Genomic DNA, 916,643 nt, shown 5'->3' on the forward strand with positions numbered 1-916,643 from the left:
CCTGGAGTCGTTCGGGCATCGAGGTGTCGTGCGCGTCGACTCCAGGCAGTCGGGCAGCGAGAGATACGCCGGGTTTCTCCGAGCGCTCGATCCGGTGCCGCGAATCATCCTCGGCAACCGGTCGGCGGTGTATGCCCCCGCCTATCAGCTCGGCGCGCTGCTGATATGGGACGACGGAGACCCGGTTCTCGCCGAGCACCTGACGCCGTACGTGCATGCCCGCGACGCGGCGCTTCTGCGCGCCGAGCAGAGCGGGGCGGGGTTGTATTTCGCGAGTCATTCCCGCAGCGCCGAAGTGCAGCGGCTCGTCGAGATCGGTTATCTTCAGGCCGAAAACCTGCCCCCCCTGCGCACCCGCGTGGTCGCCGCCGATCAACTGAGATCCCCCGAGAACTTTCCCGGCAGGGTGCCCGAGTTTGCCGCAAAAGAGTTGCGGGAGGGGCTGAAACTGGGGCCGGTGCTCGTGCAGGTCGCCACCCCCGGGTACGCGCCCATTGCGGTGTGCGCCGACTGCGGCGACCTCGCCCGCTGCCTGAAGTGCGCCGGGCCCATCGGGTTTCGCGACGGCTCAAGCCGCGGGGCGTGCCGCTGGTGCGGCGAGCAGGCCGTCGGCTGGCGCTGCCGGAGCTGCACAGGTTCGCGCTTCGAGATGCGTGGCGCAGGATCGGCGCGCACCGCCGAACAGTTCGAACGCCAGTTTGAGGGTGTCCGCGTCATCCTCAGTGACGGCGACCACCCGCACGAGCGCGTCGATTCCAGGCCCGCGATCGTGGTGGCGACCCGGGGTGCCGAGCCGATCGCGGCGGGAGGATACCGCGCGGTGGTGCTGCTCGATGTCGAACGACTGCTCGGGATCGAGTCGCTCCGTGCCGGTGAAGACTGTCTGCGCTGGTGGCTGAACGCGGCGGCTCTGGCCGCACCCGACGCCCGGTGCGTGGTCGCTTCGGGGGGAGGCCCGGTCGTCCGGGCTTTGGTGACCGGCCGCACCGAGGATTGGCTTCGGTCCGAGCTGCGCGATCGGCGAGCACTGCGCTACCCGCCCGCGGTCCGCGTCGCGAGCGTGACAGGGGGGCCGAACGAGGTAGATCGAGCCCTGCGGGCGCTGGGTGAGCTGGGTGGTGTCGACGTGCTCGGGCCCACCCCAGCTGGCGACGGGCTGGTACGCGCCATCGTTCGCTTCGACTATGGTCACGGGGCCGAGGTGGCAAAGCGCCTGCGCGGCGCGCTTGTGGCCGATGCGGCCGGCGCGTCGTCTCGGGTGGCCGGTCGCCGCCACGGGCGGGCGCGTCCTGAGGCGCTGCGGATCCGCTTCGACGACCGTGGCGTATTTGACTCGTGAGCGGCTGCGAGAATAGACGCATGCGCATTGTGTTTGCCGGTACCCCCGAGTTTGCCGTTCCGAGCCTCAGAGCGCTCGTCGCGTCGGGGCACGAGGTCGTCGGTGTGCTCACCCGCGAAGACGCGCCCCTCGGGCGCAAGCGCGTCCTCACCCCGTCGCCGGTGGCGGTGGCTGCCGAAGAACTCGGCATCCCGGTATTTCGGGCGAACACGCTTTCCGGCGAGGCAACGGCCTGGGTGCGCGCACTCACTCCAGACCTGGGTGTGATCGTCGCCTACGGCGGGTTGGTGCGCGAGCCGCTCCTCTCGCTGCCCGTTCTCGGGTGGATCAACCTGCACTTCAGTGAGCTTCCACGCTGGCGCGGTGCAGCGCCCGTGCAGCGCGCCCTGCAGGCTGGCGAGCAACGGCTCGGGGTCAGCGTCTTTCGGCTCGTCGAAGCGCTTGACGCGGGCGATATTCTGACGCGTGACTCACGGGAATTCCAGCCCGGCACCTCCGCGGGGCAGGCGCTGACCGAGCTTGCGAGTTTTGGAACCGACGCGCTGCTCAAGGCGATCGATCTGCTGCAGAGCAATCCGGCCGCCGGAGACGCACAGACGGGCGAGGCGACGTATGCGCAGAAACTCCGCCGCGAGGACGGCGCGCTTGATCTCACTCTGCCCGCGGCGCAGGTGCTCGCTCACTGGGCAGGCATGACTCCCGAACCGGGAGCGTACGTGAGTTTCGACGGAGCGACCCTGAAGGTGATCGAACTGCTGCCCGTCGACTCCGAGGCTGCCCCGCCCGATGCCCAGCCAGCTTCCGAGATCGCTCCTGCAACGGTTCGGCTGGTTTCCGGCGTGGCGGTGCTCACGCTCCCAGGGGGCACCCTCGAACTCGCCCGTGTGCAACCCGCCGGGAAGCCTGCGATGACGGGTGCCGACTGGTTACGTGGTCGCGGCGGAGAGGCGGTGCTCTCATGAGCGAATCTCGCAACAGGCCGCCGGAGCGTTCGGGAGGGCAGCGGCCGCGCCGCGACACCCGTCCACAACGCGCGAACATCTCAGCCGCGCGACTGGTTGCCTACGACGTGCTCCGCGACGTGGAAGAGCGGGACTCCTACGCGAATCTGGCACTTCCGGCCCGGATCCGCGAGGCGAGGCTTGATCCGCGAGATGCGGGACTCGCCACCGAGCTCGTCGCCGGCACCCTGCGCGGGCAGGGTCGATATGACCGCATCATCGAGCTTGCCTCCGGGCGTGCCATTGACCAGGTTGATGCGCGAACACGCAACGTGCTGCGTCTCGGGGTGCATCAGCTACTGAGCATGCGTACCGCCGCGCACGCCGCGGTGAACGAGAGCGTCGAACTGCAGCGGCGCGTGGGCAACGTGAGCGCCGCCGGTTTTGTGAACGGCGTGCTCCGCAGCGTCGGCCGCGCGACCCCCGAAGAGTGGGACGCGCGCATCACCGAATCCGCGAAGAATGCTGACGACGCACTCGCGACCCGCACGTCACACCCGGCCTGGGTGCTCCGCGCGTTTCGCGACGCGCTGCGTGCCGAGGGTCGGGAGGAAGAGCTCGAAGAGCTGCTGGAGGCCGATAACCAGCCGCCCCGGGTGAGCCTGGCCTTGCTCCCTGGCTCCGGCATCGATGACGATACCGCTGAGGCGCTCGGCGGTGAATACGGGGTCAACGCTGCCGGGCCGTCGCCCCTGGGTCTGGAACTTGACGGGGGCGACCCGATGCACGCGATCGCCGCGCTCGATCTGCCCGCTGGGTATGCGCGCGTGCAAGATCAGGGTTCCCAACTCGCCGCACTCGCGCTGTCGCGCGCGCGGGAGGCGACACCCGGCGAACTCTGGCTCGATCTGTGCGCGGGGCCCGGAGGAAAGACCGCTGTTCTCGGCGCCGAGGCTCAGCTGGTCGGTGCGACGGTGCGGGCGAACGAGGTGTCGGAGCACCGCGCGGAGCTCGTGCGCCGCTCGATCGAAGCGTCGACCGACACGGTTCAGGTGGTGTCTCACGACGGGCGCGACGATGCTGCCTTCCACACGGCCGACGGTTCCGATCTATTCGATCGCATCCTGGTCGATGCCCCCTGTTCGGGGCTGGGTGCACTGCGACGGAGGCCCGAGGCGCGCTGGCGGAAGCAGCCGAGCGATCTGCCCGGTCTCACCACTCTGCAGGGGCAGCTCCTCGATGCGGCCATCGCGCACCTGGCACCCGGCGGTCTGCTGGCTTACGTCACCTGCTCCCCGCACCTCGCAGAGACCCGGGTGGCCCTTGACTCGGCACTGAAGCGCCACCCCGAGGTGCGAGAAATAGACGCACGGGCCGCGGTGAACGCGGCGGCGCGTGATCCACTTGACTTGGCGGGGGAGTCGCTCAGCGTGCAGCTGTGGCCACACCGACACGGCACCGACGCGATGTTCATCGCGCTGGTTGAGCGACCGGCGTAGCCACCAGCTGGGCGGTTACCAGATGCTCGGCGCGTGGGCCCGCGTCGACGGGAGCCGAGTCGACTGGCCCCAGGCGAGCACATCTTCAGGAACAGCGAATTCGGCGGATCCTGCACCCGTCTTCTCGATGAGCTCTGCCACCGGCACGACACCGCCCGACCGTTTCAGGATCCGCCCCCGCACGATTGCGCGGGAGTAGACCTCGGGCACGCCGTCTCCATCGGGGCGCACGAATCTCTGCTCGATATACACCGCTTGATCGTCGAAACCGAGAATGCGTGACTCGATCTCGAACTTCATCCAAGGGTTCAGCGATTTTCGGTACGAGATGGTTTGTCCGACCACCACCGGGTACCAGCCCTCTTGCCGAAACACATCGACGAGCCCGGCGGCCTGCATCAGCGTGAACCGCCCTATGTCCATAATCGAGAGGTATTTGCCGTTGTTCATGTGACGCAGAATGTCGAGGTCGGTGGGCCAGACGCGAAAGGACGAGACCGACACCCCATCGATCGGTATCCGCGACGACCGACGCCCGTGAAAGAAATAGTGCAGGAGGGTGCGGGGGAGCATGTGCATGTCATGCACCATACATCCTCGCCGCGATCTCGACGTGTAGACTGCTTGGGTTACTCTGCACCCAATGCGAAAGCGAGCACATGGCAACCTCGAACGACATCAAGAACGGTACCGTCATCAAAGAAGGCGGCAACCTGTGGAGCGTCATCGAGTTCCAGCACGTGAAGCCGGGCAAGGGCGGCGCATTCGTGCGCACCAAGCAGAAGAACGTGGTGTCGGGCAAGATCATCGACAAGACCTACAACGCGGGTGCCAAGATCGAGACCGCAATGGTGGATCGCCGCGACTTCCAGTACCTCTACCAAGATGGCACCGATTTCGTCTTCATGGATCAGCAGGACTACGACCAGGTGACCGTCTCGGGCACCGTCGTGGGTGACGCGAAGAATTTCATGCTGGAGAGCCAGCAGGTCCAGATCGCACTGCACGAGGGTGAGCCACTGTACATCGAGCTTCCGGCTTCCGTCGTGCTCGAGATCACCTACACTGAGCCCGGACTGCAGGGCGATCGCTCGACCGGCGGCACCAAGCCCGCAACCGTTGAGACCGGCGCCGAAATTCAGGTGCCGCTGTTTCTCGGGGTCGGCACCCGGGTGAAGGTGGACACCCGCACGGGTGACTACCTCGGCCGCGTGAACGACTAGTCGCCGGCGTGAGTGCACGAACAAAGGCTCGCAAGCGCGCCCTCGACATGCTGTTCCAGGCCGACGTGCGCGGGGAATCCCTGTCGCAGATCGTCGCCGCTGAGGCGAAGCGGGCCGCGAGCGAACCCGATCGCATGGAATCGTGGCTGTATGCACGCGAGATTGTCGACGGGGTGGAAGACCACCGCGAGGAGATCGATGAGCTCATCGCGAGCTACGCGCAGGGCTGGACGATCGACCGGATGCCGCACGTTGATCGTGCGCTGCTCCGACTCTCGTCGTGGGAGATTCTCCATAACGACGAGGTGCCCACTGCCGTGGCGATCGATGAGGCCGTCGAACTGGCAAAGGAATACTCCACCGAAGATTCCGGCCGTTTTGTGAACGGCGTGCTCGGTCGCATCGCCCAGCACCGAGGGTAATCTTCAGAGATGCTCCGGCCCCCAGAACATCGGAGCGTAACGAATTGAGCGTCGGCCGTGCGTGAGTCAGATGCCTTCGCGGCTGACTGCACCGCAGAATCCACGGTCTCGACCGAGTCGCAGGCGTGACCTGCTAACCTGGAGTCATATAGAAATCCTTTAATGCCGTCCAGTGAGGCGGGGAAGGAGTCACTTCATCGTGCGCACTCTGCTGCAGGCCTCGGAGATATCTCGGGCGTTGATCCGGATCTCCCACGAGATCATTGAGGCGAACAAAGGTTCCGGCGGTCTGGTCATTGTTGGCATCCCCACCCGCGGGGCGATTCTCGCCCGTCGCATCGCCGAGAATATTTCTCGGATTGAGGGCACCGAGGTGCCTGCCTTCACCCTTGATGTCACGATGTATCGCGACGACCTTGCGAAACATCCCACGCGCGTGCCCCAACCGACGGTCATGCCGCCGGATGGCATCGATGGTGCAACCGTGGTGCTGGTTGACGACGTGCTCTTTTCCGGCCGCACCGTTCGCGCGGCGCTTGACGCGCTGAACGATCACGGTCGGCCCAGAGCGGTGCGTCTTGCCGCGTTGATTGATCGGGGTCATCGGGAACTGCCGATTCGCGCCGACTACATTGGAAAGAACCTTCCGAGCGCAAAGAACGAGCGCATCTCGGTGCGACTTGTCGAACAAGATGATGCAGACGAGGTCACTATCTCTGCCGAGGGTGAGCGTGAAGAACGATGAGGCATCTCCTCGACACGCGCACACTCGCGCGGGAAGACGCGCTGCGAATTCTTGACACGGCCGAGGATATGGCTGCCACTCAGCAGCGCGAGGTGCGGAAGCTTCCCACCCTTCGCGGCAAGACGGTGGTGAACCTGTTCTATGAAGACAGCACGCGCACGCGCATCTCATTCGAGGCGGCAGCAAAGCGACTGAGCGCCGACGTGATCAATTTCAGCGCCAAGGGCTCATCGGTGAGCAAGGGTGAGTCGCTGAAGGACACCGCACAGACCCTTCAGGCCATTGGCGCAGACGGTGTCGTGATCCGCCACCCAGCGAGCGGGGCACCCGAGAGACTCGCCCGCAGCGGGTGGATCGAGGCGGGTGTCTTGAATGCTGGCGACGGCACGCACGAACATCCCACGCAGGCACTTCTCGATGCCTTCACCATGCGCAGGCGCCTGTTCGGCGAGGCCGCCAGTCGCGGCCGCGATCTCGATGGCATGTCGGTAGTGATCGTCGGTGATCTCGCCCACTCGAGGGTGGCGCGCAGCAACCTGTGGCTCCTCAACACACTGGGCGCGAATGTCACGTTCGTCGCACCCGAGACGCTGCAGCCCTACGGCGCTCGAGATTGGCCGGTAACCGTTCGGCACTCGCTCGACGAGGCGATCCGCGAAGACCAGCCCGATGTGATCATGATGCTGCGTATTCAGAGTGAGCGCATGCACGCTGCGTTTTTTCCCAACGAGCGCGAGTACGCTCGGAACTGGGGCCTCGACGACGCGCGGCTTGCGCAGTTGCCTGAGCGTGCGTTGGTGATGCATCCGGGCCCGATGAATCGGGGCCTCGAGATCTCCTCCGCCGCGGCCGATAGCGATCGCTCGACAGTGCTTGAGCAGGTTGCGAACGGTGTCTCAGTGCGCATGGCGGCCCTGTATCTTCTACTTTCCGGCGAGCGAACGGAGCACGCATGACCCAGAATCCAGGCCTACTGATCCGAGGGGCGCGGCTCGCTGCCGATCTCACCGAACGCGGTGCCGATATCTCGGCCGCTGATGCGGTGGATCTGCGCATCGCCGGCGGGCGCATTGTCGAGCGCGGCACCGGGTTGCAGGCACGTGAGGGCGAGCGTGTCATCGACGCTGCGGGCCTCGTCGCCTTCACCGGTTTCGTGGATCTCCACACGCATCTGCGTGAGCCCGGTTTCGAGCAGAGCGAGACGGTGTTGACCGGCACCCGGGCGGCCGCGGCTGGCGGCTTCACGAGCGTCTTCGCGATGGCCAACACGCTGCCCGTTGCCGACACCGCCGGTGTGGTTGAGCAGGTGCAGGCGCTGGGCGATGCCGCCGGCTACGCGACCGTGCGCCCGATCGGCGCGGTCACTGAAGACCTGGCGGGGGAGCGACTCAGCGAGATCGGTGCGATGGCGCAGTCGCGCGCCGCGGTGCGTGTGTTCTCTGACGACGGCAAGTGCGTGCACGATTCACTGCTGATGCGCCGTGCGCTCGAATACGTGAAGACGTTTGATGGCGTGATCGCCCAGCATGCGCAGGATCCGCGACTCACCGAGGCTGCCCAGATGAATGAGGGCGCACTCTCGAGCGAACTCGGGCTGAAGGGCTGGCCCGCGGTCGCGGAAGAGTCGATCATCGCCCGCGACGTTTTGCTCGCCGAGCACATCGGCTCACGGCTGCACATCTGCCACCTCTCGACCGCGGGATCCGTTGAGGTGGTGCGTTGGGCGAAGGCCCGCGGCGTGCAGGTCACGGCCGAGGTGACGCCTCACCACCTGCTGCTCACTGAAGACCTAGTGCGCAGCTTCGACCCGCGCTACAAGGTCAACCCGCCGCTACGTCGTGACGCTGACGTGCAAGCATTGCGTCAAGCGGTTGCCGACGGCGTCATCGACATCGTGGCGACCGATCACGCTCCGCACCCGACCGAGGCGAAGGAATGTGAGTGGGATGCTGCCGCGTTTGGCATGGTGGGGCTCGAGTCGGCCTTTCCGATCGCACTGCAGACCCTCGTGCAGGGCGGCTATGCAAGCTTCGCCGAGCTTGAGGGCCTGCTGTCGCAGACGCCGGCAGAGATCGGTGGGCTTATGGGTCATCCGTCATCGCTGTCGGTGGATCAGCCGGCAGATTTGGTGCTCGTTGACCCGAGCGGAACCAGCGTCTTTGATACCCAGCGACTCCAGGGACGCAGCATGAACTCGCCATATCTCGGCATGGAGCTGCCGGGCCTCGTGCACACCACGGTGCGCCGCGGGTACCTCACGCTCGACTCGGGCGTTGTCGTCGACGTCGAGGTCGTCGCCGCTGCGGCACGTGACGCGAACGCCGTGCAGGGTGCGGTGCCTGCATCCGCAGACGGAGGCACGCGATGAATCGCCCGCTGTTTGCTCTGATTTTCGCCCTCATCGTTGTTCTCGCATTCGCCCTCATGTGGTGGGGATGGCGCGCGCGCGCGAAGCGTGACGCGGGGGTTGTGGGCGCCCAGGTGGCACCCGGCGGCGCCCGTCTCGCGGTCTTCACCCTGGTGACCTACGTTTCGACCACGCCAGCGGGTGAGCCCCTCGTGCGGGTGTCGGCACCCGGCCTGCGCTATCGCGGCCGGGCCGAGGTATCGGTGTTCGAGGGTGGCGTCACGATCGAGGTCACCGGTGAGATCCCGGTGCACATTCCACTCTCTCAGCTGCGCGGGAGCGGATCCGCTGGTGTTCGCGTCGGCAAGGCCGTCGAACGAGGAGGACTTGCCCTGCTCCGCTGGGAGGCAGACGGTCGTGAACTTGAATCCAGCTTTCGTTTCGACCACGCTGCCGAACAGCGCCAATTCACCGAGGCGATCGACGCACTCTCGAGCGGCGAACCTCACACAGACTTCACTCACATCACTCAGGAGGATGCTCGATGACCACCACCGCGAATCCCGCGATCACAGCGCCGCCGGCGAGCGCCATTCCCGATGGGCCCGCCGTTCTCGTGCTGGAGGATGGCACACGCTTTGAGGGTCGCGCATACGGTGCGACCGGACAGACGCTCGGTGAGGCCGTGTTCTCCACCGGTATGACCGGGTACCAGGAAACCCTCACCGACCCGTCATACGCGGGGCAGATTGTGCTGATGACCGCACCCCACATTGGCAACACCGGGGTGAATGACACCGACATGGAGTCGCGCAAGATCTGGGTATCCGGGTTCATCGTGCGCGATCCCGCCCGACGCGTGTCGAACTTCCGTGCACAGCGGTCGCTCGACGAAGAACTCGTGAACGATGGTGTGGTCGGGATCTCCGGTGTCGACACCCGGGCTATCACCCGTCACATCCGCTCGGCGGGTGCCATGCGGGCTGGGGTGTTCTCGGGGGAGGCGCACGCGCTCTCGGCCGATGAGCAACTCACGCGTGTTCGCGAACAACCGAGCATGGCGGGCAAGAACCTGTCGGAGCAGGTCACCACCCCGAAGCGCTATGACCTGGCAGCTGACACGGCCGTCGAACGCGTCGGCACCATCGTGGTGCTCGACCTCGGCGTGAAACGAGCGACCGTCACGTACCTTTCCGAGCACGGCTTTGATGTGGCCGTGGTGCCCGCGTCAACCACACTCGAGGAGATCCGGGAGATTGCTCCCGATGCCATCTTCTACTCCAACGGCCCGGGAGACCCGGCCGCGAGCGATCGCCAGGTCGAGCTTCTGCGCGAACTGCTGCGCGACGGGATCCCGTACTTTGGCATCTGTTTCGGCAATCAGCTCCTCGGTCGGGCGCTCGGCTACGACACCTACAAGCTGCCGTTCGGGCACCGCGGAATCAACCAGCCCGTGCTCGATCGTGCCACCGGAAAAGTGGAAATTACCGCCCAGAACCACGGGTTCGCGGTCGATGCGCCGGTCGATGCTGAGAGCGATTCGCCCGCCGGCTTCGGCCGGGTGCGGGTCAGCCACATCAGCCTAAACGATCAGGTGGTCGAGGGGCTCGAGTGCCTCGACATCCCCGCATTCTCGGTGCAATACCACCCCGAGGCCGCCGCCGGCCCGCACGATGCCTTCTACCTCTTCAACCGATTCCGCGAGCTCGTTCTGGAGCGCGCGACCGGCACCTCGACCCAGGGAGCCCCCGCACATGCCTAAGCGTTCAGACATCAACTCCGTACTCGTCATCGGCTCGGGTCCGATCGTGATCGGCCAGGCCTGCGAGTTTGACTACTCGGGCACCCAGGCCTGCCGCGTGCTCCGCGAGGAGGGCGTGCGCGTCATCCTGGTGAACTCGAACCCGGCGACCATCATGACCGACCCCGACTTCGCCGATGCGACCTACGTCGAGCCAATCACCCCCGAGGTGATCGAGAGCATCATTCAGAAGGAAAAGCCCGACGCGATCCTCCCGACGCTCGGCGGCCAGACCGCGCTGAACGCCGCCATCGCGCTGCACGAGCAGGGCATTCTCGAGAAGTATGGCGTCGAACTTATCGGAGCGAAGGTCGAGGCGATCAAGCGCGGCGAGGACCGCCAGATTTTCAAGGATCTGGTCATTGAATCGGGCGCGGAGGTCGCGAAGTCGTACATCGCGCACACGCTCGACGAAGCCAAGGAGTTCGCGAGGGATCTCGGATACCCGCTCGTGGTGCGCCCGTCGTTCACGATGGGTGGCCTCGGTTCGGGCTTTGCCTACACCGAGGAAGACCTGATCCGCATTGCCGGCGACGGCCTGCACTACAGCCCCACGACCGAGGTGCTGCTCGAGGAATCGATCCTGGGGTGGAAAGAATACGAGCTCGAGCTCATGCGCGACCAGGCCGACAATACGGTGGTCGTGTGTTCGATCGAAAATGTGGATCCGGTCGGCGTGCACACGGGTGACTCGATCACCGTGGCGCCCGCACTGACGCTCACCGATCGCGAGTACCAGAAGCTGCGCGACATCGGCATCGACATCATTCGTCGGGTGGGTGTCGACACGGGCGGTTGCAACATCCAGTACGCGGTGGATCCCGCGACCGGTCGCATCATCGTCATCGAAATGAACCCGCGGGTGTCGCGCTCGTCGGCACTTGCCTCCAAGGCCACCGGCTTCCCGATCGCGAAGATCGCCGCGAAGCTCGCGCTGGGGTACCGCCTCGACGAGATCCAGAACGACATTACGCAGGTGACGCCCGCGAGCTTTGAGCCGAGCATCGACTATGTCGTGGTGAAGGCTCCTCGTTTCGCGTTCGAGAAGTTCCCCGCTGCCGACGACACCCTCACGACCACCATGAAGTCGGTGGGCGAGGCGATGGCGATCGGGCGCAACTTCACCACGGCCCTGCAGAAGTCCCTGCGCTCGCTTGAGAAGCGCGGCAGCTCCTTCCACTGGGACGATCAGCCGCGTTCTGTCGAAGACCTGCTGGAGACGATGAAGCGGCCCACCGATGGCCGCATCGTCGACGTGCAGCAGGCGCTCCGTCTCGGGGCGACGATCGAGCAGGTCTTCGAATCGACCGCGATCGACCCCTGGTTCCTTGACCAGATCGTGCTGATCAACGAGGTCGCCGAGCAGCTCAGGGCAGCCCCGCAGCTCACCCTCGAGGTGCTCCGCGAGGCGAAGGAGCACGGCTTTTCCGATGCGCAGATCGCCGCGATTCGCGGAGTCTCCGAGTCAGAGGTGCGGGGCCACCGCCACGGACTCGGTCTGCGCCCGGTCTTCAAGACGGTTGACACATGTGCTGGCGAGTTCCCGGCACAAACGCCGTACCACTACTCTTCCTACGATTTCGAGACCGAGGTCGTGCCGTCGGATCGGAAGAAGATCGTGATCCTCGGCTCGGGTCCGAACCGCATCGGTCAGGGCATTGAGTTTGATTATTCCTGTGTGCACGCCTCGTTCGCGCTGTCTGAGGCCGGGTACGAGACCATCATGGTCAACTGCAACCCCGAGACTGTGTCGACCGACTATGACACCTCCGATCGACTCTATTTCGAGCCACTCACGCTCGAAGACGTGCTCGAGATCATCTATGCCGAGCAGGCGAGTGGTGAGCTTGTCGGCGTCGTCGTGCAGCTCGGCGGGCAGACGGCTCTCGGGCTCGCGCAGCCACTGAAGGATGCTGGCATTCCGATCCTCGGCACCACGCCCGAGGCGATCGACCTCGCCGAGGAACGCGGCGCATTCTCGGAAATTCTCGATCGCGCCGGTCTGCTCGCACCGCGCAACGGCACCGCAATCGACGAGGAGGGCGCGATCCGCATCGCCGAGGAAATCGGCTACCCGGTGCTCGTGCGCCCCTCGTTCGTGCTCGGTGGCCGCGGCATGGAGATCGTCTACGACACTGAGTCGCTTCGCGGCTACTTCACGCGGATCGAGGGCCACGCCCTTGTAGGCCCCGGTCACCCGCTCCTGGTTGACCGCTTCCTCGACGATGCCATCGAGATCGACGTTGACGCAATCTACGACGGCGAGCAGCTATATGTCGGTGGTGTGATGGAACACATCGAGGAGGCCGGCGTGCACTCCGGAGATTCCAGCTGCACCCTGCCACCAATCACCCTTGGACACGATCAGATTTCGAAGGTGCGCGACGCGACGCTCGGGATCGCCGAGGGGCTGGGCGTGCGTGGCCTGCTGAACGTGCAGTTCGCCATCGGACAGGGAATGCTGTACGTGCTCGAGGCAAACCCCCGGGCCTCCCGTACCGTTCCGTTCGTGTCGAAGGCGCTGGGTATCCCGTTGGCGAAGGCGGCCTCACGCGTGATGGCTGGCGAGACCATTCAGCAGCTCATCGATGCGGGCCTGCTGCCCGAGCGTGATGGCTCGCGTGCGCCGATCGACGCGCCGATCGCGGTCAAGGAAGCGGTGCTTCCCTTCAAGCGCTTCCGCACCCACGAGGGGCTTGTCGTCGACTCGCTGCTCGGGCCCGAGATGCGTTCCACCGGCGAGGTCATGGGCATGGATCGTGATTTCCCGCGCGCCTTTGCGAAGAGCCAGGCGGCCGCCGGCAGCCCACTTCCGACCTCGGGCACGGTGTTCATTTCGGTCGCGGATCGCGACAAGCGCGCGGTGGTGCTCCCCGCCCTCCGCCTGCAAGAGCTGGGCTACCGTCTGGTCGCAACTCAGGGCACTCAGGTGGTGCTCGCACGGAACGGCATTACGAGCGAGACCGTGCTGAAGCACTCCCAGCAGGAGTCGGGCGTAACGATTGTGGATCTCATCAATCGTGGCGAGATCGACATGATCGTGAACACGCCCTCGGGCAGTTCCGCGCGCGCCGACGGGTACGAGATTCGAGCGGCCGCAGTGGCTGCAGACAAGCCGATCTTCACCACGATCTCGGAGGTCTCGGCCGCGGTAGGAGCCATCTCCGCCCAGGTGGGCACCTTCGACGTGAAGTCGTTGCAGGAGTACCAGATTGATCGCGATGCCGCTCGAGCGGTAGCTGCGCAGTGATCTCATCGTTCGGGTGTCGGCTGGCCGCGGAGTTCGCGGCGAGCCGACACCTGTGCGCCGGAATTGACCCGCACGCGCCGCTCCTCGCCGACTGGGGGCTGCCCGACGATGCCGCTGGCGCCGAACGCATGGGCCGGGAGGTGGTCGCGGCTTCGGCCGGAGTTGCCGCCTGCGTGAAGCCACAAGTCGCGTTCTTTGAACGATTTGGAAGCGCCGGGTTTGTGGCCCTCGAACGGGTGCTCGCTGATGCCCGCGCGGCTGGGCTTCTCGTGGTCGCTGATGTCAAACGTGGAGACATCGGTTCGAGCTTCGCCGCGTACGCCGATGCCTGGCTCGCCCCCGGCTCGCCGCTGGAGGCGGACGCGATGACCGTGACGGCCTACCAGGGGTTTGGCACGCTCGACGGTGCACTGGGGTATGTGCGTGAGCACGGCAAGGGCCTGTTTGTGCTCGCGGCGACCTCAAACCCAGAGGCCCGTGTCGTACAGCGCGCGGTGCGCGCGGACGGTCAGTCGGTCGCTGCGGCAATGGTCGCCGATGCTGACGCGTTCAACCGCCAGGCATTTCCCGAAGAAACCGTCGGTTCGATCGGCGTGGTGCTCGGCGCGACCCTGAATCTCGCCGATTTCGGTATCGAGACGGGGGAGCGGCGCGACGGGGTTCACACCTCGAACCCCGCGCTTCCAGTGCTCGCCCCCGGTTTCGGCCATCAGGGGGCTCGGATCGAGGATGCTGGAGAGATCTTCGGCGCACTCGGAGGCGCCCTTCTCGCGAACGAGTCACGCAGCATTTTGAGCGGCGGTGCGTCCGGCCTCGCCGCCCGGGTCCGTGCACGGGCCGAGTCAATCGGCGCTGCACTGGCACAATCGGACTAGGTGATGGCGGCCACCGATCCACAAGGGAGACACCATGAGTGAACACACACCTGCGGAGCGGCCAGCGATGCCGGAGGTCGATCGACTTGCGGCGAACCGGGCAGCGGTTGCGGCCAGGCGCGCGCGGGCAGATCTCAAGCAGCGTCTGCGCAGCGGTGAGCTTTCCCCGCTGAAGGCGCTGAACGACTCCGCGAACCCCGATCTTCCGGAGGCGACGCTCCGCGTCTCCGAGTACCTGCAGACATTTCCTGCGGTGGGGGAGACGAAGGCGCTGCGGGCGCTCGACGAGCTCGGAATTTCACCCCGGAAGCGACTCGGCGGTCTGGGCAGACAGCAGCGGCAACGCCTTGAGGAGTTCGTTCGCGTGCGGTCGGGGGTAGACGAGACCCCTGGTCGCCCGCCGCTGACGGTGCTCGCCGGCCCCACGGCAGTGGGGAAGGGGACTGTGGCGGCGTACGTGCGTGAGCACTACCCGGAAGTACGTCACTCGGTATCGGTCACCACACGGCCGCCGAGGCCAGGCGAGCGTCACGGCGTGCACTACTTCTTCATCACCGACGAAGAGTTCGACCGGATGCTGGCTGCGAGCGACCTGCTCGAGTGGGCGACGGTGCACAACCGCTACCGCTACGGCACACCGCGCGGGCCGGTGCTGGAGGCTGCCCTACAGGGTGAGCCGATGCTGCTTGAGATTGATCTACAGGGTGCGAGGCAGGTGCGTGCGAGCATGCCTGGGGCTCGGCTCGTGTTTCTCGCACCGCCGAGCTGGGAAGAACTCGTGCATCGACTCGTCGGTCGTGGCACCGAGGGCCCAGAGGAGCGCGAACGGCGGCTCGAGACCGCGAGGGTCGAGCTTGCTGCGGCGAGCGAATTTGACGAGGTGATTGTGAACGACGAGGTGGATCTCGCGGCCCTGCACCTCATCAACCTGATGCTCAAGAGTGACTAGGGGGAGCCGACACTCCCCGAGGCTAGTCGCCAGCGTGAGCGCGGGGCGGTAGCGTGTGGGAGTGACTCTGACACTGCTGCTCGCTGAGGGCGGATTGACCAACGAACTGGCCGAGGCCGTTTCGCTGAATCCGATCCAGTTTTGGGGCATCCCGCTCGCCCTGGTGGGAGCGGCCCTCATGTCGTTCGGCGCGCAGTATCAGTCTCGTGGACTCAACAAGGTTGAGCGAATCGTGGGTCTGAGCGCGGGCTCAGGGCTTTCGTTTCGCCATGTGCTCAGTTTGATCCGCAGACCTTCCTGGCTCGTGGGAACCGTTCTCCTCGGTCTGGCCGTGCTATTTCAGATCGGATCGCTCTCGCTCGCCCCGCTGATAGTGGTGCAGCCCGTCGGGGTGTTTGCGCTCGTCATTACAGCGGTGCTGAACACTCGTTTCAGCGGGGTGCGGCTGGGCAAGCGGGTCAAAGCGTCGATCACGATGTGCGTCGGTGGCATCATGTTGTTCGTATTCGTAGCCGCGTTCACCGCGTCGGATCGCCCGGTCACGAACCAAAAACTCGTCGCGATCCTGCTGATCTTCGCGGGCGTGCTTGTCGTCGCCCTGATTGCGTTCGTGTTGCTGCGGCACCACTCGGTGGCACTCATCTATGTGGTTGGTGCCGGTGTACTGTATGGGTTTGTCGCCACGTTTGCCAAGGCAGTGATCGGCCGCTTCCAGCAAGACCAGTTTGACTGGTTGACCTGGGTGTGCGTGGCGGCGCTCCTGGTGGGCGCGCTTCTGGGCATGGTCTTCGTGCAGAACGCCTATTCCTCCGGGCCTCCGGATCTTGTGATCGCGGGGCTGACCGTGATTGATCCGCTGGTTGCCGTGCTCATAGGCATCGTCGTGCTGAATGAGGCAGCCGGTGCGCCGATTTGGGCGGTGGTCGTGTTTATCCTCACCGGAATCATTGCGCTCGTCGGCGTTCTCGGGCTCGCGAAGTTCCACCCTCAGTCTGGTCATTCGGCCCTCGAGAATCGCTCCAGGTAGACGCTCGCGCAGGGTTCACAGCGCGCGAACCCTGCGCGAGCGTCATTCTCAGAGGGGCAACACGCATGTAGCCCCTCGCGCCACACCCCTCAGCGCGGTATTAGCTGACGATGGGAAGCCCGGTCGCGTTCGCGGCCTGCTCGAGCGAGCCGAGGTTCGTGACGTTCTCGAAACCGTTCTGCTCCATCATTGCGATGGCCTGACCAGCGCGGTTGCCTGACCGGCAATAGACCAGGTACTCGGCATCGGGGTCGAGGGTCGGCAATTTGGCAGCGAACTCCCCGCTGTTGAAGTCGAGCATTTGCGCGCCTTCGAGGTAGCCCGCAGCCGTCTCGTCGGGCGAACGGACATCTAGCACGACGGTGTTCGCGCCGATCTCAACGGGTTCAGAGGCGCTGCTCGAGCATGCGGCGAGCGAGCCAATCAGGGCGAGGCTTCCGACTGCGGCGACGATGGTGCGGATCATGATTCTCCTTGGATGGAAACTGGGTGGGGGGGAAGGGTGACGTGACGAAATGAAATGTAGTACCGGGGAACCGGGGTTCCTGTGATCCAGGGGCCCAGGGTTCCAGGGTTCCTTGGAGCCTCGGTACGGAGTCAGCCCCCGCTGTGCGTGGGAACTAGCCGCGAGTCTCACAGGTGCCGCCGGGGCAGTACTGAGGTGTGGTTTTGCTGAAGAGTTGTTGCAGCTTGCAACCCACGCAGATGCCGAACGCGGTCTCGACGAACAGCAGGGTCAGGCATACGCTGCACAGCGCGAGCGTGGCCGAGAGCGGAAGCCCTAACCAGCCCATGCCCACGCAGGATACGAACGCGAGCCCGAAACCCAGCCACCAGGCGAAGGCCTTCTGGGGGGCGCCCACCCACTCCGGGTTCTGCCGTGACACGATGAGGCGACCCAGGGCCAGTGTCGGCGACCAACGATCGCCGGCGGTGACTCGGAGCAGCATGTCGAGCATGAAGAACATACCAAAGGGCTGGAGTGGCTGCTGCGAGCCGGTGGCAATGGCGAACCCGAAAGCGATGGCGCCGCCGAGGAAGAGGAGGCCCGCTGCGGCCCGCACCGCACGCTCGTTGATCACGGGAATGTCGTAACCGGGAACTCGGCGTCCGAGTCTCGGCTGTTCAGTCGTAGGCGCTGACGCTGTGAACTGTATCTCTGGCACAGTGACTCCGGTTCTGGGGTGGTGTGGCAATATCTGAAATGACGCAGGAAATGCTGAAGTACAGCTAGAACAGCGGAGTGCCGGTAATGAGCGGCGGAATCTCCTTGACGAGCACAAACACTCCGACAACCAGCACGAAGTAGCCGAATCCCTTACGAAGTGACTGCTCCGGAATCCGGCCCGCGAGCTTCGCACCAATCAGTGAGCCCACGATCGCGATGCCGGTAAACGAGAGCACGAGCGGCCAGTCGAGTTGCACTGTGAAGAGGTAGCCGGAGAGGCCTGCCGTTGACTTCATCGCGATGACGAGCAGCGAGGTGCCCACCGCCACCGCAATCGGGAGACCACCGAGCAGGTTGAGGGCGGGAACTATCAGGAACCCGCCTCCGGCTCCGACCAGCCCGGTGGCAAGCCCGACGACGAAGCCGTCGAGCAGAACTCGAGCGAGCGGCAGCGCCTTTTCCCCACCGCTCTCGTTCGCGCCGGCGGTCTTTTTTCGCCCGCGGATCATTGCGGTGGCGGTGGCCACCATCATGACGGCAAACAGGATCATCAGGACAACGCCTGGAATGAATCCGCCGAGGATCCCGCCGGCGAACGCTCCCGCCATGCCCGCTGCTCCGAAGATCACCCCGATCTTCCACCGCACACGACCCGCACGCGCGTGTGAAAACACGCTCACGGCGCTCGTGACACCGACGATGAACAGGGAAGCAGCGATCGCTTCCTGCGGCGGCATGCCCGCGAGATAGGTGAGGATCGGAACCGTGAGGATCGAACCTCCGCCGCCCAGGAGGCCGAGCGACACTCCGACGACCACGGCGAGGAGCAGAGCGATGAGTGTCCCGGTATCCAAGATGTCTCCCGTGTCTAGGTGTTGAGCGGTGGGCGGGCGGTGACCGCCCACCGTGTGGCTGGGTTAGGCTGCGACTGCTGCCAGCGACGCGCTGGTCACCGGCTGGTTCCCCGGGACAGCGAGCCAGCCGAGGTAGCTGCCCTCCAGCTCGGCCACATCGTAACCGGCGCGGCGAAGCGCAGAGGCGGCAACGCTGTTGCGCACGCCACTCTGGCAGTACGTCACGATGGTGCCGTCCTGGGGGAGACGGTCCTGATGCCAGAGCACACGACCGCCCGACAGCTGTTCGGCTCCGGGCAGGTGGCCCTCGGCAAACTCGGTCTTGTTTCGCACGTCGAGAAGCATGACGTGTGCAAAGCCATCGAGATCCTCCGGACGCACCAGCTTCGGCGCGATCAGCTCAAGCCCATCCAGCGAGGTCACGTAGCCCACGACCGAATCGATGCCCACGCGAACCAGGTGATCGCGCAGCTCGGCGGCCACTTCGGAATCCTCGGCAAGGAGCACGAGCGGGCGGGTCTCGACCTCGGGGTTGTACACCCAGGCCCCATAGCTTGCGGCCTTGGCAGCACCAGGAATGTTGAGCGAGCGTGCCACTGTTCCCTCGTGCACTTCGCGATTGCCGCGAGTGTCGACGAAGATGACCGAGTCGGCAGCGAGTGCCTGAGTCAGCTGCTCGGCGGTGTATTCCGTGAGTTCAGTGACGTCACCGATGAGGGCCGGGCCGACCCTGTTCTGCACCTTCATGCGCCCAAAGTAGGCATGCGCATCGGGCTGACCGCTCAGCAGCTCGTCGATGAATCCCTGCTCGTCGTTATTGCGAAGGTACGGGGCCCACCACGAGAAGTTGCGCTCGTAGCCGACAGTCGTCATCGCGATCGCGCCCAGGGCCTTGCCGCACGCACTGCCCGAGCCGTGGGCTGGAAGCACCTGAACGTAGTCGGGGAGCGTGAGGAAGCGATCGCGGAGGCTCGTGAAGAGGTCTTTTGCGCCCCCGAAGCGTGTGTCGATGCCACCGGCCGCCTCGTCGAGGAGGTCGGGCCTGCCAAGGTCACCCACGAAGACGAAGTCGCCGGTCAACATGAACCCGGGTTCGGGGGACTGTGCACCGTCGGTGACGAGGAAGGAGAAGTGCTCGGGGGTGTGGCCTGGGGTGTGAACGCCCTTGAGAGTGATGTTGCCGAGCGTGATCTCGTGACCATCTTTCATGCGAACGGCATCATCGAATGCTGGGCCGTAGGTCCAGTCAGGGCCGCCCTCGTCAGAAACATAGGTCGCGGCACCGGTGCGGGCGGCGAGTTCGCGTGTGCCCGAGAGATAGTCGGCGTGAATGTGTGTCTCGGTGACCGCGATGATTTTCATACCGTTCTTCGCGGCGATTGCCAGATACTCATCGATGTCGCGACGTGGATCCACCACAATCGCCTCGCCCTTGGCTTGGCAGCCGATAAAATAGCTCGCCTGAGCCAGGTCTTCGTCGTAAATTCGCTCCAGCAACATAGTGAGTCCTCTCGTCACGGTCCGTCAGGAAATACCCGAGTGGGTATCAATGGTTTAACTATACCCCCCGGGGTATATCCCGTGTCAAGTGGAATCGTCTCTCGGTGCCCTCCGTGTGGGTGCTCGCGGAATGCGCAGCTAAAGGAAGTGCCCTGTTTGACCCAGGGTGCCTTGCTCGCGCAAACACGGCACCCTGGGCTGAATAGGGCCGCGTGAGTTGCCTGTGCGCCCGGCGAGCACACCAGGCGTGGACGACTGCGTGTCGTGCGGCGCGCATGTTCGGCCAGCTGCACCGGGCGCGGGCATCGCGCGGCGGGAAGGCACAGCGGCGGGAAGGCGCAGCGGACACCAGGGAGGGCAACGGTTCAGTAGGGCGTGCGGGGCTTGAACCCGCGACCGACGGATTATGAGTCCGCTGCTCTAACCGGCTGAGCTAACGCCCCGTGGCAACTCCTCTAGCCTAGTGGAGGCGAGGCCGAGAGGCGCACGTGGTGCGACGAGGAGGTGGCATACTCCTCGATAAAGCGGGCAAGGACCATGTGCGACGCACGCACGTCAGCAGCAGATATCCTCGCGACGATTTGCTCGGTCTCGCTTGGATCAAAGTAACCGTGTCTCGAGTAGACGCGCACACGGTTGGCAAACGACTCCGAGTCGAGTTCCGGGTGAAACTGGGTGGCGTACACGTTCGCGCCGACACGGAACGCCTGCACCGGGCAGGCCGGTGACGAGGCGAGCACCGCGATGTGCGGGGGAACCTCGCTGATCGCCTCCTTATGGCCGACAAAGGCCTCAAAGCTGGCGGGCAGCTCCCGAAAGAGTGGATCGAGCCCGCCAGTCTCAGTCAGACTCACCGTGGTCGCCTGAGCAGGTTCCCCGAAGGTGCGATCGACCCGGGCACCCTGGTGTGAGCCGATGGTGCCGACGCCGTAACAGATGCCCAGGAAAGGAAAATCGCCGGTGATCACCTCATCGAGTAGTCCAGCGAGTTCCCGCTCCACGCGGAGTTCGGTTGCTGATTTCAGCTCGGTAGGTTCGCTGACCGTATAGGGGCTTCCCGCCAGCAAGATGCCCGAGTAGTCGCGCAGATCCACTGGCACGAGAGGTCGCTGATCCACGCGCTGCCAATGCAGCTCTTCGGGGAGTAGACCGGTGAGACGGCAGTACCCCGCATACTCGTGTTCGGCCACGCCATGATCATCACGGGTGGTGATCAGTAAGAAGGGCAGCATGTTCATACGGTAGGGCCACGCGCCATCAGATGCCAACTCGCGTGGCAGGTGTCTCCAGATATGGCCACAACACGCACCGCCCAGGCGATCATGGGCCCCGGCAACATCAACCCCCGGGGCCCTAAAGTCTCGCTAGAACGCCTGCTCGATCCACGCATCTCCAGTGACTCCCTCATTGAGGAGCGATCCTTCGATGCTGCCAATGCCCTCGTAAATGGGCGCGCCCGAGACAGCGAATTCCTGATCTTGTACTCGCGTCGTTACGGTGATCTCCGCATCGAACGACGGAATCTCTACCAGGAACTGTTGCGCGTAGCCCCTGCCGGTGCGTGGGCTTTCCCACAGCTCACCGACCGGCGTGACGGTGCTCGCAACGTAGTAGAGGTTGCCGTCGGGGTCTTGAATCGTTGCGTACGAGTCGACCGTGACTCCAATTTCGGGTTTGTATCCCTCACCGATGATCCCGGCGTTTGAGAGAGTGTAGCCGTTGTCGAGTTGCATGTCTTGCAGCAACCATCGCACCCGGGTGTCAGACGACCCGCCGCCAAAGTTGCCGTACTCGTGATCCATCCAGGTGGTGCCCGACACCTCGAACTCCTCGCCGTCGATCGTGACCGTTCCGGATGCAGCCAGGCGGGTGTATGAGAAGTAGTAGTTGTCCTCCGTGAGGCTGTGGACCTTTGCGCTCGGCTCAATGCCGGTGCCGAAGACGAAGAACGGCCGCCCCTGCTGCGAGAAGGTGAGGTCGAACTCCACCTCGGTCAGGGTGGGATCGTCGACGAGAAGCGACTGCACATGAATGTTTTGACTCGGGTCGGCCTGCGGTGCGGTCATCGACACGAAGCTGCGCACGGCCACCGCGGTGGCACCGCTGCCGTCACCACCGCTCAGGGTGACGGTCGGTATTTCTGTGTACCCAGTACCCGGGTTGACCAACACAATCTGACCGACGGTGCCGTCTTCATCCAACACAGCAATGCCAGAGGCGCCGGTGCCAGTGCCTTCGATCGTGACCGTCGGTGCCGTTGTGTATCCCGAGCCGGGGTCGGTCAGAGTGAACCCGCCGACCTCCCAGGAGGGGTCTCCGAGGCGAGCGTACCAATCCTTTGATGGGTCGCCTTCGGCCCAGTTCGCGACGTTGAAGTTTCCGATTGGCTGGGGCACATAGACCTGCGTTCGCTCGTAGTGCTCGCCGCTGTCGGCATCTGTGAGGGAAACCTGGGTCATCGCGAATCCCTGTCCCACGAACGAGGCCGCGTTGATCTCGAACCCAAACACCCGGTCGCCCGCGCGCAAGGTGCCAATGTGCCACCACCACTCGGTCGGAGCGTCCTTGTGCCGGTACATGTCATCGGGCAGGCGCAGAACGACGTTTTCTTCGGGTACTGGTTCGGGCTTGGTGTCACCCTTCCACAGCGGATTCGCGGGTACCGCGCCGCTTGGTGCACGCACCCCGCCGGGCCAATCCGTCGCGAGCAGGGCTGCGAGTACCAGCACGAGGGCAGTGAGGAGCCCGGGAATCACTGGGGCGAGCACGGACTCTCGTCGGCGCACGTGTGTGAAGATGGCGCCAATCATCACCACGAGCAATCCGAGAGCCGCTCCGGCAATCAACCACCAGGCGAGTGGCGCATATCGTTCCTGGTTCACGAGGCCCACCACAATGCCAGCAGCGCCGAGCAATTCGAGGATCCCGATGAGCTTCACGCCCCACGAAGGAAAGGAATCAACCCAGACCAACCCCTTTGCGCGCAGCCACTTGTTCGGGGCGAGGAGCTTGAGAGCTCCTGCCGCCACAAACAGCAGCGCGGTGATGAGGCCTAGAAACCACAAAGCAACGACCACGGTGACCCCCATAGCCCAGGACCAGCTCGTTGCCCGTCCCCCAAAAATCTAGACTATATCCAAATTGTCGTTCCGTGCTCGGCTTCGCGAAGACCCGTGGTTGCCTCCACCCGCGAAGCGTGCGAGGATAGAGCCGCTATCACACTCACGACCCGATTCGACGTAGGGGAAGACGTTTCGAATTGCAAGGGAGATCGTGATGACGTTAGGAACCGCGCAGGTGAACACCTCGGGGGTACTTTTCGTGCATTCTTGCCCGAAGGCGCTCGCCCCGCACGTGGAGTGGGCGCTCGCTCGCGAAATCGGTTCGGTAGTGAAGCTCGACTGGAGCCCTCAGCCACTTCTGCCCGGAATGTTGCGTGCGGAGGCCACCTGGCGTGGCCCGGTTGGCACCGCCTCGGCCGTCGCGTCATCGCTTTTCGGGTGGCAGCATGTGCGGTTCGAGATCACCGAAGATCAGACCGCCTGCAGCGATGGCGGACGGTGGATGCACAGTCCATCGCTCGGGATATTCCATATGCAGACCGACAGCGTCGGCAACGGCGTGTTGAGCGAGGATGCGGTTCGCGCGGCCATCATAGGTGCTGGGGGAGACGCACAACTGCTCGCCCGTGAGCTTCGCCTCGCGCTTGGAGAAGCGTGGGACAGCGAACTCGAAGCGTTCCGTCAAGCCGAGGACGGCGATGCCACGATTCTCACGCTCCATCGCGTGAGTTAACAGATGTACCGGTCGGTCGACGGAATACCGCGGCCGACCGGCACGCCAACAACGAAGCCCCGGGGATCGTCCCGGGGCTTCCTCTGTCTCGGCGTTACACCGAGCGAACGGCTACCACCGCGTTGTGTCCACCGAACCCAAATGAGTTCGAGATCGCGAGCTGCGGTCCCTCTCCGAGAGGCATCGGTGTGCTCGAAATCGTGAACGGGATCGCCGGATCCTGTTCAGTGGTGTTAATCGTGGGCGGCGCGAGTCGCTCTGCTACGGCAAGTACGGCGAAAACCGCCTCGAGCGCACCCGTACCGCCAAGCAGGTGACCAGTGGCACCCTTTGTGGCCGACACCGGAATCGAGTCGACGCGAGCGCCAAACACAACACGCAAGGCTGCGTACTCGGCACCGTCGCCGGTCGGAGTGGAGGTGGCGTGTGCATTGATGTGCGTCACGTCGTCTGCGCTCGCACCTGCTGCGGCAAGGGCGAGCTCAACCGCACGGCTCGCACCTTTGCCCTCGGGCTCAGGAGCGGTGATGTGGTATGAATCTGCAGTGATCCCGCCGCCAGCGATCTCGGCGTAGATCCGGGCACCGCGTGCGAGCGCGTGCTCCTCGGTCTCGAGAACGAGCGCGGCCCCGCCCTCGCCCATCACGAACCCGTCGCGATCCACCGAGTAGGGGCGTGACGCGGTCTCTGGGCTATCGTTGCGCTTCGAGAGCGCCTGCATCGACGAGAAAGAAGCGAGGGTGATGGGGTGGATCGCGGATTCGGATCCACCAGCAATCACGACATCGGCGAGCCCAGCCTGGAGATGTTCGTAGGCGTTCACGATTGCCTCGGTGCTGGATGCGCAAGCTGAGGCGACCGTGCGCGCGTAGGCGCGAGCCTCAAAGTGCATCGATACTGCGGCCGCAGGCGCGTTGGGCATAAGCATGGGAACCGTCAGCGGCATGACCCGGCGTGGGCCCTTCTCGCGCAGCGTGTCCCACGCGTCGAGCAGCGACCAGAGGCCACCGATACCGGTAGCCCAGTCGACGCCCAGCCGCTCGGATTCAACTTCGGGGGAGCCGGCATCTGCAAACGCCTCCATCGCGGCGATCAGCGCGAACTGGCTCGACGGGTCGAGTCGCTTCGCAACCTGTCGCTCAAGCACCTCTGACGGGCGCACCTTGGCCTCGGCCGCGAACTGCACCGGCAGGTCGTACTTCTCCACCCAGTCGTATTCGAGGGTCTTGGCCCCGGATACTCCAGCCAGCAGTGCGTCCCAAGTCTCGCGGGCAGTGCCGCCGATAGGGGAGGACGCACCGATTCCGGTGACGACGATCTTTTTGCTCATGTTCGTGCCTCGCGAGGATGTTGAAAAGTCGAGTAAGAATTCCCCGAGAACGCGTACGTCGCCGGAGAGAGTCTGTGGGCGGGGAGGGGCGAGCGTTCAGCCCGCCCCTAGCCCGAATGCTTAGGCCTGAGCCTTGACGATGAAGTCGACGGCATCGCCGACGGTCTTCAGGTTCTTTACCTCTTCGTCGGGGATCTTGACGTCGAACTTCTCTTCGGCGTTCACGACGATGGTCATCATCGAGATTGAGTCGATGTCGAGATCATCGGTGAACGACTTGTCGAGTGCCACCACGTCTGCTGCGATGCCGGTCTCGTCGTTGATGAGCTCTGCGAGGCCTGCGAGGACCTCATCGTTGCTGTATGCCATTAATTTCTCCTTTGGTTGGGGTGTGTGAAAGAGGGTAAGAGGAAAAGATCGTGGATCGCTCAGCGCTAGGGAAGCTCGACGATTTGGGCCCCGTACACAAGGCCCGCTCCGAACCCGATCTGCAGGGCCAGGCCACCCGAGAGCTCGGGGTGCGCTTCGAGAAGAGCGTGCATGGCGAGTGGGATCGATGCTGCGGAGGTGTTGCCCTGGGTCTCGATGTCACGAGCGATCACGACGGAGTCGGGCAGCTTCAGTTGCTTCGCAAACTCATCAATGATGCGCATATTTGCCTGGTGCGGAATGAATGCGGCCAGGTCGCTGACCTCAACCCCGGATGCCGCGAGGGTCTCCTTTGCGACCTTCGCCATCTGCCACACTGCCCAGCGGAACACAGTCTGACCGTCTTGCCGCAATGTCGGCCATGCGACTTCGGTGGGGTTATTTCGATATTCCTCGAACGTCGCAGTCATGCGAATCGCGTCCCACTTCTCGCCGTCGGAACCCCATTGGGTAGGTCCGATTCCGGGGTGGTCTGACGGGCCGACGATGACCGCGCCCGCGCCGTCGCCGAGCAGGAAGGAGATGCTGCGATCGGTGGGATCCACGACATCGGAAAGCTTCTCGGCACCAATTACCAGCACGTTCTTGCAGATGCCAGAGCGCACGAGTGCATCCGCTTGGCCGACCCCGTAGGTGTATCCCGCGCATGCGGCCGAGATGTCGAAGGCAGCGGCAGGAGCGAGACCGAGGCGGTAAGCAGCGAGGGAGGCCATTGACGGGGTGACCGCCACGTTTGAGATCGTGGAGATGATCACTCCGTCGATCTCAGTGCGATCGAGACCGCTCCTCACGATCGCCTCTTCGCCAGCGGCGACCGCCAGGTCAACCGCCCCCACCGCGGAACTCGCGCGGCGGCGCTGCACGATGCCAGTACGCTGGCGGATCCACTCATCTGAGGATTCGATAGGGCCGACGAGATCGTCATTGGGCACGTCAAGGTCACCGCGTGCCGCACCGACCGAAAGAATTCGGGTGTGCGCCGGGCCGGTGACCTGAGTGAGCATTGCCATGTTCAATCCTTCCGATGGGTGACTAGGCGGTTGCCTGGGCACTCGTGATCAGCTCGACAGCGCCCTCGAGGTCAGCAGGAGTCTTTACTGCGACCGTGGGGACGCCCTTGAGTGCGCGCTTGGCAATTCCCGTCAGCGCGCCGGCTGGGGTGAGCTCAATGAGTCCAGTGATTCCGTGCTCCTGGAAACTCGTCATGCACGCGTCCCAGCGCACCGGATGAGCCACCTGCGAGACGAGCAACTCCAGGTAGCGCTGGCCACGCGCCACCAGCGAACCGTCTGCGTTTGTCCACAACGAATGCGTGGGATCGCTCACCGTGACCTGGGCGGCAGCTGCCGCAAGTGCGGGCACGGCCTCTTGCATAAACTCGGTGTGGAATGCGCCGGCGACCTGCAGGGCGATGACCCGAGCACCGCGGGGTGCGTCAGCGGCGAGCGCTCCGAGCGCCTCGAGCTCTCCCGCCGCAACGATCTGGCCCCCGCCGTTTCGGTTTGCTGGGGTCAGCCTGTGCTCCGCGATCTTCGCGAGAACATCGTCCTCGTTCCCGCCAACCACGGCGCTCATGCCGGTCGGTACTCGAGTGGCGGCTTCCGCCATTGCGCGCCCTCGCACCCCGACCAAGGCGAGGGCATCGGTGTCGCTGAACACCCCAGCGGCCGCGGCCGCGGCGAATTCGCCCACCGAGTGGCCGGCGATTCCGACCTCGTCAAGAGACACCCGCCGGGAGAGGGCGTGCCAGGCGAGCAAGCTCGCCGCGACAATCAGGGGCTGGGCCACTCGCGTGTCACGAATCGTGTCGGCATCGCTCGTGGTGCCGTGTTCCACGAGATCGACGCCTGCGTGTTCCGAGGCGCGGTTCAGGAACGCACGGGCGTCGGGTTCTTCAAGCCAGTCGGCGAGGAAGCCGGGGGTCTGTGAGCCCTGTCCTGGGCAAGCGATGACAATCACGTCTTTTAGTTTCTCAGAAGTTCGCTCGGATTCCGGTATATAACCAACCAGAAATCTTGTGAATCGTTGTCAGAATCAAACAGGCTCGGTGAGGAGGGGTGTGTTGCGAGGTGCCCGCGGGCTATCGCTTGGCACGAACGGGCCGTTTTGCCCCGTGTTGGGCGATCGAACCGACGATGAGCGCGGCCTGCAAGATTAATGCCTCGCGGGCCCCGGTCGCGTTCCACCCGATCACCTCGCTGACCTTCTTCAGGCGGTATCGCACGGTGTTGGGGTGCACGAAGAGCTCGCGCGCGGTGGCTTCGAGGGACCGACCATTGTCGAGATAGCACCACAGGGTTTCGAGGAGTTCGCCGGAATGGGCAGTGAGGGGCTCGTAGATCTGTTCGATGAGCGTCCTCCTCGCGAGCCCATCGCCGGCGAGTGCCCGTTCGGGAAGGAGATCGTCCGCACCTACCGGACGCGTGGCGCCTCTCCAGGATCTCGCGACGGCAATGCCGGCGAGTGCGGCGCGTGCGCTCCGAGACGCCGAAACCAGGTTTTCGACCGTGGGACCGAGCACGAGTGGGCCGTCGGCAAAGAAATCAACGAGGCGCTCGGCTATCTCGAGAAATGGAACCTGAGCCGGCGGCATCGCGTGAGGATCCTTGCTCTCCTGCGCCATGCGTCCGAGCACGAGCACGAGTCGCGTTCCTTGCAGACCGACCAACACGTCGGCGCCAGAGTGGCGGGCGGTTCTCCGAATCTGATCAACATCTACCGATCGGTCGGAGGTGCCGACGAGCACTGCGGCCTCGCCGGCACCATGCCATCCCAAGGCCGCAATGCGGCTCGGAAGCTCGTCGTCGCTCTCTCCAGTCAGGATCGAGTCGACGACGAGCGCCTCAAGACGCGCATCCCACAGGCCGCGAGCTTCCGCAGCTCGTGCATAGACATCAGCCGCGGCGAAGGCCACGTCGCGCGAATAGTGCAGGATCGCCTCACGCAGCTCCTCGCTTCGGCTCGCAACACGTTCTTCCACTACGGAGACGACAACGCGGATCAGCTGCAGGGTCTCTTGCAGGCTGATGCTCCGCAGGAGTTCGCGTGGCGCAACGCTGAACACGTCGCTTGCGATCCATGGGGTCGCGCTCGGATCCTCGTACCACTGGATGAACGAGCTGATTCCGGTCTGCGCCACCAGGCCGACCGCACTGCGCCGACTCGGTGGCATTTCGCCGTACCACGGCAGCGTCTCCTCTAACCGAGCCATCGTCTGCGTCGCCAGTTCGCCAGCGATCGTGCGCAGCCAGCTGAGCTCGCGTTCCTTCGATCGTTCCATGCGTGCTCCGATTGCTGTCCGGTAGGTGGTGGTGGGGTGCGTGCGACGAGCTCGGTGGCGCGGAGAAGCTAGGCTTCTCCGCCCGCACCGCCCGTGGTGCCCGCGTTGACATCGCGCAGGCGATAGCGTTCGGCCGCCTGTCTGGGCACAGAGGCATCGATCTTGCCCTGAGCTGCGAGGCGCTGCAGCACCTTCACCACGACCGACTCGCGGTCAATCGCGAAGTGACGCCTGGCTGCGGCGCGGGTATCTGAGAAGCCGAACCCATCGGCGCCCAGCACCGAGTAATCGCCCGGAACAAACTGACGAATCTGATCCGGAACATCGGTCGCCCAGTCGCTGACGGCCACTACCGGACCCTCGGTGCCCTGCAGCTTCTGAGTGAGGTACGGCACCCGTACGTCCTCCTCGGGGAAAAGGAAGTTGTGACGCTCTGCCGCGATACCGTCGCGGCGCAACTCGCTCCACGAGGTAACGCTCCACACGTCGGCGGAGACGCCCCAATCCTTCTCCAAGAGATCCTGGGCTTCACGCGCCCACGGCACCGCTACACCCGAGGCGAAGATGTGCGCGGGGATTCCCTCACCCGTCGAAGGGCTGACGCGATAAATTCCACGCAGGATCCCGTCAACGTCGACACCTTCTGGCTCAGCCGGATGGATGATCGGCTCGTTGTACACGGTGAGGTAGTAGATGACGTTGGGATCCGGATGGGATCCGCCGTACATGCGTTCCAGGCCGTCCCGCACGATGTGACCGATCTCGTACCCATAGGCCGGATCGTAGGAGACCACCGCGGGGTTGGTGTTTGACAGCACCAGAGAGTGCCCGTCGGCGTGCTGCAGGCCCTCGCCCGTGAGCGTGGTGCGACCGGCTGTCGCACCAATCATGAACCCACGAGCCATTTGATCGCCGGCTGCCCAGATGGCGTCGCCCGTTCGCTGGAATCCGAACATCGAATAGAAAATGTAGATCGGTACCAGAGGCTCGCTCTGCGTGGCGTACGAGGTGCCAACCGCGGTAAACGCCGCAGCTGCTCCGGCCTCGTTAATGCCCACGTGCAGCAGGACCCCCTGCGGGCTCTCCTTGTATGCGAGCAACAACTCGCGATCCACGGAGACGTAGTTCTGGCCGTTCGGATTGTAAATCTTTGACGTGGGGAAGTAGCTGTCCATTCCAAAGGTGCGCGCCTCGTCGGGAATAATTGGCACAAAGCGATGGCCAAAACCCTTCTCGCGCATCAGGTCTTTCAGCAGCCGCACGAACACCATGGTGGTCGCGGCTTCCTGCGTTCCGGATCCCTTAGCCGCAATGGCGTAGGTCTGCTTCTCAGGAAGCGAAATTGGCACGTGGGAGGAGCGTCGCTCGGGAAGGTAGCCTCCCAGTTCGCCACGACGTGACTGCAAATACTGGATCGCCGCATCGTCTGTGCCCGGGTGGTAGTACGGGGGGCGGTACGGATCCGCTTCGAGCTGCGCATCGCTGATCGGAATCCGCATCGCATCGCGGAAGCGCTTGAGATCCTCAAGCGTCATCTTCTTCATCTGGTGGGTCGCGTTACGGCCCTCGAAGTGCGATCCGAGCCCGTAGCCCTTAATGGTTTTCGCGAGAATCACCGTGGGGCGACCCTTGTGTTCGGTCGCGGCCTTGTATGCGGCATAGACCTTGCGGTAGTCGTGGCCGCCGCGGCGCAGCCCCCATACTTGCTCATCGGTGTAGCCCTCGACTAAGCGCAGCGCGCGCTCGTCGCGACCAAAGAAATGCTCACGCACAAAGGAACCGCTCTCGGCCTTGTACGTCTGGAAGTCGCCGTCAGGCGTCACGTTCATGAGGTTCAGCAGTGCACCGTCGGAGTCGCGGCTGAGGAGGTCGTCCCATTCACGACCCCACACCACCTTGATGACGTTCCAACCTGCGCCCCGGAAGTAACTTTCCAGTTCCTGAATGATCTTGCCGTTGCCGCGCACGGGGCCGTCAAGACGCTGCAGGTTGCAGTTGACGACGAAGGTGAGGTTGTCGAGCCCCTCGTTCGCGGCGACCTGCAACTGGCCGCGGCTCTCCACCTCGTCCATTTCGCCGTCGCCGAGAAATGCCCACACATGCTGGTCACTGGCATCTTTGATGCCTCGATTGGTGAGGTACTTGTTGAGCTGTGCTTGATAGATCGCATTGATCGGGCCAAGACCCATCGAGACGGTCGGGAACTGCCAGAAATCTGGCAAGAGTCGAGGGTGTGGGTAGCTGGGGAGACCGCCCCCCTCGTGTGACTTCTCCTGGCGGAACCCGTCAAGCTGATCTTCGCTGAGCCGGCCTTCGAGGAAGGCGCGAGCGTACACGCCGGGAGAGGCGTGGCCCTGAATAAACACCTGATCCCCGCCGCCGGGGTGATCCTGGCCGCGGAAAAAGTGATTGAATCCAACTTCGTACAGCGATGCAGCCGATGCGTAGCTGGAGATGTGCCCGCCGACACCAATGCCGGGTCGCTGCGCGCGGTGCACGGTCACGGCCGCATTCCAGCGGATCCACCGACGGTAGCTGCGCTCGAGTTCTTCGTTGCCCGGGAACTCTGGCTCGTCGTCAGATGCGATGGTGTTGACGTAGTCCGTCGTGGGGACCTGCGGCACGCTCAGGTGCAGTTGGCGAGAGCGAGCGAGCAGGCTCGTCATGATCTCGCGGCCCCGAGCGGCGCCTCGTTCGTCGACGACTGCGTCGAGTGACTCGACCCATTCAGTTGTCTCTTCAGGATCGATGTCCTCGCGATCAGACGCGTACGGATCCTCAGTGTTCACAGCCACGTTGTTGCTCCTTCACCAGGTGTCGCAGGAGTGCCGGGTTTGGCACGGTGCGAACTAGTCGCCGCCGGTAGGCGGACCGAAACCACACTATCGAAGTCACACGAGAATTGCCGTCTTGGGTCGGGCCCGCGTGACGGATTCCACAATTTCGGGTGCGGATCACGCGCGATCGCACGGAAAGAATCGTCGGAAGCGGCATCAGGCACGCGCCCCATAGACTGGATAGACGCTTAAATACAGACGCCCCGCGTCGAAAAGGAGACTGTACATGGTGCTGCACGTAGGCGCGATCGCCCCGGATTTCACGCTGTCAGATCAACACGGAGAGGAATTGACGCTCTCTGAGCTCGTCGAGAGCGGACCAGTAGCGATCGTCTTCTTCCCGCTCGCGTTTTCAGGAATTTGCACGGGGGAGTTGTGCGAACTGCGCGACAACATTGCCCTGTTCGCGGATTCGAAGGTGCGTCTCGTGGGTATTTCGGTAGATTCCGTGCACGCGCTGCGGGCCTGGGCAACTCAGGAGGACTACGAGTTCTCGATCCTCTCCGATTTCTGGCCCCACGGAAAGGTTTCTCGAAGCTTCGATGCATTCGTGGAGGAGCGCGGCATTGCGACTCGCGCGACGGTGATTGTGGGCGAGGGTCTCAAGGTAGTGGCGTCGTTCGAAACGAGTCCGGGCGAAGCGCGCGATTTCTCCGCGTACCGTGAAGTGATCGCCACGCTCTAGGCGACGCGCGATTTAGCACCGCGGTGCGGATTCCTCTAGGATGGTGAGGTCCGCATCGCGGGCGGGGGCCTGTAGCTCAGCTGGTAGAGCGCCACGTTTACACCGTGGATGTCGTCGGTTCGATCCCGGCCGGGCCCACCGTTCATGCTTGTCTGGCTGATGCCGGATGGGTCTCGTACATTCTGAACGAGACGAGAAGCGCCGCGATCGCACTGATCGCCACAGCGAACCACACGGCAGCGTGCAGCCCCAGAGAATCGGCGACGAGCCCGCCGAGTATCGCTCCTGCCGCGTAGCCGAGGTCTCGCCACACCCGATACACGCCAACCGCGCGCCCCCGCCACGACGGGTGTGCCACATCTCCGACCGCGGCGAGCAGCGTCGGGTAGACCATCGCCGTGCCGGCTCCGAGCAAAGCTGCCCCTGTGGCCCAGCCGGAAAAACTATCGCCGAGCGCGATAATGACCAGCGCACCCGACTGCAGGGCCATCCCAGAGGCGATCAACCATTTTCTGCCGATGCGATCGGAGAGCGCCCCGGTCAGCAGTTGACCCATGCACCATACCGCGGGATACAGGGCGAACAGGAGCCCGATCTCTTGCACCGTGAGATCGGCGGTTGAAAACAGCAGCGGAAACAGCCCCCACGAGAGGCCGAAGTTCAGGTTGTTCACGAGTCCCGCGTGGCTGGCTGTAGCCAGCGCAGGTTCGCGAAGGCTGGTGAGCGCGACAATCTGACGGTTCGTGAGGGTGTCGTTGAGCCGGTGGGGAGATGCGGAATTGCTCTCCGCAGTATTCACCGCGGCGTTCGCCAATCGACTCGCCTCAAGTCTCGCGAAGCCGCGCGTCTCTCGGACGAACACGCCGGAGAGAAGAATTGCGAGCGCCGTGTAAGCGAGCCCCAGAAGGAACGGGGCGGGCCGCAGGCCGTACTCCGCGGCCAGGTAGCCCGCGAACAGCGAGGTCACAGCCACGGCTCCGTAGCCGGCGGCCTCGTTGAGTCCCATCGCGAGTCCGCGCTGTGACGGGCCGACCAGGTCGATCTTCATCACCACCGTGGTCGACCAGGTCAGGCCCTGATTGATGCCCAACAACACGTTCGCCAGCACGATCCACGACCAGTCGGGCGCGAGAATCAACATGATGGGCACCGGGATCGCAAACATCCAGCCCGCGAGCAGTACCGGCTTGCGACCGTAGCGGTCTGAGAGTGTTCCAGCGAAGTAGTTTGCAATCGCCTTGGTGATACCGAACGCAGCAACGTACACGAAGATGAAGGTAAACCCGGTCAGCCCGAACACTTCTGTGGCAAGCAAGGGCAGCACTGTTTGCTGCTGGCCGACCATTCCACCCACGAGCGCGTTGATCGCAACGAGAAGCGTGAACTGCGCTGCGTTGGCGCGGAGACCCAGTCGAGGTGCTGGGCCTCCGGTTCCGACCCTCACGCGTCGATCTCTCGTGTGTGCATAAGCACCAATATACCCCATGGGGTATTTTTCTGAGAGGTGACTATTCTGAGTCTTCGACGAGACCGGCCGCGAACTGCGATTGGTAGAGACGGTAGTACGCTCCGTGTGCGGCGATCAGTGCATCGTGCGAACCCTGCTCCACGATTGCGCCATCCTCCATCACCAGAATGATGTCGGCATCTCGGATGGTCGAGAGTCGGTGCGCGATCACAAACGACGTGCGATCCGCGCGCAGCCGACTCATCGCATTCTGCACGAGCACTTCGGTACGTGTGTCGACCGAGGAGGTCGCCTCGTCAAGGATCAGAATGTCGGGGTTGCTGAGGAAGGCGCGGGCAATGGTGAGTAGCTGCTTCTCGCCAGACGACAGGTTGGTCGCCTCGTCGTTGATGATCGTGTCGTAGCCATCGGGCAGGGTGCGAATGAACCGATCCGCGTAGCTTGCCTCCGCTGCGGCGACAATCTCGCTGTCGCTCGCGTTGTCGCCACCATAGGCGATGTTGTCGCGAATCGTGCCGCCGAACAGCCAGGTCTCCTGCAGCACCATACCTATGTGGTCGCGGAGTTCGCGCCGCGGTACCGAGGCAATGTCGACACCGTCAATCGTGATCCGACCTCCCTGCAACTCGTAGAAGCGCAGGATGAGGTTGACGAGCGTGGTCTTGCCGGCACCTGTCGGGCCCACGATGGCGATGGTGGATCCCGGCTCAGCGACCAGGGAGAGTCCATGAATCAGCGGGCGCTCGGTGGTGTACCCGAATGTGACGTTCTCGAACGCGACTCGCCCCTCGATCTCGTCGGGCAGGGAGCCGTCGAGATCCGCCGTCTCTTCGGGAGCGTCCAGCACCTCAAAGACTCGCTCCGCCGAGGCGATTCCCGACTGCAGCAGGTTCGCCATTGAGGCGAGCGCAGTGATCGGATGGGTGAACTGTCGACTGTATTGCACAAACGCCTGAATCGCCCCGATTCCCAGCGTGCCACTCGTCACCATGAGCCCACCGAAGACGGCGATGGCCACGTAGTTCAGGTTCCCGATGAAGAACATGACCGGCATGATGATGCCGGAGATGAATTGCGCACCAAAGGAAGCCTCATACAACTCCGCGTTCTTCTGCACAAACGCGGCGCGCACCTCTCGCCGACGACCGAAGACGGTCACGAGGTCGTGCCCGGTGTATGCCTCCTCAATCTGGCTGTTGAGTTCGCCCGTTGATTTCCACGTCTTCGCGAAGAGCTTCTGTGAGCGCTTGCCGATGAACATCGTGAGCGCCAGGGCGATCGGGATGGTTACGAGGGCGACGACCGCGAGCTGCCACGACACGACGAACATCATCACCACAACGCTGATGAGCGTGAAGAGATTGCTCAGGATCTGCGAGAGGGTTTGCTGCAGAGACTGCGAAATGTTGTCGACATCATTGGTAACGCGGCTGAGGAGTTCGCCGCGCGGTTGGGCATCGAAGTATTGCAGGGGGAGCCTGGTGATCTTGTCGCTCACCTGCTGGCGCAGCCGGTAGATCGAACGCTGCACGACTCCGTTGATGATGAACGCGGCGAGTGCGGAGAAGACGAAGAAGCCGAGATAGACCGCGAGAGCCAACATCAGCACGCGCCCGACGGCCGCGAAATCGATCGGCACACGGTCGCGCACGGCGGCATTGAAGATGAGGTCGGTCGCGCTGCCGAGAATCGCCGGTCCGAGCGCGCTGAGGCCGGTGCCGAGGATCGTCATGGCGATGACGAAGAAGATCGCGATGCGGTGTGGTGCGAGATGACCGATGAGTCTCTTCAACGAGGGGCCAAAGGAGATGGCCTTCTCGCCGCTTGCCATGCCGGGTCGTAGGGGACCGCGAGGTCCGCTCTCCTGAGCCTGGGGGCCGAACTTTGGCCGCTCGTTCGCCGGGGGCCTGGAGGAGTGTGCCTGGGGGCTGTGGAGACTCATGCGGTGACTTCCTCGTCTTCTGCCCGGAACTGGCTCTCAACGATTTCGGCGTAGGTCGGACACGTGCGGAGGAGATCCTCGTGTGTGCCGATGCCCGCGACCGTGCCGTCGTCAAGCACGACGATTTGGTCCGCGTCGCGGATTGTCGAGACGCGCTGTGCCACCGTCACGACCGCAGCGTGCCCGACTTCACGCGCGAGGGCCGCACGGAGTCGCGCGTCGGTCGCCACATCGAGCGCAGAAAAGGAGTCGTCAAACACGTATATGTCGGGTGTGCGAACCAGTGCACGCGCGATCGCGAGTCGCTGTCGTTGGCCACCCGAAACGTTCGTGCCGCCCTGAGAGATCGCGGAACCGAGCCCGTCGGGCATTCGCTCGACGAAGTCGCTTGCCTGCGCGATTTCGAGGGCTTGCCAGAGCTCCTCGTCGCTCGCTTCCGGGTTTCCCATCCGCAGATTCGAGGCGACGGTGCCGCTGAAGAGGTACGGGCGCTGCGGTACGAGTCCGATGCGGCCCCACAGAACGTCGGGGTCGAGATCGCGCACATCGACACCGTCGACCTTCACACGTCCCCCCGTCGCGTCCGTGAGACGGGGAATGAGATTGATCAGGGTGCTCTTCCCCGATCCGGTCGAACCAATGATGGCGGTCGTGGTGCCGGGCAGCGCCGTAAACGTAATGTCAGTCAGCACGGGCTTCTCGGCCCCAGGGTAGGAGAAGCTCACGCCCTCGAATCGGAGTTCGCCTCGCTGATCCACGGGGGTCACCGGTTGTGCAGGTGGGGTGACCGACGTGGGGGTCTCGAGAACCTCGAGAATGCGACCAGAGGAGACGGCGGCGCGCGGTGCGATCATCAGCATCATCGTCGCCATCATCACGCTCATCAGAATCTGAGTGAGGTAGGCGAGGTACGCGGTGAGCTGCCCGACCTGCAGGTTACCATCGGCGATGCGGAACGCTCCGAACCACACGACAGCGACGCTGGAGACATTCATCACGACAAACACTGATGGGAATATCATGGCCATGCGCCGCCCCACTCGCGTGGCCGTGTCTGTGAGCTCCGCGTTTGCGCGGTCAAATCGCGCCGCCTCGGTTGGCTCCCGTACGAACGCTCTGATCACCCGAAGGCCGGAAATCTGCTCCCGCAGCACCCGGTTCAGTGTGTCGATCCGCCTCTGTTGCGACTGGAAGAGCGGAGTCATTTGGGCAATCAGCACCCCGATGATCGTGCCCAGGGCAACTATGGCGGCGAGGATGAGCCAGCTGAGCCCCACGTCCTCGCGAAGTGCCATGAAAATGCCGCCAATCGCGGTGAGCGGGGCGCTCACGATCATGGTGGCGGTCATGAGCACGAGCATTTGCACCTGTTGCACATCATTCGTGTTTCGCGTGATGAGGGTCGGCGCACCGAACAGGGCGACTTCACGACCTGAGAAGCTCAAGCCATGAACAAAGATTGACTCACGCAGGTCTCGGCCGAAACTCATGGCAGCCTTCGCCCCAAACCAAACCGCGCCGATCTGGGCACCAATCTGTAGCAGCGAGACCAGCAGCATCAAGCCACCCAACCTCCAGATGGTGCCCGTGTCGCCGGTCGCGACTCCGTCGTCGATGATCGAGGCGTTCAGCGTCGGCAGAATCAGCGACGCAACGGCCTGCGTGAGTTGAAGCAGAATGACCCCGGCAACGAGCGGGGCATACGGGCGCAGGTACTGTGCCAATAGGCGAATCATGCCTGGCCTCCCTCTGAGAATGGGCTGCCACAATGCTACTGAGGTTCGCTGGATACTGCCTCGCTCATAGCCGCGTCAACAGCGGTTTCCATGTGGATCTTCGCGGTGGGAAACACCGGCACTTGGCAGTCTTCCTCGTGCACGAGCAATTCAATCTCAGTGCAGCCGAGAACGATGCCCTGGGCTCCAGCTGCAACGAGGTCGGCCATGATCCGCTGAAACACCGCCCGTGTTGATTCGCTGATGATGCCAACCGCGAGCTCCTCGAAGATGGCTCGATGCACCAGCGCACGGTCCGCGGGCTCGGGGACGATGACCTCCAGGCCGTGGCTTGCGATCCTCTCGCGATAGAAGTCTTTTTCCATGGTGAACGCGGTTCCGAGTAGGCCAACCTTTTGTAGATTCTGTTTTCGTACTGCGGCAGCTACCGCGTCGCCGATGTGGATCACCGGAACATTCACCGCTTCCTGCACGTGGTCGAACAGCAGATGCATGGTGTTGGTGCAGATGAGGATCATGTCTGCGCCCGCCCGTTCGAGCCGCTGAGCGTGCAGCGCCAGAACCTCCGCTGCGCGGTCCCACTCGTCGGCGCGCTGCAATTGTGCTATCTCGGCAAAGTTCAGTGAGTCAAGCACAATCTTCGCGGAATTCAGACCGCCGAGTCGGTCGCGGACGAGCTGGTTGGCAACCGAATAGTACACAGCGGTGGATTCCCAACTCATCCCGCCGAGGAGTCCGATGGTCTTCACTGGGTGCCTCCCGTATCTTGAGATGATGGATTAAGACTGACGCACTTTGAGGTTCGCCACCACGGCAGAAATGTGAACCAAGACTTCATGCTGGCTTATGTTTGTCGATTTATCAGAAACCCTAAGTTATTAGATTCGTTTCATGATGGGCGGTGCTTCGGGTCTGTTCGTCTGAAGTGTGGGAGCGCGTGTTGTGCCCGAACCGGAGCGGAAACAGAGGAGTCACCATGGCCGCGAATCTGACCGAAGATCAAGTGGCGGAGATTCTTCGCAGGAGCAGTGCGGGGGAGAGCCGGGCAGAACTCGCTGAGGCGTTCGGCATCTCGGTGTGGGCAATCGATTCGGTGAGACGCGGACGGACCCGGGGCGCGCAGGCCAGCTCGAGCAGATCACTCACGGCCAGCCAGGCTCGCGAGATCCGCGACAGGCACACTCGGGGTGCAACCCAGAGTGAGCTTGCATCAGAATTCGCAGTAACCCAGCAGACCGTGAGCAATATTGTGCGGGGCAAGACCTATCGTGAAGTCTAGATCGGGAGGATGGGGCCCGGATCGTTACCTGTGCTAGGCCCCGAGATCAACGACCTCAAACTCAAGCAGCTCAGCTCCGGACGCAACCGGCTTCTGCTGCTCTCCACCGGCGCCATGCGAGGACGCACTCGGTGCATGAGCCGCTTTCGCGCCTCCATCACGCCATGCTTCGAAATCTGCGCGAGTGGCCCACGTGGTCATAACGAAGTAGCGGCTCTCACCAGCTACGGGGCGCAGCAGCTGGAACCCCTCGAAACCTGGGGAACCATCGACCGCTCCCTTGCGTGCCGCGAATCGCGACTCAAGCTCTGGGCCGGCTCCCTCGGGCACCGTGATTGCGTTGATCACCACAATTGACATGGACTTCTCCTGTTCGACTCTCCGGAGCGCATACGTGCGCAGACCCCTACGGTATCGCGGGTGCGTCCGGCGCCAGCGAATTCGTATCAAACGGACGATCCTGAAAGGCCTGTTTCGGCACAAAGAACAGCAGCACAGCTGTCGCGACGGAATACCATCACCTAGTCGAAATCCACGAGATGAGCCGCCTGAACGAACGGAGCCATGCCTAGTTGAAGGCGATGGCGCGAACCGGTGCCCCATCAGCGCCACCCAGGCGCATCGGGAAGAAACCGACGCGTGGCGTTTCTCCAAGTTCTGCAAGCCCGCGCAGATTTTCGACGATCAGTCCGTCGGATCCCAGCACACTCTCGTGCGCCGCAAAGTCAGCGTCCTCCATCGACGTCGGTGTGCGGTCAGGGTTCAACGTGTCGACTCCCAGCACTCGCATCCCACGCTCAACAAGAGTCACCGCTGCGTCACGTGTCAGGAACGGGTGTCGAAGGTAGCGATCGGTGCCGAAATGTTGGTCCCATCCGGTGTGGATCAACACGATTGCAGGGACCGAGTGCCAACGACTGAGTTGCAGTCGTTCCGCCGACAGCGGCTCATAGTCGGAAAGCCCGCCATCCCCAGCCGCATCTATGACTAGAGCGGTGCCCACGAGTTCCTCGAGAGTCACCGTATCCATGGTGCGGCCGCCGGCTATCGTATGTGCCGGTGCATCAAGGTGGGTCCCGGTGTGCGAACCGCACCGAATCACAGAAACCGCGACGCCATCGCGTTCGAGCGTAAGCGCCGATGTGACGGTGACATTGGGATCCCCGGGATACACCGTCATTCCGGTCTCGATCACATGGCTGAGATCAATCATCAAGTCGACTCCTCAAATGGGTGCAATGGCTTGTTCACCGGTGCTTCACCACATCAATGGTCACGGTCTCTCCAAGGTGCTCTCTGGAGTGGCCGGCAAAGCGACTGCGCGTCGGCAAGCTGAGAAGCGCGTAGAGCACGAAGGTCACGATGAATGCGGGAATCGTGGCACCAACGGGGCTGACCCACACGTAGGTCAGGAGGTATGAGGCCAACGCGCCAATGATCCAGGAGACGACGGCGCTCCAGTTCACGCCGCCCCGGTACCAATACGAACCTCCGGTGTCGCGCAGAATGTCATTCATGTAGGCGCGACGTTTGATGAGGTAGTAATCGGCGATCATGATCGCAAACACCGGTACGAAGAACGCTCCGATGACCACGAGGAAATCGGTGAACTGGTTGAGCAGACCAAACCACGTTGCACCGACTATTGAGATAGCTCCCAGAATGAGGGCTGTGGGCAAGAACTTGAGCCTCAGCTGCGGTCTCGCATTAATGACAGATGTCACCATGCCATAGACCACCATTGTGTTGGTCGCCATCACCGACAGGAAGATTACGATCGCGAGTGGTGCTCCGAAGCTCGCGACAATCACCGTCGGGTCAAAAGCGATGGCCTCGCCACCCGAGAGGATCACAAAGCTCAATGCAGTGAGCCCCAGTGTCATTGCGAGCACCGTTGAAGCTACGTAGCCGAGGCCCGAACCGAGAATTCCGGCCTTGCTGCTCTTCGCCAAACGGTTGAAGTCGGCTGAGAGTACCGTCCACGAGATTGCGGTAGCGATCACGATGTCGAGCACGGTGATAGTGGTGAGGCCATACGACTCATCGACGGGGATCGACGCATACTCGGCGGGGCTAAAGGTGGTGAACGCGACAAAAAAGACGTACGCCATGATTGCCAGAATCAAGATGGCCATCCACGGTTCGACCTTGGCGATGCCCTCGTGACCGAAGATAGCGAGCGCCACCACGAGCGTTTGGCACAGCACCGCAAAGAGGATGGGGCTCGAGAAACCGGTCAATGACTCAACCAAATAGTTCACCGTGATGCCCGCAAGCATTGCCTGCACCCAGCTCCAGCCCATGAGTATGATCACGTTCGCGAAGACCGGCAGAAGGCTGCCGCGCAGTCCGAAAGCGCCGCGAGTCGCGGCCATTGTGGGAAGCCCCGTGTGGGTACCGATGTTTCCAATCAGGGTGAGCACGATCGCACCGATGACCGTTCCCAGCACGATCATGCCTAAAGCGGTGAGAAAGCTGACCCCGGGAATGAATAGCGTGCCGGTGAGGAGGGTTGTCACGACGAGGTTCGCCGCCAGCCAAATCATTCCGATTCGGCCGGTACCGAGGGTTCCGCGTGCCGGGCCCGCGTCTTCATTGTTGGACTCGAGGTGAGACTCGAGCCGGCGGTAGATGTTCTTTCGGGTGGTGTCGCTCATCGCTGAGGCTCCTTTGTCACAGTGGGCGGAATCGGTGCGTCGCTAGGACGCGGGGGTGCTGGGAAGGGAGAGATGCTCGTGCACGGCGAGGAGCCGATCGCCCTCAACGCGGAACACAATGGTTTCGCGCTCCGTGTAGCTTTCACGATCTCCGTCGGTCCCGGTTGTGGTCTGCACCGTGTGCGAAAAGACGGCTCCTCCGGGGAACACCTGCGCGAGTTGATCTGAACTTCGACACTCCACGACACTCCAACCCGCGGCAGTCCAGGTTTCCCAGAGCTGCTCATATTCGGAGCGGGAGTTCAAGCGACGTGGCTCGGGGTGAAAGACGAAGCTTGCGTCATGAGCGAAGCCAGCAAAATATCCGACAGTGTTGTTCGTGCGGAAGGCCGCGACGATGTCGGCCGCCGCCCGCAGGGTCTCCGCCTCGCTCGGGGTCCGAGTCAGTTCTCTGGGTTTGGTCACTGGTTCTCCATTGAATCGGTGTGTGTGAGAATCACATTTCGTGTGAAGGTGCGTTGCTACGTGGATCAGTGGCTAGATGTTTCGCCGTGCAGCCCTCGGGCCATCGCGGTGACGAGCTCGTATGCGGTGTGGCTCGCCGCGACCGCGGTGATTTGGGCGTGATCGTAGGCCGGGGAAACCTCGACGACATCAGCGCCTACGATTTTGAGGTCTGCGAGTCCGCGGATCGCGCGAAGCAGTTCACGACTTGTCATACCCCCAGCCTCGGGGGTGCCAGTACCCGGCGCGTGAGCGGGATCGAGCACGTCGATGTCGATTGAAATGTAGAGCGGCTTCGTGCCGATGCGCTCGCGGATTCGCGCGATCGCCGCCTCGATGCCGTGCTCCTCGATGTATTCTGTCGTGATTACGGCGAAGCCTAGGCGCGCGTCATCCTCAAGATCTTGCGTGCTGTAGAGCGGCCCGCGGATGCCCACATGCATGCTCGACTGCAGGTCGATGATGCCCTCCTCTGACGCGCGACGAAACGGGGTGCCGTGCGTCATTGGGGCACCGAAGTAGGTGTCCCAGGTGTCGAGGTGTGCGTCAAAGTGCAACACTGCAACGGGGCCGTGCTTTGCGTGAGCCGCCCGCAGAAGGGGCAAGGCAATGGTGTGGTCACCGCCGATGGTAACGATGCGCTCGACCCGGGAGCCGAGGTCGAGAGCCGCCTGTTCGATCTGCGAGACCGCCTCCTCGATGTTAAACGGATTCGCAGCGATGTCTCCCGCATCGACGACCTGCACGAGTGAGAACGGAGATGCGTCCTGTGCTGGGTTGTAGGGTCGGAGAAGTCGCGATGCTTCGCGCACGTGCGTCGGACCGAACCGGGCACCGGGTCGGAAACTCACGCCGGTATCAAACGGGATACCGACCACCGCAATGTCTGCCGCCTCCACGTCTTCGATGCGGGGGAGCTTCGCGAAGGTCGCGAACCCTGCGTAGCGAGGGGTTTGACTCGCGTCCACCGGTCCGACGGGCTCTTGGCTCATTGAGCGTCTCCTATCATTACCATGCAACTTTTGTTGCTTACTAGTAAACACTACGGCGAGCACAGGTGCAAGCTGGCGGTCAGAAGTGAGACCAGAGTCCGGCAGAATAGGTGTACCTGCAACGGAGGGTGAGGGACGAGATGCGATCGGTTCACGCGAGCGCCAACGGGGCCGAGGTACGCATTGGCGCGAAGATCCGCTCGGCACGTATTGCACAGCGCATGACGCTCGAACAGCTGGCACAGGCATCCGGATTGTCACGCGGCTTTATCAGTCGTGTTGAAAATGATGCGACTTCGCCAAGCATCGCGACCCTGGTACAGGTCTGTCAGGTACTGTCGTTGCCGGTCGGAAGTCTGTTTTCAGAGCCAGAGTTGCAGCTCGTGCATCTGGAATCTGCCCCACACATCAACATGGGTGGAGAGGGAATTGTCGAGCGCTTGGTAACGGGCCGAAACGAGTCTCGCGTGCAGGTGATCCACACCGTCGCAGATGCCGGTGCCAACGGCGGTGGGGAGCTTTACACGGTCAGTAGTGACCTCGAGGTGTTACACGTGACCCGAGGAGCCGTGACCGTGGAATTTGCGTCGCACTCCGTCCGACTTGACCGCGGTGACACACTCACGTTCTCAGGCCGTGAGCCCCACAACTGGCGCGCGCACGAAGACGGTGCGGAACTAATGTGGACCCTCATCCCTGCAGCATGGAGCGGCTCAACTTAGAGGCTGCCAGCGTCCGTTTGTGAGCCTGTCACCCACGCCGGGAGAACTGCGATGAGTTGAGCTCTCACCCGTGATGTACTGACCGGGTTCTCTGCGATGAGCCACTCGGTGACCACCGCAAGCAGGCCTGCGGCGACAAACGTGGATGCGATCCGCGGGTCGATCGAATCCGGAGCAGAATGCGAGGCGGTCGCGCCCACACTGTGGGCGACAATCGTGTGAATCACCTGTCGCGCTTCGCTCGAAACATTCCCGCCGAGCACCGCCGCATAGAGACCTCTCCGTCGCTGGCACTCCGACAGAAACATTTCGAGACCCGCCTCGGTCGCTTTGCGTGTCTGTTGCGTGCTGCGCAGCTCGGCATCCAGCCGCCTGATCTCTCGAAAGAGCCGATCCATGAGTTGGACGGCGACATCGTCAAGGTCACGAAACTGTGAGTAGAAGCTGCTGCGGCTCACCTGAGCCTCCGCAACAATCGCGGCGACGGTGACCTCAGCGTCCCTTGAGCCGAGTCGATCGATGGCCGAAATGATAGCGGCGCGCGTCCGTGCCGGTCGAGGATCCACCGCGCGTTGCACGGGGGGTCGATCCTCAAAAACCATGTGATCAGACTAAAGGATGAGGCAATCCGATGAACAGCCTAAATGCCCCATTCGGTGTTCCCGCTTGTTCTTGCTGAGTCGGTCACTTCGCTCCAGAGTCTCTCGAAATAGCTGAGCCAATATGGGAGGTTGTCTTGCGCAAATCCCGCGGCTCCCATGACGAAGAGAACAGCCGACACTACCGGCATGACGATCGCAAAGGCCATGGTGAAGTAGCCAGACACGAGACCAGTTAACGCAAGCGCACGGCCCTCGCCGCTCAGGTCATGGGCACGTTGGAGTGCGATGTGACCTGTGACCACCGCGGGAATGGCCACGATGATCGCTGCAACACTGAATACCAGGCCGATGATTGGGATCCACCGCCAGAAGACAAGCGCGACTGACGCGAGCCCCAGCACGATCGAGAGCGAGGCGAGCTGGTTCCGTGGTCGCGACCAGCGCACAGGTAGGTCGGGCAGGGTCATGCGACGCGGAGGCTACGCGCGCGTGACGACCGTTGTGCGGGGGAGCGCCTGCAGCACACCGTGGCTGACTGAACCGAGCAGTAGCCGAGAAATACCGCCGCGGCCGCGGCTGCCCACGACGATCATGTCGGCATTCTCGGCGGCCTGCAACAGCGCCGCAACCGGGGGTGCTTGGACAATCCGGCGGTCGATCTTGAGGTCCGGGTAGCGTGCAGCAAGCCCCGCCGTGCCGATAGCAATTGCTTCCTCCGCTGCGCTGCGCTGCGACTCGACGAGTTCTTCACTCCACAGGTATTCGAGTCCAGGGGTCAACGGTGGCATCCACGCATAGACCGCAATGAGCGGCACGTGGCGCATCGATGCCTGCTCCGCGGCGAAGGCAATGGCTTTTTGAGATGCCTCGGATCCGTCAACGCCCACCACGACACCAGGTGCCGGATCGCCCTCGGTCTCGAACGGGACTACCGCAACGGGACAATGCGCAACAGCCGCAATCTTCACCGCGCGGGTGCCGAAGAACGAGCCCGAGAGCTTGCTTCCGGCGTGCGCCCCGAGGATCACCAGGTCAGCGCGCTTGGATGCTTCCTCGACCTCGGCGATGGGGTGACCCACAACCGCTGTTCCAGTGACTGTCCCGGTAAAGCCAGATGCCAGCGCGTATTGACGCTCCGCCTCAAGCATCTGCTCTGATGCCTGCTGGGCTTCAGACAGGAAGGCGACGCTCTCCGACAAAAACGAATCGTCGGCGACATACAGAAGCTCCACAGAAGCCCCAGCCTGTGTGGCGCGGGCGAGGCCCCAGTCAAGCGCCGCGCGGCTCTGCTCAGAACCGTCAACTCCGATGATGTACTTCTCTGCCATGAGATGGCCCTTCTGTGATTCGGATGTTCACTTGGTGGGCCGCTGCCCCGGCCCACCAAGTGGCTAAGCCTCGAGTGCGGGCAGGTGTGCCGGATGGCTTCCCGCAAGCTGCTCGATGATGCGTACTACCTGGCAACTGTACCCATACTCATTGTCGTACCAGACGTAGAGTACCGCGCTCTTGCCGGTGACGATAGTCGCGAGTCCATCGACGATGCCCGCACGATTCGAACCCACAAAGTCGGTTGAGACAATTTCGGGCGATTCCACATAATCAATCTGGGTACGCAGGGCCCCGGTGAGTGAGACCTGCTCGAGCAGCGCGTTCAACTCGTCACGGGTAGTCTCCCGTTCGAGCTGCAGGTTGAGCACCGCCATCGAGACATCCGGCGTGGGTACGCGAATCGCGTTGCCGGTCAGCTTGCCTTCGAACTCAGGGAGGGCCTTTGCCACGGCCTTTGCCGCGCCGGTCTCGGTGAGCACCATGTTGAGTGCTGCTGATCGGCCTCGACGGTCTCCCTTATGGAAGTTATCGATGAGGTTCTGATCATTGGTGTAGGAATGAACTGTCTCAACGTGTCCGTGTGCGACACCGAATTCGTCGTTCACGACCTTGAGTACTGGCGTGATCGCGTTTGTGGTGCAAGACGCGGCCGAGACGATCGTGTCAGCGTCGGTAATCTCGCCGTTGTTGACCCCGTAGACAATGTTCTTCAATTCGCCCTTGCCGGGCGCGGTGAGCAGCACTCGAGAAATTCCCGCGTTCGTGAGGTGAACACCGAGGCCCTGAGCGTCGCGCCACCTGCCCGTGTTGTCGACCAGGATCGCATTTTCGATACCGTACTGTGCGTAGTCGACAGTGGAAGGATCGTCAGAGTAGATGACCTGGATGCGAACGCCGTTCGCCAGAATCGCGCTCTCATCTTCGAGCACCTTGATCGTGCCGTTGAAGGGCCCGTGCACCGAGTCTCGACGGAGGAGGTTCGCGCGCTTCTGAAGGTCGTTCTCAGAACCCTTGCGCACAACGATCGCGCGCAGATTTAGGCCGCGACCGCTGCCGGAATGGTCAATAATGATCCGAGCAAGCAAACGCCCAATGCGCCCGAAGCCGTACAACACCACGTCGGTACCCGAGGTGGGTTGAGCGTCAATCGCGGGGGCGAGTTGCTGACGCAGGAAGGTCTCGAGATCGCCGCCTGCCGCACGGTACCCACTCGCCAGTCCCGCGAGGTCCACAGATACCGGACCCGGCTGAATCTTCGAGAGTGCCGCGACGATCGCCGACGTGTCGGTGAGCGGCAACTCGACAGCGTCAATCTTTCGGGCAAAGGTGTGGGCGCGAATGATGTCAATCGCCGAACGCCCAACAAGCGAGCGACCGTGCACCGACATCACCACATCTCGGTCACGATAGAGCTGACCAATCAGCGGAATCATGCGCTCTGCGAGCTCCTGTTTGGCTTTCCACGCCTCGAGATGAGCGTCAGCGCGATGGTTCATGTGAACGGTGGGTTCCTTCCGACTCAGGTACTGCGGCCTGTCCGCCGCTGCCATGTTGGCTCTCCCGTTAAGTATCCCATGTTGTGTGTGGTTCGCGAGCCTCGAGCACGGGCGAGCGTGGACGGTTACAGTGCTGATATGAGGAGCTCACACACACTCGTAGACCTGCGGAACGCTGTGGAATTGCTGTGGCCGGCTGCCGAGGCGCAGGATTGGGACCGAGTTGGCTTGGTGACTGGGCGAGATGACCTCCCGCTGCGCCGTGTGTTGCTCGCGGTAGACGCCGTGCGATCCACCGTCAACGAGGCCCTGGATTGGGATGCCGACGTCCTCCTGACCCACCATCCGCTGCTCCTTCGAGGTGTGCATACGGTGGCTGAAGACAACGCAAAGGGTGCACTTCTGTCTTCGCTGATTCGAGGTAATTGTGCGCTGCTCGCAGCGCACACGAACGCCGACGCACCCGAGGGCGGGGTTTCCGATGTGCTAGCTCGGCAGCTTGGAGTGATTGATGCCGAGCCCCTTGAGCCTGGGGTCGATCCGAACTCGGGCATTGGCCGGGTGGGTCGGCTCCCCGAGCCACTTCCACTTCAAGAGTTCGCTGCACGTATCGCCAGCGTGCTCCCGCAGACCGTGAGCGGCGTGCGCGTGTCTGGAGATCCGGAGCGTCCGATCTCACGTGTCGCACTGTGCGGGGGTGCGGGGGATAGCCTGCTGGATCATCCGCTCGTGCGCAGTGCCGATGTCTATGTGACCAGCGATCTGCGGCATCACCCCGCACAGGAGTCCCTCGAGCAGTCGAGCGTAGCGGGTGGGCCGGCACTCATAGACGTGGCGCACTGGGCGAGTGAATCGCTGTGGCTCGACGTTGCCGCGCAGCGACTCGAGACGCAGCTTCCCGGGGTTGAATTCCGGGCGAGTACCCGCTGTACCGACCCGTGGACCTTCGCAGTAAGGTAAGAGCATGAAGGCCAGCCCCCGCCAGCAATCACTGCTGCTCGACCTGCAAGACCACGACAACCTGGTGGCGCGTCTGCGTCGCAAACGCACACAGCTTCCCGAACGGCAAGAACTTGCTGCGCTTCAGGGCGAACTCTCTGAAGCCAAGACTGAATTCATGGCCGTTCAGCGTGAACTCGACGCGCAGAATGCCGACATTTCGCGACTGGAAAACGACGTGGAGACCGTGCGTCAACGTCGGCGTCGAGATGCCGACCTGCTGTCGGCGAGCACCTCTTCGAAGGAAGCACAGTCACTGCAGGGAGAGATTGACACGCTAGAGAAGCGTCAGGGCGTTCTTGAAGAACGCGAACTGGATCTCATGCAGGCCAGCGAGGAAACACAGGCACGGTATGACGCCGCGTCTGAGTTGCTCGCGCGGGTCGACGAACGCCGGGCCGAGCTCACCGCGAACCTCCTGGAGGCCGAGCGAGCCATTGATGCCGAGATCGTAGCGGCAACTGAAGAGCGTGCCGGGATCGCTGCGGAGCTGCAGCGCGATCTCCTCGACCTGTATGAGAACCTCCGTCAACGAGGCGGTGTCGGGGCCGCGAGGCTCCGGGGCAACGTCTCGGAGGGTAGTAATATGGCGCTGGCTCCAGCTGAGCTCCAAGAGATTCGGTCTGCAGCGCCTGATGAACTGGTGTTCTGTCCGGGAAGTGGCGCGATCCTGATTCGTGTCGATGCAGACGATCCACGGTAAGACGTGAGGGTGCAGCGGTAGACTGAACGCCGGAATGGGTCGGTGAGGCGGTCGCGTCGCGGGTAACTGCGCCGAGGAACGTCCGGGCTCCACAGGGGAGAATGGTGGGTAACGCCCACCCGGGGTAACCCGCGAGAAAGTGCAACAGAGAGTAGACCGCCGGGCTCCTTGAGCCAGGTAAGGGTGAAAGGGTGGTGTAAGAGACCACCGGCGTTCGTGGTAACACGGGCGGCCAGGTAAACCTCGTTCGGAGCAAGGCCAGACAGAAGACGTTGACGCTCCCCGCCGAGTCTTCGGGTAGGCCGCTAGAGGGTATTGGCAACAATGCCCCGAGAGAGATGACCGTCACCGCGAAAGCGGGACAGAACCCGGCGTATGATCCGGCCCATTCCACATTCGCGTTCCGGTGCGAGCCCGAGACGGGCTCGCCGTCGCGTCGCGTGAAGGCCAGAAATGGCCTTCACCCCGAGCTCCGCGCGCTACTCGGAGAGGGTGAGTATCTCCACACCGTTCTCCCGCACCACCAGTGTGTGTTCGAACTGGGCCGTCAGGCTCTTGTCGCGGGTGGTAACCGTCCAATCATCAGCCCACAGATCCCATTCGTGCGTTCCCAAGGTGAGCATGGGCTCAATCGTGAATACCATGCCCGGAACAATGACATCATCGAATCGTGGCGCAGAGTCATAGTGCGGAATGATGAGACCGGTGTGAAAGGCCGCGCCGACCCCGTGCCCGGTGAAGTCCCGCACCACGCCGTATCCGAAGCGCTTGGCATAGGTCTCGATGACCCGCCCGATGACATTCACTTGGCGGCCCGGCGCGACGGCCTTGATGCCACGTTGCAGCGCCTCGAAGGTGCGCTGAATCAGGAGGTCGGCTTCCTCAGACACCGCTCCCACGCGATACGTCCGATTCAGGTCACCGTGGAACCCATCCAGGTAGGCCGTGATGTCGACGTTCACCAGATCGCCTTCGCGGAGTGCGGTGTTGTCTGGGATCCCGTGGCAAATGACCTCGTTGACCGATGTGCAGCACGACTTGGGGTAGCCCCGGTACCCGAGCGTTGACGGGTAGGCGCCATGGCTGACCACATACTCGTGCGCGACGGCATCGAGTTCGTCGGTCGTGACGCCGGGTCGAATGGCGGCTTCGACTGCATCGAGGGCTCGTGAGGCGATCCGCCCCGCTGCCCGAATCTTGTCGATCTCGGCTTCGGTATACGTGTTGTCTCCCGTGTACTCCGGGGGAGCCGAGAGTCCCACATAGGGCGGTCGGGCAATGCTCGCCGGAACCTCGCGCGGCGGGGTGAGCGTACCGGGAATCAGGTGGCCGTGTGCGTCGAAAGGCATACGCTTAGTCTAGAGATGGTCGATCGCGCCACCGCGACGACCACCGAGAGAAGTAGGGACCGCCATGAGTAAACGTGACTGGGGCATCGACGACCCAACCGAGACCTATTGGTACAACACCCGCACCGGAAAAGTTGAAGAGGGAAAGCAATCGCTCTCCATCGATCGCATCGGACCGTTCAGTACTCGCGAAGAGGCCCAGCGTGGGCCGGAGATTGTTGCCGAGCGTGCCCGAAAAATCCGCGAAGAAGACGAACTCAACGAGTAAGTCGCGGTGCCCCTGAGGCGATAGTCTGATTTCACAGTGAACCGAAGGGAACCGGCGTGAGCAAACAGCGTGATTTCGTTCTCCGCACCATCGAAGAGCGCGGCGTGAGGTTCGTGCGTCTGTGGTTCACCGACGTCGCGGGCACCCTCAAATCAGTGGCGTTGGCACCCGCTGAGGTTGAGGGAGCGTTCAGCGAGGGCATTGGCTTCGATGGGAGTGCTATTGAAGGACTCACACGTGCGTTTGAAAGTGACCTGCTGGCTGTGCCAGACCCCTCAACGTTCCAACTTCTTCCGTGGCGAAGTAGCACAGAACCCACGGCTCGCATGTTCTGCGATATCAACACCCCAAATGGTGAGCCGGCGGTCGCCGATCCACGTCATGTGCTGAAGCGCACGCTGAACCGTGCGGCAGAAATGGGATTCACGTTCTACACGCACCCAGAAATCGAGTTCTACCTGCTGAAATCTGCCGACTACGGTCCTGAGGGCCCGGTTCCGGTAGACCGTGCCGGCTACTTCGACAACGTTCCTGGCGGCACCGCGCACGACTTCCGCCGTGACAGCGTGAATATGCTCGAGGATCTCGGCATCTCGGTCGAGTTCAGCCATCACGAGGGCGGTGCTGGTCAGAATGAAATTGATCTCCGATATGCGGATGCGCTGACTACCGCAGACAACATCATGACGTTCCGCACGGTCGTCAAAGAGGTCGCCATCGCACAGGGCGTGTACGCGACCTTCATGCCTAAGCCACTTGTCGGGCAGCCAGGCTCCGGTATGCACACGCACATGTCTCTCTTTGAGGGAGACACCAACGCGTTCTACGATCCCGGTGCCAAGTATCAGCTGTCACAGACGGGCCGCCGCTTCGTTGCGGGGCTGCTCCGCCACGCCCCCGAGTTCACCGCTGTGACGAACCAGTACATCAACTCGTATAAGCGACTCTGGGGTGGCGATGAGGCGCCGTCATACGTGAGCTGGGGCCACCTGAATCGTTCGGCTCTGGTCCGCGTGCCCATGTACAAGCCAGGTAAGGGCGGCAGTGCGCGAGTCGAGTATCGCGGTATCGACAGTGCAGCAAACCCCTATCTCGCCTTTTCCGTGATGCTCGCGGCAGGGCTGAAGGGAATCGAGGGGGAGTACGAGCTCCCGCCCGAGGCCGAGCACAGCATGTGGGACCTGAGCGACGGCGAGCGCCGTGCGATGGGCTTCGATCCGCTCCCGACAAGTCTCGATCATGCCCTCGCGGTCATGGAGCGCAGCGAGCTCGTAGCCGAAACGCTCGGCGAACAGGTCTTTTCATATTTGCTCCGCGAAAAGCGCCAGGAGGTCGCTGCCTACCGGCAGCAGGTGACGCCGTTCGAGCTTTCCTCGATGCTCGGCACCGTGTAACTCAGCGACTTTCCGACGACGATGCTGAATGTAGCGAGAACGCATGCACTCGGCGCCTTCGCGCGGGCTGGATTTCAAGACCTCTCGGGCGCGCGAAGCACACTGACCCTTCTCTCTGAGATGGTGGATCAGCCAGTCGCGTCGCTCCTCAGCGCATTTGCGCACGCGGCTGACCCAGACACCGCGCTGACACGGCTCATCGCTGTGGCCGAACGGCATCCAGAGGTGGTCGGAGAATTCGACGAAGAACTGTGGGTGCGTCTCGTTCTGCTCGTCGGAGCGTCACCGGCTCTCGGGGATTTTTTCCTGCGCCAGCCAGGATCGCTGACGCAGATCCTGCGCACCGGTGGACGCTTGATCGGTGCTGACGAGGCTCGGTCTGCGCTGCTCGAGGCGGTTTCCGCGTCGGGCGGTGACTCGCCAATAGCTCGATATTTCGCTGAACAGGGTGCGGCTGCGCTCCGTGTCAAATACCGGGAGCTGCTCGCCGAGGTGATGCTCTACGACCTCAGGGCGGGCATGGAGTCAGGATCGGCGGGAGCCGCGAACTCCTTTGAACGTGTGTCTCACGCGCTTTCCGATCTCGCCGCAGCAGCGCTGGACGCAGCCTTGGCCGTGGCACGGGGAACGCTGGCTGCGGGAGCCGTGGGACCGGCGGTGGGGGCGGATCGTTTGGCAGCTACCAGGCTCTCCGTCGTGGCCATGGGAAAGTGCGGAGCGAACGAACTGAATGTCGTGAGTGACGTCGATGTTGTCTTTATCGCAGACGCCTCGCCATCGCTGTCGACCGATCTGGAACTGTTCGATACCGAGGCAATGTTGCGGATCGCCACTCGCCTCGCAACCGAACTCATGCGAGCGATCCACGATCCGGGGGTTGAGCCACCGCTGTGGCAGGTCGACCCCAACCTGCGCCCAGAGGGAAGGCAGGGGGCGCTGGTGCGGACCCTTGGTTCGATGCAGGCATACTACGAGCGCTGGGCCAAGGCGTGGGAGTTTCAGGCGCTGTTGAAGGCGCGTCCGGTTGCTGGCGATCTCGCGCTGGGAACTGAGTTTGTGGATCTCACCCGTCCTCTCGTTTGGGCCTCCAGCGGGCGGGAGGACTTCGTTGGCTCGGTGCAGCGCATGCGCGAGCGTGTCACCGAACACATTTCCGAGGAAGATCTTGAGTTTCAGTTGAAGCTTGGTCCCGGTGGGCTCCGGGACATTGAATTCAGCGTCCAGCTGCTGCAACTGGTGCATGGTCAGTATGACGACACAATTCACGCCGCGGGAACGCTGCCCGCGCTAACTGCGCTCGTGACTGGTGGGTATGTCGCGAGAGGTGACGGCGAGCGACTCGCAGCGGACTATCGCAGGCTCAGGCTCCTCGAACACCGAATGCAACTGCGCGATCTGCGTCGCACTGCGCTCATGCCTCGCGATGAACATGGGCTTCGCGTTCTGGCGCGCGCCTCGCGCCTCGCACACACGGGAACCGAGCTTCGCACACTGTGGCAGGGAATGAAACGTGAGGTGCGTGAACTTCATCTCAAGATCTTCTATGCGCCGCTCCTCAGCGCGGTTGCCGCGCTTCCCGAGGAAGAACTGGTGCTGGGCTCAGGCGAAGCTCGTGCGCGACTGTTGAGTATTGGCTTCAGGGATCCTGATGGCGCGATGCGACACCTGGCCGCGCTCACCCAGGGAACATCGCGTAACGCCCGGATCCAACGGAATCTGATGCCGGTCCTACTGCAGTGGCTCGCTGGCGGCACCGATCCCGATTTTGGTCTCTTGGCGTTTCGCCGGGTTAGTGAAGCGAATAGGGAGAGCCCGTGGTACTTGCGCCTCCTGCGCGACGGCTCGGAGGCGGCTGAGCGATTGACACACGTGCTGTCGTGCTCACGATTCGCCGCGGGTCTGTTGGAGTCGATCCCCGACGCAGTGGCGTGGCTTGAGCGCGACGAACTCCTGAGGCCAATAGGCCTTGCCACGCTGCTTGAAGAAATGCGTTCGCTTGCTTCTCGTCGTGACAGCGTCGATCAAGCGGCATCCGCACTGCGGGCAGTTCACAGACGCGAGATCCTACGACTCGCGCTTGGGCGTCTGGTCGGTGTCAACACAGACCAAGACATTGCGCAGGGCCTTGACGCTGCGCACACCGCACTTCTTGACGGTTTGCTTCTCGCGCTGCGGTCGACCGAGCCGGCAGATGACGAGTCCGAACCGAGACTCGAGCTCGCACTGATTGGCATGGGTAGGTTCGGGGGGCGTGAGATGGGTTTCTCCTCAGACCTCGACCTCATTGCTGTGTACCGGGTACCGTCGGGCCTGCACGCATCGGAGGCGAACGCTGCGGGAAAACGTGCTGATCGGCTAGTTTCCGAATTGCGAAGATTGGTTTCGGATCCAAGATTCTCGGTGGATCTTGATTTTGACCTTCGTCCCGAGGGCAAGAATGGTCCGCTGGTTCGCAGCCTCGACGCCTACGAAGCCTACTACGGACGCTGGTCGGTGACGTGGGAAGCCCAGGCGCTCCTCCGTGCACGTGCAATTGGCGGCGATGCGGCGCTCGGAGCTGACTTTGTGGCTCTCGCAGATCGCATTAGATATCCCGAACGGCTTACTGATGTAGCCGTTCGTGAAGTACGTCGAATGAAGGCCCGAGTTGAGGCTGAGCGTCTCCCGCGCGGGGTCGATCCCCGAAGACACTTGAAGCTCGGCCCCGGCGGTTTGAGCGACGTGGAATGGCTCGTGCAGCTGCTACAACTGCAGTTTGGAGTAACACATCCCGACCTGCAAACCGTTTCAACGCTTGACGCGTTGCAGGCTGCGTGGCACGCGGAATTGATCGACTCGGAAGCAAGAGAGCAGTTGGAAGCTGCATGGCAGCTCGCGAGCGAGATTCGATCCGCGGCGAAGTTGTGGTCTGGGAAGGCAAACGATGCGTTGCCGCGAGATCGCGCAGAACTTGAGGGAATAGCTGGCGTGCTCGGCATGCCAAGAGGACACACCAGCGAACTCGAAGAGCGGTGGCTGGCAGCTTCTCGACGAGCCCGGGCCGTGTTCGAGCGGGAGTTTTTTGGATATACCGACGATTCATTGATGTATCCCGTCATCACAAACTGACCTCAAGCCCCAACCGTTTCCGCGTTGGTCACGAACTGATCACGAAAAGGTCTGGCTAAGTTTGTCTGTCGGGCGTACTCTCGGCACTATGAACCTGCTCACATCCCTGCTTGAGGCTCTCCTATCCGAAGATGGCCTTGACCTGGACGAGGAATGTGACTCCTGACAACAACTCTTTGACCTGGAGCGATGCGCTGTCGCTCGGAGATAGAAAGAGGGCCACCGAGCAACTGCTCGGTGGCCCTCTTTCAGTCTGTCTAGACCCCGTAGTAGAGCTCAAACTCGTAAGGGTGCGGACGGAGCGCCATTGGCGCAATCTCCGTTTCGCGCTTCAACGCGACCCACGTTTCGATCAGTTCCTCGGTGAAGACGTCCCCTTCGAGGAGGAAGTCATGATCCGCCTCGAGCGCCTCGAGTGCCTCTGACAGGCTGCCTGGTACCTGAGGAATGCTCTTCAGTTCCTCAGGGGGAAGCTCGTAGAGATCCTTGTCGATCGGCTCCATCGGCTCAATGCGGTTCCGGATCCCATCGAGGCCGGCCATGAGTTGCGCGGCAAATGCGAGGTATGGATTTCCCGAGGCATCGGGGGCGCGGAACTCAATGCGCTTTGCTTTGGGGTTCGAGCCGGTCAGCGGAATGCGCACCGCGGCAGAGCGATTGCCAGCTGAGTAGGCGAGATTGACCGGTGCCTCGTAGCCCTTCACCAGACGACGGTAGCTGTTGATGGTGGGGTTTGTGAAGGCCAGCACTGCCGGAGCGTGCTTGAGGATGCCACCGATGTACCAGCGAGCCAGATCACTCAGACCGGCGTAGCCATTCTCATCGTAGAACAGCGGCTCGCCGCCCTTCCAGAGTGACATGTGTGTGTGCATGCCGGAGCCGTTATCGCCAAAGACTGGCTTCGGCATGAAGGTTGCGGTCTTGCCCCAAAGCTCGGCGGTGTTCTTGACGATGTACTTGAACTTCAAGACGTCGTCAGCCGCGCAGACCATCGTGTTGAAGCGGTAGTTGATTTCGGCCTGGCCGGGGGCACCTACCTCGTGATGCGAGCGCTCCAGGTGCAGTCCAGCCTCGATCAGACGCAGCGAGATGTCGTCACGGAGGTCAGCCTGCTTGTCGACCGGAGATACTGGAAAATACCCGCCCTTTGCGGCGGTCTTGTGCGACAGGTTGCCGCCCTCGTCCTTCCGTGCGGAGTTCCACATCGCCTCTTCCGAGTCGATCTCGTACATCGTGCTCTCAGGCTTCGTCTCGAATCGAACCGAGTCAAAGATATAAAACTCTGCCTCGGGGGCAAAGAATGCGGTGTCCGCGATTCCGGTTGATTCGAGGAAGCGTTCGGCCTTCTTCGCCACCTGACGCGGATCCTTCGCGTAGATCTCACCGGTTCGGGGGTTGTAGATATCGAAGATCAGAACCAGAGTGCGTTCGGCGCGAAACTGGTCGATATATGCCGTGGTGACGTCGGGAATAAGCTGCATGTCACTCTCCGCGATCCCAGCGAAACCGCGAATTGACGACCCGTCAAACATCTGGCCGACCTCAAAGAAGTCAAGATCCACCGTGGCCGCCGGAACGTTGAAGTGCTGCTGCACGCCCGGTAGATCGGTGAAGCGGATGTCGACGAACTTGACATCCGTCTCTTTGATGAAGTCGAGTACTTCCTGCGGGGATGTGAACATACTGCTCCTCAGTTCAGGGCGCTCCTCGCGCCTTCGTTCAACACCCACCCTACGCGAGGAGCGTTTCAGATCGGTGAGACGAATGTTTCGCGCAGGTTACAGGCGCTGCTCCCAGATAGCATTTACGTATGCCCAACCCCTCACACCCGCAGCGATTTGGAGATCTTGAACCGAGCGAGTGGCCGGGAGAGCGGCTCGGCCTGCCAGAATCGGGGCCACGGTCTGTTGCCCGCATTGGACGCCGCTTCGCGGCGATTGCGATTGACTGGGCGATCGCCCTCGTGCTCACGCTGCTGTTTCCGACTGAGGGTGGTGCCGCCACATTCACCACGCTGGGAATCTTCGCGGTGATGCATATGCTCTTCATTCCCACGCTCGGTGGTTCTCTGGGCCACCGGATTCTCGGTCTCCGCGTCGTTCCACTTGCGGGTGGGTGGATCGGTCTGTGGCGACCGGCGGTAAGAACACTGCTGATCGCGCTTGTCATCCCGGTGCTGGTTTGGGATTCAGACCAACGAGGGTTCCACGACAAGATCGCTGGAACGGTGCTCATCCGCGCGTAGGTGATGGCTGATCCACGGCCTCAAGTCGGTATGATCCGATTGAGGAAGCCAGCGCGTTGGCGGTCGATCAGGCTGGGCTAGCGCGGACGTTGCCCGCGGATCCGCATCGGGTCGATGCCCTTCGGAATTCCGATGGGGTCTGACTTCATCGACATGAGCCGGTTGAATACTGTGGTGATCTCTGGCTTGCGAAGTACGGGCTTGAGCTTGATCAGTGTTCGCGAGAGTTTGTGCAGCGGCACGGCGTTTTCGTCGGGCCCCACCTGGAGGGTGGTAATCGGGACACCGGGGAGCATCCGTTTTAACTGAGTCTCTTCCTTCGCCACCAGTTGACGAGTGCGCTGGGCCGGGCCTTCGGCGATGAGGACGACCCCTCCGCGTCCAACCACCCGGTAGACGGCATCTTGGCTCCGATTCATCGCGATCGGCACCTCTGAACCGCGCCACGACCTGCGGAGCGCACCATTGATGACCGCCCCGACTGCTCCGGGTCGACCCTCGAGCTGTCGGTAGGCCACCGACTCTGCGCGTCTTCCCAACACGATCATGACGAGAAGAACGCCGACGAGGATTCCGGTGACGGGCCACAGAATCCACCCGAAAACACCACCCCCGAGCAGCCAAGCGAGGAGCACGGAGACAACAATCGGGAGAAGAAAACTCGCAAGAAGCGTCAGCGTCAGATTGCGATCATGCTGCTTCGTATTCCGGTAGATCTGCACCATTTGTTTGATGCGACCGGGCTCCTTGTTCGCGCGCTGCTTCTTCTCTTTTGCCATAGGTTTCATCTTATCCTCTTGACGTCAACACCCCGTTCACACCTGGGTGTCCTGGAAGTTATCCACCGCCTACTCCTTCCGGGTGCGAGGCACCGCGAGCATGGGGCAGGCTGGGTTCGACACCGTGGGGTCGGCTCACAGTGTTCAGCGGAGGGGAGTCACCGTGCCCACACGCCGGTCTCGCACGGTCGCAGCAAGAGAGCCGCTGCGCGCCGCCGAACTCGCATGGGTGCTTGAGCAAGTCGGGAGCATCGGCATTCGGTGCCGAAGCGAAGGATGGTGCATCGGTGAACTTCTGCCTGGCGAACTAAGAATCGATTCCAGTGGGCTCACGCGAGTGCGTCTGCAGGGAAGGCTGCACCGGCTCGATCGAGAGTTTCGCGCAGGCAGGCATCACCAAAGGGGGCATGACCCGAGCTGCCGTGCTCTCGGCGTTCCACGGTCGGTGGTGGAGCGGCTGATTCACGACTGGGGCGAGGCCGGTTCAGCCGGTCTCCTGCTGGAGGGACTAGATCAGGCTGTGCTGGAGCTGAATCCTGGAGGAGCGCAACATACATGGACGGTGACGCTCGCAATGGAAGAACTCGGCATGGCAATTCGCAGCCGCATCACGCCAGCGCGGCCACGTTCGACTCCGAACACCGGATTTCGCGCGAAGGCCGCGGCACCCAGGTGGGTACACGCGGCCTTCGAGATGGCGTATTGGTGGATCAGTACCCGAGGTTTGCCTCGAACTGTCCAGCCTCAAGTCGGGTCTTCATCTGAGTGAGGAAGCGAGCGGCATCAGCGCCATCCACGATGCGGTGATCGTACGAAAGTGCCAGGTAGACCGTGGAGCGAACCGCGATCGAATCGCCATCCGGTCCGGATATCACGAGTGGCTTCTTCACGACCGCACCGGTTCCGAGGATGGCCACCTGCGGGAGGAATACCAGTGGGGTATCGAACAGCGCCCCGCGAGAACCGGTGTTCGTGAGGGTGAACGTGCCGCCCGAGAGCTCATCCGGAGTCAACTTATTGTCTCGAGTTCGAGCCGCAAGATCGGCTATGTCTTGAGAGAGTTGCGCAAGGTTCTTCTCGCCCGCCTCGCGCACCACCGGCGTGAGAAGCCCTCGTTCGGTTTCAACAGCGATGCTGAGGTTTTCCGTCGAAGGGTAAACGATGTTCTCGCCGTCGACTGTTGCGTTGATTACGGGGTGGGAGCGCAATGCCTCGGCGGCTGCCAGGGCAAAGAACGGGAGAAACGAAAGCTTCGTCCCGGTCTGCTTCAGGAACTCGTCCTTATGTGCCTGTCGAAGCGTGGCGACTCGAGTGACATCGACTTCCACCACGGTGGTGAGTTGCGCGGAGGACTGCATCGACTCAACCGCGCGTGCTGCGATGACCTTGCGCAAGCGACTCATCTTCTGTGAAGTTCCCCGCAGCGGCGACACCTCTGCAACCGGAGATGCAACACTCGCCTGCGCGGCAACTGGCTCACCCTGGGGCTTCGCAGCCGCGAGAACATCCTCTTTGCGAATACGTCCTCCGACACCGGTGCCGGTCACGTTTGCGAGATTGACACCATGGTCTGACGCGAGCTTCCGCACGATCGGAGTCACGTAGCCGGAGTTAGCTGCCGGGGAAGTTGGTGCCTCAGGAGGGGTTGTCTCCGAGACTACGGGGGCCGCTACTGGCGCGGGTGCCTGCACCGCTGCCGGGGCCTCCGCTTGCGCGGGAGCAGCCACTGGGGCCTCAGCTGGCGCGGGAGGTGCTGCCGGGGCCGCAGTCGGCGTTGCTGCAGCCGGCTCTGAGACTGGAGCTGCGGATCCGCTACCAATGCGTGCAAGCACGCCGCCCACCTCGACCGTCTCATCTTCCTGCACGACGATCTCCTGCAGGATCCCCGCAATCGGTGAGGGCACCTCAGTATCGACCTTGTCTGTCGATACCTCGAGCAACGGTTCGTCCACCTCGACCGAGTCGCCGACGCTCTTCAGCCACCGGGTCACGGTTCCTTCGGTGATGCTCTCACCCAGTGACGGCAGCAAGATGTCTTGACCATCTGCCACAGCAGGGCTGTCGACCGGTGCCGCAGCAGGGGTCTCTGCGTCCTGCGGGGCAGGAGTCGCAGCAGGTTCTTGAGGTGCAGAGTCGGGCTGGGCGGGCTGGGAGGCCGTCTGACTTGGGGTGGCATCGGCATCGGTGCCGTCGCCGATGCGCGCCAAAACTGCTCCGACCTCCGCAGTCTCGTCTTCTTGCACGAGGATCTCCTGAAGAATTCCGGCGAAGGGGGATGGCACCTCAGTATCAACCTTGTCGGTCGAGACCTCGAGAAGGGGCTCATCGACCTCAACTCGGTCGCCGACATTCTTTAGCCAACGCGTGACTGTTCCCTCTGTGACGCTCTCACCCAGTGCGGGAAGCACAACCTCACTCATCGTGAATTCTCCGATCGTTATTCGTCTAGTGTCTGCCGAATGCGGGTTCGCCTAGATGGCGTGCAACGGCTTGTCGGCGAGCTTCAGCATGGTCTCGCCAATCGTTTCGTTTTGAGTGGGATGGCCGTGCACAAAGGGTGCAACATCTTCGGGGTACGCTTCCCAATTCACAATCAGCTGCGCTTCACCAACCAGTTCGCCCACGCGCGCACCGATCATATGCACGCCGACCACCGGACCGTCGATGACGCGAACTGCCTTAACCGTGCCCGCGGTACCGAGAATCGAACTCTTGGCATTTCCGGCCAGGTTGTATTCGTAACTAGCGACCTTGTCGGCACCAAACTTTTCGACGGCTCTTGCCTCACTCAGGCCAACCGAGGCAATCTCTGGGTCACAGTAGGTGATCTTGGGGATGTTGATATCTTCTACAAGCACCGGGTTCAAACCGGCAATTTCCTCCGCGACAAAGATGCCCTGCTGGTATCCGCGATGCGCGAGCTGGAGGCCGGGAACAATGTCTCCCGCTGCATAGATACCCGGGATATTTGTTGCCAGGCGATCGTTGGTCAGAACGAATCCTCGGTCCATCTCAATGCCAACTTCTTCGTATCCCATGCCTTGGGTGATTGGGCCACGTCCCACAGCAACGAGCAAATAGTCAGCCTCGATGATGGTTCCATCCTCCAGGTGAACAGTCACACCACTGGAATTCTGCGTCACCGACTGGAACCGCACGCCGAGCTTATAATCGATGCCCCGCTTGCGGAATGCGCGCTCAAGCTGCTTGGAGATGGATTCTTCTTCATTCGGCACGAGGTGGGGCAAGCCCTCGATGATCGTGACCTCGGCACCGAACGACCGCCACACGCTGGCAAATTCGACACCGATCACGCCACCGCCGAGAATGGCCACCCGGCGCGGAATCTCGGTGAGTTCGAGTGCGTGCTCACTTGCAATGACGCGGCCCGTAATCTCGAGACCGGGGAGGGAACGCGAGTAGGAACCTGTGGCGAGGACGATGTGCTTGCCCGTGATGCGATCGGCACCGACCTGCACGGCGTTCGGGGCGACGAGCCGCCCTTCCCCGGCGATCACGGTGATGCCGTTTGCCTTCAGTAGCCCCTGGAGTCCCTTGTACTTGCCGTCCACCAGTTTGGTGCGAAAGGCATTCACAGCCGCAATGTCAATGCTCTGAACCACGGAGTTCACACCGTAGGCAGCGCCTTCGCGCGCGACATCGGCGACCTCGGCGGAGTGAAGAAGTGCTTTGGTGGGGACGCAACCGCGATGCAGGCAGGTGCCGCCCAGCTTCTCTTTCTCAATGACTGCGACGCTCATTCCGAGCTGAGTCGCGCGGATTGCCGTGGCATAGCCGGCGCTGCCGCCGCCCAAGACAACGATGTCAAACTGCTGATCGGCCAAGTGGGATCTCCCTCGGAATTTCGCGTAGCTACAAAGATGGCTGCACCCGGTTGTGACCGGTGTACCGCCTCAAGCCTACTACCGCTGGGGTGCTTGAGCGGGTGGTGGGCGAAGCGTGGTTCGCTCAGGGCGTGACCATGGTCCGGATGCCGACACTTGCACCTTCGTAGAATGGTGGAGTGTCTGATTCCATTTTTTCCGCAGAGTACGCAGAACGTCGAGCCGCGGTGCCCAAGGGTATTCCATTGGTCGTTGCGCTACGTGGTCTGAGCGATGCGGGCGGTGTCATCACGCAGCTTGAGGGATTCCTGTGGGATCGATACGAGCCGGAAGAGATACTGCGCTTCAACGCCGACCTTTTGCTCGATTACAGGTCCCGGCGCCCGCTCATTACTTTTGAGGAGGATCACTTCGTTGATTATTCCCCGGAAGAGCTGTCCCTGAGTCTCGCCCGCGATGAGCTGGGTTCACCCTTCCTCATTCTGAGTGGATTCGAGCCTGATTTCCGCTGGGATCAGTTCATCGACACGGTACTCATGCTGGTTCACGAGTTTGAAGTGTCGACGACAGTGTGGACGCACGCGATTCCGATGCCGGTGCCGCACACCCGCCCAATCCGCATGACGGTAAGCGGATCGCGAGATGACATTATTGAAGCGCACTCAGTGTGGCGGCCCACGACGAAACTCGCCGCTTCTGCCTCACATGTGCTCGAGTATCGACTGCATAACCTGGGTGAGGAAGTCGTTGGATTTGCACTCCTCGTTCCTCACTACCTTGCGAACACCGAGTTTCCGGACGCGCTCCTTACCGCGCTTGACGGATTCATGGCCGCCACCGGGCTTCTCTTCGCCACGGACACTGTGCGTGAGGCTTCACAAGGCTTTCATCATCAGGTTGACTCACAGATCGGTGAAAGCGAGGAATCAAGCGAGATGGTTCGCGGTCTTGAGACCCGGTACGACGCTTACATAGAGGATCAGACGACGCGCTCGCCCCTGGTGGGTGAGGATGGCTCGTTGCCGACTGCCGATCAGCTCGCAAGCGAGCTCGAACGCTTCCTTGCGCAGCAGCGCGACCCCGATCCTGGAGAACAATCGCAGCCTGGTCTGTAGCCCGCACCGAGCATGCAATAATGGGACGGTAGCCCATTCAATCCGGACGTGTAGTTGGAAAACCAACACTCCGGGCTTGACATGGGTTTTCATGGTATGCGCTGCAGGCGGAGTTTTCTGGCTCGGTGCATGCTGACTTTGGCTCGATCGAGCCAGTTACAGAACACCAGCTCCGACACAGAGAGGCGGCCGCGTGGCGACTGCATCTACGTCCAAGACCTCCGCACAATCGAAGGTCAACGGGGGCGATACCGAATCGTCCGCGTCAGAGACCCAGACAACAGCGGCTCCGGAACCGAAGACCGCCGCGAAGCGCGCCCCTTCCAAGACGGCTGCCGCTAAAAAGACGGCTGCAGCGAAGCCTGCGGCCGAGAAGAAGGATGCAGTCGAAAAGAAGCCTGCGGTAAAGAAAGCAGTGGTTCGCAAGACCGTTGCACGCAAGCCCGCAAAGGCAGCCGTCGCAGACATCCTCGAAGATGACGAGAAGCTCGAAGAGGGCGTCGATGTCGGCATGAACGATCACGACTCTGATGAAGAGGGTGCGTCGGGCACGTCGAACTCAACCATGACCGAGCCCTTGCCGACCGGCGCAATCGTGCTGAAGGCTCGCGACGAAGAAGATGTTCCAACCGTCACCACCCTGATCCCTGGCGCAACTGCCGATCCGGTCAAGGACTACCTGAAGCAAATTGGCAAGGTTGCGTTGTTGAACGCTGCCGAAGAGGTCGAACTCGCAATGCGCATCGAAGCCGGCTTGTTCGCAGAGGAAAAGCTCGCGACCGAGAAGAGTCTGCCCAAGAAGCTTGAGCGCGAGTTGAAGTGGGTCGCTCGAGATGGCCAACGTGCCAAGAGTCACCTCCTCGGGGCGAACCTGCGCCTGGTGGTTTCGCTCGCGAAGCGCTACACCGGCCGTGGCATGCAGTTCCTCGACCTGATTCAAGAGGGCAACCTGGGCCTCATTCGTGCGGTCGAGAAGTTCGATTACACCAAGGGTTTCAAGTTTTCGACGTACGCCACGTGGTGGATCCGCCAGGCCATTACGCGCGCGATGGCCGATCAGGCTCGCACCATCCGTATTCCGGTACACATGGTTGAAGTCATCAACAAGCTTGCTCGTGTGCAACGTCAGATGCTGCAGGATCTCGGTCGCGAGCCCACTCCTGAGGAGCTGAGTCGCGAGCTTGACATGACACCTGAAAAGGTTGTCGAGGTGCAGAAGTACGGCCGCGAGCCCATCTCGTTGCACACGCCCTTGGGTGAAGATGGAGACAGCGAATTCGGTGACTTGATTGAAGACACTGAAGCTGTGGTTCCAGCCGACGCGGTCGGCTTCACAATGCTGCAGCAGCAGCTCGAGCAACTACTCGATTCACTCAGCGAGCGCGAGGCGGGCGTGATTCGCATGCGCTTCGGGCTCGGGGATGGCATGCCGAAGACTCTCGATCAAATTGGTGACACGTTTGGTGTGACACGAGAGCGCATTCGTCAGATTGAATCGAAAACCATGGCGAAGCTGCGTCACCCCAGCCGCAGCCAGCAACTGCGCGACTACCTCGAGTAGGTCGACAGTCGAAAAGAGCCGGGCCCACGGGCCCGGCTCTTTTCGTATGCGTCGCGTATTACGCGCTCAACCTGTGTGTCTCATCGTGCCACACCTCGGCGATCGGCTTTAGCTTCTCTTCGTGCTTCCGGGCGTGATGGCCGCAGAAGAGCAACTCACTGCCGCCGAGCACTGCACGCACATAAGCTTGTGCACCGCAGCTATCGCAACGGTCAAGACCCGACATGGGTCGATCGGCGGCGACGGTAGTCTCGGTGCGATCTTGCTCCAGAGTCGTCATGGCATCCTCCGCTCTCCTGGTCTAGTTGTCCCCATCAAACCACGTTTCGCTGACGTTCACTCTCAGTTCGGGTCATGTTTCGCTGACCGCGTAGCTTAAGGTGCTCTCTTGCGTCGGGAAGGTGTCAGATTCATTCACTGGCGGAGAGCCAACCCCCCAAATTCACCGAGCTGATCTAGGGTAAGAGGGTTCTGGCGGAAGGAATTACATACGTGGCCGATTCGAATTACTCAGCTCGCCACCTCACGGTGCTGGAGGGGCTGGAAGCCGTACGCAAGCGTCCCGGGATGTACATCGGCACCACCGATTCCCGTGGGCTTATGCACTGCCTGTGGGAGATCATCGACAATTCGGTCGATGAGGCACTCGCTGGGCACGGTTCTGAAATTGGAATCGTTCTGCATGCCGATGGCAGTGTCTCGGTCAGCGACAAGGGCCGAGGGGTGCCAGTCGATCTTGAGCCGAAGAGCGGACTCACCGGGGTCGAACTGGTCTTCACCAAGTTGCACGCGGGCGGCAAATTTGGAGGTGGCGGATACGCGTTGTCCGGCGGTCTCCACGGTGTCGGAGCATCAGTGGTGAACGCATTATCGTCTCGTCTCGACGTTGAAGTTGATCGCGATGGAAAGACCTGGGCCATGTCGTTTCGGCATGGTGAACCCGGTCAGTTCGCAGGGGATGGCCCAGACAGCGCGTTCACTCCCTTCCAAGATGCATCTGAACTTCGAGTTGTGGGCAAAGTCGCCCGAGGAGTGACAGGCACGCGTGTGCGCTACTGGGCTGATCCGCAAATTTTCTTGCAGACCGCACGCTTCGAACCCGAATCGTTGGTCTCCCGTGCGCGGCAGACGGCATTCCTGGTGCCGGGTTTGGGTATTGAGATACGGGACGAGCGCGCTGAGTCGCTCTCCGAAGCCGGTGATCCCGCGATTCATCAGTTCCGGTATGAGGGTGGGCTGAGTGAATTTGTTGACTTCCTCGCGGTAGACGGTCCACTAACTGACACATGGAGGCTGACCGATACCGGAAGCTTCACTGAGACCGTCCCGGTCATGGATGAGGCATCGGGTGCACTGGTCTCTCGAGAGGTCGAGCGAAGCTGCGAGGTAGATATTGCGATGCGCTGGGGCACCGGATATGACACCGAGGTACAGAGCTTCGTGAACATCATTTCCACACCCAAGGGTGGAACGCATGTCGCTGGCTTTGAGCAGGGTCTTGTGCGGTTCTTTCGGAAACAGATTGAGACGAACGCACGCAAATTGAAGTCGGGCAGCGACAAGCCTGAGAAGGACGATATTCTCACAGGTCTCACTGCGGTGATTTCGGTGCGAGTACCCGAACCGCAGTTTGAAGGCCAAACCAAGGAGGTACTCGGAACTGCCGCAGTGCGTCAGATCGTCGCACGCGCAGTGGCGAAAGGCCTCGAAGAACGTTACGCCTCGGTGAAGAAGCACGACAAGGCGCAGGCGGGGTCTCTGCTCGAAAAGATGGTCGCCGAGATGAAGTCGCGCATCGCGCTTCGTGCCCAGCGGGACACCGCGCGCCGAAAGAGCACCCTTGAGAGTTCGACACTGCCGGCGAAACTCATCGACTGCAGATCGCGAAACGTCGCAGACACCGAACTTTTTATTGTGGAGGGCGACAGTGCGCTGGGAACCGCGCGTCCCGCACGAGACAGCGAGTACCAGGCGCTTCTACCCATCAGGGGCAAGATTTTGAACGTTCAGAAGGCATCGGTCGCCGAGATGCTGAACAACGCAGAGTGCAGTTCGATCATCAAGGTGATTGGGGCTGGGTCGGGGCGTGACTTTGATCTGGATGCGGTGCGCTACGGCAAGGTCATTCTGATGAGCGACGCGGACGTCGATGGCGCTCACATTCGTACCCTGTTGTTGACCCTGTTTTTCCGGTACATGCGTCCCATGCTGGAGGCGGGCAGAGTTTACGCCGCGGTGCCGCCTTTGCATCGCGTTATCGTGCCTCAGCCCGGCAAGAAGCCCAATGACGTGACGTACACGTACAGTGAGCCCGAGCTTCGGAATCTGCTTGCAGACCTGCAGAAGCGAGGCAAGAAGTACCTCGAACCGATTCAGCGATACAAAGGTCTCGGTGAGATGGATGCCGACCAACTCGCTGAGACCACGATGGATCGCGAGCACCGCACACTGCGTCGTGTGCAGGTGGCCGATGCCCACAATGCAGCGCAAATTTTCGAATTACTGATGGGCAACGAGGTTGCTCCTCGTAAGGAATTCATCGTCGATAACGCTGATGACCTCGACCGGGAGCGTATCGACGCTTAGGGAGCCGAGCCGATGAATGCGGCAGCGCCATCAATGGGCGTGCCACTCCCATCGCGCTTGGCGTTCTCGGTCGGCAATTTGCGCACGCTTCCGTCAAGTGCCAGTGCTCGAGGTTCGCCGACTCCGACCCAACCGCAGGACAACTGGTCTTCTCCCTTGAGGAACCGATGTGCTCGGACTCCGCCAGTCGCGCGTCCCTTCGCGGGGAACTCAGACCAATCGGACACCTTCGCGGTGGCTACGTCGATTCCGGGCAGTGTCAGTGAACTATCAGCGACCGTAACGACCTGAGCGGGTGCGTCGTGGGGCAGTGCGACCGCGAATATGACGCGTGCGTCGACGCCTAACTTCATGCCTGCCATGCCGCCGGCACCTCGGCCTTGCGGACGCACGGCCGAAGCGCCGAAGCGCAGCAGTTGCGCGTCGCTGGCGATCACAGCGAACTCGGAATCGTCAGGGGCTGTGAACGCCGCCACAACCCTGTCTCCCGGCTTCAGGCTCATGATTTCGAACTCGGACTTGGCCGGGAGGTCTTGCAGCACGACGCGCTTGACGACGCCTTGCTCAGTGACGAGGCCGACGGGAGTCTCGGTGTCAAGCTCAACGAGCCCGACGACCCGCTGTTGCCTGTCAGTGAGACCCAGGTACGAGGTGAGGGACACGCCCGCAGAAAACGCAACCGAGGCGCCGGGCACAAGTGGCAAATCCACCGGTGTGAACCGATGAATTTGGCCATCGGAAAGTACCGCGCCGACCTCGCCGCGCACCGTCGTCGCTACAGCGGATCGCAGGGCACCGTGTTTGTTGGGTCTGGAGGATCTACCCTGGTACACGGGTCCCTCGGGGTCTCGGTCGATCCTGAGGGCTCGCCCGGTCACCGAAAGCAACACCGTGCAGGGGGTGTCTGCAACCTGGAGCGCGGTGACGCCGAGGGCTGCCGCGCGACTCGGCCGGGCGACAGCTCCGGTCAGCACGGTACGCCGGGGAGTGCCGTAGGCCTGGGCTGCCGCGTCAAGCTCGTCTGAAACGACCTGACGCAGCCGGTCTCTGTTACCGAGAATCTCGAGCAGGGCATCGATGTCGGAGCGGAGCTGATCACGCTCCGCCTCGAGCTCAACCCGTGAAAACTTGGTGAGCCGACGTAACCGGAGCTCAAGAATGTACTCCGCCTGGGCCTCGCTGAGATCGAACACCTGCATGAGTCGGCCGCGCGCGGTCTCTGAGTCGTCGCTCGTGCGGATGAGCTGGATGACCTCGTCAATGTCGAGAATCGCCACGAGTAGACCCTCAACGAGATGCAGGCGTTCACGTCGCTTTCGCAGCCGATACTCACTCCGACGCTTGACAACGGAGAGGCGATGCTCGATGAACACCCGCAGCATTTCAGGCAGGCTGAGAGTTTGGGGCTGCCCATTCACCAGCGCGACGGAATTAATGCTGAACGAGTCTTCGAGCGGGGTGAAGCGATAGAGCTGTTCGAGTACCGCCTCGGGGCTGAAACCGGTCTTCAGCGAAATGACCAGACGCAGACCGTTCTTTCGGTCCGTGTAGTCGGCAACGTCACTGATTCCTGAGAGCTTCTTATTCTCGACCCCCTGTTTGATCTTTTCGATCACTCGCTCAGGCCCAACCAGGTACGGGAGCTCCGTGACGATCAGTCCGTTTTTTCGCGCGGTGAGCTGCTCGATCTTGACCTGAGCACGGGTGCGGAACGCCCCGCGTCCGGTGCGGTAGGCATCGGTGATGCCATCGAGGCCAACGATGACCCCGCCTCCGGGAAGATCTGGCCCAGGAATGAACTCCATCAGCTCCTCAAGCGTGGCCTCTGGATGCCACAGGAGGTGCTTAGCGCCCTCGACCACCTCGATGAGGTTGTGTGGCGCAAGGTTGGTAGCCATACCCACTGCAATGCCACTCGCGCCGTTCACGAGCAGGTTCGGCACGGCCGCCGGCAGCACGTCGGGTTGCATGATCTGGTTGTCGTAGTTTGGGACGAAATCGACGACATCTTCGTCTAGCGACTCTGTCATCGCGAGCGCGGCTCCGGCGAGCCGCGCTTCCGTGTACCGTGATGCCGCGGGGCCGTCATCGAGTGAGCCAAAGTTCCCGTGCCCGTCGATGAGGGGCAGACGCATCGCGAAGTTCTGGGCCATCCGGACGAGCGCGTCGTAGATGGAGGAGTCACCGTGCGGGTGCAGCTTGCCCATCACCTCGCCGACCACTCGCGCGGACTTGACGTGGCCTTTTTCGGGTCGCAATCCCATGTCGGTCATCATGAAGAGAATGCGACGCTGAACCGGCTTCAGTCCATCACGAGCGTCGGGAAGGGCTCGAGAATAGATCACCGAATAGGCATATTCAAGGAATGATGCCTCCATTTCGCTGGAGATATCGATGTCTTCGATGCGCTCTAATGCGGCGCCGGCGGTGTGATCAGTCACTACTTACAACCCCTGTGTGGTTACGATGGTGCTCATGCTACCGATCGCCACCGACAACGGCGCGAGGCTGGCCGCGATTCTGCCCACCGGGCTTGCCGCGGTTGCTCGTGGCCTCGGCGCAGACCCCGTGGAGCTCCTCGCGCGCGCCTGCAAGCTCGCCCCAAGCGAACTCGGCAACAACCTGGTGTTCGACGACGGCTCGCTTCCGCCACTCCGATCGTTCGTGATGGTCGTGGTCGACGGGCTTGGCCACGCGAATCTGCAGGCGCGAGCAGCGCACGCCCGTTCCATTTCCAGATTGCCTTCTCGCCGCATCGAAACGGTTATTCCGTCGACCACAGGAGCAGCCCTCACGACCCTCACAACTGGGCGCCTTCCCGGCGAGCACGGGCTCATCGGCTACCGAATTCGGCACCCCAAACAGGGTCTGCTGAGCACGCTGAAAGACTGGCGCGACATTCCCGATCGACGGGCCTGGCAGCGATCCACACCGCTGTTTGAATTTGCAGCAGCCGTGGGTGCGCGGCCTGTCGCCATCGGGAGACCGGCGCACGCCACCGGTGGGCTGACAGAGGCGATTCTCTCGGGAGCCGAATATCACGGTGCAGTGACGATTGCGGATCGCTGTGCGATTGCCTCTCGCCTGTTGCGGGCCGGTGAGCCGATCGTGGCCTATCTCTACATTGATGAGCTCGACAAGGCCGCACACGCCGATGGCTGGCAAAGTGACCTCTGGCTAAAGCGACTTGAGCAATTGGATGCAGCGCTCGACGATCTCTTGCGCACCCTGCCCGGAGACGTCGGGGTGGTGGTGACGGCGGATCACGGCATGATCGATGTGCCCGAACACCGACGACTCGAACTCGGTGTCGATTCCGAGGAGTTCAGCGGCGTCTCGGAAGTCGGGGGAGAGCCGCGCATGCGTTCGTTGTACCTGCACGTGGGAACTGACCCGGAGAGCGTCGCTGAGCGGGTGGGGGCTGCGCTCGGCAAGCTCGCCTGGGTTGGGACGCGTGGTGAGGCGATCGCGGCAAACTGGTTTGGCCCCATGGCAGCCGGGGTGGCCGAACGCCTCGGCGAAGTCATCGTCGCCGCCCGAGGGCAGGTGTGTTTTACCTTGCCTGGTGACAGCCCAGAAACGCGCGCGATGGTGGGTCAGCACGGCGGACTGAGCTCGGAAGAGCGTGGGGTGCCCCTCGCGCTTGGTGGGGTGCTCGACGGAAGCGGGTTCGCCGCGACAGTGGGCCGGATTGCTGCGATTGCCGCCGCGACAGACCTCACGTCGCCAGCGGATTAGGCCGGATCTTCGTCGCTCCGAGTGCCGAAGAGAATGTCGTCCCAACTGGGGATTGCTGCGCGACCCTTTCCTTTCTTGGGCTTCTCCGAGGGGGTCGGTGAGTCCACACGGGGAAGAGTAGCCCCATCAGTGGTCGGTGTCGGTGTCGGTGTCGGTGTTGGGGTGTGCGTCGCTGATCCAATGTCGGTGACGAGGAATGCGTCACCGACGCGCTCATCCTTGACTGTTTCCGAAAACGGAGCAACGGGGAGACCATCCTGGGGCTGCGCATCTCGCTCGCCCCGCCGTCTGCGCAACGCATCCAAAAGGTCAGCGGTCTGACCGAGGTCGGGAAGCTCGTCGTCTGGTGAGTTGATTGCTCGTTGATCGATCTCCCGACGGCGAGCAAACTCAGCGGTTGAATCTACGATGGGAATCGAGCCGGTTGAGGGGTGACCCGCTGCGCGTGCTGCGTCTGCTCCGCTCGGGGAGATCTCGGCCAGATCGGATCCATCAGTCTCGCGGTCACCCAGGTCAAGCGAGAGCGACTCGGGGTCGAAGGCCCCGGAATCGAATCGATCCCGTTCAGTGCTGGCGTCAACCGCCCGCAGCTTCGGGATCAGGCGTTCACCCACCTCGCCCTGTTGCGACAGCGTTACAGCATCAGGTGTGAGGGGGGCCAACAGACCCTTGCGGTGCTCAAACGACCAGATGGCGCGATGCGCCACATCGTGCGAGGTGAAGTCGAGACCGATCATCCATCCGGCCTCATCGTCGCGCCACGAGCGCCACTGTGCGTCTTCTGCGCCCAGACCAACCAGTCGCTCGGCGATGACGGTACCGAATTGCTGTTCCGAGCCCTCAATCGGACTCGTGCGCACCGAAACCGCGTGGGCAGAGGCCAAGATGAACCGCCGCTCTGCAAGCACCGGCTCCTCGTAGCGCTCGATGTCGGTGTCTTCCGCGCCGGTGATCTCCACGATTTCCGCGCGGGACTTTCCAGCCCGCACGAGAGACTGGATCTCCCGCGGGTTCACCCGCGGGGCTTCGCGCTCCCGACGACTGAGATGCCGAAGTTCCGCGAATACCGTCTCGTCGACGATGAGCTTGTGCTCGTTTCCGTCGTTGTCTGCGACGACCAGAGACTGGTCTTCGCGTCGCACAAAGCGCAGTTCATCCATTGTCACTTCCTCCCGTGATTGCACTCAGGGTGTCACGATTGGAGTCGCTTCACCGCCATTGACCCGGCGGGTGAGCAAATCTCTTCGCGCTTGCTCGTCTGAACTTTACTGAGTTCAGGGTGTCGGGTTTGCGTCAAGTGGGTGTTGTGGTGCAAACTATGCCCGCCGAAGGGTAACACCCACCACGACAGACAGGGAACGCTGCAGAGCATGGCCACCGATTACGATGCCCCCCGCAAGAATGACGAAGAGACCGACTCGATCGAGGCTCTCAAAGAGCGGGTGCCCGCGAAGGGTTCATCTGCCATCGACTCAGAAGACTCCGACAACCCCGGGTTTGAACTCGCCGGTGCCGACCTCTCAGACATGGAGCTCGATGTCGTTGTCCTCCCACAGCAGGACGACGAGTTCACCTGCGTGAATTGCTTCTTGGTGCGCCATCGTTCCCAGATGGATCACCAGACCGACCTTGGTCCCGTATGCGCGGAGTGCGCTGCGTAGCTACGCCGATTGCGCAACGCGGACGGCCGCGCGAAGTTCCTCAGGCTTCCGGGTCGTCAGGATCCACTGTGGCGTCGGGTCGCTGGGGTCCATGACCGAAACCCGAACTCCGCTGTGAATGTAGCCGCGGACCAGGAGAAAGCTGCGCGCGTCAAGGCCCGGACCAAGGGCTGCGCGAAGTGAATCTCGACCTAGGGTCTCAACGTCACCGAGCAGGGAAACGGCGATCCGAGCCGATCCGGCGATGAGCTGTCCATTGCTGACTTCAATCGTCGGCGCAAGCGCGAAGAGCGAGCCTCCGATGACCAGGTAGAGGCCGATTGCTACTGGGAGAGCCCACACCGAACTGAGCGGTGTCACCGTCAGCATGACCGACGGGATCAGCAACAGCAGAGCGAGGTAGAGCCCTGGCCCGGGAGCGAGCCGCTCACGATAGCTCCGGCTCGTGGAGTCGGCAGGGATATCTGTTGAATCAGTGGGTTTGGGCATGGGTCGATTATCTCCCGGCGCGTGATCGCTGAAGCTGAGCGTGATGGATCAGGCAGCGGCGTGCCAGCGCACGGCCCCGGAATTCCGCTACCCTAACGGGGTGACTGATGTCGTGATGCTTCCCGTCCTTGCCGAACCCGCGCACATTCCCGCATACGCCCAGGCCGGCGATGCGGGGGCTGATTTGCGAAGTACGGAGGCGCTCGTGCTGCCGCCCGGGGGGAGGGCGCTCGTCGGAACAGGGCTTCGCTTCGCGCTACCTGAGGGCTATGTCGCGTTTGTGGTGCCACGCAGTGGACTTGCAGTGAAGCACGGAATTACGGTGCTCAATTCGCCCGGAACGATCGATGCTGGCTACCGGGGCGAGATTCGCGTTCCGCTTCTGAACACAGACCTGCACGATGCTTTCGCGATTGAACCGGGTGATCGTATTGCACAGCTTATTGTCATGCCGGTGTCACGTGCCAACTTCGTTCCCGTCGCAGACCTCCCCGAGAGCGAGAGAGGCACCGGTGGGTTCGGATCCACCGGCCTGCGAGAGCACCCGGTTGGCTAGGCGCTCGGACACCCGGTTTCGCCACGTCGGAGAATGAAGGAGAATTCAAGGTATGAGCGACGACACTGCACAACCAGCTGACGAGTTAGAGGTTCGCGACCCGGAGGGTCACGACGTGACCGGGGTTGATGAGAGCAAATCTGCTCCAGCGGATCGCGAAACTTCGGGGCCCTTCGATGCCAGCGAGGTTCCTTCCATGCGTCCCTATGTTGACCTGGGTGGCATTAAGGTTGCGCCCAGGGAAGGACTGCAAATGCGGCTCGAGGTCGAGGAGCGGACCAAACGAGTCGTCGCCGTCACCCTTGAATATGCGGAGTCGGTGTTGCAGGTGCAGGCGTTTTCTGCGCCAAAGTCAAGCGGCCTGTGGAACCGAGTCCGCGACGAAATCGCTGCGCAATTCGCGAGCCAGGGTGCTCGCGTGCAGATCGAGAACGGCCTGCTCGGTCCGGAGCTGATGACCGAGTCCCCTGTCCCTGCAGAGCAGGGCGGTGGCACTCGGCCAGTTCGATTCTTTGCCGTGGATGGCCCCCGATGGATGCTGCGGGGCGTGCTCATGGGCAGGGGCGCAGTGGATGCAGATGCACGCGAAAAGACGCTCGAGGTGTTTCGGGAAATGGTCGTCGTTCGCGGCGATCAGCCAATGCCACCAAGCGAACTGTTGCCGCTGAAGGTCCCAGCCGGGGTCGGGCAGGGCGCGACCGGCGAGGCCACTCAAGCGTGATGGATTCTGACGGGGGATCTGGCCAAGACGGCCAAGCTCGGGCCCCGGGCGACCCTCCGTTGGCCGGGGGAGGTCTCGGTCGCGCCGTCGCCGCCGGAATGAGTGGTGAGTCGATTTCCGCGAGGGGCGTTCTTGAGGCCATCGGTGGGCTTCGCGGGGTGCTCGAGTCACTGATCCCTGCCACGGTGTATCTCGTGGTCTTTGTCCTCACCCAAGATGCCCGGGTATCGGTGATTGCCCCACTTGTCATCTCGGTGATCGCGATTGTGGCGAGGTTGCTCCGTCGGGAGCCACTCTCCGCGGCACTCTCAGGATTCTTGGGCGTGCTGGTCTGTGTGGTCGCAACGCTTTTCACCGGTCGCGGTGAGGACTACTTTCTGCCGGGTTTCTGGATTAACGGGGCGTGGATCATCGCTCACACGGTCTCGCTCCTCGTCGGGTGGCCGCTCATTGGTCTCCTGCTTGGCTTTCTTCGTGGGTCACTCACCGAATGGCGCCGAATTCCCATGCTCCGTCGGGCGGCCACCCTCTGCACCGTGCTGTGGATCGCGGTCTTCGCAGCGCGGTTGGCTGTGCAGTTGCCGCTCTACCTCGCGGCGAACGCGGGTGACCCCGGCGCCGTTGAAGCGCTTGGCATCGCGCGACTCGTCATGGGAATTCCGCTTTTCGCTGTCGCGGTGCTCTTCACCTGGCTCGTGCTAAGCAGGGTGAGCGCGGTTCAGCGCGGGCTGGCTGAGGCTGCAGCAGCGGCCTCAGCGTCACACCGTCCGGGCGACGATTTGTGAGTCATTCGATCATCGGACGAATGACTCGCCGTACGGCTTCCAGCGGTTCGCTGCGTCGCAAGCAAACTCCGTGTAGAATTGTCTCGATATCGAGATAAATTCGAATGGAGCGGTGATGACATCACTCAATAGCTTTGGGGCCGAGCGCACCCTGGCGGTTGGCGACAAGCAGTACCAGATTTACGGCATTGACGCAGTGCCCGGACACGAGCGACTTCCATACAGCCTCAAGGTGTTGTTGGAAAACCTGCTTCGCACCGAAGACGGTGCGAATGTGACGAAGCAGCACATCGAGGCCATCGGCAACTGGGATCCCTCGGCTGAACCCGACACCGAGATTCAGTTCACCCCTGCGCGGGTCATCATGCAGGACTTCACCGGAGTGCCCTGCGTGGTAGACCTGGCGACGATGCGTGAGGCTGTCGTTGAGCTCGGTGGCGACGCAAACAAGATCAACCCGCTGGCTCCCGCCGAGTTGGTCATCGATCACTCGGTTATCTCTGATGCCTACGGCACCGCGGGTGCAGCGGCAAAGAACGTCGAAATTGAGTACCAGCGCAACGGTGAGCGCTATCAGTTCCTACGTTGGGGCCAGGGTGCCTTCGACGAGTTCAAGGTTGTGCCCCCGGGCACCGGTATTGTGCACCAGGTCAACATCGAGTACCTCGCCCGAGTGACCTTCACGCGTGAAGTGAACGGCGTGCTGCAGGCATACCCCGACACGTGTGTCGGCACTGATTCACACACCACTATGGAGAATGGTCTCGGCGTGCTGGGCTGGGGCGTGGGCGGCATCGAGGCCGAGGCCGCCATGCTGGGCCAGCCCATTTCGATGCTGATTCCGCGAGTTGTCGGTTTCAAGCTCTCGGGCCAGATTCCTGCTGGGGTGACTGCTACCGACGTGGTACTCACGATCACTCAGATGCTGCGCAAGCACGGTGTGGTGAGCAAGTTCGTTGAGTTCTACGGCGAGGGGGTTGGCTCCGTGCCGCTCGCGAACCGTGCCACCATTGGCAACATGAGCCCGGAGTTCGGCTCGACCGCGGCGATGTTCCCAGTCGACGATGTGACCCTCGACTACCTGCGTCTCACCGGTCGCAGCGAGGAACAGCTCGAACTGATCAAGGCCTACGCACAGGCCCAGGGCATGTGGCACGATCCCGCCAAGGAGCCCGTTTTCAGCGAGTACCTTGAGCTTGACCTCAGCACCGTCGTCTCGTCGATCGCGGGCCCGAAGCGTCCACAGGATCGCATCGAGCTGACGAACTCAAAGGCGCAGTTCGAAACCGACCTGGTCAACTACGCCCAGGCATCGAACCCCGCGAAGGTTAAGGATCAGCAGGGCAACGAGTTCGCAATTGATCACGGCGCGGTAACCCTCGCCTCGATCACTTCGTGCACCAACACATCGAACCCCTCGGTCATGCTTGCGGCTGGTGTGCTCGCTCGTAACGCGAACCAGTTGGGTCTGAAGGCAAAGCCATGGGTGAAGACGACTTTGGCCCCCGGCTCCAAAGTTGTGACTGATTACTACGAGAAGTCGGGCCTTCGTGACGATCTTGAGGCGCTCGGCTTCTTCCTGGTCGGTTACGGCTGCATGACGTGTATCGGAAACTCCGGCCCGTTGAACGAAGAGATCTCGCAAGCGGTAAATGAGAACGACCTCGCCGTCACGGCGGTACTCTCGGGCAACCGAAACTTCGAGGGTCGAATTAACCCCGACATCAAGATGAACTACCTTGCGAGCCCACCGCTGGTCGTGGCCTACGCGCTTGCCGGCACGATGGACTTTGATTTCGATACTGAGCCGCTCGGCCAGGGGACTGATGGCCAGGATGTCTTCCTGCGCGACATCTGGCCAGATCCGGTGGAGGTGCAGCAGATTGCTGACGCTTCGATCGACTCTGACATGTTCAATTCAAAGTACGCCACCGTGTTCGACGGTGACGAGCTGTGGCGTTCGCTCCCGACTCCCGCGGGAAACACGTTTGCGTGGGATGAGAAGTCAACCTACGTGCGCAAGGCACCGTACTTTGAGGGCATGCAGTTGGAGCCCTCGCCCGTGGTCGATATCTCCGGAGCTCGGGTCCTGGCCAAGCTTGGTGATTCGGTCACGACTGACCACATCAGCCCGGCCGGTAGCTTCAAGGCAGAGACGCCGGCAGGGCAGTACCTCGTCGCCAACGGCATTGCACCGAAGGACTTCAACACCTACGGATCCCGCCGCGGCAACCACGAAGTGATGATCCGCGGAACCTTCGCGAACATTCGCCTGCGCAATCAGCTTCTCGACAACGTTGAGGGCGGATTCACGCGTGACTTCACCCAAGAGGGTGCGCCGCAGTCGTACATCTACGATGCCGCCCAGAATTATCAGGCGGCTGGCATTCCCCTGGTTGTTCTGGGCGGTAAGGAATACGGGTCTGGTTCGTCCCGCGACTGGGCAGCCAAGGGAACAAGCCTCCTTGGAGTGAAGGCGGTTATTGCTGAAAGCTTCGAGCGTATTCACCGCTCGAACCTGATCGGCATGGGTGTTTTGCCGCTGCAGTTCCCCGCTGGTGCCAGTGCCGACGATCTGGGCCTTGACGGTACCGAGACGTTCGACATTCATGGCGTGACTCAGCTCAACGAAGGCGTTACGCCGAAGACGCTCCGCGTCGCGGCACGCAAGACCGACGGAACCGTGGTTGAGTTCGACGCTGTGGTGCGTATCGACACCCCTGGCGAAGCTGACTACTACCGCAATGGTGGCATTCTGCAGTACGTGCTCCGTTCGCTGGTCTAGCGGTTACAGCGACTAGGTGGCCCGGGCGCATTGCGCCCGGGCCACCTAGTTTTCTGGGGCTCGCGCTACCTTGTTCGTCCCCAGTTTGCCCCTCTTCAGGGTGGATAAGATGGTGAGAATTCCCGTGGCACCTGCCTCGGGCGAGTCGGAGGTTTTGGGTGGCAATTCTCGATCGGGTCGACGGCCCGCGCGATCTGGACGCGCTGACTCTGGCCGAGCTGGAAGCTCTCGCCGCGGAGATTCGTGAGTTTCTCATTGCAGAGGTAGCGAAGACCGGGGGCCATTTGGGGCCCAACCTCGGCGTGGTCGAACTCTCGATCGCGCTGCATCGGGTCTTTGAATCGCCGCACGACCCGATTATTTGGGATACGGGGCACCAGAGCTACGTTCACAAGCTCCTGACCGGTCGGAAAGACTTCTCCAGGCTCCGGCAGCGGGGGGGCATCGCTGGCTATCCGCAGCGTTCTGAGTCGACTCACGACATCGTGGAGAGTTCGCACGCGTCCAGTTCGCTGAGCTGGGCCGACGGAATATCTCGTGCCTTTGCCCGGACGGGCCAGCAGGACAGGCACGTCGTCGCGGTCGTGGGTGACGGCGCGCTGACGGGCGGGATGACCTGGGAAGCACTCAATAACATCACCGATGACAACTCCCGCAACCTGATCATCGTGATGAATGACAACGGTCGCTCGTACGCGCCGACCATCGGTGGGATGGCACGCTTCTTGAACTCCGTTCGCGCCACGGGCAGCTATCGCGACCTGCAGGAGGGGAGCGAGAAGCTCTTCTCTGCGTTTGGCGCTCCAGGTCGCACCGTGTATCGGGCCGCACGGGGTGCAATGCGTGGTTTTGTGAGTCGGGTCAGTGACAACCAGGACCTGTATTCGAACCTTGATATAAAGTACCTCGGTCCCGTCGACGGCCACAACCTCGAGGCCGTGGAAGAGGTGCTCCGCCAGGCCAAGGGCTACGGTCGTCCCACGCTGGTGCACATCATCACGGAGAAGGGGCGGGGATACGCGCCCGCAGAGAATGATCTAGCGGATCAGTTTCACGCTATCGGCAAAATCGATCCTGAGACCGGTGAATCTTTGCAGAACGGTGGAGGGAAGAGCTTCACCGGGGTATTCAGCGAACACATGCTTGAGCTTGCCCGTGAGGAGCCTCGACTCGTCGCGATCACTGCCGCCATGCTCGCACCCACCGGGCTCGACGCCTTCGCAGCCGAGTTTCCCGACCGCGTGTACGACGTTGGGATCGCTGAGCAACACGGTGTGACAACCGCCGCGGGTCTCGCCTACGGGGGGTTGCATCCGGTGGTCGCAATGTACGCAACCTTCATGAATCGCGCATACGACCAGTTGTTAATGGATGTCGCGTTGCATGGAGCCGGCGTCACATTTGTACTTGACCGAGCTGGCATCACGGGCCCCGACGGGGCGAGTCATAACGGTGTGTGGGATCTCGCAACCTTGCAGGTGGTTCCCGGAATCAGGATCGCCGCACCCCGGGACGAGCCGAACCTACGCGAGCTCCTGAGCGAGGCCGTTCGGGTCGAAGACAGGCCCACCGTGCTCCGCTTCCCCAAGGGCAGCGTAGGAATCAACGTACCGGCAGTGCGCCGAACCGACGACGGCGTCGACATCCTGCGCGAAGATCGTTTGGAACAGGCAGACGACGGGGGTGCCGCCTGGCGCGACGTGCTCATCGTAGGCGTGGGCCCGATGAGCCGTGTTGCACTTGATGCGGCGGATCTCTTGGCAGCACAGGGAATCACGGTTACGGTCGTCGACCCTCGCTGGGTTGTGCCCGTTCCCGATTCCGTCGTCGATCTTGCGCGAGCGCATCGACTCCTGATCAGCATCGAGGATGGCATCCGGGTGGGTGGAATCGGCACGCGAATCAGGCAGGCCCTTCGAGACGCTGGTGTCGACACCGCGGTGAGCGAGCTGGGAACGCCGTCGGAGTTTCTAGAGCACGCAACTCGCGCCGAATTACTCGAGTACACGGGGCTCACCGCCGAGAAGATCGCCGCCGACGTGGCAGATCAGGTTCACGGCAAGCGAATCCCGGTGGCAAAACCGGAGCCCCCGGGACACGCTTCAGAGTAACTAGCGAAGGCCCGATCCACTGAGGTGAATCGGGCCTTCGCTAGTTGTGGCCGAGTCTACAACCCGGTGCCAGCAATCCTGGGATCGTGGAACGTCGATCCAAAGACCCGCTCGCTCGCTCCGACTCGGTCGAGGTATGGGGTCGCTCCGCCAGCTTGGAAGGGCCAACCCGCGCCCAAGATCAGGCACAGATCGATGTCCTCGGCAGCGGCGACAACGCCCTCGTCGAGCATGATCTTGATCTCGCCAGCGAGTTCGTCTTCCACCCGACGGAGAATCACGTCTTCAGTCACCGCCGAGTTGCCGAAGGCGAGCGCCTTCTTGGCCTCGCGAGACAGATCCTCAACCTTGCCATGCTTGTTCTTAATCAGGGGATCAGTGAGCTCAGCGATCGCGTGCAGATTTGTCGATGCGTAGAAGCGCTCGGGGAATGCGTGCACCATCGTGTCCTGCACGTGCGCGGCGACCTTCCAACCGACGAGATCGATGAGTTCGAACGGTCCCATCGGTAACCCGATCGGTGCGAGCGCACGTTCCACCACCGGCATGGGCGTGCCCTCGTCGAGGGCGCGTGCGGCCTCGCCCATCACCTTCGCGAGCAATCGGTTCACGACGAAACCAGGGCGATCCGCGGTGATGACCGCACTCTTCCCCAGTCGCTTCGCGACCTCCATCGCGGTTGCGAGAGCGGCATCGTCGGTGCTGGGCACCTTCACGACCTCGATCAGTGGCATCACCGCAACCGGGTTGAAGAAATGGAATCCCAAGAGTCGCTCGGGGTGCCGCAGGTTCACGCCAATCTCCTCCACCGAGAGGGACGACGTGTTCGTCGCAAGGATCGCGGTGTCGCTGATGATTGGCTCAATCTCTGCGAAGACCTGCTGCTTCACGCCGAGCTCTTCGAAGACGGCCTCAATGACCCAGTCGCAGTCGGCGTACAGAGACTTGTCTGTCGTTCCTTGCACGAGGCCCTTGAGCTGGTTCGCGTCGTCGGATGTGAGACGACCCTTGGCCATCATCTTGTCGATCTCGCCCCGAATATAGTCGAGGCCCTTGTCGACTCGGGCCTGGTCGATGTCGGTAATGAGAACTGGTACGCGCAGCTTGCGTGCGAACAGGAGAGCGAACTGGCTGGCCATGAGGCCGGCACCGATTACACCGACCTTCTGCACAGGCTGAGCGAGCTTGCGATCGGGCGCCCCTGCCGGGCGCTTGGCTCGCTTCTGCACCAGATCAAATGCGTAGATCGAGGCGTGGAATTGATCGCCGGAAATTAGCTCAGTCAACGCCTCGTCTTCGCGCTCGAACCCGCGCTCAATGTTGTTGTCTTTTGCTGCGCTGAGCAGCTCCAGCGCAACGTAGGGAGACTTTGCAGCGCTTCCGATGCGAGCCTTCAGGGTGTCGCGTGCGATCTTGATCGCCGCGGGCCATTTGATCAGTCGTTCGGTCTTGCCGGGCACGTGTGGGCGATCCACTTTCTGCTCGCCGGTCAGTACACGGTCCGCCCAGCGAACAGACTGCTCGAGAAAGCTGGCTGCACCAAACATGACATCAAACAGACCAGCCTCAAGCGCCTGCTCCGGTTTCAGCATGCGATTGTTCTTCAGCGGGTTTGAGACAATGATCTCGATTGCCCGCTCGATGCCGACGAGGTTGGGAACGAGTGTTGCACCACCCCACCCCGGAATGATTCCCAGGAAGACCTCCGGAAAGGCGAGCGCAGCGGTCGAAGAATCGAGCGTGCGGTAGTCGCAGTTCAGCGCGATTTCCATCGCGCCGCCGAGTGCAAGGCCGTTCACAAATGCAAAGGTGGGAACGCCGAGCCCGCGGAATTTTCCCAGCACATGGTGGCCGTATTGGGCCATGAGTCGCGCGTTCTGTTCCGTCGCCAGCGTTGAGACTTTCGACAGGTCGGCCCCGGCAGCGAAAATGAACTGCTTCCCGGTAATCGCGACGGCCTGAATCTCGCCTGCGGCAGCGCGGGCTGCTTGCGCATCTAGCACGCCGTTCAACTCGTGGAGGGTAAGTGGGCCGAGCGTGTTGGGCCGTGTGTAATCGGCACCGTTGTCAAGAGTGATGAGCGCGAGCGTGCCGCCCGAAGGGAGCGCAAGGTCGCGAACGAAACTGTGCGTCACAACTTCGCCCTCGGCCGCATCGATGAGCGGGGAGAAATCGATCTTCGTGTAATCGGTCATGGCGAGTTACTTGCCCTTCTTGCCGTCAAAGTGGGGGTTTTCCCAAATCATCGTGCCGCCCTGGCCGAGGCCAACACACATGGCGGTGATGCCAAAGCGCACGTCGGGCCGCTGCTCGAACTGGCGAGCCAACTGGAGCATCAAGCGCACCCCGGAGGCAGCGAGCGGATGACCCACAGCAATTGCACCGCCCCAGGGGTTCACCCGGGGGTCGTCATCGGCGATCCCGAAGTGATCAGTGAAGGAGAGCACCTGCACAGCGAAGGCCTCGTTGAGTTCGAACAGGCCGATGTCAGTGATCTGCAAGCCGGCCCGTTTGAGCGCCTTCTCGGTTGATGGGACTGGTCCCAGCCCCATGACCTCCGGCTGGACTCCCGCGAAGGCGAAGCCCACGAGTCTCATCTTGCTCGTGAGGCCAAGTTCTTGAGCGGTGTCTGCACCCGCGAGGAGCGACATCGTAGCCCCGTCAGTGAGCGGGGACGCGTTGCCCGCGGTGACCTTGCCGTGCGGCCGGAAGGGCGTGCGCAGCGTGGCGAGATCCTCGAGGGTGGACTGGGGCCTTCGGCCCTCGTCCTCAGTTGCGAGGCCCCAGCCGCTCTCGCTGCGGGTCGCGACTGGGATGAGATCGGGTTGAATGTCCCCACGATCGTAGGCCGCCTGCACCTTCTGCTGGCTAGCCACTCCGAACCGATCAGCGCGTTCCTTGGTGAGTTCTGGGAAGCGATCGTGTAGTCGCTCGGCGGTGATTCCCATGTTGAGTGCGTCCGGGCTTACCAATTTCTCGGCCACGAAACGTGGGTTCGGATCGGCATCGAGTCCGATGGGGTGACGACCCATGTGCTCCACGCCACCAGCGATAGCGAGGTCATACTGCCCGGCACCGATCGCAGCCCCCATCATTGAAGCCACGGTCATGGCGCCGGCGCACATTCGGTCGAGCGCGTACCCGGGCACGGTCACTGGAAGACCAGCAAGCATTGACACGGTGCGACCCAGTGTCAGCCCCTGGTCGCCCTGCTGTGTGGTCGCGGCGATACCCACGTCATCCACGCGGTCTAACGGCAAGCCGGGGTTTCGCTCGATGAGCCCTTGCAGCGCCTTGACGGCCAGGTCGTCAGCCCGAGTGCCCCAATACATGCCTTTTTCGCCAGCGCGCCCGAATGGGGTGCGAACCCCATCAACGAACACGACTTCTCTCATTGCGGCCACTATGCCTCCATCGGATGGGTTTTCAGCGTCAGCTTCCATCTTAGGAACTGAGTCTCAACAGTGGGGCACGCACGTGTGGAATCACCGTGGGGAGTTCGAGCGATCCGGACCAAACTATCGTGTTTCTACAAAAGCGCGAGCAATAATCGGTGCAGTTGCTACACACTGCCACGGGCGTGCGCCGAGCTCAGCGAGTCGATGGGCGATCGCTTCCGCGGTCGGTTCTGCTGGTGGATCCCAAGCCAGCCGACGCAGGGTATCAGGGGTGAGGAGATTCTCGATCGGCATGCGCTGCCGATCAGCTTCGGCCGCGACAACCTCACGCGCGGCCGCCAAACGTGCTGCAGCCTCCGGGTATCGCTGCCCCCAGTTTCGATGATGCGGCATGGCATCAGCGACTCGAGCTGGTTGACCCGGAAGATCCTCCGAGGTCTTTCCTCGTAGCACAGCGTTCCACCAGCGGTCGAGCTCGGTACGACTGGCGCGGCCCCGAAACTCCTTGATGCCAGCCAGTTGGCCCTTTGAGCGTGGGTTTGTGGAGGCGGCGACAATCAGTGAGGCATCGGGAAGGAGCCTGCCAGGCGCAACATCGCTGCTGCGGGCCAAATCGTCTCTCGCATACCAAAGCTCTCGGGCGATCGCGAGCTCGCGCGGAGTTTTCAAGCGGTTGCCCCCGGCGAGCTTGCGCCAGGGCTCGATGGGCAAAGGTTTGGGGCTTCGATTCAGGACGGCCTCAAACTCCTGCTGTGCAATCTCAACCTTGTTCTGTGCCCCGAGTTCGCGCGCAACCAGTTCGCGCAGGTCTGGCAACAACGCGACGTCGAGCGCCGCGTATTCCAGCCACGGTTCAGGCAGAGGGCGAGTTGACCAATCTGCGGCGGAATGTGCCTTGTGGAGGCGAATGCCGAGCAGCTGCTCAACGATAGCTCCCAGTCCCACACGATCAAATCCGAGCAGACGAGATGCCAGTTCGGTGTCAAAAAGTCGCTCAGGAATGAGGCCCAGTGTCTCGAGGCAGGCAAGATCTTGGCTTGCGGCGTGCAAGATCCACTCTTCACCGCGCAGAGCATCGGCGAGCGGCTCGAAAGTATCAAGCGCGGTTGGATCGAAAAGGAACGTGCCCGCACCCTGACGGTGTACCTGCACAAGATAAGCCTCTTGCCCGTAGCGGAACCCGGACGCGCGTTCCGCATCGACACCGGCGGGACCTGTACCAGCCGCGATCCGCTCGGCCGCATGTTCAAGCGCGGACAGATCTGTGACGAGCGACCAGTCTGCGGCCAGGTCTGATTGTTCTACCACGGCTATGCCCCGCGAGTATTGCCGCGAGAGCCCCGACGTGCACTCAGAGATGCCACGCCTTCTTGCTGCGGAAGGCCAGCAAGAAGACAGAGCAACTCGCTCCACGCCTCGCCATGGGGCGCAAAGTCATCACCCAGCGGTGTCCAAGACGCACGTATTTCGATCTGAGCGGTGTCTTCTTGCTCCTCGAGCGTGCCAAAGCCGGTTGACAATGTCTTGGTAGCCGTACCCGAGGCGAAGGTGTAGTTCGCCGCGCGGGAATGGAGGGCATCGATGAGCCATGACCATGCCACGTCTGCTATGAACGGGTCCACACCGATTTCGACCTCGAGCGGCGCCTGTGCGAAGCACACGATTCTAAATGGACCACCCCAGTCGCTGGCAGAAGCCGGATCGTGCATCAGCACCAGGCGACCAGCCCCAAATGGCGAGTCTCCGGCATCCTCGGCCGGATGTGCGCTGCCCTGTGCGACTCCTGCTGAGAACGCGATCGACCGTGGCGCTATGCGATCTGGCGCGGGAATCTCTCTCACGTGCAACTCGGTGCGATACCTTGCGGCACGCAACTGAGATGCCGCAGCGTCAAATGTTGCGACATTGCCGAAGTCATGTTCCCTCACAAGTGGAACACTAGAGTTTGGTGGTGAAACCTCCGGTTGCCACGCCGCGCGATGGCGCAATTGTGACTCGGATGGTGAGGTGACCACGCGGTCACCGAGTCGCGTGGAGGAAGCGAGGTGAGTGACATGGCACAGACCCGGTCATGGGTGGCGGGCGCAGTGTGGGGTGGTCTTGCGTGCTCAACGGCACTCGTTGGCGGCATACTTGCTGTGCTCTCCTCCATGTTCGCTCGACGGGTGCTGACACCATCTGCGCCCGACGCGGACGTCGTGGTGTGGGCAATTGAGCCACGCAACGAGGTGATGCGCGTGTGGATTCACGGCCCAGATGCTGGCCTGCCCGGAAAGTACTCCTTCATATTTGACGAAGGGACTGGCCATGCACGGCTGGGCCCCGTCGTGGATCGGGTGTTCGATGACGGTGTGGATCGCATCGCCCGAGACGTGATTGCGCTCGACCGCGGCAAACTCCATGTGGGGGCACAGGGCCGGATTACCGGTTGGTGGTTCACCGACCCTCGCGAGAGCGGTGGGCGTGTCAAGCGGGTGACTTTTCCGGTTGACGGGGGAGAGTCGTGGGGCTGGTTGGTGCGACCAGAGAACCCTGTTCCAGGCAGATTTGCCGTGCACGTGCACGGTCGCGGTGCGCTCCCGGAGGAAACACTCCGGGGACTTGCTCCTGTCTTGCGGGCGGGTGTCACGAGCCTCGTCATCGCGTATCGAAACGATCCGGGCGCGCCTTCGGGCATCGGCGGGAGATACGGTCTCGGACTCGCGGAACGGTACGACGTTGACGCAGCAATCGCCTGGTTGCTGAAGCAGGGCGCGCAGCGGATTACTTTGGTGGGGTGGTCAATGGGTGGGATCACCTCGCTGTTGTCAGCGACGCGTGGACCCCATCGTGGCGCTGTTGATGGATTAGTGCTCGATTCCCCAGGCCTGGACTGGCACATTATTCTTCGTCGGCAGGCACGTTTGGCTGGACTCCCTGAAGTTGCGGCGAGACTTGGCATGAGCATGCTGCAACACGGAGTCGTGCGCGGAGCCGTGCCATGGAAACGTGGCACGGATCTGGAAACAATGAGCCCCGAAGCTCTCGCCGTGCGGCTTCACGTGCCAGTGCTCATCCACGCGAGCCCGGGTGATTCATTTGTGCCATGGGATGGATCGCTGCGACTTGCGCAACTGCGACCGGACCTCGTTCGGATACGAGAAGCTATGGGGGAGCACGTGAGACTTTGGAACGTTGACCCCTTGGCTTGGGAGTCGGAGACCGAGGAGTTCGTTCGTTCGCTCGAAGCACCGAACGTCGCAGCACGCTGAAACAACCGGTCCGCGGGTACCGCGTAAACTGAGGGACGATGTCCCACAATACAGAGCACAGCTCCGCCCGCCTCGTCGACCGTCATCCGGCCATTTCCGGCACCGAGCTCGTGGGTACTCTGGTGCCCCCGCCGCAGTTCAACGGTGCGAGTTTCGAGTCCTATCGGCCGGATGAGGCATTCCCGTCGCAGGCACTGGCTCGCGACACGCTGCAGGCGTTCGCCGAGCCAGAGGCGCCGATAGCCCGCGCTGGACTCTTCGGGTTCGGGAGGAAGAAAGCCGTAGCCGCGCCGCAGTCGCTCGCGCCCACCAAACCGGGCGTGTATCTCGACGGTGGTTTCGGTGTGGGTAAGACTCACCTCCTCGCTGCGACGTGGCATGCAACCTCTGGCAGGAAGTACTTCGGCACCTTCATCGAGTACACGGCGCTCGTAGGGGCGCTCGGGTACGCCGGTGCGGTCGGGGTTCTGCAGGGTGCCCGGCTTGTGTGTATCGACGAGTTTGAGCTCGATGACCCGGGCGACACGATGCTGATGACGCGTCTCATCGGCGATCTGACAGGCACGGGTTCGCGGATCGTCGCTACCTCAAATACCCCGCCCAACGCGCTCGGAGAGGGCCGCTTCGCCGCTGCAGATTTCATGCGGGAAATTCAGGCGATGGCCGATCGGTTCGTGACACTTCGCATTGACGGTGTCGACTTCCGTCAGCGCGACCTCGCAGGCGATGCCATCACCCTGAGTGATGAGGCGTATCGATTCGCCCTTGCAGATGTGGCGCTTGCGGGCGAGCGGATGACCGACGACGAGTTCGGAAGTCTGATCACTCACCTCGCGACGATTCACCCATCCAGTTTCATCGGGCTTCTCGACGGGGTGCAGACAATCGGTCTGCGCAACGTGACAGAACTGACCGATCAGTCAGCCGCGCTTCGTTTTGTTGCCTTCATTGACCGCGTGTACGACGCGCAGATTCCCATTCGGGCCACCGGACTCTCGCTCACGTCGGTGTTCGGTGGAGGCATGCTGGACGGCGGGTATCGCAAGAAGTACATGCGGTGCATGTCTCGCCTGAACGCACTTACCCAAGGCGCCTGATCGAAATGAGCCGAGAAAACCGCAAGCTGTTGGGCCTCCTCGGCGCTGTCGGTGCAATCGCGCTGAATTGGGGTGTGGCGAAGTCGCGAAGGCTCGTGAAGAGCCGCACTCCGCGGGTACCTTCCTCGCCTACCACGACGGAAGCTGGACAAGCGGGACTCGGCGCAACTCGAGAGTTGACTCGATCCGAGATCGTCGGACTGGTGCCAGAGTACGATCCGCACCCCGATGGTGACCCCGATCCCGGCGAAATTGTCTGGACGTGGGTGCCGTACGTTGAGAACGACGGCCGGGGGAAGGACCGCCCGGTACTCATCATCGCTCGCTTTGACCGTCACGCGGTTGCCGGCTGCTATCTCAGCACCAAACGTCACGACGGGTTTATCTCAATCGGCAGTGGCGCATGGGATCCCGAAGGACGGGAGAGTTTCGTGAATCCCGGCCGAATCTTGTTCGTCTCAGATAGCGGCATGCGGCGTGAAGGTCACGTGGTGACACCTGACCGTTTCGAGCAGACGGTGCGACACATTGCCGCGCTGCACGGGCTTTCCACATAGATTGAATTTGACGTTTCATAAGGAGCACCCATGACGTACCCGCTCGAACCGGTGACACACGTATCCACCCGCAGATTTCCCTGGTGGATCCCCCTGGTTGTGGGTGTGCTCGTCGCCGCGGCAGGAATCGGACTCCTGATCTGGCCATTTGTCGCTGCCACCTGGATTCTGGTGATCCTCTTCGGGTCCGCACTGATTGCGAACGGGCTTGCGCTGACCGTGCGCCTCCGTCCTTCAGCGAGCACCACAGTCGGTGGCGTGTTGCTGATCCTGGCCGGGATACTTGCGATCGTGTTTTCTGAGTTCACAGTGTCCGCGCTTGTGACGTTCGTGGGAGTCTCATTGATCTTTGTCGGGGCACTCTGGCTGGTGATCGGAATTCGGCTCACCGAAGGTGCCAGCATGTTGGTCTTGCTTCCAGCGCTTCTCACCTTGCTTGGGGGAGTGGTGACCTTAATCTGGCCAGACTTCGCGATCAAGGTGGTTGCCGTGGTGTGTGGCCTATTCACCGTGATGCTCGGCACCTCACTCATCTGGACGGCGATTCGACTGCGCAAGATCTCAGTCTCACAGACCACGATCATCCTCGACTAAACGAAAGAACCCGACCTGGGTCGGGTTCTTGGTGGTGCGCGATACTGGGATCGAACCAGCGTGAAGATCTAGGGGTGAGAGCATCGCTCTTGCCGATCTTCGCGGGTCACTGGTGAGTGTGGAGTGCGCGATACTGGGATCGAACCAGTGACCTCTTCCGTGTCAGGGAAGCGCGCTACCGCTGCGCCAATCGCGCCTACTTGAGGCTATTCAATTATGTTGAGCGAGGTGGCGACGGGATTCGAACCCGTGTTAACGGCTTTGCAGGCCGCTGCCTCGCCTCTCGGCCACGCCACCGCAGTGGTTGACACCACAAGCGATCAGGTTTCCCAGATCACTGGAGCGGATGACGAGACTCGAACTCGCGACCCTCACCTTGGCAAGGTGATGCGCTACCAACTGCGCTACATCCGCTTGGCACGTTTCCGTGCACCTGAATGACTATAGGGGAAGCCCTGAACCACCGCAAATCGAGACACGCCGCGCCAGCCGGAGTCTGGGGTTTCTCGGAGAATGACGAATTCTCGCGGCGGGTTATTCGATCTCATTGCCCACTGATTGGATACTGGAAGACATGACGGTAGGCGTGGGGCGTGCGATAGGTCGAGTTGTCACATCGCTCGTGATTCTTGCGTTCATTGTGGGCGCATTTGTGGCCTACCAAAATCGACAGGTGATCTCCGACCACTTTGCTGCTCAGAACTTCACGCCCACTGCGGAGGTTGTCGATCTCACTGCGCGCATTCTTCCTACCCCGGCTGGCGAGCGGGTTTTCTTTGCTTCCGAACCGACGCTCGACGCGAGCCAAGGATTCAACGAACAGTGTTCGCAGGTGGATCACTCTGAAGAGGGGCACGTGCTCGGTTGCTTTTCCGGCGGCACGATCCACCTATTTAAAGTCACCGACGAACGGCTCGCCGGGATCGTTGAGGTGACGGCTGCCCACGAGCTCTTACACGCTGCGTTTAGCAGGCTTGACGCCTCGGCAAAGGCAGAACTCGTGGAACAACTCGAGACTGCTTTCGCGGAGCTTTCAGCAACCGACTCGGCGCTTGCCGAACGCATGCAGGTCTACGAAGGCCTGTCGGGCACAGCCTTCGCGAACGAATTGCACTCCGTGCTCGGCACCGAGGTGCGCGAACTGCCGGCAGAGCTCGAGGTGCACTATGCGCAGTGGTTTTCACAGCGGAGCGTCATCGTCGATTTCTTCGATTCCTATCATCAGGTCTTCACCCAACTCAAGGAACGCGCCAACATACTGCAAGCTGAACTCACGCCGATGCGAGCCGATATCGAAGCTCGACGTGCCACCTACGATGTTGCCGTCGCGCAGTTCAACGCCGAATGGGCGATCTTTTTGCAGCGAAATGAGGCGTTCGAGTTTTCAGACAATCCGGGCCTGTTCTATGCGATTCGTAACGAGTTTGATCTGCGGAGAGACGCCCTCAACGAAGATCTCGCAGCTCTGAACTCTGATATTTCGGCATACGAAACCATGAGGATCGAATTGCAGCAACTGGGCGAGCTCAGCACGGAGCTCCAGGCGAATCTCAACAGCGAGCTTGCTCCACCTGCAACCGCTCCCAACGCTTAGTGCAGCGCGAGTAAAAACAGAATGCTGCCGCCAAGGCGTGGTCATATGCGTGCCTGAATCCGTGTATTATCGTTCAGGTTGGCACGGCGATGAGGATGCAGTGCAAGCGGGCGATTGGCGCAGTTGGTAGCGCGCTTCCTTCACACGGAAGAGGTCATCGGTTCGAGTCCGGTATCGCCCACAAGGATAAACCCCCGGCTGACCGGGGGTTTTCTTGTTTTGGCAGGTGTCTATTCCTGGGATATGGGGACAGATTTGGGGACAAGACCACCCAACAAGACGCTACGAAACCGCACGCAGGGTGCGCTTCAACTCCGGCGCTGCCCCAATGGCGCGCGCTAGATCGTCATGCTGCGTCGGCGCAAGGTGCGCGTAGATCCTCGTAGTCGCGACCGACGAATGGCCCAGGAGCTCAGCTATCCGCTCGAGCGGGATGCCCGACTGCACGAGCCAGGACGCGTAGGTATGTCGCAAGTCGTGCAAAGTCGCCCCAAGGCTTTCCAGGCCCGCTTTTGCGAGCGCCGGGGCAAGAACCCGCCTGTAGTAGTTTCGATCGCTCAGCGGGCCGCCTGTGCGCGTGTGGAACACAAGCCCGGACCGGCAAGGCCCATCAGTGTGCGGAACCGGGCAAGGGTGGAAGGCCTCGGGGGTCTCGAGGTTCTCAACCGCCCACTCGAAGAACGGCACACGGCGGATCTTGCGCCCCTTCGGGTACGGCTTGATTACCTGCCGATCAAACGTGTCCGCAACGGTCACCATGCGGGTGTCGAGATCAAGGTTGTGCCAGTGCAGACCAGCTAGCTCACCCCACCGGAGACCAGTGCCGACTAGGAATTCGGCAACTGCCGAGTCTCTCGCGCTCGCGATCCCGTTATCGACCGCCGCGAACTGCTCGCGTGTCAGGTAGACCTCGCGTCCCTGCGGTGTCGGCGGAAGCTTGATCCTGGTTGCTGGGTTTGCGTCGATGATGTTTGCGTCTATCGCTGCGCTGAGTGAGGACACAAAGACGTTCATGATGCGGCGCGCGGTTCCTGGTGTCAGTTGATCGGCTAGCTCGTTCGCCCACTCCTGCACATCTGGGCGGCTAATGCCCGTGACCCGAACCCCAGCCCATTTGGGCATGATGTGTTTCTTCACCATTGAGTGTTCAGATTTCAGCGTGCTGCGCTCGACTGGCCGCTTGGGCCACCATTCAGCACACCACTCACCCCACGTCTTGCCGTGCATGGCCGCGTCGGTTTTCGAGCGACGCGACGCCAGTTCGAGGCGCGAAGCCGCGTCTTTCGCCGCTTTCATCTTCGGGAACGTGCCCGGCGCGTACCGCTTTACGCCGGCGCTGTCGCGGTAGCCGCCTCGGTAGACGTTGCCGCGTTTCTCTGTGAAGGCCATTGTCTATTCTCGGGACTCTTCGCGCACCCGATTGACGAGATACTCAGCGATTTCGATTGTGGTCATGGTGTCGATCGTGTTCACCTCGAGCGCCTGCTTGCCGCTGAAAATCGAGTCAACATCATCGAGTGTGAGGTATCCGGCGGCTACTAATCCGTTCAATGGATGCATGCCGAATGCCTTCGCGACATCGGCTGCTTGCTTCGGTTTCGGCAGCTGACCGGTTGTGCGCCAGCGAGAAACCGCGGAGTGGCTTTTGAGGCCGATGGCCAACGAAATAGCGCGATCTGAGGGCTTCCCAGGAAGCCTGTCGAGGAAATCTACCCACTTTAGTTCGTTTGACATGACACAAGGTTAAGCGTAGTGGCCCAGTTTTGCAACCATGTGCGCCATGTATCCAGTGCAAGTCCGTTTCTTATGGGCTCTCTTGGTGGCTCACTTTCGCACCATTTCCCGTTTTTAGTTGCGACGGCTTCGATCAATCCACTATGGTCGGTATTGGGCAACATGCCGAAACTGAAACACATGTACACCAACACGATCAAGGGGGAAGGTTGAAGAAGCCACCACTGTACACAACCGGCGAGATCGCCGAGGCATACAGGCGCAGCGAATACACGGTTCGGCTCGCGCTCCGCGACCAGTCCCTGCATGGAGAGAAGCCGACCGGAAGTAACCGGTGGCTCATCCAGGAGCAATGCGCTGAGGCGTGGTCGAGCGGAAAGAAGTGCCCGCACTACGCGGAGAACATTCGCCTCATGCACGAGAAGACGGCACCCAAGGCGAAGCGGGCTAGTTAATGCGGGAAACCGTAGCCGCTGAAAAGAAGAAGCCCGCTGCGGTAACAGCGGGCCAAGACAAGAACTTGGAAGGTGCAGAAATTGTCTGAGGTACAGAGTATCAGCCCGTTTGAGCGTCAGCTCGATGAGTTGAAGATCATCACCCTCACCGATGGTGAGGTGTGGTCGGCACGTGACCTGATGCCGTACGCCGGGTACGAGCAGTGGCGCAACTGGGAGAAGGCAATTGGCCGCGCGATTGCGTCAGTGAATGCTTCCGGCCTGAATGCTAACGATCATTTTGTCGGGGTCAGCAAATTGATCGAGACCGGCAAAGGTGCGCGGCGCGAGATCGAAGACTTGGAGATCACCCGCTACGGGGCGTACATCCTGTTCCAGAACGCGGACGGTTCAAAGCCGGAAGTTGCCGCGGCGCAGCAATATTTCGCGGTAAAGACACGTGAGGCGGAGATTTCACCGCGAGCGACCCCCACCGGCGCGGAACTTCTGGCGCTGGCGGTCATTGAGGCGCAGGCCATGTTGACCGCGAAAGATGCACAGATCGCAGAACTCACCCCGCGTGCCGCGGCCTGGGACGACATTGCTTCAAGCGATGGTGACTACTCGGTCGGTGATGCGGCGAAGATGCTGCAGCGTGCTGGGATCGAGACTGGCCGCGACCGACTCTTCGACACGTTGCGTGTGTTCGGGTGGGTGTACCGCCAGTCTGGGCGCCTGCAGGCGGCGCAGCGCGCGGTCGATGCTGGCTACCTCCGCCATAAGGCGCAGTCGCACCGACACCCGGAGACTGACGTGATCGTATTAGACCCGCCACAGGTGCGTGTAACGGCGAAGGGGATCGAGCGGTTGCGCGTGAAGATGCTGCCCTCAGTTTTGTCACTCACCGGCTAGGACACCGCCAGTTCGTCAGCCACGGTTTCGACCCTGGCTTGGCTACAGCATTCCATTTTTCGCCCCGTGATGCGCTCGCAGATCGGTTACGGGGCACGGCCTAACGGCTTAGAGGCCGCGGAGACATTCACCGTCTCGTCACGCGAAACTCGCCCGCACGTTGAGAACTACATAGATACCGAATCCCCAGTGTCGCATCATAGCGACGCGGGAGTGCTGCCGTATTGGTGGTGCTCGGAACGCTGAGCCTGGCACGTCGAAACGTGTGCGGGCGCTTTACCGCGTGCAGCTGGGGAGCCCGAAGTTGAAACAGACGAGAAGGGCATGACCGGGCAGGGCCCGGGCAAACGAGACGACGACCTATTGGGCGTCAAGGGAGTGCATTCACACGGGCAGAGCCCGGTGGTTGACGTGACCGTGCGGCATGCGAGTGCCGTAAAGACCCCACCGCGATGAGACGAGAGCACAGTCGAGCGGTGGGAGGAAGTCTGAGTCTCGGCATGGACGCACCTACAGGAAGGCACCCAAACCCCCGGGTGTGCCGGTTCGAGCCCGGCTGCGTCCCCGATCCACCAGTAATCCAACGGAAGGAACGGATCATGGCAGTAACAGAAACCAGGGAAGTAGTTGTGGCTGAGGCGCACTCGTGCGGCCCGGCCATACATGTGAGCGTCGACGGGCCGCTCTCGGTCGATCAGTCGATCGAGTTGAGGGCAGAGCTCGAGGTTGCCGAGCAGGAAGCAACCCAGTGGCTTGATGGGACTCGGGCCGCGATCGATGCGGCGCTCGCTGAGATCGGGCAGCACTTCGGCATCAAGATCGGCGATTGATCCTGTCAGCCCGACAACATACAGCGAGATAAAGGGGAAAGCATGTCTCAGATTCCAAGCGTGGGCAGAGTTGTCCACTACCAGTCGTACGGGACACCTGGCGGGGAGTATCTGCCTGAACCGCGTGCGGCAATCATCACCGAGATCGAGGGCGACCTGTCGGGCGTTCGCGTGGGGCTCGCAGTCATGAATCCCACGGGCATGTTCTTCAATCAGGACGTGCCGTACTCGGAAGATCCGAAGCCGGGCCACTGGAACTGGCCACCGCGCGTTTAGTCGCGCAGGCCCGCCATCGTGTCGAAGCGGTGGCGGGTACGAGCCCTACCTACCTAACGGCAGGGGCTTAGGCATCCCGGGGTGGGTGTCTGCCGAAACGAATCGCGGTAAGCGTCAGAGGTGAGGGTCTCTGCTGACGCACCACCCCAACACACAGACTTTCTGGAAGGGAACCACAATGAAGATTGTTCAGCTGCAGGCGGAGAACTTCAAACGACTGAAAGCCATCGACATCACACCGGACGAGTCGGGTGCGGTGATCGTCAGTGGGAGGAACGCTCAGGGCAAAAGTTCAGTGCTCGACGCAATCTGGGCGGCCCTCGGCGGACGTGAAGGGAACAAGGTCACGAAGCCGGTTCGCGAGGGCGCGGCGCAGGCGAAAGTGACCGTCGACCTTGGCGACATGGTTGTCACCCGGATCTGGCGGAACGACACCACCGCTGTGAAGGTGCAGTCGAAAGACGGGGCCGAATTCAAATCACCCCAGACGTTGCTTGATTCGTTCATCGGGAAGCTCACGTTCGACCCGTTGGCGTTTACTCGCCTCAAGGATCGGGAGCAGCGGGAAGCTTTGCTCGGGCTTGTGGAGCTCGACGTTGACCTTGAAAAGCTCGACGCTGAACGACAGGAGGCGTACGAGCAGCGCACCGAGGTAGGGCGCGCAAAGTCGGCACTCGGGGAAACACCCGAAGTGGATCCCGAATTGCCGCTCGAGCCGATTGTTGCGTCGGATCTGATCGCCGCGATGAGTGCCGCGGCGAAGGTCGAGGGGGAGCGTGCCAGTATGAGTGCTGCGGTCGACACGAAGCGTGCCGAGGTGGAGAAGCTGCGCGACGAGATTACTTCACTTGAGCAGCGAATCGCGACCGGTGAGGATGAGATCGCGAGCACGATCCGGCTCATGGCTGACCTGCCCGCCGCGGTCGATACGTCGGTGCTCGAGCAGGAACTCGCCGATGTGGAAGCCACCAATGAGCGGATCCGTTCGAACAACAGTGCGCGGGAACGGGGCGTACAGATCATGGACGCGGCGAACTCGTACGCGTACCTCAGCGAACGGATTGCCGCGATCGATGAGGAACGCACCGAAGCGCTCGCGCGGGCAGCATTCCCGGTCGACGGCCTCGGATTCGATGAGAACGGTGTCACGTTCAACGGGGTGCCGTTCTCGCAAGCCTCATCGGCTGAGCAGATCCGGGTGTCGCTCGCGATGGCAATGGCTTCGAACCCGTCGCTGCGAGTGATCCGCATCATGGACGGATCGTTGCTAGACGACGAGGGCATGAAGCTCATCGAAGAAGCAGCCATGCAGAACGATTTCCAGGTGTGGGTTGAGAGGGTCGCGAACGGTGACGGTGTCGGTTTCGTGATCGAAGACGGAGAGGTGCTCGAAGATGCTGCGTAACCTACTGGGCAAGATCGGGTACGTGCCCGCCGAGGTAGTGAATGTTGCGGTGCGTGACGCTGCAGCGAAAGCGCAACTCGAAGCTGATCGGGAACGGTCGCGGCGGGCGTTGGCCGAAGACGAGGTCGCACTCTTGCGTGCCGAGCTCGCCGGGAAGGTGACGCCCGTGAAGCAGGAACTCACGAACGCGCAACGCCAGGTTCTGTTGAACTCGCGCCTCCACACTCTTCGGGAAACGGTTCTCGCGTGAAGAACCCGATGAAGCTCGCGAAAAAGGAACTCGTGAAGTACGGGGCGACGATCGTTACCGAGTCACGTCACGCGGTGGTGTTCGACATGCCGCACGGTGGCCGGTACACGGTGGGACGTAGCGCTCTACTGCCGAGGGTGCGTGACGTGATTCAGGAATGCCACCTGATAAGTGTCGGCTTGCGAGGCTACACGGCCGTAGCGAAGCCGCTGATCGATCCGTCACGGTTGCGGTCTGCCGATCATTTCCTATTGCGTCTCGACCTGATGCACGAGCAGGAGGGGGTGACGATGCGCGAGGTTCTCGATGTGCTCGCCCACCCAGAGAGGGTGTTCGCGACTCACAACCGGCAGAAGATCGCAGTCTGCGGGAAGCGGGTGACTGTGGTTGCGGCTGTAGACGGGTCTGAACTCGTGCTCACGACTCTGCTGTGGTCAACTCCGGCTTTATGGGAGCGCAACCCGAGGCCGGAGGAATGATGCCTGAACCGATACCCACACCGTTTGAAACGGCCATTGCCCTTGCGGCGGTGGCCGTTATCTGTTTCACGGTCGCGTTGCGGCGCGGCTGGTTTCGGGCGCTCGCCGAGTGGTTGGGGTTTCGTCGATGAGTTGCCGGTCAGGCCAACACGTCGCTTGGGGTGTGGCTGCCGTCCATTGCCAGGTGTGCGATTTCAACGGTGAAGCGGACGTGGAACTACACACCTGTGTGGACACCAAATACATGACCTGCCCGAAGTGCGGGCACGAATGGGAGGGGCGACATGGCCCGAATGACAGCGAGTGAAGTCGGGGAGCTCAAAGCGTTAATGACGTTCGCGAAGAAATCGAAACAGCCGCTCAAGCTGAGCCCGACCGTCGCGACGATGACGTTGAAAGTGATCGAAGAAGTTGAGGACGCGAGAGCGTCAGAACAGGTGGGCGACAGTGAGTGAACCGATGGCCCGGATCGGGCTCGTGCTCGGCATGCCAGAGAACGAATACCACCACGGCGGGCCGGAGTTCTCGTCGTCAGCGGCGAAAGCGATTCTTGAGACTCCGGCGCATTACAAGTGGGAGTACATCGACGGACATAAGCGATCGTCCAAGGCGTTCGATGTTGGCACTGCTGTGCACTCGAAGGTTCTCGGCGTTGGCGCGGAGGTTGTCGCCTACCCGGAGGAGTTGCTGGCTGCGAATGGTGCAGCGTCTACGACCGCGGCGAAGAAGTTCAAGTCCGAGCAAGTGGCGGCCGGGAAGATCGTGATGAAGAAGGCAGAGGTTGAGGAGATCAACATCATGGCCGAGTCAGCGCTTGCCCACCCGCTTGCCGGGGCGATCCTCGAGCACGAAACGGGGCACTCGGAGGCGTCGGTGTTCGCGACCGACCCCGAGACCGGCCTGCAGCTGAGGGCGCGCTTTGACCGGCTCCTGTCCGACCGTGGGCTGTCTGGTGACGTGAAGACGACTCCCGACGTGAGTAGGCGTGCGTTCGCGACTGCAATCGCCAGGTACAAGTACCACGTGCAGCGCGCCCACTACCTGCACGTCGCTCGACTGATCGGCCTCGACATATCCGACATGGTGTTCATCGCAGTGCAGAACACCGCGCCCTACCTGACGACAACGAACACGATCGATTCCGACTTTGCCGCAAAGGGCGAAGAGCTCGCAGTGAAAGCGCGGCGCACCCTCGTGCAGTGTGTCGAGACGGATCAGTGGCCCGGCTACTCAACCGGACTCGAGATGCTCCGCCTACCCGGTTGGGCCGTTTTCGAATACCAGGACCTAGAAGAAATGGAGCTCGAAGGATGAGCCAGAACCCACTTGACCAGATCACTCCACCGACCGCCGCGGCGAGCCCCACGCAGGTCGCCGCTCAGGCGCAGCGGAAGGCGCGCACGTCGGCCCCTGCGCCTCGGCAGACTCGGCGCCCAACCGGGATGCCAACGTGGCCGTTGCTACTGCTCGCTGGGCGGGAGAAGGCCGGGAAGTCGTACCAGGCGGCGAAGGCGTCAGCATCTGACCTGATCGGACGCACCCTGTGGATCGGGTTCGGCGAGAAGGATCCCGACGAGTACGGTGCGATCCCTGGCGCTGACTTCGAGATCGTGCCCCACGACGGCACCCTGTCGGATGCGCTCGACGCTGTCCGGTGGGCGGTCTCCGAGCCCCGCGTTGACGAGAAGCCGACGCTGATCGTGTTCGACTCGGCAACGGTCTACTGGGAAACGCTGCGGGACAAAGCGACTTGGATGGCGATGCAGCGGGGGTCGATCAACTCGAAGACGAAAGAACCCATCGTTGGCACTGACCTGTGGAACTCGGTCACTCAGGACTGGAACCTCGTCGTGCGTGCGTTGAAGAAGCACGACGGGCCAACCATCATCACCGCACGGCTCGACACTGTCACCGTCATGGACGATTCAGGCAAGCCGACGAAGAACCGTGAAGAGAAGATCAAGTCACAGAAGGCGCTCCCGTACGACGTCGACGCGATCATCGAAATGCCTGAACGTGGAACCGCGAGCCTCTCCGGCGTGCGCTCGGTGATCTACACAATCCCGGAGCGCGTCACGATCGAGAAGTTTGACGAGAAGGGCGTCGACTGGCTGTGGCGTGCCCTCGGGCTCGACAAGCACCTGACCGCGGCAGCAACACATACTGATCCGGCGCCCGTCAGTGAGTCGTGAGCTCAGACGCCGTGAGGCGCGCAAGCACCGTGTAGCACCGGTGACGCGCACGGTCGCGAAGCAGCGCGCGCTCGCGTTCATCGCTGGCGTCGCGCTCGGCACTGCGGGAGTGCTAGCTGCAGCGCTACTCGCGAGTGTCCCGTGATCGGGCCGAAGCGACCGAAGCTGACGGCGAAGCAGGAGCGGGAAGCGTACGCCATTGCGAGCGAGCGCGACTCGGTCAGGGGTGTCGAACGCTGCCAGGCATGTGGCAGGTTCGGCCCTTGTGACCGCGACCACCGGCAAGGGCGCGACGCGTACAACACAATCCCGTCGAATCTGCAGCTATTGGGCAGCGCGTTCGGCTGCGGCTGTCACCTCAAGAAGACCGAGAATCCGGCGTGGGCGCTCAAGAACGGACTCGCGGTGTCTCGGTGGGATAACCCGGCTGAAACTCCCGCATGGCGGTACGGCGAGGGCTTGGTCCTCTACGACGACGAAGGCGGATGGAGACCGTGTGACCGACCGGAAGCGTGAGCCCTACCGAAGCTGCACGGTGTGTGCGTTCGGGTATTGCGCTCCGAAGCGTTGCTACTGCTCGCATCCAGAGTGCAGCGCGTACGAGTCCTATATGGGCAGACCAGACGAAATGAATGGAAGTGATGACAAGTGACCCGCAACACGACGCACACGTTCACTCCTGACCCGGTGGTGAAGCTCGCAGCGAAGGTGTTCACCCCCGACGAGCTCATCGGCATGTGGGAAGTGGCTCGCGATCGTGGCGACGCACATCAGGCGGTGTTCTACCTGAACGTGCTCGCCCTGTTCGCGCCCGCCGAGGTGCCATCCGGGCGGGCGATGTCGGTCGCGTTGGCGGCCATCCACCGGGGCCGCGGGGAACTGCTGAGCGCGATGCAATACGAAGAAAAAGAGTGGGAGGTGGACATTGGCGCGGGAGAAAGATGACCGACAGTGGATGCGGTTTCCGATCGATATGCATCGTGACGTGAAGGTGCAGCGCCTCACCGATTCGCAGTTCCGCACGTTCTTCGAGATGAATGGCGAAGCCAGGCTCGAGCGCAACGATGGTGTGTTCGACAAGGACGATGCTGAGTTCAGGTGGTCGTTGGATGATCTGGAAGGTTTATGCCGGTCGCACCCTACGTCTCCGCTTGTCGTATTTGAAGACGAGCGGTACCGCATCCGTGTCTATTCGAACCACCAACTCACCGAGGATGATCGGGAGCGACTCGCGGAGGTTGCGCGGGAGAACGGGCGGAAGGGTGGGCGGCCCCGCAAAAACCCAGAAACCCAGAAAAACCCAGACGTAACCCAGGCGCAAGCTAAATTAACCGGGCTGCAACCCAAAATAACCCAGGCAAAAGCAGAGTCAGAGTCAGAGTCAGATCAAGAGTTAAAGACTGACTTGACTACTTCCAGCGTCAGTCAAGAACGTAACGCGCGCGAAAAGACTGACTCAGAAGAATCCATTGAGGCAAGCAAGAAGATCGCCGAGACACTCAGCGTCAATCTCGACACGGTGATCAAGATGGCCGCCGGCGTGGAGCGCGATCTCGGATATGGCGACGCGCTCAGGCTCGGATCGTTCATCCTCGCGAAAGCATCGCGACACCCGCGGAACCCAATGGCGTACATCGCGACAGCGTTTCAGAAGAATCCGCATGAGGTTCAGCAGTGGATCGACCGCGAGGTTGCACTGTGACCCGCGCCGACGAACGTGTCGCCGCGGTTGTGGATCTCGCGAATGAGTACCTGAACGCGCACGAGGCGGGGGACACGGCGCGCTTGAACGAGCTTTGGCAGCAGATACCCGACATGGGCGCGTTCGTCGCTCTCATGGCCGGTTGGGTGATTCGCGCCGAAGCGAAACTCGGCAACGCAGAACGGGCCCTCCACATGACGCGAGACGTGAGGCCAGCCGGGCTCAGCCGTGCCCAAGTGTGGAACATCGCCGAGGAATCGGCAGAAAGGAGCGAACGTGCTACTGGGAGTTGATTTCAGCTTGACAGCGACCGGCGTGTGCGCGATCACCGAAGCCGAGGCTGAGTGTGTGACGTTCGGGTCGAAGCCTGGCGAATGGTGGGCGTTCGGCGACCGGCCCAGGGAGATCGCGAAATCGGTCGACGAATGGCATGGCGAGGATCGTCCGGCGTGGGTGATCGAGTCGCCTTCGTACATGTCGAAAGGTCGCGGCCATGACAAGGTGCTCGTCGGGTGGCACATGTTCGTGGATCACATGATCTACGAGCTCGGGTACGACCCGCCGCTGTTGGTGAGCCCTTCGCAGGTGAAGAAGTTCGCGACATCGAAGGGAAATGCGTCTAAGCGCGACGTTGAGCGTGCCGTGTGGCGGCGCTACCCGGACGTGGAGCTACGCGACGACAACCAGGCCGACGCGCTCGTGCTCGCGGCGATTGGCGCAGCAGCGTACGGGGAACCATTCAACGGGGCCCTCACGAAATACCAACAGGAAGTAATCGAGGCAGTGCGCCTCGGGAAGGACAAATAATGCCAACCGGATACACAAATGACATTCACGACGGGAAACCCGTCACGTTCGAACAGTTCGCACTCAAGTGCTCGCGCGCTATGGGCGCCGCGATCATGCAACGCGACGAATCGCCGGACGTTGAGATCAGAATGCGTGAGCTTGATGGCTACTACGCCGAACAGGTAGAAAAGGCATCGATCGAGCTCAATGAGGCTCTTGCCCGAAGCGGCGAAGAATGGGCGCGCATACAGTCGGCCGAGATCGCCGAAGCCGCCAGATACCACGAAGAGTATGTCGCGAAGCGAAAGGCGGTCGCGGGGCGCTACTACGACATGCTCGAGCATGTCCGAATGTGGGAACCACCCACGAACGAGCACGATGGCCTCAAAGATTTCATGATCGAGCAACTCAAAGAGTCAATCAAGTTCGACTGCGGCGACTACACGCCAGAGGTGCCGGAGACTCTGCCACTGGGGCACTACATAACAAAGAAGCTCAACGAGGCGGCCAAGTGGCTTGCTCGGGCGCTCGAGGAAAAATTCAAAGAAGAAGAGAGAGTGCGAAGCCAGAACGCATGGGTCACCGCACTGCGCGATTCCCTCAAGGTGGGGGTGTCCTGATGTCGAAGGTGATTCACGAGGCCGAACTCCGATACCAGGTGGAAGGCCGCGACGACCCAGACGGTTCGTGGTCATTCCTTTGCGCGAGCGAAACACGCGCGGACGCAGTCATTTCAGCGGACTATCGCGCCGAAACCTGGAAACAAGTACGCGTAATCGACACGCACGAAACCGAAAGCGAGACCGAATGAACAATCCGAAACCGCCCATGTTGGGGCCGATCATCGCGGTGCTCGGGGCACTGTCAACGATCATCCTGATGCTCGTATTGGCGGCGTTACAGATCGCCGCTGTGATCGACATTGCGTTGCCGTGGTGGATCGTCATGATCCTTGTGCTGCCCGCGTTCGTGTTCCTCGGAGCGCTGATCTCCGCGGTCCAGTCGAAGTCGCGCCGGCGGAAACTCATCGAGCAGGCAGACAAGTTGTTGGAAGAGCGACGCGCGCAGATCCGTGCCGAGAGAGAAACCCGAATCATGAACAGCAAGTACAGGAGTGGAATCTGATGGCCGGAGAAACACAAATCACAGTAGTTGGGAACCTGACCGCGGATCCAGAACTTAGGTTCACCAATAGCGGCATCGCGGTCGCGTCGTTCACGATCGCTTCCACCCCACGCACGTTCGATAAGCAGTCGAACGAGTGGAAGGACGGCGAAGCGTTGTTTCTCCGCGGCACGGTTTGGCGCGAGTATGCGGAGAACGTGGCGAACTCGCTCACGAAGGGTGCACGTGTCGTGGCGCGCGGCAATCTGCGTCAGCGCGGCTACGAGACGAAGGAGGGGGAGAAGCGCACCTCGTACGAGCTCGACATTGACGAGATCGGCCCATCGTTGCGGTACGCGACAGCACAGGTCACACGCACCCAGGCGCGCGGGCAAGGGGGAGGGTTCGCCGAAGCTCAACCGCAAGGGCAGGCCGGTTGGGCTCAGCCAAGCCAGGAGCAGTACGAACAGGCCGGATTCGGTAGCGGCTTCGATGATGAGCAGCCATTTTGAGCGACTCAGATGTTCTTGAGCGGCCGGACACGGTAACTGTCAGCAACGACGGAGACCACGATTTGTTTGCCCACTACGCACGCAAAGTCGACATCGAGAAGTCCATGTTCGAAGGCGTTGAGATTGTCGCGCTGTGCGGCAAGAAATGGCGCCCGAGTAGGGATTTCGCGAAGTACCCCGTGTGCAAAACATGCGAAGAGACCCTCAGCAGCATCCCAGGTTAAGTGACGGGGCCCGCGCCGGCAAAGGGTGCGGGCCTCCCCTATTTCACCACAGAAGGAACCGACAATGACCTCCATCATCACAGGCCGTGAAGCCGCAACTGTCGCCATCGTGCAAGGCAAAATCCGAGAAGCGAACGCATCTAACGGCTGGCACGACAGATACCACGACATCGAGTTCTCCGGCGACGACGAAGCCATGACAGAGCATGTTCTGTCGAAGCTTGCGCTTGTCGGCACTGAGGTCGCGGAAGCCGTCGAAGAGCTCCGAAACGGGCGAGGTATCCGAGAGGTTTACCACTCAGAGGGTGGCAAACCAGAGGGGTTCCCGATCGAGCTCGCAGACACAGTGATCCGCCTACTCGACCTGGCCGGCATGGTCGGCATCGACCTCGGCGCGGCGATCCGGCTCAAGCTCAAGTACAACGCGTCACGGGGGAAGATGCACGGTGGGAAGCGAATCTAGCTACGAGGTGTGCGGGTGCACTCGCGACCACGAGCACAGCCACGAAGCATGGTGCTACCAGAACGGCGGACGCTGCGAGAAGTGCCGCGCCTGGCGCAAACGCCGCTACGGCCTCAACTCTGATTTCGCGGCAAAACAACGCTACCTGCGAGGGGTCGACGTTCAGGTTCCAAACGGGCGCGCGGTCAGGAAGCTCCGGGCGCTTGCCCGAATGGGGTGGGGCGCGTGCGAGATTGCCAGACGCATCGGAAAGCATGCCCGCCCAGTGACGTTAACCCGTTCTGGTGGCACCTCGAGGACGAGGCTGTCGACGATGCAGAAGATCGACGATGTATACCTCGAGCTGCATATGATGCGGAATAACACCCGCGAGGGGCGCATCACCGCCACTCGCGCAGAAAACAACGGGTGGCTTGCTCCGTTCGACTGGGACTGCATTGAGAAAGGGGTCGTCGGGTGACTGACCAAACACGAATCTCGGTCGTCTGCAATAGGTGCGGAACGGTGCTCGGCATCTCCCGAACTATGCGAGACGCTGAGGCAAAGAACCGTGAACACTCTTCTGAGTGCGAAGTGTTGAACGGATGGGTGTGAGGCGGGTGCGCGCGTGCATGTGTGGGCATCACCCGCTCATGCACGGCGGCCGGGAGTGGATCGGTGGGCGCATGCTGGCTGGGCTGTGCAGCATCAGCTCGTGTGAGTGCGTGAAGTATCGGCGAAACACGTGGTGGCGACGGGCTTTCAGGCTAACTCACGCCCAACTGACATGAGGTTATTTGTTCCCCGGGGGCAGGTGTGATGCCTGCCCCCATGACGTTAGGAGCGGCCATGTGGCGTTGCCCTGTATGCCCGGTGATCATCCTTGACTTGTCACGGGTTGGGGCGCATGTGTGGTCGCATCGTGACCCGGTACAGGTTGCGGCACGGAACGAATTGTTGGTGGAGGCGCGGGGGAGAGTCGCCGCGCATGACGAAAGGAAAAAGGATGACTGAACGTAGAACGAAGCGCCGTTACGCGCACGAACTGTACCCACACGCCGCCGAGGGAGATATTCGACCTCTCGACGTTGAAGTGCCCTACCGGATCGCGCGGGCTGTCGGTTTCGACGTGCAGGGTACGGGCTGGCTAAAGGATGACGTTGACCCGAAGCTGTCGGCCGACCGGACCATGCATATGATCAACGAATCAAAGCTTGCACTGCTCGCCATTGCCCTACACAAGGGCATGACCGGCGACGCGGCTTGGGGATGGGTCGAATCAGGCATGGGCGACGGCGAGTTCTGGCGCTTGCACGAAGAAGCCGCGAAGTACGGCGTCGACACGTACGCGATCAAGCCGTATCCGTGCGGGCCGGAGCGTGACCAGCATGACCATCTGAGCGAACCCCATTTCAGGTATGGCATGGAATCGCGCACGGTGACGCGGGTACAGGGCAAGGAATCAGAGTGCGAAGAATGCACCGAGGCGGTGGAAACAGGATGACGATAGCTGATCTTGCCGAATCATACGGGTACAAGCTCCAACCCTGGCAGGCCGAAGCGGCGGCCCGGATTGAGCGGGGCGAATACCCGATCATCAGTGCGCCGAAAAGGGGCGGCAAGAGATGGTTCTTCGGTCTCGTGGCCGAGTGGGAAGCACTCATGAAGAGTGAAGAACTGGCCACCCAGAACGGGGGAGACGATGGCGACACTCACTGACGACTACGTGCATCTCGAAGAAGATCACAGCGAGTGTCAGCCGGAAGTGCCAGGCCATGAGTGCCGGTGTTTCATATCACCACCGTGCAACGCATGCGTGGAATGTCCCGCCTACATCGAGGAAGCGTGGCGTGAGGATCCGCGCTGGAAGATCGCGTGCTGCAACTGGACAACACCAGGCATTGTGCATTTCGTCGCGTACCTCGCGATCGATGGCGGGTTGCGTTTCGCGAAGTACACGGACACCTACGCGGAGGCGTGGGCCCATGTTGAGAACTATGCGCCGCGAGTCGCTGAATGGCTTGTCGCGCAGAACGGAGAAAAACGATGACTAATCAAACACCAGAGAGCGTGATCGCTGAGGTACGTCACCGTCGCGCGTACTCGGTCTATGGAGACGGTACGGCATATCTGGACATCGGCAGATTGCTCCAAGCGTTAGAGCTTGTGATGGCTGAGCGTGATGCCGCGACCGAGACTATTGAAGCTCAACTCGTGAACGCCAAGGCTGGCTGGGACTCCGCGCTCCGCATAGTGAACTCTGGCAACGAAATTATCAAGCAAGTAGGGGCTGAGCGTGATGCCGCGAACGCTGCGATAGCCGCCGCAAGAGTTGTTTGCTTGCAACTAGGAGGCGTTGACGGAGACGTGTCGCAACCCGCGCCGTCGTATTACGTGAGCGTGGGGCGGAATGTGGTTGCTACCGAAGTTCTCGCGGCGCTCGACGGGGCACCCGAACCCGAATGGGAAGGGCGAACCATCTACGGATCACAGCTGGAAACCGGGCACATCACAATCGAACCTCGTGGACTGAATTACGCGACGCATCAGCGAACCGCCAAATTTGGCCCGTGGCTTCCAGTGGTGGGAGAGAAGCCATGAGTGAGCGCGATCAGCACAATCGATGGCGATGTACCATTACGGGCTGCAATCCGGTGATGAAATCGACAGAAGCGATGGAGTCTCACCGAGCCGAGACGGGGCATCGCACCGCGAGGTGGCCGGTCCGGTCAGCCGCCGGGAAAGCAAGAGCAAGGCAGCGGAATAAGACCGGGTACTACGACAAGTACAACGTGGGTGAGAAGTCTGCCGAGGCGCGCGGCCTGACACGTGGCAGTGGATATGACAGCTGGAATGACTACGAGGTGCACCCATTCAGTGACGAAGCATTTAGCGAAGGGATGTAGTGATGACTACTGACAACCGAACGAACGAGGCCATTGCCGAAGAAGCAATCAAGATGAGCTGGCGCAACTACAATTCGGACGAATCAGGCACCATGCCGACAGAGGCCGAGGACGCGAAAGCTGCCGTCACCGCGCTTGAAGCCGCTGGCCGTCTTGCTGGTGAGCCGACCGGTGAGCAGGTAGAAGCGGCGGCGAAGATCATTCGCAGGGCTTCGCTTGAGACTACGGCTGATCCTGGCGATTTTTGGAGCGACTGCTATGAGAGTGAGCGTGAAAGATGGCGCAACGCTGCTCGTGCCGCTCTCGTGGCTGCTCAGGGTGCCGCCCCGCAAGCTGAATGCTCAGAGCGCCCAGGTGGCCGCCCGTGCGAGTCAGGAAAACCTGAACACAAGACGCACTGGTCAAATAGGCCCAAAACAACAGATGCGTGCCACTGCACCCCTTATTCGGAGGATCGTGGCGGTGGCTACTTCGAGTTGATGCTTGACCCCGAACCGGATTGCCCGGAACACGGGGAAATGATCGCCGCCCAGGTGCAGCCGTCGAGCGGCGTAGACGAGGACGCGCTTGTGCAGCGGGTCTATGACGAGCTGATGACCGATGATGCGGTTGCCGAGGTTTGGTCGAACGGCAAGGTTATGGCGACTGCTCGGCGGATCGTGAAGTTCGCGGTGCAGGGAGGTGAGAGCCGTGGCGAGTGAGGTGAAGCAGTGGCTACACAGCAGAAAAGGAATCATCACTGGCCTCGAGGTCTGGCGCGATGACACTTGGATGAAGGTCGAGCTGGCTGAGGATCATGAGCTGCGCTATATGGCTGAGTCGAACCGTGGCCGGGTGGATGAAGCGGGCACGGTCGAGACCTTCCGCATTTCGCTGATGACGGCGCTTGCCGGGAAGGAGAAGAACGATGACCGAGTACACGCCGACGACTGAGGAAGTGCGCCAATCGTTTGTCTACGCCGAGTCTTCTGAATTTGTGGCAACAGTGCCAGGCAATGGTAACGATGCGTGGGCGAGAGTTCCCGCAAGTGGTGATGTGAAAGCTACACGGGTGCGTGACGGCAAGATTCAGGCTGAGGCTACTGCAGAGTTCGACCGCTGGTTGGCCGCGCTGATCCGTGAAGCGAAAGCGGAAGCGAGGGGCGAGGCATTGATCGATGCTGTACAGGCCCACCGAAAGCTGCATGAGACATACGGAAGCACGTCAGTCTGTCACGGAGGTATTGGGGGCCAGGCCATGACACCGCACTGCGCGGAAATATGCGACAACATAAACGCGCATCTGACAGAGATTTCTGCGTGGGATGCGTTGGAACTAGAGGCTGTCGAGTTTTCGCGCGCTCGTGCTGCCGAGTACCGCGAAGGGAGCGAGACATGATTGACCTACATGATGCCCGCGTAGAAGCTGCGGCGAGAGCGGCATATCTGTCGCAGCGAAAAGAGATGGGACTGCCTGATAACTGGGATGCTCTCGCGCCTGAGTATCAAGCCATATATGTCAGAGCGCAAAGTGCCGCTCTCGCCGCGGCTGACGCTGCGGTGATCCGTTGTGATTACTGCGGTGATGATTTGCCAAGTGTGCGCCACAAGGCACACGTCCCGACGACCCCAAGTATTCAGCGCCTCGGTTTCGATGCTGACAAGGTGGTGTGCCCGGAGTGTGTGATTCGAGCGGTGCGGGCAAAAGGAGCGTCGGTAACCGTAGAGAAAGTAGCCCAAGCGATTTACGCAAACACCCGGGCCACTGTTGCGTTCACTAAATCACTACTTGGCCCAGAGGCCGACCATGAGGATTTTGATTACTACCGCAAGCATGTGGAAGCGGCTTTAGATGCGGCGATGCCGACCGTGGAGATGATCGCAGCAGCACTGCACGGTGATGAATGCCCCGACGACCCGGACGAGGGCGAGTCATGTAGCTGTGACGGCAATCACTACATGCGTCAGGGTGAAATAGTCCACGCCCTTCTCCGGGGAGGTGATGAGCGGTGAGTGAGCACGAGTGCGTCTTTGTAGAAGAGGAAGAGCCGAGTGGTCGGAAGATTCTCGTACCATGCCTGACGTGTGGCTACCCAGGGATGGACGCGCTTGAGCAGCTTCGTGACGATGTTGCGATGTGGTCGCGCACGGCGAAGGACATCGTGAAGGAGATGCGAGCACTCGCTGAAGATTTCAACGCGAACGGCAACAGTCGCGAACTGGGTGACCCTCGCGCTGCTGTCTGGCATGAGGCTGCGCGCCTAATCGTGACGAGATTGGAGCACGGAGCATGACCCCCGCTGAGGTGCTTGCCATGCGCGACCGGCTGGCACTCGATACCCCATGAAAAACGAAAGAACGCCCCCGTGGCAGGACTCATCACGAGTTCTACCACGGGGGCATTTTTTGTTTGTGCAGCGTTATTCAGCGGCGTACTTCGGTTCATATGATGGGCGTGCGTCTGACCCGAGCATCCACTTCTCAACGGATGGCCAACGATCACCGAGTGCTTGCGCGATCTTCTGGTAGCCGAGGATCACACCAGCAACCACGGCAGCCTGCACAAGCGCGAGCGCCGACATGCCACCGTACCCGGCCTCAGCGAACACACCATCCAACCAGGCCAGCACTTCACCAATGGCGGGGATCGCCCCAACAAGGCGAGTCACGAGGACACCCGCGAACGCGGCAATGAACGTGCGAACCGCTTGCGGGTTCTTAGAATCAAGCATCATCATTTCCTTACTTCGTAGACTGAATGAGCATCACGATGATGCCGATCAAAGACCCAGCACCAACGATCGCCGAAACAGCGAAACCAGCGATCAACCAACCAGACACTTTCACCGGCGCGGACGCTGCGTCGGCGGCTTTCAGATCCCGAATTTCGCGGTCAACGAACTGTGTTCGCATTTCCCACTCAGCACGGGTCACATAGTTCGCTTCGAGGCGTTTCAGGTCTGCACTGAGTTCGTCAACGTTGCGGTCGAGACGCTTCAGGAGGCGAACGATTTCGGCTTGGGAATACGATTCGGTGTCTTCACTCATCCGCATTCACCTGCACGGCCGTGGCACCGGTACCCGAGTCGCGCCTTATGGCAGAGGCCGTGTCGGTGCAGGAACTTCTGCCACCGGGTCATGCGCTGAGCTTCTTCCCGGCCTGCTTCACCATTGCTTCGGCGATGCGGGGCACAGCGAGCTCGAGCGCGGCGAGCAAATCGGCTGGGTCGATGTCGACACTGTCGGCGGTGACCGTGATCGATTTGCCGAGCTTCGCGAACCCCTCGTTGATGGCTTTGAGGAATCGTTCAGCGTCGAGCTGCACACCGGTGAGTGCTGACTGGAAGCATGCCCGCAGGAAAGAGTTGATGATGTCGTGTTCCGCATCAAGCATGTTGTCCGTGCTGTCGCCGGGTTTCAGGGCTGCGTCGTGGCGGCGATTCAGGAGAGTCATGATCTGCATGTTGGGGACATGGAATGAGCCGTACCCGGTGACGATGCGCCCAGAGACTTTCGTGTTGTTGACCGCGGGCCCGGTCCAGTAGAGAGCGAACATGGGGAGTCCTCCTGAAATGGTTGGTGGCGTGCTGCCGGTGGTGCTGCCGCGGGCGGCGAGGGTGATGAACTGGCGCGGATTGACGCGCCCCGAATAGCCATTGCCCCAGTTCACAGACAGCGGCATCGTTTCGAAATGCAGGTGCGTTCCGGTCACTAGCCCGGTCGCACCCATGTACCCGATCAGTTGGCCCCGGGCCACCGACTGTCCGGCGTTGATGACTGTTTCATCTAGGTGCGCGTACCCGGAGTGTCCCCACCCGTGGCGGATCACTACCGAGATTCCGCCTGCGACACCCGACCATGAGGTGTTCCATCCTTCGAGGAGAATCACTCCGTCATCGATGGCGTAGATCGGTGTGCGGTGGGCCCCTTTGATGTCGATGCCGTTGTGGCCGAGTTGGCCGACGTTTGCCTGATACCAGGCTGCGTCGGCACCAAACTCTGCGGTGATGTCAACCGTGTCGACGGGCCACCATTTCGGGTCAGCCATTTTCGGTCACCTCGAATCCGTGCTCGTCGTATTGGGGTGCGATGTCGCCGCGCGCGATCGCTGATGCGTGTTCGGCGAGTGCTTGCTTCACGATGTCGGGCAGGTCATCTGGCGTACGTTCGCGGTTGAGTGTTTGTGCAGGGTCGGCTCGTGTCGCCATGCGGGGCCTCCTTAAATGCGAAAGCCCCGCACATGGCGGGGCTGGTGGTTTGGTGAGTGCGGAGATGCTCGGCTGCAGCACAGGTAGCGCTTACCCCCGGTCCGGGTAAGCGCTACCTGGCCGCTCGCCTATGCGGCTCCGGCGATGAACCCCGACACGAGGTAGGCCGCGTGCCGGTCGAGATTGAGTCGGCTCCGGTCATAGCGTGTGGTGATGCGCGGATCCGAATGGCGAGCGAAGACTTGTGCGTCACGAAGCGGGGCGCCTGCGTCGAGTGCAGCCGTTATCGCGGCATGCCTCAGCGTGTGAGGATGAATGCGGTCCGACAAGCCAGCCTTCCGGGCAAGGGTCTTGATGCGCTGGTAGGCCGCGTTCCGGTCCATGCGCTTCCCGGACTTCCGAAGAATCAGCGCACCTTCCGTGCGGTCACCAGCTGCAGCTTCCAGCGTGCGTAACACGGGCACCGGCACGGGAATGGTCGCGGGCTTGTTCCCCTTCCCGTACACGCGCAGCACCCGGTGACCGCGCTCGACCTCGCTGAAATCTTCGATGTTCACGTTGCACGCCTCGGTCACCCGCAACGCAAGTAACCCCATGAGCGACACGAGAGCCGCGTCGATTGGTGAGGAGGCGCGGGCGGTAGCGACGAGGTTTCCGAGCTCGATACGATCGAGCCCGAGCGTGCGCGTCTCGTCGTAGTGCACCTTCGGCATCTTCAAATGCGTGGTCGGGTCTTTGCTCATCCGGTCGTCTGCCACAGCAATGCGGTAGAAGCCCTTGATGACCGACAGTCGACGGTGCACGGACGCCGGCGCATTCCCCCGGTCTTCCTCGAGGTGCCTGGCGAAGAACTCGACATGCACACGCTTCGCCTGCAGCGGAAGGATGCCGTTGACGCGGCACCACTCGAAATAGATCCGAAGATCGGAGAGGAACATCTTCCTGGTGTTGCCCTGGTATCGGGCGAGGTAGGAAGCTGCGGCGATTTCCTCCTCAGTCATCGAGGCGAAAATGGGTGCAAGGGTAGTAACGTTATTCACGTCGGACTCCAACTAGTACTTGGGTTCGGCTGCCCGCCCAGTGTTAGCGCACTGGGCGGGCCTTTTGTTTGGAATGTCGACGTTACTGATTACTCATGCGAAATGCAACTATCTGGGTCGGATAGTTAGCCGGTTGGATCTGTGGTGGCCGTGTCGTACTCGTCCTGACTGATCCAGCCACGGGCAAGTGCAGCCTGCAACTGTTCTACCGTTGCGGTGCCTTCCGCGTATCGGGCGAGGAGTCTCGCGCCGAGGAGTGTTGCCATCAGATGCCTCCCAGGATCAGGTCGGTGATTTCGTCAAGCTGCCCTTGAATGGTGGGGGCTGTGGTGTCGAGTGCGAGCGCGAGAGCTTCCGTGAGGTTTGTTTCGTTTGCGTCGGGGTCGGCAAGGACTCCGGCTGTCACATCTACGGATGCGAGGGAACGCACTTCTACTCTGATTCCCTGAAACTGGGTGGGTGACTCTTCCGTACCGTCACCTATTTGCGTGACAGCTACAGGGATTGAATACCCGTGCCCGTGTGGTTGAACTGTGGGGTGTGTGCCCCATGTGTCTGCTGGCATAACTTTTCTCCTGTGGTTGTGTGCCGGAATTCTTTAACGAGCGAGAGCCGACGCGCCACTCGTGCTCACAAAGCCCGCGGAGCTGTTGCCAAACAGCGCGAACAGCCCAACAAGCGAGCCACCATTCGCCTCCCCGCCCAGGCGAGGCCATCGCCAGGAACTGTCCTCGACCGCATTCACGTAGTACCCATCAGTGAGATACGTCGATGCTGACCCACTCGCCACCACACCCATGAAGCTCCCGGCGGCGAGCGCTGATGGGTATTGCCAGGTGTCGGCACCCTTCATTGACTCGACTATTTTTTCGTGTCCTGTGGTGGTGTTGTGCGCGAAAGCCGATGGGGTGTTGGCGACCCAGTGCTCGGTTACACCGACGGCGTTTCTGATGTTCCATCCGTCGACCCATTTCCAGGCGGTGCCCCACAAGTCCTCGATGCCACGGTAGATCATCCCTTCGGAGTCTCCGCTGGCTGATGGTGTGGTGAGTGTCGGGGTGGCGTTGAATTGGCCGGACGCGTTCCCGAGTGTCGCTGATCTGCCTGCGATTTTGGTGTAGTCCGAGCCGCCGATGTTTCCGCCGCCGAGGACTGCTTGTGAGTACAGGGTGCGGTACTCGGTGACGAACAGCAGGTTGATCGCATGGTGTAGCCAGTAGTCCGACAGTTGCCACACGTTGTTCGCGTTCCCTGACGGGTCGGTGAGGCCAGTGTTGCGGTTGCGTGCCTTCGTGCGGAAGTTGGTGTTCGAGATGTTCACCGCGTTCACGAGAACACCGTCGTGTACTGACGAGAGGGTTCCGGTCGTATTGTTCGCTGGGGCGCTGGCTGATGTTCCGAACGCTGCAATATAGCGTGCGCGACGCTCCACCGCAGCTTTCTGAAACGCGGGATGTACCGCGAATGTGCGCCCGTTCACGACTTTCGCTGTGGGGAGTGTGGGGTTATCGGTGAGGAGCGGGAACGGTTTCACCTCGCCCTGGTCGAATACCACCTCCCATGAATGCCGCTTCAACACTGGGTCGTAATCGGCGCGGTAGTAGAAGCGGGGGATCTCGACCATGACCTGACCCGCAGTGCCGGCGAGGTCAGCGGTGGTAGTTCCGGGCGCGGGGGTGAGACCGATGTTGTTGTCGTTCAGCGACTCCCACACGGACCCGCCGGAGAGTACCCGGTCGCCCTTCATGTACGATCTGGCCGGATCGTGTGCCGTGAGTGTTGCCCGCAGTGCAGCATTTCCCGTAGTGACTTGGTCGGGTATCGGGCGCGCCGGGTCAAATGTTCCCTCGTGGACCCGAACCCACCCGGTCTGTAGGGAGTTCACCGAATCCCACACGCCTGCGATTTTCGTGGAGTCGTCACAATCCAGGTAGTGAACGACCTGGGTGCCGTCGTTATGCAGCACAACCCGGCGTATTCGTGACTGCACTTGCGGGTTCATCGCTATGCCCGCGGCCTGCCGCGCATACCCAGTGTTCCCTGATAATGCACCCGCGTCTGAGCCAGACGCGGAGATTGCCTGGTATGTGTCCGGAGCTGTTGCGCCCACCTCATACCAGGCGACGCCCGTGTGGAACGTGATCCCACCCTCGGATGGGATCACCCCGACTGCGGCGAGCGCCTGATCGCGTGCAGCAATGGTTGCCGATTGTGCGGTCAGTGCGACATCGCGTGCAGCCTCAGCACCCGTGCGGGCGGTCTGTGCGTTGGTAGCTGAGGTTGCTGCTGCGGTGACGTGTGGGGCAAGTTGGCTATCAATCGTGGCATTTAGTTGTGCCCGCGCTGCACTGTTCTCATCGGCGATTGCTTGCGCGATTGCCTCAGCCGTGGGGAGCACGTTCGACCCGTCGTTGCCTTGTGGGCCCCGCACGTTCCCCGCCACCACCGTGCCACCGTCAGCCTTGGTCAGCACCAGGTCATCCCCGGTGACAGTGCCACCCACAACCATGCCCGCAGCCGTAGCCTCGGCCGCAGCAGCAGACCCAGCAGCGTTCACCGCGGCTTGGAGTGCTTCAGCGGTGGACGCGCCAGGTGCACCACGCACACTGCCGACGTTGATTTCGGTTTCGGCGTTTGTGACGAAGATGAGGTCGTCGCCCTCGACGCGCACGCCGACGACGGTTTGACTCTCGATGTCCTCAATTTTGCTCATGAGATTGCCGTACAGAATCGGATCATTGACGTACATCATCACTTGGGATGTGAAGTCCACGCCGTCAGGTAGGAATAAACGCATTTCGCCCATCAAGGACTCCTTAGAAAGTTAGGGGGATCGCAATGAAATTGAACCGGCACATGCCAGCCGAGGCGCGCGTATAGCCGACTGCGACGGTGGTCTTGTTTGGTTCAAGGATCATGGTCGATAGTTCAAGTTGTGCAGGGTTCGCCGGAACGTCACCATTCGAGAGGATGATTGCCCGGGGGTACGGGGTGGGCTTCAGCCAAGTGTTTACCGCCCAGAGCCAGCCCCCACCAGAAGGGAGGATGTGCACTACCGAGGTAGTTTCGATCTTCCGCTCCACCACGCGATTCGCTACCTGTGTGGCACTGATTGTCACCGCGCCTGGCGGCACGGTTACAGCGCCACGCAGCACCTCCCAGACGCCACCAGGGTCACGCTCGAGCGCGGGCTCCACAGGCGACGCAGACGGCACACCAGGTTTCACTTTCAGCTGCACCACAGGTGTAGCCGCAGGATCCAACCGCAACACCACCGAATCGATGCGTGTATTCCCGGAAGTGTTCGGCTCGATCGCCAGGGTTTCGATCGCCGAAGACGTAAAGAAAACGCCATCAACTGTTGAGCTCCCGGCCCGCACCTTCACATGCCTGCCAGTGGAATCAGCAAACACCTCAAGCCCCGTTGTAACCTCCGCCGCGTAGGAGCGGGCATACGCCCGAAACTCCGGCAGCGTCACCGCACGCCCCGGAACCGGGTAAGCGTCTTGCGCCATCACACACCTCTTTCTAGCCGCGACAAGCGCGACCCAAGTTGAGACTGTCGCCGCAAAAGCGCGGACACCACAGCCGAATCATCTTCACCAATCGGGTCACCCACCGTGCCACCAGATAGAACACCATCTGACACCACTACCGGGAGCGTCTCGAGCGGCAACACCATCACGTCGTCGCCGTCGACCACCGACACCAGGTCACCCGGGCGCACAGCCTCGAGAGCAAGATCGTCGGAAGGAATCGCCGAGGAAGACGCAACCGCCATACCATCAGCAATGGCATCCAAACCGGCCTGATCGAGTTCAGTCAGGTCAGTGGTCTGCCGCTGGTCAATGACCGTCGTGCGACGCCCGTAGATGGCCTCCGCAGCAACAGATGCCGGTGTGGTGACTTCCCGCGCAATGCGTGCCGTACCCTCGCCACCACCCAAGACAATCGCTCGAGTGACTTTCGGTGCCTCAAGCCCATACTCGAACCTGGACAGACCGCCCAGGTCGATATCGAACTGGATCTCAGTCGACCTGTCCGCGGGTGTCCATGTCACGAACTTCAGTTCGTCGCCGTCCTGCACCACGTCGAAGCACATTCCGGTGCCTGCGATCTTCTGGCACAGTTCAAGGAGGTTCTGAAACCGGGGGGCTTCGGTGCGGGTGATACCGCGGGCGAGGTCGGGGCCGAGCGTCACGCGCGGCCGGAGCGAGGCAGGGCCGATGTTCGCGCCCACGTACGCGTGTAGCAAGGTTTCGGTCACGCCCGTGCGAGTGTCATTGGCCCTGGTGGTTTGCGCGGTCGCCACCCTTGACGGGTCAGGGAACGCAGTCTCATGCGCCAGCACCGACAGATCAGTCACCCCGGTGAACGTCCACAACCCTTCCGGGTTCGCAGCCGACACCACACGCCGCCGCAGTTCACATGGGCCAGAGAAGGTGCGCTCGCCAATCTGCGCCACAATCCCTGACCCCTCCTGCTTGAGCCACCATGCCGCCTCGTGGTCACCCGAAGGCAGCGCCCCGGGAACCTGCAACTGCCACGTGCCGATCGCGTTCCTCGCGGCGACGAACTGCGCCCCACCCAAATCATGTTCGGACAGCACAGCCCGCCGCACCAGGTCCTTGTCGCGCACCTCAACAACAACATCCATCAGTAGACAACCTCCTTGAGTGGTTGGAAGCTGCCAGTGATCGAAGAACCACCCATGAGCTCGGTGACGAACCTCACCGCGGTGGACTCGTCAGCAACCCCCGTCCACCCGCACCAGACGCTCTCGCCGTCAAAGTATGCGGTTGAGAGGGGCGTCAACGTCAGGATCGGTTTGCTCACGTGCCCCTGATCGCCGAGGAACGCAACACCCGCCTCGATACGGTTACACCCGTCAGGGATCTCCGCGCCCGCAATGGTCAGATCGGTGGAGTAGACCACTTCGCGCAGGCTGTCGTCGACGTAGAAGAAGATGAACGAGTGTTGCCCGTCACCAGACCCCTCGAAACCGACAGACACGTGCGACCCCGTGGGTGGGACATTCCACACGACAGCGCGGGGCGAACCAAGCGCCCCAATCGAAACGCGAACAGGCTCAACGAAGTGTGGAGTTTCAGTGTCCCATTCACGGCCAGTCAGGAACCTCGGAGCGTAATGCATGCCCCACCATGTGAACACTGCACCATCGTCAGAAATGAACCCAGGATTCTTTGAGTCCATCAGTCGATCAACAGTACGTCCCCCGATCGCGTCCAGGCTAACCAATGTTGGGGTGAGCGAAAGCTCAATATATGAGCCCCAGCCCTCATCCTCGATAGGGGCCGCTATACCGTCAGCTGGACTACCCAACGTGAATACCTGCCCGTCAGAGCACAGTCCCACAAGCGCAGATCCGTCACATCCGCGCAACTCCACAACGGAACGCCCGGAGAGCGCCCCGCCCGACAGTGCAGTGGGTGGCAACGTAACAAAGTTCACCCCGTCGAACCAGGATCCCCAACGGATTACCTGCCCAGACTCCGTTCGCGCGGCGACCGCATTATCCGGTGCACCATAGAGCCCAAGCCGACCAGGGCGCACGACCTCTCGAACAAGGGAGCCGCTCAGCGCCCCAGCCGACGCAAGGATCGGGGTGGCGCTGTTTGTTGTCGTGCCGTCCCCGAGCACACCGAGCTGATTGTTTCCGAAGGAAACCAGCGTGCCGTCAGAAGCCCACAAAAACGTGGCAGCAGAAGGCGAGTACGGCCACCCCATCGGAAGCACGAACGCACCAACAATGGTCTTGCCTGCCAGCACACCGGTGTTATCCAACATCGCGGGGAGTGGCCTATTCGTGGTGCCCGTCACTCCAAGTGCGCCGGAACTTCCCAATCCCCAGGTGTGCACACGCCCATCGGCTGTGACCGCAACCGCGTTATCGTGCCCAGACGACACGTCCACAACGACTCGCCCGTCCAAAGACCCCAAGATGCGTTGCGGGATCGCGTGCGCCGCAGTGGTGGCCTGCCCATGAACCCACGTCCCGAGACCCCAGGACCACAGTTCACCATCATCGGTCACCGCAAACGCGCCGATGACGCCACCGAAAGGGACAATCTTCTTGATTGACTTTCCGGCCAGTCCGCCACCAAAGGTGTGGGGAACGAGTGCAGCATGATCGTCAACATCTCCTGCTCCTGCACCAGAAATGAAGTCGTCGCCGAACCCGTTCAGCTTGTAATGGGTCCCACCATAGAACAACTCCCCGGAGGTGGTCTCAACCCAGGTTGAGTCACTGTTGCCCCACACATTAGCGATCGATTGTTGATCTGAAACGAATGCCGCCCGCCCATAATCAGCAGTGACTGGTTCGTGCTCCCAAACCCCACCCGCCGGGAACTCAACGCCCGACAAATCCGTATGGAACCTCGGGTTTATCGCATGGTTCTCTGCCTCGACCACGGAAGTCGCTGCGCGTACCCCAGCCTCGGCACCCTCCATTGAGAGTTCCACCAGACTGTCACCCTTCGGTAGTTTCGGGAACTTCGGGGCAGGCCCCACCAGGTCATACCGTGACGCGCCAGTCTGATCCGTTACCGCCGGCACACCAGGCTTCGACGCATCCACAAAAATGCGTTCCCCCGCAGCGAGCGGACCAAGGATCGTAAACCCGCGCCCCCGAATACGGATCACCGTGTCCCCAGACGCAGGACCCGAAACCACCCAAGACACCGGAGAATCAGCAACACCTGGATTTGTGAGCACCATGTCCGCGATGATTTCCGCACCAGATACGGGCAACACAGCCACGTCGTCCAGGAACGGGATCGCCACGTCAGCGACCATCCGCGCCTCGAACGATTCAGGGCGACGACGCGACCAGTAGGGTTGCGGGGCCTCGCAGACGATCGTGTACCTGGCCAGATCCAGCCAGTGCTCACTGAAAGCGCCCTCGAGTCCCGACTTGTAGACGAACGAGAGTTCCCACTCGTCTCCGTCGGGGTAACTCACCACCCATTTTGGGGAGGTGCGCAGCATCTCAACGAGCCGCTCGACCGAGTAGCCAACATACTCACCAGAATCGGCAAGAACTGCAAGCTTTACAGCGAGAGTGCGGGTGCCGATCCGGGTGCCAGTGTGAATCGAACCCACACCAGCACCCGCGCGGAGACGCTGAACGGTTGGGATAGCACCAAACCCAGTCGACCCGAACATGTGAACGAACTCATCCTTCGACGAGATCCCCAAGGGGATACGGGTTGTCCCAGATTCAAGCCACAGCTTCCACGGTTCACGCAAGACCAAGCACCGCCTTCAATGTTGGGGCTGCAGCGAAGAGTTCATCCTCCGCGGCGAGCCCGGGGTTTGCGTACTGATTCCAATTGAGGTTGAGCACCGACGGAGTGACCTCACCCGCGCCCGAACCAGATACCGCGGACGCAGCCGAGAACCCCACAGATGCGGAAGCGATTCGGACGCGATCGCGCTTCCCGACCATGCCCTCGATGGCTGCGTTAGCCATGCGCTCTGACGATCGGCGAATATCTGGAATCGAGTCGTCCTGGCCCATTACGAAACCAGCACCGAACATCCGGCCAATCTGGTCTCTCGCTACTCGGGAAGGGGAGTTGATGTCGAGCTCGGCTTTGGCTGCAGCAGATGCAGCAGCTGCCATCCGCGCTGCGGCGGCGGCCGCCGTATTGATCTCGGATCTGATGCCAGCAGCGAAGCCCTGTCCGAACTGGGCGCCGACCTTGTCCATGCCGACGGCTCCGGCCTTGAGCTTGTCGCCCGCGTCCTTTGCCATCTTGTCGGACGATGCACCCACCCCGGGGATGCCCTTATCGATGCCGCCCCTCATCTTCTCGCTGAAATCGTCACCAGCTTTCTTGGCGTTATCGACGAGCGTTTGAAGCTTCGGCTCAGACCTGGAAATCAGGCCATCGATTTTCTCGGTGACCCAAGTGAAGTCAGTAGCTTCCGCAACCCCACGTAGCGCATTCCCTGCAGACTCAGCTGCTCCCGCGAAGTCACCCTGAATCAGTTTCAGCATCGAGTCGGAAACGTCCGCAACGGCTTGAAGAATGATTGTGATGTAGCTCAAGAAGATCGAGAAAACTGTCAGCACGCTATCGATAGCGATCGAAAGGACCCCAAAGCCCTCTGCGATCATTTCCCAGTTGAGTGCGGCCAGCTGGACGATCACTCCAACAAATTCCATAAGCGCCGGAAGATGAGGGGCGATGACCTCGAGCATCTGCAGCAGGACACGCGCCATTGAATCGATCATCGTTACGAGGTCTGGCAGTATCGGGATCAACTCTTCGATGAACGAGTTGACGATCGGGACCAGCGCCGGCAGTAGCGGGATTAGCGCCTCGGTGATGCCAATGAATGCTTCCGCGAGCGCGACAGCTAGCTCTTCAATGTCAATCGAGGTGATGAAGTCTTCCAACACCGGCGCGATCGTTTCGATTGCCGTCGCGAGACCCTCGGCGAGAATCACGATTACCGGCTCGATTGCTCGCAGCAGCGAAGAAAAGACGGGCGCAAGTGCCGACAGAACCCGGGAGAGTAGCGGCCCGAAAACGGCTGCGAGCTCCCCAATGAAGCCCATCAGAACGCCGAATGCGTCGGCGATCGGGCCCATTGCCGGGGCAAGCGCCGAAAGGCCATCTGCGAGGCCGCCAATGAGCTCGTCTAGCCCCTTGGTGATCTCCGGGCGGTTGAAAGCCTTTGAGAGGTCGCCGATGAACTTCCCGAGCGCCTGCCCGCCCTCGCCGATGAAGTTTCCGATTGGGTCGCGCAGCCCGTGGAGCATCTCTCCGAATTCCTGCAGCCCGCCCGAGAGGCCAGCCATTGCAGTGTTTGCGCCAGTGAAAAACGCAATGAGCGTCTCCTGCCATTTCTGGCCCTGCACGGCTGCTTCCCAAGCGAGAAGCATGTCGGCCCAACCCCGGAGGCCCTCGTTGCCGCCAGCTTCCGCAGCCTTCCAGATTCCCTGAAAAATGCCTGTGGTTGCTGCGAGGACATCCCACAAGGCGTAGAAGGAATCGATGGACTCTTCGATCCAGCCGTCGAGTCTTCCGTCCGTAGCCACAGCGGAAAGCCAGTTGTCGAACTCAATCGAGAGGTCAACGAACCATTGGGCGAGACGTGGCATGTATCGCGCTGCGACCAAACCAAGGTTGGTAATCGCGCCACCGAATGCGTCTGTTCCCGTGGCGAGGATGTCCCACGCCTCGGCGAGACCGTCGAACATCTTCTCGAGCCGGCCGTTGGCAAAGTGTTTCTGGAATGACCGCGCAAGATCAGCGGTGAAACGGCCCATCGACCTTGAGGTTCGGTCGAAGCTTCGCTCAAGCTGAGGCATGACCGAGTTGGAAAACTCGATGATGGCGTCACGAGCTTCACCCCAGAACGCCTTTCGGATTATTGCCCCGAGGTTGTTGTATGAATCACCTAGTGATGCGAGCTCTTCTTTCGAGTATTTGAGTGCAACAAACAGGCCAGCACCGGACATGACAGCACCGGCCAGGAGACCGGGCAGTACGAGCAGGGAGGGCAGCATCGCCGCGAAACCGTCACCGATACCGACGATGCCGGCGATCGTGTCGAACACGGCACCGAAGCCTGTCGCGGCTGCGGTTAGACCCAGTGTGAGCGCCGGGAGTTTCTTGTCCAGGTTCCCCACCCATGACAAGAAGTTGTCGAGCATGTCGTAGCTCATGCGCGCGCCAGACAGCGCCGCGAGCGCAGTCCCGGCGGCGGTGAGGGCCGTCTTGGAGACCACCGGTATGATCTCGACGATGCGTGGCCGAGTTAGCCAGCTGAGACGCGATGAAGCCCACGCCGTGTTCGGGTTCGCCTCAATTATGACTCGTCGATTCTTCGCCGCTTCATCCATCTCGTCGGCGATCTCGTCGATCCTGTGGAGCGTTGTCCGGTACGCTTCCTCGCTGATTAGAGGGTCGGAGAGTTTCTCTTTGAGGTGTTTGAATTCAGCCTCGATCTGCTCAAGATGGCGGAGGAAACCGGTATCGATATCTTCGCCACGCATGACGTTCGCGAGCTTCTCCACAGCCCCACGCATCTGCTCTTCCACACGACGAAGAGTTGCCTTGTCGAACAGGCTGAGGTTGCGAAGATTCACCTTCACGCCATCGCCCGCCTTGTCGGCAGCCTCAGTCACTGCGTCCTTCATGGACTTGGAGAGTTCGGCACGGTCGACTCGGGCCGAAACCTTGACGTTGAGGTTTTCGATGCCGGCGAGTTGAGCCTGGATGGCTCGCTGCAGGGCCCCCCGGTCGACCTTTGCCCGATCCACGTTCACGCTGAAATGCGTTGTCTTCTGGATTCGACGCAGCTGCTTCAGGAGGTCGCTACGGAATTCGTTGGTCAGGGGGACGGCCCGAATTCCTACGTTTCCGACTACGCGCTCTGCTGGGGTACCCATATCGACTCCTACTGCTGGCGGTTAATTTCGCCCATGAACTTCCCGACGTTGAAGTCGGCGATGGTGGGTGCGAACGTGTCCTGCTCGCCATTCGCTCGGCCGGGCCGGGGGTACATCTGATCCGGGGTTAGGGGCTTCTTCCCAAAGGCGGACACGATTGCCGATATTTGGTCGAAGCTGTCGGCCGCGAGCTCGGCAGCGATGTCCCACCCGATGCTTCGAAGGTCACCCCCGAAACGGATCATCCTGACTCTCGAAGCCGGAATGAGGGTCAGGTGCTCCACGAGAACGAGTACGCGCCGAACGGGGACCTTGCCCGACCACACATCGGTGAGGCCGATGTTGTAGAACTGGGCAAGGTCCGCCGTCAGCGACCCCGGGAAATCGGGATGATGGTCGTACTCGTCGATTAGGTCGTAGAGCGCGTCTATTCCCCCACTGCCGCCAGGTAGCGGTTCAGGAGCGCGACGAACACGTTGATGTCTTGGGAGTGCTTCTGCGCCCACTCCGCGTACTCGGCTGGATCCGTGGCGATCGACTCGGCGAATTCGTCGATGTCGGCCAGGATCTCGAGCATTTCCGTTTGGGAATGGTACGAGTCCTCGTCGGATGCGGCCGCGAAATCCTCAAGGAGTTCTTTTCGGCCAGGCTTGAGGATGATGCCAATGAGGCGGTTGCGGTGACGCAAACGAAGCGCGTATGGGGCGCGGAGCTCCGGCATCCCGGCGAGCACGTCGACCACTTCGAGTTCAGATTCGTGTGCGTCGATTGCCTTGCTTGCTCCGGGCGCCTTCATCTTGAGGGATGGTGCCTTGGTGTCTTTCTCGGCCATGTGCGGACCTTTCTGTGAGACGCGGACCTATGAGTGAGGGGGTGCCCCCGGCGCAGGTCCGCACGAACGCCGGGGGCGGTTGAATGAGGCGGCTAGGGCCGCCCCGGGTTGGGGGTGTTAGGCGACGCGCACCCAGGTGACAGTGCCGTCGGTGACCGTCAGGCCAACCGATTCCGGCGCTGTCGGGGCCGTGCCACCGGACTCGCCAGCTACCGTCGCGCGGAGAATCGCGCCACCGCCTAGTGAGACAAGCGCATCGACCTCGTACTCGGTGGTTGCCGCCCATGCGGTCGCAGTGGGCGCGATGAGACCCGACTTGAAGACCTCCATGAGACCCGGCGTGCCATCCACTGCGGGAAGCACGTCAGTGGCAGCCGCGAGGATTGATGCGGAGAGGGGCAGCTCGAGGAAGTTCTCGGTGTCGATGCTGATCGCATCGCCAAGCGAGATCGAGTTGTTCGGGATGTAGAAGCCGAGCTTGCCGCTGCTGTCCTGCAGGAGAACAAACAGTGCGGTTTCGGTGGGGATCGCGCCGGCCGGGATGACGTACCCGCCCTTGACGTAGTCCCAGTCACCATTGAAGGCGAGATCGAGGGTATTGCCGTCGATCTGCAGCGCCTGCACGTTCAACGACCACGCCACCGACGAACGGAAGACGCGAACCGAGTCTGCGAGGAACGAATCGAGAGCGGTTGCTTCGCCGCCTTCGCGCGCGAACGAAATGGTGTTCTGCTTGGACGTGTGACCGAGGTTGTCCCAACCAGATGGCGCAGTGCCACTGAGCGAGAAGAGACTCAGAGGGTTCGCAGGGCAGGGGGTGTTGACGGGTGCCGTGAATACTGCGCCCTTGCCGGGAATGATGAGGCCGCCAGCGTTTACTGTCATTGGAGTGCTCCTTTTGGGGATAAAAAAAGCCCGCATCGGCGGGCTTAGTCGGGGTGTGAGTTGGCGCTACGAGAAGTCTCGAAGCATTAGCGCGAACTGGCCGTTGAACTGCATGACGCTTTTGCTGTTGACGATCGCGGCATTGGTGAAGTCGAAAACGATGGTGTCCGTGACGGACTCGATCGCGACTTTGTTGATGGTGTCGATGCCACCCTCCGGGTGGTCCCACGCGTGAATAGCCGCGTAGAGGTCGGAGAGAAGCGTCTCGTAGTCGTCTGGCTCGACTAGGAGAGAGATAGCGAGGGTTCCTTGCCACAGTCCGTAGTCGAACTGGCCGCCGTTGATGAAGGTCCACGAGCAGAGCGGAACATCGGCGTAGGAGTCTGCGCCAAGATCTGCGATGACGCTCATGTTGCTGGGCACTGCGTCCTCGAGCATTGCGCTAAGGATCCGGTGAAAAGGTGGAAAGGTCGGCTTCAATGGCTCACCTCCTGAACGACTGAAGTGTGCGGGTAACGATCAGCTGTGGTGGGCGACCGTCGGTGCCCCACTCGATTTGGACGGACGCGTCATCCGATGCGTAGATGATTCGATCCGTAATCTGCCGGCCGCGCCCGGAAAGGCCGCGAGCACGCTTCACCTTGATCGAGTTCACATAGGTGCCAGAAGATGCCCTCGGGGTCGCGGTCGCAATCATTCGGCGACGAACCTGATCTGCGAAATGATCCATCTCGCGGCTCTTGCCAACCATGATCGCAACCGGCATGTGGACGAGCTTGTCGACATTCACGTCAGCCATTGACGGCACCTCCTGGGTGAGCTCACGGTGTAGGTGCCGGAGGTTCGGGTATCACTGGCGGAGGCACGTCACGAAGCCACTTGATCGTGATGACCCAGTGCTCTGTGCGCGGTGACCCGTCCATGTGCTGTGGGTCTCCAACTGTCTCGAACTCTCCACCGTTGAAATAGACGAGCGAGTTCACGTCGCCCGGCCAGTCTCGAGCAAACACCCGACGCATCGAAAGTTGACTCAGCCCGTAGGCGTAGTTCTCTTCTGCGGTCGCCCACTCGCGCACTGACTGCACACTGCAACGCTTGATAACGATCGGGTCGCCTTCGTTCACGTAATTCACGAACGTGTTTTTTCGACCCACCGTGCGCCTCTGCACGATCACCTCGTGGTGACCGCGACCTCTGATCGACGCCATCAGTTAACCCTGTGATCGCTGATCGTTGCCGTCCCGATGAACTGGAACGACTCGCCGACGAGATCAAGCAAGTTCTCGCTTGTGAACATCAGATACCCAGAAGCAACTGACGCACGCAAGCCGTACGAGTAGTTTCCTTGCTGCTCAGTGGTGTACCCATCAGGGTTTCTCACCACGCGCAACACAGCCTCGGCGACCGTGTCGATGTAGAGGTCCTCATCTATGGCGCCCGAGGCGAGGCGGGCCGCGATCCGTGACCCGTACCGGGACTTGAGCTTTCCGATCGTGTGTCTGATCTTTGCCTCAACGTAGCTCTGGCTTCCTAGTTCCTCTGCATCACCCTCGTAGTGGGCAGTGACATCGTCGTAGATGACAGGTGGAAGGATCACGGGCATGGTTTACCCCCGGTTGGAGTCGATGAGTGCTGCGAGTTCGTCTGCGCTTGCTTCTGGCTCGTGGGCGAGACCAAGCTCTGATGCGATCTCGCGCAACTGTTCTACGGTCAACGTCCAGAGGTCCTGAACTGTGCCGTCTCCCGGCTCCGTTTCTGCCGTCTCCCGGTCGTGCTCCGCGAGACGCTGCCGAAGCTCGGCAACTTTGCCCTCAGCCGGCAGACCGCGCTCGGTGAGCATTGCTCTCGCGTCCTTAGCCGAGGTCTTCGCGTACGGCTCAAGGTAGTCGACCTCTGGGGCTTCTTCGAGATGCTGGGGCGCTGCGGCGGGCGGCTCGCGGTCGAGGATGTCCGGGTTGGTGATCTTGTCGATCGCCCACTCGGGAATCTCGTCACCAGCAACGAGGGTGATGACGTTCATTTCGGGGTCGAACAGGTTTACGGTGGCGCGGACCTTCATGGTATGGCTCCTTGCGAGATTGTGAAGTGTGTGGTGGGGGTGGCTCAATGCCACCCCCACGTTGTGCCTCGGCTAAGCGAGCACCTTGAGTGACGCGGTTGCGTCCGGGTTCTGCACGACCGGCAGTCCGAGGCCGGACACGAGCACGTCGTACCCTTCCGGGTCATGCTGCGCGAGAGCGCCCGAGAACAGGCCTGCAGCGCCGCCGATGCCGTTCTCGGTGGAGAGCGACTCTGCGGTGACACCGATCACGGTGTTTCCGAGGGGGCCAGTGCCCGTCGCGGTCGCAATCGCGGTAGCGGCGCCCGAAGGCAGGAACAGAACCTTCTTCGGGTCGAACAATGCACGCTCGGTGCCGTTCTGGTCGATCAGGCGCTCGTTGTTCGAGACGACGTTCCCGAACCCGAACGATCCGAGAACGCTCAGAACGTCTGCGTGCGAGACCCGGCTCGGGAGGTCCGATCCGCGCTGCACCACGAACTTGATGATCTCGGTGTTCGTTGTCAGGTGGGTCATGACCGCGCTTGGCACAACCAGCGCGCCCGGCTCCGAGCCGTACACTGCACGCAGCGCCTCGAGGTCAGTGATCGCGGAAGCGGAGGCGCTGCTCCAGTTCGCGACCGCGTTCGCAGTGAGGCCTGCCTTGCGGCCGAAGTTCACCTCGAATGCGAGACCACGCTCGGCGATGGTTACCTTGCCGGTCTCGATACCCTCGGCCGCGGCGAGAACCATACGCGTCGCGATCTCGACGGCGATGAGGCGCGCGTATTCCTCGAACTTGTCGCCGATGTCGCCACCGGTGAGCTGCAGCTGCGCGTACTCGTCGACGTGGAGTCGGCGAGAGATCGGGGGGAGCTTGCCCTGACGGGATTCTCCGGCTCCGATCGAGCTCACATCCGACTCGGTGTTAAACGAGCGGAAGCGGGCCGCGCGGGGCAGAAGTGACGAACCTACGTTGAAGTCGTAGGTGAGGGTGCGCTCTTCCTTGATGGGAAGGTAGGCCGCGGCGATCGAGGCACCGTAAACGGCGTCGAATGCGGCCTGAGCGATTCCGGTCAGCTGGACCGGGGTGCGGTGATCCTTGGTGAATGCCATGTTGGAGCCCTCCTATTAGGCGTAGACGAAAGCGCCGGTGGTGGGCGCGGCTGAGATGGCGGCGCGCTGTGCAGCGACCGGAAGGTACGAGGTTTCGACGACACCGTGAACGAGGAGCGCAAACGCGGCCTTCGTGGAAGCGGCTACGCCCGCGCGACGGTAGATCGCGACACCCGAGTCGTCGTTGATGAAACCGGCGACTGTTGGGTGTGGCGTGGTCCCGGGATCGCTTGATGCGACCCACGGCTCGTACATCTTGCTGGTGCCGTTGTAGGTCAGCGCAACACCCGAAGGGATCACACTGTCGGTGCGGCCGCCGATGTTGAAGTGGGTGCCCGAGGTGAACTTGGACAGGTCGAGTGTGCCGGGGCGAGCCGCGTCCTGGCCGTGGCTCGACGCGCGCCAGCGGGTATCGATCGGTACGCCGACCTGGGTGGTGTCAATGCTGAAATCAGTCATGATTTGTAGCCTCCTGAACTACTTGGTGGTGGACTGGTAGCGGGCCGCTTCGGCTGCTTTGTAGTCCTGAACGGATCCGCCTTGGCCCGGAACTGGCTTCTGCGAGTTCTTGAGCACATCACCGAAAGTGAATGGCGGGGTCTTCTGCGACGTGCCGTCGCCTTCGGGTGGGCCGGCAAGCTTGTCAGCGAGCTTCTTTACCCGATCTGTATCTAGCCGCCCGTCTTCGGTCTTGAACTTGTCGAGCGTGATCGTGTCGAGCACGTCGTCGAGGTCCTCGTCCGAGAGATTGGGGCGGTAAGCCTGTATTTGAGCGCGAACGGCGTCCTGCAAGATCAGGTTCACGCCTTCGACGCGACCTTCCTCGCGAGCCGCGTTCACTGCCGCCTCGTCGAGTACCACGGGCGGTTCTTCCGCCGGCGGCTGAGGATCGGTCTTCTTGGCGTTTTCTGCGTCGAGGTGTGCCTGCCATTTGGCGGCAGCCGTTTCCTTCGCTTCCCAGTCGACGGGACGCTTCTCGCCCTCGTGCTTTCGGGACTGGTGACGCCAGTAGGCGACCTGCTCGGGGAGCTCCATGCTCTTCCAAGGCGTGTTCGCAGGGAAGCCAAGGTCGCCATCTTGCGCCGGGGGAGTATCGGCACCACCGTCTTCGGGGTCCGTGACTCGGAACAGCGCGAACGGAGGGTGCCACTTCTTGATGAACATCGGTTGTTTCCCTTACCTGTCGTTGGATGAAACAAACCCCGCGCACTGCGGGGCGGTCATGCGGCTAGTCGCGCTTCGATCTCGCGTAGCTGCTGGGTGATCTCTCCGATGGCGCGCGTCGTCGAAGTTCTGTCGCGGTCACCGGTTCGGAGAGAAATTTGGAGGTTGGATCTTGTCGCCTCGAGCGCGTCCCGGCGTCGCCGATATTTCTCGAGTTGGTCCTCGACTGTCGGCGCCTGATAGGGGATTGGGTCGCCGGTGGGTTCCCATCCGCGCTTTGGTGAGTACACGAGGGTGGGGCCGAGCTCGCCGTGCTCGCGCACCGCAACCCGGATCAGCTTGAGCGCCTTCCGCGTGTTCCCGCCGGCAGCCGCGTACATGCGGTCAAGCTCGCCCCGGAGATCCTCGGCGTTCATCTTGAGGCCAGGATCGTTCGCCTTCGTGATCGGCACGGTCTTGCATTTGCAGAGGCCGTGAATCGCTTTGAGGTTCTTCCGCGTGTACCAGCGGGTCGCCGCGACCACACACAGGCCGCAGGATCCACTCATTGATAGTTCAGGCCGGAGGATCCGCCGATATCCGATGATCTTGTTCGGCCCGCCCTCGTCGTCGGCATTGCTCTTGGGCCTGGCACTGCCAAGTTCGTCTTCCGCCTCAGCTTCTGCGATCTGCCGTTCCATCTCGGAAACCATCTGCTCGAGGTCCTCGACCGAAACGTCATCGGGGTTGTTGTCGTCGAACAGTGGCTCGTCAGGTTCCTCGAGCAGCCCTTCTCGCTCAAGCTGCTGATTGATCCGGTCGACTTCGTCTCGCTCGACAGCGACTGCGTCGTATTCGACAATTCCGGTCAGCCGCTTCGTGAACTGAGTGAACGCTTCTTCAGGGGGCGACCCACCGGCGACCGCTTCCGAGTAGTCACGCGCGGGGCGCTGATACACGTCAAGCAGGTCGACGCGTGCGCGCGGGTACATTTCAATGGGCGCAGTAAGCGTCACAGCGGGAAGCTCAAGGTCCTCGAACACCCGCAACTGGAACAGCCGCGTCTCCCGCTGAATCTCGCGATACACGGATTCGATATGCGGGATGGACGCGGCCGTTCGAGCGACTACGAGTTCCTGGTCGTCCCAGTCGTCGAAATCATTCCACAACCCCAGCAGCACCCGGATCAGTCGCTCCACTAGCGACCGTTGCCGGGCGGAGTGAAGTTCCACCATTTCCGTTGTTAGCGCCACTGGTCACTCCCATCAGAGATGCTTGGAATTGCTCGTCGCGCAGGTTCGCTTCTTCGAGGGCCATCTCGTCTGGGGTCAGTTCGAAGATGTGCTCTGAGATGAACCGTTGCGAGCGGCCTGCCTGCAGAGCGGCGCGGGCGGCCTCGGCCCGATCGGCCTTGGAAACCGCTTCTTGTGGGCCCCATATCATCGTGAGCTCAGTGCGATCGGCACGAACCGTGTCGCCGTGCGCCTCGAACATGATCGACATGAACTCGGTGAATGGGTCACCGTCCCGGGCCTGCCTTGTGGATACCTTCGTGCGGATCGTTTCGCGGGCGAGCTTGGCGCCCTCCGCGGACTGGTTCGCGTCAGGCGACAACGAGTAGAGCGGGGTGCCTGTGACGGCCGCCAGGTGCTCGAGGTCTTTCGCTTCGGCCATGATGAGCGACTGGATCTCGGTTGGCTGCGACTCCCAGATTTTCGCGCCGGCAGGGAGATACCAGAGGGCGGCCGGGCCACCCTTGTAGATCTCGTCGTAGTCGATCTTCTCGCCAGCCTTCGCATGCCCTTCCGGGTAATACTCAGGCATCGGATTCTCGGGATCCGGGGTGATGGCCCGCTGCCGGAACGCCTGCATCGCGGTGATTGTGAGCCGCTGCAGAATGTCCTCTGTGACCCGGTCGATTGAGTCGATGTGGTTCTCGAACTCGCCTATGCCGCGCGGGTTCTCCAACTTGACGACCGGCACACGCTCTGTGAATCCAAGCGCCACTGGACCGCCAGCCCAATCCCAGTTCCGGGTTGGGTTCCACACTGTGCCATCGGTCGGAATTGTGGTCTGCTTTGCCGGCTTCACGGCGACACGCATCGTGCCGGGCCGAAACAGGGTGAGCATGTCGAGTTCGAGCACCGGGTCGTGTGTGGCAACCACCGCAGCGTCGACCAGCCACGGGCGGATCGCGTTCATCTGCACAGCGACGCTCCACGGATCCCGAACCGTCGCGAACGGCTCCCGCATATCGTCGAGCCCGACAATGCCAAATGCTTTCCCGTAGTGGGTTTTCGCGTCGAGCATGTCGCGGAACTGAACCTCCATGTGGTTCATCCGCATGATGCGGGCCGCCTCGCGGTCACCGTTCGCGTCGTTCGCTGCGGCCGTGCGAAACCCGCGAGGGTTCAGGCGGCCGGTGGTCTGCGTCACGATGGTGTCCGCGAACGTAAGCCGGGCCCGGTTCGCGAACTTCTTGTACGCCTCACGCACAGCTGGATCCGCCTCGATGGGTACCACGAAGGTGCCATCGCGGTAGGTGTCCAGCATGTACAGGCGCGGGAAACCGTTGCCCAACTCTGTCGCGAGCTTGACGAGCAACCAATCATCCGTGCCAGGAATTCCTGCCTCACTCAGCATTACTTACCTCCGGGTGGGCGCGTTTCCGCGCGGATTAAATGGTGTGAACGTGGATACTGTCGGACGACCCTTCGCCGTGTAGCGGGCGCACGCCTCCAAAGCCAGAACCAGGCCCATAGCGGCGTCCATCTTCTTCTTCGAGCCCCGCTTCTCCTTGCCGATGACGGTGCCCGAGCGGCGTTCCCAGCGGCGCGCGTTCATCACATGACGTGTCAGCGCGAGATGGTTGCCGTGGAGCATCTGGCCGGTCGCGATCGCAGTATGTGACCGCTCGACGGCTTCAACCATTGGCTTGTCGCGGTTTGTCCAGAAGTGAATCGACTTGCCGTACGATGCCTGAACGTTCAACTGTGGGCCGAATTCACGCTCCCACTTGTCGACGTAGTCCTGCCACAAAGGCGGGTCGGCAAAGAACGCCACGACCTTGAACTTCTTGAACGTCTCCGCAACTTTCGCGTCGACGAAGTCACGATCAACTTCCCAGTCCTCGGCCTCCTTCGAGTCCGGGGCTTCGAGAATGAAGATCGGCCACACGTATCGGTCGGAGACGCGGCACGCGATAAGTACGGTTGCGTCGTCGGTGCGGCCACCGTCGAAACCGAGCGTGATCGTGTCACCGGCCTTTGGTGGTGTCCACTTCCACTCCTCGCCATCCTCGAGCGCCCGTTTCCGGCGCTCCTTCACCGACACCGCCGCCCACTCGTACGTCTCCACCCATGCGTTCTTCGCAGAGCCGAGCGCGTTCAGGAAGTAGCGACGCTGCGCTTCAACCGAACGCCGCGGATCGAATAGAGCGTTGAGCATCGCGTCGATTGAGTTGAACGCTGCCGCATCGCCGTACGCTTCGAGGAACGCCTCAGAGAGCCGCGCCTCATACTCTTCGTCGGTTTCGCCCTCGATCTGCATCGGGTTCGCAAGCTCACCCCATCGGTGGTCGAACAGGAGACGCTCGCGGCGAGCGCGACCCTCTTCGATCAGGTTCGCGAGCTCGTAGGTGTTCTCCGCGACCGACTCTTCGCCGGGCGCATACATCGTCGTCGTCTCAATGAACCAGGTGCCGTCGACCTTCTTCCGCTTGTCGAGATTTCGCACGACAGTGTCGTACATCTCGTGCAAGCCGGGCAGGTTGTAGAGGTGAGTCTCGTCAAACACGGCGAACGTCTCGAGACCGCCATCTTTCGACGCGGCGCCCGAGGTCGTCGGCTGGATCACACCGCCACCCGAAGCTTTCGGGAGGATGATGCGAGTCTTGCCGGCATCGACCCCGTACGCCTTCACGAGCGCGTGCAGCGGAGTGTCTTCATCGGTCAGGTTGTAATAGACCGAGTCGTAAACGTTCCCGGTCTGTCCTTCCTCAGTAGCCATGATGCGGATGTACGGGTTCGTAACCGAACGCCCCATCGGCTCGCCAGGCAGATACGTGTACGTCAACCCCAGAAAGGTGTAGGTCTCCCCACCCTTAGCGAACCCGGCGAACCGGGCAGGGCCGAACGCCTCGAACATCACCAACGCAGCCGCGAGACCCGACTTATCGGTTCCCTTCGGCCGCGAGAAGAACGCCGAGTCGTACAGCATCCGCCCGTCCGCGTCGAGCGCGTAACAATCAACAATGAAACCGGAATACTCGTCGCCGTAGCGAATAGGCATCCCGCGGACACCGCCGCGCCCATGAACAACGAACGACTCAATCCACCACACCGCCAGGTAACCCAGCGACCGGTTGCGATCATGCTCGCTCTTGTTCAGGATGACGCGCCGAGGCATTAGGAACCTCCTGCGAGTCGCTTCCTGCGCTCGTCATCCATGCTCGAGACGTTGCTGTGGCCGTTACCGACCTCGAAATCATCGCCAGGCGTTTCGATCTCCCACTTAATGCGGAGACGGTCAGCGTAAGTAGCACCGAACGCGGCAACCCGAAGCCGGATCTCAGCCGCACGCTCCGAGTTCTTCCCGCCCGACTCCCACATCTGGTGATGCAGCAGAGCCGTATCCAGCAGGTAGTCCCAGTCGGGCCCGGTGACCATTCGTGTCGCTTGAGGCGACTCACGCCAGTTGTTCCACCAGCGAATCGTCTGCGGGTGCCATTCCTCACGAACCGGGACACCATCGAGATCGAACTGAGGCAAACCGTTCAGCACGATCTGGGGGAGCACGTCGTCGGGGAGCTCGAAGCCGCCGATACGCCCATCGGACTTCACTAGCTCACGAACCGGGGTATCACGGCCGCGCTGACGTGCATCCTTCGGGGGCGGGCCGTTCCCCGCCACTACGAAGTCACCACCGTCATCGGCAAAGGGCGCCGGAACTCGAACACCATGAGGCGCCGAGACAAAGTCTCCGAGTACCGCGTCAAATCGTCGCGCACATTCGGCGGGTCAAGATCGAGCCAATGCATCACGACCGATTCGCCCACGCGCTCATCAACCTCGAACGCTACCAACATCACCCCGGAAGTCTCATCAATAGAGACACCCGGAGGAAACTCAGCAGTGAAACCATCCTCGAACTCAATCTCAGTGCGCTCAGCAAGAGCACGAACCTTCTTCGCAACCATCTAGCAACCTCCATGTCGGAAGGGGAACCGGCCGCCATGTCGGAAGCCGGAAGCAAAGAACCGCAGAATCATGCGGCAAAACCAGGGCGCAAAACCCCCCAGACCCACGCGCACAGCGAGATGCAGAACGAAGCGGCCAGGGGGCGCGGGGGTGGGGTGGGGGTCCCCGCCCCGGGGTGTGCGTGTGGGCGTGTCCGCGCGTGAACGCGCGTACCCGCGTCGTGTGTGCGCGCCCGTGTGGGCCCGCGTGTGTGCCGCGTGTGTGCGTGGGGCGCGTGGTGTGAGTGTCTCGGGCCTGGCGTCGACCGGTGGGCGGTGTGGGCGCCTGGTGTGGGTGTGGGCAGGGTCTCGCCGTGTGGGGTGGGCGTGTGTCGCTCGGGTCTCATGGGTGACTCGAGGGGGCGCGACACGCCCGGGGTGCACAAGTCAGGCAAAGTCATTTCTGCCGCATGGTTACGCCGATGTGTGGGCATTGTGGCGAGACATTCGGCCCGCATGGCTTGCGCTCATTCGGCCCGCATGGTTTAGTTATCTCATCGCCACCGAGTGACAGACGGAAAGCGAAGCCGGGCAGGTAGCGGCGGGCCTACGGGTCACGCTCGCATCACCGAGAACTGCCCGGGGCTGGACCTTGAGAACTAAATAGCGAATTCAGGCACTGGCAACACGCCGGCATAGGCCGCAAGCCCACACGCCCCACGGGGCACGACAGGCGGCGGACACTACCCGGCCAATGGAGAGAGTGCCGAACGGGCGGGGCGCATGGCGCGTCTTCGCATGGTTCGATTCCATGCCCGCTCACGATTCACCACTAACCGATTCACCTAACGGGAGGGCACAAGATGTCTGTGAAATCTGATCGCCGCGTCTGGTTCGCTGCGAACGTTGAACCGCGGCCGATGGTCAAGGCCCACGAGGCCGAATATCTGGCATGGGTTGCCCGTGCGAATGCGTACATGGTTTCCCGGTGTGTGCCGGGTACAGCGATTCTCAAGGATCCGGCTGATGTTCCGGCGGTGGCGCCTAAGTCGGTGGCGAGAGCTTCCAAGCGGTCAGCGACCGATATTGCGGACCGTGAACAGTTTCAGAGCCACCTGGAGCATATGCAGGCGGAGATTGCCGACGCGATGGGGTGGCCGGGCATGTTTTGGGATGACTTTTGGAAGCCACAACGGCACGGCATGGGCGCGCGGCGTCGACCGCGGCTCGAGTTTTGCAAGGGGTCGCTGCATGTTGCGTGGCCGCACCTAACCGAAGAGATGCAGCGATTGCACGAATCGGGCGTGTGGGCCTGGACGACGTTTGCAGATTTCAAGGCGGCAAAGGTTGCCGAACGTGTCGAGATGCGCGACGCGTACATGACAGAGGGTGATTGCGACTCGCTTTGCGAGAGCTTCTGTCAGGTGCACGCGTTCTAAGAATTGCGCTTCGGCGCTAGGTGGCGAGCGTTAAGGCGTCGGCCCGGTTCAAGTCCGGGCGCCACCACTGCGCGCAGATTGCGCGCGGAAGTGAAATATCGGAGGTTGCACGTTGACTAATACAGGAATTCTTCGGGCGTGGTATTCCGCGAACATTGAACCCCGCCCGAGCAGGTTTACGGATCCGGTCGCATATCGAGAGTGGGCGGCCCGGGCTGATGCTCACGACTCGGCGAGCGTCGAGGTTGCACGATGATCGCGCTACCGACGTCGACAGTGTCGGCCAGTGTGGTTGATGCTGCAGCGTTCAACATTGCGCCCGTGAGGTGTGAGCTTGCGGGGTTGACGCGCACGAACTCGTGTGATTTGAACTTGGGTTCGTGGGAAATTGCGCCCGCCGACAGGGACGGCAACGCGCCGATCGTCGCCTACTGGGTGTCACTCACCACGGACGGGCGGGAGTTCAAGATTTACCGGTTCGAGGATCGTGCCGACGCGCTCACCTGGGTTGATGAGGTTTGCGGTCACGTGAACTGGGTGGAGATGTGAGACACAAGCGCTACGGGTTCAAGCCCGGCGGCAGGTTGCGAGCACCTGCGAGCGCGCGGCGGCCACGTTGGCCGCGGGAATTGCAAACACTGGGAGGTTCGATCATGTACGAAATTACCGAGGTGGCGAAGGCTGCAAAGATTGCGAGCTACACGCCGGAGAAGTTGCGCGACCTGCGCGAGTGGGCGGAGCGCGAGCGTGAATGGATCCATGCGACGGCCCGGCCATTCATGGCATCGATGCCGGATCGGGCGCTACGCGATATTGCGGACGTGCTCGACCGGGCGGATACGTGGGCGGGCGAGTCGCTCGAGTTGCCGAGGCTTGGCCGTGTTGATGCTGTGACCGCGCGCCGGGTTCAGGGCTGGGTGGTGGCTGAGGTCAAGTCTCGGAACGCTGTCGCGTGGCATGCCGCGCATGATGTGCAGTCGGACCTGTTCTCGTTCGCGGTCGCACGGTCGCAGGGTGTCGAAGTTGCAGCGATCGATTGGGAAGCGCTCGACGATGAGTCGCCACTGTGGGACGGCCACGCAAGCGCATATGAGATTGCTCTGCGGGAACTCGGGCCCACGGCTGACGAGGCCCTGTTGCGCGACTTGCAGGAATTGCAGCGCGATCTCGAGGCGGTCGACGCATGAGCGACAGGATGATGGGCGGCGACTGGCCGTATTGCGAGACCGCGGAAGCTGCAGCCCGGCGCGAGTACCGGCGGCAGGTAGTGCGGGCGACATTGGCGGCGGTGAGTGTCGCTGTCGGCATCTGGGGGTACGTTGCCGGGCTTGGTGCGATTGCGCTTGCGACCGGCGGCGCGGCCCTGATCTGAGGAGGAAACGCATGACCATGAAATTGCGCCGGGAGTGGCGAGAAATTGAGGAAAAGCTGGGCGAGTTGCGAGAGGAACACGCCCAGCGCGAACGGCTCGAGGTCGCGCTGTGTGACGCGGATATGTACGGGGACACGCTGTATGAAATTCGCGACAAGATGGGCGCGCTCGAAGCCGAGATAGAACGGCTCGACCTGCTCGTGTGCGATTACGAGGAGGTGCTGGGCGCATGAACGCGCGAGTGTTCCCCATCGAGAACGGGCCCGATATTCAATTCCGGGACCCGCTCGCAGGGTACGCGCCACGAGTCGCGGCCGCGTTCGAAGCGTGGCACAACGCGTGCGACGACGACCGCGACGAATTGCACGAACGCTATGTGGCCGTGCTGCAAATCTACGCGGGCATCGACTTCAAGTAACAAGACACGGCGCGCCCTGGCGGGCATGGCGCGGGTTCGATTCCCGCGCAGCGCACGGCTGCAAATTGCAGCGACATCGAACGGAAGGGAAGTAGATCATGCCTGACACCGACACAAGGCCCGCGCCGGGCAGCTACGCCGAGCAGTGGGCGCGATTGCAAGCCGCGACCGAACAGGGCGCGCTCGAGGTCACCCTAGAGCTCGACATCGGCGTGTCTCGCATGACACTTCGGGACGCGTTCGAGACGTGGGAAGTTCTATCCCCGGGCGAAGCATTCCAAATCACTGACATTCATTTCACAAGCACGGAGGCATGACCATGACCATCAAGGCACCGGCAGGAATTGCAGAACCTCACGCGAGCCTCACACCATACGACACGGGCGAAGTGCTCGAGCCGAAACCTTGGGTTCGGAGCATGGCGGGGCTGGCTCTTGCTGACTTTGGCAAGGTTGACTTCGACAACGCCGAAGCCGCCACTGTCGCGACCGTGCAGATCGTTCGCAACGACAACCCCGGCGCGACAGTGCCCTACACAATCCGCATCAGCGGCCACGACTACAGCCCCGCTGACTTCAACATCGAATGGATGGAATGACCATGAAAACAGCACTAGAAATTGCAGAGATCGCGGCGGAAAATGTCGTCGCCAGGTACAAGACCGACCGCATCGAGGGAGAGAGTGGGGTCGACTCGCTCGTATGGGCGCTTGGCGAGCCTGTCCTAGAGTACGAGGACGGTTTGCGTGAACTCGTCGCCGAAGCTATCAAACTAGACCGGGCGCAGCGAGACATCTACGAGCTACTCGCCGAGGCGCTCGACGAGCGGGCAGGGCTCGAGCTAGACGATGACAACGCGCGGCACCCGGCCGCAGAGGCGCTACGCGCCACGAGCGCCGAAATTGTCGTTGACACTATCTGGGACGAGTTCATAGGCCCAATGCTCGACGGAATGGAAGAGACGTACGGGAATGTGTGACACCTGCCAGGCCGCACCGGCGACAGTGCTCGACCGCAAGGGGTACGCGTATTGCGACGCCCACCGAATTGCAGGACGCGGCCGTAAGTTGCGTGCCTGGGAACGCCGCTGGATTGCAGCGGGTAGAACATTGCCGAGCTACACGCCCGGCCCTGAACCGAAGGAAACATGACCATGTACGCAAGCCAGAAGATCAACACTGACCCCGAGCCGTGGGTGAGCCGCATCGACGCGAGCAAGCGCGGCGACATCCCCGACGCGTTCCCCGAGCGCATTGGAACGTGGGGAGTCGACCACGAACCACGCCCCGAGTTCGACAACAACCCGAACCCGATCCTGGTGGCGTTTCGCGAGTTCGACCGTGCTCGCGCGTGCAGCACGACAGGTCACAGCGCGGCGTTGGAATTGCAGCGCATGGCCTGGGACGCCGAGCGCGACACGTACACGTACTGGAATGACCTGCCGGAGATTCCCACCTACGCGCAGATGACCCACGCCCGCAAGGTGCTCGAGCGTCTGGTGGCTCAGGCATGAGTATGATGGGCAGGATCCACCTCGCGCATAATTGCGACGAGATGACACCGGCAGCTGAGGAAGGGCTCAGTCGTTTACTTGACCTTGACCGTGAGGGCCCGCTCGACGCGGGCGAGGTCGCCGCGCTGGCATCGTCGCGGGCATTGCGCCCGTGGGTTTTGCTCGCGGCGGCATCGTACGGGGCGTTCGCGCTTGGGCAGTTGGCGGAGGGTCGCGACGCTGGCACGCTGGCCGATTGGTTCGGGACTTTGCGGGCTGAAATTGCAGAGAAGATCGTGCAGGTGGCCCGATGAGGTTGCAGGCCGCGCCATTCGTGGCGCATGATAGTGACATGACCAGGCACTATCTGAATAAGCGTGCATTCGCGCAGCGACTCGGGATCACCGAGGGTGCGCTCGGCACACTCAACATGCCCGAACCCGACGTGATCGTAGGGGAGGGGCCACGCGCTACCCGCGGGTGGAGCGTAAAAACGATCGATGAGTGGAACGCTAAGCGTCGCGGGAGCGGCAACTGGAGCGGGAAGGATGCGCCCAAGGCTCGGAAATAAATTCACCCCGGTGTCAGATGATGCCGGGGTGAATTTGTTTCTGGGCCTTTTTCCGTTTCAGGGCTGCTGCGGCGCCGCCCTGCGCGCCTGACTTCTGTAGGTGGTGCCATTCGCAGAGGGACTGTAGGTTTTCCATGCGGTGATCGTCGCGGTCGTCTATGTGGTCGCACTGATTCGCTGGTGACTCGCAACGCTTCCCGGTGTCCTCGCGAATTGCAACGCACCGGCGCCCGTCGCGGCGCAGTACCCGGGCGCGGGTCTTGGCCCAGTAGCGGGGGAGTGTCTCTTTGCGGGTGGATCCTGCCCAGCCGGTCATGCCACTGTCCGTTCGCCTACGTGGTGGAGTCGTCGCTTCGGGATCCGGTTGTGCACGCGAACCTCGACGATTCGATTCCCCCACATGGGGAGCACGTGTACTTCGTCGGCGGGCTCGAGCCACACCTGCCAGAGATCGAACGCGCCGACCGATTTCCAGACACCGTGCGAGTAGGCCCACGCGGTGACAGGGTCGAGGCTGAAACACACGCCCGGTTGCAGGAACTCGCCCTCGATGTCGCCGCCGTGCAGAGTTGCACCGCTGATATTGCGTTTGCCGGGCATGAGGCCCTGCCGGGTGATGCTCTTGAGGCGGTCGCGCGGCGACCAGTGGTAGAGGGGCCCGAGCGTCACCGCGGGTACCCGTTTCCGTCGATGCGGTCACAGGGGCAGTTCATCATTGCGGAGATACTGAGGTGCATTCGCCCGCAGTCCTCGCACTTGTAGTCGCGCATCAGTCTTCAACGCCGAACGTGGTGGGGAGGATCTCATCTATGAGGTATCCGGCGAGGCCGAGGGCGGAGTGATACGCCTGGTTGTCGGCGAACCCCCCGAGGTAGCGGGTGCGGCCAGCGTCCATGTCTTCGATGCCCTGGTGCGCGACACACAGCACGTAGCCGGTGACCATTGAGCTTCCCGATTCGTCGGCGACGTGTGCGGCGATTGCCGCGTCTAACGCTGACTTGGATTGCTCGCTCACGCACTGCTCCTTGAGTTTGATGGTGGCTTCCCTGGCTCGTACCCGAGTGACATGTGAGTCTCAGCCCCGCGGTGGCCGTGTGAACGGATCATTGGCGATACGGCCAGGGAAGTGTTGCCCGGCAGGCAGGGACCAGGATGCCCGCCGGGTGGTTCAAACAGAAAAGCCCCGCACGTGGCGGGGCTTCTACGCCGATTTTGGCATAGCTGTATTGGATGACTCAAGGGTAGCGCATTATACCAGTGCCCGCAAATCGGCTTACCGGAGCCGTTCTGCCCGCCCGAGCGCCTCAGCGAACTCCCGAAACCGAGACTCATCCCACTCGGCTTCGCAAGTTCGGCACGACACAGAGATGGTTCGCCCGCTGCGCTGCTCGCGCGTGAATTCGAGGGTGGGGCGCGTTACCAGTTCGCCGTCGATGTCGCGGGTGATCGTCGTCGCGAAGCATCCGACGGCGGGGCACGGGCCCGTCACGGGGACTTGGGTGGTCGGGCGCTCGAGCAGGTTCACGATGTCTTGCTCGATCTGCATGAGGAACGCGAGGACTGTCGTTGAGGTGAGCTCGCTCACGACTGTCTTGGTTGCCCGGTCGTACCGGGCGACAGTGTGCATGACGAACGTGATCGGCTCGAGCCCCTCGGCCCACTCGGCAAGGAGCTCTTCGACGTGCTCGATGCCGGGCACCCGTTGGAAGCGTTGCACCCAGACCTCGGACACCCGTTCCTCGATCGCGTTGTAGAGGTCGAGCGCTGGCGCTGAGAGGGGGAGTCGGGAGCGTGATTCACCACTGCCCCCGTTGCGTCCATCTTCTCCGAAGATTGCTTCACGCAGCTGCTTGATGAGCGGGTCGACCTTGACGCGGTTCTGTAGGACTGCGCTGTCGCGTTCAATCTTGATGTAGTGGGTTGTCGTTAGTCGCTTGAGCAATTCCTGCACTGGTGGTTCCCCTGGTGTGCCCGCGGACCTTCCGCTAGGCGTTGCACGAATCGCTCGATGTTGGTGGTTGAGGCTATTTTATCTGCGGTACCCGCTGGGCATTGCAGGAAACGCGGTGCGGCCCTACGCCTCCCAGTAGTGGTTTGGGCTGATCGAGTAGTAGATAAGCCAGGGGATGCCCACCATGAAAAGAGACGCGATGATCCACTTAGTCAAGCTGTGCGGTCGCTGCGGTCGCACGTACGAGACTGGCATGCGGTTTGCGTAGCGCGGGTGTTGCACCTGCACTTGCTGTACTGGCGGCTGCTGGATAGGCGCGTACACGCCCCAGTTGAAACCGTCCCACCAACGAAGGTGCCCCGTCTGGTCTGGATACCAGCCCGCGGGAACCTGCTGCGTTGCTTGGGTGACCTGGTGTTGGCTCATAGGTTGATGATAGATGGTGCACACTGGCCCGCGCCATGCTTCGGCGGCGGCCCGTCCACACCGAGGGGCGCCACCGTGGGGACAGATTTGGGGACAGAATCACCAACAAGTGCCCCCATGGCCGAGAATCAGAACGATTCCCATTAGTGAAACAGCCCAGATCAGAGGCTACTTCCACGAACCGTAACGGAGTGTGTATTTCATTCACACGGAAGAGGTCATCGGTTCGAGTCCGGTATCGCCCACCATGAGTTCAGGTCTGATCGCGCGGAAATTTGGCGGCTTGCTGAACCGACTGGTAAAGAATCGAGCGCTCGAGACCGACCTTTGGGCGCGAGCGCAAGGGGTATCGCCATTCCCGTGACGCAGCTTAGGGTGAAGCTATGTCCCGCGCTACTTCCTCTGCAGCGTCCGCTCGCTCTGCCGCGTCACGGTTGCAAGACAATCAGGCTCTCCAACTCGCCACACGCACAGGCTTTGCGGTCAACGGCCTACTGCACCTCATCATCGGTGGCATCGCGATCGGTGTCGCATTCGGCTCCAGCGGTGAAGCTGATCAAAGTGGTGCCCTGAACGGACTCGCTTCGAACCCCGGCGGTGTCTTCGTGCTGTGGGTCGTCGCGCTTGGGATGTTCGCGCTCGGACTGTTTCAAGTTCTCGAGACGTTCATTGTTCGCGGCACCTATAAGGAGGCCTGGGCTGCCCGGGCCAAGGAAGCCGGCAAGGCGATTGCCTACCTCGCCATCGGGTTGTCCGCGACAAATATCGCCATGGGCAGCAGAGGCGATAGCTCAGGTCAGGCGCAGCGCATCACGGCGACAATGCTCTCCACGCCCGGTGGCGTGTTTCTCGTTGTTCTCCTCGGTCTCGGGGTGCTTGCCACTGGCGTGTACTTTATCGTCAAGGGTGGGAAGCAGCGGTTTCTGCAGGACATCTCGGCCCCTGCTGGCAAGACTGGCCGTCTTGTGACGACCCTCGGCCGCATCGGATACATCGCCAAAGGCGTCGCAATATCGGTCGTCGGTCTCCTCTTCTGTACCGCGGCGTTCACCTCCGACCCCAGCGAGGCCACCGGTCTCGACGGTGCGCTCAAGGCCCTCGTTGATCTTCCGTTCGGCCAGGTCATTCTCACTGTCGTCGCGCTTGGATTAACGGCGTATGGCGTGTACTGCTTCGCCCGCGCAAGGTACGCGCAGCTGTAATTTCCGTCTGGTCGATTCAGCCAGACGCTCTGCTCGCAGTGGCATGCCTGCACACGGTTTGACTCACAGTGAGGCACCGTTTCTTGTAGAACCGGGCCTCACGCGTTCACCCACCGATGATCGCCCGAGTACACCCGGTAGGATTGTGCAGATATTCGTCGAAGGAGTGCCTGCCGTGGCAGATGGTTTCAGCCTGTTCAGTGATCGTTCAATCGTTGCGATGCGCGTAAACGGCGAGTTACGAGACCTCGCCGTGGAGGTGGCCGATACCGACACTGTTGAACCCGTCTCTGTAGATTCCGCCGACGGAATCGCCATCCTGCGCCATTCCGCCGCCCACGTGCTCGCGCAGGCCGTCCAGCGAGGAAACCCCGAAACAAAGCTCGGGATCGGCCCCCCCATCACCGATGGCTTCTACTACGACTTTGAGCCCACTGAGCCGTTCACCCCTGAAGACCTGAAACAGATCAGCGCCGAGATGGCAAAGATCGTGAAGCAGGGACAGCGGTTCGTGCGCCGAGTGGTGACCGAAGCTGAGGCGCGCACCGAGCTCGCGCAGGAACCCTACAAACTCGAACTCATCGGGTTGAAGGGCGGCGACACCGGCGACGACAACGAGAACGTCGAGGTCGGTGGATCCGAACTGACGATCTACGACAACGTCGATCCGAAGACCGGCGAGGTGTGCTGGAAAGATCTGTGTCGCGGGCCTCACGTGCCCAACACGCGATTGCTGGGCAACGGCTGGGCGCTCATGCGTAGCGCTGCGGCATACTGGCGCGGCAGCGAGGCTAATCCGATGCTGCAGCGCATCTACGGCACGGCCTGGGCGACAAAAGATGAATTGCGCGCGTACCAGACCCGGCTCGAGGAGGCAGCGAAGCGCGATCACCGCAAGCTCGGCGTCGAGCTTGATCTCTTCAGCTTTCCCGACGAGATCGGTTCGGGACTCGCGGTGTTCCATCCGAAGGGTGGCATTATTCGCCACGAGATCGAACAGTACATGCGTGAGCGCCTGCTGCACCACGACTATCAGTTGGTGAATAGCCCGCACATCACCAAGGGCACGCTATTTGAAACCAGCCAGCACCTGAACTGGTACAAAGAGGGCATGTTCCCTGCGATGCACCTCGACGCGGTCGAGGACGCGGATGGGAATGTGGTGAAGCCCGGCCAGGATTACTACCTGAAGCCGATGAACTGTCCGTTCCACAACCTCATTTACCGCGCGCGCGCCCGCAGCTACCGTGAGTTGCCCCTGCGACTCGCCGAGTTCGGCACGGTCTACCGTTACGAGAAGAGTGGCACGCTTTCGGGCCTCACGCGCGTGCGCGGCCTGACGCAAGACGACGCACACATCTATGTGACCGAAGAAGACGTGAAAGCAGAGATCAAGCGTCAGCTTGACTTCGTGTTTGAGACGTTGCGGGCGTATGGCCTCGACGACTTCTACCTCGAGCTCTCGACCCGAGACCCGAAGAAGTCGGTCGGCACCGATGAGCAGTGGGATGTCGCAACGGAAACCTTGCGGCAGGTTGCGGAGGAATCCGGCCTAGAGCTCGTCTCCGATCCCGGTGGAGCCGCCTTCTATGGCCCCAAGATCTCGGTACAGGCACGCGATGCCATTGGGCGCACCTGGCAGCTCAGCACCGTGCAACTTGACTTTAACCAGCCGGAGCTGTTTGAGCTGGAATACGCGGCGGCAGATGGGACGCGGAAGCGGCCCATTATGATCCATCGTGCGCTCCTCGGATCAATTGAGCGATTCTTTGCCATTTTGCTCGAGCACTACGCCGGTGCCTTTCCGGCTTGGCTCTCACCCGTGCAGGTGGTGGGCATCCCGGTCGCTGAGCAGTATGGCGAGCACCTAGACGCGGTGATCGCACGGCTGCGTCAGCTGGGCGTTCGTGCTGAGGTCGATCACAGCGACGATCGCATGCCAAAGAAGATCCGCACGCACACGAAGGCCAAGGTTCCATTCCAGCTCATCGCTGGTGAAGAGGATCGCGCAGCTGGAGCAGTAAGCTTCCGGTTCCGCGACGGAACCCAGATGAACGGCGTACCGATCGACGAAGCGGTGGATCGCATCGTGACCGCCATCAAGACGCACGAGCAGGTGTCGACTGCATGGTCGGAATGAGCGACAGCGTGGAGCATCCTTCTGCCGAATCCCTCGTGGAGAGCGGACTCGTGGGTGTGCCAGACGAAATGCAGCGTCTCTGGACGCCACACCGTATGGTATACATCGCCGATAACACGCAGCCCGAAGAGCACAACTGCCCCTTCTGCCAAGCCCCGAAATTCGAGGATGAGCAGGCCCTGATCGTGGCCCGTGGAGAGCACTCCTATGCGCTGCTGAATCTTTACCCCTACAACACGGGCCATTTGCTCGTGTGCCCATATCGTCACGTTTCGATGTACGACGAGGCGACGGCCGAGGAAGTCGCTGAGATCGGCGAACTGACACAAATCGCGATGCGCGTGATGCGACAAGTGATGGGGTGCCACGGGTTTAATCTCGGGATGAACCAGGGCGTGATCGCTGGGGCCGGAATTGCTGCCCACTTGCATCAACATATCGTTCCGCGCTGGCAGGCAGATGCCAATTTCTTCCCCATCATCGCGAAGACCAAGTCCCTCCCGCAATTGCTCGGAGACGTTCGGGCGAAGATTGCTGAGGCGTGGCCCGAGCCATAGCGCGCGGACCGGCGAGGCCCGCGCGCCTCACCGGGATCCACCAGTACCCTAGGTAGCGAATCACCACAAGCGTAAGGATCAAGCGTGTCCGGACACTCAAAATGGGCCACCACCAAACACAAGAAGGCCATCATCGACTCGCGTCGAGCGAAGGCGTTCGCCAAGTACATCAAGAACATTGAGGTCGCCGCCCGCATTGGTGGAGCCGACCTGCAGGGCAACCCGACCCTCGCCGATGCGATCCACAAGGCGAAGAAGAACTCGGTTCCCGGCGACAACATTGATCGCGCAGTAAAGCGCGGAGCAGGTCTGTCGGGTGACTCGGTCGAGTACACGACCATCATGTACGAGGGCTACGGACCGAACGGCGTTGCCCTCTTGATCGAGTGTCTCACGGACAACAAGAACCGCGCTGCGGCCGAGGTGCGCACGGCGATGAGCCGCAACGGCGGCACTATGGCGGATCCCGGGAGCGTGGCCTATAACTTCGAGCGGAAGGGCGTGATCGTCGTTCCGGCGGAAGGCACTACCGAGGACGACGTGCTCATGGCCGTGCTCGAGGCCGGTGCTGAGGAAGTCGCGCCGACCCCGAACGGGGAGGCCTTCGAGGTCATCACTGAGGCGAGCAGCCTGGTCGCGACCCGCACGGCGCTGGTCGATGCCGGTATCGATTACGACTCCGCGGATGCGGAGTTTGTGCCAAACCTGAAGGTCGAGGTTGATGCCGCGACCGCTCGAAAGGTGTTTCACCTCATTGAGGCCCTCGAAGACCTTGACGATGTGCAAAACATCTTCTCGAATGTGGATCTCACACCCGAGGTGCAGGCCGAACTCGGAGCCGAGGAGTAGTACTTCTCATCACAGTTCGGTTCCCGCGTGCAGGTGCGCCCCCGGAGTTCGCGAGATGAAGACGGAGGCGGTGCGATGAGGATCATCGGCATCGATCCCGGCTTGACCAGATGCGGGGTGGGAGTGGTGACCGCCGGGCCCGGGCGAGCCGTTACCTTCGAGCACGTCGAGGTCTTGAAGAGCCCCGCTGATGCCTCGACACCATCGCGTCTGCTGCAGATTGGCTCGAGCATCGCCCGAATGCTCGATGGGCAGGAGATCGGCGCGATCGCCCTGGAACGGGTATTCGCCCAGCAGAACCTTCCTAGCGTGATGGGAGTCGCACAGATTAGCGGCGTGGTGATGTATCTCGCTGCCCAGCGCGGAATCCCGGTGACGCTGTACACGCCGAACGAGGTGAAGTCCCAGGTCACCGGCTATGGGGCCGCAGAAAAGGCACAGGTCGGTCAGATGGTGGCACGGCTACTGAGACTCGATGCCCCTCCACAACCGGCCGATGCCTCTGACGCGCTGGCCTTGGCGGTAACGCACGCCTGGAATTTGAACCGCGGCCGCGCGGGTTCTGCGACGGCACAGGCGAGTTCCGAGACCCCTGCTCAGCGGGCTTGGCGCGAGGCGGAAGCGAAGTCAGGTAAGCGCCGCGGGAATCGGTGAGCATCCTGCCGGCGCCCTCCGCGGCTGAGATAATCAACTCGTGCCCCTGTACCGAGAAGAAGGGGTCGTGCTGCGCACCCAGAAATTGGGCGAGGCCGACCGAATCGTGACACTCCTCACTCGTGAGCGAGGTCTCCTTCGGGCTGTGGCGAAGGGAGTGCGCCGCACGACCTCAAAGTTCGGTGCCAGACTCGAACCCTTCATGGTGGCAGACCTGCAGCTCTTTGAGGGCCGCACGCTCGATTCCGTCACCCAGGCGGAGACCCTCGGTGCATATGGCCCGCGCATCAGTGCCGATTACGATCGGTACCGTGCCGGCAGCACGATGGTGGAGACCGCCGAACGGGTGAGCGAGGGGGGTCCCGCGCCCGAACAGTATCGGCTCTTGGTGGGCGCGTTGCGCACCCTCGCGACGGGCGAAATTCCCCCGGGCCTGGTGCGGGATGGCTACCTGCTTCGCGCGATGGCTGCGGCGGGCTGGGCGCCGGGATTTAGCGAGTGTGTGAAATGCGGGGCCTCGGGTCCGCACACCCAGGTGATTGTCCAACTGGGTGGGGTGGTGTGTGAGGAGTGCCGAGTGCCCGGTGCGCCCAGACTGCAACCCGGTGCGATCGACCTGCTCGCTGCGCTCTTGACCGGCGACTGGGAGGCAGCCGTCGGCTCGAACGAGCGGGATCGTGACCAGGCCTCTGGTGTGGTCGCGGCCTACACGCAGTGGCACCTTGAGCGCGGGTTGCGATCTTTCACCACCCGGTGAGCGGTAGTCTGAAAAATGCTGGCCCTACGAGAGACGAGGAAGCATGCGCCTGGCTCCGAGTGAGCTTGTTCCGGTTGACTGGACCGGCGAGACTCCGCCAAGTTTTTCCGGAACCATTCCGCGGCACATCGCCATCGTGATGGATGGGAATGGGAGGTGGGCGAACCGGCGAGGACTTCCGCGCGTCGAGGGCCACCGGATGGGGGAGCAGGCGCTCCTCGACGTGGTTGCGGGGGCGATACAGGCGGGGGTCACGCACCTGAGCGTCTATGCCTTTTCGACCGAGAACTGGCGAAGGTCGCCCGACGAGGTTCGGTTTCTGATGGGATTCAACCGAGACGTCTTGCGTAGGCGACGAGAACAACTTGACTATTGGAACGTGCGCATGCGCTGGGCCGGTCGGAGGCCGAAGCTCTGGGGCTCTGTGCTGTCTGAACTCAAGACTTCCGAGCGAGTAACGGCTGCGAACACCGGACTCACCTTGACCATGTGTGTCAACTACGGCGGCCGCAATGAAATCACCGACGCGGTGCGTCTCATCGCCGCGGAGGTTGCCGCTGGCAGGCTCTCCCCGCACGGCATCAACGAGCGCACGATCCAGCGACACTTGTATGTGCCGGAGCTGCCCGAGGTGGATCTCTTCTTGCGAAGTTCTGGTGAGCAGCGCACGAGCAACTTCATGCTGTGGCAGGCAGCTTATGCCGAGATGGTGTTCTTGGATACGCTGTGGCCGGATTTCGATCGAAATGAGCTGTGGCGTGCAATAGAGATTTACCAGGAACGCGACCGCCGCTTCGGAAGCGCGACTGACAAGCCCAGCGCATAGGACGATCTGAGAGAATGGTCTGATGCCCACACCAGCAGCACCCTCCGGCCGTCGTCTGCGCATCGGCCCGCTTGAACTTGACGTGCCCGTCGTGCTCGCTCCGATGGCAGGAATCACGAACACGGCGTTTCGCCGCCTGTGTCGCGAGCATGGTGCCGGACTCTATGTGAGTGAAATGATTACGAGTCGTGCGCTGGTTGAACGCACCCCCGAATCTCTGCGCCTGATTACTCACCACGAGAGCGAGACTCCGCGTTCGATTCAGCTCTACGGGGTCGATCCGAAGACCGTTGCCGAGGCCGTGCGCTTTCTCGTCGATGAGGATCGCGCTGATCACATCGATCTGAACTTCGGGTGCCCCGTGCCCAAGGTCACACGCAAGGGCGGTGGATCCGCACTCCCGTGGAAGTTGGATCTGTTTCGCGCCATTGTTGAGCAAGCGGTGAAAGCGGCGGGCGACCTGCCGCTTACCGTAAAGATGCGCACGGGAATTGATCCTGAACACCTCACCTATCTCGAGGCCGCGCGAGCTGCCGAGGGTGCGGGAGTTGCTGCAATTGCGCTGCACGGTCGCACCGCAAGTGAGTTCTACTCCGGGCAGGCGGATTGGGGGGCGATCGCCACGCTCAAACAGACCATCACGAGCGTGCCAATTCTCGGTAACGGCGATATCTGGTCGGCAGATGATGCCATTCGGATGGTGCGCGAGACGGGGTGCGATGGTGTCGTGGTGGGGCGCGGGTGCCTCGGTCGCCCGTGGCTCTTCGGCGATCTCGCAGCGGCCTTCAAAGCGGAGGCAGGTGAGATGACCGCCGAGGAAGCGGCGCGCCTCACCGCGAAGCCTCCATTGGGTACCGTCATGAGTGCGATGCGTCGGCACACCGAGTTGCTGGTGGATTTCTTCGATGACGAGGGTCGGGCATGTCGCGACATTCGCAAGCATGTGGCCTGGTACTTCAAGGGCTACGGGGTCGGTGGCGATACCCGGCGCTCCTTGTCAATGGTGGAGTCTCTCGCGCAGATGGATGAGATCTTTGGCACGATGGATGCGGAACTGCCCTACCCTGGCGAAGGTGCAGAGGGTCCGCGGGGGAGAGCGGGAAGCCCCAAGAGGCCCGTGCTTCCGCATGGCTGGCTCGAGAACCGCACCAGCGAGCACATCGATTTTGGTGAGCTCGCTGAGGCCGAACGGGACGACTCCGGTGGTTGACGGGTACGGTGCCCTCGACGAAGAGCGATTTGTTCCTGAGCAGCATGGTGGGCACCGCACGAGTTTCGCGCGTGACCGCGCTAGGGTTCTGCACTCGAGCGGTTGGAGGCGGCTGGCAGCCAAGACGCAGGTGCTCAGCCCCACTGCTGGCATTGATTTTGCGCGGAACCGCCTGACGCACTCGCTAGAGGTCGCGCAGATTGGGCGTGAGCTTGCCGTTTCCTTAGGTCTCGCCCAAGACGTCGTTGACACCGCCTGCCTCGCACACGACCTGGGGCACCCCCCGTTTGGCCACAACGGCGAACGGGCACTCAACCAGTGGATGGCTGATTTTGGTGGTTTCGAGGGCAACGCCCAAACGCTGCGTATCTTGACAAGGCTCGAACCCAAGCGGTTTGATTCCGCCGGACGGAGCGTGGGTCTCAACCTGACCCGAGCAACCCTTGACGCGAGCTGTAAGTACCCCTGGTCACTGCAGGAGGCCTCAGTCGGAAGCGCCAAGTTTGGCTACTTTATTGACGACTCGCCCATCTTCGAATGGATGCGGAGTGGTGCGCCGGCTCGACGCAAGTGCGTGGAAGCGCAGGCTATGGATCTTTCTGATGACATTGCCTATTCCGTGCACGACTTTGAAGATGCCGTGGTGGGAGAGTACATCGACCCAGAGATCCTCACCTCGAAGTCGGGCCACGAGAGCCTGATTCGTGCCGTCGCCCGGTGGTCAAACGGAACCTATTCTGATGATGAACTGGCCCAGGCGTTCGATCGGATCGCGTGTGCTGACACCTGGCTCACGAGTTGGGAGGGAACCCGGACAGATCAGGCGAGGCTCAAGAACTTTACGAGTGACATGATTGGGCGCTTCGCTGGAGCAGCGATCCGCGACACCCTCGCCGAGGCCGGGGGTGAGCCGCTCGCTCGCTACGGCGCTGACATCGTCGTGCCGCGAGAAATTCGTGCAGAAATCGCGGTACTCAAGGGGATTGTGGCCGCCTTTGTGATGGAGAGTGGTCGCCGGCAGCCAACCTATCGCCGGCAGCGTGAACTTCTTCTTGAGCTCACCCAGACCTTGTGGGACGCAGGGCCCAACGAGCTCGATGCCGCGTTCGCGGAAGACTATCGGGCGGCTCCCGACGAGTCGACTGCGCGGCGAGCCGTGGTCGATCAGGTGGCATCGCTCACTGACCAGTCGGCGATCGCCTGGTACCGTCGCCTCTGCGACGTTCCGCTCGTCTGATGCCAGCCAGATCGCGATACACTCGGCAATCATGGCAGGGCGTATTCGAGCGAGCGACATCGAAGAGGTGAAGCGCCGCACCAATCTTGCCGACGTGGTCGGCGACTACGTGGCGCTGAAGCCTGGCGGCATTGATTCAATGAAGGGCCTGTGCCCATTTCATGACGAGCGCAGCCCGAGCTTCCATGTGCGTCCGAGCCTCGGTTACTACCACTGCTTTGGCTGCGGGGAGTCTGGCGATGCCATCAGCTTCCTGCGCAATATGGATCATCTCACCTTCACGGAAGCCGTCGAGCGGCTTGCCGCTCGGATCCACTTCGTTCTGACATATGAAGAGGGAGGCGAACGGCGCGACGAGGGTCCGGCGCGTGCGCGACTGCTCGCCGCGAACCAGGCGGCCGCGGCATTCTTCACCGCACAGTTAGCCAGCAATGAGGCCGAAACGGCGCGCGAGTTTCTCAGTTCTCGCGGGTTTGACGCCACCGCCTGTGAACGCTTTGGCGTCGGGTATGCCCCCAAGGGGTGGAGCGGACTCTCTGATCACCTCGCCGGGCTCGGCCACACGCAGCAGGAGTTGCTGCAGGCCGGCCTGCTTTCCGAAGGACAACGGGGGAGTTACGACAGGTTCCGCGGGCGTATCGTGTGGCCAATTCGAGACACAAGTGGTCAGACGGTCGGGTTTGGCGCGCGGAAGCTCTACGACGATGACAACGGCCCGAAGTACCTCAACACGCCCGAGACACCGGTTTACCACAAGTCGCGTGTGCTCTATGGGCTTGATCTCGCGAAGCGAGCGGTGGCACGCGGGAAACGCGTGGTTGTGGTCGAGGGATATACCGATGTCATGGCGTGCCATCTGGCTGGCGTGGAGGCTGCGGTCGCGACCTGCGGAACGGCCTTTGGCAAGGAACACATCGCGGTGCTGCGCCGCATCATGGGCGACGACCCGGCCGCCGAGGTCATCTTCACGTTTGATCCCGACGAGGCCGGGCAGAAGGCGGCCCTTCGCGCGTTCAGCGACGAAAAGCTCTTCAGCGCCCAAACTTACGTCGCGGTGGCTCCCGAAGGGCTCGACCCCGCAGACCTGAGACTTCACCGGGGCGATGAGGCCGTTCGTGAAATCTTCGAGCGCAAGGTTCCGCTGTTTCAGTTCGCGCTGAAGCAAGCGATTTCGCGCTTTGATCTGAATACGGTCGAGGGGAGAGTGTCAGCGCTGCGAGCCGCGGCACCGATCCTCGGGGACATCAAGGATCCCGGTCTGCGTCCTGCGTACACTCGAGAACTCTCCCGGATGCTCGGAATTGAGCTGGCGGAGGTGCAGCGGTCCGTTCGAGCGCACGCAGCTTCGACTCAGGCTCCGGTGGGCGGGCGAGGGCGCGCAGGGCGACAAGATTCGGCCCACGGAAGCCGATTCGATTCGCCACTGCCGCCTGAACCGGGCACCAGCGAGCGAGTCAGCGCCCCGCAGCCTCGGTTCTCTTTGCTGAGCTTGCCGACAACACCCGCGGCCAGGCTCGAAAGAGACGCGCTGATGGCGATGCTGCAGTACGGTGATGCGGTCGGGGCCGACCTCATGGCCCAAGCGGTGACAGCTGAGATCTTCACGCCGGCACTGCGCGCGGTACGAGATGCCATCGCAACCGAAATCGGGTCGCTCGGGCAGGAAGGTTGGCTGGATCGCGTCGCTTTGGCGGCACCGGAGCCCCTGCGCGGACTTGTGAGAGAACTCGCGATGGCCCCGATGCCGCACAAGAATCAGTCGCTTGTGGGAGTGTATGCCCGAGAGGTCGTCGCTGCACTGCTGGATCGGGACTTGCTTGCGCTCAAGGCAGAATTGGTGGCACGGCTCCAGCGCATTGGCGACTCGCTCGACCCCGGCTTTCGCCGCATCCAAGAGCAGCTCGCCGCACTCGAGTCGGCCAGACGCGCGCTGCGAAACGAATAGGATCGGACGCATGGTTGAACCGCATCCTGAGGCAGATCCATCGATTTCAGTGTCTGATCTTTCGCTGGCCTATCCGGCACACGGCGGCGCCAAGGCGTTTCAAGCCGTCGAAGGCATCACCTTCGAGGTCGCCCGGGGCGGTGTATTTGCGATCCTGGGTGAGAGTGGATCAGGGAAGACCACGCTGACAAAATTTCTCGCTGGGCGCGGAGACGACGGGATGGCGAAGGGATCTCGAGTGCAGGTCGCCGGGGGTGAAGCCTCGGTGCTCGATGTCCCAATGCGCCGGCTCACGCGCCGCGCCGCAACTCGCTTGACGGCGTATGCAGGTCACCTCGCGCAAGATGCCGGTGCCACACTACCCCCCGACCTCAACGTCGGAGACATTCTCTTTCAGCCCATCGCGGAAAGAACGAAGAGGTTCGATCGGGAGCAACTCGGTCAGGTTGTCGCCGAAATGATGGATCTGGTGGGTCTGCCGCTCAGCAAACTGCAGGAGTTTCCCTTCGAGTTGTCCAAGGGACAGCGACAGCTGGTGGCAGTGATTCGCTCGCTCATGCTCGATCCCACGGTCTATTTCGCAGACGAACCCACACTCGGCGTTGACGCAAACAATCGGCCCCGGATCGTCGACCTGCTCACCTGGTATCGGGAGAAGAGCGGCGCAACCATGGTGCTGGTAAGTCACGACATTGGCGTGCTCGAGGCACTCGTGCAGGATGTTCTGGTGCTCCAACAGGGTCGACAGGTGGGTACCGGCGACATCAATGAGATCTTTCGTGATGCCGACCACGGGTACGTATTGCAGCTCGCCCAAGCCCTGCGCGCGACGGCGTACGACGAAGTTGCCGAGGAATAGACCGCGCGAATCCGGGGGACTCACGGGAATTTGGCGGGCCGATTTGCGGGCCGAATTGGCGATTTGATAAGCTAAACGATGTTGCCCAAGGCAATGATCCCCTGTAGCTCAGTTGGCAGAGCGCTTGACTGTTAATCAGGATGTCGCTGGTTCGAGCCCAGCCGGGGGAGCGCCCGAAGCCCCCACCGAATTGGTGGGGGCTTCTTCGCACCCTGCGCATTTGGGGGGTCGGAGATGTACTAGACTAGTGCGGGTGCGTTTGCATGCTTCAAAGTGCGCAAGCTCTCGGGGATGTAGCTCAATGGTAGAGCCTCAGTCTTCCAAACTGATTACGCGGGTTCGATTCCCGTCATCCCCTCGGAAGCCCCTTGACTGATGTCAGGGGGGTTTCAGGGATCCGAGTGGTTCTTTTCGCCCGACAGGGCAGTACGGGGCGTAGCTCAGCTTGGCTAGAGCGCCCGCTTTGGGAGCGGGAGGTCGCAGGTTCGAATCCTGTCGCCCCGACACGAGTGCAGCGGTTCGCCGCACGTGCAACACCCGCGAAAATCGACACTGAGAGGCCAAATTGCCGAAGACGAATGCTGAGAAGCTCACCCCGACACGGGTCAAGCTGACCGTCGCGATCACGATCGACGAACTCGAGCCGCACCTGAAGCAGGCTTACCAGACGATTTCCGAGCAGGTGTCAATTCCTGGTTTCCGCAAGGGCCACGTGCCTGCGCCCATCATCGATCAGCGCATGGGCCGTGAGGCAGTGGTCGAGCAGGCCGTCAACTCTTCGCTCGACGAGTTCTACCAGGTCGCGCTTGCCGAAACCGATACGCGTCCGATGGGTCGGCCCACCGCTGATGTTGAGCAGTGGCTTGACGTCAAGGATCCAGCGAGCGAGATTGTGCTTGCGTTCGAGGTTGAGGCTCGCCCAGAGTTCAAGCTGCCCAAGTACGACGGTCTCAAGATCACCGTCGACAACGCCGAAATTGGCGAGGACGCTGTCGAGAACGAGCTCACCAAGCTGCGCGAGCGTTTCGGCAACCTGGTGACTGTCGATCGTCCCGCTACGACCGGCGACTTCGTCGAACTTGACCTGGTGGCTCGTGTCGATGGTGATGATGTGGATCAGGCAACGGGCGTCTCGTACGAGGTCGGTGCCGGCAATATGCTGCAGGGGCTCGATGAGGCCGTTGAGACCCTGACGGCAGGCGAGTCCACCACCTTTACATCGCAGCTTCTGGGCGGCGAGCACGAGGGACGCGACGCAGAGGTCGAGGTCACGGTCACCGCAGTGAAGGAGCGAGAGCTCGCTGCTGCCGACGATGATTTTGCTCAGCTCGCAAGTGAGTTTGACACGATCGATGAGCTGCGCGAGAGCCTCGCCGAGCAGGCGAAGCAGGCAGCCGTCTTCGCGCAGGGCCGTCAGGCGCGCGACCTGTTCACCGAGACACTGATCGAGAAGGCAAAGATTCCAGCATCGGAAGAGCTGGTCGAGGAAGAGGTGCACCGTCACCTTGAGGGCGAGGATCGACTCGAAGATGACGAGCATCGCGCCGAAGTTCAGGTTTCGGCTGCAAAGCAGATCCAGCTCCAGCTGTTGCTCGACGCTATCGCTGAGGCAGAGAAGGTCGTTCCGACCCAGAACGAGCTCTCACAGTACATCTTCCAGTCTGCTCAGCAGTACGGCATGGACCCGTCGCAGTTCCTCCAGGCGCTCGGCCAGGGTGGTCAGATGGGGGTCATCGTCGGAGAGGTAACTCGCAACAAGGCGCTCGCGATCGCGCTCTCCAAGGCGAAGGTTGTTGACCAAGACGGCAACGTAGTTGACCTGAGCGAATTCACTGCTGTGGATGACGAAGCCGTAGCCGAGGTCATCGACGAGGCCGAGGAAATCGTGGAGGAGGCAGAGGCCGCAGAAGCCGTCGAGTCGGTTGAGGCTGATGAGACCGACAGCGAGAAGCCCGCTGCCAAGAAGCCTGCCGCGAAGAAGCCCGCCGCCAAGAAGGCAGACGACGCGGAGTAATCTTCGTCACCTCGGCTTCACCGTCGCACTGAGAATCCCTGTCTCTGAGGAGGCGGGGATTCTCTTGCGCTCCGGCCATGCAGATGGCGGGCGGTGTGCCCAGGGCGAACACGGCCGCACAACCATCCGCAAATCGGTAGCCTCATTACAGGTACCAATCGAAGGAGCGCCGCATGGCAGAAAACATGCCGCCGAACAGCGTGTTCGAGCGACTGCTGAAAGACCGCATCATTTGGCTGGGCAGTGAGGTGCGTGACGACAACGCGAACGAGATTTGCGCGAAAATCCTCCTGCTTGCGGCAGAGGACTCCGAGTCGGACATTTACCTCTACATCAATTCGCCCGGCGGATCCATCACGGCCGGCATGGCCATCTACGACACGATGAGTTTCGTCCCGAATGACATTGTTACGGTGGGGATCGGCATGGCCGCATCAATGGGCCAGTTCCTCCTGACCGCGGGCACGAAGGGCAAGCGCTACATCACTCCGAACGCCCGGGTGCTGCTGCATCAGCCACACGGTGGGTTCGGTGGCACCGCCAGCGACATTCAGACGCAGGCTCAGTTGATCACGTCGATGAAGAATCGACTCGCTGAGATCACCGCAGCGCAGACCGGCAAGACGGTCGAGCAGATCAACGCGGATGGTGACCGAGACCGCTGGTTCAATGCGCAAGAGGCGCTGGAGTATGGCTTCGTCGATTACATCCGCGATTCCGCGAGCGATGTCATCGGTGGCGGCGGTACTGGCAAGCAGGAGAGTGGGAAGTGAGCGATCAGATGGTTTACCCGCACATGCCGCAGTTGGGTGGCGAGGCCATTCACTCCCCGAGCGCACGATACGTGCTCCCCACGTTCGAAGAGCGCACTGCCTACGGTTACAAGCGACAAGATCCGTACGCGAAGTTGTTTGAAGACCGCATCATATTCCTCGGTGTGCAGGTCGATGATGCGTCGGCAGACGACGTGATGGCCCAGCTGCTTGTGCTCGAGAGTCAAGATCCCGAGCGCGACATCACGATGTACATCAACTCACCGGGTGGATCGTTCACCGCGATGACCGCCATCTACGACACGATGCAGTACATTCGACCGCACGTACAAACGGTCTGCCTCGGCCAGGCCGCCTCCGCCGCAGCCGTCCTCCTCGCCGGCGGTTCACCCGGCAAGCGCCTCGCGCTGCCCAACGCCCGGGTGCTGATCCACCAGCCGTCGACGGGACAGTCAGGGCACGGTCAGGCCTCGGATATCGAGATTCAGGCACGCGAAATCTTGCGCATGCGAGAGTGGCTTGAAGAGACGCTCTCGAAACACTCGAAGCGTACGCCTGAACAGGTGAATCGCGACATTGACCGAGACAAGATTCTCAGCGCGCAGGAAGCGCTGGAGTATGGACTAGTCGATCAGGTGCTGACCAGTCGGAAGAATCCGCAGCCGGTCATCAATAAGTAGCCGCAGTGTGACGCCGCCCCGAAGTCGGTTCCCGGACGGACCCGACTTCGGGGCGGCGTGCCGTGGCCGAGATTGTCAGTTGGGCCAGCTAGGCTCGGTGGTACCGGGGTGACTTGCAGAAGGGGAACCGCGCATGGCGAAAATCGGTGAAAGCAGCGACCTGCTGAAGTGCTCGTTTTGTGGCAAGTCACAGAAACAGGTCCAGCAGCTCATTGCAGGACCTCAGATTTACATCTGTGACGAGTGCGTTGGTCTGTGTAATGAGATCATCGAAGAGCGCATGGCTGAAAACTCCGTCGACGAGTCGACCGAGTTTGTGCTGCATAAGCCTCGCGAGATCGCGGATTTCCTTGATCAGTATGTCATCGGTCAAGACCGAGCCAAACAGTCGCTTGCGGTCGCGGTGTATAACCATTACAAGCGCGTTCGTGCGTTGAAGTCGCTCTCAAGTGCGGAAGCCGCCTCCGAACAGGTCGAGATCGCCAAGTCGAACATCCTGATGCTCGGACCGACCGGGTGCGGTAAGACCTACCTGGCCCAGTCGTTGGCTCGACAGCTCAACGTGCCATTCGCCGTCGCCGACGCTACGGCACTCACCGAAGCCGGATACGTCGGTGAAGACGTTGAGAACATTCTGCTGAAGCTGCTGCAGGCCGCTGATTTTGACGTGCAGCGGGCAGAGACAGGCATCATCTACATCGACGAGGTCGACAAGATCACGCGCAAAGCAGAGAATCCGTCGATTACCCGCGATGTCTCTGGTGAGGGTGTGCAGCAGGCTCTGCTCAAGATTCTTGAGGGCACGGTCGCATCAATACCGCCTCAGGGTGGTCGGAAACACCCAAACCAAGAGTTCATTCAGCTCGATACCACCAACGTTCTGTTCATTGTCGCCGGTGCCTTCTCAGGTCTCGAAGACATCATCGCTGCTCGCCTCGGCAAGGGTGGTATCGGGTTTGGGGCCCCGATGGCGAGCAAGCGTAATGAAGCTGAGTTACTCGCACAGGTGCAACCCGAAGACCTGCACAAGTTCGGCCTCATCCCCGAGTTCATTGGGCGCCTACCCGTCATCGCGACGGTCGATCCGCTTGATGCAGATGCCCTGGTGCGTATTCTGTCTGAACCGCGCAACGCCCTGGTGAAGCAGTACCAACGCATGTTCGAGCTCGACGGCGTAGGCCTTGAATTCGAAGAGGCGGCCTTGGCTTCAATTGCTGAGCTTGCCGTAGAGCGCAAGACAGGAGCCCGCGGCCTTCGTGCAATCCTCGAGGGTGTACTTGGTCCGGTCATGTTTGATGTTCCGTCGAACGGCGAGATCACTAAGGTCATCGTGACGCGCGAATCGGTGCTCGGCGAAGCCGATCCCCGGGTGCTCCAGAGTGCCGGCGCGGCCGAGGAGCGCAGCGCTTAGCCTGTAGTGCGACTCACGTCGAAGCTCAGCAGCACCGCACCCTCGTCTTGCGGGATAGTGACGGCGACCACTGACAGCGCGGCACTCGAAAGCGTTGCCGCCCTCCCGCCCTCGGGGGTTTCCGAAGCGTCAGACTCGGTGAAACCGCCAAGTGCCACGATCTCGGACCAGAACACCGCGGCCTCGGTTGCATCCGCTGCGCGGAGCACGACGAACCATGCTGACTCGCTTCGGGTTCCAGCATCATCAATGACTGCCTGGGCCGGCAGTGGAAACTGCTCGCGGGGGAAGGTGTCTGGGAGCTCGGTCGTCTTGACTGCGGGGTCGAAGTCGTCCGTGGGTTGGCTCCAACTGCTCTCAGGGTTTACCGTCTCAGATCCCTTTTCGGGCTGGCCCGCGATTTCGGTGGACTCGGGAGCGCACCCGGCCAGGCTCAGCGCGAGCAGCAGTGCGCTCACGCTTGCCAGCGCGCGTCCGGCGAACGAAACTCCTGTGCGCATCATTTCCACTCCCTCATTCGCTCAACCAGTCGTTTGAATCGGTGGCCTCATCAGAGACAGAAGCGACGCTGTCCCAGGATTGTAAACCTGTGACGCGAGCCGCCCCGGTCGGATCGAGTTCGACCAATACCAGCTCGTCGAGGGCACATCGTGGCCGCCCCTCGAGCCACGTCAGCGTCCACGCGTTGGCACCCGGGTGCCGTGCCTCCTGCTCAGCTATCGTCTCGTGAAGCTCCCGTGGCACGCTCGGGTGGGGTGGGTCACCCACCCGCCAGCGTGATCCAAGTTGCATGATCGATGCCTACGACTCTGACTGCTCGGCCAGGTGAATCTCGGACACGGTGACTGCAGAGACCTCGGCTGCTTCGATCCGCAACTCGGAGATTCTGCCAACCGCTGCGAGGTCGGCAGCGGCGAGTCGCAGACGCGGGGCATCCCCACCGGAGGCCTGCACGACAGCCAGGTCAACCATCGTCTTCTGGGAGGCCTTGGCCGCGGTCTTCGCGCCGCGGATTCCCACGAGCGCTCCGCCCACGAGCGGGAGGAGGCCGGGATCAGCATCTGCGCCCGCGAGACTCATCACCTCGTCGGTGACTGGCCAAGGAGAGGTGTGCACCGAGCCCGTGTTGAACCACGACCAGGTTTCCTCTGTCGCGAAGGGAATGAACGGGGCGAAGAGCCGCACGAACACGGAAAGTGCCGCACGCAGGGCCGTGACTGCCGAGGCCTGCTCCTGCCCACTGCCACCGTGCGCGCGCTCCTTCACGAGCTCGAGATAATCGTCGCAGAATGTCCAGAAGTACGACTCGGCGACCTCGAGCGCCCGGGCATGATCGTAGTTTTCAAACGCTCGAGTTGCCTCCTCGATGACGCGTTCCATCCCGGCAAGCATCGCGCGGTCGATCGGCTCCGTGACCGTTCCCGCAGCACTGTCGTCAAAGCCCAGCGTGAACTTTGCCGCGTTGAGCAGCTTGATCGCCAGTCGACGACCGATCTTGATCTGCGTGGGGTTCTGCGGGTCGAACGCCGCGTCCGTTCCGAGCTTTGCCGAGGCGGCCCAGTAGCGCACCGCATCGCTGCCGTGCTGCTCCAGCATGCCCGCAGGGGTGACGACGTTGCCCTTCGACTTTGACATCTTCTTGCGATCCGGGTCGAGGATCCACCCGGAAATGCCCGCGTGCTGCCACGGAAGCTGACCGGTCTCAAGCTCGCTGCGCAGCAGGGTGCTGAAGAGCCAAGTACGAATGATGTCTTGGCCCTGTGGCCGAAGACTGAAGGGGAACACCAGGTCGAAGAGCTCCTGGTCTCGTTGCCACCCGCCCGCGAGCTGCGGCGTGAGCGATGAGGTCGCCCAGGTATCCATGACATCGACTTCCCCGATGAAGCCGCCAGGCATGCCACGTTGTGACTCCTCGAATCCGGGAGGCACGTCGATTGAGGGGTCGACCGGAAGCTGGGCCTCGCTGGGGAGGATCGGCTCCTCGAACAGAGGGTTGCCGTCTGCGTCGAGTGGATACCACACCGGAATCGGTACCCCGAAAAAGCGTTGACGTGAGATCAGCCAGTCGCCAGAGAGCCCTTCCACCCAGTTTTCGTAGCGCACGCGCATGAACTCGGGGTGCCACTGCAGCTCGCGGCCGTGTGCAAGAAGACGCTCGCGCAGGTCGGAATCGTGCGCCCCGTTCTTGATGTACCACTGGCGAGTCGACACGATCTCGAGAGGTCGGTCACCCTTCTCAAAGAATTTCACCGGGTGTGTGATCTTACGGATCTCTCCGGTCATCTCGCCAGAGGCTTGCAAGAGTTCGACCATGGTCTGCTTGGCGCTGAACACCGTCTTCCCGGCGATCTCCGCGAACGCTGCGCGCCCGGCTTCGCTCGTAATGATCTCCGGCGCATCTGCGAGCACGCGACCGTCGAAACCCAAGATGCTTCTGCTCGGAAGTTGCAGCTCGCGCCACCAAATGACGTCTGTGACGTCGCCAAACGTGCAGATCATCGCGATACCGGTGCCCTTGTCTTTCTGGGCGAGGTGGTGGGCGAGGATCGGGACTTCGACATCGAAGAGCGGGGTGCGCACGGTGGAGCCGAAGAGGGGCTGAAAACGCTCGTCATCGGGGTGGGCAACGAGTGCGACGCACGCGGCAAGGAGCTCGGGCCTGGTCGTGTCGATGAAGATATCGCCGCCGCCGTCAGTGCGATGAAACGCGATCGTGTGATAGGCGCCGGGCTGATCCCGATCCTCGAGCTCAGCCTGGGCCACCGCGGTGCGGAACGTGACATCCCACAGCGTTGGTGCCTGCGCCTGGTACGCCTCACCTCGTTGCACATTGCAGATAAATGCCAGTTGAGATGCGCGAAGGGAGTCGTCGGCGATCGTACGGTAGGTCTGTGACCAGTCAACCGAGAGCCCCAGTGTGCGCCAGAGATCCTCGAACTGCTGTTCGTCTTCGACGGTCAGTCGCTCGCAGAGTTCGATGAAGTTTCGACGCGAGATGGGCTGCTGATCCGCAGCCTTAATGCTCTTTCCATCCCCACCCTCGTGCGGTGGGGTGAAGTCGGCAGCGTAGGGGAGAGACGGGTCGCAGCGCACGCCGTAGTAATTCTGCACGCGGCGCTCAGTGGGGAGTCCGTTATCGTCCCATCCCATCGGATAGAACACGCGCTTGCCACGCATGCGCTGAAAACGAGCGACGGTGTCAGTGTGGGTGTAGCTGAATACGTGACCCACGTGAAGTGATCCAGAGGCGGTGGGCGGGGGAGTGTCGATGCTGAACACCTCGTCGCTTGACGCGCCCGTGCGATCGAAACGGTAGGTTCCGGAACTCTCCCACGCGGCCCCCCACTTGGCTTCCAGGCCTTCGAGTTGGGGCTTATCTGGGATCGCACTCATGCGTCTGCTCCGGTTTCGCTATAGGCGGCACCGTGTCTGCGAGCTGCGCCGTGAGGCGCGATCCACTGGGTTCAATGGAAGGCTCTGGTGCCTGAAAGGGGGTCGAATCAAGCTTACCTGTCGACGTGCTCGCGATCGGGCTAAAGCCCTCGACGCACAGACCGTTGATTCAGGTTCGCACCGGGTAGTATTAAGGCAAATGCGAGGATCCGGCTATCACCGGGGAGTCTTCGGAAGAACGGCACCCCCGGGTGCCTAGTAGAACCGAACGGGTGGCCCGTTACAGCCGAATGAAGTGGTCGAGTTCAGCGCTGGAATAAGAGCGCGGATCGCGACAAGCAGGGTGGTACCGCGGGATTGCGAAGCTTTCGGGCTGGCAGCCTCGTCCCGGCAGTTTTTCCACGATTCACCCCCCTCGCATCACATAACGTGGCGCGAGGAGTGGAGAGTGGGCAACCGCACGATGAGAGCCGCAGCGAGGAACCCATGCCCTACCCCCAGCAGTCGACCGACGCACACAGTGCGAGCACCGAAAACGGCCCGAAGCATGCCGCAAAGATGACAGGCTCCGCGTTCGGCGTGAAGCCCTCCCCGTCGTTTCCCGAAATTGAAGAACGGGTGTTGGCCTTCTGGCAGGCGGACGACACGTTTCGTGAGTCGATTAGGCAGAGAGCGCACGCGTCGGAGTGGGTATTCAATGACGGTCCGCCGTTCGCAAACGGCCTGCCGCACTACGGTCACCTCCTGACCGGGTATGCGAAGGATGTGTTTCCGCGATTCCAGACCATGCGGGGCCAGAAAGTCGAGCGCCGGTTTGGGTGGGACACTCACGGGTTGCCCGCCGAGCTTGAGGTAATGAAGCAATTGGGCATCACCGAGAAGAGCGAGATCGAGGCGATGGGCATCGCTGCGTTCAATGCCAAGGCGCGCGAGTCGGTGCTCTTCTATACGAAGGAGTGGGAAGAGTACGTCACCCGTCAAGCGCGCTGGGTCGACTTTGAGAATGACTACAAGACACTGAATCTCGATTTCATGGAGAGCGTGCTCTGGGCGTTCAAGCAGTTGTATGACAAGGGGCTGGCCTATGAGGGTCATCGCGTTCTGCCGTACTGCTGGCGTGACGAGACCCCGCTCTCGAACCACGAGTTGCGCATGGACGATGACGTGTACCAGATGCGTCAAGATCCGTCAGTGACGGTGAGTTTTCCTTTGGTTGGCGAGCGGGCGGCGGCACTGGGGCTCGACGGGGTGCGGGCGCTGGCCTGGACCACGACACCCTGGACGCTGCCGACCAACGTGGCACTCGCGGTCGGCCCCGAGATTGCCTATGCGGTGGTGCCCGAGGGGCCTCTCGGTGCTGCAGATGGGGCGAGTGCGGCATCGGCCACCTACATGCTCGCAGCCGACCTCGTCGGAGCACACGCAAAGGAGCTCGGCTACGAGTCGGCAGATGAGGCACGTGGCGCATCGCTGCGCACCATACTCGGCAGCGAACTCGCCGATGTTTCGTATGCGCGACTGTTCGACTACTTCGCAGACGCGGAGGTGTGGAACACCGAGCAATGCTGGCGCATCCTGGTCGACGGTTACGTCACGACCACCGACGGTACGGGCATCGTCCACCAGTCGCCGGCCTACGGCGAGGATGACATGCGCATCGCCTCGGCTGCTGGCATGCCGACGATCGTCAGTTTGGACGACGGAGGCCGCTTCATCTCGGCAGTTTCCGATGTCGCCGGGGAGTTGTGGTTTGACGCAAACCGACCCCTCATCCGCCTGATCCGCGAGCAGGGCCGTCTGATCCGTGAGGCGAGCTACGAGCACGCGTACCCTCATTGCTGGCGCTGTCGAAACCCCTTGATCTACAAGGCCGTCTCGAGTTGGTTCGTTCGCGTTACCGAACTCAAAGAGCGCATGCTCGAGGTCAACGAAGAGATCAACTGGGTGCCCGCGAATGTCAAGCACGGGCAGTTTGGGAAGTGGCTTGAGGGCGCGAGGGACTGGTCAGTGAGCCGCAACCGCTACTGGGGCAGCCCGATCCCGGTGTGGAAGAGCGACAATCCCGACTACCCACGAATCGACGTCTATGGTTCGCTCGCCGAAATCGAGGCCGACTTCGGCCGCCTCCCGCGTGGCGCAGAGGGTGAAGTGGATCTGCACCGACCCTACATCGACGAACTGACCCGCCCGAACCCCGACGATCCCACGGGGCAGTCCACGATGCGGCGCATCGAGGACGTGTTCGATGTGTGGTTCGATTCGGGCTCGATGCCCTTTGCGCAGGCACACTACCCATTTGAGAATCAGGACTGGTTCGACACACACCAGCCCGCCGACTTCATCGTCGAATACATCGGGCAGACTCGCGGGTGGTTCTACGTCATGCACGTGCTGGCCACCGCGCTGTTTGACCGGCCGGCGTTCACGAACGTCATCAGCCACGGGATTGTGCTTGGCTCCGACGGCAACAAAATGTCGAAGAGTCTGCAGAACTACCCCGATGTCAACGAGGTGTTCGAACGTGACGGGTCGGATGCGATGAGATGGTTCCTCATGGCATCGCCAGTCGTCCGTGGGGGCAACCTGATCGTGACGGAAGAGGGGATCCGGGAGGGGGTGCGACAATTCATCCTGCCGCTCTGGAGCACCTGGTACTTCTTCAGCCTGTATGCCAACGCCGACGGGCTCGAGGGGCGGTGGCGCACGGACTCACGCGATCCACTGGATCGGTATATCTTGGCGAAAACCGGTGCGCTCGTGCGAGATGTTGGCGCGCACCTTGAGGCGCTTGACACCACATCTGCGGCTGAATCGCTGAGGGATTTTGCCGAGGTGCTCACCAACTGGTACGTGCGTCGCTCGCGGGATCGGTTCTGGGCCGGAACCAGTGGAGAGAACGGGGACGAGGTCAACCGTCAGGCGTTCGACACTCTCTTCACCGTGCTGGAAACAGTGACGCGAGTCGCGGCCCCGATGATGCCGCTGGTCGCCGAGGAGATGTGGCGCGGACTCACCGGGGGCCGCTCCGTGCACCTGACCGACTGGCCGAAGGCGGACGCGTTTCCGGCAGACGAAGAGTTGGTCGGTGCGATGGACGAGATCCGACAGATCACCTCGCAGGCGCTGTCGCTTCGAAAGTCTCGTCGCCTTCGCGTGCGATTGCCTCTGAAGAAGCTGACGGTAGTGACCGCGCGGAAAAAGGCGCTCAAGCCATTCGCTGAGATTCTGCGAGAGGAACTCAACGTCAAGAGGGTCAAGTTGAAGCGGCTGAAAGACGACAGCGCTGAGGAGCATGGCATTGTGCAGCAGCTCACTGTCAACGCGCGGGCCGCCGGACCGCGCATCGGGAAGAGCGTGCAGCAAGCGATCGCCGGAGCCAAGAGTGGGAACTGGAGTGAGTCTGACGGTGTCGTGACCGCCGGAGGGGTAGCGCTGCAGCCTGGCGAGTACGAGCTGACCAACTCGGTGGGTGACGGATCGCACGATCGAGATGTGCTGGGGCTCCTGCCAGGCGGAGGCTTCGTGCTGCTACGCACGGAGACCAGTCCCGAACTGGAGGCGGAGGGCATCGCTCGAGATGCGATCCGCGCGGTGCAAGAGGCTCGAAAGAATGCCGGACTCGAGGTGAGCGATCGGATCGTGCTCGCGCTGAACGCTGCCCCCGAATACGCCGCGGCCCTACAACTCCACGGCGGCCTCATCGCTGCCGAGACTCTGGCTGTCGGTTTCGCGGTGCAACCCACGGAAGAGATGGAAGAGCTGGCGGCTGCGCCCGACCGGGTTATCGACAACGTCGTGTTTGTCAGCAGCGCTGCGGCCTTGGGCGCGGAAAAGGCCCCGCTGATCATTACCGTTGACGCATCAGAAACGAGTGCAGAATGAGTCTGAACCCAAGTGCCGCGAGTGTCTACGAGGCATTGTTGGAACGGGTAGGCGAGGCGACCCCCCGCCCCCGAATCGAGCCGGCCCGGCGCCTCGCAGAACTCGCAGGCTCACCGCAATTGTCTTTTCCGGTGATCCAGATCGCTGGTACGAACGGAAAGACCTCGACGAGTCGGGCGGTCGAGTCTCTGCTGCGCGCGCACGGCCTCCGGACGGGGCTGTTCACGAGCCCCCACCTCGTGGATTTCACCGAGCGCTTTCAGATCGATGGCGAGCCGATTCGTGACGAAGCACTCGGGTCTGCCTGGGCCGACCTCCAGCTCCCACTTGCAGTGGTAGATCGTGAGCTCACCGACGCGGGTCAAGGTCCCATTACCTTCTTCGAGGCTCTTGCAGTGCTCGCGTTCCTGGCCTTTGCGGATGCCCCAGTCGAGGTCGCGGTTGTTGAGGTTGGAATGGGCGGGGAGTGGGATGCCACCAACATTGCCGACGCGCAGGTCGCGGTGTTCACACCGATCGATCTCGATCACACCTCGATTCTCGGCCACACGATCGCGGAGATCGCACATACGAAGTCGGGAATTATCAAGCAGGGCACGCTCGTTGTCTCGGCCCGCCAGCACGAAGATGCAGCCGGCGAACTGCGCTTGACAGCCGATGAGCGAGACGCAAAGTTGCTGAGTGCTGGACTTGATTTCGACCTTGTCGAAGACCGGCTTGCTGTTGGCGGTCGGCAGATTGACGTGCGCGGGATCACCGGGCACCTGTACCAGTCGACATTCGTACCGCTCTATGGGAGCTACCAGGCTGAGAACGTCGCGGTCGCGGTCGCCGCAGTCGAGGGCTTCTTCGGCGGGGAACGGCCAATACCAGAGTCGGTCTTCGAGGAGGGGCTTGCGCAGCTCACCTCGCCCGGGCGTCTGCAGCTCATCGGCACTGATCCCGTTGTCTATGTCGATGCAGCACACAATCCACACGGGGCTGAGGCGTTGGCACGCGCCGTCACTGAGTCGTTCGCGTTCAACGAACTTGCACTCGTGGTCGGTGTCATGGCAGAGAAAGATGCCACGGGAGTCTTGGCGGCACTGGCGCCTCTTGCCGATGCCGTATACCTGACCCCGGTTGATTCCGAACGAACAGCGACCGCCGATGAACTCGCCGCACTCGGTATCCACGCGCTCAGCGAGCTCCCGGTCAGCGTGACCGAGTCGCTTCCCGAGGCACTTGACGTGGCACGTGCCTGGGCAAGTAGGGGCGAGGGCCGGGCGGTTCTGGTCGTCGGTTCGGTATTGCTCGCTGGCGAGGCAATCGCCTTCGCTCGTTCCGAGGGGTGGGCCGTCGCATGAGTGCCGGATCGCCCTCGCCGCGCGACCCAGAAGAACCAGAACTGACGCTCTCGCCGTCAGAGAGTTTCGCCCACGACGCGGCAATGCGAGTCTCCGGTGCCACTTCTGGCTCCGATGGTGGTGCGCGCACCCAACGTGCACTCGCCTCGATCGTGCTCGGGTTTGAGCTCATCGTCGTCTTCCTCATCGGCATGACAGTGTTCGGCCTCGGCATCACCGAGCCGCGCGAGCTCGGCATCTACGGCGGCATCGGACTCTGCGTGGTGATAATTGTTGCCCTTGCGACGATGCGCAGAGGCAAGATCGGAATCTGGATCGGGTGGGCAGTGCATGTGTTGATGCTGCTCAGCGCACTCGTACTGCCCATGGCGTTAATCGTCGGGATCATTTTTTCTGCCCTGTGGGTCTACTGCATGGTGAAAGGCGCGCGGATCGATCGAGATCGCGCGGCCTGGCTTGCCGAGCAACAGTAGGTACGACGTGCCCTCCTCGATCGAAGGGACTACACTCGACGAGGGCGAAGCCCGACCGGTACGTGAATGATGCGAAGCACAGGAGAGAACATGTCAGCAGAAGAGACCCTCATCTTGGTGAAGCCCGACGGCGTGGCACGCGGATTGACCGGAGAAATTCTGCGTCGCGTTGAATCCAAGGGCTACCGCCTCGTCGACATTCGACTCGTGACCGCTGACCGTTCCCTGCTCGCGGAGCACTATGCCGAGCACGAGGGAAAGCCATTTTTCGAGCCGTTGCTGGAATTCATGTCCTCCGGTCCGATCGTGGCGATTCGCGCCGAAGGTAATCGCGTAATCGAGGGCTTCCGCGCTCTCGCGGGTGCCACCGACCCGACAGTTGCCCTGCCCGGCACCATTCGCGGTGATCTTGGGCGTGATTGGGGCTTGAAGGTACAGCAGAACCTCGTACACGGTTCAGACTCCTCGCTCTCGGCCGAGCGGGAACTGAAGCTCTGGTTCAGCTGAAGCTGGCGAGCGCAGCTTGCGGGCCATCGACCCCAGTCGAACCGCGCTGATCTCCGCGCGTGCCTGCCCAGGCTTTTGGTATCAGTAACAACTTTGTCAGGGGTGCGGAGTAGCCTCGAAGCATGGAACCGACGCGCAGCGTGCGACCCTTTGAGGTCGTCAGTGACTACGAGCCGAGCGGCGATCAGCCACAGGCGATCGAAGAGCTCACCAAGCGAATCAACGCTGGCGAGACTGAGGTTGTCTTGCTGGGTGCAACCGGCACGGGAAAGTCTGCAACAACAGCATGGCTCATCGAGGCAGTACAACGGCCCACGCTGATTCTCGCGCACAACAAGACACTGGCGGCTCAACTCGCGAACGAATTCCGCGAGCTCATGCCAAACAATTCGGTGGAGTACTTCGTCTCCTACTACGACTACTACCAACCTGAGGCCTATGTGCCGCAGACCGACACCTTCATCGAGAAGGATTCCTCGGTAAACGCGGAGGTCGAACGGCTGCGACACTCGACGACGAACGCACTGCTCAGTCGGCGCGATGTGGTCGTGATTTCTACGGTGTCCTGCATCTATGGCCTCGGCAAACCAGAGGAATACTACGAGGCCATGGTGCCGCTCGTCGTCGGCGATCGGCTTGACCGAGATGTGCTGCTGCGTCGCTTCGTTGACATGCAGTATCAGCGCAACGACATTGAGTTCGTACGGGGCAACTTCAGGGTGCGTGGCGACACGGTCGAGATCATCCCGATGTATGAGGAATTGGCGATTCGTATCGAATTTTTTGGTGACGAGGTCGAGGCGCTGTACTACCTCCACCCGCTGACCGGGGAGGTCATCAAGCAGGTCGATACGGTGTCGGTCTTTCCAGGGTCACACTATGTGGCGAGCCGTGAGGTCATGAACCGTGCCATGGGCACGATCTCGGAAGAACTTGAGGTTCGTACTCGCGAGTTGAAGCAACAGAACAAACTCGTCGAAGAGCAGCGGCTGCGGATGCGCACCACATTTGACCTGGAAATGATGGAGCAGATTGGTTTCTGTTCGGGCATTGAGAACTACTCTCGGCACATCGACGGCCGCCAGCCAGGTGAGGCACCGCACTGCCTGCTCGATTATTTCCCTGACGATTTCCTGATGGTCATTGATGAGTCACACGTCACAGTTCCGCAGATCGGGGCGATGTACGAGGGTGATGCTTCGCGCAAACGAACCCTCGTGGACCACGGGTTTCGTCTCCCGAGCGCGCTCGACAACCGACCACTGAAATTTAGCGAATTCAAGGATCGAGTGGGGCAGACGGTCTACCTCTCGGCGACGCCTGCGGCCTATGAACTGGATCGTGCGGACGGCGTTGTCGAGCAAATCATCCGGCCGACCGGCCTGATCGATCCGGAGATCATTGTGAAACCCAGTGAGGGGCAAATCGACGATCTCCTCGAGGAGGTACGGATCCGAGCGGAGCGCGATGAGCGAGTGCTCGTGACGACGCTCACCAAGAAGATGGCGGAACAACTCACCACCTTTATGGAGGAAGCGGGAGTGCGAGTTCGATACCTGCACAGCGATGTCGACACGCTTCGCCGTGTCGAGCTCCTCACCGAACTCCGCGCTGGAGTCTATGACGTTCTCGTCGGAATCAACCTGCTCCGCGAGGGACTCGATCTTCCGGAGGTGTCACTCGTGTCGATTCTCGATGCCGACAAGGAGGGATTCCTCCGCTCGAGCACCTCGTTGATTCAGACGATTGGTCGCGCGGCGCGTAATGTGTCCGGCCAGGTTCACATGTACGCCGACAGAGTCACCAGGTCGATGCAGCAGGCCATCGATGAGACGAATCGGCGACGCGAAAAGCAGATCGCATACAACACACTGCACGGTGTCGATCCGCAGCCATTGCGGAAGAAAATCGGTGACATCACGGAACTCCTGAATCGGGAGGCGGCCGATACCGAGGCGGTGCTCGCATCTCGCGTCTCGCAACACGCGCAGAAAAAGGGCGGGGTATCTCCTCGCGTCAAGGGGCGAACCTCTTCGCGGCCGGGTGCCATCGCTGGCGAAGGCGCGGCGCAACTCGAGGGGTTGGTTTCGGATCTCACCGAGCAGATGCTCGCGGCGGCGGCAGAACTCAAGTTTGAACTCGCGGCCAGGCTGCGCGATGAAGTTGCCGAGCTGAAGAAGGAGTTGCGGAGCATGGATGCCGCGGGGCACCGCTAACCACAAATCGCACATATGTTCGAATCTCAGATGTGGCGGCGGTAAGATGGGGGAGTGACTGTGACCCCCGCCCAGGCCCCAATTCCCTCGCCCGAGACCCACGCGCACATCAGCGTGAAGGGTGCGAGGGTACACAACCTGAGAGATGTCGACCTCACGATTCCGAGGGATGCACTCGTGGTATTCACCGGGCTCTCGGGCTCGGGCAAGTCAAGCATGGCCTTCGACACCATCTTTGCGGAGGGTCAGCGGCGGTACGTCGAGAGCCTTTCCGCGTATGCTCGGCAATTTCTCGGGCAGGTCGACAGGCCTGACGTTGACTTCATCGAGGGGCTGAGCCCGGCGGTGAGTATCGACCAGAAGTCGACCAACCGCAATCCGCGATCAACTGTCGGCACGATCACCGAAATCTATGACTACATGCGGTTGTTGTGGGCTCGCATCGGCATTCCGCACTGCGCCGAGTGCGGCGAGCCGATTCGCGCACAGACAGTGCAACAGATCGCTGACACGCTGATGGAACTTCCTGACCGGACGCGATACCAAGTGCTTGCACCCGTCGTGAGCCAGAAGAAAGGCGAGTTCGTCGATCTGTTTCACGAGCTCGCGGCAACTGGGTATTCGCGCGCTATCGTCGACGGTGCAGTGGTGCAGTTGTCAGACCCCCCGAAGTTGAAGAAGCAGGTCAAGCACGACATTGCGGTGGTGGTGGATCGCCTCGTTGCGAGCCCGGATGGACTGGGGCGGCTCACCGATTCCTTGGAGACGGCTCTGAAGCTCGCGAGCGGCCTCGTGACCATCGACTTCGTCGATCTTGACGAAGGGGCCAAGGATCGGCGTCAGACATTCTCCGAGAACCTTAGCTGCCCGAATCGACATCCAGTGTCTCTCACCGAGATCGAGCCCCGCACGTTCTCGTTCAATGCACCCTTCGGTGCGTGCCCGGTCTGCTCGGGGCTTGGTACCAGCATGTCGGTCGATGAAGAACTCGTGCTGGGCGATGAGTCGCTGAGCATCGCGGAAGGCGTGATTGTTCCCTGGACAAGTCAGGGAAAAAGTCTCTACAACTACTACGAAAAACTCCTCAGAGGGCTCTCGCAAGATCTTGACTTCGATCTCAAGACTCCGTGGCAGGATTTGCCCGCGGAAGTGCGTGAAGCGGTACTTCACGGCAACGATTTCACGGTCAATGTGAAGTGGAAGAATCGTTTCGGCCGTGAGGTCAAGTACACCTCGGGGTTTGAGGGCGTGATCCCCTTCATCGAGCGTCAGTATGCGGAGGCCGAAAGTGACGGTCGGCGCGAGAGGTGGTCGGAATTCTTGCGGGAGGTGCCGTGCCACGCCTGCAACGGCCAGCGCCTGAAACCCGAGGTGCTCGCGGTGACCGTCAACGGCGAGTCAATCGCAGCGGTGGGAGAGTTCAGCCTCACTTCCGCACAGCGCTTCTTCAACGAGGTCGTGCTCACGGAGCGCGAGGCCAAGATCGCCGCGCAGGTGCTTCGAGAGATTCGATTGCGCTTCAACTTCCTCATTGAGGTCGGGCTCGGCTATCTCACGCTCGCGCGATCCGCGGGCACCCTGTCCGGCGGCGAGGCACAGCGCATCCGTCTCGCCACGCAGATCGGCTCGGGGCTCACGGGCGTGCTGTATGTTCTCGACGAGCCAAGTATTGGTCTGCATCAACGTGACAACCGCAGGCTCATCGAGACCCTGATCAAGCTGCGAGATCTCGGCAACACGCTGATCGTCGTTGAGCACGACGAGGAGACCATCGAGGCGGCCGACTGGGTGGTCGATATTGGCCCCGGGGCCGGAGTCGAGGGAGGCACCGTCGTACACTCGGGCAACTATGCGTCCCTGCTTGAAAACACCGACTCGATCACGGCCGACTATCTCGTGGGCCGCCGAGCCATCGAGACTCCCAGGAAGCGCAGGAAGCCCGAGAAGGGCCGAGAGCTGAAGGTGATCGGTGCTCGTTCGAACAACCTGAAGGGTGTCGATGCGACGTTCCCGCTGGGCATCATGACCGCGGTGACCGGCGTGAGTGGATCAGGAAAGTCCACGCTTGTGAACGACATCCTGTACCGGGTGCTCGCCTCGCAACTCAACGGGGCGCGGACGGTTCCCGGTAAGCACACGCGTATCACCGGAATCGAGCATCTCGACAAGGTGGTGCACGTCGATCAGGCACCTATTGGCCGCACCCCCCGCTCGAATCCCGCAACCTATACGGGGGTGTTCGATAAGATCCGCAATCTGTTTGCAGATACTCCCGAGGCAAAGACTCGCGGGTACCTCGCCGGCCGATTCAGCTTTAACGTCAAGGGTGGAAGGTGTGAGGCCTGCTCGGGCGACGGCACGCTGAAGATCGAGATGAACTTCCTGCCCGATGTATACGTGGCCTGCGAGGTGTGTGGGGGTAAACGGTACAACCGGGAAACCCTGCAGGTGCGCTACAAGGGCAAGAACATCAGTGAGGTGCTCGAGATGCCGATCGCAGAAGCGTCGGAGTTCTTTGAGCCTATTTCGAGCATCCATCGGTATCTCAAGACCCTCGTCGATGTCGGGCTGGGGTACGTGCGCCTGGGGCAGGCCGCGACCACCCTTTCCGGAGGTGAGGCGCAACGAGTAAAGCTGGCCACCGAACTCCAAAAGCGTTCAAATGGCCGAACCATTTACGTGCTGGATGAACCGACCACCGGCCTGCACTTTGAAGACGTGCGGAAGCTGCTGCTCGTGCTCAACGGCCTGGTTGACAAGGGCAACACCGTCATCACCATTGAGCACAATCTCGATGTCATTCGGAGCGCGGACTGGGTGATTGACTTGGGCCCCGAAGGCGGCTCGGGCGGCGGAAGCATCTTGGCGACGGGTACCCCCGAACAGATTGCGAAGACACCCGGCAGCCATACGGGCGAGTTCCTGGCCGAGGTGCTCACGGGACGTGGTGACAAGTCTTCTGAGGCAGGAAGGTCACACGCGGCGGCGGCGAAGGCCCGGATACAGGTCTAGAGTGACGGAGATTGTGGATCGCCGAGCGGATTTTCGCCCGGCAAACGGCGAGATCCCCACCGCCCCTGGGGTCTACCGATTCAGTGATCGACACGGGCGTGTGCTGTATATCGGCAAGGCGAAGAACCTGAGGGCCAGGCTCGCCAACTACTTCCAGCCGCTGCATTCGATTCAACCCCGCACGCGAAGAATGCTCGCATTGGCTGCGCGACTGGACTGGACGGTCGTCGCGACCGATACCGAGTCGTTGGTGCTCGAGCACACCTGGATCACTGAGTTCAAGCCTCCGTTCAACGTCCAGTTTCGAGACGACAAGACTTACCCTTATCTCGCCGTCACCCTGCGCGACGAGGCACCTCGGCTACTCATCACGCGCAACGAAAAGATCAGGGGCGCGCGCTACTTTGGGCCCTATCCCAAGGTGTGGGCTCTCAAAGAGACCACGGCGTTGCTGCACCAGGCGTTTCCCATCCGCACCTGTAACGAGGCGGATTACCGGCGCGCGATGCAGTCGGGAAAGCCATGTCTCGCGGGTCAGATCGGCCGGTGTCACGGCCCATGCTCTGGGCTCATCAGCATCGAGGAACATCGCACCCGCGTGGGTGATCTCGTCACGTTTCTCGCGGGAGGCGACACCTCTCACCTGCGACGACTGAGAACCGAGATGCGCGATGCCGCCGCGGAACAACGATATGAGGATGCTGCGAGGCTGCGAGATCAGGCCGCGGCGGTCGAGCACGTGTTGGAGCGGAACTCGGTGTCGCTCAGCCACGACGTGGATGCCGATGTGTTTGGGTTTCGCGCAGACGAACTTTCTGCCGCGGCTCACCAGTTCATCGTGCGTGGCGGCCGCATCCGTGGCGAACGTAGCTGGATCGTTGACGTTGAGCTCGACGATTCCCCGGGAACGCTGCTCGAGCAGGTCATCCAATCCGCCTACGAGGGGGAGCGTGAACCGCCGCCGCAAATTTTGGTCCCCCTCCTCTCCGAAGGTGTCGGGGCCCTCGAGGAGGCACTTCGTTCCAGGCGGCCACGGGGTGGACGCGTGCGCGTGCAGGTGCCGGAACGCGGCGATAAGGCGCAGCTGATGGATCGCGCGACCCTGAACGCGGGGGAGAACCTGGTGCGCCACAAGCTGAAGCGTTCTGCCGATATCACGGCAAGAACCGACGCTCTCGCTGAGTTGCAGCGCTCCCTCGAGATGCAGGAGCCCCCGCTGCGCATTGAGTGCATCGATGTCTCGCACCTGCAGGGCACTGGCGTGGTGGCCTCCCTGGTTGTGTTTGAGGATGGCCTGCCCGCGAAGGGTGCCTATCGGAAGTATCGAATTGAGCAGACCCGAGACGACACCGATTCCATCTACCAAGTGGTTTCTCGACGTGCTGCCCAACTCAACGCTGCCGCAGAGTGTGATCAGCTGCCCTCGGGCCGATACCGGGAGCGGCCGCAGCTGCTGATCGTCGACGGAGGGCAGCCCCAGGTCACGGCCGCACACCGTGCGCTGAAAGAGGCGAACATCACTGACATCGCTCTCGTCGGCGTCGCCAAGCGGCTTGAGGAACTGTGGCTGCCCGATGATCCTTTCCCGGTCATTCTGCCGAGAACCAGTGAGGGACTCTTCCTCGTGCAACGCGTGCGAGACGAAGCGCACCGCTTTGCGATCACGTTTCAGCGTCAGCGGCGCAGCACGGCGATTGCGAGCACGCTCGCGGAGATCCCGGGTCTTGGCCCGAAACGAGTGCAGGCGCTCCTCCGACACTTTGGTTCGGTTGCGAGGCTGAAGGCCGCCTCGGTCGTTGAAATTGGTAGCGCCCCGGGCGTGGGGCCGCAACTGGCTGAGCAGATCCACCGCCACATGCATGGCTCGGCTTCTGAAGCTGCGGCGGTCAGCGCAAGCGGAAGTGCGGCTAAGCTAGAGGTTGCATCCGAGCAGCGGCAAACCGAGGAGATCGAACGGTGAACGAGCAGTCAGCGGATCAGGAAATCCTGATCGTCACCGGCATGTCGGGGGCTGGGCGAAGCACCGTTGCAAACGCGCTAGAAGACCTCGGCTGGTACGTCGTCGATAACCTCCCTCTGCCCATGCTGAAGCCGCTCGCCGACATGGCGGATCGCTCCGGCGGAGCATTGCCGCGCATCGTGGCCGTGGTTGACGTGCGCGGACGGGACTTGTTCGCTGATGTCCAGGAGACGGTAGCTAACCTTCGTGAAAACGCGAAAGTACGCGTCGTGTTTCTCGATGCCACCGACGAGGTCCTGGTGCGGCGCTATGAGTCTGTGCGTCGCCCGCACCCGCTGCAGGCAGAGGGCAGTCTCCTCGACGGTATTCGTCTCGAACGCGAACGACTGCAGGAGTTGCGCGCCTCAAGCGACGTCGTCATTGACACCTCACGCTACAACGTGCACGATCTCTCAACCGCCACTCGCGAACTCTTCTCCGACGACGATACCCCTGGTTTGCAGCTGTCTGTGCAGAGCTTCGGTTTCAAATACGGCACCCCGACCGACGTCGATCTCATGGCAGACATGCGTTTTCTGCCGAACCCGTTCTGGGAGACCGAATTGCGCCCGCTCACCGGAGTTGATGCGGATGTCAAGGAGTACGTGCTCAGCCGCGAGGGTGCGGCAGAATTTCTTGAGCATTATGTGGCAGCATTGCAGCCAGTGCTCGCGGGTTATCAGCGCGAGAACAAACGTCACGTCTCACTTGCAGTAGGCTGCACGGGCGGCAAACACCGCTCTGTAGCAATGGCGCGTGAACTTGCCGATCGCCTTGCCGCGCTTCCAGGCGTGAGCGTCAGCCTGCGCCACCGAGATCTCGGGCGCGAGTAAGTACCGCCTGACGGCCGTCCGCCGTCAGCTGCAGAATTCTTTCTACACTCTTCTTTGAGAGGATCCAGAGTGCCTTCAACCCCCGATGTCAAGAACGAGCTCGTTCGCGTGCCTGCACAGCAGACCGGCGAGCGGATCGCGGAACTCGCGACCGTGCTCAGACTCGCAGGGGGCCTGCACACCATCTCTGGCCGGATTGCGTTGGAGGCCGAGTTGCACACCCCGGCAATCGTGCAGCGGGTACGAAAGGATCTCGCTGAGATCTACGGGGTGCGTTCCGATGCCAAACAATTGCCTGCAGCAAACACGCGTCCGGGCGCTCCGCAATTCGTGGTTCGGGTGCTGGATGGGGAGACGCTCGCTCGCCAGCTCGGATTGCTCGACCAGCGTCGCCGACCCATCCGCGGGTTGCCGAATCGACTCACAACAGGCTCACCCGGTGAGCTTGCCGCAATGTGGCGTGGCGCCTTTCTGGCCCGTGGATCCGTCACACCTCCGGGCCGTTCAGCGAGCCTCGAGATCATCTGCCCGACCAACGAAACCGCCATGGCGCTGGTCGGTGCGGCAGGCAGAATTGGAGTCGCCACGAAGAACCGGGAGATTCGCGGGCAGCATAAGGTGCTGATTCGAGACGGCGAGGCAATCGGAGAGATGCTGGGTGCCATGGGGGCCGTCGAGTCTCAGGCCGATTGGGAAGATCTCCGCAAAGCGAGAGAAACCCGAAATACGGCCAACCGACTCGTCAATTTTGATGACGCGAACCTCCGCCGCAGTGCGCAGGCTTCGGTCGCGGCGTGCGCCAGAGTCGAACGGGCCCTGGAGATCCTGGGCGAGGATATTCCGGATCACCTGAAGTATGCGGGCGCGTTGCGTATGGCGCACCGTGATGCAAGTCTGGACGAGCTCGGAAACCGCGCAGATCCGCCCCTCACCAAGGACGCGATTGCGGGTCGAATCCGTCGACTGCTTGCGATGGCAGACAAAGAAGCCGAGGTTCGCGGGATACCCGGGACTGATGCGAATCTGCCGGACGAACTCGATCGGCTGTAGTCGATTTATTGTGAAAAGATTCACAGACTGATCCCTGTGGACTCACCGTTCGCTGTGGGCGAGAACCGGGCAATTCCCCCGGCGATTGAACCCAGCCCGGGCATAGACTAGTCGGAGGACTTCGACGCGATTCTGGAGGAACGCCACATGACTGCATATACACTCCCCGAACTTCCCTACGACTACGCCGCACTCGAACCGCACATCAGTGGCAAGATCATGCAGCTGCACCATGACAAGCATCACCAGGCATACGTGACCGGTGCGAACACCGCGCTGCAGCAGCTCGCTGAGGCTCGCGATGCCGACAATCTCGCAGCGGTGAACAAGCTCGAGAAAGACCTCGCCTTCAACGTCGGTGGCCACGTCAACCACACCATTTTCTGGAACAACCTCTCGCCAGAGGGTGGCGAGCGCCCCGAGGGCGAACTGGCCGCAGCAATTGACGAGTACTTTGGCTCCTTCGAGAAGTTCCAAGCCCACTTCACGGCGACCGCCATGGGTGTGCAGGGCTCAGGTTGGTCCGTCTTGGCCTGGGACGCGCTGGGTCAGCGTGCCAACATCGTGCAGCTGTTCGATCAGCAGGGCAACCTGCCCGCCGGCACCATCCCCCTCCTCATGCTTGACGTGTGGGAGCACGCGTACTACCTCGACTACCTGAATGTGCGTGCGGACTACGTGAAGGCATTCTGGAACATCGCCAACTGGCAGGATGTCGCGAAGCGCTTCGAGGCTGCCCGCAGCCAGAGCGCTGGCCTGATCCAGCTGTAACCGTCGGGCGGGCTGACCCTCCTGGGTCGGCCCGCTTTCTGCGTTTGCACAGTTCACCGCCAGGGCCACGCGTGAGCGCAAGAGTTCGGGCACGATCCATCACCAGAGGAGCATTCCCATGCGCACACTCGAGACCCTCGGCTCGCTTCGCTCACAGACGGTCATCGTTCGCTGCGATCTGAACGTCCCACTCTCGGACGGAGTCATCACCGACGACGGTCGGATACGCGCCTCCCTGTCGACGATTCGCGAGCTCCGATCCGCTGGTGCCCGAGTGGTACTCGTGAGCCACCTGGGTCGACCGGCTGGCGTTCCCGAAGCGAAATTCTCGCTGCGCCCTGTCGCGCTTCGCATGTCGGAGCTGCTCCAAGCGCCGGTCGCCTTCGTGGGCGAGACGGTCGGACCTGAGGCCATTTCGGCCCGGTCGGCGCTCGCTGATGGGGACGTACTGCTGCTTGAGAACCTCCGCTTTAATGCGGGCGAAACAAGCAAAGTTGCCGCCGAGCGAGAGGCCTTTGCAGCCGCTCTGGCTGAGGGCGCGAGTGCCTTTGTCTCCGACGGTTTCGGTGTGGTTCATCGCCGACAGGCGAGCGTAACGGAACTGGCAGAAATGCTTCCGAGTGCTGCGGGACGGCTGGTTATGACAGAACTCGAGGTGCTCAAGCGCCTGACGGTTGATCCGGAGCGTCCCTATGCGGTGGTCTTGGGCGGCTCGAAAGTTTCCGACAAGTTGGGCGTGATCGCGCATCTGTTGGATCGTGTGGACACCCTGCTGATTGGCGGGGGAATGCTCTTTACCTTTTTGGCTGCTCAGGGGCACGCGGTTGGGTCCAGCCTGCTTGAGGAAGACCAGCTCGAGACCGTGCGTGGCTACCTGGCTGAAGCGGAACGACGTGGTGTGCGTATCGTTTTGCCTACCGACGTTGTTGTTGCCGAGGAGTTCGCGCCTGATGCCGCCCACGAGATCGTCGCTGCCGACGCGATCGAGTCGAGCAGCTTCGGTTCGGCTGGAATCGGACTGGATATCGGGCCGGAATCCGCTGCCGCATTTGCCCGAATCATTGCAGAATCGAAAACGGTGTTCTGGAACGGGCCGATGGGTGTGTTTGAGATGCCAGCTTTCGCCGAAGGAACACGCACGGTTGCGCGTGCGCTCACCGAAACGTCAGGATTCACCGTTGTGGGTGGAGGTGACTCCGCGGCAGCCGTGCGAGCCTTGGGCTTTGCAGACAGCGATTTCGGTCATATCTCTACGGGTGGGGGAGCGAGTCTCGAGTATCTCGAGGGGAAGATCCTTCCCGGGCTGGAGGTGCTCGCATGAGCGCGGCCACCACTCGGGTTCCCCTAATCGCTGGGAACTGGAAGATGAATCTCGATCATCTGCAGGCAATCGCCCTCGTGCAGAAGCTCTCGTGGAGTCTGAAGGACATCAAGCACGATTTCGGCTCCGTTGAGGTTGCCGTATTTCCGCCGTTTACCGATCTCCGTTCCGTGCAAACTCTCGTCGCCGCTGACAAGCTCGCGTTGCGCCTCGGAGCGCAGGATGTTTCACCGAACGCGGCCGGAGCCTTCACGGGTGATGTCGCTGCCTCATTCCTGAAGAAGCTTGAGGTCGAGTATGTTCTCGTAGGTCATTCTGAACGACGCCTCGGCCACGGAGAAGGTGGCGACCTCGTCGCGCGCAAAGCACAAGCGGTGCATGCTGCGGGTATGGTCCCCGTGATCTGCGTCGGAGAGACTGCTGACGATCTCGCCGAACACGGGGCGGCCTCCGTGCCGGTGCAGCAACTATCAGAAGCGCTCACTGAGTTACCGTCGGGGGCAGAGTTCGTGGTCGCGTACGAGCCCGTGTGGGCGATCGGAAGTGGCGAAGCCGCGAGCCCCGAGCAGGCTGAAGAAGTGTGCCGCGCCCTGCGCGCCAACATCGCCGAGTTGCGCGATGAGGGCATTGCAGACCGGACTCGGATCCTGTACGGAGGCTCCGTTACGAGCCTCAATATCGCATCCTTCCTTCGGCAGCCGAATATCGATGGGGCACTTGTGGGAGGAGCGAGCCTCGATGCCACAGAGTTTTCTCGCATCGTTCAATACAAGAAGCACGTTACTGGCGCGTAAGCCGACGGCTTCTCAGTACAGACCCGGTATACTAAACGCTGGCCCTCTCCGCCCGAAACCCGTGAAAGGCATTCTGTGCTCATTCTGAAGATCGCATTGATCGTCATCTTGGTGATCACGAGCCTGCTGCTCACTCTGTTCATCCTGCTGCACAAGGGTCGCGGCGGCGGCCTCTCCGACATGTTCGGTGGCGGAGTCACTTCCGGGCTGGGTTCCTCTGGCGTGGCCGAGCGCAATCTCAATCGCATCACGGTTGCCGTCTCGCTGGTATGGTTCGCCACAATCATCGGGCTCGGCCTGATCGCACGTTTTTCGGTGGTCTAACACCCGCCACATGGTTCCGGGCGAAAGCCCACAGAAAGGTTGAGTGTGTCTGGTAGCAGCGCAATTCGCGGCGCCCGCGTCGGGTCAGGCCCGATGGGCGAAAAGGATCACGGCTCGCGTGCTGAGCGGGTCACAGTTTCATATTGGGATGCTTTGGGTAACGAAACGGTGCGGCACTTCGCGGCAGACGTTTCCGAGGAAGAGATCCCGGATCAGATTGACTCGCCGCACAGTGGTCTTCCCGCTGGCCGCGATCAGCAGAACCCGCCCGAGATCTCAAAGAACGAGCCGTACAAGACGCATCTCGCATATGTGAAAGAGCGTCGCACGCCGGAAGAGGCCGAGGAACTTCTCGAGCAGGCGCTGCAGAAGCTTCGCGAGCGCCGGGGTTCCATCCCGGTCTCCTAACAACCCGGTCCCCGTCCCAAGAAATGCGACGGCGCGAACTTCGTCGAAGCCCTCTCAGCGTCAGCGCGAGAGGGCTTCGACCATTCCTGCGACGCTTGTGCGGAGAGACAAGGTCGTCATCGTCAGCACCGTTCGCCCGTGCGCGCGAAGAACTTCCTGGTCGCCGCGTGCCTGTGAACGAAGTACCTCACCGAACGAAGCCGGGCTGCCGGGTATCGGCAGGTCGACAACCTCGGCGTCGGCAATCTGCAGAAACGTGCCGAGCTTGGGACCGCCCTTATGGAACTGCCCGGTCGAGTGGAGATAGCGCGGCCCAAATCCCACGGCGACTGGGACCGCAAGGCTTCGCTCCAACTCCGAGCGAAGTGTCTCAAGCATGCGCATCGTCTCCGGATCTCGATCAAGAAACGCCTGAATTACCACATAGCCGTTTACAGGAACAGCTTGACGCAACTCCTCAGTCAGATGAGCGGGGGAGTGCTGCGCTTGCTCTGCGATGGCCGGGCCCTCCGCCTCCGCAAGCGCGCGCCGAGCGGCGATCTTCGCAGACTCAACATCAGGTTGCGAGAAGGGGTCGATGTTCATGAGATAACCGAGCAGCGCAGTCGCTACCTCCCACAGGTAGAACTGTGAGCCGAGGTCGCCGGTCACACCGATCTCATCGTTTGTGACGGTGTGTCCGACTGCAACTCCGCTCACCCGCACAATCGTGGTGCACGCCGGTACAGTTTCCGAAACCTCTGGAGCATCCGGAGCCAGGCTGATGGGGAGCACGCCCTTCCCCTCCTTCCCGGTGGACTCAGCGACAAGTTGCTCGATCCAGTCTCCGAGCCCCCACCGTGTACTCGGGTTTTCTGCAATCGCCAGCACGTACCGGTCGGGCAGCTGTCCAAACACACGCGCAGCGAGTCGAACCGCGGGATTCTCCGGGTCGTCAGCGGCGAGCATCACGCGCACGGCGGCAGCTTGCTGCATGACGATCCCTATGTCGACTCCCGCCAACACGGTGGGAACGATTCCAAACGCGGTGAGTACCGAGAAACGACCGCCCACGTTTGGGTCTGCGAGGAAGAGTCGATATCCCGCGGACCTGGCGTAGCTTTCTAGGGCGGATCCGGGATCGGTGACGACAACGATGCGCTCGGCCGCGGGGATGCCCAATTCGAGAAATGCCTGTTCGAACGCGGCGAGGTGACTGCGTGTTTCGACAGTCGTGCCTGACTTTGAACTCACGACGACGACGGTGCGTTCGAGATCATTTGCAAGCACTCGTCGCACGGTGCTCGGGTGTGTCGAGTCGAGGAGTGTCAGAGGAACCCCGGCCCAGCGAGCGATGACCTCCGGTCCGAGGCTTGATCCCCCCATCCCGCAGAGAACGACTCGGTCGATACCCTGGGTCTGTAGGGAGTCTCGAAGTTCACTTGCCTCGCGTATCAACTCGGTCGCCTGAGGAAAAGGATCTACCCAGCCCAGTCGAATGGAGGCCTCAGGTTCGGCGGCAGCGCCCCAGAGGGAGGCATCGCCCGCAAACAGTCGACTGCTGACCCGAGCGTCGATGAGATCGCGTATGGCGGCCTGGGCAGAGGGGCTGTCGGTGTCACACTCGACGCTCAGACGGATGTCGCTCATCCCTGATGCCCCAGGCTCGCGCGCACCGAGTCGACGAGCTCGTTCCAGGAGGTTTCGAACTTCGTGAGGCCCTCGGCTTCGAGAAGTTCGGTGACCTCCCGATACTCGATACCGAGGGCATCGATTGAGTTCAATACCTGATCAGCTTCGCGATAACCACCGGTGATTTGGTCACCTTGTTCCTCGCCGTGGTCGGCAAACGCCTGCAGGGTGAGCTCAGGCATCGTGTTCACCACGCCGGGCGCGACGAGCTCCGTCACATACAGGGTGTCGGGCAACGACGGGTCTTTCACACCTGTTGAGGCCCACAGCAAACGCTGCGCGTGTGCCCCCTGAGACAGCAGTAGCTGCGCGCGTTCGCTCGCGAAGGACTGCTCGAAGATCTCGTAGGCGAGACGTGCGTTTGCCACTGCGGCCATCCCGGTGAGTGCCAAAGCCTCATCGGTGCCGATCTCACGGAGTCGTCGATCTACCTCGGTGTCGAGTCGAGACACAAAAAACGAGGCAACTGAGTGGATCTTGCTCAAGTCAAGCCCTGCTGCACGAGCGCGTTCGAGACCCAGCAAGTAGGCATTGATGACCTCCCGGTATCGGGAGATGCTAAAGATGAGGGTGACATTCACGCTGATGCCGGCTGCGATGGTGTCGGTGATCGCGGAGAGGCCTTCGGTGGTACCGGGAATCTTGATCATCGCGTTCGGCCTATCCACACGCATCCAGAGCTCGTGAGCGCGTGCCCTCGTGGCTGCAGCATCTCGCGCCAAAGCGGGTTCCACCTCTATCGAGACTCGGCCGTCACGGCCTTCGGTGTTCTCGAAGATCGTCGCGAATAGATCGCAGGCATCCGCTACGTCGGCGGTGGTGAGCTCAGTCACGGTCTCGTCGGCGCTGAGACCCCGGGCCCCGCAGGCCGCGATCCTTTCGCCATAGCTTGAACCAGAACCAATCGCCTGCGCGAAGATCGTGGGGTTGGTGGTAACACCGACCACATCGTGGGTCTGCATGAGCCCGACGAGGTTGCCGCTCTCGATCCGTTCCCGTGAGAGGTCGTCGAGCCAGATACTCACTCCGGCTTCACTCAACCGAGATGTGCGCGGATTCATATGTTTCTTCCCCTATTGAGGTTGGGTGGTCAACTGGCGAGGGAGTCACGGGCGGCGGTGGCCACTGCCTCCGCAGTGAACCCAAACTCACGGAAAAGCGTCTCGTAGTCGGCCGACGCTCCATAGTGCTCGATGGAAACGGAGCGACCGCGATCGCCGACGTACTCGCGCCAGCCGAGTGCGATTCCCGCCTCCACGCTGACCCGGGCGGTGACCGCTGCCGGCAGAACGCTTTCGCGATATTCGGGTGACTGCTCAGCAAACCACTCGAGGCAGGGAGCAGACACCACGCGGGCACCGATGCTCTCGCTCGCGAGCTGTTCGCGGGCAGCGATGGCGAGCTGCACCTCTGATCCGGTGGCAATGAGAATCACGTCAAGACTGTCGGTGGGGGACTCTGCGAGCACGTAGGCACCCATACGCGCACCCTCGGCGGCGGCGAACGTGTTGCCGCTCGCCGCCCCAGTGCCGCGCGCAAACACGGGTACATTCTGGCGCGTGAGCGCGAGGCCCACGGGGCCTGCCTGACGGCTCAGAGTCTCGTGCCAGACGATCGATACCTCGTTCGCATCCGCCGGTCGTACGATCGCAAGGTTCGGGATCGCGCGCAGGGATGCCAGATGCTCGATGGGCTGATGCGTGGGACCGTCCTCACCGAGGGCGATGCTGTCATGCGTCCAGACGAAGATGCTGGGCACGTTCATCAAGGCAGCGAGTCTCACCGCGGGGCGCATGTAGTCGGCGAATTGCAGGAAGGTACCCCCGTAGCTGCGGGTCTTTCCGTGTAGCTGAATGCCGTTGAGGATCGCGGCCATCGCGTGCTCGCGAATGCCAAAGTGCAGCACGCGCCCGTAGGGATCGCCGCTCCACGAGTTGGTCGAGTGGTGCGCGGGAACGAACGATGCCGCCCCCGAGATGGTGGTGTTATTCGACCCAGCAAGGTCTGCCGAACCACCCCACAGCTCAGGCAGCACGGGGGCGAGAGCGTTGATCACCTTCCCGCTCGCAGCACGCGTCGCCACGCTCGTGCCCGCTTCGAAGCTCGGGAGCGCGGTGAGAGCCTCGTCGGGGAGGTGCCCTGATTCGAGGCGATCAAACAACGTCTTGCGCTCGGGGTGTGCACTGGCCCAGCGATCAAAATCGGCCTGCCAGTGGGCACGGGCGGCAGCGCCACGATCCACCGCGCCGCGGGCATGCGCAAGAACCTCCGGGTCAACCGCAAAGTGCACCTCGGGGTCAAATCCCAAAGCCTCTTTGAGTGCCACGAGCTCTGCTGCGCCCAGAGCGGAGCCGTGGATGCCACCCGTGTTCTGCTTCCCGGGGGACGGCCAACCAATAATGGTCTTCAGGATGATCAGTGACGGACGTGTGGTCTCGGCCTTGGCCGACTCGATCGCCGCGTGGAGTTCACCCAGGTCTTCGACGTACGCTCCGCTCTTCTTCCAGTCGACCTCGATGACCTGCCATCCGTAGGCCTCGTAGCGTTTCGCGACGTCCTCCGAGAAGGAGATGTCGGTGTCGTCCTCAATCGAGATCTGGTTGCTGTCATAGATCGCAATGAGGTTGCCCAGCTCTTGGTGCCCCGCGAGGGATCCCGCTTCGCTCGTGACTCCCTCTTGCAAATCTCCGTCGCCTGCAATGACGTAGGTGAAGTGATCAAAGGGGCTCGTGCCGGGAGCTGCGTCCGGGTCGAAGAGCCCGCGCTCGAAACGCTGGGCGTAGGCAAATCCAACCGCTGATGCAAGCCCCTGGCCGAGCGGGCCGGTCGTGATCTCGACACCCGCAGTGTGACCGTACTCAGGGTGACCCGGGGTCTTCGATCCCCAGGTGCGAAGAGCCTGAATGTCTTCGATCTCGAGTCCGTAGCCACCGAGGTACAGCTGGACGTATTGGGTCAGCGAACTGTGACCCACCGACAGGATGAATCGGTCGCGGCCGACCCAGGTCGGATCGCTCGGGTCGTGACGCATCACCTTCTGATGCAGCAGATACGCCACCGGGGCGAGACTGATCGCAGTGCCCGGATGACCGTTACCCACCCGCTCGACGGCATCTGCCGCCAGCACTCGGGCGGTGTCTACCGCACGGTCGTCCAGCTCATTCCACTGCAGTTGGTGTGCCAATGCCCAGCCTCTCATAAACGATGGGTGCGTGCCGAATTGCACCTGAAGCAAGCCTACAGCGCGGGCCGGTACCATAGAGGGCGATGTCAACGAGAACCGTGAGCACAGGCACCCCGGAAACCAGGCGCACACCTGGAGGATTTTGGCGACGGGTCAAGGCCTACGTCGCTCTCACCAAACCGCGTGTCATGGAGCTCCTGCTCGTGGTCACCGTTCCGGCGATGATACTCGCAGAGCGAGGCCTGCCCAATCTGTGGCTCGTGATCGCGACATTGATTGGCGGTGCGATGAGCGCCGGTTCGGCGGGGTCGTTCAACTGCTACCTCGACCGCGACATGGATCGCAAGATGAACCGCACCAAGAACCGACCGTTGGTTACCGGGGAAATTTCCGACCGAAACGCACTCGTGTTTTCATGGGTGCTCGGTGCCATCTCCGTGGGTTGGTTGTGGATCACCACCAACTGGCTTGCAGCAGTTCTGAGTGCTGCGGCGATCTTCTTTTACGTCGTCGTCTACACACTCTTGCTGAAGCGACACAGTGAGCAGAACATCATTTGGGGCGGTATCGCTGGATGTTTTCCGGTCTTGATTGGCTGGGCCGCGGTTACCGGCTCTCTTGACTGGCCTGCCTGGGTGTTCTTTTTGATCATCTTCCTTTGGACACCGCCTCACTACTGGCCACTCTCGATGAAATACCGCGAAGACTACGCGACCGCAGGTGTGCCGATGTTGGGTGTCGTGCGCGGACGAATCACGGTGGGGTTGCAGATCATTCTCTACACCTGGGCAACAGTGGCCTCAAGCCTGCTGCTCATCCCTGTCGCCCAGATGGGGTGGGTGTACATGATTGCCTCGGTCACAGCTGGAGCGTACTTCATCATTGAGGCACACCGCCTATACGGGAGCGCGATACGGGGCCGAGAAGGAAGGCCGATGCGCGTGTTCCATGGCTCGATTAGTTATCTCTCGATCATCTCTATTGCCATCGCGGTAGATGCGCTGCTCCCGATCTAAGAGGCAGTAGAACTTCAGCAAGGCGGACTCTCCAATCTGGGGAGGTCGCCTTGTTGTGTTTCTTGTCTTGGTTCACCCAGAGTCGCAGGTTCTGATCCTCGCAAATAACTCACCTGACACCAATTCCAAAATATATCTTGACATTGGAGAAATATATTTAGAGACTTCCAGAGTCCGGTTCGCGAATGAGACGGGCTGGCATTTCACGACAAGGAGGTAGTATGAGCAACGAAGCTCAATCATCGATTGATTACGAAGAATTCCGACGTACCCCGGAATTCCAGCAGCTGAAACGCCGCTATCGCGGCTTCGTGTTCCCGCTCACGGCCGCCTTCATGGTCTGGTTTCTCGGGTATGTTGCGCTGGCAGCGTTTGCACACGATTTCATGGCAATACCCGTCCCGGGATTTGTCAATCTTGGGATGCTCCTTGGGCTGTTGCAGTTCGTCTCAACGTTTGTGATCACGATGTGGTACGTCCGCTTCGCAAACAAGAAGCTCGATCCACTGACGACCGACCTACGTGCCGAGCTCGAGAGTCGCGATGCCACATCGACCACTGAGGAGGGCCAGCTATGACTTCCTTCTTCATGCAAGAGGGTGGTGCTGAACAGAATCCCGTCCTCAACATCTCAATCTTCCTCGCATTTGTTGCTGTCACTATGGTGATCGTCATTCGCGCCAGCCGCACGAACAAGAGCGCTGCCGACTTTTACGCGGGCGGCCGCTCCTTCACCGGCCGCCAGAACGGCATCGCCATCGCGGGCGACTATCTCTCCGCGGCCTCATTTCTCGGGATTTGTGGCGCCATCGCAATGAATGGGTACGACGGATTTCTGTACTCGATCGGATTCCTCGTGGCGTGGCTCGTGGCCCTGCTCCTCGTAGCCGAGCTCATGCGCAACACCGCGAAGTTCACCATGGCCGACGTGCTCTCGTTCCGTCTCCAGCAACGCCCGGTGCGCATGGCGGCGGCACTCACGACCCTGGCTGTCTCATTCTTCTACCTATTGGCTCAGATGGCAGGGGCCGGTGGCCTGGTCTCGCTCCTGCTCGGCCTCAACGATCAGCTGGGTCAGTCTCTGGTGATCGTCGTCGTGGGCGTGGTGATGATCCTGTACGTGCTGATCGGCGGTATGAAAGGCACGACTTGGGTGCAGATCATCAAGGCGGTTCTCTTGATCTCCGGCGCTGGAGTTATGACTGTGTGGGTGCTCGCACTCAATGGATTCAACTTCGGCGCACTCCTGGATGCTGCAGTGAACAACCCGGAAAACGCAAATGGTGCGGCCATCCTCGTTCCGGGGTTGCAGTATGGTTCGAACCCGTTTGACTTCGTGTCGCTCGCGCTCGCGCTCGTGCTCGGCACGGCGGGCCTGCCACACGTGCTCATGCGCTTCTACACGGTGCCCACGGCAAAGGAAGCCCGTCGATCCGTGGTGTGGGCGATCTGGTTGATCGGTATCTTCTACCTTTTCACGCTCGTGCTTGGCTTTGGCGCGGGCGCAATGGTTGGCCCAGAAACAATTGCTGCGGCACCCGGTGGGCAGAACTCTGCTGCGCCGCTGTTGGCACTCGAACTCGGTGGGCCGTTGCTGTTGGGCTTCATCTCAGCCGTCGCGTTCGCAACGATCCTGGCTGTGGTGGCCGGGCTGACGATCACGGCATCGGCATCGTTCGCCCACGACATCTATGCGAGTGTCATTAAGAAGGGTAAAGCCTCGCCAAAGCAAGAGGTGAAGGTCGCTCGAATCACCACCCTGGTCATTGGTGCGGCCGCGATCCTGGGTGGGATTGGGGTGCAGGGTCAGAACGTCGCGTTCCTCGTTGCGCTCGCGTTTGCTGTCGCTGCGAGTGCGAACCTGCCGACCATTCTCTTTTCATTGTTCTGGAGTAAGTTCACGACTCGCGGTGCCGTCTGGAGCATGATCGGTGGCCTCGTGACCGCAGTCGGTCTGATTGCACTGTCGCCAGTCGTGTCAGGGAATGAGACGGCCATGCTCGGTGCGGGGATCGACTTCGCCATCTTCCCACTGAAGAACCCAGGTATCGTCTCGATACCTGTGGGATTCTTCCTCGCGTGGTTGGGCTCGGTCACCGAGCGACGTGCGGAGTCAAGCAAGCTCGCTGCCGAGATGGAGGTGCGCGCGCTCACTGGGTTCGGTGCGGAACCCCCGGTGAAGCACTAACCGGTCGCGGTGCCCGCTGACCGATTCGGTCAGCGGGCACCGCGCTTAGTTGACCGAGTCCTCAGCCGACCTCCGCTTCAGGCGAAGAATGACGACCGTCTGTGCCGCGGCCGCGAGCGAAGCAAGCACCATGTGCACCCCCACGGCAAATGCGGGCAAACCGTTGCGGGCTTGATAGATACCCACCAGCACCTGTATCGCGACGACCAGCAGCAGGGCAACGAGCCAGGCCTTCGGCCGCAGGCCCCGGAGGATGGCCCAGATCACCAGGGACAGGGTCAGCGCGGTGAGCGCGTACCCGGGCCAGGCGTGAACGTGCGAGAGCCAGACAGCATCGAATCCGTTGCGGCCGACAGCCGAGTCTCCCGAGTGCGGGCCAGCGCCAGTTGTCAGAACGCCCACGAAGACGGTCAGTGCAAGCACCAGGCTGTTGACGTGGGTGAGGATAGCAAAGCCTCGCGGCACGATCAGCTCGCGCGGACCGGGTACCTCCCGCATTCTGACGAGGAAGGCGGCGGCCACACAGACAAGAACGAGTGATGCCACGTAGTGGAACCCAACGATGAGTGGGTTGAGATCCGTGAGTACGGTGATCCCTCCGACCACAGCTTGCGCCACGATCCCGATCAAGATCACTGCGGCCAGAGTGAAAAGGTCTCGGCGCTTCCGACGGATCCGCCAGACGAGGAGAAATACCAGCACCGCAAGGATGCCCAGCACTCCGGTGAGTGTCCGGTTGCCAAACTCGATGATCCCGTGGATCCCCATCTCCTCAGTCGGGACGAGCGACTCGGGGGTGCACAGCGGCCACGTGGGGCACCCCAGCCCGGAACCGGTGAGCCGCACTGCTCCGCCCGTGGCGATAATGCCAACGTTTGCCACGAATGATGCCCACGCAAGCGTCGGAAGGAACCGGGGGAGAGCGGGTCTCGCCCCGGGAGCGGCTGCGCTGCGCGTGTGGCTCACTGTGGACACTGCGGTTTCCTTTCGAAAGGGAGCTACCTTCGCTCAGAGCGCAACGACTCCGCCTGCGGATTCACATGCGGGTGAAGTACCATGGGAAGCTGAGCTTACGAACGGTGATCCGGCCTCGCTGTGGAGTGCACAGTCGGTCGGATCCGTCCGAAGCCCAGACTACTGCACCGTTGCAGGGAACCAGGTGGATGCCCCACCCCGCAAAACTGACATTGTCGGTGCAGTGCACGGTTCCCGAAACGAGACGATCGAGGGATGGAACGATGCCAGACGTGCTGATTGAACGGCCCGAGCTCGACAGCTTGGGAGTATATGAATTTGGCTGGCATGACAAAGACGAGGCCGGTGCTGTTGCTCAGCGTGGGCTCAGTGAAGCTGTTGTGCGCAATATTTCTGGCCTGAAAAACGAGCCTGAATGGATGTTGGAGCGCCGTTTGAAGGCGCTGCAGATTTTCGGCCGCAAGCCGATGCCGACCTGGGGAGCCGACCTCAGCGCGATTGACTTCGACAACATCAAGTACTTTGTGCGATCCACCGAACAGCAGGCCACCAGCTGGGAAGAATTGCCGGAGGAAATCAAGAACACGTACGAGCGTCTGGGCATCCCCGAGGCAGAACGCCAGCGTTTGGTTGCCGGAGTCGCCGCACAGTACGAGTCTGAGGTTGTCTATCATCAGATTCGGGAAGATCTCGAACAGCAGGGAGTGCTCTTCCTCGACACGGATACCGCGTTACGCGAGCATCCCGAGATCTTCAAGGAGTATTTCGGCACCGTGATTCCGTCCGGCGACAACAAATTTGCCGCTCTGAATACCGCGGTGTGGTCGGGTGGTTCCTTCGTCTACGTACCCAAGGGCGTACACGTTGAGATTCCGTTGCAGGCATATTTCCGTATCAACACGGAAAACATGGGCCAGTTTGAGCGCACCCTCATCATCGCCGACGAGGACAGCTACATCCACTACATCGAGGGCTGCACCGCGCCGATCTACAAGAGCGACTCGTTGCACTCGGCGGTCGTTGAGATCATCGTGAAGAAGAACGCCCGGGTGCGCTACACCACGATTCAGAACTGGTCGACGAATGTCTACAACCTGGTGACCAAGCGCGCGGTGGCAGAAGAAGGCGCCACTATGGAATGGGTCGACGGCAACATCGGTTCGAAGGTCACGATGAAGTACCCTTCGATTTACCTCACCGGTGAGCACGCAAAGGGAGAGACGCTCTCCGTCGCATTCGCGGGCCCCGGTCAGCACCAGGATGCCGGAGCCAAGATGATTCACATGGCCCCGCACACCAAGTCGTCGATTCTTTCAAAGTCAATTGCACGAGGGGGCGGCCGAACCGGCTATCGCGGCGAGGTGCGGATCGACGCGTCCGCGCACCACGCGGCCAACTCCGTGGTGTGTGACGCGCTGCTCGTCGACACGATTTCGCGAAGCGATACGTACCCGGCGATCGATATTCGCACCGATGATGCCGAGCTTGGACACGAAGCGACCGTGTCGCGCGTGAGTGAAGACCAGCTGTTCTACCTCATGAGTCGCGGGCTGGAAGAGGCCGAGGCGATGGCGATGATCGTGCGCGGCTTCATCGAGCCGATTGCCCGCGAGCTGCCGATGGAATATGCACTTGAACTGAACAAGCTCATCGAGATGGGCATGGAAGGATCCGTCGGATAATGACCGAAGCTGTAGCCACGAGAGAATCCGTTCAACACGGTTTCGTCGCCCACTCCGATGGGGGCCTCGACAAAAAGGTACCGGTACAGACCCGGTCTGAACGATTCACCTCAACCGATGTCTCCGACTTTCCCGTCGTCACCGGCCGAGAGGCAGTCTGGAAGTTCGCACCCGTCGCGAAGCTCGCTGCCCTGTTGAACGGTGAGCTTGATGGATCGCGAATCCCGCTCGCGGTCACCAATGCCACGGGTGCATCGAGCGAGTGGATCGGGCGTGACGATGCTCGCATCGGTCGCGCTGGGGCCCCGGAAGAGCGAGCCGCCGCCGCCGCGTGGTCGGCCTTCTCCGAGGCCCACCTCATCACCGTGTCGAGCGAAGAAGCGGTGACCACTCTGGTCACTCGGTCAGAGCTCGGAACAGTCCCGCGTGCCGCGCACACCGTTATCGAGGCGAAGGCCCACGCCCGCGGGCTCGTGATCCTCGAGAACCGTGGTGCGGCGACGATCTCAGAGAACGTAGAGATCGTCGTGGGCGACGGTGCCGATCTCACCGTTGTGAGTATCCAGCAATGGTCTGAGGATGCCCAGCACCTAGCAAGCCATTACGCGACGGTCGGTCGAGATGCTTCGCTGAAGCACATCGTGGTCTCACTGGGTGGCGCCATCGTGCGCGTGAACCCCACGATTCACTTGGATTCGCAGGGTGCCAATGGTGAAGCATACGGCGCGTACTTTGCCGACGCAGGGCAGCACCTGGAGCAGCAGGTCTACCTCGACCACAATGCCCCCAACACACGCAGCCGCGTCAACTACAAGGGCGCGCTGCAGGGCCAGGGTGCACGAACCGTGTGGATCGGCGATGTGCTTATTCGCCGGAACGCCAGCGGCACCGACTCATACGAGCAGAACCGCAACCTTACGCTCACTGAAGGCACCCGAGCGGATTCCATCCCGAACCTCGAGATCGAGACTGGCGAAATTGAGGGTGCAGGCCACGCAAGTGCCACAGGCCGATTCGATGACGAGCACATTTTTTACCTGCAGAGCCGAGGCATCTCCGCCCAAGAGGCGCGGAAGCTCGTCGTGCGGGGATTCTTGCTTGAGGTCATCGGCCAGATCGGCAATGCCGAGACTGAAGAGCGACTGCAGACTGCCATCGAGGATGAGCTCGCGGAGGCAGCACACTCGTGACCAGGCAGAAAGCTCTCGCACTTAGCGACTTGACACAGGATCAGGCAGTGCGTGTCGTGATTGACGATGTTCCCATCGCCGTCGTGCTCGACGCGCAGGGAGAGGTGCACGCCATAGGCGATACCTGCTCTCATGGCCAGATCAGCCTCGCCGAAGGATTCGTTGAAGGCGATACCCTGGAATGTTGGGCTCACGGCTCTGCATTTTCACTCCGCACGGGTCAGCCCCAGAACCTCCCGGCCTACGAACCGGTTCCCGTGTATGCCGTCGAAATCGAAGACGGCGACGTATACATTGACCCCACAGTTATGAAAGAGATCTCCGCATGAGCTCCGTACTTGAAATCAAGGATCTGCACGTTAGTGTCGACACCGAACAAGGCCCCATTGAAATTCTGAAGGGCGTGAACCTGACGATTCGTCAGGGCGAGACCCACGCGATCATGGGCCCGAACGGCTCCGGCAAATCGACCCTGGCATACGCGATCGCAGGCCACCCGCGATACGAAGTCACTCGCGGTTCGATTCTTCTCGACGGCGTCGAGGTCACAGAAATGGAAGTAGACGAGCGCGCGCGCGCCGGTCTGTTCCTCGCAATGCAGTACCCGGTCGAGATTCCGGGTGTGACGAACGCTAACTTCTTGCGTACGGCCAAGACTGCGATTGCGGGAGAGGCCCCCGCGATCCGCACCTGGATGAAAGATGTGAAGGCCGCGATGGAGGATCTGCGCATGGATTCCTCCTTTGCCGGGCGCAACGTGAACGAAGGCTTCTCGGGCGGCGAAAAGAAGCGCAACGAGATCCTGCAGCTCGAACTGCTGAAGCCGCGGTTCGCCGTGCTAGACGAGACCGACTCTGGTCTTGATGTCGACGCGTTGAAGGTGGTCTCGGAGGGTGTGAACCGTGCGAAGGAGAGCACTGACCTTGGGGTGCTTCTCATCACGCACTACACGCGTATCCTTCGGTACATCAAGCCAGACTTCGTCCACGTCTTCGTTGACGGCCGCGTTGCTGAGCAGGGTGGACCCGAGCTCGCCGATCGACTCGAGTCGGAGGGCTATGATCGTTTTCTGCCCGAAGCCGTTGAGGCCTAGGCAGAGACCATGAACGAGACCGTGAAGATCACGACGATCGATCCCGAATTCCGCGAGCAGGCGATAGAGGCGTTGAAGAACGTCTCTGACCCCGAGTTGGGTGTCAATATCGTCGACTTGGGGCTGATCTACGATCTCGCCTACGACGAAGAGAACGACGCCCTAGTGATCAGCATGACACTGACAAGTGCCGGCTGCCCGCTGACCGATGTCATTGAAAATGACATCGCTGAGGCCCTCGACGGACTGGTGGTCGCCTTCCGCATCAACTGGGTGTGGATGCCGCCATGGACGCCCGAGCGCATCACCGAAGATGGCCGCGACATGATGAGAGCGCTCGGATTCTCGATCTAGGATCGAGATCAGTGGCAGCCCAGTGGGCTGTCACCATCTGTGTGCTCTGCCGGAGGCAGTTGGGCTTTTCCATCTAGTTATTTGCTTTTCCACGAAGGCCCGGGCCGCCCAGCCCGGGCCTTCGCATGCCACATGAAGTAGGAGTTCCCTTGATCACGGTCGAAAATCTCGCAATCGACGTTGGCGCGCGTCGACTGATGTCTGGAGTCACCTTTCGCGTGACTCCGGGCGACAAAATCGGCCTGGTCGGGCGAAACGGAGCGGGGAAGACCACGCTGACGCGCACCCTCTCCGGAGAACTCCAGCCCGCCGAAGGCAGCATCAGCGTTTCGGGCGAACTTGGGTTTCTTCCGCAGGATCCACGCACAGGCGACCCCGACCAGCTCGCCCGCCACCGCATTCTTGACGCGCGCGGATTGGGAACGCTGACTCAGCAGATCACGAAGGCTGCCGATGACATGGCATCTGAGGATCCTGCCATCGCCGACAAGGCAATGAAGCGCTTCGGCAACCTGACCGACCGTTTTCAGACGCTGGGTGGCTACGCTGCCGAGGCAGAAGCGGCTTCGATTTCCAACAACCTGGGTCTTCCTGACCGTGTGCTCGACCAGCCGTTGGGCACGCTGTCGGGTGGTCAGCGACGTAGGATCGAGCTCGCACGCATCCTCTTCTCCGATGCCGACACGATGATCCTTGACGAGCCCACGAACCACCTCGATGCGGACTCAATCGTGTGGTTGCGTGAGTTCCTGAAGAGCTACCGCGGGGGAGTGATCGTGATTAGCCACGACATTGATCTCGTCGGTGACACCGTGAATCGGGTGTTCTACCTCGACGCAAACCGCCAGGTTATCGACATCTACAACATGGGATGGAAGCTCTACCTGCGTCAGCGTGCGGCCGACGAGGAGCGCAGACGCAAAGAGCGCACCAGCGTCGAGAAGAAGGCTTCGGCACTGCAGCAGCAGGCCGCGCGCTTCGGCGCGAAGGCATCAAAGGCAGCGTCCGCCCATCAGATGGTCGCCAGAGCCGAGAAGATGCTCTCCGGGCTCGAAGACGAGCGTCAAGTGGATCGCGTCGCGAAGCTCCGCTTTCCAGACCCGGCCCCTTGCGGCAAGACACCGCTCATGGGGGAGATGCTCTCAAAGTCCTACGGATCGCTTGAGATCTTCGCCGGCGTGGATCTCGCAATCGATCGAGGCTCCAAGGTCGTGATCCTGGGCCTGAACGGCGCGGGCAAGACCACCCTCTTGCGGATCCTGGCCGGCGTGGACGAACCCGACGCAGGCAGCCTGATTGCCGGACACGGGCTCAAGGTTGGCTACTACGCGCAGGAGCACGAAACGCTCGACGTGAAGGCCAGCGTGCTCCACAACATGGTGTCGGTGTCGCGACACCTGACGGAGACTGAAGCTCGTCGGGTATTGGGCTCGTTCCTGTTCACGGGCGACGACGTGCACAAGCCCGCGGGTGTGCTTTCCGGTGGCGAGAAGACGAGGCTCGCCCTCGCGATGCTCGTGGTTTCGAGTGCCAACGTACTGCTGCTTGATGAACCCACGAACAACCTCGACCCAGCGAGCCGCGAGGAGATCCTCGATGCCCTCGCGAACTTCACGGGAGCGGTCGTGCTGGTCTCGCACGATCCGGGCGCAGTTGAGGCGCTCAATCCCGAGCGCGTGCTGATCATGCCAGAGGGCACCGAAGATCACTGGTCGAAGGAATACCTCGATCTCATCGAGCTCGCCTAAGCGTCGAGCAGGGCATCTTCGACGTCGGCATCGCTCGGGCCTCGCCGCCGTCGCCGTTCGGCGCGTCGAGCGTCCTCACGAAGCACGGATTCGTCGCCAGCGTTGAGGTTGCGGTACTCCTGTCGCGCGGCATATGCCACGCCAATGATGGCGATCAGGATGAAGACGTACCACTGCAGCGCGTATGAAAGGTGCGGTCCTTCATCTCGTTCCGGCTTCGCCGGGAGGATGCCAGTGTTGCCCGATGGAGTTTCTGACACGAGCTGTCCGTACGCTCCGGTGAATACACGCTCGGAATTCAGTTGCGACCCCAGTTCGGTGAGGTTGATGCTCGCTACCGACCGACCCGAGGTGCTCCTCCCGAAGATCTCCGGTTCGCTCGCTCGCAGTCGCGCCTCTACGGTGACGAGACCGTCGGGCGCCTCAGGAAGGTTCGCCGGAATCTCATCGGCACCGGCAACGGGAACCCAGCCGCGATCCACAAAGAAAACTGTGCCATCGGTGAGTTGCAGCGGCATGATCATATTCGAACCGACACCCTCAGCCGCGGGTCGATTGCGAGCGAGAAACGGCTCGCCGATGTACGTGCCGGTCGCCTCGATCGTTTGCCACTTCAACTCGTCCTCGTCGAAGTCGCTGAGACCAGTGACGGCTTCTGAGAGGGGGATGACCGGGGCATCGTAGTTCGCGTCGATACGCGTGATCTCGGCCCGGGCTTCCGCTCTGCGATCGAATTGCCAGTTGCCAAACCAGACGCACGCAAGGGAGAACAGGATCAACATCGCGAGGTACCCGAACCAGCGCCTGCTGCGCAGGAAGCTCCATCCGACGGTCCGCGTGTCAGTCACTCCACTATCTCCTCACCGCTAATCGGTGAGACCTCAACCGGGAAGGACCGGGTCGTGAGGTAGTCACGCAGGAAATCAAGGTGCTCATCGCACGCCAGCCAAGTCTTTCGGCGTTCCTCGCCGTGAATTTTCGGGTTTCGCCAGTGGATCGCGGCAGTCGCACGCTCCCGACACGCGGCGCGCGAGCACTCGAGTATCTGTGGGGTGTTGGCGCCAAGCGACACCGTGAGCACACCGCTCACGTGGAATCACCGCTCTTGCGTCGCTCGGCCGGTGCGTCGATGACGATGAGGGTCGCTGGCGACTCCGGGGTTCCAGCCCGAGCAGTGCCGGCTTCAGACGGAGTACTCTCCGTGAGCTCCAGCGGTGTCGGTGCTTCAGGACGGTCGCCATCACCGCCGTGGTCGACGGCGTTGGCGACGAGAACCGCGAACCAGGGCAGGATGACGGAACCCGCGGCGGCCACCAAGATCCACCAGCCGCGCACCCAGAAGAGTGAGGCAATGCACACCACCCGCAGACTCATCGCGATGAAGTACATGCGCATGCGGCGCGCACGATCTTCGGCCGGGGTCACCCCTGCCGAAGTCACGCTGTATTGCTCAGACATGCGCCTCGTCTCCGTTCCCTCCTAGAGTACCGCCCCGCACTGAGTGCCCGGTGCGAGCAGACCTCGGGAAGTGCCGAGTTCCTCTAGGCTGATCAGAGCATTCGACGGAAGGATCCACCCGATGAACACCCCTCGTACCGTACTCGTGACCGGCGGCAATCGCGGCATCGGATATGCCATCGCAGAACGGATGATCGCGGACGGGCACCGCGTGGCCGTGACCGCGCGCTCGGGCGAGGGCCCGGTTGGCACACTGACGGTGCGAGCCGAGATGACCGATTCGGCGTCTATCGATGCCGCGTTCTCAGAGGTCGAGCGCGAACTCGGTCCGGTCGAAGTCGTCGTGGCAAACGCTGGGATCACTAAAGACACACTGCTGCTGCGGATGACGGAGGAAGAGTTCACGAGCGTCATCGATACCAATCTCACCGGCACGTTTCGCGTAGTTAAGCGCGCGGCGAAGGGCCTGTTGAAGGCTCGATTTGGGCGAGTCATTCTGATCTCGAGCGTGGTTGGACTGTACGGCTCACCCGGGCAGATCAACTATTCCTCGTCAAAAGCCGGACTCGTGGGCTTCGCTCGGTCGCTCACTCGAGAACTGGGTTCGCGCGGTATCACCGCGAATGTGATCGCCCCCGGTTTCATCGAAACCGACATGACCGCGGAGCTTCCGGAGGCGCAGCAAAAGCAGTACCTGAGTTCCATTCCAGCCGCGCGCTTCGGTCAGGTCTCGGAGATCGCCGCCGCCGCCTCGTGGCTCGCTGGAGACGAAGCGGGGTACATCTCGGGGGCTGTGATTCCTGTCGACGGTGGCCTCGGGATGGGTCACTAGACCCACACGACACTTACGGGGTCTCGAGCAACCTGTCGAGCAGCGGGATTGCCCGCCGCAGGTCGTCTTCGATCGCCACATCAGCGAAGTCAGTAACAACGGGCTTCGCGTTGAACCCGACCGAGAGCGCGGCGACTTCCATCATTTTGAGGTCGTTCGCGCCGTCACCGATGGCAACCGTCGAGCCCCAGTGGATCCCTTCGGCCGCAGCCCATTCCCGCAGGGCATCGGCCTTCGCCTGCGCGTCGATGATCGGGCCCGTCAGTCTTCCTGTGAGCTTCCCGTCGGCGACCTCCAGGCGGTTCGCGCGCCAGTAGTCGAGGTGCAGGTCTTGGGCGAGCGGATCGAGTACCTCGTGAAAGCCCCCCGAGACCACCCCAACCTTGCCGCCCCGAGCGTGCACCTCGGCGACGAGTTCGTGGATCCCGGGGGTCGGCCTTACGCGCCGATAGGTCTCCTCGAATACCGACTCGGGCACACCTGCGAGCGTCGCCACCCGCTCTCGGAGGCTCGCTGCGAAATCGAGTTCTCCGCGCATGGCCCGCTCGGTCACTTCGGTGACCTGCTCGCGGGTGCCCGCGGCATCGGCGAGGAGCTCAATGACCTCATCTTGAATCGTCGTTGAATCGCAATCGAGTACCACCAGGGGGCGTTGGGCGGGGGAGAGGCTCATGCGTCCAGTGTAGAGATCGCACACGCTGTCATCGCGCACCAACCGGGAGCATCTGACTGAGTAGGCTTGCAGCTATGGTCAATGTGCTCCGGTTTACCGATGTTTCCTACGTGCGGGGCGGTCGTCCCATCCTTGACGGGGTGAACTGGGAGGTTGACAGCTCAGAGCGCTGGGTAGTGCTCGGCGCGAACGGTGCTGGCAAGACCACGTTGCTGCGGATCGCGACCGCCAATGACTATCCCACCTCGGGCACGGTCGAGGTCCTCGACCAGAAGCTCGGCACCTTTGACATTTGGGAGTTGCGTAACCGACTGGGGTTCGCGTCGACCGCGACGGCCCGTCGCATTCCCGCAAGCGAGACTGTGAGGAATCTCGTCCTGACCGCTGCCTATGCGGTTGAGGGTCGCTGGAACGAGTCGTATGACGACTATGACTTCCGGCAGGCTGATCGCATCGTCGCCGAATGGGGCCTCACAGAGTTGGCAGACCACCCGTTCGGCACCCTTAGCGATGGGGAACGCAAGCGCGCGATGATTGCCCGTGCGGTGATGACCGATCCCGAGTTGCTCCTCCTTGACGAGCCGAGCGCGAGTCTTGATCTGGGCGCGCGTGAGCGTCTCCTGCAGATGTTGTCAGGGTTTGCGCAATCGCCTGACTCGCCGGCCATGATCATGGTGACCCATCACGTGGAAGAGATTCCTCCCGGGTTCACTCACGTCCTCATGCTAAAAGATGGCAAGATTCAGGCATCGGGGCCCATTGCTCAGACGCTCACCGCCGAGTCGCTGGGTGAGACGTTTGGAATGCGTTTTGATTTGAGCGTTGAAGGCGGTCGCTTCGCCGCGGTTGCGCGCGTTTAGCGTGGACGCACGAATCAACCCTCGTATCTGCTAAAGTAGAGTTTTGGCACATCACGGCTAAAGACTTCGTGCGCTCTGCGCATCAATCACCGACAGCATAAGGACACCCATGAAGACCGAGATCCACCCCGAGTACAACGCCATCGTGTTTCGCGACCTGGCTTCGGGCGAGACGTTCCTCACCCGTTCCACGCTCACCAGCAGCAAGACCATCGAGCTTGATGGTGCGACCTACCCGGTGATCGACGTTGAGATTTCGAGCGCCTCGCACCCGTTCTACACGGGCAAGCAGCGCATCATGGACTCGGCCGGTCGCGTCGAGAAGTTCAACAAGCGCTTCAAGGGCTTCGGGGCCTAAGCACGTCCTCGCCACTCAGGCGGGAGACGCAACAAGGCGGGCAACACCTTCGGGTGTCGCCCGCCTTGTTGCGTCTGGACTCGGTGCAGGGGTCCCAGTGCGGTAAGCCGCCCGAGGTTCAGCCCTCGCGGATGGGCCAGGCACCGTCAGCCACGAAGCTGACGTCTTTGACTCGTCGCATGTACTCCTGGAAGCTTTCGGCCTGTGCGGCCGCCCAGCCGATCTGAGCGTCATGTACCGCGAGAATCTCCTCCGGAAGAACTTTGGCGTACTTGCGCGCGATCGCTTGCGCCACGCGGCCCGCCGCAATCGCGTCTTCCCCGGCATCGTGCGCCGTGCCGAGTTCCACCTCGTAGTGCGCGGCGACAACTTCGAGCGTGCGCTTTCCCTTCCGGAATCGGTCGAACTGCTTATCGAGGATCAGTGGATCGATCACGGGGGAGACCGCGCCCGGCCACGTCACTCCGTGCCGAGCTGATTCGGCACGGAGCAGGCTGAGATCAAACGGCGCGTTGTAGGCCACCACGGGAAACCCCCGCTCAAGCATTGCGTGAAGCTGCAGCACGATCTGTCCCACGCCCACGTGGGCCTGGACACCGCTCGCCCGAGCCACCTCGGTGGTGATGCCGTGAATGCGCGCCGCCCCCTCTGGAATTTCGATGCCGGGATCGATCAGCCAGTCGTACCGTTCCTTTACCTCGCCAGATCCACCGATGAGTGCAATGGTTGAGCTCACAATGCGCGCACTCGAAGTGTCAACTCCGGTGGTCTCAGTATCGAAAACGGCCAGGTTTTCAGCCCACAAGGGCAGATAATCGGTCACGGTGCTCCTCTTCCTCGTTCCCGATGCTACCGGCAGGCACCGACATCGGTGGGCCGGACGGCTACACTCGACACGTGACCGACGCATTGCCAGACCTTCTCATTCCTACCCTTGGAGCTGACACCCGAGCGTGGCAGTATGGCGATCCGGGCGGCGCTCCGATGATTCTGGTGCATGGATTTCGCGGTGATCACCACGGGCTTGACCTGCTCGCGCGGGAGATCGCTCGACGCTCACCCGGAGTCCGCATCATCGTGCCCGATCTCCCCGGCTTTGGTGCCACCCCGGCGCTCCCTCGGCGCATACACGATCTCAATCTCTACGGTGAGTGGCTGCGCGAATTTGCCCTCCAGGTAGCCGGCGATCGTTTCGCGATACTCGGGCACTCATTTGGCTCGTTGGTGGTCGCAAACTCGATCGCGGGTGGCCTGGCTCCCAGTAACGTGATACTCATCAATCCAATTTCTGCCCCCGCTCTCGAGGGCCCGCAGGGTGTGCTGACGCAACTCGCCACCTGGTACTACCGTGCCGCCGATGCGCTTCCCGAGCGCGCGGCGCGTGGCCTCCTCGGGCATCCCATCATCGTGCGTCTGATGAGCGAGGTCATGGCAAAGACCCGAGACCGCGAACTCCGAGCCTGGATCCACGGTCAGCACGACACCTACTTCAGCATTTTCTCTGATACAGGTACCCTGCTTCAGGCGTTCCAGGCTTCTGTGTCGCACACCGTCGTTGAATACGCTGCTGCGCTGACCCAGCCCACCCTGCTCATTGCGGGTGATCGCGACGACATCACGCCACTGCCAGAGCAGCTATCGCTGCGCAACCGCCTCCTCGACGCGCGCCTGCGCATCGTCCCGGGAGTGGGCCACCTCGTGCACTACGAGGCGGTGGATCACGCAGCGGCCGAGATTCACTCGTTTCTCATTGCGCTCAGTACGACGGGGGAGCGGGTGTGAGGATCCACCAGATCGACAGCATCGACGCTCCCGAGCTTGCCGACTATACGCAACTCACCGACGTTGCGCTGCGTCGGGTGCGGGAGCCAGCCGAGGGGCTCTACCTCGCAGAGTCACCCAAGGTCATTGAACGCGCGTTGCGCGCTGGCCATCAGCCACGCTCGGTCCTAATCCTGCAGGAGTGGCTGCCCCGAGTTGAGCCGTTGCTCGAGAGATTTCCCGAGGTGCCGGTCTATGTCGGAACTGACGCGCAGCTTGAACAGCTCACCGGGTTTCACATGCATCGGGGTGCACTCGCGTCCATGCACAGACCTCAGGAACTCGATCCGCTTGAACTCCTGAGCCGCTCAGCTCGCGTTGTCGTGCTTGAGGACCTTGCCGATCACACCAATGTTGGCGCCATTTTTCGGTCGGTCGCGGCGCTTGGCGCGGATGCGGTCTTGCTCACACCCGCCTGCGCGGATCCACTGTATCGTCGCTCGGTCCGTGTGAGCATGGGTGCGGTGCTGCAGGTGCCGTGGGCACGGTTGCCCGACTGGCGCACCGCCGGCCCGATGATTCGAGATGCCGGATACGATCTCGTAGCGTTTGCGCTCCGGGAGGACGCCGAGGACCTCGCTGACTTCTCACACTCGCTGCCGCCGCGGCTCGCGCTGATGTTCGGTACCGAGGGTGAAGGCCTCAGCCGCAGGGCACTGGCCGCAGCGATCCGGAGCGTCGTCATCCCGATGGAACACGAGGTCGACTCACTCAACGTCGCAACCGCCGCCGCGGTGGCACTCTGGGCGGTTCGCGCGGCTGACCGCGCACACCCAGAAATTCGATAGCCGACGGCCGTAGGCTGCAGGCGACGACCTCGTCGCGCTGAGCGATCGAGACGGGGGAGAGGAGGGGAGCGAACGGGATGGGTATGCACCGTGGCCGCGCCCTGGCCTACGCGCTCCTTGCGCTCGTGTTCGGCGGATTGTCGTACGCAGTCGGCGTGGGCAGCCTGCTGGGTCAACGCGCTGAGGCAAGCGTGCTCGAGGCGGCAAGCTTCAGCTACGATCCGCCAGCGCCGCTGAGTCTTGTCTCTATTCCCGCTGTAATAGTGGCACTGGTGCTGATCGGCGCGCTTGCACTGTGGGCACACGGAGCGCGTCGCGCACTCGCGGTGGTGATTTTTCCGACGATCGCGATCGTGACCTCCCAACTCCTGAAGCAGCGGGTTCTGGAGCGTCCCGGGCTCTTCGAGTTCGACGCCGAGAACACCTTTCCCAGCGGGCACATGACCGTGTTCACTGTTGTGAGTGCGGCACTCATCTGGGCGGTACCGCGCACGCTGCAGCCCACAGCAGCCCTCCTTGGCGCGATCTTGACCGGGATCGCCGCCTGGCAGCTCCTCGAATATGGGTGGCACCGCCCGAGTGATCTCGTTGGAGCACTGTCACTCGGTGTGCTGGTGTTCGCGTGTGCCGCGCTGATCCGCGTGCGGAGTAGTCGCACGTTGCCTCGAGCGCCGGGCCGAGTGTCGTATGCGGTGAACAAGATTCTCGGAGTGCTGCTCGCAATTGTCGGCGCGACGTTGGTGGCGGGCGGCCTGGCACTGACGGTCGCCGCCGGCTGGTTCACCTCCGCGGAGTTAATGATCTCGGGCGCCCAGGTGGCCGTGATCGGGGCAAGCGTACTCGCTTCGCGCGCGTACGTCGCCCTCAGCGCGTAGCGCAGTCACGGCCGGCCAAGCGATAAGCGATCGAGAGGCCACATGCGGTGATTGCCGGGCTCACGCGACGTTCGATGATCTCGGCCAGAGCGTTTTACTCATGACCCTTGACCTTGCCTAAGTGTTGATAATCTATATTATGTCAGCTCGAGTTCTTCTTTGGTGCTCTCACCCAGGCCGCCACGCGCTTTGTTCCTGCGTCAGCGTCGTCGTAACTGCGACACTCCCCTCGAGCGTCCGGTGCACCGGGCAACGATCCGCAATTGAAAGCAATGACTCGCGCTGGTCGCTCGTCAACTCGCCTTCGATGGAGATCACTCTCTCAATATGGTCAACTTGGCCTGTTGTCTTCTCGCAGGTCGCACAGTCCTCTGCGTGTATACGCGAGTGCCTGAGTGTCACGCCGATTCTGCCGATGGGCCATTTCTTGCGTTCTGCGTACATTCTGAGCGTCATAGAGGTGCAAGCGCCCAGTGCCCCGAGCAAGTATTCGTAGGGTGACGGACCAGAGTCTGCGCCGATCGGGTGTGGCTCATCTGCGAGCTGAGAGTGGCGTGAGGTAGTCACCACCTGGCCGTATGGACGATAGCCGCTCTCCCCTACGTGTACGACACCCTCAGGTAATGACTCTGCTGAACCGCCGTGAACCATGGCCGGGAGCGAACTATCCACCTTCGGGAAGTATCGAGCCGCCCACACCGCGATGACCTCGGCGGCAAATTCAGCGTCAGCGGGCCGCGTGAGGAGATGATTGGCCTCGTCAAGGGCAATGAAAGACTTGGGGTGAGGTGCCGCATCAAAAATCTGCTGTGCGTGCTCGATCGGCACAATCCGATCCGTTGGAGAGTGCATGACCAGAAGCGCTGGGGCAAGGTGACTGATCTGGCCGCCCAACCGCTGGCCTTCTATGTCCGTGAGGAATTCCTGGCTCACCTGGAATGGTGTTCCGCCCAGATCGATCCAGGCGGCGCCGGTTGTCTCGATCTCCGTGACCTTCTCCTCGAGAACTCCCAAGACATGGCGTGGATCTGCTGGAGCACCAATCGTGGCAATTGCGCGCACTTCGGGGATCTTCTCCGCCGCTGCGAGCACCGCCGATCCCCCAAGCGAATGCCCAATCAAGAGACTCGGTGCTTCGAAGCGCAGGCGAAGAAAGTCAGCCGCTGCGACAAGGTCGTCAACGTTCGTCGAGAATGTCGTGTCGGCAAAATCGCCACCGGAGTGACCGAGCCCCGTGAAGTCAAACCGCAATACCGCGATGTCATGTTTTGTAAGAGCGCGAGCAATCCGAGTCGCAGCAACTGCGCCCTTCCCGCATGCGAAGCAATGCGCGAAAAGAGCGTATGCGCGCGGATTCCCGGGAGGCAACTCTAGCCGGCCAGCGAGGGTATCGCCCTGTGCGCCAGTGAACGTGGTTGGTTTCACCGAGGAACTGGTGCTTGTCATACCACTCCATCCGCCAGGTTTGCGAGTTGGTGTCAGCATACTCCGAACCCTGGAGCCCACCGCAGGCACCCGTCTCGCCCCGAGCAAGCTTATTGAAAAGCCTGGGCTTCACGTTCGCGAACGGCTCAGTATCTCAAGCACATGAACACACAGCTCGACATGACACTGGACACTGCTCTTCGGCAGGCGTGAACGGGAACGTATTGCACGAAGACTTGGCTCTTGCTAGCTTCGGTGACCTACAGAGATACACGGCCGCCTGGCCAAAATGAGGAAAACTGTAACGCCCTCAACACAACAGATTAGGCGAGACATGCACGATCAAAACGACAAGTCAGAGCCAAAGAACGCAGGTGTTGCTCCCCCGGACCATACCTCGCCGGGTCGAAAACCCCGGCGAAATGCCCCAGATACGCTTGTACCGGTCATAGATCCACCACACCCGGGTTTGATCCCTGGGATCGGAGTTGAACACACCGGAGTTCGCTTCCCGACGAACTGGCCAGTTCTGGGAATCGCTGTGGCGCTGACTGTCGCTGTGCTTGTCTGGGCTTTCCTGGCCCCGGAACAAATCTCCGAAGTGGGATCCGCGTCTTTGTCCTGGGTGACAATCAACTTCGGTTGGCTGTTTGGGGCCCTCGCGATTGCCATCACGCTCTTCATGCTCGCCGTAGGTTTTGGCCGCACAGGGGGAATTCGACTCGGTTCCGATGATGAGGAGCCCGAGTATTCCACAATGTCGTGGATCTCTATGTTGTTCGCTGCCGGCCTCGGGATCGGACTGCTGTTTTACGGGCCTCTTGAGCCGCTCACTTATTTCCTCAACCCTCCCCCAGGGGTGCGCGCCGACCCGGGCAGCAGCGCCGCTGAATTGCCGGCAATGGCTCAGACGATGCTGCATTGGGGTCCAATCGCCTGGTCGTTCTATGCGCTAGTGGGTGGGGCCATCGCCTACAGCGCGTATCGTCGAGGCCGGGCACCTCTCATATCTGCCCTCTTCGAACCAGTCTTCCCCGGATCATCACATCGGATACTCGGCCGAATCATCGACATTTTTGCCATTATCGTCACGCTGTTCGGCACCGCGGTCTCACTCGGAATTGGTGCTCTGCAGATCGAAAGTGGATTCCTCAAGGTCACGGGGCTCCCCCCGATGGGCAAGATTTTCATTGTTGGCGCGATGGGAATCCTCACGGCACTCTTCATTGCGTCAGCTGTCTCCGGGATCAAGCGTGGTATTCGAGCACTTTCAAATACCAATATGGTCCTGACCGGTCTTTTGGGGCTGTTTGTCCTCATCGCGGGGCCCACTGTCTTCCTGCTCAACCTCGTGCCCGCGTCAATCGTTGATTTTGTCAATCAGCTTGGAACAATGCTGGCTCGAAACCCCAATCAAGGCGAGGAAGCTTCCGCGTTCATGGCTTCTTGGACCACCTACTACTGGGCCTGGTGGGTGTCGTGGACCCCGTTTGTGGGAATGTTCATCGCCAAGATTTCTCGTGGGCGAACCCTGCGGGAGTTTGTCCTGACTGTCGTGCTGGTTCCGTCAGCAATCGTGTTTTTGTGGTTCGTCATCTATGGCGGCACCGCGATGTATTTCACCATTCAGGGTGAGGATCTGCTCGGCGGTGGATCAGGTGAAGAGGTTCTCTTCAATCTCTTCCAATTGCTTCCTTTTGGTCTGCTGACCTCTATCGTTGCAATGATCGCCATCGTGGTGTTTTTCGTCACCGCTGCCGACTCAGCCTCAGTGGTTATGGCGTCAATGTCACAGGGTGGCAGACCTAAGCCCTCGACTTCAGTGACGATCCTATGGGGGCTTCTGTTGGGACTCATCGCCATTTCGCTCCTGCTAGCCGGCGGCCAAGACGCACTTTCGGGGCTGCAATCGCTCATGGTGGTGTCAGCTCTCCCTTTCGCTTTCGTTGTGATTGGGATCATGATTTCCTGGGCAAGGGATCTGCGAACCGATCCGTACATCATTCGCAGCAAATATGCGCGTGCAGCGATTGCACAGGGCGTTCGTCGGGGAATCGACGAATACGGGGACGACTTTGTATTCGAAGCGAGCGCAGTGCCTTCCGATGAGGGCGCCGGTGCCGGTTTCGATAGTGATGATCCCTCACTCGTAGATTGGTATGTGGATGCCACTACAGGACCCATCTCAACCGTTTCACCCAAGGACGTTGAACGAACGCTAGAACCAGGAAAGATTCAGCCCGCTGGACCCGAGAGGCCCGACCACACGGCCTCCGGCGACTCCTCGTTGACCGTTGGTGAAATTCATCGGCTTCGCCGCCAGGCACAAATTGTGCAGGAGGAGTCGACCGATCCACCGGGGCATTCGAGCAACCAATAATCGACCCGCTACTGTGCGGGGCGCCAACCAATGGGAGGCGCGCGAAAGAAGCTCGTTCAGAGCTATCTGTAGCACTGCAATGACCGCAGCTCCTTTGCCCGAGTTCGCTCCACGTAGACTTATCTCAACCGTAGTGCCTCATGTCAAGATGATCGCGTAGTTCATCTTGTGCCTCACATAGATTGATCGCGTAACCCCGCGTTCAAGCCGAGCGGAGTTTCACCCCGCCCGACTGTCGCCCGCGCCGTCGTCTCTTCGATTCTTCGACCTCGGCCGTCAGGACCTCGGTCTTCCACCCGGCTTTGGTCATGAGCATGCCCTGATACCTGACAATGTCACGGCTCAGCTCGACCGGGTTGAGCTTCGCATACGTCTTTTCTAGCTCTCGCGTTTGCTGCAGGGAAAGTATGCCGGACTCGAGTAACCGCTCATACGGGGTCCGGGGAGCGTCATACACTCGCCGCCTACGCCCTTGCCCATCAGCTTCCCACCCCACTGGTTTCTTCGTGGGCGTGAAGAAGTTCATCTTCAGCATCACGACATGCCAAAGCCGTTCGAGGACTTCTCGTTCGTCGGTGGTGTCGTAACGGTAGTAGAAGCCGTACTTACGGACGATGTGGTTGTTCTTTGATTCCACGACCGCTTGATCGTTCTTCTTGTATGGCCGAGACCTCGTGAAGAAGATCTTTCGGCCGCGGGCCCATTCAACGACTTTGTCGTTGATGAACTCGCTCCCGTTATCGCAGTCCAACCCGGCAATCGCGAACGGTAACGCAGCCTCGAGACGCTCGAGAGCTGTGATCATGTGCACGCGCGCGTTGTTCCGCAACACTTCCAGGTGCGTCCACCCGGTGTGCACGCAGGTCGCGGTGAGGGTCCTCGCGAACTCGCCTTTCAGTGTTGGGCCGCAATGCGCGACCGTGTCGCACTCCATGAATCCCGGCTCGTGTTCTGCCTCGTCGCCCGCTTTCCGGATCGTGATCGAGGTACGTAGCAGCGCGCCAGAGCGGGTGGCCGAGATCCCTTTCAGATCGAGTGCTCGCCGGTGCTCTTGCAGGTAGCTATCGATCGTCGCGGCGGACATGCGTAAGAGCTCGGCACGCACCTCGGGACTGTAGTCGTGCTTACCATTGCGGAGCTCACCATGGGCTTCGAGCTGGGGGATCCACGCGGGGATCATCTCGTGCATATATTTCCCGCACGGGTACATCATGACCTTCCACAGCCACACCAGCACCCGTTTCGATGCTGCAGAGTACGTCGTTGGGCGGTGACGGCGACGATCGAGCTGGGAGACATTCTTCACGCCCAAATGCGGTCTGGTGAGATAACGCCTGGCTGACACCCGAGACAGACCGGTGGTTGCGCAGAACTGATCCAGAATCTTCGATTTCTCGGACCTGCTCGCGGTCTTATAGGCCTGTTTGAGTTGTTTGGTGACTTCGATTCGTGTCGGCACTGACACCACACCCTTGTTCATACCGGTTCAGCGTAAGAGTATGCGATCAAAGTATGTGAGGCACGACTCGGGCTACGCGATCAATATACGTAAGGTACGCCGTCAACTGGCGGATGCAGTCGATCCGTTGTAATCTGACCGTTACATTCTGTGGGTTGGATTGTCCGTCGCACGTCATGTTGGGGGAAGGCCCGGAGCCACAGCTCGGGACTCGCGCTCGCGCTGTGCGCCCCCGTGGTCGCTGAGTAGAAGGGAGACGCATGCCGAGACATGCGGCTCCTTCGGAACCAGCTTTCCCGAGTCGACGTGAGCTTCGCGCAGCACTCCAAGCTTCGGCAGTCTCCACACACCCCACTCAGGGTGCAGTGTTATTGCCACCGCTTCTCCCCCAAGTTGATCTCGATGATCCACCCCCCTCGGGTGCGATGCCGAAGAAGCCAGCGATCCAGCCGCACCGACCCAAGAGACGCGTATTCGCGACCTCCGCCGCCGGCGCTGCGGTCGTTTCGCTGCTGCTCACTGTGTCGCTCCCCGGAATCCGTTTCGGCGAATCCGAGCAGGCTGCGGCAGCATTACAGGCCCAGCTGCTCAACACCGGAGGTACCGGGGACTCATCGGCGTCATTCGATGCCCTGAACTCAGTCAGTGTCGAGGCAGGCGACAGTAGCGGCTCCTTCGTAAACTACGTCGATGCGAGGGTGCAGTTCCCCTTTGCCCATTCCGTTCCCCTGACCGATCCGTTTGGTGAACGCCACTGGCCCGTCGCCGGATTCCACGACGCTCAAGATTTCGCGGCTCCTGACGGCACCACCATTCAGTCGATCGCCGACGGGGTGGTAGTCGAGGCAGGCTACGCGAACGATGGCTGCGGGTTCGGACTCAAAGTCGAGCACGAGATCGAAGGCCTCGACATCACCGCCCGGTATTGCCACATGCAGGCGGGCTCACACGACCATCAGATTGGCGACACGGTGCGAGTCGGAGATCCCGTCGGACGGGTCGGTAATACCGGGTTGTCGTTTGGCTCCCACCTGCACTTCGCACTGACGGTCAACAAAGAGGCGATCGATCCCATGCCATTTCTGCTGAAATACAACAGACTCACGCGTGAGACATCAGAGAAGATGTGACGGCTTCTGGCTTCAGCGAGCGGATCCCAGCTCGCTGGTGACCGCAGCCCACTGATCAAGCTTGGAGAGTGCCGCACCGCTATCAAGCGCTGCACCTGCTCTTTCCAGGCCAAGGCTGAGCCTCTCAAGGAACGGCAGGTCGGCGCTGGCAGGCTTGTGCGCCAAATCAAATGCCACGAGTCCAGCGGCGGCATTGAGTAAGACGATATCGCGAACCGGCCCTGACTCCCCCTCGAAGACACGACGCACCACGGCAGCGTTGTGTTCGGGCGTCCCGCCGACCAGGTCGCTCATTTGCGAGCGAGCGATACCGAGATCACGGGGATCGAGATCATGCTCGGTGAGCGCCCCGCGACTCACCTCCCACACGTGAGAGTGTCCGGTCGTCGTGAGTTCGTCGAGACCGTCGTCGCCGCGAAACACGAGTGCAGAGGCACCACGGAAGCGGAAGAGGTCAGCGAATAGGGGCGCACGCGCATGATCGGCGACGCCCGCAGCGGTCGCTTCTGGGCGCACCGGATTGCACAGGGGGCCGAGGTAATTGAACACGGTCTGGATCCCAAGCTCTGCTCGGACAGGTGCCACGTGCCGAAACCCCGGAAGGAACTTGGCCGCGTGCACGAATGCGATGCCCACACGATCAAACGCTTCAGCCAGCTGGTCGGGTTCAAGTGAGAAATCGATGCCGAGAGCCGTCAGCACGTCCGAAGACCCGGACAGGCTACTTGCGGCCTTGTTCCCATGCTTGACCACGGGCACCCCACTCGCCGCGCAGACGATCGATGCCATCGTAGAAATGTTGACGGTTCCGAACCGGTCACCCCCGGTGCCGACGATGTCGAGAGACATACTGGGCAGGGGAACCTCACGAGCTTCAGCGAGAATAGCGTCTCGGAAGCCGACAATTTCGTCGACCGTCACACCTTTTTTCTGCAGGGCAACGAGGAAGCCGCCCATTTGAGCTGCGGTTGCGCGTCCGGTCATAATTTCTGCCATTGCCCAGTCCGCTTGAGACACGCTGAGGTCGCGCTCCTCGAGCATGCTGGTGAGGATCGAGGGCCAGGTACGTTCGTCCATCATGACAAGGAGTCTATCGAGGCTCAGTAACACGCAGCGGGCCCTTCCTTCCGCGCCGAATCAACTGTGGCATGGTCAATCGACGGTCACACCGGGAGCGGGGACACGGTAGGCTGAGACGAGAAGTCGCGGAAAGTTCGGCACGCCGTGTGAATGTGAAATATGCACACCAAACTTTCAGCCATAATGGAGGGGTGACGACAACCACTATGAATACGAAGTTATCCGTGCCAACGGTGCAACGCCCCAATACTGTCGCCGTCGGCACCATCGTGTGGCTGGGCAGCGAGGTTATGTTCTTCGCGGGTCTGTTCGCAATCTACTTCACTCTTCGGGCCATGAACCCTGAATTGTGGGCAGAGCAGACGGCAAAGCACAACTTCACCTTCGCCCTGATCAACACGTTGATCCTGGTGGCATCATCCTTCACCTGCCAGGCAGGTGTGTTTGCAGCCGAGCGCATGCAGCCTCGCGCCACCGGATCGAGCCCCTCAAAGTGGGGTGCCGTGGAGTGGTTCTACCTCACCTTCTTCCTGGGCGCCATCTTCGTCGCGGGGCAGGCGTGGGAGTACGCGACCTTTATCTCTGAGGGCATTACGTTGGGATCTGATCCCTACGGCTCTGCTTTCTACCTCACTACCGGTTTCCACGGTATTCACGTGTCTTTGGGTCTTATCGCCTTCTTGTTGGTCATTGGCCGCATTTACGCGGTGAAGAACTTCACCCACAAGGAAGAGACCACCGCTGTCGTCGTGTCGTACTACTGGCACTTCGTCGACATCGTGTGGATTGGGCTCTTCATCGTCATCTACATGGTCAAATAGGTCAGGAGAAACGACATCATGGCTCGCGCCAAGAAGAACGTCAGCAAGTCAGGTCGTCGGCACCCTCTCGCCACCGTCGCATTGGTGGCAGTCGGGCTCCTCGTGACAGGGGTTGCCTACACCGGGTTTAGCCAGACCACAGCAACCGCAGAAGTGGATCTCTCCTCACCCGCAACTATTGAAGCTGGCGAGAAGTTGTTCGCTGCCAACTGCGCAACATGCCACGGCATGGAAGCAGAAGGCACCGTCGACGGCCCGTCGCTCATCGGATCTGGTGCCGCTTCCGTGCATTTCCAGGTCGGCACCGGTCGTATGCCTCTTGCCTTCCAGGGCCCTCAGGGCATGGTTAAGCCCGTTCAGTTCACTGACGAGCAGACTTTGCAGATGGCAGCGTTCGTCGCGTCCTTGGCCCCAGGCCCCGGCCTTCCCGATTCCCAGTACCTGCAGGGCGATGGCGATGTGGCAAACGGTGCAACTCTGTTCCGTATTAACTGCGCAATGTGCCACAACGTGGCTGCCGCCGGTGGTGCGCTCACGGAGGGCAAGTTCGCACCCAGCCTGATCGGTGTGGGCGCAGATCACGTGTACGAGGCAATGGTGACCGGCCCGCAGAACATGCCGGTCTTCAGCGATGCCAACATCACACCGCAGGAAAAGGCTGACATCATCAGCTACCTGAAGTACATCGAGGAAAAGCCCGCTGTCGGCGGCCTCACCCTCGGATCTATCGGGCCGGTCGCAGAGGGCCTCTTCATCTGGATCATCGGACTCGGAATTATCGTCGCGTTCACCGTGTGGGTCACTGCGAAGTCGAACTAGAACGTTCGATCCAGCACAATCAAAACCCTCGTGAATAGTCAGGAACCAAGGAGCAACATGGCAGAGGCAGCGAAGTACAACGGTAGCGAAGGCGCCGTTGTCCCCGCCGAGGGCCACGGTGCGGTCGCACCAGCTGCAGGAACAGCAGTCATCGCGACCGACGCCGTCCAAAACCCGGGCCTTCCCCCGCACCGGAAGCGCGTCACCGACCTAGATCCAAAGGTTGAGAAGCGTGCGGAGCGCACGGTCTACACCCTTTTCTACGTCTCGATCGCCGGAAGCTTGGGCGCGGTTCTCGCGTACATGTTCTTCCCGATCGAGTCGGGAGATTTGTGGGACATTCGCCTGCACACGATGTTCGTGGGCGTTGGCATGACGTTGTCGCTGCTTGCCGTCGGCATCGGCGCGGTTCACTGGGGCAAAGCAATCATGGCGGATCACGAGTCCATTGATGAGCGCCACCCGGTACCGAGCGACTCGGCTACTCGTGCGGAGGCAGTGGAGGTCTTCACACTCGCCAATGAGGAGTCGGGATTCTCTCGTCGATCACTGGTGCGCAACAGCCTCATCGGCGCACTGATCGCGTTCCCGCTTCCGGGTATTACTTTGTTGCGCGGACTTGCGCCGCAGGACCAGGATCCGGTCACGCTCCTGAAGCACACAATGTGGGAAGAGGGCATTCGCCTCGCCCGTGACACAGGAGGCCACGGAGTCGGTGGCGCGATTCGCGCAGCCGATGTCACCATTGGTTCCGTATTTCACGTTGTGCCTGAGAACCTGAGTCAAGCGACGAACCTCCTTGATGAGAAAGCAAAGGCTGTGGTGTTGCTGATGCGTCTTGAGCCCGAAAAGCTCAAGGAGCGCGACGAGCGCAAGGGCTGGTCCTATGACGGCATTGTTGCGTACTCAAAGGTGTGCACCCACGTGGGCTGCCCGGTGGCGCTCTATGAGCAGCACACACACCATCTGCTTTGCCCCTGCCACCAGTCACAGTTCGACGTGACTGACGAGGCGAAGGTCATTTTTGGCCCGGCAAAGCGTCCCCTGCCGCAGCTGCCCATCACGGTGGATGACGAGGGATACCTGGTCGCGCAGAGCGACTTCCAAGAACCTGTCGGCCCGAGCTTCTGGGAGCGTCTCAAGTGAGCACCACAGTCACCCCACCACCGACCCAGAATCAGAGTGGATCCAGCCGCTTCACCTCTGCCGCGGCGAACTACATTGACGAGCGCACCAAGATCGGTGTTGCAGTCAAGGAGTTCGGACGCAAGGTCTTCCCGGACCACTGGTCGTTTCTGCTCGGTGAGGTCGCACTCTACAGCTTCGTCGTCATCCTGCTCTCGGGCACATTCCTGACGCTGTTCTTCCAGGCGTCAATGGCTGAGGTCTTCTACACAGGACCTTACGTGCCCATGAAGGGCGTCGAGATGTCGGTCGCTATGGCCTCGACACTTGATATCTCCTTCTCTGTTCGCGGTGGTCTCCTGATGCGTCATGTGCATCACTGGGCGGCTCTGCTGTTTGTCGCGTCCATCGGTCTGCATATGCTGCGTATCTTCTTCACTGGTGCGTTCCGCAAGCCGCGCGAGCTCAACTGGGTCATCGGTTTCGTACTGTTCGTTCTCGCAATGGCCGAGGGCTTCACCGGCTACTCGCTTCCCGATGATGTGCTTTCGGGCAACGGTCTGCGGATTATCGACGGAATCATCAAGGCCGTTCCCGTAGTGGGCACCTGGATGTCGTTCCTCTTCTTCGGTGGCGAGTTCCCCGGAACCGATATCGTTGGCAGACTGTACATGCTTCACATCATGCTGTTGCCCGCAATGGTGATTCTCTTCGTCGCACTTCACCTCGCGTTCGTCGTGATTCACAAGCACACGCAGTACCCCGGCCCCGGCAAGACGCAGCAGAACGTAGTCGGCTTCCCCGTGTTGCCCGTCTACGCCGCAAAGGCTGGCGGATTCTTCTTCATCGTCTTCGGTGTCATCATGTTGATCGCCTCCTTCGTTGGGATCAACCCGATCTGGAACTACGGTCCATACGACCCCTCCCCCGTCTCCGCGGGAACTCAGCCTGACTGGTACATCGGTTTCGCCGACGGCATGCTGCGACTGATCCCGCCGGGCTGGGAGACCGAATGGTTCGGGTACACCTGGTCCTGGAACATGCTAGTTCCCATCATTGTGATGGTCGGCTTCCTGATCGTGGTTGCAATCTATCCCTTCATTGAAGCTTGGGTCACGGGCGACAAGCGCGAACACCACATTCTCGATCGCCCACGTAACGCTCCCACCCGTACCGCGATCGGCGCGGCCGGAGTGACCTTCTACGCCGTCATGTGGGCGGGCGCGAGCTCGGACATCATGGCGACCCACTTCCAGTTGGCGATGGAAGGCGTGATCCACACACTGCAGGCACTCCTCTTCCTGGCACCGATCATTGCCTACCAGATCGCCAAGCGGACCTGTCTGGCGCTGCAGAAGAAGGATCGCTCGATCGCTCTGCACGGCTACGAGTCTGGCCGGATCGTGCGGATGCCTGGCGGCGAGTTCATTGAGGTTCACAAGCCGGTCACCGACTACGAACGCTGGGAGCTTGTGAGCTACCACGATTACGAGCCGATGATGTTGCGTCCAAACGACGACGGACGCATCCCGTTTGGCAAGCGTCTGCGTGCCGGCATGAGCCGCTGGTTCTTCGAGAACCGCATCGTGCCTCCCACGCAGAAGGAACTAGATCAGGGCCACCACGAAGGCCACTAGGCCCGAGCAATAGAGAACCCCGGCGAGTATCAATCTCGCCGGGGTTCTCTGCATCCTTGCAGTGCGATTTATCCGAAAGACTGCTCTGCCACTTCCATCAGGTAGTGAGCTCCACCGAGGAGCGACTCTGCGAACTGCTCCGGGCCCAGGAGCTGTTGTGTGAGGGTAACCAAAGAACGCGATGCGTGACCGATTTCAGGATCGGACATGGAGGCGAGAGCCTGCAGGAGAAAGCTTCCGCAGATCTCGGCACCAGGGAGATCTGCTCTGTGAGAAACGGATTTGCTGTGCAAAGCAGTCACAGTTGACTGCACCCGAACACCTGACGCAGGGCACAAGTCCGAGCCCTCTGCACTCATGAACTGTACGGATTCTCGGACGCGCTCAGCGGCGGCGACATAGAGCTCACGCTTGCTCTGGAAGCTCGCGTACACATGCGGCTGCGGCACGCCGGCACGTGTACCAATCGTGGCGGTTGAACTACCCCGGTAGCCGTGAATCGCAAAGTCGATCGTCGCCGCGGCAATAAGCCGTTCACGGTTCTCCCCCGGGCGACGCCTCGTGCGTCGTACAGCGGGCATCGGGAATTCCTCCGGCGCTGGGGCTGCGGGGTGTGAATCCAATGGCGGCCTGGTTAGCTGAGATCGAGAAGCTTGCGATAGTGCTGGCCCATCGCTTCGAACCCGCGGTGGTTGTAGAAGGAGCCGATTCGCGCCGTCGAGGCCGAGAGTTGACGGACCCCTCTCCCCATGCAGTAGTGCTCGTTCGCCTCCATGAGCCGGTCTCCCGTGCCGTGACCTCGGGCAGACTCATCCACAACGATCTCCTGCAGGTGGGCGGTCAGGCCGGGTGCGTGCAGAAGGCGAGAGACGGTCATCAAGGAGTAGCCAACAACCCGTTCGTCCTCCTCTGCGACAAACAGTACGTTGGTCTCCTGATCGCGCTGACGCAGCACGTTATCAAGGGCTACGCTGAACTCGTCGCGGCCAATAGCCTCGCGACCTGTCTGGTACTGACGCGCAAGGCCGAAGAGCGCTGATGCGTCTTCGGCCTTGCCCCGTCGAATTGAAATGCTCACCACCCCAGCCTACCGGGTGTGGAGCTGACTAACCTCTACCGAGCGAAGTATCCGCGGTAGTACTCGTAGACCCACCCGACCACGCCCACAAGCACGAGGGGCAAGCCCAAGAACGTCAACCAGAAGTTAAACCCAATGCACAAACCGAGAACAACCACGGCGATAGCGAATGCGAGGAACATCGGCCACCAGCTCCAGGGGCTGAATTCGCCCATCTCAGGATCGCCGTCATCGATGTCGCTGTCTAGCTGATCCTCGACGAGCACGCCTCCCTGCTTCTTCTGAACGAGGGCTAGATATACGGCGATGAAGCCGGTGAGAGCACCGGAAAGCAGAATCGCGAGAGAACCCGCCCACTCCAGACGACCGTGCTCAATCAGGTTCCATACCGTGTACACGGATGCGACGATGACGAAGTACGCCGTCAGGATGCTGAATACTACGACATTTGACTTCATGGTCTCAAATACCTTTCAGCGTTACTTCTGCGGGGCGAGCTTGTGCTGCTCGCTCTCCTGGCCTGGCTGCGTGACACCGGTGACCTCGGGGTGGTTGAGGTCGAACGCGGGCGACTCCGAGCGAATCCGAGGGATCGAGGTGAAGTTGTGACGCGGAGGCGGGCAGGACGTGGCCCACTCGAGCGAGCGGCCGAAGCCCCACGGATCGTTGACGGTGACCTTCGGTGCACGACGCGCGGTCAGGTACACATTGAGCAGGAACGGGATCATCGATACACCCAGAATCATCGCTCCCACGGTGGAGAGCTGGTTCATCCAAGTCACGCCATCTTCTGGAAGGTAGGTGTAGTACCGCCGAGGCATGGCCATGACACCCAGCCAGTGCTGCACCAGGAAGGTCATGTGGAAGCCGATGAAGAGAATCCAGAAGTGGATCTTGCCCAGTCGTTCGTCGAGCATCTTGCCCGTCCACTTGGGCCACCAGAAGTAGAACCCAGCGAACATCGCGAAGACGACGGTTCCGAAGATCACGTAGTGGAAGTGTGCGACCACGAAGTAGGTGTCCGAGAGGTGGAAGTCAAGGGCTGGTGAGGCCAAGATCACACCGGTCAGGCCACCGAACACGAAGGACACGAGGAATCCCAGCGACCAAAGCATTGGGGTTTCAAAAGTGATCGAGCCTCGCCACATGGTGCCGAGCCAGTTGAAGATCTTCACACCCGTTGGAACCGCAATCAACATGGTCATGAGTGCGAAGAACGGCAGCAGGACTGAGCCAGTGACGTACATGTGGTGCGCCCACACGGTCATGGACAGCGCGGCAATTGCGATCGTCGCGTAGACCAGTGTCTTGTACCCGAAGATGGGCTTCCTGCTAAATACCGGGAAGATCTCGGAGACGATACCGAAGAACGGAAGCGCGATGATATAGACCTCGGGGTGGCCAAAGAACCAGAACAGGTGCTGCCACAGAATGGCCCCGCCCTCACCGTTAAAGATGTGCGCCCCGAATATGCGGTCTGCCGCGAGTGCGAAGAATGCCGCAGCGAGAACCGGGAACACGAGGATGACCAAGATCGAGGTAATCATGGTGTTCCAGGTAAAGATCGACATGCGCCACATCGTCATTCCAGGAGCGCGCATCGTGACGATCGTGGTGATGAAGTTCACGCCACCCATGATCGTGCCGAAACCACCAATACCGAGGCCCAGGATCCACAGGTTTCCACCCACACCCGGCGAGAACGTCACGTCAGAGAGCGGAGCGTATGCGAACCAGCCAAAGGATGCCGCACCCTGCGGGGTGAGGAACCCACCCACCGCCATGAGGGAGCCGAAGGTGTAGAGCCAAAACGCGAAGGCGTTGAGACGCGGGAACGCGACGTCTGGAGCGCCAATCTGGAGCGGCATCAAGACGTTCGCAAAGCCGGCAAAGAGCGGCGTCGCGAACATCAGAAGCATGATGGTTCCGTGCATGGTGAAGAGCTGGTTGTACTGCTCTTTTGTGGCGACGACCTCGAGACCGGGCGCGAACAACTGCGCACGGATGATCAGTGCCATCAACCCGCCAACGAGGAACCAAACGAACGAGCTGATCAGGTACATGTACCCGACAACTTTGTGGTCCGTGGAGGTGATCCACGAAACGATAACGTTGCCCTTCTTCATTTTCGCCTATTCCTCGCTACTCGTTCTCGGCCTTGGCTTCATCACCGAAGAAGAACTCCTGGTTCGGGTTGAATTCTGTGCCAACCTGACCCTCGTTACCCTGCTCCCGCAGCGATGCCACATACGCGTCGTATTCGGCCTGCTCGATAACCTTTACCTCGAACAACATCATCGAATGGTATTCGCCGCAGAGTTCTGCGCACTTGCCCATGAATGTGCCGGTCTTAGTTGGGGTGAAAGTGATGTAATTTGTCTGGCCCGGGATCATATCCTTCTTCTGAAGGAACTCCACGATCCAGAAGGAGTGGATGACATCGCGGGTCTCGAGTTGCACCTCGGTCGACTCGTTGACCGGCAAGTACAGCACGGGCATGGTCTCGGGGATCGCGGATCCGTTGTCGTCGGTCTGCACCTGAACGCCCTGGAAAAACACATCATCGGTGACGTAGTTGAAATCCCACGCCCAGCGCTTGCCAATGACCTGCACAACGTTGTCGGGGTTCTCATCACGTGCCTCGATCTTGGACTGCTCTTGCGCAGTGAATGCGAAGAATCCGAGCACCAAGATGACGGGCACCACAGTGAAGAGTGTCTCGATCGGCATGTTGTACCGAAGCTGTACTGGCAGACCCGTCTGCCCCTTGCGGCGACGATACGCAATGGTGGCCCAAAGAATGAGCGACCAGGTGAGCACGCCCACTGCAAGGAGCACGATCCACGAGTTCACCCAGAGGCTCGTGATGCCGGGCGTGTGGTTGGTCGCGTCGGTGGACCCCTCAGGCAAGAACCCGCGCAACTGCGCCGGAGTGCATCCGGCCAGTGCAAGTGCAGCGGTCACTGCGACCGGGGCCGCTACCCATTTCATTCGACGATTGGAACGCACCGCATACCTTTCGAAACTTTGTTGTTATGACCCGCCTGGCGGGCCCAACTATTGACTCCTTGCAAGCTTAGCGCGAACCTTGAGGTTTACTGAACACACGCCGCGGCTTGGTCGCGATTTAGACGAAAAAGGCCACCGTGATGCCGATGTGCAGCATCACGGTGGCTCACGTTCCCGCTAGTTCGATCTAGCTGAAGCTATCTCCGCACGCACAACTGCCCTGAGCGTTCGGGTTGTCAATCGTGAAGCCCTGCTTCTGAATGGTGTCTTCGAAATCGATAGTGGCCCCACTCAGGTAGGGCACACTCATCTGGTCAACGACGACCGAAACCCCGCCAAAATCGACGACAGCGTCATTCTCAAGCACTCGCTCATCAAAAAACAACTGGTAGATCAGTCCTGAGCAGCCCCCCGGTTGCACGGCGATCCGGAGGCGTAGGTCGTCACGACCTTCCTGGGCAAGCAGGCTGCCGACCTTCTCTTTTGCTGTGTCGGTGAGACCCACCTGGTGGGCCGGTGCAGTGTCGGTCGCGGTTGTGCTCATGACGTCTCCTCGGTTGCTCTTGGGCCCAGTCTACGCGCCCTCTCATACGTCAACGCTGTGTCCGGGTAGTCTTATTCCCTGTGTGGATCGGTGCCTCCGGCATCTGAGGCAACGCAGGGCAACGAGAGGAATGGCGTGGCGAAGGAAGACACCTCGGCAGCGAGCAGCGACGAGCAAGCGGAAGCGCAACTCGGCAAGGGTAGGCCAACCCCCTCACGCAAAGAGGCACAAGCAGCAAGGGCGCAGCCACTCGTGGGGGGTCGAGACAAGACCGCTATGAAGGCGCAGAAGCAGAAGCAAATGGAGGCCCGCGAACGAGCGCGGCAAGGCATGATGCAGGGCGATGAACGATACCTGTCGATTCGCGACAAGGGCCCGCAGCGCAGATTCGTGCGTGACTATGTTGACGCTCGATTCAGCGTCGGCGAGTTCCTCATCCCACTGATGCTGGTTGTGCTCGTGATGACGTTTCTGCCGGGGATCTTCCAGGTCATCAGCTTGGCGGTTATCTGGGGCTACGTGCTGATCGCCGTGCTCGATGCAGTTTTCTTAGGCCTCCTCCTGAACCGCAAGCTTGAAGCGAAGTTCGGTGTTGGAAACGTGCAGAAGGGCTTCCGCTGGTACGCGGCGATGCGTGCCTTCCAGTTCCGCCCACTGCGCATTCCCAAGCCGCAGGTGAAGCGCGGGGACTACCCAAAATAGAGTCATTCAGCCGCGGCTGGCGATTCAGGGAGAGACTTCCTGTCGCCAGCCGACGGCCGCGAGGCCATGGTTGATCTCTCGGGCCCAGAGTGGCCCCTCGTAGATGAACGCCGTGTAGCCCTGAACCAGGGTTGCTCCAGCGTCAAGTCGTGCCAATACGTCTCCCGCGGTCGTCACTCCCCCGACTGAAATCACACAGAATTCGGGGGGTACCACCTCGCGAATGCGGGTCAGTACCTCCAGCGATCGCGCGGCCAAGGGGTGGCCAGAGAGCCCCCCGGCACCGATCGCCTCGACCTCGTGAGCCGGAGCGTGAAGCCCCGAGCGAGACACGGTCGTATTGGTCGCAATGATCCCGTCAAGATCAAGCTTGACCGCGAGCCTCGCAATCCCTTCGAGTTGTTCGTCGTCCATGTCTGGCGCGATCTTCACCAGGAGCGGCGTATCACCGGCGGCCTGCTTCACGTTGGCGAGAAGCGGCTCGAGAGCCGAAAGCTCTTGCAAACCACGCAGCCCCGGGGTGTTCGGTGAGCTGACGTTGACCGCCAGATAGTCGGCAATGGGAGCCAGCCGCTGGGCGCTCCAGACGTAGTCGGCGGTAGCGTGTTCCACCTCGGTGATGCGACTCTTGCCGATGTTCACCCCGATGACCGGGCGGTGAGAGTTGAGCCGCGCACGTTCAATCCGGGGCACAGCGGCCGCGGATCCACCGTTATTGAATCCCATCCGGTTGATCAAAGCTCGATCGTCAATCAGGCGGAACGAGCGAGGCTTCGGGTTGCCCGGTTGCGCGTGTCGCGTGAGCGTGCCCACCTCCACGTGACCGAATCCGAGCGCGCCGAGGCCCAGGATCGCGGTCGCATTCTTATCGAAACCAGCCGCGAGGCCGAAGGGGCTCGGAAACTCCAACCCGAGCGTCCGCACCCGAAGCGAGGGCTCCGGCGCGCACGCGCGGCGGAGCACGGCACCCGCGTACGGTGCCGCCTGAATCGCGCGGAAGGCGAGGTTGTGCGCAGTCTCGGGATCGAGGTGACGCAGCACGGAATTGAAGAGCGTGGGGTACATGCGCATGTCTGGGCTAGTCCTTCTCGTCGGCCGAGGCTTCATCGGCACCCGTCTTCGTGTGCGACTGGTCACGCAGCTCTGCGATGGCTGCGTCGAAGTCCTCGAGTGATTCGAACGCCTGGTAGACGCTCGCAAACCTCAGAAACGCGACCTCGTCGAGCACTCGGAGGTGCGGGAGCACCGCGAGACCGATGTCATTCGCGTCAAGCTGCGCCTGACCGGTCTGCCGCAAGGACTCCTCCACTTGCTGAGCGAGCATGGCCAGATCACTCTCAGTGACCGGCCTGCCCTGGCAGGCCTTCCGCACCCCACTCACCACTTTTTCGCGACTAAAGGGCTCGACCACGCCCGACCGCTTGATCACCGTGAGGCTCGCGGTCTCTGTGGTCGAGAAGCGGCGCCCGCATTCGGGGCATTGCCGACGACGGCGGATCGACAGTCCATCGTCGCTCGTACGCGAATCGATAACCCGACTGTCCGGGTGCCTGCAGAATGGACAGTGCATTACTCGCTACCCACTTGTGTCTCGGCCACGCTCTCGAACCGTGCGGAGACGGCTTCGCCGTGCGCCGGCAGCCCCTCGGTCTGTGCAAGCGCCAGCAGCGGCGCGTGTACCGAAGAGAGTGCAGACCGATCGTAACTGATGATCTGTTGGGGCCTTAAAAAGGTGTGCGCCCCGAGACCCGCTGCGAAACGGGCCGTGCCCCCCGTGGGCAACACGTGATTCGATCCGGCGAGGTAGTCACCGAGGCTCACCGGGGTGAAGCCACCCACGAACACCGCACCCGCGTCGTCAATGAGTGCGAGCACGCCCTCGTCGTCGCACGTCTGAATCTCGAGGTGCTCAGGCCCGTAGGCGTTACTCACCCGCGCGGCGACGGTGAGGTCGTCGACCAGGATGATGGCCGATTGCGGCCCGGAGAGAGCCTCGCGTACACGTTCGGCATGGCGCGTGTGAGGCGCGCGGGCGATGATCTCGGCGCGGACGCGCTCCGCGAGATCTAGTGAATCGGTCACCAGAACGGAGGCGGCGGACTCGTCGTGCTCGGCCTGGCTGATCAGGTCAGCGGCGACAAACGCTGGATTTGCGGTGTCGTCAGCGATCACGAGGATCTCGGTGGTGCCGGCCTCGGAATCAATACCAACGAGCCCCGCGACGGCGCGCTTTGCCGCTGCCACAAAGACGTTGCCGGGTCCGGTCACCACGTCGACCGGGTCGAGGCCAAGGCTCGGAACCCCGTGCGCAAACGCAGCAATTGCTCCGGCTCCGCCGATGGCGTACACCTCGCTCACCCCGGCGAGCGCGGCGGCCCACAGCACAGCCTCGTGCGGCGCTCCCCCATTGTCCGGCTGCGCGGGAGAGGCGAGCGCGAGGCTTTCCACACCCGCGGCTTGCGCGGCGATGGCGTTCATGAGCACCGACGACGGGTACGCGGCCTTCCCTCCTGGCGCATACAGACCCACTCGAGTGACCGGTTGCCAGCGCTGCCGAATCGTGGCTCCATCGGCAAGCCGGGTCATCTGCTCAAGGGGAACCTGGGCCGCCGACGCGCGCCGCAGGCGAGTGATCAAGAGCTCAAGGGCCGCACGCACCTCCGGCGGGCACGTCTCGAGGGAACTCGCGACCCGTTGCTCGGGCACCCGGAGCCCATGGCCCTCGACTCGATCAAAATCACGCGCCTGCTCGCGCAGTGCTTCCTCGCCGCGATCGCGAACGGCATCGACCAGGGGCCGCACGCGATCAACGGCAGCTGTCGTATCAACCGCGGCACGGGGAACCAACCGTAGAAGTTCAGCCCGGGATAGCTCGTGCCCACGCAGATCAATCGTTCGCATCATAGGGCCTCAGTCTACCGCTCGTGGTGCGGTGCCCAGACCGAGCATCCCCATCCACACGAGCTCGCGCACCCCCGCGACGAGTGCCTCCGCAGCAGCCCCAGCGTCGACCTCCAGCAGGGTGGCCAGCGCGTCTGCGATTTGCCCCAGGGACAACTCGCCATCACACGCCCCGACTGCGGCCGCAAGCAGCGGATCGGCGGTCACCCGGCGGGATATGCCTGCTGAACCCTCCAAAGCGATCGCGTAGGGAGCCTCCTCGCCCGGCACATGCTGGCGGTGTTCAACGACTCCGGGAGAACGTACCCACCGCTCGGCAAGCACTTCGGCATCACTGAGGTGAACGGCGGTCAAGGCCATATCGAACGTCGCGGCGAGGTGTTCGCCCGCAGCCTCGGAGAAAGCGCCCGCCGCACGTTCGACGTGCACGAGCGGGGCTGCAGGAGACGGCAGAGAGGAATCGTCGCCGGCCGAAATCTTCCTCAGCCTGATCGAACCGAGTCCGAGCGCAACCACTCGTCGCTCCGAGAAGTCGTCGAGCCACGACGTCATCATTCGTTCGAACTCCGGGTCGCCCGGCCTGACTCCGCCGTCTCTGGCCCACGTTTCTGCGTAGCGCACGGGAGAGATCCGGTCGCGCTCAATCACCCAGCCAGCGATGCGCGAGCCAGACCCCAGTGCACGGTCGGCCTCGGAGATCCACTCGGTCACCCGATTCAAGCCATCCTGACCCCAGGGGCTCTCCCAGTTCGCGAGGCACAGGAGCGTGCCCCCGTGACACAGATGCTCGGGTGCCCGGCGCACAACCCGTTCCGCAAGTTCGTCGCCGACGAGCCCGGCATCTCGATACTCGTAGCGCTGCGCATCCGACTCGCGCGGGGTCACGACAAATGGCGGATTCGAAAGGATGAGATCGAATTCTTCACCCGCGACCGGTGCGAACAAATCACCCTGCCGAAACTCGATGCCCGTCACCCCGTTGAGCCGCGCATTGGCGCGCGCAAACCTGAGTGCCCGCGCCGAGATGTCTGTCGCCACTACCGGGCCGCGAAGCGCGAGATGCAACGCGACAACACCGCACCCCGTGCCTATTTCGAGGGATCTGCGAACATCTGCGGGGGGTGCCTGCGCAATGAGGGTGCGCGTCGCGCCCCCCACACCCATGACGTGATCGGGCCTCGCGGAACCCAGGCGGAGCGCATCGTCCAGGTCTGAGAGGATCCACCAATGACTTGGAACGGGGACGCGCGGATCAGCAATCTCGACAGGGTTGAGCGAAATCGCCGCACGCAGGCCCCCCGAAACGAACGTCACCAGGCCCAGTGTGTGGGCGCCGGTGATCCCGAGACGCGGAAGCGCTGTTGCGAGCGAGTCCTCCTCGACGATGTCGCCGAGGAGGAAGAGGCAGGTCAGCGTGGCAAGTGGATCCGCGCTGCGTTCGGCCAATGATCTCCGTGCGGGGGCGAACACCCCCCGCACGCGGGCCGCATCCGATTCCTCACCGATGAGCTCTCTAATTGCACTGAGTCTGTATCCTGCAGCAGTGAGATCTTCTCGGAGCCGGTCAATGCATTCTGAATCCACTCACCCAGCGTACTGAGTGCGCGACGGTGAATCGCTGACCATCCGGCACCGGTGAGTGGCGACCGGAGGTTGCGGCCTCTAGGCGAAGGCGTGGTCGGTCGCCAAGAGCGGGGACGGGAGCACCGTCGAGCCCATGAGGTACGCATCGACCGCCGCAGCAGCCGCTCGCCCCTCGGCGATCGCCCACACGATAAGCGACTGCCCGCGTCCCGCGTCCCCCGCGACGAACACCCCCGGAAGCTCGGTGGAATAGTCCCGTTCGCGAGCAAACGCCCCGCGGGCGGAACGCCCGAGTGGGAACCCGGCATCGTAAATGTGCTCAGGGCCGCTGAACCCCATGGCGATCAGCACGAGGTCGGCCTCCAACACGCGCTCGGTGCCAGGAATCGGCTCGCGGCCGCGCTCGGTGATACCCGTCTCGGCGACACGGAGTCCATGCACCCTGCCCCGTGCGTCTCCGAGAAATTCCACCGTCGATGCCAAATACCGACGCTCTCCACCCTCCTCGTGTGAGCTCGTCACCTCAAACAGGGTCGGGTGCACCGGCCACGGCTGCGACTCCGTGCGCACGAGGCCAGGTTTCCGTCCGATCGCCAGATTCGTCACGGACGCGGCCCCCTGGCGGTTTGCGGTACCCACGCAGTCGGCCCCAGTATCTCCGCCACCGATCACGATCACGTGCTTGCCCGCAGCGTCAAAGGGCGTCTCGGCGAGGCTTCCGGCGACCACGCGGTTCGATGCAGAGAGGTAGGGCATCGCGGGCATCACACCCACCAAGTCGCGGCCCGGAATATCGAGCTCCCGAGGAACGGTTGATCCTGTTGCGACAACAACAGCGTCGTAACGCCGTCGGAGCTCGCCCCAGCTTAAATCGCGACCCACTTCGATGCCGGTGCGGAAGCGCGTACCTTCAGCTTTGAGCTGCGCGATGCGCCGCTCAACCAGCGTCTTCTCGAGCTTAAAGTCGGGAATGCCGAAACGTAGCAAGCCGCCGGGCTGCTCGTCGCGTTCGTACACCGCGACCGTGTGACCCGCACGGGTGAGCTGCTGCGCGGCCGCGAGCCCCGCGGGCCCGGATCCGACAACTGCGACGGTCTTGCCGGTGAGGCGTTCGGGGGGTACCGGGAGCACCCAGCCATTCGCAAAACCCTGATCGATGATGCTGTTTTCGACCTGTTTGATGGTCACCGCCGGCTGATTGATGCCCAGCACACAGGACGACTCACAGGGGGCCGGGCATGCGCGACCGGTGAACTCCGGGAAATTATTGGTGGCGTGCAGGCGTTCAAGCGCCTCCTGCTCGCGACCGCGCCACACCAGGTCGTTCCATTCCGGGATTAGGTTGCCGAGCGGGCACCCCTGATGACAGAAGGCCACCCCGCAGTCCATGCAGCGCGAGGCCTGCCTCGCCACGAGGGTCGGATCGGCAGGATCCACCACCTCGCGCCAATCCTGCAAGCGCAGCGCGACGGGGCGCTTGGGTGCCAATTCGCGCTCGCGAACCTTCAGAAAACCACGCGGATCAGCCACGGGTTGCCTCCAGAATCTGCGACCATGCCCGGTCGCCGTCGGGGTCAATACCTTCGTCGCGTGCACGCTCGCGGATCTCGAGCACTCGGGCATAGTCGCGGGGAATCAACCGGGTGAAACGAGCGAACGTTGACTGTGGATCGCGTGCGAGTTGCTGCAGAAGATCTGCGGCAAGCTCGGATCCCGTGTGTTCCACGTGGCGCTGCAGGAGCGCAGAGACAGAGGCGCGTAGATCGTTGCCAGCGGAACCGTCGATCTCAGAGAACGGCTGGAGCAGTAGAGATCCAGAAGCCAACTCCGCTGAGTTGACGTGGAGCGGATCAAGGTCAAGTAGCACGGCTTCACCGCCAGACATCCCTGCTCCGATATTGCGCCCGGTCGGGCCAAGGATCAGCGCAAAGCCTCCGGTGAAATACTCAAGCGCGTGGTCTCCAGTGCCCTCCACAACCGCGGTCGCACCTGAGCCGCGCACGAGAAAGCGCTCACCGACTACGCCCGCGATCCACAGTGAACCACTGGTCGCGCCATACCCGATTACGTTTCCGGCGATCACGTTGCCAGCGGCGGGGTGACCTGCGTCGGCGTGCGGGCGGACCGTGATCTCGCCTCCCGAAAGTCCCTTGCCCACGTAGTCGTTGGCATCGCCGATCAGGCGGAGCGTGATGCCAGGCGGGAGAAATGCCCCGAGAGACTGACCGGCGGAGCCCGTGAGCATGACATCGATCGTGCCCGGCGCAAGCCCAGCCGAGCCGAATCGCTTCGTCACCTCGTGCCCGAGCATTGTTCCGACCGCGCGGTCGACATTCCGGATGGGAAGGTCGACCACAACGGAATCACGTCGATCCAGTGCAGCCTGCGACGCGGCGATGAGTCGGTGGTCGAAGTGCTCTTCGAGCCCGTGATCTTGCTCGCGTGCATGCCTGCGCGGTTGATCGGCTGCCATCTTGGGGCCGCTCAGGATCGGCGAAAGGTCAAGACCCTCTGCCTTCCAGTGTCGCAGCGCCTCGTCGATATCGAGGGATGCGGTATCTCCCACCGCCTCCTCGAGGCTGCGGTAGCCGAGCTCAGCAAGGAGCTCTCGCACTTCTTCTGCAATGAAGCGGAAGAAGTTCACGACGTGCTCGGCCTGTCCGGTAAATCGGGCACGCAACTCGGGATTCTGTGTCGCGACACCCACCGGGCAGGTGTCGAGGTGACAGACGCGCATCATGATGCACCCGGACACCACGAGCGGTGCCGTTGCAAAGCCAAACTCCTCGGCTCCCAGTAGGGCTGCGATCACGACATCGCGGCCGGTCTTCAGCTGACCATCCACCTGCAAGACCACGCGATCGCGCAGCCCATTCAGCATCAGCGTCTGCTGCGCCTCGGCGATCCCCAGCTCCCAGGGCGACCCTGCGTGCTTGAGCGAGTTCATCGGGCTCGCACCCGTACCGCCATCGTGACCCGAGATGAGCACGACATCGCTGAGTGCCTTTGCGACCCCGGCTGCAACCGGGCCGATGCCACTCTGGCTCACGAGCTTGGTGCTAATGCGAGCGCCAGGATTTGCGCGCTTCAGGTCGAAGATGAGCTGCTTGAGATCCTCGATCGAGTAGATGTCGTGGTGCGGGGGCGGCGAGATGAGGCCCACACCCGGGGTCGCGTGGCGCGTGCTCGCGATCCACGGGTACATCTTTTGGGGCGGCAGCTGACCGCCCTCCCCCGGCTTCGCTCCCTGCGCCAACTTGATCTGGATCTCGTCGGCGTTCGTGAGATACATGCTCGTCACGCCAAAGCGTCCCGAGGCCACCTGCTTGATCGAACTGCGGCGCTCGGGGTCGAGCAACCGTTCCTCGTCCTCTCCGCCCTCGCCGGTGTTGGACCTACCGCCGATCCGGTTCATCGCGATCGCGAGAACCTGGTGCGCCTCCTTCGAGATGGAGCCGTAGCTCATGGCCCCGGTCGCGAATCGCCGCATGATCGATTCGATGGGTTCGACCTCATCGAGCGGTACCGCGGGTCGCTGCGGAGAGAACTTGAACAGACCGCGCAGCGTCATCAGCCGCTCCTGCTGTTCGTTGACCCTCGAGGTGTACTCGGTGAAGATGTCGCGGCGGGCCGTGCGCGTCGCGTGCTGCAGCTTGTAGATCGTTTCGGGGTCGAAGAGGTGCGGTTCCTCGCCGCGACGCCAACGATACTCGCCACCGGTCTCGAGTCGGCGGTGTGCGAGCGCGGCAGGGTCATCGGGATAGGCGCGACGATGGCGGGCCGCGACCTCTGCGGCGATGACATCGAGTCCGACTCCGCCGAGCTTCGATGCCGTTCCGGTGAAGTAGCGATCCACCACGTCTTTCGCGAGCCCAATGGCCTCAAACGTCTGCGCACCGCAGTAGGAGGCGACGGTCGAAATGCCCATCTTGCTCATCACCTTCAGCATGCCCTTACCGAGCGCCTTGATGAGGTGAGCCACCGCCTCAGTGGGTTCGATGCCCTCGAGCTCGCCGGAGCGCACCAAACCCTCGACGGTTTCCATCGCCAAGTACGGGTTAACCGCGGCCGCGCCGTATCCAATCAGCGCGGCGACGTGATGCACCTCACGTACATCTCCTGCCTCTGCGATGAGGGCCACACGCATCCGCTTGCCCTCGCGAATGAGATGGTGGTGCACCGCCGAGACCGCCAACAGGGACGGCACGGGTGCCTGATCCTTGTTACTGTCGCGGTCACTCAAGATGAGGAACTCGGCGCCAGCGTCAATCGCGGCGCTTGCCTCACGGCACATTGCCTCCAGACGTAACGCGAGTGCCGGGGCACCGCCATCAACCGGGTATAGCCCGCGCACGGTCACGGTGCGCTCGCGCTCAGGATCGTCACCGAAGTGCATGATGCGCGCGAGCGCGTCATTGTCAATGACGGGGAAGTTCAGAATCACCTGTCTAGCGTGCTCGGCTGACTGCGTGAGCAGGTTGGCCTGTGGCCCGATCCCGGTCCACAGGCTCGTCACCAGTTCCTCGCGCAGAGCGTCGAGCGGCGGGTTTGTGACCTGCGCGAACTGTTGCACGAAGTAGTCGAAGACCAGTCGTGGTCGCTCCGAAAGCACGGCGATCGGTGTGTCGGTACCCATGGCCGCAATCGGCTCCGCGCCCTCGCGTGCCATCGGCGTGAGCAGCAGGCGAAGCTCCTCCTCCGTGTACCCAAACGTGCGCTGGCGGCGCACGATCGAGGCCGGTGGGTGCACGAGGTGCTCCCGCTCGGGCAGATCGCTCAGGTGGATGCGGCCCTCGTTCAGCCACTGACCCCAGGGGGCCGCGGCCGCGAGTGCGCTCTTCACCTCGTGATCCTCGCGGATCGTGCCCGTGGCAAGATCTACCGCGAGCATGCGGCCTGGTTGCAGGCGCCCGCGACGCACCACCTGATCGGGCGTAAACTCAAGCACACCGGTCTCGCTGGCGATCACCAAAAGCCCGCCCTTGGTGACTTGGAAACGACCCGGCCGGAGCCCGTTGCGATCGAGCAGAGCTACCAGCTCGGTACCATCGGTGGCGATCATTGCTGCGGGGCCGTCCCACGGTTCCATCACCAGTGAGTGATACTCAAGAAAGTCCCGCAGTTCGGGTGTGAGGCCATCCTCGGATTCCCAGGCCTCCGGAACCATCATCGCGAGGGCGTGCGGGAGGCTTCGGCCGGCCATGACGAGCAACTCGAGCACCTCGTCGAAGCTCGCGGAGTCGCTTCCGCCTTCGGAGCAGATCGGCCGGAGAGGGCGAAGGTCGCCGAGAACGTCGCTTTCGAGTTGATCCTCGCGTGCACGCATCCAGTTGCGGTTGCCTCGTACCGTGTTGATTTCGCCGTTGTGCGCGACGAGTCGCAGCGGCTGCGCAAGGTGCCAGGACGGGAACGTGTTGGTCGAGTACCGAGAGTGCACGATGGCGAACCTGGCGGCGAAATCGCCTGCAGACAGTTCTGGGTAGAAGCCGGGGAGCTGCAGTGTGGTGACCATGCCCTTGTAAACGATGGTGCGCGCAGACAGCGAGGGCAGGTACACGCCGGTTTCGCGCTCGATCCGCTTGCGGGTGCGGAACGCGCGTCGTTCGATCTGGAGTTCGTCGGCGGCCTGCCCGTCGCTAGCGACAAGGAAGGGCTGTTCGATGACCGGGGCGACATCTCTGGCCGACTCGCCCAGCACCTCCGGTCGCACCGCGACCGGTCGCCAGGCCACAATCGACAAGCCCTCCTCAGCGGCGATGGCTCCGATTCGGTAGCGCACGGCCCGCCGTTCTGCGGATTCCTGCGGGAGAAACGCTAGGCCGGTCGCGTATTGCCCAGCCTGCGGAAGGACAATCTCAGGCGCGCTCTCGGCGAGCACGCGACGGAAGAAGGCGTCAGGCATAGCGCACAGAATCCCGGCACCATCGCCGGTACCTGCGTCTGATCCCACCGCGCCACGGTGCTCGAGGTTCTCGAGGGCGGTAAGTGCGAGTTCGATGATCTCATGGCTGGCTTCGCCGCTGAGCGAAACCACCGACGCGAGTCCGCAGGCGTCCTTCTCATCTGCTGGATCGTACAGCCCCTCTGCCGCGGGGAAGGACCCACGTGTGGGTCGTACTCCGGCTGTGGGGCACAGGGTCGCTTGCGTCATGCTCATCGACGTCCTCTCGATCAGTGGGACGTCGGCGGCCCGGTCGGTCTCACCTCGTGCGAAAAGGTATCGCCGTGACCCCATTGTCACGACGAAGCACGGTGGCTCGGAGTTTCGACATTAACACTGGTTTCTTCGGCAGAACGAATCGAACCCCACTTTTAATTCACGGGTTTCCAGTCAATACCGAACTTGCCGAATATTCTTCGGTCGTTACAAAGCTACGCCGCAGAGGCAGAGTGCCCGAAACGAAGCTGTAACACACGCGATTACGCGTTGAAACCCGAGGTGTCGCCCACTAGCCGTGTGTGATCCTCGGGGATAGGTTCGACCGCGGCCCGGGCAATTTCGGCAGCGAACTCGGAAACGTTGTAGAGCTTGCCCGCCGATTCTCGGCGCTGCTCGATCGCACCCGGATTCGCACGCTCGAGTAGCGTCGCGGTGACCGTTCCCTCGATCATGTCGCCCGACACCACGACGAACTCAATCCCTCGTTTGGCCAGTTCCGGAATCCGCTCCCGCAGAGCATCCTCGCCAGCCCGCTTTGAGAGGGCGACGGGCTCGTACTCGGGCATCGTCGGCGTGGTCCGGATGAAGTGCGCCTGGTGGCTCGTGACAAACACCACGCGCGATCCGGGTGCGAGCAGCGGAAGCGCCGCGTCGAGCACGGCCAGCTGAGCATCACGGTTGAGCTGCAACGCGTAGTCCTCAGCCATGCCGCTCTCCATCCCGCCGGAGGCGTTCAGAACCAGGATATCGAGACCGCCAAATTCCTCTTCGACGGCCCCCATCATGGCGGAAAGCGAGGCGGGATCGGTCAGGTCTGCACCCTGCACCAACACGCGCACGCCGAGTTCGCGCAGGTGTGCACCCAGCTTCTCTGCCCGCGGGGCCTTGTTTCGAAAGTTCACCACAACATCGGCCCCGGCCTCGGCAAAGTACCGCACGGTGTCCGCGCCGATCCCACGCGAAGATCCGGTGACGAGCGCACGTGCACCCGTAAGACTGTTTGCGGCAAGCGGCTGGGTCACTGAGGCTCCTTCGAAAAAAGTGACAGATGTCTCCATCAGCGTACCGGGCTGCATATTACGATGTCGCAGCACTTCTCGCACCCCCTCCGGCAGGGGGTTACGCTGCCGCGTCCAGAGCGCTACGCTGCAGTCAAGGAAAGACCGGTGGATCGCGGCGCTGCGCCACTCAGCGTGGCTCGCGAGGCGAGGAGGTTCCAATGGCTGAGCGAACACTGCGCGGAGCCCGGATTGGGGCGACGAGCCTGCAGGCAGAAGAGGGAGTGGAGTTCTCACCCCGGCGACGGGTGGAGTACCTCACCGATCGGGGCAATCGATTTACCGTCATGTTCGATGCCGATGCCGAGGTGCCAGCGGAGTGGGTTGATCAGCGAACGGGCGAGGTCGGCTTTCTCGACGATGAGGCCGGGCGTACGGCACGCTCGGAGTTTGAAGATAAGGAAAAGCACCAGCGCACGCACTGGGATATGCTCCTCGAACGTCGAACCCGAGAGGAGCTTGAAGAGCTGCTCGAAGAACGGTTGAAACTCCTACGCGCCAGGCGCTCAGGAGCCCGAGGTTAGCGTCGTCGGCTCCCCGCTTTTCGGCTGCTGCCAACGACTCGTGTCACGTTTGCTCCCCAAACACTCAGCAGTGACCCGCCGACAGCGATCGTGATCCATATCCCGGCCAAGAATTCGCCCAGGCGTAGCGCCGCAGTCTCTCCACGCACGAGGGGTACGTCGGTGACCATGGCATCGGAGGTAAAGGGTTCGAGGCTCGCGCGGTCGCTTCCGTCTGGCATGACGACCGCACTCGTGCCCACGGTCGAAATGTTGACGAGCGCACGCCCAGTCTCGATCGCACGCAATCTGGCGATTTGTAACTGTTGCGCGCTCTCATCGGTGCGCCCAAAGTCGGCGTTGTTCGTCTGGGCGAAGATGACTTCCGCGCTGTCGCCCACCAGTGCGGCCGCGTGATCGTCGAAGATGATGTCGAAGCAGATGGCGATGCCAGCATCGAAGGGACCAGACGCGCCCTCAATGGGAAGCACCGCGGGCCGGGTACCGAACGCATAGTCGAGCTGCACCAGGTCTATCAGTTCGGGCACGAGAGACCTATAAAACGCGCGGTCCGGCATGTATTCGGCAAACGGCACGGGGCGCCGCTTGTCATACCGTTCGCTCGTGCTGCCGTTGCCGTCAAACACGAGGGTGCTGTTGGTGTACGTGCCGTCCGGATCTTTCAGGATCGTGCCCACTACGATCGGTGCTCCTGCGCGCTTCGCAAGGCGCTGCACCGCATAGCTGCCGTATGGGTTGCCTGGGAGATCGTATTCTGCGCTGTTCTCAGGCCAGACGATCACGTCAACGCTTTCACCCGCGGCCTCAAGCTCGTCGAGCACAGCCTCTGTGGCCTCGAGGTGATCGCGCAGCACGTCTCCCGATTCTCTGTCGTCGAAAATCCCTGATTTCGAATTGCCCTGCACGGCGGCCACGCGCAGAGTGCCCGTTTCTTCGAGCTGAAATGGCGGCACGAGGGCCAGTGCGATCAGTGCGAGAACACCCGCTACGGCACCCGCCCACGCGCGTCTTCCGGGTGCGTTTCTCGCACTGTCCCTCCAGGCAAACGCAGCCGCAACGGGGAGCGCGCACATCAGGGCGATCAGGCCAGACAGTCCGGCGAACCCCACCCACGAAACCAACTCGGAAAACGGTCCTTCCGCCTGTGTGTGTGCAAGACGACCCCAGGCAAACCCACCATATGGCACCGTCGACTGCAGCTGTTCACGCAGAACCCAGAGCCCAGCGACAGTGAGGGACTGCGTGGCGACTCGGGTAAGCCGCGACATCCGCACCTGCGACAGCCCCCGGGTGACTGTCGCAGCGACGAGTCCGAACAGCGCGAACCACGAGACCATGACGAAGCAGAGCGCGAGCCAGGGAATCGGACCGAGGTAGAGCGTCAGCCACGAGATGTGTGGGCCCCAAAATGCCGCACCGGCGACCGCACCGAGTAGCAATCCGGCGAGCGAGCGCTGCTGCCACACGGACGCGATGACGAGCGCAGCACCGACGAGTCCGGCTGGCCACCAGTTCAGCCACGGGGTTGCCGCGTCAAGCCCCAGGCCGCCGAGCAACGCGGCGGGAAGCGCGATCCACCATTTCAGTGTGCGTACGGTATTCACGAGCTACTTGAGGTCAAGACGATGCCGCGGCGAACCTTGCGCTTCGCCTCTCGAGCGACGGCCCCCAGTGCGCCGAGGCGGTCGACATCGACCTCGGCGTGCTCTGCCGCTTGCGCGATCTGGTCGAGTAAATCGATTGTTTGCTTCGACCAGCGCACGAAGTCTCCAGCGCCGATCACGGCGTGTTCCAGTGTACGGCTGAGCGTCCAGCCGCTCGCCCAACCGTGCATCGCCGAGGCGAGCCCGGGATGCGGAGCATCCACCTGTGGCAACCTGTTGCGTTCGGCCAGATCGTCAAGCTGGCCCCACAGGTCGAGCGTCCGATCAAACGCTTGCCGGAAGGGGCCTCCCGGGAGTCGGCCCTCGGCCTCGTCGTCGCGGCGCGGTTCGTGCGTTAGCGCGCAGGCGAGTGCGGCGAGGCCGGCGGCATCGATCCCGTGCCAGGCATCGCGCCTCAGACACTCGGCAACGAGCAGGTCGCGATCGCCGTAAATGCGGCACAGAAGCAGCCCCCACTCGCCCACCTCAACCTGTCCCCCTCCGAGGTGCTGCAGGTAGTCGAGATCGGTCAGCGTGTCGACGACACGATCGAATGTTCGCGCAATCGTGCCCGTGCGGCTCGCGATCTGACGGCGCCCGCGCTCAATCTTGCGGCGAAGTTTGCGCTCGCGGTCTTCCCAGCGCTTTTTGTCAGACCCCTTCGCCCGCTGGGCGGCGGCTTGATACCCGGCCAGAGACTCCTGCTCGGCCCGGAGTTCCCGAGCGTGATCCACCACCGCACGATCGGCCTGGAACTGCGCGAAGGAGAGTTCGAGGGTCTCGCGCGCCAATGTCAGATCCATGCGCTGCAGCAGGTTCGCGGCCATGTTCGGGGTGGGCCGAAAACTCGACCGCACCGGAAACGAGCGTGCAGAGGCGAGGTGGGCGATCGCCTCAAGGTCGGCCCCCTCGTTCCAGACCACGATCGCGTGACCCTCATGGTCGATGCCGCGCCGACCTGCACGGCCTGTCAACTGCGTGTACTCCCCGGAGGTGAGCGGCACCCGCTCCTCGCCGTTGAACTTATCCAGCTTCTCGATGACCACCGAGCGCGCCGGCATGTTGATGCCGAGTGCGAGTGTCTCGGTGGCAAACACCACCTTGACGAGGCGTCGCTGAAACAGCTGCTCGACGACTGCTTTGAACTGCGGCAGCATGCCGGCGTGATGCGCGGCGAGCCCCCGCTCGAGGCCCGCGATCCACTCGCTCACGCCCAAGACGCGCAGGTCTTCGGGGTCGATTCCTGCGATCTCTCGATCGATGACACGGCGGATCTCGTCTCGCTCCTCGCGCGTCGTCAGGCGGATCCCTTCGAACAGGCACTGGCCCACTGCCTGGTCGCAGCCGTTCCTACTGAAAATGAACACGATCGCGGGGGTGAGTTGCATCTCATCGAGGGCACGCGCGATGTCGGCCCGGGTGATGCGTTTCGTGCGGCGAACAGGGGCCCTCCCCCGCGAACGGCCTTGCGAGCTGCGATATCTTTCCGAGCCGCGGTCTCGCGAACCAGCGCTGCGATCGCGGGACGATTGACCACGACTTCCGCGATCGAGGGCGCGCAGCTCGGGATTGAGTCTGCCATGCTCGACCAACTCGCCGTCGCCATCGACGTAGAGCGGCAGCAGCGCCTTCGCGGTGAGAACGTGCTGATAGAGCGGGACGGGCCGATGCTCGCTGAGAATCACATCGGTGTCTCCGCGCACTGCGTGCATCCAGTCGCCGAATTCTTCGGCGTTGGAGACCGTGGCGGACAGAGATACCAACCGCACCGACTGGGGAAGGTGCAGGATGATCTCCTCCCACACCGCCCCCCGGTATTTGTCGCCCAGGTAGTGCACCTCGTCGAGCACGACAAAGGCAAGGTCGTCGAGCGCGTCGCTCTCGGCGTAGATCATGTTGCGCAGCACTTCGGTGGTCATCACGACAATCGGGGCGTGCCCGCGAATGTTGACGTCACCCGTCAGCAGTCCCACCTCTTCGTCGCCGTACTCGGCGCACAGTTCGCGAAACTTCTGATTTGAGAGCGCCTTGATGGGAGCCGTGTAGAAGATTCGCGCGTCGCGTTCTCGCCGCGCGAGGGCCACTGCGAATTCAGCGACGGTGGTCTTGCCGGATCCCGTGGGCGCAGCCACCAACACGCTGCGGCCGGCCTCCAGCCGCTCACAGGCGGTGCGCTGGAACGCGTCGAGCGGGAACTTCAGCCGAGCGGCGAAGCCCTCAAGCGCCGGATATTGCCGGGCACCGGACGGCCCTGCTGGCTCGGACGGCTCTGCTGGCTCGGACGGTCCAGCTGGCTCGGCCGGTTCGTTCGAGTTCTCCATTGCGGTCACTCTGCTTCCGACACGGGGTCGATGCCGTACTCGGCGAGTTCTTTTGCCTGCTTCTTTTCCACTCGCTTATCGTGCAGGATCGCGATCCCTGCCGCCGCGAAGTACAACAGGATAATTGGCGCCGCAAGCAGGAACATGCTCATCAGATCCGCTGCGGGTGTCGCGATGCCGGCAAACAGGATGATGCAGAGTATCGCGACGCGCCAACTCTTGAGGATCGATTTTCCGCTGAGAATTCCGATGAAGTTCAGCAGCACCAGGAAGACCGGCATCACGAAGCCCACGCCGACGGCGAGGAGCAGCTTGATCGTGAAATCCAAGTAACTTCGTGCAGCGATCTGGAAGGCATCCTCCTCTGGCTGGAACATAGCCATGATGCGCACGATATTCGGCAGCACGCTCCAGCCGGCGTAGACGCCGAGGAGGAACAGCGGCACCGCGGTGCCGAGAAACCCAATGGCGACACCCTTTTCACGCCGAGTGAGGCCCGGCACGAGGAATGCCCAGATCTGGTACAGCCACACGGGCGAGGCAAGCAGAACCGCGATGAAGAGCGAGATTTGCACCTTCGTATCGAAGCCACTCGTCACGTCGGTGTACTGAATGAGGGCGGTGCGCCCTTCAACCTCGAGCTCAAGGATCGGCTGCCGAAGGACCGTCCACACCCAGTCGGAGAGAAACCAGCCCGCTATCAGAGCGACCCCGATCGCGATGGCAGCGATGAACAGACGGTTCCGCAATTCGATGAGGTGGGCGCCCAGGCTCATCTTGCCATCGGGGTTCTTTCGCCGCCGTGCTGTCACTGCCACTAGGCCAGCTTACTGCCGGAATGCTGAGTCACGCGTCGTGGGGTGCGAGTGCACGAGCGCTCCACTGGAGCACCGCCTCGCGTGCCTCGGCTGGAGTCTCAAAAACAATCTCACCCGGGGCGACCTGCACCACGCGCACCGCGACCGCGGGATGTGCGAGGTCGATCTCGGCACGCACCCAACCATCGACCGGTTCCCCCAGCACCCGTGGCACGAATCCGGCGAGTCGATGCAGAACACCGACCCTGAATCGGAGCCGAGCGGTGACCCCCTCACGCACCGGGTCGAGCGCCGGAAGCGACACGCGCCCCTGCGGCCTCGCCCGTGCGGCCTCAGGCAGCATCCGAGGCACTCGGATGCGATCCACTGCGAACGTGCGCTCGGCCTCTCGATCGAGGCAGTGCGCGCGCAGGTACCAGTCGCCATTCGCCTGGCCGAGCACGAGCGGCTCGACGCGTCTCGTGGTCGCTCGGCCATGCACGTCTCGATAGTCGAAACGCAGCTGCTTCCCCGCGGTGATGGCAGCCGAGATCTCCGCGAGAACAGGATGCTCTGGTTCGGTCGTTACCGACAGCGAGAGCTGCTGGTGATCGTTCATTCCACCGGCGAGCTTCGCCGCGGCCGATGCCACGTGACGACGTTCCCGCTCGGGCAGCATGGGGAGCAGCGCGTGCAGGCCGGCCAGCAACGCCGCGGCCTCGACGGCCGAGAACCGCGGGGTGTCGTCGACCGCGATGACACGGGTGAGGATCACCACCTCGTGTTCCTCGAACACGTCCCAGTCGATGTCGAAGAGGTCTTGGTCCTGATAGGTGTTCGTCTCGCCGGGGATTCCGGCCATGCCCAGAAACGGGATGAGCTGACGCAGCACCCGTGCATCGACGGCGAAGGCCTCAGCGAGATCGGCGAGGGGCGTCGGTCCACGTTCGACCAGGTAGGGCACGAGTGCGAGCAGCAGCACCACGCGATCGGGTGTGGTCAGGCTCCTGCTCATCACGTTCCTCCATCGTCGTCGGAAACAGGAACCTCATGCTGTCGCCGCACCTCGGCGAGCAGGCCTATCACCGCCTCACGCAACGCGGGTGGATCCACACCGACCACCTCATCACCGTAACCCGCAAGTTCGCTTGCAAGGGCGGTGAGGTCGAGCGTCGTCACCGTGAGATGTCGATACCCGACAGGGAGCTCACCGACCTGAGCGGCCTCCTCCGGTGCAGCGTCCGCTGAAATCGGGTGCGTCACCGCGCGCGCAGCCAAACGCGACTCGGCGATGGAGCCCCGACGTACCACGAGCCGTGCGAGCTGCCGCTCCCGCAAGGCGATGAGGTCGTCAAGCATGCCCTCCACGCGATCGCTCAGGGCAGCATCGAAGGTTTCTGAGCAGAGCTTCGCCTCTCCCACAATGCGTGAGAGCAGAAACACGCGGCCGGCATCACGCTCAAGATCCCAGGCGATCAGGTGCCAGCGTCCTTCCGCCCGATGCAGGCGAAGGGGTGCAACCCGTCTCTCCGCCGGAGCATCGCGATCTGGCAGCTGATACCAGAAGGTTGTCACACTGCGCTCATCGATCGCTCGTTGCAGCGCGGGAGCCGCGGGCTCAGGAATTCCGAGGTGCGGGGCGATTCCGAGGCAAGCGACATCGAGGCCCGCGCCCAGTGATTCCAGTTTCATCGCAGCGCGTCGCGATTCCGCGCTGAGACTGCCCTCCGCCCAGGCGAGCGACGCGAGCCGCAGCACGCTGAGCTCAGCAGCAGTAAAGCGCGCGTCGGAGGGGAACTGCAACAGGTCCTTAGAAATTCTGTAGCGGGAATGTTGCAAATTTCCCGATTCCTCAGGCGAATCAACAGTCTCAATGGGGATGCCAAGTGCGCGCACCTGGTCTTTGTCGCGTTCGAACTGCCGTTCGAGCGCGCGATCGGTCTCGCCTGTGCGAAATCGATCTGAATAGCCGTGAACGCTTGAGAGGAGCTCGCGCTTCGTGAGCCCCTGTGGGCTCGCCACCAGCGCGAGGACGAGGCTGAACACCCGCTCCTCGGCGGGGATCGAGCGAAGCGTGCTGGGCCCAGCCACGGTGATGTCGCCTATGCGATTGCGAGAATATCGATGACGCTGACGCGGGGACTACCGTCACCGGGCTCGATGACCACGACCTGCGAACCCACGGGGAACCCGGTCAGTGCTGCCCGGAACGTAGCGCCCGACTGCTCGATCTGCTCTTCGGAGCCGAGGTTCTCCGGGCCCGCTTCCCACGTGTTCTTGAGCTGCTGACCGTCCCAGCCCACGGTCAACACGTTGCCAATAATCATGCTGTCGGCCTGCACCTCCGGGCCGTCACCCATGATGCGCGCCGCGGTCTTCGTTTCGGCTGGTGCTTCCTGAGGGGGCAATACCAGGCCCACGCGTCCCGCCTCGTCGGTCACAACTGCCGGGAACCCCGAGGGCAACGGGGTGATCGCGCCCGATGCCGAGCCCGGCGCAACATCGACAATCTCGGCGAGCACGACGAGGGAGGCGCCCGGGGTCGATACGGCCCCGGTGCTGAGATCTGCGGGGAGTGCGATCGCTACGAGGTCGCCGGGAGCCGAACACAGCACACCCTGCAAGACTGGCCCGCCCTCGGCCGAGGCCAGGAACAACTCGCCAGCGGTGCCAGACCCAAACGTCGGACTCGCCTCGAGCATCTCACCGGACACCGAGTCGAAGTACGCCAGATTTGCTGACACAATCGTTCCCTCTGCCGCAACAACATCGCGATCAGATGCCTCTTCAACCAGCGAGCGCTGGGCGTTCACGATCTTGGCGCCCGAATCAATCGAGACGTCTGGGTCGCCGCCGCTCAGATTGCCCACCGAAACACTCTCACTGAGTGCCCCGGGGCTCAGGGGTGCGACACACGACTCAGCACCCGTCGTCGAGACGGTGCAACCTGTCAACCCGGCGAACGCCAGCGTCGCAATAGCAGTGACGGGGAGAACTCGACGACGCATGAAAACCTCTCGGTGAAACCTGGCAACCACCCGATTCTAGTGCAGGCGGGTGTTGGGAAGATGTGATGGGGCGGATCAGCTCTCGGGCTCGTCGGCACCGCGTTCGCGCGCGAGCTGCTGCGCAACGCGCACCTTCTTCCGCAGTACTTTGTCGCTCTTGCTCCACTGACCGATCGACTCGGGCGTCCACTCACCTGCCGCTTCGTCGTTCAAATCCGGGGTCCAGGCCGCGACGTCTTCTGCGGTGAAGTCACCCTTCGACGCTCGGCGCTTGAGCTGCGGCAGAATCGCCCCCGGCGCCAAGCGCCGTGCCGTAATGAGGAAGCCGGTGTGCGCGACCATTCGATGATCCGGACGCACGGCGAGGCCTTCAACATGCCACCCTCGCACCATGGTTTCGTTGGCCTGCGGGTGCGTGAAGCCCCCGTGACGGCGTAATTCTTCGGCCACGCGCGAGAGTTGCGTCACGGTCGCCACGTAGCAGATGATCACTCCGCCCGGTTTCAACGCATCGGCGGCCACACCAACGCACTCCCATGGCGCAAGCATGTCGAGCACCACACGGTCGACCGTAGCGGGGGCGCACGCCGCGGGCAGGGCTTCCTGTAGGTCGCCCACCGTCACCGACCAATTCTCGGGAAGGGTGCCCGAGAATGCGGCCGCGTTCGCGCGCGCGATCTCGGCGAACTCTTCGCGTCGCTCGAACGAGAGCAGTTCACCTTCGCCGCCAATCGCGCGCAACAGATGCAGTGACAGCGCACCAGAACCAACACCGGCCTCCACCACGCGCGCTCCGGGGAAGATGTCTGCGAGTGACAGGATCTGCGCAGCATCTTTCGGGTACACGATTGCCGCACCACGTGGCATCGACATCACGAAGTCACTCAGCAGTGGCCGCAACGCGAGGTATTCCTCGCCGCTGCTATTGGCCACTACCGAACCATCGTGCAGACCCACGAGGTCTGCGTGTGCGATCATGCCTCGGTGGCTGTGAAACTCGCCGCCGGGTACCAGCGTGACGGTGTTGAGCCGACCCTTTGGCCCAGTGAGCTGCACCCGATCCCCGTAGCCCAGCGGGCCACTCGGCGATGGCCTCAGCACGGGTTCGTCGCCCACAGCCCCAACGTCACTTGCTCTCTCGCTCACGCTCGGGCTCCCATCGGATCGCAGACTGATTCTTGTACTTGTGGATCGCCGCCGCGCAGCGCCGCAAACTGGCTCCGCAAAATCTGAGCATCCGTGGCGTGCAGCGTTGACCAGAGCGCGTGAGCGCTCAAGCCGCGCAGGCTCACCAGATTGGGAAGCCCAATTGCGACCGCGCCTGACGCTGCTGCCGACCGCAGGCCGGTTGGCGAATCTTCGAGGGCAATGCACCGCTCGATCGGCACACCCAGCGCCTCGGCGCCCCGAAGGTACGGCTCGGGGTGAGGCTTCGCGTGATCCACATCATCACCCGCGACAATCGCCGAGAAGGTGCCCGCCGGAAGCAGACGCACCACCCGCTCGGCGAGCGTGCGCACTGACATAGTGACCAGCGCGCAGGGAATCCCCGCATCGGCAAGGGAGGCAAGGAGTTCGACCGCGCCGGGACGCCAGGCGGGCTCGGCGCTGCTGAGGCCGGTGCCCACATGCGCCGCCCATTCGGCGACGATTTCGTCGGCGCTCAGGGGCACTCCCAGGTTGCGAAACGACTCCGCTGCGTCCCAGAGGCCCGAACCGATGAGGGAATCGCGGAGTTCTGGGGTCATGGGAATTCCGTAGCGATCGAGGATCGCCAACTCGGCCTCGAGCCAGAGCGGCTCGGAATCGATGAGGGTGCCGTCCATGTCCCAGAGTACGGCCGCGAGATTCTGCTCAGTCATTGCATCGAGTCTACCGATCCGAGGCGACTATCCTGGGTGCGTGCCTCAAGCTGCTGATTCCCCCACACACCCGCGGGTGCTCATCGCCGCGTTCGAAGGCTGGAGCGACGCTGGCTCGGCGGCGACGACCGTGTTGCAACACCTCGGCGAACTGATCAACGCCGAGATGCTGCATGCGATCGGGGCAGACGGGTTCGTTGACTACCAGGTGCATCGACCGAAGGTGAGCTTCACCGACTCCGGCCACCGCGTAATCGAGTGGCCCGAAACGCGACTCTATGGCACCGTGCAACGGCCCGGATCCACGTCTGAACCAAGCACCGAAACCGTGCACCGCATCGATGGCACTCGGGTGCAGGATCTCTTTCTCCTCGCAGGTGTCGAGCCCGCGCGTGACTGGACCGCATTCGCCGAGGAGATTATCGACGTCGTCGACTCATGGGCGATCGATATGGTCATCCTCGTTGGATCGCTGTTTTCCGATGCTCCGCACTCTCGCCCCATCGCGGTCACACTCACGAGCGAAAACGCCGAACTGAGGGCCACCACCGGCGCGGCGCGGAGCGACTACGAGGGAGCCGTGGGTATCTCAACACTGCTCGACATTGCACTGACCGAGGCCGCAGTTCCCGTGCTCTGCCTCTGGGCGCAAGTGCCGCACTATGTGCACACCGCCCCCTCGCCCAAGGCAACGCTCGCAGTTCTCGACAAGTTGGAGGAGCTGCTCGATGTCGTCATCCCACGAGGTGACATGCTCAGCGAGGCTACCGCGTGGGAAGCAAGTATCAACCGCATTGCCGCTGGCGACGACGACATGGCGCGCTACATTCGTTCGCTCGAAGAGGCTCGTGACGCGACGAACGCACCTGAGGCCACTGGCGAGGCCATTGCTCACGAGTTTGAGAAATACCTCAACATCGATCCCGATGAAAACCCAAACGCCGAGCCCGGACCGCTCTCCACCCCGTAGGCCCCGTTTCGGTCGCCCGCTCTTGGCTCCAGTTTCTTCGCGCTAGGCCAATTCTGTATCGCGCAAGTGCACACCGAGCAAGGCGAGCACCGCATCGGCGATCAGGTCCGGATCATCCACCCCTTGATCAAGCGCACCATCGAGCGTTGCGAGCATCACTGGCGTGTCGAGATCGTTGGCGAGCGCCTGACGAAGCTGCAGCAAGGTCGCGACCGCGTTGACCGGCTCAGCCGCTTCGCGTTCGAGTCCTTCCCGCCAGGCCTCAAGCCGTCTCGTCGCCACCTCAAGGTCGGAGTCAAACCACTCCCACTCAGATCGGTAGTGGTGCGACAGGAGCCCCAGTCGGATCGCGGAGGGATCGGCCCCACCGGCAAGCAATTTCGAGACCAACACGAGATTCCCGCGTGACTTCGACATTTTGTGGCCGTGATACGAGATCAGGCCGGCGTGGCAGTACGCGTGAGCCAACGGTGTGCCCGAGAGAGCCGTGGCGTGGGCCGCAGTAAATTCGTGATGCGGGAACGCGAGGTCGCCCCCACCGCCCTGCACCGTAAAGGCATTGCCGAGCGCGCCGGTCGCGATGACTGCGCACTCGATGTGCCACCCCGGCCTGCCTGACCCGAGCACAGTCTCCCAGCTCGGTTCGCTGTCACGAGCGGCTCGCCACAACAGCGGGTCGAGTGGATCGCGCTTGCCTGCTCGATCCGGGTCTCCCCCGCGCTCCGAACTCAAGAGCATCATCAGTTCACGATCGATCGGCGCCACATCGCCGAGGCGCCACTGCGTCTCTCGCTCGGCGGCAATGGTATCGAAGTACAGGTCTTGACCCGCGCCGACCACCGCGTCCTCAGTGGGCACGGGGTACGCCAGTCCACTCGCGACGAGGCGGTGTACGGCATCAGCGATCTCGTCGATCCTCTCGGTCACCGCGACGTAGTGGTGAGGCGGCAACATGCCGAGGCGGAACATATCGCTGCGGAAGAGGCCAATCTGCTCTTCGGCCAGCGCCCGCCAGTCGACCCCGGTGGCGTTCGCGCGCTCCAGCAGCGGATCGTCGATGTCGGTGATGTTTTGCGCGTATTCGGTGTCGATACCGGCATCGCGCCAGGCACGCTGCATCGTGTCGAAGGCGAGGTACGTCGCAGCATGCCCAAGGTGTGTCGCGTCGTAGGGCGTGATACCGCAAACGTACAGCGTCGCTCGCTGATCCTCGATCGCCGGGTATTCGAAGCGACCGGTTGCCGCATTGAACAGGCGCGGCGCGAAGCCCTGGCCAGGCAGCGTGGGGAGGGTGGGCGGGGTCCAGGTTCTCACAGCGCAATCCCATTCAGTATTGGTGATGCGGCATCGATCGTCTGTGCCGTTGCCACGCCCCCCTCGGCGGAAAGTACCCCGGTGCTCAGAAGTACGATGATGACAATTCCGAGCAGAACTCGGTATACCACGAATGGCATGAAGCTGCCGTGCGAGATGTAGCGCATGAACACACCGATGACCACAAGTGCAACGACGAAGGCAATCACCGTGGCAATGAGGGTGGGCGCGCCTGCTGCGCTACCCGGGTCACCGATCGACTTGATGAGCTTGTAGCCGCCCGAGCCGAAGACCGCGGGGATCGCCAGGAGGAAGGAGTAGCGGGCGGCGGACTCGCGCGTATAGCCCATGAGGAGACCGGCCGTGATCGTGCCGCCGGAACGTGAGACCCCGGGGATCAGCGCGAGCGCTTGTGCGAACCCAAAAATCAGGCCGTGCTTCCACCCAAGCTGTGTGAGGTCTCGCTCCTGTTTGGCATAGCGGTCGGCAAACCCCAGCAGGAGGCCAAACACGATGAGCGCTATGGCGACGAACCAGAGGGAACGGAGCGTGGTGTCGATGAGGTCTTCAAAGAGGAGTCCCAAGATCACGATGGGGACTGATCCTAAGATGATCCACCATCCCATCAGCGCGTCAGGATCGCGGCGCGGAACTGCACCCGTGAGCGACCGGAACCAACGGCTAATGATGCGCACAATGTCGCGCCAGAAGAACACAACGACTGCCGCTTCGGTACCCAGTTGAGTGATTGCAGTGAACGCGGCTCCCGCGTCACCAATACCCATGAGTTCGCTCGCGATGCGCAGGTGCGCACTCGATGAAATCGGTAAGAACTCGGTGAGCCCCTGAATGATGCCAAGCAGGATGGCCTCGAAGATCCCCATGTTTCCCTTCCGTGGGCCCGTGCGTTGCGCGGGCCAGCGACAAGACTAACGCGTGCGGAGCCATACCGTGGTGTGAGCACCGCGGCATGGCTCCGCTACGTATTTAATAACTTCGCAGGAGATCTACCAGCACCGCGTGGCCGAAATCGAGAGCGTCGAGCGGTACGCGCTCGTCTACTCCGTGGAACATTCCCGGGAAATCAAGGTCAGCGGGTAGGCGAAGCGGCGCGAAACCATAGCCAGTGATGCCCAGAAGGCTGAGCGCTTTGTTATCGGTGCCACCCGACAGGAGGTATGGCAGCACTCGGGCTTCAGGGTCATGGCGACCGAGGCTCGCGATCATCGCGTCAATGAGTTCACCCGCAAACGGAACCTCGAGTCCGATGTCGCTGTGCACGGTCTCGATCTCGATATCTGGGCCGACAATCGCCTGCACCTCGGCGAGAATGCCCGCCTGGCTTGCGGGGAACGTACGCACGTCGACGAGCGCCTCCGCGGTATCGGGAATCACGTTGTGCTTGTAACCCGCGCTCAACACCGTCGGATTCGTGGTCGTACGCAAACTCGCCTGAATGAACCCCGCGCCCTTGCCAGCCCGCAGCACCAACTGCTCGGGGTCGACCTCGTGCGGATCCTCACCGAAGATCTTTGCGATCTCGTCTACCAACTCGCGCGTGGTGTCGCAGAGGGCGATCGGCCACTCGTGACGGCCAAGCGCGGCGATTGCCTCGGCGAGACGTGTCACCGCGTTGTCGTGCCACACCCGAGAGCCGTGCGCCGCCGTGCCGCGAGCCCGAAGCTTGATCCAGTCGAGCGATTTCTCGCCCGTTTGAATCAGGTACGCGCGAGTGCCAGCCAGATCGATCGAGTAGCCACCGACCTCGCTGATGGCGGTGCCGGCCCCCTCGAAAAGTTCGGGGTGATTGGCGACCAGGTAGTGCGCGCCGAACGCGCCACCGTCTTCCTCGTCGGCGAAGAAGCCCAGGATCGTGTCGCGGCGCGGCCGCTCCCCCGCGCGCAACAACTCGGCGATCGCAGTCAGGATCATCGCGTCCATATCTTTCATGTCGACCGCGCCGCGACCCCACAGCATGCCGTCTTTCACGATTCCCGCGAAGGGGTCGACCGACCAGTTCGCAGGATCGGCGGGCACCACGTCAAGGTGCCCGTGCAGCACCAGTGCGGGGAGCGTCGGATCGCTGCCCGCAACGCGCGCGACGACGCTCGCGCGGCCGGGTGCCGCCTCGATCGTCACCGGATCCAGCCCGAGCTCGCGAAGATAGTCCGAGACATACGCTGCGGCCTCCGCCTCGGGATTGGCATCCCCGCCGCCTCGGTTGGACGTGTCGAAGCGGATGAGGTCTCGCGCGATCCGCGTCGTTTCTGACAGCTCGTGCTCGCGATCGTGAGGGTTCTGCTGATCACTCATGGCTCCAGGGTATCCACTGACTGTGACATCCGCGTTTCGCGTTCACCTAGACTGTGCGAATGCCGACCATTCAGGCCATTCTGGCATTTGCGTTCGCCTCGCTGATCCTCGTCGTGATCCCCGGGCCCAGTGTGCTGTTCGCGGTGGCCCGTACACTGAGCGTCGGCCGCGCGGGCGGCCTGATTACCGTAGCCGGCAACACATTCGGACAGTTCCCGCTGATACTTGCCGTCGCATTCGGCGTGGGTGCGATCGTGGCGCAGTCGGTGGTGCTCTTCACCGTCATCAAACTCGCCGGTGCCGCCTACCTGGTCTACCTGGGCGTGCAAGCGATCCGCCATCGACGCAGCGGCGCGGAGCCCGAGCACGGAGTGGTGCGCAGCGCAGTACCGAGGCGCACTCTGTTCTGGCAGGGCTTTGTCGTGGGCGTGAGCAACCCGAAGAGCATCGTATTTTTCGTTGCGGCGCTCCCCCAGTTTGTCGACTTTCACGCGGGTGCCGTGCCGATGCAGATGATCGTGCTCGGTGTCGTCTTTGTCGTCATCGCCCTCGTCTCCGATAGCGTCTGGGTGCTCATCGCGGGCACCGCGCGTGCGTGGTTTGCTGGCTCTCCGAAGCGACTCAGCACCATGCGTGGCGTAGGCGGCGGGATGCTGATCGGACTCGGCTGCGTGCTTGCGTTCAGCGGCAGCAAAGCCTGAACCTGTTCCGACTTCCAACTTCGCTGGTTCGAATTTTCTTGTTTGGTAGAGTTTTCGTATGGTGCTCTCAGAGCTCTCCCCGAGCAGTCAGAACTATCTCAAGGCCGTGTGGGGCCTGCAAGAGTGGTCTGATGCTCCGGTGACGCCCTCTCTCGTCGCCGAGGCCACCGGCATGAAGCTCTCAACCGTGTCGGATGCGGTGCGTCGCCTCGCTGACAAGGGATTGCTGGATCACGCGCCCTACGGCGCGATTACGCTGACCGAGGGCGGCCGCGCCTACGCGATAGGAATGGTACGTCGCCACCGTCTCATCGAAACCTTCCTCGTTGAGATGCTCGGCTACAGCTGGGATCTCGTGCACGACGAGGCAGAGTCACTCGAACACGCGGTCTCAGATTTTATGATCGACCGGCTCGACGCGCTCCTCGGATTTCCGGTTCGGGATCCACATGGCGACCCGATTCCCAGCGCCTCGGGTGAGATCGTGTATCCCGACGCGCACCCCCTCAGCAGCGCCTCACCGGGCAGCGTGCTGCGCATCGAACGCATTTCAGACGACGATCCGGCACTGCTGCAGTACTTCTCCGAACACGGTCTCGCAGTGGGCACCACATTCGAGGCACGTGAGGGGTCGCCCTTCTCGGACGCACTTGAGATCGTCGTCGGTGCGAGTGATCCTAGTGAAGCTGCTGGCACTCCTGGCGCCTCAATTTCCTTGGGTCGCACCGCCACCGATGCGGTGTGGGTGTCGCTGGTGGATCGCGGAATCGACGCCTGACCTCGCGCCCCTGCGCCGCGCACCGCCGCTGACCACAAGGGTTGCGAGGAACATCACGCCGTACCAGATCGCCATACTTGCGCTTGTGGGGGCGTCGAGCCAGTAGGCGATCCAGAAGCCCACAATCGCGCCAAAGGCGGCAATCGCCAGGGTCAGGGCGATCATCACCGGCAGCCGGCGCGTCACCAACAACGCGGTAGCCGGCGGCGCGATGACCAGCGCAACCACCAGTATTGCTCCCGCGGCGTTGAACGCAGCGGTGACAGTCACCGCGACCAGCAGCATCAGCCCGGCATTCAGCACCCCGGTGCGAATTCCGAGCGAACGAGCGAACTCTGGGTCGAAGGTCGATACCGCAAGCCTCGGGTACAGCGCGGCGATGAACACGACATTGAGGGCCAGCATCCCCAGCATCAGCACCAGATAGACCGGGGCCACCGGGATGCCCTGCACCGCGAACTGCTCGAACGAGGCGAGATTAAGGTCGCCCACCAGAACCGTGTGTGTATCGAGGTGCACGTTCGAGAATTTCATCGTGATGAGGATGACCCCGATGCTGAACAATGCAGGAAATATGAGCCCCTGCGGCGCATCCCCCGTAATGAGACCCGTGCGACTGAGCCACTCGCTGCCCAGAACCACGAGCAGCCCGGCGAGCGCGGCTCCGGCGATCAATATCGGGGAATCCAGGTCTCTGGAGAAGAGATAGCCCACGACGATGCCGGGAAACACGGCGTGGCTGATCGCATCGACCAGCATCGAGTTCTTTCGCAGCACGATGAAGACACCAGGCAGCGCACAGGCCAGCGCGGTGACCACGGCGAGTATGGAGGTGCCGAGCACAAAACTCATCGGGCACCCCCGGTACTCAGCAGCGAATCTCGCAACGCCAGGCGCGCCCTGCGCCTCGCCCGCGCGCGGGTCAATATGCTTCGCCGCGGGGCAAACAGAAGCGAACACACAAAGATCGCGAACAATGTGAGCACAATGACGGGTCCTGTCGGCACACCGCCCCACGAAATCGACAGGTAGGCCCCGACACCACTGCCTACCGCCCCAATTGCCGCGGACAGTAGGACCAGGCCCCGCAGGGAGCTCACCCATTGCCGAGCCGCCGCCGGGGGCGTGATGACGAAGGCGACCATGAGCACGAGGCCGACTGCCTTCACGCCGATCACCGTCGCGATGACGATCGTGATGAACAGCAGCGTATCGATGCCGCGCGCGCGAAAGCCGAGCACCACAGCGAGGTCGGGATCGAAAGTCCGCACCGCGAATTCTTTCCAGAACAGCGCAGTAATCACGAGCGCGATCCCGCCCACCGAAATGCTCGTGACGAAATCGGCGAGGGTGATCACCGAGGCGTTTCCGAACAGGTAATCCTGAATGCCGCCCTTGCCGGGGAACGGGCCGTTGGTGATCACGCTCAGCAACAGCATGCCCACGCCGAAGAAGAACGTGAGCACCACCGCCATGGCAGTGTCAATCGCGAGTTTCGATACGCGCGTGATCGCGTTCGCAGCGAGGGCCGCCAGTGTGCCAATGACCACCGCCCCGACGATCAGCCCGAGCATGTTTCTCCCATCAATGCCAAACAACAGCACCGCGCTGAGGAACGCGAGCAGGGCTCCGGGAAGCGCGGCGTGCGAGATGACGTCACTCATCAGCGATTGTTTTCGCAGGTAGACGAACGGCCCCAGGGCACCGGCGACGAGTCCGATGACGGCGGTACCAAAAAACACCATGCGATAGGTGTGGGTGTCGAAAAACTCGATCGGGCTCATTCTGACGACCTATCGGGGCAGCTCGAGGAACGTGTCGCCGCCGCTCGCCTCATAGGCGGTGCGCAAGTGCTCCGTCGTGAACGCCTCGGCGACGGGGCCCGAGGCAATCACCCTGCGATTCAGGAGGGTCACGTAGTCGCACGAGTCGCGCACCGTGGCGAGGTCGTGATGCACCATCACGACGGTGCTGCCCTGGGCGCGCAGCTGGTGGAGCACTGTCAGGATCGCCTGCTGGCTCTTCGCGTCCACCCCCTGAAATGGTTCGTCCATGATGGTGAGATCGGGGGCCTGCACCAGGGTGCGAGCGAGAAACACCCGTTGGCGCTGACCGCCCGAGAGTTCACCGATCTGACGCGAAGCGAGATCCACAATTCCCGTTCGCTCGAGCGCCTCGCGCGCCCGGGCTCGCTCCGCCTTGCCGGGCCGGCGGATCCACCCGAGACCCCCGTACGTGCCCATGAGCACCGCGTCGAACACAGTCGCCGGATAGTCCCAGTCGACGCTTGAGGACTGCGGCATGTACCCGACCCTGCCGCGCGCCTTCTCAAACGTGCTGCCGAAGAACTCGGCGCGACCGGTCAGCGGCTGCACGAGGCCGAGCATGGCCTTCAGGAGCGTGGATTTGCCCGCGCCGTTCGGACCGACGATGCCCATCACCACTCCCTGGGGCACGTCGATCGAGACATTTTCGAGCACAGCACGTTCGCGGTAGGCGGCGCTGAGATCAATCGTGCGGCAGGCCGGACTCGCGCTGCGGTGCGCGTCAGCATCGTTCATCGCGTCTCCTCGATCAGGGTCTCGGCGATTGCATTGGCGTTGTGCGCGAGCACCCCGAGGTAGGTGTCGACCCCGGCTTCGGCGCCGAGCGAGTCGGCGTACAACTCCGCTGCCGAGATCGTGACGCGCCATCCCCGTGCCTCCACCGCCTCGCGCAGGCTCGTGATCGCTTGCGGATTTGCCTGGTTATCGTTGAAAATCACGGGCACGCGGTTCTCGGCGATCAATGCCGCGAGTTCGTCGAGTTGGCCCGCGCCAAGCGCCGCCTCGGTCGAGATAAAGTCGGTGGCCCGCACCTCAAGATCGAAGGTGCGGCCAAAGTACGAGAACGCGTCGTGCCCGGTGATCAACGTGCGCGGCTCGGGAATCGCCTCAAGGATCGCCGAGATGCGATCAGCTTCGCGCGTAATCTGCCCGGCGTAGGCCGTCGCGCGCTCGACATAACCGGTCGCACCACCCGGGTGGATCTCGCCGAGCTTCTCGGCGATGGCCTGCACGACGAGGCCCCACGCAGCCGGGTCATTCCACACATGAGGATCGACCAGTGGATGCCCGCCTGAGTCCGTTTCGGGCAGCGGGATGAGCAGCTCGTCAGGCAGCGTCTCGGCGACGGCGAGTTGCCGGTCCCCGAGGCTGGCGAGTTGATCTGACATCTGCGCTTCGAGTTCGAGCCCGTTCCACAGTACGAGGTCGGCATCGAGAATCCGCTCGATGTCACGCGTCGATGGCTGGTAGCTGTGTGGATCGCCCCCGGGTCCGACCATTGTTGTCACCTGGGCATTCGGTGCAATGTTTGCGACCGCGTCGGCGATATACCCGGTGGTCACGTACACGCGCAGCACGTCGCGCTCGGAACCGACGGGGGCGGATCCGCAGCCCGTCGCCGTTGTCAGCGCCAGCCCGATAGCCAGAATCGCGGCAAGGCGACGAGTGCGCGTGCGCGTGCGGGCGTACGTCGTTATCGGGCGCGCACCATCTCGGACCGGGGTTCCGATCCACAGAATTCTTAACTTCGATGCCTCGAACATGTAGTCAACATGGTGCCAAACAACCGCCGTTTCGGCAAGTCAGCGAGACGAGGATCGGAGCGAACCGCTACGGTCCTTAAGGCCTCCGCTGTCGAGAATCACCTAGCTTGTGGCGTATTCCTCGTCACGTCGTGAATGCAGCCTGAATGTCGCCACAAACCCCACGAGGAGAAACCCAGCCGCTGCGACCGCGGAAAGGCGGGTGCCGTCGGTGAAGGCGGTCGCCGCGGCGTTGCCCACCTCGGGGTCCTCCTTGATCAGCTGCGGAATGGCCGCGCCAGCACTCACCACCACCGCGTCCACAACCTCCGTGCGCGCTTCGGCGCTCATCGAGGGCAGATCATTCTGAAGCTGAGCATCCAGCACCGCACCGGTTGATGTAAAGAGAATCGTGCCGAGCAGGGCGATACCGAGCGCCGATCCGACCTGGCGTGCGGTGCTCTGGGTGCCGGAGCCCTGGCCGCTACGATCAACCGGCACATCTTGCAGAATGACTCCGGTGAGTTGCGCCGTGGCAAACCCGACACCGATGCCGTAGATGAAGAGGAACGGGGTGACCGCGAGCCAACTGGCATCGGGCGACATCGCCCAGGCTAGACCCAGCACACCGATGACCTCAGCGCCGAGACCGATGCGCACCATCGTGATCGGTGTCGCCTTCTTTGAAATGCCGACAGACATCCCGCTCGCAACGAACGATCCCAGGGCCAGCGCAAGCAGCACGAATCCGGTCTGCAGGGCGTCGTACCCCACGACATTTTGCAGCCACAGCGGTAGGGCCAGGATGATGCCGAACTCGCCGAGGGACACGATGAGCGCGGCCACATTTCCGTTGCGGAAGGAACGGATCGAGAAGAGCTGCAGAGAAAGCAATGTCGGCTTGCCAAGAGCCTCCCGGTGACGCGCGCGCAGAATGAACACTGTCGTCGCGACCACGAACAGCGCAAGCGATATCGGCACCGGAGAAAGCTGCAGGTTCCAAGTCCAGTTCCCCAGGGTGAAGGGGTCGGTTGCATCGCTCAGCCACCATCCCAGGGTTCGTCCCTCAATGAGCCCAAAGACCAGGCTGGCGCTCGCAACGACGGAGAGCACGGCCCCGCCGATATCAATCCGCTGCGAGATAGCAGCGCGCGGCGCATCGACCACGGTCAGCACGATGCCGATCACGATCAAGATTCCGAGCGGAATGTTGATGCCAAATGCCCAACGCCAGCTAAATGCGGTAGTGAGCCAGCCGCCCAGCAGCGGCCCGACCGCGACCATGCCGCCAATGGTCGAACCCCAGACCGCGAAGGCGAGCCCCCGCGCCCGACCGGTGAAGCCCGTGTTGATGAGTGACAGGGTCGTGGGGAGCACCATCGCCCCGCCTACCCCCTGCAGCACCCGGGAGGCAATGAGCAGGTCACCCGTGGGCGCCAGGGCGGCAAACACCGAGGAGCCGGCGAAGATAACGACACCGAGCACCAGGAGCCGTTTCTGCCCATAGCGGTCGGCCAGCGCTCCGAACATCAGGAGCAATGCAGCGAAGACGAGCGTGTAGCTTTCTTGCACCCATTGCACCTGCGTGGAGGTGATGCCAAGGTCTCCCACAATCGAGGGGATCGCCACGTTCACAATCGTCGAATCAACGATAATAAGTGCGACAGAGAGGCTGATGCTGATCAGCGCGAGCCATTGTTTGCGAGTGAACGTCGGGGTCTTTTGCCCCACGTGTGCGGTTGCCATACGGGAATAGTACCCCCGTTAGAATTAAAAGCTTGGCTAACTATCTACGCAGGTGAAAGAACTCAGATCTCATGCGGAAAGCAGAAAAGGCTGATCTCTCGATCAGCCTTTTCCTGTTCGTGCGCGGAGGGGGACTTGAACCCCCACGCCCTAATACGGGCACTAGCACCTCAAGCTAGCGCGTCTGCCATTCCGCCACCCGCGCGAACACGCTGCCGAACTTCTCCGGCGAACAGAGAATAACCTAGCACGGATCCGAACCACAGACGAATCGAGCGACTCCGCTCAGCGAGTCACGCCGCAACGCTTACTCGGTTCGGATGCGTGGTCGGCAGAACCCACGACCGGTGGTGAAAGCTGAGAGCTCCCCCGTGAGCATTATCCGCTCAGTCGTCGACGCAGCAGGTCGATCCGTTGCTGCATCTGCGTCACGCTCGCCTGTGCGACAGCTGGCCCCCCGCACACCCGACGCAGCTCGGAGTGAATCTGCCCGTGTGGCTCCCCCGACACCTTCGCGTACATGCCGACCAGGCTGTTGAGTAGCTTGCGCTGCTCGCCAAGGGTGCGGTGCAGCGCGCCCGGTGCCTCTGCGCGTTCGGGCGCATGCTCGAGGATCCCTTGCTTCGTGGCGCTGCGCTTAGCCTGCTTGGCCTGTCGCTGCTGCAGCAGCGTGCGCACCTCCTGGGGCTCAAGAATGCCGGGGAATCCCAGGAAGTCGAGCTCCTCCTCGCTGTCGACCTCCGCATATCCGCCGAACTCGGCACCGTCAAAGAGCGCCCGATCGAAGTGGGCATCCGAGCCGAGCGCCTGGTACACGAACTCGCCGGTCAGCTCCTCCGACGCGCGATCCTCACTCTCTGCCTCAGCCATGAGCGCCGCCTCGGCATCCCACATCTCTTCGGCGCTCTTCGGACCCTCGAGCACGTGCCCGCGCTCCTTCTCGAGTTCGGCCGCGAGCTGCATCAGCGTCGGGACGTTCGGGATGAATATCGACGCCACCTCGCCGCGGCGTCGACTGCGCACGAAGCGGCCGATCGCCTGCGCGAAGAAGAGCGGCGTCGATGAGCTGGTCGCATAGACCCCAACAGCGAGCCGCGGCACATCGACCCCCTCCGAGACCATGCGCACCGCCACCATCCAGCGATCATCCCCCGCAGAGAACTGGTCGATCCGCTCACTCGCCCCCGAGTCATCTGAGAGGATCAGGGCGACCTCCTGGCCGGTGATCTGCTGCAGAATCGATGCGTATGCCCGGGCTGAGGCGTGGTCGGTAGCGATCACGAGCCCACCAGCATCTGGGATGTGGTGACGTACCTCGGTGAGGCGCCGGTCTGCAGCCCGCAAGACCTTCGCGATCCACTCGCCCGCGGGATCGAGCGCGGTGCGCCAGGCCTGCGAAGTGATGTCTTTGGTGTTGCCCTCGCCCAGCCGCGCCTGCATCTCCTCCCCGGCGGAGGTCTGCCAGCGCATCTCCCCCGCATAGACCATGAAGATCACCGGCCGCACAACGCCGTCAGCCAGGGCCCTGCCGTAGCCGTAGTCGTAGTCTGTGCGGGAGATGCGAGATCCGTCGCCCTGTGGTGAATATTCCACAAATGGAATGGTGGCGTCGTCGGAGCGGAACGGGGTGCCAGTCAGCGAGAGCCGCCGCCGCGCCGTGCCGTAGGCATCTCGAATCGCCTCGCCCCAGCTCAGCGCGTCGCCACCGTGGTGCACCTCGTCGAGAATGATCAGGGTGTCCTCACGCTCGGCGAGCAGTCGGTGCTGCACCGGCTTCATGGCGACCTGCGCATACGTCACGGCGACCCCGTGATAGTGCCCGCCGTAGCCGAGGCCGTCGCCGTTCGCGTAGTTCGGATTTATCCGTATCCCTGCGCGGGCGGCGGCATCGGCCCATTGTGACTTCAGGTGCTCGGTGGGCGCGACGACGATGACCTGGGTGATCGTGCGGTTCGCGCGCAGGATCGCCGCCAGACGCAACGCGAAGGTCGTCTTGCCTGCGCCCGGCGTAGCGGAGGCGAGAAAGTCCCGCGGTTGCATCTCGAGGTAACGATTGATCGCCTCTTCTTGCCACGCACGCAGTGAACCCGCGGTGCCGCGTGCGGCTCGTTCGGGGTAGGCGGGCGGCAGATGTTCAGCTGCACTGGTGCCCGGGAGGTGCAAAGCATCGCTCGAATCGGTCACAACGCCCTAGAATAGCGGTGCCATATCTGCACGCGACACAGACTCAGGGGGCAGCACGGGTGTCTGAAGCTCTTTCGAACGAGAACGTACAGACCACGGCCCACGGAGAAACCGCGGAGCACGTCGGTCACCCCGAGCGAGGCAAGCGGGGTGCACCGAATGAAACCGCGCAGCCGGAGCTGTTGGATTTGCCCTGGTCGCGCTTCGTAGCGATCGGCGATTCCTTCACCGAGGGTGTCGGCGACCCCGAGGCCGACAGCCCGGGGGGTCTACGCGGTTGGGCCGACCGGTTCGCTGAGGTGCTGGGCAGCTACAGCGAGGACTTTGCCTATGCAAACCTCGCGGTGCGCGGGAAGCTCATCCGTCAGATCACCGACGAACAGCTGAGCCCGGCCCTCGACCTGCGCCCAGATCTTGTAAGTGTCTGCGCGGGTGGCAACGATGTGATTCGCCCGGGTTCGGACCCGGACGCCGTCGCTAAGCAACTTGAGTTTGTGCTGCGCAAGCTGCGCGAAACCGGCGCCACGGTGCTGGTGTTCACGGGCGTTGACGTGGCCTTTCAGCCAGTGTTTCGTTCGATTCGTGGCAAGGTCGCGATCTACAACGAGAATGTGCGCAAAGTCGCACAGCGCCACGACTGCATCGTCGTCGACCAGTGGGCGATCGAAGAGTTGCAAGACACCCGATACTGGGCAGACGATCGCTTGCACCTTAATGCGTTGGGGCACCACACGATCGCTCGGGCTGCGCTTGCCGCGCTGAACGTTCCGAACGACCTGCAGCCGCTCGAGCCCCCGCCGCTGCCGCCGCGCAACTGGCGTCGAGCCAGAACCGAAGATGTCGTGTGGGCACGGCAACACCTGGTGCCCTGGGTGATTCGTCGCTTGCGGCAGCAATCGTCTGGCGACCATGTTGTAGCGAAGCGACCCGCTGCCTCCAGCGTGTCCGTGCGCAGGCACGCCGAGCCTGAGTAGGGGCTTGCCGATCCAGTATTCAGTCTCCGCTCAGAGGCACAACTGGCGTACGCTATGAATATGCCGAACCTTACACAGCAGATCGCAGAGACCGTTACTTCCGTTGGCGTGCATGCCGCATATGGCGCGCCAGTCGAGCTCGATGGCACGACCATCGTTCCGGTGGCAATGGTCAGTTACGGTTTTGGAGCTGGCGAGGGAGACGCGGGCAACTCCGGCGAGGGTGCAGGAGGTGGCGGTGGCGGCAGCGCCATGCCGGTAGGCGCGTACGTCACCCGCGACGGGTACACCCGATTCGAGCCCAACACCATCGCGTTGATCGCAGTAGCCATCCCCTTCGTATGCGTCGCCGGGCGCGCACTCGCTCGGGTGATCCGCGCGCTCAAGAAGTAGCGTCGCGAGCGCTGGTTTTTGGGCGCACACATCGCTGGCATCATATGAGTCTCGCTCGAATCATCACGTGCGCATCTACGGTGATGTTGCTCGCGCTCACCGGGTGCGCCCCTGAATCAGTGGTGACCCGAGCTCCCATCGAGGAAGCAACTCCGGCACCCACGGTCACACCCGCCTCGCCGACTCCCGACGAGGCGCGACGCGAGCGTGCCACCGAGATCGTCGGCGGCTGGTCAACCGAGCAGCGCGCGGCCAGCGTCGTCATGGCAACAGTGTCCACCACCGATCCGGCCGTCGCCGGTGCTTTCGTGCAGCAACTCGGCCTCGGCGGATTCATCGTCATGCCCCCGAATGTCTCGGGCGACCCGACGCAGCTCGCGGCGCTGACCGCGGCCCTCACTGCTGACCCGGCGTTGCCCCCGCTCGTCGCCATCGACCAAGAGGGCGGCACGGTTTCTCGCCTGCCCTGGGATCCGGCTCCAGGCGCAGACACGCTCAAGAGTGTGGATCCGGCCGAAACGGCAGCGGCGTTCGCCAGCCGGGCGGTGACACTTGGCGAGGTCGGGGTCACCGTCAACTTCGGCATCGTCGCCGATGTCGCCCCCGACCCGTGGAGTTTCATCTATTCCCGGCAGTTGGGTGTCGGTTTCGACGATGCGGCGGCTCGGGTCACCGCCGCGGTGACCGGCGAGCAGGGCGAGATGCTCGACATCGCCTCCACGCTGAAACATTTCCCCGGGCACGGCGCAGCTCCGGGCGACTCACACTCGGGAGTGCCGACGACGGATCTGCCGCTCGAGGCCTGGCGATCCACCCACGCGATGCCATTTGCTGCGGGAATCGACGCGGGTGCGCGACTGCTCATGTTCGGTCACCTGGCATACATCGCTGTCGATCCCGCCCCCGCTTCGCTCTCCCCCACCTGGCACCAGATCGCCCGTGACGAACTCGACTTCACCGGCGTCATCGTGTCTGACGACCTCGGCATGCTGCTCGATTCCGGTGTGCCCGAATACGCCGATCTCACCGCGGTCACCATTGCGGCCCTCAACGCCGGCACCGATCTGGCCCTGCTCGTGCGCGGCTCGGACACCGCGACGGTGTCGGCGGTTATTGCTGGCATGGTCACAGCCGTCGACTCGGGTACCCTGCCCGCCGAGCGCCTGCGTGAGGCGGCGATCCGCGTCACCGATCTGCGGCTTGAGCTTGCCGGCTGAGCCTCAGTCGCCTCGGTAGACCCAGGGCTCCCGCGAGAGCAGCGCGAGATCGAACCGCGCGAGGAGCTCGCGCATCGTGACGGGCTCGCCCTCTGCAGCGAGCCCGAGCGAGACAGCGAGCATTTCACGCACCCGATCGACGCCGATGCCCGCCTGGTCTAAGTCGCGCAGCGTCACCGCCCCGTCGCGCTTCGCCAGCCTGGCCCCCGCAGCGCCAAGCACCAGCGGCACGTGCACATACTCTGGAGTAGGCAGGCCGAGCAGCCGCTGCAACAAGATCTGTCGGGGGGTCGAGCTCGCGAGGTCGTCACCCCGCACCACCTGATCCACCCCCATCGCCGCATCGTCGACGACCACAGCGAGGTTGTAGGCAACCGCGCCGTCTCCCCGACGAAGCACGAAGTCGTCGACGATCCCCGTCACCGTGCCGAGGAACAGATCCACGAAGCTCGTCTCGCGCGCACCTTCGGGTGCACGCAGCCGGATGGCGGGTAGTCGGGGCGCGATTTCGATCCGAGCAGCGGCCCGCTCGTCATCACTGCGGTCACGGCAGGTGCCCGGGTACGCACCGGGCGGGGCGTGCGGCGCCGAGGGTGCCTCCAGGATCTCGCGGCGGGTACACGTGCACTCGTAGACCAGGCCCGCGTCCAGCAGCTGCGCGATCGCCGCATTGTGCGCGGGTGCCCGATCACTCTGAATCACCGGCTCGCCGTCCCAGTCGAGACCGAGGGCCCGAAGATCAGCAAGTTGGCGGATCGCCGCACCCGCGTCGCGGGCGCGGTCGAGATCCTCGATCCGCATCAGGAAGGCACGATTGCTGGACCGCGCACACAGCCAGGCGAGCATCGCCGTGCGGAGATTGCCGAGGTGGAGGTCGCCGGACGGACTCGGTGCGTACCGGCCGGCTCCGTGTTCCATGGAGACATCCTTCCACAGTGACAGAATGAACCATGCCCACCAGAGCTCAGAATGCGGCCATGCCGTTCGAAACGTCGGCAACGAACCCCATCGACCGCGCCGTCGACAGCCCACACTTTGTTCCTGCAGTGCCGAACGAGAGGTGGCATCCGCTCGATTCGGTCGCCGAGCGCCTCGAGGCGGGTCGTCGGCTGCGTAGCCGTGTGCCGCGCCGTTCGGTCGCGCAGATGACGGCGGGTCGGCGCGATCCACTGGCGATTCTTGACGAACAGAACGCGACCCGCGTGCCCGAGCTGGTGCCGCTGCGTGCCGAGCGCATGGCGGCGAGCCCGTTCGCCTTCTATCGGGGTACGGCGGCAATCATGGCTGCGGATCTCGCGGCCGACGTTCACAGTGGTATCGTGATGCCCGCGGGCGGCGACGCGCACGTGGCGAACTTCGGCTTCTACGCCTCGCCGCAGCAAACGCTCGTGTTTGACCTGAACGATTTCGACGAGGCGGCGTGGGCGCCGTGGGACTGGGATCTCAAGCGACTCATCACCAGCGTGATCATTGCGGGGCAGGCGACCGGCCGCAGCGAGGAGGCGACCAGTGCGGCCGCGCTCGGTGCGGTGCGAGCGTACTCGGTGACGTTGCGAGCAAGCACGCGGCTCAGCCCGAGGGCACGCTACTACCAGCATTTCGACGCGGCGGCTGGTCTCGAGTCGTTGGAGCCGGAGTCGGCGCGTGCACTTCGCAGGGCCATCAGGCAAGCGAAAAGGCGCACCGGCGAGCGTGCGGCGAAAAAGCTCACCACGGTCGACCCCAGCGGTCGGCTGCGCTTCGTGGAACACCCGCCCACGATGGTCAGGTCTGACCCCGAGATGCAGCAGCGCGTGCACCATCACTTTCGGCGCTATCTCGAGAGCGCCAACACCGATATCCGACTCCTCATGCGCAACTACGCCGTCTCGGATTTCGCTCGGCGCGTCGTGGGTGTCGGGAGCGTCGGCACGCGTTGCGCCCTGCTGCTCCTGCAGGATGGCGATCAGCACCCCCTGATCCTGCAGTCGAAAGAGGCGAATCGTAGCGTGCTCGAGCAGTACGGCAAGATCCCGCAGCCCCGGGTGCTGCGGGAGACTGTCACCGAGCACGGTCAAGGCGGGCGCGTGGTGGCCATGCAGCGGATCCTGCAGTCCGTCTCCGACCCGTTCCTAGGGTACCTTCGCGGCGAGGGGGTCGACGTATACGTGCGCCAGTTCCACGACATGAAGGGCGGGATCGACGCGGAGACGCTCGAGGATGAGCCGTTCCTGACCTATGCGCAGGCGTGCGCGGTGACGCTGGCCCGCGCACACAGCCAGTCGCCGTTCTCGGTGATCGCGAGCGGCTACGTGGGCGGTGGGCGGGCGCTCGGCGAGGCGCTCCTCGAGTGGGGGCACGCCTATGCGGCGCTCTCCCACGCCGACTACGAGAAGTTCGTTGCGGTGGCGGGAGCGGCTCCCACAGCCGCCGCATCCACCGCCACGACCGCGCCTATGCACACCCCCTAGCCGAGGAAGATGTCGGGAAACAGCTCGCTGTCTGGCGTACCCGGTACGGCGGCGTAACGGGCGAAGTCGGTGACCCCGGCGGCCTCCAGCACGTCCTCGACGATCAGCGTCTGCCCGGTACGCTCGCTCGCGGGTGCTGTGAGTACCGCGTACGCCGCGTCGGCGTAGATCTCGGGCGTGCGCGAGGCGGCCATCACCCGGTCGCCACCCAGCAGGTTCTGAACCGCGGCGGTCGCGATCGTAGTGCGCGGCCACAGCGTGTTCGCGGCGATGCCGTCACCCGCGAACTCTGCCGCGAGGCCGAGCGTCGCGAGCGTCATCCCGTACTTCGCGAGCGTGTAGCCGGTGTGTGCTCCGAGCCACTTGGGGTTCATATTCACTGGCGGCGAGAGTGAGAGAATGTGCGGGTTTTCCGCATCGCGAAGCGCCGGGATCGCCGCCCGCGACAGCATAAACGTGCCCCGCGTGTTGACGTCTTGCATGAGGTCGTACTTCTTCGGCGCAAGATCGAGCGTGCGCGAGAGGTCGATCACGCTCGCGTTGTTGAGCACGATGTCGATGCCTCCAAACACCCTCACCGCCTGCGCGGCGGCTCCGGCCACGTCTTCATCGCTGCGCACGTCACCCAAGATGGGCAGTGCGTTGCCGCCAGCCGCCCGAATCGCATCGGCGGCCGTGTGGATCGTGCCCTCGAGCTTGCGGTGCGGCGTATCGGTCTTTGCGAGCATGGCAATGTTCGCGCCATCGGCGGCTGCGCGCAGCGCGATCGCGAGGCCAATGCCCCGGCTACCGCCCGACATGAGCAGGGTTTTTCCTTTGAGACTCACTGAGGTCCCCTTTCGACATTTCGATTCTGTCAGTCGTGGCAGAATCGTTCTATGCGTATTCTCTCGATTCAGAGCTCAGTTTCCTACGGTCACGTCGGCAATTCGGCCGCCGTGTTTCCGCTGCAGCGCATGGGCCACGAGGTGATGCCGGTCTATACCGTCGTGTTCTCGAATCACACGGGCTACGGATCCTGGGGTGGGCCGCTGCTCACCGGCGACAACGTGCGCGACATTGTGCGCGGCATCGACGATCGCGGCGGACTGAACGACGTGCAACTCGTGCTCTCGGGGTATCAGGGCGGCAACGACATCGGCGACGCGATTCTCGACGCGGTCGCGCTCGTGAAGCAGCGCAATCCCGAAGCCATCTATGCGTGCGACCCGGTGCTGGGCAGCGCCACATCCGGCTGCTTCGTCGCGCCCGAGGTGCAGTCACTCATTCGCGATCGCGTGGTGCCGCAGGCTGACCTCATCACCCCGAATCAGTTCGAGCTCGGGTTCATCACGGGCACCGATCCACTCACGCTCGAAGACACGCTGGCCTCCGTGGATCAGGCTCGCGCCCGCGGCCCCCAGACCGTGCTGGTGACGAGCGTCATGCGCCCCGACCGGCCCGAGGGCACGATCGAGATGCTGGCCGTCAACGGCGAGGGCGCGTGGATCGTGCAGACCCCGCACCTGCCGTTCAAGGCGAACGGTTCGGGCGACGTGACGACGGCGCTGTTCGCGACGCTGCTGCGCGAGTCTGGCGACTTGGCGGGCTCGCTGGCGCGTACCGCCGCGAGCGTGTTCGAACTGCTCGAGAACACCATCAACTCTGGCGAGCGCGAGCTGCAGCTGATCGAGTCGCAGGAGGCGTATGTGCGCCCGAAGCACACCTTCAAGGTGCGCCGGGTTCGCTAGCGGATCACGCGCGTTCGCCCATGCCGCGCGCCAGGGCCCTGCCGCGCGCGTTCGCCCATGCCGCGCGCCCCGTAGGGTAGGGCGCTAGTGGTTGCTTCAACTCCGTGAAGCAACCACTAGCGCCCTACCCAGAACCGGCGAAAGCGATCCACGCACCGGCGGCATGGCCTCACACACCGGCGAGGCCGACCTACGCGCTCGCGGGCCGCTTCGAGCGGATCACGCCCGCGCGGGTGAGCAGTAGGTACAGCTCGCAGCCGAGGCAGAAGCCCACGGTCGCGTTCAACGCGGCGGCGAGGAACGCAGCGGCACCGGCGATCACAAGCGCCCAGGGCACGCCCGCCAGGTGCAGCACCAGCCCCACGCCGACGACGAAGAGGCCAACGCCCTGCGCGAAACGCGGCGGCCTGGGGTCTTCCCACTCGGACGGCGCGGCAAGCCTTGACTGCACCACACCGCGGAACAGCGCCTGAATGGGCTGAGTACCAGGCGACACGAGCGACCAGGTGAAGAGCACCGCGACGATGGCAAGCACGAGGAATCCCGGGTCGAGGGCCCGCTGCGCCAGCGAGGCAGCACCCAGCGAACCCCCAGTTGAGACACCGATGAGCGCGAGAAACACGCCAATAAGCAGCAGCACCGACGTGTTGGCCGCACCGAAGCGAGGCGCGCGCGCGTCGATGGATCCCTGCGGCCTGGTTCCCTGACCGGTGGCGGCGGCCTGTGCTTCGTGACTATCGTGCGACACTGAGGCCTCCGGTGATTGAGTCGAGTTCGTGTGAAAGTGACTGCCGGCTGATCGCACCGCTCAGTCGCGTGCGGGGGCGGCCCGCCTCGTCGAGCACCAGCACAGTCGGAGTCTGCAGCAGCTTGAACTCGCTCGCGAGCTCGGGTCGGTGGGTGACGTCGACGTGAACGAAGGCCACCCCCGGCTGATCCTCAACGAGGCCCGAGATGGTTCGCTGCACGCCCGGGCACCTCGAGCACATCTCAGTGCTGAACTGCACGATGGTCGCGCGCGCGCCGAGGCGATCGAGGCCGAGAGAGGCAACGTCAACTCGCGCCTCCCCCGAAACGGTCCGGGCCCGTTCGGCATTGCGTTTCAGAAACACGCCGAGCCCTCCAGCCAACAACACCAGCGCGCCGAGCACGGTCAGTGCGAGAGTGACATCCATGCGTTCAAGGCTAGGGGCCAGAGGCGATCCGCCCAAGCGAACGCGTCACAATTGGCAATAATTACCATAACTTCACAGCATATGTTGAAGATCGCTCGGATCTTCAACCCGGTCATCCGGTCGGCTGTTGCCGCATGGTGTTATCTGCGAACGAGTACGTAACTGCTGCCGTCAAGGTTGTTAATCCAGACCATGGTGTTTTCGTCCATGAGCATGACGTCAAAACCAGGATGGGGCGCGGGCGGGCTGATTCTGTTGTCTGTGATCGTGATGAGCGTCGGTTGCTCTGCTTTGTCGGTGATGCCAGGAATGTCTTGGCAGTAGATCATCTCGTTCTCAGAGGGAAAAATGTACCTGATGTCACCAGATACCGGCTTCATTCCGCCACCGTCGTTGACATGAGTGTGTTGCCACGCCCCCACAATGCCGGGAACGAGGCTATCGGGTTGCCGACCCGGCATTTCTCCCGACCAAGTAGCTGGACCAACATCCCACCCGCAACTCGCCTCCTGCGAGACTGCGTTTGGCTCAGTTTCTACCGGGGCAGCCGTGGCGGATTCCGGTGCCGAGGTCGGAGTGGTGCCGGTACTACTCTCAGGAGTTTCAACGAGTGCAGGTTCGCTGGCGCAGCCAAACAGTAGGCCCGAAACGATCACAGGAATGACTAGCACGAGGTGCTTCCGCTTGATCAACATGGGCGTCTCCCCCGCTTCACGTCGGCTAATAACGAGCTTTCACCGATTCGTATGCCGACGATAACACGGAAGGAATTGTCATAATAGGGCAATCTCCGGTAGCACTCGGAACTCGATGCTTCAGTCCGAGACGACCTGGTTCTTTCCCGCGCGTTTCGCCGCGTAGAGCCGCGTGTCTGCGAGGCTGACCAAGTCGGTGTGCGATCCACCTGTCGCGCTTGCGACCCCCGCGCTGATGGTGAGGCGAATTCCGTCGTTGAAGGTGTGCGCTTCAATGGCGGCGCGGATGCGCTCGCTAATATCGGCGGCCTGCGACACCTCCGTATCGGGAAAGATGACCAAGAATTCTTCGCCGCCGTATCGACCGGCAAGATCCCTTGAGCGGACACCCTCCGTGAGTAACCCGGCAATCGTGGTGAGTACCTGGTCACCGGCGAGGTGACCGTGAGTGTCGTTGACGACCTTGAAGTTGTCGATGTCGAACATCGAAACCGCAACTGGCACTGGCTTCTCGTCGGCATCGGCGAGCAAGCTGGTGAGCCTCTCCATCAGCGTGCGGTGATTCGCGATGCCAGTGAGACCGTCGGTGCTTGCCCGGTGCTCAAGTCGTTCGTTTTGGTCAGCGAGATCCCGTTCGTGCTGCTCCAAGAGTTTTACGTTGTGCAGCTCAAGCTCACGTATGCGCTCGATCAATTGCTCTCTGGTGTGATGAGCGAAGTCCATGCGGCGGTTCCATTTCCCCTGGTAAACCTCACTAATTTCCCACTCACCCCATAGACGACTCATCGGAGTGTCGGGAGCCTGCCAGTATTTCGTGGAGTTTAGGGGTCGAAATCAGCGCTATTCGCCAAAGTCCTCGGGGTTCACCGTGTCGAGAAATGAGCGGAACTCCTCCAGCCGCTCCTCTTCGTCACCCTCCCCCGGCTCGCCAGACTCATCAGGCCGAGAGGTGACGGTGTCTTCTATTCCAGCTTCTTCCAGCACCGCGTCAGCGACGTGCATGGGGGCTACGGTGCGCGAGGCGAGGGCGATGGCATCAGAAGGTCGCGCGTCGACAACGTGCTCACCATCGGCACCTTCGAGGTACACCACCGCATAGAACGTGCCGTTGTCAATACTCGTGATCTCGACGCGGTCGACCCGGGATCCGAGTGCGTCGATCACCGAACGCAGCAGGTCGTGCGCGAGTGGACGGGGCATGTGCACGCCCTCAACCGCCACGAGGATCGAGGTGGCCTCCTGTTCACCGATCCAGATGGGCAAGATCTTGCCTTCGCCCGGCTCCGCGTCCTTCGGTTTCAGCAGGATCACCCGCTGTCCGCTTGAATCGATCGCTACGCCGATGACGTGCACTTCACTCAAGAGCATCTCCCCTCGCTGGCGATGGCAGGTTCGGTATGACCCAGACTACGCCTCTCGGACGTGGGCGAACAGGTCGGTGCTGAGGTACCGCTCACCGGTGTCGCAGAGCATCGTGACGATCGTCTTGCCAGCGTTCTCGGGTCGCTCGGCCAGTTCCTTGGCGGCCGCTAGGTTCGCACCGCCCGAGATGCCCACGAGCAGCCCTTCGCGCGCAAGTGCCGCCCTGGCGGTTTCGATGGCGAGATCCTGCGGAATGCTGAGGATCTCATTTGCGAGCTCAATCTCGAGCACCGGAGGGAACCCGTTGCCGCCGATGATGCCCTGGATCTTGTGTGGATGAAACTCCCCGCCCGTGAGCACGGGCGCCTCTGCGGGCTGCACCGCGACGAGTTGCACATCCGGATTCTGCGAACGCAGGTAGCGTCCCACGCCCGTCAGGGTGCCGCCGGTGCCGACGGTCGAGACGAACATGTCGATCTTTCCCTCGGTGGCATTCCAAATCTCGGGGCCGGTGGTGCGCTCGTGCACGGCCGGGTTGGCATCGTTGCCGCCCTGCCCAGACAGGAAGGCACCCGGGGTGCGTTCCAGGATCCGGCCGGCCTCCTGGTTCGCACCTGCCATTGCCTCGGGTCCGGGGGTAAGCACCAACTCGGCGCCGAGCGCGCGCAGCAGGGTGCGGCGTTCCTGCGAGACGTCATCGGGCATCACAATGATGACCTTGTAGCCTTTGACCGCGCCGATCCAGGCGAGAGCGATGCCGGTGTTCCCGCTCGTCGCCTCGAGGACCGTGCCACCGGGCTTGAGACGCCCGTCGGACTCAGCCGCCTCAACGATCGAGAGTGCCGTACGATCCTTGATGCTGCCGCCCGGGTTGAACGCTTCAAACTTGCCCAGCACCCGTGCGCCGCCCGGGGCGACGAGACGGTTGATTTGCACAAGCGGTGTCGCGCCGACGAGCTCGGTCACGTCCTTCGCGATCTGCGGCTTCGACACTGTGCTCATGTGGTTCGCTGTCTCCTTCGGGGTCGCGAGTCGCCGCCCAGACAGCGACATACACACTATGTTCTCAAACTTCAGCACGCCCCCGCCACGAACCGCGTAACGCGGGGTCATGCGCGGAACGCGGTTTCCTCAATCCGGCGGGAGTCCGAGCGCACAGAATCCGCGAACCGGCAGGCCGCACCACAAACGAGCACATCGAGATCTACCTGTCGGGTGCGTTCCGCGCCAACCGCAGCCGATATTCTTTGCGAGTGACTGACACCCCCACCCGCAGCAACAAAATCGAACGCGCTCTGCTCTCTGAAGGCGCGATCTATGGCCTCGTTCTCGTCGCGGGCATGATCGTGGTGAGTCGAAACCTCGCGGGCAGTTCCTGGGATGCGCTGAACACCGTGCTTGCTACGGTGGTCGTGTTCTATGCCGCGCACGTCTTCGCAGATACGCTGACCGGCCTCACAGCCTCCGACGGCCACAAGCGCACGTTCAGAGAGTCGTTTCGCCACGCGATCCGCCGCTCCGTCGGCATGCTGGGTGTCGCTGTGGTGCCGGTGGTCGTGCTCGCGCTCGGGGTGACGGATGTGCTCGATGACGCAGATGCCGTGTGGCTGGCTCTGTACGTCGATGTCGCGTTGCTGGGTGCCGTCGGGTGGTGGATCACCGCCACCCGCTCCCCGAGTTTCTGGGTGAGAGCGGGCGGCGCACTCCTCACCGGCGCGTTCGGCGGGATTCTGATCCTGCTGAAGGCCCTGATCCACCACTGAGCACGAACGGCGCGTGCGACGAACCGCGAGACACTCGCCGAACACCGCGACCAGTCGGTCTGATCGGCTGCCTCCTGCCCCCGCGGCTCAGCCGCAGGATTCGAGTGCAAAGTCGAGGCGTTCGGCACCTTCGGGCACCGGGTACGAGAAATGCCACCATTCTTGCGGATACGGCGCGAAGCCAGCGTCGATCATCGCCTCGCGCAGCACCGTGCGGTGCTGGAACTGTTGGGGTGTGACACCGTCGAACTCGTAGTGCGAGCGCTCGTCGAAGAGATCGAACGCGCCGCCCATGTCCAGTGGATCGCCACTCGCCAGGGAGACGAGCGTCAGATCAACGGTGCCTCCGAGCGAGTGTCCAGATTGCTCGGCGATGTAGCCGAGTGCGAAGAGTTGCGCCTTTTCGAGGCTCGGGTAGTACACCTCGCGCGTGCGATCATCATCAGTTTGCGACCAGGCAACGAAATCGGCGACCGCTCGGGTGGGGCGGAAGGCATCGAAAACCAGGAGGCCGAGACCTTTCTCGGCGAGCGATGCCTGCACGTCGGAGAGCGCCTCGGCCGCGTCGGCGCGCAGCACCGCGGTGCCCGCGCGTTCGTACCCGTCGACGGCCTCGCCGGTGAAGTTATCGGTGGTCGCGTACTTGAGGTCGACACTAATCGACCTGTCGACGGTGTTGAGATACGCGAAGCCGTCGGGCAGCACTGGGCAGCTGGCAGGATCGACGGTCGCGGGTGTCGGGGCGACCCCTGCGGAGCTCGCGATATCGGGCGACGTTGCCGCGCAGCCCGTGACGGCAAACGCTCCGGCAAGCAGGAGGGCGGTGAGAGAGGCGGACGCGGGAGAAATGAGGCGGATTCGGCGCATATTCTCACGGTAGGTCATGGTGTGTCGCTCTCTACCGAGGCACCCCGAGGTTCCCTCCGCCGGAAGACCGCGTTGCCGGCCGCAGATGCCTTCCCTTTCACCGCGCCCCCGAAGGCCGACAGGCCGCCACCCGCTGCCTTCAACGCCCTCATGGCGCGCGAGGGTTCAACCACGATCTTCTCTGGCTTGCGAAATTCGCGCAGAGACTCGGGAAACTCGAGTGGCGTTTCCGGAAACGCGACATGCGCGGCTTTCACCACGTCGCGCCCGAACGTGAGGCTACCGAGTCCGCCGATGACGGCGCCTACCCCGAAGGGCACCGCCTTCCCGAGCATTCCGGCCCCAAACCGAGCGCTCTCTTGGAGCGCCTGGCGCACGAGCACCGTGGTGAGCGGCGCGAGCGCCGAGTCGGGAAGCTGCTTCGTCACGACGGTTCCCCACCCTCCCGGGATTACCTTGCCAAGTGTGCCTTCGGCCACGCTGCGCGCCTGATCCACACTGCCGGCCCCCGCGGCCTGCGCAACGAGCTTCGCAACCTTACTCTGAGACTTTTGCCCGAGCAGCATGCCGAAGATGAGGGGGCGGGCCCGATCCGCATCGCGCACCTCAATGCCGTGCAGTTCGCTGGCTGCGAGCACATAGAGCGCGCTGGTTTCGGCAAAGAACACGAGGTCGGCGGCTCCCAGCCCGAGCGCGAGCGGAATACCGACTGCGGGGATCGCCGCGGAGGCCCCCACCCCGGTACTCGTCGCGGTCACGGTTGTCACGTACCGCTTCTCGAGTTCTCTGAGGATCTGTGCGGGAGTTGCGTGGGGCTTCTCCCGGCGCAGCGACTTCAGCAGCTCGAGCACCACCGGTCGCTGTACCGAGATCGCCTGGAAGAGCCTGACCTGCATCCACTCGGAGCGGGAGAGATTGCCCGCGGGTTCCGTCACGACTTCGAGCGGCCTGTGACCCGCAGGTGTGGGAGGGTTCGCACCGGTGTTGGTCATGTGAACTCCGATCAGAGGCCGCAGGTACGGGATCCCATGCGCGTGCGGTGCAACTGACACTATCGAAGGCTGTATTCCCCGGCGCTCCTTCGGGTTCCGTTAGTAGTGGTCGCGTGCCTGCAAGATGACGATGTGGGTATCGGTCACGAGGTAGACGAGACGGTTCGCATCATCGATGCGCCGCGACCATGCACCAGCAAGGATGTGCTTCAATGGCTCGGGTTTCCCGATACCGATGAAGGGATCGCGAATCAGATCGGCGATGAGTGCATTGACTCGTCGAAGTGTCTTCCGATCCTGCGATTGCCAGTACGTGTAGTCATCCCACCCATGCCGGTCGAAGGCGAGTTGTCGGGTCACGCTTCGAGCAACTCGTGGGTTTCAAATTCACCCCGCCGCGCGCGCTCAAGAGCCGCGAGCAGTCGCTCGGCACCCTTCGCGTTGCGCAACAGATAAGCGGTCTCTGTCATCGCATCGTAGTCATCTTTCGAAAGAATCACGGCATTACCGTGTTTCGACACGACCTCAACCGGGGCATGATCGTCATTCACTTGCTGGATCAGGCCGAACAGGTTTCGCCGAGCCTCTGTCGCAGTTATTGCGGTCATCGCGACTCCAATCATTAGTGGTACCACAAAGCGTACCACTACAGGGCGCTCAGAAACGCGTCTACCGCCACCCGAGCCCCGGAGCCACCTCCGTCAGAATCGCCTCGAGCACGTGCGAGTTATAGTCGACCCCAAGCTGGTTCGGCACGGTCAGCAGCACGGTGTCGGCGGCAGCAATCGCCTCGTCACCGCGCAACTGCTCGATCAGCGCGTCCGGCTCATCAGCATACGAGCGCCCGAACACCGAGCGTGTTCCACCGATCACCCCGAACTGATCATCGCGGTCACCCCCGCCGAGGAAGTACTTGCGATCCATGTCGTTGGTGATCGCAAAGATGGATCGCGACACCGACACCCGCGGCTCAAAGCCATGGTCGTGCTTCGCCCACTCCTCACGGAACGCCTCGATCTGCTTCCGCTGCTGCACGTGGAAGGGCTCACCCGACTCATCGTCTTTCAGCGTCGACGACATGAGGTGCATGCCCTGCTGCGCGGCCCAGCGAGCCGTCGCGTCGGAACCGGCGCCCCACCAGATGCGCTGGCGCAGACCCTCCGAGTACGGTTCGATGCGCAAGAGACCGAGCGGGTTGGGGAACATCGGCCGCGGGTTCGGCTCCGCGAACTGCGCACCAGAGAGCACCTGCAGTGCCACCTCGGTGTGCCGGCGGCCCATGTCGGCGTCAGTCTCCCCCTCGGCGGGTGCGAACCCGAAGTACCGCCACCCGTCAATGACCTGCTCGGGTGATCCACGCGAGATACCGAGTTGCAACCGGCCGCCCGAAATGAGGTCTGCAGCACCGGCCTGCTCGGCGAAGGCGAGCGGGTTCTCGTAGCGCATGTCGATCACGCCTGTGCCGATCTCGATGCGCGAGGTGCGCGCGCCGACCGCCGCGAGCAGCGGAAACGGCGTGCCCAGCTGCCTCGCGAAGTGATGCACCCGAAAGTACGCGCCGTCGGCCCCGAGTTCCTCGGCCGCAACCGCCAGGTCGATGCTCTGCAGCAGCACGTCAGACGCGGTTTGCGCCGCCGACGTGGGGTGCGGGGTCCAGTGCCCAAATGACAGGAAGCCAATGTATTTGCTCACGCACCCCTCAACCACAGACAGTGGATCCGCATTCCCTGAGCAATTACGCGCCGTCGGCCTGTGTCTCCCCGCGTCGCACCCTGCTACTCCCCCGCCAGCTCCCCGTCCGCATCCCGCAGCTCGGCGAACTTCGCCACCATCGTCGGATTCCCCCGCGTCAGCTTCTTGATCGTCAGATCCTGCGCCTTGTTGTTGGCAAGCCGCAGGTTGTTCTCCGAGCCGAGCAGCGACTCCTTCACCTTGTTCAGCCGCGCGATCGCCTTGTCGATCTCCTCGATCGCGGTGTTGAACTGTCGCGATGCCAGGTCGTAGTTGCGCGCGAAGCCGGTCTTGAACGTGTCGAGGTGATTCTCGAAGTTCGTCACGTCGATGTTCTGCGCCTTTACGAGCGCAAGCTCAGACTTGAAGGCAAGCGAGCTCATCGCGGCGTTGCGCAACAGCGTGATGATCGGAATGAAGAACTGGGGACGCACCACGTACATCTTGGGGTAGCGGTGCGAGACATCGACGATGCCCCCGTTGTAGAGCTCGCTCTCGGGTTCGAGCAGTGAGACGAGCACCGCGTATTCGCAGCCCTTCTCGGTGCGATCGCGATCCAGCTCTTTGAGAAAATCTTCGTTCTTGCGCTTGGTCGCCGTCTCGTCGTTCTCGTTCTTCATTTCGAACATGATCGACACGATCTCGGTGCCGGCAGCATCGCTATCGCGGAAGATGAAGTCGCCCTTGCTGCCGCTGCGCGCGTCGTTGTCTTTCTCGAAGTAGGCGGTCGGAAACGCCATCGCACGCACCCGGTTGAACTCGGTCTCGCAGTGTTGCTCGAGGGTTTCGCCGACCATCTTGGTCGAGAGCCGCGCCTTCATGTCGCGCAGCCGTTCGATCTCGTCGTTGCGGTCTTTCAACTGAATCTCGTAGCGCTCCTTGAGCGACTTTTCGGCGAGTTCCTTCTCCAGGGTTGCGCGCTCGAGGTCGTTGCGCAGGGCGTCGCGCTGCTTCTCGACGGCAGCGAGCGACTCGGTGAGCTCAAGCTTCTTTTCGATGCCGTACGCGTCGAGCTGGGCCTGGAGGGCCTGGATCTCGGCTTCCTTCGCGGCGGCGCTCGCGTGCAGACTCTGCGCGAGCTTGGCCTCGGCGAGCTCGACGGCGGTGCGCTTCTCCTGCTCGGCAAACTCGAGGCGTTCGCGCATGAGCCGCTCGAACTCGGTGTCGCGCACCTGCTTGGCGATGTCGGCGTAGCCGGCCTCGTCGATCTTGAACGCCTTCTGGCAGTGCGGGCACTTGATTTCATGCATGGGTCTAGCTCCCTTCGTTTCGTCGCCTGGCCCGCTCGCCGAAGCGGTCAAGCGCGGTGAGGACCTCGGGTGCGTGCCAGATTCGGTTGCGCCTGCCCGAGTTGGTCTGGTGCAGCGCGCCACCATCAACGAGCCGGTTAATGGCGGATTGGGCGGCGACTTCGGAGACGCCGAGTTCAGTGGCCACAATTCTCGCGGTGACCACGGGTTGTCGCAGCAGTAGCTCAGGCAGCTTGGCCCCCGCTGAACCGCGTCGCGAGGGAATCTCCGACTCCCAACGCTCGGCGACGTCACGAAGCTCGGAGACGAGTGCGCGGCCGTTCTGCACTGCAGCGAATACCGCGTGTGAGACGACCGTGACGATCGCGCCCGGGTACCCGGCACGATATTCGGTGAGCGCGTCAAAGTAGCGGCTCGTCTCGCGCAACAGGCCAGCCGAGACAGGCACCGTCACGTTGCGCGTCAGCCCTCCGTGACGCAGCATGCTGTGCAACAAGGCACGGCCGGTGCGACCGTTGCCGTCGGGGAACGGGTGGATCGTCTCGAACTGGGCGTGGGCGATCGCGCTGTGTGCGAGCAGCGGAATGTCGGTCCGACTGGCGAACCCCACGAGGTCGGCCATGAGCGCGGGCACACGTTCGTGGTGCGGCGGCACGAACGACGCAGCATGTGGCGAGAGGTGGCCTCCGCCGATCCACACCTGCTGATCTCGAAAGCGGCCGACGAATGTGGGTTGGCTCTCACCGAGCAGCGTCTCGTGCATGGCAATGATCGAGCTCTCACTGAGGTCATCTGAGAGTTCCAGCGCGGCGCGCATTGCCCGCACGTTTGCCACGACGAGACGTGCATTGCCCGAGCCGGAGGCACCAATCTCGGCAAGGGCAACCTGCTTGGCGCTCGAGGTGAGGTGCTCAACCTCGGAGCTCGAGGCAGATTCGGTGCGCAGCAGAATTGAAGCAAAGGGCGCAGCGACTATGCCCGCCTCGGTGTCAAACCGTGTCAGTTCTCGACTGGCATCGTCGGCCAGCGCCTGCACGTCGGGGGCGAGCACAGCTCGTGCGTCACGAATGAAGGGAGGCACGGCGGCCTGGTAGTCGCCGCGTGCCTGGCGCAGCGCACGACGCGATGCGACTTCGTCTCCGCTGCGCTCCCAAGGGCGCGGCTCAGTCTCGATTGCCGGCCACGAGCCATCTGTATTCGCGTCTCCGGTTCGCTTATCCTGAACCATAATCCCACCTTACCAAAGGTTAATTGAATAAACCTTGGCAAGGCGCGTACGTCTTCGACCATGATCGAGCGAAACCACGCTCGACGGCACCGGGCTGACACAATCGCGGGCGCTCAGAGCGTGGCCGGCCACAGTCACACTGGGATCGCGCCAACAAACACAAGGGCGAAGAGAATGATCGCCGCAGCAAGCAACGCGGTAATGATGCTCAGCACCAAGCCTGTGACCGCGATCCCCTTCGCCTGTTCTTTCCGAAGGGCGAGCACGCCCAGAATGATCCCGACCACCCCGGCCACCAACGCAGCAACCAGGACACCCCCACCGGCCATGGTGAAGAAGAACACGAGGGTCAGCACGACCGCCACTGCGCCAGCAACTAGCGTTAGGGTGGACAAGAGTTTTGAGGTGGGTGTCTGCACGATTCTCCAAATTTAGCTTTAGTCCAAACTTTAGGTTAACCGCAATCACGAGCGTCGCCGAGAAGCGAGGCGGGGATTCGCCAATCGGGCTGCAGTGGTCAGCGCTGAGAACTGTCCTCGCGCCCGTTGCCCGCATCACCGAAGTTGCCGACAACGTCACTCATCAGCCGAAACTCCTTGCTTGCCCAGCGCGTTCTGCAGTGCGGCCAGAGCCTCCGCACCGAAGGCCACCAGCGTCACGTCTTCCACACTCGTCGGGGTATGTCGAATCGCCTCAATCGCCGCTGCGGCTGCTTCGTCGAGCGGCCATCCAAACACCCCCGCGCCGATCAGCGGAAACGCCACCGACCGCGCACCAAGTTCATCGGCCACTGCCAGTGCCCGCGAGTAACACGATTCCAGCAGCCCGCGATCGGTCTGCCCGCTGCGACGGTCAGGCCCAACGGTGTGGATCACCCAGCGCGCGGGCAACTCCCCCGCTGTGGTCCACCCGGCGTCGCCCGTGGCGAGCCCGTTCGGAAACCGCTCAATGCAGTCGCGCAGCACCGCGGGCCCACCGGCCCGGTGGATCGCCCCGTCGACCCCGCCGCCACCGCGCATGCGGGTGTCCGCCGTGTTCACTACCGCGTCGACCGCAAGCGTCGTGATGTCACCCTGCACGAGTGTGATCTCGGGCAAACTGGGAGTTCCACCGCTGTTCAGATTCGTAACATCCATAACCCTGAGTTCCTTCCTGCCCAAACTCAACCGCGCAAGTCCTTACTCGAACGGATCGATATCTCTCCACGCGTATCCGAGACCAGAGCTACGGGCTGCTTGTCTCACGGCCTGGCTGGCTGAGTACTTACGGCCGCGTCGATCACCGTGCGCGACGAGCAGTTCTGCGCGAGCCAGAGCACCAAGATCCCGTGACGCGGTCTGCTCTTTGATCGGCTCGCCCGCATCTTCCAGGGCCGCCATATACCTCGCGCGCGTGACGGTTCCGTCATACATGGCACCGTACAGCGCCTGAGCTGTGCGGTCAGGGAGCTGAGCATGGATGATAAGCTCGTCCATTCTCGCCGCCGCTTCAGCCGAGGCCGCGATACGCTGCTTCCGCTCAAGCGCCTGGTTCAGATGCGCCGTGAGCATGAAGCGAATCCAAGGGCGCGCCAGTTCCGGGTCATAGTCTGCATCACTCCAATCGCCCTGACCAACCTTGGCGAGCACATCGTAGTACGCCTGGGTTCGCCTGCCCAGATACTCTTCGATCGTCAGAAAGACCGGCGCGAACTCTCCGTAGGCTCCGAGCATCAGACTCTGCAACACTCGAGCAAGACGACCATTTCCGTCCTTGAATGGGTGGATCAGCACAAAGTTCAGGTGTAGCATCGCCGCCTGAATCAGGTCGTCTCCTCCAGGCCCCGACATCGCGCACAGCTGCCTGATGAGATCTGGAACCTCGCCTGCTGCCGCACCCTCGTGCACGATGTCCCCAGTTCGCTCTTCTTGCACATACACCGGTCCAGGGCGCAACCTCCCGGGCCACTTGGTCATGTCATACGAAGTAGTGATGAAGTGGAGACTGCGCACAAGCATCGGGCTAAGCGCGAACTCGCTCTTGGCGAGCTGCAGCACAAACGTCATCGCCTGCTGATACCCCGCGAGCGCTTGCTCCGTCTCGTCGTCTATAGCCGCGGGCTTCTCACCGGCGGCAATAGCGTTGATGTCGTCAACGCTGGCGTTGATTCCCTCAATGGTGTTCGAGCCTTGCACGTTCCGCGCGAAGGTTGTGCGCCGTAGCGCCCCGTTCCACCGGTTGCCCTGCCGCAGGTGGAACTTCAGTTCTTCGTTGAGCTTCTCGATCTCATCACGCACTTCTCGCTCGTGCGCATCGAGCGGGGGTGCGATAAACATGATGTAATCTCCCAATAATGATGTTAATTAAATGTCAATCCTACTCCAGGTCTGACTTTAAATAAACATCATCATCATCATAAAAGCAGGAGCGGTGAGCAACGAAAACACGGAGCGGACTATTCGAGGCCGGCCGATGCCGAGCAGTTTGCCTTCCGCACCGGTATTTCCAGTAGGTGGATCAGCAAGGCCAACCGCGATGATCAGCATGTATACCTTGCGCTGATAGTTTTGAAGCATGCATGAGAAGCCCGTCCTCGAAGCACTCCGCGAATTTGTTGCCGAGCGCGAATGGGCGCAGTTCCACACACCCGAGAACCTGGCCAAAAGCATCAGCATCGAAGCGGCAGAGCTCCTCGAATGCTTTCAGTGGGGCGATGCCGACCTGGCCTCAGCGAAAGACGAGTTGGCCGATGTACTGACCTACTGCCTGCTTCTCGCGGATCGTCTGGGCCTTAACGCTGACACAATCGTGATGGACAAGCTGGCGAAGACTCAGGAGAAATACCCGGTCGACAAAGCGAGAGGACGCAGCGAGAAGTACGACCGCCTGTAGCTTCAGCGGCTGCCACTCGAACCCGGCAACAACTCCGCCAAACGCTGGCGAAGCGCTGGGTCGCACACGTACATGTATGTGCCCAGCATGCCTCGACTCAGAAGCACCCCATAAATGTTTCGCACGTATTCGAGTAGGTCTTCATCAGTGAATTTCTGCCCGAGGAAGTTGTTGTTCGACTTGCCACGCCGATCGAAGTAGGTCGCGCGGTCAAACACGGTTCGCCCGGAAACAGGGTCGAGCTTCAGATCGCCACCGATGATCACGCCCGCGTAGTTGAGATCGTACCCCTGCACCGTGTGGATCGAGCCGACCTCCCGCACTGAGTTTGACGAGTTAATCCAGTCTTTGGAGGTGGTATTCCACTGCAGCTGCTTGGTGCCGAGTTCGATATCGAACGCGGCGGAGTTCTTCCGACTCTTCCACTCCCACGCGTACCCGGCGAGCACCCGTGACAACCCCACCTCGCGGTCGCGCCGCATGATCGCGTCGTGAAACGCATCGAAATCGGCGAAGACGCGGAGGTCGTACTCCCCGAAATTGGGGGCGCTCTCATCTGGCCGTTCGAGCAGCCGACGAACGTACCCGACGTAGTCAGATCCCGCGCGCACCCGCATTTGGCTCGTGAGTGGATAGAACCGTTTCGCGGCTCGTGCACCGCCGCTCAGTTCCTCAAGCGTTTCCCGCGGTAGATCTGCGGGTCGAACCGCCTGCGCGCTGTCGACGAGGAAGATCTGGTGGGTGCTCTGGTGCGTAATCCAGTCGAGTTGGCTGCGATTCTCGCCATCTGGCCCAAACAGCACCCGGTTGATTTCACCGAAGTCACGCGTGAGTGTGCCCATGGCCTGTGCTGATCGGCGGTTGAGCCGGTGTGCCTCGTCTACGATGAGCAGGTCGAATTTCTCGGTGGATCGCCCCACGTCAAACGGGGTCAACACACTCGCTTTGTCAAGCCCAGGCGTGCGCGAGAACACCGCCTGCATGGTGGCGCGCAGCGACTGCTGCGGCACGACGATGCCAACTCGAAACCCTCTGAGCAGTTCACGGTTCTCTTCCGTGAAGAGGTCGGCGAACATAGATTCGCGATCAAACTCCTGCGCGTCGACTCTGCGCATGTCGCCGAGGAGCTTCATGATGTAGATAGCAAGAATCGTCTTCCCGGTACCGGGCTCCCCCTGCACCACGATCGTGCTCGCGCGGCCCTGGTGAAGGTCCTCGATCAGCCCATCCATGATGTCCTCGACGGCGATGGCCTGGTCATGCGTGAGCGCTTTGAAGGGTGAGAATTTGAAGAGATCGCTGTTCTGAATATCTTCGACGGACCGGGTGAAGTACCCCGCTGCGCGTAACTCCTCGAAGATGTTGTCGAAGACTTCCTGGTAATCCCCGCGGCGATAGTAGTCGGCCTCGGAGATTCCATCGTTGCGGTTGAGCACTCGGTACTTGCCATCGCCCGCGAAGAGGCGAATGAAGTGCGATTCGAGGTCGAGGCACGCAGACTTGTTAAAGGTGTCGTCGACGATCACCTGCACGCGTTTGAGATGCTGCTTCCCCTCGGTGCCAAGATGCTGCCGCATGCGGGCCGCGCCATTGAGCGACTCCCCCACATAGATATCGCGCTCATTGTCGATCGTGTAGACAACCGGCCAGTTGCTGTGTCGGGCATTGGCGGCGGCCCACTCTCCGACAGCGAGAGGGTCGAACGAGAACTGCTCGATGCGGTAGTCACCCATTTACTCTTCTTCCTCATTCGAAATCCGCTGAAGGCCACGCAGTAACTCGGCTTGCCCAAACAGACCGGCTTATTGAGCCATATCCCCTGCGCCAGGTTCCGTGATGTTCAACATGGAGGCCTTCTTACCCGTCGGATCGCAGTTCACGCAATGTGCGGTCTCGCTCGCTCATGCGCGCAAACACTCGTGGATCTGCGCCTTCTGGAAAGTACACCTTGCGCCGTCGCTCGAGGCCGACCAGCTTCCACCACGGCGGAGTGGTGGACCCCTTGCCTGCGTTGTGCGATCGGCACAGTGCCTGGCCGTTACTCACGATCGTGGGGCCGCCCTTGCTCCACGGGTAGATGTGATCGGCGTCTGTCGCTGCCTCGCCGCATCTGCCCCACATGAGAAGCAGCTGCGCCTCGCAACGACCGCCTGCGCGATCCATCACCTCGCGGCGCGCACCGTACTTGAACAGGCGCCACGGGTCACGCTTTCCGTGCGGGCCACGGCCAGGCAACGGGGCAGCGAGCGCGATCCCCACAACCAGCATGGTGACGAGCATCGGCGCCATCGGCTCGATCGCTTGCCACATCTGCCCCAGAGTTTCGACAAACATCTAGCAGCCTCCTCTGAGCTTCTCAGGTCGAGCCTATCGATGGTGTGGAGCCCACGTCGAGACACGCGAGGCAGCGGGGCGGCGCGTTTTCGAGCCCCGAGCCTGGCTGGGTCTGGCGGGCGCGGGGAATCAGGGAAAAACGCGTCGCGTTTCTCTTTCCGCGCGCTGCGGCCACTGCCGAAGTTGCCGGGCCGATTCAGGCCCGACAGAACCGCGGATGGATCGGCGAGGGGTCGGAAGCGCGCCGCGGCGCGGATCCGCTGCGAATACAGCGAGCCCCCGACCCGATCGAATCAGCGGTGCCGCACCTCAAATGGATCGAAGATGCGCGCACCGAGCGCCTCACGGTGCACTCGGTAACTGCGAGGCGTCTGCCCTGAGTCGCGCAGCTCACGTGCGCGCTCTGGGTACCCGAAGTCCTCGGGCAACTGGCCGTCGCGCAGCGCTGCCAGCGCCCGCACGCGCACCTCGGAGCCGGGGTGCACGAAGCCGTGCGGCTCGTACTGGAACAGGTTGTGGCACCACGCGGTCGCCTCGCCGCGCGTGAATCCAGCCCAGCGTCCGTCGACGATCGGCTCGTCGGCTCCGGGCAGCGTGAACGCCGCCTCGAACTCGGCCTGTGCGGCAGCGGCGCGATCCACAATCGCGGCTTCGTGTTGCGTGCGTTCGGTGCGCTCGGCTTCCTCAATCAGGGCCACCAGCTGGTCGAACCCGATCCGTTCGGCCTCGCCGTCGTCGCTCCTAGAGACGAATACCGTGGGCCTATAGGACTTAAGCACCTGGCGCGCCGACCGGCTCTCGAGGTCGAAGCCTCCGCTCAGGCCGAGCTGGTGCCACCACGCTGTGCGCGATCCACTGTGTATAGAGATATTGGGCATGAGATCTGCCCCTTCCCGGGGCCTCGCCCCACCGATCTTGCACCGCGAGATCTCGCGGGCCCGTTCTTCCCCTGGGACACCCGGGAATCGATGGATTCGGGTTGTCGGGTAACCGGCCAGGTACCTACGGTTACCGCTCGTGAACGTGAGATGAGGTTAGCACGGGGTGGCGGGCATCAACCAGAGGAGAAGCAACGGGGCGGCGCGTTTTCGAGCCCCGAGCCTGGCTCGGGCAGACGGGAGCAATGGTGCAGCCATTGCGGTTGGATCGGCGAGGGTCGAAAGCGCGCAGCCGACACTGCACCCCACCGTCGGCGAGATCAACTCAGAACGAGGCGTGATCCGCTCGATTTCAATGAATGTCAGTGGTCGATGGTTCACTTAAAACATGACCAGCACCGCAGAGATCAGCACCGATTCCGGCACCGACGTGCCGCGCCCGGTGGTAGCTGATCGTGAGGCGTTGCTCTCTCAAATCGAGGCGAATGAGCGCGAATTGCGAAGGCTCGGCGCCGAACGTCTGCGGCTCTACGCAGAGCTGCTCGACATCGCGGCGATTGCTGCCGACACACAGGCGAGCGACGAGTGGCTGCCGGTTGGCGAGCGAGGGGATCTCGAGTTTCGTGCACTGCGGGCCGAGGTGGCGACCAGCCTGAAGCTGACCGAGCATCAAGTCGGCCGCGACATCGGGTTCGCGCACACGCTCACCACGCAGTACTGGCGGGTATGGGAAGCGTTCGAAGAGGGGGCGATCTCCGAGCGTCACGCTCGCGTCATCGTTGATGCAGGAACAGTGCTCGGCTGCGACCCATCCAGTGACACGCAGGCGACCCGCGACGAGTATGTGCGCAACGTCCTGCCTGAGGCCCTGCAATCGACTCACGCGCAGCTGCGGCCGCGTGCGCAAATGCGCGCCGAGCAGTTCGCCGAACGCTCCCTCGACTCCCGCAATGCGGAGGCACGCACCCGCCGCCGTGTGATCGTCACTGAAGCGGCAGACGGCATGGCCGATCTGTACGCCAATTTGCCCGCCGTTGAGGCATATGCGATCAAGAATCGGCTGCTGCAGATGGGGAAGCGGGTTGCCCTGGTGGATCAGGCCCGCACGCGAGACGAGATCCAGGCTGACATTTTCACCGATCTTCTCCTCACCGGCACTCCGGAACTACATGATGCACTGTCACGCGCCGGTGACGGGCAAGCTGCTGGGCATGATGCTGGTAATGGTCTCGGTGCGGTGCGCGCGCAGGTGCAGATCATCGGCGGGTGTGACGCGCTCGTGTGCGGGCTGATGCCGGCGCCTGATGCCGACGTTGGTCACCGGAAAATGCGCGCTCCGCGGCCCGCCCCACCAGAACTCATCGGTTACGGCCCGATCGACCGCGCCTCAGCGCGCACACTCGCCGGGCACGCGCAGGCGTGGGAGGTGGTTACCGCAGAACCAACCACCGGTGCGGTACTGAGGGTTGAACGCTACCGGCCCTCAGAAGAGATGCGCCGTATGCTCGGCGCCCGCGACGCGCACTGCCGGTTTCCCGGGTGTCGCGTGCCACTCGCGAGGTGCGACCTCGACCAAACCATCGATGCCGCGCGCGGCGGTCCGACCGCAACCGACAACCTCGCCCACCTCTGCAGATCGCATCACACACTGAAACACCATTCGGGTTGGCGTGTGCACCAAGAATCGGGCGGCGTGCTCCGGTGGATCTCTCCCGCCGGCCGCACCCATGTCGAACGGCCCCCGAGCCTCGTGCGATTCACCGCACCGAGCCCGCCAGCCCCGCCACCCTGGTAGAAACGCAAACCTGGTCACACACCAGGGTCGGGCTCATTCTGTGCCAGCAGCACCGCGAACACCGCCCACAGCGTCGCGAGGCCCATCGCGGTCTCCTTGCCGTTCCAGGTTTCAGACTGCCACATCGCAAACCATTCCGAACCCACCACAATGAAGCCAACGAACCAGATCAGAATCCCCACCCCGTAGGCGGCGAACCCCCAGGCGCGCGCCCGGTCGTAGGTGCGTCGATCCGCCCGCCGATGTCGCAGCAGCAGCACCGCGCCGATGAGCGCAAGCGCCGTGAAGACGACTTCTGCGGCGATGATCGCAACGAAGGCAGCGATGTGGATCGCGGTCGAGTCAATCGCCCGCCACCTGATGCCGCTGTCTGCGAAGGTGGTGTCCATCGACAGCACGTGCTGCACGAACTGAAAATTCGCGTCGGGATCGCTGAGGTTGCCAAACACGACGAACAGACCGAAGAGGCCCGCTGCGCCCAAAGTCAACGCCTGCAGCAATCGCAAGGGGTGGTGCATGGGTTCTTCGCGCCTTTCGTCTCAGTCTTCGTTGGACCCACGCAATCGGGCCGTGGTTGTCGCCTGCGCTCGGGCTATCCGACCGCTGCTGCCCGCTTGTGGATGGGCTATCTAGTGCAATGCCGACAGTATCGGCGCGGCACTCCGCGTGGAGGCCGGAGTCTCACTCGGCCAGATACTCGATCACGAGGAGCGCGATCGCGGCGGTGCTGTATTCCTCGGTCGAGGTGATCGAGAGTGACACGATGCGGTGCAGCGGTTTCGCGGCGAGGGCGGCATCAATCTCAGACTTCAGCGATCCACTGATGGTGTTATTGATTGCAACCTCGATGATCTCTTGCCGCGGTGTCAGCCCAGTGCTCATGCGCCGATCCTCTCACGAGGAATCGTTTGCGGGTGCGGTCAGCGCGGCACTGACGAGGTTGAAGGCCCAGCCTCTATCGCAGCAGCAGCCTCACCGATCTTGATCATTATCGAGTCGCCTGCCTCTTGCGCGACCTCGTCGGCATCGTATGCGGCCTTTCCCCTATCGACGATCGATGCCGCCACGGATAGCCAGCGCTGGATGTGCAGCAACTCTTTCGCGACTCTCAACTCCATCAGAGCAACACCCTGTCGCTGAGAATGTCTTGATCCAGACGAGGGTCGAGTCCGCGATAACTCACAATGTCGACGTCCTTCCCAAGAATGCTCGCCAGAGTCTCCTCCAGGTGCAGCATGTCGAATGAGTCCGCGTCAGGTGGTGGCTGTACGAGCAGGTCGAGATCGGAATCCGGTCGGTCATCTCCACGCGCCGCAGAGCCAAACATCGCAAGTCGGGTGAAGCCACGATGTTCGGCCACTTGCCGAAGCACGGACCTGCCCGCAGTGACCAGATCACTCGGCCGGGCCCCATCAGTGCGTTCTCGTGCAACTTGGTAGCTGATGGCAGGTTGCGTCACGCCCAATCTCCGAGCAACTTCGCGCTGCGATTCCCCCTGTGCCATCATTGCGCGAAGGGCGAGTACACGTCGCAGCCGCGCAAGCTCAGCGTCTCGGCTTGCGCCTTCATACTCCAACACCAAGTTCATAAAATGATTTTATCACCCACGCCACTCGCGCGGGAAGCGCGCCCCCCAGCTGCCGCGGGGTCCGTGATTGGGCAACACCGGGCGGAGTGATCCACCCCGCGCATCGAAGCCGGCGGTAACCGAGTTTCCCTAAGTGTTCACGCAGAGTCGAGTGAAAGCGGGAAGCACGTGAAGATCGTCGTCTTTGGATCCACCGGTGGCGTTGGGCAACACGTCGTGCGGCATGCCGTAGCTGCCGGGCACAGCGTGACGGCGTTTGTGCGCTCGCCCGAAAAGCTCGAGGTGACGGACGGTGTCACGATCGTGCAGGGCGATGCCTTCGATGCCGAGTCCGTGGCGCGCGCGATCGACGGGCAAGACGCGGTGATCTCGTGCCTGTCGTCGTCGATACCGATGAAACCGTCGACCGAAGTCGCGCAGATGACGCAGAACATCGTCGCGGGTATGCAGCGGGCGGGTGTGGATCGCATCGCGTACTGCGCATCGGCAGGCGTTGATGGCGAGCTCACCGGTACCGTCGGAAAGTCAATGATGTGGTTGCTGCGCAACCCGCTCGCTGATCACAAGGCAGCGCTCGGCAAGGGGTAGCTGCAGGCCCTGCAACTATTCACAGACTTCCCGAACACCTTCTATGCAGTCTTCACCGGTTGAATAGAGTCAAGAACACCCTCCAAGGAATCACGCTCGACTTCGAGGTCATGATGGGTCTGCAGGTTGATCCAGAACTGCGCCGTAGTGCCGAAATAGCGTCCGAGTCGGAGCGCGGTGTCGGCGGTAATGCGACGCTTTCCGTGCACTATCTCGTTGATTCGCCTCGGAGGCACACCGATGGCGATCGCGACGCGATTCTGCGTGAGGCCCAAGGGTTCGATGAACTCCTCCATGAGCACTTCACCCGGAAGTATCGGGTCTAACTTCGTTGACGCCTTGCTGGCAACTTGTGTCAGGTTGTTCATGAGATTCCCTAGTGGTAATCCGCTATCGTCACGAGTTCTGCTCCGTACTCAGTCCACACGAAGCAGATTCTCCATTGGTCATTGATACGAATACTGTGTTGACCTGCGCGCTTCCCTCTCAGAGGTTCGAGCCTGTTACCGGGTGGCACTCTGAGATCTTCAAGCCGCACTGCAGCGTCGATCATTGTGAGCTTTCGAAGGGCGACGCGGAGGATTCGAGAATCAAGTGCACGCACCGATTCTCTCTGCCAGAGTCGCTCCGTGTTTCGGTCACCGAACGACCTAATCACGGGACAATCCTATAACGTCTGCCGCTATTAACGCAATGCGTTATATAAGCTAGCTGCGCGCAGTGATGCAGTCGACCTTTGTGCGCGATTTGAAACATGGCCTTAGGCTAGGTAATCACCACGGCACATCGGCCTGACCCCAGTAATCTGTGGAGAAGTCCGGGCAATCTCGATGCGTGATCAACTGTGCACATCAAGTGGAGCGCTACCTACCCTTGGTGCCATGAGCGTGGAGCTTCTCGCCACCTCTGCGAGCGGCATCATGGGCAGCGCGAGCCCCGGGCTGATGGCCCAATTCGGACCGCGCGATCCATCGCATTTTCTGAAGCGTAGAAATAGTCATGAATTTCACCCCCTGAATCGGGGCACTCACAATTGCATCGTGCCCCAGAGTGGAACTAGCGATCAAGATCACAGTACTTGTGAGCTAGACCACACCACACGAAGGACTCATCATGACTGCGTACCAAAACGACATCGACGCCGTGACGGCACTCAAAGAGCACGCCGGCTCCAGCTGGGATGCGATCAACCCCGAGAACGTCGCTCGCATGCGGGCACAGAACCGGTTCAAGACCGGTCTCGAGATCGCCCAGTACACCGCCGACATCATGCGCCGCGACATGGCCGAGTACGACAACGACACCTCGGTCTACACCCAGTCGCTCGGTGTCTGGCACGGCTTCATCGGCCAACAGAAGCTGATCTCGATCAAGAAGCACTTCAAGAGCACGAAGAAGCGCTACCTCTACCTCTCGGGCTGGATGGTTGCCGCCCTCCGCTCGGAGTTCGGTCCCCTCCCCGATCAGTCGATGCACGAGAAGACCTCGGTGCCGGCCCTCATCGAGGAGCTCTACACCTTCCTGCGCCAGGCAGATGCCCGCGAGCTCGATCTCCTCTTCACGCAACTCGACGGCGCCCGCCTGGCCGGCGACGAGACCGCGATCGAGTTCATCCAATCCCAGATCGACAACTACGAGACGCACGTGGTGCCGATCATCGCCGACATCGATGCCGGCTTCGGCAACCCCGAGGCGACCTACCTGCTCGCCAAGAAGATGATCGAGGCTGGCGCCTGCGCGATCCAGATCGAAAACCAGGTCTCAGACGAGAAGCAGTGCGGTCACCAAGACGGCAAGGTCACCGTGCCGCACGAGGATTTCCTCGCGAAGATCAATGCGGTGCGCTACGCCTTCCTCGAGCTCGGCATCGACAACGGCGTGATCGTTGCCCGTACCGACTCGCTCGGTGCCGGCCTCACCCAGAAGCTCGCCGTGACCCACACCCCCGGCGATCTGGGCGACCAGTACAATTCGTTCCTTGATGTCGAGGAGATCTCCGAGAGCGATCTCGGTAACGGCGACGTGGTGATCAAGCGCGATGGTAAGCTGCTGCGCCCGAAGCGCCTGCCGAGCAACCTGTACCAGTTCCGCGCCGGCACCGGCGAAGACCGCTGCGTGCTCGACTGCATCACCTCGCTGCAGAACGGTGCCGACCTGCTGTGGATCGAGACCGAGAAGCCGCACGTCGAGCAGATCGCGAGCATGGTGGATCGCATCCGCGAGGTCGCCCCGAACGCGAAGCTCGTGTACAACAACAGCCCGTCGTTCAACTGGACCCTGAGCTTCCGCCAGCAGGCATACGACCTGATGGTAGAGCAGGGCAAGGATGTGTCGGCGTACAACCGCGACAACCTGATGAGCGTCGACTACGACGGCACCGAGCTCGCGCAGCTCGCCGACGAGAAGATCCGCACGTTCCAGAAGGAGGGGTCGGCACGTGCCGGTATCTTCCACCACCTCATCACCCTGCCCACCTACCACACGGCTGCGCTGTCGACCGACAACCTCGCCAAGGGCTACTTCGGCGAAGAGGGCATGCTCACCTACGTTCGCGACGTGCAGCGCCAGGAGATCCGCCAGGGCATCGCCACCGTCAAGCACCAGAACATGGCTGGCAGCGACATCGGCGACAACCACAAGGAGTACTTCGCCGGCGACGCCGCCCTCAAGGCCAGCGGCAAAGATAACACGATGAACCAGTTCTAAGCTTGTTCTCACTGAACGGGGTCTCGGCAAATGCCGGGGCCCCGTTGTGGTGTGTGGGCTCGGTTCGCTACTCCTGCTTCACCGCGCCCTGCCAGCCGGCCGCGAGCGTCACGAGACGCTGCGCAAGCTCATCTCGCGTCTCCAGCGGCTCTCGCGCTGCGCCCACGGCAAGACCCAGCAAGTAGGCGCTGACTGGGGCAGCTGGCCTGGCCACATCGTGAGCAACATCACGCGCAAGATCAAGCACGGTGGTGATTGCCGCGAGATCCGCATCCAATCCGAGCTCGGCCGATGCTGCTCGTACCCACTCGTTGAGTGCGTCTGGAGGTAAATGTTTTGCGTCTGACATGGGGTCTCCCTGCTGCGGTCACTTGGTGTTGAGCGGTCTCGTTGCCCGATTATCTCGGGCTTTCCGAGTGCGTGGGTAGCCCGCTGTTCATCTCTGTCTGAGCCCGCAACAGATCCTCCGGGCGGTCAATATCAAACGAAATAGCGTCGTCAACGGGCGCTTCTCGCAGCCGCGCATGCCGAATGCGCGTCGCACCGGCAGGTCGGTAAGCCTGTCTCCGAGCGCTGCGCATGCTGCACGCAACGCATCTGATGCATAGATTCCCGCCAGCCACTGCCGATGCCCCAACGAGTCCCGCAGCAACACTCCCTCGCCTTCGGATTCTCTGCCGGATTGCCAGGCATCCGTCAGCGCCAGACACAGTGCATCAGGTCGGGCAAGGTCGCAGGGAAGGATCATCACCCACTCCTCGTGCACCAGTTCAAGCCCTGCCGCAATCGCAGCAAGCGGGCCGGTAAACGGTGGATCCTCACGCACCACCACACTGCCGGCAGGTGCCGCATGTTCAGGCCCCACAGTAATGAGCCGGTTGGCGCCAACAGCGAGCGCAGCCGCTGCCACGCGATCCACTAATCGTTCGCCCCCAAGGCGCATCGTTGCTTTCTCCTGACCACCGAGGCGACTACTTTTTCCGCCTGTGAGAATCATCGCATCGAACTGGCTCATGGCGTCACCGCGATCACGGTCACCGTTTCTCCGGCCTGCACATCGCCTCGCTCCGGCCCCACGAGCGCGTAGGCGTCGGTGGCACCGTGGCCGCCCACCGCGTGCGATACCCCGCGCGGATTCACCACGGGGGTGCAAGTGAGTCGCGTGTCGCGACTCGCAAGCGACACCGGTAGCACTTGCAGTTGCCCCATCACTCCGCGCCAAGCCACAGTTGCCTCGGCCGCAAGACGGCGCCGGTGCAATTCGGTGCGGCCCTGGAGAGCGAGCAATGCCGGGCGCACGAAGAGTTCGAAACTGACTGCGGCGCTCACCGGGTTTCCCGGCAGCGCAAAGATAAATGCCCCGTTCTGCAGCCGCCCCACATTCTGAGGCTGACCCGGACGCATCGCCACTCTTACCGCGCGCACCGCAGGCTCTTGCTCAAGCGCGATCCGGGTCACATCGCGTGTGCCCGGGCCAATTCCCCCCGAGGTGATGATCACATCGCTCTCACGCGAAAGATCACTGAGTTGAGCCCGAAGACTTACCGCATCATCTGCGTTACGTCGTACCGCTACCGCTTCGATGCCCAGGTCAGCCAGGAGCGAGACGAGCAGTATGGAGTTCGACTCTGGGATCTGGCCGCGTGCAAGCGGCTCCCCCGGGGCACGGAGCTCGGCGCCGGTGACGAGCACTACCACCCGTGGCTTCTCGCGCACCCACACCCGTTCTATTCCGGATGCTGCGAGTGATGCAAGCCTGGCTGGCGTCAACAACTGCCCGCGCAGCGCCAGCGTCGTGCCCGCGGAAATGTCTTCACCGCGACGCCGGATATTCGCACCGGCGGCGATCGGGGCAACTATCTCAACCCATTCGTTGCCCCAGGCCCCCGTGCCCTGCTCACTCGACACCTGTTCCACGGGCACCACCGCATCGGCAGCGCTCGGAACTGGCGCTCCGGTCATAATGCGCACGGTTTGGCCCTGAGTAATGAGTGGATCACATTCACTCCCTGCGGCGACTTCCCCAGCCACACGCAGCCGCACGGGGTGCTCGACGGTCGCGCCCGCGATGTCGTCCGATCGCAGCGCGTACCCATCCATCGCAGAGTTATCCCACAGCGGCAGCTCACGCGACACAGCCACGTCGCGAGACACCGTCAGTCCGAACGCACTTACCGTGCCACACTCACGTTCCGAAGTCTTGCCGATCCTCTCGAGGATCCAATTCACATGCTGATCTGGGGTGAGGCTCACGCTCGTCCCTCCGCTCTGAGGCATAGACCGCTCTGGTGTAGAAAGACGCGCTCGATATTCGAATCACAGTTCGGCGCGCAGCGCATCGTGCCTTGAAACCATCGAAATTCCATGCTATCCACATAACATGTCTCGAATTACTGCACGGCGACGGGTCACCCGGGTGACGCTCGGGCAACCCCCTCGTCAGGCCCCAGATTCACTCGCGGTGGAAGAGCCCCTCGAGATGCGGGTGTTCGGCCGCTCGCTGGCGATCACCATGCGCACCCCCGGGAATGACGTCGAGCTGGCTGCTGGGTTTCTCGTCTCTGAGGGAATCATTCACCAGTCTGAGGATTACGCGGTCGCACGTTATTGTGCGGGCGCTACCGACGGAGACGATGGAAACACCTATAACATTCTCGACATCACCCTGGCCCCGGGCGTGCCACCCCCCGACCCGAGCCTTGAGCGGAATTTCACGACGACGAGCGCCTGTGGTCTGTGCGGCAAGTCAACCATCGACGCGGTGCGCACGACCTCCTCATTCGCAGTGGATCGCGATCCACTTGTGTTGTCACCTGAGATGCTCGCCGGCTTCCCCGATGCGCTCCGCGCTCAGCAGCGCGTGTTTGACCGCACCGGTGGCCTGCACGCCGCAGGATTGTTCGACGGGCGTACCGGCGAATTGCTGGTATTGCGAGAAGATGTCGGCCGACACAATGCGGTCGATAAGGTCGTGGGCTGGGCACTGCTGAACGGAAAGTTTCCGGCCCGGGAGTGCGTGCTGATGGTTTCGGGGCGTGCCAGTTTCGAACTCACTCAGAAGGCCCTCATGGCGGGTATCCCGCTCCTTGCCGCGGTCTCCGCACCGTCATCCCTTGCCGCCGATCTCGCGGAAGAGTGTGGCATGACGCTCGTCGGATTTCTTCGGGGTCCTTCGATGGTGATTTACAGTCGACCCGATCGACTTCTCAACATAGACTCGCCAGCAGAAGCAGCAACCCGAAATGATCTCGGCCTCGAGCTCCAGGAAGAATGTGCCTCATGAGTCCCAAACCTCTCGACGAAGATTTCTCTGACGCCGACATCAGAGTCACAGCCCCCAAAGAGTGGGCGGCCGGCGTTCACGGAGTCACGCACTCGATGATCCCCGCCCTGGAAGACTTGGGGCCATCACGCACACTCAAACTGATGACCAAAATCAACCACAAAGATGGTTTCGATTGCATGAGCTGTGCATGGCCAGACCCAGATCACCGCAAACTGGCTGAGTTTTGCGAAAACGGTGCCAAAGCCGTGGTGTGGGAAGCGACTCCCCTGAAGATCGAACCCAGTTTTTGGCAGCAGCACAGTCTCACTTCGCTTGCAGATAAGACAGAGTACTGGCTGGGCATGCAGGGCCGCCTGACCGAGCCGGTGTATAAACCCGCCGGGGCGGACCATTACGAACCGATCGCCTGGGATGACGCGTTTCGTCTCATCGGGGAACACCTACGCGCGCTCCCCTCACCCGACGAGGCAGCCTTTTACACCAGTGGGCGCGCATCAAACGAGGCGGCGTTTCTGTACCAACTCTTCGCCCGAGCATTCGGCACCAACAATTTGCCCGATTGCTCGAATATGTGCCACGAATCAACCGGGGTGGCCATGCAGCACACCCTCGGAATCGGCAAGTCAACCGTGGCCTATGACGATTTTGAGAAAGCCGACCTCATCATCGTGATGGGACAAAACCCGGGCACGAACCACCCCCGCATGTTGACTGCCCTCGAAGAGGCCAAAGACAATGGCGCACACATCGTGGCAATCAACCCGCTTCCCGAAGCAGGACTGATTCGGTACAAGAATCCGCAGCGCGTGAAGGGTTGGCTCGGAAAGGGAACAAAAATTGCAGATCAGTATATTCAGGTGCGGATCGGGGGCGACATGGCCCTCCTCCAGGCACTGTCGCAGCGGGTGCTCGCTGCAGAGCAGAAGGCACCCGGAACCGTGCTCGATCACGACTTTATCGCTCAGCACTGCGATGGGTTTGAGGAATTTGCAACCCACCTCTCACAGCTTGACGCTGTCGAAGTGGCACGAGCCACTGGCATTCCCGATGCCGAAATAGACGAACTCGCCAAACGATACCTCGCTGCAGACCGAGTGATCATCACCTGGGCAATGGGAATCACCCAGCACCGCAAGGCAGTCGACACAATCCGCGAGATCGTAAATCTCCTCCTCCTCCGTGGAAACATCGGCAAGCCGGGTGCGGGTGCGTGTCCAATCCGCGGGCACAGCAATGTGCAGGGTGACCGCACCATGGGAGTGTGGGAGCGGATGCCCGACTCGTTTATGGATGCATTGGGCGCCGAGTTTGGGTTTGATCCGCCGAGAAAACACGGGGTCGACTCGGTCGACGGGATCCGCGCGCTCAACGAAGGAAAAATCAAGGTCTGGGTGGGCCTTGGAGGGAATCTGCTCGGGGCAATCTCTGATGCCAACCTTGCCGAAACCGCCATGCAGAAGACGCGCCTCAGCGTCCAACTCTCGACAAAACTCAATCGTTCACACGTTATCACCGGCGAGGAGGCACTCATTTTGCCGGTGCTCGGCCGCACCGAAATTGATCGCCAGTCTTCCGGCGAGCAGTTTGTGTCGGTAGAAGACACCGTATGTGCGGTGCATGCCTCCTATGGGCAGATCGAGCCAATATCGGCTGAGGTGCGATCTGAGGTCGCGGTGATCGCAGGAATGGCACACGCAACGCTGAATGACACCCATGGAATCGATTGGCTCGGCATGATGGATGATTACGATCGGATCAGAGATCACATCTCTCGGGTCATCCCTGGATTTGAGAACTTCAATCACGACATCCGACTGAAGGGTGGCTTCGTTCTTCCGAACGGTCCGCGCGATGAGCGCCGTTTCGATACCGAAACCGGTAAAGCGCGAATCACGGTCAATGAACTCGAACATGTGAGCTGCCCCCCGGGCAGACTGATCTTGCAGACTATGCGGTCACACGATCAATTCAACACAACGATTTACAGCTTGAATGATCGCTATCGGGGTATTACTCGGGGTCGTTCGGTGATCTTTGTGCACCCCGATGATTTGGCTGAGCTTGGAATTGACGACGGCCAGACGGTAGATATTTTTAGTGAGTGGAAGGATCAGCCTGATCGCGTCCTTCGCGGATTTCGCACCGTTGCATTCCCGACCGCTCGGGGCTGCGCCGCGGCATACTTCCCCGAGGCCAATGTCCTGGTCCCCCTCGACAGCACCGCACTCGAGAGCAATACGCCAGTGTCGAAAGCAGTGATCGTGAGGCTCGAGCCTGCGTCAGCTCCTGTAGGAGTCGGGCGACCGGTCACCGTGTAGCACCTACCTCGCTGTCCAATACACGACTGAGCGATTACACGCCGCATCGCCAAACCTCGGTCGCCCGGCGCTACACACAACGCAGAAATAGTGGGGTGGAGCGTTGCGCTCCACCCCACTATTTGCTGTGACTTACTTGTTTGCGGCGCGGGGGGCTCCCATTCCCGAGTCAATCTGGAATGGGCCCGATGCGGAAGGTCGCACATCGAAATCGAAGATCGCCGTCGGCAGATACACCGTCGAACAGGAGTTCGGGATATCGACAACGCCCGAGAGACGACCTTCGATCGGAGCGGATCCCAATAGGAGGTACGCCTGCTCGGGCTGATATCCGAATTTCGTCAGGTAATCGATCGCGTGCAGGCACGCCCGCTGGTACGAAAGATGCGAATCCAGGTACTTCTGCTCCCCGTCAAGAGTCACAGAAGTGCCCGAGAAGGCGAGCCACTCGCTGTACTGAGGCTCTACGTTTCCGGGCATGAAGATCGCATTTTCCGAGACCCCATAGGTATCCATTCCTCCGCGAATGAGATCGACCCGGAGGTCGATGAATCCACCCATTTCGATGGCACCACAGAAGGTAATTTCACCGTCACCTTGCGAGAAGTGCAGGTCGCCGACAGAAAGGTTCGCGCCGTCTACGAACACCGGGTAGAAAATCCGGGTTCCCTTGCTGAGGTTCTTGATGTCTTGATTACCTCCGTTTTCACGCGGCGGTGCGGTTCTCGCAGCCTCACTCCCGATACGCGTATACTGATCCGCGGGCACACCTCCCAAAATTGCATGCTCGGCTTCTGGTGGCAAAGCCAGGGGCGGCACTCGATGCGGATCAGTTGCGATCAGTGCACCCTCGCGAGCATTCCATTTCGCCAACAACCCGGCCGATGGTGCGGTGCCCATCAGGCCTGGGTGGATCAGGCCGGTGAAGGAGACCGCGGGCACGTGCCGAGAGGTCGCCGTCTGCCCATTGAAATCCCATATTGCCTTGTAGGCGTCTGGAAACTGCTCGGTCAGAAACCCGCCGCCGTTGTTCCTTGAGAAGATTCCGGTGTAGCCCCACCCTTGACCAGCAAGGGGGCCCGAATCTTCTTGGGGAATCGGTCCGACATCAAGGATGTCGACGACCAGAAGATCGCCGGGCTTCGCACCCTCCACTCGGAACGGCCCGCTGAGCGTGTGCACGGTCAGCAGAGGTGCATCGAGGATGTCTTGCGCAGAGTCGTCATTTTTGATTGCACCGTCAAACCATTCGCGGCAGTCGACGCGGAATGAATCGCCGGGCTTTACCGTGGCAACTGGAGGAATCTCCGGGTGCCAACGGTTGTGACCAAGTTTCTCCTGTTCCGTAAATTTCTTGGACGAATCCAATTTGAATATGTGTTCGGGCATGGAACCTTCTCCTTTGTTGAGAATAATCGGGAAACACCTTCGTCACCCGATTGTGTGATCGTGACCTAATCTCTGGGAAGTTTTTGATGCATGGGGTTAGTGGTTACTGGTTGTGTTCGCTTTCTTCCCTGTTGGGGTAGTTGGCTCACCACTTCCGGTTCGTGGGCGCTACGGGCGGAGCTCTCGATCAGTCCCAGTGCTGATCCGCCTGCGCGCGATAGATAGGGTGCGGTGATCAATTTGTGTGCTTCAGATCCGCAAACTCTGCACTCCATTTCACGCGGCACCGCCGCCATATCAAACCTGGCATCGTAGATGCACCCTGCAGTACACCGGTACGAGTAACTCGGCACTCAGATCTCCTTTCTGATCAGACAGCTATTTCGCTGCTGGTATGTACCTGGGGTTACGGGGCGGCGACAGCCGCACGTGCGGAATCCGCGGGTGAAGAGACCGTACGCTTGGGCTTCCCCAACACCCACGAGAGGAGAAAGACCAGCACTGCGATCACCGCAGCAATTACCGCACCAAACGAGGTGCTCTGATACGTCTGGGTCAATAACAAGAACGCGGGTACCGCTCCCGTTAAGATTCCGAGCATCAGCGTGAACCATCCGGTGATACGCGTGAGCTCTTCGCGGTTGAGTGCAAGCACCAAGAAAAATAGGAACCACAGCACAGCCCAAGAGAACCAGATGATCCCAAAGACAGGGTCATTTACCAGGGTGAACTGGAGCATGCCGTAGACCACCGCGCAGGCCGCCACGAACAGCGAGAACCATCCGAGGCCTTCCCCTGAGGCACCAGTGAGCTGATTCCAAGCCACATATAAATAGGTGAAGCCGAAAAGGTAAAGCCCAGAAGCACCCAGAATGACCGCGGGATCTCCGTCTGCGGTCAGTAAAGTGAGCGTCGGGAGTACCACTTGCATCCCGCCGACGAAAAGATTCATCGCTGCCGCCGATTTACCCGGTACAACGTTTAAGAGCATCAGACCGTTAATGAACAACACGGCCCCAACGTAGAGCAGTCCTACAGTTCCCACTTCAGTCTCCTGCCGCTTCGTTGCGGAGTACGCGGGTGTGCAGTTCTCCGCAGGGAGAACGTAATATGACACGTATTTTGCACTCAATTTGTTATTTTGAATACGTGGGTAACGTAACCCCGGAGCTACAAAGAGTCAAGAGTTCGACGTGCCTCACCTAATATGCCCGCGAAACACTTCCGGTGCATCACGTAAAAATGCCCGCGAAACGGAATCATCAGTTTCATGGGAAGTGGGCTATCAATGCGTGCCAGACACGAGATCACACGAAAGTTCGCGAAGCAGTATGCCGCAGCGGCCAAGAAGGAGAAGAGCCGTCTCCTTGACGAGGTATGCGCGATCACGGGCTGGTCCAGAGACAACGCGCGCAGACAGTTACAAGCTGCGCTGAAACCGCGTCGGGTAGGGGCCCGGCAACGTAAGCCGCGCCCGCTGAAGTACTCACATGACGCGTTGAAAGTGCTGCAGAAAGTGTGGGCGTTCGCGGGCGGGATCAGCGGGAAATACTTGGCCGCGTCAATGGAACTCCAACTCATGCTGCTGGAAGCGCACGGCGAACTGGTCCCAGGCCGGGGCAGGTACAGTCACCACGTCGCGGACGAGTTGCTGGCAATGTCACCGGCCACGATCGACCGCTACCTCGCTCCAGCCCGCGCGAGGGACCCACTCCGCGGGATCGCCACCACCACGCCAGGCCCGCTGCTGCGGAACTCGATCACGATCAGGAAAGCCGGTGACGAGATCGAGGCCGTACCCGGGTTCTTCGAGGGCGACACCGTCGCACACTGCGGGCCCGTCTTGAAGGGTGAGTTCTGTCGCAGTGTTGATCTCACCGACATGCACACCGGTTGGACGTACACGCGCTCGATCCGGAACAACGCACACCTGCACATTCGTGACGCCCTCGACCGATTCATCAGCGAAGTGCCGTTCGAGGTGACCGGGGTGGATTTTGATAACGGGTCCGAGTTCATCAACTACGACGTCATCGGTTGGGCTGCAGAACTTGACATCTACTTCACGAGGTCCCGGCCGTACAAGAAGAATGATCAGGCCACGATCGAGTCGAAAAACAATCAGATCGTGCGCCGGTACGCGTTCTACTGGAGGTACGACACCGCGCCTCTGCTGAAGCTATTGAACGAGTTATGGCCACTGGTGAACGATCGCCATAATTTCCTCACCCCCACGAAGAAACCCATCGGTTGGGCGACCGATCAAAGGGGGCGCCGTAAACGTGTCTACGATGAGCTCGCGACACCATTCGACCGGCTCCAGCGTTCCGGTGTGCTCAGCGCCGAGACAACCGCCGAGTTGACCGGGTACCGTGACAGCTTGAACCCGGCCCACATCGCTCGCGAGATCGACCGAATCCAGCAGCGCCTCACCTACCTCGCGGCCGAGAAGACTCGCACGCTCGAAGCGATCGAACTCGCGAAAGCACCAAACGCGGCAGCCGGGGTCAAGCCGGCCCGCGCGAGCAGGAAACAGGCAAGCTAAGCTCGAGAATTACGCGGGCATTCTTATGTGAGTCACCGGTGGTGTTTCGCGGGCATATTTATATGAGGTTCCTCGGAGTTAGAGTCACAGTGACAAGTGTCCCGCTTGTCACAAGTGGTGACGCAATCAGCTGGAGAAGAATCCATGAAACGCACTGCGGGTGTTCAGGTGTTTGCACGGCTCGGCCCCTTGACCCTGATTCTTGGCGCGCTCCTTCCGCTCTCTGCCTGCTCAGCGTCCTCGTCAGAGACGGGTCCTACGTCGCTCCCCTCGGCATCATCGTCGACGCAGGAGTCGACGGTACAGGGTGAGATCACCGTTTACGCAGCCGCATCTCTCACTGCGGCCTTCAACGTGCTCACAACAGAGTTCATGGAGTCTCACCCGGGTGTCACCTTCACACCCACCGTTTTCGACGGTTCTTCGACGCTCGCAACTCAGATTGTCGCGGGCGCACCGGCAGATATTTTCGCCTCAGCTGACGAGCGCACCATGAGCACGGTGGCTGATGCGGGACTCGTGGCTCATGGGCCATCGCTGTTTGCCACGAATGAACTCGTGATTGCCGTTGCGCCCGAGAACCCGCTCGGTATCGACTCACTTGCCGATCTTTCGGACACTGAGAGTGGCGCTCCACTTGTGGTGTTGTGCGCCGCGGAAGTCCCGTGCGGCAACGCATCTCGGTCACTTCTTCGTCGCGCAAATGTGTCGGTCACTCCAGTCAGTGAAGAACAGTCAGTCAGTGCGGTACTCTCCAAGGTACGAAACCTCGAGGCCGACGCTGGCCTGGTATACCGAACTGATGTTCTGAGTGCTGCGGGAGAAGTCGAGGGCATCACTATTGCAGGCGCGGAGAATAACCTGAATCACTACCAGATCGGCGTGGTGCAAGGCGCAGCGTCTTCCGAGGCTGCGCTCGCATTCACTGCATTCGTGCTATCTGCCGACGGCAAACGAATCCTCGCCGAATTTGGCTTCGGCACGCCGTGAACACTGGGCAGACGCGCTTCCCAGTATTTTTGTGGATCCCCGCGACTATCGCACTTGCAGTGCTTGTCTTGCCACTCCTGGCCATTTTGTTGCGCATCAACTGGGCTGAGGTTCCGCGCTCTCTCCAGGCTCCGGAAGCGCTTTCTGCTTTGCAACTCTCCCTCACCACCGCGGCCTGCGCCACGATGCTGTGCATCGTTCTTGGGGTGCCCTTAGCTCTGCTATTGGTTCGACTGAGCGGGCTTCCCGCGGCCGTGCTCCGGGCGCTCGTCATGCTGCCCCTGGTGCTCCCCCCGCTCGTAGGTGGTATGGCACTGCTGCTCCTGCTCGGCCGCAACGGAGTACTGGGTGACGCGCTCGCCGTGCTCGGGCTGCGAATCCCATTCACCACCGCGGCCGTAGTGATTGCACAAACATTTGTTGCTTTGCCGTTCCTCGTCATTTCCGTCGAGGGGGCCCTCCGGAGTGCCGATACCGGGTTCGAGCGTGTCGCCGAGAGCCTTGGCGCCAGCCCGTTCATGGTGTTGCGAAAAGTTACCCTTCCACTCATTGCACCAGCACTCATCGCCGGAACCGTATTGAGTTTCACCCGCGCACTCGGCGAGTTCGGAGCAACAGCCCTGTTCGCTGGAAACGCCGCCGGAACAACACAGACAATCCCCCTCGCGATCTACACCGCGTTTAATGGCTCAGGCGTCGGACAAGACACCGCCCTGGCACTTGCACTTCTGCTCATTGTGCTCGCTATCGCGGCTCTGGTGTTCCTGCGCAGCAGAAGGATGCCGGTGACGCAGTGAGTGCGATTGATCGAGATATGAACCCTGGAGATTCCTTCCAGGCAGAGATCACGCTTTCTCGCGGTTCCTTTTCGCTCTCGGCAGCGCTCGAAGCACCACCAGGCAAGACCGTGGGCATCATCGGCCCCAACGGCGCCGGTAAGTCGAGCCTGCTCAAAGCTATCGCAGGGGACATCACAATCCGCAGTGGATCGGTGCGTATCGGAGAGCGAATCCTTTCACAGGCTGGTGAGCGAATACGCAGCCAGCATCTCCCCCGCGCGCAGCGAAAACTCGGGTACCTTGACCAGCGCGCCCGCTTGTTTCCCCACCTCTCGGCTCAGGAAAACATCGCTTTCGGGCCTCGAGCCGCTGGAGTCTCCCGCCGACACGCGTTTGCGTTGGCAGACCAATGGCTCGAGCGCGTGGGGCTCCCTGGGAGAGGGGCAGCCCGCGCGCATGAACTTTCCGGTGGTCAGCAACAACGAGTGGCCATCGCCCGCACACTTGCTGCGAAACCTGCAGCGGTGCTGCTTGATGAGCCGTTTGCAGCGCTCGACGCGAGTACCGCGGGCAGCATTCGTGGTCTGATTGCCGCCGAACTCTCCAGGCTTCAGATTCCAGCGCTCCTCGTGACTCACAACGCTGTTGACCTGCTGGAGCTTGCCCAAGAAGTCTGTGTGCTTGAGCACGGTCGTATCACTCAGCAGGGTCCGGTTCACGAGATCCTCAGCACGCCACGCACCGATTTCGCGGCCAGGTTTTCAGGTCGCGTGCTCATTCGCGGATCCGCATCGGCGCGAGGAACACTTCAGCTGGCACGGGCGCCGCTACCAGAACTCCGAGGTGTCGGAGACCTTCCCTGCCCGTCAGGCGATGCCGTCGCCTCGTTTGACCCGAGAGATGTGCGCGTATCGCCGCAGGGCGACAGGCAAGCTGAGGGCAGCATTCAATCGTGGACAGATGATGTCGGAGAGCTCACAGTCACTGGCTCAGGGGTGCGCGTCACAGGCAGAAACTGGACGGGGTCGGTCGCCGAGGTTCCGCTTTCTCGCGCGCACACCTTTGGGTTGAGTCCAGGCCAGACGCTCATTTTTGAGCTTCCTCCCCACGCTGTCAGTTTCGCACCCGGCACGGAAGCCCGATAACACGAGACCCGGGTCACGCGCAGGCTGACTTTCCAGCAGTCCGCGCGATTCTAGCCTGTTAGGGTGGACGCACTAAGGGAGGGTCCATGCATGTCTCGGAAGACTCACCACACGAGTGGATCCCAGCCTCTCCCGAGAAGGTACTGGATCCTGCTCAATCAGTGACGCACGCGAAATCGACTATTCACCAGCTCAAAGGGCAAGCTCCCGCGGTGTCGACACGTATTCAGCGCCTGCCGGCACTGGGCTTACGTGATACGCGGAACCGGCCACTGCGCGATCTGCGGATCTCGGTCACAGACCGGTGCAATTTTCGCTGCGTGTACTGCATGCCTAAAGAAATTTTCGGGCGCGACTACCAGTTTCTCGAACGCAGAGAACTGCTGACCTTTGAAGAAATCACTCGGCTCGCCAGTGTCGCCGCACAGCTCGGAGTCGAGAAGATCCGCTTAACAGGTGGGGAGCCACTGTTGAGACGAGGTATTGAGACACTGATCGAGATGCTCTCAGCACTGCGCACGCCGAGCGGACGCCCTCTGGATTTGGCCCTCACCACGAATGGTTCGGCGTTACCCGTAAAGGCTGCGGCGTTGCGTGCAGCTGGGCTCAATCGAGTCACCGTATCGCTCGATTCCTTGAACGACGCTAAGTTTCAACAGATGAACGATGTCCGCTTCCCCGTATCGCGCGTGCTTGCTGGCATCGATGCGGCGCAGCAAGCCGGATTACACCCGGTTAAGGTCAATGCGGTCATCAAGCGAAGTGTGAATGATGATGAGATTCTGACACTCGCCCGGCACTTTCGAGGGAGCGGGCACATCCTCCGATTTATCGAATATATGGACGTTGGTTCGACGAACGGCTGGGTACTTGATGATGTGGTTCCCTCCGCCGAGGTAATCGCGCGTATCCACGCGGTGTATCCCCTGGAGCCGTTCCCTGCCACCAGCGAAGGTGAGACCGCGAAACGCTGGAGGTACCAGGACGGTGCTGGCGAGATCGGCGTGATCTCAAGTGTGACAGAGGCGTTTTGCGGTAACTGCACGCGTGCACGCGTTTCTGCCGAAGGTCAGCTCTTTACCTGCTTATTCGCCACTGAGGGGGTGAATCTTCGAGACCTCATGCGCACCGACCCTGAGGGTCAAGACGGCGATAGCGCCCTGACCCAAGCACTCGCAAAAACTTGGAACCGTCGTGACGATCATTACTCAGACCAACGGGCTCAGAACGCTCACCCTCACTCGGGTGAGCACAAACCAGACGCGTCGGGATCCACAGTGAAGGAAGGTGAGACCGCTCAGATTTCCGGTAGGCGCCGAATCGAGATGTCGTATATCGGGGGGTGAACTCGCGAACAGAACCAGCTAAACACCCACCCACTCTGAGAGTCCATCTGAAAATTCCTGCCGTTTCCAAATGGGAACTTCGTGCTTAATAGGGTCGACGAGTTGTTCGACCGCCGCGAAAGCCTCGCCGCGATGCGCGGATGCCGCCGCGGCAATGAGCGCCACCTCTCCGACTTTCAATTGGCCGATCCGATGCACCGCCGCAAGCGAGAGCCCCGTGCGCTGCTCCTCCGCTCCGACACATTCCGCAAGAAATCGCTCGGCATCAGGGTGTGCGTGGTATTCGAGTGCGAGCACTCCCCGGTCGTCATCGTGGTTTCTCACCACGCCATGAAACACCACGAGGGCACCGCAGTCGGGAGACATCACGCTTGTATGCAGTGAAAACTCTGAAATGGGCTGATCGGTGATGCGAGCGAAACTCATCGTTTTTCGTCCTTGGTGAGGTACTGATTATTGGTGGAGGGTGCGCTTCGGGCTGAGGGTTCGGAGCCGGACTGCAGCAGGTCTGGGGCATGGGCCGCGAAGGCGCGAATCCCACCCGCGAGGAACCACGCTTCAGTTCCACCTCGTTCCCGCAGAATCTGAGCCGCGCGTATCGATCGAGGACCGTTCTCGCAGTAGAGGATCACCGGTTCCTGGAGCGAAAACTCCGACGCTTCAAGATCGGTAAGTGTCAGTGATTCTGACGAAATGATGTGTCTCAGCGATCGCTCTACATCGGTACGTACATCGAGAAGCCGGGTCTTGGCACCCGACCGTAATCGTGCGGCGAGATCAGTCGCCTCGATGCTGGGGGGAAGCTCGGCTGGTCCCGCGCAGAAAACCTCATAGTCGACGAGTTCAAGCACTGGTTGCCGATCGGGGTGACGCTGAAACGGCAACTCCGACATCCGCGCACTCAATGCGTCATAGATCAACACGCGCCCGAGGAGAGGATCACCCAACCCGGTAATCAACTTCAGGGCTTCGGTGGCAAGCAAAGAACCGATCGTGCCGCACAGGCTCGGCAGAACACCCCCCTCGCCACAGTTCAGCACGTCTCCGGGCGCTGGTGGCACCGGAAACAGGTCACGGTATCCGGGGCCGTGCGGCTGCCACGCAACGCTCACTTGACCGAAGGTTTGAAAAATTGCGCCCCATACGAGGGGAAGGGCGAGCAGCTCGGAGGCATCGCTCACCAGGTACCGGGTGGGGAAATTATCGCTGCCGTCGATGACCAGGTCGTAGTCGCGAAAGAGGCGGAGTGCATTTTCCGAATTCAACCTGAGCTGGTGTGTCTGCAACCGTACGCCAGGATTCAATGCGTGCACCGCGTCAGCAAACGACGCGGTTTTTGCCCGGCCTACATCTTTCGTTCCGTGCAGAACCTGGCGGTGCAGATTCGACAGTTCGACCACATCGTTATCGACCACTCCGATGGTTCCTACCCCTGCGCCAGCAAGGTAAGGCACGCAGGCACTCCCCAGTCCGCCCGCACCGATCACGAGTACGCGCGCATTCGCCAATCGTCGTTGTGCGATTTCACCGAAGCCCGGCAAGATCATTTGGCGCTGCGCACGAGCGGCCTGGTCGTCGGTGAGCTCTGCACTGGGCTCTACCAACGGCCCGGGGTGGTGGGGCCGGACATCACTCATGTGATTGATTCTAGGGTCGTTCGGTGCGAAGGGGCCTGCGACCAAAAGTTCTCCCGAAGTCCGGCTAACATGACAGCTATGACCGACTTCACCGTTCGATATTTTGCCGCTGCGGCCGAGGTCGCTGGAGTCGACGCCGAACAGTGGGATTCCGAATTCGTGTCGTCTCTCGCATCGCTCCGAGTTGCTCTGTGTGAGCGGCATGGCGATCAGATGACGCGCATCGTGCGTTCCGGAACTTTCCTCGTCAATGGTGTTTCCAGGGAAGAGACTGAGCTTGAGAATGGGTTCGTGGTCGACGTCCTTCCCCCCTTCGCGGGCGGCTAAGGATGGCACGAAGTGTCGCCGAGCACCTGGTCGAAGTCCGCGCGCTGCTCGCGCCAGTTGTTGCTCGAATCGAGCAGGATCCGCCCGAATTTGTGCGCATCTCCGACCCTGACCTGCTAGATCGGGTGACCGCCAACGCCCTCTCTTCCTCGTTCCCACTTCCTCCCTTTGACAATTCGCAAATGGACGGGTACGCGGTGCGGCTGGAAGACATCATCGGCGCACATATCGAGCAACCGATCTCGCTTCCCCTGGGTGTCGCGACCGCAGCGGGCGATCCGCCCCTTCGTCACCAACCCGGAACCGCCTCGCCCGTGATGACCGGAGCGGCGATCCCTGAGGGCGCCGACACTGTTATTCCCGTTGAGCACTGCCAGCCCGCATCGTTTCCGCCCCTTGTGCGAGCGAATGATGGAAACCCATCTGGTGAGATCCACATCGTCAAGACCCCACCCATTGGGCAGTTCGTTCGGCGACAGGGTGAGGATCTCCCATCGAACAGTGAACTGGTCGGGGCTGGGGTGCGCCTGACCCCCGCTCTCATCGGTTCACTCGCTTCAGCGGGGATCGTCAAAATTCCCGTGCGCAGAAGGCTTCGTGTGTTGCTGTGCGCGACCGGCGACGAACTTTCACGCGCAGGAGAGACGCTGTCACGCGGCCGCATCCACGATGCGAACACGCCGATGTTGGCAGCGGCGCTTCGTGCGACCGGTGCTGAAGTACGCACGGCACGTTTAGGCGACCACAAAGAAGACCTGTACGCGCTCCTCGATCACGAGGCCGCCGGGGTAGATCTGCTGGTCACCTCGGGTGGGATTAGTGCTGGGGCGTTTGAGGTCGTGCGAGAGGCCTTCAACCCGCTGGGTGCTCAATTCGTCGGGGTAGCCATGCAACCCGGAGGCCCACAGGGCCTCGGCACTGTCGCACCGCCTTCGGGTGGTCCCACAGTAGTCGCACTGTGTTTTCCGGGAAACCCGGTGAGTTCATTCTTGTCAGCTGAGCTGTTTTTGTTGCCGACGCTGCGCCGTCTCGCAGGCAGAGCGCCTGACAGAACCCGTGTGCTCCGAACGCTCGCCGAAGATGTGCACTCACCCGAGCACAAGCTGCAGTTACGCCGTGGTCGGGTCCTCGCTGATGGCACCGTTACCGTGTCGCCCCCGGGCTCACACCTACTCAGCGATCTTGCCGGGGCTGACCTGATTGCCGAAATTCCCGACGGGGTCGCGTTCGCACCCGCGGGTTCTCAAGTGAATACCTGGAGCATTCATGAATGACAACTTGCCCCCTTCCGAACTCACCCACATACGTGCAGACGGAAGCGCGCACATGGTCGACGTGACCGACAAACCAATCACGCGCAGTTCCGCACGGGCGCAGGCCGTCCTCGAGACCCAGCCAGAGGTGATCCAGCTCTTGGTCACCGGCGCGCTACCCTAGGGCGAGTCGCTCGGTACGGCTCGGATCGCGGGCATCATGGGCGCAAAACGCACGGCTGAACTCATTCCGCTGTGCCATCCGCTCCCCCTCACAAAGCTTTCTATCGATTTTGAGCCCGAGCATGATCGAGTGCGCGTGATAGCTTCGGTCACCACACAGGGCGTCACAGGTGTGGAGATGGAGGCACTTACCGCCGCCAGCATCGCCGCGCTGACTCTCTATGACATGATCAAGGCAGTCGACCGACATGCCCGCATCACTGATATTCAGGTGCTCGCGAAGTCTGGCGGGAAGAGCGGCGACTGGGAGCTTTCGTGAGTTCCTCCGAGCCTCGCAGCGGCGCAGTGATTGTTGCGTCAACCTCGGCCGCCGCGGGTGTGGCTCTCGACACCACCGGCCCGGTGATTGCGCGGTGGCTGAACGATTACGGGTACCACACAGGCACTCCACATGTCGTGGCTGATGGGACCGAAGTGGGACAGGCGCTGAAGGCGGCGCTCGTCGGCACCCCCAGTGTGATCATTACCACGGGCGGTACCGGAGTTTCACCCGACGACACGACGCCCGAAGAGACGGTTGTTCTGCTCGACATCCAGATTCCCGGCATCATCGAGGAAATCCGGCGTCGCGGTGTCGGCGTCACCCCGATCGCGATCCTGACACGTGGAGTTGCGGGCTTCGCTGGCAACACATTGATCGTCAATCTCCCCGGTTCGCCAGGCGGTGTCGACGACGGGCTCGCTGTTCTTGCACCCGTATTGGATCACCTCGTTCAGCAACGCACAGGCCGAAAGGGCCACTCGGGTCGGGCAAATCATTCATAGCTGACCACGCTCAAATTCTGCATCGATTAGAATCGAATCAGACACGACGAGAGGAGTGGGCAGTGACGCTCGGCACGACCCCCACCTCGCCCGCCTCTCGGACTCAGCGCTCGCGAGACGATCTGCGCGTATGGGCATTTCTCGGTGCACTCGCCGCAGCCTGGGGCGTGATATTCGCGGCGAATGAAGTGCTGTGGCCATGGCTGCTGGGCGATTTGTTGCGCGTGGATCTGGTCTCGACGCTCGGCGCCGCGGTCGAGTTTTTCCTATACGACACCGTCAAGATCTCGCTCCTGCTGCTCGGCCTGCTGTTTCTCGTGGGCCTCGTCAACACGCAGATTTCACCCGAAAAGGTGCGCGGAGTGCTCGCTGGCAAGGGGCTAATCGTAGGAATTCTACTCGCGGTGGTGCTCGGTGCGATCACTCCGTTCTGTTCCTGCAGCTCGATCCCGATCTTCATCGGCCTTGTCGCCGCCGGCGTGCCGCTCTCGGTAACGCTCGCCTTCCTCGTCTCGTCACCACTCATCAGCGAGACCGGCATCATTTTGATGGGCGGTACCTTCGGGTGGGATATTGCGGCAGGGTGGGCGCTCGCTGGTGCCCTGGTTTCGATCGCGGTCGGGCTTGTGCTCTCGCGTTTCAAGCTCGAGAAGTGGATCGAGCCATTCGTATTCACTAGCCGCACCGCGCAGCTCGCGACAGCTGGCACGAGACCCTCTATGCGCGACCGGGTCTCGGCCTCGTGGGACGAAACCCGCGACATGCTGAAGAAGATCCTCCCGTTCCTCCTGCTCGGGGTGCTGATCGGGGCCGCGATCCACGGCTGGGTACCTGACGAGTTCTTCGCGACCGTCGCGGGGCCAGATAATCCCTTCTCGCTCCTCATTGCCACATTCGCCGGTGCCCCGCTCTACGCGAACCCGGCCGCCGTCGTGCCGCTCGCCTCCGCGCTCTACGCGAAGGGGGTCGCCCTCGGCACCACAATGGCATTCATGATGAGCCTCGTCGCCCTCTCTATCCCGTCGCTCATCATGCTGCGCCGGGTGATGAAGTTGCCGCTCCTCGCAATCTTCACCGGGGTCGTGCTCGCCGCGATCTACCTGATCGGCTTCATCTTCAACCTACTCCCCCTGGCCCGCTAGAAAGCTCGTTCGAGTTCTCGGCAAATGGCCGGCTGATCCACATCGAAAGGCACGCACATGCAGATCAAGATTCTCGGTCCCGGCTGCCGCAACTGCGCCACCCTCGAAAAGCGCACGAAGGAAGCTCTCACCGAACTGGGGCAGGAAGCCACGGTGTCGAAGGTGACCGACTATGCCGAGATCGCCGCATACGGGGTGATGCAGACCCCGGCGCTCGTGATCGACGAGCAGGTGGTGGTTTCGGGCAGGGTACCCGTGACCCGCGCGATCCGCGATCTCATCGTCGCGGCCAAGTAGTTTTCGCGGCGTCCCGACCCAGGTAACTCACCCGTACGTCTACCCTTGAGTCATGGAGCGCACATGACGAAGCCCGACTCGCCAAACGTCCACGGCACGCCAGACAGTCTCGGCGAGCGAGGCAAACCAGACAAGGGTGTCTCGGGCGAACTCGCCAACGACCGGCAGACACCACCGGCACCCGCGGCAACACTCTGGGCGCGCATCGCTGACACCACGACCGCGCTGAGCCGACGGCTCGGCCCCAACGGCATGCTGCTCATCATTCTGGGCATCGGCCTGGCCGTATTCTTCGCCCTGAGCGTGGCCGCGGCGGAGGTCTACGACGCGGTCACCGACGAAGACGGTGTGGCGGGCCTCGACCGGCCGATGCTCGACCTCGCGATTTCGCTCCGATCACCCGGGGCCGATGCGGCTCTCACGTGGTACACGAACATCGCCGGCACCTTCGGCATGCCACTGATCGCCATCGCTGCGATCCTCATTCTCTCGCTGCGTCGCAGGTCATGGACACCCGCGATCCTCATCGTCGCCGCCGGTGCCGGATCGCTGCTCATGACCGTGGCGGGCAAGCTCATCTTCGGGCGCGACCGCCCCCCGCTTACCGACGCCGTGCCCCCCTACGAATACTCGGCGTCGTTCCCGAGCGGCCACACGCTGAACGCCGTCGCGATCATCGGCATTATCGCGTACCTCGTCGTTCTGCGCCAAAAACGCCGGTGGGCCCGGGTCATCACGCTGAGCGTCGCCACTCTGTTCGTGATCACCACGGGCCTCACCCGGGTTTTTCTCGGTCACCACTGGTTCACCGATGTGCTGTTCGCGTGGTTCCTGGGCCTTGCCTGGCTCGTGGCGGTCATCACCGCCCACCAGCTGTACCTCGCGGTGCGCGCCCGGCGCGAACAGTCAGGCTGACCTACGCGGAAGCGCCGACCAGCGCGCCTGACCGCACTGCCTCGAGCGCGCGGGTCCACGCGACGAGCTGATCCAGCATCGGAGCGACGGAGTCAGCCTGCAGCTCGGTGGGAGCGAAGGTGGAGAAGTTCTCGAAATCGGTGAAGAGCGAGAACATGCCGGTCTTCTGCACGTGCGCAATCTGCAGCTCGGAGAGGATGCCGCGCAGGTGCTCAACCGCGCGCACACCGAAGGCCGAGCCGTAGCCGACGATTCCGGCGGCCTTATTCGCCCACTCGGCGTTCAGGTATGACAGCGCGTTGGAGAGCGCAGGGACCACGGTGTGGTTGTACTCGCCGGCGATAAACACAAAACCATCAAACTCGGCGATCTTCGCCGACCAAGCCTTGGTGTGGTCGTTGCTGTACTGCTGGTATGCAGCCGGCATGGCCTCATCGAGCAACGGCAGATTGAAGTCGGCGATGTCGACCAGCTCGTAATCTGCGTCACCGCGCTGCTGCGCCTGAGCCAACACCCACTCGGCAACGCCGACGTTGTTGCGGCCGGGACGGGTCGAACCGGTGATGATCGCGATCTTGGTCATGTAGTGCTCCTCGAATGTTCTGTGACAAGTGGCGGCGGATCCGGCCTCCCGAAATCCCCCGCGCGCATGTGGCGCTATCGAGTACAACAACTTGACGATTCAACTATTCCCAGGAGTGTAAAGGTATTTTTAGCCGGCGAGCAGCGCCAGGGTCTCCGCCGCGCGGTGTGAGAAGCCCCACTCGTTGTCGTACCAGGCCGAGACCTTGACCTGCCGACCCAAGACCCGCACGAGCCCAGAATCAAAGATGGAGGACGCGGGGTCGCCCACTATGTCGGACGAGACCAGCGGCGCCTCTGAGTACACGAGCACCCTGGCGAGTTCACCGGCGGCTGCCTCGCGGTAGGCAGCAAGTACCTGCTCGACGGTCACCTCGCGGCTCACCAGTGCGGTGAGCTCGACGATCGAGCCGACGGGCACAGGCACGCGAAGCGCATCGCCGGCGAGTCTCCCCTCGAGCTCGGGCAGAACCAGGCCTATGGCTTTGGCTGCGCCGGTCGAGGTGGGCACAATGTTCAGCGCGGCGGCTCGTGCCCGGCGCAGATCGCGGTGCGGTCCGTCCACCAAGTTCTGATCCTGCGTGTAGGCGTGCACGGTCGACACGAACCCCTGTTCGATCACTGCCAGATCGTGCAGCACCTTCGCGAGCGGGGCAAGCGCATTCGTGGTGCACGACGCGGTCGAGACGATCCGGTGCGCGACCGGATCGTAGCTGCCCCAATTCACTCCCCTCACCAGCGTGGCATCCGCGCCCGAGGCGGGCGCGCTCACGAGTACCCGCTCGGCACCGGCATCGAGGTGCGCCCGGGCAGCTTCTGCCTTCGCGAAACGACCGGTCGATTCAAGCACCGTTCCCACCTGCAGCGCGGCCCAGGGCAGGAGAGATGGGTCTGGCTGTGTGAAGAGGCGGATCCGCCGCTCCCCCACCACCAGCTCCTCGCCATCCGCACCGCGTTCGACACGCGCGGCCTGGGGCGCCCGACCGTAGACCGAGTCAAAATTGAAGAGTTGCGCGAGGGTTTCGCCATCGGTGAGGTCATTAATGGCGACCAGGTCAAGTTCGCTCTCCTCCTCGAGGAGCACGCGCAGCACGCTACGACCGACCCGACCAAAGCCGTTGATTGCAATTCGCTTGTTCATTGTGAGTTCACCCTCCGCAAACGAGTTCGGCACGAGCCATCCCGAGCCTTCGACAACAGTCTCGCCTTTAAGCGAAGCTTCTCACGATCACGTGACAACTGCGTGACAAGTGCATGACAACTTACACAAGAGAGTCAGAACCCGAGATGGCGGGGAAACACTGACCGACACCCGTGAGTGTGTCCTACGAGCCCCGCGAGTGTGCCCACAGAGCCCAGGTGCCTAGGATGAATAGTGACGCGTCCAGGTACACGACCTCCAGGAGTTCCATGCTCGAGAGCCCCGAGGCCCATCGCTTCGAGATCACCGATCCATCGACGGGTGCACCCACACCGGAACGCTTCCGCGACTGGTTGTTGCACCATGTGAAGTACACGGTCGGCACCGACCCCGATCATGCTTCCATTTTTGATTGGCGCACGGCCCTGTCGCACACGATCCGCGACTTCGCCCTGACCCCTTGGTTCGCAGCAACCCGGCGCACCTGGGCCGAGGATCGCAAGCGCGTCTACTACCTCTCGATGGAGTTCCTCATCGGGCGGTTGCTGGAGGACACGGCGATCAACCTCGGCCTGCGCGATGTCGCCGCTGAAGCTCTCGCAGAGCTCGGCCAGAGCTTCGACATCATCGCCGAAGACGAGCCGGATGCCGCCCTTGGCAATGGTGGCCTCGGCAGGCTCGCCGCCTGCTACCTCGAATCCATGTCCACGCTCGGCTGCCCCGCATACGGTTATGGCATTCGTTACGAGCACGGTCTGTTTACCCAGCGCTTTGAGCACGGGCAACAGGTCGAGTCACCCGAAGACTGGCTCACAACCGAAAACCCATGGAACTTCACGCGACCCGAGTCAGCGTATGACATCGGTTTCCGCGGCGAGGTGAGCGTGGAAGAGGGTCGCAGCGTCTGGCGCCCCCGCATGCAGGTGGTCGCGGCTGCACACGACACCCCGATCGTTGGATACGGAGGAAAGTGGGCGAACACTCTGCGTCTCTGGGCCGCGCTTCCCGACGCAGGGCTCTTCGATCTCGATCGTTTTAACGCGGGTGACTTCACCGCCGCCGCCGAACCCGAGGCCTGGGCCCGCACGATCAGCCGCGTGCTGTACCCCAACGACACGACCGATCGCGGCAAGGAGCTTCGCCTCGCGCAGGAGTACTTCCTTACCTCCGCCTCGGTGCAAGACATTCTGCGTCGCCACCTAAAGTCGCACCCTGACCTCAGTACGCTGCCCCAGCACGTCGCGATCCAAATGAACGACACTCACCCGGCGATCGCTGGGCCCGAGCTGATCCGGCTGCTCGTCGACAATCACGACTTTGGCTTCGATGCGGCGGCCACTCTCGCGACCAAGGTGCTCGGCTACACCAACCACACCCTGCTGCCCGAGGCGCTCGAGCAGTGGTCCGTCGGGCTCATGCGCAAGGTGTTGCCCAGGCACCTGCAGATCATCGAACAGCTCGACACGCAACTCGTCGAGCTGCACGGTGAGCTCTCCGCAGACGTGCGGCTGATCCACCATGATCACGTCAAGATGGGCAATCTGGCGTTCGTGACGAGTCACAATGTCAACGGCGTGTCGGCCCTGCACACCGAGCTGGTGAAACAAGACCTCTTCCCCGAGCTCGACCGGGCATTCCCCGAACGCATCGTAAACATCACGAACGGCGTCACCCCCAGGCGGTGGATCAAACTCGCCAATCCTCCGCTGGCCAGGCTCATCACCGCAGCGGTCGGTGAGGGGTGGGAGACCGACCTCGAGCGTCTCCACGCTCTGGAGGACTTCGCCGACGATGCGGGGTTCCGCGACGCGTTCGGAGCCACGAAGCATGCGGCCAAAGAGCGGCTGATCACCTGGCTGGGCGAAGAACATGGCATCAGCGCGCCGGTCGATGCCCTCTTCGACGTTCACGTCAAGCGGCAGCACGAATACAAGCGCCAACTCCTCAATATCTTCTGGACCATCGCCCAGTGGCAGCGCATCAAACAGAATCCGGGTGGCGACTGGGTACCTCGTGTGAAGGTGTTCGGCGGCAAGGCGGCGCCGAGTTACCACACCGCGAAAGAGATCATCCGACTCATCAACGATGTCGGGGAGGTCATCAATAACGACCCCGACACGCGCGATCACCTCCGACTCGTGTACCCGCCCAACTACAACGTGTCGATGGCGCAGAAGCTCATTCCCGCGGCCGATCTGTCGGAGCAGATTTCGACCGCAGGCATGGAGGCCTCGGGCACCGGCAACATGAAGTTCGCCCTGAACGGCGCTCTCACGATCGGCACGCTGGATGGCGCGAACGTCGAGATTCGCGAGCGGGTGGGGGCCGAGAACTTCTTCCTCTTCGGCCTCACCGCCGAGGAGGTGGCCACGCGCCGCGGAGAGCCAGGCCACGCGCGCACGGCGATCGAACAGAGCCCGGCCATGCTCGGGGTGCTGCAGGCCATCGCCGAGGGAACGTTTAGCCCGGGCGATCCGAACCGATACGGCGCGATAGTGGATCAGATGTGGAACAGCGACTGGTTCCTCGTCGCGTCCGACTTCGACACCTACGATGCCGCGCAGGCCGAGGTCGACCGCACCTACGTCGACGCCGAGACGTGGCAACGCAAGGCGATCCTCAACATCGCCCGGATGGGGTATTTCAGTTCCGATCGGTCGATCCGCGAGTATATGGATCAAATATGGGATATCACCCCAGCCCTGCCGGATCCTGCCCGGTAGCAGACACGCGTCGACGTGTCAGTTGAACAGGAGGGAAACTCGCGCGATGCGCGTCACCCGACGAGCCTGGATTGTGCTTGGATAGCGGTAAAGGCTTCGTGAAGGAGGCTCGTTTGGCAGTTGAAGGCGCGACACCATCGGTGCTGAGCGCCGGAGAAGCCATACAGCTCTCGCACGGTCTGCACCCGGATCCCTTTGCCGCGCTCGGCCCCACCAGCGATGGTCGTCATGTCGCCGCGCACCTGCCCGGTGCCGAGTCCGTCTGGGTAGTGAACGATACCGACGAGGCCCCGTTGCAGCGTCACCCGGTCGGAGAGGGCATCTTTGTCGGCGCGATTCTGCCGCACTACCGACTTCGCATCCGTTGGCACGGCGGGTTCGTCGAAGAGCGGGAGGATCCGTACCGGTTCGGCCCGGTGATCGGCAGTCTCGACGAGTACCTCATTGGTGAGGGCACGCATCGTCGCCTGTGGGAGGCGCTCGGCGCCCACCCCATCACTCACGAGTTGGTTGACGGGGTGCACTTCGCCGTCTGGGCGCCGAACGCACAGCGGGTGTCCGTCGTCGGCGACTTCAACAGCTGGAACCCCACCGCTCACCCCATGCGCGCGCGGGGAGCCACAGGGGTCTGGGAGATCTTCCTCCCGGGTCTTACCGAGGGCACCGTCTACAAGTACGACATTCTGGGTGCCAGCGACGAGCGCCTCCCACCCAAAGCCGATCCGGTCGGTTTCGGCAGCGAGCATCCTCCGGCGACCGCCTCGGTGGTGCGCCGTCTCGGCCAACACGTGTGGCAAGACGAGGCCTGGGTTCGACACCGCAGCCGAACCAACGCGGCCGAGGCACCCATGAGTGTCTACGAGGTGCACCTCGGATCGTGGCGGCACGCGCCGGGCGGCGAGCGCCCCCTGTCGTACCGGGAACTGGCCGTCGAGTTGGTCGAGTACGCGGCCGATTTGGGCTTCACGCACATCGAGGTGATGCCCATCAGCGAGCATCCGTTCGACGGTTCGTGGGGCTACCAGCCGATCGGCCTGTTCGCACCAACGATCCGCTACGGAACTCCGCAGGAGTTCGCGGCGTTCGTCGACGCGGCGCACGCCCGCGGCCTCGGAGTCATCGCCGATTGGGTTCCCGGACACTTCCCCACCGACCAGCACGGTCTGGGCCACTTCGATGGCACGGCGCTGTACGAACACCTCGACCCCCGCGAGGGTTTCCACCCCGACTGGAACACGCTGATCTTCAACTACGGTCGCCCGGAGGTGCTGAACTACCTGGTCTCTAACGCGCTGTATTGGCTTGAGGAGTACCACCTCGACGGATTGCGCGTCGATGCCGTCGCCTCGATGATCTACCGCGACTACTCGCGTGAGGCGGGCAGCTGGATCCCTAATCGCGATGGGGGGCGAGAAAACTACGAAGCCATCGCGTTTCTTCGAGAGACCAACGCCGTGGCCGCCGAGGAGTACCCGGGCACCGCGATCATCGCCGAGGAGTCCACCGCGTTCCCCGGAGTGACCCGGCCGGTCGACCAGAGCGGGCTCGGCTTCGACTACAAGTGGAACCTCGGCTGGATGAACGATTCGCTGCGATACTTCGGCAAGGATCCGATCTACCGCAAGCATCACCACAACGAGCTGACCTTCGGGATCACCTACGCGTTCTCGGAAAAATTCATGCTGCCCATTAGCCACGACGAGGTCGTGCACGGCAAGGGCTCGATGTATGGGCGCATGCCGGGCTCTCATGCCGATAAGCTCGGCAATCTTCGGGCTTTCTACGGCTACATGTGGGGCTATCCCGGGAAGAAGCTGCTCTTCATGGGCCAGGAGTTTGGGCAGCCGAGCGAGTGGAACCACAACGCCGAACTCGACTGGGGCGTGCTTCAGGATCCCGGTCATCTCGGCGTGCAGGCCGTCGTGCGCGACCTCAACCGCTTGTACCGCGAGCAACCCGCGCTGCACAGGGGCGACACCCGCGGCAACGGATTCCAGTGGCTCTTAGTCGACGCTGTCGACGACCAAGTCTTCGCCTGGGTGCGCCGCGGCGACCCCGGAGACGCGCACGTCGTTGTCGTGCTCAATCTGACTCCCGTCGCGCGCACCGGCTACCGGGTGGGGTTCCCCATGCCCGGCCGCTGGCGCGAGGCGCTCAATACCGACTCGGCACTCTACGGTGGTGGCGACCGCGGCAACACCGGTGCCATCGAGACCGAGTCCATTCCGACTGGCACCGAGGCGCAGTCGGCCATGCTCACACTCCCCCCGCTCTCGGCAATCTACTTTGTGGAGGATCTGACATGATGCACCCACCTCGTTCCGCACCGCCATCGGCTCCCGGCGAGCGGCTGGCCAGTCAGGCCATGGCCTTCGTCTTGGCTGGCGGCCGCGGGAGCCGACTTGAGGAGTTAACCGACCGGCGCGCGAAGCCGGCGGTGCACTTCGGCGGGAAATCCCGCATCATCGATTTCCCGCTCTCGAACGCGCTCAACTCCGGCGTGCGCAAGATGGCGGTCGCGACCCAGTACAAGGCCCACTCGCTGATCCGCCATCTGCAGCGCGGCTGGGGCTTCTTCCGCGCCGAGCGCAACGAGTACCTCGACATCCTTCCCGCGAGTCAGCGCGTGGGCGACGGCAACTGGTACCTCGGCACGGCCGACGCGGTGACGCAGAACATCGACATCGTCGACGACTACGACGTGAACTACGTCATCGTGTTGGCGGGCGATCACGTCTACAAGATGGACTACGAGATCATGCTGCGCCAGCACGTCGAGACGGGAGCCGACGTCACCGTCGGGTGCCTCACCGTGCCGCGGGAGGAGGCCTCGGCGTTTGGTGTCATGCATGTGAACGAGACCGGCTGCATCGTCGACTTCCTCGAGAAGCCGGCCGATCCACCCGCCATGCCCGGCGACCCAGTCAACTCGCTCGCGTCGATGGGCATCTACGTCTTCGACTGGGCGTTTCTGCGCGATCTGCTGCTCGCCGATGCCGAAGACCCAGATTCCCGGCACGACTTCGGGCACGACATCATTCCGGCGCTCGTGCGGGGTGGCAGCGCCTACGCGCACAAGTTCGCCGATTCGTGCGTCATGAGCGGCCTCGAGACTGAGCCGTACTGGCGCGATGTCGGCACGGTTGATTCCTTCTGGCAGGCGAACATCGACCTCACCGAGTTCGTGCCCCCGCTCGACCTGTACGACAACGCCTGGCCCATCTGGACCTATGCCGAGCTCACTCCCCCGGCGAAGTTCATTCACGATGATGACGGTCGGCGTGGGCAGGCCATTCAGTCGCTCATCTCCGGCGACTGCATCATCAGTGGATCCGATGTGCGCAACTCGCTACTCTTCACGGGCGGGCGGATCCACTCCTACTCCTCGCTCGACTATGTCGTGTCGCTGCCCTACGTCGAGGTTGCTCGGAACGCCCAGCTCACCAAGTGCGTGCTCGACCGCGGGGTCCGCATACCTGAGGGGCTCATCGTCGGCGAAGATCCCGCAGAGGATGCGCGGTGGTTCCGACGCACGGAGGGTGGGGTGGTGCTCATCACCCAGCCGATGCTCGATCGACGCGCCGCCGCCCTGGAATAGGCGGAGCCTCGCCCGAGACGACACGCCCGCAGAGAAGAGATTGAGCCATGGCCCGAATTCCCCGTCGCATCCTCTCGGTGGCCTCCGAGTGCGCTCCGCTGGTGAAAACCGGCGGGCTCGCCGATGTGGTGGGCGCGCTCCCGGGTGCGCTGCAGCCTCTGGGCTGGCGCACGCGGATCCTCATGCCCGCTTACCCCGGACTCATCGAGCGGGTGGGCAAGACCCGACGGATCTGGCGAGACGATGACCTCTTCGGCGGCCCCGCCGTGATCCACTACGGAACCTATCAGGGGCTTGACCTGCTGCTGCTCGATGCGCCGCACCTGTTCGACCGGCCCGGCGACCCCTACAGCGACGGCGGTCAGGAGTATCCCGACAATCACGTGCGCTTTGCCGCACTGTCTTGGGTCGCCGCGCGGCTCGCGATCGAGGGCACGAGCGATCGCTGGCGGCCCGATATCGTGCACGCCCACGACTGGCACGCCGGCCTGGTGCCCTCGTACCTGAAATACGCGGGCGCGCGGGTTCCGAGCGTGATGACGATCCACAACATCGCCTTTCAGGGCATCTTCGGCCCCGACCAGCTCGATCGGCTGCGCCTGCCGACCTGGGATTTTCACCCCGAGGCCCTCGAGTACCACGGCCTGGTGAGCTCCCTCAAGGCTGGCCTGATGCACGCGACCCGAGTGACCACGGTCAGTCCCACCTACGCCGAGGAGCTCACGACACCGGAGTTCGGGTTTGGCCTCGAGGGGGTGATCGCGGCCCGGCGCGACCGCGGCGAACTGACGGGTGTGCTCAACGGCATCGACACCACCCTGTGGAATCCGGCGAGCGACCCGCACGTGCTCGCCTACTCCGCCGACAAGCCCGACGCCAAGGAACGCAATCGGCGTGCGCTCCTCGACGAGTTCTCGCTCGACTCCCCCGCTGGCCCGCTGGCCGTTGTCGTCACGCGACTCACGCATCAGAAGGGGGTGGATCTGCTCCTCGAGGCGCTGCCGCAGTTCATCGAAGCAGGTGGCGTCGTCATCGTGCTCGGATCGGGAGACGCGGGCTACGAACACGGCCTGCGCGAGCTGGCATCCAGGTACCCGGGTCGGATGGGCGTGCGAATCGGCTACGACGAATCGCTCAGCCATCGAATGTATGCCGGCGGCGATCTCGTGCTCGTGCCGTCGCGCTTCGAGCCGTGCGGGCTCACCCAACTGTACGGGCTGCGGTACGGCGCGATGCCCGTGGTGGCCGCGACCGGGGGCTTGCGCGACACGGTCGTCGATGCCTCACCCGAGCACCTCGCAGACCGCACCGCCACCGGTTTCACCTTTGCCGACATCGACGCGGCCGGGTTGGGCTGGGCGCTCACGCGCGCCCGCGAGGTATATGCGGATCGCCCGGCCTGGCTGAGGCTCCGCGACCAGGCCATGCGCACGCCCGTGGGCTGGGAGCCGTCGGCGGCCAGATACGCCGAACTCTTCTCGGAACTGGTGAAATGACGCACTTCGTGAATCGCGCGGTCACTGCGGGGCGGCCCTGGCCGTTGGGAGTCACGCCGGATTCCGGCGGGGTCAACGTCGCCGTGTGGGCGCCCGAGGCCACGCTGCTCGAGTTCTGCCTCTTTGATGCGAACGATGTCGAGGAGCGGATCGCGCTCCCTGCGCGCGACGGCGGGATCTGGCACGCGCACATCACGGGAGTCGGTATCGGTGCCCGATATGGACTCCGCGCAGATGGCCCCTATCTGCCTGCCGAGGGGCTCAGATTCAACCCGAACAAGCACCTCATCGACCCGTATGCGCGAGCCCTTGATGGCACGCTGCACTGGGATCCACTGCTTTCCGGGTACGACGCCGCTGATGGCTCCGATCTCACCTTTGACGCGCGCGACAGCGCCCCGGTCGTGCCCAAGTGCGTGGTAACCGACGCGCATCCGGGCAGATCGACCGCGCCCGATCCCGCCTCAAATCGGCCTCACCACGCACTCCCCGACCTCGTGATGTATGAAGCACACGTGAAGGGCATCTCGGCGGCGCACCCGGGCGTGCCCGAGCACCTTCGCGGAACCTACGCCGGCATGGCGCACCCGGCGATCATCGACCACCTTGTCGCGCTCGGGGTGAACGCGGTTGAGCTCATGCCCGTGCAGGCGTTCTTCGACGACCAGTTCGTCGTCGAACGAGGCTTAAAGAATTACTGGGGATACCAACCGATCGCCTGGTTCGCGCCCGAGCCTCGCTACGCGCACCGCGATGCCGAGGCCGAGCTGCGCCACCTGATCTACACCCTCCACGAGGCGGGAATTGAGGTGATCATCGATGTGGTGTTCAATCACACCGGCGAGGGCGACGAGCTCGGCCCGACGCTCAGCTACCGCGGCCTCCACAATCGGGGGTACTACAGGCTGCTCGATCAGGGGCGACACTACGTGAACGACACGGGCACGGGCAACACCCTGGCCGTGGATCAGCCGATGGTGCTACGCCTGGTGCTCGACGGTCTGCGCCACTGGGCCCAGCACTATGGAGTTGATGGGTTTCGGTTTGACCTGGCTGCAACCCTTGGCCGCACCGCGCACGGGTTCGATTCCGCAGGCGCCTTCTTCCAGTCGGTGCAGCAGGATCCCGTGCTCTCCACGGTCAGGCTCATCGCCGAGCCGTGGGATCTGGGGCCGGGCGGGTTTCAGCTCGGCCATTTTCCTCTCCCGTGGGCGGAATGGAACAGCCATTTTCGCGACGGCGTGCGCCGCGCCTGGAAGGGTGATCCACTTGGGCAGGTCAACCTCGGGTCGATACTGCTCGGCTCCGCCGTGCTCTTCGACCACTCAGGGCGTGACACCACGGCTTCGGTGAACTTCATTACCGCGCACGACGGATTCACCTTGGCCGATCTGGTCTCGTATTCTGAGAAGCGCAACGAGGCCAATCTAGAGGAGAACCGCGACGGGCACGACGCGAACCACTCAGACAACCTCGGCTTCGAAGGGCCCAGCGACGATCACACCGTGGTCTCGGCGCGGGCGCGACGTGTGCGCGGAATGCTCGCGACCCTGTTGCTCTCGCAGGGGGTACCGATGCTGCTCGCCGGCGACGAGATCGGCAACAGCCAGGGTGGAAACAACAACGCCTACCCGCAAGACAACGAGCTGGGCTGGGTCGATTGGACCTCGCCCGACACCGAGCTGCTCGACCTGGTACGGAGTCTGACTGAGGTGCGGCGCCGGCTCCCGGTGCTGCGCCAGCGCCGCTTCCTGCACGGCGCCCTGCGCCAGGATGGGCATCAGGATGTGGTGTGGCGCCTGGCGAACGGCAGCGAGCCCGGGCCCGAGGACTGGAATGATCCGCAGTGCCGCTTGATGGCCGCAGAACTGCGCGGCGCGGCGGGCGATGTGCACGGTGAGGCGCTTACCGATGCAGTGTTCATGATTGTCAACGTGGGGGGCGCGAGCGAGGTGCGCCTTCCGCCAGCTGACGCTGGGCTGAGTTGGCACCTCGAGATTGACTCCGCCAGGCCCTGGGCGACGAGCACCGAGACGGGCGCCGCGACGAACACCGCATCGGGCAGCTACCCGACGCTGGCGCAGTCGGTCGTGCTGTTCTCCACGGTGCCTGGCGTCAGTTCCGACCAGATCCAAGACACGAGTCACCGCACCCACGCCGCCCGCACCACTCGCACCATCCGAAAGGTCACTCCGTGAGCGATCCACTCCCCCCGCGTCCACCCGCGCGTTCACCCGCGCACGCGGCCGCCGCAACCGATGAGTGGTGGCGCAGCGCGGTCATCTACCAGGTGTACCCGCGCTCGTTCGCCGATTCCGACGGCGACGGGGTCGGCGACCTGCCGGGCATCACCTCAAGGCTCACGTACCTGCGCGAGCTCGGCGCAGACGCGGTGTGGATCAGCCCGTTCTTTGTCTCGCCGCAGGCCGACGGCGGGTACGACGTGGCCGACTACTGTGATGTGGATCCGGTGTTCGGTACCCTCGACGATGCCGACGCGCTCATCGCCCGCGCCCACGAGCTCGGGCTGCGCGTGCTCGTCGACCTCGTCCCCAACCACACGAGCGACGAGCACCCCTGGTTTCGCGCGGCGCTCGCCGCCGCACCGGGCTCCCCCGAACGCGACTGGTACATCTTCCGCGATCCAGACCCCGCCGACCCGGAGCGACTCCCCAACAACTGGCCTTCGGTGTTCGGCGGGCCGGCGTGGTCGAAGACTCCCGATGGGCAGTGGTACCTGCACCTGTTCGATTCCGGGCAGCCCGATCTCAACTGGGAGAATCCCCGTGTGCGGGCAGCGTTCCTCAATATTCTGCGCTTTTGGCTGGACCGCGGGGTGGATGGATTCCGCGTTGACGTCGCCCACGGCATGATGAAGGCTCCGGGACTCCCGGATTTCGCGCACACCGCGGAGGATCTGCAGGCTGGCGTGATCCCGACCCACGCTGCACCTTTCTGGGATCAAGATCGCGTGCACGAGATCTACCGATCGTGGCGCCAGCTGCTGGAGAGCTACCCGGGCGAACGCGCCATGGTGGCAGAGGCGTGGGTGCAGCCGCACGACCGGCTGGCACGCTACGTGCGACCCGACGAGCACCACCAGGCGTTCAATTTCGCGCTTCTCAGTTCGGCATGGAGCGCGGCTGCGCTGCGCACGAGCATCACCGATTCCTTCCGGGCGAACGATTCGGTCGGTGCCCCTACGACTTGGGTGCTCTCGAATCACGATGTGATCCGCCACGCCACCCGGCTCGGGTGGGTGGGCGATGAGGCGACACCGCAGCTCGGCACCCGCGTGCCGACTCCGCACCCCGAGCTCGGCCTGCGGCGTGCGCGTGCGGCAACCACGCTGCTGCTCGCGCTCCCCGGCGGCGCGTACCTCTATCAGGGCGAGGAACTCGGTCTGCCCGAGGTGCTTGAGCTCGATGCGCACGTGCGGCAGGATCCGACCTTTCGCCGAACGGAGGGCGCAGTGCTCGGGCGGGACGGGTGCCGCGTGCCGATTCCGTGGGAACGGCACGCACCGGCCTTTGGCTTCAGCCAGTCGGGACGGTCCTGGCTCCCCCAGCCGACGGGTTTCGGCGAGCTTGCGATGGATCAACAGGAGGGGGTCAGCGGATCCACCCTGGAGCTGTATCGCACACTGCTCGCCACGCGTCGCTCTCTGGCCCTCGGCACCGGGGCGCTCGTGTTCGTCGAACTCGGCGAACACCTCCTAGCATTCGATGTCGAGACTCGGCGTGGGGTGATCCGCGTCGTGCTGAATCTCGGCGAGGCTGATTGGCCGATCCCCGCACACATGCAGATCCTCGTGTCGAGCTCACCTACGGTGACGGATCGCCTGCCCACCGACTGTGCGGTGTGGCTCGCAGATCGCTCGGGGTGAACGGGAAGCGGCTCCGCTGCGCTCACTGTGTCGTCACTCACTGTGTCGCCGCGAGTGATCGCCAGAGCTCAGATCAGTGCGTCGGCTTCAATCTCCACCTTGAGGCCGGGGGCTGCCAGGCCCGCCACCGCGAGAATCACGATTGACGGGCGGATCTCGCCAAACACCTCGCCGTGCACGTCGCCGACGGCATCGAAATCTGCGATATCTGCGAGGTAGACGCGGGTGCGCACCACATCGCTCAGTGAGGCACCGGCTTGCTCGAGCGCGGCGCCGATGCGGCGGAATGCCTCACGAGCCTGATCCACAGCATTCTCACCCACATCACCGGCCGTCGTACCCGAGACGAACACGAAATTGCCCTTCTTGACCGCGCGGGAGTACCCCATCTGCGCTTCGTAGGGTGAGCCGGAGGAGATATTGATGCGATCAGACATGCACACGCTTTCTACTGAGAAACGATTCAGCGGGGTTTCGCTGGTTCCTATATTGGCGGATCCGCGGTGCAGCGTGCGACACGCGCGCCAGCACGACTTGCGGTTCTGGCCGGGTCTCGCCATCGGAGATCGGAGCCGATTCACTGCGGGGACAGTGAGGCTGCTCCGAATGAGACGGAGAATTGTGCGCACCATGAGTCCACTGTTAGGAACGCGTCGAGGTTGACATCATCGGGGATATCGTAAAGCTGGTTTCCTATATTTCCTTTGATGAGGCCGAGGTCAATGAAGTCGTATTGACCTGCGGTGAACCATCCGTCAGTTCCGGGAACAACTGGACCGGAGCTGAGCCAGACATGCACGTCCGGTCCATTGCTTGTTCGCAGGTTCTCGAGAAGGAGTTGTCTGCTTCCGTCCGGTAGTTCAACTATTTGAGCAAGTCCGGAAGTTACGTGTTCGTGGGAGGTAGATTCTCCGCGCGAAAGAACGGTGGCAGGCTGGGGCGCATCACGAGGAGACTCGGGCGCTGCGTTGGATTCAGCCTCCTGAGGGCTGTCGCTCCGTTCTCGTTCGGAAGTGGTGAGCGGAAGCGTGTCATTGACTTCTACTTCGATGAACAAGAGCCAGGGTTTGAAGAGTACCAATCCGACGACCAGCGCAATCAAAACGAAGGTGCAAAGAATCCAAGCCCAGCGGCGTTGTGAAACGGAACCAGTTCGAGTCGTCATGTCAACCTCTTGGAACGAAACACCTGGACCTCTACACGAGGTGGATGTGTGTTCAGAGTAGTACCGAATTCATGGGAGTGAACCCAGACAAACCCTGACGCATCTTCGGCGAAGATGCACTGAACCCGCCACGCTTCACCGTGTTTACCGATAGCCCGTGTTGTGGATCGAGTCCCGCCAACTGTCTAACCTATGTCGCGACTCATGGTGTAACCCATGTCCCGACTCATCACATGGTGGATCTGAGGGGACTCGAACCCCTGACCCCCTGCATGCCATGCAGGTGCGCTACCAGCTGCGCCACAGACCCATAGGAAGTCGGGCGAATGCTCACCCGACAACTCTTCTACTTTACACTATCGCCCTGATCAGATTGCAAATCCGCGGTCTCGGCGATGAAGCCTTCGAGGTCGATGACGGGGCAATCCTTCCAGAGGCGCTCGAGTTGGTAGAACTCGCGATCCTCCTGGTGAAACACGTGCACGATGAGGTCGCCGAAGTCGAGCAACACCCATCGACCACCGCCGCGACCCTCGCGCCGGATGGTGCGGGCACCCGAGGCATTCAGCGCGTCCTCCACCTCATCGGAGATGGCCTGCACGTTGCGCTCGACGCTTCCGCTGACAATGAGGAACACATCGGCAAGCGCGAAGTGCTCGGATACTTCCAACGCCACCGGCGTCGTTGCACCCTTTGACTCGGCTGCCAGTACTGCTGTACGCAGCATCTGCTGCACACTTGGGCTATCTTTCACGTTTAACCAAACATCCCTGAAGTTGCTCCCCATACCAGTAGCGCCACAACGGCCACTACCAAGCCGCCACCCGTGGCAATCAGCACCACGGGGAGCTTACTCTTTTCTTTCTGCGCCTCGGTCACGACCGGACCAAGCGTTGCTCGGGCACTCACTGCGCGCGCGGCTGAGACCGGGGCGATGCCGCCGGAACTCGCCGCACGATCTGCAAAACCCAATTCATCGAGCGGATCCGCCTCGACCGAGTCGAGCAGGCTCGCATGGCCGCCGGTTTCACCCAGTGACCTCGGCAGCTCAATGGAGCCAGTAATGTACAGCTCCCCGGTTTCACCGAGACGACCGGCCAGCTGGCCACTCTCGGGCATAGCGGGCAAAATCAGTGCGGACGAACTCGAAGCGCTCGCCGCGCCCTCCTGCGCCACGGCACGCGAAATGATGTCATCAAAGCCCCCGCCATTTTCGCCCACGGAGCCCGGGTCTTTCCCCGAGACTCCGCGCGAGGCCGGATTGTCAAACACAGAAATTCCGTCATCGAGTGGCGCAATGTCAGGAAACGTATACGCCTGCGGGGCTTCTGCGGCCCGTGTGGATCGCTCGCGGATCGCGCTGATGGGAACTGTGTCTGCGGCGATTTCCGCGTCCAACATCTCATCGCCGTCTTCGTCGGCATCGCCATCTTCGTCGGAGTGGATTTCGACGACCTCGTCAACTTCGGCTGCGGTGGTGGCTGCGGCGAAATCAGCGGGCGAAAATGGCTGAGTCTGTGCAAGGTGATCATCAAAAGCGGGCACAGAGGAATCGGGCTGCGGATCTCCTGCAGCGTCGTCTTGAACCGCCACAGTCTCCTCGGCCTCGAAGAGCTTCTCGATCTCGACCGCTTCAGTGTCCGTAGTTGCTTCAGTGTCTGCAACTACTTCCGGCGCCTCATCGGCCTGAATGACCGGGGCATCGGTCACACCCGGTTCAGACTCCTCGGCTGGAGCGTCAACGTCAGCGTTGACGCTCGGCTCGAGCGCAGCAACCTCTTCGGCTTGGGCAGCACGCTCGGCGAGTGCCTGCTCGCGGAGTTCACGCATCTCACGACGCGTGCGAGGCCGGCCATGCTCGTCAACCGGCGAGATGACGATTTCCTCGAAATCGACGAGGTCTGTTCGTGGATCCGCTCCGGGCGCCGTTGCACCGGATACCACGGGATTCATACCCGTCTCGCCCAATTCTTTAAGTCGACGCTCGCGTCGGCTCAGTGGGCGATCCTCTTCATTGTCACTCATGCGTCAGTCACTTTCTTCGCTGTACAGATCGTGTTTGGCGATGTACTGCACAACCCCGTCGGGTACCAAATACCAAACGGGATACCCCCTGGCAACGCGACTGCGGCAGTCGGTTGAGGATATCGCCAACGCAGGCACTTCCAACAAGCTTACGTGTTCATCAGATAATCCCGAAAGCGAGAGCTCATGGCCCGGCCGTGACACCGCGATGAAGTGTGCGAGATCCCACAGCTCGGGCACGTCTTTCCAACCAACGATCTGGGCCACCGCGTCGGCGCCCGAGATAAAGAACAGGTCGGAATTCGGATGCATGGCCTGCAGGTCGCGCAGGGTGTCAACGGTGTACGTCGGGCCATCGCGATCGATGTCGACTCGACTCACCCGGAAGTTCGGGTTAGAAGCCGTCGCGATCACGGTCATCAAATATCGGTGCTCGCTCGGTGAAACGTTTGATTTGTGCCAGGGCTCGCCCGTCGGCACAAATATCACTTCGTCCAGGTCAAACCACTTCGCAACCTCACTGGCTGCGACCAAGTGTCCGTGGTGGATCGGGTCAAACGTTCCACCCATCACCCCAGTGCGTCGCTTACGCGGCGCCTCAATCTCAGTGATGCTGGGTGTTGCCGTGCTCGCGGGCATACGCCTCGGCCTTTTCCGCGTGGCGGTTCGCAACATCACGGAAGCTGAAGGTGACAGCCGCGAGAGCAGCAAACAGCACGAACATGATGACCCCGAAGAAGAACGCGGGGAACCACAATTCGTTGACGACGTGATGCCCCTCTTCGGCGGCAAGTGCGATCGTTGCGAGAACAGACATCAAGCTTCCCCTGCATTCATTACGGTACGTTGAACGTAGTCAGTCTAGCGGGTTCCCAGGTTTCGAGTGGTGAGGCCGCGACACGCTAGCGAGTCTGGCCATCTCCCCGCACCAGCCACTTGGTGCTCGTGAGTTCTGAGAGCCCCATCGGGCCGCGTGCGTGCAGCTTCTGCGTCGAGATCCCCACCTCAGCGCCGAAGCCGAACTCTCCACCGTCGGTGAAGCGCGTCGAGGCATTCACCATGACGACCGCTGAGTCAACCTCCGCGAGGAAGCGTTGAGCGCTCGCGTAGTCCTCAGTCACAATCGCCTCGGTGTGGCGGGTCGAGTATCGCTCGATGTGCGCGAGCGCCTCGTCAAGTGACTCGACCACTCTTACTCCCATTTCAAGCGCAAGGTGCTCGGTGGCCCAGACATCTTCACTTGCCTCGGCGATACCTGCAGCAAGTCCGCGTGATGCCTCGTCGCCCCGGAGGAGAACTCCGGAATCCACCAGTTCGTCAGCCAAGCGAGGCAGCAACCGTTCGGCAGCGTCGCGGTGCACGAGCAGTGTTTCTGCGGCGTTGCACACACTCGGGCGGTGCGTCTTCGAATTCCGCACGATCGCCAAGGCCTTCTCGGGATCAGCGCTCGCATCGACGAAGACGTGCACGATGCCCGATCCCGTTTCGATCACCGGCACCGTAGATTCCTGCACCACCGTCGAGATCAGCCCCGCGCTCCCCCGAGGAATGAGCACGTCAACATAGCCGCGGGCACGCATCAGTCGACTGGCGCCCTCTCGCCCGAAGTCGTCAATCGTCTGCACCGCGCCGCCGTCAAGCCCGGTGGCAGAAATCGCCTGTTGAATGATTCCTACCAATTCCCGATTCGAGTTTTCGGCGGCGCTGCCCCCGCGCAAGACCACGCCGTTTCCGCTCTTCAGCGCCAATGCGGCGATATCTACGGTGACGTTTGGGCGGGCCTCGTAGATCGCACCGATAACACCGAAGGGCACCCGCACCTGAGTGATCTGGATGCCGTTGGCCAGTGTGCTTCCTCGCACGACCTGACCGATCGGGTCGGGCAGAGCAATCACGTCTCGCACCGCGTTGGCGAGCCCGTGCAGTCTCGACTCGTTTAACAGTAGACGGTCAAGCAAGCCCTCCGTCAGCCCTGATTCGCGGCCACGATCCAGATCGATCTGATTCGCGGCCACCACCTGATCGACACCCGACTCGATCGCATCTGCAATTGCGGCAAGAGCAGCATTCTTCTGCGCTGTGGTCGCCTGTGCGAGCCCGCGGGCAGCCTGGCGGGCCGTGTCAAGTCGGTCGATGAAGGTATCTGAGGCACTCATGTGCCCCAGTTTAGCGATCCGCCCGCGCCTTGGCCGAGAACCGGGTGCCGTGTGGTTCGCCGTTGAGTACGCCGGCAAGCAATTTAGTCTCGGTAAGCAGCACCTCAGTGCCAGCTTCGGCAGCAAGCCTGGCCGCCTGAACCTTGGTCGCAGCTCCCCCGGTTCCCCAGCCTGACTGTGTGGCACCAATTTCCACGCCCTCGAGTTCGTCGCCGTACGCGACGTGCGCGATGCGAGTGGCGCCGGGAGTCGTGGGCGGGGCCGTGTACAGCGCGTCGACATCAGAGAGCAACACCAACTGATCCGCTTGGATCAGCTTGGCCACCAGAGCCGCAAGCCGGTCGTTGTCACCGAATCGGATCTCGTGCGTCGCGACCGTGTCGTTCTCGTTGATGATGGGAAGGATCCCAAGCGCCAGCAACCGCTCAATCGCGCGCTTCGCGTTGCCTCGGTGCGTCGGGTTTTCCATATCACCAGCGGTAAGCAGCACTTGCCCGGCGATAATTTCGTGCACACTCAGCGAGCGCTGATACCGGTTCACCAGGATGTTCTGGCCCACCGCAGCAGCGGCCTGCTGAGTCGCGAGGTCGTCAGGCCGCTCGTCGAGCCGCAAGAACGGCACCCCCGTGGCGATGGCACCGCTCGACACGAGAATGACCTCGCTGCCCGAGCGGTGCAGCCTGGCGAGTGAATCGACAAGGCTCGGAATCTGTGCCGCGTTGTCTCCGCTTACCGACGATGAGCCGACCTTGACCACGATTCGGGATCCCGCGAAGCGCGGTGGCGCACCGTCGTTCCCGTGCCCCTCGATCACGAGTCTTCGTTCCAGAGCCCGGCCTTTCGCTCGGACTCGAGATTGGCGCGCGCGGCAGCCTTAGCATCCATCAGATCGTGGTAATCCACGCGACGCTCCTGGTTCGTGCGCCGATCGGTGGAATCGACCCGCGCGTCAGTACCGCGGGCACCCATCTGCACCTCGGCAGCGCTCGTGAGCGTCGGCTCCCAGTCGAAGATAACGCCAGATCCGGGCCCGATAACCACCGTTGATCCCGCAACGGCACCCGCCTTCACGAGGGCATCTTCGACACCCAGCTTCTGCAGTCGATCCGCGAGGTATCCCACAGCTTCGTCATTCGTAAAGTCGGTCTGCTCGACCCAGCGCTCAGGCTTCGCGCCGAGAATACGGAAGATGGTGCCATACGACCCACCTTCGGTCACGACACGGTATCCGCTGTCATTGACCGGGCGCGGCCGCAGCACGATCCGTGGCGAGTCGATCGCCGCAGCAAGCTCGCGCTCACGTGCCGTCTCGACGAGTTCTGCCATCGCGAAGCTGAGTTCGCGCAGGCCGTGGTGCGAGACCGTCGAGATCTCGAAGACCGTGTAGCCGAGAGCCTCAAGCTCCGGCTTCACAAAGTCGGCGAGCTCTCGCGCCTCTGGCACGTCGACCTTATTGAGCGCGATGAGTTGCGGACGCTCAAGCAAGGGGGTCTGACCCTCGGGCACTGGGTAGGCCGCGAGTTCCGCGCGAATCACCTCAAGGTCAGATAGTGGATCACGCCCCGGTTCGAGCGTGGCGCAATCGAGCACGTGGAGCAGCGCGCTGCACCGCTCAACGTGGCGCAGGAAATCGAGCCCGAGGCCCTTCCCCGTACTCGCGCCCTCAATCAGGCCAGGCACATCTGCCACTGTGAAGCGGTGCTCTTCGACCTGCACCACCCCAAGATTCGGGTGAAGGGTAGTAAACGGATAGTCTGCGATCTTCGGCTTTGCCGCGCTGATCGCGGCGATCAGGCTCGACTTGCCAGCTGACGGGTAGCCAACCAAGGCCACGTCGGCGATCGTCTTCAGCTCAAGCGTGAAACTTCCCGAATTGCCCGAAGTGCCCAAGAGAGCGAAGCCCGGCGCTTTGCGCTTGGGGCTCGAGAGCGACAGGTTACCGAGCCCACCGAGACCGCCCTTTGCCGCGATGAACTTCGCCCCGGGCTCGGTGAGGTCAGCAAGCGTTTCGCCATCTCCATCTTTCACCACCGTGCCGATGGGAACGGAAAGGATCAACTCGGTGCCGTGGGCACCGTTGCGGTAGTCGCCAGCACCGAAGCCGCCGTTCTCTGCAACGCGGTGGGGTCTACGGTGATAGTCGAGAAGGGTGGTCGACTGCGGGTCCGCAAACAGCACGATGTCGCCACCGTTTCCGCCGTCGCCGCCGTCTGGGCCCGCGAGTGGCTTGAATTTTTCTCGTCTTACGGACACACAACCATTGCCCCCGCGACCCGCCTGCAAGTGCACCTGCACCTGATCAACGAACGTCACCATTACGCGCCTCCCCTCATCCTTCTCAACGAACTACCCTAGATACGGCAAAAGGCGAGCCGAAGCTCGCCCCTGCCTATTACAAACCGAACTTACGCTGCGGCTACCACGTTGACGACCTTGCGGCCGCCCTTCGCGCCGAACTCGACTGCGCCTGCAGCCAGTGCGAACAGCGTGTCGTCGCCACCGCGGCCGACGTTGGCGCCGGGGTGGAAGTGTGTGCCACGCTGACGAACGAGGATCTCACCTGCGCTCACCTGCTGACCGCCGAAGCGCTTCACACCGAGACGTTGTGCGTTGGAGTCGCGACCGTTGCGGGTCGAACTCGCGCCCTTCTTATGTGCCATCTGCCTGTCTCCTTACGAAATCTTTGGGGCTCGGGTTACTTAATTCCGGTGACCTTGATGCGGCTGAGGTCTTGACGATGACCCTGGCGGCTCTTGTAACCGGTCTTATTCTTGTACCGCTGGATCACGATCTTCGGGCCGCGAAGATCGTCGAGCACCTCAGCGGTGACCTTAACCTTTGCAAGCTTCGCGGGATCGGTGGTGACCTGATCGCCGTCCACGAGAAGGAGGGCGGGCAAATCGAGCTTGCCGTTGGCATCACCGGTCACCCGATTGACGGTCAGGATCGTACCGACCTCGACCTTCTCCTGCCGGCCGCTTGTGCGCACTACTGCGTAAACCAATTGTCTACCTTTTCCTCGAGAACGTTCTTCCGCGTTCCCGGCGAGGCCGGGAGCTGTCGGGGAGAGCGCGCATAGCGCTCCATGCAAGAGACCACTCAGTTTTTGAGTGGCACCAACGGTCAACTTTATCGCAAACCATCGGTACGGTCAAATGCAGCCAGGGTCGGCGTGTTAAGACTCACCCTGGGCCGATTCGATCGTGGGCGTGGGATTGTCTCCCCGAATTGCAGGGGTACTCACGCGACGACCACGACTGCGGCTGCGGCCCGGTTCGGGCGCAGGAGGAAGCGCGTCGAGCACCGATCCCAGCAGGTCGTCAGGCGATGGTGAGCTGAGCGCCTCCGCACTGGATGCCAGTGGTCGCTCAGAACTCGCGCGATGCCCTCGCCCCGAGCGCCGACTCGCGGAATCGACCACGAGCTGCTCGACGAGATCGGCAGCCTCGGACGTGCTAACTCGTGCGGAAGCGGACGATGACTCAGATACTTGCGACTCACCGCGTTGACCTTCGCGAGATTCCTTGTTCTGCGACTGCCCGCCGCTTTCCTCATGATGCTCCTGCGCGCCGGGAATCGTCTTCGCGGCGATCTTCGCGAGCATGTTACGTGACTCATCAGTGATGGCATGAGTCTGCGTGTTCGGTGCCTGTTGCGACGTTGAGTTATTCCGACGTTTGGTACGCGGAGTCGGCGAATCCGCGCTCCGATGACGATTGACCGGCTCATGATGAACAATGATCCCGCGACCGGCGCACACCTCACAGGGCTCGCTGAACGCCTCGAGGAGCCCCAAACCCAGCTTCTTCCTGGTCATCTGCACGAGTCCGAGCGAAGTGACCTCCGCAACCTGATGCTTCGTACGATCCCGGCTCAGGCATTCGACGAGTCGGCGAAGCACGAGATCGCGGTTGTTCTCCAGCACCATGTCAATGAAGTCGACCACGATGATTCCGCCGATGTCACGCAGGCGAAGCTGCCGCACAATTTCCTCGGCAGCTTCAAGGTTGTTCATCGTGACGGTCTCTTCGAGATTTCCGCCAGAACCGACGAATTTGCCGGTGTTTACGTCGACAACGGTCATGGCCTCGGTGCGATCGATCACGAGGGAACCCCCCGAGGGCAGCCACACCTTTCGGTCGAGTGCCTTGGAGATTTGCTCACTGACGCGGAATTCGTCGAAGATGTCGCGACTCGCGTCGTACTTCTCTACCCGCTCAAGGAGCTCCGGCGCGACCTGATCGAGATAGCCGGTGATGGTGTCATACGTGTCGTCGCCCGAGATGATGAGCTTGTGGAAATCTTCGTTGAATACGTCACGAACGATCTTGATGAGCATGTCGGGTTCCGAGTGCAGCAGCAAGGGGCCGCCACCCTTCGCAACGCGCTGCTGAATCGAATCCCACTGCCGCGTCAAGCGCTGCACATCGTTCGTCAGCTGGTCTTCGGTGGCCCCCTCGGCAGCGGTACGCACGATGACACCGGCGCCCGTCGGCAACACCTCTTTGAGGATCTTCTTTAACCTGGCGCGTTCGGTGTCAGGGAGCTTGCGCGAGATACCATTCATGGCGCCACCGGGCACGTAGACCAGGAAACGCCCCGGAAGCGAGACCTGGCTGGTGAGTCGCGCACCCTTATGCCCAATCGGATCTTTGGTCACCTGAACGAGCACGTGATCGCCCGGCTTCAGGGCATTCTCAATACGGCGAGCCGAACTGGTTCCCTCGAACTCAGACCAGTCAACCTCGCCCGAGTAGAGCACTGCGTTACGACCGCGACCGATATCAACGAATGCTGCCTCCATGCTGGGCAACACGTTCTGCACGCGGCCGAGATAGACGTTACCGATGATCGACGACTCACTCGAGCGAGCGACATAGTGCTCAACGAGCACCTTATCTTCGAGCACACCGATCTGAATGCGATCCGACGTGGTGCGCACAATCATCTGTCGGTCTACCGACTCACGGCGCGCGAGAAACTCGGACTCCGTGATGACGAGGCGCCTCCGCCGGCCCACATCGCGACCCTCGCGTCGACGCTGCTTCTTCGCTTCTAAGCGGGTGGATCCCTTAACCTTTTGGGGTTCGGTGATCAGCGGGGCCTGTCTGGCCGGGGGGCGCGCCGCTTCTTCCTCAACGTATGAGTCCGGGCCGCTGCGACGGCGGGTGCGACGTCGGTTCGCAGGAGCTTCGCGTCCCTCAAACTCGTCGTTTTCAAAAGCCTCCGCGCGATCTTCGCGGGTGTTTCGCGTGAACTGGCGATCAAGGATGTCGTCAAGCTGGCGAAGTTCGGTGCGGCGCTGACGCGGCTGTACCGGAGGAACATCAGGTGCCAAGAAGATGAGGCGGGTGGTCGCGCGGAACCGCTCCTCAGGTGTCATCTCTGAGAGTGGAAGCAAGAGAATCGGTGCGGGTGCCGACTCGGGCTCGGCCGCAGCTTCAGCTTCAGCTTCAGGCTCGGGTGCGGCAACTGGCTCTGCTGCCGTCTCGGGCTCGACTGTCGTTGCCGGCTCACTTGTCGTTTCCGACTCACTTGTCGTTTCCGGCTCGCTTGACGTTGCCAGCTCCGTGACCGCAACTGGATCGGTGACGACGTCGCCCTCACCCACGGAATCTGCCGCGGGTTCACTACCGACCACAGAGGAGGATTCAGGCGCTGATTCGTGCCCTGCTGCGGCTTCCTCAACATCGGTATGTTCAGTGGAAACGGTTTCAAATTCGGGTTCATTCACCATTGCTGGTGTACTCCTCTGTCCGAGACGCGCTGTGTCATCTGCGGGAAAATCTCTTGCAGCGTGGCCGCCGCGAATACTGTGCTGCGCGAGGCGGGTGCCTCGTGCTTGGTCGCCCTGCGACCAAAAAAGACTGTCGTACCGAGCGTCTTCGTGACACCAGGTAACGGCTTCCATTATGGCACGCGGAAGCAGGGAACGCGCAGTGCACCCCAGTAGGATCATCGGCATGAGCACAGCGCCCCAACAGACCGCGCGCCCGGTCGGCTTCGCGATCCTCTCGATTCTTCTGGGAATGGTCGGATGGTTCGCATCATTCGAGCTCTTGACTGAATACATCAAGACCCTACAGAGCCCCGCTCACGTGCCGAACTGTAACATCAGCGTGCTTGTCACCTGCGGCCCCAACATGGGTTCGTGGCAGGGGTCCATACTCGGCTTCAGCAACACCATCATCGGTGTGAGTGCATTCGTCGCACCCATCGCCGTCGGCGTAGCACTCCTCGCGGGTGCCCGCTTTAGGGCCTGGTTCTGGCGGCTGTATCAGCTCGGGCTATTCGGCGGGTTCGTGTTGGTCGGCTGGCTGCAATTCCAGAGCATCTTCGCGCTCGGCACCCTGTGCCCCTGGTGCATGGTGGCCTGGGTGGCCATGATTCCGCTGTGGTGGTCGGGGCTCATCCACCCCTTCGCCGCAGGAAGTATTCCACTGTCGGCGCGCGGTCGACGCTTCTTCCGATCGCTCAACTCGTGGGTCTGGGTGATCGTACTCATCAACCTGTTCATCATCGCCGCGGTTGCCCAGTTTCAACTGAACTGGTTCGCGGAGTTCGCACGCGGCTAGGTTCCCTCATCAGGCGGCAGTTGCCCCTCCCGTAAGTCGCAGCCACAGCTCGTCGACCTGCGCCAGCGTCTCCTCTTCTGACCCACCCGTGTCGATCAGCACGTCGGCAATCGCACGGCGCTCTTCGTTGCTCGCCTGACTGGCGATGCGGGCGGAAGCGTCATCGTGATTCATCCCACGGATCGTCACCAGACGGTGGAGTTGCACCTCGGGGTGCGCCTCGGCGACCACGACGAGGTCAAACGGCCGCACCTCTCCGCCCTCTGCAAGGAGCGGAACGTCGTATACGACCACGGCATCTGGATCGGCCGCTTCTGCCTCAGCGATGCGCCGCGCCGTGAGTTCACGCACGGCGGGGTGCACGATCGCGTTGAGGTCGCCAAGAGCACCCTGATCGCTGAACACGATCTGTGCGAGTCCTTGGCGGTCGAGCATGCCGTCGGCGCCCAGGACGTGGGTGCCGAAGCGATCCACAATCTGCGACAGTGCCGGGGTATTCGGCAGAACCGCCTCTCGGGCGAGGCTGTCGGCATCGATGTGGACTGCTCCAAGCTCTGCCAGCCTCCGAGCGATGGTGGATTTTCCCGCGGCGATACCCCCGGTTAACGCAATGAGCTGCATAAGAGACACCCTACCGACTCGATGAGACGCCAAAGGCCTGGCCGGGGAATTATCCCTGGCCAGGCCTTCAGAGTAAGGGGTTAGTTGCCCTCGAGACGTGCCTTCAACGCGGCAAGTGCCTCGTCGTCAGCGAGCGCGCCAGCCTGCGACTCGCTCGAGTAGCTCGTCGCGCCCGAATCGGTCGCGGGGGCTTCAGCAAGCTCAATGAGCGACTGGCCGACCTGCTTCTTGTGTGACTCCCAACGAGCCTGGGCTGCAGCGTACTCCTGCTCCCACTTCTCGCGCTGGGTCTCGAAGCCTTCCTTCCACTCCTGGGTCTCAGGATCGAAGCCCTCGGGGTACTTGTACTCACCGTTATCGTCGTACTCGGCGGTCATACCGTAGAGCGCGGGATCAAACTCGGTGCCCTCGGGATCGACGCCCTCGTTCGCCTGCTTCAGGCTGAGCGAGATGCGGCGGCGCTCGAGATCGATGTCGATGATCTTGACGAAGACCTCCTGGCCGGCCGAAACGACCTGCTCAGCGAGCTCAACGTGCTGACCCGACAGCTCCGAGATGTGCACGAGGCCCTCGATGCCGTCCGCAACACGCACGAACGCGCCGAAGGGCACGAGCTTGGTGACGACACCCGGTGCGATCTGACCGATCGCGTGGGTGCGGGCGAATACCTGCCACGGATCTTCCTGCGTAGCCTTGAGCGACAGCGAGACGCGCTCGCGATCAAGCTCAACCGAGAGCACCTCGACGGTGACATCCTGGCCCACCTCGACAACGTCGGAGGCGTGCTCGATGTGCTTCCAGGAGAGCTCGGAGACGTGCACGAGACCGTCCACGCCACCCAGATCAACGAACGCACCGAAGTTGACGATCGAGGAGATGACACCCTTGCGCACCTGGCCGGGCTTGAGGTCAGCGAGGAAGGACGAACGGCTAGCCGACTGCGTTTCTTCGAGCAGCGCGCGACGTGACAGCACCACGTTGTTGCGGTTCTTGTCGAGCTCGAGGATCTTGGCCTCGATCTCCTGACCCAGGTAGGGCGTGAGATCGCGAACGCGGCGAAGCTCGATGAGCGAAGCGGGAAGGAAGCCGCGAAGCCCGATGTCGACGATCAGACCACCCTTGACGACCTCGATGACCGTACCGGTGACGACACCGTCGGTCTCCTTGATCTTCTCCACATCGCCCCACGCACGCTCGTACTGCGCACGCTTCTTCGACAGGATCAGGCGGCCTTCTTTGTCCTCCTTCTGGAGCACGAGTGCCTCAACAGCGTCGCCAACCTTCACCACCTCGTCGGGGTTGATGTCGTGCTTGATGGACAGCTCGCGCGAGGGAATGACACCCTCGGTCTTGTAGCCCACGTCGAGGAGAACCTCGTCGCGATCGATCTTCACCACGGTGCCCTCGATGAGGTCGCCGTCGTTGAAGAACTTCAGGGTCTTCTCGACCGCGGCAAGGAAGTCTTCGGCCGAGCCGATGTCGTTAATTGCGACCTGCTTGCTTGCCTTTTCGGTCGTTGCATTCGTCATGTAATTGGTCTCCAGATGGACAGGGAATCAGGCTGGACACGGTGATTCACGCAAAGGATTCGCGCGGATCAACGCACCATCCAGCATGTGGACATGGTTGATTCGTCACAGTTGTGACATTTCAGTCTATGCGACAGAAGATGGAAACCCAAGTCCGATTCCTCGAACGTCTAGCCTGGTGCACGCGAATGCTAGTGCGCTGCGGCATTCCAGTTCGGGCCGCGGCCGACCTGCACTTCGAGCGGCACCGTGAGGTCTGCTGCTCCCCCCATCTCCTCACGCACAATCACCTCGAGTTCTTCCCATTCACCGGGCGCAACCTCGAACATCAGCTCATCGTGAATCTGCAGGATCATTTGCGACGACAGCTTCGCCTCGCGCATGCGTCGTTCGACGCCGATCATCGCGATCTTCATGATGTCGGCAGCCGTGCCTTGAATCGGGGCGTTGAGCGCCGCGCGTTCGGCGTTCTCGCGCAACACCCGATTCGGGCTCGCAAGATCGGGGAACGGCCGACGCCTGCCGAACACCGTCTCGGTGAACATGTCACGCTTGGCCTGCTCAACCACCGATCGCAGGTAGTCACGCACCCCGCCAAAGCGCTCAAAATAGTCGGTCATGAGTTGCCTGGCCTCTGCCGCCGAGATACCCAGCTGTTTCGAGAGCCCAAAGGCGGAAAGCCCGTAGGCGAGACCGTACGACATCGCCTTCACCTTCGAGCGCATCTCGGCAGTCACTTCAGCCGGGGTCACCCCGAAGATGCGTGAGCCCACGAACCGGTGGAGATCCTCACCCTCGATGAATGCCTCGATCAGCGCAACATCGCCCGAGAGGTGCGCCATGATGCGCATTTCAATCTGGGAGTAGTCGGCCGTCATGAGTGCCTCGAACTCGGGCGCGTGAATGAAGCCCTCGCGCAGCCGACGCCCCTCCTCCGTGCGCACCGGGATGTTCTGGAGGTTCGGCTCGGTCGAGGCGAGGCGCCCAGTGCTCGCGCCGATCTGTAACAGGGTGGTGTGGATCCTTCCGTCGGGCTGCACCGCCTTAATTAGCCCCTCAACGATCTGACGCAGCTTGTTGGCATCTCGGTGTGCGAGGAGCGCATCGAGGAAGGGGTGCGGGTTCTTGGCCTGGAGGTCCGCGAGCGCGGCCGCGTCGGTCGTGAAGCCCGTCTGGGTCTTGCGAGTCTTCGGCATGTCCAGTTCGTCGAAGAGCACCTGCTGCAACTGCTTGGGCGAGGAGAGATTGACCTCTCGGCCAATCGCCGTGAAGGCGCGCTGCTCAAGCTCGGCCACACGCTCCCGAAGCTCGGCCTCGTGTGCCTGCAAGAGCGGGAGATCAATCTGCACGCCGCGATCCTCGAGTGCGGCCAGCACCGACACCAGCGGCAGTTCGATATCTGTATAGATCGATCCCGTACGCCCCTCGAAGCGCGACACTGCGACCTCGTGAGCTCGCACCAGGTACCAGGCAAGAGCTTCGGGCCCCGCCCCCGCACCCTCCTCGGGGAGCAATTGGTTCGGGTCGGCCTTCGGCACCTGCTCGCCCAAGAATCGGAACACTGCCTCGTCGAGAGTCTTCTCCGGCGTGCTCGGCCGCAGCAGCCAGGCGGCGATCAAGACGTCCCCCTCGATCCCGCGCATGGCAACCCCAGCTCGCGCCGCGAGTTTCAGCTGCGCCTTTGCGTCAAACAGCACCTTGGGCGCTTCTGAAGCAAGCCATTCTTCAAACTGTAGGTAATCACGGCCACCGGGCTGCCAGTGCACCAGCACGGTCGAATCAGGGGTGGCGATCCCCACCTCGAAACCACTGCCCGTGTCGGAAATCACAATGCCCGGCTGCACCGCCTTCGATAGCCAGTCGCCGAGCTCTTCGTCGAGCAGCAGACGACGTTCAGGCAGCTGGGGCGCGAGCGAGCTTGCGGCCGCGGCGGCGCTCCCGTCGGCCGCATCGATGCCCGCAAGCTTGCTCACCCGCTGCAGCAGAGTGCGGAACTCCAGCTTGGCAAACACCTGCTGCACGGCCGCCATGTCGATGTTGCCGCGCTCAAGCTGGTCGACACTCAGGTCGAGGTCAACGTCACGCACCAGTCGGTTCAGGCGACGATTTCGTTCGGCCAGATGTGCGTGCTCGCGGAGACTTTCCCCCACCTTCCCGCCAATTTCGTCCTGGCGACGCAAAATCTCCTCCAGCGAGCCGAACTGGTTGATCCACTTCACCGCGGTCTTTTCGCCCACCTTGGGCACCCCGGGCAGGTTGTCGCTCGTCTCGCCGACCAGTGCGGCAATTTCGGGATACTGTTCGGGCCTGATGCCGTAGCGCTCAAGCACCTTTGCCGTGTCGTACCGCGTCAGTTCACTCACACCCTGCTTCGAGGGGTAGAGCAACGTGATGCGCTCATCGACGAGCTGAATCGTGTCGCGGTCGCCGCTCACCACGAGCACGCGATACCCGGCGTCGGCCCCCTGAGTCGCGAGCGTGGCAAGAATGTCGTCCGCCTCGTAGTTCTCCTTCTCAATGGTGCGGATCCCCATTGCGTGCAGGGCCTCCTGCAGAAGAGGAACCTGACCCTTGAACTCGGCCGGTGTCTCGCCGCGGGTTCCTTTGTATTCGGGGTATTCATCAGTGCGGAACGAATGCCTCGAGATATCGAAGGCCACAGCGATTGAATCGGGCTGCTCGGCACCCAGCAGGTTAATCAGCATGGCGATGAACCCGTGGATCGCGTTGGTGTACTGACCGGACTGGGTTTGAAAACTATCCACGGGCAGCGCGTAGAACGCGCGAAATGCCAGGGAATGGCCGTCTATGAGCATGAGGGTAGGCTGAGTGTTCGACACCCACTTAGCCTACAAGCCGCCTCCGACGGGCGCGCCGATCGGCCCCTAAGAGGCACGGATATTATGAACGCGAGAAAGCGGATACGGTGACAGCACCCCGAGCAGAATCCACCGAGGGAGGCACGCAACCCACTGTGCCAACGGCATTAGACACCACGCCGGTGGACTCGCCGAACAACGCGGATGGCCAAGCATTCTTGAGCCGATTCGGAGTGGGCGCTCTCGCCGAACGCATGGGCATCGAGTTCACTGAGTTCACGCGTGAGCGCGCCGTCGCGACGATGCCCGTGCTCGGAAACACCCAACCGATCGGCCTGCTGCATGGTGGCGCCTATGTCGTGCTGGGAGAATCACTCGGTTCGACGCACGCGGCCTTCGTGGCACCCGAGGGCACGGTTCCCGTCGGAGTCGACATCAACGCAACCCACACGGGTTCGGCCATGGCCGGTGTCGTCACCGGGGTGTGCGTGCCGATTCACGTCGGTCGCACGATCTCGGTGCACGAAATCGTCGTGCGCGATGGGGCGGGCAAACGCTGCTCCACGATCCGCATCACAAACCTCTTCAAGCAGGTGGCCGAGCCCCACGCGGCCGGCTAGAACGACGAACACCCCGGTCAGAAACCGGGGTGTTCGTCTCGCCGCTTCGTGCTACTTGGGCCCGAGCTGATCGATGATCGTCTTCGCCACGTCTTGCATGGTGAGGCGACGATCCATTGAGGCCTTCTGGATCCAGCGGAACGCCTCGGGCTCGGTGAGGCCCATCTTGTCGTTCAAGATACCCTTCGCACGATCCACCAGCTTGCGCGTCTCGAAACGCTCTGCAAGATCGGCAACTTCACTCTCAAGCGCCACGATTTGCTGAAAGCGTGAGAGTGCAATCTCAATGGCTGGGATCAAGTCAGCCGGGGTAAACGGCTTTACTACGTAGGCCAAGGCACCGGCCTCTCCCGCACGCTCAACCAGCTCGCGCTGGCTGAAGGCGGTAAGGAGCACTACGGGGGCGATGTGATCTTTATTGATAATTTCGGCCGCCGAGATGCCGTCAAGCTTCGGCATCTTCACATCCATCACGACGAGGTCGGGGCGCAACTCCGTTACCAGACGCACCGCCTCTTCACCGTCACCCGCTTCTCCGACAACGTCAAAGCCATTGTCGCGAAGCGTTTCAACGATGTCGAGACGAATCAAGGATTCGTCTTCTGCGACGACGACACGACGTGCCGCGCCGGGGGAAGAAGTCTGCTCAGTCATTGTCTTAGTTTAACGGTGCCGGATGGGGGACTTGAACCCCCACGCCCGAAGGCAACGCATTTTGAGTGCGCCGCGTCTGCCAATTCCGCCAATCCGGCAAATGGGTAGCGGCTCGAAAGTCGCTTTCCACCTGTGCAACACTATCGCATCTAGAGCGGGATGCTTCCCCGTCCGATGACGTGTTTCCGCGGCCCGGCCTCGGGAAGTAGCCCCAAGGTCTCCCCCATCCGGTGAATCCTGAGCGTATTTGTGGATCCCACGGTTCCGGGAGGCGAACCTGCGATGATCAGTACCTTATCGCCGATCTCCACACGATCCGCGTCGAGCAGCACCTTATCGACCTGCTCGAACATCTCGTCGGTAGAGCCGACTCGCGGAACCTCATAGCTGCGCGCACCCCAGGTCAGCTCCATCCGTCGACGGATTGTTCGACTCGGCGTGAACCCGATGATCGGGATTGGCTTGCGGAGTCGAGACATCCGGCGCACCGTGTCGCCGGACTCCGTGAACACGCAAATGTACTTGGCCCCAATGAACTCCGCCACCTCCGCCGCCGCCAGCGTGAGCACACCCCCCTGGGTGCGCGGGCTGGTGCGCAACGGATCGATCCTGTCGAGGGCGTGATCTTCGGTCGCCTCGATGATGCGGGCCATGGTGGCAACGGCGGCCACGGGAAATGCCCCAACGCTTGTCTCACCTGAGAGCATCACCGCGTCGGCACCGTCGAGCACCGCGTTTGCGCAGTCGGACGCCTCCGCGCGAGTGGGCCTCGGGCTTTCGATCATCGACTCGAGCACCTGCGTGGCCACGATGACGGGCTTCGCCATGCGTCGCGCGACGGCGATCGCCTCGGTCTGCACAAGCGGAACCTGTTCGAGAGGCATCTCGACACCCAGGTCGCCACGTGCGACCATGATGCCGTCAAACGCATCGACGATAGCCTCAAGGTTCTCGACTGCCTGAGGCTTTTCGATTTTGGCGATGACGGGGAGTTTCACTCCCTCTTCTGCCATGATCGCGTGCACGCGAGTGATGTCGGCGGCATCGCGCACGAACGAGAGTGCAATGTAGTCGACACCTAGCTGCAAGGCCCACCGAAGGTCGGCCTCGTCTTTCTCCGACAACGCCGGCACGTTCACGGCCACACCGGGCAGGTTGATGCCCTTGTTGTTCGAGACCGCGCCCGGAATCTCAACCACAGTATGCACGGTGTCTTCGGTTACCCGTACCGCACGTAACCCCACCTTGCCATCATCGATCAGCAGTGGGTCGCCCACACGGACATCGCCGGGAAGGCCCTTATAGGTCGTGCCGCAGATTGTCTGGTCACCAACGACATCGCGAGTGGTGATGGCGAACTCGTCGCCCTCTGCGAGATCAAACGGTCCTGCCGCGAACGTGCCCAATCGAATCTTCGGGCCCTGCAGATCGGCGAGCACGGCAATGGGCCTGCCCACCTCGTTCTCCGCGCGGCGAATGTTACGGAAAATGCCCTCATGCACGTTGTGCGTGCCGTGAGACATGTTCAACCGTGCCACATTCACCCCGGCGCGAATGAGCTCGAGCGTGTGATCGTAACTCGAGACCGCTGGTCCCCAGGTTGCAACGATCTTTGCGTGGCGCATGGCCTGCCTTTCGTTCGATGGTGGACCCGGTTCGGGCTTGCCTATGTGGTCGAAGGTGCGACCCCTGCTGGTGGGGCCAGAGCCTTCGTGCGATCGGAGAGTACGTGGTAGTACTCGTCGGGATTCGCCGTCAATTCGTCAACCGCATCGGCCGGATTGCGGCGTCCGGGAAGATAGACACTCGCCTCGAGACCGACATGGCGACGGCGTTGGACAAAGATGATGACGACACCGAGGAGCGCCGCGAGGAGAGCTGCGAGGACATTGGTGCGCAGCCCCAAGATAATGAGGCTCGGATCCACGCGCATCGACTCGATGACGGCGCGACCAATGCCATACCAGATGAGGTACATGCCAAAGAATGTGCCCCAGCGCGGGCGAAGACGTCGCTCGATGAGCAACAGCACGATCACGCCGAGTATGTTCCATACGATCTCGTAGAGGAATGTGGGGTGAAAGAGTGTGCCTTCGGGCAGGCCAATCGGGAACGCCGAGTTGGTTGACTCGATCTGCAACCCCCACGGAAGCGTGGTGGGGCCGCCGAACAACTCGTGATTGAACCAGTTGCCCAAGCGACCCGCTGCCTGTGCAATCAACAGACCCGGCACGAGCGCGTCAGCAAACGACCAGAAGCGAATTCCAGTGATGCGTGAAGCGACCAGCACGCCGATTCCGCCGCCGATGAGTGCACCGAAGATCGCGATGCCGCCGTTCCAGAACGCGAAGATTTCGAGGAAGTTCTTTCCCTCGCCGAAGTAGTCTCCCCAGTGAGTGACCACGTGGTACAGGCGCGCGCCGAGGATGCCCAGCACTACCGACCACACGGTGAAATCAATGACGACGCCGCGCTCGCCACCCCGGCCCGTCAGCCTCCGGCCCGTCCAGATCGTCGCCAGCACAATTCCCGTGAGGATACACAGGGCGTAGAAGTAGACGCGCAGCGGACCGATCTGCAGAAACTGCACGTCGGGGCTCGGAATACTCATCGGAAAAATCATGTACCGCTCTTTCGCATCACGCTCTGCGCCATCGGGCGCGGGTCAACAAAATCCTACCGCGGGTATATCAGTGCCAGGTCAATGCTGGGCGGTGCCAGCTGCGATTTCGCGCACCACGCGGGAGAGTTGCTCGATGCCTCCGTCACGCAATGCCCGCACGAAGGCGGTGCCCACGATCGCACCATCTGCGTATTCGAGCGCCGCAGACACCTGCGCAGCCGTCGAGATGCCGATCCCGACACACGCCAGCTCGGCCCCGCTCTCGCGCAGTCTCGTAGTGAGATTCCGAGCTGCCTCGTCGAGTTGGGTGCGCTCTCCGGTGATGCCCATCGTAGAAACGGTGTAGACAAACCCAGTGGTGCTGCGGGAAACGAGCGCGAGACGATCATCGGAGGATGTCGGCGCGGCCAAGAACACGCGGTCAAGTCCGAGACGTTCACTCACGGAGATCCACTCGGCTGCAGAGTCGGGGGTGATATCTGGCGTGATGAGCCCAGCCCCCCCGGCGGCAGCGAGATCGCCTGCAAATCGTTCGAGACCGTACTGCAACACGGGGTTCCAGTAGGTCATCACGAGTACCGGCGTGTCGACCGCCTCTCGTACGCGACGCACTGCCTCAAAAACATCAGTGAGACGGAAGCCGGCTGCCAGCGCGGTCTGCGTGGCCTCCTGAATCACCACTCCGTCCATCACGGGGTCGGAGTACGGCAGCCCCAGTTCGATCACATCGGCCCCGGCCTTCGCCATCGCGATCGCCGCGGCGACACTGGTGTCGAGATCCGGGAAGCCAACGGGCAGGTACCCGACGAGCGCTCCGCGACGAGATTCCTTGGCCCGTCGGATGGCTGCGGAAACCTGTGACTCTTGATTCGCCATCAGTGCTCCTCTCCTGCACTCGCGGAGGCGCCTTCGAGTTCGGTTCCATCAAACAGCCCAAAGTACCGGCCCGCGGTCGCCATGTCTTTGTCACCGCGTCCCGAGAGATTCACGAGAATCACCGCGCCTTCGCCCAGCTGCTTTCCGAGTCGAAGTGCCCCGGCGAGCGCGTGCGCCGACTCGATCGCCGGAATGATGCCCTCGGTCTGGCTGAGTAGCCGCAGCGCCTGCATCGCCTCGTCGTCGGTGACCGATTCGTAGTTCGCCCGATCAATGCTGGCAAGCCACGCGTGCTCGGGACCAACTCCCGGGTAGTCGAGTCCAGCGGAGATTGAATACGATTCGCGGGTCTGCCCGTCTGCGTCTTGCAGCACGAACGTGCGGGAGCCGTGCAGCACCCCCTGCGACCCCTCGCCGATGGTAGCGCCGTGCTCTCCGGAACTGATTCCGTGCCCACCAGGCTCGTAGCCGTAGAGTGCAACTTCCGGATCGTCAAGGAACGCGTGGAAGATGCCGATCGCGTTCGAACCGCCACCGACACAGGCTGCCACTGCGGTGGGGAGTGCACCGGTCAGCTCGAGCATCTGTGCTCGTGCCTCTTCGCCAATGATTTTGTGGAAATCGCGCACCATGACCGGGAAGGGATGTGGCCCGGTAACTGTGCCCACCAGGTAGTGCGTCGTGTCGACGTTTGCAACCCAGTCGCGGAACGCCTCGTTGATCGCGTCTTTGAGGGTGCGCGACCCAGTCTTCACCGGTATCACCTCGGCGCCCAGCAAACGCATGCGCGCCACGTTCAGCGCTTGCCGCTCGGTATCGACCTCGCCCATGTAGATGGTGCAGTCCATCCCAAACAGTGCTGCGATCGTGGCTGTTGCCACTCCGTGCTGGCCGGCACCTGTCTCTGCGATGATCCGGGTCTTCCCGAGTCGCTTGACGAGCAGCCCTTGACCGAGCACATTGTTGATCTTGTGGGAACCGGTGTGGTTTAGGTCTTCCCGCTTCAGGATGATGCGCGCCCCACCCGCGTGCTCGGCGAACCGCATGACCTCCGTAAGGATCGAGGGCCGTCCGGTATAGCTTCGGTGCAATTCTGCAAGCTCGGCCGCAAAGCTGGGATCATTCTTTGCATCTTCGTATGCCTGCGTCAATTCGTCGAGCGCAGCAATCAACGACTCCGGCATGAACCGCCCACCGAAGTCGCCGAAGAACGGCCCTGACTGTGCGCGCAGTGGTCCGAGTTCGTTCTGATCTTGAGTCATGTCCTGAGTCATGGTGCCTCTTCCCAGATGTAAGGTTTTCAGACGCTGAGGTAACTCTGCAGCGTGGCGATGGGGTCGGAAGTGACCAGCGCCTCGCCGACAAGTACCGCGTCGGCCCCTGCCTCGCGATACCGGATCACATCGCTCACATCAAGCACTGCGGACTCGGCCACGCGAATCACTCCCGCAGGAATCTGATCAGCGACCCGGCCGAAGAGCTCCCGATCAAGTTCGAACGTGCTGAGGTTGCGCGCATTGACACCGATCAATTGCGAGCCAAGATCGACAGCCCGAGCAACCTCATCTGCGGAATGAGCTTCCACCAACGGTGTCATTCCCAGTTCGCGGATCAGTGCGTGAAGTCTGACGAGAACCGGTTGCGGCAAGGCGGCGACGATGAGGAGGACGAGATCGGCCCCAGCTGCACGGGCCTCAAGAATCTGATACTCGTCACCTATGAAATCCTTGCGTAACACGGGGATGCTCACAGCCTTGCGCACGGCTTCCAAGTCGGCGAGGGATCCCTTGAACTTGCGTTGCTCGGTGAGGACACTCACGACACTCGCGCCGCCGGCCTCGTACTGCGCGGCAAGGGCCTGTGGTTCTGGGATATCTGCGAGGTCGCCGCGCGAAGGGCTCGCCCGCTTCACCTCTGCGATCACACGAATGTGGTCGGTCGGCCGGAGGGCCTCGATCGCATCAAGGGCCTCGGGCCGAGCAATCGCGTCGGCCTCAACCTGAGCCAGTGGCCGCAGCTCTCGCCGAGCCCGCGCGTCTTCTAGTGAGCCCGCGAGAAGTTGCTCGAGCACGTTATTCGTGCGTCTTAGGCGTGAACTTCGGGCCCTTGACGCCGTACCCGGCCTTTGAGAGCACCCAGCCGAGCACTCCGCCCAATGCAACAACGCCGACGCTGATCCACACGAGAAGTGGCTGGTGCAGGAAGAACGCGACCGTGCCGAACGCGATACCGAGCAGCATGACGATCACCGCCGTCCACGCAGCTGGCGAATCGCCGTGTCCGGGGTCTCCGTGGTGGGTACTCATGAATCTCCTTGAAGCCTATGGTTCGTCTCAAGCCTACCGGTTGCTGGGCATTTCCTGCGAACCGAGTGGCAGTCTGTCGCGGGTCGGTGGTGACCAACCCTACTTTTTGGGGGACTCTGGCAATGAATCGATTTCGCTCGGGTCCTCACCGTCGCTCTGTCGCTCCCAGTCAGAGATACGGTCTGGCTCGGTCGCGACTCGCTCAGCCACATCCGCGTCACTTCTCGATTCGTACTTGCGGCCAGCCGTGCCCCACCTGCCACTCAGTATCACCACGAGCACACCAAATACGATCAGCGCACCGCCAGCAATCGCAGTCACGAGCGGCCACACCGAAAGCGCACTGGACTGGACGAGCGCTAGCTGGTCGGCGCCGGAGATTGCCGTTATTTCGGCAATCCGCCCCGCGGCGGCACCCACCGGATCCACGAGCACACCGACAGCAACGGCAATCGCCCCGGCTCCCAGCGCCGCGACGAGGATCCCCAGCACCCGACGAAAAATCTTTCCGGCGATCGTCAACGCGAGCGCAGCCGCGAGCGCGGCGATCGCGACCGGCGACAACGAAGCGTTGAGATCCTGACCGCTCACCTGCAGCGCGCCCGCTGCGGCAGCACCCTCGACGAGCACGATCGTTGCCCAGGGCTGCGTCGCTGCGACCAACGCGAGTCCGCCCGAGAGTGCAACTGCGCCGAGCAGGGGAAGCTTGCTACGCACGTGGCACATCCAAATGCCGGAGAGTGTTCGCGATGGCCACAGCTCGAAGAGGTGCCGCGGCCTTATTTCGCGACTCCTGGTCTTCGAGCGTCGGCACCGAATCGGCGACGATACCCCCGCCAGCCTGAACCATGGCAATCCCGTCGACAATCGTTGCGGTGCGAATCGCGATGGCAAGATCGGCGGCCCCGGCGAGTCCGAAGTATCCCACCACTCCCCCGTAGACGCCTCGCTGCACCGGCTCGAGCTCGTCGATGATCTGCAGCGCGCGTGGTTTCGGTGCTCCCGAGAGCGTGCCTGCGGGGAAGGTCGCTCGCAAGGCATCCACCGAATTCTGCCCCTCCCGCAACTGACCCTCGACGGTCGAGACGATGTGCATGATGTGGCTGAATCGCTCGATACGCATGAACTCGGTGACCTCGACGCTGTGAGGCTCGCAGACGCGCAGCAGGTCGTTGCGTGCGAGATCCACCAGCATGAGGTGCTCGGCTCGCTCTTTTTCGTCGGCGAGAAGATCTCGCTCGAATTGCTGATCTTCGTCAACCGATGCACCACGCGGTCGCGAGCCGGCAATCGGGTGAGTCATCACGTGACCGCTTTCTTGCACGGTCACCAGGGCCTCTGGGCTTGAACCCACCACCGCGAATGGTCTGCCCGTCGCGTCCTCCAGCTGCAGGAGGTACAGGTACGGGCTGGGGTTCAGATGCCGCAGCACCCGGTACACGTCAAGGGGATCTGCAGTGCACTCCTGATCGAAGCGCTGTGAGAGCACGACCTGAAAGATGTCTCCGTCTACGATGTATTGCTTCGAGCGGTCGACCCCCGCGAGGTAGTCTGTCTCGGCTGTCAACCGCACCGCGTTCGGCAGTGCGTCGCGGTCGAGCATGCCGAGCGGTGATGAGAGGGGCGCCGCAAGTGCCTCCTGCAGCGCGTCAAGCCGAGTCTGCGCGTCGTCCCACTGCGCCTGGCCGGAGATCGCCTCGGCATCGTTCAAGACGTTTGCGAGCAAGACGACGCTGCCCTCTCGGTGGTCAATCACCACCAGCTCCGAGACAAAGCTGAGGCTCTGAGTGGGCAAACCCGGGCCATCACTAGGCCCATGCTCGAGTCGCTCAAACTGCCGCACCGTGTCCCAGCCGAGGTACCCAACAAAGCCACTCGCGAGCGGCGGGAGGTGGGGGGTAGGCTCTTGCTCCCAGCGTTCGACCACGGCGCGCAGCGCTGCTGCCGGGGCGAGTGCGGCGATTCCACCCGACAACAGACGCTCTTCGGTCAGACCCTTGCCGGGCTCGGGGAGCCAGTGTGCGCGACCGTCCCGCTCGCTCAGTACGCCGAAGCTCCCGGCTCCAACGAAGCTGAACCGGGTCCACACCCCACCCTGCTCGGCGGACTCAAGGAGGAACGTGCCCGTACGAGAACCAGCGACCTTGCGGTAGATACTGACCGGTGTGTCGGCATCGGCGAAGATTTCGCGGCAGACGGGAATGACTGAATGGGTGGCGCGGGCCGCATCGAAGTCGGCGCGTGACGTGGTGAGACTCACTTTTCCAGCCTATCGCGCTGTGTGCGCATCACTTTTTGTCTGTCGGGTCGCCCGGGTGAGCTGGAAGCCCGCGACCCTCGAAGCATGTGCGCGTGCCGGTGTGGCAGGCCGCACCGAGTTGCACCACACGCACGAGCAGAGTGTCGGCATCACAGTCCATGGCGACCGTACGCACGTACTGTCGGTGCCCCGAGGTGTCTCCCTTGCGCCAGTATTCCTGGCGCGATCGCGACCAGAACGTCACCCGGCCGGTGGTCAACGTGCGACGCACTGCCTCGCGATCCATCCAGGCGAGCATGAGCACCTCATGAGTTTCGTCGTCTTGAATGATCGCGGGCATTAACCCGTCCTGGCCAAACACCAGGGCATCGAGCGATTCTGTGACTTCAATTTCCGCCACGTTTGCCCGATCCGCCGCGCTCATGCGACACCCTCGGTGAGGCGCACTTCATACCCCGCATCGGCGATCGCACGTTTAACTTGACCCACAGTGAAGGTTCCGTCGTGAAACACCGATGCGGCGAGCACCGCGTCGGCACCCGCTGCGATCGCCGGGGCGAAGTGTTCGAGTTTGCCCGCACCGCCGGAGGCAATCACCGGCACCGAGCAGAGCGCGCGCACCTGGGCGGTGAGTTCGAGATCAAAGCCAGCAAGCGTACCGTCGGCATCCATCGAGTTCACCAGGAGTTCTCCGGCCCCGCGCCGCACCGCCTCGACGCACCATTCCAGGGCATCAAGGTCGGTCTCGTTGCGCCCACCGTGTGTGGTCACCACAAACCCGCTCGGCTGCCGCGTGCTGCGCCTGACGTCGAGTGAAAGCACGAGCACCTGAGATCCGAAACGATCGGCGATCTCATCGACGAGGCCCGGCCGCGCGATGGCCGCACTGTTGACGCCCACCTTGTCTGCCCCCACACCGAGGAGCCTCGCCACGTCGTCGCTGGTGCGCACGCCTCCACCGACCGTCAGTGGGATGAACACCTGTTCTGCCGTGCGACGCACAACGTCATACGTGGTGCTGCGATCGTCCACGGTCGCAGTGACATCGAGGAACGTGAGTTCGTCGGCGCCCTGCTCAGCGTATTTCGCAGCGAGCTCGACGGGGTCACCCGCATCCCGGAGGTTCAAGAAGTTCACGCCCTTGACGACCCGGCCAGCTGCCACATCCAGGCACGGGATCACGCGCACGGCGACCGACATCACAGCCTCGCAGCGTGGATCGCGGTCACGAGGATCGCGCGCGCACCGAGGTCGGCAAGTTTATCCATCACCTCGTTGGCCTCTTCTGCGAGCACCATGACCCGCACAGCAACCCAGCCGTCCTCACGCAGCGGCGAGACCGTGGGTGACTCGATTCCGCCCGCGATACTGACCGCGGCTTCAAGCTTCGACTCCTCGAGGTCGTAGTCAACGAGCACAAATTTACGGGCCACCAGCACACCTCGGAGTCGGCGCAACAGGCGATCGATACCGTCTTGGCTGCTCGGCCCTCCGATGAGCACCGCAGTTGACTCGAGAATCACCGGACCAAAGATGACGAGGCCCGCCGCCTGCAGCGTCGCGCCAGTCGACACCACGTCGGCCACCGCATCGGCGACGCCGAGCTGGACTGCCGATTCAACGGCACCGTCAAGTTTGACCGTCACGGCCTCGACACCGCGCTCGCGGAGGAAATCGTCAACGAGCTTTGGGTAGCTGGTCGCGACCCGCATCCCGGCGAGCTGCGCAATCTCAGTGATGCCCGAGCCCTTGGGAGCGGCGAACCGGAAGGTGGAGTCGCCGAAGTCGAGGTGAGCGATCTCGCGCGCCGCGGACCCGGAGTCAAGCAATAGGTCGCGTCCGGTAATGCCCACGTCAAGCGCCCCCGAGCCCACGTAGGTCGCGATATCTCGCGGGCGAAGGTAGAAAAACTCGATCTCGTTCCGACTATCCGTGTGCACAAGCTTGCGGCTGTCGCGACGGCCGCTGTATCCGGCCTCGCCGAGCATCTCGGCCGCTATCTCAGACAGCGAGCCTTTATTGGGAACCGCAACGCGGAGCATGGGGGTGTCCTTCCGTGGTGGCAGAGAATGGTGACGCGCGCTGACGCTAGAGATGGCGGTACACGTCTTGCAGGGAGAGCCCCTTCGCAAGCATCAGTACCTGCAGGTGGTACAGCAGCTGGCTGATCTCTTCGGCGCAGGCCTCGTCACTCTCGTATTCGGCGGCCATCCATACCTCGGCAGCCTCCTCAACGATCTTCTTTCCGATGCTGTGAACACCTGCATCAAGCCGCGCGACGGTGTCGCTGCCTTCGGGCCGGGTCTTGGCCTTCTCACTAATTTCGGCGAATAGCGCCTCGAACGACTTCACTTCTTCAGGGTACCGTTTCTTCTGTGTGGGTGGAGCGAGTAGCCAGTGCACTGGTTCAGTGGCGGTGAGTGGCCGCTGCGGCTCGCAACTCGGCGATCCGGTCTTCGGGCACGCCGCCAAAGACCGCAGAACCCGCGACGAACGTGTCGGCCCCTGCCTCGGTCGCCATGCCGATCGTATCGACCGTGATTCCCCCGTCGACCTGCAGCCACAGATCCAGGCCCAGCCGCGCCTTCGCGTCTGCGAAGCGGCGCAGCTTCGGCATCATCTCAGCCATGAATTTCTGGCCGCCAAATCCAGGCTCAACCGTCATCACGAGCACTTGGTCGAATTCGGGCAACAACTCGAGGTACGGTTCAGGATCGGTCCCCGGCTTCAGCGCGATGCCTGCACGCGATCCGATGTCACGGATACGCCGCGCAAGCGAAACAGGATCTGCGGCGGCTTCGGCATGGAAGGTCACCGAGTAGGCGCCCATCTCGGCGTACCCCGGCGCCCATCGATCAGCGTCGGTAATCATGAGGTGCACGTCAAGCGGTATCGGCGAGACCGCCTGGATTCGCTCGACAATCGGTGGTCCCATCGTGAGATTGGGCACGAAATGATTGTCCATCACGTCAACATGCACGAGGTCGGCTGTTGTGATGCGCTCAAGCTCATGCTGCAGGTTCACGAAATCGGCGGAAAGAATGCTCGGGTTAATGCGGTGCACGGTCACCGTTCAAGTGTACGGCTTTGCTCAGATTGTGGATCACCCAGAGCCGGCGCATCCGCACCTTGAGTGGTCGCTGCGGCCGGGGTACTTGGCTCGGACGCGCCGACATCGGGGGCAGCCTCCGCGTAGCTAAAGCTCAACGTGCGGAAGGTGCGCGTGAAGAATGCCGCCGCACCGAGCACGACCATCGCAACTCCCGACCAGAAGAAGACGAGCGCAATGCCTCGGCTCTCGCCCTCCCCGAGCAGCAGCCCCCAGCGCTCCTGCCCGGCAGCGGTTTCCATGTAGGGCACGATGAAGAACTCGGCGACCGGTGCGATCATCAGCGCGGTGATCGGCGACGCCGCCGCCTCAAAGGTCATCGCAAGCCCAAACACCCGGCCCTGCTTCTCATAGGGCACGACACGCTGGATCACGGTCTGCTCGGCGGCTTCAATCGCCGGCATTGCGACCATGAACAACCAGATGCCAACGATGAAGAGCCATGGCCACTCGCGCAGGGTAAAGGTTGCACCGAGCACTCCGATAAGTATCACCAAGATCAGCATGGTGCGGATCGGGTTCGTTCCAAGCCCGAATCGTGCGACGAGGGCACCTCCGACGATGAACCCGGTGCCCGCTACGCCAAACACGACACCCCAGATCTCAACCGGAAACATGTTGAGTCCGTAGGGGTCGAGCAGCGCCATATAGACACCACTCGCAAGGTTATTGAGCGTCGTGAAGAGGATCAGCCCAATGAGCCCCGGCACGAGGAGGATCGCCGTCATCCCGCCCCTGAAGTCCACCGCGCTGCGGTTGGGATCGTGCGCGATCTCTGGTTCGGGTATTCGGAGCATATGGAGGTGCACAATGGGTGCAGCGGTCAAGACGAGCGCGACAATCATGGTCGTCGGCATGCCCAGAAGGCCCACCGAGAGTCCGCTGAACACGCTGGTGACAATGAAGGCGAGCCCCTGCACCGTTCCCACGAGCCCGTTCGCATTGGCATGTCGGTCGTCGGGTACGAGCAGTGTGACCGTGGTCGCAAGCGCCAAGTTTCGGAGCAATTCGACCACGCACCCGGCGAGGAGGATCACGGTGAACACCCAAAACCACGGGCCGTCGATCCGCAGCAGTGTCTCGTGCGGGATCAGGAAAAAGATCGCCGTTCCGACCGAAAACGCCGCGAGCGTGATCCACGCCGACAGCAGCATGACACGGAGCTTGCGGAGCCGATCCACCAGCGACCCGAACCACATTGAGCACACGGCGAGCAGGATCATGTAGGCACCACCGAGTACCCCCGTGGCCAGGATGCTGCGAGTCTCGAGATAGACCCAGAACACGAGCGAGAACCACAGGAAGTTAGTGGTGAGGTTCGCCACGGCCGTGTTTGCGAGCACCTGAAAAAAGGTACGCATTCCCCCGGGAGGGGGCGTGTGCTGACTCATACGTTAAGAGTAAGGTGAATCTCGCAGATCGGGCAGGGTCAGTGAACCTGAACAGGTCACAAAAAACTCACCACGCTGGGGCACATCCGCGCCCCGATCGCTAGCTGGCGATTTCCTGGTAGGCGAACTGCAAAACAGACTCATCCACCCCGGCGAGCACTCGCGGTTTTGCTATATCGTCGAGCACTATGAACCGCAGCATGCCGGCCCGCGCCTTCTTATCCCGCTGCATCGTCGCCAGGAGGCCGTGCCAGCGATCAGCGGGATAGCTCAGTGGAAGACCGAGCGTCCCGAGCACCGAGCGGTGGCGTGCGACCACCGCGTCTGACAGCGAGCCAGCCATTCGGCCGAGCTCTGCCGCGTAGACCATCCCGATCGAGATCGCGACTCCGTGGCGCCACTGATAACGCTCGGCGTGCTCAATCGCGTGGCCGAGAGTGTGGCCGTAGTTAAGGATCTCGCGCAGTCCTCCCTCGCGGAAGTCATCCGACACGACCCGCGCCTTGACCCCAATCGAGAGCTCGACGAGTCGGCGAAACTCGTCTGAACCGGGATCGGTCGCGCGCTCCACGTCGCGCTCGATCGTGTCGAGAATCTCGGGTTCTGCAATGAATCCATACTTCGCCACCTCCGCGAAGCCGGCGAGAATCTCGTTCTTGGGGAGCGTCTGCAGCAGGTCAAGGTCGCAGATCACCGCATGTGGTGCATAGAACGCGCCCACCAGGTTCTTCCCCTCGGTGGTGTTAATTCCGGTCTTGCCGCCAACGGCAGCATCCACCATGCCGAGCACCGTCGTGGGAATCTGCACGAGCCGCACGCCGCGCAGCCACGTTGCCGCCACGAATCCCGCGAGATCCGTCACCGCGCCACCGCCGAGGCCGATCACCGCATCGCTGCGCGTGAAGTCCGCCTGGCCGAGAATCTGCCAGCAAAATGCCGCAACCTCCACGCGCTTTGCCGATTCCGCGTCGGGCACCTCCGCGAGCAGCACCTGGCCGAACTGCTTCTGCAGCTCAATTCGCAGCTCATCTGCGAGCTTTCCCACCGTGGGAGTGTGCACGATCAGCACCTTATTGACGCGTTCACCCAGCGCCTCAGCGACCCGGTCGGTAAGGCCGCGGCCCACGGTGATGGTGTAGCTGCCCTCACCCGTGACCGAGATCTGGGTGGGGCCGTCGGTGGTGATATCGGTCATGGCGTGCGCGGCTCGTCTTTCGTCGGTGTCGAGTTGGGGGTCTGCGTCGTGTCGGTGCTTTGTGCATCGGGGGCGATGCCGGTTGCTGGTGCCTGGTTCCGTTGCGCGAGAGGCTCACCGTACTTGCCACGCCCCTGAGCCCTGGCCCACTGCACGACCCGGCGCGAAAGTTGTTCCTTCGTCGCACGGTCGGTACGGAAGGTCACGTCGGCCACCTCGGCATAGAACGGCCGACGCGCGTCGAGGATGCGCCCCCAGGCCCCGGGGTCGTCGCGCAGCAGGGGCCGCTTGTCGAGGTTCGCAGTGCGCAACACCGATGCCTGCGTGGTCATCAGAAGCACGACCGGATACTCCTTGAGAAGTTGCCGGGTGCGCTCGGTAATCACAGCACCGCCCCCGAGCGCGACGATGCGTGCACCCGGTTCGGCGAGTTCCCTCGCGATGATGTCGGCCTCGATCTCGCGAAAAGCAGACTCGCCGTGCTCAGCAAAAAAGTCCGTGATCGCGCCGTGACTGCGTGTGAATACGACATCGGTGTCGATGAACGGGATGCCGAGATCCTTCGCGACGCGCCTGCCGAGGCTCGTCTTCCCTGCGGCCATCGGCCCGACAAACACGATTGCTCGCTCGGGCAGGCGATTCTTACGTCTTCGCCGAGAGACCCTCCGCTTCGCGGGCGGGCGTTCCGCGACGATATTGATCGGCTGCGTAAGCGGCTGCTTCGGTGGCGTCGGCACCGGTCGCTGACCCGCTTCGTCGCTCACGATTCGATGCTGGTTGCGAGCTTCTCCGGAATCGCGGCAAGATAGCTCTTCATGTTGCGCGCCGTCTCCGCCACACTGTCGCCACCGAACTTCTCGGTAACCGCGTCTGCGAGAACGAGCGCGACCATGGCTTCTGCGACGACCCCGGCGGCAGGTACCGCAGACACATCGCTGCGCTGGTGATGCGCCTTCGCCTCCTCGCCGGTCAACACGTCGATGGTTGGCAACGCGTTGGGCACCGTCGCGATTGGTTTCATTCCGGCCCGAACACGCAGCACCTGCCCGGTGGTCATGCCACCCTCGATGCCGCCAGCCCGATCGGTGTCGCGCACGATGTCACCGTGGCGCACGTGCAATTCGTCGTGCGCGGCGGATCCCCGACGCCTAGTGGTCTCGAAGCCGTCGCCAACTTCGACGGCTTTGATCGCCTGAATCCCCATGAGCGCCCCCGCGAGTCGCGAGTCGAGCCGCCGGTCCCAGTGCACGTAGGAACCGAGTCCGGGCGGCAGGCCGTAGGCGAGCACCTCGACGATTCCACCGATCGTGTCGCCAGATTTCTTGGTGTCATCGACCTCGGTCACCATACGCTCGCTGGTGGCCGGGTCAAAGCACCGCAGCGGATCGGCATCAAGCACTGCCACGTCCTCGGGCCGGGGCAGCGGCGAGCCTGCGGGCACCTCGATCGGGCCCACCGCGAGCGTGTGACTCACCAGACGAATACCGAGCTCGGCAAGAAACGCGCGAGCAACCGCTCCGAGCGCGACCCGTGCCGCGGTTTCGCGGGCACTTGCCCGCTCCAGCACGGGTCGAGCCTCGTCGAAGCCATATTTCTGCATCCCAGTGAGGTCAGCATGGCCGGGTCGTGGGCGAGTGAGCGCGGCACCTCGGCCACGCGACTTCTCGGACAGCTCGGTCGGTTCAGCGCTCATCACCTCAACCCACTTAGGCCATTCGGTATTGCCAATGCGAATCGCGATCGGCCCACCGATGGTGCGCCCCTGCACGACGCCGCCGGAGAAGTTCAGCTCGTCCTGTTCGAACTTCATGCGTGATCCGCGGCCGTATCCCAGCTTTCGGCGCGCCAGGTCTTCGCGCACCAGGGCAAGCGAAATGGGTACCCCTGCGGGCATGCCTTCGAGGACAGCAATGAGTTCTGGGCCGTGAGATTCTCCGGCCGTGAGCCAACGCAACATAGGCACTATCCTCCCACACCGGCGTCGCGCATCGTGGCGAAGAGGCGCGCCTCGTCGGTGAGGGAGAAGGCCGGGTCACCCCCCACGAAGATTCGTACCTGTGCCAGTGCCTGTTCTACCAGCATGTCGATGCCGGCGTGGGCTTCTCCGCCAGCAGCTTTCCATCGTTCAGCCAACGGTGAGGGCCAGGGATCGTAGGCGACATCGAAGAGCGGAATAGTACTGATGCCCGCGGGGAGCGCGATCCGTTCACCCGCGTCGCCAGGAAGCGTCGAGATGACTGCCGTCGCCTCGGCAACCTCGGCACGGACGCTCTCCCCTGATTCGGGGTCGGCCCAGCCGTAGCCGAGGACCCGAAACGAACCCCGATCTCCGGCGGAGTCGGCGCGCGACTCATCGAATCGCTCGGCAAGAGCCATCGCGGCCTGTGGCCTGCGAGCGAGCACCGTGACTCGCTCGGCACCGAGTTGCCTGGCTGCGAGAACCGCTGACACTGCGGTGGCCCCCGCTCCCAAGATGAGCGTGCGACTGAGCCGCATGCCGCTCGTGCGCAAGGCAGCGGCGAGGCCTGCCACGTCGGTATTGAAGCCGGCCCAGGAGGGCTCGTCTCCGCCGCCCACCAGACGGAACAGTGTGTTCACCACGCCGCTCTCACGTGCCACTGGGTCGAGCACTGTGCTCAGTCGGTGCGCCTCAGTCTTCAGCGGCATCGTCACCGAGAAGCCTCGCCATTCTTCACCCCGCGTGGCAAGAAATCGCTCGAGGCCGGCCTCGCCGATCCGCACCGCCGTGTAGTGCCAGGGCAGCCCGAGCTGGGTGTACGCCGCACGATGGATGCGAGGCGAGCGTGAATGCGCGATGGGGTGACCGAGCACTGCCAATCGGGCCGGCTGGCCGCTAGTCTCCAGAGATGCGGGCACGGTTAGCACCCGCGCCCCGGGTTTGTAATGCACCATTCATTGAGCTCGGCCACCACCTGGTTGTGTTCCTCAATGGTGGTCGAGAACTTCGATTCGCGAGTATCGAGGTTGACCGCGGCGAAGTAGAGCCAATCCCCCGGTTCTGGGTTCAGCGTCGCCTCAATTGCGGCACGCCCAGGGTTCGCGATCGGGCCCACCGGGAGACCCGGGTTCACATACGTGTTCCAGGGGTTGGCGTCGGCGAGCGCCTCGTTCGACGACCACACGGTGCCTTCTTCGTGCTGCTGAAACCCGTACTGCGCCGTGGAATCCATCTGCAGCAACATAGCCGCATCAAGTCGATTCTGAATCACCCGCGAGACCTTGCCGAAATCCTCTGCTCGGCCGGCTTCCTTCTCGACGATAGAGGCGGTCGTGAGCACACGTTCACGATCTTCGACTGCCACGCCCAGTTCGTCGAGAAGTGCGACCTGATAGCCAACGAGTTTTGCGATCGCGTCGACGGCGCTGGTCTCGGCCTCGAACTCGTAGGTCGCGGGATACAACCATCCCTCGAGCGACGTTGCGTTCGCCGGCAACCCGAACTGCGCGGGGTTCGCCGCCGCAGCCTGCAGCTCTTCAAGTGGGATCTGAGCACCTGCGGAGACGATCTCGAGGGCCTGCGCGACGGTGCGCCCCTCGGGGATCACCGCGGTGAATTCGATGCGATTCGCAGGGTCTTGCAGCGCAGCGAGCGCGGCCGCGGAGCTCATCTCGAGTCGCAACTGGTACAGCCCCGGCATGAATTCGACCGCGGGCTCCTGCGCGAGCAGCAGCTCGTAGAACGCCTGCTTGGTCTTCACGACTCCGGCCTCAGCGAGAGCTTCGGCGATGTCTTCGCCGATCTCACCGGCCGTGATGGTGATCGTGGCCTCGCCCTGGCCCTCGCCCTCGTAGTCATTGGTGGTCCAGCCAAGTGCCTGCGAAACACGCTCGCCGTAGGTGCCCCACAGCGAGGCACCCGCCACTGCCAGGCCCCCGAGCAGTACCGCCAGAACAATGATGGCGATCAGGAGTCGTTTGCCGGCCCGTCTTGCGCTCATCCGTGCACTCCCCCGTCGCCCGTCTGCTCTTCCGTGTGTTCAGTAGTTCCCGAGCCAGGTTCTATCGTCGATCCTGGCGCGCGCCCCTGCGTTCGTTCGCTATCAAGCGCATGCTGCAGAATCACGACCGCGGCCGCTTGGTCAATGATCTGGCGACTCTGCTTGGTGGTGCGGCCAACCTGCCGCAGCAGCCCCTGCGCCGAAACAGTCGAGAGACGCTCATCGACAAGCCGCACCGTCACGGGCGCGTCGCGGCCAGACGTGTGCAACGCTGTCGCCACTTGGGTCGCGAAGCGCACCGCGTCCTCTGTCGATGGTGTGCGCTCCCCCCGCATATTGAGGGGGAGCCCAAACACCAGCTCCGCCGCGTCGTACTCGGTGGCAAGCTCCAGGATCCGCGCAATATCGCTGGTCGCGGCCTCGTCGCGCGGCACCGTTTCCAGCGGGGTAGCCAGCATGCCATGCACATCGCAGCGCGCGACACCGATGCGCGCCTTTCCCACATCGATACCAAGCCTCACTCCGGTGCGCACGCGTCCGATCCCGGGCTACTCAGCCAGCGCTCGGCGGATCGCCGAGAGCGCATCGTCAAGCTTGGAAGTATCGGTGCCGCCACCCTGCGCGAGATCGTCTTTCCCACCACCGCCACCGCCGAGCACCTGGGCACCGATCTTGGCGAGCGCCCCCGCCTTGGTTCCGGCCTCACGCGCAGCCTGGGTGGTCGCGGCGATCACGAGCGGCTTGCCTGCAGCTTCGCCAGCGAGCACAACTACCGCCGCGTCGTTTCCGAAGCGCTCGCGCACCTGCTGCGCCAATTGTCGAACATCGTCGGGCGATCCCACAGTCCCGAGCGATCCCAAGACAACCTTCAGGTCTCCGAGGCGTTCAGCCTGCGCGAGGAGCTCCGGGATACGTTCGGAAAGCTTCGCCGCTTCCAACTGGGCGATCTTCTTCTCTGCGGATTTCAATTGCGCGCTGAGGTCTTGCACCCTCTGTACGAGTTCCAGCCGTGGCACCTTGAGTCCGCTCGTCAACTGCTGAACGATTGCCCGCTCTGCAGCGAAATTTCGAAACGCCTCGATCCCGACCAGAGACTCGACGCGTCGATTCGTCGATCCCACGGAACTCTCGCTCACCAGACTGATCATTCCGATCTCGGCTGAGCTGCCCACGTGGGTACCTGCGCACAGTTCGCGCGACCAGGGGCCGCCGATGTCTACCACGCGCACCCGATCTCCGTACTTTTCACCAAACAGCGCCATTGCGCCGAGCGCCTTTGCGTCGTCGAGCGACATTTCGCGGGTGAATACCTCGTGATCTGCGCGAATCGCGAGATTCGAGATCTCCTCGATCTCGGATTTCGTCTCGGTCGACAGCGCCTCGCTGTGGGTGAAGTCGAGGCGAAGGTATCCGGCCTTGTTGTAGGAGCCAGCCTGGTGCGCGTTCGCACCCAACACCTGTCTCAGCGCCGCGTGCACAATGTGGGTACCCGAGTGTGCCTGGGTAGCACCGCGACGGTAGTCGGCGTCGACGCGGGTTTCCGCCCGAGCATCGATCGATACCGTGCCGACTGTGACTTTCACCGTGTGCACGATCAGTCCGGGTACTGGCTTCTGCACGTCGAGCACCTCGACCTCAAAACCATCGCCCACGATGATGCCCTGGTCGCTGTCTTGCCCACCAGCTTCCGCCCACAGTGAGGTCTCAGCGAGCACCAGCTCGGCGATCTGTCCTTCGTGGGCTGAGGCCACGGGTGCGCCGTCAACCACAATGCCGAGCACTCGGCTCTCGTGCGTGAGTTCGTCGTATCCCGTAAATACGGTCTCGCCCAGGCCGCGAAGCTCGCGATACACAGTAACGTCGGCGCGCTGGCCCTTCTTCGCTTTAGCGTCGGCCTTCGCCCGGTCACGCTGCTCGGTCATCAACGCGGTGAAGACGTCGGCATCTACTGCAACCCCCGCCTCTTCTGCGATTTCAAGCGTGAGTTCGATGGGAAAGCCGAGCGTGTCGTGAAGCAGGAATGCGGTATCGCCGGGAAGGTCAGTTTTCCCGCGTGCCGCACCTGAGATCGCTTCGTCGAGGATCTGAATTCCGGAACTCAGGGTGCGGAGGAACGCTTTCTCCTCTGCATACGCTGCGCGCGAGATGAAGTCGAAGTCACGTTCCACCTCGGGGTAGGCACTTTTCATCGCGTCGCGCGACGCGGGGAACAGCGTGGCAAAGCTGGCTCCTTCGACACCCAGCAACCGCATGGATAGTGTGACGCGGCGCAGCAGTCGTCGCAGAATGTACCCGCGACCCTCGTTCGAGGGGGTGACGCCATCGGCGATCAGCATGAGTCCGCTGCGCACGTGATCGGCAATCACTCGCAGACGCACGTCGTCTGCGTGGTCGACCCCATAGCTCTTGCCGGCCAGAGCGGCCGCGGCATCGAGCACCGGGCGCACCTGATCGATCTCGTACATATTCTCGACACCCTGCTTGATGAAGGCGACGCGTTCGAGCCCCATGCCGGTGTCGATGTTCTTTTGGGGCAGCTCCCCCACGATCGTGAAGTCGGTCTTCGACTTCACATCGGTGATCGAGTACTGCATGAACACGAGATTCCAGATCTCGACGTACCGATCATCGTCGGTCGCGGGACCGCCATCGATGCCGTACTGAGGGCCACGATCGAAGAAGATTTCGCTGCAGGGTCCCGCCGGCCCTGGCTGACCGGTCGACCAGTAGTTCGTGTCTTTCCCCAGTCTCTGGATCCGTTCCTCTGGCAGCCCGGCGATCTCACGCCAGAGCCGGAACGCCTCGTCGTCGTCCTCGTATACCGTGACCCAGAGGTCTTTCGGGTCGAACTCGAGCCCACCCGCGGATTCCGCGGTCGTGAGAAGTTCCCAGGCGAAGCGGATCGCTCCCTCTTTGAAGTAGTCTCCGAATGAGAAGTTGCCGCACATCTGAAAGAACGTGCCGTGCCGGGGAGTGCGTCCCACCTCTTCGATGTCATTCGTGCGAATGCATTTCTGCACGCTCGTTGCACGCGAGTAGGGCGAAGGCACGAGACCCGACAGGTAGGGCACAAACGGCACCATGCCCGCAACAGTAAACATCAGGCTCGGGTCATCACTGACGAGCGAGGCCGAAGGCACCACCGTGTGACCGTTCTTCTCGAAAAAGTCAAGCCAACGTTGGCGAATCTCGGCGGTCTGCATCGAAATATTGGTCCTTCGTGTGTCGCGTTTCACGCAAATGAGCGGGGAGGCCGCGCCACTTGTGGTTTGGGGCGCGGTGTTGCCGCGAGTGTGTGTCGGTCGGTGGCTATGGCTTCGCTTCGAGCTTCGCCAGGCGCCGCTCAACGTCGTCGAGAACCTCTGAGAACTCTTCCTCGACCTCGTGATAACCGGCGGCCACCGCGTCACTGAACTCCTTCGCCCCGCGCCCGACGCGGTCGAAGAATCGTCGACCCTCGGGGGTCTGATTGACGAAGTGCGCACCGACAAAGCCGAGCGCAATTCCGACGATCAGCCAAGACAGTCTGCGCATGTTGTTCTCCAGTTTCTCTCTGACCCGGTCAGTCTACCGGGCAGGCTCTCTCGCGGGCTCAGAAAACAACTGAGGGGGTGCCAAGTTGGCACCCCCTCAGTTGTTTTCGCAGAACTTAGCGAGCTGCGTAGTACTCGACCACGAGCTGTACTTCACAGGTCACGGGAACCTCAGCACGCTTCGGGCGACGAACCAACCGCGCCTGCAGCTTGTCGAGCTCGACCTCAAGGTAGCCCGGAACCGGGGGAAGAACCTCTGCGTGTCCGCCAGCGGCGGCAACCTGGAACGGCTCAATGCCCTCCGAGCGGGTCTTCACGTGAATGAGCTGACCCGGCTTGACGCGGAAGGACGGGCGATCCACAATCTGACCGTTGACCATGATGTGACGGTGCACGACCATCTGACGAGCCTGCGCAGTAGTGCGAGCGAAACCGGCGCGAACCACCAGGGCATCGAGACGCATTTCGAGAAGCTCAACCAGGTTCTCACCGGTCAGGCCGTCCTGACGACGAGCTTCCTGGAAAGCAATGAACAGTTGCTTCTCGCGGATGCCGTACTGAGCGCGAAGACGCTGCTTCTCGCGCAGGCGTACCGCGTAGTCGCTGTCGCTCTTACGCTTGGTGCGGCCGTGCTGACCGGGGCCATAGGGACGCTTCTCAAGATAGCGAGCAGCCTTCGGGGTAAGCGGAATTCCCAGTGCCCGCGACAGGCGGGTCTTGGAACGGGTACGCGACGTAGTCGACACGTGTTTCCTTTCAGGTTTCTGTGTTCCCCGCGGCGCAGGACTCGCACCACGGAATGCCCCCTCGGCCAGGCTGGATCCGCATCAACAAGTGATGCACGCGACACAGCACACCGTTACGGTGAGGGAACGACCAGTTGCAGAAACCCGGAATCCGAGCGACTGCCGTCGGTGTGTGCGCTCACGGACTGAGACCGCACACGACGTTGGCCAGCGATAATCATATCAGGTTCTCGCGCCCTCGCGTGATTCGTCGGATTTTCTCGAGTCGCTCACGCACAACACGCTCATTTCCGTGATCGGATGGCGCGTAATACACCCGGTTCACCAGTTCATCGGGAAGGTGCTGTTGGGTGACCACACCGAGCGGATCGCCGTGCGGATAGACATACCCCTTGCCATGCCCCAGCCGTTTGGCGCCCGGGTAGTGACCATCGCGCAGGGGCTTCGGAACTCGGCCGATCTTGCCCGCGCGCACATCGGCGATCGCGGCATCGATCGCGGAAATCACCGCGTTCGATTTCGGAGCGGTGGCGAGATAGATCGTGGCCTCGGCAAGCGGAATTCGAGCTTCGGGAAGACCAATGAGCTGCGTCGCTTGGGCCGCCGCGACCGCGATCGGAAGCGCCTGCGGGTCTGCGAGACCAATATCCTCCGCCGCGTGCACCATGAGCCGACGCGCGATGAAGCGCGGATCCTCGCCGGCCTCGATCATACGGGCCAAGTAGTGGATCGCCGCATCTGGATCAGAGCCACGAATCGACTTGATGAACGCGCTGATGACGTCATAGTGCTCGTCGCCGTTGCGGTCATACCTGAGCAGCGCGCGATCGATCGAAGCGGCCACGATCTCTGCAGTGACCCGCGGAACTGCGCTCGTCTCGGCAGCCAGATCAGTGGCGGATCCAGCGACAGCGACAGATTCGGGTGCGTGGTCGGACTCAGGAACACCTGGCGCTTCTGCGGCCAGCGCAGAGGCCGCAGCGGCCTCGAGCCCGGTTAGCGCGCGCCTTGCGTCGCCTGATGCCAGGTGCACCAGGGCATCTCTCGCCTCATCGGCGAGTTCCACCACCCCTCCCAATCCGTAGGGCGCGGTCACTGCTCGACGCAGCAAGGTAGAGAGCTCGTCATCGGCCAACGGCTCAAGCGTCAGAAGCAGCGACCGTGAGAGTAACGGGCTGATGACCGAGAAGGAGGGATTTTCTGTGGTCGCGGCGATCAGCGTGATCCACCCGTTTTCAACGCCAGGAAGCAGCGCGTCTTGTTGCGCTTTGGAAAACCGGTGGATCTCGTCGAGAAACAGCACCGTCGAGACGCCGAAGAGGTCTCGGTCGTTGAGTGCGCGTTCCATCACAGTCCGCACATCTTTGATGCCAGCGGTTACCGCTGAGAGCTCAACGAAGCGGCGACCGCTTGATTGGGCCACTGCCTGCGCGAGTGTTGTCTTACCTGTGCCCGGCGGGCCCCAGAGGATCACCGATACGGCACCGCCGCCGTCTGCCGCCTCAGCCGCGAGCACACGAAGCGGTGAGCCCGGCTGCAACAAGTGCTGCTGACCGACGACCTCGTCGAGTGACCGAGGACGCATCCGCACCGCGAGCGGGGCGGTGTGACCGGCCATGGGCTGCATATTCATGCCTTGATGCTAGCGACCGCTCCTGACACTGTGCGCGCGCTGTGGCATAGTTGGAGTGGCATTGACACGGTCGGCGCGAGACGTCGACATCTCTACGATGACGGGTGAATCACGGTGAGTGAAGCGACGAACGAACATCCTTGGGGCCGAGTCGACGAGAACCGCACGGTTTTCGTCCGCGAAGGCGACTCAGAACGCGAGGTCGGGCAGTTCCCTGATGGCACCGCAGAGGAGGCGATTGCGTACTTCGAGCGAAAGTTTTCCGATCTCGCCGGTCAGGTGACACTTCTCGAGGCTCGCATCGCTCGTGGAACAGCCGGGGCCGAGATTGCCGACACCGTTGCAAAGTTGCAGGTACTGCTGACCGAGCCAGCCGCGGTGGGTGACATTGCCGCACTTCGCGCCCGCGTTGAGAAGCTCAGCGGCAAGGCAAACGAACTCGGCGAGAAGCAGCAGGTTGAGCGTGAAGCGGCCAAGCAGGCGGCGCTCGCACAGCGAGAAGCCATCGTGGTGGAGGCGGAAGGCCTTGCCAGTCAGCCCGAAGCGCAGATCCGCTGGAAAGAAACCAGTCAGGCGTTTGAAGATCTCTTCACCACCTGGCAGACGACGCAGCGGAGCGGTCCGCAGGTGCCGAAAGCACAAGCCGATGCACTATGGAAGCGCTTCCGGAGCGCGAGGCAGACCTTCGATTCGGCGAGACGCGCGCATTTCGCTCAGATGGATGCCACAAACAAGGAAGTCAAGCAGCGCAAGGAGCGGATCATCGCCGCGGCCGAGGCGCTCGCCCCGCGCGGCATCGACGGGATCCCTGCCTATCGGAACCTCCTCGACGAGTGGAAGGCAGCGGGCCGCGCGAGTCGCAAGCTCGATGACCAGCTCTGGGCTCGCTTCAAAGCCGCGGGGGATGTGCTCTACGAGGCGAAGGCCGCCGAGGTCGCGCAATCTAACGAGGAGCACACGGCGAACCTGGCAGCGAAGCAGACGCTTCTCGCCGAAGCCGAGCCACTGCTCGCCGAGACCGATCGAGTCGCCGCCCGCAAGCGCCTCACCGCGTTGCAGTTGCGCTGGGACGAGGTGGGTCGCGTTCCTCGTGAGGCACTCCGTGAGATCGAGGGCGGGATGCGAAAGATCGAAGATCACGTCAAGTCGCTTGAGGACGAGCACTGGCGGAAGTCGAATCCCGAGACGAAGGCTCGTAGTGAGGGCCTGCGCGGCCAACTCGAGACGTCGATCGCTGACCTGGAAACCCAGATCGCTGCCGCGACCGACCCAAAGGTCAAGGCCGAGGCCGAGGCCGCGCTTGCCACGCAGCGATCGTGGCTCTCCGCGCTCGGCGACTGAAACTTATCCACAGATTCACTGGATACCCGACTTGAGGTTCCTTCCGGCCGCACACTGGAGGAATGACCGCCCACCCAACGAACGTCCAGCACACCGCGGCGCAACGTACGATCCCCGCCCGGGGGTTACCCGACCCACCCCGATTCGATCTGTGGCCCGAGGCACTTCGCTCGGCTGAGCTGCTTCGTGGAACTCTTGTGCCGTGCGGGCCAGGCCTGCGCGGGGTGGGGTGGCCAGATAGCCCGCGTGTCAGGCTTGCGGCACTCGCACCGTGGCTCATGCATGATCGAATTGCGGCATATCTCACTGCGGCCTGGATCTGGGGTGCGGCGAGGGACCCCGGGAGACCACTCCGCGTGAGCATGCCCGCACGAACCCGGAACACGCAGTCGCGGTCGACCCAGGTGCGGGTGCAAGAGCTGAGCCTGACAGACGCGGATCTCAGCCATTTCGGACCGTTCACCGTCACGAGCCCGCTCCGCACTGCGACCGACCTGCTGTTCGACTCCACCCCACTCGGCGTCTCAGAACTCGTCGCTCTGCGGCTCCTCTTCCCCCTCATTGATGGGGGCGCTGCGGCGGTGCACTCTCAGATCCTGGCAACCAGACGACCACATCGGAGACGAGCACTCAGCAGACTGACGCTGCGCTTGACTGAACCAAGCGACGCCGTTTCGCCCCGAGCTCAGGCTGAGTTCATGCGATAGGCGTCGTAGACCCCCTCGATGCGACGCACCGCGTTGAGCACATGCTCGAGGTGCATCGTGTTGCCCATTTCGAACACAAAACGACTGATAGCGAGTCGCGAACTCGAAGTCTGCACGGTCGCCGACAAGATGTTGACGTGATGCTCTGAGAGCACTCGGGTCACGTCCGACAGGAGGCCAGAACGGTCGAGGGCTTCGACCTGGATATTCACCAGGAAGACGCTGTGCGAGGTGGGTGCCCACTCCACATCAACGAGTCGGTCCCCTTGCCTTTCCAGCGCCAGGAAGTTCTGACAATCAGTGCGGTGAACCGACACACCCTGTCCCTTGGTGATGAAACCGCGGATCTCGTCGCCCGGTACGGGGGTGCAGCACTTCGCAAGTTTGACAAGAACATCCGTCGCGCCCTTGACGACCACACCCGAGTGCGAGACTGACTTGCCCGGGCGGAGCGGTGCGGAAACGGGGATCGTGGCGAGACCGGGATCCGTGGAGGCGGCATCGCGATCCACCAGCGCGGTGACCTTTTCGATGACCGACTGGGCCGAAACATGGCCTTCGCCAACCCCGGCAAACAGGCCAGCCACGTCGACGTAGCGAAGCTGCAGCGCGACCTGCTGGATCGCTTCGGAGTTCATCACCTGGTGGAGCGGGAGGTTCTGCTTTCGCAAGGCCTTCATGAGCTCGTTCTTGCCAAGCTCAACCGCTTCCTCACGGCGCTCCTTCGTGAACCATTGACGAATTTTGTTTTGAGCACGCTTGCTCTTCACAAAGTTCAACCAGTCACGATTTGGGCCTGCGTTCGGGTCTTTGGAAGTGAACACCTCGACTACGTCGCCGTTCTGCAACCCGGTTTCCAGCGGCACCAGACGACCGTTCACCCGCGCACCCATAGTGCGATGGCCCACCTCAGTGTGCACTGCGTAGGCGAAGTCAACGGTCGTTCCCCCTGCAGGAAGCCCGATGACCCGACCCTTCGGGGTGAATACGTAGACCTCCTTCGCGCCAATCTCAAACCTGAGTGCATCGAGGAATTCGCTCGGATCCTCTGTCTCTGCCTGCCAATCGGAGATGTGAGCAAGCCAGGCCATGTCATTGGAAAGTGGGGCGCCGCTCCCCTGTCCCTGCTTGTACTTCCAATGCGCGGCCACGCCATATTCTGCTCGCTGATGCATCTCAAAGGTACGAATCTGGATCTCGACCGCGCGACCGTCGGGACCGATCACCGTTGTGTGCAGCGATTGGTACAGATTGAATTTCGGAGTCGCGATGTAATCTTTGAACCGGCCGGGAATCGGCGTCCACCTCGAGTGCACGGCCCCCAGGACCCCGTAGCAATCGCGAATAGAGTGCACCAGGACCCTGATGCCAACCAAATCGTAGATGTCGTCAAAATCACGGCCCCGCACGATCATCTTTTGATAGATCGAGTAGAGTTCCTTCGGACGACCGGTGACCTCGCCGCGTATCTTGGCCTCGCGCAGATCCTGCTCGATTGCGTTGGTGACCACGCCCACCAACTCTTCGCGTTTGGGATTGCGCTGGCTGACAAGGTTGTCGATCTCCGCGTAGAGTTTCGGCTTCAGTACCGCGAACGACAGGTCTTCGAGTTCAGTCTTCATTGATTGAATGCCGAGCCTGTGGGCAAGTGGTGCGTATATCTCGAGAGTCTCTTGCGCCTTCCGCCTCGCAGAATCGCCGGTCACAAAACCCCAGGTGCGGGCGTTATGCAGCCGGTCTGCAAGCTTGATCACGAGCACTCGAATGTCTTTCGACATCGCCACGACCATCTTGCGCACAGTTTCTGCCTGCGCAGAATCACCGTATTTCACCTTGTCGAGCTTTGTCACGCCATCGACGAGCATCGAGATTTCTTCGCCAAACTCCTTCGTGAGCTGCGCGAGTGAATAATCCGTATCCTCTACCGTGTCGTGCAGCAGCGCCGCAGCAATCACCACCGGCGAAACACCCAGGTCGGCAAGTATCTGGGCTACCGCGATCGGATGGGTGATATAGGGTTCGCCGCTCCGCCGCTTCTGCCCGCGATGGGAGCGTTCAGCCACGATGTATGCGCGCTCAATGATCGAGAGGTCAGCCTTCGGCCAACCTGCTCGAACCGTACGCACGAGTTGGTCGACCGCGCCCGGTGAACTTGCTCGCGAAAAAATCCTGGGGACAAGCCGCTTCAATGATGACGCACCGGCTTGCGACAGGTCGTTGCCTGACATGCCTCACCTCCTGCGTCGTGATTGATTGAACGCTACACCACTTGGTGCCTGCTTCACGAACCGAGCAGGCCTCAGCCCCGCGCCTTGCTCGTCGAGGCCTCGACCGGGTCGGAATCCAACACCCCTTCGGCATCTTGTTGCCCATTGGCGGCGCGAAGCTTCTCCACGCGTGCATCGTGCTTCTTGATCGCAGCTTCGTTCTGTCGCAGCTGAACGTAGCTCGGCGCGGCGATGAAGATCGTTGAATAGGCGCCCACCAGGATTCCGATGAACAAGGCCAGCGAGATGTCGCGCAGTGTTCCTGCGCCGAGCACGACCGCCCCGATGAACAGGATCGAGGCTACCGGAAGGAGCGCCACAACGGAGGTGTTGATTGAGCGCACGAGCGTCTGGTTCACCGCCAGATTCACCGTCTCTGCGAATGTCCGTCGCTCGGTGAATTCGCCCGGGGCCGTGTTCTCGCGGATCTTGTCAAACACGACGACCGTGTCGTAGAGCGAGTAGCCGAGGATCGTGAGGAAACCGATCATCGCTGCGGGCGTGATCTCAAATCCGGAAATTCCGTAAATACCCGCCGTCAGGATGAGATCGTGGAAGAGTGCGATCAGAGCAGCGAATGACATCTTCCAGGTACGAAAGTACAGCGCCATGACCAGTGTGGCAAAGAGCAAGAACACCACGAGCGCGATCAGAGCTTGACGCGTGATGTCCTGTCCCCACAGCGCTCCGATATATGAGGAGGTAACTTCTGCCTCGTCCACCCCGAAGGCATCGGCCAAGACACCCTTCAGTTCTCGTGACTCCGCCTCGTCAAGCTGTTCAGTCTGCACCCTGATATCGGTCTGCCCCACCAGAGAAATTCGCGGCGCGGAACCGGGAAGCACCTCTTCAACTGCATCCGCGGCGACCTGCTGGTCGCGTGATTCTCCGCCCTCAGTGTGAATCTGGAACTGGCTGCCACCAGTGAACTCAATGCCAAACGTGAAGCCGCCTCGCAGGAACGGCCCGACGATAGCGATGACGATCATCACAGCTGCAATTGTGTACCAGAGCTTGCGCCGACCGATGAAGTCAATCGACTTCTCACCGGTGTAGAGCGCGTTCCCGAACTCTGCAAATGAACGACGAGCCATGCTAGCTGTCCTTTCCGGTCGAAGCCGTCTGTATCGGCTGTGAGGCACCAGCCTCAGCAGCCTTCCGCTCGGCAATCGTCTGCCGACGGTGTGCTTCCTTCACCGCAGCCTGATTCTTCTTTCCGGCTCCAGTGCCCTTGAGGACCGGTGCCCGGAACTGAGCACGGCCGCGATACACGGCTCCCAGCTGTTGTGGGTCAAGACCAGATGCTGGATGACCATCGCGATAGAACTTCGTTCGAGACAGAAGCGTCATCATGGGGTGAGTGAACAGGGCGACGACGAGAATGTCAACAATGGTGATGAGTCCGAGGGTGAACGCGAAACCTCGTACGCTGCCGACCGCGAGAATGAAGAGAATCGCCGCAGCCAGGAAGTTGATTCCGTCTGACGCGAGAATGGTGCGGAACGCCTGCTTCCATCCGTTCTCCACTGCGTTTTCAAGCGAGAAGCCGTCTCTGAGCGCATCCCGAATTCGCTCGAAGTACACGATGAACGAGTCAGCGGTGATACCCACCGCGACGATGATGCCGGCAACTCCGGCGAGTGACAGTCGATACCCCTGCCGCCACGAGAGCAGCGCGAGGAGCAGGTACGTCAACACCGCCGCGACTGCGAGTGACGCAACCGTGAGGGATCCGAGTACCCGGTACTGAATCAGGGAGTAGATGACGACCAGAATCAAACCGATGAGTCCAGCCAACAGACCTGCCTGGAGCTGGTTCGATCCGAGAGTCGCAGAGATGTCTTCCTGACTCTGCACGGTGAAGCCGATGGGCAGCGCCCCAAACTTCAGCTGATCTGCGAGTGCCTCTGCACTCTCCTGAGTGAATGATCCGCTAATCGAGGGGCGACCGTCGAGAATCTGTCCGTTCATCTCAGGTGCCGACACGACCAGCCCATCAAGAACGAACGCAAACTGGTTGAGTGGCGGGGTCGCCCCGTACATGCGGGTGCTGATCTCACCGAACGTTTTGGTTCCCGTGTCGTTCAGCGTCATCTGGACTACCCACTGGCCGGTGGTGGCCCCCGTGGAGGTGGTACCGATCATCGCTGAAGCATCGGAGATGGTTTCGCCGCTCATCTCGACCGGACCAAGTATGTACTTGTAGACACCGTATTGATCACAAGTAATCAGGGGGCGGTCTGTCGCTGCTTCACTGAGACCCAGCGCTTGTTCCGAGGTGCAAGAGAAATCGTTGAACTCTGCAAGCAGACCTTCGGTAAGCCAAGCCGTGTCAAACGCGGTGTCTGGCAGTGGATCCGGGTCGACGTTTGCCACAGCTGCATCAGCCGCTGCGGGCGCTTCTGCTGCAGCATCGCCGGGCGCGGATTCTTCGGCTGCAGCCCCAGATTCGTCGGTGACCGTGCTGCCATCACCGGCAATCTCCGTGTCTGCGGCGGCCTGGTCTTCGGCGGTTGGCGCGGTTGTACCCTGGCCGAGGTAGAGCACCGGGCGGAAATCGAGTTTCGCCGATGCCTCGATGCGCTGGAGTGTCGCCTCGTCGGCCTTCCCGGGGATCGATACGGAAATGTTCTGGCTGCCCTGCGTCGTGATCTCAGCCTCAGCTACGCCAGAGGCATCGACACGCTGACGGATGATTGCGACTGCCTGATCGAGCTGCTCACCTGAAACCGACTGTCCGTCGATCTGCGTGGGAGCAAGCAGGATCTGCGTTCCCCCCTGCAGGTCGAGGGCGAGTTTCGGAGTCCAGGTTGCCTCACCACGCCAGACACCGAGGGCGATGATACCCACGAGCGCAATAACGATAACCAACAGGGCGGTAAGCGAGCGCCGGGCTCGTCTCACAGCAGGTGACTGCGCCACGAATCGTCTACTTTCTGTAACTGAGAGAGGACTGACACAGAGAAGCGGACGCCACGCGCCCGCTTCTCTGTGTTAAATACTAGCCCTTGGGCTTGTCGCCGTCAGCGTCTGGCTGCGCACCGAAGTCATTTTTCGGCGCTTCTGCACTGGTGTCACCCAGTCGCTCGCCAAAGGAAGGATCATCGTCGGGCGCGAGCTCGGCCTCTTCCTCCGCAGGAGCGTCGACGGGAGTGACCACCTGGCCAATCGCGTTGCGGTGCACGACGAGCGTCGAGGTGCCGCTGCGCACGGTCACCCGATTCTCCTCGTCGTCAATATCTTCGATCGTGGCGAAGATGCCGGACTGAAGCATGACCTCGGCCCCCGGGCGAAGGTTGCTCTGCAATTCCTGCATGGCACGCTGGCGCTTCTTGCCGTTGCGGAACATGAAGAAGATGAGCACGGCAATGAGCCCAAACATAATGAGCGACATCGGGTCGAGAACCACGGCGATCCTTTCGGTGGGCGATCTGAGCAAGCGCAGCCAGGTTCGGCTACGCAACCCTCACGACTATAGGGTATCCGGTAGCGGAATTCCCGTGTGTTCCCACCCACGCCTGGTTGCCATGCGCCCGCGCGGAGTTCGCGTGAGCAGACCGGTGCGTACGAGAAATGGTTCAACCACGGCCTCGATCGTCTCCGCTTCTTCTCCGACCGACACTGCGAGGGTTGAGAGCCCCACCGGTCCCCCTCCAAACCGCTCAACGACTGCCCGCAACACTTCACGGTCAAGCCGATCAAGCCCAAACTGATCAACGTCGTACAGGGTCAGTGCAGCCTGCACCGCCTCAGTATTGCCGGGCGTTCCGTGCACCAGGCTGTAGTCACGCACCCGTCGCAAGAGGCGATTTGCGATTCTCGGGGTGCCACGAGATCGACTCGCGATCTCATCGACCCCGGCACCTGCGATGTCAAAACCTAGCAGTCGCGCCGCGCGATGCACCACCGAGGCAAGTTCGTCTTCGGCATAGAACTCAAGGTGTGCCGTGAATCCAAACCGATCGCGCAGCGGATTCGGGAGAAGACCTGATCGCGTCGTGGCTCCAACCAGGGTGAACGGCGCAAGCTCAAGAGGAATCGATGTTGCCCCGGCACCCTTGCCGACCATGATGTCGATCCTGAAATCTTCCATCGCCAGGTACAGCATTTCTTCCGCGCTGCGCGCCATGCGGTGTATCTCGTCGATGAAGAGCACCTCGCCCGGCGTCAGGGCAGACAACACAGCAGCGAGATCACCAGCGTGCTGTATCGCGGGGCCTGAGGTTTGATGGAGCGGCTTGTTCAACTCGGTGGCCACGATCATCGAGAGCGTGGTCTTGCCCAGCCCTGGTGGACCCGCGAGGAGGATGTGGTCGGGAGTTCGTTGCTGCATCTGGGCGGCATCAAGCAACAAGCGAAGTTGCCGTCGCACCTTTGACTGGCCGACAAATTCTTCCAGAGACTCAGGCCTCAGGGCACCTTCGAAGCCCAACTCATTCTGCTCGATCTCAGGTGACAGCTCGACGCTCATCGTACAATCCTGCCGGATGTGCCACGACCGGGGCTTCTCGGAGCCTGGAGAAGCGCGAGTGCCGCGCGAAGCAGCGCTGACGTTTCTGTTGCGGCACCAGCGTCTACCGCATCTTGCACGGCAAGTTCGGACTGGGCCTCACTGTACCCGAGGCCGATGAGCGCCTGAGCGACGTCGGCAACCGCGAGTTCGACGGGATCAGCTTCGTGATGTTCGGCCTGCACGGGCACCGCGCTGCGCGGGATCCCGTATGCCTCAGGAGTAACTTTTCCGGCGAGCGAGACCGCAATGAGTTTCGCCGTCTTCGGGCCGATTCCCGATACTTTCCGAAACGGCTTCTCGTCTTCGACATGGACAGCGGCCGCAATCTCTGCCGGGCTCATCTGCGCAAGCACGCCGAGTGCGCTGCGGGGCCCAACGCCAGACACCGCAAGAAGATGGCCAAACACCTCGAGCTCGTCGGTCGTCGAGAACCCAAACAGTGTCAGGGAGTCCTCTCGCACAATCAGTGAGGTATGGAGGGAGAGCTCCGAACCTGGATGTGACGCACTCACGCGCCCGCTCGGAACCTCAACGCGCATTCCTACACCGCCAACACCCACCACCACCCAGCCGGGACCGGCTGAGAGGACCTCACCACGAATCGATGCAATCACAGGGCTACCCTACGGCGATGTGTTGGCACCCGGCCGCGCACACGCCGAGAAGTCGAACATACGTACGAAGCGGGGTGGGAATCAGCTTCCCACCCCGCTTCGATCGCCTCGCGAACTAGCGGGCTGCGCCGACCGACTCTGCCAGCGCAACGTTGCCCTGCGACTTGATCGATCGATTCACCGCGCTCACAATCGCTTTCAGCGTGGCGCGGGTCGTGTCGGGATCGATGCCCACTCCCCACAAACGCTGACCGTCGACATCCAGGTCAACATAGGCTGCGGCTACAGCATCCCCACCGCCGCTCATCGCATGCTCCACGTAATCAAAAAGTGTGACCCTATGGCCAGCCGTGTTGAGCCCGTTGATGAAGGCATCAACCGGGCCGTTACCTCGGGTCGTGAACTGCTGCACATCATCACCCACCCGGAAGTCAGCGGTGAGTTCCGTCACCCCGTCACCGGAGCTCGTTGTAGCGGTGCGGAACAACTCGTACCTCCCCCAGCGCTCAAAACTATCGTCACCGGTCACCGGCAAGTACTCGTCTTGGAAGATACGCCAGATATCGTCACTCGAGACCTCGCCGCCCTCAGTGTCGGTGAGGCCCTGAACGACCGCACTGAACTCAATCTGCAGGCGGCGCGGCAAATCAAGTGAGTGGTCGGTCTTCAACAAATAGGCGACTCCACCCTTGCCCGACTGCGAGTTCACTCGAATGACGGCCTCATACGAGCGGCCAAGATCCTTCGGGTCCACTGGCAGGTATGGTACCGCCCACTCGAGCTCGTCAACCGACACACCCGCGGCCTCAGCGTCGGCTGCCATGCGCTCGAAGCCCTTCTTGATCGCGTCCTGGTGCGATCCGGAGAACGCCGTGTACACGAGATCTCCCGCCCACGGGCTCCGTTCGTGCACGCGAAGCTGATTGCAGTACTCGGCCGTGCGCCGCACTTCGTCGAGCCGCGAGAAATCGATCTGCGGGTCGACTCCCTGTGTGAACATATTGATACCCAGCGCTACGAGATCGACGTTGCCGGTGCGTTCGCCGTTGCCGAACAGGCAGCCTTCAATTCGATCTGCCCCGGCCAGGTATCCCAACTCGGCCGCGGCGATCGCCGTGCCGCGATCGTTGTGTGGGTGCAGCGACAGAATCACGTTGTCGCGATGGGCCAACCGCCTGCTCATCCACTCGATCGAGTCGGCGTACACATTCGGAGTGGCCATCTCGACGGTCGCGGGCAGGTTGATGATGACCTTGCGCTCAGGCGTGGGCTGGAACACCTCGATCACTTCGTTGCAGACCTCAAGCGCGTACTCGAGTTCGGTACCGGTGTAAGACTCTGGCGAATACTCGTAGTAGATCTCGGTGTCGGCGCAGATTGATTCGCTCGCGAGACACAACCGAGCGCCCTCGAGCGCGAGCTGCTTGATCCCCTCGCGGTCCTCACGAAACACAACCTCGCGCTGAAGGATGCTCGTCGAGTTATACAGATGCACGATGGCACGTTTGGCGCCGATCAGCGATTCGTAGGTGCGCGTGATCAGGTGCTCGCGTGCTTGGGTGAGAACCTGAATCGTCACATCGTCGGGAATCGCATTCTCCTCGATGAGATGCCTCACGAAGTCGAAATCAGTCTGGCTGGCGCTCGGAAACCCCACCTCGATCTCCTTGTACCCCATCTTCACCAACAGATCAAACATGATGCGCTTGCGCTCGGGGCTCATCGGGTCGATCAAGGCCTGGTTACCGTCACGCAGATCAACGGCGCACCATCGGGGCGCTTCAGTGATGCGATTCGAGGGCCACGTTCGATCCGGCAGATCCACCGCGATGATCTCGTGGTAAGGACGATACTTGTGGATAGGCATCGCTGACGGCTGCTGCATGTTCTTCATGGTCTTGTCTTCTCTCGCTCTTGGTTCTGTTCAGCCAACACGAACACCGCGACGAGGGAGGCCTGAAACTAGGACTCGTCGCGGCAGCTAAGGAGAAGCAAACCGAACAGCACCCGCCAAGCATATCACTGGAATTCGCATACTCTTGAGGAATGGTGCGACTCTGGATCCTTCTCACGACGCTTCTCACGACGCTCGGAGTCGTGCTGGTCGCGTCACCGGCACACGCCGATGTCGACGATTTCGTGTACGACAGTTGGCATGTGAGTTATCAACTCGACGTTGACGAGGAGGGCCGGGCAGTGGCTCGGGTCACTGAGAAACTCGTGGCGGTCTTTCCCGACTTTGATCAAAACCGCGGCATCGTGCGTGCACTTCCCTTGACCTACGAAAAGGCCAATGCCGCACCTCACGAGATCTCGGTTACCGACGAATCGGGAACAGCCATCCCGTTTGACACCGAAGACGATGGCACCTTCCGGATCATCCTGATCGGCGATGACAACTTCGTGCGGGGCGTACACACCTATGTCATTTCCTACACGCTGCATGATGTGATTCTCACCACCGACGATCGCGACGAGTTCTATTGGGATATCGTGCCGATTGAGCGCGCTCAGTCCATCGCCGCTTTCTCAGCTGAGTTCGATGTCGCGAAAGACCTCGCCCCCCGGCTGACCGGGGCGACCGCGTGCTTTACGGGCACGGCCTACTCAACGGAGACCTGCGAGATGAGTGAGGCTCAGGTCGACTCCGGGCGTTCGAAGCTGGCGATTGCACCATTCGCGCTTCCCGGTGGATCCGGGGTGACCGTTGGGATCGCATTCGAGCGAGGGAGCGTGGTTCAGCCACCTGTACGACTCCCGAATCCGCTTCTCGACATCGGACCCGTGGTGATCGGGGCTGCGGCGCTCGTGCTTGGCATCGTGGCCGCGGCACTCGTGTTGCTTGAGCGCAGAAGGCGCCGCACACACCGCGGAGTGATCGTGGCTCAGTATGAGGTACCGGAAACCCTTCCCCCGCTTCTCGCCGGACCCATTGCAGGGGAAACCAAGTCGACGATCGCCGCCGAGGTGGTCCACCTCGCGGTGCGCGGTGCGATCCGCATTGAAGACGGCGCCGAGTCCACTGGGTTTCTCGGCAGGGGCAAGCCACAGCCGGTGCTCCGACTCCTGGACCAGACTCGGGCGGGTGATGGACTGGATCGTCGCACGATATCTGACCTGTTCGGGTCAGCTGGCGCGGGAGCCACGTTCACGCTTCCCAAGAAGGATGAGCAGTTTGGTAAGAAAATGCTGGCGCTTGCAAGCGATGGCGCGAAGCAAGCGACCAAACGAGGGTATCTCGAGCGTGTCCGCTCTCGCACCGCGACCATGCTGGGCGCAGGAGCCATAGCACTGGGCGCGGGCACGATTGGCTTCACCATGATCGGCATTGCACGTGAGAACTGGTTCACGATCCTCATTGCGCTCCCCGTCGGTATCGCCGCGATCGTGCTCGGTGTCATCGGAGTCATGCGGCACACCATGCACACCCAGCGCGGTGCCGAGGCCCGAGAATACCTTGCCGGCGTGCGCGAGTTCATTCGCGTCGCGGAGGCTGATCGCCTCCGACTCTTGCAGGGCCACACCACCGCAGAGCGCCGACCCGACGGTTCCGTCAACGTCGTGGTGCTCTACGAAAGACTCCTGCCCTACGCGATGCTCTTTGGCCTGGAGAAGGAGTGGGGCAAGGTACTCGAGGTTGCCTACCAGGAGACCGGGGTGGTTGGCCCCGTCTGGTACCCGGCACTCGGTGCCTACGGCCTGTCGCACCTCGACCGATCGATCTCAAGCTTCAGTGACTCCTTCACGAGTTCTGTGAGCTACAGTTCGAGCAGTTCGGGTGGAACAAGCGGAGGCGGATTCTCGGGAGGTGGTGGCGGCGGCGGATTCAGCGGTGGGCGCTGACTTTCGCCCACACACCGCACAGCTCCTCGTGTGAGCTAAAAGCCAAGCCGACCGAGCGCTTTCGGATCGCGCTGCCATTCCTTGGCGACCTTTACCCGCAGCGACAGGTAGATGCGGCGGCCCAGCAGCGCCTCGATCTCGTGACGGGCGCGCTCCCCCACGTCTCGCAAACGCGATCCGCCCTTGCCAATCACAATGCCTTTTTGACTGTCGCGCTCAACGTACAGGCTCGCGTAAATCTCGAGCAGCCCGTCTTCACGAACCTCGCGATCATCGACGCTCGCGGCAAGAGAGTGCGGAAGTTCGTCACGCACCCCGTCAAGCGCGGCTTCGCGGATCAACTCGGCGATCCGGTCGTCTTCGCTTTCGTCGGTCGTCGTTTCGGCCTCGTACAGCGGCGGTGATTCTGGCATCAGGCCGAGCAGCACATCAGCCAGCACATCAAGTTGCTCAGCGGTCACCGCTGAGATCGGCACGACCGCATCCCACTCGCGCAGCGTCCCGATTCGAGTGAGCTGATCGATGATCTCGCTCTGGGTCGCCTGATCAACCTTGGTGAGAATCGCGACTTTCTTCGCACGCGGGAAATCATCGAGTCGATCGTTGATGAATCGGTCACCGGGGCCAAGCTTCTCATTTGCCGGCACGCACAGCCCAATCACATCGACATCCCCAAGCGTCGCCTCCACGAGGGCATTGAGCCGCTCGCCCAGGAGCGTGCGAGGCCGGTGGATCCCGGGCGTATCCACGATGATGAGTTGTCCGTCGGCTCGATGCACGATGCCTCGGATGGTTTTTCTCGTTGTCTGCGGCTTGGGGCTGGTGATAGCAACCTTCTCACCCACCAGCGCATTCGTGAGCGTCGATTTCCCCACGTTCGGTCGGCCGACGAACGAGACAAACCCGGCTCGGTGTTCGGACTTCATGGGTGCCTCAGTTTCTCTCTGTGGTGTCGTGGGGCTTGGTGATTTCACCGGTGTCGGCCCCGACCCAGCGGGCTCCTACCGTAACCAGTCGTTGCCGCCTTCGTTCGGTCTCTCGGGCGGTCAGTTCAATGCCCGAGACCACCACGAAATCGCCAGTTTCGGCCAGCCTGCCCAAGTGCTTGGCCACGAGCCCACCCACACTATCAACCTCGTCATCTTCGAGCTCGATACCGAAGATCTCACCCAGACGATCGACCGGCAGGCGGGCGCTCACCTGAAACGAACCATCCTCCTGCAGGATGGTTTCGGGTGCGTCTCGATCATGTTCGTCGCTGATGTCACCGAGTAACTCCTCGATCAAATCTTCAAGGGTGACGAGGCCAGAAATGCCTCCGTACTCATCGACGACGAGCGCCAAGTGGTTTGACTCCCGCTGCATCTGGCGCAGCAGTTCGTCGGCTCGTTGGAGCTCGGGAACAAAAATGGCTGGCTTCATGATTCGCGTCACCGTGGCTTGCTCCGCCTCATCCGCGCGGCGCAGCACAAATCCGCTCGCATCGCGCAAATAGACCACGCCTTCCACCTCGTCCAGGTCGCCAGCGGTCACCACAGGCACGCGGGAATGCCTCGATGCCAGCATTACCTCGAGGGTCTCTCGCACCGACTGGTCTGTGTCGATCGTGACCATGTCGATGCGCGGAATCATCAACTCGCGAACCAGCGTGTTGCCGAACTCCATCAGTGAGTGAATGTAGTCTCGGTCATCCTCCTCGAGGAGATCCTGCTCGGTCGCCTGATCCACCATCGACAGCAACTGCTGCTCATCGCGAATACGCACCCCGCCCGAGGTGCGACCCGGAGTCACGCGATCACCAAACCGCATGAGCGCCCCGGCGATCGGGCCGAGAGAAAGTCGCACGAAGCGCACAAACCTGGCAGAGAAGCGGATCACGGACTCGGGGTGATGTGTGCCGACGGTGCGCGGGCTTGAGCCCACGAGCACAAAGGTGATCGCCGTCACGATGAGCGCCGCGAGCAGGAGAGCGAGCCACAGCTGGTCGACCGAATACGCCAGCACCATCGTGATGAGCACCGCGGAGAGGGTCTCTGCCGCCACTCGCGCGAAGCTGATTGCATTCACATGCGCGGCCTCGTCGTCGGCGATCGCTCCGATCGCGGCACCGACGCGCGGAGAGGAGTCATCTGCCAGCGAAAGGAGCTCCGCACGTGAACGCACGCCGAGCGCGGCATCGCTTGCGGCTAGTAGGCCGCCGATCACCAAGAGCGCCGCAGCCACCATGAGGAGGGCCACCACGAGAAACCCACTCATTAGGGACGCTCTCGTACCGCGAAGCTCAGGAGGAGATCCCGCTGTAGGCCGAACATCTCGGCTTCCTCGTCGGGCGTATGGTGGTCGAATCCCAGCAGATGCAACATGCCGTGGGTGAGGAGCACCTGCAATTCCTGTGCGAGATCGTGGCCCGCCGCGTCAGCCTGTGCCAGTGCTACCTGAGGGCACATCACAATATCTCCGAGCAACCCTGCCGGGGTGGGCGCATCAGCGCGACCCGGCCGCAGCTCGTCCATCGGAAAGCTCAGCACATCGGTGGGTCCCGGCTCATCCATCCACTGCACGTGCAACTGCTCGATCGCGGCCTCATCGACGAGCATGATGCCCACCTCGGTCTGCGTGTGTACGTGCAACGATTCCAGCACGAAGGACGCGAGACGCTGGAGTATCGACTCCTCGACAGCAATGCCAGACTCGTTGTTGATTTCGACGCTCACGGTGTTCCTCCCTGGACCCTGCGTGTTTCTTCATACGCGGTGTACGCGTCAACGATTCTCCCGACCAGACTGTGCCTCACGATGTCGTCTGATGTGAGCTCAGAAAAGTGAACGTCTTCGACCCCCCGCAGAATGCGACTCACGACACGCAAGCCACTCGAGGCGATGGGCAGATCCACCTGAGTGATGTCACCGGTGACCACCATCTTTGAGCCGTAGCCGAGCCTGGTGAGAAACATCTTCATCTGCTCAGGTGTCGTGTTCTGAGCCTCGTCGAGAATCACGAATGACTCGTTCAGCGTGCGCCCGCGCATGTAGGCAAGTGGTGCCACCTCGATCGTGCCACTCGCCATGAGCTTCGGGACAGCCTCGGGCTCCATCATGCTGCCGATGGCATCAAACAGCGGCCGCAGATACGGATCGATCTTGTCTTCGAGGGTGCCCGGCAGGTACCCGAGCCGCTCGCCCGCCTCGACCGCGGGCCGGGTCAAGATAATCTTCGCGACCTCACGGCGCTGCAGCGCTTGAACCGCCTTCGCCATCGCGAGGTAGGTTTTTCCGGTGCCAGCGGGGCCAATACCAAAGACGACCGTGTGCTGGTCTATGGCGGTGACGTATTCGCGTTGCCCCTGCGTCTGAGGTCGAACGGAGTGCCCGCGAACCGAAAGAATCGGCTCGCTCAACACCTGAGATGCAGTCGGACCGTCGCCGCGCTGCACCATGCGCGTGACTTCACGGACGTCGTGCCGCGAGACCGCCCCGGAGCGCCGGGCAACCTCCAGTACCTCTGCGACCACCTGTTCGGCGGCCTTCACCTCGGATGCGGGACCGCTCAGCGTCATGACGTGATCGCGCGCGTGAAACTCAACCTGCGGGTGCTGCCGTTCGAGGTCGGCGATGAGTTGATCGCGGTGACCGAGAAACGAGGCGACGTCCACTCCCGTGAGCAACACGGTGCGTTGTAGCAGTGGATCACGGGCATCGCCCGCACCCGAAGGTTCTTGGCCGACAGCCATGTCTCGTGCGTCAGGTTCAGGAACCAACGATTGCGCTCTCCTTCAGGCCACCCGCGAGCACGTGGGCGTGCACATGGAAGACGGTTTGCCCGGCGTTCGCGCCGGTATTGAATACCAGTCTGAAGTCGCCATCCGCGTGTGTGCGAGCGAGCTGCTGCGCCACCTCGACGATCTCGGCCAACAGACTGGGGTCGCCCGCCGCGAGTTCCACCACGTTTGCGTACTCGGTGCTCTTGGGTATCACCAAGATGTGCACAGGTGCCTGTGGCGCGATGTCTGGAAAAGCGATGACCCGATCGGTCTCGGCGAGCCGATCGACGGCTATCTCACCCGAGATGATCTTGCCAAAAATGGTTGATTCTGCCATTCCCCTAGCCTAGCTGGGTTCACTCACCAGCGGCCGAGAGCCGCGTTGAGCAGCGCGAGCCCAGCCGGGCCGGCTGACGAGGTGCGCAGTACCGCGTCGCCGAGCTGCAGCACGTGCGCTCCCGCCGCTTCAAGCGCGTCTATTTCTCGGTCACTCAGCCCGCCCTCTGGTCCGACCACCACGACAATCTCGTTGCCAATTGCATCGCTGCCCGGGCTGAGACTGAGTCCGTTACACCAGTCGCTGAGGCGCTTGCTCCCGCGAGGGTGCAGCACGAGTACGTGGGTGCTTTCGACCTGGGCGAGCTGGCAGAGTCCGTCAAGCGACGCAGGAGGATCGACGAGCGGGACTCGCGCGCGCAGTGACTGCTTCGCGGCCTCGCGCGCGACACGCTGCCACTTGGCAACCCCTCGCCCACCCTTCTCCCCGTCCCAGCGAGACACCGAACGCTCGGACTGCCACGGCACGATCCGATCGACACCGAACTCGGTCGCCTGCTCAACCGCTCGCTCGTCGCGGTCGCCCTTAGCCAGCGCCTGCACGAGCACCAGCCGGTTTTGGACGGGCTCGGCGCGATGCACGCTCTCAAGCCGCACCGCGAAGCGGTCGCGATCAACAACCGTGACTGTGCCCTGGGCGGTGGTGCCCGAACCGTCGCCCAGGATCGTGCGCTCGCCCGCCCGCATTCGACTCACGCGAACCGCATGCCGCGCCTCGTCGCCACGCACCTCAATCACTGCGCCGACGGTGAAGTCCTCCGCGGCGAGATCCTCGCGATAGTACAGGTGTGCCATCAGCGACTAGCCCTGCCGGAAGAAGCGATCCCGAATTTTGCCAAACAGGCCCTGCTGAAACTCGCCGAGGGTCGGAGGCTCTTCCTTCCGCAGCGCGGCCAGTTGGCGCACCAGGTCTTTTTCGCGGCCCGCGAGCTTCGTCGGGGTCACCACCTGAACCGCGACCTTCAGATCACCGCGCGTCGTAGAGCGCAGAGCCTGAATGCCACGACCGCGAATCGTGATGACATCGCCCGATTGCACCCCCGCGGGCACCTCAAGCTGAACGTCACCGTCGAGTGCGGCAACCGTGTTCTCGGCCCCAAGAATCGCGTCGGTCATACTGACCTGAGCTGTCGCCAGGAGGTCGTTGCCATCTCGACTGAACACATCGTGATGCATCACCCGGAACTCGATAAAGAGGTCTCCGTTCGGGCCGCCCGCCGGGCCAACTTCGCCGCCCCCGCGCATCTGCAGCCTGGTGCCGGTGTCGATACCCGAGGGAATATCGATGTTCATCGTGCGACGCTCACGCACCCGCCCCTTGCCCCCGCACTCGACACAGGGGTGCGGGATCACTGTGCCGTAGCCCGAGCAGCTCCCACAAGGGTGCATGGTCACGACATTCCCGAAAAGCGAGCGAACCTGTCGCTGTACCTGCCCGACGCCGCCACATACATCGCAGGTGGCGGGCGACGTACCCGGCTGGCAGCAGCTGCCCGAGCACGTGCCACAGAGCACCGCGGTATTGACTGCGATCTCGCGCTGCACACCGAAGATCACTTCGGAAAGTTCCACATCGACGCGGATCATCGCATCGTCGCCTCGCTCGGCGCGGGCCCGCGGGCCCCGCTGCCCCCCGCCGAATCCGCCGCCGAAGAAGGTCTCAAAGATGTCGCCGAAGCCACCCGCCCCGCCCTGGTCGCCTCCCATGTCGTAGCGCTGGCGTTCGTTCGGGTCGCTCAGCACATCGTAGGCGTGGGTGACGGACTTGAAACGCTCTGAGGCGTCTTCGCTCGGGTTGACATCGGGATGCAACTCTCGTGCGAGCTGGCGATACGCCTTCTTGATCTCATCAATGGAAGCTTCTCGGGAAACCCCGAGCGTCTCATAGTGGTCCGCCACTGTGTGCAGCCTCTCGTTCTGGTGTCCAACAAATTCATGGTGTCGTGATGTATCGAGTTGATCGGGGCGCTCGTCCCCGACCGCAAACTTAAGTCTCGTCGAGGATTTTGCTGAGATAACGGGCAACCGCGCGAACGGTGGAGATGTTCGATGCGTAATCCATTCGCATCGATCCCACTACCCCCAGATTCGATCTGCTGTCTCCGTCGATCTCGTAACTGGAGGTGATCACCGAGGCACCCTCGAGGCCGTATGGTTCATTCTCGCGCCCGATAGAGGCGGCAACCTCTCGTCCATCCTGAGCCATCTCACCGAAAAGTCGCAAGAGGGTGACTTGCTCCTCAATCGCTTCGAGCACCGATGAGAGGTTCCCAGTGAATTCACCTGGACGCGAGAGATTCGCTGCCCCGGCGATCGTGATCCGCTCGCTTCGATTTGCTTGGAGCTGACTCAGCACCACTTCCAGTACCTTGCGCACGAGCTCCGATTCGCCCGGTTGCGACCACTCGTCGAGGGTATCGAGGAGTGACTGTGCACCCAATACCGCGGACTCAAGGTCCGTACCCACAATCGCTCCGGCGAGACGGTCACGCAGCCCGTGCACCCAGGTTTCCGTGACTTGGGCCGCGGGGAGGCTCGCGACCTGCTGCTCAACCACTCCGGTGCCCAAAATAATTACGCTGAGCACCCGGCTCTCCCCCACCGCTACGAGGTCGATGTGACGCACCTGCGTGCGCCGAAGAGACGGGTACTGCACTACAGCTACCTGGTTCGTCAGCTGCGCAAGGAGTCGAACGGTGCGAGCGAGCGCGTCGTCCAAGTCATTCGACTCGCCGAGAAAGCGCTCTATGGCGGTCTTCTGCGCGGTCGTCAATGGCCGAATCTTAGCCAGCGTGTCAACGTAGAGCCGATACCCCTTGTCGGTCGGAATACGACCCGAGGAGGTGTGTGGCGCGGCGATGAGTTCCTCATCTTCCAGCAACGCCATGTCGTTTCGAATTGTTGCGGCGGACACCCCAAACTGATGTCTCTCGACAATGGTCTTAGAACCCACCGGCTCGTTTGACGCGACATAGTCACCGACGATTGCGTGGAGCACCGCGAGACTTCTATCTGAAACCATGCCACCCTCCCGCCTAGCACTCGATAATACCGAGTGCCAAGTCTACCTGAGCAGCCTGTGCACCACCGTGTCTGCAAGCAGACGCCCACGAAGGGTTGGGATCACTCTCCCCTTGAGAGCTGCGCGTCCATCGATCAGCCCATCCGCGATCAGGCCAGAAACCTCCTGCCGCTCCTCGGAGAGCAGCACCTCGATGGGCAGACCGGTCGCGATTCTGGTTTCGAGCAGCACCCGCTCGCTCCGGCGCGCATCCGCCCCGAGTACCTCACGGGCATGGGCGGGAGAGACTCCGGCAGCGATTCGGTCAGCGTAGGCACTCGGATGCTTAACGTTCCACCACCGGGTTCCGCCCACGTGGCTGTGCGCACCCGGCCCCGCCCCCCACCAGTCGGCACCCTGCCAATAGGCCAGGTTGTGCCGCGACCGAGTTTCCGTGGCGCGCGCCCAGTTGCTGATCTCGTACCAAGACAGGCCCGCTGCGGTGAGCCTGGTGTCAGCGAGCTCGTACATTTCCGCATGGGCGTCGTCGTCAGGTGCGGCGATCTCTGCCCGCCGAATTCGTGCAGCCAATTTCGTGCCCGATTCGACGATGAGTGCGTAGGCGGAGAGGTGATCCGGCTCGCATGCAATTGCAGCATCAAGCGAACGCCCCCAGTCGGCGAGAGTTTCACCCGGGGTTCCATAGATGAGGTCGAGACTGACCTGCAGGCCAGCCTCGCGTGCCCACCGCACCACATCTGGAACGCGCTCCGGGTCGTGGGTTCTATCAAGCGTCGCAAGCACATGAGGAACCGCGGACTGCATCCCAATACTCACTCGAGTGAAGCCTGCCTTCGCAAGGTCCTCGAGATAACGTGCATCGACGGAGTCTGGATTTGCTTCCGTAGTAATCTCGGCATCTGGCGCAAGCGTCCACTCTTCACGAATTGTCTGCAGCATCGAGGCAAGGTCGCTGGCGGGGAGCAGCGTAGGCGTTCCTCCCCCGAAAAATACTGTCGACGCCGGGCGCACAGGCACAGCAGAGCGACGCAAGACCTGAGATCCGAATCGGAGTTCGTGAGAGACCTGCCCGGCATAGTCCGCTCGCTTGGTTCCCCCGAGTTCGCTGGCGGTGTAGGTGTTGAAGTCGCAGTAGCCACAACGAACTCGGCAATAGGGAACGTGAACGTACACCCCGAAATCACGAACCTCAGCACCCTGCCGAGCACTCTCCGGCAGGGACCCGTCGGCCGGTGCGGGATCCCCGTCGGGAAGTGCGCCTGGCACGCGCTAGTTGCCGCCGGTTTCGGGGTCGTCCGAAGTCTGCGCGGGGTTCTCCTCGGTGTTCGCAGCAGCTCCCGGAGCCAGCGCGGCAAGCTGCTCCTTCGACAGCTTGATGACATACCGAACCGCGGCGCGACCCTTGAGGCCCAGTAAGCCTGCAGAAGGAGCCCACAAGAACCCGCGCACAGTGGCCCACACCGAGTCGTCTTCGCGATGCTCGACAATGAAGGCCTCTTCGCCCACAACACCGTCGGCATCTGCGCTCCCCCACGCGTACCCAACGCGGCGAGGTTCGTCCACCGTGTACACCACACGAACGAGCCTGGTGGTCTTCGAGTCTGGCCATACGAGGCGTGCGGTCGTCCCGGCGGTCAGGTAGGGCTCGCCCTCAGGCCCGAACTGGACTTCAGGCGCTGCGGGCACCTCGGGGACGCCTTCCTCGGAGAACACCACTCCGGAGTAGTGACCGCCATCGCCAAGTTCGACCTCGGTCACCGCGAGACCCACCCCGCGCGGAGCTGCCCAGGTCATGAGCAGACTCGATGCCGTCAGGAAACGGTCAGACCCGCTGCCCAGGCGCAACTCCTCTGCATAGGCGGTCGATCCTTCCGGGGGGAAACGCAGCAGGTCCGGATCAGCTGATGCGCCCACCGCAGCGTAAACAACCTCGTGATCCACGTGTGTGGAGCGGCGGGTCATCTCTTTTCCTTGCCCTCCACGTCGCCCGACAAGGCGGCGATAAACGCCTCCTGCGGAACCTCGACGCGACCAACCATCTTCATGCGCTTCTTGCCTTCCTTCTGCTTTTCGAGCAGCTTACGCTTTCTGCTGATATCACCGCCATAGCATTTTGCAAGCACGTCCTTGCGAATGGCCCGAATGCTTTCACGCGCGATGATCCGCGCACCGATAGCGGCCTGGATCGGCACCTCAAATTGCTGGCGCGGAATCAGTTTGCGCAAGCGCTCCGTCATCATCGTGCCGTAGCTGTAGGCGTTATCGCGGTGTACGACCGCGCTAAACGCGTCGACCTGCTCACCCTGGAGCAGGATATCAACCTTCACCAAGTCAGCTTCTTGCTCACCCATCGGCTCGTAGTCGAGGCTGGCGTAGCCCTGGGTGCGGCTCTTGAGATGGTCGAAGAAGTCAAACACGATTTCTGCGAGCGGCATTGCGTACCTCAGTTCAACGCGCTCTCCGAGATACTCCATGCCCAGCAAGTTGCCGCGGCGACTCTGGCACAGTTCCATGATGGTACCGACGTAGTCTTTGGGTGCGAGAATCGCCACGCGAACCATGGGCTCGCGGACACTCGAGATTTTCCCGTCTGGATACTCCGACGGATTCGTGACCGTGACCACCTTGCCGTCTTCTCGGGTGACCTGGTAGATGACACTCGGAGCCGTCGCGATGAGGTCGAGGTCAAACTCCCGGCGTAGACGCTCAGAAATGATCTCGAGGTGCAGGAGTCCGAGAAAGCCGCAACGGAAACCAAAGCCGAGCGCTACCGATGTCTCTGGTTCATACTGCAATGCCGCATCGGAGAGCTTCAGCTTGTCGAGGGCCTCGCGCAGCACGGGGTAGTCGCTGCCGTCGAGTGGGTAGAGTCCGGAGAAAACCATGGGTTTCGGGTCAGTGTACCCAGGGAGCGCCTCGGTTGCGGGCCGCATCTTCCCGGTGACCGTGTCGCCCACCTTTGACTGCCGCACGTCTTTCACGCCGGTAATCAGGTATCCAACCTCACCTACGGATAGACCCTTCGTTGGGGTCGGCTCGGGCGCAGAGACGCCAACCTCAAGCGCCTCGTGTTCGGCCCCGGTCGACATCATCTTGATCTTCTCGCGCGGGGCCAAACGGCCATCGATCACGCGCACGTAGGTAACGACACCACGATAGGCGTCATAGACAGAGTCAAAGATCATGGCACGTGCGGGTGCGTCCGCATCTCCAGTCGGCGAGGGGATCCGCGCGACCACACTGTCGAGCAGCTCCTCAACGCCCATGCCCGTCTTCCCCGAGACCTTCAGGATGTCTTCTGGTGAGCCGCCGATGAGATCGGCGATTTCGCGCGCGACGCGCTCAGGATCAGCAGCGGGAAGGTCGATCTTGTTCAGGACCGGAATGATCTCGAGGTCATTTTCCATCGCGAGGTACAGGTTTGCGAGGGTCTGCGCCTCGATGCCCTGTGCCGCATCGACGAGCAGAATCGCTCCTTCGCAGGCTGCAAGTGATCGTGACACCTCGTAGCTGAAATCGACGTGACCCGGGGTGTCAATCATGTTCAACGCGTAGTGCCTGCCATCAACTTCCCACGGCATCCGCACGGCCTGCGACTTGATGGTGATTCCGCGCTCGCGCTCAATGTCCATGCGATCAAGATATTGTGCCCGCATTTCACGATCGGGCACGGTGCCAGTGATCTGCAACATGCGATCGGCGAGGGTTGATTTGCCGTGATCAATGTGAGCGATGATGCAAAAGTTACGAATCTGTGCCGGGTCCGTTGCGGACGGCACTGGTGGGTTCACGCTGCGTGGAGACATTGCCTTCTATTCTCGCATGGCATACAAGAAAACCCCGCCGAAGCGGGGTCTGCTTGTATGCGCTCTGGGACTTGCTAGAGCGCAGCGACCTTCACCGCGAGCTTGGACTTTCGGTTCGCGGCCTGGTTCTCGTGAATGACACCCTTAGACACGGCCTTATCGAGCTTCCGCGAGGCAATTGCGAGCTTCTGCTCGGCAACTGCCTTGTCGCCTGCGGTGATCGCATCGCGGGTCTGGCGCACGAGGGTGCGCAGTTCGCTCTTGTACGCCCGATTGCGGTCGGTCGCCTTCTGGTTGGTCTTGATGCGCTTGATCTGCGACTTAATATTTGCCACGTTGGGTGATTTCCTTTGTGTGAAGCCTGGTCAATGATGTTTCGCGCGGTGAGAGAGGGCACCTTGCGAAGAGTGTGGATCACTCCACACGCAAGCCAAGGGCTAAGCCTAGCAGACTACCGAGCCTTGCGCCGACCGAGGCGGAGCGGAGCATCCATCCAGGGCGCGACGGAGGCCCGTCCCTCTTCGCTCAGCCGCACCGGCCTGAGCGTCACACCGTCGACGATGACCACGGTGGTGATGGCGCGCGCGACTACTGTGCGAGCGTCACCGGTCTCGTCAACAAGTTCATAGTGCACCTCGAGGCTTGATCCCCCGAGCTCGCCGATCCACAGCTCGACCACCAGCGGGGTAGCGCTGTATTCAAGTACCCGCAGAAATTCGATCTGTTGACTCGCCACCAGCATTTTCGGACCCTCGGGATCGTCGCCACGAAAATGGCGTTCCATCCCGGTGACCTCTCGCGCTGAACCGAGCCAGAAGACCCGCACTCGTGATTCCTCAAGATACCGCGCGAAGGCGACGTTGTTGATGTGACCATAGGCATCCTGGTCACCCCAACGGAGCTCAATATCGACGTGCGCGCGTGCCATTGCGATGCCCCTAGTCGCGAGTGAGCTTGCGGTAGGTCACTCGCGAGGGCTTCGCAGCTTCGGGCCCCATTCGCTCGACCTTGTTTGCCTCGTAGGACTCGAAATTGCCCTCGAACCAGTACCAGTTCCCCGGGTTCTCTTCAGTGCCTTCGTAGGAGAGGATATGCGTCGCGATGCGATCGAGGAACCACCGGTCGTGCGTGATGACCACAGCGCACCCGGGAAATTCAAGGAGCGCGTTCTCCAGCGACTGCAGAGTTTCCACGTCGAGGTCGTTGGTCGGCTCGTCAAGAAGGAGCAGGTTGCCACCCTGCTTCAGCGTGAGTGCGAGGTTCAAGCGGTTTCGTTCACCACCCGACAACACGCCGGCCTTTTTCTGCTGATCCGGACCCTTGAACCCGAACTTAGAAACGTACGCGCGCGAGGGGATCTCCGTCTTCCCGACCGTGATGATGTCGAGCCCGTCGCTGACTACCTCCCACAGCGTCTTGTCGGGGTCGATGCCGCCACGGCTCTGATCCACGTAGCTGATCTTGACCGTCTCACCGATCTTCAGTTCGCCACCGTCGAGAGGTTCAAGCCCAACAATCGTCTTGAACAGAGTCGTCTTTCCGACGCCGTTGGGACCGATGACGCCGACGATGCCGTTGGGCGGCAGGCTGAACGAGAGACCATCGATGAGTTGGCGCCCGTCGAAGCCCTTCTGCAGGTTCTTTGCCTCAATGACGATGCTGCCGAGTCGCGGACCCGCGGGAATCTGAATCTCTTCGAAGTCCAGTTTTTTCGTGCGCTCGGCCTCGGTCGCCATCTCCTCATAGCGCGCAAGACGAGCCTTCGACTTCGCCTGACGGCCCTTTGAGTTCGAGCGCACCCAGTCGAGCTCTTCCTTCAAACGCTTTGCGAGCTTCTGGTCTTTCTTCCCCTGCACGTCGAGACGCTCGGCCTTCTTTTCAAGATAGGTCGAGTAGTTGCCCTCGTAGCCGATGAGACGACCACGGTCAACCTCAGCGATCCATTCAGCCACATTGTCGAGAAAGTACCGATCGTGGGTGATGGCGATAACCGCGCCGGGGTACTTCTGTAGGTGCTGCTCGAGCCACAGCACGCTCTCGGCATCAAGGTGGTTTGTGGGTTCGTCGAGCAGGAGGAGGTCGGGTTTCTGCAGCAGAAGACGGCAGAGCGCAACACGTCGCTTCTCACCACCAGACAAGTTCGCGACCTGCGCGTCAGCGGGCGGGGTGCGAAGCGCATCCATCGCCTGTTCGAGCTGGTTATCGAGATCCCAACCGTCGACGGCATCAATGTCTTCCTGCAGCGTGCCCATCTCGGTGAGCAGCGTGTCAAAATCGGCATCTGGCTCGGCCATCATCGCCGAAATCTCATTAAACCGGTCAACCTTCGCTTTGACAGCGATGCCCTCTTCGATGTTCTGGAGCACCGTCTTTGACTCGTCAAGTTCGGGCTCCTGCATGAGAATGCCCACTGTGTAGCCGGGTGCGAGTGTTGCCTCACCGTTTGACGGCGTATCGAGTCCGGCCATGATCTTCAGAATCGTTGACTTGCCGGCACCGTTGGGGCCGACCATGCCGATCTTTGCTCCGGGCAGGAATGCCATCGTCACATCGTCAAGAATGAGCTTTTCGCCCACTGCCTTGCGTGCGCGAACCATCTGATAAATGTATTCAGCCATATACTTTCGGGCGCCGGGCGCCCATCACCTCTTGCTCTTGCTCAGCGTTTGAATCAAGCCGACACAACTCTACCCGGCCTGGAGGAGACTCCGCGCGGGCCCGAATAAGCCGTTCACTCTGCAGACCTGCGCCAGGGCTCCTTACCAGTCGATCGGCCTCGTGTTTCCGATCAAACAGAGATCTTGGCCCTCGGTCAAGGCTGGCGCAATGGTGGTGGAGGTGCTGCGATCAGCGGTGACGACCTGACCGATGAGACATTCCCCACCCAGAAGCACCGAAACAAGGATGCTGTCTGCCACGAGCCCCGTCTTACTCTGATCAAAACTTACTTGCATCGCTGCACGGTCAAACCCTGCGGCAACCAGCGCATCAACGACGGGCCGCCCCTCAACAACCTCGGTGCCGGCCGAGAATTGCCGGAGAACCTCGTTGAAGAACGGAAGGTTCGCCTCGGCTCCACCATCTGGAACAAGTTGCGCGGGCTCTTCCGGAACCAGATCGGGCTCGGATTCCTGCGACGCCGCGTCTGAGGGTGTGGGAGTCACCCGGTCGGCGGGCTCCCCTGCGGGGGCGCAGCCTCCGAGTCCCGCTGCGACCGCACCGATGAGCAGCGTCGAGTACGCGGTGCGCAGAACTCGAGTGCGGGCTTGAACGACCATGCCCGAAAGTGTATCGAGTCGAGTTGAAGCTTGGATGACCGTGGGCTCAGCAATTGAACGCTCACAGGTGCTGTGGGGAGCGAAGCAACCAGAAGTTATCCCCAGTCTCGCGCTCGGCCAATTCGGTCGTATCAGCCTGCGCGAAGCTGGGATCGAGGGAGCCGGGCAAACCCGGCACGGCCAACCTGGCTCCCTCGCCATCCCTGTTCCGTTCAGAGGCATGATGCCGAACGGAAGACCCTCACACAAGGAGAAATGACATGTCGAATATCGTTACCGTGGTCGGCACGATCGCGACAGAGCCACGCGCTCTCACTACCCAATCCGGAATCGCACTCTGTTCATTTCGTGTGGCAAGTGGCGAGCGCCGCTTTGACCGAGAAAAGAAGAGCTGGGTCGACGGAGAAACCAACTGGTTCACGGTTACCGCGTTTCGCGGGCTCGCCCTCAATGCTCACGACTCGTTTCACAAAGGAGACCGGGTGGTCGTGAGCGGCCGGCTCCGCATCCGGAGTTGGGAGCGCGACGATCGATCGGGTACGTCAGTCGAAATAGAGGCTGAAGCGCTCGGGCACGACCTGCGGTGGGGTGTGTCGCAGTTCTCCAAGAAACAGCGGGGGGAGCCCGAATCGTCCTCGACGGAGCCAGAGGGTCGCTGGGGCAGAGCCACTGGTGAACAGCCAGGCGAGGAGGGCGCGCGAGAGGTCGCCGCGCGTTCACCTTTCGCAGAAGGCACGGAACCTGCAGACACGTCGAGCACCGAAACGTCCGGCAATGCAGGGAACGACTTCACCAGTTCCGGCGAACCCAGCTCAGACGGTTTCGTTCCTATCGCCGCCTGACCCGACCCATTAGAAACCCCTAGATCAGGTATTCTCGGAATCCCGATCTGACCTTGTTCACTTTCGGCACCGCAACCGCCAGGCAGTACCCCTGCGTCGGGTTCTTGGTGAAGAAGTCCTGGTGCGATTCGGGAGCAGGGAACACCTCTCCCAGGGGCACGATTTCGGTCACGATTGGCAATGGCCACCACTCGGATGCTCGAGCCTTGGCTGCTTCAAAGGTCTCCCGCTGGGCGTCATCGGCGTAGAACATCGCAGATCGATACTGGGTTCCCACGTCTGCGCCTTGCCGATTCAACTGGGTGGGATCGTGCATCGTGAAAAACGCGTCAAGCACTACTGAGGAGGGAAGAATCGTCTCGTCGAATGTCACCGCCACGGCCTCCGCGTGACCCGTGGCACCGGTGCACACCTGCTCATAGGTTGGTGCCGACGTATGACCGCCGGTGAAGCACGAAAACACATCCGTAACGCCGCGAAGCACCCGGTATGCGGCATCGAGACACCAGTAGCAGCCTCCCGCGAGTACATAGGTCGTGGTCATCTCAGTCACTCTCCCTGCATCTGACTGGGGGATTTCCACCAGTTGTCTTCCGGGGTTACCGGTAACCGTCGCTTGTGTTCTGTTGCACGGTACTTGCGCTCAAGAGACTCCGCATCGGTCAGCGATACGTCACGTCCCTGGAGATATGCATCGATGCTGGTGTAGCTGATGCCCAGGTTGGTTTCATCCGTCTGCCCGGGATGCTCGTCAAGTAGGTCAGCCGTCGGGATCTTTTCCCAGAGCCTCGCGGGCGCACCCATCTCTTGCAACAGCTCGGCTCCCTGCGATTTAGTGAGTCCTGCGAGTGGAAGGACGTCAGCAGCACCATCACCGAACTTGGTGAAAAAACCGGTGATCGCCTCAGCCGCATGATCAGTACCGATCACCAGGAGGGAGCGATCCCCAGCGATCGTGTATTGGGCAACCATGCGCATTCGGGCCTTCATGTTGCCCTTCGTGAAGTCAGACACCGCCTCACCACAGGCTTCGGAGACCTCTGCGGTCAGTGCGTCTACCCCCGAGGCTATATTCACCGTCACGGAACGGTCTGCTTGAATGAACGACAATGCGAGACTGGCATCATCTTCATCGTGCTGCACCCCATAGGGAAGTCGGACGGCAATGAACTCAGCATCGCGTCCACTCGCCCGCAGCCGTTCAGCGGCAAGCTGAGCAAGACGGCCCGCGAGAGAAGAATCTTGCCCGCCAGAAATCCCCAGAACAAATCCACGCACACCAGGGATTGACCGAGCGTATTCCACGAGGAAATCAACACGCCGATCAATCTCTGCGCGCGGATCACTCACACGCTGGACATCGAGAGCCTCAATAATTTCTTGCTGAGTTTCGCGCATGACGCCAGCCTACTCCCGGTTGATTTCTCTCGTGTTACGCAGCGGATGTCACGCAGCGGACAGGCATTGGGGACCAAGCAATCCCTTCAGCTCTCCATAGAGGTCGGCAGTCACCTGTACGGAGAACGGCACCTCAAATACCCGTATCCCAGTTGGGGTTGTCAAGCGCAGTCGCACTTCGCTGGAACCCGGATGCCGAATGAGCGTCGCCTTCAACTCTCGCATGAGATGTTCCGTGGCTCGCCGCTCCGAAATGGTGAGAGTAAGCGCAGCGGCATCGTCTTGCACGACCGCGTCGATCGTTTTCACCCCATAGGCGTGCACGGTCATCCCGTCGTCACGCGAGTTTACCTTTCCGCGCAGGGCGACAATCGAATCGGCCTGCAAGAGGCTCCCAAACTCGAGATACGACTTCCCCATAAACAGCGCTTGAATCTCACCACTGAAATCTTCAATCGTCACCATGCCGTAGACGTTGCCTGACTTCGCAGTGCGATGCTGCACGCTCGTCAGGAGGCCGGCAAGCACCACGGTTTCGCCGTCGAAGTTCGCGTCCGGGTTTGACACCTGCTCGATCGTTGCGGAGGCTTCCTTTGCGAGTGCCGCTTCCAGGCCTCGCAACGGATGATCCGAGACGTAGAGACCGAGCATCTCACGTTCGAACGTGAGTTTGTCCTTCTTGGTCCATTCTGGACGATCGGGAACGAGGGAATGAGTCTCGCCCGCGTCGCCGTCGGCTGCGTCCGCGAACAGACTGTCGAAGTCGAACCCGACGTTTCCATGTTCGGCGTCACGCTTGTCCTTCACCGCAGACTCGACCGCACCCTCATGGATCTCAACGAGGGCGCGTCTCGTGGCACCCAGGGTGTCGAACGCGCCTGCCTTGATGAGTGACTCGATGGTGCGCTTGTTCAGGACTGACATCGGCACGCGCTTCAGGAAGTCATGAAAGGACTCGAAGTCTCCGTCCGCCTCGCGAGCTCTGCGAATGCCCTCGACGACGTGAGCTCCCACATTCCGAATCGCGCCTAGACCAAACCGAATGTCTTCGCCCACTGCTGCAAAGTTCGCAAACGAGGCGGCGACGTCGGGGGGCAGTACCTTGATACCCATCCGTCGACATTCGTTGAGGTAAATGGCGAGCTTGTCTTTTGAATCTCCGACGCTGGTCAAGAGCGCGGCCATGTACTCGGCCGGGTAGTGGGCTTTGAGGTAGGCGGTCCAGTAACTCACCACTCCGTATGCCGCCGAGTGTGCCTTGTTAAAGGCGTAATCGGAAAAGGGCAAAAGGATGTCCCACAACGACTTGATTGCGGGGGAGGAGAAGCCTCGCTCAGTCATTCCTGCGGAGAAGCCAGCATACTGTTTGTCGAGTTCTTCCTTCTTTTTCTTTCCCATTGCCCGGCGCAAAATATCGGCCTGACCGAGCGTGAATCCCGCGACCCGTTGGGCGATCGACATCACCTGTTCCTGGTAGATGATGAGCCCATATGTGGTGTCGAGAATCTCGCGCAGCGGTTCCTCAAGTTCCGGGTGGATCGGGGTGATCGGTTGGAGACCGTTCTTGCGCAGCGCATAGTTTGTATGAGAATCGGCGCCCATCGGCCCCGGCCGATAGAGCGCCAGTACCGCTGAGATGTCTTCGAAGTTGTCAGGCTTCATCAACCGGAGCAACCCGCGCATCGGTCCACCGTCAAGTTGAAAGACTCCGAGGGTGTCCCCCCGTCCGAGAAGCTCATACGAGGCTTTGTCGTCAAGTGAGAGTCGTTCGAGGTCGAGTTCTTCGTTGCGGTTGAGCCGAATGTTCTCCAGCGCATCTGAAATGATCGTGAGGTTCCGCAGGCCAAGAAAGTCCATCTTGATGAGACCCAGGTTCTCACACGTCGGATAATCAAACTGGGTGACAATCTGGCCGTCCTGATCCCGTTTCATAATCGGGATGATGTCAATCAGCGGGTCACTTGACATGATGACCCCCGCAGCATGCACCCCCCACTGCCGCTTAAGCCCCTCAAGCCCTCGCGCCGTCTCGTAGACGGTCTTCGCGTCGGGATCGGTTTCCAGCACGACACGAAACTCAGCGGCTTCTTTGTAGCGAGGATGGCTCGGATCTGTGATCCCAGACAGGGGAATGTCTTTCGCCATCACCGCCGGAGGCATCGCTTTGGTGAGCTTCTCCCCCATCCCGAAGGGGAACCCCAATACGCGTGAGGCATCCTTGAGCGCCTGCTTCGACTTGATTGTGCCGTAGGTGACAATCTGCGCAACCCGCTCATCACCATATTTTTCGGTGACGTATCGGATGACCTCGCCGCGGCGCCGATCATCGAAATCGACATCGAAGTCGGGCATCGAGACACGGTCGGGGTTCAGGAACCGCTCGAAGATCAACCCGTGTTGCAGCGGATCAAGATCGGTGATGCGCATCGCATAGGCGGCCATAGAACCCGCTCCTGATCCGCGGCCGGGTCCGACGCGAATGCCGTTGTCTTTCGACCAGTTAATGAAGTCGGCGACAACCAGGAAGTAGCCGGGGAAGCCCATCTGGAGAATGACGGTCGTCTCATACTCGGCCTGCTTTCGCACGGCATCGGGAATACCCTCCGGATACCGGTAGTGCAAGCCCCGCTCAACCTCCTTGACGAACCAGCTGTCTTCAGTCTCCCCGGCGGGCACGGGGTATCGCGGCATGTAGTTGGCGCTCGTATTGAACTCAGACGAGCACCGCTCTGCGATCAGCAATGTGTTGTCACAGGCTTCAGGCAACTCGCGGAAGAGGTGACGCATCTCTGCGGCGGATTTCAGGTAGTACCCATCACCGTCGAACCGAAACCTGTTGGGGTCGTCGAGCGTGGATCCTGATTGCACGCACAGCAAGGCGGAGTGTGCCTCTGCGTCGGACTGATGCGTGTAGTGCAAGTCGTTAGTCGCGACCAGTGGGATACTCAGGTCACGGGCAAGCTGAATCAGTTCCTTCTGCACCCGGCGCTCGATATCGAGGCCGTGGTCCATGATCTCGCAGAAGAAGTTTTCTTTTCCAAACAGGTCCTGAAACTCCGCGGCCGCTTCTCGCGCCTCGGCAACCTGGCCGAGGCGCAATCTGGTCTGAATTTCACCCGACGGGCATCCTGTCGTGGCAATGATGCCCCGAGAATAGGTCTGCAGGAGTTCTCGGTCCATTCGCGGTTTGAAGTAGTACCCCTCGATCGAAGCGAGGCTCGACAGGCGAAAGAGGTTGTGCATGCCTTCGGTGGTCTCCGAGAGCAGAGTCATGTGGGTGTAGGCACCACCTCCCGAGACGTCGTCTCCGCCTCCCGAGCCCCAGCGGACGCGCGTGCGATCGCCGCGCGCGGTACGCGGCGTGAGATAGGCCTCAATACCGATGATGGGTTTGATGCCGGTGTCTCGCGCCGTCTTCCAGAAGTCGAATGCGCCAAAAGTGTTGCCATGATCGGTCACCGCGATCGCAGGCATTCCCTGCTGATGCGCCGCTTCGATCAGCGGTTTGACCCGGGCGGCGCCGTCGAGCATCGAGTACTCGCTATGCACATGCAAATGCACAAAACCGTCTGCGTCACTCACGACCGCCGCCTCTCAGATCACGAACCTCCAGGGTACCGGTCAGAGCGCAGCTCACTCCCTTTTTGCTGTCCGAGTGGATCTGCTAGACGCCCTGCAATACCGCCAAGGCCTGCTGAAGATCGGCGGGGTAACTGGACTTGAACTCGATGTACTCCCCCGAACCTGGATGCTTGAATCCGAGCTTCATCGCGTGCAGCCACTGACGCTGGAGTCCAAGCTTTTCCGTCAACGTTGGGTCGGCACCATACATGCTGTCGCCCACACAGGGATGTCTCTGAGCTGACATGTGTACTCGGATCTGATGGGTACGTCCAGTCTCGAGCTCGATCTCCAAGAGCGAAGCGTAGGGAAAAGCCTCCAGGGTGACATAGTGAGTCACTGATGGCTTCCCGTCGCGGGTGACCGCGAACTTCCACTCGGACCCCGGGTGACGCCCGATCGGACCTTCGATCGTTCCAGCGAACGGATCGGGGTGTCCCTGCACCACCGCATGATAGATCTTGTCAACCTCGCGGTCGTGAAATGCACGCTTCAGCTCACTGTAGGCTCGCTCGCTCTTGGAAACCACCATCAAACCGCTCGTTCCCACATCGAGTCGGTGCACGATTCCCTGACGCTCGGCTGGGCCAGAAGTTGCGATCCGGTAGCCCGCACCTGCGAGCGCACCGAGAACTGTCGGGCCCTGCCAGCCGAGCGAGGGATGAGCGGCAACCCCTGCGGGCTTATCAATCACCACAATGTCATCGTCGTCGTGCACGATCTTCAAGTCGGGAACGACCACCGGTATGATTTCGGGGCCGCGCCGCTCGTGCCAGGTGACCTCGAGCCACCCGTCAGCGCTTAACCGGTCGGACTTCGCCAGTTCTCGTCCATCGAGTGTCACTCCGCCTTGCTCGACAATTTCCGCGGCGAAGGTGCGTGAGAATCCGAGAAGCGATGCAAGCGCAGCGTCTACTCGTTTCCCCGCGAGTCCGTCAGGTACCTGAAGTGATCGCCGCTCCATTACGCGGACTCCTTCTGAGCGGAGGCACGCTGTGCCCGCGGGGACCCGTCCATGGGAAGACCCAAGAGAGAGATGACGATAAACAGACCCATTCCGACAACAATCGCCATGTCAGCAATGTTGTAGATCGCGGGAATCATCCACGGGGTTGAGATGAAATCAATGACGTGACCGACCGGAAATCCAGGTTCACGGGTCAAGCGATCCGTCAAGTTTCCGAGTACTCCTCCCAGAAGCAGCGCGAAAAACAACGCCCAAGAGCGAGACCCGAGTCGTCTGATCTGCCACACGATTACCACGACAACAACGACAGCCAGAATCGTGAATATCCAGGTCGCACCGCTCGCCATCGAAAACGCCGCACCTGGGTTGCGCACGAAGTACCACTGCAAGAACTCCCCCAACACCGGAACTGGTGTTCCCTCGGGGAGGGTATTGACAACCCAGTTCTTCGTGAGCTGATCTGCCACGTACACGACAATCGCGACGCCAAGCAGCAGGAACGACTGCATGCGGCGTCGCGTTGTCGCGACGAAGGCCGACGGGGAGAGGGCCTCCGATTCGGGTGCGTGAGTCACGCCCCGGGACTACTCGAGACCCTGCGGTGCGCCGTCAGGCTCGGGAGAGCCGTCGAGACCGCGCAACTGCGACTGAATGTAGGAACGTAGCGTGCCACGGTAGTCGGACTCGAACTCGCGCAACTCTTTAATCTTGTCTTTCAGCCCCTGACGTTCTTCACCCAGGATCCGCAATTCTTCTGCGCGCTGCAACTGGGCTTCCTCGACCAGGCGCTTGGCCTTGGTCTCTGCCTCGTTTACCAGGAGGTCGCGTTGCGTCTCCCCCTCGTGCACGTACTTGTCATGCAACTCGAGTGCCAACTGCAGCATTGCGCTCGACTTCACCGCGTCTGCCGGGTTTGTACCAGAGGCGGATTGCATCTGAGTAGCCGTCTGCGCCGGGGCATCGACGACAATAGTCTGCTCGGAAGGCTTACCTTCCTCAACTGATGCGACCTCGGCCTGTTCCAGCTGAGCGGTCAGCTCTTCGACACGAGCATTCGCCTCGTCAAGCTGCTGCTGGAGCTCCGCCTTTTCCTGCTCGTGCTGGCGAAACTGTTCAACGATCGTGTCGAGGAAGTCATCGACTTGGTCAAGATCGTAGCCGTCGCGGAACTTCGTGATTGTGAACTTCTGGTTCACAACCTCTTCGGGTGTCAAGGCCATCGTGAATATCTCTTTCGTTGGGGAACCACTGGGGTGGTGTCACGTTAACGGTAGCAAACAATCCCTGTTAGACGGGGATCAGGGCGATGAGGATCCAGCAAGCGAACATTGTCAGCATCCATCCGAGGTCAAGCGAAATCTGCCCCAACCGGATTGGAGGCAGGATTCTCCTGAAAAGCTTGATCGGTGGATCGGTCAGCGTATAGACCAGTTCTACGAGCACGAGCAAGAACCCTCGCGGCCGAAACCTGGGGTTCAACACCATGATCCAGTCGAGAATGAATCTTGCCCAGAGGACATAGGTGTAGATACGAAGCAGCCACTTCAGGGTAAGCAGAATGACTGCGAGTGCGATCGCCACCGGGAATTACGCTGAAGGACTCACGAAGAATGAGCCATCCTCATTTTTCGTGCCTTCGTCACCGCTGACGGCAATGTGCTCGGGCGACAGCAAGAACACCTTGCTGGTCACTCGCTCGATTCGACCGCGCAGACCCATGGAGAGGCCGCTCGCAAAGTCGATCAGTCGCTTGGCCTCAGCCTCATTCATGCGAGAAAGGTTCAAAATCACGGGAACTCCTTCTCGGAAGCTCTCTGCCACGACGGTGGCATCGCGATACTCGGTGGGGTGAACCGTCAGGATTTCATTCATGGTCTGTGCTGCCGGCATCCGCACCGGTGTCACCTTTCGCAGCGGGGTCACAGGCGCGCGCTGGGGCGCCGGACGGGCAGCGGTGCTCGCAGGAGCGTGAGCCTCCGCCTGGTGCTGCGGCTCGCTCCTGGGGGTACCCTGCTCGTCGAGGTCCTCCTCGGCGAGACCGAGGAACACCATGGTCTTCTTCAGTGGATTGCTCATGATTACTTCCTAACGATCTCAGCGATCAGATTACTTTCGACCCTAGCCCGCGACCGGACGATTTCCCGTGATTGCGCTCCCAATACGCAGGTGTGTCGCCCCTGCCGCAATTGCTTCTGCATAGTCGTGGGTCATTCCTGCAGAGATACACGTGGCTTCCGCCGCGAGGGCTCTCACTCGATCCGAGTACCCACGGAGTCTCGCAAACGCGCGAGCAGCGTCTTCTTCCTCGGGCAGCGGAGCGACCGCCATGACGCCTTGCAGCCGGAGTGTGGGCGTCTCTAGGATGCGTTCGGCAAGTCGTTCGAGCTCTTCGGGAGGAGCTCCGCCGCGGCTCGGGTCGCTCGTCAGGTTGACCTGCACGAACGCGTCAACGGTACGTTCGATTCCCGCAAGCGCATCCACGAGTCTCTCTCGATCAATCGAGTGGATCGCGTGTGCGTACTGGGCCGCCTGCCTGGCCTTCTTGGTTTGCAGTTGACCGATGAAGTGCCAGCGGAGATCTAGATCCTGCAACTCGGCCGACTTCGTCTGCGCTTCCTGATGCCGGTTCTCTCCGACGTCGTGCACTCCCAGCGAAGCAAGGTTGCGCACCAAGCTCGCCGGATGGAACTTCGTCACCACGACCAAAGTGAGTTCCGCAGGGTCCCGGCCGGCAGACCTTGCGGCCTCCTCGATGCCAGATCGGACGCTCTCGAGTCGCGAGGCGAGCAGAGCCCGCTCCGACGACCCGTCAGCCATGCCTTCGTCCGTCACGCCCGTATTACCGCAGGAACTCGGGGATATCGAGATCGAGATCCTCGCCGTCGAAGGCGGGGTCTGAAAGGTGTTCCTCCACCGGAGGGTTGCTGATGGCATCTCCGAACTCAAGCGGCGAAGAGTCGGACTGGCTCGCACCCGATCCAAAGCCGTTGGCAGAGATGCCGACGGCCGCAGGTGCGAGGTTCTCGATCGTCTCAACGCGGTTCGCCCGGCGTCCACGTTCTGGACGATTCCCTTCGCTTCCCGGTTCGGTGTCGAATCCAGCGGCGATCACCGTGACACGAACCTCATCGCCGAGCGTGTCATCGATGACGGTGCCAAAGATGATGTTTGCCTCAGGATGCACGACATCATGTACAAGCTGAGATGCCTCAGTGATCTCGCTGAGCGCCAAGTTCGACGAGCCCTGAATGGACAGCAGCACACCGTGTGCGCCCTCAATTGATGCTTCGAGCAGCGGAGACGCGACCGCCAACTCCGCCGCCTTGATTGCGCGATCTGCGCCACGCGCCGAACCAATACCCATGAGTGCGGATCCCGCACCCTGCATCACTGATTTTACGTCTGCAAAGTCAACGTTGATGAGGCCCGGCGTTGTGATGAGATCGGTGATCCCCTGCACACCCGCGAGCAAAACCTGATCGGCGGCGGCAAAGGCCTCGATCATGCTAATCCCAGGTTCGCTGATCTCAAGGAGTCGGTCGTTCGGCACGACAATAAGCGTGTCGACAGCCTCGCGCAGTGCGTGGACTCCTGCATCTGCCTGTGCCGCACGCCGCTTGCCCTCAAAACTGAACGGGCGAGTCACCACGCCAATTGTGAGTGCGCCGACTGAACGCGCGATGCGAGCCACGATGGGAGCCGCTCCGGTGCCGGTACCGCCGCCTTCACCCGCGGTCACGAAGACCATGTCGGCTCCAGTCAGAGCCTCTTCGATCTCGTCGGAATGATCCTCAGCGGCGCGTCGCCCGACCTCAGGGTCTGCACCTGCGCCCAAACCGCGGGTCAGCTCACGACCAATATCGAGTTTGACATCAGCGTCAGTCAGCAAAAGCGCTTGCGCGTCGGTATTGACTGCAATGAATTCGACTCCGCGCAGCCCGAGCTCGATCATGCGATTTACCGCATTGACCCCGCCTCCGCCGACGCCGACAACCTTGATCACTGCGAGGTAGTTCTGGTTCGATGACACGTGGGTCCTTCCCCTCAACTCTCAACCTCTACCTGAAGGTGAAAGTTAGTATTCGGGTATACGTTTACGAACCCCAAGCTATGTTCTTGAGAGCGGGAAAGTCGGCCGACACTCCGAGAGGCGGCCGACTTTCTCACGAAAGTAGCCCGAATCGAGCAGCTGGCAGGTCGGAAGAGCTCAACGAAATCCGGGTTAGCGGAATACCGGTGACTCAGGTGAGGCCACATCAATCATCGAGACTGTACCGATCGACGCGAGCATCGCACGTAGCACTGCTGCCTTGCGCTGCGTATTGGCATCATCGCCCCAGATAACGCGCGTTCCACTCGTGAGCGTGAACTCGATGTCTTGCCCGCTGGATGCCGTCACCGCAGCGAGCTGCACACGCAAGTCCGGCGACATGTCGCGCACAACTTTGGCTGCTGCGGCGAAGGCCGGTGACGCGGTATCAATGACCGTCCCAGACCCAACGGGCACTCCCTCTGGTCGCTCCGCGGATGTCGCGACCAGTACGCCTGCAGGATCGACGAGAACGAATTGACCCTCGCGTTCCAGGGCAAGGACTGGGTCGCGCTCCTCGATACGCACAATGAGCGTGTGCGGTGGGATTCGCTCGATCGCGTATCGCTGAATCAACGGAAATGGCTCAAGTGCACGATGCACATCCTGCTCATTTACCAAAGCTAGCGGAACGCCCTCGAACCTGCCGAGGGCTCCCGCAAGTTCGCCTGCATCGATACGCGAAGTACCAACGACCTGCACTTCCTGTACCGCCATGATCGGCGTAAACACCCCAACGGCTACAAACAACGCGAGTGCGACAACAGCGGATCCGGCGATCACCCAGACACGTCTACGTCTTCGCACGTGCACAGTGAATCGGCGCTGGTCTCTCCGCTCGCGCGCCCTGCGAGATCGCTCCGCGCTGCGCAACCGCCGACCCGCGGCTCGAACGGGGTCCTCAGTCGCCTCTGAAGAATCCACTGAAAACCGCCGCAGCGGATTCCATGCAGACGGCACGGCCTGCACATCTGGCTCGTTGGGTGGCCCCACTTCAGCGCGCACGGGTTCAGCGCGCACGGGTTCAGCGCGCACCGGTTCAGCGCGGACCGGTTCTAACGGTTCCGTCAGTGCATCAATTGGGGCTGTGCCCTGTTCGCTCGGTGTGCCGGTGTTGCTTCGATCGCTTGGTTGACTCGGCTCTCTCGCTGCGCTCGGCACCGATCGCGCAGCTTCATCGAACCGTGGTGCGTCTCCCCGGTCAAAACCACCGGGGCGCTTCACTGAACCTCAGGCTCGAACCGGTCGCGCAGAGCGGCGACAACCTGCGGAATGATCTGGTACACCGTGCCACAGCTCATCGTAATCATCACATCGCCGGGGCGTGCTATTTCGGCGAGATGCTCGGCCGCGCGTTGCCACTCATCGACGTAGATCACCCGGTCGGATTTCACGAAGTCGTCAGAAACGAGCGCACCGGTAACCCCGTCAACAGGGTCCTCCCGGGCCCCGTCCACGGAGAGAACCACCGTGTAATCGGCCCCGCGCTCAAGCGCCTCCGCAAACTCCCGATGAAACAGTTGTGTCCGGCTGTATAGATGTGGCTGGTGGATCGCGATGAGTCGCCCATCCCCCACGACGGCGCGCGCGGAATCGAGCAGGGCAGCGACCTCGGTCGGGTGGTGAGCGTAGTCGTCATACACACGCACTCCCCCCACCTCTGCATGGAACTCAAAGCGACGCTTCGTGCCGCCGAACTGCGCGATGGCGGCAAGGGCCGCGGCAGCATCGTAGCCAAGCCCCGTGAGCGTCGCGAGCGCGCCCAGCGCGTTCATCGCATTGTGTCGGCCAAAGACCCGCAATTGCGCCTCGCACTGCGTTCCGTCGACCTCCGCTACGAAGCTCACTGGCCCGGAGTCGTTGATCGACACCAGTCGAACGTCGGCATCCGGATGTTCTCCGAAGGTGCGGATCGGGACGGCGGAATGGAGTGCTGCGCGTACTTCTTGTGCACCCGGATCATCGGCCGAGATCACCACAAGTTCACTCGCCCCGTGCGCGAAATCGACGAACGCCTGCATAAACGCCTCGCGGGAGCCGTAGAAATCGAGGTGTTCGGGATCCACGTTGGTGATGAGCGCAACCCGAGTGTCATACAGCAGAAATGACTTGTCAGACTCGTCAGCCTCGATCACGAAGAGGTCATCGCTTCCCGCGCCTGAGCTCACTCCGAGCGACTCAATGATGCCGCCGTTCACGAACGAGGGATCGATTCCCAGGCCCTGTAGCCCGGTGACAACCATTCCGGTCGACGTGGTTTTTCCGTGAGCGCCCGCCACCGATACAACTCGTCGGCCCCGCGCCAGCCAGGCGAGCGCCTGAGAGCGATGCAGCACGGGAAGGCCGTGTGCGAGCGCGAATTGATATTCTGGGTTGTCTTGCCAGAGTGCACCGGTGACTACCAGGGTATCGGCGTCTCTGACGTTCTTCTCGTCGTGCCCGATGGCCACGGTGATCCCGAGCTCTTGCAACGCACGTGTGCTGTAGTTCGCGCTGCGGTCACTCCCGGTGACGCGCACGCCTGCTTGGTGCATCATGCGCGCAATGCCGCTCATGCCCGACCCACCAATACCAACGAAGTGGACGCGACCCAGGTGCTCCGGAATCTTCACGGTGAGGTCGGGATAAATCATGGGTCCTCCTTTGACGCGAACACCCTAGACTACCGCCTCTTGCACCAGTTCATAGAGCCGCTCGGTACCATCGAGGGCGCCCGACGACCGCGCCTTTTGACCCATGTTGGCGAGACGCCGCGCGTCACCCAGCAGCGGCAGCAGCGATTGATGAATCCATTCAGGGGTAAGATCAGCGTCATTCACGAGCAGCGCGCCACCAGCTCGCACCGTGGCACGTGCGTTGAACCTCTGCTCGCCGTTGCCCGTGCCGTAGGGCACCAGAACGGCCGGAATCCCAAGACCTGCGAGCTCGCTCACCGTCGTTGATCCTGCCCGCGAGACGGCGAGGTCACACGCGGCGAACGCCAGGTCCATCCGGTCGCAATAGCGAATGACCGTATACCCCGGCACCTCAGGGTCTTCGAGTTCAGTCAATCCGCCCCAGACGTGCAAGGCTTGAGCCCCAGAATCGACGATCGCCTCCGCCGATCCTGCGATGCCTCGATTCAGCGCCCTCGCGCCGAGCGAGCCTCCAGTCACCAGCAGGGTTGGCTTGTGCGGATCCAGGCCAAAGTGCTCCCTGGCTTGTGCACGAAGCAGCGCACGATCAAGTCGAGCGATCTCGGGCCGAAGTGGCATCCCCGTGACTTGGGCACCGCGAATGGGCGTATCCGGAAACGTCACTCCGACACGCGCGGCGTAACGAGCACCGAGCCGATTAGCCAGGCCGGGTTTCGCGTTGGCTTCGTGAATCACCACGGGGATCCCCTCACGATGCGCCGCGACATACGCCGGAGTAGAGACATAACCACCAAACCCCACCACGATGTCGATGCGGCGATCTCGGATCAGCCGGCGGACTTCCGAGACAGCTCGGCGGAAGCGAGAGGGAAAACGGAGGGCCTGCATGTCGGGTCTCCGAGGGAACGGTACCCGGTCGATCCACACGAGTTCGTATCCGCGTTCGGGAACGAGCCGCGCTTCGAGGCCCTCCCGAGTTCCCAGTGCCACAATGCTGGAATCGGGATCCACCCGAGCGATATGGTCGGCGAGCGCAAGCAACGGATTCACGTGGCCGGCGGTCCCGCCGCCCGCGAGCAGGTAACGGGTCATGAGTGCGCACCTTGCGCCGCGAGCTCGGCCTGGTAGGAGGAACCATCACGAGCGATGGATACCACCACCCCCATCGCGAGCAGGCAGGCGATAAGCGCGGTGCCTCCCGAACTTATGAGCGGAAGAGGCACTCCCAGCACCGGAAACACGCCGATCACGACTCCGATGTTGATGAACGCCTGCCCGACAATCCACACGAGAATCCCCCCCACGACCGCGCGCCCGAAGCGATCACGGGCCCGGGCGATCACCCGAAGCATAACCGCGGCGAGCGCGACGAACAGCACGATCACGAGAAGCGCGCCGACAAGCCCCAGTTCCTCGCCAATGATCGCGAAGATGTAGTCGTTGTCGGCGGCGGGCAGCCACGACCACTTGGCTTTCGACCCCCCGAGCCCGACGCCGAAGACTCCGCCACCGGCGAGCGCCCACAGGCCATGGAGCGGTTGCCAGCCGAGTCCGCTGTAGTCTTCATTGCCCGTGACGTGACCAAACAGTCGGTTCATCCGGTTCGGGCTCGTCACGACGAAAAGCGCGGCGAGCGCGACTGCTCCCAACGTGGTGACACCCAGGGCCTTCCAACTCACTCCCCCGAAGTACATCGCCCCCAGAACGGTGACACCCATCACCAGAGTGGTACCCAGGTCCCTCCCCAGCAGCACCAACCCGAGTGCGATGAGCGCGCCGGGAAAGATGATGGGGATGAGCTCGTGTTTGGGCTGGCCGAGCAATGGCTCTTTCCTCAGCAAGATAGCGCCGATCCACACGATGAGCGCGAGCTTCAGCATCTCGGAGGGCTGGCCGCCAATCGAACCAACCTGAATCCAGTTTCGGTTGCCGTACACCTCAATGCCGAGTGGCGTGAATACCAACATCTGCAGCATGAGGCCAAAACTGAGAAGCACCCATGCCCACTTCTTCCAGAATCGAATCGGAAATGCCGCGGCGATCAACATCAGAGGAATGCCGATAACGGCATACGTCGCCTGACGCCAGAAACCTCCGAAGAATCCCTGCTCGTCAAGGTAAGAGGTGATCGAGGAGGATGACAACACCATGATCAGACCAATGCCCACGAGCAGTGAAGTGATCGCGTAGATCATCACTATCGTCGCATCTGACAGTGACCTCAGTTCACCGCCGAGCCTAATGCGAGAGAAGCCGGAGCCACGTGGTCCGCCGGGTTCGTCATTGCTTGCTGCCCCGGCCCTCGGCTGATGTGTCGTCGTCACCCGCGTCACCTCCGCCAAGAACACGAACCGCCGCTTGGAAACGTCGGCCACGATCTGCATAATCTGAGAACTGATCCATTGAAGCCGCAGCTGGAGACAGTACCACGGTGTCACCCGCCTTCGCGAGCGACGCCGCTGCAGCAACCGCTAGCGTCATTGTCTCTTCAGTCTCTCCCGGCACGACCTCAATGCGTGGCACCTCTGGTGCGTGTCGCAGAAGGGCTTCCAGCACCGCGGTGCGGTCCGAGCCGATCACAACCACACCACGCAGACGGTGCGCATTGTCACGCACCAGGTCAGAAAGATCCCCCCCCTTGAGAAGGCCGCCGACCACCCACACCACGCTCTCCAGCGCGCGCAATGAGGCATCCGCGGCGTGCGCGTTGGTTGCCTTCGAATCGTCAATCCAAATGACACCGTTGAATATGCCTAAGCGCTGCGCACGGTGTGGGTCTGGATGGAAGCTGAGGATCGCTTGCGCAACCTCGGATGGTTCGACCCCGCGACTCCGTGCGAGCGCCGAGGCTGCCAGAATGTCTTGCACCAGGTGGGGTGCCTGGAGTGACCGCTCGGCGAGTTCGTCGAGTGTCACGAGTTCAAATGCCTCGTTGTGCCGCGCCGCATGGAAACCGCGATCCACCAGGATGCCCTCAACCACGCCAAAGCCGCTAGCAGGAGGGGCATCGAGCCCAAAACTGATTGCTCGGGCACCTTCGATGACGTCTGCCTCTTCGACCATCTGCTCTGTCGCCGGGTCGGCACGGTTGTAAACGCACGCTACCTGCGTGTGCTCGTACACCTTTGCCTTTGCTTCACGATACGACCGAGAGCTTCCATGCCAGTCGAGGTGGTCATCGGCAATGTTCAGGCAGACACTCGCGTATGGTGAAATCTCGCCCAGCCGGTGCAGTTGAAAGCTCGACAGTTCGACCACCAGCGCATCGTACCCCTGCGGGTCCCGGAGCGCGTCGAGAATCGGCACACCGATGTTGCCGACCGGTGCCGCGCGGAGACCTCCCGCACGGAGCATGTGAGCGGTCAGTTGCGTGGTCGTGGTCTTACCATTCGTTCCCGTGACGCAGAGCCAGTCTGCGAGTCGGTCGGTTTTGTCTCGCAGACGCCACCCGAGTTCGATGTCACCCCACACCACGGTTCCGCGCTGCTCGGCCCACACAGTCAGGGGGTGGTCAGGACGGTATCCGGGCGAGACCACGACGAGTTGTGGATCAAATTCCCGCAGCGACTCCAGCTGCACCGCATCGCTCAGACTCTGCGCTTGCTCTGCTCCGATGACCTTCAGGAGCTGCTCACGGTCGGGATCCACCCCACCAAAAATCACCCTCACGCGAGAGCCCAGCTCGCACAGCGTGTCTGCGACTGAGAAGCCGGTGACACCAAGTCCGAGCACTGCGACTCGGAGTCCAGACCAATCGTGGTGCCAGCTGGTGAGAGCGAGCACCCGGTCACGAGCAGCGAGGGTCACTGTGCTACCGTCCACTCCGCATATATCGCGCCAATTCCACTGAGCACGAACACCCCTGCGATAATCCAGAACCGCACGACGACAGTGGTCTCTGCCCACCCCTTGAGTTCAAAGTGGTGGTGAATGGGGCTCATCCGGAATATTCGTTTGCCCTTGGTGACCTTGAAGTAGATCCGCTGCAGGATGACCGATCCCGATTCGATGACGAAGAGGCCACCGATGACGACGAGCAGGAGCTCAGTTCTCGTGAGAATTGCGAGCGCGGCGATTGCACCGCCGAGGCCCAGCGAACCAGTGTCGCCCATGTAGATATGTGCCGGGTTGGTGTTCCACCAGACGAAGCCCACTAATCCGCCCACCAACGCGGCGGCGATTACTGCAAGATCGAGTGGATCGCGCACCTCATAACACCCGGGCTCGAGTCCGCGCGCGCACTGCTGACTGAACTGCCAAAAACCGATCACCGTGTAGGCGCCGAGAGCAAGAATCGACGCCCCGCCGGCCAGTCCGTCAAGACCATCGGTGACGTTGACCGAATTCGAGGCGGCCGTGACGATCACGACGATCCAGATCAGGAAGAGGATGAGTCCGGCGACAGCACCCAATGACATGAAGTCGAAGGGTAGGTCACGAAACAGTGAAATGTGGGTGGATGCAGGTGTCAGACCGGATGCGTTTGCGAACTGCAGTGAGAGAACGCCAAACAACACAGCAATTGCGACCTGGCCAGCGATCTTCGACCATCCACCCAAGCCAAGCGACTGCTGCTTCCGTGTCTTGAGATAATCGTCGATGAATCCGACGAGCCCCAGGCCAACGGTCATCAAAATCACCAGGAGAGCTGAGGGCGTCGGAGACTCGCCCGCGAGTAGCTTTGCGATGAAGTAGGCGAAAACCGAGCCGGAAATAAAGATCAAGCCGCCCATTGTTGGCGTGCCGCGCTTTGCGAAGTGCGACTGCGGGCCATCCTCGCGAATGAACTGGCCCCACCGCAGCTTCTGAAAACCCCGAATAAACAGCGGGGTGAGGAGAAGCGAGTAGAGCATCGACAGCGCACCGGCGATGAGCAGAGCGATCATGCGTACGCCTCTCCGAGTCGATCACCTAACGACTGGAGACCAGCGGCATTTGACGACTTCACCAGAACGGTATCACCCGGTTGCAGTGTTTCCAGGAGATAAGCGTATGCGTCATCCTGAGTGTCAAAGAACACGCTCTCGCCATCCCAGGAACCCTCGTTGATCGCGGTGATGTGCAGTCTGCGCGCTTCGGGCCCGACAACCACGAGCTCGCTAATTCCCAACCTGACGACCTGTAAACCAATGCGGTCGTGTTCTTCACCCGAGAACTCCCCGAGTTCGCTCATCGCACCCAACACCGCGACGGTTCTGGAGCCCGATCGGGAGATCTGCGCCAGTGTCTTGAGCGCCGCACTCATCGAGTCAGGACTCGCGTTGTAGGCATCATTGATGATGGTGATCTGATCCCGACCTCCGAGCACCTGCATACGGCCCGGCGCAGCGAGCTCGGCTGTTTCAAGCGATGCCACGATGTCTGCGAGTGGCAATCCGAGTTCTGCTCCGACCGCGGCGGCTGCGAGAGCATTCGCGACGTGGTGCTCACCGAGAACCCGGAAAGTGACCGGTGCGGACTGTCCATCGACGGTAAGCGTGAAGGTTGTTCCAGTGGCGGATCCCTCCACCCCATCTGCCCGCACAGTGGCATCCGGGTGCTGGCCAAAAAAGCGCACCCGTGCCCGGGTGAGATCAGCCATGAGTGCCACCCTGGGATCGTCACGATTAAGCACCGCGACCGCGTCACTCGGGAGATCGCGCACCATCTCGCTCTTCGTGCGGAAGGTGGCTTCGATCCCCCCGAACTCGCCTGCGTGCGCGAGTCCGACTGAGAGCACCACGCCAATGTGAGGCGGAGCCATGGCGGTGAGCCGCGAAATCTCACCCTCGGCGCTCGCGCCCATTTCTGCAACGAGGGTGTGTGTATCCCTGCGCACTCGAAGCATGGTGAGCGGCCCACCGACCTCGTTATTAAACGATTTCTCCGAGGCGACCGTCGGTCCGATCCTCGCAGCCATCGCTGCAACGAGATTTTTCGTCGTGGTCTTACCGTTTGAGCCGGTGATCCCGACGATCGTCAGCTGACCGGCGTCTCGTACTCGGCGCACCACCTCTGTCGCAAGCCGACCGAGAGCCAGGGTTGAATCGTCGACAACTATCTGAGGTCCCCGACAAGCAAGTTCTCGCTCAACGACCAGGGCGGACGCGCCCCGATCGAGCGCTGCTTCGGCGAACAGATGACCGTCTGTCTCCTCGCCACGGCGGGCAAAGAAAATCTGACCCGGCTGGATTTCACGAGAGTCCGTCTGCGCGTCGCCAGAGACCGCCAGAGTCCCGTCCGATCCGGCCGTGCCGGGAACGAGCCGGCCTTCGACCGTATGAGCGATATCCGCCAGAGTCATTGCAATCACTGCAGGTATCCTGCCTCGCGGAGCGCTCCGCGTACCTCGTCGCGCGCCGAGTACGGCAGGTGCTGTCCGGCGACTTCCTGATAGTCCTCGTGCCCGGGACCGGCATACAGAATAACGTCACCTGGTTCAGCAAGCGAAATGGCGAGCCGGACCGCAGCGCGAGGGTCACTCTCCTCGTGAATCTCGGCTCGCCGTGCGGACCGGGCGCCTGCAATCAGTTGTGCGCGAATCGCCGCCGGGTCTTCAGTTCTCGGGTGGTAGTCACAGACGATCACCACGTCGCTTCCCGCAGCCGCAATCCGTCCCATTTCTTCACGTTTGGTCGTATCGCGATCTCCGTCAGCACCAAACATGAAGATGATGCGACCCGGAGCAACCTCGCCCAACGCATCGAGCATCGCTTGAAAACTGCCCGGGGTGTGGCCGTAGTCGACAAAGAAGCGCGGTCCGGAGCTCCCGGGATTCATCGCCTCGAGTCGGCCGGGGATATACACGGGGATCTTGCCGTGATCGAGCCCCGCGGACACTCGCGAAAGCGGCACCCCGGCCTCGTGCAGCATGATCAGCGCGAGCGCAGCATTCTCGGCCATGAATCGGCCAAAGAGCGGCACCCGCCCACTGAAGTGAGCGCCGCTTGGTCCCTGCAACACGAATGAGACTCCGTCAAGATCCTGCCGCGTGACGGCAAGGTGCCAGTCCGCCTGACTCCCGTATTCTGTCGCGAGCGTCGTGACCGGAATTCGAGATTCTCGTGCCACCCTGCGACCGTGCATGGAATCGACGACGACAACGCCACGTACCGCGTGTTCGAGCGCGAAGAGCGCGAGCTTCGCTGCAAAATAGCTCTCCATGTCGCCAAAGTCGTCGAGGTGATCATGTGAAAAATTATTGAAGGCCACCACATCAAATTTCACCCCATCGATGCGATGCCGTTCGACCGCGTGAGCCGACACCTCGAGCGCGATGGAATCGGCACCGTCCTCTCGCATACGCGCAAGGAGACCATGGAGCTCCGTTGCCTCGGGACTCGTCAGCGAGCTTGACATCACGGTATCTCCGATGCGGCGCTCCGCGGTTGAGCTGAGCCCCACCGTGAGTCCGGCGGCCCGCGAGAGTTCCGCCAGGAAATAGACCACACTGGTCTTTCCGTTGGTCCCTGTGACACCAAAGACTCGCGCGTCTAGGTCGTCTGTGCCATACACAACGGACGAAATCTGACCAAGCCGCGATCGGAGATCGCTCGGCGAGACAAGCACCGGCACCGGCACAGTTGCGCCAGCACCGAAACTTTCGCCATCTAGTCGGCTCGCTCCGATTTCGTCGGTGAGCACTGCGGCCGCTCCACGAGAGACCGCTTGGCCTGCGAATTCCGCGCCGTGTGCACGGGAACCCGCGAGCGCGACGTACAGGTCTCCGGGGCGAACATCTCGTGAATCAAGGGTCACGCCAGTCACCAGAACAGTCTCTGCATCCCCCGCAAGGAAATCTCGCACTGTGAGATCAAACCGCCGAGCGAGTTCGGCAATCGACGTGCGGATCGGCCGCTGCGGTCTCATGCTGAACCCGCTATCCGCGGTGCCTCGTTCGCTACTCTTCACTGTACGATCCTACCGAGACCGCGGCTTAGCTTCCCGTGTCTAGCGGGACATAGCTTCCCGTCGACGGTGGAATCTGGAAGGTGCGTATCGTCGCCTCCGCCGCATCGTGGAAGGAGGTAAGGGCCGCAACGCTGCCTTCGCCAGCCTTCGGAAATGCGATGGAGGCGGCTATGACAAACTGCGGGTCTTCGACTGGAAATACGCCAACGAAGCTGTGCACGAAGTCCGACCGGTACCCACCCTGACCGTCGGTCTGCTCAGCTGTGCCGGTCTTTCCACCGATTCGATACCCAGGAATCGAGACAATCGGAGTGATCCAGCTTTCTTGCACCACAGCTTCCAGCATGTGCAGGGTAGTCGCCGCGGCTTCGGGCGAGACCGCTTGCACTGGATCTCCGTGAACCATATCGGTCACGGTGCCATCTGCCTCCGTGCAGGTCGCCACCACGCTGGGAGGCACGCGGACCCCATCGTTTGCAATAGCCTGGTAGGCGCTTGCTGTCTGCACGATAGTTGCCGACACGCCTTGACCGAACATCGTGTTGTAGCTGGTCTGACGGTCCCAATTCTCTGGGCTGTACAGAAGACCGGAGTCCTCAAGTGGAAGTCCGGCCTGGGTCGACTCACCAATTCCAAACGCGCGGAGATACTCGTAACGGGTCTGCTCGGTGAGCCGACTCCCGAACATCGAGATCCCGACGTTGGAGGAATACACGAGCGCTCCGGTGAGGGTCATCGGCATCACGCCGTGGGTGGAAGAGTCCCTAAAACGCACGTTTGGTTCGGGTTCCCAGGTGTCGGGCACCTGCAGCAGCGAGTCGGGGACGGCGACTCCCTGATCCACGAGGGCCGCGGCGGTGATCATCTTAAATGTGGATCCGGGCTCGTACGGGGAGACAAACGAACGTGCCTCACGTTTGGTCGGGTCAGAGGCGTCTACGTCATTCGGATCAACTGAGCCATCCTCAGCGACCGCAACAATCTCACCAGTCTGCACATCGATAACGGTGAGCATGCCCCACTCGGCGGCGACCTTCTGTACCTGATCATTGACGATCTGTTGCGTCTCCCACTGCAGATCCCGATCTATGGTGAGCTGCACCGTTCCGCCGTTAATGGCCTCCTGACGCACGACCACACTCCCGGGGAGCGCTACCCCGTCGGCACCGCGCTCGTAGCTCTCCTCACCGTTCACGCCCGCGAGACACGCGTCGTGCGACACCTCAACGCCGGCCTGAGGCACGTCTTCGAACCCCGAAAATCCAATAATGTTTCCTCCCACAGCACCGTTCGGGTAGACGCGTGCGTGGTGACTCTCAAATGTCAGCCAGGGAATCTGCAGCGCCTTGAGTTGGTTCAGAGTGGTGAGGTCGATTGAGCGTTTCAGGTACGCAAAGTCAGATTTTGGATCCGCCGCGAGTGCGTCGTCCACGATGGCACCGATCTCGTCAGCAGTTTGTCCGGTCACTTCGGCAATTTCGGCGAACGCCTCCTCCGCTGTGACGCTCACCGTTGCGAATCCCTCGTCATCGGCGATCCGATAGAATTTCCCGCCGTTTAAGCGCGCGTTCTTTGGCGAAAGCTGTGCGTCGTAGCGCTCGTCGGTCGTCGCGAGAATCTCTCCGTTGCGATCGACGATGTCGCCCCTCAGGCTCGGGATCACCACAGGAACGGCTCGTTTGCTTGCCGCTTCTTCAGTGAGCGCAGCGGCCGAAACCACCTGTAATTCAATCAATCGGACGGTGAACACGCTAGCTCCGACGATCACCAGCAGCATCGCGAGAAAGCGTCTTCCGACCCTCGGTCGAAACTTCGCCATCGTGACTCCTTGCTCCGGTTCCGGGCGTCTCGCCTTAGCGTGTGTCTGGTGAAGGGAGGTTGCCTTCCCAAACTACCGGCGCTCCGCTCAATGCTTCGACAGCCGCAGCGGCCTGTCCGAAATCCCGAGACACGAGAAGGCCATCTGCATCCACAACCGGCAAATTCTCCAGGGTAGCGTTGGGAACTCGGTTCGCCTGCACCTGGGTTGTGCGTTGAGTTAGGTCACCAAGCACGACGTTGTCACTGAGACGAAGCGTCGCGGGGTTCGAATTCTGCACCATGCCCAGCGCGGCAGCGTTGTCTGCGAGATTCTGTGGGGAGGCAAGTTTGTTCACATTCTGACTCAACACCCGCTCGACACGCTGCAAATCCCGGTGCTCGAGCTCGAGCGCACGCGCCTCGTAGGCTCCCTGCGAGACTGCGATGCTGAGGCCCAGTTGAGTGGCAAAGATACCCAGCACAATCCCGACGGCCGTCAGCGCCCCCCAGAGCGGACTGAGGCGGCGCATTCGGGCACGCGGTGCACGAGTCTCCGCCGGGCGGAGGTGCCTCCGTGACGGATCGAGCCGAGGATCGGAGAGAACTTCTGGCGTGGGCGATCTGAGAAGATCAATATCGAGTTCGATGGGAACGGTGTTTCCACTCACTGTGTCACCACCCGAAGGCGCTCTGCAGCTCGCAGCCGCACGGGAATCGCCCGTGAATTTCGTTCGCGTTCCTCATCACTCGCAAGCTCCGCACCGCGTGTCAGGAGTTTGAATTCTGGCCGGTGTTCCGGAAGCTCGATGGGCAATCCCGCGGGCGCAGTGGATTTGCTGCGCTTCGCGAGTTCACGCTTCACGAATCTGTCTTCGAGTGATTGGTAAGACATCACCACAATGCGCCCCCCGACGGAGAGCAGATCCATCGCCGCCGGTATCGCGTGCTCGAGCGCACGCAACTCACCGTTGACCTCTACCCGCAACGCCTGAAACACTCGCTTTGCCGGGTGGCGCTGATCGCGCACCGCCGCCGGAGTCGCACGCTGCAGAATGTCAACGAGCTGTCCGCTCCGTTCAATGGGTGCGTCCGCGCGCGCTGCGACGATGGCTCTTGCGTACCGAGCTGCCAGCGGCTCTTCACCGTAGCGTTCAAAAATCGCGCGGAGCCGACCCTCGGGTGCGACGGCAAGCACCTCGGCCGCGGTCTCACCCTCCGCCTGATTCATGCGCATGTCTAGCGGCGCGTCTTGTGAGTAGGCAAAGCCTCGATCGGCATCGTCAAGCTGAAGCGAGGAGACCCCCAGGTCAAATAGCACTCCGTCAATCGAGCGGAAACCCGAACTCCGAACCGCACTGACGATGTCGTCGTAGACAGCATGCACACGCAGCGCTCGTGTTCCGAAACCTGCGAGCCGCTCACCGGCGAGGCGCAGAGCCTGCAGGTCGCGGTCGAGCCCGATCACTGTGAGACCTGGGTGAGCCTCGAGCAGCGCGGCGCTGTGACCCCCCATGCCGAGAGTCGCATCAACAACTACCGCACCCTGTCGCCCAGCTGCTGGAGCAAGGAGTTCCAGGCAACGCTCAAGCAACACCGGCGTGTGCAACTGGCTCGGATCAATTTCTGATGTGTCCATATGTACAGTCGGGCTCTGCCAGTACCCCCGGTTCCCCGTCAGCCCACCTGTCACCGGGGAAGTGCGACAGGGTGGTAGACGAGAAACCGCGAGTACTGGAACTAGAACATGCCCGGAATCACCTCCTCTTCGATCTCAGAGAAGGCAGTTTCCTGAACACTGAGGTAGGTCTGCCATGCTTCGGCATCCCAGATCTCGGCCCGGCTCCCGGCTCCGATCACTGCGAGATCCCTCTCGAGACCCGCGTATGCACGAAGGGCTGCAGGAATGGTGACACGGTGCTGCTTGTCGGGCGTCTCGGCGTGAGCGCCAGACAGGAAGACGCGAAGATAGTCGCGGCCCTGCTTGGAAGTGATCGGAGCCTCGCGGATACGTTCGTGCATCGCCGCAAACTCACTCTCGCTGAAGACATAGAGGCAGTGCTCTTGGCCACGGGTGACCACCATACCTTCGGCGAGCTCGTCGCGAAACTTTGCGGGGAGGATCAGTCGACCCTTGTCGTCAAGCTTGGGAGAGAACGTGCCGAGGAACATGCACTCTCCTCCCTGTGATCACACCGACTGGGTTCGCCCACGCGCTCCAGCTAGTTCCACTCTACTCCACTTCCCTCCACTCTGATCTCTTTTTTATGGATTCTCTTCTTTATTCCTCCACCAGGCTGCAGCTTGAGAGTGCACGAGGACACAAAAAAACGAGGCGGTGGAAAATCCACCGCCTCGTCTCGAAACTCTGCGCGAAACCGCTCTAGCGCTCACCCTCCATGCGTTCGTCCCATCGCCTCTGCATGCGATCAGAGAATGACTCTCGCTCCGCCGATGCTGGCGAACCAGGACCGCCAGAAGTGGCTGCCGATGCATTCGGAGAGGTAACAGGCTCGCGCTTCGAGAACGCCAGCAGAGCACCGCTCAACATCACCGCGAAGCCAATCACGCCAAGCCAAAGCTGCTGCGCAGCGACACCGCCAACGAGCACCCCGATCCCGACTAGACCCAGGACAATTCCGAGCACCAAAGAACGCAAGTTGAACTGGGTGTGCGCCCCCTGGGCCGTCTGCACGACGTCAGCCTCGCTCTGATAGAGACGACGCTCCATCTCATCAAGCAATTGCTGCTCGTGTTCTGACAGTCCCATGACCGCCTCCCATATCCAGATAAACGTGAACTCATTCTACGCCCCTTCGGCCGGACTAGGCTAGGCCAGGTGGATGAAACAACACGACTCGCAGGCCTTGTTCAGGAGCGCATCAGCGATGTCATCTCTGGGCATCGCGAAGACCTAACGCCTCTGGGCGGTGATTCCACTCCCGTGCTTGATGAGGTGTACGCATATCTCTCAGGCGGAAAGCGACTCCGAGCCCAGTTCGCAACCCTCGGCTACCGGTCAGTGGCTCCTCTTGATCTCTCTGGCGCTCCAGGCCCTGAACTCGATCAGATGCTCGATGTCGCGTGTGCGCTTGAGTTCTTCCACGCAGCAGCTCTGATCCACGACGACGTGATTGACCGTTCCGACACGAGGCGCGGTCGGCCTGCGGTTCACAAGCATTTTGCCGCGATCCACCAGTCAAACGGGTGGCGTGGCTCGGCCGAGCACTTTGGCCTCTCCAGCGCGATACTGCTGGGCGACTTGCTGCAGTCTTGGGCCGATGAACAGCTTCAGCGTGCCTGCGATGCCGCACCTGAGCGGGGGTGTGCGGCGACGGCACGTGGCCACTTCAACCGCATGCGGAGCGAAGTCGCTATTGGCCAGTATCTCGACGTACTTGAGGAACAGATCCCGTCATTTGCGCCCGAACAAGAGCAACTGGCAAGATCCACCCGTGTGTTGGTCTACAAGTCCGCGAAATACAGCGTCGAGGCGCCACTTCTCATCGGCGCAGCGCTCGCCGGTGCCAGCGCAGAGCAGGAGCAGGCCCTCGCCGATTTCGGGCTTCCGGTCGGTGTGGCGTTTCAACTTCGAGACGATCTCCTAGGCGTGTTCGGCGACCAGGAGGTCACTGGTAAGCCAGCGGGAGATGATCTCGCGGAGGGCAAGCGCACCATTCTTGTCACTATCGCGCGCAGCTCTCTTCCCGTCACGCAACAGCGGGTATTTGACGAACTGGTCGGCGACCCTCACCTTGATGCCGAACAAATCGAGATGCTGCAGCGCACGATTCGAGGCACGGGAGCCGTCGAGCAAGTCGAACAGATGATCGCACGTAACCTCGAACGCGCAACTAGCGCACTCGCCGTTTCTCCGCTGCGGCCAGAAGCGCGCGCGCAGCTGTCCGCTCTCGCGCATCGCGTGAGCAAACGAGACTTCTGATCTCGGGTCGCGCGATCGCCCGAATCAGGAATTTCCTGTTTCCTCGAGGGATCTAGAAGGCGAGAGACTGAGTTGCCCGTCGCACCGCGGACTTTCTTCCGTCGATCAACGCAGCTACCGGCCGTTCCCCAAGTTCCTCGTTCTCAGCAAGCAACCACGTCACCGCCTGGTCATTCGTGAAGCCAGCATCTCGCAGCACGAGCAGGGTTCCGCGAAGGGAATGGAGCGGTTCGTCATCCTGAATGAACTCGGCAGGAATGCGTAAGACCCCGTCGATTCGAATGGCGGCGAGATAGCCCTCTTCGATCAACCGGCGAAGCTTCCCCGGGGTGGTGCCCCAGCGCTTCACTAATTCGGGAATGGTCACGGTTACGGTGTCTGACGGGATACTTTCGGCCACCGTCCCAGTCTAAAGCACAGAGTTGCGCTAATGGCAGCCGAATCAGGTGCCACCCCGGCGCGCTGCAGGCCCAGTAGACGTTTCGTTCCATAGAATCGGCGCGTGAACTCCGCCCCCACCGACCCGCTCATCGGGCACACGCTCGATGAGCGCTATGTCGTCCGATCTCGGATCGCTCGGGGCGGAATGGCAATGGTCTATCTCGGCAATGACATACGGCTCGAGCGCCGTGTCGCCATCAAAATCATGCATCCGCACCTCGCAGAGGATGAGAGTTTCACTCGGCGATTCGAGCAAGAGGCGCGCAGCGCCGCGGGTCTCGGTCACCCGAACGTGGTGAACGTTTTTGATCAGGGCGTGGATCGCGGCGTTCCATATTTGGTGATGGAGTATCTGCCCGGCATCACCCTCCGTGAGCTCCTGAAGCAGCAGAAGCGACTCACGACCGACCAAGCCTTCGAGATCGGCGAGGCTGTTCTCGCGGGACTCGCCGCGGCGCACTCCGCAGGTATCGTGCACCGCGACCTCAAACCGGAAAATGTCCTCCTTGCCGATGATGGGCGCATCAAGATTGGCGATTTTGGCCTGGCCCGTGCGGTGAGCGCAAACACCGCGACCGGCCAGGCACTGTTGGGCACCATCGCGTATCTCTCCCCCGAGCTCGTGACCCGCGGGATCGCTGACGCCCGCAGCGACCTGTACGCCTTCGGCATCATGCTGTTTGAAATGCTCACCGGCCAACAACCGTTTCAGGGTGAGCAGCCCATGCAAATTGCCTATCAACATGCGCACTCGGAGGTTCCTGCTCCTTCTTCGCTAGTACCCGACTTGGGCGCCGACATTGATGAACTGGTTCGCTGGTGTTGCAGTCGCGAACCCGATGCTCGGCCCCGAGATGCTTCGGAAGCGCTTGAGCAGCTTCGACACATCCGGAGTGGGGCGACACTCGGCGCAACTCGCGTGTTTCCCGCCGCAGGATTCAGTGGTGAATCTGTCACCCCCTCAACGACCATACTGACCGATCTCGAGCAACGCAGTCTGGTATCTGGCGGCCTGGTACAAGCTGCCGCCACCAAGCACTCAGCCACCGAGACCGATTCGGTTTCCCGAGCGCGTGCAACGGGGTCGAGACGAACCCGTCGGGGTCGTTGGATAGCGCTAACCGTTGTCGTGTTCCTCTCGCTATCGGGCCTCGCCGGCTGGTGGTGGGGCCAGGGTCCTGGTTCGCAGGTGTCCATTCCTGAGGTGGCCGGTGTCGAGCTCGCGTCCGCTCAGCTCACGCTTGAAGAGCTCGCCTTGGTGGTCACGGTGACCGAATGTTCGAGTCTCGAGGTAGAGCCGGGCCTTGCCGCGAGCACCGAGCCAGCAGCGGGCACTCGGGTAAACCGGGGCTCCGAGGTGCAGCTGTGCCGTTCCACTGGGCCCGAACTGCTGGCGGTTCCGACACTTGTGGGCCTTTCCACTGACGATGCGATCGCGGCCATCGAAGGTGCGGGGTTCACCTTTGGCGCGGTACTCGAGCAGAGATTCGATGGTGGCTCTGCAGACACCGTGATTGTGGCACTCAACGAAGTAGGCGAGGGACTCGGCCCAACCTACCCAGAGCGTGGTCGAGTCGATCTGATCGTGTCAGCTGGCGCGATTCCAGTGGTCACTGGGATGAGTGAGGACGCCGCGGCGACGGCACTCGAGGCTGTGGGCTTGATTCTCGACCCGACATTGAACACCGATGCGTACGATGAGACGATCCCTGAGGGACAAGCGATCGGTGTGCTGGTGTTCACTGATCCCGTGCGAGTGGGTGACTCTGTTGCGCTCAATCTCTCGCGCGGGCCACAACTTTTCGCCATTCCCGACGTGTCAGGGCTGAACGTCAACGAAGCTGCTCAGACACTCCGTGCGGCAGGGTTTGCTGTGTCCACCGGCATCGTGCCCGAGGGCCCCGCGGGGGCGCTGTTCGAGGTAAAAAGCACCTCCCCCGCTGCTGGGGAAATGCGGAAGGCTGGCACCGAAGTGGCGTTGCGGTACATCTAGTGCCAAACGGCACAGACGCAGCATCCCCGGGACGCCCTGTGGGATCCCCGGGGATGAAGCGAGACAGTCAGCCCTATCGGGCTGTCTTCAGTTCTTCGGCAACCTGGTAGGCCAGCTCAAGCGACTGAGAGTGGTTCAGTCTGGGGTCACACACTGACTCGTACCTCGTCGCGAGTCCAAGCTCATCAATGTTTTCTGATCCACCGAGGCACTCGGTCACGTCGTCCCCGGTGAGCTCCACGTGAATCCCACCAGGGAAGGTACCTGCTTCGCGGTGCGCCTCGAAGAACCCACGGAGTTCGTTCATCACATCCTCGAATCTCCTGGTCTTGTACCCGGTTGAGGTGGTGATGCCGTTGCCGTGCATCGGATCGGTGACCCACAACGGCCGAGCGCCAGCATCTCGAACCCCCGCGAGCAGCGCGGGAAGCGTGTCACGAATCTTCTCCGCACCCATGCGAGTGATGAAGGTGATGCGACCCGGCTCACGCTCAGGATCTAGTGCATCGAGCAATCGCAACGCGTCGTCGGTCGTGGCGGTCGGCCCGAGTTTCACCCCAATGGGGTTTCGTAGCTTCGAGAGAAACTCAACGTGCGCCCCGTCGATGTCTCGGGTTCGTTCACCCACCCAGAGCATGTGGCCTGAGGTTCCGTAGGCCTGACCCGTCCGGGAGTCGATCCGCGCGAGTGGTCGTTCGTAGTCAAGCAGAAGCGCCTCATGACTGACATAGAACTCAGTCTGGGTGAGGGCGGCATCATCAACGCCACACGCGGCCATGAACCGCAACGCGCGATCAATCTCAGCGGCAAGCGATTCGTAGCGGTTGTAGGCGCTGTTTGAGACGAATCCCTGATTCCAGGCGTGCACCTGACGGAGATCTGCAAACCCACCCTGGGTGAACGCGCGGATCAAGTTCAGCGTGGAGGCCGAGACATGGTAGCCGCGCACCAGGCGCGCGGGATCAGCTGCGCGCGATTCAGGGGTGAAGTCGTACCCGTTCACCAGGTCTCCCCGGTATGCCGGAAGCGTCACTCCGTCGCGAGTCTCGTTGTCGCTCGAACGCGGCTTGGCGAACTGGCCAGCCATACGCCCCACTTTGATGACCGGCATTGACGCGCCATAGGTCAGCACGACCGCCATTTGCAGAAGGGTCTTTACGCGATCGCGAATCTTGTCCGCGGTTGCACCATCAAAGGTTTCGGCACAGTCACCACCCTGCAGCAGAAACGCCTCACCGCGGGCTGCCGCGGCGAGCCGATCACGGAGGCGATCCACTTCACCGGCGAACACGAGCGGAGGCTGAGCCGAGAGCTCCGTCTGGGCTGCGCGGACTGCGTCAGCATCGGGCCACTTGGGCTGCTGCTTCGCCTCGAGCGCGCGATACGAGTCGAGCTCCGAAAGTACGTCCGTCGGTACGTTCGGCTCGGTTCGCTGACTCACTCTGTGCCTGCTCTCGTTCGATCTTTCGTGGATCGCAGCGCGTTCGCGCTGCCATGATCCAGCCTACCGTTCACCGCGCGCGCTGCTGTGCGCCCAGCGCGAACCCTCGAGGAGGTCTGCCGCGTGGCAGGTTCACGCGGTTAGTGGCTTCTTTGCCCCGCGGACGCTGGACGCGTAGACATCTACATATTCCTGATCACTTAACCGCTGTATCTCGAACATGATTTCGTCGGTGACACTGCGCAGCACGAATCTATCTGCACTCATGCCTTCGAAGCGTCTAAAGTCGAGTGGCTTACCAATAACCGTGCCAATGCGGCGGATCTTCGGGATCTTCGCACCAATTGGCATTGCCTTTTCCGTGTCAATCATGACCGTAGGCACGACGAGCGCTCCGGACTCAAGCACGAGTCGTGCCACCCCGGTGCGACCGCGATAGAGCCGACCGTCTGGGCTCCGCGTGCCCTCCGGATAGATTGCCAAGACTTCACCACGTTCGAGCACGGCGAGGCCGGTGTTCAGAGACGCCTCGGAGGCTTTGCCCCCAGACCGGTCTATCGGAAGTTGCCCGACGGCAAGCATGAAATTCTTCACGATCCACCCTTTGAGGCCCTTCCCAGTGAAATAGTCGCTTTTCGCCAGAAAATACACGCGACGATCAATCATGAGTGGCATGAAGAAGGAGTCAATGACGGACAGGTGGTTTCCCACAATTACCACCGGGCCGGTTTCAGGGAGGTTTTCGGCACCTTCTACCCACGGCCGGTAGAAGGTTTTCAAGAGCGGCCCAAAAATGAGGTGTTTGAAAAACCAGTAGAACATTGCGACGCCGTCCCTTCGACAGGCTCAAGACTAGCCGAATTGTAGATACTCGACGGGAATAAGGGCTCCAAGTGAGACACATGCAATAGGGTGAAAGTGACATCACCGGCCTCGGAGCGATGTCTTCAATCGAATCTGGTACTAGGTATCAAAGGAGCTGCCGTGAACCTGTCCGAGACTCCACTTCTCGTTCCATCCGTTCCCACCGACAACGTGACCGACCTGCTTGAACAGCGCGTCGCCGCGACACCCGACCGAGCGCTGTTTGCGACTCCAGACGGTGACACTTGGCGAGACATGACCGCTCTCCAGTTTCGCGACAAGGTGGTCGCGGTGGCAAAAGGGCTGGTTGCCGCAGGGGTACAACCTGGCGATCGCATTGGGTTGATGTGTAAGACGTCGTTCGAGTGGAGCCTCATCGACTTCGCGCTGTTCTATGCCGGGGCCGTCATGGTGCCGATCTACGAGACCTCTTCTGCCCTGCAAGTTCACTGGATCCTGGAAGACTCGGCTGCCCGCGGTGTCATCACCGAGACTGCGGAGCACGCGGAGCGGCTTGCGGAGATCCGCGCGGAAGCTCCCGGAGTTGAATTGGAGTGGCGACTCGACCTGGGCGCAATCGACCAGCTGATCTCGTCTGGGCGCGAGATCCCAAATGAAGAAATTGAACGCCGCCGCAATATCGCGAATGCAGACGATATTGCGACACTGATTTACACCTCAGGATCCACCGGGCGACCGAAGGGCTGCGTGCTTACGCATGCCAACTTCGTAGACCTGTCGCGAAACTCCGCGGCGGCTCTGGGGGAAGTTGTGAATCAGCCAGGAGCCTCCACACTGCTCTTTGTCACGCTGGCACACATCTTTGCCCGATTTATTTCCATTCTTTCCGTGCATTCTGGTGTGCGAGTCGGGCATCAGCCTGACACCACTAAGCTCCTCCCCTCGCTCGGCAGTTTCCACCCGACCTTCCTTCTTGCCGTGCCCCGCGTATTTGAGAAGGTCTATAACTCGGCTGAGCAGAAAGCAGAGGCGGGCGGAAAGGGCAAGATCTTCCGCGCTGCAGCTCTTGTCGCGGTTCGACACTCTGAGCTAGTGATGGCGGGAGAGAAGGTTCCCTTCATGGTGGGGGTGAAGTTCAAACTCTTCGACAAGCTGGTCTTCGCCAAGCTGCGTGAAGCAATGGGTGGTCGAGTGAAGTTCGCAGTTTCGGGTTCGGCACCGCTGAGCCACTATCTCGGGCATTTCTACCACAGCCTCGGAATCAAAATCCTCGAGGGTTACGGCCTCACCGAAACCACCGCACCCGTGACGGTGAACTTGCCCGATAAGTTCAAGATCGGCACCGTTGGACCCGCGCTCCCCGGTCACACGGTGCGCATTGCGGAAGACGGCGAGGTCGAGGTTAAGGGTATTGACGTCTTTAAGGAGTATTGGCGAAACCCTGAGGCCACGCGAGCGGTTTTCACTGCAGACGGGTTCTTCAAAACCGGCGATCTGGGGTCACTGGATTCTGACGGGTACCTCACAATCACCGGACGCAAGAAGGAGATCATCGTGACGGCTGGCGGGAAGAACGTTGCTCCTGCGGGGCTTGAGGATCCGATCCGGTCGTTTCCGCTCATCGGTCAGATTGTGGCAGTTGGGGATCAAAAGCCTTTCATTTCAGCACTGATCACGCTCGATGCCGAAATGCTTCCCACATGGTTGAAGAATCACGACCTGAACCCCGAAATGACGCTCGAAGAGGCTGCCGCTCATCCAGCAGTAGTCGCCGAGATTCAGCGAGCTGTCGATCACGGCAACAAGTACGTTTCGCGAGCCGAGAGTATCCGCAAATGGGTGATTTTGCCCACCGAGTTCACCGAAGCGAGCGGTCACCTCACTCCCAAAATGAGTATCAAGCGAGACAACATCTTGCGCGACTACGCAGGTGAGATCGCGAAGATCTACGGAGACAATCCCCAAACGGAAGCGGTCAATACCGCCGTCTAGACAAGGCTCGTCACACACCGAGAGACCCTCCCCAGCTTGATCAGTTGGGGAGGGTCTCTCTGCATGTCACCGACAGTTTGGTTCAGAACCAGCGTGAGTCGCGTATCTTCCTCATCGCCTCTCCCCGAGTCTCACGGTCGAGTCGACTGATGTAGAGCTTCCCGTCGAGATGGTCACATTCGTGCTGAAGGGCCTGGGCTGTGAGGCCTTCACCCGCGATCACCACCTCAGCCCCGTCAAGGTCAATTCCCCGTACCGTAGCTCTCGGGTACCTGGGCACCTCGAACCACAGGTCGGGCACGGAGAGACAGCCCTCTCCGGTTGGGACAGGTTCACCCGCGAGTTCGACGATCTCGGGGTTGAGAATGTACCTGACACGGCCCTCAAGGTGCAAACTGAAGGCTCGCTGAGTACGTCCGATCTGCGTGGCGGCAAGACCAGCCCGACCGTCGAACGCGACTGTGTCACAAAGGTCCTCGACGAGCGCGCGCACACCACCATCGATACTCGTGATGGGCTCACACACCGTATTCAACACGGGATCGCCGAACAATCGAATCTCTCGAACAGCCACGACGCGTTACTCCTCTTCGATCACCAGCAACAAGTCACCGGCCTCGACCCCACGAGCTTCTCGGAAGGTCAGCCTCTTGACGATTCCAGCGATTGGAGCTGTGATGGCCGCTTCCATCTTCATCGCCTCAATAGTAGCCACCGGCTGTCCTGCTGACACCGGGTCACCCACCGAAATCTTCTGAGTGACGGTGCCAGAGAACGGCGCAGCCACGTGACCCGCACGATCGGGGTCGGCCTTCTCTGCAGCTTCAACGGTGGATGTCACCCGTTCGTCTTTCACGAAGACAGGCCTAAGCTGTCCGTTCACCCGCACCATGACCGTACGGATTCCCTTGTCGTCCGCCTCACCGATGGCTTCGAGACCGACGTAGAGGCGGACCCCGCGGCCAAGATCAACCGCGTGCTCGGCCCCCGACTCTAGGCCATAGAGGTAGTCGCCAGTGTGCAACACCGAGAGATCGCCGAAACGTTCCCGCGTGGAGGCAAACTGCGCCGTCGGCCCGGGGAAGAGCAGTCGGTTGAGCGCGTCGCGCCTTTCCGACTGTGACCCATTCAACAGCGCAGCATCTGCCTCGGGTACAGGGGCCACGTCAATGGACACAGTCCGTCCAGCCAAGACTTTGCTGCGGAACGGCTCAGGCCAACCGCCGGGAATCTCGCCAAGTTCTCCGGCAAGGAAACCCACCACGGAATCTGGAATGTCGTATTTTTCCGGATGGGCCTCAAAATCTGCCGGGTCGGCATCTACCGCCGCCAAATGCAAGGCGAGGTCACCAACTACCTTCGAAGAGGGCGTAACCTTGGGAATCCGCCCCAGGATCCTATCCGCGGCCGCATACATATTTTCGATCTTCTCGAAGTTATCGGACAGGCCCAGTGCGATTGCCTGCTGGCGCAGGTTCGAAAGCTGTCCACCGGGAATCTCGTGTGTATAGACCCGGCCCGTGGGTGACGGGAGTCCGGACTCGAATGGGCGATAAACAGTTCTTACTGCATCCCAATACGGTTCGAGTTCATAGACTGCCTCAGCACTCAGGCCAGTGTCGCGCTCAGTGTGTGCAAGAGCCGCAACAAGCGATGACAGCGAGGGCTGCGATGTCGTTCCCGCCATCGGCGCGGAAGCAGCATCAACCGCGTCAACACCCGCGGCTGACGCGGCAAGGAGGGTTGCCAGCTGACCACCAGGCGTGTCATGAGTGTGCAGGTGAACAGGCAGGTCAAATCGCTCACGCAGTGCCGTCACGAGCTTGCTCGCGGCAGCGGGCCGCAACAGCCCCGCCATATCTTTAATCGCGAGAATGTGCGCGCCAGCGTCGACAATGCGCTCCGCTAGGTGCAAGTAGTAGTCGAGAGTGTATTTGTTCTCCGCCGGATCAATCAGATTGCCCGTATATGACATGGCAACCTCAGCAACGGCGGTCCCGGTCTCCCGCACCGCGTCGATCGCCACCCGCATCTGATTCACGTCGTTCAGTGCATCGAAGATCCGGAAAATATCCACCCCGGTTGACGCTGCTTCGCGCACGAACACCTGTGCCACCTGAGCCGGGTACGGCGTGTATCCGACAGTGTTTTGGCCGCGCAAGAGCATCTGAATCGGAACGTTGGGGAGGGCCTCACGCAGTGCGGCAAGGCGATCCCACGGATCCTCCGCAAGAAAGCGGAGCGCCACGTCGTAGGTTGCGCCGCCCCAGGCCTCAACCGAAAGCAGCTCTGGCGTGAGACGTGCGACGTGTGGCGCGACCGCAACCAGGTCCCGGCTCCGGACTCGGGTCGCGAGTAGTGACTGGTGCGCATCGCGGAACGTCGTCTCAGTAACGGCGAGGGCAGTTTGCTCTCGCAGGGACCTGGCGAACCCTTCGGGGCCAAGCTGCAGCAGGCGCTGCCGGTTTCCCTCTGGGACGGCCCGATCAAGGTCGACCACCGGGAGTTTCACCTCTGGTCCGATCAGGCTCGGTCGCGCCCCGTGTGGTTGGTTCACCGTGACGTCAGCGAGGTATTGCAGCACGCGGGTCGCGCGATCCTGGGGTTTGTTCAGTGTGAGAAGTTCTGGTCGCTCCTCAATAAACGAGGTGCTGACATCACCGGCCTGGAAATCAGGGTCATCCAGAACGGCCTGAAGGAACGGGATGTTGGTCGCAACTCCGCGGATGCGGAACTCGGCGAGTGCGCGTCGCGCCCGCACCACCGCTGCGCCAAAATCACGACCACGGCACGTCAACTTTGCGAGCATCGAGTCGAAGTGGGGGCTGATGTGCGCACCGGGGTTGATGGTGCCACCATCTAGGCGAACACCTCCGCCACCCGGCGACCGATAGGTCGTGATCCTCCCAAGATCGGGCCGGAAGCCGTCTGCAGGATTCTCCGTGGTGATGCGGCACTGCAGTGCAGCGCCCCGAAGCTGAATTCGGTCCTGGGTCAGTCCCAGCTGTTCGAGGGTCTCGCCCGCTGCGATGCGCATTTGGGCCTGCACAAGATCCACATCGGTAACTTCTTCGGTCACCGTGTGCTCAACCTGAATACGTGGGTTCATCTCAATGAAGACGTGCTGGCCCGCGCGCTCCCCCTCGGTGTCCAGGAGAAACTCGACCGTGCCCGCGTTTTCGTAGCCGATCGACCTCGCAAAGGCGATGGCATCTCGAGTCAGCAGATCCCGAACTCTTGGATCGAGGTTTGGTGCGGGCGCAATCTCGATGACCTTCTGATGCCGCCGCTGAACCGAGCAATCGCGCTCATACAGATGCACCGTTTCACCCGAACGGTCCGCGAGGATTTGCACCTCGATGTGCCGGGGGCGAAGCACGGCCTGCTCGATAAACATCGTGGAGTCACCGAATGCGCTCTCGGCTTCACGCATCGCAGCTTCAAGCGCGTCACGGAGATCCTCCTCGCGCTCGACACGCCGCATTCCTCGCCCGCCGCCGCCAGCGACCGCTTTCGCAAACACTGGAAATCCAATCTCGCGGGCACCCTCGATGAGTTCGTCGAGGTTCCGGGAGGGTTCGGTCGACCGGAGTACGGGCACGCCAGCTGCAATCGCGTGATGCTTCGCCGCGACCTTGTTGCCCGCCATCTCGAGCGCGGCCTGGCCGGGACCGATAAAGGTGATACCCGCAGCTTCTGCAGCTGCTGCCAGGTCGGGGTTCTCTGAGAGAAATCCATATCCGGGATAGATTGCGTCGGCACCGCATTCACGCGCGACACGAACAATCTCACTGACATCGAGGTACGCGCGCACCGGGTGACCTTCGGTTCCGATCACATACGCTTCGTCCGCCTTCAAACGGTGCAACGAATTGCGGTCTTCATATGGAAACACTGCCACCGTTTTCGCGCCGAGCTCGTATGCGGCCCGAAACGCCCGAATGGCAATTTCCCCACGGTTTGCGACCAAGATCTTCTTGAACATGTGGCTCCTATGCCTCTTGCGCCCAGCAAAATACAAATGCCCAGAGCCAGCTTATACGTCGACACAACGCAAACCGTCTCGATGTCAAGAGACTTCAGAAGCGCTACCAGCACACCCAGTGAACGCAAGGGCACTTTCCCATAGACTCAAGGGGTGCATGTACTCAGTGTGAGCTCCCTCAAAGGCGGCGTCGGTAAGACCACTGTGGCTCTGGGCCTGGCTTCCGCGGCGTTCTCGCGCGGCCTGCGCACCCTTGTGGTTGACCTTGATCCGCAGGCCGACGTATCTACTGGAATGGATGTGAACCCAGACGGGTACTCCAACATTTCTGACGTACTCGAGAACCCGAAAGAAAAGACCGTTCGTGCTGCCATTGCACCGAGCGGTTGGAACCAGCACCACGAAGGGTCAATTGACCTGCTCGTGGGAAGTCCCTCTGCCATCAATTTCGACGGGCCGCACCCGTCCGTTCGTGAGATCTGGAAGCTGGAAGAGGCGCTCGCGAGCGTAGAGAAAGATTACGATCTCGTCCTGATCGATTGCGCGCCATCGCTGAATGCCCTCACTCGAACCGCCTGGGCGGCGAGCGATCGCGTGTTGGTGGTCACTGAGCCAGGGCTCTTCGCGGTCTCGGCAGCAGACCGTGCCCTCCGCGCCATTGAAGAGATCCGGCGTGGGGTAAGCCCACGACTGCAGCCGCTTGGGATCCTCATCAACAGAACTCGGCCACAGTCGATGGAACATCAGTTCCGCATCAAGGAATTGAAGGAGATGTTCGGCCCACTCGTGCTCAGCCCCCAACTTCCCGAGCGCACGTCTCTGCAGCAGGCCCAGGGTGCCGCGAAGCCGGTACACATGTGGCCGGGCGAGGCCGCTCAGGAGATGGCAGGCTACTTCGATCAAGTTCTCGATCGGGTGATGCGATCGGCCGGGATCGACGGGATCGTCGCGGGTGAGGTTGCGCCAACAACTCCTGGCCATGCGATCGTCTCTGATGAACCCGCAGAAGATCTCACTGTAGTGACTGACCCGACAGGTTCCGCGAAGTAACCAGCCGCAGGTTTGAGGTCGGTTCTTCCGCCCGCACAGGTTATTGCGACGAATCCGCCTAGGATATCTTGCGAGCTTCCCTGCGTGCGGACAGTTCGTCGCCTGCACTCTCGATCGATGCTGAGCGGTGCTCATCCATATCCACGAGCGACGTTTCTACTTCGCGCAGCACTTTCCCCACAGCAATCCCAAACACGCCCTGACCACGACTCACCAGGTCAATCACCTCGTCATTCGACGTACACAGGTAGACGCTCGCTCCATCACTCATCAGCGTTGTCTGCGCGAGGTCGTGCACACCGGACTCGTTCAGCTGACCAACAGCGGTTCGAATCTGCTGCAACGAGATCCCTGTGTCGAGGAGTCGCTTCACTAGTTTGAGCACCAAGATGTCCCGAAAACCGTACAGCCGCTGGGACCCTGATCCGCTCGCGCCCTGCACAGTCGGCTCAACCAGCCCAGTACGAGCCCAATAGTCGAGCTGACGATAGCTGATCCCTGCTGCCCGCGCTGCGACCGCGCCCTTGAACCCACCATCCTTGTTGGGTTGAGGCAGACCATCGTCAAAGAGGGTTGCAGAAATCGTCGATCCTGGCGGCGTCGAAACCAAGTTCTCCATCGCAGTCCTCTCCGGCAGCGCATCGTGCGCTTAATTCTCTTAACGGTATCTAGGGTGATGCATCGGTGCAACGACCGACGCACCGAAACTTTTGGTGTGTCGCGACGACTATCGTCGACTCAGGCTGCGGTGCAACACGCCGCCACGGACGGTCTCCATGAGCTCCGCGATCTCAAGGGCACCCTCTGTGCCTCCTGGGCTGTCACTGCGCATCCCGCGAGATTCGATTGAGTGGGAAATGAGCTCCGCATCACGCTCAGCCGCGGCGCGCATTGCTCGGAGATGGCGAGGTGTAATCCCCCGCTCAGCAAGTCGCATAAGTGCACTGAGTTCAGCCACCGATTCATAGGGAAACACCTCTGCTGCGGGCAGGAGGCCCGCAGCAATCGCATCTCCGATGAATCGCGCTGAGGCCCCCGTCAATCGCTGAAGCTCATCACGGGAGAGAAGCCGCTGAGGCCGGAGAATGCTTGAGGCGCTGCGCGGTGCTGCGCCCGGAATAACCGGATCCCTGCCCTGGTCCACCTCTTCCAGCACCTCAGCAATGACCTTCAGGGGAAGGTAGTGGTCTTTCTGGAGCGTCAAGATCAGCCTGAGTCGCTCAATGTGAGCCTGCGAGAACTTGCGATACCCCGATTTGGTGCGCTCGGGAGAAATCAGCCCTTGCTCCTCGAGGAAGCGCAACTTAGACGGGCTGAGATCGCAGAATTCGTCCTGCAGTCGTTCTAGAACGTGACCGATACTGAGGAGCCCTGCGCTGTCGTGCGCTCGGGCGGACTTCACTGACATGCTATTCCTGGTAGGGGAGGTCGAATCGCGAAGCGAAGAACGTGAACTTGAATTTGCCCACCTGCACTTCGACCCCGTCTTCCAGCGTGCGATCACCGTCAATTCGGTGACCATCCACGTAGGTGCCATTCAGTGAGCCTAGGTCATGCACGAGAAACCTCACTCCGACGCGTCGAAACTCAGCATGCTTTCGCGAGACCGTGACGTCATCGAGAAAGATATCAACCTCTGGGTGCCTGCCCGCAACCGTGATGGCTTGGTCAAGCAGAAAACGTGCCCCCAGATTTGCCCCACGGCGAACGACGAGCAATGCAGCGCCCGACGGCAGTGCCTGCACCGCGTCTTGCTCCCCCACGCTCAGGTCTGTCGTACGGGCCCGCACCATGGCTCCCACCTCGCCACGAAACTGCTCGGTCGATCTCACCTCGGTTTGGTCATCCCGGCGTGCCTGATCCTCTGCATTCACGTCGTCACTCACCTCCGGCTTTTCGCCTCCCGCCAGCCTCTCAGCCTGATCCCACTACGCTATCGCAGCTCGAGCGCAGCCGCATCTCAATCTCGGCGAGTTGGGTCGACGATCCGAATGGCACACACGCTCCTGAAAATCGCTGAGTCACTAGGCCTCGTGCGATTCAAGGAAGTCATAGACCTCATGCGAGTCAACGCCGGGAAAGGTGCCTGTCGGAAGCGCCGCGAGGAGACTCGTGGGTGTCGCTGCTTCCGGCCAAGCAGCGGCCTCCCACTTCCGGGTGAGCTCATCCGAAGCGCGACGACAGCATCGCTCATCGGGACAGAATGACTGAGTGCGATGCGCAGTCTCACGGCCACGGAACCACTTGACTGCGTCAAATGGCACCCCGACGCTCACCGAATACTGCCCTTCCTTCGCTTTCTCAACACGAGAGGTACACCAATAGGTGCCTCCGGCTGCCATGTCGGTGTATTGGTACCAAGGGTTGAAGAGATCAGGCTGACTGAATACCGTGCGTGCCGTCCAGTTTCGGCAGACCATCGCTCCCTCGAAATTGCCCAACGCGTCAGAGGGGAATCGCACGCCATCATTCTCATAGGCTTTTATGAGCGTGCCTGATTCGTGCACTTTCATAAAATGCACATCCAGGTCAAGGTGTTCGGTGGCGAGATTCGTGAATCTATGAGCGGCCATTTCATACGAGACCCCAAAGGCGTCGCGCAGATCCTCCATCGAGATCTGTCGCTGCTTCTTTGCTTCTCGGAGTTGACCCACCGCGCTCTTCTCGGGCAACAACACAGCACCCGCAAGATAATTCGCCTCCACACGCTGCCGAAGAAACTCACCGTAGCTCCGCGGCTCCTCATGTCCACACACGAGACTTGCGAGAGCGCGAACAATCGGTGCTCGCGCATCACGAGACGGAAGACTTGAACTCAAATAGATTCGATGGTTTCGCTGGTCAATCACCGAACGAGTCGAGTGCGGCAAATCACCCACATAGTGAAGGGTGAATCCAATTTTTTCCGCGATGCTTGAGATCAGCTGTTGCGAGACGGGACCCCCGATATACCCAACACCCTCCAACAACTGCCTGGCTTCACTCTCAAGCTCCGAGTAATAGTTGCCGCGAATGCGCATTTCAGCACGCAACTCGGTGTTCGCGCGCCTCGCTTCCTCAGGAGTTGCCGCTCGTTCGCGGTGCAAGCGCTCCACTTCCTGATGAAGCCCGAGCACCGCTTTGAGTGTGTCATCGGGTGTGGTCTTGGAGACCCTGATCGGCTGAATGCCCAGAGACTGAAAGACGGATCCTCGCTGCGCCCGCTCCACCGAGATTTCGAGGGCCGCTCGTTCGCTCGGAGCCTCGTCCATCAAGAGTTCGTCCACAGAGCAGTCAAGTGCCAGCGCCAGCGCGCGAAGGATCGGCAAACTCGGTTCTCGCTTCCCGTTCTCTATTGCCGACACCTGGGAGGGGGCTCGTTCGATCGCAGCTGCAAGCTGTTCGAGCTTCAGGCCGAGCTGAGTGCGTCGCTCGCGCACCCGGCGACCTAAGGTCAACGCGTCAGCAGCTTCTTCTTCAGGCGCGACAGCAGCCACCGGCACTGTCTGGCGCAAGGGTTCACGGCTTCCTGCCGCAGGGCCAGCAGTCCCACGATGCACCGCGGTCCGTCGCTGTTCGCTGTTCGCGAGGTTGATGGAGTTCATAGCTCCATGGTGCCAGACAGGGATTCTTTCGCCAAACGAAAATACTCCAAAATTTCACATCCTATTGGGGCTATCGAGCCCTGCTCTGGCACGCAGGATGGAATCACACCGATGAATCTCTCGCTGTTCCACACACAGATTCGTACGTCAGAAGGACACAAAGATCATGACCACCTTGCAGACCACAATGCACACCCCGCGCACGTCAACACAGGCCGAACCACGTGTCGAAGTGCTGGGCCGGCCGATGCTGCGCAGTGACGAAATCCTCACAGCTGAGGCGCTGCAGTTCCTCACCGAGTTGCACCATCGTTTTGCAGGATCTCGCCACGATCGCCTTGCCGATCGCCAACGCCGTCGATTCGAGATTGGTAACGGGCGCGACCCTAAGTTCCGCGAGGAGACCCGCGCAATTCGGGAGGACAAGAGCTGGAAGGTCGCCGGACCCGGGCCAGGTCTTGAGGACCGGCGCGTCGAGATCACCGGACCCACCGATCCAAAAATGACCATCAACGCGCTCAACTCCGGTGCACGCGTGTGGCTCGCTGACCAGGAAGATGCAACCAGCCCGACTTGGGCCAATGTGATCGGAGGTCAGATCTCGCTATTCGATGCGATTCGGGATCAGCTGAGCTACACGAGCCCCGAAGGCAAAGAGTATCGAGTGACGGCAGAGCGCACACCGACGATTGTGATGCGACCGCGCGGCTGGCACCTCGTAGAGAAGCACATTCGCTTCGTTGATGCGCACGGGCGGGCCGGTGCCGCCTCGGGCAGCCTGGTTGACTTCGGCCTGTACGCCTTTCACAATGCTCGTGAACTGGTCGAACGGGGGCGTGGACCGTACTTCTACATTGCGAAGTTGGAGTCAAGCGAGGAAGCGAAACTGTGGGATGACATCTTCACATTCACCGAGCGTAAGCTCGGGCTCGACCACGGCACTATCCGCGCCACAGTGCTGATTGAGACCCTTCCGGCGGCGTTTGAGATGGACGAGATCCTCTACGTAATGAAGGACCATGTCGCCGGTCTCAACGCTGGCCGCTGGGACTACATCTTCTCAATCATCAAGAACTACCGGGGTCGGGGTGCCCGCTTCGTTCTGCCCGATCGCAGCGAGGTAACCATGACGGTTCCCTTCATGCGCGCCTACACTGAGTTGCTCGTGCAGACGTGTCATCAGCGTGGTGCCCACGCCATCGGCGGCATGAGTGCTTTCATCCCGAATCGGAGTAACCCAGAGGTCACAGCGCTGGCAGAAGAGAAGGTTCGCGCTGACAAACACCGCGAAGCCGCCGATGGATTCGATGGCACCTGGGTGGCGCACCCCGACCTGATCCCGGTGGCTCAGACCGAGTTCGATGCAGTGCTCGGAGATCGACCGAATCAGGTGGACCGCCAGCGGAACGACGTGCATGTCACCGCTGCCCAGCTCCTCGATGTGCACATTGGCCGCGAGATCACAGAGGCTGGAGTGCGCGACAACGTCTCTATCGGCCTGCGCTATATCGAGGCCTGGCTGCGCGGCCTCGGTGCTGTGGCAATCGACAACCTCATGGAAGACGCGGCAACCGCTGAGATCAGCCGTTCACAAATATGGCAGTGGATCCACCAGGATCAGTCGACAGCAGATGGGACGCGCATTACCAGGGAATGGGTGGAGGAAATTGTGCGGGAAACTGCCCAGGGCTTCGAACGTTTCCCCGGGGATCGGTTCGAGGACGCGATTGAACTCTTCGAGGATGTGGCGTTGGGCGAGCAGTTCCCCACTTTCCTGACACTCCCCGCCTACAGCCGCTATCTCGTAGACGCCTAGCACCGCCCCCCGCTGGAGACACCACCAGCAGCGCCCACAGGTCGACCTTCACCCTCGGCCTGTGGGCGCCGTTATTCCCTCTCTGAATTCGCTCGTTCGATCGCTGGACCTAGCTCGTCAACGACCAGAGTTTCGGTGTCGTACTGCCCTGTGCGGTAGGCGGCGCGACCCACCATGTGGGCGGCAACCGGGGCTGTTAACGACTGGAACACAAATACTGGAATCAGCGAGAGCAACGTCACCCACGAGCGTTGATCCAAAGCGATCGCCGCGATGATCAGGAGCAAACCAAAGACTTGTGGCTTCGTGGCAGCGTGCAACCTGCTCAGTGCGTCAGGAAAACGCAAGAGCCCTATGCCAGCGGCGACAGAAAACGCGGTGGCCGCAATAACACACACCAACGCCAAAACATCCATAATCTGCTCAATCATTGGGAACCTCCCCAGGGCCCGCTGGACCAGTTGACCGCGCGCGTCGCTTGACATAGCGTGCGACAACAATGGTTGCGAGCACCGCGGTGGCGGCGATTGCCGTCATGAGCGGTATTCCATCGACGTGATTACGCAGCACCATGTCGGTTCCGACCGCAATGATGAGCGTGGTGAGCAATACGTCAGAGGCGATCATTCGATCGAGGATGGTGGGCCCGCGCACGATACGGATGACAGACAAGAGCGCGGTCAGGGTGAGACCAGCAACGGCAAATACCACGGCAATGTGAGACAGCACGGTCATGAGAGCTCCCTCAGGTCTCGCTTCGACCCAATTGCGCGGATCAGTAGCTCTTCGATGTCAAGGGCCGCTTGTATGGCGTGCTGCGTCTCGCGGTCTGTCGGAGTGTTCAGAACGTGGAGATACAAAGTGGATCCGTATCGATCCACTTCTACGATGAGGGAACCCGGGATGAGCGAGGCGGTGAGCCCCACCATGGTCAGAATAAAATCCGACTCCGTACGCAGTCGCACAGCGACGATCGAGGTCTTCGGCGGGGGCCCCGGGCGAAGAGTGAGCCAGGCAACCTGCACCGAGGCAATAGCGAGGTGCCAGAAAAAATAGAGCACGTAGCGAAGTGCCCACCAGACATTGAAGCGCGCGGCGATGAGAACCGGAGGCAAGTAGAAGAGTCGCACGGCGAAGAGCGCAACAACTATCCCGCTAGTGACCGACATCAGACTCACTTCGTGCCATAACGCCACCCAGGTGAGTGTCAATCCAATAAGCAGCGGAAGCTCGCTCAATTTGAGCAGTCGCTCCCGTCGTCTCGCCTCACGACCCATTTTCCACCTCGTCCAGCTGCCCGGCGTCAGGGACAACGTTTCCCAGAGGCTCGGTGCGACCGCTTCCTCCTCCCAGCCGTGATTCTTCACTCGGTTCGAGGACCAACCGCGCAATCTCTGCGGGCTGGGTGAGCATTTCACCTGCACGTTCAGAGTAGGCGTAGAGTGGTCCGGCGAAAAGCGTCAGCACAACACTGACTACCACCATTCCGGTGGTAGCACCGACCATGAGACCCGGGATCTGTCGCTGCTCTTGTCGGGGAATCGCATCGGGGGCACCATGTAAGCGGTCGAGCAGCGCATCTTCCCGGTCTCTGAGCATCAGTGCCTCTGTGGAGGTCGAAGGTGCAGCACCCGGTTCCCCGAGAGCGGCAGCCCGCGTACGCCAGAAGGCTAGGCTCCACACACGCGCCAGTGCGTAAAGCGTGAGCAACGACACGAGCGCCCCCACACCCATGAGCCAATAGGTGCCCGGCGTGGCAAGCTCTGCTCCTGCTTCAAATAGCCCGAGCTTGCCGATGAAGCCCGAGAAGGGAGGGATCCCCCCGAGATTGAGCATGGGGATAAAGAACAGTATTGCAATGACCGGCGCTGCCCGAAGCAGTCCACCGAGCGACGTGAGAGAGGTGGATCCACCCTGCCGCTCGATGAGCCCCACCGCAAGGAACAGGGTCGTCTGCACGATGATGTGGTGGGCTATGTAGTAGATGGTTGCGCCGAACCCGGCCGCGGTTGCCATTCCAATCCCAAAGATCATGTACCCGATATGGCTGATCAGAGTGAACGAAAGAAGTCGTTTGATGTCGAGTTGGGATACCGCCCCCAGTATCCCGACAATCAAAGTGAGTCCAGCGATGACCAACAGCAGGTTATCGACACTCGACTGCGGGAATAACTGGGTCTGGCTCCGAATAATCGCATACACACCGACCTTCGTCAGCAGACCCGCAAACACCGCGGTAACCGGCGCTGGTGCAGTAGGGTACGAGTCTGGAAGCCAGAACGCGAGTGGGAAGATTGCCGCTTTGATGCCGAAAGCGATGAGGAGTAGCAGGTTGAGAATGAGCTGAACTTCACCCGGCAGCTCTGCAATACGGATCGTGAGTTGTGCCAGATTAACGGTGCCCGTGGCCGCGTAAATCACGCCGATGCCTGCGAGGAACAGGATCGAGGAAACGAGTGAGACCACGACATAGGTCACACCAGCCCGTATTCGTGGAGCGGTTCCTCCAAGGGTGATGAGAACATAGCTAGCCACCAGCAGGATCTCGAATCCAACGTACAGGTTGAAGAGGTCACCCGCGATAAACGCGTTACAGACACCGGCACCCAGGACCAGGTAGGTCGGATAGTAGATAGATACGGGTGTATCCTCGTCGCCATCTGCCAGACCCTGACCGAGTGAAAACAGGAGCACCGCGAGCAGCACGATCGCTGAGACAACGAGCATGAGTGCCGAGAGCCGGTCAACGACGAGCGAAATGCCGTAGGGGGCCGCCCAGCCCCCAACCTGCATGACCAAGGGCCCACTGGTATCCACGGCCCACATCAAGATGAGGCTCACTGTGAGCATCGCGATCAGGGCGCCGACGGTGATCGCCTGTTGGGCGCGCCTATTTCCCGGAAGCGCGAGCGTCAACGCTGCGCAGCCCAAAGGAATGAGCACGACGAGTGGGATCCAAGCGTTCATCGCTCTTCCTCCACTTCGTTTTCCGACTTTGCGAACTCCTGGGTTTCCGCAAGATCCACATCAGTGACTTCTTCAGTGGTGAAATCGTCTGCTTCCGCAAGCCCCAGCTCTTGCTCCTCAATCCGCACCGAGTCTTCCTCGTCTTGCCGGGAGAGACGCCACGAGCGATAGATCAAGGCAAGCATGAAAGCGCTCACTCCGAACGTGATCACAATTGCTGTTAGCGTCAGGGCCTGCGGTAGCGGGTCACTCATGTCTTCGGCATTTGCCGTGCCGAAAATCGGGGCAACTCCAAAGCCGCCCGAGGAGAGAAACAGCAACAGGTTGGTTGCGTTCCCGACCAGGAGGAAACCAAGCAGCACCCTCGTTAACGAGCGATCTAGCAAGAGATACACCCCGCCGGCGTACAGCACCACCATCACAAGAACGAGAATGAGAGGCATGGTCATCGCTGCTCACCCCGTGACGCCTTCGCCGATTCACTATCCAATTCTTCCTGCCGATCCACTTCGGCACCAAGACTGCGGAGCACGTCGAGGATGAGCCCAAAGACCACAAGGTAGACCCCTACGTCAAAGAGGGTCGAAGAGACAAGGGGAAGTATGCCGAACGGTCCGAGGTCAAGATCGATCCAAGATGAAGCCAACGCGGCCTGTCCAAAGAAGATTGGCAAGATCGCCATCGTGGTGGCAAGTGCTAGACCAGCCCCGAGGATTCGGCCGGCGTCAACGGGCACGGTCGCACCGAGTTCGGCGCGACCACCTGTGAGATAACGCGCGACGAGGGCGAGCCCTGCCACGAGGCCTCCCGCGAATCCGCCGCCTGGGGTGTTATGACCACTCAGGAGGAGGTAGAAGGAGAGCAAAATAAGCGCGTGAAAGACCACTCTCACGACGACTTCCAAGATTATGGATCGCCGGGACGGATCGAGGTCTTTACCTGCGAGCAGCCACGTGCTCCGCTGCGCCGAATCATGAGGATCATCGACACGCTTGAGATAGTCCCGAACCCGAATCCGAGCAGCACGGCGCGAGAGCTTCGGCAAAGTATCAATGCGGGTCTTAACAAACACCAGTGATGCGACCCCGGTAGCAGCAGCAAGAACTACCGAGAGCTCCCCCAGGGTGTCCCACCCACGAATATCGACCAGGGTTACATTTACAACATTGAAGCCGTGGCCCCCAGCGTATGCGAGCTCAGGAAATTGCAGGGAAATTGGTTCGGCAACTCTTGCCCCCATGGCGATGAGCGCGACTGCTCCCAGGGTGAGACCCACTGCTAGCCCAATGACCGCTCGCAACACGTGCTTTGCGCGGGAGGCACGGACACCGATGTGCTGGGGTAAACGCCGAATGACCAGCACAAAGGCGATCAACGTGACCGTCTCCACCAGGGCCTGGGTGAGTGCCAAGTCTGGTGCACCGTGCAACATGAAGATAGAGGCCATCCCATAGCCGGTAACACCCACGAGAACCACCGCTTGAAATCGAGTGCGAGCCCGAAGCGCAAAAAGTGTCGCAAGAATCATCACGACAGCAATTGGACCCTGAGCAGGTGACGTCGTCCACTCAACACTCCTCGGCCAAGGCGCCGTCGCGAGCACGGGCACTGTGAGTGCGCAGACCAAGACAATAAGAATCACCGAAAGGTAGAACGGCAATGATCCGCGTTGCGTGAGCGATGTGAGTCTGATGGCGAAGATATCGATCCAGTGGGTGATCAGCCAATAGATATGTGAACCGGAGAAACGCTCGGGCACCCCAGCAAATCTCAAAGTGAGTCGACTCACGAGGAACGTGAGACCCACACCCAATCCGATCACCAGCGCCGATACCCCCAGGGCTGGGGTGAACCCGTGCCAAAGTGCCAGATGCTCTGGTACCACGCTCGACGGCTGAATCGCGAGCTGCAGCCAAGGGTCAATCATGGGTGCGGCAAGGCCCGAAGCGAGTGCGATCACGGCGAAGAGCATTGGTGCGAAAAGAATACTCGGAGATTCGCGGTGCACAAGCGTGCAGGCATCAACCGCCCGTTTCGTTGCAAATGCGCCCCACAGGAAGCGACCCATGTAGGCAACCGTGAGCACGCTGCCCAGAATGGAAACAATGAACGCTACCCCTGCAATAGGAGTCGTTTGCGAAAGCACGATGAGCTCGGTGAAGACAGCTTCTTTCGCCACGAATCCTATGAAAGGAGAAAATCCCACCATCGAGGCTGTCGCAACTACTGTGATGGCAGTGAGCGCTGGGACCTGACGCCCGAGGCCACTGAGCTTGCGGAGGTCACGTGTACCAGCGCCATGATCGATGATGCCGACAGCTAGAAAGAGCGGTGCCTTCGCTACCGCATGAGCGAAAAGCAGCGCGAGACCGGCAAAATCGGTGAGGGGGTCGGCCAATCCGAAGATCATGACGAGAAATCCGAGCTGGCTCACGGTTCCGTGGGCGACGATCAGTTTAATGTCAAACTGTCGCAGTGCTCGAATACCACCATTCAGCATCGTGATTGCGCCCAGAATAACTAGAGTCTCTCGGTAGCCGGGAACATCACCGAAGCCGGGACCCATCCGCGCGATGAGGTATACCCCTGCCTTGACCATCGCTGCAGCATGAAGATAGGCACTAACCGGAGTAGGGGCAGCCATTGCTCCAGGAAGCCAGAAGTGGAATGGGAAGATCGCGGACTTTGAGAGCGCACCCACGAGCACCAGGAAAACTGCAACGGTGGCAGATACACCGGTGGGAGGAGATTCAACAATCTCTGAAAGATTCGCGGTTCCTGCAGCCACTGCGAGGATGACAAGACCCACGAGCATCGCGAGTCCCCCGAGGGTTGTCACGATGAGAGCTTGAAGTGCCGCGGATCGCGCAGTGCGCTGGCGCTGCGAGTGACCGATCAGCAAGAAGGAGAAGACCGTCGTGGCTTCCCAAAAGATGAAAAGCAGGAAGACATTATCCGAGAGCACAAGCCCGAGCATCGAGACAGTGAAGCCGACGAAAACCGCGCCGAACCTCGCAAGTCCGTCCTCGGAGTCTTCAAAGTAGTTGCGACAGTACACAAGAATGAGTGCTCCCGCCCCGGTCACCAACAGCGCAAACATGAAAGAGAGCGCGTCTAGTCGAAAGACTAGGTTGAGCGACAGCTGCGGGATCCATGAAACTGACTCGACGAGGACGCTACCTGCAATTACAGGCCCAGCCTGAGCGACAAAGGCGAAGAATAGAGCCGCGGGGACTAGCGCGACGATCAGAAATCCGTTGCTGTGGAAACGACGAATAACAGGGTAGGCAATGACTGCAGTGATGGAGAGAGCAAAAAGCACGGTTACCATCACACCCATGCGCTTCCTCCTCTAGCGTCACAATTAAGTCTATCGGAGTTGAAATTACGAAAAAAAAGGGGCTGGTCTCTATTGAGACCAGCCCCTTTACAAAGAGGTCCGGCGGTGTCCTACTCTCCCACACCCTCCCGAGTGCAGTACCATCGGCGCAGTCAGCCTTAGCTTCCGGGTTCGGAATGTAACCGGGCGTTTCCCTGACGCTATAACCACCGTAACACTATTGACATACCAAAACCCACCCACCCAAACCCCAACAGGAATTCAAGCAGCAGATCGTGGCCGTACGTCAAGAACCACAAAGCGGACGCGAAACATCGTTAGAAGGACCAAACTCACACTTACTCATGCATAAATGATTATCAAGCCATCGGCTTATTAGTACCAGTCAGCTCCACACCTTACAGTGCTTCCACATCTGGCCTATCAACCCAGTAATCTCCTGGGAGCCTCACCACCACAAGGGTGACGGAAATCTCATCTCGAGGCCGGCTTCCCGCTTAGATGCTTTCAGCGGTTATCCATCCCGAACGTAGCCAACCAGCCATGCCCTTGGCAGAACAACTGGCACACCAGAGGTCCGTCCAACCCGGTCCTCTCGTACTAGGGTCAGATCCTCTCAAATTTCCAACGCGCGCAGAGGATAGGGACCGAACTGTCTCACGACGTTCTAAACCCAGCTCGCGTACCGCTTTAATGGGCGAACAGCCCAACCCTTGGGACCTACTCCAGCCCCAGGATGCGACGAGCCGACATCGAGGTGCCAAACCATGCCGTCGATATGGACTCTTGGGCAAGATCAGCCTGTTATCCCCGAGGTACCTTTTATCCGTTGAGCGACAGCGCTTCCACAAGCCACTGCCGGATCACTAGTCCCGACTTTCGTCCCTGCTCGACCTGTCAGTCTCACAGTCAAGCTCCCTTGTGCACTTACACTCGCCACCTGATTGCCAACCAGGTTGAGGGAACCTTTGGGCGCCTCCGTTACTCTTTAGGAGGCAACCGCCCCAGTTAAACTACCCACCAGGCACTGTCCCAGAACCCGATCAGGGTCCGTAGTTAGATATCCAATATGACCAGAGTGGTATTTCAACAATGACTCCACAAGAACTAGCGTCCCTGCTTCACAGTCTCCCACCTATCCTACACAAGCCACACCGAACACCAATACCAAGCTGTAGTAAAGGTCACGGGGTCTTTCCGTCCTTCTGCGCGTAACGAGCATCTTTACTCGTAATGCAATTTCGCCGAGTTCATGGTGGAGACAGCTGGGAAGTCGTTACGCCATTCGTGCAGGTCGGAACTTACCCGACAAGGAATTTCGCTACCTTAGGATGGTTATAGTTACCACCGCCGTTTACTGGGGCTTAAATTCAAAGCTTCACCCCGAAGGGTTGACCTCTCCTCTTAACCTTCCAGCACCGGGCAGGCGTCAGTCCGTATACATCCAATTGCTTGTTCGCACGGACCTGTGTTTTTAGTAAACAGTCGCTTCCCACTGGTCTCTGCGGCCACCACACCCTTTCCGGAGTAAATCCGTATAAGTGGATGGCCCCCCTTCTCCCGAAGTTACGGGGGCATTTTGCCGAGTTCCTTCACCATGATTCTCTCGATCTCCTTAGTATTCTCTACCTGACCACCTGTGTCGGTTTGGGGTACGGGCGGCTAAAACCTCGCGCCGATGCTTTTCTTGGCAGCATAGGATCACTGACTTCCCCTTACGGGTCCCCATCACATCTCACCCTCAATGAACCGCGGATTTGCCTACGGTTCGGGCTACATGCTTAGCCCGGGACAACCATCGCCCGGGACCAGCTACCTTCCTGCGTCACACCTGTTAATACGCTCACCTCACCAATTCGGGTTCGTACACTCCGAAAGGAAATCACCCGAAGGATCAAACCCAACTTCACATACTTAGCACTCATGGATCAGCGTTTGACGGTTTTTCGCCGGTACGGGAATATCAACCCGTTGTCCATCGACTACGCCTGTCGGCCTCGCCTTAGGTCCCGACTTACCCAGGGCAGATTAGCTTGACCCTGGAACCCTTGGTCTTCCGGAGGACGGGTTTCTCGCCCGTCTTTCGCTACTCATGCCTGCATTCTCACTCGTGTGGGCTCCACGGCTGGATCACTCCGCCGCTTCACTGCCCACACGACGCTCTCCTACCCATCCAACGGACTGAACCACGAAGGCTTGTCTATACGCTGAATGCCGCAACTTCGGTGGCGTGCTTGAGCCCCGTTACATTGTCGGCGCGGAATCACTTGACCAGTGAGCTATTACGCACTCTTTCAAGGGTGGCTGCTTCTAAGCCAACCTCCTGGTTGTCACAGCAACTCCACATCCTTTTCCACTTAGCACGCGCTTTGGGACCTTAGTTGGCGATCTGGGTTGTTTCCCTCTCGACTATGAAGCTTATCCCCCACAGTCTCACTGCTGCGCTCTCACTTACCGGCATTCGGAGTTTAGCTGACGTCAGTAACCTTGTAGGGCCCATCGGCCATCCAGTAGCTCTACCTCCGGTAAGAAACACGCAACGCTGCACCTAAATGCATTTCGGAGAGAACCAGCTATCACGAAGTTTGATTGGCCTTTCACCCCTATCCACAGCTCATCCCCTCAGTTTTCAACCTAAGTGGGTTCGGTCCTCCACGACGTCTTACCGTCGCTTCAACCTGGCCATGGATAGATCACTTCGCTTCGGGTCTAGGACACGCGACTGAATCGCCCTATTCAGACTCGCTTTCGCTACGGCTTCCCCACACGGGTTAACCTCGCCACATGCCGCTAACTCGCAGGCTCATTCTTCAAAAGGCACGCTGTCACAGCAACAAGGCTGCTCCAACGGATTGTAAGCAAACGGTTTCAGGTACTATTTCACTCCCCTCCCGGGGTACTTTTCACCTTTCCCTCACGGTACTAGTCCGCTATCGGTCATCTGGAAGTATTTAGGCTTATCAGGTGGTCCTGACAGATTCACACGGGATTTCTCGGGCCCCGTGCTACTTGGGATACACACCACGCGGCCAAGCCATTTCGAGTACGGGATTCTCACCCTCTCCGATCAGCCATTCCAAGCTGTTCCTCTATAACTTGACGCTCACGTCGAAGACTCGGCAGAATCTCCAGGCATGTCCCACAACCCCGACCATGCAACCCCTGCCGGGTATCACACATGACCGGTTTAGCCTGATCCAGTTTCGCTCGCCACTACTCCCGGAATCACTATTGTTTTCTCTTCCTGTGGGTACTGAGATGTTTCACTTCCCCACGTTCCCTCTACCCGCCCTATATATTCAGGCGGGAGTCACCAGGCACGCACGCGCCCTGGCGGGGTTTCCCCATTCGGAAATCCTCGGATCACAGCTTGTTTATCAACTCCCCGAGGCTTATCGCAGATTACTACGTCCTTCTTCGGCTCCAGATGCCAAGGCATCCACCGTTTGCTCTTTAAAACTTGAAATCACATAAGTAAAGAGAATAAACACGCGACCACCCCAAAGGGCACCCACGCGCTCAGACCTTTTTCATGAAACACATTGTGTTTCAAAGATGCTCGCGTCCACTGTGTAGTTCTCAACGTACGGTCGATCCCCCCACCATAAGCAACACGTCTTACAGCGAAGGGTCAGAAACCAAGCCCACCCACACCCCCGAAAGAGCATGACCGGTCTAGGCCTCCAGGACCCAATAATGTGCACAAAACGGACACCCACCACCATGACAGAACCTTCCAACAAACCCGAAGACTTGCGTACTACCCCCACCACACCAGCAGACACCCTGTTATCAAATGTTCCACCCATGAGCACCCAGCACCACACACTCGGTGATGATCTGGGCAATCTACGAAACCAAAGGTTCCGAGAGCTCCTTAGAAAGGAGGTGATCCAGCCGCACCTTCCGGTACGGCTACCTTGTTACGACTTAGTCCTAATCACCAGTCCCACCTTCGACGGCTCCCTCCACAAGGGTTAGGCCACCGGCTTCGGGTGTTACCGACTTTCATGACTTGACGGGCGGTGTGTACAAGGCCCGGGAACGTATTCACCGCAGCGTTGCTGATCTGCGATTACTAGCGACTCCGACTTCATGGGGTCGAGTTGCAGACCCCAATCCGAACTGAGACCGGCTTTTTGGGATTCGCTCCACCTCGCGGTATCGCAGCCCTTTGTACCGGCCATTGTAGCATGCGTGAAGCCCAAGACATAAGGGGCATGATGATTTGACGTCATCCCCACCTTCCTCCGTGTTGACCACGGCAGTATCCCATGAGTTCCCACCATAACGTGCTGGCAACATAGGACGAGGGTTGCGCTCGTTGCCGGACTTAACCGAACATCTCACGACACGAGCTGACGACAACCATGCACCACCTGTAAACGAGTGTCCAAAGAGTTGACCATTTCTGGCCCGTTCTCGAATATGTCAAGCCTTGGTAAGGTTCTTCGCGTTGCATCGAATTAATCCGCATGCTCCGCCGCTTGTGCGGGCCCCCGTCAATTCCTTTGAGTTTTAGCCTTGCGGCCGTACTCCCCAGGCGGGGAACTTAATGCGTTAGCTACGACACAGAACCCGTGGAACAGGCCCTACATCTAGTTCCCAACGTTTACGGCATGGACTACCAGGGTATCTAATCCTGTTCGCTCCCCATGCTTTCGCTCCTCAGCGTCAGTTACGGCCCAGAGATCTGCCTTCGCCATTGGTGTTCCTCCTGATATCTGCGCATTCCACCGCTACACCAGGAATTCCAATCTCCCCTACCGCACTCTAGCCTGCCCGTACCCACTGCAAGCCCGAGGTTGAGCCTCGGGTTTTCACAGCAGACGCGACAAGCCGCCTACGAGCTCTTTACGCCCAATAATTCCGGACAACGCTTGCACCCTACGTATTACCGCGGCTGCTGGCACGTAGTTAGCCGGTGCTTTTTCTGCAGGTACCGTCACTTGCGCTTCTTCCCTACTAAAAGAGGTTTACAACCCGAAGGCCGTCATCCCTCACGCGGCGTTGCTGCATCAGGCTTGCGCCCATTGTGCAATATTCCCCACTGCTGCCTCCCGTAGGAGTCTGGGCCGTGTCTCAGTCCCAGTGTGGCCGGTCACCCTCTCAGGCCGGCTACCCGTCGTCGCCTTGGTGAGCCATTACCTCACCAACTAGCTGATAGGCCGCGAGTCCATCCATCACCAATAAATCTTTCCAACAACTGACCATGCGGCCGCTGTTCATATCCAGTATTAGACGCCGTTTCCAGCGCTTATCCCAGAGTGATGGGCAGGTTACTCACGTGTTACTCACCCGTTCGCCACTCTTCCACCCAGCAAGCTGGGCTTCATCGTTCGACTTGCATGTGTTAAGCACGCCGCCAGCGTTCGTCCTGAGCCAGGATCAAACTCTCCGTAAAATACTGATGTCACCAACCAGCGGAATAAGCCAGCAAGCAACGAGTTTGACCTGACAAACAAAAACAAACCATCAACCAACCCCCCGAAAGAGGCCAGTACTGACAATCCGAATTATTCATCCAAAAGAATCACACCACCGAAACCCATACAGGCCCCGATGACGGGATATAAAATTTGGCATTTGACAATTAAGTGCACACTATTGAGTTCTCAAGGACCAGACACCCCCCGTAACGACCCGCAGGCCCTCCGAAGAGCAACTTTCCTAACTTACCACACCCAAATCATTCCTGCAAATCGTTGAACCAGCGAACCAGTAACGATCAACACTGATTTCCCACGCCCGAAGACCCGAGACCACACACGGTGGTGAGAGAGGCGACTTCCTACTTTATCAGAACGAATTGGTAGTTACAACTCGCTGATCTTGGTGGAGATCTTGTCTGACTCAGGAGCTTTTCGCTCCCTGCCAACGAGTGTTAACTATAGGACGGATTCCACCACCCCCGCAAACCAGCCCAGGTGTCCGGGCGTGTCGCCATATATTTGGCTGATGTTCACCGAGTGAGGCATCAATTTCGACCTGCTTAGATAGACGGGTGCAAGAAACAGCTCCCCCCTCAGGCCTTCCCTCTTCTCGCGATTTCAGTTTCGAAATCGAACACCGACTAGAACGAGGGGGGCTTCGCGGTACCAATGGCAAGCCACTCGGCAGGGCCGGCGTGATCCACACTCCGAATGGAAACATCCAGACTCCGGCCTTCGTGCCTGTTGGCACGAAAGCCACGGTGAAGTCACTGCACCCGGAAACGGTCGGACAACTTGGAGGCCAGGCGATCTTGGCGAATGCCTATCATCTGTTCTTACAGCCCGGCGCGGATTTGATTGATGAAGCTGGAGGCATTGGCCGCTTCATGAATTGGAGCGGACCCACGTTCACAGATTCCGGTGGCTTCCAGGTGATGTCGCTTGGCGTTGGCTTCAAGAAGGTCATCTCTATGTCCGAGCAGGCATACGTCGACGCCGAAGTGATCGCGAAAACCAAGGATCGGCTCGCGCACGTCGACGAAGACGGTGTGACGTTCAAATCATTCATCAACGGTGACAAGCACAGGTTCACTCCCGAGGTGTCGATGCAGATCCAACACCAGCTGGGCGCAGACATCACGTTTGCATTTGATGAGTGCACCACCCTCTTAAACACCCGCCCGTACCAAGAGGATTCGGTTGCTCGGACTGAGCGATGGGCCGTGCGGTGCCTCGACGAGCACGCGAAACTCACCCTTGAACGGAGCCATCGGCCATACCAGGCCCTATTCGGTGTCGTGCAGGGTGCTCAGTACGAGGATTTGCGGCGACAAGCGGCACGCGGTCTGGCCAGCCTGACCGGAGACCTTCACGAGGATCAGGTTTTCGATGGCTTTGGGATTGGCGGTGCGCTCGAGAAGACCGAGCTGGGCAAGATCGTCGGATGGGTCAGTGATGAACTCCCCGAGAACAAACCCCGACATCTCCTCGGTATCGCCGAGCCTGATGATCTGTTCGCGGGTGTCGCTGCAGGTGCTGACACCTTTGACTGCGTCGCACCATCGAGGCAGGCTCGCGGCGGAACCATGTACTCATCCACCGGGCGGATCAACGCGAAATCTGCGAAACAGCGTCGCCACTTCGAGCCGCTCGACCCGGAATGCGATTGCCACACGTGCGAGAACTACACCGCCGCGTACCTCCACCACCTCTACAAGGCAAATGAGATGATGGCATCGACCCTCGCGACGATCCACAATGTGCGATTTATCGTGCGACTCGTCGACAAGATTCGCCAGAGCATCATCGACGACACGTTCGTCGAACTTCGCGAAGAAACCCTCGGACGAATCTACGGTTCTACAAGATAGCTGCAGCTTCGGCTGCACGCACTCGAGCGATCACTCGCGTCGTTACAGGGAGAAGCACGACTTCAGCGAGGCACTTAATTGCATATCCGAGTGCGACATACCCGATGAAGTCCCAGCCTGAAATCTCGCCATAAAATGCGATCGTGCAAAACACAACCGTGTCGACGAGCTGACCGATAAGTGTGGATCCGATCAGGCGTGTGCGGAGAAACCTGCCGGAGGTTCGTTCGCGCAGGCGCACCAGGACCCAGGCGTTCACGAGTTGTCCAACAAAAAACGCCGTGAGGCTCGCGAGTACGATTCGAGGAACGAATCCGAGAACCGCCTCGAATGCATCCTGATTTTCCCATCCCGGCGCTGCCGGGCTGAGCTGAACCACCCAGATCGTGAGTGAGGCAAGTGCAGACAGAAGAAACCCGGTAATGATCGCCCGGCGGGATGCCTTCCAGCCGTATACCTCTGCGAGCACATCCCCCACGATGTATACGAGGGGAAACAGAAACACACCACCGTCAACAATCAACGGGCCTGCAGAGATGAGCTTCACTGCAACGATATTGCTGATCAGGAGCAGGCCGATGAAGGTCGACAGGAGGATCGCATACCGATGGCCAAGTGCAGCCACCTTCTCCCCGGTGGCTGGCATCACGGGAGTCTTCATCTCAGTCGTCAATTTGACCCACCCCGAGGGCTCCGTGGATCAAGTCCATGTTCAGTTTCGCGGCGACCCGTGCCCCGCCACCCGCTGCGATGATGAGTTGTTGCGGGCCGGGCGGCACAATGTCGCCGGCCGCGTAGATACCGCGGATTGAGGTTTCACCCCGATCGCTCACTACTACGAGACCCCAATCGTCTCGACTCAGCGGTTGCTCACCAATGAACTCAACCGGTGCGTGCCATCGCGGCCTCACAAAACCGCCGACCCTTGCAATTACCGTGCCATCCGTGAGCCGGACGCCGGTCATTTCTGCTTTCTCCCCGACGATATCGTCGATGGGACGTCGCTCGACACGAATGCCAATGCTCTCCAGCTGCCGTTCTTGATCCGGGCGAACCGTGTCTGCGCCGTTGGTGAAGACAATCAGGTCACTACTGAAGCGACTGATGAGCAATGCCCGCCCAAATACATCAGAGGTTTCACCAATGAGCACCAGCGGCTTATCGGTCTTCTCAAAGCCGTCGCACTCCACGCAGCTGTGCAGTGCCGTGCCATAAAAGGCGCGGATCATCGGGAAGGGAGGTAATTCCTCGGTGAGGCCAGCCGTGATCAGTACCCGGCGGGCCAGGAATTCGACATCTGCCGCACCGCGTACACCGCTCCCGCGCACCCGGAAGCCTATGCCGTCAGGAAATCCAGTGGCCTGGGCATCCTCTACTGACAGCGGAGTGACCTCGTTCACGATCGCTTGGGCGAACGTTGCGGTGGGATACCGCTCAAATTCCTGACGGCCCAGGCTCCGCAACTCAAGCGGGGAAGACCCATCGCGCGTGAGGAAGCCGTGAGATTGCAGTGTCGCCGAATGCCGAGGTCGATTCGAATCGATGATCGCAATGCGGCGATTCGCGCGAACCAGATTGACACCTGCGGAAAGGCCAGCCGGACCGCCGCCAATAATCGCGACACCGACGGGTAGGTGACCGCTCGCCGAGACAGGGGTGGTCACTTCAACCCCTCCTCCACTCGCCGGGCAAGGCGGTCAAGCCGGGCAAGGGAATCTTCACGGCCAAGCAACTCAAACGATTCGAAGAGCGGTGGCGAGACACGGCGCCCTGAAGCGGCGACCCTCAGCGCGCCAAAGGCGACGCGTGGTTTCAGTCCCAGCCCGTCGATCAGGGCCTCCTGCAGCGCCGTTTGAATGTGCTCCGTATTCCACTCTTCTGCAGGGATCGATTCGAGTGCGCGCTGCCCTGCTGCAAGCACCTGCGCAGCATCAGCCTGCAGCGATGCGAGCGCGGCTTCGTCGTACTCGAGCGCATCCGCAGTCGTGAAGAGGAAGCCCAGCATCCCTACGACTTCACTCAACACGGTGACACGGCTCTGCACCAGCGGCACGGCAGCTTGCACCGTGGCGAGTTGCTGACTACTGGCTTCAATGGGGAGGACGCCACCCGCAACGAGATAGGGCATGATCCGCTCGCCGAAGTCGGTCGCCGAGAGCAACCGAATATGGGCGGCGTTAATCGCGTCGGCCTTCTTCTGATCGAAGCGTGCCGGGTTCGGATTCACATTCACCACGTCAAATGCCGCGACCATTTCTTCCCGAGTGAAGATATCGCGGTCAGCAGTGAGTGACCACCCGAGCAGCGACAAGTAGTTCAGGAGACCCTCCGGAATGAAACCCCGTTCGCGATGATGCAGCAGGTTTGACTCGGGGTCGCGCTTCGACAATTTCTTATTGCCCTCCCCCATGACGTAAGGAAGATGCCCAAACTGGGGGATCGCCTCTTCAATTCCCAGGTCGACCAGTGCGCGGTGCAGTGCAATCTGGCGTGGGGTCGACGACAGCAGGTCTTCTCCCCTGAGGACGTGCGTGATGCCCATGAGTGCATCATCAACAGGGTTCGTCAGCGTATACAGCGGGGCACCATTGGGTCGGACGACCACAAAGTCAATCGTGGAACCCGCCGGGAAGGAAATCTCTCCGCGAACGAGATCGGGAAATGAAAGGTCTACCTCAGGAACGCGAAAACGCAATGCTGGCTCGCGTCCTTCCGCACGAAAGGCGGCACGCTGTTCGTCGGTCAGATCGCGGTCATAATTGTCGTAGCCCAACTGCTTCGGTCGACCACTCGCTGCATTCCGAGCGTCAATCTCTTCCGCCGTGGAGAAACTCTCGTAGAGGTATCCGGCCGCCAGGAGGCGATCCGCGATCTCACGATATATCTCACTGCGCTCAGACTGCCGGTAGGGCGCGTGGGGGCCGCCGACATCAATTCCTTCGTCCCAGTCAAGACCGAGCCAACGCAAAGAGTCGATGATCTGCTGATAGCTCTCCTCGCTGTCACGAGCCGCATCCGTATCTTCGATGCGGAAGACAAATGTGCCGCCCGTGTGCCGCGCATAGGCCCAGTTGAAGAGCGCAGTGCGCACCATGCCGACGTGCGGGGTACCCGTTGGGGACGGGCAGAAGCGCACTCGCACGTCGCTACCGGTGGCGGTGGAAAACTGGGGTTCAACGGAAGTAGACATTGCCCCCAGTCTAGCGACGCACGAGTGAGAAGAGGCGCAGCACGAGCACCACTCCCGAGGCAACCAGGATAGCCCCGAGGAGCGAGAGGAGCGGGAAACCACCGATTGCGAAAAGCACACCCGAAGTAGCGCCGGCAAGCGCCCCAGAGGCATTCATGACCGTGTCTGATTGCCCCTGTCGTTTCGGACGGATTCCTGCCGGGGTCACCTCCGTGAGAAGCGCCGCACCCGCGACCGTCACTGCGCCCCAGCCCAGCCCGAGAAGCACAAGCCCAATCTGAATTACAACGTGTGAGTCCCCTCCGAAGGCCGTGCACGCAACCGCCGCCGCGAGGATCCCTAAGCCACCAAGCATCACCGGAGGAGATCCGAAACGACCTGCGAGCATGCCAAATACCGGTGACAGTGCGTACATTCCTGCGATGTGCAAACTGATAGTGAGCCCCACCAGCGTGATGCTTCCGCCGTGCTCGGTGATGTGGAGCGGGGTCATCGCCATGATCGCGACCATCACCGCATGCGCGGTCGCAATAAGCGCGATAATCATCACCTGGGTCGAGGTTCTGGCTGCCCCCGAAACCTGAGAGAGTTCTACGCGGTTCGACCCGAAGTGGGCCATCGAAGTGCCAACAGATTTTGCCGGAGCCGGACCAGTTTCCTGCCGGCCAACCAACGCCCGGGCCGCCAGTAGCGGATCGGGCCGGAGTCCGAACCACGTGACCGCGCCCGCGGCCGCTTGCGCAAGCAGGGTGAATACAAAGACCCCCGAGAGTTCTGGGAGGCCGAGCGACGTGCCGACAATTGCACCCGGACCGATGAGGTTTGGTCCCACCACAGCGCCGATCGTGATCGACCAGACCACCAACGACAGATCGCGCGCTCGCCGGTCGGGAGCCGCCAGGTCGGCCGCGCTGAAGCGCGCCTGTAGTTGCACCGCGGTGGCAATACCAAGCACGGCGAGCCCCGCGAAGAGAAACAGTCCGGCGTTCAACACGGCCGCGATAATCACCATCATCGCGCCGACGACAGCGATCAGGTTGCCGAGCGACAGTGCCAGGCGGCGGCCGCGCCGTGCGGCAAGTCGGGCCAGTGGGATGCCCGCGAGGGCAGCTCCCACCGCATTCATGGTGGCGGCGAGTCCAGAAATTGCGGCGTTGCCGGTCACCTCGGTGATGAGGAGAGCACCCGCGGAGAACCCTGCACCGATTCCGAGCCCCCCCAGAATGGTGGTCGTCGCGAGCATCAGTACCGTGCGACGCTGCACGCGGACTTGCTCATCCGGTGTCAGAAATGCCGTCGCGTTCGTCGCGTTCTGTCGAATTTCGGGCGCCGGGCTCATGCTGCAGGCTCGAGGTGCCAGGCAGACCCATCGACGTGTGAGAGCAGTCGCTTACATAGGCGAACCTGCGGACTCTCGTTCGCGGTATCCATGGATACGAGTCCAATGGTGCGATACCGAGGCGGATCGAGCGGCAGCGCCGCGGCATCATCGGGCAGGGTGCGCGCGGCGGCGAGCGCGAGCCCTGGAACCAGTGCAACAGCACCCCCAGCGGCGGCCATCGCCAGCATCGCCGGCACATTGTCAGTCTCCTGAATGATGTCGGGTTCAAAGCCGTTTTCTGCGGCGGCCGCAAGGAGGTGACCCCGGCACTTCTCACAGCCCGCGATCCAATGCTCTTCCGCGTAGTCGCCGAGGTGCGCCTCACTGACCCCCGTCGCACGATCGCGCGCAAGCACAAGGCTCACGGTCTCGCGCCAAAGCGGGGTGAACACGCTCCCTGCCGGAAGTTCCGCCGCACCTGCATAATCAAAAATCAACGCACAGTCGACCTCGCCGTCGCGCAGCAGACTCACCGCACCCGGAGGTTCGGCTTCTCGGTACTGCAGCGAGACCTCCGGCGCTTCTTCTGCGAGGCGCCGCATTATTGCCGGAACGATGGTGGCAGAGGCCGAGGGGAAGCCAACAAGCCTGAGTACCCCACCGCGTTCGCCGCGCAGGTCGTCGATAGCGGCAAGTGCGGCATCGATTTCGGCAACGACGGTGCGGCCATGATCCGCCAATATATTACCCGCGGTGGTCAGCCGGATACCGCGCCCTTGTCGTTCGATCAACGGCACTGCAAGTCGTGTCTCGACCCGCTTGATGCGCTGACTCACCGCGGGTTGGCTCAGGCCGAGACTTGCGGCGGCTGCGGTGAGCGAACCGGTCGTCGCCAGCGCATGCAGAATTCTCAGTTCCGTCGAGTCAATAGAACCGAGCGGATCGGGCGTGCGGGGCGTGCTCATGTCCCTATGATAATCCCGCCGACACACAAACGCGAGACGTATTCGCTGAGGTTATGCGTTCGCGTTCCCCACGCGGTCTGCATCTCGCCGATCCGACTCAGTGGCCACCAACTGACCGCATGCCCCGTCGATCTCCTTGCCACGCGTATCTCGCAACGTCGTGGGGATTCCCGCGTCATTCAGACGATTGACGAATTCCCGAGTAACACCTGGTTCCGACCGCGTCCACACCGAACCCGGAGTGGGGTTCAGCGGGATGGGATTCACATGCACCCAGCCTCGACCCCGCGCATTCAGTTTGTCGGCGAGGAGATCTGCGCGCCAGGCATGGTCGTTCATGTCCTTAATCAGTGCGTACTCGATTGAGACTCGTCGGCCAGTCTTTTCAAAGTAGCCTCGCGCCGCATCCAGCACTTCATCGACCTTCCAGCGACTGTTCACCGGAATGAGTTCGTCACGAAGCTCATCGTCTGGGGCGTGGAGAGACAGCGCAAAGGTGACTGGAATATCTTCATCTGCAAGCTTTCGGATCGCCGGAGCCAGCCCGACCGTCGAAACCGTGATGCCCCGTGCGCTCATGCTCAGGCCTTCCGGACCCGGCGCAACCATCCGACGGACGGCGTTCATCACACGCTTGTAGTTTGCGAGCGGCTCACCCATGCCCATAAAGACAATGTTGTTGACGCGCTCAGGCTCAGCTCCGTTGCCGACCTCGCGGCCTCGACCTAGGCCTCCCTCGGAAATGACGCGGTTCGCCTGCACGATTTGATCCAGGATCTCAGCGGTTGACATGTTGCGGGTCAGGCCAGCTTGTCCCGTGGCGCAGAAAGGGCAGTTCATGCCGCACCCGCACTGGCTCGAGACGCACAGAGTGATGCGGCCGGGATAGCGCATGAGTACCGATTCCACTAAGGCTCCATCAAAGAGTCGCCAGAGGAACTTGACCGTCGCACCGTCGTCGGTGGTCAAACGCTTCACTTCGGTCAGAAGCGGCGGGAAAAACTCATGCACGATCTCATCGCGACGATCGCGCGGGAGATCGGTCATGAGTTCGGGATCGGTGGTGTGGTGCACGAAGTAGTGCTGGGACACCTGCTTTGCACGAAACGCAGGAAGTCCGAGCTCTCGCATCTTCGCCTCTCGCTCCGTCAACGTGAGGTCGGCGAGGTGCGTGGGTGGTTGCTTTACCCGAGGCGAGGCGAATTGCAGGATTGGTCGACCGTCGGGGCCGGTGAGTTGCTTCCAACCCTCGGCGCGAGGCCTGGCCTGCGGGCGCGTTCGCTCGGCAGCCGAGACCGTGGGAATGAGTCGACCTTGGCCGGGCTGCGCATCATGAGTGAGTTTCGAAGGATCCATTACTCTCTATTGTCGCAGCTTCACCACGAAGGTCACCTGGAAGCTCAAAAACGATGAGCAACCACCATAGGAAGAGCGAGAATATTGCGATCACCAGCACCCATCCAACAGTTAACGGAAGCAGCGCGAGCAACAGCCACACGAGTGCCACCAGCAGTACTCGTGTGAGGACCCTGAGTTTCACGAGCCAGCGACCCACTATCTCAGAACGCAGACCCCACTCCGTGAACCGGCGTTGCACCCGCACTGTCGTCACTGCAATCCACGCCCGGAGTGCGACAGACCTGCGGGATCCGCCGAAACTGAGTCCAAGAGTGGCAATCACCAATCCGACGATGAGGATCACGGATGTCACAGACCGCAATCCGCTCACGACCTGCGAAAACAGCACGGCAAGAGCTTCGGCCCCGATCCCGATGGAGGATGCCTGCGATCTCAGCACTGCGGCCACGGCTTCGAACAGCACCAGCAGAATGACGGACCCAATCATCAGGCCGAGGCCTGCCCCGAATACGGCTCGTGAACGGCGGGGCGCAGTCAGAACGCCGGCGATCAACAGCACCGCGGAGATTACCGGTAGCCACCAACCGAGCAGTGTGGTCAGTGTGACCGCGAGTGCCAGCGCTGGCAGAGCGTCGCTCTGCGCGATGGGGATCTCGGCCTGAATGACAGGAATGGCAGCGGCGAACGCAAAGCCCCGATCACTGAGCGAGATCTTCACCGCCTCGATAATCGGGGCGAGTTGAATCGCGACCGTTCCGTCGCTGTCGATCGTCAATGTGTTGTCTGTGTTCGCATCTTGGCTCGCTGCCGCGATAAAGGCACGATGACTCACTCGGAGCGCTTGCTCCCACGCCGCAGCGAAGGCATCGGAGGCCACGACCTGCGATACCCCGTTCGCTACGGCGCCGCGCACGCCATCCGCCGCTGGCTGACGCAGAAGATTGAGCGCAGCGCTGGCGGTATCTGGGAGCCCGAGCCCAATCACGCCATCAAAGACGGCATCCGTCAATCCATCGATATCGAGCTCAGCATCGATAACGTTGGAGACCTGAGCGGTGATCTCCGCCTGTATTACGGGGTGCTCAGCCAGTGGCGCAAAGGTCTCAATGAACCGTCCTTCGTCAAGGAGTTGGCTCTCAGCCCAAGTAGCGAGAACACCAAAAGGAATCAGGATCGCGGCGAGGGAGATACAGAGCACCGCGACGATCGTGCGGACCCGCGTCTTCCAGCCCGTACCTGTTCCAGAAGCCGCAACAGTTGCGCGCAATCTCTCGTTCTCTTCCTCAAGGAGTCGCACCCGAGTTGCGAGGTCTGCCCCATCGGAAGCTGTCACTGAAGACCGTCCTCTCTCAGTTCACTCGTTTGCCGAGTGAACTGAGATTCACACTACTGAATTGCGCAGGATTCCGATTCCCTCAATTTCAACCTCGACCACATCTCCCGACTCAAGTGGACCAACTCCTGCAGGGGTGCCAGTCAGAATCACATCGCCCGGCAGGAGCGTGAACGCCTGTGACGCGTGTGCAACGATCTTCGCAATGGAGTGAATCAACTGAGCGGTTGAGCCGCTCTGGCGGACCTCACCGTTCACTCGGGTCTCGATATGCGCGTCGGAGAGATCGAGATCGGTTTCGATTACCGGCCCCAGCGGGCAGAAGGTGTCGAAGCCCTTAGCTCTCGCCCATTGACCATCCTTCACCTGCAGGTCCCGGGCGCTCACATCGTTTGCGCACGTGAATCCGTAGACCACCTCGAGTGCACGCTCCTCCGGAACTTCCTTCGCGACGGCTCCGATGATTACCGCAAGCTCACCCTCATGCTCAACCCGCTGAGAGATGCTCGGGCGAATAATCGTGTCATCGGGACCGATCACCGAGGTGTTGGGTTTGAGGAACAGAAGGGGCTCTTCGGGAGCCTCACCTCCGGTCACGTCTTTCATTTCCTCGACGTGGGCCAGGTAGTTCTTTCCGATGCCGATGATCTTCGATCGTGGGATCACGGGCGCGAGGAGCTTGACATCTTCAAGTCGAAAGCGGCGCCCGGTAGTCTCATACCCGGCGACCATCGGGTCTGCGACGAGTTCGACAAGCTCGACACCGTCACCGTGCTCGGCGTGATCGAGCACTCCGAAAGTGATTGCGTCGTCGGTACGAAAGCGCGCGACCTTCATTCCGTTGTTCCCCCAGTCACAACCCGGGACACCCAGCCGAACCGATCCTCGACGGTGCCGAACTGAATGCCCGTGAGTTCCTCACGCAGCGACATCGTGAGTTCACCCGGAGCTTGGTCGCCGAAATCAACGAGCACCCCTCGCTCGCTTTCCAACCGGGCAATTGGGGTGATCACTGCCGCAGTGCCACACGCGAACGCTTCGACGATCGATCCGTCAGCTACGCCCGCCTGCCACTCGCTCACCGTCACTTCCCGTTCCTCAACTTCTCGCCCATGATCCTTCGCGAGCCGGATGAGACTGTCGCGTGTGATTCCCGCCAGAATATTTCCGTTCAGTCGGGGTGTGATCAGGGTGCCATCTGCGCGCACAAGGAACAGATTCATCCCGCCCAGTTCATCGATCGTGTCAGGAGTATTCGAGTCGGTGAAGAGTACCTGCGCACACCCATGTTCTTGTGCGACACGGGTGGGGAGGAGCGAGGCTGCGTAGTTGCCTCCGCACTTCGCAGCTCCAGTGCCTCCGTGCCCGGCTCGGGAATGGCTCTCAGAGAGCCAGATCGACACCGGCTTCACACCGCCGGTGAAGTACGGACCAGCCGGGCTCGCGATTACCATGAATCGAGCGCGTTCCGCAGCACGCACCCCGAGGAAGCTCTCATCGGAGATCATGAATGGGCGAAGATACAGACTCTGGTCCGAGCCCCTCGGTACCCATTCGGCATCAATCGCAATCAGTTCGTTGACCGCGCGGACGAAGAGATCCACTGGTAATTCGGGCAAGGCAAGTCGCCGCGCGCTCTCGTTCAACCGCTTTGCGTTTGCCTCCGGTCGGAACGTGACGATGTCGCCGTTCGGGTGTCGGTACGCCTTCATCCCTTCGAAAATCTCTTGCCCGTAGTGCAGCACAGACGATGCCGGGTCCATGGGAATGGGCCCGTAGGGCACTACCTCTGCGTCATGCCAGCCAATTTCGCGATCCCAGATGATGGAGACCATATGATCGGTGAACCGCTTCCCGAATCCCGGATCTTCGAGGATCGCGAGTCGCTCGGCCGCGGGCAGCCGACTGGCCTCGGTATGTGTAAACGTGAGATCGGTCATGACGAGTGCTTTCTGCCGAGCAAAGCGGCGATGCTAGTGATGCGTAGGGGTTTAAGCGTCAGCGGGAAGTGATTTTCGCGATGATGGCATCGCCAATGTCACGGGTGGATCGCGGAACGCTCCCCCGCGTCGCGAGATCCTCCCGCACCGCGTCGCGCACCCGGTCGCCGAGTTCTGGGAGCTCCAAGTGGTCAAGCATGAGGGCCGCGGAAAGGATCGCCGCGGTCGGATCAGCGATCTGCTGTCCAGCGATGTCAGGGGCGGAACCGTGCACCGGTTCGAACATGCTGGGAAACGATCCAGTGGGGTTGATGTTTCCCGATGCGGCAAGGCCAATACCTCCACCGATCGCGCCAGCGAGATCGGTCAAGATGTCACCAAAAAGGTTGTCTGTCACGATGACGTCAAAACGTGCCGGGTCTTGCACCATGTGAATAGTCGCGGCATCGACGTGCATGTAATCGACGGCGATTTCTGGGAAATCCGCGGCCACCGCCCGCACAATGCGTTGCCAGGTCGATCCAGCATGGACAAGGACATTGGTCTTGTGCACCCACGTGAGCTTTCTCCGAGGGCGACGGGATGCGGTCTCGAAGGCGTAGCGAACGACGCGCTCCACACCAAAGGCGGTGTTGACCGAGACCTCCGTCGCAACCTCGGCGGGCGTGTTCGGGCGCAGCCGACCGCCGTTACCGGCATACGGCCCCTCGGTCCCCTCACGAACGACGACAAAATCGACCTCCCCCGGGTTCGCGAGTGTGGAAACGACTCCGGGGAACAGCTTGCACGGGCGCACATTTGCGTAGTGGTCAAAGTCGAAACGTAGCTTCAGGAGAAGGCCACGTTCAATATTTGCGTCTTTCAGGCGAGGGTCGCCGGGCACCCCTCCGACTGCACCGAACAAAATGGCCTCATGCTCCGCGAGCCTCGCCTGCTCGCTTTCAGGAAGCGTGTCGCCAGTGCGAAGGTATCTTTCCGCCCCAAGCTCGAAGAACATGCGATTGAACGACACCCCTGTGCCAGCTACGACGGCGTCAAGCACTCGATTCGCCTGCTCGATCACCTCCGGCCCGATGCCGTCGCCGGGAATCACTGCAAGCCGAATGCTGCGGGTCACTGGGGCTCCTTATCGCTCACTATTCTCAGCGCAAAGCGGCGCGCTGAAGCATGACCTAGCCTACTCCCGCGTCAGAGGGCGGTAGGCTAATACTCGCTCGCGCGAGTGGCGGAATTGGCAGACGCGCTGGATTTAGGTTCCAGTACTCTCGGGTGTGGGGGTTCAAGTCCCCCCTCGCGCACCAAATTGACTGACATCTATCAGCGCTGGGACTGTGTGTGTCCCCTATCTCGCTCATGCGAATAGTCGTGTCCGTCCCCCCGAAAACTCGGCGATTTATACACACGCTCCAGGGATCTCGACGCTTGCATCTCATCGCCGGCGGCCCCACTTGAAGGGTCTCTATTTCAAATTCAGATCGCACACGATTTCGTGTATATCTTTATGCGTGATGTTTGGTGCGATCGTGCGAACAGGTTTCGAGATTGTCAATTTTAAGTCAGGCACCGCAATCAAGGGAGCTTGCACCATGATCCAAATCGTTATCGCCTTGGCGTTAGTCGTGCCCGCTTTTCTGTCTATAATCAATTTAGCATAATAATATTATTAGTCCGACAGTGTCGTCAGTCCCGACCTGTCAGCCGTGATTCGCGAAGGGCGAGGACGGAGTTACCGCCGCAGAGTAGCGGCAGACGGGAGCACGACCACATGGCCGACACCTCGACCACCACCGACGAATACACGGGTGTGATCAGCGTCGATTCAGCGGAGGCCTCCTTCCGTAATCGACTCGGCCAGTTCAGCTCCCGATACGCCGTGGTCGGCGTCTGGATCGCACTCGCGGGGCTCTACGCCGCACTGATACCGCAGACCTTTCTCACCCAGGGCACGTTCCGAACAATCTTCGGCAGCCAGCAGAACCAGGCGCTTATCTTCCTGACTGCAGCCCTGCTCTGCACCATCATCGTGGGCGAATTCGTCGACATGTCGGTCGCCTCAAACTTCGGTCTCGCCGCCGTCACCGTGTCGGTGCTCAATGTCAATCACGACTGGAACGTCTGGATTGCATCGGTCGTCGCGATCGTCGTCGCGACCGTGGTCGGAGTGGTCAACGCCTATCTCATCGTCAGGCTGGGCGTAAACACGATTGTGGTTACTCTCGGTATGGGAACCTTCCTTCTCGGCGTAGGGCTCTGGGCCACCAACATGACCACCGTGTTTGGTCTCCCGAAGGACTTTTCGCAGATCACCCTCTTCACTGTGTTTGGCCTTCCTGTTGGCTTCTTTTATGGCCTGATCTTGATGCTGATCTTTGCCTACATCTTGAGGTTCACCCCCCTCGGACGCAACATGCGCTTTGTGGGCGAGAATCGCGAGGTGAGTCGGCTCGCTGGGGTTCGCGTGACGAGAATCCGCTTTGGCGCCTTCGTCATGGCCGGCCTCATCGCTGGTATCGGCGGCGTGCTGGCAGCGGCTGGAACCGGCGGCTTCGACGCGGGTGTCTCGCAGATGTACCTGCTTCCGATCTTCGCGGCGACATTCCTAGGTTCGGCGGTGCTCCAGCCAGGTCGTTTCAACCCCCTCGGCACCCTGATCGCCATATTCTTTCTCTCGACCGGCGTCCTGGGCCTCCAAATACTCGGCGCGCAGGGATGGGTGCAACAGGTCTTTTACGGAGGGGTGCTCGTCATCGCCGTGACCATTTCCACCATCCTCGGTCGGCGATCCCGCTAGCCACGCAAACCTTCATTTCCTCAAAACCCACCGTTGTCACAAAGGAGAGACACATGAAGATCACCACCACCAGGGGCGGCCGCCTCCGCTCGCTCGCTGCCGCCGGCACCGTCGCCGCGGCACTCGTACTCGTCGGTTGCTCGAGCGGGGATGCCGCCCCGGAGGAAACCACTGAGGAGACCACCACGACCGAGGGTGGGTCGGGGCTCGAAGCACAGCTCGCCGAGTTCATGGCACTGCAGGACGAATACGACATGCCGACTGAGCCCATCAAGGATGGCACGGTGCTCGAGGGCAAGACGATCCACTACATCCCGATCACCAACTATGCACCCCAGTTCGCACTGACTGCGGCCGTGCTCGAAGAGGCGGTCTCCGCCGTGGGTGCTTCTCTGACTGTGTGCGATGGTGGCGGCAACCCCACCACCATCGGCAGCTGCGTGGACACCGCGCGCAATGATGCGAACGTGGGTGCCATCATTACTGACGGCTTCTACTACGGCATGGCGGCAAACGCCCTGAACGCCGCACAAGAAGCCGGCGTTAGGGTCATCTATGGCAACCAGTTCTCCGAGGATGCGTTCCCCGAGAGCGAGACACAGGCGAACGTGAATTCACCCGGCACTGAGATGGTCACCGAGTTGGCCACCTGGGTCGCAGTCGATTCAGAGGGTGCGGGCAATTTGCTCTTCGTGCGCAGTGCGGATGGCCCCGGAACGCAGAAGTTCGCTGATGAAGGTCTCGCGCAGCTCGCCACCGATTGTCCCGACTGCACGGTCACGACCATCGACATCACCACGGCGACCCAGAATCAACTGGAGGGTGAACTGAACACCAAGCTCCTGCAGGATCCCAACATCCAGTACGTGGCACCGCAGTTCGCGCAATACCTGCCGATCGTCATCCCGGCGACCCGCGCTTCGGGTTCACAGGCTCAGATCGGCACCACTGCTGCCACCCTCGGCGCGTTGCAAGCTGTTGCCAACGGCGACGTTGCCGCAGCTTCCGGCCAGTCGGCTCCATTCGGTGCCTGGGCCTTTATCGACAGCGCCCTTCGTTTGGCAAACGGGCAGGACATCTACCCGTACGTGATGCCGACCCGTCTCTTCACCGCTGAAAACATCGGTGACGTAGATGTCAGCGAAGGCGCCGAGGCCTCGGGCGAGTGGTTTGGCCCCGACTCCTTCAAGGACGACTTCAAGTCGCTCTGGAGTGTCAAGTGACCCAACCGCTCTCACCGGAGACCTCTCAGGGGCGGGTGCTTGCACCCGCCCCTGAGGGCACCCCCCGTCTGCAGGTCGAAAACCTGTGGATGACATTCGGAAGCACCCGCGTATTGCGGGATGTCGCAATTGACGTGCGACCCGGAGAAATTCACGCGCTCATCGGCCAGAACGGCTCGGGTAAGTCCACCGTCGCCAAGGTCCTGACAGGCCTGTACACGCCGGATGCCGGCACCCGCGTCGCTGTCGACGGCCACGACCTGAGCCTTCCCGTGCACCCCACTGAGTCGAAGCAGCGCGGCGTCGCTGTCGTTCACCAGAGCCTCGGCCTGGTCGACAGCCAGAGCGTGCTTGAGAACGTTCGGGTGGGCCGTCTGCGGGGGCACGGGCTCTGGCGTAAAATCAACTGGAAAGAGGAGCGTGCTGCCGCGCTGGAGGTGTTTGAACGGCTTGGTCGATCGATTCCTCTCGATGTTCCGGTCGGTTCACTGAGGGAAGAGGACCGCGCGACAGTCGCAATCGCTCGTGCGGTGCAGGACGCCAAGCCCGGTACTGGCCTCATTATCTTCGACGAGTCCACTCGCGCTCTCGGGCGCAAGTCGCTCGAGCACTTCTTCGAGATCCTCGACGACATCGTGTCCACCGGAACCGCCGTGCTCATGATTACGCATCGTCTCGAGGAAGTTGTCGACGCGGCTGACCGAGTCACCGTGCTTCGCGATGGACGCGTCGTGGAAAGCGGCAAGGTCGTCGAGGGAATGAGCGAAGCAGAACTCACGAAGCTCATGTTGGGACGAAACCTCGCGGATCTCGAACACGACAGTGTTATGAGCATCGACCGCAGCGCCACTCCGGTTCACGTAGGGGGTCTATCTGGTGGCGGGATCCGGGGCCTTTCGCTCGATATTTTCCCCGGTGAGGTCGTGGGCATCACCGGGCTTGCCGGAGGTGGCTTTGAGGACATCCCCTACCTCCTCTCTGGGGTATCTCCCGCCAGATCTGGCACCCTTGAACTCCCTGGCCGCACGATCGACGTGACCAAGCTCACACCGGCCGACGCGATCGACTCGGGCATCATGCTCGTGCCTGAGGGCCGTGAGCGCGGCGGTCTCGCGATGGGGATGACCGTCGCGGAGAACGCATCCTTCCCGCAGAGTTGCCGTTCTAAGCGGCAACTCCTCCCCTTCGACTCGAAGCGCGAACGCGCACTGGTACAGGACTGGATCGTGCGCCTTGACGTGCGCCCACCACTGCCAGATGCTCCGGTCAACACGCTGAGTGGTGGCAACGCCCAGAAGGTTGTGCTTGCCAAGTGGCTGTCGATGACTCCCCAGTTGTTCCTCTTGCATGAGCCCACTCAGGCCGTAGATGTCGGTGCGAGACACACGATCGTCGCTGCCGTGCGTGGTGCCGCTCGAGACGGCGCTGCCGTGCTCGTTGCCGGGTCGGATGAAAACGAGCTTGCGCTGTTGTGTGATCGCGTCATCATCGTCTCTGACGGGGAGATCCGTCAGGAGATCCGCGAGGACATCACCCCAGACACCATCGTCGAGGCGATCTACACGAATACCTCTCGAACGAAGCTGCGCCAGCGGACCGGGGCAGTGCAGGTAGTCTCCGAATCGGAAGCTCTCTAGGTCAAGGTGGTGGAGCGCAAGCGAGCCCCCCATATTTGAACAGGGGGCTCGCTTGTCTGGCTTGGTTCGTCACCAGCCCTCGGTGAGCACCCGGTCGAGCGCCGCGACCACGAAGTCTGCGCTCTCTGCACTCAGCGTGAGCGGCGGCTTGACCTTCAGCACGTTTGAACGCTCGGACGTGGTGAGCACGATCACTCCGAGTTCACGCAGCCGTTCGCAAATCGCCGCGGCCTCCTGGGTCGCGGGTTCCAGCGTTCCGCGATCCCGCACCAGTTCGACACCCAGGTAGAGCCCTTCACCGTGGATCGGCCCGACGATCTGGTGCTTTTCGGCGAGCGCACGGAAGCCGTCCGCGAGGCGACCCCCGACGATGCGCGCGTTCTCCTGCAGTCCCTCGTCGCGCATCGCATCGAGCACCGCGATGCCCACGCGGCAGCTCAGTGGGTTTCCGCCGGCGGAGGAAAAGAACTGGCCCTGAGTGGCAAGGGCATCGGCGATCCGCTTGGAGGTGATGACACCGCCGATCGGGAAGCCATTGCCCATCGGCTTCGCGATGGTGACGATGTCGGGAATGACACCCGACTGCTCGAATCCCCAGAAGCTTGACCCCATTCGGCCAAAGCCAACCTGCACCTCGTCTGCGATGCACAGGCCTCCCGCCGCCCGCACGCGCACATAGACGTCGGCGAGGTATCCCTCCGGAAGCACGACACCGCCGGCATTGCCGAGCACCGACTCGCAGATGAATGCCGCGACATCGCGCCCGGCTTCGGCGAGGGCCTGCAGGTCGTCGCCGAGATCCGCCGCGTACCGTGGCCCCGTGCCCTCGCCGCGGTAGGTGCCGCGGAACCGGTTGGGCACGTCGGAAACGTGTACCCAGTCAGGACGGTTCTGCAGCGCAAAAGGGTTGTCGTAGGCGGAGGTGGTTACCGCGTCAGATGCCATGGTCCAGCCGTGATACGCCTCGCGCAGCGCCACAACGGTCTTACGACCAGTCGCCGCCTGCGCCAGCCGCAGAGCGAGATCGACGGCCTCTGATCCGCTATTGACCAGCAGCACCGTATCGAGGCCTGAGTTCTGCGGCAGCAGCGCGAGCAGCCGCTCACTGTACTCGGCGAGCTCGCGGTAGAGAAAACGGGAGTTCGTGTTCAGGATGCGGATCTGGCGATTAACCGCATCGGCCACTCCCGGATGCCCGTGACCGATGCCGGTGACGTTGTTGACCATGTCGATGTATGCGCGGCCGGTCGTGTCGATCAGGTGATGCCGCCAGCCCCGCTCGATCTGCATGGGGCGCTCGTAATACCGCTCCTGCGCCGAGGCAAAGATGTGCTCGCGGCGGAGCTGCTCATCGGCCGCCTCGTCGCGCTGCGCAAGCGTGGGAAGCCCGAGAAACGATGCCGGGTCGTGAGTAAATCGACGCCAGGCTGGCACCCGATCGGGCAGAGCGAACGTCGGTGGGGCAGGTTCGGCGGTCGTCACCCGAAGCGGCGCATCTGCCCGGAGGAGACTCACCGTGATGGGACGAGCTTTCGCGGATCGTGCGAGCGATCCGATGCCCGCCCCTGCGCGGAGTACCGTACCCGGGCGCACGTCAGGCAGCACCCCCGCGATCTGCAAGAGCCAATCGACATCAACCTCAAGCGTGATCGCGTCTGCACTGACCGATCTCACTCGCGCATCGACCGGCGCGGTCACCTCGAGGGCGGCTCCCCCGGCCACCCAAATCTCCGTGAAAGATGGCCAGGTGGCGGCTGGGTCGGTTGCGTCGACCACCGTGCGAGTGAGCCGGTAGACGCCGTAAGGGAATACCGCGGCGTCTGCGCCACCCGCAAGTGCGTCTGCCACGAGGCATGACTCTGCGTTTCCCGCCATCCACTTCCCCGCGTCAAGGGTCTCGGATTCGACCCCCGGGTCGAGAATGCGCACTTCCCCCGTGAGACCGGGAAGCATCGCATTCAGCGGGCGGCCTCCCGCTCCCGTGGGAGTACTCACCGCTGCGAGGCCCGCACCCGCCGCGCGGCCGGGAAACCCCAGCCGTGCGAGCACAAGTTCGGTGACCTCGGCAAGCGGCACCGTGGTGGCGGCATCGAAGATCGCCTGCTCCCCCGCGACCCGGTCACGCGCGTACGCGTTGTCGCCGTCGATCTCCAACTGCCGCCATCCGCTCGCTACGAGCACGGTCGCGCGGAGCACGACCAGCGGCCAGAGTGCACGGGCTTCCGCGAGCGTCAGCGGAGCAGATTCATGGAACGCCGCAATCGTCTCGAGTGCCCGCAGGGGCCGTGCGGGTTCGTGATGCAGCATCGAAGCCACCGTGACCGCGAGCTCTGCCACACGCCACCCGTAGGCGAGGTCACCGAGGTCGAGCACGGTATGCGGGTGCAGTCGCGAGTCGTCACCGCGCCGACCCATGACGTTGTCGTCGGTGAGATCGCCGTGGATCGCCTGCACGGCAAGCGCTTCGGCGACCTTCGCAAGTTCCCGTTGGGCATCCTCCGCTGCGTCGAGCACGCGAGCGCGCAGCGCGTGATCCGCTATCGACGCAGCCAGTTTCAGGGTCTCGGCATGCGCCACCCGCATGTCCCACATGTGGGCGCGGTCAAGCCCGGGGTGGCTGAGGCCTTCGAGCGCCTGCACCGATGCGGCGGCGAGCGCACCGAACTCCGCGAGCACCCCCGGGGCGAGGTATCCATGATCGACCATGGCCTCACCCGCCGCAAACTCGCTGCGCCGCACGGCGAAGTCGCCAAAGCGCTGCGTCAGCTCGCCATTCAGACCCGGCAGCACCGAGGCGACCGCCACACCAGCCGCACGATAGGCCTCGAGTGCCGCGTGCTGACCGTCTCGTGCCTCATCACCGAAGACCGGGTTGTCGACCCGCAGCACACTGCGGGTGCCGTCCGGCTCCTCGAGGAGGAAGTTGCGATCCTGATTGCTCCCGAGCTCGGTCGCCACCACGGTGAGGCCGTAGCGTTCGAGGGCGATGCGTTCGGCCTCGGCCTCGGTGACGGCTGGGCGGATCAACCCACCCGTGATCTGCTCGGTCATTGCGTGTTCCTTCTCGGTGTCTCGGCAGTGTGCGTTACTGCGCGGTGAGTTTCTGGATTTCTGGCGCAAGCGCGGTGAACGCGCGTCGCCGGTGCGACTCGGCATCCTTCTCCGCAGGGCTCAGCTCGGCAGCCGAGCGCGTCTCTCCGTGAGGCAGAAAGACGGGGTCGTAGCCAAATCCTCCCGCACCCGCTGGCTCGCGAAGGATCGACCCGGCCCATTCCCCACGCACCACCCGCTCACTCCCGTCGGGTGTCACGAGCGCCGCAGCACACACGAAGGCAGCGCCGCGATGCCCATCGGCGATGTCGCTCAGTTGCCACAGCAGGAGCTGCACGTTCGCCTCATCGCTTCGGGCGGGACCCGCCCACCTGGCAGAGAAGATGCCGGGGCTGCCGCCGAGCACGCCGACAGAGATTCCTGAGTCGTCGGCGAGCGCCGACAGACCCGTGTGTGATGCCGCCGCGCGTGCCTTAATCAGGGCGTTCTCCTCGAACGTCACCCCGGACTCGATTGGCTCTGGCCCGTCGTACCCGATGAGCTCGATGCCGGGCACCAACGGCGCAAGGATTCTCCGCAGTTCCTCGAGCTTGTGAGCGTTGTGCGAGGCGAGCACGATTCGCGTGGTCACAGCGAGCCTTCGAGCGCCGCCCGCTGCATCTGTCGGAGTTCGGCAGTGGATACCAGCGCCAGGTCAAGCAGCGCGTCGAGTTCAGCGCGGTTGAATGGCGCGCCCTCCGCAGTGCCCTGCACCTCGATGAAGTCGCCCGATCCAGTGACGACCACATTCATATCGGTCTCGGCACGCACGTCCTCGACGTATGCCAGGTCGCTCATCGGCACACCGTCAATGATGCCGACGGAAACCGCCGCAACGCTGTCGGTGAGGGGCACTGCCTTCCTCGCGATGTGGCCAGCGGCACGCGCCCACTCGATCGAATCGGCGAGTGCGACATAGGCTCCCGTGATCGCCGCCGTGCGTGTGCCTCCATCGGCCTGCAGCACATCGCAGTCGATGACCAGGGTGTTCTCTCCCAGGGCCTTCATGTCGACCACTGCCCGCAAGCTGCGGCCGATCAGACGTGAGATCTCGTGAGTGCGTCCGCCGAGTTTGCCCTTCACCGATTCACGCTGCATGCGTTCATTGGTGGATCGCGGGATCATCGAGTATTCGGCCGTCACCCACCCCGTGCCCTTGCCACGAAGCCACGGCGGAACGCCCGGGGTGAACGAGGCGGTGCACAGCACACGCGTATCGCCGAAGGAAATGAGCGCGCTCCCCTCGGCCTGCTTGCTCCACCCGCGCTCAATGGTCACTGGGCGCAACTGCGATGCGGTGCGCCCGTCGGCGCGGTTTGGCTCACTCATAACACTCTTTCGGTTTGTCTTTCGCAACACGTGGATCCGTCGACAGCTGGAGGATCAATACCCGATCCAGACAGGGAACAACAGGCAGGATTCGGCCCTATTGTGGCAGTTGAATGGCACCCGTGTGGAGCAGATCGACCGATTCGATGCCAATGCCAAGCATGCGCCGGGCAAGTTCAACAAACTTCGCCGTGTCTGCGCCGGTGGCCTCGTACCTCAGGCTCGGCTCCCCAGCCGCGGGGTCACGCAGGAGGTCTCGCTCGGTGAGCACCCGGTAGACCTCTCGCGCGGTCTCGATGTCACTCGAAACCAGCGCAACGTCGGCACCCACGACCTGACCGATCGCCCCTCGCAAGAACGGGTAGTGGGTGCACCCGAGTACCAGGGTGTCGATGTCGTGTTCGACAAGCCCTGAGAGGTACTCGCGGGCGATCTCGAGCACCTCGGATCCACTGGTCTGCCCAGACTCCACGAGTTCGACAAAACGAGGACAGGCCTGGGTCGAGAGCGAGATCTCGGGGCGCATGCTGAACAGGTCGTCATACACGCGCGACTGGATCGTGGTCTGCGTGCCGATGAGACCCACGCGCCCATTGCGGGTAATCGACATTGCGCTTCGTACCGTCGGGCCGATCACCTCAACGACCGGTACGTCATAGCGTTCGTGCGCGTCGCGCAGCATTGCGGCGCTCGCCGTGTTGCAGGCAATGACCAGCATCTTTACGCCCTGGTCGACGAGCCCATCGAGAATCTCCAGAGAAAAGCGTCGCACCTCGGCGATCGGACGCGGTCCGTAGGGGGTGTGGGCGGTGTCGCCCACGTAAATCATCGATTCACCAGGCAGGAGATCGCGAATGGCCCGGGCGACGGTGAGCCCACCGACTCCCGAGTCAAATACTCCGATCGGCGCGTCGTTCGCAGTTCCGTGCGTGCTCACCACATCAGCCTATCGCTTGGGCCCTCGGACGTTCGGGCATCAGTGAATCCAAGACCTCCGGTGAAACTCGGTGAGCCCGTGCTCACTGATGCCCAGGTAGTGCGCCTGTGCCCCGTAGCCCTTGTTGGAGTCCCAACCGTAGTGGGGATGCGCAAGGTGCGCCTCCCGCATGACGGCGTCGCGATCCACTTTTGCCCGCACCGATGCCGCGGCCACACTCGCACAGCCTCGATCGGCACCCACCCGCGTGCGCACGGTGAGCGGCGTACGCAGAGCGGGGGTCAGCCAGTCATGGGAACCGTCGACCAGAATCAGCGCCTGTTGTACTGCAACCCCCGAGCCGTGCAGTGAGAGCAGCGCGCGTCGGGCCGCCTCGCCCAACGCCCAGATGATCCCCCGTTCGTCGATCTCGGCAGCCGAAGCATACCCGACCGAACCTGCACCCCATTCGGCCACAAGTGGCGCCAGGGTCTCCCTGCGCTTCGCGCTCAGGAGCTTCGAGTCGCGAAGCCCCTCGGGGAAGCCCAGCGTGCCAGCAACGACGGCGTGCACACCCACCGCGACGGGACCCGCAACCGCCCCTCGCCCGACCTCGTCTACCCCGATGACGAGCGGGACTCCATCTTCGAAACAGGAAAATTCGAACTCCAGCGTGGGCTCTTTCGAGACGTCACTCGGGGGCATCGGCCTCGCCCGTGGAAGACTCGTTCGTTCCCGAAGTCTCTGCCTTGGCAGCCTCGGAAACTCCGAGGAAAGTGTCGGGATAGTTGCCCAGCACACCAAAACGATCGAGCGGCCAGTTCAGCACGAACGCACGACCAACAATCTCTTCCTCGGAAACGAAGCCCTTGCCCGGTTGATCCTGGTTGTACCGAGAGTCACGACTGCTGTATCGATTGTCGCCCATCACCCATACCGAGCCGGTTGGCACCACCACGTCGAAATCCATCTCAGAGACGCGGGTGATGCCGTCAGGAACGACGACATACGGCTCGGTGAGCGGCACCCCATTCACCGTCACCCGACCGTCCGCATCGCAGCACACCACATGGTCGCCCCCGATACCGATTACCCGTTTAATGACGTAGTCGGCGCTCGTGTCTGCGGCGAGTCCGACGGTCTGCAGAAGCTGTTCGATTGGGCCGGGAGTGGCACCCGTCACGCTAATCGGGAGGTTCAGCCACCCACCCGGGTCTCGAAACACGACGACGTCACCACGCTGCACATCGACGAGTTCAGGAACGAGTTGATTCACCAGGATGCGATCGTTCACCTCGAGCGTTCGTTCCATGGAACCTGAGGGAATATAGAAGCTTCGGACGAGGAAGGTCTTCAAGAGAAACGACACCACGAACGCGACGAGCAAAATGATGAGCAGATCTCGGAGGAACCGCAGAATGCCGCCACCGAAGGTGCGTTCGGCGCTGGCTGGTACATCGGTCATGAGGCTCCGGGAGTTCGGTCGACGAGCGGGATGCGAGGCCGCGAGACGCTGCGATCCACTGTATCGATAAGTGGATGACTCCCACTGGGAGGTCTCAACACGCACTCAGGCTCCCACCCGAAAACCGGGGGGAGCCTGAGTGCGTCTCAAGGGGGCGACTAGAAGTCGCGCTTCTCCTTGACCTTGGCCTTCTTGCCGGTGAGGCTGCGCAGGTAGTAGAGCTTCGCGCGACGGACGTCGCCGCGGCTCACGACCTCGATCTTCTCGATCGCTGGGGTGTGCACGGGGAACTTACGCTCGACACCCACCTGGAAGCTAATCTTACGCACGGTGAACGTCTCGCGTACGCCCTCGCCGTGGCGGGAAATGACGATGCCCTGGAACACCTGAATACGTGAACGGTTACCCTCAACGATGTTGACGTGTACCTTTACGGTGTCACCGGCGCGGAAATCGGGAATGTCGCTCTTCAGCGACGGGGCATCGACCAGGTCGAGCTTCTGCATGATTGTCTCTCTCTGCGCCCGCCGCAAGTCGGCACGCAAATGAATAGTGGTGAAAGCTAAGTGTGATTCACGGTGTGTGCGGACCCTCGCGGCAGTGCCGCACCGTGGCACAAGTGTCTATTATGCCACAAATTTTGGGTGTGGACCGACTCTTAGGCTTCGGGCGGAAGCAGCTCGGGGCGCACCTGGCGCGTGCGCTCGATCCGCTGCTCGTGACGCCACGCAGCGATTGCGGCGTGATTGCCACTGAGGAGCACTTGCGGCACGTCGCGGCCTCGCCACGACGGCGGCTTCGTGAAGCTCGGATATTCGAGAAGCCCGTCTTCGTGGGACTCCTCAACGAGGCTCTCAGGATTTCCGACGACCCCGGGCAAGAGGCGCCCGATCGCCTCGATCATCGCAAGGGTCGCGACCTCACCACCGTTGAGCACATAGTCGCCCAGACTCACGAGCCGCACGCGACCGCGGTCAGCGTATTCGTCGACGACGCGCTGGTCGATGCCCTCGTAGCGCCCGCAGCCAAATATCAGATGATGTTCTGTGGCGAGTTCGCGGGCCATCGCCTGAGTGAACACGTCGCCCGCCGGTGAGGGAAAGATGATGAGCGGCTCGGCGGATCGGCCAGCCGGTTCTGCAACCGAGTCTGGTTCAGACGCAGCTTCGGTATGAGATGCGGCAAGGATCGTGTCAAGTGCTGCACCCCAGGGCTCGGGCTTCATCACCATGCCGGCACCACCACCCGTCGGGGTATCGTCGACGGTGCGGTGCCGGTCAAAGGCGAAACCACGGAGGTCGTGCACTTGCACGTTGAGGAGGCCGCGCTCTTTCGCCTTGCCGAGCAGCGAGAGTTCAAGCGTGTCGAAATACCCCGGGAAGATCGTCACGATGTCGATCTTCATACCGTGTCGGCCCCTTCGGTCGAGGACTCGCTCGACGTGCCGGCCCCCTCCTGTTGTGCGCTGTCTTCGGGCAGTTCTTCGAATAGCCCCTCCGGTGGGGTGACGGTCACGATCCCCGTTTCTAGATCAACGCTGGGCACGATTGCCTCGACGAACGGCACCAGCACGATACCGTTCGCCGTCTTCACTGCGAGCAGATCTTGCGCCGGAAAATGCTGCACCTCAGCCACGGTGCCCACCGAGACACCGTCGCGACGCACGTCGAGACCCTTGAGTTGATGGTCATACCAGGCATTTTCTTCTTCGCCTGCTTCGACCGCAGCCTCATCAATCCAGAGAATCGCCCGCACAATACTCTCGGCAGCGGAACGATCGGCAACTTCTGCGAAGAAGCCGACGGGAACCCCGTTGAACCAGCGCAGCTCGCGCAGCACGATGGTGCGGCCAAACCACTCAGAATCGTCGGGAACCTGGAGGTGAAACACTGCCCCGGGAACGAACCGCAATTCGGGATTGTCCGTGTAGAGCTCGAGCTTAATTCCACCCTTGAGCCCATGCGGCTTGGTCAAGCGGCCAACGCGCAAGCTCCCCGGCCCCTCTGAGGGACGGGGAGCTTGCGCGCGCTTGGGTGCGTCAGACATTACGCACTTTCGTTCGCGTCGGTATCGACCACGTCTATGCGCACGCGACGACCTTCGCTCATCGCGCCGATCACCGTGCGCAGCGATTGTGCGGTGCGACCGCCGCGACCGATCACACGACCGAGATCGCTCGGATGCACGCGCACCTCAAGCAGCTCGCCACGCGCAGTGTCACTACTTTCGACGCGCACCTCGTCAGGATGTTCAACGACCCCCTTCACAAGGTGCGTCAGTGCCGCAGCCAGCGATACCGCCACAGTCTTACGCCTCGGTCGTCTCGGCCTCTACGGCCTCGTCAGCAGGAGCTTCGACGGGGGCCTCTGCGGGAGCCTCGACTACCTTTTCAGTCTTGGGGCGAAGCACAGGCTTCTTCGAGGCGTTGACCTCAAAGACAGGCTTGGGCTCGACTGGCAGCACCTTCGACTCGGTGTCACCCTTGCCGGTGAACTTGCCCCAGTCGCCGGTCAGCTTCAGGATCGCGGCAACCTGCTCGGTCGGCTGCGCGCCAACGCTCAACCAGTACTGCGCGCGCTCGCTGTTCACCTCAATGAACGAGGGCTGCTCGGTGGGATGGTACTTGCCGATCTCCTCGATCACGCGACCGTCACGCTTGGTGCGCGAGTCGGCAACGACGATGCGGTAGTAGGGTGCGCGGATCTTACCGAGACGCTTGAGGCGAATCTTGACTGCCATGAGGGCTCCTTCAACATGTGTAAACGACGCCGCGCCAAAGTGACGCGGAAGCCTGACGCGCAGTGTGCGCGAACCGATCAATCCTCCCATGAACTTGGTGGAAATGCAATTTATGTCGCGACCTGGGCTTTTATGACCATTCCGCACATCAAAGTAGTCTGGAGCCCCACGGCACACCCTGGAGGCACCGATGTCGATTGCGTTCGCAACGTCCCCTCGATCCACGCTCGGGATCGAGTGGGAGTTGGCCCTGGTCGACCGCAACACCCGCGCCCTCTCGTGCGTGGCTCCCCGGATCCTCAGCGACCTGCGGAGCCAATATCCGAGCAACGCGTTTCCGCACTTGGCAAGTGAGCTGCTCGAGAACACCGTCGAACTGGTTACGGCACCCCACGCACGGGTGTGCGACGCGACCGCGGATCTGCGTACCCTGGCTGGCGCAGTGCAAACGGTTGCGGCGGATCACGGCGCGACGCTGATCGGCTCGGGAAGCCATCCGTTTAGCCGTTGGGAGGAACAGACCGTCACCCCGAGTGAACGATACGACCGCTTCATCGAACGCTACCGCTGGTGGGGCAGGAACATGCTCATTTGGGGCGTGCACGTGCACATTGGAGTGGATCGCAAGGATCGCGTGGTGCCGCTCATGCACGCACTCCTTGCCCATCTCCCCCACCTGCTTGCTCTCTCCGCTTCCAGCCCCCTGTGGGCCGGCGAAGCCACCGGGTACGCGTCCAATCGCACCCTCATGTTCCAGCAGCTTTCGACGGCCGGACTCCCCTGGGATTTCGACGAGTGGTGCGATGTCGAACGGGTGCTCGCTGACCTCGCAAAGACGAGCATTATCGCGGAGCCAACGGAAGCCCGCTGGGACATTCGACCGGCGCCACGCTGGGGCACTATCGAGGTTCGCGCGTGCGATGGCGCATCGACGCTCGCGGAGATCGGCGCTCTGGCTGCGCTCGCCCAGTGCATGACGGAGCATTTCCAAACCCTCCTCGACCGCGGAGAGAGCCTCCCCCGCCTCCAGCCCTGGTTCGTGCGCGAGAACAAATGGCGCGCAGCGCGCTACGGTCTCGATGCACACATCATCGTCGATAGGCACGGTTCGGAGATGCCGCTGCGAGCACACCTGAGCGAACTGGTCGCCGCGCTCACCCCCATCGCTCATCGCTTGGGCTGCGCCGCCGAACTCGCGGACGTCACTCGCGTGCTGCGATCCGGCAGTAGCGCCGAACGTCAACTGGCTGTATTTGAGGCGCACGGACGTGGACCCGAGGCTCTCCGGGCGGTCGTTGACTCACTCATCGGAGAGTTCGAGCATGGCCTGGCGCTGTAGCTAGCGCAGCCCCTTGCCCAGCATCTGCTGCAGTTGCGCCAGGTCTTGCTCCGAGGGCGCAGCGGAGGTACCGCCGACCCCAAACCCTGACCCCGCGGGAGCGGATCCCGCACTCACAGAACCCAGTTCTGCCTGCTGAGCACGCTTGGCCGGGTTGCCGGATCGGGACGATCCCTTCTTCTTTGCCTGGGGCTTCTTCTTTCCACCGTGTCCCATTCCCGGCATGGGACCCATACCGGGAATCTGTGGCACACCCCCGCGCGCGACCGTCTTCATCATTTTCGCAGCCTGCTCGAAGCGCTGAACCAGCGAGTTCACCTCAGTGACGGTCATCCCTGATCCCTTGGCGATGCGGAGCCTACGCGATCCGTTGAGGACCTTCGGGTTCTGTCGCTCCGCTGGCGTCATCGACTGGATGATTGCCTCGGTGTGGATGATCTCACGCTCGTCGAAGTTCTCGAGCTGTTCCTTCATCTTGCCCATGCCTGGCAGCATGCCCATCATCTTCTTCAGGGACCCGGCACCACGCAGCTGCTGCATCTGCTTCAAGAAGTCGTCGAGCGTGAACTGATCGTTCGCGATCTTATCCGCTACCTGACGTGCCGCATCCTCGTCGAAGGCCTGTTGCGCCTGTTCGATGAGGGTGAGCACGTCTCCCAAATCGAGAATTCGACTGGCCATCCGGTCGGGGTGGAAGGGTTCAAAATCCGCAAGCCCCTCGCCCGTCGAGGCAAAGAGGATCGGGCGCCCGGTGAGGCTCCGGATCGACAGGGCCGCACCGCCGCGGGCATCTCCATCGAGTTTCGTGAGCACCACGCCCGTGAAGTCAACGCCTTCCTGAAACGCCTGTGCGGTGGCAACCGCATCTTGGCCGATCATTGCGTCGATCACGAAGAGAACCTCGTCAGGGTTCGTCGCCTTCCGTATGTCTGCTGCTTGGCGCATCAGTTCGGCATCAACGCCGAGTCGGCCAGCCGTGTCGATAATGACAAAGTCGTGCAACTTTGTCTTCGCCGCGGCAACACCCTGTTTCGCGACCCGCACCGGGTCGCCCACTCCGTTGCCTGGCTCTGGAGCAAAGATCGCGACACCCGCCTGCTCGGCAACCACCCCGAGCTGGGTCACCGCGTTCGGTCGCTGCAGATCGCAAGCCACCAGCATCGGGGTGTGCCCCTGATCCTTCAGCCACTTGGCTAACTTGCCCGCCAGCGTCGTCTTACCCGCGCCCTGCAGGCCCGCCAGCATGATGACCGTGGGGGGATTCTTAGCGAACTGCAATCGGCGCTGCTCGCCACCGAGGATGCCGATCAGCTCCTCGTTCACGATCTGCACCACTTGCTGCGCCGGATTCAGCGCCTTGTTCACCTCGTCTCCGAGCGCTCGCTCGCGCACCTTCGCGGTGAAGGCTTTCACCACTTCGAGCGCGACGTCGGCCTCAAGCAGCGCGCGGCGGATCTCCCGCACCGTGCCGTCAATATCTGCCGCAGAGAGCTTGCCCTTGGTACGAAGGTTCTTGAAGGTGTCGGTCAGACGGGCCGAGAGGTTTCCGAAAGTTGCCATGGTGGCTCAATTCTAGCGGGGTGTCTCCACGGTCACCCGATGAGCTGCTGTGCAAAGACGTGCGGGGTGAAGCCGGTGAGGTCGCCGATCCCTTCGCCCTGGCCAATCAATTTGATGGGAAGGCCCGTCTTCTGCTGAACCGCAAGCACAAATCCACCCTTTGCAGACCCATCGAGCTTCGTGAGAACGAGACCCGTGACTCCGGCGTGCTCGATGAATGCCTCCGCTTGGGCAAGCCCGTTTTGGCCGGTCGTCGCATCAAGCACGAGCAGCACCTCGGCAATGGGTGCCTGCTTTTCAATCACTCGTCGCACTTTCGAGAGCTCATCCATCAGGCCACCTTTTGTCTGCAGGCGTCCGGCGGTGTCGATGATCGCAACGTCGTACCCCTCACGGATGGCACGCTCGACCGTCTGGAACGCCACGGAGGCCGGATCCTGACCGTGCTGCTGCGGCCGCACAATGTCGACGCCCGCGCGCTCAGCCCACGTTGCGAGCTGCTCAACCGCGGCCGCACGAAATGTGTCTGCGGCACCCACGACGACGCGTTTGTCGAACGTTGTCAGGTACTTGGCGAGTTTGCCAATGGTGGTTGTCTTTCCCACCCCGTTGACTCCGACGACAAGCACCACAGCCGGGCGCTCAGACAAGCGCAGGGTCGGATCAAAGCTTGCGAGGCGAGCCTCGATCGCCTCGCGCAGCATCCGGCGCAACTCTTTCACCTCGGTCACCCGGTGCCGTTCGACCTCCGCGCGCAAGTCATCGAGAACCGACTCGGCAATGTCAGGCCCGAAGTCGGCGGAGATGAGTGCCGTCTCCAAGTCATCCCAGGTATCGTCGGTGATCTTCTCGGTGCCGCCTTTGAGGCCGCGGAACACGTGTGCAATTGACCAGGATCGCTCAGCCATAAGTCGAGTGTATCTGTCAGCGCTCACCCACAAATTTGGTTGTCATATCTGAGGGTATATTCCCGTTTGGTTACGAAGCCCTGCTAGGAGTGCGGTTTTCACCTCTCGCCGCGTCGATACTCCGCTACGCTTCTCACTATTCGATGCGCCTGCGTAATGTGGCCGGGCGCGTAAGCCAACGGAGGTACCGTGACCGGAACAACGGCCCTATCCGTCCGCACAAGACGCCCGCTGAGCATGGCCCTGCTGCTTGGGATAGTCCTCGCACTCCTCAGCGGTCTCTTCGTCGCCACACCGGCTCTCGCGTTGGAATGCGTACCCGACGCGAGCACCGGGTGCGTGCAAGGCATCATCAAAGGCACCGATGGATCGCCAGCTGCGGGAGTGAAGGTGTCGCTGAGCGGCGGCTCTGAAAAGCAGTCAGTTGAGACCGATGCCGAGGGTAAGTGGGTCTTCGCTGTCACTGCGGCTGGCACCTACACCGTGACGGTCGATGGAGACACACTTCCCGATGGGCAATACTTCAAATCGGTCGATAGCCGCGAGGTGACGGTTGAGCTGAACAACCTCGCGAGTGCACTCTTCCCGCTGAGTGACGATCCCGAGGCCTCTGCGGCGAGCGCAGCGGCCGAGAGTTCAGGGTCGTCTGCCGGATCCTCATCCGATTTCTCGTGGCCCAGGTTCTGGCAGCAGTTTGTTTCCGGCATTCGGATGGGACTCCTCATCGCACTCGCTTCGTTGGGCCTCTCACTCGTGTTTGGCACGACCGGGCTCAGCAACTTTGCCCAGGGCGAGATGGTGACGCTCGGTGGCCTCCTCGCCGCACTCTTCATGACCTTTACCGGAAATCTCTGGCTCGCGGCAATCCTTGCGGTGGCGGCATCGGCAGCGTTCGGATGGGCCCAAGACAAGGTGCTGTGGAAACCACTCCGTAAACGCAGGCTGAGCCTGATGCAACTCATGATCGTGTCGATCGGCCTCTCGATTACCATGCAGTACCTGTTCCAGTTCTTCTTCGGTTCCAGCGTGGTGCGCATCGACACCGCGACCCCGTCTACATTCACTCTCTTCGGGGTCACCCTCACCGTGCAGTCATATCTGGCAATGGGCGTCTCTCTCATCGCGATCATTGCCGTCGGCCTCGGTCTCACATTCACGCGATTCGGCCGCGCCACTCGAGCAATTTCAGACAATCCTGCGCTAGCTCGCGCTTCAGGCATCGATGTTGACCGCGTCATCAACTTTGTTTGGATCGTTGGAGGTGGCCTGGCTGGCCTCGCCGGGGTCTTCTTTGGGCTCGTCTTCAACGGCCTGACGTGGTTCACTGGCGGTCAGATGCTGCTGCTGTTCTTTGCCGCGGTCACTCTGGGTGGGCTGGGAACCGCGTTCGGGGCGTTCGTCGGTTCGATGATCATCGGCATGATGGTCGAACTCACCAACCTCTGGCTGCCTGGCGACCTCAAATTCGCGACTGCACTCTTACTTCTCATCCTGATCCTGTTGGTTCGACCACAGGGCATTTTCGGTCGCAAAGAGCGGATCGGCTAGGAACATCTCATGGATTTCTGGACTGGACTTCTCACAAGCCTGCTGCAGACGGCCTTCTCGCCGACGACCGCGGCCTTTGTGCTCGCAGCGATAGGTCTCAATATTCACTTCGGGTTTACCGGCCTGATGAACATGGGACAAGCCGGATTCATGTTGGTCGGCGCCTATGGCTTCGGTGTCTCCGTCGTGCTCGGGGCGGGATTTTGGACCGCGATCCTGATCTCGATGGTCGCGGCGATCATTTTCGCACTGATCCTCGGTATCCCCACGCTCAAACTTCGGGGAGATTACCTCGCGATCGTGACCATCTCGGCGGCCGAGATCCTGCGAATGATCGTTCGGCTCGCGTCACTGCAAGACGTGACAGGAGGTCCTACAGGACTCGCCGGATCGCAATATCGGCACGTCTTTACCGCTTTGTCGCCACTCCCCGAGGGAAAGACAACCTTCCTCGGCCTGACCTACAACAACACGGGCATTGACGATTGGTGGACGAGGATCGTCGCGTGGTGCCTGGTTGCACTCTTCATCCTGATCACATGGTCTCTCATGCGTAGCCCCTGGGGTCGCGTGCTGAAGGGTATCCGCGAGGATGAAGACGCGGTGCGAAGCCTGGGCAAGAGCTCGTACGCATACAAGATGCAGGCGCTCATTCTCGGCGGTGTGCTCGGTGCGCTGGGCGGCATCGTCATGGCCCTGCCAAGCGCCATGCAGCCCGATTCAATGGGGCGCCCAGCTACCTTCAATCTGTGGATGATCATGTTGCTGGGTGGCGCGGCGACCATCTTTGGCCCCCTCCTCGGCACGCTGATCTTCTTCATCGTCCGTTTGCTGCTGACTTCACTGGCTGGTGAGTTTGTACCCTCGACCCTCTTGAATGCGCAGCAGACTGAGCAACTCGCCTGGATCCTCATCGGCATTTCGCTCATGTTGCTGGTGATATTCAGACCGCAAGGAATACTCGGGAACAAGAAGGAGCTGTCGTTCAATGTCTAGTGAGCAGAGCTACCCCTATGATCGCCAGGCGCTCCGCGCACGGCTGCGCACCCTCGATCAGGTTCCCGGTGTCGCAAAATTCGACCCGATTCTCACAGTCGATCATATTGAACGTCGCTTCGGCGGAATGACCGCTGTACATGTGGAACACCTTGAGGTTGAACGAGGAGCGATTACCGCACTCATCGGACCCAATGGGGCGGGGAAAACAACCTTCTTCAACCTCATCACTGGGTTTGACCAACCCTCGAACGCGAGGCGACTGATCGGTGGCGGCGACGCAAGCTGGTCATTCAACGGGAAGACAATGACTCGCACAGCCGCGTCTCAGGCGGCCCGTGCGGGGATGGTGCGAACCTTTCAACTCACCAAAGCGCTGGGTCGAATGACTGTGCTTGAAAACATGCTGATTGGCGCGAACAATCAGCCGGGCGAGAACCTTCTCGTGGGGTTGTTCAAGCCGCTCTGGGTGAAGCGAGAAAAGGAAAACATCGAGCGGGCCGAAGAACTTCTCGCTCGCTTCAAACTCGACACCAAGAAGCAGGATATGGCGGGAGACCTGTCGGGCGGTCAGAAGAAACTCCTTGAAATGGCACGCGCGTTGATGTCAAACCCCGCCATGATCATGCTCGACGAGCCAATGGCTGGCGTAAACCCAGCCCTCACGCAGAGTCTGCTCGATCACATTCAGGCACTGCGCGACGAGGGCACCACCGTGCTGTTCGTCGAGCACGACATGCACATGGTGCGGCACATCAGCGACTGGGTGGTGGTCATGGCACAGGGCGAGCTCATCGCCGAGGGGCTGCCCGAAGAAATCATGACGAGCTCCGCTGTCGTCGACGCGTACCTCGGGGCACATCATGACCGAGATCTCGGCGACGATGACGTGCTCACGACCGGTGTGATCCGGGCGATTACCCAGGAAGTCAAGGAGGAATCGCGATGACAGATCAGCCGCTCGTGGTGAAGGCCGACAACGTCACCGCAGGGTATCTGCCCGGAGTCAACATTCTGAACGGTTGCTCGCTTGAGGCATACCGGGGAGAACTCATCGGAATTATTGGGCCCAACGGTGCCGGAAAATCGACGCTCCTGAAGGCCCTCTTTGGGCTCGTAGATATTCGCGAGGGAACAGTCACCCTCGACGGAGAAGATGTGACGAATCAGGCAACGAATCAGCTCGTGCGCAAGGGGGTCGGGTTCGTTCCGCAGACGAACAACGTGTTCCCCTCCTTGACGATTGAAGAAAACCTACAGATGGGACTTTTCCTGAAGCCAAAGGAGTTTCAGTCTCGCGTCGCGGAAATGTGGGATCTGTTTCCGATGTTGGCCGAGCGTCGACGGCAGCGCGCTGGCTCCCTATCCGGCGGAGAGCGGCAGTCCGTCGCCATGGCGCGCGCACTGATGATGGATCCGAAGGTGCTGCTGCTGGACGAGCCCAGTGCGGGCCTTTCTCCCGTGCGACAAGATGAAACCTTCATCCGCACCAGGCAGATCAACCGCACGGGAGTCACTATCATCATGGTCGAGCAGAATGCACGCCGCTGCCTCCAGATCTGCGACCGCGCCTACGTTCTCGATCAGGGCAAGAACGCCTACGAGGGGCCCGGTCGCGAACTCGCAAACGATCCCAAGGTCATTGAGCTTTACTTAGGCACGTTGGCCGCAGATGTCGAGTCTGAGGCGAGCAAAACACAGGCGGATGGGTCGCGCGAGTAGGGCATGAGAAAGGGCCGGTTCCCAGGAACCGGCCCTTTCTGTGTACCCGGGTCGAGGCCTAGATCGCACCTTCAACCGCGCGCTGGAACACGGGGTTGTTCGACTCGTCGTACTTGTAGATGCCGATCGACGCTGACGACGGATCGTTGTCAGCATTCAACGGGCCCGTGCCCGACTTCCCGACGTAGGCAATTTCTTCACCGGATTCCAAGAGCGCTGCACAATCGGCGAAGGTGTTGCACTCCTCGCCGCCGTTCGCACCGGTGACCGCGGCGAGCTCAGCCTGGATCGATGCCGAATCCGTCGCACCTGCCTTGGTTGCGGCCAGAGCAACGATCGTCACCAAGTCGTAGGCTTCGGGAGCGTAGGTGAAGCTGACAAGCTCTCCACCGAACTCAGCGGAATAGATCTCCTTCAGCTGAGTCTGGAACTCCTCGTCGGCCTGTGCACCTGGGATCGAGCCCTGAGCACCCGTGAGGGTGCCCGGATCGAAGTCAGCTTCGAAACCGTTGGTGTTGCCATCGACGAGGTAGACGGTCGAAAGATCGACACCCTGCGCCACGAGTTCGGGAATGATCGCCTTGATCTGGTCGAAGGTCACGATGACGAGCGCATCGGCACCGGAAGCCTTCGCTGCCGTCACCTCAGCCGAGAACGAAGTCTGATCAACCGGGAACTCGTTGCCTTCGCCCTTCGCGCCGTACGCAATCTCGGCGCCGCCGGCTTCCAGCACTTCCTGAATAGTGTCGCGTAGACCGAGACCGTAGTCATCGTTGAAGGTCATAAAGGCCACGCTGCTCTTACCGTCGGCAAGAATCTGGTTTGCGAGTGCGTTGCCCTGTACCGAGTCCGGCGGAGCGGTGCGGAAGTAGTTCGGGCTGATCCCGCTCAAGCCTGATGCGGTGTTCGATGGGGAGCCCATGAGGAGCCCCTCGCCGGTGATCTTTTCGACCACGTGCAGGGTACGCGAGGAACTCATCGCTCCGAGAACGAAGGAAGCTCCGCTGGCGATGACATCGTCTGCGCCTTTCTCCACGATGGTGATGTCGGCGCCGTCGCCCTCATTGGCCTCGGCAACAATCTCGACGTCTTCGCCGAGCACACCGCCTGCGGCATTGATGTCGACCAGCGCCTGAGCGATGCCAGCCTGAACTGGTGGCATGAGGAAGCCGAGGGACCCGGTCTGTGGGAGGAGCGTTGCGATCTTCAGCGCACCGGTGCTGCTTTCCTCCGCGGGAGCGGTTTCGGCTGGCTCACCTCCGGAGCAGGCGGTCAGTACCAGCGCAGCGCTTGCGACCAGCGCAAGCGCGCCCGCCGATCTCTGGGAAATCATTTTCATTAATGACACCTTTCATACCGAATGGCCATGGCCGCAACATTGCGACACTGGGCTTGAGCCTAGCGAATTGACACCTGGGAACGGCCGACGTGGCCCATTTGTGGCCCAGATGTTAGCGAGTCGTGACCCAACCGGCTATGCGACCGCGGTCTCCTCGTCGCGCGCGAGTCGCTGACCAACCACTGCCGAGATCCCGTCCTGCCGCATCGACACCCCATACAGAGCGTCCGCGATCTCCATTGTCCGTTTCTGATGGGTAATGACGATGAGCTGCGAGTTCTTGCGGAGGCCCTCGAAGGTCTGCAGGAGCCGACCCAAGTTGGCATCGTCGAGGGCGGCCTCCACCTCGTCCATGATGTAGAACGGGCTAGGCCGAGCGTGGAAGATCGCGATCAGCCAGGCGACGGCCGCGAGCGAGCGCTCGCCACCCGAGAGCAGCGACAACCGCTCGACCTTCTTTCCTGCTGGCCGCACGTTCATCTCGATACCAGTACCGAGCAGATCGTCAGGATCGGTGAGGAAGATTTCTCCCGACCCGCCCGGGAACAGCACCGGGAAGACCTCGGCGAAGGCCGCCTGCGTGTCCACGAATGCCTCAGCGAAGATGCCCTGCATCTTCCCGTCGAGATCGGCGATGATCTTCAGTAGATCGGCTCGGGTCTTCGATAGATCTTTCAGTTGTTCCGCCAGGAAGGCATGCCTCTGCTCAAGCGCCGAATACTCCTCAAGCGCAAGCGGATTAATCCGACCGAGCTCTGCGAGACGCTTCTCGGCCCGTGCGAGACGCTTCTGCTGTTCGGCTCGCACGAACGGAACCGTCGGGGTCTCGTGCTCTGGCGCGATGCCGTCCCATTCCTCGTCACCCAGCACGGGAATGAGCTGATCGGGCCCGTACTCAGCGATGAGGACTTCCTCGACCAGGCCAAGCTCACTCCCCGAGCGCTCGAGAAGCGCGGAAATCTGCAATTTCCGCTCATAGCTCTTGAGTTCCGCGCCGTGCACGCGCTCGGTCAGCGCCCCCAGCCGCTTTCTCAGCTCGGCTTCCTCCGAGCGAAGGAGCGTGAGTTCTTGACTATGCCTCGCACGCTCTTGCTCGGCCGCCTGTTGTGCCACCCGCGCCTCGGCGAGCGAGCGGTCGCAGGATGCTTGGATGTCGGGCAACAAACTGGCTACCCGCTCCGCTCGGGCGACCTGTCGGGCGCGAAGCACGGCGCGACGCGCGGCATCCTCGGCCGCATGTCGCTCGGCATCGAACTGATCGGCGAGCTGCAGATGTCGCGCTCGGGCGGCTCTCGCGCGTTCCCGGGCGGTCTCCAGCTCAAGCCGCAGCTCGACCTCGGCCTGTCGTGCACGCTCAACCTCCTCAGCAAGAGCATCACGCTCGCTCGCGTCGAAGATCGGGCGAGGTCGAGCCTCGGCCTCCTCCCATTCACGCACGGCGTGATCCACCGCTGCCTGAGCATCGATGACGCTTTCAGCAACAGATGCCAGCGCCTGACGCGCCCGATCCGCCTCGGCATGGCCTGCCTCGGCGCGCACGGTCAACCGATTTCGCTGCTCCGCCACGGTAGCGAGCCGGGCATCTGCGGCCCGCAGGTCGGCGAAGGCTCGGTCTGCCTCGATCTTGGCACGCCCAGCCGCCTCTCGAAGGTCGGTGAGCTGCGCGCTCAATTCCTCGATTTCACCGACCAGAGCGGTACGACGCTGCTCGGCCTGTTCGCGGTCGGCGGTGAGCTCTATGCGAGATGGAGCGAGTCCAGACCCCCCGGTAAGCGTGTGCTCGGTCAGGACATCGCCGGCCAGGGTGACCAGGGTGAAGCCGCCCGACGGCAACCATTCGCGGAGGAGCTTCGCCGCCGCGCGAGCCGATTCCAGGTTGTCGACGATATAGCTTCGCGCCAGCACGCCAATTACGCCGTCGGGGGCGCGCGTCACGTCGATCGCGCGAATAGCTCCCGGCACCTTCGGTCCGGCGGATTCACGGTCGAAACCGCTCTCGGAACGCGCGATTACGATTCTCACGCGACCAAGATCCTGGCGGTGGGCCGCCTCCACCGCAGAATCGGCAGCTACAGCATCGTCTGCGAGCAACGCGTCGGCAAATTTGCCGAGTGCGGCCGCGACAGCGGTACTATACCCCTCGTCGACGCGGACTTGGTCACTTACCCGGCCAGACAGTCCGCGAGGGACTTGTGAAAGCAACGCACCGGAGGCATCCCGCTGATCGAGCGAGCGCGCCAGTGCGCTGATGCGAGCATCAAGCCCCGCACGTTCTCGTTCGAGTTCATGGAGACGTTCGCGAACCTCGTCGCGCTCGCGCTCCGCCTCTCTCTGCGCGTCTTGTGCGCCGCGGTAGGCATCGTCGAGACCGGTCTCTGGGGCTTCGACCTCGCTCAATTCCGATACGAAGGCAGACAGTTCTTCCCGGGCTAAATGTGCGCGCTCATCGGCTTGCGTGAGGGCGAGTTCGCGCCTCGCGACCTCCTGAGCGACCGTGGCCAGCTTCTGCTCTGCCGTTTCCCTGTGGCCACGGAGCTTCGACAACTCGAGGTCGTGTTTGGAGACCAGCGCGCTCTGTGCAGCGAGGTGCTCATCGACCGCGTCGAGGGCGCGTTGGGCTCGCAAGGTGGCATCGCCCGCCTGTTGCCACGCAGCTTCAACCGCTGGCAATGCCTCGCCCAGTTGCTTCGCCTCCTCGTTCGCCTCGTCGAGCGCGGCACGGGTCAGCCGGCCCTGCTGCTCGGGCGGCTCGGCCTGGGTGGCGAGGAAGGTCAGTCGCTGCTGGGCCTGCGCGAAGACGCCGCGGAGGCGGGATTGCGCAGATTCAAGACCCAGCGTGATCCTGCGGGCGGCATCGAGCTCGTCGCTGTGCTGATCCTGCTCGAGTCGCTGGATCCGCAGCTGCTTCTGTTCCACCTGCTCCTGCAGCACAATGCGCTCAGAATGCTGCTCCGCCTCGCTTTGAGCGAGTGCATCGAGTTCCACGCGCAGCCTGGCGACATCGTCGGCGAGAAGCCTCGCCTTCGCGTCACGCAGCTCCGACGCAATCCCCTGGGCAGCCCGCGCCACCTCGGCCTGGTGGCCCAGAGGCTTCAGCTGACGGCGAATCTCACCCGCGAGATCGTTGAGACGCGTGAGGTTCGCCTCCATCGCGTCAAGCTTGCGCAGGGTACGCTCCTTGCGCCTACGATGCTTCAAGATACCGGCGGCTTCCTCAATGAATCCCCGACGATCATCCGGAGTCGCACGGAGCACTGCATCGAGTTGGCCCTGCCCAACGATCACGTGCATCTCGCGACCCAATCCAGAATCGCTCAGGAGTTCCTGCACGTCGAGGAGTCGACACCCCTCGCCGTTAATGGCGTACTCGCTCGCCCCGTTGCGAAACAGGGTTCGACTGATCGTCACCTCGGAATACTCAATGGGAAGGGCGCCGTCTGAATTGTCGATAGTGAGCTTCACCTCAGCGCGGCCGAGCGGGCCCCGCGTAGAGGTTCCCGCGAAGATGACGTCTTCCATCTTTCCGCCGCGCAGGGTTTTTGCCCCCTGCTCACCCATCACCCAGGCGAGCGCGTCGACCACATTCGATTTGCCCGAACCATTGGGGCCGACGATCGCGGTGACCCCGGGCTCGAATTGGAAGGTGGTGGACTGAGCGAACGACTTGAACCCTTTGAGGGTCAGGCTCTTCAGGTGCACCGCCACCTCCTTCTCACGCGTCGTATTCGTGGCGGTGAAAGAACTTCGTCCGCCTTCAAGTTTCCCGTCAACACAAGGATCTCACCCCTGCCTCCATGCAGGACACCGCAGGCCGAGTGGGGGAACGGGTGCTCAAGGCTACCTGTGTTTCGTCGCCTGCCGGACGAGCTTCATTTTCTCTCGCTTCTTCAGGTAGCGCTCGACAAAAATTCCCAGAATGATCCACCCTCCGAGCGCGGTGATGATCCACACGATTAGCGGGGCCAGGACCCAGCCAGTGCCGCTGATCTGAATTCCGCCGGAAAACAGCGTGGCGACCCAGAGTGCGAGAAAGGTCGAAACCAATCCCACGCCACCCAGCAGGGCCGAGGCGTACTTACGAGCCATGTTGAAGACGAACGGACCGAGAATCGACTGGGCAAGGGTGAAGATGGCCACCGCAACAAGAAACCCGCCGAGCTGTAGCGTGACATCGGCGAGCAGCCAGTCGGCGATCAACAGGGCGAACGCGGCCAACACGAGGTTCGTGGCCACTCCGAGCAGGAAGCGAATCATGAGACGCTCCTTTCTGTCTGCGGTGAGTTATTTCTGAACCACTTCGCCGGGAGATCCGGTCCGTCCCAGACCTGGATGATGCCCCAGGCCACTGCGGCCAGAGGGACCGCAAGCACCGCTCCGAGTATGCCTGCGAGCACCGTGCCCACGGTGAGTGCGAGCAGAATGACCAGGGGGTACAGGCGAAGTGCGCGGCCCATGAGAACGGGCTGTAGGAAGTTGCCCTCCAGTTGATTCACGAGAATGACCACCCCAACCACGAGAACGGCGCTAAGCGGCCCATTTGCGACGAGAGCGACGAGAGCCGCGAGAATTCCGGCGACGGTCGCCCCGACAAGCGGAATGAACGACAGCAGAAATACCAAGACCGCGAGCGGAAGCGCGAGTGGCACCTGCAAGATCACTAGGCCAATGCCGATGCCCACCGCGTCAATCAGTGCAACGCTTGCAGTGCCGCGAATGTACGATCCGAGCGTGTCTACCGTCTTTGCTCCAATACGTTCCGCACGCGCAAGTGATCGGCCCTCGAAGGGTCGCACGACGAAATGCCAGATTGCTGGCCCGTCCTTCAAGAAGAAGAACAGCACGACGACCATGAGAATGAGGCCAGTGACAAAGCTCGCGACTGCGCCAACGCCGGCCACCGCACCAGAGCCAAAGTCGGCAGTCGTGATGAAATCCACGAGCTGACCCTGCCACTCATCGAGTTGCTCGCTGCTGGGCGCAAACGGCAAGGTATTGATCCAGCTCAGCAACTCCTGAAGACCGCTCTGCGCCTGAGCCGAAAGCTCGTCCCACTGATCGCGCACCGCCCACGTGATCAGCCAGGCGACGCCCGAGAGGATCAGAACGATGGCAAAGAGCTCGATCACCGCAATCAAGGCTCCCGGAACACCCCGCGCGCGGAGCCAACGTGTCGCGGGCCAGAATGTGCTTGCGAGGATCAGCGCCAGAAGAATCGGGATCACCACGGTGCTGAGAATCCGAAGCCCCCAGATGAGGCCAGCCACAAGCAGCACCACGATGATGATCTGCAATGAACGGGTGGCCAGGAGCCCCAATCCGTCGCGCCACGGACCGCGTGCGGACACGCTACCACCGTCAACGCTTGTCGAAGCGACCGGCGGGTAACGGTGAGGCTGACTGGCGCCCACTTCTGGACCTGGCCGTCGTTTCCGACTCCCGAACATACTTCTTCCCTCCGTTAACGCGGGTCTCTAGAGCAGCGCGCGCTCCGAGATGAAGTTCCGCAACTCGGCTGCACTGTCGGGCATCTCTGTCACGTACTGTGGCAAATCAAGTAAACCGCCCAGATGCGGAGGCAGCGCTGGCCGTTCGCCAATTGCCTCCTCAACAATGTCAGGGAACTTCGTCGGCTTTGCGGTTTCGAGCACGAGCATCGGCACTCCGGGTTCAAGGTACTCTCGCGCAACCTTCACACCGTCCGCAGTGTGGGGATCGATGATGATTCCCGTCTCGGCGTGAACCGATCGGATGGTCGATACGCGGTCCTCGTGTGTACTCGTCCCACTGACGATCCCAAACTCGTCAGCGAAACGATCACGCTCGGCGGTCAGGTCGAAAGAGCCTTCGGTGTCGAGTAGCTGCCACAGGCCAGCCAGTGCCGTCCCGTCACCACCGACCAAGTCAAAAATGAACCGCTCCAGGTTCGACGCCTTCGAAATGTCCATCGATGGGCTCGAGGTGGCGTGCGTCTGTGCCGCGCTTCGCGGCCGGTAGATGCCGGTCCGAAAGAAGTCGTCGAGCACGTTGTTCTCGTTGGCAGCGAGCACGAGCCGGCGGATCGGCACGCCCATGCGCCGCGCAAAGTGACCCGACAGAATGTTTCCGAAGTTTCCTGAGGGCACGGTGACTGAGATGTGTTGGGTGGATCGCGCCTCTGCGCCCAGCGCATCAGTCGCGCGCAACCACGCCCAGAAGTAGTAGACAACCTGTGCGGTAATACGACCCAGGTTGATTGAATTCACCGTGCCGAGATGATGGGCGCGTTTGAACTCCAGATCGCCAGAGAGTTCTTTCACCAGATTCTGGCAATCGTCGAAGACTCCGTCGATCGCGATGTTGTGAATGTTGGGTTCTGTGAGCGAGTACATCTGTGCTCGCTGAAAGGCGCTCATGCGACCCTGTGGGGACAGCATGAACACAGAGACACCGTCTTTCCCGCGGAGCGCGTATTCGGCGGCGGATCCGGTATCACCCGAGGTGGCCCCCAGGATATTGAGCGTGCGCTCGTGCTGCGTCAACACGTACTCAAGCGCTTCTCCGAGAAACTGCATCGCCATGTCTTTGAAGGCGAGTGTCGGCCCCTCCGAGAGACCAACCAACGTGATGGTCTCGCCGATCGGTGTCAGCGGCACGATTTCTGGCGACACGAACTTCTCGGAGTCGTAGGCAGCCGCGCACATACGCGCGAGTTCCGCGCGAGGAATATCGGTCGCAAAACGGCTGATGACCTCGGTGGCCAGCTCAGGGTAGCGAAGGTCGCGCCACGATTCGATCTCAGCGAGACTCACTGTCGGCAAGTGCTCGGGAACCGTAAGTCCCCCGTCTGGGGCCAGCCCTTCGATCAGAGTTTCGCTGAACGGCGCGGGATCCATGCCCCCGCGCGTCGAGATGAACTTCACCAAGTGCTCCTTCAGGATCTGTGCGCAGCGAGCGCCCTCTGCCTCTATTCAAGCAGCAAACTCACGATCGGGTGTCGACCGCGCCCGTGACCTCCTCTGAGACGGCGTACCACAGCGTGATCACTCGCGAAGCTTCGCGCCGAAAGCACGCTCGGCGGTCGCCACACCGGCGAGCTTCGCCGCGCTGGCCTCCTCGGCCTTTAGCGTGCGGTCTTCGGCCCGGAACCGGAGCGCGAATGTGAGTGCTCGTTGGCCCTCGGGAACACCCGAACCCCGGTAGTCGTCGACGATCCTGGCATCCTCGAGTAAGTCGCCAGCACCCGCCACCACCGCGGCAAGCACCGCGCTGGCGGGAATCGAGATGCCGGCAAGTAGCGTGAGGTCTTGCGTGGCGGCCGGGTACGTCGACAGCTGGCGAGTGAGCGGGTCGCGCGGTGCCCACTCGATGAGCCTGCCGAGGTCGAGTTCGAAGGCCGAAACGCGGCCCGGAAGGTGGGACGCTGCGGAGAGTTCAGGGAGGAGCTCCCCCGCGATACCGACGGGCCGCAGTTCGCCTTCAACCTGCACGCACAGTTCGGCCGTGCGTCCCGGATGAAACGCGCGATGCGCGCCCTGACGAACGACGAGCTCGCACGACAGCGCTCGCGCGACCACGCGGGCGGCGTCGAGCGCGTCGGCCCAGTCGGCGGCTCGGGCCGATTCCCCTGGCTGCTTCGCGACCGCGTCTCCCAGGAGAAGGCCGGCAGCGTGCCGAGGCTGTGACGGGAGGGAGTCGTTCAGCTCTGCAAGTGTCTCATCGCTTGGCCGTTCGGCGAGCGGCGGCACCGAGTCGGTGCCGAGCGGCTCACCCGCGGCGGGCGGCTCGAACACCGAGCCGAATTCCACGAGTGAGAGGTCGGTAAGTCCACGCGAGGCATTGCGCTGGGCCGCGGTGACCAGACCCGGAAGGAGTGAGCGGCGCAGGAACGGGGCCTCCCCGTCGAGCGGGTTCGCGAGCTTGATCGCCGAAACCTCTGTGTCGCCGTCTTGGCTCAGCGCCCCGAAATTCTGCAACTGGGCGCTGGAGACGAACGGGTAGTTTTGCACCTCGTCGAATCCAAAGGCTGTTGTTACCTCCGCAGCGCGGCGACGCAGCCGCTGCGCGCGAGTGAGCCCCCGGCCTGCGGGAGCCACGGGAAGCACCGAGGGGATGCGGTCGTAGCCAACAATCCGCACGACCTCCTCCACGAGATCAGCGGGCCGAGTAAGGTCACTGCGCCAGCTTGGGGGCGTCACCACGAGTACATCGCCGTGTTCGTTCGCTTCGAGCGTCACCTCGCAGCCGATCATCTCGATCGCGCGACGCGATTCCTCGTCTGAGATGTCGGTGCCCAGCAGCCCGTTGACGCGTGCCAACGGCAGCCGGACGGCGACAGGCTCGAACGGTGCGACGATCTCAGCACCCAGCGAATCGACCGTGCCCCCTCCCAATGCAACCAAGAGATCGACCATGCGCTGTGCCGCGGCCCGAGCCACGAGCGGATCAACGCCGCGCTCGTATCGCTTCGACGCCTCACTCGGAAGCTTGTGCCGCCGCAGAGAGCGCGCGATCGACACCGGGTCAAAGGTCGCAGCTTCGATGAGCACATCAGTCGTGCGGTCGTCAGTCTTGGTGGATTCGCCGCCCATGACGCCCGCGAGACCGATCGGCCCAGATTCATCGGTAATCAGAAGATCCTCGGGGTGGAGCTTCCGCTCTTGCCCGTCGAGCGTGACCAGCGTCTCCCCCGGGTGCGCACGACGCACGGTGATACCGCCAGAGAGCTTCGTGAGGTCGTACGCGTGCAACGGCTGCCCAAACTCGAGCATCACGTAGTTGGAAATGTCGATCTCAAGGCCGAGCGAGCGGATCCCCGCGAGTTGCAGTCGAGACACCATCCACGGCGGCGTCGGGCGCGTGGGATCGACACCGCGCACCACGCGGGCGATGAAGCCGGTGGCGCCCATTCGGCCGCGGATCGGGGCCTGGTCGTCAAGCACGATCGGGAATCCCGATCCACTCTCGATTGAGAGGCCAAGCGCGGGGTCGCGAAACTCTGCTCCTGTCGCGTGCGAGTATTCGCGGGCGACCCCTCGGATCGAGAACGCGTACCCGCGGTCCGGAGTGACGTTAATCTCAACTGCGGTGTCGCGCATGCCGAGGAGTTCAAGCGCGTCGGCACCGATCTCGGGATCGAGGCCGAGGCGCGAGAGCACGATGATGCCATCGTGATCCTCTCCGAGGGCGAGCTCCTTTGCGGAGGCGATCATGCCGTCGCTGACGTGGCCGTATGTCTTGCGAGCAGCAATACGGAAGTCGCCAGGAAGCACTGCGCCCGGCAGTGTCACCACGACCTTGTCGCCCGCCTCGAAGTTGTGCGCACCGCAGACGATGCCCCGCACGTCTTCGCCACCATCAGCGGCCATCTGCCCCTCGGGCGCGACGCGCACCTGGCACCAGTTGATCGTCTTGCCGTTGGACTGCGGCTCGGGATCGCGGGAGATGACCTGGCCGACGACTACCGGGCCGGTAGTTTCGAACCGGCGGATCGCCTCTTCCTCGAAACCGACGCGCACGAGATCCGCGTGCACCTGCTCGGGTGTCGTGCCTGTGGGCAGGGTGACGTGTTCACCGAGCCATGAGAGCGGAATACGCATTACACCAGGCCTCCGAATTGGGTGTTGAAGCGCACATCGCCTTCAACCATGTCTCGCATGTCGTTGATATCGTGCCGGAACTGGAGCGTGCGCTCGATACCCATTCCAAAAGCAAAGCCCTGGTACTCGTCGGGATCGATGCCCGCGGCGAGCAGCTCGTTCGGGTCGACCATCCCGCACCCGCCCCACTCGACCCAACGGGCTCCGCCCTTGGCGTTCGGCTGCCACACGTCCATCTCGGCGGAAGGCTCGGTGAACGGGAAGAAGTTCGGCCGGAGGCGGATCTTCGCTTCCTCACCGAACATCTGGCGAGCGAAATGCTCGAGCGTACCTCGCAGGTGTGCCATGGTGAGGCCACGGTCAATCGCGATGCCCTCAACCTGGTGGAAGACCGGGGTATGGGTCGCGTCAAGCTCATCGGTGCGATAGACGCGACCGGGAGCAATGACATACAACGGAAGCTCACGACTCAGCAGCGAGCGCACCTGGACCGGCGAGGTGTGGGTGCGCAGTACCAGGTGCCGCTCGGCAGGCTCGACGAAGAATGTGTCTTGCATCGCGCGTGCCGGATGGTCAGGGTCAAAGCCGAGCGCATCGAAGTTAAACCACTCGTGCTCGAGTTCCGGGCCCTCGGCTACTTCCCAGCCCATACCCACGAAGACCTCAGATATCTCGTCCTGCAGCTGCGCGAGCGGGTGCCGAGTGCCGCTCCTGCGGCGCGTCGGGGCCTCGGTGACGTCGACGGTCTCGGCGACGAGGCGAGCAGCGGCCTCTGCGGCCGCAAGTTCGACCTCACGCGCCGCATAGGCGCCCTCAACGCGCCCACGGGACTGGCCCATGAGCTTGCCCGTCGCGGCTTTTTGATCCTTGGGCACCGCGCGCATTTGCGCATTCAACGCGGCCAGCGCGGAGGACTCACCAGCGTGCTCGGTGCGGGCATGCTTGAGCTCGGCGAGCGTGGTGGCGGTGGCAAATGCGGCGAGTGCCGCGTCAACCGCGGCATCGGCCGCAGACTGGGTAATGGGATTGGTCTCTGACACGTTTGTCAATCTTACCGGGCGTAGACTTATTGGGTGGCCCGTTCCCTAGCCGCGCACCCGCGCGCGACCCCGAGCCGCGCGGTGCGAACCGCGCGGGGTGCTCTGGGTGCGTTTTCCGCCACGATCTTCGCCGCGGCATCGCACGCGCTCGCCGGGGGGCAGGTGACTCTGCTCGCACTCGTCGCCACGACGGTGCTTGCGCTTCCGATCTGCGTCGCGCTGGCCGGGCGCATCGCCTCGGTCTGGCGGCTATCGCTCGGTGTCGCTGCGAGTCAACTCCTTTATCACTGGTCGTTTGCCGGGCTGGGTGTGGCGAGCGGATCGGCACCGGCGCTCTCTCCCGAGCCTTCCGCCCACATGCAGCACTTGGGCGCGGTCAGCTTCGTGCCAGCACTCACAGAGGCGGGTTCTGCGGGCTGGACAATGTGGATCGCGCACGCGCTCGCGGCCGTCGCGACCATTGCGCTGCTTGCGCGCGGAGAGCGAGCGATCCTTGGTCTCGTCACCCTCTTCGACCGGCTGCTTCTCGTCGCGCCCCGGTCCCCCGTCACACTCCCGGCACTGCTGAAGCCGCACACCGGGATCTCTCGCCCGCACCCGCTTCGCGACCGCCTGATGTCGCTCTCTGCGATCAGTCATCGGGGCCCTCCGACCACGCTCGCTCCCGCTTCCTAACCGTCGCCTCTCGCGGCGGTCATTCGCCAGGCCCGGCCGCAGCCGGGAGAGAGTACATCATGAGAGCGTTCACATTCGCACGCGTCCCTGCGCGCCCATCGTCGAAGACCTCCACCGGCACCATCTGGTCGCGAATCTCAGCAATCGCGGCGTCCGGGATCGCCCTTGGGGCTTTGACCCTTGGGGCGGCCACCCCGGCTCTCGCGCACGATGAGCTGGTCGGGTTTGACGTCGTCGCGGAAGATAGCACCGGCGCGGTTCGAGGCGTGTCGTTGCAGTTCAGCAACGAGATCCTGGATGTCGGGGCAGAGTTCATTGCTACCGACGAGTCCGGTGCCGATGTGCTCGACGGTCTCCCCGTCGTCGCCGGACGGGATGTCACCCAGGCGCTCCAGACACCGCTCACCGCGGGAGATGTCGCCATCGCGTGGCGGGTCGTCTCGAGCGATGGACACCCGATTTCCGGGGCACTCACGCTCGCCGTCTCGGCGGACGGCATCGGCACCATCGCGGTGGCCGATGCTGGTGCCGCGACGGGCGACTCGGATGGCCAGGCAGAGGAGCAGACGGAGCCCGAGGTGACCACGCAAGCTGGCGAGAACGCACTGAGCGACACGGTGAACCCGAGCACGGGAGCTGTCGAAGCGTGGGTATGGGCTCTCGTCGCTGTCGGCGCGGTCGGGGTTTCCGGTGCGCTTGTTGCGACACTCATTGCGCGATCACGGATGCGGGCGCGTACAGACGGGAGCGACGGGCACGAGCCCGGATCCACCCCGACAACAGACTCACACTGACTATCTGAAAGTTGAATACCATGCGTAAAATTTCAGTCCTTTCGAGCGCCGCTGCGCTCCTGATTGCCGCTCCCCTGCTGTCGGGCTGCACCTCCGGCGCAGGCACCGCCCCTGTCGCGGAGGTCGCGGCTGAGGTTGAGGTCGCTCAGCAGGGTGTGACCCTGGTTGACGGCTGGGCCAAGGCCGGGGAAGGGATGACGGGCGTGTTCGGCACGCTCACAAACCCCGGTGACACCGACCTCGTGATCACCGGCGCTGAGAGCCCGGCCGCAGGAATGGTCGAGTTGCACGAGGTGACCGCCGACGGCGTGATGCAGAAGATTCAGGGTGACGTCGTGATTCCCGCCGGCGGCACGCTCGAACTGATGCCCGGGGGCAACCACATCATGCTCATGCAGATGTCCGCGCCGCTGCTCGCGGGTGAAGACGTCGAAGTCACCCTGACGTTCAACGACGGCAGCAGCGTGACCGTGACGGCACTCGCGAAGGAGTTCAGCGGAGCAAACGAGAGCTACGAGGACATCGCTGGTGAGGGCATGGAGCACGGCATGAACGACAGCGCCGGCGACAGCGGTGCAGCGCATGGCACGGAGTAAACGCTCCCCAGACGACGCCCAGGGACCCGACGCGGCTGCAGATTCGCAGGTGCGTCTGGGGCGCCGCGCCCTCCTGACCGGGGGCGCGGCGGGCATCGGGCTTGGCGCAGTGCTGGGTGCCGGGGCCGCACTCGGCATCCCGGCGCTGCGTCCGGATGCCGAGTTGACCGTCAATGCCGCAACCGAGGAGGCCGTGCGAGCCGCCGGTGCGGGCGGAAAACTGCCCGGCTTCGGCGGGGAAAGCTTGCCCTGTCACGGCACCCACCAGGCGGGGATCGTGACGGTACCGGCGGCACACTCCAGATTCGTGTCGTACCGGCTCCACCCGGAGACCGATGCTTCGGCGCTCTCGCGCATGTTTCGCGTACTCACCGGTGATATCGAGAGTCTCACCTCAGGGAAAGGCCCCCTCGCGGATCCGGAACCCGAGCTCGCAACACGTCCGGCGCGGCTCACGGTCACCGTCGGCGTCGGCCCGGGCCTGGTCGAACGGGTGGATCCGGCGAAGCTCCCTCCGTGGCTCGGGCCCTTGCCCGCCTTCAGTCGGGATCAACTCGAGGATCGCTTTTCTGGTGGTGATCTCCTGCTCATCCTGCAGTCCGACGACCTCCTCCCGATCGCGCACGCTGCGCGCATGTTCGATCGCGACCTCCGCAGTTTCGCGGATCCACTGTGGTCTCAGCAAGGTTTTCGGCAAGCGCGCGGTGCCGAGAGCGACGGCACCACTATGCGCAATCTGATGGGGCAGGTGGACGGCACCGTCAATCCGTCGCCGGAAGAGGAGGATTTCGAGGAGCTGCTCTGGCTCGGAGCGGAAGCCGGGTGGTTGAACGGCGGCAGCGCATTCGTGTTGCGGCGGATCCGCATGGAACTCGACACCTGGGACATGGTGGACCGCCCTGGGAGGGAGCAAAGCGTTGGCCGCAGGCTTGCCGACGGCGCCCCGTTGACGGGCGGCGACGAGCGAACCCCCGTCGATTTCGAGGCGAAGGATGCCCTCGGGTTCACGGTGATTCCGAGCGCCGCGCACATCCGACGTGCGCACTCAGTGGATCCCTCCGAGCGCATCGTCCGACGTGCGGTGAACTATACCGACGGTGAAGAATCGGGGCTGCTTTTCGGCTGCTACCAGCGGGATCCGCTGCGACAGTTCGTTCCCATCCAGCGACGGCTCGATGAGGCCGACATGCTGAACCAGTGGATCACGCACACCGGTTCGGCAGTGTTCGCGATCCTGCCCGGTTTCAGGCCCGGCGGCACCATCGGTGAGAGCCTGCTCGCCTAAGCACGTTGCGCGAATGCGGTCGTGTATAGGCAGACGGAGGCTGCGGTCGCGAGATTGAGCGATTCGGCCTTGCCGAAGATAGGAAGTCGCAGGGATCGATCCGTGAGGCCCCTCTCGGTTTCGCCGAGCCCGCGGGCCTCGTTGCCAAACACCCAGGCGACGGGGCCCGCGAGCGCCTGGTTCGCGCTCATGAGATCATCGCCCCGCACGTCCGCCGCGAGCACCGAAAGTCCGGCAGCGCGTGCCGCGTCGACGGCCTCAGAGAGCGTGGATGCCGTCGCAACCGGAAGGTGGAACAGCGACCCGGTGGTGGATCGCACGACCTTGGGATGCCAGGGGTCGATACTGTCTCCTGCGAAGATCACCGCGTCGGCCCCCGCCGCGTCGGCCGCGCGGAGCACGGTGCCGGCGTTGCCCGGGTCGCGCACCTCATGCATGATTGCGACGAGCTTCGCCCCATCGAGGGCATCGGACAGCGAGACCTCCTCGATGCGCGCCACGGCAATCACCCCCTGAGGGTGCACGGTCTCTGCCATCGCAGCGAGCACCTGATCGGTCACCCGCTCGATGAGCACATCGCCGGCATCGGCTAGGCGATCCACCTCGTGCTGCCACGGGTCGTTTCCGGTGGTAACGAACACCGTTTCGGTCAGATCCGGGCGATGCGTGAGCAGCTCGCGCACGGCCTGTGGCCCTTCGACCAGGAAGTGACCTTCGAGCAGGCGATCTTTTTTCCGTGCCAGCGCGGCGATTCTGCGTACCCGGGGGGATTTTGGATTTTCCATCACCGGCCCAGCCTAGCCGGGCAAGACCAAAACGGGCCCCGTCGCACACGCGACGAGACCCGTTTCACTTGCGTGACGACTTAGGCAGCAGCCTTCGGCGCCGAGGTGTCTTCGGGGAGAGCCTTCTTGGCAACCTCAACGAGTGCCGCGAACGCGTTCGGCTCGTTGGTGGCCAGCTCAGAGAGCATGCGGCGATCGACCTCAACGCCAGCAAGGCTGAGGCCCTGGATCAGGCGGTTGTAGGTCAGGCCGTTCGCGCGGGCACCAGCGTTGATGCGCTGGATCCACAGACGACGGAAGTCGCCCTTGCGCTTGCGACGGTCGTTGTACGCGTAGACGAGCGAGTGCGTGACCTGCTCTTTTGCCTTGCGGTACAGGCGTGAACGCTGGCCGCGGTAACCCTCGGCGCGCTCAAGAATTACGCGACGCTTCTTGTGGGCATTTACCGCCCGCTTGACTCTTGCCATTTCAGATCTTCCTTAAAAATTTGTGGGTAAACCGGGTGCTTAGCGAACGAGCAGCTTCTTGGCCTGCTTCACGTCGCCGGGTGAGAGCACCTGGTCGGCGTTCAGACGGCGTTTGCGCTTCGAGGACTTCACCTCGAGGTTGTGACGCATGCCTGCCTGCTGCTTCATGAGCTTGCCGGTGCCGGTCACCTTGAAGCGCTTCTTGGCCCCGGAGTGGGTCTTCTGCTTGGGCATCATTTCTCCTTGTTGTGGTGCGCCGCCTGGGCGACAACGTGAGTCACGACCGCGAGGGCCGTTGGTCTATTTCGCCGAATCCGATTCGGCGGGTTCGGAGTTCTCGGCGGCCTTACGAGTCGCCTTCTCCTCCGCGCGACGAGCGTTCTGCTCAGCTTTTGCATCGCTCTTGTTCTTCAGTGGGGCGATAACCATGACCATGTTGCGACCGTCGATGCGCGGACTGCTCTCGACCGTCCCGAACTCAACGATGTCTTCAGCGAACTTCTGCAGCAACCGCACGCCCTGCTCGGGCCTGGACTGCTCGCGACCGCGGAACAGGATCATGGCCTTCACCTTGTCGCCCTGTGCCAGGAATCCGATCGCGCGCTTCGTCTTGGTCTCATAGTCATGAGTGTCGATCTTCAGACGGAACCGCACCTCTTTCAGTACGGTGTTTGCCTGGTTGCGACGAGCTTCTTTTGCCTTCTGCGCAGCCTCGTACTTGAATTTCCCGAAATCCATAATCTTGGCGACGGGCGGCTTCGAGTTCGGGGCAACCTCGACGAGATCGAGATCCGCATCCGCCGCGAGGCGCAGTGCATGCTCGATCGACACGACACCAACCTGTTCGCCACTGGGCCCTACCAGTCGCACCTCGGGGACGCGGATTTTGTCATTCGTACGGGGATCGCTGATCGCCGGCTCCTCTGATCTCGTGTGCTGAACTCGCCCCGGACTAGGGCATTCGCAAGCTGAGATAGTGGATCGCGCACGCGCTTTCCAACACCCTTTTCTGCTGTCGTGTACGACGGGGTGTCAACAACCCGATAACCTGTATGTCGGTGCCGGGTGGGAGTAACTCCACTTGCGAGTTCCCAGCAAAATGCGGGGAACCTCAAGAATTCTAGCAGAACCGCGCCTTTCAGCCAACCGGAGTCATTCGGACCTGCGTTCAAGAAGAGGACAGCATGAGTGAAGACAACCTTTCCGACGCGAATCACCAGCCGATCAATGCGGAGCAAGCGGCGCGAGACATTGCAGATGTCGGCGCGGTAGAGGTCATCACCACAGCGGCGGTGCACCTACTCAGCGCGGCAGCGGTCAAGTGTGGACTCGCCGACGATCCAGAGAACCAGACCGACCTCGACGAGGCACGGAAATTGATCAACGCCCTCGCTGGACTCATCACTGCCGCCGCACCGGAGATCAGCGACATGCACGCGAGGAGCCTGCGCGACGGACTGCGATCCGTGCAGCTCGCGTTCCGCGAGGCCTCCAGCTTCCCTGACGCGCCGGGTGCGGGCCCGGGTGAGAAATGGACCGGGTCGGTTATTTAGTCGACACTTTTCCGCTCGTCTAAGCTGAAGCGATGCCTCACGGGTCACCGCAGCAAGAGAAGTCAGGCCCTTTGGTGCCTACCGCGCAAGTTCGCGCGGGCTTTCTCGATTCACTCGGGGTGGGCCTCGGGATCTTTCCGCTGGGAATCGCCCTCGGCGTGCTCGTGATTCAGGCCGGATTGCCCTGGTGGCTCGCGCCAGCGCTCTCGATCGGTGTCTTCGCCGGTTCCGTCGAACTCTTGCTGGTCAGCATGATCGCCGCGAGCCTCCCCCTCGTCACGATCGCGGCCGCGGTGCTTGCCGTGAACTTCCGGCATGTGTTCTATCCGTTGTCGTTTCCGATCACGATCGCGCGGCCCGGAATCGCACGCGCGTACTCCGTCTACGCCATGATCGATGAGGCGTATGCGACCTACGTCCTGCTCCCGCGCGCGGAGAACTCATCGCGGCGGATGATCACCGGTCAGCTGTTCATGCAGGCCTACTGGGTTGGCGGCGGGCTCGTGGGGGTGGCGCTGGCTTCGCTGCTTCCGGAACCCATCGAGGGGTTCGAGTTCGCGTTGTGTTCGCTCTTCATTGTGATGACTCTCGATGCGGCCCGCTCCCGGCGCGAGGTGCCTTCGGTGGTGCTTGCTGGCCTCTCAGTAACCATTGCGATGCTCGCGGTGCCCGGTGCCGAATTGCTCGCGGCGCTCACCATTTTCACCCTGATGCTGAGTCTGCGATATGCCTGGTCTCGCCGGCAACGGCCCGATGACGAGGTGACGCATGCCTGAGCTCTGGTACATGATTGCCGCCGTCGCGCTGAGCGGCCTCATCACCCTGCTGCTTCGAGCACTGCCGTTTGCCATTCTGAAGCCGCTGCGGAAATCGAAGTTCGTGCAGAAGCTCGGTCAGTGGATGCCGGTGGGCATCCTGTTGATCCTCGCGGTGGTCGTGCTGAAGGGGGAAATAGCCGCGCGACCGGAGAGACTCTGGGTGGTGGCCGTCGCGACCGCGGTCACGATCCTGGTGCATCTCTTCGCTGGACGTCGAGCCCTCGTCAGTATTTTCGCGGGCACCGGAGTGTACGTGCTGCTGTTGAACGCCTTCTAAACGCTTGCCCGTGGCAGCAACCGCATCGAGTCGACACGCTGGGCGATGGGTGTACTCACGGCCCATCTGTGTTGTGCGCGTTCGATGAGTTCGGTGAGTGCTTCGCGATCGAGCCCGGGCGCAACATGAAGCACCACGTCGATCTCGGGAGCGAGGAGCCTGGAGTCGGGATCACCCGGAAGCACCTCGACCGACTCAACACGGGGATCGTCAGCCACCGAGAGCTCGAACGCTTCAAGAACCCCGGGGTCAGCCCAGGCAGGCACGAGGTACCCGCCAAGAGCAAGTGCCTCGAGCCCGGTGCGGCGCACACCGAACTCCCGCGCGGGGCTCCCAGGATCCACAATAATTAGGTCGGTTTCCTCCTGCGCCGCGGCCAGCGCCACCTGCGGTGCGGGAACCGGGATGGGACGCGCCGTGGGGTTCCACGTGCGCATAGCGAGAACCGAACTGAAGACGGGCATGACGCGTCGGCCATCCGGGCCGGCAACCGTCACGATCGAAAGCTCTTGCGTTTTTTCGACGGTGCGCCCGTCTGGGGTCACTCCGAGGTCTCCGGCGTCGGCCAGCAGCGGGATGAGCACACGGCACTCAGACAGTTCCTGGAGGGCGAGCGCGGCCGCATGGGCCAGCACGTCACGATCGCGAGACGACGCGGCGGCCCGGAGCGCGTCAACCGCCCGCCCGAAGCCCTCCGGAGTCTCACCATCATCGTCAGCGAACGCTGTTCCGTGGTGCTCGAAGGTTCGGCCTCGCCAGGGGAACCCGGCCGAATCCCCTTCGCCCCCAGGCACGAGGCCGGCAGGCACACCCGTCGAACGGGGCGCATCCCCGGTTGACGGAAGACGCTGGATGACCATGGTGTTGGCTAGCGACCGGCCACGTCGAGCGCCGCGGCGAGAGTGAACGCACCCGCGTACAGGGCCTTCCCGACAATCGCGCCCTCGACACCCAATGGCACCAGCTCACGAAGTGCGGCGAGGTCATCGAGGCTCGAGACCCCACCCGATGCCACGACTGGTCGGTCGGTGCGGGAAGCGACCTTCTGCAGAAGCTCGATATTTGGCCCACGCAGGGTGCCATCCTTGGTCACATCGGTCACTACGTAGCGCGGGCAGCCTGCCTCCTCGAGCCGGTCAAGCACCTCCCAGAGGTTGCCGCCATCTTCGGTCCAACCGCGCGCAGCGAGAGTTTCCCCGCGAACATCGAGGCCGACAGCGATCTGCTCCCCGTATCGAGAAATGACCGCGCGTGTCCACTCGGGGTTCTCAAGGGCTGCGGTGCCGAGGTTCACGCGTTTCGCACCGAGCTCAAGTGCTGCTTCGAGGCTCGCATCATCACGAATGCCGCCAGACAGCTCGACCTTCACCGTCTTCGAGTTCTTGATGACTTTACGCAAGAGCGCCGCATTGTTGCCTCGCCCAAACGCAGCGTCGAGATCGACCAGGTGGATCCACTCGGCACCCTGCTCGATCCAATCGAGGGCCGCATCTACAGGGCTGCCGTAGTTGGTCTCGGTGCCCGCTTCGCCCTGGGTGAGCCTCACCGCTTTTCCGTCGGCGACATCCACTGCGGGCAGAAGTTCAAGCTTCGGGCTGTTACTGAGCTCGGTCATCGTGTTCCTTCACTGAAGTTAGAGCGAATTGATCCAGTTGCGAAGCAGGCGAATTCCGGCCTCGCCAGACTTTTCTGGGTGAAACTGAGTAGCGCAGAGGGGGCCATTCTCGACCGCGGCGATGAATCGCTCGCCGTGTTCTGCCCATGTCACCCGTGGCTTTGTCGACGGAGTGCGACCCTCGATGGTCCACTCTGTGGCTGCGTTACTGTGCACGAAGTAGAAGCGCTCGTGTTCGATTCCTGCGAACAGCACGGAGTTCTCGGCGGGCTGCACGGTGTTCCAACCCATGTGCGGCAGCCGGTCCGCCTGCAACTGACGCACCGTTCCCGGCCACTGTCCGAGCCCATCCGTTTCCACCCCGCGCTCGATGCCGCGGGCAAACATTACCTGCTCACCAACACAGATGCCCAGCACCGGGCGTCCTCCGGCAAGCCTCCTGTCGATCAGCTCGTCACCGTTCACCGCGGTGAGCGCACGCATGACCGCGTCGAACGCACCCACTCCGGGCACGACCAGTCCATCTGCCTGCATCACGGTCTCAGGATCGCGGGTAAGCGTGACCTCAGCACCAGCGCGCTCAAGCGCTTTGACCGCCGAGTGCACGTTGCCCGAACCGTAGTCGAGCACCGCCACCTTCTTGCGGGTCACAGCGCGCCCTTGGTTGACGGCACCCCCGCGACCAGCGGATCGCGTGTCTTTGCCTGCCGGAATGCGCGGGCAAAGGCCTTGAACTCCGCCTCAGCAATGTGATGCGGATCGCGGCCCTCAACCAGTCGGATGTGGCACGTGAACCGCGCATTCAGGATCAGCGCCTCGAAAAAGTGGCGCACCATGCTGCCGGTGAAGTGCCCACCGATTAAGTGAAACTCGAACCCCGCGGGCTCTCCTGAGTGCACCAGATACGGGCGACCGGAAATGTCAACGACAGCTTGCGCGAGAGCCTCATCGAGGGGCACCAGGGCATCGCCGTAGCGCGAGATTCCCGACTTGTCTCCAAGCGCCTCGAGGAGAGCCTGCCCGAGCACGATTCCCGTGTCTTCGACCGTGTGATGCACATCGATGTGGATATCGCCAATCGCGCGTACGGTGAGATCGGTAAGCGAGTGCCGCGCAAACGCCGTCAACATGTGATCGAAGAACGGCACTCCGGTCTCGACATCTGCCTCGCCGGTTCCGTCGAGGTCGACCTGCACGCTGATCTGTGACTCGCTGGTGTGGCGGTCGAGGGACGCGGTGCGTGGGGATGCGTTCATATCGCTAAGCCTACCGCTCAGCAGAAGTGAGCGCGGTGAGCGCAGTGATGAGCATCGTCGTCTCGTTCTCGGTGCCGGCGGTGATGCGCAAGTGCCCGGGAATGCCCAGATCACGAATCAGGATGCCCTCAGCGAGCAAGGCCTCGAAGGTCGCTGTTGGGTTCGCAAAGCCGCCGACGAGAAGAAAGTTTGCCCCAGAGGGGTGCACAAGGTACCCCAGTTCACTGAGCGCTCTGGCGAGGCGATCGCGCTGCACGCGAATATCTGCCACCGTGGCGAGCATCTCGCTTGCGTGTCGGATGGCCGCCATAGCCGCCGCTTGTGTCAGCGCCGAGAGATGATATGGCAGGCGCACCAGTTTGAGGGCATCGACCACTGCCGGATCTGCCGCAAGGTACCCGAGCCGCACGCCTGCGAACGCGAACGCCTTGCTCATCGTGCGTGAAACCAGGAGGCGCGGACGACCCTGGAGTAGCGTTACCGCACTCTCGCGCTCGGCATCGAATTCGTGATAGGCCTCGTCAACAACCAGAATGCCGTCAAACGCATCGTAGGCAGCAGTGATCGTGTCGAGATCGAGCGGGGTACCCGTCGGATTATTCGGACCACAGAGTATGGCAATGCTCGGAGCGTGCAACCGGAGCGTTTCCGACACAAAATCGGGAGTTAATGCGTAGTCTGCGGGGCGCTCCACCGGCACCCACTGAGTGTCGGTGCCATCGGCGAGCAAGGGGTACATCGAGTACGTCGGAGTAAAGCTCAGGAGGCTTCGCCCGGGTCCACCAAATGCCTGCAGAATCTGCTGCAGCACCTCATTCGATCCATTCGCCGCCCACAACTGCGAGGCCGTCAACCCATGCCCGAGATACCCGGCGAGCGCCTCGCGCAGCTCCACGAAATCGCGATCGGGGTATCGGTTCACGCCGCGAACCGCGCGGGTGAGTTCCGCCACAATCTCGGTGATCACCGCTTCAGGAATGGGATGCGTGTTCTCGTTGACGTTGAGACTCACAGCAACTGGGTCTTGGGGCGCGCCGTACGGGGTCTTCCCCACGAGATTTTGGCGAAGCGGGAGATCTTTCAGGCTGGTCACCTGACCAGTCTAGAACTCGCGCAACTCCCCCACAGACACGAAGTGACACGCCGACCTACGAATCTAGGCCCAAGTCTGTCGCACTCACTACCCCGTCAGCTCCTGAATAACGCAGCGGCACAGCGATCGGCTGCCCCGCCTGCACTCCCGAGCCGCCCAACTGATTCAGACGAACCAGCTCGGCAACCACATCGCGTGGGTCTGCATTCGGATCAAGCTCCGTAGCGACAGACCAGAGTGACGCACCGGGCTGCACTACGACATAACCAAATTCGGCGGAGCTTGCTTCGCTCGTCGCAACCGCTTGAGTAGCGCCGAAGATCGCAGCGGACGCGACCAGCCCGGTAATGAGAGCGGCGAGCATCACCCCGAATACCACCCGACCGCGGCGGGTGAGCCGCATCCGGGGGCTCTGGTGCGCAGCCGACCGAGACCGCGCCTCCTCCAGTGAAACAACTGTGGCGAATTGTGTTGCCCCGGAAGCCGTCTGAATACTCATGCGCTCGTCCTTTCGGTTTCACTGCTCGAACACATTCACATGTATTTCGAACATTTGTTTCGAACATACCTTCGAATAATCGAAACTGCAAGCCCTGGTTCCGCGTATGTTTCGCAACTATTCCGCGACACTCGTACACATATTTGCCCGGATTCGAACAAAAGAACTATGGTTTCGATTACTGGCTTCACTGAACCAGACACCACCGACATTCACGTTGGTGTTGGGGTGACACGAGAGTTCGTCTCAGATGACACCGCGATCCACCGCTATTTCCGGGAGGAACCCGTGACCACACAGGCGCAGCACCCCAAGCCGCTGTCGGAGAAGCAACAGATGATCTTGGAGTTCATTTCTCGCTTCATCGCAAGCCGGAGCTTCCCGCCCTCCATCCGGGAAATTGGCGAGGGAGTCGGCCTCTCCTCGCCTTCGAGCATCACCTATCAGCTCGATCAGCTCGAGCTTGCGGGCTTCCTGCGACGGCATCCAAATCAGAACCGGGCGATCGAACTCCTGACAGTCCCTGAGGCCATCGAGGCAGACGTCTCAGACTTCCCGACGGTGCAGGCAGAAGAGACCGCCTATATTCCGCTTGTTGGTCAGATTGCCGCCGGTGTGCCGATTACCGCCGATCAGCACGTCGAAGAACTCATGCCCCTACCGCGCGCGCTCGTCGGAGACGGCGACCTGTTCATGTTGCGTGTCGTCGGAGATTCGATGATTGATGCCGCAATCTGCGACGGCGATTTAGTGGTTATCCGACAACAACGCGATGCAACAAACGGCGACATTGTGGCCGCGATGCTTGACGGGGAAGCGACCGTCAAGGTCTTTCGTCGCCGCGACGGTCACACCTGGCTTCTGCCGCGCAACAGCGCATTCGAACCCATCCTCGGCGACCATGCCGAGGTCCTCGGCAAGGTCGTTGCCGTGTTCCGCTCGGTGTAAGGCCGGCCTCTCGACGGGCGATCAGAATGGAGCAACCGTTCAGGTCCGCGCGTTTCGACTTTCGTCGACAGGTGCCGCGGTCGAGGGTGCGAGCGGGTGCGGAGTGACGTGCCCGAGCGCGCGCAACACCGCGGTGACCTGCTCGTGACGGTTGAAAGTGTAGAGATGAATCGACGGCGCGCCACCCGCGAGAAGCTCCCGGGCCAGCTCAACCGTGTGCTCAACACCCAGTTCTGGCGAGGTGCCCCCCGCGGCTTCGAGCGCCCGCACCAGTTGCGGCGGTGCCGGGCGTCCTGCCAAATCTGCCACCTTACGCAATTGGCCCAGGTTGGACACCGGCATCATGCCGGGCAGAAGTGGGATATGCAGGCCCGCCTGCCGCGCCTCCTCCGCGAATGACAAATACTCCTCGGCGTGGAAGAACAGCTGAGTGATGCCGAGTTCAGCTCCGGCCTCCTGTTTTTCCACAAGCCAGGCAATGTCCTCGCTGCGGGAGCGCGACAACGGATGGCCGTTGGGATACACGGCCACAGCGATGCGGCCCGCGTTGGACGCTGCGGGAATCTCGGCGCGCATCTCAGCGATGAGTCGAATCAGGTCGACGGAACTGAGTGAAGCCGTCACCTCGATGTCGTCTTCGCTCAGCCCACGCGGGGGGTCGCCGCGAAGTGCGAGGAAGTCGTAGATACCCGCCTCATGCGTTTCAGTAATGACGGCGCGCACCTCGTCGCGCGTCATGCCCACCGTCGTGAGGTGAGCCATGGGCAGCGCGTCGGTGTACTGCCGCAGGTACTTGAGGAGATCAAGCGAGGCATCGCGGGTTGATCCGCTCGCACCGTAGGTCACGGAGATGAACTCCGGCCCCGCTGCGGCGAGGTGCTGCACCGCGTGCCCGAGCGCCAGCGCTGCGGCGGAGGTGCGCGCGGGGAAAACTTCGAATGAAAAGCGCAGTGGCGCCGGGGCACCAGGGGCGGGCTTCTCGAGCGACACGCGGCGCCTCCAACTGATTGCGAGTAGTGAATGCATTGAGCCTACAGAGGTGGATCTGCCCGCTCGAAACCGACTGCAACAGTCGGCAGAAATATGACCTCGGCGAAGCTACTGGCTCCCAAGACATGCGCCAGGCGGCCGCGACGGCCCGTCTAGCCGGAAGGAGGCGTGCTCAGAGTGAACGGCTCGAGCTTGGCGAGCGTCTCTCCGCTTACGTATGCCCGAACACGGGTGCCTTGCTCGACGTACTCCGTCTCGAGTACCCGGTTTCGCTCGTGCAGCTCGGCGACCAGGTCGCCTCGTTCGTAGGGCACGATGACGGTCACTTCTCGATCGGGAACGGGCAGCGTCGCGTCGATTCGGGCCTTCAACTCGGCGATGCCCTCGCCGGTGCGGGCTGAGACGAACACCGCGTCGGGTGCGAGCCCGTGCAGCACCAGCCGCTGTGTGTCGTCGATCAGGTCGGCCTTGTTGAAGACCACGATCTCGGGGATCGACTGCGCCTCGACCTCCGCGATCACCTGGCGCACGGTCTTCAGCTGCGCCTCCGGTTCGGGGTGGGACGCATCAACCACGTGCACGATCACGTCGGCCCCAGCCACCTCCTCGAAGGTGGAACGGAAGGCTTCAACGAGCTGATGCGGCAGGCTCCTGACAAACCCAACGGTGTCAGTGAAGGTGAAACTGCGGCCATCCGAGGTTTCCGCGTGTCGCACCGTGGTGTCGAGAGTGGCAAAGAGTTGGTTCTGCACGAGCGCCTCCGCGCCCGTGAGTCGGTTGAGCAGGCTCGACTTCCCGGCGTTGGTGTAGCCAGCGATTGCGACCGATGGCACCTCGCCGCGTTTGCGGTTCGCTCGCTTGGCCTCGCGCGCCGGAGCGAACTCAGCGATCTGCTTGCGTAGCTTCGCCATTCGCGTGTTGATGCGGCGCCGATCAAGCTCGATCTTGGTTTCACCCGGACCGCGTGAACCCATGCCGGCCCCGGCAGCGCCCACTTGCCCGCCTGCCTGCCGCGACATCGAGTCGCCCCAGCCGCGCAGACGCGGCAGCAAGTACCGCAATTGTGCGAGCTCAACCTGAGCCTTACCTTCGCGACTCTTCGCGTGCTGGCTGAAAATATCGAGGATCACCGCGGTACGGTCGATCACCTTCACCTTCACGACATCTTCGAGTGCTCGGCGCTGGCTCGGCGCGAGTTCGGTGTCAGCAACAACGGTGTCAGCTCCCTCCGCCGCCACCATCTCGGCAAGCTCTTGTGCCTTCCCCTTGCCGAAGTAGGTCGCCGGATCAGGGTTTGCCCGACGCTGGAGCAAGCCGTCGATGACTCGCGCCCCGGCAGTCTCAGCGAGCGCCGCGAGCTCGCGCAGCGAGTTCTCAGCGTCCTCCTGCCCATGCTTTCCATTCGAACTGTAGACACCAATCAGAATGACATTTTCCAGTCGCAGCTGCCGGTACTCGACCTCCGTGACGTCTTCGAGTTCGGTCGAGAGCCCGGGCACGCGCTTGAGTGACGCGCGTTCTTCGCGTTCGAGCCGAATCGAGTCGAGGTCTTTCCCCAGTTGGTCGTGAGCCTCAGCGCCGAGCGCCTGCGCGCCGCCGGTGAGGTCGCGAATCACCGTGGCGTGGCCGACACCCTGGGCGCGCGCCAACACCCGGTCAAGCGGATCTCCAGGGTCGTGCGAAGCTGGGGTGTTCGGCTGATCCGCTGCTGTGGAGGGCGATTCTGATTTGGTCATCTGAATTCCAGTCTAAGTCGGGACGTGGTTTTCGGCCCTGCTGTTCACCCACAGCGCACCACACCCGTGGGGCACGCGCCCGGTGAGACTGAGATACTGGGTCGGTGACACAGCACTACTTCTCAGAATCCCCAGTCGGCGATGCCAGGCAGCGCGAGATCGAGGTCGAGCTCGCCGGAGCACCCAGGCTGCTCGTGACCGCGGGCGGCGTCTTCAGCCCCGAACACCTCGACCAGGGAACCGCGGTGCTGCTTCGCACGCTGGAGAAGGCATCGCACGGCGCGACACCCCTCGCGGGGCCGCTGCTCGACCTCGGGTGCGGATGGGGTCCCCTCGCCCTTTCTGCAGCGCTAACCCACCCAGATGCGGAGATCTGGGCGGTCGACATCAACGAACGGGCGCGGTCGCTCGCATCAGCAAACGCCGCGCGCCTGGGCCTGGAAAATCTGCGGGTTGCCGCGCCTGCTGACGTACCGACAGCCGTTGAATTTGCCGAGATCCACTCGAACCCTCCGATTCGTATCGGCAAGCAGGCGCTGCACGCGCTCCTCGCACAGTGGCTCCCGCGACTTGCGCCCGGCGGATCCGCCACCCTCGTTGTCGCGAAGCATCTGGGGGCCGATTCGCTTCAATCGTGGATCGCGGCCGAGTTTCCTGAGCTCTCTGTCACCCGCATCGCGCGCGACAAGGGATTTTCGGTCATCAGAGCCGTCAAAGACTAGGGACCTACTCAGGCAGCTCGATCGTGCCGCGATAGACGAGTTCAGCTGGCCCCGACAGCGACACGTGCTCCCCCTCCTCGGTCGGAAACATGCGCACCGCGAGCCGACCGCCGGGAACCTCCACGCTCCAGTGATTGGGCATCCCCTCGCCTCCCCAATAGCGGAAGGCAAGCGCCGCGGCCGCAGTTCCCGTGCCGCACGAGAGGGTCTCGCCGGAACCGCGCTCATGCACCCGCATGCGAATTCGGGCGACACCGTCTTTGATGAGCGGTTCCTCCGGCACGACGAACTCGACGTTCGCGCCCGACTCGGGCGCTGGATCCAGCGTCGGCGCGTCGCTGAGCTCCAGACCGTCGAGCTTGGCATCGGCGGCGAGCGCCGTCACCACGTGCGGATTCCCGAGGTCTATGCCCTGGCCGGGCCTCGGCACGTGCAACCCGCGCGCGGCGACCAGGTACTCCTCGGTGAGACGCCACCTACCGAGATCCACCGTGTAGCCAGACACGCCAGCGAGCACGTCTTTCACCCCGGCACGCGTGCCGATGGGAAGGGTGTCGCGCCGCTCGGGCGTCACCAGCCCTTCGGTGATGAGGTAGTGGGCGTAGACGCGAATGCCATTTCCGCACATTTCAGCGGGCGTGCCGTCGGCATTCCAGTAATCCATGAACCATTCGGCTGCCGGCTCTTCGGCAAGCACAGCTGCACCCTCGGGGAGTGCGCGTGAGCGAACCGCGCGAATGATGCCGTCTGCCCCAATACCAAAATGTCGATCGCACAGGAACCTGATCTGTTCGGGGGTGAGCGTCAACTCGCCGTCTGGATCGGTAAAGAGCACGAAGTCGTTCCCTGTGCCATGGCCTTTAGTGAACGTCAGAGAGGGCATGCCTCAAGTCTAAAGGGTGGCCCCCGCGCATCCGCTGGGCCCGGGTTCTAGACGGAAGCGCAACACCTAAAGTGTGAGTTGTCTAGACCACCACCGAAGGGCTGCGCTTCCTTGTCCACACTTTACCGCCACCTCACCCTGAACGACCGGATCGAGATCGAGAAACTCCACGACCACGGCCACACCCACGCCGAGATCGCTCGAAGAATCGGCGTGCACCGTTCAACCATCGGCCGCGAGATCAAGAAGCGTTCCTGGCAACCTGAACACGACCACGCGAATCTTCGCCCCTACCTACGGAACAAACTCGACACCCGTCACCGGCGAGACCGGGTGTATCTCGCTGGTCAAGCACAACTCCACGCCAACACACGCCGAGCACGCTCGCACCAGCCCTACCGAATGACGCATGACCCGCTCGTTGATTGGGTGATCACACATTTGGGGCGGGGGTGGACCCCGGAAGAGATCAGCGGACGCCTCCCTATCGAGCACCCCACCGATCACCGTATGCGGGTCAGCCCAGAAACGTTGTATGCCTGGATTTACTCACCCGGCCAACAGCATCGGCAGCTGCACCAATACCTTGCTCGGGGGCAGAAGAAACGACGCCGCATCAAGGGCCGAAAGGTACACACGGAACGCATCAAATATCGGGTCTCGATACATGAACGACCCGCCGAGGTATTGACGCGGGAAGAGTTTGGGCATTGGGAATCAGACAGTGTGCTGGGCGCACACGGCACCGGCGGTATTCACACCATGGTCGAACGCACAAGCCGTTACTACCTGGGAGTGAAGCTCTCCCGAGTCGCTGCTGCCCCGACTCTGGAGGCGCAGCTTGGCGTGTATCGGGTGCTGCCTGCACACGCCGTCAAATCTGTCACAGCCGACAATGGAAGCGAGTTCGCACACCATTACATGCTTGCCGACACGATCGGGGTGCCCACCTATTTCTGTGACCCGTACAGCGCATATCAGCGGGGCAGTAACGAGCACTTCAATGGTCGGCTACGGAAGTATCTCCCCAAGGGCACAACCTTCGAGGACCTCACCCAGGAAGAACTCGACGAGTACATCGGTGAGATCAATGATCGGCCCAGGAAAGTGCTGGGTTGGGCGACCCCGGCAGAGGTATTCCAGGAGTTATGCTCGGGGTAACTCACTGGGTGTTGCACTCCGAACTAAAATCCGGGGGGCCACCCTCGGCCCTGGCTTGCTAGCATCGCGGCATGGGCGAACGAGGTGATCAACTCCACGGGAACCGGCTGTCAGCACTCGGAGCGACCCTCGCCTGGCAGCTCGCCACGCCCACGCAAGACCGTCACGCGCTGGCACGATCACTGCTGCGCGAGTTGCTGGGCGAAGAGTCGCGCTTTTCCTCAGTGTGCCCGGAGTGTGGAGGCGCACACGGCCCAGTACAGGCACGGCTCCCCCGCGGCCCTGCCCCCCTCGTCAGCATGACCTACGCGGGCACGCTCGTCGTCGTGGGAGCGGCACCGGCCCTGACTGTGGCCTTTGGCATTGACGCAGAGATCGATTCGGGAGATCGAAGACGAGCCATTTCCGAGGCGATCGGCAGCGCGGAGCTGTGCGACTGGACACGGCTTGAGGCGGTCGCCAAGGCCAGGCGCACCGGTCTGCGAGACGAGGTGCGCGCGCTCGACTGCACCGGTGATGCACACGGGTGGATCGCCCCGCCGATGCCCGGTCTCCCAGAACTGCGCGGAGTCGACCTCACGCTGACCCTGCCCGGCAAGCACGGAACCGCGCTCATCAGCGTGGCGCTCGCCGCCGCCACCCCGTCACCGGATGCGCCCGCTACTTTCCCGCCTTCGTCGGCTTCAGCTGGTTGAGGGGCGTGAGTGCTTTCTGGGCCTTGGGCACTCTGTCACCCTTCGGAAGCTTGGAAGGCTTCGGCAGCTTCGGAAGCTTCTCGTCGAGGAGCCAGCTGTGCCACAGGCCTTCGAGCGGTTCTGCGGTGAATGATTGCGCCAACCTCAGGAAATCTTCGCTGCGCACCTGGCGGTGGGAGTTTTCCGTGGACCAGGCCAGCAGAAGCGCACGAAACTTCGCGTCTCCCAGGGTTCGCCGGAGAGCCTCCAGGAGCAGCGCCCCCCGCTTGTAGACGCGGTCGTCGAACATGTCGGCCGCGCCGGGATTCGAAAGTAGGAGATCCTGCGGCAGTGCCGAGAGCAGCTCATGGTGCTCCTGTGCGCACTGGGCGATCGTCTGGCGGCCCGAGGCTTCGGCCCAGATCCACTCGGAGAAGCAGCAAAACCCCTCGTTCAGCCAGATGTCCTTCCAACGTGAAATCGCCACGCTGTTCCCGAACCACTGGTGCGCAAGCTCATGCGCCAGGAGTCGCTGTTCGGCGGCCGCAGCGTGGTTCGAGCCGAATGTCACGAGGCCCTGCGATTCGAGGGGAATCTCAAGCTCCTCCTCCACGACAACCACCGTCAGGTCCTCCTGTGGGTAGGGCCCGAACCACGTTTCGAACTCGCGCACCATGTCGACCATCGGAGCGAACGCGCGCAGCATCTCGGGTGCCTGACGGCGCGGTGTCACGAGTCGACCGACCGTCGCCCCCGAACGCAGCGGGATGTTGAGGGGAAACTCCGCATACTGCCCCACGTGCGCGGCGACGAGATAGGTCGCCGTCGGTACCTCGCTCGTGAACGACCAGGTTCGCGTGCCCCCGCGCTGGGTGACCTCTCCGGGCACCCCGCTGATCGCGACGAAGAATTCGGCATCTGTGGTGAAACGGATCTCGTAGGTCGCGCGGTTGGCAATGCGATCGTTGCACGGAAACCAGGTCGGTGCCCCGGTGGGCTGGGCGGCGACAAGCGCCCCGTTCTCGAGTTCTTCCCACCCAAGCTGCCCCCAATGCGAGCGGCGCGGAGCTGGGCTCCCCGCGTACTGAATCTCGACGACCAGCGTGGCTCCCGCTTCGCGGGCCTCGGCAAACTTCACGACGAGTGCGTGGTCGGTCTGTTTCACGTCGCGGTGAGGTGCCCCATTCACCCGCACCTTCTTGGCCCGAAGCCCGACCAGGTCGAGGCGGATCGCGCTCGTGCGTTCCACGATTGTGATCGTCAGTCTCGCCGTGCCGGACAGCCGGTTCGTTCGCGGCGTGTACGTGAGGTCGAGTGCGTATCGCTCGACCTCGTACCGGGAGTCTCCGCTATTGGGCGTGTATTGGTCACCCATTATTTCGTGGTCTGGTAGGCGCGCACCTTGACCGCTTTCCACGGCCCGATTGGGTTGCCGCTCCAGCGAGATCCCACCGGCACGGTCTCCCCACGCATGACGAGCGAGGCCGGCCCCACCGTCGCGTTCGCGCCAATGGTGGCAGCGGGCAGAATCACGCTGTGGGGCCCGAGCGTTGCCCCGGGTTCGAGTTCGACGGTGTCCATGCTCATAATTCGATCATGAAAGAGGTGGGTCTGTACAACGCACCCGCGGTTGACAGTGGATCCGGCACCCAGCGTGACAAGATCCGGCTCTGGGAGCCAATACGATTCGCACCACACCCCGGTACCGATGCGCGCGCCCAGCGAACGCAGCCAGAGCGCCAGCGCCGGTGTGCCAGACGCCGCACGGGCAAACCACGGTGCCGCGACCATTTCCGTGAAGGTGTCGGAGACCTCGGTGCGCCAGACGAAGCTTGACCACAGCGGCGCCTCACCGGCGCGAATCATGCCGACGATGATCCACTTCGCGAGCGTGGTGATCGCGGCAGCGACCGCACCCGCAACGAGCATCACGACTCCTGACAGCAGCAGGATCCACACGGGCCCCAGCGACTGCCACAGCCATGCCATGACGAGCAAGACACTCAAGCCGAGTGCCGCGGTCACAAAGACCGGCACAAGTCTGCCGAGTTCCCACAGCGCACGCGCGATCCGCAACTTCGCGCCGGGGTTGAAGGTGCGGGTATCGTCACCCGTTTGCGCCACTCGGCGCAGCCTCACCGCGGGGGAACCGAGCCAGGATGAGCCCGATTTCGACTTCTCCGGGGCGACGGAGAGCACCGCGACGAGTGAATCCTTGGCGACTCGGTGCCCCGGGCCGGCCATCCCGGAGTTGCCTAGGAACGCGCGCTTGCCGATGCGTACCGGGCCGATCCGCATCCACCCGCGGTGGAGTTCGTACGAGGCCACCATCGTGTCGTCCGCGAGAAACGCACCGTCGTCAATGCGTGTCATGCACGGAAGCAACAACACGGTGGATGCCTCGACGTTCTTGCCGACGGTCGCTCCCAGCAGGCGCAGCCACACCGGGGTGAACAGGCTGGAGTAGAGCGGAAAGAGGAAGGTGCGGGCCGCGTCTAGCAGTCGCTCGGTGGTCCACACCTGCCAGCCGACACGACTGTGCACAGGGAAGGTTCCCTCGCGGAGCCCGAGCGCGAGGAGGCGCACCAGCACGACGACGGCACCGGCGTAGATGAAGCCGGCAACGAGAACCGCGGGCACGAGCGCCAGGAGTGCCAGGCCGTAGATCTCGGGGAGCGTGCCCTGGCCGCGTACCGCGAGTGCCACGAGCCCGCCCCCGGCCGCGAACGACACGAATGGGAGCAGTGCGAGTCCCAGAGAGGAGAACGCATAGGCCGCGCGCCAGAGGGGCGACTGACGCGGGGGCGCCTCGGGCCACCGAACCGAGGTTCCTCCGACCCGCACCGCGGGTGAACCGGCCCAGGTCTGATTCGCCTTCACCCGACCGAAGACCGCCGAGCCCGGAGCGATCTCCGCACCGTCATCAATGCGGGTTCCCGGAGCCAGCACCGATCGTGCCCCGATCGTGACATGCTCGCCGATCTGCACCCTGCCGACCCGGAGCACATCGCCGTCAATCCAGTAACCGCTGAGATCGACTTCAGGCTCGATTGCGGATCCCCGCCCAATCTCAAGCATCCCGGTGATGGGCGGCAGCGTGTGCAGGTTGACGTCTCGCGAAATCTTGGCTCCCAGCGCGCGCGCGTAGAGCATCACCCAGGGGGCTCCCGCGCTTCCGACGGCATCGATCTGATCGGCGAAGTGTTCGGCCAGCCACAGCCGCATGTGCACGAACCCGCCCCGAGGGTAGTCCCCGGGGGCGACCCCTGCGAGCAACACTCGTGCGGCGAGCGCGGCGATGGCCATGCGACCGAACGGTGTCAGGATCAGCACAATACCGAAGAGCAGCACCCAGATCGGCGCGCTCGGCAGCGCCTCAAAGCCCGTGGTCAAGTTCAGGATCGTTCCCGCGGTGAGGATGTAGATGAGCCACCGCAGCCCGCTAACCAGGAACAATGGCACGCCGGCGATGCTCTGCACCCACTGGGTACCTTTTGACGTGGGTTCGGGCGAGTGAAAACTCGCGGGGTCGCTCACCTCTTCCACCGCGGCGATGGCCTTTGCCATGGCCGACAGCCTGGGCACATCGTAGACATCGGCGACGGAGTACTCGGGTACTCGCGTGCGGATGCGAGAGACGAGCTGCGCTGCGGTGAGGGATCCGCCGCCGAGGTCGAAGAAATCCGCCTGTGCCGAGTTCGGGGCGATACCTAAGACCGCCTGCCACTGTTCGCCCAGCCAGCGTTCAGTCTCGGTGAATCCCTCAGGCATCGGTTCCTCGACTCCAGGCAGCGGCCATGGGAGGGCATCCCGATCTACCTTGCCGGAGGTACGCATGGGCAAGTCTTCGACCACCGCGAGCAGTGGCATCACGCCGGCGGCCAGCCTGCCAGCGAGAGAGCTTCGGGCGTGGGTCCGATCAAATGGCGTCTCGCTCTCGACCACCAGGTAGCCGACGAGCAGCGGCACCCCGGACTCACTGTTGCGCACGGCCACGGCCGCGGCCGTCACGCCGGGAAGATCCTGCAACGCCGATTCGACCTCGCCGAGCTCGATGCGTCGACCCCCAACCTTCACCTGGTCGTCCGCGCGCCCCAGAAAGAGCAGCCCCTCAGGCTCATACTTCACCAGGTCGCCGGAACGATACGCACGCTCCCAGCCCAGCGTCGGCATTGGCGCGTACTTCTCGGCATCCTTGGCAGGATCGAGGTACCGGGCAAGACCCACTCCTCCGATGATGAGTTCACCCGATTCCCCCGGAGCAACGCGGAAACCGCCTGGATCGACCACCGCAAGATCCCACCCGTCGAGCGGCAGTCCGATGCGCACCGGGGAGGCGCCGTCAAGGCGACAGCCGCACGCGACGACCGTCGCCTCGGTGGGGCCGTAGGTGTTCCACACCTCTCGATCTTCATCGACGAGCCTGGCCGCGAGTTCGGGCGGGCACGCCTCTCCCCCAAAGATCAGGAGTCGGACGTTTTCAATCGCCTCGCGCGGCCAAATGGCAGCGAGTGTTGGCACCGTGGAGACCACCGTGATGCCCTGGCGCACGAGCCACTGGGCCAGGTCCTCTCCCGCCCGCACGAGCGCACGCGGAGCGGGCACCAGGCACGCGGCGTGACGCCAGGCCAACCACATCTCTTCGCACGAAGCATCAAACGCGACCGAGAGGCCAGCGAGCACCCGGTCGCCGGGACCGAGCGGGCGAGACTGCACGAACATGCGCGCCTCGGCGTCGACGAACGCAGCCGCCGATCGGTGCGTGACCGCGACACCCTTGGGTACCCCGGTCGAACCCGACGTGAAGATGACCCAGGCGTCGTCATCCGGCTTTGGATCCGGTCCGGCCTGAGCTCCCTGACGAACTGCTGCGCCGTCCTCGCCTGCTGGATCCACTGGCCCCGAGTCAGCCACGGAGGCTTCCTCGCGAATCCCCGGGCGGGTGCTCCGCACGTACTGCGGGCCGTTTCCCACGATCCCGGCGACGTCTGCTTCACCGAAGACCAGCCGAGCCCGCTCGTCGGTATCGTCGGCATCGACCGGCACGTAGGCTGCCCCGGCGAACATGATCGCGAGAATGGCGATGTAGAGGTCTGCCGAGCCGGAATCAATCCGAACGCCCACCCGGTCTCCGGGCCGGACCCCATTAGTTCGCAAGTCGCCTGCGAGGAGTTCGACCGCGGCGAGCAACTCACGATAACTGAGCGCCCCCGCCCCCGCGTCAAGCGCGGACGCGTCGGGATGGGCAAGGGTCGACTGGCGCAGGATGTCGATCAGCGTGCGTTCGGGCGCGGCGAATGCTGCCCGGTTCAGGGCTTCCTGCGAATCAGCGTGGCTCATGCGGCGAAGTCTATTCCAGCGACGTAAACGGGAGTTCACATGGCTGGAAGCTTGCCCGACGAACCGGACCTGTGGACGCTGCGTCGTGAACTGATCAGCCGGCGGTGGTGGGCTGCGGGGAGATCAGCTCAGGGTCGGGCGAGGCGATCCACTCAATGTCGGGGTAGCGCTTAAACCAGCTCACCTGCCGTCGCGCGTAACGGCGCGTGAGCGCCTGTGTCTCGGCGATCGCCTCGGCCTCGGTTTTCTCACCAGCGAGCTGCGCGAGTGCCTGCGCATACCCAATGGCGCGGGAGGCGGTCTTTCCGTGCTCTATACCGTGGGGAATCAGTGCGCGCACCTCATCCAGGATCCCGTCAGACCACATCTGCTCGACGCGTCGGTCGAGCCTCCTCACCAGGTCAGCGCGCTCGGCGTGCACGGCGATCGTGCGGGTGCGCATACGCCAGTACTCGGGCACCTGAGGCAGGCTACCGTGGGCCCTCTCGCCTAGCGCAGCCACCTCAAGCGCGCGAACCACCCGTCGTCCGTTCCGCGAGTCGACTGCAGCCGCCGCCACCGGATCAAGCGCGCGCAAACGCTGCGCGAGAGCCGCCACCCCGAGCTCAGTGAGCTCGCGCTCGAGCGTGGCGCGAAGCGCCTCATCGCGAGGGGGAAATTGGAAGTCGAAGATGAGGCTGGAGACGTACAGGCCCGATCCGCCCACCACAATCGCATCATGACCGCGCTCGTGGATCTCAGTGATGAGTGCGCGCGCGGTGGGCTGATACCAGGCCACGGTGGCTTCCTGACTGGGTTCCAGCGCGTCAAACAAGTGATGCACGATTCCGCGTCGGTGCGCGGGGGCGAGCTTTGCCGTACCGATATTCATGCCGCGGTAGAGCTGCATCGCATCCGCGTTCACGATCTCGGCCGTGCGACCCGACGCTGCCAGTTGCTCCGCGAGTGCCAGTGACAGCGCGGTCTTACCGGTACCAGTGGCACCGACGATGGCCCAGAGCGAACCGGTCACAGCACCCGAAGCGTCGGGAGCCCGAGGCTGACCGCCCGAGGAGCGCCGCTCAGGTCGGTGGGTGCCGGAGCTGCACAGCTGTCGGCCTCTCGTCGATCCCATGCGTCGCCCGCTCGTGTGCGCCGCACCGCATAGGGACCACCGGCTGCGGGGTCGGCGATGATGAAGTGCGGAGCCGCGCCCGTGACCTGTACCGTGACGACATCGCCAGGACGCGGGACATCTGCATTCGCCGGGATGGCGAAGTGCACGAGCCGGTTATCTTCGGCCCTGCCCGTTAAGCGCCGGGTGGCATCGTCTTTACGACCCTCGCTCGCGGCGACGAGAACGTCGACGGTGCGCCCGATCTGTGCGTGGTTTTCCTCAAAGGAGATCCGCTCCTGCAACGCGTGCAGCCGCGTGTAGCGCTCCTGCACGATCGCCTTCGGAACCTGCTGTTCCATCTCGGCTGCTGGGGTGCCCGGACGGATCGAGTATTGGAACGTGTACGCGCTCGAGAACCGAGAGGCCTCCACCACGCGCATCGTATCCTCGAAGTCTTCGTCGGTCTCACCCGGGAATCCCACGATGATGTCGGTGGTGATCGAGGCGTTGGGAATTTGCGCACGTACCCGGTCAAGGATCCCGAGAAACTTCGTGCTCCGATAGGAACGTCGCATCGCCTTGAGGATCGCGTCTGAGCCGGATTGCAAAGGCATGTGCAGTTGCGGCATGACGTTTGGAGTCTCGGCCATTGCCGCAATCACGTCGTCGGTGAACGCTGCGGGGTGCGGGCTGGTGAAGCGAACCCGTTCGAGCCCTTCGATGTCTCCCATGGCGCGAAGGAGTTTACCGAACGCCTCTCGATCTCCGAACTCCACCCCGTAGGTGTTGACGTTCTGTCCCAGGAGTGTCACTTCGATCGCACCATCGTCGACGAGCGCCTGCACCTCAGCCAAGATCTCGCCAGGCCTGCGATCCTTTTCCTTTCCTCGAAGGGCGGGAACGATGCAGAAGGTACAGGTATTGTTGCAGCCGACCGAAATGGACACCCACCCGCTCGATGCTGAGTCGCGCTTGGTCGGGAGCGTCGAGGGGAACACCTCGAGCGACTCGAGAATCTCGACCTGCGCTTCTTGGTTGTGCCGCGCTCGCTCGAGGAGGACCGGCAGCGATCCCATGTTGTGGGTGCCGAATACCACGTCCACCCAGGGTGCCTTCTTCACGATGGTGCCCTGGTCCTTCTGAGCGAGACAACCCCCGACCGCGATTTGCATGCCTGCACGCTCGCGCTTCACGCTCGCGAGAATGCCGAGATTGCCGTAGAGCTTATTCGCCGCATTTTCGCGCACCGCGCAGGTGTTGATGACCACCACGTCGGCCTCATCGGGCACGCTCGCTGCAACATAGCCGGCGGCCTCAAGAGAACCTGCCAATCGCTCTGAGTCGTGCACGTTCATCTGACAACCCAAGGTGCGAACCGTGTAACTGCGCGGAGTTCCATCAGGGCCAAGTGCAGCGGGCGACGGAGCTATGGGGGTGACAACTGCAGAGGGCATGTGCCCAATTCTACCGACCGTGAAATGTGCTGCGGCCGAGCGCTCGGGTCACGACTCAAGCCGCGCTCGGGGCGCTATTGAAACCGCACTCCAGATCCGGAACGAAGCCCATCCAGTGCCTCACGGGCGGCACGCGAGGCCGGTTCACCTGACCAGCCGCGGCGTGCGAGAAAACCGAGAAGCCGCCGCTCGGCGGTCTGGCGATCGAGACCACTCATCTTCCGTGCACGTTCCGCAGCCGCGGTCCGGAGAAGCGCGAACTCCTCGTCATCATCGAGCTCACCGAGCACTTCCTCGATAACACCCTGAGGAATCAGGCGGTCGCGGAGCTTCATCCGAATCTGGCTGCGGCTCGATCCTTTGCGCTCCCGGAGCGACTCAGTGACTCTCCGAGCGAGGCCAAGATCGTCGAGGTAGAGGCTCGCGACGAACTCGTCAATCGCCGCATCAATGTCCCATGCCGGGTGGCCGATGTTCAGGAGATCTCTTCGAAGCTCCCCAGAGGACAGCGCGCGGCGCGCGAGCAGCCGCACACCATCCTCCTGGGTGCTTCGCTCAGGTGCGGACTCTGACTCGAATCCGGGCTCTCCCGCGTACTCCGACTCAATTCCTGGTTCGGACCCAATCTCTGACTCGGACACAAAGGGAGGATTCAGCCGAGGAGCGTACTGGGTCTCGACCCCGGCTCGAATCGCCTCCGGGAGTCGGGATCGAAGCTCAATGACCTCCGCGAGATCGGGTCGGTCGCCCCGTCGGTCATCTCTGTTCTCAGGCTCCGAAGCCGGAGGAACGGGCAGGAAACGCACCACCATGAGGATGCGCTATGCGCCCAGTCGCTCGTCGCGAAGAGGTTCTGCGTGGCTTTCTTCGACCGCCGCGACCACGGGAGCGTTCGGGTCGTCTTTCACGCCCAGCTTCACGAGAATCTTTTCTTCTATCTCAGCGGCAATATCAGGGTGCTGAATGAGGAAGCGACGCGAATTCTCCATTCCCTGTCCCAGCTGATCACCTTCATAGGTGTACCAGGCACCGCTCTTCTTCACGAGACCATGCTCCACGCCAAAATCGATCAGTGAGCCTTCGCGTGAGATGCCCACGCCGTACAGAATGTCGAATTCAGCCTGCTTAAAGGGCGGCGCCATCTTGTTTTTTACCACCTTGACACGCGTGCGGTTGCCTACTGCGTCGGTGCCGTCTTTCAGCGTTTGAATGCGACGAATGTCGAGGCGCACTGATGCGTAAAATTTCAGCGCTTTGCCACCAGACGTAGTTTCTGGACTCCCGAAAAACACCCCAATCTTCTCCCGCAACTGGTTGATGAAGATTGCTGTCGTGTTGGTCTGGCTCAGGCCACCGGTGATCTTACGGAGCGCCTGTGACATCAGGCGTGCCTGCAAGCCGACGTGGCTATCACCCATATCGCCCTCGATCTCGGCCTTCGGCACCAGTGCAGCCACCGAGTCGACCACCACCAGATCCACGGATCCCGAACGAATCAGCATGTCCGTGATCTCCAACGCCTGCTCACCAGTGTCGGGCTGCGACACAAGGAGCGCGTCGATGTCAACACCCAGTTTCTCTGCGTATACGGGGTCGAGCGCGTGCTCGGCATCAATGAAGGCGGCGATTCCGCCGGCGCGCTGCGCGTTTGCGATGGCATGCAGCGTGAGTGTCGTCTTCCCCGAAGATTCGGGGCCATATATCTCCACGATGCGGCCGCGCGGGAGTCCACCGATACCGAGAGCGACGTCAAGAGCGATCGAGCCGGTCGGGATGACCTCAACCTTCGGGCGATCTGTGCTCCCGAGGCGCATGATCGCACCCTTACCGAACTGTTTGTCAATATTCGCGAGCGCCATTTCAAGGGCTTTCTCGCGATCTTTGGGTGCTGCCATGAGCTTGTTCTCCTGCCGTCGGGGCGTGGGTCGCCGGGTTGCTGCCTACCTGCTGTCGTGTCCGGAGCGAAATGCTCAGAACTGACAAGGCGTAGGTGGCTCGTGCTTCCGACCCTAGATTGCACCACCGACACTCAGCGTCGAAAGTGGCAATGTGTGGAGAGGAACGGCAACAAGATCACCTGGGAGCGAGAATACCCATATTCGAACAAACTTTCGAAAGTATCACTCGGCGTGTCGGAACAGTCCAGGTGAGCCATCGCACGCCAGCGCGATCATTCTCGCGGGTCCCTGAGGCCGCGGCCATACCGACGCTGCTCGGGAACCTGCATTTCGACGCACAAGGCATCCCACACACGTCGAGCCGGCACGCCCCGATCGAGCGCGTCCCGCGCGGTTCCCTCAAACTCCGCGAGCCAATAGTCACGCAAGAGAACTCCGGAGTAGACCTCCCCGAACTCCTCAGCCATTGCTCGCTGAAATTCGCTCAGCCGCACTACTTTCCTGCGAGCAGAGAAGGTCGATATCCGGAGACAAGATCCGCCGGAACGGTGTCGGGCACGCGAGACGAAAGCTGAACACTCAGACCTTCAACCATCGCGAGCCGCTCACTCACTTCACCCATGATGACCGAGAGAGGCGTATCTAGCGCATCTGCGACCGCGGCGAGAATCTCACTTGAGGCTTCCTTCTGGCCGCGCTCAACCTCGCTGAGGTAGCCAAGCGCAACGCTCGCTTCGCCCGCTACCTGACGGAGGGTGCGCCCCTTCTGCAGGCGGAAGTCACGCAGCACATCGCCAATCTCCTGACGAACAAGTACCATCGCGTCCTCCTTTGCTCTGCACGACCGTGAGGCTATGCCTATCAGACTACCCGCTGATGCGCTGGGATGCGCCTCGGGGTGACACCTCTAGTCTGGCGGGTGTCACTGGGAATAACCGCGAGAACAGGCGGTGTATTCCTGAGCATTTCCTGAATGTGAGCCAAGTCGACTCATATTCACTCGCCGATCGCGTCATGGAGGAGCTGCAGCGCCTCTCGAACAGTCGCTTCTCGAATCGCCTGCCGGTTCCCGTTAATTTCGAAGAGCATCGCACGCTCCCCATGGCCGGAACTGATGCCCAGCCACACCGTGCCCACACCTTGGCCCGTCTGCGGGTCAGGGTCGGGCCCGGCCACTCCAGTCGTGGAGATTCCGAATTGAACCTCCACCGGCACGCTCGCGCGCCCCTGCGGCACCGCACAGGCGCGACGCACCCCACGAGCCATCTGAGTCGCCACCTCGGGATCCACCGGTCCTCGAGCCGCCAGCAATGCGGCATCGACGCTGAGAAGTGACGACTTTAGTGCGGTGTCGTATGCCACGATGCCACCCGAAAAGACCCGAGAAGCACCGGGTACCGACACGATCGTGGCCGACAACAGCCCCCCAGTGAGTGACTCCGCAACAGCGAATCTCACGCCTAGCTCATCGGCTCTGTGTACTACCGCCCGCGCGAGCTCACCTGCTTTGGCAATTCGGTGTGGCATGTGAGCTACCTCGGCCGGGCCGAAGCCTGCCCAGCGCGGCCCAGACGCGCGAAATTCACAACGTAATCGATGCCGCTCGCAACTGTCAGCGCCACAGCGATCGCCATGGTCACGAGGTTCACCCAGTTGACCCAGTCACCGAGCAGCGAGGCGAGCGGAAAGAGCGCCAGCGCAATGGCCACCGATTGTGCAACAGTCTTCAGCTTTCCCATCCACGCTGCGGCGACCACGATGGTACGCGCTTCGAACAGCCGGTGCACGGTGATTCCGATCTCACGGACGAGCACCAGAACCGTGATCCACCAGGGAAGCTCACCGAGGATAGACAGGCCTACGAGGGCGGCTCCGGTCAAGAACTTGTCGGCAATGGGATCGAGGAGTTTGCCGAGGTCGGTCACCAGGCTGCGAGAACGGGCGATGTATCCGTCCCACGCATCCGTCGCGATAGCTACGACGAAGAAGGCGGCGGCGGCCCAGCGAAGTGGGCCCATGTGGCCGTCATCCGCCAGAAGCATCCAGACGAAGAACGGCGTGGCAACGATCCTCGCGCCGGTGATGACATTCGGTGCATTCCAGTTGCTTGGCTTGGCCGGTGGTTGAGTCACACTCTCACCCTAGTCGCGACCGGTGAGCTGCCAGGCGTCTTCATCGTCACCGTCGACCTCTTCCAGGCCAGTGTACTTCTGCGTGATTGGGTCGTCATAACGATCGTCACCGAACCCGGAACTGTCAGCCCGGAGCGGCTCGATGACATCGGTCGCCGCTTCGGACACAACGTCAAAGTCTTGCGAGGCGTGGGAAGACGAGGCATCCTGCAAGTTCTGGGGTGCCTGCGCCGCAGCCGGTGCGGGCACCGAAACCTGAGCGGATGCCGAAGCGCCTGATGCGGCTGCCGAGGACTGAGTGGGCCCGTTGCCGGTGACACCCGCGAGTACCTCCGCGAGCTGCTCGGGTGCGACGAGTACATCGCGCGCCTTCGAACCCTCAGACGGACCAACGATGTCGCGAGACTCCATCAGATCCATCAGGCGTCCCGCCTTGGCAAATCCCACGCGGAGTTTGCGCTGCAGCATCGACGTGGATCCGAACTGCGAACTGACCACGAGCTCAATGGCCGCCAGGAGGACATCGAGGTCGTCGCCGATATCGGCGTCGACTTCCTTTTTTTCCACGACCTGAGCCACGTCGGCTCGGTATTCCGGTCGGGCCTGAGTCTTGACATGTTCGACAACGCGGGCGATTTCGGCCTCGTTGACCCACGCACCCTGCACGCGGATCGCTGTCGATTCACCATTCAGGAGGAGCAGCCCGTCACCCTGCCCAATAAGTCGTTCGGCCCCGACCTCGTCAAGAATCACTCGAGAGTCGGTGCCGGAAGCCACCGCGAACGCGTAGCGGCTCGGAACGTTTGACTTGATCACCCCGGTGACGACGTTGACCGATGGGCGCTGGGTCGCAAGCACCAGGTGGATCCCCGCCGCTCGCGCGAGCTGGGTGATCCGCTGAATCGAATCTTCAACGTCGCGAGGAGCCACGAGCATGAGGTCGGCGAGCTCGTCCACCACAACCAAGAGGTAGGGATAGGGCTTCAACACGCGCTGACTGCCCTCGGGAAGCACGAGCGAGCCCGACCGGACCGCCTCGTTGAAATCGTCGATATGACGGAACCCGAAGCTTGCCAGGTCGTCGTAACGCATGTCCATTTCCTTCACGACCCACTGCAGCGCCTCGGCGGCCTTCTTGGGGTTCGTGATGATGGGAGTGATCAAGTGCGGCACGCCCTGATAGACAGTCAACTCAACCCGCTTGGGGTCAACCAACACCATCCTCACTTCGGCGGGGGTCGCGCGCATGAGAATGCTGGTGATCATCGAGTTGATGAAGCTTGACTTACCAGACCCCGTGGCTCCGGCGACCAACAAGTGAGGCATCTTCGCGAGATTCGCGACGACGAAATCGCCCTTCACATCTTTGCCAATGGCGATGGTCATCGGGTGAGGCGAGCGCTGGGCTCGCGCCGAGCGGAGCACGTCCCCAAGCGCCACGTTCTCGCGATCCTGATTCGGGATTTCAATACCGATCGCGCTCTTTCCCGGAATCGGCGAAAGGATGCGGATTTCATTCGAGGCAACCGCGTACGCCAGGTTCTTGGTGAGCGCAGTCACCTTTTCAACCTTCACCCCGGGCCCGAGCGCCACCTCGTACTGCGTGACCGTCGGGCCGCGAGAAAACCCGGTGACCTGCGCGTCGACGTTGAACTGCGTCAGCACATCGGTAATGGAGGCCATGATCGTGTCATTCGCCTGCGTACGCGACTTCGGCGGGTCGCCCTGCGAAAGCGTGCCCTGGTCGGGAAGCACGTAGGGGTGCTGCGCATTCTCGTGCGGCTGAGCCACCTGGAACGTCGTCGTCGCGGCAGCCTCGCCCCGCAGCTGCGCGATCTCGACATCTTCGGCGACACTCGAGGTCGGCTCGTCGGCGTTGCCACCAAACAGATCGTCAGCAAACACGTCGGTCGGCTGCTCTGCTTCGAGCGCCGTGTCAAAGGCCCCCTTCGCCGCAGCCCCGGGGTCGACGCCCAACACTTCAGTCAGACCGGATTCGGTGGAGGCGTACTCTGGTTCTTCCTCACGACCCGACTCGGTGCGCCGCCACCAGGGCAGCCCTCCGGTGTTCCCGGTCTCGTTGAGGTCAAAGAGCACCTCGGAGTCGCCTCGCGATGTGAGTCGCGGGCGTTCCGCAGAGGATCCCCCAGCGGCATGTGCGTCTGATTCGACTTCGTCGATTTGCGCGCCAAAAAGATACCCATACGCCTCACGCATGCGTGCGAATACTCGACTCGGTGGGGTCTTCGTGACGATCAGCACTGAGAGCGCCGCGAGCACGGAAAGCACGGGCACGGCGACCCACACGGTGAGCATCGCAAGCGGTGCACCCACCATCCATCCGAGGAGCCCCCCAGCTTGCGCGAGAGCGACCATTCCGTCCGACGGCTGCGGCTGCGCGCCCAAAACATGAGCCAAGCCCGAGACACTCAGAATCGCGATCGCGAGGCCGATGGCGATGCGACGATTGTCGTGCACCCCAGAGGGATGATTGAAGAGCCAGAAGGCGAAACCGACCATAATGATCGGCATCCCGAAGGCCACGCGACCAAACAGCCCACCAAAACTCCATGAGCTGACCTGCGTGGCCACCGCATTGCCGAGCAAGAACCATTCGATCACTGCTCCCACGATTGCGAGCGTCACAAGCAGCATCGGGATGCCGTCACGACGCTCCTCGGGAGCCATGGGTTCTGGACGAAACGCTCGCGCCCCTCCCCCGATCGCGTGTGACAGACCGAGCCACGCCCTGACCATCACGTTCTCTGGTTCAGCGGCCTCGACGAGCACTCTGGTTTTTGCGGTCGACCCCGCTCTCGCGCCGCGCGCGGGGGCGGAGGCTTTGCCGCGCGCCGAAGACTTGGTAGCCATGCGTTCACGCTACAACCCACTCGCCAGGAGGCCCGGATGGGCAGCGGCGAGCCGCAGACTCAAACTCTCAGCTTACGAACCGGGTACCCTGAGTAAGACATGAATGACACCACGCTCACTGCGCGAACCGCCACTTCCACGGAAATCGACCGTTGGGATTCGCTCGTGGCCGCAAACCCGGGGGGCGGCGAATTTCTCGCCGCTCGGGCTTTCGCTGACACCAAGAGTCAGGTGGGATGGGTGCCTCGATACCTGGTGTTCACACGCGGATCGGCGATCCACAGCGTGGCGCTCGTCTGTGAACGCCAGATCCCCCTGCTGGGGCACCTGTGGTACATACCGCGTGGCCCTGCAGCACCGGACTTCGATGCCTTTGCAGAGCACCTTCGGGCACTTCACCGTTTCGCGCGCGAAGCCGCCCCACGGGTCTTCGCGGTCACCGTAGAGCCGCCGATCGTTGCTGATGAGAACGCTGGCCAGGCTCCGCTTCCCGAGGTCATCGCACGGGGCCTCGATGTGCGCAACCGCCCCGCCTTGCAGGGCAATGCAACAACCGCCATCGTGCGCATTGATCGCAGCGACGAGGAGCTGCTTGCCAGCTTCGACAAGAAGTGCCGCAACATGGTGCGGCGTGCAGAGCGAGACGGTGCCATCGTACGCAAGGTTCCGCCTTCACCCGAGACGTTCGCCCACATGCATCGCCTCATGCGCCTGGTGGGTGGCGGCACTGCGGATCTCGCCCTTCGTGCACCCGAATACTCAGAAACACTGTGGCAGGGCTTCACCCGCGCAGGACAGGGACAGTTCTATGCGATTGACGCTGATGGCACCCCTGCGGTCATGGGGTTCCTGATTCGCGTCGGTGACCGCGCATTCTACAAAGACGGCGGATCTGAGCGAGACCGTGTCACCCCCGGAATGTCCAACCTCTTGCTGTGGCAGATGATGCGCGATGCACGAGATTCCGGGGCCACGGAGATCGACCTGTTTGGAGTCGCACCCGCATGGGCACAGAGCACGGCCGATCACCCCGCGTACGGGTTGGGGCTTTTTAAACTCTCCTTCTCCCGCGAGCGCACCACTTACGTCGGGGCATTTGACTTGGTACTGCGACCGCGACGGTTCCAACTTTGGAAACGCTGGGGAGAACGCATCGTGAGCAAGCTGCATCGCACACGCTTTCAAGATCTCGGACTCTACTAGACCAAAGGACACACCTGCACCCATGGGTCATTTTCTGCAGAGTGCGGCCTGGGGCCGACTTCAAGAGGCACGCGGCCGCACCGTCGTCAATCTTTCCGGCGACGGCTGGAAAGCTCAGGCCTTTGTCGAGCGCGGCAAGCTGAACTCGCGACTGTATGTGCCGTACGGACCAGAACTTGAGCGCGAGTCTGCGCTCCGCCCGGCCCTCGCCGCGTTGCGAGCCGAGGCTCGGCGACTCGGCGCAGCTTTCGTGCGGGTCGAACCGACACTTACCACCGAGGGCCCGAATCTGGGATTTCCCGGTGCTGCGTTGTCGGAACTTGGCCTCCGCAGAGTCTCTCGGGTGCAACCCGAACACACCCAGCGAATCGACCTCAGTCGCCCGTTCGACGAGGTGCTGCGTGGCATGTCAAAGTCGGCCCGCAATCTGCACCGTAATTACACCTCGAAGGGCCTCTCCGTGCGGATGAGCGAGGATCCCCATGACATCGAGCAGCTCATCCGTCTGCTGGGCGAAGTCACCGACCGTACCGGCATGCACGCGCACAGCAGCGACTATCTGCGGCTACAGGCCCGCACATTGATGCCGTCGGGCGACGCAAAGATGTATCTCGTCGATCTCGAGGGCGAGGCCGCTCCGGTCGCCGCGGCGCTGATCTACGATGATGCCGAGCGACGCTATTACGGCCACGCTGCCGCAGATACGGCGCACCGGAGGTTGTCGGCCGGCGGCATCCTGGTCAGCACGATGATCGAACAGGCGCACCAGAAGGGACTCGGCGAGTTTGACCTCTACGGGGTTGTCCCCCCAGAGATCAAGGATCACGCGTGGTCTGGGTTTTCTGACTTCAAACGATCATTCGGCGGCACCCAGATTGACTTTTCCGGCACGTGGGAACTCCCCGTCAAGCGGCTCAGTTACGCCGTCTACACGTGGGCAAGAACACTCATTTCCGAGCGGGCATGATGATCCTTCACTGATCTCGTCAGTTACTGCGCCCGAACCTGCGGCGGAGGACTCCCACTACCTCGCGGAGTTCTGGGGAGCGCAAGCCTGCAAGCGACAGGAGATACAGCGCGCTGCACGCGGCCACGAGCACAAGCGATGCCACGAGCGCCTCCCCTACGCCGAGCGCGGGAGCCATCTGACGCGACACATGCGCCACCCAGAGTCCCACCGCGAGCGCGGGGATCGCCGCCAGTGCAAACGTTGCCAGGCTCCGAAGGATTCGGCGGCCATCGACGCTGCCGATTCGGCGTCGCAGAAGCCAAATGGCCAGCAACACCTGAAATGCCGTCGAGACCGCATACGCACCCGCGACCCACGCTCCGATGTGCTCCGGCCCCACCACGGCAAGACCGGCAACTGACAGAGCTACCAACACAAGCACCTGAACGATCGTGAAGAAGAATGGCGTTCTGGTGTCAGAGAGCGCATAGAACGAACGCTGCACCACAAAGAGAAAACTGAAGGGCGCCAGCGCAAACACATATACCTGCAGTACCAACGCGAAGGGATCGATCAACTCTGCGCTCGCACTCAACTGCATCAGGCGGCTGAGGAATGGGGCGCCCGTGAAAATGAGAACCGACGCGAGAACCATCACCAAGGAGATCTGGCGCAGTGAGCTAGAAAAATCTGACCGAAAATCCGCGACGCGTCCGTCTCGCCAGGATTCAGAGAGCCTGGTGAAGTAGGCGGTAGCGAGAGTCACCGCCAAGACCGAGTGCGGCAACATGAGGATCAACCAGGCGTTTTGCAGCGCAATCGTCGAGGGCCCCTCTCCGGTCGCCGTTCCGACGACATTGCCCGTCACGATTCCCGCGAGCGTCGTGATGACGATGGTGGCCAGGCTCCAACCCGCAATCTTCGCGGTCTGCCCGAGCCCGATCCCCCGCCAGACGAAGTCGGGACGATACGTGATGCCCGCTTTGCGCCACGAGACAAACAGGATGAGTGCCTGTGCTACCACACCGAGCGTTGCGCTCCCACCGAGTACCGCGATGCTGAGTGCGTTCCAATCGGTGACTCCGCGAAGCCCATCAGGGTCTGCGCCGAACATCACCATGAAGGCGAGGATGCCTGCAATGCTGATGAGGTTGTTCAGCACCGGCGCCCACGTGTACGGACCGAACACGCTCCGTGCGTTGAGCACCTCCCCCATCACGGTGTATATGCCGTAGAAGATGATCTGTGGGATGCACCAGTAAGCGAAGGCGAGAGACAGGGTGAGCTGCTCGGTCGACCACGAGAGCTGAAAGAGCCACACGAGCACTGGCGCGCTCACCATTGCGAGCGTCGTGATCGCGGTGAGGGTGATGATGACAAAGGTCATCACTTTGTTGATGTACCCCAAGCCCCCGTCCGAGGCTGTCGCTGCCTTCACGATCTGCGGAACCAAGACCGCGTTCAGCATGCCACCCATGAGGATCACATACACGGTGTTGGGCAGCATGTTGCCGTTGGCAAATGCGTCCGCAGAAATCGATGTCTGACCAATTGCTGCGACCAACAACACGGCCTTGGCGAAGCCGAGAAGTCTCGAGAGCACGGTGCCGGCGGCCATCACCGCACTCGCCCGCAGGAGCCCTGACGCCACCGATTACTCCGAGTTGCGCGGGTGTCGCAGTTTCTCAACCGTGTCGATGACGCGACGAGCCGCGTATCGACCGACCTTCAGCGGAACTTCCCACGTTCCCGCGTATTGCACGGTCTCGCCACCAAAGGTTCGCTTGAATACTGTGAAGCCGGTCATATCGTCTTCGACATCATCACTTGCCGAAATACCAAAGAGATCAAACTCCTTGAGACCCTGGGCCTTCGCGTCAAGGATCATGTGGGAGATCAGCGGAGCCGAGATCTGCAGACTGTTGTTCGAGAGATCGCGCCCAACATAGAGGTAGTAGCGAGTGTCTGCATCGTCGATCACAAAGGCGACGATGTGAATCTCACCCTCGAACCGGCCGACAAATATCTTCGCGATCCCCGGTTCAAACAGTGCGACTCGGAACTTGTCAAAGTATTCCTCATCGCGAACGAAGAATGATTTTGCCTCACCGGACTCGCGAAGGAGTCGCACGCCAGTCTCGTAGTCTCCGCGGTCGCGGCTTTCCGAGAACGTCATGCCCTTTCGCTCAGCCCCGCGATGCTGCTTCCGACGTGTCGTCGACATTCCCTTGATGATGTCCTCCTCGCTTTGTGCAAGGTGGACAATCTGCGATCTACTGGGCTGGAAACCCAATCGCTGCGTAGCAAATCGCGCCTCCGCTTGCGCAGAGGTGATCGGCAGTGACGGTTCCAGTAGCAGCCGATACGCTCCCAGTTCACGTGCCTGGACTTTGGCGTGTTCTACCGCGTCGTCGAGTGCCTGCTCACTGGCCACCACCGGACCGTATGGCAGGTACAAATACGTACCGACCGCGTCCTTCACCATGCGACCGAAATAGTGCCAACCGTCTCCGCTTGCGTGCACTACCTCTTCCCCGAGCTCGCGCTGGAAATCCCACCACGCCTGGGTCTGGAAGAAATCAGCCACCGTTACACCACCACAACGACGGGAACGATCATTGCCTTGCGGCGCAGCTTTGTACCGACCCAGCGGCCGAGTGTGCGGCGCACGATCTGCTGCAGCTCGTGGTGGTCAACGACACCGTCCTTCATCGCAGCTTCGAGTGCGTCGGCAATCTTCGGCTTGATGCTGTCAAAAACGTGGTCTTCTTCGGCGACACCCTTGGCGTGCACCTCGGGGCCAGACACGATCTGGCCGAGGCTCGTCTCAACTACGGTGATAACCGAGATGAAGCCTTCCTCCGCAAGCACCCGGCGGTCACGCAGATCGTCATCGGTCACGCGACCGACGCTCGAGCCGTCGACGTAGATGAAGTCAATATCGAGCTGCCCCACCGCGCGTGCAACCCCGTCAATCAAGTCGACCACGGTGCCGTTCTCGCCGATGATCGTGCGGTTCTGCGGAACGCCGGTTTCGATCGCGAGCGCGGCGTTCGCCACGAGGTGGCGGTATTCACCGTGGATCGGCATGACGTTCTTGGGCTGCACGATGTTGTAGGCGTAGAGCAGTTCGCCAGCGGCTGCGTGCCCGGAGACGTGCACCTTCGCGTTGCCCTTGTGGACGACGTGTGCGCCGAGTTTCATGAGCCCGTTGATCACACGGTAGACCGAGTTCTCGTTGCCGGGGATCAGGCTCGAGGCAAGGATCACGGTGTCGCCCTCGCCCACCTCGACCTGGTGCTCGCGATTCGCCATCCGACTGAGTACTGCCATCGGCTCGCCCTGCGATCCCGTCGACATGTACACCAGACGATGGTTCGGGATCTGACCGCTCTTTTTCAGGTCAACGAGCAGCCCCTCGGGCACGTTCAGGTATCCCAAATCGGAGGCGATTTTCATGTTGCGAACCATGGAGCGGCCCAGCAAGACCACGCGTCGACCACTCGCGTGTGCGGCATCGAAGACCTGCTGAACTCGGTGTACGTGGCTCGAGAAACTTGCCACCACCACCTTGCCCCGTGACTGCGAAATCACTCGCTCAAGCACTGGCCCGATGTCTTTCTCGAGCGGGGTGAAGCCGGGTACGTCGGCGTTCGTGGAATCGGTCATGAAAAGATCCACGCCCTCTTCACCCAACCGGGCAAATGCGCGCAGGTCGGTGATTCGACCATCCATCGGCAACTGATCCATCTTGAAGTCACCCGTACCGATCACGGTACCGGCAGAGGTACGGATGGCCACCGCGAGCGCGTCAGGAATGGAGTGGTTGACCGCGATGAATTCGAGATCGTACGGACCGAAGGTCTCGCGTACACCCTCTGCAACCTCGTGCAGTACCGGGCGGATCCGGTGCTCCTTGAGCTTCGCGTCGATGAACGCGAGCGTGAGCTTCGACCCGATGAGCGGGATGTCAGCGCGGCGCTTCAACAGGTACGGCACGCCACCAATGTGATCCTCGTGGCCGTGCGTAAGCACCACGGCAATAATGTCATTCAGGCGATGCTCGATCTTGGAGATATCGGGCAAGATCAGGTCAACTCCCGGGTGTGTCTCCTCCGGGAAGAGTACGCCGCAGTCAACCACGAGCAGCTTGCCGTCAATTTCGAACACGGTCATGTTGCGGCCGACCTCGCCGAGGCCACCGAGAGGGGTGATTCGCAGCGTGCCGGGTTCGAGCGCGGGCGGAGCGTAGTGGGGGGTGGTCAAGTGTTTCAGCCTCCTAGGGGCTCTAGCGTGTGGTGCCAGCGATCTGCGGCAGCGCGCCGCCCGCGGCCGCGTTGCGGTCGGGGCGGAAGTTCGAGAAGTCGGCACCAGTCAGGTTGGAAACCAGGGCGAGCTCATCTTCAATGAGTGCAGCCTCCCACTCTTCGGGGCCCACGAGGGGCAAGCGCACGCGCGGGCTGCCGATGCGACCGAGCCCATGCAGCACATACTTCGCGGCGACGGTGCCGGGAACGTGCGTCATGATGGCGCGCACCAGCGGCTCGAGCCGCATGTGCTCGGCACGTGCAGTGAAGAGGTCGCCGCGATTCACCGCGTCGATGATGGTGCGATACGGTGCCGCCGTGATGTTCGCGGTCACGCCGATGAGCCCGCTCGCGCCGATCGAGAGGTGGGGCAATACGTTTGCGTCATCGCCGGAGAAATACAGGAGATCGGTCTGATTCAGTACCCGACTGACCTCACTGAAATCGCCCTTGGCATCCTTCACCGCAAGAATGTTGGGGTGCTTCGCGAGCCGCAGGATTGTCTCGTACATGATCGGCACTCCGGTGCGTCCGGGAATGTCGTACAAGATTACGGGCAGGTCGGTTGCATCGGCGACCATGCGAAAGTGAGTGAGCAGGCCAGCCTGGGTCGGCTTGTTGTAGTAGGGCGTGACGATCATCACACCGTCGGCACCGGCCTTCTCGCTGTCTTTGTAGAGCTGAATGGCGTGCGCGGTCTCGTTCGAGCCGCCCCCGGTGATGATCTTGGCACGGCCCGCACTCACCGACTTTGCCACGCGCACGAGCTCAAGTTTTTCGGGGTCGGTGAGCGTCGAAGTCTCACCTGTCGTGCCAGTCACGACAATGCCGTCAGCACCGCTGGTGATGCAATGCTCAATGTGCCGTTCGGTCGCGGCCCAATCGACCTCACCATCGGCGTGAAATGGGGTGATCAGGGCGACCAATACCTGGCCGAAGGGGTTCTCTACAGTCGTCACTACTCTAGGGTATCTGACGCAGGTAGCGCTCGAAGCGGTAGTTCAGCCCAGTCTGCGAAACGAGTGGCTCGCCCGCCTCGTCAAGGTGCCATTCCGGCCCGATCTCGGGGGCGAATGTGTCGGCATCAGGCACGTCGAGCGAGATGCGAGTCACCACGAGTTCTGCGGCGTGCGGCATCGCGGCCCGGTACATCTCGCCACCACCGATCACCCACAGGTTCGGTTCCACCGATGTCAGGGCTTCCAAAGTGGATCGCGCGACGCGCGCACCCTTGGCCACAAACGCGGGGTCGCGTGTGACCACGACGTTCTCTCGACCCGGCAGCGGGCGAAACCGATCAGGCAGCGACTCCCAGGTGCGGCGGCCCATGACTACGGGTGCGCCGAACGTGACCCGCCGAAAGTGTGCGAGATCTTCCGGGAGGTGCCAGGGCATCTGCCCATCACGTCCAATTGCACCGCCGTTCGCTTGGGCCCAAATGAGTGCGATACGGGGGCCAGCCTGCGGATCCACGGACTATACCGCGACCGGAGCTTTGATGCCCGGGTGATGCTGGTAGTCGATCAGAGTGAAGTCTTCGAACTCGTAGTCGAAGATACTGTCACGCTTGCGGAGCTCGAGCGTGGGATAGGGGAATGCATCCCGGCTCAGCTGCGTGCGTACCTGCTCAACGTGATTGTCGTAGATGTGGCAGTCTCCACCGGTCCAGATAAATTCGCCCGGCTCGAGCCCGGTCTGCTGCGCCACCATCAGGGTGAGCAGTGCGTAGCTCGCGATATTAAAGGGCACACCGAGAAACATGTCGGCGGAACGTTGGTACAGCTGGCACGACAGCTTTCCATCGGCGACATAGAACTGGAAGAAGGCGTGGCACGGGGCAAGCGCCATTTGGTCGAGTTCGGCGACATTCCAGGCCGAGACCATGAGCCGCCGCGAATTGGGGCTCTGGCGAATCTGCTCAATCACCTGGGCGATCTGATCGATGTGCTCACCATTTGGGGTCGGCCACGATCGCCACTGCACCCCATACACCGGGCCAAGTTCACCCTGGTCGTTTGCCCATTCATCCCAAATGGTCACTCCGTGCTCGCGCAAAAAGCTCACGTTGCCCTCGCCTCGGAGGAACCACAAGAGTTCGACAGCAACCGATTTGAAGTGCACCCGTTTCGTCGTGATCAAGGGAAACGATTCGGCGAGATCAAAGCGGATCTGCCGACCGAACAGGCTCCGCGTACCGGTGCCGGTGCGGTCCCCCTTCGGGGTGCCATACTCGAACACCTCGCGCAGCAGGTCCTCATAGGGGGTCTCGATGCGTGGCTCAGACATCACACCAGACTACCGGCCTCGGCCCCGCTCATGCTGGGTCACTCACATTGGCACGAGCCGACTTGCGCAGCCGCTTGTCCTGCAGCATCAACTCATCGGCTCGCGCGATAAGGGCCTGCGGCGTCTCGCCAGCGTCAAGTTCCGCCGCGCCCAGTGACCAGCCGATCGCTGTCACCTGATCGCGCAAACGCAGGCCCATGCGGTGTGCCTCGTCACGGTCAGTTCCTGGGAGCAGCAGCGCAAACTCGTCGCCGCCAATGCGCGCCAGAGTGTCCTGAGGCCTGGTGTGTTCCTCAAGAGACCGTGCAAAGCTCACGAGTACCCGGTCGCCGTCTGCATGGCCCCGCGTGTCATTGATCGCCTTGAACCCGTCTAGATCAATGAACAGCATCGAGACGGGTTCCCCCGTGCGCGCCGCGCCGGCAACTGCGCGATCAAGCACCAGCTGAAAACCGCGACGATTCCACACGCCACACAGCGGATCGGTGAGCGTGGCGGCTTCAATTCCATCCTTGAAGCGCCCGATCAGTTCGCCAATTACGGTGGTTGTCACAACCAGCGTGGCAAGCGCGAGGCCAATCTCTCCTTCGTAATGGATCCCTACGATGATCGTGTAGAGACTCAACCAGGTATACCCGAGCACTCTCGCTAGCCAACGAGGCATGAACCAAATGGCGTAGATGAAGAGCGTAAGGAACAGTACGCCGGAGTTCAACGCGCGAATCTCGGTGAGTGAGGTGACTACGAGGAGCAGCAGAACGCCTGCGGTCAGCGAAATCAGCACAGCTGCTGTCACCAGGGTGAACCGCGAACCCCTCACGAACACCCCGATGGCGATCGCCAGAGCGATGCCTCCGCCGGCGAGCAAAATCGGATTCCGAGGTGGGGTCTCGACCCAAAACACCGTGAACGTGAGATAGGAAAACGCCGCTCCAGCCAAGAAAAATACCCCGGTCGCGAGCGACAGGTCCGACTGCCTGGCAATCAACTTCTTCATGGCTCCCCCATGGGCCGTGCATCTGCATCTAACGTACCGGCGGACACAGACAATCAACGCATCCTATGCTTTAACCATGAACCACCTGGAAGAAGTCCGCGAGATCTGGTGACATCCAGGGCAAGACAACACCCCTGAGGCGGGGCCCCAGGGGTGTTGATCCACCGCTAATCGCGACTAGCGTCGCTCGTGAGACTCAATGTGGTCGTCGAACAGTTCGAGACTCCGGGGATCGGTGCTGTCGTCGCCCACTCGCAGCACCTCACCGCGGAAGAACGCCGGCGACTTGCGTGACCATGCCAGCATGATCACCACGCCGATCAGCAGCACAACCACGCCGAGGATACCTACTAGACCGAGCCCGGCGATGTTACTCCCGGATCCGAAGGCCGGATCGAAGCTGTCGATCGTCGTGGTCACGAAGGTGATGAGCAGGAAGATTCCACCCAAACCAGGCAGGAGGAAGGCAGTGGTGAAAAATCGCCAGCCGAGCTTCGCTGCGGTCTTACGGAAGTACCAGGTGCTGGAGAGCGCCGTAATGCCGTAGTAGAAGCAGACCATCATGCCAAGTGCCGTGATGGTATCCCAGAGAACGTCTTCGCTGAGGAAACGCATCACCGCGTAGAACACCGAGGCGACGACCGACGACCACAGCAGAGCCACGTACGGCGACTTGTACTTCGGGTGGATCTTCTTCATTGATGCGGGCAACGCACCGTAGTGCGACATCGCGAGCAATGTGCGTGCCGGGGAGATGGCGGTCGTGTTAATGGAGGAAACCGCACTCAACAAGATTCCGAGTGTCAGGAAAATCGCGAGCGGACCCATGACTGGGTGCGCGATCGCCGCAAACACGTTCTCAGCGATGTCGGTGTTTCCGAGGCCAAACTCGCCATCGCCCGTGCCAGCCCACACTAGTGTGGCAGTCGCCGTGCCTACATACATCACGAGCAGAATCGCGACCAGGATCATCGAGGCCTTACCCTCGGTCGACATGCGACCCTTCGAGGCCTTGGTCTCCTCGCCGAGAGTCAGCACGGTGTCCCAGCCCCAGTAGACGAAGATCGAGACTGCCAGGCCCGCCGAGAATGCGCCGAAGCTATCAACCGCAAAGGGATTGAACCACGACAACTCGGGCATGTTGCGCACACCGCTGTCAGGGTTCGGCTCTGCGAAGAAGAACATCGCAAGGATGAACCACGCCATGACACCCAGCTGAAAGAACACGGTGATGTACTGGAAGATCTTTGTCGAGGTCATGCCCCGGTAAGAGATGAACGTCGCCATCGCCATGAACGCGAGGCACACGATGATATTGATCCACACGACGCTCGCGAGATTTGCGACCTCGCCGCCGCCATTCATGAGAATGTCGAGTGATTCAAAGAGGAAATCAACCGCAACGCCCGCGAGGTTCGAAAGCACGAGTACCGTCGCCGCAATGAGGCCCCAGCCAGCCATCCAACCGATCCACGGGCCGAAGGCGCGCGTGCCCCAGGTGAAGGACGTGCCCGAATCGGGCATGCGGTCATTTAGCGCACGATACCCCAGCGCAACGAGGAGCATCGGAATGAAGCCGGCGAGGAAGATGGCGGGCATTTGCCAGCCGACCTCCTGCGCAGCGGGCCCGACTGAGGCGGTCAGGGTGTAGGCAGGTGCGCACACCGATAAGCCGATGATGACCGCGCCGAAGACACCAACGGTGCCCTGCGGCAGTCCTTTGCGGCTGATGCCGCTGACGGAATCGAGGGCCCGCGTTGGAGGGCTCGCTGTTGCGTTCTCAGACATACCAGGCTTTCTTTGGGGTCGAGACCCCGGTCGGGAGGGCTGTCGCCCCGATCACCTCTGTGTGGACGCCGTCTACGGAGTTCAAGGGCGATACCACCCCAGCCCTCGGCGCACCGCTGAGTCTAAGCACAAATCGGTGCATTTCCCTAATCAGTGCGCGATTTCTCCACCGATACCGTCGCGTTCCAGCCGTATTGCTTGTCGTATCGCCCCTCTGGCACGCTTTCGGTCGCCGCAGGCATCGTAGACAAGCCCCAGCCGCATCCAGGCACGCCAATCACCCGGGGAGGCTTCCGCTTCTTCCCGGTATCTCGGGAATACGCTGTCGGCGTTGTCCCGGTTAGGCTTGCCAGTCGGACCTGTATCACCAAGGTCATCGGGGAAGCGACCGTCGGCATCGAGCCGATCGACCAGCTGTGTGGATCGCCACCCAAAGAGCACCTCGCGCACGAGCGCCCAGGCACCAATCAGTGGTAAAACGAGAAGCGCCACCCCCATGATGACGGCGACCGGAGTGCCGGAACTGAGTAGCGCGACCGCACGCATTCCCGCAAACACGAAGTAGAGGACGAGCAGGGCCGCCATCACGATGACCCCAGTGAGGGCCCGGGCGCGCGCGCTCATGCGCGCGGATCCGCTGCGATGCCCAGCACCTTCTCGAGCCCGACCACGAGTCCATGAAGGTCGACAATCGACTCAAGCGCAGCACGGATGCCCGCACGATAGGCATCGTTCGAGTGGGTGTCGTGAGTGAGTGTGAGCACCTCGCCCGCACCCCCGAAACGCACCTCTTGGCGGGCAATCACACCCGCCAGTCGTAGGCTGTGCACGGGAACCCCCGCGATCACCTGCCCGCGGGCTGCTTGCTCTGCGTTCGGGGCATCGATGGGTTCGCCTCCGCGCGCCTCGGCAATGAGTTCGGCGGTGCGCACCGCGGTACCCGAGGGCGAATCGACCTTTGCCGGGTGGTGTGCCTCAACGATCTCGACAGAGTGGAAATAGGGGGCTGCAACTTGAGCCAGCACCGTGCCAATCACCGAGCCGAGCGAGAAGTTCGGCACGACGAGAACTGCGCTTCCCGGGACCTCTTTGACAACGGACTGGAGGCGATCCAGCCGCTCCGCAGACCAGCCGCTGGTGCCAACGATGACTCGCTGGCCGCGGCGCAGGCCGCGCTCAACGATCTCGGGAGAAGCGTCTGGGTGACTGACATCAAAGAGAACCGCATCCTCCGCGCCCGAGTCGGGCCCTGAGGCGCTACTCAGCTGCGCTCCAAGCGCAAAAGCGGGGTGCGACTCGATAACCTCACACACGAGCGACCCCAGTCGCCCTCTGGCGCCGCTGACGGCTACGTGTACTGACATGGCTCCAGGCTACTCGCTCGCGACGAGTGTCGAGCGGGAAGCATCGCCCACTGCGACAACGGTCTGAGGCCGCGCTGCAAGCAGTGCCGCGACCTCCCTGATGTCGTCGGCGGTCACCGCGGAAAACCGTTCGAGGGAGGTGTCGAGATTGAAGAACTCCCCCGTGCCCAGCTCGGCACGCGCCAGCCTACCCATGCGGGTGTCGGAATCTTCGAGCGCCAGCGCGGAGGAACCAGCGATCTGCCCGAGCGCCCGCTCGTGCTCTTCAGGGGTGATGCCCGATGCTGCAACCTTGCGCAGTTCCGCGGTCGCGAGTTCGATGACCTCGGAGGCCTTCTGCGGAGCCGACCCGACGTACATGCCGAACACGCCCGCGTCAGAGTAGCTGGCCCCGAACGAATAGGCCGTGTAGGCGAGTCCACGCTTCTCACGAATCTCCTGGAAGAGCCTGCTCGACATACCGCCACCCAGCACCGAATTCATAATGCCAAAGGCGAAGCGGCGCGGATCGTTCGAGCGCAGACCCTCTGTGCCAATCATGAGGTTGATCTGTTCCGAGGGCCGCTCGGTGAGGAGCACCTGGGTGCCTGATGTCTTCGCCGCTTCGGCGGTGTCGCCAGTGGCCTGGGCGCGCCGCGCCGGCGCGCGATCCACATCGAGGCTCCAGCGAGACGAATCTGCGGCTTCGAGCGCACGTATCACCCACTCGACAAGGCGGTCGTGATCGACGCCTCCTGCTGCAGTCACCACGAGCGTCGACGGGTCGTACTGGGTGAGGTAGTGCGCCATCACGTCGTCGCGTCGGGCCGCGCGGATGGTCTCGGGGTGTCCGCCGATCGGCCGGCCCAACGGATGTGCGCCAAGTACCGCCTCAAAGAAACGCTCGTTCGCCACGTCTGCCAGATCGTCCGAGGCCATCGCAAGTTCCTCGAGGATCACCTCGCGCTCGTTTTCGAACTCGGCCTCGTCAATCACCGAACTCACCACCATGTCGGCGAGCACGCCGACTGCGCCCTCCAGATCGGCGTCGCGCACCTTGGCGTAGTAGCAGGTGTATTCCTTCGCGGTGAGCGCGTTGTTCTCCGCTCCGATGCGGTCAAAACTTGTCGCGATTTCGTATGCGTCGCGCGTGGGCGTGCCCTTGAACAGCAGGTGCTCAAGAAAATGGGTGGATCCCAGGCTGCCCGGGGCATCGCCCCGATCGGCCTGCTCGTCTCGCGAACCTACGCCGACCCAGAAACCAACCGTGGCACTGCGAGCGCTCGGCATGCGTTCGGTGAGGATGCGCAGGCCACTCGGGTGCACCGTGCGGCGGAGAAGCCCCCCCTCGAGATCGGCAGTGAGTTCGGGCAGGTCAAGGGGGAAGATCACGGGTTCAGACACGCCCTCAACCCTACCCGTGCGAGGTTCGCCTTCTTTGTACCCCCGGTCACTCTCTCGCCGGCTCTCATCTCGTCCCCTTCCCAAATCCACTCACCTCATCCCACCTCATCCCACCTCAACCCACCTCATCCGCCAGGTCGGGCGCTAGTGGCTGCTTGCCGCAGAGGGAAGCAGCCACTAGCGCCCTCGCGAGGGTGGTGGAGGTGGAAGTTGAGGTGGCGAGATTCCCGAACAAGGTTCCCGAGCACAACGATGCCCCGGGCGCCGAGGCGCCCGGGGCATCGTTGATCCACCAATAATTACTCGGCGGAGGGAGCCTCAGTAGCCTCGACCGACTCGATGACGTCAGCCGTCTCAGCGGCGGCCTCCTCGACAACTGGCTCGAGTGAGAGCTTGCCACGATCGTCAACCTTCGTGATCTTCACGAGGATCTTCTGACCGATCGAGAGCACGTCGTCAACCGAATCGATGCGCTTGCCACCGGCGAGCTTGCGCACCTCGCTGATGTGCAGCAGGCCGTCCTTGCCCGGAAGCAACGACACGAACGCACCGAACGCAGCCGTCTTCACGACGGTACCCAGGTACTGCTCGCCCACCTCGGGGTTCTGCGGGTTCGCGATGGCGTTGACCTGCGCGCGCGCAGCCTCAGCCGACGGACCGTCGACCGCACCAATGTACACGGTACCGTCGTCGTCGATCGAGATGTCGGCACCAGTCTGATCCTGAATGCCGTTGATCGTCTTGCCCTTCGGGCCGATCAGCTCGCCGATCTTGTCGACCGGGATGTTGACCGTGATCACGCGCGGAGCGGTCGGAGCCATCTCGTCGGGTGCGTCGATGGCCTGACCCATGACACCGAGGATCGTGGTGCGAGCCTCCTTCGCCTGCGACAACGCGCCAGCGAGCACGTCGCTGGGGATGCCATCAAGCTTGGTGTCGAGCTGCAGCGCGGTGACGAACTCGGAGGTACCAGCGACCTTGAAGTCCATGTCGCCGAGCGCATCTTCGGCACCAAGGATGTCGGTGAGCGTCGCGTAGCGAGTCTCACCATTGACCACGTCGCTGACGAGGCCCATCGCGATGCCAGCTACTGCGGCGCGCAGCGGCACACCGGCGTTCAGGAGCGACAGTGTCGACGCGCACACGGAACCCATCGAGGTCGAGCCGTTCGAGCTGAGCGCCTCGCTAACCTGACGGATAGCGTAGGGGAACTCATCTCGGGCGGGCAGCACCGGCACGAGTGCGCGCTCGGCGAGGAAGCCGTGCCCGATCTCGCGACGCTTCGGGCTTCCCACGCGGCCGGTCTCACCGGTCGAGTACGGCGGGAAGTTGTAGTGGTGCATGTAACGCTTGCTAGTGACCGGCGCCAGCGAGTCAATCTGCTGCTCCATCTTCAGCATGTTCAGCGTGGTGACGCCCATGATCTGGGTCTCACCGCGCTGGAAGATCGCCGAACCGTGCACGCGCGGGATGACCTGCACCTCTGCGTCGAGCGCGCGGATGTCGCGCAGCCCACGGCCGTCGATACGAGCGCCCTCGGTGAGGATGCGACCGCGAACAATCTTCTTCGTGACCGACTTGTACGCGCCGGAAACCTGGTTCTCAGCATCTGCGGGCAGTTCGCCCGCAGCAACCTTCGCCGAAATGGTCTCCTTCACGCGGGACTTCAGCGCGTCATCTGCTTCCTGACGGGCGACCTTGTCTGCGATCTGGTAGATGCTAGCGAGCTCAGCCTCAGCCTCAGCGGCCACAGCCGCGTAAACCTCATCAGAGTAGGGCAGGAATACTGGGTAGTTCTGCACCTCCTTGGCCGACTGAGCCGCGAGCTCGGACTGAGCCTTGGCAAGCTTGGCCAGGAAGGGCTTTGCTGCCTCAAGGCCCTGGGCAACCACGGCCTCGTCGGGCTTCGTGGCGCCGGCCTTGATCAGGTTCCAGCTTCCCTCGGTGGCCTCAGCCTCGACCATCATGATCGCGACATCTTCGTTGCCGTTCGCGTCAGTCACGAGGCGGCCTGCGACGGTGAGGTCGAAGACGGCGTTCTGCAGCTGCTCAACGTTCGGGAAGGCAACCCACTGGTCGCCGATGAGCGCGAGGCGCACGCCAGCGATCGGGCCCGAGAAGGGGAGACCCGAAATCTGGGTCGATGCCGAGGCCGCGTTGATAGCCAGTGCGTCATAGAACTCGCCCGGGGCAATCGACAACACGGTGATCACGATCTGCACCTCGTTGCGGAGGCCGTCGACGAACGACGGGCGCAGCGGGCGGTCGATGAGGCGGCATACGAGGATCGCCTCGGTCGAGGGCCGCCCCTCGCGACGGAAGAACGAACCGGGGATCTTGCCGGCGGCGTAGGAGCGCTCTTCTACGTCAACGGTGAGGGGGAAGAAGTCGAAGTGCTCCTTCGGGTGCTTTGACGCGCTCGTGGCGCTCAAGAGCATGGTCTCTTCGTCGAGGTACGCGGCTACTGCGCCCTGCGCCTGCTGCGCGAGGCGGCCGGTCTCGAAGCGAATGGTGCGGGTGCCGAACTTGCCGTTATCGAGCACGGCCTCGGCGAACTTAATTTCAGGACCCTCCACGGGAACTCCTTTGTGTCTGAGCACGCGGCGGACAGCCCGAAGCGCTGCGTGCGACCACGGGCGCTGATCAACAGTAGAAAACCACCCCCGCATGCGGCCAACTGGCTCGCGCGGCGCGAACGCCGAGATCGAGAGGGATCCACCACCGAAGACCAGCCCGCCAGCCGGCGTGCTCGATTCATCGATGACGTGGGTATTGACCCACATTCACAGACTACCACCGGGCCCCTGGTATTCCGCGGAAACACGGGAAATGCGGTGGCCCCGGATCGCGCCTGTGCAAACCTGGGCCACCACAGACAATCGGCGTTACTTCAGAAAGCACCCCGCGTCGACGGGGAGCGTGACCCCGGTGATGTACCGCGCTTCATCTGAGGCGAGAAACAGCAGCGCATTCGAAATGTCAACGGCCTCGACCCAGGGAATCGGCAGCAGGTTCGTGTGCTGTGATGCCTCCGCAAAATCTTCCTTGGTCGGGTTTTCGATGTCGGGCCGAAACAGTTTCATGATCGTCTCGTTCATGATCATGGGGGTGTCGACCTGCGTCGGGTGGATGCTATTCACCCGGATCATGTGAGGCGCAAGCTCCATCGCGAGTGTGCGCATGAGACCGACAACGCCGTGCTTTGCGGAAACGTACGATGCCGCGTGCGCGTACCCCTTCAGACCAGCTTCTGAGCTCGTGAGCACGATCGACCCGCCATTCCCCGCTTCGATCATTTGCGGAATCGCCGCCTTCGCGGTGCGCCACACACCCGCGAGGTTCACATCTTGCATGTCCATGAACTCTTCGTCGGTCATCATGTGTGCGAGCGCGGGGGTCATCGCAATGCCCGCGTTCGCCGACACAACATCGAGTCGGCCGAACTGTGCAATTCCGTCTGCCACCGCCGCGTCAAGCTGCTCCTGCACGCGCACGTCGGCGACTCGCGCCACAATCCGACGGTCCAGTTCCTCGACCTGGCGCACCGTCTCGGCGAGATCCGCTTCCGTTGCTGGCGGCGACGGCACATTTGGCTGCGGTTCACAGGCATCGATCACGATGATGTCGGCACCCTCTTGCGCGAGTCGCACGGCGTGCGAGCGACCCTGGCCTCGGGCTCCGCCAGTAATGAAGGCGACCTTTCCCTCAAGTCTTCCCATGATTCCTGCTCCTTACCTGCTTCGTTCGATTGAGATCAGTCTCGAGACGAGTTTTCTCAGATGGTGGATCGGCGCTACTTCACTGGGTCAGGGTTATAGCCCGGCTGCAACAGGTGGCCCGCGTCAACCGGCACCGAGATCCCGGTGACTGCCGAGGCCAACTCCGAGTTCAACCACAGGGCCGCATCGGCAATCCGCTCGGGTGCCAGGAACCCGGCACCCTTCAGCGCGTGGAACGAGTACCCGGCTTCGAGCATGTCGGCCTCGGTACCCGTGCCAGCAGGCTTGCCCGACATCATGTCCCAGGCCCCTTGCCAGCTGGTCATCGGGGTGAGGATCGCGCCGGGATGCACCGAATTCACTCGGATGCCGTGGCGGGCATATTCGAGCGCGAGCGTCTTCATCACTCCGACGACACCAAACTTCGACGCGCAATAGTGCACGTACTGCGCACCGGGTTCCAAACCATTGATCGAGGAGGTCATGACAATGGATCCGCTGCCTCGCTCCATCATGTGCGGCAGCACGGCCTTGGCTGATTTCCACACCCCAGTGAGGTTGACCGCGATCATGTCGTCCCACGCCTCGTCGGAGAGTTCGTGTGCAGGTGCGAGAGAAAAGATGCCGGCGTTTGCAATCAGTGCGTCGATCTTGCCGAACTGCGCGAGGCCCTCAGACACCGCGTGGTCGAGATCTGCCTGCTTCCGCACGTCCCCCACAACAGCAACGATGCGGCGGTCGAGAGCCTCGACCTGCCGCACCGTTTCATCAAAATCTTCTTGTTTCGCCATCGGGTAGGCGACCGTCGAGATTTGATCGAGTGTGTCAATGATGATGACATCCGCACCTTCTCTCGCACTCGTGACTGCGTGAGCTCTCCCCTGCCCTCGCGATCCACCGGTGACCATGACAACTTTTCCGTCAAGCAGACCCATGTGCCCGTTCCTCTCTTCGTTGAGATTCGTCGGAGGCTCCTCCGGAGTTGCGGCATCGCCGTCGATGCCCCTCCATGGCCCACCATAATGGCACTCAGTGCCGAAGGGAAGAGGCGTGGAGAAATACCGAGAGCCCCACACTCGCGTGCGGGGCTCTCGGAAGTGCGGGCGGATCGCCCGACGTTAGTCGACGATCAGGTCGATGGCGCGCAGCACATCCACGCCAATAGCGTCACCGAGCTCGGAGACAAGCTCGGCGGGCACTGGCGCGTCCACAGAAAGCACCGACAGAGCAGTGCCCTTCTTATCATCGCGCGCGATCTGCAGGCCGGCGATGTTCACGCCAGCTTCGCCGAGGAGACTGCCGTAGGTGGCAACGATGCCCGGTCGGTCGGTGTAGCTAAACACGATGAGGTGCTCGGAGATCGGCAGTTCGAGCTCGTATCCGTTGATCTCGACGATCTTTTCGACCTGCTTCGGGCCGGTCAGCGTGCCTGAGACCGAGATCTGAGTGCCGTCTGCCTGGCTTCCACGCAGAGTGATGACATTTCGGTAGCTCTCGCTGTTCGCGTCAACACTGAAGCGCACCTCAAGGTCGCGCTGCTCGGCCAACAGTGGCGCATTCACGTACGACACCGGGTCACTCACAACCTGCGTGAAGAGCCCCTTCAGCGCGGCCAAGCGCAACACCTCGACGTTGTGCTCGGCGAGTTCGCCGTGCACCTCCACGTCAAGCGAGGTGATCGGACCGGCGGCAAGTGCGGCGAAGATCTGGCCGAGCTTCTCGGTCAGCGGAAGCCCGGGCTTGACGTACTCGTTGATCGAACCGCCAGCAACGTTTACGGCGTCAGGCACCAATTCACCCGCGAGAGCAAGACGCACCGACTTCGCGACCGAGACGCCAGCCTTCTCCTGAGCTTCCTCGGTCGATGCACCCAGGTGCGGCGTAACGCTGACGCGGTCAAGACCGGTCAGCGAGGCATCTGCCGGGGGCTCCTGCACGAACACGTCGAGCGCGGCACCCGCGATCTCGCCGGCCTCGAGTGCCTGAGCGAGAGCGGCCTCGTCAATAAGGCCGCCGCGTGCCACGTTGACGACAAAGGCGGTTGGCTTCATGGCTTTGAGCTGCGCCTCGCCGATCATGCCGAGCGTTTCGGGCGTGCGCGGCATGTGGATCGTCAAGAAGTCGGCACGCTCGACGAGCTCGTCCAGCTCAACCAGTTGCACGCCGAGCTGCTGCGCGCGAGCCGCGGTGACGTAGGGATCAAACGCAATCAGTTCCACGCCGAAGCCGCGGAGACGCTCAGCCACGAGGGCCCCGATCCGCCCGAGCCCAATGATGCCGATGGTCTTTTCAAAGAGTTCAATTCCGGTGAATGATGAACGCTTCCACTGACCGGCCGAGAGCGACGCATGTGCACGCTGCAAATGGCGGGCAAGACCAAGAATATGGGCGACCGTCAGTTCGGCCGCACTAATGATGTTCGAGGTGGGCGCGTTGACCACCATGACACCAGCCTGGGTGGCCGATTTGATGTCGACGTTGTCGAGGCCCACACCAGCGCGGGCGACGACTTTGAGCTTCGGCGCCCAACTGAGCGCCTCCGCGTCAATCTGAGTCGCGGAGCGCACGAGTACGGCATCGGCGTTGGCCAGCGCCGAGCGCAGGGCATCGCGATCGGTGCCGTCAACATTCACGACTTCAAAGTCGGGGCCGAGCGCGGCGATGGTGGCGGGTGAGAGTTCTTCGGCGATCAGTACGACTGGCGCAGGCAACGGGCGGTTCCTTCGAGGTCGACGGCAACGTGAACTCGCGGATCGAGCCACGACCCCATTCTACCGACCGTTACCGTCAGCTGAGCACTCCCCGCGCAATCTAGGCGAAGAAGCTCGACTGCGGTACCAGGTGCAGCACTTCAAGTTGCACGGCCGCCACAACGGCCAACCCCGTTGCTAGCACCAGCACGCGCAGCGCACCGGATCTGCCGCGCGAGATCAACAATGCCCCCGCGAATCCCACTGCCGGTAACGCGATGCCAAAGCACACCCAGAACCATCCGGCGCCAGTGAGTGAGAGTCCGAGTAGCGAAGACATCTCGGTCAAGCCGAGCAGATTACCGATACCAGCGACGACGAGGTAGACGTACAGCAGCGTCACCAGACCGCCGATGCCCCATGTTGCCAGTCTGCCAGCCATCAAGAACCTCCTACGGTCACGAGCGCCGGAAGCGGGAGCAAGACGACCGCGCCGATCAGGAGCCACAGGGCTAGGTTCCACGTGCGGGAAGCGCGACATAGAAGGTATGCAGCGATGAACCATAGAGCAGGCGCGAATGGGGCGGCCCAGAACACGGCCTGCTGCAACACCGCACCGATCGCACCGCTACCCTCAGCCACCGCCGAATTCATCTGGGAGTAATAATTGGCCCAACTGAACCACACCCAGGTGTAGAGCAGGTACAGCCCGCCGACCACACCAAGGAGCACGAGCCCACCGTTCGACAATTGCACGGTCGATGCCGCTCCCTGGATGGATGACTCGCCTGATCCCTCATTTTCGATACTCAGTGGAACTTCTTGTGCACCACCGGGGACACCCTGGGGTACGTTTCGTTCCGCCTGGGGCGCTGCCGAGGGATCCGCTTCGACCGTCCACCCGCTCGCCAAGCTGCTCTCGCGGGGCTCACGGTCTGCCTTCTTTCGCATACTGCAAGCCTACCGAGGCACACCTGAGGGCTCCTGGATGGACTCACTCTCCACTGCCTCGGAGATCCGCGTGATCCAGGAGCTAATCGTCTGCACCTGTCCGAATCAGGTCGAATGTCCGAGCGAAGGGTGCGGCACCGACCAAGCCGCCCAAAAAATAACGAAACGCCCCGAGGCAAGCCCGGGGCGTTTCGTTACTGGTCGTCAGCGCGTAGGTCAGCGCGCAGCGCTGCCGTCGACGCCTGCGGATCGCGCACGATCCGCAGAAAACGGTGCAGCCCTTTGGATTACGTCGTCGTCAGCGCGCAGCGCTGCCGTCGACGTAATCCTCGTCTTCCTGCTTCCAGGCGAAGAGACCACGCAGTTCGCGGCCGGTGACCTCGATCGGGTGCTTTTCTGCCTTGGCGCGGAGTTCGAGGAACTCCTTGCCGCCGTTGTCCTGATCGTCAATGAAGCGCTTCGCGAACGCACCCGACTGGATGTCGGCGAGCACGCCCTGCATGTTCTCCTTGACGCGGGGATCCACCACGCGGGGGCCCGACACGTAGTCGCCGTACTCGGCGGTGTCGGAGACCGACCAGCGCTGCTTGGCGATGCCGCCCTCCCACATGAGGTCAACGATGAGCTTCAGCTCGTGCAGCACCTCGAAGTACGCAATTTCCGGCTGGTAGCCGGCCTCGGTCAGGGTCTCGAAACCGTACTGCACGAGCTGCGAAACGCCGCCACAGAGCACTGCCTGCTCACCGAACAGGTCGGTCTCGGTCTCTTCGGTGAACGTGGTCTTGATGACACCGGCGCGGGTGCCGCCGATCGCCTTCGCGTACGACTTTGCGGTCTCCCACGCGCTACCCGAAGCGTCCTGCTCGACGGCAATAATGTCGGGGATACCGCGGCCCGCGACAAACTCGCGGCGCACGGTGTGCCCGGGAGCCTTCGGCGCGATGAGGATCACGTCGACACCCTCGGGTGCCTCGATGTACCCAAAGCGGATGTTGAAGCCGTGCGCAAACGCGAGGGTCTTGCCCGGGGTGAGGTGCTGCTTGATCGACTCGGAGTAGATCGTGCGCTGGTACTGATCCGGCGCGAGGATCATGATGAGGTCAGCCCACTCGGCGGCATCTGAAACACTCTTCACGTCGAAGCCAGCCTCGGTGGCCTTCTGGATCGACTTCGAGCCGTCCTTCAGGGCAATAACAACCTGCACGCCCGAGTCGCGCAGGTTCATCGCGTGGGCGTGGCCCTGCGAGCCGTAGCCCACGATGGCCACCTTCTTGCCCTGAATGATCGACAGATCGGCATCGCCGTCGTAGTACATCTCAGCCACGAGTGGCCTCCTTTTGATTGTTGTTGGTTCGTTGGTGGATCGCGGCCCTTTGGGCCGAGTCCAGGTGGGTGTTAGCTCTTGAAGACGCGCTCGGTGATGGACTTCGATCCACGCCCTACCGCAATGAGTCCGGACTGTGCGATCTCCTTGATGCCGTAGGGCTCGAGCACACGCAGGAAGGCCTGGATCTTGCCGGTGTCGCCGGTCACCTCAATGACGAGGGCGTCGGTGACGACATCGACCACGCGGGCGCGGAACAGGTTCACTGCTTCGAGCACGTGGGAACGAGTCTGGTGATCCACCCGCACCTTGATCAGCATGTGCTCGCGCTGCACCGACTGCGACTCTTCGAGCTCGACGATCTTGATGACGTTGACGAGCTTGTTGAGCTGCTTCGTCACCTGCTCGATCGGCAAGTCTTCCTCGTCAATGACGACGGTGATGCGCGAGAGCCCCTGGAGCTCGGTCGGCCCAACAGCGAGAGACGAGATGTTGAACCCACGGCGGGCGAAGAGACCTGCGACACGGGTCAGCAGGCCGGGCTTGTCCTCCACGAGGAGGCTCAGAACGTGGCGGCTCATGATCAATCATCTCCATCAAACGACGGCCGGTGTTCCAGCGCGTACTGCACTTCACTGTTCGACAGCCCCTGCGGCACCATGGGCCAGACCATGGAGTCAGAACTGACGACGAAATCGATGACCACCGGTCGATCGTTGGTCTCGAGCGCGAGCTTGATCGCGTCGTCGACCTGATCTTCGCGCTCGACGCGAATCGCGAGGCATCCGTAGGCCTCGCCGAGCTTCACGAAGTCGGGCACGCGGCTGCTGCCGTGGCCGGTGTTCAGCTCGGTGTTCGAGTAGCGCTTGTCGTAGAACAGCGTCTGCCACTGTCGCACCATACCCAACGATGAGTTGTTGATCACGGCGACCTTGATGGGGATGTCATTGATCACGCAGGTTGCGAGTTCCTGGTTGGTCATCTGGAAGCAGCCGTCCCCATCGATCGCCCACACCACACGATCGGGCTCTGCAACCTTGGCGCCCATGGCCGCTGGTACCGAATACCCCATGGTGCCGGCGCCACCCGAGTTGAGCCAAGAGTTGGGACGCTCGTACTTGATGAACTGGGCAGCCCACATTTGGTGCTGACCCACACCAGCGGCGTAGACACCCTCGGGCCCGGTGAGTTCACCGATTCGCTGAATCACGTGCTGCGGTGACAGCAAACCGTCTGAAGGTGCTTGAAAGCCCAGCGGGTACTCGGCGAGGAGCACATTGAGCCTCTCCCACCAGGCACTGAGGTCAGCAAAGTCACGATCCCGCTTGATCGAGGACACGGCGGCGATGAGATCAGAAATGACCTCCGCGGCATCGCCCACGATGGGCACATCCGCGGCGCGGATCTTCCCGATCTCAGCCGGGTCGATGTCAGCGTGAATGACCTTGGCATCGGGCGCGAAGAGTTCAGCCTTGCCCGTAACGCGATCGTCAAACCGCGCGCCGAGCGTGATCAGCAGGTCGGACTCCTGTAATGCCAGCACCGCGGGAACCGTGCCGTGCATTCCTGGCATGCCGAGATGTTGCGGGTGCGAATCAGGGAAGGCACCGCGCGCCATGAGCGTCGTCACGACCGGTGCACCGACCAACTCGGCGAGCTGCAAGAGCTCGTCCGATGCTTTCGCGCGGATCACGCCCCCACCCACATAGAACACTGGGCGTTCGGCTGTCGCGATGAGTTCGGCAGCGGCCTGAATCTGCTTGCTGTTGGCCTTGGTGATCGGGCGATACCCCGGCAGGTCAACCCGCGGGTCCCAGACGAAGTCAAGCTCGGCCTGTTGCGCGTCTTTGGTGATATCAACGAGCACCGGGCCGGGCCGACCGGTCGTGGCAACCTGATACGCGGCCGCCAGGGCAGCTGGAATATCTTCGGCCTTGCGCACCAGGAAGGAATGCTTGGTGATCGGCATCGTGATGCCGACGATGTCAGCCTCCTGGAAGGCATCAGTACCCATCAGAGTCGAAAAGACCTGACCGGTGATCGCAAGCAGAGGAACCGAGTCCATGTACGCATCAGCGATCGCGGTCACGAGGTTGGTTGCCCCCGGGCCGGAGGTGGCAATACACACGCCGACCTTACCCGATGCCGAGGCATAGCCTTCAGCAGCGTGGCCAGCACCCTGCTCGTGACGGACGAGGATGTGACGAAGGTCTTTTGCGTCCATCAACGGATCGTAGACCGGCAAGATCGCGCCGCCCGGAAGACCAAAGACATCGCGAATACCGAGCAGCTCAAGGCTACGAACGACGGCGGCTGCACCGCTCATGCGTTCGCCCTTCACGCCGGAATCGGCACGCGTCTGGGTGGGTATGGCACTCGTATCCGAGTTCATTTCACACTTTCTGTTGACAGTGGCTGGGATGTGTCATGCGCACGGCAGTACGCATGATCCGCGCGGAAATGCCCCTACACGGGTGACACCGCGACTGAAGCTACCCGGTGATCGCGCCCTCTGAGGCGGAATGGACGAGCTTCGCGTACTTCGCCAGTACACCTCGCGTGTAACGCGGGGGAAGTGGGGCCCAGGCTGCTCTGCGGGCCTCGAGCTCGGCGGGGTCTACCAAGAGATCGAGCGTCTGTGCGGCGATATCAACCCGTATCAGGTCACCGTCGCGCACCAGTGCTACCGGACCACCGTCCGATGCCTCAGGCGCTATATGTCCAATACACAGGCCGGTTGTGCCGCCTGAGAATCGTCCATCGGTCAATAGTAATACATCTTTACCCAGGCCTGCCCCCTTGATGGCACCGGTGATCGCGAGCATCTCACGCATGCCCGGGCCACCCTTCGGACCCTCGTAGCGAATGACCAAGATGTCGCCCTTACCGATCTTGCCCTCGGTCAGCGCATCCATCGCACCGCGCTCGCGCTCGTACACGCGCGCCGGGCCCTCAAATACTTCCGCATCGAAGCCAGCGGTCTTCACCACAGCGCCCTCAGGCGCGAGGGTGCCGTGCAGAATGGTGAGCCCGCCGGTCGCGTGAATCGGGTTGTCAAGGTGGTGGATCACGTCGCCGTCAAGCGGATCGGGGTTCAGCGCCGCAAGGTTCTCTGCCATCGTCTTGCCGGTGACGGTCATCACATCGCCGTGGAGCAGCCCAGCATCAAGCAGCGCCTTCAGGACGACGGGGATGCCGCCGTGCCGATCCACATCTGCCATGACGTACTTGCCGAACGGCTTCATATCAGCGAGGTGCGGAACCTTCGCGCCGATGCGGTTGAAGTCTGCGAGGGTGAGGTCGACCTCAGCCTCACGAGCAATTGCGAGCAGGTGCAGCACCGCGTTCGTTGAGCCACCCAGTGCCATGAGCAGTGTGATGGCATTTTCGAAGGCCTTCATGGTGAGCACGTCGCGGGCAGTGATACCCAGACGCAGCATGTTCACGACCGCCTCGCCAGACCGGTGTGCATAGTAATCACGTCGACGATCGGCACTGGGGGGTGCCGCAGAGCCCGGAAGACTCATTCCGAGCGCCTCAGCAATCGAGGCCATGGTGTTGGCGGTGTACATTCCACCACACGCACCCTCGCCCGGGGCGATCGCACACTCGATGCGCTTAAGATCTTCCTCGCTCATCGTGCCGGCCTTGCACGCACCAACCGCCTCGAAGGCGTCAATGATCGTGACTTCCTTCTCCGTACCGTCAGTGAGCTTGACCCAGCCCGGAGCGATCGAGCCGGCGTAGAGGAAGACAGCTGCGAGGTCGAGTCGCGCGGCAGCCATCAGCATGCCGGGAAGTGACTTATCACACCCCGCGAGGAGCACGGTACCGTCGAGGCGCTCGGCCATCATGACGGTCTCGACCGAATCGGCGATGACCTCACGCGAGACGAGCGAGAAGTGCATCCCCTCATGGCCCATGGAGATACCGTCGGAAACGGATATGGTGCCAAATTCGAGCGGGTATCCGCCTCCCGAATGCACACCCTCTTTGGCACCCTGCGCGAGACGATCGAGGCTCAGGTTGCAAGGAGTGATCTCGTTCCAGGAACTGGCGATGCCGATCTGCGGCTTCGCCCAGTCCTCGTCCCCCATGCCCACTGCGCGGAGCATACCCCGGGCAGCGGCCTTTTCAATTCCGTCGGTGACGTCGCGGCTGCGCGGCTTCATATCGATCTCAGACATGGTTCCCAGTCTAGCGCCGCCCGGAGGACTCGAGCGCATACCCAGAAACGCTGCACGTGCTGAGGTGGCAGACGTTCAGCCGAAATCCGTGGGAGCTACTTACCCGTGGCACCCAGGAACGTGAAGGGGAGCATGAAACCGACAACGCTGGCGATGAGCCCACCGCCGAACAACCACATTCCCGCCATCTCAGTGATCCCTGAGTCGAACGCGAAGCTTGCCAGATAGATTCCGCCAAAGGCGAGAACCAAGGACACGACGAATACGAACGCGGTGACCGCGCTCACTGCACCCTGCGAGCTTTCCTCGAACAGCGCCTCGTTCTTCGCCACAGTGGTCCTCCTCTATGCGGTTTGATACTGACAGCCAGCCTAGCGCACCGGCCGTTCGTGTGGCGCTCGCCCGGACGGCACGCGCTAGTCTGGTGCCGAACGCGAAGGAGGCTTCATGTCAATCGGCAAGTACCTGACCAATGCGGGTGTGCTGGGGTCAGTTTTCAGCGCTTTTGGCGCGGCAAAACAGGCCCAGCAGATGCCGAGGGACTGGCGACGGTTCCTCATCTGGGGCGTGTGGGCAGCGGGCCTTGCCCTCGCCATCGCGAGTGCCGCGAAGCAGCAGCAAGACGAGGAGTATGCCGAGTCGCTGCACCTTTCCGCGCGAGAAGAGAAGGCTGCGGCCAAGGCCCGGCGCAAGCGACGGACATCCGCCTGACAAGAGTCACCTCCTGTTTGAGATGTTTGGGGGCACTGCACTAGGACTCCGGTCGCGAACGGTAGGCTAGGTCCCGGTGAGCCGGGAAGCCTGGTCGGCAGTTCGCATTTGTTGACCCCGGAGGTTTTTCTCTATGCCCCATACCCGCCTTTCCCTGGCGAAGGTGAGTCGCCGCGAGGCCGCCCGCGTCACCCGGATCTTACGCAATGAGTTCGCCAGCGGCATCGCGGTGATGGCCGCGGCGCTCCTCGGTTTTCTCGCAGCGAATAGCCCCCTAGCTGGCGCATACATGGATCTGCGCGACTTCCGCATCGGGCCCGAGTCACTGAACCTGAATCTCTCGCTCGGCACCTGGGCCGCGGACGGATTGCTCGCAGTCTTCTTCTTTATGGTGGGACTTGAACTCAAACGTGAGTTCGTGACTGGGGCGCTCAGTAAGTTCACGACCGCGATTGTGCCGGTCGCGGCAGCGTTTGGTGGGGTCGCCCTGCCCGCGTTGATTTATCTCGCATTCACCTTCGGCACCGAAGCCGCGCACGGATGGGCGATTCCGGCCGCCACTGACATCGCCTTCGCTGTCGCGATTCTCGGTCTGATCGCGCCACGCATCCCCACCGCCCTGCGCATTTTTCTCCTGACGCTCGCTGTCGTAGACGATCTCATTGCAATCTCGATCATCGCGATCTTCTACACGAGCGGTGTGCAGTTCGCCTACCTCGCCCTCGCGCTGGTCCCGCTCGCACTGTACGCGTTCTTGGCGCGCCGATTCGCCGTCTGGTTTGCAGATCACCGATGGGCAGCGTGGGCAATCTTGCTTCCGCTGGGAATTGTGGTCTGGGCGCTGGTGCACGAATCAGGGGTACACGCAACCATCGCGGGTGTAGTGCTGGCGTTCACCGTGCCAGTAGTCTCAAAGCCCCAGAAGGGCGCACCACGGGTGGCTGACACTGATCACGAGAACTCCCGCGAATCGCTCGACCTTGCGCACCTGTTCGGGTATCGCTTCGGACCTCTCTCCAGCGGCTTCGCCGTGCCGGTATTCGCCTTCTTTGCTGCTGGGGTTGCCGTCGGTGGCGAGAACCGGTTCCCATTCGATCCGATCGCGTTCGGGATCATCGCCGGGCTCGTCATTGGCAAGACCGTGGGCATCAGCGCCACCACGTGGGCGATTCTGCGCTTCACCAGGGCCGAGCTCGGCGGCGAGGCGAGCTGGCGAGAGGTCATTGGCGTTGCCGCACTCGGCGGCATCGGCTTCACAGTGTCACTGCTGATTGCGGATCTCAGTTTCACTGACCCAGCTGACGCGGACACCGCGCGTCTCGCGGTCATGGTGGCATCGCTCATCGCGGCGGCGGTGGCAGCCGCTCTCCTCGTCAGGAAGCCCAGGGCTCGGGCAACTCAGCTCGATTGAGTGGCGGAATCACGCGGATTTTTGTTCCATCCAGCCACGTGCTAGTGTATTTCTGTTGCCCACGCAGCGGAACGCGCCTCTAGCTCAATTGGCAGAGCAGCTGACTCTTAATCAGCGGGTTCCGGGTTCAAGTCCCGGGGGGCGCACCACACGAAACCCCCACCATTACGGTGGGGGTTTCGCCGTAGAACCGGCAGGAGTAGAACATGACCGAGCAGCCCCCAGCCCAGTCCGCTGACCTTGCATTCGCCCTGGCACTCGCCGACCTTGCAGACGGCATCTCACTCCCCCGCTTCCGATCCGCCGATCTGCGCGTCGACACAAAGCCCGACCGCACTTTCGTCACTGACGCAGATACCGCGGTAGAGCGCGCGATTCGCACTCTCATCGAATCTGAGCGCCCGAACGACGGCTTCCTCGGCGAGGAGTCAGGCCGAACAGACCGTGGCGAGCGCCGCTGGATCGTGGACCCGATCGACGGCACCTCAAATTTTCTCCGCGGCGTGCCCAACTGGGGCACGTTGATTGCGCTTGAAGAAGACGGCGAAGTGAGCGTCGGTGTCGTCAGCGCTCCGGCACTCGGCGCACGATGGTGGGCAGAGACCGGCACCGGGGCGTGGGGCCTCCAGGCCGGTGCTGATCCGCGACGCCTACGCGTCTCGGGCGTGGAGCGACTCGAAGATGCCTCGCTCAGCTTCCAGAGCATCGAGCAATGGGATCAGGCAGGCTACCTCGATCCACTGATTGCACTCAGCCGAGCGGTGTGGCGCGATCGCGCCTACGGCGACATGTGGGCCTATATGGCACTTGCAGAGGGGCTCGTCGACATCGTCGCCGAGTTCGACGTCAAGCCCTACGACCTGGCCGCACTCGCACCTATCGTGCGTGAGGCCGGCGGCACGTTCACCGATATTTGCGGATCCAGCAGCGTGTGGGGCGGCAGCTCGCTTGCCACGAACGGACTCCTGCACGATGCCACAGTGCGCGTGGTCGAGGCCGCTCGCCAGGCCTAGCTCTCGGCGCGCCTTCGATCGGGATCGATCCCCTCAAGAATGCGACCCAGCCCCGCAGACAGCGATGCCACGTCACCCTCGGCGAGCTGATCAAACACAAGCCGCCGCACCTCGCTCACGTGCGCGGGCGCGTGCAGCGCGAGGTGCGCAAGACCTTCATCAGTGAGCACCGCGTTCGTCGCGCGCCCGTCTGTCGGGCAGGCTTCTCTGCGCACCCACCCCTGCTTTTCGAGCCGGGTCACCACATGCGAGAGCCGCGACAGCGACGAGTTCGCCCAATGCGCGAGGTCGCTCATCAACCGCGTGCGATTCTCCGCCTCAGACAGCATGGCAAGCACGTGATACTCAAAGAAGGAAATACCCGCGTCGCGCTTGAGCTGCGCCTCGACCGCACCCGGCAGCAGAATGGTGAGGCCGACGAGCCGCATCCACATTTCACGCTCTGCGGGGTCGAGCCACCGTGTCTCAGAGTCTGGCGTGTTGTCGACTGCCTGTGTCACTTTCAACCTCTTGCTCTCGGTACGCTTTCGGCGCGCTCGCGCTGCTTCAGCCATCCCAGGGTATCCGACACGTGTCTAACACCCCGAGCAGCTCCGCTCTTGCGCCGCTGAACGAGTGGATCACGGCTCGGCGGTTCGGCATCCCGACTCGGCTCCGCCAGAATAGACGCATGATGTCGACACCCGCAGTTGCCGCGCCCACCGCGGGATCACAGACCCTCGACCGCGGCCTTCGCGCACTCGAGGTGCTTTCCGAAACTGGTGCACCGATGACCATTGCCGAACTTGCAGAGGCACTGGGGGTGCACCGTTCGAGTGCGTACCGCATTCTGCGCACGCTCGAAGATCACCGGTTGGTGCTGCGTGACGAGGCCGGGCAGATCCGCCTCGGCCCCCGCCTGGTTACCCTGGCTCGCGGAGCCGCTCCGCGACTGAACGAAACGGCGTTGCCTGAGATCACCGAGATCGCGAACATGTTTGGTGTCACCGCTTTTATTGCGGTGCTCGATGACGATCAGGTCATCACACTGATTAGTGTCGAACCGGCACACAGCCATGCCTCGGTCACGCAACGACCGGGTGCCAGGCACTCTGCGCTCTACGGCGCGACGGGGCACGCCATCGAGGCATCGCTCACGCCCCGCGAGCATCGCGCTGCGTTCCGGGGTGCCCCCCTCACCGAAGCGGCGCTGGAAACCCAAGCACGCGGCTATGCACTCAGCGAGAACGAGGTGATTCCTGGGTTGACCGGCCTTGCCGTGCCCTTGCGGGTCGAGGGCGAGCCACCGGCGGCTCTCGCGATCGTGCAAATCGGGATGCATCGCGAGCTAGAAACGCTCGTTGCGCACATGCTGGCCGCAGCCGATCGCATCGCCCGCGACCCGAGGTAGCACCTCCAGAGCCTCTATTTCCTCCTCCCGCATATACCGTCACCGGTATTTCACTGGCGGGAGGGCATCCCGAGGCGTTAGACTCTGGAGGTCCAGACCGGCCCGCTCTCGCGGCGCACGGCCGGGAAGGCGCTCGAAAAAGGGGCGCTGCTGCCGATCTCGGCGAGACATACACGGAATCCCGTACCCACGTCTCTCCAAGGAACCGTCATGTCTGCTTCATCCACCGTATCTTCGCACCCCTCGCTGCCACTGCCGCCTGCGCAGACCCCCGATGCGCCCCAAGTCCCACGTCCCACGCTGACACAGGCACTCGCTGCCGCGCTCGCTCGGCACGCGCACCACGCGTTCGGACTGATGGGGAATGGCAATGCCCACCTCATTGACGCGCTCGGGGCGTACGGCATCCCACTGACCGAGGTGCGACACGAAGCCGCGACCGTCGCTTCAGCCGACGCGTTCACCCGCGTTTCCGGCAAGCTTGCCATCGCCACCACGACCTACGGGGCCGGCTTTACCAATGCGTTGACCGCGCTGGCCGAGGCTGCCCAGGCCCGCACCCCCTTGCTGTTCGTAGTCGGCGACGCTCCCACGAGCGGTCCCCGACCGTGGGACGTCGATCAGGAGATGCTTGGCGCCGCCATTGGGGTGCGGTCGTATCTCTTGAGTCTCGAGAATCCAGGTGACATGGTGGATCGCGCTGCCGCCGCCGCACTCCGCGGCCGCCGGCCAGTGATCCTCGGGATTCCCTACGACCTGGTCGCGTCGCCGGTCACGCGCGATGTCGTGGCGGGCATTTCCGTCGACGGGGTCACATCCCCCGCCTTAGATTCGGCTGCGTCGCTGGCTGACGAGGAGATCGACCTCAACGATCCCGAGGTCATCGCCTCACTCATTTCTGCAACGCTGCCCGCCGCGTCCGAGGCAGCTTCGGCCGAATCCTGGGGATCCGACAGCTCCACCGCTGCCGATTCGCCCTCACTCACCTCGATCGACCCGGCAGACCTGCAGACTGCGGTGGGCGCGCTCGCGGGGGCCAAGCGCCCCGTCGTCCTCGCCGGCCACGGGGCCTGGCTCGCGGGGGCCGGCTCGCGACTGGGCACCATCGCCGACAGGCTCGGCGCGCTGACTGCGAGCACCGCGCTTGCCCGTGGCATCTTCCCCAGGCCCGAGTACGATCTTGGCCTCACCGGCGGATTCGGCCAGGACCGTGCCATGTCGAAAATTGCCGAAGCGGATGTCGTGCTGGTGGTCGGCGCGAGCCTGAATCAATTCACCATGCGGTTCGGCGATCTGCTCGGCGAGGGTGCCACGGTGATACGGGTTGATCTCGACCAGGTCGCGCCCCCGCGCACAACCCACCCGATCACACACGTGTTCCTTCGCGGTGACGCGAGCACAGTCCTCGATACGCTCAGCGCGCACCTCGCGAACGCACGCAACTCGCCCAGCGGGTGGCGCGAGAGCGTCGCCGGGCTTGAAGCCGGTGGCGCGCTGCGCGCGCTCGACACCGGCTCGGGGGATGCCGAGGGCCTCCTTGCCGACGGCAAGCTCGATCCACGCGCGGTCGCGGCTCGGCTGGCCGAGTTGCTGCCTGAAGACCGCCACGTAACGAGCGACGGCGGCCACTTCATTGGCTGGGCAAACATGTTCTGGCCGGTCGCTTCCCCTGAGCGCATGATCATGGTCGGCACCGCGTATCAGACCATCGGGCTCGGGCTTTCGACCGTGGCGGGGGTGGCTGCCGCGTGCCCCGAGAGCACCGTGGTGCTGACCACCGGCGATGGTGGCGGCCTGATGTCACTCGCCGATCTCGAGACCGCGATCCGCACCACTCAGCGCTGCGTCATCGTGGTGTGGAACGACGGGGCCTATGGTGCCGAGGTGCACCTGTATGGCCGGATGGGGCTCGACGAGGCGCCGATGCTCATTCCCGAGGTGAACTTCGCGGGCCTCGCGAGCGCTCTCGGCGCCACTGGAGTTCGGGTGGATCGCCTGTCCGACCTCGCCGCACTCGATGCGTGGCGCGACGCTGGCGGCACGGGAACGATTCTCCTAGATTGCCGCATCTCTAGGTCGGTCGTCGCACCGTACCAGCACGAGATCCTGAAGGTCAACGGGGTGAAGTGACTCCCCCGGCCCCCTGGCCCCACGCCTGCGCGAGGGGGCTTGGGGCTTGGAGCCACCTGCACGAACGCGAGGGGTCAAAATCTGTTGGCTTCGTCGAAACCGAAGCGCAGAATTTGACCCCTCGCGAGGGTAAAGCTCGAGAAGCTCAAGGAGCTCAAGAACCTCAAGAACGTGGAATCTTGGCTAGGCAGCCTTCTCCCAGATGAAGTGACCCTTCTCCTGCGCCTCCTGATTTTCGGCACCGAGTGGGATACCGGTGCGGTCGCGCAGCACGAGGGTCGCCACGAATGCGATCACCATCACGGCCGCAATGTAGAAGGCCACCGCCGTCGCCGAACCTGTCGACGCGACAAGCCACGCGGCGATCATGGGCGCGAACGCGCCACCGAGAATCGCTCCGATCGCGTAGGTGATCGAGACACCGGTGTAGCGGATCGAGGCGGGAAACAATTCAGCAAAGTACGCCGCCTGCTGCCCGTAAGTGAAGCCGTTACCGATCGCGAAGAGCGACAGGCCGAGGAACATCAGCCACACGTTGCCCGTGTTCACGAGCGGAAACAGGATGAAGATGACCGCGAGGAACGCGATCCACCCGAAGATGTACGTCTTCTTGCGTCCGATTCGGTCAGAAATCGTGCCCGCGGCAAAGGTCATAATGAGCCAGACGACGGATGCGCCAGCTACCGCGAGCAGAACGGGTGTGCGCTCCATCCCGACAAGCCCGCCGTCTGCGAGGGGCATGGTGGCGTAGTTCTGGATGTAGCCACCGGTGGTCATGTACCCTGCTGCATTGTTCCCAGCGAAGGTCAGCGCGGCGAGCACGACGAGTAACCAGTGCTTGCGAAAGAGCTCGACGATGGGGATCTTGGTCTGCTCCTTGCGCTCGGAGATCTCGGTGAAGACCGGGCTCTCCTCAACAGCACGGCGCACGATGATGCCGACGACGATGAGCACGAAACTCAAGAGGAAGGGCACTCGCCAGCCCCACTCGAGGAACTGCTCTCCGGGCGAGATGACGCCCGTCATGAGCGCGAGCACCCCCGATGCGAGGAGGAGGCCGATGGGCACGCCGATCTGCGGGAAAGCACCCATGCGGCCGCGCTGCTCGGTGGGGGCATGCTCGACGGCCATGAGCACCGCGCCACCCCACTCGCCGCCGGTGGACAAACCCTGGAGGATGCGCAGCGCCATGAGCAGGATCGGTGCCAATATGCCGACCTGATCGTAGGTGGGGAGGACACCGATGAGGGTAGTTGCCGCGCCCATCAGGATCAGGGTGATCACGAGCATGGACTTGCGACCGATGCGGTCGCCGAAATGGCCGGCGAGGAATGCGCCGAGCGGGCGGAAGAGGAAGCTGACACCGACCGTCGCGAACGCAATGATGGTCGCGGCCTGAGGGCCGGCGGGCTCAAAGAAGAGCTTCCCGAAGACGAGGCCGGCGGCGCTCGCGTAGAGGAAGAAGTCGTACCACTCGATGGTGGTGCCGATCACGGTCGCAGCGGCGACCCTGCGCAACTCGCGCGGGTTGGCGGCCTTCGCAGATGTCTGTGACATGAGGCTGTCAGACTCCCTTGTCTCGATAAAGTGAAAATATATTTAGATTCAGATAGCGAACTCGCGTCGCAATATATGGAACCCACTCACTTTAGCCGCTCGAAACGCAAATGTCATATTGACGAAACAGGCGGGCAACACACTCTCGCATGTTGCCCGCCTGTTGGGAAGACCTAAAGTGCCACCGACCCACCTGAACTCGGCCGGTACTGTCCATAGCGGCCAGCGCCACCCCGGTCGACATACACTCGCGGGCACCGGTTCGGGGTTGAGGGGCTGAAGGCCGTCTCGGTGCCGCAGGTCGTCTCCGGCTAGTCGCCCACGCACACAGCAAGGGGCGGGCATCCACCAATCGGTGAGATGCCCGCCCCTTGCTGTGTTCAGAACTACCAGCGCGGCTTACGCGGCCCGTCGTTACGGGTGTCGCGGCTGTTGCGATCGCCGTACCCACCGTCGCGGCTCGGGCGCTCGCCACCGGCGCGATTGTCACGCTGCGGTCGCGCATCGCGGGTGTAGCCACTCCCACGAGTGTCGCGGTCGTTGGAACGCGGGCGATCGTCGCGGTTGTACCCGCCACCACCGGTACCACTGCCGCCACGATCGTTGCGGTCGTTGTACCCGCCACGGTTGTCGCGGTTGTAACCTCCGCGGTCGCCGCCGCGATCATTCCGGTCATAGCCCCCGCGGGAATCGCGGCCACCGCTTCCGCCGCGATCGTAGCCGCCACCGCCACCTCCGCTGCGCTGACCGCCGCGGTCAGCGGTGAGCTCGATGAGCTTGCCGCTGATACGGGTCTGCGCGAGGCGGGAAAGCTGCTCCCTCGAGAGGTTCTTGGGAAGCTCTACGAGCGAGAAGTCGTCGCGCACCTGGATTCGGCCGAAGTCGTCTCGGGTGAGCCCACCCTCGTTTGCGATCGCACCAATGATGTGGCCGGGCTGGATCTTCTGGCGACGACCCACTTCAATACGGTACATCTGCAGGTCATCACGACGCTCGCGGGGCCCGCGGTCTTCACGAGGGGCCCGGTCGCCACGGTCGCGGCCTCCGCGGGAGTCACGATCGTCTTCGAGGAACTTGGCGGCCTGAACGCGGTCGCGCTGGAACTTCCTGTCGTCTTCGCTCGTGAGCAGCAATGGGGTGTCGCCCTGCGCGACGATGGCAAGTGCGGCCGCCACGTCGTTCTCGGGAACGTCGTGGTGCTCGACGTAGTGCGCAATGATGTCGCGGAACTCGTCGAGACGCGAGGTCTCGGTGAGCGCCATCGTTATCGCATCGTCGAACCTCGACAAGCGGGTCGCATTGACCTCGTCGACGCTGGGAAGCGCCATCGGGGTCAACGGTTGCTTCGTGGCCTTCTCAATGGCGGTCAACATGCGACGCTCGCGCGGGGTAACGAAGCTGATTGCGTCGCCCGTGCGGCCTGCGCGACCCGTGCGACCGATCCGGTGCACGTACGATTCGGTATCAATCGGCAGGTCGTAGTTGACGACGTGACTGATGCGCTCGACATCAAGACCGCGAGCGGCGACGTCGGTGGCAACGAGAATATCAAGTTGACCCGACTTCAGCTGCTCCACCGTGCGCTCGCGAATGTTCTGCGGAACGTCACCGTTGATGGCAAGTGCTGAGTAGCCGCGCGCGCGCAGCTTCTCGGCGACCTGCTCGCTGTCGCCGCGAGTACGGGTGAACACAATCATGCCGTCGAAGTCTTCGACCTCGAGCACCCGGGTAAGCGCGTCGAGTTTCTGCATGTACGAGACCACAATGTAGCGCTGCGTGATTGTCGCGCTCGTCTGCGTCTTCCCAGCAATCTTGATTTCTTGCGGGTCGTTCAGGTACTGCTGCGAGATGCGGCGGATCTGTGCCGGCATGGTTGCCGAGAACAGGGCAACCTGCTTCTCCGTGGGCGTATCAGCGAGGATCGTCTCGACATCTTCAGCGAAGCCCATCTTGAGCATCTCGTCGGCCTCGTCGAGCACCAGGTACTTGATCTCGGTGAGATCGAGCGAGCCCTTGTTGAGGTGATCCATGATGCGGCCGGGTGTACCCACCACAATGTCAACGCCACGACGCAGAGCGCTGAGCTGCTGGCCATAGGCCTGGCCGCCGTAGATCGGCAGCAGGTGCACCTCGGGGAGGTGCGCGGCGTAGCTCTCAAACGCCTCACACACTTGTAGCGCGAGTTCGCGCGTCGGCGCAAGCACCAACGCCTGGGGCTTTCCCTGGCCAGGCTGAATGCGCGAAAGGATCGGGAGGGCGAACGCCGCGGTCTTGCCGGTGCCAGTCTGCGCCAGGCCAACAACGTCGCGGCCAGTCAGGAGCACAGGAATCGTGGCTTCCTGGATCGCGGATGGAGTCTCGTAACCCAAACCCTTCACTGCCTTGAGCACGCGGGCATCAAGGCCAAGCGTGTCAAAACCCGGGCGGGGCTTCTCCACGGGTTCGGTTTTTTCGACCTTTTCGACCTTTTCGGTCTTGGTGACCTTTTCGGCCTTCACGGTCTCTCCAGTCGCGTCAGCAACTGAGGTGTTTTCGTTCGCGGGCGCAGACGCGCTCGCAGGGGTCTCGGTGGGTTCGGAAGAGTTGGGAGCCTCGGTGACCAAAATCGCAGGAGCCTCAGTGGCATCTTCTGCGTGTGCGGGTGCATCGGGAACTTCAGGGGCCGCTTCTGTGAGAGCGACCGCGGCGGGCTCTGCGGTCGCCGCGACGGGCGCCTCAGATACCTCGGCTTGCTCGGGTGAAGCTTCAGTCAAAACTTCAGCAGGGGCTACTACTGCAGCCTCAGAAGTTTGGATTTCTTCGGAAGTTCGTGGCTCCCGATCGCTGTCTTGCATTGTGTTATCGGGAGTATTCATCACTTCATCCTACCGCGACCTGGACAAATTGCGCTGTGAACCAGCGAACCGGGCGGTTTCGAGGCCTGAGCACGGCTTGAGCGCCGCGTGAGCGATGGGGCGCACGGGTCACCGGGATCCACCCGGAACTCTCGCGAGCGAGCCGTGGATCGTATACGATCGACAGTACACCCGACAAAAGTGGAGGCCCAGTGCTCGATCAGACGCAACGTGAAGCCATCGCCGCCGAGTTGGTGCAGGCCGACATCGACCGCACCATTCTGCCGCGACTGACTGCCCGATACGACGGCATGGAGGTCGAGGATTCGTACGCGATCCAGAAGATCTGGTCGGATCGGCGCATCGAGGCGGGTGCACGCCTCGTCGGACACAAGATCGGGCTGACCTCGAAGGTGATGCAGGTCGCCACCGGCATTACCGAGCCCGACTATGGCGTGATCCACGATGACATGGTGTTTGAGTCTGGCTCGGTCATCGAATTCGACCGCTTCTCGAACGTGCGTATCGAGGTTGAGCTCGCCTTCGTGCTTGCCAAGCCGCTTGCTGGCCCCAATGTCACCCTCTTCGACGTGCTTGACGCGACCGCCTACGTCGTGCCTGCGCTTGAGGTGCTGAACTCACACCTCGAACTGGAGGGTCGCACGATCGTCGACACGATCAGCGACAACGCCGCGATGGGCGCAATGGTGATCGGCGGCCGCCCCATGAAGGTCGACGACGTTGACCTGCCCTGGGCCTCAGCGATGCTCTATCGCAACGAGACCATCGAGGAATCGGGCGTGGCGGGTGCTGTGCTGGGCAACCCAGCGATGGGCGTTGCCTGGCTCGCAAACAAGCTCGCGCAGCACGGCCAAACGCTTGAGGCGGGTGAGATCATCCTCGCGGGCTCGTTCACGCGGCCCATGTGGGTATTCAAGGGCGACACCGTGCACGCCGACTACGGCACCCTGGGGTCGGTGACATGCCGATTCGCCTAGAGCTTCCGTCTACACTCGCGCAGCGTCTTGCCGCGAGCGAGCGCCCCCTGATCGGCCTTTGGGTGTGCTCGGGGAGCGCCGTCACCGCAGAGATTGTTGCCGGCAGCGGCACCGACTGGGTACTACTCGATGCCGAGCACTCCCCCAACGGTCTGGAGTCGACGCTCGCACAGCTGTATGCGATGAGCGCCTATCCTGTGGCTCCGCTGGTGCGCCCGCCCTCGGGCGACACTGTGCTGATCAAGCAGTTCCTCGACCTGGGTGCGCAGAACCTGCTGATCCCGATGGTTGACACCGCCGCACAGGCCGAAGAGATCGTGCGGGCCGTGCGCTATCCCCCTGCGGGCGTGCGTGGGGTGGGGTCGGCGCTCGCGCGATCCGCCCGCTGGAATCGCGTCGAGGGCTACCTCGGGCGCGCGAACGAGACGATCAGCCTCACCGTGCAGATCGAGTCGGCGACGGGGCTGTCGAACATGGAGGAGATTGTTGCGGTCGACGGGGTCGACGCGATCTTCGTCGGGCCCTCCGATCTCGCCGCATCGATGGGGCTGCTCGGGCAGCAGTCGCACCCCGACGTGGTTGCGGGAGTGCTGCGCGCGATCGAGGCGGGTGCGGCCGCCGGCAAGCCGGTCGGTGTCAACGCGTTCGTGGCTGCCGATGCCGAGCGCTACATCGAGGCCGGTGCCGCGTTCGTCGCGGTGGGAGCGGATGTTGCGATGCTCGCACGCCAAACCGAGGCCCTGGTGGATCGCTTCATCCCCACAGGCTCCGCGTCTGCGGCCGCTCCGGGAGCAGGCTCCACCCCCCGCGCCTCGTACTGAAACACACCGCGTCGCGGCGGTCGGCATCTGAGCCCGCACCACTGGCCCCAACACCGAGACAATCGGCACCGTCAGAACTTCGGAGATCCACACACCTTCGGACGAATACCCCTGAATTGGTCCGAAAACAGGCGGGTCTCCGAAGTTGTAGGTGGGGTATTTTTCACAACACCCAGGCGATCTTCACAAACCATCGCGAATCGTATATCATTTGAGATACAAAGAGACGAGGCAGTCACATGACCTACGGAATCGACACCCCCGGCAAGATCATCGCCGTGCACCTGAGCTACCCCTCACGCATGCAGCAACGCGGTCGCGAGGCTGCGCTGCCCTCGTACTTCCTGAAGCCGAGCTCGTCGCTCGCGGCGACCGGCGGCACCATCGAGCGCCCCGCGGGCACCGAACTGCTCGCCTTCGAGGGTGAGATTGCCTTGGTTATCGGCACGCCCGCCCGGTGGGTCACCCCCGAGCAGGGCTGGTCGCACGTTGCCCAGGTCACTGCCGCCAACGACTTCGGCCTGTACGACCTGCGCGCGGCAGACAAGGGATCGAACGTGCGCAACAAGGGCGGCGACGGATTCACTCCGATCGGCCCCGCCGCGATCTCGACCGAGGGCCTCGGCCAGGGTGACTTCCGCGTGCGCACTTGGGTGAACGGCGAACTCGTGCAAGACGACACGAGCGATACGCTCAAATTTCCATTCGGGCAGTTGGTGGCGGATCTCTCGCAGCACATGACCCTCGAGACCGGCGACGTGATCCTGACCGGCACGCCCGCGGGCAGTTCGGTTGTGCTGCCCGGCGACGTAGTGGAGGTTGAGGTCGACGCACCAAACGCGCCCGGCGCGCCGACCTCAGGCCGCCTCGTCACCACGGTCACCCAGGGAACCACAGCATTCGGCGATTTCGGGAACAAGCCCAAGGTCGACGATCTCCAGCGCATTGAGGCGTGGGGCAGCGAGGCGGAGCATGCGGCCGCCGTCGCAGCCGGCCGCGCGAGTCGCTTGGAGCAGAACCCGAACGAGGCCACAACCGTCGGTCCGCTGACCGACGAGATTCGCGGCCTGCTCGACGGTGTCGCGGTCGCGACGGTCTCCGCGGCGCTCCGCAAACGCGGCTACGTCGACATCTTCATCGACGGGGTCATCCCGAACCACGAGGGCGACCGCATCCTGGGAACCGCGAAAACCCTGCGGTTCATCCCGTTTCGCCCCGACCTCTTCAAGGCGCACGCGGGCGGCTTCAACGCGCAGAAGCGCGCGTTTGACACTGTCAACCCGGGCGAGGTGCTCGTCGTCGAAGCCCGAGGCATCCCGAGCACCGGCACCGTGGGTGACGTGCTCGCTCTTCGCGCCCAGGTGCGCGGTGCTGCGGGGATTGTGACCGACGGCGGGGTGCGCGACTTCGCCGCCGTGCAGGAGTTCAACATTCCCGTGTTCTCGCAGGGCGCGCACCCGAGCGTGCTCGGTCGCCGTCACGTGCCCTGGGAGACCGACGTCACCATCGCGTGTGGCGGAGCCGCCGTGCAGCCCGGCGACATCATCTACGGCGACCGGGACGGTGTCATTGTGATCCCGCCGTTCCTCCTCGAGGAGGTTGCGCGCGAGGCCGCCGCGCAGGAGGTCGAGGACGCGTGGGTCGCCGAGCAGGTCGCCGGCGGTGCCGCGGTCGACGGACTCTTTCCGATGAATGCCGAATGGCGCACTCGCTATGAGGCCGCCCGCGCCGAGCAAAAGACGCAGGGCTAGGTATTCCTGATGGCACCGATATCAAAATCTGAACAGGCGTATCGCCTGATGCGTGAGCGCATCGAAAGCGGGCGCTACGTGCCCGGGTACCGTCTCGTGCTTGCGCCGATCGCTGCCGAGCTCGACATGTCGGTGGTGCCGGTGCGTGAGGCGATCCGCCGATTGGAAGCAGAGGGGCTCGTGACCTTTGAGACCAACGTGGGCGCGCAGGTGGCACTCATCAAGGAGACCGAGTACCAGCACACGATGGAGACGCTCGCGTTGGTGGAAGGGTCGGCGACGGCCCTCGCTTCACCGGCCATCACCGCTGACCAGATTGCGCGGGCCCGGGCCATCAACGAGCGCATGCGGGAGAGCCTCACGCACTTCGATCCGCAGCGTTTCACCGAGTTGAATCTCGAGTTTCACAGCGTCTTGTTCGAGACATGCCCCAATCCGCATATTCTCGACCTCGTGCACCGCGGCTGGAATCGCATGCGGGTGCTGCGCAACTCGTCGTTTAGTTTTGTGCCCGGCCGCGCCCAGGAATCGGTGAACGAGCACGACCGCATCCTGCAGTTAATTGTGGATCACGCGCCCACGATCGAGATCGAGATCGCTGCCCGCGAACACCGACTCGGCACGCTGCACGCAGTACTCGCGCAGAACGCTCAGCACGCCAAGCGACTGGCCGACACCCAAGCCGAAGCGCACCCCCGGGCCTCAGCGGCCTAAGTACCAGACCCAGAAATTGCTCGCAACGAAAGAAGGCAACGCATGACCTATCAGAAGCCCGAGGGGCTCCCCGAGAAGATCCAGCACTTCATCGACGGCAAGTTCGTCGACTCGATCGGTGGCGCAGAGTTCGAGGTCATCGAACCCGTCTCCAACGAGACCTACATCATGTCTGCGTCGGCGCAGAAGGAAGACGTTGACCTCGCCGTCGCAGCTGCGAAGCGTGCGTTCGACGAGGGCCCCTGGCCCAAGATGCTGGCCCGCGAGCGGTCGCGCATCCTGCACAAAGTTGCCGACATCGTCGAGTCGCGCGACGAACAGCTCGCCCTGATCGAGAGCTGGGACTCCGGCTTGCCCATCACCCAGGCCAAGGGCCAGGCCCGCCGCGCCGCCGAGAACTTCCGCTTCTTCGCGGACCTCATCGTCGCGCAGCAAGACAACGCGTTCCGGGTGCCTGGTCGCCAGATGAACTATGTCAACCGCAAGCCGATCGGCGTCGCTGGCCTCATCACCCCGTGGAACGTGCCCTTCATGCAGGAGTCGTGGAAGCTTGCCCCGGCGCTGGCCACCGGCAACACGGTCGTGCTGAAGCCCGCGAGCTACACACCCCTCTCGGCAGCCCTGTGGCCCGAGATCTTCCGCGAGGCGGGCATGCCCGACGGCGTATTCAACCTCATCCTCGGATCCGGCGGAGTGGCTGGCGATGCCATCGTCAAGCACCCCGATGTGCCGCTCATCTCGTTTACCGGCGACAGCTCAACCGGTGCCATGCTCTCGACCAACGCCGCGCCATTCCTGAAGGGTCTGTCGCTTGAACTCGGCGGCAAGAGCCCGTCGGTGGTCTTTGCCGACGCCGACCTCGAAGAGGCGCTCGATGCCACCGTCTTCAGCGTGTTCAGCCTGAACGGCGAGCGCTGCACAGCGGGATCGCGCGTGCTCGTGCAGCGCGACATCTACGACGACTTCGTTGCCCGATACGCGGAGCGCGCGAAGAACATTGTCGTGGGCCTGCCATCCGACCCGGCCACCGAGGTCGGTGCACTCGTGCACCCGAGTCACTTCGACAAGGTCATGAGCTACGTCGAGATCGGGAAGACCGAGGGCCGTCTCGTTGCCGGCGGCGGCCGCCCCGAGGGCTTCCCCGAGGGCAACTACGTCGCCCCGACCGTCTTCGCCGACGTGAAGCCCGATGCCCGCATCTTCCAGGAGGAGATCTTCGGGCCAGTTGTCGCCATCACCCCCTTCGACACCGATGAAGAGGCGCTTGAGCTCGCGAACGACACCAAGTACGGCCTGGCTGCGTACGTCTGGACCTCGAACCTGAAGCGCGCGCACAACTTCGCGCACGGCATCGAGTCGGGCATGGTGTGGCTGAACTCGAACAACGTGCGCGACCTGCGCACCCCGTTCGGCGGCGTCAAGGCATCGGGCCTCGGGCGCGAGGGCGGCTACCGCTCGATCGATTTCTACACCACCCAGCAGTCGATCCAGATCACCCTGAACGAAGCTCACTCGCCTCGTTTCGGTGCCGGGAAGTAACCCTCCGCTCTCACACGTGAGGTGGCGGGCCGCACGGCCCGCCACCGATCCACCCCACTCACCAACACACGTAAGGACACAGAAATGTCTGAACTCAAGGGTCGCACCAAGACCTCAAGCGGCTTCTACGTCACCGAAGAAGCCCCGATCCACACCGACAACCCGGTGCCCACGCCGAAGGCCGAGGCGCCCGATATTCTCCGCTGCGCATACATGGAGATCGTGGTCACCGACCTCGCAGCTTCGCGCAACTTCTACGTCGACGTGCTCGGTCTGTACGTGACCGAGGAGGACGAGAACGCGATCTACCTGCGCTCGCTCGAAGAATTCATTCACCACAACCTCGTGTTGCGCAAGGGCCCCGTCGCCGCGGTCGCCGCCTTCTCGTACCGCGTGCGCACCCCCGAAGACCTCGACAAGGCCGTCGCTTTTTACACCGAACTGGGCTGCCGTGTCGAGCGTCGTGCCGACGGCTTCACCAAGGGCATCGGTGATTCCGTGCGCGTCGAGGATCCGCTGGGATTCCCCTACGAGTTCTTCCACGACGTTGAGCACGTCGAGCGTTTGGCATGGCGTTACGACCTGTACACCCCGGGCGCGCTTGTGCGTCTCGACCACTTCAACCAGGTCACCCCCGACGTGCCGCGCGCGACGAAGTTCATGCAGGATCTCGGCTTCCGCGTCACCGAGGATATCCAGGACGAGGAGGGCACGGTGTACGCAGCTTGGCTGCGACGCAAGCCCACCGTACACGACACCGCGGCGACCGGAGGCGACGGCCCCCGTATGCACCACGTGGCCTTTGCTACGCACGAGAAGCACAACATCCTCGCGATCTGCGACAAGCTCGGCGCGCTGCGCATGAGCGATCGCATCGAGCGCGGCCCCGGCCGTCACGGGGTCTCGAACGCGTTCTACCTCTACCTGCTCGATCCCGACGGCCACCGCGTCGAGATCTACACCCAGGATTACTACACCGGCGATCCCGACAACCCGGTCGTGACCTGGGACGTGCACGACAACCAGCGCCGCGACTGGTGGGGCAACCCGGTCGTGCCCTCCTGGTACACCAACGCATCGCTCGTGCTCGACCTCGACGGCAACCCACAGCCCGTCGTGGCGCGCACCGATGCCAGCGAGATGGCCGTGACTATTGGCGCCGACGGGTTCTCCTACACTCGCGACGAAGAGGGCGACAAGGGCTTCAAGCTCGGCAACACGCTGTAACCCGTGGGGGAAGAAATCCCCCACGCGAGAGGGCGCTAGTGGCTGCTTCTTCGAACTTGAAGCAGCCACTAGCGCCCTTGTGTGTGTGGCGGGGTTGGGTAGCGAGGCGAGGCGAAGTGCGACTCAGGTGCGATCCGCAACCTTGACCCGGTCGAACGCGGCGAGCGCCCGCACGCGGGTCGCCTTGAGGTCAACCAAGGGCGGGGTCAGCACCGAGTCGGGTGCCCAGCGATCCACATAGACGCCTTCGGCATCGAACTTCTGCTGCTGCGTCACGGGGTTAAAAATGCGGAAGTAGGGCGCCGCATCGGCACCGCACCCGGCAACCCACTGCCAGTTAAATGGGTTCGAGGCCGCGTCGGCATCGACGAGGGTGTCCCAGAACCAGGCCTCTCCCTCGCGCCAGTCGACCAGCAGATTCTTCACGAGGAACGAGGCGACCACCATGCGCACGCGGTTGTGCATGGTGCCGCTGCGCCAGAGTTCGCGCATGCCCGCGTCGACGAGCGGGATGCCCGTACGACCCTGCTGCCAGCGTGCCAGCGACTCACCCGCGCCTTCCCGCCACGGGAACGCATCGAAGCGGCGGTCAAGGTTCTGGGTCGCGAGATCGGGTCGGTGAAAATACGTGTGCCAGGCGAACTCGCGCCAGCCGAGCTCGGAGAGGAACATGCCCACGTCGGCGCCCGAGGCGAGCGACTCGTGCCACACGCGCTGCGGGCTGATTTCGCCGAACCGCAGGTGCGGCGCGAGCCCCGAGGTCGCCTCGCTCGCGGGCAGGTCGCGCTCGTTCGCGTAGCGGTGGGCGCGTTCGGCGAGAAATTCGCTCAGCCTCGCGCGCGCGGCCGCTTCCCCCGGCCGCCAGTGTGCGCCAAACTCGGCTGCCCAGTCGGGGTGCGTTGGCAGCAACTGCCAGTCGGAGAGCGCGTCACTCGGAACCGAGGCCATCGTTGCCGCCACGGCGGGTGGATCCGCAAACACCGGCACCGCAATCGGCGCCCGGGGCGGAGGCGACGCGAGGCACGCCCGCCAGAAGGGCGAGTACACCCGGTATGGGCCGCCCGTCTTCGTGGTGATCGTCCACGGTTCGAACAAAAGCGACCCGGCAAAGGAGTGGGCATCGAGGCCGGACTCGCGCAGGCCCTGTTTCAGCTCGGCATCGACGCGACGCTCGGCCGCGCCGTAGCGCCGGTTCCAGAGCACCCGGCCCGCACCCAGCTCGCGGGCCACAGCTGGCACGATCTCGCCCGCCGCGCCGCGCCGCAGCACGAGCGTCACCCCGAGCGCGCGAAGCGCGGCCGCAAGCGACTCGAGCGAGTGGTGCAGCCACCACTTCGCGGCCCCCCCGAGCGGCCGCACCCCCGCCGACTCCTCGTCGAGCACGTACAGCGCGACCACCCCACCGGGGTCGCTCGCGGCTGCGGCGAGCGCCGGGTGATCGTCGGTGCGCAGGTCATCTCGGAACCAAACCAGTGTCGTCACGGATTAACTCTAGGGCGAACGTCAAGCAGTAGCAGTTGGGGACCACACTCGGTGTCGGGCACTTGTGGCTGGTTCCAGTTCAAAGAAAAAACCACTAGCGCCCGACCCTGAATGGCGTGTCGGGGAGTTCGACAGCAAGACTCCAATCATCGAGCACATCAGATCAACGTGGCCTCCAATCCAGACAGTGTCTTCCCGGCTCTGCGAAGATGGGGGCATGAGGATCGACCTGCGGTTCGAAATCGACTGCCCCCCCGACACGGCCTGGGGGGCGGTGCACACCACCGCGGTCGCGGCCGAACCCTACGGCTCGGTGATGCAACTCACCCCGCTCACCGCCATGCCCGAGCACTTTTCGCCGGGGGACGAGGTAGAGGTCGAACTGCGCTTCGCCGGGCTCGTGCCCGTCGGTCGCCAGGTGATCCGCGTCACTGATGAGACACACGGCACGGGCGAGTCGCTCGTGCGCACGATGCACGACACGGGACACCCGGTCAGCGGCCCGCTCGCGCTCGTGAACGGCTGGCACCACCGCATGACGATCACGCAGGCCCCGGGCGACCCGGGCCGAGCCATCTGGCGCGATCGCCTAGAATTCGGCGGCGCATTCGCCCCCCTCGCCTGGCCCGTGCTGTGGGCCACGTGGGCGTGGCGCGCGCGCCGCATCAGGAAGCTCGCGCCGGGGTGGCGATCCGCATGAGCAACCTCGACGCCACACCCGAAGAGACGATCTGCGACGAGCAGGCGGGAGGCCCGGGAGGGCAGATCGCGCTGCTCGATCCACGCGACGTGCCGCTCGGCGGCCTCCGCGCGATGAACGTGCGGCGCACGCTGCCCCAGCGCGGCCGCACCCTTATCGGCGCGTGGTGTTTCCTCGACCACTACGGCCCCGACGACGTGGCGGTGTCGGGCGGCATGAACGTGCCCGCGCACCCGCACACCGGCCTGCAGACCGCGAGCTGGCTGTTCTCGGGCACGATCGAGCACCGCGATAGCTCGGGCGCGCACGCCCTCGTGCGGCCGGGCGAGCTGAACCTCATGACCGCGGGCAGCGGCATCAGTCACTCCGAACGGTCGACCGCAGACACCACCCTGCTCCACGGGGTGCAATTGTGGATCGCCCTGCCCGACCACTCCCGAAACGTTTCCCGGGGTTTCGAGCACTTCGTGCCCCCCGTGCGCACCGGCCCGGGCTGGGCTGCGCAGGTGTTTCTCGGCACGCTCCTGGGCGAGACCTCGCCGGTCGCGACGTACTCCCCGCTTGTGGGTGCCGAGTTGAACCTCTTGCCGGGAGCGGTGCTCGAGCTCGCGGTCGACCCCGGTTTCGAACACGGCATCCTGGTGGATCACGGATCCCTCAGCGTGGCGAGCGCACCTGACACCCTCGGGGTCTCCGTGCCACGCGACACCCTCGCCTTCATTTCGGCCGGTGCCAGCACCTTGCGCCTCGTCGTGGGCGAGGCTGGCGCGCGCATGATCCTCATCGGCGGCGCGCCATTCGGCGAGCAGCTGGTGATGTGGTGGAACTTCGTCGCCCGCACGCACGACGAGATCGTGGCGGCTCGCGGAGCGTGGCACGCGGAGATTGACGCGGCCGCCGACAGCCCGACGGAACCTGCGCCGCGACACGCAAGCGAGCCCATCTTTGGGCTGCCTGACGACGAACCCGAGCCTCCGCTCCCCGCACCTGCCCTGCCGATCGCACGGCTCAAGCCCCGCGACTGATCCACGGGCGACCGAGCAGCCAATTTCGCCTGAATTTCCGAGACCAACGCCAACACCAACAGCACGAGCATGAGGAGAGGCCCACCGATGACCCGCTGGCGCACCTACCTGCAGAATTTCCTCAAGGGCATCTGGTTTCGGGCGACGCTGTTTGCGCTCGCCGGGGTGGTGCTCGCGGTGGCCGCGCACCTGCTGAGTTCTGCGGTGCCCGATGCCATCACGATCGATCTGGGCCAAGACGCGGTCTCGCCAATCCTGCAGATTCTCGCGAGTTCCATGCTTGCGGTGACGACCTTCTCGCTCACGGCGATGGTGTCGGCGTACTCCTCTGCCACACAGTCGGGCACGCCGCGATCCACCCAGCTGCTCATCAGCGACCGCACCTCGCAGAACGCCCTGTCTACCTTCGTGGGAGCCTTCGCATTCTCGATCGTGGGCATCGTCGCGCTGTCAATGCAGGCGTACAGCGATACCGGTCGCACCCTGCTGTTCCTCGGGACCCTCGTGGTGATCGCCGCAGTGATGTTCACGTTGCTGCACTGGATCTCGTTCCTGACCCGCTTCGGCCGCATGGCAGACATCATCGACCGGGTCGAACACGCGGCGCAGCAAGCAATGGAACGCTACGCCTCCGACCCGCGACTCGGGGGTCACGAGTGGATCGACCCGCCCTCCCACGCCACTCCCGTGGAGTCCGACCACGCGGGGTTCGTCGTGCGCGTTGACGTGCCCGCCCTGCAACGGGTGGCCGAACACGGTGGCTGCGAGGTCTGGGTCGCACGCCGCGCGGGGGCACGGGTGACGGTGCACGTGCCGCTTGCCTACCTCACCGGAGACGTCACGGAAGAACTGCGCTCGGCGGTGCAGCAGGCCTTCGTCGTCGCACCGCACCGCACCTTTGAACAGGATCCACGGTTGGGCCTCATCGCGCTGTCGGAGATCTCTAGCCGGGCCCTCTCGCCGGGTATCAACGATCCAGGAACGGCGATCGAGGTGCTCAGTGCCGCGCAGCGTGTGCTGAGCACCGCTATGCGCGCAGCGAATCGCCCGCCCGTGACCTGCGCCCTCGTGCACGTGCCCCTGATCGACCCGGACGACATGGTGATCGATGCGCTTCGGCCGACCGCACGAGACGGTGCGGGCATCGTAGAAGTGGCGATGCGAGTGCAACGCGAGATCGGGGCACTGATTTCCGAGGCCGACGGCCCGTGGGCCCAGGCGTTGCGCGCGCAGGCAGTCGACGGGCTCGATCGGGCGACACTCGCGCTCAGCCACGAAGCAGATCTTCGCGAGGTCGCGCAGCTACACGCCGAGGCGATTACGACCCCTCGTGCCGAGTTCTAGAGTGTGGGTACGCCCCGCGCGTGCGGGTGATACAGCACTGAGGAGAGCTCGATGACAGAAACAGACTCTGTGGTGCAGGCCGAGACGAGCCGCGCTGAACGCTGGGAAGAGTGGACGGCCTGGCCCCTCCTGCTGTTGGCGATCGGTTTCCTGGCGCTCTCGACGGTGGTACTCGCCGACAATGGCATCCACGCGAGCACGCAAAACTGGGCCACGGTCGGACTCTTTGCGATTTGGGCGCTGTTCCTGCTCGATTTTGCGGTGAGACTGTTTCTCACGCGAGATCGTTGGCGATATGTGCGACTCAATTCCTTCGAAGTGGTCACGTTGGTGATCCCGTTACTCCGCGCATTTCTCCTCGTACTCTACATCTGGCGACTTCCCGCGCTCAAACGATCGCGCACGCATCAGAGACTTAGGTTCATGCTCGTCGCCGCCTCACTCGGGCTCGTCTTTGTGTATGTTGCCTCGACGCTGGTGTGGTTGGTCGAGCACCAGGCTGCGGGAGCGAACATCACATCGTTTGGCGACGCGATCTGGTGGGGGTTCGCGACTATCGCTACCGTCGGCTATGGCGATTACACACCAGTGACAGTACCCGGCCGGGTGATCGCCGTGATCCTCATGCTGGGCGGCATCGTGATCGTCGGCATCGTGACCGCCACGGTGATCTCCTCACTCACTGAACAGGTGCAGCGCGAGGCCGCGAAGCGCAACGGCGGCCCACGTTCCGCTTCAGAAATCGGCACAGACGATCTCACTATCTGTAGCGATCGCGGCAAACTCAACGCCAGCGACGAACGCAGCGGGCGGATCACACCTCCACCTCATACCGCCTCCACTGGCGATAGTCAACGGGGTGAGGCAAACCAAGACGGGGATCTGCAGCCGTGAGACGATGAAACCGAAGTCGCGAACCTTTGCGGCCTGAAACGGAGGAACCATCATGAGTATTGGTACCGGAATTGCACTGTTCGTCATTGGCGCGATCCTCGTGTTCGCGGTCAACGTCGAGGTCAATGTCGTCAACCTCGATCTCATCGGATACATCCTCATGGGTGCCGGAGTCGTGATCTTCCTTATCGGGATCGTGCTCATGGCTTCGCGTCGAAGCCGCGCCCGCACCCACGAGACTGAAATCATCGAGTGACAGACCCTGAGGGTGCTCCAGCTTCGGCGTCGGCGGGAGAGAACAGCGTGGACTCGCTGAGCTCCCCCACCGGTGCCGAACCTCGTCTTCGGGCCGTGCCCGACAGCACGGGAATCGCCCCTCGCGTGCTCGTGCTCGGCGCCACCGGATACATCGGCGGACGCCTCCTGCCCCGCCTTATTCGTGGTGGCTACCGGGTGCGGGTGCTCGTGCGCTCCCCCGAGCGCATCGCCGCGCACGGGTGGGGCGACAGCATCGAGGTCGTCGCGGGCGAGGCGCAAGATCCCGGTGCCGTGCGAGAGGCCATGCAGGGCGTCAACATCGTGTACTTTCTCGTCCATTCGATGACCGGCAACAAGGCGTTCGGCGACCTCGACCGCACTATCGCCACGACCGTGGCGGCCGCTGCGGCGAGCGCGGGGGTCTCTCGCATCGTCTATTTGGGCGGCCTGCACCCCGAGGGCGCGAAGCTCTCCCCCCACCTCGCCTCGCGTGCCGAGGTCGGGGATATCCTGCTCGAGTCGGGCGTGCCCACGCTCGTGCTACAGGCCGGGGTCGTCATCGGTTCGGGGTCGGCATCGTTCGAAATGATTCGTCACCTCACTGAGGTGCTGCCCTACATGCCCGCCCCGAAGTGGGTGCGCAATTTTATTCAGCCCATCTCGGTACGCGATGTGCTCTATTACCTCCTCGCGGCGGCACGGGTGCCCGCAGAGGTCAGCCGTGCCGTCGACATCGGCGGGCCAGACGTGCTCCGCTACGGTCAGATGATGAACGGCTACGCGGTCGTCGCTGGCCTCAGGCAGCGCCACATCGCCGCGCTGCCGGTACTCACGCCGCGTCTCGCCTCACACTGGGTGGGGCTCGTCACCCCGGTGCCGCAGTCGCTCGCGCGGCCGCTCGTCGAGTCACTGCAGGTTGACTGCGTGATGCGCAATCACGACATTGATGCCATCATCCCTCCGCCACCCGGTGGGCTCACCAGCTATCAGCGTTCGGTGAGGCTGGCGCTCGGTCGCGTGGCCAATAACCAAATCGAGACGAGTTGGCTCGACGCGCAGATCTCGGGGGCACCGAGCGACCCGTTACCCAGCGATCCCGAGTGGACCGGGCGCACCGTCTACACCGATGACCGATCGCGCCCCACCACGGCCTCGCGCGAGGCCCTGTGGTCGGTCATCGAGGGCATTGGCGGCGAAAACGGGTGGTATTCGCCGCCGATCCTGTGGGCGATTCGCGGGTGGATGGATCGCTTTGTCGGCGGAGTGGGCCTGCGGCGCGGCCGCCGCAACCGATCGACCGTCGCCGTCGGTGACGCGGTCGACTTCTGGCGGGTCGAGGCGTGTGAACCCGGGCGGCTCCTGAGGCTGCGTGCCGAAATGAAGCTTCCGGGGTCTGCCTGGCTCGAGCTGGGTTGCGAAGAGAGCGAAGGCGGGCTGGTCTACCGGCAACGCGCGGTATTTTTTCCGCGCGGGCTCGCCGGTCGCCTGTACTGGCTCGCGGTGCTGCCCTTCCACGACCTCATCTTCTCCGGGATGGCCGTGCGGATCGTCGCGATCGCCGAGGCCGAGAGCCGGGCCGAGTAGCCGACTCCGCGCCTACGCTCGGGCGGCGAGCCAGCTCACCAACGCGTCCGGGGCGAGGGGACGACTGAAATGGTACCCCTGCGCGTGATCCGCTCCGAGCTCCCGCATGATCGCCACTTGCTCCGCGGTCTCGGTGCCCTCGGCGATCGTCTGCAGCCCGAAATTGTGCGCGAGCGCAGTGATCGTCGCTACCAGTCTGCGTTCCTTTTCGTTCGACTCGAGGTGATCCACAAAGGAACGATCGATCTTCAGATAATCAACCGGAAAATCCTTCAAGTAACGCAGCGAACTGTACCCCGTGCCGAAGTCGTCAATCGCGATGCGCACGCCGATGGCTTTGAAACGGTGCAACTGCGCCACGACCACATCTGAGTTCGATGAGATCGACTCGGTGATTTCGAGTACAAGTCGCGACGGATCCATCCCCGACACACGAATGACGTTCTCGAGCTGCCCAGCGAATTCATCGTCGTAGAACTGATGAATCGAGATGTTGACTGACACGGGAAGATTCCCCAGCCCTGCGTGGTTCCATTCGACCGCTTGCCTGCAGGCGGCCTCGATTACCCACATCCCGATCTCGTGAATCAGCCCGCTCTCCTCCGCGACCGGAATGAATTGGTCCGGAGGCACCTGCCCGTGCTGAGGGTGCAGCCAGCGCAGTAAAGCCTCCAGCCCGTGCACCTCGCCCGTCGCGAGGTCAATCTGCGGCTGGAACGCAAGCGAGAGTTCGTCGTTCGCGATCGCTGACCTGAGTGCAATTTCAAGCTGAAACTGCCGAGCATCGTCCTTGCTCTTGACGTCTCGGTAGAACGCCACCCGGTTGCGTCCGTTGCGCCGAGCCGCGAACATCGCAGTGTCAGCTTTCCTGAGCAGAGCGTCGGGGTCGATGCCGTCATCCGGGAATGTGCTGATGCCAATACGGGAGGTGATCGAGAGCTCAATCTCACCGAGCACCACTGGATCGCGCAGACGTGCCTCGAGAGACCGAGCAAAGCCCAGGCATTCGTCGTCGGTATCGCAGTAGTAGGTGACGATGAAGTCATCCCCGCTATTCCGAAAGAAATCGGCGCTCGATGGTAGGAAGTCGCGCAACCGGTGCGCAATGATCTTGAGGAGCCGGTCTCCGGCTTCACGCCCCCAGGTTTCGTTCACGGCCTTCAGCCGGTCGAGATCAAGCGCGAGCAACGCAAACTTTCGACGCTCTCCCACCTGGCGAGAGAGATTGGTATCAAGCGAGTTTCGGTTGGGCAGCCCGGTGAGTGGGTCAAAGTAAGCCAGCTGGTTCAGCTTCCGCTCCAGCTGCTTCTGCTTCGTGATGTCTTTCCCGATGCAATGGATCCCGGTGATTTCTCCCTCATAATGGATCGGAATCACCGTCACATGCAGGTCGATCACTTCTCGACGGCGGTTATAGACGGCAGTTTGATACTGCACCGGGGTGCCCTCAAGCACCCGGAAAAATTCCCGCTCAGAGTGCGCGCGCCTCTCGGGCACGATCATCTGCAGAAATGGAGTGCCAACGAGCTCCTTCGCAGGGATACCGAGCAACTGCTCAGTCGCCCGATTCATCTGGAGGAATTTACCCTCAAGGCCGAACGTCACGACCACGTCAACGTTGTTCTCGAACAACGAACGGTATCTCTGTTCGCTTTCCTGCAGTTGGCGCGTAACTTCTTGACTCTCGGGTGTTTCTTCGGGGAATCCGTCGGACTCAACGGCTCGGCCCGCTTCTTGCTCCGACCGGGCGCGTGATTCTGGCAACATCGACTCGGCTACCCCCTTCGAAGTTGACTCCGTCGCGCTTCGCTGCACGAGTCAACGCTCCCCCAAATCTGACTCTCAGTCTATGGGTTGACGATGCTCCCGCTACCCGGCTCGCTCTTTCTGCTCCGCCGCTCTCGCCGCGGCGAGTTCGCGTGCAGCCGCCGATACCGCCTCCTCCGCGCGCAGGCGGCGGTGCTGTGCCAGGGTCGCTGCACCGTACTTTTCTCGAATGCGATCCTCCGCTTCGGCAGTGAGGGTGATAATGAGGCTCGCGGCAATGAGGATCACCTGGGCCGAGAGATTGATCCACAGGAGCAGCGCGATCAGCGTGGCGAATGAGGCGAGCAGCGGGTTCGAGGCGGCCCCGCGCACAAAGAGCCCTGAAAACTCCTGCAACACGAACAGTCCAATACCGCCGGCCAGCGAACCCGTCCACAGAGCCCGCGAGGGCGCGCGGATGCCCGACAGGAGACGGAAAGCAATCGCAAGAGCAAGAGTGTTAATCACAAGAGCAAGGAGGATGCCGACGAGGCGCGATGTCGCCACGAAAGCGGTCGATGCCTCGTTGGCTCCTGTCCATTCGGAGACCAGCGAAATACCGCTGGAGGTGAGCAGACTCGCGACCGCGGCCGCCAGCAGGAGAGCACCAAACGCCACCCCCACAAGGAGGTTGCGCAGCAGCGCCCAGAGGATGAAGGTGTCGTCGGTCAGCACGTCGCCCAGCATGCGGAAGGCATTGCGCATGCTCCCGATTGCGCTGAGCGCGGCACCAATCAGGCCGACGAGCGAAAACACCCCGACAATGGTGAATCCCACGGGCACACGGGCATCTTCAGGGTCGACGAGGTCAGTCAGACCGGGCACGAACGAATCGAGCGCGTCGGTGACTGCACGCAGAGCGTCGGGGTTGCCGCCGATCCAAATTGTCGCCGCAGAGAAGAAGAGAAGGATGGCCGCAAAAACGCTGAAGAGCGCGCGATAGGTGATGCTGTCGGCAAGCATCGACCCTTTGTGCGAGGAGTATCGCAAGAAGGCGCGAACGAGGCTGAGCTGGAGGGCGAGCGCCGTGAGTTTCTGTATTGGCCCTCGCGAGCCTGGCCCGGCTTGGGGTGCCTTCTTCGAAACAGCCATGGGTCCAGCGTATTGGGTCAGTGGTATCGCAACAGAAGGGTCAGTAGCGACTCTCCGGTCAGCGACCCCCGGCGCTCCCCGGAGGCGTGATCTCGCCCCTCCAGGAGCCGGTGGCAAATCCGTTCGAGTGAAGCAGCTGCTTGAAGCGCTTCAGATCTGCAGCGGTCTGGGCCCGATCGACACCGAGGATCGCACCCGCGTTCTCGACGAACCCCTCCGGATCCCAGTCCAACTGCAGGCGAACGCGGGTCTGCTCGTCGTTCAGACGGTGAAAGGTGACGACCCCGGCGTGCTGCGGGCCGCTCGTGCTCTTCCACGCAATGCGCTCGTCGGGGAGTTGCTCGGTAATTTCGGCATCGAACTCACGCTCGACCCCACCAATCTTGACCTTCCACCGGGTGGTGGTGTCGGTGAGTTGATCCACATGCTCAACCGCGCTCATGAAAGCGGGAAAGTCCGTGAACTGTGTCCACTGGTTGTAAACGGTGTGTACAGGTGCATCGATATCGATATCGCTGCTCACAGTATGCATCTTCGATCTCCTTTGTACTCGAGTGGTGGTGAACGGTCTGCGGGCGGCCCCCGCCAGGCGTGCCTCCGAGCGTAGGCGGGTTACCGCCATCCGTCTGCGGGGTTGACTTCCCAGCGAAAATTCGACGCTGCCGGGGCCAGGTGGGTGGGTCTCTCCTCGACTCCGACTCCCGTTATCCAATTGCGCGTGGACCGGTTTCGATCCACTTCATAGACTGCATCTATGCAACCCTCAGCCTCCCGTAGTGCGGCCCAGCGCACCCTGGTCACCATCCTGCTCAGCGCCGTCGTGGGGTGGGGGTTGTTCGTACTGGCGATCTACACCGACATCGTGGTGGAGTCGGGGCTCACGCCCGAGCAGCTCTACGGCGTTGACCGGGTCGACATCGTGCGCCCATCAAAATATCTGATCTTCGCGGCGATCGCGCTGGTCGCGCTCACCGCAGTGTGGGCCAAGAACCGTATGCGGGCGCAGCTCGCCTCGGCCTCCCCCGCGTCTCGGCTCACTCCCACTGTCGAGGCGTTTGCCGGCAGTGTGGTGATCATCACCCTGGTGCTCTCGGCCATCATGGCGCTCAGCGTCTTTATGTCGAGCTTCTTCGACAGCTCCTCGGGCGTAGAGGTTGTCACCCGTGTCCTCGACACGTATCTGCCGATCGTGCTTTTCACAGCGCTCGCGGTGACGGTGCTGCTCGCCGGCTTCGTCTTTACTCGACACATCCCCCGGGTTCAGTTGGTGGATCAGCCCGCCGGCCATGGGCATGCGGGCCTTGCCGATCCTGCGTCCGTGCACGCTGCTGACTCGTTCGGTCACGCCGGTGCCGCAGCCCCCGCTACTGCGGTGGAGGCCGCCCCGGATCCCGCTGCTCAGCGCGCCACGGCGCTCGCGTTCACCGTGCCGATCATCGCGGTGGCTGCGGCGCTCATCTTCGGGCTGATCGTCTACGACCTGACACAGAATGCCTTGCCGGTGTGGATCTGGGTCATCGTACAGGCGGGTGTGGGCGCGGGCATCGTCTCGGGCACCATCTACGCGGCGAAGGCGCTCGATGCCCGACGCCTCCACATGTCGCGGCCCGCGGGCGCGAGCGTCGGGGCAAAGAACCTGAACCTCGTGCTGTCGATTATCTTCGCGGCCGCCGTCGGCCTCATGTCGCTCGGTTACGGTGCCTCGGCCGCCGAGCAACTCCGCGTGAACACGTTCCTGTCGATCAGCGCATACTCGAACGCGCCGCTGAAGGAAAACGGGGAGTTTGATCTGACCGAGGGCGATGAGTTCACCGTCATGATCAACGGCTACGACCTGCAGCGAAACTCAGACGTGACCGTGACACTGGAGCCCGGATCCACGGTGCTCCTTGAATCGGAAGTCGACTGGGAGGGCTATCTCGGAGGAGAGGCTTCGCTCCCTCCCGAGCTCGAATCCGGTGAGTACACCCTGATGCTGAACGCGCAGGGCGCCGACGGAGTCGAGTTGGAAGTGACACTTGCGGTGACCATCGACGACGGAGTGATTTCGCTGCCGGACGGAATGGAGGCGAGCACCTCCGACCAGGCACAGCAGATCATCGCCCCCACCCTCGGATGGGTGGGACGGGATCTGCTGCCCGCACTCCTCATGATTCTGCTCGCGGCGTTCACCCTGTTCGTGACGCTGAACGGGCTCTTCGCATTTAAGAGTGTAGAAGTGCTCCGCGGTGTGGTGCAGTGGAGATGGGTCGAGGTCTCCCGATGATGGAAGTTCTGACGCTCCCCATCCGAAAGACCTCGACATGCACCACGCTACCTTCCAACCTGCCGATCTCACGACTTTCTGCCAGCTCGATCAGCTCGGCCTGACCGCGGTCGGGCAAAGATTCGAGCCCGGCAGGGTCGTGCTGGACTGCCGTCTCATCGAGCCCGACCCGTGGTGTCGGCGGTGTGGCGCTGAGGGCGTGCTGCGCGATACCGTGACGCGGACCTTGGCGCATACCCCGTTCGGGCATCGTGCCACGACGCTGAAAATCCGGGTGCGCCGATACCGATGTGATTGGTGCCGGAAGGTGTGGCGTGAGGACACCAGCATGGCCGCACCGGAACGGGCGAAAATCACCCGGGCAGGGCTGCGTTTCGCGCTCGAAGCGGTCGTGATCGATCACCTCACCGTGTCGTGCACGGCCGCGAATCTCGGCGTGTCTTGGCACACCGCGAACGCCGCGATCCTGGCCGAGGGTCACCGGGCGCTGATCAATGACCCGGCCCGGTTTGACAGGGTCACGGTGATTGGTGTCGACGAGCATGTGTGGCGGCACACCCGCCGAGGTGACAAGTACGTCACCGTGCTCATTGACCTCACCCCGGTACGTGAGAAACGAGGCCCGGCCAGGCTCCTCGATATGGTGCCGGGTCGTTCGAAGCAGGTGTTCAGTCGCTGGCTGAGCGACCGCACACAAGCATGGCGTGACGGGATCGAGGTCGTCGCGATGGACGGATTCACCGGGTTCAAGACCGCATCGAAAGAGCACCTCCCTGATGCCGTCGAAGTGATGGACCCGTTCCATGTCGTCCAGCTCGCCGGTGACATGCTCGACCGCACCCGGCAGCGCGTGCAACAAGAAACCCTCGGGCATCGCGGCCGGGCGAAAGACCCGCTCTACGGGGTGCGGCGGGTCCTCAGAACCGGGGAGGCGTTCCTCACCGTAAAGCAGCAAGCGAGGCTTGATGCGGTGTTCGCTGACCCCCGTCATGGGGATGTGTGGCGAGCATGGCGCGTGTACCAGCAAGTCGTCGCCGCGTACCGAGAGAAGTTCGCAGGTCTCGGCCGGAAACGGTTACGGGAAATCATCGACACGGTGAAACAGACCACGCCGGCCAGGTTCACCGAGCTCCGGAAACTCGCGTACACGCTCGACCGGCGAAGGGTGGACATCCTCGCGTATTTCGATCACCCGAGAACATCGAACGGACCAACCGAAGCGATCAACGGCAGGCTTGAGCACCTCCGCGGGTCCGCGCTCGGATTTAGGAACCTCACGAACTACATCGCGAGGTCGCTCCTCGAGGCTGGCGGTTTCAGACCGTATCTACACTCACAAATGCGATGAGCCGCTGAACGCGCGCAACCGCGATGCGTTCGTGTCAGAGCCCGAGAATGCCGTCGCCGACACCGAGCACTAGGTTCCAGCCACATCGCTGCCGTCACTGGCCTGACTACCAGCAGGCGCGTCTGCAGTCGCGTCGCTCGACTCTTCGTCGGCCTGCTCCTTGTCTGCGGTCGTGCCCGAGCGCCCTGAGCGCCCCTCTGCGAGATAGGCCAGCCGGTGCAGGGTTTCCCCATTTCGCCAGATGAACGCGGCATCCTCGATGACGCTCGGCACCAGGGTTGCCGGGCCACTCACCGCATGCTCGGTGATGGTCACCACGCACTCTGACCCGACCGGGGTTACCGTGATCGTAACCCTCGCCTTGCCGATCGGCCGTCCACGCGCGAGCAGCACCATGCGATGAGGCGGATCCCACACCTCGCAGCTGGTCGTGTCGTTCAGAAGCGCGGGCCACACGCCAACCGAGTGCTGAATCTTCGACCCGGGCGCGGGCCAGTGCTCATCAACGTCGCGCATTCGGGATGCCCCGACGACCCATGACGGGTAGAGCCAGCCGTCGCTGAGTACCTCAAATACCGCATCAGGGCTGCAGTGAAACCTTCGTTGATTCCTGGCCATAGTCTTCTCCCGTCGGTGCGGTGCCGTTTGGCCTCGCGGTGCCGTGTGGCTTCTCTGCGTCAGTGATACCAGTGTTGCCTGCCGTCACCCGAGAGCGCGAGGGCTTGACATCAAAAGCTGATCTCGGTTTTGCGCGGGCAGCGGCCCGCTCCGTTAGGGTCGTGTCATGGCTTCCCTGAAACCGGCCGCGGTGATCGGCTCCGGGCCCAACGGGCTTGCGGCTGCGGTGACCCTCGCACGTGCGGGAGTGCCGGTGACGGTCTTCGAGGCAGCCGAAACCATCGGCGGGGGCACCCGCACGGCCGAAGTGGTGCGACCGGACGTGCTGCACGATGTGTGTGCCGCGATCCACCCGATGGCACTCGCGACCGAGTTCTTTCGACAGTTCGAGCTCACCCGTCGCATGGAGTTCGTCGTGCCCGAGATCTCGTACGCGAACCCGCTCGATACCTCGGGTGGTCGACACCGCGCCGCTCTCGCCTACCGCGACCTCGACCGCACCGCGGAAGAGCTCGGCCGCGACGGCAAGGCATACGCCCGGTTCTATCGGCCGCTCGTCAGGCGGCTCGAGGGCATCACCGACTTCACCCTCGGGCCCACCATGCTGGCCCTCCCCCGCGACGTGCTCGCCGCGGCCACGGTGGGGCTGCGCACGCTCGAGCAGGGCACCGCACTCTGGAACGCCAGGTTTCGCGAGGAGGCGGCACCGGCCCTCATCTCCGGGGTCGCCGCGCACAGCGTCGGTCGCATGCCAAACCTCGCGAGTGCCGCGGTGGGTGTGGTGCTTGGTGCACTCGGGCACGCCGGCGGCTGGCCCGTGCCGGTGGGCGGAAGCCGCGCGATCACCGACGCCCTCGCCGCAGACCTGTTGGCCCACGGTGGCGTGATCCACACCCAGCACGAGATCACCGACGTGCGCGAGCTCTCGGGATATGGGGTGAAGCTGTTCGACACCTCAGCGCGCGGCCTCGCCCGCATCGCCGGGCCCGCGCTGCCCGCGAAGTACCGCCGCGCCCTGCAGTACTTTGCCTATGGCGACGGCGCAACGAAGGTCGACTTCGTGCTTGACGGGCCCGTGCCGTGGGCCGACCCGCGGGTGGCGGGGGCTCCGACGGTGCACCTCGGTGGATCCCGCGCCGAGGGCGCGGCTGCAGAACGCCTGGTGAGCCGCGGGCAACACCCAGCGCACCCCTACGTGCTGCTCGTGCAGCCGACCGACTTCGACCCGGGCCGAAACCCCGCGGGGCTCAACGCCGTCTGGACCTACACGCACGTGCCGAGCGGCTCAGACGTTGACATGCGGGAACGAGTGACCGCGCAGATCGAACGCTTCGCGCCGGGGTTTCGCGACCGCGTGGTCGGCGTGCAGCAGACGACTGCCGCTGGCCTCGAAAGCTACAACGCGAACTATCACGGCGGCGATTTCAGCGCCGGGGCGATCACGCTGCGGCAGCTGTTCGCCCGCCCCAAGCTCTCAGTGGATCCGCACCGCACCCCGGCACCCGGCATCTACCTGGCGTCGTCGTCGGCCTCCCCCGGCCCCGGAGTGCACGGATTGCCGGGCTGGTACGCGGCGCGTTCGGCGCTGCGCCACGACTATTATTTGCCCGAGCCCGACCTCGGGGTGTGAACGCGTTCGCCCGCCCCAGCGCGCAGTGCACCGAGGCGGGCGAAGGTGCGCTCTCGCGAGTTAGTGACCGCGGTCGATCCACTCCTGCAGGTGGGGCTTCTCTGCGCCGATGGTCGTGGTGTCGCCGTGCCCGGTGTACACCACGGTGTCTTCGGGCAGGGTGAGCAGGCGATCGCGAATCGAGTCGACGATCGTCGGGAAATCGCTGTACGAGCGCCCCGTTGCTCCCGGCCCACCCTGAAACAGGGTGTCGCCGGTGAAGACAGCACCCAGGGTGCTGGCCACGAAGCTGGTGGATCCGGGCGAGTGACCGGGGGTGTGTACCGCGACCAGCTCGATGCCGGCGACGGTGAACGTATCGCTCTCTGCGATTTCCCCATCGGGCGCGGTGTCGTGCACGGCGTCCCACAGCATCCGGTCGGAGGAATTCAGCAGCACCGGTGCACGCAGCAGCTGCCCGGTTTCGACCGCGGCCCGAATGTGGTCGTCGTGTCCGTGCGTCAGGAGGATCGCGCGCACGGTGCGACGGCCCACCGCGGTGGCGATGTCGTCGGGATCGTGCGCGGGGTCGATCACGATGACCTCGTCGTCGTTGCCCACGATCCACACGTTGTTGTCGACGTCCCAGGTGCCGCCGTCGAGCGAAAAGGTGCCGCTCGTGACCAGGCGTTCGATGCGCGCGCTCACAGCTCTACCACCGATCGCAGCACGGTGCCCGCGGCCATCTTGTCGAACGCGGCCTGCACATCGCCGAGCCCGATGCGCTCGGTCACGAAGCCGTCGAGATCGAGCCGACCCAGCTTGTACTGGTCGATGAGCATCGCAAAGTCGCGGCTGGGCAGGCAGTCGCCGTACCAGGAGGACTTCAGCGATCCACCGCGGCCAAACACGTCGAGCAGGGGCAACTCGAGGCGCATTTCGGGGGTGGGCACACCGACGAGCACTACGCGCCCGGCGAGGTCGCGCGCGTAGAAGGCCTGCGTGTAGGTTTCGGGGCGACCAACGGCATCGATCACGACATCCGCACCGAAGCCACCGGTGAGGGCGCGAATCGCCTCAACTGCGTCTTCCGCGCGCGAGTTGACCGTGTGCGTGGCACCGAAGCGCTTCGCCTGCTCGAGCTTCGCGTCGTCGATGTCGACCGCGATGATGGTGGTGGCTCCGGCGAGCTGCGCGCCGGCGACCGCAGCGGTGCCGACTCCGCCGCAGCCGATCACGGCGACGGATTCGCCGCGCTGCACCTCACCTGTGTTGATCGCCGCACCAATACCGGCCATCACGCCGCACCCGAGCAGGCCAACCGCGGCCGCGTCGGACTCCTCGTCGATCTTGGTGCACTGCCCGGCAGCGACCAGTGTCTTCTCGATGAATGCGCCGATGCCGAGCGCCGCCGAAAGCTCGGTGCCGTCTTCGAGCGTCATCTTCTGGGTTGCGTTGTGCGTGGCGAAGCAGTACTGCGGCTGGCCCTTCGCGCACGCGCGGCACTGCCCGCAGACGGCGCGCCAGTTCAGGATCACGCGATCCCCCACCGCGACCTCGCTCACGCCCTCGCCCACCGCGGCGACCCGACCGGTGGCCTCGTGCCCAAGCAGGAAGGGGAAGTCGTCGCTGATGCCACCCTGCACGTAATGCAGATCGGTGTGGCAGACGCCGCTCGTGATGATGTCAACGACGGCCTCGCCCGGGCCCGGATCGGGCACGATCACGGTCTCGATGGTCGGTGCTGCGTTTTTTGCCCGCGCCACGACGCCCTGCACTCGATATGCCATGCGGTTCTCCCTCGACGGTGAAATATGTCGGGCCGTTGTGGCCCCCGACCAGGCTAGCGCGTCTGGCCGCAGTCTCTCGCGATGTGAGACAGTGTCTGCATCCGCCCGCGAAGTGAAGGAGCGACAGCATGGTCGAGTTCATACTCGTGCGACACGCCAAATCAGACTGGGGTGACCCGGGTCTGCCAGACCACGAACGGCCGTTGAACGCGCGTGGCACGGCGAACGCCCCGATGATGGCGCGGCGCCTGGCTGATACCGGCATCACAGTGGATCGCATCGTGTCGAGCACGGCGGTGCGTGCCCGCACCACCGCGGCGGCGTTCGGCACGGCGCTCGGGTGCGAGGTCGAGCTCACGCCGCACCTCTACGATTCCTCGGCAAACACGCTGCTCGAGGCGGCCGTCGCGGCGGGAACCGAAGCCCGTGCGCACACGATCATGCTCGTCGCCCACAACCCGGGCATCACCGACCTTGCGAGTCGCCTGTCCGCAGGTGGCATCGAGCACATGCCGACCTGCGCGGTGGCCCGCTTCGTGTGGGCCACCGACGACTGGCGCGAGGCAGTCACGCGCAGCCCCGATTCGTGGAGCCTCGACACGGTGCGCTGATCCACACCCTAGACATCAAAGCGATGCGAGCTCACGATCTGGTGAGCGATTCCGACGCGACTACCCTAGAAGCGTGATCGACGAGACCGCGGAGAGCAGCATCCCGAACCCCGAGACCTTGCTCGGCCTGATGCTCGAGGATGCTGGCCGCCTCATGAACCAGGCATCCGGTGGCGCCTCGGCGTGCAGCTTCACCAAAGCGGGCATCTCGGTGCCGTCGCTGAAGTACGCCGAGGGGCGGTGGGCGGCGCTCAGGGAACTGAGATCGCAGGGTGCGGATCGCGAGGCCGCCGAACGACTGGGCGCACACTGGCGAGAACAGCTCGCGGCGCTCGAAGCGCGCGAAGCCAGCCGAGACTGGCTCGCGTACCGCAGCGGCGGGGTCGACGCACTCGCCGAGTTCGCGGATCGTGCCTCAATCATCACGGGCTAAGCGAGCGGATCGACTCTACGTCCCCCGTCAAAGCCCGGCGCGCACTTCTTTCAGTCGGTCCCCGATCCCGCGCGCACGATCCAACGCAACACCCGCGGCGCGAGCGAATTCTGGGAAGGCATCGACCGCCTCCTGCACCTCGCGCACGATGCGCGCGGCACCGCCCACCAGATAGCGATCCGCCACAGCCAGGAGGTCGGTTCGTCGGATATCTGTGAAGCGCCCGTTGACCGACAACAAGTGCTGTGAGGTCCAAAACCCCTGCGGGTTGTAGGCGAACGTCAGGTCATACGCGGGCGCAAGCTCCCACGGCCCATTCTCCGGGAGGAGGAAGGCGTGGTTCTTGGTGTGGTCGTCATGGTTTGAGGCCAGCACGTTGAATACCATTCGTCGGAACAGCTGATCACCCGCGTCAATTCCCAGTTGATTCGCTGCCTGAAACAGCGCCCCGTAATCGTGCGCACCGCGTTGCCGAAAATCTAGGCCCGACAAGTCATTAAGTGACTGCATGTGGATCCGCTCGCCCTCAACGCCCGGCCGATCGAATCGCCGCGTCATGAAGTGCGCGCGGCCACCCTCCTCGAGCAATCGACTCTCGGACATCGCGATGCCCGCCTGCTCTGCCATCAACGAGTACGCATACTCAATTCGCCCATACTCGCCGCCGCGACCGAGCTCGTTGTCTTCACCGACACCATCGAACTTCAGCAGCCACTGCTCGAAGCCCGGCGGAGCGTCGACCCCGCCTGCCCTGACCTCGTGGGTGACGGGATCGAGCGCGATGATTGCCTTTGCCCGGGCCCCGCCGGCCGATACACCGACCGAGAAGATCTCCGAAAGCGCCTCAGTTCGCTGACCTTCTGCGAGAGATCCGCGAATTGCCAGCCTGGCACCCTCGACGAGGTGTGCCATCTCAATTGCGGTGGGTTCGGACGCAGGCGACTGCGCCGGATGAAAGGTAAGCGCTCCGAGCGCTCGCGTTCCGACGTAGGCGAGGCGGTCGATTGGTCGAACGAACTCGGGCGGCAGGCCCTCGCGCTGGAGCGCCGCGTTGATGACCGCGTTGCCGAAGTCGTCGGGTGCGGATCCAGCGACGAGCGGCGGAAGCCCATGGAACGTTTCGCGTGGGAGGCCTGGGAACACCCACGTCCGGCGCCTGCTCCCAACAGGCATCAGCAGCGGAGATAGGTCGGGGGCGCGCCAGGCACGCGCGAACTCGAACGCGCTCAGGTCTGAGTTCGGCACGGGCGCGAGTGCGCCGACCGTTCGCCCCCACGCGCGAACCTCGAGCACCTCGACCTGTTGAAATGCCATTTCTTACCCGCGACCCGTCGCACGCTTCGGCAACTCCGAGGCCCGCTGTGCGCGGAGCAGTGCCATCGGACTGATGCCGGGATCTGGGTTCAGCTGCCCCAGCCAGTCTTCGAACCCGAGCACGCGCACCACCCGAATGAGAGATTTCAGGGTCGATCCACGCCCGGATTCGAGATTCTTCACCGCTCCAAGAGCGATGTTCGCACGCTCAGCGAGTTGCGCCTGCGTCCAGTCTCTGTCTAAACGCGCACGCCGAAGCTGCTCACCTAACCGTTCTTCCCAGAGGTCGGTGCCACCAGTCGTTGTGGCCACTTTTGCGTCCATAAAGAACAGAATACGCCACAACAGTCATAAAAACGACTGTGATCTTTCGCGTGAGAGAAAGCTCTGAGCGGGTTACGCCTCGGGCGTGAAGCTCAGCGACAGCGAGTTCATGCAGTAGCGATCACCCGTGGGCGTGCCGAAGCCGTCGGGGAAGACGTGGCCCAGGTGGCCGCCGCAGCGGGCGCAGCGAACCTCGGTGCGCACCATGCCGAGCGAGTTGTCTTCCAGCAGTTCGACCGCGTCAGGCCGCACCGACTCGTAGAAGCTGGGCCAGCCGCAGTGCGAGTCAAACTTGGTGCCGCTGACGAAGAGCTCGTTGCCGCACCCGGCGCACGCATAGACGCCCGCGCGCTCCTCGTCGAGCAACTCCCCCGTCCAGGCACGCTCCGTACCAGCGCCGCGCAGGATCGCGTACTGCTCGTCGCCGAGCTCGGCGCGCCACTCTTCTTCGGTCTTTTCGACTTCATATGCCATGCGTGCAAGTCTAGGCGTAGAGGCTTACGGCGGGCTGGATTCTGCCCGCTGAATGACGCCTCGTGACGGCCCGAGCGCACCCGATCGACGGGCTGGAATAGGCTGAACCCATGACGGATCCGCGCTCACAATCGACGTATCAGGTGCGACTCGGATGGGGGGCGGATGGGCTCACCCGCCTTGCCGAGTCAGGCATGGTCGTGGTCATCGATGTGCTCGGCTCTGCTGGCGGGCTCGCCGCCGAACTCGCCGCGGAGGCCGCCGCGCTCCCGCACGGGCCAGCGGTCTTTCTCGGGTCGCTGCGCAACGCGACCGCGACCGCGAGGGCCATCGTCGACGAGCAGGTGGCGCGTGGCGGACGCACCTCAATCAACCTGGTGCTCGCGGGCGACGACGGCGGCTTCTCGGTCGAAGATTTCCTCGCGGCGGGCGCGATCGGCGACGCGCTCTCGGCGCTGGGCATCGATCATTCGGCGCCAGACGTCGCGGTGGCCACCGAGGGATTCCGCCCACTCACCCGGGCGCTCAAGCACCTGATATCGGCGAGCGCCGCGGGCATCGAACTCGCTCAGGCCGGTCGCGGTGACGAGGTCAAGTCGGCCGCGCAGCTCGATGCCGACACCGAGGCCACCCGCCTCGACCGCTAGCGCGGCTGGCCCGGCCCCGGATCACCCCAGAGCCGGGCCACCCCAGCGCATCAGCGCTACCGCGCGACAACCTGACGCTTTGAGGAGATCACTCCGGTGTCGAAGCCGGCCAGGTGCAGCCCGCCGTGGAATCGTGCGTGCTCGACCTTGACGCAGCGATCCATGACCACCTCAAGCCCGGCAGCCTCGGCGATGGCCGCGGCCTCCTCGTTCCACGAGCCCAGTTGCAGCCACAGCGTCTTCGCGCCAACTTCGACGGCCTCGCGGGCGACACCCGGCAGATCCTCGTTTCGGCGAAAGACATCGACGATGTCGGGCACGACGGGCAGATCCGCCAACGACGCGTAGGCCTTGTGCCCCAGGATTTCGGTGGCACGCGGGTTCACGAAGTATACGTCATACGGCGCACTGGACAGCAGGTAGGTGGCGACGAAGTAGCTCGCGCGCGCCGGGTTATCAGATGCCCCGACAATCGCGATCGACTTCGCGCGACGCAGGATGCCGAGGCGGGCCGCCGCGCTCGGGCTCTGCCAGGTGCGCTCCGCCTGCCCGTGGGGAGATGCGGGTGCCGCGGGTGCCGGCAGCGCGCAGGCATCACCCTGCGCCGCCGAGGTGGGGATGGATGCGTCGCTCATCGCTGTACTCCTGTCGCGAGGGTGAGGGCCTGATCCAAATCCCACACGATGTCTTCCGGATCTTCGATGCCCACCGAGATCCTGATCAGGTCGGCGGGAACCCCCGCGGCGTCGAGCTGCTCGGGGGTGAGCTGCTGATGCGTCGTCGATCCCGGGTGGATCACGAGGGTGCGCGCGTCGCCGATGTTGGCCAGATGGCTCGCCAACTGCAGCGATTCGATGAGCTTCTCGCCGGTGGCGCGGGCCGCCTGCAGGCGCTCAGCCTCCGAGGCAAATTCACCCGATGGGCGCACGCCGAACGCGAAGACCGAGCCAGGACCAAGCGGGAAGTACTTCTGGGCGCGCTCCTGGTGCGGGTGCCCGTCGAGACCGGCCCAGGTGACGAACGAGACACGCGGGTCGCTTGCCAGCCACTCGGCCACGATGCGCGCGTTCGCGACGTGCGCATCGATCCGCTGCGGGAGCGTCTCGACCCCCATGAGCAGGTTGAACGCCGACTGCGGGCTGAGCGAGGGCCCGATGTCGCGCAACTGCTCGCTGCGGAGCTTGGTGAGAAAGCCGTACTCGCCGAAGTTCGCCCACCAGCTAATGCCGCCGTACGACTCGACGGGCTCGGTCATCGCCGGGAATTTACCGTTGCCCCAGTCGAAGGTGCCGGCTTCCACAACCACGCCGCCCAGCGTCGTGCCGTGGCCGCCCATGAACTTCGTCACCGAGTGGATCACGATATCGGCACCGTGCTCGATCGGACGCACCAGGTACGGGGTGGCGAGCGTCGAGTCGACGACGAGCGGAATGCCCGCCTCGTGCGCGACCTTCGACAGCCCTTCGAGGTCGGCGATCTCGCCGCCCGGGTTGCCAATCACCTCGACGTAGAGCACCTTGGTGTTGGCCCGAATCGCCTTCCGAAACTCTTCGGGATCGGAACTCGCCACAAAGGTGGTGTCGACGCCGAAACGGCGCAGCGTCACGTCGAGCTGCGTTACCGTGCCGCCGTAGAGCTGGGCAGAGGCGACGACGTGGTCGCCGTGGCCGACGAGCGCGGCGAAGGTGATGAACTCGGCCGACATGCCGCTCGCCGTGGCCACCGCCCCGATGCCCCCCTCGAGTGACGCGATGCGTTCCTCGAGCGCGGCGACGGTGGGGTTTCCGATCCGCGAATAGATGTTGCCGTACTTTTGCAGCGCGAAGAGGTTGGCGGCGTCTTTCGCGCTGTCAAAGACGAACGAGGTCGTCTGGTAGATCGGCACGGCGCGCGCGCCGGTGGTCGCGTCGGGTGTTCCCCCCGCGTGGAGGGCTCGGGTGCGGAACCCGAACTCGTGCTCGCTCATGTGGTCTCCTTTTCGCGGGCCTGGCGCACGGCTTCGCGCACGCCTTCGACGGCCCAGGGGTTTTGCAGGCTGGTGGTATCGCCGAGCGTATCTCCTTGCCACAGCTGCGCAAGCAGGCGACGTAGGATCTTGCCCGATCTGGTCTTGGGAAGCTCGGGCACGCGCACGATGATCTTGGGCTTGGCGATCGCCCCGATGTCACGCGTGACCTGGGCGCGCAGTTCGTCGAAGCCGACCGGCTCCGCGGCCCCGTCGACGACGAAGGCTGCGACGGCCTGGCCGGTGATCGCATCGAATACGCCGGTCACGCCGGCCTCCCCGACGGCCGGGTGCGCGACAAGCGACGACTCGATCTCGATCGTGGAGAGGCGGTGCCCCGAGACGTTCACCACATCGTCGAGACGGCCGAGGATCCAGATATATCCATCTGCGTCGACCGTCGCGCCGTCACCCGCAACGTAGTACGCGCCGTATTCGCCGTGCCCCGCGAAGGGAGCCCAGTACGAATCACGGTAGCGTTCCGGGTTGCCCCAGACCGTGCGGGCCATGCCGGGCCAGGGCCGGCGGGCGACCAGGGTACCCGACCGGCCAGGGGCGACCGGAGTGCCGTGCTCGTCAACGACCGACATGTCAATCCCGGGCAGAGCGACGGTTGCGGAGCCGGGCTTCAGCGTGGTCACCCCCGGGAGCGGTGCGATCATCGCCGCGCCGGTCTCCGACTGCCACCAGGTGTCTACCACGGGGGTCTCGTCGCGCCCGAAGTTGCGGCGAAACCACACCCACGCCTCGGGGTTGATCGCTTCACCGACGGTGCCAAGCAGCCGAATCGAAGAGAGATCGTGGCCGGCGGGCAGGTCGTCGCCAAACCAGGTCATGAAGGAACGGATCAGCGTGGGGGCCGTGTAGTAGACGGTCACGCCGTAACGCTCGATGATGTCGAGGTGCCGCGTGCGGTCCGGAGTATCCGGGGTGCCCTCAAAGATCACCTGCGTGAGGCCGTTCGAGAGGGGACCATAGATCTCGTAGGTGTGGGCCGTGACCCACGCAAGGTCGGCCGTGCACCAGTGCACGTCGTCGGGCTTCGCGTCGAAGTGTGCCCAGTGTGCCCAGCTCGCGTGCGTGAGGTACCCGCCCGAGGTGTGCACGAGGCCCTTGGGCTTCCCCGTTGTGCCGGAGGTGTAGATGATGAAGAGGGGATGCTCGGAATCAAATGCTTGTGGATCGTGCACGTCGGGCTGGCTGTCGATCGCGTCGTGCCACCAGACATCTCGCCCTTCGGTCCACGGCACATCCTGGCCGGTGCGGCGCACGACGAGCACGTGCTCGAGGTCTGGGAGGCCTTCTGCTGCAACATCGGCCGCGGACTTCACCTCCACCTGCTTCCCGCGGCGGTTCTGCCCATCGGTCGTGACGAGGAGTTTGGCCCGGGTGTCTTCGAGCCGAAAGCGCACCGCCTCGGCCGAGAACCCGCCAAAGACGAGCGAGTGCACCGCGCCGATTCGCGCGCACGCGAGTGCGATCACGACGGTCTCGACGAGTACCGGAAGGTAGACGACGACCCGGTCGCCGGGCCCGATGCCCAGTGCGATGAGCCCATTCGCGGCGCGCGCGACCCGACGCTGCAGATCAGCGTATGACACGGCGAACCGGTCACCAGGCTCACCCTCGAAAAAGAGGGCCACCTGGTCGCCGCGCCCTGCGTCGACGTGTCGGTCGACGCAGTTGACAGCAACGTTCAACGTGCCACCGGCAAACCACGTCGCCTCGGGAATGCTCAGCCCGTCCGCCCCCTGCACAGGCGGCGACCAGGTATGCGCGGTGTGCCACGGCTCGACCCAGTCGAGGCGAGCGGCGGCGCGTTCCCAGAACGCGACAGGGTCGGCGTTCGCGGTCGCGTAGATCGACGCGTCGACATTTGCCCGCGCGGCGAACTCGGCGGTCGGGGGAAACGAGCGGGTTTCCGTCAGGCGTACTTCGCTGGTCACATCCACCGTTTCAGCACCGCCTTTTCAAAGAGCACCAGGATCGCGTTGGTGATTGTGCCGAGGAGCGCCAGGAGCACGATAGCGAGCAGGATTCGATCGACGCGACCGGTCTGCTGCGAGTCGTTGAGCATCCAGCCCAGCCCCATCGAGGCACCGAGCAACTCGGCGGCGACGAGGAACAGCCACGCCTGGGCGAGCGCGAGGCGCAGGCCTGAGACAACTGACGGCACGACGGCCGGTAACTGCACGGTGCGGAACAGCGACCACCCGCGCAGTCCGAAGGTACGACCCGCCTCGACCAGTTGCGGGTTCACATGACGCAGGGCGTCTGCGACGGTGGTGTACACCGGGAAGAAGGCGCCAATCGCAATGAGGGTCACTTTCGATTCCTCACCGACCTGCAGCCACAGAATCAGCAACGGCACCCAGGCAAGCGAGGGTACGGCACGCAGCGCGACGAGCGTCGGAGCGAGCAGCACGGCACCTGCGCGAGAGAGTCCGACGATCGCGGCGAAAGCGAGCGCAATAAGCGAGCCGACCGCGAAACCGATGAAAACGCGCTGCACCGAAATCGCGATATTGAGCCACAGCTCACCGCGCTGAATGAGTTCGGTCCCCGCCTCCACGACTGACCAGGGCGCGGGAAGTCGGTACGGCGGTACGATCCCCGTGGTGGTCACGTACTGCCATGCCGCGATGATGATGATGGGAACCGCGAAACCGCCCGCGATCCGCACCCACGTGCGCGACCACAGGGGCGTGCGCACCTGCGCCGCCCCTGTGGTCGTGGTCACACCTTCGGTCATTCGGTTGCCTTGAGCGCGAACTGATCAAAGATGATGGTGTCGATTGCCCGGTCGAGGGCCTCCTGACCGCCCTGAACATCGCCCGACTCGGCGATGATCGGCGCGATGGTCTTGAGCACCTTGATCTGCGCCTCACCGGGAACGCCGGAGACATCAAGGTTCGACCGCTCGGTGATCACGGTCTTTGCGACCTCGATATCGATTGACGCGGCATCGGCGAGCAGCTGAGCCGTCTCTTCTGGGTTCTCGAGCGCCCAGATCCGCGCCTCCTCGTAGGCATCGACAACAACCTGCGCGATGTCGGCGTGATCGGTGATGAATTCCTCGGTCGCGTTCAGAAACCCGTAGGTGTTGAAGTCAACGTTGCGGTAGATGAGCTTGGCACCCGACTCCACCTCGGCGGCGGCCATGATCGGGTCGAGCCCGGCCCAGGCCTCGACTGAACCGCCGTCGAGCAGCGACCGGCCATCGGCATGCTGCACGTTCTGCACCTCAACGTCGTCGACGCTGAGTCCAGCTTCCTGGAGCGACTGAAGCAAGAAGAAGTACGGATCGGTGCCCTTGGTCGCGGCGACTGAGGTGCCGGCGAGCTGCGCAACATCGGTGATCTCGCTGTCGGCTCCGACCACGATGGCCGACCATTCGGGCTGCGAGTAGATGTCGATCACCTGAATGGGCGAGCCGTTGGCGCGGGCGAAGAGGGCGGCGGATCCCGCGGTCGATCCCACATCGATCGAGCCTGAGCGCAGCAGCTCGTTGGCCTTATTGCTGCCGGCTGACTGAATCCACTCGACCTCGACCGACTCACCGAGGGCTTCCTCGATGAGACCCTGATCCTTGACGACCAGGCTGAGTGGGTTGTACGTTGCCCAGTCGATCGAGAGCGTGTTCGACGACCACTCGGAGCCCTCGACGGGTTCGGTGGTCGCGCTGCCCTCGCCCTGCACGCAGCCGGCCATGGTCAGCGCCATGACTCCTGCGACGACGGTCGCGGGGATAATTCGGCGGGTGAAGGTACTCATGGGTTCTCCTTTGTTGTGGTCTTGTGCACGCCCAGCCCGCCAAGCAGGCCGGTGCGGAGGTCGGTGAAGGCGCGCGCGCCGCGATCGCGCGGGCGGCTGCCGGGAACCGACACGAGGCGGGCGATCGAGCCATTCGTGGCCGGGGTGTCGACCTCTGCTTCGGGTAGTAGCTCCGAGGCTCGTGCGGATCCGAGCGCGCCGATACCCGAAGATGAGCCGAGCGCGACGACCTTCGCACGGGGACGCTCGGGCTGGGCATCCGTGACGAACAGGTTGCGCAGCAGGAGCACGTGATCGGCGAGGTAGAGCGCCTCCTCCACGTCGTGCGTCACGAGCACGATGGTGGTGGGCTGCGCACGGTGGATGTCGAGCAGCAGGTCGTGCATCTTCAATCGCGTGAGGGCGTCAAGCGCACCGAACGGCTCGTCGAGCAGCAGCACGCGCGGGTTGCGCGCCAGGGCGCGTGCCAGCGAGGCGCGTTGCGCCATGCCGCCGGAGACTTCGCTGGGACGTTGGTCGGCGGCGTGGCTGAGCCCTACGAGTTCGAGCAGCTCGGCGACCCGCTGTTTGGCGTCACGCCCCCGGGTGCCGCGCGGAAGCCCGATCGCGACGTTCTGCGCGATCGTGCGCCACGGCAGCAGGCGCGGTTCCTGAAACGCGATCGCGGTGGAGTCGTCGTGCGCACGCACCACCTCGTCGTCAAGCGTGATCGCCCCGGCCGTTGGCGAGTCGAGCCCGCCGATGAGACGCAGGAGGGTCGACTTGCCGCATCCCGACGGTCCGACCACCGCGATAATCTCACCCGCGGTTACGTCGAGCGTCAGGTCGCGCAGCACGGTGCGCGCGCCTTCCTTGGTGGGGAAGGTGCGCTCCACCCCAGCGATGTGCACGCGGCCCGCGGGCGCGGTCGCGACGTTCTCTCGGTGTTCGGGCATGAGAACTAATCTGCCGGGCATTGCCCGCATCACAAAAACCACCCGTAACACAGCGAAGTATTTCGCCAGTGGATCCTGGCGAAGCGAATACGGGAGGCACCCCATGGCGCCCGGTTATGCCAGCCTTACCTTGCTTGTGGCGGGGCCCCGACCGGAGCATTATGAGCATATGAGCAATGAGCAATCTGAGATCGAGGCCGCGATCCACCATCTGCACGAATCGCATGCCGACGACAAAGTGGGGCAACGGCTGAATTGGCTGCGCGCCGGGGTGCTCGGCGCCAACGACGGCATCGTGTCGGTGGCGGGTGTGGTGGTGGGTGTGGCCGCCGCTACCCCGGGCAACATCGTCGCGATCGCCACCGCGGGTATCGCAGCCCTGGTCGCGGGTGCGTTCTCGATGGCCGGTGGCGAGTACGTGTCGGTGAGCACTCAGCGCGACACCGAGAAGGCGATGATTACCCAAGAGATACGCGAACTCAAGGAACAGCCCGCCGCAGAGCTCGCCGAACTTACCGGCATGTACCGCAAGCGGGGGCTGTCGGCTGGGCTGGCCCGGCAGGTCGCGGTCGAGCTCACCGCACGAGACGCGCTCGCAGCTCACGCCGAGGTGGAACTCGGGATCGATCCCGAAGAACTCACGAGCCCGTGGGTTGCCGCGCTGTCGTCGTTCGTGGCGTTCACCGTTGGTGCACTCATTCCGCTCGCCATAATCCTGTTGCCCTTCGGCAATGCCGTTGTGCTCACCGCAGCGTCGGTGGTCATCGGGCTCTTCCTGACGGGCCTGATCAGCGCGAAACTCGGTAAGGCTCCGGTGTTCCCTGCCATCTTTCGCAACGTCGTGATGGGCTCGGCCACGATGCTCGCGACGTATCTGATTGGCCTGGCCTTCGGCGTCGCCCTCGGCTAGTGCCGCACGGCTGACGGAGCACGCGTGCCCGTTGCCTCACGAGATCGAATGTTGCGAGCCGTCAAGATCTCATGACGCTCGACTTATCTGTCAAATGGGTCTCGCAAGTCATCCGAAAAAGCACCACGGACGTCTAAGATCGCTCTATCCGCGTCAACGCCAGGGCCCACTTGGTCCATTGCCATGAAGGATTCACGGGTTACATATCTCCGTTTGCGTCGAATTGGAATGAGTTCGGCAACTTCTCGGCCACGCCGCGTCACTGTGTAGCTCTCGCCAGCCTCCAACCCATCCATAATTGCCTCAACGCGCGTGAATAACTCCTGCTGGCTAACAATTTGAGATCGGCTCATGTCCCAAGAGTAAGCCTCGGTTGACGTTTTTGCCCCGCCAAGATACCTCTCGGCTCTGACTATCTGGCCGAGCGAACTCAGAACTCTTCATAGTGCGCAGGGTCCTGGTTCGCCATGCGGCCATCCGGGCAGCCCAGCGCGGTGATCGCCGCGACCTCCTCCGGCGCGAGCACGAGATCCACCGCAGCGAGATTCTCGCGCTGCCACACCGCCGAGCTGGCCTTCGGGATCGGGATCACCCCGCGGGCGACCGCCCAGGCGAGCACGACCTGGCCGGGGCCGACCCCGTGCGCGTCGGCGATCCGCCCGATCACCGGGTCGCTGAGCATATCGTTGCCACGCCCGAGCGGGCTCCACGCCTCCGTGATAATGCCGTGCTGCGCATGGTAATCGATCGCCTTCTGCTGCGGGAAGTACGGGTGCACCTCGATCTGGTTCACCTCGGGCACCACCCCGGTTTCCACGCGCAGGCGTTCGAGGTGTTCGGGCAGGAAGTTGCTGACCCCGATCGCCCGCACGAGCCCCTGCTCTTTGGCGGCGATGAGCGCGCGCCACGCGTCGACGTAGAGGCCCTGCGCCGGGTTCGGCCAGTGGATCAGGTACAGGTCGATGTGGTCGAGCCCGGTGCGGTACACGCTCTCCTCGATCGCGACTTTCGCGCGATGCGGCGCGTGATGGCGGCCGGGCAGCTTCGAGGTGACGATGATCTGCTCGCGCGGCACTCCCGAGGTGCGCACCCCGTGCCCGATCGCGCCCTCGTTCTCGTAGTTCACGGCCGAATCAATCAGCGTGTACCCATTGTGGATCGCGCGCGCCACGGTGGCGGAACCCTCGACGCCCCACAACTGCCAGGTGCCAAACCCGATTGCGGGCAGGGTGAACCCGCTGTGTGCGATGCGTTCGTGTGTCATGAGATTCTGCCTTTCCCTTTCGATGCGGTGGCATCATCGGCATCTGTGTTTGAAGCGGCCCGTCTGGCAGGAGCTTCTGTTTAGGCTTCTGGCCCTGCGTACTCCGAAGTGACCAAGTATCGATAGAGACCTTCGTCCATCGGAGATTCGAGGGCGAGCTTCATCGTGACCACATTCAGCATCTTGCCGTCGCCACCTGGCATCTGCTCCTGGACCGGCTCTCGCGATTCAGCCCGCCCGAGGTAGGTAAACTCCAGCCCCTCGGCGTCGTCCTTCTTTGCAAAGAGGTGAAGAGGGATTGCATTCTCCACAATAGATTTCACCTCAGAACTCTGCAACGTTCTTCGACTCCGCGTGAACCATCGGAGCGTTGCTGGGTCAAGGAATTCGTCCCCATACTGTGTGCTCTCGGATACATGATCCGCCTTGTGATACGTCACGAAGATCGGACACGAGTTGGAAGAAAAGTCCACCTTGTAGCCGTAGATGGTGCTGTACTCGTTTGAGTTCCAGTTGAGCTGCCGGCAGACGTCTTTTCGGGAATATTGCCTGCCAACTTCGAGTTCGCCAGTCCAGTTATATCGATGCCTGGCCAAAAAGAGACCAGTTTCAATTGCGTCTTCGAAGTGGGCTCGGAATTTCGGGTCCGTTACGAGTGAGTCCGCAATGACATCCGGAAAGGTGAAATGCTCCCCGTCGAGGTTGACCAGTGCTTGATTTCCGTACTTCTGCCGCTCACTGGTTGTGAAGAACTCGAGGGACAACACCCTCTGAACTGAGTCGAGAGTTCCCGCGTCGTGGACACAACCGTGAACGGAAAGGAAGATGCGGTACTCAGCACGACTCATTTGCCGCCCAGCAAGGAGTTCCTTGAGCAGGAGAAGTTCATGCGGACGCTTGCCATTCAGGAGCTCTGCGGACAGGAAGCTCAATACCGCATTGGCAAGCTCTGCCGGAGCTTCAGTTTCCCGTTTCAGCGTGCGCAGAAGCTGCCAGTAGTTTTTTCGTTTGGTGGCAATCACGACCGGGTCAACAGCCTCAAATCGCGCAAAATCTATGAGCTTTGGCGGCGCGCCTAATCGTTGCTCCATTTCCAGGAACGCCGACTTCAGATTCTTCATACTGTCTAGAGAAACCGCTGAGAGTGACTGCAGAACCCGATCACGTGAGATCTTGTCGAAGTTGATACTGGAGAGCCCCGAGATCGCGCCGGCTTCATCAACTTTGATGAGCTTCTGTCGAATGACGTCCTTGTTCAGGGAACTGTCACCGATTAGTGCAATCGGAATGAGGTAGTTGTTGGTGTAGTTCCCGATGAAGTCGATGACTCGGAGATGATCCTTGCCAGCAGCCTTCCTCAGCCCGCGTCCAAGTTGCTGCGTAAACACGATGCTCGACTGTGTCTGCCTGAGCATGACAACCTGATTCACCGATGGAATATCAATTCCCTCGTTGAAGATATCGACGGTAATGATGTAGTCGAGTTCGCCGCGTTCCAAAGCCGCAACCACGTTCGCGCGGGTTTCGACAGGGTCCAGCCCGCTTAGTGCGCGTGTTCTCAGTCGTTTGCCGTGCGAGTCTGAGTCATTGAGCAAGCGCGAGAGTTCAGCGGTTTCCTCCCTGCGGCTGCAGAAAATCAGCCCTCGCGTAGGACCGGCATGCCCATACTGCTCGATAGCCTCCAAGAGATGGGCCACCCGTTCCTCCGCTATCAGTCGCGAGAGGTCTGAAGCATCGGTGACAGTTTCGCCTGTTTCATCCACATAGTCAGTCACACCGTAATAGTGAAACGGAACAAGCATGTCTGCTTCGAGCGCAGCCTGCAGACGAATTTCGTATGGAACGTTGAAGTCGAACAACTCAAACACGTTGAAATCGTCAGTGCGTTCCGGCGTCGCGGTAAGTGGCTCTTCGCATTTAAGAGTGTAGAAGTGCTCCGCGGTGTGGTGCAGTGGAGATGGGTCGAGGTCTCCCGATGATGGAAGTTCTGACGCTCCCCATCCGAAAGACCTCGACATGCACCACGCTACCTTCCAACCTGCCGATCTCACGACTTTCTGCCAGCTCGATCAGCTCGGCCTGACCGCGGTCGGGCAAAGATTCGAGCCCGGCAGGGTCGTGCTGGACTGCCGTCTCATCGAGCCCGACCCGTGGTGTCGGCGGTGTGGCGCTGAGGGCGTGCTGCGCGATACCGTGACGCGGACCTTGGCGCATACCCCGTTCGGGCATCGTGCCACGACGCTGAAAATCCGGGTGCGCCGATACCGATGTGATTGGTGCCGGAAGGTGTGGCGTGAGGACACCAGCATGGCCGCACCGGAACGGGCGAAAATCACCCGGGCAGGGCTGCGTTTCGCGCTCGAAGCGGTCGTGATCGATCACCTCACCGTGTCGTGCACGGCCGCGAATCTCGGCGTGTCTTGGCACACCGCGAACGCCGCGATCCTGGCCGAGGGTCACCGGGCGCTGATCAATGACCCGGCCCGGTTTGACAGGGTCACGGTGATTGGTGTCGACGAGCATGTGTGGCGGCACACCCGCCGAGGTGACAAGTACGTCACCGTGCTCATTGACCTCACCCCGGTACGTGAGAAACGAGGCCCGGCCAGGCTCCTCGATATGGTGCCGGGTCGTTCGAAGCAGGTGTTCAGTCGCTGGCTGAGCGACCGCACACAAGCATGGCGTGACGGGATCGAGGTCGTCGCGATGGACGGATTCACCGGGTTCAAGACCGCATCGAAAGAGCACCTCCCTGATGCCGTCGAAGTGATGGACCCGTTCCATGTCGTCCAGCTCGCCGGTGACATGCTCGACCGCACCCGGCAGCGCGTGCAACAAGAAACCCTCGGGCATCGCGGCCGGGCGAAAGACCCGCTCTACGGGGTGCGGCGGGTCCTCAGAACCGGGGAGGCGTTCCTCACCGTAAAGCAGCAAGCGAGGCTTGATGCGGTGTTCGCTGACCCCCGTCATGGGGATGTGTGGCGAGCATGGCGCGTGTACCAGCAAGTCGTCGCCGCGTACCGAGAGAAGTTCGCAGGTCTCGGCCGGAAACGGTTACGGGAAATCATCGACACGGTGAAACAGACCACGCCGGCCAGGTTCACCGAGCTCCGGAAACTCGCGTACACGCTCGACCGGCGAAGGGTGGACATCCTCGCGTATTTCGATCACCCGAGAACATCGAACGGACCAACCGAAGCGATCAACGGCAGGCTTGAGCACCTCCGCGGGTCCGCGCTCGGATTTAGGAACCTCACGAACTACATCGCGAGGTCGCTCCTCGAGGCTGGCGGTTTCAGACCGTATCTACACTCACAAATGCGATGAGCCCGGTAAGTCCAAGAAGGAAATCCGGTTCAAGATGATCAATGATCCGACGATAGCTCTGCGCCCCTGCACGATGCACTTCGTCGATCAGCACATAGTCGAAGTGCGCCGGATCTATGGCACCCAGGTTCTCAGGTCGTGAAATCGATTGAATCGTGGCAAACACGTATTTTCGGTCGAGCTCCTTGCGAGTTCCCACGAACTTCCCAATGTCGCATTCCGCGGCCCCGATGACTTGCCGGAACGCTTCAATTGCAGCATCAAGAATCTGTTCTCGGTGCACCACAAAGAGAACCCTGTTCGGGTCTGCTGCCCGAACATCCAGGGCCGAAAGTATCGTTTTTCCAGTTCCCGTGGCTGAGATCACGACCGCACGCCGCTCTCCGGCTGCGCGCACTTCCTCAATTGCTCGCAATGCATCAACCTGCATTACATTCGGAAGAATCAGTGCTCCAGAACGACCCGGTTTCTCCTCCCACCAATCCTCCGCGGCGTTGACAAGAGATGGCATTTCAGCCACGACGTTGCGATTGCTCCGGGAATAGTGAGCTTCATATGCCGCAATCCACTCACGGTGAGAGGGACTGACGACTGCATCTGGCCAGATATCTCTCGCCTGAGCTGCTCAACAATGTCTCCACCCGGCAGTGCGGAGAAACGCAGATTCCATTCCTTGTTCTGGAGCAAAGCTCGTGCAGTCAGATTTGAGCTACCAATGATTGCCGTTGAGGATTCCGGTTCTTCAAATAGATAGCCTTTAGGGTGAAAGCCCTTGCCCACTTCGTGATGCACGAAGACCTCGACGCCACTGAACCCCAGCAATTCTCTGAAGGTGTCCGGAGCATTGAAGTTGAGATAGGTTGAAGTGACGATGACGCCGCTTCCCCGGAAGTCCACGAGTGCCTGTTTGAGCAGCGCCAAGGCGCCAGGTGTAATGAAGGCGACCGAGAACGTGAACCGTTCCGCACGCACGATTTCGTGTCGAATCGCACGAAGCATCATATGCTCATCCTGGTTAGAGATGAGCTGTGGATGATAAATCTGGCTCGAGGCGAGAGAGGAATCTAGAAACCCAAAGGCAGTGTCTGCCTGCAAAGTTCTCTGAGTTTCAGATGCCACTACAGGCTCACTGATCGAAGCCGCTGAACTGCCGGAATATCAGCCGGGGCCCACTCGACGGATTCGAGATCAGCAGCAGCGAGCCAGCGAATCTCTGCGTGCTCGGTGAGCTGCGGCTCATCCTGGCTGAGCGTACAGAAGTATGTCGTGAGGATTACGATGCCAAAGTCGTACTCGTGCTCGGTAGTCTCCAAGTGCTCACCGATGTCAGCAGCGCACAGGAGTTCCTCTGCGAGCTCCCGCCTGAGTGCTTCTTGTGGCGTTTCTCCGGGTTCGATCTTTCCGCCAGGAAATTCCCACAGGCCAGGCAGCGACATGTGGTCTCCACGCTTCGCTGCCAGAATCTTTTCGTCCCGAATCAGCACTGCACCAACAACGTTGATACGACGTTTCGGCTTCGGAGTGGTGTCTGCGCTGTCCATCGTTCATAGCCTAGCCGGCGTAGACCTCGTAACGTCGGCGTGGGCACGCGGCGGGGGTGCCTGGCCGGGTCTGGAGGGCACACGGAAGTTGAAGAGAACGCACCGCGTTCTCGCTTCCGTGTGGTGCGACTTCCGTCGCAGCGACCTGCTAATGCGGATGGATCGGCACGCCCGACGCATGCCCACGCCGTCGCCAACGCTGAGCCAGCGCGCGGAACGAACCAGCCATCCACGGAAATGAAAAAATCCCAATCTTCCGAAGAAGATCAGGACTTCACTGGCTGGGGTACCTGGACTCGAACCAAGAACAAAGGTACCAGAAACCTCCGTGTTGCCAATTACACCATACCCCAAGGGCTACTCCGCAAGCAGTGCAGCACCGAGGTTCAACGATACCCCATCTGCCTCTACTTGCCAAAAGCGGGACACCCGCGCGCGCCCGCTCAACTAACTGCGCATGTAAAAAGCCGCGCGTATGGGCATCGCGCGGACGCATCCTTCACCACAGAGTTTTCACACCCACAACTTCGCCAAACGCAAGGTCTCGTGTGACCAGCGTCATAGACTCGATCACGGCTTGTGCCGCGAGCATCCGGTCGAATGGGTCTCGGTGAGTCCACTCGAGGGAACCTGCCAGAAGTGCATGATCTTCAGTAACTTCGAGCCGCTCGACACCCAGTCGATCGAGGTGTCGCGAATAGGTCGCGACCAGGGCATCAGCCTGTGGCAGCTTCCCCAGGCGGCGTTTTGTCGCCACCTCCCATGTAGTAGCGGCCGAGACGACCAGATTCGATGACTGTACAGCCATGACTTCTTTGGCTCTGTCGCCAATTCGATCAGGTTCCGTCAGCGCCCAGAGCAACGCATGAGTGTCAAGCAGGTACTTCACCCCTGCCTCTCCCAAGCTTGTAGCTCTCCCTCGGGCAAGGCGTCGAAGAACTCGCTCGGCACGGTGTAGTCGACGAAGCCGAGCTCCCGCTCCCGATGCTGCTCAAATGGAACCAACTTCGCGACTGGCGTCGACCCGCGCGAGATGATTACCTCCTGCCCTCGCTCAACTAGTGCGAGCAGAGCGGAGAGATGTGTCTTCGCATACTGAACCTTCACGTGCTCCATGTCCCAACAGTACGTTTGAATTTCAACTTGGTCAACCAAAGTTGGTTAGGTTGGCTCGCAAACAGCATCAGCGTCAGCTCAGGTCTTCCGCAATCCGGCGCACACCCCCACTGTGCAAGGTGAATTGTGCGCGCACGCGGAGCCCCTGATCCACCGCCTCATGAGCAATCGCCCGCGCCCAAGCGAGATCCTTGGAAGTCGGCCGCGCGAGGCCGGGACGCTCCCAGACGAACACGGTCGATTCCCCGCCGACCATCTGCCGGATCGCGTTCGCACGGTCAACAAGTACCCGAGAGAAAGCCACCTTGCCGAAGTCTTCGGTATTGCACAGCACATCGGGAGATCTTGGAAGGTCATCCATTGGCATGATCGGATCGAGGATACGGTGGTCGCTGCTCAAGAAGAGCATCCAAAGTTGGGTGCGAAATGCACGATCCAGCATGAGCTGCAGTTGGTCTCGCAGCTCGGTATCGGTCGGTAGTGCGCGGTCTTTCATTGGCGTGGAGTTGTGATTCATTCCTACAGCCTGCTGGTGCAGGTCAATTCCGAGTGGCAGAAGTGCCAATCTGTGGATAAGTCACCGCGGTCGGATGCCTGATCCAGGTTGTGAGCGGCGAGTGCCCTATGGTGCGCCCAGCGGAGGAGCCGCCGCGCCCGGCGAATCGAGTGCGTCGATGTAGCGCAGCACGATGCCCTCGCGCAGCGCCCACGGCGACACCGTGAGGGTCGGCACATCGAACACCTTCATCGCGGTGCGCAGCACGATCGCGCCCGCCAGAATCTGATACCCACGCTCGGGCGTGATGCCCGGCAGGTATTGGCGCACGTTCGAGGGCATGTCGCGCAGCGTCGGCTCCCACTCGCGCAGGCCGGTGTAGTGGATCGGCGCCAGATCCCCCGTCACCGGGTCTGCCGGCCCGCCCACAAGCCGCCCCAGCGACCGGATCGTCTTCGATGTGCCCACCACGCGTTTCGGCTTCGGGCGGTCGGCGAAGAGCGTGTCGCGCACCTTTGTGAACTCGGCGCGGGCGTGCGCCCGAAGCTTTGACACCGCCTCGCGCTGCGGCGGATCCTCTGGCAAAAAGTTGATCGTCGAACGGCCGGCACCGAGCGGCAACGAGACCTGCACGTCGGGGTACTCGTCGGCACCCTGCGCGATCTCGAACGAGCCGCCACCGATGTCAAACAGCAGGATCTCGCCCGCCGACCAGCCCAGCCAGCGGCGCACCGCGAGCATCGTGATGCGGGCCTCGTCTTCGCCCGAGAGCACCTGCAGCACCTGGCCCGTCTTGCGGGTGATGCGGGCGAGCACCTCTTCGCCGTTGGTCGCCTCGCGAATCGCCGAGGTGGCGGTCGCGATCAGGTCGTCGACGCCGATCTCGGCGACCGTGTCGAGCGCTTCGCGGATCGCGCCGATGATGAGCCGCTGACCCTCCTCTGTGATCGCGCCCTGCTTGTCGAGATAGCGCATGAGTCGGAGCGTCGAGCGCTGCGAGTGGTATGGCACCGGGCTCGCGCCCGCGTGCGCGTCAACGACGAGCAGGTGGACGGTGTTGGATCCGACGTCGATCACTCCGAGGCGCATCCCCCCAGTGTATGACGCGGTGCCAGCTCAAAACCGCGCTCGGGTGGACACCGACGCACGGTTCAGTGAGCGTGAACCCTGCGCGAGCGTCGCCTCAGTACGTAGGTGGTGACGCTAAGACTGCTGGCGGCTCCCCCGCCTCCCAGCCGTGGACGATCGCGGCCGTCGCCGAGACGCCAAAGCGGGTGGCACCGGCCGCCCACAGCTCGCGCACCGCGTCGGCCGTGCGGATCCCGCCCGATGCCTTCACGCCGAGCCGTCCGCCCACCGTTGCCGCCATGAGCCGCACCGCGTGCACCGTCGCGCCGCCGGCCGGGCTGAAACCCGTCGACGTCTTCACAAAGTCGGCACCGGCCTCCTCGGCGGCCCGGCAGGCCCCCACGATCTCGTCATCTGTGAGCGTGGCGGTCTCGAGAATCACCTTGAGCACCTGGCCGGGGCACGCGGCCCGCACCCCCGCAATCTCGGCCCGAACAGCGTCCCACTCCCCCGCCCGCACGAGCCCCTGGTTCACCACCATGTCGATCTCGTGCGCGCCGGCCGCAATCGCGCGGGCGGCCTCAAACGCCTTGACCGGGGCCGTGTGCGCCCCGGATGGGAACCCAACGACCGTCACAATCTCGAGCTCGCCGAGCGCGACAGGATCCACTGGGAGAAGCGACGGGCTGATGCACACCCGGGCAACCCCGAGCCGAAGCGCCTCACCGAGAAACTGGTGCAGTTCAGGTTCGGTGGTTCCCGGTGTCAGGAGCGTGTGATCGGCGATTGCGAGGAAATCCGAGGCGGTGAGAGTCACGCCTCGACCCTAACTCACGTGTCGTGTGCGTTCGCGATGCGCTGACACTCACCCGCTGCCCGCCGACCTCGCACGTGGGCAGTAGATGTCGTTTCCCCCCTGGCGGTTTCAGGGGGTTAGCGCAACACTCCAACCATTTGGAGGTTACGCACATGAATATCTTGTCCTGGGATGAACGGGAGCGCGTGTTAGTCGCGCTCACCCGTGGCATGTCCGCTTTGGAAGTGAGCCGCGCGATGGGTGTCGCGCGTACGACGCTGAGTCGTTGGGCCATACTCGCTGGCATGACTTTCACTCTGGGACACCATGGCGGTGTCGCGGCCGTTGACATGGACCGTGTGGTCACTGTGCACTCCGGTCGTGCGTATCGTCGACTCACGCTCGCTGACCGGTCCTACATTCAGGCAGCGAGGTCGTTGCCTGAGCCGCTCTCGATGCGTCGCATCGCGAGCGAACTGGGAGTGTCCGCATCGACGGTGTCGCGTGAACTCTCACAGCATGGTGTGGAGTACGCGACACAGCGAAGATATGTTGCCGAAGTCGCCCACTATCGGGCGCTCACCGCAAGGCCTCGCACACGGCCGGGGAGACTCGCAGACCCCTGGTTGCGTGTGGCGGTCATGGCAGGGTTGAACGCGAAGCATTCACCGCAGCAAGTCGCTGAACGGTTACGGTTGAAATACCCCAACCATCCGGAGAGACACGTGTCCCACGAGACGATCTATCAAGCGCTGTATGTGCAGGGCAAAGGCGCACTCCGGCACGAGCTCACCGTTGAGAAGGCATTGCGTTCGGGTCGGACCGGCCGTATCCCGCAATCGAAACTGCCGCGGCGTAGCAGCCGTCCCTGGCTGGAGGGGGCGAGACTTACCGATCGTCCCGCGGAAGCCGCTGATCGTGCGGTTCCCGGGCATTGGGAGGGCGACCTGGTGGTCGGTCCAGACAACTCGGGGCTCGTGACGCTCGTGGAACGCCGCACCAGGTATGCGCTCATCGGGCGTCTCCCGGGAAAGCGGGATTCAACGACCGTGATTGATGTTCTGCAGGATCTGGTCAAGGGTCTCCCCGCGAGTATGCGCAAGACCCTCACCTGGGACCAGGGCAGTGAAATGGCGCAGCACGCCGAGTTCACGATCGCGACTGATTGCCCAGTGTTTTTCTGTGACCCCCACTCGCCCTGGCAGCGCGGCTCGAACGAAAACCTGAATGGTTTGATACGTGATTTTTATCCCAAGGGCAGCAACTTCAACCACGTCAGTGATGTCGACATTGAGGAGATGCAACAGCTTTTGAATGATCGGCCACGGAAAACACTCGGGTACTACACGCCGCGTGAGAAACTCGAACCACTCATCACCGGTGTTGCGCTAGCAAGCTGAAACCGCCCCTGGCAAAGCGACATCTACTGCCCACTTGAGAAACCCGCGCTCAGTCGACGATCAGCTCGGTCTGCAGCGGAGTGGAGTTCGCGAAGAGATCCAGCACGGGGCAGTGCGCATCGACGGCATCCTGAAGTTCGCGGTAGCGCTCCGCGGTCTCGGGCCCACTCACCCGTACCTGCACGCTGATGCCTTGGAAGCCCGGGCGCACGGCATCGTCAAGGCCCAGGAATCCCCGCACATCGAGCGCGCCGTCGGCGGTCGCCTCGATGGTGTCGAGGGTGATCCCGAGCTTCTCGGCCCACACCCGGTAGGTGACGACCTGGCACGACAGGAGCGCGGTGAGCGCGAACTCAACCGGGTTCGCCGCGAGCCCGTCGCCACCGAGCGCTGCGGGCTCGTCAACGACGAGGCGATGCCCGCCGGCCGAGTACACGCTGCCCACCGCGCCGGCGGCCGCGCCGCTCACGCGCACGGTGAGCGCCGCCTTCGACGGGTCGGCGGCGATGCCCTGCACCCAGGCACCGAGGCTCGCGAGCTTGGTGGATCGCTCCGCCGGGGTGATCGGCGCAAACGGTGCCTGCGCATCGACTGTGGGGATTTCGGCAACGGGGATTGCGGTGGTGCTCATCAGGGTGCCCTTCTTCGGCGGCGATGTGGGTTCGCCCGGGCTGGTGCGCCGGGCGAGGATCGGGATCCGCTCTCGCGGTGTCACCCACTGTGCCTGTTCTCCCCCGCCATGAAAAGCGCCCCCGTCACCCCACGAAACGCACCGTCACGAAGCGCAACATGCCGACACAGATCGTCACGACGCGCGTTGAATCAGAGACATCTACGGCCTTGCGTCAGGGTAGATGCTGCGAGTCTCGCCTCGGCGGTTTCTCCCGTTGCGTTGAAAGAGCTTCAAATGCCACACCGGGAAGAGCTTCGAGATGCCGAGCACCACGTAGACGAGGGTGTTGATTGCGACGACGGTCGCGAAGACCGCGAACCAGTCGCTCGCCAGCCACTCCTGCGGAAACAAGATTCCTTGCACGACCATCAGGCCCGCACCTCCGTGTGTTCAGGCGTGGCATGGCTGCCAAGCGCAGCCGATCTGGACGGTTCGCCCGGCGCGCTGAGATCGACGATGGAGACCGGTTCCTCACTCACCACGTGCTCGTCAACGGAGCTCGGCTCCTGCTCCAGCGCGGTGGAGGGCGTGTGCTTAACGTGCTTCCACGTGGGCCGCTGGCCAGCGGAGATCTCGAGCACACCCTTCAGGAACGCAAGGTTCAGGAAGGAGTCGTAGATCAATTCGGGGATGATGAACACGGCCAGCACTCGGGCCTTCCACCCACCCCGCCAAGACGTGACCACGCGCTCCACGGCAAAGAGCCCGCCGATCGCGATCCAGAAGGGGAACCACACCCAGGTGTCGGTCGCAAAAATCATCAGGAAGATGAGCGCAAAGTAGGCGGCGAGAGCGAATACGCCATAGCCGATCGCAATCTGCTGCGCCCAGTACCGGAAGGTCTGCGGGGTCACCCCGTAGGCACCGAGGTTCTCGAGGGCACCGCGCTGCCAGCGCAGCCGCTGCGCCCACAGCATCCGCCAGTTGGGCATGAGTTCGGTGACAACGGAACACTCGGGTGGCGAGACCATCAGGCCGCCCAGCGACTTGATCGCGATCGTAAGTTCGTTGTCTTCCGTGAGCGCGAAGGTGTCGTACACGTCGCCGGCTAACCCGGGGATCGCGCTTCCGCGCGCCTCGGCGACTGCACGCAGAGCGCTCGCCCGAAACGCCGTGCCCGTGCCGGTCAGCACGAACACCCGGCCATCGCGGCGACGTATCTCGCGCTGGTACCTGAAGTACTCGTTGCGCTGGAACTGGCCGAGCAGCCCGTGCCCCTCCTCGCCCGAGAACAGTCCACCGACGGCCATCAGTGCGCGATCGTTCGTGAAGTACCGCTTCGCCGTCGCAATGAACTCGGCGCCGAGCTGGGTGTCTGCATCCATCACCAACACCGAATCGTTGTCGCCGAGCTCAGGCAGCAGACCCGCGAGCGCCTGGTTCAGCGCGCCACCCTTCTTGTGGGTGTTTGCGACCGTCTCAAAGACCTCCGCGCCCGCCTCGTGTGCGACGCGCACGGTGCCGTCGGTGCAGTTATCGGCGACCACGATCACCCGATCGGGCGGCGAAGTCTGCGCCCGCAACGACGCGATCGTCGCGGGCAGCGATGCCTCCTCGTTGTGGGCAGGAATCAGCGCGGTGACCGTCACCTCACCGGCAAACACTCCGCGCGTGCGCGCCATAATCTGTCGGGGTGCGAGCGAACGATCCCGCCGGTGCGGCGGGGTGCGCCGGTAGCGGCGCGAGACGATGCGTTCGGCGGCGACCACGATCAAGATCATCACGAGCGCGAGGGCAAGGGCAACTGCGAGGAGGCGCAGTTTGGGCAACTCCGTGCTGTACATCAGCGTCCACGCCCCGCCGATGGTCACCGAAACGGGATCCCACATGGTTTCAGGATGCTCGACGGTCACCGCCCACCAGAGCAGGCCCGCCGCGGCCAAGACGACCCACATGACGGCGAGCCCGACGATTCGCTGAAAAAACTTGTTCGTAGCCGCGTCCCCCCGGATGGCTCTGCTTGTCCGTTCAGACTACGCGGGTTTCCTATGATTCTGGCGCGAAAAACGCTTCGGATCAGGCCCCGAATGCCCCCACCCGTTCGACCCGGATCACCGGTTCGCCCGCTTCCTCGGAAGCGAAGAGATCCACCACCCCTTCGATCGCCCAGTCGTGGTCGCCCGCTGGGTCGTCGAGCACCTGCCGGAAGCGCCAGACTCGCTCGCCCGGTTCGCCGGTCGGCGCGCTCCCGCTCGCGCCAGCCTTGTCGATCGAGAGCAATGCAGCGGATCGCGCCTCGGCGCCCGTGCCCATCGTGTCGTACTCGGCGAAGTACGCGTCGAGCGCCGCGCCCCACGCCTGCTCGCCGAAGCCGTGCGGCCCGTCGAGCGCTACGAGCTCGTCGAGCTGGTCGAAGGCGGCCGCGCGCACCCGCCGGAACACGGCGTTGCGCACCATCACTAGGAAGGCGCGTTCGTTCGCGAGCAGCGACCGTGCGGGCGGCGCGGTATCGACCTCGGCGCGGGCCGCGATCGCCGCGCGATGCGCCTCGGGGTCGGGGTGTGCGAGTTCCTCACCCCTCGCTTCGCTCCGTGGGCTGCCGCCGTGGGCGGCACCAGTCGCTCGGCCGAAAGCGATGCTTCCGGCTTCGAGCGCCTGCCATTCGTCCAAGAGACTGGAATCCACCTGACGCACCAGCTCGCCGAGCCAGTCGATCAGCGCCGCGAGTTCCTCGCTCTTCGACTGCTCGGGCACCGTGCGCTCGATGGCGCGATACGCGTCGCTGAGGTAGCGCAGCACCGTGCCCTCCGAGCGCCCGAGCTGGTAGAACGACACCAGGTCGCGAAAGTTGAAGGCACGCTCGATCATGTCGCGCACCACCGATTTCGGGCGCAGCTCATAGTCGCGCGCCCAGGGCACCTCGCGGGTGTACGCCTCGAACGCCTCCCCGAGCAGCTCCTTCAGCGGCTGCGGGTGCGTGATCTGCTCGAGCAGCTCCATCCGCTCCTCGTACTCGATGCCCTCAGCCTTCATCGCCGCGACCGCCTCGCCGCGCGCCCGGTGCTCCTGCTGCCGCACGATCGCCCGCGGGTCTTCGAGCGTCGCCTCGATGATCGAAATCACGTCGAGCGCATACTCGGGCGAATCGGGATCAAGCAACTCAATTGCGGCGAGCGCGAACGGCGAGAGCGGCTGGTTCAGTGCGAAGTTGGCCTGCAGGTCGATCGTGAGCCTGAGCAGCCGCTGCCCCTGCGCGTCGCGGTACACGTCGACGATGCCGCCCTGCCGCAGCGTGCGGAAGATGCCGAGCGCGGTGCGGGCGTGCGCAAACTGTTCGGCCCGCGGCTCGTGGCTGCCGAAAATCAGGGTGCGCATCACATCGAGCGCCTCCCCCTCGCGCTGCTCACCGCGCGCGATCACCCCGAGCAGCATCGAGTGGGTCACCCGCATGCGACTGACCAGCGGCTCGGGCTCCGCCACGATGAGCTTCTCAAACGTCTGCTCGCTCCAGGCCACGAAGCCCTGCGGTGCGGCCTTCTTCTTCGCAGGCTTGGCCTTCTTGCCGCCAGCCTTCTGCGCCTCGGCTTTGGCAGCGGATCGCGCGTTCTCGACCTCGTGCTCGGGCGCCAGCGCGAGCACATCGCCCTCAGTGTCATACCCCGCCCGGCCAGCGCGCCCCGAGATCTGGTGAAATTCGCGGGCCGACAGGCGCCGCATGCGGGTGCCGTCGTACTTCGCGAGTGCGGTAATGACGACCGTGCGGATCGGCACGTTGATGCCCACGCCGAGCGTGTCGGTGCCGCAGATGACCCGCAGCAAGCCGCGCTGCGCGAGCTGCTCGACGAGGCGGCGATACCGCGGCAGCATGCCCGCGTGATGCACGCCCACGCCCGAGCGCACGAGCCGTGACAGGGTGACCCCGAATCCCGTGGAGAACCGGAACTCGCCGATGGCGGCCGCGATCTCGTCTCGCCCGGCGCGATCCACCAGCTTGATGCTGGCGACCGCCTGCGCCTGTTCGACCGCGTGCGACTGGTTGAAGTGCACGAGATAGGCGGGGGTGCGGCGCGTCTCGAGCAGTTCCTCAATGACCTCGTGCACGCCCTTCACCTCGTAGGCGAAGTGGAGCGGCACGGGGCGCTCCACGCCCGTGACCCGCGCGGTGTCGCGCCCGGTGCGGCGAGTGAGGTCTTCCGCCAACTCGGTCACGTCGCCGAGCGTCGCCGACATCAGCAGGAACTGCGTGTTACCCATGAGCAGCAGCGGCACCTGCCACGCCCAGCCGCGCTCGGGTTCGGCGTAGAAGTGAAATTCGTCCATCACGACCTGAGTGATGCCGCCGGTCTCGCGGTCTCGCAGTGCCAGGTTCGCGAGAATCTCGGCCGTGCAGCACAGAATCGGGGCATCGCCGTTGATCGACGTGTCGCCCGTCACCATGCCCACTCGCTCGGCGCCGAACACCTCGACCAGATCGAAGAACTTCTCGCTCACGAGCGCCTTGATCGGTGCGGTGTAGACGGTGCGGCGACCCTCGGCGAGGGCGACGAAGTGGGCGCCGATCGCCACGAGCGACTTGCCGGTGCCCGTGGGCGTCGACAGGATCACGTTCGAGCCGAGCGCGAGGCCGAGCAACGCCACCTCCTGCGCGGGGTAGAGACTGAGCCCGCGCTCCTCGAGGGCCCAGGTTTCAAACAGTGCGTGGATCTCATCAGCCTCGGGGGTCGCTCCGCTCGCGCGTGCGTCGTCGAGCATCTCGTCGAGTATTCGGCCGAGGCTCATGCAGCGTCCCGCTTCCGTTTGTAGCCCGGGAGCCGGGCTGATCCACTCGCGCAAGGCTCGGGTACCGGGCCGATCCTCACGCGGCGCGTGCTGCGCCTTCCCACTAAGCGTGTCACACCCTACCGACACCGCGTGCCAGAGTTTGCCCCGGACCCCCGCGAACCCGCGCCGACCACCGCAACCAGTCATCCAGGGGTCGCAAGTCCACCATGTTCTCCGAACGTGTGGTGGAATTAGGCCCCCTCGGCGGGGGTTGGGGAGGAAGAGGCGACCGGAGCGACAGGAGTTTGCCCAGGTAAAGTCGAAGTATGGCTACTCCGCACCTGTTCCAGCCCATCTCAATTCGCGGCATGGAGGTGCGCAACCGACTCTGGGTGCCGCCCATGTGCCAGTACTCGGCGGTGGCCGAGGGGCCCGAGCAGGGAGTGCCCAACGACTGGCACCTCGTGCACTGGGGCGCGCTCGGCCGAGGCGGCGCGGGGCTTGTGGTCGTCGAAGCGACCGCGGTCGTGCCCGAGGGGCGGATCAGCCCGAACTGCCTGGGCCTCTGGAACGGCACCCAGGAAGCCGCCTTCGCACGCATGCTTCCGGTCGCGAAGGCGCACGGCGCGAGGTTCGCGATCCAGCTCGGTCACGCGGGGCGCAAGGCCTCCACGCACCCCTGGCTGCGCGACGCCCCGGGCGGCTCGGTGCCCGAGGCTGAGGGCGGCTGGCAGACCGTCGCCCCGTCGCTTGCGGCGTTCACCGGGCTGGCCGATCCACGCGCCCTGAGCACCGACGAGGTGCGCGACGTGATCGCGGCCTTCATAGCGGCCGCCGCCCGCGCGGTGCGGGCCGGGTTTGACGCGGTCGAGCTGCACGCCGCGCACGGGTACCTGATCCACGAGTTTCTCTCGCCGCTCTCGAACCATCGCGACGACGAGTTCGGCGGCACCCCCGAAAACCGTGCCCGGCTACTGCGCGAGATCGTGCGTGGCATCCGCGCCGCGCACCCCGAACTGCCGATTCTCGTGCGTGTCTCGGGCGACGAGTGGACGGCGGGCGGCTTCGATACCGCCGCAGCCGCGCAGGTGGTCGAGTGGATCGCCGCAGACGGCGCCGACTTCGTCGATGCCTCCTCGGGTGGCAACGTGGCCGACGCGCGCATTCCTGTGGGCCCGTCATACCAAGTGTGGATCGCGCAGCGCCTGCGCGGCAACGGCCTCCCCGTCGGAGCGGTCGGCCTCATCACCACCGCCGAGCAGGCCGAGGGCATCCTCGCTAGCGGGCAGGCCGACGTGATTTCGATCGGGCGCGCGGCGCTCGTGAACCCCGCGCTGCCGCTCGAGTGGGCGCACACCCTGCGCGACGAGCACGCCGCAGACCTCGTACCCGCGCAGTACTGGCGCGCGCGCTTCTAGCCGAACCAGTACGCTCTCAGAATGGAACTCACCGAGGGGTTGCTTATTGCGGCTGCCGTGCTCATCGTGGTCGTGGCCGTGTCGCTTCTCTCGAGTCGCATCGGCATCGCGGCACCGCTCCTCCTGGTGGTGCTCGGCATGGGGGTCGGATACCTTCCCGGGATCCCACTCATCGAGATTGACCCCGAAATCATTCTCGTCGCCTTACTGCCGCCGCTCCTCTATTCTGCGGCGGTCAACGTGCCGGTTCTTGACCTGCGCCGAAACCTCGGCCCCATCGCGGGCCTGTCCGTAGCGCTCGTCATTATCTCGGCACTTGCTGTGGGAGTGCTCCTGCACTTGATTGTGCCCGCGATTCCGCTGGCAGCGGCTATCGCTCTCGGCGCCGTCGTCGCCCCGACCGATGCCGTGGCGGCCACCGCGATCGGCAAGCGCCTCGGCATGCCGCCCCGACTGGTCTCGATCCTTGAGGGCGAGAGTCTCGTCAACGACGCGACCTCGCTCGTGCTGCTCCGCACCGCCATCGCCGCGGTCGCCGGGAGCTTCGTCTTCTGGGAGGCGTTTGGCATCTTCGTGTACGCCGTCATCGTTGCCGCGCTCATCGGCCTGGCCATCGGATTCATCACGGTGTGGGTGCGTTCGAAGCTCGTGAACCCGGTCTATGACACCGTCATCTCGTTCACTGTGCCCTTCATTGCGTTCGTGCCCGCCGAGGCCGCGGGCGGCTCAGGCGTGATTGCCGTGGTGGTCGCCGGGCTCTACTCCGGCCACCATGCGGTACAGAAGCTCAACGCGAGGGCCCGGGTGAATGAGCGTCTGAATTGGCGCACCGTGCAGTTTTTGCTCGAGCACGGCGTGTTCCTACTCATGGGGCTCGAGCTGCAGGCGCTCCTCACCGATGTCGGCGCGAGCAGCTTCACCCTCGCCCACACCGGACTCATCGGGCTCGGCATGGTGATGGTGCTGCTCCTGCTGCGCATGGCGTTCATGGCCCCGCTGCTCTGGTCGCTCCAGCGCACACTCAACAAGCACCGTGTGCGAGCCGCCGGAACGAAACGCGCGGCGAGCCGAGCCCGAGAACTCGCTGACGCCGAGGCCATCACTGACACGCAGGAGATCCGGGTACTGCGGGCCGATCGACGTGCGAGGCGCAGTGCTGCAGATCTTGAGCACGCCCGCAGTCAAGGGCTGAACTGGCGCGGCGGATTCACGCTCGGCTGGAGCGGAATGCGCGGAGTCGTCACGCTCGCCGCGGCACAGTCGATCCCCACCGAGGTGCCCTACCGCTCGCACCTCGTGCTCATCGCGTTCATCGTCGCGGTTGTCACCCTGCTGCTGCACGGATTGACGCTGCCCGCGGTGGTTCGCCGGCTTCGGCCGAGCGGACCGACCCACAGTGATCGAGCTGAGGAACTCGTTGGTCTCTACACGGATCTCACGCGTGCCGGTGCCCAAGCTGTGGAGTCGGCACTCGAAAACGAGCGTGCCCTCGCGCTCGAAGACCCACGGCACCCCGAGCCGTCAGACCGCACGATTCAGCGCGCGAAGGTGAGCGTGCACGACGCGGTCGCTCCGCTTGGCTACTCGATCCCCCGCACCTCGGATACCGCGCGGTCAGCCAGCGAACAAGAGGCGCTCACCTACCTGCGCCTCGCGCGCGCCGCGCTCGAAGCCCAGCGTTCCCTGTTGCTCGAGGAGCGCGCGATCGGGCAGTACGACAGCGCGGCCTTGCGCCTCGCCGAGGAGGCGCTCGACGCGCACGAACTGCGGCTTGCTCCGCCAATCGCCGGCCACTGACCGTCCGCCTGCGTCGGCGGCCGAGCCCCGCTCGCGCCCTCAGCACTAGCCGGCGATGCGCACCGGATTCTGGTGGTGACTGAACACGATGCTCGTGCGCGTCGACGACACCGCCGGGTGTGCCGAGAGGTGCTCCATCACGAAATCGCGCACGTGATCGGAGTCGCGCGCCGCCAGGTGAATGATGAAATCCTCGACACCGCCGAGGAAGAACAGCTGCATCACCTCGGGGAGGCCACGGATCTCCTCCATGAACTCCGAAATGCGCTGGCGCGCGCCCGAGCGAATCGACACACTCACAAGCACCTGCAGCGTCATGCCGATCACGCCCGGGTCGACCTGCGCGGTGAAGCCGGTGATCACGCGTCGCGAGACCAGGCTGCGCACGCGCGCGACGCAGGTTGACGCGGCGATGCCGACGCGCTCGGCGAGCTCGGCGTTGGTCATGCGCCCGTTGAGCTGGAGCTCCTCGACGATGAGGCGATCCACCTCGTCGAGCGCTGGCTCGACTCGCAGATTCTTCGATCGTTCCACCACTGCACCCCGCGTTTCAGATGATTTGAAGTTGATTTTCAACGATTTCCGAAGAGAATTCCCCCGTAATCCACTTGAAACGAATATAGTGCAGAATCATCGCAGTTGGGAAAGTGGATCGCGCGCCCTGTTGAGGCCGCAAGACACCGCAGTGCCGCGGGCCGTGCGGATCCACACACACCCCCCTCGAAACAACACCCACCAAACACAGAAGCATCGGAGCAGCTCATGCGCGTCGGCATTCCTACCGAGATTAAGAACAACGAGAACCGTGTCGCCATCACGCAGTCGGGCGTGTTTGAGCTGGCGCGTCGCGGCCACGAGGTGCTCGTGCAGGCGGGTGCCGGGCTCGGCTCGGCGATCACCGATGCCGAGTACGAGGCAGCGGGCGCGAAGATCGTCGCCACCGCCGATGCGGTGTGGGCCGACAGCGACATGATCTTGAAGGTCAAGGAGCCCATCGCCTCGGAGTACGCCCAGATGCGCAAGGGGCAGGTGCTCTTCACCTACCTGCACCTCGCAGCGGATCGCACGCTCACCGACGCGGTGCTCGCCTCGGGCACCACCGCGATCGCCTACGAGACCGTGCAGCTCGCGAACCGCGGCCTCCCGCTGCTCGCCCCCATGAGCGAGGTCGCCGGGCGGCTCTCGGTGCAGGTCGGCGCCTACTCGCTGATGAAGGCGAACGGTGGCCGTGGCATCCTCCTCGGCGGCGTCACCGCAACCCGTCGCGGCAAGGTCGTCGTCATTGGCGGCGGCGCTGCCGGCGAGCAGGCCGCGCGCATCGCGTTTGGCATGGGCGCCGAGGTCACCGTGATCGACATCGCCCTCCCCCGACTGAAGCAGCTGGAGGACGAATTTGGCGGACGCATCCAGACCCGCACCTCGAACGCCCACAACATCAGCGAGGCACTGAAGGATGCCGACCTCGTGATCGGCTCCGTTCTGATCCCGGGCGAAAAGGCTCCGAAGCTCGTCACCGACGAGATGGTCGCGCAGATGAAGACCGGCTCGGTGCTCGTTGACATCGCCATCGACCAGGGCGGCTGCTTCGAGAACTCCGTGCCGACCACGCACGACAACCCCACCTTCCCGGTGCACAACTCGATCTACTACTGCGTCGCAAACATGCCGGGCGCGGTGCCCGAGACCTCGACCGCGGCGCTCACCAACGCGACCCTCCCCTACGTCGTCGCACTCGCCGACAAGGGCTGGGTGGCCGCACTCTCCGCCGACGAGGCGCTCGCGAAGGGACTGAACGCACACGACGGCATTCTGGCCAACGCCGGCGTCGCCGAGGCGTTCCCCGAGCTCGCGTACACCCCGTACGCCGAGATCGTCGCGAACGCGTAGTTCGCGCAGGCATGGGCCAGGCAACTCGCGTAGCCTTGCAGCCATGGATCTGAAATTCTCCTTCGGCGGGGCATCACCCGATCAACACGATCACGGTGGTGCCCCGTCGGGCATTCCGCTGCCCTTCGCCGGGGCGGCCACGTCGCTCACCCCGGCCTCCACCGTGCTCGAGGTACGCGTGACGCTCGCGGGCGAAGCGGTGATCGCCGAGGCGCTGTCGGGCAATGGGGTGTCGTATGCGCGGGCCACGCGATCCACTGTGGATCTGAGCCCCGCCGGCCTCGCCGCCGCCGTCCGTTCAGCCATCGCGCGTGCGGGGGCCGAGCTGGGCGACCCGCTCGTGGGCACGGTGTCTGCGGTGGTGCTCGCGCTTGGCGAGCAGACTGGTGCCGTGCTGGAGCAGCTCGAGCTCGACGCAACAGACCCCGCCGTCAGCGAGTCGCTGCAGGCCCGCACCGGCATCTCGGCCGGCACCCCGATTCGTCTCGAGCGCGTCGGCGCGTAGCGGCACCGGGCGGCGATCACGCAGCAACCCAGCACGACGAATTGCGGAGGCAGCAGAGCATGACGATACATGGCGGGCCCAGGCTCATGCAGGCATCGAAGCGTTCGGCGGTGCCCGCGTTCGAGGTGATGCGCATCACCGACCAGATCGCGACGCGCCGGGCCGCGGGGCACGATGTCGTCTCGCTGTGCGCGGGCGAGCCGAGCGCGCGGCCCACGCCGGGCACGCTCAAGCCCGCTGGATACACTGGCCCGCTCGGCACGACTCCGCTGCGTGAGGGCATCGCGGGTCACTACCGCAACTGGTACAACGTCGCAGTGGATCCCGCCCATGTCGCCGTGACGACCGGCTCCTCGGGGGCGTTCCAGCTGGTATTCCTCGCCGCGTTCGACCCGGGCGACCGTGTGGCGCTCGCGAGCCCTGGCTACCCCGCCTATCGCAATATTCTGGCGGCGCTGGGCGTGCAGGTCGTCGAGATCCCGACGACGATTGAGACCCGATACCAGCCCACTCCGGCGCTGCTCGACGCGGCCGAAGCCGAGCACGGCCACCTCGCGGGATTGGTTGTCGCCTCCCCCGCGAACCCGACGGGAACGATGCTGAGCCGGGCCGACCTCACCGCGCTGGTCGACTGGTGCCGCGCACGCGGCACACGCCTCATCAGCGACGAGATCTACCACGGCATCACCTTCCCCGCGGCCGCTGACCCCGATCCTCGCGGCGTCACCGCGGTGGAGCTCGACCCGAACGCGATCGTCATCAACTCGTTCTCGAAGTACTGGGGCATGACGGGCTGGCGCCTCGGCTGGGCCCTGCTGCCGCAAGATCTCGTCGGGCCGCTCGAGGCTCTGGCATCAAACTTCGCCCTCTCACCGCCCGCCCCGGCACAGGAGCTCGCGATGACCGCGTTCACCGCGGAGACCTACGCCGAGCGTGACCTCGTGGTGCAGGGCTTCGCACGCGCGCGCCAGCTGATCCTCGATGCCGCGCCCGCGCTGGACTGGGGCGTCGCGGCACCCTCGGACGGTGCGTTCTACTACTACTCCGAACTCGGGCCGCAGCTCGAGCGCTTCGGAACCGCCACCGCGTACGCGCAGGCGCTGCTCGAGCAGGCCGACGTAGCGCTGGTGCCCGGCGTCGACTTCGACCCGATCGCGGGCGACCGCGCCGTGCGCATCTCGTACGCGGCTGGCGAGGCCGCCGTGCGGGAGGCGCTCGCGCGCATCCTGGCGTTCCAGGCCCGCTAGCCCGCCCCGCCGAGGCGCCGCCCGCCACGCGCCACCCGCCACCCGCCACCCGCCACCCGCCACCGAAGAGGCGCAATACCACCACTCCGCGCGATCTTCTGGTGGAATTGCGACCCTTCGGTGAGGTAAAGAGATTGGCAGGCAAGGTTGCGGGCCATATGCGGCCCGCTGAGGCAGCGCCGCCTTCAGCGCCGCCCGCGCTCGGTGAGGCGCAGGTACCCCGAGAGCGCGGCGACACCCTCCGCGGTCGCTGGGAGCCCCGCACCAAGCCGGTCTGAGGAGACGAGATGCGCGGCCCACTGGGCTCGGCTGATCGCCACGTTCAGGCGATTGCGCATGAGGAGGAACTCGAGCCCGCGTGGCACATCCTCCGCGCTGGAGGCAGCCAGGCTGACGATCGCGATCACCGCTTCCTGCCCCTGAAACTTATCAACCGTGCCAACGCGAATCCCGCCGAGGCCCGCCGCTGTGAGCGCGCCCGAGAGGCACTCGACCTGTGCGTTATAGGCGGCGACCACGATGATGTCTGCCTCGGTGAGCTCGCGGTCTGGTTCGCCGGGCTCGGAGAGTGAGCCGCGCAGCGCCGCCGTCGCGATGCGCACCACCTCGGCCGCTTCCTCCGGCGAACGGGTGGAATTGCCCACGTGCTGCACGGGGTGCCAGTGCAGGCCAGCGGAACCCGCGCCGCGTACCTCGCGCAGCGCGGCCGTCGAGTGGGCATTCAGCCGCCCCTCGTACGCGAGCTCGGAAACGACCTCGGTGAGTTCGGGGCGCATGCGCCGCGTCTCGGCGAGAAAGTAGCCGTGACCGTCGGGGATCGTCTCGTGCGCGCCCAGCAGCCAGCCCAGCGCCGAGGTGTCCACAGGTTCGGGGTGTGACCCCTGCGACACCTGCGGCAGCTGCTGCGGGTCTCCGAGCAGCAGCAGCCGCTCGGCCGAGACCGATGCGGCGATCGTGGGCGCGAGCGAGAACTGCCCGGCCTCGTCGATCACCAGCAGGTCAAGGCTGCCCCGTTCGACCCGGGCCGCGTTGCTGAACGTCCAGGCCGTCCCGCCGATGACGCACCCGCGCCCGGCATCCCGGTGGCGCCCCACGAAGTTCAGGTGCCCGGTATCGGGCAGCACGGTGAAGGGCCTCGGCTCGCTCTTCGACGCGCCACGCTGCAGCGATTTCCCGACGAGAGTCGGGTCGAGCCCCGCCGCGACCACCCCCGCGAGTACGTTTTCGACGACCTTGTGCGACTGCCCGACAACCCCGATCCGCCACCCGTTCTGTTCAACCAGGGTGCGGATCACGCGCGCGGCCAGGTATGTCTTGCCGGTGCCCGGCGGGCCCTGCACCGCGAGCGCCGAGCGGTCGAGCTGCCGCAGGGTAGCGACCACCGCGCCAATGGTGCGGGCCTCGTCGAACCCGCCGGCTGCGGCGAGCGCCTCGGCGGAGCCTGGATCCACCAGCGGCCGCCCGCCCACGAGCCGCGGCGGCACCCGCCTGATGATGTCGACCACTGGGTCGGCGAGGAAGTAGCCCTCGTCGAGCGACTTCGCGAGGCTCGCCCCCCACTCCTCGATCGCGCCGGGCTGAGTCAGCCCTGGCGGGGGCGACCCAGGGGCGAGCGCGGAGGGGAGGGCGCTGAATGACGTGTCGCCGAGCGGGAACGTCTCGGTAACGGTCACCCCGTCATCGTCGACATCGAGGATCTCGACCCTCCGCGCGCCCCGGGCCCCGGGGGCCGCCCCGTGCTCGGCGAACGGCGGCGGGTACTCGTAGAGCGCGTACACGTTGGTACCGCCCTTGAGCGTGCTGCCCGGTGCCAGTTCGCCGCGCAGCCGCAGGTTGCGCCGCTGCGCGCGGCCTCGGGGCGGCACGTGCCAGTCATCGATGACCTCGCTCCGAGTCGCATCGACCACGAGCACATCGCGTGTGTCGGCCCAATCCTCGATGGGGTCGACGAGGCGCGCAAAGTGCGCCCACCAGAACGCCTTGTTCTCGCGGGCGTGGTAGTCGATCGCGCTCGCCGCGAGGGCCGCGGCCTTGCGATCACGCGCGTCGTCGGCCACGCTCGCGTGCATTGCCAGAGCCAGCGCGGTCGAACTCTGCAGCTTCGGCTCGCGACCCTCCTCATTCGCCTCTCCGGGGGCGAGTGGCACGACCCCGTGCTCGCGGGCCAGCCGCAGCAGCCAGTCGCGCAGGCGGAGTGTGGAGACGCAGTCGTAGCGGTTGTATGCGGCGATGTCGGCGAGGCGCCGCTCACCCTCCGCCTGATCCACCGCCGACAGAGAGACGCGCAGCGCGCTTGCCTCCGCGTACTCAACCACCGAGTCGCCTGCGTTCGTCACTCCGGACTCGTCTCGCAACTCGTCGCCCATGTACAGCGGCTCGAGCTTCTTGATGGAATACGAGCGGGAGCCGACGCGCAGCGCCTGGCGCACGATCGGGTACAGGTCAACGAGCACGTGCTCGCGCAGCAGCTGGTCGACCTCCTGCTCGCCCACGCCGTGCCGGGCGGCGATGCTCGACAGGTGGGTGCGCTCGTACGACGCGTAGTGATAGATCTTCAGCTCGGGAAACCGCGCGCGCCGCTCGGCGACGAAGCTGAGAAAGTCTTCTAGCGCGCGCCGCTCGGCATCGAGATTGTGCGCCCAGATCGTGAAGAACTGCTCGTGCACATCCACCATGCCAAACAGATAGTCGATGCCCCAGCGCGCGGTGCCTTCCGCCCCGGGTTCGCGGTACATCGGGTCGCCTTCAAAATCGAAGAATAGGTCGCCCGGATTCGGTGCCGGGATTGCGGCAAGCGCCGCCGGGTCGATCACCCGTACCGGGGGCGCCTCCCCCGCCACCGCCGCCATCTGCACCGCGGCCTGCGCGGCGATGCGCGCAAGCGCGGCCTGGCCGATGCCAGAGACGGCGAGCGCACCCGAGGCAATCTCGGGGAGCGCTGCGGCGACCTCATCGATGGTGGTGAGCCCGGCAGCGAACAGGCGGTCGCGTTGCGCGTTGCGCAGCCCCGCAATCAACAGTGGATCACGCACCCGTTCCACCTCGGGCACGCACACCTCGCAGCGGCCACACGCCATCACGCCTGCGGCACCCCAGGCGAGCGGCTCGGCGCTCTCGCGTCGGCCGTCCGCTCCGACCGCCGACGCCCGCTCGAGCAGGATTTGATGCAGCCGGTCGCGGCGGGAGCGAAACACGGGGGCGATGTCGGCGAGCTTGTGCTCGCTGCGCGCCCCGTCGCCCAGCACGAGCACCGCCCAGGGTGCGACCGGCACGCCGATGCGCTCGAGCTGCTCGGCATAGGCCGCGAGCTGCAAGAGCGCTGTCACCTTGGCCCGGCGTGCGAGTTTCGAATCTTGCACCTCGTATGCGCCGTCCGGGGTGCGCGCTAGAAAATCGGCGAAGCCCACGAACCCGATGGCCGGGTCGCCGATGCGTGGATCGGCCGGGCGCACCTCGGGGTCGAAGAACGTGGCCTGAAACACAATGTCGGCATCGCCCAGCAGTGCGCGCCGACTCAGCTCGGCGAGCGCGGTCAGCGCCTCCGGGGTCATGGCGCCGCGAGGCGGGAGCTCGACGACCCCGCCGGGCTCGCCCGCCGATCCGCTGCCGAACTCTGCGACATAGCTCGCGAGCACCCGAGCCTCGTGAGCCTCGCCAAGCTTGGCCGCCCGAGCGAGCATCGCGTCGTCGTTGTCGGGCACCTCGATGTCGCGGCCGAGCCTGCGGTCAACGCGGCGCAGAAATGCGAACTCGCAGGTGCTCGCCGCGGTCAGGTCGCTCGCGCTTGTGACCAGCCGAATGTCATCGCCCGTGAGGTGCTGCACAAACATGCGGATTCCCTTCGCTGGCCCGAGCTGCTGTCGCCGCCGGGGGTCATTTCGAAGCTACCTCAGGCCTCCGACATGTTGCATAGGCTATGCTGGAAACCAGTGATGCCTTTCTTGGCGTCACGCGTCGCTTTCACCGTACCGCCCGCTCTACGAGCCTGGGCGCCGTTCGGCCGGATCTGCGGCGAACGGAAGCGCGATCCCGCGCCTTCGAAATATCGGCAGCGACGCGCAGACACTCACGATCACACGATCGAATTGAGCTGCGCACGGCATGCCACCAGCATGAAAGGTCCCAGTGACCACTCCTACCTTCGCCGATCTCGGCGTGCCCACCGCCCTCGTTCACGCACTCGAAAAGACCGGCAAGACCGAGGCCTTCCCGATTCAGCGCGACACCCTGCCCGACACGCTCAAGGGCCGCGACGTGCTCGGCCGCGGCCGCACCGGCTCGGGCAAGACCATCGCGTTTGCGATCCCGCTCGTTGCGAACATCGCACAGGATGTCGACAAGAAGCGTCAGCCGAACCGCCCCCGCGGCATCGTGCTCGCCCCGACCCGCGAGCTCGTCACGCAGATCGCCGAGACCGTGAAGATGCTCGCCGACCCGGTGGGCGTGCGCGTCACCACCATCTTCGGCGGCGTGCCGCAGCGTCGTCAGGAAATCGTACTCGAGCGCGGAGTCGACATTATCGTCGCAGCCCCCGGCCGTCTCGATGACCTGATGAAGCAGGGCCTGGTCAACCTCGACAGGGTCGAGATCACGGTGCTCGACGAGGCGGATCACATGGCCGACATGGGCTTCCTGCCCGTCGTCACCCGCATCATGAACAAGACCCCCCAGCAGGGGCAGCGTTTGCTGTTCAGCGCGACCCTCGACAACGGGGTCGACAACATCGTGAAAAAGTACCTGCACGATCCGATCATGCACTCGGTCGACAGTGCCGAATCGCCCGTGCCCCAGCTCACCCACCACGTGTTCGAGGTGCAGAGCAAGGCCGGCAAGGAAGCCCTCATCGAGGCACTCGCCTCGGGCACCGGCCGCCGCATCTTCTTCACCCGCATGAAGCACCAGGCGAAGAAACTCGCGAAGCAGCTCACCACCGCCGGGATTCCCGCGGTCGAGCTGCAGGGTAATCTCTCGCAGAATGCGCGCGATCGCAACCTCGCCGAGTTTGTGAGCGGCGAATCACGCGTGCTCGTCGCGACCGACGTCGCCGCCCGCGGCGTGCACGTCGACGGGGTCGAGCTGGTCGTGCACATCGATCCGCCCGTTGAGCACAAGGCGTACCTGCACCGCTCGGGCCGCACCGCGCGTGCGGGCAACGAGGGCGATGTCGTGACCGTGGTGCTGCCCGAGCAGCGCTCCGAGATGCGTCAGCTGCTGAAGGCCGCGAAGATTCAGGTCACCCCGCGCCCCGTCACGGCCGCCGATGCCGAGGTGGTGTCGTTGATCGGCGAGGTCGCTCCGCGGATGGATCCGCGCGAGATCGAGCGCAAGCGCAATGAGGCTCACGTCGCGCAGCAGCGTGCCGCTGGTCACAACCCGTCAGGCGGGGGCCAGTCGCAGGGCGCCAACGCGAAGCGGAAGCGCTCGCGCGGCGGTCGAGGCGGCCAGGGTGGCCAGGGCGGCGGCCAGGGTGCAGCAGCTGGCCGTTCGGCTGCGTCCGGTCAGTCGGGTCAGTCGCGTGCGCAGGGTCAGCCGCAGGGCGGCCAGCGTCGCGGTGCAACCAGTGGATCCGCGCCGCGCCGCGCGGGCAGCACCGGCGGGGCGATGTACTCGACCAGTTCCCAGGCCTCCGCACCGCGCAGCCAGGGCTCGCGCCGCGCGCAGGGCTGATCCACCGAGAGGTCGCAATTCCACCACCCCGAGGGGGAACACGGTGGATTTGCGACCCCTCGGCGCGGGGCACGAGCGCGGGCGCGTGGCACGAGCCCGCGAAGTGGGCACGGGGTTCCGAGTTAGCCCTCGAGCTGGTCTCCGTCGAGGTAGACCCAGCGGGACTCAGTCCCCGCAGCGCCGCCAACGCGCGCACTTCCCGCACCAGCGGCCGCACCCCAACCTGAGCGCGACTCGCGCACGAAACGGCTCCGCTCGCGCTGCGACACGCGACCCTCCGGGGTGCGCGCGATCGCCGTGAACGTCACCGTACCCGCGTCATCGAAGGGGCCGCCCGCAGTGGTTGCCTCAATCACTAGGCGTCGCCACTCCCAGCCCGGGTCGAGTTCGAGGTCATCCGGGCGCGTGGACGAGTGCCAGGTGTCGAACAGGTACTCGGCCTTCCCCAGGGCGAATGCGCTGTAACGCGAGCGCATCAGGCGTTCCGCCGTGGGTGCGGCCGCGCCGGCATGCAGGGGGCCGCAGCACGCCCCGTACGCCTCGCCGCGCCCGCAGGGGCAGGGTTGATCCACCGAGAAAAGCGGGGTGTCACCGTCTGCCAGAGCCATGCCACGAGCCTAGAGCAGCGGGAGTTCGCGCGAAGCGCACGAGCACGGCAGAATAGAATCAACACCAGACGCGTGCGGCGACGTGCCGCGCCCGACATCGCATCACCGCGAGGAGAACCGAAGTGAAGACTCTCACCCGTATCACCACCGCCATCGTCGCGGTCGTCGTGTCGCTCTTCGTGGCGGCTCCAGCGTTCGCCTCCGAAGACGGGGGCGAGAAGTTCGACCCTCGCGAGCAGTTCTCCGCGGCCGGTGACCCGGTGAACGTGGTCGCTATTCTCATCGTCGGAGCGATCCTGCTGGTCGTCATACTCGGGGCATCCCAGGTGGTCGGCAACCTGTTCGAGAAGAAAGACGCCTAACCTTGAACACCGCCGCGCGACTTGAGGCACTCACCTACGAGACGATCGAGTTGCAGGTTCGCGATGCGATCCTCACGGTCACGATCAATCGCCCGGAGGTGCTCAACGCGCTCTCTCCGCAGGTGATCGCCGAGTTGCGCCAGGTCTTTGGCGAGCTACGCGAATCGCTCGGCCAGCCGACTCTGCCCGGCCAGCCCGGCGGAGAGGCAGCCGAGCAAGCCGCAAACGACTGGTCGATCCGGGGTGTCATCTTCACGGGCGAAGGCAGCAGGTCATTTGTCGCCGGCGCCGATATCTCGGTCATGCGCGACATGACCCCCGAGCAGTCGGCACAGTATGCGGCGGGCGCGCAAGAACTCACGAGCTGGATCGAGACCCTCCCGGTGCCCGTCATCGCGGCGGTGAACGGATTCGCCCTCGGCGGGGGCTGCGAGCTCGCGATGGCGTGCGATTTCATCTACGCGAGCGAGAATGCAAGCTTCGGACAGCCAGAGGTCGGTCTCGGCTTGATCCCCGGGTTCGGCGGCTGCGTGCGCCTACAGCAGTACGTCGGGATCGCGGCGGCGCGAGACCTGATCTTCACCGGCCGCCGTATCGATGCCTTCGAGGCCGAGAAACTCGGCCTCGTGGCCCACGTCTTCCCCGATACCGGGGCGCTTCACGTCGGCGCTGAGGAGGCCATGCGGCTCATCGCGAAGCAGTCACCAGTGGCCGTGGCGATGGCCAAGCGGGCCGTGCGCGCCACCCAGTCGTTGCCCACCGACCAGGGGCTCGTAATCGAACGTGAAGCGTTCGCCGCCTGCTTCGGCACGGGCGACATGATTGAGGGCACGACCGCCTTTGTGGAGAAGCGCAAGCCAAACTTCCCCGGCAACTAGTTCGGTCTACGCCTGCAGGCTGGCGCTCACCGGGTCTCGCACGACGCGAAGTGTGGCGACTCGCGGATCCGCCGCACCCCGCACAAACCCGGTCGGCGATGCTGCGACCGCCTGCAAGAACGCGACCGTCTCCTCGGTGATCTCCTCGCCGGGCACGAGGTTCGGAATTCCCGGGGGGTACGCCGCGAGGGTATCCGCGGACACGCGACCGATCGCACGCTCGGCAGGCATCACCACGCTCTCGGCGAAGTAGGCCGCACGTGGCAACATGCGCAGGGTTCCGGCCGCGGGAAGCGGCGGGAAAGAAGGCTGCTCAGACGCAGAAGGTGCCACAGTGTCAGCGCCGAGAGCACCTCCAGCCCAGGCAGCGCCAGAAGCCTCCGCCACACGCAACGCCTCGGCCTCGTCGGCGACCGACACGAGCGCCGCCTGCAGCCGCTCAAGATCGAGCGTCGAGAGCGCCCCAATCACGGCCACCACACTCGTCGCGGTCGACATCTCGAGGTACACCCCGTGCGCCGTGATCAATCGCTCGCGCACCCAATGCCCGCTCTGCCCGAGCCGCGAGACATCGATCGGCACCCGCAGCGGGTCGATCGCCACGATGTCGGCATACTGCCCGAAATCATCCGAGAGCACGCTGAACCTCGGGTCGGCACGCAAGAACTGTCGCAACAGATTCGATTGGTGGATCGCGCGGCCAATTGCCTCCGTGCCCTGCACGAGCGCGTGCCGGGCCGCGTCGAGCGATCCCATCAGGATCGCACTGGCGGAGGTCGAGGAGGTCATGGTGAAGGCGCGTGCGACGAGCGGCTCGAGTCGCTCGGAAATCGGTGAATCGCCCAGGAGCAGCATCGCTGACTGGGTGAGCGACCCGGCCAGTTTGTGGGTGCTGGAGATCACGAGATCCGCACCCACTCTCGCCGGTGATTCGGGCAGCTCGGGATGAAACCCGAAGTGCGCTCCCCACGCCCCATCAACGATGAGTGCGGCATCGTAGCGATGCGCCACCTCCGCGAGGCCGGCGACATCGGCGGTCGACCCGAAGTAGCTCGGCGACACCACATACACGCTCGACACGGCGCGCCCCGCCTCGACCTCGTGTGCCAGCGCGGCCTCAAGCTGTGCGGGGGTGAGACCGTGGGCGATCCCGTTGCGTGCGTCGATGCTCGGGGCCACGAAGGCCGGAATCAGGCCGGCCAGCAGCACCCCGTCGGTGAAACTCGAGTGCGAACTGCGCTGCATAAGCACGCGCTCGCCGAGCCCCCGCACCGCGAGCGCCGCGGTGCGGTTGCCCTGCGACGCGCCGTTCGTGAGATACCACGCGCGATAGGCACCCCAGGCATCCGCCGCCAGCTGCAACGCTTCGGCTAGGGGTGAACCCTCGCCCAGGTCGATCCCGTCAAGCATCAGCGGCACGTCAAGCTCGGTGACGCGGGGACCAAACACCGCCGCGAGGTGCGCCGCGCCGCCGCCGGCATCACTTCCATGCCCCGGCACCATCACGTGCATCGGGTGCGAGTCAGCGTGTCGCTGCAGCGCCTCGATATAGGGCGCGCGCGACTGGGCCTCGGCGTGCGCCTGTGGGGTCGCCCCGAATTCGGCATGCGCGTAGGCCTGGGCCCGCGCGCCTGTTTCTTCTCCGGGCACCATCGAGTCGCTCAGTTGCTGCAGCATGCTTCCATAGTGTCCGTCGTGAGCCGTATTCGGTACCCGCCAGATGCCTCGATGCCCCCATATACTGTATGCATCAAGAGCAGTGGATCAGCCCTCTACTCATCAAGAAAGCTGGTGAGCCTGTGCTCGACCCTCGACAGCTCCAGGCCCTCTCCGCGGTTGCCGCTGAAGGCTCCGTCTCACGCGCCGCTCGCCGCCTGGGTTGGAGCCAGCCCACCGTCGACTACCACCTCAAGGCGCTCGATCGCCTCGTCGGCAGTCCACTGGTCGCGAGGTCCACACGGGGAAGCACGCTCACCGCGGCAGGGCGGCTCTTGCTCGAGCGAGGCGCTGAGATCCTCGCGCTCTCCGACCGGGCCCTCACCGACGTGCGGGAGTTTGCACAGATTGGCCGCACCAAGCTGCGATTTGGCTCCTTCCCGACGGCCGCGGCACGACTGCTGCCCGCGATCGCCACACGACTCCGGGAGGTCGGCATTGAACTCGCTGCGGTGCTCGAGGAGATCTCACCCCTCGTTGCCCAGGTCAATCAGCGCACCCTCGATGCCGCCCTCGTGTACACGGCGAGCGGGTACTCCCTGCCCTTCCGCTCGGACGTGCAGACCACGCACCTCCTCACCGACCCGCTCCTGCTTGCCCTTCCCGCGCAGCACCCCGCCGCGGGGCGGGCCAGCATCGACGTGGAGGGCCTGCTCGCGCTCAGCGATTCCTCATGGGTCTTCAGCGCGACTCCGGGCGACACGCTCGACGACGTGGTGCGCGACGTGTTCGCTGCGGCATCTCAGCCCTTTCAGGTGGCGGTGCGCACCGACGACTACGCCGTGGCTCTCGGGATGGTCGCGGCCGACCTGGGGGTCGGGCTCGTGCCCCGGCTCGCGACCGAACACGTGCCGATCGGCGTGGTACTCAGGCCCATCGACGACGCGCGTTTCGCACGCGAGATACTCCTCGCCACCCCGGCGTCACCGGGCGGTCCCTCTCCCGCCGTGCGCCAACTCGCCGAGGCCGTGCGGCGGGCGATCGCCGCACTGGACTAGCTCGGTCAGCGCGATGCCTCGGCGGCGAAACCTAGGCTCTTCCAGAAGCCATTTCGGAGGGCCTCGGCGCCTCGGTCACGAACGGGGCGATGATCGCTCCGATCGTCATCGCGAGCCCGCCGATCATGAAGGCGACTCGAGTACCCGCGGCCAGCGCGTGCGCGTCGACGGCATCGGGTGATCCCGCGGCCGCCGTCGACACGATCGTCAACACGGTCACGAAGAGCGCGGTGCCAGCCGCACCGCCCACCTGCTGCACGGTGGAGAGCGTCGCGCTGCCGTGTGAGGCAAGGCGAGGTGGCAGCGACCCGAGTGATGCGGAGAACAGCGGCGTGTATACCCCAGCGAGCCCCAGGCTCAACGCCATATGCGAGGCGAGAACCTGCCAGATGGTGCTCGTATCGTTGAGCAGCGCCATGCTCCAGAGCGCCAACGCGGCGATAATCATGCCAGGCACGAGCGGGAAGCGGGCACCTCGCTGATCCACCAGCCGCCCCACCAGCGGCCCCAGCAGGCCCATCAGCAGACCGCCGGGTAGGAGCACCAAACCAGACTCGAGTACCGAGAATCCGAGTACGTTCTGCCCGAAAATGGGGAGCAAAATCAAGCTGCCAAACATCGCGATCGAGGCGAAGGTAAATAGGATTACCGAGAGTGTGAACGGCCGAGTCTTGAAAGTCCGGAGGTCAAGCAACGCTCGATCCTCCCGCTGCAACAGCAGTTGCCGCCAGATGAAGAGCGCCAGGCCGGCAACGCCCACCAAGATGAGGGCAAGCGGCGGGATCGAGTGCTCGCCATTCGCGCTCTCACCGACTGCGCTGAGTCCCCACACGATGCCACCAAACCCAATGACGGAAAGCAGCACCGAGAGCAGGTCGACGCGCACCTTGCGCAGAATCCCCACATTCGGGAGGCGCAGGATGCCGAGAATCAGCGCGGCGAGCGCGATGGGGAGAACGAAAATGAAGAGCCAGCGCCAGCTCAGCCACTGCAGAATGAGTCCCGACACGGTCGGGCCGAGCGCAGGTGCCACGGAGATGACGATCGCGATCCGCCCCATCAGCTTCCCGCGCTGCTTCTCGGGCACCAGCACCACCACGGTCGTCATGAGGAGCGGCATCATGATGGCGGTTCCCCCGGCCTGCACTATGCGGCCGAGCAGAAGCACAAAGAACCCCGGAGCGAGCGCCGCAATCAGCGTTCCCGCTGTGAACAGTCCCATCGCGATCATGAAGAGCGTGCGCGTCTTCATTCGCTGGATCAGCATGCCAGTGATGGGAATTACGACGCTCATCGTCAGCAGGAACGCGGTCGTCAGCCACTGACCTGCTGCGGCGGTGATGTCGAGTTCAGACATGAGCTTGGGCAGCGCGACGCTCATGATGGTCTCGTTCAAGATCACCACGAACGCGCTCGCCAAAAGCAACCAAATGGCCAGTCGCTCGCGCGGACCAAACACTTTCTCGGTCGCCGGTTCGTGCGGTGAGGAAGTGGGTTCAGTGTGCGCAGGCATAAGGGAACAATGCTATCTCATTCAAGCATCCGCCAGACCCGCACGAATCAATTCGGGGAGAGCCTCGAGAGGAACTCCCGGGTCTCCTCGCGCACGGGCGAGTCGAAGATCTGCTCAGGCGTGCCCGACTCGATGATGCGCCCGTCTTTGAGGTACACGACCCGATCCGCGACGCGCCTGGCGAACGACATCTCGTGCGTCGCCATGACAATGGTGGATCCGGCGGCTTTCAGCTCGCCGACCAGATCGAGCACTTCCCCAACGAGTTGCGGGTCGAGGGCGCTCGTGATTTCGTCGAGCAGGAGCAGCTCGGGATCGGTTGCAATGGCGCGCGCGATGGCGACACGCTGCTGCTGCCCGCCCGAGAGTCGATCGGGGTACTCGCGCGCTTTCTCCCCGAGCCCGATGCGTTCGAGCAGCGCGAGACCCGTGCGCTCGGTATCGGCGCGCGGTGTGCGGAACACCTGCCGCGCGGCCAGGGTGACGTTGTCGAGCACCCGCATGTGTGGGAAGAGGTTGAAGTGTTGGAACACCACACCGATCCGCGCACGGATCTTGTCGGCGTCGACGCGTGGGTCGGTGATGTCTTCCTCGCCCAGCATGATGCGGCCGTCGTCCACCTCTTCGAGGAGGTTGATGGTCTTCAGCAGCGTCGACTTACCCGAGCCCGAGGCGCCGATGAGCACGACCACCTCGTGCCGGTCGACGGAGAGATCGATGCCGTCGAGCACGGTGTGGTCACCAAAGCGCTTCACCACGCCCTCAACACGCAGCACGGGGACGGAAGCGGATCCACTGGACACGGTCACACGACACCACCGATCTGCTCACGCTTCTGCGCGCGCGCCGTCACCCAGTCGGTGACGCGAATGAATGGCCACGACAGGAGCACGAAGAGGATCCCCGCGACCACGTACGGCGTGAAGTTGTAGCTCGCGGCGACCTCGAGCTGGGCCGCGCGCACCGCGTCGATGGCACCGAGCACCGAGATGAGGCCGACATCTTTCTGCATCGACACGAAATCGTTCATCAGCGCGGGCGTGACCTTGCGCACGGCCTGTGGCATCACGATCAGACGCAGAGTCTTCGCGTGGCTGAGCCCCAGCGAGCGCGCGGCGAGGCGCTGCGACGGGTGTACCGCTTCGATGCCCGCGCGAAGCACCTCCGAGACGTAGGCCGAGTAGGTCAGGATCAGCGCGATCGTGCCCCAGAATTGCGCGGGGAGGCGGCCCGTGAGTTCGAGGCCGGGCACGCCGAAACCAACGATGTACAGCACCAGCAACAGCGGGATGCCGCGAAAGATGTCGGTGTACCCGGCGGCCAGTAAGCGAATCGGGGTGAACACCGCACCCTTGAGCGTGCGCGCGATGGCGAGCAACGTGCCGAAAATCGCCACGCCGATGACCGCAAAAAACAGCACCTGCACGTTGAGCCACAGCCCGGTGAGGATCCGAGGGAGCGCACCAAGCGCGACCTCGGCATTGAAGAACGTGTCTCGCACGCGCTCCCAACCGGGGCTACTGGTGAGCGCGAGCGCCAGCACCGCCGCGAACACGACGGTGCTGAGCACGCTCACGAGGATCGAACGCTGTTTGCGCGCACGCCGAAAGGCGCGCCGTTCGAGCTCGAGGGGGCTCGGTTCGAACGGTCGCGCCGTGTCGGTTGCGGAGGTCACAACAAATCCTCAGAACGTCGGTTTCGGTGTACACGCCCGCGAGTTACGCGTCGCGGGCGCAGATCGGCTACTTCAGGAACGGAGCGCCCTGGTTCGCTAGCCACTCGGTGACCAGCTTCTCAAGGGTGCCGTTCTCGCGCAGCGTGTCGACCGCAGCGCTGACTTCTGCCGTGAGGGTCGAGCCCTTCGGCAAGACGAACGCGAACTCATCGCCAGCGGCCGCATCGAGCTGGCCGACGATGACCCCGTCGCCCTCGAGCTGTGCGTCACGCACGTAGAAGGCGGTAGGCAGATCCACCACGAGCGCGTCAATCAGGCCGTTCTGCAGCGCGGCAACCGCGTCGTCGTTGCTGTTGTACACCTGCACGTCGGTGCTCGGGGCGATGAGTTCCTCAACGGCCTTCAGTGAGGTGGTGCCGGTCTGCACACCGATGACGACGTCTTTCAGCTCGGCGATGCTCGTGGCATCAGCGGCGGGCGTTCCCGTCGCGGCCACGACGGCCTGCGTCGTCTCGTAGTACGGCGACGAGAAATCGACAACCTTCGCCCGCTCTTCGGTAACCGAGAACTGCTGGATGTTGAGGTCGAAGTCCTTCGGCCCGGGGGCGATCGCCAGATCGAAGCTCGTGCGCACCCACTCGACGTCTTCCGGCGCATAGCCCAGTTCCTCAGCGACCGCGTATGCGACGGCGGCTTCGAAGCCCTCGCCACTCTCGGGGGCGTCGTTCAGCACCCACGGCTCGTAGGCGAATTCGCCGGTGGCGATGGTGAGCTTGCCCTCGGTGACGGGGCCCACACCGGCGCTGCCGCCAGCCTCTTCGGAGGACCCGGTGGATCCGCCGGCGCAGGCGGTCAGTGCGAGAACTGCGGCGGCACCAGCGGCAACGAGTGCGGCGAGGCGGGGTGAACGAGACATGCGGGCTCCTTCTGCGACCCTCTCACCGAGTGAAAGGCGCTGAGTTGAACGTGTGGGAACTCCTCCAGCCTAGCGATGCGGCATGAGCGACTCTGGACACCGTGTCACAGTCCGACACACCGCCCCCACACGCTGCACGAACAGTGAGGCTGCGAGGTGTGGATCGCGGCTAGCGCTCAGCGGCGGAAGCGTTCGACCCCGGCGACCACCGTGCGGGCGCAGCGGCCGGACCCGGCCTCGACGAGCTCGGCGAGCGCGTCGTCGGGATCCACTGTGGACACCTCGAAAAACGCCAGGTCGGCGATCGCCCCCACCACGAGTTGCCCGATGCGCTTTTTCCCCACGTGCAGGCCGAGAGCGGTGGCGCCCCCGAGGGTGGCTGCGGAGAACAACCGCTGATGCAGGTCTCGGTCCGCGTAGCCCTGTTGGCGGGCGACTCGGTATAGCACCCCGACATCGGCGAGCGGGTCGAGCGAGGGAGACGAGGAGAGCGAGTCGGTGCCGACCGCGATCGGGTTGCCCTCTCGCAGGTAGTCAGCGACCGGCGGCATGTCGAGTCCGATGATCTCGTTCGAGCGCGGGCACAGCGCGACGCTCGTGTGCCGCGCGCGCAGGAGCGCCCGGTCGGCAGCGCTGACGTAGACCCCGTGCGCGATGTGGCAGTCGGGCCCCAGCACGCCGAGGTGATCGACAAACTGGGTCGACGAGACCCCGATGCCGCGAGACCGGAGCGCCCGGAAACTGTCAGCCTCGAGCTCGGGCCAGGCCTCATGACCGGCCGCACCCACGCCCCGCTCGCGCTCCATGTGCGCCTCGGCGAGGTGAATGTGCAGGCGCAACCCCTCCTCGCGCACGAGGTCGGGGATCTCGAGCAGGGGCTGCACCTCGAGCGAGTAGGGCGCGTGAGGAGACACTCCCCCGCCCGGCGGTTTGGGGATGCGGCGGATCTGCTCACGCACCTCCTGGCGCGCCTCGGCCGTCCAGTCCTCGTTGCTCTTGCCGTAGACCTCCCAGTAGGCGATGCCGTGCAGCCGTGCGTCGTGCAACGCCGAGAGCGCCGCCTCGTCGGTCACCACGTCCGCGAGAGCGGTGACCCCCGCGGTGATCGACTGCTGTGCCCCGTCGGCAGCGGCGGCAGCCCAATCATGGCCGTCGCGTTCGTACGCGTGGTCGAACGCACTGCCCCAGTCGTCGAAGCCGGTGTAGTGGCGCGCCGCAACCTCGCTCATGTGCGTGTATTGCAGGTGGGTGTGCGCGTTGACAAGTCCGGGAGCCAGCACCCCCTCCCAGCGTTCCTCACGAAACGGCAGGCCGCGATTGGCGAGCGCGCCCAGCACCCACCGCCGGTCACCGACGTGCAGAATCCGCTTGCCGCGCACCGCGACCGCACCGTCGCGAATACGGGGGCTCGTCACGGGCACAACCATGCCGGCGGAGTAGACGACGATCTCAGGCTCGGCTTGCACGCATCGAGTCTAGGGCGTTTGCGCGGGCGGCCGAATCGGAGCCACGGCGCTCGCTCCCACCCCAGCTGGCTGGTAACGGTGTACCCGCCAGGACTGCGCCGCGCCACCTTCCCGTGCATTCACGAATTGTGGATCGGCGCCCCCTCCCCGTGCGCTAAGCGCCACGCGCGCCACCTTCTGCTCAGCTTCCGCGGGCAAGGCATGGACTCCGGGAGTGAGCTCGCTCGTCGCGAGGTGTTCGAGACTCGCGAGTTGCGTGGCGAAGGAGAGGTCCATGACCTCGATCGGATTGCCTTCCGCCGCGGTGTAATTCACGCCGGCGCCCTCGGCGAGAACGAGGAGACCAATCTCTCCGACATTCCTCACTGGCGGGATCCACTCGGTCACCCATTCGGTGAGTTCTTCGCGCACCCAGCCGGCCGCGAGAAGGTCGTCAAGTGCGAGTTCGCCGTCGATACCCCCGGCGACCGCGACCGCGGCACCCGGCCGGACGCGGGAGAGCGCGGGTGCATCGAGCGTGTGCCACACCCCGGTGGCACTGACGACGACATCGGCAAGTGGGAGCGCCTCGGCCGCCGGGAGCGCCTCGTGCCCGTCGTGGAGCGCGGCGAGCGCACGCACCGCGTCACGCTCAACCACGGTCACTCGGGCACCGAGCGCTGCGGCGAAGCGGGCGACTCCGACCCCGACCGGGCCGTAGCCAATGACGACCCAGCGCTCGCCGGCCGTGCCCGGTGCGCGGCCACGGCCGGCAATCTCGGCCGTGTCCAGTGCGTCGGCAATCGCGAACACGCACGACTGCCCGGTGCCAATGAGGTTGTCAAAGTCGGTCTTGGTGCGTGCATCGTTGACCGCGATCACCGGGATCCGCAGCACCCCCTCGGCCTGCATTTCGCGCAGCGGACGCACGCCGCTCGTGGTCTCTTCGCTCGCCGCTCGCAGCGAGGCCAAGGCCTCAGCTCGGGTCGTGTGTGCCAAGCGGATCAGGTGTGCACCGTCGTCGATGAGCAATTCGGGTCGCCAGTCGAGCACCGCCGCGGCGTTGGCCGCATCGATGCTCGGTGCCTCTTCCGCCGAAGCCTGGGTGATGGGCGCGAAGACCCGGATCCCGGGCCCTGCGAGCGCGGCCGCCACCCGGGGGTCGGTTTCAGACACCGCGCCAAAGACCGCAACCTCAGCCCCGGCAGCGCGAAGCGCGAGGGCCAGCACCGCGGTCTTGGGTTCGAGCACGAGGCTCACGGCAACCCGTGTGCCGGCGAGGGTGCCGGCCGCGGCGAGCTCCGCGGCGAGCGCGCGGGTCGCCGGCATGTGTGCGGCGGCCCAGTCGATGCGGTCACGGGCGCTCGCTCCGCGCGCCTGACCGGTCTCGCCCGCTTCGTCGAACACGAAATCGGGAGCGGGCCCATCTTCTTCTGCGGTCACCCGCGCACCCATGCGCGTCAGCATGCGTTCGAGCGTGCCGGAGAGTTCGGTGTGATCCGCGTGATCTGTGCGCAGCAGCACGCGGCTTCCCGCAATCAGCCGGTTGCCCGCGCGCGCGGCTCGACGTATGATCCGTTCCGCGGCCAACGCCGAGGTTCCAGCCTCAGTCATGCGCGACAACCCGCCGCGCGAGGGCGCCACCCAGAGCGGTCGCGAGTCCAAAGACCGCAAAGAGGATCGCCGGGCCCCAGGATCCTCCACCCGACCAGCCGAGCGAGGCTTGCGCGGCGAGCGGCAAGAAGCCACCCACGACCGCGGCCAGGTTATAGCCGAGACTGACACCCGAATAACGCAACTCGGTTGGGAAGAGCAGCGCGAGCGTCGGGCCAGCAACCCCGTAGGCGAGGATCACGGCGGCGAGGCCGAGGCTGACGGCGGCGATCGCGGCACCGGGTGATCCACTGTCGATCAGCCAGAATACCGGGAACGCGACGAGCGCGGTCGCGAGGCCACCCCAGGAGGTGACGCGGCCGGGGCCGAAGCGCTCGGCGAGACGGCCCGAGAGCAGCGTGACACCCACCTGCACGACCGCGGCAATGAGGGTCGCGTTCACCATCAGCTGCCGGTCGAGGCCGCGCTCGTTGGCACCGAAGTTCACGAGGAAGGTGTTCATGAAGTAGAAGCCACCAACGCCCAGAAGCGACACGAGGATCGCGATGCCGAGTCGGCCGGGTGTGCGCCGGAAGAGCTCGATCACCGGCACGCGCACCCGCTCGCCGGTGGCGACGAGCCGCTGAAACTCCGGAGATTCCTCGATGCCCACGCGCAGAAACACCGCGACGAGCAGGAGCGGGAGCGCGGCAAGAAACGGGAGTCGCCAGCCCCACGCATCGAACGATTCAGGAGGCAGGAGCAGTACGAGCGTGAAAGCGCCACTCGACAGCAGCGTGGCGATCGGCGAGGAGAGCTGCACGAGCGCGGAGAGGCGGTTGCGATAGGCCGGAGGGGCGTGCTCGACCGCCATGGTCATGGCACCGCTCCACTCGCCGCCGACCGCGACCCCCTGCAGGAGTCGCAGCACGACGAGCATGATCGGGGCGACGATTCCGATGGCATAGAAGTCGGGCAACATGCCAATGAGCGCGGTCGCGACACCGATCAGCACGACGCTGAGAATCAGTGTGGGTCGGCGGCCAATGCGATCGCCCAGGCTCCCGAAGAGCACCGCGCCCAGGGGCCGTGCAACGAACCCCACGCCGAAGGTCGCGAATGCGGCGAGCGCGGCGGCCTGCGGGTCAAGCTCGGTGAAGAACAACCGGTTGAACACCAGCGCCGCGGCGAGCCCAAAGAGGTAGTAGTCAAACCATTCCATCGCGGTGCCGACGAGCGCGGCGAGCGCGACCTTTCGAGCTGCCTTCAGTGAGAGCTGAGCCGGCGCTTGGGTCGCTCCGGGTTCGTTCATCTCCACCTCCTCCGACGTGCCGAGTCTATGCGTTTCACACACGTGTGCGCTGCTTCTCCCAGCACCGGGGCAGGTGAACAGACCATTGGCGCGAGCGGGCTTCACTTCGACCCAGCAGCCTGAAGTTGGTGATGGATCGCCGTTACTCCTACGATCGAGTGTGCCGGTCTTAGAGATTTCACCGGCCCACCAGTGGACTGCGAGCATCCAAGCGCGATCCTCCCGCCTCAGCAGAGAGGATCGAGGCCATCACGCGCACGCGACTCACCTTCTGGCTGGTACTTCTCCTCGGCTTCATTGGTACCATCGGTCCGCTCTCGACAGATCTCTATCTCCCGACGTTCACCGATATCTCGGGAGACCTCGGGGTGCTTCCTGCGACGGTGCAGCTCACCCTGACGGGGTTTCTCCTCGGGCTCGGATCTGGTCCGCTTATCGTGGGCCCACTGTCGGATCGATACGGTCGCCGGCGCGTCCTCCTCGTTGCGCTTGCGGTATTCGTGGCTTCCGGCGCACTGATGGGGCTGGTATCGGAAATTTGGATACTCATCGCGCTGCGCCTCATCCAGGGGATGGCGACCGCCGCTGGCACGGTGCTGAGCCGTACCATCGTCGTCGACCTTGCTGAGGGGAGTGCCGCCGTTCGCGCGCTCAGCGCGATAGCGGTCGCCGTCGGCATCGGTGCCATCGTTGCCGCACCACTGGGGGGCCTCATCGGGGCGACCTGGGGCTGGCGCGGTGCACTTCTCGCCCTCGCTGGTATCGGTGCCATCATGCTGGCCCTGGCGATTGCCTTCCTGCCGGAGTCGCTCCCAGCAGAGAAACGACATGCTCGCGGAACCGGTGCGCTCTCCTCGCTCTTGATCGCCGCACGGATCCCATCGGTTCCCATGTACGCAGTGATCCTCGGCGCGACGTACGCCGCGATGATGGCCTACATCTCTTCTTCGCCCTTCATCGCGATCGGAATCATGGGCCTCACGCCGCGGGAATTCTCATGGTGGTTTGGGGCCTCCGCATCCGCGATGATCATCGGGAGTCTCCTCAACATGTGGCTCGCCCCGAGATTTGGTGCCGTGCGAATGCTCATGGTGGGTCAAGCACTCCTCGGCGGATCCGGATTGATCTTCATTTTCATGTCGACGACCGGGGCACTCACTCCCCCGCTGTACTTCGGAACCGGGTTTGTACTCATCTCTGGTTTCGGGATCTCAATGGCCAACACCACTGCCCTCGCGCTCTCGTCGGGCGGGGCCGCGCGCGGGTCGGCTTCTGCGCTGCTCAGCACCGCACAGTACCTGTCTGGGGCACTCATCATTCCCCTGGTCGGACTCGGAGGTACTCACTCCGCTTTCCCCATGAGCGTGGCGGTGCTTGCTCTCGCCGTACTGACCGCCAGCGCACTCGTCATCGTGCGACGCACGTCCCGCGCTGCCGATGGCGATGCTGGGATCGCTTCAGATCCCGGCTAGGGTTCACTTCGGCTCACCCCTCGCAGACCACAGCCTTCAGGCATAGGGTGAGGGCATGGTCAGAACCCTCACCGAAGATGACGCAGCCAAGAACGGCCTCCAGATCGTTCACCAGGCCGAGCGGCAGCGATTCGTTGCCATCAGAGACGGACGCGTTGTTGGCGAAGCGCACTATCGCCTGCTCGGCGACACCGGCATTGACTTTGATCACACGGTCGTGGTGCCCGAGCTCCGCGGCACCGGACTTTCCGGGCTGCTCGCGCACCGTGCGGTCACCGACGAGATCGTGCGCGGGCGCAGGGTGGCGGCCTCATGCTGGTTCATCGAGGGCTACCTCGCGAAGCACCCCGAGCTTCAGGGCACGACACCTCACTAGCCGGCACCGTCGGCCCCACACTGCGGCGCGCGACCGCATCGAGAGCCCTACGATGCTTCGGCCTTCTTCCCCAACCGACGCTTCTTTCCGCCATCCGAATTCGCACCCTGCTGCCGAATGAGTTCTGTCAGGTCGCGTGAAATCAGCAGATCAATGCGCTCGTCTCGCGCAGCCTGATATTCCTCGCTCGCCCCACCCGAGTAGTACGGATGCGTCGCGCGCTCCTTCAGCGAATCACCGATTTCATGCCAGGCCGCTTCCCGAGCGCGCGCCGTGGTGACCCTGAGATACTCCTGGTCGGTTGCCCGCGCGCGCAGTTCAACCGCCACGCCTTCGTACACTTCTTGCCGGTGCCGAAGTGTGCGGTTATCGCCGTCGCCATACTCCGAATCACTCCATGCGCTGCGGCCCGTCTTCCGGATCTCTTTGCGCATCTGCTCGATGTGCCGAGCATCGCGTTCGCGCTCGAGCGCGAGTTCGGTGATTGAGTCGCGCACCATGTCGACAATTTCCTGCTCGTCGTAGTCGACCTTCCGCTTGAGCGCGTTCATGATGATCGCGTTCTTCACACTCATGCGCACGGCGACATCGGCGACGAGCAAGCCCTGCTCAACGATGTCTGCAACGGGAGCAAGCTGGCGCTGAGGAAGCTTCCGCGGAAGCTTGGGTCCGCGACGCTTAAACCAGCTGACCACCATGTTTCTCCTACCGATCTCAATAGTCTTCCCAGTATCTCTTAGATCGGGGACTCCACGGCACCCATTTCCGGCGTCAATTCCCGGCACCGATTTCCTCGACGACGATTTCGCGCAGCGTGACCAGCGCGCGTTCGAACTGCCCACCGTCCGGGCCACCCGTGCCAATCACCAGGCCGAACCTCTCGGTAGGGTGATTGTGCCGCTGCCAGTACCCGCTCAGGTGCACCGCACCAAGCCCACATTCCGTGGATCGCGCGATCACCCGTGACTCCACGTACGGTGCCCGTTCTCCCACCCCCAACTCGAGCACGGCGTGCAGGCCACCGCTCATCGGTCGCACCTTCAGGCCCGGCACTCCCGACAGGTGGGTGAGAACCGTCTCGCGTCGCATCGCATAGCGGCGTCGCATGCGCGTCGTGTGGCGCCTCAGCTCACCGCTTCCGAGATAGTCTCCGAGCGCGGACTGCACGACAGCCGATACCGCCCCGCCCAAGTCACGGCGCACCGGCTCGATGAGATCGCGCAGCCTGCGTGGGGCGAGGAGGTACCCGGCGGCAAGCGACTGCGACACCGTCTTCGAAAAGGTGCCGAGCAGTACGACCGACCCAGACTCGGGGTCGTCGAGCGCCGCCAATGCAGGCAGCGGACTCCCCGTGTGGCGCAGTTCGGAGTCGTAGTCGTCTTCGACAATCACCGCGCCGGTGCGGGTCGCCCATGCGAGAAGCTCACGGCGCCGGGCGAGTGGCAATGATCCACCGAGTGGATATTGATGGCTGGGTGTCACGATGATCGCGTCGAGCATGCCGACGGGAAGCGCCCCGGCGTCGAGCCCCTCAGCATCAACGGGAAGTGCGACGATGTGCGCACCGTGCCGCGCGGCCACGCGCCGCAGCGACGGGTACCCGGGATCTTCCACGCCCACCACCAGCCCGCGACCGCTGGTGGTACCCAACGCGGTGAGCAGCAGCCCAAGGCCCTCGCGCGTACCTGCCGTCACGATCACATCCTGAGCCGTGCGCGTCGTGCCCCGTGTGCGGCGCAGATGTTCGGCAATTTCGAGCCGGAGCCTCGGGTCACCAAGCTCCGGGGCCTCGACGTGTGCGCGCAGGGCAGCCTGCCGCCACGCGGTGCGCCACGCGGGGCGATCGATCGAGCTCGTATCTGGCACACCAGGTGCGAGCGGCAGTGGATCGGCACGTCGCACCGTCGCCGCGCCGACAGGGCGAGTGACCCGCGCCGAGTGAGCGTGATCCGCCCGCCGAGCCTGGGCCTGCGGCATCGCGGCCGAAGCGCGGCCAGGCAAGAACGCGGGCGCATGCGCCACCCCGAGATCTGGACTTACGCGGGTGCCTCGGCCATGGCCAGCCGAGAGGTAGCCCTCTGCGGTGAGCTGTTCGTAGGCCGTGACGACCACTCCTCGGGCGACCCCCAATCGTGATGCGAGATTGCGGGTCGCAGGCACGACCTCCCCAGGGAGAAGCGCGCCACCGTCGATCGCGTTCCGCAGCGCGGCCGCAAGTTGCGCGGGGAGTGGAGATCCGGCACTGCGGTCGAGGTGGATCGGCAACTCGGCTGCGGTACGTACGTCGGGCATCACAATATTCTGGCACGCGACCAGAGGCTTGGTCTATTGAAAGTAGCAAACTTTGGCACTTGTGAGGTACCAGATTCACCGCGAAAGTGGAACGCATGACTCAGAACATTGCTGCCCACTCGCCCGCCACTGGTTCCCCGCTCGTCAAGCGCGGCCTCGCCGACATGCTGAAGGGCGGGGTGATCATGGATGTCGTCACCCCCGAGCAGGCACGCATCGCCGAAGACGCGGGTGCCGTCGCCGTCATGGCGCTCGAGCGTGTGCCCGCCGACATTCGCGCGCAGGGCGGCGTCGCCCGCATGAGCGCCCCCGAACTCATCGACGGGATCAAGGCGGCCGTCTCGATTCCCGTCATGGCCAAGGCCCGCATCGGGCACTTCGTCGAGGCCCAGATACTCGAGGCGCTTGAGGTCGACTACATCGACGAGTCCGAGGTGCTCTCCCCCGCCGACTACGTCAACCACATCGACAAGCGAGGCTTCACTGTGCCCTTCGTCTGCGGCGCGACTAACCTCGGCGAGGCGCTGCGGCGCGTCACCGAGGGAGCGGCGATGATCCGTTCAAAGGGCGAAGCCGGCACGGGTGACGTATCTGAGGCGACCCAGCACATCCGCACCATCACGGGAGAAATTGCGCGGCTCGCTTCGCTCAGCCCCGACGAGCTCTTCGTCGCGGCGAAGGAGCTGCAGGCACCCTACGACCTCGTCGCCGAGGTCGCGGCCACCGGCAAGCTCCCTGTGGTGCTTTTCACCGCGGGCGGAGTCGCCACCCCGGCCGACGCTGCCATGATGATGCAGCTCGGCGCCGACGGTGTCTTCGTCGGTTCCGGCATTTTCAAGTCGGGCGACCCCGCGAGGCGCGCCGCCGCAATCGTCACTGCCACGGCTCGTTTCGACGACCCACAAGCGATCACCGAGGCATCACGTGGGCTCGGCGAGGCCATGGTCGGCATCAACGTCTCGGACCTCGCCGCCCCGCATCGCCTCGCCCAGCGCGGCTGGTAGGCATGAGGGCCCAGACGCTGCGCGCCGGAGTACTCGCACTCCAGGGCGGGGTCGCGGAGCACGCGGCAATGCTCGAACAGCTGGGCGCGACCGTCACGCTGGTGCGGCGCGCGAGCGATCTTATCGGGCCCGACGGACCAAGGCTCGATGCCCTCGTGCTGCCCGGCGGTGAGTCGAGCACGCAGGACCGGCTCCTGCGGCTCTTTGATCTTGCGGATCCGCTGCGCAAGATCATCGCGGGCGGACTCCCCACGCTCGGCACCTGCGCGGGGCTGATTCTGCTCGCGGGCGAGGTGCAAGATCCCGCACCGGGACAGCGCACGCTCGGCCTGCTCGACGTGTTCGTAAGGCGCAACGCTCTCGGGGCGCAGATCGCGTCGATCGAGTCCGAGTTCACGGTGCAGGCGGCCGGGGTCTCGGGGCTCGGCGCGCTCGGAGATGTGCGCGGCGCTCTGATCCGCGCGCCGGAGATCGTCTCGGTCGGAGCGGGTGCCCGGGTGCTCGCCGCTCGCGATGGGCGGATCCTCGCGGCAACCTCGCTCCCGCAGGGTGCGACGCTTGGGGCAACCACCCCGGCCAGTCGCCTGCCGCTCGGGACGCTGACTGGCATCGCGTTCCATCCCGAAATTTCGGGAGACCCGGCCTTCCACCGGGCGCTTCTCGCGCAGGCGCGGTAGGGCGCGAGAGAGGCATCGGCGACGCCACGGCAGCGCGCGTCGCAGTGACGTTCGACTACGGGGTGGGATGCAGCGCGTCGTAGCGTTGAAACCCGCTAAATACGCGAAGAAATACCAGCATGAGGGCGAGAATCACGAGGCCGCCCAGGAGCGCGGGCGCCCAGAGTGCGATCAAGGTCGCGAGAGCTCCGGCGAGCAGATCGCCGACGCGCGGCCCGCCGGCGACCACCACGTAGAAAAGCCCCTGCATGCGCCCGCGCACCTCGTCGGGGGCTGCCGCCTGCAGAATCGTGGTGCGGAACACCGCACTCACGTTGTCTGCCGCGCCCGCCCCCGCGAGCGCTGTGCCCGCAAGCAGCAGTGCGGGCCAGACGGTGTTGCGATCCGCCCCCGGGAGTGCGGGCAGAACAATACCGGTGATGAGCAGCACCAGGCCAAACAGGGCGGTGAATGCGCCATACGCGGCGATCGCCCACGTCACGGCCAGGCCCTGTCGGCGCACGCGGCCGAGGGGCCCAGACAGGAGCCCGCTCACGAGCGCACCCACCGCGAACGCGGCGGTGAATAGACCGACGGTGACGGCGCCGCCCCCCAGCACGAGCGCACCCACCGCGGGAAAGACCACGCGCGGCGTACCCAGCGTCATCGCCACCAGGTCGAAGATGAAGGTCGCGCGCACATTGGGTGCGCGACGCAGAAAGCGCAGGCTCTCGACCAGAGAGGCGAACCCCGGGGCGCTTGGCCTGCCCTCCGGACGCATCGCCGGAAGCCCCAGGATGCCGATGAAGGCCGCGGTGAAGAGCACGGCATCGAGCAGGTAGGTCCACGCGAATCCCGCGGTGGCGACCAGCACCCCGGCGATGGCCGGGCCCACCGTTACCGACAGCCCCATCGTGATGCCGCTCAGCGCGGCGGCGGCCGGAAGGAGCTGCGTCGGCAGCAGGCGGGGCAGGATCGCGCCGCGGGTGGCTCCGAGAATTGTAGCGGAGGCGGCGTTGATGGCCGCGAGCGCGTAGTACGGCCAGGTCGCGGTGACGTCGAAAAACGCGATGGTCGTCATTGCGCCGATGCTGAGCCACGCAGCGGTGGCGGTGACGAGCGAGACCGCGCGACGGTCGAAGCGGTCGGCGAGTGCGCCGCCGACGAACCCGGCGAGGATCATTGGGCCGAGCGCCCACAGCGCGACGAGGGCGACGGCGAGGGTGGATCGGGTCAGCGCGTAGACGTGCAGCCCAACGGCGACAATCGTCACCTGCGCGCCAATTTGCGCGACGGAAGTGCCGATCCACAGTCTGGCGAATTGGGGGCTCTGCTGCAGGGGGCTGAGATCGACGAGCAGTGACGCGAGGCGACCCCGGCGCGCGCTCGTTTGGTCCCCCGATGTCTCCAGTTCACCCACCCCCGAACCCTACACCGCACCGCCGATTCCCTGCGCGGAGGGGTAAACTCGGGGCGTGTACGACGACCGATACGATCACGACCCGGTGAACGCGATGAAGCCTCGCCGCGGGTCCGCCCCGCGGCCACAGGTCACCCTCGCACGTGGCCTCGTCGTAGAACACACCGAGACCGAGTGGTGCGGCGCGGTGGTGGGTGCGCGTGACGGACTTGTGCACCTCGAAGACTTCCGCGGCAAGGTGCGCGCCTTCGCGCTCTCCGACGGCTTCCTCGTTGATGGCGCGCCCGTCACGCTCGCCATGCCGCAGCGCGCTCCGCAGCGGCAGCGCACAGCGTCGGGCTCTTTCGCGGTGGATCAGCATCGCGCCAAGGTCGCGATGCCCAGCCGCATCTTCGTCGAAGGCAAACACGATGCCGAACTCGTCGAGCAGGTGTGGGGCGACGACCTGCGCGTTGAGGGCGTGGTGGTCGAACTCCTCGAGGGTGCCGACAATCTCGAGCAGGTGCTCGCTGAGTTTGGGCCGAGCTCGGAGCGACGCGCGGGGGTCCTGCTCGATCACCTGATTGCGGGCAGCAAAGAGACACGCATAGCGGAACACATTGGCCGCGGCCCGTTCGGTACGAGCGTGCTCATCGTCGGCCACCCGTTCGTCGATATCTGGGCGGCGGTCAAACCGGAACGAGTGGGACTCACCGCGTGGCCAGAGATTCCCCGGAACGTGGAGTGGAAGACCGGAATCTGCCGCGCGCTCGGTTGGCCGGCTGAGGAGCCTGCCGACCTCGCCGATGCCTGGTCACGCATCAGGGGTCGCGTGCGCTCCTTCCGTGACCTCGAGCCGAGCCTCGTGGGCCGGGTCGAGCAGCTCATCGATTTCGTCACCGTAGAATCCTGACCGAAGGCGAGGGAAGAATATGCCTGGGCCCGTATACATCCTCATGGCCGAGTGGCAGGGGTCGTCATCGTCGCGAGCGATGCAGCTCATCGAGGGTGCTTCTGCCATACGCGAAGACCTCCCCTCGACGACGATCGAGGTACCCGTTCCGCTCGGCGCAGGTGACGCGCTGGGTACGCCAGCACTGCGGCTGAGTAGTGTGCTGCGCTCGCGCGACGCTGCGGCACAGGCACTCCGCGAACTCCAGGCACCGCACATCACGGTGGGGGGCGACTGCGCCTCAACCTTGGCGGGACTCGCCACGTCGATCGCGCGGCACGGTGCGGATCGCCTCGCCGTGCTGTGGTTTGATGCGCATCCCGATCTGCAGCACCCGGCCACCTCTCCGAGCGGTGCCATCTCAGGGATGGCGCTTCGTCACGCGCTCGGCGAGGGAGTCGAAGACCTGGCCTTCGCCGATCCGGTGCGACATGAGTTGCTCACGCTGGTCGGCACACGCGCCTTTGACGACGAGGAAGTCGTTGAAGTCACGTCGCGCGGCATTGCCCACCTTGCGGTACCCACGGACCCCGGGCATGACACCCTCGCGCATGCGGTGGCCGAACGACTCCGATCAACTGGCGCGACCCACGTCTACGTGCACATCGATCTCGACGTGCTCGACCCAGCCGAGTTCGCTGCGGTGCACGCCCCGGAGCCCTTTGGGTTGAGTCTCGCGCAACTCACCGAGTCGGTGCGCAGCGCGGTTGCGACCCTCCCCCTTGCCGGGGCCAACATTAGCGAGTTCGCGCCGCGTGATGCCGAGGCCGCGGCGGCGGATCTCCCGAGCGTGCTGCGCGTGCTCGCGGCCCTCACTTCAGGTGGGCGGGAGGCCGCGTGACGGGGTCACAGGCGGCACCGACTCCCGGTCGCAGCACGCGCCCGTGGCCGCTCGCCGGGCTCGGGTATCTCTACGCCACAGCCATTGGATTCGCCTGGGGCGCACTCTGGAGCACGGGGCCCATCAGGCGCATCGGCGGGCTCTGGGTCTTCACCGGCATGCCGAGGTGGACCTTCGGCCGCGGCGGCAGCTGCGTCGGGGGATGCTATCTCACCGCGCACAACGCGAGCGAGGCGGTGCTCCGCCACGAGCGCGTGCACCGCGAACAGTGGCGGCACTACGGCATGGCGTTGCCCGTTCTCTACCTGCTCTCCGGGCGCGATCCTCTGCGCAACCGATTTGAAATCGAGGCTGGTCTCGAAGACGGCGGATACCTGCCGAAATCGCGGGGCCGCAGATAGACCTGCTCCTTACGCGTGCAGGTCGCGCATCGACCCGAGGATCGCGTCGCGCAGGGTCGGCGGCGCCGCACCCTCGCACGCGCGCCGCACGGCAACGGTGAGTTTCTCGAAGACCTGCTGCTCGTCTCGACATTCGGGGCAGTCGTCGAGGTGCTCGCGAATGGTCTCCGAATCAGTCGCGCACAGCTCGCCGCGTATGAGTTCTTCGAGGTTGGCCTGTGCGTACTCGCAGCCGCATCCACTCATCGTGCACCTCCCGTGTTCGCAACGCTCTGCGCATCAAGACCCACGCCCTGCTCACGCGCATACTCGCCGAGCACACTGCGCAGCTTCGCTCGACCGCGATGCAGACGGCTCATCACCGTTCCGATCGGACGCTCGATGATGTCGGCAATCTCTTGGTAACTGAAGCCCTCGACATCGGCGAGGTAGACCACCATGCGAAATTCCTCGGCGAGATCGTTCAGAGCATCGGTCACTACCGTCGCCGGGGTGCGATCGATCGCCTCGGCCTCGGCAGAGCGCGAGGCCATCGCGGTCGTGGATTCGGCACCGCCCAGCTGCCAGTCTTCAAGATCCTCGACGACCCCAAGGTAAGGTTCGCGCTGCTTCTTTCGGTACGTGTTGATGTACGCATTTGTCATGATGCGGTACAACCAAGCCTTCAGATTTGTGCCCTCGGCGAAGCTCTCGAAAGCGGCGAAGGCCTTCATGAAGGTCTCCTGCACGAGATCCTGCGCGTCTTGAGGGTTTCGCGTCATCTTCATCGCGGCACCGTAGAGTTGATCAAGATACGGCATGGCATCGCGAGTGAACCGGCGCTCGACATCGGCGCGATCGGTTGGCGAAGATTCTGTGCGGCTCACACTTGCACAGCTTACCGGGGGGCGGATCCGCACTCGCTGCACACACTCCTCCGCGACGCGAGTGCGTGTGTCGGGGCGGTCAACCAATGTCAGCGTGACCATGCCACCTCCCCGTTTCCCATCGTGTGCCGGTACACTTCACAACGACTGTCACCCGCGAAATATTCCCCGTTGGAGCTGCCTGAAACATGCTGATCGCCAAGCTGAACTCCGGTCGTGATGACGAGGATCCGGCGGGCCAGGGCGATGCTGGTGCGGGAGTCACCCCGCCCTGGGCGGCACCCCAGGCAACTGGCCCGCTCGCCGCGACCGTCCCACTTCCCGGATCGAAATCGCTCACCGGGCGCGAACTTATCCTGGCGGCACTCGCCGACGGACCGAGCATTCTTCGCGCACCCCTGCATTCGCGCGACTCGGCGCTGATGATCGAGGCGCTGCGGGCTCTGGGTACCACCATTGAAGAGGTCGGCACGCCGGGCCCGTTTGGCTCCGACCTTCGCATCACCCCCGCACAGACACTCACCGGATCGACCAGTATCGAGTGCGGCCTTGCCGGCACCGTGATGCGCTTCATGCCCCCGGTGGCGGCACTCGCGCTCGGCCCGACCGCCTTCGATGGCGACCCGTACGCGCGCAAGCGCCCCATGCGCGCGATCTTGGAGGCGCTCCGCGCCCTCGGTGCCGACATAGCTGACGAGGGCCGCGGCGCGCTTCCCTTCACCGTGCACGGCACGGGATCCCTGCGAGGCGGCCTGGTCGAACTCGACGCCTCGCTCTCAAGCCAGTTCGTATCGGGGCTCCTGCTGAGCGCCGCCCGCTTTGACGAGGGCGTGCACGTGATCCACCGTGGCGCACGGCTGCCCAGCGTGCCCCACATCGAGATGACGCTCGACGTGCTGCGCGCTCGCGGGGTCGAGGCCGACAGCCCGGCACCCGGCGAGTGGCGAGTAGCACCCGGCCCGATCCGCGCGCGCGACCTCACCATCGAACCAGATCTGTCGAACGCTGCACCGTTTCTCGCGGCGGCGCTCGTCGCGGGCGGGCACGTGACCGTGCCGAACTGGCCCGCCACCACCACCCAAGTCGGCGACCAGTTGCGCGGGCTGCTGCCGGCGTTTGGTGCCGAGGTCACGTACACGCCGGGCCCCTCGGGCAGCGGATTGCTCACCGTCACGGGTTCCGGCAAGATTCGCGGGGTTCACCTGCACGTGCCCGAGGCGGGCGAACTCGCCCCGACCCTGGTGGGGCTCGCAGCGCTCGCCGATGAACCGAGCGAGATCACCGGCATTGGGCACATTCGCCATCACGAGACCGACCGCATCGCGGCGCTTGTCGCTGAGATCCGCGGCCTCGGCGGGGGCGCTGACGAGCTCGAAGACGGCATCGCAATTCGCCCCGCCAGCCTGCACAATGGGTTGTGGAAGTCGTACGCCGATCACCGCATGGCCACTACCGGAGCGCTCCTGGGGCTTCGCACCGCGGGCGTTGAGATCGAAGATGTCGAAAGCACGGCGAAAACCCTCCCGCAGTTCACTCAACTCTGGGAGCGCATGCTCGGCGGTGCGGGAGCTGGCAGCGCCTCCGGCGGCAACGGGGTTTTCCCCCTCATGGGCGGCGTGTCGGGCGCATGAGCTGGCTTCCTATCGACGACGACGCAGATGCTGACGAGCCTTACGGCGCGTACGCCGACCTTGAGGTGCGTCAGCGACCGAATCCGAAGGCTAACCGGCCGCGCACCAAGCGACGCCCCGAACACGCCGACGCGGTGATCGGTATGGTCACGGGAGTCGACCGGGGGCGTTACCAGGTGCTCGTCGGCGACTCCCGATCCACGGCAACCGGAGACGTGCGCACCGTCACTGCTGCACGCGCCCGCGAACTGCACCGCACTCCCATCGTGATCGGAGACCGCGCCCAGCTGGTCGGCGACACGAGCGGCGACGAGGGCTCGCTCGCGCGCATCGTCGGGCTCGAGGAGCGACGCACTCTGCTGCGCAGAAGCGCCGACGACTCCGATCGGCTCGAACGCGTGATGGTCGCCAACGCCGACCAGATGCTCATCGTCATCGCGGCCGCGAACCCCGAACCGCGGGTGCGGCTCGTGGATCGCTACCTCGTAGCCGCCTACGACGCGGGCATCTCGCCCCTCATCTGCATCACCAAGACCGACGTCGCTGACCCCGAGCCGTTTCTCTCCCACTTCGCAGCGCTCGAGGTGCCGGTGTTTCGCTCGCGCCCGGGCGACGAGCCACTCCAAGCAATCCGTGAGGCGCTCGCGGGCAAGACGACGGTGTTCGTGGGACACTCTGGGGTCGGCAAATCGACGCTGATTAACGCGCTCGTGCCAGATGCACTGAGGGCCATTGGGCACGTCAACGAGGTCACGGGGCGCGGCCGTCACACATCCTCGTCGTCGGTGGCCTTGCGGGCACTCACGCCGGGGTGTGCGGGCGGCGACCACGGCTGGGTCATCGACACCCCAGGCGTGCGATCGTTCGGTCTGGGGCACGTAACGAGCGACGGGGTGCTTCGAGGGTTCGTAGATCTCGCTTCCCTGATCGATGAGTGCCCGCGCGGGTGCACGCACTCTGGCGACGCCCCCGACTGCGAGCTCGATGCCGCGATCGCAGATGGACGTCTCGATGCCACTGGCGCGGCCCGCGTGGAGTCGCTGCGACGGCTCCTACACTGATCCAGCTTCGCTAGGCTGTTGACATGAGTGAACGCGTCGTACTTGCAGCCGGTCAAACCGCCCCAGATTTCAACCTCCTCGATCAAAGTGGCACCACGGTATCGCTCAGTGAGTTCCGCGGCCAGCGAGTCATCCTCTTTGTCTACCCGGCTGCCATGACCCCCGGCTGCACCACTGAGGCGTGCGATTTCCGTGACTCGCTCGCGCCGCTGCAGGCGGCTGGCTACCAGGTACTCGGCGTCTCCCCCGACGCACCTGAGAAGCAGCAGCGCTTCGCCGAGCGTGACGGTCTCACCTACCCGCTACTGAGCGATCCCGATCATCAGCTTCTGCAGGCCTACGGTGCCTATGGCGAGAAGAGCATGTACGGCAAGACCACGGTTGGTGTCATCCGTTCGACGTTCGTGATTGACGAGAATGGAACCATCGAGCATGCGCTCTACAACGTGAAGGCGACCGGTCACGTCGCCCGCGTGCGGAAGCTTCTGGGTGTCTAGCCTGCCGCGCTGAGTTCAGGGTCTGTGCCCGCAGGGCGCGCAAGCATTGCGGCGAAGAAGCCGACGAGCGCGAGCACCACAAGCCCCCACCCGAGCATCGGGCCGCCGATTGCTCCGCCCATCTGCAGTACCCCGGTTCCCGCGGCAAAGATCAGCACGTGCATGGTAAGTGCGGAGCCGCGGGCCCAACTCGCTCTGGTGCGCGCTGCGCCCCACAGGGTGATGAGCACCCACGCCCAGGAGATAAGCGCTGCGAGCAGAATGCTCAGACGGGGCCCGAGCGGCTCATCGCTCGCCCCAAGAAAGTCCGTCGTGATCGGAACGAGCGCGGCAATCCCGCCGAACGCCTCCACCGCGAGCACCGCCAGCAACACACCCCAGGCGGAACGTGCGCGGCCAGTAACATCGTGTGAACTCGGCATTACGGGTTCCTTTCCAGGAGGTTGCAAATTGGCTATTGATTTGCGCCTTCAACCATGAAACTATATATCTATCGAGTTTCGCGCACGTCGTGGTGGGCAATCTCAGCCCGCAATTTAGGATTTGCGCGAGATCATTACCTACCCGGCCTTGGTTCTTCGCGCATGCACACAAGGAGGAACCACATGGACTGGCGCGAACAGGCAGCTTGCCTCACAGTAGACCCTGAACTCTTTTTTCCGGTCGGCAACACCGGCCCGGCTGTTGACCAGATTGAGCGTGCCAAGTCGGTGTGCGCCCGGTGCAAGGTTACCGAGATGTGCCTGCAGTACGCCATGGACACAGGTCAGGATTCTGGTGTCTGGGGCGGTCTCAGCGAAGATGAGCGTCGGGCGTTGAAGCGTCGCGCCGCTCGCGCGCGCCGCGCCTCCTAGTTTCACGCGAAGGTGAGGCTGGCACACCACCGTGCGCTAAAGCCCGAGACTCCCTCGTCAAACGCAGCGAAACCCCGGACTCGTTCAGTCCGGGGTTTCGCTGCGTTTGGTGTCCTGTCAGTTTCGCACCTCAGCTTCTCTGGTTTCCGAGCCGACGGCCTGCTCCCAGTGCCACTCCGCCCAGGAGAAGCAACAGCGTTGCCGCGAGCATGCCCTGCAACCCTGTCTCCTCTCCGGCACCGGTCACTTCGAGCATCGGCGCTGCTGCCATCATCGCGGGCACCCGATTCTGGGGTGCGGGGGCAGGTAGCACCGCGGCCGGCGTCTCGGGCTCGGAATCGGTCGGGAAGATCACACTTCCGCCTACGTTGCCGAACGCGAAAATGAAGGTGTTTGGTGATCCGTCGTAGGGTTCGAGATTCGGCTTGCCGAAGGAGTATGCCTCGGCACCAACCGCACGCAGCGCCTCGATTGCCAAAGCCTCATTCGCAGCCGCCCCATAGAAGGTGATGAAGGTCAACACCTGTCCCGGGCTCAGCGCGCCAAAGGTGAAGTCGAACAGCGCACCGTGATCGTCGGGCCCGGCGTTGGTGAAGTTCCCGGTGAAGCCAATGTCACTCGGACCGTCAAGCGGGTTTGATGAAGCGAACCCATCGTTGCTGGTAAAGGTGATCGCGACCGCGGTGCCCGTGTCGAGCGTCACGAGCTCGTCAAACTCGGTCGGCTCGATGTCCCAGTCCATGACCCGTCGGTACTGCACCACCGCGATCGTCTCGCCGGTCACGTTCTGGATGGACACGTTGACCTGGTAGAGGTTCGGCGTGAGAGGCGAAGGCACGTACTCGTGCGTGACGCGGAAGACCGGGGCACCCGATTCGTCGTTCACGAGCACGACCGACTTCGCGGTCGAATCCGTCCACTCGAAGCTCTCGAGCGTCAGGTTCTCCCCGCCTTCTCCGAGCTCTGCAATGTTCGCACCACCCCAGGTTCCGGTCGCGGGATCGGCGACACCCCATCCCTCGCACAAGCACCCGGGCGACGTCGCCTCGTTGCCGGTGGGTATGAAGTGCAGCCCCACATCACCCGGGCCAGCCTCCGAGCCTGTGCCGTCATCGGCGTTCAGCTCACCCGTGGGGTTGACCGCGAGGAGGATGGTGCCATTGTCGATGCAGACCGCCGGATAGCACGGGTCTCCCGGTTCGGGGACCGTCGGTGTCTCCGCGAACACGGTCACCGTTGGTTCTGTAACCTCGCTCTTCAACACGGCTTCGACATCCTCGTCGGTGGTAACCACCTCCAGTGGAGCCACGGGTTCTGGTTCGAAGGCAGGCGCGGGCGCTGGTTCAGTAACGGGCGCCGGTTCGGGCGCCGGTTCGGGCGCCGGCGCCTCCACCGTCTCCAAAGTCACCTCTTCCGCGGGCGGACCATCGTCCGCATACGCAATTGCTGGCGCAAAGACCAGACTTGCGACGCAGAGTAGGGCGCCGGCGACAAAGCCAACCCCCTGCTTCCGCTGACTCGATTTCCGATGATAGATCAACGTAGACATGGTTAGGGTCCCAACTCACAAAGTGGCGTTCCCCTATTGCTCGCATCCTAACAAGAGCGATCCCATATCACAATCACTTGCGTACCCGCACCAAGGACCCTCCGACCTGCCTGAATCCGCGCACACCAAACACCACATACCCGGTGTGCGGCATGCGGTGTGGGGTGTGGGGTGTGCGCGCGGCTTGCCTCAGTCGGTGCCGGAGTCGAACGCGGCCGACAGGCCCAGCTCGTCGGCTTCCTCGTCGATACCCGACACCGCATCGGCGATTTTCTCGGCGCCGCCTCGCTCAAGCTCACCCACGAGCTCCGCGGTCGGGCCACCCACGAGGCCCAGCTGCGCGTACTGCTCCAGGCGAGCGCGGGAATCGGCAATGTCGAGGTTGCGCATCGTGAGCTGGCCGATACGATCCTCGGGGCCGAACGCAGCACCGATGGTGCGCTCCATCGAGAGCTTCTCGGGGTGGTAGCTGAGGTTTGGTCCGGTGGTGTTCAGGATCGTGTAGTCGTCGCCGCGGCGCAGTCGCAACGTGACCTCGCCAGAGATCGCGGATCCTACCCAGCGCTGAATCGACTCGCGCAGCATGAGCGACTGCGGGTCAAGCCAGCGCCCCTCGTACATCAGTCGTCCGAGTCGGCGGCCCTCGTTGTGGTACGAAGCGACCGTATCTTCGTTGTGAATCGCGTTCAGCAACCGCTCGTAGGCGATGTGCAGCAGCGCCATGCCGGGCGCCTCGTAGATGCCACGCGACTTTGCCTCAATGATCCTGTTTTCGATCTGGTCGCTGACGCCGAGCCCGTGACGGCCGCCGATGGAATTGGCTTCGAGCACGAGAGCGACGGGATCCGCAAATTCAACCCCGTTGATCGCGACCGGGCGACCGGCCTCAAACGTGACCGACACCTCTTCCGTGGCGACCTCAACATCGTCGCGCCACGCGGCGACGCCCATGATCGGCTCGATAATGTCGAGTCCGGTGTCGAGAAACTCGAGTTTCTTCGCCTCGTGCGTCGCGCCCCAAATATTCGCGTCGGTCGAGTAGGCCTTCTCCGTCGCGTCGCGGTACGGGAAACCGCGCTCAACGAGCCATTCGCTCATTTCGTGGCGCCCGCCCAACTCCTCGACGAAGCTCGAGTCGAGCCAGGGCTTGTAGATACGCAGCCCCGGGTTGGCCATGAGACCGTACCGATAGAACCGCTCGATGTCATTGCCCTTGTAGGTGGAACCGTCACCCCAAATGTCGACGCCGTCGTCTTTCATCGCGCGCACCAGCAGGGTGCCCGTGACTGCGCGTCCGAGTGGCGTGGTGTTGAAGTAGGTCTTGCCACCCGAGCGCACGTTGAACGCACCGCACTGCAGGGCCACCAGGCCCTCCTCTACGAGCGGAAGCTTCGCGTCAACGAGGCGCGCGATCTCGGCACCGTATTCGGTCGCGCGCCCGGCGACCCCATCGATATCGGGCTCGTCGTACTGACCAATATCGGCGGTATAGGTGCAGGGAATCGCACCCTTCTCGCGCATCCACGCGACCGCGCAACTGGTGTCGAGACCGCCGGAAAAGGCGATGCCGACACGCTCGCCTACGGGCAGGGAAGAAAGAACCTTAGACATGCCCTCTAGTCTAGAGGCCCGACACCCTGCCTACAGTACGTCGAAGGTGCGAGGATCCGGGCCGAAGTTCTGGCCCGCCTCGAGCGAGCCGATCGCCGCCATCTGCGCCTCGGTGAGGGTGAAATCAAACACGTCGGCATTCTCGAGCATCCGCTTCTTGCGAGTGGTCTTCGGAAAGACAATGGTTCCTTGTTGCACGTGCCAGCGCAGCACCACCTGAGCCGGGGACTTCGAGTGCGCAACGCCAGCGTTCGTGATCTCCGGGCGTCTCAGGAGATCACTCTTCCCCTGGGCGAGTGGACCCCAGGCCTCAACGGCGATGCCGTTGGCTTTGCAGTATGCGCGCAGCTCACGCCGCTGATGGAACGGGTGCAATTCGATCTGGTTCACGGCAGGCACAACCCCGGTCTCCTCGTGCAGCTCGCGCAGGTGCTCAACCTCGAAGTTCGAGACGCCGATCGACTCGGTCAGCCCCGCGCCGACCAGTTGCACCATTCCGCGCCAGGCCTCCAACGCGGTACCCAGCATGGGCATCGGCCAGTGGATCAGGTACAGATCGAGTCGATCAAGCCCGAGTCGATCGAGGCTCTTCTCGAACGCGCTGCGCGGATCCTCATGATCGGTATTCCAAAGCTTCGTGGTGATAAACAGTTCGTCGCGTGGGATGCCGCTCTGCGCAATCGCGCGGCCCACCCCATCTTCGTTGTGGTAAATAAACGCCGTGTCGATGTGGCGGTACCCGACTTCAAGCGCCTCGCTGACAATGCGCTCAGTCTCACCGGGTTCGACCTTGAATACTCCGAGCCCCAATTGGGGAATTCGATGGCCATCATTCAACGCGATCGAGGGGATCGGTAGAGCAGTCATGCGTCACTCCTTGTGAACGGGCTATCAAACAGATTACGAAACTACTGGCGAATCCAGCTTATCCACCACGATCCCAGGTCAAGCGCCCCACCCCGTGACCGCGATAATAGAGTAATGAAAATCGAGTTTCCGCCAGAGCTGCCCGTCAGCCAAATGCGGAGCGAGATTGAGGCCGCCATCTCGAAGCATCAGGTCGTGATCGTCGCGGGCGAGACTGGCTCGGGCAAGACGACCCAACTCCCGAAGATCGCCCTTGCGCTCGGTCGCGAGCGTATCGCCCACACCCAGCCCCGCCGCATCGCCGCCCGCACCATCGCGGAGCGCATCGCGGAGGAGCTGGGTTCAGAGCTCGGCGATCTCGTGGGCTACCAGGTGCGCTTCACCGACAAGGTCAGCGCGAACACGCGGATCCGCCTTATGACCGACGGCATCTTGCTGAACGCGATCCACCGCGACCGCGATCTGTTGGCGTACGACACGATCATCATCGACGAGGCGCACGAACGCAGCCTCAACATCGATTTCCTGATCGGATACCTGCAGACCCTCCTCCCCCGCCGCCCCGACCTCAAGGTCATCATCACCTCGGCGACGATCGACCCGGCGTCGTTCGCCGCCCACTTCGCCGACCCTCGCACCGGTGAACCCGCGCCGATCATCGAGGTGTCGGGTCGCACGTATCCGGTCGAGATTCGCTATCGCCCGCTCGTCGAGGAAATCGAGGTGCCGGATCCGAAGGGTGGCCCCCCGAAGATACGCAAGGTCGAGCGAGACATGTTTGATGCGATCGGCGAGGCGGTCGACGAGCTCGCGAAGGAGCAGCCGGGTGACGTGCTCGTCTTCCTCTCGGGCGAGGCCGAGATCCGCGATGCCGCGGACGTGCTGAACGGCCGCCTCCGCGCGAGCGGCCGGAGCACCCGGACGGAGATCCTGCCGCTCTACGGGCGTCTCAGCGCCGCGGAGCAGCACCGCGTGTTTGAGCGCCGCAGCGGCGCCAGTGCCGGGGCCCGCCGGATCGTGCTCGCGACCAACGTCGCCGAGACGAGCCTCACCGTTCCGGGCATCCGATATGTCATCGATGCCGGCACCGCACGCATCTCGCGCTACAGCTCGCGCAGCAAGGTGCAGCGCCTCCCCATCGAGGCGATCGCGCAGGCGAGCGCAAACCAGCGCTCGGGCCGCTCGGGCCGCACGAGCCCCGGCATCGCGATCCGCCTGTACAGCGAGGAAGATTACGCGGCCCGGCCCGCATACACCGAGCCCGAGATTCTCCGCACCGGCCTCGCGAGCGTCATCTTGCAGATGCTTGCCCTTGATCTCGGCGAGATCGGCGACTACCCGTTCCTCACCCCTCCCGACAGCCGCGGCGTGAGCGACGGACTGGGCCTGCTGCTTGAGCTGGGAGCGGTGTCGAAGCACGGCAAGACGCATCGCATCACCAAGGTCGGGCGCGAACTGTCGCGCCTTCCCATCGAGCCGCGATTTGCCCGCATGGTCATCGAAGCCCGCCGGCACGATGTCCTTCCCCAGGTGCTCGCGATCGTCGCGGGCCTCACCATTCAAGACGTGCGCGAACGCCCGCAGGCAGAGCGGGGCAAGGCCGACGAACTGCACGCACGATTCGCCGATCCGCTGGGCGACCTCATGTCGCTACTGAATCTTTGGAACTATCTGCAAGAACAGCAGCAGGCGCTTTCGTCAAGCGCGTTTCGGCGCCTTTGCAAGGCCGAGTTTCTGAACTTTCTGCGCGTGCGCGAGTGGATGGATCTCGTGCGCCAGCTCGAGCGCATCGCACGGCCAGGGCGATCCACGGCTCGCGAGCAGGCGTCCCGGAGGCTGGAGAAACCTCAGAACACACCCCAAGAGCTACCCACAGCGGCGGGCGGATCGGCAGAGGCGATCCACCGCTCGGTGCTCGCGGGGCTACTCTCGCACCTCGGCGTGCGCGACGACCGGCAAGATCGGCGCGCACCGCAGGGCCGCCGCAAGCCCGCGCAAGAATACCTGGGCTCGCGCGGCACCCGCTTCGCGCTGTACCCAGGCTCGAGCCTCGCGAAGCGCCCACCCGAAGTCGTGATGAGCGTCGAACTCGTTGAAACCAGCAGACTCTTCGCGCGGGGCAACGCCGCAGTCGACCCCGCCTGGGCTGAAGAACTCGCGGGTCCGCTCGCCAAACGGCAACTCGGTGAGCCGCACTGGGAGCGCAAGCAGGGCGCCGCGGTTGCGTATGAGCGTGTCACCCTCTACGGGGTTCCCATTGTGGATCGCCGCCGCGTGTTGCTCTCGCGCTTCGACGCGGTGCACGCTCGAGAACTCTTCATCCGGCACGCGCTCGTCGAGGGCGACTGGGATTCGCCCCAGGCCTTCGACCGGGCAAACCGTCAGTTGCGCCGCGAGCTCGAGCAGCTCGAGGAGCGCACCCGCCAGCGCGGGCTCGTGGGTGACGACGATCGCGTGTTCGAGTTCTACGACGCGCGTGTACCCGCCGAGGTCACCAGCGTGCGGGATTTCGAGGGGTGGTGGGGCAAGGCACAGCGCGCGACACCCAAGCTGCTCTCGATGCGCCGCGAGGACCTGCTCGAGGAGGAGGCCCCGGAGGTCGACGAGCGTGAGTTCCCACGCGAGTGGCGGCACGGCGACCAGACGCTCAGGTTGCGCTACCGGTTTGAACCGGGTTCCGACGACGACGGGGTCACCGTGACGGTTCCCCTGCCGCTCCTGCCACGCATCGACGGCCGGGAGTTCGAGAAACTCGTGCCCGGGCTGCGCGAAGAACTCGTCACCGCCCTGATCAAGACGCTGCCCAAGGCGATCCGCAAACACGTGGTGCCCGCCGGCGACTGGGCGCGAACGCTGCTGCAGGCAGTGGGCCCGCAGCTCGACCGCCGCGACGCTCAGACATCCGGCACCACCCACGCGGGCACCGGGCCGTCAGACACCGCAGATACGCTCACCGCGCTGCTCGCGGCCGAGATCCGCCGCCGCACGAGCGTGCAGGTGACCGCGGCTGATTTCGACGTCGCCCGGCTCCCCGCGCACCTCACCCCCACCTTTCGTGTCGTCGACGCGCGTGGCCGCAGCGTCGGCACCGGAAAGAACCTGACCGAGCTGCAGGCCGCTCACAAGGAGCAGTCGACCCGCGGTGTCGCCCGGGTGGCCGCGGCCGCGCAGGCGCGCAGCGAACTCGAACACAAGGGTGCCACCAGCTGGATATTTGGCGACCTCCCGCAGCACGTCGACACCGCGTTCTCTGGCGGGCGCGGGGGCGGCGGGGTCGTGCGCGCCTACCCGGCGATTGTGGATCGTCGCACCAGCGTCGACCTCATGCTGGTGGCAGATGCGGGTGAGCAGGCCAGGCTCTCGATCCGCGGCCTACGCCGGCTTGTGGCGCTCAGTTCCCCGTCGCCCGCGAGCTACATTCGCGAACACCTGTCAAACTCCGAGAAGCTGCTTCTCGCGGCCGGGCCCTACCGCTCTCTCTATCAGGCGATCGCCGATGTGTCGCTCGCGGTCGCCGACAAGCTCATCAGGAAGCATGCCCCGAGCGGCATGGTGTGGCGGGCCGCCGAATTCGAGGCGATCGCGAATGACTACGCGGCCGCGCTCATCGACGAGATCTATGGCACGATCGCGCTCACCGCGCGCGTGCTCGAGGGAGCGCGCCAGGCGCGGAAGGCCATCAAGGCAGCCAAGTCGTTGCAGGTGCTCAGCCAGGTATCCGACGCAGCGACGCAACTCGATCTACTCGTGTGGGCCGCGGCTGGTGGCGACGGCTTCGTCTCCCGCACGGGCAGCGCGCGACTCGAGCGTCTGCCCGTGTACCTCGAGGCGATCCGCCATCGCATGAACCAGCTCACCGCGCAGCCCGGCCGCGACCGCGCCTGGCAAAACGAGGTGGATCGCGCGCTGGAACTCTTCGCCGAGGCCGGGGGCGTGATTCCACTGCCAGCCGATGCGCCACCGCATCTGGTGCGGGCCCGGTGGCTCATCGAGGAGCTGCGAGTCAGCCTCTTCGCACAGCACCTGCGCACCGCGGAGCCGGCTTCTCTCGCGCGCATACAGAAATCACTGACAGAGCACTAGAATCACCCGGTGGGCATATATCGCGAACTCAGCCGCAGCCCGGGGGTCTTCCGCATCCTTGCAGCGCAGCTCCTCGCGCGCTTCCCGTTCGGGATGCTGTCGATCACCGTGCTGCTGCACATCCAACTGACCTATGGCAATTACACCTCGGCCGGGCTCATTCTCGCCGCCCAGAGCATCGGCCAGGCAATCTCGGGTCCCCTCGCGAGCAGGCTCATGGGCCGCTTAGGTATGCGACCGGTGTTGACCGCCACCACCATCGTATGCACCGCCCTGCTCGTCACGATAGCCCTCACTCATTTCCCGATCGCAGTTCTCACCGCCATCGCGTTTGTCGTTGGGCTCACAACGCCGCCGATCACGCCGGCCGTGCGCACCCTATACCCCACCATGGTTCCGGGAAACCGGCTCACCGGGCTCTTCTCTCTCGACGCTTCCGCGCAGGAGATCATCTGGATCATCGGTCCGGTGGTTGCCGTCGTCATCTCGGGCCAGATCAGTACCGTCTGGGGCCTGCTCATCGCGGCGGGCTTCATGTTTGTCGGTGGGTTCTGGTTCATTCTGAGCCCAGAGGTGGGGCGGATCACGGTCCCACCCTCACGTCGCCGCCTGGGGGCGGTGCTCACCCGGCCCACCGTCGTGGTCTCGACCGTGCTGACCTTCTTCTTCGTCGCGTCTTTCGCCGCAGTCGAGGCGGGCATCGTCGCCGCCTTCGGACACGGTGGGATCGAAGCGGGCATCATCCTTGCGATCTTCTCGGCCGGATCCGTTGTGGGCGGGCTGATCCTCGGGCACCGAGACGTGCGCCCGTGGTCGATGTTCTGGCGGGTCATGATCGTGCTCGTTGGCACCTTGCTGTGCCTGGTGAGCCTGAACCCAATCTGGCTGTCAATCGTGCTGTTCTTTGGTGGCGCGGGTATCGCCCCGTTCTTCGCCGCGTCACTTGCGATCGTGAGCTCAACGGTGAAGTTCTCAGAGACAGCAGAAGCGTACGGCTGGGTCGGCACCGGAATGCTTGTAGGGGTCGCACTTGGCTCCGCTGCTGCGGGCGTCGCCATCGATCAAGTTGGCGCGAATGGTGGGATCATCGTGTCGGCGGCATTGCTGATCGCCACCGCAATTACGGCGGTCATCGCGGTGCCCTGGGTGCCCGATCTTCGCGGTAGGGATGCGAGCCCCCTTGCCGACACCGAGCCGGTACGCCTTCCCCCGCTGTAGCGAAAACCACGACGGAATCCGTCGCTGCAGGCCTGATCCACTATCGAAAAGGATTGATTCTGCGAATCGTCAGTGCCGCGCCCACCTGATGTGGAGTTGCCTGGCCTGGTGTGTCAAACTGGCTGCACCCGTCAACGATGAAGTGCACTGAGGAGTGAATGATTCATGGGCAAATACGCCGTCATTAACCCGGCTACTGGCGAAGAACTCGCCACCTACCCCGATGCCACCGCCGCTGAAATTGAGCAGGCCATCGCGTCGGCCCAGCAGGCATACACCGCGTGGTCGCGCACCACCACCGTCGCCGAGCGTGCGGCACTGGCGCAGCGTGCAGCCGACCTGTTCGTGGAGCGCAAGGAAGAACTCGGTGCGATCATCAATCGCGAGATGGGTAAGCCCCTCGCCGACGCGATCGGTGAGGTCGAGTTCTCGGCTGGCATCATCAGCGCGTTCGCCAAGAACGCCGAAGAGTGGCTTGCAGACGAGGTGCTCAACGTTGAAGACGGAATGAAAACCTTCGTCCGCAACCAGGGCATCGGCGTCATTCTCGGCATCATGCCGTGGAACTACCCGTACTATCAGGTCGCGCGTTTCGCTGCCCCGAACATGATTCTCGGCAACACCATCGTATTGAAACACGCGAACCAGTGCCCCGAGTCGGCGCTCGCGATCGAGACAATCTTCCGCGACGCGGGGTTCCCCGAGGGTGCCTATGTCAACATTTTCGCGACGCACGAGCAGATTGCAGACATCATCGCTGATGATCGCATTCAGGGTGTCTCGCTCACCGGCAGCGAACGCGCAGGTGCCATCATCGGCGAGCAGGCTGGCCGCGCGCTCAAGAAGTGTGTGCTCGAGTTGGGTGGCAGTGACGTGTTCCTCGTGCTCGACACCGACAATCTCGACCACGCGGTCGAGCACGCGGTCATGGGCCGCATGGAGAACACGGGCCAGGCTTGCAACGGTTCCAAGCGCATCGTGGTGCTCGACAAGTACTACGATGAGTTCGCCGCGAAGTACAAGGCAGCCATCGGCGGCCTGAGCTACGGCGACGACTTCGGCCCGCTCTCGAGCGACGCTGCGACACAGACCCTCGCCGCGCAGGTGCAGAGTGCGCTCGATCAGGGCGCCACGGTACTTGTCGGCGACAACGAGCCTGAGGGCAACGTGTTCACCCCGACGGTACTCACCGACATCACCCCTTCGATGGACGTGTACAGCGAGGAGCTCTTCGGGCCCGTCGCGCAGCTCTACCGCGTATCCAGCGATGAAGAGGCCATCACGCTCGCGAATTCCTCGCCGTACGGCCTCGGCTCAGTCATCATCTGCGACGATTTGGAGCGCGCTGAGCGCGTCGGTAACCAACTCGACGTGGGCATGGTCTTCATCGGCGGCGCCGGCCTCGAGGGCGTTGACGTGCCCTTCGGCGGCGTGAAAAAGTCGGGCTTCGGCCGCGAGATGGGCAAGGGCGGCATGCTCGAGTTCGCAAACAAGAAGCTCTTCCGCTTCGCTGAATAGTTTCAGCTGCTGAACGGGAAAAGGCCCGGGGTTTCCCCGGGCCTTTTCTTGTGCCTTCTCGGGCTACGCGCGCTGCGTCAAGAAACCAGCGAAGAAGTCTGCCAGCTCCTGCGTGGCGGTCAGCGGCAAGATGTGCGAGACGTAGTGGTCGGGACGCACGACCACGACGGCACCGTCACGGCTGATGCCACGGCTGTCGAAGATGTCTTCACCCGTTCCGTGAGAGGTGTCGCCCGAGCCCGCGGCGTAGACCTTCTCGTAATCGACGAGTTGGAAAGGGCCCACTTTCGGCAGGAAGAGCTTCGATACCCCACCGAAATCCACCTCGCGGTGACCCTCCTGGAAGATGACCTTCACGTCGAAAATGCTATCGATGTCTGCGCCGAGCGGGGTAAAACGCTGCAGCGGTGACTCGGGGCTTGTCAACATCCAATCAGCCCACGCATCGAGCTGCGTGCGGTCGGCATCGGCGAACGCGTACACTCGGTAGCGGCCGTCGGCGCGGTGGTGATGCCCGATCTGCACGGGCACCGCGTCGCAGACGCGGACGGTCTCGGCCGACCGGAAGCGCTTTCCCAACGGGTATCCAATTGCGAGTTCTTGATTCGCATTGTCTGCGGTCAGGGTTCCCGGCTGGTACTGCGTCATAAAGCCCGCGGGAAACTCGGCGGTGGCAACATAGAAGTCCTCGAGCTCCGAAGGGGAATCAAACTCCTCCGGACGCTTGGCCATCATCGACGACCACTCACGGTCAAAGTCGATCAGGTTCTTCGCGATCACCTGACGCTCGTCGCTGAAGGTCTCCAGCAGACTCTCTGGGCTCCGCCCCTCAAGCACGTACCCGAGCTTCCAGGCGAGGTTCCAGCCGTCCTGCATCGACACGTTCATGCCCTGGCCAGCCTTTGCACTGTGCGTGTGGCAGGCGTCGCCGAGGAGGAAGACACGTGGCTTGCCGTCGGGCGAGGTCGCCGCGTCGTCAAAGCGATCGGTCAGCCGGTGTGCCACCTCGTAGACGCTGCTCCAGGCGACGTTGCGCACCTCAAGCGTGTATGGGTGAATGATCGCCTGCGCGCGCTCGACGATCTTTTCGAGCGGCGTCTCACGCACCTTTCCATTGTCGTTCTCGTCGATCTCGCCGAGGTCGACGTACATGCGGAAGAGGTGGTTTCCCTCGCGCGGGATGTGGAGGATGTTTCCGCCGTCTTCAGACTGGATCGCGCACTTCTTGCGAATGTCGGGGAAGTCGGTCTCGGCGAGCACGTCCATCACGCCCCAGGCGTGGAAGGACTGATCGCCCTTCAGGCTGCCGCCAATCGCGTGGCGAACCCCCGACCGAGCACCGTCAGCGCCGACAACGTACTTGGCTCGCACCACCTTCTCCTGCCCCTCCTGGGGACCTGAGGTGTGCTTCAGCGTCACGGTCACCGGGTAGTCGCCTTCCCCGGTAACCTCAAGACCGACAAACTCGTATCCGTAGTCGACCTTGCCGCGCGCGGGCGCCTTTGCGGCGTATTCGGCGAAGTAGTCGATGACACGCGCCTGGTTCACGATGAGGTGGGGGAACTCGCTGATCCCGTTGGGATCATCCGGGGTAATCGCGGTGCGTGTGATGGAGCCCGGGTTTTTCGTGTCGGGCTTCCAGAACGCCATCTCGGTGATCTGATAGGCCTCCTGCACGATCTGCGGGGCGAAATCGAACGCCTGGAACGTCTCGACGCTGCGCGCCTGAATGCCGTCGGCCTGGCCAAGAACGAGGCGGCTCGGCCGACGCTCAATGATGCGCGTCACGACATTTGGGAACTGGGCCAACTGAGCCGCGGCGATGATGCCAGCGGGACCTGAGCCCACGATGAGCACATCGATTTCCTCGGGCAACTCTTCGGGCCGGTTCAGCCCGACACCTGCGGCAGGCAGGAGCCTCGGGTCTTCCGATACATACCCGTAGTGGTGGAATTGCACGCTGTCTCCTCACTGCACTGTGAGCGGCGTTCAAGGCTGATCGCCGCTACGTGTTCGCTATGTGAACACACATTCTAAATACTGCAATCCCCATTGTAGGCCTCGAATTCCCAAACGCAAAGCGCGAACTATTCACCGAGATGCTTTCGCGAAGAAATCGCACGCTCCGCCTCGCGCCGATCCTGTCGTTCGCGCAGCGTCTGGCGCTTGTCGTATTCCTTCTTGCCCTTCGCGAGTGCAATTTCCACCTTCGCGCGGCCGTTCAAGAAGTACAGCTGCAGCGGCACAATCGTCATGCCACCCTCGCGCGTCTTGCTATACAGCTTGTCAATCTGTTGGCGGTGCAGCAGCAGCTTGCGCTTACGCCTGGGCGCGTGATTCGTCCACGATCCATTCAGGTACTCGGGAATGTAGACGGCATCGAGCCAGGCTTCACCGTTCTCGATAAACACATAGCCGTCGAGCAACGATGCGCGCCCCATTCGCAGCGACTTCACTTCGCTGCCGGAGAGCACCATTCCGGCCTCGAATGTGTCGAGGATGTGGTAATCGTGCCGCGCCTTCTTGTTCGACGCGATCAGCTTCTGACCGGTCTCTTTCGGCATCGGATACCCCAGTTTCTTCCCACAGTGGATCGCTACACGGACTCTCAGCTTACCGCCGAAGCCGTGCAAGGAACTGGAGTTCTAGACGCGCAGGTATCGACTGATCGCGATCTTCGCGGCGATCGCAGACAGCACAACACCGATGCCCACCAAGATCGGTGGAACAATGAGCGATTGCTCTACCGTGACGTAGCTCGTGAAGGGCAGATTGACCACCAAGTAGTCCTGTACGAAGAACTTCACCACGGCCACCGATGCCACTCCCGCGAGCACCGCCCCGATGAGCGCCGAGATGATGCCCTCAAGAATGAACGGAGTTTGGATGAACCGGTTCGACGCACCGACGAGCCGCATAATTCCGATCTCGCGGCGGCGGGAGAAGGCGGATAGCCGGATGGTGGTGGAGATCAACAGCATCGCAGCGACCAGCATGAGACCGGCGATGGCGATTGCGGTGTAGCTGGCCACACCGAGGAAGAGGAAGATGCGATCGAGCAGACTGCGCTGATCGGTCACGCTCTGCACTCCGGGAATGCCGGTGAAGGTCTCTTGGATAATTGCCGACCGTGATGGATCCTCAAGCTTCAGCCAGAACGTCTGGTTGAGTTGCTCGGGGGTCGTGATGTCAACAATCGGGTTACCGGCGAACTGCTCGGTGAACTCGGTGTAGGCCTCGTCGTGATCCACAAAGAAATACTCGGAAATGTACGGCTGCAGCGTGGGAGAGTTCAGGGCTTCCTCGATGGCCGTGATCTGCTCCGGAGTCACATCGTCACCCGAACAGGTTGCGCTCTGGTCGAAGTCCGTGCACAGGTAAATCGCCACCTGGGCTCGGTCATACCAAAACGCCTTCATCTGCTGCACCTGAAGCTGCATCAGGATCGCGGCCCCCACGAAGGTGAGCGACACGAAGGTCACAAGTACGACAGAAATCACCACGGAAAGATTACGACGGAGACCGCTCCACACCTCGCCGAGAACAAGCCCCACCCTCATCGCACGGGCCCCACATCTGTTTGATCATCGTCATCTCGGGCATTCAGCCCCAGCCGCTCGGCCAAGCTTCCACGCTCGGCCAGACGCACCGGGTCCATGTCTTCGCCCGGTTCCAAGAACGCCGGGATACGGGAACCGGGGGCCCGAGTCGCGCGAACGGTGCGGTCGAGATCGTCAGGTGTCTCTGGCAGCGCGAGCGCTTCGGCCGGTTGCGCTGGTGCCGTGGATACTGGCTTCACCATCGTGGGGGCTGCCTCTGCCGAGCTGTCAGGAGTGGTCGCGGTGGGCTGCGCGGACGGAGCTGGCTGGGCATCCAACGCCTCGGCACCCTCTGTCTCGGGGCCGGGCTCAGGGGCAAGAGTCTGACGCACGACATCTTCACTCGCACGCAACACCTGCGCACCAGCGGCCGTCAGATCCGCCAACGGAATGGAGGCCGTTTCGCCGTACCCGCCGCTTTGTTCGTCGCGCACGACAACACCCTGCGACAGCTCGACCACACGCTGCTGCATGATGTCGACAAACGTCGCCTCGTGCGTCGCCATGACGACCGTGGTACCCGAGGCGTTGATTGCACGGAGCAACTGCATGATGCCGAGACTCGTCGCGGGATCGAGGTTGCCGGTCGGTTCGTCGGCGAGCAAGATCGCGGGCTTGTTGACGATGGCCCTGGCAATCGCGACGCGCTGTTGCTCGCCACCCGAAAGCTCGTGCGGGAAGCGCTTGAACTTGCCCTCGAGACCCACCATTTTGAGCGTGTCAGGCACCGCCTCCTGAATGAAGCCGCGCGATTTCCCAATCACCTGCAGAGAGAAGGCCACGTTGTCGTACACCGTCTTGTTCGCAAGCAACCGAAAGTCTTGGAAGACCACGCCCAAGTTGCGCCTGAAGTAGGGCACCTTGCGGTTCGAGATCTTACTCAGGTCGTGACCCAAGACGTGGATGCTGCCGCTAGAGGGTTGCTCCTCGCGGAGGATAAGCCGGAGGCAGCTCGACTTGCCGGAACCCGAGGCCCCGACAATAAAGACGAACTCACCGCGGTCGACGCGCAGGTTGACGCGGTCAAGCGCCGGGCGCTGAGTGCCCCGGTACTTCTTGCTGACGTTCTCAAAGAGGATCATGACGGATCGACCTTACGCCGAGCTGTGGCCTCCTCCCCCGCGACTCGCGGAGGAGCGGGCAGGTCTTAGCTCGCTTTGCCCAGCGAGCGCCACCGGATGCCCGCCGCGATGAAGCCGTCAATGTCTCCGTCGAACACCGCCTGGGGGTTGTTCACCTCGTGCTCGGTGCGCAAATCTTTCACCATCTGGTAGGGAGCGAGCACGTAACTGCGCATCTGATCGCCCCAACTTGCGGTGATGGTGCCAGCGAGCTCCTTCTTCTTCGCCGCCTCCTCCTCGCGCTGCAGCAGCAGCAGTCGAGACTGCAGCACACGCATGCCGGCGGCCCGGTTCTGAATCTGACTCTTCTCGTTCTGCATCGACACCACGGTGCCGGTGGGAATATGGGTGATGCGCACAGCCGAGTCGGTGGTGTTCACCGACTGGCCACCAGGCCCGCTCGATCGGTACACGTCGATGCGCAAGTCGCCCTCGGGAATCTCAACCTCAACAGCCTCGGGCATCAATGGAATCACCTCGACCGCGGCGAAGCTGGTCTGTCGCTTCCCTGCTGCGCCGAATGGACTCATGCGCACCAGGCGATGCGTGCCGGCCTCAACCGAGAGTGTACCGAAGGCATAGGGAGCATCGATTTCGAAGGTGGTCGACTTGATGCCGGCCTCCTCCGCGTAGCTCGTCTCCATGACCTGCACCCGATACCCGTGCTTTTCGGCCCAGCGCAGGTACATGCGCTGGAGCATCTCGGCGAAGTCAGCCGCATCGACGCCACCCGCACCCGATCGAATCGTCACCACCGCCGGATTGTCGTCGTACTCCCCCGAGAGCATTGTCTGCACCTCGAGTTCTCCCACGAGCGCCTCGATGGCCGCGAGTTCGCTCTTCGCTTCGTTGGCGGAGTCGTCGTCGTCCATTTCCTGGGCCAACTCGATGAGCACCTCAAGGTCATCGAGCCGGTTTTGCACCCCGCGCAGTTTCGCGACCCGCGCCTTGCGGTGACTCAGGCCACTGGTGACGCGCTGCGCCTCCTCCTGGTCATCCCAGAGGCCGGGCACGGCGGCCTGCTCCTCAAGTTCACCGATCTCGCGCTCGAGCTTCGGCAGGTCCATGACAGCGGCAATGTCAGCGTATGTAGAGCGCACCGCGCGGATGCGGCTACCGAGATCGAGATCAAGCATGATCCTGCAAGCCTACCTTCCTGCGGCACAGCGGGCGGCCTCACGCACAGTGGATCGGCCACGGCTCTGGCATGGCCAGGGCACGCGGCCGATCCACTGTGGAGTCGCTACGCGGCCTTCGCAAGCCGCTTTGCTCGGTTGATGCGCGACATCTGTACCGCGATAACGAGGATGATCGCGGTGAGGAACACCATCGCGGCGAGCACGTTTGCTTGCGCGGGCACCCCGCGAAGTGCGGAGGTGTAGATGAACTTCGGGAAGGTGCTTGCCGTGCCCGAGTTGAAGTTCGTGATGATGAAGTCATCGAACGACAATGCGAAGCTCAGCAGAGCCGCCCCAATGATGCCGGGCATGAGCATCGGGAGAGTGATGCGCCAGAACACCTGACCTGGCGAGGCGTACAGATCGCGTCCCGCTTCCTCGATGGCCGGGTTCAGTCCCGCCACGCGGGCCTTGACTGCCACCACGACGTACGAGACACAGAACATCGTGTGCGCGAGGATGATCGTGCCGATGCCCTTCTCGACACCTGCAAGCAGGAACTGCGCCGCAAGACCGGCACCCAAGACGACCTCGGGGGTGGCCATGGGCGTGAACAGCAGCAGACTGACCGTCGAGCGACCCTTGAACTTGTAGCGCACGAGGGCGATCGCGATCATGGTTCCGAGCACGGTCGCGGCAATCGTGGCAACAACGCCGACGAGAATGCTGTTGCCAAACGCCTGACAGACATTGGGAGCGCCGCAGGGATTCATCCAATTGTCGAAGGTGAACCCTCGCCAGGTGATGTTGTTGCGTCCCGCGTCGTTGAACGAGAACACGATGACCCAGAAAATCGGCAGCAGTAAGTAGATGAGCGCGATGATTCCGACCGTCGGAACGAACGCCTTGCCGAGACTGAAATTTCTCACAGCAGATCCTCCGTTCCACTCCTACGCACATAGGTGGCGACAATCACGAGAATGATCGCCATCAGGATCACCGAGAGCGTTGCCGCCATTGGATAGTTCTGGGACGACAGGAAGTTCGATTCGATGACGTTACCGATCATCGCGGTTCCGGTGCCACCGAGGAACTCGCGCGACGCATTGATGTAATCACCCGACATCGGAATGAAGCTGAGCAGCGTGCCCGACACCACCCCCGTCATCGACAGCGGCAGCGTGACCCTGAAGAACGTGGTCACCGGCGACGCATACAGGTCAGAACCCGCCTCCAACATGCGCAGGTCAAGCGATTGGAGCGAGGCAAAGATGGGTAACGTCATGAACGGTATGAAGTTATACGTCAAGCCAAAAATCACTGAGAAATCGGTGCCGATGAGTTCGGCGGGCAGTATCTGCTTCCACGCGAGGGTGCGCAGCAAGAAGCTGATGAAGAAGGGCGCGATCACGAGGATGAGTGCCAGGCCCTGGAGCATCGGGAACGGGCGCAGTTTCACACCGATCAGGTAGGCCAGGGGGTAGCTGATCAGCAACCCGGCGATGGTCGCGACGAGTGCGTACACGAACGACCGCAGAATATGCTGCCAGTACTCGGCAATCGCTGCGCCGTAGTTGGAGATCTGGAAGGCCGTAACGTACTCGCCGATGCCCGCGTTTTCGGGTGCCATCTGCAGCGACGTGATGATGAGTTGAATGAACGGCGCAACGAAGAACAGTGCCATGTAGGCGATGCCCGGTGCCAGCAGCACCAGGGCCGTCCATGAGCGCGTACGCGGTGCCTGCTCGATAACCGGCGCGTTCCCGGCAAAAGCGGTGAAAGCCATAGCCTCCCCCTACTCCGCGAGGCTCGCCTGGGTGGCGATGGCCCGAGTCGAGAAGTCGCCGTTGAGAGCTCCCGTATCAAGTCGGTCATCGGCGAGCCCGAAGGTATGTTCTGCCAACCAGCTGAGCCACACAGTGTCACCCAGGTGAGCGGCGGGGCCCGCTTCGACGTTCTGCGCGAAGACCTGAACCTCCCCAAATTCCGGCGCTTGCACCGAATACTGAGTACTTACGCCAGTGAAGGAGACATCGGTGATCCGCCCAGGGCCGATGACATTGACCGCTGGATCCTCAGGCGGAGCCTGGGTGTGCAGCCGCATCTTCTCCGGGCGCACGCCCACCGTGATCGTTCCGGAGTCTCGGGCGCTGCGACTGCGAAGCAGCGTGATGCGGTGCCCCCCCAGGTCGGTGTGGAGCACCTGATCGGTGCCCCCGACCACCTGCACCGCGAAGAGATTCGACTGCCCCAGGAAGTTGGCGACGAAGACCGTGCGGGGTAGCTCATACAGTTCCGCGGGAGCTCCCATCTGCTCGATGCGCCCCTTGTTCATCACGGCCACGGTGTCGGCCATGGTCATGGCCTCCTCCTGGTCGTGTGTGACGTGGAGGAACGTCAGGCCGACCTCCTGCTGAATCTGCTTCAGTTCTTGTTGCATCTGGCGCCGAAGCTTCAGGTCAAGCGCTCCGAGCGGTTCGTCGAGCAAGAGAAGCGCCGGCCTGTTGACGACAGCTCGGGCGAGTGCCACGCGCTGCTGCTGGCCGCCTGAGAGCTGTGCTGGCTTGCGATCCGCCACGTGATCGAGTTCCACAAGCTTCAGCGCATCATGCGCCTTCGCGAGTGGATCAGCGACCTTGCGTCGGCGCAGGCCGAAGGCGACGTTTTCGAGAATTGTCATGTGCGGAAAGAGCGCGTATGACTGGAAGACCGTGTTGACCTGCCGCTTGTGCGGCTTTAACGAGGTCACGTCTTTCCCGCCGATCAGGATATTGCCTGCGGTGGGATCCTCGAGACCCGCAACGAGGCGCAATGTCGTGGTCTTTCCACAGCCAGAAGGCCCGAGAAGCGCAAAGAACGATCCTGCGGGGATCTTCAGGTCGAGGTGCTCGATCGCGGTAAACCCGGGAAACCGCTTCTGGATTCCGACCAATTCCAGGTCGGCTCCTGCCTCGGCGAATGCTTGCACATCGGCCATCGTTAGAGCCCCAGAACTTTGTTGAAGTCGCTCGTGTACTTCTTGTCTTCCTGCGGGGTCAGCGTGCGGAACCCCTTCAGGCGGGCATTCATCTCGTCGTCGGGGAAGATCAGCGGGTTGTTCACCTGATCCGGGTTCACCTTCTCCATTGCCTCCTGTGCACCGACAACCGGAGTCACGAACCACACGTAGTCGGCGACCTCCGCCGCGACCTCAGGCTCGTAGTAGTAGTTGATGAGTTCTTCGACGAGAGCCTTGTTTTCTGCACTCGTGCCGTTGGGAACGGTGAACGAGTCAGCGGTGATCATGCCGCCCGACTCGGGCACCTCCAGGGTCCACCGCTCACCCTGCTCAGCGTTCAGGATCGCGATGTCACCGGTCCACGCGATCGCCGCGAGCGTCACGTCCTGCTCCAGGTCTTGCGTGTAGGAGTTGCCCTTGATCTGCGCAATCTGACCGCTTTGGATCGCGTCGTCAAGCCATGCGAGTGCAGCGTCGAATTCGGCATCACCCCACGCCCCAGCAGTATCGACACCCTGCGCCGACATGATGATGCCCATCGTGTCGCGCATCTCGGTGAGCACGCCCACTTTGCCCTTGAGCTCGGGGCGGAGGAAATCGTCGAGGGTCATGATGCCGTTCGGCACTGCCTCGGTGTTCCAGACGAAGCCCGAGGCGGGAGCCTGCCACGGCATCGTGAACTTCCGACCCGGGTCAAGGTCAAGGCTGTTCAGCAGCGACGGGAGGAGGTTCTTCGTGTTCGGCATGTTCGCCGCGTCGAGTTCCTGGACCTGCCCGTCTTGAATCAGGCGGCCATTCATCCAGTCGGTCAGAGTAATGGTGTCGTACCCGGTGAACTGGTCGAGCGCCAGCTGATCCTTGATCTTGCCGTAGAACGTGTTGTTGTCGTCGATGTCTTCGATGTATTCGACACCGATGTTGGTCTGTGCCATGAACGCATCGAGACTTGGCCAGGTGCCAGTTTCCTCGTCGTAATCGAGGTAGTAGGTCCAGTTGCCCCAGACGATCGAGCCCGCAGAGCCGTCGCCCTGCTCGACCCCCGCGCCACCTCCGCCCGCGCAAGCACTGAGAGCCAGCGCGCCGGCACCCGCGGCACCGACAGCGCCGCCGCGCAGGAGGGCGCGCCGGTTGAACTGAGACTGGCGAACCATGCTCACCAGATCACGGACGATGGGGTCTTGGGGAATGCGACGTACCACGAGGGGACTCCTTGACTCGTTTACAGCTAATGGATCCCGTTCAAGTCGCCAGTGGCGTCCTCGCCGGGGTCGGTAATCAGAGAATGTCACAGGTGCGCCCTATGAGACAACCTCACCGCACCCAAATCCGAAGATTCTTCATGAAACAGTTACACAGTCGAAATTCGAGCTACGGAATCAGTTGCAAATCCTCGCTTTGGGAGTGAATCTCGTCGTGAACGGAAGCACGTGCACCCTATCCGGGTGACAAGGGCACCCTGATCCGCTAGTGGATCTGGCTACTCGTCAAGGAAGTGCATGACGTGCTTAATGCGGGTGTAGTCCTCGAATCCGTACATCGAGAGGTCTTTCCCGTAGCCGGAATACTTGAAGCCACCGTGCGGCATCTCAGAGACAAAGGGAATGTGCGTGTTGACCCACACACACCCAAAGTCAAGGCGCTTGGTGAGTCGCATGGCGGTGCCGTGGTCTTTCGTGAACACTGAGGCGGCGAGCGCATAACGCACGCCGTTGGCAAGTTCAAGCGCCTCGGATTCGGTTTCGAACGTCTGCACGGTGAGTACCGGCCCGAAGATTTCCTCCTGCACAGCCTCGTCGTCTTGACGCATGCCGGTCACGATGGTGGGCGCGATGAAGTATCCCGACTCGCCGATACGCGTCCCGCCGGTGACCATCGTCGCGTGCTCTGGCAGCCGTTCAATGACCCCCAGCACGCTCGCAAACTGGCGGTCGTTGTTCATCGGCCCATAGAAGGGCTCGGCAACATCGGGGCCAATCGTGACCGTCGATTCCACAAAGCGTTTGAGTTCGGAAACTAACTCATCGTGCACGCTGGCCTGCACGATGAGCCTGGTCGCGGCCGTGCAGTCTTGGCCCGCGTTGAAAAACGCGGCTGTCGCGATAGCCTCGGCGGTCTTCGCAATGTCAGCGTCGGCGAAGACCACCGCCGGCGCCTTGCCACCGAGTTCAAGGTGCGTGCGCTTCATGCCGTCAATTGCCGAGTGCGCGACCTCCATGCCCGCGCGCACAGAGCCGGTGATCGCGACGAGCTCGGGCACCGGATGCTCGGTCAGGGCCTGTCCCGTCACACGATCGCCAAGAACGACGTTGAAGACTCCCGGGGGCAGAATGCCCTGGGTGATCTCGGCGAGGAGAAGTGTCGAGAGCGGGGTGACCGAGGCCGGCTTCAGCACGATCGTGTTTCCCGCCGCGAGCGCGGGCCCGATCTTCCACACCGCCATGTTGAGCGGATAATTCCACGGCGTCACCTGACCGACGACCCCGATGGGCTCCCGGCGCACATACGAGGTGTGGCCAGCAAGGTACTCGGTCGCGCCCTTACCTTCAAGGTTGCGGGCAGCTCCCGCGAAAAAACGGAGCTGATCGACGGACTGCATGATCTCGTCAGCGATGATCGAGTGCCGTGGCTTCCCGCAGTCGAGTGACTCCGCGTCGGCAAAGTCGTCAGCGCGGCGTTCCATTTCAGCGGCGATCCTGTGCAGCGCAAGTGAACGCTGCTGCGGGGTGGTCGCACCCCACTCGCCCGCAAAGGCCGACTGCGCGGCGCGATAGGCGCGATCCACCTCTGCAGCAGAGGAGACCGGACCCGTCGCAATGACTTCCTCCGTGACCGGATTGATCACGTCAAAACTCTGGTCAGACTCGGATGGAACGAAATCACCGTTGATGAAGTTCTGTAGTACACGCATGTCGACCAGCCTAGATGAAATCGACCGCCCAAACACTAGGCAACTTCGAAAATCAGCTGGGCAGGTGCCTCTTCTCTGCGAATTCCTTTGCATTTTTGCCGACGAGGTGTCAAGATCAGTGGTGTGAGCACCAAACGAACCAACGTCGCGCTTGACGCGACCTCGAAGGCGATCATCGAGCAGCTGCAGCTCGACGGTCGCCGTTCGTACGCCGAAATCGGCAAGGCGGTTGGTCTCAGCGAGGCGGCCGTGCGCCAGCGCGTGCAGAAACTTACCGAGGCGGGCGTGATGCAGATCGTTGCGGTCACTGACCCGATGCGTCTCGGCTTCAGTCGCCAGGCGATGCTCGGGATCCGGGTCTCGGGTGATACCCGAGTCGTGGCCGACCACCTCTCCGAGATGCCCGAGGTCGACTACGTTGTCCTCAGCGCAGGCTCGTTCGACATTCTTGCTGAAGTCGTCTGCGAAGACGACGACGCGCTCATTGAACTCCTGAATCACAAGATCCGGGCCCTGGATGGCGTCTCAACAACCGAGACGTTCGTCTACCTCCAACTGAAGAAACAGAAATACGACTGGGGAACACGATAACCATGTCTTACGATCCAACAGCCCAGGCCGACACCACGGCCCTTCAGGCGAGCGCCAAGAAACACCTGTGGCCTCACTTCACCAACCGCAAGGTGCTGAACGACGGCATCCCCGTCGTGACGCGCGCAGAGGGTCACCACATCTACGACGCATCGGGCAAGAAGTACTTCGACGGCCTCTCGGGCCTGTTCGTCGTCAACGCCGGCCACGGCCGCGACCGGATCGTTGAGGCCGCAGCGAAGCAGATGAAGCAGCTTGACTTCATGCCGCTGTGGTCATATGCGCACCCGGCCGCCGTCGAGCTGGCCGAGCGCCTGTCGAGCTACGCACCCGGCGAGATGAACAAGGTGTTCTTCACCACCGGTGGTGGCGAGGCCGTTGAGTCAGCCTTCAAGCTGGCCAAGCACTTCTGGAAGATCCAGGGCAAGCCGATGAAGCACAAGGTGATTTCGCGTGCGGTTGCCTACCACGGCACCCCGCAGGGCGCGCTGGCTATCACCGGCATCCCCGACATGAAGAAGTTCTATGAGCCCCTGACCCCGGGTGGTCACCGCGTGCCCAACACCAACTTCTACCGCGCAAGCGAGGCCGGCGCGCCGTCTGACGACATCGAGGCGTTCGGCCAGTGGGCAGCGAACCGCATCGAAGAGGCGATTCTCTTCGAGGGTGAAGACACCGTGGCGGCCGTCTTCCTCGAGCCAGTACAGAATTCGGGTGGTTGCTTCCCGCCTCCCCCCGGATACTTCAAGCGCGTGCGTGAGATCTGCGATCAGTACGATGTGCTGCTCGTCAGCGATGAGGTCATCTGCGCCTACGGCCGCATCGGCGACTTTTTCGCGTCGAAGGCGCTTGGGTACGAGCCCGACATCATCACCTCGGCCAAGGGCATCACTTCGGGCTACGTGCCCCTGGGCGCGATGCTCGTGAGCGACAAGGTATCCGAACCGTTCAACTCGGTCGAGAACACCTTCTACCACGGCTTCACCTTCGCTGGCCATCCGGCTGCAGCCGCGGCTGCGCTTGCAAACCTCGACATTTTCGAGGAAGAAGACCTCAACGGTCGCGTGCGCGAGAACAGCCCGTTGTTCCGTGCCGAGCTCGAGAAGTTGCTCGACATCGACATCGTCGGTGACGTGCGCGGCGAGGGCTACTTCTTCGGCATCGAGCTCGTGAAAGACAAGGCGACGAAGGAAACCTTCAACGCCGAGGAGTCGGATCGCCTGCTGCGCGACTACCTCTCCCCCGCGCTCTGGGAGGCCGGCCTCTACTGCCGCGCTGACGACCGGGGAGACCCCGTCATCCAGCTCGCGCCGCCGCTCACGATCGGCCCGGCCGAGTTCGCCGAAATTGGTGGCATTCTCCGCAGCGTACTGAAGGATGCCTCCTCGAAGATCTAGTCTTCGGGTGATCCTCGGAATGGCCCGCGCTCTGCTTCGGCAGGCGCGGGCCATTTGCGTTCGCTGACTTCCTACCTTCAGAGTCACCTTCAACCTGCAGAATCACTTTCAACCTGCAGAATCTCGCATCATCTGCCGGATAGAGGTCACACTGCCGGTTGAGCCTTGAGCGCCAACCGGGGACAAACCGATGACAGACAAGTGGCACACGTGTGGCACGCGAGAACCAGGCGGGCACGCAAAAAGCCCCGCTCCAAACGGAACGGGGCTTCTGGCTTCGAGCGTGCGCGACTAGCGGCGCAGGCCCAGGCGCTCGATGAGCGAACGGTAACGGGCGATGTCGACCTGCTGCAGGTATCCGAGCAAACGACGACGCTGGCCCACGAGCAGCAGCAGACCACGACGCGAGTGGTGATCGTGCTTGTGCTCCTTCAGGTGCTCGGTCAGATCCTTGATGCGCTGGGTGAGCATTGCCACCTGCACCTCGGGAGAACCGGTGTCACCGGGCTTGGTTGCGTACTCATCGATGATGGACTTCTTGACCTCTGCGTTCAATGACATAGGGGCTCCCTTTCGTTTGTTGCGCGGCGCCAATAACACGATGTTGTGGCTCTCTCGATCCGCGGCCGTTCTGACGGCAACCTGTACAGCCTACCAGGAGTTGCAGCGCCGGCGCACAGTGGATCGGCCTGACGTCTGCGCGATCCACCACTGCTGTTCGACAACGCCGGGCGCGAAGCTGTTCGAAAACGGTTACGCCCGGGCAACTGACGCGTAACGCTGTCGAAACACCCGGCGCGCAAACTGACTGCACACGATCTCTCAAACCCCGGCAGCTTGTCGGAGAAAGGCGGCAGACATGACTCCAAATGCCGTTTGGATGGTTACCAGCACCGCACTGGTGCTGCTGATGACCCCGGGCCTGGCCCTGTTCTATGGCGGGCTTGTGCGGGTGCGATCCGTCGTCAACATGATGTTGTTCAGCCTGAGCGCAATGGGCGTGGTCGGGATCCTCTGGATCATCTTCGGGTACAGCATGACGTACTTCGCCGACGGAGAGGCGCCGATCTGGGCGGGCGATCCGCTGAAGGATTTCGGCCTCATCTCGACTGACCCGGCGGGCTTCGTCGGCGCCGGCTTCGGCGTGACCTTCGCCATGATCAGCACCGCCCTGATCTCGGGCGCAATCGCAGACCGCGTCGGCCTCGGCTCATGGGTGCTGTTCGCCGGATTCTGGGCTGCACTCGTCTACTTCCCCGTCGCCGCATGGGTCTGGGGCGGTGGATGGATCCAGACCCTTGGCACCATGCTCGGCACCGCAGAGGTCATTGACTGGGCAGGTGGCACGGCCGTGCACATCAACGCGGGTGCCGCAGCACTGGCACTGGCGCTGGTGGCTGGCAAGCGAGTTGGCTTCGCCCGCGGCTCACACCGCCCACACAGCGTGCCACTCGTGACCATCGGTGCAGCGCTCCTGTGGTTCGGCTGGATCGGGTTTAACGCTGGCACCGCCGGCGACGACGTGCAGGTCGGGCTCATCGTGGTCAACACGATCGCCGCCCCGGCAGCGGGTATCATCGGCTGGCTCCTCACAGACGCGGCCCGCGGACGCAAACCGGGCGTTATCGGCGCAGCTTCGGGTGCTGTCGCCGGTCTCGTGGCAATCACCCCGGCCTGCGCGAATGTGTCTCCGATCTGGGGTCTGCTCCTCGGCCTGATCGCAGGAGCCGCGAGCGCCATCGCGATCGACTGGAAGTACCGCCTTGGGTTCGACGATTCGCTCGATGTGGTTGGGCTGCACCTGGTCGCCGGCGTCATCGGCACCCTGTACCTCGGATTCTTTGCGATCGACACCGGCCTCTTCACCGGTGGCGACGGCGGGCAGCTGCTGGTGCAGACAATCTCGGTTCTCGCGGTCGCTCTCTACAGCTTCGTGGTCTCGCTGCTCATCGCCTTCGGCGTGAAGCTCGCGACCGGGCTGCGAGTGCCAGTTGAAGTGGAAGAGGGCGGGATCGACTCGATCCACGGGGAAGAGGCCTACGCTCTCGATGAGACCGAGGTTGCGATCGCCAAGTAGGCGAAGCACCTCACCAAGCGGGTCGGGTCCAGGCAGCGTCGTCTGGGCCCGCCCCTATGGTGTGCGGGGGTGGATCGGCGCGAGTAGGCTCGGAGTCATGCCTGGCGCCCCCACCCCCGCACTGCACGTTGATCCCTCCGAATTGGCTCGTCTTGCGGGTGAACTCGCCAGAAGCGTCGGAGTGCGGATCCGTGCGATGCGCGAGCAGGGAGTCGATGTCGCGGCCACGAAATCAAGCCTCACCGATGTCGTCACCGCGGCAGACCGCGAGGCAGAAGAACTGTTAGTCGCTGGAATCCTGGCGGCACGCCCCGATGATGGGTTTCTCGGGGAGGAAGGCGCCGACTTGACTGGCACCACAGGTATCACCTGGGTGATCGACCCGATCGACGGCACCACGAATTACCTGTACGGTCTGCCCGCCTACGGCGTGAGCGTGGCGGCCACCGTGGCCGATGGTTCGGCAGCTGGCCTGCAGTCAGGCAATACCCACGACGGGCGACGCGCAATCGCGGGGGCCGTGTACATCCCGGTCACAGACGAACTCTTCACCGCCTTCGAGGGCGGTGGCGCCATGTTGGGCGGCGTGGCCGTCGCTGTCTCGACCGAAGAGGATCTCGGCCTCGCCCTGGTGGGTACCGGCTTTGGGTACACGCTGGAACGTCGAACCGAACAGGCAAACGTCGCGCGGCACATCATCCCCCAGATTCGGGATCTTCGCCGTATGGGATCGGCGTCGGTGGATCTCTGCATGATCGCCTCGGGGCGACTCGATGCCTACTACGAACGGGGATTGCAACCGTGGGACTACGCCGCTGGCGTGCTCATCGCGCGCGAGGCGGGAGCCGAGATTCTTGGCCGCGACGGCGATACCCTTCCCGGGGAGCCGCTGCTCATCGCCGGGCCACCTACGCTCGCGCGCAAGCTCCGCGACTCGGTTGCTGCGGCCTACGCGGCGGGCTAGAGACTCTCGGCGATCCCCGAGCTACAGGCTCGCTTCTGTGCGGCGGTAGGTGAGGTCGCGAATGTCTCGCCCAGCCTTTGCGCCCTTTTCCTCGAACGCGGTGAGAACCCGGCCCTCGAAACGCGGGGCCCAGTCGCCGTCGAAGTCGCGCTCGAAGCCTGGTGCCGCGTCCAACACTTCCCTCATCTGCTTTGCGTAGTCGGCCCAGTCGGTCGCGAGCCGCAATACGCCGCCCGACTTGAGCGCACGCTGTGCCGTGGGCACGAAGTCTTCCGACACGAGACGACGTTTGGTGTGCCGAGATTTCTTCCACGGGTCGGGGAAGAAGACCCAGAGCTCATCTACTGACCCCGCGGGCAACGCCTGATCCAGCACCTCGGGCGCGTTTGCCTCGACGAGTCGCAGATTCTCGGTCTCGGCCCAATCCGCGCGAATAATCGTGCGGGCAAGCCCCGCACGAAACACCTCAATCGCGAGGAAGTTGTGCTCGGGGCGCTCCTTCGCCGCGTGCACGATCGCGTGCCCCTGCCCCGAGCCGATCTCGACGACAAGAGGGGCATCACGGCCGAATGCCTCGGCGGGGTGCAGACTGGCATCCTCCGAAATGCTCGTCACCGCGTGCCCGCGGGGCAGCTCAACCAGGTAGCGCGGGCCCAGATCCTCCCACGCGCGCTCCTGCGAGGGCGTCATCCGCCCGCTGCGGCGCACGAACGAGACGGGCTTGTCGCGAAAGGTGCGCGGGTCGAAGCTCTTGGCGGGCAGGGGCTGCACGGTGGTCTCGTTCACGCTTCAACGGTAGCGCAGCCGCACTGAATGGATGCCGATCGGTAGCATGGGGGCATGACGCGGAAGATCTTGCTCGTGAACGGGCCGAACCTCAACCTGCTCGGCGTGCGCGAGCCCGGCGTGTACGGTACCGACACCCTAGACGACATCGTTGACCTGGTTACCGAAACCGCAGACGGGCTCGGCTTCGGCGTGCGCGCGGCACAGAGCAACCACGAGGGTGTGCTGATCGACGCGATCCACGCCGCCCGAACCGACTGCGATGCCATCGTCATCAACCCGGGTGCCCTCACGCACACGTCGATCGCCCTGCGCGATGCGCTCTCTGGTGTCGCTCTTCCCGTCGCAGAGGTGCACCTGAGCAACGTCCATGCGCGCGAGGAATTCCGTCACCACTCCTACATCTCCCCCATCGCCGAGTTCGTGATCGCGGGCGCGGGCATTCAAGGGTATGAGTTCGCAGTGCGCAGGCTCGCGCACCTGCTCGGCTAGCCGCAGCGAGCTCGCCGCACCTGCTGTGGCGGCAGGTGCCGCCGCCACGCCCCCAATCAGCCGATCTACGGTGCCGTCGGAAATATCGCAAACAAGTCGGGGTTGTGCGCGTGCACGAGCACCGCAAACACGACCGCGTCAAACAATAGGTGCACGGTGACCACGTACGACAGCGATCGTGTGCGCACGAAGATCCACCCCTGAATGAGCGCGAACGGGATCGTGAGCGCCGGGCCCCAGGCGCGGTAGCCGAGTTCCCAGAGGAACGAGACGAAGACAATCGCTTGGAGCCCGTTTGCCAGCCAATCGGGAAAGTGTCGGCGCAGCAGCGCGAACACCGTGCAGATGAAGAAGAGCTCATCCCAGATACCCACGGCGCCCACACCCACGAAGAGTCGCGCGATGAGTTCGGGCGAGTCGACAACCGGCCAGTTCTGGTAGACCCCCGACCCGATGAAGTAGAAGGGCAGGATCAACCAGCCGAGCACGAGCACCGCGACGAGCCACCCCCAGTGCAGGAGACCCCACTGTCCACCTCCCCCACCCCGCGCTTCGCTCCGTGGGCTGCCGCCGTGGGCGGCACCGCGGGCTACGACATCACTCTGTGATGCCGCTAGACGCCCGCCACCCCGCGCTTCGCTCCGTGGGCTGCCGCCGTGGGCGGCACCGCGGGCTACGACATCACTCTGTGATGCCGCTAGACGCCCGCCACCCCGCGCTTCGCTCCGTGGGCTGCCGCCGTGGGCGGCACCGCGGGCTACGACATCACTCTGTGATGCCGCTAGACGCCCGCGCCACGGAAACCCGGTCGCGCGGTCGCGGTATACGTACCGCGAGATGAGGTACGGCACAAGCACCGCCCCACCGAGGGCCAGCGTAAACCGCACGAACGCCAAGTTGTCGAGCTCGGCGGCGAGGGGAATCGAACGCACGATCGCGAGGCCGATCGCAATCAGTGACAGGTCGCGCAGCAGCGACGCTGGTCGCGGCATCATCTCGGGTTGGTGGATCGCCGGCGCGTTCGCCCCGGCTCGCCCAGCCTCGTATCGCTCCGCGATCCACGCACCGACGAGACCCGTGGCAAGCAGCACCCACCCGAGCCACGCGATCTCGGCGACAAAAAACGCCGGGGCCGCAAGGCACACCAGCAGCGCCGCAGCCAGGTACCCGAGGCGAACGGGTCTCTTCACTGCCAGAGCATGAGTGTCGGGGCGCATAGCCAACAGCGTATCGACTCTGATCCCGACCGAGCGAGTACCCTGTCGCCATGGATACACCGCACCCCGCTGATACGCACGACACGATCCGAGTGCTGGGCGCACGCGAAAATAACCTGCAGAACATCAACGTCGAACTGCCCAAGCGCCGCCTCACGGTCTTCACGGGCGTGTCAGGATCGGGCAAGAGTTCGCTGGTCTTCTCGACCATCGCCGCCGAGTCTCAGCGCCTCATCAACGAGACATACAGTTCGTTCGTGCAGGGGTTCATGCCACAGCTTCCACGCCCCGATGTCGACGTGCTCGAGGGACTCACGACGGCGATTATCGTCGATCAACAGCGCATGGGCAGCGACCCGCGATCCACCGTGGGTACCGCGACCGATGCCAACGCGTTGCTGCGCATTCTCTTTAGCCGACTGGGCCAGCCCCATGTTGGCGGACCGCAGGCCTTCTCGTTCAACGTCGCCTCAGTGAGCGGCGCCGGTGCACTCACGCACACTCAGGGCGGTCGCACGGTGAAAGAGCGGCGCGAGTTCAGCATCACGGGAGGAATGTGCGCGCGTTGCGAGGGTCGTGGCAGTGTGTCCGATTTCGACCTCACCGCGCTGTTTGACGCCGAAAAGACCCTGAACGAGGGGGCCCTGACCATCCCGGGGTACAGCATGGACGGCTGGTACGGGCGCATCTATCGAGCCAGCGGGTTCTTCGATGCCGACACCCCGATCCGCAACTTCACCCCGAAGCAGCTCGAGGCCTTGCTGTATCAAGCACCCACCAAAATCAAGGTCGACGGCATTAACGTCACTTTCGAGGGCCTCATTCCGAAGATCCAGAAGTCATTCCTCTCGAAGGATCGCGAGGCGATGCAACCGCATATTCGCGCGTTTGTGGATCGAGCGATCACCTTTCAAATCTGCCCCGAGTGTGAGGGCACGCGCCTCAGCGAGGCCGCGCGTTCATCGCGCATCGAGGGGGTGAATATCGCCGATGCCTGCGCGATGCAGATCAGTGACCTCGCGCAGTGGATCGCCGATCTCGCTGCGAAGCCCCAGGCGCGCGGGCTCGCACCACTGCTGGCGAACCTGCGCGACACCCTCACGTCATTCGTGGAGATCGGGCTCGGATATCTGAGTCTCAACCGCCCGGCAGGCACGCTTTCCGGTGGTGAGGCGCAGCGCACGAAAATGATCCGACATCTGGGTTCGAGCCTCACTGATGTGACCTATGTCTTCGACGAACCGAGCATCGGCCTGCACCCACACGATATTCAACGCATGAACGAGTTGCTCCTACGTCTCCGCGATAAAGGCAACACGGTGCTCGTAGTCGAGCACAAACCCGAGATGATCGAGATCGCCGACCACGTCGTCGATCTCGGCCCAGGGGCAGGCAAGTCGGGCGGGCGAATCTGCTTCGAGGGCACCGTCGACGGCCTCCGCCGCAGCGACACCGTAACCGGTCGGCACTTGGATGACCGGGCGCGACTGAAGCCCGCAGTGCGGACCCCCACCGGTGTGCTGGAGATTCGGGGCGCGACCCGCAACAATCTGCGCGATCTCGAGGTGGACATTCCACTCGGGGTGCTGACCGTCATCACCGGAGTCGCCGGATCCGGCAAGAGTTCCCTCATCGACGGTTCGGTGGCGAATCGAGACGGGGTGATCTCGGTGGATCAGGGCGCGATCAAGGGCTCGCGCCGCAGCAACCCGGCGACGTACACCGGGCTGCTCGACCCGATTCGCAGTGCGTTCGCGAAGGCGAACGGGGTCAAACCGGCACTCTTCAGCGCAAACTCGGAGGGTGCGTGCCCTGAGTGCAAGGGTGCCGGAGTCATCACCACCGACCTGGGTGTCATGGCGAGCGTCGAGAGCGTGTGCGAGGTGTGCGAGGGGCAGAGGTTCCAGAGCGATGTGCTCGATTATCGACTCGGGGGACGGAACATCGTCGAGGTACTCGCCTTCAGCGTGATTGAGGCTCGGGAGTACTTTGCTGCGCCCGAATCGAAGGTGGCGAAGGCCGCAAATATCCTTGAGCGCATGGTCGATGTGGGCCTCGGGTACTTGACGCTCGGGCAACCCCTCACGACGCTCTCAGGCGGAGAGCGACAGCGCCTCAAGCTTGCCATCGCGATGGCAGAGAATGCCTCGATCTTTGTACTCGATGAACCCACGACTGGCCTGCACTTGGCCGATGTCGAGCAGTTGCTCGCGCTGCTCGATCGTCTGGTCGATGCCGGCACAACGGTGATTGTCATCGAGCACCACCAGGCGGTGATGGCACACGCCGATCACCTCATCGACCTGGGTCCGGGTGCCGGGTTGGCGGGCGGCCGCGTGGTGTTCGCGGGCGCGCCAGCAGAGCTTGTTGCGACACAATCAACCCTGACCGGGCAGCATCTCGCACAGTACGTAGGGAGCGGTCAATCGGCGAGCGGATCCTGAGGAAGACCTGGCTCAACCGGATCCTTGTCACTCCGGCGTTCGGCGGGCACCGTCGTCCCCGAGTCGTCGCCCTCTGCCTCCGCACCGGGCAGCCCCATCTCTTCCGGGGCAGATGCGAGGCAGTTGAGCGCGCGAACCAGGCGGTGGAGTTCTCCGACGGCACGCTGTTTGGGAACCAGCACCACTCGAGCAAGGTGAAGCCGGTCGTTGTCACGTAACTCCGCCGGAAGCGGATCGGTGTGTGCGATGCGACCGGATTCCAAGATTCCCGAGAAGCGATGGTTCAGCTCGTCAAGCTCCGCGACGGTCGGTGCCACCCTGAGCCGCATAACCAGGCGCTTCTTTTCCCAGCGCAGCGAGTCATAGTTGCGCCAGAAGCCCGTGACCTCGGCCACGGCTTCCTCGACGGAATCGGTGATCAACACTCGGTCGAGATCTCCGGGTGAAATAACCCCGCTGCCCTCGAGCTGCTCAAGCGCGAAGCGCTCGAATCCGCGCCAGAATGTTCCACCAGGTCGATCAAGCAGGACGATCGGCACGGGCACCATCTTGCCGGTCTGCTGCAGGGTGAGGAGTTCGAACGTCTCGTCCATCGTGCCGAAGCCGCCAGGCAAGCACACGAATCCGCGCGATTCCTTCACCAGCATCAGTTTGCGAGTGAAGAAGTACTTCATGGAGACGTGTCGCTCGTTGTGGGCGACAACAGCGTTGGGCCTCTCCTCGAAGGGCAACCGGATCGACACTCCGAGCGAACGATCGGGCCCGGCCCCGATGGTTGCCGCCTCCATGATGCCCGGCCCGGCTCCGGTAACCACCATCCACCCGCGAAGCGCGAGACCACGGGCCGCGCCCTCAGCCTGCTCAAAGAGTGGATCGTGCGACTGTGTGCGCGCGGATCCGAAGATCGTGACCTTCGGCACTCCGCGATGCGCTGCAAACACCTGAAACGCCTCACGCATTTCTTCGAGGGCTGCGGCGGAGATCTTGAGGTCAAGCCGTTCGGTGTCATCGAGGCCGAGCCCGATTCCCGTGGCCAGGATCCGCGATACCAATTTCCTGTGCGAGGTCACGCCAGCCTGGTCGAGCAACGACGACAGTGCGTCGCTCAACTCGGGATCTGGCGCGCCCACCGACGCGCGCGCGTCAGTGTTGCTCACGAAACGGTGACCACCTCGGGTGTGCCCGTCTCGCTCGCGGGCATTGAGGCGGCGAGACGGTTGGCCTCTTCGATCAGAGTGCGCACGATCTCGCTCTCGGGAACGGTCTTGATGACCTCACCCTTCACGAAGATCTGGCCCTTGCCGTTGCCGGATGCGACCCCGAGATCGGCCTCGCGCGCCTCGCCCGGGCCATTCACCACGCAGCCCATGACGGCCACGCGCAGGGGCACGCTCATACCCTCGAGGCCCTTCGTGACCTCCTCCGCCAGCGTGTACACGTCGACCTGCGCACGTCCGCACGAGGGGCACGACACAATCTCGAGCTTGCGCTCGCGAAGATTCAGCGACTGCAGAATCTGCAGCCCCACCTTTACTTCCTCGACCGGAGGCGCCGACAGTGACACACGGATCGTGTCGCCGATGCCCTCGGACAGCAGGATGCCGAACGCGGTCGCGCTCTTAATGGTGCCCTGGAAGGCGGGGCCGGCCTCGGTCACGCCGAGGTGCAGCGGCCAATCGCCCCGCTCTGCGAGCTGCCGATATGCCTTGACCATCACAACTGGGTCGTTGTGCTTGACCGAGATCTTAAAGTCGTGGAAGTCATGCTCCTCGAACAGCGACGCCTCCCATACTGCGCTCTCGACGAGCGCCTCGGGGGTCGCCTTGCCGTACTTCTGGAGCAGACGCGGGTCAAGCGATCCAGCGTTCACACCGATGCGGATCGACACTCCCGCGGCTTTTGCTCGGCGGGCAATTTCGCCGACTTGGTCGTCGAACTTGCGAATGTTGCCCGGATTCACGCGGACCGCCGCACACCCTGCATCGATGGCCGAGAAGACGTAGCTGGGCTGGAAGTGAATGTCAGCAATGACCGGAATCTGACTCTTCTTCGCGATGATCGGCAGCGCCTCGGCATCATCCCGGCTCGGGCACGCGACGCGCACGATGTCGCAGCCGGAAGCCGTGAGCTCGGCGATCTGTTGCAGTGTCGCGTTGATGTCGGTCGTCGGGGTCGTCGTCATAGATTGCACAGACACGGGCGCGTTTCCGCCCACCATCACCGACCCGACCTTGATCTCGCGGGACTTGCGCCGCGGGGCGAGAACTTCGGGTACTTTCGGCATTCCGAGATTGATTGCAGCCACGACATGGAGTCTAGCGCGGCCGACCCGGGGCGACCTTGGAACCAGCCTCCTGACGTAGGATCGCAGTGCCCCATAGAAACTCACGGAAACAGCTGATGTCGATCTCACCTCCTGAAGACCCCACCAACCCGGCACGCAAGGATCAGACCACCCCCGAAGCTCCGGGTGCAACCGCACTCCCTGAGTCGCACCTCCGCCGCCGGCCGGCGCGGACGCTCGCGCGCAAGCGTCGCGCCCTCATCGCCGGAGCGGTCGCTCTTCTCGTGGTGCTCGGTGGCGGAGCCACAGCTTGGGCGGTTGCGGCGAACGGCAGCCGCGGCGAAGTCGCGGCTGAGCGACCCGATCCACCGGAGAAGGCAACACCCACTCCCACTCCCACACCCACACCCACACCCACCCCAACTGCCGAGCCAGCGCCCGAACCGATACCGGAACCCACACCCGAGCAGGCCCCGGCACCGCAAGGAAGTCTCGACGACCCAAACTCGATCACTGTCGTCGTGAACAAGCAGCGCCCACTGCAGCCTGCCGAGTGGGCACCGAGTGATCTCGTGATGCCGCAGGGCATCCCCAATACCAACGGGCAGCCCCTGCGATCCGAGGCTGCGGGTGCGCTGCAGCAGATGTATCAGTCGGCGACCGCAGCAGGCGTGCCGTTCATCATCACGAGCGCGCATCGCGATTACTGGATGCAGACCAGCCTGTTCAACAACTACGCAGCCCGCGACGGAGTCGCCGCGGCCGAGACCTATTCGGCACGGCCCAGCCATTCCGAGCACCAGACCGGGCTCGCCGCCGACCTCGACGACGGTTCCGGCTGCGCCTTCATGTCGTGTTTCGGGGAGACCGCTACGGGCCTGTGGCTGCGCGAGAATGCGCACCAGTTCGGCTTCATCCTGCGTTACGACAACGGGCAGCAGGGCGTGGTGGGCTACATCTACGAGCCCTGGCACTTCCGCTACGTGGGCATCGACATCGCCACCGATATGCGCGCGAAGGGTATCGTCAACCTTGAGGAGTACTTCGGTCTTCCCGCGGCACCCGGGTACTAACGCGGTGAATCACGCTTGACGGTCAGCCGAAGAGCGAGATCGGTTTCACCAGATCGGCGTAGATGAGCAGGATGCTCATGGCGCCGAGCACAATGACGACGGCCAACGTGACGGGGGCCATCTTTGCGGTGTCAACCGGGCCCGGGTCGGGCCTGCGGAACAGCTTCGCCAGACCGCGCTTCGCGCCCTCATACAATGCGCCAGCGACGTGGCCACCATCGAGGGGCATGAGCGGTACCAGGTTGAACACGAACAGGGCAACGTTCAGTGAGCCCAGCAGGCCAAGCATCGTCTGCGCCCGCGCGGCGACCGGGGCCTCGTCCATGCTCACGACCTCGCCCGCGAGCCTGCCGACACCCACGACGCTGATCGGGCCGTTCGGGTCGCGCTCCTCCGCGCCAAATGCCGCGTTCCACACATCGACCATGCGCTGAGGCAGGCCGATGATGATTTGGGCGACGCTCGCGATGTTCTCGCCGACGAAGACGGGCACCTCAGTAACCGGTTGCCGCACCATCTCGGCCGTGGGCGTGACCCCGACCATACCAACGGTCTCTACTACGGGGTCGCCATTCGGGCCCTCGACGATTTGACCGTTCTCATCGGTCGCCCAACGCTCATTGGGCGCGGGGGTCAGTGTCACCGTCTGTTCGGCTCCGGCCCGTTCAACGGTCACGCGGAGCGCCTGCCCGGGGGCCTGGCTGACGATGTCGCGAAACTGCTCCCAGGTGGTGATTTCGGCACCATCGATAGCGACGACCTGATCGCCGGGCGTGAGGCCAGCAGCCGCGGCGGGAGCCGCGGGATCCGCCGCCGTGCACTCGACCGCGCTGCTCGACGCCGGAATGAGGCACTGGCTCACCGCGCCCAGGGTCGTCGTGTTCTGCGCAACCCCAAACCCCATGAGCACGATGCCGAAAAACACGAACGCCAGCACAAGGTTCATGAGGGGCCCGCCGAGCATGATGACGATCTTCTTCCACACGGCAAGCCGGTAGAACGTGCGGTGATCTTCGCCCTCGGCGATGCTTTCGGCACTCGCGTCGCGCCCGTCTTGCACCATGGTGTCGAAGAACCCGGTGCTCGAGGCGCGCGCGCCGCCGCCCGGTTTCTCGGGCGGGTACATGCCCGTCATAGCGACGTAGCCGCCGAGCGGGATCGCCTTCACACCGTATTCGGTCTCGCCGCGGCGCCGCGACCACAGGGTCTTCCCGAAGCCGATCATGTACTGCGTGACTTTGACGCCGAAGAGCTTCGCGGGTACCAGGTGCCCGATTTCGTGCAGGCCGATCGACACGGCGAGCCCGATCACGATGATGAGGATGCCCAGGAGATACAGCAGCACGTCTTGCACCCGATCAGGCTAGCGCGCGGAGCTTGGTGAGCGCTGCGGGCTACAGCTCCGCGTCGTTCGCGGCGGCGTACTCCTCAGCCGAGAGCAGCGGGCCTTCGTCGCTGACCGCGACGCGGAACAGCCATCCCTCCCCGTAGGGGTCAGAGTTGATCAGCGCGGGATCGGCGGCCGCCGCCTCATTGATCTGCACCACCTCTCCCGACACGGGAGCGAACAGCTCGGAGACCGACTTGGTCGACTCGATCTCGCCGCAGACCTGGCCCGCGGTCAGCTGTGCGCCCACCTCGGGTAGCTCCACGTAGACGACCTCGCCGAGCGCGTCGGCAGCGACGGCGCTGATCCCGACCGTCACTGGGCTGTCGTCGTTGATCCACTCGTGCTCTGCCGAGTACCGCAGGCCTGGCTGAACTGTGCTCATGTCATTCTTCTTTCGTTGCTGGGCTGAAAATGTGGTTGAAAGACGTGGGTAGGAACGATGGTGGATCGCGCGCCTATGCGTGCCGACGGTAAAACGGCAGTGACACGACTTCGAATGGTTCGAGCTTGCCACGCAGGTCGACGTTCACGGAAGTGCCGATCTCGGCAAACTCGGGCTCGACGTAGGCGAGCGCGATTGGGGTGCCGAGGGTGGGGCTCGGCTGTCCACTGGTGATGCGGCCGATCGCGGGATCAGCGGCATCACCCGGGTACACCAGGTACCCGCCGCGGCCCGCGCGGCGACCGAGGCCGCGTAGGCCCACAAGCGCGAGCCCGGCTCCCTGCACCTGCACCCGCTCAAGCGCCTCGCGCCCGACGAATGCCTCCGGCTTCGCGAACGACACCACCGTGCCCAGGCCGGCTTCGACTGGGGTGACCTCCCGGCTCAGCTCGTTGCCGTAGAGGGGCATCCCGGCCTCGAGACGCAGCGAATCGCGCGCGGCGAGCCCCGCCGGAATCAACCCGTGCGGCTCCCCCGCGGTGAGCAGCGCGACCCACATCTCAGCCGCGCGCTCGTTCGGCACGTACAGCTCGAAGCCGTCTTCGCCGGTGTAGCCGGTGCGCGCGACGAGCACCGGGATGCCACCGATTTCCGCCTCGGTGCAGGCGTAGTAGCGCAGCGCCAGCACGCGTTCCGCAGTCTCTATGGAGTCAGCGCTGCCAGCTCCCACAGCAGGAGCATCTACAGCACGAGCGCCAGACTGTGTGCCCGAACCAGCAACATCACCAGTAACCGCACCCGCCAAAATCAGCTCACGCACGATCTGCGCCGACGCCGGCCCCTGCACCGCAATCAGGGAGGTGCTCGCCGACGCGTCGGTCACGCTGACGTCGAAGCCCGCCGCCCGCTCGAGAAAGGCCTCGAACACTACCGGGGCGTTGCCGGCGTTGGGCACCACGAGGAACCGCTCGTCGCCGAGGCGGTACGTGATGAGGTCGTCGATGATGCCGCCGCGCTCGTCGCAGATCAGCGAGTACTTGGCCCGACCCACCGCCACCTTCCCGAGGTCACCCACGAGCGCGGTGTTCAGAAACCCGACGGCATCCGGCCCCTCGACCCAGATCTCGCCCATATGCGAGAGGTCAAAGAGCCCCGCGGCCTCGCGCACGGCACGGTGCTCGGCGAGCTCCGAGCCGTACTTCAGCGGCATGTCCCAGCCACCGAAGTCGGTGAAGGTCGCGCCGAGCTTCACGTGCTCGGCGCGAAGCGGGGTGTGCTGCGCCTCGATCATCGGGTCGCCTTTCGTTCATCGCGATCCACTGTCAGGTGGATCGCGCGGTGTCAGATTTCGAAGGCCTCGGGGGCGGGGCACGCGCAGACGAGGTTGCGGTCGCCGAACGCGCCGTCGATGCGACCGACGGGCGGGAAGTACTTGTCTTGCCGGAGGCGATCCACCGGGAACGCGGCCTGCTCGCGCGTGTACGGGCGCGTCCACTCGTCACTCACCACCGCGGCGGCCGTGTGCGGGGCGTTCCGCAGCGGCGACTCCGCGAGTGGGATCTCCCCCGCGATCACCGCGTCGATCTCGCCGCGTATGGCGATCATGGCCTCGATGAAGCGCTCGATCTCGACGAGATCTTCAGATTCGGTCGGCTCGACCATCAGCGTGCCCGCGACGGGGAACGCCAGGGTGGGTGCGTGGAACCCGAAGTCGATGAGACGCTTCGCGACGTCTTCGGCGGTCACGCCCGACTTCGCGGTGAGCTCGCGCAGGTCGAGGATGCACTCGTGCGCGACGAGCCCCTGATTTCCCGTGAACAGCACCGGAAAGGAGTCGGCAAGGCGCGAAGCGATGTAGTTCGCCGACAGCAGTGCCGCCTGGGTGGCGAGCGTCAGCCCGTCGCCGCCCATCATGGCGATGTACGCGTACGAAATCGGCAGCACCCCGGCCGAGCCGAAGAGGGTGGCCACCACGGGCACGCCGCCGTCTGCGGTCGCGAAATCGCCGGTCGGGTCTCCCGGCAGGTACGGCAGCAGGTGTTCGGCCACCGCAACTGGGCCGACGCCCGGCCCGCCGCCGCCGTGCGGAATCGCGAACGTCTTGTGCAGGTTCAGGTGCGACACGTCACCGCCGAACTTGCCGGGCTGCGCGAGACCCACGAGCGCGTTCATGTTCGCGCCGTCGATGTAGACCTGCCCACCCGCGGCGTGCACCTTGTCGCACACCTCGCGCACGTCGGCGTCGTATACGCCATAGGTCGAGGGGTAGGTGAGCATGATCGCCGAGAGCTGCTCACCGTGCGCAGCGAGCTTCGCATCGAGATCCACCATGTCGATGTGACCGTCTTCGGTGTTCTTGACCACGACGACGCGCATGCCCGCGAGCACCGCGGATGCCGCGTTCGTGCCGTGCGCGGAGGCGGGAATCAGGCAGATATCGCGCGCCGCGTCGCCGTTCGCGAGGTGGTAGCGGCGAATCGCGAGCAGACCCGCATACTCGCCCTGCGAGCCAGCGTTCGGCTGCAGCGAGATGCCCGCGTACCCGGTGATCTCGATGAGCCGCGCTTCGAGATCGGCGATGAGATCGCGCCAGCCCACGCTCTGCTCCGCGGGCACATACGGGTGGATCCCGGCGAACTCCGGCCACGAAATCGATTCCATCTCGGCGGTCGAGTTGAGCTTCATCGTGCACGAGCCCAGCGGAATCATGGTGCGATCGAGCGCCAGATCTCGGTCGGCGAGGCGGCGCAGGTAGCGCAGCATCTGCGTCTCGCTGCGCACCGAGTGGAAGATCGGATGCGTGAGATAGTCACTCGTGCGCGCAAGCGAGGGTGCGAAGCCGAGATCTCCGGGGTGGATCACGGTCGCCTCCGCGACCGTCGCGCCAAATGCTCGTGCAACCGCCGCGATGGTTTCGGCGGTCGTAGTCTCGTCGGCCGAAACCCCGACGCTGTCTGCGTCGATGCGACGCAGGTTGATGCCCGCGTCGGCCGCCGCCGTCACGACGGCATCCGCGCGGCCGGGCACCCTGGCGACGACCGTGTCGAAGAAGGAATCGCTCGCGAGTTCGATGCCGGAGGCCACGAGCGCCGCGGCCAGGGTGCGGGCGTGCGCGTGGGTGCGTTGCGCGATCGCACGCAGCCCCTGCGGCCCGTGGTAGACCGCGTACATCGACGCGGTGATCGCGAGCAGCGCCTGCGCGGTGCAGATGTTGCTGGTGGCCTTCTCACGGCGGATGTGCTGCTCACGCGTCTGCAGCGCGAGCCGGTACGCGGAGGCTCCCGCGGCATCCTTCGAGACCCCCACGAGGCGACCCGGCAGCGTGCGCTCGAGGCCCTGCCGCACCGCGAGGTAGGCCGCGTGCGGCCCGCCGAAGAAGAGCGGCACCCCGAAGCGCTGGGTGTTCCCGACCGCGACATCGGCACCCTGCTCGCCCGGCGGCACGATGAGGGTCAGCGCCAGGAGGTCGGCCACCACGGTGACCATCGCGCCGCGCGCTTTGGCCTCGGCGATGAGGGCCGCGTGATCCACCACCGCGCCGTCGTTACCCGGCTGCTGCAGCACGATGCCCGAAATCGCGCCCTCTGGCAGCCCCTGGGTGAGGTCGGCAACGATGACCTCGAAGCCCAGCGCCTCGGCGCGCCCGCGCACCACCGCGATGGTCTGCGGGAACAGATTGGCATCGAGCACGGTCACCGCATCGGCGGTGGCCTTGCCCGCCCGACGCATGAGCAGCACGGCCTCTGCCGTCGCCGAGGATTCATCGAGCATCGACGAGTTCGCGATCGGCAGCCCCGTCAGGTCGGCCACCATGGTCTGGAAGTTCAGCAGCGCCTCGAGCCGGCCCTGCGAGATCTCGGGCTGGTAGGGCGTGTATGCCGTGTACCAGGCCGGGCTCTCGAGTACGTTGCGCAGGATCACCGGCGGCGTGTGCGTGTCGTAGAAGCCCTGGCCGATCATCTGGGTCTTCACCACATTGCGGCTCGCGAAGTCCCGAAGGTCCGCCAGGATTTCCTGCTCGCTGCGGGCGGGCGGCAGATCGAGCGGCTCGTGCGAGCGGATGCTCTCCGGCACCGCGGTGTCGACGAGCGCGTCGAGACTCGGGTAGCCCAGCTCCGCCAGCATGGCGGCCCGGTCTGCGGGGTGGGCGATGCCGATGTGTCGGTCTGCGAAGGTGGCGGCGTGTGCGCGTGTGCTCAAGGGGTTCTCCGGATCGGGCGGGGCCCTCGGGCCTCGCGACTGTGATCCTCCCCGCTCTGTAGGGAACCTGAGAGATTCGGGTGCCTGTGGGCTCCCTTGCACCGTCGGTGAGCGGGCGCGTGCCCGCTGCTTTCCAGAGTTGCCTATTCGTCGCGGTACATGGGCCTGAGAGATTCCCGGGGAGGGATTGCTCCTACGGCGCCGGCCTGGGCCGGGCTCTCCCGCGACGGGTGAGCGGCGTGTTGAGTTGTGTCTGCGCTGGCAATTCTACCCCGGAATCACGCTTGCTTTCCCCAAGTTGATGCATACACGCCCCTCGAGCATCAATTTCGGGAAAGTCGGACTGTGAGCGGAGTGGATCAGGCCGCGCGGGCCGCGATCACGCGTTGCGCCCGTTCGCGCGCCCATCGTTCGGCCTCAGCCAGCGCCTCGAGAGTCAGCACCTCGGGTGCGGTGTGCGCGTGCAACACCTCTTGTACCGTGTCGACGATGTCGGTGAACCCGATGCGCCCCTCGTGGAACGCGTCGACCGCCTCTTCGTTCGCAGCGTTGTACACGGCAGGGAAGGTCTTGCGGGCCCGCCCCACCTCCTTCGCGAGCTCAACCGCGGGGAAGGCCACGGTGTCGAGCGGCTCGAAGTCCCACGATGTCGCGCGCGTCCAGTCGATGGGGGCGCCGACGCCGGCGATGCGCTTCGGCCAGTCGAGCCCGAGCGAAATCGGCAGCCGCATGTCTGGCGGCGACGCCTGCGCGATGGTCGAACCGTCGTGAAACTCGACCATCGAGTGCACGATCGACTGCGGGTGCACGACCACGTCGATGGCACCGTATGAGATTCCAAACAACAGGTGCGCCTCGATCACCTCGAGGCCCTTGTTGATGAGGGTCGCCGAGTTCGTCGTGACCACCCGACCCATATTCCAGGTGGGGTGCGCGAGGGCCTCGGCGGGGGTGACGTCACGCAACTGGTCGCGGGTGCGCCCGCGAAACGGGCCGCCCGAGGCCGTGAGCACGAGTCGACGCACCTCGGAGGCCTCGCCCGAGCGAAGGGCCTGGGCAATGGCCGAGTGCTCGGAGTCGACCGGCACGATCTGACCGGGCGCGGCGAGCCCGGTCACCAGGTCGCCGCCCACGATCAGCGACTCCTTGTTTGCAAGCGCCAGGGTACGGCCGGCCTCAAGCGCTGCGATGGTCGGACCGAGCCCGATCGACCCGGTGATGCCATTCAGCACCACGTCTGCGGGAACCTCGCGCACGAGGGTCGCCGCCTCTTCCGCCCCCATCGCGGTGTGCTCGACGTGAAACTCGTCGGCCTGCTCGCGCACTCGCTCGTGCTGGGTGCCTGCAGCGAGACCCACCACCTGGAACCTGCCGGGGTTCGCGCGGATCACATCGAGCGCCTGCTCGCCGATCGAACCTGTGGACCCCAAAATGACGACGCGTCTCATGTCCCCCATTCTGCCCGACTCAGGCGCCGGAGACGGAAGTGGGGCGCGCAGCCTCGGCTGCGCGCCCCACGATCCACTGGGAAGTATCTGGACTAGCCAGCGTGCGCGGTACCCAGGATGTCGAGCACGAAGACCATCACGTCTTCGGCCTCGTAGCCCTGCGAGACGAGCCAGTCGCTGCCGTAGCCGCCATCGTTCGCCGGCACCACCGCGATAACCTGCGAGCCGACGGTCTGGCCCTCGAGTGCGACCTTGAAGCCCTCGATCACCTCAGTCGTGAGGAAGCTCGTGGCCTCGCCCCGGCTCCAGCTCGAGTCGAACTCTTCGCCCGTGCGCCAGATGACGCCGCGGTAGTTCACGTAGACGCGGTCACCCGGCTGCACCTTCTCGCCGGTGCCCGTAATCAGGGTCGCGACCGACAACTCGGTCGGAGGCACCACACCCTCGGGCATCGTGATGATCGGCGAGCCATCGGCATCGACCGTGACCGTCGGGAAGCCCGCGGGCGCGTCTTTCGCCTTGCCGTCGGGACCCTCGAGCAGATCGCCGGGCTCCAGGGTTCCTGGCGGGGTCGGCGCTTTTTCCATCAGATCGAGCACCAGCACGATGGTGCCGCCGGCCTCCATGCCGAAGCTTGCCTCGTTGCCCTCGCCCACGATGTCAACCACGGGCGACACCGCGACCACGCGATCGCCGATCGACGAGCAGGTCAGCGAGTCGGCGACCCACGGGGCCATGGTCTCGGCGGAATTCTGCATCTGCGCGGATTCTGTCGAAATCACTTCACCGGTGTCGCCGTTGATCGCCGTGAGGTTCGTGACGACGAGTTCGTCAGCCTCGACCTTCTCACCGTCGCCTTGTTCGAGCACGGAACGCTCGAACTCGGTCGCCTGAATCGGCGTCTCCGAGGTGAGCGTGACATCTTCGCCAAATTTCCCCTCGACGGTGATGGCCTTGCTGACGCTTCCCTCGGGGGCGCAGTTCACGTCGGTGCCGGCGGTGCAGCCGGTTACAAGCAGGGTGCCCACGAGAGTCGCGGGCAGGATGGCGGCGGCCAAGGCACGGGAGCGCTTCACAAATTCCTCATTCACTGTAGGGTCGCGGATGCCACCCGGATGGTCATCTTGATTCTGTCGCACGCAGGTTACGGGTGTCTGAGGGTGAGCCGTGAGGAGCGCGTCCGGCACGCCGGCGTGTCACCCGGCGTCGAGGATATCGACGACGTAGACCATCACATCTGTGGCCTGGTAGCCCATGAGCTCGAGATCTTCGGCCGAGTACCCGGTGCCCGGCGGCACGATGATGACCACCTGCGAGCCGACGGTCTGACCGACGAGGCCCTTCCGGAACCCGGGGATCACCTCGTCCAGGGGGAACGATACGGGCGCGCCGCCATAGCTCTGCTCGAAGACCTCCCCGGTGCGAGCGATGAGTCCCTGAGAGTGCACGAGCACCGTCTGACCATCCTCCACCTGGGTTCCGCTGCCAACGATCGAGGGGGCAACCGCGAATTCCGCGAGACCTGAAACCCCTGCGGGTATGGTTACCGTCGGTGCCCCGTCCTCGGAGAGCGTAACAAGCGGGAAGCCGGCAGGGAGTTCCTGAGCGGAACCGACCGCCCGCCCCTCTCCCGCGGACAGCACGGCCCGAAGGTCGACGACGACGATCATGGTGTCTTCGTCGGCAATTCCCGCCGGCGTGCCTCCGCCCTCTCCCAGCATGTCGATGGCCGGTACCGTGCTCGCGATACGGTCGCCCCCGCTCGCGCACCTCATCGTGTCGAAGTACCAGGGCGCGAGGCCCTCACTATCCAGCACGTGCCGAGTGGCCTCTTGCGCATACGGCTCGCCGGTGCTGCCCACGAAGATATTGAGGTGCCCGACGAAGGTATCGCCCTCGGCGATCTCGTCGCCCTCGCCGGTGTCGAGTACCGTCCGCTGGAATCCATCTGCCGCGATCGGTACCTGAGTCTCGAGATTCAGATCTCCGCCGAAGTCACCCGTGACCCTGATCGAGTCGCTCGCGCTTCCCGGGGCCGCGCACCCGCCGGGAAGCGCGAGCGACGCGGAGGGTGCGGACGCGCAGCCCGCGAGCAGGGGAAGGGCGAGCAGAGCAGCGGGGAACAGCGCGAGCGCGCGCATGGCGACGGGGGTCCTCTTCACCGGTGTGTCCTCTTCAAGAATTCGGGGCACCAGACGGGGCGCCCCTGTCATTCTGACCTGCGAGAGGTGCCCGAATCGCGGCTCAGTCGCCGATACCCCAAACTGTCATCTTTCGTTTGCCGAAGCGTCACCCGCCCGAGCGACGGCCTCGCCAGCGACGCGGCGCACGGCCTTTCCCGCCTGGAGCGCGACGACGAGCAGCAGCACCAGCGTCACCAGATCGCAGGCGATGTAGACGTAGTGCCAGAGCGACTGCCCGGGGTCCGCCCCCGCAAGCACCAGGTCGGTGCGAGCGTTGAGCGGCGGGCGAACGATGGCCACCTTGAAGAGAAACACGAGGGCCAGCGCGAGCCACCACCGCACCCGGCCACGAGAGACGCGCGCCACCCGTGGCCAGAATGTCACGATCGTGAGCATCACCAGCAGCACCGCCTCGGTGATGTTCAGCGCGGCAAAGACGAGCCTGCCGATGCCCAGGCCGAGTGGAATCGTGATGCCCTCGGCCTGAAACTTCAGCGGCGCCTCGATGAACGAGATCGCGATGATCAGGCCGATCCACAGTACCGGCAGCGCGTGCCGCCACATCTCGAGCCGCAGCTTCGTCTCCATGGTCTCGCTCCTTCTCACCGGCGTGGGGGCAAGCTCGCGGGTTCGGCTTGCTTCGTCACATCGTGTGCTGTGGATCTCGCCGCGAGCGCCGCGGCGTAGAGTTCGCGCGCGGAAAGGCCCGTGGCCTCCGCGACCTCTCGCGTGGCATCCTTCAACCGGTCGCCAGCGGCCACCCGCACCTGCACCTCGGCGAGTGCGTTCTCGGGCGAGGGAGCGGCCTCGGGCGCACCGGCCACCACGAGCACGATCTCGCCGCGAACTCCCGCCGATGCCCACTCGGCCAGTTCGCCGAGGCCGCCGCGGCGCACCTCCTCGTACAGCTTCGTGAGTTCGCGGCACACGGCTGCCGGGCGTTCGGGGCCAAACGCTTCTGCCGCGGCCGCGAGGGTCTCGGCGATGCGACTGGGCGCCTCAAAAAACACGAGGGTGCGACGCTCGGCGGCGAGCGCCAGCAGCGCGCGCGACCGGTCGCCCGCCTTGCGCGGCAGGAAGCCTTCGAATGCGAACCGATCGGTCGGCAGCCCGGAGACTGCGAGCGCGGTGATGACCGCACTCGGGCCCGGGATCGCGCTCACCTGCACACCTCGCTCTGCGGCGAGCTGTACGACCCGAAACCCTGGGTCGGAGACGGTGGGCATGCCCGCATCGCTCACGAGGAGCACCTCTTCGGTGGCCGCGCGATCCACCAGTGATGCCGCGCGATCGCGCTCGTTGTGGTCGTGCAGCGCGATGAGCTCGGGCCGGGCGTCAATGCCGAGCAGACGCAGCAGCTGGGCGGTGTGCCGGGTGTCCTCCGCGGCGATCACGTCCGCCGAGGCGAGGGCCTCCCGCAGCCGGGTCGACGCGTCGCCGAGATTTCCGATGGGTGTCGCGGCGAGCCAGAGCATGCTCCCATGCTACGCCCGCGGCGTCCTGCCAGAATGAGAGGCATGAGCGACCCGCAGCCCCCGATTCAGCCCGAGCAGCCACAGCAACCGCAGGCGACCCCGCAATCCCCTGCGCCGCAGTGGGTCCCGGTGCCACCGCCGAACCCGTACGCGCAGGCGGGCGGCGGACGTCCGGGTAAGGGCCTAGGCATCGCATCGATGGCGGTCGGGCTCGTCGCACTCCTCACCGCGATGACTGCCGCAGCGTATTTTGCGCCCGCCGCACTCATCGGCGGTTTCCTCGGTCTCATCGCGCTGGTGCTTGGCATCATCGCGCTGGTGAAGAAGCAGCGGCCCATCGGCACGTGGATCACGGGCCTCGCGGCTGGTGCTCTGGCGATGCTGCTGGGTCTGGTGATCGGCGCGCTCGGTGTCGGCGCGATGGCGCTGCAGGCGTTCAGCGCCTCGCCGGGCGTTGCGGAGGATTCGCAAGGCCAGGGCCCCGAGTCGAGCCCAGGGGAGGCTGAGACGCAGCCCTCGCTCATCGAATGGCCCGCAAACATGGCGACCGGCGGCATCATCTTCGGCGAATTTCTGGAACCGGTGGCGTCGGCCCCGCTCGAGCCGGGCGAGGCACCCGCCGCCAGCGAGGTGGATCGCGGCAGCGGGGTGCTCGATATTCGGTTGTATGTCGACTACCGCTGCCCATACTGCGGCATCTTCGAGCAGACGAACGGCCCGATGCTGTCTGAACTCGTGCACGGCGGGGCCGCGACCCTCGAGTTGGTGCCGTTGACGTTTCTCGACAAGCTGTCCGAGGGCAGCTACTACTCGTCTCGGGCCTCGGCGGCCGTCGCCTGCGTGGTCGACGGTCAGCCCGAATCTGCGTGGGCGGCACATTCCACTCTGCTGGCACCCGAGGTGCAGCCCGCCGAGGGCGGCCCGGGACACACCAACGAAGGGCTCTTCGCGATCCTCGACGGCAGTACCGGTGGGCTGAACTCGTCGGTCGAAGACTGCATCAGGACGGAACGTTTCGTGCCGTTTTCGCAGGCGCTCACCAGCTGGGTGTTTTCCACCCCGGTGCCACACGCGGAGGACCCGGAGCTACAGGTCACTGCGACGCCCTTCGTCGTCGTGAACGGCATCCCCTACGCGGGCAACCCAGACGACGCGGAGGCGTTCACCGAGTTCCTCTCGGAGATCGCAGGCTATTGATCCAGCTCGCCTCCCGCACCGGGGCCGCCTACTTCCCCCTCACCATCATCGCGCGCGTGCCCTTCGCGATGATGGTGGTAGGGGTACTCACCCTGGTTGTCGCGGCGCGAGGCTCCGTTGAGCTCGGCGGCATCACCTCCGCGATGGTCGGGCTCGGTGTCGCGTGTTTCGGCCCGCTGCTCGGTTCGGCCGCCGACCGGTTCGGGCAGCGTCCGGTCCTGCTGCTCACCGCGGCGTGCAACAGCGTCGCACTGGGCGCGCTCGCCTGGGTGGCGTTCAGCTCGGTTCCCGTCTGGGTCATGCTGCTTGTTTCGTTCCTGGCGGGCGCGTCGGCCCCCCAGACCTCGCCGATGTCGCGTTCCCGACTCGTCACCATCATTCAGGCCGAGGTCCCCGCCTCGCACAAGCCACGCGCTATCAACTCGGTGCTCGCATTTGAGTCGGCCGCCGACGAAGTGGTCTTCGTGTTTGGCCCCGTCATCGTGGGGCTGCTCGCCACCGCCTTCGATGCGTGGGTGCCCATCGCGGCGGCCGCGATCCTCACCCTGGTGTTTGTGACCGCGTTTGCCGGTCACCGCACCAGCGTGCCCGCAAAGTCGGCTGTCGAACGCGCGGCCACGCTGGGCCCGATCGCGCAGTTGCGCAGGCCCTCCCTCCTGGTCACCATCGCGGGAATCTTCTCGCTGGGGCTCTTTTTCGGCGCAATGTTGACCTCGCTCACCGCCTTCCTCCAAGACCGGGGCGCGGCCGAGCAGGCTGGCCTGCTGTATGGGGTGATGGGAGTGGGATCCGCGGTGCTTGCGATTGCGGCGGCTTGGTTCTCGCCGAAGTTCACCCTGCGGTATCGCTGGCTGGTCTTCGGCGCGGTTCTCGCGATCGGTACCGTGATCTTGCAGACCGTGAGTGACGTGCCCGGAATGCTGCTGAGCCTCGCCGTGATGGGTCTCGGGATCGGGCCACTGCTCGTCACGCTCTACGGTTTCGGGGCCGCGCGCACCCCCGTGGGGCGCTCAGCCACGGTGATGACGATGCTCGGTTCAGGGGTCATCGTGGGGCAGTCGCTGGCGTCGGCCCTCACAGGAATCATCGCCGGGCAGTTCGGCACCGGGGCTGCGCTCACGCTCCCCCTCGCCGCCGCCGTGCTCGTGCTCGTGGCGGGCATTGCAAACTTCGCGATCACTCCCGCCGGCCGCCTGGTGCGCTTCACCGGTCCGGTGCAGATTCCGTAGGTGCCGGAAGGCTGTTGGTGGGGACAGCCGCCCGCGCTCGGCTTCGCTGTGGGCGCAACCTGATGGGGACCCACCTCCAGGCAAGGTGGGAGAATGGGAGCATGCAGCCCTCACTTACTCCCGCCGAAGTGGATCGGCTGCGCGCAGCGTTCCCGTACTTCGCTACCCCTCCACTGGTGGGAGGCCAGCCCGTCGCCTACCTCGATTCGGGCGCAACCTCGCAACGCCCCACCGCGGTGCTGGATGCCGAGCGGCACTTCCTTGAGACGGCAAACGCCCCGGTGCACCGCGGCACCTACCAGGCCGTCGGCACCGCCACCGAGTACTTTGAGGGTGCCCGCGCGAAGGTTGCGGCTTTTGTGGGGGCTCACACCCCCGAGCAGATCGTGTGGGCTGAGAACGCGACCGATGCACTGAACATTGTGACCCTCGGAATCGGCGAGGCGAACGCCGGCCTGGGCGTCGCTGGCTCGGAACGCTTCCTGCTCGGCCCGGGCGATGAGATCCTCGTCACCGAGGCAGAGCACCACGCGAACCTCATCCCGTGGCAGCGACTCGCGGTGAAGACCGGCGCGACGTTTCGCTACATACCTGTGAACGAAACTGGCACGTGGTCGATCGATGCCGCGCGCGCGGCACTCAATTCCCGCACGCGCATATTCGCTTTCGCACACGTATCGAATGTCACCGGCTACGTCGCTCCAGTGGCAGACCTCGTCCAGTTGGCGCGGGCGGTCGGCGCGATCACGGTGCTGGACGCCTGCCAGTCAGTGCCGCATATCCCCGTCAATTTGGCCGAACTCGGTGTCGACTTTGCCGCGTTTTCCGGCCACAAGATGCTCGGCCCCAATGGCATCGGCGTGCTCTACGGCACCCCCGAGATGCTCGCGGCCCTTCCCCCGGCCCGAACCGGTGGATCGATCATCACCAAAGTCACCATGGAGGGTGCCGAGTTCATGCCGCCGCCGCTGAGATTTGAGGCTGGCACCCAGCCCGTGTCTCAGGTGGTGGGCCTTGGTGCCGCCGTCGACTTTCTGCAGCAGGCAGACATGCGCCGATCCGCTGCACACGAACATGAGCTCGTTGAGCGCCTGGTTGCCGGTATTCTTGAGCTGCCCGGCGTACGCCTGCTCGGCCCGCAGGGCATGACTGATCGCGTCGCCCTCGCCGCAGTATCGATCGAGGGGTTGCACGCCCACGACGTGGGCCAGTTCCTCGATGAGCAGGGCGTGCTCGTACGCGTCGGCCATCACTGCGCGCAGCCACTTCATCGCGCACTCGGCCTGGCGTCGAGCACTCGCGCGAGCGTGCACCTAACCACCACAGAGGATGAGGTTGACCGGTTCCTCGACGCGATCCGCGGCGCGCAGCGGTACTTCGGCCTGGAGGCATCGGCATGAGTGCGCTCGACGGACTGTATCAAGAACTCATTCTGGACCATTCGAAGCGCCCGATCGGCAAGGGCGAGCTTGAGGCCCCGCTGGGCGCCCTGACCGCCGCCCACCACGAGTTCAACCCGAGTTGTGGCGACGAACTCACGCTGAGCATCGCTGTCGACCCGGCAACAGGGAAGATCGAGAAACTCGCCTGGGACGGAGCGGGGTGCAGCATCTCGATGGCCTCGGTGTCGATTCTGGCTCAGTTGCTGCGCGACGAAAGCCTCACGATGGCCGAGGCGCAGACACGCGTCGATGCCTTTCGCGAGATGATCCAATCTCGCGGAGAGATCGAGCCCGACGAGGATCTGCTGGGCGACGCGATTGCACTGCAGGGGGTCTCCAAGTTCGTCATGCGCGTGAAGTGCGCCATGCTCGGTTGGGTCGCGCTGGAGGCCGACATGCGCCAAATCGAAGCCGCCGGGTAGCTCTCCGGCCACGGCCGGGCGCGCACGTGAGGGTCGTGTGCGCGCCAATGGGCGCTCACACTCCGTGGCACCCTGACATTTTCCTGGTGAGAGCCCAACCCTGGGGATAGCCGTTCGTGCCTCGCCGATCTCGGCGAGCATCGGAGTATGACACTCACGACACCACCCGAGATCTCCCCCACCAGCGACCTCACGGTACTGCGCTGCTCCGGCACCGCAGATTTCCTCGCGGCGCTGCCATTCCTCACCGGTTTCACCGCGCACAACAGCCTGTTTCTGGTGCTCTTTGAGGGCCGTCGGGCTGGCCGCGCCATTCGCATCGACCTGCCGCTCAGCGATAGCCCGAGCGACACTGGCCTCCTCCTTGATGCCATCTGCTCGCTGATGCGAGAGACCGGTGCCGGATTCGACGGGCCCGCCCTCGTGATCAGCTGCGAACGCACATTCGCTGAGTCGGGCGATGCTCCGTGGCGCCGATTCGCGAAGCGGCTCGAGCGACGGTTCGTGCGGGAGGGCTGGTGGCTGCGCGAGCTCGCCTGCATCGCCCCCGACGGTTGGGCGGCGTACCGCGACCCGTCGACGCCCCGTCGCGGGCGCCCGCTCAGCGAGATCAGGGCGAGTCCGATCACGAAGGAGGGGGAGGCGCTCGGCGGCCCGCACGGGCCCCTCGACACGATCGGCGAGCTGCCCCAGCCAGACCCCGCTCTCGCCTCGGAGGTCGCGGGCGAGCTGGCTCGCGCGGGTGCCCACGATGAGCTCGACTGGGTGCGCCGCACGATGGAGTGCGCGCGCGTCATCCTGCAGGAGCAGGACACTCAGGCGGATCCAGCGGCGTTGGCTCAGTTCATCGGGCACGCCCAGCGCCCCGCGCCTTGGCTGCTTCTCGCATTCTCGGCAATCACTCGCCCAGAGTTCGTGCTCGAGCTCGCGGCGACGGTCGGGGCCGAGCGATTTGAGAAGTTCACCGTCGATTTCGTGCCTGCAGCATCCGAGACGGGCCGACGGGGCTGGTCAATTCGTGGGTTGCTCGCCTCGACCGCAGAGGAAGCACCCGACCAGCAGAAGCTGCGCCAAGCTATCGCTGCGGTCTCGCACTGCACCGCACACGCTCCAGTGGATCAGCGGCCCGCGCTCCTCGCGCTCCTCGCCTGGGCCTGGTGGATGCTCGGCCTGCAAACGGTCGCGGAGCGCCACGTCATTCACGCGCTCGACATAGATCCGGGCAACGAGCTCGCTTCGATGGTGCAGCGACTCAATCGATCGGTTCCTGCGTGGCATCTGAACGGTGGCGCGGCTCGCTAACGAGCCGGCAGCTCCCCGCGTCGCATTCCAGCGGCGGCCAGAACCTCCTGCGCGAGCACCCGCACGAGTCGCTCGAGCAACGCCTCACCGTTGTCACCAATGAACGGCGCGGGGAGGGTGAAACGAATCGCGGTCTGTGCGATTTCGGGCGTGTATCCCATCGCAAGAAGCGTGGGCGAGGGCTCGTCCTTTCCGGCCGCGCAGGCTGAGCCGGACGACGCGGCGATCCCTGCCGCGTCCAGTGCGACGAGCAGCGATTCTCCGCTGACCCCGCGCACCACGAACGACGCGTGGCCCGGCAGCCGCTCGCTGGGATGCCCGGTCAGATCCGCTCCCGGCACCTCCGCGAGCACCCGCGCGATCAGCGCATCACGGCTGATCGTCAGCGCGAGCGCACGCGTTCCCACCTCCCGAACGGTGGCGGTCACCGCGGCCGCGAAGCCCGCAATTGCGGCCACGTTCTCGGTGCCCGAGCGCGCGCCGCCCTCCTGCCCGCCGCCGTGCAGCACGGGTTCCAGCGCGAGGTGGCGGCGCACGAGCAGCGCACCGGCGCCCTGGGGACCTCCGAACTTGTGTGCGGCGACGGTCATCGCATCGACCTTCAAGCCAGGCCACCCGCCCGCAGCAAACGACACCGGCAGGGTCGCCGCGGCCTGGACCACGTCGGTGTGCATGATCGCGCCCCGGCTTCGCACCGACTCACCGATTTCCACGACCGGCTGTACCGTGCCGATCTCGCCGTTGGCGAGCCCCACACTCACGAGCGTGGTGTCGTCGCGCAGCATGGAAGCGACGTCGGCAGGATCCACCACGCCATCCGCGCCAACCGGCACCAGGCTCAGCTCAAAGCCGTGCACACGTTCGAGAAAGCGGCAACTCTCGATGACCGAGGGGTGTTCAATCGGGGTCGTGACCAGGTGGCGACCCCGGGGGTTCGCGAGGGCCAGCCCGATGATCGCGAGGTTATTGGCCTCCGTGCCTCCCGAGGTGAAAATCACCTCCGCGGGCCTCGCGCCCAGTGCGCTTGCGATCCGCTCGCGGCACCCTTCCACGATCTCTCGCGCCCGAAACCCCGACTGGTGCACGCTTGAGGGATTCGCCTGCTCGCCAGCGAGCACCGCGATCATCGCGTCACGCGCCTCCGCCCGCATTGGCGCGGTGGCTGCGGCATCGAGGTATCCCGATGTTCCGCCTGCGTCACTCATCAGGAGATCGCATCAAGGCCGAGGTCGAGTGCCGTCGCCCCGTGGGTGAGCTTACCGACCGCAATCACGTCGACCCCGGTGCGGGCGATGGCACCGACGGATTCGAGCGTCACGCCCCCGCTCGCCTCGCAAATCGCACCCCCCGCGACGATCCGCACACCCTCGACGAGCTCGTCGACCGAGAAATTGTCGAGAAGCACGCCCGTCACCCCCGCGGCAAGTACGGGTTCGAGCTGCTCGATGCGATCCACCTCGACGATGATCGAAACGGTATGCCCGGCCCGCTCGCGCAGGCCCCGCAACGCCGCAGTGATGGCCGCCCCGTCCATCGCGCCGAGCGCCGCCAGATGGTTGTCTTTCACCATGATGGCGTCTGAGAGCCCGAACCGATGGTTCGATCCGCCACCCGCGCGCACCGCGTGCTTCTCCAACGCACGCAGCCCGGGTGTGGTCTTTCTCGTGTCCGCGATGCGCGCGCGCGTCCCCGCCACCTCGGCGACAAACTGCGACGTCAGGGTCGCGATGCCGCTCATGCGCTGGCTGAAGTTCAGGGCAACCCGCTCGGCGGTCAGGATTCCCCGCGCCGGACCCGAGATTCGAGCGAGCGCCTCCCCCGCACCGAAGACGTGCCCCTCAGCGACCAACTCGTTGACCGATATCTCGGTATCAACCTGCCGGAACGCCTCAACGACGAGAGGCCCACCGGCAAAGACCCCGGGCTCTCGCGCCGCGAGCACCACGTCGAGCTGCGCCTCTTGTGGGATTGTCAGTTCGACGGTCAGGTCACCCCATGGCGCATCTTCGGCGAGCGCCCGACGCACCGAGTCGGAAACAATTTGCGGGGTCAACATGCGGCGAGGCTCCTCAATGGTGTGGCGAATTGCGCACGGTGGTCGTCCCCCGCGCTTCGGTGCGGTGTGGATCGCGCCACCCACCCCTGGCGAACTGCCTGTGCGGGGTCGGTGGCGGGGTGATCCGCACGCTGATGCGCGCCGCGCGATTCGGTGCGGGCCGCCGCAGACTGGGCGATCATGGTTGCCAGTTGCGCGGCGTGCCCGGGTAACGAGGCACAGTCGCGACGCACCGCGTCAATCCCGGTCGCGTCCCGTTCGATTCCGAGCCCCGCGGCGACCGCGGCCGAGACCGCTGACAGCTCCGAAACGGCTGCGATCTGTGAGTTCGGGCCGCTCGCATCTGCCCCGGTCGGAGCCAGATCCCGCGATGGGTCGCCTGTGGTGCCCGGGAGCCCCGCGAAGACAGACGCACCCGCAGAAAGCTCGGCGAGCATGCCCGTGCCGTTTGCCCAGGATCCCGCACCTGACCCCCCCGCGCCGAGGTATTCGGCCGCCGCGCGCCCCGCGCGAGCGCCGAAGACGAGACCCTCAAGCAGGGAGTTTGAGGCGAGGCGATTCGCCCCGTGCACCCCGGTGGAAGCGACCTCCCCCGCGGCAAACAGGCCTGGCACTGTGGTCCGGGCTTCGAGATCGGTCGCGACCCCACCCATCGTGTAGTGAGCCGCCGGGGCCACGGGCACCGGTTCGCGGGTCCAATCGAACCCCTGCGCGCGGGTTGCCGCGGTGATACTGGGAAAGCGGCGCGCGAGGGTGCCGCTCCCGCCCGCCACTTCGATTCCGGTCGCGTCGAGCCACACGGCGTCTTCCCCCCGTTGACGCAGCACGCGGTGCATGGTGCGGGCCACCACGTCGCGCGGGGCCAACTCCGCGGCGGCATGCACTGCGGTCATGAACCGTTCACCGCTGCCGTCGCGCAGCACTGCACCCGCGCCCCGCACCGCCTCCGAGATCAGGAACCCGGTGCCCGCGAGCACGGTGGGGTGGAACTGGACGAACTCCAGGTCGGCAACGACGGCTCCCGCGTGCGCGGCTTGCACGATGCCCTCGCCGCGCGCCCCCGCGTGGTTGCTCGTACGCGGGTAGAGCGCCGCGTATCCTCCGGTCGCGAGCACCACGGCGCCCGCACGAACGGTCACCAGGTGCCCGGCCGCATCGCGCAGCACTGCGCCGTTCACCGCACCCGAGTCGGTAAGGAGCGAATCCAGAGAGGTGCGCTCGGTCAGCCGGATCAGGCCCCGCCGAACGAATTCCAGCGCCTCTCGCGCGAGGAAGGCGTGTAGCGCAGCCCCCGTGCGATCCTCGCCGGCGTGCACGATCCGGGCGCGTCGGTGCGCGGCTTCGAGCCCCAGCGACAGCCGACCGCTCGCGTCTCGATCGGCGGGGAAGCCGCCCGCGAGCATTGCACGCATCGCTTCGGCCCCCTCTGCGGTGAGCACGTGGGCGGCGCGCGGATCCACCAGGCCAGCGCCGGCGGCGACCGTGTCAGCGGCGTGATCTGCAGCCGTATCGTCATCTCCGACGGCCGCGGCAATGCCACCCTGCGCCATCGCGGTGTTGCCTCCAGCGAGCGCGGCGAGGCCTGCATCCGCGGAAGGCCGCAATACCCCGGGGGTCACCAGCGTGGCTTCGCCCCCGGCCCGGGCCGCCGCAATCGCACAGCTCAGCCCCGCGACGCCCGCTCCGACGATAAGCATCATGGCCGGGCCGCAAGCATCCGCTCGAGTGCGACCCGCGAATCCGCGGCGACCTCCTCGGCGACCCGAATCTGGTTGGGCACGTCGCCCGCAACCAGCGATTCGAGGGTCCACGCGAGATAGGCGGGGTGGATCCGGTACATCGTGGAGCACGGGCAGACGACCGGGTCCAGGCAGAAGATGGTGAGTTCAGGATGCTGTTGCTGCAGTCGGTTCACCAGATTGATCTCGGTGCCGACGGCGAACACCGAGCCCGGTGCGGCCGATTCGATCTCGCGCCGAATGTACTCGGTCGAGCCGCTGCCGTCGGCCGCCTCCACGACCGCGGCCGGGCACTCGGGGTGCACGATCACGCGCACGCCCGGGAAGTCAGCCCGCGCCTGCTCAATCTGGTTCACCGTGAAACGCTTGTGCACCGAGCAGAAACCGTTCCACAGGATCACCCTCGCATCGCGAAGCTCCTCGGCAGTGTTGCCACCGAGCGCAAGGTGAGGTCGCCACAGCGGCATTTCTGCCTCGGTGATGCCCATCGCCTTCGCCGTGTTGCGCCCGAGATGCTGATCGGGGAAGAACACGACGCGCTGACCGCGCGCGAAAGCCCACTCCAGCACGGTTCGCGCGTTCGACGAGGTGCACACGATGCCACCGTTGCGGCCGCAAAAAGCCTTGATCGCGGCCGAAGAATTCATGTACGTCACAGGGATCACCGGCGCAAGTCCGTCTTCGCGCACCTCGGATCCCAGCACCGACATCATCTGGTCCCAGCAGCTCTCGACCTGATCAATGGTGGCCATGTCGGCCATCGAGCAGCCGGCTGCGAGGTTCGGAAGCACCACGGCCTGATCTGGGCCCGAGAGAATATCGGCGGTCTCTGCCATGAAGTGCACGCCACAAAACACGAATGCGTTCGCCTCGGGATGGTCTTTTGCGGCCCGCGCCAGCATGAACGAGTCGCCAACAAAATCTGCGTACTTGACGATCTCATCACGCTGGTAGAAGTGGCCGAGAATCTGCACGCGTTCCCCGAGCTGCGACTTCGCATCGCGGATCCACTGGTCGAGCTCGGCATCACTCGCCTGGGTGTATCTGGCGGGCAGCGGGCCCTGTCTCGGCGCGTCCCCGGGAACCGGGTCGGCGGTCGATGCCCCGGGGCCATACCCTGGCGCGCGGTCAATCGCCCAGGGGTCACGGACTAGATCGGTGTCGCAGCTCGAGAGCCCCGTCGACTGCAACGCAATGGGGCGCCGGTGCGCGGGCGCGAGAACGGGTACGGGCACGGCACACTCAGCCTGCGCCGCTTCGGTCTCTGCCGCCTGGCGAATGAGTTCGGCAACGCTGGTCATGCGGATTTCCTTTGTTCGGAGGTGAATGCGAGCGGCCCTGCCCCGGCACCGGGAGCCTCAGGATCACTGCGGAAGCGGTAGAGGCGCGCGGGCCGATGCCCGGTGCCGGTAGTGGTGTCGCCGGTGTCGATAAGGTTGCCCTGCGCGAGGGCTTGCCGGCGAAAATTCGCCGGGTCAACCGGTTCGCCCAGAATTGCCTCGTGCACCACGCGCAACTGCGCAAGCGTGAAGGTCGGCCCCAGGAAACGGTGCGCGACCGCTGAGTACTCGGTCTTACTGCGCAGGCGCCACAGCGCGGTGGCGACGATATCGGCGTGATCAAAGGCGAGCTCGGGTAACCGGTCGGCCGAGAACCAGGCGACGTTTCGGTCGGCATCCAGCGAATCCGCAGTCGCCACCATGGCCTGGGCTGCGGGTTCCTGCAGCCGCTCGGCGCTCGTTTGCGGTAACGGTGGCGGCTGCGGGTCATCCCAGCGGCGGGTGGATCCGTGCCCCGGCTTCGCCGCGGCACGCTCCGGGAGGCTGGGCACCTGGGCAAGTTCCCGCTCACCGTACAACGCCCAGTACGCAATGGTCACCAGCCGCTGCGCCTGCGCAGATCGTTCAATCGCACCAAAGGAGTACAGCTGCTCCAGGTACCCCGGGGCCCGGTGCACGGCGGCGTGCAGGGTACGCAGCGCAGTGTCGACGAGGGCCTCATCCCACGGGATCGGACCGCCCGGAAGCGCCCAGATACCCTCAAACGGCGGGCGCGTTCTCCGCACGAGCGGGATCCAGAGCGTCACCGCCGTATCCACAGGCTCGCGGGAATCCCTCCGCGCCTCAGCGGGCGGACTCAGCGCGAAGGCCACGCTCGAGACCGCAACGGCCGGAGGCAGGAAGCGGCGCTCATTCGCACTCGCACGTGAAAATTCCACGTCCACTCCTGTGTCTCTCGGCTCTGATCACCGGCGATGATCTGCACGCAGGCACCGCAAGTCTCGACTTATGGTCAATTTGACTATAAGTAAGCCTACGCCGTTTTTTGCGGATGTCAAAAACCCCTGCCGCTCCCCCTCAGCGCATCCCAAGGCAAGTTCACGGAAACTGGGCAGTGACATGAGGGCATTCATGGGCTACAGTTGTGTGCATCGTGAAATCGCGTATCTGTCGCGAACTTGCGCCAAGCTCCACGTCGGCGCCGTCGCCGTGGCACCCGGGTCAGAAAATCGGCCCACAAATGAAATAAGGAAATACAGCATGGCCACTGGCACTGTGAAATGGTTCAACTCCGAAAAGGGCTTCGGCTTCATCGCTCCCGATGACGGGTCCGCCGACGTGTTCGCGCACTTCAGCGCGATCTCCGGCAACGGCCGCCGCGATCTCTTCGAAGAGCAGCGCGTCGAATTCGACACCGAGCAGGGCCAAAAGGGTCTGCAGGCAACCAACATCCGCGCGCTCTAAATCGCACGCTTTGTAACACCGCGAACGCCCGATCCACTCAGTGGATCGGGCGTTCGCCATGTGTGCGGTCAGTGATGAATTCGCACCCAGACTTTCAGCGTCTGATTCGGGCCCGGCTCAGACGCTCTGGAACACAAACGCCCCGATCCACCAGCCGAGCGCAGCCGCAACCGTTGCCGCGAGCAACTGACCAAATCCAGTCACCAGCGCAGCTTTCCACTGGCCGCGCTGGAGCAGCGTGACCGTCTCGAAGCTGGCCGTGCTCAAAGTGGTGAATCCGCCCAAGAACCCGATGCCCAGCGCCCAGGTCCACGCTTCGGGAAGCGCGCCTCTGATGGCAAAGCCCGCCACAATACCAATGGCGAGTGAACCCCCAACGTTAACCACGAGCGTGCCCCACGGCAGCCGCGGGCTACGCGCGGACCGGACCGCGCGAGACATCATGGACGCGTCAAGCACGAAGCGGCAGACCGCACCTACTCCGCCCAGTAATGCGGTGATCGTCACCAGCCAGAACGGGTCAGGCATTCGATGCCCCCTCGGAAATATCGGGATCAGTGGCAGGGTCGCTCGGTCCGCGACGAGCTGCGCCAATGGAGATCCCCAACCAGGTTGCTGCGGCACTCACGATCACTGTGCCGAGACCGTACAGTGATGCACCCAGCACATCGCCCGCGTGGATCAGTGCGAGGATGCCCTCACTGAGTGCGCTGTACGTCGTGAACGCACCGAGTGCTCCGGTTCCCAGGAGGAGTCGAAGCTTCAGCCAGCCTCCCACTGAAAGCCCCCGGCTGATGAGCGCCTGGAGAAGCACGCCCAGAAGGAAGGCTCCCAGCACATTGATACCCATTACGACCCAGGGGAAACCGTGAGTGTCCGGGAACCAGTGGAGGATCAGCGCGCGGGCTCCAGTGCCTGCAGCGCCCCCCAGGAACACCCACAGCAGACTGCTCGGTCGCAGGGTTATGGGCATGGTGTGAGTATATATTCTCTCCGACTTTTTAGAGGTTACTGACAAGCTGAGCGATGATTTGCTGTGCGTAGCGCAGCGAGAACGCAAAGCGATTTCCCAGCTGGGTCGCATGCCCAACAATCAGAGCCACGTCTGCGTCCGCAGGGCGTGCGCTCCCAATGGAGGGGGCACACGCGGCCCAAGCAATGGAGTCCTCAATGTCGAGCACTGACACACCTGTCCACACTCACGGAGTGGGAATGCGCATCACCGTCGTGGTGCTCAGCCTCCTCCTGATCGCGATGACCGCGCTCTTCTTCGTCACACATTCGACGGTCGCGGGCGGTGCGGGGCAGCTTGCCAGAGGCACGGTGCAGGCCAACGACGGAGCGGCGACGCTCGCCGCTGGCGCAGCACGCCTTGAGGCAGGAGCCTCTGACCTCGCCGCTGGCGCCGAGCGCCTCAACACCGGCGCAACGTCGGCGAACGCTGGCGCAAGCCGCGTCGCTGCGGGAGCTACCTCGGCCGCCGATGGGGCCGCACGGCTCCTCACTGGGGCGGGCACCCTGAACACCGGAGCCAGCACCGCTGCGATCGGAGCAGAAACGCTCGCGAACGGCGCAAACTCGGCCGCTGCGGGTGCGGGCACGCTCGCGGGTGGGGCCAGCACGGCAGCCGCAGGCGCACAGTCGCTCGCCGCAGGTGCGACTGAGCTCGCGACCAAGCTAGCTGCGGGTATACCTGCCGCTAGCCAAGCCAAACAGGACATTGTGGGCTTCGGGGCGCAGACCGTTGCCCTGGGTCAGGGCGCAGCTCAGGTAGATGCCGGCATTCAGCAGGTTCATGCAGGTCTCGGGAGCGCGCAGAGTCTCTCGAGCACCCTCCTGAACGTCCCGGGCCAGCCCGCAACCAACGTCGACGCGAGCGTCAGCAAGATCGCCACCATGATCGGAACAATCAACCACCCGCTACTTGATGATGCTTCCAAGTTGGCCGCGTTGCAGGGAATACTCAATGATCCCGCATTCCAGACGCAAGTGGTGACGCTCAATGCCACCATTCAATCGCTTCGGGCCGGCACGGCTCCGACGAGCACTCTCGGAGGAGGAGCCGCCCTGGTGTCCACTGGCGCTGGCACTCTCGCCACCAAGGGTCCCGCAATTGAGGCGGGAATCACGTCACTCGCCAATGGCATCATCTCGGGCAGCGATGGTGCGAGTCGCGTCTCTACAGGCGCCTCGAGTCTTGCTGCCGGCACCAACCAACTCGCAACTGGGGCGGCAAGCCTTTCGGCTGGGACCGGAACGCTCGCAGCGGGCGCCGCAAACCTCGCTGCGGGTAACTCGCGTCTCGCTGCTGGCGCCTCAGAGTTGAACACCGGTGCGACCACACTGGCCGAAGGGACCGGTACGTTGCGCGACGGTGCCGCGAGCCTGGCAGACGGCACCGGCACGCTGAGCGGGGGTACGAGCGATCTCTTGGAGGGGGCGACGACACTCAAAGACGGCACCGGAGAACTTTCCGAGGGTGCCACCACCCTGGCGGACGGCAGCACACAAATCAACGAGGGTGCGGGCACTCTCGCCGAGGCGACCGCCGGCATCGGGCCGACGATCTTGCCATGGGTCGCGGGGATCGTATTCGCGGGCCTCATCGCCGTGGGGTTCTGGGTGGGGCACCGAGTGTCTCACCGAAACCACCTGGCGAAGCGCGGGGTCGCACTCTAGCACGATCGGCACAGATGGGTGAGGGGTGGGCCGAAAACGTCGGCCCACCCCTCACCCATCGATCCACCCCGAATAATTAGCCGAGCAGGTCACCCATTTGCTTGGCGATCGTCTCGGCTGCCTTCTTGGGGCTCAGCCGCGCGAGCTTGTCCATGATCGCCGCATCCTTACCGATCGTGGCGCGGAACTTGCCCTTCTCAATGGCCTCTTCAACAATGACTCGTCCCGCCTCAGACGGGGACATCGTCTTGTGCGTGGATTCTGCGGCCGATTCGGCACCGCTTCCGATGCGCACACCCGAGTTCTGAGCGATATTTGTGCCGATCGCGCCCGGGAACACGACGGAGACCGCCACGTCCGTGTCCATGAGTTCTGCGTACAGGGCCTCGGAGAGCAGCCTGACAGCCGCCTTGGACGCGCCGTAGACGGCCTGACCGGGCACCGGCGCGTAGGCACCCATGCTCGAAATATTCACCAGCGACGCTTCGGGCCGCTCAACAAGCACAGGCAGGAACGCCTTCACCATGTTGATGACACCCCAGAAGTTCACGTTCATGATCTTTTCGATCTCGCTGAAGGGGAGGTCGATCACACGAACGAACTGCTGGATCACGCCGGCGATGTTGATCAGCCCATCGACCTGCCCATGCGCTTCTTGAACTACCGCGGGGAGCGCGGCTGTGGCGTCACGGTCGGTGATATTCACCGCGTGCGTGGTGAAGTGGGCACCGGCGTTTGCAAGTTTTGCGGTTTCCGCGAGCCCCTGTTCATTGAGGTCTATCCCGGCGACCCGGGCGCCCTTCGCGAGTAACTGCAGGGTGACCTCGCGACCAATACCGTTCCCGGCCCCCGTCACAACGAAAACTTTGCCTTGTACGTTCACTGATGAGCTCCCTGCTCTCTCTGCACCGACTGTGGAGGGTGCGCCTGTGCCTGATTCTCTCGCACGCACACCCTCACTCGAACAAGTTTGTCGCCGCCGCTAGGTTGGGTGTCATGCAGGTTATTCAGGTCAGCGCGATCGTCATGCGCGATCCTCGCGGATATGTGCTCAATGTGCGCAAACGTGGCACCACGATGTTGATGCTTCCCGGTGGCAAGCCCGAGCAAACCGAGAGCCCGGCAGAGACCGCGATCCGGGAGTTCCAGGAGGAACTGGGAATCGGCCTCGATCCCGCGCTTCTCAAGCCACTCGGCGAGTTTCGGGCCGCTGCGGCGAACGAGCCAGACCATACCCTCATCGCGCACGTATTCACACATCCGTTCGTCGCGGGTGTGCGCGCACTCGCTGAAATTGATCACCTCGAGTGGATCCACCCATCGACTGCACGAACAGATCTTGCGCCACTCACGATCGACTGTGTATTTCCAGCACTTTTGGAGCAATCCGCACATTTTTAGGCACCACGCGATGGGTTCACACTGCGAAGGTGCTGAGTTCCTCGGTACATACAGCCCTGCGTATACTTCCCCCTCTAGCCTGAGAAGAAGCGATCGGCACCTGCCTTTGGCTGATAAGACAAGCGAACCGGCACACGGTTGGCCGAATGCCAAGGATGTTCAGTATTTCTGCTACTCAGGTCACATCGCTTTCGAATCTCGGACCACTGCGCCAGACCTACTCGCGCACCGAGGACTTCCCCAAAATGGCCCGCGCATACTCGCAGGTCTCACAGACGGTCAAGGAAAGCGGCCTGCTGCGCCGCGCACCATGGTTTTACGCCATGGTCGGCACCCTGATCGCGCTCGGCTTCGGCGGAGCGATTACCGGATTCATTCTGCTCGGTGACAGCTGGTTCCAGCTCCTCATCGCCGCAGCATTCGGACTACTGTTCACGCAGGTCGCGTTCATCACGCACGAGGCCGCGCACCGTCAGGTGCTCGCAAAGGTAACTGCGAATGATCGTCTGGCTCGCCTGCTTGCCGGGTTCGTCGGGCTGAGCTACTCGTGGTGGGACTCGAAGCACAGTCGCCACCACTCCAACCCGAACGTGGTGGGCAAAGATCCCGACATCGACGTCGACACAATCTCATTTGTGCAGGAGGACGCGGCGAAGTCGCGCGGCCTGGTTCGCATGATTACCCGCAAGCAGGGCTGGTTGTTCTTCCCGCTGCTCACCCTTGAGGGCGCGAACCTGCATTTCCAGAGCATCAAGTACCTGGTCTCCCGCGAGCCGATCAAACGTCGCTGGACCGAGCTCGGTCTGATCACACTCCGCTTCGCGCTGTTCCTGACGCCACTCTTCATGTTCCTGCCAATCGGCATGGCCTTCGCGTTCCTGGGTGTACAGCTTGCCGTCTTCGGCGTGTACATGGGAGCTTCCTTCGCTCCGAACCACAAAGGGATGCCGATCCTTGAGCGCGATATTCGCATTGACTTCTTCACGAAGCAGGTGCGCACCTCACGAAACATCTCCGGCGGCTGGTGGGCAACCTGGCTGATGGGTGGTCTCAATTACCAGATCGAGCACCACCTGTTCCCCAACATGCCTCGACCGCACCTCGCGAGGGCACGCGAGATCGTGCGCGAGTACTGCGAGACTATGAACGTGCCCTACACCGAGACCACACTGCTTCGCTCCTACGCGATCGTGATCGACTACTTGAACCGCGTCGGGCTTGCAGCACGCGACCCGTTCGAGTGCCCGATCACCGCGGAGTACCGCCGCGGCTAACCCGAGATGCGAGGAGCCGGCAGCCTGAGCGCTGTTCGGCTACTCGATCGGTGCAGCGGGGCCGGGAGCCGGAGCCGCCTGCACCTGCTCCGTGTGACTGGCGTGAAGCGTGTGCCGCTTCCGCCCGAGTCGCACGAGCCACAGCACGAGCAGCACGATGGCGGCGACCAGAATCGTCCACGGCAGCAAGACACCGAAGAGCACCAGCGCCGCGGCACCCGCTTTGAGAAGCGAATCAAGACCGGCAACGAGGCCCTCCCAGAAGTTGGACGGCCCACCCGGCAGCACGCTCTCGGTCTCGAGCGAGATCCAGATGCTCGAATAGCTGACCTGACTCTCGAGTGATTGCAGCTGAGCGCGCAGCGAGTCGAGCTCCTGCTGCCGCTGCGACAGCGCAGCCTCCGCCTCGATGAGTTCGCCAGTAGTCGCGGCACCCGACATCAGTTCCGTGAGCCGATCCACTGAACCCTGTAGCGCATCAACGCGAGCCTCAAGGTCGACGTATTGCAGTGTGATGTCCGTCGCCGATCGGCTTTGGTTCACCACCTCACCCACCTCACCGAGCGCGTCGAATGCCGCGTCAAACTCGTCGGCCGGCACCCGAATTGAAAGGGTTGCGCGGGCCCGCGAGTCTTCGCCGGCCTCGCTGACAGTCTGCGAATCGACGTACCCACCGAGACGCTCGGCGAGGTCGCGCACCTCCTCCGCTGCGCCAGTGGGGTCGTCGACCACCAGGGTCGCATCCCCCGAGTGGATCACCTGCTGCCCCACGCGCTGCGCCTCTGTGGCCTGATCCGCCATCTCGGCCCCCTCGGGCGAAATGGCGACGCCCTCAGAACTGCGCGTGGACTGGTCGAGGCTGGCCGCGGAATCGGACCCGGCAAGCCCGCTGGTGCACGCGGAGAGCGGCACGACGAGAAGCGCGGCGGCAAGGAGGGCGACAAGCGAGCGACGTGGGTGCATACTCGAAGGGTAACGCCCCGGGCCCACATCCGGGCCGGAATGATACCCAGTGGTTATCTGGCTCATCGCATTTGTGAGTGTAGATACGGTCTGAACCCGCCAGCCTCAAGGAGCGACCGGGCGATGTAGTTCGTGAGGTTCCTAAACCCCAGCGCGGACCCGCGGAGGTGCTCGAGCCTGCCGTTGATCGCTTCGGTTGGTCCGTTCGATGTCCTCGGGTGATCGAAATACGCGAGGATGTCCACCCTTCGCCGGTCGAGCGTGTACGCGAGTTTCCGGAGCTCGGTGAACCTGGCCGGCGTGGTCTGTTTCACCGTGTCGATGATTTCCCGTAACCGCTTCCGGCCGAGACCTGCGAGCTTCTCCCGGTACGCGGCGACGACTTGCTGGTACACGCGCCATGCCCGCCACACATCCCCATGACGGGGGTCAGCGAACACCGCATCAAGCCTCGCTTGCTGCTTTACGGTGAGGAACGCCTCCCCGGTTCTGAGGACCCGCCGCACCCCGTAGAGCGGGTCTTTCGCGCGGCCCCGATGCCCAAGGGTTTCCTGTTGCACCCGCTGCCTGGTGCGGTCGAGCATGTCACCGGCGAGCTGGACAACATGGAACGGGTCCATCACCTCGACGGCATCAGGGAGGTGCTCTTTCGATGCGGTCTTGAACCCGGTGAACCCGTCCATCGCGACGACCTCGATCCCGTCACGCCAAGCTTGTGTGCGCTCACTCAGCCAGCGACTGAACACCTGCTTCGAGCGACCCGGCACCATGTCGAGGAGCCTGGCCGGGCCGCGTTTCTCACGTACCGGGGTGAGATCGATGAGCACGGTGACGTATTTGTCTCCGTAGCGGGTGTGCCGCCACACATGCTCATCAACACCGATCACCGTGACCCTGTCAAACCGGGCCGGGTCGCTGATCAGCGCCCGGTGACCCTCGGCCAGGATCGCGGTGTTCGCGGTGTGCCAAGACACCCCGAGATTCGCGGCCGTGCGCGACACGGTGAGGTGATCGATCACGACCGCTTCGAGCGCGAAGCGCAGCCCTGCCCGGGTGATTTTCGCCCGTTCCGGCGCGACCATGCTGGTGTCTTCACGCCATACCTTCCGGCACCAATCACACCGGTATCGGCGCACCCGGATCTGGAGCGTCGTGGCACGATGCCCGAACGGGGTATGCGCCAAGGTCCGCGTCACGGTATCGCGCAGCACGCCCTCAGCGCCACACCGCCGACACCACGGGTCGGGCTCGATGACGCGGCAGTCCAGCACGACCCTGCCGGGCTCGAATCTTTGCCCGACCGCGGTCAGGCCGAGCTCATCAAGTCGGCAGAAAGTCGTGAGATCGGCAGGTTGGAAGGTAGCGTGGTGCATGTCGAGGTCTTTCGGATGGGGAGCGTCAGAACTTCCATCATCGGGAGACCTCGACCCATCTCCACGGCACCACACCGCGGAGCACTTCTACACTCTTAAATGCGAAGAGCCGGTTATCTTTGGCGCGCTGCCTCACTGCTCACAGGCTAAGCGCCGCGGCAACCGAGGCGAAGGCCGTGCGGTTTATTGCGTAGTGCGCCCACTTGCCGCGCTGTTCGCGCGTCACAAGCCCCGCCTCCGCGAGAATCTTCATGTGATGCGAGACGGTCCCCTGCGAGAGGCCCACCGGATCGGTGAGATCGCAGGTACACGCCTCGCCGGTCTCGCTTGCGGCAATCAATGCAATCAGGCGCAAACGAGCCGGGTCACCCAGTGCTTTGAAGACGCGGGCCGTGGCCTCGGCATCGCTGGGGCTCAGCGGGGTCGCGACCGGTGTGACGCAGCAGCCTGTGTCTGTGGCGGGACCCGAGCGTTGCGCGGTGGCAGCCATCGGCCTAGACCCGGACAGGCATGAGACCGAGCTGAATCGGCTGCGGGGCTGGCGCGCAGCACCCTCCCCCACCGGCCGCCTCGGGCGCGTCGAACACGCCAGCTCCGCCACACACCCCGGTGTCTGGCAGTACGAGCTCGACCCGGGCGGCCGCCTCGCGGTCGCCGGAGAGCTCCGCCGCGACGCTCCGCACCTGCTCAAACCCGGTGAGCGCGAGGAACGTGGGGGCCCGGCCGTACGACTTCGCGCCCACAATAAAGAACCCCGGCTCGGGGTGTGCGAGATCCGCCGCGCCGGTTGCGCGCACCGAGCCGCACGAGTGCAGGTTCGGATCCACCTCGGTGGCCACCCGCACGGGGGCCTGCAGGCGCACGTCAAGATCGAGGCGCACCTCGGACAGGAATGACAGGTCGGGTCGGAAGCCGGTGAGCACGATCACCTGATCTGCTGGTGCAAGGGATCGGCCGTCTTCTGAGTGCACGACCGCGCGGACACCCTCGAGCGTGAAGCGCTCGGTGCGAAAGCCGGTGACGAGATCGACGAGGCCAGCCTCGACGGCTTCCTTCGCCTTCTGGCCCAGGGCCCCGCGCTCGGGCAGCTCGTCGGCGGTGCCGCCGCCGAAGGTATTCCCAACCTGCCCGCGACGCAGCACCCAAGTGATGCGGGTGTCGGGGTGCTTCTTCGCGACCTTCACTAACTCAAGGATCGCGGTTGCCGCGGAATGGCCGTTGCCGATGACGACAGCATGGCGACCCGCGCACGCCGGAATCTCGTCGGACGAGGGAATGCGGTAGCTCACGATGCCGGCCGCCTGCGCGGCGCGCTCGCCGAGCGCGGGTAGGCCATCGGCACCCGCGGGGGTCGGTGAACGCCAGGTGCCTGAAGCATCGATGACGGCAGCGGCCTCAATGCGCTCTTCGCCGCCGTCCGACCGCTCGACGTGCACCACGAAGGGTGCCTCGGCCCGGCCCTCGTCTACCGAAAGGTCGCGACCCTTGCGCCCCACTCCCACCACGCGCGCCCCGGTGAGCACGCGGTCGCCGAGCGCCACAGCAAGTGGCGCAAGGTACTCGCTGATCCACTGCGCACCGGTCGGAAAGCCGCGCTCAGGCGACACCCAGCCCGTGGGCTCAAGCAGACGGCGCGCCGCCTCGTCGACCAGCTCGGGCCAGGGCGAGAAGAGACGCACGTGCGCCCAGCCTGCGACGGCCGCGGCGGGCGTGTCACCTGATTCAAGCACGAGCGGATCGAGACCGCGCTCGATGAGGTGCGCGGCTGCGGCAAGGCCCTGCGGGCCAGCTCCGATAACGACGGTGGGGAGCATGTGGCGTGTCTCACTTCCATTGATGAACGTCAATACGTACGAGTGTGCACCACGCATTGATGAATGTCAATATGAGATTTCGGGCTCAGGCCCCCGCGGCCTCCCACACCGCGGCGATCGGGATCTCACGACGCAGCACGCGCTCGGCCGCCCGATGCCCCGACATGAATGCCGCGGTGACGGTTGCCGGATCGTCTGACCACGTAGCCTCGCCAGCGAGGTGCAGCACCCCACCAATTGGGTCGGCAAGCCGCTCGTGATCCTCGATGCGCGATCCGACCGTCATGTAGGCATACGAGCCGTGCGCGTACGGGTCGTCTTGCCAGCGGGTCACCACGGCCTCGACCGGATCCACTACCGCGTCACCGAAGAGGTCGCGCAGGCCCAGCATCACCGACCCCACGATGCGCTCGTCGGCCCAATCGCGGGTCTCGCGCGCGCAGGGGCCGGCGGCGAAGGTGAGCAGCGTCGGCACCCCGTGCAGCTCGGTGAGGTCGTACCACGAGTGCCACCACTCCCCCGTGACACCCTGCCTGCGCAGCGCGTATACATCTTCGGGCCAGAAGCGGTGCGGAAAGCGCAAGACCACCTTCTCGAAGGCGTTCATTTCGAGGCCGTCGAGCGCCTCCCGGGTCTTCTCGGGAAGGGGCGGTTCAAACTCAAGCTCCCCCGATTTCAGCACCCCCACGGGCGCGGTGACGATCGCCTGGTCGGCTGTGAACTCGCCCCGTGCGGTCGACACGGCAACCCCCGCCGGGTGCCAGTCGACTCGGGTCACGACGTGATCGAGTCGCACGTCGAGCCCTCCGGCCAAGTGGCCCGCCAGCTCGTCGTAGCCGTCGGGAAACACGACCTCGTCGCCGTCAATCGTGTCGTCGTCAAGCCCGTGCGCATCGAGGTCGCCGATCCACGCCCCGTACTGCTCCTCGGTGCGGTGTTGCATGAACTCGCGCACTCGCGCGGTGCGGGCCGCGCCCATGCGCAGCCGATCCAGCGTCTCGTCGACCACCTGGGCGTACGAGGTGCCGCGGGTGGATCGGCCAATCGTCACGGCGAGCTCCGTGTCGAAGGCGTGCACGTCAGCGGCAAACCGGGCGGCCTCCTCGTCGCTCAGCCGGGTGCCGTCGGGGCCGAAGTAGGCGATGGGCCGACCGTCGGGCTGGAAGCTGCCGACCGTGAATTCGCGTGTGCGCATGCCGAAGGCTTGGGCGGCCGCGGCGACCGGTGCCTCGTGGATGCCGTGGATCCACGAGGCACCGCGGTCGACCGGAAACGCACCTGTGCGGTCGGTGTGCACGCGCCCACCGATGCGGTCTCGCGTCTCGAGCACCACGACTCGTTGCCCTGCCCGCGCGAGCAGGCGAGCTGCGGTGAGCCCAGCGATGCCGGCCCCCACGATGACGGTATCAGTGTGTGTCATGTTGCACTCGCTTCCCCGAAGCATCCGAATTCCGTGGCCGATTAGTCGAACAGGCCCGACTCGTCGAGCCAGCGTTCGGCGATGACCTGTACCGAGAGCTTGTCGACTGAGCTCAGCGTGTTGAGTTCGATCAGCATCGCCGTGGTGAGGGCACCCTGCACCGTGTTGATCGCTTCCACCACCACAGGTTCAGCCTTCGCCGACGAAATCAGCGGCACCACGTTCTGGGCGAGAATCATGTTCTCTGGGTCGGCCAACGTCACCAGGTTGTTCTCGGCGATCGATGGAGTGGTCGAATAGATATTCGCCAGTTGCACCTGCCCGTCGAGCAACGCTTTCAGCGTGTTTGGCCCGCCCCCATCGTTGATGGGCACGAGGGTGACCTCAGCGCCGTAGATGTCACGCAGCCCCGGGATTCCGTAAGGGCGCTCGGCGAACTCGGGGTTCGCGGCGACCGACAGCGGCACGGGCACGTTCACAAGGTCGGCAAGACTCGTCACCCCGTACTCCTCGCTGAACTCGGCGGTGACGTTGTACGAGTCGGCATCGGCTGCCTCGGCCTGGTCAAGCACCTCGAAGCCCTCGGGTACCGCCGCGACGAGCGCCGCATACACCTCGTCTTTCCCCTGCGCCTCGGCCTCCGCGTCAAAGAACTGCAGCAGGTTTCCCGTGTACTCGGGCACCAGGTCAATCGAACCGTCCTCAAGCGCGGCGATGTACACGTCTCGTGCACCGATCGCCGGGGTCACGCTCACCTCAACGCCCGAACGTTCAAGCGCCCCCGCGTAGATGTACGCAATGATCTCAGATTCGGCGAACGCCGCCGAGCCAACGGTGACGCTGCCCGCAGAGCCGGTGTCTCCGCCGCCACTCCCCGCATCGTTCCCGAGCGGATCACCCGACGCACACCCCGTCAGCGTCAGCGCGACCACGGCGAGCGCCGCCCCTGCCAGCATGAGTTTCTTTCCTGCAGTCATGACGCGTTCCTTTCATCGGAGTTGTTTATGACGGTACTGGGGTTCGAACACTGGTGCCGCGATCGGACGCACGGGCACGCACCCCGCGCGGCGTGATCCACCGCTCGATCGCGGCGAACAGCACATCGACGACAAGCGCGAGCGCGATGACGAGCAGCGATCCACCGAGCATCTGTGCGTAGTCGCGCACCGCGAGCCCGTCGATGAGGAACCGACCGAGGCCGCCCAGCGGCAGGAACGCGGCGACGGTCCAGGTGGCAATGACCTGCAAGGCGGCTGCGCGTATACCGCCAACGATCAGCGGGAGCGCGAGCGGCAGCTCGACCTGAAAGATGACTTGCCAACGAGTGAAACCGATCGCTCGAGCGGCATCCGTGGTGGCGGGGTCGATTGCGTCAAGGCCCGAGTACGCGCCCGCAAGGATCGGTGGCACCGCAAGGATCACGAGTGCGATGAGTGGGGGCACGAGACCGGTACCAAGCAACAGTGCGAGCAGGGTGACGAGCCCGAGTGTCGGTAGTGCCCGAAGTGCCCCGGTGAACGGCACAACAATTTCGCGCCCGCGACCCGTATGGCCGATCGCCACCCCCACGGGCAGCGCGATCAACGCGGCGATCACGATCGTGAGACCCGAATACCCGGCGTGTTCGATGAGTCGTTGCCAGATGCCGGTCGGCGACTCCCAGTTGCCTGGGGTAGCGAGCCAGACAAACGCCTCCTCGAGCGGGTTCATGCGTGTGCTCCGGCGGGTTCGATGGTGGATCGGCCCGCTGCCCTGGTGGCTGGACGTGCTCGACTGCTCACCCGTGTCCACGGCATCAGCAGGCGGCCCAGAAACACGAGGCACGTGTCGAATATCAGCGCAATGGCCACGGTGCCAATCACTCCGACGGCGATCTCTGTCGGAAATGCCCGCTGGTACCCGTTCACAAAGAAGTAGCCGAGCGATTGCACACCGATCAGCGCGCCCACGGTCACCAGGCTCACGGTGCTCACCGAGACCACCCGGATTCCGGCGAGCAGGACGGGGCCGGCGGCGGGCAGTTCTACCCCCCAGAATCGTTGCCAGGCACTAAAACCGATGGCCTGCGACGAGAGACGGAGCTCGTTCGGCACCGAGGCCAGCGCATCGGCGGTGGTGCGCACCATCAGCGCGAGCGCGTACAGGGTGAGCGCGACGACCACGTTGATGGGGTCAAGAATGCGCGTGCCGATAAGGGCAGGCATGACGACGAACAGGGGAAGGGATGGGATCGCGTAGAGGATCCCCGCCGCACCGAGGATCGTGCCGCGGCTCCAGCGGCGTCGGTTCGCGACCCACCCGATCGGCAACGAAAGCGCCGTACCGACGATGATCGGCACGATCGCGAGCACCATGTGCTGCCCGGCGTACTGCGCGACTTGCACCCAGTTGTCGACCACCCAGTTCATCGCGGCAGGCTCATCTCAGAATGCTTCGCGGTCTGCCTGCGTCGATGAACTCGGCAACAAACGCATCGGCGGGCTCGTGCAGCAGTTGCTCGGGGCTGCCGAATTGTGCGAGCACCCCTCCGGGCTTGAACAGCGCGACGCGATCCCCCAACAGGAAGGCCTCGTCGATGTCGTGCGTCACGAACACCACAGTCTTCCCCAGGTCTCGCTGCAGTCGCTGCAATTCTCGCTGCAGATCGGCGCGCACCACCGGGTCGACCGCGCCAAACGGCTCGTCCATCAGTAGAATGTCGGAATCGGCGGCGAGCGCGCGCGCCACCCCGACCCGCTGCTGTTGCCCCCCAGAGAGTTGGGCGGGATATCGACGTGCAAGCTTCGGATCCAGCCCCACATCGCGCATTAACGCGAGTGCACGTTCGCGCGCATCTGCACGCTTCGCGCCGCGCAGCACCGGCACGGTCGCGATGTTGTCGATGACGGTTCGGTGCGGCATCAGGCCAGCGTGCTGCATCACGTATCCGATCGAGCGGCGCAGTTCGACCGGTTCCACGCCGGCCACGTCGATGCCGCCGACCAACACGTGCCCCGATGTCGGATCGATCATGCGGTTGATCATCCGCAGCACCGTTGTCTTGCCGCAGCCGGAGGAACCCACGAGGCAGGTGATGGTGCCGAGGCCCAATGCCAGGTCGAGTTGATCGACGGCGAGCGTGCCATCGGGAAAGCGCTTCGAGACGCCCCGAAACTCGACGGCCGGGGCAGGAGGATTGTGGTCCACACTGCTCAAATTATCACGAACCGTCTCGCACACCGCGAGCAAACAGCACATGCATGAGAGGGAGGGCCGAGAGTGCAATCAGCACGGTGCCCAGCACCGTATCGTCTGCACGCAGCACTGAGCCGGCGATCAGGAGGGCTCCGAAGAGCAGGGCCGACACTGCCCGGCGGCCGGTGCGTTCCAGGCGCGCCACCTTGCGTTCCAGGCGGGGGTTGGCCACCTCAAGTGATCCCTCCTCGATACGCGTGAGCACCGCATCGAGGCGTTTCGGCAGCCGCCAGGCGACTCCGGCGACCTCAAGAACCTGTTGTGCAGCGTCCATCACGACGTTGCCGCGTTCGTCGCGCAGCAGCTGTGCCGCGTAGGGCTCGACCGAGTCCCACAGGTTGAACTCTGCATCGAGCGCGCTGCACACTCCAGATACGAGTGACATGGCTCGGATCACGAGCAAGAAGTTCTCGGGGAGTTGAAAGGGCAGAGACCGAATCACGTCGCCAAATTGCACGGCAAAATCGCGAAACTCGCGCGGATCCACCTCTCGGAGTTCAGCGAACCCCATTCCCCCGAAGCGGGCGAAGAGCTCGGTCATCGCCCGCTCGAGTTCCCGAGTGTCGGCCGACGGAAGCAGCACACCGACGTTTCGGATCGCCTCCACCAGCCCCTTTCCGTCGCGCGAAGCGGCCGCGAACAGCAGCTTGCGCAGGCCGCTGCGCGTGCTCGCGGGAACCTCGCCCATCATCCCAAAGTCGATGAACGTGAGTTGCCAGGGTGCGCTGTCGGCGTTCGCGGTGCGTGGTGTCACGAACACGTTGCCGGGGTGCGGATCTGCGTGGAAGAAGCCGTGGGTGAAGAGCTGATCGAACATCACCGAGGCAAATACGTGGGCGACCTCGGCCGGGTCGATGCCGGCCGCGCGCAAGGCGTCCCCATCGGTGATCTTGATCGCGGTCACGTCTTCGAGGGTGAGCACGCGCCGAGTCGAACGCTCCCACACAATTGCTGGCACCCCGACCCGACTGTCACCTGCGAAGTTCGTGGCAAACCGCTCGGCGTTCTGCGCCTCGTGCAGGTAATCGATCTCTTCGAGGCTGGTCACCGCAAATTCCTCGACGAGCGCGGGCATATCGACGCGGCTCGACACGAGTCGCACTCGGCTCAGCCACCCGCCGACCTTGCGCAACGCGGCCAGGTCGACTTCTACGATTTCGTCAATCCCGGGCCGCTGCACCTTGATCACGACAGCGGCGAATCCAACGTCCTCGGCATCCGCGGATGCGAGCGTTGCACGGTGTGCTTGGCCGAGCGAAGCCGCGGCGAGCGGTGTCTCCTCAACCGATCCAAACACCCGCTCGAGGGGCATGCCCAGTTCTGCCTCGGCGCGTGCGCGGATCTGCGCAAAGTCGACCGGAGGCACCTCGTCTTGCAGCCCCTCAAGTTCGGCCGTGATCTCAGGCGGCAACACGTCGAGCCGCGACGACATGAACTGGCCGACCTTGATCATTAGGCCACCCAACTCCACCGCCAGCACGTGAAACCGGCGAGCGAAGAGGCGCATGCGCCTGGCCCGGGTGCGCTCCGCGATCTTCACGAGGCCAATCCGGGGCAAGAACAGCTCGTACCACCAGGTGACCGCGAGATTCCATCCCGCGAAGCGGAGGATGCGACGATACCGCGCTCGATGTCGTGCAGCGCCGGGCCCCGAATGCTCGGAGCCCGGTCGAACCGGTGGCACCCGCGTCAGTCCTGGGCGAGGATCGCGTAGAGCCTGCGCCGCGCCTCGTCAATTACTGCAACGGCCTGCTGGATCTGCTCCGGGGTGCCCGTGCGATTGACCTGAGCGGCAGCCTGCGCAAGCTCGACCCCCGCCTTCGGGAGCGCGGCAAACTTGGAGCCGTGACTCTGCCCCTCGGCAGCGGATTCCCACGGAGCTGATCCACTGAGCTCTGCCGCTTCTGCACGACCCGAGTCGGTGAGGGAATAGGTTTTGCGACCGTTGGATTCCTCGGCGCTCACGAGACCCTCGTCTGCGAGAAGCTGGAGGGTCGGGTAGACGGAGCCAGCGCTCGGCTTCCACGCGCCCGCCGTGCGTTCCTCGATCTCGCGAATGATCTGGTAGCCGTGCATCGGTTGCTCGGCGAGCAAGGCCAACACCGCGGTGCGCACCTCACCCTTGCCGACACGGGTGCCCACGCGCTTCTCAAACACTGTCTTCAGCTGCTCCATGGCCTGCCACATGCTGTCTGTGTTCAGACCCGCGCCGAACCCTCCGGCTGGGAATGATTGACTCATGATGTCCTCCTCGGTGTTGCGTTCCGGCGAACCGTGAACGATACTCAACAACATATCACTGAAAGGCTGAACGATATAGGGGAATTGTCGGGCACGTGGACGCGGACGGCGATTGCGGATCCCGTCGGGAACGTCGACCGACCGCGGTCGTCACTCCCAGATAGTGCCGCGCACAACGCCCATCAGCGTGCGCACGAGCACGAGCGCCCACACGGCGAGCAACACCACAGCCCGAAGCCCCACATGGCGATGCCCGCCGCGAGCGCCGCCGCGATCAGCGTGTTTCCGCCGGTGCCGAGCCGCGCGCTTGCCTCGGATCGCGAACCGGCGCTCGGGCGCTGCTCGCGGAGGAGTCATACGCACATCCTAAACTCGCGCGGCGGCCGACCCGGGGCCTGCGGACGCGCAGCCTCTTGTGATCCTGGCCACTCGCCAGGCGTCGCGACGAAGCTAGGCTGCGGGTGCGCGCAGGATCTTGTCCATCTTTTTCCCGCGGGCGAGCTCGTCAACGAGTTTGTCGAGATAACGCACCTCGCGCATGAATGGATCTTCGATCTCTTCAATGCGCACGCCGCAGATGACTCCGGTGATCAGAACCCGCGACTGGTTCAGGTTCGGTGCCTCTGCGAAAAATGCCTCGAAGCTCGTGTCGTCTGCAAGTAGGCGCGTGAGGTCGGACGCGTCGTAGCCCGTGAGCCAGGTGATGATCTCGTCGACCTCTGCCTTCGTGCGACCCTTGCGCTCCGCCTTCGTGACGTAAAGGGGATAGACGCTCGCGACGCTCATGCGACGCATGCGTGCGATGTTGCTTGCTGCAGTAGCCATGCACCCAGTTTTCCAGATTTCGCGCGGTGCCGGTACCTGATCATGGCCGCCGTCGCCAGAGTTCACGACTGCCTGCAACGGGTCGTTGCGATCCTTAGTCCGTGGCGGTCTCACTGGGACTGTCGACGACCCCGATGAAACGGCTCCCGATACCGTTGACCTCCATCCGGCGCATCCCGGAGGCCATGTCTGGCAGCTCGCTGTAATGATGTTCAAAGCAAGAGAGGTAGGTGAAATCTGGCCACCATTTCTTTGGGCGGGTCATCTCGGAGAATCCACATATGACGCAGTTCAACTCCACCCATACGGGTCGATTGCCCGTGCGATTAGCGCGCGACTGCACCAGCCAAGCCGGCGGATTGGCCTCGAAGCGCTCGAACTCCTCCTCGGTCATGTGAAGTGGCAGACCGTGGCGTCTCACCATTTCGATCGAAATATCGAGTCGCTGGGCCAGTTCACGTTGGGAGATCACATCCCATTATCGCAAGTGTGCCCCGAGCGCGGTGCCTCATCACTCAGGATGAAGACTGTGATCCTCGAGGTCAGGTTCCGCCCGCACGGAGTCGGCAATCTCTTCCTCGGGACGCGGCGCGACGGTCTGGTCCATCTCGATTTCTGGGACGGAATGTTCCTCCGCAGTGGGAACGTGTTTCTGTGGGAAGCGTTCAGGGGAGAGAGACATGAGAATCCCTTCGGTCGGTAATAGCCCAGCGTAAGCACTCAACCGCTGACCAGCCAAGGAAAGGAGCCAAATTATTGAGCTGCGCTTTCATCGTCGTGTTTCCTCTCATCAGCAGCAGTGCCGATTTTCTTCAGCAGCCGCCCGACGGAGTTCATGGCACCGCCAAGCACCGCGGGAATGCCTCCTCCAGGATGCACCGATGCACCCACCCTCCACAACCACGGTTTCGAAAGCGAGGAATAGCCAGGACGATGGAACGGTCCCCCCTGCCACAGCGGTCTCGTCGCACCGTACAACGCCCCGCCTGCGGCGCCAAAGTGAGAGAAGTAGTCGGGGTCGAGAATCTTGTGGGCGACGATGCGATCGGCGAGGCCACGCTCGAGCCCCATCATGGCGCTGATCCGGGCGAGCTCTCGCTGAACGAACGTTGAATTCAGATCGTAATGCTTGCCGTTCGCGGGTGCGGTGAGCAGCAGAGCCGCAGTGGCTTTGGCGTTCGGGTAGATGTGTCCCGGTTTGTAGTAGTTCACGAACGCCATGGTCTCGTGTGGTTCCTGCGTGGCATCGAGCGAGCGATGCAGCTCACCCGGGTCTCTCGGCATAATCACCGAGTGCGTCACCGTGCCGCTCGGCAGCGGTTCATCGAGCACCGCGAATACGGCAACGCCCGAGCATGAGACTCGTTTCGGTGAGTGCACGCGGTTCCCAGCGAGCTTGTCGATGACCTGAGCGTCAGCCGCGCCGACCACCACGTCTGCTGGATAGTTGCCCGATCGGGTCATCACCCGGTGTTTGGTGATTACAGTGACGTCAGTATCCGTGTGAATGGTCGCCCCGGCTTGCGTTGCGAGCCGCTCCAGGGCAAGGGCCAGTTCGTAGACACCTCCCTGCGGCACGAAGATTCCCTCACGCGCCATCACCGCGGGCATGGTTGCGTACAGGGCGAGCGTGCGCTGCGGGGCAATCCCGGCGTTGAGCGTGTGAATCGCGATGACTTCTTTGAGCTCGTCGGGCATCCACTCGAGAGCCGATAGATACGAGCTGGTTGAGAGTCTCCGCCCGTATCGCCGTGTGAGCGTCGTCACCGACGACAGAGTTTTTACGTCGAAGGGATCAGAGGTCAGGAGCTCCACGATTTCTGGGCTGAGTGAGCCGTGTTCGCGGTCGAAGCGTTTCCAGGCATCAGACCACGCATGCCCGGCCTGCACCGGCAGATCCACAACTTCATCGCGAAAGAAATACCTGCCCAGTTCAGGGAGCCGTTCGAAGGTGAGGTGAGCGATGTGTTCGGCGGAGAGGCGATCATGATCCGCATCACCCGTTTGGGCACCGAGCTGATCGTAGCGGCGAAATAGCTCCCTGATGACCCCTGGAAAGGTGACGAGAGAAGGGCCCGTATCGATGCGTTGACCCCCAACCTCGATACGACGAGACTTACCCCCTACCCACGAGTTCTTCTCCAGAACCGTAACGCGATGCCCCGCCTGTGCCAGGAGCGCTGCCGCGGAGAGACCGCCGAGTCCCGCGCCCACAATGACGATGCGCTTGGGCGTAGCGTGAGGGCGCTCCCCCATCGCGCTCACGGGGTGATCCAGCCGAAGAAAATAGCGATCATCAACTGCGCGCCCGCAACCGAGCCCACCACGTAGGGATACGCGACTGAGTACTTGTAGACCCTTTTCGCAGTTTCCGGGGTGTCATCGCGGTTGATCAACCAGACTAGCCAGGCGGCGTATGCGATGTTGGCTACCGCAAGAGGAATGTTAATGAACGCGAAGAACACGCTCGAGACGAGCCACCAAAACGAGACGTAGACGAGCGATTTCTTCGCGCCCAGGAAGACCGCCGTGGTGGTGATATTCACAAAGCTGTCTTCCTCGATGTCTTGTATGGCGTCGTAGGTGTGTTTCGCCAGACTCCACGCCATCAGCCCAAACAGCGCCAACCAGACGGGTTCATACCCGAGCGCGAGTGGCACAAACGCGAGCGGAAATGCGTAGTCGGCGTTGCTGATTGAATCGAGAAACGGCCGGCCTTTGAAACGCGCAGGGGGCGCAGAATAGAGGAGGAAGAAAAGAGTGTAGGCCCAGATCCATAGGTTCGCTTCGAGCGAGTAGTTCAGGCCGAAAAAGATCAGGAACGGGATGTTCGTCACCGCCACACCCCAGGCGATCCAGGCAACCTCACGCGGAGCAATCTTTGCACCACCAAATCCGCCCTTGCGGATGTTGATGTTGTCGGTCTCCTGATCAAAAATGTCGTTGATGCCGTAGATCAGCAGGTTGAATGGCAGCGTCACCCAGAGCAGCAACCAAATGGCATCCCACCGCCACAGTTCGCCGGTCAACCACACTGCGATCATCGTGGTTCCGATGGTGTTGATCCACAGCACAGGTCGGGATACCACTACAAGTCGCTTGAGCACAGTCATAACCCTAGACGCTGCCCACTCGTCTGAAGCGCGCAGGGTCTTCTCCATCTTCTTGCCGAGGGCGAGCTCGTCGATCAGCTTGCGGTGTGGATCAGCGGACTGGCTACGCAACGGCAGGGCTGGGCTGGGCTGGGCTGGGCTGGCAGAGGGTGACATGCCCGGCCGTATCCACCTGTTTCGGTCGGTAACCCCCTTTTGGAGGTCCCCCTCCCTTTCTAGCCGCAGCATTCCTCGGTCACGAGCGAGGCCAACTTCGCCCCCGGAGTGTCCGTTAATCACTCACTGCCAGCTGCGGGTACCCGCGCTGCATGACGGCGTTCTGCAGCGCACGAACCGCGAGTGACGCCTTCATTCGCGTATCGATCGCGTACCCCACGATCCGGTTCGAACACACGTCCTTGAACGCGCACATATACAGGCGACCTTCACCGGTCCAATGCTCGGTGATGTCCACGAGCCACTTCTCGTCAAGCCCACTCGCAGTGAAATCACGCTGCACCAGATCATCACCCACCGGCGCCCCAGCCCGCCGGTAACGGCGCTTGCGCTTCGTAATGACCGACTGGATGCCAGCAACCTTGCACAGACGCCATACCCGACGTTCCGAGACCTCGTACCCCAGATCTTGGAGGTCATCGGCGAGGACCCGGTACCCTCCCTCGGGGTCATCGATATGCAGCTTTCGCAGCACCCCGATTAGGTGTTGCTCTTCGGCTTCACGAGCTGACACTGGGCGTTTTAGCCACTGGTAGTACGCCTGCTCACTGAACCCGAGCACCCGGCACGCCACCGCGACCGGCACCCTGACACGGGCACCGGTCGCGGCCATCTCACGATTAGTGCGGGTAAATCATTTTGGGGGTGTGATGTGCACCTGCGACAGGTACGCTGCCGCACGCCTGAGCACCTCGTTCTCCATCTCGAGCTCCCGGATACGCTTCAACGCAGCCCGCATTTCGCGTTGCTCGTCAGGGTCCTTCGATGGGGTCATCCCAAAGGTCTTGAACCTGGAATCCTGCACCCACGCGCCGAGCGCTGACTTCGAGATCCCGAGGTCCTTACACACGGTTTTCTGCGCGATACCGGACTCCACGAGCGCGACAGCGTCACGCTTGAATTCCTCGCTGTACTTGATCGGCATGATCATCATCCTTCCAGCACAGCCCCGAAAAGCTATGCAGTCTTGGACTCAACAAAACCGACAGCAGACCCTTGGCTGGTTCTTGCCGTGATCGCGTTCAACCTCACACGTGCTGCCGGCGTGATCGCCGACCGCACGGGACGCCTCGCGAAAGCGACGACCGCGACGATCCGCCGCACTCTCATCTCAGTGCCTGCACGGTTAGCGTGCTCTGCGCGTCGGATCACACTGCACTTGCCGGAGGCCTGGCCATGGCAGGCAGCGTTCGTAAGCATCTTCACCGCGACACATGCGCCGCCACCAGTCCCCATCAGCTGACCATCGCCGCGACCGCGGCACGACCGAGGAGAAAGTGGACGACCGGGATGCGACGCCCGGGGTTCACCCCTGCCCCTGACACGTCACCGCGCGCCGAGCATTCAAGCTTGCCCCGCCCAAGACTCATCGGTGAATCCGGGCTAAGCCGAATATGAAGCGGGCATATGACGATGCATGGGATGGATCCTATTCGGCACTTCCTGCATCGAGACTGGTTATCAGGTCTTGGGCGAGAATGCTTACCGCGAGTGCGACTTGGGCTGGGTCTCCAATGAACTCTTCGGCTTGCCCCGCGAACCGTGACCCCGGCGCGTCGTCACCTGCAGCGAAGAGGTCGCGAAGCGAATCGATAGCAGCTTTCGTGACGGACGCCGCGATCGGGTCGCTGGCAAGCACCTTTAGCGAGGCGACCAGCACGTGTGTGTCGATGGCTCGGAGGAGTCGATAGATGTCGTGCGCGTCCTTTGCGTCCCATCGCTTTGGGCTGTTGATGCGCTCAGCTACCTTGTGCGTCTTTGCGACTAGGGCGTGTTGATCAAGTCTTCTGAGGTGCTCGTCGGGGAAACTTGACCCATGGCAATACGTCAAGAGATCCCTGATGAAGTGTGGGCGGTGCTCGAGCCATTGATGCCGGTTCCTGATGGGCGTTCTCGCCCATGGTCGAATCACCGGCTCGCAGTCGAGGGCATGACATGGAAATATCGGACCGGTGCCCCCTGGCGGGACGTTCCAGAACGGTTCGGGAGGTGGAACACGATCTACAAACGCTTCACGAGGTGGGCGGAGGATGGCACCTGGGAGCGGATGCTCGCTGAGGTGCAGAAGCAAGCTGATCGGCTCGGGGCGATCGACTGGGTCGTGTCGATCGATTCGACGATCGCGCGCGTGCATCAGCACGGTGCGACATTGCCGCGCCTAAAAAAGGGATCTGTCGAATTACAAGAATCCGCTCGCGGAGCCTGACGACCACGCGATCGGGCGATCGCGTGGAGGCCTCACAACAAAGGTGCACCTGGTCGCGGACGGGAAAGGCCGACCACTGGGGATGGTCGTGACCGCGGGGAACGTGAACGACACCACGATGTTCGCTGCAACGCTGGACGATATCCGGGTGCCACGAGAACGAGGACGTGCGCGTTCCCGCCCGGACCGTGTGCTCGCCGACAAGGGGTACCCCTCGCGGGCGAACCGGGCATGGCTGCGTGCGCGCGGAATCGCAGCAACAATTCCTGAGCGTGCCGATCAGATCAAGCACCGCAGCAAGCGGCCGGGCCGACCGATCGAGTTCGGCGAGGAACAGCAGCGACGCTATCGGGGGCGGAACGTGGTCGAGCGGTGCTTCAACAAGTTGAAGCAGTGGCGCGGTATCGCGATGCGGTATGACAAACTCGCACGGAACTATCGTGCGGGTGTGGCGTTGGCATCGATCCTGATCTGGATCAACACAGAGTTAATCAACACGCCCTAGCAACGCGGCTGGACCGGCAACTCTGATCGTGAACGATCGCGCATCAGCCGGATCGAGTGCTGAGATCAGCATCGGTGCATTGTCTTTGAGCACGGCTTCAAGGCCCACTGCTCGACGCATGGCCTGCTTTCCATGGGGTGGCAGTTCGGCTGATCGTCGACCTGCGCCTGCAACGGCGTCGGGAACGAGCAGATCTACTGGTACGCCGTCGCGCGACCGCCAGGTTCCAAGTGCTGATGGATCAGGATCGGGGCTGAATCCTGCCGTGGTCATCGCTGCCTCGATCAGCGGGTGATCAGTGAGAAGTTCGGGATCGATAGCGAGGTCGGCGTCGGTCGTGAACTCGGCAAGTGCGACTTCGGCGCTTCCGGTGTGCAGGTAGATCGCCTGTGCGCCAACAAGGATGACAGCCTCTTTATGTGAGCCGAGCGCGTCTAATGCATCTAGCAAGGCGTGCCGCGCCTTTACGACCTCTGGGTCGGTCATTTGCGCCACTCGCTCTCGTTCGCCGACATCCACGCAAGCAGTTCCTGCGCTTCTGAAGGGTTACGGCCCGGCCCGTTCCACAGATCGACCGCAACCTGTGCCGGGGCCGCGATGGCGAATCCTCGCTGGGACTCGGCTACCCGGTCGAACGCGACATCATTGGGCTTACGCGGCTCCACCAGAATGACGTTCGGAGACGACTCGCTCGAGCGAAGGTTCCATTCTTTGGAGGCCTCCTCGACAGAGTCGACGTACACGTAGATGACGCGAGCTGGTGCGTAAGGAGCCCATTCGGCGGCGGCAGCAGAACTTGTTACGGCATAGCGCATGCTCTTTGTTTCGCGCAGCTTCCCCAGGAACGCTTCGGTTCCTCGCGGTTCAATGCACTTAACAGTACGGTTCGTGGACAAGAATGCGGCATCTTCTGCCCAGGCTTCGAGCAAGCGTCGCCAGTCAGGCACTCGCACTGTGCCGTCGTCGTCGCGCTCCGCAAGTCCCTCTTGCTGCAAGTATTCGAGCACCCGGTAAGTAGCGCCGGTCGACGCGCTTGAGGTGTCGATAAGGTCGCGTATGCGCCACTTGCGATCGAAGTCCAGGAGAGCGCGCGCAACCCGCGCAGCGGGGTCACCACGCAACGTGCCCCGTGGGCGACCCGTGCCCCGCCATGGGTCGCGATCCTCGCCACGATCAGCAAGGAAGATCGCCGGTTGCCCGGCAGTTATGAGTAGATTCCCAGTCGCATCGACATACCCAATGCCCTTTTCGGTCAGGTCGGCGCGCACTTGCGTTGTGAGGTACTTTGCGACCAAGACGGGCCTGCCGTCGATGCCCGCCAAGCTTTCTAGCCTGTCGGCAATAACGCCGACATCTCGGCGTTCGACCATTCGCTTTGCTTCTAGAACCAGTCGCGTGTTCGCACCGTCAGGCGCGACGATTGCAAGCGCTGCATCGGCTCGAAGATCGTTCGCGCCGACCACGTCATACTGTTCCTCAAGTAACCACCCGGTGGGCAAGCGCTTGGAGATAGCTTCGATGGCGCGTCGTAGGATTTCGCGCTCTGATTTAGGCTCGTCACGGTTCATACTTCACCTCGTTCTGATAACTATGACGTTCCAACGTCAGCGGAATCACGCCATTTTCAGAACATCGTATCATAGCGTTCTGAAAACTAATAGATTCCGCTGCTTGCGGAGACGAGGGGTTTCACGAACGCAAGAATGCTGCACAGCACTCAGCCGACCCGGACTGCGGCCGAGTGCTGACATGATGCCCTATCGCCCCGCCCCGACCTCGGCGATGAGCATGCGAAACTCCCCGTTTCGCTGCGCATCGACCCGCGAGTACGCCGCCCACTCGAGCGTGTAGCTGCCGCCTAACACGAGTGCCGATTCTCGACCGCGAACAGTACCAGCCGCGGCGTGCGCACCCCATGCAAGGTTCCCGGTGACGGTACGGCCGTGATGCAGCCGGAAGGCTTCGTCGATGGGGCCGATCTTCCTGGTCTCGCTCCACATCCCACGGTCGTTGGTGATAGTGACGGACATACCACCTGCGACGACACCAGCTTCGATGAGCGTTTCGACTCGCATGACATCCTTGAGGATGTCATAGCGACGCAGATCCTGGGCCGACTGCGACCTCAGCATGAACTCTTCGTCACCGACGCTCACCTCAAGCCTTGCGGTGATGTATTTGAGTTCGAGCGCGTACTGCACATCGCCGCGGCGTAGAAGGATGTCGAGGTTGATCGGTCGTGCTCCAGGCACCCGCACCGGCCGCTCTAACCGCAGTTCCACGCCCCGGTCAAGCCGCGCGATCTGCACTGCGAGCTCATGCTGGAAGTCAGCTTCTGAGTGGAACACCGGCCTCCGTGCAACCAGCTCCGCCAGCGCGGTGCGGATCAGTGCGCCGAAGCCCACCACAGCGTTACAACCCCCCGCCGGTCACGTGATTACCTCCAAGGTTTGCAGGAGCGGGGCTTTAGCTCGAGGGAGTTGTGTGGCGAATGCCATCAGCTCGGCGGGCTTGCCGCCGCGGCGGAGCCATTCTTTGGTTGCGTCGCGAACTACTTCGTACCCGACAGTCGATCGAAGGCGGAAGCAGTCGACAATCGTGCGCTCTGCACTGTACAAACCGATGTGCTGCGAGCTGCCCGGAATCAAGATCTCGTCTCGCCCAAGCTTGAACGTCGCCGCATCGAAGCGATGCCAGCAAATTGCACTCTCGGTCATTGGTGTACGCATTCCGCGTGGTATTGCGACGTCCAGGGCGTCTGGAATCGGATCGGTGAGGTCGTAGCGAGCGAGAGCAGAAAGTAGACAAATTGTCGCTTCCGGTCGTCGGGTTGCGGCTTCAAGCTGATCCCAATCGATCGCGGGTGCGTCTGCGGGCAAGTAGATGCCTCGGCCGATGCGGTCCCACCGCCCCTCAGCATGCCCCCGGTACAAGGCACTTCGCTTCTCGGCGGCAGCCTTTGGCCTTAGAGCTTTCACGTAATCACCTCCTGATACGTTTCGTACACAGCTAATGTTATCTGAGTACGTTTCGTTTCGCGAGGTAAATCTTCCACCCAAAATACTGATCATGATCCGAACGCCTTTTCCAGCAGGCCCGCAGTCGTGGGGTCGACGGTCTCGTTGCGGCGGATGTAGTGCTTGATCGTGATTGCCGGGTCGGTATGCCCAAGCAGCTGAGATGCCAATTCGACACCCGCGCTTTCGTTGATCGTGGTCGCGACAGTGCGGCGGAACTTGTGCGGAGTCACGCCCTCAATCTCTGCCAGGTTCATGACATGGCGGAGTTGGCGGCGCACATTGTTCGTCGTCAGCGGAGTGCCTCCGCGCGAGCAGAATAGCAGTGCGTCGGGGTCGATCGTGTCGAGTTGCTTCAATCGAAACTGCACGGCCGTCGCGGCAAACCCAGGAAGTTGAATCGTGCGTCGCGATCGCGCGGTCTTCGGGTGATCCTGTCGCGTCGTCGGTTCGCCTTTCGGGCTGATGATCGTTCCAGTGATTCGTACGGACGGCACGCTCAGATCAATATCCCGTCGGCGGATCGCGAGCACCTCGCCGATGCGCGCGGACGTGCCGAGCATGACCTCGATGATTGCACCGAGTTGCCCGTCGGGCTTCGGCCCCGAGACGTCGCGTCCGGCTTCCCAATACGCAATCGCCGCACGGATTGCGGTGATTTCCTCGGGCGTGAAGGCGTCGGGAATCCGTACGTCGCGATGCAACCGCGCAACGTGATCGACGGGGTTGCGCAGCAGCACCTCGTGTCGCACCGCCAACGCGAGCGCGAGTCGCAGCACAACGCGCGCATGCTTCGCCTTCGAGCACGAATCCTTCGCGAGCCGCTTCAAGAACTGGTCACACCGGGCCACTCCGATTTCGCGCAACGTCAGATCCTTGAATGCGGGCAGTACGAGCGTGCGCATATCGCGTTCATACAGTTGCCGGGTGGCCGTTGCGAGCCGATCCTCCAACTCGATATCTTCGAGCCAGTACGCGACCAGATCAGGGAACGGGCTGTCAGACGTGAGCAAGCCTGCACTCGGTGCAATCAGATTGCGGTCGACGCACTTGGCCTTGAGCGCGTGCGTTGCAGCGGCTGCAGTGTCGCCGCTCGCCTGCACGAGGCGGGTGGCACCATCCCAGTCCCGGTAGCGGGCGCGAGCTTCGATGCGCCCGCTCGGGCGACGACGGGTCGTGATCTCGCCGTAGGTGCCGATCGTCAGGCGCGGGCGGCTCACAGCGTCACCGTCGAGGCAATTGAGGCGGCAAAGACTGTGAAGACGGCGCGGGGTCGCGCTGCGCTTCGATCCACTCGGTCACGTCCGTGACGGCGAACTTGAGGTGTTTGCCGAAGCGGTACGCACGCGGACCGATGCCCCGCGAGCGCCAGTCGTAAATGGTCGAGACAGGCACGCCGAGATAGGCCGACAGCTCGCGGATATCGAGCAGAGGCGGCAAGTCGGGCAGAGGTAGCGGAAGCGAAGTTGAGCTGGTCATGCAGACCAGGTGCGCCACACGCCCCGAAGCAATCGAAACCACCCGCAAGCGACCTTTGCGAACCGAGCAAAGCACTGGTCAGAAGGTGTTTCAGTAGGGGTTTTAGATGGGTATTAGATGGCCGGATCAAATCTCACCAACGAAAAAATCGCGGAAACCCTTGAGTTTCCGCGATTTTTTGGTCGGGCTGACAGGATTTGAACCTGCGACCCCTTGACCCCCAGGCAAGAAGCTGACCCATTTACCCCATTTGACCGGGGTCTTTCCCGTTCTCACGTTGCAGAGCGTGTCATAGATTTCATGCTTTGCAGGAAGTTGACCACTAGATTGGCCCACTAACTTCGCGACCCAAGGGACTGCAATAACGAGGTTTCTGGTGAGTTTATGGCAGCTAACTGGAGTTGCCTTCAGTCTCCTCTGCCTACCCGCGCAGGCAGACGATCGAGCACCCGGGCCCCGTTCGACCTGCGCCTCGGGGCCGCATGCGTTGCACAACGCGTCAAAGATTCCACCTGCTGCAGGGTGTTGGCAACTAGATCGACCCAATTGATTCAGGTGCCTCAGACCAGCTGCGAATCGATCGGCTCGGCGCCTGAGTCTTCTGGAGATGCCACATCGTCCGGCAGCATTTCGGCGTACTCGGCGCGGATGAAGTCGAGGCCTTCTGCCAGCGAGGGGTCGAACTCAAGCGATTCGGTCACGAAGTCGAGGCGTCGTTTGTTCTCATCGATGAGATCTCGCCAGCGACGAACGTAGGCCCGCACCGTCGGTCGCCCGGGTTTCGTGTCCGGCTCGAATACGAGCCCTCGCTCTCGATCGTCACTCTTGAAAGAGTTCTCGATCACTTCGTCATAGTCCGTGACGACGAGGACAAAGTCCCAGCTTGCCCGCTCGCTCGCAAATGCTGGAGCCGTGACCACGACGTTCACGTAGTCCTCGATCTGGTCGCGCTCTGTTCGTCCAGCCACGATGTCGGGCGCTTTGAGTTCGACGACGAGGTGCCGCACACGGTCATGCTGTTGGGACTTCGCGGCTACGTGCAGATCCACGCGTCCGCTCTTCCCGTCCCAGCGTTTAACTGGTTCGACCTTACTTGCGGGAAGCCCTTCGAGCTTGAGATGGGTTCGTAGCATCTGGGTGAGTCCACGTTCGCTGTTCATGAAGTGGTACTCCTCGCCGAAGATCCATAACTCGTGTTCGAGCATCTTGTGAAGGTGGTCTCGTTCTCCCACCTTCTGGGAGTCTTCGGGGTCAAACAGCAGATGCTCCAGTCCCGCGAGGAACTTGCTTCGGCTGGTTACGAGGTTGGCACTCCGGATCACACCCGCGAGCGTCGTTTCGCTGAGAAGCTTCGTGAGCGCATGGCGATCTTGTTCGCTGAGGGCAACGAACTCGCTAACCAGCACGGCCAGGTTCTCCGGGTCGGTCTTCAGCGCATCGCGCAGAAGGTTGAGTGTGAGTTGCGCCCCATCCTTGCGCTTCGGGATCTGTGGCACGAGAGCGCTCGAGACAATGTCGAAGACTGCGCGCTCCGCTTTCTCCGCCTCGGTACTAGGAGCTTTCTCGTATGGGTACACACCCTTCGATTTCCAGTCCTCGATCTGGTCGCGTCGACGCGCGCGACGACGAGACGCGAAGTGGTCTTTCACCGCCGAGCGCGTAGCGCGCCAGACGGCTCCCGCTGGGTCCGGGGCCATGTCGGTGAGTCCGAGCACAGCGAGCGAATCAGGGTCGAACCCAGGCCAGGTGACGTAGGCGGAAAACGCAGCCTGTGGCTCAAGCTCAGCACCGGAAGTCTCTACGACGAAACGTTCGGAGTCTTCTCCGAAGTACACAGCACGATGTTTCCCAGTTCTCCACTCGATGATCCGGATCAACACAGTCGTGTCGGGGATCGTGTCTAGGGGCACCACCAGTGTCGTGTCGTCAAGGATCTCATCAGCCGGATTCAGCTTGACGCCATCGAATACGATCGTGACCGCATCATCGTTAAGAAGAATCGGCGCGAAGTGCGAGGTGAGAGTGGATACCGTGGCATCGCTCATCAGCGAGTTCAAGCTTCGATCCTGCTCGTTGACTGCAGTAACGAGTGTTCCAGTCTTCGTTGCGTTAGACGGAGAAGCCTCCCAACTGAACGGTTCGGAACGTTCTTTCGCGCCCTCGATGACAACATGCTCACGCTCGCCAGCAGCGTTGACGCTCTCGCTAGCCCAGGTCACACGTGAACCCAGCGCAAAGGCTCGCAGGCGGCCCTCGCCAAGCTTGCCGTGCAGCCCACGCTTGTCATTCTTCGTCTTGGTGGCTAGCGCCTTCCACGAGCCACCAATCCGACCAAATGTTGAGGCGACTTCGTCCGAGGTAATCCCATGCCCGTCGTCCTCAACGGAAACGCTCTCGACTGCGTCCATCGCGGAGCATTCGAGAACGACACGGACGTTATCTGCTTCAGCATCGAGCGCATTCCAGATCAGCTCGACAACGGCGCGCACCGGGTCACGCTCTCGCGCGAGACGCGTTACCAGATCGACTCCGGCAGAAAGTGGAAGGTCCCTCACGAGACTCACTGTAGTAGTCATATCAGTTTCACCCGCTCGCCTCGTCAGTGAATCTCAATGCAACGCCCCGACCGTGGTGCGCAACTCCGCCACACACAGATGGTGCTCTCCACCACTGACATTCCTGTCCCAAGGCAGCCGGAATCGGAATCAGACCCCATCTGGCCGGAGCTTTCTCTGCTCAAACGTTCCTGTCTGCGCCTCGCATCGCTGCTCTGACGTTGGCCGCTCTTGTGGTCTATTTTGTTCTCGGGAGCGCCGACCTTTCACTCCCATTGTGGTGAGCGCAAGGATGGTGACCTCACCTCTGGGAAGCTCGGCTCGTTTCCTGCACTGTCATCGCGGTCGATTTGCATGCACTCGCTGTCCTCGCAGAAGGGGGCTGCCGGTAAGTTGGAACCGTGGTGATTCGTTGGAATGAGATCAACCCGAGCAAGGGTGCCAAACTTACGCGACCTCGCGAGATCTACGCCTCTCTTCAGGGGCGCAAATGGCCTCGCCTTCGACCAGAGCAGAATGAAGTTCTCGAGAAATGGTACGAACGGCGCCACCATTCTGATCTTGTCCTAAAGCAGAACACTGGCGGCGGGAAGACGCTCACTGGGCTTCTGATCGCCCAATCCAGCCTGCATGAAGGTGTTGGTCCCGCAGTATTCCTGGTTCCTGACAGCTTCCTCATCCGACAGGTCGTGAGCGAGGCAAACGAGGCACAGATCCCGGTCACGACCGATATGGATGACGAGTCGTTCCGGTCCTCGCAGTCAATACTCGTAACCACCTTCCATAAGCTCCTCAACGGTCGAAGCGCGTTCGGGGTTCGTGGGGTCAAGCTTGTCATCCCCTTGGGCATTGTCGTCATTGATGACGCTCATGCGGCCCTGGCCGCCACAACTGACTTGTTCACCGCATTCATCCCACGATCAAGCGGAGCATTCGATCAGTTGCTCAAGTTATTCGCAGCAGACCTGCGTGAGCAAAGCCCAAAGTCGTTCGCCGAAATCGAGGCGAATGACTTTGGTGCCCCGATGCGAGTCCCACCGAAGGCCGTGGCCGATCGCGCCGACGAAATGATGAGGATCGTTCAACCGATTGCCAACGACTCCGGAATCCCCTCGCTATTCTTCTCGTGGCCATACGTGGCCGATCTTCTCAAGCTCGCAATCGTCACTGTGGCCAACAAAGGCATCGAGATCAAGACCCCATGCCCTGATGTGTCGATAATCCCAGCCTTCAGCCAGGCGCAGCGCCGCGTATATCTGACCGCGACCCTCGCAGACGAGGGGGTGCTCGTCACTGAACTCGATGCCAATCCGAAGACAGTCCGCGAGCCAATCACACCGAATCAAGCCTCCGACCTCGGCGACAGGCTGATTCTTGCGCCGTTGTCGATCAATCCTCGTTTGTCGGTTGATGCCATACGTGACCTTGCAAGGAACTTCGCCGATGGTGATCGCGATGGAGATGGCGTTGCGGAATGCGAAGCCGTGAATGTCGTCGTACTTGTACCGAGCGACTACGCGGCGAAGCAGTGGTCCGGTATCGCCGACCTAATCCTCCATGTGAAAAACATGCGGCCTTACATCGAAAGAATGAAGAGTGGTGAGCAGCTGGGTGTTGTCGTGCTGGTCAACAAGTATGACGGCGTCGATCTCCCTGGGGGTGCCTGCCGGCTCTTGATCATCGATGGCGTCCCCACGCCATTGTCTCCCCACGAGCAGAGGGCTGCAGCGGCCTTGACTGGCTCCATGTCGTTCAAATCTCGGGAGGTGCAGCGGGTCGAACAAGGCATGGGCAGAGGAATCCGTGATGTCGAGGACTACTGCGCAGTATTGGTCTTGACCCGTGAAGTCGCTCTCACGCTGCGCGACACCAGTCTGCGCCAGTTCTACTCTCCGGCGACACGCGCTCAGATTGAACTCAGCCTCCAGATTGCTGACCAGATTCAGGGTGAGGGAATCACGGTGATGACCGATCTGCTGAACATGTTCCTTGGACGTGATCCGCAATGGGTCGCTAAGAGCCTCGAAGCGACTGCGGATGTGACCTACGAACCTGGCGGCAAGGTGACTGAACTCGCAATCGGGCGCCGTACAGCCTTCAACCTGGCGATTTCAGGAGATACCGCGGCGGGAGTCAAGATGCTCCGAGACGCAATCGATTCTGTCGATGATGATTTCGAGAAGGGGTGGTATCTGGAAGAGCTCGCTGGCTATCAACATTTCGTCAACCCCACGGAGTCACAACGTACGCTCTCAGCAGCAAAGAAGCTCAACTGGGGTGTGCTCAAGCCTGCTGTCCCTCCCAAGTATAAGCAGCTGACGCCCCCTGTGGTCCAGGGTAGATCCGCCACTTCACATCTGAGCAGGTACACCGATGCACGACAAATGGAGCTGTCGGTATCTGCGATCTTCGACAACATCATCTGGGGTGTCGAACAAGCAGCAGATCGCGCCGAGGAACAGTTCAGGCTCTTGGGTCTCCACCTGGGGTTCGGATCAAGCCGGCCTGAGAAGGAAATGAATGATGGAGGACCGGACAATCTTTGGGCCCTAACCCCTGGTCACTACGCGGTAATCGAACTTAAGACCGGCACCAGTCGTCCCGATCCGAAAATCATCAAGGACGACGCCGAACAGATCACGCACTCCTCTATGACCTGGTTCCAAGACCGTTACATGGATGAGAACAAAGCGACTCCCGTACTGGTGCATCCATCAATGGAGCTTGATCCCCAAGCCCACGTTCCCTCGGGGACGCGCGTCATCACAGAGAGTCATCTCTCCTCTCTACGCAACGACGTGGAGGCCTTCATACGGGAGCTCAGCGATACTGCTTCGTGGAGAGACGAGGACGCGGTGACCTCGGCACTCTCCCGCCATCGCCTCACTGCGGAACAGGTGATTGCGAGCCATAGCAAGTTGATCCGCAAGTAGCCCTTACGGATTTCAACCAGAGCCTCTCGCGGGCACTGACCCCTCTAGCAGCGGTGTGGTTCATCAGCTGATCTGGACCGCTCGCTCTACGTTTCTAGCAACGAACTCTCTGGCTTGAACCTGCTGATCCGCGTCTAGTGCGTCCCAGACGCGGTCATTCTTCTTACCGACGTATTCAGCGATCTCGCGAACCCGCGCAAGTAGTTCGTCGACGTCGAATCCGATTCTCTGAGCCAGTATTCTCCAGTGGGCTGGGGTCACCTCCTGAGACCGGCGCGCACCTCCAATCTTCATCGCGAGTTCTTGCTCGACCTCCGGGTAGAGGAATAGTGGCACGACATCGTAGATCGGGGCAAACGAGATGGCGTCGGGCCGCAGGAGCAATGAGTAGTTCTTGGCATGCGCATCGGCATTGCCGACGAGCACATTGAGGATCAGCTGACTCAGAAACACACGTTGGAGCTTTCCCGAAGGATCGATCGGCTTTAGGAGAGAGATAACCTTGCCCGCCGACACGTCATATTTCTTCTCCGGCGGCAGACCGAGACTCTGCGCAATGTCCTCCGCATGCAGTCGTCGCGCAAGCTGATCTGGCTCCTCTGTACGGTCGAATCGGGTCACGACATAGGCGGTCTGGTCCCCAAAGCTCATAACCTCGGATTCTGGCGCGAGGATGTCGGCATAGTAGGCGAGATCGATCGCAGCTACTTCGGCCGCCTCGATGCCGCGGTACTTCGAGTTGCCGGGCTTCACGATATGAGTGGATGGCACTGTCTCATTCGACCAGTACCAATCGCCATCCACCCAGGCAAGCGCGAACTTGCCCTGGGCACCGGCAAGCGAAAAGCGAGCCGCTACATCTCTCGGCGTTGTGTCCGAAGAGTCACGTTTGATTGCCGAGATTCGGTCCGCGATGTCGCGTTTGAGCGCCGGGCTCAACTCGGATAGGCGATCCTGCAGTGATTCTCCTTCTGGCAGAAGTACCAATCCTCCGGCAAGATCACCACCGGCTGCATTCAGGAGGTCAAACGCTCCGGCGCTCTTCGCTCCATATGCATTCGCCATTCGTGCTCTGGTCTGCTCATGCTCGGGCAACAGATTCTCGAGAAAGTTCCTCGCCGCTTTCCGCACTGCCGGCCGATCCCGCGGCAAGGAGAGAGAAATCGGAGTTGGAGGTGCGTCCTCGTCGTAGACGAAGGTCACGTCTCCCTCGTCGAACACGAACTGCCCGACATGGCGTCCTTCTAGCCATACCTCAATGCGTTCGCTCATTTCAGCGCCATGCTGGGAAGCGCCGTCGGTTTGACCTCGAGGGTGCGCAAAACTCGTCGCACTTGCCCAGGAGAAGCCAGTGGCCGGCCCGACTCAATGTCACGCACCAGACCCTCAGATACTCCTGCTGCTGCCGCTAGCCTCCGTCGACTCTCGCCGCGAATGGCGCGCTCGGACGACACAATCTGCGCCAACTCTTGGCTGCTGCGCAGGTACTCGGCAGGCCTGCCTAGTGCGCGTTTCAGATAGGAATCATCGTTGCGCTCGGCATGTGCCACGAGACTGTCCAGGAACACGTCGCGAGGCGCGTTTGAAGGTTGCCAGTCGGTCAACAGCCTCGAAGGGTGGTCAGAAGTACGCAGTTGTTTGATGCGGGCCGCTGTCCGTGCTCGTTCCTGACCAGAGAGCCCTTCGAGACTGCGCTGTTTCAACGCCTTCGCGAGGTGCTGCCAGGAACGCGCAGAGAGCGCTCGGCGCCCCTTCGGAGAGGCGAGACCTTCGATCACCCATGCCGAGCCTTCTCTGCGCGCGGGGATACGCCCTTCGGCGGCCATCGCGCGCACCCTGCGTGGCGAAACGCCCATCTGGGTGGCAGCTTCCGTGACCTTCATGACACAACTATACCGCAGGGCATACGATGACCATAGTCCTTACCAACTGGAGTCCTTCGGAGCAGTCGCCAGAGCCGCGCCTTCACCTGTGAACGCGATGGGAGTTGAGCCTCGTGGAAGCTGGTGCTGGACGGCCACCGTGTGGCTCGCGGGGCCGTCACCGCCCGAATCGGTTCTCGAGCATCGATGCGGTGGCTGGATCGACAAGATCATCGCGGACTATGTAGTGCTGCTCGGTGATCCTCGAATCTGTGTGCCCGAGTAGACCGGCAGCGAGGTCGATTCCGCCTGCTTCATAGATCGCTGTCGCGCCTGTCCGGCGAAAACGGTGCGGTGTGACCTTCTTGAGTCCGGCCTTGTCCATGATCGTGCGGAGCTGTCTGCGGACGTTGTTCGTGGTGAGCGGGCCGCCCTTGCGGTTGCAGAAGAGCAGTGCGTTGGGGTCGATGGAGAGCCGATTCCGCAGTCGTTCTCGGATGGCTCGCACCGCAAACAGTGGGAGGACGATGGTGCGGACCGAGCGTGAGGTCTTGGGGTGGTTCTGTCGGTGCGTGGGTTCGCCTTTTCTGCTGATGATGGTGCCGCAGATGCGCAGGGTGGGCTGTGCGCCGCGAAGATCGATGTCTCGGATTCGGATGGCGAGCACTTCCCTGATGCGCACGGAGGTTCCGAGGAGCACTTCTGAATTGGCCTGGTTTGAGTTCCGATCTTTATACAAGGATGGAACTACGATGCCAAGCAAATATGACCCTGAACTTCGCCAGCGCGCACTTCGGATGCTCGCCGAAGCCCGCCCCGAGCACGAGTCGCTGACCGCGGCCTGCCGACACGTCGGTGGGCTCCTCGGAGTGAGCCCGGAGACGCTGCGCGTGTGGCAGCGCCGCTACGACATCGATACCGGCGCGAAGCCTGGCACCTCGATCGATATGGCCCAGGAGAACCGGCGGTTACGCCGCGAGGTGAGCGAGCTCCGTAAGGCCAACGAGGTACTCAAAGCCGCGAGCGTGTTTTTCGCGAAGGAACTCGACCGGCCACGAACGAAATGATCAGATTCATCGACGAGTACCGTGATCGTTTCGGGGTCGAGTTCCTCTGTCGTACGCTGCGTGCGGCAGTTCGTGGGTTCCTCACCTCCCGCGGATACCGGGCCGCGAAAGCCCGGTCGGCCTCAGCCAGGCAGCTGCGCGACGAGTTGCTCCTCCCCGAGATCCGGCGGCTCCACGCGAAGCACTATGGCGTGTACGGGCGCCGGAAGATGCATGCCCTGCTGAAGCGTGAGGGGTGGAAGATCGGCCGCGACCAGACCGAGCGTCTGATGCGGCTCGCCGGCGTGCGCGGGGTACGGACATCAAAGCGCGTGTTCACCACACGCCCCAACAAAACGGCGGCACTGCCTGCCGATCTCGTCAACCGGAGATTCGCCGCTGACGGGCCGCGCAAGCTCTGGGTGTGCGACGTGACCTACGTCGCCACCTGGTCTGGGTTCGCCTATGTCGCGTTCGTCACTGACGTGTACTCGCGCAGAATCGTGGGCTGGAATGTCGCTGCGACGCTGAAATCTGAGGTTCTGCCGATGCAGGCACTCGATATGGCTGCGTGGCAATCGGGCGGCAGGCTCGATGGGCTGATCCATCACGCCGATCACGGGTCGAATTACACCGCCATGGTCTATACGGATCGCATTGCGGAACTCGGAGCAGTGCCCTCGACCGGGACGGTCGGCGACAGTTTTGACAATGCCATGGCTGAGGCGGTCAACAACCTCTACAAGACCGAACTGATCCGACAGCAGGGCCCCTGGCGGACGGTTGAGCAGGTCGAACTCGCGACCCTCGAATACGTGTGGTGGTGGAACCATGAGCGCCTTCACGGGGAGCTCGATATGCGTACCCCGATCGAGGTCGAGCAGGCCTACTATGCTGAGGCCGAGGAACTTCTGTCACCGACAGGTTGACAGGAAAACCGGTCGGAACTCAAACCAGGCCAATTCACTTCGACGATCTGGCCGAGCTGCCCGTCTGGTCTCGGGCCGCTCGCCATGGGTCGTTCTTCCCATTCGCGGATGGCGTCTCGGATCTGCCAGATTTCGGAGTCCTCGAAGACGTCGGGGCATCTGGCGGGGCGTTGCAGCCGAGAGATGTGATCCATCGGATTGCGCGGGATGATCTCGTGGCGGACGGCGAGTCCTAGTGCGAGGCGGAGTACGACTCGGGCTTGCCGGGCGCGACTGTAGCTCTGCCTGGCGAGCTGCTTGATGAAGTAGTCGCAGCGGGCGACCCCGATCTCTCTGAGCGTGAGCTCGGCGAACGCGGACGCGACGAGGGTTCGCATGTTTCGTTCGTAGAGAAGCCGGGTCGTGCGAGAGAGCCGGTCTTCGATCTCCATGTCTTCGAGCCAGTAGTGGACGAGCGCGGAGAAGCTGCTGTCGGCGGTGATTCCGATGAACGTGGGTTGGAAGAGGGATCGTTCGGAGAGCTTTCGTTTGAGCGCGAGTTCGGCTGCGGCGGAGGTCGGCCCGGTGCATTGAACCGCTCGGAGCTTACCGTCCCAGTCGCGGTACCGAGTTCGCGCTTGGCAGGTCCCTGGGCCGAGCCGTCTGTGGCTGATCTTTCCGAAGGTGCCGATCGGTGTCCTGGGTCTAGCCATGTCGGGACCCCGTCCGTGCGGAGAGTCTTGCGGTGTGCCGCCAAGGCGGGGTGTTCGGATGCTGTGCGTGGCGTGTAGGCATCAGATCAGTTTGGCGTGTGATCCGACGCTCTGTTCGCACGGAGCAGCGGCTCCGTGCCGAGCCGGGTGTCGGGGGTTGCTGGAAGAATGGAGACACCTTCAATCACGAGGAGCGGGAATGGGCGTCAGCGTTACCACACGGAAGACTCTGTGGGGTCGCGCTCACAATGAGTGTGCATTCCCCACCTGCTTGCAGGAACTCACGTTTGATAGCGAGACATCCGATACGGCCGCCGCGGGAGTGAGGATCATTGGCGAGGAAGCGCATATCCGCGCACAGCGGGCAGGCGGCCCTCGCTACGATGCCGGCTATGCCGATGTTGACGGGTACGACAACCTGATGCTGATGTGTCCGACGCATCATGCAATGATCGACGCAAACAATGGCGCCGATTACTCGGTCAAGTCGCTTGAGAAGATGAAGGCCGAACATGAGCGTAAGCAGAAGCGACGGGGTGAGCTGCAGGGGGCGCTGCGCGCGTATCTCGGCGACCGATTTGCTGCGGAGAACACGGTGCAGTTCCAGCAGGCTGAGCTGCGGGGGCCTTCAGTGGAGGCGATGTTCGTAGATGTCCCCGTCGGAGGGCGGCGAGATGGCTCGGCGCTTGCGGATCTCCTTGCACATATTTCCGCAGAGGCGCCCGGTGATACGGAGGAACTTGAACGATCTTCGGGTCTTCTGATCACCGGTGCGACGCAGGCGCTTCTTCATCCGAATTGGACGGGCAACGCGATTCTGGTGGGTGGACCTGGTCAGGGCAAGTCCACCGTATTGCAGTATGTGTGTCAGTTCCATCGTGCTCGTCGACTCGGTGAAGAAGGGTACAGTGCTGGGCAGTCTGAGCTGACTCGTGCGGAATCGCCGGCGCGCTTCCCTATCCGGATTGATCTTCGTCGGTATGCGCAGTGGGCCGAGCAGCTTCGGTTGAAATCGGGGAAACGTCAGAAGAAGCAGCGACAGTCGCCTCAGGAAGAGGACCGCTGGTCGAGTCTTGAGGAGTACGTGGTCGACCACATTCGTCGCAACATCGGCATGCACAAGTTCGCTCCGGAGGACCTTGCGCTGCTCCTCGCGACCGAGCCGGTGCTCTTCGCTCTGGATGGCCTGGACGAGGTTGCGAACCTCGCGACACGATCCCGCGTGGTCGAGGAGATCAGTCGCATGCGCGGACGCCTGAGAGCAGATGCTGCTGATCTGGTGATCTTGGTAGCGACTCGCCCGGGTGCTGCTCTCCGCCCGCTGACTGCTTCGGGAGCGTTCCCGGTTCTCCATTTGCAGCGTCTGACACAAGGACTCCGGCTGCAGTATCTGAGGCAGTGGGTGGAGGTACTGCAGCTCTCCGAAGAGTCCGCCGAGAAGCTGCAGTCCACATTCATGGATAGTCAGCATGTGCCGCATGTGAGCGAACTCGCCTCGTATCCGATGCAGCTGGCGATCCTTCTGCATTTGCTTCATCGTCGCCAGTTGTTGCCGCAGCAGCGCACGGAGCTCTATGCGGAGTATCTCAAGACGTTCCTGGATCGTGAGCAGACCGAGGACAAGGAGCCCCTGCTCAAAGACCAGCGGCGCGTGGTCGAGGATACGCACGCCTATTTGGGATGGTATCTCCAGACCAAGGCGGAAGAAGAGGGAAGCGCGGGGTCGATCACTCGAGATGAGCTTCGTGCCCTTCTGCGGGCCTATCTTGCCGGGCAGCCGGAAGAACAGCAGCTGGCGGACGACCTATACTCTGCGATTACCGACCGGGTGCTGTGTCTGGTTGAGCGCGAGGATGCATTCGAGTTCGAGGTGCAGTCTCTGCGCGAGTATTTCGCGGCGTTGCATCTCTATGAGAACCTGACGCCGAAGGGCATCGGTAACTCTCGTGATGACGGGCTGAACGCGCTACTGGAGCGCCCCTACTGGGCGAACACGTGCCGATTCTTCATCGGGATGCTCGCCAAGGGGGAACTTCGCGCCCTGATCGGGAACTTCTTCACGGTCGAGAAGAAGGTCACGCCCCGGCCCCTGGTGCGATCGATGGCAGTTACGCTGCTGAACGATCGCGTCTACGACGGTCTGACTAGCGACGAGATCCAGGGTGTCGTCGACTTCGTTCTCTCTGGCCCTGGGCTGCTTCTTGCTGAGGACGGCGTGCTGGACGCCGCGGGCAACCCTCTCCGGTTCGGGGAACGTGCAGGCCGCGCCCAGGCGATTGCCCATCTCAAGACGCGCCTTGAGCAGGACCCCGATGCTGAGGCACGTCAGGCCGCAGCGACAAGCCTTCTCGCCCACTCTCTGCCTACCGACGATCTCGCCGCCTGGTGGTGGGAGCAGTTCACTCCGACCCCCCTTTGGGTGGAGACTGCCGCGCGTCTCAGAGTGTTTGCTCCGCTCAGTGTGCAGCAAGAGGCTCGGTTGCATACGGTGCTCTCGTCGTACAACGAGCCAGGCCAGTGGCGTGCAGATCTGCTGCGGCAGGGCGGGTATTCAGGGCACAGCACAGACGCGGTCCAGTTGGTGTGGGAAGACCTCAACGCCGGATGCGACACCGACCCAGACGGCCCGAGTCGCGATCTGAATGCTCTCATCGCGTGCGCGAGTTCAATCCTGGCCGGGAGCCAGACTGTTCCCTTGATTGCTTCCGAGGAGAACTCGCAGGCGCAGTCCCCGCTTGCGGTTCGCGTATGCGAAGCCGCCCGTTCCCTGCGACCGGTGTCGACGGCCTCCGCTGCGGTGGAGTGGGATCAGTACTTGTCCGTCGTCGCGGAGGCTTGGGGTCCGGGATGGGTGCTTGGTCGGGCCGTTGCTCGGGTTCCAGAAACGATCGATGTCTCGCTCATGTCAGCTCGGGCCGGATCTCCTGCGCTCACGGCCGCGGCCAGGATCGAGGCTGACTATCGTGGGCATCGATCAGACCCTGATTGGTGGCGAGATCGACTCTCGTCGGTTGGGGACGGGTATGACCTCATGCTGGCGGTGATCGCGCTTGTGGAGCAGGCGCGGACCGCGACGATTGTTGCGGTGGCGGCCGAGCTTGACGCGGCCGTGCGGAGGCTCGATCTCAAGCAGTTCCGTGCTGTGGAGCGCGCTCTTCAGCAGGATGCCGCTTCATATCGGGTGCAGCCCCTCGACCTGCACGAGCCGTTGCGTCTGCACCGTGTGAGCCTCTCGGGTCGGGTGCTCTGGCTGATCTGGCAGCTTGCGACAGAGTCCACTCGCGAGAGAATCCCAACCTACCTCGAGAAGGAGTTGGCCGACGTGTTCCTTGCGGGGCCGACAGATGGACGTCCAGTGGTGGCGGCGGCCCGGACATCTCGGAAGGTGAAGCTCGACTGCTTCCGGCATGCGCGGCCTTCGCTTCCGGGCGGTGGGTGGGCCGATCCCACGCAGTTGGCGACGATAACGATCGGGCTTGCGAAGGAAGTCCTTGAGACGCCGGGGGCTTGGCCCATGGAGTTGGTGCAGATCGCGATCGATCGCCTGAACGCGCAAGCTGCTTCGCGCGTGACACCGCTGTCCGATGTCGCGTCGGCAAATCACTGGTTTGGCAGCCCATGATCCGTTCCCCGGGGAACTCGGGGTGCAGCCGTTCTGGCGGTGAGGCAGCTACTCGGATGTGGGCGGGGCGAAGCTCACGTGGATGCGGTTCCGGTTGAAAACATCCCAGTCGACGTGCAGGACAAAAGACTGCTGGGGATGCGCCCGCTCGATGTCGATTGAGGTGGAGAAGTCCCCTTCGTCGGTGAGTACTTTGACGGCGCTGCGCACATCCTCCGGGTCACTCTCAAGTTCCTTCGCGAGCTGATCAAGGCTCACCAGGATGTGATCGACTTCCTGCTCGTCGGTGCGGAAGAACCGAATAATCGCCTGCGCGGTGCGCTCGTGAAGCCTCTCCCAGCGGATCTTGTCTTGCCGCGCTGCTTCTCGCGCATCGAGCGGGAGCACCTCCGCAGGAAGTGGTGCGTGCGGATTGAGGAAGAGCCCGCCTGCCTCGTTCGCGCTGAGGACGTTGCAGGAGACGAGGAGGTCGACCAAGGCCCCGAAAGCGTGCGAGACAGGGAGGTTCTTCGAGGCGAGGTAGCGTGCAAAATCTGCTTGGTCTAGTTCTCGTTGGGCCTTGTCCTGGGCGTTCAGTTCGTCCGCGGTGCGGGACTCATCGGGTTCGCCGAAGTCCTCATCGAGCTCGGCGAGCTTCTCCTCTGTCCACGGCTCCAGGGGTTCCCAAACTGAGGAGTCGAGACCATCCGGAGTGTGTGGGTTCTCTGCGCGGAGCATGGAGTCGAGCGCGGTCCGCGTGATGGGGCCGGCGCTGGCGAGTTCACCGAAAAGGATTACGACGGCGGGCGGCAGAGTACTGCTCCACCCTCTGCCGAACAAGATGTCGGTGACCGTCTGCATCGGGTGTGGCTCTTCGCTCATGCATCGATTATCTCGTGTGCGGATGCGGTGGAGAATCTATGCTTCGCGATGCCCTGAGCAGCAGGCTGTTCGGTCCCATGAGCATGAAGGCTCCGCGAAGGATTCACGTCTTACTTCCTTCGGGCAACGACCTCCCGAGTGCGCGCGATTGCCAGAAGAACAAGACTGGCAGGCCCCATCGCCAGGAAGACGAGACCCATGACGAGGCACCAGAGCATCGGGATGCTGAGCCACGGTTCGCCGCCGCCCTCGATGAGTTCCTTGAAGATGTTCGCCACGAGGAAGTAGGGAGCCGCGATGAGCATGGCGGGCACGCCCCACTTGTGGCTGTCGCGGCGGTGGATGATCCGCATGATGAGCCGGAGGCTCGGCAGGTACCTGGCCAGGAAGCCGAAGGCGTTGATCACTCCCGCGATGATACCGCTGAACATGGTGAGTTCCTCTCGTTAGCGCAGAGCTATTCAGAAGCGGCGCTAGGAGAGTTGCCCGAAGGCCTGCCCGGAGGCGGAAATGTTGATCACAGGGGTGACCGCTCTGCTTCTACTGTACGTCGAGGCGGCGCGACCGGGAACCCTCGCGTCAGAGAGTGCGTCCTCGTTCCCTCGCGGACGCTCGCCCACCCGCCTGCGGCCGAGCACGTTCAGCCGCGAGCGCATGGGCGCGCTGGATCGCCTGCGCAGCGCGGGCGTGGTCGATCTTCTGCGCCACCCCGTCCGGCTCCGGGCCGAGCGCGTCGGCGCTGGTGATCGTGTAGCGGTCGCGGTAGGCGGCGACCGTGCACGCGTATCGTGACCACGCCTCCCGCTTGCGCGGTTCGTCGGGGCGACTCCCTAGCGCCTGAGCCCACGCGGTGCCATCGGCGATCGCCTGTTCGGCGAGGGTGGCGGCTCGGTTCTCGATGAGCTGGTGCCGCTCTGCGAGCGCCTGCTTCATATCGGGGTCGGTGATCCCGACCGCGACGGGGATGAGGCCGGCGATGAGTTGCGATGCCCGGCGGGTGCGTCCGGTGCTGGCCGGTTGGGCGGTGGCGTTTGCGACGCGCCAGTGCAGCACGGAGGCGATGTCACCGGCGTCATCGAAGCCGCGCGCTTTGACGAGGCGCGGGAAGATCCGGTCAACGTCGTGGTGGTTCGCCTCGGCACGGCGAAGCTCCGCAGCGAGGGCACCGAAAGCATCGGAATCGAGCACCGCATCCGCTTGTACGGGGCTGAGGCCGGATGCATGGATGAGGGTGGCCCAGCGGTCGTGTTGTGCTTCGGTGGCAATGGTCTCGTACTCGGCGGCGAGCTGCAGGATCGATCCCCACCGTTCCTGCTCCGCCTGGATCGTCTCGTGCACGGAAAGCTCAGCCCCGGAATGATGCAGCACCCCGTAGAGCACCCGCCGGGCTGCCTCTTCCATGTCTTCGACCTCGTGCGAGTGCGCGTGCGCATCGTCCGGGGTGTCGGTGGCGACGTACGCGAGGTTCGCATCCTTGCCACGGGTCAAGGCGACGTACAGGTTCTCGCGGGTCATCGACGGGTCGACCAGCACATGCGAGGTGTCCACCGTCACGCCTTGCGCGCGGTACGCGGTCACGGCGTAACTCAGGTCGAGGTGCTGGGCGACGTAGTCGGCGGGGAGCACGATCGACTCGCCCCGGCCTGTGCCGGCGGGGCGCACGGTCACTGATCCGTCGCGGCGCACGTTCGTGATCGTCCACCTGTTCCCGTTCTGCACCCACGAGAACCGGGTGCGCAGCTTCCGCTCGTTCTTCCGCGTGATCACAGTGTCACCGACAGAAGCTTGCACGCCGCCGTCCAAGGTAACCTCACCCTTGAGCGGGTTGACGACATCGGCGAGGATGAGCTCGGTGCGGGCGCGCAGGTTCAGCGCCGCAACCGCGTCGCCGGAGTCGGAGACGAGAATCGACGCGATCCCGGCGGCACGGTCTGCCCGCCACGCCTCGTAGGCTCGTGCGGTCATGTCTTCGGTGGTGCCGCCGATGATCCGGCCGGCCTCCTCGTAGACTCCGATCACGTCGGGTTCCCCGAGCCGAAGCCTGAGCGATGCTCGCTTCTCCCACTCGTTCGTGAAGCGGTGAATCCTGGACAGCTCCGGGGTATCAGGGCGGTCGCCGGCGAGGAGCCCGAACGCGCCGGCCGCTGCCGGGGATTGGAGCTGCCCGTAGTCGCCGACGAGCAGAATCTTCGCGCCAGCTTTCGCCGCAGCCCCGGTGATGCGGTCGAGTGCGAGGGTGCCGGCAAGGCTCGCCTCGTCCACGATCACGAGCTGACCCGCCTGGAAGGTTCGGCCAGTCATGAGGTGCCGCGTCCACCATCTCGCGGTGTTCTCGGTCTTGATCCCGAGATCCCCGGCGAGCACTTCCGCGGCGACCGCCGACGGGGCCAGCCCGACCACAGACCCGGCACCGTACTGCTGTTCCCATGCCGTGCGGAGCGCAAGCATCGTGGTCGTCTTCCCCGTACCAGCCGGGCCGACAAGGAGATCAAGCTGACGGCCCGAGACCGCGATGCGGGTGAGCGCGTCGGCCTGATCGGGGCCGAGCATCCGCCCTTCCCGATCCGGGCGTCTCGTGACCCTCTCGATGAGGGCAAGCGGGAGCTCGGGGCCGGTCAGATTGCGGGAGCGTTCGAGGAGCCGCTTCTCCGCATCAAGCAAAGCCTCGGACGAGTACAAGGTGCCGTGGCGTGGCCGGAACGCGCTCGACCCATCCGGCCGCTGAAACCGCACCGGCGTCAACGCGAGCTCCGGCGGCGTCAGCCGCAGCGAAGCGCGCTCGGCGGCATCGACGACCATGCCGGTGACGGCTTCCCGATCCCGTGCTGTCGCGAAGCGGTACTCCATCGTCTGCCGTGCAGCCTCGGCGGTCAGGTTCCAGCGGTGCCAGGTCGACCGCTTCTCACCCACCGCGTTCATGACCTCGCGACCGATCTTCTCGATCTCTTCCAAAGGAAGGTCATCGGCACGCAACACCCGCACGGGTGCTACCGGGATCGCCTCTCGCACCCATTCCGACGCCTCCCGCCCCAGCCGCGCTGTGGCGCGCTTGCGCCATTCGGTGGTGAGGTCGGCAAGGGAGCGCACCTGCTTCTCAGGCCGGGTAGACAAGGTGGCTTGAGCGCGGAGCTTGATGATCGTCGCCGCGGACGGTTGCCGGCCGTGCTTCTGAACATACTCGGCGATGAGGCGGTCTTTCTCGGCATCGATCTGGCGGGCGCGAGTGGAGAACTCGACCACGAGCTCTTCCGGCACCGTCCTGACAGCCCAGGCGGGGTTGCGGTCGCGGCCACGATCCCGCGCCTCCCATGCCACGCCGAGTAGCCGGGTGAGGTGGTCGGCGATGATCGCCTCGTGCAGTTCGGAGAGCGCGACGGTCGCGGCGTGCATCGGCCGCCCATCCAGCGACCGCCACCGCCCATCCAGCACGGTCTTCACCTTGTTCGACACGACGACATGGGTGTGCAGATGCGGATCACTGCTGCGGGAGTCGTAGTGGTCGTAGGCCGTTGCGGCAAGCCCGAAGGTATCGACCTGCGCGACCGCGCCGCCGTCCGCGCCGATCATGCCGACGCGGGTCGCGGCGACCTCTCGTTCCATGAAATCGATCACCTCGGCAATCGCCGCGTGATGCGCTTCGGCGATGAGCGCCTGGGTGCCAGCATCGGCGACCGCCCAGAGCACCGACGCCGACTTCGGAAGCGAGAACGTGTAGTCGTATCCGGCGACGGCCTTCCGAGTGCCGCGTGCGTGTTCTTCGGCTTCGATCTCCGCGACCGCTTCCGCACGCGACGCCGGGCCGAGATTCGGGTCGAGGGCTTCGACGCGCTCGGCGATGTGCTCGGCCGGGGTCTTGTACACCGGGTAGGCGCGGCCGAGCGGGTCGCCTGTCACCGGGTCGCAGCCCATCCCGATGAGGAGCTGGAGCTGCTGCTCCGATACTTCATCGCCGGGAGTGATGCGGCCTCCGCCGAACTGGGTGAGGCCAGAGCCGAGCCACCGGCCGGGAGGGTTCCCGGCCTCGGCATAGTAACGAGTCAACGGCGTCGACAGGCTCCGGTCACCATCGCCCGCGACCACGGAGCGCAGGAGGTATTTGTAGCCGTCGCCGGCGCTCATCACCCGCATCGAGACAGTCATGCCAATAAGGTGAACCCGACATCGTCAGCGTTTCCGAAGACATGTCACTTGTCCCCGTGTCTTCGTCGCTTGCCTCGTGTGCGTAATAAGGGCGATGCCAGAGATTCGACGCTTTGTGTATGAGGAGCATTCGACAGACTTCGAGTGTCTGACGGAAAGAAAGTGAACTTTCGGTAGCGGTGGTGAAGTCGTGGCCCATGGTGCACGAGCCATGCGCCATGCTGGGAGGGAAATGTCATCGCTTGAGCATCGGCCCCCATTGCCCTCAGGGTCATCCCTCGGTGTGTTCTTGGTTTTTCTTCGCCTGGGGCTGACATCGTTCGGTGGCCCCGTGGCGCACCTCGGGTACTTTCGTACCGAGTTCGTGGAACGGCGCAGGTGGCTCAGTGATCGTGCCTATGCGGACCTTGTCGCGCTGTGCCAGTTCCTGCCGGGCCCGGCGTCGAGCCAGGTCGGTATGGCTATCGGGCTGCAGCGTGCCGGAGTGCTTGGAATGGCAGCGGCCTGGGCGGGTTTCACCTTGCCCTCTGCCGTGCTGCTGCTCGCGTTCGCGTTCGGGGTCTCTGCGCTCGGCGATCTGTCTCAGGCCGGGTGGGTGCTCGGATTGAAGGCTGCTGCGGTCGCGGTCGTCGCCCATGCGGTGCTGGGCATGGCGAAGTCTTTGACGCCTGACGCTCGCCGCGCGACGATCGCCGTCGCAGTTATGGCTTCCGTCGTGCTCGTTCCCGGCTCCCTGACCATGCTCGGCGCCCTGTTCATGGCGGGCATCTTGGGGCTGCTCGTCTGCCGCCCTCAGCACGACCCCGCAGAAAGCGGAGACACTTTTCCGGTGCGGATACGACCTGCCGTGGCGGCGATCAGCCTGGCCGTGTTTGGGCTGTTACTGGGAGGCCTGCCGATCCTCACCATGCTCACCGGGAATGCGACGGTGGGCCTATTCGATATCTTCTATCGCACAGGGTCGCTCGTGTTCGGTGGCGGTCATGTCGTCCTGCCGCTGCTGGAAGCCGAGACGGTGCAGACGGGGCTTGTGGAGTCCGGCACCTTTCTTGCTGGCTACGGTGCCGCTCAGGCGGTGCCGGGGCCGTTGTTCACGTTCGCCGCATTCCTCGGTGCGGTCACCACGAGCGGCCCAGGCGGGATGGCAGGAGCGTCAATCGCCCTGATCGCGATCTTCTTGCCATCCGCGCTGCTCGTGCTGGGGGTACTGCCGTTCTGGGGGCGACTGCGCCGCATAGTCGGGGTGCAGCGTGCTCTGATGGGCGTGAATGCCGGGGTCGTGGGTTTACTCGCCGCAGCACTTTACGATCCCGTGTTCGTCGAGGGTGTTACGGGTGTCGCTTCGTTCCTCGTGGCGGTGCTCTCCTTCGTGGCACTGGCCTCGTGGAAAGCGCCGGCATGGGCGGTGGTGTTCGCCGCCGCCGGACTAGGTATCGTGCTGCTGTGAACAGTCCAGATTCCAGCTGTCACTGATGTAGGTGAGGCTGGCCTGCGGTGCGGGGGCAGCGCCCGCCTGCGAAAATGAGTAGCATGAGCCGATTTCTCGCCGCAGTCAGGGCGTATCCGCTCGTCTTCGCAACCCTGCTGGTCGCGACGATTGGGCTCCTGCTCCTCGCGACGCCAGCGAGCGGCGTGGCACGGTGGATCGTGGGCGGGTACGCGCTCGCGATCGCGGCGTGGGAGGCAGTCGGGATGATCCGGCAGCTCCTACGGAAGCATGCGGGGCTCGACATTCTCGCGGTAACCGCGATCACTGCGGCCGTGCTCGTCGGGGAGCCGTGGGCGGCGCTCGTGGTGGTGCTGATGCTCACCGGAGGTGCGGCGCTCGAAGACTACGCCGAGCACCGTTCCAAGAGAGAACTCACCGCGCTGCTGCGCAAGGCCCCGCAGCAGGCCACGAAGATCCTCGACACCGAAACCTCGGCGCACACGGCGGATACAGCCACCGAGGAGGTGCCAGTCGATGCGGTCGCGGTCGGTGACCTGCTGCTCGTGCGCCCGGGCGCACTGGTGCCGGTGGACGCGATCCTCGTCTCCGAGCACGCCGTGTTCGATGAGTCGTCGCTCACGGGCGAGAGCCTGCCGGTCGAACGTCAGGCCGGGGAGAAGGTGTCGAGCGGTGCGGTGAACGGCCAGGCCGCGGTGACGGTGCGCGCGGCAGCGCCGGCTTCGAAGAGCGAGTACCAGCAGATCGTGCGGCTCGTCGAGCAGGCCGCGAGCAGTAAGGCGAAGGTCGTGCGGCTCGCGGATCGCTACGCGGTGCCGTTCACGATCCTCTCCCTGGTCATCGCCGGTGTCGCGTGGGCCGTGAGCGGTGACCCGGTCAGGTTCGCCGAGGTGCTGGTGGTCGCGACCCCGTGCCCGCTGCTGATCGCGGCCCCGGTCGCGTTCCTCGGCGGAATGAGTCGGGCGGCGCGTTTCGGACTGATTGTGAAGGGCGGCGGCACCCTCGAACAGCTCTCCCGCGCCCGCTCGGCCGCATTCGACAAGACCGGCACCATCACCACCGGGAAACCCACCCTCGAACGCATCGTGGCTGCGCCGGGGTTCGACGCAGACGAAGTGCTACGCTTTGCGGCCTCAACCGAGGTCTACTCCTCGCACGTGCTCGCCAGCGCCGTCGTCGGAGCGGCGAAGCAGCGTCAAATTCCGCTCCTCGAAGCATCCAAGGCCGAGGAGTTCGCCACCAACGGTGTCGCCGCAACCCTCCGCACGCCCGAGACACCGAACACAGTGCTCGCGCGGGTCGGCAAGCCCTCCTGGGTACGCGAATACGCGCCAATGCTTACCGTGGCTGACCTTGCGCCAGGCGAGCTTGCGATCTACGTTGCGGCGGATGACCGCTTCGCAGGTGCGATCATCATGCGCGATCAGGTCCGCGAGGAGGCAGAGGCCGCCCTCCGTGAACTCACGACACTCGGCATCGAGCGCACCCTGATGGTCACCGGAGACGTAACCGCCACCGCTCAGCCGATCGCGGAAAAACTCGGAATCAGCGAGGTGCACGCGGAGTGCCGCCCCGCAGACAAGGTGCGCATCGTGAGCGAGGTGCGGCCCCGCCCGCTCATTATGGTTGGCGATGGCCTGAATGACGCACCTGTGCTCGCAGCCGCCGACATCGGATTCGCGATGGGTGCTCGCGGCGCGACCGCTGCGAGCGAATCAGCGGCCGTCGTCAACCGCTACGACACACTCTCCTCGCTGCCGCGCGCGGTGCGGATCGGCCAAGATACCGTGCGGATCGCGCTGCAGAGCATCTGGCTGGGCATCATCATTAGCGTCGCCCTCATGCTCATCGCCGCGTTCGGATTTTTACCGGCGCTCCTGGGCGCGTGGATGCAGGAGCTGGTCGATCTCGTTGCGATCCTCGGTGCGCTTCGCGCGGTTGGGCCACGATCCGAACGCCTCGTGAGCGCCGGGCCACACGAGACCACCGCCCCCGTTCAGGCAGCACACACTCCACAAAGGAACTGATCCATGACTCGTCGCTCATCTGACACGCAGCATCCCGGTGAAGCTCACCTCCAGGACATCGGCCAGCGTCTGAACTGGCTTCGCGCCGGGGTGCTCGGCGCGAACGACGGCATCGTGTCGACGGCGGGCGTCGTGATCGGTGTCGCCGCAGCCACCCCAAACAACGTGCTCGCGATCGCCACTGCCGGTATCGCCGCGATCGTCGCGGGCGCGTTCTCGATGGCGGGCGGAGAGTACGTCTCGGTCAGCACGCAGCGCGACACCGAGCAGGCGCTAGTCGCCAAGGAAAAGTGGGAGCTCGAATCGATGCCCGACGAAGAACTCGAAGAGCTCGCTGGCCTCTACCGGCAGCGCGGCCTCTCCGATGAGCTCGCCCATCAGGTCGCCGTCGAACTCACCGCGAATGATGCGCTTGCCGCCCATGCGGAAGTCGAGCTCGGTATCGACCACGAAGAGTTCACCAGCCCCTGGGCGGCCGCGTTGTCGTCGTTCGTTGCGTTCACGGTCGGCGCGCTGATCCCCCTTGTGATGATCCTGCTCCCCCTCGGGGAACACCGGATCTGGGTCGCGGCAGTCGCCGTCGTGCTCGGCCTGTTCCTCACGGGATGGATCAGCGCTGCTCTCGGTGGTGCTCCGCGCGGCAGGGCGATCCTGCGCAACGTGATTATGGGCTCGGCCACAATGATCGCAACCTACCTCATCGGGCTGCTCTTCGGCGTCGCGGTCGCGTAGCACTAGTACGAGCCCAGGCAGGCGAGACACTACCGGCAACCCGATTCCCGTTTTCGTCCCTCGTCGCAGCCGCGCAACCGGAGAGGGGGTGCGTCAGGGGTTGCGCTGCGCAACGTCGCGCAACCCCGGCGGTAGATCAGAAGAGCGTCAGCCCGTCGCGCTTGCCCGCCGGGGGTCGCCGCCGCACAGGTGCAGGCAACCGTCTGGCCGGTGTCTGCAACGCTTGGGGTTGCAGCCCCTCGGCGAGCACTCGCTTCACGTCGCTCCACAGGTCTGGGCGGTCGAGGTGCGCATCACGCTCGCAGTCGCGGCGCAGTTCGTTCAGGAAGCCCGCTCGTCGTGCCGGGGTGGACAGTTGCGCGTCGTAGAACCCGTCGAGGTCGTAGTGCGCGATGAACCCGAAATAACCGTGGGTCGAGAGCCCCTGGTAGAGCGATCGGGTGAAGCGTTCGCGCGGGCAGTCCGCCGCGATGAACCGGAGCAGGGAGTTCACGAACCTCGCCTTGCGCTCCGGGGTGCCGGAATCCCACCCCGACGCCTCGAACTGGGCCGGTTGGTATGTCGTTCTCGTACTCATCGGGGTCGTCCTTCCTGAACGCTCGGTCGCGTTCGGAAGGAGGTGCGCGCGGGTGGCTCTGCGTGTACTCGCGGGCTCTGAAACCGCATCTGCAAGACGCGTGGTAGTTCGGGAGCGAGGCGAACGACGGGTTCGGCGGGTCGGGCTGAGCGGCGTTGGGTGCGGCTCGGAAGTGCGGGCTTTGCGCGAGGGATGAAGTGGCGGATGAGGGAGGGGTGCACCTGAGAGGTGACCACCCGGCAGCACCGTGCGTGCGGGCCGGGATCACCGATCACCGGGAGCGCCAGTGTCAAAAGCATCCGAAACACCCGCCGATTCTGCACCTTTGCGCATCGGGTCGTTGTTCTCCGGGTACGGTGGCCTCGACCTCGCCGTAGAGCACGTCTTCCGCGCGCGGACGATCTGGTTCTCGGAGATCAGCCCTGTGCGGCACGTCTTCGCTCACCACTGGCCCGACGCCCCGAACCTCGGTGACATCACCGCGATCAAATGGGCTGAGGTCGAGCCTGTGGACATTCTCTGCGGTGGGTTTCCTTGTCAAGATGTCTCCACCGTTGGGAAGATGGCAGGCCTCGCTCCCGGCACGAGATCAGGTCTCTGGTCGTACATGGCCGAAGCGATCGAGCAGCTCCGCCCCGAGTTCGTGGTCATCGAGAACGTGCGCGGGTTGGTCTCGGCGCCCGCAATCCGTGCAACACCTGAAGGAGGCAATCGTGCAACCCCTGAACCCGCAACCCTTCGCGATCTGGAACCCGGTTTCTGGGGTGTGGGAGACGACACAGCTCGACCTCTCCGGGCAATCGGTGCCGTTCTCGGAGACCTGGCCGACATCGGGTATGACGCGCAATGGATCGGCCTACCCGCTTCCGCTGTCGGTGCCCCGCACCCGAGGTTTCGGGTTTTCATCCTCGCGCACGCCCCTGTTCAGAACTCCGCTCGCGTCCGATGCAGCGAGGGGCGGCGAGAACCTGGATCAGGTGAAAGCACGTCGCGGCACGATCGCACTCTCGCATCAGCTCATCGACCTTGCACTGAACGGGCCAACTGGCTCAGTCGAATGGAAGCCCGAACCCGAGACATTGTGGTGGCTGATCGACGGCAAACTCTGCGATGGGGCCGATACGCAGAGGCCATCGCCCGATGGGAACACATCACTGGGCGAAATGCCCCAGTACCGACAACCCTGAACAACGAGCAGAGTCCAAGACCAGCGGCGGAATTCGTAGAATGGCTCATGGGGCTTCCGTCAGGGTGGGTTGCGAACTCGACACATCTGCTCACTTCGAACCATCAAGTCGCCTCCCTCGGTAACGGCGTCCAGCCTCTGCACGCGTGCCTTGCCGTCTCGTCGCTACTGACTGCCGTCAAATGACCAGCGAGGAAAGGAAAGGCACGATGATTGACTTTGAACGGGCCGAGTCTGTGGCCGAAAGTGTTCTAAGGGCGAGGGTTCTCCTCGTCTGGCGCAGAGACACTGCCGCTCGTATCTGCGTCAACAGTCATTTCCTTCTTGAGAATCCGCATTGACTGCCCGATGCTTCTCGCAAGGCTAGGAAGCCTTGGGGCTCCAAAAAGGAGGAGAACAAGGAAGATTATGACCAGAAGTGTTGGCCCATTCAAGTTTCCTAGCAATTGATGACCCTAACATTAGTAGCTGATTTGGGGGCTGCCATCAGAAGGACGTACTCGCACCCAGCCCTAAACGCAGGTGACAGGTCAGTGAAACGGTACTTGACGAATCCCTGCGAGACCCATGAGCGCGACAAAAATCATGACTCTCGGAAAGACTGCAATACATCAACAGCAGTGTTCAGTCTCTCAACGTGTTTGTCCACTGGTTGCTCCGGATAGTGTGATGCCGCATTGTTCAGGGCCTTTCTTCCAAAGACATACCAAATCCCTATGGCCGGGACACTGCCAGGATTGAGAAACATATGTGGACGCTGCGAATCAAATGCCAGCGTATCTCCGGCGCGAATCGGATACTCCTCGAACTCGATTCTCAGGCTCAGTTCCCCACTGATCATTGCAATGTGCTCGTATCCAAGGTGCCTCATGAGACGTCCTTCGATGGAACTCGCGGCGCCTGGCTGGTAAGTCACCCGCAGAGCTTCAATATCCAAACCTGGTAGAACAGCGAGGCGTTCCCAGCGCACGCCGTTCTCCATTTCGAGAACTGGTGCTTCCTCCGCAGACTGAAGTACGAAGGTCGCCTGAGGTCTAAACTCTTCCGTCTCCGGACCTGACACAGCCGCCAAACCGAGTACTGCATCAATCGAGATTTCTAGCTGCCGAACCAGGGCGTACAAGGTATCTACGGACGGCTTTGTTTTCCCATTCTCGATCTGCGACAAGAGACTCGACGACACATCAATCTTTGACGCGAGTGAACGGAGCGTGAGGTTCTTCTCTTCGCGAGCTGCCCTCAATCGGGAACCCAGTTCCACCTGGTCCACTGAACCTCCTGTTGTCGGAAAAGCCTGACTTAACACGAGTTTAGATGACATTGCAGGAATAGGGAGACCTAAAGCGGTTGGAGGTCGCGAATCACTTCAGCTATCACGGACCAATCCCCCTCCTTCAGATCACGCCTACTGACTGCACCAACGAACAGATGATGAAGTGCGGAAGCCAGCGGAAGTGCCGCGCCAACCTCCGTTGCGGCTTTCTCGGTGAGGGTGAGATCCTTCAGCCCCAACTGCGCACTGAAGGCGGCCGGGAAGTAGCTGCGCTCAGAGATGATCTTGCCGTAGGTCGGGTAGACCACGCCGGTGAAGAAGCCAGCCGAGAGGATGTCGACGAAGAGCTGGGGATCGATACCGCCGCGCTCGACCAGGTTGATTGACTCGCCCAGTGCCCCGAGGGCGTGGATCAGATTGTAGTTCACTCCGATCTTCACGAGGCTCGCTCCGGCGGCCTCTGTGCTGACGTGCCAGGTCTTCTTGCCGAGCACCTCGAAGGCGGGAGCGGCCGCCTCGACGACCTCCTGCGGGCCTCCGGCAAGGATACTCAGCTGTCCGTCGCGGGCCGCGTCCGGGCGGCCCATGACGGGGGCGCCTAGATAGCGCATGCCGGCCGCGGCGTGCCGCGCCTCGATGGTGCGCGCCATCTCGAGGCTGATGGAGGCCATGTTCACGTGCAAGGAGCCGCCGGTGCCTGCGCCCGTGAGCAGCTCCTCACTGAAGACCGCGTCCACCGCCTGATCGTTGGCGAGGATCGAGATCACGATGTCGCGCTCGAAGGCCTGGGCGGGTGAGTCGAGGCGGGTCGCGCCTGCCGCGACGAGCTCATCGCCTGCCGCCGCGGTGCGGTTCCAGACGCCGACGTCCAGGCCGCCATCTAGCAGGCGGGCCGCCATGGCCTGCCCCATGCTGCCGAGTCCGATGAAACCGATGCTGGTCATTGCTACCTCATTTCCTGCGCGTGAGCGCATGGTCCGGGAGAGACTCTCGTGCCACGGGCAACCGGGCACTGGCCGCCCGCGACACGACGGTCAGATGAGGATCGTGAGCGGGTGCTCGATCCGGGTTTTGAAGGCCTGCAGCCACTGGGCGCCGAGGGCGCCGTCGACCACGCGGTGATCCGCCGAGAGGGTGACGGTCATCACCGTGCCGACGGCGAGTTCGCCCTCGATCACGATGGGCTGCCGCGTCGCCGCGCCCACGGCGAGGATGCCCGACTGCGGCGGGTTCAGAATCGCGCTGAACTCGTCGACGCCGTACATGCCGAGATTCGAGATGGAGAAGCTGCCACCCTCAAGCTCGTGCTGCTTCAGCCGGCCCTCGCGGGCGCGGCCGGCGAGCTCAGCGATGCGCTCGCTGAGCGCCGTGAGGCTCAGCGACTCGATGCCGCCGACCACCGGGGTGAGCAGCCCCCCGTCCGTGGAGACCGCCACCGCGATGTCCGCCGTGTCGAAGCGGCGGACGTGATCCCCGCCCCAAACGGCGTTCGCCTCGGGCACATCGATGAGCGCCTGCGCGGCGGCCTTCACCACGAAGTCGTTCACCGAGACCTTGCCCGGCGCGGCCTCGTTGATCTGCTTCCGGAGCGCGAGCAGATCGTCGACGCGGCAGTGCGCGGTCAGGTAGAAGTGGGGCACGGTCGACTTGCTCTCGGCGAGCCTGCGCGCGATCGCCTTGCGCATGCCCGTGAGCGGAACCACCTCGCCGCCGTCGCTCGCGACCGTGGCCGCGCTCGCGGCAGCGGTGCCGGCGGCCGTGAGCGCCGCCTGAGCCGCGGGCGCCTGCGCCTCGAAGGCCTCGAGATCCCGGCGCACGATGCGCCCGCCGGGACCGGTGCCGGTGACGAGTGCGAGGTCGATGCCGCGCTCGCGGGCGAGGCGGCGCACGATGGGGCTCGAGAAGCGGCGGGCGCCGTCGGCGGGCGCCGCGGCCTCAGCGGACGCGGCGGGCATGACGGGTGCCGCCGGTGGCGTGGCCGTCGGTGCGGGGCTCGCAGCGGGAGTGGCTGCCGGTGCGGGTGCCGCAGCCGGTGCGGCCGCCGCCTCAGGGGCCGGGGCCGCGCTCGCGCCGCCCGCGGGCCGCACCGCATCCACTGCAGCGTCGTCGTCGCCTTGCTGGCGGAGGATCGCGATGGGCACGCCTACCTCGACGGTCTCGCCGGCGGGCACGAGCAGCTCGGCGATGACGCCCTCGTGCTCCGAGTTGAACTCGACCATCGCCTTCTCGGTCTCGATCTCCGCCATCGGGGTCTCGGCGCTCACCGCATCGCCGACTCCGACGAGCCACGCCTGGATTGCGGCCTCGGTGACGTTCGCGAGGACCTCCGGCATGCGGATCAGCACGGCCATCAGTTGCCCCCCATGTTCTGCTTGAGCGCCTCGAAGGCGGTGACGACCTCTTCGGTGCGGGCGATCGCCGCGCGCTCCAGCACCTTCGAGATGCTGGGCGAGGCCTCGCCGCCGGTGACGCGCTGCACAGGCTGGTCGAGCCAGTCGAAGAGGCGGCGCTGGATCTCGTCGGCGAGCCAGCCGCCGTAGGAGGTGCCGCGGGCGCCCTGCTCCACGATGACCACCGCATTGGTCTTCTTCACGCTCGCCTCGATGGTGTCCCAGTCGATCGAAGCGCGGTCGAGCCAGCGCAGGTCGATGAGGTCGGCGTCGAGCCCGGTCAGATCGAGCGCCTCGGCGCAGTGGTGCACCATCGAGAGGTAGCTGATCACGGTGGCGTCCGAGCCCTCGCGGCGCAGTGCCGCCGTGCCGGGCGGGATGACGTAGTCGAGGTCGCCCGCGGGCACCCGGTCCGCGCGCTGGTAGAGGTCGAGGTGCTCGATCACGAGCACCGGATCCTCGAGCGCGAGCGCCGCGTTCATGAGGCCGACGTAGTCGGCGGCGGTCGACGGGGCGACGATGCGCCAACCCGGCGCGGTGGCGAAGAGGCCCGCCGGATCCATGAGGTGCTGGGAGCCGTAGCCCGAGCCCATGGCGACCTTCGTGCGCAGCACGAGCGGCAGCGTGTTGTTGTCGCCGAACATGTGGCGGGCTTTGCCGACCTGGTTGAACACCTGGTCGGCGGCGACCCACATGAAGTCGGGGTACATGAACTCGACGACGGGGCGGATGCGGCCGTCGAGCGCGGCACCGCCGGCGAAGCCGAAGAAGGCGTTCTCGCTGATCGGCGTACCGACGACCCGCTCGGGGCCGAAGCGCTTCGCGAGGCCCTTGGTGGCGCCGTTCGTGCCGCCGCCGAGCTGATGCACGTCTTCGCCGAGCACGACGATGCGCTCGTCGGCCTCCATGCGGCGCTCCATGGTCTGCGCGACGACGTCGACGAACTTCGCCTCGCGCCACTCGCCGCCGAGCGCTGCGGGCTCCACCGCCGTCAGCGAAGCAAGCTCGCTCGCGTCGCCGCGGATCCCGGTGTCGACGACGGCGGGATCGGGCCACAGCTCGGGGCGGATGCGGCGCTTGCCCTCGTTCTCCGGATCGTCCTCCGTGAGCGCCTCGACGGCGGAGGCCATCGCCTGCTTCGCCTGCGCGCGCACCGAGGCCACCTGCTCCTCGGTGATGTGACCGAGGGCGATCATCTCGGAGGCGACCCGCTCCAGCGGATCGCGCGCCTTCCACTCGGCCTCCTCCGCCTTGGTGCGGTAGCCGAAGGCGCTGCCCGGGTATGGGCCGTTCTGGTGGAAGAAGCGGTAGACCTCGGCCTCGATGATGGCGGGGCCCCCGCCCGCGCGCATGCGCTTCAGCGCCTCCTGCGTCGCGAGGTGAACGGCGAGGGGGTCCATGCCGTCGACCCGCCAGGCCGGAATGCCGAAGCCCTGGCCGCGCACCGAGAATCGCGTGTCGGCTGAGGCCTCGCTCGCGTGCGTCGAGACCGCGTAGAGGTTGTTCTCGATGAAGAACATGACCGGGGTCTTCCAGGTCGCCGCGAGGTTCATCGATTCGAGCACCGAGCCGATCTGGCTCGAGCCGTCGCCGAAGTAATTGATCGATACGTCGTCGGTGCCCGCGTACCGCTGCGCCCACGCGTTGCCCGCGGCGAGCGGGCCGCCGCCGCCAACGATCGCATTGGTGCCGAGCGCACCGGCCTCAAGCCACTGCAGGTGCATCGAGCCGCCGCGGCCGCCCGAGAAGCCCTGCGCGAGACCGAGGATCTCGGCGAGCGTCCGCTGCAGCATCGCCTGCATATCCGCGTCGACGAGGGTGTCGAGGTTCAGGGCGCCACCCGAGACGTGGGTGATGGCCTTGGCGAGGAACTGGTGGTGACCGCGGTGCGAGCCGTTCACGCCGTCGGCCGAGCGCAGGGTGAGGATCGAGCCGACCGCGCCGCCCTCCTGCCCGATGCTGGAGTGCGCAGGTCCGTGCACGAGCCCCTGGCCGGCGAGATCGAGCACGGTCTCCTCGAAGGATCGAATGAGCTGAATCTGGCCAAGCATGGTAGCCAGCAGCGCGGGGTCCGCCTTCTTCCAGTCGGTCGGCGTGGTCGTGAGCTCGACCCAGGGGACGCCGGTCTCCAGCTTGCTGCGCTTGGACATATGGGGAACTCCATCTAGTTAGGGCGTTGAGAAGAATGAATGCACGGTCAGTTTAACTACACACATTCCGATCAAATGCTTCACTCAGGCTAAACAATTTCATTTGTTCAAGCAAGTCCGATTCAGTTCATCTCGTGCCGTTCTGCTTGCAACGCAGGCTGTTGCAAGCGCTGGCGGAGAGGTATGCTAATCACGAATTCACCTAGATTGGATCAATTGTGTTTAGCCAAACTATATCTGACGGTTTGCCCGGGCTAAGAGGAGTCGAGCACATTGGCATAACTGTGCCCGATATTGATCAAGCCGAACGCTTCTTCGTGGACACTATCGGTTGCGAACGGGTCTACTCGCTCGGACCCTTCGAACACGAGGATGAGTGGATGAAGACCCACCTCGGAGTGCACCCGCGCACGGTCATGCGTGAACTCCGCTTCTATCGGTGTAGGTTTGGCCCGAACTTTGAGGTGTTTCAGTACGAGGCGGCCGACAGTCAGGGCCCCTATCCGCGCAACAGTGACGTTGGTGGGCACCATGTCGCCTTCTATGTTGACGACTTCGATGCGGCTCTCAAGCATCTCCGGTCGCACGATATCGAAATCATGGGCGAACCGACGCAGAGCTCCAGTCACAGTCTTGGGCAGACGTGGATCTATTTCCGCGCACCTTGGGGCATGCAGTTCGAACTCGTGAGCTTTCCCAACGGCAAGCTCTACGAGACAACGAGTGCTGTCAAGCTCTGGCACCCTGCCAGGCCCGCCGAATGATTCGGGCCGCGTCCACGGTCACATACTGGTCACCCGCATGGAAGGACGCAGACCACAGTAGTGACACGCCAACGCTGCGGAAACCTAGGAGAGAAACACTATGAACTCAGCAACTGAGCAATTTGCAACCGTGCGTATTGGTGACGACCCGCGCAACATGCTTAACCCCGAGCGCATGCGAAGGCTCACAGAAGAACTGATCGCTGCGAACAATGATTCGAGGGCAACTGGCATCATTCTCGCTGGGTCGAACGAGTCATTTTGCGAGGGCCTGGACCTCGCAAGCATTCGCTCAGGTGAAAGTCCTCAACACTTCGCGCACGAATTGGCCAGACTCCTCAAGGTATTCCCCACTCTTGAAAAGCCCATAGCTGCCGCCGTATGTGGGGATGCCATTGCGTCTGGCGCCGCGCTGGTTGCGGCGTGTGACTATGCTGTTGCGTCTACTGAGGTGAAGATTGGTAGCCACGAGGTCGGTCTTGGTGTTTGGCCCGTCATAGCCCAGGTACCGCTAGTGAAGCGAATTGGCGCTAGGAACGCCATAGAAACGGTGGGGAGCGGGGAACCGTTCACTGCACGACGGGCTGCGAATGTAGGACTTGTGAACGAAGTAGTGCCTGCAAACCAAGTCCGTGACCGAGTCGAAAGTTGGTTGGCAGCGGCTGCGCGCGGTCATGGCGTCTATTCGAACCGACGCTTCTTCTACAGCATCGAAGACCTCCCGTACGACGTGGCGCTGGACGCTGCTGCCGAAAAGTTCGACTCCCTATTCCAGAAGGTGTAGAACATGGCGCTTATTGAGCTCAAGGAAGTCGGCGATCTCCACGGGCCAGCCCGTGACATTGCGAACGCGGGAGCAGAACAGTACGGACAAATCCTCCTGACGTGGCGAGCGCTCATGGTAAAACCCGATCTATTCGCAGCGTACTTGCCGTTTCTCCATGAGGTTGTTGCTCCTGGAGAGCTTGATATGAAAATCAAGGATCTCAGTGCACTGCTCGTCGCTAAGTTGAACCACTGCACTTATACGGTGAGCCACCGAGTCGCTTCCGCCTTACGCAACGGGATTGCAGCGAGAACTATCCAACAGACAGTACTTGAAGAATGGGAGGAATTTGACCCACGGCTCAAGATCGCTCTTGAGCTCACTAAAGAAATGACCTTGGAAACCTCTCAACGGTCTCGCCAAGCTTTGCCGTACGGTGTGCGGCATGAAACCCGACGCCGTGCGCGCGACGCGTTCAGCGATGTGGAGTTGCTGGAGTTGACTTTCAGCATCAGCATCTGGAACGCATTGTCCAGATTTCATAGAGTCATGGACTTCGAGGTGGATATGCCCGAGGGTCTCGGTCTCGTGCATGTCGACTAGCTCAATGGACGGATCCCCTCTCCACCTTGCGGGAATGCGCCCGACCGCATGTTCAGCCGGGTTTGCGAACCGCTGATCTGACACTCAATCCTCAAACCAGTCCTTCCCGATGGGTCCACTCATTAGCGCTACCGCTGATGTGGCATGAGTTTGGGCTTGTTGCGAGATGACTTCTTGAACCCAATCAGCGGACGCGTCCATCAGCATTGTCCGGTCATTTACGTTTGCGCCAATTCAACCTAGACACTCTCGACCCGACCAAGATCCTCGGCTATGTATCCGACTCTCCTGCATGAGTCCTCCCATCTCGGGGCTTTCATCATCCCCGGAGAACGTTGAACCAAGGGTCAAGACAGTCCCTGCTGACCAACGACCTGCTCTTTGAACAGCGAGGGCGCGCTCTAGTCGAACGAAGCGCGCTTCGATTGGATGCGGTTCGTAAAATCCTTAATGGCGCAACACAAAGTACTCCCAGGATCTTCGAAGCCAGCGATAGCACTGATGTGATCCTTTCCTGGTTGATCGAGTCCTGTGGCCTCCCCGCCGAACAGCCTCCATTGATCGGAAAAATCGCTCGACTGACGATGAAACTCAGCCGACTCATCGCCGCCCAGCGTGGTCAGAAGCGGCGGGAGCTTAGGTGCTTGTTCAACAAGGAACAGAGGACTCTCTCTTGCAATGGTCTCGTGAGTGAGAAGTAGCTTCGGCTGCAGCCAGGAGTAGCGGAACGGTCGGAGATCGAACAGACCGCTGATGGGAATGCCACCCTTGATGACGTCTGACGGTAGTCCGTACGCACCCACCCAGTCGGTGACGGACAGCATACCTACCTGGTGTCCTCCCGCAGAATGACCTGAGACGAAGATAGCCTCGGGGTCGCCGTTGAAGCGGGAGATGTTGTGGTACGTCCACGCCAGAGCCGCTCTGTTCTGTCGAGTAATTTCGGAGATAGAGACTTTCGGGCAATGAGAATAGTTGACCATAACAACCGTCATGCCTAGACTCACTGGGCCGCGGGCGACCATGTGGAAATCAGAACTCAGCATTGCTCGCCACCAGCCGCCGTGGATGAACACCAGCACCGGCGAGTTCGGCGTTTCAGATGGGAATATGTCTATGAACTCATCCACTGTCGGCCCATAGTGGATCTGGCGTTCGTGAGCAAGGTCTCGACGAGCGCTGCGAGCCGATTCCTTCATCCACTCTCCGTAGGAGTTCATGTCGAGAACCGACTCGAGATCGTATTCTGCGTCGATTTCCTCTTGGGTCTCGAAGTCTCGATAAAGTCGCACCCTTGCTCCTTGACGTACACTCTCAACTACATTTAGTCTTACTATACAGCATGAGCAGTGAGACTTATTGCTTCTTGGAGGGATGGCGGCATGGGTGAGGCTGAATTGCCGGAACGGTGGACATCGGCGAGCGAAATACTTCAGCGCATCCGTCGGGGTGAATGCAGCGCCGTCGAAGTGACGAGCGATGCGGTCGAGCGGATTCACGCACTGAATCCCGTCTACGGCGCAGCGACCTTCCTCTCCGAGGAAGAAGCGGTGTCCGCGGCTACAGCGCTCGATCAGCGACTCGCGCGCTGCGAACCTGTCGGATCGTTGGCAGGCATACCTACGCTCATGAAGGACCTCTACGGTTTCCGTCCTGGGTGGCCAACCACGCTTGGCGGTCTGCCGGCGGCGTTGGAAGACTCGGCCCCGGACGGTGTCTGGTCACGGTACCCGCTTCAGGTCCTACGGCACGACGGCATTCTGATCGGGCAGACAAACAGTTCGACCTTTGGGTTCCGGGGCGTGACCGACAACACGTGCTTCGGCCCCACACGGAACCCCTTCGACGCCGGTCGGAACGCCGGTGGTTCCTCGGGCGGCAGCGCGGCCGCGGTCGGATCCGGAATGGTGCCAATAGCGGGAGCCTCCGATGCCGGAGGTTCGATCCGGATTCCGGCGGCATGGACGAACACCTTCGGGTTTCAGGCGTCGGCGGGGCGTGTCCCCTCATCGCCTCGGCCGTCCCTCTACCACCTCGGCCCGCACCTGTACGAAGGAGCGGTGACGAGAACGGTGGAGGACGGCCTGCTTGCCTTCAACGCGCTCCAAGGCTTCGACCCTCATGACCCGTACTCAACGCCCGAGAGCCCCATCTCGTCGAGAGTGCTCACCGCGGGAGTCGTGGGCAAACGGATGGGCCTGTCGCTGGACTTCGGTGGTTTTCCAGTCGAGCCGAGCATCGCGGACCGTATCGAGAGGGCGGCAGAGACGTTCGAAAGCCTCGGCGCGATCGTCGAGCCAGTCACCCTGAACCTCTCCCACCCGCACGATGAACTCACGCAGATGTGGCTCCGAGCGATGGGAACCCTGATGGCCGCGGACGTCGACGGCTTCGCGGCTCGTGGAGTTTCACCCGACGAGCTCGGGGCCCCGGAGGCCGTGCTGCAGTGGGTGGAAGTGGCCCGCCGGATGGCTTTCGACGAGATCGTGCGCGACCGCGTGATGCGGACGGCAGTACTTGACTGCTTTATCGAGGCCACGGAGCACTTCGACTTGCTCCTCGGCCCGACGGTCACGAGCATGCCCGTGAGCAATCGAACAGATGGTGAGACGGCCGGCCCGACGACGATTGAAGGCCACGCAGTGGATCCCCTAATCGGATGGTGCCCTACCTATCTCACGAATTTCACCGGGTTCCCGAGCGCCAGCGTCCCAACGGGCCTCGTCGATGGTCTTCCGGTCGGCATGCTGATTGTTGGCAAGAAGTTCCAAGATGCGAGTGTCTTCGCCGCGGCTGCTGCGTTCGAAGAAGCCCGACCCTGGTTCGGCAACTACAGTCTAGTGGGGTGACTTCGCCCCCGAATGCAGAACGAATGGGGGCCTCCGGTGTACGCACCAAAGGCCCCCATTCGCGTTCTTCGCCTGAATCAGACCAGCGGCGTCACGCTATCCCCATCGGTCCGGCCGAGCAGAGCCTTACCGTACAGCTCGTAGCCCAGTGCGGGGAGGATGAAGGCGTGGCGGGCGGCGACGGCCTGGTCGCGCCAATACCGTTGCAGCACGTTGACCTCCGCAAACCCACCGGAGCCGTGCGCCGTGAGCAACATGTTAATCGCGTTGGACACGGTCTCGGCAGCCCACCCAACATAGGCCCGGTTGCGCGCGCGGGTCATGTAGTCCGGGTACACGCCGGCAGCCGCAGGCTCGTCGATCTCGCGGCAGGCGCGACCGATCATCAGATCAGCTGAGTCGAGCGTGAGTGCGGCCTTGGCGATGTCAAGCTGGAACGCAATCGAATCGCTCTTGTGCGCGAAGTTCGTGTAGGCGATGGGCCGCGAAGCCCCGTCAAGCACCTTGTCGAGCACAGCGCGCCCAATGCCGAGCTGGGCGCCGACAAGGATCACGTTCAGCCACGGGATCCAACCCGCGCGATATACGTTCGGCGTATCCTCAGTTGTGCCCGGGTATTCACCGCCCAGCGCGGGGGTACCCCGCATCACGCGATGGTCCGGTACGAAAATGTCCTCGGCAACCCATGTGTTGCTGCCACTTGAGCGCATACCGGCGACATACCAAGTGTCCTTGAGCGTCAGGTCGCTAGCGGGGACGAGAAGCTGAGCAGTGTCGTCAAAATTCCCTTCCTCGTCGACGAGCTCGGCACCGAGGAACGACCATCCGGCGTGGAGCGACCCTGACGCGTAGCCCCACTCACCACTCACCATGTAGCCGCCCGTTACCCGCCTCGTCTTGCCGCTCGTGGAGAGCACAACAGTAACGCGAGTGTTCGGATCCTCACCCCAAACCTCGTCCTGCGCCTGAGTTGGCATCAGTGCCGTGAGCCAGCCAGCCATATTGTGCAATGCAGTGATCCAGGCCGTTCCTCCATCGCCGCGTCCAACAGCGCGCGCAACGTCGACATGGTCCTGGGACGTGCCCTGGAAGCCGCCGTAGCGCTTGGGCTGGGTCACGCGGAACGCACCGATCTTCTCGAGGGCGTCGACAGACTCCTGGAGCACCCTCCGATCCAGCTCACCCTGGGCTCCATTCGCCTGGAGCATTGGGCGAAGCTCGTCAATCATCTGGATAAGGCTCGGTACATCCGGAGCCACTGTATCGTTCACGGTAATTTCTTTCCTTTCGTGGTTGCGTTGCGTTCAGTCGCGATCGATGTCGTTCGCGAATTGCACCGACAAGGGGATAAGTGAAGGTCTAAACGGCGGCGATCGCGTCGATTTCGATCGTCGAGTCTTTGAAAAGCGAATGAACACCGATCACAGTGCTCGCAGGGACACTCTCGAGGTCGAGGATCGTGTCCCGCACCGTGCGGAAAACAGCAAGTTTCTCATCGTCGAGCTCCGTGATGTATACGTTGATGCGCACCAGATCGGAGACCGTCGCCCCACCGGCGTGCAGCGCACGCTCGACATCCCTAAGAGTCAGCTCAACCGCGCGCGAGAAGTCGGTGGGAACGCTGCCATCGTTCTCGAAGCCGACCGCGCCGGAGACGAAGAGCAACTCACCGGGTGCCACCTTCACGCTGTCCGAGATACCCGGAACTAACGGTGCGTCGATTCTGACGAGTCGGTTTTCGGTCATCTTCTACTCCCTAAACTAATGCTCCATTGCCTTTGTTGCGGTCGTGGCCGGTGGGAACAAGCCGCAGCCCCGCCAGATCCGACAACCAACAGCATAAGGTCATCGAACACATCGTGTCCAGTCTTACTATACCTCCAACGTGACGAGTGGTCCGATGTCCCGACGGCCCAGGCGACCGCGAAACAGCAACGGAATTCAGCGGGAATATGCGGATCCTGCCGCCTATCAGGCACTGATGGCACGACGCATCCCTCACGCTCTGACATGCGGCCGGTCATTTTCATAGAACAACAAATCAAGTGTGTCTTGACTTGTTTCCACCACTCTGGAACGCTTTTAAGAAGCTGCGGAGCGCCTTCCAAGCTCAACAGCAGATTCGAAGCCTTTGCTACCCATCACTGAAGGAGGATCCCGAAATGAGCGCAACTGCTGCTATTTCACGAGTCGAAATCACCGGTCCCGGTCGTAACCTGCTGAACCCGGAGGTTATGGCTAAGCTCGAGGCCGGCCTTCGTGCTGCGGGCGAGGACCCCAACACGAGCGGAATCATCCTCACTGGCGTTGGTGATGTCTTCTGCGGGGGCCTCGATGTGCCGGCGATCCAGGCAGGTGCCGATCCAATTCCCTTCTATTCGGCACTCATCAGCATCCTCAAGCTGATACCCGAGCTGCCGAAGCCGGTCGTCGCGGTGGTGAATGGCGATGCTGTGGCCTCGGGCGGCGCGTTCGTCGCAGTTGCCGACTATGCAATCTCCGTACCCGATGCGAAGATCGGCTCGTATGAGGTGAGCGTCGGCGTCTGGCCGATTGTCGCCCAGGTGCCGTTGATCAAGCGCCTCGGCGCGCGCGCGGCGATCCAGAACATCGCGAGCGGCGAGCCCTTCACGGCAGACCAGGCGGTCAGCGTTGGTCTCCTCAACGAGATCGGCAGCGCGGATCAAGTCGACGCACTTGCGAGCGAGTGGCTGAACAAGGCTGCTCGAGCGGGCAAGACGATGGCCTCGGGCCGGCCGTCAGTGTACCAGCTCGAGCAACTCAACCTCAGCGATGGACTGGACGCGGCGTTCAAGCTGCTGTCACAGGCGTACGAGAAGTGAGAGAAGCTCGGCAAATGTCGAATTCGAGAATTGTTAGGAATGCAGCTCCGGTCATTCCTGGAATCGCTGACAGCCTGAAGCTGTCGATCGGTGAAACGATCTTCGTCTCTGGGCAGATTGGCTTCGAAGAGAATGGCTCGAATCCCGCGACGTTCGAGCGTGCCGTCGAGCTGGGGTACCAGCAGCTGGAGCGAGCACTAGCAGTCTGGGGACTGACATTCTCCGACTTGGTGAGGGTCAACGCCTATGTGAAGCACCTCGACCAAGAGCGGCTCACGATCTGGCGGGAGACCCGGGACAAGGTGTATGGGGACGTGCCACGCTCGGCGAGCACGGTGATCGGCGTGGACTCGCTATTCGCGGACGCGGAGTTCGAGATCGACGCCATCGCGGCACTCTGAATGACAGCCCTTGTTGGCGTCCGCGGCCGCAACGTGAACAACAAATCAGTAACAAAGATAAGTTACGCTGGACATGTTATGTAGTCTAGATGTACATTATGTGCGTTGGTGCTTCTTTTGCTCCAATGTCTCAGCGTAGAGAGCCGGGTGATCCTGGCAATAGGAGTAACACTTATGTCCAATCTTCCTCAACTCAATCGTCGTGGTCTTCTGAAGGGGGCAGGCTTCGGTGCCGCCGTGGTCGGCGGATCGATGCTCCTCAGCAGCTGCGGTGGACTTCGCGGCTCGTCCGGTGGTGCAGGCGGATCCGACGTGCTGAAAATCGGGCTAGTATCGCCGCGCACCGGCCCGCTGGCGAGCTTCGCCGAGCCCGACGAGTTCGTGATCAAACACGTGAACGAAGCGTTGCGGAACGGCTTCACGGCGGGCGGCATGAAGCGTCGTGTGGAGATCATCGTCAAGGACACGCAGTCAAGCCCGACGCGTGCCACCGAGGTGACAAAGCAAATGATCACCTCTGACGGGGTGGACTTCATAATCGCCTCGGGCACTCCCGACACCGCGAACCCCGTGTCGGATCAGTGCGAGGCCGATGGCATTCCCCACGCGACCACGATCGTGCCCTGGGAGTCTTGGTACTACGGTCGCGGCGGCGAGCCAGGCGGCCAGACGTTCAAGTACGGCGCGAACTTCTACGCGGGTCTCGGCGACATGGGCGATACGTTCATCGGCATGTTTGACCGACTGGACACCAATCGCCGGGTGGGAAGTCTCTGGCCTGATGACACGGACGGCAACGCAGTTCGTTCTGGTTTCGCCAATGCACTTCCGGTTGCGGGCTTCGATGTCAGCGATGGCGGCAGCTACCAGAACGGTGCCTCGGACTTCTCTCCTCAGATTGCGAGGTTCAAGGACGCAGGAACCGAGCTCTTCACCGGAATCCCGATCCCGCCGGACTTTCAGAACTTCTGGCGCCAGGCACAGCAGCAGAACTACCGTCCGCAGCTCGCAGCGATCATGAAGTCTATGCTGTTCCCAGCCGAGGCGGAGGCGCTCGGCCCGTTGGCCAACAACATCGCCACACTCGGCTGGTGGCTGCCGACGTTTCCCTACGAGTCGAGCATCGACGGCACGTCGGCCAAGGATCTGGCCGCCGCCTTTACAAGCGACACCGGCAAGCAGTGGTCGCAGGCGCTTGGCTCGCTGTACTCACTGTTCGAGGTAGCGGTCGAGTGTTTCAAGGGTGCTGACGACCCGAAGGATCGGGACGATGTCGCAAATCAGCTCCAGAATCTGAAGTACACGGGTATCAGCGGTGAACTCGACTTTTCTTCCGGCCCAGAGCGCGGGGTGGCGATCCAAAGGTGCGCTGGGATCCAGTGGCGCCCAGGCACCGACTTCGAGTGGGACCTGGTTGTGGTCGACAATAAGACACGCCCGGATATCCCGATTGGCGGCGACCTTGAGCCGACGAACGCATGACCGAGCCCGTACTCGCTCTGAGAGGAATCTCGAAACGGTTCGGTGAGGTAGTCGTGGCCGAGGATCTCGATCTAACTGTGGCTCCGGGAGAAGCAATCGGGATCGTAGGTCCGAACGGCGCTGGGAAGAGCACGCTGTTCTCAATGATCGCGGGTGAGCAGAAGCCCGATTCGGGTGCGATCTCGATGCTGGGGAGGGATATCAGCTCTCTCCCCGCTCAGGACCGCACCCGGATCGGGATCGGCCGCACATTCCAGATCCCTCGCCCATTCGAGGGTATGAGCGTTTTCGAGAATCTCCTCGTCTTCGCAACGTCCGGGGCTGGCCTCCACGGTCATGCCGCGTACACGCGAGCCGCTGAGACAGGGGAGCGTGTCGGCCTGGGTGATGTTCTCAACGCTCAGGCCGGGTCGCTCGGTCTACTTGCTAGAAAGCGGCTCGAGCTTGCTCGCGGGCTCGCATCAGATCCGACAGTACTGCTCCTCGACGAGGTTGCCGGAGGTCTGACGGAGCCGGAGGTTGCCGATCTCGTTGAGTTGATCCGCGGGGTTCAGCAGGAGGGGCTGGCAATTGTTTGGATCGAGCATGTTGTGCATGCACTCACCCAAACGGTGCGCCGTCTTGCATGCCTTGCTGGTGGGCGTTTGATCGCGGATGGTGATCCCTTCGAGGTCCTAGACGACCCAGTTGTTCGAGAGGTCTACCTCGGCACCACCCTGACTACGGAAGAGGACACAGCGTGACCACCCTCCTCTCGGTACAAGAGATCAATGTTCATCACGGCCAGCTGCACGCGGTGCGCGACTTCTCTCTCGACGTCAACGACGGTGAGAAGACGGCCGTCATCGGCGCGAACGGAGCTGGGAAGTCCACGTTGATGAGAGCTATCGCCGGAACTCATCGTCCGACCAGCGGTCGTATTTTTTTGAGGGGGGAGGACATCACCGACCTGCATGCGGGTCGGCGTGTCGAGGCCGGCATCGCGCTGGTTCCTGAGGGACGGCGGCTGTTCCGCTCCCTCTCCCTCGAGGAGAACCTACTGACCGGCACCTACCGGAAGCGCCGCGGTACATGGTCGCTCGAGGCTATCTTCGAGCTGTTCCCCTGGATGAAGGAGCGCCGCGCGAAGCCGGTAGCGCGGCTTTCCGGCGGCGAGCAGCAGGCGGTCGCCATCGGAAGAGCACTACTCAGCAACCCCGACGTTCTGCTGATCGACGAGCTCTCGTTGGGCCTCGCACCGTCGATCGTTGCACGCATCTACGGCATGATTCCCCGCGTCGTCGAGACTGGATGCTCGGTTCTCTTCGTCGAGCAGAACGTCGCACAGGCTCTCTCCGTCGCGGATCGCGCGCTCTGCCTGCTCGAAGGAAGAACAGTTCTCACGGGAGTGGCATCGGAACTCGAACGCTCAGAGGTGGAGGACGCTTACTTTGGCGTCGCACACGGACGAGGCGGTAGGAAGGAAAGAAATTCAGATGCAGATTCTTGATGCCTTGGCGCAAGGGATCCTGCTTGGAGGCCTATACACGCTCTTTGCCGTCGGTCTTTCGATCATGTTTGGCGTCATGCGGATTGTCAACCTGGCGCACGGCGACTTCGCGATCCTCGCGGCATTCCTCGCGATCCTCCTCGTTGGCGAGACTTCATTCCCAGTGTGGCTCGTCGTCGCGATTACCGTGCCGGCGTTCGCCGCCATCGGCTACTTCCTGCAGCGCACCCTCTTTCAGCAGAGCTTGAATTCCGGGCCGCTCTCGACGCTCCTCGTCACATTCGGCATGTCGATCGTTATCCAGAATGCCCTCCTCGAGGCATTCTCCGCGAACCCGCAGCGGCTTGATGTCGGCCAACTTGCGACGGCATCGTTCCCCGTGGGACCGATTGCGATTCCCTACATCGGCGTGCTCGGACTTATGCTGGCGATCCTCTGCATCGTGGCGATCGAGCTGTTCCTGCGCCGGACTGCCACCGGCCGTATGACGCGTGCGGTTTCCGACGACCCGGACACTGCCAGACTCACGGGAGCGAACTCCCGCCACATCTATGGCTTCGCGACCGGCATTGCCTTCGGAGCTGTGGCGATCGCGGGTCTACTCCTCGCCGCACGCTCGTCTGTTGAGCCCACGGCTGGTTCGATGCGACTGATATTCGCATTCGAAGCCGTTGTCATCGGCGGGTTGGGTTCCCTTTGGGGCACCCTCGTCGGTGGGCTTTCGCTCGGAGTTGTGCAGACGCTCGTCGCACATTTTGATCCTTCGAGTTCAATTCTGGCCGGCCATCTCCTCTTCCTGCTCGTGCTCGCGTTCCGTCCGCAGGGTCTGATCCCGGCAAGGAGTCTTTGATGAACACCCCGAACTCTCTCCTCATTCGCCGGTCGCGGCGATCTTCAAACCTGAGCTTCGTCGCCCTGGGACTCGTGGCAGTCGGCCTCGTCATGATGCCCTACGTGGTATACCAATCCGTCACCTCGTCAATGGTGATGCTGTTCGTCCTGGTGATCATCGCAAGCATGTGGAATCTCCTCGCGGGCTTCGGAGGACTCGTGTCGATAGGCCAGCAGGCCTACATTGGCATCGGCGCCTATACGGTCATCGTTATGGCGGATCTCGGGGTCCATCCCCTGATCGGCGTATTTTTCGGCGCGCTGACCTCGGCGATGCTCGCACTTCCGACCTCCTGGCTCGCCTTCCGCCTGCGTGGTGACTATTTCGCCGTCGGAACATGGGTGATCGCCGAGGTCTATCGACTCGTCATGATCAAGTTCCAATTCGTGGGCGGCGCTGACGGAAAATCGCTGGTTGGTCTTTCGGGACTGGATCCGGTCATGCGAAGCGCTCTCACCTACTGGTTCGCTCTCGGCATTGCGATCCTGACCGTCCTCGGCTGCTTCTGGCTGCTGCGAAGCCGGATCGGGCTAGCGCTCACCGCGATTCGCGATGACGAAGTCTCGGCACGGGCAGGCGGCATTGACGCGACGCGGATCAAGCGCATCGTCTATCTGGTGTCGGCCGCCGGGTGCGGCCTGGCGGGCGGCATTCTCGTCGTGGACGCGCTTCGCGTTCAGCCGGACGCGATCTTCAGTGTTTCGTGGTCGGCGTACATGATCTTCATCGTCATCATCGGCGGCATCGGCTATCTTGAAGGACCCCTGATCGGGGCACTTGTCTTTTTCGCAATGCAGCAGTTTCTTGCGGAGATGGGGACCTGGTACCTAATGCTGCTAGGCGTTCTAGCCATCTGCGCTGCTGCATGGTTCCCGAAGGGACTCTGGGGCGCGTTCAGCCAGAAGACGGGCTTCAGGCTTTTCCCAGTTGGATACCACGTCGCCCAAAGGTTCGACACACCTGTTGATTCACGTGCACCTCTGTTCAGAAACTAATTGGTCACTCCGGTAGCGCTCAATGCTAGGGCGAAGTCATGTGCAATATTAATTGTGAATCAACTATTGCAAATACACACTTCTTTATTGTTAAGCTAGAATAAACATGATGTTTCCCAATCGCCCATAGAAATCGCTATGAGCGACCCACCACCAACGGAAGGTGTGCGAGTATGCCAATTCCAACGTACGGCACCAACGCAGTCGACTGGGAGGAGCGGATCAACTTCGAACGCCTCCGCGACGGACGCCTGGCGCGGCTGAAGGCCGAGCTCGAGAAGTCGAGCATGGGTGCGATCCTCGCCTTCGACTTCTCGAACATCCGCTACATGTCGGCCACGCACATCGGCACCTGGGCGATGGACAAGGCGATCCGCTTCGCCCTGCTCACCCGCCACAGCGACCCGATCGTGTGGGACTTCGGGTCGGCCGCGAAGCACCACGACCTCTACAACCCGTGGCTGCACACGACGACCGCCGAGATGGACGCCGACCCGCACGCCCCGCACCACGGCGCCAAGAGGATGCGGCTCGAGTCGGGCGCCCGCGCCGGGATCTCGACCCTGCGCGGGGCGTTCCCGCCCGACGCGGGCATCGCCGAGGAGGTGGCGCGCAAGGTCAAGCGCGAGCTGGAGAGGTTCGGGCTGCTGGGCGAACCGCTGGGCGTCGACCTCATCGAGCTGCCGATCCTCTTCGCCATGCAGCAGGCCGGCATCGAGATCGTCGACGGCCAGCAGGTGTTCCTGAACGCCCGCGCGGTCAAGATCGACGAGGAGATCAAGCTGCTGACGCAGGCGTGCTCCATGGTCGACGCCGCCTACACCGATCTGTACCAGTTCCTGAAGCCGGGCGTGCGCGAGAACGAGACGGTCGGCCTCGTCGCGAAGAAGCTCTACGACCTCGGCTCGGAGTACGTCGAGGGCGTCAACGCGATCTCGGGCGAGCGCTGCTCGCCGCACCCGCACGTGTTCTCGGACCGCCTGATCCGCCCCGGCGACCCGGCGTTCTTCGACATCCTGCACAGCCACCAGGGCTACCGCACCTGCTACTACCGCACCTTCGCGGTCGGCTCGGCAAGCCCCGCCCAGGTCGACGCCTACACGCGGGCCCGCGAATACATGGACCGCGCGATCGCCCTCGTGCGCCCGGGCGCGACCACCGCCGACATCTGCGCGGTCTGGCCGAAGGCAGAAGAGTTCGGCTTCCCGGACGAGGAGGCGGCCTTCGCCCTGCAGTACGGGCACGGCGTGGGCCTGTCGATCTGGGAGAAGCCGATCTTCTCGCGCCTCATTTCGTTCGAGCACCCCGAGGAGCTGAAGGAGGGCATGGTGTTCGCGCTCGAGACCTACTGGCCGTCGGCCGACGGCATCGGCGCGGCGCGCATTGAGGAGGAGGTCGTCGTGACCGCCGACGGCTGCGAGGTCATCACCAAGTTCCCGGCCGAGGAGCTGCTCGTCGCGGGGCCCCGCTACCACGCGGTCGGCGCAGACCTGCCGACGCTGCGCGACTCGCAGTCGCACCTGAACACTTCCTGGGGCCGCGGCGACGCATAGCGTTTGCCCACTCTCCTCTACCGTCATGTGGCACAACCCCGAAAGAGAAAGATAGACATTCATGATTGATGCAGCACTGACCACCAGCGTCTCTGCCGAGGACTTCAAGTTTGCTTTTCGACACCATCCCGCCGGAGTGGCCGTGGTCACCGCAGATGCCGGGAACGGTCCGGTTGCAATGACAGTCAGCTCACTTTCCTCTGTGGGTATTGCTCCTCCGACTCTAGTATTCTCCGCATCTCCCCGTTCCTCTGCAACGCCCGTCATCCGCGAAGCAGGTACATTGGTCGTCCATATGCTGACCGCAGATCAGGTCGAGCTAGCAAAGCTTGCATCGACGAGCGGAGTCGACCGTTTCGGCGAGGACGTCAACTGGGACCGCCTCCCCACCGGTGAGCCGTACTATCCAGAAGCTAGCGAGTGGCTCCGCGGCCGAATTATTGGCCGACTGGACATTAACGGATCAACACTCGTTGTCGTCGAAGCACTTCAAGCCAAGCCCCGTGAGGACGTCGAGCACGACGATCGTCTTCCCCTCGTTTACCACAATCGCACCTGGCATGCATTGGGCGAACATTCCCGACTTGGTTGAATCGGGTCCTTCTACTGCGTCCCGGCGTTGCAATACCTGCAATCCCTTTCAACGCCGGGACTCATCAATTAGTAATTTGATGGTGTTTGGATACCAGCAACAATCCAATTCCGTGACAGGTGTGCTTCTGACTGGCCGGACATTCTCACTGAGCCTGGCCGGCGCATGGGACCGACAGGCACTGCCGAAGCTCGGGATTCCGCAAACCACACTACGTCGGTGGCGCTCTCCGTGATTCCTGCCCAACTCCGAATCGGACCACCACATTCCCAATGACCAGCACTAAACTCAGTGCTTCAGCGCCTCTTTCCCATCCAATTCTCACAACCGTCGAGAGTATCCGCACCACTCCTACCCAGCGGGCTGCGTTCTGTCAGGCCAAAATCATTCACGTTCTCGAGGGACACGTTTCGATTGAGACTCTGGGCGGTTTCGCAACTCTTGATCCCGGCATGACCTTGTGTCTGGGGGCCGGGCGCTGGTGCAGGCTGCTGCCGCACTCTCGTACGCGTCTCTGGACAGCGTACCTAGACGAACGATTCTTCCGAACCGTGATGGGATGGTTTCTCCCAGACAGGTCCCGTGTCTCTCACGGGCTACACCCTCTCGAGTGGGACGGCGCTCCGATAGTCCTTAACCCCGGACTGAGGGCGCTCGAGGAGATAGAGCCTCTCTGGCGGCAGATCGCGGGCCTGGCCGGCGTCGATTCGCCCGAGGTAGTTGCCATCAGCACAGTCGAACTCTTTGCGCGTTGGATGAGAAAAATTGTTCCTACCTTTGTCTCTCACCAAAGTGCGATTGCAGAGCCCCGAACTCTGAGATCCCCTGTTGCGGGACGCCTCTCTGATACATCTTCCATTGGCTACGTGGGCCGCGCCACAGAACTCCTTTGGGCAAGTATGAACGAGAGTTGGACAGTGAGCAGACTTGCCCATGCTGTCCAGATCTCGAGGAACCAGCTCACTCGTCAGTTCGTCACTCAAGTCGGTGCGCCGCCAATGCGCTACTTAACTAGCATTCGTCTAGTCGAGTTCACACGACTGATAGATGAGACCGATCTTTCCGTTGAGCAAGCTGCGCGCACTGTGGGGTGGACTGATCCCCGTGTTGCTGCAGCCTGGTTTACGCGGCGGTTCGGCATGACCCCTTCGCACTATCGCCTTCGCCCTCACCGTCGCGCAATAGCCAGTCATATTTGTGTTGCCTGTCGCGATATGCAGCGACATTTTTCTGGCCAGGTCCTTCGTTAAATAACCCACGAAACTCGGGAATTGAACCAGCCTACGGAGTTCAACATCGACCTCGTGCCTTGATTGAGCTAGACCCTTGTACAGCGCGTTGTCGGAGCCTCCCGAGAGCGGACTTCACGGACGAAGCTGGTGCACCTGATCTGTGGAGCGACGTAGAAACGTGGCCAATCAAGGATGAGAGGGCATCATGGTTGCACTCAATCACAATCCAGCGCAGTCGCGGGAAGCGAAGCTTGACGAGGTGCGCGAGCATCTCAACGCGCAGGTCGAGAACCTCGTCACGGGCGAGGACTGGAAGCGGGCGCTGTCGTTCGCTGCGAAGTTCCGGTCGCGTTCTGTGAACAACTCGTGGCTGATCTTCGCGCAGCATCAGGCCGCGTGGGAGACCGGCCGGGTCCCGGCACCAATGCCGACGTATGTGGCGGGGTTCCGGCAGTGGGAGCAGCTCGGTCGCCACGTCGAAAAGGGCCAGAAGGGGTACGCGATCCTCGCCCCAGTGATCGGGAAGTTCGCTTCGAAGACCCCGGCGAATCCGATGTCATGGCGCCAGCTCGCACCCCGCGAAGCTCCACTGCCGGGCGAGAAAGTGAAATCCGAGATGGTCGGCGCGAAAGTCGCCCACGTCTTCGACATCTCCCAGACCACCGGCCCCGACGTGCCTCTCCCACCGTCACCGCAGCTCCTCGCAGGCGAAGCGCCGGCCGGCCTTCGCGAGGGTCTGATCCAGCAGGTCGAGGAGGCCGGATTCACGTTCATGCCGGTGCCGCACGATGGCATGATCCACGGTGCGAACGGCATCACGAAGTTCGATGACCGTCAGGTCGCGGTCCGCACGAACATGGACGATGCCGCCCAGGTGAAAACGCTCGTGCACGAGCTCGCGCATCTGAAGATGCACGGCCCCTACCAGGTGGAGGCGCGGCAGCATCGCGGGATCGGCGAAGTGGAGGCCGAGTCGGTCGCGCTCATGGTCGGTGCCGCGCACGGCATGGATACGAGCGCCTACACGATCCCGTATGTTTCGGGGTGGGCGATGGCCGCCGACGGGAAGAACCCGATCCAGATCGTGCAGGCCACGGCCGAGCGCGTGCGGAAAGTCGCGCTCGAGATCCTGGACCAGCTCGACACCGTGCAGATCGGCGACGGCACCCCACCCGGCCTCACCCGCGACGCCCCCGAGCGCGCGACTGCGAAGCAGGCCGAACGAAAGCCACCGGCACGCCCCGCTGCACGAAAACCAGCACAGACAGCGCGGCCCCTGGCCTCGGTTCGGGGGCTGTGATGGATGCCGAACAGCTCCTCGGCCCGGTCGCCGGCCTGTCGCTGGCGGATGCCGCGCAGCACTATGCGGGTCTCGGGGTGCCGGTGTTCCCGTGCGTGCCCGGTGAGAAGCGGCCGCTCGTGGCGCACGGCTTCAAAGACGCGACCGCTGACACGGCCCAGGTGGGTGCGTGGTGGCGGCGCTGGCCGGAGGCGAACATCGGCATCCCGACCGGCCCTGCCTCCGGTATCGAAGTCGTCGATGTCGACGTGAAGGGCGACGAACCTCGCGGGCCCGTCTCTTGGCAGCGAGCCACGCAGGCAGGCTTCCTCGACGGCTGGGCGGCGCACGTCGTCACCCCTTCGGGTGGGCTCCACGTCTACTATCCGGCGGCTGACATGGAGCAACGCTCGTGGGCGTCGGGGAACGCGCAGCTCGATTACCGTGGTACTGCCGGATACATCGTCGCCCCACCGTCTCGAACGGTGGTCGGCGGCGAGGTGGTCGCGTATCAGCTCCTCGACCTTGCTACCGGCGACGTGCAGCCCGTCAATGCCGGCGCGTTGCGGGAGTTCCTGGACCCGCGGCCACCGCAGCGTTCGTCATGGGAGGCGCGCCCGTTCAGCGGCACGCTCGAAGAGCGCACTCAGCGCATCGCGGCGTGGCTGGAAGGACAAGGTGAGGGCGAGAGGAATCAGGGCTTGTTCTGGGCGTCGTGCCGCCTCGCCGAGAACGGTGTCGCCCTGTCCGATGCGTTCGAGGCGCTGGGTCCGGTCGCGGAAGGAATCGGGTTGCCGCCGCGGGAGGTTGAGCGCACGATCCGCTCCGCTTACCGCGGCCCCACCCCCGTACCGTCGGCATCGGCAGCGGGGCCACCGCGGCCGGGCGCGCAGCGCACCTCAGTCGGTCGAGGGCGGGTACTCGCATGAACGACACGACGACACGACGGGGTGGTCGGCTCGCGGTGATGACGGCGGTCGCGGGCACCGTGCTGATCGCGGCCGGGGCGTTCTGGCTCAGCTTCACCGCACTGGCCGATCTCGCCCGCCGGTCCGGGATCGATGCCGGGCAGGCGTGGGCGTGGCCGCTGATCGTGGACGGCATCATCGTCGTCGCGACCGTCGCCGTCGTTGCCCTCGCCGGCACCCGGGTTGCGTGGTATCCGTGGCTGCTGCTGATCTGCGGTGCCGGATTGTCGGTGACGGCGAACTCGATTCACGCGATCGTCGCGGCGGACGCCGATGTGCCCGCGGTGCTCGCGGCGTGTGTGGCGGCGGTGCCACCGCTGGTGCTGCTCGCGATCACGCACCTCACGGTGATCCTCACCCGGTATCAACCCGCCACCGAGGGAGCCATATCGGCTGATGTCGACTCCAAGGTGCCGCTGATCGGCGTGCCTGCGATCGTCGCGCCGCCGGAGCACGAGCCCTTGGCGATTCCGGTGCAGGATCACGTTTGGGCGAGCGAGGCCGTGCTGGATGGCTGGACTGGCCGCGAGGTGGCCGGGGCGCTGCGGTCGGGAGGCTGGTCGAACAAGAAGATCGCCCGCTACCTCGAAGTCCACCCCTCGACCGTCGGCCGATGGTTCGCTCACGACACCGACCAGCGAGGCGAGAAAGCGGGTGGCAGCCCCGAAGCAGAACCGATGGCGCATCCCGTTGATGCGACATCCACCGAGAGCGAGGAGGAAGCCTCATGAACCCTGAATACCAGCCCGTCGGCGGGCCGGAGGCGGCGCGGTCGCGCCTGCATCCTGCGCTTGCGGCGGCCATGCAATCAGAAACCGCCCGCTCGACAGACCCGGTGGCGGCAGAGGTTGCAGAGGCGGAGCGGTCGATGCTCGCCGTGCATCGCGATCCCACATTGAACGCTTCTGAGGCGGAGGCCGAGACCCCTGCACCCGAGGCAGGCGCCGAAGAGAAGCCGCGCACGCAGGTGCGGTGGGTGCGCCCGACCGAGCTCGCGATGCAGGGCGGCTCGGGGGCCACGGGCTGGGGAGTCGATCTGCGCGCCGAGCTCGGGCAGCGGGTTCGCGACGCGCGTACCGGACGAAAGCAGGATCGCGCCGAACGCCGCAGCGAACGCGCTCAGCGTCTGCCTGATCTGTCGATCTCGGGCCGCCGTGCCCGCCGCGCCCCTGGGCAGGAGCGTTCGGGCATGGGTCTGAGGTGATCCGCCATGAACGCCACCAGTCGCGTATTCGCGCAGGACCTTCCCGGCCCCATGCAGGCCGGGTGCACCTCGTCTGTAGGAGGTGCCACGACCATGAAGAGAACCAGCAGCACGAGAACCCCTGCCGCGCAGCCCGGAACACCGGGCGTGCGGCGGGGGTTCGAGCATTCCGAGGGGCTGCGTGCCCTGCTTATCCGCCTGCACGAGGAGGGCCAGTGGGCGTGGCGGCACGATCCCGAGGTCGCAGCGCTCATGCAGTACGCCGCCGACAAGTACGCCGCCCTCGCGCGCCGGCACGGCCTCGACCCGTGGGAGGCAGCTGCGGCCGCGTTCGACGCGATGCGCACCGGCGCCGTCCGCCGCGCCGACGACCCGTGGGCGGTCATCACCCGAGCCGTCAAGATCACCTGCATCGCCGAGGAGCGCGCGAACGGGCTACTCTGCTCGGTGCACCAAGCACGCCGGCCGAAGTTCTCCGCACACCACGACGCCGAACGGTTCTCGGACCGGGAGAACCCGCTCACCGACTACCACCACAGCCTCGCCATCCCGCCCCCCGACTCCGTCGAAGCCCCGGACGACAGCAAAACGTCTGTGCAGGTCGCGCAGGCTATTGAAGACACGGTCGCTCTGTTCCATCTGCTCGGCTGGCCAGTGGAGGCGGCACGGGTCGGGATCGAATACATCATGACCCGACTTGCGGAATCGGCGTCGCGGGCTCAGGCCTTCGAGTCGCTGCGCCGCGACTACCACGCCCGCGCCCTCCTCGACATCCCTACCACCTCCTGGCTGACGATGCTGAAAGTCGTGCTCGGCACACAAGACCCGAACCACGCGCACACCAGTGCCGCACGCGGTGTCCTGCATCGCCTCGTCACCGGCGAACCGCTCCGCGCGTTCCTCACCGACGACAGGGTGCTCTCGGAGGTGGTGCTGGCGGCACCCGACGGGGGTGGGTGCCGTGGCCGCGAGTAGCCCCGGCCATATCGAGCTGGAACGCTCCCTCGATTCCATCACCGTCGGCAAGCGCCACCGCACCGACCTCGGCGACATTCCAGCGCTCGCCGAGTCCATCCGGAACGAAGGCCTGCTGCAGCCGATCACCGTCACCCCAGACGGGGCGTTGGTGTGCGGACGCCGCCGGCTCGAAGCGCTGCGCTTCCTCGGGCAGCGGTCCACGAACGTGTGGGTGCGCTCGAACCTATCCGACCGGCTCTCCCAGCTCCTCGCGGAGCAGAACGACAACTCCCTCCACAAGCCGCTCTCCCTGATCGAAGCAGAATCCTTGTACCGCGAGCTGAAGGTCGTGCTGGCAGAGGATGCGGCACGCCGCCAGGCTGCCACAAGATTCGGTGCGGAAGGCGCAGCACCCGAGGATTCCGCGGAAGTATCCGGTGCCGTCGAATCGACGGCACCGCGATCGGCCGGCGAAGCCCGGGTGCAGGCAGCACGCATGGTCACCGGGCGTGGGTCGCAGACGATGCTCGAACAGATCGGCCGCCTGAAGGATCTCGCCCACGACGAGACCCGTCCCGGCCACATCCGCTCTCAAGCCATGGCCGAGCTTGCCCGGATCGAGGCGGGCGGGAAAGTGCACGGCGCGCACCTGCGCATGAACACCGTCCTCTCCCTGGACGAACTCGACCGGATCGCCGCCGACCCTGCCCAGCCCGAAACCGTGAGAACGCAAGCCGTCTCCTCGGCGGCCGAAGTGCGGGCGGCGGCCGGCCAGGAGGCCCGCACGGCGGAACTCGCCGCACTCGCTGCCGAAGCGATCGCCCGCGTCACCGCCGAAGGCCACAGCAAGGAGAAGAAGCGGGCGGGAACGGTGGAGCGTCCGAAGCTGACGCTCGTCGTACTGCCGCCGCGCGCTTTCGTCGCGCTCTGGGCCGACATGGACGGATGGACGAAGAAGCACGATCCCGTCGTCCTCGCATCCGAACTCACCGTGGCGGAGTGGGAGCGCGCCGAAGCGGTGCTCGCCGAGACCGTCGCCTTCTTCGCCCTCATCCGCACCGCACGCGCCCAGAGCACGGTCACCGATACCCCGTCTGCGCACGCGATCTGACGACGGCAGCCACGACCTCAGCTTCCCTCATCGCGGGTGCGCGGGTGCACCTTCCGAGTACCGAATCCAGCCGTTCCTCGGAAGGAACCCCGTCTCATGCGTCAGCCCACCGCACCGGAGCAGTCGTCGCGTCGCCTCCGCATCGCCCTGATCGGAGGCGGCCTCGTACTCGCCCTGCTCGTCGGCATCGGGGTCTACGGGCTGCTGCGCGGCCCCGCCGCTCAGCCCGCACCGGACACCCACAGCACGTCGACGAAGGCTCCGGAACCTGGCCGGGACCTCACACCCCGCCCAAAGCCGGAGAGCACGGAAGCTGAACGGTTCTCTCGCTCGGTGGCGGAGGGACTGTTCGCATGGGACACCGGCCTCGGCTACGGCGCGCACGAGTACATGCAAGCGATCGTCGATGTCGCTGATCGCGAGGAAGCGCCCGGCCTTGCAGCGGACCTCCGCGCCTACTTCCCAGACGATACGGCATGGGGCGAGCTGCGGAACTACGAGACCCGGCAATGGCTCACCATCGACACGATCACCGTCCCCGAGACATGGCCGGGGGTCGTCGCCAACGCTCGGCCCGGCACGCTTCCGCCTGGTGCGGCCGCCTACACGATCACCGGCAGCCGGCACCGCGTAGGCTCCTGGGAAGGCCAGGACGTTTCGGATGCCCGCCCGGTGTCGTTCACGATCTTCGCCGCCTGCCCCTCGGGTGATTCCTGTCGGCTGCTGCGGCTCTCGGCCGTCGACACCCCGATGTCGTAGCTCATGGCGAAGAAGCTGCTCGTCCTCCTGCTGGCGCTGTTCTGCATCGGCCCGTCCACCGCGCTCGTGGGCCTGGGCGCGTTCATGGGGCCGGCCGGGTTCTGCCTCACCGGCTCACTCGTGGTCGGCCCCATCCCCGAGAGCCTCACCGCCAAGACTGCCGACGGCACCCCGGTCACGCTCGACAAGCGGCAACTCACTCACGCGGCGACGATCATCACCACCGGAGCTAGCATCCCTGGTGTCGGGCAGGCCGGCGTTCGTGTTGCGCTGATGGCGGCGCTCACCGAATCACGGCTGCGGATGCTCGCCAACACGAGCGCCTACCCCAAATCCGCTGGCTTCCCGAACGACGGCGACGCCGCCGATCACGACAGCCTGGGCCTGTTCCAGATGCGCCCCGCCGCAGGCTGGGGCACGGTCGCAGAACTCATGAACCCGGTGTATCAGGCCCAGGCGTTCTATGGCGGGAAGGACGGGCCGAACTACCCCACGCCGCGCGGCCTGCTCGACATTCCCGGCTGGCAGTCCATGGACCCGGGCGCTGCGGCGCAGGCGGTCGAGGTCAGCGCCTATCCCGACCGGTACCGGAACTGGCAGCCCGTCGCCGAGGCGATCCTCACCGCCCTCACCACCCCCGCTCCCGGTAGCAACAGCGGCAACGGGGGTGGCGGGCAGGTGCCAGAGACGTCGCGTGTTGTGTTCCCGCTCCCGGACGGCAGCTACACAAGCACCGATAGCTTCGGGTGGCGTAGCGACCCCTTCACCGGGGAGCGCGAGTTCCATTCCGGCTCGGATCTTGCGGCGGCCGACGGCACCCCGATCTTCGCCGTCGCAGACGGCCGCGTCGCGGTCGCCGAGTTCAGTGCCGCCTGGGGTGGGCTCATCGTGATCGAGCACACCGTGAAGGGTGCCCGCGTCGCCTCCTATTACGCGCATATGTGGCAGCACGGGATCTACGTCACGGCCGGCGAGACCGTGACGGCCGGGCAGCACATCGGCGATGTCGGGTCGTCGGGTCGTTCGACCGGCCCGCATTTGCACGTCGAGATCCGCCCCGGCGGGCGAGGTCAGCCGCCCGTGAACGCGATCGAGTGGTTCGCCCTGCACGGGGCAGTGCCCAGCGACGGCACGAGCACCGCGGTCGGATGCCGTGCGAACGTGGGAGGTCTGTGATGAACGTGTTTCCCGACTTCGGAGCCGTCGGCGCGTCCGATGAGTTCGCGTCCGTGATCGGTGCGCTCCTCACGATCATCCTCATCGGCGCCGTGCTCACCCTCCTCGTCTCCGCGATCGTGTGGGCGGTGTCGTCCTCGACGGGGAACCCCTACACGGCGCAGAAAGCCCGCGTCGGCGTCTTCGTCGCCCTCGGCACCGCAGCCCTCGCCGGTGCCGGCATCGCCTGGACCAACTTCCTCCTAACCGTCGGCGACCACATCTGAGGCCCGTGGCCCGGAACGGGCCGCTTGCTCGCCTTGGTTCCGTTCCGCGTGAGAACGCGAGGCTGCGATCTCGCCGGGATCGGCTTGTGCACCTGCTTGTCGGACGGTTCGCGTCCATCTCTCTGACTGGCAGGAGCGCTTCACCATGATCGATATCGACCCGAACAGCGACGGGCTTCCAGGGATCGCGCAACTGCGCGACATCGTGGGCGCCGTGATGACCGTGGGATTGATTCTCAGCGTCCTCGCGCTGATCGTCTCAGCGATCGTCTGGGGTCTCGGCGCGAACTCCTCAAACCCGCACTTGGCATCGAGAGGGAAAACGGGGGTGCTGGTGTCCTGCGGTGCGGCCGTGCTGTGCGGGGCTGCGGTCACGTTGATCAACTTCTTCTGGACCGTCGGCCAGGCCGTCAGCTAACCGGCGGTGGTTCAGGGTGAGTATCTGCGACATCCCCGGTATCTCCACCGTCTGCACCACGATCGGTGAAGGACCCGCCGGGCTCTTCTTCGGATGGATCGCGTCGGCGATGGGCCTCGCCGTGTCCACCCTGTTCCAGGGCATGTGGGAGGTGTTCTCCACCACCACCTCGGTCGATGTCACTTCGGACGGGTATGTGAAGGTCTACAACATCCTGTTCGGCATCGCCGTGTTCATCACCGTGCTGTTCTTCTGCTTCCAGCTCATCACCGGCCTCGCCCGCCGCGACCCTTCCGCCCTCTCCCACGCCGCCACCGGCGTCGCCAAGTCCGTGCTTGGATCGTTCGTGCTCATCACCTGCACCGCACTTCTGCTCGAGATCACCGACCAGCTGTGCGTCGGCATCATCCAGGCCACCGGGCAGACCATCGAGAGCATGGGCGACCGGCTGGCGCTCCTCATCGGCGCGACGGCGGTGACGCCCGCGACCGGCGGAGCCGGGGTGCTGCTCACGATCTTCCTCGCCGGCCTCATGGTCGCAGGAGTCTTCATTCTCTGGTTCTCCCTCCTCATCCGCAAAGCGCTGCTGCTGGTCGCGATCGTGTTCGGGCCGATCGCGCTGTCGGGCCTCACCTGGGAGGCCTCGCGCGGCTGGTTCGGGAAGTGGGCGACCTTCGTCGTCGCGCTCATCGCGTCGAAGCTCGTGATCGTGGTGATCTTCCTGATTGCCACCACCCAGGTCGCCGCCCCCATCAGCCTCGACCTGAAATCCCTCTCCGAGCCCATCGCCGGAATAGTGCTGCTGTTCGTCGCAGCCTTCGCACCGTACATGGCGTACAAGTTCCTGAGCTTCGTCGGTTTCGACATGTACCAGGCCGCGTCGATGGAGCAGGAAGCGAAGAATGCCCTCAACCGGCCGATCCCGCTCCCGTCGAAACCATCCGGTTCCGCCCCCAAGCAAGTCCTCGACGGCGCGGACCCAGGCGCGACCGCCCCGAAGACCACCCCTGCATCCGCTCCCGCACCGGCGGCGCCGGCGGCTGGTGGCGGCGCGGCTGCGAGCGGCGGCGGGGCTGCCGCAGGCGGGAGTGCCGGTGCGGCAGGTGGCGGTGCTGCGGGCGGTGCAGCCGCGGCTGGCCCTGCTGCTGCGGTGGTGGCCGGGGCGATCGTCGTGAAGGAGACCGCGACCGCCGGGCTGAAGCTCGGCGGAGCGATCGGGAATGCCGCAGACTCCCACGCTGGCAGCGCGTCTGAGCAGGCGACCCCGCCGCCGGCGAGCTCGCCGGTGCAGCAGCCGCCAGCGGTGCTCCCGCCACCGACGCCGAAGGCCCCGCCCGCACCGACCGGAAAGGGATGACCCCATGACCTCGCATGCGTCTACGGCCTCCGCACCGGAGCGGTTCGAGCTGCGACCGGTGCAGTTCTCCCGGCTCACACGCCGCGGCATCATCCTCGGCCTCTCCCTCTCGCAGCTCATCGTCCTCGCCGTCGCGCTCCTCACCGTCGTCATCGGCCTCTACACGAACGGTGGTGCGGGCCTCGCCTGGTCGTCGCCCGCGTGGGCGTCGCTCGTAGCGGTCGCATGGGTGCCCGTCGGCGGGCGGAAGCTCATCGAGTGGGCGCCCATCGTCACCCGGTGGATGCTCCGCACCCGGGCGAAGCAGACCCGATACCGCCGGCGCGTTGTGAAGCCCCGCCCCGCCGGCACGCTCGCGCTCCCCGGCGACATGGCCGCGCTCAGGGAATGGGTCGATCCCGAAACGGGGGCGGCGATGATCCACGACCCGCACGCGCAGACCCTCACCGCGGTGTGCGGGGTGCAGCATCCCGCGTTCGTGCTCCTGGACCCCGCCGAGCAGCAGCGCCGCGTCACCGGCTGGGGTCGCGTGCTCGCCGCTGCCTGCCGCTCGGGCCGTATCGCCCGCATTCAGGTCATGGAGCGCACCCTCCCAGATTCCGGATCCGGACTCACAGAATGGTGGCGGCAGCACGGCACCGACGACGGCTCCTGGGCGGCGACCACCTACCGGGAACTCATCGAGCGGGCCGGCCCCGCAGGCGAGCGCCACGCCACCACGGTGTCGCTGTCGATCGACATGCGCGCCGCCGCCAGACAGATCCGTTCCGCAGGCGGCGGAATGAAGGGCGCGGCCGCGGTGCTGCGGCAGGAGATGCAGTCGTTCCAGACCGCGCTCCGCAGCGCCGAGCTGCACATGACCGGCTGGCTCACCCCGGGCGACGTCGCACTCATCCTCCGCACCGCCTACGATCCCGCTGCGGGCCCCGCACTAGAACGGCACGGCGAGTTGGGCCGGGATCTCGCGATCGCTGGCCCGGTCGCGGTGAATGAGTCGTGGGATCGGCTGCGCTCCGACAGCGCACATCACGCGGTGCTGTGGATCAGCGAGTGGCCGAGGGCGCAGACTTTTCCAGGGTTCCTCGCTCCGCTCGTTCTCACCGGAGGTGTGCTTCGTTCGCTCTCGCTGCACTATCTCCCGGTCCGGGCGGATCAGGCGGCGCGGGATCTGCGGAAGAAGAAGACCGAGATGATCGCCGACGCAGCGCAACGGCGGAAGATCGGCCAGGTCGAGGACACGCAAGCCTCCGCCGAGTACAGCGATGTCCTGCAACAGGAGTCGGAGCTCACCGCAGGTCACGGCGTTCTGCGGGTCGTCGGCCTCGTCTCCGTCTCGGCGCCGACTGCGAGCGAGCTCGATGCTGCCGTGTCGCAGATCGAGCAGGCCGCGATCCAGGCCTCCTGCGAAACGAGAAGGCTCGTCGGACAACAAGCCCAGGCCTTCACCGCGGCGGCACTGCCGCTGTGCCGATCCATCTGACCACCGCCACTTCCTCTCGAACGGAGTCCCGATCATGCCGACCTTCACCGATCCTGCCGCCGACGCGGCCGAGATGTACGAGGCGATGCGCGGCCTCGCCCAAGCGAGCATCGTGCTCGACCAGCCCGAGCGCATGTACGGGATGCTCAGCGATCTGCTCGGCGCGGTCAGATCCCTCGAACAGGTGCTCGGCCAGTTCGCGAAAGGCCACACCGAACCCCGCGGACGGGCAGCGGATGACGCAGGGGATCGTGCCGCCGGCACCCAGGACGCGCTCACCGCAGCGGCAGAGCTTCGCCAGGCCGCCGCCCTCATCGGCGAGGCAGAGAGGCGGCTCGACGCGGGCATGGCGACGGCTGGCCGGATCGCCTGGCAGCCCACGGTTCAGACGAACGAAGCCCCTTCGCGACTCATCAACGTGGTGTTCCTGCAGGGGGGCGAAGCCGACCACGCGCTCGACCTGATCGAAGTCGGGGGCGCGGATGCCGTGATCCAGGAGCTCGCCGGCTACGACTTCGGCGACGAGACCGTCGATGCTGCGCTCGAGAATGGGTACGTCTACGACAAGGTGCCCGTCGCACAGCTCGACCGTGTGACGACGCTCGATGCGTACACCCTGGTCTACAACCCTCATCACCGGCACATTGCCCTTTACCGGGCCGAAGACAGCCTGCCCAGCCCCGTGCTGCTCGGCATCGCAGAACCCCGCCACGCCGCACCGACCGGCACCCCCGAGCGCGACGGTGCTGCTGCGGATTCGCGTCAGGCGCGGCGGGAACGTCTGGGCACCCCGACGATCAACCGACAAAACTACGTGAACCAGCCCGTACTGCGGGGCCTCGGACGATGAGCCACGAACCAGGCGAAGCCGAGCCGGGCCGGCTCCATACCTCCGTGCTCGTCGGCCCGGAAGGGGAACTGCGCAAGCACCGCCGAGCCCGCGCACAAGCCGCGGCCCGCCTCCAAACCGAAGCAAGAGCCGCCGCCATCGCCGCAGCCCGAGCCCTAGCAGACGAGGAACGCGAAGCTCGCCGCGCGACCCGCTATCTGCCGCGGGCCGGCGAAGACGGACCGGCAGCGTTGCGCACACCGGGCCGGTTCCGGCTCCCGCGCCACCAGGACACCTCTGCAACGCTGTCGGGGCACTACCCGTTCCTCGCGGAAGGCGGGCTCGGCTCAGCCGGAACCTTCATCGGGCAAGACCTCTACTCGGGCGGCTCTTTCGTGTACGATCCCTGGCAGCTCTACAAGCAAGGGGTCATCACCGCCCCGAACATGATCCTCGCCGGTATCGTCGGCTCTGGGAAGTCCTCGCTCGCGAAGAGTCTCTACACGCGGGCGCTCCCGTTCGGGCGTCGCGTCTACATCCCGGGAGACCCGAAAGGCGAGCATACTTCCGTCGCCCGGGCCGTCGGCGGCCGTGCCATCGTGCTCGGCCCATCGCTCTCGACTCGCCTGAACCCGTTGGATGAGGGCTACAGGGCGGCCGGCATCCCGGATGAGGACTGGGCGGCACAGGTCGCCGCCCGTCGCAGGGATCTTATCGGGGCGCTCGCGGAGACCGTGCTCGACCGCCGCCTCACGCCGGTGGAGCACACCGCGATCGACGTTGCCCTCGCCGATGCGGTGCGGTGCGCGGAGGTACCGATCCTGCCAATGGTCGTCGACCGCATCCTCGCACCTGCGAAGGCCGACGATCCCGACGGCAGGCTCGCCGAAGACGGCCGCATGGTGGGGCACGCACTCCGCCGGCTCGTCGTCGGCGACCTCTCGGGCATGTTCGACGGCCCCAGTACCGAAAAGTTCGATCCCACCCTCCCGATGCTCTCGCTCGATCTCTCCCGAGTGGCCGAGAACTCCGCACTGCTCGCGGTGCTGATGACTTGCGCGGCCGCGTGGATGGAAGCCGCGCTCCAAGACCCGGCCGGCGGGCAACGCTTCGTCGTCTACGACGAGGCGTGGCGCCTCATGTCCTACCCGAGCCTTCTCGCCCGCATGGATGCGCAATGGCGACTCGCCAGGCACTACGGCATCAGCAACCTGCTCATCTTCCACAAGCTCACCGACCTAGAAAACGTGGGTGATCAGGGCTCCCAGATGCGGGCGCTCGCGTCCTCGTTGCTCGCGAACGCCGAAACGAGGATCACCTATCGGCAAGAGAGCGACCAGCTTGGCGTGACCGCGCAGACACTCGGCCTGACGGGCACCGAACGGTCACTGCTGCCGGGGCTCGGGATCGGGCAAGGACTCTGGAAGATCAAGGATCACTCGTACTTGATCCAGCACCAGCTCCACCCCGCTGAACTCGAACTCTTCGACACGCGCGCTCGGATGCTCTGAAACCCCGTAAGTTCACGAATCGCACATTGCGGCGCGAGCGTATAACAAGATTGTCCCAACTTTCGATCTCCGCCATGATGAGGAGGTGATTGCCGTCGTACCTGATACCAACGCCGTCTTCAAGGACCCGTGGCTCGCCAGCCCTGCCGGCCGCCGGCTGAAGGATCTGGCGGCAGCTGGTGATTGCGAGATTGTCTTCCCGGAAGTGGTGGTCTTGGAGTTAAGTCGACGGCAGCACGAGAACGTCGAGGAGGTCTCGCAGGACGCGCGCGTGCTGGTGGACAAACTGTCACACCATGGGACGCCGATGGAAGAGGTCTCGCAACAGCTGGGTGCCGCGTTTGCGGCGCTTCTACCGAAGGTCGAGACCAACTTTGATGCACTCTTCGATGGTCCGGGTCTCCGTCGCGAGCCTGTTCCAGCGGATGCGACACACCGGCTTGTGCTGAGGGATCTGGCGAGACGCCGCCCCTTCAAGGAGGTCGGCTCGGATCCTGTCGTATCCGTGGGATTCCGAGACGCTGCCATCTGGGAGACCGTTCTTGCACTGCTGGATCCGGGCCGCGGCTATGAGCGGGTCATCTTCGTTGCGGCGGACAGAGGCTTCCTGGACGATTCAGGCAACTCACTTCACGGCGATCTCCAGGGCGACTTGGCAGAACTCGGAATCGACGCCTCCCGTCTAGCGCATGTGCGAAACGTATGGCACTCGGCGACCCAGGTCGAGAAGATTGTCGAAGCGACAGCCGAAGCTGCGGCGGACGCACACCTCATCACCGTCGCGACCAACGCAGTTCTCGCGCTCGAGTCGGAGAACATCTCAATGCAGATGGTCTACGGCGGAGACTACGCCTACCCCGATTTCGTGCAGTTCTCCGTGCCGTTTGAAGATGCGACCATCGATGCCATTGACCAGGTCACCGAGTTCACGCTGACCGAAGATGCGGATACTGTCACTGCGACCGCTGAGATCTTGCTGTCCATCAGCGGGTTTGTCGCGAAGTCAGATTGGTACATGGAAGACGGCGAAATCGCGGATTGGGTCGAAGACTGGAATGAGCACTACTTCCATGCCAGCAGCGAGGTAACCGTGATCGCGACCGTAACAATTGATGCGGGAGAATCGGCCCCGGTGGCCATCGAAGTGATACTGACGGACACCGAAACCGACACCTCACCCGGGTGACGAGCGATGAGGCGATATGAATGATGAGCATGCTGATGAGCGTGCCGCGAAAGCCATCGTCGAGAGCGCTCTGGGAATCAAGCTGGTGCACGCCGACAAGACCGGCGGTGTCGACTATCTCTCGGCCGAAAAGCGCTATGCGTTGGAGGTCACCCGCGTCACTGACGGGCGGAGGCGTGCCGGCCGCAAGGCACTCGATTCCTCCCGCAAGACTGCTGCCCCAACCGGAAAACTTCGGACCTGCTGGGTCACGATGGCCGCTGACACCCAGTGGGGGCTTCGGAAGTTCATCCAGCAGGTTCACCCGGCGCTAGTAGCGCTCGAGCACGCAGGCGAGACCGACTTCGATCGACGGCGCGCCGCAGTGCACGTGCTGGACGGGGGACCATTGTCGGCCGTCTATCGCACGCTCATCATGGCTGGTGTCGAGCGCGCATCTGCGGTCCCAGATCATGAACACCGACAGCACGTGCATTCAGTGATCCCCTCGCTTGGGAGCGGTGGAACAGTCAGCGGAAGCAACGAAGCGCTCCGGCTGGTCGTCGGCGCGCTCGCAGAAAAAGAAGACAACGCGCAGAAGCTGAAAGCCGCTCGTGCCGAGCAACGGCACCTCTTCGTCTGGATCGACGACGACACCCAGTTCAGTATCGCGCGCCCTCTCAGTCGTGAAGCGCCGGCCTGGCACGACGGCTTCGGCACCCCCACTGAGCCACCAGCCATAGAGGCAGCGATCACGCACCTCTGGATCGTGCACGAAGGCGCAGGCACGGGCTGGTTCTGGGACGGACAAACTTGGCATGAGCTCAAGGAACTCTGACCGGGCACGAGAGGGAGAAGCACGGCACGGGCAACGAACGCTCGCATAGCATCCAACTGCAATGCCATCGGTCGTTCGCGGTCGGAGCTACCCGATCACGCGCCGCCGTGCGGAGGGTGGTACTCCTCGAACGGGGAGACAATGCTCTGCACGCCGTGTTCGGGGCAGACGAAGGCGAGCCGGAGTTGCCCAGTGCCGTCGAAGTGCTCCGGCGGAGCATCGCCACCGCACATGTCGCAGGTGCGGTAGCCGTCGCCTTCAGGCATGGTGATCGGCATGTGGCCACCTTAAACGGCCGCACTTGAATTCTGTCAAGCCTCTATTTCGTGATGGCTCGGGTGCACCTGACTGTCGGCCGCCGCTCTCTGGCGGGGCTCGCATCCCGTTTCCAACCGTCAGGAGTCCTCCGCATGTCCACCGTTCCCCACACACCCCACACCGCGAGGCCACCCGGCAGTCTTACGAGCAGGGTCGCTGCGGCACTCACGCTGCTGGTGCTGCTACTCAGCGGCCTCATCTTCTTCCCCGCTCCGCAGGCGCAGGCCGCGACCCTCGGCGTCGGCTACGGCAACGAGTCACTATGGCTCGGATCGTTCTCCTCGCATGGCCGGCAGGCGTACTGCATGGACCTCGATGCGCTCCCACCGTGGGGGACCACGCAGCACCCGGAATTGAAGACCACCCTCGACAGCCTCAGCAAGACCAACCTCGCCCGCCTGAACTACGTCATGGGCCGCTGGGGTGAGAGCAACGATCCGAGTATCACGGCTGCGGTGCAGTTGTACGTGTGGGATGTCGCCGATCACGGCAACTATGTCGGCCGTGGCGGGGATGCGCACTTCATCACCCGCGTACCCGCGAATGTGCAGGGCACCGTGCTCGCGAACCTGGCCGCGATGCGTGACGCTGCGGCAGCGAACGCGGTCGCGAACCCGTCGGTGTCGCTGTCGATCAGCATGAGCGACCAGTACCAGGGGCAGCTCACGGTCAGCACGAATCCCGCGTCTGCGACGGGCGCGGTGACTCTCACTAATGCCACCTTCGCGAACGGGTCGGCCACCGCGACGCTCGGCGCGGGCACGCATCAGATTGTCGGCGCCCCGCCCGTCTCGGCCCCCGACTACCAGATCACGGCTGCCATGCAGGCGCCCGCGATCGGCTACGGGGCGGGCGTCGATCTCTTCTACACCCCCGGCGAGCAGCGCATTCTCGCGGCTGCGTCCTTCGAGCCATTGTCGGCGACCGCGAAGTCCCCGGTGATCCCGCTCGACTTCCAGCCGGTCATCGAGACGGTCGTCTCGGCGAAGTTCGTCCAGGCCGGCGACGTGTTCACCGACAAGCTCGCCGTGTCGGTGAAGAAGCACTCCTGGATCAAGGTGAACGGGAGCCCGGTGCCAGTGCTCGCCGAGGGCACCTTGTACGGGCCGTTCGATGCGCAGCCTGTCGAAGCGAACGCACCCCCGCAGGGTGCACCCGTGCTCGGCGCCGAGACGCTGACGCTCACCCATCCCGGCAGCTACGTCTCGCCCGGCACGCTCACCGCCCCGGAGAGCGGCTTCTACACGTGGGTGTGGAAGATCGACAAGCAGCAGCAAGGCGGCAACGCGAAGTACCTCACCGATTCCTTCACGGATCGCTTCGGCCGGGTCGCGGAGACCTCGGTCACCCCGTTCCAGCCCGAAGCAGTGTCGAAGGCGAACGGCCGCCTCGTGATGCCCGGCGATGCCGTGACCGACACCATCACCGTCGAGTCGAGCAACGGCAGGTGGCTGAAGCACAATGGTGATCTGATCCCGGTGGTGTTCGAGGGCACCGCCTATCAGGTGCCCGGCACCCTGCCGCCCGTGCAAGGTGCTGAGGTTCCGGCGGGTGCGGTGCCGATCGGCACGGTGCAGGTCACCGCGACCGGTCCGGGCACCTACGAGTCGCCCGAGGTGATCCTCCCGGATGCGGGCTTCGTGACCTGGGTGTGGCAGGTCAAGAAGGCGTCGCAGCCCGAGTGGGTGCGCCCCTACATCGCGTCCGATTGGCAGGACGATTACGGCATCAACATCGAGTCGCACTCGGTGCGCTGGCCCCTGCGAATCACCTCCGAGGTGCGCGAGTACAACGTGCACGCCGGAGGCCGAGCCTTCGACCGCATCACCGTGACGGGGTTCCCCGACAATCACCCCGACTTCGAGGGCGACGGCTACTGGGGCCCGGACCAGAAGGAGCTCACGCACACCGTCTACGGGCCGTTCAAGACCGACTCGGAGCTCACGGACGATCTCGACCTCGAGAACGCGCCGGTGCTGACGACGATCAGCACCCCGGCGAAGAACGGCGTCTACGACATCGGCTACACCGACGATGACCGCATCCAGCCCGAGGATCCTGGCTATTACGTCGTGGTGACGACCTTCGCGGGCGACGACCGGGTGCAGCCCTTCGAGAGTTCCGTCTCGGACATCTGGGAGCGGCTCTACGTTCCCGACGACCAGCAGCCGCTGTCGGTCATCACGCAGGCCACCCCGGCCGCGGGCGTCGGCGAGGAGTTCGACGATGCCGCGCTCGTGCAGGGATCGAAGATCCCCAAGGACGCGTATCTCGTGTTCCGCGCCTACGGCCCCCACGACCCCGAGGCTGAGCCGGTGTGCGAGACGCCGTTCTTCGCCTCCGAGAAGATCCCGGTGACCCAGGCCGGCATCTACCGTTCCGGGAAGACGAGCGTCGACCGGGCCGGGCAGGTCTACTGGGTCGAGACCCTCTACGGGAAGGACGGCAAGGTGCTCGCCGAAGGGCGCTGCGGGGCACCGGGCGAGACCACGGTCGTGACCGGCGCCCCACCGAAGGTACCGCCGACGCCGCCGACACCTGAGACGCCGGATCTGCCGAAGCTCTCGCCTGAGCTCGCGGTCACCGGCGGGGCTGGGTTCCCGTGGCTCATCGCCGCAGGTGGCGCCGTCGCGCTTCTCGCGGCCGGGGTCACGCTGTGGTTCGGGCGCCGGCTCGCGCTCTCCCGGGAGCAGGGCGGCTACGTCAGAGAGGAGGACGAAGGGATCGAAGAACTCATGAACGACTAGACACCCCCACTGAGCGGGCGGAACCGGCAGACCCTACCCCCAGGTCTTGCGGTTCCGCCCGCTTCGTCATGCCGGTCCGGTGCACCTGCCCTCTGACAGCAACACGGCTCAGGAGGCGACGGTGACCGACTACACGGAAGACATGATCGCGCGCATGACGCTCGCGGTGCTCACCGACCCGGGAGACCCGGTCACCGGGAAGCTCGTGCAGGCTATCGGCCTCACCGAGACGCTCGCGTTGATCCGCGACCCGGGCGCTGCGATTCCCGCCCAGGTCGACCCGCTCGAAGGCATCCGCTGGCGGCAGGAAGCCGCCGCACGGCAGAAGGACGCCCTTGCAGACGAACTCGTCTCCCTCACCGAGCGAGGCGGACTCAAGCTGCTCGCGCCGGGGCGCGCGGGCTGGCCGGCCGACCTCTCAGACCTCGGGCCTTCGGCCCCGCTGGTGCTGTGGGCGAAGGGGAACGCGGAACTGCTCACCTCGTCGCTCACCTCCCGAGTGACGATCACCGGCGCCCGAGCCGCCACTGGCTACGGCGTACACGTCACCCACGAGCTTGCCGAGCAACTGGCCGAGTCACCGCGCATCCTCCTCTCCGGGGGCGCCTATGGCATCGATGCCGAGACGCACCGTGCCGCGCTCGCAGTGCGTTCCGGATCGACGATCGCGGTGCTCGCGGGCGGCGTCGACCGCCCCTACCCGGCCGCGCACGCTTCACTGTTTCGGCGCATCACCGACAGCGGCGGCCTGCTGCTGTCCGAAGTGCCGCCCGGGTTCTCACCGAGCAAGGATCGTTTTGTCGCTCGTGTCCGGCTCATGGCGGCGCTCAGTGGGGCGACGGTGATTCCCGAGGCCGGATCGCGGTCGGGCAGTCTACGGGCCGCGGTGCAAGCCTACGATCTCGGTCGCCGCGTGGGCGCGGTGCCGGGACCGATCACCTCGGCAGCATCGTCTGGATGCCATCTGCTCCTTGCGGAGGGGTTTGCCGAGGTCGTCACGAATGCCGGGGACATCGAGGCGATGCTCGATCCCCTCCCCGGGGTATCCCGTCTCCCGCCTGCCTATCAGCGGGCTGCCCGCCGCGCCGCGCCGGATGCCGGTCGCTCGGCGGGCAGGGCCGCGCTCTGAACTCATTCCAGTCCTGGCCCTGGCGTGCTGCGCGTCGGGGTCGAGCTCTGCCCTCAAGCCATCACGAAGGAGATCCCAGAATGCCGAAACGCGACCACTCCAGGCGCACCGACCCGACTGCTGTGATGGTGCGGATCGTCGTCGCAGGCGACGGCACCCTGACTGTCACTGTCGATGGGGCGCCGTATCTGCCGCCCGAGTACTCACCGCCGTGGCGGCGCGCATCGTTCCCCGCGATCGTCGACGCAATCAGCCAGCAGGCCGGCCGCACCCTCCGTGTCGACGTGATCGAGACCGACGGCCGCACCATCACCGACTTTTACACCCCGCGCCCACCCCGCCGAACCGACGCGCACCCGTCACCACAAACGGTCGAAGCCGCCCCAGGCGCACCGACCATGCAGCCCGCACCGCCGCCGCGTCTGATGCAGTTCGCCGGATCCGGGATGATCCCCGGCGAAGAGGTCGCGGTGGCGATCATCATCGCGCACGCCGAATCAGGACCAGACGGGATCGCCCGGGCGCTTATCGACTCCCGCTACCTCGAGCATTCGCCCACCGGCGAAGCCGTGCTGCTAGGCCGCATCTCCGCGACGGTGTGCGTCGGGAAACCGCAATGAGGTCCCCGATCCGCCCCACCGGCAGTCTCGGCGACGAGCTCACGAACGCCGCCCTCGCAGGTCTTGCCGTTCTCGGGATGACAGCGGTTCTGCTGCGGGTCGCAGGGAATGTGGCCGCGTTTCTTACCGGGGCGGCTCAACCGAAAGCGGGCCTCGGCGCAGGCGCAGCAGTGCTTCTGCATCCGGGCGATCCGGCAGTGGCGCTCGAGGTGCCGGGTCTCAATGTCATTGTCTACTGGCTTGTCGCTGCGCTGCTCAGTCTCGGGGCTGGCTTCCTGGGGTGGTGGGTGTGGCGGCAGCTTCGGCACCTATCGCGGCGGCAGCAGAAGGATCCGCACCGCATCGTGGGGATCGCGACCCGTACTGAGGTCGCGGTGGCGGGGTCAGCGCGCTCACTCCTGCGTCGAGCGAAAAATCTGCGCCCCTCGCTGAAACATCCCGGGCCCGAAGACGTGGGCTACCGGATCGGTACCGCCCAGGGGGTCGAGGTCTGGGCGTCGGTCGAAGACTCGATCTTGCTGATCGGCGCTCCGCGTATGGGTAAGGGTGCTCACATCGTGATCAACATGATCTTGGATGCGCCCGGCGCTGTGATCTCGACTTCGACGAGGCCGGATAACGTGACGGCGACGATCACCGCCCGGCAGAAGATCGGCCCGGTCGCGGTGTTTGATCCGCAGCACCTCGCAGAAGGCATCCCCGCTGGGCTTCGCTGGTCACCCATCCGCGGCTGTGCAGACCCGTTGACCGCGATGATCCGAGCTGCTGGCCTCGCCTCCGCAACCGGTCTCGGCAAAGGCGGCGTCGAGGGCGGTGATTTCTGGGAATCGAAAACCCGCGTCGCATTACAGTGCCTGCTCCATGCGGCGGCGCTCGATAAGCGGCAGCCTGCTGATCTCTTCAGATGGACACTCGACCCCGCCGCAGCGGGTGATGCGGTGGCGATCCTCGCCTCGCACCCGATGGCGGCGGGTGGCTGGGCGGAGGCGTTGCAGGCGATGATCGAGGCCGACCCCCGCACCCGCGATTCCATCTGGCAGGGTGTCTCCCTCTCGCTCGCAGCCCTCGCAGACCCCCGCGTGCTCGATGCCGTCACCCCCGGCCCGGACGAGCACTTCGACCCGGAAGACTTTCTCATCCAGAAGGGAACGCTCTACCTTCTCGCTACCGCAGCCGGCGCGAACAACAGCGCGCCACTCGTCGCGGCGCTCATCGAAGACGTGGTTGAGGCCGCTCGCCGCCTGGCCGCCAGGAGCCCTGGCGCACGGCTCGACCCGCCCCTGCTGCTGGCACTCGATGAGGTCGCCAACTTGAGCCCGCTGCCGTCGTTGCCGACGCTCATGGCCGAGGGCGGCGGGTCGGGGATCACGACGGTGCCGGTGTTGCAGTCCCTCGCGCAAGCCCGCGAGCAATGGTCAGAACACGCAGCCTCGGCGATCTGGGGTGCGTCAATCGTGAAGATTATCCTCGGCGGCGGTGCCGAAAGCCGTGACCTCCAAGACCTCTCCACCCTTATCGGTGAGCGTGACGAGATCACCGATTCCACGACCGTCGGCGATCACGGCTCGAGATCAGCACAACGCTCGATCCGCCGGGTGCCGATCATGCCGGTCGACACGATCAGGGAGCTCCCGTTCGGTACCGGGCTCATCCTGCTGCGCTCCGCACCACCCATCATCGCCCGGCTCACGCAATGGACCGAACGCCCCGACGCTGCACAACTCCGCGCAGATCGTACCGCCGTCGAAGCCGCCCTGCAGAAGCCACCGGCACCGGGCACGGAGCGCGCACCTGCCTCGTAGGAGCCGCACGACGGGTGCGGCCAGGAAGAAGAAGGTCAGGACGATGGACGTTCGCACGAAAAGCGCGCTCCCGGGATTTCTCTCCCGGACACCGCAGCTGAAGTGCCTCTCGGATGGGCTGGCGCTGTTCATCGCGCAGCTCGGGCAGAAACGCTACCGCGAAGAAGAAGACAGCACCCTGACACTGGTCAGCACCGAGTATGTGCGCCTGGTCATGTTCGGTGAGGCAGCGGAAGCCGCGTTCAACGACTTTGTCACGGGCGATGACGTTGTCGCCGTCGGCAATTTCAAGACCCGAAGCTACGAGCATCGCGGAGAACACCGCGAGGAACGTCAATTTCAGGCAAGCAAGCTGCTCTTCGATACCACGCGCCGCCGCTACCTGGTGGAACGCGCCCCCAGAACCACGCAGCCGGCGCTCACCCGGCCCTCAGCCACGACGGTCGAGTTCCGGGCACCGCACCGCACCCCAACGGCTGCAGTCGGGCGGTGACCGAAATGCACGACGCCACTCCCGCACCCGCATCCGAAGCGCAGCCGGACGACGCAGAGCTGGACGACGACTTCGACGCAGAGCTCGAGGACGACGACCTCTATGACCAGCTCATGGCAAACACGACTCTGCCGGAGCCGCCGCACCCGATCAACTGGTACCTTCTCACCGCAGACGAGGCAGAGGCCGAATGGCTCGCGTTGAATCAATGGGTTGATCAGCTCCGCCGCACCTACGGCCTTCCTGTAGCGGTCATCCCGCCACTCTGGTACCGCCATCCCGAACTGGTGTGGGAACTCTCGGCGCTGCATCTGCATTGGATAGCGAGCTACGATCCCGAGCAAGACGGTTCAGGGCCGATCGCGTGGCACACCGATTTCCAGCTCGCTCAAGACCGTCTCCGCTACTGGACCGCCACCTGCGGCACCCGCCTCAACTACGACCGCCCAACCCGGCAGGCCACCTGGCCGGGAGAAACCCCGCAAGCACCCATCGAAGACGTACTGATCCTCGACCGGGCAGAAGACTTCGTCGCGTTCGTCGCGGCCGATGTACAAGCGCGGCAAGACATCGAGGATGACTTCATTCGTGCGAAGCAGGCGGCTGATCGTGCCCGCGACAACGAACCAGGTTGAGCCTCTGTGGAACTCGCGCGAGGCATCCGAGTTCCTCAACGTATCCCAGGCGACGCTGTCCCGGTGGCGACGCGAACAGGAAGGCCCGCCCTTCGTGCAGGTCGGGACGATCGCACGCTACAACCCGCCGACGGTACGGGCCTGGGTGCTGGAACGCGAGGCCCGCGATGGGTGACCCGCACAATCACCAGGTTCCCCCGATCGGCGCGAAACTCGCTACCAGCATCGAGAACCGAGGCAGGGGCTACCTCGCACGCGTCAGATGGACAGACCCGCACACGAGGAAACGACCCAGCAGGTCGGTGTTCGTCGAAACCACGAAGCAGGCGGAAGAGTTCTTCGAACGGATGCAGCGGGCAACCGAGACCGGCACCGATGCGCTCATCACCTTCGCCGACTACGTGAAGTCGATCGGAGACCGGTGGCAGCGAGGCCTCGATCCCACCTCCACCGCTTCCTACTACGACGCCGGCCTGCGGCTCCGGGTGCTGCCCGCGCTCGGACACCTCAAAGTCAGCAAGATCACCACCGGCCTCATCGACCGCACCATCGACAGATGGGAGGAAGAGCACAGTCCCTCGACGATCAAGAACACCATCGGGCCGCTCGTCAGGGTGCTCGACGTCGCCGTGCGCGACGAAGTCATCCCGTCGAACCCGGCAAAGAACCGCTCCCGACGCGCCTTCCACAAGGAGTCCGCCCTCACCCCCGGCTCGCTCCGCGCGTACGCGATCTCCGACCTCGACACGCTCAACCGGCTCGCAGAGGCGTGCGCCGCGGTGCACCAGAGCTACTCGGACCATGTGATGCTCTGCGCCATGCTCGCCGCCCGCGGATCGGAGGTCGCAGGACTCGAACTTGGCGACATCGACTGGAAGAACCGGATCGTGACGATCGAACGTCAGGTATACCCCGGCAAAGGCGGTCTCGTCACGAAACAGACCAAAGGTCGAAGGGAACGCTACGTCCCCATTCTCGATCCGCTCGAACCAATCCTCATCCGCCTATCCGCAGGCAAGAAGCCCGACGAGCCGCTGCTACGCGGCCCCCGCGGCGGCGTCCTCACCACGGCCACCGTACGCGACGCGACGAAATGGGAAGAGCTCGTCGACAGGCTCGGGATGCCGAGCCTGACCCGGCATGGGCTCAGACACACCGGAGCGACCTGGCTTGCAGACGCCGGAGTGCCGCTCCACGTCCTGCAGCGCATCCTGGGTCATGCGTCAATCGAGACGACCAAGGGATACCTGCACCCCGACCACCGGCACCTCGGAGAAGCGGCGAAACTCGCCAACCGCTTCCTAGCGAACTCAGCCAGACGGAAGGACAACGTACAGCCCACAAGACCCCTGTTATAGCGAGCAGACACCTGATCCCTTGCCGCGAAAGGGATCAGGGCTTCGCCATGCCCCGATATTTGGCCCACTAGCGGCCACTAATTGGCCCACTAGATCTTTCACGAGCAGAATAGGCGAGAGCCGCCGGAATCGCGCTCGTGCACCGTTCTGCACCAGCTGAGGCATTTCGGAGCCCACCAGAAACGAGAGAAGCCTTGACGAGAAATAGCTTCTCATCAGGGCTTTTTCGTCGGGTTGACAGGATTTGAACCTGCGACCCCCTGACCCCCAGTCAGGTGCGCTACCAAGCTGCGCCACAACCCGTTGTTTAGTTATTTTGGGCTGACGAGAGGCTACTGCACTTAACCCCCAGTCAAGTGCGCTACCAAGCTGCGCCACAGCCCGTTGTTCTGGTCACGAGAACCAGGCAACCCCTCTATCTTAGCCACAAAACGCGTGGCCTCTGACCACGCATCAGAGACGCAGACACGAGCGCCGCTGGCTCACAGCGGATCCGCACCCGAACTCGACACACAGTGCGACCCGCGAACCGGCTCAGTAGTCTTGCACCCCGTGACGATCCGGCTCGGGCCCGACCTGAAAGTGGCGACCGCTAAGCGAGTCCGCTTCGATGCGCACGAAGTTGCGCTTGATTGTCGGCACGTAAGGTTTCAGCGGTAGCGCCTCGGCAGCGATGATCTCTGCCTCGGTCTCGAGCCTGTGCGCCTTCCCGCGCAACACCACACTCCAGGCCTCAGCATCGGTGTGGTCGTCGGCCTCGAAGAGCACCTCGCCCGATATGACCATTTCGACGAGCTTGTTACCCTCGGCCGTACGGAGCACGATCGACTCACCGTCGACTACGTAGTTCACGGGAAAAATGTCAAACACCTCCCCCACATGCGTGACGATTCGCCCGACCTCCTGGGTCGCGAGCAGCCGCCAGCATTCTGCAGTGTCGAGCACCATCACCGGGTTCGTGTTCTCATCCATACTTCATTCTCCCACTGCACCAGAAAATGCACAGAGAATTCTCACAACAGCCCGAAATCGAGCCCCCGCGCACGCACCACATCGACCGCAGCGCGCACCCCGTCGGCTGTCCCCGAACCGGGCTGGTTCATGTGGGCGATGATGATCGCCCCGGGTCCGGCGGCTCCCACCTCGCTGGCCACCGTCGCTGCGGGAAACGTCGCCCCCGCGTCTCCGTTCACAGAGAAGCCCAGCACCCGCTCCCCCATAGCCTCCGCGATGCGCAGACCAACATCATCCAGGTGGGCGGTGCCGGGCCGAAACCAGCGCGGCACCCGCCCCATGAGCTCGGTCAGCGCGACGTGATTCTGCCAAACTTCATGCGCAGCCTCACGTACCGTCGCGGTTCCCGAGATGCCATATGCCGACCTGCCAGTCACACTGAGCGGCAGATGATCGCTGCCGTGGTTGGCAAGCTCAAACAGTGGATCGGCGGCGAGACTCGCCGCCAGCCCCGCGTGTGCCTCGATCCACCGCAGATTCAAGAACAGTGTGGCGGGCACCGATGCCTCGCGTAAGCCTGCGATGAGCCGCTCGTCGACGCCAGACCCGTGCGGCCCACCGCACGCGTCCAGCGTCAGGAACACTCGCTCAGGTTGCGCGGAACCCGCTTCGATTCCGGTGCGTACCACTCCCGGAATGTCGATGCCCCAGTGCTGGGGCACCTGGCCCTCGTGGGCGGCAATAATCGCCTCCAGATCCGGAGGTGCAGGAGGACTGGGCGCTGTAGTGGCCGGTTTCTCGGCGAGCGGATCAGCCGAGGTCTCGGGCGAGAGCGATGCCGGAGGCGTAGGCGATGTCACGGAGCGAGGGCGAGAACCATTAACCTCCGGCGCGCATCCGAAGGCCAGGGTGGCGACACCGCCAACTGCAGAAATCAAAAACGCGCGTCTCGGCCACGCGCCGCCCCCCGACACCCTGTGCTGCATGGAATGTATCCTCCCATGCCCGAACCAGATCGGTCCCTAGGGAATCGGGACCGGCGTAATGCCAAGCGGTGCGAGACCCGCTGCGCCGCCATCGGGCGCGGTGAGCACCCAGATGCCGCCTGCGTGCACGGCGACCGAGTGCTCCCACTGCGCGCTGAGTGAACCATCAGCCATCGTGACAGTCCAGTCGTCGTCTTGCACGATCGTCTCGATGCCGCCCGCCGAGATGATCGGTTCGATCGCGACGACCAGCCCGGGCTTCACCTCGGGCCCCCGGCGTGACACAGGCACGTTGAAGACCGGCGGATCTTCGTGCATCTTTCGCCCGATTCCGTGCCCGATGTAATCTTCCAGCACCCCAAAGTCGCTGTTCGCCCGCACATACTCCGAGACTGCCTCGCCGACCTCGTTCAGGTGCGTGGCGGTGGCGAGCCGGGCAATGCCCCGCCACATGGCCTGCTCGGTCACGTGATCAAGCTTCTGAATCAGCTCCGTGCGCTCCGGGCGGGACGGGTCAGGCAGCGCGACAGTGATCGCAGCATCGCCATTCCACCCGCCGACAATCGCGCCGACATCGAGCGCAACGATGTCTCCGGCAACCAACTGCCGATCGGTGGGGATCGCGTGCACAACGTGCTCGTTCACGTTCGCACAAATCGTGTGACGATACCCTGGCTCCAGCATGAAGTTCGGCTCAGCTCCGAGCGAGCGGATCGCGTCCTCCGCGATCGCATCGAGCTCGAGCGTGGTGATGCCCGGCCGCACGGCGGCGGCCATCGCGGCGAGGGCTGCCCCCGTGGCGGCGCCCGGATCCACCATCAAACGCAACTGCGCCGGTGACTTGTAGATCGACCGGCGCAGCAAACCCCGACTCACGACTATTCGCCCAGCTTCGCATCGAGCGCGACGGCGATGCGATCCGCCACTTCGTCGACCTCACCCAGGCCATCGACGACGACGAGGATACCGCGAGCGCGGAAAAGCTCAATGAGCGGAGCAGTCTGCTCGGCATATACCTCTTGACGATGACGAATGACCTCTTCGGTGTCGTCGATGCGCCCTTCGAGCTCGGAGCGCTTCAGAAGTCGCGCGACGACGGCGTCAGTGTCAGCCTCCAGCAGGATCACTGCGTCGAGACGCCGCGCCTCGCCCTCGAGCACCGCGTCGAGCGCGTGCACCTGATCGACCGTGCGCGGGTAGCCGTCAAGCAGAAACCCATTGTCGACGTCGTCGCGCTGGAGGCGATCGGCCACGATCTCGTTGGTGAGCTCGTCGGGAACCAACTGGCCCTTCTCGATGATCGACTGCACCTTCGTGCCGAGCTGTGTGCCCGCCTTGATGTTCGCGCGGAAGATGTCACCGGTGGAGATCGCAGGCACCTGGTAGCGCTCGGCGATGCGAGCGGCCTGAGTGCCTTTACCGGCGCCGGGGGCACCGATGATGAGGAGCCGTGCCTGGGGGGTTTCAGTCATTACTTGAGTAGCCCTTCGTAGTGGCGCTGCTGCAGCTGCGCGTCGATTTGCTTCACCGTCTCGAGGCCGACGCCCACGATAATCAGGATCGAGGCTCCACCGAACGGGAAGTTCTGGTTCGCACCGAAGAACGACAGTGCGATAAGCGGAATGAGCGCGATCAGCCCGAGATAGAGCGAACCCGCGCTGGTGATGCGAGTGAGCACGTAGTTCAAGTACTCGGCCGTCGGACGCCCCGCACGGATGCCCGGGATGAAGCCACCGTACTTCTTCATGTTGTCGGCGACCTCTTCTGGATTAAAGGTGATCTGCACGTAGAAGAACGTGAACCCGATGACCAACAAGAAGAACACGAGCATGTACAGCGGCTGATCACCCTGCATCAGATTGTTCGAGATCCATACGACCCACACCTTCGGCTCCTCGCCGATGCCGGGCTGGTTGAACTGCGCGATGAGCATCGGAAGGTAGAGGATGGCCGAGGCGAAGATCACCGGGATCACGCCTGCCATGTTGACCTTGATGGGGATGTAGGTGCTACTGCCCCCATACGTGCGGCGACCGACGACCCGCTTTGCGTACTGCACTGGGATCCGTCGCTGTGATTGCTCGACGTACACAACCGCGGCGATCACGACCATGCCCACTGCGAGCACAAACAGGAAGACTTCCCAACCCTGGGTGGTCTGAATCGTCCACAGCGCGTTGGGGAAGAGGGCCGCGATCGAGGTGAAGATCAAGAGCGACATGCCGTTGCCAATGCCGCGCTCGGTGATTAGCTCGCCGAACCACATGATGAGGCCGGTGCCTGCAGTGAGCGTAAGGATCATGATGATGATCGCCCACCATTCCTGAGATACCAGGTTCTGACAAGCTGCACTGGCTGCGTTCGCGCCAAACAGCATGCCGGAGCGCGCAACCGTGATCAGCGTGGTGGCCTGCAGCACGGCAAGCGCGATGGTGAGGTAGCGCGTGTACTGCGTCAGCTTGGCCTGGCCAGCCTGACCCTCCTTGTGGAGGGTCTCGAAGTGAGGAATTACGACGCGCAGCAGCTGCGTGATGATCGAGGCCGTGATGTACGGCATGATTCCGAGCGCAAAGATCGACAGCTGCAGGAGCGCGCCCCCGCTGAACATGTTGATCATCTCGTACAGCCCTGAGGTGCCCTGGTTGGCCACGAGACACGCCTGCACATTGTCGAAGTTGACGAACGGCGCGGGTACGAACGAGCCGAGCCGGAATAGTGCCACGATACCGAGCGTGAAGAGAATCTTCCGCCGAAGATCGGGCGTTCTGAAAATCCGGCCGATGGCGCTGAACAAAGCCTGCCTCCTGAAGAGTTTGTGATGGGTCTCGCCCGGGGGACATAGACCAAGACATCAGCCTACACGCAGAGAATGTACCCGGTACGCGAAAGGGGCCGGGTGACGCCCGCAACTTGCGGCTTCACCCGGCCCCCACCCGAAAATATTCGGGTCTAACTACTTGATTTCGCCGCCGGCGGCAACGATCTTCTGCTCAGCTGAGCCGGAGACCTTGTCGACCTGCACGGTGAGCTTCACCTGAAGGTCGCCGTTGCCCAGCACCTTCACGGGCTGGTTCCTGCGAACCGCGCCCTTTTCCACGAGGTCAGCAACGGTAACGACGCCGCCCTCGGGGTAGAGCTCGGCCAGCTTCGCAACATTGACAACCTGGTACTCGGTGCGGAACGGGTTCTTAAACCCGCGCAGCTTCGGGGTGCGCATGTGCAGGGGCATCTGCCCACCCTCGAACCCAGCCTTGACCTGGTAGCGCGCCTTCTGGCCCTTGGTGCCTCGACCAGCGGTCTTGCCCTTGGAGCCTTCGCCGCGACCCACGCGGGTCTTAGCCTTCTTGGAACCGGGCGCAGGACGAAGGTGATGAGCCTTCAGTACCTGCGAACGGCCTTCCTCGTTCTTCTCGCTCATGCGTCGATCTCCTCAACCTGAACCAGGTGAGCAACAGCGCGGACGTACCCGCGGTTCGCACGGGTGTCTTCGCGTACGACGGAATCGCCGATTCGCTTGAGACCCAAGCTGCGAAGTGTGTCGCGCTGGTTCTGCTTCTCACTGATAACGGACTTGGTCTGCGTAATCTTCAGTGCCTTAGCCATTACGCACCCGCCTTCGCCTGAGCAGCGGCATCGGCCATCGCCTTCGCCTCAGCGCGCACGAGGCGAGCCGGAGCGACACGATCGAAGTCGAGGCCACGGCGAGCTGCGACGGAGCGGGGCTCCTCCAGCTGCTGCAGCGCCGCAACGGTCGCGTGCACGATGTTCAGGGTGTTCGACGAACCCAGCGACTTGCTGAGCACGTCGTGGATGCCTGCGCACTCGAGTACGGCCCGAACGGGGCCACCTGCGATAACACCGGTACCGGCGGCTGCGGGACGAAGCAGAACAACGCCTGCTGCGGCCTCACCCTGCACGGGGTGCGGGATGGTGCTGCCAACGCGGGGGACGCGGAAGAAGTTCTTCTTCGCTTCCTCAACGCCCTTGGCAATTGCGAGGGGAACTTCCTTCGCCTTGCCGTAGCCAACACCCACGGTGCCGTTGCCATCTCCGACCACGACGAGCGCGGTGAAGCTGAAGCGGCGGCCGCCCTTGACGACCTTCGAGACGCGGTTGATGGTGACGACGCGCTCGAGGAACTGGCTCTCGTTGCGGTCGCGTCCACCACGCTCGTTGCGGGTGCCGCGGTCGCGGCTTCCACGGCGAGCCTCGCGGGGCTCGCTGCGGTGATCCTGAGCCGGAGCCGCGGCGCCCTGTGCCTCAGCGGCCGGGGTCTCGGCCTGGGCCTCTGCGTTCACTTCCTGCTCCTTCGTTACTTCGCTCACAGGGTCAGCCCCCCTTCGCGTGCGCCGTCGGCAATCGCGGCTACGCGGCCGGCGTACTTGCTACCGCCGCGGTCGAAGACCACAGCGTCGATTCCGGCGCTCTTTGCGCGCTCGGCTACCAACTCGCCAACGCGGCGAGCCTTTGCCGTCTTGTCGCCCTCGAAAGAGCGCAAATCGGCTTCCATGGTCGATGCCGATGCGAGGGTGAAACCCTTCGAATCGTCGATGACCTGAACGAATACGTGACGCGAGGAGCGGTTGACCACGAGACGCGGACGCGCCTCGGTGCCGACGATCTTCTTGCGGAGGCGGACGTGGCGGCGAATACGCGCTGCCGAACGACCCTTAGCCCGTGAAATTGAAGCGGCCATGGGTTACTTACCAGCCTTTCCAGCCTTGCGACGGACAACCTCGCCGGCGTAACGAATGCCCTTGCCCTTGTAGGGTTCCGGCTTCTTCAGCTTGCGAATGTTGGCTGCGGCCTCGCCGACAGCCTGCTTATCGATCCCGCGAACGGTGATCTTAGTGCTGCCTTCGACCTCGAGCGAGATGCCCTCGGGAGCGTCAACGAGTACAGGGTGCGAGAAGCCGAGCGCCAGCTCCAGGCCGGTGCCCTTCTGCTGCACGCGGTAACCGGTGCCGACAACCTCAAGCTGCTTAACGTAGCCCTCGGTCACGCCGATGATGTTGTTGTTGATGAGCGTACGGGTCAAACCGTGCAGCGCTCGGGAGTCGCGCTCATCGTTCGGACGGGTGACGAGCACCTGGCCATCCTCGAGAGCTACGCGAATGGGCTCGGAAACGACGAGCGCGAGCTCACCCTTTGAACCCTTGACCGTGACCTGCTGGCCATCGATCGAGACAGTGACACCGCCGGGAACGGCGATGGGAAGCTTACCGATACGTGACATGACGGATTACCACACGTAGGCGAGAACTTCTCCGCCTACGCCCTTCTGCTCGGCCTCGCGGTCGGTCAAGAGCCCGGAGGAGGTGGAAAGGATCGCAATACCAAGGCCACCGAGTACGCTCGGGATCTCGGTCGAACCTGCGTACACACGAAGGCCGGGCTTAGAAACCCGCTTAATGCCTACGATCGAACGCTCGCGGTTGGGGCCGTACTTCAGCGACATGGTGATGGTGGTTCCGACGCGCGCGTCTTCCACCTTCCAGTCTGCGATGTAGCCCTCACGCTTGAGGATCTCTGCGATCCGCTCCTTCAGCTTTGAGCCTGGGAGCGAAACGTCATCATGGTGCGCGGAATTAGCGTTGCGCAACCGGGTCAGCATATCTGCGACCGGATCGGTCATCGTCATAAGTGACTCTTTCTTTTTCGCCTGGTTTCTCCAGCCGTTACGCGACTGCAGACCTAGGTGATACGTGGATCAGGCGCCCCGCGAACGGGGCGCCTCTCCACTTGGTCTATTTAGTTGTCTTCCTTGAACGGGAAACCGAGCGCCTTCAGCAGCGCCCGACCCTCGTCGTCGGTCTTGGCGGTGGTTACGACGGTGATGTCGAAGCCACGCACCCGGTCGATCTTATCCTGATCGATCTCGTGGAACACACTCTGCTCGGTGATGCCGAAGGTGTAGTTACCGTTTCCATCGAACTGCTTGGCCGACAAGCCGCGGAAATCGCGGATACGGGGCAGGGCGAGGGAGATGAGGCGATCGAGGAATTCCCATGCACGGTCACCACGAAGAGTGACGTGTGCACCAATGGCCTGGCCCTCACGCAGCTTGAACTGCGCGATGGACTTGCGGGCCTTGGTGACCATGGGCTTCTGGCCGGTGATCTTCACGAGGTCGGCGATTGCGCCCTCGATCACCTTGCTGTCGCGGGCGGCCTCGCCGACACCGGTGTTCACGACGACCTTGACGACGCCGGGAACCTGGTGCACGTTGGCGAAACCGAACTCCTCGCGAAGTGCCGGCACGATTTCCGCGCGGTACTTCTGCTTCAGGCTCGGCAAGGCTTTCGCCGCTGACACAGTGCCAGCGGACGCAGCAGTCTCAGTCATTAGAGGTCCTTCCCAGACTTCTTGGCGTAGCGAACGCGCACGGTCTTCTTCTTACCGTTGCGCTCCACCTCTTCGACGCGGAAGCCAACGCGAGTCGGCTTCTTGGTCTCGGGGTCGACGACCGCGACGTTGGAGACGTGGATCGGAGCCTCGTGAGTCTCGATCCCGCCTTCCTTCGTACCGCGGGACGACTGACCCTGACGCACGTGCTTGGTGACGTAATTGACACCTTCGACGACGACGCGATCGCTCTCGGTCAGCACCGCAATGACGCGGCCCTGCTTACCCTTGTAGCCACCGCGCTCTTGCGTGGGGCCCGAGATGACCTCAACGAGGTCACCCTTCTTGATCTTGCTACCCATAGTGCTAGATCACCTCCGGTGCGAGCGAAACGATCTTCATGAACTTCTTGTCGCGAAGCTCGCGGCCAACCGGCCCGAAGATACGGGTGCCGCGAGGCTCCCCGTCCGCCTTCAAAAGGACGGCCGCGTTCTCGTCGAAGCTGATGTACGAACCATCAGCACGGCGGGTGGACTTGCGGGTACGAACGATGACCGCCTTAACGACCTCGCCCTTCTTCACGTTGCCCCCGGGGATCGCGTCCTTTACGGTCGCGACGATGGTGTCACCGAGACCCGCGTAGCGGCGCCTCGAACCCCCGAGCACACGAATCGTGAGCAACTCCTTGGCGCCGGTGTTATCCGCTACCTTGAGTCGCGATTCCTGCTGAATCACTTGTTACTCCTTCTTCCGTAAGCCGGGGGCTTACTTCGCCTTTTCGAGGATCTCGACCAGGCGCCAGCGCTTGGTGGCGCTCAGCGGGCGGGTCTCGTGGATGAGCACGAGATCGCCGATGCCGGCGGTGTTCTGCTCGTCATGGACTTTCACCTTCGAGGTGCGGCGCAGGACCTTGCCGTAAAGCGGGTGCTTCACACGATCTTCCACCTCAACGACGATGGTCTTATCCATCTTGTCGCTGACAACGTATCCGCGACGAGCCTTGCGGTAGCCGCGCTGTACAGTCTCGACCTCAGCCATTACTCGGCCTCCTTCGTCTCAGCGGCGGCGTCCGCCTGCTCGGTCTTCTTCGTGCTCTTCTTGGCCTTTACGGGCTCAGGAGCAGCAGCGGGGGTCGGGCGAATGCCCAGCTCACGCTCGCGCAATACGGTGTAGATACGAGCGATGTCGCGCTTCACCTGACGCACGCGCCCGTGGCTTTCCAGCTGGCCGGTGGCCGACTGGAAGCGCAGGTTGAAGAGCTCGGCCTTGGCCTTTTTCAGCTCTTCAGCCAGTCGCTCGTCTTCAAAAGTATCGAGCTCGGTAATTGCCAACTCTTTGCTTCCAATAGACATTACGCGTCGCCCTCCTCACGCTTGATAATGCGGGCCTTGAGGGGCAGCTTGTGAATGGCTCGGGTGAGCGCCTCACGTGCAAGCTGCTCATCGACACCGGCGACCTCGAAGAGGACGCGGCCCGGCTTTACGTTGGCCACCCACCACTCGGGCGAACCCTTACCGGAACCCATGCGGGTTTCCGCAGGCTTCTTGGTGAGAGGGCGATCGGGGTAGATGTTGATCCATACCTTGCCGCCACGCTTGATGTGACGGGTCATCGCGATACGAGCGGACTCGATCTGACGGTTCGTCACGTACGCGGGGGTCAGCGCCTGGATACCGAATTCACCGAAGGTGACCTGGTTTCCGCCTTTGGACTGACCGCTACGGCCGGGGTGATGCTGCTTGCGGTACTTGACTCGACGAGGAATCAGCATGCTTACTTCTCCGCTCCTGCTGCGGCAGGCGCAGCCTCGGCCTGTGCCCCACGGGGGGCACGGCGGCGGTCGCCGCGATCGCGCGACGGCTTCTGGGCCGCCTGCTCACGAGCGAGTTCCTTGTTGGTGAGGTCACCCTTGTAGATCCAGACCTTCACACCAATGCGGCCGAAGGTGGTCTTGGCCTCGTAGAAGCCGTAGTCGATGTTTGCGCGTAGCGTGTGCAGCGGCACACGACCTTCGCGGTAGAACTCCGAACGGCTCATCTCGGCGCCGCCGAGACGGCCGGAGACCTGGATCCGCACACCCTTGGCACCAGCGCGCTGTGCGCCTTGCAGGCCCTTGCGCATCGCGCGACGGAACGCCACACGTGCGGCGAGCTGCTCAGCAACACCCTGCGCAACCAACTGAGCGTCGGCTTCGGGGTTCTTCACCTCGAGGATGTTCAGCTGAATCTGCTTGCCAGTGAGCTTTTCGAGATCTGCGCGAATCCGCTCAGCCTCGGCGCCACGACGGCCGATCACGATGCCGGGGCGTGCCGAGTGGATGTCAACGCGCACGCGGTCACGGGTGCGCTCGATCTCCACACGGCTCACGCCAGCACGGTCAAGGGTCTTGGTCAGGTACTGACGGATGTGGATGTCCTCAGCGAGGTAATCCGCGTAACGCTGTCCCGGCTTCGTTGAATCCGAGAACCACCGCGACACGTGATCGGTAGTGATCCCGAGGCGGAAGCCGTAGGGATGAATCTTCTGGCCCATTATTTGGCTCCCTTCTTCGCGGCGGCGAGTTCATCAGCCGTCTGCAAGATGACGGTGATGTGGCTCGTGCGCTTATTGATGCGGAATGCACGACCCTGAGCGCGGGGGCGGAAACGCTTGAGCGTTGCACCCTCGTCAACGAACGCGCGAGCGATGACGAGTTCGTCTTCGTTCAGGCGCAAGTTCTCATTGTCGGCCTTAACTCGTGCGTTCGCGATGGCGGCTGCCACCAGCTTGAACACGGGCTCCGATGCTGCCTGCGGGGCGAACTTCAGGATGGCCAGGGCCTCCTGAGCGTTCTTGCCACGGATCAGGTCAACGACACGACGGGCCTTCTGGGGGGTAACGCGGATTTGACGCACACGTGCGATCGACTCCACCATTTCTCTTCCTCCTTCACGTCACCGCGCTAGCGGCGACGGCCCTTCTTGTCGTCCTTCACGTGACCGCGGAAGGTACGAGTCGGTGCAAATTCGCCCAACTTGTGACCCACCATGGTTTCGGTGACGAACACCGGGATGTGCTTACGACCGTCGTGCACCGCGATGGTGTGTCCCAGCATGGCTGGGATGATCATCGAACGGCGTGACCAGGTCTTGATTACATGTTTGGTACCGGCTTCGTTCTGAGTAACCACCTTGCTCAGCAGGTGGTTATCGACGAAGGGGCCCTTCTTGAGACTACGAGGCATCTTCTACTCTTTCCTACCTGCCGGCTAACGCTTCTTGCCAGCGTTGCGGCGACGAACGATGAGCTTGTCGCTTTCCTTGTTGGCTTTGCGCGTGCGGCCTTCTTTCTGGCCCCACGGGCTAACCGGGTGACGACCACCTGAGGTGCGGCCTTCGCCACCACCGTGCGGGTGATCCACCGGGTTCATGACGACGCCACGCACGGTCGGGCGAACGCCCTTCCAGCGCATACGGCCAGCCTTACCCCAGTTGATATTTGACTGCTCAGCGTTGCCAACCTCGCCGACGGTTGCGCGGCAGCGCACGTCAACGTTGCGGATCTCGCCCGAGGGGAGACGCAACTGGGCGTAGGGGCCATCCTTTGCGACGAGTCGCACCGAGGCACCAGCCGAACGAGCGAGCTTCGCGCCGCCACCGGGCTTCAACTCGATCGCGTGGATCACGGTACCGGTCGGGATGTTCTTCAACGGAAGGTTGTTGCCCGGCTTGATGTCGGCACCAGCCCCAGCCTCGACAATGTCGCCCTGCTTCAACTTGTTCGGCGCGATGATGTAACGCTTCGTGCCGTCGATGTAGTGCAGGAGCGCGATACGCGCGGTGCGGTTGGGGTCGTACTCAATGTGAGCGACCTTCGCGTTCACGCCGTCTTTATCGTGACGACGGAAGTCGATCACGCGGTACTGGCGCTTGTGGCCACCACCAATGTGCCGGGTCGTGATACGGCCTTGGTTGTTACGGCCACCGGTCTTTGACAGCGGACGCAGGAGGGACTTCTCGGGGGTCGAACGCGTGATCTCAGCGAAGTCAGCGACGCTTGATCCGCGACGACCCGGAGTCGTCGGCTTGTACTTACGAATTGCCATGATTATTCCTCTTCGCTTCCGAGCTACAGCGCAGCCGTGAAGATGTCGATGGTGCCCGACTTCAGGGTGACGATGGCACGCTTGGTGTCCTTGCGCTTGCCAGCGCCGAACTTGGTGCGACGGGTCTTGCCCTTGCGGTTCAGCGTGTTGATCTTGTCAACCTTCACGTTGAATACCTGCTCAATTGCGAGTTTGATCTCGGTCTTGCTTGCAGTGGGCTGGACCTCGAAGGTGTACTGACCGTTCGCATCGATCATCCCGTAGCTCTTCTCAGAGACAATCGGACGAATGATGACGTCGTGCGGCGACTTGTTCAGGCTCACTTCGCGGCCCCCTTCGCGGTGTCTTTGGCGGTGCGATCTGCCACGAAGGCATCGAAAGCGCCCTTGGTGAAGACGAGGTCATCACTGACGACCACGTCGTACGCGTTGAGCTGATCCCACGGCAGGATGTGCACGTTCGGGATGTTGCGCAGGCTCAGCGTGCTGAGCTCGTCATCGCGGTTGAGCACCACCAGAACGCGGCGACCCGGAGCGACTGCGGCAAGCACATCGCGTGCAGCCTTCGTGCTGGGCTTGTCGTCGATCCCGAAGGTGTCGATGATGTGCAGGCGTCCGCCGCGAGCGCGATCGGACAGCAAACCGCGAAGCGCGGCAGCAATCATCTTCTTCGGGGTGCGCTGCGAGTAATCGCGCGGCACCGGGCCGTGCACGATTCCGCCGCCACGGTGCTCAGGAGCACGAACCGAACCCTGACGAGCGCGGCCGGTGCCCTTCTGCTTGAACGGCTTCACACCAGATCCGCTGACTTCGCCGCGGTTCTTGGTCTTGTGGGTGCCCTGACGTGCAGCAGCGAGCTGAGCCGTGACGACCTGGTGGATGAGCGGGACATTGGTCTCGACGGCAAACAGAGTTTCGGGCAGGTCAACCGACCCAGCCTTCTTGCCCTGTACGTCGATGACCTCAAGCGTGGTTGCGGTAGCCATGTACTACGCCCCCTTTACAGCGTTGCGGACGAATACGAGACGGCCACGACCACCGGGAACAGCACCCTTGACGAGCAGCAGGCCCTTCTCGGCGTCGATTGCCTGGACGGTGAGGTTCTGCACGGTCACGCGATCGGTGCCCATGCGGCCAGCCATACGGTGACCCTTGAATACGCGACCCGGCGTGGCAGCGCCACCGATTGAGCCAGGCTTACGGTGGTTACGGTGCGCACCGTGCGAGGCGCTGACACCCTTGAAGTTGTGACGCTTCATGACACCAGCGAAGCCCTTGCCCTTCGAGGTACCGACGACGTCGATCTTCTGACCGGCTTCGAAGGTGGCGTCGAGCGTGAGCTCCTGGCCCAGCGCGTACTCCGCGGCATCAGCCGTGCGCACCTCGGTGAGGTGGCGGCGGGGTGTGACGCCAGCCTTCGCGAAGTGACCTGCACTCGGCTGGTTCACCTTGCGGGGATCAATCTGACCCGCGGCGATCTGCACGGCGCTGTAGCCGTCGACCTCGGGGGTACGAATCTGCGTGACCACGTTGGGGGACACCTCGATGACGGTGACGGGAACGACCTTGCCGTTCTCATCCCACACCTGGGTCATACCGAGCTTCATGCCCAGCAGGCCTTTGACGTTACGATTTACGTTCGACATTTCCGGCCCCCCCCCTACAGCTTGATCTCGATGTTGACATCGGCAGGCAGGTCGAGACGCATGAGTGAGTCAACGGCCTTGGGGGTGGGATCGATGATGTCGATCAGACGCTTGTGGGTGCGCTTCTCGAAGTGCTCCCGGCTGTCTTTGTACTTGTGAGGCGAACGGATCACAGCGATCACATTCTTCTCCGTGGGAAGGGGCACTGGGCCAATAACTGTGGCACCAGCACGGGTGACCGTGTCGACAATTTTGCGTGCCGAGTTGTCGATGACTTCGTGGTCATACGACTTCAGTCGGATGCGGATCTTCTGTCCCGCCATGTGACTCTCTCTTTCTGTGTGCGTCTTACCGTTCGCGCTCTCTCGAGCACGCCCAGCATTGGACGTCTTGCTATCAGTGCCCTGGCATCCGCGGAGGAATGCGCATTCGCTGTTCACCTGTCAAACGATCACGCAGCAGTACAGACCCGGCAAAGCCCGGTCTCACGAGTCTGGTGAGCGTGGCGTTCGCTACCCGCGGCCTAGTCAAAGAGTGGATCGCATTGCGTCCCACGACTATGCACAGCAGGGCAGTGATTCCCGCATCGCGGAAAGTACTGAACCTGTACATTCTGGCACGGATTCTGGTGTTGTGCAACCCGGGCGTGTCGCGATGCCAACGGCATCGCTGTCGCGATCATCTGGCGGGGAGGAGCCTCGGGAGTCTGAGGTACACCGCGAGGACAGCGAGGCCGGCAAGGAGGAGGCCGATCCACCAGATGGGCGGCACGAAAAACGAGGCGAGACCAAGCAGTGAGGCTAATGCGGTAAATCCGGCGGTCATGCCCGATGCCGTCACATGGCTGTAGCCCAGCTGCTGAATGCGCTGGTAGACGTGCTCCTTGTGCGGCTCATCCCATCTGTAGCCGGCCCGCATACGCTTCGCGAGGGTCACCCCAACGTCGCCGAAGTAGATAATCATGGGCCCGATGGTCGCGAGAATTGGAACGCCCGACATGAGGGCAGCAAAGCTCGTGACCGCGATCGCGCCACCAAGCAGGTAACTCCCGACATCACCGAGAAAGGCACCGGGCGGTGTGAGGTTCCACGGGAGAAACCCGAGGAACCCAGCGGCGAGCACGAGGCCAGCCGCAACGAGCCATCCCTGTTCGGAAATCAGGCCCGCCGACGCGAAGGTTGCCCCGGCGACTGCACCGTGAAGGCCGCTAATCCCGTTGAGTCCATCCATGAAGTTCGCGACGTTGATGAAGCTGGAGATGAAGAGCACGCCGTATAGAACGAGGAGGGCGCGCACCCAGATTGGGGTGCCCGCAATCCAGTACTCGGGGAATGTGCTGCCCACCCACACCAGCGCACCCATGGCCAACCCAGCGATCGCGAGGAGAAGCAAGCTGCGCACCGCCACGCTGAGCCCCTGAAGATCTTCAGCAAAACCAAGCAGTCCGGCAGCCAGCGATGTCGCCACCACCACGGCCAGGAGCGACCACCTCGATGCGTCGGCGGCGAGGAACCAGCCGAGAGCGACGAGGCCACCTATGAGCATCGCAAGCAGCACCGCGAGCCCCAGGCCGCGAAGAATTGGGCGCTCGTGCGAAGATCGCTCGGTCGGCACGTCCATGACACCGAGTTTCATGAGAAACGGCTTGATAACGAATGGCAAAGCGAGGCTGAGCCCCAACGTCACCAGGCCTGCGATCAGTGGGATCACTGAACCCGCTCCCCCGCTTCGTCTGTGAGATTGAGTCGGGCGACCCAACCAGCGTGATCGAGCACTTCAGGACTCATCGAACTCACGACTGCATGGGAGATCTTAGGGTGGAAGGGCCGCTCGTTGCCCTCTCCCGTTCCGGTGAGCTCCTCGTGCATCTTCTCACCGTGACGCAAGCCAGTGAAGACAATCTCGATCGGTTTACCCGATTGCGCGATCATACGGTTGGCCACGTCAAGGATGCGCACCGGCTCACCCATGTCGAGGATCAGCACCTCCCCGGGACGACCGATGCCGCCGGCCTGAATCACGAGCTGACAGGCTTCGGGAATCGTCATGAAGAACCGAGTGACATCGGGGTGTGTGACCGTCAGCGGCCCACCAGCGTCGATGAGTGCCCGGAAGGTGGGAAGCATCGAGCCGCGACTGCCGATCACATTGCCGAATCGCACCGATAGGTAGCGCTGGCCAGTCGATTCCGCCATCCACGCCGTGAGCTTCTCGGCGACACGCTTGGAATGGCCCAGCACGCTCGTTGGGTTCGCCGCCTTGTCGGTGGAAATGTTCACAAACGTGGTGACACCGACCGACTGTGCCGCACGGAGAACATTGAGCGTGCCCAGCACATTCGTCTTCCAAGCCTCGTCCGGGTACTGCTCGAGCATGGGGAGATGCTTGAGCGCCGCCGCATGGAAGACGACCTCGGGTTGCCGCTCGGCGAAGATGCGCATCAGCATCTCCGAATCACGGATGTCTGCGAGCACAACATCTCGGGTGTCAAGGAGACCGTGTCCGCTGATGGCGAGCTGCGTTGCCTGCAGTGACGTTTCGTCTCTATCGAGCAGGATCAGCTCCTTCGGAGCGAACCTCGCGAGTTGCCGGCACAGTTCCGAACCGATCGATCCTCCAGCGCCGGTGACGAGCACCGTGCGATCCTGCAGATACTGTGCGATCGATTCCGTTTCAAGTCGCACGGGGTGGCGACCGATCAGATCTTCGATCGACAATTCACGCACCTCGGCGATCGACGACTTATTATTGAGCAGCTGTTCAAGGGGCGGCAGCACCATGACCTTGAGACCGATCTTGTCGGCGGCCTCATCGATCTGGCGCATCAGCATGGCGTCTGCATCTCCGATGCAGACGATGAGCGCGGTTGCACGAGTCTCCATCGCCGCACGCTCGAGGTCGCGAAGACCGCCAAGCACGCGAACCCCGCGCACCTCCAGGTTTCGTTTGAGCGGATCCTCGTCGAGGAAGCCCACAGGCAGAGAAGAGGCCACGGGGTCTGTCAGGAGCCGTTTCGCGGTCTGATGTCCGAGGTAGCCGGCACCGTACAGGATCACGCGTTCCGCGCCCACGCCCGGCTTCATGCGCTGCTCCGCGGAGAGCCGCATCAGGTAACGCACGACCCCCATCATCGAAAACGCGATCGGAGCGGCAATGATCATGGTGCTGCGCGGGATCCCGTTACCATAGCCGACCAAGTAGGCGAATCCCCAGGCAAGCACCATCACACCGATGACATCGAAGACGAGGGCCCGTACCTCATCAAAGCTGCCTATCTCGTATCTGCTCCGATACAGCCAAGACAACCAACCCCATGCCAGTTGGAGCGCAACGGTCACTCCAATCAGCGCGAACGTCCACCCCCAGTGGATCCGCATGACGTTGAAGTCGAATCTCAACACGAGCGCCGCCAGGATGCCAATGGCCCACGCCGCGGCGTCGCACACAAAGATCAGCCCGTACAGGCGGGCGAAGTGCGAAATGCGAGCACTGGGTCGTTGAGGCACCAAATCTCCAGAAAATGAGGGTTGACTCGCCAGAGGGACAGTCACTGACAGGATACCGGCGCGAGCGCCGCCAATGCCGCATGTCGGCCGCGTGCCCGAGCAGTGCGGGATCTGGGCGACGTGTGCGGGGTGCAGGGTGCAGGGTGCAGCACAACCTGCCCTGTCAAAGTGCGGACGCAATTGCAATAATGAAGCATCGGTGCACACGCTCCGTGGCAAGTCCGCATCTGAGCGGAGAGGCGAGAGGACACACCATGGCAATCGAGGATCTCGGAAAGAAGGCCAGCGACTTCGCGAAGGAGAATTCTGCGAAGATCAACGACGCCCTGCAGAGCGAGCAGGCCGAGGGCATCAGCGACAAGCTGCTCGGAGGTGCCGCTGATCTCGCAAACAAGATCACCGGCGGGAAGCACGCAGAAAAAATCGAAGATGTGCGCGCGAACCTCGACGGCAAGATCGGGAATGAATAACCATTTGCCTACACGCAGGAACGGCCCCCGAGAATCCTCGGGGGCCGTTCCTGTACTCAGCGAGTGACTACTCGAGAACCTTGGTCACCGTGCCGGCGCCGACGGTGCGGCCACCCTCACGGATCGCGAAGCCGAGGCCCTCTTCCATAGCGATGGGCTGGATCAGCTGAACCACCATGTCGGTGGTGTCGCCGGGCATAACCATCGGCTTGTCTTCGGGAAGGGTGATGACACCGGTCACGTCAGTCGTACGGAAGTAGAACTGGGGACGATAGTTCGTCTCGAACGGGTTGTGACGGCCGCCCTCTTCCTTCTTGAGGATGTAGGCGGTGCCCTCGAACTTGGTGTGCGGGGTGATCGAACCGGGCTGCACGACAACCTGGCCACGCTCAACGTCTTCGCGCTTGGTGCCGCGAAGCAGCAGACCACAGTTCTCGCCGGCCCATGCCTCGTCGAGCTGCTTGTGGAACATCTCGATGCCGGTGACGGTGGTCTTCTGCGTCGGACGCAGACCCACGATCTCGACCTCGGAGTTGATCTTCAGCGTGCCACGCTCGGCGCGACCCGTCACCACGGTGCCACGACCGGTGATCGTGAAGACATCCTCAACGGGCATCAGGAACGGCTTGTCCTTGTCGCGTACGGGATCCGGGATCGACTCGTCAACGGCGTCCATGAGCTCAACGATTGCGTTGACCCACTTCTCTTCGCCCTGGAGAGCCTGATAGCCCGAAACGCGCACCACGGGAACGTCGTCTCCCGGGTAGCCCTGCTTGGAGAGTTCCTCGCGGACCTCCATCTCGACGAGCTCGAGGATTTCCTCATCGTCAACCTGGTCGCACTTGTTCAGTGCCACCATGAGGTAAGGAACGCCAACCTGCTTCGCGAGGAGGATGTGCTCCTTGGTCTGAGCCATCATGCCGTCGGTTGCGGCAACCACGAGGATCGCGCCATCCATCTGCGCAGCACCGGTGATCATGTTCTTGATGTAGTCAGCGTGGCCAGGTGCATCAACGTGAGCGTAGTGACGCTTCGGGGTCTCGTACTCAACGTGCGAGATGTTGATGGTGATGCCGCGCTGGCGCTCTTCCGGAGCCGAGTCGATCGTATCGAAGTCGCGCTGCACGTTAGTGGCTGACGGGTACTTGTCGGCAAGGGTCTTCGAGATCGCCGCGGTAAGAGTGGTCTTACCGTGGTCGACGTGACCGATCGTACCGATATTTACGTGCGGCTTGTTCCGCTCGAACTTGGCCTTCGCCACTGTGGTCCTCCTCAGGACGTAAAGTACCCTCTCCCTCCGACGGTTTCGGAGAGTTCGAGCACGGGGGGTGTGTTTCTATGTTACTTGCTCACGCCGCATGTTGCGACCTGAACTGCTCGGGGGGCGAAGCCCATGGGCTCTCCCCCCGAGCACGGGGGCACTGTTACGCGCCCTGAGCCTTCTGAACGATTTCTTCGGCCACAGCCTTCGGCACCTCAGCATAGGAGTCGAAGGTCATCGAGAACACCGCACGACCGCTGGTCTTCGACCGCAAGTCACCGATGTACCCGAACATTTCAGACAGCGGCACAAGCGCGCGAATGACCTTCACGCCACTTGCATCCTCCATCGCCTGAATCTGCCCACGACGGGAGTTCAAGTCGCCGATCACGTCGCCCATGTACTCCTCAGGAGTACGAACCTCGACGGCCATCATCGGCTCAAGGATAACCGGGCCAGCCTTACGGGCAGCCTCCTTGAATGCCATTGAGCCAGCGATCTTGAACGCCATCTCCGAAGAGTCGACATCGTGGTACTGGCCGTCGAGCAGGCTCGCCTTGACACCCACGACGGGGAAGCCGGCAAGAATGCCGTACTGCATCGCGTCTTGGATGCCTGCGTTGACCGACGGGATGTACTCGCGAGGAATGCGACCACCGGTCACCTTGTCCTCGAACTCGTAGACCTTTTCGGCATCTGCCGCGAGCGGCTCGATGGCGATCTGCACCTTCGCGAACTGGCCGGATCCACCGGTCTGCTTCTTGTGGGTGTAGTCGTGCTTCTCGACCGTCTTGCGGATGGTCTCGCGGTAGGCGACCTGGGGCTTGCCCACGTTGGCCTCAACCTTGAACTCGCGCTTCATGCGATCGACCAAGATGTCGAGGTGAAGCTCGCCCATACCGGCGATCACGGTCTGGCCGGTCTCGGGGTTCAGGCTGACACGGAAGGTGGGATCCTCTTCGGCAAGCTTCTGGATCGCGAGCGACAGCTTTTCCTGGTCACCCTTGGTCTTCGGCTCGATTGCCACCTCGATCACGGGCTCGGGGAAGGTCATCGATTCGAGAACGACCTGGTTGTTGGGATCCGACAGGGTGTCACCCGTGGTCGTGTCCTTCAGACCAATCACCGCGTAGATGTTGCCTGCGGTAACGCTCTCGACCGGGATCTCCTTGTTGGCGTGCATCTGGAAGATCTTGCCGATGCGCTCCTTCTTACCCTTGGTCGTGTTGACGACCTGGGCACCCGACTCCGCGTAACCGGAGTACACGCGCACGTAGGTCAGACGACCAAAGAAGGGGTGCACTGCGACCTTGAACGCAAGCGCAGAGAACGGCTCCTCTGACGAGGGGCGGCGTTCGATGACGATCGACTCGTCGCGGGGATCGTGTGCCTCGATCGCACCCACATCGAGCGGGTTCGGGAGGTAATCCACCACGGCGTCGAGCATCGGCTGGATGCCGCGGTTCTTGAAGGCGGAGCCGCAGAAGACCGGGTAGATCTCGCTGTTGACGACCATCTTGCGGATGCCCGCCTTCAGTTCGTCGATCGACAGCTCTTCTCCACCGAAGTACTTTTCAAGCATCGCGTCGTCGGTCTCGGCGACGGTCTCGACGAGCTTGGCGCGGTATTCCTCGGCCTTTTCCTGCAGGTCGGCCGGGATTTCCTGGGTTTCGTAGTTCGCACCCAGGGTGACATCACCCTTAGAGTCGCCCTCCCAGACGAAGGCCTTCATCGTGAGCAGGTCAACGACGCCGGTGAACTCCGACTCCGAACCGATGGGCAGCTGCATCACGAGCGGCCGTGCACCGAGTCGGTTGATGATGGTGTCGACCGTGAAGTAGAAGTCGGCGCCCATCTTGTCCATCTTGTTGACGAAGCAGATGCGGGGCACACCGTACTTGTCGGCCTGACGCCAGACGGTCTCCGACTGGGGCTCCACGCCCTCCTTGCCGTCGAACACCGCAACGGCACCATCGAGCACGCGAAGCGAGCGCTCCACCTCAACGGTGAAGTCAACGTGGCCGGGGGTGTCAATGATGTTGATCTGGTTCTTGTTCCAGAAGCAGGTCACCGCGGCGCTGGTGATCGTGATGCCGCGTTCCTTCTCCTGCTCCATCCAGTCGGTGGTCGAGGCGCCATCGTGGGTCTCGCCCAGCTTGTGGTTGACACCCGTGTAGAACAGGATGCGCTCGGTGGTGGTGGTCTTGCCAGCATCAATGTGGGCCATGATGCCGATGTTGCGGACCTTACTCAGGTCGGTGAGCACGTCTTGTGCCACAGGTGTCTCCTCCGCGTGGGGGTGAATGTGAAGATTGTGGATCGCGGCCGCTGGCGCGGCAGCTGGCCGGGTGGTGAATCGCTTGCGTGATCCACCACCACAGCCGCCTGGCTACCGGTGAAATACCAACGGTAGTGCGCGTCTTACCAGCGGTAGTGCGCGAATGCCCGGTTCGACTCGGCCATTTTGTGAGTGTCTTCACGACGCTTCACCGCGGCACCGAGGCCGTTGGATGCATCGAGAATTTCGTTGGTGAGACGCTCGGTCATGGTGTTCTCACGACGAGCCTTGGCGTAGCTGGTCAACCAGCGCAGTGCGAGTGTGTTCGCACGGTGCGGCTTGACCTCAACGGGCACCTGGTAGGTGCTGCCGCCAACACGACGCGAACGTACCTCAAGCGTGGGGCGGACGTTATCGAGCGCCTTCTTGAGAACGGTCACGGCATCCTGGCCGCTCTTCTCAGCAACGACCTCGAGTGCACCGTAGACGATGCGCTCTGCGAGGCCCTTCTTGCCGTCGAGAAGAATCTTGTTTACCAGCTGGCTGACGATGGGTGCGCCGTATACCGGATCGGCAACGACGGGACGCTTCGGAGCAGGACCTTTACGAGGCATTACTTCACCTTCTTTGCACCGTAGCGGCTACGAGCCTGCTGACGATCCTTGACCGCCTGCGTGTCAAGTGCGCCGCGCACGATCTTGTAACGAACACCGGGGAGATCTTTCACACGACCGCCGCGCACGAGCACCATCGAGTGCTCCTGCAGGTTGTGGCCCTCACCGGGGATGTAGGCCGTGACCTCGGTACCGTTCGAGAGCTTCACACGAGCGACCTTACGCATCGCCGAGTTGGGCTTCTTGGGTGTGGTGGTGTACACACGGGTACACACACCGCGCTGCTGTGGGTTCGCCTTGAGTGCGGGCGCCTTGGTCTTGGTGACCTTTGGCGACCGGCCCTTGCGAACCAGCTGCTGAATAGTAGGCACTGATTCTCCTAGTTGCTCCTGCACGGTGACAGGACTGCTTACATGAACAAGCATGCGCGGGCACTCACGTGCTCGCTAACCTGCTGCCGCTTGCGCGACCGGTGCAGGTATGCCGTGGGGGTATCGTTCGTTTCCGACGAGTTAACCCAGAAGGCGACTCCCCCGACCTCTCCTGCGCACGCACAGCAAAAAACGGTGGAACACACCAGCTACCAACTATACGCGTCGTTCCCTGAATTCCGCAATGCTTTCCTCGTGGATCGGGCCGCCTTCACCACACTCCCAGACAGGGCCCCTCGCCCACTCGCCCATCCCCCCACTCGATGGCAGATCCGCCGCCAACAGGCTCGCCGACTCAGAGACGTTTCTGCTGCAGTTTGACCTTCAACCTGCAACTTTGGTCGAGATCCTCCAAAAATCAGTGAAACTGCAGGTACTGGCCACAACCGTGACGCGGAAGTCACCCAGGCGACACTGCCGGCGAACATTCCTCAGGTCGCGAGCACGGGCCCGGCTGGCAAGGGTCTCGCGCGCTAGGCAAGCCCGCGAGATCATCTCGCGCGACTGCGCGGCTCACGGTGCAAGCCCAGCGCAATCGCCGCCTGTATGATCTCTTGGACCCGCGGCCACTCATTCATTATCTGCACGTAGCTGAACCGAAGCACGTGATAGCCGCGAAGGCGCAACTCGGCATCATGTCGGTTATCGATGTCTCGCTGAGCCCCGACATGGGTCCCGCCGTCGATCTGAACCACGAGCCGGCTCCCGAGAAGGAAGTCGACCCGATGACCACACAACCAAATCTGGGTTCGAAGCTCAACTTTGAGCCACCTCAATCGCGTACGAAAGATGGTCTCAAGACCTGAATCTGCGTACGGGGTGGACTCGGACAAAAGCTTGCGAGCCGCCGGACGCAAGGGCAACATCTCGAGACGTTCGACGTCGATCAGTCCCTTCCTCCGCGCAGAGTCCCATATCGTTAGGGCCGATTCATAGGGCTGACAGGCTGCCACATATCCGAGCACATTTTCTATCGGGTCAATGAGCGCCGAGGGATTTCTCGGAACCAACGGTCTGGACCAATGCGGCTCTTCGCATTTAAGAGTGTAGAAGTGCTCCGCGGTGTGGTGCCGTGGAGATGGGTCGAGGTCTCCCGATGATGGAAGTTCTGACGCTCCCCATCCGAAAGACCTCGACATGCACCACGCTACCTTCCAACCTGCCGATCTCACGACTTTCTGCCGACTTGATGAGCTCGGCCTGACCGCGGTCGGGCAAAGATTCGAGCCCGGCAGGGTCGTGCTGGACTGCCGCGTCATCGAGCCCGACCCGTGGTGTCGGCGGTGTGGCGCTGAGGGCGTGCTGCGCGATACCGTGACGCGGACCTTGGCGCATACCCCGTTCGGGCATCGTGCCACGACGCTCCAGATCCGGGTGCGCCGATACCGGTGTGATTGGTGCCGGAAGGTATGGCGTGAAGACACCAGCATGGTCGCGCCGGAACGGGCGAAAATCACCCGGGCAGGGCTGCGCTTCGCGCTCGAAGCGGTCGTGATCGATCACCTCACCGTGTCGCGCACGGCCGCGAATCTCGGGGTGTCTTGGCACACCGCGAACACCGCGATCCTGGCCGAGGGTCACCGGGCGCTGATCAGCGACCCGGCCCGGTTTGACAGGGTCACGGTGATCGGTGTTGATGAGCATGTGTGGCGGCACACCCGCTACGGAGACAAATACGTCACCGTGCTCATCGATCTCACCCCGGTACGTGAGAAACGCGGCCCGGCCAGGCTCCTCGACATGGTGCCGGGTCGCTCGAAGCAGGTGTTCAGTCGCTGGCTGAGTGAGCGCACACAAGCTTGGCGTGACGGGATCGAGGTCGTCGCGATGGACGGGTTCACCGGGTTCAAGACCGCATCGAAAGAGCACCTCCCTGATGCCGTCGAGGTGATGGACCCGTTCCATGTTGTCCAGCTCGCCGGTGACATGCTCGACCGCACCAGGCAGCGGGTGCAACAGGAAACCCTTGGGCATCGGGGCCGCGCGAAAGACCCGCTCTACGGGGTGCGGCGGGTCCTCAGAACCGGGGAGGCGTTCCTCACCGTAAAGCAGCAAGCGAGGCTTGATGCGGTGTTCGCTGACCCCCGTCATGGGGATGTGTGGCGGGCATGGCGCGTGTACCAGCAAGTCGTCGCCGCGTACCGGGAGAAGCTCGCAGGTCTCGGCCGGAAGCGGTTACGGGAAATCATCGACACGGTGAAACAGACCACGCCGGCCAGGTTCACCGAGCTCCGGAAACTCGCGTACACGCTCGACCGGCGAAGGGTGGACATCCTCGCGTATTTCGATCACCCGAGGACATCGAACGGACCAACCGAAGCGATCAACGGCAGGCTCGAGCACCTCCGCGGGTCCGCGCTGGGGTTTAGGAACCTCACGAACTACATCGCCCGGTCGCTCCTTGAGGCTGGCGGGTTCAGACCGTATCTACACTCACAAATGCGATGAGCCACCAATGCGCAACGCCTTGCTTCAACTCAGGATGATCACCTCGCCCCGGAATCGCGACATGCAGATCTGAATCCTCGATGACCCACAGCCCCATTCGCTTCGCCTGAGTCACGCACGTCAGGACAACCCCGTGGGCGACGGCGAACATGAGTGCTGGATCGATTCCTGGTATCGCCACCCAGCCCCGTCGAGGCCTCGTGACGATACCTGCCGCCGCCGCGTTGCGCAGCCTCGCTGCAGTGTGGCCCAATTCCCCAAGCGCTCGGGTCGTGGCGACTCCGCCGAGACGCTGGAGATCCAGTTCAATACTCATTTGCCCAGTCTGCGGCGCGCGGATGTCACGATTCGGGCATCCAGAGCATCTGTGGATAACCTGTCGCGAGTTCTGCCTGGGAGCGCGAATTCGCGCCGATAGTAAGTTGTGGGAGATTCGATGGTCAAGATTTCGGATTTCCGGCGCCCGCAACTGACCTACCTATCTACAGGTTCAATACACATCTCGCGCCCTATCGACAGAAGAGCCAAGCCGTCTCGAGCCGAACCGACTCAGTGGTTCAGTTACGCGGGCACGCAAGCTCGCAGGTGTAAACCTAGAACCTGCAGAATAAGTCCCACCCTGCAGACTGGAGCAGAATACACCGATCGGGGGTCAAATCGCCGGTTGTACATGTGCAGGGGTCTGTCCCACTCACGATGGCGGATCCACGCCGCCGCAGGGAAGAGCTACTACTGGGGCGGCTCGAGGTGGCGCGAGAGTTCCTCCAGCATGGCCTGGATCTGCGGCTCCACGAAGCGCTCAATCGCTGCCTGTACCCGCGGACGGTGCGCCGCAAGGGCGAAACACACCCGTTGACCGGCATCGTGGGCGCACTGATCCGCCAACTCAATCTCGGTGCGCAGCCTGCGCTTCTCTTCCGGAGTGAGGGGTGGCCTGGGCAACACGGGCTCGGGCTTCGCCTGTTCGGCGAGGCCGGCGAGCGTGAAGAGGAAAGGTTGGCCGTCTTCCGGCTCTGGGTCAAGATCGAGCCCGTCAAATTCTGGCGGAAGCCCCTCGCTGGGGTTGAAACCTCCCGCATCCCAGAGGGCGTCGCCGGTGAGTTCGGCGTGCAGGCCAGGCAGTTGGCGCTCGGTGAACTCATCCACTGCGCGATCCACAATGCGCTGCATGCGGCTCGTCAGCGCGTGCGCGACCTGGTGCGGGACGTCGCCCGCGATGCCCGCCGCGGCCAGAACTGGTGATCCGGTGCATCGCCGACACATGCGCACCCGCCCCCGATGGGTACCCGGCTTCCAGCTGGGCAGCCAACGCAGCCAGGCGTCTACGGCTGCGTCGACGCGATCCTCGATAACGTCCGACACCTGTCTATTCTCCCCGAGCATCGTCGTCGTCTTCGGGTCCACCTGCCGATTCGGCTCCAGTCTCACCGCGACGTTCCCACGGCCACTGCGGAGGGGGCCTGTCGGTGAAGACGCGGCGCGCGAGCACGGCCCAAAACAGGAAGGAACCGAGCGCGAACATGACCGGAAGGGTCGCCGCGTACGGACTCAACCAGGTGTCTTCAATTGTGAGGCCCGCGAGGAGCCCGCCGAGACACCAGATGAGATACGCACCAACTGCCAGCACGAGGGTATGACCCCAGGGCGGCGTGCGGAGCCCGCGTAGCAGCTGAACAGCCTGCAACCAGAGCCCCCAAGCGAGCATTCCGAGCGCGACCGCGATGATCACCGGACCGGCGGCCGAGACGACACCAGGTGTCTGCACCGGCTCCCGATCGGAGAACAGGGCGATCAGCCCCCAGACCGCAACGACCAAGGCCAAGACCACCATGACGGTCGCGAGTATCAAGCCCCCGACGTAGCCCCGGGTGACGCCGCGTCGGGAGCTTTCCGTCACAGTGCCTTCGCCTGCACCTCGGCCAGGGCATCCTCGTACTCGGCGACGGCAGCCGCGTTCTTGCGCGCCACCTTGCGTCCGCGTGAGCCGATCCACGCGCCAAACCAGACGGTGACCTCGCGCGCGATGATGCCAGCGACGAGTGCGACAACGAGTGCACCCAAGCTCAGCCGAGCCGCCAGGAGGTCACTGACCGAGCTACGGAATTCCTCTCCGGTATCGATGACGGTGCCGAGGAACGCAACCCCGAACACGAGCACGCCCACCGGAAATCCGCCGATGACATAGGCCCACCATCCGGCGCGACCGGAGATGAGGACAACCAACGCCAGGCCGACGAAGAAGGCCGCAACTGAGCCCAAGTAGCTCCACGAGAGCAAGGCTGGCAGCAGCCCCTCGGTGAGGAACGTCGAAGGTGGGTATGACGGTGCAACAATCAGCGCGATGATGCCCGCGAACACCAACGCGAATCCGACCGTCGCGAGAAGGGCGATCAGGATGCCTGCGCCTCGATTCCCCTTAATCTCAGGCGGCATCGGGGTCTGCATGTACAGCGCGGCCATCGGGTGATCGGCACTGATGCGGATCTCCCCGTCGCGTGCCGGGCCGAGGCCCGCAGCAGCGGGAGCCGGGGCCGCACCAGGTGTTGTTCCGGTGGACGCGCCAGCTGCCGCACTGGCGGCTGCGGGCACCACTGGAGTGACCGAATCGGCCTCGAGTCGCTGAGCAAGACCCGAACCCTGAGTTGTGGGTGCCGCGGATGCAGCAGCCACAGACTGCGACTCGTGCGTCGGCCGCGAAGATCCGCCGTGCGGGGGCTGAGCTGCAAAAATCTCGCTTGCGGTCGGCCCGGGCGCTGCGCTCGGCTGCTCGACCACCGGCGCGATAATCGGGCGCTCGATCGTGTCGTCAATGACCGCGGGCTCGCCGGTTCCCGACCCTGACGACACAGGACCCTGGGGATCGACCGGGTCTGCAGCAGCGCTCTCGGTGGCGCGTTCAACGGCAGCCTGCACCTCGGTGCCGGACGGCTCATTCTCTTCGACGGGTGCCCCCGCCGTCTGCGTCTCGCGCTCTTCGCTCATGGCCTCACCTCTCGTCGCGACCCGGCCCGCATTGCATCACGTCACAACACATACCGGTTTGCCGCAAGAGTACAAGCGGGCGATGAAGTTCTCGCGCAGCACGCGCGAGTGTTGCCGATCCCAGCAGAAAGCAGACGGCGCCCACCCCGAAGGGTGAGCGCCGTCTGCGGAGAAACTACGAACTAGTTGTAGTTACCCGGGTTGAACTCGTCAGCGGTGAAGCTGTCGAAATCGACGAACGACAGATCGTTCTCGTCGAAGTTCGACTCGGTCGCGAACAAACGGCTCGGGTACCGCTCCGCTTTCGCTTCCTCGGTAGCGTTCACATCGACGTCACGGTAGACAGACAGGCCGGTGCCGGCCGGGATGAGCTTACCGATGATGACGTTCTCCTTGAGGCCGATGAGCGGATCTCGCGATCCCTCCATCGCAGCCTGGGTGAGCACGCGAGTGGTCTCCTGGAAGGAGGCCGCCGACAGCCACGACTCGGTCGCCAGCGAAGCCTTGGTGATACCCATGACTTCCGAACGTGCGGTCGCGGTGCGCTTGCCCTCAAGCAGCGCCTCGCGGTTCAGCCGCTGGTACTTCGCGCGATCCACCAGCTCACCCGGCAACAGATCGGTCTCACCGTGATCGACCACAGTCACCTTGCGCAGCATCTGACGCACGATGACCTCGATGTGCTTATCGTGGATCGGCACGCCCTGCGAGCGGTAAACGTTCTGTACGCCCTCAACGAGGTACCGCTGCACGGCGCGCTCACCTGGGATGTGCTTGCCGTTCTCGGTGGTGCCGACCTGCAGAATGTCCTTCGGGTCGAGCGTGCCCGCGATGAAGGGCTGACCCAACACCACACTGTCGCCGTCTTCGATGAGCAGGGTGGCACGCTTGAGCACCGGGTAGGCCTTCTCTTCTGTGCCGTCATCCGGCGTGAGGAGAATACGACGACCCTTTTCGGTGTCTTCGATGGTGACACGACCCGCGGCCTCTGCGATCGGCGATGCACCCTTGGGGGTGCGCGCCTCGAAGAGCTCCTGCACGCGGGGCAGACCCTGCGTGATGTCGTCAGCCGAGGCAGACCCACCGGTGTGGAAGGTACGCATCGTCAGCTGCGTGCCGGGCTCACCGATGGACTGAGCGGCGATGATGCCCACAGCCTCACCGATGTCGACGCGCTGACCGGTTGCGAGCGAGCGACCGTAGCAGGTGGCGCACACGCCGACTGCCGACTGGCAGGTCAGAACCGAGCGCACCTTGATCTCGGTAACGCCAGCCGCAACGAGCGTGTCGATGAGCACGTCGCCCACGTCAGCGCCGGCCACTGCGATGACGTTGCCCTGCGCATCGATCGCTTCGCTCGCAAGGGTGCGGGCGTAGACCGAGTTCTCGACGTTGTCGTCGCGCACGAGGGTGCCGTCGGCATCCGCGGTTGCGATCGGCAATTCAAGCCCTCGTGTCGTTCCGCAGTCTTCCTCACGGATGATGACATCCTGCGAGACGTCGACGAGTCGACGAGTCAGGTAGCCCGAGTCGGCGGTTCGCAGCGCGGTGTCAGCAAGACCCTTACGCGCACCGTGGGTGGCGATGAAGTACTCCGCCACTGACAGGCCCTCGCGGTACGAGTTGATGATCGGACGAGGGATGATTTCACCCTTCGGGTCACTCACCAGGCCTCGCATGCCCGCAATGTTGCGGATCTGCAGCCAGTTACCACGTGCACCCGACGACACCATGCGGTAAATGGTGTTGTCTTCGGGGAACGCTTCGCGCATGGCCGACGCAACCTCTTCGGTCGCCTCGGTCCAGATCTCGACGAGCTCAGTGTGACGCTCGGCATCTGTGATCATGCCCTTGTCGAACTTCTTCTGCACTGCGGCGGCAGCAGTTTCGTGCTGTGCCAGAATCTCAGCCTTGTTCGACGGCGTCACGATGTCAGACAGCGCCACCGTGATACCCGAACGGGTAGCCCAGTAGAAGCCGGCATCCTTGATGCGGTCGAGCGTTGCGGCGACCTCCACCTTGGGGTACCGCTCGGCAAGGTCGTTGACCAGGCTCGACAGGGTGCCCTTGTCTGCCACGCGCTCGAAGTACGGGTACCCCACTGGGAGCGCCTCGTTGAAGATCGCGCGACCCAGCGTGGTTTCCACAATGAGCGGACGCTCGGAGGTGACACCCTCTGCGTTGGTGTACCCGTGCAGGCGAATCTTCACCTTGGAACCCAGATCGAGAGTCCCCTCATCCTTGGCAAGGATTGCCTCGGCGATTGAGCCAAACGCGCGCCCCTCACCCGGTTCACCAGTCTTCACGGTGGTCAGGTGGTGCAGGCCGATGATCATGTCCTGCGAGGGCAGGGTGACCGGTCGACCATCAGACGGCTTCAGGATGTTGTTCGACGCGAGCATCAGCACGCGGGCCTCGGCCTGAGCCTCAACCGACAGCGGGAGGTGCACAGCCATCTGGTCGCCATCGAAGTCGGCGTTGAAGGCGGTGCAAACGAGCGGGTGCAGCTGGATCGCCTTACCCTCGACGAGCTGCGGCTCAAACGCCTGAATTCCGAGACGGTGCAGGGTGGGTGCGCGGTTCAGCAGCACGGGGCGCTCGCGGATGATCTCCTCGAGCACGTCCCAGACCTCGCTGCGTGAACGCTCAACCATGCGCTTGGCGGCCTTGATGTTCTGCGCGTGCGACAGATCGATCAGGCGCTTGATCACGAACGGCTTGAACAGCTCGAGCGCCATCTGCTTGGGCAGACCACACTGGTGCAGCTTGAGCTGCGGGCCGACCACGATGACCGAACGGCCCGAGTAGTCAACGCGCTTGCCGAGCAGGTTCTGACGGAACCGGCCCTGCTTGCCCTTCAGCATGTCTGACAGCGACTTCAGCGCACGGTTTCCGGTGCCCGTCACGGGGCGACCGCGACGGCCGTTGTCGAACAGCGCGTCCACAGCTTCCTGCAGCATGCGCTTCTCGTTGTTCACGATGATCTCGGGGGCCCCAAGATCGAGGAGGCGGCGCAGACGGTTGTTTCGGTTGATCACGCGACGGTACAGATCGTTGAGATCAGACGTCGCGAAGCGGCCACCATCGAGCTGCACCATCGGGCGCAGCTCCGGCGGGATCACGGGAACGACATCGAGCACCATCGCAGCCGGGCTCGCGCCAGTCTGCAGGAACGAGCTGACAACCTTCAGTCGCTTGATGGCGCGGATCTTCTTCTGACCCTTGCCCTCGGAGATCTGGAGGTGAAGCATGTCGCTTTCCTCCTGCAGGTTGAAGGCCTCCAGGCGCTTCTTGATGGCCTCGGCGCCCATGTAGGCCTCGAAGTAGTCGCCGTAGCGATCCATCAGGTCAGCGAAAGTGGCGTCTTCTGGCTTGAGATCGCCGACCTTCAGGGTGCGGAAGTCTTCCCACACGCGCTTCAGGCTGGCGATATCGTCATCGAATCCCTTGCGGATCGATGCCATCTCCTTCTCGGCCGAAGCCTCGGCGCGGCGACGCTGATCTGCCTTCGCACCCTCGGCCTCGAGTGCCGCGAGATCCGATTCTGCCTGCTGCTGACGCTGGGCGATGGCGAGATCGCGCTGCTTCTCAAGCGACTCGAGTTCGAGGCGCAACTCATTCTCGAGCTCGGGAAGATCGTCGCGCCGACCTTCCTCGTCGACATCGATCACCATGTACGCGGCGAAGTAGATGACCTTCTCGAGATCCTTCGGCGCCATGTCAAGCAGGTAACCCAGACGGCTGGGCACACCCTTGAAGTACCAGATGTGCGTGACTGGTGCGGCGAGCTCGATGTGGCCCATCCGCTCGCGACGTACGCTCGACTTCGTAACCTCTACGCCACAACGCTCGCAGACGATGCCCTTGTAGCGAACACGCTTGTACTTGCCACAAGCGCACTCCCAGTCGCGGCTCGGTCCGAAGATTTGTTCGCCGAACAGGCCGTCCTTCTCGGGCTTCAGTGTGCGGTAGTTGATGGTCTCTGGCTTCTTGACCTCGCCGAACGACCAGCTGCGAATATCGTCAGCGGTCGCCAGGCGGATCTGCAGCTCGTTAAAACTCGTACCCTCGAGCAATGTGTCTCCTTGGGGATGTAAATCTCTGTGGTGTATTCCGACGCGCGCATCATCCGAGGATGATGCGGCCATCAACTCAGATCTCGTCGATTGACGAGGTCTCGAAGCGGGTCGAGAGGTTAATGCCGAGCTCCTCCGCAGTGCGGTGAGCCTCATCGTCGTTATCGCGCAGATTCACGACTTCTCCACCGGCGCCAAGCACCTCGACGTTCAGGCAGAGCGACTGCATCTCTTTCATGAGTACGCGGAACGACTCAGGAACTCCCGGCTCGGGGATGTTTTCCCCACGAACGATCGCCTCGTACACCTTGACGCGGCCAAGGATGTCGTCGGACTTCACCGTGAGCAATTCTTGCAGCGCGTATGCGGCGCCATAGGCCTCGAGCGCCCACACTTCCATCTCACCGAAACGCTGTCCACCGAACTGTGCCTTACCACCCAGCGGCTGCTGCGTGATCATCGAGTACGGTCCGGTTGAGCGCGCGTGAATCTTGTCGTCAACCAGGTGGTGCAGCTTCAGGATGTACATGTAGCCGACGGAGATCGGGTACGGGTACGGCTCGCCAGAGCGACCGTCGAACAGGCGGGTCTTGCCGCTTGCGCCGATGAGTCGCTCGCCATCGCGAGTCGGGAGGGTCGAATCGAGCAGACCGCCGATCTCTGCCTCGGTCGCGCCGTCGAACACCGGGGTTGCGACCTTGGTGTTCGGTGCAGCTTCGAACGCTTCCTTCGGCAGGTTTGCGGCCCACTCGGGCAGACCGTCAACCTTCCAACCCTGCTTGGCGATCCACCCGAGGTGGATCTCAAGCACCTGGCCGAAGTTCATTCGACCGGGCACGCCCAGCGGGTTGAGGATCACGTCGACCGGAGTGCCGTCTTCGAGGAAGGGCATGTCTTCCACCGGAAGAATCTTCGAGATGACACCCTTGTTGCCGTGACGACCGGCGAGCTTGTCGCCCTCGGTGATCTTGCGCTTCTGAGCGATGTAGACAACCACGCGCTGGTTCACACCAGAGCCCAGATCGTCATCGTTGTCGTTCTCAGCGTCGAAGACCTTGACCGCGGTGACGGTACCGGCAACACCGTGGGGCACCTTCAGCGAGGTATCGCGAACCTCGCGGCTCTTCTCGTTGAAGATCGCGCGCAGCAGGCGCTCCTCGGCCGACAGCTCGGTCTCGCCCTTCGGCGTGACCTTGCCGACGAGGATATCGCCGGGGCGAACCTCGGCACCGATGCGGATGATGCCGCGCTCGTCGAGGTCTTTTAGCGCCTCCATGCTGGCGTTGGGGAGATCACGGGTGATCTCTTCCTTGCCGAGCTTGGTGTCGCGGGCATCAACGTCGTACTCCTCAACGTGGATCGACGAGAGCGTGTCGTCCTTCACCAGGTTCTGGCTCAGGATGATGGCGTCCTCGAAGTTGTGACCCTCCCACGACATGAACGCGACGAGCAGGTTCTTGCCGAGTGCGAGCTCGCCATTCTCGGTCGCTGGACCATCGGCGATAACCTCGCCGGCTTCGATCCGTTCGCCCGACTTCACGATCACGCGGTGGTTGTAGTTCGTGCCCTGGTTAGAACGATCGAACTTGCGCAGGAAGTAGGTCTTCGTTCCGCCCTCGTCGTGCTGGACGGTGACGAAATCGGCCGACACGTCGGTGATGACACCGGCAGCCTCCGAGGTGATGACATCGCCAGCATCGATCGCGGCGTAGCCTTCCATACCGGTACCCACGAGCGGCGACTCGCTGCGAACCAGCGGCACCGCCTGGCGCTGCATATTGGCACCCATGAGTGCGCGGTTTGCATCGTCGTGCTCGAGGAACGGAATGAGCGAGGTCGCTACCGAGACCATCTGACGCGGGGACACGTCCATGTAATCGACGCGGCCCGCATCGACCATCTCGACCTCAGAGCCACGGGGGCGAGCCAGCACCTGCTTGTCGGCGAAGCGGCCATCGCTGGTCAGCGGGGCGCCGGCCTGCGCGATGAGGAACTCGTCCTCCTCATGGGCGGTGAGGTAATCGACCTGGTCGGTGACCTTGCCGTCGATCACGCGACGGTACGGCGTCTCGATGAAGCCAAACGCGTTGATGCGCGCGAAGGTCGCGAGCGCGCCGATCAGGCCAATGTTCGGGCCTTCCGGGGTCTCGATGGGGCACATACGGCCGTAATGCGACGGGTGAACGTCACGCACCTCAACGCCTGCGCGGTCACGCGACAGACCGCCGGGGCCGAGTGCAGAGAGTCGACGCTTGTTGGTCAGCCCCGCGAGCGGGTTGTTCTGATCCATAAACTGCGACAGCTGCGAGGTGCCGAAGAACTCCTTGATCGCGGCCAGCACGGGGCGCGTGTTGATCAGGGTGTTCGGCGTGATCGCCTCGATGTCCTGCGTGGTCATGCGCTCGCGAACCACGCGCTCCATCCGGCTGAGCCCGGTGCGCACCTGGTTCTGAATCAGCTCGCCAACGGCGCGGATGCGACGGTTGCCGAAGTGATCAATATCGTCGGTGTCAAGACGCAACTCGACTGCCTTGCCGTCGCGAACGCCCGGCAGGGTCTCGGTGCCCGCGTGGAGGCCAACGAGGTACTTGATCGTCGCGACGATGTCTTCGAGCGAGAGCACCGAATCGGTGATGGGAGCGTCGATCCCGAGCTTGCGGTTGATCTTGTAACGACCAACCTTCGCGAGGTCGTAGCGCTTCGAGTTGAAGTAGCTGTTGTCGAGCAGCGCGCGCGCCGCTTCGATCGCAACCTGCTCGCCCGGACGCTGCTTGCGGTAGATGTCCTTCAGGGCATCTTCCTGCGTGGTGATGCCGTCTTTTTCAAGGGTGAGCGCGATCGACTCGTAACCGGCGAACTCCTCGAGGATCTCCTCGCTGGTCATGCCCAGCGCCTTCAGGAAGACGGTGACCGACTGCTTGCGCTTACGGTCGATACGCACGCCAACCTGATCGCGCTTGTCGATCTCGAACTCGAGCCACGCACCGCGGCTCGGAATCACACGAGCCGAGAAGACATCCTTATCGCTGGTCTTCTCCTGGCTGCGGTCAAAGTAGACGCCCGGGCTACGGACGAGCTGCGACACGATGACGCGCTCGGTGCCGTTGATGATGAAGGTGCCCTTGTCGGTCATGATGGGGAAATCACCCATGTAGACGGTCTGGCTCTTCAGCACCTGAGTCTCGGTGTTGTAGAAGGCCGCCTCGACGTAGAGCGGGGCAGAGTACGTCTTGCCACGCTCCTTGCACTCGTCGATCGAGAACTTCTGTTCATCGAGAATCGGGTTCTCGAACGAGAGCTGCATCGTGCCGGCGTTATCTTCGATCGGCGAAATCTCGTCGAAGATCTCTTCGAGGCCACTCTTCAGCGCGATGTCGTCGCGCCCCTGAGCTTGAGCCTCAATGACGCGTGATTTCCACACGTCATTGCCGACGAGCCAATCAAAGCTCTCGAGCTGGAGTGCCAACAGATTTGGCACCGCCAACGTGTCGGAAATCTTAGCGAAGCTGAGTCGCGAGTGATCGCGACCGTTCTTCGGCGAATGGGTGGAAGTTGCGTTGCGCGCAGCAGCCAAGGAAACTACCTCCGTGGGCCCCGTCGGGCCGGTTGACCTGGTCTTGCAGAAAGGCTTCGAGTCACAAGTTGAAAGGCCCGTGAAAACAGGCATGACGGCCGACCGCAATATGAAGGCAGATAGGTGTTCGAAGCGCAACTATCTACTGTAATCGATCTGTTACCGTTCGGCAAGCGGCGATGTGGATCAGGCCTGGTGCCGAGCCCCTCGGGTAAGATATGACTATGCCTGATCAGAGCACCTCCTCCCCCGAGATCCGCATGTTTGGTGCCGACTGGTGCGGTGATTGCCGCCGGGCGAAGCGCCTGTTTGGTGAACTGGGAGTTTCCTACCAGTACATCAATCTGGAGGCGGAACCCGCGGCTGCAGAGGTCGCCCGCGACATCAGTGGGCGCACGAACATCCCGGTCATCATCTACCCCGACGGTAGCCATCACGTCGAGCCAAGCGACGCCGATATGCGCGCGAAACTCACCGAACTCGGCCTCGGGTGAAGCTCCCCGACCCCATCACATTGACCTCGGGGCTCATCGCAGAGTTTGAGGAAGACCGATGGGTGCCGGGAGCCGTGCAGCTCCTCATCGATGGCACGCCCCAGTCTCACGTCAACCTGCGCGACCCGTCCGAGCTCTTCTTTGAGTACATTCGGCGGATCGGCCATGTCATCGACTTGTTCCGCACGCCTGGAAGGCCCCTTTCTGCGCTCCACCTGGGCGGCGGCGCCTTCACACTGCCACGCTACATCGAGGCCACCCGCCCGGGCAGCCGGCAGCAGGTGGTTGAGCTTGAGGGCGCACTCGTCGATCTGGTTCGCGAGGCCGCCCCCCTCCCCAAGCGCGCAAGCATCCGCGTGCGACGCGGCGATGCACGCGAGATGCTCTCAAAGCTTCCCGAGGGCATGCACGGGGCCATGGATCTGATCGTGGTCGATATTTTTGCGGGGGATCGCACTCCCGCCCATGTCTCCAGTGTCGAGTTTTACGAGCTCGTGCGGCCACTCCTTTCACCCGACGGGATCGTCGTGGTCAACGTCACCGATGGCACCGGGCAGCACTTCACGCGCGGCCAGATCGCCACCCTGGAAAGCCTGTTTCCCACGGTTGCCGCGATCGCCGAGCCTCAGGTGCTGAAAGGTCGGCGCTTTGGCAATATCGTGCTGCTCGCGGCTGAGCACACCGACGAACTGGACTGGCTGCCCCGGCTACTCGCCAGCGGTCCACATCCCGCACGCATGCTAATCGGCCGTGAGCTCGAGGCGTTCGTGGGAGGCGTGAAGCCCGTCACCGACGAGCATGCGACCGACTCCCCTCGTCCGGCCCGCGAGCTCTTCGAACGTTCATGACAACTTCCAGCGCCTCCGGTGACCCTACTCGTGGCTGACCTCACGCGCGTGCGCGTCTGGGCTGATGCGTTGATTCGCATGCATTTAGACCCGGCCGAATGGAGCTTCGGCTTCGACCACGCTAAGCGACGCGCGGGACTCTGTAACTTCACGGATCGCCGCATCACGGTCTCTCGCTATCTTGCGGCGAAATTCGACGACGACGAGATCCATCAGATCTTGCTGCACGAGGTGGCGCACGCGATGGCGGGGCCAAACGCAGGCCACGGCCCCGCGTGGAAGCGCATTGCCGGGGAGATCGGCTACGTGGGCGGGCGCACGCACGATGGGGATGTCGCGCGTGAGTTAGCTCCGTGGGTCGGCCACTGCCCCGGGGGGCACGAACACGTGCGCTTTCGCCGCCCGACGCGCGAGACGAGTTGCGCGCTCTGCTCCCGTAGCTTCTCCCCCGCCCACCTCATCGCCTGGAACAAGCGCCGCTAACACCCGACCGAAGCCAGAGCTTGCCTGAGCAGCTTGCCGCGGCCGCCCGTAAGATCTGCGAGGTTACCCTCGGCGAGCGCCTGCTCGGGCGACATCCACGTCACCTCAAGCGCGTCCTGTCGGGGGTTGCAGCTGCCCGTGACCGGCACCACGAACACCAGCGACACCGCGTGCTGACGCTCGTCGACAAACGGTGAAATGCCGGGTAGCGGGAAGTATTCCGCGACCTGCGCGGGCACCGGCGAGGCTGGGATCAGCGGGAACGCCATCGGCCCCAAATCGTTTTCGAGGTGCCGGAAGAGGGCATCTCGAATCGACTCACCATAGCGCACGCGCCCGGCAATGAAGGCCCGGTTCATCACGCCGTCGGCGTTGCTGCGCAGCAGCAGCCCCACCTCGGTGACCTGCCCCTGCCCATCAACACGGACGGGCACGGCCTCGACGTAGACGATGGGCATGCGGCCGCGCACGAACGCAAGCTCGTCGTCGCTCAGCCAACCCGGATTCATGTTTGGCGCGGGCCGGTCGTCGGGGTCACCGGGTTCCGGCCGCTCGGCCGTGTCAATCGCCATGGCTTCATTCTGCACGATCACCCGTGCCCGTGCCATCGGCGCGCCAGCACCGTCGCCGCAAACGGGTGCTACTTCCCAAGGCGCCGCTGCCTGCGCGAATAGTCGCGCAGCGCGCGCAGCAGGTCGACCTCGCGCAGGTCGGGGTAGAGCGCTTCGACAAAGTAGAACTCGGAGTGCGCCGACTGCCAAATCATGAAGTCACTCAGTCGCTGCTCACCCGAGGTGCGAATGACCAGATCGGGATCGGCCTGGCCCCTGGTCCACAGGTGCTCGCCGATCATCTCGGGAGTGAGCCTTTCGGCGAGCGTCTCGATCGTGCCACCTGCGGCCTGGTGTTCAGCAATCACGCTGCACATGGCGGCGGTAATCTCGCTGCGGCCGCCGTACCCGACTGCGAGGTTGATATGGAGGCCGTCGCGACCCTCGGTGTCACGCTCGGCGCGCTCAAGCGCGAGGGCGAGTTCGGGTGACAGCCCCTCGATCGACCCCACGTGCTTCACCCGCCAGGCATCGATCGCCGCCAGGTCGGTGGCGAGATCCGCAATGATGCCGAAGAGATCGGTGAGTTCCTGGCTCTCCCGCCCAGCCAGGTTGTCGGCTGACAGGAGGTACAGGGTCACCACCTCGATGCCGCTCTCCTCGCACCACCCGAGAAACTCGGGAATCTTCCGGGCACCGGCACGATGGCCGACCGCTGCGCGCTCCTGCAAACGCTGCTTCGCCCAGCGCCTGTTGCCGTCGACGATCACGGCGATGTGGTGCGGCACTCGCGCTGTGTCGATCTCACGCCTGAGGCGCCGCTGATACAGCCGGTACAGCAGCCCGGGCCGTGGTGAGGTTCGCTCGGGATTCACCCTGCGAGTGTATCGGCTCGCGATTAACGCAAGTACACGGGATCGAGTGCCACAAGCAGCGCGGCGGCCCAGTGGCACAGGAACGCGAGCACGGTCAGCGCGTGGAAGATCTCGTGAAACCCAAATGCTCCGGGAATGGGATTGGGGCGCTTCAGTCCATAGACGATCGAGCCCAGGGTGTAAAGCAGACCACCAACGATGACCAGGATCATGGCGACCGGGCTGGCACCATAAATGTCGCCCATGTACATGACCGCCGCCCAGCCCAGGATGAGGTACAGCGGCACATACAGCCAACGCGGGGCGCCGATCCAGAAGACGCGGAACCCGATGCCCAGGAGCGCGCCAGCCCAGACGAGCACCAGCAGCAGGATGCCCTTCTCTGCTGGCAGCGCGAGCAACGCGATGGGGGTGTAGGTGCCCGCGATCAGCAGGAAGATGTTGGCGTGATCGAGGCGACGGAAGGTCTGCCTGACCCTCGGGCTCCAGTTCACGCGGTGGTAGAGAGCAGAGATACCGAACAACATCATGCTCGTGAAGGTAAAGACCGCCGCGGCCCACTTGGCGACCGGACCATCGGCCACCGAGATGAGCACGATGCCGGCAACGACGGTGATCGGAAACGTGGCCGCGTGGATCCACCCGCGCCAACTCGGCTTGATGTCTGCGTCGGCCGAACCTACCCGATGGTGGGCCTCATGTTCCACCGCGTCTTCGAGCAGCGGAAGCGAGAGGCTATCCGGCTCTGGGAACGAGTGTGGATCGCGCGCAGTCATGCACCTAGTGTACGAAATCCACAGAATCTGCGACGCATATATGTAAGGAACCTCAGTCGGCGAGTCTGCCGATGCGTCAGTCCGCGAGGAGCGCGAGCACGGCCTCGCCATAGCGCTCAAGCTTGGCCTGGCCGATCCCGGAAATGCCCAAAAGTTCTTCCTCATCTTGCGGGCGATGCAGGGCGAGCGCGCTGAGCGTCGCGTCACCGAACACCACGTAGCTGGGAACTCCCTGCTCGCGCGCCTCGGCGAGGCGCCATTCCCGCAACCGATCGAACACCGCGAGCTGCGCCTCGTCAAGATCGGCCGCGGCAGCGGAACGCTTGCTCCCAGTGGATCCGCCCCCGCCGCGTCTGGCCGCGACCTCCTCGCGCATCATGACCTGAGCCTCGCCCCGGAGGATCAGCTTCGACTGCTCGGTCGGGGCGAGCACGCCCCACTCCCCGAGCGAATCCACCCCGCCCGTGGCCAACAGGTGCCGAACCACGCCGCGCCACTGCGTCGCCGAGAGGTCACTGCCGATGCCCCAGGTCGACAGCTCATCGAGTCGCAGCTGATCCACTCGCGGTGAGCGCACCCCGCGCAACACGTCAATGTGTTGCCCGGCGGCGAACGTCTTGCCGCGCTCGCGCCCGATTCGCACCACCGTCGAGAGAAGTTTCTGCGCGGGAATCGTCGCGTCCCAGAGCTTCGGAGGCTCGAGGCACACGTCGCAGTTGCCGCAGGGCGTGCTGAGTTCTTCGCCGAAGTAGCGCAACAGGTACTGCCTGCGGCACCCGGTGGTCTCGCAGAGCGCGAGCATGTGGTTGAGGTGACGCACCTGGTTGCGCTTCGTCTCGGCGTCGCCGTCGTTTGACTCGATCATCTGCCGCTGCTGCACGACATCGGCGAGCCCGTAGGCCATCCACGCTTCCGCCGGGGCGCCGTCACGCCCGGCGCGGCCCGTCTCCTGGTAATACCCCTCGACCGACTTGGGCAGATCGATGTGCGCGACAAATCGCACGTCTGGCTTGTCGATGCCCATCCCAAACGCGATGGTGGCGACCACCACCACCCCCTCCTCACGCAGGAAGCGCGTCTGCGCGTTCAGACGCTGCTCGGCGGGGAGACCCGCGTGATACGCGACCGCGTCGACACCCGCGTCTCGCAACCAGGCCGCGGTTTGCTCGACCCGCTTCCGGCTCAGCGCGTAGACGATCCCAGCCTCCCCCGCGTGCCCGCGGGTCACGAAGTCGACCAGCTGCTGCCGGACCGTCCCCTTTGTCACGATGCGATACGTGATGTTTGGCCTGTCGAAGCTCGAAACGAAATGTCGGGCGCGGCCTAAATGCAATCGCTCGGTGATTTCGCGGTGCGTCTCGGGTGTCGCCGTCGCGGTCAGTGCGATGCGCGGCACCTCGGGCCACACCTCGGCGAGCGCGCCCAGGCGCAGGTAGTCGGGCCGAAAGTCATGCCCCCACTGCGAGACACAGTGCGCTTCGTCGATCGCGAACACGGCGATCTTTCCCTGCCGCAGAAAGTCAACGGTGCCCGGGGCGGAGAGCCGTTCGGGCGCGAGATACAGCAGGTCGAGCTCGCCCGCGAGGTAGGCCGCCTCGATGGCCTGTCGATCCGATCCGCTAATCGACGAGTTCAGAGCCGCTGCGCGCACGCCCGCGAGCCTGAGCGCCGCAACCTGATCGTGCATGAGTGCGACGAGGGGCGACAGCACGACACCCGTACCCTCACGGCACAGAGCGGGGATCTGGAAGCAGATGGACTTGCCGCCTCCGGTGGGCATCAACACCACCGCGTCACCGCCCGCGTTCACCTGGTGGATGATCGCTTCCTGCTCGCCGCGGAACGCGTCAAAACCGAAGACGTCGGCGAGTACGCGTGCCGGGTCAGCCGTGTGGGGCGCCGCGGTCATCTCGAGCTACACGCGGGGTTCGGAATCAGTGTTCCCCGCATCTGGCTGGGTGCCAGCCGCGCCCCCAGCAGCAGTGCCGCTCTGAGCAGAAGCCGCGGAATCGCGCTCGGCAACCTCCGCGGCGAGCGCCTCACCAATCTCGTGGCGGTATTTGCTGCGGCGAAGCCGACGCACCAGGTCGAAGCCGAGGAAAATGACGGCGAGAGCGAAGAGCGCCGTCACCGCGAAACCGATGACGCCCGGCGAGACGGAGGCCGGATCAAACTCGGCCTCCTCTTCGGCGAACAGTGCGATCATCGCGACCACGGTTGTCAGAACGCTCATGCCGTCTCCTCGTCAATCCCCTGAAACAGGTCTGCTTCAAACTCGCTTGTGGCAACGCGCGACGCAGCGAGTCGATAATCCTCGTAGGGCCAGGCCTCGCGCTGGAGATCATTCGGCCAGAAAAAGAAAAAACTGTCGGGCGGGATCTGGCTCGCGTGGGCGCGCAGCGCCGCGTCTCGCTGATCAAAGAAACGGCCGACTTCGACCCGCGCGGTGACATCGCTGGGCCGTCTCCGAAAGCGCTGCTCCATCTCCTCAAACTGGGCGATCAGCGGCGACTCGGGCTCACGCTCACGCAGCACCTCGTAGACGCGGGTCATGCGCTCAGTATTGAAGATCGATTCGTAGTACAGCTTCTTGATGGCCCAGGGCTCACCGGCGTCGGGATACGACTCCGCGTCACCCGAGAGATCCCACGCGATCTTCGAAATCTCGTGGCACCTGATGTGGTCGGGGTGCGGGTAGCCACCCTGCTCGTTATAGGTGATCATCACGTGGGGGCGAAACTCGCGCACCAACCGCACGAGCGCCTCAGCCGAAACTTCTGCCGGCACATCGGCGAAGCTCCCCTGCGGAACCGCCACGCCCTCGGGCGGCAACCCCGAATCTTCGTAGCCCAGCCAACGATGCTGAAAGCCGATGATCTCGCGGGCGTGATCCATCTCAGAACGGCGCAGGCCGGCCAGATCGCGTCGACTCTTCGGGTCGCGCGCCACGAGCTCGTTGAGCACGTCGCCGCGCTCGCCGCCAGTGCAACTCACGATCAGCACCTCGGCACCCTGATCAAGATAGTGCGCATAGGTGGCTGCGCCCTTGCTCGATTCGTCGTCGGGATGCGCGTGCACCGCGATCAACCTCAGCGCCATTGCGGCCTCTCATCTGACTCCCGGGAGGGCCCGGTACGCTGGCGTAAGTCTCCACTCTACTGGCTTGACTTCGGAGGAACCCGTGACGCAGACGGCTGACCCGTCGGTGCCTACCCAGGCCGCTCAAACGACCCCCGAGTCGATCGACGAACGCTACGGTCGCGGACGACAGCGCGGCATCGACAAGCGAGTGGGGTGGATCCTCGCGGGGGTGCTGCTCCTCAGCGGTCTCGCCGTGGTTCTCTTTGGGGGCTGGCAACAGACGAGCCAGGTCGAGTTTCGCGACCTCTCCTATTCGGTCGAGAGCGATCGCGAAGTGAGCGTCAGCTTTGAAGTCACCGCGCTCGCAGGTGCCGATCTCGCGTGCGCGCTCGAGGCTCTCAGCCCCTCATTTGCGACAGTGGGCTGGAAGGTGCTCGAGCTCGACCCCTCCGCCGATCGCACCCGCCGCTTCACTGAGATGCTCGTGACGACATCCCCGGCGACCACCGGCATCGTGCGCTCGTGCTGGATTCGCGAAGACGGCGCAGCGGGCTAAGACGCGCCGCCTGCACTCGGTGCCGCCTCCAGACGATGCAGCCGACCGGCTGATAGTCTGTCGGGCAAGCCCCGGCACTGCTGGGGCATAGCTACATCTGCGGGAGATCCGCAGCAATGATAGATTCGCAGATTCGATGGAGGATCCAGCATGGAAGACAATCACACCTGGCTCACCCAAGAAGCCTACGACCGGCTCAAGGGCGAGCTTGACCACCTTTCCGGCCCCGGCCGACGAGACATCACCGCGCGCATCGAGGCCGCGCGCGAAGAGGGCGACCTCAAGGAGAACGGCGGGTACCACGCCGCAAAAGACGAGCAGGGGAAGATGGAGGCGCGGATCCGCGATCTCCAAGAACTGTTGAAGCACGCTGTTGTGGCCGAGGCGCCGAAAAGCCGCGGAATCGTCGAGGTGGGCACGGTCATCACCGCGGAGATCATGGGCGACGAGGAGCGCTTCCTGCTCGGCAACCGCGAAATCGCCGACGGCGAGGGCATCGAGGTATATAGCGCTGAGAGCCCGCTCGGTTCCGCGATCCTGGGCCTGAAAGTCGGCGGCACCGCGAGCTACACCGCGCCGAACGGCAAAGAGATTGACGTGAAGATTCTCGGCGTCGACACCTACGCCGGCTGACGCGACGACACTCGAACGAGGGCGCCGGGTCAACCGACTCGGCGCCCTCAGTCGTCAATGGTCAGCTGACTAGCCCCGGCCCACGAAGTGATCCATTGACGAATACACTCTGAACACCCGGTCTGCGATGAGATCCCAGGCCCTCGTGGGGAGCACCCCACGCAGCGCCATGGCGAGCTTCACCGTCCACGGCCTGGCAACAACGGGCGTGCCCGACAACATGCCCGACCAGGCAGCCCGGACCGCGGCTTCTGGCCGCATGATGGGGGTCAAGAGGGGCCCCCGAGCACCCTGAAACATGCCGGTCGACACGTAGCTGGGCACGAACGTGGTGACGACGACATTGCCGGTGCCCGCGCGTTCAAGTTCGAGCCGCAGCGACTCGCTCCAGCCGATCATTGCCCACTTCGAGGCCGCGTAGACGCTCATGTTGGGGTTCGCGAGTGTTCCGGCTGCGGAGGCTATGTTCAGGATCCGCTTCGAGCGCGCGCGGTCGGCCATCATCGCGGGCAGAAGGGCCCGGGTGAGCCACATCGGGGCGAGCGTATTCACCCGCATGGTCGCCTCGATGTCACGTTCGGAATCATGCTCCCAGAACGGCACCCCGCGCACGATCCCCGCGTTGTTCACCAGGATGTCTGGCGTGCCGAGCTCAGCGAGGGTGCGCTCGGCTGCTTCGGCAACCTGGTTTCGGTCGGCGATGTCGACCGTGAAGCAACGCACCTTGGATCCCACAGCCTCGAGTTCTCGCGCAAGCTTTTCCATGGGTTCGGGGGTCAGATCCCACAGAGCGATCGCCGCGGCACCCTCGTCTGCGGCAAGCCTGGCATAGATTTCACCCATGCCACGCGCGGCACCGGTGATGACGACGACCGCCCCGGCGGCCGATCTGCTTCGCTTCGGGCTACGTAGCATCGGGCGATCCCTTCCTAGTAGCGCTCACCGAGGCGAACACGGTATCCAGCGTCGCGAAGCGCACTGACGACCTCCTGCCCATGCTCGGGGCCTCGGGTCTCGATGTGCAGCTCCAGCTCGACATCGCTGATGGGCAGCTCGGTGGCATGCCGTGTGTGAACGACCTCGACGACGTTGGCATTCTTGCTGGCGACGATACTCGCCGTACGCACAAGCTGCCCCGGAATGTCGGGCAAGAGGATGCGCAGTTTGAGATATCGCGAGGAGGCGGCGAGCCCGTGACCAATGACCCGCTGCAGCAACAGTGGATCGATGTTGCCGCCCGAGAGGATCGTCGCGGTGGGGCCCGACACCTGCACCCGGTTCATGAGGAGGGCGGCCACGCCCGCTGCACCTGCCGGCTCGACCACCAGCTTGGTGCGCTCCAGCAGCATCACGATCGCACGCGCGATGTCGTCATCACTCACCGTGACGACTTCATCGACGTACCGTTGCACCATTTGGAAGGTCAGATCGCCGGGCCTGGCGACGGCGATCCCGTCAGCGATGGTCGGGCTGGTCTGGATGCTCACGGGCTCACCAGCCTCAAGTGACGGGCCAAATGAGGCGGCATTCTCCGCCTGAACCCCCACGATGCGAATGCTTCGCCCATCGCGCTCGGCGATCAGTTTCGCCGCAGCGGCGACGCCGGAAATCAGTCCGCCGCCGCCGATCGGCACAACGATGGTCTCTATTTCCGGGGCCGCCTCGAGCATCTCGAGTGCCACGGTGCCCTGCCCGAGGATCACCGAGGGGTGATCAAAGGGCGCAATGAACATCGCACCGGACTCTGCCACGAACTCGCGCGCGGCTGCCAAGGTGGCATCGAAGTTGTCGCCAATCAGGTGCACCTCGGCGCCGTATCGACGCGTCGCCTGCAGCTTGGGGAGCGCCACTCCGAGCGGCATGAAGATGGTTGCCTGAATGCCGAGCTCGCGTGCGGCGAAGGCCACACCCTGCGCGTGGTTGCCGGCGGAAGCCGCCACGACCCCCCGAGAACGCTCTTCGGGACTCAGCTGCCGAAGTCGGTTGTAGGCCCCCCGCAGCTTGTAGGCACCGGTGCGCTGGAGGTTTTCGCACTTCAGATAGACCTTCGGCACTCCCAGAATCTCGGCCAGATAGCGGGACGATTCCAATGGCGTGACGCGGGCCACACGGTGCACGATGTCGAGTGTGTCTTCGAACTCCGACAGGGTCGGCGGCACGAATGACTCGGTCTCGGGCGAAACCACGACCTGCTCGGTCATACTTTTCCTTCCTTGCGCGTGATCCGCGCGACGTTACGGGCCCGGTGTTTGGCTTCCCGCGAACGTTTATCGTGGTGGAGAAAGCTGGCGACCGGCGTGTCATCCGGATCCCACTTTCGAGCCATGAGCGTGTTTACGATGGCGCTTGCTGATGCCGCGATCGGCACCGCAAAGAGTGCACCGGGAATGCCCGCCAGCAGGGCGCCCGCAGAGACCGCCAGCACGACCCCGAGCGGGTGCACCCGAACCGCGTTGCCCATCACGAGCGGCTGCAGCACATGCCCCTCGATCTGGTTCACGAGGATGACCACGCCGAGCATGAGCAACGCGTTGACCGGGCCGTTGTACACGAGTGCGATAAACGTGGCCAGAAGCCCGGTGGTGATGGCACCCAGAAAGGGTATGAACGACCCCAGAAAGACGAGGATGGCGATCGGGATCGGGAGCGGCACTCCAAGAATCAGCGCACCCAGGCCGATCCCCACCGCGTCGACAAAGGCGACGAAAATCTGAACGCGCACGTACTGACCCACTGAGATCCACCCGGCGAGGCCGGCCGAGTGCACCGGCGCGTGGGCGCTCCTCGGGAGGAACCCGAGCACCCAAAACCAAATTCTCTTGCCATCGATCAGGAGGAAAATAAGGGAGAAAAGTGCCAGCAGAGAACCGGTGATGAGTTGTCCTGCAGTGGTCGTCACCGCGAGAGCGCCACTCCAAATCTCATCTTGGTGGGTTTCGATGGTGTTCACCAGCTGACCGATGAAGCCATTGACCTGCTCGGCCGAAAGGCCGAACGGTGCCGATTCGATCCACTTCAGAAAGTCATTCCACGCGATGCTGGATCGCCGAGCCACATCGCCAAACCCGCCACGCAGTTGACTGACGATCAGCCAGACGAGCGCCGTCACCGCGAGCAGGAACGCGAGAAGCGCGGTCACCACCCCTGCCCAGCGGGGCCAGCCGCGCTTGACGAACAGGCTCACAATGGGCTGCAACAGGGCGGTGAGGAGGATCGCGACCATGACCGGCACAACCAACACTCGCACCTGCACGATGAGCCACAACAGTGCAGCGATCGCGGCTCCGATAATGATGAGTCGCCATGACCACGCCGCGGCAACGCGCACCCCGAGCGGCAGCTCGGTCTCCGCGCTCACTTGTCGGCTTTGCTCTTCCACGGATTCATCCTAGCGATGGGGCGCATGCCGCCGTGTGTGGCGCCGACTACCGCAGCTTTCCGAGCCACCCACGCACGAGCGCCTCCTTTGCTCGGGTGAACGGTGGCATCACCGTCGGGCCGAGGGTGTCGGGATGCAGCGACTTCGCGAGCACCGCCTTCTCGTGGCTGAACGTGAGAAAGGATCGCTCGCCGTGATAGGCGCCCTGGCCGCTTGGCCCCACCCCGCCAAACGGGAGATCGGGCACGGTGAGGTGCATGATCGGCGCATTGAACGTGAGCGCACCGGAGCTCGTCTCTCGCTCCCACCGTGCGCGCACCGACCTGTCGTCGCTGAACACGTAGGCCGCAAGCGGCTTGTCTCGACCGCTCACGAACTCCAGCGCGTCGTCAATGCCGGATACCTCAACCAGCGGCAGAATCGGCCCGAAGATCTCATCGCGCATCACGGCCGAGTCGCGTGCGACTCCCGCGAGCACGGTCGGTTCGATGAAGCGCTCGGATGCGTCACTTCCGCCACCCGCCACGACGGTTCCGTCGGCGAGATACCCGACGAGCCTCGCGAACTGCGCATCATTCACGATCCGACCGTAGTCGGGGTTGCGCTGCACGGCGTTGCCATACAGCGAGTGGATCGCGTCGGCCAGGTGCGGGGCGAGCCGTGCGAGCACCTCGCGCGTACCCAACACGTAGTCGGGTGCGACGCAGGTCTGACCCGCGTTCAGGTACTTTGCCCAGACGATCCGCTTTGCCGCGTCGGCAGGTGCCACGGTCTCGTCGATGTAGACCGGTGACTTTCCGCCAAGTTCGAGGGTGATCGGGGTGAGGTGTTCCGCAGCCGCCCGGGCGACGATGCGGCCGACTCTGCCGTTGCCCGTGTAAAAGATGTGATCAAACCGCTCTGCAAGCAGCGCGGTGGTCTCGGGCACCCCGCCCTCGACGATCGCGAGCGCGCGCCGGTCGAGGTACCCGGGTATGAGCCTCGCCAGGGTGGCACTCGTGGCTGGCGCGAGTTCGCTCGGCTTTACAATCGCCGCGTTGCCGGCGGCGAGTGCACCCACTAGCGGCGACAGCGCGAGCATGAGCGGATAGTTCCACGGGGCGATGATCAGTGCGACACCCAGGGGCTCCGCCACGATACGAGCGGTCGCCGGCTGGAGCGCGAGCGGCGCCGCAACGCGGCGCGGCTTGATCCACTGTGAGAGGTGCGCGAGGGTGTGATCGATCTCACCCACCAAGAACCCAATCTCGGTAAGCTGCGATTCGACACCGGATTTGCCCAGGTCTGCGTGCAACGAGGCCTCGAACTCGCCCTCGTGCCGAATGAGCATGCTCCGCAAGGCGAGAAGCTGTTTCCTGCGCCACGCCTCCGGCCTCGTCACACCCTGCGCGAAGGAGTGGCGCACCCCAGCGACGATGGTGGTGATCGCTGATTCGGTGACGTGAGACTCGGGCATGCTCACAACCTAACCGTGCAGGGCAGGCACGATCAAATAGATACCAAAAAGTACGCCAGCAGCGGAGAGCGCGAAGCAGGTATAGGCGGCGATGGTGGCCCAGCGCGGGCGACCCAGCGGATCAACGTCGTCGTCTTCATCGTCGCGCGGGGCGCTCGGCACCGGCCCGGCCTCAACGCGCGGGGGTGTGGCGAGGAAACGAATACCCAGTGAGTACAGTGCCACGAGCGTGATCGCTGAGGCGATCGACGCGACGAAGACGATGACAAACGACATCCAGTCGATCACGAGCGAGCCCCCTTCTTGCGCCCGATGTGCACCGCGCGGCCCGCCCGGTTGACGTCTGGCACGGCAATCGCATTGGAGTGATCAACCCGATTGCGCCGGGAACGCCAAAAGATAAACAGGATGAATCCGAAGCCGAGCACGGAATCGATGACGATGCCCACGGTGCCGAGGTGCGCGATGACGGCCGCGAGGGCACCCACCGCACCTGCGGCCGGCAGCGTGAAGAGCCACCCAGTGGCGATCCGGCCCACGGTTCCCCAACGCACGCTAGACCGCCGACGCCCCAGGCCCGAGCCGATCACCGATCCGGAGGCGACCTGGGTGGTCGAAAGCGCAAAACCCAGGTGGGTGGAGGCGAGAATCGTCGCCGCGGTGCTGGTCTCTGCGGCGAAGCCCTGAGCCGGCTTGACCTGGGTCAGACCGGCGCCCATCGTGCGGATGATGCGCCACCCGCCGGAGTAGGTGCCGATCGCGATGGCGAGGGCGCAGGCGACGATCACCCAGAGTTGTGGCCCGCTGCCCGGCGCTTGCAGGTTCGCGGCGACCAGCGTCAGCGTGATGACGCCCATGGTCTTCTGCGCGTCATTGGTGCCGTGCGCGAGCGCGATGAGCGACGACGAGGCGACCTGGGCGTGGCGGAACCGACCGCGACCGTCCTTACGACCGTCGTGACGGCGAGTGATCGCGTAGGCGACCTTCGTCGCCGTGAAGGCCACCACCCCGGCGGTCAGCGGTGCCGCCACCATGGGGATGAGAATCTTCGAGAGCAGCACCCCACCGTTGATCGCTTCGATTCCGGCACCGACCAACGCGGCACCGATGAGGCCACCAAACAGCGCATGGGAGGAACTCGACGGCAGTCCGTACAGCCAGGTGAGGAGGTTCCAAATGATCGCCCCAATGAGCCCCGCAAAGATCATCTCAGGCGTGATGAGCACTCCGCCGTCGCCCTCGTTGATCAGCCCGCCCGAAATCGTTTTCGCAACCTCAGTCGAGAGAAACGCGCCAATGAGGTTGAGGATCGCCGCGATGAGCACTGCGGTCTTCGGCTTGAGCGCTCCCGTGGCAATCGGGGTGGCCATGGCGTTCGCCGTGTCGTGGAAGCCGTTGGTGAAGTCAAAGAAGAGTGCGAGCACGATGACGAGCAACACGATCAGAGTGAGGTCCACCGGCGTCTTTCGTTCGAGAGTTTGCTTCGTGGCGCACACCTGCTGGCCACGAAGGATTCACCCAAAGTTCACTAGCGCGCGCGTGCAGTTTATGCTGACATCTCGCCGCGGCAAGGTCAAGTCGAGCTGGGTGTTTTGCTCCGAAGCTTTCCTCCCCATTTCGCCGGGTACACTCAATCACGGCATTCTCGCGTGCGCCAGCCGCGATGTAGCCCGACCAGGAGGACTCCATGAGCATCGATTTCGTGCCCGAAGCTGGACAGATCACCATGTTCTCAACCGAGTGGTGTGGGTACTGCAAGCGCCTCAAGAAGATGCTCGATGCCGAAGGGATCGGCTACACCGAAATCGACGTTGAGGAGGTGCCCGGCACCGCGGAACTCGTCGAGGCCATTAATGGAGGTAACCGCACGGTGCCCACCGTGCTCTTTCCCGACGGCACCGCGGCAACGAACCCTTCGCTCAACGAAGTGAAGCAGCGCCTCACCGCCTAGCCCGCGAGGAGCGAGCCTTCGGGAGCGCGCGGCCCGAGGCGATCTGGCTGAGGCGGGCCGCCCGACGCAAGTACCGGCGGTTACCGTAGGCCGAGCTCCCCGCGCAGAACGTGCATGAGTGCGAGCATCTGCACCGATTCCTCTTCTTCACGCTTCGCCTCGGCACCGTCGAGCGCGCGTGCAGCCAGGCCCGCCTTGGTGTCGATCAGTTCGGCGATCTTCGCGTCGATCGTCTGCGCGGCAACGATACGCCAGGCGGTGACCGGCTCTTCCTGGCCGATGCGGTGCACACGGTCGATCGCCTGCGTCTGCTCGGCGTCCGTCCAACTCAGCTCCGCGAGCACAACATCTGACGCGGCCTGCAGGTTCACGCCGACGCCCGCCGCGGTCAGCGAGCACACCGCAACGGCAACCTCGGGGTCGCTGTTGAACGCGTCGATCTGGGCCTGCCGAAATGTCGCCGTCTGGTCGCCACGGATCGAGATCGTCTTCAGACCGCGATCGGCGAAGGCGGCCTCGGCGCGATCCATCACGTCGATGTGCTTCGCAAAGAAGACCACTTTCCCGACGGAGCGCGCGAGTTGCGCAGCGTAGTCTGCCGCAAGGCCGGCCTTCGCCTGGCCGATCTGACGCACCATGGTGAAGACATTGAGGCCCGTTGCCTGCGCGGTCGAATCCTCAAGCTCCTGGGCAGAGGCCATCCGGATGACGGCCTCGTCGCTGAGGTCGCGGCCGAGCTTACCCGCCTTAATGCGAGCGAAGCGATCCATGAGCTTTGTGGCCAACTGACGCTCGGCTTCGCGGATACCGCGACCCAAATCATCGTCAAGCTCGACCGGCAGGTCAACCACACGCTTGGCGGGCAGATCCGCCGCGACATCAATCTTGCGGCGGCGCACGATGCCGAGATCGATCACGGTCTGCCTGGCCGCCGGGTAGAAGGCCGAATCTGCGGGCGTATACCCGTTCGATTCAAGGGCCGACAGCAGCTCAGGGCCCGGCTTTTCCGCATCGGTCCAGCCGAGAAAGCGCCAGATTGCCCGGAAGTCATCGATGTCGTTGATCAGCGGGGTGCCGGTCAGAGCAAGCAGCAGCGGGCGCCCGCCGGGAACTCGGTCACGGATCCGATCCGCCAGCGCGAGCACGTTGCGCGAACGCTGCGACTGCACGTTCTTGATCATGTGCGCCTCGTCGACGACCATACCTTTGAACCCAAAGCGTGAGATCCAGTTGAGGTGTCGGTCGAGAATGTCGTAGTTCACCACGAACACGTCGGCAAACGCGTCAATATCTGCGCCGTCGCCGTGAATCACGGTGACCCGACGCTGCGGGGTCCAGCGTTCCACCTCGCGGGCCCAGTTCATCTTCACGACGTTCGGCACGACGACGAGCAGCGGGTAGGCATCGGCAACCGAGGCTGCGATCACCGACTGTGCCGTCTTTCCCAGGCCAGGCTCGTCGGCCAGGAGAAAACTGCGGTGGCCGTCGCGCACGCTCGCGAGGAACCTCGCCTGGTGCGGCATAAGTTCAAGACCCTTGGGTGCCAGCCGGTCGGGCACGGGCGCCTCGGGCAGATCCATACAGGCGGATCCGCCGCCGCCCTGCTCAAATGACTTCAACAGCGGTGAGAGCAATTCCCAGTTGGCGAGTCGCACCACGGGTGTCGGGGTGTGCGTGCGCGAGAGATCCGGCGCGAGAAACGGCTGCGACAGCAGTCGGGAGTCAACCCCGGGAGGTTCAACCTGCCGCTCTGCGAGTTCGGGCGGCACGTACGTAGCCACGGGCTCGGGCTCGATCACCAGCCGAGGCAGGTCGATGCCGGCCTGTTCCATCATCTTCCGCTTCAGCGCGCGAGTGGCCTCGGTGATCGGGGCGGCCGGCTCGAGCATCGTGATGAGCGAGGTGTCGCGCGCGGCGGTCTTCGCGAGGATCGAGGCAACACCGTCAAGCCGCTTGAGCGTCTCGGCGCGCTCTGCGTCGCTAAGACCCTCTTCGGTCTTCACTCGCGCGCGCTCCTCGCGCATGAGCAACGCAATAACGTGAAACTTCGTACGATTCGCCGGGGTGGCCTTGCCACGCTGGGCCGATGCCTCGACCTCGCGCACGGCGCGAGCGAGGAGCGGGATGAGCCCGGCGTTATTGGTGTGGCGTTTGCGCGCGGTGCCCTTGCCTGAGCTCTTGGACTTACCCGAACGCGTGGCAGTGGTGGATGCCATGGATCTCCTGATCAGCGAAAACGCACACCCTCAGAGTGGAGGGATGCGCGGCCACCCGAGGTTCTCGGCCTGATGACGTGCATTGCACGGCGGCGGGGGGAACTCACGCGGGTGAAACCAAGCCTAATTCTAGCAGTCGCCGGGATCCGCCCGCTGACAACCCGCCAACAACGGCGCAGCCCAGTTAGTGCATTGCCAGAATCTCACGAGTCGCACGCACGTCTTCCTCGATTTGAACGACGAGCGCTTCAACCCCCGAGTAGGCAACCATGCCGCGAAGACGCTCGACGAACTGCACCTCGATCCGCTTTCCGTAGAGATCGCCGGTGAAATCGATCAGGAAGGCTTCGACTCGGGGCGAACCCTCGGGTTCAAAGGTGAGGTTCACTCCGACCGAGATTGCGGCCGGGTGACGCACCCCGTCAACTATCGCCCAACCGGCGAACACGCCGTCGATGGGCAGCAGGCCCTCAACCTCGCCGCCCAGATTCGCGGTCGGGAAGCCGAGGTCTCGACCCCGCGCGTCTCCGTGCACAACCTCGCCGCGCACTGACATCGGGCGACCCATCATCCGAGCGGCACGTGCGACATCGCCGGCGATGATCGCCTCCCGAACACGGGACGAAGATACTCGACCGACCTCCTCGTCTTCGACCTCGTCGATGACCTCGACGACAAAACCGAGCTTGGTGCTCATTTCTTCCAGCAGAGCGACATCTCCCGCGCCGCCACGCCCGAACCTGAAATCGGCCCCGACGCAGAGGTACTTCACATGGAGGCGTTGCACGAGCATCTCGGTCACGAAATCTTCGGCCGACAGCGCGGCGAGTGCGGCGTCGAAGGGCACCATCACACAGGCGGTCACTCCGGCGGCGGCCAGCGCGTCAAGTCGCTGCGCGCGGCTCATGATGGGGGCCGGGCAAAGTTCGGGTTTCAGAAAGCTCAGCGGGTTATTCGCGAAGGTGAAGACCAGTGGATCAAGCCCTCGCTCCGCGGCAGCTTCCCCTGTGCGCGCGAGGAGCGCGCGGTGGCCCCGATGTACTCCATCGAACTTCCCAATGGCGACGGCGCCGCCGTTTGCAAACGCGTCTGCGGAGATCTCGTCGACGGTCGTGTAGATCTGCATCAGTATTGACTCTCCGATTCACTTGCAGACGTGCGGTCGGGTTCGACCAGGCCTCGCGCATCGCGCCGCAGCCAAATCATGCCCAGTACCGGAAGCACGAGCGGGATCCAGAAGTAGTTCATGCCAAAGAACGACCACACCGAGTCGTGCGCAAACCACTCTGGAATGACCAGGCTCAGCGTGCCCACAATGATCACCCCGGCGAACTCAAAGATGAGGGCCGCCCAGGCCACGGTGCGCCAGTGGCCCGTGCGCTGCATGAGTGCGATGGTGGCGATGATGTACACGACACCTGATGCCAGCGACAGGCTGTAGGCGACCGGTGCCTCGTCGAACTTCGCGACGATCTGATAGACCGCGCGCAGCGTCGCGGCGAGTGCGAGGATCAAGTACACGGTGATGAGCACCCGACCGAGGCCGTCGGTGCGCGGCTGTGCGGCTCGCTGAGCGTCAGTCACCCCACTGCGTTCGAAATTTGGCACGCCTAGAAGCTTACCGCGGCGAGTTTAGCCCCAGATCACCAGCATGCGAAAGACCATCACCGCGACCGATACCTGCATGACCGCAAGCACGAGGTTCGCGGTGCGCTTTCGATCGATCAGGGCCCAGATGCCGACCCCAAACGGCAGTGCGGCCGCGGTGATCAGATACATCCAGAATTCCAGTGGATCGCCCACCGCCGGGTTGCCCGAGAACGGGGCCACGATCGAGACCACCATCTGCGCGAGCAAAAGCACCCCGAGCAGGAGGGTGGCTCCGAGCGTGTAGTCGTTGGGGCCGCCCTTGCGCGCGAACACCCAGAGGCTTACGATCGCGCCGCTCACGCCCACCACCATCTGCGCGACAGCGAACCACAGAATCATGCTGAGGTCTCCGAGGCCTCCGCTGTCGTTGAAGCATCGGTGGACTCGGGAGCGCTGGGAGCCCCTGGGTCCTGAGGAACCTCAGGAGTCTCAGGAGTCTCAGGCACCTCAACGGTCGCCGGAGGGAAGTTCGTGACGACTCGGGTGCGTCCGCGTTCGACCTTCACCAATCCCACAAGCCTGCCGTCTTCGGCGATCGCCGCGGCGAGCGGCGTGTTCTCGCACTGCCCGTGCGGCAGGTCGAGTCGTTTCCCGTGCCCCAGGTCGATCTCTTGCTGGGGGGTCAGTCGCAGCACCGGAAAGAGACTGGCGGCCACATCGGTCGGGGTGAGCAGCGCCTCGCGCCCAATGCCGCCGTCGGCGAGCGCTTCGTTCGATGCTGCCTGATCCACTGTGAAGGGACCCACCGCGGTGCGCCGCAGCGCCGTCAGGTGTCCACCCACGTCGAGAGCGGCACCGAGGTCACGTGCCAGCGCGCGCACGTAGGTGCCCGAGCTGCAGCGCACCGTGGCATCGATCTCGAGCACATCGATCTCGTGCCCATCCTCGTCTCGAATGGTCAGCATGCGGGGCTCACCGATCGAGAATTCATGAATCGTGACTGGGCGCTTCGTCAGTTCAACCTGCTCGCCCGCGCGCACCCGATCGTACGCGCGCCTGCCGTCGACCTTGATGGCGCTGACGGCGCTCGGCTTCTGCTTGATGTCGCCGGTGAGGGCCGCGACGGCCTCGTGCAGCCAGGCCGGGTGCCGCGCGAGCTCCGCGATATGTCCGGGCTCGGCGACACGCGCCGTCTCGCCTTCTCGATCGTCGGTGACCGTGGAGTAGCCGAGACGAATGGTGGTGAGGTAGGTCTTGTCGAGGCCCACAAGGTGCGTGAGGAGCCGGGTCGCGGGGCCCGCGCCCAGCAAAAGCAAGCCCGTCGCCATCGGGTCGAGGGTGCCGGCGTGGCCAACCTTCCGGGTGCCCAGCGCTCGCCGCGCTTTGGCGACCACGTCGTGACTTGTCCAGCCTTCGGCCTTGTCAATGAGAAGGATGCCGTTCGGTGTGTGTTCCATTTGTCTCAGCCTACTTCGTATCAGTGTGAGAACTCACTCGCTCACTACACTGGGCGCGTGAGCGAACGTGTGAAGGATCAGGACGGCAGGCCTGCGAGGGAACGATTCTCGGGGCTTGCCGCGGCGCTCGGGGCCTGGTTCGCTCGCGAGGCCCGCCCGCTTCCCTGGCGTGGCGCGGGGGTCGCCCCCTGGCACGTGCTCGTCTCCGAGTTCATGCTGCAGCAGACTCAGGTCGACCGGGTGGTGCCGCGTTATCTCGCGTGGGTCGAACGCTGGCCGGTTCCCTCCCGCCTTGCCGCCGAGGCACCGGGCGAGGCGGTGCGGGCGTGGGATCGGCTCGGCTACCCTCGCCGCGCCCTCTGGCTCCACCGCGCTGCCAGCGAGATCGCCACCCAGCACGACGATGCGGTGCCACGCGACCTCGACACCCTCCTGGGCCTGACCGGCGTGGGGCCCTATACCGCCCGCGCGGTCGCCGCATTTGCGTTTGGCGAGCGGCACCCGGTAGTCGACACCAATACCCGGCGCGTGCTTGCTCGCGTCGTGCACGGACGGGCCGCAGCCGGCATGCCGCGTGCCGGTGATCTCGACGATATGGCCGCGCTGCTCCCCGAGGCACCGGCCGAGGCGCAAGTCTTTAACGCCGCGGCGATGGAGCTTGGAGCGACCGTGTGCACCGCCCGGTTGCCCCGCTGCGTCGAGTGCCCCGTGGCAGCCTGGTGTGAGTGGCGCGGGGCTGGCTACCCGGCAAACGCGCCCGAGCGGCGACCCAAGCAGGCCGCGTTCGCTGGCAGCGACCGGCAAACTCGGGGGCGAATCATGGCGCTGTTGCGCAGCGCCAGCGAACCCGTGCCACGAGGTGACGCACTTCACGCGCTCGACGCTATGGGTGCTGAGTCGGCGCGTGATCCACTGCAGGCTGAGCGGGCGCTCGACTCCCTACTCAGCGATGGACTCCTCGTGGAGTTCGACGGTCGGCTGCGACTGCCCTAGTCGCGTTCCTCTTCTTCTTCGAGCTCTTCTTCGTCAAGGCCGTCCTCGTCCTCGTCGTCAAACTCATCGTCGACCTCGTCGAGGGCCTCGAGGGCTTCCTCCTCGAGGTCGTCGCCGTCTGCGTCGGCCTCCTCGTCGCGGGGTTTCTGATAGGGGTCGGGATCACCGGCATACTGGGCGGTTGCGGCCAGTGCCTTCGCCTCATCGTCGCGGCGCCGCGCCTCGGCCAGCAGCTCGCTCAGGTGCTCGGCGCTCTCAGGTAGCTCGTCGTGAATGAACTCCAGCGTAGGAGTTAAACGCGTGCCCAGCTGCTTCCCCACCTCGGACCGCAACATGCCCGTCGCTGCCTTCAACGCGGCGGCAGAGTCTGCCTGCTCCTCTTCCGTGCCGTACACGGTGTAGAAGATGCTCGCGTGCTGCAGGTCACCCGTGACACGCACATCGGTGATGGTCACGAAACCCAATCTGGGGTCACGGAGACCCTTTTCGAGCCTACGCGCGATGATCTGCTGGATCCGCTCTGAGACCTTGCCTGCCCTGGGATTACTCATGCCTTCAGACTACCGCGCTTCGCTCTCCCGAGGGGGTGCACACGTGCCACCTCCAAGATCACCACCGCGCCGTTGTGCCCGGACCGTCTGCACTCCACTAGAGTCAGAAATTGCACACCATACAAGATTGGATTTTTCTTAATGACAACACCTCCCGCGGCTTCTACCGCCCGGTACGGCAACCCCGGCCCGGGCGAACCCTACGACGGCGCGACATCGCCCAGCGTTCTGAACCGCCCGCTTTACGGCGCAACATTCGGGCAGGCAATCTCGCGGTTCTTCAAGAACTACGCGACGTTCTCCGGGCGCGCCTCGCGCAGCGAGTACTGGATGCTCACGCTCTTCATGGTCATCGTCTCGGCAGTCTTCGGTGCGCTCATCGGCATCGTCACGGCCACCGCCGGTGTCACCGAAGACGGCACCGCTGAGCTGCCGGGTCTCGCGATTGCGCTCCTGGTCGTACTCAGCATCTTTGCGCTCGCGACGCTCGTTCCGTCGATCGCCCTGCAGTGGCGTCGACTTCACGATGTCAACCTGGCTGGCCCGTTCTACTTCCTGGCGCTCATCCCGTCTGTCGGTGGCCTCATTCTGTTCATCATGTCGCTCTTGCCGCCGAAGCCCGAGGGTCGACGCTTCGACAAGTAGTACCGCGCAGAACAAACGACGCAGGGGGTGGGTCCGATTCGGACCCACCCCCTGCGTCGTCTGTCACGCTGATGCTCTACGCGCGCGGCTTCTCCACCATCTCGGTGGTCTCGATCTCGTCACCGATCTGAATGTCGTTGAACTTGCCGAGGCCGATACCACACTCGAAGTCAGTCCTGACCTCGGTGACATCATCCTTGAAGCGGCGGAGCGACTCGATGGCGAGGCCATCGGCAACCACCACGCCGTCGCGAATCACGCGCGCCTTCGCGTTGCGCGTGATGGTGCCATTGCGAACAATGACGCCGGCGATGTTACCGATCTTGGAGGAACGGAACACCTCGCGGATCTCGGCCACACCCGAACGAATCTCTTCGTACTCAGGCTTGAGCATGCCCGTGAGGGACTGCTCAATGTCGTCGATCGCGTTGTAGATGACGTTGTAGAAGCGGATGTCGATGCCCTCGCGCGCTGCACGCTCGCGGGCCTTCACATCGGGGCGCACATTGAAGCCGATGACGATCGCGTTATCGATCGTCGCCAGGTCAACATCGCTCTCGGTGATCGCGCCCACACCGCGGTGCAGGATGCGCAGCTGCACCGAATCGTCAACCTCGATCTTCATGAGCGACTCTTCCAGCGCCTCAACGGCACCAGACACGTCACCCTTGATGATGAGGTTGAGGGATTCGACCTTGCCATCCTCCAGCGCCTTGGTGAAGTCCTCAAGGCTGATACGCTTGCGCGCCTTCGCCAGGAGGGCGTTGCGCTCAGCAGCTTCACGCTTCTCAGCGATCTGGCGCGCGGTGCGATCCTCACCGACCACAATGAAGTTGTCGCCAGCACGCGGAACACTCGACAAGCCCTGAACGAGCACGGGGCGAGAAGGCAGGGCCTCTGCAACCGCGTCGCCGTTCTCATCGAGCATGGCACGCACACGGCCATAGGCCGTGCCCGCCACGATCGCGTCGCCCACGCGCAGAGTACCCGACTGAATGAGCACGGTAGCAACCGCACCGCGACCCTTGTCGAGCTTGGCCTCGATGGCAACACCACGGGCGTGCTTGTTGGGGTTCGCGCGCAGATCAAGCCCGGCATCTGCGGTCAACAGCACCGCATCGAGCAACTCGGAAATACCGATCTCACTCTTTGCCGAGACGTCGACGAACATGACATCGCCGCCATACTCCTCGGCAACCAGCCCGAACTCAGTCAGCTGCTGACGTACCTTCTGCGGATTGGCATCTTCCTTATCGATCTTGTTTACCGCGACCACAATTGGCACGTTGGCCGCCTGTGCGTGGTTCAAAGCCTCGATGGTCTGCGGCATGATGCCGTCATCAGCCGCAACCACGAGGATCGCGATGTCGGTGACCTGTGCGCCACGAGCACGCATGGCGGTGAACGCCTCGTGACCCGGGGTGTCGATAAACGTCAGCGCACGATCCACACCATCGTGCTCGGTGTGCACCTGATAAGCACCGATGTGCTGGGTGATACCACCGGCCTCGCCGCCGCCCACGTTCGCCTTGCGGATCGCGTCGAGCAAGCGGGTCTTACCGTGATCAACGTGACCCATGACGGTGACGACTGGAGGACGGATGACGAGCACATCGTCGCCCTCTTCCTCGAGCTCGCTCTCGATATCGATATCGAAGCCCTCGAGCAGTTCGCGGTCTTCGTCCTCGGGCGAGACAACCTGGATGCGGTAACCCAGTTCCTCACCGAGGACCTGGAACGTTGCCTCATCGAGCGACTCGGTCGCGGTAGCCATCTCACCCAAGTGAAAGAGCACGGTGACAAGATTCGAGGCACTGGTGCCAATCTTGTCGGCAAAGTCGCTGAGCGACGCGCCACGGCGCAGTCGTACCGCGGTCGTTCCGTCACCGCGGGGTACGCTCACGCCGCCAAGCGACGGGGCCTCCCGCAGTTCGAATTCTGCCCGTTTCGCCCGCTTCGACTTCCGTGCCTTGTTCTTGGAGCCACCACGGCCGAACGCGCCGGCGGTGCCAGCACCGCGGCCTCCACGGCCTCGACCCGCAAACCCACCGGCGGGTGGACGTGGCGGGCCAAAGCCTGAGCCCCCACCGGGTGCGGCACCACCGGCACCGGCACCTTGACGGCCGGGACCACCCGGACGCGCACCGGCACCACCCGGACGGCCTGGACCACCTGGACGAGCACCAGCTGCACCGGGAGCCGGACGAGGGGTCGGACGCGGAATATTCCCCGGGTTCGGGCCCTTCCGGCCCATTCCCTGAGCGGGAGCGAACGGGTTATTGCCCGGACGCGGTGGGCGAGGAATGCCCATACCCTGGCTGGTTGCGAACGGGTTGTTACCCGGACGCGGACCACCGGGTTTGGGTCCTGGCTTCGAGCCAGAGGGCTTTGCGGCCGCGGGCTTTGCAGCATCGGTCGCGGCGCCCTCTGCCTGAGGTGCTTCGGCCGCATCTGATGCTGCCGCGGGCGTTGTGGGCGCGGAAGGCGCCGAGGACTTCTTCGCAGCGGGGCGCGAAGGGGCTGGCTTCTCCGGTGCGCCCTGCTGAACCGGCGCCGGAGCTGGCGCTTCGACTGGTGCCGGCGGCGCCGACGGAGCCGGGGGCTTCGGGCCGGGCTTTGCAGCCGAGGGCCGGGCGCCGGGGCGAGGTGCGCTCGTCGCGGGCTTTGTCGCTCCTGCGGCCTCCTCAGCCTTGGGGCTTGCGACGCCCTCTGCCTGAAGCGCTGCCTTGACCTTGCGCGCGACTGGCGGCGCAACGGCCGACGAACTCGCCTTGACGAATTCGCCCATATCTTTCAGCTTGGCCAGAACGACCTTGCTATCTACACCGAGCTCTGCAGCTATCTCGTGTACGCGTGGGTTTGCCACTTTTCTCCTGTCTGGGTTCACGCCCCAGACAGGCGAGAACCATAATTATCGGACGGGCCTCATTGTGAGCCGCTCATTAGTTGTCCATGAGTGTTTCTAGCCTGTTCTCTAAGGGGCCAGGATCAGGTTTCCCTGATGCCTTCAATGCACGCACGAAGGCTCCGCGCGACACCGCTAGTTCAAGACACTGCGGAGTGGGATGTACCCACGCTCCGCGCCCGAGGAGTACCGCACGCTCGTCGAAATTCAATCGACCCTCGCGCAACACGACCCGGAACAACTCGCTGCGGGACGCCTTTCGGCGGCACGCAACACACGTTCGAACCGGAATCATCTTACCAGCTTCCTCTGTGATCGTTCCCCGGGCGTGTCGTTGTGGGAGTTCAGTCGGATTCCATAACGGAATCCGGCTGAATGTCGAAACTCCGGACATCCTCCGTCACGCTAGTGAGCGCTCCGCAGGATGCGCGAAGATCGACCTCCAATCAGTCGGATTCCATAACGGAATCCGGCTGAATGTCGATCTTCGCGCCCGTGAGCTTCGCGGCGAGGCGAGCGTTCTGGCCCTCCTTGCCGATGGCCAGAGAGAGCTGGAAGTCGGGAACCAGCGCGCGCACCTGCTTCAACGACTCGTTCAGCATGAAGACATCGGTCACTTTGGAGGGTGACAGCGCGTTCGCGACGAACGTCGGGAGGTCGGGTGAGTAGTCGACGATGTCGATCTTCTCTTCGCCCAGTTCGCTCATGACCGCGCGCACACGTCGGCCCATCTCGCCGATGCACGTGCCCTTGGCGTTGATGCCCTGCTGATGCGCCCGCACGGCAACCTTTGTGCGGTGGCCGGCTTCACGGGCGAGAGCGACGATCTCAACGATGCCGGCGGAGAGTTCGGGAACCTCAAGTTCGAACAGTCGACGTACCAGGCCTGGGTGCGTGCGCGAGACGGTCACCTGCGGACCCTTGAGGCCCTTGGAAACGCTGGTGACATACACCCGAAGCCGCGTGCCGTGACTGTAGTCCTCGCCGGGTATCTGCTCCTCGGGTGGCAGGATCGCCTCAAGGTCTCCGAGGTCGATGTGCACCATGCGCGGGTTTGGCCCCTGCTGCACAACTCCGGAGAGAATGTGTCCCTCTTTGTCTTTGAACTGGCCAAGAACCGCATCATCAGTGAGATCACGCAGTCGCTGGTTGATGACCTGCTTTGCGGCATTCGCGCCAATCCGACCAAACTCTTCGGTCGGCACAACGGCCTCGCCGATCACCTGACCGGCGTCGTCAAGTTCCGGAACGAAGACGGAGATTTCGCCGCTCTTCCGGTCAAGCGTCACGCGCACCTGGTCATCTTTGGGTTCGGGCTGACCGAGACCCACGATGTGCTTGATGTAGGCCGAGTGGATCGCCTGCTCAATAATCTCCGCGAGTTCCTCGAAGGGGATCTCTTTTTCGCGCTCAAGCCCACGAAGCATGGCGAGGTCGATTTTCACAGTGGCCTCCATATTATTCAGCTGTCAGGTTCCGCCCTGGCGGATCAGTCCTCCAGAATACCCCAGCCAAGCGCAAGCTGCACCGGTGTCGCCCGGCCGCCCTCGATAACGAAGCCCCGCCCCGGTGGAAAGTCCCCTCGCCGCACCCGTCCAAACACGTTACGAAACGGGGTGCCGCTGTCGGTTTCGTCGGGCTGAAGCGCGACCCCCCACCGCGCCTGTTTGAGTACCCCAAGGAGATCCCAGACACCCGCAGCGGCTCCGAGTTCGTATTCCACAATGAGCAGCACCTCCGCTCGCCGGCAGGCCTTCGCCAGTGCTACGAGCGCAGAAAGCGCCTCGGTGCCTTCTGCATAGGCCGCACGTTCGACCGCGATGACGGTGTGAGCGTTGGGTGACGCACCTTGACCCAACTCAGTGATCAACTCGCGTGCCATCGCGGCGACCGCCTCCGCCCCGTGCGCCGCTCTGTCCCACGGCCGGCCCCACAGGAGCGTGTCCTCAGCAAGACTCAGAAGAATCCGCCTCACGTACTCTCCTCGTCCAGATGCACGCCGGTCACAGGCGGCCACACAGGTCTTCAGCGCGCTGGTGAGGCCTGATCCTGGCGGCCCAGACACCACAGCCAGCCCGGAGAGGGGAATCCCAATCGGGCTGAAGTCCTGCGACTCGATTCCCACGACAGGTCGATCCTCGATCGCTGTCGGGAGCGATTCCAAAAGCACGCGCTCTGGGGTGTTGCGCAGGGGCATCGCCGGGCTCACACCACGGTCACGAAGCGAGACAGCCAGGGCCTCGATCGCGCGAGCTTGACCGCCGAGATCCGCTCTTCCCTCCAGCAGCGCAAGCTGCACTTCGACCGAATTCCTCGCGATCACCGCGCGCCCGGCGGGTGCGTTCGCGAGCATTTCCGCGGGCACCCCCAGCTGCGCATAATCAAATGCGCCCGCGAGCCGAAAGACGAGATGTTCCTGCACGCTGGCGGCGAGCGCCGCAGGAAGCGCGGCGGGCCGATCCGCTGTAACGACCACGTGCACCCCCACGGATCTGCCCGATTGCATAATGTCGGCGAGTTGCGTCAAGCGTGCATTTCGCGCACCCAGGGATTCGCTTTCGGAGCGGAACATCGAGAACCCGTCGATGAACAGCACAATTCTCGGCTCCGCCGCACCATCTGCCGTGGAGCGAAACGAGGTGAGGCTGTTGGCGCGTGCCGCTGCGAATCGATTTCCCCGCTCGGCGACAAGCTCAGAGACGTGTCGGAGTATCCGATCAACAAGCTCGACATCGGGAAGCGACGCGACTGCCCCCACCGTCGGGAGTTCACGAAGCGTCTCAAGCGCTCCGCCAGCGGCGTCGATCGCGTAGATGTGCACCGGATCCTCGATTGCTTGGGCGGCAAGCGCCCCGGCGATCGTGAGGAGTGCGCAACTTTTCCCGGTGCCGCTTGCGCCGACGAGTGCGACGTTGCCGAGCCGCTCGAAGTTGAGCGCATAGATGTCGTGCCGCTGTCGCTGAGGCAGATCTGCGAGTCCGATCACTGGCGATTCGCCGCTGGCCTGTTCCTCTTCGTTCGGCACCAACTGCGACAGCAACGCCCAGTCGATCACCAGAGGAAGCGGATCGAGCCACGGCCTGCGGGGTGCACCGAGCCGCGCGGCCGCGGATGCAGCCGTGATTCCCGCGAGCAGACGCACGATGTCGCGAGTGCGCGCTCCGTGTGGTCGCAGGGATGCGGGTTCGGGTGGAATCGGCCAGGGTTCGGTGCGTCGAAACCCGAGCGAATGGAAGGCAATCCCCGGATCGATCGCCTGCGCGGGGTGGCCTCCGAGATACCCGGTCTGGAAATGCTCGATAGGCCCCGCTCCGACTCGATAGGCGGCGCGACCGGGGTGTGCCGGGTCGAAGCTCGCCGCATCGGTTACCCCAAGCACGTCACTGCTGTCTGCGCCATCAGCCACACGAAGCGCGATACGAAGATTGGTGTTCGCCCGCAGGTTCTCGGTGATGACACCCGCAGGCCGCTGCGTCGCGAGAATCAGATGAATGCCGAGCGATCGACCACGCTGGGCGATATCGACGATGCCCTCGACGAATTCGGGCACCTCCCGCACGAGCGTCGCGAACTCATCGATCACGATCACCAGCACGGGCGGAGCCGCCGCTTCTGATCGTCGCTCCAGTGTGACCAGGTCTTTCGCTCCCCGGCTAGCGAGCAGTTCCTCCCGGTGACGCAGCTCGGCCCGCAGCGAGGTCAGCGCGCGCCGCACGAGATGCTGATCGAGATCGGTCACGAGCCCCACCGTGTGCGGCAACTCGGCGCACTCTGCGAACGCCGCTCCGCCTTTGTAATCGACCAGAAGGAACGAGAGACAGTCGGGGCTGACCGTCGCTGCGAGCGACATGATCCAACTCTGCAGGAACTCCGACTTTCCCGATCCCGTCGTGCCCCCGACGAGAGCGTGCGGACCCTGTGCCCGGAGATCGAGCCTGACTGCGCCCTCTGGCCCCTGCCCGACGACCACGTCGAGGCAGATTGGTTCGCGCCGCTCCCCTGATTGCCAGGCCTCCTTCAGTGATCCGGAGGCTCGCCAAGACGCGAGTATTGGGTGGCCACCGCCGAGCACATCGATGGGATGCACGTCTCGCAGCGCGAGGGCCTCGGGAAGGTCGCTATCATCCAGCGGCCGTGTGGCCGTGTCGACGACCGGGGCGAGCGACCGTGCGAGGGCACGCCCCCCGGGCTCATCAAGAAACTCCAGCCTGCTCAATCGAACGGTCTCGCTGCTGCGGGTCACGCGCACGTGCGCCTCACCGCGATCGATGTCGATGAGGGTTCGGCAGGCCGCAGGAACCTCTGCACTTCGCGCGGCGACCCACAGCAAGTGAATGCCCACATCCGGCCCTGCTTCGGCAAGCGCGATCAGGCGCGCCGGATCGATGCCACCCGTGTCGAGTACCAGCACGAGGATGACGGGCAGCATGGGCAACTCGGTGACAGCCTCCGCGGAGCCACCAGAAACACCGGGATCCAGGTGCGAGCGCACGGTGCGTCGGGACTGAGCGTGCGCCATTCGTGCCGCGAGCACACCCTCCAGGCCTGCAAGCAGCGTGGCCTGGGTGTGTTCGTCGCTCGCGAGCGGCCAGGCACGAAGTGGGCCGGCGGGTGGATCCACATGGGGCAGCCACCCGAGCCACCGCCAATCACTGTGCCCCTCGCCGAGGTGCCGAGGGGCTGCGAAACAGGCCAGCGCGAATTCAGCCGGAGAATGGAGGCCGACGAGTTGCAGCACCAGGGAGCGGGCGCACCCCTCCGCCCAGTGCGGCTCTCCGGCAACGCCAATTGAACCGCTGCGGTCGAGGCGTTCGAGCACCGGAACCGGTCCGACCGACGCAAATTGCGAAGCAAGATCTTGCAGGGCCGACCAGTGCTCAGGACGGCATTGGCCGCGGTCGGGCATCAGCGTCGCGGTGCGGCTGCTCAGGGTTCCCTCACCGAGGCGAAGCTCGAGAAACGCCCGATGCTCGGGACGCCGCATCCACAGCATCGAGCCTCGCGATTCGATCGCGCCAGCAATATCCGTGATGCTCGGCGCCTCGGATTTGCGCGCCCCAATTTCTTCATCTCGAAGCGCCTCGAGTGCCGCGCGCTCCGCCCGCACCGCCGCATCAAAGACGACGCTGTCGCGTCGAAAGGCGCGCCGCCCCGTCACCCTGCCGTCAAGCCACGAGCCAACCATCATAAGCGGGCTGAAGGCGATCATCAGGAGACTGATCGCCGATCCCGTCACCGCATACATCGCGAGGCCTAGCATCGCCGGGGCAAGCATGGCGAGGAGCGGCAGCTTACTGGCTGGTGAAGGTGCGGGCGGCTGCGGGAGTTGACGCTCGGAACCCGAGAATCGAGGGGACACGTGCGGCTCTCGTGTGTGGGGGTGTGTCGGGGAGAGCGCATCGCTGCGTGCCAGATCGGGCACCCCGGTGAGGTGCAGCCTGAGCCGCACGGTGCCGACCGTCACCTCAGCGCTCATCATTGCGGTTGCTGCCGCTCCCCGGCCATCTCCGACGCCGCCCAAGATCACCCCGCCCTGAGGCGAGCCATCCAGCACCGTGCCGTCGACCGTCGTGCCATTGGCCGAACCGAGATCACGCACGAGCACCCGTTCGCCCACCTCAATGGACGCGTGACGGCGGGAGACGCTCGTCTCGTCAAGCAGAATCCGACTGCGTGGATCGCGCCCCACGGAGTTGGTGCCGGCCACCAGGCTGTATGTGGCGCCCCGTTGCGGCCCATCAAGCACTTCGACCGTGCCGACAGCAGGAATGAGCCGCGGGGTGGTGCTCTCCGTGCCGTCCTCGCGCACCGCCCGAATCGACCATCCCGACCGGAGCCCGCTGCGGGAGATTGATGATGCGGGGTCAAGCATGACCCACGGTCCCAGTTCCTCCGCACGACCAACCAAGGTCGCCGGGGCGGCCCTCGCGGTGGCGATCCGCTCGAGTTCACTATCGCCAGTGAGCCCCGAGCGGATCAATGCCCGCGCCACCTCGGCAACGGTCGCCGTGACGTCACACGACAAAATAATCTCTTGGGTCTCACCCGAACTGGACTGGGCCGCAAGCCTAAGTTGCATCTCTCACTCACCCCAGGCCACTGCTCGGCGAACACGCGGAGGTCACTCGCAGGTCGACCGCATTGTCTCTCGCATACAACGAAATGCGAGACCCGCCGTAGCGATCGGCCCGCATATAGACCAGCGGCATGCCGTCGGGAAGCGGGCCCCGGAAGATGTCCGTGACGACCCACCCGCGTTTCATCCAATGCACGCGAAGCCTCTCGGCCGCCTCGTAGGTGAGTTCGTAGTTCGCGTGAATGATCGAGACAACTATTTGGCCACCGCGACGGCCCGCATCGTCCAAATCACACATGGTTCCACGCAACTCGGGCATCCTCACGTCACGGTACTCTGCCCAATTCCCCTCAGCCACCAGCATGTCCCAGCCATCCGGGTCTCCCAGCACGAGGAGCGCCTCTTCGGTCTCCGCAATCGCCCAGGCGATCTGCAGATCTGAGGTTGCGAGCATGTCGGTCTGTCCGGTTTCCCAAGCCGGGCTGAACTTGCGTGTGCCATAGACATCGACGGAACGTGACTCTGATTCAGGCCCGTCACTGGGGCCAAACATTTCGTCGCAACCCACGAGACCTGCGCACAGCGCGAGTGCGATTGCCAGGCTTCCGACCCTGTGGTGACACTTCACTATTCGTTTCCCTTCGAGAGGATCCATGGAGTATCGGGTGAGACCATCGGCTGGCCATTCCGAGTGAGCCCGCCGGGCACATGCGGCAGTGCGCCAAGACTCGTCGCGGCCGCACCGACAAGCGCCTGCGTGTCGATGTCGAGGTAGCCACGACCTGTCGAAGCATTGCCGCCGAGCAGGCCTCGATCGCCCGCCCCGATGACCGAGTGGCCATCTGTGGAGAGCAGGGCACCCCAGCCGTCTGACCCGAACACATACGCGCCCGGAATGTGATCTTGTCCGGCGGCTACTGCCCCAGGATTTGGTTGCGCCCGGTCAGAGAGGGCCGCGCCCAGCGGCGCGAGCTGATCCCCCGCAGCCTGAGTGGTGAATACTCTGGGTGCTCCCGCGTGATCCCGTTCGATATTCAGGTCGGAGAATGCCCTCACAACTTCGTCGTCGAGGCCTGCTGATCCGAGCATCGTGAACGACTGCACCGGGTACTGAGTCAGAGTGAGCGCGTTCGCGGTCACGGGTGTGCCGTACGAGTGCGCGATCACCGCGTGAGTGGGCAGCGGCACTCCGTGCGCCCGGGTCGCCGCGGCCCCGTCAAGCTCGGCGGCAAGCCGGTGAGCGCCGGTTCGCGCCGACTGTGCGAAGAGGACCGACAGCAGGTGCGGGGTGTCGTAGGCGAGAAACGCAATCACACCGGGTGCTTGCGCCACACCCCCGCGCGATCTCGTGTGTTTTCGCTGCGCATTGAGCAGGCGCTCTTGGGTGCCGTAGAGGTTCTGGCTTGCCTGGTGCCAGGAGCCAAGTGCCAGGTGGGCATCACTCGACATTCCGGGCACCTCCCAGGTCAGGCTCGATGACGTGTCAAGGGTGCCGTAGCCGACCGCAACCATCGGAATGCTCCCGCTGAGATTCAGAGCGACGACCGACACCGGCGGACTGCCGGTGTCGTCCTGCAATGCGCTGGTCAGCTCTCTCAGCAACTCCACGCACTCAGGGCTCAGCCCGTCGTGGTGAAGCGCGTAGTACTCGAGCAGACGCCGATTGGCCTGATCGCGCACGTGAAACGGCAGGCCGGGTAGGTTGCCGATCACCCACGGCACCTCCGCGATCAGTTGCTGTTGTTCGGAGGGGGTGAGCTCGCTCCAACCCTCAGCTATGCGAGCCGGAGCGGGAGGGGTGTGCCAGGTATCCGCCCCAGAGCGGGTGCCCAGGAGCTGCACCAGGAGGGCATGCTCCGTGGCCGGGGAAACTGGCGGTCGAGTGAGCCCCCAGAGCTCACCCGAGAAGCCGAACGCAACGATGCTGCGACGCGCAGCGACCGTCGTCTCACTGACCGTGATGAGTTGCCCGAGGGCGGTGCTGTTGAGGGCCGTCAGTAGCGCGAGTTCGGCACTTGACCGCTCATCGAACAGTCGCCGCCATTCGTCGATATCCGCATCGATCTGGTCGACCGCGCCCCGCCACCGCGAGACGGCGGCGGCCCACAGTGGCTCGAACCGAGCACGCACCGCGAGGGCCTCCATCGCGCCGCCGGTGGTCGCTCCTCCGTCGTGCGGAAGCACGCCGATCCAGCCAGCTCCGGGGGCCGGGATCCCGAGTGCCAGCGCGGGCATGACGACGGGCGGGCCAGCGCGCCAGTGGAATTCAACTCGTGCCCCGAGCGCCCGGCAGATCTCGTCAATCGTGTCGCGCTGGCCACGAATCACTGCCAGCGACCCCTCGACTCGCGTGTGCACCCACCGCGCCGCAGCGTGGATGCGGTCGATCTCGGCCGCGTAGTGCTCGAACGCGCTCCGCGCGGTGACAGCCGTCTGATTCAGCGCGACCGCGCCGACCTCCAGCCGTTGCCCGATCTTCCCGGAAATCTCGGTCACACCGTCGCTCTGCACGAGGCCGAGCGTGTGCTGCGCCCGCTGGAGTGCCGCGCGATACTGAGCGACCCCGTCCGCGGTTCCCCCGAGGTACCGCGCCACGGCAGAAGGCTCATCGGGGCATCCCAGAATAGGCGATTGACTCGGCAACACTTCCTCGGCCGACGAAGGAATCCAGGTCATGTCTTCGGTCGCCTCACCTGGGGCACCGCAAACCCATCACCGAGTTGCACCGCAAGCCGGGCATCAAGCTCCGCGCTCACCTGCATGACTTCGGCAACCGCCCGACCGGCGGTGCCTGCCGCGTCGGCGAGCGCAGCACGAGCAGTAGCGACACCCTCCAAGAACCAGCGCACCCGGTCACCAGAGCGGGTCACCAACTGCAGTTCAATGTGCGGCGCCGAGGAGCCCCCATCGACCACCGCAGCGGCAGCGTGCGCGAGAAGCGAGCCAGCAGCAAGCAAACTCTCGTCGTCGATTTCGAATCGATCGCGCATCCGAGGTCACCGGGCCGTGCTCAGCTGATGCGGGCGGCGAGTTGTGAATCCAGATCGCGGATCGCGCCCGCCGTCTGTGTCAGAAAAGATTGAATCTCGCTGAGCTTTTCCGCGACGATCGCCGCGCCCGACGTGTACTCGCTGTACATCGAGTGAAATCGCACCGATGCCTGATCGGTCACAAACCCGGTCGACACGAGGGTAGTGATTTGCGATTCAAGTAGGCGGAGCTTCGCGGTGATCTCGTCTCGCCCCTGGGCGAGCTGCCCCGCCACCTGCTCAATATCGCCGTACGTCACCCGAATATTTGTCATGTGGATCCGCTCCCTCGCGCTCACGGCCCCGATGTCTTCACCGGGCGCTACCGTTCTGCGTCTATCTCAGCGGAGCGCGGGCGTCGGAAACGAGGCGGAGGCCGATCTGTGGAGAACTCGTGGATGTTCGTCCGAGCACGGTCGCCTGTGAGCGAAAAAAGAAGGGGCGCTGCCACCGGCAGCGCCCCTGATCCACTGGGAAAAAGCGAGCCTATGCCCCAAACAGCCCAGGCACGTCGACCAGTGCGACCTTCTCTTTGGCGCCGGTGGCGCGATCCCAAACCTCGGCGAACCCTTCGGTCGCGTCGCGGCCCACCACGACCACGCGCGGCACGCCAATGAGCTCGGCATCGCCGAACTTCACGCCTGGTGACACCTTCGGGCGGTCGTCAAACAGCACCTCCACGCCGGCTGCATCAAGGGCACTTGCCAGCGATTCGGCGATCCCGATGATCGCCGCGTCTTTGCCGGTCGCGACAAGATGCACGTCGAACGGGGCGATCGCACGCGGCCAAATCAACCCGCGATCGTCGTTGTGCAGTTCGGCAAGAATCGCCATGATGCGAGTCACGCCGATGCCATACGACCCCATCGTCACGGTCACCAACTTGCCGTTCTCGTCGAGTACCTTGAGTCCGAGCGCCTCGGCATACTTGCGCCCGAGCTGGAACACGTGACCGATCTCCATGCCGCGCGCCGTCTCAATCGGGCCCGACCCGTCGGGTGCCGGGTCGCCGTCTCGCACCGAAGCAATGTCAATCACGCCGTCGCCCGCGAAGTCGCGCCCAGCGACCAGGTACGCAACGTGCTTCTCGGGCTCGTTCGCGCCGGTCACCCACGACGTTCCCGCAACCACGCGCGGGTCGAGCAGGTAACGCACACCAGTGGATCCCGCCTCGCCGAGCACCGGCGCCCCTGCGGCGCCCGGGCCGATGTACCCCTTCACGAGCAGCGGGTGTTTCGCGAAATCTGCGGCATTCGCGGGCTCGACTTCGGCGCCACCAAAGGCAGCCTCGGCGCGCTTCATGTCGGCGTCACGGTCTCCCGGAATACCGACGACCACCAGTTCGCGCGTGCCGTCGGCCGCGGTCAGCGCGAGCACCACGTTCTTCAGGGTGTCGGCGGCCTCCCAGGCACGGCCATCGGCGCGCGGCAGCACCTCGTTGGTGAGCGCGACCAGCGTCTCGATGGTCGGGGTGTCTGGCGAGTCGTACACGACCGCCTCAGGCTGCCCTTCGATGGGCAGCGGATCGGGCGTAGGCGTCACATACGCCTCGACATTGGCCGCGTATCCACCGGCCGAGCGCACAAACGTGTCTTCGCCGATCTCGGTGGGAAGCAGAAACTCTTCGCTCTTGGATCCACCCATCGCACCCGCGTCTGCCGAGACGATCACGTACTCGAGCCCGAGCCGCGTGAAGATGCGCTCGTAGGCATCGCGCTGCGCCTGGTAGCTCGCCTCGAGCCCCGCGTCGGTGACATCGAAGGAGTAGGCATCCTTCATCGTGAACTCACGGCCGCGCAGCAGGCCGGCGCGCGGCCGCGCCTCGTCGCGGTACTTGTCTTGAATCTGGTAGAGCGACAGCGGAAGATCTTTGTACGACGTCACGATGTCTTTCACCATCAGCGTGAAGACCTCCTCGTGCGTCGGCGCGAGGAGGTAATCGGCGCCGTGCCGATCCTGCAAGCGGAACAATCCGTCGCCGTACTCGTCCCATCGGCCGGTCGCCTCGTAGGGTTCGCGCGGAAGCAGCGCCGGAAAGTGGACCTCGTGCGCCCCGGCGGCAGCCATCTCGTCACGCACGATCTGCTCAAGCTTCGACTTCACGCGCAGCCCGAGTGGCAACCAGGCAAACACCCCGGGGGCCTGGCGGCGGATGTAGCCAGCCCTCACGAGCAGCCGGTGACTCGTCACCTCGGCATCAGCCGGGTCTTCGCGGAGCGTCTTCAGAAAGTAGTTCGAGAGGCGTGTAAGCACGAAATCTATCGTAGCCGCAGGCGAGGCCTCGATGGCCCAGCGGATCAGCCGATCACCCGCGGCCCTGGCACCGATCCGCCCAGCCTAGGCTGGAGGCGTGCCCGTTCCTCCACCCGCCGCTGCCTCGCGGTCGCCGCGCTCGCGCATAAGCGCCGGAGCGCAGGATTCAGGTGCGCCGCTGGGATGGCAGAAGCCCCGTGCACCTCGCTCCCTGCTGGCGCCGTTGGCGGTGATCGCGGTGCTGGCTCTCGCGGCGGCACTCAGGTTCTGGGCGCTCGGCCGCCCGGACTCGCTCGTTTTCGACGAGCTGTACTACGTGCGCGACGCGGTGAGCCAGCTGGCGAACGGGTTCCCGACGACCTGGCCCGACGATGACCCCGCATTCGGCGGCGAGCGCGCCCTCGCCTTCAGCGATCAGGCGAGCACGATCGCGCACCCTCCGCTCGGCAAGTGGCTCATCGGTCTGGGCGTTCTGCTCTTTGGTGCCGACACCGGCTGGGGGTGGCGATCCGCCGTCGCGCTTGCCGGGGTGGCGACGGTGGGAATCACCATGCGGCTTGGCTGGCTCATGACCCGCAGCCTGTGGGTCGCCTGCGTCGCGGGGCTCCTCCTCGCAATCGACGGCGTGCATGTGGTGCTCACCCGCGTGGCGCTGCTCGATGGGTTACTCACCCTCTTCGTGCTGTTGGGGGCGCTTTTCGTGTGGCGGGATGTGTGTTCGAGCACAACCTCTTCCCGTGGCTCGGAGAAACACACAATCCAGGAGGAAAAGCCGCAAATCGATCCGATTTTGCGCGGATCTCCGAGCGAAGAGAGGGCGGCACAGGCAAGACCGGCACAAGCAGGAGCGGCGCAGGCAGGAGTGGCACAAGCAGGAGCAGCACAAGCAGGAGTGGCACAGGCAGGGGTGACTCAGGCAGGGCAGCCTGGGCGGCACATCATCTGGCGCAGGCCGTGGCTGCTGGCGGCAGGCCTCACCTTCGGCGCTGCGGCCGCGATCAAGTGGTCGGGTCTCTACCCACTGGCCGCGTTCCTGCTGTTTATCGTGGCCGTCGACACCTGGCGCAGATTTCGAACGGATCAGGCCAACAGCGGGCAGACTCACAGTGGCCCGTCGCTCAGCATTCGACCTCCCGGCGGCGCAAGGGTGCGCCCCCTCGCTGGCGCGGCCCTGCAGGCCCTCGTCACCGCGGCACTCGCCCTCCCCGCCGCGGCACTCGCGTATCTCGTCAGCTGGTGGGGGTGGATCGCCTCGCCCACCGCGCAGAATCGTGAACCGGGCGAGCCCTGGTGGGTGTCGCTCGCCCAGTGGCACGCGGATGCCCTGGCCTGGCACGCGACCCTCTCCGCCCCACACCCCTACCAGTCACACCCGCTGACCTGGCCGCTCGGGCTCCGCCCCACCGCCATGTACGAGGTGAACTGGCCGCAGGGCGACGGCTGCCCGTGGCCGAGCGGCTGCGTCGCAGCGATCTCCCCGCTCCCCAACCTGCTCGTCACGTGGGGCGGGGTCGCCGCGTTGCTCCTACTCACGTGGGTGGTCGTGCGCAGCGGGTGGATCGCGGTTCGCCGCCCGCGCTTCGCGCGCAACCCGGGTCTCGGCGCGGCATCGGCGTTCGTGCTGGTCGGCTACCTCTCCGGATGGTTGCCCTGGGTGCTCACGTTCTCGCGTTCAGCGGTGTTCCAGTTCTACGCGGTGGTGCTCACACCGTTCGCCGCGCTCGCCCTGGCGCTCGTACTGGGCGCGCTCTGGCACCGACACCGCCCCGGACACCCGGGGCTGCTGGCCCTCGCCGGGATCCACCTCGATAGCTCACCGGAGGCGCTCCTGGGTCGGCGGATCGCCGTGACGATCTTCCTCGCCATCGCACTGGTGGTCTCAGTGCTGTTCTTCCCGGCGTGGTCGGGCATGCCGATTGCCGAGTGGTTCTGGCGCGCCCACCTGTGGCTGCCCGGGTGGGATTAACCGGAAAGTCGGTGATCGAGACCGCTACAGCAGCCGTCGGGCAAGCGCCCATGCGGTCAGCTCGTGCCGGTTCGAGAGCTGCAACTTGCGCAGTACGTTCGACACGTGAGTCTCGACCGTGCGCACCGAGAGGAAGAGCTCGGCGGCGACTTCCTTGTAGGTATACCCTCTGGCGATCATCCGCATGACCTCCTGCTCGCGCACCGACAGTCGATCGAGCTCGTCGTCGGCCGCCGCGGTCTCGCCCAGCCCCGCACCGAATGCGTCAAGCACGAACCCGGCGAGCCGCGGCGAGAACACCGCGTCGCCGCTGTGCACGCGCAGCACCGCGGCGGTCACCTCGGCCCCCGATGCCGCCTTCGTCAGATACCCACGGGCTCCCGAGCGGATCACGCTCACCACGTCGTCTGCCGCGTCTGAAACGCTGAGCGCCAGGTATCGGGTGCCCTGCAGCGCAGGCACGCCGCTCAGCTTGCGCAATACCTCGGCACCCCCGCCCCCGGCCCCACCCGGCAGGTGCACGTCGAGCAGCACCACGTCGGGAAGCGCCTTCGGCATGCACGCAATCGCCTCATCGACAGTCGCGGCCTCACCCACAACCTCAAGTTGCGACCCCAACTCCGCGCGCAGTCCCGTGCGAAAAATCTGGTGATCGTCGACGATGACCACGCGGATCGGGGTCGGCTCAGTCGCGAGCTCAGGAACATGATCCGACTGGGCATGCGGCCCCGGGCGCTGGTATTCGTTCATCTCGTGTCCTGTTCGATCGGGGGTGCACCCAGCCCGGCAGCCTCGCCGCGAGGCATGGAGAGGCGCACCGACGTGCCGGTGCCGCCCGGCCCGGCCACGATCCGCGCGGATCCGCCCGCGCGTTCCATTCGCCCGAGTATGGACTCGCGCACGCCCATGCGACCGTCGGGGAGCTGCGTGATATCGATGCCCGGCCCTCGATCGGTCACGTCGATCGAGACCGATTCGGGGCCCACCTCGAGATACACCGTCACATCGCCCCCCGCGTGCCTGGCCGCGTTCAGCATCGCCTCGCGCGCGGCCGACACGATCGCCTCGGGAACTCTGGCTTCCGCCATCGCCCCCACCGCGACGATCTCGAACCGCACCGCATACTCATGCTCAAGCGCCGCGGCGTGCTGGCGCAATTCTCCGTCGACCGCCGAGCTCGCAGCCGGGGGCGCACCGTCCGCCCCGCGGAAGAGCCATTCGCGAAGCTCACGCTCCTGGCCCCGGGCGATGCGTGCGACTTCGCTGCCCGGCTCCGATCTCTGTTGGATCAGCGCGAGCGTCTGCAGCACCGAATCGTGCAGGTGCGCTGCGATCTCCGCGCGCTCCGCCTCGCGCGCGCGACCAGCCCGCTCGGCGACCAGTTCGCGATTGAGCCGCAGCAGCCACGGGGCAATGGCGAGGGCAACCCCGGCGAGCACCGCCAGAGCCGCAGCGACGACGGTGACGACACTCGGTTCCCGGGCCGTGACGAAGAACATCAGCACGCCCACCGCGACGAGTGCCAACGCGCCGAGCACCCGGGGTACCGAGTGGCGCTCGGGCCGGTCGCGGTCGGCAATCTGCCACCACGCGAGCCCCACGCCCACGAGGACCGCGAGCGTGGGCAACAGGATCTCAAGCCGAAGCTCCACCCCCAGTTGCGAGAGCACGAGGGCTACGCCGGCGACCAAGAAACACGCTCCGAAGAGCAGCTCTGCGACCGGCCAGTGCCTCCGCGCGGGCGCTGAGGCCCCGGGCCGCACGCTCGCGCTGCCACCAGGATCGGCGCGAGTCTTCGCACTCAAGCCCGGGATGCTCCCCGGATTCGCTCCCTGGCTCGCATCCGACTCGAGCACCGGCTGCGTCAGTGCACGGCGCATGGGCACCACCGAATCCTCCACCTCGGCTGGGGCCAGGATCCACAGCCACGCGTAGAAGAGCGCGCCCGCCCCACCGAAGAGCGCGAAACCGACCATCGCGATGCGCACCCAAAAGACCGGCAGACCGAGGTGCGCCGCGAGGCCCGCGCACACTCCAGCGAGCACTCGCCCCTCACGGGGGCGCTGCAGCGGCATCTGGGACATGGTTCTATCCAAGCACCCGGCACCGACATACGGGCCAGCCGGCGGCATTGTTCAGGGTCGAATCAGTAAGAACCCCCATGGCGGCGGGCCGCAGACGGGTGCACACTCGAAGCATGAACGACATTCCTCCCCCCGCACCCTCTTCATCGGGCCCGCAGCAGCCCCCGCACGCCGCAGGCGGCTTCTTTGGGTGGCTGCGCGGCCTGGGCATCGTGCGCAATAGTAGCGATCGCTGGTTCGCGGGTGTCGCCGCGGGCATCGCCGGCCGGGCGAACATCGACCCCCTCATCGTGCGCGGCATCTTTGTCGTGCTCGCCGTGCTGGGCGGCCCTGGTCTCGTGCTGTACCTCGCGGGCTGGCTGCTGCTGCCCGACCCGAGCGGCAAGATCCACCTGGAAGAGCTGTTTCGTGGGCGCGCTCGCCCCGGCGTAATCGTGGCCGCCGTGCTGATCGCGGCCCTGGTGCTCGTGCCGGTCGTGGTCGCAACCATCTCGGGCATCTTCCGTGGCCCAACGACGTGGGTAATGTGGGACGTCTTCGGCGTTCCCGACTGGGTGCAGGTCACCGCGTCGATCATCTGGTGGGCGGTGCTGCTGCCAGCGGCGCTCATCTGGTTCATCGTGTGGATCAGCCGCGGCGGACTCCGCCGGGCCAGCGCCGCACCGCAACCCGATGCGGCCGAATGGACCCAGAAGCTGGCCGACGACGCCACCGCATGGGGTCAGAAGGCCTCTGAACAGGCAACCGCTTGGGGGCAAAAAGTGGGAGAAGACACCACCGCGTGGGCAGAGCGCGAACGACTGCGCTACGAAGCGCGCAAGCTCGGCGCCGGTCACATCCTGATCACCCTCGCACTCGCGCTCTTGGCTGCGGGCGGGGTCGCCGCCTGGGGGCTGAGCATCGGCGAAGACGGCCGGTTCGTGTACACGACGTCGATCGTGGCCGCGGTCGCGGTCTGCGCCCTCTCGATGATCATCGCCGGGGTCCGCGGCAAGTACAGCGGGTGGGTCGGGTTCGCGGCCCTCGTCGGCGCGATCGCGCTGCTCTTCACCCCGTACACCTCGCTGATGCCCGACAATCTCACGTTCCGCCCGGTCGGCGATGCCGAGGTTCGGGTGACCGAAAACACCCCATCCGACTCAGGTCTCGCGGTGTTTGCCGGCAACGCCGAGCTCGACCTGAGCGCGCTCGACGAACGCGACGCGGGCCGCACGATTGAGGTCTGGATGTTCGCAGGAAATGTCGATATCGAGTTGCCCGACGATCACCCCACCCGCGTCACGGTGAATCTGCTGGCAGGCAATACCATCGCGACCTCGACTGACGGTGAAACGCGCACGATCAGAGGCCCGTTTCAGATGTATGTGACCGGCGCGAATCTGCAGGGTGCCGCGGCCACAGACATCACCGAGGTGCAGGTGCGCATGCTCGCCGGCAACGCCAGAATCGACGGCACTGAATCAGAAAGCGAGGCCACCCGATGACTACCGACTCGACCCCCGAACCGCGTCCCGCTGCTCCGGGCTCCGGAGCCGAAACGTATGGCACCGATCCACACCTTGCATCAGAAAGGCCCCGGCCACGCACCGGCCCGATCGTGTGGGGCGCCCTGTTTCTCGTGTTCTGCGCCTACGTAGTGCAGCGCGAGTTGGCACCCAGCTCCGTCGACACGGCCGTGTGGATCGCAACCACCGTCATCGGGCTCGGCGTGCTGCTGCTCGCGGTCGGCATCGCCGTGGTCATTCGGGGCGCGAGTTCGCGCTAGTTCCCTTACTCGTCGGTGTTGATCCAGTGCAGGGGAATGTTGATCGCGACTCGGGTGCCCCCGCCCTCGTGCGCGCCCCAGGTAATCGATCCGCCGAGTTCGCCTTCAACGAGGGTGCGCACGATCTGGGTGCCCAGCCCGTCGCCGACGGTGCCGCCGGGAAGCCCGGTGCCGGTATCGATCACCTCGACCGCCAGCCGATTATCGGTGCGATCGGCGGTGACGATCACCTCACCCTCGCGGCCAGCAAGCCCGTGTTCGACGGCGTTCGTCACGATCTCGGTGAGTGCGAGCGAGAGGGGCGTGGCGTAGCTCGAGGGCAGTTCGCCGAAGCGCCCCACCTTGCTCGGGTGCACCGTGGTGTTGTGCAGGCTGGCCACCTCGGCGGCCAGGCTGATCACCCGGTCGAAGACCAGGTCAAAATCGACGATCTGCGAAAATCCGGTCGAGAGCGTGTCGTGCACCACCGCGATCGCCGCGACGCGTCGCATGGCCTGGCCGAGCACCTGCTTCGCCTCTTCGCTGCGCGCCCGGCGGGCCTGCACGCGCAGCAGTGACGCCACGGTCTGCAGGTTATTCTTCACGCGATGGTGGATCTCGCGAATCGTCGCATCCTTGGTGATGAGTTCCTGCTCCTGATGCCGCAACTCGGTCACATCGCGGGTGAGCACGATGCCCCCGATGCGCTGTTCATCGCGGATCACGGGAATCGACCGCAGGGTCACGGTTCGACCGTTCACCTCGATATCGGCGCGCTTGGCAACCTTGCCCTGGGTGATCAGCGGCAGGGACTCGTTGGTGTCTGACTGGCCGTGCACCAGGCTCGCCACATCTTCGGCGAAGTTCTCGCCCTCGAGCTCGTCGCGATGCCCCAGGAGAGCGAAGGTGGTCTGCGTGTTCGGGCTCGCAAAGGTCACAATGCCCTGGGTATTAACGCGCACGAGACCGTCAGATGCACGCGGGGCCCCGCGCTCACGGCCGCGCGTCGAACCTGGTGAGGGAAACAGGCCCTGCTGAATCATGACGAACAGGTCGGAGGCGACCTCTCGGAATGCCTTTCCAATGCGCGTATCGCTTTGCATATCAGAGGCACTCGTGTGCACCGTGACCACCGCGAATGGTTCGGTCTGGTAGCCAGCTGGTGTGGTGATCACGCCGGTATCGGTGTTGCGGGCCGTGGTGCCGCCGGTATCGTCTCGACGACTCACGGAAAACGCCCACAGCTTCATAGCGTTCTCCTCGACCCAAATCGGGGCGCGTGAGTTTGAGGGCTGCCGCGTTTGCATCGCCTCGTCTACGACCTCTCGCCAGTCGGGGCGCAGCACGTCGCCAATGACATCACGGTAGAACAGCGTGATAGAGCCGGCCGGGCGACTGTGCGCGGCCGCGATGTAATTGCCGTCAGCGGTGGGCACCCAGAGCACGACATCGCCCAGCGAGAGATCGGCAAGCAGGGGGAAGTCGGGTGCCATGAGTTCAAGCCATTGAATCTCTTCCTCGCCCAGGGTCGAGTACTTGGTTGCGAGGTTGCGCAGCGTAGCCATGGTTCGAGTGTACTGAGGCGCCGGCTGATCCAAAGCGCCCTGACACTGGGCGTAATTGCTCATTGACACGCGGCAGCCGTTCACGCCTATCGTGGGGACTCTCGGTACAATGCCGAGCTTTCGGCGCAGCCAGGGGAAACAGGGGGCACGGCGCCGCGAGAGACATCTTCGAACGGAGCCCGCAATGCCCCCTGTCGCCACGCTCAGAGTTGCGCCCACACCAGCAACTCCAGCAACTCCAGCAACACCCGCACACCTCACCCTGGTGCCGACCCCGTCTCCGCCGCTCCCTCTGACGCCACCGGAGCCGCCCACGCAACTGGTCTCGCAGTCGGGCTCCCATCAGGCAGCCAAGGCGCAGCGCTCGCGCACGGAATTGCCCGGTGCCGAGCGGCGTGTTCAGGAGCTACCCGGCCCCGATCCACGAATGATCGGAGCGATGGCGGTGCACGTGTTTGAGGCGCTCGAGGGCACCCGGGGCCTGGCTCAACTCGGCAACGCGATCACCTGGAAGCTCGCCGTGCACCTCGGCCAGGTACGCGCCGCGCGCATGGAGCGACGTCACCTCTTCAAGGATGAGCGTCACTCCGCGCCCAGGCCGAAGCGTGTGGTGCTGTGCAGGCCAGCACCACACGCGATCGAAGCATCGGTGGTGCTCGAAACCAATCGGCGCACCCACGCGGTCGCCATGCGACTCGAGTGGGTGACCGACCGCTGGCGGGCGACCGAAATTACGGTGCTGTAGTGGTTACGGTATCGGTGTGAGTTCGGTGAGGGTGTTGGTGCGAGTTCGGTGCTGGTGCCGGTGCGGCTACTGCTCTGGCGCGCGTTCGGCCCGCAGCTTCGAGATCTCATACAGCGAGACGCTCACCGCGATGCCCGCGTTCAGCGACTCGGTGGCCGCCGTGATCGGGATCGACACGACCGCGTCGCAGGTCTCGGTGACGAGCCGCGACAGACCCTTGCCCTCGCTGCCGACAACGATCACGAGCGGGCGATCCGCCAGTTCAAGACCCGGCAGCGACACGTCGCCGTCGCCGTCAAGCCCGAGCACGAACACGCCCTGCTCCTTCAACGCCTTCAGCGTCTGGGTGAGGTTCGCGGCCATGGCGACGGGGATGCGGGCGGCGGCCCCGGCCGAGGTCTTCCACGCGGCGGAGTTGAGCCCGACCGATCGGCGCTGGGGCACGATGACACCCTGCCCGCCGAACGCGGCGACGGAGCGGATGATCGCCCCGAGGTTGCGTGGGTCGGTGATGCCGTCGAGGGCGACGAGCAACGGCGTCTCGCCGCGATCCACTGCCGACTCAAGCAGGTCGAACGGGTGCGCGTACTCGTACGCGGGCACCTTCAGCGCCACGCCCTGGTGCACGGTGTCGCGCGAGGTCATGCGGTCGAGTTCGGGGCGCATAATCTCGAGCACGGGCACGCCGCGACCCACGGCGATGCCGAGGATCTCGCGCATGCGTTCGTCCATCTCAACCTTGGCCGCGACGTACAACGCGGTTGCGGGGATCTTGGTGCGGAGCGCCTCGAGCACCGAATTACGGCCAGTGACCAGCTCGGTATCGTCGGTGGGTTTGCGCGTGCCGCGCTGCTGCCGTTCGGGCTTGGCGCCGCGACGCGGGTCTTTGCCGCCGGCCGCCACGTAGCGATCCTTTGCGGCCTTCGCCTTACCCGCGGGGTGGTAGGGTCGATCCTCTGCCTTCGGCGTCGGGCCGCGGCCCTCAAGGGCCTGGCGCCCCTGCCCGCCCGAACCGACGGCTTTGCCGCGACTCTTCTTACGTACTGCGCCGGGGCGCGATTTCTTCATGTTCATGCGAGACTCCAGCGGGTTCCGTTCGGGCTATCTTCCAGGGCGACCCCCGCCTGCTGCAAGCGATCGCGAATCGCGTCGCTCGTGGCGAAGTCCTTGCGTGCGCGCGCCTCTCGGCGCTCTTCGATCAGGGCGGTGACCAGGGTGTCGAGCGCTGCGGCTTCCGCACCGCCCGCGACTCCTCCCGAGGCAGCCCAGTGCTCGTCGCGTGGGTCAAGGCCCAACACGTCAAGCATGGCGACCACCTCGGTCGCGCGGGCCAGGGCCGACCCTGCGTCACCCGCGTCTATCGCGGTGTTCCCTGCGCGCACGGCCCCGTGAAGGGTCGCGAGCGCCTGCGGCACCCCGAAGTCGTCAAGCATAGCCGCAATAAAGTCATCGGGCAGCATCTCGCTCGTCGCGGTCCCGCCGAGCGGCATCATGCGCACGAGATGCGCGGCCGCGCCGCCACCCGCATGACCCTCCGACACGAATGTCTCCGCACGCTCCAAGAACCCCTCGATGCGTTCGAACGCGGCCGCCGCCTCGGCGAGCGAAGCGGCAGAATACTCGAGCACCGAGCGGTAGTGCGCAGAGCCCAAGAAGTAGCGCAGCACCACCGGGCGCGCGGCGCGCAGCAGGTCGTGCGCGAAGAGCGAGTTGCCCAGCGACTTCGACATCTTCTTGCCGCCGGTGTTGACGAGGCCGTTGTGGATCCAGTGCCGCGCGAAGGCATGCCCGGCCGCCGCCGACTGTGCCAACTCGTTTTCGTGGTGCGGGAAGCGCAGGTCAAGCCCGCCCCCGTGAATGTCGAACTCTTCGCCGAGGTATCTCGTCGCCATGGCCGAACACTCGATGTGCCAGCCCGGACGGCCGAGCCCCCACGGAGACGGCCAGGCGGCACTCTCGGGCTCGTGCGCGCGGCGCGCCTTCCACAGCGCAAAGTCGCGCGGATCGCGCTTGCCGACCGGCTCCGAGTCAGTAGCATCTTCCATCTGATCGCGGCGCTGCCGGGTGAGGTCGCCGTAGTCGGGCCAACTGCCCGTGTCGAAGTACACGCTCGCCGAACCGTCTTCGGCCTGGTAGGCGTGCCCACGCTCAATGAGTCGCGCAATCAGCGCCACCATCTCGGCGATGTTCGCGGTGGCGCGCGGTTCGTAGGTGGGGGGCAGCACCCCGATCGCGTCGTAAGCTGCGGTGAAATCGCGCTCCACGCGGTACGCGAGCGCCCACCACTGCTCCTCGCCCCCAGCAAGCTGTGCCTCGCGTGCGTTGTCGAGAATCTTGTCGTCAATATCGGTGACATTGCGGATCAGCGTGACTCGCTGCCCCATCGCCGTCAACCAGCGACGCATCTGGTCGTAGACGAGGGCGCTGCGCAAGTGCCCGATGTGCGGGGCTGATTGCACCGTCGGCCCGCACACATACATCGAGACCTCGCCCGACACCCGCGGTGCGAGGTCGACCACGTCCTGTTGTCGGGAGTCGTAGATGCGCTGTTTCACGCTTCAAGACTAGGGCAACGACAGGCCCCGGGCGCAGTGGGCACGAGCATCGCGATCCACCTGGGGATTCAGGAAATACCTGGATGCACGAAAACCGGCTTAGAGCAGCGCGCCGCGCAGGAAGTAGTTCACCTGCCGGCTGATGTTCACCGCATGATCGCCAAATCGCTCGTGGTAGCGGCTCGCGAGGGTCGCGTCAACGACACCCGTGGTGTCTGTGCTGACCTTGTCGCTCAGAACCTTCTCGAACACCTTCGCGTGTAACTCGTCGATCGCGTCGTCGATGTCGCGAATGTCGTCGATGAATGTGGGATCCTGCGTGCGCAGCAATTCCACGAGCTTGCCCGCGATCTTGGCGTCGAGCTCGCCCATGCGCGCGAATGTCTTGCGCAGGCCCTGCGGAATCGCGCTCTCGGGGTAGCGGTACCGCGCGAGCTGGGCAATGTGCTCGGCCAGGTCGGCCATCCGCTCGAGCGACGATCCCATGCGCAGCGCGCCCACCATGAGGCGGAGATCGCTGGCGACGGGCTGCTGGCGGGCAAGAATGTCGATCGTGAGTTCGTCGAGCTCGGCGGCCATCTGCTCGACGCGCTCGTTGCTCTCGATCACTTGCTCGGCAAGTGACACATCGCTCGTGCGAAACGCTGTGGTGGCCTGCTGAATCGCGATCTCCACGAGTTCGGCGATCTGCACCAGGCGGCTCTGCACCTCGGCGAGCTCCTGCTGAAATACTTCGCGCATGTCGAACGGTTCCCTTCCGGTTCCAAAAAGGTGAGTCGTGTCATTGTGGATCGCCGTCCAGTCGCCAATTGACAACCGTTGCAGGCACGCCACAATCGACGCACTGGTTCCATAGTCTCACTTGCACAGGTGAACAGTCACCTCCCGGGAGGTAAACAGGAACTGAACGCGCGAGGGTGTGGGTGACGGCCGGGCATACGATGGGGGCATGACCCCGACCGCCATCGTGCTGGCCTCCGTGGCCCTCGGCACCCTTGCCGGCTCGTTGGCCACATGGATGGTCGTCACAGCCCGGGCGGCGGGCAAGCGGCGGGCACAAGCACTGCGACCAGAGCTTCCCGAGGTTGCGGTCGAGATCCTGAATGCGGTCGATAGTTTTGCGGTGATGCTCGATGCCTCGCTGTCGGTCGTGTATGCGAACCCCGTGGCGCGCGAGGATCGCCGGGTCACGGGCGAGGAACTGCGCGACCCCGACTTCTTGCAGCGGGCGCGCCGCGTCATGACCACGGGGGTGCCCGACACCCGTTTGCCCGACCCCCAAGACCCCGGCGACACCGTGCGTGTGCTGATCGTGCGCATACAGGAGAGGTTTCTGGCGGTGTTCGCCTTCGATCTCGGCGAGGAGCAGCGGGTGAACGCCATGCGCCGCGACTTCATCGCCAACGTCAGCCACGAGCTCAAGACTCCCATCGCCGCGATCGGTTTGCTCTCGGAGGCGGTTCTCGAGGGTGCCGATGAGCCCGACATCGTGCGCAACTTTGCGAGGCGGCTCATCAAGGAATCCCGCCGACTTGGCGACCTGTCGCGCGACATCATCCAGCTCTCCGAGGCGCAGTCGACGTTGCGCCCCGAAGACCGGGAAGAGGTCTCACTCCGCGCCGTCGTGCGCACCGAAGTCGAGGCGCATCGCGATTTCGCGTCACAACACGGGGTGACACTGGTGCTCACCGATGTCGGCGGCGCGAGCGAAGAGCTGGTCACGCTCGGACGCCCTGCCTCGATCGGCACCGTGCTGGCGAACCTCTTGAGTAACGCGATCCGCCATTCGCCCGAGGGCGGGCGAGTCGGCATCGGTGTCGAATCGACGAAACGCACGTGCACGATCACCGTTACCGACCAGGGCGAGGGTATTCCGCCCGAGCATCTGCCCCGCATCTTCGAGCGCTTCTATCGGGTCGACGCGGCACGCAGCCGCGAGGGCGGGGGCACCGGCCTGGGGCTCTCGATCGCCCGGCACACCATGCGCGCGCACGGCGGCGACATCGATGTGTGGTCGCAACCCGGAGTCGGCGCGAGTTTCATCCTCACCTTCCCACTGGTCAATCAAGGCGGGGCCGAAAAGAAACCAAAGCGCAAGCGGAGGCAGGCTGAGGCCCAAGCTTTGACCGATCAGTTCGGCCCGCGCACCGCGGCACCGGACACAGCACCTTCACGTACTGAAAGGGCAAATAATTGAGTAAGCGCATTCTGCTTGTAGAAGACGAGGCCTCGATCTCTGAGCCGCTCGCGTTTCTCCTCGAGCGTGAGGGCTATCACGTGCAGATCGTGGCTGACGGCACGGAGGCGGTACGGGTATTTCCTGGCTCCGACGCAGACCTCGTGTTGCTTGACCTTATGCTTCCTGGGCTGCCCGGCACCGAGGTCTGCCGGTCGATCCGCGCTCGCTCGCGAGTGCCGATCATCATGCTCACCGCGAAGGACAGCGAGATTGACATCGTCGTGGGGCTCGAACTGGGCGCCGACGACTACATCACGAAGCCGTACTCCACTCGGGAGCTGCTGGCTCGCGTGCGCGCCGCCCTGCGACGTGGCGAGGGCGAGGGTGATGACCCGGAGGAGGACTACTACGAGGAGGGCGTGCTCGACGAACAGGGCGTGCGGCTCGACACCGAGCGGCACACGGTGACCGTGCGAGGCGAGGAAATCTCGATGCCGCTACGCGAATTCGAGTTGCTCGAATTGCTCATGCGACACTCGGGTCGCGTGCTCACCCGGGGTCAGTTGATCGACCGCGTGTGGGGCAGCGACTACTACGGCGACACGAAAACACTCGACGTGCACATCAAGCGGATCCGCTCACGTATCGAAGAAGAACCGAAGGACCCGAAGCTCGTGACGACCGTGCGCGGCGTCGGCTACCGCTTCGCGTAGACCTCCACGCTGGCCGGCACGCCCGCCCGCGTATCGCCTGTGCGCCCGCCGCACCGCTCCCTACACGCGGCGCTCTTGCCCCACACGCGACGAAGGGCCCCCGGAATCCCAGGGGCCCTTCGTCGTCGCTGTGCGCGGGAGGTTATTCGGCCGCACCCTCAGCGCCGGTGTCGGTGTTGTTCGCATCGACCGACTCGGTCGAGAGTTCCTCTTCCTCGGCGATGTCTGACGGCGAAAGCACGAACGAACGGTATTCGAGCAGCGTGCCATCGAGTACGGGAACCTCGCGCTCGACGTCGGCACCGCCCGGAACCTGGAGGAATGCGTTGATCGTGGCACCGGCCGCCAGGTCGGGAAGAGACACGAACACGGGTGGGTTGTCGCCCTCGGGATCGCCGAAGAGCGTGCTGCCCGGCTCGACCGTGAAGTCGGCGGAGGCCTCGGCCGATCCGCTCTCGCTCACAAAGGTGATGCGCAGATCGAGCGTGGTGGTACCGGTGTTCACGCCCGTGAACACGACGTTGAAATTCTCGCTCTTCTCGTCGGCGATCAGCATCAGGTTGCGCACCTCAACGCCGGCAACCGATGCGTCGATGCCGTCGCTTGGTGCGTACGGATCTGTCGTCGCCTGTGGCACTGCAAAGCCGCAGCCAGTTGCCCCGAGGGTAATGGCCGCCGCGAGAGCGATGGAAGATGCGATCCGACGAGTCTTCAAGGTGGGTGTCCTCCGGACGGTGGGCGATGCACGAGGCATCACAAACGGCGCTGACGGTTTGAAACTATACTATCTCGCCTGAGGTCTTGACCGCAGCTTAGGCTCACCTCACTGACGGCGAGTGATGTGGTAAACTAAGGGTTGGACTGATATAAGGAGCCAACTCGATGCAATTTGAGGTCGGAGAGACCGTCGTCTATCCCCATCACGGCGCTGCCAAGATCATCGAGGTGAAGAAGCGGAAGCTCGGCGGCGAGGAAAAGCTTTTCCTGAAGCTGCAGGTCAACCAGGGCGACCTCACCATCGAGGTTCCCGCAGAGAACTGCGACTTGGTCGGTGTGCGCGATGTCATTGATCAAGACGGGCTCGAGCGGGTGTTCGAGGTGCTTCGCGCGCCGTTCACCGAAGAGCCGACGAACTGGTCACGCCGATACAAGGCCAACCTTGAGAAGCTCGCCTCCGGCGATGTCATCAAGGTGTCCGAGGTCGTTCGCGATCTGTGGCGTCGCGACCAAGAGGTGCGCTCGCTCTCCGCTGGCGAGAAGCGCATGCTCGCGAAGGCGCGTCAGATCCTCGTGTCTGAGCTCGCTCTCGCCGAGAAGACCGACGAAGAGCAGGCATCGAAAGTGCTCGACGAGGTGCTCGCTTCCTAGCGAGCTGCCCCGGCCATGAGCGCTGACACCCCTGTGCGTGTTGAGACACCGGTGCGTGCTGACACGTCGGTGATTGCTGATACTTCTTTGCATCACGTTGCAGAGCTCGGCGTCATTCTGGTAGCCGCGGGCCGCGGCGAACGGCTGGGCGCTTCCTTGCCTAAGGCGTTTGTCGAGCTCGGCGGCGCACCACTGCTGACCCACGGCATCCGCACGGTGACTTCGCTCCCCCATCCGGGCCAGCTCGTGCTCGTGGTGCCCGAGGGGCATGCGGGCGAGGCGTTGGCACTTGCCGATGAACTGGTGCCCGAGGGCTCCCAGTGGCAGGTGTCGGTTGTGCCCGGGGGCCGCGAGCGCCACGAGTCGGTGCGCTTCGGCATCGAGGCTTTGCACGACACCATCAAGACCGTCCTGGTACACGATGCGGCCCGCCCGCTCACCCCGGCCGCGGTCTTCGAGCGCGTGCTCGATCGCGTGCACCAGACGGGCGAAGCGGTCGTGCCCGGTGTTCCCGTGGCCGACACGCTAAAACAGGTCGATGATCACGGCACGGTCATCTCCACTGTGGATCGCGCGTCGCTCGTCGCCGTGCAGACCCCGCAGGGGTTCACCCGCGAGGGGCTCGCCGCCGCACACGACTCCGTGCAGGCTCGCGCAGGCGCACCCGGCGGGGCCGGCGCGGGCGATACCCCCACCGACGATGCCGAGGTGGTGCAGCGCTTCGGCGGTACCGTCCACGTCGTGCCGGGCGATCCGCTGGCACACAAAGTCACCACTCCGGCTGACCTCGTCATGCTTGAGGGCACGTTGCTGCATTCGGAAGCGAACAGCTTCGCACCACGGTCGGGGCGACATTCGGCCACGCCACAGAGCCACGCGGCGAAATGATCCGCGTCGGCACCGGCGTAGATGTGCACGCGTATGAGCCCACCGCGCCGCTTCGGCTCGCCGGTCTCGACTGGCCGGGCGAACCCGGGCTTTCCGGGCACAGCGACGGCGACGTGGTCTGTCACGCGGTGGTCGATGCACTGCTGGGTGCGGCCGGGCTCGGCGATATCGGCGAGCTCGTCGGGGTGGATCAGCCCCACACCGCGGGTGCGGCAAGCACCGGCTTCGTGACGCTCGCGCTTGCCCGCCTTGCAGAAGCGGGCTGGCAACCCGTCAACATATCTGTGCAGATCGTGGGGCAGCGCCCAAAATTCGCACCGCGCCGTACTGAGGCGCAGATCCGCATGTCCGAATTGGTGGGCGCCCCGGTGAGTCTGAGCGCCACCACCACCGACGGACTCGGGTTCACGGGTCGCGGCGAGGGGCTCGCGGCGATCGCGACGGCCCTCATCGAGCGCAGCCCCACCCGCTAACGCCGGCCCACTCACTCACGCCGCCCCACCCGCACCGAGAAGGCGCAATTCCACGTGGATCGCGCCCGACGTGGTGGACTTGCGCCCTCTCGGCGGGCTGCGGGACGTGCGGGGGTGCGGGTACGCGGGTGCAGGGACGTGCGGGTGCAGGTGCGGGGTGCGGGCACGCGGGGGCGCAGACGCGGGGACGCAAAAGGGGCTCTTCGCATTTAAGAGTGTAGAAGTGCTCCGCGGTGTGGTGCAGTGGAGATGGGTCGAGGTCTCCCGATGATGGAAGTTCTGACGCTCCCCATCCGAAAGACCTCGACATGCACCACGCTACCTTCCAACCTGCCGATCTCACGACTTTCTGCCAGCTCGATCAGCTCGGCCTGACCGCGGTCGGGCAAAGATTCGAGCCCGGCAGGGTCGTGCTGGACTGCCGTCTCATCGAGCCCGACCCGTGGTGTCGGCGGTGTGGCGCTGAGGGCGTGCTGCGCGATACCGTGACGCGGACCTTGGCGCATACCCCGTTCGGGCATCGTGCCACGACGCTGAAAATCCGGGTGCGCCGATACCGATGTGATTGGTGCCGGAAGGTGTGGCGTGAGGACACCAGCATGGCCGCACCGGAACGGGCGAAAATCACCCGGGCAGGGCTGCGTTTCGCGCTCGAAGCGGTCGTGATCGATCACCTCACCGTGTCGTGCACGGCCGCGAATCTCGGCGTGTCTTGGCACACCGCGAACGCCGCGATCCTGGCCGAGGGTCACCGGGCGCTGATCAATGACCCGGCCCGGTTTGACAGGGTCACGGTGATTGGTGTCGACGAGCATGTGTGGCGGCACACCCGCCGAGGTGACAAGTACGTCACCGTGCTCATTGACCTCACCCCGGTACGTGAGAAACGAGGCCCGGCCAGGCTCCTCGATATGGTGCCGGGTCGTTCGAAGCAGGTGTTCAGTCGCTGGCTGAGCGACCGCACACAAGCATGGCGTGACGGGATCGAGGTCGTCGCGATGGACGGATTCACCGGGTTCAAGACCGCATCGAAAGAGCACCTCCCTGATGCCGTCGAAGTGATGGACCCGTTCCATGTCGTCCAGCTCGCCGGTGACATGCTCGACCGCACCCGGCAGCGCGTGCAACAAGAAACCCTCGGGCATCGCGGCCGGGCGAAAGACCCGCTCTACGGGGTGCGGCGGGTCCTCAGAACCGGGGAGGCGTTCCTCACCGTAAAGCAGCAAGCGAGGCTTGATGCGGTGTTCGCTGACCCCCGTCATGGGGATGTGTGGCGAGCATGGCGCGTGTACCAGCAAGTCGTCGCCGCGTACCGAGAGAAGTTCGCAGGTCTCGGCCGGAAACGGTTACGGGAAATCATCGACACGGTGAAACAGACCACGCCGGCCAGGTTCACCGAGCTCCGGAAACTCGCGTACACGCTCGACCGGCGAAGGGTGGACATCCTCGCGTATTTCGATCACCCGAGAACATCGAACGGACCAACCGAAGCGATCAACGGCAGGCTTGAGCACCTCCGCGGGTCCGCGCTCGGATTTAGGAACCTCACGAACTACATCGCGAGGTCGCTCCTCGAGGCTGGCGGTTTCAGACCGTATCTACACTCACAAATGCGATGAGCCGCAAAAGGGCGGGGTGCGTACGCACCCCGCCCTGATCCACTAGCGAGCTAGTGAGAGCAAACTAGACGAGCTTTGCGACTGCGCCAGCCTCGGTGAGCTTCGCGAGTGCCTCTTCAGCTGCGTCCTTCTTGAGGGCCTCGAGAACGTTCTTCGGAGCCTCCTCAACGAGAGCCTTGGCCTCGCCCAGGCCCAGGCCGGTGAGTTCGCGCACAACCTTGATGACCTGGATCTTCTTGTCGCCGGCAGCCTCGAGCAGCACGTCGAACTCGTCCTTCTCCTCGACGGCCTCAGCGGCAGCAGCGGGAGCAGCAGCAACTGCAACCGGAGCAGCAGCCGACACGTCGAAGGTCTCTTCGAATGCCTTGACGAACTCCGAGAGCTCGATGAGGGTGAGCTCCTTGAACTGCTCGAGCAGCTCTTCGGTTGAAAGCTTTGCCATGATGTATCTCCTTGATGTGTGCCTGTCACGCTGCGCGCGACGAGCGGGTCTTATGGGGGTGAACCGAAACGGTTCTTACGCGTCCTGCTTCTCCTGCAGCGCACCGAAACCGCGAGCGGCCTTGGCGGGCAGAGCGTTGAACAGCTGTGCGGCACCGATCAGCGACGCCTGCATGACGCCGGCAGCCTTGGCCAACAGCACCTCGCGGCTCTCAAGATCGGCGAGCTTGCCAACCTCAGCAGCAGAAAGGGGCTTGCCATCAAAGTAGCCGCCCTTCACCACCAGATGAGGGTGTGCCTTAGCGAAGTCACGCAGAGACTTAGCGACCGCGACAGCGTCACCGTGCACGAAGGCGAGAGCCGAAGGACCGGTCAGCTCGTCGTCGAATGCGGTGATGCCAGCGTTGTTCGCGGCAATCTTGGTCAGCGTGTTCTTCGCCACGGCGTACGTCGCGTGCTCACGGATACCGGCGCGCAGTTCGCGCAATTCGGCAACCGTCAGACCGCGGTACTCAGTCAGCAATACGGCGGCCGACTCTTCAAAGTTCTTCTGAAGGTCGGCGAGCCTAGCATCCTTCGTAGCCATGGCGCTCCTTAGCTTGTGTGTCCCCGCGAAGCGGATGCTTCCCGGGGGCCGAACCACCCGTCACAATAAAAAAAGCTCCGGTGCGCATGCACGGAGCTTCGGGGGCGGATCGAGATCCACACTCAAATATTCGTACCTGCGCAGGTCTTCGCTCTTGCGATTGTTACAGAACTCTTGCGAGTTTCTACCGGCGGTCTTGGGCCGTCGGCTAGCTTATCACAGGTTGCGAGTCAGTCCTGCGGGTCAGTCCTGCGGATCTGCCGCACGTGCCAGGCGCGCAGCAGCTCGACGAGGATCACGCCGACGCCGACGATCACCAGCACGGCGACACCGAGCGGCTCGGGCAGCCACCCAATCTCGAAGAACTGTTGCGACAACGGAATCGCCCAGATGAGGCCGAGGCCCGCGTACATTGCCAGCACGATAAGCAGCCGGAACGCGTGGAACGGGCGGGAGAGCACCGCGAGCACCCACAGCGCAATGCCCGCGAGCGTCAGGGTCGAGGCCGACTGCATCTCGCTCACGGTGAAGGGTCCGAGCCGCTCCCCCACGAGATACACCGAGATGAGTCCCGCGGTCACGATGAGCCCGGAGGGGATCGCGAACAGCAGCGAGCGGCGCAGGAAGCCCTCGCGGTAGCGGGCCGAGTTCGGCATGATCGCGAGGAAGAAGGCGGGGATGCCGATGGTAAGACCGTCGGTGATCGAGAGTTGACGGGGCAGAAACGGGAACGCCCACGCGAGAAGCCCGAAGATCACGCCCACCGAAAGCGCGTACGTGGTCTTTGTGAGGAACAGCATCGAGACACGCTCGATGTTCGCGATGACGCGTCGCCCCTCAGCGACCACCCCCGGCAGCCGCTCGAAGCGCCCGTCGAGCAGCACCAGCCTCGCCACCGCCTTGGTCGCCTGCGCCGCGCTGTCGACCGCGATCCCGAGGTCGGCCTCCTTGATCGCGAGGGCATCGTTCACCCCGTCGCCGGTCATCGCGACCACGTGACCCTTCGCCTGCAGCGCGCGCACGAGCGACACCTTCTGCTCGGGCGTGACCCGGCCAAATACGCGCTCGCGCTCGAGCACCTCGCCGAGCTCGGCCAGACCCGTGGGCAGTTCGCGCGCATCGAACCCGCCGTCGCAGTCGATGCCCACCTCGCGCGCCACCGCGGCAACAGTGCGCGGGTCGTCACCCGAGATGATGCGGATCCCCACCCCCTGCTCAGCGAAGTAGCTCATGGTCCGTGCGGCGTCGGGGCGCACCCGCTCGCGAAACGTGACGAGGGCCACGGGCGTGAGCCCCGCGGGCAGGGTAGGAGTTTCGGCGGGTGGCGCGGCCGTTACGGTGTGCGCGAGCACGAGGGTGCGGAGGCCATTCGCCGCACATACGCCGGCCCGGTCGAGCGTCTGTGCGATGAGCGGATCCGCCCCGCCAGCCTCAAAGACGAACTCCGGCGCGCCAAAGATCCAGGTGCCGGGGGCGATGCCGGCGGGCACCACGAGCCCGCTCCACTTCCACGCCGAGCCGAACGGAATCTCGTGCTCCACCTCGAGCGCGCGCCCGCCGGGCTCAAAGCGCTCGGCGAGGCAGCGGGCAGTGGAGTTCGCACCCTGGGCGCCGCCGAGGTGCGCGAGCACCGCCTCCCACCCGGGGGCCTCGGTGATCGACTCGACCCCGTCGAGCGTCATCTCGCCGGTGGTGATCGTGCCGGTCTTGTCGAGGCACAGCACGTCGACGCGGGCGAGCCCCTCGACAGCCGCGAGCTCCTGGATGAGGACATTTCGGCGTGCGAGCGTCACCGCGCCCACCGCAAACGCGATGCTGGTGACGAGCACGAGGCCGAGCGGCACCATCGCGATCACCGCGGCGACCGCTCCCACCACCGCCTCGCGCCAGGCCCCGCTCGCAATCGCCGCCTCCCAGCCCCCGTGCGACTGCATCTGCCCGTTCGCGACGATCAGCACCACCGGGCCGAGCGCCCAGGTGATCCACTTCAGCAGCCGGTCGACGCTGCCGCGCAGTTCCGAGCGCACCATCGAGAAGCGCTGCGCCTGGGCGGTGAGGCTCGCGGCGTATGAATCGGCCCCGACGCGCGTCACCTCGGCGAGCCCGGATCCACCCACCACACTCGAGCCCGAGAGCACCTCGTCGCCGGTGTGGCGCGGCACCGAGTGGGATTCGCCGGTGAGGAGCGACTCGTCGAGTTCGAGCGTGCCGGGGCCGCGATCGGCGGTGTGGATCACGCGCGCATCGGCCGTGACCTGGTCGCCCGCGCGCAGCACGAGCGCATCGCCGAGCACCACCTGTTCAAGGGGAATCTCGGTCTCTTCGCCGTCGCGCAGTACCCGCGCCGAAGGAGCGTTGAGCACGGCCAGCCGGTCGAGCGTGCGCTTCGCCTGAAACTCTTGCACCACGCCGATCAGTGTGTTGAAGAGCGCCGGCAAGCCAAACAGCGCGTCTTGCCAGCGGCCGAGCACGAGCAGCGTCGCGAAGCCCGTGAAGACAATCGCGTTGAAGAGGGTGAAGACGTTCGCCGCGAGGATCTCGCGCAGGGTGCGGCTGCTGGAGTTCGGCGCCGCGTTGCCGAGGCCCTCACGCAGTCGCTGTTCGGCTTCTTCGCGCGTGAGCCCCAGTACCCGCTGATCCATAGCAGCAGACTATTGCAGGTCTAGCCCGATACGTCGGAATTCCTCAGTGAAGTCTGTTGCGAGCGGCTGCGATCCGCTGCCACCCGGTGCCAACCGCAACAAGGCGACAGAAGCTCCGCTTGTCAGCGCCTCAGAAGCAAAGTTTCTGTCGCATTGTTAGCGGATCTCGGCACCCGGGGGCCGACTCAAACCGATGGTTTGAGCATGTAGCCCGCGCCCCTGACCGTGTGGATCATCGGGGGCCTGGTCGCATCGATCTTCTTGCGCAGGTACGAAATGTAGAGCTCGACCACGCTTGGCTTGCCGGTGAAGTCATAGCTCCAGACGCGATCCAGAATCTGCGACTTGGAAAGCACGCGACGCGGGTTGCGCATCAGATACCGCAGCAACTCGAACTCGGTGGTGGTGAGGTCGATCGGCTCGCCGGCGCGCTCAACCTCGTAGCTGTCTTCGTTCAGCATGAGATCGCCGACGCGCAGGATCGGATCGGGGTGCTGATCTTGCATCAACTGCGAACGGCGCACGAGGGCGCGCAGCCGGGCAATGAGCTCTTCGAGGCTGAAGGGCTTCGACACGTAATCATCGCCGCCCGCGGTGAGGCCGTTCACTCGGTCATCGACCGAGTCGAGCGCCGTGAGGAAAAGTACCGGCAGGAGGTAGCCCTCACTGCGAAAACGTGACAGCACCTGGATGCCGTCGAAGTCGGGAAGCATGATGTCGAGCACCGCGACATCGGGATTGAAGCTGCGGAGCTTCTCAATTGCCTCGGCTCCCGTCGACGCAGTATCTACGTCCCATCCCTCGTATCTCAATGCCATCGCAATGAGGTTGGAAATTGAATCCTCGTCATCAACCACGAGTGCGCGGATCTTCGCTCCGTCACTCGGCTGTATCTTTGCTGCGCCCATAACCTGCAAGTATGACGGTTCCGACTATGCGGGGGCTGGTAATAAAAAGATTACGCACGCATGTATTAAAAAATCGAGGGAAATCGTTGTGGAACTGAGCACTTTCTGCACGGCTACCAACAGCATACTGGAGTCTAATCCACACTTAGTTCATCAATTTGCAAGGCTGAACAGCACTTCCGCGCCGGTTTCCCTGCACCTCGCGCCGCCGCCCTGACACCTCGCAGCCGGAATCACTGGCAGAATGAGGGGCGATGATCCACACGCCTGAGCACCTGAGACGCATCGTGACCGACGGCACCGATCGGGCGGCCTGGATGCGTGCGCGTGCGCGCGGCATCACCGCGACCGACGTGGCGAAGCTGTCGACACCCCGCTCCATCGACACGGCGGCTTGGCAAAAACTGCACGGCAGCGGATTTTCCGGCAACGCCTTCACCGATCACGGCAAGTCGCGCGAGCCGGTCATCGCGGCGTGGGTGCTTCGGGAATACGGCATCGAGCCGAGCCAGGCGCTCTTCCACGCGCAGGACGACGCGCGGCACCTGGCCACGCCTGACGGGCTCGTGCTGCGAGATGCGGGCCACCTCGAGCTCGCCGAGATCAAGACCACCAACAAGGAGTGGCGTTCGATCCCTCGCTCGTACCTGCGTCAGGTGTGGTGGCAGCAGCACGTACTGGGCGCGGAGCGCACGCTCATGGTGTGGGAGCGCCACGAGAACTTCATGCCGGTCGGCGATCCGCAGTATCGCTGGGTGGATCGCGACGAGAACGAGATCGCAAAGCTTGTGGCACTTGCGGGTCAGCTGATCGACACCCTGATCGCTCGCTCGCGGTAGTTTCGGCGGCCGGTGCCGGTGCCGGTGCTTGCGGCGGATTCGCTCGCTCGCGCGAAGCGGTGATCTCGCGACCTACACCTAGCGCGGAATCGAGACCGTGTCGCCTTGTCCGAACGACACCTGCGGCGCGGGAGACCCCGGCACCCGGCCCGACGCGTTGGCCTGAGCGCGAGTGAAGTCCTGCTCGACGAGCTCCTGCAGAGCATCCGCTACCGCATCGAAGCCGGGAACGTCGCGCAGCACGGTCGACCCGCCGACCCCTCCCGCGCCCCCCACGAGCTCGATGTCGCCCGAGCCGAACATGCGCTGCACCAGTGTGCGCCTCGATCGAACCTCGCGCACGCGGCTGAGCGGCACCTCGCTGCGGTGCTGCACGAACACCCCGCTGCGGGCGATCACTCGCCGGTTGGTGATGATCGTTCGCCGCGTGAGCCAGCTGAGCACAGGACCCACGCCGAGAAGCAGCGCGAGCGCCGCCGCGCCGCCGGCAGCGGCCAGATTCATCCAGGCCTCCGGCAGCGCCCCCACCCAGAATCCCGCGGCGACCGCGAGCGCGGCGAGTATCAGTACCGGAAGCGTGAGCGCACGCCCGTGCCTCCGCAGCCGCAGCACCACGGACTCCGCCTGAATCGGAGGTTCAGTGGGTCGCGGTGTGGACATGCCCCTATTCTGCCGCCCCGGGCTCGCTTACGGCCGAGGCTCCCCGGTCACCCGCCTCATTCGCGGCGGCATCAAGGCGCGTGCGCGCGATCTGCCCGGCACGCTCGGACAGGCCCGCGAGTTCGGCACGCTCGGCACGCGCCGACGCGTGCCCGGCGGCGGCACCCGCAGCACCTCCGGTCACGGCCCCGTTCAGCACGCCCACCAGGTCGATGCCCACGGTGTCGCGCGCCATGTCGAGCAACCCCTTCAGATTGCCCATGGCCTCACCAGCGACCTTGGCTGTGCCGTCGGCGGAGACCACTGTCATGGTGTCGATCGCGCTGATCGCCTGCGCGTACTCGTGCGCGATCGCGGGCAGTAGGTGGATCAGCTCCTGCGCCAGCACCGCCTGCGACTGCGTCTCGAGCGCCCGAGCCCGGGCATCGATCGCCTGCGCCTCGGCGAGACCCTTCGCCTCGGTAGCCCGCGCCTCGGCAAGGCCGCGGGTCTCGATGGTGCGGGCGTCGGCCTCGGCCGTCGCAACGGTGGCCGAGGCCTGCGCCTTCGCGAGCGCCTCGACGCGGAACGCCTCAGCCTCGGCGACCGCACGCACCTCCGCGTTCAGTCGCTCCTTCTTCAGTGCGACCTCCCGCTGCGCGGTGATCTCTTGCTGCTGCACGATGGCCTGCTGCTGGATCGCCTGCTCGAGCGGCTCCGCGGCGCCTGCCTGGGCGTTCGCCTTGTCGGTTTCCACCTGAATCTCGGCCTGTCGCAGTTTCAGCTCACGGTTGCGGTCAAGCAGCACCCGCTCGGCCGCGATCTTGGCCTCCTGCGACGCCTGGTACGAATTGGTCTCTGCGATGTCGGCCTGCTGACGCACCTTGGCGGCCTCCGGCCGACCAAGGTTCGTGATGTAGTCGGCGCCGTCGCGGATCTCCTGAATCTGCAGCGTGTCGACCACGAGGCCCTGCTTCGTCAGCGCCTCCTCAGCCGCCTCGAGCACGCTCTGCGCGACGACCGCACGATCCCGAATGATCTGCAACACGGTGAGCCCGCCGATGATCGAACGCAGCGAACCCGACAGCACCTCCTGCGTCGACTCGTCGATCTCGTCTGAGTTCGACAGGAAACGCTGGGCGGCGGCGCGAATCATCTCTTGCGTACCACCGACCTTCACGACCGCGACGGCCTGCGCCTGAATCGTGATGCCGTCGGTGGTTTGCGCTTCGGTGGTGATGCTGAGCCGGCGCGAGCGCAGCGAAATGGTGAACGACTTCTGCACGAACGGCAGCACGAACACGCCGCCGCCGGTGACCACCTTCTGGCCCGAGAGGTCGCGGTTGACGCTGCCGTCGGCCCCACGAATCTCCTTGCCCTTCCCGCCGGTGACGATGATGGCCTCGTCTGGCTTGGCGATCCGGTAGCGCTTGATGATGACGAGCGCAACGAGCACGAGCGCGATGACCGCGCCGAAGATGCCGATGATGGCCGGGGTGGCGAAAAGCATGTCGTCTCCGATGGTTCGGTGGCGGTTACGGGTCGGTATTCAATAGTTCAACATGAACCGAGGTGGCGGTCAGGGTCTGCGCGACGCGCACGCGCGCGCCACGGGCGATGGGCGCGTCGGCGGTGGCGGAGAGCGATATGCGCTCGCCGTGGCGCACGAGGGCGACCTCGCCGAGCCCGCCCGCGGGGATCGCGAGCACCACGCTCGCTTCGGCCCCCACGAGTTCGTCAGCGGTCACCGAGGTCGTGGATTCTGCCCGGCGGATCGCTCGGCTCAGCCACCAGGCGATGGCTCCCCCCAGCACCCCGGCCAACGAGCCGACCACCGCACCCACCGGAGTAGAAGCACCCGCCCCGACCGTGGCAAATGCCGTGAACCCGAAGATCGCCGTGAACGCGGCGATCGTGGTGAGGCTGAGCGGGCCGTCGCCGAAGTCGAAGAAGTCGAAGACGCCGTCGAGTAAGACCGAGATGAGGAGCAGGATCGCGCCGGCGATTCCGATGATGAGGAAGATGCCGCCGGCGACGAGCGAGCCATCGATGAGCCGCTCGAACCACGAGATGATGTCGTTCACGTGCGGCCTCCTCACTGTGCGTTGAATTCAGTCTATCGAGCACCCCCGTCATCGGTCAGGGCGAGCGCGAAGCGGACCCCGGGTAGACTCCTGGGGTGACTTCTGAGACCCCCGCCTCACCGGCATCGCCCGCGTCCCCCTCGCGCTCCACGCTGATCCTGCAACTCGTGCGCTCGGCATGCCACCTCATCACCGTCGTCATCGTGGCGTTCTGGGCCTTCCTCGATTGGGCATGGCCGTGGCCTGGGCTCCTTACCGGAATCGGCTTCACACTCCTCGCGATCCTCATCTGGGCGCTATTCCTTTCGCCAAAGCCGGTGCTGCACACCGATCGCTTTGGCCAGGGGCTCATCGAGTTGCTCTTCATCGCGTCGGGAGTGGGCGCCATGCTCGCCCTCGGCGTGCACTGGGTGGTCGCAGTTGCGTTCGGTGTCGTGGCCGCGGTGGTCGGGTACCTCGCGCCGAGTCGTCTCGCTCCGGCCTAAGTTATGCGCGCATGACTCGGGCAATGTGACACGAAATGTCGCCCCCAAGCAAGGTTGACCACACTTTGCGTCACATTGAAGTGGGGCAGGCGCACTACACAGGGCGGGCTGCGCGATCCACCCTCAGAAACCGGGCAAGATTCGCGGGAATACCGCGGGCGCGCGCTTAGTTGAAGATTATATGAATCTGAATACTTCTCCCGCAGTGGATCATTCGCAGCTCATCCTCGGACTCGACACCTTCGGCGACGTCACCGTCGGCCCGGACGGGAAGCCGATCCACCACGCGCAGGTTTTGCGTGATGTGGTTGAGCAGGCGGTTCTCGCAGATCAACTGGGGGTCGACGCGCTGACACTCGGCGAGCATCACCGCGACGACTTCGCGATCAGCTCACCCGAGATCGTACTCGCGGCGATCGCCGGCCGCACCGAGCGCATGCTGCTCGGCACCGGCGTCACCGTGCTCTCGAGCGACGACCCCGTGCGGGTGTACGAGCGCTTTGCGACGCTCGACGCGGTGAGCAACGGTCGCGCCGAGGTGGTGCTGGGGCGTGGCTCGTTCACCGAGTCGTTCCCCCTGTTTGGGCTGAACCTCAACGACTACGAGGGATTGTTTAACGAGAAGCTCGAGTTGTTCGCGCAGCTGCGCGGCGAGGGTGCCGTGACCTGGTCGGGCAAGCATCGGGCGGCGCTCGTGAACCAGGAGGTGTTCCCGAAGACCGAGCAGGAGGGCGGCGTGCGCGCATGGATCGGCGTGGGCGGCAGCCCGCACTCGGTGATGCGGTCGGTGCAGGTGGGGATCCCGATGATGCTCGCGATCATCGGCGGCGAGCCCGAGCGGTTCCTGCCGTTTGTCGAGCTGTACCGCAACGCGCAGCGCGAGCTCGGGCGCGAGCAGATGCCCGTCGGCGTGCACTCGCCGGGTCACGTGGGCGCGACCGATGCCGAGGCGCGCGACGAACTGTGGACGCACTACGAGGCGTTCCGCAACCGGCTTGGGCGCGAGCGCGGGTGGCCGCCGGCGGCGCGCGCCGAGTTCGAGCACGAGGCAGACAGTGGATCGATGTACGTCGGATCCCCCGAAACCGTCGCCCAGAAGATCGCCGCGACCGTGCGCACGCTGGGTGCTGATCGTTTCGATCTGAAGTACGCGAACGGCACGATGCCCCACGCGCTGCTGATGTCGAGCATCGAGCGCTACGGGCGTGAGGTAATCCCGCGCGTGCGCGAGCTGCTCGCGTCTTAGCTGCGGGCGGGGCGCGCCCAGCGCCCCTCACTCGCCCCGCGCCCCGCACACCCCACCACAATCGGGCAGTAGGTGTCGCTTCTGAGCGATCAAGGCGACACCTACTGCCCGATTGTGCGCGAGAAAGCGAGCACGGGCGGCTCGGCAAGTGAAGGGTGATAGTGGATCGCGCTGCCTAGAGCGTGAACTCCACCCAGGGGCCCGTCGCGGCCTCGGTCGGCATGCCGTCGAGCACGCGAATGCGGCGTTCGGCCGGGGTCATCACCACGGTTGCGAGTGTTTGCCAACGGTCACCGAGGGGCATTGCGGGGTCTGCCACGCAACTCAGCGGCGGATCCCCCTCGCCGCTCTCGAGCAGTGACACCAGCGCGGTGAGATCGGCAGGGCGATCCGCCGCGATCCGCTGTTCGAGCAGGTCGAAGCGTTCTGATGAGTCTGGCTCGTAGGAGGCCTTCTGCTCGCGCAGCGGCGTCGGGTGCTGGAAGTGGTTCGTGCGGATCAGGTAGCCCTCGCGCAGCGGCGCTTCGAAGACGCCGACTGGGGTGACCTCGAGCGAGACGGCGCCGCCCGTGTCTGTGAGCGTGAGCGAGGTCGAGGCACTCACAGGGGTAGCTCGCACGAGCGCGACTGCCTCTTCGACGGTCGCGCACTCGCGTAGTACTGCGTAGGCGAGGAGGTGCACGGGCACGCCTCCCGGCCCGTCTGCAGCATGACCCAGAATGTTGAAGTTGACGGCAAGTCCGGCCTCGTTGAGTCCGATCTTCGCGAGGATGCCCTGCTCGGTGATGCCCGCGAAGCGGTAGCCCAGTCCCGATACGGTCTGCGTGTGCCAGAACTCGGCGAGATCCACGTGCCAATCCCAGGTCTGCACGCTGTGCATCGCACCGCCGAGGCGGATCGACACCGTCGAGCACTCGTGCGCAGGCGCGGTGCCCATAGCGAGGATCTCGGTGCGCGCGTTGAGCGCCATCACTCGGTCGATGGAGAGACCGGACGCATCGGCGACCGCGCGGAGTTCCTCGGCGATTTCGGGGCGCCAGGCCTCAACCGCGGCGAACGATGCGACGGCGGCCTCGCGCTCGGCCGCTTCGCTGACGCCGACCGCGCGAAAGATCGCGGCA

The 916,643-nt window shown here is 63.1% G+C and carries 876 protein-coding genes, 16 tRNA genes, 3 rRNA genes, 1 other RNA gene, 5 pseudogenes and 2 riboswitches (2 of these 903 cut by a window edge); of the genes and pseudogenes, 348 read left to right on the forward strand and 553 right to left on the reverse strand.

Annotated elements, in window-relative coordinates; all coding sequences use genetic code 11:
* The 3 genes in view from ACTNFK_RS05895 to ACTNFK_RS05905 are tightly spaced (at most 20 nt apart) and all read left to right on the forward strand, a layout consistent with a single transcriptional unit that may run on beyond the window.
* A protein-coding gene (locus ACTNFK_RS05895; RefSeq protein WP_435935923.1) for a primosomal protein N' family DNA-binding protein crosses the window boundary here: on the forward strand, positions 1-1,339 show its 3' portion. Its footprint begins 656 nt before the window's first position; 1,339 of the gene's 1,995 nt are visible here — the last part of the coding sequence; its start codon lies off the left edge, out of view; it ends in the stop codon at positions 1,337-1,339.
* A gap of 20 nt (positions 1,340-1,359) precedes the next feature.
* Complete coding sequence (fmt, locus tag ACTNFK_RS05900; protein WP_435935922.1) at positions 1,360-2,301, forward strand: methionyl-tRNA formyltransferase; 942 nt, start codon at positions 1,360-1,362, stop codon at positions 2,299-2,301.
* Positions 2,298-3,779, forward strand: coding sequence for an RsmB/NOP family class I SAM-dependent RNA methyltransferase (locus ACTNFK_RS05905; RefSeq protein ID WP_435935921.1), 1,482 nt, complete (start codon positions 2,298-2,300; stop codon positions 3,777-3,779). Before fmt ends, ACTNFK_RS05905 begins: the two co-directional genes overlap by 4 nt.
* Positions 3,780-3,794: 15 nt before the next feature.
* Here ACTNFK_RS05905 and ACTNFK_RS05910 read toward each other — a convergent pair whose 3' ends face one another.
* Positions 3,795-4,358 (reverse strand): thioesterase family protein, encoded by a 564-nt coding sequence (locus tag ACTNFK_RS05910; protein ID WP_435935920.1) that lies wholly within the window; start codon positions 4,356-4,358, stop codon positions 3,795-3,797.
* Between the two features lie 80 nt (positions 4,359-4,438).
* Here ACTNFK_RS05910 and efp point away from each other — a divergent pair, with 80 nt between their 5' ends.
* The 11 genes from efp (at position 4,439) to ACTNFK_RS05965 (ending at position 16,418) form a co-directional block, all read left to right on the forward strand.
* Complete coding sequence (gene efp / locus ACTNFK_RS05915) at positions 4,439-5,002, forward strand: elongation factor P (protein WP_435935919.1); 564 nt, start codon at positions 4,439-4,441, stop codon at positions 5,000-5,002.
* 8 nt (positions 5,003-5,010) lie between these two features.
* Positions 5,011-5,424: a transcription antitermination factor NusB gene (gene nusB / locus ACTNFK_RS05920; RefSeq protein ID WP_433646449.1), complete on the forward strand. Its 414-nt coding sequence runs from the start codon at positions 5,011-5,013 to the stop codon at positions 5,422-5,424.
* 199 nt (positions 5,425-5,623) lie between these two features.
* Entirely contained in the window at positions 5,624-6,169 is a 546-nt protein-coding gene (pyrR, locus tag ACTNFK_RS05925; protein WP_433646448.1) for a bifunctional pyr operon transcriptional regulator/uracil phosphoribosyltransferase PyrR, read from the forward strand.
* Positions 6,166-7,125: an aspartate carbamoyltransferase catalytic subunit gene (locus tag ACTNFK_RS05930; RefSeq protein ID WP_435935918.1), complete on the forward strand. Its 960-nt coding sequence runs from the start codon at positions 6,166-6,168 to the stop codon at positions 7,123-7,125. Before pyrR ends, ACTNFK_RS05930 begins: the two co-directional genes overlap by 4 nt.
* Positions 7,122-8,537, forward strand: a complete 1,416-nt coding sequence (locus tag ACTNFK_RS05935; protein WP_435935917.1) for a dihydroorotase — start codon at positions 7,122-7,124, stop codon at positions 8,535-8,537. Before ACTNFK_RS05930 ends, ACTNFK_RS05935 begins: the two co-directional genes overlap by 4 nt.
* The gene (locus ACTNFK_RS05940) at positions 8,534-9,064 is read left to right on the forward strand and encodes a PH-like domain-containing protein (protein WP_433646445.1); all 531 of its coding nucleotides are present in this window, start codon (positions 8,534-8,536) and stop codon (positions 9,062-9,064) included. Before ACTNFK_RS05935 ends, ACTNFK_RS05940 begins: the two co-directional genes overlap by 4 nt.
* The gene (gene carA, locus ACTNFK_RS05945) at positions 9,061-10,278 is read left to right on the forward strand and encodes a glutamine-hydrolyzing carbamoyl-phosphate synthase small subunit (protein WP_435935916.1); all 1,218 of its coding nucleotides are present in this window, start codon (positions 9,061-9,063) and stop codon (positions 10,276-10,278) included. The genes ACTNFK_RS05940 and carA overlap by 4 nt, the downstream gene beginning before the upstream one ends.
* Complete coding sequence (gene carB / locus ACTNFK_RS05950; protein ID WP_435935915.1) at positions 10,271-13,567, forward strand: carbamoyl-phosphate synthase large subunit; 3,297 nt, start codon at positions 10,271-10,273, stop codon at positions 13,565-13,567. Before carA ends, carB begins: the two co-directional genes overlap by 8 nt.
* The gene (pyrF, locus tag ACTNFK_RS05955; RefSeq protein ID WP_435935914.1) at positions 13,564-14,442 is read left to right on the forward strand and encodes an orotidine-5'-phosphate decarboxylase; all 879 of its coding nucleotides are present in this window, start codon (positions 13,564-13,566) and stop codon (positions 14,440-14,442) included. The genes carB and pyrF overlap by 4 nt, the downstream gene beginning before the upstream one ends.
* Positions 14,443-14,476: 34 nt before the next feature.
* Positions 14,477-15,391, forward strand: coding sequence for a guanylate kinase (gene gmk / locus ACTNFK_RS05960; RefSeq protein ID WP_435935913.1), 915 nt, complete (start codon positions 14,477-14,479; stop codon positions 15,389-15,391).
* 61 nt (positions 15,392-15,452) lie between these two features.
* Entirely contained in the window at positions 15,453-16,418 is a 966-nt protein-coding gene (locus tag ACTNFK_RS05965) for a DMT family protein (RefSeq protein WP_435935912.1), read from the forward strand.
* A 100-nt stretch (positions 16,419-16,518) separates the two neighbouring features.
* On the opposite strand, the gene ACTNFK_RS05970 is transcribed toward ACTNFK_RS05965, so the two are convergent.
* From ACTNFK_RS05970 to ACTNFK_RS06000, 7 genes are all read right to left on the reverse strand, one after another.
* Entirely contained in the window at positions 16,519-16,884 is a 366-nt protein-coding gene (locus ACTNFK_RS05970; RefSeq protein ID WP_435935911.1) for a rhodanese-like domain-containing protein, read from the reverse strand.
* A gap of 154 nt (positions 16,885-17,038) precedes the next feature.
* Positions 17,039-17,500: a DUF4395 domain-containing protein gene (locus ACTNFK_RS05975; protein ID WP_435935910.1), complete on the reverse strand. Its 462-nt coding sequence runs from the start codon at positions 17,498-17,500 to the stop codon at positions 17,039-17,041.
* Positions 17,501-17,648: 148 nt separating this feature from the next.
* The gene (locus ACTNFK_RS05980) at positions 17,649-18,440 is read right to left on the reverse strand and encodes a sulfite exporter TauE/SafE family protein (protein ID WP_435935909.1); all 792 of its coding nucleotides are present in this window, start codon (positions 18,438-18,440) and stop codon (positions 17,649-17,651) included.
* A 63-nt stretch (positions 18,441-18,503) separates the two neighbouring features.
* Complete coding sequence (locus ACTNFK_RS05985) at positions 18,504-19,940, reverse strand: MBL fold metallo-hydrolase (protein ID WP_435935908.1); 1,437 nt, start codon at positions 19,938-19,940, stop codon at positions 18,504-18,506.
* 369 nt (positions 19,941-20,309) lie between these two features.
* Positions 20,310-20,383, reverse strand: a tRNA-Ile gene (locus tag ACTNFK_RS05990).
* Positions 20,384-20,395: 12 nt separating this feature from the next.
* Positions 20,396-21,172, reverse strand: coding sequence for a glutamine amidotransferase (locus ACTNFK_RS05995; RefSeq protein ID WP_435935907.1), 777 nt, complete (start codon positions 21,170-21,172; stop codon positions 20,396-20,398).
* Between the two features lie 132 nt (positions 21,173-21,304).
* Entirely contained in the window at positions 21,305-23,029 is a 1,725-nt protein-coding gene (locus ACTNFK_RS06000) for a lipocalin-like domain-containing protein (protein WP_435935906.1), read from the reverse strand.
* 187 nt (positions 23,030-23,216) lie between these two features.
* Here ACTNFK_RS06000 and ACTNFK_RS06005 point away from each other — a divergent pair, with 187 nt between their 5' ends.
* Positions 23,217-23,735: a DUF3145 family protein gene (locus tag ACTNFK_RS06005; RefSeq protein WP_435935905.1), complete on the forward strand. Its 519-nt coding sequence runs from the start codon at positions 23,217-23,219 to the stop codon at positions 23,733-23,735.
* A 94-nt stretch (positions 23,736-23,829) separates the two neighbouring features.
* Here the strand turns inward: ACTNFK_RS06005 and ACTNFK_RS06010 are convergent, their stop codons facing one another.
* The 6 genes from ACTNFK_RS06010 to aceE all read right to left on the reverse strand — a co-directional run bounded on the left by ACTNFK_RS06010 (position 23,830) and on the right by aceE (position 31,569).
* Complete coding sequence (locus ACTNFK_RS06010; RefSeq protein WP_435935904.1) at positions 23,830-25,065, reverse strand: beta-ketoacyl-[acyl-carrier-protein] synthase family protein; 1,236 nt, start codon at positions 25,063-25,065, stop codon at positions 23,830-23,832.
* Between the two features lie 120 nt (positions 25,066-25,185).
* Positions 25,186-25,434: an acyl carrier protein gene (locus ACTNFK_RS06015; protein ID WP_433646430.1), complete on the reverse strand. Its 249-nt coding sequence runs from the start codon at positions 25,432-25,434 to the stop codon at positions 25,186-25,188.
* 65 nt (positions 25,435-25,499) lie between these two features.
* A complete protein-coding gene (locus ACTNFK_RS06020) occupies positions 25,500-26,504 on the reverse strand; it encodes a beta-ketoacyl-ACP synthase III (protein WP_435935903.1) in 1,005 nt (334 codons plus the stop codon).
* 22 nt (positions 26,505-26,526) lie between these two features.
* Positions 26,527-27,453, reverse strand: a complete 927-nt coding sequence (locus ACTNFK_RS06025; protein WP_433646428.1) for an ACP S-malonyltransferase — start codon at positions 27,451-27,453, stop codon at positions 26,527-26,529.
* A 121-nt stretch (positions 27,454-27,574) separates the two neighbouring features.
* Positions 27,575-28,774 (reverse strand): PucR family transcriptional regulator, encoded by a 1,200-nt coding sequence (locus ACTNFK_RS06030; protein ID WP_435935902.1) that lies wholly within the window; start codon positions 28,772-28,774, stop codon positions 27,575-27,577.
* A 68-nt stretch (positions 28,775-28,842) separates the two neighbouring features.
* Positions 28,843-31,569, reverse strand: coding sequence for a pyruvate dehydrogenase (acetyl-transferring), homodimeric type (gene aceE, locus ACTNFK_RS06035; RefSeq protein ID WP_435935901.1), 2,727 nt, complete (start codon positions 31,567-31,569; stop codon positions 28,843-28,845).
* A gap of 268 nt (positions 31,570-31,837) precedes the next feature.
* Between aceE and ACTNFK_RS06040 the strand changes: the two genes are divergently transcribed.
* Together ACTNFK_RS06040 and ACTNFK_RS06045 are read left to right on the forward strand one after the other, a co-directional pair.
* Entirely contained in the window at positions 31,838-32,296 is a 459-nt protein-coding gene (locus ACTNFK_RS06040; RefSeq protein ID WP_433646425.1) for a peroxiredoxin, read from the forward strand.
* Positions 32,297-32,361: 65 nt separating this feature from the next.
* Positions 32,362-32,434 (forward strand) — tRNA-Val (locus ACTNFK_RS06045).
* Positions 32,435-32,438: 4 nt separating this feature from the next.
* On the opposite strand, the gene ACTNFK_RS06050 is transcribed toward ACTNFK_RS06045, so the two are convergent.
* The 4 genes from ACTNFK_RS06050 to ACTNFK_RS06065 all read right to left on the reverse strand — a co-directional run bounded on the left by ACTNFK_RS06050 (position 32,439) and on the right by ACTNFK_RS06065 (position 38,191).
* Positions 32,439-33,740: an MFS transporter gene (locus ACTNFK_RS06050; protein WP_435935900.1), complete on the reverse strand. Its 1,302-nt coding sequence runs from the start codon at positions 33,738-33,740 to the stop codon at positions 32,439-32,441.
* Between the two features lie 64 nt (positions 33,741-33,804).
* Positions 33,805-35,706, reverse strand: coding sequence for an ABC transporter ATP-binding protein (locus ACTNFK_RS06055; RefSeq protein WP_435935899.1), 1,902 nt, complete (start codon positions 35,704-35,706; stop codon positions 33,805-33,807).
* Positions 35,703-37,442: an ABC transporter ATP-binding protein gene (locus tag ACTNFK_RS06060; RefSeq protein WP_435935898.1), complete on the reverse strand. Its 1,740-nt coding sequence runs from the start codon at positions 37,440-37,442 to the stop codon at positions 35,703-35,705. Before ACTNFK_RS06060 ends, ACTNFK_RS06055 begins: the two co-directional genes overlap by 4 nt.
* Before the next feature lie 35 nt (positions 37,443-37,477).
* Positions 37,478-38,191 (reverse strand): aspartate/glutamate racemase family protein, encoded by a 714-nt coding sequence (locus ACTNFK_RS06065; RefSeq protein WP_435935897.1) that lies wholly within the window; start codon positions 38,189-38,191, stop codon positions 37,478-37,480.
* A 227-nt stretch (positions 38,192-38,418) separates the two neighbouring features.
* On the opposite strand from ACTNFK_RS06065, the gene ACTNFK_RS06070 reads away from it, so the two are divergent.
* Positions 38,419-38,721 (forward strand): hypothetical protein, encoded by a 303-nt coding sequence (locus tag ACTNFK_RS06070; RefSeq protein WP_435935896.1) that lies wholly within the window; start codon positions 38,419-38,421, stop codon positions 38,719-38,721.
* Positions 38,722-38,754: 33 nt separating this feature from the next.
* Here ACTNFK_RS06070 and ACTNFK_RS06075 read toward each other — a convergent pair whose 3' ends face one another.
* The 5 genes from ACTNFK_RS06075 to speB all read right to left on the reverse strand — a co-directional run bounded on the left by ACTNFK_RS06075 (position 38,755) and on the right by speB (position 42,874).
* Positions 38,755-39,081 carry an antibiotic biosynthesis monooxygenase family protein gene (locus tag ACTNFK_RS06075; RefSeq protein WP_435935895.1) on the reverse strand — a complete coding sequence of 109 codons (327 nt, stop codon included), beginning with the start codon at positions 39,079-39,081 and terminating at the stop codon, positions 38,755-38,757.
* A gap of 208 nt (positions 39,082-39,289) precedes the next feature.
* The gene (locus ACTNFK_RS06080; protein WP_435935894.1) at positions 39,290-39,934 is read right to left on the reverse strand and encodes a cyclase family protein; all 645 of its coding nucleotides are present in this window, start codon (positions 39,932-39,934) and stop codon (positions 39,290-39,292) included.
* 34 nt (positions 39,935-39,968) lie between these two features.
* Entirely contained in the window at positions 39,969-41,378 is a 1,410-nt protein-coding gene (locus ACTNFK_RS06085) for a purine-cytosine permease family protein (protein ID WP_435935893.1), read from the reverse strand.
* Positions 41,379-41,420: 42 nt separating this feature from the next.
* Positions 41,421-41,843, reverse strand: a complete 423-nt coding sequence (locus ACTNFK_RS06090) for a YybH family protein (RefSeq protein ID WP_435935892.1) — start codon at positions 41,841-41,843, stop codon at positions 41,421-41,423.
* Positions 41,844-41,908: 65 nt separating this feature from the next.
* On the reverse strand, positions 41,909-42,874 hold the full coding sequence (speB, locus tag ACTNFK_RS06095) for an agmatinase (RefSeq protein WP_435935891.1): 966 nt from the start codon (positions 42,872-42,874) through the stop codon (positions 41,909-41,911).
* 140 nt (positions 42,875-43,014) lie between these two features.
* On the opposite strand from speB, the gene ACTNFK_RS06100 reads away from it, so the two are divergent.
* Positions 43,015-43,596: a helix-turn-helix domain-containing protein gene (locus tag ACTNFK_RS06100; RefSeq protein ID WP_435935889.1), complete on the forward strand. Its 582-nt coding sequence runs from the start codon at positions 43,015-43,017 to the stop codon at positions 43,594-43,596.
* Here the strand turns inward: ACTNFK_RS06100 and ACTNFK_RS06105 are convergent.
* The 4 genes from ACTNFK_RS06105 to ACTNFK_RS06120 all read right to left on the reverse strand — a co-directional run bounded on the left by ACTNFK_RS06105 (position 43,593) and on the right by ACTNFK_RS06120 (position 47,026).
* On the reverse strand, positions 43,593-44,198 hold the full coding sequence (locus tag ACTNFK_RS06105; RefSeq protein WP_435935888.1) for a TetR/AcrR family transcriptional regulator: 606 nt from the start codon (positions 44,196-44,198) through the stop codon (positions 43,593-43,595). The genes ACTNFK_RS06100 and ACTNFK_RS06105 overlap by 4 nt on opposite strands.
* A gap of 38 nt (positions 44,199-44,236) precedes the next feature.
* Positions 44,237-44,665 (reverse strand): DUF4190 domain-containing protein, encoded by a 429-nt coding sequence (locus ACTNFK_RS06110; protein WP_435935887.1) that lies wholly within the window; start codon positions 44,663-44,665, stop codon positions 44,237-44,239.
* A 12-nt stretch (positions 44,666-44,677) separates the two neighbouring features.
* Complete coding sequence (locus tag ACTNFK_RS06115; RefSeq protein ID WP_435935886.1) at positions 44,678-45,526, reverse strand: universal stress protein; 849 nt, start codon at positions 45,524-45,526, stop codon at positions 44,678-44,680.
* 63 nt (positions 45,527-45,589) lie between these two features.
* Entirely contained in the window at positions 45,590-47,026 is a 1,437-nt protein-coding gene (locus ACTNFK_RS06120) for a glyceraldehyde-3-phosphate dehydrogenase (protein ID WP_433647077.1), read from the reverse strand.
* A gap of 138 nt (positions 47,027-47,164) precedes the next feature.
* Between ACTNFK_RS06120 and ACTNFK_RS06125 the strand changes: the two genes are divergently transcribed.
* From ACTNFK_RS06125 to rnpB, 3 genes are all read left to right on the forward strand, one after another.
* Complete coding sequence (locus ACTNFK_RS06125) at positions 47,165-47,986, forward strand: Nif3-like dinuclear metal center hexameric protein (protein WP_433647078.1); 822 nt, start codon at positions 47,165-47,167, stop codon at positions 47,984-47,986.
* A gap of 4 nt (positions 47,987-47,990) precedes the next feature.
* The gene (locus tag ACTNFK_RS06130; RefSeq protein ID WP_435935885.1) at positions 47,991-48,728 is read left to right on the forward strand and encodes a zinc ribbon domain-containing protein; all 738 of its coding nucleotides are present in this window, start codon (positions 47,991-47,993) and stop codon (positions 48,726-48,728) included.
* A gap of 35 nt (positions 48,729-48,763) precedes the next feature.
* Positions 48,764-49,120: RNase P RNA component class A (rnpB, locus tag ACTNFK_RS06135), an RNA gene on the forward strand.
* Positions 49,121-49,207: 87 nt separating this feature from the next.
* Here the strand turns inward: rnpB and map (ACTNFK_RS06140) are convergent.
* Positions 49,208-50,077 (reverse strand): type I methionyl aminopeptidase, encoded by an 870-nt coding sequence (map, locus tag ACTNFK_RS06140; RefSeq protein WP_435935884.1) that lies wholly within the window; start codon positions 50,075-50,077, stop codon positions 49,208-49,210.
* Positions 50,078-50,141: 64 nt separating this feature from the next.
* Between map (ACTNFK_RS06140) and ACTNFK_RS06145 the strand changes: the two genes are divergently transcribed.
* Genes ACTNFK_RS06145 through ACTNFK_RS06155 form a run of 3 tightly spaced genes read left to right on the forward strand, consistent with a single transcriptional unit; the run spans position 50,142 to position 54,847 of the window.
* Complete coding sequence (locus ACTNFK_RS06145) at positions 50,142-50,345, forward strand: methionine aminopeptidase (RefSeq protein ID WP_435935883.1); 204 nt, start codon at positions 50,142-50,144, stop codon at positions 50,343-50,345.
* 56 nt (positions 50,346-50,401) lie between these two features.
* Positions 50,402-51,739, forward strand: a complete 1,338-nt coding sequence (locus ACTNFK_RS06150; protein WP_435935882.1) for a glutamine synthetase family protein — start codon at positions 50,402-50,404, stop codon at positions 51,737-51,739.
* A gap of 21 nt (positions 51,740-51,760) precedes the next feature.
* Positions 51,761-54,847, forward strand: a complete 3,087-nt coding sequence (locus ACTNFK_RS06155; protein WP_435935881.1) for a bifunctional [glutamine synthetase] adenylyltransferase/[glutamine synthetase]-adenylyl-L-tyrosine phosphorylase — start codon at positions 51,761-51,763, stop codon at positions 54,845-54,847.
* 257 nt (positions 54,848-55,104) lie between these two features.
* Here the strand turns inward: ACTNFK_RS06155 and glnA are convergent, their stop codons facing one another.
* Positions 55,105-56,529, reverse strand: coding sequence for a type I glutamate--ammonia ligase (glnA, locus tag ACTNFK_RS06160; RefSeq protein ID WP_435935880.1), 1,425 nt, complete (start codon positions 56,527-56,529; stop codon positions 55,105-55,107).
* Positions 56,530-56,657: 128 nt separating this feature from the next.
* On the opposite strand from glnA, the gene ACTNFK_RS06165 reads away from it, so the two are divergent.
* Positions 56,658-57,092, forward strand: coding sequence for an RDD family protein (locus ACTNFK_RS06165; RefSeq protein WP_435935879.1), 435 nt, complete (start codon positions 56,658-56,660; stop codon positions 57,090-57,092).
* Positions 57,093-57,169: 77 nt separating this feature from the next.
* Here ACTNFK_RS06165 and ACTNFK_RS06170 read toward each other — a convergent pair whose 3' ends face one another.
* The 3 genes from ACTNFK_RS06170 to lpdA form a co-directional block, all read right to left on the reverse strand.
* Entirely contained in the window at positions 57,170-57,871 is a 702-nt protein-coding gene (locus ACTNFK_RS06170; protein ID WP_435935878.1) for a DUF4191 domain-containing protein, read from the reverse strand.
* A 710-nt stretch (positions 57,872-58,581) separates the two neighbouring features.
* Positions 58,582-60,291, reverse strand: coding sequence for a 2-oxoglutarate dehydrogenase, E2 component, dihydrolipoamide succinyltransferase (sucB, locus tag ACTNFK_RS06175; RefSeq protein WP_435935877.1), 1,710 nt, complete (start codon positions 60,289-60,291; stop codon positions 58,582-58,584).
* A 51-nt stretch (positions 60,292-60,342) separates the two neighbouring features.
* Entirely contained in the window at positions 60,343-61,716 is a 1,374-nt protein-coding gene (lpdA, locus tag ACTNFK_RS06180) for a dihydrolipoyl dehydrogenase (RefSeq protein ID WP_435935876.1), read from the reverse strand.
* A 179-nt stretch (positions 61,717-61,895) separates the two neighbouring features.
* Between lpdA and ACTNFK_RS06185 the strand changes: the two genes are divergently transcribed.
* Complete coding sequence (locus tag ACTNFK_RS06185; RefSeq protein ID WP_435935875.1) at positions 61,896-62,831, forward strand: PAC2 family protein; 936 nt, start codon at positions 61,896-61,898, stop codon at positions 62,829-62,831.
* A gap of 193 nt (positions 62,832-63,024) precedes the next feature.
* Positions 63,025-64,392, forward strand: coding sequence for an RNA polymerase sigma factor (locus ACTNFK_RS06190; RefSeq protein ID WP_435935874.1), 1,368 nt, complete (start codon positions 63,025-63,027; stop codon positions 64,390-64,392).
* A gap of 58 nt (positions 64,393-64,450) precedes the next feature.
* Here ACTNFK_RS06190 and ACTNFK_RS06195 read toward each other — a convergent pair whose 3' ends face one another.
* Positions 64,451-64,672, reverse strand: a complete 222-nt coding sequence (locus ACTNFK_RS06195; RefSeq protein WP_435935873.1) for a DUF7455 domain-containing protein — start codon at positions 64,670-64,672, stop codon at positions 64,451-64,453.
* Positions 64,673-64,884: 212 nt separating this feature from the next.
* Between ACTNFK_RS06195 and ACTNFK_RS06200 the strand changes: the two genes are divergently transcribed.
* Positions 64,885-66,978 carry a DNA gyrase/topoisomerase IV subunit B gene (locus tag ACTNFK_RS06200; protein WP_435935872.1) on the forward strand — a complete coding sequence of 698 codons (2,094 nt, stop codon included), beginning with the start codon at positions 64,885-64,887 and terminating at the stop codon, positions 66,976-66,978.
* Here the strand turns inward: ACTNFK_RS06200 and ACTNFK_RS06205 are convergent.
* A complete protein-coding gene (locus ACTNFK_RS06205) occupies positions 66,975-69,419 on the reverse strand; it encodes a DNA gyrase/topoisomerase IV subunit A (protein ID WP_435935871.1) in 2,445 nt (814 codons plus the stop codon). The two genes, ACTNFK_RS06200 and ACTNFK_RS06205, sit on opposite strands and share 4 nt — an antisense overlap.
* A gap of 34 nt (positions 69,420-69,453) precedes the next feature.
* Between ACTNFK_RS06205 and ACTNFK_RS06210 the strand changes: the two genes are divergently transcribed.
* Positions 69,454-70,716, forward strand: coding sequence for an alkaline phosphatase family protein (locus ACTNFK_RS06210; protein ID WP_433647095.1), 1,263 nt, complete (start codon positions 69,454-69,456; stop codon positions 70,714-70,716).
* On the opposite strand, the gene sepH is transcribed toward ACTNFK_RS06210, so the two are convergent.
* A complete protein-coding gene (gene sepH, locus ACTNFK_RS06215) occupies positions 70,713-71,876 on the reverse strand; it encodes a septation protein SepH (RefSeq protein ID WP_435935870.1) in 1,164 nt (387 codons plus the stop codon). The genes ACTNFK_RS06210 and sepH overlap by 4 nt on opposite strands.
* 210 nt (positions 71,877-72,086) lie before the next feature.
* On the opposite strand from sepH, the gene ACTNFK_RS06220 reads away from it, so the two are divergent.
* On the forward strand, positions 72,087-72,377 hold the full coding sequence (locus tag ACTNFK_RS06220; RefSeq protein WP_433647099.1) for a DUF4193 domain-containing protein: 291 nt from the start codon (positions 72,087-72,089) through the stop codon (positions 72,375-72,377).
* On the opposite strand, the gene ACTNFK_RS06225 is transcribed toward ACTNFK_RS06220, so the two are convergent.
* Positions 72,378-72,866 carry a DUF3093 domain-containing protein gene (locus ACTNFK_RS06225; protein WP_435935869.1) on the reverse strand — a complete coding sequence of 163 codons (489 nt, stop codon included), beginning with the start codon at positions 72,864-72,866 and terminating at the stop codon, positions 72,378-72,380. It lies immediately after the preceding gene.
* Positions 72,867-72,981: 115 nt separating this feature from the next.
* Between ACTNFK_RS06225 and dut the strand changes: the two genes are divergently transcribed.
* From dut to dxs, 5 genes are all read left to right on the forward strand, one after another.
* Complete coding sequence (gene dut / locus ACTNFK_RS06230; RefSeq protein ID WP_435935989.1) at positions 72,982-73,422, forward strand: dUTP diphosphatase; 441 nt, start codon at positions 72,982-72,984, stop codon at positions 73,420-73,422.
* A gap of 52 nt (positions 73,423-73,474) precedes the next feature.
* A complete protein-coding gene (locus tag ACTNFK_RS06235) occupies positions 73,475-74,143 on the forward strand; it encodes a DUF3710 domain-containing protein (RefSeq protein WP_435935868.1) in 669 nt (222 codons plus the stop codon).
* Positions 74,143-74,928, forward strand: a complete 786-nt coding sequence (locus tag ACTNFK_RS06240; protein WP_435935867.1) for a DUF3159 domain-containing protein — start codon at positions 74,143-74,145, stop codon at positions 74,926-74,928. Before ACTNFK_RS06235 ends, ACTNFK_RS06240 begins: the two co-directional genes overlap by 1 nt.
* 115 nt (positions 74,929-75,043) lie before the next feature.
* Positions 75,044-77,713, forward strand: coding sequence for an aconitate hydratase AcnA (gene acnA, locus ACTNFK_RS06245; protein ID WP_435935866.1), 2,670 nt, complete (start codon positions 75,044-75,046; stop codon positions 77,711-77,713).
* A 158-nt stretch (positions 77,714-77,871) separates the two neighbouring features.
* Positions 77,872-79,824 carry a 1-deoxy-D-xylulose-5-phosphate synthase gene (gene dxs, locus ACTNFK_RS06250; RefSeq protein WP_433647107.1) on the forward strand — a complete coding sequence of 651 codons (1,953 nt, stop codon included), beginning with the start codon at positions 77,872-77,874 and terminating at the stop codon, positions 79,822-79,824.
* Between the two features lie 56 nt (positions 79,825-79,880).
* Here dxs and ACTNFK_RS06255 read toward each other — a convergent pair whose 3' ends face one another.
* The 4 genes from ACTNFK_RS06255 to ACTNFK_RS06270 form a co-directional block, all read right to left on the reverse strand.
* On the reverse strand, positions 79,881-82,019 hold the full coding sequence (locus ACTNFK_RS06255; RefSeq protein ID WP_435935865.1) for a 3-hydroxyacyl-CoA dehydrogenase NAD-binding domain-containing protein: 2,139 nt from the start codon (positions 82,017-82,019) through the stop codon (positions 79,881-79,883).
* Positions 82,020-82,025: 6 nt separating this feature from the next.
* Positions 82,026-83,219: a thiolase family protein gene (locus ACTNFK_RS06260; RefSeq protein WP_433647110.1), complete on the reverse strand. Its 1,194-nt coding sequence runs from the start codon at positions 83,217-83,219 to the stop codon at positions 82,026-82,028.
* A 123-nt stretch (positions 83,220-83,342) separates the two neighbouring features.
* Positions 83,343-84,536: an HRDC domain-containing protein gene (locus ACTNFK_RS06265; RefSeq protein ID WP_433647204.1), complete on the reverse strand. Its 1,194-nt coding sequence runs from the start codon at positions 84,534-84,536 to the stop codon at positions 83,343-83,345.
* Complete coding sequence (locus ACTNFK_RS06270) at positions 84,533-85,150, reverse strand: DUF3000 domain-containing protein (protein WP_433647111.1); 618 nt, start codon at positions 85,148-85,150, stop codon at positions 84,533-84,535. The genes ACTNFK_RS06265 and ACTNFK_RS06270 overlap by 4 nt, the downstream gene beginning before the upstream one ends.
* A 126-nt stretch (positions 85,151-85,276) precedes the next feature.
* Here ACTNFK_RS06270 and ACTNFK_RS06275 point away from each other — a divergent pair, with 126 nt between their 5' ends.
* From ACTNFK_RS06275 to ACTNFK_RS06290, 4 genes are read left to right on the forward strand one after another with little or no spacing between them, the layout of a single operon-like run.
* Positions 85,277-86,473 (forward strand): alpha/beta hydrolase family protein, encoded by a 1,197-nt coding sequence (locus tag ACTNFK_RS06275; RefSeq protein WP_433647112.1) that lies wholly within the window; start codon positions 85,277-85,279, stop codon positions 86,471-86,473.
* A gap of 38 nt (positions 86,474-86,511) precedes the next feature.
* A complete protein-coding gene (gene zapE, locus ACTNFK_RS06280; RefSeq protein ID WP_433647113.1) occupies positions 86,512-87,570 on the forward strand; it encodes a cell division protein ZapE in 1,059 nt (352 codons plus the stop codon).
* A 5-nt stretch (positions 87,571-87,575) separates the two neighbouring features.
* Positions 87,576-88,127: a type II toxin-antitoxin system PemK/MazF family toxin gene (locus ACTNFK_RS06285; protein WP_433647115.1), complete on the forward strand. Its 552-nt coding sequence runs from the start codon at positions 87,576-87,578 to the stop codon at positions 88,125-88,127.
* Positions 88,128-88,157: 30 nt separating this feature from the next.
* Positions 88,158-88,721, forward strand: coding sequence for a DUF308 domain-containing protein (locus ACTNFK_RS06290; protein WP_435935864.1), 564 nt, complete (start codon positions 88,158-88,160; stop codon positions 88,719-88,721).
* A 124-nt stretch (positions 88,722-88,845) separates the two neighbouring features.
* On the opposite strand, the gene ACTNFK_RS06295 is transcribed toward ACTNFK_RS06290, so the two are convergent.
* The 3 genes from ACTNFK_RS06295 to ACTNFK_RS06305 all read right to left on the reverse strand — a co-directional run bounded on the left by ACTNFK_RS06295 (position 88,846) and on the right by ACTNFK_RS06305 (position 89,135).
* A tRNA-Val gene (locus tag ACTNFK_RS06295) sits at positions 88,846-88,917 on the reverse strand.
* Positions 88,918-88,947: 30 nt separating this feature from the next.
* Positions 88,948-89,018: transfer RNA gene (locus ACTNFK_RS06300), tRNA-Cys, on the reverse strand.
* 41 nt (positions 89,019-89,059) lie between these two features.
* Positions 89,060-89,135: transfer RNA gene (locus ACTNFK_RS06305), tRNA-Gly, on the reverse strand.
* 160 nt (positions 89,136-89,295) lie between these two features.
* Between ACTNFK_RS06305 and ACTNFK_RS06310 the strand changes: the two genes are divergently transcribed.
* Both ACTNFK_RS06310 and ACTNFK_RS06315 read left to right on the forward strand, forming a co-directional pair.
* Entirely contained in the window at positions 89,296-90,315 is a 1,020-nt protein-coding gene (locus ACTNFK_RS06310) for a hypothetical protein (protein ID WP_435935863.1), read from the forward strand.
* Between the two features lie 108 nt (positions 90,316-90,423).
* Positions 90,424-90,496: transfer RNA gene (locus tag ACTNFK_RS06315), tRNA-Val, on the forward strand.
* Between the two features lie 101 nt (positions 90,497-90,597).
* Here ACTNFK_RS06315 and ACTNFK_RS06320 read toward each other — a convergent pair.
* The gene (locus ACTNFK_RS06320; RefSeq protein WP_435935862.1) at positions 90,598-91,704 is read right to left on the reverse strand and encodes a tyrosine-type recombinase/integrase; all 1,107 of its coding nucleotides are present in this window, start codon (positions 91,702-91,704) and stop codon (positions 90,598-90,600) included.
* A gap of 3 nt (positions 91,705-91,707) precedes the next feature.
* Complete coding sequence (locus tag ACTNFK_RS06325) at positions 91,708-92,049, reverse strand: hypothetical protein (RefSeq protein ID WP_435935861.1); 342 nt, start codon at positions 92,047-92,049, stop codon at positions 91,708-91,710.
* A gap of 209 nt (positions 92,050-92,258) precedes the next feature.
* Between ACTNFK_RS06325 and ACTNFK_RS06330 the strand changes: the two genes are divergently transcribed.
* The 35 genes from ACTNFK_RS06330 (at position 92,259) to ACTNFK_RS06500 (ending at position 108,779) form a co-directional block, all read left to right on the forward strand.
* Positions 92,259-92,504, forward strand: a complete 246-nt coding sequence (locus tag ACTNFK_RS06330) for a hypothetical protein (protein WP_435935860.1) — start codon at positions 92,259-92,261, stop codon at positions 92,502-92,504.
* An 81-nt stretch (positions 92,505-92,585) separates the two neighbouring features.
* Positions 92,586-93,395 carry a phage antirepressor KilAC domain-containing protein gene (locus tag ACTNFK_RS06335; RefSeq protein WP_435935859.1) on the forward strand — a complete coding sequence of 270 codons (810 nt, stop codon included), beginning with the start codon at positions 92,586-92,588 and terminating at the stop codon, positions 93,393-93,395.
* 324 nt (positions 93,396-93,719) lie between these two features.
* Positions 93,720-93,851, forward strand: coding sequence for a hypothetical protein (locus ACTNFK_RS06340; RefSeq protein ID WP_435935858.1), 132 nt, complete (start codon positions 93,720-93,722; stop codon positions 93,849-93,851).
* A 143-nt stretch (positions 93,852-93,994) separates the two neighbouring features.
* The gene (locus ACTNFK_RS06345) at positions 93,995-94,225 is read left to right on the forward strand and encodes a hypothetical protein (protein ID WP_435935857.1); all 231 of its coding nucleotides are present in this window, start codon (positions 93,995-93,997) and stop codon (positions 94,223-94,225) included.
* 42 nt (positions 94,226-94,267) lie between these two features.
* On the forward strand, positions 94,268-94,501 hold the full coding sequence (locus tag ACTNFK_RS06350; protein ID WP_435935856.1) for a hypothetical protein: 234 nt from the start codon (positions 94,268-94,270) through the stop codon (positions 94,499-94,501).
* Between the two features lie 178 nt (positions 94,502-94,679).
* Positions 94,680-95,906: an AAA family ATPase gene (locus ACTNFK_RS06355; RefSeq protein ID WP_435935855.1), complete on the forward strand. Its 1,227-nt coding sequence runs from the start codon at positions 94,680-94,682 to the stop codon at positions 95,904-95,906.
* On the forward strand, positions 95,896-96,156 hold the full coding sequence (locus ACTNFK_RS06360) for a hypothetical protein (protein ID WP_435935854.1): 261 nt from the start codon (positions 95,896-95,898) through the stop codon (positions 96,154-96,156). The genes ACTNFK_RS06355 and ACTNFK_RS06360 overlap by 11 nt, the downstream gene beginning before the upstream one ends.
* A complete protein-coding gene (locus ACTNFK_RS06365) occupies positions 96,153-96,635 on the forward strand; it encodes a hypothetical protein (protein ID WP_435935853.1) in 483 nt (160 codons plus the stop codon). Before ACTNFK_RS06360 ends, ACTNFK_RS06365 begins: the two co-directional genes overlap by 4 nt.
* Positions 96,635-96,766, forward strand: a complete 132-nt coding sequence (locus ACTNFK_RS06370) for a hypothetical protein (RefSeq protein ID WP_445117141.1) — start codon at positions 96,635-96,637, stop codon at positions 96,764-96,766. The genes ACTNFK_RS06365 and ACTNFK_RS06370 overlap by 1 nt, the downstream gene beginning before the upstream one ends.
* A gap of 153 nt (positions 96,767-96,919) precedes the next feature.
* On the forward strand, positions 96,920-97,090 hold the full coding sequence (locus ACTNFK_RS06375; RefSeq protein ID WP_435935852.1) for a hypothetical protein: 171 nt from the start codon (positions 96,920-96,922) through the stop codon (positions 97,088-97,090).
* On the forward strand, positions 97,083-97,949 hold the full coding sequence (locus ACTNFK_RS06380) for a PD-(D/E)XK nuclease-like domain-containing protein (RefSeq protein WP_435935851.1): 867 nt from the start codon (positions 97,083-97,085) through the stop codon (positions 97,947-97,949). Before ACTNFK_RS06375 ends, ACTNFK_RS06380 begins: the two co-directional genes overlap by 8 nt.
* Positions 97,946-98,827 carry an AAA family ATPase gene (locus ACTNFK_RS06385; protein WP_435935850.1) on the forward strand — a complete coding sequence of 294 codons (882 nt, stop codon included), beginning with the start codon at positions 97,946-97,948 and terminating at the stop codon, positions 98,825-98,827. The genes ACTNFK_RS06380 and ACTNFK_RS06385 overlap by 4 nt, the downstream gene beginning before the upstream one ends.
* A complete protein-coding gene (locus tag ACTNFK_RS06390) occupies positions 98,817-98,972 on the forward strand; it encodes a hypothetical protein (protein WP_435935849.1) in 156 nt (51 codons plus the stop codon). The genes ACTNFK_RS06385 and ACTNFK_RS06390 overlap by 11 nt, the downstream gene beginning before the upstream one ends.
* On the forward strand, positions 98,969-99,343 hold the full coding sequence (locus ACTNFK_RS06395) for a hypothetical protein (protein ID WP_435935848.1): 375 nt from the start codon (positions 98,969-98,971) through the stop codon (positions 99,341-99,343). Before ACTNFK_RS06390 ends, ACTNFK_RS06395 begins: the two co-directional genes overlap by 4 nt.
* A 132-nt stretch (positions 99,344-99,475) precedes the next feature.
* Positions 99,476-99,772: a hypothetical protein gene (locus tag ACTNFK_RS06400; RefSeq protein ID WP_435935847.1), complete on the forward strand. Its 297-nt coding sequence runs from the start codon at positions 99,476-99,478 to the stop codon at positions 99,770-99,772.
* Positions 99,773-99,782: 10 nt separating this feature from the next.
* On the forward strand, positions 99,783-100,529 hold the full coding sequence (locus ACTNFK_RS06405) for a hypothetical protein (protein WP_435935846.1): 747 nt from the start codon (positions 99,783-99,785) through the stop codon (positions 100,527-100,529).
* Positions 100,526-100,822, forward strand: coding sequence for a hypothetical protein (locus tag ACTNFK_RS06410; RefSeq protein WP_435935845.1), 297 nt, complete (start codon positions 100,526-100,528; stop codon positions 100,820-100,822). Before ACTNFK_RS06405 ends, ACTNFK_RS06410 begins: the two co-directional genes overlap by 4 nt.
* Entirely contained in the window at positions 100,806-101,336 is a 531-nt protein-coding gene (locus ACTNFK_RS06415; protein WP_435935844.1) for a hypothetical protein, read from the forward strand. Before ACTNFK_RS06410 ends, ACTNFK_RS06415 begins: the two co-directional genes overlap by 17 nt.
* Positions 101,336-101,938 (forward strand): hypothetical protein, encoded by a 603-nt coding sequence (locus ACTNFK_RS06420; RefSeq protein ID WP_435935843.1) that lies wholly within the window; start codon positions 101,336-101,338, stop codon positions 101,936-101,938. The genes ACTNFK_RS06415 and ACTNFK_RS06420 overlap by 1 nt, the downstream gene beginning before the upstream one ends.
* A complete protein-coding gene (locus ACTNFK_RS06425; RefSeq protein WP_435935842.1) occupies positions 101,938-102,129 on the forward strand; it encodes a hypothetical protein in 192 nt (63 codons plus the stop codon). Before ACTNFK_RS06420 ends, ACTNFK_RS06425 begins: the two co-directional genes overlap by 1 nt.
* The gene (locus tag ACTNFK_RS06430; protein WP_435935841.1) at positions 102,126-102,443 is read left to right on the forward strand and encodes a hypothetical protein; all 318 of its coding nucleotides are present in this window, start codon (positions 102,126-102,128) and stop codon (positions 102,441-102,443) included. The genes ACTNFK_RS06425 and ACTNFK_RS06430 overlap by 4 nt, the downstream gene beginning before the upstream one ends.
* On the forward strand, positions 102,443-102,934 hold the full coding sequence (locus ACTNFK_RS06435) for a single-stranded DNA-binding protein (protein ID WP_435935840.1): 492 nt from the start codon (positions 102,443-102,445) through the stop codon (positions 102,932-102,934). Before ACTNFK_RS06430 ends, ACTNFK_RS06435 begins: the two co-directional genes overlap by 1 nt.
* A 104-nt stretch (positions 102,935-103,038) precedes the next feature.
* Positions 103,039-103,158, forward strand: a complete 120-nt coding sequence (locus ACTNFK_RS06440) for a DUF3039 domain-containing protein (protein WP_445117212.1) — start codon at positions 103,039-103,041, stop codon at positions 103,156-103,158.
* 64 nt (positions 103,159-103,222) lie between these two features.
* On the forward strand, positions 103,223-103,621 hold the full coding sequence (locus ACTNFK_RS06445; RefSeq protein WP_435935838.1) for a nucleoside triphosphate pyrophosphohydrolase family protein: 399 nt from the start codon (positions 103,223-103,225) through the stop codon (positions 103,619-103,621).
* Between the two features lie 313 nt (positions 103,622-103,934).
* Positions 103,935-104,081, forward strand: coding sequence for a hypothetical protein (locus ACTNFK_RS06450; protein WP_445117142.1), 147 nt, complete (start codon positions 103,935-103,937; stop codon positions 104,079-104,081).
* A 525-nt stretch (positions 104,082-104,606) separates the two neighbouring features.
* Entirely contained in the window at positions 104,607-105,104 is a 498-nt protein-coding gene (locus ACTNFK_RS06455) for a hypothetical protein (protein WP_435935836.1), read from the forward strand.
* Positions 105,101-105,319 (forward strand): hypothetical protein, encoded by a 219-nt coding sequence (locus ACTNFK_RS06460; protein WP_435935835.1) that lies wholly within the window; start codon positions 105,101-105,103, stop codon positions 105,317-105,319. The genes ACTNFK_RS06455 and ACTNFK_RS06460 overlap by 4 nt, the downstream gene beginning before the upstream one ends.
* A gap of 97 nt (positions 105,320-105,416) precedes the next feature.
* A complete protein-coding gene (locus ACTNFK_RS06465; RefSeq protein ID WP_435935834.1) occupies positions 105,417-105,650 on the forward strand; it encodes a hypothetical protein in 234 nt (77 codons plus the stop codon).
* Positions 105,647-106,201 carry a hypothetical protein gene (locus tag ACTNFK_RS06470; RefSeq protein ID WP_435935833.1) on the forward strand — a complete coding sequence of 185 codons (555 nt, stop codon included), beginning with the start codon at positions 105,647-105,649 and terminating at the stop codon, positions 106,199-106,201. Before ACTNFK_RS06465 ends, ACTNFK_RS06470 begins: the two co-directional genes overlap by 4 nt.
* A 56-nt stretch (positions 106,202-106,257) precedes the next feature.
* Positions 106,258-106,506 (forward strand): hypothetical protein, encoded by a 249-nt coding sequence (locus ACTNFK_RS06475; protein ID WP_435935832.1) that lies wholly within the window; start codon positions 106,258-106,260, stop codon positions 106,504-106,506.
* A 2-nt stretch (positions 106,507-106,508) separates the two neighbouring features.
* A complete protein-coding gene (locus ACTNFK_RS06480) occupies positions 106,509-107,207 on the forward strand; it encodes a hypothetical protein (protein ID WP_435935831.1) in 699 nt (232 codons plus the stop codon).
* Complete coding sequence (locus ACTNFK_RS06485) at positions 107,197-107,439, forward strand: hypothetical protein (protein WP_435935830.1); 243 nt, start codon at positions 107,197-107,199, stop codon at positions 107,437-107,439. The genes ACTNFK_RS06480 and ACTNFK_RS06485 overlap by 11 nt, the downstream gene beginning before the upstream one ends.
* Positions 107,414-107,884 (forward strand): hypothetical protein, encoded by a 471-nt coding sequence (locus ACTNFK_RS06490; RefSeq protein WP_435935829.1) that lies wholly within the window; start codon positions 107,414-107,416, stop codon positions 107,882-107,884. The genes ACTNFK_RS06485 and ACTNFK_RS06490 overlap by 26 nt, the downstream gene beginning before the upstream one ends.
* Positions 107,881-108,498 carry a hypothetical protein gene (locus ACTNFK_RS06495; RefSeq protein WP_435935828.1) on the forward strand — a complete coding sequence of 206 codons (618 nt, stop codon included), beginning with the start codon at positions 107,881-107,883 and terminating at the stop codon, positions 108,496-108,498. The genes ACTNFK_RS06490 and ACTNFK_RS06495 overlap by 4 nt, the downstream gene beginning before the upstream one ends.
* Positions 108,495-108,779, forward strand: coding sequence for a hypothetical protein (locus ACTNFK_RS06500; protein WP_435935827.1), 285 nt, complete (start codon positions 108,495-108,497; stop codon positions 108,777-108,779). Before ACTNFK_RS06495 ends, ACTNFK_RS06500 begins: the two co-directional genes overlap by 4 nt.
* A 126-nt stretch (positions 108,780-108,905) precedes the next feature.
* Here the strand turns inward: ACTNFK_RS06500 and ACTNFK_RS06505 are convergent, their stop codons facing one another.
* The 28 genes from ACTNFK_RS06505 to ACTNFK_RS06640 all read right to left on the reverse strand — a co-directional run bounded on the left by ACTNFK_RS06505 (position 108,906) and on the right by ACTNFK_RS06640 (position 133,373).
* The gene (locus ACTNFK_RS06505) at positions 108,906-109,217 is read right to left on the reverse strand and encodes a hypothetical protein (RefSeq protein ID WP_435935826.1); all 312 of its coding nucleotides are present in this window, start codon (positions 109,215-109,217) and stop codon (positions 108,906-108,908) included.
* A 10-nt stretch (positions 109,218-109,227) separates the two neighbouring features.
* Complete coding sequence (locus ACTNFK_RS06510) at positions 109,228-109,533, reverse strand: hypothetical protein (protein ID WP_435935825.1); 306 nt, start codon at positions 109,531-109,533, stop codon at positions 109,228-109,230.
* 88 nt (positions 109,534-109,621) lie between these two features.
* Complete coding sequence (locus ACTNFK_RS06515) at positions 109,622-110,533, reverse strand: M23 family metallopeptidase (RefSeq protein ID WP_435935824.1); 912 nt, start codon at positions 110,531-110,533, stop codon at positions 109,622-109,624.
* Complete coding sequence (locus tag ACTNFK_RS06520; protein WP_435935823.1) at positions 110,526-110,693, reverse strand: hypothetical protein; 168 nt, start codon at positions 110,691-110,693, stop codon at positions 110,526-110,528. Before ACTNFK_RS06520 ends, ACTNFK_RS06515 begins: the two co-directional genes overlap by 8 nt.
* 128 nt (positions 110,694-110,821) lie before the next feature.
* Positions 110,822-111,733: a tyrosine-type recombinase/integrase gene (locus ACTNFK_RS06525; RefSeq protein ID WP_435935822.1), complete on the reverse strand. Its 912-nt coding sequence runs from the start codon at positions 111,731-111,733 to the stop codon at positions 110,822-110,824.
* 125 nt (positions 111,734-111,858) lie between these two features.
* Positions 111,859-111,999: a hypothetical protein gene (locus tag ACTNFK_RS06530; RefSeq protein WP_435935821.1), complete on the reverse strand. Its 141-nt coding sequence runs from the start codon at positions 111,997-111,999 to the stop codon at positions 111,859-111,861.
* Positions 111,999-112,163 carry a hypothetical protein gene (locus ACTNFK_RS06535; RefSeq protein WP_435935820.1) on the reverse strand — a complete coding sequence of 55 codons (165 nt, stop codon included), beginning with the start codon at positions 112,161-112,163 and terminating at the stop codon, positions 111,999-112,001. The genes ACTNFK_RS06530 and ACTNFK_RS06535 overlap by 1 nt, the downstream gene beginning before the upstream one ends.
* A gap of 168 nt (positions 112,164-112,331) precedes the next feature.
* Positions 112,332-114,539, reverse strand: a complete 2,208-nt coding sequence (locus ACTNFK_RS06540; RefSeq protein ID WP_435935819.1) for a hypothetical protein — start codon at positions 114,537-114,539, stop codon at positions 112,332-112,334.
* Positions 114,540-114,549: 10 nt separating this feature from the next.
* The gene (locus tag ACTNFK_RS06545) at positions 114,550-115,248 is read right to left on the reverse strand and encodes a hypothetical protein (RefSeq protein WP_435935818.1); all 699 of its coding nucleotides are present in this window, start codon (positions 115,246-115,248) and stop codon (positions 114,550-114,552) included.
* On the reverse strand, positions 115,248-116,390 hold the full coding sequence (locus tag ACTNFK_RS06550; RefSeq protein ID WP_435935817.1) for a Gp37-like protein: 1,143 nt from the start codon (positions 116,388-116,390) through the stop codon (positions 115,248-115,250). The genes ACTNFK_RS06545 and ACTNFK_RS06550 overlap by 1 nt, the downstream gene beginning before the upstream one ends.
* Complete coding sequence (locus tag ACTNFK_RS06555; protein ID WP_435935816.1) at positions 116,390-118,921, reverse strand: hypothetical protein; 2,532 nt, start codon at positions 118,919-118,921, stop codon at positions 116,390-116,392. The genes ACTNFK_RS06550 and ACTNFK_RS06555 overlap by 1 nt, the downstream gene beginning before the upstream one ends.
* Before the next feature lie 76 nt (positions 118,922-118,997).
* A complete protein-coding gene (locus ACTNFK_RS06560; RefSeq protein WP_435935815.1) occupies positions 118,998-122,162 on the reverse strand; it encodes a phage tail protein in 3,165 nt (1,054 codons plus the stop codon).
* 8 nt (positions 122,163-122,170) lie between these two features.
* A complete protein-coding gene (locus tag ACTNFK_RS06565; RefSeq protein ID WP_435935814.1) occupies positions 122,171-122,668 on the reverse strand; it encodes a hypothetical protein in 498 nt (165 codons plus the stop codon).
* A complete protein-coding gene (locus ACTNFK_RS06570; RefSeq protein WP_435935813.1) occupies positions 122,590-122,994 on the reverse strand; it encodes a hypothetical protein in 405 nt (134 codons plus the stop codon). The genes ACTNFK_RS06565 and ACTNFK_RS06570 overlap by 79 nt, the downstream gene beginning before the upstream one ends.
* Before the next feature lie 117 nt (positions 122,995-123,111).
* Entirely contained in the window at positions 123,112-123,879 is a 768-nt protein-coding gene (locus ACTNFK_RS06575; protein ID WP_435935812.1) for a phage tail tube protein, read from the reverse strand.
* 66 nt (positions 123,880-123,945) lie between these two features.
* Entirely contained in the window at positions 123,946-124,317 is a 372-nt protein-coding gene (locus ACTNFK_RS06580) for a hypothetical protein (protein WP_435935811.1), read from the reverse strand.
* A 46-nt stretch (positions 124,318-124,363) separates the two neighbouring features.
* The gene (locus ACTNFK_RS06585; RefSeq protein WP_435935810.1) at positions 124,364-124,678 is read right to left on the reverse strand and encodes a hypothetical protein; all 315 of its coding nucleotides are present in this window, start codon (positions 124,676-124,678) and stop codon (positions 124,364-124,366) included.
* 22 nt (positions 124,679-124,700) lie between these two features.
* A complete protein-coding gene (locus ACTNFK_RS06590) occupies positions 124,701-125,087 on the reverse strand; it encodes a hypothetical protein (RefSeq protein ID WP_435935809.1) in 387 nt (128 codons plus the stop codon).
* Positions 125,087-125,482, reverse strand: a complete 396-nt coding sequence (locus ACTNFK_RS06595) for a Gp19/Gp15/Gp42 family protein (RefSeq protein WP_445117143.1) — start codon at positions 125,480-125,482, stop codon at positions 125,087-125,089. The genes ACTNFK_RS06590 and ACTNFK_RS06595 overlap by 1 nt, the downstream gene beginning before the upstream one ends.
* 3 nt (positions 125,483-125,485) lie before the next feature.
* Complete coding sequence (locus ACTNFK_RS06600) at positions 125,486-125,938, reverse strand: SAP domain-containing protein (RefSeq protein ID WP_435935807.1); 453 nt, start codon at positions 125,936-125,938, stop codon at positions 125,486-125,488.
* A 72-nt stretch (positions 125,939-126,010) separates the two neighbouring features.
* Positions 126,011-127,033: a major capsid protein gene (locus ACTNFK_RS06605; RefSeq protein ID WP_435935806.1), complete on the reverse strand. Its 1,023-nt coding sequence runs from the start codon at positions 127,031-127,033 to the stop codon at positions 126,011-126,013.
* A gap of 15 nt (positions 127,034-127,048) precedes the next feature.
* On the reverse strand, positions 127,049-127,492 hold the full coding sequence (locus ACTNFK_RS06610) for a hypothetical protein (RefSeq protein WP_435935805.1): 444 nt from the start codon (positions 127,490-127,492) through the stop codon (positions 127,049-127,051).
* Between the two features lie 18 nt (positions 127,493-127,510).
* Positions 127,511-128,197 carry a hypothetical protein gene (locus ACTNFK_RS06615; RefSeq protein WP_435935804.1) on the reverse strand — a complete coding sequence of 229 codons (687 nt, stop codon included), beginning with the start codon at positions 128,195-128,197 and terminating at the stop codon, positions 127,511-127,513.
* A 56-nt stretch (positions 128,198-128,253) separates the two neighbouring features.
* Positions 128,254-129,375 carry a hypothetical protein gene (locus ACTNFK_RS06620; protein ID WP_435935803.1) on the reverse strand — a complete coding sequence of 374 codons (1,122 nt, stop codon included), beginning with the start codon at positions 129,373-129,375 and terminating at the stop codon, positions 128,254-128,256.
* Positions 129,335-130,819, reverse strand: a complete 1,485-nt coding sequence (locus ACTNFK_RS06625; RefSeq protein WP_435935802.1) for a hypothetical protein — start codon at positions 130,817-130,819, stop codon at positions 129,335-129,337. The genes ACTNFK_RS06620 and ACTNFK_RS06625 overlap by 41 nt, the downstream gene beginning before the upstream one ends.
* A 3-nt stretch (positions 130,820-130,822) precedes the next feature.
* Positions 130,823-132,583 (reverse strand): terminase large subunit domain-containing protein, encoded by a 1,761-nt coding sequence (locus ACTNFK_RS06630; protein WP_435935801.1) that lies wholly within the window; start codon positions 132,581-132,583, stop codon positions 130,823-130,825.
* Positions 132,583-133,086, reverse strand: coding sequence for a phage terminase small subunit (locus ACTNFK_RS06635; RefSeq protein ID WP_435935800.1), 504 nt, complete (start codon positions 133,084-133,086; stop codon positions 132,583-132,585). Before ACTNFK_RS06635 ends, ACTNFK_RS06630 begins: the two co-directional genes overlap by 1 nt.
* A complete protein-coding gene (locus ACTNFK_RS06640; RefSeq protein ID WP_435935799.1) occupies positions 133,086-133,373 on the reverse strand; it encodes a hypothetical protein in 288 nt (95 codons plus the stop codon). Before ACTNFK_RS06640 ends, ACTNFK_RS06635 begins: the two co-directional genes overlap by 1 nt.
* Before the next feature lie 842 nt (positions 133,374-134,215).
* Between ACTNFK_RS06640 and ACTNFK_RS06645 the strand changes: the two genes are divergently transcribed.
* The 12 genes from ACTNFK_RS06645 (at position 134,216) to ACTNFK_RS06700 (ending at position 138,643) form a co-directional block, all read left to right on the forward strand.
* Complete coding sequence (locus ACTNFK_RS06645) at positions 134,216-134,791, forward strand: hypothetical protein (protein WP_435935798.1); 576 nt, start codon at positions 134,216-134,218, stop codon at positions 134,789-134,791.
* A 252-nt stretch (positions 134,792-135,043) separates the two neighbouring features.
* Positions 135,044-135,340 (forward strand): hypothetical protein, encoded by a 297-nt coding sequence (locus ACTNFK_RS06650; protein WP_435935797.1) that lies wholly within the window; start codon positions 135,044-135,046, stop codon positions 135,338-135,340.
* Positions 135,341-135,444: 104 nt separating this feature from the next.
* A complete protein-coding gene (locus ACTNFK_RS06655) occupies positions 135,445-135,978 on the forward strand; it encodes a hypothetical protein (RefSeq protein ID WP_435935796.1) in 534 nt (177 codons plus the stop codon).
* The gene (locus tag ACTNFK_RS06660; protein WP_435935795.1) at positions 135,975-136,163 is read left to right on the forward strand and encodes a hypothetical protein; all 189 of its coding nucleotides are present in this window, start codon (positions 135,975-135,977) and stop codon (positions 136,161-136,163) included. Before ACTNFK_RS06655 ends, ACTNFK_RS06660 begins: the two co-directional genes overlap by 4 nt.
* A gap of 11 nt (positions 136,164-136,174) precedes the next feature.
* Positions 136,175-136,396 (forward strand): hypothetical protein, encoded by a 222-nt coding sequence (locus ACTNFK_RS06665; RefSeq protein WP_435935794.1) that lies wholly within the window; start codon positions 136,175-136,177, stop codon positions 136,394-136,396.
* On the forward strand, positions 136,393-136,581 hold the full coding sequence (locus ACTNFK_RS06670) for a hypothetical protein (RefSeq protein ID WP_435935793.1): 189 nt from the start codon (positions 136,393-136,395) through the stop codon (positions 136,579-136,581). The genes ACTNFK_RS06665 and ACTNFK_RS06670 overlap by 4 nt, the downstream gene beginning before the upstream one ends.
* A 98-nt stretch (positions 136,582-136,679) precedes the next feature.
* Complete coding sequence (locus tag ACTNFK_RS06675) at positions 136,680-136,898, forward strand: hypothetical protein (protein WP_435935792.1); 219 nt, start codon at positions 136,680-136,682, stop codon at positions 136,896-136,898.
* Positions 136,895-137,179 carry a hypothetical protein gene (locus tag ACTNFK_RS06680; protein ID WP_435935791.1) on the forward strand — a complete coding sequence of 95 codons (285 nt, stop codon included), beginning with the start codon at positions 136,895-136,897 and terminating at the stop codon, positions 137,177-137,179. Before ACTNFK_RS06675 ends, ACTNFK_RS06680 begins: the two co-directional genes overlap by 4 nt.
* Positions 137,176-137,559: a hypothetical protein gene (locus tag ACTNFK_RS06685; RefSeq protein WP_435935790.1), complete on the forward strand. Its 384-nt coding sequence runs from the start codon at positions 137,176-137,178 to the stop codon at positions 137,557-137,559. Before ACTNFK_RS06680 ends, ACTNFK_RS06685 begins: the two co-directional genes overlap by 4 nt.
* Positions 137,560-137,727: 168 nt before the next feature.
* Positions 137,728-138,093 (forward strand): hypothetical protein, encoded by a 366-nt coding sequence (locus ACTNFK_RS06690; protein ID WP_435935789.1) that lies wholly within the window; start codon positions 137,728-137,730, stop codon positions 138,091-138,093.
* 41 nt (positions 138,094-138,134) lie between these two features.
* Entirely contained in the window at positions 138,135-138,386 is a 252-nt protein-coding gene (locus ACTNFK_RS06695) for a hypothetical protein (RefSeq protein WP_445117144.1), read from the forward strand.
* Positions 138,387-138,424: 38 nt separating this feature from the next.
* Positions 138,425-138,643: a transcriptional regulator gene (locus ACTNFK_RS06700; protein ID WP_435935787.1), complete on the forward strand. Its 219-nt coding sequence runs from the start codon at positions 138,425-138,427 to the stop codon at positions 138,641-138,643.
* A 13-nt stretch (positions 138,644-138,656) separates the two neighbouring features.
* Here the strand turns inward: ACTNFK_RS06700 and ACTNFK_RS06705 are convergent, their stop codons facing one another.
* The 5 genes from ACTNFK_RS06705 to ACTNFK_RS06725 form a co-directional block, all read right to left on the reverse strand.
* A complete protein-coding gene (locus ACTNFK_RS06705; protein ID WP_435935786.1) occupies positions 138,657-138,959 on the reverse strand; it encodes a hypothetical protein in 303 nt (100 codons plus the stop codon).
* Positions 138,956-139,312, reverse strand: coding sequence for a hypothetical protein (locus ACTNFK_RS06710; protein WP_435935785.1), 357 nt, complete (start codon positions 139,310-139,312; stop codon positions 138,956-138,958). Before ACTNFK_RS06710 ends, ACTNFK_RS06705 begins: the two co-directional genes overlap by 4 nt.
* A 100-nt stretch (positions 139,313-139,412) precedes the next feature.
* The gene (locus tag ACTNFK_RS06715) at positions 139,413-139,658 is read right to left on the reverse strand and encodes a hypothetical protein (RefSeq protein WP_435935784.1); all 246 of its coding nucleotides are present in this window, start codon (positions 139,656-139,658) and stop codon (positions 139,413-139,415) included.
* Between the two features lie 258 nt (positions 139,659-139,916).
* Complete coding sequence (locus ACTNFK_RS06720) at positions 139,917-140,594, reverse strand: DUF7341 domain-containing protein (RefSeq protein WP_435935783.1); 678 nt, start codon at positions 140,592-140,594, stop codon at positions 139,917-139,919.
* A gap of 123 nt (positions 140,595-140,717) precedes the next feature.
* Positions 140,718-141,020, reverse strand: a complete 303-nt coding sequence (locus ACTNFK_RS06725) for a DUF2510 domain-containing protein (protein WP_435935782.1) — start codon at positions 141,018-141,020, stop codon at positions 140,718-140,720.
* A 383-nt stretch (positions 141,021-141,403) separates the two neighbouring features.
* Here ACTNFK_RS06725 and ACTNFK_RS06730 point away from each other — a divergent pair, with 383 nt between their 5' ends.
* From ACTNFK_RS06730 to clpX, 18 genes and pseudogenes are all read left to right on the forward strand, one after another.
* Positions 141,404-142,222, forward strand: coding sequence for a DUF1206 domain-containing protein (locus tag ACTNFK_RS06730; RefSeq protein WP_435935781.1), 819 nt, complete (start codon positions 141,404-141,406; stop codon positions 142,220-142,222).
* Positions 142,223-142,442: 220 nt separating this feature from the next.
* The gene (gene thrS / locus ACTNFK_RS06735) at positions 142,443-144,362 is read left to right on the forward strand and encodes a threonine--tRNA ligase (protein ID WP_435935988.1); all 1,920 of its coding nucleotides are present in this window, start codon (positions 142,443-142,445) and stop codon (positions 144,360-144,362) included.
* Positions 144,359-144,919: an HIT family protein gene (locus ACTNFK_RS06740; protein ID WP_435935780.1), complete on the forward strand. Its 561-nt coding sequence runs from the start codon at positions 144,359-144,361 to the stop codon at positions 144,917-144,919. The genes thrS and ACTNFK_RS06740 overlap by 4 nt, the downstream gene beginning before the upstream one ends.
* Positions 144,920-145,003: 84 nt before the next feature.
* A complete protein-coding gene (locus tag ACTNFK_RS06745) occupies positions 145,004-145,768 on the forward strand; it encodes a YebC/PmpR family DNA-binding transcriptional regulator (RefSeq protein WP_435935779.1) in 765 nt (254 codons plus the stop codon).
* A gap of 75 nt (positions 145,769-145,843) precedes the next feature.
* The gene (gene ruvC, locus ACTNFK_RS06750) at positions 145,844-146,422 is read left to right on the forward strand and encodes a crossover junction endodeoxyribonuclease RuvC (protein ID WP_435935778.1); all 579 of its coding nucleotides are present in this window, start codon (positions 145,844-145,846) and stop codon (positions 146,420-146,422) included.
* A 40-nt stretch (positions 146,423-146,462) separates the two neighbouring features.
* Complete coding sequence (gene recO, locus ACTNFK_RS06755) at positions 146,463-147,179, forward strand: DNA repair protein RecO (protein WP_433647122.1); 717 nt, start codon at positions 146,463-146,465, stop codon at positions 147,177-147,179.
* Positions 147,180-147,222: 43 nt separating this feature from the next.
* Positions 147,223-148,005 carry an isoprenyl transferase gene (locus ACTNFK_RS06760; protein ID WP_433647123.1) on the forward strand — a complete coding sequence of 261 codons (783 nt, stop codon included), beginning with the start codon at positions 147,223-147,225 and terminating at the stop codon, positions 148,003-148,005.
* 22 nt (positions 148,006-148,027) lie between these two features.
* Complete coding sequence (gene dusB, locus ACTNFK_RS06765; protein ID WP_433647124.1) at positions 148,028-149,215, forward strand: tRNA dihydrouridine synthase DusB; 1,188 nt, start codon at positions 148,028-148,030, stop codon at positions 149,213-149,215.
* Positions 149,208-150,452: a deoxyguanosinetriphosphate triphosphohydrolase gene (locus ACTNFK_RS06770; RefSeq protein WP_433647125.1), complete on the forward strand. Its 1,245-nt coding sequence runs from the start codon at positions 149,208-149,210 to the stop codon at positions 150,450-150,452. Before dusB ends, ACTNFK_RS06770 begins: the two co-directional genes overlap by 8 nt.
* A 31-nt stretch (positions 150,453-150,483) precedes the next feature.
* A complete protein-coding gene (dnaG, locus tag ACTNFK_RS06775; protein ID WP_435935777.1) occupies positions 150,484-152,397 on the forward strand; it encodes a DNA primase in 1,914 nt (637 codons plus the stop codon).
* 10 nt (positions 152,398-152,407) lie between these two features.
* A complete protein-coding gene (locus ACTNFK_RS06780) occupies positions 152,408-153,256 on the forward strand; it encodes an ABC transporter ATP-binding protein (protein ID WP_435935776.1) in 849 nt (282 codons plus the stop codon).
* A gap of 97 nt (positions 153,257-153,353) precedes the next feature.
* Positions 153,354-153,426, forward strand: a tRNA-Asn gene (locus tag ACTNFK_RS06785).
* Positions 153,427-153,543: 117 nt separating this feature from the next.
* Positions 153,544-153,614: transfer RNA gene (locus ACTNFK_RS06790), tRNA-Gly, on the forward strand.
* Between the two features lie 71 nt (positions 153,615-153,685).
* Positions 153,686-153,760: transfer RNA gene (locus ACTNFK_RS06795), tRNA-Pro, on the forward strand.
* A 61-nt stretch (positions 153,761-153,821) separates the two neighbouring features.
* Positions 153,822-155,270, forward strand: coding sequence for a trigger factor (gene tig, locus ACTNFK_RS06800; RefSeq protein ID WP_435935775.1), 1,449 nt, complete (start codon positions 153,822-153,824; stop codon positions 155,268-155,270).
* 158 nt (positions 155,271-155,428) lie between these two features.
* Positions 155,429-156,043, forward strand: a pseudogene (locus ACTNFK_RS06805) (ATP-dependent Clp protease proteolytic subunit); the annotation flags it as partial.
* A gap of 8 nt (positions 156,044-156,051) precedes the next feature.
* On the forward strand, positions 156,052-156,723 hold the full coding sequence (locus ACTNFK_RS06810) for an ATP-dependent Clp protease proteolytic subunit (RefSeq protein ID WP_435935987.1): 672 nt from the start codon (positions 156,052-156,054) through the stop codon (positions 156,721-156,723).
* A 133-nt stretch (positions 156,724-156,856) separates the two neighbouring features.
* The gene (clpX, locus tag ACTNFK_RS06815; protein WP_435935774.1) at positions 156,857-158,134 is read left to right on the forward strand and encodes an ATP-dependent Clp protease ATP-binding subunit ClpX; all 1,278 of its coding nucleotides are present in this window, start codon (positions 156,857-156,859) and stop codon (positions 158,132-158,134) included.
* On the opposite strand, the gene ACTNFK_RS06820 is transcribed toward clpX, so the two are convergent.
* Genes ACTNFK_RS06820 through valS form a run of 3 tightly spaced genes read right to left on the reverse strand, consistent with a single transcriptional unit; the run spans position 158,131 to position 161,527 of the window.
* Positions 158,131-158,637, reverse strand: a complete 507-nt coding sequence (locus ACTNFK_RS06820) for a hypothetical protein (protein WP_435935773.1) — start codon at positions 158,635-158,637, stop codon at positions 158,131-158,133. The two genes, clpX and ACTNFK_RS06820, sit on opposite strands and share 4 nt — an antisense overlap.
* A 10-nt stretch (positions 158,638-158,647) precedes the next feature.
* The gene (locus ACTNFK_RS06825) at positions 158,648-158,926 is read right to left on the reverse strand and encodes a Fe-S oxidoreductase (protein ID WP_435935772.1); all 279 of its coding nucleotides are present in this window, start codon (positions 158,924-158,926) and stop codon (positions 158,648-158,650) included.
* A 9-nt stretch (positions 158,927-158,935) separates the two neighbouring features.
* Entirely contained in the window at positions 158,936-161,527 is a 2,592-nt protein-coding gene (gene valS / locus ACTNFK_RS06830; RefSeq protein ID WP_435935771.1) for a valine--tRNA ligase, read from the reverse strand.
* A 486-nt stretch (positions 161,528-162,013) separates the two neighbouring features.
* Between valS and ileS the strand changes: the two genes are divergently transcribed.
* From ileS to ACTNFK_RS06900, 14 genes are all read left to right on the forward strand, one after another.
* Positions 162,014-165,409, forward strand: coding sequence for an isoleucine--tRNA ligase (gene ileS, locus ACTNFK_RS06835; protein WP_435935770.1), 3,396 nt, complete (start codon positions 162,014-162,016; stop codon positions 165,407-165,409).
* Complete coding sequence (locus tag ACTNFK_RS06840; protein WP_435935769.1) at positions 165,406-166,755, forward strand: bifunctional folylpolyglutamate synthase/dihydrofolate synthase; 1,350 nt, start codon at positions 165,406-165,408, stop codon at positions 166,753-166,755. Before ileS ends, ACTNFK_RS06840 begins: the two co-directional genes overlap by 4 nt.
* Positions 166,752-167,228, forward strand: coding sequence for a DUF4233 domain-containing protein (locus tag ACTNFK_RS06845; RefSeq protein ID WP_435935768.1), 477 nt, complete (start codon positions 166,752-166,754; stop codon positions 167,226-167,228). Before ACTNFK_RS06840 ends, ACTNFK_RS06845 begins: the two co-directional genes overlap by 4 nt.
* Before the next feature lie 90 nt (positions 167,229-167,318).
* Positions 167,319-167,735 (forward strand): nucleoside-diphosphate kinase, encoded by a 417-nt coding sequence (ndk, locus tag ACTNFK_RS06850; RefSeq protein WP_435935767.1) that lies wholly within the window; start codon positions 167,319-167,321, stop codon positions 167,733-167,735.
* A 122-nt stretch (positions 167,736-167,857) separates the two neighbouring features.
* Positions 167,858-169,951 carry an excinuclease ABC subunit UvrB gene (gene uvrB, locus ACTNFK_RS06855; protein WP_435935766.1) on the forward strand — a complete coding sequence of 698 codons (2,094 nt, stop codon included), beginning with the start codon at positions 167,858-167,860 and terminating at the stop codon, positions 169,949-169,951.
* Positions 169,952-170,005: 54 nt separating this feature from the next.
* Positions 170,006-172,963, forward strand: coding sequence for an excinuclease ABC subunit UvrA (gene uvrA / locus ACTNFK_RS06860; RefSeq protein WP_435935765.1), 2,958 nt, complete (start codon positions 170,006-170,008; stop codon positions 172,961-172,963).
* Position 172,964: 1 nt separating this feature from the next.
* A complete protein-coding gene (uvrC, locus tag ACTNFK_RS06865) occupies positions 172,965-174,923 on the forward strand; it encodes an excinuclease ABC subunit UvrC (RefSeq protein ID WP_435935764.1) in 1,959 nt (652 codons plus the stop codon).
* Positions 174,920-175,795: an RNase adapter RapZ gene (rapZ, locus tag ACTNFK_RS06870; protein WP_433647142.1), complete on the forward strand. Its 876-nt coding sequence runs from the start codon at positions 174,920-174,922 to the stop codon at positions 175,793-175,795. Before uvrC ends, rapZ begins: the two co-directional genes overlap by 4 nt.
* A gap of 69 nt (positions 175,796-175,864) precedes the next feature.
* Entirely contained in the window at positions 175,865-176,845 is a 981-nt protein-coding gene (gene whiA, locus ACTNFK_RS06875) for a DNA-binding protein WhiA (RefSeq protein WP_435935763.1), read from the forward strand.
* A 147-nt stretch (positions 176,846-176,992) separates the two neighbouring features.
* On the forward strand, positions 176,993-177,616 hold the full coding sequence (locus ACTNFK_RS06880; RefSeq protein ID WP_433647145.1) for a superoxide dismutase: 624 nt from the start codon (positions 176,993-176,995) through the stop codon (positions 177,614-177,616).
* A gap of 112 nt (positions 177,617-177,728) precedes the next feature.
* Positions 177,729-178,937: a phosphoglycerate kinase gene (locus ACTNFK_RS06885; RefSeq protein WP_435935986.1), complete on the forward strand. Its 1,209-nt coding sequence runs from the start codon at positions 177,729-177,731 to the stop codon at positions 178,935-178,937.
* Positions 178,934-179,731: a triose-phosphate isomerase gene (gene tpiA, locus ACTNFK_RS06890; protein WP_435935762.1), complete on the forward strand. Its 798-nt coding sequence runs from the start codon at positions 178,934-178,936 to the stop codon at positions 179,729-179,731. Before ACTNFK_RS06885 ends, tpiA begins: the two co-directional genes overlap by 4 nt.
* Before the next feature lie 75 nt (positions 179,732-179,806).
* The gene (gene secG / locus ACTNFK_RS06895) at positions 179,807-180,055 is read left to right on the forward strand and encodes a preprotein translocase subunit SecG (RefSeq protein ID WP_433647149.1); all 249 of its coding nucleotides are present in this window, start codon (positions 179,807-179,809) and stop codon (positions 180,053-180,055) included.
* Positions 180,056-180,100: 45 nt separating this feature from the next.
* Positions 180,101-180,463, forward strand: a complete 363-nt coding sequence (locus tag ACTNFK_RS06900) for an RNA polymerase-binding protein RbpA (RefSeq protein WP_433647150.1) — start codon at positions 180,101-180,103, stop codon at positions 180,461-180,463.
* Positions 180,464-180,523: 60 nt separating this feature from the next.
* On the opposite strand, the gene ACTNFK_RS06905 is transcribed toward ACTNFK_RS06900, so the two are convergent.
* From ACTNFK_RS06905 to tkt, 3 genes are read right to left on the reverse strand one after another with little or no spacing between them, the layout of a single operon-like run.
* Positions 180,524-182,092, reverse strand: a complete 1,569-nt coding sequence (locus tag ACTNFK_RS06905) for a phosphoglucose isomerase-related protein (RefSeq protein ID WP_435935761.1) — start codon at positions 182,090-182,092, stop codon at positions 180,524-180,526.
* Positions 182,089-183,195 (reverse strand): transaldolase, encoded by a 1,107-nt coding sequence (gene tal, locus ACTNFK_RS06910; RefSeq protein WP_433647154.1) that lies wholly within the window; start codon positions 183,193-183,195, stop codon positions 182,089-182,091. The genes ACTNFK_RS06905 and tal overlap by 4 nt, the downstream gene beginning before the upstream one ends.
* A 29-nt stretch (positions 183,196-183,224) precedes the next feature.
* On the reverse strand, positions 183,225-185,333 hold the full coding sequence (tkt, locus tag ACTNFK_RS06915) for a transketolase (protein ID WP_433647156.1): 2,109 nt from the start codon (positions 185,331-185,333) through the stop codon (positions 183,225-183,227).
* A 68-nt stretch (positions 185,334-185,401) separates the two neighbouring features.
* Here tkt and ACTNFK_RS06920 point away from each other — a divergent pair, with 68 nt between their 5' ends.
* The 3 genes from ACTNFK_RS06920 to ACTNFK_RS06930 all read left to right on the forward strand — a co-directional run bounded on the left by ACTNFK_RS06920 (position 185,402) and on the right by ACTNFK_RS06930 (position 188,522).
* Entirely contained in the window at positions 185,402-186,334 is a 933-nt protein-coding gene (locus tag ACTNFK_RS06920) for a heme o synthase (RefSeq protein ID WP_435935760.1), read from the forward strand.
* Positions 186,335-186,555: 221 nt separating this feature from the next.
* The gene (locus ACTNFK_RS06925) at positions 186,556-186,912 is read left to right on the forward strand and encodes a DUF485 domain-containing protein (protein ID WP_435935759.1); all 357 of its coding nucleotides are present in this window, start codon (positions 186,556-186,558) and stop codon (positions 186,910-186,912) included.
* Positions 186,909-188,522, forward strand: coding sequence for a monocarboxylic acid transporter (locus ACTNFK_RS06930; RefSeq protein ID WP_433647162.1), 1,614 nt, complete (start codon positions 186,909-186,911; stop codon positions 188,520-188,522). The genes ACTNFK_RS06925 and ACTNFK_RS06930 overlap by 4 nt, the downstream gene beginning before the upstream one ends.
* A gap of 45 nt (positions 188,523-188,567) precedes the next feature.
* Here the strand turns inward: ACTNFK_RS06930 and ACTNFK_RS06935 are convergent, their stop codons facing one another.
* Positions 188,568-189,497, reverse strand: coding sequence for a COX15/CtaA family protein (locus tag ACTNFK_RS06935; protein ID WP_435935758.1), 930 nt, complete (start codon positions 189,495-189,497; stop codon positions 188,568-188,570).
* A gap of 263 nt (positions 189,498-189,760) precedes the next feature.
* On the opposite strand from ACTNFK_RS06935, the gene sufB reads away from it, so the two are divergent.
* From sufB to ACTNFK_RS06965, 6 genes are all read left to right on the forward strand, one after another.
* On the forward strand, positions 189,761-191,179 hold the full coding sequence (sufB, locus tag ACTNFK_RS06940) for a Fe-S cluster assembly protein SufB (protein WP_433647166.1): 1,419 nt from the start codon (positions 189,761-189,763) through the stop codon (positions 191,177-191,179).
* Positions 191,179-192,369 carry a Fe-S cluster assembly protein SufD gene (gene sufD, locus ACTNFK_RS06945; RefSeq protein WP_435935757.1) on the forward strand — a complete coding sequence of 397 codons (1,191 nt, stop codon included), beginning with the start codon at positions 191,179-191,181 and terminating at the stop codon, positions 192,367-192,369. The genes sufB and sufD overlap by 1 nt, the downstream gene beginning before the upstream one ends.
* A complete protein-coding gene (locus ACTNFK_RS06950) occupies positions 192,366-192,698 on the forward strand; it encodes a non-heme iron oxygenase ferredoxin subunit (RefSeq protein ID WP_435935756.1) in 333 nt (110 codons plus the stop codon). Before sufD ends, ACTNFK_RS06950 begins: the two co-directional genes overlap by 4 nt.
* The gene (sufC, locus tag ACTNFK_RS06955; RefSeq protein WP_435935755.1) at positions 192,695-193,462 is read left to right on the forward strand and encodes a Fe-S cluster assembly ATPase SufC; all 768 of its coding nucleotides are present in this window, start codon (positions 192,695-192,697) and stop codon (positions 193,460-193,462) included. Before ACTNFK_RS06950 ends, sufC begins: the two co-directional genes overlap by 4 nt.
* Positions 193,463-193,471: 9 nt before the next feature.
* Positions 193,472-193,816 (forward strand): metal-sulfur cluster assembly factor, encoded by a 345-nt coding sequence (locus ACTNFK_RS06960; RefSeq protein WP_433647174.1) that lies wholly within the window; start codon positions 193,472-193,474, stop codon positions 193,814-193,816.
* 125 nt (positions 193,817-193,941) lie between these two features.
* On the forward strand, positions 193,942-195,564 hold the full coding sequence (locus tag ACTNFK_RS06965; protein ID WP_433647176.1) for an ABC-F family ATP-binding cassette domain-containing protein: 1,623 nt from the start codon (positions 193,942-193,944) through the stop codon (positions 195,562-195,564).
* Here ACTNFK_RS06965 and ACTNFK_RS06970 read toward each other — a convergent pair.
* Genes ACTNFK_RS06970 through ACTNFK_RS06980 form a run of 3 tightly spaced genes read right to left on the reverse strand, consistent with a single transcriptional unit; the run spans position 195,561 to position 197,022 of the window.
* Positions 195,561-196,412: an SURF1 family cytochrome oxidase biogenesis protein gene (locus ACTNFK_RS06970; RefSeq protein ID WP_435935754.1), complete on the reverse strand. Its 852-nt coding sequence runs from the start codon at positions 196,410-196,412 to the stop codon at positions 195,561-195,563. The genes ACTNFK_RS06965 and ACTNFK_RS06970 overlap by 4 nt on opposite strands.
* Positions 196,409-196,654 carry a hypothetical protein gene (locus ACTNFK_RS06975; RefSeq protein ID WP_433647180.1) on the reverse strand — a complete coding sequence of 82 codons (246 nt, stop codon included), beginning with the start codon at positions 196,652-196,654 and terminating at the stop codon, positions 196,409-196,411. Before ACTNFK_RS06975 ends, ACTNFK_RS06970 begins: the two co-directional genes overlap by 4 nt.
* A complete protein-coding gene (locus ACTNFK_RS06980; RefSeq protein WP_435935753.1) occupies positions 196,651-197,022 on the reverse strand; it encodes a DUF3099 domain-containing protein in 372 nt (123 codons plus the stop codon). The genes ACTNFK_RS06975 and ACTNFK_RS06980 overlap by 4 nt, the downstream gene beginning before the upstream one ends.
* A gap of 121 nt (positions 197,023-197,143) precedes the next feature.
* On the opposite strand from ACTNFK_RS06980, the gene fabG reads away from it, so the two are divergent.
* Complete coding sequence (gene fabG / locus ACTNFK_RS06985; RefSeq protein WP_435935752.1) at positions 197,144-197,854, forward strand: 3-oxoacyl-ACP reductase FabG; 711 nt, start codon at positions 197,144-197,146, stop codon at positions 197,852-197,854.
* 13 nt (positions 197,855-197,867) lie between these two features.
* Here fabG and serB read toward each other — a convergent pair whose 3' ends face one another.
* The gene (serB, locus tag ACTNFK_RS06990) at positions 197,868-198,527 is read right to left on the reverse strand and encodes a phosphoserine phosphatase SerB (protein WP_435935751.1); all 660 of its coding nucleotides are present in this window, start codon (positions 198,525-198,527) and stop codon (positions 197,868-197,870) included.
* A gap of 74 nt (positions 198,528-198,601) precedes the next feature.
* Between serB and ACTNFK_RS06995 the strand changes: the two genes are divergently transcribed.
* Both ACTNFK_RS06995 and ACTNFK_RS07000 read left to right on the forward strand, forming a co-directional pair.
* The gene (locus ACTNFK_RS06995) at positions 198,602-199,387 is read left to right on the forward strand and encodes an ABC transporter ATP-binding protein (protein WP_433647188.1); all 786 of its coding nucleotides are present in this window, start codon (positions 198,602-198,604) and stop codon (positions 199,385-199,387) included.
* A gap of 109 nt (positions 199,388-199,496) precedes the next feature.
* Positions 199,497-199,745 (forward strand): type B 50S ribosomal protein L31, encoded by a 249-nt coding sequence (locus ACTNFK_RS07000; RefSeq protein WP_433647190.1) that lies wholly within the window; start codon positions 199,497-199,499, stop codon positions 199,743-199,745.
* A 118-nt stretch (positions 199,746-199,863) separates the two neighbouring features.
* Here ACTNFK_RS07000 and ACTNFK_RS07005 read toward each other — a convergent pair whose 3' ends face one another.
* The gene (locus tag ACTNFK_RS07005; RefSeq protein ID WP_433647191.1) at positions 199,864-200,568 is read right to left on the reverse strand and encodes an exonuclease domain-containing protein; all 705 of its coding nucleotides are present in this window, start codon (positions 200,566-200,568) and stop codon (positions 199,864-199,866) included.
* A gap of 74 nt (positions 200,569-200,642) precedes the next feature.
* Between ACTNFK_RS07005 and ACTNFK_RS07010 the strand changes: the two genes are divergently transcribed.
* The 3 genes from ACTNFK_RS07010 (at position 200,643) to ACTNFK_RS07020 (ending at position 203,229) form a co-directional block, all read left to right on the forward strand.
* Complete coding sequence (locus ACTNFK_RS07010; protein WP_433647193.1) at positions 200,643-201,527, forward strand: alpha/beta fold hydrolase; 885 nt, start codon at positions 200,643-200,645, stop codon at positions 201,525-201,527.
* Complete coding sequence (locus ACTNFK_RS07015) at positions 201,524-202,354, forward strand: TrmH family RNA methyltransferase (protein ID WP_433647195.1); 831 nt, start codon at positions 201,524-201,526, stop codon at positions 202,352-202,354. Before ACTNFK_RS07010 ends, ACTNFK_RS07015 begins: the two co-directional genes overlap by 4 nt.
* Before the next feature lie 77 nt (positions 202,355-202,431).
* Complete coding sequence (locus ACTNFK_RS07020; protein WP_435935750.1) at positions 202,432-203,229, forward strand: phosphatase PAP2 family protein; 798 nt, start codon at positions 202,432-202,434, stop codon at positions 203,227-203,229.
* A 168-nt stretch (positions 203,230-203,397) separates the two neighbouring features.
* On the opposite strand, the gene ACTNFK_RS07025 is transcribed toward ACTNFK_RS07020, so the two are convergent.
* Positions 203,398-204,675, reverse strand: a complete 1,278-nt coding sequence (locus ACTNFK_RS07025) for a bifunctional alpha/beta hydrolase/OsmC family protein (RefSeq protein ID WP_433647199.1) — start codon at positions 204,673-204,675, stop codon at positions 203,398-203,400.
* Between the two features lie 313 nt (positions 204,676-204,988).
* Between ACTNFK_RS07025 and ACTNFK_RS07030 the strand changes: the two genes are divergently transcribed.
* The gene (locus ACTNFK_RS07030) at positions 204,989-207,034 is read left to right on the forward strand and encodes a BCCT family transporter (RefSeq protein WP_433647201.1); all 2,046 of its coding nucleotides are present in this window, start codon (positions 204,989-204,991) and stop codon (positions 207,032-207,034) included.
* Positions 207,035-207,236: 202 nt separating this feature from the next.
* On the opposite strand, the gene ACTNFK_RS07035 is transcribed toward ACTNFK_RS07030, so the two are convergent.
* Positions 207,237-208,340, reverse strand: coding sequence for an integrase catalytic domain-containing protein (locus tag ACTNFK_RS07035; protein ID WP_435935748.1), 1,104 nt, complete (start codon positions 208,338-208,340; stop codon positions 207,237-207,239).
* A 578-nt stretch (positions 208,341-208,918) separates the two neighbouring features.
* Here ACTNFK_RS07035 and ACTNFK_RS07040 point away from each other — a divergent pair.
* A complete protein-coding gene (locus ACTNFK_RS07040; protein ID WP_435935747.1) occupies positions 208,919-209,623 on the forward strand; it encodes a M23 family metallopeptidase in 705 nt (234 codons plus the stop codon).
* A 12-nt stretch (positions 209,624-209,635) separates the two neighbouring features.
* Here ACTNFK_RS07040 and trpD read toward each other — a convergent pair whose 3' ends face one another.
* Positions 209,636-210,703, reverse strand: a complete 1,068-nt coding sequence (gene trpD / locus ACTNFK_RS07045) for an anthranilate phosphoribosyltransferase (protein WP_435935746.1) — start codon at positions 210,701-210,703, stop codon at positions 209,636-209,638.
* A gap of 206 nt (positions 210,704-210,909) precedes the next feature.
* Between trpD and ctaE the strand changes: the two genes are divergently transcribed.
* From ctaE to qcrB, 4 genes are read left to right on the forward strand one after another with little or no spacing between them, the layout of a single operon-like run.
* Positions 210,910-211,524: an aa3-type cytochrome oxidase subunit III gene (gene ctaE, locus ACTNFK_RS07050; protein WP_433647433.1), complete on the forward strand. Its 615-nt coding sequence runs from the start codon at positions 210,910-210,912 to the stop codon at positions 211,522-211,524.
* Positions 211,525-211,542: 18 nt separating this feature from the next.
* A complete protein-coding gene (gene qcrC / locus ACTNFK_RS07055) occupies positions 211,543-212,343 on the forward strand; it encodes a cytochrome bc1 complex diheme cytochrome c subunit (RefSeq protein WP_433647435.1) in 801 nt (266 codons plus the stop codon).
* 57 nt (positions 212,344-212,400) lie between these two features.
* Complete coding sequence (qcrA, locus tag ACTNFK_RS07060) at positions 212,401-213,489, forward strand: cytochrome bc1 complex Rieske iron-sulfur subunit (RefSeq protein WP_433647436.1); 1,089 nt, start codon at positions 212,401-212,403, stop codon at positions 213,487-213,489.
* Complete coding sequence (gene qcrB / locus ACTNFK_RS07065) at positions 213,486-215,105, forward strand: cytochrome bc1 complex cytochrome b subunit (protein WP_433647438.1); 1,620 nt, start codon at positions 213,486-213,488, stop codon at positions 215,103-215,105. Before qcrA ends, qcrB begins: the two co-directional genes overlap by 4 nt.
* 68 nt (positions 215,106-215,173) lie before the next feature.
* Here the strand turns inward: qcrB and ACTNFK_RS07070 are convergent, their stop codons facing one another.
* The 6 genes from ACTNFK_RS07070 to erpA all read right to left on the reverse strand — a co-directional run bounded on the left by ACTNFK_RS07070 (position 215,174) and on the right by erpA (position 219,736).
* A complete protein-coding gene (locus tag ACTNFK_RS07070) occupies positions 215,174-215,686 on the reverse strand; it encodes a TetR/AcrR family transcriptional regulator (RefSeq protein ID WP_435935745.1) in 513 nt (170 codons plus the stop codon).
* 53 nt (positions 215,687-215,739) lie between these two features.
* Positions 215,740-216,183, reverse strand: coding sequence for a GNAT family N-acetyltransferase (locus ACTNFK_RS07075; RefSeq protein WP_435935744.1), 444 nt, complete (start codon positions 216,181-216,183; stop codon positions 215,740-215,742).
* 35 nt (positions 216,184-216,218) lie between these two features.
* Complete coding sequence (gene ctaF, locus ACTNFK_RS07080) at positions 216,219-216,641, reverse strand: aa3-type cytochrome oxidase subunit IV (RefSeq protein WP_435935743.1); 423 nt, start codon at positions 216,639-216,641, stop codon at positions 216,219-216,221.
* 21 nt (positions 216,642-216,662) lie between these two features.
* Positions 216,663-218,309 carry an aa3-type cytochrome oxidase subunit I gene (gene ctaD / locus ACTNFK_RS07085; RefSeq protein WP_435935742.1) on the reverse strand — a complete coding sequence of 549 codons (1,647 nt, stop codon included), beginning with the start codon at positions 218,307-218,309 and terminating at the stop codon, positions 216,663-216,665.
* A gap of 16 nt (positions 218,310-218,325) precedes the next feature.
* A complete protein-coding gene (ctaC, locus tag ACTNFK_RS07090) occupies positions 218,326-219,174 on the reverse strand; it encodes an aa3-type cytochrome oxidase subunit II (RefSeq protein WP_435935741.1) in 849 nt (282 codons plus the stop codon).
* Between the two features lie 205 nt (positions 219,175-219,379).
* Entirely contained in the window at positions 219,380-219,736 is a 357-nt protein-coding gene (gene erpA, locus ACTNFK_RS07095) for an iron-sulfur cluster insertion protein ErpA (protein ID WP_435935740.1), read from the reverse strand.
* A gap of 135 nt (positions 219,737-219,871) precedes the next feature.
* Between erpA and ACTNFK_RS07100 the strand changes: the two genes are divergently transcribed.
* Positions 219,872-220,438, forward strand: coding sequence for a DUF3043 domain-containing protein (locus ACTNFK_RS07100; protein ID WP_433647449.1), 567 nt, complete (start codon positions 219,872-219,874; stop codon positions 220,436-220,438).
* A gap of 24 nt (positions 220,439-220,462) precedes the next feature.
* Here the strand turns inward: ACTNFK_RS07100 and ACTNFK_RS07105 are convergent, their stop codons facing one another.
* The 7 genes from ACTNFK_RS07105 to ACTNFK_RS07135 form a co-directional block, all read right to left on the reverse strand.
* Positions 220,463-221,503: a quinone-dependent dihydroorotate dehydrogenase gene (locus ACTNFK_RS07105; RefSeq protein ID WP_435935984.1), complete on the reverse strand. Its 1,041-nt coding sequence runs from the start codon at positions 221,501-221,503 to the stop codon at positions 220,463-220,465.
* A gap of 13 nt (positions 221,504-221,516) precedes the next feature.
* Positions 221,517-222,008 carry a transcriptional regulator NrdR gene (gene nrdR / locus ACTNFK_RS07110; protein WP_435935739.1) on the reverse strand — a complete coding sequence of 164 codons (492 nt, stop codon included), beginning with the start codon at positions 222,006-222,008 and terminating at the stop codon, positions 221,517-221,519.
* Entirely contained in the window at positions 222,008-223,339 is a 1,332-nt protein-coding gene (gene hisD, locus ACTNFK_RS07115) for a histidinol dehydrogenase (RefSeq protein WP_435935983.1), read from the reverse strand. The genes nrdR and hisD overlap by 1 nt, the downstream gene beginning before the upstream one ends.
* Positions 223,340-223,348: 9 nt before the next feature.
* The gene (locus tag ACTNFK_RS07120; protein WP_435935738.1) at positions 223,349-224,923 is read right to left on the reverse strand and encodes a class I SAM-dependent methyltransferase; all 1,575 of its coding nucleotides are present in this window, start codon (positions 224,921-224,923) and stop codon (positions 223,349-223,351) included.
* A 78-nt stretch (positions 224,924-225,001) separates the two neighbouring features.
* A complete protein-coding gene (locus ACTNFK_RS07125; RefSeq protein ID WP_435935737.1) occupies positions 225,002-226,453 on the reverse strand; it encodes a glutamate synthase subunit beta in 1,452 nt (483 codons plus the stop codon).
* Positions 226,446-231,074 (reverse strand): glutamate synthase large subunit, encoded by a 4,629-nt coding sequence (gene gltB, locus ACTNFK_RS07130; RefSeq protein ID WP_435935982.1) that lies wholly within the window; start codon positions 231,072-231,074, stop codon positions 226,446-226,448. The genes ACTNFK_RS07125 and gltB overlap by 8 nt, the downstream gene beginning before the upstream one ends.
* Positions 231,075-231,343: 269 nt before the next feature.
* A complete protein-coding gene (locus ACTNFK_RS07135) occupies positions 231,344-232,105 on the reverse strand; it encodes an SDR family oxidoreductase (protein ID WP_435935736.1) in 762 nt (253 codons plus the stop codon).
* 197 nt (positions 232,106-232,302) lie between these two features.
* Here ACTNFK_RS07135 and ACTNFK_RS07140 point away from each other — a divergent pair, with 197 nt between their 5' ends.
* On the forward strand, positions 232,303-232,665 hold the full coding sequence (locus tag ACTNFK_RS07140; protein ID WP_435935735.1) for an RNA polymerase-binding protein RbpA: 363 nt from the start codon (positions 232,303-232,305) through the stop codon (positions 232,663-232,665).
* Here the strand turns inward: ACTNFK_RS07140 and lnt are convergent.
* The 8 genes from lnt to ACTNFK_RS07180 form a co-directional block, all read right to left on the reverse strand.
* Complete coding sequence (gene lnt, locus ACTNFK_RS07145; protein ID WP_435935734.1) at positions 232,662-234,269, reverse strand: apolipoprotein N-acyltransferase; 1,608 nt, start codon at positions 234,267-234,269, stop codon at positions 232,662-232,664. The genes ACTNFK_RS07140 and lnt overlap by 4 nt on opposite strands.
* The gene (locus ACTNFK_RS07150; RefSeq protein ID WP_435935733.1) at positions 234,266-236,629 is read right to left on the reverse strand and encodes a DEAD/DEAH box helicase; all 2,364 of its coding nucleotides are present in this window, start codon (positions 236,627-236,629) and stop codon (positions 234,266-234,268) included. Before ACTNFK_RS07150 ends, lnt begins: the two co-directional genes overlap by 4 nt.
* Before the next feature lie 5 nt (positions 236,630-236,634).
* Entirely contained in the window at positions 236,635-237,405 is a 771-nt protein-coding gene (gene tatC / locus ACTNFK_RS07155; RefSeq protein ID WP_433647547.1) for a twin-arginine translocase subunit TatC, read from the reverse strand.
* A gap of 70 nt (positions 237,406-237,475) precedes the next feature.
* Positions 237,476-238,441 carry a helix-turn-helix transcriptional regulator gene (locus ACTNFK_RS07160; protein WP_435935732.1) on the reverse strand — a complete coding sequence of 322 codons (966 nt, stop codon included), beginning with the start codon at positions 238,439-238,441 and terminating at the stop codon, positions 237,476-237,478.
* Entirely contained in the window at positions 238,441-239,517 is a 1,077-nt protein-coding gene (locus ACTNFK_RS07165) for a helix-turn-helix transcriptional regulator (protein ID WP_435935731.1), read from the reverse strand. The genes ACTNFK_RS07160 and ACTNFK_RS07165 overlap by 1 nt, the downstream gene beginning before the upstream one ends.
* Positions 239,518-239,528: 11 nt before the next feature.
* Positions 239,529-240,434 (reverse strand): peptidylprolyl isomerase, encoded by a 906-nt coding sequence (locus ACTNFK_RS07170; protein ID WP_435935730.1) that lies wholly within the window; start codon positions 240,432-240,434, stop codon positions 239,529-239,531.
* Between the two features lie 75 nt (positions 240,435-240,509).
* Positions 240,510-241,532: a tRNA (adenine-N1)-methyltransferase gene (locus ACTNFK_RS07175; RefSeq protein WP_445117213.1), complete on the reverse strand. Its 1,023-nt coding sequence runs from the start codon at positions 241,530-241,532 to the stop codon at positions 240,510-240,512.
* A gap of 44 nt (positions 241,533-241,576) precedes the next feature.
* On the reverse strand, positions 241,577-242,296 hold the full coding sequence (locus ACTNFK_RS07180; RefSeq protein WP_435935729.1) for an HAD family hydrolase: 720 nt from the start codon (positions 242,294-242,296) through the stop codon (positions 241,577-241,579).
* A 40-nt stretch (positions 242,297-242,336) separates the two neighbouring features.
* On the opposite strand from ACTNFK_RS07180, the gene ACTNFK_RS07185 reads away from it, so the two are divergent.
* On the forward strand, positions 242,337-243,266 hold the full coding sequence (locus tag ACTNFK_RS07185; RefSeq protein WP_435935728.1) for a PAC2 family protein: 930 nt from the start codon (positions 242,337-242,339) through the stop codon (positions 243,264-243,266).
* 42 nt (positions 243,267-243,308) lie between these two features.
* Here the strand turns inward: ACTNFK_RS07185 and mshC are convergent, their stop codons facing one another.
* From mshC to ACTNFK_RS07200, 3 genes are all read right to left on the reverse strand, one after another.
* Positions 243,309-244,580 carry a cysteine--1-D-myo-inosityl 2-amino-2-deoxy-alpha-D-glucopyranoside ligase gene (gene mshC / locus ACTNFK_RS07190; RefSeq protein ID WP_435935727.1) on the reverse strand — a complete coding sequence of 424 codons (1,272 nt, stop codon included), beginning with the start codon at positions 244,578-244,580 and terminating at the stop codon, positions 243,309-243,311.
* Positions 244,577-245,464, reverse strand: a complete 888-nt coding sequence (locus ACTNFK_RS07195; protein ID WP_435935726.1) for an undecaprenyl-diphosphate phosphatase — start codon at positions 245,462-245,464, stop codon at positions 244,577-244,579. The genes mshC and ACTNFK_RS07195 overlap by 4 nt, the downstream gene beginning before the upstream one ends.
* Positions 245,465-245,567: 103 nt before the next feature.
* Positions 245,568-246,893: a M20/M25/M40 family metallo-hydrolase gene (locus ACTNFK_RS07200; RefSeq protein ID WP_435935725.1), complete on the reverse strand. Its 1,326-nt coding sequence runs from the start codon at positions 246,891-246,893 to the stop codon at positions 245,568-245,570.
* Between the two features lie 59 nt (positions 246,894-246,952).
* Between ACTNFK_RS07200 and ACTNFK_RS07205 the strand changes: the two genes are divergently transcribed.
* Both ACTNFK_RS07205 and ACTNFK_RS07210 read left to right on the forward strand, forming a co-directional pair.
* The gene (locus ACTNFK_RS07205) at positions 246,953-247,594 is read left to right on the forward strand and encodes a LysE family translocator (RefSeq protein ID WP_435935724.1); all 642 of its coding nucleotides are present in this window, start codon (positions 246,953-246,955) and stop codon (positions 247,592-247,594) included.
* A 58-nt stretch (positions 247,595-247,652) separates the two neighbouring features.
* A complete protein-coding gene (locus tag ACTNFK_RS07210; RefSeq protein WP_435935723.1) occupies positions 247,653-248,372 on the forward strand; it encodes a metal-dependent transcriptional regulator in 720 nt (239 codons plus the stop codon).
* Here the strand turns inward: ACTNFK_RS07210 and ACTNFK_RS07215 are convergent.
* From ACTNFK_RS07215 to ACTNFK_RS07245, 7 genes are all read right to left on the reverse strand, one after another.
* A complete protein-coding gene (locus tag ACTNFK_RS07215; protein ID WP_435935722.1) occupies positions 248,301-249,224 on the reverse strand; it encodes a metal ABC transporter permease in 924 nt (307 codons plus the stop codon). The two genes, ACTNFK_RS07210 and ACTNFK_RS07215, sit on opposite strands and share 72 nt — an antisense overlap.
* Positions 249,221-250,156: a metal ABC transporter permease gene (locus tag ACTNFK_RS07220; protein WP_435935721.1), complete on the reverse strand. Its 936-nt coding sequence runs from the start codon at positions 250,154-250,156 to the stop codon at positions 249,221-249,223. The genes ACTNFK_RS07215 and ACTNFK_RS07220 overlap by 4 nt, the downstream gene beginning before the upstream one ends.
* Before the next feature lie 9 nt (positions 250,157-250,165).
* Complete coding sequence (locus ACTNFK_RS07225) at positions 250,166-250,933, reverse strand: metal ABC transporter ATP-binding protein (RefSeq protein WP_435935720.1); 768 nt, start codon at positions 250,931-250,933, stop codon at positions 250,166-250,168.
* Positions 250,930-251,961: a metal ABC transporter substrate-binding protein gene (locus ACTNFK_RS07230; RefSeq protein ID WP_435935719.1), complete on the reverse strand. Its 1,032-nt coding sequence runs from the start codon at positions 251,959-251,961 to the stop codon at positions 250,930-250,932. The genes ACTNFK_RS07225 and ACTNFK_RS07230 overlap by 4 nt, the downstream gene beginning before the upstream one ends.
* A 102-nt stretch (positions 251,962-252,063) precedes the next feature.
* On the reverse strand, positions 252,064-253,686 hold the full coding sequence (locus ACTNFK_RS07235) for a DHA2 family efflux MFS transporter permease subunit (RefSeq protein ID WP_435935718.1): 1,623 nt from the start codon (positions 253,684-253,686) through the stop codon (positions 252,064-252,066).
* A gap of 120 nt (positions 253,687-253,806) precedes the next feature.
* Positions 253,807-253,891 (reverse strand) — tRNA-Leu (locus ACTNFK_RS07240).
* Between the two features lie 173 nt (positions 253,892-254,064).
* Positions 254,065-255,870, reverse strand: coding sequence for a DEAD/DEAH box helicase (locus ACTNFK_RS07245; RefSeq protein WP_435935717.1), 1,806 nt, complete (start codon positions 255,868-255,870; stop codon positions 254,065-254,067).
* Between the two features lie 179 nt (positions 255,871-256,049).
* On the opposite strand from ACTNFK_RS07245, the gene ACTNFK_RS07250 reads away from it, so the two are divergent.
* Genes ACTNFK_RS07250 through ACTNFK_RS07260 form a run of 3 tightly spaced genes read left to right on the forward strand, consistent with a single transcriptional unit; the run spans position 256,050 to position 258,454 of the window.
* Complete coding sequence (locus ACTNFK_RS07250; protein ID WP_433647549.1) at positions 256,050-256,844, forward strand: SGNH/GDSL hydrolase family protein; 795 nt, start codon at positions 256,050-256,052, stop codon at positions 256,842-256,844.
* A gap of 60 nt (positions 256,845-256,904) precedes the next feature.
* Positions 256,905-257,237, forward strand: a complete 333-nt coding sequence (locus ACTNFK_RS07255) for a spore germination protein GerW family protein (protein ID WP_433647498.1) — start codon at positions 256,905-256,907, stop codon at positions 257,235-257,237.
* A gap of 44 nt (positions 257,238-257,281) precedes the next feature.
* Positions 257,282-258,454: a glycoside hydrolase family 3 N-terminal domain-containing protein gene (locus tag ACTNFK_RS07260; RefSeq protein WP_433647500.1), complete on the forward strand. Its 1,173-nt coding sequence runs from the start codon at positions 257,282-257,284 to the stop codon at positions 258,452-258,454.
* Positions 258,455-258,457: 3 nt separating this feature from the next.
* On the opposite strand, the gene gluQRS is transcribed toward ACTNFK_RS07260, so the two are convergent.
* Positions 258,458-259,372 (reverse strand): tRNA glutamyl-Q(34) synthetase GluQRS, encoded by a 915-nt coding sequence (gene gluQRS / locus ACTNFK_RS07265; protein WP_433647501.1) that lies wholly within the window; start codon positions 259,370-259,372, stop codon positions 258,458-258,460.
* Positions 259,373-259,431: 59 nt separating this feature from the next.
* Between gluQRS and ACTNFK_RS07270 the strand changes: the two genes are divergently transcribed.
* Positions 259,432-260,904 (forward strand): DUF2252 domain-containing protein, encoded by a 1,473-nt coding sequence (locus tag ACTNFK_RS07270; protein ID WP_445117145.1) that lies wholly within the window; start codon positions 259,432-259,434, stop codon positions 260,902-260,904.
* Here the strand turns inward: ACTNFK_RS07270 and ACTNFK_RS07275 are convergent.
* Entirely contained in the window at positions 260,901-261,731 is an 831-nt protein-coding gene (locus ACTNFK_RS07275) for an SDR family oxidoreductase (protein WP_433647503.1), read from the reverse strand. The genes ACTNFK_RS07270 and ACTNFK_RS07275 overlap by 4 nt on opposite strands.
* A gap of 51 nt (positions 261,732-261,782) precedes the next feature.
* Here ACTNFK_RS07275 and pdxY point away from each other — a divergent pair, with 51 nt between their 5' ends.
* Positions 261,783-262,634 carry a pyridoxal kinase PdxY gene (gene pdxY / locus ACTNFK_RS07280; RefSeq protein ID WP_435935715.1) on the forward strand — a complete coding sequence of 284 codons (852 nt, stop codon included), beginning with the start codon at positions 261,783-261,785 and terminating at the stop codon, positions 262,632-262,634.
* Between the two features lie 190 nt (positions 262,635-262,824).
* On the opposite strand, the gene ACTNFK_RS07285 is transcribed toward pdxY, so the two are convergent.
* From ACTNFK_RS07285 to cysK, 6 genes are all read right to left on the reverse strand, one after another.
* Positions 262,825-263,382, reverse strand: coding sequence for a DUF4395 domain-containing protein (locus tag ACTNFK_RS07285; protein WP_435935714.1), 558 nt, complete (start codon positions 263,380-263,382; stop codon positions 262,825-262,827).
* Positions 263,369-263,809, reverse strand: coding sequence for a thioredoxin family protein (locus tag ACTNFK_RS07290; protein ID WP_435935713.1), 441 nt, complete (start codon positions 263,807-263,809; stop codon positions 263,369-263,371). The genes ACTNFK_RS07285 and ACTNFK_RS07290 overlap by 14 nt, the downstream gene beginning before the upstream one ends.
* 140 nt (positions 263,810-263,949) lie before the next feature.
* The gene (locus ACTNFK_RS07295; RefSeq protein WP_433647509.1) at positions 263,950-264,504 is read right to left on the reverse strand and encodes a hypothetical protein; all 555 of its coding nucleotides are present in this window, start codon (positions 264,502-264,504) and stop codon (positions 263,950-263,952) included.
* A 120-nt stretch (positions 264,505-264,624) separates the two neighbouring features.
* The gene (locus tag ACTNFK_RS07300; protein ID WP_435935712.1) at positions 264,625-265,290 is read right to left on the reverse strand and encodes a GGDEF domain-containing protein; all 666 of its coding nucleotides are present in this window, start codon (positions 265,288-265,290) and stop codon (positions 264,625-264,627) included.
* 54 nt (positions 265,291-265,344) lie between these two features.
* On the reverse strand, positions 265,345-265,857 hold the full coding sequence (locus ACTNFK_RS07305) for a bifunctional nuclease family protein (RefSeq protein ID WP_435935980.1): 513 nt from the start codon (positions 265,855-265,857) through the stop codon (positions 265,345-265,347).
* Between the two features lie 54 nt (positions 265,858-265,911).
* A complete protein-coding gene (cysK, locus tag ACTNFK_RS07310) occupies positions 265,912-266,868 on the reverse strand; it encodes a cysteine synthase A (RefSeq protein WP_433647511.1) in 957 nt (318 codons plus the stop codon).
* Positions 266,869-267,119: 251 nt separating this feature from the next.
* On the opposite strand from cysK, the gene ACTNFK_RS07315 reads away from it, so the two are divergent.
* The gene (locus ACTNFK_RS07315) at positions 267,120-267,629 is read left to right on the forward strand and encodes a hypothetical protein (protein WP_435935711.1); all 510 of its coding nucleotides are present in this window, start codon (positions 267,120-267,122) and stop codon (positions 267,627-267,629) included.
* Between the two features lie 87 nt (positions 267,630-267,716).
* On the opposite strand, the gene ACTNFK_RS07320 is transcribed toward ACTNFK_RS07315, so the two are convergent.
* The 11 genes from ACTNFK_RS07320 to ACTNFK_RS07370 form a co-directional block, all read right to left on the reverse strand.
* On the reverse strand, positions 267,717-268,514 hold the full coding sequence (locus ACTNFK_RS07320) for a M15 family metallopeptidase (protein ID WP_435935710.1): 798 nt from the start codon (positions 268,512-268,514) through the stop codon (positions 267,717-267,719).
* Positions 268,511-269,488, reverse strand: coding sequence for a hypothetical protein (locus ACTNFK_RS07325; RefSeq protein WP_435935709.1), 978 nt, complete (start codon positions 269,486-269,488; stop codon positions 268,511-268,513). Before ACTNFK_RS07325 ends, ACTNFK_RS07320 begins: the two co-directional genes overlap by 4 nt.
* A 99-nt stretch (positions 269,489-269,587) precedes the next feature.
* A complete protein-coding gene (locus ACTNFK_RS07330) occupies positions 269,588-269,848 on the reverse strand; it encodes a Txe/YoeB family addiction module toxin (RefSeq protein ID WP_435935708.1) in 261 nt (86 codons plus the stop codon).
* On the reverse strand, positions 269,845-270,096 hold the full coding sequence (locus tag ACTNFK_RS07335) for a type II toxin-antitoxin system Phd/YefM family antitoxin (RefSeq protein WP_433647516.1): 252 nt from the start codon (positions 270,094-270,096) through the stop codon (positions 269,845-269,847). The genes ACTNFK_RS07330 and ACTNFK_RS07335 overlap by 4 nt, the downstream gene beginning before the upstream one ends.
* Positions 270,097-270,157: 61 nt before the next feature.
* Positions 270,158-271,180 (reverse strand): LLM class flavin-dependent oxidoreductase, encoded by a 1,023-nt coding sequence (locus tag ACTNFK_RS07340; RefSeq protein ID WP_435935707.1) that lies wholly within the window; start codon positions 271,178-271,180, stop codon positions 270,158-270,160.
* Positions 271,181-271,263: 83 nt separating this feature from the next.
* On the reverse strand, positions 271,264-272,469 hold the full coding sequence (locus ACTNFK_RS07345; protein ID WP_435935706.1) for a DUF2130 domain-containing protein: 1,206 nt from the start codon (positions 272,467-272,469) through the stop codon (positions 271,264-271,266).
* 4 nt (positions 272,470-272,473) lie between these two features.
* Positions 272,474-273,697 carry a Fic family protein gene (locus ACTNFK_RS07350; RefSeq protein ID WP_435935705.1) on the reverse strand — a complete coding sequence of 408 codons (1,224 nt, stop codon included), beginning with the start codon at positions 273,695-273,697 and terminating at the stop codon, positions 272,474-272,476.
* Positions 273,698-273,831: 134 nt separating this feature from the next.
* On the reverse strand, positions 273,832-274,116 hold the full coding sequence (locus ACTNFK_RS07355; RefSeq protein ID WP_445117146.1) for a hypothetical protein: 285 nt from the start codon (positions 274,114-274,116) through the stop codon (positions 273,832-273,834).
* Between the two features lie 156 nt (positions 274,117-274,272).
* Positions 274,273-274,833, reverse strand: coding sequence for an O-acetyl-ADP-ribose deacetylase (locus ACTNFK_RS07360; protein WP_435935703.1), 561 nt, complete (start codon positions 274,831-274,833; stop codon positions 274,273-274,275).
* A gap of 42 nt (positions 274,834-274,875) precedes the next feature.
* On the reverse strand, positions 274,876-276,012 hold the full coding sequence (locus tag ACTNFK_RS07365) for a Fic family protein (protein WP_435935702.1): 1,137 nt from the start codon (positions 276,010-276,012) through the stop codon (positions 274,876-274,878).
* Between the two features lie 57 nt (positions 276,013-276,069).
* Positions 276,070-276,222: a hypothetical protein gene (locus tag ACTNFK_RS07370; RefSeq protein ID WP_445117147.1), complete on the reverse strand. Its 153-nt coding sequence runs from the start codon at positions 276,220-276,222 to the stop codon at positions 276,070-276,072.
* A 28-nt stretch (positions 276,223-276,250) separates the two neighbouring features.
* Between ACTNFK_RS07370 and ACTNFK_RS07375 the strand changes: the two genes are divergently transcribed.
* On the forward strand, positions 276,251-276,568 hold the full coding sequence (locus ACTNFK_RS07375) for a nucleotide pyrophosphohydrolase (RefSeq protein WP_435935701.1): 318 nt from the start codon (positions 276,251-276,253) through the stop codon (positions 276,566-276,568).
* Between the two features lie 2 nt (positions 276,569-276,570).
* On the opposite strand, the gene ACTNFK_RS07380 is transcribed toward ACTNFK_RS07375, so the two are convergent.
* The 3 genes from ACTNFK_RS07380 to ACTNFK_RS07390 all read right to left on the reverse strand — a co-directional run bounded on the left by ACTNFK_RS07380 (position 276,571) and on the right by ACTNFK_RS07390 (position 279,780).
* Positions 276,571-278,301 carry a DNA/RNA helicase domain-containing protein gene (locus ACTNFK_RS07380; RefSeq protein WP_435935700.1) on the reverse strand — a complete coding sequence of 577 codons (1,731 nt, stop codon included), beginning with the start codon at positions 278,299-278,301 and terminating at the stop codon, positions 276,571-276,573.
* A gap of 124 nt (positions 278,302-278,425) precedes the next feature.
* Complete coding sequence (locus ACTNFK_RS07385) at positions 278,426-278,902, reverse strand: HNH endonuclease (protein ID WP_433647528.1); 477 nt, start codon at positions 278,900-278,902, stop codon at positions 278,426-278,428.
* A 293-nt stretch (positions 278,903-279,195) separates the two neighbouring features.
* Positions 279,196-279,780 carry a hypothetical protein gene (locus tag ACTNFK_RS07390; protein ID WP_435935699.1) on the reverse strand — a complete coding sequence of 195 codons (585 nt, stop codon included), beginning with the start codon at positions 279,778-279,780 and terminating at the stop codon, positions 279,196-279,198.
* 28 nt (positions 279,781-279,808) lie between these two features.
* Positions 279,809-279,925: riboswitch (SAM riboswitch) on the reverse strand.
* Positions 279,926-280,168: 243 nt separating this feature from the next.
* On the opposite strand from ACTNFK_RS07390, the gene ACTNFK_RS07395 reads away from it, so the two are divergent.
* Positions 280,169-281,575 carry an HNH endonuclease signature motif containing protein gene (locus tag ACTNFK_RS07395; protein ID WP_435935698.1) on the forward strand — a complete coding sequence of 469 codons (1,407 nt, stop codon included), beginning with the start codon at positions 280,169-280,171 and terminating at the stop codon, positions 281,573-281,575.
* Positions 281,576-281,589: 14 nt separating this feature from the next.
* Here ACTNFK_RS07395 and ACTNFK_RS07400 read toward each other — a convergent pair whose 3' ends face one another.
* The 4 genes from ACTNFK_RS07400 to ACTNFK_RS07415 form a co-directional block, all read right to left on the reverse strand.
* Positions 281,590-282,093, reverse strand: coding sequence for a DUF2165 family protein (locus ACTNFK_RS07400; RefSeq protein WP_435935697.1), 504 nt, complete (start codon positions 282,091-282,093; stop codon positions 281,590-281,592).
* 163 nt (positions 282,094-282,256) lie between these two features.
* Positions 282,257-282,457 (reverse strand): hypothetical protein, encoded by a 201-nt coding sequence (locus ACTNFK_RS07405; RefSeq protein ID WP_435935696.1) that lies wholly within the window; start codon positions 282,455-282,457, stop codon positions 282,257-282,259.
* Between the two features lie 38 nt (positions 282,458-282,495).
* On the reverse strand, positions 282,496-282,693 hold the full coding sequence (locus ACTNFK_RS07410; protein ID WP_435935695.1) for a hypothetical protein: 198 nt from the start codon (positions 282,691-282,693) through the stop codon (positions 282,496-282,498).
* Entirely contained in the window at positions 282,693-283,163 is a 471-nt protein-coding gene (locus tag ACTNFK_RS07415; RefSeq protein ID WP_433647533.1) for a nucleotidyltransferase domain-containing protein, read from the reverse strand. Before ACTNFK_RS07415 ends, ACTNFK_RS07410 begins: the two co-directional genes overlap by 1 nt.
* A 168-nt stretch (positions 283,164-283,331) precedes the next feature.
* Here ACTNFK_RS07415 and ACTNFK_RS07420 point away from each other — a divergent pair, with 168 nt between their 5' ends.
* Positions 283,332-283,751, forward strand: a complete 420-nt coding sequence (locus ACTNFK_RS07420) for an NAD(P)-dependent oxidoreductase (protein WP_435935694.1) — start codon at positions 283,332-283,334, stop codon at positions 283,749-283,751.
* A gap of 41 nt (positions 283,752-283,792) precedes the next feature.
* Here the strand turns inward: ACTNFK_RS07420 and ACTNFK_RS07425 are convergent, their stop codons facing one another.
* Both ACTNFK_RS07425 and ACTNFK_RS07430 read right to left on the reverse strand, forming a co-directional pair.
* Complete coding sequence (locus tag ACTNFK_RS07425) at positions 283,793-284,119, reverse strand: HigA family addiction module antitoxin (protein WP_433647535.1); 327 nt, start codon at positions 284,117-284,119, stop codon at positions 283,793-283,795.
* Between the two features lie 8 nt (positions 284,120-284,127).
* Positions 284,128-284,409 carry a type II toxin-antitoxin system RelE/ParE family toxin gene (locus tag ACTNFK_RS07430; RefSeq protein WP_433647536.1) on the reverse strand — a complete coding sequence of 94 codons (282 nt, stop codon included), beginning with the start codon at positions 284,407-284,409 and terminating at the stop codon, positions 284,128-284,130.
* Between the two features lie 455 nt (positions 284,410-284,864).
* Between ACTNFK_RS07430 and ACTNFK_RS07435 the strand changes: the two genes are divergently transcribed.
* Positions 284,865-286,457 (forward strand): isocitrate lyase, encoded by a 1,593-nt coding sequence (locus tag ACTNFK_RS07435; RefSeq protein WP_435935693.1) that lies wholly within the window; start codon positions 284,865-284,867, stop codon positions 286,455-286,457.
* Positions 286,458-286,524: 67 nt separating this feature from the next.
* Here the strand turns inward: ACTNFK_RS07435 and ACTNFK_RS07440 are convergent, their stop codons facing one another.
* From ACTNFK_RS07440 to ACTNFK_RS07450, 3 genes are all read right to left on the reverse strand, one after another.
* The gene (locus tag ACTNFK_RS07440; RefSeq protein ID WP_435935692.1) at positions 286,525-286,806 is read right to left on the reverse strand and encodes a DUF6457 domain-containing protein; all 282 of its coding nucleotides are present in this window, start codon (positions 286,804-286,806) and stop codon (positions 286,525-286,527) included.
* Between the two features lie 87 nt (positions 286,807-286,893).
* A complete protein-coding gene (gene mobA / locus ACTNFK_RS07445; protein ID WP_433647539.1) occupies positions 286,894-287,472 on the reverse strand; it encodes a molybdenum cofactor guanylyltransferase in 579 nt (192 codons plus the stop codon).
* Complete coding sequence (locus ACTNFK_RS07450; protein WP_435935691.1) at positions 287,469-288,710, reverse strand: molybdopterin molybdotransferase MoeA; 1,242 nt, start codon at positions 288,708-288,710, stop codon at positions 287,469-287,471. The genes mobA and ACTNFK_RS07450 overlap by 4 nt, the downstream gene beginning before the upstream one ends.
* Before the next feature lie 127 nt (positions 288,711-288,837).
* Here ACTNFK_RS07450 and fdhD point away from each other — a divergent pair, with 127 nt between their 5' ends.
* Both fdhD and ACTNFK_RS07460 read left to right on the forward strand, forming a co-directional pair.
* Complete coding sequence (fdhD, locus tag ACTNFK_RS07455; protein WP_433647541.1) at positions 288,838-289,740, forward strand: formate dehydrogenase accessory sulfurtransferase FdhD; 903 nt, start codon at positions 288,838-288,840, stop codon at positions 289,738-289,740.
* Complete coding sequence (locus tag ACTNFK_RS07460; RefSeq protein ID WP_435935690.1) at positions 289,737-292,061, forward strand: FdhF/YdeP family oxidoreductase; 2,325 nt, start codon at positions 289,737-289,739, stop codon at positions 292,059-292,061. Before fdhD ends, ACTNFK_RS07460 begins: the two co-directional genes overlap by 4 nt.
* 132 nt (positions 292,062-292,193) lie before the next feature.
* On the opposite strand, the gene fmdA is transcribed toward ACTNFK_RS07460, so the two are convergent.
* Together fmdA and ACTNFK_RS07470 are read right to left on the reverse strand one after the other, a co-directional pair.
* Complete coding sequence (fmdA, locus tag ACTNFK_RS07465; RefSeq protein ID WP_433647543.1) at positions 292,194-293,450, reverse strand: formamidase; 1,257 nt, start codon at positions 293,448-293,450, stop codon at positions 292,194-292,196.
* Positions 293,451-293,856: 406 nt separating this feature from the next.
* The gene (locus tag ACTNFK_RS07470) at positions 293,857-294,495 is read right to left on the reverse strand and encodes an AmiS/UreI family transporter (RefSeq protein ID WP_433647544.1); all 639 of its coding nucleotides are present in this window, start codon (positions 294,493-294,495) and stop codon (positions 293,857-293,859) included.
* Between the two features lie 243 nt (positions 294,496-294,738).
* On the opposite strand from ACTNFK_RS07470, the gene ACTNFK_RS07475 reads away from it, so the two are divergent.
* The 5 genes from ACTNFK_RS07475 to moaA all read left to right on the forward strand — a co-directional run bounded on the left by ACTNFK_RS07475 (position 294,739) and on the right by moaA (position 300,255).
* A complete protein-coding gene (locus ACTNFK_RS07475; RefSeq protein ID WP_435935689.1) occupies positions 294,739-295,995 on the forward strand; it encodes an integrase catalytic domain-containing protein in 1,257 nt (418 codons plus the stop codon).
* Between the two features lie 144 nt (positions 295,996-296,139).
* Positions 296,140-296,985 (forward strand): molybdate ABC transporter substrate-binding protein, encoded by an 846-nt coding sequence (modA, locus tag ACTNFK_RS07480; protein WP_433647697.1) that lies wholly within the window; start codon positions 296,140-296,142, stop codon positions 296,983-296,985.
* A complete protein-coding gene (locus tag ACTNFK_RS07485) occupies positions 296,982-297,782 on the forward strand; it encodes an ABC transporter permease (RefSeq protein WP_435936648.1) in 801 nt (266 codons plus the stop codon). The genes modA and ACTNFK_RS07485 overlap by 4 nt, the downstream gene beginning before the upstream one ends.
* Entirely contained in the window at positions 297,779-298,909 is a 1,131-nt protein-coding gene (locus tag ACTNFK_RS07490) for a sulfate/molybdate ABC transporter ATP-binding protein (RefSeq protein WP_433647696.1), read from the forward strand. The genes ACTNFK_RS07485 and ACTNFK_RS07490 overlap by 4 nt, the downstream gene beginning before the upstream one ends.
* A 212-nt stretch (positions 298,910-299,121) precedes the next feature.
* Positions 299,122-300,255, forward strand: a complete 1,134-nt coding sequence (gene moaA, locus ACTNFK_RS07495) for a GTP 3',8-cyclase MoaA (protein WP_435936649.1) — start codon at positions 299,122-299,124, stop codon at positions 300,253-300,255.
* An 18-nt stretch (positions 300,256-300,273) separates the two neighbouring features.
* Here the strand turns inward: moaA and ACTNFK_RS07500 are convergent, their stop codons facing one another.
* Positions 300,274-300,681 carry a molybdenum cofactor biosynthesis protein MoaE gene (locus ACTNFK_RS07500; RefSeq protein WP_435936650.1) on the reverse strand — a complete coding sequence of 136 codons (408 nt, stop codon included), beginning with the start codon at positions 300,679-300,681 and terminating at the stop codon, positions 300,274-300,276.
* Positions 300,678-301,892, reverse strand: a complete 1,215-nt coding sequence (locus ACTNFK_RS07505; RefSeq protein ID WP_435936651.1) for a ThiF family adenylyltransferase — start codon at positions 301,890-301,892, stop codon at positions 300,678-300,680. Before ACTNFK_RS07505 ends, ACTNFK_RS07500 begins: the two co-directional genes overlap by 4 nt.
* A 78-nt stretch (positions 301,893-301,970) precedes the next feature.
* Here ACTNFK_RS07505 and ACTNFK_RS07510 point away from each other — a divergent pair, with 78 nt between their 5' ends.
* The 7 genes and pseudogenes from ACTNFK_RS07510 to ACTNFK_RS07540 all read left to right on the forward strand — a co-directional run bounded on the left by ACTNFK_RS07510 (position 301,971) and on the right by ACTNFK_RS07540 (position 306,834).
* Positions 301,971-302,219 (forward strand): MoaD/ThiS family protein, encoded by a 249-nt coding sequence (locus ACTNFK_RS07510; protein WP_433647693.1) that lies wholly within the window; start codon positions 301,971-301,973, stop codon positions 302,217-302,219.
* Between the two features lie 2 nt (positions 302,220-302,221).
* The gene (locus ACTNFK_RS07515) at positions 302,222-303,493 is read left to right on the forward strand and encodes a molybdopterin molybdotransferase MoeA (protein WP_433647692.1); all 1,272 of its coding nucleotides are present in this window, start codon (positions 302,222-302,224) and stop codon (positions 303,491-303,493) included.
* Positions 303,486-303,974 (forward strand): annotated as a pseudogene (gene moaC, locus ACTNFK_RS07520) (cyclic pyranopterin monophosphate synthase MoaC). Before ACTNFK_RS07515 ends, moaC begins: the two are co-directional and overlap by 8 nt.
* On the forward strand, positions 303,971-304,480 hold the full coding sequence (locus ACTNFK_RS07525; RefSeq protein WP_433647691.1) for a MogA/MoaB family molybdenum cofactor biosynthesis protein: 510 nt from the start codon (positions 303,971-303,973) through the stop codon (positions 304,478-304,480). Before moaC ends, ACTNFK_RS07525 begins: the two are co-directional and overlap by 4 nt.
* Positions 304,481-304,542: 62 nt before the next feature.
* Positions 304,543-305,622, forward strand: coding sequence for a permease (locus ACTNFK_RS07530; RefSeq protein ID WP_435936652.1), 1,080 nt, complete (start codon positions 304,543-304,545; stop codon positions 305,620-305,622).
* Between the two features lie 57 nt (positions 305,623-305,679).
* Positions 305,680-305,919, forward strand: coding sequence for a thioredoxin family protein (locus ACTNFK_RS07535; protein ID WP_435936653.1), 240 nt, complete (start codon positions 305,680-305,682; stop codon positions 305,917-305,919).
* A gap of 63 nt (positions 305,920-305,982) precedes the next feature.
* Positions 305,983-306,834 (forward strand): phosphatase PAP2 family protein, encoded by an 852-nt coding sequence (locus ACTNFK_RS07540; protein WP_435936654.1) that lies wholly within the window; start codon positions 305,983-305,985, stop codon positions 306,832-306,834.
* 1 nt (position 306,835) lies between these two features.
* Here the strand turns inward: ACTNFK_RS07540 and ACTNFK_RS07545 are convergent, their stop codons facing one another.
* Entirely contained in the window at positions 306,836-307,417 is a 582-nt protein-coding gene (locus ACTNFK_RS07545) for an NADPH-dependent FMN reductase (protein WP_435936655.1), read from the reverse strand.
* A 129-nt stretch (positions 307,418-307,546) separates the two neighbouring features.
* Positions 307,547-308,557, reverse strand: a complete 1,011-nt coding sequence (gap, locus tag ACTNFK_RS07550) for a type I glyceraldehyde-3-phosphate dehydrogenase (RefSeq protein WP_433647686.1) — start codon at positions 308,555-308,557, stop codon at positions 307,547-307,549.
* Between the two features lie 269 nt (positions 308,558-308,826).
* Between gap and ACTNFK_RS07555 the strand changes: the two genes are divergently transcribed.
* From ACTNFK_RS07555 to ACTNFK_RS07580, 6 genes are all read left to right on the forward strand, one after another.
* On the forward strand, positions 308,827-311,280 hold the full coding sequence (locus ACTNFK_RS07555; protein ID WP_435936656.1) for a glycogen/starch/alpha-glucan phosphorylase: 2,454 nt from the start codon (positions 308,827-308,829) through the stop codon (positions 311,278-311,280).
* Between the two features lie 113 nt (positions 311,281-311,393).
* The gene (gene glgB, locus ACTNFK_RS07560) at positions 311,394-313,586 is read left to right on the forward strand and encodes a 1,4-alpha-glucan branching protein GlgB (RefSeq protein ID WP_435936657.1); all 2,193 of its coding nucleotides are present in this window, start codon (positions 311,394-311,396) and stop codon (positions 313,584-313,586) included.
* Positions 313,583-314,878, forward strand: coding sequence for a glucose-1-phosphate adenylyltransferase (gene glgC / locus ACTNFK_RS07565; protein WP_435936658.1), 1,296 nt, complete (start codon positions 313,583-313,585; stop codon positions 314,876-314,878). Before glgB ends, glgC begins: the two co-directional genes overlap by 4 nt.
* Positions 314,879-314,925: 47 nt before the next feature.
* Complete coding sequence (gene glgA, locus ACTNFK_RS07570; RefSeq protein ID WP_435936659.1) at positions 314,926-316,374, forward strand: glycogen synthase GlgA; 1,449 nt, start codon at positions 314,926-314,928, stop codon at positions 316,372-316,374.
* Positions 316,371-318,572 (forward strand): glycogen debranching protein GlgX, encoded by a 2,202-nt coding sequence (gene glgX / locus ACTNFK_RS07575; protein ID WP_435936660.1) that lies wholly within the window; start codon positions 316,371-316,373, stop codon positions 318,570-318,572. The genes glgA and glgX overlap by 4 nt, the downstream gene beginning before the upstream one ends.
* Positions 318,569-320,260 carry a glycoside hydrolase family 13 protein gene (locus ACTNFK_RS07580; protein WP_435936661.1) on the forward strand — a complete coding sequence of 564 codons (1,692 nt, stop codon included), beginning with the start codon at positions 318,569-318,571 and terminating at the stop codon, positions 320,258-320,260. Before glgX ends, ACTNFK_RS07580 begins: the two co-directional genes overlap by 4 nt.
* A 68-nt stretch (positions 320,261-320,328) precedes the next feature.
* Here ACTNFK_RS07580 and ACTNFK_RS07585 read toward each other — a convergent pair whose 3' ends face one another.
* The 13 genes from ACTNFK_RS07585 to ACTNFK_RS07645 form a co-directional block, all read right to left on the reverse strand.
* Entirely contained in the window at positions 320,329-320,697 is a 369-nt protein-coding gene (locus ACTNFK_RS07585) for a RidA family protein (RefSeq protein WP_435936662.1), read from the reverse strand.
* Between the two features lie 140 nt (positions 320,698-320,837).
* Positions 320,838-321,425 carry a DM13 domain-containing protein gene (locus ACTNFK_RS07590; protein WP_435936663.1) on the reverse strand — a complete coding sequence of 196 codons (588 nt, stop codon included), beginning with the start codon at positions 321,423-321,425 and terminating at the stop codon, positions 320,838-320,840.
* Between the two features lie 234 nt (positions 321,426-321,659).
* Positions 321,660-321,735: transfer RNA gene (locus tag ACTNFK_RS07595), tRNA-Ala, on the reverse strand.
* A gap of 36 nt (positions 321,736-321,771) precedes the next feature.
* Positions 321,772-322,152: a ribosome silencing factor gene (gene rsfS / locus ACTNFK_RS07600; protein ID WP_435936664.1), complete on the reverse strand. Its 381-nt coding sequence runs from the start codon at positions 322,150-322,152 to the stop codon at positions 321,772-321,774.
* 29 nt (positions 322,153-322,181) lie between these two features.
* Positions 322,182-323,450 (reverse strand): hypothetical protein, encoded by a 1,269-nt coding sequence (locus ACTNFK_RS07605; RefSeq protein WP_435936665.1) that lies wholly within the window; start codon positions 323,448-323,450, stop codon positions 322,182-322,184.
* Positions 323,451-323,453: 3 nt separating this feature from the next.
* Complete coding sequence (nadD, locus tag ACTNFK_RS07610) at positions 323,454-324,089, reverse strand: nicotinate-nucleotide adenylyltransferase (RefSeq protein WP_435936666.1); 636 nt, start codon at positions 324,087-324,089, stop codon at positions 323,454-323,456.
* The gene (locus tag ACTNFK_RS07615) at positions 324,055-324,267 is read right to left on the reverse strand and encodes a hypothetical protein (protein WP_433646534.1); all 213 of its coding nucleotides are present in this window, start codon (positions 324,265-324,267) and stop codon (positions 324,055-324,057) included. The genes nadD and ACTNFK_RS07615 overlap by 35 nt, the downstream gene beginning before the upstream one ends.
* Positions 324,268-324,352: 85 nt before the next feature.
* Positions 324,353-325,606, reverse strand: coding sequence for a glutamate-5-semialdehyde dehydrogenase (locus tag ACTNFK_RS07620; RefSeq protein WP_435936667.1), 1,254 nt, complete (start codon positions 325,604-325,606; stop codon positions 324,353-324,355).
* Positions 325,607-325,616: 10 nt separating this feature from the next.
* The gene (gene proB / locus ACTNFK_RS07625) at positions 325,617-326,417 is read right to left on the reverse strand and encodes a glutamate 5-kinase (protein ID WP_435936736.1); all 801 of its coding nucleotides are present in this window, start codon (positions 326,415-326,417) and stop codon (positions 325,617-325,619) included.
* Positions 326,417-327,922, reverse strand: a complete 1,506-nt coding sequence (obgE, locus tag ACTNFK_RS07630) for a GTPase ObgE (protein ID WP_435936668.1) — start codon at positions 327,920-327,922, stop codon at positions 326,417-326,419. The genes proB and obgE overlap by 1 nt, the downstream gene beginning before the upstream one ends.
* Before the next feature lie 89 nt (positions 327,923-328,011).
* On the reverse strand, positions 328,012-328,266 hold the full coding sequence (rpmA, locus tag ACTNFK_RS07635; RefSeq protein WP_433646537.1) for a 50S ribosomal protein L27: 255 nt from the start codon (positions 328,264-328,266) through the stop codon (positions 328,012-328,014).
* 35 nt (positions 328,267-328,301) lie between these two features.
* Entirely contained in the window at positions 328,302-328,610 is a 309-nt protein-coding gene (rplU, locus tag ACTNFK_RS07640; protein ID WP_433646538.1) for a 50S ribosomal protein L21, read from the reverse strand.
* Positions 328,611-328,781: 171 nt separating this feature from the next.
* On the reverse strand, positions 328,782-331,343 hold the full coding sequence (locus tag ACTNFK_RS07645) for an Rne/Rng family ribonuclease (RefSeq protein ID WP_435936669.1): 2,562 nt from the start codon (positions 331,341-331,343) through the stop codon (positions 328,782-328,784).
* Positions 331,344-331,569: 226 nt separating this feature from the next.
* On the opposite strand from ACTNFK_RS07645, the gene ACTNFK_RS07650 reads away from it, so the two are divergent.
* Complete coding sequence (locus tag ACTNFK_RS07650; protein WP_435936670.1) at positions 331,570-332,181, forward strand: vitamin K epoxide reductase family protein; 612 nt, start codon at positions 331,570-331,572, stop codon at positions 332,179-332,181.
* A 9-nt stretch (positions 332,182-332,190) separates the two neighbouring features.
* Here ACTNFK_RS07650 and coaE read toward each other — a convergent pair whose 3' ends face one another.
* The 3 genes from coaE to polA all read right to left on the reverse strand — a co-directional run bounded on the left by coaE (position 332,191) and on the right by polA (position 337,147).
* On the reverse strand, positions 332,191-332,802 hold the full coding sequence (gene coaE / locus ACTNFK_RS07655; protein ID WP_435936737.1) for a dephospho-CoA kinase: 612 nt from the start codon (positions 332,800-332,802) through the stop codon (positions 332,191-332,193).
* 80 nt (positions 332,803-332,882) lie between these two features.
* The gene (rpsA, locus tag ACTNFK_RS07660) at positions 332,883-334,331 is read right to left on the reverse strand and encodes a 30S ribosomal protein S1 (protein ID WP_433646541.1); all 1,449 of its coding nucleotides are present in this window, start codon (positions 334,329-334,331) and stop codon (positions 332,883-332,885) included.
* A 191-nt stretch (positions 334,332-334,522) separates the two neighbouring features.
* Entirely contained in the window at positions 334,523-337,147 is a 2,625-nt protein-coding gene (polA, locus tag ACTNFK_RS07665) for a DNA polymerase I (RefSeq protein WP_435936738.1), read from the reverse strand.
* A 185-nt stretch (positions 337,148-337,332) separates the two neighbouring features.
* Between polA and ACTNFK_RS07670 the strand changes: the two genes are divergently transcribed.
* Entirely contained in the window at positions 337,333-337,770 is a 438-nt protein-coding gene (locus tag ACTNFK_RS07670) for a hotdog fold thioesterase (RefSeq protein WP_433646645.1), read from the forward strand.
* Positions 337,771-337,821: 51 nt separating this feature from the next.
* Here the strand turns inward: ACTNFK_RS07670 and ACTNFK_RS07675 are convergent, their stop codons facing one another.
* From ACTNFK_RS07675 to ACTNFK_RS07800, 26 genes are all read right to left on the reverse strand, one after another.
* The gene (locus tag ACTNFK_RS07675) at positions 337,822-338,424 is read right to left on the reverse strand and encodes an ANTAR domain-containing response regulator (protein WP_433646542.1); all 603 of its coding nucleotides are present in this window, start codon (positions 338,422-338,424) and stop codon (positions 337,822-337,824) included.
* Positions 338,425-338,440: 16 nt separating this feature from the next.
* Positions 338,441-338,522, reverse strand: a tRNA-Leu gene (locus ACTNFK_RS07680).
* Between the two features lie 51 nt (positions 338,523-338,573).
* Positions 338,574-340,049, reverse strand: coding sequence for a pyruvate kinase (gene pyk, locus ACTNFK_RS07685; RefSeq protein ID WP_433646543.1), 1,476 nt, complete (start codon positions 340,047-340,049; stop codon positions 338,574-338,576).
* 41 nt (positions 340,050-340,090) lie between these two features.
* Positions 340,091-341,047 carry a prolipoprotein diacylglyceryl transferase gene (gene lgt / locus ACTNFK_RS07690; RefSeq protein ID WP_435936671.1) on the reverse strand — a complete coding sequence of 319 codons (957 nt, stop codon included), beginning with the start codon at positions 341,045-341,047 and terminating at the stop codon, positions 340,091-340,093.
* A 78-nt stretch (positions 341,048-341,125) separates the two neighbouring features.
* Positions 341,126-341,923 carry a tryptophan synthase subunit alpha gene (gene trpA / locus ACTNFK_RS07695; RefSeq protein WP_435936672.1) on the reverse strand — a complete coding sequence of 266 codons (798 nt, stop codon included), beginning with the start codon at positions 341,921-341,923 and terminating at the stop codon, positions 341,126-341,128.
* The gene (gene trpB / locus ACTNFK_RS07700) at positions 341,923-343,185 is read right to left on the reverse strand and encodes a tryptophan synthase subunit beta (protein WP_435936673.1); all 1,263 of its coding nucleotides are present in this window, start codon (positions 343,183-343,185) and stop codon (positions 341,923-341,925) included. The genes trpA and trpB overlap by 1 nt, the downstream gene beginning before the upstream one ends.
* Before the next feature lie 38 nt (positions 343,186-343,223).
* Positions 343,224-343,994 carry an indole-3-glycerol phosphate synthase TrpC gene (gene trpC / locus ACTNFK_RS07705; RefSeq protein WP_433646547.1) on the reverse strand — a complete coding sequence of 257 codons (771 nt, stop codon included), beginning with the start codon at positions 343,992-343,994 and terminating at the stop codon, positions 343,224-343,226.
* Between the two features lies 1 nt (position 343,995).
* Positions 343,996-344,229, reverse strand: coding sequence for an HGxxPAAW family protein (locus ACTNFK_RS07710; protein WP_433646548.1), 234 nt, complete (start codon positions 344,227-344,229; stop codon positions 343,996-343,998).
* A 99-nt stretch (positions 344,230-344,328) separates the two neighbouring features.
* On the reverse strand, positions 344,329-344,946 hold the full coding sequence (locus tag ACTNFK_RS07715; RefSeq protein WP_435936674.1) for a Trp biosynthesis-associated membrane protein: 618 nt from the start codon (positions 344,944-344,946) through the stop codon (positions 344,329-344,331).
* Positions 344,939-346,489, reverse strand: coding sequence for an anthranilate synthase component I (locus ACTNFK_RS07720; protein WP_435936675.1), 1,551 nt, complete (start codon positions 346,487-346,489; stop codon positions 344,939-344,941). Before ACTNFK_RS07720 ends, ACTNFK_RS07715 begins: the two co-directional genes overlap by 8 nt.
* Before the next feature lie 28 nt (positions 346,490-346,517).
* Complete coding sequence (gene hisI, locus ACTNFK_RS07725; RefSeq protein ID WP_433646551.1) at positions 346,518-346,913, reverse strand: phosphoribosyl-AMP cyclohydrolase; 396 nt, start codon at positions 346,911-346,913, stop codon at positions 346,518-346,520.
* On the reverse strand, positions 346,910-347,689 hold the full coding sequence (gene hisF, locus ACTNFK_RS07730) for an imidazole glycerol phosphate synthase subunit HisF (protein WP_435936676.1): 780 nt from the start codon (positions 347,687-347,689) through the stop codon (positions 346,910-346,912). Before hisF ends, hisI begins: the two co-directional genes overlap by 4 nt.
* Positions 347,689-348,531 (reverse strand): ATP phosphoribosyltransferase, encoded by an 843-nt coding sequence (gene hisG, locus ACTNFK_RS07735; protein ID WP_435936677.1) that lies wholly within the window; start codon positions 348,529-348,531, stop codon positions 347,689-347,691. Before hisG ends, hisF begins: the two co-directional genes overlap by 1 nt.
* A 46-nt stretch (positions 348,532-348,577) precedes the next feature.
* Entirely contained in the window at positions 348,578-348,841 is a 264-nt protein-coding gene (locus tag ACTNFK_RS07740) for a phosphoribosyl-ATP diphosphatase (protein ID WP_435936678.1), read from the reverse strand.
* Between the two features lie 55 nt (positions 348,842-348,896).
* Positions 348,897-349,559 (reverse strand): ribulose-phosphate 3-epimerase, encoded by a 663-nt coding sequence (rpe, locus tag ACTNFK_RS07745; protein ID WP_435936679.1) that lies wholly within the window; start codon positions 349,557-349,559, stop codon positions 348,897-348,899.
* A complete protein-coding gene (locus ACTNFK_RS07750) occupies positions 349,556-350,989 on the reverse strand; it encodes an MFS transporter (RefSeq protein WP_435936680.1) in 1,434 nt (477 codons plus the stop codon). Before ACTNFK_RS07750 ends, rpe begins: the two co-directional genes overlap by 4 nt.
* 100 nt (positions 350,990-351,089) lie before the next feature.
* Positions 351,090-352,184, reverse strand: a complete 1,095-nt coding sequence (aroB, locus tag ACTNFK_RS07755) for a 3-dehydroquinate synthase (RefSeq protein ID WP_435936681.1) — start codon at positions 352,182-352,184, stop codon at positions 351,090-351,092.
* Positions 352,181-352,948 (reverse strand): shikimate kinase, encoded by a 768-nt coding sequence (locus ACTNFK_RS07760; RefSeq protein WP_435936682.1) that lies wholly within the window; start codon positions 352,946-352,948, stop codon positions 352,181-352,183. Before ACTNFK_RS07760 ends, aroB begins: the two co-directional genes overlap by 4 nt.
* Positions 352,945-354,141 carry a chorismate synthase gene (gene aroC / locus ACTNFK_RS07765; protein WP_435936683.1) on the reverse strand — a complete coding sequence of 399 codons (1,197 nt, stop codon included), beginning with the start codon at positions 354,139-354,141 and terminating at the stop codon, positions 352,945-352,947. The genes ACTNFK_RS07760 and aroC overlap by 4 nt, the downstream gene beginning before the upstream one ends.
* Positions 354,142-354,146: 5 nt before the next feature.
* Entirely contained in the window at positions 354,147-355,061 is a 915-nt protein-coding gene (locus ACTNFK_RS07770; RefSeq protein WP_435936684.1) for a shikimate dehydrogenase family protein, read from the reverse strand.
* A gap of 2 nt (positions 355,062-355,063) precedes the next feature.
* Positions 355,064-356,143 (reverse strand): endolytic transglycosylase MltG, encoded by a 1,080-nt coding sequence (gene mltG, locus ACTNFK_RS07775; protein ID WP_435936685.1) that lies wholly within the window; start codon positions 356,141-356,143, stop codon positions 355,064-355,066.
* The gene (ruvX, locus tag ACTNFK_RS07780; protein ID WP_435936686.1) at positions 356,140-356,676 is read right to left on the reverse strand and encodes a Holliday junction resolvase RuvX; all 537 of its coding nucleotides are present in this window, start codon (positions 356,674-356,676) and stop codon (positions 356,140-356,142) included. Before ruvX ends, mltG begins: the two co-directional genes overlap by 4 nt.
* A gap of 15 nt (positions 356,677-356,691) precedes the next feature.
* The gene (alaS, locus tag ACTNFK_RS07785; RefSeq protein ID WP_435936687.1) at positions 356,692-359,346 is read right to left on the reverse strand and encodes an alanine--tRNA ligase; all 2,655 of its coding nucleotides are present in this window, start codon (positions 359,344-359,346) and stop codon (positions 356,692-356,694) included.
* A gap of 106 nt (positions 359,347-359,452) precedes the next feature.
* On the reverse strand, positions 359,453-359,677 hold the full coding sequence (locus tag ACTNFK_RS07790) for a hypothetical protein (RefSeq protein ID WP_433646564.1): 225 nt from the start codon (positions 359,675-359,677) through the stop codon (positions 359,453-359,455).
* Between the two features lie 115 nt (positions 359,678-359,792).
* Positions 359,793-360,422: a 30S ribosomal protein S4 gene (gene rpsD, locus ACTNFK_RS07795; protein ID WP_433646565.1), complete on the reverse strand. Its 630-nt coding sequence runs from the start codon at positions 360,420-360,422 to the stop codon at positions 359,793-359,795.
* 217 nt (positions 360,423-360,639) lie between these two features.
* Complete coding sequence (locus ACTNFK_RS07800; RefSeq protein WP_433646566.1) at positions 360,640-362,055, reverse strand: replication-associated recombination protein A; 1,416 nt, start codon at positions 362,053-362,055, stop codon at positions 360,640-360,642.
* A gap of 114 nt (positions 362,056-362,169) precedes the next feature.
* Here ACTNFK_RS07800 and ACTNFK_RS07805 point away from each other — a divergent pair, with 114 nt between their 5' ends.
* On the forward strand, positions 362,170-363,396 hold the full coding sequence (locus ACTNFK_RS07805) for a DUF349 domain-containing protein (protein ID WP_435936688.1): 1,227 nt from the start codon (positions 362,170-362,172) through the stop codon (positions 363,394-363,396).
* A 62-nt stretch (positions 363,397-363,458) separates the two neighbouring features.
* The gene (locus ACTNFK_RS07810; RefSeq protein ID WP_435936689.1) at positions 363,459-364,103 is read left to right on the forward strand and encodes a hypothetical protein; all 645 of its coding nucleotides are present in this window, start codon (positions 363,459-363,461) and stop codon (positions 364,101-364,103) included.
* Here the strand turns inward: ACTNFK_RS07810 and ACTNFK_RS07815 are convergent.
* The 7 genes from ACTNFK_RS07815 to leuA form a co-directional block, all read right to left on the reverse strand.
* Positions 364,082-366,331: a RelA/SpoT family protein gene (locus ACTNFK_RS07815; protein WP_435936690.1), complete on the reverse strand. Its 2,250-nt coding sequence runs from the start codon at positions 366,329-366,331 to the stop codon at positions 364,082-364,084. The two genes, ACTNFK_RS07810 and ACTNFK_RS07815, sit on opposite strands and share 22 nt — an antisense overlap.
* 71 nt (positions 366,332-366,402) lie before the next feature.
* A complete protein-coding gene (gene secF / locus ACTNFK_RS07820; RefSeq protein ID WP_435936691.1) occupies positions 366,403-367,464 on the reverse strand; it encodes a protein translocase subunit SecF in 1,062 nt (353 codons plus the stop codon).
* Between the two features lies 1 nt (position 367,465).
* On the reverse strand, positions 367,466-369,274 hold the full coding sequence (gene secD, locus ACTNFK_RS07825; RefSeq protein WP_445117148.1) for a protein translocase subunit SecD: 1,809 nt from the start codon (positions 369,272-369,274) through the stop codon (positions 367,466-367,468).
* A gap of 97 nt (positions 369,275-369,371) precedes the next feature.
* Positions 369,372-369,779, reverse strand: coding sequence for a preprotein translocase subunit YajC (yajC, locus tag ACTNFK_RS07830; RefSeq protein WP_433646572.1), 408 nt, complete (start codon positions 369,777-369,779; stop codon positions 369,372-369,374).
* A 63-nt stretch (positions 369,780-369,842) separates the two neighbouring features.
* The gene (gene ruvB, locus ACTNFK_RS07835; protein WP_433646573.1) at positions 369,843-370,841 is read right to left on the reverse strand and encodes a Holliday junction branch migration DNA helicase RuvB; all 999 of its coding nucleotides are present in this window, start codon (positions 370,839-370,841) and stop codon (positions 369,843-369,845) included.
* On the reverse strand, positions 370,838-371,497 hold the full coding sequence (ruvA, locus tag ACTNFK_RS07840; RefSeq protein ID WP_435936693.1) for a Holliday junction branch migration protein RuvA: 660 nt from the start codon (positions 371,495-371,497) through the stop codon (positions 370,838-370,840). The genes ruvB and ruvA overlap by 4 nt, the downstream gene beginning before the upstream one ends.
* Positions 371,498-371,612: 115 nt before the next feature.
* Positions 371,613-373,391: a 2-isopropylmalate synthase gene (gene leuA, locus ACTNFK_RS07845; RefSeq protein WP_435936694.1), complete on the reverse strand. Its 1,779-nt coding sequence runs from the start codon at positions 373,389-373,391 to the stop codon at positions 371,613-371,615.
* A 152-nt stretch (positions 373,392-373,543) separates the two neighbouring features.
* On the opposite strand from leuA, the gene ACTNFK_RS07850 reads away from it, so the two are divergent.
* Positions 373,544-375,340, forward strand: coding sequence for a DUF2207 domain-containing protein (locus ACTNFK_RS07850; protein ID WP_435936695.1), 1,797 nt, complete (start codon positions 373,544-373,546; stop codon positions 375,338-375,340).
* Positions 375,341-375,375: 35 nt separating this feature from the next.
* Here ACTNFK_RS07850 and era read toward each other — a convergent pair whose 3' ends face one another.
* The 15 genes from era to ACTNFK_RS07925 form a co-directional block, all read right to left on the reverse strand.
* Positions 375,376-376,266 (reverse strand): GTPase Era, encoded by an 891-nt coding sequence (era, locus tag ACTNFK_RS07855; RefSeq protein ID WP_435936696.1) that lies wholly within the window; start codon positions 376,264-376,266, stop codon positions 375,376-375,378.
* 7 nt (positions 376,267-376,273) lie between these two features.
* Positions 376,274-377,596, reverse strand: coding sequence for a hemolysin family protein (locus ACTNFK_RS07860; RefSeq protein WP_435936697.1), 1,323 nt, complete (start codon positions 377,594-377,596; stop codon positions 376,274-376,276).
* The gene (ybeY, locus tag ACTNFK_RS07865; protein ID WP_433646579.1) at positions 377,596-378,054 is read right to left on the reverse strand and encodes an rRNA maturation RNase YbeY; all 459 of its coding nucleotides are present in this window, start codon (positions 378,052-378,054) and stop codon (positions 377,596-377,598) included. The genes ACTNFK_RS07860 and ybeY overlap by 1 nt, the downstream gene beginning before the upstream one ends.
* A complete protein-coding gene (locus tag ACTNFK_RS07870; protein ID WP_435936698.1) occupies positions 378,051-379,070 on the reverse strand; it encodes a PhoH family protein in 1,020 nt (339 codons plus the stop codon). The genes ybeY and ACTNFK_RS07870 overlap by 4 nt, the downstream gene beginning before the upstream one ends.
* 16 nt (positions 379,071-379,086) lie before the next feature.
* The gene (locus tag ACTNFK_RS07875) at positions 379,087-379,437 is read right to left on the reverse strand and encodes an HIT domain-containing protein (protein WP_435936699.1); all 351 of its coding nucleotides are present in this window, start codon (positions 379,435-379,437) and stop codon (positions 379,087-379,089) included.
* Positions 379,438-379,460: 23 nt separating this feature from the next.
* Entirely contained in the window at positions 379,461-380,231 is a 771-nt protein-coding gene (locus ACTNFK_RS07880) for a 16S rRNA (uracil(1498)-N(3))-methyltransferase (protein WP_435936700.1), read from the reverse strand.
* Positions 380,232-380,237: 6 nt separating this feature from the next.
* A complete protein-coding gene (gene dnaJ, locus ACTNFK_RS07885; RefSeq protein WP_435936701.1) occupies positions 380,238-381,335 on the reverse strand; it encodes a molecular chaperone DnaJ in 1,098 nt (365 codons plus the stop codon).
* An 88-nt stretch (positions 381,336-381,423) separates the two neighbouring features.
* Positions 381,424-382,458, reverse strand: coding sequence for a heat-inducible transcriptional repressor HrcA (gene hrcA, locus ACTNFK_RS07890; protein ID WP_435936702.1), 1,035 nt, complete (start codon positions 382,456-382,458; stop codon positions 381,424-381,426).
* 42 nt (positions 382,459-382,500) lie between these two features.
* Positions 382,501-383,724, reverse strand: a complete 1,224-nt coding sequence (gene hemW, locus ACTNFK_RS07895) for a radical SAM family heme chaperone HemW (RefSeq protein WP_435936703.1) — start codon at positions 383,722-383,724, stop codon at positions 382,501-382,503.
* Positions 383,725-383,727: 3 nt separating this feature from the next.
* Positions 383,728-384,420: a DUF1990 domain-containing protein gene (locus ACTNFK_RS07900; RefSeq protein WP_435936704.1), complete on the reverse strand. Its 693-nt coding sequence runs from the start codon at positions 384,418-384,420 to the stop codon at positions 383,728-383,730.
* Complete coding sequence (gene lepA / locus ACTNFK_RS07905; RefSeq protein WP_435936705.1) at positions 384,417-386,264, reverse strand: translation elongation factor 4; 1,848 nt, start codon at positions 386,262-386,264, stop codon at positions 384,417-384,419. The genes ACTNFK_RS07900 and lepA overlap by 4 nt, the downstream gene beginning before the upstream one ends.
* A gap of 74 nt (positions 386,265-386,338) precedes the next feature.
* Complete coding sequence (rpsT, locus tag ACTNFK_RS07910) at positions 386,339-386,599, reverse strand: 30S ribosomal protein S20 (RefSeq protein WP_433646588.1); 261 nt, start codon at positions 386,597-386,599, stop codon at positions 386,339-386,341.
* Between the two features lie 116 nt (positions 386,600-386,715).
* Positions 386,716-387,192 carry an acyl-CoA thioesterase gene (locus ACTNFK_RS07915; protein WP_435936706.1) on the reverse strand — a complete coding sequence of 159 codons (477 nt, stop codon included), beginning with the start codon at positions 387,190-387,192 and terminating at the stop codon, positions 386,716-386,718.
* A gap of 10 nt (positions 387,193-387,202) precedes the next feature.
* Complete coding sequence (gene ettA, locus ACTNFK_RS07920; RefSeq protein ID WP_435936707.1) at positions 387,203-388,882, reverse strand: energy-dependent translational throttle protein EttA; 1,680 nt, start codon at positions 388,880-388,882, stop codon at positions 387,203-387,205.
* A gap of 141 nt (positions 388,883-389,023) precedes the next feature.
* A complete protein-coding gene (locus ACTNFK_RS07925) occupies positions 389,024-389,542 on the reverse strand; it encodes a DUF6993 domain-containing protein (RefSeq protein WP_435936708.1) in 519 nt (172 codons plus the stop codon).
* Positions 389,543-389,802: 260 nt separating this feature from the next.
* On the opposite strand from ACTNFK_RS07925, the gene ACTNFK_RS07930 reads away from it, so the two are divergent.
* Positions 389,803-390,384: a single-stranded DNA-binding protein gene (locus ACTNFK_RS07930; protein WP_435936709.1), complete on the forward strand. Its 582-nt coding sequence runs from the start codon at positions 389,803-389,805 to the stop codon at positions 390,382-390,384.
* Between the two features lie 19 nt (positions 390,385-390,403).
* On the opposite strand, the gene msrA is transcribed toward ACTNFK_RS07930, so the two are convergent.
* The 23 genes from msrA to ACTNFK_RS08045 all read right to left on the reverse strand — a co-directional run bounded on the left by msrA (position 390,404) and on the right by ACTNFK_RS08045 (position 415,553).
* Complete coding sequence (gene msrA / locus ACTNFK_RS07935; protein ID WP_433646594.1) at positions 390,404-390,928, reverse strand: peptide-methionine (S)-S-oxide reductase MsrA; 525 nt, start codon at positions 390,926-390,928, stop codon at positions 390,404-390,406.
* A gap of 5 nt (positions 390,929-390,933) precedes the next feature.
* Positions 390,934-391,782 carry an NAD(+) synthase gene (gene nadE / locus ACTNFK_RS07940; RefSeq protein WP_435936710.1) on the reverse strand — a complete coding sequence of 283 codons (849 nt, stop codon included), beginning with the start codon at positions 391,780-391,782 and terminating at the stop codon, positions 390,934-390,936.
* 48 nt (positions 391,783-391,830) lie between these two features.
* Positions 391,831-395,313, reverse strand: a complete 3,483-nt coding sequence (gene dnaE / locus ACTNFK_RS07945; RefSeq protein WP_435936739.1) for a DNA polymerase III subunit alpha — start codon at positions 395,311-395,313, stop codon at positions 391,831-391,833.
* Positions 395,314-395,446: 133 nt separating this feature from the next.
* Positions 395,447-396,367 carry an RluA family pseudouridine synthase gene (locus ACTNFK_RS07950; RefSeq protein ID WP_435936711.1) on the reverse strand — a complete coding sequence of 307 codons (921 nt, stop codon included), beginning with the start codon at positions 396,365-396,367 and terminating at the stop codon, positions 395,447-395,449.
* Entirely contained in the window at positions 396,367-396,945 is a 579-nt protein-coding gene (gene lspA, locus ACTNFK_RS07955) for a signal peptidase II (RefSeq protein ID WP_435936712.1), read from the reverse strand. The genes ACTNFK_RS07950 and lspA overlap by 1 nt, the downstream gene beginning before the upstream one ends.
* 9 nt (positions 396,946-396,954) lie before the next feature.
* Entirely contained in the window at positions 396,955-397,590 is a 636-nt protein-coding gene (locus ACTNFK_RS07960; protein WP_433646599.1) for a DivIVA domain-containing protein, read from the reverse strand.
* A gap of 67 nt (positions 397,591-397,657) precedes the next feature.
* Positions 397,658-397,951, reverse strand: a complete 294-nt coding sequence (locus ACTNFK_RS07965; protein ID WP_433646600.1) for a YggT family protein — start codon at positions 397,949-397,951, stop codon at positions 397,658-397,660.
* Positions 397,952-397,957: 6 nt separating this feature from the next.
* Positions 397,958-398,446 (reverse strand): cell division protein SepF, encoded by a 489-nt coding sequence (locus ACTNFK_RS07970; protein ID WP_433646601.1) that lies wholly within the window; start codon positions 398,444-398,446, stop codon positions 397,958-397,960.
* 42 nt (positions 398,447-398,488) lie between these two features.
* Entirely contained in the window at positions 398,489-399,187 is a 699-nt protein-coding gene (locus tag ACTNFK_RS07975) for a YggS family pyridoxal phosphate-dependent enzyme (RefSeq protein ID WP_435936713.1), read from the reverse strand.
* Positions 399,188-399,209: 22 nt separating this feature from the next.
* A complete protein-coding gene (ftsZ, locus tag ACTNFK_RS07980) occupies positions 399,210-400,400 on the reverse strand; it encodes a cell division protein FtsZ (protein WP_433646603.1) in 1,191 nt (396 codons plus the stop codon).
* 192 nt (positions 400,401-400,592) lie between these two features.
* On the reverse strand, positions 400,593-401,267 hold the full coding sequence (locus ACTNFK_RS07985; protein WP_433646604.1) for a cell division protein FtsQ/DivIB: 675 nt from the start codon (positions 401,265-401,267) through the stop codon (positions 400,593-400,595).
* Between the two features lie 413 nt (positions 401,268-401,680).
* A complete protein-coding gene (murC, locus tag ACTNFK_RS07990; RefSeq protein ID WP_435936714.1) occupies positions 401,681-403,093 on the reverse strand; it encodes a UDP-N-acetylmuramate--L-alanine ligase in 1,413 nt (470 codons plus the stop codon).
* A 24-nt stretch (positions 403,094-403,117) separates the two neighbouring features.
* Positions 403,118-404,188, reverse strand: coding sequence for a UDP-N-acetylglucosamine--N-acetylmuramyl-(pentapeptide) pyrophosphoryl-undecaprenol N-acetylglucosamine transferase (locus ACTNFK_RS07995; RefSeq protein ID WP_435936715.1), 1,071 nt, complete (start codon positions 404,186-404,188; stop codon positions 403,118-403,120).
* Complete coding sequence (ftsW, locus tag ACTNFK_RS08000; protein WP_435936716.1) at positions 404,185-405,291, reverse strand: putative lipid II flippase FtsW; 1,107 nt, start codon at positions 405,289-405,291, stop codon at positions 404,185-404,187. The genes ACTNFK_RS07995 and ftsW overlap by 4 nt, the downstream gene beginning before the upstream one ends.
* A gap of 85 nt (positions 405,292-405,376) precedes the next feature.
* The gene (murD, locus tag ACTNFK_RS08005) at positions 405,377-406,903 is read right to left on the reverse strand and encodes a UDP-N-acetylmuramoyl-L-alanine--D-glutamate ligase (RefSeq protein ID WP_435936717.1); all 1,527 of its coding nucleotides are present in this window, start codon (positions 406,901-406,903) and stop codon (positions 405,377-405,379) included.
* Positions 406,900-407,982 carry a phospho-N-acetylmuramoyl-pentapeptide-transferase gene (gene mraY, locus ACTNFK_RS08010; RefSeq protein ID WP_433646609.1) on the reverse strand — a complete coding sequence of 361 codons (1,083 nt, stop codon included), beginning with the start codon at positions 407,980-407,982 and terminating at the stop codon, positions 406,900-406,902. The genes murD and mraY overlap by 4 nt, the downstream gene beginning before the upstream one ends.
* Positions 407,979-409,388 (reverse strand): UDP-N-acetylmuramoyl-tripeptide--D-alanyl-D-alanine ligase, encoded by a 1,410-nt coding sequence (locus ACTNFK_RS08015; RefSeq protein WP_435936718.1) that lies wholly within the window; start codon positions 409,386-409,388, stop codon positions 407,979-407,981. Before ACTNFK_RS08015 ends, mraY begins: the two co-directional genes overlap by 4 nt.
* Positions 409,385-410,944: a Mur ligase family protein gene (locus ACTNFK_RS08020; RefSeq protein ID WP_435936740.1), complete on the reverse strand. Its 1,560-nt coding sequence runs from the start codon at positions 410,942-410,944 to the stop codon at positions 409,385-409,387. Before ACTNFK_RS08020 ends, ACTNFK_RS08015 begins: the two co-directional genes overlap by 4 nt.
* Before the next feature lie 67 nt (positions 410,945-411,011).
* A complete protein-coding gene (locus ACTNFK_RS08025) occupies positions 411,012-412,805 on the reverse strand; it encodes a peptidoglycan D,D-transpeptidase FtsI family protein (protein ID WP_435936719.1) in 1,794 nt (597 codons plus the stop codon).
* 34 nt (positions 412,806-412,839) lie between these two features.
* Complete coding sequence (ftsL, locus tag ACTNFK_RS08030) at positions 412,840-413,316, reverse strand: cell division protein FtsL (protein WP_435936720.1); 477 nt, start codon at positions 413,314-413,316, stop codon at positions 412,840-412,842.
* A 134-nt stretch (positions 413,317-413,450) separates the two neighbouring features.
* Entirely contained in the window at positions 413,451-414,422 is a 972-nt protein-coding gene (rsmH, locus tag ACTNFK_RS08035; protein ID WP_435936721.1) for a 16S rRNA (cytosine(1402)-N(4))-methyltransferase RsmH, read from the reverse strand.
* Positions 414,423-414,523: 101 nt separating this feature from the next.
* Positions 414,524-414,955, reverse strand: coding sequence for a division/cell wall cluster transcriptional repressor MraZ (gene mraZ, locus ACTNFK_RS08040; RefSeq protein ID WP_433646616.1), 432 nt, complete (start codon positions 414,953-414,955; stop codon positions 414,524-414,526).
* Between the two features lie 211 nt (positions 414,956-415,166).
* Positions 415,167-415,553, reverse strand: coding sequence for an SCO2097 family morphological protein (locus tag ACTNFK_RS08045; RefSeq protein ID WP_435936722.1), 387 nt, complete (start codon positions 415,551-415,553; stop codon positions 415,167-415,169).
* A 69-nt stretch (positions 415,554-415,622) separates the two neighbouring features.
* Between ACTNFK_RS08045 and ACTNFK_RS08050 the strand changes: the two genes are divergently transcribed.
* Entirely contained in the window at positions 415,623-416,726 is a 1,104-nt protein-coding gene (locus ACTNFK_RS08050; protein WP_435936723.1) for a polyprenyl synthetase family protein, read from the forward strand.
* Between the two features lie 52 nt (positions 416,727-416,778).
* Here the strand turns inward: ACTNFK_RS08050 and ACTNFK_RS08055 are convergent, their stop codons facing one another.
* Complete coding sequence (locus ACTNFK_RS08055) at positions 416,779-417,126, reverse strand: Rv2175c family DNA-binding protein (protein ID WP_433646619.1); 348 nt, start codon at positions 417,124-417,126, stop codon at positions 416,779-416,781.
* Between the two features lie 102 nt (positions 417,127-417,228).
* Here ACTNFK_RS08055 and pknB point away from each other — a divergent pair, with 102 nt between their 5' ends.
* Complete coding sequence (pknB, locus tag ACTNFK_RS08060) at positions 417,229-419,160, forward strand: Stk1 family PASTA domain-containing Ser/Thr kinase (RefSeq protein WP_435936724.1); 1,932 nt, start codon at positions 417,229-417,231, stop codon at positions 419,158-419,160.
* A 73-nt stretch (positions 419,161-419,233) separates the two neighbouring features.
* Here the strand turns inward: pknB and ACTNFK_RS08065 are convergent, their stop codons facing one another.
* Both ACTNFK_RS08065 and ACTNFK_RS08070 read right to left on the reverse strand, forming a co-directional pair.
* Positions 419,234-420,601: a class II 3-deoxy-7-phosphoheptulonate synthase gene (locus ACTNFK_RS08065; RefSeq protein ID WP_435936725.1), complete on the reverse strand. Its 1,368-nt coding sequence runs from the start codon at positions 420,599-420,601 to the stop codon at positions 419,234-419,236.
* 132 nt (positions 420,602-420,733) lie between these two features.
* Entirely contained in the window at positions 420,734-421,423 is a 690-nt protein-coding gene (locus tag ACTNFK_RS08070) for a lysophospholipid acyltransferase family protein (protein WP_433646622.1), read from the reverse strand.
* A 162-nt stretch (positions 421,424-421,585) separates the two neighbouring features.
* Between ACTNFK_RS08070 and ACTNFK_RS08075 the strand changes: the two genes are divergently transcribed.
* Positions 421,586-423,418 (forward strand): AMP-dependent synthetase/ligase, encoded by a 1,833-nt coding sequence (locus ACTNFK_RS08075; RefSeq protein ID WP_435936727.1) that lies wholly within the window; start codon positions 421,586-421,588, stop codon positions 423,416-423,418.
* 82 nt (positions 423,419-423,500) lie between these two features.
* On the opposite strand, the gene def is transcribed toward ACTNFK_RS08075, so the two are convergent.
* Complete coding sequence (gene def, locus ACTNFK_RS08080; protein WP_433646624.1) at positions 423,501-423,992, reverse strand: peptide deformylase; 492 nt, start codon at positions 423,990-423,992, stop codon at positions 423,501-423,503.
* 6 nt (positions 423,993-423,998) lie between these two features.
* Complete coding sequence (locus ACTNFK_RS08085; RefSeq protein WP_435936728.1) at positions 423,999-427,403, reverse strand: pyruvate carboxylase; 3,405 nt, start codon at positions 427,401-427,403, stop codon at positions 423,999-424,001.
* 153 nt (positions 427,404-427,556) lie between these two features.
* On the opposite strand from ACTNFK_RS08085, the gene ACTNFK_RS08090 reads away from it, so the two are divergent.
* Entirely contained in the window at positions 427,557-428,453 is an 897-nt protein-coding gene (locus ACTNFK_RS08090) for a ParA family protein (RefSeq protein WP_435936729.1), read from the forward strand.
* Between the two features lie 58 nt (positions 428,454-428,511).
* Here the strand turns inward: ACTNFK_RS08090 and ACTNFK_RS08095 are convergent, their stop codons facing one another.
* From ACTNFK_RS08095 to ACTNFK_RS08110, 4 genes are all read right to left on the reverse strand, one after another.
* Positions 428,512-429,072, reverse strand: coding sequence for a MerR family transcriptional regulator (locus ACTNFK_RS08095; protein ID WP_433646627.1), 561 nt, complete (start codon positions 429,070-429,072; stop codon positions 428,512-428,514).
* A gap of 108 nt (positions 429,073-429,180) precedes the next feature.
* A complete protein-coding gene (ftsR, locus tag ACTNFK_RS08100; RefSeq protein ID WP_433646628.1) occupies positions 429,181-429,861 on the reverse strand; it encodes a transcriptional regulator FtsR in 681 nt (226 codons plus the stop codon).
* A gap of 1 nt (position 429,862) precedes the next feature.
* Positions 429,863-430,339: an FHA domain-containing protein gene (locus tag ACTNFK_RS08105; RefSeq protein ID WP_435936730.1), complete on the reverse strand. Its 477-nt coding sequence runs from the start codon at positions 430,337-430,339 to the stop codon at positions 429,863-429,865.
* 138 nt (positions 430,340-430,477) lie between these two features.
* Complete coding sequence (locus ACTNFK_RS08110) at positions 430,478-432,037, reverse strand: helix-turn-helix domain-containing protein (RefSeq protein ID WP_435936731.1); 1,560 nt, start codon at positions 432,035-432,037, stop codon at positions 430,478-430,480.
* A 166-nt stretch (positions 432,038-432,203) separates the two neighbouring features.
* Between ACTNFK_RS08110 and aceB the strand changes: the two genes are divergently transcribed.
* Positions 432,204-433,853 (forward strand): malate synthase A, encoded by a 1,650-nt coding sequence (aceB, locus tag ACTNFK_RS08115; RefSeq protein ID WP_435936732.1) that lies wholly within the window; start codon positions 432,204-432,206, stop codon positions 433,851-433,853.
* Positions 433,854-433,924: 71 nt separating this feature from the next.
* Here the strand turns inward: aceB and mnhG are convergent, their stop codons facing one another.
* The 9 genes from mnhG to ACTNFK_RS08160 all read right to left on the reverse strand — a co-directional run bounded on the left by mnhG (position 433,925) and on the right by ACTNFK_RS08160 (position 445,564).
* The gene (gene mnhG, locus ACTNFK_RS08120; RefSeq protein WP_433646634.1) at positions 433,925-434,284 is read right to left on the reverse strand and encodes a monovalent cation/H(+) antiporter subunit G; all 360 of its coding nucleotides are present in this window, start codon (positions 434,282-434,284) and stop codon (positions 433,925-433,927) included.
* Complete coding sequence (locus tag ACTNFK_RS08125) at positions 434,277-434,588, reverse strand: MrpF/PhaF family protein (RefSeq protein WP_433646636.1); 312 nt, start codon at positions 434,586-434,588, stop codon at positions 434,277-434,279. Before ACTNFK_RS08125 ends, mnhG begins: the two co-directional genes overlap by 8 nt.
* Positions 434,585-435,130: a Na+/H+ antiporter subunit E gene (locus ACTNFK_RS08130; RefSeq protein WP_433646637.1), complete on the reverse strand. Its 546-nt coding sequence runs from the start codon at positions 435,128-435,130 to the stop codon at positions 434,585-434,587. The genes ACTNFK_RS08125 and ACTNFK_RS08130 overlap by 4 nt, the downstream gene beginning before the upstream one ends.
* Positions 435,120-436,820, reverse strand: a complete 1,701-nt coding sequence (locus ACTNFK_RS08135; RefSeq protein WP_435936734.1) for a Na+/H+ antiporter subunit D — start codon at positions 436,818-436,820, stop codon at positions 435,120-435,122. The genes ACTNFK_RS08130 and ACTNFK_RS08135 overlap by 11 nt, the downstream gene beginning before the upstream one ends.
* Entirely contained in the window at positions 436,817-437,269 is a 453-nt protein-coding gene (locus ACTNFK_RS08140) for a sodium:proton antiporter (protein ID WP_433646639.1), read from the reverse strand. The genes ACTNFK_RS08135 and ACTNFK_RS08140 overlap by 4 nt, the downstream gene beginning before the upstream one ends.
* Positions 437,266-440,160: a Na+/H+ antiporter subunit A gene (locus ACTNFK_RS08145; RefSeq protein ID WP_435936735.1), complete on the reverse strand. Its 2,895-nt coding sequence runs from the start codon at positions 440,158-440,160 to the stop codon at positions 437,266-437,268. Before ACTNFK_RS08145 ends, ACTNFK_RS08140 begins: the two co-directional genes overlap by 4 nt.
* 97 nt (positions 440,161-440,257) lie before the next feature.
* A 5S ribosomal RNA gene (rrf, locus tag ACTNFK_RS08150) occupies positions 440,258-440,374 on the reverse strand.
* Positions 440,375-440,515: 141 nt separating this feature from the next.
* Positions 440,516-443,626: ribosomal RNA gene (locus ACTNFK_RS08155) — 23S ribosomal RNA — on the reverse strand.
* A gap of 415 nt (positions 443,627-444,041) precedes the next feature.
* Positions 444,042-445,564: ribosomal RNA gene (locus tag ACTNFK_RS08160) — 16S ribosomal RNA — on the reverse strand.
* Together the 16S, 23S and 5S rRNA genes form the textbook arrangement of a ribosomal RNA operon.
* 600 nt (positions 445,565-446,164) lie before the next feature.
* Between ACTNFK_RS08160 and tgt the strand changes: the two genes are divergently transcribed.
* Positions 446,165-447,463 carry a tRNA guanosine(34) transglycosylase Tgt gene (gene tgt / locus ACTNFK_RS08165; RefSeq protein WP_435937346.1) on the forward strand — a complete coding sequence of 433 codons (1,299 nt, stop codon included), beginning with the start codon at positions 446,165-446,167 and terminating at the stop codon, positions 447,461-447,463.
* Here tgt and ACTNFK_RS08170 read toward each other — a convergent pair.
* The 10 genes from ACTNFK_RS08170 to ACTNFK_RS08215 are packed head-to-tail and all read right to left on the reverse strand — an operon-like array spanning position 447,453 to position 458,688.
* Entirely contained in the window at positions 447,453-448,109 is a 657-nt protein-coding gene (locus ACTNFK_RS08170; protein ID WP_435937347.1) for a queuosine precursor transporter, read from the reverse strand. The two genes, tgt and ACTNFK_RS08170, sit on opposite strands and share 11 nt — an antisense overlap.
* A 16-nt stretch (positions 448,110-448,125) precedes the next feature.
* On the reverse strand, positions 448,126-449,127 hold the full coding sequence (locus ACTNFK_RS08175) for an NAD(P)/FAD-dependent oxidoreductase (RefSeq protein ID WP_435937348.1): 1,002 nt from the start codon (positions 449,125-449,127) through the stop codon (positions 448,126-448,128).
* Positions 449,124-450,653 (reverse strand): glutamate--tRNA ligase, encoded by a 1,530-nt coding sequence (gltX, locus tag ACTNFK_RS08180; protein ID WP_435937349.1) that lies wholly within the window; start codon positions 450,651-450,653, stop codon positions 449,124-449,126. The genes ACTNFK_RS08175 and gltX overlap by 4 nt, the downstream gene beginning before the upstream one ends.
* Before the next feature lie 10 nt (positions 450,654-450,663).
* Positions 450,664-451,992 (reverse strand): MFS transporter, encoded by a 1,329-nt coding sequence (locus ACTNFK_RS08185; RefSeq protein ID WP_435937350.1) that lies wholly within the window; start codon positions 451,990-451,992, stop codon positions 450,664-450,666.
* Entirely contained in the window at positions 451,989-452,939 is a 951-nt protein-coding gene (locus ACTNFK_RS08190; RefSeq protein ID WP_435937351.1) for a LysR family transcriptional regulator, read from the reverse strand. Before ACTNFK_RS08190 ends, ACTNFK_RS08185 begins: the two co-directional genes overlap by 4 nt.
* 51 nt (positions 452,940-452,990) lie before the next feature.
* The gene (rlmN, locus tag ACTNFK_RS08195) at positions 452,991-454,295 is read right to left on the reverse strand and encodes a dual-specificity RNA methyltransferase RlmN (protein WP_435937353.1); all 1,305 of its coding nucleotides are present in this window, start codon (positions 454,293-454,295) and stop codon (positions 452,991-452,993) included.
* Positions 454,270-455,631, reverse strand: a complete 1,362-nt coding sequence (locus tag ACTNFK_RS08200) for a hypothetical protein (protein ID WP_435937354.1) — start codon at positions 455,629-455,631, stop codon at positions 454,270-454,272. Before ACTNFK_RS08200 ends, rlmN begins: the two co-directional genes overlap by 26 nt.
* 48 nt (positions 455,632-455,679) lie before the next feature.
* Entirely contained in the window at positions 455,680-456,468 is a 789-nt protein-coding gene (locus tag ACTNFK_RS08205; RefSeq protein WP_435937355.1) for a fumarylacetoacetate hydrolase family protein, read from the reverse strand.
* A complete protein-coding gene (locus ACTNFK_RS08210; protein ID WP_435937356.1) occupies positions 456,465-457,571 on the reverse strand; it encodes a branched-chain amino acid aminotransferase in 1,107 nt (368 codons plus the stop codon). Before ACTNFK_RS08210 ends, ACTNFK_RS08205 begins: the two co-directional genes overlap by 4 nt.
* Before the next feature lie 58 nt (positions 457,572-457,629).
* Positions 457,630-458,688, reverse strand: coding sequence for a 3-isopropylmalate dehydrogenase (locus ACTNFK_RS08215; protein ID WP_435937357.1), 1,059 nt, complete (start codon positions 458,686-458,688; stop codon positions 457,630-457,632).
* 99 nt (positions 458,689-458,787) lie between these two features.
* On the opposite strand from ACTNFK_RS08215, the gene ACTNFK_RS08220 reads away from it, so the two are divergent.
* The 4 genes from ACTNFK_RS08220 to ACTNFK_RS08235 all read left to right on the forward strand — a co-directional run bounded on the left by ACTNFK_RS08220 (position 458,788) and on the right by ACTNFK_RS08235 (position 463,222).
* A tRNA-Leu gene (locus ACTNFK_RS08220) sits at positions 458,788-458,872 on the forward strand.
* Between the two features lie 464 nt (positions 458,873-459,336).
* Positions 459,337-460,362, forward strand: coding sequence for an ABC transporter permease (locus tag ACTNFK_RS08225; RefSeq protein WP_435937358.1), 1,026 nt, complete (start codon positions 459,337-459,339; stop codon positions 460,360-460,362).
* A gap of 53 nt (positions 460,363-460,415) precedes the next feature.
* Positions 460,416-461,585, forward strand: coding sequence for a sugar ABC transporter substrate-binding protein (locus ACTNFK_RS08230; protein ID WP_435937359.1), 1,170 nt, complete (start codon positions 460,416-460,418; stop codon positions 461,583-461,585).
* Complete coding sequence (locus ACTNFK_RS08235; protein WP_435937360.1) at positions 461,582-463,222, forward strand: sugar ABC transporter ATP-binding protein; 1,641 nt, start codon at positions 461,582-461,584, stop codon at positions 463,220-463,222. Before ACTNFK_RS08230 ends, ACTNFK_RS08235 begins: the two co-directional genes overlap by 4 nt.
* A 69-nt stretch (positions 463,223-463,291) precedes the next feature.
* On the opposite strand, the gene ACTNFK_RS08240 is transcribed toward ACTNFK_RS08235, so the two are convergent.
* The 11 genes from ACTNFK_RS08240 to rpsP form a co-directional block, all read right to left on the reverse strand.
* Complete coding sequence (locus tag ACTNFK_RS08240) at positions 463,292-466,273, reverse strand: aminotransferase (RefSeq protein ID WP_435937361.1); 2,982 nt, start codon at positions 466,271-466,273, stop codon at positions 463,292-463,294.
* A 34-nt stretch (positions 466,274-466,307) separates the two neighbouring features.
* The gene (gene rdgB, locus ACTNFK_RS08245) at positions 466,308-466,904 is read right to left on the reverse strand and encodes an RdgB/HAM1 family non-canonical purine NTP pyrophosphatase (RefSeq protein WP_435937362.1); all 597 of its coding nucleotides are present in this window, start codon (positions 466,902-466,904) and stop codon (positions 466,308-466,310) included.
* Positions 466,901-467,641 carry a ribonuclease PH gene (gene rph, locus ACTNFK_RS08250; protein ID WP_433646973.1) on the reverse strand — a complete coding sequence of 247 codons (741 nt, stop codon included), beginning with the start codon at positions 467,639-467,641 and terminating at the stop codon, positions 466,901-466,903. Before rph ends, rdgB begins: the two co-directional genes overlap by 4 nt.
* A 97-nt stretch (positions 467,642-467,738) precedes the next feature.
* Entirely contained in the window at positions 467,739-468,578 is an 840-nt protein-coding gene (murI, locus tag ACTNFK_RS08255; protein WP_435937364.1) for a glutamate racemase, read from the reverse strand.
* 39 nt (positions 468,579-468,617) lie between these two features.
* Positions 468,618-469,262: a ribonuclease HII gene (gene rnhB / locus ACTNFK_RS08260; RefSeq protein WP_435937365.1), complete on the reverse strand. Its 645-nt coding sequence runs from the start codon at positions 469,260-469,262 to the stop codon at positions 468,618-468,620.
* Positions 469,249-470,022, reverse strand: a complete 774-nt coding sequence (gene lepB, locus ACTNFK_RS08265) for a signal peptidase I (protein ID WP_435937367.1) — start codon at positions 470,020-470,022, stop codon at positions 469,249-469,251. Before lepB ends, rnhB begins: the two co-directional genes overlap by 14 nt.
* Before the next feature lie 158 nt (positions 470,023-470,180).
* Entirely contained in the window at positions 470,181-470,528 is a 348-nt protein-coding gene (rplS, locus tag ACTNFK_RS08270) for a 50S ribosomal protein L19 (RefSeq protein WP_435937368.1), read from the reverse strand.
* 152 nt (positions 470,529-470,680) lie between these two features.
* On the reverse strand, positions 470,681-471,427 hold the full coding sequence (gene trmD / locus ACTNFK_RS08275) for a tRNA (guanosine(37)-N1)-methyltransferase TrmD (RefSeq protein WP_435937370.1): 747 nt from the start codon (positions 471,425-471,427) through the stop codon (positions 470,681-470,683).
* Entirely contained in the window at positions 471,424-472,068 is a 645-nt protein-coding gene (rimM, locus tag ACTNFK_RS08280) for a ribosome maturation factor RimM (protein ID WP_435937371.1), read from the reverse strand. The genes trmD and rimM overlap by 4 nt, the downstream gene beginning before the upstream one ends.
* Positions 472,068-472,325, reverse strand: a complete 258-nt coding sequence (locus ACTNFK_RS08285; RefSeq protein ID WP_435937372.1) for an RNA-binding protein — start codon at positions 472,323-472,325, stop codon at positions 472,068-472,070. Before ACTNFK_RS08285 ends, rimM begins: the two co-directional genes overlap by 1 nt.
* A gap of 4 nt (positions 472,326-472,329) precedes the next feature.
* Positions 472,330-472,761, reverse strand: coding sequence for a 30S ribosomal protein S16 (rpsP, locus tag ACTNFK_RS08290; RefSeq protein ID WP_433646982.1), 432 nt, complete (start codon positions 472,759-472,761; stop codon positions 472,330-472,332).
* Between the two features lie 190 nt (positions 472,762-472,951).
* On the opposite strand from rpsP, the gene ACTNFK_RS08295 reads away from it, so the two are divergent.
* Positions 472,952-474,100: a glutamate--cysteine ligase gene (locus ACTNFK_RS08295; RefSeq protein WP_435937374.1), complete on the forward strand. Its 1,149-nt coding sequence runs from the start codon at positions 472,952-472,954 to the stop codon at positions 474,098-474,100.
* Here ACTNFK_RS08295 and ffh read toward each other — a convergent pair whose 3' ends face one another.
* Positions 474,101-475,660 carry a signal recognition particle protein gene (ffh, locus tag ACTNFK_RS08300; protein ID WP_435937375.1) on the reverse strand — a complete coding sequence of 520 codons (1,560 nt, stop codon included), beginning with the start codon at positions 475,658-475,660 and terminating at the stop codon, positions 474,101-474,103.
* Between the two features lie 32 nt (positions 475,661-475,692).
* Positions 475,693-476,568, reverse strand: coding sequence for a signal recognition particle-docking protein FtsY (gene ftsY / locus ACTNFK_RS08305; protein ID WP_435937376.1), 876 nt, complete (start codon positions 476,566-476,568; stop codon positions 475,693-475,695).
* 189 nt (positions 476,569-476,757) lie between these two features.
* On the opposite strand from ftsY, the gene ACTNFK_RS08310 reads away from it, so the two are divergent.
* From ACTNFK_RS08310 to ACTNFK_RS08325, 4 genes are read left to right on the forward strand one after another with little or no spacing between them, the layout of a single operon-like run.
* On the forward strand, positions 476,758-478,116 hold the full coding sequence (locus tag ACTNFK_RS08310; RefSeq protein WP_435937378.1) for a branched-chain amino acid ABC transporter permease: 1,359 nt from the start codon (positions 476,758-476,760) through the stop codon (positions 478,114-478,116).
* A gap of 9 nt (positions 478,117-478,125) precedes the next feature.
* Complete coding sequence (locus ACTNFK_RS08315) at positions 478,126-479,112, forward strand: branched-chain amino acid ABC transporter permease (RefSeq protein ID WP_435937379.1); 987 nt, start codon at positions 478,126-478,128, stop codon at positions 479,110-479,112.
* The gene (locus ACTNFK_RS08320; RefSeq protein WP_435937380.1) at positions 479,105-480,061 is read left to right on the forward strand and encodes an ABC transporter ATP-binding protein; all 957 of its coding nucleotides are present in this window, start codon (positions 479,105-479,107) and stop codon (positions 480,059-480,061) included. Before ACTNFK_RS08315 ends, ACTNFK_RS08320 begins: the two co-directional genes overlap by 8 nt.
* Positions 480,058-480,834, forward strand: a complete 777-nt coding sequence (locus ACTNFK_RS08325; protein WP_435937381.1) for an ABC transporter ATP-binding protein — start codon at positions 480,058-480,060, stop codon at positions 480,832-480,834. The genes ACTNFK_RS08320 and ACTNFK_RS08325 overlap by 4 nt, the downstream gene beginning before the upstream one ends.
* 58 nt (positions 480,835-480,892) lie before the next feature.
* On the opposite strand, the gene ACTNFK_RS08330 is transcribed toward ACTNFK_RS08325, so the two are convergent.
* From ACTNFK_RS08330 to pheS, 7 genes are all read right to left on the reverse strand, one after another.
* Positions 480,893-482,173, reverse strand: a complete 1,281-nt coding sequence (locus tag ACTNFK_RS08330; RefSeq protein WP_435937382.1) for an ABC transporter substrate-binding protein — start codon at positions 482,171-482,173, stop codon at positions 480,893-480,895.
* 135 nt (positions 482,174-482,308) lie between these two features.
* The gene (smc, locus tag ACTNFK_RS08335) at positions 482,309-485,872 is read right to left on the reverse strand and encodes a chromosome segregation protein SMC (RefSeq protein WP_435937383.1); all 3,564 of its coding nucleotides are present in this window, start codon (positions 485,870-485,872) and stop codon (positions 482,309-482,311) included.
* 138 nt (positions 485,873-486,010) lie between these two features.
* A complete protein-coding gene (locus ACTNFK_RS08340) occupies positions 486,011-486,427 on the reverse strand; it encodes a phage holin family protein (RefSeq protein WP_433646992.1) in 417 nt (138 codons plus the stop codon).
* On the reverse strand, positions 486,424-487,518 hold the full coding sequence (locus ACTNFK_RS08345; protein WP_433646993.1) for an AI-2E family transporter: 1,095 nt from the start codon (positions 487,516-487,518) through the stop codon (positions 486,424-486,426). The genes ACTNFK_RS08340 and ACTNFK_RS08345 overlap by 4 nt, the downstream gene beginning before the upstream one ends.
* A gap of 126 nt (positions 487,519-487,644) precedes the next feature.
* Entirely contained in the window at positions 487,645-489,072 is a 1,428-nt protein-coding gene (thrC, locus tag ACTNFK_RS08350) for a threonine synthase (RefSeq protein WP_435937384.1), read from the reverse strand.
* Positions 489,073-489,192: 120 nt separating this feature from the next.
* Positions 489,193-491,748: a phenylalanine--tRNA ligase subunit beta gene (gene pheT / locus ACTNFK_RS08355; protein ID WP_435937386.1), complete on the reverse strand. Its 2,556-nt coding sequence runs from the start codon at positions 491,746-491,748 to the stop codon at positions 489,193-489,195.
* Positions 491,748-492,788: a phenylalanine--tRNA ligase subunit alpha gene (gene pheS, locus ACTNFK_RS08360; RefSeq protein WP_433646996.1), complete on the reverse strand. Its 1,041-nt coding sequence runs from the start codon at positions 492,786-492,788 to the stop codon at positions 491,748-491,750. The genes pheT and pheS overlap by 1 nt, the downstream gene beginning before the upstream one ends.
* A 33-nt stretch (positions 492,789-492,821) precedes the next feature.
* On the opposite strand from pheS, the gene ACTNFK_RS08365 reads away from it, so the two are divergent.
* The 4 genes from ACTNFK_RS08365 to ACTNFK_RS08380 are packed head-to-tail and all read left to right on the forward strand — an operon-like array spanning position 492,822 to position 496,138.
* A complete protein-coding gene (locus ACTNFK_RS08365; protein ID WP_435937388.1) occupies positions 492,822-493,463 on the forward strand; it encodes a hypothetical protein in 642 nt (213 codons plus the stop codon).
* Between the two features lie 59 nt (positions 493,464-493,522).
* On the forward strand, positions 493,523-494,257 hold the full coding sequence (locus ACTNFK_RS08370; RefSeq protein WP_435937389.1) for a copper resistance CopC family protein: 735 nt from the start codon (positions 493,523-493,525) through the stop codon (positions 494,255-494,257).
* A 20-nt stretch (positions 494,258-494,277) separates the two neighbouring features.
* Entirely contained in the window at positions 494,278-494,853 is a 576-nt protein-coding gene (locus ACTNFK_RS08375; RefSeq protein ID WP_435937390.1) for a copper chaperone PCu(A)C, read from the forward strand.
* Positions 494,840-496,138: a Dyp-type peroxidase gene (locus ACTNFK_RS08380; protein ID WP_435937391.1), complete on the forward strand. Its 1,299-nt coding sequence runs from the start codon at positions 494,840-494,842 to the stop codon at positions 496,136-496,138. Before ACTNFK_RS08375 ends, ACTNFK_RS08380 begins: the two co-directional genes overlap by 14 nt.
* Here ACTNFK_RS08380 and ACTNFK_RS08385 read toward each other — a convergent pair.
* The 4 genes from ACTNFK_RS08385 to infC form a co-directional block, all read right to left on the reverse strand.
* Positions 496,135-496,923: a TrmH family RNA methyltransferase gene (locus ACTNFK_RS08385; protein WP_435937393.1), complete on the reverse strand. Its 789-nt coding sequence runs from the start codon at positions 496,921-496,923 to the stop codon at positions 496,135-496,137. The genes ACTNFK_RS08380 and ACTNFK_RS08385 overlap by 4 nt on opposite strands.
* A gap of 80 nt (positions 496,924-497,003) precedes the next feature.
* Positions 497,004-497,390 (reverse strand): 50S ribosomal protein L20, encoded by a 387-nt coding sequence (rplT, locus tag ACTNFK_RS08390; protein ID WP_433647002.1) that lies wholly within the window; start codon positions 497,388-497,390, stop codon positions 497,004-497,006.
* Between the two features lie 39 nt (positions 497,391-497,429).
* A complete protein-coding gene (gene rpmI / locus ACTNFK_RS08395; RefSeq protein WP_433647003.1) occupies positions 497,430-497,624 on the reverse strand; it encodes a 50S ribosomal protein L35 in 195 nt (64 codons plus the stop codon).
* Positions 497,625-497,690: 66 nt separating this feature from the next.
* A complete protein-coding gene (infC, locus tag ACTNFK_RS08400; protein ID WP_445117214.1) occupies positions 497,691-498,302 on the reverse strand; it encodes a translation initiation factor IF-3 in 612 nt (203 codons plus the stop codon).
* Positions 498,303-498,574: 272 nt separating this feature from the next.
* On the opposite strand from infC, the gene ACTNFK_RS08405 reads away from it, so the two are divergent.
* From ACTNFK_RS08405 to ACTNFK_RS08415, 3 genes are read left to right on the forward strand one after another with little or no spacing between them, the layout of a single operon-like run.
* Positions 498,575-498,943 (forward strand): DUF1844 domain-containing protein, encoded by a 369-nt coding sequence (locus ACTNFK_RS08405; protein WP_433647004.1) that lies wholly within the window; start codon positions 498,575-498,577, stop codon positions 498,941-498,943.
* Positions 498,944-498,975: 32 nt separating this feature from the next.
* The gene (locus ACTNFK_RS08410) at positions 498,976-499,719 is read left to right on the forward strand and encodes an AzlC family ABC transporter permease (RefSeq protein WP_435937394.1); all 744 of its coding nucleotides are present in this window, start codon (positions 498,976-498,978) and stop codon (positions 499,717-499,719) included.
* Entirely contained in the window at positions 499,712-500,038 is a 327-nt protein-coding gene (locus tag ACTNFK_RS08415; RefSeq protein WP_433647006.1) for a branched-chain amino acid transporter permease, read from the forward strand. The genes ACTNFK_RS08410 and ACTNFK_RS08415 overlap by 8 nt, the downstream gene beginning before the upstream one ends.
* Here ACTNFK_RS08415 and ACTNFK_RS08420 read toward each other — a convergent pair.
* The 6 genes from ACTNFK_RS08420 to ACTNFK_RS08445 are packed head-to-tail and all read right to left on the reverse strand — an operon-like array spanning position 500,035 to position 504,501.
* A complete protein-coding gene (locus ACTNFK_RS08420) occupies positions 500,035-500,898 on the reverse strand; it encodes an SseB family protein (RefSeq protein ID WP_433647008.1) in 864 nt (287 codons plus the stop codon). The two genes, ACTNFK_RS08415 and ACTNFK_RS08420, sit on opposite strands and share 4 nt — an antisense overlap.
* An 8-nt stretch (positions 500,899-500,906) precedes the next feature.
* Entirely contained in the window at positions 500,907-501,653 is a 747-nt protein-coding gene (priA, locus tag ACTNFK_RS08425; RefSeq protein ID WP_435937395.1) for a bifunctional 1-(5-phosphoribosyl)-5-((5-phosphoribosylamino)methylideneamino)imidazole-4-carboxamide isomerase/phosphoribosylanthranilate isomerase PriA, read from the reverse strand.
* 18 nt (positions 501,654-501,671) lie between these two features.
* Positions 501,672-502,304: an imidazole glycerol phosphate synthase subunit HisH gene (hisH, locus tag ACTNFK_RS08430; protein ID WP_435937396.1), complete on the reverse strand. Its 633-nt coding sequence runs from the start codon at positions 502,302-502,304 to the stop codon at positions 501,672-501,674.
* Entirely contained in the window at positions 502,301-502,909 is a 609-nt protein-coding gene (gene hisB / locus ACTNFK_RS08435; RefSeq protein ID WP_433647011.1) for an imidazoleglycerol-phosphate dehydratase HisB, read from the reverse strand. The genes hisH and hisB overlap by 4 nt, the downstream gene beginning before the upstream one ends.
* 10 nt (positions 502,910-502,919) lie before the next feature.
* A complete protein-coding gene (locus ACTNFK_RS08440; RefSeq protein WP_435937397.1) occupies positions 502,920-504,002 on the reverse strand; it encodes a histidinol-phosphate transaminase in 1,083 nt (360 codons plus the stop codon).
* 55 nt (positions 504,003-504,057) lie between these two features.
* Positions 504,058-504,501: a hypothetical protein gene (locus ACTNFK_RS08445; protein ID WP_433647013.1), complete on the reverse strand. Its 444-nt coding sequence runs from the start codon at positions 504,499-504,501 to the stop codon at positions 504,058-504,060.
* Between the two features lie 336 nt (positions 504,502-504,837).
* Between ACTNFK_RS08445 and lexA the strand changes: the two genes are divergently transcribed.
* Positions 504,838-505,449 carry a transcriptional repressor LexA gene (gene lexA / locus ACTNFK_RS08450; RefSeq protein ID WP_435937401.1) on the forward strand — a complete coding sequence of 204 codons (612 nt, stop codon included), beginning with the start codon at positions 504,838-504,840 and terminating at the stop codon, positions 505,447-505,449.
* 39 nt (positions 505,450-505,488) lie between these two features.
* Here the strand turns inward: lexA and ACTNFK_RS08455 are convergent, their stop codons facing one another.
* Positions 505,489-506,439, reverse strand: a complete 951-nt coding sequence (locus tag ACTNFK_RS08455) for a methylenetetrahydrofolate reductase (RefSeq protein WP_435937398.1) — start codon at positions 506,437-506,439, stop codon at positions 505,489-505,491.
* Positions 506,440-506,591: 152 nt separating this feature from the next.
* Positions 506,592-508,175 carry a GTPase HflX gene (gene hflX / locus ACTNFK_RS08460; protein WP_435937399.1) on the reverse strand — a complete coding sequence of 528 codons (1,584 nt, stop codon included), beginning with the start codon at positions 508,173-508,175 and terminating at the stop codon, positions 506,592-506,594.
* A 104-nt stretch (positions 508,176-508,279) separates the two neighbouring features.
* Here hflX and ACTNFK_RS08465 point away from each other — a divergent pair, with 104 nt between their 5' ends.
* Entirely contained in the window at positions 508,280-508,897 is a 618-nt protein-coding gene (locus tag ACTNFK_RS08465; RefSeq protein WP_435937400.1) for a class I SAM-dependent methyltransferase, read from the forward strand.
* A gap of 4 nt (positions 508,898-508,901) precedes the next feature.
* Here the strand turns inward: ACTNFK_RS08465 and dapF are convergent, their stop codons facing one another.
* Positions 508,902-509,780 (reverse strand): diaminopimelate epimerase, encoded by an 879-nt coding sequence (gene dapF, locus ACTNFK_RS08470; protein WP_433647017.1) that lies wholly within the window; start codon positions 509,778-509,780, stop codon positions 508,902-508,904.
* A gap of 111 nt (positions 509,781-509,891) precedes the next feature.
* On the opposite strand from dapF, the gene ACTNFK_RS08475 reads away from it, so the two are divergent.
* Both ACTNFK_RS08475 and ACTNFK_RS08480 read left to right on the forward strand, forming a co-directional pair.
* A complete protein-coding gene (locus ACTNFK_RS08475) occupies positions 509,892-510,941 on the forward strand; it encodes an IS30 family transposase (RefSeq protein ID WP_192497180.1) in 1,050 nt (349 codons plus the stop codon).
* A gap of 71 nt (positions 510,942-511,012) precedes the next feature.
* Positions 511,013-511,636 (forward strand): 4'-phosphopantetheinyl transferase family protein, encoded by a 624-nt coding sequence (locus ACTNFK_RS08480; RefSeq protein ID WP_433647018.1) that lies wholly within the window; start codon positions 511,013-511,015, stop codon positions 511,634-511,636.
* Here the strand turns inward: ACTNFK_RS08480 and ACTNFK_RS08485 are convergent.
* The 11 genes from ACTNFK_RS08485 to ACTNFK_RS08535 all read right to left on the reverse strand — a co-directional run bounded on the left by ACTNFK_RS08485 (position 511,602) and on the right by ACTNFK_RS08535 (position 526,406).
* On the reverse strand, positions 511,602-512,990 hold the full coding sequence (locus tag ACTNFK_RS08485) for a M1 family metallopeptidase (RefSeq protein WP_435937295.1): 1,389 nt from the start codon (positions 512,988-512,990) through the stop codon (positions 511,602-511,604). The two genes, ACTNFK_RS08480 and ACTNFK_RS08485, sit on opposite strands and share 35 nt — an antisense overlap.
* Positions 512,990-516,955 (reverse strand): Pls/PosA family non-ribosomal peptide synthetase, encoded by a 3,966-nt coding sequence (locus ACTNFK_RS08490; protein WP_435937296.1) that lies wholly within the window; start codon positions 516,953-516,955, stop codon positions 512,990-512,992. The genes ACTNFK_RS08485 and ACTNFK_RS08490 overlap by 1 nt, the downstream gene beginning before the upstream one ends.
* Positions 516,956-517,049: 94 nt before the next feature.
* Positions 517,050-517,967 carry a tRNA (adenosine(37)-N6)-dimethylallyltransferase MiaA gene (miaA, locus tag ACTNFK_RS08495; RefSeq protein WP_435937297.1) on the reverse strand — a complete coding sequence of 306 codons (918 nt, stop codon included), beginning with the start codon at positions 517,965-517,967 and terminating at the stop codon, positions 517,050-517,052.
* Positions 517,964-519,505, reverse strand: coding sequence for a tRNA (N6-isopentenyl adenosine(37)-C2)-methylthiotransferase MiaB (gene miaB / locus ACTNFK_RS08500; RefSeq protein WP_435937298.1), 1,542 nt, complete (start codon positions 519,503-519,505; stop codon positions 517,964-517,966). Before miaB ends, miaA begins: the two co-directional genes overlap by 4 nt.
* 74 nt (positions 519,506-519,579) lie before the next feature.
* Positions 519,580-520,317: a regulatory protein RecX gene (locus tag ACTNFK_RS08505; protein ID WP_435937299.1), complete on the reverse strand. Its 738-nt coding sequence runs from the start codon at positions 520,315-520,317 to the stop codon at positions 519,580-519,582.
* Between the two features lie 9 nt (positions 520,318-520,326).
* A complete protein-coding gene (recA, locus tag ACTNFK_RS08510; RefSeq protein ID WP_433647024.1) occupies positions 520,327-521,400 on the reverse strand; it encodes a recombinase RecA in 1,074 nt (357 codons plus the stop codon).
* Positions 521,401-521,675: 275 nt separating this feature from the next.
* The gene (locus ACTNFK_RS08515; RefSeq protein ID WP_445117149.1) at positions 521,676-521,870 is read right to left on the reverse strand and encodes a DUF3046 domain-containing protein; all 195 of its coding nucleotides are present in this window, start codon (positions 521,868-521,870) and stop codon (positions 521,676-521,678) included.
* Between the two features lie 26 nt (positions 521,871-521,896).
* Positions 521,897-522,223, reverse strand: coding sequence for a helix-turn-helix domain-containing protein (locus ACTNFK_RS08520; protein WP_433647026.1), 327 nt, complete (start codon positions 522,221-522,223; stop codon positions 521,897-521,899).
* Between the two features lie 176 nt (positions 522,224-522,399).
* On the reverse strand, positions 522,400-522,861 hold the full coding sequence (locus ACTNFK_RS08525) for a CinA family protein (protein WP_445117150.1): 462 nt from the start codon (positions 522,859-522,861) through the stop codon (positions 522,400-522,402).
* 74 nt (positions 522,862-522,935) lie between these two features.
* A complete protein-coding gene (gene pgsA, locus ACTNFK_RS08530; RefSeq protein ID WP_435937302.1) occupies positions 522,936-523,535 on the reverse strand; it encodes a CDP-diacylglycerol--glycerol-3-phosphate 3-phosphatidyltransferase in 600 nt (199 codons plus the stop codon).
* Between the two features lie 9 nt (positions 523,536-523,544).
* The gene (locus ACTNFK_RS08535) at positions 523,545-526,406 is read right to left on the reverse strand and encodes an FtsK/SpoIIIE family DNA translocase (protein ID WP_435937303.1); all 2,862 of its coding nucleotides are present in this window, start codon (positions 526,404-526,406) and stop codon (positions 523,545-523,547) included.
* 99 nt (positions 526,407-526,505) lie between these two features.
* Between ACTNFK_RS08535 and ACTNFK_RS08540 the strand changes: the two genes are divergently transcribed.
* On the forward strand, positions 526,506-527,609 hold the full coding sequence (locus ACTNFK_RS08540; protein ID WP_435937304.1) for a lipid II:glycine glycyltransferase FemX: 1,104 nt from the start codon (positions 526,506-526,508) through the stop codon (positions 527,607-527,609).
* Positions 527,610-527,631: 22 nt separating this feature from the next.
* Positions 527,632-528,576 carry a lipid II:glycine glycyltransferase FemX gene (locus ACTNFK_RS08545; protein ID WP_435937306.1) on the forward strand — a complete coding sequence of 315 codons (945 nt, stop codon included), beginning with the start codon at positions 527,632-527,634 and terminating at the stop codon, positions 528,574-528,576.
* 19 nt (positions 528,577-528,595) lie between these two features.
* Here the strand turns inward: ACTNFK_RS08545 and murJ are convergent, their stop codons facing one another.
* From murJ to ACTNFK_RS08655, 22 genes are all read right to left on the reverse strand, one after another.
* The gene (gene murJ / locus ACTNFK_RS08550) at positions 528,596-530,209 is read right to left on the reverse strand and encodes a murein biosynthesis integral membrane protein MurJ (RefSeq protein WP_435937308.1); all 1,614 of its coding nucleotides are present in this window, start codon (positions 530,207-530,209) and stop codon (positions 528,596-528,598) included.
* A gap of 3 nt (positions 530,210-530,212) precedes the next feature.
* On the reverse strand, positions 530,213-531,145 hold the full coding sequence (locus ACTNFK_RS08555) for a lipid II:glycine glycyltransferase FemX (protein ID WP_435937309.1): 933 nt from the start codon (positions 531,143-531,145) through the stop codon (positions 530,213-530,215).
* 2 nt (positions 531,146-531,147) lie between these two features.
* Complete coding sequence (locus ACTNFK_RS08560; protein WP_435937310.1) at positions 531,148-532,824, reverse strand: ribonuclease J; 1,677 nt, start codon at positions 532,822-532,824, stop codon at positions 531,148-531,150.
* Positions 532,825-532,846: 22 nt separating this feature from the next.
* Entirely contained in the window at positions 532,847-533,824 is a 978-nt protein-coding gene (gene dapA / locus ACTNFK_RS08565; protein WP_435937311.1) for a 4-hydroxy-tetrahydrodipicolinate synthase, read from the reverse strand.
* Positions 533,825-533,828: 4 nt separating this feature from the next.
* Positions 533,829-534,338 carry a dihydrofolate reductase gene (locus ACTNFK_RS08570; protein ID WP_433647036.1) on the reverse strand — a complete coding sequence of 170 codons (510 nt, stop codon included), beginning with the start codon at positions 534,336-534,338 and terminating at the stop codon, positions 533,829-533,831.
* A 3-nt stretch (positions 534,339-534,341) separates the two neighbouring features.
* Positions 534,342-535,151 (reverse strand): thymidylate synthase, encoded by an 810-nt coding sequence (locus ACTNFK_RS08575; protein ID WP_435937312.1) that lies wholly within the window; start codon positions 535,149-535,151, stop codon positions 534,342-534,344.
* A 28-nt stretch (positions 535,152-535,179) separates the two neighbouring features.
* Entirely contained in the window at positions 535,180-536,148 is a 969-nt protein-coding gene (locus ACTNFK_RS08580; RefSeq protein WP_435937313.1) for a GGDEF domain-containing protein, read from the reverse strand.
* A 177-nt stretch (positions 536,149-536,325) separates the two neighbouring features.
* The gene (locus ACTNFK_RS08585; protein ID WP_435937315.1) at positions 536,326-537,936 is read right to left on the reverse strand and encodes an APC family permease; all 1,611 of its coding nucleotides are present in this window, start codon (positions 537,934-537,936) and stop codon (positions 536,326-536,328) included.
* 150 nt (positions 537,937-538,086) lie between these two features.
* On the reverse strand, positions 538,087-538,560 hold the full coding sequence (locus ACTNFK_RS08590) for a tetratricopeptide repeat protein (RefSeq protein ID WP_435937316.1): 474 nt from the start codon (positions 538,558-538,560) through the stop codon (positions 538,087-538,089).
* Complete coding sequence (gene dapB / locus ACTNFK_RS08595; RefSeq protein ID WP_433647041.1) at positions 538,557-539,300, reverse strand: 4-hydroxy-tetrahydrodipicolinate reductase; 744 nt, start codon at positions 539,298-539,300, stop codon at positions 538,557-538,559. Before dapB ends, ACTNFK_RS08590 begins: the two co-directional genes overlap by 4 nt.
* A gap of 9 nt (positions 539,301-539,309) precedes the next feature.
* Positions 539,310-540,683, reverse strand: coding sequence for a M16 family metallopeptidase (locus ACTNFK_RS08600; RefSeq protein WP_435937317.1), 1,374 nt, complete (start codon positions 540,681-540,683; stop codon positions 539,310-539,312).
* A 299-nt stretch (positions 540,684-540,982) separates the two neighbouring features.
* Entirely contained in the window at positions 540,983-543,259 is a 2,277-nt protein-coding gene (locus tag ACTNFK_RS08605) for a polyribonucleotide nucleotidyltransferase (RefSeq protein ID WP_435937343.1), read from the reverse strand.
* A 309-nt stretch (positions 543,260-543,568) separates the two neighbouring features.
* Entirely contained in the window at positions 543,569-544,402 is an 834-nt protein-coding gene (locus ACTNFK_RS08610) for a mycofactocin-coupled SDR family oxidoreductase (RefSeq protein ID WP_435937318.1), read from the reverse strand.
* Positions 544,403-544,476: 74 nt separating this feature from the next.
* On the reverse strand, positions 544,477-545,337 hold the full coding sequence (locus ACTNFK_RS08615; protein WP_435937319.1) for a mycofactocin-coupled SDR family oxidoreductase: 861 nt from the start codon (positions 545,335-545,337) through the stop codon (positions 544,477-544,479).
* 183 nt (positions 545,338-545,520) lie between these two features.
* Positions 545,521-547,113: a phosphoglycerate dehydrogenase gene (gene serA / locus ACTNFK_RS08620; protein ID WP_435937320.1), complete on the reverse strand. Its 1,593-nt coding sequence runs from the start codon at positions 547,111-547,113 to the stop codon at positions 545,521-545,523.
* 100 nt (positions 547,114-547,213) lie between these two features.
* Positions 547,214-547,534 carry a hypothetical protein gene (locus ACTNFK_RS08625; protein WP_433647046.1) on the reverse strand — a complete coding sequence of 107 codons (321 nt, stop codon included), beginning with the start codon at positions 547,532-547,534 and terminating at the stop codon, positions 547,214-547,216.
* Positions 547,534-548,043, reverse strand: a complete 510-nt coding sequence (locus ACTNFK_RS08630; RefSeq protein WP_435937321.1) for a hypothetical protein — start codon at positions 548,041-548,043, stop codon at positions 547,534-547,536. Before ACTNFK_RS08630 ends, ACTNFK_RS08625 begins: the two co-directional genes overlap by 1 nt.
* Positions 548,044-548,341: 298 nt before the next feature.
* Positions 548,342-549,358 carry a ketol-acid reductoisomerase gene (gene ilvC, locus ACTNFK_RS08635; RefSeq protein ID WP_435937344.1) on the reverse strand — a complete coding sequence of 339 codons (1,017 nt, stop codon included), beginning with the start codon at positions 549,356-549,358 and terminating at the stop codon, positions 548,342-548,344.
* Positions 549,359-549,438: 80 nt separating this feature from the next.
* Positions 549,439-549,948, reverse strand: coding sequence for an acetolactate synthase small subunit (ilvN, locus tag ACTNFK_RS08640; protein WP_433647049.1), 510 nt, complete (start codon positions 549,946-549,948; stop codon positions 549,439-549,441).
* A 2-nt stretch (positions 549,949-549,950) separates the two neighbouring features.
* Positions 549,951-551,759 carry an acetolactate synthase large subunit gene (locus ACTNFK_RS08645; protein WP_433647050.1) on the reverse strand — a complete coding sequence of 603 codons (1,809 nt, stop codon included), beginning with the start codon at positions 551,757-551,759 and terminating at the stop codon, positions 549,951-549,953.
* Between the two features lie 100 nt (positions 551,760-551,859).
* Positions 551,860-553,554 carry a dihydroxy-acid dehydratase gene (ilvD, locus tag ACTNFK_RS08650; RefSeq protein ID WP_433647051.1) on the reverse strand — a complete coding sequence of 565 codons (1,695 nt, stop codon included), beginning with the start codon at positions 553,552-553,554 and terminating at the stop codon, positions 551,860-551,862.
* Positions 553,555-553,649: 95 nt separating this feature from the next.
* Positions 553,650-553,886, reverse strand: a complete 237-nt coding sequence (locus ACTNFK_RS08655) for a hypothetical protein (RefSeq protein ID WP_433647052.1) — start codon at positions 553,884-553,886, stop codon at positions 553,650-553,652.
* A 115-nt stretch (positions 553,887-554,001) separates the two neighbouring features.
* Here ACTNFK_RS08655 and ACTNFK_RS08660 point away from each other — a divergent pair, with 115 nt between their 5' ends.
* The 4 genes from ACTNFK_RS08660 (at position 554,002) to ACTNFK_RS08675 (ending at position 556,689) form a co-directional block, all read left to right on the forward strand.
* Positions 554,002-554,265: a hypothetical protein gene (locus ACTNFK_RS08660; RefSeq protein WP_435937322.1), complete on the forward strand. Its 264-nt coding sequence runs from the start codon at positions 554,002-554,004 to the stop codon at positions 554,263-554,265.
* A gap of 133 nt (positions 554,266-554,398) precedes the next feature.
* Entirely contained in the window at positions 554,399-555,676 is a 1,278-nt protein-coding gene (gene nhaA / locus ACTNFK_RS08665) for a Na+/H+ antiporter NhaA (protein WP_435937323.1), read from the forward strand.
* A 73-nt stretch (positions 555,677-555,749) separates the two neighbouring features.
* Positions 555,750-555,825, forward strand: a tRNA-Lys gene (locus tag ACTNFK_RS08670).
* Positions 555,826-555,882: 57 nt separating this feature from the next.
* Positions 555,883-556,689 (forward strand): inositol monophosphatase family protein, encoded by an 807-nt coding sequence (locus ACTNFK_RS08675; protein ID WP_435937324.1) that lies wholly within the window; start codon positions 555,883-555,885, stop codon positions 556,687-556,689.
* On the opposite strand, the gene ACTNFK_RS08680 is transcribed toward ACTNFK_RS08675, so the two are convergent.
* The gene (locus ACTNFK_RS08680) at positions 556,686-557,189 is read right to left on the reverse strand and encodes a MarR family winged helix-turn-helix transcriptional regulator (protein ID WP_435937325.1); all 504 of its coding nucleotides are present in this window, start codon (positions 557,187-557,189) and stop codon (positions 556,686-556,688) included. The genes ACTNFK_RS08675 and ACTNFK_RS08680 overlap by 4 nt on opposite strands.
* Positions 557,190-557,260: 71 nt before the next feature.
* Here ACTNFK_RS08680 and ACTNFK_RS08685 point away from each other — a divergent pair, with 71 nt between their 5' ends.
* The gene (locus ACTNFK_RS08685) at positions 557,261-558,079 is read left to right on the forward strand and encodes an IclR family transcriptional regulator (protein WP_435937326.1); all 819 of its coding nucleotides are present in this window, start codon (positions 557,261-557,263) and stop codon (positions 558,077-558,079) included.
* A gap of 210 nt (positions 558,080-558,289) precedes the next feature.
* Positions 558,290-560,209, forward strand: a complete 1,920-nt coding sequence (locus ACTNFK_RS08690; protein WP_435937327.1) for a thiamine pyrophosphate-binding protein — start codon at positions 558,290-558,292, stop codon at positions 560,207-560,209.
* A gap of 183 nt (positions 560,210-560,392) precedes the next feature.
* Here ACTNFK_RS08690 and ACTNFK_RS08695 read toward each other — a convergent pair whose 3' ends face one another.
* Both ACTNFK_RS08695 and ACTNFK_RS08700 read right to left on the reverse strand, forming a co-directional pair.
* Positions 560,393-561,766 (reverse strand): MFS transporter, encoded by a 1,374-nt coding sequence (locus ACTNFK_RS08695; protein WP_433647059.1) that lies wholly within the window; start codon positions 561,764-561,766, stop codon positions 560,393-560,395.
* 386 nt (positions 561,767-562,152) lie between these two features.
* The gene (locus ACTNFK_RS08700; RefSeq protein ID WP_435937328.1) at positions 562,153-564,621 is read right to left on the reverse strand and encodes a DEAD/DEAH box helicase; all 2,469 of its coding nucleotides are present in this window, start codon (positions 564,619-564,621) and stop codon (positions 562,153-562,155) included.
* A gap of 191 nt (positions 564,622-564,812) precedes the next feature.
* Between ACTNFK_RS08700 and ACTNFK_RS08705 the strand changes: the two genes are divergently transcribed.
* From ACTNFK_RS08705 to hpaD, 6 genes are all read left to right on the forward strand, one after another.
* Positions 564,813-565,598: a fumarylacetoacetate hydrolase family protein gene (locus ACTNFK_RS08705; protein ID WP_435937329.1), complete on the forward strand. Its 786-nt coding sequence runs from the start codon at positions 564,813-564,815 to the stop codon at positions 565,596-565,598.
* Positions 565,583-566,419 carry an HpcH/HpaI aldolase family protein gene (locus ACTNFK_RS08710; RefSeq protein ID WP_435937330.1) on the forward strand — a complete coding sequence of 279 codons (837 nt, stop codon included), beginning with the start codon at positions 565,583-565,585 and terminating at the stop codon, positions 566,417-566,419. Before ACTNFK_RS08705 ends, ACTNFK_RS08710 begins: the two co-directional genes overlap by 16 nt.
* Positions 566,420-566,658: 239 nt before the next feature.
* Entirely contained in the window at positions 566,659-568,170 is a 1,512-nt protein-coding gene (locus tag ACTNFK_RS08715) for a fumarylacetoacetate hydrolase family protein (RefSeq protein WP_435937331.1), read from the forward strand.
* Between the two features lie 9 nt (positions 568,171-568,179).
* Entirely contained in the window at positions 568,180-568,884 is a 705-nt protein-coding gene (locus ACTNFK_RS08720) for a GntR family transcriptional regulator (RefSeq protein WP_435937332.1), read from the forward strand.
* A 42-nt stretch (positions 568,885-568,926) separates the two neighbouring features.
* Positions 568,927-570,423: a 5-carboxymethyl-2-hydroxymuconate semialdehyde dehydrogenase gene (hpaE, locus tag ACTNFK_RS08725; RefSeq protein WP_433647703.1), complete on the forward strand. Its 1,497-nt coding sequence runs from the start codon at positions 568,927-568,929 to the stop codon at positions 570,421-570,423.
* An 84-nt stretch (positions 570,424-570,507) separates the two neighbouring features.
* A complete protein-coding gene (gene hpaD, locus ACTNFK_RS08730; protein ID WP_435937333.1) occupies positions 570,508-571,650 on the forward strand; it encodes a 3,4-dihydroxyphenylacetate 2,3-dioxygenase in 1,143 nt (380 codons plus the stop codon).
* A gap of 123 nt (positions 571,651-571,773) precedes the next feature.
* Here the strand turns inward: hpaD and ACTNFK_RS08735 are convergent, their stop codons facing one another.
* Positions 571,774-573,132: a cryptochrome/photolyase family protein gene (locus ACTNFK_RS08735; RefSeq protein WP_435937334.1), complete on the reverse strand. Its 1,359-nt coding sequence runs from the start codon at positions 573,130-573,132 to the stop codon at positions 571,774-571,776.
* Between the two features lie 217 nt (positions 573,133-573,349).
* On the opposite strand from ACTNFK_RS08735, the gene ACTNFK_RS08740 reads away from it, so the two are divergent.
* The 6 genes from ACTNFK_RS08740 (at position 573,350) to ACTNFK_RS08765 (ending at position 578,937) form a co-directional block, all read left to right on the forward strand.
* A complete protein-coding gene (locus ACTNFK_RS08740) occupies positions 573,350-573,832 on the forward strand; it encodes a hypothetical protein (RefSeq protein ID WP_435937335.1) in 483 nt (160 codons plus the stop codon).
* Entirely contained in the window at positions 573,829-574,857 is a 1,029-nt protein-coding gene (locus tag ACTNFK_RS08745) for a pirin family protein (RefSeq protein WP_435937336.1), read from the forward strand. The genes ACTNFK_RS08740 and ACTNFK_RS08745 overlap by 4 nt, the downstream gene beginning before the upstream one ends.
* A gap of 87 nt (positions 574,858-574,944) precedes the next feature.
* Positions 574,945-576,201, forward strand: coding sequence for a DUF2254 domain-containing protein (locus tag ACTNFK_RS08750; protein ID WP_435937337.1), 1,257 nt, complete (start codon positions 574,945-574,947; stop codon positions 576,199-576,201).
* Between the two features lie 51 nt (positions 576,202-576,252).
* Positions 576,253-577,095, forward strand: a complete 843-nt coding sequence (locus ACTNFK_RS08755) for a potassium channel family protein (RefSeq protein WP_435937338.1) — start codon at positions 576,253-576,255, stop codon at positions 577,093-577,095.
* 52 nt (positions 577,096-577,147) lie between these two features.
* Positions 577,148-577,351, forward strand: a complete 204-nt coding sequence (locus ACTNFK_RS08760; RefSeq protein WP_435937339.1) for a DUF6458 family protein — start codon at positions 577,148-577,150, stop codon at positions 577,349-577,351.
* 47 nt (positions 577,352-577,398) lie between these two features.
* Positions 577,399-578,937: an SDR family oxidoreductase gene (locus ACTNFK_RS08765; RefSeq protein WP_435937345.1), complete on the forward strand. Its 1,539-nt coding sequence runs from the start codon at positions 577,399-577,401 to the stop codon at positions 578,935-578,937.
* Between the two features lie 12 nt (positions 578,938-578,949).
* Here the strand turns inward: ACTNFK_RS08765 and ACTNFK_RS08770 are convergent, their stop codons facing one another.
* From ACTNFK_RS08770 to ACTNFK_RS08780, 3 genes are all read right to left on the reverse strand, one after another.
* Positions 578,950-580,704 carry a putative bifunctional diguanylate cyclase/phosphodiesterase gene (locus ACTNFK_RS08770; RefSeq protein ID WP_435937340.1) on the reverse strand — a complete coding sequence of 585 codons (1,755 nt, stop codon included), beginning with the start codon at positions 580,702-580,704 and terminating at the stop codon, positions 578,950-578,952.
* Positions 580,705-580,806: 102 nt separating this feature from the next.
* Positions 580,807-581,835, reverse strand: coding sequence for a YihY/virulence factor BrkB family protein (locus tag ACTNFK_RS08775; protein WP_435937341.1), 1,029 nt, complete (start codon positions 581,833-581,835; stop codon positions 580,807-580,809).
* A 58-nt stretch (positions 581,836-581,893) separates the two neighbouring features.
* Positions 581,894-582,367, reverse strand: a complete 474-nt coding sequence (locus ACTNFK_RS08780; protein ID WP_433647718.1) for an SRPBCC family protein — start codon at positions 582,365-582,367, stop codon at positions 581,894-581,896.
* Positions 582,368-582,589: 222 nt separating this feature from the next.
* Here ACTNFK_RS08780 and ACTNFK_RS08785 point away from each other — a divergent pair, with 222 nt between their 5' ends.
* Both ACTNFK_RS08785 and ACTNFK_RS08790 read left to right on the forward strand, forming a co-directional pair.
* The gene (locus ACTNFK_RS08785) at positions 582,590-584,101 is read left to right on the forward strand and encodes a hypothetical protein (protein ID WP_435937342.1); all 1,512 of its coding nucleotides are present in this window, start codon (positions 582,590-582,592) and stop codon (positions 584,099-584,101) included.
* Between the two features lie 37 nt (positions 584,102-584,138).
* Positions 584,139-585,449, forward strand: coding sequence for an ISL3 family transposase (locus ACTNFK_RS08790; protein ID WP_445117151.1), 1,311 nt, complete (start codon positions 584,139-584,141; stop codon positions 585,447-585,449).
* A gap of 69 nt (positions 585,450-585,518) precedes the next feature.
* Here ACTNFK_RS08790 and ACTNFK_RS08795 read toward each other — a convergent pair whose 3' ends face one another.
* Positions 585,519-586,067 (reverse strand): SRPBCC family protein, encoded by a 549-nt coding sequence (locus ACTNFK_RS08795; protein WP_435937658.1) that lies wholly within the window; start codon positions 586,065-586,067, stop codon positions 585,519-585,521.
* A 166-nt stretch (positions 586,068-586,233) separates the two neighbouring features.
* On the opposite strand from ACTNFK_RS08795, the gene ACTNFK_RS08800 reads away from it, so the two are divergent.
* The gene (locus ACTNFK_RS08800; protein WP_435937659.1) at positions 586,234-587,697 is read left to right on the forward strand and encodes a phytoene desaturase family protein; all 1,464 of its coding nucleotides are present in this window, start codon (positions 586,234-586,236) and stop codon (positions 587,695-587,697) included.
* A gap of 60 nt (positions 587,698-587,757) precedes the next feature.
* Here ACTNFK_RS08800 and ACTNFK_RS08805 read toward each other — a convergent pair whose 3' ends face one another.
* Together ACTNFK_RS08805 and ACTNFK_RS08810 are read right to left on the reverse strand one after the other, a co-directional pair.
* Positions 587,758-588,384: an MBL fold metallo-hydrolase gene (locus tag ACTNFK_RS08805; protein WP_435937660.1), complete on the reverse strand. Its 627-nt coding sequence runs from the start codon at positions 588,382-588,384 to the stop codon at positions 587,758-587,760.
* The gene (locus ACTNFK_RS08810; protein ID WP_433647723.1) at positions 588,381-589,466 is read right to left on the reverse strand and encodes an S-(hydroxymethyl)mycothiol dehydrogenase; all 1,086 of its coding nucleotides are present in this window, start codon (positions 589,464-589,466) and stop codon (positions 588,381-588,383) included. The genes ACTNFK_RS08805 and ACTNFK_RS08810 overlap by 4 nt, the downstream gene beginning before the upstream one ends.
* 128 nt (positions 589,467-589,594) lie before the next feature.
* On the opposite strand from ACTNFK_RS08810, the gene ACTNFK_RS08815 reads away from it, so the two are divergent.
* Positions 589,595-590,077 carry a SixA phosphatase family protein gene (locus ACTNFK_RS08815; protein WP_435937661.1) on the forward strand — a complete coding sequence of 161 codons (483 nt, stop codon included), beginning with the start codon at positions 589,595-589,597 and terminating at the stop codon, positions 590,075-590,077.
* A 73-nt stretch (positions 590,078-590,150) separates the two neighbouring features.
* A complete protein-coding gene (locus ACTNFK_RS08820) occupies positions 590,151-590,510 on the forward strand; it encodes a hypothetical protein (RefSeq protein ID WP_435937662.1) in 360 nt (119 codons plus the stop codon).
* A 27-nt stretch (positions 590,511-590,537) separates the two neighbouring features.
* Here ACTNFK_RS08820 and ACTNFK_RS08825 read toward each other — a convergent pair whose 3' ends face one another.
* The 3 genes from ACTNFK_RS08825 to msrB all read right to left on the reverse strand — a co-directional run bounded on the left by ACTNFK_RS08825 (position 590,538) and on the right by msrB (position 592,622).
* On the reverse strand, positions 590,538-591,824 hold the full coding sequence (locus tag ACTNFK_RS08825; protein WP_435937663.1) for a type II toxin-antitoxin system HipA family toxin: 1,287 nt from the start codon (positions 591,822-591,824) through the stop codon (positions 590,538-590,540).
* Between the two features lie 3 nt (positions 591,825-591,827).
* A complete protein-coding gene (locus ACTNFK_RS08830; RefSeq protein WP_435937664.1) occupies positions 591,828-592,136 on the reverse strand; it encodes a helix-turn-helix transcriptional regulator in 309 nt (102 codons plus the stop codon).
* 84 nt (positions 592,137-592,220) lie between these two features.
* Entirely contained in the window at positions 592,221-592,622 is a 402-nt protein-coding gene (msrB, locus tag ACTNFK_RS08835; protein ID WP_433647727.1) for a peptide-methionine (R)-S-oxide reductase MsrB, read from the reverse strand.
* Between the two features lie 110 nt (positions 592,623-592,732).
* Here msrB and ACTNFK_RS08840 point away from each other — a divergent pair, with 110 nt between their 5' ends.
* Complete coding sequence (locus tag ACTNFK_RS08840; RefSeq protein ID WP_435937665.1) at positions 592,733-593,269, forward strand: 2-phosphosulfolactate phosphatase; 537 nt, start codon at positions 592,733-592,735, stop codon at positions 593,267-593,269.
* Positions 593,270-593,325: 56 nt separating this feature from the next.
* On the opposite strand, the gene ACTNFK_RS08845 is transcribed toward ACTNFK_RS08840, so the two are convergent.
* The 6 genes from ACTNFK_RS08845 to ACTNFK_RS08870 are packed head-to-tail and all read right to left on the reverse strand — an operon-like array spanning position 593,326 to position 599,983.
* A complete protein-coding gene (locus ACTNFK_RS08845; RefSeq protein WP_435937666.1) occupies positions 593,326-593,904 on the reverse strand; it encodes a CoA-binding protein in 579 nt (192 codons plus the stop codon).
* Positions 593,901-595,235 (reverse strand): O-acetylhomoserine aminocarboxypropyltransferase/cysteine synthase family protein, encoded by a 1,335-nt coding sequence (locus ACTNFK_RS08850; RefSeq protein WP_433647730.1) that lies wholly within the window; start codon positions 595,233-595,235, stop codon positions 593,901-593,903. Before ACTNFK_RS08850 ends, ACTNFK_RS08845 begins: the two co-directional genes overlap by 4 nt.
* Entirely contained in the window at positions 595,232-597,226 is a 1,995-nt protein-coding gene (gene acs / locus ACTNFK_RS08855; RefSeq protein ID WP_435937667.1) for an acetate--CoA ligase, read from the reverse strand. Before acs ends, ACTNFK_RS08850 begins: the two co-directional genes overlap by 4 nt.
* Entirely contained in the window at positions 597,217-598,026 is an 810-nt protein-coding gene (locus tag ACTNFK_RS08860) for an ABC transporter permease (RefSeq protein ID WP_435937668.1), read from the reverse strand. The genes acs and ACTNFK_RS08860 overlap by 10 nt, the downstream gene beginning before the upstream one ends.
* Positions 598,023-599,048 (reverse strand): aliphatic sulfonate ABC transporter substrate-binding protein, encoded by a 1,026-nt coding sequence (locus ACTNFK_RS08865; protein ID WP_435937669.1) that lies wholly within the window; start codon positions 599,046-599,048, stop codon positions 598,023-598,025. The genes ACTNFK_RS08860 and ACTNFK_RS08865 overlap by 4 nt, the downstream gene beginning before the upstream one ends.
* On the reverse strand, positions 599,045-599,983 hold the full coding sequence (locus tag ACTNFK_RS08870; protein ID WP_435937670.1) for an ABC transporter ATP-binding protein: 939 nt from the start codon (positions 599,981-599,983) through the stop codon (positions 599,045-599,047). Before ACTNFK_RS08870 ends, ACTNFK_RS08865 begins: the two co-directional genes overlap by 4 nt.
* 169 nt (positions 599,984-600,152) lie before the next feature.
* On the opposite strand from ACTNFK_RS08870, the gene ACTNFK_RS08875 reads away from it, so the two are divergent.
* A complete protein-coding gene (locus ACTNFK_RS08875; protein WP_435937671.1) occupies positions 600,153-600,893 on the forward strand; it encodes a VIT1/CCC1 transporter family protein in 741 nt (246 codons plus the stop codon).
* Positions 600,894-601,323: 430 nt separating this feature from the next.
* Here ACTNFK_RS08875 and ACTNFK_RS08880 read toward each other — a convergent pair whose 3' ends face one another.
* Complete coding sequence (locus tag ACTNFK_RS08880) at positions 601,324-602,157, reverse strand: aldo/keto reductase (protein ID WP_435937672.1); 834 nt, start codon at positions 602,155-602,157, stop codon at positions 601,324-601,326.
* Positions 602,158-602,237: 80 nt separating this feature from the next.
* Positions 602,238-604,025 carry a DUF3427 domain-containing protein gene (locus tag ACTNFK_RS08885; protein WP_435937674.1) on the reverse strand — a complete coding sequence of 596 codons (1,788 nt, stop codon included), beginning with the start codon at positions 604,023-604,025 and terminating at the stop codon, positions 602,238-602,240.
* Positions 604,026-604,173: 148 nt separating this feature from the next.
* Here ACTNFK_RS08885 and ACTNFK_RS08890 point away from each other — a divergent pair, with 148 nt between their 5' ends.
* Positions 604,174-605,484 carry an ISL3 family transposase gene (locus tag ACTNFK_RS08890; RefSeq protein ID WP_445117151.1) on the forward strand — a complete coding sequence of 437 codons (1,311 nt, stop codon included), beginning with the start codon at positions 604,174-604,176 and terminating at the stop codon, positions 605,482-605,484.
* Here ACTNFK_RS08890 and ACTNFK_RS08895 read toward each other — a convergent pair.
* From ACTNFK_RS08895 to deoC, 9 genes are all read right to left on the reverse strand, one after another.
* Positions 605,453-605,914, reverse strand: coding sequence for a DEAD/DEAH box helicase family protein (locus tag ACTNFK_RS08895; RefSeq protein WP_435937752.1), 462 nt, complete (start codon positions 605,912-605,914; stop codon positions 605,453-605,455). The two genes, ACTNFK_RS08890 and ACTNFK_RS08895, sit on opposite strands and share 32 nt — an antisense overlap.
* A 14-nt stretch (positions 605,915-605,928) precedes the next feature.
* The gene (locus ACTNFK_RS08900) at positions 605,929-606,603 is read right to left on the reverse strand and encodes a phospholipase D-like domain-containing protein (RefSeq protein WP_435937751.1); all 675 of its coding nucleotides are present in this window, start codon (positions 606,601-606,603) and stop codon (positions 605,929-605,931) included.
* Positions 606,603-607,025 carry a (deoxy)nucleoside triphosphate pyrophosphohydrolase gene (locus ACTNFK_RS08905; protein ID WP_435937750.1) on the reverse strand — a complete coding sequence of 141 codons (423 nt, stop codon included), beginning with the start codon at positions 607,023-607,025 and terminating at the stop codon, positions 606,603-606,605. Before ACTNFK_RS08905 ends, ACTNFK_RS08900 begins: the two co-directional genes overlap by 1 nt.
* A gap of 278 nt (positions 607,026-607,303) precedes the next feature.
* Positions 607,304-607,378: transfer RNA gene (locus ACTNFK_RS08910), tRNA-Gln, on the reverse strand.
* 146 nt (positions 607,379-607,524) lie between these two features.
* On the reverse strand, positions 607,525-607,914 hold the full coding sequence (locus ACTNFK_RS08915) for a type II toxin-antitoxin system VapC family toxin (RefSeq protein ID WP_435937753.1): 390 nt from the start codon (positions 607,912-607,914) through the stop codon (positions 607,525-607,527).
* Positions 607,911-608,141 (reverse strand): type II toxin-antitoxin system Phd/YefM family antitoxin, encoded by a 231-nt coding sequence (locus ACTNFK_RS08920; RefSeq protein WP_435937749.1) that lies wholly within the window; start codon positions 608,139-608,141, stop codon positions 607,911-607,913. The genes ACTNFK_RS08915 and ACTNFK_RS08920 overlap by 4 nt, the downstream gene beginning before the upstream one ends.
* Positions 608,142-608,214: 73 nt before the next feature.
* Positions 608,215-608,658 (reverse strand): hypothetical protein, encoded by a 444-nt coding sequence (locus tag ACTNFK_RS08925; RefSeq protein WP_435937748.1) that lies wholly within the window; start codon positions 608,656-608,658, stop codon positions 608,215-608,217.
* 105 nt (positions 608,659-608,763) lie between these two features.
* Positions 608,764-609,726: a Ppx/GppA phosphatase family protein gene (locus tag ACTNFK_RS08930; RefSeq protein WP_435937747.1), complete on the reverse strand. Its 963-nt coding sequence runs from the start codon at positions 609,724-609,726 to the stop codon at positions 608,764-608,766.
* A 94-nt stretch (positions 609,727-609,820) separates the two neighbouring features.
* A complete protein-coding gene (deoC, locus tag ACTNFK_RS08935) occupies positions 609,821-610,522 on the reverse strand; it encodes a deoxyribose-phosphate aldolase (RefSeq protein WP_435937746.1) in 702 nt (233 codons plus the stop codon).
* 152 nt (positions 610,523-610,674) lie between these two features.
* Here deoC and ACTNFK_RS08940 point away from each other — a divergent pair, with 152 nt between their 5' ends.
* Positions 610,675-611,901 carry an IS30 family transposase gene (locus tag ACTNFK_RS08940; protein ID WP_435936932.1) on the forward strand — a complete coding sequence of 409 codons (1,227 nt, stop codon included), beginning with the start codon at positions 610,675-610,677 and terminating at the stop codon, positions 611,899-611,901.
* A 49-nt stretch (positions 611,902-611,950) separates the two neighbouring features.
* Here the strand turns inward: ACTNFK_RS08940 and ACTNFK_RS08945 are convergent, their stop codons facing one another.
* The 4 genes from ACTNFK_RS08945 to ACTNFK_RS08960 all read right to left on the reverse strand — a co-directional run bounded on the left by ACTNFK_RS08945 (position 611,951) and on the right by ACTNFK_RS08960 (position 617,293).
* A complete protein-coding gene (locus ACTNFK_RS08945) occupies positions 611,951-612,532 on the reverse strand; it encodes an OsmC family protein (protein WP_435936931.1) in 582 nt (193 codons plus the stop codon).
* A gap of 201 nt (positions 612,533-612,733) precedes the next feature.
* On the reverse strand, positions 612,734-612,943 hold the full coding sequence (locus tag ACTNFK_RS08950) for a hypothetical protein (RefSeq protein ID WP_435936930.1): 210 nt from the start codon (positions 612,941-612,943) through the stop codon (positions 612,734-612,736).
* A complete protein-coding gene (locus ACTNFK_RS08955) occupies positions 612,943-614,469 on the reverse strand; it encodes a glycosyltransferase family 2 protein (RefSeq protein WP_435936929.1) in 1,527 nt (508 codons plus the stop codon). Before ACTNFK_RS08955 ends, ACTNFK_RS08950 begins: the two co-directional genes overlap by 1 nt.
* Before the next feature lie 121 nt (positions 614,470-614,590).
* Positions 614,591-617,293, reverse strand: coding sequence for a DEAD/DEAH box helicase (locus ACTNFK_RS08960; RefSeq protein WP_435936928.1), 2,703 nt, complete (start codon positions 617,291-617,293; stop codon positions 614,591-614,593).
* Positions 617,294-617,601: 308 nt separating this feature from the next.
* Here ACTNFK_RS08960 and ACTNFK_RS08965 point away from each other — a divergent pair, with 308 nt between their 5' ends.
* Both ACTNFK_RS08965 and ACTNFK_RS08970 read left to right on the forward strand, forming a co-directional pair.
* Positions 617,602-618,693: an oxidoreductase gene (locus ACTNFK_RS08965; RefSeq protein ID WP_435936927.1), complete on the forward strand. Its 1,092-nt coding sequence runs from the start codon at positions 617,602-617,604 to the stop codon at positions 618,691-618,693.
* A 21-nt stretch (positions 618,694-618,714) separates the two neighbouring features.
* A complete protein-coding gene (locus tag ACTNFK_RS08970; protein ID WP_435936926.1) occupies positions 618,715-620,490 on the forward strand; it encodes a cation:proton antiporter in 1,776 nt (591 codons plus the stop codon).
* A 45-nt stretch (positions 620,491-620,535) separates the two neighbouring features.
* Here the strand turns inward: ACTNFK_RS08970 and ACTNFK_RS08975 are convergent, their stop codons facing one another.
* Positions 620,536-621,027 (reverse strand): Lrp/AsnC family transcriptional regulator, encoded by a 492-nt coding sequence (locus ACTNFK_RS08975; protein WP_435936925.1) that lies wholly within the window; start codon positions 621,025-621,027, stop codon positions 620,536-620,538.
* A 225-nt stretch (positions 621,028-621,252) separates the two neighbouring features.
* On the opposite strand from ACTNFK_RS08975, the gene ald reads away from it, so the two are divergent.
* Genes ald through ACTNFK_RS08990 form a run of 3 tightly spaced genes read left to right on the forward strand, consistent with a single transcriptional unit; the run spans position 621,253 to position 624,129 of the window.
* The gene (gene ald, locus ACTNFK_RS08980) at positions 621,253-622,377 is read left to right on the forward strand and encodes an alanine dehydrogenase (RefSeq protein ID WP_433646936.1); all 1,125 of its coding nucleotides are present in this window, start codon (positions 621,253-621,255) and stop codon (positions 622,375-622,377) included.
* Positions 622,378-622,420: 43 nt separating this feature from the next.
* Positions 622,421-622,882, forward strand: a complete 462-nt coding sequence (locus ACTNFK_RS08985) for a hypothetical protein (RefSeq protein ID WP_433646935.1) — start codon at positions 622,421-622,423, stop codon at positions 622,880-622,882.
* A gap of 59 nt (positions 622,883-622,941) precedes the next feature.
* Positions 622,942-624,129 carry a pyridoxal phosphate-dependent aminotransferase gene (locus tag ACTNFK_RS08990; protein ID WP_435936924.1) on the forward strand — a complete coding sequence of 396 codons (1,188 nt, stop codon included), beginning with the start codon at positions 622,942-622,944 and terminating at the stop codon, positions 624,127-624,129.
* A gap of 185 nt (positions 624,130-624,314) precedes the next feature.
* On the opposite strand, the gene ACTNFK_RS08995 is transcribed toward ACTNFK_RS08990, so the two are convergent.
* Positions 624,315-627,959 carry a TM0106 family RecB-like putative nuclease gene (locus tag ACTNFK_RS08995; RefSeq protein WP_435936923.1) on the reverse strand — a complete coding sequence of 1,215 codons (3,645 nt, stop codon included), beginning with the start codon at positions 627,957-627,959 and terminating at the stop codon, positions 624,315-624,317.
* A 295-nt stretch (positions 627,960-628,254) separates the two neighbouring features.
* Between ACTNFK_RS08995 and ACTNFK_RS09000 the strand changes: the two genes are divergently transcribed.
* Positions 628,255-629,796, forward strand: coding sequence for a DEAD/DEAH box helicase (locus ACTNFK_RS09000; RefSeq protein WP_435936922.1), 1,542 nt, complete (start codon positions 628,255-628,257; stop codon positions 629,794-629,796).
* Positions 629,797-629,918: 122 nt separating this feature from the next.
* Here the strand turns inward: ACTNFK_RS09000 and ACTNFK_RS09005 are convergent, their stop codons facing one another.
* Complete coding sequence (locus ACTNFK_RS09005) at positions 629,919-630,404, reverse strand: YchJ family protein (protein ID WP_435936921.1); 486 nt, start codon at positions 630,402-630,404, stop codon at positions 629,919-629,921.
* A gap of 122 nt (positions 630,405-630,526) precedes the next feature.
* On the opposite strand from ACTNFK_RS09005, the gene ACTNFK_RS09010 reads away from it, so the two are divergent.
* Entirely contained in the window at positions 630,527-630,766 is a 240-nt protein-coding gene (locus ACTNFK_RS09010) for a hypothetical protein (RefSeq protein ID WP_435936920.1), read from the forward strand.
* 2 nt (positions 630,767-630,768) lie between these two features.
* Positions 630,769-631,644 (forward strand): enoyl-CoA hydratase/isomerase family protein, encoded by an 876-nt coding sequence (locus ACTNFK_RS09015; RefSeq protein ID WP_435936919.1) that lies wholly within the window; start codon positions 630,769-630,771, stop codon positions 631,642-631,644.
* Positions 631,645-631,650: 6 nt separating this feature from the next.
* Here the strand turns inward: ACTNFK_RS09015 and ACTNFK_RS09020 are convergent, their stop codons facing one another.
* A complete protein-coding gene (locus tag ACTNFK_RS09020; protein WP_435936918.1) occupies positions 631,651-633,321 on the reverse strand; it encodes an aminotransferase class I/II-fold pyridoxal phosphate-dependent enzyme in 1,671 nt (556 codons plus the stop codon).
* A gap of 68 nt (positions 633,322-633,389) precedes the next feature.
* Here ACTNFK_RS09020 and ACTNFK_RS09025 point away from each other — a divergent pair, with 68 nt between their 5' ends.
* Positions 633,390-634,358 carry a LysR family transcriptional regulator gene (locus ACTNFK_RS09025; protein WP_435936917.1) on the forward strand — a complete coding sequence of 323 codons (969 nt, stop codon included), beginning with the start codon at positions 633,390-633,392 and terminating at the stop codon, positions 634,356-634,358.
* Positions 634,359-634,389: 31 nt separating this feature from the next.
* Here the strand turns inward: ACTNFK_RS09025 and ACTNFK_RS09030 are convergent, their stop codons facing one another.
* The 7 genes from ACTNFK_RS09030 to ACTNFK_RS09060 form a co-directional block, all read right to left on the reverse strand.
* Complete coding sequence (locus ACTNFK_RS09030) at positions 634,390-635,871, reverse strand: DHA2 family efflux MFS transporter permease subunit (protein WP_435936916.1); 1,482 nt, start codon at positions 635,869-635,871, stop codon at positions 634,390-634,392.
* A gap of 47 nt (positions 635,872-635,918) precedes the next feature.
* Positions 635,919-636,680, reverse strand: coding sequence for an amino acid ABC transporter ATP-binding protein (locus ACTNFK_RS09035; protein WP_435936915.1), 762 nt, complete (start codon positions 636,678-636,680; stop codon positions 635,919-635,921).
* Entirely contained in the window at positions 636,677-637,546 is an 870-nt protein-coding gene (locus tag ACTNFK_RS09040) for an amino acid ABC transporter permease (protein WP_435936914.1), read from the reverse strand. Before ACTNFK_RS09040 ends, ACTNFK_RS09035 begins: the two co-directional genes overlap by 4 nt.
* A gap of 67 nt (positions 637,547-637,613) precedes the next feature.
* Complete coding sequence (locus ACTNFK_RS09045; RefSeq protein ID WP_435936913.1) at positions 637,614-638,462, reverse strand: ABC transporter substrate-binding protein; 849 nt, start codon at positions 638,460-638,462, stop codon at positions 637,614-637,616.
* 176 nt (positions 638,463-638,638) lie between these two features.
* Positions 638,639-639,889 (reverse strand): amidohydrolase family protein, encoded by a 1,251-nt coding sequence (locus ACTNFK_RS09050; protein WP_435936935.1) that lies wholly within the window; start codon positions 639,887-639,889, stop codon positions 638,639-638,641.
* 48 nt (positions 639,890-639,937) lie between these two features.
* Positions 639,938-641,521, reverse strand: a complete 1,584-nt coding sequence (locus tag ACTNFK_RS09055; protein ID WP_435936912.1) for an adenosylhomocysteinase — start codon at positions 641,519-641,521, stop codon at positions 639,938-639,940.
* The gene (locus ACTNFK_RS09060; protein ID WP_435936911.1) at positions 641,514-642,812 is read right to left on the reverse strand and encodes an MFS transporter; all 1,299 of its coding nucleotides are present in this window, start codon (positions 642,810-642,812) and stop codon (positions 641,514-641,516) included. Before ACTNFK_RS09060 ends, ACTNFK_RS09055 begins: the two co-directional genes overlap by 8 nt.
* Positions 642,813-643,087: 275 nt before the next feature.
* On the opposite strand from ACTNFK_RS09060, the gene ACTNFK_RS09065 reads away from it, so the two are divergent.
* Complete coding sequence (locus ACTNFK_RS09065) at positions 643,088-644,284, forward strand: Bcr/CflA family efflux MFS transporter (RefSeq protein WP_445117215.1); 1,197 nt, start codon at positions 643,088-643,090, stop codon at positions 644,282-644,284.
* A 55-nt stretch (positions 644,285-644,339) separates the two neighbouring features.
* The gene (locus tag ACTNFK_RS09070) at positions 644,340-644,660 is read left to right on the forward strand and encodes a GNAT family N-acetyltransferase (RefSeq protein WP_435936910.1); all 321 of its coding nucleotides are present in this window, start codon (positions 644,340-644,342) and stop codon (positions 644,658-644,660) included.
* Between the two features lie 47 nt (positions 644,661-644,707).
* On the opposite strand, the gene ACTNFK_RS09075 is transcribed toward ACTNFK_RS09070, so the two are convergent.
* Complete coding sequence (locus ACTNFK_RS09075) at positions 644,708-645,358, reverse strand: asparagine synthase (RefSeq protein ID WP_435936909.1); 651 nt, start codon at positions 645,356-645,358, stop codon at positions 644,708-644,710.
* 73 nt (positions 645,359-645,431) lie between these two features.
* Positions 645,432-646,952 carry a MocR-like pyridoxine biosynthesis transcription factor PdxR gene (gene pdxR, locus ACTNFK_RS09080; protein WP_435936908.1) on the reverse strand — a complete coding sequence of 507 codons (1,521 nt, stop codon included), beginning with the start codon at positions 646,950-646,952 and terminating at the stop codon, positions 645,432-645,434.
* A gap of 95 nt (positions 646,953-647,047) precedes the next feature.
* On the opposite strand from pdxR, the gene pdxS reads away from it, so the two are divergent.
* A complete protein-coding gene (gene pdxS, locus ACTNFK_RS09085) occupies positions 647,048-647,956 on the forward strand; it encodes a pyridoxal 5'-phosphate synthase lyase subunit PdxS (protein WP_435936907.1) in 909 nt (302 codons plus the stop codon).
* 2 nt (positions 647,957-647,958) lie between these two features.
* A complete protein-coding gene (gene pdxT / locus ACTNFK_RS09090; protein WP_435936906.1) occupies positions 647,959-648,633 on the forward strand; it encodes a pyridoxal 5'-phosphate synthase glutaminase subunit PdxT in 675 nt (224 codons plus the stop codon).
* A gap of 55 nt (positions 648,634-648,688) precedes the next feature.
* Here the strand turns inward: pdxT and ACTNFK_RS09095 are convergent, their stop codons facing one another.
* Positions 648,689-650,032 carry an MFS transporter gene (locus tag ACTNFK_RS09095; RefSeq protein ID WP_435936905.1) on the reverse strand — a complete coding sequence of 448 codons (1,344 nt, stop codon included), beginning with the start codon at positions 650,030-650,032 and terminating at the stop codon, positions 648,689-648,691.
* A 55-nt stretch (positions 650,033-650,087) separates the two neighbouring features.
* Between ACTNFK_RS09095 and ACTNFK_RS09100 the strand changes: the two genes are divergently transcribed.
* From ACTNFK_RS09100 to ACTNFK_RS09110, 3 genes are read left to right on the forward strand one after another with little or no spacing between them, the layout of a single operon-like run.
* Entirely contained in the window at positions 650,088-650,924 is an 837-nt protein-coding gene (locus tag ACTNFK_RS09100; protein WP_435936904.1) for a DUF3097 family protein, read from the forward strand.
* 19 nt (positions 650,925-650,943) lie between these two features.
* The gene (locus ACTNFK_RS09105) at positions 650,944-651,804 is read left to right on the forward strand and encodes an arginase family protein (protein ID WP_435936903.1); all 861 of its coding nucleotides are present in this window, start codon (positions 650,944-650,946) and stop codon (positions 651,802-651,804) included.
* Positions 651,801-652,205 (forward strand): Fe-S oxidoreductase, encoded by a 405-nt coding sequence (locus tag ACTNFK_RS09110; RefSeq protein WP_435936902.1) that lies wholly within the window; start codon positions 651,801-651,803, stop codon positions 652,203-652,205. Before ACTNFK_RS09105 ends, ACTNFK_RS09110 begins: the two co-directional genes overlap by 4 nt.
* Before the next feature lie 9 nt (positions 652,206-652,214).
* On the opposite strand, the gene ACTNFK_RS09115 is transcribed toward ACTNFK_RS09110, so the two are convergent.
* Both ACTNFK_RS09115 and ACTNFK_RS09120 read right to left on the reverse strand, forming a co-directional pair.
* Positions 652,215-652,451 (reverse strand): zf-HC2 domain-containing protein, encoded by a 237-nt coding sequence (locus tag ACTNFK_RS09115; RefSeq protein WP_433646912.1) that lies wholly within the window; start codon positions 652,449-652,451, stop codon positions 652,215-652,217.
* Positions 652,448-653,005 (reverse strand): sigma-70 family RNA polymerase sigma factor, encoded by a 558-nt coding sequence (locus tag ACTNFK_RS09120; RefSeq protein ID WP_445117216.1) that lies wholly within the window; start codon positions 653,003-653,005, stop codon positions 652,448-652,450. The genes ACTNFK_RS09115 and ACTNFK_RS09120 overlap by 4 nt, the downstream gene beginning before the upstream one ends.
* A 254-nt stretch (positions 653,006-653,259) precedes the next feature.
* On the opposite strand from ACTNFK_RS09120, the gene aroA reads away from it, so the two are divergent.
* From aroA to bcp, 3 genes are read left to right on the forward strand one after another with little or no spacing between them, the layout of a single operon-like run.
* On the forward strand, positions 653,260-654,702 hold the full coding sequence (gene aroA, locus ACTNFK_RS09125) for a 3-phosphoshikimate 1-carboxyvinyltransferase (RefSeq protein ID WP_435936901.1): 1,443 nt from the start codon (positions 653,260-653,262) through the stop codon (positions 654,700-654,702).
* Complete coding sequence (gene rsgA / locus ACTNFK_RS09130; protein WP_435936900.1) at positions 654,699-655,763, forward strand: ribosome small subunit-dependent GTPase A; 1,065 nt, start codon at positions 654,699-654,701, stop codon at positions 655,761-655,763. The genes aroA and rsgA overlap by 4 nt, the downstream gene beginning before the upstream one ends.
* Before the next feature lie 23 nt (positions 655,764-655,786).
* Positions 655,787-656,260, forward strand: a complete 474-nt coding sequence (gene bcp, locus ACTNFK_RS09135) for a thioredoxin-dependent thiol peroxidase (protein WP_435936899.1) — start codon at positions 655,787-655,789, stop codon at positions 656,258-656,260.
* On the opposite strand, the gene ACTNFK_RS09140 is transcribed toward bcp, so the two are convergent.
* Positions 656,257-656,682, reverse strand: a complete 426-nt coding sequence (locus tag ACTNFK_RS09140) for a hypothetical protein (RefSeq protein ID WP_435936898.1) — start codon at positions 656,680-656,682, stop codon at positions 656,257-656,259. The genes bcp and ACTNFK_RS09140 overlap by 4 nt on opposite strands.
* A 183-nt stretch (positions 656,683-656,865) precedes the next feature.
* Between ACTNFK_RS09140 and ACTNFK_RS09145 the strand changes: the two genes are divergently transcribed.
* Positions 656,866-657,114: a WhiB family transcriptional regulator gene (locus tag ACTNFK_RS09145; RefSeq protein ID WP_433646905.1), complete on the forward strand. Its 249-nt coding sequence runs from the start codon at positions 656,866-656,868 to the stop codon at positions 657,112-657,114.
* 130 nt (positions 657,115-657,244) lie between these two features.
* On the opposite strand, the gene ACTNFK_RS09150 is transcribed toward ACTNFK_RS09145, so the two are convergent.
* From ACTNFK_RS09150 to ACTNFK_RS09160, 3 genes are all read right to left on the reverse strand, one after another.
* Positions 657,245-658,423 (reverse strand): hypothetical protein, encoded by a 1,179-nt coding sequence (locus tag ACTNFK_RS09150; protein WP_435936897.1) that lies wholly within the window; start codon positions 658,421-658,423, stop codon positions 657,245-657,247.
* 429 nt (positions 658,424-658,852) lie between these two features.
* The gene (argG, locus tag ACTNFK_RS09155; RefSeq protein WP_435936896.1) at positions 658,853-660,274 is read right to left on the reverse strand and encodes an argininosuccinate synthase; all 1,422 of its coding nucleotides are present in this window, start codon (positions 660,272-660,274) and stop codon (positions 658,853-658,855) included.
* 30 nt (positions 660,275-660,304) lie between these two features.
* A complete protein-coding gene (locus tag ACTNFK_RS09160; protein ID WP_435936895.1) occupies positions 660,305-661,141 on the reverse strand; it encodes an aldo/keto reductase in 837 nt (278 codons plus the stop codon).
* 114 nt (positions 661,142-661,255) lie between these two features.
* On the opposite strand from ACTNFK_RS09160, the gene hrpA reads away from it, so the two are divergent.
* The 3 genes from hrpA to ACTNFK_RS09175 all read left to right on the forward strand — a co-directional run bounded on the left by hrpA (position 661,256) and on the right by ACTNFK_RS09175 (position 667,960).
* Positions 661,256-665,224: an ATP-dependent RNA helicase HrpA gene (gene hrpA, locus ACTNFK_RS09165; RefSeq protein WP_435936894.1), complete on the forward strand. Its 3,969-nt coding sequence runs from the start codon at positions 661,256-661,258 to the stop codon at positions 665,222-665,224.
* Between the two features lie 9 nt (positions 665,225-665,233).
* Positions 665,234-666,442: an MFS transporter gene (locus tag ACTNFK_RS09170; protein ID WP_435936893.1), complete on the forward strand. Its 1,209-nt coding sequence runs from the start codon at positions 665,234-665,236 to the stop codon at positions 666,440-666,442.
* Between the two features lie 165 nt (positions 666,443-666,607).
* The gene (locus ACTNFK_RS09175; protein ID WP_435936892.1) at positions 666,608-667,960 is read left to right on the forward strand and encodes an NAD-dependent succinate-semialdehyde dehydrogenase; all 1,353 of its coding nucleotides are present in this window, start codon (positions 666,608-666,610) and stop codon (positions 667,958-667,960) included.
* A 63-nt stretch (positions 667,961-668,023) separates the two neighbouring features.
* Here ACTNFK_RS09175 and ACTNFK_RS09180 read toward each other — a convergent pair whose 3' ends face one another.
* The 10 genes from ACTNFK_RS09180 to ACTNFK_RS09225 all read right to left on the reverse strand — a co-directional run bounded on the left by ACTNFK_RS09180 (position 668,024) and on the right by ACTNFK_RS09225 (position 679,704).
* Positions 668,024-669,919, reverse strand: coding sequence for an FAD-binding monooxygenase (locus tag ACTNFK_RS09180; protein WP_433646898.1), 1,896 nt, complete (start codon positions 669,917-669,919; stop codon positions 668,024-668,026).
* Between the two features lie 128 nt (positions 669,920-670,047).
* On the reverse strand, positions 670,048-670,524 hold the full coding sequence (gene smpB / locus ACTNFK_RS09185; RefSeq protein ID WP_435936891.1) for an SsrA-binding protein SmpB: 477 nt from the start codon (positions 670,522-670,524) through the stop codon (positions 670,048-670,050).
* Between the two features lie 81 nt (positions 670,525-670,605).
* Entirely contained in the window at positions 670,606-671,520 is a 915-nt protein-coding gene (gene ftsX / locus ACTNFK_RS09190; RefSeq protein ID WP_435936890.1) for a permease-like cell division protein FtsX, read from the reverse strand.
* A complete protein-coding gene (gene ftsE, locus ACTNFK_RS09195; RefSeq protein ID WP_435936889.1) occupies positions 671,517-672,641 on the reverse strand; it encodes a cell division ATP-binding protein FtsE in 1,125 nt (374 codons plus the stop codon). The genes ftsX and ftsE overlap by 4 nt, the downstream gene beginning before the upstream one ends.
* 65 nt (positions 672,642-672,706) lie before the next feature.
* The gene (gene prfB / locus ACTNFK_RS09200; protein ID WP_435936888.1) at positions 672,707-673,816 is read right to left on the reverse strand and encodes a peptide chain release factor 2; all 1,110 of its coding nucleotides are present in this window, start codon (positions 673,814-673,816) and stop codon (positions 672,707-672,709) included.
* A gap of 107 nt (positions 673,817-673,923) precedes the next feature.
* Positions 673,924-674,727 carry an ABC transporter permease gene (locus ACTNFK_RS09205; RefSeq protein WP_435936887.1) on the reverse strand — a complete coding sequence of 268 codons (804 nt, stop codon included), beginning with the start codon at positions 674,725-674,727 and terminating at the stop codon, positions 673,924-673,926.
* A complete protein-coding gene (locus ACTNFK_RS09210; RefSeq protein ID WP_433646888.1) occupies positions 674,724-675,584 on the reverse strand; it encodes an ABC transporter permease in 861 nt (286 codons plus the stop codon). The genes ACTNFK_RS09205 and ACTNFK_RS09210 overlap by 4 nt, the downstream gene beginning before the upstream one ends.
* 9 nt (positions 675,585-675,593) lie before the next feature.
* A complete protein-coding gene (locus tag ACTNFK_RS09215; protein ID WP_435936886.1) occupies positions 675,594-676,775 on the reverse strand; it encodes an ABC transporter ATP-binding protein in 1,182 nt (393 codons plus the stop codon).
* Positions 676,776-676,777: 2 nt separating this feature from the next.
* Positions 676,778-677,995: an ABC transporter substrate-binding protein gene (locus ACTNFK_RS09220; RefSeq protein WP_433646886.1), complete on the reverse strand. Its 1,218-nt coding sequence runs from the start codon at positions 677,993-677,995 to the stop codon at positions 676,778-676,780.
* Positions 677,996-678,273: 278 nt separating this feature from the next.
* Positions 678,274-679,704, reverse strand: coding sequence for a gamma-aminobutyraldehyde dehydrogenase (locus ACTNFK_RS09225; protein WP_435936885.1), 1,431 nt, complete (start codon positions 679,702-679,704; stop codon positions 678,274-678,276).
* 123 nt (positions 679,705-679,827) lie between these two features.
* Here ACTNFK_RS09225 and ACTNFK_RS09230 point away from each other — a divergent pair, with 123 nt between their 5' ends.
* Together ACTNFK_RS09230 and ACTNFK_RS09235 are read left to right on the forward strand one after the other, a co-directional pair.
* Positions 679,828-680,295, forward strand: coding sequence for an Lrp/AsnC family transcriptional regulator (locus tag ACTNFK_RS09230; protein WP_435936884.1), 468 nt, complete (start codon positions 679,828-679,830; stop codon positions 680,293-680,295).
* A 2-nt stretch (positions 680,296-680,297) separates the two neighbouring features.
* The gene (locus tag ACTNFK_RS09235; RefSeq protein ID WP_433646883.1) at positions 680,298-681,692 is read left to right on the forward strand and encodes an aspartate aminotransferase family protein; all 1,395 of its coding nucleotides are present in this window, start codon (positions 680,298-680,300) and stop codon (positions 681,690-681,692) included.
* Between the two features lie 291 nt (positions 681,693-681,983).
* Here ACTNFK_RS09235 and rpsO read toward each other — a convergent pair whose 3' ends face one another.
* Positions 681,984-682,253: a 30S ribosomal protein S15 gene (gene rpsO / locus ACTNFK_RS09240; protein WP_433646881.1), complete on the reverse strand. Its 270-nt coding sequence runs from the start codon at positions 682,251-682,253 to the stop codon at positions 681,984-681,986.
* 298 nt (positions 682,254-682,551) lie between these two features.
* On the opposite strand from rpsO, the gene ACTNFK_RS09245 reads away from it, so the two are divergent.
* Together ACTNFK_RS09245 and ACTNFK_RS09250 are read left to right on the forward strand one after the other, a co-directional pair.
* On the forward strand, positions 682,552-683,769 hold the full coding sequence (locus ACTNFK_RS09245; protein ID WP_433646880.1) for an ammonium transporter: 1,218 nt from the start codon (positions 682,552-682,554) through the stop codon (positions 683,767-683,769).
* Between the two features lie 97 nt (positions 683,770-683,866).
* Entirely contained in the window at positions 683,867-684,733 is an 867-nt protein-coding gene (locus ACTNFK_RS09250; protein ID WP_435936883.1) for an inositol monophosphatase family protein, read from the forward strand.
* 21 nt (positions 684,734-684,754) lie between these two features.
* On the opposite strand, the gene trmB is transcribed toward ACTNFK_RS09250, so the two are convergent.
* Positions 684,755-685,423 (reverse strand): tRNA (guanosine(46)-N7)-methyltransferase TrmB, encoded by a 669-nt coding sequence (gene trmB, locus ACTNFK_RS09255; RefSeq protein ID WP_435936933.1) that lies wholly within the window; start codon positions 685,421-685,423, stop codon positions 684,755-684,757.
* Between the two features lie 150 nt (positions 685,424-685,573).
* Between trmB and aroQ the strand changes: the two genes are divergently transcribed.
* Complete coding sequence (aroQ, locus tag ACTNFK_RS09260; RefSeq protein ID WP_435936882.1) at positions 685,574-686,011, forward strand: type II 3-dehydroquinate dehydratase; 438 nt, start codon at positions 685,574-685,576, stop codon at positions 686,009-686,011.
* A 65-nt stretch (positions 686,012-686,076) separates the two neighbouring features.
* Here the strand turns inward: aroQ and ACTNFK_RS09265 are convergent, their stop codons facing one another.
* Complete coding sequence (locus ACTNFK_RS09265; protein WP_445117152.1) at positions 686,077-687,201, reverse strand: CPBP family intramembrane glutamic endopeptidase; 1,125 nt, start codon at positions 687,199-687,201, stop codon at positions 686,077-686,079.
* Between the two features lie 77 nt (positions 687,202-687,278).
* Here ACTNFK_RS09265 and ACTNFK_RS09270 point away from each other — a divergent pair, with 77 nt between their 5' ends.
* Positions 687,279-689,672, forward strand: coding sequence for an ATP-binding cassette domain-containing protein (locus ACTNFK_RS09270; RefSeq protein ID WP_435936880.1), 2,394 nt, complete (start codon positions 687,279-687,281; stop codon positions 689,670-689,672).
* Here the strand turns inward: ACTNFK_RS09270 and ACTNFK_RS09275 are convergent.
* Together ACTNFK_RS09275 and ispG are read right to left on the reverse strand one after the other, a co-directional pair.
* Entirely contained in the window at positions 689,651-690,829 is a 1,179-nt protein-coding gene (locus ACTNFK_RS09275) for an LOG family protein (protein ID WP_435936879.1), read from the reverse strand. The two genes, ACTNFK_RS09270 and ACTNFK_RS09275, sit on opposite strands and share 22 nt — an antisense overlap.
* Complete coding sequence (ispG, locus tag ACTNFK_RS09280) at positions 690,826-691,977, reverse strand: flavodoxin-dependent (E)-4-hydroxy-3-methylbut-2-enyl-diphosphate synthase (RefSeq protein WP_433646873.1); 1,152 nt, start codon at positions 691,975-691,977, stop codon at positions 690,826-690,828. The genes ACTNFK_RS09275 and ispG overlap by 4 nt, the downstream gene beginning before the upstream one ends.
* Positions 691,978-692,072: 95 nt before the next feature.
* On the opposite strand from ispG, the gene ACTNFK_RS09285 reads away from it, so the two are divergent.
* The gene (locus ACTNFK_RS09285) at positions 692,073-693,029 is read left to right on the forward strand and encodes a M15 family metallopeptidase (protein ID WP_435936878.1); all 957 of its coding nucleotides are present in this window, start codon (positions 692,073-692,075) and stop codon (positions 693,027-693,029) included.
* 22 nt (positions 693,030-693,051) lie between these two features.
* Here the strand turns inward: ACTNFK_RS09285 and ACTNFK_RS09290 are convergent, their stop codons facing one another.
* The 9 genes from ACTNFK_RS09290 to rsmI all read right to left on the reverse strand — a co-directional run bounded on the left by ACTNFK_RS09290 (position 693,052) and on the right by rsmI (position 704,107).
* Entirely contained in the window at positions 693,052-694,383 is a 1,332-nt protein-coding gene (locus tag ACTNFK_RS09290; RefSeq protein WP_433646871.1) for a M50 family metallopeptidase, read from the reverse strand.
* Positions 694,384-694,423: 40 nt separating this feature from the next.
* Positions 694,424-694,801, reverse strand: coding sequence for a glycine cleavage system protein GcvH (gcvH, locus tag ACTNFK_RS09295; RefSeq protein WP_433646870.1), 378 nt, complete (start codon positions 694,799-694,801; stop codon positions 694,424-694,426).
* 73 nt (positions 694,802-694,874) lie between these two features.
* Complete coding sequence (locus ACTNFK_RS09300; protein ID WP_435936877.1) at positions 694,875-696,092, reverse strand: glycine cleavage system aminomethyltransferase GcvT; 1,218 nt, start codon at positions 696,090-696,092, stop codon at positions 694,875-694,877.
* Positions 696,093-696,142: 50 nt separating this feature from the next.
* Positions 696,143-699,001: an aminomethyl-transferring glycine dehydrogenase gene (gcvP, locus tag ACTNFK_RS09305; RefSeq protein WP_435936876.1), complete on the reverse strand. Its 2,859-nt coding sequence runs from the start codon at positions 698,999-699,001 to the stop codon at positions 696,143-696,145.
* A gap of 143 nt (positions 699,002-699,144) precedes the next feature.
* A riboswitch (glycine riboswitch) is annotated at positions 699,145-699,235 on the reverse strand.
* A gap of 125 nt (positions 699,236-699,360) precedes the next feature.
* A complete protein-coding gene (gene dxr / locus ACTNFK_RS09310) occupies positions 699,361-700,449 on the reverse strand; it encodes a 1-deoxy-D-xylulose-5-phosphate reductoisomerase (protein ID WP_435936875.1) in 1,089 nt (362 codons plus the stop codon).
* A 92-nt stretch (positions 700,450-700,541) separates the two neighbouring features.
* Complete coding sequence (locus ACTNFK_RS09315; RefSeq protein WP_435936874.1) at positions 700,542-701,540, reverse strand: FKBP-type peptidyl-prolyl cis-trans isomerase; 999 nt, start codon at positions 701,538-701,540, stop codon at positions 700,542-700,544.
* Between the two features lie 105 nt (positions 701,541-701,645).
* The gene (locus ACTNFK_RS09320; RefSeq protein ID WP_435936873.1) at positions 701,646-702,611 is read right to left on the reverse strand and encodes an FKBP-type peptidyl-prolyl cis-trans isomerase; all 966 of its coding nucleotides are present in this window, start codon (positions 702,609-702,611) and stop codon (positions 701,646-701,648) included.
* A gap of 105 nt (positions 702,612-702,716) precedes the next feature.
* Positions 702,717-703,220: a hypothetical protein gene (locus tag ACTNFK_RS09325; RefSeq protein ID WP_435936872.1), complete on the reverse strand. Its 504-nt coding sequence runs from the start codon at positions 703,218-703,220 to the stop codon at positions 702,717-702,719.
* Between the two features lie 14 nt (positions 703,221-703,234).
* Positions 703,235-704,107 carry a 16S rRNA (cytidine(1402)-2'-O)-methyltransferase gene (gene rsmI, locus ACTNFK_RS09330; protein WP_435936871.1) on the reverse strand — a complete coding sequence of 291 codons (873 nt, stop codon included), beginning with the start codon at positions 704,105-704,107 and terminating at the stop codon, positions 703,235-703,237.
* 42 nt (positions 704,108-704,149) lie between these two features.
* Here rsmI and ACTNFK_RS09335 point away from each other — a divergent pair, with 42 nt between their 5' ends.
* The 5 genes from ACTNFK_RS09335 (at position 704,150) to ACTNFK_RS09355 (ending at position 709,699) form a co-directional block, all read left to right on the forward strand.
* On the forward strand, positions 704,150-705,304 hold the full coding sequence (locus ACTNFK_RS09335) for a DsbA family protein (protein ID WP_435936870.1): 1,155 nt from the start codon (positions 704,150-704,152) through the stop codon (positions 705,302-705,304).
* Positions 705,301-706,533, forward strand: a complete 1,233-nt coding sequence (locus ACTNFK_RS09340; RefSeq protein ID WP_435936869.1) for an MFS transporter — start codon at positions 705,301-705,303, stop codon at positions 706,531-706,533. Before ACTNFK_RS09335 ends, ACTNFK_RS09340 begins: the two co-directional genes overlap by 4 nt.
* 101 nt (positions 706,534-706,634) lie before the next feature.
* On the forward strand, positions 706,635-707,933 hold the full coding sequence (locus ACTNFK_RS09345) for an aminotransferase class V-fold PLP-dependent enzyme (protein WP_435936868.1): 1,299 nt from the start codon (positions 706,635-706,637) through the stop codon (positions 707,931-707,933).
* Positions 707,930-708,397, forward strand: a complete 468-nt coding sequence (sufU, locus tag ACTNFK_RS09350) for a Fe-S cluster assembly sulfur transfer protein SufU (RefSeq protein WP_435936867.1) — start codon at positions 707,930-707,932, stop codon at positions 708,395-708,397. Before ACTNFK_RS09345 ends, sufU begins: the two co-directional genes overlap by 4 nt.
* A 147-nt stretch (positions 708,398-708,544) precedes the next feature.
* Positions 708,545-709,699, forward strand: a complete 1,155-nt coding sequence (locus tag ACTNFK_RS09355) for a DUF4192 family protein (RefSeq protein WP_435936866.1) — start codon at positions 708,545-708,547, stop codon at positions 709,697-709,699.
* Here the strand turns inward: ACTNFK_RS09355 and ACTNFK_RS09360 are convergent.
* The 5 genes from ACTNFK_RS09360 to ACTNFK_RS09380 are packed head-to-tail and all read right to left on the reverse strand — an operon-like array spanning position 709,696 to position 715,712.
* The gene (locus ACTNFK_RS09360; RefSeq protein WP_435936865.1) at positions 709,696-710,904 is read right to left on the reverse strand and encodes a cysteine desulfurase family protein; all 1,209 of its coding nucleotides are present in this window, start codon (positions 710,902-710,904) and stop codon (positions 709,696-709,698) included. The genes ACTNFK_RS09355 and ACTNFK_RS09360 overlap by 4 nt on opposite strands.
* A complete protein-coding gene (nadC, locus tag ACTNFK_RS09365; RefSeq protein WP_435936864.1) occupies positions 710,904-711,755 on the reverse strand; it encodes a carboxylating nicotinate-nucleotide diphosphorylase in 852 nt (283 codons plus the stop codon). Before nadC ends, ACTNFK_RS09360 begins: the two co-directional genes overlap by 1 nt.
* Positions 711,749-713,455 (reverse strand): L-aspartate oxidase, encoded by a 1,707-nt coding sequence (locus ACTNFK_RS09370; protein ID WP_435936863.1) that lies wholly within the window; start codon positions 713,453-713,455, stop codon positions 711,749-711,751. Before ACTNFK_RS09370 ends, nadC begins: the two co-directional genes overlap by 7 nt.
* On the reverse strand, positions 713,452-714,795 hold the full coding sequence (gene nadA, locus ACTNFK_RS09375) for a quinolinate synthase NadA (protein ID WP_435936862.1): 1,344 nt from the start codon (positions 714,793-714,795) through the stop codon (positions 713,452-713,454). The genes ACTNFK_RS09370 and nadA overlap by 4 nt, the downstream gene beginning before the upstream one ends.
* Positions 714,792-715,712 carry an NUDIX hydrolase gene (locus ACTNFK_RS09380; protein WP_435936861.1) on the reverse strand — a complete coding sequence of 307 codons (921 nt, stop codon included), beginning with the start codon at positions 715,710-715,712 and terminating at the stop codon, positions 714,792-714,794. The genes nadA and ACTNFK_RS09380 overlap by 4 nt, the downstream gene beginning before the upstream one ends.
* A 322-nt stretch (positions 715,713-716,034) precedes the next feature.
* Here ACTNFK_RS09380 and ACTNFK_RS09385 point away from each other — a divergent pair, with 322 nt between their 5' ends.
* On the forward strand, positions 716,035-716,238 hold the full coding sequence (locus ACTNFK_RS09385) for a cold-shock protein (RefSeq protein ID WP_433646853.1): 204 nt from the start codon (positions 716,035-716,037) through the stop codon (positions 716,236-716,238).
* Between the two features lie 117 nt (positions 716,239-716,355).
* Here ACTNFK_RS09385 and crcB read toward each other — a convergent pair whose 3' ends face one another.
* Complete coding sequence (gene crcB, locus ACTNFK_RS09390) at positions 716,356-716,766, reverse strand: fluoride efflux transporter CrcB (protein WP_435906702.1); 411 nt, start codon at positions 716,764-716,766, stop codon at positions 716,356-716,358.
* On the reverse strand, positions 716,759-717,211 hold the full coding sequence (locus tag ACTNFK_RS09395) for a fluoride efflux transporter FluC (protein ID WP_435936860.1): 453 nt from the start codon (positions 717,209-717,211) through the stop codon (positions 716,759-716,761). The genes crcB and ACTNFK_RS09395 overlap by 8 nt, the downstream gene beginning before the upstream one ends.
* A gap of 197 nt (positions 717,212-717,408) precedes the next feature.
* On the opposite strand from ACTNFK_RS09395, the gene ACTNFK_RS09400 reads away from it, so the two are divergent.
* Positions 717,409-718,917, forward strand: a complete 1,509-nt coding sequence (locus tag ACTNFK_RS09400) for a hypothetical protein (RefSeq protein WP_435936859.1) — start codon at positions 717,409-717,411, stop codon at positions 718,915-718,917.
* A gap of 76 nt (positions 718,918-718,993) precedes the next feature.
* On the opposite strand, the gene ACTNFK_RS09405 is transcribed toward ACTNFK_RS09400, so the two are convergent.
* On the reverse strand, positions 718,994-719,800 hold the full coding sequence (locus tag ACTNFK_RS09405; RefSeq protein WP_435936858.1) for an SDR family NAD(P)-dependent oxidoreductase: 807 nt from the start codon (positions 719,798-719,800) through the stop codon (positions 718,994-718,996).
* Positions 719,801-719,913: 113 nt separating this feature from the next.
* Here ACTNFK_RS09405 and ACTNFK_RS09410 point away from each other — a divergent pair, with 113 nt between their 5' ends.
* Both ACTNFK_RS09410 and ACTNFK_RS09415 read left to right on the forward strand, forming a co-directional pair.
* The gene (locus ACTNFK_RS09410) at positions 719,914-720,318 is read left to right on the forward strand and encodes an NUDIX hydrolase (RefSeq protein WP_435936857.1); all 405 of its coding nucleotides are present in this window, start codon (positions 719,914-719,916) and stop codon (positions 720,316-720,318) included.
* Positions 720,319-720,464: 146 nt separating this feature from the next.
* Positions 720,465-721,592 (forward strand): fatty acid desaturase family protein, encoded by a 1,128-nt coding sequence (locus ACTNFK_RS09415; RefSeq protein WP_435936856.1) that lies wholly within the window; start codon positions 720,465-720,467, stop codon positions 721,590-721,592.
* A gap of 39 nt (positions 721,593-721,631) precedes the next feature.
* Here ACTNFK_RS09415 and ACTNFK_RS09420 read toward each other — a convergent pair whose 3' ends face one another.
* The 18 genes and pseudogenes from ACTNFK_RS09420 to ACTNFK_RS09505 all read right to left on the reverse strand — a co-directional run.
* Positions 721,632-722,555: a DUF4349 domain-containing protein gene (locus ACTNFK_RS09420; RefSeq protein ID WP_435936855.1), complete on the reverse strand. Its 924-nt coding sequence runs from the start codon at positions 722,553-722,555 to the stop codon at positions 721,632-721,634.
* A gap of 62 nt (positions 722,556-722,617) precedes the next feature.
* Positions 722,618-723,928, reverse strand: coding sequence for an ISL3 family transposase (locus ACTNFK_RS09425; protein ID WP_435936741.1), 1,311 nt, complete (start codon positions 723,926-723,928; stop codon positions 722,618-722,620).
* A 139-nt stretch (positions 723,929-724,067) separates the two neighbouring features.
* Positions 724,068-724,418: an ArsR/SmtB family transcription factor gene (locus tag ACTNFK_RS09430; protein WP_435937694.1), complete on the reverse strand. Its 351-nt coding sequence runs from the start codon at positions 724,416-724,418 to the stop codon at positions 724,068-724,070.
* 4 nt (positions 724,419-724,422) lie between these two features.
* Entirely contained in the window at positions 724,423-725,742 is a 1,320-nt protein-coding gene (locus ACTNFK_RS09435; protein WP_435937695.1) for an NAD(P)-binding domain-containing protein, read from the reverse strand.
* Between the two features lie 85 nt (positions 725,743-725,827).
* Positions 725,828-727,162 (reverse strand): flavin monoamine oxidase family protein, encoded by a 1,335-nt coding sequence (locus ACTNFK_RS09440; RefSeq protein ID WP_435937696.1) that lies wholly within the window; start codon positions 727,160-727,162, stop codon positions 725,828-725,830.
* A gap of 41 nt (positions 727,163-727,203) precedes the next feature.
* Complete coding sequence (locus tag ACTNFK_RS09445; protein WP_435937697.1) at positions 727,204-728,139, reverse strand: ABC transporter substrate-binding protein; 936 nt, start codon at positions 728,137-728,139, stop codon at positions 727,204-727,206.
* A gap of 25 nt (positions 728,140-728,164) precedes the next feature.
* On the reverse strand, positions 728,165-728,872 hold the full coding sequence (locus ACTNFK_RS09450) for an ABC transporter permease (protein ID WP_435937698.1): 708 nt from the start codon (positions 728,870-728,872) through the stop codon (positions 728,165-728,167).
* A complete protein-coding gene (locus ACTNFK_RS09455) occupies positions 728,869-729,570 on the reverse strand; it encodes an ABC transporter permease (RefSeq protein WP_435937699.1) in 702 nt (233 codons plus the stop codon). Before ACTNFK_RS09455 ends, ACTNFK_RS09450 begins: the two co-directional genes overlap by 4 nt.
* A 10-nt stretch (positions 729,571-729,580) precedes the next feature.
* Complete coding sequence (locus ACTNFK_RS09460) at positions 729,581-730,348, reverse strand: ABC transporter ATP-binding protein (RefSeq protein WP_435937701.1); 768 nt, start codon at positions 730,346-730,348, stop codon at positions 729,581-729,583.
* Between the two features lie 13 nt (positions 730,349-730,361).
* A complete protein-coding gene (locus ACTNFK_RS09465; protein WP_435937703.1) occupies positions 730,362-732,080 on the reverse strand; it encodes an ABC1 kinase family protein in 1,719 nt (572 codons plus the stop codon).
* 5 nt (positions 732,081-732,085) lie between these two features.
* Positions 732,086-732,637: a PadR family transcriptional regulator gene (locus ACTNFK_RS09470; protein ID WP_435937704.1), complete on the reverse strand. Its 552-nt coding sequence runs from the start codon at positions 732,635-732,637 to the stop codon at positions 732,086-732,088.
* Between the two features lie 150 nt (positions 732,638-732,787).
* Positions 732,788-732,994 (reverse strand): hypothetical protein, encoded by a 207-nt coding sequence (locus tag ACTNFK_RS09475; protein WP_435937705.1) that lies wholly within the window; start codon positions 732,992-732,994, stop codon positions 732,788-732,790.
* A gap of 93 nt (positions 732,995-733,087) precedes the next feature.
* Positions 733,088-733,462, reverse strand: a complete 375-nt coding sequence (locus tag ACTNFK_RS09480) for a DUF2200 domain-containing protein (RefSeq protein WP_435937706.1) — start codon at positions 733,460-733,462, stop codon at positions 733,088-733,090.
* A gap of 94 nt (positions 733,463-733,556) precedes the next feature.
* A complete protein-coding gene (locus ACTNFK_RS09485; RefSeq protein WP_445117217.1) occupies positions 733,557-733,886 on the reverse strand; it encodes a hypothetical protein in 330 nt (109 codons plus the stop codon).
* Between the two features lie 87 nt (positions 733,887-733,973).
* Complete coding sequence (locus tag ACTNFK_RS09490; RefSeq protein WP_435909533.1) at positions 733,974-734,144, reverse strand: hypothetical protein; 171 nt, start codon at positions 734,142-734,144, stop codon at positions 733,974-733,976.
* 71 nt (positions 734,145-734,215) lie between these two features.
* A complete protein-coding gene (locus ACTNFK_RS09495) occupies positions 734,216-735,718 on the reverse strand; it encodes a phytoene desaturase family protein (RefSeq protein WP_435937710.1) in 1,503 nt (500 codons plus the stop codon).
* A 5-nt stretch (positions 735,719-735,723) separates the two neighbouring features.
* Positions 735,724-736,731, reverse strand: coding sequence for a UbiA family prenyltransferase (locus ACTNFK_RS09500; protein WP_435937708.1), 1,008 nt, complete (start codon positions 736,729-736,731; stop codon positions 735,724-735,726).
* Between the two features lie 133 nt (positions 736,732-736,864).
* Positions 736,865-737,716 (reverse strand): annotated as a pseudogene (locus tag ACTNFK_RS09505) (IS3 family transposase); the annotation flags it as partial.
* A gap of 72 nt (positions 737,717-737,788) precedes the next feature.
* Here ACTNFK_RS09505 and ACTNFK_RS09510 point away from each other — a divergent pair.
* A pseudogene (locus tag ACTNFK_RS09510) lies at positions 737,789-738,034 on the forward strand (transposase); the annotation flags it as partial.
* On the opposite strand, the gene ACTNFK_RS09515 reads toward ACTNFK_RS09510, so the two are convergent.
* Both ACTNFK_RS09515 and ACTNFK_RS09520 read right to left on the reverse strand, forming a co-directional pair.
* Positions 738,027-738,161 (reverse strand): hypothetical protein, encoded by a 135-nt coding sequence (locus tag ACTNFK_RS09515; protein ID WP_433646829.1) that lies wholly within the window; start codon positions 738,159-738,161, stop codon positions 738,027-738,029. The pseudogene ACTNFK_RS09510 and the gene ACTNFK_RS09515 overlap by 8 nt on opposite strands.
* Before the next feature lie 59 nt (positions 738,162-738,220).
* Positions 738,221-738,622 carry a hypothetical protein gene (locus ACTNFK_RS09520; RefSeq protein ID WP_435937709.1) on the reverse strand — a complete coding sequence of 134 codons (402 nt, stop codon included), beginning with the start codon at positions 738,620-738,622 and terminating at the stop codon, positions 738,221-738,223.
* Between ACTNFK_RS09520 and ACTNFK_RS09525 the strand changes: the two genes are divergently transcribed.
* Positions 738,608-739,502, forward strand: a protein-coding gene (locus tag ACTNFK_RS09525) for an IS5 family transposase (RefSeq protein ID WP_435935979.1) whose coding sequence is annotated in 2 segments (ribosomal slippage) — positions 738,608-738,966 and positions 738,965-739,502 — 897 coding nt in all. Because the reading frame shifts where the segments join, the coding sequence is not laid out codon by codon here. The two genes, ACTNFK_RS09520 and ACTNFK_RS09525, sit on opposite strands and share 15 nt — an antisense overlap.
* Here the strand turns inward: ACTNFK_RS09525 and ACTNFK_RS09530 are convergent.
* The 7 genes from ACTNFK_RS09530 to ACTNFK_RS09560 all read right to left on the reverse strand — a co-directional run bounded on the left by ACTNFK_RS09530 (position 739,485) and on the right by ACTNFK_RS09560 (position 746,553).
* Positions 739,485-739,988 carry a GSU2403 family nucleotidyltransferase fold protein gene (locus tag ACTNFK_RS09530; protein WP_435936936.1) on the reverse strand — a complete coding sequence of 168 codons (504 nt, stop codon included), beginning with the start codon at positions 739,986-739,988 and terminating at the stop codon, positions 739,485-739,487. The genes ACTNFK_RS09525 and ACTNFK_RS09530 overlap by 18 nt on opposite strands.
* The gene (locus ACTNFK_RS09535; RefSeq protein ID WP_433646827.1) at positions 739,985-741,070 is read right to left on the reverse strand and encodes a hypothetical protein; all 1,086 of its coding nucleotides are present in this window, start codon (positions 741,068-741,070) and stop codon (positions 739,985-739,987) included. Before ACTNFK_RS09535 ends, ACTNFK_RS09530 begins: the two co-directional genes overlap by 4 nt.
* A gap of 189 nt (positions 741,071-741,259) precedes the next feature.
* On the reverse strand, positions 741,260-741,910 hold the full coding sequence (locus tag ACTNFK_RS09540) for a hypothetical protein (RefSeq protein ID WP_433646826.1): 651 nt from the start codon (positions 741,908-741,910) through the stop codon (positions 741,260-741,262).
* Positions 741,911-741,931: 21 nt separating this feature from the next.
* Positions 741,932-742,219, reverse strand: a complete 288-nt coding sequence (locus ACTNFK_RS09545) for a type IV toxin-antitoxin system AbiEi family antitoxin domain-containing protein (RefSeq protein ID WP_445117153.1) — start codon at positions 742,217-742,219, stop codon at positions 741,932-741,934.
* Positions 742,220-742,569: 350 nt separating this feature from the next.
* A complete protein-coding gene (locus tag ACTNFK_RS09550; protein WP_433646824.1) occupies positions 742,570-743,739 on the reverse strand; it encodes a tyrosine-type recombinase/integrase in 1,170 nt (389 codons plus the stop codon).
* 4 nt (positions 743,740-743,743) lie between these two features.
* Positions 743,744-743,998: a helix-turn-helix domain-containing protein gene (locus ACTNFK_RS09555; RefSeq protein ID WP_188046753.1), complete on the reverse strand. Its 255-nt coding sequence runs from the start codon at positions 743,996-743,998 to the stop codon at positions 743,744-743,746.
* Positions 743,999-744,558: 560 nt separating this feature from the next.
* Positions 744,559-746,553 (reverse strand): ATP-binding protein, encoded by a 1,995-nt coding sequence (locus ACTNFK_RS09560; protein ID WP_031289561.1) that lies wholly within the window; start codon positions 746,551-746,553, stop codon positions 744,559-744,561.
* A gap of 401 nt (positions 746,554-746,954) precedes the next feature.
* Between ACTNFK_RS09560 and ACTNFK_RS09565 the strand changes: the two genes are divergently transcribed.
* The gene (locus ACTNFK_RS09565) at positions 746,955-749,486 is read left to right on the forward strand and encodes a DEAD/DEAH box helicase family protein (protein ID WP_435936938.1); all 2,532 of its coding nucleotides are present in this window, start codon (positions 746,955-746,957) and stop codon (positions 749,484-749,486) included.
* 63 nt (positions 749,487-749,549) lie between these two features.
* On the opposite strand, the gene ACTNFK_RS09570 is transcribed toward ACTNFK_RS09565, so the two are convergent.
* The 3 genes from ACTNFK_RS09570 to ACTNFK_RS09580 all read right to left on the reverse strand — a co-directional run bounded on the left by ACTNFK_RS09570 (position 749,550) and on the right by ACTNFK_RS09580 (position 752,048).
* On the reverse strand, positions 749,550-750,758 hold the full coding sequence (locus ACTNFK_RS09570; protein ID WP_435936939.1) for a HipA domain-containing protein: 1,209 nt from the start codon (positions 750,756-750,758) through the stop codon (positions 749,550-749,552).
* A complete protein-coding gene (locus tag ACTNFK_RS09575; RefSeq protein WP_162903906.1) occupies positions 750,755-751,369 on the reverse strand; it encodes a helix-turn-helix domain-containing protein in 615 nt (204 codons plus the stop codon). Before ACTNFK_RS09575 ends, ACTNFK_RS09570 begins: the two co-directional genes overlap by 4 nt.
* A gap of 157 nt (positions 751,370-751,526) precedes the next feature.
* The gene (locus ACTNFK_RS09580) at positions 751,527-752,048 is read right to left on the reverse strand and encodes a site-specific integrase (protein ID WP_445117154.1); all 522 of its coding nucleotides are present in this window, start codon (positions 752,046-752,048) and stop codon (positions 751,527-751,529) included.
* A gap of 52 nt (positions 752,049-752,100) precedes the next feature.
* On the opposite strand from ACTNFK_RS09580, the gene ACTNFK_RS09585 reads away from it, so the two are divergent.
* Positions 752,101-753,323 (forward strand): IS3 family transposase gene (locus tag ACTNFK_RS09585; protein WP_152424308.1). Its coding sequence is split into 2 segments (ribosomal slippage): positions 752,101-752,386 and positions 752,386-753,323, totalling 1,224 coding nucleotides; the frame shifts between segments, so codons are not numbered across the junction.
* Here the strand turns inward: ACTNFK_RS09585 and ACTNFK_RS09590 are convergent.
* Entirely contained in the window at positions 753,284-754,015 is a 732-nt protein-coding gene (locus ACTNFK_RS09590; protein WP_435936941.1) for a site-specific integrase, read from the reverse strand. The two genes, ACTNFK_RS09585 and ACTNFK_RS09590, sit on opposite strands and share 40 nt — an antisense overlap.
* Before the next feature lie 199 nt (positions 754,016-754,214).
* Between ACTNFK_RS09590 and ACTNFK_RS09595 the strand changes: the two genes are divergently transcribed.
* On the forward strand, positions 754,215-757,637 hold the full coding sequence (locus ACTNFK_RS09595) for an NACHT domain-containing protein (RefSeq protein WP_435936942.1): 3,423 nt from the start codon (positions 754,215-754,217) through the stop codon (positions 757,635-757,637).
* A gap of 48 nt (positions 757,638-757,685) precedes the next feature.
* Here the strand turns inward: ACTNFK_RS09595 and ACTNFK_RS09600 are convergent, their stop codons facing one another.
* From ACTNFK_RS09600 to mobF, 3 genes are all read right to left on the reverse strand, one after another.
* Positions 757,686-758,498: a DUF6042 family protein gene (locus ACTNFK_RS09600; protein ID WP_435936943.1), complete on the reverse strand. Its 813-nt coding sequence runs from the start codon at positions 758,496-758,498 to the stop codon at positions 757,686-757,688.
* Between the two features lie 110 nt (positions 758,499-758,608).
* A complete protein-coding gene (locus tag ACTNFK_RS09605) occupies positions 758,609-758,929 on the reverse strand; it encodes a hypothetical protein (RefSeq protein ID WP_435936944.1) in 321 nt (106 codons plus the stop codon).
* Between the two features lie 148 nt (positions 758,930-759,077).
* The gene (gene mobF / locus ACTNFK_RS09610) at positions 759,078-762,638 is read right to left on the reverse strand and encodes a MobF family relaxase (protein ID WP_435936945.1); all 3,561 of its coding nucleotides are present in this window, start codon (positions 762,636-762,638) and stop codon (positions 759,078-759,080) included.
* Between the two features lie 232 nt (positions 762,639-762,870).
* Between mobF and chrA the strand changes: the two genes are divergently transcribed.
* From chrA to ACTNFK_RS09625, 3 genes are all read left to right on the forward strand, one after another.
* Positions 762,871-764,085: a chromate efflux transporter gene (gene chrA / locus ACTNFK_RS09615; RefSeq protein ID WP_435936946.1), complete on the forward strand. Its 1,215-nt coding sequence runs from the start codon at positions 762,871-762,873 to the stop codon at positions 764,083-764,085.
* Positions 764,086-764,168: 83 nt separating this feature from the next.
* Complete coding sequence (locus ACTNFK_RS09620; RefSeq protein WP_435936947.1) at positions 764,169-766,112, forward strand: heavy metal translocating P-type ATPase; 1,944 nt, start codon at positions 764,169-764,171, stop codon at positions 766,110-766,112.
* A gap of 3 nt (positions 766,113-766,115) precedes the next feature.
* Entirely contained in the window at positions 766,116-766,844 is a 729-nt protein-coding gene (locus ACTNFK_RS09625; RefSeq protein WP_435936948.1) for a VIT1/CCC1 transporter family protein, read from the forward strand.
* A 136-nt stretch (positions 766,845-766,980) separates the two neighbouring features.
* Here ACTNFK_RS09625 and ACTNFK_RS09630 read toward each other — a convergent pair whose 3' ends face one another.
* Positions 766,981-767,421, reverse strand: coding sequence for a hypothetical protein (locus tag ACTNFK_RS09630; RefSeq protein WP_435936949.1), 441 nt, complete (start codon positions 767,419-767,421; stop codon positions 766,981-766,983).
* Positions 767,422-767,707: 286 nt separating this feature from the next.
* Here ACTNFK_RS09630 and ACTNFK_RS09635 point away from each other — a divergent pair.
* A pseudogene (locus ACTNFK_RS09635) lies at positions 767,708-768,088 on the forward strand (DNA cytosine methyltransferase); the annotation flags it as partial.
* A gap of 46 nt (positions 768,089-768,134) precedes the next feature.
* The gene (locus tag ACTNFK_RS09640) at positions 768,135-768,608 is read left to right on the forward strand and encodes a hypothetical protein (protein WP_435937002.1); all 474 of its coding nucleotides are present in this window, start codon (positions 768,135-768,137) and stop codon (positions 768,606-768,608) included.
* A gap of 250 nt (positions 768,609-768,858) precedes the next feature.
* Here ACTNFK_RS09640 and ACTNFK_RS09645 read toward each other — a convergent pair whose 3' ends face one another.
* The 5 genes from ACTNFK_RS09645 to ACTNFK_RS09665 form a co-directional block, all read right to left on the reverse strand.
* Positions 768,859-769,053, reverse strand: a complete 195-nt coding sequence (locus ACTNFK_RS09645) for a twin-arginine translocase TatA/TatE family subunit (RefSeq protein ID WP_435936950.1) — start codon at positions 769,051-769,053, stop codon at positions 768,859-768,861.
* A 137-nt stretch (positions 769,054-769,190) separates the two neighbouring features.
* Complete coding sequence (locus ACTNFK_RS09650) at positions 769,191-769,877, reverse strand: helix-turn-helix domain-containing protein (RefSeq protein ID WP_435936951.1); 687 nt, start codon at positions 769,875-769,877, stop codon at positions 769,191-769,193.
* 68 nt (positions 769,878-769,945) lie between these two features.
* Complete coding sequence (locus tag ACTNFK_RS09655) at positions 769,946-770,824, reverse strand: NAD(P)-dependent oxidoreductase (RefSeq protein WP_445117155.1); 879 nt, start codon at positions 770,822-770,824, stop codon at positions 769,946-769,948.
* A gap of 90 nt (positions 770,825-770,914) precedes the next feature.
* A complete protein-coding gene (locus tag ACTNFK_RS09660) occupies positions 770,915-772,231 on the reverse strand; it encodes a dihydrolipoamide acetyltransferase family protein (RefSeq protein WP_435936953.1) in 1,317 nt (438 codons plus the stop codon).
* Entirely contained in the window at positions 772,231-774,420 is a 2,190-nt protein-coding gene (locus ACTNFK_RS09665; RefSeq protein WP_435936954.1) for an alpha-ketoacid dehydrogenase subunit alpha/beta, read from the reverse strand. Before ACTNFK_RS09665 ends, ACTNFK_RS09660 begins: the two co-directional genes overlap by 1 nt.
* Positions 774,421-774,704: 284 nt before the next feature.
* Between ACTNFK_RS09665 and ACTNFK_RS09670 the strand changes: the two genes are divergently transcribed.
* From ACTNFK_RS09670 to ACTNFK_RS09680, 3 genes are all read left to right on the forward strand, one after another.
* On the forward strand, positions 774,705-775,184 hold the full coding sequence (locus ACTNFK_RS09670; RefSeq protein ID WP_445117156.1) for a VOC family protein: 480 nt from the start codon (positions 774,705-774,707) through the stop codon (positions 775,182-775,184).
* Positions 775,185-775,284: 100 nt separating this feature from the next.
* Positions 775,285-775,968, forward strand: coding sequence for an enoyl-CoA hydratase/isomerase family protein (locus tag ACTNFK_RS09675; protein ID WP_435936956.1), 684 nt, complete (start codon positions 775,285-775,287; stop codon positions 775,966-775,968).
* A gap of 3 nt (positions 775,969-775,971) precedes the next feature.
* The gene (locus ACTNFK_RS09680; protein ID WP_435936957.1) at positions 775,972-776,553 is read left to right on the forward strand and encodes a carboxymuconolactone decarboxylase family protein; all 582 of its coding nucleotides are present in this window, start codon (positions 775,972-775,974) and stop codon (positions 776,551-776,553) included.
* 401 nt (positions 776,554-776,954) lie between these two features.
* Here ACTNFK_RS09680 and ACTNFK_RS09685 read toward each other — a convergent pair whose 3' ends face one another.
* A complete protein-coding gene (locus ACTNFK_RS09685; RefSeq protein ID WP_435936958.1) occupies positions 776,955-777,845 on the reverse strand; it encodes an alpha/beta hydrolase in 891 nt (296 codons plus the stop codon).
* A 90-nt stretch (positions 777,846-777,935) separates the two neighbouring features.
* On the opposite strand from ACTNFK_RS09685, the gene ACTNFK_RS09690 reads away from it, so the two are divergent.
* A complete protein-coding gene (locus tag ACTNFK_RS09690; protein ID WP_435936959.1) occupies positions 777,936-779,402 on the forward strand; it encodes an amidase in 1,467 nt (488 codons plus the stop codon).
* A gap of 77 nt (positions 779,403-779,479) precedes the next feature.
* Here the strand turns inward: ACTNFK_RS09690 and ACTNFK_RS09695 are convergent, their stop codons facing one another.
* Together ACTNFK_RS09695 and ACTNFK_RS09700 are read right to left on the reverse strand one after the other, a co-directional pair.
* Entirely contained in the window at positions 779,480-780,673 is a 1,194-nt protein-coding gene (locus ACTNFK_RS09695; protein ID WP_435936960.1) for an acyl-CoA dehydrogenase family protein, read from the reverse strand.
* Between the two features lie 88 nt (positions 780,674-780,761).
* Positions 780,762-781,148, reverse strand: a complete 387-nt coding sequence (locus tag ACTNFK_RS09700; RefSeq protein ID WP_435936961.1) for a RidA family protein — start codon at positions 781,146-781,148, stop codon at positions 780,762-780,764.
* Between the two features lie 416 nt (positions 781,149-781,564).
* On the opposite strand from ACTNFK_RS09700, the gene ACTNFK_RS09705 reads away from it, so the two are divergent.
* The 26 genes from ACTNFK_RS09705 to ACTNFK_RS09830 all read left to right on the forward strand — a co-directional run bounded on the left by ACTNFK_RS09705 (position 781,565) and on the right by ACTNFK_RS09830 (position 806,199).
* Positions 781,565-782,245 carry an enoyl-CoA hydratase/isomerase family protein gene (locus ACTNFK_RS09705; RefSeq protein ID WP_435936962.1) on the forward strand — a complete coding sequence of 227 codons (681 nt, stop codon included), beginning with the start codon at positions 781,565-781,567 and terminating at the stop codon, positions 782,243-782,245.
* Positions 782,246-782,259: 14 nt separating this feature from the next.
* Positions 782,260-782,646, forward strand: a complete 387-nt coding sequence (locus tag ACTNFK_RS09710; protein WP_435936963.1) for a RidA family protein — start codon at positions 782,260-782,262, stop codon at positions 782,644-782,646.
* A 174-nt stretch (positions 782,647-782,820) separates the two neighbouring features.
* Positions 782,821-784,128, forward strand: coding sequence for an ABC transporter substrate-binding protein (locus ACTNFK_RS09715; RefSeq protein WP_435936964.1), 1,308 nt, complete (start codon positions 782,821-782,823; stop codon positions 784,126-784,128).
* Positions 784,125-784,871 (forward strand): ABC transporter ATP-binding protein, encoded by a 747-nt coding sequence (locus ACTNFK_RS09720; RefSeq protein ID WP_435936965.1) that lies wholly within the window; start codon positions 784,125-784,127, stop codon positions 784,869-784,871. The genes ACTNFK_RS09715 and ACTNFK_RS09720 overlap by 4 nt, the downstream gene beginning before the upstream one ends.
* Entirely contained in the window at positions 784,868-785,617 is a 750-nt protein-coding gene (locus ACTNFK_RS09725; protein ID WP_435936966.1) for an ABC transporter ATP-binding protein, read from the forward strand. The genes ACTNFK_RS09720 and ACTNFK_RS09725 overlap by 4 nt, the downstream gene beginning before the upstream one ends.
* Positions 785,604-786,467: a branched-chain amino acid ABC transporter permease gene (locus ACTNFK_RS09730; RefSeq protein ID WP_435936967.1), complete on the forward strand. Its 864-nt coding sequence runs from the start codon at positions 785,604-785,606 to the stop codon at positions 786,465-786,467. The genes ACTNFK_RS09725 and ACTNFK_RS09730 overlap by 14 nt, the downstream gene beginning before the upstream one ends.
* A gap of 74 nt (positions 786,468-786,541) precedes the next feature.
* Complete coding sequence (locus ACTNFK_RS09735) at positions 786,542-787,504, forward strand: branched-chain amino acid ABC transporter permease (RefSeq protein ID WP_445117157.1); 963 nt, start codon at positions 786,542-786,544, stop codon at positions 787,502-787,504.
* A gap of 173 nt (positions 787,505-787,677) precedes the next feature.
* Positions 787,678-789,057, forward strand: a complete 1,380-nt coding sequence (locus tag ACTNFK_RS09740) for a M24 family metallopeptidase (RefSeq protein WP_435936969.1) — start codon at positions 787,678-787,680, stop codon at positions 789,055-789,057.
* A gap of 61 nt (positions 789,058-789,118) precedes the next feature.
* The gene (locus ACTNFK_RS09745; RefSeq protein WP_435936970.1) at positions 789,119-789,649 is read left to right on the forward strand and encodes a flavin reductase family protein; all 531 of its coding nucleotides are present in this window, start codon (positions 789,119-789,121) and stop codon (positions 789,647-789,649) included.
* 899 nt (positions 789,650-790,548) lie between these two features.
* Positions 790,549-790,899, forward strand: a complete 351-nt coding sequence (locus ACTNFK_RS09750; protein WP_435936971.1) for a helix-turn-helix domain-containing protein — start codon at positions 790,549-790,551, stop codon at positions 790,897-790,899.
* Between the two features lie 187 nt (positions 790,900-791,086).
* On the forward strand, positions 791,087-792,181 hold the full coding sequence (locus tag ACTNFK_RS09755; RefSeq protein ID WP_435936972.1) for an ArdC-like ssDNA-binding domain-containing protein: 1,095 nt from the start codon (positions 791,087-791,089) through the stop codon (positions 792,179-792,181).
* On the forward strand, positions 792,181-793,089 hold the full coding sequence (locus ACTNFK_RS09760) for a bifunctional DNA primase/polymerase (protein ID WP_435936973.1): 909 nt from the start codon (positions 792,181-792,183) through the stop codon (positions 793,087-793,089). The genes ACTNFK_RS09755 and ACTNFK_RS09760 overlap by 1 nt, the downstream gene beginning before the upstream one ends.
* Complete coding sequence (locus tag ACTNFK_RS09765) at positions 793,086-793,859, forward strand: DUF2637 domain-containing protein (protein ID WP_435936974.1); 774 nt, start codon at positions 793,086-793,088, stop codon at positions 793,857-793,859. Before ACTNFK_RS09760 ends, ACTNFK_RS09765 begins: the two co-directional genes overlap by 4 nt.
* Positions 793,856-794,332, forward strand: a complete 477-nt coding sequence (locus tag ACTNFK_RS09770) for a hypothetical protein (protein ID WP_435936975.1) — start codon at positions 793,856-793,858, stop codon at positions 794,330-794,332. Before ACTNFK_RS09765 ends, ACTNFK_RS09770 begins: the two co-directional genes overlap by 4 nt.
* Positions 794,333-794,425: 93 nt before the next feature.
* Positions 794,426-795,307: a hypothetical protein gene (locus tag ACTNFK_RS09775; RefSeq protein ID WP_435936976.1), complete on the forward strand. Its 882-nt coding sequence runs from the start codon at positions 794,426-794,428 to the stop codon at positions 795,305-795,307.
* Positions 795,294-796,400, forward strand: a complete 1,107-nt coding sequence (locus ACTNFK_RS09780; protein WP_435936977.1) for a ParB N-terminal domain-containing protein — start codon at positions 795,294-795,296, stop codon at positions 796,398-796,400. Before ACTNFK_RS09775 ends, ACTNFK_RS09780 begins: the two co-directional genes overlap by 14 nt.
* Before the next feature lie 96 nt (positions 796,401-796,496).
* Positions 796,497-797,159 carry a hypothetical protein gene (locus ACTNFK_RS09785; protein WP_435936978.1) on the forward strand — a complete coding sequence of 221 codons (663 nt, stop codon included), beginning with the start codon at positions 796,497-796,499 and terminating at the stop codon, positions 797,157-797,159.
* A 3-nt stretch (positions 797,160-797,162) separates the two neighbouring features.
* On the forward strand, positions 797,163-798,335 hold the full coding sequence (locus ACTNFK_RS09790; RefSeq protein WP_435936979.1) for a M23 family metallopeptidase: 1,173 nt from the start codon (positions 797,163-797,165) through the stop codon (positions 798,333-798,335).
* Complete coding sequence (locus tag ACTNFK_RS09795; protein WP_435936980.1) at positions 798,335-798,601, forward strand: DUF6112 family protein; 267 nt, start codon at positions 798,335-798,337, stop codon at positions 798,599-798,601. The genes ACTNFK_RS09790 and ACTNFK_RS09795 overlap by 1 nt, the downstream gene beginning before the upstream one ends.
* A gap of 145 nt (positions 798,602-798,746) precedes the next feature.
* On the forward strand, positions 798,747-799,019 hold the full coding sequence (locus ACTNFK_RS09800) for a DUF6112 family protein (protein WP_435936981.1): 273 nt from the start codon (positions 798,747-798,749) through the stop codon (positions 799,017-799,019).
* Positions 799,020-799,035: 16 nt separating this feature from the next.
* Positions 799,036-800,376 (forward strand): TrbL/VirB6 family protein, encoded by a 1,341-nt coding sequence (locus ACTNFK_RS09805; protein ID WP_435936982.1) that lies wholly within the window; start codon positions 799,036-799,038, stop codon positions 800,374-800,376.
* A gap of 4 nt (positions 800,377-800,380) precedes the next feature.
* Positions 800,381-801,856, forward strand: coding sequence for an SCO6880 family protein (locus tag ACTNFK_RS09810; protein ID WP_435936983.1), 1,476 nt, complete (start codon positions 800,381-800,383; stop codon positions 801,854-801,856).
* Positions 801,857-801,890: 34 nt separating this feature from the next.
* On the forward strand, positions 801,891-802,706 hold the full coding sequence (locus ACTNFK_RS09815) for a hypothetical protein (protein ID WP_435936984.1): 816 nt from the start codon (positions 801,891-801,893) through the stop codon (positions 802,704-802,706).
* Entirely contained in the window at positions 802,703-804,196 is a 1,494-nt protein-coding gene (locus tag ACTNFK_RS09820) for a putative type IV secretion/conjugal transfer ATPase (RefSeq protein WP_435936985.1), read from the forward strand. The genes ACTNFK_RS09815 and ACTNFK_RS09820 overlap by 4 nt, the downstream gene beginning before the upstream one ends.
* Before the next feature lie 85 nt (positions 804,197-804,281).
* Entirely contained in the window at positions 804,282-805,382 is a 1,101-nt protein-coding gene (locus ACTNFK_RS09825) for a PIN domain-containing protein (RefSeq protein WP_435936986.1), read from the forward strand.
* Between the two features lie 16 nt (positions 805,383-805,398).
* The gene (locus ACTNFK_RS09830; protein WP_435936987.1) at positions 805,399-806,199 is read left to right on the forward strand and encodes a hypothetical protein; all 801 of its coding nucleotides are present in this window, start codon (positions 805,399-805,401) and stop codon (positions 806,197-806,199) included.
* 95 nt (positions 806,200-806,294) lie between these two features.
* Here the strand turns inward: ACTNFK_RS09830 and ACTNFK_RS09835 are convergent, their stop codons facing one another.
* A complete protein-coding gene (locus ACTNFK_RS09835) occupies positions 806,295-806,477 on the reverse strand; it encodes a hypothetical protein (protein WP_435936988.1) in 183 nt (60 codons plus the stop codon).
* 132 nt (positions 806,478-806,609) lie between these two features.
* Here ACTNFK_RS09835 and ACTNFK_RS09840 point away from each other — a divergent pair, with 132 nt between their 5' ends.
* The 8 genes from ACTNFK_RS09840 to ACTNFK_RS09875 all read left to right on the forward strand — a co-directional run bounded on the left by ACTNFK_RS09840 (position 806,610) and on the right by ACTNFK_RS09875 (position 815,301).
* Positions 806,610-809,264: a hypothetical protein gene (locus tag ACTNFK_RS09840; protein ID WP_435936989.1), complete on the forward strand. Its 2,655-nt coding sequence runs from the start codon at positions 806,610-806,612 to the stop codon at positions 809,262-809,264.
* Positions 809,265-809,385: 121 nt separating this feature from the next.
* Positions 809,386-810,393 (forward strand): DNA-processing protein DprA, encoded by a 1,008-nt coding sequence (locus ACTNFK_RS09845; RefSeq protein WP_435936990.1) that lies wholly within the window; start codon positions 809,386-809,388, stop codon positions 810,391-810,393.
* An 80-nt stretch (positions 810,394-810,473) separates the two neighbouring features.
* Entirely contained in the window at positions 810,474-811,013 is a 540-nt protein-coding gene (locus ACTNFK_RS09850; protein WP_435936991.1) for a hypothetical protein, read from the forward strand.
* Positions 811,010-812,815, forward strand: coding sequence for a type IV secretory system conjugative DNA transfer family protein (locus ACTNFK_RS09855; protein ID WP_435936992.1), 1,806 nt, complete (start codon positions 811,010-811,012; stop codon positions 812,813-812,815). The genes ACTNFK_RS09850 and ACTNFK_RS09855 overlap by 4 nt, the downstream gene beginning before the upstream one ends.
* Before the next feature lie 43 nt (positions 812,816-812,858).
* The gene (locus tag ACTNFK_RS09860; protein ID WP_435936993.1) at positions 812,859-813,308 is read left to right on the forward strand and encodes a single-stranded DNA-binding protein; all 450 of its coding nucleotides are present in this window, start codon (positions 812,859-812,861) and stop codon (positions 813,306-813,308) included.
* A 5-nt stretch (positions 813,309-813,313) separates the two neighbouring features.
* Positions 813,314-813,943, forward strand: a complete 630-nt coding sequence (locus ACTNFK_RS09865) for a hypothetical protein (RefSeq protein WP_435937001.1) — start codon at positions 813,314-813,316, stop codon at positions 813,941-813,943.
* Positions 813,918-814,118 (forward strand): helix-turn-helix domain-containing protein, encoded by a 201-nt coding sequence (locus tag ACTNFK_RS09870; protein ID WP_435936994.1) that lies wholly within the window; start codon positions 813,918-813,920, stop codon positions 814,116-814,118. The genes ACTNFK_RS09865 and ACTNFK_RS09870 overlap by 26 nt, the downstream gene beginning before the upstream one ends.
* Before the next feature lie 127 nt (positions 814,119-814,245).
* Positions 814,246-815,301, forward strand: coding sequence for a tyrosine-type recombinase/integrase (locus ACTNFK_RS09875; RefSeq protein WP_445117158.1), 1,056 nt, complete (start codon positions 814,246-814,248; stop codon positions 815,299-815,301).
* A gap of 229 nt (positions 815,302-815,530) precedes the next feature.
* Here the strand turns inward: ACTNFK_RS09875 and ACTNFK_RS09880 are convergent.
* The 28 genes from ACTNFK_RS09880 to ACTNFK_RS10015 all read right to left on the reverse strand — a co-directional run bounded on the left by ACTNFK_RS09880 (position 815,531) and on the right by ACTNFK_RS10015 (position 832,821).
* Positions 815,531-815,604: transfer RNA gene (locus ACTNFK_RS09880), tRNA-Pro, on the reverse strand.
* A 231-nt stretch (positions 815,605-815,835) separates the two neighbouring features.
* Positions 815,836-816,273: a pyridoxamine 5'-phosphate oxidase family protein gene (locus ACTNFK_RS09885; RefSeq protein ID WP_435936996.1), complete on the reverse strand. Its 438-nt coding sequence runs from the start codon at positions 816,271-816,273 to the stop codon at positions 815,836-815,838.
* Between the two features lie 41 nt (positions 816,274-816,314).
* Positions 816,315-817,115 carry a polysaccharide deacetylase family protein gene (locus ACTNFK_RS09890; RefSeq protein WP_435936997.1) on the reverse strand — a complete coding sequence of 267 codons (801 nt, stop codon included), beginning with the start codon at positions 817,113-817,115 and terminating at the stop codon, positions 816,315-816,317.
* A 162-nt stretch (positions 817,116-817,277) separates the two neighbouring features.
* Positions 817,278-818,060 (reverse strand): type I methionyl aminopeptidase, encoded by a 783-nt coding sequence (gene map, locus ACTNFK_RS09895; RefSeq protein ID WP_445117218.1) that lies wholly within the window; start codon positions 818,058-818,060, stop codon positions 817,278-817,280.
* Positions 818,061-818,119: 59 nt separating this feature from the next.
* Positions 818,120-818,713: an adenylate kinase gene (locus ACTNFK_RS09900; protein ID WP_433646820.1), complete on the reverse strand. Its 594-nt coding sequence runs from the start codon at positions 818,711-818,713 to the stop codon at positions 818,120-818,122.
* Positions 818,713-820,035 carry a preprotein translocase subunit SecY gene (gene secY / locus ACTNFK_RS09905; RefSeq protein WP_433646819.1) on the reverse strand — a complete coding sequence of 441 codons (1,323 nt, stop codon included), beginning with the start codon at positions 820,033-820,035 and terminating at the stop codon, positions 818,713-818,715. The genes ACTNFK_RS09900 and secY overlap by 1 nt, the downstream gene beginning before the upstream one ends.
* Positions 820,036-820,194: 159 nt before the next feature.
* The gene (gene rplO / locus ACTNFK_RS09910) at positions 820,195-820,659 is read right to left on the reverse strand and encodes a 50S ribosomal protein L15 (protein ID WP_433646818.1); all 465 of its coding nucleotides are present in this window, start codon (positions 820,657-820,659) and stop codon (positions 820,195-820,197) included.
* On the reverse strand, positions 820,656-820,844 hold the full coding sequence (gene rpmD, locus ACTNFK_RS09915) for a 50S ribosomal protein L30 (protein WP_433646817.1): 189 nt from the start codon (positions 820,842-820,844) through the stop codon (positions 820,656-820,658). The genes rplO and rpmD overlap by 4 nt, the downstream gene beginning before the upstream one ends.
* A complete protein-coding gene (gene rpsE, locus ACTNFK_RS09920) occupies positions 820,844-821,566 on the reverse strand; it encodes a 30S ribosomal protein S5 (protein ID WP_433646816.1) in 723 nt (240 codons plus the stop codon). Before rpsE ends, rpmD begins: the two co-directional genes overlap by 1 nt.
* Entirely contained in the window at positions 821,563-821,937 is a 375-nt protein-coding gene (gene rplR / locus ACTNFK_RS09925; RefSeq protein ID WP_433646815.1) for a 50S ribosomal protein L18, read from the reverse strand. Before rplR ends, rpsE begins: the two co-directional genes overlap by 4 nt.
* A gap of 3 nt (positions 821,938-821,940) precedes the next feature.
* The gene (gene rplF, locus ACTNFK_RS09930; RefSeq protein ID WP_433646814.1) at positions 821,941-822,477 is read right to left on the reverse strand and encodes a 50S ribosomal protein L6; all 537 of its coding nucleotides are present in this window, start codon (positions 822,475-822,477) and stop codon (positions 821,941-821,943) included.
* Between the two features lie 6 nt (positions 822,478-822,483).
* Entirely contained in the window at positions 822,484-822,882 is a 399-nt protein-coding gene (gene rpsH / locus ACTNFK_RS09935) for a 30S ribosomal protein S8 (protein ID WP_433646813.1), read from the reverse strand.
* A gap of 110 nt (positions 822,883-822,992) precedes the next feature.
* Positions 822,993-823,586 carry a 50S ribosomal protein L5 gene (gene rplE, locus ACTNFK_RS09940; protein WP_433646812.1) on the reverse strand — a complete coding sequence of 198 codons (594 nt, stop codon included), beginning with the start codon at positions 823,584-823,586 and terminating at the stop codon, positions 822,993-822,995.
* Positions 823,586-823,948: a 50S ribosomal protein L24 gene (gene rplX, locus ACTNFK_RS09945; protein WP_433646811.1), complete on the reverse strand. Its 363-nt coding sequence runs from the start codon at positions 823,946-823,948 to the stop codon at positions 823,586-823,588. The genes rplE and rplX overlap by 1 nt, the downstream gene beginning before the upstream one ends.
* A gap of 4 nt (positions 823,949-823,952) precedes the next feature.
* Entirely contained in the window at positions 823,953-824,321 is a 369-nt protein-coding gene (gene rplN, locus ACTNFK_RS09950; protein WP_433646810.1) for a 50S ribosomal protein L14, read from the reverse strand.
* Positions 824,322-824,351: 30 nt separating this feature from the next.
* The gene (gene rpsQ, locus ACTNFK_RS09955) at positions 824,352-824,624 is read right to left on the reverse strand and encodes a 30S ribosomal protein S17 (RefSeq protein WP_433646809.1); all 273 of its coding nucleotides are present in this window, start codon (positions 824,622-824,624) and stop codon (positions 824,352-824,354) included.
* Positions 824,624-824,938: a 50S ribosomal protein L29 gene (gene rpmC, locus ACTNFK_RS09960; RefSeq protein ID WP_433646808.1), complete on the reverse strand. Its 315-nt coding sequence runs from the start codon at positions 824,936-824,938 to the stop codon at positions 824,624-824,626. Before rpmC ends, rpsQ begins: the two co-directional genes overlap by 1 nt.
* The gene (rplP, locus tag ACTNFK_RS09965) at positions 824,938-825,357 is read right to left on the reverse strand and encodes a 50S ribosomal protein L16 (protein WP_433646807.1); all 420 of its coding nucleotides are present in this window, start codon (positions 825,355-825,357) and stop codon (positions 824,938-824,940) included. The genes rpmC and rplP overlap by 1 nt, the downstream gene beginning before the upstream one ends.
* Before the next feature lie 2 nt (positions 825,358-825,359).
* The gene (gene rpsC, locus ACTNFK_RS09970; RefSeq protein WP_433646806.1) at positions 825,360-826,118 is read right to left on the reverse strand and encodes a 30S ribosomal protein S3; all 759 of its coding nucleotides are present in this window, start codon (positions 826,116-826,118) and stop codon (positions 825,360-825,362) included.
* Positions 826,118-826,501, reverse strand: coding sequence for a 50S ribosomal protein L22 (gene rplV / locus ACTNFK_RS09975; protein WP_433646805.1), 384 nt, complete (start codon positions 826,499-826,501; stop codon positions 826,118-826,120). Before rplV ends, rpsC begins: the two co-directional genes overlap by 1 nt.
* Positions 826,502-826,527: 26 nt before the next feature.
* Positions 826,528-826,809, reverse strand: a complete 282-nt coding sequence (rpsS, locus tag ACTNFK_RS09980) for a 30S ribosomal protein S19 (protein ID WP_433646804.1) — start codon at positions 826,807-826,809, stop codon at positions 826,528-826,530.
* 24 nt (positions 826,810-826,833) lie between these two features.
* Positions 826,834-827,670 (reverse strand): 50S ribosomal protein L2, encoded by an 837-nt coding sequence (rplB, locus tag ACTNFK_RS09985; RefSeq protein WP_433646803.1) that lies wholly within the window; start codon positions 827,668-827,670, stop codon positions 826,834-826,836.
* A gap of 23 nt (positions 827,671-827,693) precedes the next feature.
* Positions 827,694-827,993, reverse strand: coding sequence for a 50S ribosomal protein L23 (gene rplW / locus ACTNFK_RS09990; RefSeq protein ID WP_433646802.1), 300 nt, complete (start codon positions 827,991-827,993; stop codon positions 827,694-827,696).
* On the reverse strand, positions 827,990-828,655 hold the full coding sequence (gene rplD, locus ACTNFK_RS09995) for a 50S ribosomal protein L4 (RefSeq protein ID WP_433646801.1): 666 nt from the start codon (positions 828,653-828,655) through the stop codon (positions 827,990-827,992). Before rplD ends, rplW begins: the two co-directional genes overlap by 4 nt.
* Positions 828,656-828,658: 3 nt before the next feature.
* The gene (gene rplC / locus ACTNFK_RS10000; protein ID WP_433646800.1) at positions 828,659-829,315 is read right to left on the reverse strand and encodes a 50S ribosomal protein L3; all 657 of its coding nucleotides are present in this window, start codon (positions 829,313-829,315) and stop codon (positions 828,659-828,661) included.
* A gap of 14 nt (positions 829,316-829,329) precedes the next feature.
* Positions 829,330-829,638, reverse strand: a complete 309-nt coding sequence (gene rpsJ, locus ACTNFK_RS10005; RefSeq protein ID WP_433646799.1) for a 30S ribosomal protein S10 — start codon at positions 829,636-829,638, stop codon at positions 829,330-829,332.
* A 355-nt stretch (positions 829,639-829,993) separates the two neighbouring features.
* Positions 829,994-831,025 carry an MraY family glycosyltransferase gene (locus tag ACTNFK_RS10010; RefSeq protein ID WP_435936998.1) on the reverse strand — a complete coding sequence of 344 codons (1,032 nt, stop codon included), beginning with the start codon at positions 831,023-831,025 and terminating at the stop codon, positions 829,994-829,996.
* Positions 831,022-832,821, reverse strand: a complete 1,800-nt coding sequence (locus ACTNFK_RS10015; RefSeq protein ID WP_433646797.1) for a polysaccharide biosynthesis protein — start codon at positions 832,819-832,821, stop codon at positions 831,022-831,024. The genes ACTNFK_RS10010 and ACTNFK_RS10015 overlap by 4 nt, the downstream gene beginning before the upstream one ends.
* A 254-nt stretch (positions 832,822-833,075) precedes the next feature.
* On the opposite strand from ACTNFK_RS10015, the gene ACTNFK_RS10020 reads away from it, so the two are divergent.
* Positions 833,076-833,291, forward strand: a complete 216-nt coding sequence (locus tag ACTNFK_RS10020; RefSeq protein ID WP_433646796.1) for an antitoxin — start codon at positions 833,076-833,078, stop codon at positions 833,289-833,291.
* A 67-nt stretch (positions 833,292-833,358) separates the two neighbouring features.
* Here ACTNFK_RS10020 and tuf read toward each other — a convergent pair whose 3' ends face one another.
* From tuf to ACTNFK_RS10045, 5 genes are all read right to left on the reverse strand, one after another.
* Complete coding sequence (tuf, locus tag ACTNFK_RS10025; RefSeq protein WP_433646795.1) at positions 833,359-834,552, reverse strand: elongation factor Tu; 1,194 nt, start codon at positions 834,550-834,552, stop codon at positions 833,359-833,361.
* A 163-nt stretch (positions 834,553-834,715) separates the two neighbouring features.
* Entirely contained in the window at positions 834,716-836,830 is a 2,115-nt protein-coding gene (gene fusA / locus ACTNFK_RS10030) for an elongation factor G (protein WP_433646950.1), read from the reverse strand.
* 143 nt (positions 836,831-836,973) lie between these two features.
* Positions 836,974-837,444, reverse strand: coding sequence for a 30S ribosomal protein S7 (rpsG, locus tag ACTNFK_RS10035; RefSeq protein ID WP_433647801.1), 471 nt, complete (start codon positions 837,442-837,444; stop codon positions 836,974-836,976).
* Positions 837,444-837,815 (reverse strand): 30S ribosomal protein S12, encoded by a 372-nt coding sequence (gene rpsL / locus ACTNFK_RS10040; protein WP_282726384.1) that lies wholly within the window; start codon positions 837,813-837,815, stop codon positions 837,444-837,446. The genes rpsG and rpsL overlap by 1 nt, the downstream gene beginning before the upstream one ends.
* A gap of 551 nt (positions 837,816-838,366) precedes the next feature.
* Complete coding sequence (locus tag ACTNFK_RS10045; protein ID WP_435936999.1) at positions 838,367-839,014, reverse strand: endonuclease domain-containing protein; 648 nt, start codon at positions 839,012-839,014, stop codon at positions 838,367-838,369.
* Here ACTNFK_RS10045 and ACTNFK_RS10050 point away from each other — a divergent pair.
* Positions 839,013-840,323, forward strand: a complete 1,311-nt coding sequence (locus ACTNFK_RS10050; protein WP_435936741.1) for an ISL3 family transposase — start codon at positions 839,013-839,015, stop codon at positions 840,321-840,323. The two genes, ACTNFK_RS10045 and ACTNFK_RS10050, sit on opposite strands and share 2 nt — an antisense overlap.
* On the opposite strand, the gene ACTNFK_RS10055 is transcribed toward ACTNFK_RS10050, so the two are convergent.
* The 6 genes from ACTNFK_RS10055 to rpoB all read right to left on the reverse strand — a co-directional run bounded on the left by ACTNFK_RS10055 (position 840,292) and on the right by rpoB (position 850,955).
* Positions 840,292-840,639, reverse strand: coding sequence for a hypothetical protein (locus ACTNFK_RS10055; protein WP_435937452.1), 348 nt, complete (start codon positions 840,637-840,639; stop codon positions 840,292-840,294). The genes ACTNFK_RS10050 and ACTNFK_RS10055 overlap by 32 nt on opposite strands.
* A 413-nt stretch (positions 840,640-841,052) precedes the next feature.
* Entirely contained in the window at positions 841,053-841,685 is a 633-nt protein-coding gene (locus ACTNFK_RS10060; RefSeq protein ID WP_435937451.1) for a spermidine/putrescine ABC transporter substrate-binding protein, read from the reverse strand.
* Positions 841,686-841,689: 4 nt separating this feature from the next.
* On the reverse strand, positions 841,690-842,220 hold the full coding sequence (locus ACTNFK_RS10065) for a DUF6121 family protein (RefSeq protein WP_435937450.1): 531 nt from the start codon (positions 842,218-842,220) through the stop codon (positions 841,690-841,692).
* On the reverse strand, positions 842,217-843,305 hold the full coding sequence (locus tag ACTNFK_RS10070; RefSeq protein WP_435937449.1) for a hypothetical protein: 1,089 nt from the start codon (positions 843,303-843,305) through the stop codon (positions 842,217-842,219). The genes ACTNFK_RS10065 and ACTNFK_RS10070 overlap by 4 nt, the downstream gene beginning before the upstream one ends.
* A 182-nt stretch (positions 843,306-843,487) precedes the next feature.
* Positions 843,488-847,381, reverse strand: a complete 3,894-nt coding sequence (rpoC, locus tag ACTNFK_RS10075; protein ID WP_435937448.1) for a DNA-directed RNA polymerase subunit beta' — start codon at positions 847,379-847,381, stop codon at positions 843,488-843,490.
* Positions 847,382-847,457: 76 nt separating this feature from the next.
* Positions 847,458-850,955 (reverse strand): DNA-directed RNA polymerase subunit beta, encoded by a 3,498-nt coding sequence (gene rpoB / locus ACTNFK_RS10080; protein ID WP_433646050.1) that lies wholly within the window; start codon positions 850,953-850,955, stop codon positions 847,458-847,460.
* A gap of 224 nt (positions 850,956-851,179) precedes the next feature.
* On the opposite strand from rpoB, the gene ACTNFK_RS10085 reads away from it, so the two are divergent.
* Genes ACTNFK_RS10085 through ACTNFK_RS10095 form a run of 3 tightly spaced genes read left to right on the forward strand, consistent with a single transcriptional unit; the run spans position 851,180 to position 852,780 of the window.
* Positions 851,180-851,449 (forward strand): glutaredoxin family protein, encoded by a 270-nt coding sequence (locus ACTNFK_RS10085; RefSeq protein WP_433646051.1) that lies wholly within the window; start codon positions 851,180-851,182, stop codon positions 851,447-851,449.
* Positions 851,446-852,297, forward strand: coding sequence for a spermidine synthase (locus tag ACTNFK_RS10090; RefSeq protein ID WP_435937447.1), 852 nt, complete (start codon positions 851,446-851,448; stop codon positions 852,295-852,297). Before ACTNFK_RS10085 ends, ACTNFK_RS10090 begins: the two co-directional genes overlap by 4 nt.
* Positions 852,298-852,327: 30 nt before the next feature.
* A complete protein-coding gene (locus tag ACTNFK_RS10095; RefSeq protein ID WP_435937446.1) occupies positions 852,328-852,780 on the forward strand; it encodes a SprT-like domain-containing protein in 453 nt (150 codons plus the stop codon).
* Here ACTNFK_RS10095 and ACTNFK_RS10100 read toward each other — a convergent pair.
* The 6 genes from ACTNFK_RS10100 to mca form a co-directional block, all read right to left on the reverse strand.
* Positions 852,777-853,352, reverse strand: a complete 576-nt coding sequence (locus ACTNFK_RS10100) for an NUDIX hydrolase family protein (RefSeq protein ID WP_435937445.1) — start codon at positions 853,350-853,352, stop codon at positions 852,777-852,779. The two genes, ACTNFK_RS10095 and ACTNFK_RS10100, sit on opposite strands and share 4 nt — an antisense overlap.
* Positions 853,353-853,420: 68 nt before the next feature.
* Positions 853,421-854,206, reverse strand: coding sequence for an isoprenyl transferase (locus ACTNFK_RS10105; RefSeq protein WP_435937444.1), 786 nt, complete (start codon positions 854,204-854,206; stop codon positions 853,421-853,423).
* Positions 854,207-854,229: 23 nt separating this feature from the next.
* On the reverse strand, positions 854,230-854,982 hold the full coding sequence (gene trhA, locus ACTNFK_RS10110; RefSeq protein WP_435937443.1) for a PAQR family membrane homeostasis protein TrhA: 753 nt from the start codon (positions 854,980-854,982) through the stop codon (positions 854,230-854,232).
* Between the two features lie 76 nt (positions 854,983-855,058).
* Positions 855,059-856,891: a DNA helicase RecQ gene (recQ, locus tag ACTNFK_RS10115; RefSeq protein WP_435937442.1), complete on the reverse strand. Its 1,833-nt coding sequence runs from the start codon at positions 856,889-856,891 to the stop codon at positions 855,059-855,061.
* A gap of 6 nt (positions 856,892-856,897) precedes the next feature.
* Complete coding sequence (locus ACTNFK_RS10120) at positions 856,898-857,215, reverse strand: hypothetical protein (protein ID WP_435937441.1); 318 nt, start codon at positions 857,213-857,215, stop codon at positions 856,898-856,900.
* Complete coding sequence (gene mca / locus ACTNFK_RS10125) at positions 857,212-858,081, reverse strand: mycothiol conjugate amidase Mca (protein WP_435937440.1); 870 nt, start codon at positions 858,079-858,081, stop codon at positions 857,212-857,214. Before mca ends, ACTNFK_RS10120 begins: the two co-directional genes overlap by 4 nt.
* A 64-nt stretch (positions 858,082-858,145) precedes the next feature.
* Here mca and ACTNFK_RS10130 point away from each other — a divergent pair, with 64 nt between their 5' ends.
* Both ACTNFK_RS10130 and greA read left to right on the forward strand, forming a co-directional pair.
* A complete protein-coding gene (locus ACTNFK_RS10130; RefSeq protein ID WP_435937439.1) occupies positions 858,146-858,619 on the forward strand; it encodes a DUF4307 domain-containing protein in 474 nt (157 codons plus the stop codon).
* Between the two features lie 150 nt (positions 858,620-858,769).
* Complete coding sequence (gene greA / locus ACTNFK_RS10135; protein WP_433646062.1) at positions 858,770-859,252, forward strand: transcription elongation factor GreA; 483 nt, start codon at positions 858,770-858,772, stop codon at positions 859,250-859,252.
* A 69-nt stretch (positions 859,253-859,321) separates the two neighbouring features.
* Here the strand turns inward: greA and ACTNFK_RS10140 are convergent, their stop codons facing one another.
* From ACTNFK_RS10140 to ACTNFK_RS10165, 6 genes are read right to left on the reverse strand one after another with little or no spacing between them, the layout of a single operon-like run.
* Entirely contained in the window at positions 859,322-860,167 is an 846-nt protein-coding gene (locus tag ACTNFK_RS10140) for an SDR family NAD(P)-dependent oxidoreductase (protein WP_435937438.1), read from the reverse strand.
* A gap of 14 nt (positions 860,168-860,181) precedes the next feature.
* Positions 860,182-861,453, reverse strand: a complete 1,272-nt coding sequence (gene ilvA / locus ACTNFK_RS10145; protein WP_433646065.1) for a threonine ammonia-lyase — start codon at positions 861,451-861,453, stop codon at positions 860,182-860,184.
* Positions 861,450-862,631: an AI-2E family transporter gene (locus ACTNFK_RS10150; protein WP_433646066.1), complete on the reverse strand. Its 1,182-nt coding sequence runs from the start codon at positions 862,629-862,631 to the stop codon at positions 861,450-861,452. Before ACTNFK_RS10150 ends, ilvA begins: the two co-directional genes overlap by 4 nt.
* A 46-nt stretch (positions 862,632-862,677) precedes the next feature.
* Positions 862,678-864,087, reverse strand: a complete 1,410-nt coding sequence (locus ACTNFK_RS10155) for an aldehyde dehydrogenase family protein (protein ID WP_433646067.1) — start codon at positions 864,085-864,087, stop codon at positions 862,678-862,680.
* Between the two features lie 9 nt (positions 864,088-864,096).
* Entirely contained in the window at positions 864,097-864,375 is a 279-nt protein-coding gene (locus ACTNFK_RS10160; protein ID WP_433646068.1) for a hypothetical protein, read from the reverse strand.
* Positions 864,372-865,544 (reverse strand): inorganic phosphate transporter, encoded by a 1,173-nt coding sequence (locus ACTNFK_RS10165; RefSeq protein ID WP_433646069.1) that lies wholly within the window; start codon positions 865,542-865,544, stop codon positions 864,372-864,374. Before ACTNFK_RS10165 ends, ACTNFK_RS10160 begins: the two co-directional genes overlap by 4 nt.
* Positions 865,545-865,780: 236 nt before the next feature.
* On the opposite strand from ACTNFK_RS10165, the gene ACTNFK_RS10170 reads away from it, so the two are divergent.
* Positions 865,781-866,038, forward strand: coding sequence for a mycoredoxin (locus ACTNFK_RS10170; protein WP_435937453.1), 258 nt, complete (start codon positions 865,781-865,783; stop codon positions 866,036-866,038).
* Between the two features lie 80 nt (positions 866,039-866,118).
* Here the strand turns inward: ACTNFK_RS10170 and ACTNFK_RS10175 are convergent, their stop codons facing one another.
* From ACTNFK_RS10175 to truB, 5 genes are all read right to left on the reverse strand, one after another.
* A complete protein-coding gene (locus ACTNFK_RS10175; RefSeq protein ID WP_435937437.1) occupies positions 866,119-868,254 on the reverse strand; it encodes a DEAD/DEAH box helicase in 2,136 nt (711 codons plus the stop codon).
* Positions 868,255-868,438: 184 nt separating this feature from the next.
* A complete protein-coding gene (locus ACTNFK_RS10180) occupies positions 868,439-869,380 on the reverse strand; it encodes a bifunctional riboflavin kinase/FAD synthetase (protein WP_435937436.1) in 942 nt (313 codons plus the stop codon).
* Positions 869,380-869,862 carry a hypothetical protein gene (locus tag ACTNFK_RS10185; protein ID WP_435937435.1) on the reverse strand — a complete coding sequence of 161 codons (483 nt, stop codon included), beginning with the start codon at positions 869,860-869,862 and terminating at the stop codon, positions 869,380-869,382. The genes ACTNFK_RS10180 and ACTNFK_RS10185 overlap by 1 nt, the downstream gene beginning before the upstream one ends.
* Before the next feature lie 24 nt (positions 869,863-869,886).
* A complete protein-coding gene (locus tag ACTNFK_RS10190; protein ID WP_433646074.1) occupies positions 869,887-870,243 on the reverse strand; it encodes a hypothetical protein in 357 nt (118 codons plus the stop codon).
* Positions 870,240-871,301 carry a tRNA pseudouridine(55) synthase TruB gene (gene truB / locus ACTNFK_RS10195; RefSeq protein ID WP_435937434.1) on the reverse strand — a complete coding sequence of 354 codons (1,062 nt, stop codon included), beginning with the start codon at positions 871,299-871,301 and terminating at the stop codon, positions 870,240-870,242. Before truB ends, ACTNFK_RS10190 begins: the two co-directional genes overlap by 4 nt.
* A gap of 57 nt (positions 871,302-871,358) precedes the next feature.
* Between truB and ACTNFK_RS10200 the strand changes: the two genes are divergently transcribed.
* On the forward strand, positions 871,359-872,294 hold the full coding sequence (locus ACTNFK_RS10200) for an HhH-GPD family protein (protein WP_435937433.1): 936 nt from the start codon (positions 871,359-871,361) through the stop codon (positions 872,292-872,294).
* Here the strand turns inward: ACTNFK_RS10200 and rbfA are convergent.
* The gene (rbfA, locus tag ACTNFK_RS10205; protein ID WP_435937432.1) at positions 872,291-872,845 is read right to left on the reverse strand and encodes a 30S ribosome-binding factor RbfA; all 555 of its coding nucleotides are present in this window, start codon (positions 872,843-872,845) and stop codon (positions 872,291-872,293) included. The genes ACTNFK_RS10200 and rbfA overlap by 4 nt on opposite strands.
* 141 nt (positions 872,846-872,986) lie before the next feature.
* Between rbfA and ACTNFK_RS10210 the strand changes: the two genes are divergently transcribed.
* Positions 872,987-873,490 carry a DUF805 domain-containing protein gene (locus tag ACTNFK_RS10210; RefSeq protein WP_435937431.1) on the forward strand — a complete coding sequence of 168 codons (504 nt, stop codon included), beginning with the start codon at positions 872,987-872,989 and terminating at the stop codon, positions 873,488-873,490.
* A 76-nt stretch (positions 873,491-873,566) separates the two neighbouring features.
* On the opposite strand, the gene infB is transcribed toward ACTNFK_RS10210, so the two are convergent.
* The 9 genes from infB to ACTNFK_RS10255 all read right to left on the reverse strand — a co-directional run bounded on the left by infB (position 873,567) and on the right by ACTNFK_RS10255 (position 887,753).
* On the reverse strand, positions 873,567-876,356 hold the full coding sequence (gene infB / locus ACTNFK_RS10215) for a translation initiation factor IF-2 (RefSeq protein ID WP_435937430.1): 2,790 nt from the start codon (positions 876,354-876,356) through the stop codon (positions 873,567-873,569).
* 76 nt (positions 876,357-876,432) lie between these two features.
* Positions 876,433-876,789, reverse strand: a complete 357-nt coding sequence (locus tag ACTNFK_RS10220) for a YlxR family protein (protein WP_445117159.1) — start codon at positions 876,787-876,789, stop codon at positions 876,433-876,435.
* A gap of 52 nt (positions 876,790-876,841) precedes the next feature.
* Complete coding sequence (gene nusA, locus ACTNFK_RS10225) at positions 876,842-877,840, reverse strand: transcription termination factor NusA (protein ID WP_435937428.1); 999 nt, start codon at positions 877,838-877,840, stop codon at positions 876,842-876,844.
* A gap of 44 nt (positions 877,841-877,884) precedes the next feature.
* Positions 877,885-882,474, reverse strand: coding sequence for a type VII secretion EssC family protein (locus ACTNFK_RS10230; RefSeq protein WP_435937427.1), 4,590 nt, complete (start codon positions 882,472-882,474; stop codon positions 877,885-877,887).
* A gap of 7 nt (positions 882,475-882,481) precedes the next feature.
* Positions 882,482-883,024 carry a hypothetical protein gene (locus tag ACTNFK_RS10235; protein WP_435937426.1) on the reverse strand — a complete coding sequence of 181 codons (543 nt, stop codon included), beginning with the start codon at positions 883,022-883,024 and terminating at the stop codon, positions 882,482-882,484.
* Positions 883,025-883,098: 74 nt separating this feature from the next.
* Positions 883,099-885,147 carry an alpha/beta hydrolase gene (locus ACTNFK_RS10240; RefSeq protein WP_435937425.1) on the reverse strand — a complete coding sequence of 683 codons (2,049 nt, stop codon included), beginning with the start codon at positions 885,145-885,147 and terminating at the stop codon, positions 883,099-883,101.
* On the reverse strand, positions 885,144-885,461 hold the full coding sequence (locus ACTNFK_RS10245) for a hypothetical protein (protein WP_435937424.1): 318 nt from the start codon (positions 885,459-885,461) through the stop codon (positions 885,144-885,146). Before ACTNFK_RS10245 ends, ACTNFK_RS10240 begins: the two co-directional genes overlap by 4 nt.
* A 20-nt stretch (positions 885,462-885,481) precedes the next feature.
* Positions 885,482-885,775: a WXG100 family type VII secretion target gene (locus ACTNFK_RS10250; RefSeq protein ID WP_435937423.1), complete on the reverse strand. Its 294-nt coding sequence runs from the start codon at positions 885,773-885,775 to the stop codon at positions 885,482-885,484.
* Positions 885,776-885,986: 211 nt separating this feature from the next.
* A complete protein-coding gene (locus tag ACTNFK_RS10255; RefSeq protein WP_435937422.1) occupies positions 885,987-887,753 on the reverse strand; it encodes a proline--tRNA ligase in 1,767 nt (588 codons plus the stop codon).
* Between the two features lie 97 nt (positions 887,754-887,850).
* On the opposite strand from ACTNFK_RS10255, the gene ACTNFK_RS10260 reads away from it, so the two are divergent.
* The gene (locus ACTNFK_RS10260) at positions 887,851-889,719 is read left to right on the forward strand and encodes a phospholipid carrier-dependent glycosyltransferase (protein WP_435937420.1); all 1,869 of its coding nucleotides are present in this window, start codon (positions 887,851-887,853) and stop codon (positions 889,717-889,719) included.
* Positions 889,720-889,743: 24 nt separating this feature from the next.
* Here ACTNFK_RS10260 and ACTNFK_RS10265 read toward each other — a convergent pair whose 3' ends face one another.
* Both ACTNFK_RS10265 and ACTNFK_RS10270 read right to left on the reverse strand, forming a co-directional pair.
* Positions 889,744-890,469, reverse strand: a complete 726-nt coding sequence (locus tag ACTNFK_RS10265) for a LuxR C-terminal-related transcriptional regulator (RefSeq protein ID WP_435937418.1) — start codon at positions 890,467-890,469, stop codon at positions 889,744-889,746.
* Entirely contained in the window at positions 890,466-891,803 is a 1,338-nt protein-coding gene (locus ACTNFK_RS10270; protein ID WP_435937416.1) for an ATP-binding protein, read from the reverse strand. Before ACTNFK_RS10270 ends, ACTNFK_RS10265 begins: the two co-directional genes overlap by 4 nt.
* Positions 891,804-891,916: 113 nt before the next feature.
* Between ACTNFK_RS10270 and ACTNFK_RS10275 the strand changes: the two genes are divergently transcribed.
* Together ACTNFK_RS10275 and ACTNFK_RS10280 are read left to right on the forward strand one after the other, a co-directional pair.
* Entirely contained in the window at positions 891,917-893,287 is a 1,371-nt protein-coding gene (locus ACTNFK_RS10275; protein ID WP_435937415.1) for a PspC domain-containing protein, read from the forward strand.
* Positions 893,284-893,568 carry a hypothetical protein gene (locus ACTNFK_RS10280; protein WP_435937413.1) on the forward strand — a complete coding sequence of 95 codons (285 nt, stop codon included), beginning with the start codon at positions 893,284-893,286 and terminating at the stop codon, positions 893,566-893,568. Before ACTNFK_RS10275 ends, ACTNFK_RS10280 begins: the two co-directional genes overlap by 4 nt.
* A 5-nt stretch (positions 893,569-893,573) precedes the next feature.
* On the opposite strand, the gene ACTNFK_RS10285 is transcribed toward ACTNFK_RS10280, so the two are convergent.
* A complete protein-coding gene (locus tag ACTNFK_RS10285) occupies positions 893,574-895,112 on the reverse strand; it encodes a sensor histidine kinase (protein ID WP_433646093.1) in 1,539 nt (512 codons plus the stop codon).
* A 184-nt stretch (positions 895,113-895,296) separates the two neighbouring features.
* Here ACTNFK_RS10285 and ACTNFK_RS10290 point away from each other — a divergent pair, with 184 nt between their 5' ends.
* Positions 895,297-895,857, forward strand: a complete 561-nt coding sequence (locus ACTNFK_RS10290; protein ID WP_435937411.1) for an Rv3235 family protein — start codon at positions 895,297-895,299, stop codon at positions 895,855-895,857.
* Positions 895,858-895,923: 66 nt separating this feature from the next.
* On the opposite strand, the gene rlmB is transcribed toward ACTNFK_RS10290, so the two are convergent.
* The 3 genes from rlmB to phoU form a co-directional block, all read right to left on the reverse strand.
* Positions 895,924-896,931 carry a 23S rRNA (guanosine(2251)-2'-O)-methyltransferase RlmB gene (gene rlmB, locus ACTNFK_RS10295; RefSeq protein ID WP_433646096.1) on the reverse strand — a complete coding sequence of 336 codons (1,008 nt, stop codon included), beginning with the start codon at positions 896,929-896,931 and terminating at the stop codon, positions 895,924-895,926.
* Positions 896,928-898,412 (reverse strand): cysteine--tRNA ligase, encoded by a 1,485-nt coding sequence (gene cysS, locus ACTNFK_RS10300; protein ID WP_435937409.1) that lies wholly within the window; start codon positions 898,410-898,412, stop codon positions 896,928-896,930. Before cysS ends, rlmB begins: the two co-directional genes overlap by 4 nt.
* A gap of 99 nt (positions 898,413-898,511) precedes the next feature.
* Complete coding sequence (gene phoU / locus ACTNFK_RS10305) at positions 898,512-899,153, reverse strand: phosphate signaling complex protein PhoU (RefSeq protein WP_435937407.1); 642 nt, start codon at positions 899,151-899,153, stop codon at positions 898,512-898,514.
* Positions 899,154-899,361: 208 nt separating this feature from the next.
* On the opposite strand from phoU, the gene ACTNFK_RS10310 reads away from it, so the two are divergent.
* Together ACTNFK_RS10310 and ACTNFK_RS10315 are read left to right on the forward strand one after the other, a co-directional pair.
* Positions 899,362-900,609 carry a sensor histidine kinase gene (locus ACTNFK_RS10310; RefSeq protein ID WP_435937406.1) on the forward strand — a complete coding sequence of 416 codons (1,248 nt, stop codon included), beginning with the start codon at positions 899,362-899,364 and terminating at the stop codon, positions 900,607-900,609.
* Positions 900,606-901,304, forward strand: coding sequence for a winged helix-turn-helix domain-containing protein (locus ACTNFK_RS10315; RefSeq protein ID WP_435937405.1), 699 nt, complete (start codon positions 900,606-900,608; stop codon positions 901,302-901,304). Before ACTNFK_RS10310 ends, ACTNFK_RS10315 begins: the two co-directional genes overlap by 4 nt.
* A 142-nt stretch (positions 901,305-901,446) precedes the next feature.
* Here ACTNFK_RS10315 and ACTNFK_RS10320 read toward each other — a convergent pair whose 3' ends face one another.
* On the reverse strand, positions 901,447-902,019 hold the full coding sequence (locus ACTNFK_RS10320; protein ID WP_435937404.1) for a DNA modification methylase: 573 nt from the start codon (positions 902,017-902,019) through the stop codon (positions 901,447-901,449).
* A 167-nt stretch (positions 902,020-902,186) separates the two neighbouring features.
* On the opposite strand from ACTNFK_RS10320, the gene ACTNFK_RS10325 reads away from it, so the two are divergent.
* The 4 genes from ACTNFK_RS10325 (at position 902,187) to ACTNFK_RS10340 (ending at position 905,652) form a co-directional block, all read left to right on the forward strand.
* Entirely contained in the window at positions 902,187-902,672 is a 486-nt protein-coding gene (locus ACTNFK_RS10325; protein ID WP_433646104.1) for a CarD family transcriptional regulator, read from the forward strand.
* A 15-nt stretch (positions 902,673-902,687) separates the two neighbouring features.
* A complete protein-coding gene (gene ispD / locus ACTNFK_RS10330) occupies positions 902,688-903,560 on the forward strand; it encodes a 2-C-methyl-D-erythritol 4-phosphate cytidylyltransferase (RefSeq protein ID WP_435937403.1) in 873 nt (290 codons plus the stop codon).
* Entirely contained in the window at positions 903,557-904,033 is a 477-nt protein-coding gene (gene ispF, locus ACTNFK_RS10335; RefSeq protein ID WP_435937402.1) for a 2-C-methyl-D-erythritol 2,4-cyclodiphosphate synthase, read from the forward strand. The genes ispD and ispF overlap by 4 nt, the downstream gene beginning before the upstream one ends.
* 308 nt (positions 904,034-904,341) lie before the next feature.
* Positions 904,342-905,652 (forward strand): ISL3 family transposase, encoded by a 1,311-nt coding sequence (locus ACTNFK_RS10340; RefSeq protein WP_445117151.1) that lies wholly within the window; start codon positions 904,342-904,344, stop codon positions 905,650-905,652.
* Between the two features lie 64 nt (positions 905,653-905,716).
* Here the strand turns inward: ACTNFK_RS10340 and rplL are convergent, their stop codons facing one another.
* From rplL to ACTNFK_RS10360, 4 genes are all read right to left on the reverse strand, one after another.
* Entirely contained in the window at positions 905,717-906,094 is a 378-nt protein-coding gene (gene rplL / locus ACTNFK_RS10345; RefSeq protein ID WP_433646108.1) for a 50S ribosomal protein L7/L12, read from the reverse strand.
* Positions 906,095-906,169: 75 nt separating this feature from the next.
* Positions 906,170-906,679, reverse strand: coding sequence for a 50S ribosomal protein L10 (gene rplJ / locus ACTNFK_RS10350; protein ID WP_433646109.1), 510 nt, complete (start codon positions 906,677-906,679; stop codon positions 906,170-906,172).
* Between the two features lie 230 nt (positions 906,680-906,909).
* Positions 906,910-909,321, reverse strand: a complete 2,412-nt coding sequence (locus ACTNFK_RS10355) for an HAD-IC family P-type ATPase (RefSeq protein ID WP_435936742.1) — start codon at positions 909,319-909,321, stop codon at positions 906,910-906,912.
* A 185-nt stretch (positions 909,322-909,506) separates the two neighbouring features.
* Positions 909,507-910,229: a response regulator transcription factor gene (locus ACTNFK_RS10360; protein ID WP_435936743.1), complete on the reverse strand. Its 723-nt coding sequence runs from the start codon at positions 910,227-910,229 to the stop codon at positions 909,507-909,509.
* A 254-nt stretch (positions 910,230-910,483) separates the two neighbouring features.
* On the opposite strand from ACTNFK_RS10360, the gene ACTNFK_RS10365 reads away from it, so the two are divergent.
* Positions 910,484-911,068 carry a YqaJ viral recombinase family protein gene (locus ACTNFK_RS10365; protein ID WP_435936744.1) on the forward strand — a complete coding sequence of 195 codons (585 nt, stop codon included), beginning with the start codon at positions 910,484-910,486 and terminating at the stop codon, positions 911,066-911,068.
* 78 nt (positions 911,069-911,146) lie between these two features.
* Here ACTNFK_RS10365 and ACTNFK_RS10370 read toward each other — a convergent pair whose 3' ends face one another.
* The 3 genes from ACTNFK_RS10370 to ACTNFK_RS10380 are packed head-to-tail and all read right to left on the reverse strand — an operon-like array spanning position 911,147 to position 913,791.
* Positions 911,147-911,728 (reverse strand): PH domain-containing protein, encoded by a 582-nt coding sequence (locus tag ACTNFK_RS10370; protein WP_435936745.1) that lies wholly within the window; start codon positions 911,726-911,728, stop codon positions 911,147-911,149.
* 4 nt (positions 911,729-911,732) lie between these two features.
* A complete protein-coding gene (locus tag ACTNFK_RS10375; protein ID WP_435936746.1) occupies positions 911,733-913,217 on the reverse strand; it encodes a flotillin family protein in 1,485 nt (494 codons plus the stop codon).
* Between the two features lie 25 nt (positions 913,218-913,242).
* Positions 913,243-913,791: an NfeD C-terminal domain-containing protein gene (locus ACTNFK_RS10380; RefSeq protein ID WP_435936747.1), complete on the reverse strand. Its 549-nt coding sequence runs from the start codon at positions 913,789-913,791 to the stop codon at positions 913,243-913,245.
* A gap of 95 nt (positions 913,792-913,886) precedes the next feature.
* On the opposite strand from ACTNFK_RS10380, the gene ACTNFK_RS10385 reads away from it, so the two are divergent.
* Both ACTNFK_RS10385 and ACTNFK_RS10390 read left to right on the forward strand, forming a co-directional pair.
* Positions 913,887-914,276 carry a DUF2568 domain-containing protein gene (locus ACTNFK_RS10385; RefSeq protein WP_435936748.1) on the forward strand — a complete coding sequence of 130 codons (390 nt, stop codon included), beginning with the start codon at positions 913,887-913,889 and terminating at the stop codon, positions 914,274-914,276.
* 181 nt (positions 914,277-914,457) lie between these two features.
* A complete protein-coding gene (locus ACTNFK_RS10390; protein ID WP_435936749.1) occupies positions 914,458-915,522 on the forward strand; it encodes an LLM class flavin-dependent oxidoreductase in 1,065 nt (354 codons plus the stop codon).
* A 175-nt stretch (positions 915,523-915,697) separates the two neighbouring features.
* Here ACTNFK_RS10390 and ACTNFK_RS10395 read toward each other — a convergent pair whose 3' ends face one another.
* Positions 915,698-916,643, reverse strand: the 3' portion of a protein-coding gene (locus ACTNFK_RS10395; RefSeq protein ID WP_435936750.1) for a C45 family autoproteolytic acyltransferase/hydrolase. It continues 149 nt past the right edge of the window; only the last 946 of its 1,095 coding nucleotides appear in the window; the start codon falls outside the window, past its right edge; the stop codon is at positions 915,698-915,700.

This window comes from Leucobacter fengyongliangi (genome assembly GCF_052386045.1).

Coding starts and splice junctions, on each gene's coding strand:
- ACTNFK_RS06880 (WP_433647145.1), top strand. CDS start 176,993: ATGACTGCATATACACTCCCCGAACTTCCCTACGACTACGCCGCACTC.
- ACTNFK_RS09070 (WP_435936910.1), top strand. CDS start 644,340: ATGGTCAGAACCCTCACCGAAGATGACGCAGCCAAGAACGGCCTCCAG.
- ACTNFK_RS08945 (WP_435936931.1), bottom strand. CDS start 612,532: ATGAGCACCACCGCAATCCCCGTTGCCGAAATCCCCACAGTCGATGCG.
- ACTNFK_RS08330 (WP_435937382.1), bottom strand. CDS start 482,173: ATGAAAATGATTTCCCAGAGATCGGCGGGCGCGCTTGCGCTGGTCGCA.
- ACTNFK_RS09600 (WP_435936943.1), bottom strand. CDS start 758,498: ATGAGCGAAGAGCCACACCCGATGCAGACGGTCACCGACATCTTGTTC.
- rsmI (WP_435936871.1), bottom strand. CDS start 704,107: ATGCTCTGGCTCGCCGCGACACCCATCGGAAATCTCGGCGACGCGTCG.
- ACTNFK_RS06680 (WP_435935791.1), top strand. CDS start 136,895: ATGACCATGACCATCAAGGCACCGGCAGGAATTGCAGAACCTCACGCG.
- ACTNFK_RS06360 (WP_435935854.1), top strand. CDS start 95,896: ATGCTGCGTAACCTACTGGGCAAGATCGGGTACGTGCCCGCCGAGGTA.
- rplL (WP_433646108.1), bottom strand. CDS start 906,094: ATGGCAAAGCTTTCAACCGAAGAGCTGCTCGAGCAGTTCAAGGAGCTC.
- ACTNFK_RS08585 (WP_435937315.1), bottom strand. CDS start 537,936: ATGTCTGAGAACGCAACAGCGAGCCCTCCAACGCGGGCCCTCGATTCC.
- ACTNFK_RS06370 (WP_445117141.1), top strand. CDS start 96,635: ATGCCTGAACCGATACCCACACCGTTTGAAACGGCCATTGCCCTTGCG.
- hflX (WP_435937399.1), bottom strand. CDS start 508,175: ATGACCAAATCAGAATCGCCCTCCACAGCAGCGGATCAGCCGAACACC.
- ACTNFK_RS06320 (WP_435935862.1), bottom strand. CDS start 91,704: ATGGCCTTCACAGAGAAACGCGGCAACGTCTACCGAGGCGGCTACCGC.
- ACTNFK_RS06495 (WP_435935828.1), top strand. CDS start 107,881: ATGATTGACCTACATGATGCCCGCGTAGAAGCTGCGGCGAGAGCGGCA.
- chrA (WP_435936946.1), top strand. CDS start 762,871: ATGTCATCGCTTGAGCATCGGCCCCCATTGCCCTCAGGGTCATCCCTC.
- ACTNFK_RS09680 (WP_435936957.1), top strand. CDS start 775,972: ATGGCGCTTATTGAGCTCAAGGAAGTCGGCGATCTCCACGGGCCAGCC.
- ACTNFK_RS09050 (WP_435936935.1), bottom strand. CDS start 639,889: ATGGTTGTGCCCGTGACGAGCCCCCGTATTCGCGACGGTGCGGTCGCG.
- ACTNFK_RS07105 (WP_435935984.1), bottom strand. CDS start 221,503: ATGTACCCCACGCTCTTCAATTCCGTGCTGCGTCACCTCGATCCCGAG.
- fdhD (WP_433647541.1), top strand. CDS start 288,838: ATGTCTCGAATTACTGCACGGCGACGGGTCACCCGGGTGACGCTCGGG.
- ACTNFK_RS08240 (WP_435937361.1), bottom strand. CDS start 466,273: ATGACCGAGCAGATCACGGGTGGGTTGATCCGCCCAGCCGTCACCGAG.
- hisF (WP_435936676.1), bottom strand. CDS start 347,689: ATGTCGGTCGCCGTGCGCGTGATCCCGTGCCTGGATGTGGCAGCTGGC.
- ACTNFK_RS08630 (WP_435937321.1), bottom strand. CDS start 548,043: ATGCGAAAGAAGGCAGACCGTGAGCCCCGCGAGAGCAGCTTGGCGAGC.
- ACTNFK_RS06080 (WP_435935894.1), bottom strand. CDS start 39,934: ATGATTGATCTCAGCCATGTGATCGAGACCGGAATGACGGTGTATCCC.
- ACTNFK_RS08815 (WP_435937661.1), top strand. CDS start 589,595: ATGGTCGAGTTCATACTCGTGCGACACGCCAAATCAGACTGGGGTGAC.
- ACTNFK_RS09835 (WP_435936988.1), bottom strand. CDS start 806,477: ATGCCGATCACCATGCCTGAAGGCGACGGCTACCGCACCTGCGACATG.
- ACTNFK_RS07385 (WP_433647528.1), bottom strand. CDS start 278,902: ATGTTTGTCGAAACTCTGGGGCAGATGTGGCAAGCGATCGAGCCGATG.
- ACTNFK_RS06545 (WP_435935818.1), bottom strand. CDS start 115,248: ATGGCGCAAGACGCTTACCCGGTTCCGGGGCGTGCGGTGACGCTGCCG.
- ACTNFK_RS05905 (WP_435935921.1), top strand. CDS start 2,298: ATGAGCGAATCTCGCAACAGGCCGCCGGAGCGTTCGGGAGGGCAGCGG.
- ACTNFK_RS09410 (WP_435936857.1), top strand. CDS start 719,914: ATGCAGGTTATTCAGGTCAGCGCGATCGTCATGCGCGATCCTCGCGGA.
- coaE (WP_435936737.1), bottom strand. CDS start 332,802: ATGCAGCTCATTGCGTTAACCGGGGGTATCGCCGCGGGAAAATCCACC.
- ACTNFK_RS07070 (WP_435935745.1), bottom strand. CDS start 215,686: ATGCCCGCTGTACGACGCACGAGGCGTCGCCCGGGGGAGAACCGTGAA.
- ACTNFK_RS07180 (WP_435935729.1), bottom strand. CDS start 242,296: ATGACTGAGCAGAATCTCGCGGCCGTACTCTGGGACATGGACGGCACC.
- miaB (WP_435937298.1), bottom strand. CDS start 519,505: ATGCCCTCTGCAGTTGTCACCCCCATAGCTCCGTCGCCCGCTGCACTT.
- pdxY (WP_435935715.1), top strand. CDS start 261,783: ATGCGTATTCTCTCGATTCAGAGCTCAGTTTCCTACGGTCACGTCGGC.
- ACTNFK_RS06085 (WP_435935893.1), bottom strand. CDS start 41,378: ATGAGCGACACCACCCGAAAGAACATCTACCGCCGGCTCGAGTCTCAC.
- ACTNFK_RS10045 (WP_435936999.1), bottom strand. CDS start 839,014: ATGTCGAGGTCTTTCGGATGGGGAGCGTCAGAACTTCCATCATCGGGA.
- ACTNFK_RS06810 (WP_435935987.1), top strand. CDS start 156,052: ATGGTTTACCCGCACATGCCGCAGTTGGGTGGCGAGGCCATTCACTCC.
- ACTNFK_RS08950 (WP_435936930.1), bottom strand. CDS start 612,943: ATGGTCGTGCAAGGAATCTTGTTTCCGCAGGAGTGGCTGGCGAGCGAC.
- ACTNFK_RS08485 (WP_435937295.1), bottom strand. CDS start 512,990: ATGGGTGACCAATACACGCCCAATAGCGGAGACTCCCGGTACGAGGTC.
- ACTNFK_RS09215 (WP_435936886.1), bottom strand. CDS start 676,775: ATGGCCGATGTGCAAGCATTCGCCGAGGCAGGAGCCGACCTGGAATTG.
- ACTNFK_RS06165 (WP_435935879.1), top strand. CDS start 56,658: ATGCCCAACCCCTCACACCCGCAGCGATTTGGAGATCTTGAACCGAGC.
- ACTNFK_RS09730 (WP_435936967.1), top strand. CDS start 785,604: ATGCAGATTCTTGATGCCTTGGCGCAAGGGATCCTGCTTGGAGGCCTA.
- ACTNFK_RS06660 (WP_435935795.1), top strand. CDS start 135,975: ATGAGCGACAGGATGATGGGCGGCGACTGGCCGTATTGCGAGACCGCG.
- aroC (WP_435936683.1), bottom strand. CDS start 354,141: ATGTTGCGTTGGCTCACGGCCGGAGAATCTCACGGCCCAGAACTCATT.
- ACTNFK_RS07370 (WP_445117147.1), bottom strand. CDS start 276,222: ATGCTGATCATCGCGGTTGGCCTTGCTGATCCACCTACTGGAAATACC.
- tatC (WP_433647547.1), bottom strand. CDS start 237,405: ATGAGCCTGGGCGCCCACCTCATCGAATTGCGGAACCGTCTGTTCATC.
- ACTNFK_RS10365 (WP_435936744.1), top strand. CDS start 910,484: ATGATCCACACGCCTGAGCACCTGAGACGCATCGTGACCGACGGCACC.
- ACTNFK_RS07260 (WP_433647500.1), top strand. CDS start 257,282: ATGAGTCTCGCTCGAATCATCACGTGCGCATCTACGGTGATGTTGCTC.
- rbfA (WP_435937432.1), bottom strand. CDS start 872,845: ATGAGTAATCCCAGGGCAGGCAAGGTCTCAGAGCGGATCCAGCAGATC.
- murC (WP_435936714.1), bottom strand. CDS start 403,093: ATGATTTATCCCGACCTCACCGTGAAGATTCCGGAGCACCTGGGTCGC.
- ACTNFK_RS06570 (WP_435935813.1), bottom strand. CDS start 122,994: ATGGCCGAGAAAGACACCAAGGCACCATCCCTCAAGATGAAGGCGCCC.
- ACTNFK_RS08925 (WP_435937748.1), bottom strand. CDS start 608,658: ATGAATCACAACTCCACGCCAATGAAAGACCGCGCACTACCGACCGAT.
- ACTNFK_RS08085 (WP_435936728.1), bottom strand. CDS start 427,403: ATGTTCAAGAAGATCTTGGTCGCAAACCGTGGGGAAATTGCCATTCGG.
- hrcA (WP_435936702.1), bottom strand. CDS start 382,458: ATGGTTTCAGATAGAAGTCTCGCGGTGCTCCACGCAATCGTCGGTGAC.
- ACTNFK_RS06240 (WP_435935867.1), top strand. CDS start 74,143: ATGGATTCTGACGGGGGATCTGGCCAAGACGGCCAAGCTCGGGCCCCG.
- ACTNFK_RS08645 (WP_433647050.1), bottom strand. CDS start 551,759: ATGAACTCGGATACGAGTGCCATACCCACCCAGACGCGTGCCGATTCC.
- dapF (WP_433647017.1), bottom strand. CDS start 509,780: ATGCCCTCTCTGACGTTCACTAAAGGCCATGGCACAGGGAACGACTTC.
- ACTNFK_RS07335 (WP_433647516.1), bottom strand. CDS start 270,096: ATGACCGCAATAACTGCGACAGAGGCTCGGCGAAACCTGTTCGGCCTG.
- ACTNFK_RS08575 (WP_435937312.1), bottom strand. CDS start 535,151: ATGTCTGAGCCACGCATCGAGACCCCCTATGAGGACCTGCTGCGCGAG.
- ACTNFK_RS09715 (WP_435936964.1), top strand. CDS start 782,821: ATGTCCAATCTTCCTCAACTCAATCGTCGTGGTCTTCTGAAGGGGGCA.
- ACTNFK_RS06665 (WP_435935794.1), top strand. CDS start 136,175: ATGACCATGAAATTGCGCCGGGAGTGGCGAGAAATTGAGGAAAAGCTG.
- ACTNFK_RS08045 (WP_435936722.1), bottom strand. CDS start 415,553: ATGGGACTGTCAGAACACGAGCAGCAATTGCTTGATGAGATGGAGCGT.
- ACTNFK_RS08870 (WP_435937670.1), bottom strand. CDS start 599,983: ATGCCCGAACACCGAGAGAACGTCGCGACCGCGCCCGCGGGCCGCGTG.
- uvrB (WP_435935766.1), top strand. CDS start 167,858: ATGGAACCGACGCGCAGCGTGCGACCCTTTGAGGTCGTCAGTGACTAC.
- ACTNFK_RS08625 (WP_433647046.1), bottom strand. CDS start 547,534: ATGGCTGGCAGACTGGCAACATGGGGCATCGGCGGTCTGGTGACGCTG.
- rplX (WP_433646811.1), bottom strand. CDS start 823,948: ATGGGTAGCAAGATCAAGAAGGGTGACCTCGTTGAGGTCATCTCGGGC.
- ACTNFK_RS09495 (WP_435937710.1), bottom strand. CDS start 735,718: ATGGGGGAGCGCCCTCACGCTACGCCCAAGCGCATCGTCATTGTGGGC.
- rpsQ (WP_433646809.1), bottom strand. CDS start 824,624: ATGGCTGAGGTCGAGACTGTACAGCGCGGCTACCGCAAGGCTCGTCGC.
- ACTNFK_RS07540 (WP_435936654.1), top strand. CDS start 305,983: ATGACGAAGCCCGACTCGCCAAACGTCCACGGCACGCCAGACAGTCTC.
- ACTNFK_RS09855 (WP_435936992.1), top strand. CDS start 811,010: ATGAGGTCCCCGATCCGCCCCACCGGCAGTCTCGGCGACGAGCTCACG.
- ACTNFK_RS09620 (WP_435936947.1), top strand. CDS start 764,169: ATGAGCCGATTTCTCGCCGCAGTCAGGGCGTATCCGCTCGTCTTCGCA.
- ACTNFK_RS07215 (WP_435935722.1), bottom strand. CDS start 249,224: ATGAGTTTTGTGCTCGGCACCTCCATACTCGCCGTGGTCACCGCGCTG.
- ACTNFK_RS06960 (WP_433647174.1), top strand. CDS start 193,472: ATGAACGAGACCGTGAAGATCACGACGATCGATCCCGAATTCCGCGAG.
- ACTNFK_RS08205 (WP_435937355.1), bottom strand. CDS start 456,468: ATGAAGGTCGCGCGCTTTCGTACCGACGACGCAATCACTTTCGGAGTG.
- ACTNFK_RS07900 (WP_435936704.1), bottom strand. CDS start 384,420: ATGACCCGCCGCTCCACACACGTGGATCACGAGGTTGTTTACGCTGCG.
- ACTNFK_RS06030 (WP_435935902.1), bottom strand. CDS start 28,774: ATGGAACGATCGAAGGAACGCGAGCTCAGCTGGCTGCGCACGATCGCT.
- ACTNFK_RS07510 (WP_433647693.1), top strand. CDS start 301,971: ATGACCGACTTCACCGTTCGATATTTTGCCGCTGCGGCCGAGGTCGCT.
- ACTNFK_RS09605 (WP_435936944.1), bottom strand. CDS start 758,929: ATGTTCAGCGGTATCATCGCGGGAGTGATCAACGCCTTCGGCTTCCTG.
- ctaD (WP_435935742.1), bottom strand. CDS start 218,309: ATGAAGAAGGGCAACGTTATCGTTTCGTGGATCACCTCCACGGACCAC.
- ACTNFK_RS10325 (WP_433646104.1), top strand. CDS start 902,187: ATGCAATTTGAGGTCGGAGAGACCGTCGTCTATCCCCATCACGGCGCT.
- ACTNFK_RS08185 (WP_435937350.1), bottom strand. CDS start 451,992: ATGAGCCCGGCGCCCGAAATTCGACAGAACGCGACGAACGCGACGGCA.
- ilvC (WP_435937344.1), bottom strand. CDS start 549,358: ATGTACTACGACGGCGATGCCGATCTGTCGATCATTCAGGGCAAGAAG.
- ACTNFK_RS06340 (WP_435935858.1), top strand. CDS start 93,720: ATGACCGGGCAGGGCCCGGGCAAACGAGACGACGACCTATTGGGCGTC.
- ACTNFK_RS10190 (WP_433646074.1), bottom strand. CDS start 870,243: ATGATTCTGTGGTTCGCTGTCGCGCAGATGGTGGTGGGCGTGAGCGGC.
- ACTNFK_RS08230 (WP_435937359.1), top strand. CDS start 460,416: ATGAAGATCACCACCACCAGGGGCGGCCGCCTCCGCTCGCTCGCTGCC.
- ACTNFK_RS10210 (WP_435937431.1), top strand. CDS start 872,987: ATGACAACACCTCCCGCGGCTTCTACCGCCCGGTACGGCAACCCCGGC.
- ACTNFK_RS10120 (WP_435937441.1), bottom strand. CDS start 857,215: ATGAGCGTTCTGACAACCGTGGTCGCGATGATCGCACTGTTCGCCGAA.
- ACTNFK_RS09500 (WP_435937708.1), bottom strand. CDS start 736,731: ATGTCACCCTCTGCCAGCCCAGCCCAGCCCAGCCCAGCCCTGCCGTTG.
- ACTNFK_RS05930 (WP_435935918.1), top strand. CDS start 6,166: ATGAGGCATCTCCTCGACACGCGCACACTCGCGCGGGAAGACGCGCTG.
- ACTNFK_RS06100 (WP_435935889.1), top strand. CDS start 43,015: ATGCGATCGGTTCACGCGAGCGCCAACGGGGCCGAGGTACGCATTGGC.
- ACTNFK_RS09285 (WP_435936878.1), top strand. CDS start 692,073: ATGTCGATCTCACCTCCTGAAGACCCCACCAACCCGGCACGCAAGGAT.
- ACTNFK_RS08225 (WP_435937358.1), top strand. CDS start 459,337: ATGGCCGACACCTCGACCACCACCGACGAATACACGGGTGTGATCAGC.
- ACTNFK_RS07460 (WP_435935690.1), top strand. CDS start 289,737: ATGAGTCCCAAACCTCTCGACGAAGATTTCTCTGACGCCGACATCAGA.
- erpA (WP_435935740.1), bottom strand. CDS start 219,736: ATGAGCACAACCGCGACCGACACTGCACCGGCCCACCAGGTGGGTCTC.
- ACTNFK_RS08740 (WP_435937335.1), top strand. CDS start 573,350: ATGAGGATCGACCTGCGGTTCGAAATCGACTGCCCCCCCGACACGGCC.
- ftsX (WP_435936890.1), bottom strand. CDS start 671,520: ATGAGGGTGGGGCTTGTTCTCGGCGAGGTGTGGAGCGGTCTCCGTCGT.
- ACTNFK_RS09175 (WP_435936892.1), top strand. CDS start 666,608: ATGGGCAAATACGCCGTCATTAACCCGGCTACTGGCGAAGAACTCGCC.
- rnhB (WP_435937365.1), bottom strand. CDS start 469,262: ATGCCCCCGAGTGACGTCTCGAAAGAGCCCACGCTGGAGTTCGAATTT.
- ACTNFK_RS08490 (WP_435937296.1), bottom strand. CDS start 516,955: ATGAGCCACGCTGATTCGCAGGAAGCCCTGAACCGGGCAGCATTCGCC.
- ACTNFK_RS06425 (WP_435935842.1), top strand. CDS start 101,938: ATGTCGAAGGTGATTCACGAGGCCGAACTCCGATACCAGGTGGAAGGC.
- ACTNFK_RS10355 (WP_435936742.1), bottom strand. CDS start 909,321: ATGGATCAGCGGGTACTGGGGCTCACGCGCGAAGAAGCCGAACAGCGA.
- ACTNFK_RS10340 (WP_445117151.1), top strand. CDS start 904,342: ATGCACCACGCTACCTTCCAACCTGCCGATCTCACGACTTTCTGCCAG.
- gcvH (WP_433646870.1), bottom strand. CDS start 694,801: ATGAGCACAGTTCAGCCAGGCCTGCGGTACTCGGCAGAGCACGAGTGG.
- ACTNFK_RS07995 (WP_435936715.1), bottom strand. CDS start 404,188: ATGACCCGTTACCTGCTCGCGGGCGGCGGGACCGCCGGCCACGTGAAT.
- ACTNFK_RS06460 (WP_435935835.1), top strand. CDS start 105,101: ATGACGATAGCTGATCTTGCCGAATCATACGGGTACAAGCTCCAACCC.
- ACTNFK_RS08715 (WP_435937331.1), top strand. CDS start 566,659: ATGACCTACGGAATCGACACCCCCGGCAAGATCATCGCCGTGCACCTG.
- ACTNFK_RS09030 (WP_435936916.1), bottom strand. CDS start 635,871: ATGCCTGCGCACACTGAACCCACTTCCTCACCGCACGAACCGGCGACC.
- ACTNFK_RS10370 (WP_435936745.1), bottom strand. CDS start 911,728: ATGTCCACACCGCGACCCACTGAACCTCCGATTCAGGCGGAGTCCGTG.
- ACTNFK_RS09430 (WP_435937694.1), bottom strand. CDS start 724,418: ATGGCTGCCACCGCGCAACGCTCGGGTCCCGCCACAGACACAGGCTGC.
- ACTNFK_RS10280 (WP_435937413.1), top strand. CDS start 893,284: ATGACTACCGACTCGACCCCCGAACCGCGTCCCGCTGCTCCGGGCTCC.
- ftsR (WP_433646628.1), bottom strand. CDS start 429,861: ATGTCAGTGAAGTCCGCCCGAGCGCACGACAGCGCAGGGCTCCTCAGT.
- ACTNFK_RS09885 (WP_435936996.1), bottom strand. CDS start 816,273: ATGGATGAGAACACGAACCCGGTGATGGTGCTCGACACTGCAGAATGC.
- ACTNFK_RS07200 (WP_435935725.1), bottom strand. CDS start 246,893: ATGAGTGATCAGCAGAACCCTCACGATCGCGAGCACGAGCTGTCAGAA.
- mltG (WP_435936685.1), bottom strand. CDS start 356,143: ATGAGCGCAAGACGGGCCGGCAAACGACTCCTGATCGCCATCATTGTT.
- ACTNFK_RS06980 (WP_435935753.1), bottom strand. CDS start 197,022: ATGTCTGAGCAATACAGCGTGACTTCGGCAGGGGTGACCCCGGCCGAA.
- ACTNFK_RS07390 (WP_435935699.1), bottom strand. CDS start 279,780: ATGCCCAATATCTCTATACACAGTGGATCGCGCACAGCGTGGTGGCAC.
- ACTNFK_RS06275 (WP_433647112.1), top strand. CDS start 85,277: ATGGCACAGACCCGGTCATGGGTGGCGGGCGCAGTGTGGGGTGGTCTT.
- ACTNFK_RS09245 (WP_433646880.1), top strand. CDS start 682,552: ATGACTCCAAATGCCGTTTGGATGGTTACCAGCACCGCACTGGTGCTG.
- ACTNFK_RS08380 (WP_435937391.1), top strand. CDS start 494,840: ATGGCACGGAGTAAACGCTCCCCAGACGACGCCCAGGGACCCGACGCG.
- ACTNFK_RS09690 (WP_435936959.1), top strand. CDS start 777,936: ATGGGTGAGGCTGAATTGCCGGAACGGTGGACATCGGCGAGCGAAATA.
- ACTNFK_RS09625 (WP_435936948.1), top strand. CDS start 766,116: ATGACTCGTCGCTCATCTGACACGCAGCATCCCGGTGAAGCTCACCTC.
- ACTNFK_RS08190 (WP_435937351.1), bottom strand. CDS start 452,939: ATGAGCACGCCCCGCACGCCCGATCCGCTCGGTTCTATTGACTCGACG.
- rpmC (WP_433646808.1), bottom strand. CDS start 824,938: ATGTCTATTGGAAGCAAAGAGTTGGCAATTACCGAGCTCGATACTTTT.
- ACTNFK_RS09660 (WP_435936953.1), bottom strand. CDS start 772,231: ATGGCCGTGCTGATCCGCATGCCGGAGGTCCTCGCGAACGTCACCGAG.
- ACTNFK_RS07535 (WP_435936653.1), top strand. CDS start 305,680: ATGCAGATCAAGATTCTCGGTCCCGGCTGCCGCAACTGCGCCACCCTC.
- nrdR (WP_435935739.1), bottom strand. CDS start 222,008: ATGCACTGTCCATTCTGCAGGCACCCGGACAGTCGGGTTATCGATTCG.
- ACTNFK_RS09475 (WP_435937705.1), bottom strand. CDS start 732,994: ATGACTCCTCCGCGAGCAGCGCCCGAGCGCCGGTTCGCGATCCGAGGC.
- ACTNFK_RS08135 (WP_435936734.1), bottom strand. CDS start 436,820: ATGAACGCTTGGATCCCACTCGTCGTGCTCATTCCTTTGGGCTGCGCA.
- ACTNFK_RS10155 (WP_433646067.1), bottom strand. CDS start 864,087: ATGCCCGAGTCTCACGTCACCGAATCAGCGATCACCACCATCGTCGCT.
- ACTNFK_RS07140 (WP_435935735.1), top strand. CDS start 232,303: ATGGCTGAGCGAACACTGCGCGGAGCCCGGATTGGGGCGACGAGCCTG.
- ACTNFK_RS08840 (WP_435937665.1), top strand. CDS start 592,733: ATGACGGATCCGCGCTCACAATCGACGTATCAGGTGCGACTCGGATGG.
- rph (WP_433646973.1), bottom strand. CDS start 467,641: ATGAGTGAGCCAAACCGCGCCGACGGGCGCACCGCATCGCAGTTGCGC.
- lgt (WP_435936671.1), bottom strand. CDS start 341,047: ATGATTTTTCCGATGAGTATTCCGAGCCCCGACGTGCAGTTTCTGCAG.
- pdxT (WP_435936906.1), top strand. CDS start 647,959: ATGAGGGCCCAGACGCTGCGCGCCGGAGTACTCGCACTCCAGGGCGGG.
- mraY (WP_433646609.1), bottom strand. CDS start 407,982: ATGATCGCTCTGCTCATCGCCGGTGCGCTGTCGATGCTCTACTCGCTT.
- ACTNFK_RS08540 (WP_435937304.1), top strand. CDS start 526,506: ATGAATGACACCACGCTCACTGCGCGAACCGCCACTTCCACGGAAATC.
- gltB (WP_435935982.1), bottom strand. CDS start 231,074: ATGACGCAAGCGACCCTGTGCCCCACAGCCGGAGTACGACCCACACGT.
- dxr (WP_435936875.1), bottom strand. CDS start 700,449: ATGAGACGCGTCGTCATTTTGGGGTCCACAGGTTCGATCGGCGAGCAG.
- ACTNFK_RS08700 (WP_435937328.1), bottom strand. CDS start 564,621: ATGAATACTCCCGATAACACAATGCAAGACAGCGATCGGGAGCCACGA.
- ACTNFK_RS08845 (WP_435937666.1), bottom strand. CDS start 593,904: ATGAGCGACGCATCCATCCCCACCTCGGCGGCGCAGGGTGATGCCTGC.
- ACTNFK_RS07960 (WP_433646599.1), bottom strand. CDS start 397,590: ATGGCCTTGACACCCGAAGAGGTTGTGAACCAGAAGTTCACAATCACG.
- ACTNFK_RS08985 (WP_433646935.1), top strand. CDS start 622,421: ATGGATCTGAAATTCTCCTTCGGCGGGGCATCACCCGATCAACACGAT.
- speB (WP_435935891.1), bottom strand. CDS start 42,874: ATGAGCCAAGAGCCCGTCGGACCGGTGGACGCGAGTCAAACCCCTCGC.
- ACTNFK_RS06490 (WP_435935829.1), top strand. CDS start 107,414: ATGACCGAGTACACGCCGACGACTGAGGAAGTGCGCCAATCGTTTGTC.
- fmdA (WP_433647543.1), bottom strand. CDS start 293,450: ATGCCCGAACACATATTCAAATTGGATTCGTCCAAGAAATTTACGGAA.
- ACTNFK_RS07925 (WP_435936708.1), bottom strand. CDS start 389,542: ATGGTCGTTCAAGCCCGCACTCGAGTTCTGCGCACCGCGTACTCGACG.
- nadD (WP_435936666.1), bottom strand. CDS start 324,089: ATGCCCGCGAGCACGGCAACACCCAGCATCACTGAGATTGAGGCGCCG.
- ACTNFK_RS07615 (WP_433646534.1), bottom strand. CDS start 324,267: ATGTCTGTTCTCGCAACGATCGCACTTGCCGCCGAAGAGGGGCATCAC.
- ACTNFK_RS06195 (WP_435935873.1), bottom strand. CDS start 64,672: ATGACGACTCTGGAGCAAGATCGCACCGAGACTACCGTCGCCGCCGAT.
- ACTNFK_RS06350 (WP_435935856.1), top strand. CDS start 94,268: ATGTCTCAGATTCCAAGCGTGGGCAGAGTTGTCCACTACCAGTCGTAC.
- ACTNFK_RS08480 (WP_433647018.1), top strand. CDS start 511,013: ATGGGCGAACGAGGTGATCAACTCCACGGGAACCGGCTGTCAGCACTC.
- ACTNFK_RS08110 (WP_435936731.1), bottom strand. CDS start 432,037: ATGAACTCCATCAACCTCGCGAACAGCGAACAGCGACGGACCGCGGTG.
- ACTNFK_RS09235 (WP_433646883.1), top strand. CDS start 680,298: ATGTCTTACGATCCAACAGCCCAGGCCGACACCACGGCCCTTCAGGCG.
- ctaE (WP_433647433.1), top strand. CDS start 210,910: ATGAATACGAAGTTATCCGTGCCAACGGTGCAACGCCCCAATACTGTC.
- cysK (WP_433647511.1), bottom strand. CDS start 266,868: ATGAGCACAGTGTCGAAGCCGCAGATCGCGAAGGACGTGACCGAGCTC.
- ACTNFK_RS06640 (WP_435935799.1), bottom strand. CDS start 133,373: ATGGTTGCGAAGAAGGTTCGTGCTCTTGCTGAGCGCACTGAGATTGAG.
- ACTNFK_RS08590 (WP_435937316.1), bottom strand. CDS start 538,560: ATGAGCGCGCGCGCCCGGGCCCTCACTGGGGTCATCGTGATGGCGGCC.
- ACTNFK_RS10220 (WP_445117159.1), bottom strand. CDS start 876,789: ATGTCCGGAGTTTCGACATTCAGCCGGATTCCGTTATGGAATCCGACT.
- ACTNFK_RS06120 (WP_433647077.1), bottom strand. CDS start 47,026: ATGAACCATCGCGCTGACGCTCATCTCGAGGCGTGGAAAGCCAAACAG.
- truB (WP_435937434.1), bottom strand. CDS start 871,301: ATGGAACACACACCGAACGGCATCCTTCTCATTGACAAGGCCGAAGGC.
- ACTNFK_RS06225 (WP_435935869.1), bottom strand. CDS start 72,866: ATGCCCAAACCCACTGATTCAACAGATATCCCTGCCGACTCCACGAGC.
- rpmI (WP_433647003.1), bottom strand. CDS start 497,624: ATGCCCAAGCAGAAGACCCACTCCGGGGCCAAGAAGCGCTTCAAGGTG.
- ACTNFK_RS06820 (WP_435935773.1), bottom strand. CDS start 158,637: ATGATGCGCACAGGAGTTTCGTTCGCCGGACGCGCGCTGGCAAGCGTG.
- ACTNFK_RS08415 (WP_433647006.1), top strand. CDS start 499,712: ATGCCTGAGCTCTGGTACATGATTGCCGCCGTCGCGCTGAGCGGCCTC.
- ACTNFK_RS08375 (WP_435937390.1), top strand. CDS start 494,278: ATGCGTAAAATTTCAGTCCTTTCGAGCGCCGCTGCGCTCCTGATTGCC.
- gluQRS (WP_433647501.1), bottom strand. CDS start 259,372: ATGGAACACGGAGCCGGCCGGTACGCACCGAGTCCGTCCGGCGACCTC.
- trmB (WP_435936933.1), bottom strand. CDS start 685,423: ATGACGCCCTCGCAGGAGCGCGCGTGGGAGGATCTGGGCCCGCGCTAC.
- ACTNFK_RS08745 (WP_435937336.1), top strand. CDS start 573,829: ATGAGCAACCTCGACGCCACACCCGAAGAGACGATCTGCGACGAGCAG.
- ACTNFK_RS06670 (WP_435935793.1), top strand. CDS start 136,393: ATGAACGCGCGAGTGTTCCCCATCGAGAACGGGCCCGATATTCAATTC.
- ACTNFK_RS08930 (WP_435937747.1), bottom strand. CDS start 609,726: ATGCGCCTCGGAGTGATCGACGTCGGATCCAACACCGTCCACCTGCTC.
- ACTNFK_RS06590 (WP_435935809.1), bottom strand. CDS start 125,087: ATGGCGTCGATCAGAGGTCGCGGTCACCACGAGGTGATCGTGCAGAGG.
- ACTNFK_RS10390 (WP_435936749.1), top strand. CDS start 914,458: ATGAATCTGAATACTTCTCCCGCAGTGGATCATTCGCAGCTCATCCTC.
- ACTNFK_RS07350 (WP_435935705.1), bottom strand. CDS start 273,697: ATGGTTCAGGATAAGCGAACCGGAGACGCGAATACAGATGGCTCGTGG.
- ffh (WP_435937375.1), bottom strand. CDS start 475,660: ATGGCAACTTTCGGAAACCTCTCGGCCCGTCTGACCGACACCTTCAAG.
- ACTNFK_RS10275 (WP_435937415.1), top strand. CDS start 891,917: ATGAACGACATTCCTCCCCCCGCACCCTCTTCATCGGGCCCGCAGCAG.
- ACTNFK_RS06740 (WP_435935780.1), top strand. CDS start 144,359: ATGAGCGACAGCGTGGAGCATCCTTCTGCCGAATCCCTCGTGGAGAGC.
- ACTNFK_RS06125 (WP_433647078.1), top strand. CDS start 47,165: ATGAGGAGCTCACACACACTCGTAGACCTGCGGAACGCTGTGGAATTG.
- ACTNFK_RS07555 (WP_435936656.1), top strand. CDS start 308,827: ATGCTCGAGAGCCCCGAGGCCCATCGCTTCGAGATCACCGATCCATCG.
- ACTNFK_RS08545 (WP_435937306.1), top strand. CDS start 527,632: ATGGGTCATTTTCTGCAGAGTGCGGCCTGGGGCCGACTTCAAGAGGCA.
- ACTNFK_RS06475 (WP_435935832.1), top strand. CDS start 106,258: ATGAAATCGACAGAAGCGATGGAGTCTCACCGAGCCGAGACGGGGCAT.
- ACTNFK_RS08790 (WP_445117151.1), top strand. CDS start 584,139: ATGCACCACGCTACCTTCCAACCTGCCGATCTCACGACTTTCTGCCAG.
- ACTNFK_RS08505 (WP_435937299.1), bottom strand. CDS start 520,317: ATGGTGGTGCGTTTCCTGCCCGTTCCTCCGGCTTCGGAGCCTGAGAAC.
- ACTNFK_RS06930 (WP_433647162.1), top strand. CDS start 186,909: ATGACTTCCTTCTTCATGCAAGAGGGTGGTGCTGAACAGAATCCCGTC.
- ACTNFK_RS06725 (WP_435935782.1), bottom strand. CDS start 141,020: ATGAGCCAACACCAGGTCACCCAAGCAACGCAGCAGGTTCCCGCGGGC.
- ACTNFK_RS06845 (WP_435935768.1), top strand. CDS start 166,752: ATGAGTGCCGGATCGCCCTCGCCGCGCGACCCAGAAGAACCAGAACTG.
- ilvD (WP_433647051.1), bottom strand. CDS start 553,554: ATGTCTGAGATCGATATGAAGCCGCGCAGCCGCGACGTCACCGACGGA.
- ACTNFK_RS08750 (WP_435937337.1), top strand. CDS start 574,945: ATGACCCGCTGGCGCACCTACCTGCAGAATTTCCTCAAGGGCATCTGG.
- ACTNFK_RS07295 (WP_433647509.1), bottom strand. CDS start 264,504: ATGTTGATCAAGCGGAAGCACCTCGTGCTAGTCATTCCTGTGATCGTT.
- ACTNFK_RS10270 (WP_435937416.1), bottom strand. CDS start 891,803: ATGTCCCAGATGCCGCTGCAGCGCCCCCGTGAGGGGCGAGTGCTCGCT.
- trpA (WP_435936672.1), bottom strand. CDS start 341,923: ATGGCGAATCAAGAGTCACAGGTTTCCGCAGCCATCCGACGGGCCAAG.
- rsmH (WP_435936721.1), bottom strand. CDS start 414,422: ATGGACACATCAGAAATTGATCCGAGCCAGTTGCACACGCCGGTGTTG.
- ACTNFK_RS05935 (WP_435935917.1), top strand. CDS start 7,122: ATGACCCAGAATCCAGGCCTACTGATCCGAGGGGCGCGGCTCGCTGCC.
- rplC (WP_433646800.1), bottom strand. CDS start 829,315: ATGTCGAACGTAAATCGTAACGTCAAAGGCCTGCTGGGCATGAAGCTC.
- ACTNFK_RS09630 (WP_435936949.1), bottom strand. CDS start 767,421: ATGAGTACGAGAACGACATACCAACCGGCCCAGTTCGAGGCGTCGGGG.
- ACTNFK_RS08385 (WP_435937393.1), bottom strand. CDS start 496,923: ATGGAAAATCCAAAATCCCCCCGGGTACGCAGAATCGCCGCGCTGGCA.
- ACTNFK_RS08520 (WP_433647026.1), bottom strand. CDS start 522,223: ATGGTACTTGTTCGTCAGGAGATTGGCGATGTGCTGCGTGACTTCCGC.
- ACTNFK_RS06445 (WP_435935838.1), top strand. CDS start 103,223: ATGACCTCCATCATCACAGGCCGTGAAGCCGCAACTGTCGCCATCGTG.
- ACTNFK_RS07915 (WP_435936706.1), bottom strand. CDS start 387,192: ATGGCACGCGCGCACGTCGATATTGAGCTCCGTTGGGGTGACCAGGAT.
- ACTNFK_RS09655 (WP_445117155.1), bottom strand. CDS start 770,824: ATGACCAGCATCGGTTTCATCGGACTCGGCAGCATGGGGCAGGCCATG.
- ACTNFK_RS09555 (WP_188046753.1), bottom strand. CDS start 743,998: ATGACCAGCTCAACTTCGCTTCCGCTACCTCTGCCCGACTTGCCGCCT.
- ACTNFK_RS08960 (WP_435936928.1), bottom strand. CDS start 617,293: ATGAGCCTCGGCCGAATACTCGACGAGATGCTCGACGACGCACGCGCG.
- ACTNFK_RS07850 (WP_435936695.1), top strand. CDS start 373,544: ATGGTGCGACTCTGGATCCTTCTCACGACGCTTCTCACGACGCTCGGA.
- msrB (WP_433647727.1), bottom strand. CDS start 592,622: ATGGCATATGAAGTCGAAAAGACCGAAGAAGAGTGGCGCGCCGAGCTC.
- ACTNFK_RS07710 (WP_433646548.1), bottom strand. CDS start 344,229: ATGAGTACCCACCACGGAGACCCCGGACACGGCGATTCGCCAGCTGCG.
- ACTNFK_RS06655 (WP_435935796.1), top strand. CDS start 135,445: ATGTACGAAATTACCGAGGTGGCGAAGGCTGCAAAGATTGCGAGCTAC.
- ACTNFK_RS08095 (WP_433646627.1), bottom strand. CDS start 429,072: ATGGAGAACTTGGTTTCGACGCCGCCAGGATCGACGATTTCTGCAACC.
- rplF (WP_433646814.1), bottom strand. CDS start 822,477: ATGTCACGTATCGGTAAGCTTCCCATCGCCGTTCCCGGCGGTGTCACT.
- trpD (WP_435935746.1), bottom strand. CDS start 210,703: ATGATGGACGAACGTACCTGGCCCTCGATCCTCACCAGCATGCTCGAG.
- qcrC (WP_433647435.1), top strand. CDS start 211,543: ATGGCTCGCGCCAAGAAGAACGTCAGCAAGTCAGGTCGTCGGCACCCT.
- ACTNFK_RS07750 (WP_435936680.1), bottom strand. CDS start 350,989: ATGAGTCAGCACACGCCCCCTCCCGGGGGAATGCGTACCTTTTTTCAG.
- ACTNFK_RS06325 (WP_435935861.1), bottom strand. CDS start 92,049: ATGTCAAACGAACTAAAGTGGGTAGATTTCCTCGACAGGCTTCCTGGG.
- efp (WP_435935919.1), top strand. CDS start 4,439: ATGGCAACCTCGAACGACATCAAGAACGGTACCGTCATCAAAGAAGGC.
- ispD (WP_435937403.1), top strand. CDS start 902,688: ATGAGCGCTGACACCCCTGTGCGTGTTGAGACACCGGTGCGTGCTGAC.
- pyk (WP_433646543.1), bottom strand. CDS start 340,049: ATGCGCCACGCAAAGATCGTTGCAACCTGGGGACCAGCGGTCTCGAGT.
- ACTNFK_RS05910 (WP_435935920.1), bottom strand. CDS start 4,358: ATGCACATGCTCCCCCGCACCCTCCTGCACTATTTCTTTCACGGGCGT.
- ACTNFK_RS08170 (WP_435937347.1), bottom strand. CDS start 448,109: ATGCCAGCCACCGGGGAGAAGGTGGCTGCACTTGGCCATCGGTATGCG.
- ACTNFK_RS08810 (WP_433647723.1), bottom strand. CDS start 589,466: ATGGCATATCGAGTGCAGGGCGTCGTGGCGCGGGCAAAAAACGCAGCA.
- sucB (WP_435935877.1), bottom strand. CDS start 60,291: ATGAGTGAGGTTGTGCTTCCCGCACTGGGTGAGAGCGTCACAGAGGGA.
- ACTNFK_RS09570 (WP_435936939.1), bottom strand. CDS start 750,758: ATGAGCGAACGCATTGAGGTATGGCTAGAAGGACGCCATGTCGGGCAG.
- ACTNFK_RS07170 (WP_435935730.1), bottom strand. CDS start 240,434: ATGCGTCGTCGAGTTCTCCCCGTCACTGCTATTGCGACGCTGGCGTTC.
- recA (WP_433647024.1), bottom strand. CDS start 521,400: ATGGCAGCACCCAAAGATCGCGAGAAAGCCCTTGAAATGGCGCTCGCG.
- ACTNFK_RS07545 (WP_435936655.1), bottom strand. CDS start 307,417: ATGACCAAGATCGCGATCATCACCGGTTCGACCCGTCCCGGCCGCAAC.
- ACTNFK_RS09395 (WP_435936860.1), bottom strand. CDS start 717,211: ATGCCCATAACCCTGCGACCGAGCAGTCTGCTGTGGGTGTTCCTGGGG.
- ACTNFK_RS06480 (WP_435935831.1), top strand. CDS start 106,509: ATGACTACTGACAACCGAACGAACGAGGCCATTGCCGAAGAAGCAATC.
- rpsJ (WP_433646799.1), bottom strand. CDS start 829,638: ATGGCGGGACAGAAGATCCGCATCCGACTGAAGTCGTATGACCACGAA.
- ACTNFK_RS08780 (WP_433647718.1), bottom strand. CDS start 582,367: ATGCATACTGTGAGCAGCGATATCGATATCGATGCACCTGTACACACC.
- trpB (WP_435936673.1), bottom strand. CDS start 343,185: ATGACTCAAGATCAGAACGAACTCGGACCACTGCGCGCACAGTCAGGG.
- ACTNFK_RS09830 (WP_435936987.1), top strand. CDS start 805,399: ATGAATGATGAGCATGCTGATGAGCGTGCCGCGAAAGCCATCGTCGAG.
- ACTNFK_RS07500 (WP_435936650.1), bottom strand. CDS start 300,681: ATGAGTTTCGCTCGCATCACCGATCAGCCCATTTCAGAGTTTTCACTG.
- ACTNFK_RS06105 (WP_435935888.1), bottom strand. CDS start 44,198: ATGGTTTTTGAGGATCGACCCCCCGTGCAACGCGCGGTGGATCCTCGA.
- dut (WP_435935989.1), top strand. CDS start 72,982: ATGCTTCCCGTCCTTGCCGAACCCGCGCACATTCCCGCATACGCCCAG.
- ACTNFK_RS08695 (WP_433647059.1), bottom strand. CDS start 561,766: ATGTCACAGACATCTGCGAAGGCCGCCAACCCGCGCGAGTTGCGCAGG.
- ACTNFK_RS08965 (WP_435936927.1), top strand. CDS start 617,602: ATGGCTACTCCGCACCTGTTCCAGCCCATCTCAATTCGCGGCATGGAG.
- ruvB (WP_433646573.1), bottom strand. CDS start 370,841: ATGAGCGTCGAGCTGTCACCTGAGATCGAGCAGAATGAGTTGGGCTTC.
- carB (WP_435935915.1), top strand. CDS start 10,271: ATGCCTAAGCGTTCAGACATCAACTCCGTACTCGTCATCGGCTCGGGT.
- ACTNFK_RS10085 (WP_433646051.1), top strand. CDS start 851,180: ATGCCTGATCAGAGCACCTCCTCCCCCGAGATCCGCATGTTTGGTGCC.
- ACTNFK_RS09770 (WP_435936975.1), top strand. CDS start 793,856: ATGAACCCTGAATACCAGCCCGTCGGCGGGCCGGAGGCGGCGCGGTCG.
- glgA (WP_435936659.1), top strand. CDS start 314,926: ATGGCCCGAATTCCCCGTCGCATCCTCTCGGTGGCCTCCGAGTGCGCT.
- ACTNFK_RS06555 (WP_435935816.1), bottom strand. CDS start 118,921: ATGTTCGGGTCGACTGGGTTTGGTGCTATCCCAACCGTTCAGCGTCTC.
- ACTNFK_RS09425 (WP_435936741.1), bottom strand. CDS start 723,928: ATGCACCACGCTACCTTCCAACCTGCCGATCTCACGACTTTCTGCCGA.
- ACTNFK_RS08410 (WP_435937394.1), top strand. CDS start 498,976: ATGCCTCACGGGTCACCGCAGCAAGAGAAGTCAGGCCCTTTGGTGCCT.
- ACTNFK_RS06505 (WP_435935826.1), bottom strand. CDS start 109,217: ATGCTTGATTCTAAGAACCCGCAAGCGGTTCGCACGTTCATTGCCGCG.
- ACTNFK_RS10180 (WP_435937436.1), bottom strand. CDS start 869,380: ATGCAGATCTACACGACCGTCGACGAGATCTCCGCAGACGCGTTTGCA.
- ACTNFK_RS06075 (WP_435935895.1), bottom strand. CDS start 39,081: ATGTCAATTGTGGTGATCAACGCAATCACGGTGCCCGAGGGAGCCGGC.
- era (WP_435936696.1), bottom strand. CDS start 376,266: ATGAAGTCCGAACACCGAGCCGGGTTTGTCTCGTTCGTCGGCCGACCG.
- ACTNFK_RS06210 (WP_433647095.1), top strand. CDS start 69,454: ATGCTACCGATCGCCACCGACAACGGCGCGAGGCTGGCCGCGATTCTG.
- rplT (WP_433647002.1), bottom strand. CDS start 497,390: ATGGCAAGAGTCAAGCGGGCGGTAAATGCCCACAAGAAGCGTCGCGTA.
- ACTNFK_RS09720 (WP_435936965.1), top strand. CDS start 784,125: ATGACCGAGCCCGTACTCGCTCTGAGAGGAATCTCGAAACGGTTCGGT.
- ACTNFK_RS08675 (WP_435937324.1), top strand. CDS start 555,883: ATGACCGAGCAGCCCCCAGCCCAGTCCGCTGACCTTGCATTCGCCCTG.
- ACTNFK_RS07930 (WP_435936709.1), top strand. CDS start 389,803: ATGTCGAATATCGTTACCGTGGTCGGCACGATCGCGACAGAGCCACGC.
- ACTNFK_RS10290 (WP_435937411.1), top strand. CDS start 895,297: ATGCCCCCTGTCGCCACGCTCAGAGTTGCGCCCACACCAGCAACTCCA.
- ACTNFK_RS10250 (WP_435937423.1), bottom strand. CDS start 885,775: ATGACAAATATTCGGGTGACGTACGGCGATATTGAGCAGGTGGCGGGG.
- ACTNFK_RS09740 (WP_435936969.1), top strand. CDS start 787,678: ATGCCAATTCCAACGTACGGCACCAACGCAGTCGACTGGGAGGAGCGG.
- ACTNFK_RS06010 (WP_435935904.1), bottom strand. CDS start 25,065: ATGAGCAAAAAGATCGTCGTCACCGGAATCGGTGCGTCCTCCCCTATC.
- ACTNFK_RS06510 (WP_435935825.1), bottom strand. CDS start 109,533: ATGAGTGAAGACACCGAATCGTATTCCCAAGCCGAAATCGTTCGCCTC.
- nadC (WP_435936864.1), bottom strand. CDS start 711,755: ATGTTGACCCCGCAAATTGTTTCCGACTCGGTGCGTCGGGCGCTCGCC.
- ftsY (WP_435937376.1), bottom strand. CDS start 476,568: ATGGCTGAGCGATCCTGGTCAATTGCACACGTGTTCCGCGGCCTCAAA.
- ACTNFK_RS08720 (WP_435937332.1), top strand. CDS start 568,180: ATGGCACCGATATCAAAATCTGAACAGGCGTATCGCCTGATGCGTGAG.
- ACTNFK_RS07320 (WP_435935710.1), bottom strand. CDS start 268,514: ATGACCTACCGTGAGAATATGCGCCGAATCCGCCTCATTTCTCCCGCG.
- ACTNFK_RS08370 (WP_435937389.1), top strand. CDS start 493,523: ATGAGAGCGTTCACATTCGCACGCGTCCCTGCGCGCCCATCGTCGAAG.
- ACTNFK_RS09415 (WP_435936856.1), top strand. CDS start 720,465: ATGCCAAGGATGTTCAGTATTTCTGCTACTCAGGTCACATCGCTTTCG.
- mca (WP_435937440.1), bottom strand. CDS start 858,081: ATGGCGCTGAGGTTGATCGCGGTGCACGCGCATCCCGACGACGAATCG.
- ACTNFK_RS09575 (WP_162903906.1), bottom strand. CDS start 751,369: ATGAAGGTCACGGAAGCTGCCACCCAGATGGGCGTTTCGCCACGCAGG.
- ACTNFK_RS06130 (WP_435935885.1), top strand. CDS start 47,991: ATGAAGGCCAGCCCCCGCCAGCAATCACTGCTGCTCGACCTGCAAGAC.
- ACTNFK_RS06575 (WP_435935812.1), bottom strand. CDS start 123,879: ATGACAGTAAACGCTGGCGGCCTCATCATTCCCGGCAAGGGCGCAGTA.
- ileS (WP_435935770.1), top strand. CDS start 162,014: ATGCCCTACCCCCAGCAGTCGACCGACGCACACAGTGCGAGCACCGAA.
- ACTNFK_RS08145 (WP_435936735.1), bottom strand. CDS start 440,160: ATGGGTGTGATGGTAACCGTGCTTTTTGCTCTCTCCATCACTGCAGTC.
- ACTNFK_RS09515 (WP_433646829.1), bottom strand. CDS start 738,161: ATGAGTCTTGGGCGGGGCAAGCTTGAATGCTCGGCGCGCGGTGACGTG.
- ACTNFK_RS08785 (WP_435937342.1), top strand. CDS start 582,590: ATGCAACCCTCAGCCTCCCGTAGTGCGGCCCAGCGCACCCTGGTCACC.
- ACTNFK_RS06780 (WP_435935776.1), top strand. CDS start 152,408: ATGGTTGAACCGCATCCTGAGGCAGATCCATCGATTTCAGTGTCTGAT.
- ctaC (WP_435935741.1), bottom strand. CDS start 219,174: ATGAAATGGGTAGCGGCCCCGGTCGCAGTGACCGCTGCACTTGCACTG.
- fmt (WP_435935922.1), top strand. CDS start 1,360: ATGCGCATTGTGTTTGCCGGTACCCCCGAGTTTGCCGTTCCGAGCCTC.
- ACTNFK_RS06005 (WP_435935905.1), top strand. CDS start 23,217: ATGACGTTAGGAACCGCGCAGGTGAACACCTCGGGGGTACTTTTCGTG.
- gmk (WP_435935913.1), top strand. CDS start 14,477: ATGAGTGAACACACACCTGCGGAGCGGCCAGCGATGCCGGAGGTCGAT.
- ftsW (WP_435936716.1), bottom strand. CDS start 405,291: ATGATCTACGCGATCACTTCACTGCTCGTGGGCATTGGTCTGATCATG.
- ACTNFK_RS06825 (WP_435935772.1), bottom strand. CDS start 158,926: ATGCAACTTGGATCACGCTGGCGGGTGGGTGACCCACCCCACCCGAGC.
- serB (WP_435935751.1), bottom strand. CDS start 198,527: ATGAGCCTCTCCCCCGCCCAACGCCCCCTGGTGGTACTCGATTGCGAT.
- ACTNFK_RS10230 (WP_435937427.1), bottom strand. CDS start 882,474: ATGCAACTTAGGCTTGCGGCCCAGTCCAGTTCGGGTGAGACCCAAGAG.
- rplB (WP_433646803.1), bottom strand. CDS start 827,670: ATGGCAATTCGTAAGTACAAGCCGACGACTCCGGGTCGTCGCGGATCA.
- ACTNFK_RS06965 (WP_433647176.1), top strand. CDS start 193,942: ATGCCACATGAAGTAGGAGTTCCCTTGATCACGGTCGAAAATCTCGCA.
- ACTNFK_RS07210 (WP_435935723.1), top strand. CDS start 247,653: ATGGTGCTCTCAGAGCTCTCCCCGAGCAGTCAGAACTATCTCAAGGCC.
- ACTNFK_RS09485 (WP_445117217.1), bottom strand. CDS start 733,886: ATGGTGAGACGCCACGGTCTGCCACTTCACATGACCGAGGAGGAGTTC.
- rplV (WP_433646805.1), bottom strand. CDS start 826,501: ATGGTGGAGTCGATCGCACGTGTGCGTCAAATCCGCGTTACCCCCCAG.
- fabG (WP_435935752.1), top strand. CDS start 197,144: ATGAACACCCCTCGTACCGTACTCGTGACCGGCGGCAATCGCGGCATC.
- ACTNFK_RS07585 (WP_435936662.1), bottom strand. CDS start 320,697: ATGTCTGATCGCATCAATATCTCCTCCGGCTCACCCTACGAAGCGCAG.
- ACTNFK_RS07435 (WP_435935693.1), top strand. CDS start 284,865: ATGACTGCGTACCAAAACGACATCGACGCCGTGACGGCACTCAAAGAG.
- ACTNFK_RS08315 (WP_435937379.1), top strand. CDS start 478,126: ATGGATTTCTGGACTGGACTTCTCACAAGCCTGCTGCAGACGGCCTTC.
- rplJ (WP_433646109.1), bottom strand. CDS start 906,679: ATGGCTACGAAGGATGCTAGGCTCGCCGACCTTCAGAAGAACTTTGAA.
- ACTNFK_RS10245 (WP_435937424.1), bottom strand. CDS start 885,461: ATGCGCGATCGATTCGAAATCGACGACGAGAGTTTGCTTGCTGCTGGC.
- ACTNFK_RS09385 (WP_433646853.1), top strand. CDS start 716,035: ATGGCCACTGGCACTGTGAAATGGTTCAACTCCGAAAAGGGCTTCGGC.
- greA (WP_433646062.1), top strand. CDS start 858,770: ATGGAAGACAATCACACCTGGCTCACCCAAGAAGCCTACGACCGGCTC.
- ACTNFK_RS09470 (WP_435937704.1), bottom strand. CDS start 732,637: ATGAGTCAATCATTCCCAGCCGGAGGGTTCGGCGCGGGTCTGAACACA.
- ACTNFK_RS07605 (WP_435936665.1), bottom strand. CDS start 323,450: ATGAGTGACAATGAAGAGGATCGCCCACTGAGCCGACGCGAGCGTCGA.
- ACTNFK_RS06470 (WP_435935833.1), top strand. CDS start 105,647: ATGACTAATCAAACACCAGAGAGCGTGATCGCTGAGGTACGTCACCGT.
- ACTNFK_RS09850 (WP_435936991.1), top strand. CDS start 810,474: ATGCCGAAACGCGACCACTCCAGGCGCACCGACCCGACTGCTGTGATG.
- gap (WP_433647686.1), bottom strand. CDS start 308,557: ATGAACAAGCGAATTGCAATCAACGGCTTTGGTCGGGTCGGTCGTAGC.
- rsgA (WP_435936900.1), top strand. CDS start 654,699: ATGAGCTGGCTTCCTATCGACGACGACGCAGATGCTGACGAGCCTTAC.
- trhA (WP_435937443.1), bottom strand. CDS start 854,982: ATGACTGCGCGCGATCCACACTCGTTCCCAGAGCCGGATAGCCTCTCG.
- ACTNFK_RS06060 (WP_435935898.1), bottom strand. CDS start 37,442: ATGATTCGCCTATTGGCACAGTACCTGCGCCCGTATGCCCCGCTCGTT.
- ACTNFK_RS09300 (WP_435936877.1), bottom strand. CDS start 696,092: ATGATCGAGGCGCAGCACACCCCGCTTCGCGCCGAGCACGTGAAGCTC.
- ACTNFK_RS08515 (WP_445117149.1), bottom strand. CDS start 521,870: ATGGCTGAGGAGTTCGGGGAGGTCTACTCCGGAGTTCTCTTGCGTGAC.
- ACTNFK_RS07380 (WP_435935700.1), bottom strand. CDS start 278,301: ATGGGTGACTACCGCATCGAGCAGTTCTCGTTCGACCCTCTCGCTGTC.
- mobF (WP_435936945.1), bottom strand. CDS start 762,638: ATGACTGTCTCGATGCGGGTGATGAGCGCCGGCGACGGCTACAAATAC.
- tkt (WP_433647156.1), bottom strand. CDS start 185,333: ATGAGAGGCTGGGCATTGGCACACCAACTGCAGTGGAATGAGCTGGAC.
- ACTNFK_RS07970 (WP_433646601.1), bottom strand. CDS start 398,446: ATGAGCAATCCACTGAAGAAGACCATGGTGTTCCTCGGTCTCGCCGAG.
- ACTNFK_RS09060 (WP_435936911.1), bottom strand. CDS start 642,812: ATGAACGAACCCGGAGCGACCCAAGCGCCGGCTCAGCTCTCACTGAAG.
- crcB (WP_435906702.1), bottom strand. CDS start 716,766: ATGCCTGACCCGTTCTGGCTGGTGACGATCACCGCATTACTGGGCGGA.
- ACTNFK_RS08825 (WP_435937663.1), bottom strand. CDS start 591,824: ATGGCATTTCAACAGGTCGAGGTGCTCGAGGTTCGCGCGTGGGGGCGA.
- ACTNFK_RS09795 (WP_435936980.1), top strand. CDS start 798,335: ATGAACGTGTTTCCCGACTTCGGAGCCGTCGGCGCGTCCGATGAGTTC.
- ACTNFK_RS06625 (WP_435935802.1), bottom strand. CDS start 130,819: ATGCTGAGTGAGGCAGGAATTCCTGGCACGGATGATTGGTTGCTCGTC.
- acnA (WP_435935866.1), top strand. CDS start 75,044: ATGACATCACTCAATAGCTTTGGGGCCGAGCGCACCCTGGCGGTTGGC.
- ACTNFK_RS09140 (WP_435936898.1), bottom strand. CDS start 656,682: ATGCCGAGTTCACACGATGTTACTGGCCGCGCACGTTCCGCCTGGGGT.
- ACTNFK_RS09820 (WP_435936985.1), top strand. CDS start 802,703: ATGAGCCACGAACCAGGCGAAGCCGAGCCGGGCCGGCTCCATACCTCC.
- ACTNFK_RS08920 (WP_435937749.1), bottom strand. CDS start 608,141: ATGGAGCACGTGAAGGTTCAGTATGCGAAGACACATCTCTCCGCTCTG.
- ACTNFK_RS10050 (WP_435936741.1), top strand. CDS start 839,013: ATGCACCACGCTACCTTCCAACCTGCCGATCTCACGACTTTCTGCCGA.
- ACTNFK_RS06530 (WP_435935821.1), bottom strand. CDS start 111,999: ATGGCAACACTCCTCGGCGCGAGACTCCTCGCCCGATACGCGGAAGGC.
- leuA (WP_435936694.1), bottom strand. CDS start 373,391: ATGAAGAACATGCAGCAGCCGTCAGCGATGCCTATCCACAAGTATCGT.
- rpsA (WP_433646541.1), bottom strand. CDS start 334,331: ATGACGAATGCAACGACCGAAAAGGCAAGCAAGCAGGTCGCAATTAAC.
- ACTNFK_RS10055 (WP_435937452.1), bottom strand. CDS start 840,639: ATGAGTATTGAACTGGATCTCCAGCGTCTCGGCGGAGTCGCCACGACC.
- ACTNFK_RS09840 (WP_435936989.1), top strand. CDS start 806,610: ATGTCCACCGTTCCCCACACACCCCACACCGCGAGGCCACCCGGCAGT.
- ACTNFK_RS06170 (WP_435935878.1), bottom strand. CDS start 57,871: ATGGCAAAAGAGAAGAAGCAGCGCGCGAACAAGGAGCCCGGTCGCATC.
- ACTNFK_RS06675 (WP_435935792.1), top strand. CDS start 136,680: ATGCCTGACACCGACACAAGGCCCGCGCCGGGCAGCTACGCCGAGCAG.
- ACTNFK_RS09790 (WP_435936979.1), top strand. CDS start 797,163: ATGGCGAAGAAGCTGCTCGTCCTCCTGCTGGCGCTGTTCTGCATCGGC.
- ACTNFK_RS06220 (WP_433647099.1), top strand. CDS start 72,087: ATGGCCACCGATTACGATGCCCCCCGCAAGAATGACGAAGAGACCGAC.
- ACTNFK_RS06925 (WP_435935759.1), top strand. CDS start 186,556: ATGAGCAACGAAGCTCAATCATCGATTGATTACGAAGAATTCCGACGT.
- sufB (WP_433647166.1), top strand. CDS start 189,761: ATGCCAGACGTGCTGATTGAACGGCCCGAGCTCGACAGCTTGGGAGTA.
- ACTNFK_RS09710 (WP_435936963.1), top strand. CDS start 782,260: ATGTCGAATTCGAGAATTGTTAGGAATGCAGCTCCGGTCATTCCTGGA.
- smpB (WP_435936891.1), bottom strand. CDS start 670,524: ATGCCGAAAGAGACCGGTCAGAAGCTGATCGCGTCGAACAAGAAGGCG.
- phoU (WP_435937407.1), bottom strand. CDS start 899,153: ATGCGCGAAGTATTTCAGCAGGAGCTCGCCGAGGTGCAGAGCCGCCTG.
- ACTNFK_RS08850 (WP_433647730.1), bottom strand. CDS start 595,235: ATGAGCGAGCACGAGTTCGGGTTCCGCACCCGAGCCCTCCACGCGGGG.
- dapB (WP_433647041.1), bottom strand. CDS start 539,300: ATGTCAGTACACGTAGCCGTCAGCGGCGCCAGAGGGCGACTGGGGTCG.
- ACTNFK_RS05985 (WP_435935908.1), bottom strand. CDS start 19,940: ATGTTGCTGGAGCGAATTTACGACGAAGACCTGGCTCAGGCGAGCTAT.
- ACTNFK_RS10240 (WP_435937425.1), bottom strand. CDS start 885,147: ATGACCTGGATTCCTTCGTCGGCCGAGGAAGTGTTGCCGAGTCAATCG.
- ACTNFK_RS07410 (WP_435935695.1), bottom strand. CDS start 282,693: ATGGAGTTGAGAGTCGCGAAAGAGTTGCTGCACATCCAGCGCTGGCTA.
- ACTNFK_RS07650 (WP_435936670.1), top strand. CDS start 331,570: ATGAGCACAGCGCCCCAACAGACCGCGCGCCCGGTCGGCTTCGCGATC.
- polA (WP_435936738.1), bottom strand. CDS start 337,147: ATGCTCATAGACGGCCATTCCCTGGCATTTCGCGCGTTCTACGCGCTG.
- valS (WP_435935771.1), bottom strand. CDS start 161,527: ATGAGTGCGATCCCAGATAAGCCCCAACTCGAAGGCCTGGAAGCCAAG.
- ACTNFK_RS08955 (WP_435936929.1), bottom strand. CDS start 614,469: ATGTGGGTCGTCTTGGCCGCGGCGGGCCTGCTCTGGTGGGCGGTGACC.
- ACTNFK_RS09755 (WP_435936972.1), top strand. CDS start 791,087: ATGGTTGCACTCAATCACAATCCAGCGCAGTCGCGGGAAGCGAAGCTT.
- ACTNFK_RS08025 (WP_435936719.1), bottom strand. CDS start 412,805: ATGGCGAAGTTTCGACCGAGGGTCGGAAGACGCTTTCTCGCGATGCTG.
- ACTNFK_RS10235 (WP_435937426.1), bottom strand. CDS start 883,024: ATGTTTGGCCCCAGTGACGGGCCTGAATCAGAGTCACGTTCCGTCGAT.
- ACTNFK_RS09865 (WP_435937001.1), top strand. CDS start 813,314: ATGCACGACGCCACTCCCGCACCCGCATCCGAAGCGCAGCCGGACGAC.
- thrS (WP_435935988.1), top strand. CDS start 142,443: ATGCGCGTAAACGGCGAGTTACGAGACCTCGCCGTGGAGGTGGCCGAT.
- ACTNFK_RS06610 (WP_435935805.1), bottom strand. CDS start 127,492: ATGACTGATTTCAGCATTGACACCACCCAGGTCGGCGTACCGATCGAT.
- ACTNFK_RS07025 (WP_433647199.1), bottom strand. CDS start 204,675: ATGACAAGCACCAGTTCCTCGGTGAAACCAACCACGTTCACTGGCGCA.
- sufD (WP_435935757.1), top strand. CDS start 191,179: ATGACCGAAGCTGTAGCCACGAGAGAATCCGTTCAACACGGTTTCGTC.
- ACTNFK_RS06255 (WP_435935865.1), bottom strand. CDS start 82,019: ATGACCGATTACACGAAGATCGATTTCTCCCCGCTCATCGATGCGGCC.
- ACTNFK_RS08760 (WP_435937339.1), top strand. CDS start 577,148: ATGAGTATTGGTACCGGAATTGCACTGTTCGTCATTGGCGCGATCCTC.
- rsfS (WP_435936664.1), bottom strand. CDS start 322,152: ATGCTGCGTACAGCAGTACTGGCAGCCGAGTCAAAGGGTGCAACGACG.
- ndk (WP_435935767.1), top strand. CDS start 167,319: ATGTCAGCAGAAGAGACCCTCATCTTGGTGAAGCCCGACGGCGTGGCA.
- rlmB (WP_433646096.1), bottom strand. CDS start 896,931: ATGAACATGAAGAAATCGCGCCCCGGCGCAGTACGTAAGAAGAGTCGC.
- ACTNFK_RS08865 (WP_435937669.1), bottom strand. CDS start 599,048: ATGAGTACCTTCACCCGCCGAATTATCCCCGCGACCGTCGTCGCAGGA.
- ACTNFK_RS09700 (WP_435936961.1), bottom strand. CDS start 781,148: ATGACCGAAAACCGACTCGTCAGAATCGACGCACCGTTAGTTCCGGGT.
- ACTNFK_RS06345 (WP_435935857.1), top strand. CDS start 93,995: ATGGCAGTAACAGAAACCAGGGAAGTAGTTGTGGCTGAGGCGCACTCG.
- ACTNFK_RS07515 (WP_433647692.1), top strand. CDS start 302,222: ATGGCACGAAGTGTCGCCGAGCACCTGGTCGAAGTCCGCGCGCTGCTC.
- ACTNFK_RS08940 (WP_435936932.1), top strand. CDS start 610,675: ATGAATATCTTGTCCTGGGATGAACGGGAGCGCGTGTTAGTCGCGCTC.
- ACTNFK_RS06375 (WP_435935852.1), top strand. CDS start 96,920: ATGGCCCGAATGACAGCGAGTGAAGTCGGGGAGCTCAAAGCGTTAATG.
- ACTNFK_RS06155 (WP_435935881.1), top strand. CDS start 51,761: ATGCTGAATGTAGCGAGAACGCATGCACTCGGCGCCTTCGCGCGGGCT.
- ACTNFK_RS08875 (WP_435937671.1), top strand. CDS start 600,153: ATGAGCAATGAGCAATCTGAGATCGAGGCCGCGATCCACCATCTGCAC.
- obgE (WP_435936668.1), bottom strand. CDS start 327,922: ATGGTGACGTTCGTTGATCAGGTGCAGGTGCACTTGCAGGCGGGTCGC.
- ACTNFK_RS09360 (WP_435936865.1), bottom strand. CDS start 710,904: ATGAGTGACGCAGGCGGAACATCGGGATACCTCGATGCCGCAGCCACC.
- argG (WP_435936896.1), bottom strand. CDS start 660,274: ATGTCTAAGGTTCTTTCTTCCCTGCCCGTAGGCGAGCGTGTCGGCATC.
- ACTNFK_RS07195 (WP_435935726.1), bottom strand. CDS start 245,464: ATGGGGATCTTCGAGGCCATCCTGCTTGGCATCATTCAGGGGCTCACC.
- glnA (WP_435935880.1), bottom strand. CDS start 56,529: ATGTTCACATCCCCGCAGGAAGTACTCGACTTCATCAAAGAGACGGAT.
- bcp (WP_435936899.1), top strand. CDS start 655,787: ATGAGTGAACGCGTCGTACTTGCAGCCGGTCAAACCGCCCCAGATTTC.
- ACTNFK_RS10070 (WP_435937449.1), bottom strand. CDS start 843,305: ATGAGCGAAGAGCGCGAGACGCAGACGGCGGGGGCACCCGTCGAAGAG.
- ACTNFK_RS09535 (WP_433646827.1), bottom strand. CDS start 741,070: ATGAACCGTGACGAGCCTAAATCAGAGCGCGAAATCCTACGACGCGCC.
- ACTNFK_RS09370 (WP_435936863.1), bottom strand. CDS start 713,455: ATGATGCTTATCGTCGGAGCGGGCGTCGCGGGGCTGAGCTGTGCGATT.
- ACTNFK_RS07880 (WP_435936700.1), bottom strand. CDS start 380,231: ATGGCACACCTGTACTATCGCGAGGATCTCGCCGCGGAGGACTTCACC.
- ACTNFK_RS08535 (WP_435937303.1), bottom strand. CDS start 526,406: ATGGCTACCAAGTCTTCGGCGCGCGGCAAAGCCTCCGCCCCCGCGCGC.
- ACTNFK_RS08990 (WP_435936924.1), top strand. CDS start 622,942: ATGACGATACATGGCGGGCCCAGGCTCATGCAGGCATCGAAGCGTTCG.
- ACTNFK_RS07810 (WP_435936689.1), top strand. CDS start 363,459: ATGACCGCCCACCCAACGAACGTCCAGCACACCGCGGCGCAACGTACG.
- ACTNFK_RS09435 (WP_435937695.1), bottom strand. CDS start 725,742: ATGCTCCCCACCGTCGTTATCGGAGCTGGCCCGCAGGGCCTTGCCGCA.
- ACTNFK_RS08775 (WP_435937341.1), bottom strand. CDS start 581,835: ATGGCTGTTTCGAAGAAGGCACCCCAAGCCGGGCCAGGCTCGCGAGGG.
- ald (WP_433646936.1), top strand. CDS start 621,253: ATGCGCGTCGGCATTCCTACCGAGATTAAGAACAACGAGAACCGTGTC.
- rplE (WP_433646812.1), bottom strand. CDS start 823,586: ATGACTGAGACTGCTGCGTCCGCTGGCACTGTGTCAGCGGCGAAAGCC.
- ACTNFK_RS09490 (WP_435909533.1), bottom strand. CDS start 734,144: ATGTCTCTCTCCCCTGAACGCTTCCCACAGAAACACGTTCCCACTGCG.
- ACTNFK_RS09815 (WP_435936984.1), top strand. CDS start 801,891: ATGCCGACCTTCACCGATCCTGCCGCCGACGCGGCCGAGATGTACGAG.
- ACTNFK_RS07815 (WP_435936690.1), bottom strand. CDS start 366,331: ATGTCAGGCAACGACCTGTCGCAAGCCGGTGCGTCATCATTGAAGCGG.
- ACTNFK_RS08340 (WP_433646992.1), bottom strand. CDS start 486,427: ATGATTCGCTTCCTGCTCGGAGTGGCCACGAACCTCGTGTTGGCCGCG.
- ACTNFK_RS05940 (WP_433646445.1), top strand. CDS start 8,534: ATGAATCGCCCGCTGTTTGCTCTGATTTTCGCCCTCATCGTTGTTCTC.
- ftsE (WP_435936889.1), bottom strand. CDS start 672,641: ATGATCCTCTTTGAGAACGTCAGCAAGAAGTACCGGGGCACTCAGCGC.
- ACTNFK_RS06145 (WP_435935883.1), top strand. CDS start 50,142: ATGAGTAAACGTGACTGGGGCATCGACGACCCAACCGAGACCTATTGG.
- ACTNFK_RS06440 (WP_445117212.1), top strand. CDS start 103,039: ATGTTCGAAGGCGTTGAGATTGTCGCGCTGTGCGGCAAGAAATGGCGC.
- ACTNFK_RS09705 (WP_435936962.1), top strand. CDS start 781,565: ATGAGCGCAACTGCTGCTATTTCACGAGTCGAAATCACCGGTCCCGGT.
- ACTNFK_RS07415 (WP_433647533.1), bottom strand. CDS start 283,163: ATGAACTTGGTGTTGGAGTATGAAGGCGCAAGCCGAGACGCTGAGCTT.
- hisI (WP_433646551.1), bottom strand. CDS start 346,913: ATGAGCGCGGCGGATCGGGCAAACGTGGCGGAAATTGAAGTCACAGAA.
- dnaE (WP_435936739.1), bottom strand. CDS start 395,313: ATGCTCGACGGCGCCGCCCGGGTCAAACCGCTGATCGAAGCGGCGCAT.
- mobA (WP_433647539.1), bottom strand. CDS start 287,472: ATGAGCCAGTTCGATGCGATGATTCTCACAGGCGGAAAAAGTAGTCGC.
- nadE (WP_435936710.1), bottom strand. CDS start 391,782: ATGCGCGAAACTCAGCAAGAAATTATTGAGGCTCTCGATGTCCAGCGT.
- ettA (WP_435936707.1), bottom strand. CDS start 388,882: ATGGCTGAATACATTTATCAGATGGTTCGCGCACGCAAGGCAGTGGGC.
- ACTNFK_RS10375 (WP_435936746.1), bottom strand. CDS start 913,217: ATGCTTTTCGCCACCCCGGCCATCATCGGCATCTTCGGCGCGGTCATC.
- ftsL (WP_435936720.1), bottom strand. CDS start 413,316: ATGCGCCGCCTCAGTCCGCTCTGGGGGGCGCTGACGGCCGTCGGGATT.
- hisB (WP_433647011.1), bottom strand. CDS start 502,909: ATGAACGCATCCCCACGCACCGCGTCCCTCGACCGCCACACCAGCGAG.
- ACTNFK_RS09145 (WP_433646905.1), top strand. CDS start 656,866: ATGGACTGGCGCGAACAGGCAGCTTGCCTCACAGTAGACCCTGAACTC.
- ACTNFK_RS07790 (WP_433646564.1), bottom strand. CDS start 359,677: ATGCGCAGACTGTCTTGGCTGATCGTCGGAATTGCGCTCGGCTTTGTC.
- dusB (WP_433647124.1), top strand. CDS start 148,028: ATGCCCACACCAGCAGCACCCTCCGGCCGTCGTCTGCGCATCGGCCCG.
- ACTNFK_RS07620 (WP_435936667.1), bottom strand. CDS start 325,606: ATGAGTGCCTCAGATACCTTCATCGACCGACTTGACACGGCCCGCCAG.
- ACTNFK_RS09270 (WP_435936880.1), top strand. CDS start 687,279: ATGGATACACCGCACCCCGCTGATACGCACGACACGATCCGAGTGCTG.
- ACTNFK_RS07345 (WP_435935706.1), bottom strand. CDS start 272,469: ATGCATGAAATCAAGTGCCCGCACTGCCAGAAGGCGTTCAAGATCGAC.
- ACTNFK_RS06235 (WP_435935868.1), top strand. CDS start 73,475: ATGAGCGACGACACTGCACAACCAGCTGACGAGTTAGAGGTTCGCGAC.
- ACTNFK_RS09665 (WP_435936954.1), bottom strand. CDS start 774,420: ATGTCCAAGCGCAGCAAGCTGGAGACCGGCGTCCCCTGGGTCGAGCTC.
- ACTNFK_RS10265 (WP_435937418.1), bottom strand. CDS start 890,469: ATGAACGAATACCAGCGCCCGGGGCCGCATGCCCAGTCGGATCATGTT.
- rimM (WP_435937371.1), bottom strand. CDS start 472,068: ATGTCTGACGCACCCAAGCGCGCGCAAGCTCCCCGTCCCTCAGAGGGG.
- ACTNFK_RS06290 (WP_435935864.1), top strand. CDS start 88,158: ATGACGTACCCGCTCGAACCGGTGACACACGTATCCACCCGCAGATTT.
- ACTNFK_RS06560 (WP_435935815.1), bottom strand. CDS start 122,162: ATGGGTACCCCAGCAGAGCGCGTAGTCGGAAACGTAGGAATTCGGGCC.
- alaS (WP_435936687.1), bottom strand. CDS start 359,346: ATGCAGACCGCCGAGATTCGCCAACGTTGGCTTGACTTTTTCGAGAAG.
- ACTNFK_RS07950 (WP_435936711.1), bottom strand. CDS start 396,367: ATGGAGCGGCGATCACTTCAGGTACCTGACGGACTCGCGGGGAAACGA.
- ACTNFK_RS07800 (WP_433646566.1), bottom strand. CDS start 362,055: ATGAATATGCAGCCCATGGCCGGTCACACCGCCCCGCTCGCGGTGCGG.
- zapE (WP_433647113.1), top strand. CDS start 86,512: ATGTCCCACAATACAGAGCACAGCTCCGCCCGCCTCGTCGACCGTCAT.
- ACTNFK_RS08445 (WP_433647013.1), bottom strand. CDS start 504,501: ATGAGTATTCAGACGGCTTCCGGGGCAACACAATTCGCCACAGTTGTT.
- ACTNFK_RS09120 (WP_445117216.1), bottom strand. CDS start 653,005: ATGCCGTATCTTGATCAACTCTACGGTGCCGCGATGAAGATGACGCGA.
- ACTNFK_RS07325 (WP_435935709.1), bottom strand. CDS start 269,488: ATGACCAACACCGGTGCGAACCCTCCCACACCTGCGGGTCACAGGCCG.
- ACTNFK_RS06550 (WP_435935817.1), bottom strand. CDS start 116,390: ATGGATGTTGTTGTTGAGGTGCGCGACAAGGACCTGGTGCGGCGGGCT.
- pheT (WP_435937386.1), bottom strand. CDS start 491,748: ATGCGTATTCCGCTCTCATGGCTCGGTGAACACGTCACCCTGCCCACA.
- ACTNFK_RS06435 (WP_435935840.1), top strand. CDS start 102,443: ATGGCCGGAGAAACACAAATCACAGTAGTTGGGAACCTGACCGCGGAT.
- hpaE (WP_433647703.1), top strand. CDS start 568,927: ATGACCTATCAGAAGCCCGAGGGGCTCCCCGAGAAGATCCAGCACTTC.
- rpmA (WP_433646537.1), bottom strand. CDS start 328,266: ATGGCACATAAGAAGGGCGCGAGTTCGACCCGCAACGGTCGCGACTCC.
- ACTNFK_RS06420 (WP_435935843.1), top strand. CDS start 101,336: ATGCCAACCGGATACACAAATGACATTCACGACGGGAAACCCGTCACG.
- ACTNFK_RS08795 (WP_435937658.1), bottom strand. CDS start 586,067: ATGGCCAGGAATCAACGAAGGTTTCACTGCAGCCCTGATGCGGTATTT.
- ACTNFK_RS06260 (WP_433647110.1), bottom strand. CDS start 83,219: ATGAGAGAAGTCGTGTTCGTTGATGGGGTTCGCACCCCATTCGGGCGC.
- ACTNFK_RS08405 (WP_433647004.1), top strand. CDS start 498,575: ATGAGTGAAGACAACCTTTCCGACGCGAATCACCAGCCGATCAATGCG.
- ACTNFK_RS08660 (WP_435937322.1), top strand. CDS start 554,002: ATGTCAATCGGCAAGTACCTGACCAATGCGGGTGTGCTGGGGTCAGTT.
- ACTNFK_RS08580 (WP_435937313.1), bottom strand. CDS start 536,148: ATGAAGAAGTTGATTGCCAGGCAGTCGGACCTGTCGCTCGCGACCGGG.
- ACTNFK_RS09400 (WP_435936859.1), top strand. CDS start 717,409: ATGTCGAGCACTGACACACCTGTCCACACTCACGGAGTGGGAATGCGC.
- ACTNFK_RS08130 (WP_433646637.1), bottom strand. CDS start 435,130: ATGGGTCGTGAGGCGAGACGACGGGAGCGACTGCTCAAATTGAGCGAG.
- ACTNFK_RS07395 (WP_435935698.1), top strand. CDS start 280,169: ATGACCAGCACCGCAGAGATCAGCACCGATTCCGGCACCGACGTGCCG.
- ACTNFK_RS08995 (WP_435936923.1), bottom strand. CDS start 627,959: ATGTTTGTGCAGCACCTCACGGGCGATGACATTCGGCTGGTCACAAGC.
- ACTNFK_RS08895 (WP_435937752.1), bottom strand. CDS start 605,914: ATGCAGGTTGATGCATTGCGAGCAATTGAGGAAGTGCGCGCAGCCGGA.
- msrA (WP_433646594.1), bottom strand. CDS start 390,928: ATGACCACGACCTATGTACTCGCGGGAGGCTGCTACTGGTGTCTCGAT.
- ACTNFK_RS07300 (WP_435935712.1), bottom strand. CDS start 265,290: ATGAGTCGTCTATGGGGTGAGTGGGAAATTAGTGAGGTTTACCAGGGG.
- ACTNFK_RS08755 (WP_435937338.1), top strand. CDS start 576,253: ATGACAGAAACAGACTCTGTGGTGCAGGCCGAGACGAGCCGCGCTGAA.
- ACTNFK_RS06580 (WP_435935811.1), bottom strand. CDS start 124,317: ATGCTCGAGGACGCAGTGCCCAGCAACATGAGCGTCATCGCAGATCTT.
- ACTNFK_RS08125 (WP_433646636.1), bottom strand. CDS start 434,588: ATGACCGTGCTGTCTCACATTGCCGTGGTATTTGCCGTTGCTGGTCTC.
- ACTNFK_RS08880 (WP_435937672.1), bottom strand. CDS start 602,157: ATGACACACGAACGCATCGCACACAGCGGGTTCACCCTGCCCGCAATC.
- ACTNFK_RS09860 (WP_435936993.1), top strand. CDS start 812,859: ATGGACGTTCGCACGAAAAGCGCGCTCCCGGGATTTCTCTCCCGGACA.
- ACTNFK_RS09800 (WP_435936981.1), top strand. CDS start 798,747: ATGATCGATATCGACCCGAACAGCGACGGGCTTCCAGGGATCGCGCAA.
- pdxR (WP_435936908.1), bottom strand. CDS start 646,952: ATGCCCGACGTACGTACCGCAGCCGAGTTGCCGATCCACCTCGACCGC.
- ACTNFK_RS06650 (WP_435935797.1), top strand. CDS start 135,044: ATGATCGCGCTACCGACGTCGACAGTGTCGGCCAGTGTGGTTGATGCT.
- ACTNFK_RS07505 (WP_435936651.1), bottom strand. CDS start 301,892: ATGAGTGATGTCCGGCCCCACCACCCCGGGCCGTTGGTAGAGCCCAGT.
- ACTNFK_RS06515 (WP_435935824.1), bottom strand. CDS start 110,533: ATGGCTGACCCGAAATGGTGGCCCGTCGACACGGTTGACATCACCGCA.
- ACTNFK_RS07150 (WP_435935733.1), bottom strand. CDS start 236,629: ATGGAGAACTCGAACGAACCGGCCGAGCCAGCTGGACCGTCCGAGCCA.
- pdxS (WP_435936907.1), top strand. CDS start 647,048: ATGACTCAGAACATTGCTGCCCACTCGCCCGCCACTGGTTCCCCGCTC.
- ACTNFK_RS06310 (WP_435935863.1), top strand. CDS start 89,296: ATGACGGTAGGCGTGGGGCGTGCGATAGGTCGAGTTGTCACATCGCTC.
- ACTNFK_RS06630 (WP_435935801.1), bottom strand. CDS start 132,583: ATGCCTCGGCGCGTCATCCTGAACAAGAGCGAGCATGATCGCAACCGG.
- qcrA (WP_433647436.1), top strand. CDS start 212,401: ATGGCAGAGGCAGCGAAGTACAACGGTAGCGAAGGCGCCGTTGTCCCC.
- ACTNFK_RS09450 (WP_435937698.1), bottom strand. CDS start 728,872: ATGAACCCGCTCGAGGAGGCGTTTGTCTGGCTCGCTACCCCAGGCAAC.
- rpmD (WP_433646817.1), bottom strand. CDS start 820,844: ATGGCTAAGGCACTGAAGATTACGCAGACCAAGTCCGTTATCAGTGAG.
- rpsP (WP_433646982.1), bottom strand. CDS start 472,761: ATGGCAGTCAAGATTCGCCTCAAGCGTCTCGGTAAGATCCGCGCACCC.
- nhaA (WP_435937323.1), top strand. CDS start 554,399: ATGCCCCATACCCGCCTTTCCCTGGCGAAGGTGAGTCGCCGCGAGGCC.
- ACTNFK_RS09105 (WP_435936903.1), top strand. CDS start 650,944: ATGCCTGGGCCCGTATACATCCTCATGGCCGAGTGGCAGGGGTCGTCA.
- ACTNFK_RS06040 (WP_433646425.1), top strand. CDS start 31,838: ATGGTGCTGCACGTAGGCGCGATCGCCCCGGATTTCACGCTGTCAGAT.
- ACTNFK_RS09115 (WP_433646912.1), bottom strand. CDS start 652,451: ATGAGTGGATGCGGCTGCGAGTACGCACAGGCCAACCTCGAAGAACTC.
- ispF (WP_435937402.1), top strand. CDS start 903,557: ATGATCCGCGTCGGCACCGGCGTAGATGTGCACGCGTATGAGCCCACC.
- ACTNFK_RS06615 (WP_435935804.1), bottom strand. CDS start 128,197: ATGTTCATCAAGAAGTGGCACCCTCCGTTCGCGCTGTTCCGAGTCACG.
- rpsS (WP_433646804.1), bottom strand. CDS start 826,809: ATGCCTCGTAGTCTCAAGAAGGGCCCCTTCGTCGATAACCACCTGCTG.
- ACTNFK_RS10020 (WP_433646796.1), top strand. CDS start 833,076: ATGGCAATCGAGGATCTCGGAAAGAAGGCCAGCGACTTCGCGAAGGAG.
- ACTNFK_RS09440 (WP_435937696.1), bottom strand. CDS start 727,162: ATGACACACACTGATACCGTCATCGTGGGGGCCGGCATCGCTGGGCTC.
- ACTNFK_RS08320 (WP_435937380.1), top strand. CDS start 479,105: ATGTCTAGTGAGCAGAGCTACCCCTATGATCGCCAGGCGCTCCGCGCA.
- ACTNFK_RS09745 (WP_435936970.1), top strand. CDS start 789,119: ATGATTGATGCAGCACTGACCACCAGCGTCTCTGCCGAGGACTTCAAG.
- ACTNFK_RS09420 (WP_435936855.1), bottom strand. CDS start 722,555: ATGCACCCACGTCGCTCGCTTGTCGCCCTCCTTGCCGCCGCGCTTCTC.
- lepB (WP_435937367.1), bottom strand. CDS start 470,022: ATGACCGATGTACCAGCCAGCGCCGAACGCACCTTCGGTGGCGGCATT.
- ACTNFK_RS06520 (WP_435935823.1), bottom strand. CDS start 110,693: ATGGCGACACGAGCCGACCCTGCACAAACACTCAACCGCGAACGTACG.
- mraZ (WP_433646616.1), bottom strand. CDS start 414,955: ATGTTCCTCGGCACGTTCTCTCCCAAGCTTGACGACAAGGGTCGACTG.
- ACTNFK_RS06285 (WP_433647115.1), top strand. CDS start 87,576: ATGAGCCGAGAAAACCGCAAGCTGTTGGGCCTCCTCGGCGCTGTCGGT.
- ACTNFK_RS09590 (WP_435936941.1), bottom strand. CDS start 754,015: ATGGCTAGACCCAGGACACCGATCGGCACCTTCGGAAAGATCAGCCAC.
- glgC (WP_435936658.1), top strand. CDS start 313,583: ATGATGCACCCACCTCGTTCCGCACCGCCATCGGCTCCCGGCGAGCGG.
- ACTNFK_RS08615 (WP_435937319.1), bottom strand. CDS start 545,337: ATGGGTCTGCTTGACGGAAAAGTTGTCATGGTCACCGGTGGATCGCGA.
- ACTNFK_RS07440 (WP_435935692.1), bottom strand. CDS start 286,806: ATGTCAGACGCAAAACATTTACCTCCAGACGCACTCAACGAGTGGGTA.
- ruvC (WP_435935778.1), top strand. CDS start 145,844: ATGAGGATCATCGGCATCGATCCCGGCTTGACCAGATGCGGGGTGGGA.
- ACTNFK_RS07020 (WP_435935750.1), top strand. CDS start 202,432: ATGGGTATGCACCGTGGCCGCGCCCTGGCCTACGCGCTCCTTGCGCTC.
- ACTNFK_RS06430 (WP_435935841.1), top strand. CDS start 102,126: ATGAACAATCCGAAACCGCCCATGTTGGGGCCGATCATCGCGGTGCTC.
- ACTNFK_RS06760 (WP_433647123.1), top strand. CDS start 147,223: ATGCGCCTGGCTCCGAGTGAGCTTGTTCCGGTTGACTGGACCGGCGAG.
- rpsH (WP_433646813.1), bottom strand. CDS start 822,882: ATGACGATGACCGATCCGGTCGCAGATATGCTGACCCGGTTGCGCAAC.
- ACTNFK_RS09045 (WP_435936913.1), bottom strand. CDS start 638,462: ATGTCTCGTTCACCCCGCCTCGCCGCACTCGTTGCCGCTGGTGCCGCC.
- rpsO (WP_433646881.1), bottom strand. CDS start 682,253: ATGTCATTGAACGCAGAGGTCAAGAAGTCCATCATCGATGAGTACGCA.
- ACTNFK_RS09675 (WP_435936956.1), top strand. CDS start 775,285: ATGAACTCAGCAACTGAGCAATTTGCAACCGTGCGTATTGGTGACGAC.
- ACTNFK_RS07425 (WP_433647535.1), bottom strand. CDS start 284,119: ATGAACAACCTGACACAAGTTGCCAGCAAGGCGTCAACGAAGTTAGAC.
- rplO (WP_433646818.1), bottom strand. CDS start 820,659: ATGAGCGAGAAGAACGAGGAAGGCCGTTCGCAGGTACTGAAGGCTCAT.
- aroQ (WP_435936882.1), top strand. CDS start 685,574: ATGACGCGGAAGATCTTGCTCGTGAACGGGCCGAACCTCAACCTGCTC.
- ACTNFK_RS06595 (WP_445117143.1), bottom strand. CDS start 125,482: ATGCCCGTGATCCTTCCACCTGTCATCTACGACGATGTCACTGCCCAC.
- ACTNFK_RS09750 (WP_435936971.1), top strand. CDS start 790,549: ATGAACGAGAGTTGGACAGTGAGCAGACTTGCCCATGCTGTCCAGATC.
- ACTNFK_RS09785 (WP_435936978.1), top strand. CDS start 796,497: ATGCGTCAGCCCACCGCACCGGAGCAGTCGTCGCGTCGCCTCCGCATC.
- hisG (WP_435936677.1), bottom strand. CDS start 348,531: ATGCTCCGCGTTGCGGTTCCCAATAAAGGCTCGCTGTCTGAGATAGCG.
- ilvN (WP_433647049.1), bottom strand. CDS start 549,948: ATGAGCCGCCACGTTCTGAGCCTCCTCGTGGAGGACAAGCCCGGCCTG.
- ACTNFK_RS09445 (WP_435937697.1), bottom strand. CDS start 728,139: ATGACTGCAGGAAAGAAACTCATGCTGGCAGGGGCGGCGCTCGCCGTG.
- rplP (WP_433646807.1), bottom strand. CDS start 825,357: ATGCTGATTCCTCGTCGAGTCAAGTACCGCAAGCAGCATCACCCCGGC.
- ACTNFK_RS08210 (WP_435937356.1), bottom strand. CDS start 457,571: ATGACCGATCTCACGTTTACACATACCGAGGCCAGTCGGCTGCCCGCG.
- rlmN (WP_435937353.1), bottom strand. CDS start 454,295: ATGGATCCTTCGAAACTCACTCATGATGCGCAGCCCGGCCAAGGTCGA.
- ilvA (WP_433646065.1), bottom strand. CDS start 861,453: ATGACCGAGCAGGTCGTGGTTTCGCCCGAGACCGAGTCATTCGTGCCG.
- ACTNFK_RS07475 (WP_435935689.1), top strand. CDS start 294,739: ATGCGTGCCAGACACGAGATCACACGAAAGTTCGCGAAGCAGTATGCC.
- ACTNFK_RS06905 (WP_435935761.1), bottom strand. CDS start 182,092: ATGAGCGACATCCGTCTGAGCGTCGAGTGTGACACCGACAGCCCCTCT.
- hrpA (WP_435936894.1), top strand. CDS start 661,256: ATGAAAATCGAGTTTCCGCCAGAGCTGCCCGTCAGCCAAATGCGGAGC.
- ACTNFK_RS07040 (WP_435935747.1), top strand. CDS start 208,919: ATGCCGAAGAAGCCAGCGATCCAGCCGCACCGACCCAAGAGACGCGTA.
- ACTNFK_RS08970 (WP_435936926.1), top strand. CDS start 618,715: ATGGAACTCACCGAGGGGTTGCTTATTGCGGCTGCCGTGCTCATCGTG.
- ACTNFK_RS06920 (WP_435935760.1), top strand. CDS start 185,402: ATGTCAACGAGAACCGTGAGCACAGGCACCCCGGAAACCAGGCGCACA.
- ACTNFK_RS06705 (WP_435935786.1), bottom strand. CDS start 138,959: ATGACCGGCTGGGCAGGATCCACCCGCAAAGAGACACTCCCCCGCTAC.
- ACTNFK_RS07870 (WP_435936698.1), bottom strand. CDS start 379,070: ATGGCTGTCGGCCAAGAACCTTCGGGTGCGGGCGATGCCCGTGATCCA.
- ACTNFK_RS09900 (WP_433646820.1), bottom strand. CDS start 818,713: ATGACTGAAACCCCCCAGGCACGGCTCCTCATCATCGGTGCCCCCGGC.
- ACTNFK_RS09760 (WP_435936973.1), top strand. CDS start 792,181: ATGGATGCCGAACAGCTCCTCGGCCCGGTCGCCGGCCTGTCGCTGGCG.
- ACTNFK_RS06605 (WP_435935806.1), bottom strand. CDS start 127,033: ATGGCATTCACCAAGGATCACCGCACCCCGGTCCAGCTGACCGGAATC.
- ACTNFK_RS06690 (WP_435935789.1), top strand. CDS start 137,728: ATGACCATGTACGCAAGCCAGAAGATCAACACTGACCCCGAGCCGTGG.
- ACTNFK_RS07365 (WP_435935702.1), bottom strand. CDS start 276,012: ATGTTTATCGCACCCCCGCTCGATGCGCACGAGCGAGAAGTGCGTGAT.
- ACTNFK_RS06700 (WP_435935787.1), top strand. CDS start 138,425: ATGACCAGGCACTATCTGAATAAGCGTGCATTCGCGCAGCGACTCGGG.
- ACTNFK_RS07000 (WP_433647190.1), top strand. CDS start 199,497: ATGAAGACCGAGATCCACCCCGAGTACAACGCCATCGTGTTTCGCGAC.
- prfB (WP_435936888.1), bottom strand. CDS start 673,816: ATGCTTGATCTCGATCTCGGTAGCCGCATCCGCGCGGTGCGCTCTACA.
- ACTNFK_RS08710 (WP_435937330.1), top strand. CDS start 565,583: ATGCCGATTCGCCTAGAGCTTCCGTCTACACTCGCGCAGCGTCTTGCC.
- ACTNFK_RS09355 (WP_435936866.1), top strand. CDS start 708,545: ATGACACTCACGACACCACCCGAGATCTCCCCCACCAGCGACCTCACG.
- ACTNFK_RS08800 (WP_435937659.1), top strand. CDS start 586,234: ATGGCTTCCCTGAAACCGGCCGCGGTGATCGGCTCCGGGCCCAACGGG.
- modA (WP_433647697.1), top strand. CDS start 296,140: ATGAAACGCACTGCGGGTGTTCAGGTGTTTGCACGGCTCGGCCCCTTG.
- ACTNFK_RS07030 (WP_433647201.1), top strand. CDS start 204,989: ATGCACGATCAAAACGACAAGTCAGAGCCAAAGAACGCAGGTGTTGCT.
- ACTNFK_RS08070 (WP_433646622.1), bottom strand. CDS start 421,423: ATGTTCTACTGGTTTTTCAAACACCTCATTTTTGGGCCGCTCTTGAAA.
- clpX (WP_435935774.1), top strand. CDS start 156,857: ATGGCGAAAATCGGTGAAAGCAGCGACCTGCTGAAGTGCTCGTTTTGT.
- ACTNFK_RS07860 (WP_435936697.1), bottom strand. CDS start 377,596: ATGAGTGGGTTTCTCGTGGTGGCCCTCCTCATGGTGGCTGCGGCGCTC.
- ACTNFK_RS06450 (WP_445117142.1), top strand. CDS start 103,935: ATGCAGAAGATCGACGATGTATACCTCGAGCTGCATATGATGCGGAAT.
- dnaG (WP_435935777.1), top strand. CDS start 150,484: ATGGCAGGGCGTATTCGAGCGAGCGACATCGAAGAGGTGAAGCGCCGC.
- ACTNFK_RS05995 (WP_435935907.1), bottom strand. CDS start 21,172: ATGCTGCCCTTCTTACTGATCACCACCCGTGATGATCATGGCGTGGCC.
- tal (WP_433647154.1), bottom strand. CDS start 183,195: ATGAATCCGCGCACATCTCGGTTGAGTGAAGCCGGAGTGAGTATCTGG.
- ACTNFK_RS10175 (WP_435937437.1), bottom strand. CDS start 868,254: ATGGCATCCACCACTGCCACGCGTTCGGGTAAGTCCAAGAGCTCAGGC.
- sufC (WP_435935755.1), top strand. CDS start 192,695: ATGAGCTCCGTACTTGAAATCAAGGATCTGCACGTTAGTGTCGACACC.
- ACTNFK_RS06115 (WP_435935886.1), bottom strand. CDS start 45,526: ATGGCAGAGAAGTACATCATCGGAGTTGACGGTTCTGAGCAGAGCCGC.
- lepA (WP_435936705.1), bottom strand. CDS start 386,264: ATGTCTCCACGCAGCGTGAACCCACCAGTGCCGTCCGCAACGGACCCG.
- ACTNFK_RS06645 (WP_435935798.1), top strand. CDS start 134,216: ATGTCTGTGAAATCTGATCGCCGCGTCTGGTTCGCTGCGAACGTTGAA.
- glgX (WP_435936660.1), top strand. CDS start 316,371: ATGACGCACTTCGTGAATCGCGCGGTCACTGCGGGGCGGCCCTGGCCG.
- ACTNFK_RS07160 (WP_435935732.1), bottom strand. CDS start 238,441: ATGAGCAGGAGCCTGACCACACCCGATCGCGTGGTGCTGCTGCTCGCA.
- aroA (WP_435936901.1), top strand. CDS start 653,260: ATGCTGATCGCCAAGCTGAACTCCGGTCGTGATGACGAGGATCCGGCG.
- sepH (WP_435935870.1), bottom strand. CDS start 71,876: ATGGATGAACTGCGCTTTGTGCGACGCGAAGACCAGTCTCTGGTCGTC.
- sufU (WP_435936867.1), top strand. CDS start 707,930: ATGAGTGCGCTCGACGGACTGTATCAAGAACTCATTCTGGACCATTCG.
- ACTNFK_RS07590 (WP_435936663.1), bottom strand. CDS start 321,425: ATGACGACTCGAACTGGTTCCGTTTCACAACGCCGCTGGGCTTGGATT.
- ACTNFK_RS07645 (WP_435936669.1), bottom strand. CDS start 331,343: ATGGTGAATGAACCCGAATTTGAAACCGTTTCCACTGAACATACCGAT.
- ACTNFK_RS09480 (WP_435937706.1), bottom strand. CDS start 733,462: ATGGCTACTGCAGCAAGCAACATCGCACGCATGCGTCGCATGAGCGTC.
- ACTNFK_RS08020 (WP_435936740.1), bottom strand. CDS start 410,944: ATGAGACCGCAGCGGCCGATCCGCACGTCGATTGCCGAACTCGCTCGG.
- ACTNFK_RS07360 (WP_435935703.1), bottom strand. CDS start 274,833: ATGGATGTTACGAATCTGAACAGCGGTGGAACTCCCAGTTTGCCCGAG.
- map (WP_445117218.1), bottom strand. CDS start 818,060: ATGGTGGATCCGGGCGCCGCCACGGGGGCAGCCCTCGCCGCGATGGCC.
- ctaF (WP_435935743.1), bottom strand. CDS start 216,641: ATGAAGTCAAATGTCGTAGTATTCAGCATCCTGACGGCGTACTTCGTC.
- ACTNFK_RS07290 (WP_435935713.1), bottom strand. CDS start 263,809: ATGGATGTCACTCTCGCACTGACCGTGCTCGGCGCGCTGGTGTTGTTG.
- ACTNFK_RS06385 (WP_435935850.1), top strand. CDS start 97,946: ATGAGCCAGAACCCACTTGACCAGATCACTCCACCGACCGCCGCGGCG.
- map (WP_435935884.1), bottom strand. CDS start 50,077: ATGCCTTTCGACGCACACGGCCACCTGATTCCCGGTACGCTCACCCCG.
- aceB (WP_435936732.1), top strand. CDS start 432,204: ATGACCACCTTGCAGACCACAATGCACACCCCGCGCACGTCAACACAG.
- ACTNFK_RS10285 (WP_433646093.1), bottom strand. CDS start 895,112: ATGGCTACGCTGCGCAACCTCGCAACCAAGTACTCGACCCTGGGCGAG.
- ACTNFK_RS08295 (WP_435937374.1), top strand. CDS start 472,952: ATGTCGATTGCGTTCGCAACGTCCCCTCGATCCACGCTCGGGATCGAG.
- rplS (WP_435937368.1), bottom strand. CDS start 470,528: ATGCAGAAGCTCGACCTGGTCGATGCCCCGTCGCTGAAGAGCGACATT.
- ACTNFK_RS06840 (WP_435935769.1), top strand. CDS start 165,406: ATGAGTCTGAACCCAAGTGCCGCGAGTGTCTACGAGGCATTGTTGGAA.
- ACTNFK_RS09775 (WP_435936976.1), top strand. CDS start 794,426: ATGAAGAGAACCAGCAGCACGAGAACCCCTGCCGCGCAGCCCGGAACA.
- ACTNFK_RS06015 (WP_433646430.1), bottom strand. CDS start 25,434: ATGGCATACAGCAACGATGAGGTCCTCGCAGGCCTCGCAGAGCTCATC.
- ACTNFK_RS06110 (WP_435935887.1), bottom strand. CDS start 44,665: ATGACCCTGCCCGACCTACCTGTGCGCTGGTCGCGACCACGGAACCAG.
- ACTNFK_RS08140 (WP_433646639.1), bottom strand. CDS start 437,269: ATGACCATGCCTCTCATTCTCGTTCTTGTGATGGTGGTGCTGTACGCC.
- ACTNFK_RS07220 (WP_435935721.1), bottom strand. CDS start 250,156: ATGAGCCCGATCGAGTTTTTCGACACCCACACCTATCGCATGGTGTTT.
- ACTNFK_RS06000 (WP_435935906.1), bottom strand. CDS start 23,029: ATGGGGGTCACCGTGGTCGTTGCTTTGTGGTTTCTAGGCCTCATCACC.
- ACTNFK_RS06695 (WP_445117144.1), top strand. CDS start 138,135: ATGACACCGGCAGCTGAGGAAGGGCTCAGTCGTTTACTTGACCTTGAC.
- ACTNFK_RS10310 (WP_435937406.1), top strand. CDS start 899,362: ATGACCCCGACCGCCATCGTGCTGGCCTCCGTGGCCCTCGGCACCCTT.
- ACTNFK_RS09020 (WP_435936918.1), bottom strand. CDS start 633,321: ATGCTGCAGCAACTGAGCGACTCGATGGTGCCCGGAGAAGAAACAGGC.
- ACTNFK_RS07270 (WP_445117145.1), top strand. CDS start 259,432: ATGCCGTTCGAAACGTCGGCAACGAACCCCATCGACCGCGCCGTCGAC.
- ACTNFK_RS08770 (WP_435937340.1), bottom strand. CDS start 580,704: ATGTTGCCAGAATCACGCGCCCGGTCGGAGCAAGAAGCGGGCCGAGCC.
- ACTNFK_RS10360 (WP_435936743.1), bottom strand. CDS start 910,229: ATGGGCGCAGCAAAGATACAGCCGAGTGACGGAGCGAAGATCCGCGCA.
- ACTNFK_RS09160 (WP_435936895.1), bottom strand. CDS start 661,141: ATGACTGCTCTACCGATCCCCTCGATCGCGTTGAATGATGGCCATCGA.
- ACTNFK_RS06730 (WP_435935781.1), top strand. CDS start 141,404: ATGTCCCGCGCTACTTCCTCTGCAGCGTCCGCTCGCTCTGCCGCGTCA.
- ACTNFK_RS09765 (WP_435936974.1), top strand. CDS start 793,086: ATGAACGACACGACGACACGACGGGGTGGTCGGCTCGCGGTGATGACG.
- ACTNFK_RS06600 (WP_435935807.1), bottom strand. CDS start 125,938: ATGAAGGTCCGCGCCACCGTAAACCTGTTCGACCCCGAAATGAACGTC.
- ACTNFK_RS09055 (WP_435936912.1), bottom strand. CDS start 641,521: ATGACTGAGGCTGGAACCTCGGCGTTGGCCGCGGAACGGATCATACGT.
- ACTNFK_RS07375 (WP_435935701.1), top strand. CDS start 276,251: ATGCATGAGAAGCCCGTCCTCGAAGCACTCCGCGAATTTGTTGCCGAG.
- ACTNFK_RS07675 (WP_433646542.1), bottom strand. CDS start 338,424: ATGACTGAGCAGACTTCTTCCCCCGGCGCGGCACGTCGTGTCGTCGTC.
- ACTNFK_RS09210 (WP_433646888.1), bottom strand. CDS start 675,584: ATGGCTTTCACCGCTTTTGCCGGGAACGCGCCGGTTATCGAGCAGGCA.
- ACTNFK_RS10140 (WP_435937438.1), bottom strand. CDS start 860,167: ATGCTACGTAGCCCGAAGCGAAGCAGATCGGCCGCCGGGGCGGTCGTC.
- ACTNFK_RS07405 (WP_435935696.1), bottom strand. CDS start 282,457: ATGAGCACTGGGCTGACACCGCGGCAAGAGATCATCGAGGTTGCAATC.
- rplR (WP_433646815.1), bottom strand. CDS start 821,937: ATGGCCGCTTCAATTTCACGGGCTAAGGGTCGTTCGGCAGCGCGTATT.
- ACTNFK_RS06455 (WP_435935836.1), top strand. CDS start 104,607: ATGACTGAACGTAGAACGAAGCGCCGTTACGCGCACGAACTGTACCCA.
- nadA (WP_435936862.1), bottom strand. CDS start 714,795: ATGACCAGCGTTGCCGAACTCATTCGCCAGGCGGCAGAGACCGAAGCG.
- priA (WP_435937395.1), bottom strand. CDS start 501,653: ATGACCGAGCTCAGTAACAGCCCGAAGCTTGAACTTCTGCCCGCAGTG.
- rplD (WP_433646801.1), bottom strand. CDS start 828,655: ATGGCTACCGCAACCACGCTTGAGGTCATCGACGTACAGGGCAAGAAG.
- ACTNFK_RS07205 (WP_435935724.1), top strand. CDS start 246,953: ATGCCGACCATTCAGGCCATTCTGGCATTTGCGTTCGCCTCGCTGATC.
- ACTNFK_RS07230 (WP_435935719.1), bottom strand. CDS start 251,961: ATGTTCGAGGCATCGAAGTTAAGAATTCTGTGGATCGGAACCCCGGTC.
- rpsG (WP_433647801.1), bottom strand. CDS start 837,444: ATGCCTCGTAAAGGTCCTGCTCCGAAGCGTCCCGTCGTTGCCGATCCG.
- ACTNFK_RS09545 (WP_445117153.1), bottom strand. CDS start 742,219: ATGACCGAGAGTGCAATTTGCTGGCATCGCTTCGATGCGGCGACGTTC.
- ACTNFK_RS07875 (WP_435936699.1), bottom strand. CDS start 379,437: ATGGCAGAATCAACCATTTTTGGCAAGATCATCTCGGGTGAGATAGCC.
- ACTNFK_RS06995 (WP_433647188.1), top strand. CDS start 198,602: ATGGTCAATGTGCTCCGGTTTACCGATGTTTCCTACGTGCGGGGCGGT.
- ACTNFK_RS06355 (WP_435935855.1), top strand. CDS start 94,680: ATGAAGATTGTTCAGCTGCAGGCGGAGAACTTCAAACGACTGAAAGCC.
- ACTNFK_RS07225 (WP_435935720.1), bottom strand. CDS start 250,933: ATGAACGATGCTGACGCGCACCGCAGCGCGAGTCCGGCCTGCCGCACG.
- ACTNFK_RS09530 (WP_435936936.1), bottom strand. CDS start 739,988: ATGACCGACCCAGAGGTCGTAAAGGCGCGGCACGCCTTGCTAGATGCA.
- ACTNFK_RS06540 (WP_435935819.1), bottom strand. CDS start 114,539: ATGGGCGAAATGCGTTTATTCCTACCTGACGGCGTGGACTTCACATCC.
- ACTNFK_RS08420 (WP_433647008.1), bottom strand. CDS start 500,898: ATGGTCATCCAGCGTCTTCCGTCAACCGGGGATGCGCCCCGTTCGACG.
- ACTNFK_RS06020 (WP_435935903.1), bottom strand. CDS start 26,504: ATGGCAATGCTCACTCAGGTCACCGGCCCGGCGCACACCCGAATTCTT.
- ACTNFK_RS09455 (WP_435937699.1), bottom strand. CDS start 729,570: ATGAACTGGGTGGTCGACAACTGGGTGCAAGTCGCGCAGTACGCCGGG.
- ACTNFK_RS06055 (WP_435935899.1), bottom strand. CDS start 35,706: ATGAGTCTCCACAGCCCCCAGGCACACTCCTCCAGGCCCCCGGCGAAC.
- ACTNFK_RS08610 (WP_435937318.1), bottom strand. CDS start 544,402: ATGGGAAGACTTGAGGGAAAGGTCGCCTTCATTACTGGCGGAGCCCGA.
- ACTNFK_RS07400 (WP_435935697.1), bottom strand. CDS start 282,093: ATGCACCACCCCTTGCGATTGCTGCAGGCGTTGACTTTGGGCGCAGCG.
- mnhG (WP_433646634.1), bottom strand. CDS start 434,284: ATGATTGAGCAGATTATGGATGTTTTGGCGTTGGTGTGTGTTATTGCG.
- ACTNFK_RS06405 (WP_435935846.1), top strand. CDS start 99,783: ATGCGGTTTCCGATCGATATGCATCGTGACGTGAAGGTGCAGCGCCTC.
- tpiA (WP_435935762.1), top strand. CDS start 178,934: ATGAGCGCGGCCACCACTCGGGTTCCCCTAATCGCTGGGAACTGGAAG.
- ACTNFK_RS07235 (WP_435935718.1), bottom strand. CDS start 253,686: ATGGCAACCGCACACGTGGGGCAAAAGACCCCGACGTTCACTCGCAAA.
- ACTNFK_RS08905 (WP_435937750.1), bottom strand. CDS start 607,025: ATGGACAGCGCAGACACCACTCCGAAGCCGAAACGTCGTATCAACGTT.
- ACTNFK_RS09075 (WP_435936909.1), bottom strand. CDS start 645,358: ATGGTGGTCAGCTGGTTTAAGCGTCGCGGACCCAAGCTTCCGCGGAAG.
- ACTNFK_RS08860 (WP_435937668.1), bottom strand. CDS start 598,026: ATGACCGAAGGTGTGACCACGACCACAGGGGCGGCGCAGGTGCGCACG.
- ACTNFK_RS07975 (WP_435936713.1), bottom strand. CDS start 399,187: ATGGCTGACGGGTCGTCGGAGCGGGCTCTGCTCGCCTCGCGACTCGAG.
- ACTNFK_RS09005 (WP_435936921.1), bottom strand. CDS start 630,404: ATGGCTCTGGCAGACGGTGACACCCCGCTTTTCTCGGTGGATCAACCC.
- secF (WP_435936691.1), bottom strand. CDS start 367,464: ATGGCTCGTCGTTCATTTGCAGAGTTCGGGAACGCGCTCTACACCGGT.
- gltX (WP_435937349.1), bottom strand. CDS start 450,653: ATGTCTACTTCCGTTGAACCCCAGTTTTCCACCGCCACCGGTAGCGAC.
- ACTNFK_RS09595 (WP_435936942.1), top strand. CDS start 754,215: ATGGGCGTCAGCGTTACCACACGGAAGACTCTGTGGGGTCGCGCTCAC.
- ACTNFK_RS06585 (WP_435935810.1), bottom strand. CDS start 124,678: ATGGCTGACGTGAATGTCGACAAGCTCGTCCACATGCCGGTTGCGATC.
- ACTNFK_RS09810 (WP_435936983.1), top strand. CDS start 800,381: ATGACCTCGCATGCGTCTACGGCCTCCGCACCGGAGCGGTTCGAGCTG.
- aroB (WP_435936681.1), bottom strand. CDS start 352,184: ATGACCGATATCACCACCGACGGCCCCACCCAGATCTCGGTCACGGGT.
- ACTNFK_RS09345 (WP_435936868.1), top strand. CDS start 706,635: ATGCAGCCCTCACTTACTCCCGCCGAAGTGGATCGGCTGCGCGCAGCG.
- ACTNFK_RS08890 (WP_445117151.1), top strand. CDS start 604,174: ATGCACCACGCTACCTTCCAACCTGCCGATCTCACGACTTTCTGCCAG.
- lexA (WP_435937401.1), top strand. CDS start 504,838: ATGATCTTGGAGTTCATTTCTCGCTTCATCGCAAGCCGGAGCTTCCCG.
- ACTNFK_RS09025 (WP_435936917.1), top strand. CDS start 633,390: ATGCATCAAGAGCAGTGGATCAGCCCTCTACTCATCAAGAAAGCTGGT.
- trmD (WP_435937370.1), bottom strand. CDS start 471,427: ATGAAGATCGACATCGTGACGATCTTCCCGGGGTATTTCGACACGCTT.
- ACTNFK_RS06685 (WP_435935790.1), top strand. CDS start 137,176: ATGACCATGAAAACAGCACTAGAAATTGCAGAGATCGCGGCGGAAAAT.
- ACTNFK_RS07255 (WP_433647498.1), top strand. CDS start 256,905: ATGCCGAACCTTACACAGCAGATCGCAGAGACCGTTACTTCCGTTGGC.
- ACTNFK_RS09335 (WP_435936870.1), top strand. CDS start 704,150: ATGAGCGACCCGCAGCCCCCGATTCAGCCCGAGCAGCCACAGCAACCG.
- ACTNFK_RS09250 (WP_435936883.1), top strand. CDS start 683,867: ATGCCTGGCGCCCCCACCCCCGCACTGCACGTTGATCCCTCCGAATTG.
- hpaD (WP_435937333.1), top strand. CDS start 570,508: ATGTCTGAACTCAAGGGTCGCACCAAGACCTCAAGCGGCTTCTACGTC.
- recQ (WP_435937442.1), bottom strand. CDS start 856,891: ATGACCGCGGCGCCCCACACGGCTGACCCGGCACGCGTACTCGCCGAC.
- ACTNFK_RS05970 (WP_435935911.1), bottom strand. CDS start 16,884: ATGATCCGCACCATCGTCGCCGCAGTCGGAAGCCTCGCCCTGATTGGC.
- ACTNFK_RS09225 (WP_435936885.1), bottom strand. CDS start 679,704: ATGCGTGTACTACAGAACTTCATCAACGGTGATTTCGTTCCATCCGAG.
- ACTNFK_RS08690 (WP_435937327.1), top strand. CDS start 558,290: ATGTCTGCTTCATCCACCGTATCTTCGCACCCCTCGCTGCCACTGCCG.
- ACTNFK_RS09325 (WP_435936872.1), bottom strand. CDS start 703,220: ATGGAGACGAAGCTGCGGCTCGAGATGTGGCGGCACGCGCTGCCGGTA.
- ACTNFK_RS08325 (WP_435937381.1), top strand. CDS start 480,058: ATGACAGATCAGCCGCTCGTGGTGAAGGCCGACAACGTCACCGCAGGG.
- rpsC (WP_433646806.1), bottom strand. CDS start 826,118: ATGGGCCAGAAGATTCATCCCTACGGCTTCCGCCTCGGGATCACTACC.
- hisD (WP_435935983.1), bottom strand. CDS start 223,339: ATGCGAACGATTGATCTGCGTGGGCACGAGCTATCCCGGGCTGAACTT.
- ACTNFK_RS10100 (WP_435937445.1), bottom strand. CDS start 853,352: ATGGCGATTGACACGGCCGAGCGGCCGGAACCCGGTGACCCCGACGAC.
- carA (WP_435935916.1), top strand. CDS start 9,061: ATGACCACCACCGCGAATCCCGCGATCACAGCGCCGCCGGCGAGCGCC.
- ACTNFK_RS06070 (WP_435935896.1), top strand. CDS start 38,419: ATGGCCGCGAATCTGACCGAAGATCAAGTGGCGGAGATTCTTCGCAGG.